Origin of the sequence: Pseudactinotalea sp. HY158, assembly GCF_009660225.1 — a bacterium.
Taxonomy (GTDB): Bacteria; Actinomycetota; Actinomycetes; order Actinomycetales; family Beutenbergiaceae; genus HY158.
Genome location: NZ_CP045920.1, coordinates 344,193 through 1,259,270, shown reverse-complemented (window position 1 = coordinate 1,259,270; position 915,078 = coordinate 344,193). Strand labels below are relative to the sequence as shown.

813 protein-coding genes, 12 tRNA genes, 3 rRNA genes, 1 other RNA gene, 11 pseudogenes and 1 riboswitch (2 of these 841 running past the window's edge) are annotated in these 915,078 nt (G+C 71.5%); of the genes and pseudogenes, 352 read left to right on the top strand and 488 right to left on the bottom strand.

The genetic code is table 11. The features are described from left to right. From GCE65_RS05600 to GCE65_RS05585, 4 genes are all read left to right on the top strand, one after another. On the top strand, positions 1-322 hold the 3' end of the coding sequence (locus tag GCE65_RS05600) for a DUF222 domain-containing protein (protein ID WP_153877687.1). It extends 530 nt beyond the left edge of the window; the window shows 322 of its 852 coding nt (coding positions 531-852); its start codon lies beyond the left edge, outside the window; the stop codon is at positions 320-322. A 91-nt stretch (positions 323-413) separates the two neighbouring features. Further along, positions 414-1,736 carry an ISL3 family transposase gene (locus GCE65_RS05595; RefSeq protein WP_153877686.1) on the top strand — a complete coding sequence of 441 codons (1,323 nt, stop codon included), beginning with the start codon at positions 414-416 and terminating at the stop codon, positions 1,734-1,736. A gap of 391 nt (positions 1,737-2,127) precedes the next feature. Continuing rightward, positions 2,128-2,775: an RDD family protein gene (locus tag GCE65_RS05590; protein WP_194928839.1), complete on the top strand. Its 648-nt coding sequence runs from the start codon at positions 2,128-2,130 to the stop codon at positions 2,773-2,775. Positions 2,776-2,926: 151 nt separating this feature from the next. After that, positions 2,927-4,381 carry a nucleobase:cation symporter-2 family protein gene (locus tag GCE65_RS05585; RefSeq protein ID WP_153877684.1) on the top strand — a complete coding sequence of 485 codons (1,455 nt, stop codon included), beginning with the start codon at positions 2,927-2,929 and terminating at the stop codon, positions 4,379-4,381. A 9-nt stretch (positions 4,382-4,390) separates the two neighbouring features. Here GCE65_RS05585 and GCE65_RS05580 read toward each other — a convergent pair whose 3' ends face one another. The 6 genes from GCE65_RS05580 to GCE65_RS05555 form a co-directional block, all read right to left on the bottom strand. Further along, positions 4,391-5,275, bottom strand: coding sequence for a VOC family protein (locus GCE65_RS05580; RefSeq protein WP_153877683.1), 885 nt, complete (start codon positions 5,273-5,275; stop codon positions 4,391-4,393). A 74-nt stretch (positions 5,276-5,349) separates the two neighbouring features. Next, positions 5,350-7,929: a phenylalanine--tRNA ligase subunit beta gene (gene pheT, locus GCE65_RS05575; protein ID WP_153877682.1), complete on the bottom strand. Its 2,580-nt coding sequence runs from the start codon at positions 7,927-7,929 to the stop codon at positions 5,350-5,352. Further along, positions 7,929-8,990, bottom strand: coding sequence for a phenylalanine--tRNA ligase subunit alpha (gene pheS / locus GCE65_RS05570; RefSeq protein ID WP_153877681.1), 1,062 nt, complete (start codon positions 8,988-8,990; stop codon positions 7,929-7,931). The genes pheT and pheS overlap by 1 nt, the downstream gene beginning before the upstream one ends. Positions 8,991-9,038: 48 nt before the next feature. Next, positions 9,039-9,695, bottom strand: coding sequence for a hypothetical protein (locus tag GCE65_RS05565; protein ID WP_153877680.1), 657 nt, complete (start codon positions 9,693-9,695; stop codon positions 9,039-9,041). Further along, complete coding sequence (locus tag GCE65_RS05560; RefSeq protein WP_153877679.1) at positions 9,692-10,072, bottom strand: hypothetical protein; 381 nt, start codon at positions 10,070-10,072, stop codon at positions 9,692-9,694. Before GCE65_RS05560 ends, GCE65_RS05565 begins: the two co-directional genes overlap by 4 nt. A 3-nt stretch (positions 10,073-10,075) precedes the next feature. After that, positions 10,076-10,708 carry a DedA family protein gene (locus GCE65_RS05555; protein ID WP_152910410.1) on the bottom strand — a complete coding sequence of 211 codons (633 nt, stop codon included), beginning with the start codon at positions 10,706-10,708 and terminating at the stop codon, positions 10,076-10,078. A gap of 181 nt (positions 10,709-10,889) precedes the next feature. On the opposite strand from GCE65_RS05555, the gene GCE65_RS05550 reads away from it, so the two are divergent. The 3 genes from GCE65_RS05550 to GCE65_RS05540 all read left to right on the top strand — a co-directional run bounded on the left by GCE65_RS05550 (position 10,890) and on the right by GCE65_RS05540 (position 13,642). Then, positions 10,890-11,981 carry a PLP-dependent aminotransferase family protein gene (locus GCE65_RS05550; RefSeq protein ID WP_152910386.1) on the top strand — a complete coding sequence of 364 codons (1,092 nt, stop codon included), beginning with the start codon at positions 10,890-10,892 and terminating at the stop codon, positions 11,979-11,981. A 45-nt stretch (positions 11,982-12,026) separates the two neighbouring features. Further along, entirely contained in the window at positions 12,027-13,028 is a 1,002-nt protein-coding gene (gene ligD, locus GCE65_RS05545) for a non-homologous end-joining DNA ligase (protein ID WP_194928838.1), read from the top strand. 77 nt (positions 13,029-13,105) lie between these two features. Next, positions 13,106-13,642 (top strand): hypothetical protein, encoded by a 537-nt coding sequence (locus tag GCE65_RS05540; protein WP_153877678.1) that lies wholly within the window; start codon positions 13,106-13,108, stop codon positions 13,640-13,642. 15 nt (positions 13,643-13,657) lie between these two features. Here GCE65_RS05540 and GCE65_RS05535 read toward each other — a convergent pair whose 3' ends face one another. Continuing rightward, positions 13,658-14,701, bottom strand: coding sequence for an ATP-dependent DNA ligase (locus tag GCE65_RS05535; protein WP_153877677.1), 1,044 nt, complete (start codon positions 14,699-14,701; stop codon positions 13,658-13,660). A gap of 243 nt (positions 14,702-14,944) precedes the next feature. On the opposite strand from GCE65_RS05535, the gene GCE65_RS05530 reads away from it, so the two are divergent. Further along, positions 14,945-17,359, top strand: a complete 2,415-nt coding sequence (locus GCE65_RS05530; protein WP_153877676.1) for an HNH endonuclease signature motif containing protein — start codon at positions 14,945-14,947, stop codon at positions 17,357-17,359. 47 nt (positions 17,360-17,406) lie between these two features. Here the strand turns inward: GCE65_RS05530 and proB are convergent, their stop codons facing one another. The 5 genes from proB to GCE65_RS05505 all read right to left on the bottom strand — a co-directional run bounded on the left by proB (position 17,407) and on the right by GCE65_RS05505 (position 24,875). Continuing rightward, positions 17,407-18,582 carry a glutamate 5-kinase gene (gene proB / locus GCE65_RS05525; RefSeq protein WP_153877675.1) on the bottom strand — a complete coding sequence of 392 codons (1,176 nt, stop codon included), beginning with the start codon at positions 18,580-18,582 and terminating at the stop codon, positions 17,407-17,409. 4 nt (positions 18,583-18,586) lie between these two features. Beyond that, a complete protein-coding gene (gene obgE / locus GCE65_RS05520) occupies positions 18,587-20,092 on the bottom strand; it encodes a GTPase ObgE (RefSeq protein WP_153877674.1) in 1,506 nt (501 codons plus the stop codon). Between the two features lie 97 nt (positions 20,093-20,189). Next, entirely contained in the window at positions 20,190-20,444 is a 255-nt protein-coding gene (gene rpmA / locus GCE65_RS05515) for a 50S ribosomal protein L27 (protein WP_152910393.1), read from the bottom strand. Positions 20,445-20,477: 33 nt separating this feature from the next. Then, complete coding sequence (rplU, locus tag GCE65_RS05510) at positions 20,478-20,786, bottom strand: 50S ribosomal protein L21 (protein WP_228760187.1); 309 nt, start codon at positions 20,784-20,786, stop codon at positions 20,478-20,480. A gap of 222 nt (positions 20,787-21,008) precedes the next feature. Next, the gene (locus GCE65_RS05505; RefSeq protein WP_228760129.1) at positions 21,009-24,875 is read right to left on the bottom strand and encodes an Rne/Rng family ribonuclease; all 3,867 of its coding nucleotides are present in this window, start codon (positions 24,873-24,875) and stop codon (positions 21,009-21,011) included. A 485-nt stretch (positions 24,876-25,360) separates the two neighbouring features. Between GCE65_RS05505 and GCE65_RS05500 the strand changes: the two genes are divergently transcribed. The 3 genes from GCE65_RS05500 (at position 25,361) to GCE65_RS05490 (ending at position 29,454) form a co-directional block, all read left to right on the top strand. Then, positions 25,361-26,956, top strand: coding sequence for a GAF domain-containing protein (locus GCE65_RS05500; RefSeq protein ID WP_153877673.1), 1,596 nt, complete (start codon positions 25,361-25,363; stop codon positions 26,954-26,956). 187 nt (positions 26,957-27,143) lie between these two features. Beyond that, on the top strand, positions 27,144-27,752 hold the full coding sequence (locus GCE65_RS05495) for a hypothetical protein (protein ID WP_153877672.1): 609 nt from the start codon (positions 27,144-27,146) through the stop codon (positions 27,750-27,752). Between the two features lie 55 nt (positions 27,753-27,807). Further along, entirely contained in the window at positions 27,808-29,454 is a 1,647-nt protein-coding gene (locus GCE65_RS05490) for a sulfatase (RefSeq protein ID WP_228760128.1), read from the top strand. On the opposite strand, the gene GCE65_RS05485 is transcribed toward GCE65_RS05490, so the two are convergent. The 3 genes from GCE65_RS05485 to GCE65_RS05475 are packed head-to-tail and all read right to left on the bottom strand — an operon-like array spanning position 29,447 to position 32,300. Continuing rightward, positions 29,447-30,271, bottom strand: a complete 825-nt coding sequence (locus GCE65_RS05485) for an alpha/beta fold hydrolase (protein ID WP_153877671.1) — start codon at positions 30,269-30,271, stop codon at positions 29,447-29,449. The genes GCE65_RS05490 and GCE65_RS05485 overlap by 8 nt on opposite strands. A gap of 44 nt (positions 30,272-30,315) precedes the next feature. Further along, entirely contained in the window at positions 30,316-31,683 is a 1,368-nt protein-coding gene (locus GCE65_RS05480; protein WP_153877670.1) for a M20/M25/M40 family metallo-hydrolase, read from the bottom strand. Next, entirely contained in the window at positions 31,680-32,300 is a 621-nt protein-coding gene (locus GCE65_RS05475) for a response regulator transcription factor (RefSeq protein ID WP_227993900.1), read from the bottom strand. Before GCE65_RS05475 ends, GCE65_RS05480 begins: the two co-directional genes overlap by 4 nt. A gap of 172 nt (positions 32,301-32,472) precedes the next feature. Here GCE65_RS05475 and GCE65_RS05470 point away from each other — a divergent pair, with 172 nt between their 5' ends. Next, positions 32,473-33,045 (top strand): histidine phosphatase family protein, encoded by a 573-nt coding sequence (locus tag GCE65_RS05470; protein WP_153877669.1) that lies wholly within the window; start codon positions 32,473-32,475, stop codon positions 33,043-33,045. 97 nt (positions 33,046-33,142) lie between these two features. Here GCE65_RS05470 and GCE65_RS05465 read toward each other — a convergent pair whose 3' ends face one another. The 10 genes from GCE65_RS05465 to GCE65_RS05420 all read right to left on the bottom strand — a co-directional run bounded on the left by GCE65_RS05465 (position 33,143) and on the right by GCE65_RS05420 (position 39,517). Continuing rightward, entirely contained in the window at positions 33,143-34,384 is a 1,242-nt protein-coding gene (locus tag GCE65_RS05465; protein WP_153877668.1) for a type II toxin-antitoxin system HipA family toxin, read from the bottom strand. Next, a complete protein-coding gene (locus tag GCE65_RS05460; RefSeq protein ID WP_152910401.1) occupies positions 34,381-34,668 on the bottom strand; it encodes a helix-turn-helix domain-containing protein in 288 nt (95 codons plus the stop codon). The genes GCE65_RS05465 and GCE65_RS05460 overlap by 4 nt, the downstream gene beginning before the upstream one ends. Before the next feature lie 336 nt (positions 34,669-35,004). After that, positions 35,005-35,202 (bottom strand): type II toxin-antitoxin system RelE/ParE family toxin, encoded by a 198-nt coding sequence (locus GCE65_RS17020; RefSeq protein WP_370460217.1) that lies wholly within the window; start codon positions 35,200-35,202, stop codon positions 35,005-35,007. A 53-nt stretch (positions 35,203-35,255) separates the two neighbouring features. Continuing rightward, on the bottom strand, positions 35,256-36,155 hold the full coding sequence (mutM, locus tag GCE65_RS05450; protein WP_153877667.1) for a bifunctional DNA-formamidopyrimidine glycosylase/DNA-(apurinic or apyrimidinic site) lyase: 900 nt from the start codon (positions 36,153-36,155) through the stop codon (positions 35,256-35,258). Next, positions 36,155-36,844, bottom strand: a complete 690-nt coding sequence (gene rnc, locus GCE65_RS05445; RefSeq protein WP_194928836.1) for a ribonuclease III — start codon at positions 36,842-36,844, stop codon at positions 36,155-36,157. Before rnc ends, mutM begins: the two co-directional genes overlap by 1 nt. Then, positions 36,841-37,404 (bottom strand): DUF177 domain-containing protein, encoded by a 564-nt coding sequence (locus GCE65_RS05440; protein ID WP_305071548.1) that lies wholly within the window; start codon positions 37,402-37,404, stop codon positions 36,841-36,843. Before GCE65_RS05440 ends, rnc begins: the two co-directional genes overlap by 4 nt. Next, a complete protein-coding gene (locus GCE65_RS05435) occupies positions 37,401-37,919 on the bottom strand; it encodes a hypothetical protein (RefSeq protein ID WP_152910403.1) in 519 nt (172 codons plus the stop codon). The genes GCE65_RS05440 and GCE65_RS05435 overlap by 4 nt, the downstream gene beginning before the upstream one ends. Next, positions 37,916-38,413: a pantetheine-phosphate adenylyltransferase gene (coaD, locus tag GCE65_RS05430; RefSeq protein WP_153877666.1), complete on the bottom strand. Its 498-nt coding sequence runs from the start codon at positions 38,411-38,413 to the stop codon at positions 37,916-37,918. The genes GCE65_RS05435 and coaD overlap by 4 nt, the downstream gene beginning before the upstream one ends. Positions 38,414-38,477: 64 nt before the next feature. Next, entirely contained in the window at positions 38,478-39,008 is a 531-nt protein-coding gene (locus GCE65_RS05425; protein ID WP_153877665.1) for a DUF6790 family protein, read from the bottom strand. 38 nt (positions 39,009-39,046) lie between these two features. Further along, the gene (locus GCE65_RS05420) at positions 39,047-39,517 is read right to left on the bottom strand and encodes a DUF4440 domain-containing protein (RefSeq protein ID WP_153877664.1); all 471 of its coding nucleotides are present in this window, start codon (positions 39,515-39,517) and stop codon (positions 39,047-39,049) included. A gap of 262 nt (positions 39,518-39,779) precedes the next feature. Here GCE65_RS05420 and GCE65_RS05415 point away from each other — a divergent pair, with 262 nt between their 5' ends. After that, complete coding sequence (locus GCE65_RS05415) at positions 39,780-40,358, top strand: protein-L-isoaspartate O-methyltransferase (RefSeq protein ID WP_228760127.1); 579 nt, start codon at positions 39,780-39,782, stop codon at positions 40,356-40,358. A gap of 3 nt (positions 40,359-40,361) precedes the next feature. Here the strand turns inward: GCE65_RS05415 and rsmD are convergent, their stop codons facing one another. The 5 genes from rsmD to GCE65_RS05390 are packed head-to-tail and all read right to left on the bottom strand — an operon-like array spanning position 40,362 to position 45,871. Then, entirely contained in the window at positions 40,362-40,910 is a 549-nt protein-coding gene (rsmD, locus tag GCE65_RS05410; protein WP_153877663.1) for a 16S rRNA (guanine(966)-N(2))-methyltransferase RsmD, read from the bottom strand. Further along, positions 40,907-41,335, bottom strand: a complete 429-nt coding sequence (locus tag GCE65_RS05405; protein WP_153877662.1) for a DUF1801 domain-containing protein — start codon at positions 41,333-41,335, stop codon at positions 40,907-40,909. The genes rsmD and GCE65_RS05405 overlap by 4 nt, the downstream gene beginning before the upstream one ends. Before the next feature lie 9 nt (positions 41,336-41,344). Continuing rightward, positions 41,345-42,841, bottom strand: a complete 1,497-nt coding sequence (locus tag GCE65_RS05400) for a DUF6297 family protein (RefSeq protein WP_153877661.1) — start codon at positions 42,839-42,841, stop codon at positions 41,345-41,347. After that, entirely contained in the window at positions 42,838-43,536 is a 699-nt protein-coding gene (locus GCE65_RS05395; RefSeq protein ID WP_153877660.1) for an ATP-binding cassette domain-containing protein, read from the bottom strand. Before GCE65_RS05395 ends, GCE65_RS05400 begins: the two co-directional genes overlap by 4 nt. Next, positions 43,529-45,871: an ATP-dependent DNA helicase RecG gene (locus GCE65_RS05390; protein WP_153877659.1), complete on the bottom strand. Its 2,343-nt coding sequence runs from the start codon at positions 45,869-45,871 to the stop codon at positions 43,529-43,531. The genes GCE65_RS05395 and GCE65_RS05390 overlap by 8 nt, the downstream gene beginning before the upstream one ends. Positions 45,872-46,092: 221 nt before the next feature. Here GCE65_RS05390 and rpmB point away from each other — a divergent pair, with 221 nt between their 5' ends. Continuing rightward, positions 46,093-46,284 carry a 50S ribosomal protein L28 gene (gene rpmB / locus GCE65_RS05385; protein ID WP_153877658.1) on the top strand — a complete coding sequence of 64 codons (192 nt, stop codon included), beginning with the start codon at positions 46,093-46,095 and terminating at the stop codon, positions 46,282-46,284. A gap of 290 nt (positions 46,285-46,574) precedes the next feature. Next, positions 46,575-46,922 (top strand): nuclear transport factor 2 family protein, encoded by a 348-nt coding sequence (locus GCE65_RS05380; RefSeq protein WP_152910409.1) that lies wholly within the window; start codon positions 46,575-46,577, stop codon positions 46,920-46,922. A gap of 88 nt (positions 46,923-47,010) precedes the next feature. Here the strand turns inward: GCE65_RS05380 and GCE65_RS05375 are convergent, their stop codons facing one another. The 4 genes from GCE65_RS05375 to GCE65_RS05360 all read right to left on the bottom strand — a co-directional run bounded on the left by GCE65_RS05375 (position 47,011) and on the right by GCE65_RS05360 (position 50,384). Then, complete coding sequence (locus GCE65_RS05375; protein ID WP_370460193.1) at positions 47,011-47,985, bottom strand: thiamine-phosphate kinase; 975 nt, start codon at positions 47,983-47,985, stop codon at positions 47,011-47,013. Between the two features lie 2 nt (positions 47,986-47,987). Next, on the bottom strand, positions 47,988-48,470 hold the full coding sequence (locus GCE65_RS05370) for a DUF3515 family protein (protein ID WP_152909617.1): 483 nt from the start codon (positions 48,468-48,470) through the stop codon (positions 47,988-47,990). Continuing rightward, complete coding sequence (locus GCE65_RS05365) at positions 48,467-49,570, bottom strand: D-alanine--D-alanine ligase family protein (RefSeq protein ID WP_152909616.1); 1,104 nt, start codon at positions 49,568-49,570, stop codon at positions 48,467-48,469. Before GCE65_RS05365 ends, GCE65_RS05370 begins: the two co-directional genes overlap by 4 nt. A gap of 76 nt (positions 49,571-49,646) precedes the next feature. Continuing rightward, entirely contained in the window at positions 49,647-50,384 is a 738-nt protein-coding gene (locus GCE65_RS05360) for a 1-acyl-sn-glycerol-3-phosphate acyltransferase (protein WP_228760126.1), read from the bottom strand. Between the two features lie 270 nt (positions 50,385-50,654). On the opposite strand from GCE65_RS05360, the gene GCE65_RS05355 reads away from it, so the two are divergent. The 3 genes from GCE65_RS05355 (at position 50,655) to GCE65_RS05345 (ending at position 55,048) form a co-directional block, all read left to right on the top strand. Continuing rightward, positions 50,655-51,122, top strand: coding sequence for a hypothetical protein (locus GCE65_RS05355; RefSeq protein ID WP_153877655.1), 468 nt, complete (start codon positions 50,655-50,657; stop codon positions 51,120-51,122). Between the two features lie 104 nt (positions 51,123-51,226). Then, positions 51,227-51,949: a TetR/AcrR family transcriptional regulator gene (locus tag GCE65_RS05350; RefSeq protein ID WP_153877654.1), complete on the top strand. Its 723-nt coding sequence runs from the start codon at positions 51,227-51,229 to the stop codon at positions 51,947-51,949. Then, on the top strand, positions 51,950-55,048 hold the full coding sequence (locus GCE65_RS05345) for an efflux RND transporter permease subunit (protein ID WP_153877653.1): 3,099 nt from the start codon (positions 51,950-51,952) through the stop codon (positions 55,046-55,048). Between the two features lie 3 nt (positions 55,049-55,051). Here GCE65_RS05345 and GCE65_RS05340 read toward each other — a convergent pair whose 3' ends face one another. The 5 genes from GCE65_RS05340 to GCE65_RS05320 form a co-directional block, all read right to left on the bottom strand. Continuing rightward, a complete protein-coding gene (locus tag GCE65_RS05340) occupies positions 55,052-56,290 on the bottom strand; it encodes a sugar ABC transporter permease (RefSeq protein WP_153877652.1) in 1,239 nt (412 codons plus the stop codon). Continuing rightward, entirely contained in the window at positions 56,287-57,060 is a 774-nt protein-coding gene (locus GCE65_RS05335) for an ATP-binding cassette domain-containing protein (protein ID WP_152909608.1), read from the bottom strand. The genes GCE65_RS05340 and GCE65_RS05335 overlap by 4 nt, the downstream gene beginning before the upstream one ends. 2 nt (positions 57,061-57,062) lie before the next feature. Next, entirely contained in the window at positions 57,063-58,280 is a 1,218-nt protein-coding gene (locus tag GCE65_RS05330; protein WP_152909607.1) for a sugar ABC transporter substrate-binding protein, read from the bottom strand. Between the two features lie 175 nt (positions 58,281-58,455). Beyond that, positions 58,456-59,664, bottom strand: a complete 1,209-nt coding sequence (locus tag GCE65_RS05325) for an MFS transporter (RefSeq protein WP_228760125.1) — start codon at positions 59,662-59,664, stop codon at positions 58,456-58,458. 4 nt (positions 59,665-59,668) lie between these two features. Then, positions 59,669-60,091 carry a MarR family winged helix-turn-helix transcriptional regulator gene (locus GCE65_RS05320; RefSeq protein WP_153877651.1) on the bottom strand — a complete coding sequence of 141 codons (423 nt, stop codon included), beginning with the start codon at positions 60,089-60,091 and terminating at the stop codon, positions 59,669-59,671. A gap of 187 nt (positions 60,092-60,278) precedes the next feature. Here GCE65_RS05320 and GCE65_RS05315 point away from each other — a divergent pair, with 187 nt between their 5' ends. Genes GCE65_RS05315 through GCE65_RS05305 form a run of 3 tightly spaced genes read left to right on the top strand, consistent with a single transcriptional unit; the run spans position 60,279 to position 63,912 of the window. Continuing rightward, positions 60,279-62,378 carry a patatin-like phospholipase family protein gene (locus tag GCE65_RS05315; RefSeq protein ID WP_194928835.1) on the top strand — a complete coding sequence of 700 codons (2,100 nt, stop codon included), beginning with the start codon at positions 60,279-60,281 and terminating at the stop codon, positions 62,376-62,378. Then, on the top strand, positions 62,270-63,172 hold the full coding sequence (locus GCE65_RS05310; RefSeq protein WP_370460216.1) for a DUF3376 domain-containing protein: 903 nt from the start codon (positions 62,270-62,272) through the stop codon (positions 63,170-63,172). Before GCE65_RS05315 ends, GCE65_RS05310 begins: the two co-directional genes overlap by 109 nt. Next, positions 63,160-63,912, top strand: coding sequence for a hypothetical protein (locus GCE65_RS05305; RefSeq protein WP_153877648.1), 753 nt, complete (start codon positions 63,160-63,162; stop codon positions 63,910-63,912). Before GCE65_RS05310 ends, GCE65_RS05305 begins: the two co-directional genes overlap by 13 nt. A gap of 35 nt (positions 63,913-63,947) precedes the next feature. Here GCE65_RS05305 and murA read toward each other — a convergent pair whose 3' ends face one another. Then, positions 63,948-65,264: a UDP-N-acetylglucosamine 1-carboxyvinyltransferase gene (gene murA / locus GCE65_RS05300; protein ID WP_152909604.1), complete on the bottom strand. Its 1,317-nt coding sequence runs from the start codon at positions 65,262-65,264 to the stop codon at positions 63,948-63,950. Positions 65,265-65,636: 372 nt separating this feature from the next. Here murA and GCE65_RS05295 point away from each other — a divergent pair, with 372 nt between their 5' ends. Then, entirely contained in the window at positions 65,637-66,146 is a 510-nt protein-coding gene (locus GCE65_RS05295) for a hypothetical protein (RefSeq protein WP_153877647.1), read from the top strand. An 87-nt stretch (positions 66,147-66,233) separates the two neighbouring features. On the opposite strand, the gene leuD is transcribed toward GCE65_RS05295, so the two are convergent. After that, complete coding sequence (gene leuD / locus GCE65_RS05290) at positions 66,234-66,899, bottom strand: 3-isopropylmalate dehydratase small subunit (RefSeq protein ID WP_153877646.1); 666 nt, start codon at positions 66,897-66,899, stop codon at positions 66,234-66,236. A gap of 13 nt (positions 66,900-66,912) precedes the next feature. Continuing rightward, the gene (gene leuC / locus GCE65_RS05285) at positions 66,913-68,322 is read right to left on the bottom strand and encodes a 3-isopropylmalate dehydratase large subunit (protein WP_152909601.1); all 1,410 of its coding nucleotides are present in this window, start codon (positions 68,320-68,322) and stop codon (positions 66,913-66,915) included. 105 nt (positions 68,323-68,427) lie between these two features. Between leuC and GCE65_RS05280 the strand changes: the two genes are divergently transcribed. Further along, positions 68,428-69,153, top strand: a complete 726-nt coding sequence (locus GCE65_RS05280; protein WP_152909600.1) for an IclR family transcriptional regulator — start codon at positions 68,428-68,430, stop codon at positions 69,151-69,153. Here the strand turns inward: GCE65_RS05280 and GCE65_RS05275 are convergent. The 6 genes from GCE65_RS05275 to GCE65_RS05250 form a co-directional block, all read right to left on the bottom strand. Further along, positions 69,150-70,859 (bottom strand): choline/carnitine O-acyltransferase, encoded by a 1,710-nt coding sequence (locus GCE65_RS05275; protein ID WP_153877645.1) that lies wholly within the window; start codon positions 70,857-70,859, stop codon positions 69,150-69,152. The two genes, GCE65_RS05280 and GCE65_RS05275, sit on opposite strands and share 4 nt — an antisense overlap. A 140-nt stretch (positions 70,860-70,999) precedes the next feature. Beyond that, positions 71,000-71,072: transfer RNA gene (locus GCE65_RS05270), tRNA-Glu, on the bottom strand. A gap of 53 nt (positions 71,073-71,125) precedes the next feature. Beyond that, positions 71,126-71,197 (bottom strand) — tRNA-Gln (locus GCE65_RS05265). Positions 71,198-71,333: 136 nt separating this feature from the next. Beyond that, on the bottom strand, positions 71,334-72,068 hold the full coding sequence (locus GCE65_RS05260) for an HAD family hydrolase (RefSeq protein WP_153877644.1): 735 nt from the start codon (positions 72,066-72,068) through the stop codon (positions 71,334-71,336). Further along, a complete protein-coding gene (gltX, locus tag GCE65_RS05255) occupies positions 72,065-73,546 on the bottom strand; it encodes a glutamate--tRNA ligase (RefSeq protein ID WP_153877643.1) in 1,482 nt (493 codons plus the stop codon). The genes GCE65_RS05260 and gltX overlap by 4 nt, the downstream gene beginning before the upstream one ends. 13 nt (positions 73,547-73,559) lie before the next feature. Continuing rightward, a complete protein-coding gene (locus tag GCE65_RS05250) occupies positions 73,560-74,147 on the bottom strand; it encodes a TetR/AcrR family transcriptional regulator (RefSeq protein ID WP_152909597.1) in 588 nt (195 codons plus the stop codon). A 102-nt stretch (positions 74,148-74,249) separates the two neighbouring features. Here GCE65_RS05250 and GCE65_RS05245 point away from each other — a divergent pair, with 102 nt between their 5' ends. Together GCE65_RS05245 and GCE65_RS05240 are read left to right on the top strand one after the other, a co-directional pair. After that, positions 74,250-74,711: a DoxX family protein gene (locus GCE65_RS05245; protein WP_153877642.1), complete on the top strand. Its 462-nt coding sequence runs from the start codon at positions 74,250-74,252 to the stop codon at positions 74,709-74,711. 75 nt (positions 74,712-74,786) lie between these two features. Further along, a complete protein-coding gene (locus tag GCE65_RS05240; protein ID WP_153877641.1) occupies positions 74,787-76,058 on the top strand; it encodes an MFS transporter in 1,272 nt (423 codons plus the stop codon). Positions 76,059-76,064: 6 nt separating this feature from the next. On the opposite strand, the gene GCE65_RS05235 is transcribed toward GCE65_RS05240, so the two are convergent. Both GCE65_RS05235 and GCE65_RS05230 read right to left on the bottom strand, forming a co-directional pair. Then, positions 76,065-76,844, bottom strand: coding sequence for a fumarylacetoacetate hydrolase family protein (locus GCE65_RS05235; protein ID WP_153877640.1), 780 nt, complete (start codon positions 76,842-76,844; stop codon positions 76,065-76,067). Positions 76,845-76,860: 16 nt separating this feature from the next. Further along, positions 76,861-77,658 carry a class I SAM-dependent methyltransferase gene (locus GCE65_RS05230; RefSeq protein WP_152909593.1) on the bottom strand — a complete coding sequence of 266 codons (798 nt, stop codon included), beginning with the start codon at positions 77,656-77,658 and terminating at the stop codon, positions 76,861-76,863. A gap of 82 nt (positions 77,659-77,740) precedes the next feature. Here GCE65_RS05230 and GCE65_RS05225 point away from each other — a divergent pair, with 82 nt between their 5' ends. The 4 genes from GCE65_RS05225 (at position 77,741) to GCE65_RS05210 (ending at position 83,674) form a co-directional block, all read left to right on the top strand. Next, positions 77,741-78,790, top strand: coding sequence for a DUF418 domain-containing protein (locus tag GCE65_RS05225; RefSeq protein WP_153877639.1), 1,050 nt, complete (start codon positions 77,741-77,743; stop codon positions 78,788-78,790). 71 nt (positions 78,791-78,861) lie between these two features. Next, a complete protein-coding gene (locus tag GCE65_RS05220; RefSeq protein ID WP_194928833.1) occupies positions 78,862-80,013 on the top strand; it encodes a hypothetical protein in 1,152 nt (383 codons plus the stop codon). Beyond that, on the top strand, positions 80,010-82,766 hold the full coding sequence (locus GCE65_RS05215) for a multicopper oxidase domain-containing protein (RefSeq protein WP_153877638.1): 2,757 nt from the start codon (positions 80,010-80,012) through the stop codon (positions 82,764-82,766). Before GCE65_RS05220 ends, GCE65_RS05215 begins: the two co-directional genes overlap by 4 nt. Before the next feature lie 20 nt (positions 82,767-82,786). Then, a complete protein-coding gene (locus GCE65_RS05210; RefSeq protein WP_153877637.1) occupies positions 82,787-83,674 on the top strand; it encodes a serine hydrolase in 888 nt (295 codons plus the stop codon). On the opposite strand, the gene GCE65_RS05205 is transcribed toward GCE65_RS05210, so the two are convergent. Next, entirely contained in the window at positions 83,643-84,041 is a 399-nt protein-coding gene (locus GCE65_RS05205) for a type II toxin-antitoxin system VapC family toxin (protein ID WP_153877636.1), read from the bottom strand. The genes GCE65_RS05210 and GCE65_RS05205 overlap by 32 nt on opposite strands. Then, positions 84,038-84,319 carry a type II toxin-antitoxin system Phd/YefM family antitoxin gene (locus GCE65_RS05200; RefSeq protein ID WP_152909590.1) on the bottom strand — a complete coding sequence of 94 codons (282 nt, stop codon included), beginning with the start codon at positions 84,317-84,319 and terminating at the stop codon, positions 84,038-84,040. The genes GCE65_RS05205 and GCE65_RS05200 overlap by 4 nt, the downstream gene beginning before the upstream one ends. A gap of 200 nt (positions 84,320-84,519) precedes the next feature. Between GCE65_RS05200 and GCE65_RS05195 the strand changes: the two genes are divergently transcribed. Beyond that, positions 84,520-87,060 carry an RNA helicase gene (locus tag GCE65_RS05195; RefSeq protein ID WP_153877635.1) on the top strand — a complete coding sequence of 847 codons (2,541 nt, stop codon included), beginning with the start codon at positions 84,520-84,522 and terminating at the stop codon, positions 87,058-87,060. A 173-nt stretch (positions 87,061-87,233) separates the two neighbouring features. Beyond that, the gene (locus tag GCE65_RS05190) at positions 87,234-89,360 is read left to right on the top strand and encodes an acyltransferase family protein (protein ID WP_153877634.1); all 2,127 of its coding nucleotides are present in this window, start codon (positions 87,234-87,236) and stop codon (positions 89,358-89,360) included. A gap of 42 nt (positions 89,361-89,402) precedes the next feature. Here the strand turns inward: GCE65_RS05190 and GCE65_RS05185 are convergent, their stop codons facing one another. Beyond that, positions 89,403-89,777 (bottom strand): YccF domain-containing protein, encoded by a 375-nt coding sequence (locus tag GCE65_RS05185; RefSeq protein WP_152909587.1) that lies wholly within the window; start codon positions 89,775-89,777, stop codon positions 89,403-89,405. Positions 89,778-89,858: 81 nt separating this feature from the next. On the opposite strand from GCE65_RS05185, the gene GCE65_RS05180 reads away from it, so the two are divergent. Together GCE65_RS05180 and trxA are read left to right on the top strand one after the other, a co-directional pair. Then, positions 89,859-90,191 (top strand): DUF2510 domain-containing protein, encoded by a 333-nt coding sequence (locus GCE65_RS05180; protein WP_153877633.1) that lies wholly within the window; start codon positions 89,859-89,861, stop codon positions 90,189-90,191. Between the two features lie 119 nt (positions 90,192-90,310). After that, positions 90,311-90,694 (top strand): thioredoxin, encoded by a 384-nt coding sequence (trxA, locus tag GCE65_RS05175; RefSeq protein ID WP_153877632.1) that lies wholly within the window; start codon positions 90,311-90,313, stop codon positions 90,692-90,694. Positions 90,695-90,707: 13 nt separating this feature from the next. On the opposite strand, the gene GCE65_RS05170 is transcribed toward trxA, so the two are convergent. Both GCE65_RS05170 and cimA read right to left on the bottom strand, forming a co-directional pair. Beyond that, positions 90,708-91,757 carry a biotin/lipoate A/B protein ligase family protein gene (locus GCE65_RS05170; protein ID WP_153877631.1) on the bottom strand — a complete coding sequence of 350 codons (1,050 nt, stop codon included), beginning with the start codon at positions 91,755-91,757 and terminating at the stop codon, positions 90,708-90,710. Positions 91,758-91,770: 13 nt separating this feature from the next. Next, a complete protein-coding gene (gene cimA, locus GCE65_RS05165; RefSeq protein WP_152909585.1) occupies positions 91,771-93,426 on the bottom strand; it encodes a citramalate synthase in 1,656 nt (551 codons plus the stop codon). 227 nt (positions 93,427-93,653) lie between these two features. On the opposite strand from cimA, the gene GCE65_RS05160 reads away from it, so the two are divergent. Further along, positions 93,654-95,447: a bifunctional 3'-5' exonuclease/DNA polymerase gene (locus tag GCE65_RS05160; RefSeq protein ID WP_194928831.1), complete on the top strand. Its 1,794-nt coding sequence runs from the start codon at positions 93,654-93,656 to the stop codon at positions 95,445-95,447. Between the two features lie 56 nt (positions 95,448-95,503). On the opposite strand, the gene GCE65_RS05155 is transcribed toward GCE65_RS05160, so the two are convergent. From GCE65_RS05155 to ilvD, 7 genes are all read right to left on the bottom strand, one after another. Then, positions 95,504-96,595 (bottom strand): branched-chain amino acid aminotransferase, encoded by a 1,092-nt coding sequence (locus GCE65_RS05155; RefSeq protein WP_153877629.1) that lies wholly within the window; start codon positions 96,593-96,595, stop codon positions 95,504-95,506. 37 nt (positions 96,596-96,632) lie between these two features. Next, positions 96,633-97,673, bottom strand: coding sequence for a 3-isopropylmalate dehydrogenase (locus GCE65_RS05150; protein WP_153877628.1), 1,041 nt, complete (start codon positions 97,671-97,673; stop codon positions 96,633-96,635). A 139-nt stretch (positions 97,674-97,812) separates the two neighbouring features. Then, on the bottom strand, positions 97,813-98,841 hold the full coding sequence (ilvC, locus tag GCE65_RS05145; protein WP_153877627.1) for a ketol-acid reductoisomerase: 1,029 nt from the start codon (positions 98,839-98,841) through the stop codon (positions 97,813-97,815). Positions 98,842-98,886: 45 nt separating this feature from the next. Then, the gene (ilvN, locus tag GCE65_RS05140; protein ID WP_152909582.1) at positions 98,887-99,411 is read right to left on the bottom strand and encodes an acetolactate synthase small subunit; all 525 of its coding nucleotides are present in this window, start codon (positions 99,409-99,411) and stop codon (positions 98,887-98,889) included. A gap of 17 nt (positions 99,412-99,428) precedes the next feature. Beyond that, complete coding sequence (locus GCE65_RS05135) at positions 99,429-101,264, bottom strand: acetolactate synthase large subunit (RefSeq protein ID WP_153877626.1); 1,836 nt, start codon at positions 101,262-101,264, stop codon at positions 99,429-99,431. Between the two features lie 258 nt (positions 101,265-101,522). Beyond that, entirely contained in the window at positions 101,523-102,188 is a 666-nt protein-coding gene (locus GCE65_RS05130; protein WP_153877625.1) for a VOC family protein, read from the bottom strand. A 282-nt stretch (positions 102,189-102,470) separates the two neighbouring features. Next, positions 102,471-104,168 carry a dihydroxy-acid dehydratase gene (gene ilvD, locus GCE65_RS05125; RefSeq protein WP_152909577.1) on the bottom strand — a complete coding sequence of 566 codons (1,698 nt, stop codon included), beginning with the start codon at positions 104,166-104,168 and terminating at the stop codon, positions 102,471-102,473. Positions 104,169-104,357: 189 nt separating this feature from the next. Between ilvD and GCE65_RS05120 the strand changes: the two genes are divergently transcribed. Then, on the top strand, positions 104,358-104,882 hold the full coding sequence (locus GCE65_RS05120) for an aromatic ring-opening dioxygenase LigA (protein WP_152909576.1): 525 nt from the start codon (positions 104,358-104,360) through the stop codon (positions 104,880-104,882). 3 nt (positions 104,883-104,885) lie between these two features. Here GCE65_RS05120 and murQ read toward each other — a convergent pair whose 3' ends face one another. Together murQ and GCE65_RS05110 are read right to left on the bottom strand one after the other, a co-directional pair. Then, positions 104,886-105,839, bottom strand: coding sequence for an N-acetylmuramic acid 6-phosphate etherase (gene murQ, locus GCE65_RS05115; protein WP_194928830.1), 954 nt, complete (start codon positions 105,837-105,839; stop codon positions 104,886-104,888). Then, positions 105,832-106,752, bottom strand: coding sequence for an N-acetylglucosamine kinase (locus tag GCE65_RS05110; RefSeq protein WP_153877624.1), 921 nt, complete (start codon positions 106,750-106,752; stop codon positions 105,832-105,834). The genes murQ and GCE65_RS05110 overlap by 8 nt, the downstream gene beginning before the upstream one ends. A 151-nt stretch (positions 106,753-106,903) precedes the next feature. Here GCE65_RS05110 and GCE65_RS05105 point away from each other — a divergent pair, with 151 nt between their 5' ends. After that, positions 106,904-107,776, top strand: a complete 873-nt coding sequence (locus GCE65_RS05105; protein ID WP_152909574.1) for a MurR/RpiR family transcriptional regulator — start codon at positions 106,904-106,906, stop codon at positions 107,774-107,776. Here GCE65_RS05105 and GCE65_RS05100 read toward each other — a convergent pair. The 8 genes from GCE65_RS05100 to GCE65_RS05065 form a co-directional block, all read right to left on the bottom strand. Further along, positions 107,755-108,270, bottom strand: coding sequence for a hypothetical protein (locus GCE65_RS05100; protein ID WP_153877623.1), 516 nt, complete (start codon positions 108,268-108,270; stop codon positions 107,755-107,757). The two genes, GCE65_RS05105 and GCE65_RS05100, sit on opposite strands and share 22 nt — an antisense overlap. Next, positions 108,271-108,654, bottom strand: a complete 384-nt coding sequence (locus GCE65_RS05095) for a hypothetical protein (protein WP_153877622.1) — start codon at positions 108,652-108,654, stop codon at positions 108,271-108,273. It lies immediately after the preceding gene. A gap of 174 nt (positions 108,655-108,828) precedes the next feature. Continuing rightward, positions 108,829-109,644, bottom strand: a complete 816-nt coding sequence (locus GCE65_RS05090; RefSeq protein WP_153877621.1) for a bifunctional allantoicase/(S)-ureidoglycine aminohydrolase — start codon at positions 109,642-109,644, stop codon at positions 108,829-108,831. Continuing rightward, on the bottom strand, positions 109,641-110,975 hold the full coding sequence (gene allB / locus GCE65_RS05085) for an allantoinase AllB (protein ID WP_152909571.1): 1,335 nt from the start codon (positions 110,973-110,975) through the stop codon (positions 109,641-109,643). Before allB ends, GCE65_RS05090 begins: the two co-directional genes overlap by 4 nt. Beyond that, on the bottom strand, positions 110,972-112,132 hold the full coding sequence (locus tag GCE65_RS05080; RefSeq protein ID WP_153877620.1) for a glycerate kinase: 1,161 nt from the start codon (positions 112,130-112,132) through the stop codon (positions 110,972-110,974). The genes allB and GCE65_RS05080 overlap by 4 nt, the downstream gene beginning before the upstream one ends. Before the next feature lie 4 nt (positions 112,133-112,136). Beyond that, positions 112,137-113,915, bottom strand: a complete 1,779-nt coding sequence (gene gcl, locus GCE65_RS05075) for a glyoxylate carboligase (RefSeq protein ID WP_153877619.1) — start codon at positions 113,913-113,915, stop codon at positions 112,137-112,139. Between the two features lie 84 nt (positions 113,916-113,999). Continuing rightward, positions 114,000-114,881 (bottom strand): 2-hydroxy-3-oxopropionate reductase, encoded by an 882-nt coding sequence (locus GCE65_RS05070; protein WP_153877618.1) that lies wholly within the window; start codon positions 114,879-114,881, stop codon positions 114,000-114,002. 24 nt (positions 114,882-114,905) lie between these two features. Then, positions 114,906-115,712: a TIM barrel protein gene (locus GCE65_RS05065; RefSeq protein WP_228760185.1), complete on the bottom strand. Its 807-nt coding sequence runs from the start codon at positions 115,710-115,712 to the stop codon at positions 114,906-114,908. A 320-nt stretch (positions 115,713-116,032) separates the two neighbouring features. Between GCE65_RS05065 and GCE65_RS05060 the strand changes: the two genes are divergently transcribed. Beyond that, positions 116,033-117,514 (top strand): glutamate-cysteine ligase family protein, encoded by a 1,482-nt coding sequence (locus GCE65_RS05060; RefSeq protein ID WP_153877616.1) that lies wholly within the window; start codon positions 116,033-116,035, stop codon positions 117,512-117,514. Between the two features lie 8 nt (positions 117,515-117,522). Here the strand turns inward: GCE65_RS05060 and GCE65_RS05055 are convergent, their stop codons facing one another. Both GCE65_RS05055 and GCE65_RS05050 read right to left on the bottom strand, forming a co-directional pair. Beyond that, the gene (locus tag GCE65_RS05055) at positions 117,523-118,731 is read right to left on the bottom strand and encodes an aldolase (RefSeq protein ID WP_228760124.1); all 1,209 of its coding nucleotides are present in this window, start codon (positions 118,729-118,731) and stop codon (positions 117,523-117,525) included. A gap of 14 nt (positions 118,732-118,745) precedes the next feature. Beyond that, positions 118,746-120,197: an NAD-dependent malic enzyme gene (locus GCE65_RS05050; protein ID WP_153877614.1), complete on the bottom strand. Its 1,452-nt coding sequence runs from the start codon at positions 120,195-120,197 to the stop codon at positions 118,746-118,748. Positions 120,198-120,551: 354 nt separating this feature from the next. Here GCE65_RS05050 and GCE65_RS05045 point away from each other — a divergent pair, with 354 nt between their 5' ends. The 3 genes from GCE65_RS05045 to GCE65_RS05035 all read left to right on the top strand — a co-directional run bounded on the left by GCE65_RS05045 (position 120,552) and on the right by GCE65_RS05035 (position 124,022). Continuing rightward, positions 120,552-122,258, top strand: a complete 1,707-nt coding sequence (locus GCE65_RS05045) for an NCS1 family nucleobase:cation symporter-1 (protein WP_153877613.1) — start codon at positions 120,552-120,554, stop codon at positions 122,256-122,258. A 9-nt stretch (positions 122,259-122,267) separates the two neighbouring features. Continuing rightward, a complete protein-coding gene (locus GCE65_RS05040) occupies positions 122,268-122,990 on the top strand; it encodes an aspartate/glutamate racemase family protein (RefSeq protein WP_153877612.1) in 723 nt (240 codons plus the stop codon). Positions 122,991-123,245: 255 nt separating this feature from the next. Next, complete coding sequence (locus GCE65_RS05035; protein ID WP_152909561.1) at positions 123,246-124,022, top strand: IclR family transcriptional regulator; 777 nt, start codon at positions 123,246-123,248, stop codon at positions 124,020-124,022. Positions 124,023-124,104: 82 nt separating this feature from the next. On the opposite strand, the gene GCE65_RS05030 is transcribed toward GCE65_RS05035, so the two are convergent. The 5 genes from GCE65_RS05030 to aceB all read right to left on the bottom strand — a co-directional run bounded on the left by GCE65_RS05030 (position 124,105) and on the right by aceB (position 129,894). Beyond that, on the bottom strand, positions 124,105-125,688 hold the full coding sequence (locus GCE65_RS05030) for a nucleobase:cation symporter-2 family protein (protein ID WP_152909560.1): 1,584 nt from the start codon (positions 125,686-125,688) through the stop codon (positions 124,105-124,107). Between the two features lie 70 nt (positions 125,689-125,758). Beyond that, positions 125,759-126,703 (bottom strand): factor-independent urate hydroxylase, encoded by a 945-nt coding sequence (gene pucL, locus GCE65_RS05025; protein ID WP_228760123.1) that lies wholly within the window; start codon positions 126,701-126,703, stop codon positions 125,759-125,761. An 11-nt stretch (positions 126,704-126,714) separates the two neighbouring features. Further along, complete coding sequence (gene uraD, locus GCE65_RS17015) at positions 126,715-127,545, bottom strand: 2-oxo-4-hydroxy-4-carboxy-5-ureidoimidazoline decarboxylase (protein WP_370460191.1); 831 nt, start codon at positions 127,543-127,545, stop codon at positions 126,715-126,717. Positions 127,546-127,834: 289 nt separating this feature from the next. After that, complete coding sequence (locus tag GCE65_RS05010) at positions 127,835-128,308, bottom strand: peroxiredoxin (RefSeq protein WP_153877611.1); 474 nt, start codon at positions 128,306-128,308, stop codon at positions 127,835-127,837. Then, positions 128,308-129,894: a malate synthase A gene (gene aceB / locus GCE65_RS05005; RefSeq protein WP_153877610.1), complete on the bottom strand. Its 1,587-nt coding sequence runs from the start codon at positions 129,892-129,894 to the stop codon at positions 128,308-128,310. The genes GCE65_RS05010 and aceB overlap by 1 nt, the downstream gene beginning before the upstream one ends. Before the next feature lie 361 nt (positions 129,895-130,255). Between aceB and GCE65_RS05000 the strand changes: the two genes are divergently transcribed. Continuing rightward, positions 130,256-131,620, top strand: a complete 1,365-nt coding sequence (locus GCE65_RS05000) for an 8-oxoguanine deaminase (RefSeq protein WP_153877609.1) — start codon at positions 130,256-130,258, stop codon at positions 131,618-131,620. Positions 131,621-131,626: 6 nt separating this feature from the next. On the opposite strand, the gene gatB is transcribed toward GCE65_RS05000, so the two are convergent. The 4 genes from gatB to GCE65_RS04980 are packed head-to-tail and all read right to left on the bottom strand — an operon-like array spanning position 131,627 to position 136,083. Beyond that, a complete protein-coding gene (gatB, locus tag GCE65_RS04995) occupies positions 131,627-133,126 on the bottom strand; it encodes an Asp-tRNA(Asn)/Glu-tRNA(Gln) amidotransferase subunit GatB (RefSeq protein WP_152909556.1) in 1,500 nt (499 codons plus the stop codon). Beyond that, positions 133,123-134,679 carry an Asp-tRNA(Asn)/Glu-tRNA(Gln) amidotransferase subunit GatA gene (gatA, locus tag GCE65_RS04990; protein ID WP_153877608.1) on the bottom strand — a complete coding sequence of 519 codons (1,557 nt, stop codon included), beginning with the start codon at positions 134,677-134,679 and terminating at the stop codon, positions 133,123-133,125. Before gatA ends, gatB begins: the two co-directional genes overlap by 4 nt. Continuing rightward, on the bottom strand, positions 134,676-134,975 hold the full coding sequence (gatC, locus tag GCE65_RS04985; RefSeq protein ID WP_152909554.1) for an Asp-tRNA(Asn)/Glu-tRNA(Gln) amidotransferase subunit GatC: 300 nt from the start codon (positions 134,973-134,975) through the stop codon (positions 134,676-134,678). Before gatC ends, gatA begins: the two co-directional genes overlap by 4 nt. Before the next feature lie 55 nt (positions 134,976-135,030). Further along, complete coding sequence (locus GCE65_RS04980) at positions 135,031-136,083, bottom strand: hypothetical protein (RefSeq protein ID WP_153877607.1); 1,053 nt, start codon at positions 136,081-136,083, stop codon at positions 135,031-135,033. A 67-nt stretch (positions 136,084-136,150) separates the two neighbouring features. Here GCE65_RS04980 and GCE65_RS04975 point away from each other — a divergent pair, with 67 nt between their 5' ends. Then, positions 136,151-136,516, top strand: a complete 366-nt coding sequence (locus GCE65_RS04975) for a hypothetical protein (protein ID WP_153877606.1) — start codon at positions 136,151-136,153, stop codon at positions 136,514-136,516. A 53-nt stretch (positions 136,517-136,569) separates the two neighbouring features. Here the strand turns inward: GCE65_RS04975 and GCE65_RS04970 are convergent, their stop codons facing one another. The 10 genes from GCE65_RS04970 to GCE65_RS04930 form a co-directional block, all read right to left on the bottom strand. Next, on the bottom strand, positions 136,570-137,448 hold the full coding sequence (locus tag GCE65_RS04970; RefSeq protein WP_153877605.1) for a biotin-dependent carboxyltransferase family protein: 879 nt from the start codon (positions 137,446-137,448) through the stop codon (positions 136,570-136,572). Continuing rightward, positions 137,445-137,927, bottom strand: a complete 483-nt coding sequence (locus GCE65_RS04965; RefSeq protein ID WP_255475299.1) for an allophanate hydrolase subunit 1 — start codon at positions 137,925-137,927, stop codon at positions 137,445-137,447. Before GCE65_RS04965 ends, GCE65_RS04970 begins: the two co-directional genes overlap by 4 nt. Then, positions 137,924-138,088 (bottom strand): hypothetical protein, encoded by a 165-nt coding sequence (locus tag GCE65_RS16515; RefSeq protein WP_228760121.1) that lies wholly within the window; start codon positions 138,086-138,088, stop codon positions 137,924-137,926. The genes GCE65_RS04965 and GCE65_RS16515 overlap by 4 nt, the downstream gene beginning before the upstream one ends. Next, positions 138,085-138,852: a 5-oxoprolinase subunit PxpA gene (locus GCE65_RS04960; protein WP_153877603.1), complete on the bottom strand. Its 768-nt coding sequence runs from the start codon at positions 138,850-138,852 to the stop codon at positions 138,085-138,087. Before GCE65_RS04960 ends, GCE65_RS16515 begins: the two co-directional genes overlap by 4 nt. Then, entirely contained in the window at positions 138,849-141,326 is a 2,478-nt protein-coding gene (ligA, locus tag GCE65_RS04955; RefSeq protein ID WP_370460189.1) for an NAD-dependent DNA ligase LigA, read from the bottom strand. Before ligA ends, GCE65_RS04960 begins: the two co-directional genes overlap by 4 nt. After that, on the bottom strand, positions 141,323-142,267 hold the full coding sequence (locus GCE65_RS04950) for a hypothetical protein (protein ID WP_153877602.1): 945 nt from the start codon (positions 142,265-142,267) through the stop codon (positions 141,323-141,325). Before GCE65_RS04950 ends, ligA begins: the two co-directional genes overlap by 4 nt. A gap of 92 nt (positions 142,268-142,359) precedes the next feature. Further along, positions 142,360-143,466: a tRNA 2-thiouridine(34) synthase MnmA gene (mnmA, locus tag GCE65_RS04945; RefSeq protein ID WP_153877601.1), complete on the bottom strand. Its 1,107-nt coding sequence runs from the start codon at positions 143,464-143,466 to the stop codon at positions 142,360-142,362. Continuing rightward, positions 143,463-144,653, bottom strand: coding sequence for a cysteine desulfurase family protein (locus GCE65_RS04940; RefSeq protein WP_153877600.1), 1,191 nt, complete (start codon positions 144,651-144,653; stop codon positions 143,463-143,465). The genes mnmA and GCE65_RS04940 overlap by 4 nt, the downstream gene beginning before the upstream one ends. Before the next feature lie 9 nt (positions 144,654-144,662). Then, complete coding sequence (locus GCE65_RS04935; RefSeq protein WP_153877599.1) at positions 144,663-145,658, bottom strand: electron transfer flavoprotein subunit alpha/FixB family protein; 996 nt, start codon at positions 145,656-145,658, stop codon at positions 144,663-144,665. Beyond that, entirely contained in the window at positions 145,655-146,455 is an 801-nt protein-coding gene (locus GCE65_RS04930) for an electron transfer flavoprotein subunit beta/FixA family protein (RefSeq protein WP_153877598.1), read from the bottom strand. The genes GCE65_RS04935 and GCE65_RS04930 overlap by 4 nt, the downstream gene beginning before the upstream one ends. An 85-nt stretch (positions 146,456-146,540) precedes the next feature. On the opposite strand from GCE65_RS04930, the gene glgX reads away from it, so the two are divergent. The 4 genes from glgX (at position 146,541) to GCE65_RS04910 (ending at position 152,412) form a co-directional block, all read left to right on the top strand. After that, on the top strand, positions 146,541-148,724 hold the full coding sequence (glgX, locus tag GCE65_RS04925) for a glycogen debranching protein GlgX (RefSeq protein ID WP_228760120.1): 2,184 nt from the start codon (positions 146,541-146,543) through the stop codon (positions 148,722-148,724). Positions 148,725-148,808: 84 nt separating this feature from the next. Further along, positions 148,809-150,458 carry an FAD-binding dehydrogenase gene (locus GCE65_RS04920; protein WP_153877595.1) on the top strand — a complete coding sequence of 550 codons (1,650 nt, stop codon included), beginning with the start codon at positions 148,809-148,811 and terminating at the stop codon, positions 150,456-150,458. A gap of 54 nt (positions 150,459-150,512) precedes the next feature. Next, the gene (gene trpS / locus GCE65_RS04915) at positions 150,513-151,604 is read left to right on the top strand and encodes a tryptophan--tRNA ligase (protein ID WP_370460215.1); all 1,092 of its coding nucleotides are present in this window, start codon (positions 150,513-150,515) and stop codon (positions 151,602-151,604) included. 121 nt (positions 151,605-151,725) lie between these two features. Next, complete coding sequence (locus GCE65_RS04910) at positions 151,726-152,412, top strand: HAD hydrolase-like protein (protein ID WP_194928829.1); 687 nt, start codon at positions 151,726-151,728, stop codon at positions 152,410-152,412. Positions 152,413-152,567: 155 nt separating this feature from the next. On the opposite strand, the gene GCE65_RS04905 is transcribed toward GCE65_RS04910, so the two are convergent. From GCE65_RS04905 to glgP, 4 genes are all read right to left on the bottom strand, one after another. Continuing rightward, the gene (locus GCE65_RS04905; RefSeq protein WP_153877591.1) at positions 152,568-152,789 is read right to left on the bottom strand and encodes a hypothetical protein; all 222 of its coding nucleotides are present in this window, start codon (positions 152,787-152,789) and stop codon (positions 152,568-152,570) included. 140 nt (positions 152,790-152,929) lie between these two features. Beyond that, positions 152,930-155,809: an HNH endonuclease signature motif containing protein gene (locus tag GCE65_RS16870; RefSeq protein WP_153877590.1), complete on the bottom strand. Its 2,880-nt coding sequence runs from the start codon at positions 155,807-155,809 to the stop codon at positions 152,930-152,932. Positions 155,810-156,169: 360 nt separating this feature from the next. Continuing rightward, positions 156,170-157,345 (bottom strand): FAD-dependent oxidoreductase, encoded by a 1,176-nt coding sequence (locus GCE65_RS04895; RefSeq protein WP_153877589.1) that lies wholly within the window; start codon positions 157,343-157,345, stop codon positions 156,170-156,172. A gap of 7 nt (positions 157,346-157,352) precedes the next feature. Beyond that, positions 157,353-159,932 (bottom strand): alpha-glucan family phosphorylase, encoded by a 2,580-nt coding sequence (glgP, locus tag GCE65_RS04890; protein WP_153877587.1) that lies wholly within the window; start codon positions 159,930-159,932, stop codon positions 157,353-157,355. Between the two features lie 96 nt (positions 159,933-160,028). Between glgP and GCE65_RS04885 the strand changes: the two genes are divergently transcribed. Next, entirely contained in the window at positions 160,029-162,173 is a 2,145-nt protein-coding gene (locus GCE65_RS04885) for an alpha-1,4-glucan--maltose-1-phosphate maltosyltransferase (protein WP_152909618.1), read from the top strand. A gap of 171 nt (positions 162,174-162,344) precedes the next feature. Further along, positions 162,345-165,764, top strand: coding sequence for a 1,4-alpha-glucan branching protein GlgB (glgB, locus tag GCE65_RS04880; RefSeq protein ID WP_228760119.1), 3,420 nt, complete (start codon positions 162,345-162,347; stop codon positions 165,762-165,764). 3 nt (positions 165,765-165,767) lie between these two features. Here glgB and GCE65_RS04875 read toward each other — a convergent pair whose 3' ends face one another. From GCE65_RS04875 to GCE65_RS04865, 3 genes are read right to left on the bottom strand one after another with little or no spacing between them, the layout of a single operon-like run. Beyond that, positions 165,768-166,682: a tetratricopeptide repeat protein gene (locus tag GCE65_RS04875; RefSeq protein WP_153877586.1), complete on the bottom strand. Its 915-nt coding sequence runs from the start codon at positions 166,680-166,682 to the stop codon at positions 165,768-165,770. A 19-nt stretch (positions 166,683-166,701) separates the two neighbouring features. Beyond that, on the bottom strand, positions 166,702-167,724 hold the full coding sequence (locus GCE65_RS04870) for a hypothetical protein (protein ID WP_152909536.1): 1,023 nt from the start codon (positions 167,722-167,724) through the stop codon (positions 166,702-166,704). Beyond that, a complete protein-coding gene (locus tag GCE65_RS04865) occupies positions 167,721-169,322 on the bottom strand; it encodes a hypothetical protein (RefSeq protein WP_153877585.1) in 1,602 nt (533 codons plus the stop codon). Before GCE65_RS04865 ends, GCE65_RS04870 begins: the two co-directional genes overlap by 4 nt. 137 nt (positions 169,323-169,459) lie before the next feature. Here GCE65_RS04865 and GCE65_RS04860 point away from each other — a divergent pair, with 137 nt between their 5' ends. The 3 genes from GCE65_RS04860 (at position 169,460) to pepN (ending at position 174,174) form a co-directional block, all read left to right on the top strand. After that, positions 169,460-171,097, top strand: a complete 1,638-nt coding sequence (locus GCE65_RS04860) for a hypothetical protein (RefSeq protein WP_153877583.1) — start codon at positions 169,460-169,462, stop codon at positions 171,095-171,097. Positions 171,098-171,100: 3 nt separating this feature from the next. Beyond that, on the top strand, positions 171,101-171,523 hold the full coding sequence (locus tag GCE65_RS04855) for a hypothetical protein (protein ID WP_153877581.1): 423 nt from the start codon (positions 171,101-171,103) through the stop codon (positions 171,521-171,523). A gap of 101 nt (positions 171,524-171,624) precedes the next feature. Beyond that, entirely contained in the window at positions 171,625-174,174 is a 2,550-nt protein-coding gene (pepN, locus tag GCE65_RS04850) for an aminopeptidase N (protein WP_153877580.1), read from the top strand. Between the two features lie 71 nt (positions 174,175-174,245). Here pepN and GCE65_RS04845 read toward each other — a convergent pair whose 3' ends face one another. Then, positions 174,246-174,656, bottom strand: coding sequence for a pilus assembly protein CpaE (locus tag GCE65_RS04845; protein WP_152909531.1), 411 nt, complete (start codon positions 174,654-174,656; stop codon positions 174,246-174,248). 205 nt (positions 174,657-174,861) lie between these two features. Here GCE65_RS04845 and GCE65_RS04840 point away from each other — a divergent pair, with 205 nt between their 5' ends. Further along, positions 174,862-175,101: a YrhK family protein gene (locus GCE65_RS04840; protein WP_370460188.1), complete on the top strand. Its 240-nt coding sequence runs from the start codon at positions 174,862-174,864 to the stop codon at positions 175,099-175,101. 126 nt (positions 175,102-175,227) lie between these two features. Here the strand turns inward: GCE65_RS04840 and GCE65_RS04835 are convergent, their stop codons facing one another. From GCE65_RS04835 to lysA, 22 genes are all read right to left on the bottom strand, one after another. Then, positions 175,228-175,515, bottom strand: coding sequence for a hypothetical protein (locus tag GCE65_RS04835; RefSeq protein WP_152817661.1), 288 nt, complete (start codon positions 175,513-175,515; stop codon positions 175,228-175,230). After that, the gene (locus tag GCE65_RS04830; RefSeq protein WP_153877577.1) at positions 175,496-176,674 is read right to left on the bottom strand and encodes an N-acetylglucosamine-6-phosphate deacetylase; all 1,179 of its coding nucleotides are present in this window, start codon (positions 176,672-176,674) and stop codon (positions 175,496-175,498) included. The genes GCE65_RS04835 and GCE65_RS04830 overlap by 20 nt, the downstream gene beginning before the upstream one ends. A 27-nt stretch (positions 176,675-176,701) precedes the next feature. Further along, a complete protein-coding gene (nucS, locus tag GCE65_RS04825) occupies positions 176,702-177,394 on the bottom strand; it encodes an endonuclease NucS (protein WP_153877575.1) in 693 nt (230 codons plus the stop codon). Positions 177,395-177,401: 7 nt separating this feature from the next. After that, the gene (locus GCE65_RS04820; protein ID WP_153877574.1) at positions 177,402-177,821 is read right to left on the bottom strand and encodes a DUF2550 family protein; all 420 of its coding nucleotides are present in this window, start codon (positions 177,819-177,821) and stop codon (positions 177,402-177,404) included. After that, the gene (locus tag GCE65_RS04815; protein WP_153877572.1) at positions 177,822-178,094 is read right to left on the bottom strand and encodes a F0F1 ATP synthase subunit epsilon; all 273 of its coding nucleotides are present in this window, start codon (positions 178,092-178,094) and stop codon (positions 177,822-177,824) included. 39 nt (positions 178,095-178,133) lie between these two features. Then, positions 178,134-179,612 (bottom strand): F0F1 ATP synthase subunit beta, encoded by a 1,479-nt coding sequence (gene atpD / locus GCE65_RS04810; RefSeq protein ID WP_152817659.1) that lies wholly within the window; start codon positions 179,610-179,612, stop codon positions 178,134-178,136. Positions 179,613-179,632: 20 nt separating this feature from the next. Beyond that, positions 179,633-180,526, bottom strand: coding sequence for a F0F1 ATP synthase subunit gamma (locus tag GCE65_RS04805; RefSeq protein WP_152817658.1), 894 nt, complete (start codon positions 180,524-180,526; stop codon positions 179,633-179,635). Positions 180,527-180,528: 2 nt separating this feature from the next. Beyond that, positions 180,529-182,166 carry a F0F1 ATP synthase subunit alpha gene (atpA, locus tag GCE65_RS04800; protein WP_152817657.1) on the bottom strand — a complete coding sequence of 546 codons (1,638 nt, stop codon included), beginning with the start codon at positions 182,164-182,166 and terminating at the stop codon, positions 180,529-180,531. A 70-nt stretch (positions 182,167-182,236) separates the two neighbouring features. Then, a complete protein-coding gene (locus tag GCE65_RS04795) occupies positions 182,237-183,052 on the bottom strand; it encodes a F0F1 ATP synthase subunit delta (RefSeq protein WP_152817656.1) in 816 nt (271 codons plus the stop codon). Further along, the gene (locus GCE65_RS04790; protein ID WP_152817655.1) at positions 183,052-183,621 is read right to left on the bottom strand and encodes a F0F1 ATP synthase subunit B; all 570 of its coding nucleotides are present in this window, start codon (positions 183,619-183,621) and stop codon (positions 183,052-183,054) included. Before GCE65_RS04790 ends, GCE65_RS04795 begins: the two co-directional genes overlap by 1 nt. Before the next feature lie 66 nt (positions 183,622-183,687). Continuing rightward, positions 183,688-183,891: an ATP synthase F0 subunit C gene (gene atpE / locus GCE65_RS04785; protein WP_152817654.1), complete on the bottom strand. Its 204-nt coding sequence runs from the start codon at positions 183,889-183,891 to the stop codon at positions 183,688-183,690. A 61-nt stretch (positions 183,892-183,952) separates the two neighbouring features. Beyond that, positions 183,953-184,747 carry a F0F1 ATP synthase subunit A gene (gene atpB, locus GCE65_RS04780; protein WP_152817653.1) on the bottom strand — a complete coding sequence of 265 codons (795 nt, stop codon included), beginning with the start codon at positions 184,745-184,747 and terminating at the stop codon, positions 183,953-183,955. A 152-nt stretch (positions 184,748-184,899) separates the two neighbouring features. Continuing rightward, complete coding sequence (locus GCE65_RS04775) at positions 184,900-185,484, bottom strand: hypothetical protein (RefSeq protein ID WP_153877571.1); 585 nt, start codon at positions 185,482-185,484, stop codon at positions 184,900-184,902. Positions 185,485-185,494: 10 nt separating this feature from the next. Continuing rightward, complete coding sequence (locus GCE65_RS04770; protein WP_153877570.1) at positions 185,495-186,640, bottom strand: MraY family glycosyltransferase; 1,146 nt, start codon at positions 186,638-186,640, stop codon at positions 185,495-185,497. Further along, positions 186,637-187,404 (bottom strand): L-threonylcarbamoyladenylate synthase, encoded by a 768-nt coding sequence (locus tag GCE65_RS04765; protein ID WP_153877569.1) that lies wholly within the window; start codon positions 187,402-187,404, stop codon positions 186,637-186,639. Before GCE65_RS04765 ends, GCE65_RS04770 begins: the two co-directional genes overlap by 4 nt. 2 nt (positions 187,405-187,406) lie before the next feature. After that, entirely contained in the window at positions 187,407-188,312 is a 906-nt protein-coding gene (prmC, locus tag GCE65_RS04760) for a peptide chain release factor N(5)-glutamine methyltransferase (protein ID WP_153877568.1), read from the bottom strand. Then, positions 188,309-189,412, bottom strand: coding sequence for a peptide chain release factor 1 (gene prfA, locus GCE65_RS04755; protein ID WP_152817650.1), 1,104 nt, complete (start codon positions 189,410-189,412; stop codon positions 188,309-188,311). Before prfA ends, prmC begins: the two co-directional genes overlap by 4 nt. Next, positions 189,412-191,538 carry a transcription termination factor Rho gene (gene rho, locus GCE65_RS04750; RefSeq protein ID WP_153877566.1) on the bottom strand — a complete coding sequence of 709 codons (2,127 nt, stop codon included), beginning with the start codon at positions 191,536-191,538 and terminating at the stop codon, positions 189,412-189,414. Before rho ends, prfA begins: the two co-directional genes overlap by 1 nt. 230 nt (positions 191,539-191,768) lie before the next feature. Then, on the bottom strand, positions 191,769-192,662 hold the full coding sequence (gene thrB, locus GCE65_RS04745; RefSeq protein WP_153877565.1) for a homoserine kinase: 894 nt from the start codon (positions 192,660-192,662) through the stop codon (positions 191,769-191,771). Further along, positions 192,662-193,720 carry a threonine synthase gene (gene thrC / locus GCE65_RS04740; protein ID WP_152817647.1) on the bottom strand — a complete coding sequence of 353 codons (1,059 nt, stop codon included), beginning with the start codon at positions 193,718-193,720 and terminating at the stop codon, positions 192,662-192,664. The genes thrB and thrC overlap by 1 nt, the downstream gene beginning before the upstream one ends. Continuing rightward, the gene (locus GCE65_RS04735) at positions 193,720-195,009 is read right to left on the bottom strand and encodes a homoserine dehydrogenase (RefSeq protein WP_152817646.1); all 1,290 of its coding nucleotides are present in this window, start codon (positions 195,007-195,009) and stop codon (positions 193,720-193,722) included. Before GCE65_RS04735 ends, thrC begins: the two co-directional genes overlap by 1 nt. Positions 195,010-195,099: 90 nt before the next feature. Then, the gene (lysA, locus tag GCE65_RS04730; RefSeq protein ID WP_228760118.1) at positions 195,100-196,389 is read right to left on the bottom strand and encodes a diaminopimelate decarboxylase; all 1,290 of its coding nucleotides are present in this window, start codon (positions 196,387-196,389) and stop codon (positions 195,100-195,102) included. 230 nt (positions 196,390-196,619) lie between these two features. Between lysA and GCE65_RS04725 the strand changes: the two genes are divergently transcribed. Continuing rightward, positions 196,620-196,692: transfer RNA gene (locus tag GCE65_RS04725), tRNA-Arg, on the top strand. 79 nt (positions 196,693-196,771) lie between these two features. Then, a complete protein-coding gene (locus tag GCE65_RS04720; protein WP_153877562.1) occupies positions 196,772-197,695 on the top strand; it encodes an aldose 1-epimerase family protein in 924 nt (307 codons plus the stop codon). 7 nt (positions 197,696-197,702) lie between these two features. On the opposite strand, the gene GCE65_RS04715 is transcribed toward GCE65_RS04720, so the two are convergent. The 4 genes from GCE65_RS04715 to GCE65_RS04700 all read right to left on the bottom strand — a co-directional run bounded on the left by GCE65_RS04715 (position 197,703) and on the right by GCE65_RS04700 (position 201,658). After that, positions 197,703-197,891: a hypothetical protein gene (locus GCE65_RS04715; RefSeq protein ID WP_153877561.1), complete on the bottom strand. Its 189-nt coding sequence runs from the start codon at positions 197,889-197,891 to the stop codon at positions 197,703-197,705. Positions 197,892-197,929: 38 nt separating this feature from the next. Continuing rightward, entirely contained in the window at positions 197,930-199,102 is a 1,173-nt protein-coding gene (locus tag GCE65_RS04710) for a M23 family metallopeptidase (RefSeq protein WP_153877559.1), read from the bottom strand. 136 nt (positions 199,103-199,238) lie between these two features. Beyond that, positions 199,239-200,348 (bottom strand): hemolysin family protein, encoded by a 1,110-nt coding sequence (locus GCE65_RS04705; protein ID WP_153877557.1) that lies wholly within the window; start codon positions 200,346-200,348, stop codon positions 199,239-199,241. Then, on the bottom strand, positions 200,345-201,658 hold the full coding sequence (locus GCE65_RS04700) for a hemolysin family protein (protein WP_153877555.1): 1,314 nt from the start codon (positions 201,656-201,658) through the stop codon (positions 200,345-200,347). The genes GCE65_RS04705 and GCE65_RS04700 overlap by 4 nt, the downstream gene beginning before the upstream one ends. 133 nt (positions 201,659-201,791) lie before the next feature. Here GCE65_RS04700 and GCE65_RS04695 point away from each other — a divergent pair, with 133 nt between their 5' ends. The 5 genes from GCE65_RS04695 to GCE65_RS17010 all read left to right on the top strand — a co-directional run bounded on the left by GCE65_RS04695 (position 201,792) and on the right by GCE65_RS17010 (position 208,546). Further along, on the top strand, positions 201,792-202,520 hold the full coding sequence (locus tag GCE65_RS04695; protein ID WP_227992896.1) for a response regulator transcription factor: 729 nt from the start codon (positions 201,792-201,794) through the stop codon (positions 202,518-202,520). Next, on the top strand, positions 202,510-203,730 hold the full coding sequence (locus tag GCE65_RS04690; protein WP_153877554.1) for a cell wall metabolism sensor histidine kinase WalK: 1,221 nt from the start codon (positions 202,510-202,512) through the stop codon (positions 203,728-203,730). The genes GCE65_RS04695 and GCE65_RS04690 overlap by 11 nt, the downstream gene beginning before the upstream one ends. 172 nt (positions 203,731-203,902) lie before the next feature. Beyond that, the gene (locus GCE65_RS04685; RefSeq protein WP_153877552.1) at positions 203,903-207,787 is read left to right on the top strand and encodes a multifunctional oxoglutarate decarboxylase/oxoglutarate dehydrogenase thiamine pyrophosphate-binding subunit/dihydrolipoyllysine-residue succinyltransferase subunit; all 3,885 of its coding nucleotides are present in this window, start codon (positions 203,903-203,905) and stop codon (positions 207,785-207,787) included. Then, complete coding sequence (locus GCE65_RS04680; RefSeq protein ID WP_153877551.1) at positions 207,784-208,362, top strand: GDSL-type esterase/lipase family protein; 579 nt, start codon at positions 207,784-207,786, stop codon at positions 208,360-208,362. Before GCE65_RS04685 ends, GCE65_RS04680 begins: the two co-directional genes overlap by 4 nt. A gap of 109 nt (positions 208,363-208,471) precedes the next feature. Continuing rightward, on the top strand, positions 208,472-208,546 hold the full coding sequence (locus tag GCE65_RS17010) for a 50S ribosomal protein bL37 (protein WP_370460214.1): 75 nt from the start codon (positions 208,472-208,474) through the stop codon (positions 208,544-208,546). A gap of 106 nt (positions 208,547-208,652) precedes the next feature. On the opposite strand, the gene rsrA is transcribed toward GCE65_RS17010, so the two are convergent. Together rsrA and GCE65_RS04670 are read right to left on the bottom strand one after the other, a co-directional pair. Further along, positions 208,653-208,949: a mycothiol system anti-sigma-R factor gene (gene rsrA, locus GCE65_RS04675; protein ID WP_152817640.1), complete on the bottom strand. Its 297-nt coding sequence runs from the start codon at positions 208,947-208,949 to the stop codon at positions 208,653-208,655. Then, the gene (locus GCE65_RS04670) at positions 208,946-209,560 is read right to left on the bottom strand and encodes a sigma-70 family RNA polymerase sigma factor (RefSeq protein ID WP_152817639.1); all 615 of its coding nucleotides are present in this window, start codon (positions 209,558-209,560) and stop codon (positions 208,946-208,948) included. The genes rsrA and GCE65_RS04670 overlap by 4 nt, the downstream gene beginning before the upstream one ends. Positions 209,561-209,879: 319 nt before the next feature. On the opposite strand from GCE65_RS04670, the gene GCE65_RS04665 reads away from it, so the two are divergent. From GCE65_RS04665 to hisN, 4 genes are read left to right on the top strand one after another with little or no spacing between them, the layout of a single operon-like run. Next, positions 209,880-210,389 carry a DoxX family membrane protein gene (locus GCE65_RS04665; RefSeq protein ID WP_153877549.1) on the top strand — a complete coding sequence of 170 codons (510 nt, stop codon included), beginning with the start codon at positions 209,880-209,882 and terminating at the stop codon, positions 210,387-210,389. Between the two features lie 58 nt (positions 210,390-210,447). Beyond that, positions 210,448-211,785 (top strand): 3-phosphoshikimate 1-carboxyvinyltransferase, encoded by a 1,338-nt coding sequence (gene aroA, locus GCE65_RS04660; protein ID WP_153877547.1) that lies wholly within the window; start codon positions 210,448-210,450, stop codon positions 211,783-211,785. Next, positions 211,785-212,786, top strand: a complete 1,002-nt coding sequence (gene rsgA / locus GCE65_RS04655) for a ribosome small subunit-dependent GTPase A (protein WP_152817637.1) — start codon at positions 211,785-211,787, stop codon at positions 212,784-212,786. Before aroA (GCE65_RS04660) ends, rsgA begins: the two co-directional genes overlap by 1 nt. A gap of 29 nt (positions 212,787-212,815) precedes the next feature. Beyond that, positions 212,816-213,628 carry a histidinol-phosphatase gene (hisN, locus tag GCE65_RS04650; RefSeq protein WP_152817636.1) on the top strand — a complete coding sequence of 271 codons (813 nt, stop codon included), beginning with the start codon at positions 212,816-212,818 and terminating at the stop codon, positions 213,626-213,628. A 131-nt stretch (positions 213,629-213,759) separates the two neighbouring features. On the opposite strand, the gene GCE65_RS04645 is transcribed toward hisN, so the two are convergent. The 3 genes from GCE65_RS04645 to GCE65_RS04635 are packed head-to-tail and all read right to left on the bottom strand — an operon-like array spanning position 213,760 to position 216,197. Beyond that, positions 213,760-214,197: a hypothetical protein gene (locus tag GCE65_RS04645; RefSeq protein WP_152817635.1), complete on the bottom strand. Its 438-nt coding sequence runs from the start codon at positions 214,195-214,197 to the stop codon at positions 213,760-213,762. A gap of 16 nt (positions 214,198-214,213) precedes the next feature. After that, the gene (locus tag GCE65_RS04640) at positions 214,214-215,584 is read right to left on the bottom strand and encodes a hypothetical protein (RefSeq protein ID WP_153877545.1); all 1,371 of its coding nucleotides are present in this window, start codon (positions 215,582-215,584) and stop codon (positions 214,214-214,216) included. Next, positions 215,577-216,197, bottom strand: a complete 621-nt coding sequence (locus tag GCE65_RS04635; protein ID WP_153877544.1) for a hypothetical protein — start codon at positions 216,195-216,197, stop codon at positions 215,577-215,579. The genes GCE65_RS04640 and GCE65_RS04635 overlap by 8 nt, the downstream gene beginning before the upstream one ends. 161 nt (positions 216,198-216,358) lie before the next feature. Between GCE65_RS04635 and GCE65_RS04630 the strand changes: the two genes are divergently transcribed. Beyond that, positions 216,359-216,571, top strand: coding sequence for a helix-turn-helix domain-containing protein (locus tag GCE65_RS04630; RefSeq protein WP_370460186.1), 213 nt, complete (start codon positions 216,359-216,361; stop codon positions 216,569-216,571). Between the two features lie 19 nt (positions 216,572-216,590). Here GCE65_RS04630 and GCE65_RS04625 read toward each other — a convergent pair whose 3' ends face one another. Further along, the gene (locus tag GCE65_RS04625; protein ID WP_153877543.1) at positions 216,591-217,100 is read right to left on the bottom strand and encodes a hypothetical protein; all 510 of its coding nucleotides are present in this window, start codon (positions 217,098-217,100) and stop codon (positions 216,591-216,593) included. A 193-nt stretch (positions 217,101-217,293) separates the two neighbouring features. On the opposite strand from GCE65_RS04625, the gene GCE65_RS04620 reads away from it, so the two are divergent. Continuing rightward, on the top strand, positions 217,294-218,187 hold the full coding sequence (locus GCE65_RS04620) for a LysM peptidoglycan-binding domain-containing protein (RefSeq protein WP_153877542.1): 894 nt from the start codon (positions 217,294-217,296) through the stop codon (positions 218,185-218,187). Continuing rightward, the gene (locus tag GCE65_RS04615) at positions 218,184-218,666 is read left to right on the top strand and encodes an Rv3235 family protein (RefSeq protein WP_153877541.1); all 483 of its coding nucleotides are present in this window, start codon (positions 218,184-218,186) and stop codon (positions 218,664-218,666) included. The genes GCE65_RS04620 and GCE65_RS04615 overlap by 4 nt, the downstream gene beginning before the upstream one ends. Positions 218,667-218,688: 22 nt before the next feature. On the opposite strand, the gene GCE65_RS04610 is transcribed toward GCE65_RS04615, so the two are convergent. The 7 genes from GCE65_RS04610 to mtrA form a co-directional block, all read right to left on the bottom strand. Then, a complete protein-coding gene (locus GCE65_RS04610) occupies positions 218,689-220,440 on the bottom strand; it encodes a glycoside hydrolase family 13 protein (protein ID WP_153877540.1) in 1,752 nt (583 codons plus the stop codon). A 108-nt stretch (positions 220,441-220,548) separates the two neighbouring features. Further along, positions 220,549-223,404: a preprotein translocase subunit SecA gene (gene secA, locus GCE65_RS04605; protein ID WP_153879164.1), complete on the bottom strand. Its 2,856-nt coding sequence runs from the start codon at positions 223,402-223,404 to the stop codon at positions 220,549-220,551. Positions 223,405-223,587: 183 nt separating this feature from the next. Continuing rightward, positions 223,588-224,238: a ribosome hibernation-promoting factor, HPF/YfiA family gene (gene hpf / locus GCE65_RS04600; protein WP_152817628.1), complete on the bottom strand. Its 651-nt coding sequence runs from the start codon at positions 224,236-224,238 to the stop codon at positions 223,588-223,590. A gap of 187 nt (positions 224,239-224,425) precedes the next feature. Beyond that, positions 224,426-225,142: a ComF family protein gene (locus tag GCE65_RS04595; RefSeq protein ID WP_153877539.1), complete on the bottom strand. Its 717-nt coding sequence runs from the start codon at positions 225,140-225,142 to the stop codon at positions 224,426-224,428. A 112-nt stretch (positions 225,143-225,254) separates the two neighbouring features. Continuing rightward, entirely contained in the window at positions 225,255-226,952 is a 1,698-nt protein-coding gene (locus GCE65_RS04590) for an LpqB family beta-propeller domain-containing protein (RefSeq protein ID WP_153877538.1), read from the bottom strand. Continuing rightward, positions 226,949-228,631, bottom strand: a complete 1,683-nt coding sequence (mtrB, locus tag GCE65_RS04585) for an MtrAB system histidine kinase MtrB (protein ID WP_228760116.1) — start codon at positions 228,629-228,631, stop codon at positions 226,949-226,951. The genes GCE65_RS04590 and mtrB overlap by 4 nt, the downstream gene beginning before the upstream one ends. Before the next feature lie 11 nt (positions 228,632-228,642). Next, a complete protein-coding gene (mtrA, locus tag GCE65_RS04580) occupies positions 228,643-229,326 on the bottom strand; it encodes an MtrAB system response regulator MtrA (RefSeq protein WP_152817624.1) in 684 nt (227 codons plus the stop codon). 162 nt (positions 229,327-229,488) lie between these two features. Here mtrA and GCE65_RS04575 point away from each other — a divergent pair, with 162 nt between their 5' ends. The 5 genes from GCE65_RS04575 to GCE65_RS04555 are packed head-to-tail and all read left to right on the top strand — an operon-like array spanning position 229,489 to position 234,875. Then, on the top strand, positions 229,489-230,667 hold the full coding sequence (locus GCE65_RS04575; RefSeq protein ID WP_153877536.1) for a hypothetical protein: 1,179 nt from the start codon (positions 229,489-229,491) through the stop codon (positions 230,665-230,667). 11 nt (positions 230,668-230,678) lie between these two features. Then, the gene (locus GCE65_RS04570) at positions 230,679-231,371 is read left to right on the top strand and encodes a DUF4129 domain-containing protein (protein WP_153877535.1); all 693 of its coding nucleotides are present in this window, start codon (positions 230,679-230,681) and stop codon (positions 231,369-231,371) included. Further along, entirely contained in the window at positions 231,368-232,513 is a 1,146-nt protein-coding gene (locus GCE65_RS04565; RefSeq protein ID WP_153877534.1) for a DUF4350 domain-containing protein, read from the top strand. The genes GCE65_RS04570 and GCE65_RS04565 overlap by 4 nt, the downstream gene beginning before the upstream one ends. Then, positions 232,510-233,577, top strand: coding sequence for a MoxR family ATPase (locus tag GCE65_RS04560; RefSeq protein WP_153877533.1), 1,068 nt, complete (start codon positions 232,510-232,512; stop codon positions 233,575-233,577). Before GCE65_RS04565 ends, GCE65_RS04560 begins: the two co-directional genes overlap by 4 nt. Before the next feature lie 5 nt (positions 233,578-233,582). Further along, positions 233,583-234,875 (top strand): DUF58 domain-containing protein, encoded by a 1,293-nt coding sequence (locus GCE65_RS04555; protein ID WP_153877532.1) that lies wholly within the window; start codon positions 233,583-233,585, stop codon positions 234,873-234,875. A gap of 19 nt (positions 234,876-234,894) precedes the next feature. Here the strand turns inward: GCE65_RS04555 and GCE65_RS04550 are convergent, their stop codons facing one another. Continuing rightward, on the bottom strand, positions 234,895-235,890 hold the full coding sequence (locus GCE65_RS04550) for a stage II sporulation protein M (RefSeq protein WP_153877531.1): 996 nt from the start codon (positions 235,888-235,890) through the stop codon (positions 234,895-234,897). Between the two features lie 52 nt (positions 235,891-235,942). On the opposite strand from GCE65_RS04550, the gene GCE65_RS04545 reads away from it, so the two are divergent. Then, a complete protein-coding gene (locus tag GCE65_RS04545) occupies positions 235,943-236,827 on the top strand; it encodes an RDD family protein (RefSeq protein ID WP_194928828.1) in 885 nt (294 codons plus the stop codon). Between the two features lie 207 nt (positions 236,828-237,034). Here the strand turns inward: GCE65_RS04545 and GCE65_RS04540 are convergent, their stop codons facing one another. After that, positions 237,035-237,172 (bottom strand): hypothetical protein, encoded by a 138-nt coding sequence (locus GCE65_RS04540; protein WP_153877529.1) that lies wholly within the window; start codon positions 237,170-237,172, stop codon positions 237,035-237,037. Positions 237,173-237,182: 10 nt separating this feature from the next. Here GCE65_RS04540 and GCE65_RS04535 point away from each other — a divergent pair, with 10 nt between their 5' ends. The 3 genes from GCE65_RS04535 (at position 237,183) to GCE65_RS04525 (ending at position 240,249) form a co-directional block, all read left to right on the top strand. Beyond that, a complete protein-coding gene (locus tag GCE65_RS04535) occupies positions 237,183-238,373 on the top strand; it encodes a glycine betaine/L-proline ABC transporter ATP-binding protein (protein ID WP_153877528.1) in 1,191 nt (396 codons plus the stop codon). Beyond that, a complete protein-coding gene (locus GCE65_RS04530) occupies positions 238,370-239,251 on the top strand; it encodes a proline/glycine betaine ABC transporter permease (protein WP_227992892.1) in 882 nt (293 codons plus the stop codon). The genes GCE65_RS04535 and GCE65_RS04530 overlap by 4 nt, the downstream gene beginning before the upstream one ends. Before the next feature lie 65 nt (positions 239,252-239,316). Beyond that, a complete protein-coding gene (locus GCE65_RS04525; protein WP_153877527.1) occupies positions 239,317-240,249 on the top strand; it encodes a glycine betaine ABC transporter substrate-binding protein in 933 nt (310 codons plus the stop codon). 98 nt (positions 240,250-240,347) lie between these two features. Here the strand turns inward: GCE65_RS04525 and GCE65_RS04520 are convergent, their stop codons facing one another. Both GCE65_RS04520 and GCE65_RS04515 read right to left on the bottom strand, forming a co-directional pair. Then, positions 240,348-241,760 carry a phosphomannomutase/phosphoglucomutase gene (locus tag GCE65_RS04520; protein ID WP_153877526.1) on the bottom strand — a complete coding sequence of 471 codons (1,413 nt, stop codon included), beginning with the start codon at positions 241,758-241,760 and terminating at the stop codon, positions 240,348-240,350. A 22-nt stretch (positions 241,761-241,782) separates the two neighbouring features. Continuing rightward, positions 241,783-242,181 carry a DUF3499 domain-containing protein gene (locus GCE65_RS04515; RefSeq protein WP_153877525.1) on the bottom strand — a complete coding sequence of 133 codons (399 nt, stop codon included), beginning with the start codon at positions 242,179-242,181 and terminating at the stop codon, positions 241,783-241,785. Between the two features lie 96 nt (positions 242,182-242,277). Here GCE65_RS04515 and GCE65_RS04510 point away from each other — a divergent pair, with 96 nt between their 5' ends. Further along, positions 242,278-242,727: a metallopeptidase family protein gene (locus tag GCE65_RS04510; protein WP_228760115.1), complete on the top strand. Its 450-nt coding sequence runs from the start codon at positions 242,278-242,280 to the stop codon at positions 242,725-242,727. A 39-nt stretch (positions 242,728-242,766) separates the two neighbouring features. Here the strand turns inward: GCE65_RS04510 and GCE65_RS04505 are convergent, their stop codons facing one another. Genes GCE65_RS04505 through GCE65_RS04490 form a run of 4 tightly spaced genes read right to left on the bottom strand, consistent with a single transcriptional unit; the run spans position 242,767 to position 247,886 of the window. Next, on the bottom strand, positions 242,767-244,359 hold the full coding sequence (locus GCE65_RS04505; RefSeq protein WP_153877524.1) for a DUF5719 family protein: 1,593 nt from the start codon (positions 244,357-244,359) through the stop codon (positions 242,767-242,769). Next, the gene (locus tag GCE65_RS04500) at positions 244,356-245,696 is read right to left on the bottom strand and encodes a hypothetical protein (protein ID WP_153877523.1); all 1,341 of its coding nucleotides are present in this window, start codon (positions 245,694-245,696) and stop codon (positions 244,356-244,358) included. The genes GCE65_RS04505 and GCE65_RS04500 overlap by 4 nt, the downstream gene beginning before the upstream one ends. Further along, the gene (locus tag GCE65_RS04495) at positions 245,693-247,576 is read right to left on the bottom strand and encodes a glycosyltransferase family 2 protein (RefSeq protein ID WP_153877522.1); all 1,884 of its coding nucleotides are present in this window, start codon (positions 247,574-247,576) and stop codon (positions 245,693-245,695) included. Before GCE65_RS04495 ends, GCE65_RS04500 begins: the two co-directional genes overlap by 4 nt. Further along, positions 247,566-247,886, bottom strand: a complete 321-nt coding sequence (locus GCE65_RS04490) for a WhiB family transcriptional regulator (protein WP_152817613.1) — start codon at positions 247,884-247,886, stop codon at positions 247,566-247,568. Before GCE65_RS04490 ends, GCE65_RS04495 begins: the two co-directional genes overlap by 11 nt. Before the next feature lie 150 nt (positions 247,887-248,036). Between GCE65_RS04490 and GCE65_RS04485 the strand changes: the two genes are divergently transcribed. Further along, positions 248,037-248,792 carry a TIGR03089 family protein gene (locus tag GCE65_RS04485; protein ID WP_153877521.1) on the top strand — a complete coding sequence of 252 codons (756 nt, stop codon included), beginning with the start codon at positions 248,037-248,039 and terminating at the stop codon, positions 248,790-248,792. Here the strand turns inward: GCE65_RS04485 and manA are convergent. From manA to GCE65_RS04465, 5 genes are read right to left on the bottom strand one after another with little or no spacing between them, the layout of a single operon-like run. Next, entirely contained in the window at positions 248,789-250,009 is a 1,221-nt protein-coding gene (gene manA / locus GCE65_RS04480; RefSeq protein WP_153877520.1) for a mannose-6-phosphate isomerase, class I, read from the bottom strand. The two genes, GCE65_RS04485 and manA, sit on opposite strands and share 4 nt — an antisense overlap. A gap of 29 nt (positions 250,010-250,038) precedes the next feature. Further along, positions 250,039-251,187 carry a UDP-galactopyranose mutase gene (gene glf, locus GCE65_RS04475; protein WP_152817610.1) on the bottom strand — a complete coding sequence of 383 codons (1,149 nt, stop codon included), beginning with the start codon at positions 251,185-251,187 and terminating at the stop codon, positions 250,039-250,041. After that, entirely contained in the window at positions 251,184-252,056 is an 873-nt protein-coding gene (locus tag GCE65_RS16505) for a glycosyltransferase (RefSeq protein WP_228760114.1), read from the bottom strand. The genes glf and GCE65_RS16505 overlap by 4 nt, the downstream gene beginning before the upstream one ends. After that, positions 252,053-252,991: a glycosyltransferase family 2 protein gene (locus GCE65_RS16500; protein ID WP_228760113.1), complete on the bottom strand. Its 939-nt coding sequence runs from the start codon at positions 252,989-252,991 to the stop codon at positions 252,053-252,055. The genes GCE65_RS16505 and GCE65_RS16500 overlap by 4 nt, the downstream gene beginning before the upstream one ends. Continuing rightward, positions 252,988-254,064 carry an NAD(P)-dependent oxidoreductase gene (locus tag GCE65_RS04465; RefSeq protein ID WP_153877519.1) on the bottom strand — a complete coding sequence of 359 codons (1,077 nt, stop codon included), beginning with the start codon at positions 254,062-254,064 and terminating at the stop codon, positions 252,988-252,990. Before GCE65_RS04465 ends, GCE65_RS16500 begins: the two co-directional genes overlap by 4 nt. Before the next feature lie 196 nt (positions 254,065-254,260). Between GCE65_RS04465 and GCE65_RS04460 the strand changes: the two genes are divergently transcribed. Further along, a complete protein-coding gene (locus GCE65_RS04460) occupies positions 254,261-255,460 on the top strand; it encodes an LCP family protein (RefSeq protein ID WP_194928827.1) in 1,200 nt (399 codons plus the stop codon). A gap of 219 nt (positions 255,461-255,679) precedes the next feature. Here the strand turns inward: GCE65_RS04460 and GCE65_RS04455 are convergent, their stop codons facing one another. Then, a complete protein-coding gene (locus GCE65_RS04455; RefSeq protein WP_153877517.1) occupies positions 255,680-255,859 on the bottom strand; it encodes a hypothetical protein in 180 nt (59 codons plus the stop codon). Between GCE65_RS04455 and GCE65_RS04450 the strand changes: the two genes are divergently transcribed. Both GCE65_RS04450 and GCE65_RS04445 read left to right on the top strand, forming a co-directional pair. Beyond that, complete coding sequence (locus GCE65_RS04450; protein ID WP_228760112.1) at positions 255,840-256,940, top strand: LCP family protein; 1,101 nt, start codon at positions 255,840-255,842, stop codon at positions 256,938-256,940. The genes GCE65_RS04455 and GCE65_RS04450 overlap by 20 nt on opposite strands. A gap of 297 nt (positions 256,941-257,237) precedes the next feature. Then, on the top strand, positions 257,238-257,486 hold the full coding sequence (locus GCE65_RS04445; protein WP_152817607.1) for a hypothetical protein: 249 nt from the start codon (positions 257,238-257,240) through the stop codon (positions 257,484-257,486). Positions 257,487-257,554: 68 nt separating this feature from the next. Here GCE65_RS04445 and GCE65_RS04440 read toward each other — a convergent pair whose 3' ends face one another. The 5 genes from GCE65_RS04440 to GCE65_RS04420 all read right to left on the bottom strand — a co-directional run bounded on the left by GCE65_RS04440 (position 257,555) and on the right by GCE65_RS04420 (position 263,255). Next, positions 257,555-258,397 carry a hypothetical protein gene (locus tag GCE65_RS04440; protein ID WP_153877515.1) on the bottom strand — a complete coding sequence of 281 codons (843 nt, stop codon included), beginning with the start codon at positions 258,395-258,397 and terminating at the stop codon, positions 257,555-257,557. Positions 258,398-258,610: 213 nt separating this feature from the next. Beyond that, positions 258,611-260,218 (bottom strand): HNH endonuclease signature motif containing protein, encoded by a 1,608-nt coding sequence (locus GCE65_RS04435; protein WP_153877514.1) that lies wholly within the window; start codon positions 260,216-260,218, stop codon positions 258,611-258,613. Continuing rightward, positions 260,181-261,146, bottom strand: a complete 966-nt coding sequence (locus tag GCE65_RS04430; protein WP_153877513.1) for a hypothetical protein — start codon at positions 261,144-261,146, stop codon at positions 260,181-260,183. Before GCE65_RS04430 ends, GCE65_RS04435 begins: the two co-directional genes overlap by 38 nt. 442 nt (positions 261,147-261,588) lie before the next feature. Beyond that, positions 261,589-262,104: a 5-(carboxyamino)imidazole ribonucleotide mutase gene (purE, locus tag GCE65_RS04425; RefSeq protein WP_153877512.1), complete on the bottom strand. Its 516-nt coding sequence runs from the start codon at positions 262,102-262,104 to the stop codon at positions 261,589-261,591. Beyond that, positions 262,101-263,255, bottom strand: a complete 1,155-nt coding sequence (locus GCE65_RS04420; protein ID WP_152817603.1) for a 5-(carboxyamino)imidazole ribonucleotide synthase — start codon at positions 263,253-263,255, stop codon at positions 262,101-262,103. The genes purE and GCE65_RS04420 overlap by 4 nt, the downstream gene beginning before the upstream one ends. A 62-nt stretch (positions 263,256-263,317) precedes the next feature. Between GCE65_RS04420 and GCE65_RS04415 the strand changes: the two genes are divergently transcribed. Both GCE65_RS04415 and GCE65_RS04410 read left to right on the top strand, forming a co-directional pair. After that, on the top strand, positions 263,318-264,058 hold the full coding sequence (locus tag GCE65_RS04415; protein ID WP_152817602.1) for a hypothetical protein: 741 nt from the start codon (positions 263,318-263,320) through the stop codon (positions 264,056-264,058). A 19-nt stretch (positions 264,059-264,077) separates the two neighbouring features. After that, positions 264,078-264,746, top strand: a complete 669-nt coding sequence (locus tag GCE65_RS04410; protein WP_153877511.1) for a GtrA family protein — start codon at positions 264,078-264,080, stop codon at positions 264,744-264,746. Here GCE65_RS04410 and GCE65_RS04405 read toward each other — a convergent pair. The 9 genes from GCE65_RS04405 to GCE65_RS04365 form a co-directional block, all read right to left on the bottom strand. Further along, positions 264,728-265,519 (bottom strand): polyphosphate polymerase domain-containing protein, encoded by a 792-nt coding sequence (locus tag GCE65_RS04405; RefSeq protein ID WP_152817601.1) that lies wholly within the window; start codon positions 265,517-265,519, stop codon positions 264,728-264,730. The two genes, GCE65_RS04410 and GCE65_RS04405, sit on opposite strands and share 19 nt — an antisense overlap. Further along, a complete protein-coding gene (locus GCE65_RS04400) occupies positions 265,516-266,160 on the bottom strand; it encodes a DUF4956 domain-containing protein (protein ID WP_194164888.1) in 645 nt (214 codons plus the stop codon). Before GCE65_RS04400 ends, GCE65_RS04405 begins: the two co-directional genes overlap by 4 nt. Before the next feature lie 91 nt (positions 266,161-266,251). Continuing rightward, positions 266,252-266,914: a response regulator transcription factor gene (locus tag GCE65_RS04395; RefSeq protein WP_152817599.1), complete on the bottom strand. Its 663-nt coding sequence runs from the start codon at positions 266,912-266,914 to the stop codon at positions 266,252-266,254. Next, a complete protein-coding gene (locus GCE65_RS04390) occupies positions 266,911-268,329 on the bottom strand; it encodes a cell wall metabolism sensor histidine kinase WalK (RefSeq protein ID WP_152817598.1) in 1,419 nt (472 codons plus the stop codon). Before GCE65_RS04390 ends, GCE65_RS04395 begins: the two co-directional genes overlap by 4 nt. Then, positions 268,319-268,708: a hypothetical protein gene (locus GCE65_RS16230; protein ID WP_194928826.1), complete on the bottom strand. Its 390-nt coding sequence runs from the start codon at positions 268,706-268,708 to the stop codon at positions 268,319-268,321. The genes GCE65_RS04390 and GCE65_RS16230 overlap by 11 nt, the downstream gene beginning before the upstream one ends. A gap of 60 nt (positions 268,709-268,768) precedes the next feature. After that, positions 268,769-270,076 (bottom strand): ATP-binding protein, encoded by a 1,308-nt coding sequence (locus tag GCE65_RS04380; RefSeq protein ID WP_370460184.1) that lies wholly within the window; start codon positions 270,074-270,076, stop codon positions 268,769-268,771. 38 nt (positions 270,077-270,114) lie between these two features. Next, positions 270,115-270,798: a response regulator transcription factor gene (locus tag GCE65_RS04375; protein WP_153877510.1), complete on the bottom strand. Its 684-nt coding sequence runs from the start codon at positions 270,796-270,798 to the stop codon at positions 270,115-270,117. A gap of 20 nt (positions 270,799-270,818) precedes the next feature. Beyond that, positions 270,819-271,856: an adenylate/guanylate cyclase domain-containing protein gene (locus GCE65_RS04370; protein ID WP_153877509.1), complete on the bottom strand. Its 1,038-nt coding sequence runs from the start codon at positions 271,854-271,856 to the stop codon at positions 270,819-270,821. A gap of 5 nt (positions 271,857-271,861) precedes the next feature. Further along, positions 271,862-272,641: a biotin--[acetyl-CoA-carboxylase] ligase gene (locus tag GCE65_RS04365; protein ID WP_194928825.1), complete on the bottom strand. Its 780-nt coding sequence runs from the start codon at positions 272,639-272,641 to the stop codon at positions 271,862-271,864. 222 nt (positions 272,642-272,863) lie between these two features. Between GCE65_RS04365 and GCE65_RS04360 the strand changes: the two genes are divergently transcribed. From GCE65_RS04360 to GCE65_RS04345, 4 genes are all read left to right on the top strand, one after another. After that, on the top strand, positions 272,864-274,444 hold the full coding sequence (locus GCE65_RS04360) for an acyl-CoA carboxylase subunit beta (protein ID WP_153877507.1): 1,581 nt from the start codon (positions 272,864-272,866) through the stop codon (positions 274,442-274,444). Positions 274,445-274,460: 16 nt separating this feature from the next. After that, positions 274,461-274,697 (top strand): acyl-CoA carboxylase epsilon subunit, encoded by a 237-nt coding sequence (locus GCE65_RS04355; RefSeq protein WP_227992878.1) that lies wholly within the window; start codon positions 274,461-274,463, stop codon positions 274,695-274,697. Positions 274,698-274,838: 141 nt separating this feature from the next. Then, positions 274,839-278,153, top strand: a complete 3,315-nt coding sequence (locus tag GCE65_RS04350; RefSeq protein WP_228760218.1) for a hypothetical protein — start codon at positions 274,839-274,841, stop codon at positions 278,151-278,153. Then, positions 278,122-278,958 carry a hypothetical protein gene (locus GCE65_RS04345; RefSeq protein ID WP_153877505.1) on the top strand — a complete coding sequence of 279 codons (837 nt, stop codon included), beginning with the start codon at positions 278,122-278,124 and terminating at the stop codon, positions 278,956-278,958. The genes GCE65_RS04350 and GCE65_RS04345 overlap by 32 nt, the downstream gene beginning before the upstream one ends. Here GCE65_RS04345 and GCE65_RS04340 read toward each other — a convergent pair. Next, entirely contained in the window at positions 278,921-279,403 is a 483-nt protein-coding gene (locus GCE65_RS04340; RefSeq protein WP_152817591.1) for a nucleoside deaminase, read from the bottom strand. The genes GCE65_RS04345 and GCE65_RS04340 overlap by 38 nt on opposite strands. 36 nt (positions 279,404-279,439) lie before the next feature. Here GCE65_RS04340 and GCE65_RS04335 point away from each other — a divergent pair, with 36 nt between their 5' ends. Further along, positions 279,440-280,090, top strand: coding sequence for a hypothetical protein (locus GCE65_RS04335; RefSeq protein ID WP_152817590.1), 651 nt, complete (start codon positions 279,440-279,442; stop codon positions 280,088-280,090). Positions 280,091-280,173: 83 nt separating this feature from the next. Then, entirely contained in the window at positions 280,174-282,687 is a 2,514-nt protein-coding gene (locus tag GCE65_RS04330; protein WP_153877504.1) for a helicase-associated domain-containing protein, read from the top strand. Between the two features lie 61 nt (positions 282,688-282,748). On the opposite strand, the gene GCE65_RS17005 is transcribed toward GCE65_RS04330, so the two are convergent. After that, entirely contained in the window at positions 282,749-283,477 is a 729-nt protein-coding gene (locus GCE65_RS17005; protein WP_153877503.1) for a DUF2249 domain-containing protein, read from the bottom strand. 581 nt (positions 283,478-284,058) lie between these two features. Between GCE65_RS17005 and GCE65_RS04320 the strand changes: the two genes are divergently transcribed. The 4 genes from GCE65_RS04320 to GCE65_RS04305 all read left to right on the top strand — a co-directional run bounded on the left by GCE65_RS04320 (position 284,059) and on the right by GCE65_RS04305 (position 287,766). Then, a complete protein-coding gene (locus tag GCE65_RS04320) occupies positions 284,059-285,405 on the top strand; it encodes an 8-oxoguanine deaminase (protein WP_153877502.1) in 1,347 nt (448 codons plus the stop codon). Positions 285,406-285,543: 138 nt separating this feature from the next. Next, on the top strand, positions 285,544-286,902 hold the full coding sequence (locus GCE65_RS04315; RefSeq protein ID WP_153877501.1) for a uracil-xanthine permease family protein: 1,359 nt from the start codon (positions 285,544-285,546) through the stop codon (positions 286,900-286,902). A 156-nt stretch (positions 286,903-287,058) separates the two neighbouring features. Further along, entirely contained in the window at positions 287,059-287,199 is a 141-nt protein-coding gene (locus GCE65_RS04310; protein WP_153877500.1) for a hypothetical protein, read from the top strand. 102 nt (positions 287,200-287,301) lie between these two features. Further along, positions 287,302-287,766, top strand: coding sequence for a hypothetical protein (locus tag GCE65_RS04305; protein ID WP_152817581.1), 465 nt, complete (start codon positions 287,302-287,304; stop codon positions 287,764-287,766). A 58-nt stretch (positions 287,767-287,824) separates the two neighbouring features. Here the strand turns inward: GCE65_RS04305 and GCE65_RS04300 are convergent, their stop codons facing one another. The 3 genes from GCE65_RS04300 to GCE65_RS04290 all read right to left on the bottom strand — a co-directional run bounded on the left by GCE65_RS04300 (position 287,825) and on the right by GCE65_RS04290 (position 290,427). Further along, a complete protein-coding gene (locus tag GCE65_RS04300; protein WP_153877499.1) occupies positions 287,825-288,484 on the bottom strand; it encodes a DsbA family protein in 660 nt (219 codons plus the stop codon). Positions 288,485-288,580: 96 nt separating this feature from the next. Beyond that, on the bottom strand, positions 288,581-289,201 hold the full coding sequence (locus GCE65_RS04295; RefSeq protein ID WP_152817579.1) for a response regulator transcription factor: 621 nt from the start codon (positions 289,199-289,201) through the stop codon (positions 288,581-288,583). Further along, positions 289,198-290,427 carry a sensor histidine kinase gene (locus GCE65_RS04290; protein WP_228760110.1) on the bottom strand — a complete coding sequence of 410 codons (1,230 nt, stop codon included), beginning with the start codon at positions 290,425-290,427 and terminating at the stop codon, positions 289,198-289,200. Before GCE65_RS04290 ends, GCE65_RS04295 begins: the two co-directional genes overlap by 4 nt. Before the next feature lie 92 nt (positions 290,428-290,519). On the opposite strand from GCE65_RS04290, the gene GCE65_RS04285 reads away from it, so the two are divergent. Both GCE65_RS04285 and GCE65_RS04280 read left to right on the top strand, forming a co-directional pair. Further along, a complete protein-coding gene (locus GCE65_RS04285) occupies positions 290,520-290,723 on the top strand; it encodes a ribbon-helix-helix protein, CopG family (protein WP_194164885.1) in 204 nt (67 codons plus the stop codon). Beyond that, a complete protein-coding gene (locus tag GCE65_RS04280; RefSeq protein WP_153877498.1) occupies positions 290,720-291,097 on the top strand; it encodes a type II toxin-antitoxin system death-on-curing family toxin in 378 nt (125 codons plus the stop codon). Before GCE65_RS04285 ends, GCE65_RS04280 begins: the two co-directional genes overlap by 4 nt. Before the next feature lie 82 nt (positions 291,098-291,179). On the opposite strand, the gene GCE65_RS04275 is transcribed toward GCE65_RS04280, so the two are convergent. Both GCE65_RS04275 and GCE65_RS04270 read right to left on the bottom strand, forming a co-directional pair. Then, positions 291,180-293,300: an MMPL family transporter gene (locus GCE65_RS04275; RefSeq protein ID WP_153877497.1), complete on the bottom strand. Its 2,121-nt coding sequence runs from the start codon at positions 293,298-293,300 to the stop codon at positions 291,180-291,182. A 208-nt stretch (positions 293,301-293,508) separates the two neighbouring features. After that, entirely contained in the window at positions 293,509-293,946 is a 438-nt protein-coding gene (locus tag GCE65_RS04270; protein ID WP_153877496.1) for a MarR family winged helix-turn-helix transcriptional regulator, read from the bottom strand. Positions 293,947-294,012: 66 nt separating this feature from the next. Between GCE65_RS04270 and GCE65_RS04265 the strand changes: the two genes are divergently transcribed. The 3 genes from GCE65_RS04265 to GCE65_RS04255 all read left to right on the top strand — a co-directional run bounded on the left by GCE65_RS04265 (position 294,013) and on the right by GCE65_RS04255 (position 297,203). Next, positions 294,013-294,381, top strand: coding sequence for a VOC family protein (locus tag GCE65_RS04265; RefSeq protein ID WP_153877495.1), 369 nt, complete (start codon positions 294,013-294,015; stop codon positions 294,379-294,381). 74 nt (positions 294,382-294,455) lie between these two features. Further along, positions 294,456-295,079: a TetR/AcrR family transcriptional regulator gene (locus GCE65_RS04260; protein WP_153877494.1), complete on the top strand. Its 624-nt coding sequence runs from the start codon at positions 294,456-294,458 to the stop codon at positions 295,077-295,079. A gap of 111 nt (positions 295,080-295,190) precedes the next feature. Further along, positions 295,191-297,203, top strand: a complete 2,013-nt coding sequence (locus GCE65_RS04255) for an MDR family MFS transporter (protein WP_153877493.1) — start codon at positions 295,191-295,193, stop codon at positions 297,201-297,203. Here the strand turns inward: GCE65_RS04255 and GCE65_RS04250 are convergent. Further along, on the bottom strand, positions 297,152-298,501 hold the full coding sequence (locus GCE65_RS04250) for an MFS transporter (RefSeq protein ID WP_228760109.1): 1,350 nt from the start codon (positions 298,499-298,501) through the stop codon (positions 297,152-297,154). The two genes, GCE65_RS04255 and GCE65_RS04250, sit on opposite strands and share 52 nt — an antisense overlap. Positions 298,502-298,540: 39 nt before the next feature. Between GCE65_RS04250 and GCE65_RS04245 the strand changes: the two genes are divergently transcribed. The 5 genes from GCE65_RS04245 (at position 298,541) to GCE65_RS04220 (ending at position 306,817) form a co-directional block, all read left to right on the top strand. Further along, positions 298,541-299,341: a sulfite exporter TauE/SafE family protein gene (locus tag GCE65_RS04245; RefSeq protein WP_153877492.1), complete on the top strand. Its 801-nt coding sequence runs from the start codon at positions 298,541-298,543 to the stop codon at positions 299,339-299,341. A gap of 93 nt (positions 299,342-299,434) precedes the next feature. Continuing rightward, positions 299,435-300,022 carry a winged helix-turn-helix domain-containing protein gene (locus tag GCE65_RS04240; RefSeq protein WP_153877491.1) on the top strand — a complete coding sequence of 196 codons (588 nt, stop codon included), beginning with the start codon at positions 299,435-299,437 and terminating at the stop codon, positions 300,020-300,022. Further along, entirely contained in the window at positions 300,015-300,506 is a 492-nt protein-coding gene (locus tag GCE65_RS04235; RefSeq protein ID WP_153877490.1) for a hypothetical protein, read from the top strand. Before GCE65_RS04240 ends, GCE65_RS04235 begins: the two co-directional genes overlap by 8 nt. Positions 300,507-300,614: 108 nt before the next feature. Continuing rightward, a complete protein-coding gene (locus GCE65_RS04230; RefSeq protein ID WP_153877489.1) occupies positions 300,615-301,637 on the top strand; it encodes a Gfo/Idh/MocA family protein in 1,023 nt (340 codons plus the stop codon). Positions 301,638-301,783: 146 nt separating this feature from the next. After that, positions 301,784-306,817, top strand: coding sequence for an endo-alpha-N-acetylgalactosaminidase family protein (locus tag GCE65_RS04220; RefSeq protein ID WP_228760108.1), 5,034 nt, complete (start codon positions 301,784-301,786; stop codon positions 306,815-306,817). A gap of 92 nt (positions 306,818-306,909) precedes the next feature. Here the strand turns inward: GCE65_RS04220 and GCE65_RS04210 are convergent, their stop codons facing one another. Beyond that, a complete protein-coding gene (locus GCE65_RS04210) occupies positions 306,910-307,395 on the bottom strand; it encodes a hypothetical protein (protein WP_153877488.1) in 486 nt (161 codons plus the stop codon). A 322-nt stretch (positions 307,396-307,717) separates the two neighbouring features. On the opposite strand from GCE65_RS04210, the gene GCE65_RS04205 reads away from it, so the two are divergent. Then, complete coding sequence (locus tag GCE65_RS04205; RefSeq protein ID WP_153877487.1) at positions 307,718-309,121, top strand: hypothetical protein; 1,404 nt, start codon at positions 307,718-307,720, stop codon at positions 309,119-309,121. Between the two features lie 72 nt (positions 309,122-309,193). Further along, positions 309,194-309,715 (top strand): NUDIX domain-containing protein, encoded by a 522-nt coding sequence (locus GCE65_RS04200; protein WP_227992876.1) that lies wholly within the window; start codon positions 309,194-309,196, stop codon positions 309,713-309,715. A 14-nt stretch (positions 309,716-309,729) separates the two neighbouring features. Here GCE65_RS04200 and GCE65_RS04195 read toward each other — a convergent pair whose 3' ends face one another. The 3 genes from GCE65_RS04195 to GCE65_RS04185 are packed head-to-tail and all read right to left on the bottom strand — an operon-like array spanning position 309,730 to position 313,317. Continuing rightward, a complete protein-coding gene (locus GCE65_RS04195) occupies positions 309,730-310,614 on the bottom strand; it encodes a carbohydrate ABC transporter permease (protein WP_153877486.1) in 885 nt (294 codons plus the stop codon). Then, complete coding sequence (locus GCE65_RS04190) at positions 310,611-311,960, bottom strand: ABC transporter permease subunit (RefSeq protein WP_153877485.1); 1,350 nt, start codon at positions 311,958-311,960, stop codon at positions 310,611-310,613. Before GCE65_RS04190 ends, GCE65_RS04195 begins: the two co-directional genes overlap by 4 nt. Positions 311,961-311,976: 16 nt before the next feature. Further along, positions 311,977-313,317 carry an ABC transporter substrate-binding protein gene (locus GCE65_RS04185; protein ID WP_153877484.1) on the bottom strand — a complete coding sequence of 447 codons (1,341 nt, stop codon included), beginning with the start codon at positions 313,315-313,317 and terminating at the stop codon, positions 311,977-311,979. 242 nt (positions 313,318-313,559) lie between these two features. Here GCE65_RS04185 and GCE65_RS04180 point away from each other — a divergent pair, with 242 nt between their 5' ends. From GCE65_RS04180 to GCE65_RS04150, 7 genes are all read left to right on the top strand, one after another. Then, positions 313,560-314,192, top strand: a complete 633-nt coding sequence (locus tag GCE65_RS04180; protein ID WP_152817565.1) for a nucleoside triphosphate pyrophosphatase — start codon at positions 313,560-313,562, stop codon at positions 314,190-314,192. Positions 314,193-314,289: 97 nt separating this feature from the next. Continuing rightward, complete coding sequence (locus tag GCE65_RS04175) at positions 314,290-314,805, top strand: nucleoside deaminase (protein ID WP_228760107.1); 516 nt, start codon at positions 314,290-314,292, stop codon at positions 314,803-314,805. 282 nt (positions 314,806-315,087) lie between these two features. Beyond that, a complete protein-coding gene (locus GCE65_RS04170) occupies positions 315,088-316,896 on the top strand; it encodes a biotin carboxylase N-terminal domain-containing protein (protein ID WP_152817563.1) in 1,809 nt (602 codons plus the stop codon). Beyond that, positions 316,893-318,389 carry a serine hydrolase gene (locus tag GCE65_RS04165; RefSeq protein ID WP_194928824.1) on the top strand — a complete coding sequence of 499 codons (1,497 nt, stop codon included), beginning with the start codon at positions 316,893-316,895 and terminating at the stop codon, positions 318,387-318,389. Before GCE65_RS04170 ends, GCE65_RS04165 begins: the two co-directional genes overlap by 4 nt. Next, the gene (locus GCE65_RS04160; protein ID WP_153877481.1) at positions 318,386-319,903 is read left to right on the top strand and encodes a DHA2 family efflux MFS transporter permease subunit; all 1,518 of its coding nucleotides are present in this window, start codon (positions 318,386-318,388) and stop codon (positions 319,901-319,903) included. The genes GCE65_RS04165 and GCE65_RS04160 overlap by 4 nt, the downstream gene beginning before the upstream one ends. 82 nt (positions 319,904-319,985) lie before the next feature. Next, positions 319,986-321,038: a DapH/DapD/GlmU-related protein gene (locus GCE65_RS04155; RefSeq protein WP_153877480.1), complete on the top strand. Its 1,053-nt coding sequence runs from the start codon at positions 319,986-319,988 to the stop codon at positions 321,036-321,038. Beyond that, the gene (locus tag GCE65_RS04150; RefSeq protein WP_153877479.1) at positions 321,035-321,916 is read left to right on the top strand and encodes a hypothetical protein; all 882 of its coding nucleotides are present in this window, start codon (positions 321,035-321,037) and stop codon (positions 321,914-321,916) included. Before GCE65_RS04155 ends, GCE65_RS04150 begins: the two co-directional genes overlap by 4 nt. A gap of 85 nt (positions 321,917-322,001) precedes the next feature. Here the strand turns inward: GCE65_RS04150 and GCE65_RS04145 are convergent, their stop codons facing one another. Further along, positions 322,002-323,147, bottom strand: a complete 1,146-nt coding sequence (locus tag GCE65_RS04145; protein WP_153877478.1) for a cytochrome P450 — start codon at positions 323,145-323,147, stop codon at positions 322,002-322,004. 128 nt (positions 323,148-323,275) lie between these two features. Between GCE65_RS04145 and GCE65_RS04140 the strand changes: the two genes are divergently transcribed. Then, a complete protein-coding gene (locus GCE65_RS04140; RefSeq protein WP_153877477.1) occupies positions 323,276-324,328 on the top strand; it encodes a mechanosensitive ion channel family protein in 1,053 nt (350 codons plus the stop codon). 36 nt (positions 324,329-324,364) lie between these two features. Here GCE65_RS04140 and cls read toward each other — a convergent pair whose 3' ends face one another. The 6 genes from cls to fdxA form a co-directional block, all read right to left on the bottom strand. After that, complete coding sequence (gene cls / locus GCE65_RS04135; RefSeq protein WP_153877476.1) at positions 324,365-325,816, bottom strand: cardiolipin synthase; 1,452 nt, start codon at positions 325,814-325,816, stop codon at positions 324,365-324,367. 141 nt (positions 325,817-325,957) lie between these two features. Further along, a complete protein-coding gene (locus tag GCE65_RS04130) occupies positions 325,958-331,552 on the bottom strand; it encodes a glycoside hydrolase domain-containing protein (protein ID WP_153877475.1) in 5,595 nt (1,864 codons plus the stop codon). 196 nt (positions 331,553-331,748) lie between these two features. Beyond that, entirely contained in the window at positions 331,749-335,129 is a 3,381-nt protein-coding gene (locus GCE65_RS04125; RefSeq protein ID WP_194928823.1) for a DUF1349 domain-containing protein, read from the bottom strand. A gap of 126 nt (positions 335,130-335,255) precedes the next feature. Further along, positions 335,256-336,554, bottom strand: coding sequence for a citrate synthase (locus tag GCE65_RS04120; RefSeq protein ID WP_152817553.1), 1,299 nt, complete (start codon positions 336,552-336,554; stop codon positions 335,256-335,258). 55 nt (positions 336,555-336,609) lie between these two features. Beyond that, on the bottom strand, positions 336,610-337,722 hold the full coding sequence (gene dapC, locus GCE65_RS04115; RefSeq protein WP_153877473.1) for a succinyldiaminopimelate transaminase: 1,113 nt from the start codon (positions 337,720-337,722) through the stop codon (positions 336,610-336,612). Then, positions 337,722-338,057, bottom strand: coding sequence for a ferredoxin (gene fdxA / locus GCE65_RS04110; RefSeq protein WP_153877472.1), 336 nt, complete (start codon positions 338,055-338,057; stop codon positions 337,722-337,724). Before fdxA ends, dapC begins: the two co-directional genes overlap by 1 nt. 55 nt (positions 338,058-338,112) lie before the next feature. On the opposite strand from fdxA, the gene GCE65_RS04105 reads away from it, so the two are divergent. Further along, positions 338,113-338,361 carry a hypothetical protein gene (locus GCE65_RS04105; protein WP_153877471.1) on the top strand — a complete coding sequence of 83 codons (249 nt, stop codon included), beginning with the start codon at positions 338,113-338,115 and terminating at the stop codon, positions 338,359-338,361. Between the two features lie 7 nt (positions 338,362-338,368). Here GCE65_RS04105 and GCE65_RS04100 read toward each other — a convergent pair whose 3' ends face one another. The 5 genes from GCE65_RS04100 to GCE65_RS04080 form a co-directional block, all read right to left on the bottom strand. Beyond that, entirely contained in the window at positions 338,369-340,441 is a 2,073-nt protein-coding gene (locus GCE65_RS04100; protein WP_153877470.1) for a VanW family protein, read from the bottom strand. Positions 340,442-340,557: 116 nt separating this feature from the next. Beyond that, positions 340,558-341,046, bottom strand: coding sequence for a flavin reductase family protein (locus GCE65_RS04095; protein WP_227993023.1), 489 nt, complete (start codon positions 341,044-341,046; stop codon positions 340,558-340,560). A gap of 2 nt (positions 341,047-341,048) precedes the next feature. Further along, the gene (locus GCE65_RS04090) at positions 341,049-342,443 is read right to left on the bottom strand and encodes a PIG-L family deacetylase (RefSeq protein ID WP_153877468.1); all 1,395 of its coding nucleotides are present in this window, start codon (positions 342,441-342,443) and stop codon (positions 341,049-341,051) included. 33 nt (positions 342,444-342,476) lie between these two features. Continuing rightward, complete coding sequence (gene typA / locus GCE65_RS04085) at positions 342,477-344,390, bottom strand: translational GTPase TypA (protein ID WP_152817548.1); 1,914 nt, start codon at positions 344,388-344,390, stop codon at positions 342,477-342,479. Positions 344,391-344,608: 218 nt separating this feature from the next. Beyond that, positions 344,609-346,393, bottom strand: a complete 1,785-nt coding sequence (locus tag GCE65_RS04080; protein ID WP_228760106.1) for an ABC transporter ATP-binding protein — start codon at positions 346,391-346,393, stop codon at positions 344,609-344,611. A 44-nt stretch (positions 346,394-346,437) separates the two neighbouring features. Between GCE65_RS04080 and GCE65_RS04075 the strand changes: the two genes are divergently transcribed. Continuing rightward, positions 346,438-347,061: a PH domain-containing protein gene (locus tag GCE65_RS04075; protein ID WP_153877467.1), complete on the top strand. Its 624-nt coding sequence runs from the start codon at positions 346,438-346,440 to the stop codon at positions 347,059-347,061. 23 nt (positions 347,062-347,084) lie between these two features. On the opposite strand, the gene GCE65_RS04070 is transcribed toward GCE65_RS04075, so the two are convergent. After that, positions 347,085-348,146: an ABC transporter permease gene (locus tag GCE65_RS04070; RefSeq protein WP_152817546.1), complete on the bottom strand. Its 1,062-nt coding sequence runs from the start codon at positions 348,144-348,146 to the stop codon at positions 347,085-347,087. Positions 348,147-348,492: 346 nt separating this feature from the next. On the opposite strand from GCE65_RS04070, the gene GCE65_RS16815 reads away from it, so the two are divergent. Further along, positions 348,493-348,672, top strand: coding sequence for an IS110 family transposase (locus tag GCE65_RS16815; RefSeq protein WP_255475298.1), 180 nt, complete (start codon positions 348,493-348,495; stop codon positions 348,670-348,672). After that, positions 348,669-349,697 (top strand): IS110 family transposase, encoded by a 1,029-nt coding sequence (locus tag GCE65_RS04065; RefSeq protein ID WP_255475297.1) that lies wholly within the window; start codon positions 348,669-348,671, stop codon positions 349,695-349,697. Before GCE65_RS16815 ends, GCE65_RS04065 begins: the two co-directional genes overlap by 4 nt. A gap of 11 nt (positions 349,698-349,708) precedes the next feature. On the opposite strand, the gene GCE65_RS04060 is transcribed toward GCE65_RS04065, so the two are convergent. Both GCE65_RS04060 and GCE65_RS04055 read right to left on the bottom strand, forming a co-directional pair. Next, a complete protein-coding gene (locus GCE65_RS04060; RefSeq protein WP_370460182.1) occupies positions 349,709-351,262 on the bottom strand; it encodes an ABC transporter permease in 1,554 nt (517 codons plus the stop codon). A 161-nt stretch (positions 351,263-351,423) separates the two neighbouring features. Continuing rightward, complete coding sequence (locus GCE65_RS04055; protein ID WP_227992875.1) at positions 351,424-353,277, bottom strand: ABC transporter family substrate-binding protein; 1,854 nt, start codon at positions 353,275-353,277, stop codon at positions 351,424-351,426. A 358-nt stretch (positions 353,278-353,635) separates the two neighbouring features. Between GCE65_RS04055 and GCE65_RS04050 the strand changes: the two genes are divergently transcribed. The 4 genes from GCE65_RS04050 to GCE65_RS04035 all read left to right on the top strand — a co-directional run bounded on the left by GCE65_RS04050 (position 353,636) and on the right by GCE65_RS04035 (position 355,569). After that, positions 353,636-354,202: a GNAT family N-acetyltransferase gene (locus GCE65_RS04050; protein WP_152817545.1), complete on the top strand. Its 567-nt coding sequence runs from the start codon at positions 353,636-353,638 to the stop codon at positions 354,200-354,202. A gap of 45 nt (positions 354,203-354,247) precedes the next feature. Then, positions 354,248-354,718, top strand: a complete 471-nt coding sequence (locus GCE65_RS04045) for an FABP family protein (RefSeq protein WP_153877466.1) — start codon at positions 354,248-354,250, stop codon at positions 354,716-354,718. 120 nt (positions 354,719-354,838) lie between these two features. Further along, positions 354,839-355,042 (top strand): RNA polymerase subunit sigma-70, encoded by a 204-nt coding sequence (locus GCE65_RS04040; protein WP_152817543.1) that lies wholly within the window; start codon positions 354,839-354,841, stop codon positions 355,040-355,042. Further along, positions 355,042-355,569, top strand: coding sequence for a Clp protease N-terminal domain-containing protein (locus GCE65_RS04035; RefSeq protein WP_194928822.1), 528 nt, complete (start codon positions 355,042-355,044; stop codon positions 355,567-355,569). The genes GCE65_RS04040 and GCE65_RS04035 overlap by 1 nt, the downstream gene beginning before the upstream one ends. A gap of 32 nt (positions 355,570-355,601) precedes the next feature. Here the strand turns inward: GCE65_RS04035 and GCE65_RS04030 are convergent, their stop codons facing one another. Continuing rightward, positions 355,602-357,389: a glycoside hydrolase family 15 protein gene (locus GCE65_RS04030; RefSeq protein WP_153877464.1), complete on the bottom strand. Its 1,788-nt coding sequence runs from the start codon at positions 357,387-357,389 to the stop codon at positions 355,602-355,604. Positions 357,390-357,400: 11 nt separating this feature from the next. After that, positions 357,401-358,891, bottom strand: a complete 1,491-nt coding sequence (locus tag GCE65_RS04025) for a molybdopterin-dependent oxidoreductase (protein WP_153877463.1) — start codon at positions 358,889-358,891, stop codon at positions 357,401-357,403. Between the two features lie 100 nt (positions 358,892-358,991). Between GCE65_RS04025 and GCE65_RS04020 the strand changes: the two genes are divergently transcribed. Together GCE65_RS04020 and GCE65_RS04015 are read left to right on the top strand one after the other, a co-directional pair. Beyond that, entirely contained in the window at positions 358,992-359,327 is a 336-nt protein-coding gene (locus GCE65_RS04020) for a hypothetical protein (protein WP_153877462.1), read from the top strand. Further along, entirely contained in the window at positions 359,324-360,118 is a 795-nt protein-coding gene (locus tag GCE65_RS04015) for an SDR family NAD(P)-dependent oxidoreductase (protein WP_153877461.1), read from the top strand. The genes GCE65_RS04020 and GCE65_RS04015 overlap by 4 nt, the downstream gene beginning before the upstream one ends. A gap of 37 nt (positions 360,119-360,155) precedes the next feature. Here GCE65_RS04015 and GCE65_RS04010 read toward each other — a convergent pair whose 3' ends face one another. Beyond that, positions 360,156-360,896 carry an SDR family oxidoreductase gene (locus tag GCE65_RS04010; protein ID WP_153877460.1) on the bottom strand — a complete coding sequence of 247 codons (741 nt, stop codon included), beginning with the start codon at positions 360,894-360,896 and terminating at the stop codon, positions 360,156-360,158. 207 nt (positions 360,897-361,103) lie between these two features. Between GCE65_RS04010 and GCE65_RS04005 the strand changes: the two genes are divergently transcribed. The 4 genes from GCE65_RS04005 to GCE65_RS03990 are packed head-to-tail and all read left to right on the top strand — an operon-like array spanning position 361,104 to position 365,198. Next, entirely contained in the window at positions 361,104-362,402 is a 1,299-nt protein-coding gene (locus GCE65_RS04005) for an ABC transporter substrate-binding protein (protein WP_152817536.1), read from the top strand. Positions 362,403-362,440: 38 nt separating this feature from the next. After that, positions 362,441-363,361, top strand: a complete 921-nt coding sequence (locus GCE65_RS04000; RefSeq protein WP_152817535.1) for a carbohydrate ABC transporter permease — start codon at positions 362,441-362,443, stop codon at positions 363,359-363,361. Next, complete coding sequence (locus GCE65_RS03995) at positions 363,361-364,245, top strand: carbohydrate ABC transporter permease (RefSeq protein WP_152817534.1); 885 nt, start codon at positions 363,361-363,363, stop codon at positions 364,243-364,245. Before GCE65_RS04000 ends, GCE65_RS03995 begins: the two co-directional genes overlap by 1 nt. A gap of 8 nt (positions 364,246-364,253) precedes the next feature. Continuing rightward, complete coding sequence (locus GCE65_RS03990) at positions 364,254-365,198, top strand: aldose 1-epimerase family protein (RefSeq protein ID WP_153877459.1); 945 nt, start codon at positions 364,254-364,256, stop codon at positions 365,196-365,198. Between the two features lie 40 nt (positions 365,199-365,238). Here GCE65_RS03990 and GCE65_RS03985 read toward each other — a convergent pair whose 3' ends face one another. From GCE65_RS03985 to GCE65_RS03880, 22 genes are all read right to left on the bottom strand, one after another. Then, positions 365,239-366,471: a beta-ketoacyl synthase gene (locus GCE65_RS03985; RefSeq protein ID WP_153877458.1), complete on the bottom strand. Its 1,233-nt coding sequence runs from the start codon at positions 366,469-366,471 to the stop codon at positions 365,239-365,241. Continuing rightward, the gene (locus GCE65_RS03980; RefSeq protein WP_153877457.1) at positions 366,464-368,596 is read right to left on the bottom strand and encodes an FAD-dependent oxidoreductase; all 2,133 of its coding nucleotides are present in this window, start codon (positions 368,594-368,596) and stop codon (positions 366,464-366,466) included. The genes GCE65_RS03985 and GCE65_RS03980 overlap by 8 nt, the downstream gene beginning before the upstream one ends. A gap of 6 nt (positions 368,597-368,602) precedes the next feature. Beyond that, positions 368,603-369,463 carry an SDR family oxidoreductase gene (locus tag GCE65_RS03975; protein ID WP_153877456.1) on the bottom strand — a complete coding sequence of 287 codons (861 nt, stop codon included), beginning with the start codon at positions 369,461-369,463 and terminating at the stop codon, positions 368,603-368,605. Then, positions 369,460-370,683 (bottom strand): acyl-CoA dehydrogenase family protein, encoded by a 1,224-nt coding sequence (locus GCE65_RS03970; RefSeq protein ID WP_228760104.1) that lies wholly within the window; start codon positions 370,681-370,683, stop codon positions 369,460-369,462. The genes GCE65_RS03975 and GCE65_RS03970 overlap by 4 nt, the downstream gene beginning before the upstream one ends. Then, positions 370,565-373,717 carry a 3-phosphoshikimate 1-carboxyvinyltransferase gene (gene aroA, locus GCE65_RS03965; protein ID WP_153877455.1) on the bottom strand — a complete coding sequence of 1,051 codons (3,153 nt, stop codon included), beginning with the start codon at positions 373,715-373,717 and terminating at the stop codon, positions 370,565-370,567. Before aroA (GCE65_RS03965) ends, GCE65_RS03970 begins: the two co-directional genes overlap by 119 nt. Before the next feature lie 99 nt (positions 373,718-373,816). Further along, positions 373,817-374,632: a putative protein N(5)-glutamine methyltransferase gene (locus tag GCE65_RS03960; protein WP_153877454.1), complete on the bottom strand. Its 816-nt coding sequence runs from the start codon at positions 374,630-374,632 to the stop codon at positions 373,817-373,819. A 47-nt stretch (positions 374,633-374,679) separates the two neighbouring features. Next, the gene (locus tag GCE65_RS03955) at positions 374,680-375,888 is read right to left on the bottom strand and encodes an Nramp family divalent metal transporter (RefSeq protein ID WP_153879157.1); all 1,209 of its coding nucleotides are present in this window, start codon (positions 375,886-375,888) and stop codon (positions 374,680-374,682) included. A gap of 206 nt (positions 375,889-376,094) precedes the next feature. Next, positions 376,095-377,318: an MFS transporter gene (locus GCE65_RS03950; RefSeq protein ID WP_153877453.1), complete on the bottom strand. Its 1,224-nt coding sequence runs from the start codon at positions 377,316-377,318 to the stop codon at positions 376,095-376,097. A gap of 572 nt (positions 377,319-377,890) precedes the next feature. Beyond that, positions 377,891-378,637, bottom strand: a complete 747-nt coding sequence (locus GCE65_RS03945; protein ID WP_153877452.1) for a cation transporter — start codon at positions 378,635-378,637, stop codon at positions 377,891-377,893. Next, complete coding sequence (locus tag GCE65_RS03940; protein ID WP_153877451.1) at positions 378,634-378,993, bottom strand: helix-turn-helix transcriptional regulator; 360 nt, start codon at positions 378,991-378,993, stop codon at positions 378,634-378,636. Before GCE65_RS03940 ends, GCE65_RS03945 begins: the two co-directional genes overlap by 4 nt. 93 nt (positions 378,994-379,086) lie before the next feature. Beyond that, positions 379,087-379,455 carry a carboxymuconolactone decarboxylase family protein gene (locus tag GCE65_RS03935; RefSeq protein WP_153877450.1) on the bottom strand — a complete coding sequence of 123 codons (369 nt, stop codon included), beginning with the start codon at positions 379,453-379,455 and terminating at the stop codon, positions 379,087-379,089. Between the two features lie 279 nt (positions 379,456-379,734). Then, on the bottom strand, positions 379,735-379,968 hold the full coding sequence (locus GCE65_RS16225) for a hypothetical protein (RefSeq protein ID WP_194928898.1): 234 nt from the start codon (positions 379,966-379,968) through the stop codon (positions 379,735-379,737). A 202-nt stretch (positions 379,969-380,170) separates the two neighbouring features. Beyond that, a complete protein-coding gene (locus GCE65_RS03925) occupies positions 380,171-380,506 on the bottom strand; it encodes a DUF86 domain-containing protein (RefSeq protein WP_153877449.1) in 336 nt (111 codons plus the stop codon). Further along, positions 380,503-380,832: a nucleotidyltransferase family protein gene (locus GCE65_RS03920; protein WP_152817526.1), complete on the bottom strand. Its 330-nt coding sequence runs from the start codon at positions 380,830-380,832 to the stop codon at positions 380,503-380,505. Before GCE65_RS03920 ends, GCE65_RS03925 begins: the two co-directional genes overlap by 4 nt. Positions 380,833-380,928: 96 nt before the next feature. After that, entirely contained in the window at positions 380,929-381,183 is a 255-nt protein-coding gene (locus GCE65_RS03915) for a Txe/YoeB family addiction module toxin (protein WP_153877448.1), read from the bottom strand. Further along, on the bottom strand, positions 381,184-381,444 hold the full coding sequence (locus GCE65_RS03910; protein WP_153877447.1) for a type II toxin-antitoxin system Phd/YefM family antitoxin: 261 nt from the start codon (positions 381,442-381,444) through the stop codon (positions 381,184-381,186). A gap of 104 nt (positions 381,445-381,548) precedes the next feature. Continuing rightward, a complete protein-coding gene (locus GCE65_RS03905; protein WP_153877446.1) occupies positions 381,549-381,845 on the bottom strand; it encodes a type II toxin-antitoxin system RelE/ParE family toxin in 297 nt (98 codons plus the stop codon). Between the two features lie 73 nt (positions 381,846-381,918). Next, complete coding sequence (locus GCE65_RS03900) at positions 381,919-382,449, bottom strand: putative immunity protein (protein ID WP_194928821.1); 531 nt, start codon at positions 382,447-382,449, stop codon at positions 381,919-381,921. Continuing rightward, positions 382,428-382,703: a hypothetical protein gene (locus GCE65_RS03895; RefSeq protein ID WP_152817524.1), complete on the bottom strand. Its 276-nt coding sequence runs from the start codon at positions 382,701-382,703 to the stop codon at positions 382,428-382,430. Before GCE65_RS03895 ends, GCE65_RS03900 begins: the two co-directional genes overlap by 22 nt. Before the next feature lie 43 nt (positions 382,704-382,746). Then, positions 382,747-383,046, bottom strand: coding sequence for a HigA family addiction module antitoxin (locus tag GCE65_RS03890; protein WP_152817523.1), 300 nt, complete (start codon positions 383,044-383,046; stop codon positions 382,747-382,749). A 14-nt stretch (positions 383,047-383,060) separates the two neighbouring features. Then, positions 383,061-383,342, bottom strand: a complete 282-nt coding sequence (locus GCE65_RS03885) for a type II toxin-antitoxin system RelE/ParE family toxin (RefSeq protein ID WP_153877445.1) — start codon at positions 383,340-383,342, stop codon at positions 383,061-383,063. Positions 383,343-383,479: 137 nt separating this feature from the next. Beyond that, complete coding sequence (locus tag GCE65_RS03880; RefSeq protein WP_152817522.1) at positions 383,480-383,968, bottom strand: MarR family winged helix-turn-helix transcriptional regulator; 489 nt, start codon at positions 383,966-383,968, stop codon at positions 383,480-383,482. Positions 383,969-384,031: 63 nt separating this feature from the next. On the opposite strand from GCE65_RS03880, the gene GCE65_RS03875 reads away from it, so the two are divergent. Further along, positions 384,032-384,538 carry an SgcJ/EcaC family oxidoreductase gene (locus tag GCE65_RS03875; protein WP_153877444.1) on the top strand — a complete coding sequence of 169 codons (507 nt, stop codon included), beginning with the start codon at positions 384,032-384,034 and terminating at the stop codon, positions 384,536-384,538. A gap of 145 nt (positions 384,539-384,683) precedes the next feature. On the opposite strand, the gene GCE65_RS03870 is transcribed toward GCE65_RS03875, so the two are convergent. The 6 genes from GCE65_RS03870 to GCE65_RS03845 all read right to left on the bottom strand — a co-directional run bounded on the left by GCE65_RS03870 (position 384,684) and on the right by GCE65_RS03845 (position 387,159). Then, complete coding sequence (locus GCE65_RS03870; protein ID WP_228760103.1) at positions 384,684-385,055, bottom strand: GNAT family N-acetyltransferase; 372 nt, start codon at positions 385,053-385,055, stop codon at positions 384,684-384,686. Then, positions 385,052-385,477: a type II toxin-antitoxin system VapC family toxin gene (locus GCE65_RS03865; protein WP_153877443.1), complete on the bottom strand. Its 426-nt coding sequence runs from the start codon at positions 385,475-385,477 to the stop codon at positions 385,052-385,054. Before GCE65_RS03865 ends, GCE65_RS03870 begins: the two co-directional genes overlap by 4 nt. After that, positions 385,474-385,707, bottom strand: a complete 234-nt coding sequence (locus tag GCE65_RS03860; RefSeq protein ID WP_152817521.1) for a toxin-antitoxin system — start codon at positions 385,705-385,707, stop codon at positions 385,474-385,476. Before GCE65_RS03860 ends, GCE65_RS03865 begins: the two co-directional genes overlap by 4 nt. A gap of 209 nt (positions 385,708-385,916) precedes the next feature. Continuing rightward, positions 385,917-386,336: a PIN domain nuclease gene (locus tag GCE65_RS03855; protein ID WP_153877442.1), complete on the bottom strand. Its 420-nt coding sequence runs from the start codon at positions 386,334-386,336 to the stop codon at positions 385,917-385,919. Further along, a complete protein-coding gene (locus GCE65_RS03850; RefSeq protein ID WP_153877441.1) occupies positions 386,327-386,548 on the bottom strand; it encodes a hypothetical protein in 222 nt (73 codons plus the stop codon). Before GCE65_RS03850 ends, GCE65_RS03855 begins: the two co-directional genes overlap by 10 nt. Before the next feature lie 221 nt (positions 386,549-386,769). After that, positions 386,770-387,159, bottom strand: a complete 390-nt coding sequence (locus GCE65_RS03845; protein WP_194928820.1) for a MerR family transcriptional regulator — start codon at positions 387,157-387,159, stop codon at positions 386,770-386,772. Between the two features lie 55 nt (positions 387,160-387,214). Between GCE65_RS03845 and GCE65_RS03840 the strand changes: the two genes are divergently transcribed. Next, positions 387,215-388,072, top strand: coding sequence for an alpha/beta fold hydrolase (locus GCE65_RS03840; RefSeq protein WP_153877439.1), 858 nt, complete (start codon positions 387,215-387,217; stop codon positions 388,070-388,072). An 84-nt stretch (positions 388,073-388,156) separates the two neighbouring features. Here GCE65_RS03840 and ychF read toward each other — a convergent pair whose 3' ends face one another. Both ychF and GCE65_RS03830 read right to left on the bottom strand, forming a co-directional pair. Further along, positions 388,157-389,233, bottom strand: coding sequence for a redox-regulated ATPase YchF (gene ychF / locus GCE65_RS03835; protein WP_153877438.1), 1,077 nt, complete (start codon positions 389,231-389,233; stop codon positions 388,157-388,159). 319 nt (positions 389,234-389,552) lie between these two features. Further along, positions 389,553-390,092: a DUF1877 domain-containing protein gene (locus GCE65_RS03830; RefSeq protein WP_153877437.1), complete on the bottom strand. Its 540-nt coding sequence runs from the start codon at positions 390,090-390,092 to the stop codon at positions 389,553-389,555. Positions 390,093-390,291: 199 nt separating this feature from the next. Here GCE65_RS03830 and rmuC point away from each other — a divergent pair, with 199 nt between their 5' ends. From rmuC to GCE65_RS03800, 6 genes are all read left to right on the top strand, one after another. Then, positions 390,292-391,671: a DNA recombination protein RmuC gene (gene rmuC / locus GCE65_RS03825; protein ID WP_228760181.1), complete on the top strand. Its 1,380-nt coding sequence runs from the start codon at positions 390,292-390,294 to the stop codon at positions 391,669-391,671. Between the two features lie 107 nt (positions 391,672-391,778). Beyond that, complete coding sequence (gene xseA, locus GCE65_RS03820) at positions 391,779-393,128, top strand: exodeoxyribonuclease VII large subunit (RefSeq protein WP_153877435.1); 1,350 nt, start codon at positions 391,779-391,781, stop codon at positions 393,126-393,128. Continuing rightward, positions 393,125-393,394, top strand: a complete 270-nt coding sequence (locus GCE65_RS03815; protein ID WP_152817517.1) for an exodeoxyribonuclease VII small subunit — start codon at positions 393,125-393,127, stop codon at positions 393,392-393,394. The genes xseA and GCE65_RS03815 overlap by 4 nt, the downstream gene beginning before the upstream one ends. Then, a complete protein-coding gene (locus GCE65_RS03810; RefSeq protein WP_152817516.1) occupies positions 393,391-394,314 on the top strand; it encodes a carbohydrate kinase in 924 nt (307 codons plus the stop codon). The genes GCE65_RS03815 and GCE65_RS03810 overlap by 4 nt, the downstream gene beginning before the upstream one ends. A gap of 52 nt (positions 394,315-394,366) precedes the next feature. After that, positions 394,367-395,053, top strand: a complete 687-nt coding sequence (locus GCE65_RS03805; RefSeq protein WP_152817515.1) for a carbonic anhydrase — start codon at positions 394,367-394,369, stop codon at positions 395,051-395,053. 111 nt (positions 395,054-395,164) lie between these two features. Continuing rightward, on the top strand, positions 395,165-396,475 hold the full coding sequence (locus GCE65_RS03800; RefSeq protein ID WP_153877434.1) for an FAD-binding oxidoreductase: 1,311 nt from the start codon (positions 395,165-395,167) through the stop codon (positions 396,473-396,475). 19 nt (positions 396,476-396,494) lie between these two features. Here GCE65_RS03800 and GCE65_RS03795 read toward each other — a convergent pair whose 3' ends face one another. Further along, the gene (locus GCE65_RS03795) at positions 396,495-397,316 is read right to left on the bottom strand and encodes a hemolysin III family protein (protein WP_228760102.1); all 822 of its coding nucleotides are present in this window, start codon (positions 397,314-397,316) and stop codon (positions 396,495-396,497) included. A 209-nt stretch (positions 397,317-397,525) separates the two neighbouring features. Here GCE65_RS03795 and GCE65_RS03790 point away from each other — a divergent pair, with 209 nt between their 5' ends. Continuing rightward, positions 397,526-398,287: an isoprenyl transferase gene (locus GCE65_RS03790; RefSeq protein WP_305071547.1), complete on the top strand. Its 762-nt coding sequence runs from the start codon at positions 397,526-397,528 to the stop codon at positions 398,285-398,287. A gap of 75 nt (positions 398,288-398,362) precedes the next feature. Then, a complete protein-coding gene (locus GCE65_RS03785; RefSeq protein WP_152817512.1) occupies positions 398,363-399,709 on the top strand; it encodes a PhoH family protein in 1,347 nt (448 codons plus the stop codon). Positions 399,710-399,722: 13 nt separating this feature from the next. On the opposite strand, the gene GCE65_RS03780 is transcribed toward GCE65_RS03785, so the two are convergent. Continuing rightward, positions 399,723-399,998 carry a hypothetical protein gene (locus GCE65_RS03780; protein WP_152817511.1) on the bottom strand — a complete coding sequence of 92 codons (276 nt, stop codon included), beginning with the start codon at positions 399,996-399,998 and terminating at the stop codon, positions 399,723-399,725. Then, complete coding sequence (gene mca, locus GCE65_RS03775; protein WP_228760101.1) at positions 399,995-400,876, bottom strand: mycothiol conjugate amidase Mca; 882 nt, start codon at positions 400,874-400,876, stop codon at positions 399,995-399,997. The genes GCE65_RS03780 and mca overlap by 4 nt, the downstream gene beginning before the upstream one ends. A gap of 100 nt (positions 400,877-400,976) precedes the next feature. Between mca and GCE65_RS03770 the strand changes: the two genes are divergently transcribed. Then, complete coding sequence (locus GCE65_RS03770; protein WP_194164880.1) at positions 400,977-401,384, top strand: DUF4307 domain-containing protein; 408 nt, start codon at positions 400,977-400,979, stop codon at positions 401,382-401,384. A gap of 258 nt (positions 401,385-401,642) precedes the next feature. Then, the gene (greA, locus tag GCE65_RS03765) at positions 401,643-402,128 is read left to right on the top strand and encodes a transcription elongation factor GreA (protein ID WP_152817508.1); all 486 of its coding nucleotides are present in this window, start codon (positions 401,643-401,645) and stop codon (positions 402,126-402,128) included. Between the two features lie 117 nt (positions 402,129-402,245). Here the strand turns inward: greA and GCE65_RS03760 are convergent, their stop codons facing one another. After that, complete coding sequence (locus GCE65_RS03760) at positions 402,246-403,526, bottom strand: AI-2E family transporter (RefSeq protein ID WP_153877433.1); 1,281 nt, start codon at positions 403,524-403,526, stop codon at positions 402,246-402,248. 127 nt (positions 403,527-403,653) lie between these two features. Here GCE65_RS03760 and msrA point away from each other — a divergent pair, with 127 nt between their 5' ends. Then, on the top strand, positions 403,654-404,358 hold the full coding sequence (gene msrA, locus GCE65_RS03755) for a peptide-methionine (S)-S-oxide reductase MsrA (RefSeq protein WP_152817506.1): 705 nt from the start codon (positions 403,654-403,656) through the stop codon (positions 404,356-404,358). A 30-nt stretch (positions 404,359-404,388) separates the two neighbouring features. Here msrA and GCE65_RS03750 read toward each other — a convergent pair whose 3' ends face one another. Next, on the bottom strand, positions 404,389-404,802 hold the full coding sequence (locus GCE65_RS03750) for an FKBP-type peptidyl-prolyl cis-trans isomerase (protein WP_153877432.1): 414 nt from the start codon (positions 404,800-404,802) through the stop codon (positions 404,389-404,391). Positions 404,803-404,958: 156 nt separating this feature from the next. After that, positions 404,959-405,831 carry a Bax inhibitor-1/YccA family protein gene (locus GCE65_RS03745; RefSeq protein WP_227992872.1) on the bottom strand — a complete coding sequence of 291 codons (873 nt, stop codon included), beginning with the start codon at positions 405,829-405,831 and terminating at the stop codon, positions 404,959-404,961. Positions 405,832-406,036: 205 nt separating this feature from the next. On the opposite strand from GCE65_RS03745, the gene GCE65_RS03740 reads away from it, so the two are divergent. The 6 genes from GCE65_RS03740 (at position 406,037) to GCE65_RS03715 (ending at position 411,543) form a co-directional block, all read left to right on the top strand. After that, positions 406,037-407,005: an ABC transporter ATP-binding protein gene (locus tag GCE65_RS03740; RefSeq protein ID WP_153877431.1), complete on the top strand. Its 969-nt coding sequence runs from the start codon at positions 406,037-406,039 to the stop codon at positions 407,003-407,005. Further along, entirely contained in the window at positions 407,002-407,871 is an 870-nt protein-coding gene (locus tag GCE65_RS03735) for an ABC transporter permease subunit (protein WP_153877430.1), read from the top strand. Before GCE65_RS03740 ends, GCE65_RS03735 begins: the two co-directional genes overlap by 4 nt. Next, positions 407,814-409,754, top strand: coding sequence for a sensor histidine kinase (locus GCE65_RS03730; protein WP_228760180.1), 1,941 nt, complete (start codon positions 407,814-407,816; stop codon positions 409,752-409,754). Before GCE65_RS03735 ends, GCE65_RS03730 begins: the two co-directional genes overlap by 58 nt. Then, the gene (locus tag GCE65_RS03725; RefSeq protein ID WP_152817501.1) at positions 409,729-410,397 is read left to right on the top strand and encodes a response regulator transcription factor; all 669 of its coding nucleotides are present in this window, start codon (positions 409,729-409,731) and stop codon (positions 410,395-410,397) included. The genes GCE65_RS03730 and GCE65_RS03725 overlap by 26 nt, the downstream gene beginning before the upstream one ends. Before the next feature lie 18 nt (positions 410,398-410,415). Continuing rightward, entirely contained in the window at positions 410,416-410,955 is a 540-nt protein-coding gene (locus GCE65_RS03720) for a GNAT family N-acetyltransferase (protein WP_152817500.1), read from the top strand. 144 nt (positions 410,956-411,099) lie between these two features. Further along, a complete protein-coding gene (locus tag GCE65_RS03715; protein WP_152817499.1) occupies positions 411,100-411,543 on the top strand; it encodes a hypothetical protein in 444 nt (147 codons plus the stop codon). A 10-nt stretch (positions 411,544-411,553) separates the two neighbouring features. On the opposite strand, the gene GCE65_RS03710 is transcribed toward GCE65_RS03715, so the two are convergent. The 3 genes from GCE65_RS03710 to GCE65_RS03700 form a co-directional block, all read right to left on the bottom strand. Continuing rightward, a complete protein-coding gene (locus GCE65_RS03710) occupies positions 411,554-412,390 on the bottom strand; it encodes a hypothetical protein (protein ID WP_153877428.1) in 837 nt (278 codons plus the stop codon). A 69-nt stretch (positions 412,391-412,459) separates the two neighbouring features. After that, positions 412,460-412,705 (bottom strand): hypothetical protein, encoded by a 246-nt coding sequence (locus GCE65_RS03705; protein WP_153877427.1) that lies wholly within the window; start codon positions 412,703-412,705, stop codon positions 412,460-412,462. Between the two features lie 331 nt (positions 412,706-413,036). Beyond that, positions 413,037-413,666, bottom strand: coding sequence for a nucleotidyltransferase domain-containing protein (locus tag GCE65_RS03700; RefSeq protein WP_153877426.1), 630 nt, complete (start codon positions 413,664-413,666; stop codon positions 413,037-413,039). Between the two features lie 169 nt (positions 413,667-413,835). Here GCE65_RS03700 and GCE65_RS03695 point away from each other — a divergent pair, with 169 nt between their 5' ends. Beyond that, positions 413,836-414,291, top strand: coding sequence for a hypothetical protein (locus tag GCE65_RS03695; protein ID WP_153877425.1), 456 nt, complete (start codon positions 413,836-413,838; stop codon positions 414,289-414,291). Positions 414,292-414,355: 64 nt separating this feature from the next. Here GCE65_RS03695 and GCE65_RS03690 read toward each other — a convergent pair whose 3' ends face one another. Next, positions 414,356-414,928 carry a hypothetical protein gene (locus GCE65_RS03690; RefSeq protein ID WP_153877424.1) on the bottom strand — a complete coding sequence of 191 codons (573 nt, stop codon included), beginning with the start codon at positions 414,926-414,928 and terminating at the stop codon, positions 414,356-414,358. Positions 414,929-415,117: 189 nt separating this feature from the next. Between GCE65_RS03690 and GCE65_RS03685 the strand changes: the two genes are divergently transcribed. After that, positions 415,118-415,372, top strand: coding sequence for a hypothetical protein (locus tag GCE65_RS03685; protein ID WP_153877423.1), 255 nt, complete (start codon positions 415,118-415,120; stop codon positions 415,370-415,372). A gap of 59 nt (positions 415,373-415,431) precedes the next feature. Beyond that, positions 415,432-416,841 (top strand): IS1380 family transposase, encoded by a 1,410-nt coding sequence (locus tag GCE65_RS03680; protein WP_153877422.1) that lies wholly within the window; start codon positions 415,432-415,434, stop codon positions 416,839-416,841. Positions 416,842-417,257: 416 nt separating this feature from the next. On the opposite strand, the gene GCE65_RS03675 is transcribed toward GCE65_RS03680, so the two are convergent. Continuing rightward, on the bottom strand, positions 417,258-417,977 hold the full coding sequence (locus tag GCE65_RS03675) for a toll/interleukin-1 receptor domain-containing protein (protein ID WP_194928819.1): 720 nt from the start codon (positions 417,975-417,977) through the stop codon (positions 417,258-417,260). Between the two features lie 241 nt (positions 417,978-418,218). Here GCE65_RS03675 and GCE65_RS03670 point away from each other — a divergent pair, with 241 nt between their 5' ends. Further along, positions 418,219-418,368 (top strand): hypothetical protein, encoded by a 150-nt coding sequence (locus GCE65_RS03670; RefSeq protein ID WP_153877420.1) that lies wholly within the window; start codon positions 418,219-418,221, stop codon positions 418,366-418,368. A gap of 178 nt (positions 418,369-418,546) precedes the next feature. After that, a complete protein-coding gene (locus tag GCE65_RS03665; protein ID WP_153877419.1) occupies positions 418,547-418,969 on the top strand; it encodes a hypothetical protein in 423 nt (140 codons plus the stop codon). 38 nt (positions 418,970-419,007) lie between these two features. On the opposite strand, the gene GCE65_RS17000 is transcribed toward GCE65_RS03665, so the two are convergent. The 4 genes from GCE65_RS17000 to GCE65_RS03645 all read right to left on the bottom strand — a co-directional run bounded on the left by GCE65_RS17000 (position 419,008) and on the right by GCE65_RS03645 (position 424,337). Then, positions 419,008-419,730, bottom strand: coding sequence for a glycosyltransferase family 2 protein (locus GCE65_RS17000; protein ID WP_153877418.1), 723 nt, complete (start codon positions 419,728-419,730; stop codon positions 419,008-419,010). A gap of 31 nt (positions 419,731-419,761) precedes the next feature. Further along, the gene (locus GCE65_RS03655; RefSeq protein ID WP_153877417.1) at positions 419,762-420,385 is read right to left on the bottom strand and encodes a hypothetical protein; all 624 of its coding nucleotides are present in this window, start codon (positions 420,383-420,385) and stop codon (positions 419,762-419,764) included. A 1,690-nt stretch (positions 420,386-422,075) separates the two neighbouring features. Beyond that, positions 422,076-422,795, bottom strand: a complete 720-nt coding sequence (locus GCE65_RS03650; protein WP_153877416.1) for a hypothetical protein — start codon at positions 422,793-422,795, stop codon at positions 422,076-422,078. A gap of 696 nt (positions 422,796-423,491) precedes the next feature. Beyond that, positions 423,492-424,337 carry a hypothetical protein gene (locus GCE65_RS03645; protein WP_153877415.1) on the bottom strand — a complete coding sequence of 282 codons (846 nt, stop codon included), beginning with the start codon at positions 424,335-424,337 and terminating at the stop codon, positions 423,492-423,494. Between the two features lie 133 nt (positions 424,338-424,470). Between GCE65_RS03645 and GCE65_RS03640 the strand changes: the two genes are divergently transcribed. From GCE65_RS03640 to GCE65_RS03625, 4 genes are read left to right on the top strand one after another with little or no spacing between them, the layout of a single operon-like run. Beyond that, entirely contained in the window at positions 424,471-424,776 is a 306-nt protein-coding gene (locus GCE65_RS03640; protein WP_153877414.1) for a hypothetical protein, read from the top strand. Then, positions 424,773-424,982 carry a hypothetical protein gene (locus GCE65_RS03635; protein ID WP_153877413.1) on the top strand — a complete coding sequence of 70 codons (210 nt, stop codon included), beginning with the start codon at positions 424,773-424,775 and terminating at the stop codon, positions 424,980-424,982. Before GCE65_RS03640 ends, GCE65_RS03635 begins: the two co-directional genes overlap by 4 nt. 49 nt (positions 424,983-425,031) lie before the next feature. After that, complete coding sequence (locus tag GCE65_RS03630; protein ID WP_153877412.1) at positions 425,032-425,604, top strand: hypothetical protein; 573 nt, start codon at positions 425,032-425,034, stop codon at positions 425,602-425,604. Next, complete coding sequence (locus GCE65_RS03625) at positions 425,601-425,783, top strand: hypothetical protein (RefSeq protein ID WP_153877411.1); 183 nt, start codon at positions 425,601-425,603, stop codon at positions 425,781-425,783. The genes GCE65_RS03630 and GCE65_RS03625 overlap by 4 nt, the downstream gene beginning before the upstream one ends. A gap of 921 nt (positions 425,784-426,704) precedes the next feature. Here GCE65_RS03625 and istB read toward each other — a convergent pair. Then, positions 426,705-427,502, bottom strand: a complete 798-nt coding sequence (gene istB, locus GCE65_RS03620) for an IS21-like element helper ATPase IstB (protein ID WP_153877410.1) — start codon at positions 427,500-427,502, stop codon at positions 426,705-426,707. Continuing rightward, positions 427,499-429,070, bottom strand: coding sequence for an IS21 family transposase (gene istA, locus GCE65_RS03615; RefSeq protein ID WP_194928711.1), 1,572 nt, complete (start codon positions 429,068-429,070; stop codon positions 427,499-427,501). Before istA ends, istB begins: the two co-directional genes overlap by 4 nt. Before the next feature lie 242 nt (positions 429,071-429,312). Between istA and GCE65_RS03610 the strand changes: the two genes are divergently transcribed. The 4 genes from GCE65_RS03610 to GCE65_RS03595 all read left to right on the top strand — a co-directional run bounded on the left by GCE65_RS03610 (position 429,313) and on the right by GCE65_RS03595 (position 433,737). After that, entirely contained in the window at positions 429,313-431,019 is a 1,707-nt protein-coding gene (locus tag GCE65_RS03610) for a type IV secretory system conjugative DNA transfer family protein (protein WP_194928818.1), read from the top strand. Between the two features lie 203 nt (positions 431,020-431,222). After that, positions 431,223-432,062: a replication-relaxation family protein gene (locus tag GCE65_RS03605; protein WP_153877408.1), complete on the top strand. Its 840-nt coding sequence runs from the start codon at positions 431,223-431,225 to the stop codon at positions 432,060-432,062. Next, positions 432,059-433,132: a site-specific DNA-methyltransferase gene (locus tag GCE65_RS03600; RefSeq protein WP_153877407.1), complete on the top strand. Its 1,074-nt coding sequence runs from the start codon at positions 432,059-432,061 to the stop codon at positions 433,130-433,132. The genes GCE65_RS03605 and GCE65_RS03600 overlap by 4 nt, the downstream gene beginning before the upstream one ends. Next, complete coding sequence (locus GCE65_RS03595; protein ID WP_153877406.1) at positions 433,129-433,737, top strand: antirestriction protein ArdA; 609 nt, start codon at positions 433,129-433,131, stop codon at positions 433,735-433,737. Before GCE65_RS03600 ends, GCE65_RS03595 begins: the two co-directional genes overlap by 4 nt. Position 433,738: 1 nt before the next feature. On the opposite strand, the gene GCE65_RS03590 is transcribed toward GCE65_RS03595, so the two are convergent. The 3 genes from GCE65_RS03590 to GCE65_RS16215 form a co-directional block, all read right to left on the bottom strand. Beyond that, entirely contained in the window at positions 433,739-434,005 is a 267-nt protein-coding gene (locus GCE65_RS03590; protein ID WP_153877405.1) for a DUF3892 domain-containing protein, read from the bottom strand. A gap of 103 nt (positions 434,006-434,108) precedes the next feature. Next, positions 434,109-435,458 (bottom strand): ISKra4 family transposase, encoded by a 1,350-nt coding sequence (locus GCE65_RS16220; protein WP_228760100.1) that lies wholly within the window; start codon positions 435,456-435,458, stop codon positions 434,109-434,111. A 26-nt stretch (positions 435,459-435,484) separates the two neighbouring features. Further along, positions 435,485-435,922, bottom strand: a complete 438-nt coding sequence (locus GCE65_RS16215) for a DUF6788 family protein (RefSeq protein WP_194928852.1) — start codon at positions 435,920-435,922, stop codon at positions 435,485-435,487. 184 nt (positions 435,923-436,106) lie between these two features. Here GCE65_RS16215 and GCE65_RS03580 point away from each other — a divergent pair, with 184 nt between their 5' ends. From GCE65_RS03580 to GCE65_RS16995, 8 genes and pseudogenes are all read left to right on the top strand, one after another. Continuing rightward, positions 436,107-436,379 (top strand): DNA-binding protein, encoded by a 273-nt coding sequence (locus GCE65_RS03580; RefSeq protein ID WP_153877403.1) that lies wholly within the window; start codon positions 436,107-436,109, stop codon positions 436,377-436,379. A 178-nt stretch (positions 436,380-436,557) separates the two neighbouring features. Then, positions 436,558-436,941, top strand: a complete 384-nt coding sequence (locus GCE65_RS03575; RefSeq protein WP_153877402.1) for a helix-turn-helix domain-containing protein — start codon at positions 436,558-436,560, stop codon at positions 436,939-436,941. A gap of 32 nt (positions 436,942-436,973) precedes the next feature. After that, positions 436,974-437,633 carry an ImmA/IrrE family metallo-endopeptidase gene (locus GCE65_RS03570; RefSeq protein ID WP_194928815.1) on the top strand — a complete coding sequence of 220 codons (660 nt, stop codon included), beginning with the start codon at positions 436,974-436,976 and terminating at the stop codon, positions 437,631-437,633. Further along, positions 437,630-438,136, top strand: a complete 507-nt coding sequence (locus GCE65_RS03565; RefSeq protein WP_153877401.1) for a recombinase family protein — start codon at positions 437,630-437,632, stop codon at positions 438,134-438,136. Before GCE65_RS03570 ends, GCE65_RS03565 begins: the two co-directional genes overlap by 4 nt. Next, complete coding sequence (locus tag GCE65_RS16490; protein WP_228760099.1) at positions 438,105-438,425, top strand: transposase; 321 nt, start codon at positions 438,105-438,107, stop codon at positions 438,423-438,425. The genes GCE65_RS03565 and GCE65_RS16490 overlap by 32 nt, the downstream gene beginning before the upstream one ends. Beyond that, on the top strand, positions 438,422-439,306 hold the full coding sequence (locus tag GCE65_RS03560) for an IS3 family transposase (RefSeq protein ID WP_255475278.1): 885 nt from the start codon (positions 438,422-438,424) through the stop codon (positions 439,304-439,306). The genes GCE65_RS16490 and GCE65_RS03560 overlap by 4 nt, the downstream gene beginning before the upstream one ends. Positions 439,307-439,681: 375 nt before the next feature. Beyond that, on the top strand, positions 439,682-441,061 hold the full coding sequence (locus GCE65_RS03555; RefSeq protein ID WP_153877400.1) for an IS1380 family transposase: 1,380 nt from the start codon (positions 439,682-439,684) through the stop codon (positions 441,059-441,061). Between the two features lie 65 nt (positions 441,062-441,126). Next, positions 441,127-441,360 (top strand): annotated as a pseudogene (locus tag GCE65_RS16995) (recombinase family protein); the annotation flags it as partial. On the opposite strand, the gene GCE65_RS16485 reads toward GCE65_RS16995, so the two are convergent. The 5 genes from GCE65_RS16485 to GCE65_RS03530 all read right to left on the bottom strand — a co-directional run bounded on the left by GCE65_RS16485 (position 441,280) and on the right by GCE65_RS03530 (position 444,714). Then, on the bottom strand, positions 441,280-441,501 hold the full coding sequence (locus GCE65_RS16485; RefSeq protein ID WP_228760098.1) for a hypothetical protein: 222 nt from the start codon (positions 441,499-441,501) through the stop codon (positions 441,280-441,282). The pseudogene GCE65_RS16995 and the gene GCE65_RS16485 sit on opposite strands and share 81 nt — an antisense overlap. A gap of 108 nt (positions 441,502-441,609) precedes the next feature. Beyond that, the gene (locus tag GCE65_RS03545; RefSeq protein WP_153877399.1) at positions 441,610-442,203 is read right to left on the bottom strand and encodes a hypothetical protein; all 594 of its coding nucleotides are present in this window, start codon (positions 442,201-442,203) and stop codon (positions 441,610-441,612) included. A gap of 22 nt (positions 442,204-442,225) precedes the next feature. Next, positions 442,226-442,302: transfer RNA gene (locus GCE65_RS03540), tRNA-Leu, on the bottom strand. Between the two features lie 26 nt (positions 442,303-442,328). Beyond that, entirely contained in the window at positions 442,329-443,681 is a 1,353-nt protein-coding gene (locus tag GCE65_RS03535) for an NAD(P)/FAD-dependent oxidoreductase (RefSeq protein WP_152817495.1), read from the bottom strand. 67 nt (positions 443,682-443,748) lie between these two features. Next, positions 443,749-444,714 carry a uracil-DNA glycosylase gene (locus GCE65_RS03530; protein WP_152817494.1) on the bottom strand — a complete coding sequence of 322 codons (966 nt, stop codon included), beginning with the start codon at positions 444,712-444,714 and terminating at the stop codon, positions 443,749-443,751. A gap of 162 nt (positions 444,715-444,876) precedes the next feature. On the opposite strand from GCE65_RS03530, the gene GCE65_RS03525 reads away from it, so the two are divergent. Genes GCE65_RS03525 through GCE65_RS03505 form a run of 5 tightly spaced genes read left to right on the top strand, consistent with a single transcriptional unit; the run spans position 444,877 to position 452,498 of the window. After that, positions 444,877-446,544 carry a xanthine dehydrogenase small subunit gene (locus GCE65_RS03525; protein ID WP_153877398.1) on the top strand — a complete coding sequence of 556 codons (1,668 nt, stop codon included), beginning with the start codon at positions 444,877-444,879 and terminating at the stop codon, positions 446,542-446,544. Continuing rightward, entirely contained in the window at positions 446,541-448,910 is a 2,370-nt protein-coding gene (gene xdhB, locus GCE65_RS03520; protein ID WP_153877397.1) for a xanthine dehydrogenase molybdopterin binding subunit, read from the top strand. The genes GCE65_RS03525 and xdhB overlap by 4 nt, the downstream gene beginning before the upstream one ends. 22 nt (positions 448,911-448,932) lie before the next feature. Next, positions 448,933-449,736 (top strand): xanthine dehydrogenase accessory protein XdhC, encoded by an 804-nt coding sequence (gene xdhC / locus GCE65_RS03515; protein WP_152817491.1) that lies wholly within the window; start codon positions 448,933-448,935, stop codon positions 449,734-449,736. Then, the gene (locus GCE65_RS03510) at positions 449,733-451,025 is read left to right on the top strand and encodes a guanine deaminase (protein WP_153877396.1); all 1,293 of its coding nucleotides are present in this window, start codon (positions 449,733-449,735) and stop codon (positions 451,023-451,025) included. Before xdhC ends, GCE65_RS03510 begins: the two co-directional genes overlap by 4 nt. A gap of 60 nt (positions 451,026-451,085) precedes the next feature. Continuing rightward, positions 451,086-452,498, top strand: a complete 1,413-nt coding sequence (locus GCE65_RS03505) for an NCS2 family permease (RefSeq protein ID WP_152817489.1) — start codon at positions 451,086-451,088, stop codon at positions 452,496-452,498. A 68-nt stretch (positions 452,499-452,566) separates the two neighbouring features. On the opposite strand, the gene GCE65_RS03500 is transcribed toward GCE65_RS03505, so the two are convergent. The 12 genes from GCE65_RS03500 to GCE65_RS03445 all read right to left on the bottom strand — a co-directional run bounded on the left by GCE65_RS03500 (position 452,567) and on the right by GCE65_RS03445 (position 465,876). After that, a complete protein-coding gene (locus GCE65_RS03500) occupies positions 452,567-453,508 on the bottom strand; it encodes an exopolyphosphatase (protein ID WP_153877395.1) in 942 nt (313 codons plus the stop codon). A 49-nt stretch (positions 453,509-453,557) separates the two neighbouring features. Then, a complete protein-coding gene (locus tag GCE65_RS03495; protein ID WP_153877394.1) occupies positions 453,558-454,043 on the bottom strand; it encodes a DUF501 domain-containing protein in 486 nt (161 codons plus the stop codon). Position 454,044: 1 nt separating this feature from the next. Continuing rightward, positions 454,045-454,626 (bottom strand): septum formation initiator family protein, encoded by a 582-nt coding sequence (locus GCE65_RS03490; protein ID WP_194928813.1) that lies wholly within the window; start codon positions 454,624-454,626, stop codon positions 454,045-454,047. A 149-nt stretch (positions 454,627-454,775) separates the two neighbouring features. Further along, entirely contained in the window at positions 454,776-456,056 is a 1,281-nt protein-coding gene (gene eno, locus GCE65_RS03485; RefSeq protein ID WP_152817485.1) for a phosphopyruvate hydratase, read from the bottom strand. 33 nt (positions 456,057-456,089) lie between these two features. Then, positions 456,090-456,827 (bottom strand): MazG family protein, encoded by a 738-nt coding sequence (locus tag GCE65_RS03480; RefSeq protein ID WP_228760097.1) that lies wholly within the window; start codon positions 456,825-456,827, stop codon positions 456,090-456,092. 123 nt (positions 456,828-456,950) lie between these two features. Beyond that, complete coding sequence (locus tag GCE65_RS03475; protein WP_153877392.1) at positions 456,951-457,499, bottom strand: hypothetical protein; 549 nt, start codon at positions 457,497-457,499, stop codon at positions 456,951-456,953. Positions 457,500-457,628: 129 nt separating this feature from the next. Further along, complete coding sequence (gene mfd / locus GCE65_RS03470) at positions 457,629-461,315, bottom strand: transcription-repair coupling factor (protein WP_153877391.1); 3,687 nt, start codon at positions 461,313-461,315, stop codon at positions 457,629-457,631. A 219-nt stretch (positions 461,316-461,534) separates the two neighbouring features. Further along, entirely contained in the window at positions 461,535-462,125 is a 591-nt protein-coding gene (pth, locus tag GCE65_RS03465) for an aminoacyl-tRNA hydrolase (RefSeq protein ID WP_152817483.1), read from the bottom strand. Between the two features lie 11 nt (positions 462,126-462,136). Beyond that, positions 462,137-462,760, bottom strand: a complete 624-nt coding sequence (locus GCE65_RS03460) for a 50S ribosomal protein L25/general stress protein Ctc (protein ID WP_228760096.1) — start codon at positions 462,758-462,760, stop codon at positions 462,137-462,139. A 320-nt stretch (positions 462,761-463,080) separates the two neighbouring features. Continuing rightward, positions 463,081-464,061, bottom strand: coding sequence for a ribose-phosphate diphosphokinase (locus GCE65_RS03455; RefSeq protein ID WP_152817482.1), 981 nt, complete (start codon positions 464,059-464,061; stop codon positions 463,081-463,083). 102 nt (positions 464,062-464,163) lie between these two features. Further along, complete coding sequence (gene glmU / locus GCE65_RS03450) at positions 464,164-465,654, bottom strand: bifunctional UDP-N-acetylglucosamine diphosphorylase/glucosamine-1-phosphate N-acetyltransferase GlmU (protein WP_228760095.1); 1,491 nt, start codon at positions 465,652-465,654, stop codon at positions 464,164-464,166. Positions 465,655-465,804: 150 nt separating this feature from the next. Continuing rightward, a tRNA-Gln gene (locus tag GCE65_RS03445) sits at positions 465,805-465,876 on the bottom strand. 163 nt (positions 465,877-466,039) lie between these two features. Here GCE65_RS03445 and GCE65_RS03440 point away from each other — a divergent pair. The 9 genes from GCE65_RS03440 (at position 466,040) to GCE65_RS03400 (ending at position 474,633) form a co-directional block, all read left to right on the top strand. Continuing rightward, the gene (locus GCE65_RS03440) at positions 466,040-466,693 is read left to right on the top strand and encodes a TetR/AcrR family transcriptional regulator (RefSeq protein ID WP_152817702.1); all 654 of its coding nucleotides are present in this window, start codon (positions 466,040-466,042) and stop codon (positions 466,691-466,693) included. Between the two features lie 208 nt (positions 466,694-466,901). Beyond that, positions 466,902-467,852: an ABC transporter ATP-binding protein gene (locus GCE65_RS03435; RefSeq protein WP_153877389.1), complete on the top strand. Its 951-nt coding sequence runs from the start codon at positions 466,902-466,904 to the stop codon at positions 467,850-467,852. After that, entirely contained in the window at positions 467,849-469,045 is a 1,197-nt protein-coding gene (locus GCE65_RS03430) for an ABC transporter permease (RefSeq protein WP_153877388.1), read from the top strand. The genes GCE65_RS03435 and GCE65_RS03430 overlap by 4 nt, the downstream gene beginning before the upstream one ends. A 42-nt stretch (positions 469,046-469,087) precedes the next feature. Beyond that, a complete protein-coding gene (locus tag GCE65_RS03425) occupies positions 469,088-469,591 on the top strand; it encodes a MarR family winged helix-turn-helix transcriptional regulator (RefSeq protein ID WP_152817478.1) in 504 nt (167 codons plus the stop codon). 31 nt (positions 469,592-469,622) lie between these two features. Beyond that, a complete protein-coding gene (locus tag GCE65_RS03420; RefSeq protein WP_152817477.1) occupies positions 469,623-470,039 on the top strand; it encodes a hypothetical protein in 417 nt (138 codons plus the stop codon). Positions 470,040-470,114: 75 nt separating this feature from the next. Further along, on the top strand, positions 470,115-471,167 hold the full coding sequence (locus GCE65_RS03415; protein ID WP_153877387.1) for a nitronate monooxygenase family protein: 1,053 nt from the start codon (positions 470,115-470,117) through the stop codon (positions 471,165-471,167). Positions 471,168-471,293: 126 nt separating this feature from the next. Next, on the top strand, positions 471,294-472,052 hold the full coding sequence (locus GCE65_RS03410; RefSeq protein WP_228760094.1) for a TetR/AcrR family transcriptional regulator: 759 nt from the start codon (positions 471,294-471,296) through the stop codon (positions 472,050-472,052). Then, positions 472,049-472,969 carry an ABC transporter ATP-binding protein gene (locus GCE65_RS03405; protein ID WP_152817475.1) on the top strand — a complete coding sequence of 307 codons (921 nt, stop codon included), beginning with the start codon at positions 472,049-472,051 and terminating at the stop codon, positions 472,967-472,969. Before GCE65_RS03410 ends, GCE65_RS03405 begins: the two co-directional genes overlap by 4 nt. Further along, complete coding sequence (locus GCE65_RS03400; protein WP_153877386.1) at positions 472,966-474,633, top strand: ABC transporter permease; 1,668 nt, start codon at positions 472,966-472,968, stop codon at positions 474,631-474,633. Before GCE65_RS03405 ends, GCE65_RS03400 begins: the two co-directional genes overlap by 4 nt. 25 nt (positions 474,634-474,658) lie before the next feature. On the opposite strand, the gene GCE65_RS03395 is transcribed toward GCE65_RS03400, so the two are convergent. From GCE65_RS03395 to rsmI, 20 genes and pseudogenes are all read right to left on the bottom strand, one after another. Then, positions 474,659-476,443: an ABC-F family ATP-binding cassette domain-containing protein gene (locus GCE65_RS03395; protein WP_153877385.1), complete on the bottom strand. Its 1,785-nt coding sequence runs from the start codon at positions 476,441-476,443 to the stop codon at positions 474,659-474,661. Between the two features lie 28 nt (positions 476,444-476,471). Beyond that, a complete protein-coding gene (rsmA, locus tag GCE65_RS03390; protein ID WP_153877384.1) occupies positions 476,472-477,365 on the bottom strand; it encodes a 16S rRNA (adenine(1518)-N(6)/adenine(1519)-N(6))-dimethyltransferase RsmA in 894 nt (297 codons plus the stop codon). A 98-nt stretch (positions 477,366-477,463) separates the two neighbouring features. Then, complete coding sequence (locus tag GCE65_RS03385; RefSeq protein WP_228760093.1) at positions 477,464-478,699, bottom strand: resuscitation-promoting factor; 1,236 nt, start codon at positions 478,697-478,699, stop codon at positions 477,464-477,466. Between the two features lie 291 nt (positions 478,700-478,990). Further along, positions 478,991-480,013: a G5 domain-containing protein gene (locus tag GCE65_RS03380; protein ID WP_152817472.1), complete on the bottom strand. Its 1,023-nt coding sequence runs from the start codon at positions 480,011-480,013 to the stop codon at positions 478,991-478,993. A 184-nt stretch (positions 480,014-480,197) separates the two neighbouring features. Next, complete coding sequence (locus tag GCE65_RS03375; protein WP_153877383.1) at positions 480,198-481,175, bottom strand: TatD family hydrolase; 978 nt, start codon at positions 481,173-481,175, stop codon at positions 480,198-480,200. After that, a complete protein-coding gene (gene metG / locus GCE65_RS03370) occupies positions 481,175-482,980 on the bottom strand; it encodes a methionine--tRNA ligase (RefSeq protein WP_153877382.1) in 1,806 nt (601 codons plus the stop codon). Before metG ends, GCE65_RS03375 begins: the two co-directional genes overlap by 1 nt. 24 nt (positions 482,981-483,004) lie before the next feature. Continuing rightward, positions 483,005-483,739, bottom strand: coding sequence for a pyrimidine reductase family protein (locus GCE65_RS03365; RefSeq protein ID WP_153877381.1), 735 nt, complete (start codon positions 483,737-483,739; stop codon positions 483,005-483,007). Positions 483,740-483,741: 2 nt separating this feature from the next. Next, positions 483,742-484,557 carry a dihydropteroate synthase gene (gene folP / locus GCE65_RS03360; protein ID WP_153879148.1) on the bottom strand — a complete coding sequence of 272 codons (816 nt, stop codon included), beginning with the start codon at positions 484,555-484,557 and terminating at the stop codon, positions 483,742-483,744. Positions 484,558-484,706: 149 nt separating this feature from the next. Beyond that, the gene (locus tag GCE65_RS03355) at positions 484,707-485,276 is read right to left on the bottom strand and encodes an isochorismatase family protein (RefSeq protein WP_152817467.1); all 570 of its coding nucleotides are present in this window, start codon (positions 485,274-485,276) and stop codon (positions 484,707-484,709) included. 131 nt (positions 485,277-485,407) lie between these two features. Beyond that, positions 485,408-488,746 carry a LamG-like jellyroll fold domain-containing protein gene (locus GCE65_RS03350; protein ID WP_228760179.1) on the bottom strand — a complete coding sequence of 1,113 codons (3,339 nt, stop codon included), beginning with the start codon at positions 488,744-488,746 and terminating at the stop codon, positions 485,408-485,410. 17 nt (positions 488,747-488,763) lie between these two features. After that, a complete protein-coding gene (locus GCE65_RS16810) occupies positions 488,764-489,174 on the bottom strand; it encodes a transposase (RefSeq protein WP_255475295.1) in 411 nt (136 codons plus the stop codon). Between the two features lie 59 nt (positions 489,175-489,233). Further along, positions 489,234-490,088 (bottom strand): annotated as a pseudogene (locus GCE65_RS16805) (ISL3 family transposase); the annotation flags it as partial. 63 nt (positions 490,089-490,151) lie between these two features. Further along, positions 490,152-490,784, bottom strand: a complete 633-nt coding sequence (locus tag GCE65_RS03340) for a formylglycine-generating enzyme family protein (protein ID WP_228760092.1) — start codon at positions 490,782-490,784, stop codon at positions 490,152-490,154. A 219-nt stretch (positions 490,785-491,003) separates the two neighbouring features. Further along, positions 491,004-491,858: a dihydrodipicolinate synthase family protein gene (locus GCE65_RS03335; protein WP_194928812.1), complete on the bottom strand. Its 855-nt coding sequence runs from the start codon at positions 491,856-491,858 to the stop codon at positions 491,004-491,006. After that, the gene (locus GCE65_RS03330) at positions 491,855-492,973 is read right to left on the bottom strand and encodes a sialidase family protein (RefSeq protein WP_153877378.1); all 1,119 of its coding nucleotides are present in this window, start codon (positions 492,971-492,973) and stop codon (positions 491,855-491,857) included. The genes GCE65_RS03335 and GCE65_RS03330 overlap by 4 nt, the downstream gene beginning before the upstream one ends. Next, positions 492,970-494,478, bottom strand: a complete 1,509-nt coding sequence (locus GCE65_RS03325) for a tripartite tricarboxylate transporter permease (RefSeq protein WP_153877377.1) — start codon at positions 494,476-494,478, stop codon at positions 492,970-492,972. Before GCE65_RS03325 ends, GCE65_RS03330 begins: the two co-directional genes overlap by 4 nt. Beyond that, a complete protein-coding gene (locus GCE65_RS03320; RefSeq protein WP_153877376.1) occupies positions 494,475-494,981 on the bottom strand; it encodes a tripartite tricarboxylate transporter TctB family protein in 507 nt (168 codons plus the stop codon). Before GCE65_RS03320 ends, GCE65_RS03325 begins: the two co-directional genes overlap by 4 nt. Then, entirely contained in the window at positions 494,978-495,907 is a 930-nt protein-coding gene (locus GCE65_RS03315; RefSeq protein ID WP_153877375.1) for a tripartite tricarboxylate transporter substrate binding protein, read from the bottom strand. Before GCE65_RS03315 ends, GCE65_RS03320 begins: the two co-directional genes overlap by 4 nt. 56 nt (positions 495,908-495,963) lie before the next feature. Continuing rightward, a complete protein-coding gene (locus GCE65_RS03310) occupies positions 495,964-496,659 on the bottom strand; it encodes a GntR family transcriptional regulator (RefSeq protein ID WP_228760178.1) in 696 nt (231 codons plus the stop codon). 148 nt (positions 496,660-496,807) lie between these two features. After that, positions 496,808-497,632 carry a 16S rRNA (cytidine(1402)-2'-O)-methyltransferase gene (gene rsmI / locus GCE65_RS03305; protein WP_228760177.1) on the bottom strand — a complete coding sequence of 275 codons (825 nt, stop codon included), beginning with the start codon at positions 497,630-497,632 and terminating at the stop codon, positions 496,808-496,810. A gap of 132 nt (positions 497,633-497,764) precedes the next feature. On the opposite strand from rsmI, the gene GCE65_RS03300 reads away from it, so the two are divergent. After that, positions 497,765-499,567 carry a dolichyl-phosphate-mannose--protein mannosyltransferase gene (locus GCE65_RS03300; protein ID WP_228760091.1) on the top strand — a complete coding sequence of 601 codons (1,803 nt, stop codon included), beginning with the start codon at positions 497,765-497,767 and terminating at the stop codon, positions 499,565-499,567. A gap of 130 nt (positions 499,568-499,697) precedes the next feature. Here the strand turns inward: GCE65_RS03300 and GCE65_RS03295 are convergent, their stop codons facing one another. Both GCE65_RS03295 and GCE65_RS03290 read right to left on the bottom strand, forming a co-directional pair. Next, positions 499,698-500,561: an aldo/keto reductase gene (locus GCE65_RS03295; protein WP_228760090.1), complete on the bottom strand. Its 864-nt coding sequence runs from the start codon at positions 500,559-500,561 to the stop codon at positions 499,698-499,700. A gap of 49 nt (positions 500,562-500,610) precedes the next feature. Next, positions 500,611-501,494 (bottom strand): annotated as a pseudogene (locus tag GCE65_RS03290) (LysR family transcriptional regulator). A 71-nt stretch (positions 501,495-501,565) separates the two neighbouring features. Between GCE65_RS03290 and GCE65_RS03285 the strand changes: the two are divergent. Both GCE65_RS03285 and GCE65_RS03280 read left to right on the top strand, forming a co-directional pair. Then, positions 501,566-502,756 carry a YeiH family protein gene (locus GCE65_RS03285; protein ID WP_153877372.1) on the top strand — a complete coding sequence of 397 codons (1,191 nt, stop codon included), beginning with the start codon at positions 501,566-501,568 and terminating at the stop codon, positions 502,754-502,756. Between the two features lie 37 nt (positions 502,757-502,793). Next, entirely contained in the window at positions 502,794-503,471 is a 678-nt protein-coding gene (locus tag GCE65_RS03280; protein ID WP_153877371.1) for a metal-dependent transcriptional regulator, read from the top strand. Between the two features lie 8 nt (positions 503,472-503,479). Here the strand turns inward: GCE65_RS03280 and GCE65_RS03275 are convergent, their stop codons facing one another. The 8 genes from GCE65_RS03275 to GCE65_RS03240 all read right to left on the bottom strand — a co-directional run bounded on the left by GCE65_RS03275 (position 503,480) and on the right by GCE65_RS03240 (position 515,726). Further along, positions 503,480-504,304 carry a metal ABC transporter permease gene (locus tag GCE65_RS03275; RefSeq protein WP_152817696.1) on the bottom strand — a complete coding sequence of 275 codons (825 nt, stop codon included), beginning with the start codon at positions 504,302-504,304 and terminating at the stop codon, positions 503,480-503,482. A gap of 40 nt (positions 504,305-504,344) precedes the next feature. Then, positions 504,345-505,085: a metal ABC transporter ATP-binding protein gene (locus GCE65_RS03270; RefSeq protein ID WP_153877370.1), complete on the bottom strand. Its 741-nt coding sequence runs from the start codon at positions 505,083-505,085 to the stop codon at positions 504,345-504,347. Beyond that, positions 505,082-506,116 carry a metal ABC transporter substrate-binding protein gene (locus tag GCE65_RS03265; protein ID WP_153877369.1) on the bottom strand — a complete coding sequence of 345 codons (1,035 nt, stop codon included), beginning with the start codon at positions 506,114-506,116 and terminating at the stop codon, positions 505,082-505,084. The genes GCE65_RS03270 and GCE65_RS03265 overlap by 4 nt, the downstream gene beginning before the upstream one ends. Positions 506,117-506,251: 135 nt before the next feature. Beyond that, on the bottom strand, positions 506,252-510,097 hold the full coding sequence (locus GCE65_RS03260) for a family 20 glycosylhydrolase (RefSeq protein WP_153877368.1): 3,846 nt from the start codon (positions 510,095-510,097) through the stop codon (positions 506,252-506,254). A 106-nt stretch (positions 510,098-510,203) separates the two neighbouring features. Then, complete coding sequence (locus GCE65_RS03255; protein WP_194928811.1) at positions 510,204-511,040, bottom strand: heme ABC transporter ATP-binding protein; 837 nt, start codon at positions 511,038-511,040, stop codon at positions 510,204-510,206. Continuing rightward, positions 511,040-512,164 (bottom strand): iron ABC transporter permease, encoded by a 1,125-nt coding sequence (locus GCE65_RS03250; RefSeq protein WP_228760089.1) that lies wholly within the window; start codon positions 512,162-512,164, stop codon positions 511,040-511,042. The genes GCE65_RS03255 and GCE65_RS03250 overlap by 1 nt, the downstream gene beginning before the upstream one ends. Further along, positions 512,161-513,285, bottom strand: coding sequence for a hemin ABC transporter substrate-binding protein (locus GCE65_RS03245; RefSeq protein WP_153877367.1), 1,125 nt, complete (start codon positions 513,283-513,285; stop codon positions 512,161-512,163). The genes GCE65_RS03250 and GCE65_RS03245 overlap by 4 nt, the downstream gene beginning before the upstream one ends. 95 nt (positions 513,286-513,380) lie before the next feature. Further along, on the bottom strand, positions 513,381-515,726 hold the full coding sequence (locus tag GCE65_RS03240) for an HtaA domain-containing protein (protein ID WP_153877366.1): 2,346 nt from the start codon (positions 515,724-515,726) through the stop codon (positions 513,381-513,383). Between the two features lie 388 nt (positions 515,727-516,114). On the opposite strand from GCE65_RS03240, the gene GCE65_RS03235 reads away from it, so the two are divergent. From GCE65_RS03235 to GCE65_RS03215, 5 genes are all read left to right on the top strand, one after another. After that, complete coding sequence (locus GCE65_RS03235; RefSeq protein WP_152817458.1) at positions 516,115-516,765, top strand: heme oxygenase (biliverdin-producing); 651 nt, start codon at positions 516,115-516,117, stop codon at positions 516,763-516,765. Between the two features lie 253 nt (positions 516,766-517,018). Beyond that, positions 517,019-517,564, top strand: coding sequence for a SipW-dependent-type signal peptide-containing protein (locus tag GCE65_RS03230; RefSeq protein ID WP_153877365.1), 546 nt, complete (start codon positions 517,019-517,021; stop codon positions 517,562-517,564). A 60-nt stretch (positions 517,565-517,624) separates the two neighbouring features. Next, a complete protein-coding gene (locus tag GCE65_RS16480; protein ID WP_153877364.1) occupies positions 517,625-518,944 on the top strand; it encodes a signal peptidase I in 1,320 nt (439 codons plus the stop codon). A 65-nt stretch (positions 518,945-519,009) separates the two neighbouring features. Next, entirely contained in the window at positions 519,010-519,468 is a 459-nt protein-coding gene (locus GCE65_RS03220; RefSeq protein ID WP_153877363.1) for a hypothetical protein, read from the top strand. 106 nt (positions 519,469-519,574) lie between these two features. Further along, positions 519,575-520,807 (top strand): alpha-hydroxy acid oxidase, encoded by a 1,233-nt coding sequence (locus GCE65_RS03215; RefSeq protein ID WP_153877362.1) that lies wholly within the window; start codon positions 519,575-519,577, stop codon positions 520,805-520,807. A 3-nt stretch (positions 520,808-520,810) separates the two neighbouring features. Here the strand turns inward: GCE65_RS03215 and GCE65_RS03210 are convergent, their stop codons facing one another. Both GCE65_RS03210 and GCE65_RS03205 read right to left on the bottom strand, forming a co-directional pair. Continuing rightward, positions 520,811-521,125 carry a PAAR domain-containing protein gene (locus GCE65_RS03210; RefSeq protein WP_194928810.1) on the bottom strand — a complete coding sequence of 105 codons (315 nt, stop codon included), beginning with the start codon at positions 521,123-521,125 and terminating at the stop codon, positions 520,811-520,813. Positions 521,126-521,146: 21 nt separating this feature from the next. Next, complete coding sequence (locus GCE65_RS03205; protein WP_152817453.1) at positions 521,147-522,475, bottom strand: hypothetical protein; 1,329 nt, start codon at positions 522,473-522,475, stop codon at positions 521,147-521,149. Between the two features lie 187 nt (positions 522,476-522,662). Here GCE65_RS03205 and GCE65_RS03200 point away from each other — a divergent pair, with 187 nt between their 5' ends. From GCE65_RS03200 to GCE65_RS16470, 4 genes and pseudogenes are all read left to right on the top strand, one after another. Next, positions 522,663-523,286: a response regulator transcription factor gene (locus tag GCE65_RS03200; protein WP_152817452.1), complete on the top strand. Its 624-nt coding sequence runs from the start codon at positions 522,663-522,665 to the stop codon at positions 523,284-523,286. A 231-nt stretch (positions 523,287-523,517) separates the two neighbouring features. Next, positions 523,518-529,004, top strand: coding sequence for a DUF11 domain-containing protein (locus GCE65_RS03195; RefSeq protein WP_194928809.1), 5,487 nt, complete (start codon positions 523,518-523,520; stop codon positions 529,002-529,004). A 1-nt stretch (position 529,005) separates the two neighbouring features. Further along, positions 529,006-529,455, top strand: a pseudogene (locus tag GCE65_RS16475) (DUF4255 domain-containing protein); the annotation flags it as partial. 226 nt (positions 529,456-529,681) lie between these two features. Then, complete coding sequence (locus tag GCE65_RS16470; protein WP_153877360.1) at positions 529,682-531,679, top strand: ATP-binding protein; 1,998 nt, start codon at positions 529,682-529,684, stop codon at positions 531,677-531,679. Here the strand turns inward: GCE65_RS16470 and rhuM are convergent. Further along, on the bottom strand, positions 531,658-532,620 hold the full coding sequence (gene rhuM, locus GCE65_RS03180; protein WP_153877359.1) for a RhuM family protein: 963 nt from the start codon (positions 532,618-532,620) through the stop codon (positions 531,658-531,660). The two genes, GCE65_RS16470 and rhuM, sit on opposite strands and share 22 nt — an antisense overlap. Beyond that, the gene (locus tag GCE65_RS03175; RefSeq protein ID WP_153877358.1) at positions 532,617-533,546 is read right to left on the bottom strand and encodes a GIY-YIG nuclease family protein; all 930 of its coding nucleotides are present in this window, start codon (positions 533,544-533,546) and stop codon (positions 532,617-532,619) included. Before GCE65_RS03175 ends, rhuM begins: the two co-directional genes overlap by 4 nt. Positions 533,547-534,041: 495 nt before the next feature. Between GCE65_RS03175 and GCE65_RS03170 the strand changes: the two genes are divergently transcribed. The 17 genes and pseudogenes from GCE65_RS03170 (at position 534,042) to GCE65_RS03100 (ending at position 553,029) form a co-directional block, all read left to right on the top strand. Beyond that, positions 534,042-536,567, top strand: a complete 2,526-nt coding sequence (locus GCE65_RS03170; RefSeq protein WP_153877357.1) for an HNH endonuclease signature motif containing protein — start codon at positions 534,042-534,044, stop codon at positions 536,565-536,567. A 266-nt stretch (positions 536,568-536,833) separates the two neighbouring features. Further along, positions 536,834-537,436, top strand: coding sequence for a helix-turn-helix transcriptional regulator (locus tag GCE65_RS03165; protein ID WP_153877356.1), 603 nt, complete (start codon positions 536,834-536,836; stop codon positions 537,434-537,436). After that, positions 537,433-538,308: a M23 family metallopeptidase gene (locus GCE65_RS03160; protein ID WP_153877355.1), complete on the top strand. Its 876-nt coding sequence runs from the start codon at positions 537,433-537,435 to the stop codon at positions 538,306-538,308. The genes GCE65_RS03165 and GCE65_RS03160 overlap by 4 nt, the downstream gene beginning before the upstream one ends. A 130-nt stretch (positions 538,309-538,438) precedes the next feature. Then, entirely contained in the window at positions 538,439-539,164 is a 726-nt protein-coding gene (locus GCE65_RS03155; protein WP_228760088.1) for a DUF4157 domain-containing protein, read from the top strand. A 126-nt stretch (positions 539,165-539,290) separates the two neighbouring features. Beyond that, positions 539,291-540,838, top strand: a complete 1,548-nt coding sequence (locus GCE65_RS03150) for a phage tail sheath subtilisin-like domain-containing protein (protein ID WP_153877354.1) — start codon at positions 539,291-539,293, stop codon at positions 540,836-540,838. 32 nt (positions 540,839-540,870) lie between these two features. Beyond that, positions 540,871-541,320, top strand: a complete 450-nt coding sequence (locus GCE65_RS03145; protein WP_152817441.1) for a phage tail protein — start codon at positions 540,871-540,873, stop codon at positions 541,318-541,320. Beyond that, positions 541,317-541,775 carry a hypothetical protein gene (locus GCE65_RS03140; protein ID WP_153877353.1) on the top strand — a complete coding sequence of 153 codons (459 nt, stop codon included), beginning with the start codon at positions 541,317-541,319 and terminating at the stop codon, positions 541,773-541,775. The genes GCE65_RS03145 and GCE65_RS03140 overlap by 4 nt, the downstream gene beginning before the upstream one ends. After that, positions 541,772-541,930 (top strand): DUF6760 family protein, encoded by a 159-nt coding sequence (locus tag GCE65_RS16200; protein ID WP_194928808.1) that lies wholly within the window; start codon positions 541,772-541,774, stop codon positions 541,928-541,930. The genes GCE65_RS03140 and GCE65_RS16200 overlap by 4 nt, the downstream gene beginning before the upstream one ends. A gap of 2,471 nt (positions 541,931-544,401) precedes the next feature. Beyond that, the gene (locus GCE65_RS03135; RefSeq protein WP_153877352.1) at positions 544,402-545,334 is read left to right on the top strand and encodes a hypothetical protein; all 933 of its coding nucleotides are present in this window, start codon (positions 544,402-544,404) and stop codon (positions 545,332-545,334) included. A gap of 3 nt (positions 545,335-545,337) precedes the next feature. Then, entirely contained in the window at positions 545,338-545,763 is a 426-nt protein-coding gene (locus GCE65_RS03130; RefSeq protein ID WP_153877351.1) for a phage tail protein, read from the top strand. A gap of 19 nt (positions 545,764-545,782) precedes the next feature. Next, positions 545,783-546,568 (top strand): peptidase M23, encoded by a 786-nt coding sequence (locus GCE65_RS03125; protein ID WP_152817438.1) that lies wholly within the window; start codon positions 545,783-545,785, stop codon positions 546,566-546,568. Then, a complete protein-coding gene (locus GCE65_RS03120; protein WP_194928807.1) occupies positions 546,561-548,354 on the top strand; it encodes a VgrG-related protein in 1,794 nt (597 codons plus the stop codon). The genes GCE65_RS03125 and GCE65_RS03120 overlap by 8 nt, the downstream gene beginning before the upstream one ends. Before the next feature lie 10 nt (positions 548,355-548,364). Then, positions 548,365-548,769 (top strand): GPW/gp25 family protein, encoded by a 405-nt coding sequence (locus GCE65_RS03115; RefSeq protein WP_152817436.1) that lies wholly within the window; start codon positions 548,365-548,367, stop codon positions 548,767-548,769. A 2-nt stretch (positions 548,770-548,771) separates the two neighbouring features. Beyond that, positions 548,772-550,724 (top strand): putative baseplate assembly protein, encoded by a 1,953-nt coding sequence (locus GCE65_RS03110; RefSeq protein WP_228760087.1) that lies wholly within the window; start codon positions 548,772-548,774, stop codon positions 550,722-550,724. After that, the gene (locus tag GCE65_RS03105; protein WP_153877348.1) at positions 550,724-551,263 is read left to right on the top strand and encodes a phage tail protein; all 540 of its coding nucleotides are present in this window, start codon (positions 550,724-550,726) and stop codon (positions 551,261-551,263) included. Before GCE65_RS03110 ends, GCE65_RS03105 begins: the two co-directional genes overlap by 1 nt. Next, positions 551,260-551,325: pseudogene (locus GCE65_RS16990) on the top strand (zinc ribbon domain-containing protein); the annotation flags it as partial. The gene GCE65_RS03105 and the pseudogene GCE65_RS16990, both read left to right, overlap by 4 nt. A 321-nt stretch (positions 551,326-551,646) precedes the next feature. Further along, entirely contained in the window at positions 551,647-553,029 is a 1,383-nt protein-coding gene (locus GCE65_RS03100; RefSeq protein WP_194928806.1) for a zinc ribbon domain-containing protein, read from the top strand. On the opposite strand, the gene GCE65_RS03095 is transcribed toward GCE65_RS03100, so the two are convergent. The 3 genes from GCE65_RS03095 to GCE65_RS03085 all read right to left on the bottom strand — a co-directional run bounded on the left by GCE65_RS03095 (position 553,016) and on the right by GCE65_RS03085 (position 559,352). Then, on the bottom strand, positions 553,016-556,093 hold the full coding sequence (locus GCE65_RS03095; protein WP_194928805.1) for a BTAD domain-containing putative transcriptional regulator: 3,078 nt from the start codon (positions 556,091-556,093) through the stop codon (positions 553,016-553,018). The two genes, GCE65_RS03100 and GCE65_RS03095, sit on opposite strands and share 14 nt — an antisense overlap. 143 nt (positions 556,094-556,236) lie before the next feature. Then, the gene (locus tag GCE65_RS03090; RefSeq protein ID WP_153877345.1) at positions 556,237-558,462 is read right to left on the bottom strand and encodes an LLM class flavin-dependent oxidoreductase; all 2,226 of its coding nucleotides are present in this window, start codon (positions 558,460-558,462) and stop codon (positions 556,237-556,239) included. Further along, complete coding sequence (locus GCE65_RS03085) at positions 558,459-559,352, bottom strand: LLM class flavin-dependent oxidoreductase (protein ID WP_228760086.1); 894 nt, start codon at positions 559,350-559,352, stop codon at positions 558,459-558,461. Before GCE65_RS03085 ends, GCE65_RS03090 begins: the two co-directional genes overlap by 4 nt. A 238-nt stretch (positions 559,353-559,590) precedes the next feature. Here GCE65_RS03085 and GCE65_RS03080 point away from each other — a divergent pair, with 238 nt between their 5' ends. From GCE65_RS03080 to GCE65_RS03030, 11 genes are all read left to right on the top strand, one after another. Then, positions 559,591-560,502 carry a transporter substrate-binding domain-containing protein gene (locus tag GCE65_RS03080; protein ID WP_152817429.1) on the top strand — a complete coding sequence of 304 codons (912 nt, stop codon included), beginning with the start codon at positions 559,591-559,593 and terminating at the stop codon, positions 560,500-560,502. Positions 560,503-560,523: 21 nt separating this feature from the next. Then, entirely contained in the window at positions 560,524-561,171 is a 648-nt protein-coding gene (locus tag GCE65_RS03075; RefSeq protein ID WP_152817428.1) for an amino acid ABC transporter permease, read from the top strand. Further along, on the top strand, positions 561,168-562,016 hold the full coding sequence (locus GCE65_RS03070) for an amino acid ABC transporter permease (RefSeq protein WP_153877343.1): 849 nt from the start codon (positions 561,168-561,170) through the stop codon (positions 562,014-562,016). Before GCE65_RS03075 ends, GCE65_RS03070 begins: the two co-directional genes overlap by 4 nt. A 336-nt stretch (positions 562,017-562,352) precedes the next feature. After that, entirely contained in the window at positions 562,353-562,778 is a 426-nt protein-coding gene (gene ectA, locus GCE65_RS03065) for a diaminobutyrate acetyltransferase (protein ID WP_255475294.1), read from the top strand. Positions 562,779-562,867: 89 nt separating this feature from the next. Beyond that, the gene (ectB, locus tag GCE65_RS03060) at positions 562,868-564,136 is read left to right on the top strand and encodes a diaminobutyrate--2-oxoglutarate transaminase (RefSeq protein WP_153877341.1); all 1,269 of its coding nucleotides are present in this window, start codon (positions 562,868-562,870) and stop codon (positions 564,134-564,136) included. 16 nt (positions 564,137-564,152) lie between these two features. Next, positions 564,153-564,545, top strand: coding sequence for an ectoine synthase (locus GCE65_RS03055; RefSeq protein WP_153877340.1), 393 nt, complete (start codon positions 564,153-564,155; stop codon positions 564,543-564,545). A gap of 57 nt (positions 564,546-564,602) precedes the next feature. Next, positions 564,603-565,415, top strand: a complete 813-nt coding sequence (locus GCE65_RS03050) for a hypothetical protein (protein WP_153877339.1) — start codon at positions 564,603-564,605, stop codon at positions 565,413-565,415. Beyond that, complete coding sequence (locus GCE65_RS03045) at positions 565,412-565,930, top strand: hypothetical protein (protein ID WP_153877338.1); 519 nt, start codon at positions 565,412-565,414, stop codon at positions 565,928-565,930. The genes GCE65_RS03050 and GCE65_RS03045 overlap by 4 nt, the downstream gene beginning before the upstream one ends. Next, on the top strand, positions 565,927-568,263 hold the full coding sequence (locus tag GCE65_RS03040; protein WP_153877337.1) for a KGGVGR-motif variant AAA ATPase: 2,337 nt from the start codon (positions 565,927-565,929) through the stop codon (positions 568,261-568,263). The genes GCE65_RS03045 and GCE65_RS03040 overlap by 4 nt, the downstream gene beginning before the upstream one ends. 80 nt (positions 568,264-568,343) lie before the next feature. Beyond that, on the top strand, positions 568,344-569,360 hold the full coding sequence (locus GCE65_RS03035) for a zinc-dependent alcohol dehydrogenase family protein (RefSeq protein ID WP_153877336.1): 1,017 nt from the start codon (positions 568,344-568,346) through the stop codon (positions 569,358-569,360). Positions 569,361-569,414: 54 nt separating this feature from the next. Beyond that, positions 569,415-569,975, top strand: a complete 561-nt coding sequence (locus GCE65_RS03030) for a type II toxin-antitoxin system PemK/MazF family toxin (protein WP_152817421.1) — start codon at positions 569,415-569,417, stop codon at positions 569,973-569,975. A gap of 32 nt (positions 569,976-570,007) precedes the next feature. Here GCE65_RS03030 and GCE65_RS03025 read toward each other — a convergent pair whose 3' ends face one another. The 4 genes from GCE65_RS03025 to GCE65_RS03010 form a co-directional block, all read right to left on the bottom strand. Continuing rightward, the gene (locus GCE65_RS03025; RefSeq protein WP_153877335.1) at positions 570,008-570,628 is read right to left on the bottom strand and encodes a response regulator; all 621 of its coding nucleotides are present in this window, start codon (positions 570,626-570,628) and stop codon (positions 570,008-570,010) included. Then, on the bottom strand, positions 570,625-571,743 hold the full coding sequence (locus GCE65_RS03020; protein ID WP_194928804.1) for a sensor histidine kinase: 1,119 nt from the start codon (positions 571,741-571,743) through the stop codon (positions 570,625-570,627). The genes GCE65_RS03025 and GCE65_RS03020 overlap by 4 nt, the downstream gene beginning before the upstream one ends. A 72-nt stretch (positions 571,744-571,815) precedes the next feature. Further along, positions 571,816-572,559 (bottom strand): ABC transporter permease, encoded by a 744-nt coding sequence (locus GCE65_RS03015; protein WP_152817419.1) that lies wholly within the window; start codon positions 572,557-572,559, stop codon positions 571,816-571,818. Beyond that, positions 572,556-573,539 (bottom strand): ABC transporter ATP-binding protein, encoded by a 984-nt coding sequence (locus GCE65_RS03010; protein ID WP_153877333.1) that lies wholly within the window; start codon positions 573,537-573,539, stop codon positions 572,556-572,558. The genes GCE65_RS03015 and GCE65_RS03010 overlap by 4 nt, the downstream gene beginning before the upstream one ends. Before the next feature lie 133 nt (positions 573,540-573,672). Here GCE65_RS03010 and GCE65_RS03005 point away from each other — a divergent pair, with 133 nt between their 5' ends. Then, positions 573,673-574,746, top strand: a complete 1,074-nt coding sequence (locus GCE65_RS03005; protein ID WP_153877332.1) for a winged helix DNA-binding domain-containing protein — start codon at positions 573,673-573,675, stop codon at positions 574,744-574,746. 26 nt (positions 574,747-574,772) lie between these two features. Here the strand turns inward: GCE65_RS03005 and GCE65_RS03000 are convergent. From GCE65_RS03000 to GCE65_RS02990, 3 genes and pseudogenes are all read right to left on the bottom strand, one after another. Beyond that, positions 574,773-577,159, bottom strand: a pseudogene (locus GCE65_RS03000) (heavy metal translocating P-type ATPase). A 164-nt stretch (positions 577,160-577,323) separates the two neighbouring features. Then, a complete protein-coding gene (locus tag GCE65_RS02995) occupies positions 577,324-577,539 on the bottom strand; it encodes a heavy-metal-associated domain-containing protein (protein ID WP_153877331.1) in 216 nt (71 codons plus the stop codon). A gap of 56 nt (positions 577,540-577,595) precedes the next feature. After that, positions 577,596-577,898 (bottom strand): metal-sensitive transcriptional regulator, encoded by a 303-nt coding sequence (locus tag GCE65_RS02990; protein ID WP_152817414.1) that lies wholly within the window; start codon positions 577,896-577,898, stop codon positions 577,596-577,598. Positions 577,899-578,296: 398 nt separating this feature from the next. Between GCE65_RS02990 and GCE65_RS02985 the strand changes: the two genes are divergently transcribed. Next, positions 578,297-579,544 carry an IS256 family transposase gene (locus tag GCE65_RS02985; protein WP_153877330.1) on the top strand — a complete coding sequence of 416 codons (1,248 nt, stop codon included), beginning with the start codon at positions 578,297-578,299 and terminating at the stop codon, positions 579,542-579,544. Between the two features lie 139 nt (positions 579,545-579,683). Here the strand turns inward: GCE65_RS02985 and GCE65_RS02980 are convergent, their stop codons facing one another. After that, positions 579,684-579,947 carry a type II toxin-antitoxin system Phd/YefM family antitoxin gene (locus GCE65_RS02980; protein ID WP_152817412.1) on the bottom strand — a complete coding sequence of 88 codons (264 nt, stop codon included), beginning with the start codon at positions 579,945-579,947 and terminating at the stop codon, positions 579,684-579,686. Positions 579,948-580,190: 243 nt separating this feature from the next. Here GCE65_RS02980 and GCE65_RS02975 point away from each other — a divergent pair. Further along, positions 580,191-581,102: pseudogene (locus tag GCE65_RS02975) on the top strand (ATP-binding protein); the annotation flags it as partial. A 118-nt stretch (positions 581,103-581,220) separates the two neighbouring features. Here GCE65_RS02975 and GCE65_RS02970 read toward each other — a convergent pair. Then, positions 581,221-581,613 (bottom strand): YafY family protein, encoded by a 393-nt coding sequence (locus GCE65_RS02970; protein ID WP_228760085.1) that lies wholly within the window; start codon positions 581,611-581,613, stop codon positions 581,221-581,223. Positions 581,614-581,670: 57 nt separating this feature from the next. Here GCE65_RS02970 and GCE65_RS02965 point away from each other — a divergent pair, with 57 nt between their 5' ends. Next, positions 581,671-582,033: a hypothetical protein gene (locus GCE65_RS02965; protein ID WP_194928803.1), complete on the top strand. Its 363-nt coding sequence runs from the start codon at positions 581,671-581,673 to the stop codon at positions 582,031-582,033. Beyond that, positions 582,030-582,434, top strand: a complete 405-nt coding sequence (locus GCE65_RS02960) for a DUF5655 domain-containing protein (protein WP_228760084.1) — start codon at positions 582,030-582,032, stop codon at positions 582,432-582,434. The genes GCE65_RS02965 and GCE65_RS02960 overlap by 4 nt, the downstream gene beginning before the upstream one ends. A gap of 447 nt (positions 582,435-582,881) precedes the next feature. Here the strand turns inward: GCE65_RS02960 and GCE65_RS02955 are convergent. From GCE65_RS02955 to GCE65_RS02935, 5 genes are all read right to left on the bottom strand, one after another. Beyond that, positions 582,882-582,954, bottom strand: a tRNA-Ala gene (locus tag GCE65_RS02955). A gap of 73 nt (positions 582,955-583,027) precedes the next feature. After that, a complete protein-coding gene (locus GCE65_RS02950; protein WP_153877328.1) occupies positions 583,028-583,990 on the bottom strand; it encodes a hypothetical protein in 963 nt (320 codons plus the stop codon). Between the two features lie 87 nt (positions 583,991-584,077). After that, on the bottom strand, positions 584,078-584,659 hold the full coding sequence (locus GCE65_RS02945; protein ID WP_153877327.1) for a GNAT family N-acetyltransferase: 582 nt from the start codon (positions 584,657-584,659) through the stop codon (positions 584,078-584,080). A gap of 7 nt (positions 584,660-584,666) precedes the next feature. Further along, positions 584,667-585,881, bottom strand: a complete 1,215-nt coding sequence (glp, locus tag GCE65_RS02940; protein WP_153877326.1) for a gephyrin-like molybdotransferase Glp — start codon at positions 585,879-585,881, stop codon at positions 584,667-584,669. 38 nt (positions 585,882-585,919) lie between these two features. Beyond that, complete coding sequence (locus tag GCE65_RS02935) at positions 585,920-586,822, bottom strand: UTP--glucose-1-phosphate uridylyltransferase (RefSeq protein ID WP_153877325.1); 903 nt, start codon at positions 586,820-586,822, stop codon at positions 585,920-585,922. Positions 586,823-586,935: 113 nt separating this feature from the next. Between GCE65_RS02935 and GCE65_RS02930 the strand changes: the two genes are divergently transcribed. After that, the gene (locus GCE65_RS02930) at positions 586,936-587,568 is read left to right on the top strand and encodes a 5-formyltetrahydrofolate cyclo-ligase (RefSeq protein ID WP_228760083.1); all 633 of its coding nucleotides are present in this window, start codon (positions 586,936-586,938) and stop codon (positions 587,566-587,568) included. Positions 587,569-587,591: 23 nt separating this feature from the next. Here the strand turns inward: GCE65_RS02930 and GCE65_RS02925 are convergent, their stop codons facing one another. Next, complete coding sequence (locus GCE65_RS02925; protein WP_370460177.1) at positions 587,592-590,270, bottom strand: penicillin acylase family protein; 2,679 nt, start codon at positions 590,268-590,270, stop codon at positions 587,592-587,594. Between the two features lie 47 nt (positions 590,271-590,317). Here GCE65_RS02925 and GCE65_RS16985 point away from each other — a divergent pair. Continuing rightward, positions 590,318-590,410 (top strand): annotated as a pseudogene (locus tag GCE65_RS16985) (FmdB family zinc ribbon protein); the annotation flags it as partial. 62 nt (positions 590,411-590,472) lie between these two features. On the opposite strand, the gene GCE65_RS16980 reads toward GCE65_RS16985, so the two are convergent. After that, positions 590,473-590,697, bottom strand: coding sequence for a hypothetical protein (locus GCE65_RS16980; RefSeq protein WP_370460233.1), 225 nt, complete (start codon positions 590,695-590,697; stop codon positions 590,473-590,475). 126 nt (positions 590,698-590,823) lie between these two features. On the opposite strand from GCE65_RS16980, the gene GCE65_RS02915 reads away from it, so the two are divergent. After that, positions 590,824-591,459 (top strand): RcpC/CpaB family pilus assembly protein, encoded by a 636-nt coding sequence (locus GCE65_RS02915; protein ID WP_153877323.1) that lies wholly within the window; start codon positions 590,824-590,826, stop codon positions 591,457-591,459. 55 nt (positions 591,460-591,514) lie between these two features. After that, on the top strand, positions 591,515-591,907 hold the full coding sequence (gene mscL, locus GCE65_RS02910) for a large conductance mechanosensitive channel protein MscL (protein WP_153877322.1): 393 nt from the start codon (positions 591,515-591,517) through the stop codon (positions 591,905-591,907). 117 nt (positions 591,908-592,024) lie between these two features. Here the strand turns inward: mscL and GCE65_RS02905 are convergent, their stop codons facing one another. The 8 genes from GCE65_RS02905 to GCE65_RS02870 form a co-directional block, all read right to left on the bottom strand. Continuing rightward, positions 592,025-597,094 (bottom strand): hypothetical protein, encoded by a 5,070-nt coding sequence (locus tag GCE65_RS02905; protein ID WP_153877321.1) that lies wholly within the window; start codon positions 597,092-597,094, stop codon positions 592,025-592,027. 166 nt (positions 597,095-597,260) lie between these two features. Continuing rightward, positions 597,261-598,433 (bottom strand): ornithine--oxo-acid transaminase, encoded by a 1,173-nt coding sequence (rocD, locus tag GCE65_RS02900; RefSeq protein WP_153877320.1) that lies wholly within the window; start codon positions 598,431-598,433, stop codon positions 597,261-597,263. Beyond that, on the bottom strand, positions 598,430-599,203 hold the full coding sequence (ddaH, locus tag GCE65_RS02895) for a dimethylargininase (RefSeq protein WP_153879135.1): 774 nt from the start codon (positions 599,201-599,203) through the stop codon (positions 598,430-598,432). The genes rocD and ddaH overlap by 4 nt, the downstream gene beginning before the upstream one ends. A 124-nt stretch (positions 599,204-599,327) precedes the next feature. Beyond that, the gene (locus GCE65_RS02890) at positions 599,328-599,807 is read right to left on the bottom strand and encodes an SRPBCC family protein (protein WP_152817404.1); all 480 of its coding nucleotides are present in this window, start codon (positions 599,805-599,807) and stop codon (positions 599,328-599,330) included. Between the two features lie 24 nt (positions 599,808-599,831). Next, on the bottom strand, positions 599,832-600,650 hold the full coding sequence (locus GCE65_RS02885) for an ABC transporter permease (protein ID WP_152817403.1): 819 nt from the start codon (positions 600,648-600,650) through the stop codon (positions 599,832-599,834). Continuing rightward, the gene (locus GCE65_RS02880; protein WP_153877319.1) at positions 600,647-601,540 is read right to left on the bottom strand and encodes an ABC transporter ATP-binding protein; all 894 of its coding nucleotides are present in this window, start codon (positions 601,538-601,540) and stop codon (positions 600,647-600,649) included. The genes GCE65_RS02885 and GCE65_RS02880 overlap by 4 nt, the downstream gene beginning before the upstream one ends. Next, complete coding sequence (locus GCE65_RS02875) at positions 601,537-601,833, bottom strand: transcriptional regulator (protein WP_153877318.1); 297 nt, start codon at positions 601,831-601,833, stop codon at positions 601,537-601,539. Before GCE65_RS02875 ends, GCE65_RS02880 begins: the two co-directional genes overlap by 4 nt. Then, on the bottom strand, positions 601,830-602,558 hold the full coding sequence (locus tag GCE65_RS02870; protein WP_153877317.1) for a hypothetical protein: 729 nt from the start codon (positions 602,556-602,558) through the stop codon (positions 601,830-601,832). The genes GCE65_RS02875 and GCE65_RS02870 overlap by 4 nt, the downstream gene beginning before the upstream one ends. 149 nt (positions 602,559-602,707) lie before the next feature. Between GCE65_RS02870 and GCE65_RS02865 the strand changes: the two genes are divergently transcribed. Beyond that, positions 602,708-602,780: transfer RNA gene (locus GCE65_RS02865), tRNA-Arg, on the top strand. A 67-nt stretch (positions 602,781-602,847) separates the two neighbouring features. Here GCE65_RS02865 and GCE65_RS02860 read toward each other — a convergent pair. Then, complete coding sequence (locus GCE65_RS02860; protein WP_228760082.1) at positions 602,848-603,234, bottom strand: ImmA/IrrE family metallo-endopeptidase; 387 nt, start codon at positions 603,232-603,234, stop codon at positions 602,848-602,850. A gap of 4 nt (positions 603,235-603,238) precedes the next feature. After that, positions 603,239-603,559, bottom strand: a complete 321-nt coding sequence (locus GCE65_RS16195) for a hypothetical protein (RefSeq protein ID WP_194928802.1) — start codon at positions 603,557-603,559, stop codon at positions 603,239-603,241. A gap of 87 nt (positions 603,560-603,646) precedes the next feature. On the opposite strand from GCE65_RS16195, the gene GCE65_RS16190 reads away from it, so the two are divergent. The 3 genes from GCE65_RS16190 (at position 603,647) to GCE65_RS02845 (ending at position 604,647) form a co-directional block, all read left to right on the top strand. Continuing rightward, complete coding sequence (locus GCE65_RS16190; protein WP_228760081.1) at positions 603,647-603,901, top strand: helix-turn-helix transcriptional regulator; 255 nt, start codon at positions 603,647-603,649, stop codon at positions 603,899-603,901. Continuing rightward, the gene (locus tag GCE65_RS16975) at positions 603,864-604,088 is read left to right on the top strand and encodes a helix-turn-helix domain-containing protein (protein WP_153879134.1); all 225 of its coding nucleotides are present in this window, start codon (positions 603,864-603,866) and stop codon (positions 604,086-604,088) included. The genes GCE65_RS16190 and GCE65_RS16975 overlap by 38 nt, the downstream gene beginning before the upstream one ends. 391 nt (positions 604,089-604,479) lie before the next feature. Then, on the top strand, positions 604,480-604,647 hold the full coding sequence (locus GCE65_RS02845) for a hypothetical protein (RefSeq protein ID WP_153877314.1): 168 nt from the start codon (positions 604,480-604,482) through the stop codon (positions 604,645-604,647). A gap of 119 nt (positions 604,648-604,766) precedes the next feature. On the opposite strand, the gene GCE65_RS02840 is transcribed toward GCE65_RS02845, so the two are convergent. The 3 genes from GCE65_RS02840 to GCE65_RS02830 form a co-directional block, all read right to left on the bottom strand. Further along, on the bottom strand, positions 604,767-605,846 hold the full coding sequence (locus GCE65_RS02840) for an ImmA/IrrE family metallo-endopeptidase (RefSeq protein ID WP_194928800.1): 1,080 nt from the start codon (positions 605,844-605,846) through the stop codon (positions 604,767-604,769). Between the two features lie 37 nt (positions 605,847-605,883). Continuing rightward, positions 605,884-606,495, bottom strand: coding sequence for a hypothetical protein (locus GCE65_RS02835; RefSeq protein WP_153877312.1), 612 nt, complete (start codon positions 606,493-606,495; stop codon positions 605,884-605,886). Positions 606,496-606,964: 469 nt separating this feature from the next. Next, positions 606,965-608,188: a tyrosine-type recombinase/integrase gene (locus GCE65_RS02830; RefSeq protein ID WP_194928799.1), complete on the bottom strand. Its 1,224-nt coding sequence runs from the start codon at positions 608,186-608,188 to the stop codon at positions 606,965-606,967. A gap of 109 nt (positions 608,189-608,297) precedes the next feature. Between GCE65_RS02830 and GCE65_RS02825 the strand changes: the two genes are divergently transcribed. After that, a tRNA-Ser gene (locus tag GCE65_RS02825) sits at positions 608,298-608,376 on the top strand. Between the two features lie 176 nt (positions 608,377-608,552). On the opposite strand, the gene GCE65_RS02820 is transcribed toward GCE65_RS02825, so the two are convergent. Beyond that, positions 608,553-609,338 (bottom strand): DUF2283 domain-containing protein, encoded by a 786-nt coding sequence (locus GCE65_RS02820; protein ID WP_153877310.1) that lies wholly within the window; start codon positions 609,336-609,338, stop codon positions 608,553-608,555. A 313-nt stretch (positions 609,339-609,651) separates the two neighbouring features. On the opposite strand from GCE65_RS02820, the gene GCE65_RS02815 reads away from it, so the two are divergent. After that, positions 609,652-611,031, top strand: coding sequence for a nitrate/nitrite transporter (locus tag GCE65_RS02815; RefSeq protein WP_153877309.1), 1,380 nt, complete (start codon positions 609,652-609,654; stop codon positions 611,029-611,031). Between the two features lie 35 nt (positions 611,032-611,066). Here GCE65_RS02815 and GCE65_RS02810 read toward each other — a convergent pair whose 3' ends face one another. Both GCE65_RS02810 and GCE65_RS02805 read right to left on the bottom strand, forming a co-directional pair. Then, positions 611,067-611,864 carry a Ku protein gene (locus tag GCE65_RS02810; protein ID WP_152817397.1) on the bottom strand — a complete coding sequence of 266 codons (798 nt, stop codon included), beginning with the start codon at positions 611,862-611,864 and terminating at the stop codon, positions 611,067-611,069. 97 nt (positions 611,865-611,961) lie between these two features. Beyond that, positions 611,962-612,825, bottom strand: coding sequence for an aminoglycoside phosphotransferase family protein (locus tag GCE65_RS02805; RefSeq protein WP_152817396.1), 864 nt, complete (start codon positions 612,823-612,825; stop codon positions 611,962-611,964). Positions 612,826-612,967: 142 nt separating this feature from the next. Here GCE65_RS02805 and GCE65_RS02800 point away from each other — a divergent pair, with 142 nt between their 5' ends. The 6 genes from GCE65_RS02800 to GCE65_RS02775 all read left to right on the top strand — a co-directional run bounded on the left by GCE65_RS02800 (position 612,968) and on the right by GCE65_RS02775 (position 618,467). Beyond that, a complete protein-coding gene (locus GCE65_RS02800) occupies positions 612,968-614,617 on the top strand; it encodes an alpha/beta-hydrolase family protein (RefSeq protein WP_194928798.1) in 1,650 nt (549 codons plus the stop codon). A 90-nt stretch (positions 614,618-614,707) separates the two neighbouring features. After that, positions 614,708-615,529, top strand: coding sequence for an ABC transporter ATP-binding protein (locus GCE65_RS02795; RefSeq protein ID WP_153877307.1), 822 nt, complete (start codon positions 614,708-614,710; stop codon positions 615,527-615,529). Beyond that, entirely contained in the window at positions 615,526-616,197 is a 672-nt protein-coding gene (locus GCE65_RS02790) for an ABC transporter permease (RefSeq protein WP_153877306.1), read from the top strand. Before GCE65_RS02795 ends, GCE65_RS02790 begins: the two co-directional genes overlap by 4 nt. Further along, positions 616,194-617,018, top strand: coding sequence for an ABC transporter permease (locus tag GCE65_RS02785; RefSeq protein WP_153877305.1), 825 nt, complete (start codon positions 616,194-616,196; stop codon positions 617,016-617,018). Before GCE65_RS02790 ends, GCE65_RS02785 begins: the two co-directional genes overlap by 4 nt. A gap of 10 nt (positions 617,019-617,028) precedes the next feature. Further along, positions 617,029-617,955: an ABC transporter substrate-binding protein gene (locus tag GCE65_RS02780; RefSeq protein WP_153877304.1), complete on the top strand. Its 927-nt coding sequence runs from the start codon at positions 617,029-617,031 to the stop codon at positions 617,953-617,955. 116 nt (positions 617,956-618,071) lie between these two features. Further along, positions 618,072-618,467 (top strand): DUF488 domain-containing protein, encoded by a 396-nt coding sequence (locus GCE65_RS02775; protein WP_153877303.1) that lies wholly within the window; start codon positions 618,072-618,074, stop codon positions 618,465-618,467. Positions 618,468-618,548: 81 nt separating this feature from the next. Here GCE65_RS02775 and GCE65_RS02770 read toward each other — a convergent pair whose 3' ends face one another. From GCE65_RS02770 to GCE65_RS02760, 3 genes are all read right to left on the bottom strand, one after another. Further along, positions 618,549-619,487: a universal stress protein gene (locus tag GCE65_RS02770; protein WP_153877302.1), complete on the bottom strand. Its 939-nt coding sequence runs from the start codon at positions 619,485-619,487 to the stop codon at positions 618,549-618,551. Between the two features lie 298 nt (positions 619,488-619,785). Then, the gene (locus GCE65_RS02765) at positions 619,786-620,577 is read right to left on the bottom strand and encodes a C40 family peptidase (protein WP_228760080.1); all 792 of its coding nucleotides are present in this window, start codon (positions 620,575-620,577) and stop codon (positions 619,786-619,788) included. A 3-nt stretch (positions 620,578-620,580) separates the two neighbouring features. Beyond that, a riboswitch (cyclic di-AMP (ydaO/yuaA leader) is annotated at positions 620,581-620,755 on the bottom strand. Positions 620,756-621,064: 309 nt separating this feature from the next. Beyond that, positions 621,065-621,766, bottom strand: coding sequence for a metal-dependent transcriptional regulator (locus tag GCE65_RS02760; RefSeq protein ID WP_153877300.1), 702 nt, complete (start codon positions 621,764-621,766; stop codon positions 621,065-621,067). A 66-nt stretch (positions 621,767-621,832) separates the two neighbouring features. Here GCE65_RS02760 and serC point away from each other — a divergent pair, with 66 nt between their 5' ends. From serC to GCE65_RS02740, 3 genes are all read left to right on the top strand, one after another. Further along, the gene (gene serC / locus GCE65_RS02755; protein WP_153879133.1) at positions 621,833-622,936 is read left to right on the top strand and encodes a phosphoserine transaminase; all 1,104 of its coding nucleotides are present in this window, start codon (positions 621,833-621,835) and stop codon (positions 622,934-622,936) included. Between the two features lie 500 nt (positions 622,937-623,436). Further along, on the top strand, positions 623,437-623,676 hold the full coding sequence (locus tag GCE65_RS02745) for a hypothetical protein (RefSeq protein WP_152817388.1): 240 nt from the start codon (positions 623,437-623,439) through the stop codon (positions 623,674-623,676). After that, on the top strand, positions 623,676-623,981 hold the full coding sequence (locus GCE65_RS02740; RefSeq protein ID WP_152817387.1) for a type II toxin-antitoxin system PemK/MazF family toxin: 306 nt from the start codon (positions 623,676-623,678) through the stop codon (positions 623,979-623,981). The genes GCE65_RS02745 and GCE65_RS02740 overlap by 1 nt, the downstream gene beginning before the upstream one ends. Positions 623,982-624,048: 67 nt before the next feature. Here the strand turns inward: GCE65_RS02740 and GCE65_RS02735 are convergent, their stop codons facing one another. Both GCE65_RS02735 and GCE65_RS02730 read right to left on the bottom strand, forming a co-directional pair. Then, positions 624,049-625,374 (bottom strand): MFS transporter, encoded by a 1,326-nt coding sequence (locus tag GCE65_RS02735; RefSeq protein ID WP_153877299.1) that lies wholly within the window; start codon positions 625,372-625,374, stop codon positions 624,049-624,051. Continuing rightward, a complete protein-coding gene (locus tag GCE65_RS02730; protein ID WP_152817385.1) occupies positions 625,374-625,814 on the bottom strand; it encodes a MarR family winged helix-turn-helix transcriptional regulator in 441 nt (146 codons plus the stop codon). The genes GCE65_RS02735 and GCE65_RS02730 overlap by 1 nt, the downstream gene beginning before the upstream one ends. Before the next feature lie 152 nt (positions 625,815-625,966). On the opposite strand from GCE65_RS02730, the gene GCE65_RS02725 reads away from it, so the two are divergent. Then, positions 625,967-626,242: a DUF2530 domain-containing protein gene (locus GCE65_RS02725; RefSeq protein WP_152817384.1), complete on the top strand. Its 276-nt coding sequence runs from the start codon at positions 625,967-625,969 to the stop codon at positions 626,240-626,242. Between the two features lie 19 nt (positions 626,243-626,261). On the opposite strand, the gene GCE65_RS02720 is transcribed toward GCE65_RS02725, so the two are convergent. Further along, positions 626,262-626,858 carry a hypothetical protein gene (locus GCE65_RS02720; RefSeq protein WP_153877298.1) on the bottom strand — a complete coding sequence of 199 codons (597 nt, stop codon included), beginning with the start codon at positions 626,856-626,858 and terminating at the stop codon, positions 626,262-626,264. A gap of 124 nt (positions 626,859-626,982) precedes the next feature. On the opposite strand from GCE65_RS02720, the gene GCE65_RS02715 reads away from it, so the two are divergent. After that, positions 626,983-627,921, top strand: coding sequence for an NAD(P)-dependent oxidoreductase (locus GCE65_RS02715; protein WP_153877297.1), 939 nt, complete (start codon positions 626,983-626,985; stop codon positions 627,919-627,921). Between the two features lie 28 nt (positions 627,922-627,949). Here GCE65_RS02715 and GCE65_RS02710 read toward each other — a convergent pair whose 3' ends face one another. The 5 genes from GCE65_RS02710 to GCE65_RS02690 are packed head-to-tail and all read right to left on the bottom strand — an operon-like array spanning position 627,950 to position 632,323. Next, a complete protein-coding gene (locus tag GCE65_RS02710; protein ID WP_153877296.1) occupies positions 627,950-628,954 on the bottom strand; it encodes an adenosine deaminase in 1,005 nt (334 codons plus the stop codon). Between the two features lie 40 nt (positions 628,955-628,994). Beyond that, positions 628,995-629,693, bottom strand: coding sequence for an acVLRF1 family peptidyl-tRNA hydrolase (locus tag GCE65_RS02705; protein WP_153877295.1), 699 nt, complete (start codon positions 629,691-629,693; stop codon positions 628,995-628,997). Next, a complete protein-coding gene (locus GCE65_RS02700) occupies positions 629,690-630,964 on the bottom strand; it encodes an MFS transporter (RefSeq protein WP_153877294.1) in 1,275 nt (424 codons plus the stop codon). Before GCE65_RS02700 ends, GCE65_RS02705 begins: the two co-directional genes overlap by 4 nt. Then, the gene (locus GCE65_RS02695) at positions 630,961-631,929 is read right to left on the bottom strand and encodes a DUF3027 domain-containing protein (RefSeq protein WP_153877293.1); all 969 of its coding nucleotides are present in this window, start codon (positions 631,927-631,929) and stop codon (positions 630,961-630,963) included. Before GCE65_RS02695 ends, GCE65_RS02700 begins: the two co-directional genes overlap by 4 nt. Before the next feature lie 10 nt (positions 631,930-631,939). Continuing rightward, positions 631,940-632,323, bottom strand: a complete 384-nt coding sequence (locus GCE65_RS02690) for a cold-shock protein (RefSeq protein WP_153877292.1) — start codon at positions 632,321-632,323, stop codon at positions 631,940-631,942. 180 nt (positions 632,324-632,503) lie between these two features. Between GCE65_RS02690 and GCE65_RS02685 the strand changes: the two genes are divergently transcribed. Continuing rightward, positions 632,504-634,477, top strand: coding sequence for a helicase-associated domain-containing protein (locus GCE65_RS02685; protein WP_153877291.1), 1,974 nt, complete (start codon positions 632,504-632,506; stop codon positions 634,475-634,477). Next, positions 634,456-634,758, top strand: coding sequence for a hypothetical protein (locus tag GCE65_RS16185; RefSeq protein ID WP_194928797.1), 303 nt, complete (start codon positions 634,456-634,458; stop codon positions 634,756-634,758). Before GCE65_RS02685 ends, GCE65_RS16185 begins: the two co-directional genes overlap by 22 nt. Before the next feature lie 84 nt (positions 634,759-634,842). Here the strand turns inward: GCE65_RS16185 and GCE65_RS02680 are convergent, their stop codons facing one another. From GCE65_RS02680 to GCE65_RS02670, 3 genes are all read right to left on the bottom strand, one after another. After that, a complete protein-coding gene (locus GCE65_RS02680) occupies positions 634,843-635,127 on the bottom strand; it encodes a type II toxin-antitoxin system RelE/ParE family toxin (RefSeq protein ID WP_194928796.1) in 285 nt (94 codons plus the stop codon). After that, positions 635,124-635,390: a type II toxin-antitoxin system Phd/YefM family antitoxin gene (locus GCE65_RS02675; RefSeq protein ID WP_152817378.1), complete on the bottom strand. Its 267-nt coding sequence runs from the start codon at positions 635,388-635,390 to the stop codon at positions 635,124-635,126. The genes GCE65_RS02680 and GCE65_RS02675 overlap by 4 nt, the downstream gene beginning before the upstream one ends. 91 nt (positions 635,391-635,481) lie before the next feature. Then, the gene (locus GCE65_RS02670) at positions 635,482-637,164 is read right to left on the bottom strand and encodes a DUF885 domain-containing protein (protein WP_153877290.1); all 1,683 of its coding nucleotides are present in this window, start codon (positions 637,162-637,164) and stop codon (positions 635,482-635,484) included. Between the two features lie 123 nt (positions 637,165-637,287). Here GCE65_RS02670 and GCE65_RS02665 point away from each other — a divergent pair, with 123 nt between their 5' ends. After that, positions 637,288-638,631, top strand: a complete 1,344-nt coding sequence (locus GCE65_RS02665; protein ID WP_228760079.1) for a GNAT family N-acetyltransferase — start codon at positions 637,288-637,290, stop codon at positions 638,629-638,631. Positions 638,632-638,643: 12 nt separating this feature from the next. Continuing rightward, entirely contained in the window at positions 638,644-640,293 is a 1,650-nt protein-coding gene (locus GCE65_RS02660) for a DNA repair helicase XPB (RefSeq protein ID WP_153877289.1), read from the top strand. A gap of 6 nt (positions 640,294-640,299) precedes the next feature. On the opposite strand, the gene GCE65_RS02655 is transcribed toward GCE65_RS02660, so the two are convergent. Further along, complete coding sequence (locus GCE65_RS02655) at positions 640,300-641,001, bottom strand: type 1 glutamine amidotransferase (protein WP_228760078.1); 702 nt, start codon at positions 640,999-641,001, stop codon at positions 640,300-640,302. A gap of 125 nt (positions 641,002-641,126) precedes the next feature. Here GCE65_RS02655 and GCE65_RS02650 point away from each other — a divergent pair, with 125 nt between their 5' ends. The 3 genes from GCE65_RS02650 (at position 641,127) to GCE65_RS02640 (ending at position 644,091) form a co-directional block, all read left to right on the top strand. Beyond that, entirely contained in the window at positions 641,127-641,687 is a 561-nt protein-coding gene (locus GCE65_RS02650; protein WP_152817374.1) for an NYN domain-containing protein, read from the top strand. A 166-nt stretch (positions 641,688-641,853) separates the two neighbouring features. Then, positions 641,854-642,555, top strand: a complete 702-nt coding sequence (locus tag GCE65_RS02645) for a response regulator transcription factor (RefSeq protein WP_152817369.1) — start codon at positions 641,854-641,856, stop codon at positions 642,553-642,555. Positions 642,556-642,621: 66 nt separating this feature from the next. Beyond that, a complete protein-coding gene (locus tag GCE65_RS02640) occupies positions 642,622-644,091 on the top strand; it encodes a HAMP domain-containing sensor histidine kinase (protein WP_153877287.1) in 1,470 nt (489 codons plus the stop codon). 14 nt (positions 644,092-644,105) lie between these two features. On the opposite strand, the gene GCE65_RS16465 is transcribed toward GCE65_RS02640, so the two are convergent. From GCE65_RS16465 to GCE65_RS02625, 4 genes and pseudogenes are all read right to left on the bottom strand, one after another. Beyond that, positions 644,106-645,011 (bottom strand): ABC transporter ATP-binding protein, encoded by a 906-nt coding sequence (locus GCE65_RS16465; RefSeq protein ID WP_228760176.1) that lies wholly within the window; start codon positions 645,009-645,011, stop codon positions 644,106-644,108. 198 nt (positions 645,012-645,209) lie between these two features. Further along, positions 645,210-645,953 (bottom strand): annotated as a pseudogene (locus GCE65_RS16460) (ABC transporter permease); the annotation flags it as partial. A 101-nt stretch (positions 645,954-646,054) separates the two neighbouring features. Further along, positions 646,055-646,822 carry a molybdate ABC transporter substrate-binding protein gene (gene modA, locus GCE65_RS02630; RefSeq protein ID WP_228760077.1) on the bottom strand — a complete coding sequence of 256 codons (768 nt, stop codon included), beginning with the start codon at positions 646,820-646,822 and terminating at the stop codon, positions 646,055-646,057. An 8-nt stretch (positions 646,823-646,830) separates the two neighbouring features. Continuing rightward, positions 646,831-647,223, bottom strand: coding sequence for a molybdopterin-binding protein (locus GCE65_RS02625; RefSeq protein ID WP_153877284.1), 393 nt, complete (start codon positions 647,221-647,223; stop codon positions 646,831-646,833). Between the two features lie 148 nt (positions 647,224-647,371). Between GCE65_RS02625 and GCE65_RS16800 the strand changes: the two genes are divergently transcribed. Beyond that, complete coding sequence (locus GCE65_RS16800; protein ID WP_255471573.1) at positions 647,372-647,500, top strand: hypothetical protein; 129 nt, start codon at positions 647,372-647,374, stop codon at positions 647,498-647,500. 42 nt (positions 647,501-647,542) lie between these two features. On the opposite strand, the gene GCE65_RS02620 is transcribed toward GCE65_RS16800, so the two are convergent. Next, entirely contained in the window at positions 647,543-648,337 is a 795-nt protein-coding gene (locus GCE65_RS02620; RefSeq protein ID WP_153877283.1) for an IclR family transcriptional regulator, read from the bottom strand. A gap of 245 nt (positions 648,338-648,582) precedes the next feature. On the opposite strand from GCE65_RS02620, the gene GCE65_RS02615 reads away from it, so the two are divergent. The 14 genes from GCE65_RS02615 to moaC all read left to right on the top strand — a co-directional run bounded on the left by GCE65_RS02615 (position 648,583) and on the right by moaC (position 663,424). After that, positions 648,583-649,347 (top strand): glucose 1-dehydrogenase, encoded by a 765-nt coding sequence (locus tag GCE65_RS02615; protein ID WP_153877282.1) that lies wholly within the window; start codon positions 648,583-648,585, stop codon positions 649,345-649,347. A gap of 24 nt (positions 649,348-649,371) precedes the next feature. Then, the gene (locus GCE65_RS02610; RefSeq protein WP_153877281.1) at positions 649,372-650,382 is read left to right on the top strand and encodes a zinc-binding dehydrogenase; all 1,011 of its coding nucleotides are present in this window, start codon (positions 649,372-649,374) and stop codon (positions 650,380-650,382) included. Between the two features lie 86 nt (positions 650,383-650,468). Beyond that, the gene (locus GCE65_RS02605; protein ID WP_153877280.1) at positions 650,469-651,587 is read left to right on the top strand and encodes a sugar ABC transporter substrate-binding protein; all 1,119 of its coding nucleotides are present in this window, start codon (positions 650,469-650,471) and stop codon (positions 651,585-651,587) included. A 132-nt stretch (positions 651,588-651,719) separates the two neighbouring features. Further along, the gene (locus GCE65_RS02600; RefSeq protein WP_153877279.1) at positions 651,720-652,751 is read left to right on the top strand and encodes an ABC transporter permease; all 1,032 of its coding nucleotides are present in this window, start codon (positions 651,720-651,722) and stop codon (positions 652,749-652,751) included. Beyond that, positions 652,748-654,271, top strand: a complete 1,524-nt coding sequence (locus GCE65_RS02595) for a sugar ABC transporter ATP-binding protein (protein ID WP_228760076.1) — start codon at positions 652,748-652,750, stop codon at positions 654,269-654,271. The genes GCE65_RS02600 and GCE65_RS02595 overlap by 4 nt, the downstream gene beginning before the upstream one ends. A gap of 101 nt (positions 654,272-654,372) precedes the next feature. Then, the gene (locus tag GCE65_RS02590) at positions 654,373-655,284 is read left to right on the top strand and encodes an ABC transporter permease (RefSeq protein WP_228760075.1); all 912 of its coding nucleotides are present in this window, start codon (positions 654,373-654,375) and stop codon (positions 655,282-655,284) included. Next, a complete protein-coding gene (locus GCE65_RS02585; RefSeq protein WP_153877277.1) occupies positions 655,281-656,429 on the top strand; it encodes a dienelactone hydrolase family protein in 1,149 nt (382 codons plus the stop codon). The genes GCE65_RS02590 and GCE65_RS02585 overlap by 4 nt, the downstream gene beginning before the upstream one ends. A gap of 40 nt (positions 656,430-656,469) precedes the next feature. Then, positions 656,470-657,492: a Gfo/Idh/MocA family protein gene (locus tag GCE65_RS02580; protein WP_194928794.1), complete on the top strand. Its 1,023-nt coding sequence runs from the start codon at positions 656,470-656,472 to the stop codon at positions 657,490-657,492. Between the two features lie 102 nt (positions 657,493-657,594). Further along, the gene (locus GCE65_RS02575; RefSeq protein WP_153877275.1) at positions 657,595-658,650 is read left to right on the top strand and encodes a D-2-hydroxyacid dehydrogenase; all 1,056 of its coding nucleotides are present in this window, start codon (positions 657,595-657,597) and stop codon (positions 658,648-658,650) included. A 140-nt stretch (positions 658,651-658,790) separates the two neighbouring features. Beyond that, positions 658,791-659,663 carry an NAD(P)-dependent oxidoreductase gene (locus GCE65_RS02570; protein ID WP_153879130.1) on the top strand — a complete coding sequence of 291 codons (873 nt, stop codon included), beginning with the start codon at positions 658,791-658,793 and terminating at the stop codon, positions 659,661-659,663. A 113-nt stretch (positions 659,664-659,776) separates the two neighbouring features. Continuing rightward, complete coding sequence (locus tag GCE65_RS02565) at positions 659,777-660,547, top strand: SDR family NAD(P)-dependent oxidoreductase (protein WP_153877274.1); 771 nt, start codon at positions 659,777-659,779, stop codon at positions 660,545-660,547. Continuing rightward, a complete protein-coding gene (gene moeB, locus GCE65_RS02560; protein WP_153877273.1) occupies positions 660,544-661,734 on the top strand; it encodes a molybdopterin-synthase adenylyltransferase MoeB in 1,191 nt (396 codons plus the stop codon). Before GCE65_RS02565 ends, moeB begins: the two co-directional genes overlap by 4 nt. Further along, the gene (glp, locus tag GCE65_RS02555) at positions 661,731-662,957 is read left to right on the top strand and encodes a gephyrin-like molybdotransferase Glp (RefSeq protein WP_153877272.1); all 1,227 of its coding nucleotides are present in this window, start codon (positions 661,731-661,733) and stop codon (positions 662,955-662,957) included. Before moeB ends, glp (GCE65_RS02555) begins: the two co-directional genes overlap by 4 nt. Continuing rightward, complete coding sequence (gene moaC / locus GCE65_RS02550) at positions 662,954-663,424, top strand: cyclic pyranopterin monophosphate synthase MoaC (protein ID WP_153877271.1); 471 nt, start codon at positions 662,954-662,956, stop codon at positions 663,422-663,424. The genes glp (GCE65_RS02555) and moaC overlap by 4 nt, the downstream gene beginning before the upstream one ends. 30 nt (positions 663,425-663,454) lie before the next feature. Here moaC and GCE65_RS02545 read toward each other — a convergent pair whose 3' ends face one another. The 4 genes from GCE65_RS02545 to GCE65_RS02530 form a co-directional block, all read right to left on the bottom strand. Further along, a complete protein-coding gene (locus tag GCE65_RS02545) occupies positions 663,455-664,981 on the bottom strand; it encodes a bifunctional dTDP-4-dehydrorhamnose 3,5-epimerase family protein/NAD(P)-dependent oxidoreductase (protein ID WP_153877270.1) in 1,527 nt (508 codons plus the stop codon). Continuing rightward, the gene (rfbB, locus tag GCE65_RS02540) at positions 664,978-665,985 is read right to left on the bottom strand and encodes a dTDP-glucose 4,6-dehydratase (RefSeq protein ID WP_152817353.1); all 1,008 of its coding nucleotides are present in this window, start codon (positions 665,983-665,985) and stop codon (positions 664,978-664,980) included. Before rfbB ends, GCE65_RS02545 begins: the two co-directional genes overlap by 4 nt. Then, the gene (gene rfbA, locus GCE65_RS02535) at positions 665,982-666,854 is read right to left on the bottom strand and encodes a glucose-1-phosphate thymidylyltransferase RfbA (protein ID WP_153877269.1); all 873 of its coding nucleotides are present in this window, start codon (positions 666,852-666,854) and stop codon (positions 665,982-665,984) included. Before rfbA ends, rfbB begins: the two co-directional genes overlap by 4 nt. Before the next feature lie 91 nt (positions 666,855-666,945). Next, positions 666,946-668,262 (bottom strand): UDP-glucose/GDP-mannose dehydrogenase family protein, encoded by a 1,317-nt coding sequence (locus GCE65_RS02530; protein WP_153877268.1) that lies wholly within the window; start codon positions 668,260-668,262, stop codon positions 666,946-666,948. 77 nt (positions 668,263-668,339) lie between these two features. Between GCE65_RS02530 and GCE65_RS02525 the strand changes: the two genes are divergently transcribed. From GCE65_RS02525 to GCE65_RS02515, 3 genes are all read left to right on the top strand, one after another. Further along, positions 668,340-669,503 (top strand): nucleotidyltransferase family protein, encoded by a 1,164-nt coding sequence (locus tag GCE65_RS02525; protein WP_194928793.1) that lies wholly within the window; start codon positions 668,340-668,342, stop codon positions 669,501-669,503. A 212-nt stretch (positions 669,504-669,715) separates the two neighbouring features. Continuing rightward, complete coding sequence (locus GCE65_RS02520; RefSeq protein ID WP_152817347.1) at positions 669,716-669,856, top strand: lasso RiPP family leader peptide-containing protein; 141 nt, start codon at positions 669,716-669,718, stop codon at positions 669,854-669,856. Then, complete coding sequence (locus GCE65_RS02515; RefSeq protein ID WP_194928792.1) at positions 669,817-671,127, top strand: asparagine synthase-related protein; 1,311 nt, start codon at positions 669,817-669,819, stop codon at positions 671,125-671,127. Before GCE65_RS02520 ends, GCE65_RS02515 begins: the two co-directional genes overlap by 40 nt. Here the strand turns inward: GCE65_RS02515 and GCE65_RS02510 are convergent. Genes GCE65_RS02510 through GCE65_RS02500 form a run of 3 tightly spaced genes read right to left on the bottom strand, consistent with a single transcriptional unit; the run spans position 671,024 to position 672,844 of the window. After that, a complete protein-coding gene (locus GCE65_RS02510) occupies positions 671,024-672,127 on the bottom strand; it encodes a hypothetical protein (protein WP_153877265.1) in 1,104 nt (367 codons plus the stop codon). The two genes, GCE65_RS02515 and GCE65_RS02510, sit on opposite strands and share 104 nt — an antisense overlap. Next, entirely contained in the window at positions 672,127-672,558 is a 432-nt protein-coding gene (locus GCE65_RS02505) for a lasso peptide biosynthesis B2 protein (RefSeq protein ID WP_153877264.1), read from the bottom strand. The genes GCE65_RS02510 and GCE65_RS02505 overlap by 1 nt, the downstream gene beginning before the upstream one ends. Then, positions 672,542-672,844 carry a PqqD family protein gene (locus GCE65_RS02500; protein ID WP_153877263.1) on the bottom strand — a complete coding sequence of 101 codons (303 nt, stop codon included), beginning with the start codon at positions 672,842-672,844 and terminating at the stop codon, positions 672,542-672,544. The genes GCE65_RS02505 and GCE65_RS02500 overlap by 17 nt, the downstream gene beginning before the upstream one ends. A 331-nt stretch (positions 672,845-673,175) precedes the next feature. On the opposite strand from GCE65_RS02500, the gene GCE65_RS02495 reads away from it, so the two are divergent. The 4 genes from GCE65_RS02495 to GCE65_RS16865 are packed head-to-tail and all read left to right on the top strand — an operon-like array spanning position 673,176 to position 676,989. Then, positions 673,176-673,394 carry a hypothetical protein gene (locus GCE65_RS02495; RefSeq protein ID WP_153877262.1) on the top strand — a complete coding sequence of 73 codons (219 nt, stop codon included), beginning with the start codon at positions 673,176-673,178 and terminating at the stop codon, positions 673,392-673,394. Further along, positions 673,379-675,358 carry an asparagine synthase (glutamine-hydrolyzing) gene (gene asnB / locus GCE65_RS02490; RefSeq protein WP_153877261.1) on the top strand — a complete coding sequence of 660 codons (1,980 nt, stop codon included), beginning with the start codon at positions 673,379-673,381 and terminating at the stop codon, positions 675,356-675,358. Before GCE65_RS02495 ends, asnB begins: the two co-directional genes overlap by 16 nt. Positions 675,359-675,367: 9 nt before the next feature. Continuing rightward, a complete protein-coding gene (nadE, locus tag GCE65_RS02485; RefSeq protein ID WP_153877260.1) occupies positions 675,368-676,348 on the top strand; it encodes an NAD(+) synthase in 981 nt (326 codons plus the stop codon). 2 nt (positions 676,349-676,350) lie between these two features. Further along, positions 676,351-676,989 (top strand): CatB-related O-acetyltransferase, encoded by a 639-nt coding sequence (locus tag GCE65_RS16865; protein ID WP_153877259.1) that lies wholly within the window; start codon positions 676,351-676,353, stop codon positions 676,987-676,989. Here the strand turns inward: GCE65_RS16865 and acpS are convergent. Next, positions 676,971-677,390 carry a holo-ACP synthase gene (gene acpS, locus GCE65_RS02475; RefSeq protein ID WP_228760074.1) on the bottom strand — a complete coding sequence of 140 codons (420 nt, stop codon included), beginning with the start codon at positions 677,388-677,390 and terminating at the stop codon, positions 676,971-676,973. The genes GCE65_RS16865 and acpS overlap by 19 nt on opposite strands. A 4-nt stretch (positions 677,391-677,394) precedes the next feature. Next, positions 677,395-678,915 carry a class I adenylate-forming enzyme family protein gene (locus GCE65_RS02470; RefSeq protein WP_153877258.1) on the bottom strand — a complete coding sequence of 507 codons (1,521 nt, stop codon included), beginning with the start codon at positions 678,913-678,915 and terminating at the stop codon, positions 677,395-677,397. An 83-nt stretch (positions 678,916-678,998) separates the two neighbouring features. Between GCE65_RS02470 and GCE65_RS02465 the strand changes: the two genes are divergently transcribed. Both GCE65_RS02465 and GCE65_RS16180 read left to right on the top strand, forming a co-directional pair. Continuing rightward, positions 678,999-679,286 carry an acyl carrier protein gene (locus GCE65_RS02465; RefSeq protein ID WP_228760073.1) on the top strand — a complete coding sequence of 96 codons (288 nt, stop codon included), beginning with the start codon at positions 678,999-679,001 and terminating at the stop codon, positions 679,284-679,286. Positions 679,287-679,620: 334 nt separating this feature from the next. Then, positions 679,621-681,057, top strand: coding sequence for a hypothetical protein (locus GCE65_RS16180; protein WP_194928791.1), 1,437 nt, complete (start codon positions 679,621-679,623; stop codon positions 681,055-681,057). A 132-nt stretch (positions 681,058-681,189) separates the two neighbouring features. On the opposite strand, the gene GCE65_RS02455 is transcribed toward GCE65_RS16180, so the two are convergent. Further along, complete coding sequence (locus GCE65_RS02455) at positions 681,190-682,011, bottom strand: glycosyltransferase family 2 protein (RefSeq protein WP_153877257.1); 822 nt, start codon at positions 682,009-682,011, stop codon at positions 681,190-681,192. A gap of 248 nt (positions 682,012-682,259) precedes the next feature. On the opposite strand from GCE65_RS02455, the gene GCE65_RS02450 reads away from it, so the two are divergent. From GCE65_RS02450 to GCE65_RS02435, 4 genes are all read left to right on the top strand, one after another. Continuing rightward, positions 682,260-683,519 carry a glycosyltransferase family 4 protein gene (locus tag GCE65_RS02450; protein ID WP_228760072.1) on the top strand — a complete coding sequence of 420 codons (1,260 nt, stop codon included), beginning with the start codon at positions 682,260-682,262 and terminating at the stop codon, positions 683,517-683,519. Then, positions 683,516-685,093, top strand: coding sequence for a lipopolysaccharide biosynthesis protein (locus GCE65_RS02445; RefSeq protein WP_153877256.1), 1,578 nt, complete (start codon positions 683,516-683,518; stop codon positions 685,091-685,093). Before GCE65_RS02450 ends, GCE65_RS02445 begins: the two co-directional genes overlap by 4 nt. A gap of 199 nt (positions 685,094-685,292) precedes the next feature. Continuing rightward, positions 685,293-686,066 carry a right-handed parallel beta-helix repeat-containing protein gene (locus GCE65_RS02440; RefSeq protein WP_194928790.1) on the top strand — a complete coding sequence of 258 codons (774 nt, stop codon included), beginning with the start codon at positions 685,293-685,295 and terminating at the stop codon, positions 686,064-686,066. Next, positions 686,063-687,943 carry an asparagine synthase-related protein gene (locus GCE65_RS02435; protein ID WP_153877254.1) on the top strand — a complete coding sequence of 627 codons (1,881 nt, stop codon included), beginning with the start codon at positions 686,063-686,065 and terminating at the stop codon, positions 687,941-687,943. The genes GCE65_RS02440 and GCE65_RS02435 overlap by 4 nt, the downstream gene beginning before the upstream one ends. On the opposite strand, the gene GCE65_RS02430 is transcribed toward GCE65_RS02435, so the two are convergent. Genes GCE65_RS02430 through GCE65_RS02415 form a run of 4 tightly spaced genes read right to left on the bottom strand, consistent with a single transcriptional unit; the run spans position 687,885 to position 692,303 of the window. Further along, positions 687,885-688,910 carry a glycosyltransferase family 2 protein gene (locus tag GCE65_RS02430; RefSeq protein WP_194164864.1) on the bottom strand — a complete coding sequence of 342 codons (1,026 nt, stop codon included), beginning with the start codon at positions 688,908-688,910 and terminating at the stop codon, positions 687,885-687,887. The two genes, GCE65_RS02435 and GCE65_RS02430, sit on opposite strands and share 59 nt — an antisense overlap. Further along, positions 688,907-689,752, bottom strand: coding sequence for a glycosyltransferase (locus GCE65_RS02425; protein WP_153877252.1), 846 nt, complete (start codon positions 689,750-689,752; stop codon positions 688,907-688,909). Before GCE65_RS02425 ends, GCE65_RS02430 begins: the two co-directional genes overlap by 4 nt. Beyond that, the gene (locus GCE65_RS02420) at positions 689,749-690,999 is read right to left on the bottom strand and encodes a Coenzyme F420 hydrogenase/dehydrogenase, beta subunit C-terminal domain (RefSeq protein ID WP_153877251.1); all 1,251 of its coding nucleotides are present in this window, start codon (positions 690,997-690,999) and stop codon (positions 689,749-689,751) included. Before GCE65_RS02420 ends, GCE65_RS02425 begins: the two co-directional genes overlap by 4 nt. Further along, positions 690,996-692,303 carry a polysaccharide pyruvyl transferase family protein gene (locus tag GCE65_RS02415; RefSeq protein ID WP_194928789.1) on the bottom strand — a complete coding sequence of 436 codons (1,308 nt, stop codon included), beginning with the start codon at positions 692,301-692,303 and terminating at the stop codon, positions 690,996-690,998. The genes GCE65_RS02420 and GCE65_RS02415 overlap by 4 nt, the downstream gene beginning before the upstream one ends. Positions 692,304-692,443: 140 nt before the next feature. Between GCE65_RS02415 and GCE65_RS02410 the strand changes: the two genes are divergently transcribed. The 3 genes from GCE65_RS02410 to GCE65_RS02400 all read left to right on the top strand — a co-directional run bounded on the left by GCE65_RS02410 (position 692,444) and on the right by GCE65_RS02400 (position 696,212). Next, a complete protein-coding gene (locus tag GCE65_RS02410) occupies positions 692,444-693,280 on the top strand; it encodes a hypothetical protein (RefSeq protein ID WP_153877249.1) in 837 nt (278 codons plus the stop codon). 108 nt (positions 693,281-693,388) lie between these two features. After that, the gene (locus GCE65_RS02405; RefSeq protein ID WP_153877248.1) at positions 693,389-694,996 is read left to right on the top strand and encodes an O-antigen ligase; all 1,608 of its coding nucleotides are present in this window, start codon (positions 693,389-693,391) and stop codon (positions 694,994-694,996) included. A 67-nt stretch (positions 694,997-695,063) separates the two neighbouring features. Next, a complete protein-coding gene (locus GCE65_RS02400; RefSeq protein ID WP_153877247.1) occupies positions 695,064-696,212 on the top strand; it encodes a sorbosone dehydrogenase family protein in 1,149 nt (382 codons plus the stop codon). Between the two features lie 61 nt (positions 696,213-696,273). Here the strand turns inward: GCE65_RS02400 and GCE65_RS02395 are convergent, their stop codons facing one another. Next, a complete protein-coding gene (locus GCE65_RS02395; RefSeq protein ID WP_153877246.1) occupies positions 696,274-698,151 on the bottom strand; it encodes an ABC transporter ATP-binding protein in 1,878 nt (625 codons plus the stop codon). A 99-nt stretch (positions 698,152-698,250) separates the two neighbouring features. After that, complete coding sequence (locus GCE65_RS02390; protein WP_194928788.1) at positions 698,251-699,675, bottom strand: sugar transferase; 1,425 nt, start codon at positions 699,673-699,675, stop codon at positions 698,251-698,253. 602 nt (positions 699,676-700,277) lie between these two features. Here GCE65_RS02390 and GCE65_RS02385 point away from each other — a divergent pair. Together GCE65_RS02385 and GCE65_RS02380 are read left to right on the top strand one after the other, a co-directional pair. Further along, a complete protein-coding gene (locus GCE65_RS02385) occupies positions 700,278-702,728 on the top strand; it encodes a LuxR C-terminal-related transcriptional regulator (protein WP_194928787.1) in 2,451 nt (816 codons plus the stop codon). A 42-nt stretch (positions 702,729-702,770) separates the two neighbouring features. After that, a complete protein-coding gene (locus GCE65_RS02380) occupies positions 702,771-705,260 on the top strand; it encodes a LuxR C-terminal-related transcriptional regulator (protein ID WP_153877243.1) in 2,490 nt (829 codons plus the stop codon). 28 nt (positions 705,261-705,288) lie between these two features. Here GCE65_RS02380 and GCE65_RS02375 read toward each other — a convergent pair whose 3' ends face one another. Continuing rightward, positions 705,289-706,074 (bottom strand): SDR family NAD(P)-dependent oxidoreductase, encoded by a 786-nt coding sequence (locus GCE65_RS02375; RefSeq protein ID WP_153877242.1) that lies wholly within the window; start codon positions 706,072-706,074, stop codon positions 705,289-705,291. 5 nt (positions 706,075-706,079) lie between these two features. Further along, positions 706,080-706,952 (bottom strand): fumarylacetoacetate hydrolase family protein, encoded by an 873-nt coding sequence (locus GCE65_RS02370; RefSeq protein WP_153877241.1) that lies wholly within the window; start codon positions 706,950-706,952, stop codon positions 706,080-706,082. Positions 706,953-707,130: 178 nt separating this feature from the next. On the opposite strand from GCE65_RS02370, the gene GCE65_RS02365 reads away from it, so the two are divergent. The 6 genes from GCE65_RS02365 (at position 707,131) to GCE65_RS02340 (ending at position 711,641) form a co-directional block, all read left to right on the top strand. Beyond that, a complete protein-coding gene (locus GCE65_RS02365) occupies positions 707,131-708,450 on the top strand; it encodes an enolase C-terminal domain-like protein (RefSeq protein ID WP_153877240.1) in 1,320 nt (439 codons plus the stop codon). Positions 708,451-708,570: 120 nt separating this feature from the next. Beyond that, entirely contained in the window at positions 708,571-709,539 is a 969-nt protein-coding gene (locus GCE65_RS02360) for an aldo/keto reductase (protein ID WP_153877239.1), read from the top strand. Further along, positions 709,536-710,396 carry an amidohydrolase gene (locus GCE65_RS02355; protein ID WP_153877238.1) on the top strand — a complete coding sequence of 287 codons (861 nt, stop codon included), beginning with the start codon at positions 709,536-709,538 and terminating at the stop codon, positions 710,394-710,396. The genes GCE65_RS02360 and GCE65_RS02355 overlap by 4 nt, the downstream gene beginning before the upstream one ends. A gap of 1 nt (position 710,397) precedes the next feature. Beyond that, positions 710,398-710,847 carry an RbsD/FucU family protein gene (locus GCE65_RS02350; protein ID WP_153877237.1) on the top strand — a complete coding sequence of 150 codons (450 nt, stop codon included), beginning with the start codon at positions 710,398-710,400 and terminating at the stop codon, positions 710,845-710,847. Between the two features lie 48 nt (positions 710,848-710,895). Further along, complete coding sequence (locus GCE65_RS02345; RefSeq protein ID WP_153877236.1) at positions 710,896-711,318, top strand: multidrug efflux SMR transporter; 423 nt, start codon at positions 710,896-710,898, stop codon at positions 711,316-711,318. Beyond that, positions 711,315-711,641, top strand: coding sequence for a multidrug efflux SMR transporter (locus tag GCE65_RS02340; RefSeq protein ID WP_153877235.1), 327 nt, complete (start codon positions 711,315-711,317; stop codon positions 711,639-711,641). Before GCE65_RS02345 ends, GCE65_RS02340 begins: the two co-directional genes overlap by 4 nt. Here GCE65_RS02340 and GCE65_RS02335 read toward each other — a convergent pair. Beyond that, positions 711,619-712,416 carry a FadR/GntR family transcriptional regulator gene (locus tag GCE65_RS02335; RefSeq protein WP_153877234.1) on the bottom strand — a complete coding sequence of 266 codons (798 nt, stop codon included), beginning with the start codon at positions 712,414-712,416 and terminating at the stop codon, positions 711,619-711,621. The two genes, GCE65_RS02340 and GCE65_RS02335, sit on opposite strands and share 23 nt — an antisense overlap. Before the next feature lie 96 nt (positions 712,417-712,512). On the opposite strand from GCE65_RS02335, the gene GCE65_RS02330 reads away from it, so the two are divergent. Further along, positions 712,513-712,755 carry a MoaD/ThiS family protein gene (locus tag GCE65_RS02330; protein ID WP_152817281.1) on the top strand — a complete coding sequence of 81 codons (243 nt, stop codon included), beginning with the start codon at positions 712,513-712,515 and terminating at the stop codon, positions 712,753-712,755. Here GCE65_RS02330 and GCE65_RS02325 read toward each other — a convergent pair. Together GCE65_RS02325 and GCE65_RS02320 are read right to left on the bottom strand one after the other, a co-directional pair. Beyond that, positions 712,752-713,543, bottom strand: a complete 792-nt coding sequence (locus GCE65_RS02325) for an inositol monophosphatase (protein WP_228760071.1) — start codon at positions 713,541-713,543, stop codon at positions 712,752-712,754. The genes GCE65_RS02330 and GCE65_RS02325 overlap by 4 nt on opposite strands. An 84-nt stretch (positions 713,544-713,627) precedes the next feature. Next, the gene (locus tag GCE65_RS02320) at positions 713,628-717,560 is read right to left on the bottom strand and encodes a right-handed parallel beta-helix repeat-containing protein (protein WP_194928786.1); all 3,933 of its coding nucleotides are present in this window, start codon (positions 717,558-717,560) and stop codon (positions 713,628-713,630) included. Positions 717,561-717,851: 291 nt separating this feature from the next. Between GCE65_RS02320 and GCE65_RS02315 the strand changes: the two genes are divergently transcribed. Beyond that, positions 717,852-721,988, top strand: a complete 4,137-nt coding sequence (locus GCE65_RS02315) for a glycoside hydrolase N-terminal domain-containing protein (protein ID WP_153877232.1) — start codon at positions 717,852-717,854, stop codon at positions 721,986-721,988. A 233-nt stretch (positions 721,989-722,221) separates the two neighbouring features. Here the strand turns inward: GCE65_RS02315 and GCE65_RS02310 are convergent, their stop codons facing one another. The 5 genes from GCE65_RS02310 to GCE65_RS02290 form a co-directional block, all read right to left on the bottom strand. Then, positions 722,222-725,269 carry a polysaccharide lyase family 8 super-sandwich domain-containing protein gene (locus GCE65_RS02310; protein WP_194928785.1) on the bottom strand — a complete coding sequence of 1,016 codons (3,048 nt, stop codon included), beginning with the start codon at positions 725,267-725,269 and terminating at the stop codon, positions 722,222-722,224. 137 nt (positions 725,270-725,406) lie between these two features. Then, a complete protein-coding gene (locus tag GCE65_RS02305) occupies positions 725,407-726,450 on the bottom strand; it encodes a substrate-binding domain-containing protein (RefSeq protein ID WP_194928784.1) in 1,044 nt (347 codons plus the stop codon). A 131-nt stretch (positions 726,451-726,581) separates the two neighbouring features. Beyond that, positions 726,582-727,604 (bottom strand): GTP 3',8-cyclase MoaA, encoded by a 1,023-nt coding sequence (moaA, locus tag GCE65_RS02300; protein ID WP_227992837.1) that lies wholly within the window; start codon positions 727,602-727,604, stop codon positions 726,582-726,584. Further along, on the bottom strand, positions 727,601-728,026 hold the full coding sequence (locus tag GCE65_RS02295) for a molybdenum cofactor biosynthesis protein MoaE (RefSeq protein WP_153877229.1): 426 nt from the start codon (positions 728,024-728,026) through the stop codon (positions 727,601-727,603). The genes moaA and GCE65_RS02295 overlap by 4 nt, the downstream gene beginning before the upstream one ends. Next, positions 728,019-728,510: a MogA/MoaB family molybdenum cofactor biosynthesis protein gene (locus tag GCE65_RS02290; protein WP_152817269.1), complete on the bottom strand. Its 492-nt coding sequence runs from the start codon at positions 728,508-728,510 to the stop codon at positions 728,019-728,021. The genes GCE65_RS02295 and GCE65_RS02290 overlap by 8 nt, the downstream gene beginning before the upstream one ends. A gap of 123 nt (positions 728,511-728,633) precedes the next feature. Between GCE65_RS02290 and GCE65_RS02285 the strand changes: the two genes are divergently transcribed. The 3 genes from GCE65_RS02285 to GCE65_RS02275 all read left to right on the top strand — a co-directional run bounded on the left by GCE65_RS02285 (position 728,634) and on the right by GCE65_RS02275 (position 731,855). Beyond that, complete coding sequence (locus GCE65_RS02285) at positions 728,634-729,968, top strand: hypothetical protein (protein ID WP_153877228.1); 1,335 nt, start codon at positions 728,634-728,636, stop codon at positions 729,966-729,968. Positions 729,969-730,483: 515 nt separating this feature from the next. Beyond that, positions 730,484-730,777, top strand: a complete 294-nt coding sequence (locus GCE65_RS02280) for a WXG100 family type VII secretion target (RefSeq protein ID WP_228760070.1) — start codon at positions 730,484-730,486, stop codon at positions 730,775-730,777. Between the two features lie 142 nt (positions 730,778-730,919). Further along, entirely contained in the window at positions 730,920-731,855 is a 936-nt protein-coding gene (locus GCE65_RS02275) for a DUF4031 domain-containing protein (RefSeq protein WP_153877227.1), read from the top strand. A gap of 38 nt (positions 731,856-731,893) precedes the next feature. On the opposite strand, the gene GCE65_RS02270 is transcribed toward GCE65_RS02275, so the two are convergent. The 9 genes from GCE65_RS02270 to groL all read right to left on the bottom strand — a co-directional run bounded on the left by GCE65_RS02270 (position 731,894) and on the right by groL (position 742,172). Then, on the bottom strand, positions 731,894-733,132 hold the full coding sequence (locus GCE65_RS02270) for an MFS transporter (protein WP_153877226.1): 1,239 nt from the start codon (positions 733,130-733,132) through the stop codon (positions 731,894-731,896). A gap of 34 nt (positions 733,133-733,166) precedes the next feature. Further along, on the bottom strand, positions 733,167-734,078 hold the full coding sequence (locus GCE65_RS02265) for an ABC transporter substrate-binding protein (RefSeq protein WP_153877225.1): 912 nt from the start codon (positions 734,076-734,078) through the stop codon (positions 733,167-733,169). A 26-nt stretch (positions 734,079-734,104) separates the two neighbouring features. Then, positions 734,105-735,280: an ABC transporter ATP-binding protein gene (locus tag GCE65_RS02260; protein WP_153877224.1), complete on the bottom strand. Its 1,176-nt coding sequence runs from the start codon at positions 735,278-735,280 to the stop codon at positions 734,105-734,107. Positions 735,281-735,284: 4 nt separating this feature from the next. Continuing rightward, the gene (locus GCE65_RS02255; protein WP_153877223.1) at positions 735,285-736,121 is read right to left on the bottom strand and encodes a carbohydrate ABC transporter permease; all 837 of its coding nucleotides are present in this window, start codon (positions 736,119-736,121) and stop codon (positions 735,285-735,287) included. Further along, positions 736,114-737,022, bottom strand: coding sequence for a carbohydrate ABC transporter permease (locus tag GCE65_RS02250; protein WP_153877222.1), 909 nt, complete (start codon positions 737,020-737,022; stop codon positions 736,114-736,116). Before GCE65_RS02250 ends, GCE65_RS02255 begins: the two co-directional genes overlap by 8 nt. A 52-nt stretch (positions 737,023-737,074) precedes the next feature. Then, the gene (locus GCE65_RS02245) at positions 737,075-738,346 is read right to left on the bottom strand and encodes an ABC transporter substrate-binding protein (RefSeq protein ID WP_153877221.1); all 1,272 of its coding nucleotides are present in this window, start codon (positions 738,344-738,346) and stop codon (positions 737,075-737,077) included. Positions 738,347-738,374: 28 nt separating this feature from the next. Then, positions 738,375-739,373, bottom strand: a complete 999-nt coding sequence (locus GCE65_RS02240) for a polysaccharide deacetylase family protein (RefSeq protein WP_153877220.1) — start codon at positions 739,371-739,373, stop codon at positions 738,375-738,377. Positions 739,374-739,635: 262 nt separating this feature from the next. Continuing rightward, a complete protein-coding gene (locus tag GCE65_RS02235; RefSeq protein WP_194928783.1) occupies positions 739,636-740,322 on the bottom strand; it encodes a GntR family transcriptional regulator in 687 nt (228 codons plus the stop codon). A gap of 224 nt (positions 740,323-740,546) precedes the next feature. Then, positions 740,547-742,172 carry a chaperonin GroEL gene (groL, locus tag GCE65_RS02230; protein ID WP_153879125.1) on the bottom strand — a complete coding sequence of 542 codons (1,626 nt, stop codon included), beginning with the start codon at positions 742,170-742,172 and terminating at the stop codon, positions 740,547-740,549. Between the two features lie 325 nt (positions 742,173-742,497). On the opposite strand from groL, the gene GCE65_RS02225 reads away from it, so the two are divergent. Together GCE65_RS02225 and GCE65_RS02220 are read left to right on the top strand one after the other, a co-directional pair. Continuing rightward, positions 742,498-743,007, top strand: a complete 510-nt coding sequence (locus GCE65_RS02225; RefSeq protein WP_153877218.1) for a hypothetical protein — start codon at positions 742,498-742,500, stop codon at positions 743,005-743,007. Next, positions 742,992-743,876, top strand: a complete 885-nt coding sequence (locus GCE65_RS02220; protein ID WP_153877217.1) for a hypothetical protein — start codon at positions 742,992-742,994, stop codon at positions 743,874-743,876. Before GCE65_RS02225 ends, GCE65_RS02220 begins: the two co-directional genes overlap by 16 nt. Before the next feature lie 77 nt (positions 743,877-743,953). Here GCE65_RS02220 and GCE65_RS02215 read toward each other — a convergent pair whose 3' ends face one another. From GCE65_RS02215 to GCE65_RS02185, 7 genes are all read right to left on the bottom strand, one after another. After that, on the bottom strand, positions 743,954-744,925 hold the full coding sequence (locus GCE65_RS02215) for a hypothetical protein (RefSeq protein ID WP_153877216.1): 972 nt from the start codon (positions 744,923-744,925) through the stop codon (positions 743,954-743,956). Positions 744,926-745,038: 113 nt separating this feature from the next. Next, on the bottom strand, positions 745,039-745,653 hold the full coding sequence (locus tag GCE65_RS02210; protein ID WP_194164858.1) for an ATP-binding cassette domain-containing protein: 615 nt from the start codon (positions 745,651-745,653) through the stop codon (positions 745,039-745,041). Further along, positions 745,650-746,735, bottom strand: a complete 1,086-nt coding sequence (locus tag GCE65_RS02205; protein WP_153877215.1) for a hypothetical protein — start codon at positions 746,733-746,735, stop codon at positions 745,650-745,652. Before GCE65_RS02205 ends, GCE65_RS02210 begins: the two co-directional genes overlap by 4 nt. Positions 746,736-746,887: 152 nt before the next feature. Then, positions 746,888-747,496, bottom strand: coding sequence for a hypothetical protein (locus GCE65_RS02200; protein WP_153877214.1), 609 nt, complete (start codon positions 747,494-747,496; stop codon positions 746,888-746,890). Between the two features lie 576 nt (positions 747,497-748,072). Further along, positions 748,073-749,563, bottom strand: coding sequence for an NAD(P)/FAD-dependent oxidoreductase (locus GCE65_RS02195; RefSeq protein WP_153877213.1), 1,491 nt, complete (start codon positions 749,561-749,563; stop codon positions 748,073-748,075). A gap of 29 nt (positions 749,564-749,592) precedes the next feature. Next, positions 749,593-750,213, bottom strand: a complete 621-nt coding sequence (locus GCE65_RS02190; RefSeq protein ID WP_153877212.1) for a LytR C-terminal domain-containing protein — start codon at positions 750,211-750,213, stop codon at positions 749,593-749,595. 16 nt (positions 750,214-750,229) lie between these two features. Then, a complete protein-coding gene (locus tag GCE65_RS02185) occupies positions 750,230-750,505 on the bottom strand; it encodes a DUF3263 domain-containing protein (protein ID WP_152817243.1) in 276 nt (91 codons plus the stop codon). A 133-nt stretch (positions 750,506-750,638) separates the two neighbouring features. On the opposite strand from GCE65_RS02185, the gene GCE65_RS02180 reads away from it, so the two are divergent. Beyond that, positions 750,639-751,313 (top strand): uracil-DNA glycosylase, encoded by a 675-nt coding sequence (locus GCE65_RS02180; RefSeq protein WP_153877211.1) that lies wholly within the window; start codon positions 750,639-750,641, stop codon positions 751,311-751,313. A gap of 60 nt (positions 751,314-751,373) precedes the next feature. On the opposite strand, the gene GCE65_RS02175 is transcribed toward GCE65_RS02180, so the two are convergent. Continuing rightward, positions 751,374-753,395, bottom strand: coding sequence for a trypsin-like serine protease (locus GCE65_RS02175; protein ID WP_153877210.1), 2,022 nt, complete (start codon positions 753,393-753,395; stop codon positions 751,374-751,376). Positions 753,396-753,667: 272 nt separating this feature from the next. On the opposite strand from GCE65_RS02175, the gene GCE65_RS02170 reads away from it, so the two are divergent. From GCE65_RS02170 to GCE65_RS02160, 3 genes are all read left to right on the top strand, one after another. Further along, positions 753,668-754,090, top strand: a complete 423-nt coding sequence (locus tag GCE65_RS02170) for an META domain-containing protein (RefSeq protein WP_153877209.1) — start codon at positions 753,668-753,670, stop codon at positions 754,088-754,090. Positions 754,091-754,162: 72 nt separating this feature from the next. Then, positions 754,163-756,115 carry an acyl-CoA dehydrogenase family protein gene (locus GCE65_RS02165; RefSeq protein ID WP_153877208.1) on the top strand — a complete coding sequence of 651 codons (1,953 nt, stop codon included), beginning with the start codon at positions 754,163-754,165 and terminating at the stop codon, positions 756,113-756,115. Beyond that, on the top strand, positions 756,112-756,948 hold the full coding sequence (locus GCE65_RS02160; protein WP_228760069.1) for an SGNH/GDSL hydrolase family protein: 837 nt from the start codon (positions 756,112-756,114) through the stop codon (positions 756,946-756,948). Before GCE65_RS02165 ends, GCE65_RS02160 begins: the two co-directional genes overlap by 4 nt. Before the next feature lie 7 nt (positions 756,949-756,955). On the opposite strand, the gene GCE65_RS02155 is transcribed toward GCE65_RS02160, so the two are convergent. From GCE65_RS02155 to GCE65_RS02145, 3 genes are all read right to left on the bottom strand, one after another. After that, a complete protein-coding gene (locus tag GCE65_RS02155) occupies positions 756,956-757,432 on the bottom strand; it encodes a carboxymuconolactone decarboxylase family protein (protein ID WP_152817236.1) in 477 nt (158 codons plus the stop codon). Continuing rightward, positions 757,429-759,432: a S9 family peptidase gene (locus GCE65_RS02150; RefSeq protein ID WP_152817235.1), complete on the bottom strand. Its 2,004-nt coding sequence runs from the start codon at positions 759,430-759,432 to the stop codon at positions 757,429-757,431. The genes GCE65_RS02155 and GCE65_RS02150 overlap by 4 nt, the downstream gene beginning before the upstream one ends. A gap of 109 nt (positions 759,433-759,541) precedes the next feature. Next, the gene (locus GCE65_RS02145) at positions 759,542-761,887 is read right to left on the bottom strand and encodes a bifunctional UDP-sugar hydrolase/5'-nucleotidase (RefSeq protein ID WP_152817234.1); all 2,346 of its coding nucleotides are present in this window, start codon (positions 761,885-761,887) and stop codon (positions 759,542-759,544) included. A gap of 128 nt (positions 761,888-762,015) precedes the next feature. Between GCE65_RS02145 and GCE65_RS02140 the strand changes: the two genes are divergently transcribed. From GCE65_RS02140 to GCE65_RS02130, 3 genes are all read left to right on the top strand, one after another. Beyond that, positions 762,016-762,705: a hypothetical protein gene (locus GCE65_RS02140; protein ID WP_153877207.1), complete on the top strand. Its 690-nt coding sequence runs from the start codon at positions 762,016-762,018 to the stop codon at positions 762,703-762,705. A 94-nt stretch (positions 762,706-762,799) separates the two neighbouring features. Continuing rightward, positions 762,800-763,249, top strand: a complete 450-nt coding sequence (locus GCE65_RS02135) for a nitroreductase family deazaflavin-dependent oxidoreductase (RefSeq protein WP_152817232.1) — start codon at positions 762,800-762,802, stop codon at positions 763,247-763,249. A 130-nt stretch (positions 763,250-763,379) separates the two neighbouring features. Beyond that, positions 763,380-767,435 carry a GDSL-type esterase/lipase family protein gene (locus GCE65_RS02130; RefSeq protein WP_153877206.1) on the top strand — a complete coding sequence of 1,352 codons (4,056 nt, stop codon included), beginning with the start codon at positions 763,380-763,382 and terminating at the stop codon, positions 767,433-767,435. A 443-nt stretch (positions 767,436-767,878) separates the two neighbouring features. Here GCE65_RS02130 and GCE65_RS02120 read toward each other — a convergent pair whose 3' ends face one another. The 5 genes from GCE65_RS02120 to GCE65_RS02100 form a co-directional block, all read right to left on the bottom strand. Continuing rightward, complete coding sequence (locus tag GCE65_RS02120; protein ID WP_153877205.1) at positions 767,879-769,258, bottom strand: IS1380 family transposase; 1,380 nt, start codon at positions 769,256-769,258, stop codon at positions 767,879-767,881. Continuing rightward, positions 769,140-772,658 (bottom strand): exo-alpha-sialidase, encoded by a 3,519-nt coding sequence (locus GCE65_RS02115; RefSeq protein WP_153877204.1) that lies wholly within the window; start codon positions 772,656-772,658, stop codon positions 769,140-769,142. Before GCE65_RS02115 ends, GCE65_RS02120 begins: the two co-directional genes overlap by 119 nt. A gap of 185 nt (positions 772,659-772,843) precedes the next feature. Continuing rightward, positions 772,844-772,919, bottom strand: a tRNA-Thr gene (locus GCE65_RS02110). A gap of 114 nt (positions 772,920-773,033) precedes the next feature. Next, entirely contained in the window at positions 773,034-773,813 is a 780-nt protein-coding gene (locus GCE65_RS02105) for a thioredoxin domain-containing protein (RefSeq protein ID WP_153877203.1), read from the bottom strand. A 50-nt stretch (positions 773,814-773,863) separates the two neighbouring features. Continuing rightward, positions 773,864-775,522, bottom strand: a complete 1,659-nt coding sequence (locus GCE65_RS02100; RefSeq protein ID WP_153877202.1) for a serine/threonine-protein kinase — start codon at positions 775,520-775,522, stop codon at positions 773,864-773,866. Between the two features lie 93 nt (positions 775,523-775,615). On the opposite strand from GCE65_RS02100, the gene GCE65_RS02095 reads away from it, so the two are divergent. From GCE65_RS02095 to GCE65_RS02075, 5 genes are all read left to right on the top strand, one after another. Further along, complete coding sequence (locus GCE65_RS02095) at positions 775,616-777,097, top strand: trehalose-6-phosphate synthase (RefSeq protein ID WP_153877201.1); 1,482 nt, start codon at positions 775,616-775,618, stop codon at positions 777,095-777,097. Beyond that, complete coding sequence (otsB, locus tag GCE65_RS02090; RefSeq protein WP_153877200.1) at positions 777,090-777,899, top strand: trehalose-phosphatase; 810 nt, start codon at positions 777,090-777,092, stop codon at positions 777,897-777,899. Before GCE65_RS02095 ends, otsB begins: the two co-directional genes overlap by 8 nt. 54 nt (positions 777,900-777,953) lie before the next feature. Next, positions 777,954-779,630 (top strand): DHA2 family efflux MFS transporter permease subunit, encoded by a 1,677-nt coding sequence (locus tag GCE65_RS02085; protein WP_153877199.1) that lies wholly within the window; start codon positions 777,954-777,956, stop codon positions 779,628-779,630. Between the two features lie 133 nt (positions 779,631-779,763). After that, a complete protein-coding gene (locus GCE65_RS02080; RefSeq protein ID WP_152817223.1) occupies positions 779,764-780,888 on the top strand; it encodes an ABC transporter ATP-binding protein in 1,125 nt (374 codons plus the stop codon). A gap of 90 nt (positions 780,889-780,978) precedes the next feature. After that, positions 780,979-782,232, top strand: coding sequence for a DUF4032 domain-containing protein (locus tag GCE65_RS02075; RefSeq protein ID WP_152817222.1), 1,254 nt, complete (start codon positions 780,979-780,981; stop codon positions 782,230-782,232). 30 nt (positions 782,233-782,262) lie between these two features. On the opposite strand, the gene GCE65_RS02070 is transcribed toward GCE65_RS02075, so the two are convergent. From GCE65_RS02070 to GCE65_RS02050, 6 genes are all read right to left on the bottom strand, one after another. After that, positions 782,263-783,495 (bottom strand): hypothetical protein, encoded by a 1,233-nt coding sequence (locus GCE65_RS02070; RefSeq protein ID WP_153877198.1) that lies wholly within the window; start codon positions 783,493-783,495, stop codon positions 782,263-782,265. Between the two features lie 9 nt (positions 783,496-783,504). Continuing rightward, positions 783,505-784,485, bottom strand: a complete 981-nt coding sequence (rlmB, locus tag GCE65_RS02065) for a 23S rRNA (guanosine(2251)-2'-O)-methyltransferase RlmB (RefSeq protein WP_153877197.1) — start codon at positions 784,483-784,485, stop codon at positions 783,505-783,507. Next, the gene (cysS, locus tag GCE65_RS02060; protein ID WP_153877196.1) at positions 784,475-785,899 is read right to left on the bottom strand and encodes a cysteine--tRNA ligase; all 1,425 of its coding nucleotides are present in this window, start codon (positions 785,897-785,899) and stop codon (positions 784,475-784,477) included. The genes rlmB and cysS overlap by 11 nt, the downstream gene beginning before the upstream one ends. A 73-nt stretch (positions 785,900-785,972) precedes the next feature. Continuing rightward, positions 785,973-786,458: a 2-C-methyl-D-erythritol 2,4-cyclodiphosphate synthase gene (gene ispF / locus GCE65_RS02055; protein ID WP_153879123.1), complete on the bottom strand. Its 486-nt coding sequence runs from the start codon at positions 786,456-786,458 to the stop codon at positions 785,973-785,975. Continuing rightward, positions 786,458-786,580: a hypothetical protein gene (locus tag GCE65_RS16795; RefSeq protein WP_255475293.1), complete on the bottom strand. Its 123-nt coding sequence runs from the start codon at positions 786,578-786,580 to the stop codon at positions 786,458-786,460. The genes ispF and GCE65_RS16795 overlap by 1 nt, the downstream gene beginning before the upstream one ends. A gap of 32 nt (positions 786,581-786,612) precedes the next feature. Next, entirely contained in the window at positions 786,613-787,095 is a 483-nt protein-coding gene (locus GCE65_RS02050) for a CarD family transcriptional regulator (RefSeq protein WP_152817218.1), read from the bottom strand. A gap of 193 nt (positions 787,096-787,288) precedes the next feature. On the opposite strand from GCE65_RS02050, the gene GCE65_RS02045 reads away from it, so the two are divergent. Beyond that, positions 787,289-787,771, top strand: a complete 483-nt coding sequence (locus GCE65_RS02045; RefSeq protein WP_152817217.1) for a hypothetical protein — start codon at positions 787,289-787,291, stop codon at positions 787,769-787,771. A gap of 52 nt (positions 787,772-787,823) precedes the next feature. On the opposite strand, the gene GCE65_RS02040 is transcribed toward GCE65_RS02045, so the two are convergent. Together GCE65_RS02040 and GCE65_RS02035 are read right to left on the bottom strand one after the other, a co-directional pair. Continuing rightward, positions 787,824-788,534 carry a response regulator transcription factor gene (locus GCE65_RS02040; RefSeq protein WP_152817216.1) on the bottom strand — a complete coding sequence of 237 codons (711 nt, stop codon included), beginning with the start codon at positions 788,532-788,534 and terminating at the stop codon, positions 787,824-787,826. After that, on the bottom strand, positions 788,531-789,700 hold the full coding sequence (locus tag GCE65_RS02035) for a cell wall metabolism sensor histidine kinase WalK (RefSeq protein ID WP_228760067.1): 1,170 nt from the start codon (positions 789,698-789,700) through the stop codon (positions 788,531-788,533). Before GCE65_RS02035 ends, GCE65_RS02040 begins: the two co-directional genes overlap by 4 nt. Positions 789,701-789,905: 205 nt before the next feature. Between GCE65_RS02035 and phoU the strand changes: the two genes are divergently transcribed. Further along, positions 789,906-790,562 carry a phosphate signaling complex protein PhoU gene (gene phoU / locus GCE65_RS02030; protein WP_153877194.1) on the top strand — a complete coding sequence of 219 codons (657 nt, stop codon included), beginning with the start codon at positions 789,906-789,908 and terminating at the stop codon, positions 790,560-790,562. Positions 790,563-790,645: 83 nt separating this feature from the next. Here phoU and GCE65_RS02025 read toward each other — a convergent pair whose 3' ends face one another. The 18 genes from GCE65_RS02025 to dacB form a co-directional block, all read right to left on the bottom strand. Continuing rightward, entirely contained in the window at positions 790,646-791,383 is a 738-nt protein-coding gene (locus GCE65_RS02025; protein WP_153877193.1) for a phosphoglyceromutase, read from the bottom strand. 88 nt (positions 791,384-791,471) lie between these two features. Next, the gene (locus GCE65_RS02020) at positions 791,472-792,416 is read right to left on the bottom strand and encodes a beta-propeller fold lactonase family protein (RefSeq protein ID WP_153877192.1); all 945 of its coding nucleotides are present in this window, start codon (positions 792,414-792,416) and stop codon (positions 791,472-791,474) included. A gap of 28 nt (positions 792,417-792,444) precedes the next feature. Beyond that, on the bottom strand, positions 792,445-792,777 hold the full coding sequence (locus GCE65_RS02015; RefSeq protein WP_152817213.1) for an Lsr2 family protein: 333 nt from the start codon (positions 792,775-792,777) through the stop codon (positions 792,445-792,447). A gap of 188 nt (positions 792,778-792,965) precedes the next feature. After that, positions 792,966-793,148, bottom strand: a complete 183-nt coding sequence (locus tag GCE65_RS02010) for a hypothetical protein (protein WP_152817212.1) — start codon at positions 793,146-793,148, stop codon at positions 792,966-792,968. Between the two features lie 2 nt (positions 793,149-793,150). Continuing rightward, a complete protein-coding gene (gene lysS, locus GCE65_RS02005) occupies positions 793,151-794,665 on the bottom strand; it encodes a lysine--tRNA ligase (protein ID WP_153877191.1) in 1,515 nt (504 codons plus the stop codon). A gap of 14 nt (positions 794,666-794,679) precedes the next feature. Continuing rightward, the gene (panD, locus tag GCE65_RS02000; RefSeq protein ID WP_152817211.1) at positions 794,680-795,159 is read right to left on the bottom strand and encodes an aspartate 1-decarboxylase; all 480 of its coding nucleotides are present in this window, start codon (positions 795,157-795,159) and stop codon (positions 794,680-794,682) included. Next, on the bottom strand, positions 795,156-797,021 hold the full coding sequence (panC, locus tag GCE65_RS16970; RefSeq protein ID WP_153877190.1) for a pantoate--beta-alanine ligase: 1,866 nt from the start codon (positions 797,019-797,021) through the stop codon (positions 795,156-795,158). Before panC ends, panD begins: the two co-directional genes overlap by 4 nt. 54 nt (positions 797,022-797,075) lie before the next feature. Further along, entirely contained in the window at positions 797,076-798,863 is a 1,788-nt protein-coding gene (locus GCE65_RS01990) for a PH domain-containing protein (protein ID WP_153877189.1), read from the bottom strand. After that, complete coding sequence (locus GCE65_RS01985; protein ID WP_152817208.1) at positions 798,860-799,345, bottom strand: PH domain-containing protein; 486 nt, start codon at positions 799,343-799,345, stop codon at positions 798,860-798,862. The genes GCE65_RS01990 and GCE65_RS01985 overlap by 4 nt, the downstream gene beginning before the upstream one ends. A gap of 30 nt (positions 799,346-799,375) precedes the next feature. Next, on the bottom strand, positions 799,376-799,864 hold the full coding sequence (locus GCE65_RS01980; protein WP_153877188.1) for a DUF3180 domain-containing protein: 489 nt from the start codon (positions 799,862-799,864) through the stop codon (positions 799,376-799,378). A 6-nt stretch (positions 799,865-799,870) separates the two neighbouring features. Then, positions 799,871-802,243, bottom strand: a complete 2,373-nt coding sequence (gene folK, locus GCE65_RS16440) for a 2-amino-4-hydroxy-6-hydroxymethyldihydropteridine diphosphokinase (protein ID WP_228760066.1) — start codon at positions 802,241-802,243, stop codon at positions 799,871-799,873. 9 nt (positions 802,244-802,252) lie between these two features. Then, entirely contained in the window at positions 802,253-803,083 is an 831-nt protein-coding gene (gene folP, locus GCE65_RS01970; protein WP_370460169.1) for a dihydropteroate synthase, read from the bottom strand. Positions 803,084-803,104: 21 nt separating this feature from the next. Continuing rightward, on the bottom strand, positions 803,105-803,680 hold the full coding sequence (gene folE, locus GCE65_RS01965; RefSeq protein WP_152817206.1) for a GTP cyclohydrolase I FolE: 576 nt from the start codon (positions 803,678-803,680) through the stop codon (positions 803,105-803,107). Continuing rightward, positions 803,677-805,749, bottom strand: a complete 2,073-nt coding sequence (gene ftsH, locus GCE65_RS01960; protein WP_152817205.1) for an ATP-dependent zinc metalloprotease FtsH — start codon at positions 805,747-805,749, stop codon at positions 803,677-803,679. The genes folE and ftsH overlap by 4 nt, the downstream gene beginning before the upstream one ends. Before the next feature lie 124 nt (positions 805,750-805,873). After that, positions 805,874-806,422, bottom strand: coding sequence for a hypoxanthine phosphoribosyltransferase (gene hpt, locus GCE65_RS01955; protein WP_228760065.1), 549 nt, complete (start codon positions 806,420-806,422; stop codon positions 805,874-805,876). A 4-nt stretch (positions 806,423-806,426) separates the two neighbouring features. Next, the gene (gene tilS / locus GCE65_RS01950; protein WP_153877186.1) at positions 806,427-807,608 is read right to left on the bottom strand and encodes a tRNA lysidine(34) synthetase TilS; all 1,182 of its coding nucleotides are present in this window, start codon (positions 807,606-807,608) and stop codon (positions 806,427-806,429) included. A gap of 3 nt (positions 807,609-807,611) precedes the next feature. Further along, positions 807,612-808,652 carry a zinc-dependent metalloprotease gene (locus GCE65_RS01945; RefSeq protein ID WP_153877185.1) on the bottom strand — a complete coding sequence of 347 codons (1,041 nt, stop codon included), beginning with the start codon at positions 808,650-808,652 and terminating at the stop codon, positions 807,612-807,614. Continuing rightward, complete coding sequence (dacB, locus tag GCE65_RS01940) at positions 808,649-810,007, bottom strand: D-alanyl-D-alanine carboxypeptidase/D-alanyl-D-alanine-endopeptidase (protein WP_194928782.1); 1,359 nt, start codon at positions 810,005-810,007, stop codon at positions 808,649-808,651. The genes GCE65_RS01945 and dacB overlap by 4 nt, the downstream gene beginning before the upstream one ends. 140 nt (positions 810,008-810,147) lie before the next feature. On the opposite strand from dacB, the gene GCE65_RS01935 reads away from it, so the two are divergent. After that, positions 810,148-810,636: an inorganic diphosphatase gene (locus GCE65_RS01935; RefSeq protein ID WP_153879122.1), complete on the top strand. Its 489-nt coding sequence runs from the start codon at positions 810,148-810,150 to the stop codon at positions 810,634-810,636. 227 nt (positions 810,637-810,863) lie between these two features. Here GCE65_RS01935 and GCE65_RS01930 read toward each other — a convergent pair whose 3' ends face one another. After that, positions 810,864-812,267 carry an NlpC/P60 family protein gene (locus GCE65_RS01930; RefSeq protein ID WP_153877183.1) on the bottom strand — a complete coding sequence of 468 codons (1,404 nt, stop codon included), beginning with the start codon at positions 812,265-812,267 and terminating at the stop codon, positions 810,864-810,866. Positions 812,268-812,805: 538 nt separating this feature from the next. On the opposite strand from GCE65_RS01930, the gene GCE65_RS01925 reads away from it, so the two are divergent. Continuing rightward, positions 812,806-814,146, top strand: a complete 1,341-nt coding sequence (locus tag GCE65_RS01925; RefSeq protein WP_153877182.1) for a bifunctional o-acetylhomoserine/o-acetylserine sulfhydrylase — start codon at positions 812,806-812,808, stop codon at positions 814,144-814,146. Positions 814,147-814,300: 154 nt separating this feature from the next. After that, a complete protein-coding gene (locus tag GCE65_RS01920; RefSeq protein WP_152817663.1) occupies positions 814,301-815,392 on the top strand; it encodes a homoserine O-acetyltransferase in 1,092 nt (363 codons plus the stop codon). On the opposite strand, the gene GCE65_RS01915 is transcribed toward GCE65_RS01920, so the two are convergent. Continuing rightward, a complete protein-coding gene (locus GCE65_RS01915) occupies positions 815,377-816,390 on the bottom strand; it encodes a Gfo/Idh/MocA family protein (protein WP_153877181.1) in 1,014 nt (337 codons plus the stop codon). The genes GCE65_RS01920 and GCE65_RS01915 overlap by 16 nt on opposite strands. Before the next feature lie 72 nt (positions 816,391-816,462). On the opposite strand from GCE65_RS01915, the gene GCE65_RS01910 reads away from it, so the two are divergent. Together GCE65_RS01910 and GCE65_RS01905 are read left to right on the top strand one after the other, a co-directional pair. Beyond that, positions 816,463-817,590 carry an alpha/beta hydrolase gene (locus GCE65_RS01910; protein WP_153877180.1) on the top strand — a complete coding sequence of 376 codons (1,128 nt, stop codon included), beginning with the start codon at positions 816,463-816,465 and terminating at the stop codon, positions 817,588-817,590. 136 nt (positions 817,591-817,726) lie between these two features. Then, on the top strand, positions 817,727-820,828 hold the full coding sequence (locus GCE65_RS01905; RefSeq protein ID WP_153877179.1) for a beta-N-acetylglucosaminidase domain-containing protein: 3,102 nt from the start codon (positions 817,727-817,729) through the stop codon (positions 820,826-820,828). Between the two features lie 42 nt (positions 820,829-820,870). Here GCE65_RS01905 and GCE65_RS01900 read toward each other — a convergent pair whose 3' ends face one another. The 7 genes from GCE65_RS01900 to GCE65_RS01870 all read right to left on the bottom strand — a co-directional run bounded on the left by GCE65_RS01900 (position 820,871) and on the right by GCE65_RS01870 (position 828,151). After that, the gene (locus GCE65_RS01900) at positions 820,871-823,705 is read right to left on the bottom strand and encodes an FAD-binding and (Fe-S)-binding domain-containing protein (RefSeq protein WP_153877178.1); all 2,835 of its coding nucleotides are present in this window, start codon (positions 823,703-823,705) and stop codon (positions 820,871-820,873) included. 28 nt (positions 823,706-823,733) lie between these two features. After that, the gene (locus GCE65_RS01895; RefSeq protein WP_153877177.1) at positions 823,734-825,146 is read right to left on the bottom strand and encodes a hypothetical protein; all 1,413 of its coding nucleotides are present in this window, start codon (positions 825,144-825,146) and stop codon (positions 823,734-823,736) included. A gap of 88 nt (positions 825,147-825,234) precedes the next feature. Continuing rightward, entirely contained in the window at positions 825,235-825,498 is a 264-nt protein-coding gene (locus GCE65_RS01890; protein WP_228760064.1) for a sigma factor-like helix-turn-helix DNA-binding protein, read from the bottom strand. Positions 825,499-825,563: 65 nt separating this feature from the next. Further along, on the bottom strand, positions 825,564-825,815 hold the full coding sequence (locus GCE65_RS16965) for a putative transposase (protein ID WP_370460211.1): 252 nt from the start codon (positions 825,813-825,815) through the stop codon (positions 825,564-825,566). A gap of 189 nt (positions 825,816-826,004) precedes the next feature. Beyond that, entirely contained in the window at positions 826,005-827,327 is a 1,323-nt protein-coding gene (locus GCE65_RS01880) for a putative transposase (protein ID WP_153877174.1), read from the bottom strand. A 41-nt stretch (positions 827,328-827,368) separates the two neighbouring features. Further along, entirely contained in the window at positions 827,369-827,776 is a 408-nt protein-coding gene (locus tag GCE65_RS01875; protein WP_194928781.1) for a helix-turn-helix domain-containing protein, read from the bottom strand. Between the two features lie 117 nt (positions 827,777-827,893). After that, positions 827,894-828,151, bottom strand: coding sequence for an RNA polymerase sigma factor (locus GCE65_RS01870; protein ID WP_153877172.1), 258 nt, complete (start codon positions 828,149-828,151; stop codon positions 827,894-827,896). Positions 828,152-828,289: 138 nt separating this feature from the next. Between GCE65_RS01870 and ilvA the strand changes: the two genes are divergently transcribed. After that, positions 828,290-829,516: a threonine ammonia-lyase gene (gene ilvA / locus GCE65_RS01865; protein ID WP_228760063.1), complete on the top strand. Its 1,227-nt coding sequence runs from the start codon at positions 828,290-828,292 to the stop codon at positions 829,514-829,516. Positions 829,517-829,696: 180 nt separating this feature from the next. Here the strand turns inward: ilvA and rrf are convergent. From rrf to tmk, 8 genes are all read right to left on the bottom strand, one after another. Continuing rightward, positions 829,697-829,813: ribosomal RNA gene (rrf, locus tag GCE65_RS01860) — 5S ribosomal RNA — on the bottom strand. Positions 829,814-829,914: 101 nt separating this feature from the next. Beyond that, positions 829,915-833,036 (bottom strand): 23S ribosomal RNA (locus tag GCE65_RS01855). 326 nt (positions 833,037-833,362) lie between these two features. Further along, a 16S ribosomal RNA gene (locus GCE65_RS01850) occupies positions 833,363-834,886 on the bottom strand. Together the 16S, 23S and 5S rRNA genes form the textbook arrangement of a ribosomal RNA operon. 854 nt (positions 834,887-835,740) lie before the next feature. Beyond that, positions 835,741-835,875 carry a hypothetical protein gene (locus tag GCE65_RS16790; protein WP_255475292.1) on the bottom strand — a complete coding sequence of 45 codons (135 nt, stop codon included), beginning with the start codon at positions 835,873-835,875 and terminating at the stop codon, positions 835,741-835,743. Between the two features lie 577 nt (positions 835,876-836,452). Further along, positions 836,453-836,528: transfer RNA gene (locus tag GCE65_RS01845), tRNA-Thr, on the bottom strand. 82 nt (positions 836,529-836,610) lie between these two features. Beyond that, the gene (locus tag GCE65_RS01840; RefSeq protein WP_194928780.1) at positions 836,611-838,125 is read right to left on the bottom strand and encodes an alpha/beta hydrolase; all 1,515 of its coding nucleotides are present in this window, start codon (positions 838,123-838,125) and stop codon (positions 836,611-836,613) included. Positions 838,126-838,191: 66 nt separating this feature from the next. Then, entirely contained in the window at positions 838,192-839,325 is a 1,134-nt protein-coding gene (locus tag GCE65_RS01835; protein ID WP_153877169.1) for a DNA polymerase III subunit delta', read from the bottom strand. Continuing rightward, positions 839,322-839,939 carry a dTMP kinase gene (tmk, locus tag GCE65_RS01830; RefSeq protein ID WP_153877168.1) on the bottom strand — a complete coding sequence of 206 codons (618 nt, stop codon included), beginning with the start codon at positions 839,937-839,939 and terminating at the stop codon, positions 839,322-839,324. Before tmk ends, GCE65_RS01835 begins: the two co-directional genes overlap by 4 nt. A 104-nt stretch (positions 839,940-840,043) precedes the next feature. Between tmk and GCE65_RS01825 the strand changes: the two genes are divergently transcribed. Continuing rightward, complete coding sequence (locus GCE65_RS01825) at positions 840,044-841,054, top strand: Gfo/Idh/MocA family protein (RefSeq protein WP_152817746.1); 1,011 nt, start codon at positions 840,044-840,046, stop codon at positions 841,052-841,054. Positions 841,055-841,093: 39 nt separating this feature from the next. Here GCE65_RS01825 and topA read toward each other — a convergent pair whose 3' ends face one another. The 4 genes from topA to GCE65_RS01805 all read right to left on the bottom strand — a co-directional run bounded on the left by topA (position 841,094) and on the right by GCE65_RS01805 (position 847,133). Beyond that, positions 841,094-843,766 carry a type I DNA topoisomerase gene (gene topA, locus GCE65_RS01820; protein ID WP_228760062.1) on the bottom strand — a complete coding sequence of 891 codons (2,673 nt, stop codon included), beginning with the start codon at positions 843,764-843,766 and terminating at the stop codon, positions 841,094-841,096. Positions 843,767-843,867: 101 nt separating this feature from the next. Further along, entirely contained in the window at positions 843,868-844,758 is an 891-nt protein-coding gene (locus GCE65_RS01815) for a phosphatase PAP2 family protein (protein ID WP_194928779.1), read from the bottom strand. A gap of 5 nt (positions 844,759-844,763) precedes the next feature. Continuing rightward, the gene (locus GCE65_RS01810) at positions 844,764-846,365 is read right to left on the bottom strand and encodes an SAM-dependent methyltransferase (RefSeq protein WP_153877167.1); all 1,602 of its coding nucleotides are present in this window, start codon (positions 846,363-846,365) and stop codon (positions 844,764-844,766) included. Positions 846,366-846,380: 15 nt separating this feature from the next. Next, positions 846,381-847,133, bottom strand: coding sequence for a FadR/GntR family transcriptional regulator (locus tag GCE65_RS01805; RefSeq protein WP_152817992.1), 753 nt, complete (start codon positions 847,131-847,133; stop codon positions 846,381-846,383). Between the two features lie 125 nt (positions 847,134-847,258). Here GCE65_RS01805 and GCE65_RS01800 point away from each other — a divergent pair, with 125 nt between their 5' ends. After that, positions 847,259-847,927 carry a TMEM175 family protein gene (locus tag GCE65_RS01800; RefSeq protein WP_153877166.1) on the top strand — a complete coding sequence of 223 codons (669 nt, stop codon included), beginning with the start codon at positions 847,259-847,261 and terminating at the stop codon, positions 847,925-847,927. Between the two features lie 31 nt (positions 847,928-847,958). On the opposite strand, the gene GCE65_RS01795 is transcribed toward GCE65_RS01800, so the two are convergent. Continuing rightward, positions 847,959-849,599 carry an exo-alpha-sialidase gene (locus tag GCE65_RS01795; RefSeq protein ID WP_153877165.1) on the bottom strand — a complete coding sequence of 547 codons (1,641 nt, stop codon included), beginning with the start codon at positions 849,597-849,599 and terminating at the stop codon, positions 847,959-847,961. Between the two features lie 3 nt (positions 849,600-849,602). Next, a complete protein-coding gene (locus tag GCE65_RS01790) occupies positions 849,603-850,346 on the bottom strand; it encodes a FadR/GntR family transcriptional regulator (protein ID WP_153877164.1) in 744 nt (247 codons plus the stop codon). 99 nt (positions 850,347-850,445) lie between these two features. Here GCE65_RS01790 and GCE65_RS01785 point away from each other — a divergent pair, with 99 nt between their 5' ends. The 9 genes from GCE65_RS01785 to GCE65_RS01745 all read left to right on the top strand — a co-directional run bounded on the left by GCE65_RS01785 (position 850,446) and on the right by GCE65_RS01745 (position 860,977). After that, positions 850,446-852,086, top strand: a complete 1,641-nt coding sequence (locus GCE65_RS01785) for an ABC transporter substrate-binding protein (protein ID WP_153877163.1) — start codon at positions 850,446-850,448, stop codon at positions 852,084-852,086. 64 nt (positions 852,087-852,150) lie between these two features. After that, a complete protein-coding gene (locus GCE65_RS01780) occupies positions 852,151-853,119 on the top strand; it encodes an ABC transporter permease (protein ID WP_194928778.1) in 969 nt (322 codons plus the stop codon). Next, the gene (locus GCE65_RS01775) at positions 853,119-855,167 is read left to right on the top strand and encodes a dipeptide/oligopeptide/nickel ABC transporter permease/ATP-binding protein (RefSeq protein WP_153877162.1); all 2,049 of its coding nucleotides are present in this window, start codon (positions 853,119-853,121) and stop codon (positions 855,165-855,167) included. The genes GCE65_RS01780 and GCE65_RS01775 overlap by 1 nt, the downstream gene beginning before the upstream one ends. Next, positions 855,164-855,970 (top strand): ABC transporter ATP-binding protein, encoded by an 807-nt coding sequence (locus GCE65_RS01770; RefSeq protein ID WP_152817754.1) that lies wholly within the window; start codon positions 855,164-855,166, stop codon positions 855,968-855,970. Before GCE65_RS01775 ends, GCE65_RS01770 begins: the two co-directional genes overlap by 4 nt. 78 nt (positions 855,971-856,048) lie before the next feature. Beyond that, positions 856,049-856,999 carry a dihydrodipicolinate synthase family protein gene (locus GCE65_RS01765; RefSeq protein WP_152817755.1) on the top strand — a complete coding sequence of 317 codons (951 nt, stop codon included), beginning with the start codon at positions 856,049-856,051 and terminating at the stop codon, positions 856,997-856,999. Beyond that, positions 856,996-857,943 (top strand): ROK family protein, encoded by a 948-nt coding sequence (locus tag GCE65_RS01760; protein WP_153877161.1) that lies wholly within the window; start codon positions 856,996-856,998, stop codon positions 857,941-857,943. Before GCE65_RS01765 ends, GCE65_RS01760 begins: the two co-directional genes overlap by 4 nt. Then, a complete protein-coding gene (locus tag GCE65_RS01755; RefSeq protein WP_153877160.1) occupies positions 857,940-858,653 on the top strand; it encodes an N-acetylmannosamine-6-phosphate 2-epimerase in 714 nt (237 codons plus the stop codon). The genes GCE65_RS01760 and GCE65_RS01755 overlap by 4 nt, the downstream gene beginning before the upstream one ends. Then, positions 858,650-859,582 carry an alpha/beta hydrolase gene (locus GCE65_RS01750; RefSeq protein ID WP_153877159.1) on the top strand — a complete coding sequence of 311 codons (933 nt, stop codon included), beginning with the start codon at positions 858,650-858,652 and terminating at the stop codon, positions 859,580-859,582. Before GCE65_RS01755 ends, GCE65_RS01750 begins: the two co-directional genes overlap by 4 nt. A 63-nt stretch (positions 859,583-859,645) precedes the next feature. After that, positions 859,646-860,977 (top strand): MFS transporter, encoded by a 1,332-nt coding sequence (locus GCE65_RS01745; protein ID WP_153877158.1) that lies wholly within the window; start codon positions 859,646-859,648, stop codon positions 860,975-860,977. Positions 860,978-861,127: 150 nt separating this feature from the next. On the opposite strand, the gene GCE65_RS01740 is transcribed toward GCE65_RS01745, so the two are convergent. Then, complete coding sequence (locus GCE65_RS01740) at positions 861,128-863,431, bottom strand: sodium-translocating pyrophosphatase (protein WP_153879119.1); 2,304 nt, start codon at positions 863,429-863,431, stop codon at positions 861,128-861,130. A gap of 205 nt (positions 863,432-863,636) precedes the next feature. Here GCE65_RS01740 and GCE65_RS01735 point away from each other — a divergent pair, with 205 nt between their 5' ends. After that, positions 863,637-866,099: a DEAD/DEAH box helicase gene (locus GCE65_RS01735; protein ID WP_153877157.1), complete on the top strand. Its 2,463-nt coding sequence runs from the start codon at positions 863,637-863,639 to the stop codon at positions 866,097-866,099. 12 nt (positions 866,100-866,111) lie between these two features. On the opposite strand, the gene GCE65_RS01730 is transcribed toward GCE65_RS01735, so the two are convergent. The 8 genes from GCE65_RS01730 to GCE65_RS01705 all read right to left on the bottom strand — a co-directional run bounded on the left by GCE65_RS01730 (position 866,112) and on the right by GCE65_RS01705 (position 870,782). Next, the gene (locus GCE65_RS01730; RefSeq protein WP_152817759.1) at positions 866,112-866,480 is read right to left on the bottom strand and encodes an Rv3654c family TadE-like protein; all 369 of its coding nucleotides are present in this window, start codon (positions 866,478-866,480) and stop codon (positions 866,112-866,114) included. Next, entirely contained in the window at positions 866,477-866,854 is a 378-nt protein-coding gene (locus GCE65_RS01725; protein ID WP_153877156.1) for a TadE family type IV pilus minor pilin, read from the bottom strand. Before GCE65_RS01725 ends, GCE65_RS01730 begins: the two co-directional genes overlap by 4 nt. 1 nt (position 866,855) lies before the next feature. Beyond that, entirely contained in the window at positions 866,856-867,089 is a 234-nt protein-coding gene (locus GCE65_RS16435; RefSeq protein WP_153877155.1) for a DUF4244 domain-containing protein, read from the bottom strand. 264 nt (positions 867,090-867,353) lie between these two features. After that, positions 867,354-867,746 (bottom strand): type II secretion system F family protein, encoded by a 393-nt coding sequence (locus tag GCE65_RS16175; RefSeq protein WP_194928776.1) that lies wholly within the window; start codon positions 867,744-867,746, stop codon positions 867,354-867,356. Between the two features lie 130 nt (positions 867,747-867,876). Beyond that, complete coding sequence (locus GCE65_RS16170) at positions 867,877-868,593, bottom strand: type II secretion protein F (protein WP_194928775.1); 717 nt, start codon at positions 868,591-868,593, stop codon at positions 867,877-867,879. A 1-nt stretch (position 868,594) separates the two neighbouring features. Next, positions 868,595-869,800, bottom strand: a complete 1,206-nt coding sequence (locus tag GCE65_RS01710) for a TadA family conjugal transfer-associated ATPase (RefSeq protein ID WP_228760061.1) — start codon at positions 869,798-869,800, stop codon at positions 868,595-868,597. Between the two features lie 5 nt (positions 869,801-869,805). Beyond that, positions 869,806-870,417, bottom strand: coding sequence for a hypothetical protein (locus GCE65_RS16430; protein WP_228760060.1), 612 nt, complete (start codon positions 870,415-870,417; stop codon positions 869,806-869,808). Further along, on the bottom strand, positions 870,414-870,782 hold the full coding sequence (locus GCE65_RS01705; RefSeq protein ID WP_153877152.1) for a hypothetical protein: 369 nt from the start codon (positions 870,780-870,782) through the stop codon (positions 870,414-870,416). The genes GCE65_RS16430 and GCE65_RS01705 overlap by 4 nt, the downstream gene beginning before the upstream one ends. Before the next feature lie 214 nt (positions 870,783-870,996). Between GCE65_RS01705 and GCE65_RS01700 the strand changes: the two genes are divergently transcribed. From GCE65_RS01700 to GCE65_RS01685, 4 genes are all read left to right on the top strand, one after another. Next, positions 870,997-872,031: a hypothetical protein gene (locus GCE65_RS01700; RefSeq protein ID WP_153877151.1), complete on the top strand. Its 1,035-nt coding sequence runs from the start codon at positions 870,997-870,999 to the stop codon at positions 872,029-872,031. A gap of 121 nt (positions 872,032-872,152) precedes the next feature. After that, complete coding sequence (gene acs / locus GCE65_RS01695) at positions 872,153-874,135, top strand: acetate--CoA ligase (protein ID WP_152817767.1); 1,983 nt, start codon at positions 872,153-872,155, stop codon at positions 874,133-874,135. A gap of 93 nt (positions 874,136-874,228) precedes the next feature. Next, positions 874,229-875,134: an alpha/beta fold hydrolase gene (locus tag GCE65_RS01690; protein WP_228760059.1), complete on the top strand. Its 906-nt coding sequence runs from the start codon at positions 874,229-874,231 to the stop codon at positions 875,132-875,134. Between the two features lie 182 nt (positions 875,135-875,316). Continuing rightward, a complete protein-coding gene (locus GCE65_RS01685) occupies positions 875,317-875,994 on the top strand; it encodes a Crp/Fnr family transcriptional regulator (protein ID WP_152817768.1) in 678 nt (225 codons plus the stop codon). Between the two features lie 86 nt (positions 875,995-876,080). Here the strand turns inward: GCE65_RS01685 and GCE65_RS01680 are convergent, their stop codons facing one another. The 3 genes from GCE65_RS01680 to GCE65_RS01670 form a co-directional block, all read right to left on the bottom strand. Further along, on the bottom strand, positions 876,081-876,575 hold the full coding sequence (locus GCE65_RS01680; RefSeq protein WP_153877150.1) for a RidA family protein: 495 nt from the start codon (positions 876,573-876,575) through the stop codon (positions 876,081-876,083). Then, on the bottom strand, positions 876,572-876,727 hold the full coding sequence (locus tag GCE65_RS01675) for a DUF4177 domain-containing protein (RefSeq protein WP_152817770.1): 156 nt from the start codon (positions 876,725-876,727) through the stop codon (positions 876,572-876,574). The genes GCE65_RS01680 and GCE65_RS01675 overlap by 4 nt, the downstream gene beginning before the upstream one ends. A gap of 81 nt (positions 876,728-876,808) precedes the next feature. Further along, the gene (locus tag GCE65_RS01670) at positions 876,809-877,153 is read right to left on the bottom strand and encodes a WhiB family transcriptional regulator (protein ID WP_152817771.1); all 345 of its coding nucleotides are present in this window, start codon (positions 877,151-877,153) and stop codon (positions 876,809-876,811) included. Between the two features lie 241 nt (positions 877,154-877,394). On the opposite strand from GCE65_RS01670, the gene GCE65_RS01665 reads away from it, so the two are divergent. The 3 genes from GCE65_RS01665 (at position 877,395) to GCE65_RS01655 (ending at position 880,934) form a co-directional block, all read left to right on the top strand. Then, positions 877,395-879,806 (top strand): penicillin-binding protein, encoded by a 2,412-nt coding sequence (locus GCE65_RS01665; protein ID WP_194928774.1) that lies wholly within the window; start codon positions 877,395-877,397, stop codon positions 879,804-879,806. Then, positions 879,806-880,750 carry a metallophosphoesterase gene (locus GCE65_RS01660; protein ID WP_153877148.1) on the top strand — a complete coding sequence of 315 codons (945 nt, stop codon included), beginning with the start codon at positions 879,806-879,808 and terminating at the stop codon, positions 880,748-880,750. The genes GCE65_RS01665 and GCE65_RS01660 overlap by 1 nt, the downstream gene beginning before the upstream one ends. Before the next feature lie 107 nt (positions 880,751-880,857). After that, a tRNA-Pro gene (locus GCE65_RS01655) sits at positions 880,858-880,934 on the top strand. 46 nt (positions 880,935-880,980) lie between these two features. On the opposite strand, the gene GCE65_RS16960 is transcribed toward GCE65_RS01655, so the two are convergent. Beyond that, complete coding sequence (locus tag GCE65_RS16960; RefSeq protein WP_370460167.1) at positions 880,981-882,876, bottom strand: DUF1524 domain-containing protein; 1,896 nt, start codon at positions 882,874-882,876, stop codon at positions 880,981-880,983. Between the two features lie 117 nt (positions 882,877-882,993). On the opposite strand from GCE65_RS16960, the gene GCE65_RS01645 reads away from it, so the two are divergent. Continuing rightward, positions 882,994-883,323, top strand: coding sequence for a hypothetical protein (locus GCE65_RS01645; protein WP_152817777.1), 330 nt, complete (start codon positions 882,994-882,996; stop codon positions 883,321-883,323). A gap of 33 nt (positions 883,324-883,356) precedes the next feature. On the opposite strand, the gene GCE65_RS01640 is transcribed toward GCE65_RS01645, so the two are convergent. Genes GCE65_RS01640 through GCE65_RS01630 form a run of 3 tightly spaced genes read right to left on the bottom strand, consistent with a single transcriptional unit; the run spans position 883,357 to position 886,905 of the window. Continuing rightward, a complete protein-coding gene (locus GCE65_RS01640; protein ID WP_153877147.1) occupies positions 883,357-884,472 on the bottom strand; it encodes a bifunctional 2-methylcitrate synthase/citrate synthase in 1,116 nt (371 codons plus the stop codon). Beyond that, a complete protein-coding gene (gene prpB / locus GCE65_RS01635; protein WP_153877146.1) occupies positions 884,465-885,394 on the bottom strand; it encodes a methylisocitrate lyase in 930 nt (309 codons plus the stop codon). The genes GCE65_RS01640 and prpB overlap by 8 nt, the downstream gene beginning before the upstream one ends. Further along, positions 885,394-886,905, bottom strand: coding sequence for an MmgE/PrpD family protein (locus tag GCE65_RS01630; RefSeq protein ID WP_153877145.1), 1,512 nt, complete (start codon positions 886,903-886,905; stop codon positions 885,394-885,396). The genes prpB and GCE65_RS01630 overlap by 1 nt, the downstream gene beginning before the upstream one ends. Before the next feature lie 91 nt (positions 886,906-886,996). On the opposite strand from GCE65_RS01630, the gene GCE65_RS01625 reads away from it, so the two are divergent. The 3 genes from GCE65_RS01625 (at position 886,997) to GCE65_RS01615 (ending at position 890,092) form a co-directional block, all read left to right on the top strand. Continuing rightward, positions 886,997-887,590, top strand: a complete 594-nt coding sequence (locus GCE65_RS01625; protein WP_194164902.1) for a copper resistance CopC family protein — start codon at positions 886,997-886,999, stop codon at positions 887,588-887,590. A gap of 174 nt (positions 887,591-887,764) precedes the next feature. Further along, positions 887,765-889,357, top strand: a complete 1,593-nt coding sequence (locus GCE65_RS01620) for a hypothetical protein (RefSeq protein WP_153877143.1) — start codon at positions 887,765-887,767, stop codon at positions 889,355-889,357. Between the two features lie 30 nt (positions 889,358-889,387). Further along, positions 889,388-890,092: an HNH endonuclease signature motif containing protein gene (locus GCE65_RS01615; protein WP_153877142.1), complete on the top strand. Its 705-nt coding sequence runs from the start codon at positions 889,388-889,390 to the stop codon at positions 890,090-890,092. 48 nt (positions 890,093-890,140) lie between these two features. Here the strand turns inward: GCE65_RS01615 and GCE65_RS01610 are convergent, their stop codons facing one another. The 3 genes from GCE65_RS01610 to GCE65_RS01600 form a co-directional block, all read right to left on the bottom strand. Next, the gene (locus GCE65_RS01610) at positions 890,141-891,175 is read right to left on the bottom strand and encodes an aspartate-semialdehyde dehydrogenase (protein ID WP_152817783.1); all 1,035 of its coding nucleotides are present in this window, start codon (positions 891,173-891,175) and stop codon (positions 890,141-890,143) included. Next, positions 891,172-892,443, bottom strand: coding sequence for an aspartate kinase (locus tag GCE65_RS01605; RefSeq protein ID WP_153877141.1), 1,272 nt, complete (start codon positions 892,441-892,443; stop codon positions 891,172-891,174). The genes GCE65_RS01610 and GCE65_RS01605 overlap by 4 nt, the downstream gene beginning before the upstream one ends. 96 nt (positions 892,444-892,539) lie before the next feature. Continuing rightward, the gene (locus tag GCE65_RS01600; protein ID WP_153877140.1) at positions 892,540-893,565 is read right to left on the bottom strand and encodes a nucleoside hydrolase; all 1,026 of its coding nucleotides are present in this window, start codon (positions 893,563-893,565) and stop codon (positions 892,540-892,542) included. A gap of 139 nt (positions 893,566-893,704) precedes the next feature. Here GCE65_RS01600 and GCE65_RS01595 point away from each other — a divergent pair, with 139 nt between their 5' ends. Further along, positions 893,705-894,616 carry an IS982 family transposase gene (locus GCE65_RS01595; protein WP_153877139.1) on the top strand — a complete coding sequence of 304 codons (912 nt, stop codon included), beginning with the start codon at positions 893,705-893,707 and terminating at the stop codon, positions 894,614-894,616. A gap of 103 nt (positions 894,617-894,719) precedes the next feature. Here GCE65_RS01595 and GCE65_RS01590 read toward each other — a convergent pair whose 3' ends face one another. The 6 genes from GCE65_RS01590 to ffs all read right to left on the bottom strand — a co-directional run bounded on the left by GCE65_RS01590 (position 894,720) and on the right by ffs (position 899,798). Continuing rightward, positions 894,720-895,499 carry a TSUP family transporter gene (locus GCE65_RS01590; protein ID WP_153877138.1) on the bottom strand — a complete coding sequence of 260 codons (780 nt, stop codon included), beginning with the start codon at positions 895,497-895,499 and terminating at the stop codon, positions 894,720-894,722. Positions 895,500-895,547: 48 nt separating this feature from the next. Next, positions 895,548-896,126 carry a DUF5063 domain-containing protein gene (locus tag GCE65_RS01585; protein WP_152817785.1) on the bottom strand — a complete coding sequence of 193 codons (579 nt, stop codon included), beginning with the start codon at positions 896,124-896,126 and terminating at the stop codon, positions 895,548-895,550. After that, entirely contained in the window at positions 896,119-896,718 is a 600-nt protein-coding gene (recR, locus tag GCE65_RS01580; protein ID WP_152817786.1) for a recombination mediator RecR, read from the bottom strand. Before recR ends, GCE65_RS01585 begins: the two co-directional genes overlap by 8 nt. Before the next feature lie 4 nt (positions 896,719-896,722). After that, complete coding sequence (locus GCE65_RS16165; protein ID WP_194928773.1) at positions 896,723-897,937, bottom strand: hypothetical protein; 1,215 nt, start codon at positions 897,935-897,937, stop codon at positions 896,723-896,725. Continuing rightward, entirely contained in the window at positions 897,841-899,568 is a 1,728-nt protein-coding gene (locus GCE65_RS16160) for a DNA polymerase III subunit gamma and tau (protein ID WP_194928772.1), read from the bottom strand. Before GCE65_RS16160 ends, GCE65_RS16165 begins: the two co-directional genes overlap by 97 nt. A 133-nt stretch (positions 899,569-899,701) precedes the next feature. Next, positions 899,702-899,798: signal recognition particle sRNA small type (gene ffs / locus GCE65_RS01570), an RNA gene on the bottom strand. A 109-nt stretch (positions 899,799-899,907) separates the two neighbouring features. Here ffs and GCE65_RS01565 point away from each other — a divergent pair. The 4 genes and pseudogenes from GCE65_RS01565 (at position 899,908) to GCE65_RS01555 (ending at position 901,499) form a co-directional block, all read left to right on the top strand. Beyond that, a tRNA-Ser gene (locus GCE65_RS01565) sits at positions 899,908-899,995 on the top strand. A 219-nt stretch (positions 899,996-900,214) separates the two neighbouring features. Continuing rightward, a pseudogene (locus GCE65_RS16955) lies at positions 900,215-900,343 on the top strand (helix-turn-helix domain-containing protein); the annotation flags it as partial. A gap of 288 nt (positions 900,344-900,631) precedes the next feature. After that, positions 900,632-900,889 (top strand): hypothetical protein, encoded by a 258-nt coding sequence (locus tag GCE65_RS16425; RefSeq protein ID WP_228760058.1) that lies wholly within the window; start codon positions 900,632-900,634, stop codon positions 900,887-900,889. A gap of 376 nt (positions 900,890-901,265) precedes the next feature. Continuing rightward, the gene (locus tag GCE65_RS01555; RefSeq protein ID WP_153877136.1) at positions 901,266-901,499 is read left to right on the top strand and encodes a hypothetical protein; all 234 of its coding nucleotides are present in this window, start codon (positions 901,266-901,268) and stop codon (positions 901,497-901,499) included. Positions 901,500-902,270: 771 nt separating this feature from the next. Here the strand turns inward: GCE65_RS01555 and GCE65_RS01550 are convergent. The 3 genes from GCE65_RS01550 to GCE65_RS01540 are packed head-to-tail and all read right to left on the bottom strand — an operon-like array spanning position 902,271 to position 905,517. After that, entirely contained in the window at positions 902,271-904,190 is a 1,920-nt protein-coding gene (locus GCE65_RS01550; protein ID WP_153877135.1) for an ABC transporter permease, read from the bottom strand. After that, positions 904,190-904,915: an ABC transporter ATP-binding protein gene (locus GCE65_RS01545; protein WP_153877134.1), complete on the bottom strand. Its 726-nt coding sequence runs from the start codon at positions 904,913-904,915 to the stop codon at positions 904,190-904,192. Before GCE65_RS01545 ends, GCE65_RS01550 begins: the two co-directional genes overlap by 1 nt. Beyond that, positions 904,912-905,517, bottom strand: a complete 606-nt coding sequence (locus GCE65_RS01540) for a PadR family transcriptional regulator (protein WP_152817792.1) — start codon at positions 905,515-905,517, stop codon at positions 904,912-904,914. The genes GCE65_RS01545 and GCE65_RS01540 overlap by 4 nt, the downstream gene beginning before the upstream one ends. A gap of 126 nt (positions 905,518-905,643) precedes the next feature. Here GCE65_RS01540 and GCE65_RS01535 point away from each other — a divergent pair, with 126 nt between their 5' ends. Further along, positions 905,644-906,150 carry a hypothetical protein gene (locus GCE65_RS01535; protein WP_370460166.1) on the top strand — a complete coding sequence of 169 codons (507 nt, stop codon included), beginning with the start codon at positions 905,644-905,646 and terminating at the stop codon, positions 906,148-906,150. On the opposite strand, the gene GCE65_RS01530 is transcribed toward GCE65_RS01535, so the two are convergent. The 4 genes and pseudogenes from GCE65_RS01530 to GCE65_RS01515 all read right to left on the bottom strand — a co-directional run bounded on the left by GCE65_RS01530 (position 906,075) and on the right by GCE65_RS01515 (position 910,457). Next, positions 906,075-906,953: a hypothetical protein gene (locus tag GCE65_RS01530; RefSeq protein WP_152817793.1), complete on the bottom strand. Its 879-nt coding sequence runs from the start codon at positions 906,951-906,953 to the stop codon at positions 906,075-906,077. The two genes, GCE65_RS01535 and GCE65_RS01530, sit on opposite strands and share 76 nt — an antisense overlap. A 123-nt stretch (positions 906,954-907,076) precedes the next feature. Continuing rightward, positions 907,077-908,170: pseudogene (locus GCE65_RS16950) on the bottom strand (SLC13 family permease). A gap of 112 nt (positions 908,171-908,282) precedes the next feature. Continuing rightward, positions 908,283-908,462 carry a hypothetical protein gene (locus tag GCE65_RS01520; RefSeq protein ID WP_153877133.1) on the bottom strand — a complete coding sequence of 60 codons (180 nt, stop codon included), beginning with the start codon at positions 908,460-908,462 and terminating at the stop codon, positions 908,283-908,285. A 144-nt stretch (positions 908,463-908,606) separates the two neighbouring features. Continuing rightward, positions 908,607-910,457: an exo-beta-N-acetylmuramidase NamZ domain-containing protein gene (locus tag GCE65_RS01515; protein WP_194928771.1), complete on the bottom strand. Its 1,851-nt coding sequence runs from the start codon at positions 910,455-910,457 to the stop codon at positions 908,607-908,609. A gap of 232 nt (positions 910,458-910,689) precedes the next feature. Here GCE65_RS01515 and GCE65_RS01510 point away from each other — a divergent pair, with 232 nt between their 5' ends. Genes GCE65_RS01510 through GCE65_RS01495 form a run of 4 tightly spaced genes read left to right on the top strand, consistent with a single transcriptional unit; the run spans position 910,690 to position 912,782 of the window. After that, a complete protein-coding gene (locus GCE65_RS01510) occupies positions 910,690-910,995 on the top strand; it encodes a type II toxin-antitoxin system VapB family antitoxin (RefSeq protein ID WP_153877131.1) in 306 nt (101 codons plus the stop codon). A gap of 32 nt (positions 910,996-911,027) precedes the next feature. Then, a complete protein-coding gene (locus tag GCE65_RS01505) occupies positions 911,028-911,669 on the top strand; it encodes a LytR C-terminal domain-containing protein (RefSeq protein WP_152817796.1) in 642 nt (213 codons plus the stop codon). Beyond that, the gene (locus GCE65_RS01500; RefSeq protein WP_153877130.1) at positions 911,666-912,046 is read left to right on the top strand and encodes a DUF4190 domain-containing protein; all 381 of its coding nucleotides are present in this window, start codon (positions 911,666-911,668) and stop codon (positions 912,044-912,046) included. Before GCE65_RS01505 ends, GCE65_RS01500 begins: the two co-directional genes overlap by 4 nt. Before the next feature lie 7 nt (positions 912,047-912,053). Next, complete coding sequence (locus GCE65_RS01495) at positions 912,054-912,782, top strand: glutamine amidotransferase (RefSeq protein ID WP_153877129.1); 729 nt, start codon at positions 912,054-912,056, stop codon at positions 912,780-912,782. A 51-nt stretch (positions 912,783-912,833) separates the two neighbouring features. Here GCE65_RS01495 and GCE65_RS01490 read toward each other — a convergent pair whose 3' ends face one another. Next, the gene (locus tag GCE65_RS01490) at positions 912,834-914,435 is read right to left on the bottom strand and encodes a transporter (protein WP_153877128.1); all 1,602 of its coding nucleotides are present in this window, start codon (positions 914,433-914,435) and stop codon (positions 912,834-912,836) included. Further along, positions 914,411-915,078, bottom strand: the 3' portion of a protein-coding gene (locus GCE65_RS01485; protein WP_153877127.1) for an ABC transporter ATP-binding protein. Its footprint extends 169 nt past the window's final position; 668 of the gene's 837 nt are visible here — the last part of the coding sequence; its start codon lies off the right edge, out of view; the stop codon is at positions 914,411-914,413. Before GCE65_RS01485 ends, GCE65_RS01490 begins: the two co-directional genes overlap by 25 nt.

Here is a 915,078-nt window from a genome sequence, read left to right as displayed (position 1 = left end):
CCTCACCACGACACACCACCCCGACCAACCCGCCGAACACCACGCCGACCCCGCCGAACCCCACGGCGACGCCGCTGACCCCGCTGACGACGGCGACCACGGCGAGTATTCCCTGGCCACCGGTCTCGACTACGAGGCCCTCCGCGGCCTGGAACCGGCGACGTTCCCCGACGGCACCCCACTGGCGCCCGGGCTCCTGGCCCGCCTGGCATGCGGCTCCCAACTCTCCCGCGTCGTCTTCGGACCCGACTCCACGATCCTGGACGTCGGCCGCGAGAAACGCATCTTCCCCGCCAACCAGGCTCTTCGTGGTTCGTGGTGAAAGTGGCCCGCGCGTCGTAGGCGTGTGAGGGCTCGTGGTCCTGCTGTGATGGGTGTTGCGAGACATCCACAAGAGCAGAGGACCACGAGCTATGGACGAGTTTACTGGCTCGCAGCGTGATGCTGCGAGCACGATCTTCAATCTGTCTGACTACCGTGTCATCGACGCGATCGATCTTCCCGGCGGAGGCCGTCGGGTCGTGATCGAGTCACTCGCCCCGCCTGGCTGCCCGGCGTGTGGTGTGATCGCGGTGAAGATCCATTCCCGGCGCCGGCAGCGTCTGCGTGATCTGCCGATCGCGGGTGCGGTCGAGGTGTGGTGGGCCAAGCGGCGCTGGTTCTGCCGGGAAGAGCTGTGCGGGCGTGGCACGTTCGCCGAGTCCACCATCCAGGTCCCCAGGTTCGCCCGGTCCACTACGCGGCTGAAGAATCAGGTCGTGGCCGCGGTGGTCGACTCCGGTCGAGCCGCCAGCGAGGTTGCCCGCGCTCACGGGGTCTCATGGTGGCTGGTCCAATCGGCGCTGGCTGCCGCGGCGCTCGTCCTACCCGCCGCCGACGACTGGGTCGTGACGCGCTTGGGCATCGATGAGCACCGGTACCGGTCCGTGCGGTTCTTCCGTGATGAGCACGGGGCCTGGCGCCGGTTCGAGCCGTGGATGACGACCCTGGTCGACCTGGCCACAGGACAGGTCCTGGGCATCGTCGATGGCCGCGACAGCACGGGCGTGGGCGCGTGGCTCAGCGCCCGCCCACAGTCATGGCGGGACCGTATCGAGGTCGTCGCGATCGACCCCTCGGCCGCGTTCCGTAAGGCCCTGCGCGAGCACCTGCCCCACGCCGCGGTCTCGGTCGACAAGTTCCACCTCGTCAAACTCGCAGGCGACATGCTCACCAAGGTCCGCCAGCGCCTCGCCCGAGACCAGCACGGCCGCCGCGGGCGCAAGAGCGACGCGTCCTGGGCACACCGGATGCTGCTGCGGGGCGCCGATACGCTGTCCCCGCGTGGCTGGGCCAGGCTGGAGAAGGTCTTCACCGACGATGACCCCACGGATGAGCTCTCCGCCGCGTGGGGCGTCAAGGAGCAGCTCCGCCGCCTCCTCGGCGCTGATACCCTCGCCCAGGCGTGGCAAGAGCGGATGAGACTGGGTCACTACGTCCAGACCGCGAACATGGCCGAGACCGACCGCCTCTACGAGACCATCGTGACCTGGTGGGAGGCCATCGAAGTCCTCATCGTCACCGGCGCCACGACCGCGAAGGTCGAAGCCGCGAACACCACGATCAAGAACATCAAACGCACCGGCCGCGGATTCAGGAACTCCGCCAACTACAAGGCCCGTATACTCCTGGCCAGCGCCGCTCGAGCAGCAGCGCGAACACCAATCACAGCAGGCCTTTCACCACGAACCGCGTAGAGCCGCCAACCAGGTCCGCGGAATCATCGCCCGAGACCGTCACTGCCAATACCCGGCGTGCGACGAACCACCCGGCTACGGCGAGATCCACCACTCCCGATGGTGGTGGCAACACAACGGCACCACCTCGACCGCCCAGGGCATCCTGCTCTGTTGGCACCACCACGACCTCGTCCACCAACGCGAGATCACCATCACCCGCCGCAACGGCACCTGGACCTTCACCGACCGCCACGGCCACCCCCTCACCGCGACCCCCCACAGCCACCGCGGCACCACCACCAGCCCGCCCGGAGAACCCCGCACCACCTGAGCAACCAAGGACTCGGCCGCACCGATACCACCCGCGACATCAAACGCCGCACGAGCGATCGGAGAGACGATGGGCATCATGCAGATTCACCCGCTGGCAGGACGCCGGATGCGCGCCTACCTGCTCGACGCGACCGGCTATCTCGGCGTCGCCGCGGCGATGGTGCCTGCCGGCCTGGTGCTCAGCCGCAACGCGCCGCCCTCCCCGGGCGCCGTGCTCCGCACGCGCACCACGTTTCCCATGAGCGCCGTGCTCCCCATGCGCACTGTGCTCCCCATGCGCGCCGTGCTCCCCATGCGCACCGCGCTCCGCACGCGCGCCGTGCTCCCCATGCGCGCGGTGTTCCCCGTGCGCGCCGTGCTCCTCATGAGCGCCGTGCCGCCGATCGTGGCGACCATCTGGGCGGCGCGAGCCGAGGCGGGGGCTGATCACGCGACGTGGGGCAAGCGCCGGATGGGTCTCATGGTCGCCACCGAGCGCGGTCCGGCGCTTGAGTTTCCTCGCGCGCTCGCCCGCAACGCCATCAAGATCGCGATCCCGTGGCAGGTCGGCCACCTCGTCGCCATCGGGGCGGTGGCCGGAGGATTCGACCGCTCCGATCCGTTGACGCTCACCGCCGGCATCCTCATCTACCCGATCATCGGAGCATTCGCCGTAATGAGCGCGTTCGGCTCGGGTCGCGGTCCCCACGACCGCCTCACGGCCACGCACGTGATCGCCCGCTGAGCGGGCGGATCACCACGGGGCCGCCCGCTTTCCACCGCTGAGCCACGGCCGGGTCTACGCTCGCAACCACGACGCCGACGATCGCCGGCGCCTGACGAGGGCGCCCCACGGGCCTCCGGGACGCCACGAGCGGAGTTCGAAGGAGAGCACCATGTCGGTCAACACGCCCACGCCGCGCAAACAGAAGTTCATCCCGCCGTCGAGCAGCCATCCCGTGGACCAGCTGCTCCCGGCCGGCCGCATGGCCACGCTCGGCATCCAGCATCTGCTCATCATGTACGCCTCGGCGGTGGCCGTCCCGCTCATCGTCGGCGCCGCCGTGGGGCTGCCGACCGAATCGATCGCGGTGCTCGTGAGTGCCGACCTGCTCGTCTCGGGCATCTTCACGATCATCCAGGCGGTGGGGATCGGCAAGATCCTCGGTGTCCGGCTTCCGGTGGTCACCGCCGCGACGTTCACGGTGCTCTCCCCGATGATCATCATCGCCACCTCGTTCACCGACCGGACCCTCGGCATGCAGGTGGTCTACGGGGCGATGATCTGCTCGGGAGTCTTCGGCGTGCTCATCGCCAAACCGTTCTCCCGGCTCATCCGCTTCTTCCCCCCGCTCGTGGCCGGCACCACGATCACGATCATCGGGCTCTCGCTCATCGGGGCCGACGTCGGCCTCATCGCCGGCGAGGACCCGACCGCCGCGAGCTACGGGCAGGTGTCCCACATCGTGCTCGCCGTCGTGGTCGTGCTCATCATCGTGCTCATCTCCCGCTTCTTCACGGGATTCCTCAACCAGATCGCCGTGCTCATCTCCCTGGTCATCGGCACGATCATCTCCGGGGTCATGGGCCTGAACGACTTCTCCGCGGTCGCGGACGAGAAGTGGATCGGCTTCGGCGGGATCTTCCACTTCGGCCCGCCCAAGTTCCAGGTCGCCGCGATCGTCTCCCTCTGCCTGGTCATGCTCGTGACCTTCACCGAGTCGACCGCCGACATGCTCGCGGTGGCGGAGATGGTCGACAAGGAACTCAAGCCGAACGACCTGGCCCGCGGACTGGCGAACGACGGCCTCTCGGCCGTGGTCGGCGGTGTCATGAACGCCTTTCCCGACACCTCGTTCGCGCAGAACGTCGGACTCGTGGGCATCACGCGGGTCCACAGCCGCTGGGTGGTGGCCACGACCGGTGTGTTCCTCGTGATCATGGGCTTCATCCCGAAGGTCGGTGCGGTCGTGGCGAGCATTCCCGGGCCGGTCATCGGCGGCGCGGCGACGGTGATGTTCGCGATGGTCGCGGCCGTCGGCATCCAGACTCTGCACAAGGCGAACTTCAAGAACAACCAGAACCTGCTCATCGTCGCCGTCTCCCTCTCGTTCGGCATGATCCCGACCGTGGCGCCCCACTTCTACGACAAGTTCCCGGAGGGATTCCGGATGGTCTTCGGCTCGGGCATCACCTCGACCGTCATCGTCGTGTTCATCCTCAACCTGCTGTTCAACCACTGGGTGCGCGGGCCGCGGGGCGAGCACGCCGTCCAACACGCCGTCGATTCGGGTGCGGGCGCGCCGGATACGCGTGGGGACGACGGTCCCACACGTTTCGTAGGCGAGTGACCGATCGACTCAGAAGTCGGCGATCACGAGCTTCTTCATCGCCAGCATCGTCTCGAAGGCGCCCGGCCGCTCCATGAGTTCGCCCATGTTCGCGGGCACGATCTGCCAGCTCACCCCGAAGCGGTCCATGCACCAGCCGCACTGCTCGGCCTCCGGCACCGAGGACAGCGCCTCCCAGAGCCGGTCGATCTCCGCCTGCCCGTCGCAGGCGATCTCGAGGGAGAATCCGGGCGTGAACGTGAACTCGTGCTCGGCGCGGCCGTCCATCGCGGCGAACATCTGGCCCGCGAGTGTGAAGTCGGCGAACATGACCCCGGCCGGCTCCTCCGGCTTCCCGATGACCTGCCCGATCCGGGAGCCCTGAATCAGGCCCGTGTAGAACTCGATCGCCTCCCGTGCCCGCGGCTCGGCCGTCGTGAACAGGAAGTCGGGCACGAGGTGGTTCCCCTCGCCGGCGTCCGTCTCGGTGTACATGAGCTGCCAGTTGACGCCGTAGCGATCCTCGACCCAGCCGTAGCGCCTGCTGTAGGGCTGCTCCCCGATCTCGATGCGCACGACCCCGCCCTCACCGAGCCCGTGCCAGAGCCGGTCGATCTCGGCGAGGGCCGCCTGCTCGTCGCCGCCGTGGTCGGCCGGGTCGACGTTGACGAGGAAGGAGAGGGCGGGGTTCGGCAGGAACTCCTCCCCCGCGTTGATGAGCCGGATCACGTGGCCGCGGATCGTCACGTCGACCACGAGCGGCTCACCCGCGAAGTCGCGCTGGAAGTCGAGCAGGCCCTCCTGCGGGTAGCGGGCGGTCACCTCGGAGGCCGCATTCGGGAACACCCCCGCGTAGAAGTCACCCACCTCGACGGCGTTCCGCCGGCACCAGATATTGGGCACGATGCGTTGCATGACTCCTCCTCGAAGGGAAGAGTCAAGGATGCGCCTTCGCCCGGGCGCTGACAACCCCCGGGCGAACGCCCACCTCAGGCGCGCAGGGTGGCCCCGAACCGCTCGGCCGCGGCCGCCACGATCGCCTCCCGCACGGCCGCGGACTCCGCCGCCGTCAGGGTGCGGTCGTGCGCCCGCAGGCGCAGCCCGAAGGCGAGCGACTTGCGGCCGCCGGCCACCGAGTCACCCGAGTAGACGTCGAAAAGGCGCACCTGCTCGAGCAGCTCGCCCCCCGCCGTCCGCACGCAGGAGAGCACCTCGGAGGCGGGCACGCCCGCATCGACGACGAGGGCGATGTCCTCCTTGACCGGTGGGTACGTGGCCAGGCCCGCGAGCTGCCTGGGCTCGGCGGGCGCGGCGTCGAGCAGGGCGGTCAGGTCGAGCTCGAGGGCACAGGCGCGATCGGGAAGCCCGAGCGCCTGGGTCACCTTCGGGGTGAGCTCGCCGGCGTGCCCGATCACGCGGCCACCGGAGAGCGTGAACGCGGCGCAGCGGCCCGGGTGCCACGGCGCCCGGTCGGTGGCCGCGGACAGGCTCACCTCCACGTGGAGGAACTCGGCGATCCGGCCGGCGAGCGCGATCGCGTCGGCGTGGTCGTAGCCGGCCGCAGCGCGCGAGCCGGCCGGGTCGACGCCCGCGGCCCGCCGGTTCCCGGCGAGCAGGGCCGCCACGTGCAGCGGCTGGGCCGGCACGGCGGCACGGATCGCCGCGAGGGTCTCGTGGGGCGGATGGACGGCGTGCGGCGGCAACGGCGAGGCGCTCGGCTCTCCCCCGATCACCGGCACGGACGCGATCTCGTAGATGGCCAGGTCGGTGGTGCCGCGCCCGAGGTTGCGCACGGCCGCGTCGACGAGGGTCGCGAGCAGGTGCGAGCGCAGCAGCGGACGGTCCGCGGCGAGCGGGTTGACCAGCCGCAGCGTGCTGCGGCGCGGGTCGCCGGCGGGCAGGCCGAGCTCGTCGTGACGCTCGGCACTCGTGAACGGGTAGGTGAGCACCTCGACGAGGCCGAGGTCGGCGAGGAGGGTCGCCACGGCGCGGCGACGCTTCTGGGCCGGGGTGTAGCCGCGCCCGGCGGGGGCGGTGGGCAGGATCGAGGGGATCTTGTCGTAGCCGTGGAGCCGCACGACCTCCTCGACCAGGTGCTCGGCGGCGACGAGGTCGCTGCGCCAGGTCGGCGGGGTCACGTGCAGCGTGGCCCCGGAGCTGCGGTGACGCCCGGCGCCGTCCCCGGTGACCTCGACGGTCGCGCCGAGGTCGCGCAGCAGGCCGATCACCTCCTCGTCGGTGTAGGCGACGCCGGCGATCCGGCTCGGCAGCTGGGCGTCCATCGTGATCGTGGCCGGCGGCGCCGTGCGGTCGAGGTCGAACACGTCCCCCTCCGCGGTGCCGCCCGCGAGCTCCACGAGCAGCTCGACCACGCGGTCGGCGGCGACGGCCTGCAGGGCCGTGTCGACCCCGCGCTCGAACCGCTTGGCCGCCTCCGAGGGCAGCTTGTGACGGCGAGCGGAGCGGGCGATCGTGATCGGGTCGAAGTGGGCGGCCTCGATGAGCACGTCGCGCGTGCGCTCGCCCACCTCGGTCTCGGCCCCGCCCATGACCCCGGCGATGCCGAGGATCCGGCCGGCATGGCCGCCACTCGCGCCGCCCGCGTCCGTGATGAGCAGGTCGCCGGTGTCGAGGGCGCGGTCGGCGTCGTCGAGGGTGACCAGCCGCTCCCCGGCGCGGGCACGGCGCACGGTGATCGGGGCGGCGAGCGTGGCCAGGTCGTAGGCGTGCAAGGGCTGGCCCAGGTCGAGCATGACGTAGTTGGTCACATCGACGGCCAGGGAGATCGGGCGCATGCCCGCCTGGTTCAGTCGCCGCACCATCCAGTCCGGGGTGGGAGCGGCCGGGTCGATCCCGCGCACGATCCGGGTGACGAAGCGATCACAACCGGGCAGGCCATGGATGGGGGCGTCGTCCTCGATCGTGACGGGGAAGCCCGACGCGGTCGCGGACGGCACCTCGCGCAGGCCCGGATCGGTGAACGCGGCGCCGGTGGAGTGGGAGTACTCGCGGGCGACCCCGCGCATGGAGAAGCAGTAGCCGCGGTCGGGGGTCACGTTGATCTCGAGCACCGCCTCGCCCAGTCCGAGCAGCGCGAGCGCGTCGGTGCCGGGGGCGGGGGCGGGCTCGGGGAGCACGACGATGCCGTCGTGGTCCTCCCCCAGGCCGAGCTCGCGCTGGGAGCAGATCATGCCGTCGGAGACGTGACCGTAGGTCTTGCGGGCGGCGATGGCGAAGTCGCCGGGCAGCACGGCGCCGGGCAGGGCCACGACGACCGCATCCCCCACGGCGAAGTTGTGCGCCCCGCAGACGATCCCGCGCGATCCGGTCTCGTCGCCCAGGTCGCCGACGTCGACCCGGCACCAGTTGATCGTCTTGCCGTTCTTCTGCGGCTCGGGCGTGAGTTCGAGTACGCGCCCGACCACGAGCGGTCCGGTGACCACGGCGGAGGTGTCGATGCCCTCCTCCTCGAGCCCGACGCGCACGAGGTCGGCGGCGAGGGTCTCGGGGGTGGCGTCCGCGGGCACGGCGACGTGGTCGCGCAGCCAGCTCAGGGGTACGTACGGCATCAGCGCTGTCCTCCCAGCGAGAAGCGGATATCGCCCTCGACCATGTCGTGCATGTCCTCGATTCCGTGGCGGAGCATGAGCGTGCGCTCGATGCCCATGCCGAACGCGAATCCGGTGTACTCGGCCGGGTCGACGCCGCAGGCGATGAGCACGTTCGGGTTGACCATGCCGCAGCCGCCCCATTCGATCCAGCCGGGGCCGCCCTTCTTGTGCGGGAACCACAGGTCCATCTCGGCCGAGGGCTCGGTGAAGGGGAAGTAGCTGGGGCGCAGCCGGGTGCGCGCCTCGGGGCCGAACATCGCGCGGGCGAAGTGGTCGAGCACGCCGGTCAGGTGGGCCATCGTCAGGCCCTTGTCCACGGCCAGGCCCTCGACCTGGTGGAACACGGGGGTGTGGGTGGCGTCGAGCTCGTCGGTGCGAGCGACCGTGCCGGGGCAGGCGATGTACAGGGGCACGTCCCGCTCGAGCAGGGCGCGGGCCTGCACCGGGGAGGTGTGGGTGCGCATGACCAGATGCGCGTCCGCGGGCTCGACGAAGAACGTGTCCTGCATCTGCCGGGCGGGGTGATCGGCCGCGAAGTTCAGGGCATCGAAGTTGAACCACTCGTGCTCGATCTCCGGCCCCTCGGCGATCTCCCAGCCGAGGCCCACGAAGAAGTCCGAGATCTCCTCGGAGATGGTGCTCAGCGGGTGCCGGGCGCCGAGGGGGAACCGGTCGGTCGGGATCGTCACGTCGACGGCCTCGGTCACGAGCATCCGGGCGTCGCGCTCCTCCTCGAGCTCGACCTGCCGGGCCGCGATCGCCTTGTTCACCCGGCCGCGGGCCTGCCCCACGAGCTTGCCCGCGACGCCCTTCTGCGCCGGCTCGAGGCCACCGATCGCCCGGTTCGCGAGCGCGAGCGGGCTCCGGTCACCCGTGTGCGCGAGCCGGACCTCCTTGAGATGCTCGAGGGAGTCGGCGGCGGCGACGGCGACGAGCGCCGAGGTGATCGCGGCCTCGACCCCGTCGGCGTCCAACGGCGACAGCGAGCCGTCGGGTGAGGGCGTGGAGGGTGTTGACATGAACTGCGCTTTCTCTCGTCCGGGGACCACAGCGAAGTCTACGGGCGGCTAGAACCTGCCCTGCACCCGGCCGCTGAACTCGGCCAGGAACCGCAGGTGGGCGGCCAGCCCGGTGCGCACGAGGCCGGTGAGGTCACTGAGTTCGGGGTTCGCTGGGTTCGTTGGGTCTGCAGGATTGTCTGGGTTCGCAGGGGCTTCGGGATTGCCCAACGGCCGGGCCGCGAGCGGGGGCACGTAGGCGAAGCACTCGTACGGGCCGGGGATCCCGAGTTCCGTGGCAGCCTGCGCCCACGGCGCCGGGCCGGTGAGGAATTCGCGGTCCGGTCCGGTGAGATCGGCGATGGCCGCCCCGAGGTGGTCGGCCCGGCCGAGCCCGCAGTAGCGCCCGAACCGGGAGTTGATGAGATACAGCCGGGAGTGCCAGCACGTGAGCACGTCGCCGAAGGCGCTCGTGAGCACCGGGAAGGAGTAGGAGGCGTGGATCGGGTCGGCGAGCTGCGAGACGGCCGCGGCGATGTGGACCGGGTCGACCGTGCGCCAGTAGCCGTCACCGAGGTAGCCGACTCCTCGGTCCCACAGGTCCCGCACGCTCGCGGGCAGGTGGGGGCCGAGGGTGAGCCGGGTGTGCTCGCTCACGGGTTCGACGAAGGCGAAGGCCCGCAGCGCCTCGTCGAGATCGCCCGCGGAATCGAGCCCGCCCGTCACGGACCGTCCGGCACGGGCACGAGGGTCGAGGCCCATTGCCGGGCCGGCAACGCTGCGGCCGCGGCGGCGATCTCGGCGTCGAGCCGGTCGGCCCAGGCGCGCGGGGCGCGGCGGGAGGAGGGAGCCGGATCCGGAAGCTCGCCGCGGGCGGCGAGGGTGGCCGCGGCGAGCGTCGGGTGGGCGCCGGGTTCATACGTGCGCAGCCAGCGGGCCTTGTCGGCGATGTAGTCGGCCCGGAGCGCCTGCTCGCCCAGGTCCCGGGCGGTGGGCCGGAACCGGCGCGCCGCCGCCGAGCGGCCGTCGAACCACTGCGTGAACGTGAGCGCGCGCAGCGCCGCGACCTGCTCGGCCAGGTGCTCACCGTAGGGGGCCGCCATCGCCTACTCCACGGGGGCGTCGTCGTGGCTCGCGGCGAGCCGGCGGGCCTGGCGGCGATGCCGCAGGTACTCGATGATCATCGGCACGACCGAGACGGCCACGATGAGCAGGATCGCCACCTCGAGGTTCTCGTGCACGAGCGGGATCTGTCCGAGGAAGTAGCCGATGAGGGTCACCCCGACCGCCCAGAGCACGGCGCCCACGGCCGACCAGGTGAAGAACCGGCGCCGCGGCATCCGGCCCACGCCGGCCACGACCGTGACGAAGGTGCGCACGATCGGCACGAACCGCCCGATCACGAGGGCCTTGTTCCCGTGCTTGTCGAAGAACGCGATGGTCTCGTCGAAGTACTTGCGCTTGAGGATCCGCCCGTCGCGCGCGTACAGCGACGGCCCGATCGCCCGGCCGATCTCGTAGCCGGCGACGTTGCCCGCGAAGGCCGCCACGGACAGGATCACGCACGCGAGCCACAGCGGGATCGGGATGAGGCCCTGATGGATGAACAGCCCGATCGCGAAGAGCAGCGAGTCGCCCGGCAGGATCGGGAACAGGAGGCCGCATTCGATGAAGACGATGGCGACACTGACCCAGAAGAACGCCGAGCCGAACGTGGTCAGCAGGTATTCGGGGTTCATCCACGGGAAAATGTCGTTCACGGCGCCCAGCCTACGGGCAGCGGCCCACACTCGGGCCTGCCTGGGCCCGCCTGGGCCGGCCTGGGCGAGCCGGGGCCGGGCCACGCGGGCCGAACTGGGACGCGGTTCACATGCCGATCGGGTTCGCGGCCTGTCGGCGGTGCTCAGTAGTGTGGGGGGCATGGCCACTGAACCAGCACCGATCTCATTCGCCCGTGGCGCCCCGTCGCTGGACATCATCGATGTCGAGGGGCTCAAGGCCGCCGCCGACCGGGCGTTCACCAACGACCCGGCCCGCACGTTCGGCTACGGCACGTCCGTGGGCTACGTGCCGCTGCGGGAGTGGATCGCCGAGCAGCACGGGGTCGCCCCCGAGCAGGTGATCGTGACGAACGGCTCGATGCAGGCCGATGCGTTCCTGTTCTCCACGCTCGTGGAGGCCGGGGATTCGGTCGTCGTGGAGAGCCCCTCCTACGACCGCACACTCTCCTCGCTGCAGGGCCGCCACGCGGATCTGCACGCCCTCACCCTCGAGGCCGACGGCGTGGCCGTGAACGAGCTGCGCGACCTGCTCGCCGGCGGCAGCCCGGTCAAGCTCGCCCACCTCATCCCGAACTTCCAGAACCCGGCCGGCTACACGCTCGCCGGTGAGAAGCGCACGGAGCTCGTCGACCTCGCGCGTTCCTCGGGCATGACGATCTTCGAGGACGACCCCTACGTCGAGTTGCGCTTCACCGGCGAGCGGCTGCCGACCATGCTCTCGCTCGCGACCGGCGGCGAGGTCGTCTACGCCTCCTCCTTCTCCAAGACGGTCTGCCCCGGGATCCGGGTCGGCTACCTCGTGGGCGAGGCCGGCGTCATCTCACGGATCGCCAAGCTCGCCACCTCGACCTATATCTCCCCGAACATGGTCGCCCAGTCGATCGTGCACGAGTTCATCCAGGGCGGGTCGTACGAGCGCTCGATCGAGACGGTGAAGAAGGCCCTCTCCGAGCGGGTCGACGTGCTCGCCGAGGAGCTGACCGCCCGGCTGCCCCAGGCCCGGTTCGTCAAGCCGGAGGGCGGCTACTTCCTGTGGCTCACCTTCGACGAGGACGTGGACGGCGACGCCCTGTTCGCGAAGGCGGCCGACCGCGGCCTCGCCGTGGTCAAGGGTTCGGACTTCCTGATCAACGGCGCCAAGAACTCCCTGCGCCTGGCCTACTCCGGGGTCGGGGTCGACGATATCCGCGAGGGCGTCACCCGCCTGGCCGCGGCGTACGGCGACCTGTAGTACGCGACCCTGGCCGCGTCGTCCATGAGCCCTTAGGGTGAGCGCATGGACGGCGCGGCGCGGGTTCTCGAGGTGGGTGAGCGCCGGGTGCGGCTCTCCTCGCCCGACCGGCAGATGTGGCCGGGGGTCACGAAGGCGGACCTGGCCGAGTACGTGATCGCGGTGGGGCCGCGGCTGCTCACGGCGATCGGCGATCGACCGGTGACGCTGCAGCGCTTCCCCCAGGGCACGAGCGGGCAGGAGTTCTACTCGAAGAACCCGCCTCGGGGCATGCCCGAGTGGGCCAGGGCCGTGCCGGTGACGTATCCGAGTGGGCGTTCGCATCCGCAGCTCGTGATCGACGAGGTCGCGACCGCCGTCTGGGCGGTGCAGATGAACACGGTGACGTTCCATCCGTGGCCGGTGCGCACGGGCGATACCGACCGGCCCGACGAGGTCCGCATCGATCTCGACCCGCAGCCGGGGCGCTCGTTCACCGACATCGTGCGCGTGGCGCGGGAGCTGCGGGCCGTGCTCGGCGAGGTCGGGCTCACGGGCTTCGTCAAGACGTCCGGGTCGCGCGGGCTGCACGTGTTCGCCCCGATCACGCCCGAGCACGAGTTCACGGACGTGCGGCACGGGGTGATCGGGGTCGCGCGGGAGGTCGAGCGGCGGCTGCCGGAGCTCGTGACCACGGCCTGGTGGAAGGAGGAGCGCGGGGAGCGGATCTTCGTGGACTTCAACCAGGCGAACCGGGACCGCACGATCGCCTCGGCCTATTCGCCCCGGGCGCTGCCGGGGGCGACCGTGTCGATGCCGGTGGCCTGGGAGGACCTGGACGAGGTGTCGACCGGCGACTTCACGGTCGGCACCGTGCCCGGGATCGTGTCGGGCACGGCGGATCCCTGGGAGGGGATGGCCGAAGCCGCCGCATCGTTCGAGCCGGCGCTCGCGCTGTGGGAGGCGGACCTGGAGCGCGGGCTCGGCGAGTTGCCGTTCCCGCCGGACTATCCCAAGATGCCGGGCGAGCCGCCGCGGGTGCAGCCGAGCAGGCGGCGGATGGAGTAGGGGCGGCGCAGCTTCCGCGTGTCCACAGTGCGGCCGTGTCCGTGACCGTACCGGTGACGCTCGCGTAGCCTGGGCTCATGACCGGGGAGATCGTCGCGATCGTGATCAGTGGGGGCACGCTGCTGATCGCGTTGGCGGGCGGCTTCGGCTGGGTCATCCACCGAATGGATGCGGTCCGAGACGAACTGACGAACCAGTTCGAAGGGCGAGTCACCGAGTCCGAACACAGGGTGACCGGCCGGATCGACTCCGTCGAGAATGGTCTCGGCACGCGGATCGACGGAGTCGAGAACGGCCTCGGCACGCGGATCGACTCCGTCGAGAAGGGTCTCGGCACGCGGATCGACTCCGTCGAGAAGGGTCTCGGCACGCGGATCGACGGAGTCGGCGGACGCATCGACGCACTCGACGAGCGGCTCGGCGGGCGCATCGACGCACTCGACGAGCGGCTCGGCGGGCGCATCGACGCACTCGACGAGCGACTCAGCGGGCGCATCGACGCACTCGACGAGAAACTGAGCGGGCAGATCGACGACGTCGAGAAGAACCTCACAGAGGTGAAGATCTCGATCGCACGGCTCGAAGGCCCGACCAGGCCGATGGTCGCTCGTTAATTCGTCCAGCCCTATTCACCTCAGCACCCGCGCCAGGTCGTAGGCGGGCGCCCGTTCGATCTGCTCGAGCCGGCAGCTCTCCGGCTCGCGGTCGGGCCGCCAGCGCAGGAACGTGACGGTGTGCCGGAACCTGTTCCCCTCGAGCTGGTCGAAGGCGACCTCGACCACGCGTTCGGGGCGCAGTGGTACGAACGAGGTGTCCCTCGCCGAGGAGAAGCGGGTCCGTTCCCGCTCGGCGTGGCGGACCTCGCCGCCGGCATCGCGCTCGACGAGCGGTTCGAGCTCCTCCTGCAGTTCCAGCCGCCGGGCCGCGGTGAACGCCGAGATGCCACCGACCCCGATGAGGTCGCCCGCGTCGTCGTACAGCCCGAGCAGCAGCGAACCCACGCCCGCGCCCGACTTGTGCACGCGATACCCCACGAGCACCGCCTCGGCCGTGCGCGCGTGCTTGATCTTGATCATCGTTCGCTTGCCGGGCAGATACGCGCCGCACGCGGGCTTCGCGATCACGCCGTCGAGCCCGGCGCCCTCGAAACGGGCGAACCAGTCCGCCGCCTGCGCGGCGTCGTCCGTCGTCCTGGTCAGGTGGATCGAGGACGACGCTCCCACGCCTTCGAGAGTCGCCTCGAGTCGGGCCCGGCGCGCCGAGAACGGCTCGGGGAGAAGGCTCACGCCCGGATCCGTCAGTTGGTCGAAGGCGATGAACTCCGCGGGGGTCTCGGCCGCGAGCCGCTCGATCCGGGAGGCGGACGGGTGGATCCGTGCCGTGAGGGAGTCCCAGTCGAGACGCTCGGCCCCGGGCTCCCCGGCGCGCACCACGAGCTCGCCGTCGAGGACGACTCCGGCCGGGAGCCGCTCGGCCATGATCGCCACGAGTTCGGGGAAGTAGACGGCCAAATCCTTACCGCTGCGGCTCGCCAGCCGCACCACTCCCCCGTCGTTCACCGCGAGGCAGCGAAATCCGTCCCACTTGGGTTCGTAGGAGTACTCCCCCACCGGGATGGACCGTGCGGCCTTGGCGAGCATCGGCTGCAGCGGGAATTCGATCGGCAGGCTCATCGGGCCATCCTGCCAGCGCTGCAGCATGAGCATCAGGGCCCCACCGTGGTTCGGCTCGCCGAAATGTTCGCCACCGCACGACAGACGCGAGCACGCAGGCGGACGGGCGAGCCAGCCCTGCGGGAGCGGAGATGAGCGGGAATACGGCTGCCACCTTCCGAGCCGGCACCGTGATCTTCCTCCTCGGCTCGGGTGGCTCGGGTGGGTCGATTGAATGTCGGTGCTCGGTTCTAGAGTTGTTTCATGAGCACGAAGGCAGTCCGGCAGATGCGAGCGAGGCGAGCGGAGATCGCCTCGATCGCGTCCGAGGACGCGGTACTGGACCGGGTCCGCCAGGTGCGCAAGGTCCAGGCGGGCGCGGAGGCCGATCTGTTCTTCCTGGCGATCGAGATCGCCCAGCGCAGCCCGGTCACCGAAGAGTGCGGGGCGTGGTCGTGTCACACCGATCTGGCCCTGGGGGTCTCGTATTGTGATTCGGCGGCGAACTGGTTCGCGGCCGTGACCGGCTTCTCCACCGACGCCGCCCAGGCGATGCTCCTCGAAGCCCTCGAGGTCGCCGAACGCCTGCCACTGCTGTACGGGCGGGTCCTGGATGGGCGCACCCGGGCGCACACGGCAAGGCTCGTGGCCGAACAGACCCTCGGCCTGAATGATGAGGCCGCCCGGTTCGTCGATGTCCAGGTCGCAGCCGCCGGGGCGATCCGGGGCCGATACGCGATCAAGGGTCTGGTGCGGGAGGCGATGATCACCCACATGCCCGACCAGTACGCCGACCTGCAGCGGGCGCAGGCCGATCCGCGCCGGGCCGATGTCCACATCGGCACCGACGGCACCGGCCGCATCGACGCGATCGTGTCCACCTTCGCGGCCCTCGATCTGGAACAGAGCCTGGCCTTCGGGGCCGCGCAACTCAAGGCCGCCGGATCCGGTGAGGTCCTCGACGCCCGTCGCTCGCTCACGTTCGAGGGCATCATCGCCGCCACCCACCACCCCGCACCCACCCGGCAGGACGGCTTCGACCTCACCAACGGGCAACCAGGCCAGCAGGCCCAGCAGGCCCAGCAGGCCCAGCAGGCCCAGGAGACTCAGCAGGCGCGGCAGGCCCAGGGACCGGCGGCGGGGGCGCCGGACTGCACGAACAGCACGGATGGCACAGTCAGTACCAGCGGTGCTGTGGGTATGGCTGCGGCCGCCGCAGTCGATCTGACTCCCGATGAAGCCGCAGGCCAGTTCGACGCCCCGTCCGTGAGCACAGCCGCGGCCCCGGCCACGACTACAGCCGTGGGCAGCGCCGCCGGAGCTGCGGCGGGCCCGACCGGCGAGGCGCCTGCCACGGCTGCGGGCGGTGGTGTGTCCTGCGGGCCTGCGTGGTCGGGTCGGGGCGTGCCGCGGGCGAAGGTCGTCATGTACCTGCACATGAACGCCTCCGCTTTCTGGCCCGACGGCCGGCCACCCGACCAACCCGCCAGCCCACCCCGTGATCATCCCGATCACCGGCCCGATCGCCAGCTCGGCGACCCGCCTCCTGATCATCCCGACGGCCGATCCCCTGATCATCCCGACCGTCATCACGGCGGCCCGCCCGCTGGTGGATCGTGCGCGGACCCTCCGGGCACGGCCACCCCGGCGGACACGGCTCGTCCCGAACACGCCGCCGGTACGGCCTGTCCCGAGCACGCCGCCGGTCCGGCCTACGTCGCCGGGCGGGTGGCCCGTGAACCCGTGCGCATCGAGGGGCCGGGGATCCCGACCGGGCTCCTAGTCAGCGCCGCCGAGGTCGCGGCCATGTTCACCACGCCCCACGGCGCGGCCATGCCCGCGCGCGCTGGCGGGTCCGGCGCGGCGCACGGGCCTGGCGGGTCTGGTGGGCCGTGGGGGCCGCAGATATTCGTGCGTCCGGTCATCGACCTCGAAACCGAACATGAAGTCGCCGGCTATGCCGCGGGGGACGTGATCAAGGACCACCTCCACCTACGGGATCGAACCTGCGTGTTCCCCAATTGCGCCCGCCCGGCGCGGGCCTGCGATGCCGACCACATCGACCCCTGGAAGACCGACCGCCAGGGCGACCCGACCGGCGGGCCGACCTGCACGTGCAACCTCGCCAGCCTGTGCCGCCGGCACCATCGCTGGAAGACCCACAACCATCCCGGGCAGCCGCAGGGACGCGGCTCCTGGTCCTACGTCACGCTCGGACCCGGAACCTACTACTGGACCGGCCCCATGGGCCTACGGTTCCTGCGCACCCCGACCGGCACCACCGAGGTCACCGACCAGGCCTGGCACCGCCACGACCTCGCCGCACTCCAGGGCCCCGGCGCCCTCCAGGACCTCGGCGCCCTCCAGGACCTCGAGGCGCTCCCGGACTCCGGCGCGATTCCAGGCCGGGAGCCGCGCCTTGATCATCATGCCCTCCCGGGCAACGAGACTCTCCCGGAACTCGAGGAGGCCCCGGGGCGTGAAGCACGCCCGGATTCGCGGGCCCGCCGTGACGACCTCGACGAGGCCTTCATGGACGCCCTCGAGTACGAATACGGCAACAACACCGACCGGGACATCGAGCCCATCGAGGCCCTTCTCGCCGATGGGCGACTGCAGCCGCCCGTCACATGGGAGGACGGCGCCCAGGACGCCGCCAACCACCCCAACGGCGGCTAGAGCCGCGGATCTGGACCTCGGAGTCGACCTCCGTCGACCTCCGCAAATCATCCGACGGAGGTGACCCCGCCCGCCCGCCGCATGCGCCCGCGCAGCACCACGAGATCGTCCCGGTGCACGACCTCGCGGTCGTGGCCGTCGCCGAACGCGGCCCGCAGTTGCTCGCTCGTGCGTCCGAGCCGGTCGGGCAACTCCTCGGAGGAATAGGCCACGAGTCCCCGGGCCACGACGTGCCCGGTGAGGTCGGCCAGCTCCACCGGGTCCCCGGCCTCGAACTCCCCGGCCACCGCCACGACCCCGGCGGCGAGCAGCGACTTCTTTCCGGCCGTGATGGCGCGCACCGCGCCGTCGTCGAGGGTGAGTCGGCCGCGCACGTCGGCGGCATGGGCGATCCACAGCCGGCGGGTCTGCACCCGCCGCGGGGCGGGCGCGAACCACGTGCCCACGTCGGCGCCGTCGAGCGCCGCGGCGGCATTCTCGGCGCTGGTGAGCACGACGGGAACCCCGGCCGCCGAGGCGATCGCGGCGGCCTCGACCTTGGTCACCATGCCGCCCGTTCCCACGGCGCTGCCCCGGGCGGTGATCTCCACCCCGGCGATCTCGGCCGGGTCCCCCACGAAGGGGATCCGCTTCGCGCCGGCCCGGCTCGGCGGCCCGTCGTAGAGGGCGTCGACGTCGGTGAGCAGCACGAGCGCGTCGGCGTGCGTCAGGTGTGACACGAGCGCGGCGAGGCGGTCGTTGTCGCCGAAGCGCAGCTCCCGCGTGGCCACGGTGTCGTTCTCGTTGACGATCGGCACCACGCCGAGGGCGAGCAGCCTCGTCAGCGCCCGCTGGGCGTTCTTGTAGTGCCCGCGCCGGGTCACGTCCTCCGCGGTGAGCAGCACCTGCCCCACCCGCAGTCCGTGGGCGCGGAACGCCCGGGTGTAGCGGGCGATGAGCGCCCCCTGCCCCACGCTCGCCGCGGCCTGGGCCGTGGCCAGGTCCCGCGGCCGGCCCGGGAGTCCGAGGATCGGCAGGGCGGCGGCGATCGCCCCCGAGGAGACGAGCACGACCTCACCGCCGGCCGCCCGCCGGGCGGCGAGCACGTCGACCAGCGCAGTGAGCTTGTCCACGTCGAGGCGGCCGGCGTCGTCCGTGAGCGAGGAGGAGCCGACCTTGACCACGACGCGGTGGGCGCGGGTCGGATCGGACAGATGGGACCGGTCGAGCACGCTCGGACTCATGCGCTCACTCGCCCCGCTCCGTCCACACTTCCTCCGCCAGCTCCTCCCGGGCCCGGGCCTTCGCGTCCATGCGCTCCTTGAACTCGGCGCGCTTCTCGGAGCGCGTCGGCCGCGGGGAGTCCTCGAGGCGCAGGTCGGTGCCGCGCGGGGAGGCGAGCAGCTCCGGGCCGGTGGAGATGGTCGGCTCCCAGTCGAAGACGACGCCACTCGGCCCGTCGCCGATGACCACCTCGTCGCCCGCCTGGGCGCCGGCGCGGATGAGCTCCTTCTCCACCCCGAGGGCGGCGAGCCGGTCGGCCAGGTAGCCCACGGCCTCGTCGTTGGCGAAGTCCGTCTGGCGCACCCACCGCTCGGGCTTGGTGCCCTGCACGAGGAAGTAGTCGTGGTCGGTGCGGCGCCGGGCCACGGTGAAGCCCGCGCGCTCGGACCGGTCCACGGCCCGGGGCCGCAGCACGGCCGGAGCGGGCTCGGCCTCGGGTTCGATCGAGCGGGTCTCCGCCACGATCCCGGCGAGGGCGAACGAGAGCGGGCGCAGCCCCTCGTGCGAGGCGGTGGAGACGAGGTGGGTGCGCAGCCCGCGCGCCTCGAGATCGGCGCGCACGAACTCGGCGAGTTCCCGGGCCTCGGGCACGTCGATCTTGTTGAGGACGACGAGCCGGGGCCGCTCCGCCAGCGGGAGCCGGCCGGTGAGCTCGTCGGTCGGGTAGGCGGCGAGCTCCGCCTCGATCACGTCGAGGTCGCTCAACGGATCCCGGTCCGACTCGAGCGTCGCGCAGTCGAGCACGTGCACGAGCACCGAACAGCGTTCGATGTGTCGCAGGAACTCGAGCCCGAGGCCGCGCCCCTCGGACGCACCGGGAATGAGCCCGGGCACGTCGGCCACGGTGTAGCGCACGTCGCCCGCCTCCACCACGCCCAGGTTCGGCACGAGCGTGGTGAACGGGTATTCGGCGATCTTCGGGCGCGCTGCCGACATGGCGGCGATGAGGGAGGACTTCCCGGCCGAGGGGAACCCGATGAGGGCCACGTCGGCGACGGTCTTGAGCTCCACCACGAGCTCACCCTCGTCGCCCGGCTCCCCGAGCAGCGCGAATCCGGGCGCCTTGCGCTTGGGCGAGGCGAGCGCGGCGTTGCCGAGCCCCCCGTGGCCGCCGTCGGCGGCGACGTAGCGGGCGCCCGCCCCCACGAGGTCGGCCAGCACCGTCCCGGAGCGCGTCTTGACCACGGTGCCGTTGGGAACGGGCAGCACGAGATCGGCGCCGTTGCGGCCGTGCCGCATGCTCCCGGCCCCCGGGCGGCCGTTCTCGGCGCGCCGGTGCGGCGAGTGGTGGTAGTCGAGCAGGGTGGTCACATCGGGATCCACCTCGAGAACGACGCTGCCCCCGCGGCCGCCGTTGGCGCCGTCGGGCCCGCCGAGCGGCTTGAACTTCTCCCGGTGCACGGAGGCGCAGCCGTGGCCGCCGTCCCCGCCGCGGACGAACAGCACGACCCGATCCACGAACGTTGCCATGAGCGTCCTTCCAACGCGCGAAGGGCGGAACGGCCCATTAGCCGCTCCGCCCTTCGTCAAGATTACTGACCGCCCGGCCGGGCGATGTGATGCGACCTCAGGAGGCCGTGACGATCTCCACGACCTTGCGGCCGCGGCGGTTGGCGAACTGCACCGTGCCCGCCTCGACGGCGAAGAGGGTGTCGTCGCGACCCTTGCGAACGTTGTCGCCCGGGTGGAACTTCGTGCCCCGCTGGCGAACGAGGATCTCGCCGGCCTTGACATCCTGGCCGCCGAAACGCTTGACGCCGAGACGCTGGGCGTTCGAGTCGCGACCGTTCCGGGTAGAGCTGGCGCCCTTCTTGCTTGCCATGAGCTGAACCTGCTTCCTTCAGTGAGGTCGGACTTAGTTGATGCCGGTGATCTTGACGCGGGTGAGGTCCTGACGGTGCCCCTGCCGACGCCGGTAACCGGTCTTGTTCTTGTACTTGAGGATCGTGATCTTCTTGCCGCGCTCGTCCCGGACGATCTCGGCGGTCACCTTCACCCCGGCCAGGTCCTCGGCACCCGAGGTGACCTTCTCGCCGTCGACGAGCAGCACCGGAACCATCTCGATGGTCTCCCCGGCCGCACCCTTGATGCGGTCCATGACGACGACGTCACCGACGGACACCTTCTCCTGTCGGCCGCCGGCCTTGACGATCGCGTACACCACGTTCCTGCTCATCTCTGTCGAACTACATGTCTCGTCAGCACCTCGGGGCGAACCCGCCACGACGCTGCTGCCCGCCCCGCGCGAGGGATCGCGCACTGGGCTCCTGGCTCATCTGACCACGTCCGCGCACGCGAGTGCGCCGACGCCCAACTTTACGCGAGAGCGGCTACGCAGGGCAAATGCGCCCACTGTGACGTAGACCGCTCTCGCGCGGTGACCGGCTCAGCCGGCCGGAACCTCGGCCGCCGGGGGCTCGGAGCCCTCGCCCGCCGGGGCGGCCTCGCCCACGCCTGCGGACGACGCAGCCTCCGTCTCGGAGGCCGCCTCACCCCCGGACGTGCCGCCCGCGACCGCAGCCGACCCGGGATCGGTTGCTGCGCCGTCCTCACCCGTGTGGGCGTGGGCGGCCGCCGCCGCGATCGCGGCGAGCGTGGCCTTGACCTGCTCGCGCTGCTCCTCGTTCACCGGCTCGGCCTCCGGCTCCGGCTGGGCGGCCGGCTGGGAGGAGGAGCTGCGGCGCCCCTTGCGCGAGCGCGTCGAGTCCCCGGAGCGGCCGGAGGACTTCGAGCCGCCCTTCTCCCTGCCGTCCTTGCCATCCCTGGCCGAGGTACCCGGCTCGGTCTGGGACTCGCCCTCGACCGGGTCGGAGGTCACGTGGTAGCCCCGCCCGTTGCAGCACTCGCACGTGGTCGAGAAGGCCTCGACGAGGCCCTGGCCGACCCGCTTGCGGGTCATCTGCACGAGCCCGAGCGAGGTGACCTCGGCGACCTGGTGGCGGGTGCGGTCCCGGCCCAGGCACTCGACGAGCCGGCGCAGCACGAGATCCCGGTTGGACTCGAGCACCATGTCGATGAAGTCGATCACGATGATCCCGCCGATGTCGCGCAGCCGCAGCTGACGCACGACCTCCTCGGCCGCCTCGAGGTTGTTCTTCGTGACGGTCTCCTCGAGCGTGCCGCCCGAGCCCGTGAACTTGCCCGTGTTGACGTCCACGACGGTCATCGCCTCGGTGCGGTCGATCACGAGCGAGCCACCCGAGGGCAGCCAGACCTTGCGGTCCATCCCCTTGGCGAGCTGCTCGTCCACCCGATGGGCGCTGAACACGTCGGCCGGCCCGGTCCACTGGCTCATCCGGTCGGCCAGGTCCGAGGCGACGGAGTTGACGTACTCCGAGATCGTCTTCCAGGCGTTCGGCCCGGAGATGACGAGCGCGGAGAAGTCGTCGTTGAAGATGTCGCGCACCACGCGGGTGGCGAGCTCGGGTTCACCCTTGAGCAGGGCGGGCACCGAGGACGGCTTGGCCGACTTCTTCTCGATCTCCGCCCACTGGGCCGAGAGCCGCTCGACGTCGCCGCGCAGCTCCTCCTCCGAGGCGCCCTCGGCGGCGGTGCGCACGATGACGCCCTGGCCGTCGGGGACGATCGTGTTGAGCAGCTTCTTGAGGCGGCTCCGCTCCGTCTCCGGGAGCTTGCGGGAGATGCCGGTCATCCCGCCCCCGGGCACGAGCACGAGGTAGCGGCCGGCGAGGGTGACCTGGGAGGTGAGCCGGGCGCCCTTGTGCCCGATCGGGTCCTTCGTCACCTGCACGAGCACGCTGTCGCCCGAGGAGAGCGCGTTCTCGATCTTGCGCGGCTTGCCGTTCAGGCCGGCCAGGTCCCAATTCACCTCGCCGGCGTAGAGCACGGCGTTGCGACCGCGACCGAGGTCGACGAATGCGGCCTCCATCGAGGGCAGGACGTTCTGCACGCGGCCGATGTAGACGTTGCCGACCATCGAGCTGTGCGACTTCTGCGCCACATAGTGCTCCACGAGCACGTCGTCCTCGAGCACGGCGACCTGGGTGCGGCCGGCCTGCTCGCGCACGATCATCTTGCGCTCGACGGACTCGCGGCGGGCGAGGAACTCGGCCTCGGTGATGATGGACCGGCGACGGTGGGGGTCGCGGCCCTCCTTGCGGCGCTGACGCTTGGCCTCGAGGCGCGTCGAGCCCTTGAGCGGCGTGACGGAGTCGCGGGCGGCCTGGGCGCCGCCGTCGTCGTTGCCGCGGCCGGAGCGGGAACGACGCCGGCGCCGGCGCGAACTCGAGGAGGCGTTGTCCCCGGAGTCGTCGTCGCTACCCGACGCCTCCGAGCCTCCAGGGCCTCCAGAGCCGTTCGAGCCGTTCGAGCCGTTCGACTCGGCACGCGACCCGTTCGAGTCACCCTTCCCGGAGCCCTTGCCGGAACGCTTCGGTGAATCCGCGTCCGAGCCCGACGAGCCGGAGGAGTCCGACGAGTCCGTGGACCCCTCGCCCGACTCGCCGCCCGCGGAGCCGGAGTCGTCGTTCGAACCACCCGAGCGGCGGCGGCCGCGGCCCCCGCGGCGCCGGCGACGGCGCGGCTTCGAGTCGTCGTGATCGCCGTCCGCGCCCGTCTCGCCGGGCATGCCCCGACCCGACCTGCCCGACTCGCCGGACTCGTCGGACTGCTCGGACCGGTCCGGCTGCCCGGGCCGGTCGGCCCGTTCGGACTCGTCGGCCTGCACGGACTTCTCGGCCCGCTCGACCTGGGTGTCCTCGGCACGTTCCTCGGCCGCCCGGCGCTTGCTCGATCCCTTGCGGCGCGGGGTGAGGTCCGGCGCCTGGAACAGCAGCGCGGTGGCCGGAAGGCGCGGGGCGTCGTCACCGGCGGGTTCGCGCTCCGGGATGACCAGGTCGTCGAGGCTCGTGGCGGTCGCCGCGTCCGTTCCGTCCTCATCCTCGTCCTCGCCGCCCTGGCCGAATTCGGCCAGCACGTTGAGCGCGGAGCGTGCGGACGACGTCGCTCCCGTTCCGCTCCCGGCGTTCGAGGCGCTCGCCTCGGCCCGCCCGGCCGCCCCCTGCTCGGCGGTGCCTGCGGATTCGTCGGATTCGTTGGATCCGTTGGATTCGTTGGATTCTGTCGGGGCCGACGTGCGCGCACCGCTCGACCGACTCGACTTGGTCGCCTTGGTCGAGTTGGCGGCCTTGGTCGTCTTCGCCGACGCGCGGGAACGGCCCGATCGTGCCGGTGCGGCCTGGTCGCCGCCGGATGCCTCGGCGGTCTCGACCGGCGCCGTGGCGTCGATGGAACCAGCAGAACCAGCCGAACCAGCAGTCTCAGCGGACCCGGCGGTCTCGGCGGGCTTGTCGGCCACCGGGGCCGCGGACCCGGCCGAGCGGGTCGAGCGACGGGACCGGGTCGCCCTGGCGGGCGCAGTCGCAGCGGGCCGCTCGGCGGCGACCGGCTGCTCGGCCACTGCCGGAACATCCGTGGTGAGGGGCTGCTCGGCGGCCGGCTGCTCGGCCGCGGCCGGAACATCCGTGGTGAGGGGCTGGTCGGCGGCGGCGGCCTTCGCCTGACGCGCCGGGGCGGACTTCTTGGTCGTCGTGGCCGGCTCGGCCTGGGCGGCCGCCGACTTCGTGGACTTCGCCGTCTTCGTGGCCTTCGTGGACTTCGTGGACACTGCCGACTTCGTGGCCTTCGTGGACACTGCCGCCTTCTCGGCCTTGGGCGCTTCCGTGGCCTTCGCTGCGGACTCGGAGGCCTCGGAGGCGTCACTGGCCCCAGTTTCCGGGGCTGTGTCCGCCGCGGTGGCCGGGGCTGTGTCCGGCGCGGTGACGTCGCCTGCGACGGCCTTCGCGGCCTTCGTGGCCGCAGTCTTGGTGGTCGCAGCCTTCGTGGCCTTGGTGGTTGCGGCCTTGGCGCCCTTGGCAGCCGGAGCCTCGGCCGCCTCAGTGGCTGCAGCAGCAGTGGCCTTCGTGGTTGCGGCCTTGGCGGCCGGAGCCTTGGCGGCTGCGGCCTTGGCGGTCGTGGCGCGCCGCTGTGTCTTCGGGGTCTTCGGGGTCTCCGGGGTCTCTGAGTTCTCTGAGCTCTCTGGGGCCCCTGAAGTCACCGAGCTCTCCGGGGTCGCGTCGGCCGCCGGGGCGGGCGCATCGGTGGCTGCGGACTTCTTGGAGCGGGTCGAACGCGTCGGCTTCGCCAGGGCGGCGGGCTCCGCGGCCGGCTGCTGCGCCTCGGCGGCGGCCGACTCCGGCGGAAGCGTGGGCCTCGTGGCCCGGCGCGGACGGCGGCGGGCGGGGGGCGCCTGCACCGATTCAGCAGATTCAGCAGATTCAGGGGTGTTCATTGGTGTCGTCATGTTGGGAGTGCTCCCACCCGGTGCCCCAGCCATACCCACCTACGGCACTCGGGATGTCGTTGGCGCCGTCGCGCCTGAGAAAGTCGTGTTGTGCGGCTCCCGTTCGCGCACTCGCGCGTCTGGGCACCGCCGGTGCCTTCGCGGACCATGTGGGCCCACTGCCGGTCGATCCATCGTCGTGCGCAGGCAATCGAACCGCGCAGGCAACGCGAACCCCAACCAAGCTGAAGTCACCGGGTTCACCAGCGGGTATGGCCATCTGGATCACCGGAACCCAGTATCGCACACCGGGGCCGATACGCACGGGAGCTGACCGCGTGAGGCGAGCGGCCGTCGTCCATAGGCTTGTTCCACAACACCACGCCGCGCCCGGCGTGGTGTCATAGGAGCGGGCCGCCGACCGGCGACCCGCCCCTGCAGACCGTGAGGCCGCCGCCGTGAAACGCATCATCGACGCCCTGCTCACCGTCACGTCCCACCTCGACCTGAACGAGGTCCTGGGAGAGATCGTGACCGCGGCGTGTCACCTGACGGGCGCGCGGTACGCGGCGATCGGCGTGCTCGACTCGATCGGCCAGATCGATCCGTTCGTGAGCCACGGCCTCGACCCGGATCTCGTCGCGACCCTGCGGCATCCGGAGGGCCGGGGCGTGCTCGCGGCGATCCCGCCGGACGGCCACCTCGTGCTCGAGGACCTGACGACCCACCCGGACTTCGGCGGATTCCCGGAGCACCATCCGATCATGCACACCTTCCTCGGGGTGCCGATCCACGTGGCCGGGGAGGCCTACGGGCGCCTGTACGTCGCGGAGAAGGACGGCGGCTTCACCGAGGCCGACACCGACTCGATGCACCTGCTCGCCTCCGCGGCCGCGGTCGCCGTGCAGAACAGCGACCTGTACACGGCGGTGCGCACGCGGGAGCGGTGGCTGCAGGCAGGCCACGACATCACCTCGGCCCTGCTGCAGGATCCCGATCCCGAGGACGCCCTCGCGCTCATCGCCTCCCGGATTCGGCAGGTGGCCGATGCGGACGCGGCCTGCATCGTGCTGCCGGGGGTCGGCGGGGACTGGGTGATCGAGATCGTCGACGGCCCGGAGACGGCGGACCTGCTCGGCATCGTCATGCCGGCGGAGGGCCGGGCCCGCAGCGTGCTCTCCTCCGGTGCCGGGCTCGTGGTCGATTCGTTCTCACGCACCCCCTCGCTGCGGGTTCCCGAGTTCGGGCGCTACGGACCGGCGCTCTATGCCCCGCTCCTGGCCGACGGGAACGCGCTCGGCGTCATCGCCCTGCTGCGCCGGCTCGGGGCACCCGAGTTCATGCAGGACGAGTTGACGATCGCCGAGTCGATCGCGGGCCAAGCGGCCCTCGCGCTCAAGCTCGCCGAGGCCCGCGCGGCCAAGGACCGGGCCACGCTGCTCGACGAGCGCGCCCGGATCGGGCGCGACCTGCACGACCTGGCCATCCAGCAGCTGTTCGCCACGGGGCTGCAGCTGAGCAAGGCCCGCGAATCGGTCACCGACTCGATCGTGCACCAGGCGCTCACCGAGGCGCTCGACGGCGTGGACGACTCCGTGCGCCAGATCCGGGCGATCGTGCGCTCGATCCGCAGCGACGACGAGGCCGCCCCGATCCTCGAACGGCTGCAGCGGGAGACCTCGCTCGCCCGCACGGGGCTGGGCTTCGCGCCCTCGCTCGTGGTCACGCCCTCCGACCCCCGCGACGACGTGAACGAGCTGGCCGCCCTCGTGGGCGGCGACCTGGCCGACGACATCGTCGCGGTCGTGCGTGAGGGGCTCGCCAACGCGGCCCGGCACGCGCGCGCCTCCTCGGTGCACGTGCAGGTGGACCTCAGCCCCCGAAGTGTGCAGATCGAGGTGGCCGACGACGGGGTGGGCATCGACCCCGCCCGCACCCGCGCCTCCGGCCTGGCGAACCTCGGCTCGCGGGCCCGCCGGCACGGGGGCACGTTCATGTTCGGCCCCGGCGAGACCGGCGGCAGCCTTCTGCACTGGGACGCCCGGCTGGGATGAGGACCGCCCCGGGCCGCGACCGTTCCCCTCATGTGAGCACCGTTAATATGAGCACCGTGCCCTTCAGGACGCTGCGACCGGCGGGACCGCACGAGCGGCGAGGTGAGGATGGTTGACGACAATGCCCTCATCTCCGACAAGGCGATCTGGGAGGACGTGTCGTTCCGTTTCCGAGACACGGTGCGCTATGGGTAGCCGACGTTCGTTCCTGCGCGCGAGCCTGGCCGGGATCATGGTGCTGGGCCTGGCGGGCTGTGGCGGGCCGGACGGCACGTGGAGCAACGCCGACCTGCCGCATGACGCCCCCTCGGGCGGGTGGGCCCGCGCCGATATGGAGTCGGCGATCCGGGCGCTGCCGGGCATCGAGGACGTGTCGATCAGCGGCTGGGAGCCCAATACCAAGGGAAACGTGGGGGTCGCCCTCCGCTTCTCGCTCGCGGCCGGATACACGGTCAGCCGCGGCCCCGCGCTCATCACCTACCTCGTGGAGTCGGCCTGGTCCGTGCGGCAGGGCTATATGCCGAATGCGGCGATCACGATCGCGGTGCGCAGTTCGCCCGAGGATCCGTTCGATGGTCCCGCCGCCGCGCGGGCGGCCGGCTGGCTTCCGGCAGGCGGCGATCTCGGTCGCTTCAATCCCGAGACGGGCTACTCCGTGACCGAGGTGTGGCTGCCGGGACACGACGGCGTGCGCGCCGACTCCGGGCTCGGGGCCCGGGAGAACCTGGACCGGCTCGGCACCTGGCCCGGTCCGGTGCCCGCCACCCCCGACGGGCTCATCACCCGCCGCCCCTGAACCCATGCCCTGAGCGGGGCCACCCCGCCCAGCAGTCGAACCGGAAGGACATCCGATGACGAGCGATCCCTTGGATGCACTCGATGAGGTGCGCCGCCGGATCGGCGCGTTGCGGGAACAGGCCCGGCTCAACGCCGAGCGGACCTCCGCACTGCCGGCCGAGACCCACTCGGACGACATGACGGCGACTCCGCGGCGCCGACCCAACCTGGTCTTCGTCATGTCGGACGATCACGCCGCGCACGCGATCTCGGCGTACGGCGGCCGGGTGAACCGGACCCCGAACCTCGACCGGATCGCCACCGAGGGCGTGCTCATGGGGTCGGTGTACTGCACGAACTCCCTGTGCACACCGTCGCGGGCGAGCATCCTCACGGGCACCTACAGCCACGTCAACGGCTCCCCGTCGATCTACTCCGAGTTCGACTACCGCGTTCCCACCTTCGTCGAGGCCCTGCAGGCGACCGGGTACGCGACGGCGATCTTCGGCAAGTGGCACCTCGGGGAGTCGGCGGCGTCCCGGCCCCGCGGCTTCGACTCCTGGCAGGTGTTCCCCGACCAGGGGGACTACGTCGATCCGGAGATGGTCACCGCCGCCGGCCCCGTGGACGTGCCCGGATACGCGACGGACATCGTGACCGACCTGAGCCTGGAGTGGCTGCGCTCACTCGACGGCGATCGGCCGTTCTGCCTCATGGTCCACCACAAGGCCCCGCACCGCCCGTGGATCCCCCACCCCCGGCACGGCCACCTGTACGCCGACGGAGACCTGCCCGAGCCGGCCACCCTCTTCGACGACCACTCCACCATGAGTCGGGCCGTGCGGGACGTGCGGATGTCGATCGCGGACGACCTCACCCGCGACGACATCAAGGAGGACGTGCCCCCCGAGCTCCTCGGGCCCGAGAACACCCGGGCGCGCACCAGCTGGACGTACCAGCGCTACCTGCGCGACTACCTGCAGACCGTGCAGGCGGTCGACGACGGCGTGGGGGCGCTGCTCGACCACCTCGACGAGGCGGGCCTGGCCGAGGACACGATCGTGGTCTACACCTCCGACCAGGGCTTCTTCCTCGGCGACCACGGCTGGTTCGACAAGCGGCTCATGTTCGACCAGTCGCTGCAGATGCCGATGCTGCTGCGCTGGCCCGCCGAGATCCCCGCCGGCACCCGCCGCGAGGAGATCATCACGAACGTCGACTTCGCCGCCACGTTCCTCGACGCGTGCGGGCTCGACCCGTCGCAGGTGCTGCCGACCTCCCAGGGCCGCAGCTTCCGCCCGATCCTGCGCGGGGAGCAGGTCGAGGACTGGCCCACGTCGATGTACTACCGGTACTGGGAGCACGACGACCCGGTCCATCACGCCCCCGCCCACTACGGCGTGCGCACCGACCGGTACAAGTACATCCACTACTACGGCGACGGGCTCGGCTCCCCCGGCTCCTCGGACCGGCGCTTCGAGCAGGAGTACGAGCTGTACGACCTCGGAGCCGATCCCGAGGAACTGACGAACGTCGCAGGCGATCCGGCCTACGCGGACATCCTCGCCGACCTGCGCGCCGAGCTGACGCGCCTCCAGGCCCGCTACGGCGACCGGCCCTATGCGGGGCCGGACACCCCGCGGCCCGACTGGAGCACCGGCGTCCATACGTTCGGCGGCGGGCCGCACGAGCGTACGGACGGCGCAGCGCACCTCACGTAGTCGGCAACCCGTCGCAGCGATCGAGCCAGTCGAGCAGGAGCGCCGCGGCGAGGCCGGGCTGCTCGTGCAGCAGGGCGTGGCCCGCGCGGTCGAGCACGCCGACGGTCGCGCGGGCGTAGTGGTCGGCGAGGGACTGCGCGTGGGCGCTGCCGGCGATCGAGTCCTGCCGGCCGGCGAGGATGAGGACCGGTCGGTCGTCGGATGCCGGCGCCCTCCGCCGGTCGCGCAGCGTCCAGTTCGCGAACACCCTCGTCAGGCCGGCCCAGTCGACCAGCGCCGCCGACGGAGCGATGTACCGGCGGTGACGCTCGAGGGTCTGCGGGGTCTGCAGCACGAAATAGGTGCGGTAGGTCTCGGCGAGGTCCGCTGCCAGCTCCCGCTCGGCGTCGACCGTCGAGACCAGCGCACGATGCTGCGGGCGCGGAGCCGCCTGTTCGGTGCCCGCACCGACCGGGGCGATGAGCGCCAGGCCGGCCACTCGGTCCGGCTCGGCGTCGGCGAGCGCCCGGGCGAGGTACGCACCGTACGAATGGCCCACGACGAGGTACGGGTGGTCACCGATGACCTCGCCGGCGAATCCGATGAGGAGGTCGAGGACGTCGTCGTTGCTCATGACCGCCGCGGGCATCGGCGTCTTCCCCATCCCCGGCAGGTCGGGGTACAGGCGCCGATGATCGCGCGGGGCCGCGGCGAACGCGGGCTCGAGCGCCACCGCGATCTCGCGATGATCGACCCCCGCGCCGTGCAGCACGAGGATCGGCATGCCGTCTCCGTGCTCGATGTAGTGCACGGCCGACCCGGCGATCCTCGCCTCCATCCGATCCACGGTAGGCGGGCCCGGGCCGCCCGCAATCGGCCCGGTCAGCCGGCGTGAGCGGCGAGACGGTGCAGGAAGAGCGCCTCCGCGAGCGCGAGGTGGGAGATCTCGTCGGGGTGGACCGACTCGTCCTCGGCGTGCATGCGGCTCGCCGGCTCGGCCACCCCGACGAGGACGATCGAGGCCTCCGGGTGGGCGTCGGCGAGGGCCGCGGTGAGCGGGATCGATCCGCCCTGGCCGGAGGTCTGCGTGGGCGCGTCGAAGGCGTCGGCCATCGCGCCGGCGAGCAGCTCGAACGCGCGGGTGTCCTGTCGGGCGGAGAAGGGGCGACCGAGGCCGACCCGCTCGAACTCGACGTGCACGCCCCCGGGCGCGGCCCCTCGCAGGTGTTCGACGAGCGCCTCCTGTGCCCGCCCCGGGTCCATCCCGGGTGGCACGCGCAGGCTGACGCGGGCCGCGGCGGCGGGCTGCACCGACGGCACCGAGCCGATCACGGCGGGGGCGTCGATTCCGAGCACGGTGACCGCGGGACGGGCCCACAGGTGGTCGGAGATCGTCCCGCTGCCGATCCGGCGCACCCCGGGCAGGATGCCCGCATCGGCGCGGAAGGTCTCCTCGTCGTATTGCGTGCCCTCCCAGACGCCGTCGGCGGCGAGCCCGTCGATGGTCGTGTTCCCGTCGGCGTCGCGCAGGCTCGCGAGCATGGCGATGAGGGCCGCGAGCGCGTCGGGGGCGGCGCCGCCGAACGCTCCCGAATGGAGTTGTCCGCTGCCGGTGCGCACGCGCACGATCGTGTCGGCCATCCCGCGCAGGGCGACCGTGAGCGTCGGCACTCCGACGGCGATGTTGCCGACGTCCCCGATGATGACGATCTCGGCCGCGAACTCCTCCGGGTGGTCGCGCACGTAGTCCTCGAGGCCGCCGGTGCCCTGTTCCTCGGAGCCCTCGACCACGACGGTGAGGGAGCACGGGTAGCCGTCGCCGCTCAGCGCCCGGCACGCGCGCAGGGCCGTGAGGTGGGCGAGGATGTTGCCCTTGCAGTCGGCGGCGCCGCGGCCGTAGTGGCGCCCGTCCCGTTCGGTCAGGTCCCACGGGTCGCTCGTCCACTCCTCGGCGTGGGCGGGCTGGACGTCGTAGTGGGCGTAGAGCAGCACCCGCGGGGAGTCGGGCGGGCCGTCGTAGGTCGCGATGACGGCGTCCGTGCCGTCGGGAGTGCGGGCGAGCCGAGCCTCGAGCCCCTCGGCGGCCAGCGAGTCTCGGACCCAGCGGGCCGCGAGCTCGAGCTCACGTGGATCCTCGACCTGCGCGTCCGCCACGGACCGCAGCGCCACGAGGGCGCGCAGTTCGTCCAGGGCACGGGGCATGAGGCCGGCGACCTCCGCGCGCAGCCGGTCCTGAAGCGGGTCGGTCATGAGTCCCTCCGTCGCCAGGCACCGCCGCGGCGCCCGGCCACCCAGGCGACGACCTGGGTGCGCCGCTCGAGTCCCATCTTGGACAGGAGCGAGGTGATGTGGTTCTTCACGGTCTTCTCGGCGACGCCGAGCCGGTCGGCGATCTCGCGGTTCGTCAGCCCCTCGGCGATGAGCTCGAGCACCCGCCGCTCGGACTTGGTCAGGTCGGCGGTCGGGTCGTCCTCGCTCTGGTGGCGGGTGATCGTGCGGTGGTCGAGCAGCACCCGGCCCGCGGCCACGGCCCGGACCACCTCGGCGATCTCGGCCCCGCGCACGCTCTTGAGCAGGAAGGCCTTGGCGCCGGCGGTCAGGGCCTCGCTCACCGCCTCGTCGTCGTCGAAGGAGGTGAGCACGATGCTGCGGGCCTCGGGCAGGTCGCGCGTGGCGGCGTTGATGATGTCGATGCCGGTGCCGTCGGGCAGTTGCAGGTCGACGAGTAGCACCGCCGGGCGCACGAGCATCATCCGCCGGACGGCCTCGGCCACGGAGCCGGCCTCGCCGACGACCTGCAGGCCGTCGGAGCGGTCGATCACCTCGGCGATCCCGCGGCGGACGACCTCGTGGTCGTCGACGATCATCACCGGGATGTCGGTGCTCCCGGGCATCTGGTTGGTCACGGCGCTCAGCCTATCCGCCCGCGCCCCGCCGGGCGGGCGTCGGCCGATTCCGGCCCGGCGACACCCTTGTCGCCGAGGCCGCGACCGTGGTGCTCTGGAACAGGCCGATGAGAGCGCGCACGAGGAGTCCCCGATGACAGAGATCTACCTGATTCGTCATGGCGAGACCGCGTGGAGCCGCAGCGGGCGGCACACCTCGGTCACCGACCTGGACCTGACCGAGATCGGGGTGCGGCAGGCCGAGTCGCTCAAGGGCCGGCTCGATCCCGCCGCGTTCGACCTGGTGCTCTCGAGTCCGCGGCTGCGTGCCCGGCGCACGGCCGAGCTCGCCGGATTCTCCGCCGACCGGGTCGAGCTCTGCGAGGACCTCGTCGAATGGGACTACGGCGACTACGAGGGGGTGACAAGCGCCGACATCCGCGCCGAGAGGCCGGGCTGGACCATCTGGACCGGCGACGTTCCCGGGGGCGAGACGGCGGAGCAGGTGCGCGCCCGCCTCACCCGGGTGATCGACCGCGCCGCCGGGTCGGGTCTGGACCGCGTGCTCTGCTTCGGCCACGGTCACGGCCTGCGGGCGATGACCCTGTGCTGGCTCGGGCTCGACTTCGGCTTGGGCGACTCGTTCCCGTTGGCGACCGGGACGGTGAGCGTGCTCGCCCCCTACAAGGGCGGGCGGGCCCTGTCGCGATGGAATTCGCAGCTGTGACCGGGACCGCGGCCCCTCGTCCCGATTCGCGCGGCGACGGCCTGTCGAACCCTCCACCCCGTTCGGCTCGCGTGGACGACGAGCGGTCGCACCACTGTCAGGCCGCTCCCGCCGCGCCGGCCACGGCCGCCGATCGAGTGTCGATCGACTCCGCCATCATCTCGATCTCCCGCTCGGGAATGCCGTTCCTCCGCGCTGCGCCGCGCCAGTCGGCCGTCACCGCCAGGATGCGGAGCATCCTGGCGCGCGCCTCGTCGGCGCTCAGGGCGCATTCCTCGGCCAGCGGCAGCAATGCCTCAGCTTCGTCGGGGAGCGCGTAGGCCCCCAAGATCGCCGTCGAGCGCGCCTTCCACGGATCCGGGTTGGGATTCACGTCGAAGGCCGGGCTGAGCGTCCATGAGCCGCGATCTGCGAGGAAGCCGTGGTTGCGGAGGTGGTCATCGGTATTCCCCAGAACGATGGATGCGACCGCACGATCGAAGAGCGCTCGGTGGTCCGCCTTCGGGGAGAGCGAGAGGTCTCGGATCGCCTCGGCGATCTCGGCATAGTCGCGCTGGTCGCCGTCGGAGGCGCCGAGCGCGGTCATCGCGCTGATGTAGCCGACTCTGTGCCCGTCGTCGGTGCGGTCGAATCGTCGCAGGATGAGCACGCTGCGCTCGCCCACTCGTGTCAGCCGCCGGGTGGGTGTTCGGATGGCCGCCGACTCCAGTAGATCCAGCGCTGTCGCCTCCCACGCCATGACGTCCCACCGGTCGCCGGAGTGGGGGAACTTGGCGATGGCCAACGCACCGTCTTCGAGGCGAACAGACGCCTTCGGACGCGCACCGCCCAGCCCGGTCGTGCCTGTGTCGAGCAGTTGCTTGACGGCTTCACGGGGATCGTCGTCCGCGGCGACGTCGTCGGAGGCATGCAGCAGCGCCGGGAGTGAGACCAACTGTGGGACGTGCGACGCGTTGCCGACGAACGTCGAGGTGCCGGCGATCCGGTATCGCAGGGCTCCCTGACGCGCGTCGTCGCTGACACCCAGGAGGAAGTCGAGGTCGTCCAGTCGGCGCGAGGCTCGGCCCTCTTCGCGGGCACGGGCGCGCTCTGCCTTCTCGATGAGATTCCTGCCCCAGCGGTCGGGAGCGCTGTCGGCGAAGGCCCGCACGAGACCGGGCTGATGCTGCGCCCCCGAGACGAGCGGCAGCGCAGGGTCGATACTCATCCCGTCGCCGGCCAGGTAGCTCGGGTCGTAGAGGAACGTGGTGGAGATCCGGCTACGCTCCCTGGTGAAATGCGCCTGCCCCACCAGGATCGACTCTCCGGCCCGGTCGATCACGACGTCGACCGTGGTCATCGTGCGCGTCTCTTCGCGAGTTTTCCGGCCCGCAGACGCCCGATGTCGCTGCCGAGCGGGTCGACCGCCTGGACCGTCCGATCGAGCACACCGAGGGCGCGCAGCACCTGCGCGACGTTCCCGAAACCCACACCGGGGTCTCCCGACTCGACCTTGCGCAGCGTGTCTCGCGTGATGCCGGCGCGCTCGGCCACCTGCTGCGCGGTGAGTCCGAGGACCATGCGCCAGCCACGCACATGCTCGCCGAACTCGGCTAGCTCACGGCCGATCCGGTACCCACCCATGACACACTCCCTCCGTCGCTTATGGCTAAGATAGCAGCCATATATGGTCGTTATGACGACCTTTGTCGCCACGCTTCTACGAGTGTCCGAGTCGATGGGCCACGACGCCGAACCGGCAGGCTCGAACTCGACCATCACGGCCGGGCACGGATGCGGGCACCCTCTCGCTCGCGGACATCCGGGAACGGGCGCCGCCCAGGGCGAACTCTGCATCCTCCCGCACAGCGCCGCGCACCGCGCGTTCTCACGCTTCTTCGTCGCGGAGGTCGTGCGGTCGCGCCGCCGCGGCACGGTTCGCCGACCACGGGAATCGTGTCCCGAGGGAGACCGGGCTCGTCATCGACGCCGGCCTACATGTGTCGCGTCGGGCCCATGCGCCGGTGCAGGATGCCGCACGATGTCGACGTTGTCGGCCATCTCGACGTAGAACACGAGATGGCTGCCGATGCCGTAGCGCCGGTACCCTTCGCGGATCTCGTCGCAGGCGCGCCCGCGGCCCGAGTCCGCCCCTATCCGTTCCACCGCCGCCCGAATCTCGTATGGACGGGTCGAGCTGTCGTCAGCACCAACGATCAGTCAGGCGTCGACTAACGTTTCCGCTGGCAGGCGGGGCACCGGAAGGAGGAGCGGTTGGCCCACGGCTCGCGCACGATGGCACGCCCGCACCGTCCGCACGGCAGGCCCTCGCGCCCGTAGACGGCCAGTTCCCGTTCGAAGTAGCCGGAATCGCCGGCGACGTCGACGTAGAGCGCATCGAAACTCGTGCCGCCCGCCGCGAGCGCCTCGGTCAGCACGTCCCGGGCGGACTCGAGCAGTTCACCCGCCCGGATCGGTCGCAGCCGCTCCGCCGGGGTGGCGTAGTGCAGCCGGGCCCGCCACAGCGCCTCGTCGGCGTAGATGTTGCCGATGCCGGAGAGGACCCGCTGATCGAGCAGCACGGTCTTGATCCCGCGGCCGGTGCCACGGATCGCGCGCACGAGCTCCGAATAGTCAGCCGTGCCGGCGGCGAGTGCCGGGTCGAGCAGGTCGCGGCCGATGTGGGCGACGGGCTCGGGCAGGCCCTCGGGCGTCAGCGGCCCGGCCCACATGTAGCCGAACGTGCGCTGGTCGACGAACAGCAGCTCCACTGTCCTACCGGGGACACCTGTGTTACCGGGGCCACCGGCGAGCGTGAGACGCACCCGCGCATGCGCGGGAAGGTGAGCTGCGTCGTCCGTACGCTCTCGCACGAGCACCTGCCCGCTCATGCCGAGGTGGATGAGGAGGGCCTCCTCCCCCTCGTGGTCGAGGGTGAGCCACAGGAACTTCCCGCGGCGGCGGGCGCCGGTGAGCGTGCGGCCGGCCAGCAGCGCGGCGAACTCGTCGCGGCCACCCTGCTGGCGGCGCATCGCGCGATCGGAGAACACCTCGACCGACTCGATCCGCCCGCCGACGGCGTGATCGGCGATCCCGGCGCGGATCGTCTCGACCTCGGGCAGCTCGGGCATCAGTCCCGCTCGGGCGTGGTCAGGCTCACGTAGGCGGCCTCGGCGGCGCGCTGTTCGGCCGCCTTCTTGCTCGTGCCCTCGCCGGCGCCGTGGCTCTGGCCTGCGATGAGGAGGCGGGCGGTGTAGCGGCGGTCGTGGTCGGGGCCGCTGCCCTCGACCTCGTAGGTGGGGGCGCCGAGGTTCCGGCGGGCGGCGAGCTCCTGCACGCTGGTCTTCCAGTCGAGGCCGGCGCCGAGGCGGCCGGCGCGGGCGAGCGTCTCGGCGATCAGCCCCTCGATCACGCGGCGGGTCTCCTCGAGGCCGTGGCACAGGTAGACGGCTCCGAAGACCGCCTCGAGCGTGTCGCACAGGATGGAGTCCTTGTCGCGGCCGCCGGTGGTCAACTCCCCCTTGCCGAGGAGCACGTAGCCGCCGAGGCCGAGGCCGCGGGCGATCGCGGCGAGCGAGTGCTGGGAGACGGACGCCGCGCGCATCTTGGCGAGCTCGCCCTCGTCGAGGTCGGGGTTGTCGCGGTAGAGGCGTTCGGTCGCGATGAGGCCCAGCACGGAGTCGCCGAGGAACTCGAGGCGCTCGTTCGTGGGGATGCCGCCGGCCTCGTGGGCGAAACTGCGGTGGGTCAGGGCGAGCACGAGCAGGTCGGGGTCGAGCTCGATTCCCAGGGCCGCGGCGAGCTCGGGCGCCGCGGTCACTTCTCCCGGTCCTCGTCGGGTTCGCTCAGCGCCGTGAGCGCGGCCCAGCGCGGGTCGATCGGCTCGGCGTGGGCGTGGCCGGGTTCGGCCTCGTCGAGCCGCACGCCGCACTCGGGGCACAGTCCCGCGCAGTCGGGCCGGCACAGCGGCTGGAACGGAAGCGCGGGCACGAGCGCATCCACGAGCGGGCCCTCGAGATCGAGGCTCTCCCCGACGAGCACCGGGAGCGGATCCTCGTCCTCGTCGGCGACCTCGCCGTGGTGCGTGGCGCGGTCGGGGTAGGCGTAGAGCTCGCTCACGTCGACCGTGATCTCCTCGGTCAACGGCCGCAGACAGCGCCCGCACACCCCGGTCGCGGTGACGGTGGCCGTGCCGGTCACGAGCACGCCCTCCATCACGGCCTCGAGGCGCACGTCGATCTCGATCGGGGTGCCCTCGGGCATGCCGATGACCTCGGTGCCGAGGGGTGCGTGGCTGGGCACGACCCGGCGCTCCGTGCGCATCGAGCCCGCACGCCGGCCCAGGTCATGGGTGTCGATCACGAACGGTGAGGTGGTCACGGGGTTCCTTCGTCGGTGGCGGGCAGGGAGCGGTCGGCCAGGCGGGCGCGCCCGGCCGCGACCTGGGCGCCGATCGAGCCGAGGTCGATCTCGAACTGGGCGAGTTGGCGGTCGCAGTAGTCGTCGGCGTCGCGGGCGAGCTTCTCCGCCGTGGCCTCGGCCTGGGCGACGAGCTCGCCCGAGCGCCGTTCGGCCTCCCGCAGGACGGCCTCGGAGGAGACGAGTACCCCGGCCCGGGCCTGCGCCTCGGCCAGGATGCGGTCGGCCTCGGCGCGGGCCCCGGCCAGGACAGCGTCGGCGTCGGCCACGAGCCGGTCGGCCCGGGTGATCTGGTCGGGCACGACGCCCCGGGCGGAGGCGAGCAGGTCGAGCACCTCGGCCCGGTTGACGAGCGCGGAGGCCGACATCGGCATCGCCCGGGCGGTGGAGACGAGCTCGTTCAGCTGGTCGAGCACGGCCAGGAGGGAGTCGCCGTCGCGTTCGGCCGGCGTGGGCCGGTCGGGCTGGTCTGTCATCGCTGCTCCTTGCGGTCGGCGAGGGCGGCGCGCACGGCGTCCTCGACGCCGGCGGGCACGAGGTCGGCGATCGGGCCGCCGTAGCGGGCGACGTCGCGCACCATGGTCGAGGAGATGTGGGCGACCGTCGGGTCGGCGGGCAGGAACACGGTCTCGATCCCGGCCAGGTGACGGTTCATGAGCGCCATCGGCTGCTCGTGGTCGTAGTCGGCTCCCCCGCGGATCCCCTTGATCACGGCGCGCGCGCCGACCTCGCGGCACAGGTCCACGAGCAGGCCGGGCATGAGCTCCACCCGGACGCCGGGCAGGTCGGCCACGGCGGCGGCGAACAGGTCGCGGCGCTGCTCCGGGGCGAGCAGGGCGTTCTTTCCGTAGCCGGTGCCGACGGCCACGACCACCTCGTCGGCGAGCGCGGTGGCACGGCGCACGAGATCGACGTGCCCCAGGGTGACCGGGTCGAAGGAGCCCGGACAGACGGCGATGCGGTTGATCACGGGTCCACGGTACCCTGCCGGCGGCCTCCGCCCGGGGCACCGCGGGGCAGCGCCCGGGCCCCGCTCAGGAGCCCGAGGCGGACGGTGCCGGTTCGTCCGCGTGGGGACGACGTCGCTCGCCTCGCGCTCGGGACCGTGAGCGGATGCCGCGGCGCAGCAGGTAGCCGGTGAGCACCGCGAAGATGAACAGGTCGGAGGCCAGGGCGACGATCCGGGTGCCGGTCGCGTCCTCGGCCACGAGCGCGTGACGCAGCCCGGCCAGGCCGAAGAACATCGCACCGGCGAGCGCCGCCGGCGCCACCCACTCACGCTTGAGCACGCTCACGATGGCCACGAGGCCGAGGGCGAGGTTGGCGAAGCCCAGTTCCTGGATGAACGGGAGCACGACGGGGCTGGTCACGTCGAAGATGACCTCGGCGGTGTATTCCGGTCGCATCGCCTGGCTCAGGCCCGCGGTGAACAGTCGAATGCCGACCGCCCAGAACACGATCCACCGGCCGATGAGGAGGAGCAGGTCGCGGCGCTGCGGACGCACGGCCCACTCGATCAGGATGCTCACCGTGGGAAGCACGACGAAGAATGACAGGATCGTCACGATATACATGTTTTCTCGGCTCTCGCTGAACGGTCGGGTCAGGCGACGTGAGTCGTCTCGGTGCGTGCATCGGCGAATATCTGGGTCGCGATCTTCCAGTCACCCGACTCCTGCCGCAGGAGAATATGCAGTGAATTCGTGGTGCGGGTACCGAGTTGTGAACCGTCGTGGACCTGCTGGCCCTCGATCACGGTCACGATGTGCGCGACCGCGACCCCGTCGGCGAGTGCCTGGATGCTCACCTCCGGCGGGCCGGCCAGTTCACCGGCCGCGAACCGCTCGTTCGCGAACAGGCCGACCAGGTAGTCCTCCACCGCGGCGCCGCCGCTGAGCCGGGTGCCGAACGCGTTCGTCCAGTCCGCATCCGCGGTGTAGTGGGCCGAGATGCCCGCCGCGGTGCCGGTGCTGAACGCGGTCAACACGGTCATGAGCGTCGAGCCGATCGCCTCGGCCTCGAGGGCAGGGACCTCGAGGGCAGGGGGAATCGATTCGTGCCGTGATGCTGTCATGTATCAACTTTCCGAGTACTCGAAGGCGATGGCGTCGATCTCCGGGCCTGGTCGGCGTCATAGCCGCAGGCGGCAGTGCTCCGTTGCCTCCGCGAATTCCATGAATCAATTCCGGCCAAGCTAGCACGTCGCCCGGGTGTGCGCACATGTTCCCGCATTCGACGCGGGGACCGCGGACCTCTCCCGCTGCGTCCGGGGCCCGCGTAGGATCGGGACCGACGCATTTCGAGCGTGATTCCGATCCGAATCGGGGTGAGTGGCGGTGTCCACGCCGGCCGCGCGGGTCGAGGCGGCGATGGCCGCCGCGCCGCGCGCGGACTTCCTCCCCTCCCCGGCCCGCCCGTTCGCCGGACTCGACGAGCCGCTCGTGCTCACGGGCGGGCAGACCTGCTCCCAGCCCTCGACCGTGCGGGCCATGCTCCTCCTGCTCGAGGTGTCGGTCGGGGACCGGGTGCTCGACGTGGGCAGTGGCTCGGGGTGGACCACGGCGCTGCTCGCGGCGCTCGTCGGCCCGACCGGCCGGGTCGACGGGGTGGAGGTGCGTGCGGACCTGGCGCGCTGGGGCGGGGCGAACGTCGCCGCCGCGGGCTGGCGGCGGGCGCGTGTGCACCGGGCGATCGACGTGCTCGGCTGGCCGGAGCAGGCGCCGTACGACCGGATCCTCGTCTCGGCCGACGCCCCGCGGGTTCCGGGCGGGCTCGTTGCTCAGCTGCGCGAGGGCGGCCGGCTCGTGCTTCCCGTGCGGGGGACGATGACCGTGGTCGAGCGCCGCGGCGGCCGGGCGGTGGTCGTGGCGAGGACCGGCCGGTACGTGTTCGTGCCGCTCGTCACCGGCGAGTGAACCTCAGCCGGGCACCTCGGCCAGGTGCACGGTCGTCTCCCCGTAGCGGCGCGCGCCGAGGTCGACGAACCCGTCGGGCCAGGCGGGCGGGCGGGCACGCCCGGACTGCTCCCACAGCACGACCGACTCGGGTCCGAGCCACGGCTCGAGGGCGGTGAGCACGGCCGGCGCCTCGTCCAGGTCGTAGGGCGGGTCGGCGAGCACCGTGTGGAACGGCTCCCCGGCCGTGCCGGCGAGGAAGCTCGCCACGCTCGTATGGACGACGCGTGCGCGGCTGCCGTAGCCCAGGCGCGCCACGTTCCGGCGGATCACCTCCGCTGCGGCCCGGTTCGCCTCGACGAACACCACGCTCTCGGACCCGCGCGAGAGCGCCTCGAGCCCGAGGGCCCCCGAGCCCGCGTACAGGTCGAGCACCCGCGCCCGCGAGATCGCGTCGACGTGCTCGAGCCGGGAGAAGATCGCCTCCCGCACCCGGTCGCTCGTGGGTCGGGTGCCGTGGGCGGGTACCTCGAGCCGCTGGCCGCCGGCGTCCCCGGCGATGATGCGGGTCATGGCGCCGACCACTGGGCACGGGTCTCGTCCAGCGAGCGCTCGAGCAGTTCCCGGAGCACGTCGCGATCGACGCCCGCCAGGCGCGTGAAGTAGAGGCACGCCTTGCTCGCCCGGTGTGCGCCGAGCCGCTCGAGCAATTCGGGCCACCGCTGTGCGAAGTCCTCGACCAAGTAGACCGTGTGCTGCCTCGGCCCCGACGCGAAGGCGAGCAGCGGCATCCGCCCGTCGTGCCCGCTGTCATAGCGGTAGGAGACCTCACCGAAGCCGAGGATCCGCCCGGCCCACACGACGGGCCCCTCGCCCGTGATCTCGGCGTGGATCGCGAGTAGTTCATCGGCCTCGGCGCGCCGCGGGCCCGTCGCGCGGTCGAGCACCTGTTCGACCGGCAGGTCGGACGGCGACATCGCCGGTTCTCTCGTGGCCACGGCCCCTCCTCAGTCCTTCTTCTTCACGTGCGTGCCGATCGCGTACGCGATGAGGGTGGCGGCCAGCTGGAACATGATCACGACGGGGCTCGGCCCGAACGCCCCGATCGCGAGCCAGAGCGGCAGGCCGCAGAGCACGACCACGTCGGGCCCGGCCGAGACCGCCCCGAACACCCCGGGCGGGATCGCCATGCCGCCGGGAGTGTGCACGAGCGGCTTCGACCAGTCGACGGGCTTGCGGTAGGCCGAGCGCAGCGCTCCCGCCCCGTACAGCGGCCCGGCCACGAGAGCGAGCACGAGCCAGCCGGCGAGCGGCGGCTCCGCCCAGGCCCAGCCGAGCCCGATCACGAGCAGCAGCCACGCCGTCGACACGATCACCGGGACGACGAACCGCGCGCGCCTCATCGTGGCCGCGGACAGGGGGAAGACCGCATCGAGCACGGGGGCCATCTCCGCCCGGCGGGCCCCCTCCCCGGTCGCGGAGGCGGCGAGCAGTCCGCCGAGGAGAACGGCGACGATGACGGCCCACACGGGCCACCCGGACCAGGCCACGGTGAGCGGGATGAGCGCGGCCACGAGGATCTGGATGATGGCCCGGCCGGACCGCAGCAGCAGGAGCGCATCCGCGGTGACGACGGCGGCGACGGGGCCGTGCACCCAGTCGAAGCCGAGGGAGCGGCGGCGCCGGTCGGGCGCGGTGGCGGCGTTGAGCGCCCGGCCGAGCTCGCGGGTGTCGAGGGAGGTGACGGCCCCGCCGGCATAGCTGCTTACCGCGCCGCGTTCACGCAGGTCGTTGCCGCTGATCCGCCCGAGTCGGCGCGTGACCGCCACGATGCTCGCGAGTGTCAGGGCGGCGAGCACGGCGAGCGCCGGCCACCCGCCGGCGATGCCGGGGATCCGGGGCTCCGCGGTCAGCACCACCGCGAGGAGCACCGGCACCGGCGAGATCGCCATGAGCACGTCGCCGATCACGATCGCGCCGGGGCGGCGGTGCGTCCGCGGGCGGGTCTGCGCGCCCGCGGTGGCGGTGACGGCGAGCAGCAGCACGAGCGCGGCGGCCGCGACGAGGCCCCACACGACCGTGCCGGAGGCGAGCGCCGACAACAGAACGCCGCCGAGGGCGCCGAGCGCGGCGCCGAGGGCGAGTACGAGGAAGAACCGGGGCCGCACGAGGCCGCCGCGGTCGACCGGCATCGGCAACCACCAGGCGGCCTGTCCGCCGCTCAGGTTGACGGGCCCGAGCCGGGCCGCCAGCCCGATCGCGGCCCCGAGGAACGCGACGGCCAGGCTGAGCGTGAACCACAGCGGGTTCATCCCGGCCGCGGCGTCGTGGCTGCGGATGGTCGCGTTGAGATAGTTGAGGAGCCCGACGGCCATGCCGAGGGCGATGGCGATGTTGATGGCGATGACGTACACGTCGCCGAACAGGTCGGAGGACTTGCCGCCGCCGTGGGCCTTCGTGGCCGCCCGGGTGAGCCCGCGGATGTGCGCGCCGGTGACGCTCACCGCAGCTCCTCGATGGCTGCCGCCCCCGTCTCCGGGTCGACCACGCGCACCTCGTCCTCGGCGAGGATGAGGGCGGCGGAGGCGGCGCCGCGCACGAGCACCGGGTCGTGGGTGGCGAACACGGCGGTCTCCCCGGCGAGCCGCTCGGTCAGCCGGTCGCGCATGCCGGCGTCGAGGCGCTGCTCCGGCTCGTCGAGCACGAGCAGGTGGCGCGGGCGCACGAATCCGGCCGCGAGCAGCAGCCGGCGCCGCTGCCCCGAGGAGAGCGCGGTCGGCAGGGCGTGCTGGCGCGGGGTGAGGCCGAAGTCCTCGAGCAGTTCGGTCACGAGCGCGCTCGCCGATTCGACCCCGTGGCCCCGAGCGGTGAGCAGGAGGTGCTCGCGCACGGTGAGGGCCGGCAGGTAGGAGTCGTCGTCGAGCACGATGGCCACGTCCCGGCGGAACTCGGCGCTGCGTTCGTCGATGGCCCGGTCGAACACCTCGATGCGCCCGGCGAGCACGGCCAGCTGCCCGGCGAGGGCCCGCAGGAACGTGGACTTGCCGGTGCCGTTCGCGCCGACGATCGCGAGCGAGCGTCGCTCGCGCACCGTCACGCTGATCGGCGGGCAGACGGCGGACTCGGTGGTCGATCCGTAGCCCACGAGCACGTCGTGGGCGGCGATGAGCGGCGCGGTCCGCTTCTTCTTCTCAGGCACGATCGAGGAACTCCTCCTTGTCGGGGTCGATCAGGGTGAGGGTGGCCCGGGCGAGCGCCGGGTGGGCCGCCAGGTCGGGATCGGACTCGATGATCGCCCAGGCGGCCACGCGGGCCGCCTCGATGAGGTCGGCATCCTCGATCACGCGCAGGAGCTTGAGCGAGCTGTCCCGGCCGGACTGGGAGCGGCCGAGCACATCCCCCTCGCCACGATAGGCGAGGTCGGCCTCCGCGAGCGCGAACCCGTCGTTCGTGCCCGCGAACGTGTCGAGGCGCTGCTTCGAGACCTGCCCCCCGGAGCGGGCGACCACGAAGCACGTGCCGCCGCGATCTCCCCGGCCGATCCGGCCCCGCAGCTGGTGCAGCTGTGACAGGCCGAAGAAGTTCGCGTCCATGACGACCATGACGGTCGCCTCCGGCACGTCCACCCCGACCTCGATCACGGTGGTCGACACGAGGATGGGCACCGTCCCGGAGGAGAAGTCGGCCATCGCCCGGTTCTTCTCCTCGGGTGCGAGGCGGCCGTGCAGGATGCCGATCCCGATCCCGGCGAGCGCCGGCTCGGCGGCCAGCTGCGGGGCGAGCTCGAGCACGGCGATGAGGTCGCTCGCCGCCTTCTCCGCGCCCTCCTCGGTCACGAGGTCGACGCCGTCGGTGTCGCCGGCCGACCCAGCCGATCGAGTGGAGCCGGCGGCCCTAGTCGACCCGGCGGCCCCAGTTGACCCAGCGGCCCCGGCCGACCCAGCGGCCCCGGCGGACCCGGCAGGCCCGCCGCCGTCCTCGCCGATGCGCGGGGCCACGACGTACGCCCGGCCGCCGGCCGCGACCGCCTCGGCCACCCGGGCCCACACGCGCTCCATCCAGCCGGGCCGGTTCTGCGAGACGACGTGGGTGGCCACCGGCGCCCGGCCGGCCGGAAGCTCGCGCATGGTCGAGGTGTCGACGTCGCCGAAGACGGTCATCGCGACCGAGCGCGGGATGGGGGTGGCGGTCATGACGAGCGTGTGCGGCACCTTCGCGGCCTTGGTGCGCAGCACGTCGCGCTGCTCCACGCCGAACCGGTGCTGCTCGTCCACGACCACGAGGCCGAGGTCGGCGAACTGCACGTGCTCTCCGAGCAGGGCATGCGTACCGACGACGATCCCCGCCTCTCCCGAGGCCGCCGCCAGGAGCGCGGCTCGGCGGGGTGCCGCGCCCATCGAGCCGGTGAGCAGCGCCACCCGGGTGCGGGGTGCATCGGGTCGCAGGAGGCCGGCCGCCATCGGGTCGGCGAGCGGCCCGAGCAGGGCCTCGATCGAGCGGGCGTGCTGCTGGGCGAGCACCTCGGTCGGGGCGAGCAGCGCGGCCTGTCCCCCGGCGTCGACCACCTGCAGCATCGCCCGCAGCGCGACGACGGTCTTGCCGGAGCCGACCTCCCCCTGGAGGAGCCGCTGCATCGGATGGGCCCCGGCGAGATCGTCGCCCAGTTCGGCGGCGACCTCGCGCTGCGCGGCGGTGAGCGTGAACGGCAGCTGGGCGTCGAGGGCGTCGAGCAGGCCACCGGCCACGGGCGGGCGGGGGTCGGCGTCGAATCGGCGCGCGTCGAGGCGGCGGCGGGCGAGCGCCGTCTGCAGCACGAAGGCCTCGTGGAAGCGCAGGGTGTGGCGGGCCTGGTGGGCGTGGTTGATCGTGGCGGGTTGGTGCACGTGGCGCAGCGCGTCGTGCAGGCTCATGAGGCCGTGCTCGGCGCGCAGCTCGCCCGGGATGGGGTCGGCGACGTCGCCGGGTTGGAGCGGGTCGATGATCGTGCGCAGGGCGTGCTCGGTCTTCCAGCTCGGGCACTTCTTCGTGGCCGGGTAGATCGGCACGGGCTTGGCGGCCTCGGTGGAGCCCGCGGCGGGCGTGGGAAGCGGCCGCACGTCGGGGTGGACGAGTTCGCGGGCGGGCCCGCCGGCGAACTTGCTGCGGCTCAGCTTGCCCGCGACCATCGCGTACTGGCCGACCTTGAGCTCCTTGACGTACTTGTTCACCTTGTGTTCGGTCTTGGAGAAGAACGTGGCGCCGACGTCGGTCGTGCCGTCGGTGAACACGATGGTCGTCAGATACATCGTGCCGCCGCGGACCACCCGGCCCTCCTTGGAGCTCACGCGGGCGACGTAGGTGACGTCCTCATCGATCCGGCCCCGGCTGAGCGGGGTCACCTGCTCGTGCTCGACGTAGCGGCGCGGGTAGTGATGGAGGAGGCCGTCGACCGTGTGCAGGTCGAGGGTGGCGAGGTCGGCGGCGAGGCGCTTGCCGAAGAGGCGCTCGAGCTCGGAGCGCTCGGAGTTGAGCGCTGGATCCTTGGCCGCGGGCATATCCTCGATGGTAGTGGCTGGTGGGGACACGCCGGTGAGGTGCTTCACACGCCGCGGGCCCCCGGGAAGTTGGGGATGGAGCGGGCGTCCGCTACGATGGACCGGTTGCCTGTTCGCAGGCTATGACCTCATTCTGGCCGGGTATGCGCCGCTGACGCGACCGCCCGACCATACGATCCGCCGCTAGATACCGTGTGGCGAGCAACGACTAAGGAGACACCGTGGCTGCTACGTGTGACGTCTGCGCCAAGGCCCCGAGCTTCGGCCACAGCATCTCGCACTCCCACCGGCGCACCAAGCGTCGCTGGAACCCGAACATCCAGAAGGTTCGCACCGTCACGAACGGCACGCCGAAGCGCATGAACGTGTGCACCTCCTGCCTCAAGGCCGGCAAGGTCACCCGCGCCAACTGAGGGCCTCGGCATCGAATCGGCCGTCCACCTGCGGGTGGGCGGCCGATTTTGCGTGTGCACACACCCCGCCCGGGCATGTGGGTGCCCCGGACCACCCATGACGTGGTCGAACCAACCCAGTCACACCCCGCCCGGGCATGTGGGTGCCCCGGACTACCCAGGACGTGGTCGAATCGCCCCAGTCCCACCTCGCCCGGGTATGTGGGTGCCCCGGACTACCCATGACGTGGTCGAACCGACCCAGTCACGGCCTGGCACACTCAAGACCCGGTGACCTCTAGGATCGACCGGTGACCTCCACCGCCGACCTCGTCCGCCGCCACCTCGATGCCTTCAATGCCGGGGACGCCGCCGCCCTCCTCGCCGACTTCGCCCCGGGGGCGACGTGGGTCACCGGCGACTACACGGTGCCCGGCGGCGAACTGCGCGAATTCTTCGAGACCGCGATGGCCTCGATCACGCCGCGACTCGAGCTCGTGCGGGTGATCGACGGCGGCGCCGTCGTCGCGGTCGAGATGATCGAGCGTTGGAACCACGACGGTGCGGACAGGAGCGCCGCACTCCTCGCCGTCTTCGACCTCGCCGGCGGGCTCATCTCCCGGGCGAAGATCTACCGCGAGGGGTCGGCCGACGCCTGAGCGAGGCGGGCGCAGGCGAAGAGCCGGCGGGTGTGGGGGTTCGCGAGGGCCGCGACGATCGGTCGCCGGTCCGCGGGGTCGGCGGCCGTCATGCGCGGAAGTGGTCCCAGCCGGTGCGCAGCCGGCGCCGACCCGGCGCGTGACCGTCGAGCAGCACCGGCCCGTCCTCCCGCGCCTCGACCACCGCCCCGACGACGCGGAATCCCGCCACCTCGGCCCTGCCGGCATCGGGGAAGACGGCGAGCAGCGCATGGTCTTCCCCGCCGCCGAGCAGCCAGGTCCACGGGTCGACCCCGAGGAGGGCCCCGGCGGGAGCCAGGTCCGCCAGGTCCGCCGCGAGCGCGGCCGAGTCCAGCGCGAGGGTCACCCCCGAGGCGAGAGCCAGCCGGGCGCCGTCCTTGAGCAGTCCGTCGGAGACGTCCATCATCGCGCTCGCCCCGGCCTCGGCGGCGCGCACGCCCGCGGGCAGGGGCGGCACGGGCCGCCGGAACACGCCGTGCCCGACGAGGGCGGGATCCCGACCCGCGTCCGGGCCGAATCGTTCCAGCGCGGCCCACCCGGCGGCCGAGCGGCCGAGCGTGCCGCACAGCCCGATCACGTGACCGGGGCGCGCGCCGGCCCGGGTCACCGGCGCGCGGCCCCGGCAGTCCCCGTGCACGGTCACCGACACCACGAGCTCGCGCCCGCCCACGAGGTCTCCCCCGACGACGCCGACCCCGAGGGGTGAGCAGGCCAGCGCGAGCCCGTCGGCGAGGTCCTCGACCCAGGCCACCGGCGTGGCGGCGGGCAGCACGAGCCCCACGACGATCGCGGTCGGGCGCGCCCCCATGGCGGCGATGTCGGCGAGGTTCTGCGACGCGGCCCGGTAGCCGACGTCGGCACCCGTGGACCAGTCGAGGCGGAAGTGTCGCCCGGCCACGAGCACGTCGGTCGAGACGACGACCCGCCCGTCCGGGGCGGCCACGATCGCGGCGTCGTCCCCCGGGCCGAGCAGCGTCGACGCGCCGGTCGGCAGCCGCGGAAAGATCCGTCCGAGCAGCTCTCCCTCGTCGACCTCGCTCACGTTCACAGGCACGCCCGGCTGACCGGGAGCTGCCCGATGGCACCACCGAAGACGCCGAGCACGCCGGAGACGTCCTCGCCGGCGTAGTTCACGGGCACGACGACCTGGATCGCGGGCTCACGGCCGAACGTGGTGAACTGCCAGCTGTTCTCGGCCACGGACTCGTCGCCGATCTCGGTCATGATCCAGTCGACCGTCACGTCGCCGCTCGTGATCGGCAGGCATCGGTCGGTCGTGGGGCCCGGCGGGGTGACCCCGCAGCGCATCGTGATGGGCGGGTCGCCCCAGGCGCGGGAGGACTGGGAGGTGGTGGAGCGGCTCTGCGCGCCGGCGACCTCGTCCGGCAGCGCCATGAGCACCTCGGCGCACGCCGGGTCGCTCGCGGTCGGCGCGGGGTCGAGCGGGACCGGGGAGGCGCACGCCGAGAGCGCGAGCACCCCGGCGACGACGATCGCGGGTCCCGCGGTCGCCGGCCCGGCCCTCACCGCAGCCCCGGGCTGCGCGCGAGGGCGAGGTCGATCAGCTCGGTGATGAGCGCCGCGTAGGGCATGCCGGAGCGCTGCCACATCATCGGGTACATCGAGATCGGGGTGAAGCCGGGCATCGTGTTGATCTCGTTGACGATCAGCTCGCCCGCGGTCGTGTAGAACAGGTCGACTCGCGCCAGCCCCTCGCCGCCGACCGCGTCGAAGGCCCGGGCCGCCAGGCCCTTGGCGCGCTCGGTGATGAGCCCCGGCAGCTCCGCGGGGAAGCTCAGGGCGGCCGAACCCGAGTCGAAGTACTTGGCCTGATAGTCGTAGAAATCGTAGTCGCCGACGACGGCGATCTCACCCGGGGCGGTCACCCGCGGGGGCCCGTAGTCGCGCCCCTCGAGCACCGCCACCTCGATCTCGCGGCCGTCGATGGCGGCCTCGACCATGACCTTGGGGTCGTGCTCGCGGGCGGCCTCGATGGCGGCCTCGAGCTCCTCGACCCGGGTGACCTTCGTGATGCCGATCGAGGAGCCGGCCCGGCACGGCTTGACGAAGAGCGGCAGCCCGAGCTCCGCGACCCGGGCCACGGACCGCTCCCGGTTCGTCTGCCACTGCCGGTTCGTGATCACCTCGTGCGGGCCGATCGGCAGGTCGGCGGCCGCGAGCACGGCCTTCATGTACTGCTTGTCCATCCCGACCGCGGAGGCGAGCACGCCGGAGCCGACGTACGGCATCCAGGCGAGTTCGAGGAGCCCCTGGATGGTGCCGTCCTCCCCGTAGGGTCCGTGCAGCAGCGGGAGCACGACGTCGATGCCCTGATCGTCGATGTCCGCGCCGCCGGTGGCGATGAGCCGACGGTCGCCCGTGAGCGTGACCCGGGGCCCGTCGCCCTCCTCGACCGCGGGCACGTGCCCGGGACCGAGCTGCAGCCGTTCCGGATCGTCGGGCAGGAGCAGCCAGTGGCCGGCGCGGGTGATGCCCACGGGGATCACGTCGAAGCGGTCGCGGTCGATGGCGGTGAGCACGCCGGCGGCGGTGGCGCAACTGATCGCGTGCTCGCTCGACTGGCCGCCGAAAAGCACCGCGACGCGGGCGCGGGGAAGGTGTGTCATCCGGGCCAGGATATCGCGCGGGAGCCCCGGGTACCGGGACCGGACCCGGCGCGCGGGCCCGGCTCGCGCCGGTTCCTCACGGCCCGGCCGGACCCCGCGATCGGTCGTACGGCTGCGCCGGCGGCTCCATCCCGCGCAGGATCGCCAGCTCCGCGGTGAGCGCCGCCATGATTCGCCCGGTCGCGGCCGCGACCGCCCCGGCGGAGGGCGAGGGGGCGTCGTCGTACAGATCACTCAGATCGACCGGCCCGCCCGCCCGCACCCGCGCGGGGAACGGGAGCGCGCGCACGTTGATCCGCCGGGAGTGCGGCGGGCGGAACTCCTGCGGGCCCCACTGCGCGACGGGCACGACGGGCGCCCGGGTGGTGAGGGCGAGCCGGGCGGCCCCGGTCTTGGCGGTCATCGGCCACAGGTCGGGATCGAAGGTGTGCGTGCCCTCGGGGTAGATCGCCACGCACTCCCCCGCCGCCAGCGCCGCGCGCGCCTCCTCGAGCGAGGCGGCCGCGCTCGCCCGGCCCCGCTCCACCGGGATGATGCCCGCCGAGCGCAGGACCCGGCCCACGACCGGCACCCGGAACAGGCTGTCCTTGGCCAGGATCCGCGGGTAGATGCCGTGATCCACGAGGAAGAGGCCGAACGTGAACGGGTCGGCGTCGCTCAGGTGATTGGCGACGGCGATGAATCCCCCGTGCGGCAGGCGCTCGCCACCGGACCACTCGCGCCGGGTCATCACCCGCACGACGGGGCCGAGCACCCACTTGAGCACGAGGTACGCGCGAGGCGGGCGGGGCCGGGTCGCCGGGTCGTGGGTCACGGCTTCAGTCTCCCGCACCGCCGCGGGCCACACGAGGTTCGACCGGCACGCAGGTTCGACCGGCCGCGCGGTTCAGCCGACTCACGAGATCGGGCACACGGCGGGCAGACCGCGCGCGAACACGGGCCGGCCGGAGCCGCGGAGCATCCCGCGACCCCACACCGGTGAGGCACCCCACACCGGGGAGCGCGGCGCGGCGTAGAGCGTAGATTGGCGGCATCGAGACGGCGCCGACGACCACGGCGCCGCACGCACGAGCGCGGGAGAGACATGGACCGAGCGACCCCCACGATCCGAACCATCGCCCCGGCTCTCGTGCTCGGGCTGCTCGCCACGATCGCCGGCGGCGTGGTCTCCGCGGCGAGCGCACATGCGGCGAGCCGGCCGGCGAGCTGGGCGGCGGCCTACCTCGTGCTCGTGTGCGGCATGGGCACGATCGGCCTGGCCCTCGGCCGCGCCCTGCTGTCCCGGGGAGCACCCTCCGGAACCCGGCTCGGCGTGGAACTGGCCACGTGGGTGGTCGGCAACGCGCTCGTGCTGTGGTCGACCCTGGCGGAGATCGGCCCGCTGCTCGTGGTCGGCAGCGGGCTGCTCGTGCTCGCGCTCGCGGGCGTCGCGTGGGGCACGCGGCCGCGCCTCGGCCACGGCGCACCCAGCTGGGTGCGCTGGGCGTTCACCGGCATCGTCGTCGTGCTCGCCGTGAGCATCCCGATCGGGAACGTGCTCGCGGGCCGCTGAGCGGCCACTCATCGCCCGGAGCGACCACTCATCGCCCAGAGCGACCACTCATTGCCCATTGCGCAAAGTTGCCCACTGGGCAATCAAGCCTCTACCGTGACCGGGTGCCCTCCCTCCGCGAGCAGAAGAAGCGCGCCACCGCCCGCGATCTGGCGACGGCGGCCTACGACCTGGCGCGCCAGGTCGGCTGCGCCGAGGTCACGACCGATGAGGTGACGACCCGGGCGGGCTATTCCCGGCGCACGTTCGCCAACTACTACACCTGCAAGCAGGAGGCAATCGTCGACGGCTTCCTCCTGCGGATCGGCCTGCGGGGGCGGCGCACGAGCGAGGAGGCCGCCGAGGCCGCCCCGCCCGCGACCTTCGAGGCGGTCATCGACCAGACCCAGGGCGTCGTCACGGGCCTGCTCACCGGGCCGAACGTGGCGGAGATCCGCACGTTCGCGCGCATGGTGCACGAGCACGACGCGCTCGAGCCCTACGTGCACGCCGCGGTGCTCTCCTTCAAGCACGGCCGCCACCAGCGCGCCCTCGAGGAGGCGTTCGGACCGGCCCGCGTGTCGATGTTCTTCGGGGCCGTCGCCGGCAGCCTGTCCGTGGTGGTCGAGTTCGTCCTCGGCCCCCTGGCGATTCCGCGCCGGCTGCCCGCGCGCACGCCCGCCGACCCGGATTCCCCCCGGCCCGCTCCCCCGGCCCCCCTCGATCCAATTCCCACCGCCCAGCTCGACGAGGCCCTGGCCATGATCGGGCGCGCGTTCGACTACGTGCGTCACGGTTTCGCCGCGCGCCCGGATCGCCCCTCAGTCACGACAGAACAGGACCACTAGGTGCACCAGCTCTCCGCGCTCAGCCTGAAGAACCGGGCCCTCATCGTGCTCGTCACGGTGGTCGTCGCCGTCTTCGGCGCACTCTCCTTCACCTCGCTCAAGCAGGAGCTCATCCCCTCGATCGAGGTGCCGCAGCTGGCGGTCGTCACCGCACACCCGGGGGCCTCGGCGGAGGTGGTCGCCCACGACGTGTCCACCCCGATCGAGCAGGCGCTGCAGACCGTGCCCGGCCTCCAGGGCACGACCTCGACCTCGTCCACGGGCGTCTCGATCGTCATGGCCGAATTCGACTTCGGCACGGACACCGCCCGGATCGAGCAGAAGATGACCCAGGCGATCGGCCGGATCCGCAGCGTGCTGCCCGAGGGCACCGATCCGAACGTGCTGGCCATCAGCCTCGACGACTTCCCCGTCATCCAGGTCGCCGTCTCGAACGGCGGGAGCGAGGGCACCGCGCAGCTCGCCGATCGTCTCACCGAGACCGTCGTGCCGGATCTCGAGCGTCTGGACGGCGTCGCCTCGGCCTCCGTCATCGGCGCACCCGGGCAGCGGGTCGCGATCACGCCGGATCCCGCCGAGCTCGCCCGCGCGGGCGTGAGCACGCAGGACGTCGCCGCCCTGCTCACGACCAACGGCACCCTCATGCCCGCGGGCACGATCGACGAGGACGGCGCCACCATGGCCGTGCAGGTCGGTGAGCGGCTCACCTCCGTCGACGAGATCGCGGCCCTGCCCCTGCCCGGTGCCGGCGTGACCCTCGGCGACGTGGCCGCCGTGGAGCTGACGACCGATCCGACCAGCTCCTACTCCCTCGTCGACGGGGAGCGGGCCCTCACACTGTCGATCACCAAGCTCCCCGACGCCAACACGGTCGACGTGTCCCAGGCGGTGCGCGACGAGCTGCCGAACCTGGAGACCCTCGTGGCCGGCGCCACGTTCACCGTGCTCATCGACCAGGCGCCGTTCATCGAGGACTCGATCTCCGCGCTCACCTCGGAGGGGCTCCTCGGCCTTCTCATGGCCGTCATCGTAATCCTGGTGTTCCTGCGCTCGGGCCGCGCGACCCTCGTGACGGCCGTGTCGATCCCGATCTCCCTGCTCATCGCCTTCGTGGGGATGCAGGCCGCGGGCTACACGCTCAACATCCTCAGCCTCGGCGGCCTGACGATCGCGATCGGGCGCATCGTCGACGACTCGATCGTCGTGATCGAGAACGTCGAGCGACATATGCACCTGGGCAAGTCGAGATACCGAACGATCATCGACGCCGTCCGCGAGGTCGGCGGGGCGATCACCGCCTCGACGATCACGACGGTCGCGGTGTTCCTGCCGATCGCCCTCGTCGGCGGGATGAGCGGGGTACTCTTCCAGCCGTTCGCCTTCACGGTGGCCGTGGCGATGGGCGCCTCACTCCTCGTGGCGCTGACGATCGTGCCCGTGCTCGCCTACTGGTTCCTGCGCTGGCGCGGGCACCACCGGGCCGGCGCCCCCGCGCCGACCCCCGCGACGGGCGAGGCGACAGCGGCGGCGAGCGACGTCGTCCACACGCTCGAACCGCAGGGCCGGCTGCAGCGCGGCTACGCGCGCGTGCTCGACTCGGTGCTGCAGCGGCGCTGGACCACGCTGGCGGTGGCGGCGCTCGTGCTCGTGGGCACGGTGGGGCTCTCGGGGCAGCTCAAGACCAACTTCCTGGGTGACATGGGGCAGAACTCGCTCGGGATCACCCAGCGGGTCGCCCCGGGCACGAGCCTGCAGGCCCAGCTCGACCAGGCCGAGGAGGCGGGCGCCGCGCTGCGCGAGGTGCCGGGCGTGGAGACCGTCGCGATCACGATCGGCTCCTCCGACCAGGCCCAGTTCGCGGGCTCGGCCAACACGGTCGGCTACTCCCTCACGACCGCCGAGGACGGCGATCAGCAGCAGATCCAGGCCGACGTGCGCGCGGCGATCACGGCGCTCGTTCCCGCCGAGGACGTGACGATCTCCCCGTTCGCGGGCATGGGCATGAGCAACGACGTGGAGATCTCGATCACCGGCCCGGACGCGGGCGAGGTGGCCTCGGCCGGCACCCTGATCGCGGACGCGATGCGCGACCTGCCCGAATCCCGGCAGGTCGCCACGAGCCTGACCGAGGCCGAGCCGACGGTCGCGATCACGATCGAACGGGAGGCCGCGGCCCGGGCCGGGCTGAGCGAGGGCGCGCTGTCGCAGATGATCGCGGGGATGCTCACCCCGCAGCAGGTCGGGTCGGTCACCCTCGACGGCGCGGCCGTGAGCGTGTACCTCACCCCGACCGATCCCCCGGAGACCGTCGAGGCGATCAGCGAGCTGCCCGTGCCGACGGCGGCGGGCGTCGTGACGGTCGGCGACCTCGCCGACGCCCGGGTCGTCGACGGGCCCGTGTCGGTCACCAGCTCCAACGGCGTGCGCAACCAGGTCGTGACCGTGACCCCGGACGCCGACGACCTCGGCCAGGCGGCCACGGCGGTGACGGCCACACTCGACGGGCTCGACCTGCCGGACGGCGTGAGCGCCGAGGTCGGCGGCGTCACGGCCGAGCAGACCGAGGCATTCTCCCAGCTCGGCCTCGCGATGCTCGTGGCGATCCTCATCGTCTACGTGGTCATGGTGGCCACGTTCCGCTCGCTGCTGCACCCGCTGCTGCTGCTCGTCTCGATCCCGTTCGCGGCCACGGGCGCGATCCTGCTGCAGGTCGCCACCGGGATCCCGCTCGGGGTGCCCTCGCTCATCGGGGTGCTCATGCTCATCGGCATCGTGGTCACGAACGCGATCGTGCTCATCGACCTGGTCAAGCAGTATCGCGACCAGGGGGAGCCGATGACCGAGGCGCTGCGGCGCGGGGCCGTCCACCGCGTGCGGCCGATCATCATGACCGCGGTGGCCACGATGCTCGCGCTCGCGCCGATGGGGATCGGGATCACCGGCCACGGCGGATTCATCTCCCAGCCGCTGGCGATCGTGGTGATCGGCGGACTGTTCTCCTCGACCTTCATGACGCTGCTCGTGCTCCCGGCGCTCTACCACCTGGTGGAGTCGATCGGGACGCGGGGCCGCACCCGGGTGGCCGACGCGGAGGGCTGAGTCTCAGCCGCCCTGGCGGCGCCGGGCGAGGGCGTCGATCGTCACGGCCACGATGAGCACGACGGCGGTGACGATGTATTTGGCGGCGGCGCTGAACCCGAGCAGGCCCATGCCGTTGTTGATCGCGGCGATGACGATGCCCCCGAGCACCCCGTGGAGGGCCTTACCGCGACCGCCGAACAGGCTCGTTCCCCCGATGACCGCGGCGGCGACCGCGTACAGCACGAGCGTGCCGCCGTCCATGGACGTGGAGATCGAACGCAGCCGCGAGGCGTAGACGATCCCGGCGATGCCGGCGGTCATGGAACACAGCACGAAGCCGGTCGTGCGGATCCGGGCGAGGTTGATCCCGGCGCGCCGGGCCGCCTCGGCGTTGCCGCCGACGGCGTACACGTAGAGGCCGAAGCGGCGGCGCCCGAGCAGGAACGACCACACGAGCAGCACCGCGATGACGACGAGCACGACCCACGGGAGCCCGAACACGGGAGCGAGGATGCCGCGGTCGGCATTGGCGAGCAGGATGAGGCCCGAGCCCCCGGCGAACGCGGCCACGATCTTCGCGACCGTGAGCGTGATGGGGGGCGCCGCCAGGCCGGAGCCGCGCCGGCGGGCGTCCCGGCGCCACATGATCATCGACCAGACCGCGACCGTCACCGCCATGACGATCCAGCCGAGCGGCCGGTTGAGGGTGCCCGAGGAGATCTGGACGAGCACGTCGTCGTGGATGAGGATGGCGCCGCCGTTGCCCAGCACGAACAGCATGACGCCGTTCCAGAACAGCAGCCCGCCGAGCGTGACGACGAACGAGGGCAGCCCGATCCGGGTGACGAGCGAGCCCTGCAGCAGCCCGATGATCGCCGTGGCCACGAGCGCCGCCAGGATCGCCGCCCACCACGGCCAGCCCACCTGCGGCTGCGCCAACCAGGCGACCACGACGGCCGAGACCCCGGCGACGAACCCGACCGAGAGGTCGATCTCACCGAGCAGCAGCACGAGCACCTCGGCCATCCCCAGGAGCGTGAACACCGCGGCCTGGACCATGAGGTTGACCAGGTTGCCCGCCGTGAAGTAATGCTGATCGAGGATCTGGAAGATGACGGAGACGAGGATGAACCCGCCGAGAACCGGCAGGATCCCGGTCTCGCCGCCCTTGATCCGCTGCCAGGCGAGGCTCGTGTACTCCCGCGTGCCGAGCTGATCGGTCCGATCGGTCTGATCGCTCGACTCGATGTGCGCGCTCATGCCGTCTCCTCCACGGTCCGGGTGGTCTCCCCCGTGGTCATGAGATCGACCACGATGGCCTGGCTCATCCGGCTCGCCGGGCGCACGTCGACCAGGTGGCCGTGACGCATGACCGCGATCCGGTCGGCCACCTCGAACACGTCGATCATGTTGTGGGAGACGAGCAGCACGGCCTGGCCGCGGTCGACGAGGGTGCGCACGAGATCGAGCACCATCCGGGTCTGCGCCACGCCGAGCGCGGCGGTCGGCTCGTCCATGATCACCAGCTCGGACTTCCAGAGCACCGCCTTGGCGATCGCGACGGACTGGCGCTGCCCGCCGGAGAGGGAGGCGACGAGCTGGCGCACCGATCGCACGGTCGTGACGGCCAGATCACTCAGGGTCTGGGCGGCGGCCCGCTCCATCGACACCTCGTTGAGCTGGCCGCGGCGCAGGCGCTCCCGGCCGAGGAACATGTTCTGCACGATGTCGAGGTTGTCGCACAGCGCGAGGTCCTGGTAGACGGTCTGGATCCCCAGCTCGTTCGCCGCGATCGGGCTCTCGACGCGGGCGGGTTCCCCCTTCCACGAGATCGTCCCCGCATCGGGGGGACTGATACCCGAGATGCATTTGATCAGGGTCGACTTGCCCGCCCCGTTGTCCCCGACCAGCGCGGTGACCGCGCCGGCCGGGACATCGAGGGTGACGTCGGTGAGCGCCTGGACCGGTCCGAACGCCTTGGACACGCCGGACAGTCCGAGCAGTGCCGACGCGTCCCCGGAGGCGGGCATGGTCAGCCGATCCCCGCCTCGTCACACGCCGAGGCCGCGTCCCCGGAGCACAGGTCGTCGACCGTGACCGTCTTGTCGGCCACGACCGTCTTGGCCATGTTCTCCGTCGTCACCCAGATCGGCGTGGTGTACACGGACGGGATGTCCGCACCGATCTCCGTGTCCTTCGTCGTGGCGTTGACCAGCGTGTCGGGAGGCGTGACGCCCGCGCGGAGGTAGATGGCCAGCGCCGCCGCCGCCTGCGCCTCGAGATAGATCGGCTTGTACACGGTTCCGCACTGGTACCCGGTGAGGATGTTCTTCAGGCCCGGCAGCGAGGCGTCCTGGCCCGTGGTGGGGAACGTCTTCGAGTCGACGCCGTTGCTCTTGAGGATCGAGATGACGGCGTTGGCGTTGTCGTCGTTCGGGGTGATCGCCGCGTTCATCTCGGGGTGGGCGGTCAGCTGCTGCTGGAAGGTGGTCGCCGCCTGCTGCGGGTCCCACGTTCCGGCCGGCTCCCCGACCTTCGTGTAGGTGCCGTCGTCGAAGAGCGGCTTGAGCACGCTCTTATAGCCCTCGGCGAACATCGACGCGTTGTGGTCGGTCGGATCGCCGTCCATGATGAGCACGTTGGGGTCGGAGACGTTCCAGTCCTTGATGCACTGCACGAGGCCCTCCCCCATGAGCTTGCCGACCTTGACGTTGTCGAAGCTCACGTAATAGCGGTTCTCGGGGCCACCGGTGACGAGCCGGTCGTAGTCGATGACGGCGAGGCCGGCGGCCTCGGCCTTGGCCTCGATCGCCGCCCCGCTGCCCGCATCGAGTGGATCCACGAGCAGCACGGAGGCGCCGGCGTTGATGTCCGCCTCGGCCTGGGTCTGCATCGTGGCGGCACTGCCGTCGGCGTTGTCGATCTTGAAGTCGTCGGACGTGAGTCCGGCGGCCTCGAACGCCTGCGTGAGATAGGGCTTGTCGTATTGCACGTACCGGGTCGAGGTCGTCGTGTCGGGAAGCAGCACCCCGATCATGCCCTTGCCCTGGGCTGCGAGGTCGGTCAGCTGCTTCATGACCGAGAAGTCCGCGGTGAAGGAACCGGCGTCCACCTGCGGGACCTCGGACGTGGTCGAGTTCTGCGAGCTCGGGGTCTCGGTTCCCGAGCCGGATGACGATCCGCAGGCGGTGAGCAGGAGGCCCACGGCTGCGACCGTCGTCAGTGATTCCAGAATTCTACGTCGGGTCATCTTGTCGCTCCTTGAGTTGTCCCGAACCGTTGATGTGCGAGGTTCGCGCCCGTAGGTGGGTCGGTCTGGAGATCGACGCTTACTGACTAGTCGCCAGTTTAAAACCGGGGGTGAAGGGAGCGGAAGACGTTCGAGCCGAGTGAGGACGACGTTCGGCTCGGTAGGCGGGCGGGCGTCAGTTCGCGACGGCGTCCGCCGGCTGAGCCGGCAGAGCCGGCTGAGCCGGCTTGGGTAGCTCCGGCTCGCGTCGGTGGAGGTGGCGGCGCAGGACGACGAGCAGGCCGGCCGCGACGGCCAGCGCACCGGCGGCGAACCAGTACGGGGTGGACATAGCGACGCTCGCGGCGAGCCCGGTGGCCAGCGGCGGGGCGATCGCGCCGCCGAGGAACCGCACGCCGGAATAGGCGCTCGAGGCGACCTGGCGGGGGACGTCGGTGGCGCCCATGACCACCTCGGTCATGACGGTGTTCATGATGCCCAGTTCGAGGCCGGCGAGCACCATCCCCACGACGAGCAGGGCCAGGTGGTCGATCACGAGGGCGAAGCCGGCCATCGTCGCGGTGAGGAGCACGAGGGTCACGGTGAGCACGCGCACGGGCGGCCAGCGGCGGGTGAGGGCCGGGGCCACGAACACCGACGTGATGGCCAGCGAGAGCCCCCAGCCGGCGAAGACGAGGCCGATCCCCATGGCGGGCAGCCCGAGCGGATAGGGGGTGAAGGACATGAGCACGAAGAAGCCCATGTTGTAGAAGAGGGCGACGATCGCCATGACGCGCAGGGCCCGGTGGCGCAGCGCCCCGAAGGCGGCGAGCACCGGCGAGGGCCGGGGCGGGCGGCCCGGGGAGCGGAGCAGGACCGCAAGCAGGACCGCGCCGATCGTCATGAGCGCGGCGGTGCCGAAGAACGGGCCGCGCCAGCTGATCCCGCCGAGGACGCCGCCGAGCAGCGGGCCGACCGCCAGGCCGAGCCCGAGGGCCGCCTCGTACATGATGATCGCCCCGGCGGAACTGCCGCGGGCCTCGTTGATGATCGTGGCCAGCGCCGTCGAGATGAACAGGGCGTTGCCCAGTCCCCAGACGGCACGGAAGGCGATGATCTCCCCGATCGACCCGCTCGCGCCGGCCCCGGCGGCGCCGAGCACGATGACGCCGAGGCCGAGCAGCAGGGTCGTGCGCGAACCGAGCCGGCTGGAGATGGCGGAGGTGAAGAACATCCCCACCGCGGTGACGACGAGGTAGGAGGTGAACAGCAGCGAGGTCTGGGTCGTCGTCGCGCCGAGCTCGGCGCTGATCGAGGGCAGGATGGGGTCGACGAGCCCGAGGCCCATGAAGGCGATCATGGCGGTGAGGGCGACGGCCCAGACGGATGTGGGTTGAGTGCGCACGAGGCTAGCGGTCCAGACGTGAGAGAAGGATGTCGGTCGCGTTCGCCAGCGCGGTGAGCTCGTCCGGGCTCAGGTCGGCGAACTCCTCGGTCAGGGCGGCGCCGAGCTCCCGGGCGTAGTCGCCGAGGAACTCGATTCCGGTCGCGGTGATCGAGACGGTGCGTGCCCGCAGGTCCTCGGGGTCGGCGATCCGGGTGAGCAGGCCGTCGGCGCTGAGCGCGGCGACGATCTTGGTCATCCCGGGCTGGGAGACCCGCACGAGCTCGGCCAACTCGCCCAGGCGCACGGGGCCCCGGTCGCGGGCGAGGGCCAGGGTGCGGTAGGCCGACGGCGAGAGCGCCTCGGGGAGCCGCAGCGTCGCCGTCCGGGAACAGCGGTGGACGACCGAGATCAGCTTGGCGAGGACTACTCCGGTGGATTCGGGCACGGCACTAGTTTACTACGTTATATAACTAGGTGAAGCACCGCGATCCGGTCGAGCTGTTCGAGCCCGCGGTTCCCGCCGCTCGCCTCGATGGGCGGTGACCTCGGCCGGGTATGGACAGTTCCCCCCGCGCTCCACGATGATTGGCTCCTCGGTACGGGCACCGGCGCTCCGGCCGATCGGAGGCGTCATGGCGGAGCAGCCCCGGGCGGGCGCGATGGGATCCGGGCCGGACGACGGCCGGGAACTGCGCGTCGCCCTCGCGATGCGCGGCGGAGTCTCGCTCGCGGTGTGGATCGGGGGCGCCGTCGCCGAGCTCGACCTGGCCCGGCGGGCGTTGGCGGACCCGGACTCGCTCGAGCGCAACACCGGCCCGGAGCGGGAGCGCGGGCGGGCCTACGCCGACCTGCTCACCGCGCTCGGCTACACCTCGATCCGGTTCGACGTGCTCGCCGGCGCGAGCGCGGGTGGCCTCAACGCCGTGATCTACGGGTTCGCGCAGTCGATCGGCACGGACCTGGAGTGGCTGCTGGCGGTGTGGCAGCGCCAGGGCGACCTGTGGCGGCTGTTCCACCCGCAGTGGGCGCCGGGTCGGCACTACCGCACGGAGGCGGTCTTCGACGCGGACTCGAATTTCTATCGGCCGCTGCTCGAGGCGCTGCGGGCGGCCTCGGCCGGCACGAGCGAGCGGCTTCGGTCCGATTTCCTCACGATCGACCTGTCGGCGACCCTGCAGGCGGGCCCGCCGCTGCCCGCGACGACGACGGGCACCGACATCCGCCCCCGGGCGGCCCATTTCCGGTTCCAGCACACGCCGGGGCGGCCCGGCGGGCCGTTCGACGACCTGCCCGGCAACGGCTCGGACCCTGGCGCCGACGAGGAGGCACGCCGGCGCCTCGCCTACGCCGCCCGCAGCACGAGTTCCTTCCCGGGAGCGTTCGAGCCGGCGACGATCCACGCGTGGGAGGGCGGGCCGGTCCGCCGCCCCCGGGGCGAGGGCGACGATCGGCCCGAGAACATGGCCGGGGTGTTCTCCGACGTCCTCGGGGATCCGGGCACCGCGTTCGACGTCATGGACGGCGGGGTGTTCGACAACATCCCGATCGCGCGGGCACTCCACGCGATCACCGACTCCCCCGCGACCGGCCGCACCCGGCGCGTACTGCTCTACCTCGACCCGCGGCCACCCGAGCCGGCGGCGCCGCCGCACGCCCCCGCGGCGGGTGCGGGCGAGGTGCGGCCCCGGCGGGTGCGGTTCCTGCGCTCGGTGGTCACGGCGCTGCGCTACAAGGTGACGACCGAGAGCTCGTGGGACGACCTGGCCGACCTGGCGGACCTGGCCGCGCGCGGCACGGATCAGGAGTTCCGGCGCAAGCAGTTCCTCGGCTCGCTGCCGCCGGACCTGCTCGGCGGTCTGCGCGACCTCGATCCGAGCGTTCTCCGGACCCTCCTCGACTCCTATCGCGACTTCCGGGTGCGCACCGACGCGGACCGGTTCACGCGCCTGCTCACCCATCCCGGCGAGGGGTTCCTGCAGACGCTCACCACCCCACCCGCCGTCGCGGCCGGGCTCGGGATGGACGAGGCCGGGGCGGTGCGCACCGACCTCGAGGCGGCGCTGGCGGGCCGGGCGGGGTTCGCGTGCCACGAGGATGCGGCGGCGCTGGCCGAGGCCGCTGACTTCTTCATCGCGTGGCTGCGCATCCAGCAGGACGATCCAGAGACCGCCCGCAACGGCGAACTGACGGCGGCGCTCGCCGGCGCGAAGGGGTCGCTGTATCGCGTGCGCACGCTCGCCCAGTACGCCGGGCAGCGCGGTGACGCCGCGGCCGTGCGTATCGCCCTGGGTGCATGGAATGGGCCGGGTGAGGCTGGTGGGTCGCCGCGCCGCGGCGGTGGCTCGATCCTCGCGGCGCTGCCGGCGGTCGCACTCGCGCTGTGGCCGGCGGCACCGCCCGCGGTCCCGCCGATCGACCTGGACGACGAGGCCGCGCTGTGGCGGGGCCTCGAGGCCTGGGCGGAGGGTGCCGACCGAGGCGGGCCCCACGCACCACCCGAGTCGGCACTCACCGACCCGATCGCGGCCGGGTGGCGGGTGCTGTGCGCGGCGGTCGGCGACGTTCAGCGCAGCCGGCTGCCGGCCGAGGTCGCCGGCGCCCGACCGTGGCCGAGCTCCAACGCCTGGTTGCCCGGGCGACGTGCGTCATCGGCCGGCTCGGCACCACCGCGATCCCCGACTTCGACACGCTCAGCGGCGACGAGGAGCCGCTCGTGCCCCTCGCCGGCGTGACCCTGCAGTCCGAGGCGCGCCGGCTCGACCGGCAGGCGGCCCACCCGGAGCGCGTGTCCCCCTGGCCGAGCGGGGCCGTCCACGCCGGCGCCAAGCTCTCCGGCAGCCAACTCGGCAATTTCGGTGGCTTCCTCGCCCAGGACTGGCGCGGCCACGACTGGCGGTGGGGCCGGGTGGACGCCGGGGCCGGCCTCGTGCGCACGCTCACGGCCATGGACGCGGCGCCCTCGCTTCGGGAGCGGGAGCGCGACCCGCTCGACGCGGCCGAGGTCGCCCGGGCCGCGGCCGCCGCGCGGGAGCACCTGGCCGCTGCGTACGAGGGCCTCGAGGGCCGGCCCGGGCGCCTGGGCGATCTGACGGCGGAGCGCAGGTACGCCCTCGGCGCGCGCCTCGGGCTCGGGCTGCAGCGAGCGCTGTGGCCGGTACTCGGCAGCAGCGTGCGAGGCTTCATGGTGGCGGCGATCCTCACGGTGCTGCGGCCGTTGCTCGTGCTCGCGCCGCTCGTGCTGCGGCCCGCGGTGCTCACGGCCGTGGCGGTCGCGGCGGCGGTGTCCACCCACGCGTCACCGGTACCTGAGGCGATCGGCACGCTCGAGCCGGGGACCCTCGCGCTCGCGGGCGGGCCGGCCGCCGTCGTGCTCGCCCTCGGCGTGGCCTCCGCCACCGGCCGGATGCGCACGTGGCGCTCGCTGGCCGCCCGGGCCGAGAACTCCGGAGAGGCCGCACAGCGCTGTGCCGGCGGGTCGTCCGCGCGACGCGCCGGGCCCGGTCGGCCCGGGTCGTGCTCCTCGTGATCGTCCTGCTCGTCGTGGTGGCCGACCTGTGGCGGGGTGGCGGCCGGCCGCTGCCCCGGCTCACCCGGGTGCAGGAGGTCCTCGCCGCGGCCACGTGGTTCGACGTCGTCGTCGTGCTCGCCGCAATCCTCGTGTGGGCGCTCGGGTCGCACCGGGCGGTGGGCCGGGTCGATCCCGCCGGGGCCCGCGACCGCTCGGGCCTGACGGTCGCGCTTGTCGCGAGTGCCGCCGTCCTCGCCGCGACGATCGCCGAGGCCACCTGGTGGCACCGCGCCGGCGGCGTGGCCACCGGGCTCGCGGTCGGGGTGCTCGTGTGGGCGGTCCTGCACGGCTGGGCGCGCCGGCCGCTGGCCCACGTGCTCGCGGTCGCCGCGGGGATCGCGGCCACGCTGCCCGACCTGCCCTCCCCGGTCGCCCGCGTGGCCGAGGCGGGTGCGACCTGGGGGCTGCCGATCCTCTCGACAATCGTCGTCGTGGTGGTGGTCCCGGCGGTGGCCGTGGGCGTCGTCCTCGCGCTGGTCTTCGCCGGCCGCTGGCTGCAGGCGCGGCTCGGCCGCACGGGCGAGGTGGTGGCGTCCCTGCTCGTGCTCGTCGCAACGGTCAGGGTCGCCGCCGAGCTGACGATCGCGTGGCCGTGGCTGGGCACGATCCCGGCCGCGCTCGTGCTCGGTGCATTCGCGTGCGCGGCCGCGACGCTCATCGTGCCGTTCCGGGACGCGGAGGACCTGCCCGCACTGTGACTCGGATGGGGCGGAGACTCGGATCCGGCGGCGGCTCAGACCTGCTCGACCTTGGCACCGAGGGCGGTGAGCTTGGCCATGAAATTCTCGTAGCCGCGGTAGATGAGCTCGATCCCGCGCACGTTCGAGGTGCCCTCCGCGGCGAGCGCGGCGATGAGGTGGGAGAAGCCGCCGCGCAGGTCGGGCACCTCGATGTCGGCGGCCTGCAACGGGGTGGGCCCGGAGATGACGGCGGAGTGGAAGAAGTTCCGCTGCCCGAACCGGCAGTCCTTGCCGCCGAGGCATTCGCGGTAGACCTGGATCTTCGCTCCCATGCGCCGCAGCGCGTCCGTGAACCCGAACCTGTTCTCGTAGACGGTCTCGTGCACGATCGACAGGCCGGTCGCCTGGGTGAGGGCGACGACGAGGGGCTGCTGCCAGTCGGTCATGAAGCCGGGGTGGACGTCGGTCTCGAGCACGATGGACCGCAGGTCCCTGCCGGGGTGGCGGAACCGGATGCCCTCGTCGTCGATGTCGAAGTCGCCGCCGACCTTGCGATAGGTGTTGAGGAATGTGCCCATCGCCGACTGCTCGGCGCCGCGCACGTAGATGTCGCCGTGGGTGGCGAGCGCGGCCGAGGCCCACGAGGCCGTCTCGATCCGGTCCGGCAGGGCCGTGTAGGTGTAGCCGCGCAGGGCGTCCACCCCCTCGATCCGGATGACCCGGTCGGTGTCCACGGAGATGATCGCGCCCATCCGCTGCAGCACGTCGATGAGCGCGAGGATCTCCGGCTCGATCGCGGCATTGCGCAGTTCGGTCACGCCGTTCGCGCGCACGGCGGTGAGCAGGAGCTGCTCGGTCGCGCCGACGCTCGGATATGGCAGCTCGACCTGGGTTCCCTGGAGCCCGCGGGCGGGGGCCTTGATCCAGATGCCGGATTCGAGCTTGTCGATCTCGGCGCCGAACTGGCGCAGGATGCTCAGGTGGTAATCGATCGGGCGGTCGCCGATGTGGCAGCCGCCGAGGTCGGGGATGAATGCCTCGCCGAGGCGGTGCAGCAGCGGACCGCACATGAGGATCGGGATCCGGCTCGAACCGGCGTGGGTGTCGATGTCGGCGCGGCCCGCGACCTCGACCCGGGACGGGTCCATGGCGACCGTGCCGGCGGCGGAGTCCCAGTCGACCTGCACGCCGTGGAGCGAGAGCAGCCCGCCCACGACCTGGACGTCCTTGATGTCGGGGACGTTGCGCAGCACCGAGGGGGTCTCCCCCAGCACCGCCGCGACCATCGCCTTGGAGACGAAGTTCTTCGCGCCCCGGACCGTGATGTCACCGGTGAGCGGAACTCCCCCGTGCACTCGCAGAATCGTCATGTGACCGTCCCTTCTCGCCCCAGGATAGGCCACGCCCGCGCGCGTCCCCGTCGCGGCGGGATGTGACCGGGCCGAACCCCTCGCGCCACCGGCCGACCAGGGCCGAACCCCGGATCCACCGGCCGACCAGGGCCGAACCCCGGAAATCCCAGCAGAATCCCCGGGCTACGCCCTGCTCGACCGCGGGGTGAGCGACCCCGCCACCAGGCCATGAGGTGGATCGGCCGGATACGCTGGTCGCTGCAGCACGATGCCACTCCACTGGAGTTGATGGTCACGATGCCCAGGTTCCTACACCGACACGGCCTTCCCGAAGGACCACGGTGGCCCGCCGGCTTCACGCTCGGGGTCACGCCACGCGCCCGGAGCCTATTGGAACTCCTGTACATCCGGGACCGCTGGGATCTGCACCCCCAGATCGACCTCCCGCCGCTCGACCCGCCGCCACCGCGGGACCGCTCGCGCCCGCCGGATCCTGGGGTGCCGGAGTGGGAGGACCGCTGGCTCGGCTGCTGGCAGGAGACCCTGCAGTGGTTCCGCGACCAGACGCCCGCGCCGCACCCGCCCACGCGAACCAACCCGCCCGAGTTCCCACCACTGCTCTGGCAGCACCGATACGGAGACGTGGGCATCGACCGCGAGGCCCTGGACGCGTGGTACTACGCCCTGCCGATCGAGGCGCTGCCGCCGCCCGGCGGCTCTCCCGAGGACCGCTGCGCCGGCGCCGTGGCCCGGGCGTGGTCGCGGGGCCTACGAGGCGTCATCTCCCTCCCCGTCGCCGGGGATCACGCGGAGCGGCTCGGGCGGCACCGCCTGCTCGTCTCGGCCGGCGCCCGCGCCGAGCCGGGGCGCTACCGGGCCGCGCTCGAGGCGACGTTCTGATCGGAGCCGGCCGGGCGCCGTCCATACGAGACGACGAACGCCGCCCCGGGTGGAGCGGCGTTCGCGCGTGCTACCGGCTTCGCGGGGTCAGCTGAGCGACTCGTTCTGGGTCGGCACCGTGACCGGGCGGGCGGCTACGATCTCGACGGGCGGGAGGGTCTTGGCCGGCAGAGTCGTGGGACGCCAGGCGGCGCGCGACTGTTCGTAGGCCGTGATGTCGGCCTCGTGGTTGAGCGTGAGGCCGATGTCGTCGAGGCCCTCCATGAGGCGCCAGCGGGTGTAGTCGTCGATCTCGAAGGTGGCGACGATGTCACCGCAGGTCACCTGCCGGTTCACGAGGTCGACCGTGATCTCCTGGCCGGGGTTGGACTCGAGCGCCTTCCAGATGAGCTCGACGTCCTCCTGCGCGAGGATCCCGGCGACGAGACCCTGCTTGCCGGAGTTGCCGCGGAAGATGTCGGCGAAGCGGCTCGCGAGCACGACCTTGAAGCCGTAGTCCTTGAGCGCCCAGACGGCGTGCTCACGGGAGGAGCCGGTGCCGAAGTCCGGGCCGGCGACGAGCACCGAGGCCGTCTTGTACGGCTCCTGGTTGAGGATGAACTCCGGGTCGGACCGCCAGGCGGCGAAGAGCGCGTCCTCGAAGCCGGTGCGGGAGACCCGCTTGAGGTAGACGGCCGGGATGATCTGGTCGGTGTCGACGTTGCTGCGGCGCAGCGGGATGCCGACGCCGGTGTGCGTGGTGAATTTCTCCATGGTGGCGGCCTCCTCAGGCGTTCACGAGGTCGGCGGGGGACGAGAGGGTGCCGCGGATGGCCGTGGCGGCCGCGACGAGCGGGGAGACGAGGTGGGTGCGTCCACCCTTGCCCTGCCGGCCCTCGAAGTTGCGGTTCGAGGTGGAGGCGGCCCGTTCCCCGGGCTTGAGCTGATCGGGGTTCATGCCCAGGCACATCGAGCAGCCGGCGTTGCGCCACTCGGCGCCGAAGGCGAGGAAGACCTGGTCGAGCCCCTCGGCCTCGGCCTGGAGTCGCACCCGCGCCGATCCCGGCACGACGAGCACGCGCACGTCGTCGGCCTTCTTCCGGCCGGCGATGACGTCGACCACGGCGCGCAGGTCCTCGATCCGGCCGTTCGTGCACGACCCGATGAAGACCGTGTCGACGTGGATGTCGCGCAGCGGCAGTCCCGGCGCGAGGTCCATGTACTCGAGCGCCCGCTCGGCGGCCACGCGCTCGTTCTCCTCGTTGATCTCCTCCGGGTTCGGGACCCGGCCCGACAGCGGCAGGCCCTGGCCCGGGTTCGTGCCCCAGGTGACGAAGGGTTCGAGGTCGTTCGCGTCGAGGGTGACCTCGGCGTCGAAGGTCGCATCCGAGTCGGTGCGCAGCGTGCGCCAGTACTCGACGGCGGCGTCCCAGTCCTCCCCCTCGGGGGCGTGCGGGCGGCCCTTGAGATAGGCGAAGGTGGTCTCGTCCGGGGCGATCATGCCGGCGCGCGCCCCGGCCTCGATCGACATGTTGCAGATCGTCATGCGCGCTTCCATCGACAGCGCCTCGATGGCCTCGCCGCGGTACTCGAGCACGTAGCCCTGGCCGCCGCCGGTGCCGATCTTGGCGATGACGGCGAGGATGATGTCCTTGGCGGTCGTGCCCTCGCGCAGCGTGCCGTTCACCGTGATCGCCATGGTCTTGAACGGGGCGAGCGGCAGGGTCTGGGTGGCGAGCACGTGCTCCACCTCGGAGGTGCCGATGCCGAATGCGAGCGCGCCGAAGGCCCCGTGGGTCGAGGTGTGGGAGTCGCCGCACACGACGGTCAGGCCGGGCATGGTCAGGCCGAGCTGGGGCCCCACGACGTGGACGATCCCCTGATCGGCGTCGCCGAGGGAGTGGATCCGCACGCCGAAGTCCTCGACGTTGGCCCGCAGCGTGTCGATCTGCTTGCGCGAGGTCTTGTCGGCGATCGGCAGGTCGATGTCGAGGGTCGGGGTGTTGTGGTCCTCGGTGGCGATCGTCAGGTCTGGACGACGCACGGGACGCCCGGCGAGGCGCAGCCCCTCGAAGGCCTGCGGGCTCGTGACCTCGTGCACGAGGTGGAGATCGATGTAGAGGAGGTCGGGCGCGCCGTCCTCACCTCTGCGGACAATATGGTCCGCCCATACCTTCTCCGCCAACGTCCTACCCATGACGCGTCCAACTTCCTTGATCCGTGTGCTGACGGAGGGCCTTGCGACACTCCGGGTTTCACCGTCGAACTTGCGTCTCATCTTCCGAGACGGCAATATCGACTTATGGACAACTCTAGCGGAGTCGGCGTTCTTGACAAGGCCGCGATCGTTCTGGGCGCCCTGGAAGCGGGTCCGGCGACCCTGGCACAGCTGGTGGCCAGCACCCACCTGGCACGCCCGACCGCGCATCGGCTCGCCGTCGCCCTCGAGCACCACCGGCTCGTCTCCCGCGACATGCAGGGGCGGTTCGTGCTCGGGCCGCGCCTGGCCGAACTCGCCTCCGCCGCGGGCGAGGACCGACTGCTCGCCGCCGCGGGCTCGGTGCTCGTGGCGCTACGCGACCACACCGGCGAGAGCGCCCAGCTCTACCGCCGCCAGGGCGATCAGCGCATCTGCGTGGCCGCGGCCGAGAAGCAGATGGGCCTGCGCGACTCCATCCCCGTGGGCGCCACGCTCACGATGCTCGCCGGCTCCGCCGCGCAGATCCTGCTCGCCTGGGAGGAGCCGGACCGGCTGCACCGCGGGCTGCACGGCGCGAAGTTCACAGCCACGATCCTCTCGGGGGTGCGCCGGCGCGGCTGGTCCCAGTCGATCAGCGAGCGCGAGGTCGGCGTGGCCTCGGTCTCGGCCCCCGTGCGCGGGCCGTCGGGTCGGGTCATCGCCGCCGTCTCCGTCTCCGGCCCCGTCGAGCGCATGAGCCGACAGCCCGGCCGGCTGCATGCCGCCTCCGTCGTGGCCGCCGCGAACCGGCTGACCGAGGTGCTGCGCAAGGCCGACGAGGGACTCTAGGGCGCCGTCGGCCCCGCCCGGCGCGCCCCCTCCTCGAGCGCCCGCGCACCCGCCCGCAGGTGGGAGACGAAGGCGTCGATCTCGCCGATCTCATCGGCGCGCCACGTGAGGCAGAACTCGTATGCACCCGGGTCGGCCGTGTAGTTCACGCCCACTCCCCCGTCCGCGGTCGGGGCGAAGGCGAGCCGGACGATCTCGCCCCGGCCGCCGATCGAGGTGGTCGAGAGCACATCGGTGGTCAGCAGCCGGTAGCCGTCGTCGGCGAAGATCCGCGGGGTGAGCCCGAGCCGGGAGGCCATGGCCCGCAACCCGAACAGGTGCCGGTCGATCCCGTTGCCGCTCTTGCACGCCTTGACGAGGGCCGAATGCGCCCCGCGGGCGGCCTCGAGCTGTTCCGGCGTGGCATCGCCGTCGAGGAGCGCGCCCGCGAGGGCCACCGCCTCGGGCGTGTTCGGTCGCAGGCACTCGGTCCGTCCGGCGAGGTACTCGCGCATGTCCACGGCCTCGTAGGTGCTGCGGACCCGCCCCCACGTGGCGCGCTGGGCGACGAGCATGATCCACTGCATCGCGCCGTCGTGGCTGAACCGCAGGCCCGCCGGTGCGGTGAACGGCACGGTGACCACGCGGACCCGATACCGGCCGGCCTCGGCGCGATACGCCTGCAGGGCTGCGTCGATCTCGCCCCGGAGCCGGGCATCGACCGGCCAGACCAGCTCCGTCGGCCGCCCCGCCGCCGGCGCCTCGACCACCCGGTCGTCGGGCTGCACGAGGTGCGCCTGCGCGACGTGCGCGGCGAGCGTCGCCCCGTCGAGGATCGAATGCTCGACGTGGACGGCGACGAAGCCGTCGACCAATCCGACCTCGACGCTCAGCGGCTTGTACACCCACGCAGCTCCCGGATCGAACGCCACCCGCCGCAGCGCCTCGGCGGTGCCGCCGGTCTCGCCCTCGTCGCCGAGGTCGAGCACGAACAGGGCCTCGCGCAGCCGGCGGTAGGTCTCGGCGCCGGCCGGTTCGGCGCGCAGTCGATCGAGGACGGCCGCGGCGTGCTCGCTGCCGAGGAGGGAGGGGTCGGTGAACGTGCCCGGCGTCGCGACCGAGCGCAGGATCTGCGTCATCGCCGCGGCGAGGGCGGGGCGCGGCAGGGGCCGCCCGGCGGCATCGGACACCGCCAGGGCATGGGCGCGGTTGTGTCGGAGCACGACGATCTCGCGGTGCGCCGGTGACGGGTGGCCCTCGAGGAAGCCGTCCGTGCCGGGACGCGGATCACGGATCCCGCCGGCGAGGTAGCGCCACTGCGTGGGCGTGAGCGGCTCCCCGCGCGGGCTCACCTCGGGCCGGGCCTCGCCCCGCAGGTGACGCAGGTGGACGGCGGCCAGTCGATGGGCGACGTCGGCCGCGAGGTCGACCCCGCGCCTGGTCCGGTCCCACGCGAGCTGGAACGCGACGTTGCCGGCCAGCGGCAGGGGGGATCGCTGCTCGAGGTAGGTGTCCTGCCATGCACGAGTCAGCCAGCTGCGCCCCCGCCGGTGCTCGGCGCGGGCGAATCGCTCGAGCTCCTCCTGGCAGGCCGGACCGTCGGCGTTCGCGAACTCGGTCACGGCCGCGCCCGTGACCGCTCGTTCGTGCGCGGTCTGGAGCGGCCCCAGCGCGGTGAGATAGCGCTCCAGGGTCTGCGCCAGCGGCGGAACGGGGAGGGACTTCATCGGGCACCCTCCGATCTCGGACGGTCACGTCAACGGCTTCACGATACCGCCGCGGCGGGGCCGATTCTCGTGACCCGAGTCTCCCGTCAACGAAGAAAGGCACAGGATCCCTGCTCAGCAGAGATCCTGTGCCTTGTTTGCAGCCCCGACCGGATTCGAACCGGCGCCGCCGCCGTGAGAGGGCGGTGTCCTAGGCCGCTAGACGACGGGGCCATGCAATTTCTTCTTGCCTTCGGAATGCTACCTGACGGAGCACTCTTCACGCGCTGGGGTACCAGGACTCGAACCTAGACTAACTGTACCAGAAACAGTCGTGCTGCCGATTACACCATACCCCATCGGAGTATTCGGTCCGGATCGGACGCCGCGAGGCGCCGTGATCCAAACGTCCTACCGCCGGATGACTCTACCGGAGCGGGGGCCGCGAACCAAAACGAGAGCCGTGAGCAAGCCCACACCTGTGCACAATCCGCATCAGAGAGCCCCGAGCAGGTCCGGAAGCTCCGTCAGCGAGGTGAGGACCGCCACACCGGAGGCCCGGGCACCCTCCGGGTCCTCGTCGTGGTGACCACCCCGGCGGCGCCCCGGACGCGCCAGCCACATGCCCCGCAGGCCGGCGTTCATCGCCCCGCGGGCGTCCGTGTCGAGCTCGTCGCCGACGTAGGCCGTCTCCGCCGGCTCGACGCCGAGCAGCCGGCACGCCTCGAGGAAGACCTCGGGGGCCGGCTTGCCGACCCCGAACGTGTCCATCGTGACGAGCAGCGGCAGATCGTCCAGCCCGGTCGCGGCGAGCTTGAGCTCCTGCACGCGCGTCTGGGCGTTCGTGACGACGCCGATCTCGTAGCCGTCCTCCCGGAGCCGGTCGACCGTCGGGCGGGCGTCGGGGAACGGGGCCCAGGCGCCCGCGAAGGCGAGGTCGAACGCCTCGTTCCACGCCTCGACGTCGTCCGCGCCGAGTCCGGGCAGGCCGAGGGCGCGTCCGATCTCGCGCAGCCGGGCCTCCCGCTGTTCCCAATAGCCGACCGTGCCGCGGGTGTAGGCGCGGTAGTGTCCGCCCAGATCCTGTCGCCAGCTCGCCAGGGCCACGGCGGACCGCTCCGGGGTGAGGTCCGGGTCGAGCAGCCGGGTGGCCGCATCGATCGCCGCCGCGAACGCCGTGCGGGTGTCCACGAGGGTGTCGTCGAGGTCGAAGACGACGGCCCGGCTCACAGGCTCGCCCGCAGCGCGCGCAGCCGCGCGAGGCTCGAGTCCCGCCCGAGGATCTCCATCGACTCGAACAGCGGCGGCGAGACCCGCCGGCCCGTCACCGCCGTGCGCAGCGGCGCGAACGCGAACCGAGGCTTGATGCCGAGCTCGTCGACGAGCACCACCTTGAGCGCCTCCTGCTGCGATTCGGCGCCGAAGTCCGCGAGCCCGGCCAGCACCTCGATCGATCGGTCGAGCACCTCGGCGGCCTCGGGCCGCAGCTTGCCGCGGGCGTCGTCCTCGACGATCAGGTCCGCGTCGGCCGTGAACAGGAAGCCGAGCATGCCCGGCGCCTCCCCGAGGAGGGTCATGCGCTCCTGCACGAGGGGGGCCGCTTCGCGCAGGATCTCCCGCTCCCGCTCGCCCAGGCCCGCGTACTCCGGCGCCGAGACGGCGCCCGCAGCGTGCAGGTACGGCACGAGCCGGCCGCGGAAGTCCTCCGGGGCGAGCATCCGCAGGTGGGTCGCGTTGATCGCCTCGGCCTTCTTCACGTCGAAGCGCGCCGGATTCGGGTTGACGCTGGCCACGTCGAACGCGGCGACCATCTCCTCGCGGGAGAAGATGTCGTTGTCCGGGGAGATCGACCAGCCGAGCAGGGCGAGGTAGTTGAGCAGGCCCTCGGGGATGAAGCCGCGGTCGCGGTGCAGGAAGAGGTTCGACTCGGGATCGCGCTTGGACAGCTTCCTGTTCCCCTCCCCCATGACGTAGGGCAGGTGGCCGAACTCCGGCATGACGGTGGCCACGCCGATGTCGAGCAGGGCCCGGTAGAGCGCGATCTGGCGCGGCGTGGAGGAGAGGATGTCCTCCCCGCGGAGCACGTGGGTGATCTGCATGAGCGCGTCGTCGACCGGGTTGACGAGCGTGTACAGCGGCTGACCGTTGCCCCGCACGATGACGAAGTCGGGTACCGAGCCGGCCTTGAAGGTCACCTGCCCGCGCACGAGGTCGGTGAAGGACAGGTCCTCGGCCGGCATCCGCAGCCGCAGCACGGGGGCGCGGCCCTCGGCCCGGTAGGCGACCTTCTGCTCCTCGCTCAGGTCGCGGTCGTGGCCGTCGTAGCCGAGCTTCGGATCGCGGCCCGCGGCCCGGTGACGGGCCTCGATCTCCTCGGGCGTCGAGAACGACTCGTAGGCGTGCCCGGCGGCGAGGAGCCGGGCGGCGACGTCGGCGTAGATCTCCATCCGCTCGCTCTGCCGGTACGGCCCGTGCGGGCCGCCGACCTCGACGCCCTCGTCCCAGTCGAGGCCGAGCCAGTCCAGCGCGTCGAGCAGCTGCCGATAGGACTCCTCGGAGTCGCGGGCGGCGTCGGTGTCCTCGATCCGAAAGACCAGGGTGCCGCCGGTGTGGCGGGCATAGGCCCAATTGAACAGGGCCGTGCGGATGAGGCCGACGTGGGGAGTACCGGTGGGCGAGGGGCAGAAACGCAGGCGAATTGTGCTCATGATGCCCACCAGACTACTGGGCGCGGCCGGCCTCGGTTCCGGCCGTCGCATCACCGAACAGCTGATGGGCGGCGGCGAGCGTCAGGCGTTCCGGATCGGTGCCCGGCAACGCGCCGCCGAGCCAGAGCGTGGCCAGCCCGTGCACGAGGGCCCAGGCGCACTGGCGCGCCTGGGTGGGGCCCACGAGCAGTCGGTCGCCCGGCACGGATGCGAGCCCCGAGTCCAGGAGAGCGGTCGTCCGGCGGCGGGCGTCCGCCAGCGCGTCGTCCGTCGTCGCGAGCAGGTCGGAGCGGAACATGACGCCGTAGTGGCCGGGATGGGAGAGCGCGAAGCGGACATATGCCACCGCGGTGCGATCGAACTCGCCCGCGGCGACCGAGGGTTCCAGGGTGGCGGCGAGGAGGTGGAAGCCCTCGGTCGCCAACGCCGTGACCAGCCCGCGCCGGTTGCCGAAATGATGGGCCGGTGCGGCGTGGGAGACGCCGGCGCGGCGCGCGAGCTCGCGCAACGACAGCGCGTCGACCCCCGACTCGGCCACGACCTCGGCGGCGATGGCCAGGACGCGCGCACGCAGATCTCCGTGGTGGTAGGGCCGTTCCATACGCGCCACCCTAAACCAATCTAGTCACCGCCTAGACAGGCCCGAGGCCCGCGCCGTAATCTAGCCACCGACAAGATACCTCGATCTCCCGGAAGGCCCGCCATGGCTCCACTTCTCGCTCTCGTGGGCGTCACCCTCGTCGGCCGGCTCCTCGGCCGGCTGGGTGTCGACTACCTCGACACCTGGCCGCAGGCGCTCGCCGCGGGGCTGGCGGCGCTGTTCCTGCTGACCGCGAGCGCCCACCTGTTCCAGCCGCGCCGGGCCGGACTGATCGCGATCGTTCCGCCGGCCGTCCCCTTCCCGGCGCTGGCGGTCACGGTCACCGGAGTCCTGGAGCTGGCGGGGGCCGTCGGGCTGCTCGTCCCCCCGGCGTCGGCCGCGTGGATCCGACCGGTCGCCGCCGTCTGCCTCGGCATGCTCATGCTCGCGATGTTCCCCGCCAACGTCTACGCCGCGGGCCGGCGCCGCCACCCGAGCGCGCCGACCACGCCCCTGGGTCGCCGGGCCCTCGTGCAACTGCTGTACCTGGCGGCCGCCGTGGCCGTGACGGTCACGGCCGTGTAGCCCGCCTACCATGGGGGCGGATCACCGAACGACTTCGCCGAAAGGGACCCGGATGCGCGGACCGGAGCGCCACTCATGACCGATGGCCACCTGATCGACGCGAGCGCCGACTCGCCCGCGCCCCGCCCGCGTCCCACGTTCGGCCGGAATCAGGCGACGCTCTCGGTCGCCCAGCTGCTCTCCGGGGTCGGGATCGCGGTCGGCTTCGCCGTCGGCGGGCTGCTCGCCGAGCACCTGACCGGGAGCGCGGCGTACGCCGGATTCGCCCAGACGGCCTCGATCCTCGGCGCGGCCACGCTCGCCATCCCGCTGGCCCGGCTGGCCCAGCGCACCTCCCGCCGCCGGGCGCTGACGACCGGATTCGGCATCGCGCTGGCCGGGTCGATCCTCGTGCTCGTCGGGGCCGGCACCGGGTCGGCGCCGGTCTTCTTCGTCGGGATGCTCGCGTTCGGCTCCTCGACCGCCGCCGGGTTCCAGGCGCGCTACGCGGCCACGGACGACGCGCCCGTGCACCGGCGGGCCGTCGCCCTCTCGATCGTCGTCTGGGCGACGACCCTCGGATCGGTCGCGGGCCCGAACCTGGCCGGCCCGGCCGGGCGGCTCGGCCGGGCGCTCGGGGTGGGCGAGCTCGGCGGGCCGTTCGTGGTCTCCGCGGTCGTCTTCCTCCTCGCCTCGCTCACGACGCTCCGGCTGCGCTCACCGGGGCACGCACCCGCGTCGACACCGACCGGCACGCGGACCATCGGCGTGGCCGAGGGCCTGCGGGAGGTGGTCGCCGCCCCGCGGGCGCTGCTCGGCTTCGCGGCCGTCGTGCTCGGCCACACGGTCATGGTCTCGGTCATGGTCATGACCCCGGTGCACATGGATCACCACGGCGACTCGATCACGATCATCGGCCTGGTCATCTCGCTGCACATCCTCGGCATGTACGCGCTCTCGCCGGTGTACGGCTGGCTGAGCGACCGCTACGGCGCGACGCGGGTCATCTGGGCCGGGTTCGCGATCCTCGTCCTCGCCGCGACCCTCGGGCTCGTGGACGACGTCGCCGGCTCCTCGACCCCGCGGATCACGGCCGCGCTCGTGCTGCTCGGGCTCGGCTGGTCGGCCTGCTTCATCGCGGGCTCGAGCCTGCTCACCGCCTCGATCCCCGAGGAGCACCGGGTGCCGATCCAGGGCACGGCGGACGCGGCGATGAACGTGGGCGCGGCCGTGTTCGCCGCGGCCGCCGGGCCGCTGCTCGAACTGGGCGGATTCACCCTCATCAACGCCGTGGCCCTGACGCTCGTCGCCGCCGGGGTCACGATCGCGATCCGGTCGACCCGCCCGGGGCGGCTGCGGGGAGCCTGAGGGAGGCTACCGGCGCACGATCGGGTTCCCGAAGCGGCCGATGCCGTCGATCTCGATGTCGACCCGCCGGCCCGCCTCGGCCGGCCCCACGCCCGCCGGCGTGCCCGTGAGGACGACGTCGCCCGGCAGGAGCGTGAACACGCTCGAGGCGTAGGCCACCAGTTCCGTCACCGAGCGCACCATGTCGGCGGTGGTGCCGTCCTGGCGCAGCTGACCGTCGACGTAGGAGCGCACGCCCACCCGCCCCGGGTCGAAGGAGCCGTCGTCCAGGACCAGGTACGGGCCGAGCGGGCAGGAGGTGTCCCACGCCTTGCCGCGGGTCCACGTCGCATCGGCGCGCTGCGCCTCGCGCGCCGTGTAGTCGCAGGCGGCGGTGTATCCGAGGATCGCCGCGGGGGCCTGCTCGGGCGTGAGGTTCTTGCAGACCCGCGAGATGACGACGGCCAGCTCGGCCTCGTAGTCGACCCGGTCCGCGTAGGCGGGCAGCACGATCGGATCGTCGGGGCCGGCGACCGCGGTGTTCGGCTTGAGGAAGAGCACCGGCTCGGCCGGCACCTCGTTGCCGAGTTCGGCCGCATGCGCGGCGTAGTTGCGCCCCACGCCGACCACCTTCGAACGCGGGATGACCGGCGCGAGGAGGCGGACGTCGTCCACACGCACCCGCGCGCCCGTCGGCTCGGGCGCGGTGTGGAGCGGGTCGCCCCGCAGCACGACGAGTTCTCCGGCGGCCTCGTCGAGGAGGCCGTAGGCGGGGTCGGAACCATGGGCGAAACGGGCGATGCGCATGCCCCTACGGTAGCGCTCAGGCGCGGGCCAGGACCTCCCCGTGCACGACCACGAACCAGCCGTCGTCGTCGGCCGCCCAGTCCTGCCAGGCCGCGGAGATCCGGTCGAGTTCGGCCTGGTCGACCAGGCCGGTGCGGATCGCCTTCTCGGCCACCCCGGAGTGCTGCATCCGCTCGGACCACGTGCGGGCCCAGTAGGCCCGCTCCTCCGGATCGGAGAAGCACCAGGTGGAGGCCCCGGCCTCGACCTGGCCGAAGCCGGCCGCGCGCACCCAGGCGAGCAGCCGCCGGCCCGCCTGCGCCTGGGCGCCGTGGGCGGCCGAGACCTGCTGGTACAGGTCGCGCCAGCCGGTGAGCCCCGCCTCGGGATACCAGGTCATCGCGCCGTAGTCCGCATCGCGCACGGCCAGGAGCGCGCCCCGGCGCAGCACCCGGCGCATCTCGGTGATCGCGGCGACGGGATCCTTGAGGTGCTGGAGCACCTGGTGGGCGTGGACCACGTCGAAGGAGCCGTCCGCGTACGGCAGCGAGTACACGTCGGCCTGCTCGAACTGCACGTTCTCCACGCCGCGGGCCACCGCGAGGTCGGCGGCGCGGTCGAGCACCTCGGCGGCCCGATCGATCCCGAGCACCCGCCCGCCCGGCACGTGGGTGGCCAGGTCGGTCGTGATCGTGCCCACCCCGCAGCCGACGTCGAGCACGTCCATACCCGGCTCCAGATACTCCAGCAGGTAGGCTGCGGAGTTCTCGGCGGTGCGCCATGCGTGCGAGGCCAGCACGCTGGCGTGATATCCGTGCAGATATTGCTCGCTCATCTGCTCACGGTAGTACCGTTGCGCAGGTTTATCTAAGAAACCGCCCGCGGTTTCCCGATCTGGATCCAGGGGGTCCGAGCCCGTGAGGAACATCCGTGTGGTCGGCATCGACGTGGCACGCGGCCTCGCGATCCTCGGGATGTTCGTCGCGCATCTGGCCATGCCCATGCCCGGCGGGTGGCTCGCGGACGGGCGCCCCTCGGCGCTGTTCGCGATGCTCGCGGGCACGGGCCTGGGGTTCATGACCGCCCGGGCCTACCGGGGCGGGGACGTCGAGGTGGTCGCCCTGCGCGCCGAGCGGGGGCGGATCCTCCGGCGGTCCGCGGCACTGTACGGCGCCGGGGCGGTGCTCATGCTGCTCGGCACCCCGGTCGTGGTGATCCTCGGCTCCTACGCGGTGATGTTCGCGCTCATGATCGGATTCCTGCGGTACCGGCCGGGGGTGCTCCTGGGCTGTGCGGGGGCCGTCATGGTGCTCGCTCCCCCGGTCGTGGCCGGGCTGCGGCTGTGGGTCAACGGCGAGCCGGCCTCCGCCTACGGGCCGCCCGTGCTCTTCGAACTCGCCACCGGCTACTACCCGGCGCTCGCCTGGATCGCCTACCTGCTCGTCGGGCTGGCCGTCGTGCGCCTCGACCTGACGCGCCTGGCCGTGCAGCTGCGGCTGCTCGCCGCGGGGGCGGCCGCGGCGGTCGCGGGCTACGGGGGCGGCCTGCTCGCGATGCGGGTGTTCGCGCCCGATCAAGGCGGCTTCGCCGCGGCGCTCCTCAGTCCCGCCCCGCACACCGACTCGGCGCCGGAGCTGCTCGGCAACGCCGGCGCCGGCGTGGCGGTGATCGCGCTGGCGCTGCTCGCGGCGCGGGCGGCCCCCGGGCGGGTGCTGCTCGGCCCGATCGCCGCCACGGGCCGGCTCTCCCTCTCGGTCTACAGCGCCCACATCGTCTATATCGCCGTGCTCGGTTCCGACGCCGTGTGGTTCCCGCAGTCCCAGGCGCCGCTGCTGTGGCTCGTCGTCGTGACCCTCGTGGCCGCGACCGCCTGGACGGCCTGGCTCGGGCAGGGCCCGCTCGAACGGCTCGTAGCTGCGCTGGCGGGACCGCGCCCGCAGCGACGTAGCGTTCCGCTCACCCCGTGATCCGCCGAAGGTCCCAATTACGAAACTCGACCCTCCCGTAAAGTGGGGGCGTGTCTCGCCCAGGTACCCCCATGCTCCGCCTGGCCTTCCTCGTCCCCGCCGGGCTCGCCATGCTCGCGGGTCTGAACGCGGCGCTCCTGCTGCTCGGCGTCCCGGCCCCGGTGCAGGCGCCGGCGTGGGCCGACCTGCACGGCATCCTCATGGTCGGCGGCTTCCTCGGCACGCTCATCTGCCTCGAGCGGGCCGTGGCGCTGCGGCAGGCCTGGGCGTTCTGCGCCCCGGCGCTCCTCGGCGTCGGGGCACTCCTGCTGCTCACCCCACTCCCGGCGCTGCTCGGGCAGCTCTTCCTCGTCGAGGGGGTGATCGGATTCATCGCGATCTACCTGGCGCTGTGGCGACGCAATCACGACGACGTCGTGCTCGTGCAGCTCCTCGGCGCCGTGCACCTGCTCATCCCGCTCACGCTGTGGATCTGGCTGCCGCTGCCGTGGATCATGCCCTGGCTCGTGGGCTTCCTCGTGCTCACGATCGGGGCCGAGCGCGTGGAGCTCGCGCGGCTGGCGATGCCCGCCACGGGCGGGCGCACCCTCGTGCTCGCGGCCACCGCCCTGACCCTGACGATCACCGCCACGCTCCCCTGGCCCGCGTGGGGCGCGCGCGCCACCGGGCTCGTGCTCGGGCTCTTCGTGATCTGGCTCGTGCGCCACGATCTCGCCCGGACCCTCGTGCGGTCCTCGGGGCTGCCCCGCTTCAGCGCCGCCGCGCTCCTGGCCGGCTACGCGTGGCTGCTCGTGGCCGCTGCGGCCTGGCTCGTCGCCGGCGATCAGCGCTCCGGCGCGCTCTACGACCTCGTGGTGCACTCGGTCATGCTCGGCTTCGCGATCTCGATGGTCATGGCGCACGCCCCGATCATCCTGCCCGCCGTGCTCCGCCGGCCGCTGCCCTACCGGGCGGTCATGTGGGCCCCGCTCGCGCTCCTGCACGCGGGGCTGGTCGTGCGGGTCGCCGCCGGTGACCTCGCCGGGATCACCGCGGCCTGGCGCGCCGGCTCGGTCGTCAACGTCATCGCGCTGCTGCTGTTCGTGGGCGTGGCCGCCACCTCGAGCCTGCTCGGCCCGCGCGCCCGCCCCGAACCGGCACCCCGAGCCCGGGCGACCCGAGCACAGGTGAGCCGGCCCGCCCCACCCGACCCGACGTCGTCCATCCCCCGGAGTGATTCGTGAGTACTCGTGGCACGTGGTTCATGCGTGACCGGCCCGTCGTCATCTGGCTGTTCGTGGCGGTGCTCGTCAGCCTCGTCCACCCGTTCTTCGCCGACTCCCGGTGGCTCATGGTGCACCTCGTGGCCCTGGGCGCGCTCACCCATTCGGTCATGGTCTGGAGCGTGCACTTCGCCGACGCGCTGCTCAAGACCAAGTCGATCGAGCCGCGCCGGAGACAGTCGCTGCGCCTGGGGCTGTTCCACGTCGGAGCCGTCGCCGTGTTCGCCGGGGTGCCGCTGACGCTGTGGCCGCTGACGATCGCCGGGGCCGCGGCCATCAGCGTCGCCGTGGCCTGGCACGGGGTCATGCTCGTGCGGCGCCTGCGGGTCGCCCTGCCCGGGCGGTTCCGCATCACGGTGCGCTACTACGTCGCGGCCGCGGCGATGCTGCCGGTCGGGGCCACGTTCGGGGTGTTGCTCGCCCGGGGGCTGGGGGACCCGTGGCACGGCCGGCTCCTCGTGGCGCACACGATGACGAACCTGCTCGGCTGGATCGGGCTGAGCATCCTCGGCACGCTCGTCACGCTGTGGCCCACGATGCTGCGCACCCGCATGGCCGAGGGCTCGGAGCGGACCTCCCGCCGCGCGCTGCCGGTGCTGCTCGTCGGGCTCGCCGCCGTGATCGCCGGCCCGCTCGTGGGTCTCGAGCCGCTCGCCGCGGCCGGGATCGCGTGCTACCTGGCCGGCGCGCTCGTCGTCTACTGGCCGATCCTGGTCGCCGCCCGCAACCGGCCCCCGTACGCGTTCCCCACGCTCTCGGTCGGCGCGGGCCTGCTCTGGCTGCCGATCGGCCTCGTGACCATGGGCGTGGCCCTGCTCGGCCGCGGATGGACGGCGCTCGCCGGCTCCTACGGCAATCTCACCGTGATCTTCCTCGTGGGTTTCGCCCTCCAGGTGCTCTTCGGGGCGCTCAGCTACCTGCTGCCCGTCGTGCTCGGCGGCGGCCCGTCGGTGCTGCGGGCGACGATGAAGGGCATGGAGCGGTGGGGCACGTGGCGGGTGGTCGTGGTCAACCTCGGCCTCGCCGCGTGCCTGCTGCCCGTGCCGAGCCTCGTGCGGGTCGTGCTCTCGGCCGTGACCCTCGTGGCGCTCGCGAGCACGCTCGTGTTCATCCTCACCGGGCTCGCGGCCGGGATCCGGGCGAAGCGGGCGGCCCAGGCGAGCCCGCCCGCCCGGGGCGGGGCGCCCACCCACGACCGGGCCGAGCGCGCCCTCACGCTGTCGTGGTCGCGGCCGCAGCTCATCGCCGGGGTGACGGTCATCGCCGTCGGTGCCGCGCTCGGCGTGGGCCTCGACCCGGCCGCCGCGGGCTTCCCGACGGCGGGGGCCGACCGGCCGGCCGCCGACGACACGAGTGCGGTGACCGCCACCGGCGAGGTGACCACGGTCGACGTCACCATGAGCGACATGCGCTTCCACCCGGCGTCCGTCGAGGTGCCCGTGGGCAACGAGCTCGTGATCAACCTGACGAACGCCGACGAGGCGGAGGTGCACGACCTCGTGCTCGCCGACGGCGCGAACTCCGGGCGGCTGGCCCCGGGCGAGTCGACCACGCTCGAGGTGGGCGTCGTCGGCGCGGACATCGACGGCTGGTGCTCGATCGTGGGGCACCGGCAGATGGGGATGGTCTTCGAGGTCGTCGCCACCGGCGGGCAGGCCGGCGGCTCGGACCGGACCGGCGGCACCGATGGCATGAACGGCATGGGTGACATGGGTGGCCCGGGTGACATGGGTGGCATGCACGGCGGCACGGGCTCCTCGAGTGATGCGGGTGATTCGTCCTCACCGATCGATTTCATGGCCCCCTGGCCCGAGGACTTCACCGGCTTCGACCCGGAGCTGCCGCCGCTGACCGAGGAGACCGAGCACGAGGTCACGATGCGGGTGACCGACGTGCCCACCGAGGTCGCCCCCGGGGTGCGGCAGGTGCGCTGGACCTATAACGGCTCCTCGACCGGGCCGACGCTGCACGGGCGGGTGGGCGACACGTTCAAGGTGACGCTGATCAACGACGGCACGATGGGGCACTCGATCGACTTCCACGCGAGCGAACTGGCGCCCGACGAGCCGATGCGCGACATCGCTCCGGGCGAATCCCTCGAGTACACGTTCACGGCGAAGCGGGCCGGGATGTGGATGTACCACTGCGGCACGATGCCGATGACCGCCCACATCGCGGCCGGCATGGCGGGCGCGATCGTTATCGAGCCGCCGGGGCTGCCGGAGGTGGACCGGTCCTATGTCATCACCCAGTCCGAGCTGTACCTGGACACCGCGGGTGCGGCGGGCACCTCCGGTGAGCTCAGTGAGCCCATGGAGGTGGATGCGACGAAGGCGGCGACCGAGCAGGTCGACGCCGTCATGTTCAACGGCTTCGTCAACCAGTACCTCGACAATCCGCTGCAGGCGAAGGTCGGCGAGCGGGTGCGGTTCTGGCTCCTCGACATCGGACCGAACCGGCCGCTGAGCTTCCACATCGTCGGCGCCCAGTTCGACACCGTGTACAAGGAGGGCACGTATCTGCTCAAGGACGGCCGCGGGCCGCTCGACCCGCCCGGCTACGATGCGGGCGGATCGCAGGCACTCGACCTGCTCGCCGCCCAGGGCGGATTCGTGGAGACGGTCTTCGTCGAGGCCGGCCACTACCCGATGATCAACCACGTCATGGCCGATGCCGAGCGCGGCGCCCGCGGGATCGTCGAGGTGAGCGAGTGAGGGACGGGTAGCCTGGCGCCGTGGCCACCAACTCCGATCAGCCGACGTATCCGAGCCTCGCCCGGTTCGACTTCCCGACCGCGCTCGTCGTGGCCGATGCGAGCCACGTGCTCAGCGTCGACGGCGACGTCGAGGGCGTGTACCCGTGGAAGTCGGTGACGAAGCCGCTCGCCGCGCTCGCCACGCTCGTGGCGATCGAGCAGGGGCACGTGCGCCTCGACGAGCCCGCCGGTCCCGAGGGGGCGACGGTGCGGCATCTGCTCGCGCACGCCTCCGGACTGCCGTTCGAGGCCGGCGCCCCCGCGCAGGCGCCCGGGCGGCGGAGGGTGTATTCCAATCTCGGCTTCGAGGCCCTCGCCGAGCACGTCGCCGCCCGGGTCGGCATGGACTTCCCCACGTGGGTCCATGTGGCCGTGCTCGAGCCGCTCGAGCTCGACTCGGTCGAGTTCACCGGCAGCGCCGCCCACGCCGCGAGCGGGAACGTCTTGGACGTGCTGGGCCTGGGGATCGAGCTCCTCACGCCCACGCTCATCTCGGCCGAGCTCGGTGCGCAGGCGCGCACCGTGCAGTTCCCGGGCCTGGACGGCGTGCTGCCGGGCTTCGGGCGCCAGAGCCCGAACGACTGGGGCCTCGGGTACGAGATCCGCGCCGCGAAGTCGCCGCACTGGACCGCCCCCGGCGCCGACCCGGCCACGTTCGGCCACTTCGGCCAGTCCGGCTCGTTCCTCTGGGTCGACCCGAACGCCGGCCTCGTGGCCGCCTTCCTCGGGGAGCTCTCGTTCCGGGAGTCCGTGCACGGGGCGATCTGGCCCGACCTCAACGCCGAGATCCTCGAGGCCCACCGGCCCGGAGCGGGTAGCGGGCATCACTGGGCTCTCAGCCCGGGTGCGCCCGTCCCGGGGCGATGACATCCAGACCCGCGGCGCGCGCCGCGTCGCCGAGCCTGTGGTCATACGTCAGGACGGCGGAGGCATCGAGCCGTAGTGCGGCCTCCAAGTGCAGCGCATCCAGGGTGCGCAGGTACGGCATCGGCAGGTAGCCGGCGCTGCGGTACACGGCCCGGTCGAGGGCCGCCAGCGCCACTCCATCCAGAAGCCGGGTCACATCGACCTGCTCCAGCCCCTCCCGCCTCGCGAGGCGGCGCAACTCGGTCTCGAGAAGGTCGCTGGAGACCAATGCGGCGGACGTCCGGTCGAGCCAGTCCAGCAGCGCAGCACTCTCGGGCTGGTCGACGAGCAACGCCCCCAAGGCCGAGGTATCGACGTAGACGGTCACAGGCGGTCCGCGCGCAACTCGTCCAGAACGGCGGCAAGGCTCCGGGCCGCGGGCCTGCGGACGATCCCGAGCGCGGCCCAACCACCCACTCTCCGCACAGGCCGAGCAATTCTGAGGGAGGGGGTCGGCGTGTCGAGCGGCACGATCCGCCCGACCGGCACCCCGCTATTGGTCAGCACGAAGGAGCGCCCCTCGCTCACCGACCGGAGCACGCGTCCGGACTCGTTACGCAGCTCGCGCTGCGACAGGCTCTCCGGCTCGTGATGGTCGATACTCATGCCCCCGAGCGTAGCGCTCGTGCGACAGCTGTGACAGGTACCTGGCCTCCCCGGGACCGCGGACCGCGTCGACGCCCCGGGAGAACACCCGAACCGGGCACGCCCGCAGAGCCGGGCGGGCGTCGTCCACAGGCCGACCGGGCGGGCCGGAACCGAAGCCGATGCGGCGATGTCGGCCACGTGCGGCAGACTGGCGGGTGATGACCTCCTCAGCCTCCCCCCAGCTCCCGCCGGCGAACTCCCACCCGGACGACGACGAGCTCGTGCTCGCATTCTCCGAGTGGGCGGCCGCGCGCGGGCTCGAGCTGTACCCGCACCAGGAGGAGGCGCTGCTGGAGATCGTCACGGGCTCCCACGTCATCGCCTCCACGCCGACCGGGTCGGGCAAGTCGCTCATCGCGGTGGCCGCCCACGCGGTGGCGCTCGCGCGCGGGCAGCGGTCGGTGTACACGGCTCCGCTCAAGGCGCTCGTGTCGGAGAAGTTCTTCGACCTGGTCGAGGTGTTCGGCCCGGAGAACGTCGGCATGGCCACGGGCGACTCCTCGATCAACCCGGACGCGCCGATCATCTGCTGCACCGCCGAGGTGCTCGCGAACCAGGCGCTGCGCCAGGGGGCGGAGACCCCGTTCGGGATCGTCGTCATGGACGAGTTCCACTTCTACGCCGACCCGCAGCGCGGCTGGGCGTGGCAGATCCCCCTGCTCGAGCTGACCGAGGCCCGGTTCGTGCTGCTCTCGGCCACCCTCGGCGACGTCTCGTTCTTCGCAGGCGACCTCACCCGCCGCACGGGCGCACCCGTGGCCGTGATCGACTCGGCCGAGCGGCCGGTGCCGCTCACGTTCAGCTATGTGGTCGAGCCGCTCCAGGATCTGCTCGCGGAACTCGTGAGCACGCACCGGGCCCCCGTGTACGTCGTGCACTTCACCCAGGCGGCCGCCGTCGAGCGGGCCCAGTCGCTCAGCTCGCTCAAGCTCGTGAGCCGCGCCGAGCGCGACGAGATCGCCGACGCGATCGGGGACTTCCGGTTCGCGAAGGGCTTCGGAAGCACGCTCTCGCGGCTGCTGCGGCACGGCATCGGCGTGCATCACGCCGGCATGCTCCCCCGCTATCGCCGGCTGGTGGAGCGCCTCACCCAGGCGGGCTTGCTCAAGGTCATCTGCGGCACCGACACCCTCGGCGTGGGCATCAACGTGCCGATCCGCACGGTCGTGCTCACCGGGCTGACGAAGTTCGACGGCCGGCGCCAGCGCCACCTCAACGCCCGGGAGTTCCATCAGATCTCCGGCCGGGCGGGGCGGGCGGGCTACGACACCCTCGGTGAGGTGCTCGTGCTCGCCCCCGAGCACGTGATCGAGAACGCGAAGGCGCTCGCGAAGGCCGGCGACGACGAGCGCAAGAAGCGCAAGGTCGTGCGCAAGCAGGCCCCCGCGGGCGCCGTGAACTGGACCGACAAGACCTTCGAGCGGCTCCGCGACTCCCAGCCCGAATCGCTCACGTCCCAGTTCCGCATCTCCCACGCGCTCGTGCTCAACACCCTCGCGCGCTGGGAGGACCCGGTCGAGGTGATGCGCCGGCTCATCACCGAGAACCATGAGCCCGCCACGGCCTGGAACCCGCACGTGCGCGCGGCGGTTCGGATCTTCCGCTCCCTCAAGGCGGCCGGCGTGGTCGAGCACCTGAGCGAGCCGGACTCGTTCGGGCGGCGGGTGCGCCTCACCCAGGATCTTCCGGAGGACTTCGCGCTCAACGCCCCGCTGTCGCCGTTCGCGCTCGCGGCGCTCGAACTGCTCGACCCCGACGACGAGGACTACGCGCTCGACGTGGTCTCGGTGCTCGAGGCCACGCTCGAGGATCCCCGCCCCGTGCTCATCGCGCAGGAGAAGGCCGCCCGGGGTGAGGCCGTGGCCCAGATGAAGGCCGACGGGATGGACTACACCGACCGGATGAACGCGCTCGAGGAGGTCACCTATCCCAAGCCGCTGGCCGAGCTCCTCGGCGCGGCCCTCGCCGAGTACGCGAGCGTGCACCCGTGGGTGCGCGACCACGAGCTGCGACCCAAATCCGTGGTCCGGGAGATGGCGGAGTCGGCGATGACCTTCGCGGAGTTCATCTCCCACTACTCCCTCGCCCGGTCCGAGGGGGTCGTGCTGCGCTACCTCAATGACATGGCCAAGGCCCTGCGGCAGCTCGTGCCCGAGGAGAAGCGCACCGAGGAGCTGACGGACCTGACGGCGTGGCTCACGGAGACCGTCCGCTCCGTCGACTCCTCCCTGCTCGCCGAGTGGGAGGCGATCGCCTCGGGCGATCCCGCGGCCGCCGCCCGCGCCCTCACGCCTACGGACGACGAACCGGCCTTCCGTAGTGATCGGCCGGTGACCGAGAACGAACGCGCGTTCACGGTCATGGTGCGCAACGCCGTCCACAGGCGGATCGACCTGCTCGACCGCGAGGACTACCGGAGCCTCGCCGACCTCGACGGGGAGTGGACGGCGGCCGAGTGGGCCGAACGCATGGAGCCGTACTGGCAGGAGTACACCGACCTGGGCACCGGCAACGCCGCCCGGGCCGCGTCGATGACCTCGATCGTCAAGCACCCGGCCACCTGGGAGGTGACCCAGGTGCTCGCCGACCCCGCCGGCGACCACGACTGGCGGATGACCCTTGAGGTCGACCTGGCTGCGAGCGCCGAGGCGGGCGAGGCCGTCGTGCACGTGACCGGGCTCGGGCCGCTCACGGGCTGAGGAGCGCCCGCCGGCACGCTGCTGCCTGCCGGTGGACACGTCGAGCCGTTCTGCACTGGATAGGTGTCGCTCCGTTGTCTCGATCCGCCGCGCGGACGACGCTCGCTCTCCACGGAGGCGGGCCGGACAGTATGTATCTTTGAGTGCGATAGGCGTCAGGTCGAGGAGGGGTGATGTCGACTGAGATGACTTCCTCCGTGTCCAGCGACAGGTCCACAGGTCCACAGGTCCACAGGTCCACAGGTCCACAGGCGAAGCTACCCGGCCGCTTCCGTCCTGACGTTCATGCCCTGCGTGCTCTCGCCGTCGCGCTGGTTGTCGCGTTCCACGTGGCACCAACGTTCTTCCCCGGTGGCTACGTCGGCGTCGACGTATTCTTCGTCATCTCCGGCTTCCTCATCACCGGCATCATGTTGCGCGAGGCCCGAGACGCCGACCGAATCTCGCTGATCCGATTCTATTCACGTCGCGCCCGCCGAATCCTCCCCGCCGCCACGACGACCATCGTCGTGACCGTGGCGGCCGGACTCCTGCTCCTCCCGCCCATGCGCTGGGAGGGCCTGGCCAGACACGCACTCGGCTCATCGCTCTTCTTCGAGAATTGGCTCCTCGCATCGGAGTCGGTGGACTATCTCGCCGAGGGGCAGGCGCCGAGCCTCTTCCAGCACTATTGGAGCCTCTCCGTCGAGGAGCAGTACTACCTGGTCTGGCCGCTGGTCTTCCTCCTTCTCATCGGTCTCGCGGGGCGGCGCGGTTGGCGGCATCGGCACGCCATCGGGGCGATCCTCGCGACGGTGACCCTCGCCGGGCTGGTGCTCTCCATCGTGATCACCAGTTCGGGCGAACCATCCGCCTACTTCGTGACACCGACGCGAATCTGGGAATTGAGTGCGGGTGGCCTGCTCGCATGCATCCTGACGCAGGAGCGCAACCGCTCACGCCCTGCAGCGACCGCCGGCGGCTTCGCGCTCATCCTCCTGGCGATGCTCACGTTCAGCGGCACCACTGCCTTCCCGGGCATCGCGGCGGTCGTGCCAGTGCTCGGTTCGCTCCTTGTGATCGCCGGCGGGATCGGCCCGCGCCGGCAGTCGCTCTTCACATCTCGGCCGGTGACGTGGCTCGGCGATGTCTCGTTCTCGCTCTACCTCTGGCATTGGCCCGTCGTCGTCCTATTGGCGGCACTATGGCCGGCCTCCCCGGCCTGGCTTCGGGCCCTGGCCGTACTGGTCCTCGCAGGGATACTTGCTCACCTCTGCCGCCAGTGGATCGAGTTGCCGTTCATCAGCGGTCGGTTGCGCACGCTCAGCCCGAGACGGGTCCTCATCACGGGCACGACCGCCATCACAGTGGGTGTGTGCGCTGCTTCCGTCGGATTCATCACCCTGGACGCGCGCACCGCCGCCATGGCGGCGTCTGCCGAGCAGTTGGCGACCTCGCCACCGCCCGGAATGGGCGCGGCGTCCATCTTCAGCCAGGACTATCGAGAATTCGCGGCGGGTGCACCGATCGGCGTGATCGTGCCCAGCCCGATCGATGCCCGGTCGGAACTCCCTGAAGGCGCCGAGGGCAGGTGCAAGAGCACCATGTCCGCGGACACCACGCCCGTCTGTGAGTTCGGAGACGTGGACTCCGCCTTCACGGTCGCCCTGGTCGGCGATTCGCACATCGAGCAGTACCTTCCAGCCTTCCAGCAACTCGCGGGTGAGTACGACTGGCACGTCGTCACGTACTTCCATTCCAGCTGCCCATGGTCCACGGCACAGCGGGTGAGTGACGCCGATCGTGGTGGTCCGTGCCTCGAGGCGAACGAGCAGACTCTCGCCGCCCTGGCGGAACTGCGCCCCGACCTCATGGTCACCTCGTCACGAACGGCCCTGCCGTTCGTGCAGAACGAGAGCGTGCCCGATCCGGTCACCGGATTCCGCGAGGCATGGACGAGTGTCACGGCCCTCGGCATTCCCGTCGCCGTCATCGCGGACAATCCCCTCATGCTCCCGAGCGATGCCACGAACGAGTGCGTGTCCGAGCACCTCGACGATCCTGAGCAGTGCGAGCGCTCGCGCGACGAATCCATGCCGCAGGATTGGCAGCGTCCAGCCCTGAGCACTCCACAATCCGGCGTCTCGTTCATCGACCTGACCGACCGATACTGCACTCGGGCGGTGTGTCCCGCCGTGGCCGGCAGCACGCTCATCTATCGCGATGAGCAGCACGTCACGCCCGCATTCATGCGAACGCTCACCCCGTACATCCACTCCGCCCTCGACGGGCACGGACTCATCGGCCGGGCCGCGAGGTAGGCGCGGGCGAGTCGCCCGCGAGTTCGCGGCTCGGGCACGCCCTCAGGCGCGGGGCACGATGCGCTTGCCGAGCGGGGCGAGGGCGAGCGGGATCATCTTGAGGTTGGCGTAGGCGAGCGGGATGCCGATGATCGTCAGCAGCAGGAACACGGCGGTGATCAGGTGGGCGAGCACGAGCCACAGGCCCGCGACCACGAACCAGATCACGTTCCCGATCGCCGTCACCGCGCCGGCGCGCGGCCGCTCGAGGATCTCGCGTCCGAACGGCCACAGCACGTAGCCGGCGAGGCGGAAGCTCGCGATCCCGAACGGGATGGTCACGATGAGCAGGCAGCACACGATGCCCGCGATCGTGTAGCCGACGGCGAGCCCGAACCCCGCGAAGACGAGCCAGATGACGTTCAGGATCGTGCGCATGCCTCAAGTCAAGCACGTCCGGGCCGCCCGGGAGAAGCCTTCGCCGCCCCCGCGCACCCGCGGCGGGCCTACGATGAGGTCGTGCAGGAGCCCGCCGGATGGTATCCCGATCCCGCCGAGCCGGAACGCGACCGGCTCTGGGACGGTGAGGCGTGGACCGCCTACACCCGCACCCGCATCCCGGGAGCCGAGCCCGGCCCGCCGGACCTCACCGGCACCTCGGCATACGGCTACCTCGCGACCTCCGCGCAGGCCGACTCCCCGATGGCCACGCCGATGCCACCGGACGATCCCCGCCGGGTCCGCGACGTGCGGATGCAACGGATGCGCACCGCGGGCTGGTACGCGATCATCGTACTCATCGTGCTCGCCCTGTTCATCGTCTACGGCGGCGTCGCCCTCATCATGAGCTGAGCCCCGCCGCGGCCGGCATGACCAGGCTGGAATACCTCGCCGGGCACACCTGTTCTCCCTCGTGGAAGCACTCATCCCGCCACTCCGAGGAGCCGAGCGGGCCGACCGTCAGGAGAACCGTGACGACCCTCAACGTGACCACCGAGACCTTCGAGCAGACCGTGACCGGCACCGACATCGTCTTCATGGACTTCTGGGCGGAATGGTGCGGCCCGTGCCGCCAGTTCGGCCCCATCTACGAGAAGGTGTCGCAGTCCTACCCCGACATGGTGTTCGGCAAGGTGGACACCGAGGCGGAGCAGGCGATCGCCCAGCAGGCGCAGATCACCTCGATCCCGACCCTCATGGCCTTCCGCGAGGGCATCCTCGTGTTCCGCCAGGCGGGCGCGCTCAACGCCCAGAGCTTCACCGAACTCGTCGAGGCCGTCAAGAACCTCGACATGGACGACGTTCGGCGGCAGCTGGCCGAGGCCGAGGCGGCCGGGGCGACACAGCAGGGCTGATTCGGCGCCGCCCTCAGGGCACGCGATTGCGCCAGGCGGGCGCGGTGAACTTGGTCTCGACCAGGTCCCGCGCCCGAGCCATCTCCGCGGCCGTGATCTCGCCGGGAACGGTCGCGTACCGCGCGGCGAAGTAGTCCGTGAAGGCCGCGATCACCTCCGCCCGCGTCATGCCGGTCTGCCGCCGCATCGGGTCGACCCGCTTGTTCGCGGACTTCGTGCCCTTGTCGGAGAGTTTCTCGCGGCCGATCCGCAGCACCCGGCTCATCGCATCGGCGTCGATGTCGTAGGCCATCGTCGCGTGATGAAGGACGGCGCCCCCCGCCAGCCGCTTCTGCGCCGCCCCGCCGATCTTCCCGGCGGGCGAGGAGATGTCGTTCAGGGGCACGTAGGTCGCCTCGATTCCCACCGTTGCGAGCGCGCCGAGCACCCAGTCGTCGAGGAAGGCGTAGGAGCGCTCGAAGCTCAGCCCGTCCACGAGGCTGCCCGGCACGTAGAGGGAGTAGGTGATCGTGTTGCCGGGCTCCATGAACATGGCCCCGCCGCCGGAGATCCGCCGGATCACCTCGACGTCGCGCTCGGCCGCGGCCTCCTCGTCGACCTCGTTGCGCACCGACTGGAACGAGCCGATGATCACCGCCGAACTCGTCCACTCCCACAGCCGCAGCGTGGGGCCGCGGCGGCCCGCGCCGACCTCCTCGAGCAGCACCTGATCGAGGGCGACGTTGAGCACCGGCGGGATCGGATCGCCGTGGACGACCTCGAACGTGTGCTCCGACCAGTTCGACGCGTGGCCGAGCGCCCGCCGGACGGCGATGGCGACCGCCTCGGGCGTGAAGCCGACCATCGATGCCCCGGCGGTGGCCCCCTCGACCGCCTCGGTCATCGTGGCGACCGTGGAGTCGGCGGGCAGTCCGGTGAGCGCGGCGTCGATCGCGGCGAGGGCGTCGTCCGGTTCGAGGAAGAAGTCCCCGCTGATGCTTGCCCGGGAGATGACCCCGCCCGAGACGTCCACCTCCGCGGCGACGAGCTTGCCTCCGGTGACCTTGTACTCGCCTCTGCTCACGCCCCCACTCTAGCTAGGCCGCCTCGCACCCGTGGACGAGCAGGCCGTAGGTGATCGCGTCGACGAGCGCCTCCCACGAGGCCTCGAGGATGTTCGCGCCGACGCCGACCGTGTTCCACGTGCGCTCCCCGTCGCTCATCTCGATGAGCACCCGGGTGATGGCGTCGGTGCCACTCGAGGAGTCGAGCAGGCGCACCTTGTAGTCGATCAGGGTGAACTCCTCGATCACCGGATAGGCGGCCATGAGCGCCTGCCGCAGGGCGTGATCGAGGGCGTTGACCGGGCCGTTCCCCTCCCCGGTGCTCACGACCCGGCTGGACAGCCCCGGGCCGGTGTGGAGCTTGACGGTCGCCTCGGCGTCGACCCCGGGTGCGTCGACCGTGCCGCCCGCGCCGGTGTGGGTGACGATCGAACGCCACGACTCGACCCGGAAGAACGTGGGACGGCGGCCCTGCTTCTCCTCTCGAAGCATGAGCTCGAAGGATGCGTCCGCCGCGTCGTAGGTGTATCCACTCGCCTCCGCATCCTTGACGCGGGTGGTCAGTCGCGTGAGCAGGTCGGACTGACCGGTCAGGTCGAAGCCGAGCTCGCGCCCCTTGAGCTCGATCGAGGCCCGGCCCGCCATGTCGGAGACGAGCATGCGCATGTCGTTGCCGACCTCGCGCGGGTCGATGTGTTGGTAGAGATCCGGGTCGATCCGGATCGCCGAGGCGTGCAGTCCCGCCTTGTGGGCGAACGCGCTCGTGCCGATATAGGGCTGGCGCGCGAAGGGGGCGATGTTGGTGATCTCGCTGATCGCGTGCGCGATCCTCGTCGACTCGGCGAGCCGCCCGGCTGGCAGGAGGCGCCGGCCCGTCTTGAGTTCGAGGTTGGCCACGACCGTGAGCAGGTCGGCGTTGCCCGTGCGCTCCCCGTAGCCGTTGATGCAGCCCTGCACGTGGGCGGCGCCGGCGGCCACGGCCGCCATCGTGTTCGCCACCGCGCAGCCGGAGTCGTTGTGGGCGTGGATGCCCAGGCGACCGCCTGTGCGCGCGCGCACGAGGGTGACGATCTCGCTCACCCACTCCGGCAGCATCCCCCCGTTCGTGTCGCACAGCGCCACGACCGACGCCCCCGCGCCGAACGCGGTCTCGACGGCGCGCAGGCCGTAGTGCTGATCGAAGCGGTAGCCGTCGAAGAAGTGCTCGACGTCGACGATCACGGTGCGCCCCTCGCCCGTGAGGTAGGCGACCGTGTCGGCGATCATCGCCAGGTTCTCCTCCGGGGTCGTGCGCAGTGCGCGCTCGACGTGGCGGATGTCGCTCTTGGCCACGAGCGTGATCACGGGCGCCTCGGAGTCGAGCAGGCCGCGCACCTGCCGGTCCTCGTGCACCGCCACCCCGGGCTTGCGGGTCGACCCGAAGGCCGCGAGCTGCGCGTGGGTGAGCTCGACCTCCTTGTGCACCCGGGCGAAGAACTCCGTGTCGCGGGGAATCGCGCCGGGCCAGCCGCCCTCGATGTAGCCGACCCCGAGTTCGTCGAGCAGCGGGATGATCGCCAGTTTGTCGGCGACCGACAGGTTCATCCCCTCCTGCTGGGCGCCGTCGCGCAGCGTCGTGTCGTAGACCTGCACGTCGCCGGCGTCTGCCAGGGCGGGTTCGTGCGTGGTCGATCCGGTGGGGGTGGTCATCATGTCCTCCGCGTTCGAGGCGGGGCCTGAGGGGCCCGGCGTATCGCCGCCGGTCGGTCGGTGCCGCATGGGTGTCGTGGCAATAAAAAACCCCCCGGGTAGGGAGGTGCGCGCGTTCGAGTGGTGTGTCGAACGCGCTACGGAATGATTGTGAACCGGCGAGTCATGTTTCCCAGTATGTCACATCGCCTCTGCGGCCTCGCCCGGCTCCCGATTACCCTTCTCACGTGGAGATCTATCTGACCGGCGACGCGAACGAGGACGTCGTGGAGCTGGCCGTCGGCGACGGGCCCGTCCACACCGCGCCGCCCGAGGAGCTCCACACGCTCCTGCCGGATCCGGCCGATCCAGCCGATCCAGCCGGTCGGGCCGGTCGGGCCGGTCGGGCCGGAACGGGGGGCGCCGGTGACATCGTGTGGGTCTGGGCGGACACGGCACGCGCCTACGGCCCGGCGCTGCACCGGCTCGGATGCGTGCGGCGCTGCCACGACCTGCGGGCCGTCGAGCGGCTGTTGCGCTCGGTCGACAGTTCCGGCGGGGCCGACAGTGCCGACAGTTCCGGCAGGGCCGACGCGCTTCCCACGACGCCGCCGTGGCTCGACGTGTCCCACCATCCCCCGCACACTCCGGATCCGGCACCGCGCGGGCTGTTCAGCACGCAGTCCGCGACGCCCACCGTGGCCGAGTTGCGCGCGCGGTATGCGCTGCACGCCCGCGTCCTCGAATCGGCGAGCCCCGGGCTCCGGCTCCTGGCGGCCGCCGAGTCCGCGGGCGCGCTCGTGGCCGCGGAGATCTATGCGGCCGGGTTGCCGTGGGACGTCGGCCGGCACCGGGAGATCCTCGAGCAGACGCTCGGCCCGCGCCCGGCCGCGGGACGGCGCCCGGCCGTCATGGCGGGCCTCACCGAGGAGATCCGGGCCGCGCTGCACGCCCCGCGCCTCAACCCCGACTCCCCCGCCGCGCTGCTGCGGGCGCTCCAGGCCGCCGGCGTGCCCGTCCAGAGCACGAGCAAGTGGGAGCTGCGGGCCCTCGATCCGGCCCTCCACCCCGTGGTCACGCCCCTGCTCGCGTATAAGCGTCTCGCCCGCCTGCTCGCCGCGAACGGCTGGGCCTGGCTCGACGAATGGATCGTGCCGCCCGAGCACACGCGCCTGCGCGGCCGGTTCCGGCCCGACTACCTCCCCTCCGCGGTGGTGACCGGCCGGTGGGCCGCCCACGGGGGTGGGGCGATGCAGATCCCCAAGTCCATCCGGGGCGCGGTGGCCGCGGAGCCCGGCTGGTCACTCGTGGTCGCCGACGCCGCACAGATCGAGCCGCGGGTGCTCGCGGCGATGTCCCACGACCGCGCCCTCGCCGCCGCCGGAGACGGCCGGGACCTGTACACCGGCCTCGTGGCCTCCGGGCTCACGGATTCCCGGGAGCGTGCCAAGGTCGGGATGCTCGGCGCCCTGTACGGCTCGACCACCGGCACCTCCGCCGAGCTCATGCCACTGCTGCGCCGCGCCTACCCGCGGGCGATGGCGCTCGTCGACGACGCGGCACGCATCGGGGAGCGCGGCGGGAGGGTGTCCACTCACCTGGGCCGGCGCAGCCCCGCCCATGTCGGGGGCCCACCGGCCGATCCCCGGGCGGCGCGGGCGTGGGGCCGGTTCACCCGGAACTTCGTGGTGCAGGGCTCGGCGGCCGAGTGGGCGGTGGCCTGGATGGCGCGGTTGCGGCTCGCGCTGCGCGACCTCGACGGGCCGGCCCCCGCCTCCCCCAGCTCACTCAGCTCACCCAGGTCACCCAGCTCACCCAGCGACTCTGCACGCCCCGAGCTCGTCTACTTCCTGCACGACGAGATCATCGTGCACTGCCCCACCGACCGGGTCGGGCAGGTGCGGGAGGCGATCGAGGCCGCCGCCGCGGAGGCGGGCCGGCTGTTGTTCGGGAGCTTCCCGATCACGTTCCCTCTGACCGTCGCCGCCGGGAGCCGCTACGACGAGACGCTCGAACGCCCCGGCCCGAGCGGGCACATCTGACCACCCGGCGCGGGGGAAGGCGTCCCGGTCGCGCCGGGGTCGGCGCCCGGCGAGACCTACGCGAGCCGGTGCATCCAGCCGAAGGCGTCCGGGCGGCGTCCGTACTGGATATCGGTGATCGTCTCGTACAGCTCGGAGGTGATCGGCCCCGCCTCGCCGCTGTTGATGGCGACGTCGAAGTCGGTCGACTTGAGGCGCCCGATGGGCGTGACGACCGCGGCGGTGCCGCAGGCGAACACCTCGGTCACCTCACCCGAGCCGAGGCCGTCGAGGACCTCGGTCAGGGTGATGTCGCGCTCGCGGACCTGCCGGCCGGTCTGTTCGGCGACCTGCAGGATCGAGGAGCGGGTGATGCCCTCGAGGATGGTGCCCGACAGCCGCGGGGTGTGGATGGCGCCGTCGGCCGTGACGAAGAACGTGTTCATCCCGCCGAGTTCCTCGATCCGGCTGTTGGTCCCGGCATCGAGGAAGCACACCTGCTCGCACCCGTTCTCGGCCGCGATCCGCTGCGGCAGCAGGCTCGCCGCGTAGTTCCCCCCACACTTGGCCGCGCCCGTGCCTCCGGGGCCGACCCGATGGAAGTCGCGATCGACCCAGATGCTCACGGGGGTGAACCCGGCGCTGAAATAGGGCCCGACCGGGGAGGCGATGACGAGGTACTCGACCTCGCCGCTCGGGCGCACCCCGATGAAGGATTCGGAGGCGAACATGAACGGGCGCAGGTAGAGCGAGGACCCCGGGGACGAGGGCACCCACTCGGCGTCGGTCTGCACGAGCGCCTCGATCGAGCCGAGGAAGTCCGCCTCGCTCAGCTCCGGCAGCGCCAGCCGGCGCGCCGAGGCCGCGAGCCGGGCGGCATTCGCCTCGGGCCGGAAGGTCCACACGCTGCCGTCGGAGTGCCGGTAGGCCTTGAGCCCCTCGAAGACCTCCTGCGCATAGTGGAACACGGCGGTCGCCGGATCCAGCTGCAGCGGCGCGTAGGCCTCGACTCGCCGCTCGCCCCAGCCGGCCGCGGTGGTCCAGCGGGCGCGGGCCATGTGGTCGGTGAAGACGCTGCCGAAGTGGAGGTCCTCGAGTGCGGCCGCGCGGTCGGCGAGGCTGCGAGGATGGGGAGAGGGCTTCACCGCGAAGGTGGACACCTCGGTCATGCTTCTCACCTGTTCTTTCGGGCGCGTACCGGTCGGGTCAGCCGAGGCGGGCGATGATGGCATCGCCGATCTCGGTGGTGCTGCGCGGGGTGGCGTCCCGCTGCTCGATGTCGGCCGCGACCGCCGCGGTCACGCGGGCCGCCTCGGCGGGCATGCCGAGGTGCTCGAGCAGGAGGGCGATCGAGAGGATCGCCGCACTCGGGTCGGCCTTGCCCTGACCGGCGATGTCGGGGGCGGACCCGTGCACGGGCTCGAACATGGACGGGAAGGTGCGGTCCGGGTTGATGTTGCCCGAGGCCGCCAGGCCGATGCCGCCGGTGATGGCGGCGGCGAGGTCGGTGATGATGTCGCCGAAGAGGTTGTCGGTGACGATCACGTCGTACTGGGCCGGGTTCGTGACCATGTAGATCGTGGCGGCGTCGATGTGCTGGTAGTCGACCGCGACCTCGGGGTACTCGGCCCCGACGGCCTCGACGGTGCGGCGCCACAGGTGCCCGGCGTTGACGAGCACGTTGTGCTTGTGCACGAGCGTGAGCTTCTTGCGGGGGCGCGCCTGGGCGCGGGCGAACGCGTCGCGCACGGCCCTCTCGACCCCGTAGGCCGTGTTGACGCTCACCTCGGTGGCGATCTCCTGCGGGGTCTGCGGCCGCAGTACGCCGCCGTTGCCGGCGTACGGTCCCTCGGTGCCCTCGCGGACGACGACGAAGTCCACCTCTCCCGGATCGGCCAGCGGGCTGGCCACGCCGGCGTAGAGCTTCGAGGGGCGCAGGTTGACGTAGTGGTCGAGTGCGAACCGCAGCCGCAGCAGCAGTCCGCGCTCGAGCACGCCGGAGGGCACCGACGGGTCGCCGACGGCGCCGAGCACGATGGCGTCGTAGGTCGTCAGCTGTTCGAGCTCGCCATCGGTGAGCGCCTCACCGGTGCGGTGCCACCGGTCGGCCCCGAGGTCGAATTCGGTCGTGGCCACGGTGGTGCCGGAACCGGCGAGCACGGCCTCGAGTGCGCGCAGCCCCTCGGCGGTCACCTCCGGCCCGATCCCGTCCCCGGCGATGACAGCAAGATTGATCGTTCGCGACATATCCATCACATTGATTCGGCGTCCAGTGGACGGTGCATCTCACGCCGGGCCACCGCGCGGGCCGGGCGTCTGGTCGACCGGACGGGGCCCGCGGGCCCCGTCCGGTGTACTACGGGTGAATCGAGCGGCTCCCGACCGGTCAGCGGCCGACGTGCCCCTCGACGTAGTCGTTGTCAGTCGGCTTGACCCACGCGAACATCTTGCGCAGTTCCTTGCCGGTCGTCTCGATCGGGTGCGCCTCGCCCTTGGCGCGCAGCGCCTTGAACTCCGGCGCGCCGGCGTCCTGGTCGTCGATGAAGCGCTTCGCGAACGCGCCGCTCTGGATGTCGGCGAGGACGGCCTTCATGTTGTCCTTGACGCGCGGGTCGATGACGCGGGGCCCGGAGACGTAGTCGCCGTACTCGGCGGTGTCGGAGATCGACCAGCGCTGCTTGGCGATGCCGCCCTCGATCATGAGGTCGACGATGAGCTTGAGCTCGTGCAGCACCTCGAAGTAGGCGACCTCGGGCTGGTAGCCGGCCTCGGTGAGGACCTCGAAGCCGTACTGGACGAGCTGGGAGGTGCCACCGCACAGGACGGCCTGCTCACCGAACAGGTCGGTCTCGGTCTCCTCGGTGAACGTGGTCTTGATGCCGGCGGCGCGCAGGCCGCCGATCGCCTTGGCGTAGGACAGGGCGAGCGGCCACGCTGTGCCCGAGGGGTCCTGCTCGACCGCGACGATCACGGGCACGCCGCGGCCGTCGACGAACTCGCGGCGCACGAGGTGGCCCGGGCCCTTGGGGGCGACCATGATGACGTCGACGGTGTCCTTCGGCTCGATGAAGCCGAAGCGGATGTTGAATCCGTGCCCGAAGACGAGGGTGGCGCCGTCGGCGAGGTTCGGGGCGATCTCGTCGCGGTAGACGAGGCGCTGGACCTGGTCGGGTGCGAGGATCACGACGACGTCGGCCTCGCGGGTCGCCTCGGCGACCGACGTCACCGCCAGGCCCTCGTCCTCGGCCTTCTTGCGAGAGGCGCTCCCCTCGCGCAGACCGACGCGGACGTCGATGCCCGAGTCCCGCAGGTTGAGCGCGTGGGCGTGCCCCTGGCTGCCGTAGCCGATGACGGCGACCTTCTTGGCGGCGAGAACGGACAGGTCGGCGTCGTCGTCGTAGAACAGCTCAGCCACAGGTTTTCTCCTTTGTATTGATCAGTGTTGCGAAGACGGATCGGCTCAGGCGCTGCGCGCGAGCCGGTCGAGTGCCCGGTCGGTCATGGACTTCGAGCCGCGGCCGATGGCGACGGCTCCCGACTGTACGATCTCACGAATCCCGTAGGGCTCGAGCGCCGTGAGCAGGGCGGACAGCTTGCCCTCGGAGCCGGTGGCCTCGATGGTCACGGCGTCGGGGACGACGTCGACCACGTGGGCCCGGAAGAGCTCGACCACCTGGAGCACCGCGGTGCGGGACGCCTGGTCGGCGCGGACCTTGACGAGCAGGAGCTCGCGCTGGACCGAGGACTCGGGTGCGAGGTCGACGATCTTGAGCACGTTGACGAGCTTGTTCAGCTGCTTGGTCACCTGCTCGAGCGGGTTCGCGTCGGCATCGACCACCACGGTGATGCGGGAGACGTCCGGATGCTCGGTCGGGCCGACGGCGAGCGAATGGATGTTGAAGGCACGGCGGGCGAAGAGGGCCGAGACGCGGGTGAGCACGCCCGGCTTGTTCTCCACCAGCACGGAAAGTGTGTGTCGTGACATGTCGGGTGACTCGCCTCTCACTCGTCTCGGTCGAATTCGGGCGTGATGCCCCGGGCGTACTGGATGTCGTCGTTGCTCACGCCGGAGGCCACCATCGGCCAGACCATCGCGTCGCGGCTGACCACGAAGTCGATGACGACGGGAACGTCGTCGATCTCCTGGGCCTTCTTGATCGTGGCGTCCACGTCCTTGGCCGACTCGCACCGCAGCCCCACGCACCCGTAGGACTCCGCGAGCTTGACGAAGTCGGGGATGCGCCGGGTCTCGTGCCCGGTCTGCAGGTCCGTGTTCGAGTACCGCTCCCCGTAGAAGAGGGTCTGCCACTGGCGCACCATTCCGAGGGAGGAGTTGTTGATGAGCGCGGTCTTGATCGGGATGCCCTCGAGGGCGCACGTGGCCAGTTCCTGGTTGGTCATCTGGAAGCAGCCGTCGCCGTCGACCGCCCAGACCTCGCGGTCCGGCTCGCCCACCTTGGCTCCCATCGCGGCCGGGATGGCGTAGCCCATCGTGCCCAGGCCGCCGGAGTTGAGCCACGTGCGCGGCCGCTCGTAGCGGATGAACTGGGCCGCCCACATCTGGTGCTGGCCCACCCCGGCGGCGTAGACGGCCTCCGGGCCCGCGAGCTCACCGAGGCGGGAGATCACGTGCTGCGGCGCGAGCAGGCCGTCCGCCGTGGGGCTCCACCCGAGCGGGTAACGGGTGCGCAGGTCGTCGAGCAGTGCCCACCAGGCCTCGAGGTCGGGCAGTCCGTGCTGCTTGTGCTCACGGGCCAGTTCGGCGGCGAGGTCGACCATGACCTCCTTGAGGTCGCCGACGATCGGCACGTCCGCGTGGCGGTTCTTGGAGATCTCCGCGGGGTCGATGTCGGCGTGGACGATCGTGGCACCGGGGGCGAAGGAGTCGAGCCGGCCGGTGACCCGGTCGTCGAAGCGGGCGCCGAGGGCGACCACGAGGTCGGCCTTCTGCAACGCGGCGACGGCCGAGACGTTCCCGTGCATGCCGGGCATGCCCACGTGCTGGGGGTGGGAGTCGGGCAGCGCCCCACGGGCCATGAGCGTGGTGACCACCGCGGCGCCGGAGAGGTTCGTCAGCGCGAGCAGTTCGGCCGAGGCCTTCGAGCGGATCGCCCCACCGCCGACGTAGAGCACCGGCCGGCGGGCCGTGGCGAGCAGCCGGGCGGCCTCCCGCACCTGCTTGATGTGTGGCCGGGTCGCCACGCGGTAGCCGGGCAGGTCGAGTTCACCCGGCCACGCGAAGGTCGTGTCGGCGACCATCGCGGACTTGGCGATGTCGACGAGCACCGGGCCCGGGCGGCCGGTCGAGGCGATGTGGAAGGCCTCCGCGATCCGGCCGGGGATCTCGGCGGGATCGGTCACGAGGAAGGAGTGCTTGGTGATCGGCATGCTGATGCCGACGATGTCGGCCTCCTGGAACGCGTCGGTGCCGATCATGCTCGCGCCCACCTGACCGGTGATGGCCACCATCGGCACCGAGTCCATGTGCGCGTCGGCGAGCGGGGTCACGAGGTTCGTGGCGCCCGGCCCCGAGGTGGCGATGCAGACGCCCACGCGGCCGGTCGCGGCGGCGTAGCCGGTCGCGGCGTGACCGGCACCCTGCTCGTGGCGCACGAGGATGTGGCGCACCTTCGAGTCGAAGAGGGGGTCGTAGAGGGGGAGGACCGCGCCGCCGGGAATGCCGAAGACGACGTCGACGTCGGCCTCCTCGAGCGACCGGACGATGGCCTGGGCTCCAGTCATCGCTTCGCCCGCCGCAGGGCGGGTCTGGGTGCCGGGCACGGGCGCTGGGCGTGGGGGCGCCGGGCGGGGTGCCGGATGCGGGGCCTTGGTAGCCATCGCTCCTCCTCCATGGACCGAACGTTCGGGCGAACGTTCACAGACAATGAAAAACCCCTCGTCCCAGTGGGAGGTCGAGGGGTGCGCGCGTGGTTGGTCGTCGATCAGACGGCCGCGCTCGCGCGCCCGCTAATAACGACGAGAACCTGGTGCATGCCGCCCATACTAGCCCCTGTCCCCCACCACGTCAGCCCGTCTCACATCGTGGATCACGATATCGCCCAATGGACAACTCGGACCGTCTCGAGTAGCCGCGGGTCACGCTCCGCCGGGGTCGGGCTCGCTCCGCCACGTGCACACGCACGCCTCGTTCCCCTCGGCGTCGGCGAGGACCCAGAACGAGGGCGCCGCCCCGCCGTCCACCAGCCTCCCCCCGGCCGCGAGCGCGGCGGCGACCCGGGCGCCGGCCTCGTCCTCGGGCACGTGCACGTCGAGGTGGACGCTGTTGCGCTCGGGGCGCGGGACGTCCATCTGTTGGAACCAGACGAGCGGGCGCAGGCCCAGCGGATCGACGAGATCCTCGGGGCGGCTCCCGGGCACGTACCCGAGCACCGCCTCCCAGAACGGGCGGACGGCGTCGAGGTCCATCGCGTCGATCGCGATCTCGAGCACCTTGAAGTCGGCCAGGTCCATCGCGAGCTCCATCTCCTCGGCGATGGTCGTGATCGCCCGGGCCATCGCGACGTCCCGCTCGGTCACCGCGCCGACATCGTGACTCGTGAGCGTGACGACCACCCGCGGATACGACAGCGCGACGTCGGGATGGTGGTTGTGCTCCTCGGCGACCTGCATGATCCGGCTGACGAACTCGACCCCGGTGATCATCGTGCCCGTGTGCACGACCGTGGCGAGCGTCGCCGGGAAGATCCGCCAGTCGGGAAGATCGGCGCCGTGGACGTCGGACGGCGAGAGATGTGGTGCCATCCCCCCACGATGCGCCGCACCCGCCGCTGCCGACAAGGGGCCCGCGCGATCATCCGCTGCCCGGACTCGAAGGGCGCCGCCGGTCAGCCCACCGCCGCCCCGAGCGATCCGCGCCGCTCGAGGGTCGGGGAGTCGAACTCCTCGTCGTCGCCCTCGCCGTCCGGCGCCGCCGGCTGCAGGGCTGAGACCCGGACGCCCGGACACGCGATCGCGGTCGTGAATCTGCCGATTCACGACCGCGATCGCGTGTTCACTCCCATCCGGAGCGCGGGGTGGTCACCCTCAGGTGAGCACGGCCCCGTCGGAGGCGGAGCCGACGAGCTTGACGTACTTGCCGAGCACGCCGGAGGTGAACTTCGGCGGCAGCGGCTCCCAGCCCTCGCGGCGGGAGGCGAGCTCGGCGTCGTCCACGAGCAGGTCGAGGGTCTTGTTCGCCACGTCGAGGCGGATCTGATCGCCGTCGCGGACGAAGGCGATCGGGCCGCCGTCGACCGCCTCCGGGGCGACGTGCCCGACGCACAGGCCGGTCGTGCCGCCGGAGAACCGGCCGTCGGTGAGCAGGAGCACGCTCTTGCCGAGGCCGGCGCCCTTGATGGCGCCGGTGATCGCGAGCATCTCCCGCATGCCGGGGCCGCCCTTGGGGCCCTCGTAGCGGATGACCACGACGTCGCCGTCGGTGATCGTGCCGTCCTCGAGCGCGTCCATCGCCGCCCGCTCCCGGTCGAAGACCCGGGCCGTGCCGGTGAACACGTCGGTGTCGAAGCCCGCGGACTTGACCACGGCGCCGTCGAGGGCGAGCGAGCCGCGCAGGATCGTGATCCCGCCGCTGTGGTGGATCGGGTTGTCGAGGGCACGCAGGATCTGCCCGTCGGGGTCGGGCGGGTCGATGTGGGCGAGGTTCTCGGCGACGGTCTTGCCGGTCACCGTGAGGCAGTCCCCGTGCAGCAGTCCGGCGTCGAGGAGCGCCTTCATGACCACCGGGACGCCGCCGATGCGGTCGACGTCGTTCATGACGTACCGCCCGAACGGCTTGAGGTCGCCCAGGTGGGGCACCCGGCTCGCGACCCGGTCGAAGTCGGCCAACGTCAGGTCGACCTCGGCCTCGCGCGCGATGGCCAGCAGGTGCAGGACCGCGTTCGTCGAGCCGCCGAACGCCATGACGACGGCGATCGCGTTCTCGAACGCCTCTTTGGTCATGATCTGGCGGGCGGTGATGCCCAGCCGCAGCAGGTTGACGACCGCCTCACCCGAGTCGCGCGCGTAGGAGTCGCGGCGGCGGTCGGCCGACGGCGGCGCGGCGCTGCCCGGCAGCGACATGCCCATCGCCTCGGCGACCGAGGCCATCGTGTTCGCGGTGTACATGCCGCCGCAGGCGCCCTCACCGGGGCAGATGGCCCGCTCGATCCTGTCGACGTCGGCCTCGCTCATGAGGCCGCGGGAGCAGGCGCCGACCGCCTCGAACGCGTCGATGATCGTCACCTCCTTCTCGGTGCCGTCCTCGAGCTTGACCCAGCCGGGCATGATCGATCCGGCGTAGAGGAAGACGCTCGCGAGGTCGAGCCGGGCGGCGGCCATGAGCATCCCGGGCAGGGACTTGTCGCAGCCCGCGAGCAGCACGGAGCCGTCGAGGCGCTCGGCCATCATGACGGTCTCGACCGAGTCGGCGATGACCTCCCGGGAGACGAGCGAGTAGTGCATGCCCTCGTGTCCCATGGAGATGCCGTCGGAGACGGAGATCGTGCCGAACTCGAGCGGGTACCCCCCGCCGGTGAACACGCCCTCCTTCGAGCCCTGGGCGAGCCGGTCGAGGGAGAGGTTGCAGGGGGTGATCTCGTTCCAGGAACTGGCGATGCCGATCTGGGGCTTGGCGAAGTCGTCATCGCCGAGTCCGACCGCGCGCAACATGCCGCGGGATGCAGTCGCCTCGATCCCGTCGGTCACCACGCGTGAACGAGGTTTGATATCGGGAGTTGAGGTCATGTCGGCAGTCTAGAACTCCCGCGCGAGTGACGAGCACCACCAGCCTCGACCGGGACCATGGGCCCGATCCTGGGACCTGTGGCCCGAGCTGTGCCGGATGCCGGCGGGGAGGCTGGTGCCACCACCCGCCGGGTGGGCATCGGTACCGCACAGACCTCGGTTCAGGTCCCCTCACCCAGGAGGCGTCAGATGAGCTCCACCGCAGCCCCCAGCCCCCGCACATTCGTGCCCGTCGTCGGCATCACCTCGTTCGTCGCCGGGATCCTGTTCATCCTCGCCGGCGTCGGCACCTACGTCATGGTCTCCGGCCAGCTCGCGGACCAGCACATCACCGTGTCCGAGGATGCGTCCCTCCTCGCGGGGCGCACGGTCGCCGGCCCGTTCACGGCCTACGCCCAGGCCGACGTCATCAACGTCCACGCCCTCGCCTCGACCGACGGGCGCACGTACTCCGAGCTCGGCGAGTTGATCGGTCAGGCCGAGGAGGGCTCCGCCGAGGAGGCGGAGCTGCAGGCCCAGCGCGCCACGGTCATGAACGCCTCGTTCCTGCGGGCGTCGCTGTACACCTCGGTCGTGGCGTTCGGGGTGGCCGTGCTCGTCATCGGCATCGGCGTCGTGCTCGCGCTCTCCGGGCTCGCGATCCGCAGGCTCGCCCTCATGAACGACGCCCGCGCGGCCCAGGCGCAGGATCTGGCCGCGCGCCAGCTCGCCTGAGCCTCATTCGGCGCCGGCCCGGCCCGGCGTCAGCGCCCGCTCCAGGTGCCCGCCGGCCTCGTCCAGGAGGCGGCGGGCGGCCGCGTCGTCCACCCCCGCGAGCAGACACAGGATCGCCCGCTTGACCGAGCCGTCCGAGCCCGCGAGGGCCCGGGCGGCCCGGTCGTTGTCGACGCCCGTCACGGCGGCCACGGTGCGCACGGACCGGGCGCGCAGCTTCTCGTTCGTGGCCTGCAGGTCGACCATGACCCCCTCGTAGGTCTTGCCGAGGCGCACCATGACCAGGGTCGAGAGCATGTTGAGCACGAGCTTCTGGGCCGTGCCCGCCTTGAGACGGGTCGAGCCTCCGATGAACTCCGGCCCCGTGACCACCTCGATCGCGATGTCGGCGGCCGCGCCGGTCGCGGAGCCGGCGTTCGAGGCCACTGCGACCGTCAGCGCGCCGGCCGCGCGGGCAGCGGTCAGGCCCGCCACGACGTACGGCGTCCGCCCCGAGGCCGACAGCCCCACCACCGCGTCGTCGGCCCCGACCCCGAGGTCGGTCAGGGTGCGCGGGGCCGCGGTGACGTCGTCCTCGGCGTCCTCGACGGCCGAGCGGATCGCCGTATCGCCGCCGGCGATGAGCCCGACGACGACGCCCGGGTCCGTACCGAAGGTCGGCGGGATCTCGCTCGCGTCGAGCACCCCCATCCGCCCGGCCGTGCCCGCACCGAGGTAGACGAGTCGCCCGCCGCGGGCCATCCGCTCACTGATCGCGTCGACGGCGGCGGCGATCGGGCCGCTCGCCGCCGCGAGCGCGTCCGGGATGCCCCGGCCGTCGTCGATCATCTCCGCCACGAGCTCGCCCGTCGCCCGCGTGGCGAGCTCCCCCCGGTCCGCGCGGGACTCCGTGGTCAGGGCGGCGAGGTCGCCGATGAGGTGTTCGAACCGGTCGGGTGCGGCTGGGTGGTCAGGCACGGTGGATCCGCCTCTCGTGGGGAAGGGTCGTGTGGGATGCGGCGAGCAGGGCGCCGTCGAGCGCGGTTCCGGCCGGGGGCCGGGGCGTCAGGCCGGAATCGCGCAGGCCGGCTTCGAGGCGGGCAGCGAACCAGGGGGCGTCGGCCACTCCCCCGACGACGGCGACCGGGCAGCCGGGCTCGTCCGGTGCCGCCGCCCGGGCCGAGGCGCTCAGGTGGCCGACGGCGAGGTCGACGAGCCCGATCGCCGTCCGGTCGCCGTCCTCGGCGGCGGCGAGCACGAGCGGGGCGAACGTGGCGAGCCGCCGGGCGGGACTGTCGCCCTCGCCTCCCATCGACCAGCGGGGCAGGGCGGGCAATCCGCCGGGGATGGCCGCCGCCACGAGCTCGGTCACCGCGGTCGGCGGGGCGGCTCCCTGGGCCGCGCGCACCGCGGCCATGGCCCCCTGCCGGCCGAGCCAGCCGCCGGATCCCAGGTCGCCGATCTCCGGTCCGGCGCCGTCGACCACCCGCACCCGCCCCGTCGCCGCGACGCCGACCGCGGTCGCGCCGGTGCCGGCGATGAGCACGACCCCCGGTCCGCCGCCGAAGGCGCCGAGGTGGGCCGTGATCGCGTCCGAGGCGACGGCCACGGGGCACCGGAAGCGGCCCGCGAGCGCACGGGCGAGGTCGCTGCCCGACTCGGGTGCGGCGAGCACCCCGGCGGCCCCGACCGAGACGGCCGTCGGCGCCGCGACCTCGCGCAGACCCTCGTAGGCGCTCACGATGAGGTCGGCGATCCGCGCCGACGCCCCGGGGGCGGCGATCCCGAGGTCGCCGTCCACCGTCGTCCCCACCGGTCTCGCTCCGGTCGGGGTGAGCAGCAGCCGGCACCGGGTCTTGCCCAGGTCGACGGCGAGCACCGTTGGGGTCATGGTCTGTCACCGTCTCCGATCAGGACGAGGGCCACCCCCGGCGGGCCCGAGGGTCAGTAAAGACCCTACAATAATCCGCCTCACTCGAAACTCATTTACATCGCCCCGAGATTCCCCGACCACGGCGAACCCGCGGGCCTAGGATGGCCGGATGAGCATCCAGGCCGAGATCGAAGCGAAGGCTCCGCGGCTCTCGCCGTCGCTGGCGCGGGTCGCCGCGGCGCTGCAGGAGGATCCGAGCCTCGCGCTCACCTCCACGATCACCGAGCTGGCCGAGGCCTGCAGCACGTCGGTGGCCTCGGTCGTGCGCTTCTGCCGCGCCATCGGCTTCTCCGGCTATGCCGAGCTGCGCGTCGGCCTCGCCCAGGAGCTGGGCAAGGAGTCCGCCCAGTACGCCGGGCGCGCCGGCTACGGCGGGGAGATCTCCGAGCGCGACACGCTGCCCGAACTGGCCGCCAAGATCAGCCTGCTCGAGATCCTCGCGATCCAGGAGACGATCGACACGCTCGACTACGAGGTGCTCGATCGCGTCGTCGACGCCCTCGACGCCGCGGATCGCATCCTCCTCTACGGCGTCGGCGCGAGCCAGCTCGTGGCCCAGGACCTCGGCCACAAGCTCCTGCGGATCGGCCGCAACGCGTTCGTGCCGAGCGACTCCCACGAGGCCCTCGCGATCGCCGTCCTCGCCCCGGACCGCACCGTCGCGGTCGGGTTCTCCAACCTCGGGGAGACGGCCGAGACCCTGCGCTTCCTCACGGCCGCGCACGAGGCCGGGGCCACGACCGCGGGGGTGACCTCGAGCCGCGGCGCCGCGATCACCGAACTCGCCGACCACTGCCTCTACACCGCCGTGCGCGAGACCCCGTTCCGGGCCGCGGCGATGGTCAGCCGGATGGCCCAGCTCGCGGTCGTCGACTGCCTCTTCGCGGGCGTGGCGCAGCGCCGCTACGGCCAGACCGTGGCGGCGCTGCGCAGCACCCGGGAGGCGACCCGCGGGCAGACTCAGGGGCCGGGCGGCTCCTGAACCGGGCGGATCCACGCGACCGCATCGACGACCCCGGGCGGGCACGACTCCTGCCAGGCGATCGCCCGCGCCGAGGCGAGCACGAACTCGGCGATGACCACGGGCCGGCCCCTGGGATCGGACCGCCGCCCGATCCCGATCAGGTGCTCCTCGGGCACGGCCGCACTGGCGCGCTCGCAGTCCTCGTCGCTCCAGGTGCCGGGAGTCTCTCCCCCTCGGCCCGGCTGCACCTGTTCAGTGCCGAGCCAACCGGCGCCCGGGACCGGCGCCGTCGACGCCGCCGAGATCGTCACCCCGTCCCAGACTCCCCGCACGAGGAACGGTCCGCCCACCGCGCTCACGCCGGGCAGGTGCAGGCGCGTGCGCATTGCGAACGGCACAGGCGACCCCGCCGGGGTCGGGCCGAGCGGGGCCAGGCCCCCGTCACCGTCGAGAATCCCGATCACCTGCACCGGCCGGCCAATCTCGATCGAGTGGTCGCGGAGGGTACTCATTCAGCAATCCAGGGGTGCGGCGGGCGCCACGATTCGCCCGGTCGTCAACGACCCTTCGACGGGCGCTACGACGAAGCACCCGATATTCGGATTATTCATCAGCAAGCTCCACCTACCATCTGGATTCTGAACGCAAATGAACCAGTCATAGTGGACCAGCGGCGGAGGATTCCGCTGAAGGTAGCGTCCTCTGGCTTCGCACGACGCCTTGGACTTGAACCAATCTCCCATATTCACCAGGCCATATGGCGCGACCTCGTGACCTTCAGCCGACGCATCCGACCCGAGCACGAGTTCGGGGCTCGGCACCGCCTGCGCGGCCGTCGACATTCCAAGAAATGCCAGAGCGACCACACACGCCCTGATCAATGAAAATTTCCACATGTGCCACCAGCTCCTTCACTTCTCGATTGACACGATCGACGCTATCTCGATCAATCGGAGCCTGACGCCCGGGGCTCTGTCGCAGATCGGTGGGTGGGATGGTGATCGACCAGTGAGACGTCGCTGCGCGCGTCTTAGCGACAGCTCGCCGGACTGGTAGGACCGGTCACGAACCTAGATCGTCAGCCCCACGTGCCGGTTCACGTCCTTGTAGAGCAGGTAGCTGAAGGGGCCGGGCCCGCCGGCATAGGCGGCCTGCGGGCAGTAGGCGCGCAGCCACATGAAGTCGCCGGCCTCCACCTCGACCCAGTCCTTGTTGAGCAGGTAGACCGCCTTGCCCTCGAGCACGAACAGGCCGTGCTCCATCACGTGGGTCTCGGGGAACGTGATCGACGCCCCCGGCGAGAGCGTGACGATGTTCACGTGCATGTCGTGGCGCAGGTCGCTCGGGTTCACGAACCGCCGGGTGCGCCAAGCGCCGTCGGTACCCGCCATCTCGACCGGCTCGACGTCGGCCGCGTTCGTGACGAACGAGGCCGGCACCTCGATCCCGTCGACCTGCTCGTACGCCTTGCGGATCCAGTGGAAGCTCGCGACGGCGTCCGTGTGGTTGCGCAGGCTCCACTCCGCGCCGGGCGCGAGGAACGCGTATCCTCCCGAGCCGAGCGTGTGGGCCGTGCCGTCGAGCGTCAGCTCCACCTCGCCGCCGACGACGAAGAGCACGCCCTCGGCACCGGCGTCCGGCTCGGGCCGGTCGCTGCCGCCGCCGGGGGCGACCTCGACGAGGTACTGCGCGAAGGTCTCCGCGAAGCCGCTCAGGGGCCGGGCGAGCACCCACAGCCGGGTGTCGTCCCAGTGCGGCAGGAGGCTGGCGGTGATGTCGCTCATCGTACGCGCGGGCAGCACGGCGTACGCCTCGGTGAAGACGGCGCGGTCCGTGGTCAGCGCCGTCTGGGGCGGCAGTCCGCCCTGGGGAACGTGGTAGGTCATGCCTGTCCTCTCCAGATCAGTTCGCCGGCCGGTGCGTCGAAGTCGATGTCTGCCCCGGCCAGCAGCGTGCGGCGCACGACGCCCGAGAGCGTCTTGCCGTCGTAGGGGGTGATGGGGTTCTTGTGCTCGAGCTGATCCGCATGGACGACGAAGGTCGCCTCGGGCGCGAAGATCGCCAGGTCGGCGTCGAGGCCGATGTCGATCGCGCCCTTGGTCGGCAGCTGCGCGAACGCGGCGGTGCGGGTGGACATCCAGCCGATCACCTGCTCGAGCGAGATGCCGCGGGCCTTCGCCGCGGTCCAGATCGCGGGCAGGCTCACCTGGATGGAGGCGATGCCGCCCCAGGCCGTGCCGAAGTCGCCGGTGTCCAGGTTCTTCAGCTCGAGGGTCGAGGGGGAGTGATCCGTGACGATGATGTCGATCGTGCCGTCGAGCAGGCCCTGCCAGAGCGCGTCCTGGTTGGCGGACTCGCGGATCGGCGGCGCGCACTTGAACGCCGTGTTCCCGTCGGGAACCTGCGCCGAGGACAGCGTGAGGTAGTGGGGGCAGGTCTCGGCCGTGATGCGGACCCCGTCGCGCTTCGCGGAGGCGATCATCGGCAGCGCGTCCGAGGAGGAGACGTGCACGATGTGCGCCTTCGCCCCCGCCCACTTGGCCCGCGCGATCACCTCGGCGATCGCCAGGTTCTCCGCGCTGCGGGGGCGGGAGGCGAGGTAGCCGTCGTAGGCGTCGCCGCTGGCCGCAGGCGCCGCGTCGAGCGTGCGCTCGTCCTCGGCGTGCACGATCATCTGCCCGTCGAACGTGGCCAGCTCCCGCAGATCGGCCTCGAGTTCGTCGAGGCTCAGGGGCGGGAACTCGTCCACGCCGGAGGGCTGCATGAAGCACTTGACGCCCACGACGCCCGCCTCGTGCAGCGGACGCAGGTCGGCGGTGTTCCCCGGCACGGCCCCGCCCCAGAAGCCGACGTGCACGTGCCGCTTGCCCTCGGTCGCGGCGACCTTCGCCTCGAGGCCGGCCACGCTGGTCGTCGGCGGGATGGAGTTGAGGGGCATGTCGATGATCGTCGTGATCCCGCCCCTGGCCGCGGCCCGGGTGGCGGAGTCGAAGCCCTCCCAGTCGGTGCGACCCGGTTCGTTCACGTGGACGTGGGTGTCCACGAGCCCCGGGATGAGTACCTCGTCGGCGGCGAGTTCGATGATGTCGTCCGCCTCGAGGCCCGTGCCGAGCGGCGCCGTCGCCACGATCTTGCCGGCGGTGACGGCCACCTCCCGTGGCCTGAATCCCGCGGCGCTCAGGACCCGCTCACCGCGGATGACCCGGTCATACGTCATGATTCCTCCTCGAGATGATCGGCCGCCACCCGGCGACCCAAGAGTTCCAACAGCCGGCCGGCCTCACGCATGCAGACCTCCGGATCGGGTTCGATGTCGAGCAGTGCGTACCTGCCGGCGATGCCCGCCGCCCGCAGCTGCTCCTCCGTCAGGGTCGAGCGTCCGGCCACCGCCACGGTGATCGCGCCCGCCGCGGTCGCCGCCCGGGCCACCCCCACGGGCGTCTTGCCCGAGAGGGACTGCTCGTCCAGGCTGCCCTCGCCTGTGATCACGAGGGCCGCTCCGGCCACCTTCGCGGCGAAGCCGGTCAGCTCGAGCACGACGTCGATGCCGGACTCGCGGTGGGCGCCGAGGACGGCGAGGGCGGCGTAGCCGACCCCGCCGGCGGCCCCGGCACCGGGCAGGTCGATCCCGCGCTCCGCGCCCTCGAGGCCGGCCCCGGCGAGAACCCGGGCCCACCGGGCGAGGGCCTCGTCGAGCTCGGCCACGGTGGCCGGGCCCGCCCCCTTCTGCGGTCCGTAGACCGCCGCGGCGCCGGCCGGCCCCAGCAGCGGGTTGTCGACGTCCGCGGCGAGCACGAACTCCACCTCGCCGATACGGGGGTGCAGCCCGGCCAGGTCGACGCTCGCGAGCGAGGCGAGCGCCGCACCGCCGTCCTCGATCTCCTCGCCCGTGGCGCCGAGCAGGCGCGCGCCCAGGGCGGCGATCATCCCCGCGCCCCCGTCGGTGGAGGCGCTGCCGCCGACGCCGAGGACGATCCGGCGGGCGCCGGCGTCGAGGGCGTGGGCAACGAGCTCCCCGGTGCCGCGGGAGGTGGCGGCGCGGGCGTGGGCGTCGGTGGCGCCGGTCATGGCGAGCCCGGAGGCGAGCGCCATCTCGACCACGGCCGTCCCGGATCCCTCGTCGAGGGCGTAGTCGGCCCGCACGCGGGTTCCGAGCGGGCCGGTCACCTCGAGGGTCACGGGGGTGAACCCGGCGGCGAGGGCGGCGTCGACCGTTCCCTCGCCGCCGTCGGCCATCGGCACCGATCGGATCTCGACGGCGGCGCCACCGTCCGCTGCGAGCGCCGCCTCGATTCCCCGGGCGAGGTGATCGGCCACCTGCGCCGCGGTGAGTGAACCCTTGAACTTGTCGGGGGCGATGACCACGGTTGTCATGGCACTAGTCAAGCAGAGCGAGCGCGGTGGGGGCGTCGTCGGGGGAGATCGCCAGCGCCTCGAACTCGTTCACGCCGTCGAGCTCGGCCGCGCCCATCGCGATGTTGGTCACCCGCTCGAGGATGACCTCGACCACCACCGGCACCCGGAACTCCGCGGCCATGGCCTCGGCCTTCGAGAACGACTCGAGCAGGTCCTCCGGGTCGGTCACGCGGATCGCCTTGCAGCCGAGGCCCTCGGCGACCTTGACGTGGTCGACGCCGTAGCCCTCGGTCTGCGGGGAGTTGAGGTTCTCGAAGCCGAGCTGCACGTGATAGTCCATGTCGAACGCGCGCTGCGACTGGCGGATGAGGCCGAGGTAGGAGTTGTTCACCACGACGTGCACGTAGGGGATGTTGTGCTGGGCCCCCACCGCGAGCTCCTCGATCATGAACTGGAAGTCGTAGTCGCCGCTGAGCGCCACGACCTGCTCCTCGGGGGCCGCGGTGGCGACCCCGAGCGCGGCCGGGCCGGTCCAGCCGAGCGGGCCGGCCTGGCCCGCGTTGATCCAGCGCCGCGGCTCGTACACGTGCAGGAACTGCCCGCCGGCGATCTGCGAGAGCCCGATCGTGGTCACGTAGCGGGTGCTGCGGCCGAACGCCTTGTTCATCTCCTCGTACACCCGCTGCGGCTTGATCGGAACCTCGGTGAAGTGCGTCTTGCGCAGCATCGTGCGCTTGCGCTCGACGCAGTCGGCCACCCACCCGGAGTAGTCCGGAAGCGTGCCCGCCGCCTTGCGCTCGGTGGCGACGGCGATGAACTGATTGAGGGCCGCCCCGGCATCGGAGCTGATGCCGAAGTCGGGGGCGAACACGCGCCCGATCTGGGTGGGCTCGACGTCGACGTGGATGAAGGTGCGGCCCCGCCGGTAGGACTCGACGTTGCCGGTGTGGCGGTTCGCCCACCGGTTGCCGATCCCGAACACGAAGTCCGATTCGAGCAGGGTCGCGTTGCCGTAGCGGTGCGCGGTCTGCAGGCCGACCATCCCGACCATGAGCTCATGGTCGTCGGGGATGACGCCCCAGCCCATGAGGGTGGGGATGACCGGCACGCCCACGAGCTCGGCGAAGGCGACGAGCTTCTCCTCGGCCGCCGAGTTGAGGATCCCGCCGCCGGCGATGATCACCGGCCGCTCGGAGGCGAGCAGCATGTCGATCGCCTTGTCGGCCTGGGCCCGGGTCGCGGCCGGCTTGTACACCGGCAACGGCTCGTAGGTGTCGATGTCGAACTCGATCTCGGTCAGCTGCACGTCGATCGGCAGATCGATGAGCACCGGCCCCGGTCGGCCGGAACGCATGAGGTGGAAGGCCTGGGCGAAGACCTGCGGCACCTGGCCCGCCTCGAGCACGGTCTTGGCCATCTTCGTCACCGGAGCGGCGATCGAGGCGATGTCGACCGCCTGGAAGTCCTCCTTGTCGAGCTTGGCCACAGGCGCCTGGCCCGTGATGCACAGCATCGGGATCGAGTCCGCCGCCGCCGCGTACAGGCCGGTGATCATGTCGGTGCCCGCCGGGCCCGACGTGCCGATGCACACGCCGATGTTGCCCGGCGTCGTCCGCGAATAGCCGTCGGCCATGTGCGAGGCCGCCTCGACGTGCCGGGCGAGCACGTGCCGGATTCCGCCATGGTCCTTCATCGCGGAATACAACGGGTTGATCGCCGCGCCGGGCAGACCGAACGCCTGCGTCGCGCCTTCCTTCGCCAAAATGGCCACTGCGGCATCCACCGCACGCATCCGTGCCATATCGGGCCTCCTTCTCAGATTCTCGCGGCCGTGGGCCGCTGGTCGTGGGGACGGCGCAGCGCGCCCTCCGGGGTGATCGTCGGCTCAGTCCTCGCGGCCCGAGAGCCGCTGGGTCGTGCGGAACAGGCCCGAGTGGTCGAGCCCGCCGTCGCCCATGGCCCGGGCGGCGCCCATGAGCTGGGCGATGAGCGCTCCGACCGGCACGCTCACGCCCGCCTCGCGGGCGGCCGAGGTGACGATGCCCATGTCCTTGTGGTGCAGGTCGATGCGGAAGCCCGGGGCGAAGTCGCGGTCGAGGATCTTCTGCGCCTTCTGGTTGAGCACGGCCGAGCCGGCCAGGCCGCCGCCGAGCACCTGGACGGCCGCGGGCATGTCCACGCCGTAGGCCTCGAGGAACACGACGGCCTCGCTCAGCGCCTGGATGTTCGTGGCCACGATGAGCTGGTTCGCCGCCTTGACCGTCTGGCCGGAGCCGGCGGGACCGACGTGCACGATCGTCTTGCCCACGGCGTCGAAGACCGGCTGGGCCTCGGCGAAGTCCGCCGCGTCCCCGCCGACCATGATCGAGAGCAGGGCGTTGATCGCCCCGGGCTCGCCGCCGGACACGGGCGCGTCGATCATCCGGAAGCCGCGCTCGGTCGCCTCGGCGGCGAGTTCCTGGGCCACGTCCGGGCGGATCGAGGAGAAGTCGATGATGAGCGCGCCGGGCTTCGCGTGGTCGAAGACGCCGTCCGTCTCGTCGCGGAGCACGCCGGCCACGTCGGCCGAGTCGGGCACCATGATGGCGATGACGTCGGCGTCGGCGACGGCCGCCGCGGCCGTATCGGCGCCCGCGCCCCCGGCGGCGACGAGGTCGTCGTAGCGCGGGGTGCGGTTGTGGCCGGTGACGGAGAAGCCGGCGTTCTGCAGGTTGAGGGCCATCGGGGCACCCATGATGCCGAGGCCGATGAAGGCGATGTTGGTCATGGCGGAGTCCTTTCGGTCAGTCGGTCAGTTGGAGGCGGAGCGTCGGGCTCGGGGAAGCCAGGCGAAGGGGTCGGCGGCGGACTGCTCGGTGGCGGGCTTGTACTCGAGCCCGATCCAGCCGTCGTAACCGCCCGCGGCGAGGTCCTCGACCCAGCGCGCGATGGGCAGGTCGCCGGTTCCCGGCTGGTCGCGGCCGGGGGCGTCGGCGATCTGCACGTGGGCGATGCGGTCGGCGTAGGCGGCCCGCGCGGCGTCGACGTCGTCGCCGTTGACGCTCAGGTGGAACACGTCGAACAGGAGGCCGATGTTCTCCTCGCCCGCGCGGTCGATCGCGGCGATCGCGTCCGCGGCGGTCTTGAGCGGGTACGCCGGGGTGCCCGAGACGGGTTCGACGAGCACGGTGCCCCCGATCCGGGCGACGGCGCGGGCGGCCAGGGCGAGGTTCTCGGCGGCGAGGTCGTCCTGGGCCGCGGGCGTGGAGTCCTCGACGCGGTTGCCGTAGAGGGCGTTGAAGCCCGTGCAGCCGGTGGCCTCGCCGATCCGGGTGACCACGTCGAGGTTGTCGCGGAACTCGCCGGAGCGGGCGGGCCAGGAGACGAGGCCGCGATCGCCGCCGGGCATGTTCCCCGCGTTGAAGTTCAGGCCCGTCAGCTGCACGCCGGCGTCGGTGATCGTGCGCACGAACGCATCCACCTCGTCCTGTGCCGGCGTCGAGGTGGCGAACGGCCACCAGAACTCCACCCCGTCGAAGCCCGCGGCCTTGGCCGCGGCCGGCCGTTCGGCCAGGGGAAGGTCGGTCAACAAGATGGAACAGTTCACGCTGTAGCGGATCGCAGTCACACGTTCTCCTCGGGTCGGCTGTGCATCCGACGGGCGGCAGCGCCACCTCGGCGTGGCCGGCCCGTCGACTCCTCCGCATCGGCGTCTCACAGTTTTCATAGTGCGGAAGTTCAGTTCTGTTATGTGAAAGACTAGCCCAGTCCGGATCCGGGAGTCAAGGCGCTTCGAGGGAGTCACGGTGCGTCGAGGGTGACTCGCCCCCGATGTGCATCCCCGTGTGCATCCCCGGCGCCCCGGCCGGAATGTCATAGTGAGAGACCAGCGGGAGACACGAGGAGCACCACGGCGGCCGCAGCACCGAGGAGAAGGCCATGGGCGACGAGATCAGCAGCAGGACGTTCACGCGGGAACAGCGGCTGCAGTACCGGGCCAAGGTGCGGCGCTGCCTCGACGTCTTCGGGCAGATGCTCGCCCACCACAGCTTCGAGACGGGCCCCGCCCGGACCGGGCTGGAGATCGAGCTCAACCTCGTCGACGACCGGCTCGAGCCCGCGATGAAGAACGCCCAGGTGCTCGAGGCGATCGCCGACCCGGCCTTCCAGACCGAACTGGCCCGCTACAACATCGAGCTCAACGTTCCGCCGCAGCCGCTGCCGGGGGATTCGGTGCTCCGGCTCGAGCAGGAGCTGCGGGCCGCCCTCGACCACGCCGACCTGCGCGCCCACTCCAGCGGCGCCGCGATCGCCATGATCGGGATCCTGCCGACGCTCGCGCCGGAGCACCTGACCGAGGACTGGATGAGCGCCAACCCCCGGTACGCGGCACTCGAGGAGGCGGTCTTCGCGGCGCGCCGGGAGGACATCGAGCTCGACATCGCCGGTCCGGAGCCGCTGCGGATGTACACCTCGACCCTCGCACCGGAATCGGCGTGCACGTCGGTGCAGCTGCACCTGCAGGTCTCCCCCGCCGAGTTCGCGCCCGCCTGGAACGCCGCCCAGCTGCTCGCGGGCCCACAGCTCGCGCTCGGGGCGAACTCCCCGTTCCTGTTCGGACGACGCCTCTGGGCCGAGACCCGCACCGAACTGTTCCTCCAGGCCACCGACACCCGCTCCCCCGAGCTGCGCAACCAGGGCGTGCGCCCGCCCGTCTTCTTCGGTGAATCGTGGATCACCTCGATCTTCGACCTGTTCGAGGAGAACGTGCGCTACTTCCCCGCACTCCTGCCGGAGACGACCGCGGAGGATCCCGAGGCGGAGCTCGCGGCCGGGCGGGCCCCGCGGCTGCAGGAGCTGCGGCTGCACAACGGCACGATCTACCGCTGGAACAGGCCGATCTACGACGTCGTCGATGGCCGGCCGCACCTGCGGGTCGAGAACCGGGTGCTGCCGGCGGGCCCGACGGTCGTCGACATCCTCGCCAACGCCGCCTTCTACTACGGCTGCATGGAGATGCTCGCGACCGAGGAGCGGCCGACCTGGACCCGGATGTCGTTCTCCGCGGCCGCCGCGAACTTCGCCGCCGGGGCCGAACGCGGCGTCGAGGCCACGCTGTACTGGCCCGGATTCGGCGAGGCCCCGTGGGACGAGCTCATCCTGCGCCACCTCCTGCCGCTGGCCGCCGAGGGGCTGGGGCGCCTCCGGGTCTCCGGCTCGGTCGTCGACCGCTACCTCGGCGTCGTCGAGGCGCGCTGCAAGCTGCGCCGCAACGGCGCCTCGTGGCAGGTCGCCACGGTCACGGCCCTGGAGGAGCGCGGCATCTCCCGCCCGGAGGCCCTGCGGGAGATGCTCGCGCTCTACATGGCGGGCATGCACTCGAACGAGCCGGTGCACACGTGGGAGGTCCCCGCCCGCTGACCCGGCCGCTACGGCGCCATGAGCTCCGCCAGTGCGGTGACCGGCACCGCGAGCTCGCCCTCGTCGATCGAGCCGCAGTCGAGCCCGCGGCGCAGGAACCAGGCGAGCGCCCGGGCCGTGGCCGGCTCGTCCATGACGCTGCCGGTCCCCTCCCCCAGGTAGACCGCCAGGCGCCGGTTGGCATCGCTCAGGGAGCGCCGGAAGAAGGCGTAGGTGGCGGCGTAGCGGCTCGGAAGCTGCGCCGGGTGCAGGTCCCACCCCTGGTAGAAGCCGCGCTCGAGCGAGCGGGTCACGAGTCGCCCGTGGAGCGCCCAGGCCGCGCGCGCGCCCGCCCCGACGGGGAGGATGTTGGTCGATCCGTCGCTCAGCCGCACCCCCGTGCCGGCCGCCGCCGCCTGCATGACCTCCTTGGCGTAGTCCGCCGCGGGATGCTCCATCGACTGGTACGCCGCAGCGATGCCCACGGAGGCGGAGTAGTCGTAGGTGCCGTAGGGCATGCCGGTGATGCGCCCCCCGCCGGCGGCGATCATCCGCGGCAGCGGCGAGGTGCCGTCGACCCCGAGGATGGCCTGCGGGGTCTCGACCTGGATCTCGAAGGTCAGCCGCCCCTCGCGCAGGTCGTGGCGACGTTCGAGTTCGGAGAGCATGAGCACCATCGCCTCGATCTGGGCGACATCGGTGACCATCGGGAGGGTGAGCACGAGGTTCTCCGGCAGCCCGCGGGGCGCGAGCTCGTCGACGAACAGCTCCAGGCTCCGCAGGCCGCGGGCGCGCGTGCGCGGCTCGAAGCACTTGAAGCGGATGCCGATGAACGGGGGCGCCGTGCCCTCGCTCGCCGCCTGCGCCACGAATCGGGCACCGGCGCGCACCGCCTCGTCCTCGGCCTCGTCCCCGCGATCGCCGAAGCCGTCCTCGAAGTCGAGGCGCAGGTCCTCGATCGGCTCCGTGCGCAGCTTCGCCTCGACCTTGGCGGCGATCCTCGCCGCCTCATCGGCGTCGTCCACGAGGCCGTGGATGCGCATGAGCTCGGTCATGCCACCGATCTCGGCGACGGCCTCGAGCGCCGCCTCCCCCCATTCCCGCGGGGTCGAGGGCCGGTACCGGTCACCGGGGAGGTAGACCGAATGGATCGGCTGGCGGGAGCCGTCGTCCCCCGGATAGTCCCGGGCGGCCGCGGCGTCGACGGGTGCGAGCAGGGCCTCGATGCGTTCGTTCACCGTCGTCACCGCACTCATTCCTGTCCCGCGCCGAGCGGCAGCGCCCCGGTCAGGGGAAGCTCCTCGCCGCTCGCGGCCCGCTCGGCACGGACGACCTCGACCACGGCGGCCGCCACCTTCTTGGCGACGGCGGCGTCGAACACCGACGGCACGATATACGACGGATTGCGCTCGCCGTCCGCCACGACACCGGCGATCGCCACGGCGCTCGCCCGCAGCACCTCGTCGGAGATCGCGCTCGCGCGGGCATCGAGCAGCCCCCGGAACAGGCCGGGGAAGGCGAGCACGTTGTTGATCTGGTTCGGGTAGTCCGACCGTCCCGTGGCCACGACGGCCGCGTGCTCGGCCGCGGCGATCGGGTCGACCTCGGGGGTCGGGTTGGCCAGTGCGAACACGATCGCCCCCTCGGCCATACGGGACACGTCCTCACCGGTGAGGATATTCCCGGCGGAGACGCCGATGAACACGTCCGCCCCGACGAGGCCGTCGGTGAGCGATCCCGTGAATCCCTCGGGGTTGGTGTTCTTGACGAGCCACTCGCGGTGGTCGTCGCTGTAGTCGCTGCCGGAGTGGATCGAGCCGTTGCGGTCGAAGCCGATGATGTTCCGTGCGCCCTGGCCCGCGAGCAGGCGGATGATCGCCGACCCCGCGGCACCCACGCCCGAGACGACGATGCGCACGTCCTCGATCGCCTTGCCCACGACCTTGAGGGCGTTGATGAGCGCGGCGAGCACGACGATCGCGGTGCCGTGCTGGTCGTCGTGGAACACCGGGATGTCGAGCTCCTCGCGCAGGCGTCGCTCGATCTCGAAGCACCGGGGCGCCGAGATGTCCTCGAGGTTCACCCCGCCGTAGGCCGGCGCGATCGCCTTGACGATCCGGATGATCTCCTCGGTGTCCTTCGTGTCGAGCGGCACCGGCCAGGCATCGACCCCGGCGAACTGCTTGAACAGGGCCGCCTTGCCCTCCATCACGGGCATCGCCGCGGCGGGGCCGATGTCACCGAGGCCCAGCACCGCGGTGCCGTCGGTCACGACGGCGACCGTGTTCCGGGCGATCGTCAGCCGCCGGGCGTCCTCGGGGCGTTCCGCGATCGCCAGGCTCACCCGGGCCACCCCTGGAGTGTACGCACGGGAGAGGTCCTCGCGGTGGCGCAGATTCACCTTGGGGCGCACCTCGAGCTTGCCGCCCAGGTGCATGAGGAAGGTCGCATCCGATACGTGCCGGACCGTCACGCCGTCGATCGCCTCGAGCGCGACGCGCATCTCGCCGACGTGGGCGTCGTCGCGGGCGTTCGCCGAGATGTCCACGACCATCTGCGTGTCCGTCGACTCGACGACGTCCACGGCGGTCACCGCCGCTCCGGTGGCACCCACGGCCGCGACGAGGTTCGTCGTCGTCCGGGGCCCCGTCGGCGCCTCCAGACGGAGGGTGATCGCGTAGCTCGGGCTAGGAATCGCCGCCATTGGCCTGTCCAATCTGTCGCAAGGTGGAGTTTTACTTTCGCTATCTGAAATAGCATAGCCGATCCCGAGGGCCGTGGGAAGACGTCGGGACGACTTCCGAGAGGTCACCCACCTCACTCCCGGAAGGGTTGACCACCCCCGCCCGGCTCGTTACAGTTTCATTATGCAGAACTGACCTTCCGCAACATGGAACCTGCATGGGACCAGATGGAGCCGACGCGGTACGGAACCACCGCTCCCGGGCACCGACCACCGAGCGGTGACCCGCCGTGGACCATCCGGAAGGCTCCCCGGCCCGGAGCGCGACCGCGCAGGAGACCGGGGTCGACATTCAGCTCGATGAGGAGACCAGACATGCGCGACGACAACGACCGCGGGCAGGGCTCAGCACGCGCAGCCGGCCCAGCCGGCGCCGACGGCCCAGGTGGCCCAGGCGAGAGCGCGCCGAGTGATCGCACCCATCCCGGCATCGACGTGAGCACCGGCCCGCCGCGCCACCATGCCGGTCCGGAGCCCTGGGGCACGGGCGCACCGGAGCAGCAGCGCGCCCCCCACGACCCGCAGCCCTCCCATCCGGCCCCCGCGGGCACGAGCCCGGCCCTCTACAACCGCGATCTCGCCCCGACCACCCGCTCGGGCCGCACCTGGCACGCGTACTCGATCTTCACCCTGTGGGCCAACGACGCCCACTCCCTCGGCAACTACACCTTCGCGATCGGCCTGTTCGCCCTCGGCCTCGGCGGCTGGCAGATCCTGCTCGCCTTCCTCATCGCCTCGGCGCTGCTCTTCGTGCTCCTGTCGATCTCCGGCATCATGGGCGAGCGCACGGGCGTTCCGTTCCCCGTCATGAGCCGCATCTCCTTCGGAGTCGTCGGCGCCAAGGTGCCCGCGGCCGTCCGCGGCGTCGTCGCCATCGCCTGGTTCGGCATCCAGACCTACCTCGCCGCGGTCGTGCTCAAGGTGCTCATCATCGCGCTGTACGAGCCGGCCGCGAAGCTCGACGAGAGCACCTTCCTCGGGCTGTCCCCCCTCGGCTGGATCGCATTCGTCGCACTGTGGATCCTCCAGGTCCTCATCGTCATCCGCGGGATGGAGATGATCCGCAAGTACGAGGCCTTCGCCGGGCCGATCATCCTCGTCACGTTCCTCGCCCTGGCGATCTGGGTGTTCACCAAGGCACTGAGCGCGGGCATCACGATCGACTGGAGCCCGGCGCTCACGGCCGCCGGCGATCCCGCGCCCACCGGCGGGGCGATGTGGCTCGACATCGGCAAGGCCGCGGCCCTGTGGGTCGTCATCTACGGCACGTTCGTGCTCAACTTCTGCGACTTCACCCGCGGCGCCCCCCACCAGAAGGCCGTGCTCAAGGGGAACTTCTTCGGCATCCCGATCAACATGATGTTCTTCGCCGTCATCGTCGTGGCGCTCTCCGCCAGCGAGTTCAGCCTCAGTGTCGACGGCACCTTCATCGAGTCGCCGAGCGACGTGGTCGAGCAGATCCCGAACACGCTCCTGCTCGCCCTCGCCTCGCTCGCGCTCATCATCCTGACGATCGCGGTCAACCTCATGGCGAACTTCGTGGCCCCCATCTACATGTTCGCCAACTTCTTCCCGAAGCACCTGAACTTCAAACGGGCCGCCATCATCACCGCGATCATCGGGCTGATCATCCTGCCGTGGAACCTGTACAACAGCCCGGCGGTCATCGAGTACTTCCTCGGCGGGCTCGGCGCCCTGCTCGGGCCGATCTTCGGCGTGATCATCGTCGACTACTGGGTCGTGCGCCGGGGCAGGATCAACGTGCCCGACCTGTACTCGCAGGACCCGAAGGGCGAGTACGCCTACACCCGCGGCACGAACCTCAAGGCCGTCGCCGCCGGCGCCCCCGCCGCCGCCGTCGCCCTGATCGTCGCCCTCGTGCCGTTCTTCGAGGGCATCGCGGGCTTCTCCTGGTTCATCGGGGCGATCCTCGCCGCGGCCATCTTCTGGATCATCGCCGACCACCACAAGGACTACCACGACGTCGACGGCGAGGCGATCGCCGTCCCACCCCTGCACTGAGGAGATCCCATGCGCATCCTTGTCGCGAACGTCAACACCACCCGCTCCATGACCGACACGATCGCGGCCTCGGCCCGGTCCGTCGCCGCACCCGGAACCGAGATCGTCGGGATCACCCCGGAATTCGGCGCCGAATCCGTCGAGGGCAACCACGAATCCTTCCTCGCGGCCGTCGCCGTGCAGGAGGCGGTCCGCGCCTACGAGGGCCACTACGACGCCGTCATCCAGGCCGGCTACGGCGAACACGGACGCGAGGGCCTGCAGGAGCTGTGCGACGTGCCGGTCGTGGACATCACGGAGGCCGCCGCCACCACCGCCCAGTACCTCGGGCACAAGTACTCGGTGGTGACGACCCTCGATCGCACCGTTCCCCTGATCGAGGACCGCCTGCTCACCGCCGGGCTGCTCCAGCGCTGCGCCTCGGTCCGCGCCTCGGGGCTGTCGGTGCTCGAGCTCGAGGGCGATCACGACCGAGCGGTCGAGGCCATCGTGGCGCAATCGGTGCGCGCGGTCACGGAGGATCGCGCCGAGGTCATCTGCCTCGGGTGCGGCGGGATGGCCGGCCTCGACGCGGCCGTCCAGGAGGCGACCGGGGTTCCCGTGGTCGACGGGGTCGCGGCCGCGGTGACCGTCGCCGAATCCCTCGTCCGGCTCGGGCTGAGCACGTCGAAGGTCCGCACGTTCGCCACCCCGCGCCCCAAGCGCATCGTCCATCCGGTCGCACCCGCCTGAGGCGGCGCGCCCGTGAGCGACCTGACGGACGCGACCGACCCGAACGTGCACTATGTCACAGCGTGGAGTATACTTTCCACTATCTGAAACGATGGCACCCCTCCCCGACACCCCCTCCCCGACACCCTGCCGAGTCGCCGTAGAGCCATGCGCAATCGCGCATCACCGTGCACGACCGGCGCCGAGCGGTCGAGGTCGTCGCGAGAGCACTCGAACCGGTCGCCGTCATCGCACCCGATGTAGACGAGGCACAGCATGAGCGCAGCCGCCCCCACCCGCAGCAGCACCCGATCCGGGACCGTGCAGTCGGTCGACCGGGCGGTCGAACTGCTCGAGCTCCTCACGGACGCCGGCGGACAGGCGACGCTGAGCGAGCTGGCCGAACACACCGACCTCCCGCTGCCGACGATACACCGGCTCATGCGCACGCTCCTCGCACACGGCTACGTGCGCCAGCTTCCCTCGCGGCGCTACACCCTCGGGCCCCGCCTCATCCGGCTCGGGGAGAGCGCGGGCCGCCAGCTCGGCTCGGATGCCCGTCCCTACCTCGCGGCCCTCGCACAGGAGCTCGGGGAGAGCGCCAACCTGGCGATGATCGACCGCGACATGGTCGTCTACGTGGCGCAGGCCTCCTCGGCCCACTCGATGCGGATGTTCACGGAGGTGGGCCGGCGGGTCTTCCCGCACTCCGCCGGGGTCGGCAAGGCCGTGCTCTCCCAGCTGCCGGACCAGACCGTCATGGAGATCCTCGGCCGGGTCGGCATGCCCGCCGCGACCGACCGCACGATCGTCACTCCCGCGGCGCTGCTCTCCGAGCTCGCGCTCATCCGGGAGCGGGGCTTCGCGGTCGACGACGGCGAGCAGGAGATCGGGGTGCGGTGCTTCGCCGTCCCGGTCCCCCGTGCGCCGACCCCCACCGCGCTGTCGATCTCGGGCCCGGACTCGCGCGTGACCCCCGACTTCGGCAAGCGCGCCGTGCCCGTGCTCCAGCACGCCGCGCACGAGATCGCCGAGACCCTCCTGACCGACTGAGACCCACGAGAGCGCCGGCCGGCCGAGTACGATCTCGGCCGGCCGGCGCTGTCTCGCGTGCTCGCGCGTGTTCCGGAGCGGGTCAGTCCTCGACGGCGCGCTCGAGCACCTTGGCCACGTCCTCCTGGGAGGCGACCTCGCCGGCGACGACCGCGTCGTGGACGATGACGGCCTCGCGCTTGGAGACGACCGGAATCTCCTCCCCGGCGGCCGTGTGCAGCTTGCCGTCCTGGACGTAGTCGCCGTCCTGGAGCCGGCGGAACTGCTTCTCGGTGATGACCCGGCCGGTGCCCGCGGCGAAGACCGAGGGGTTGTCCGGGGTGCCGCTGCTGAAGTGGTTGAACACCAGGTTCATGACGACGGCGAAGATCGCCGCGGAGGAGATCCCCGAACCGAAGATGATCTGGACGGCCGTGGGGAACTGCTCGTAGAACTCGGGCCGCACCTCGGGCAGGATCCCCACCGCGATGCCGACGGCGACGATGATGAGGTTCATGTTGCCGTCGTACTTGACGGTTCCGAGGGTCCGGATGCCCGCGGCGGCGACGCTGCCGAACAGCACGATGCCCGCCCCGCCGAGAACCGGCGGCGGGATGACGGCCACGATGCCGCCGACGACCGGCAGCAGGCCGAGCACGACGAGGATGACGCCGCCGGCCACGACGACGAACCTCGACTTGACCTTGGTGATCGCCACGAGGCCCACGTTCTGGGCGAAGGCGGACTGCGTGAAGGAGTTGAAGATCGGCGCGATGGCCGAGGAGATCATGTCCGCCCGCAGGCCCGACGCGATCCGCTTCGAGTCGACCTTGGTCTTGACGATCTCGCCGACGGCGAGGATGTCGGCGGTCGTCTCCACCATCGTCACGATGATGACCACGAACATCGACACGATCGCCCCGATCGCGAACGTCGGCAACCCGAAGTGGAACGGTTCGGGGACGGCGACGACGCCGGCCTCGGTGATCCCGGAGAAGTCGACCTTCCCGAACGGGATGGCGATGATCGTTCCCACCACGATGCCCAGCAGGATCGACATCCGCGACACCATGGAGATGCCGACCTTCGACAGGCCGAGCACGACGACGAGCGTGAGGAGCGCGAGCACGATGTTGCTCGGCTCGCCGAAGGTCGCCGATCCGACGCCGCCCATGGCCCAGTCCGCGGCGACGCGCATGAGCGAGAGGCCGATGACGGTGATGACGGTGCCGGTGACGACCGGCGGGAAGAACCGCACGATCTTCGCGAAGAACGGCGCGATGATCAGGCCGATGACGGAGGCTCCGATGACCGCGCCGAAGACCGCCTGGAGCTTCTCGTTCGGGCTCGCCGCGACCAGCTCCCCGCTGTTCATGATCGCGAGCATGGTGGAGACGCCCGCGAAGGAGACGCCCTGGACGAGGGGCAGCTGCGATCCGAAGAACGGCAGCCCCCAGGCCTGGAGCATGGTGGCGAGGCCGCCGACGAACAGGCAGGACGCCACGAGCAACGCGACCTGCGTGGCGTCGAGACCGGCGGCCTGGCCGATGATGAGGGGCACGGCGATGATGCCGCCGTACATGGTCAGGACGTGCTGGAGGCCGAAGGCGAAGTTCGCTCCGAGCCCGAGGCGTTCGTCCTCGGGCCTCGCGCCCTTCCGGGTGGCGGCAGCCGACTGTGCCGTCATAGTTTCTCTCCTTTGAGATGAGGCGCCGGCGGCCGGGGCGACCTGAGCGCTCCGGCCGCCGGAACGGGGGTCAGGTGAAGGACGGGATGGTGGTCCAGGCGGCCGGGGTCGGGGTCGTGCCCGTGCGCACCACCTCCGAGGTGATGTCGCCGAAGGGGCGGTCGGCCGCGTAGAAGACGACGTTCGGGTTGTCCTGGCCGAACGGGCTCAGGTCGACCACGAAGTGGTGGTTGTTCGGGCACTGCAGCCGCACCGTGTCGATCTCGGGGTGGGTGTCGATGATCCGCGAGCTGATCGCCCACATCGTGTTCTGCAGCGCCATGGAGAAGCGCTCCGCGAACTCGGTCAGGATGATGTGGCGAACCGAGTCGAAGATCGCGTCGAAGTCCGCCTCGAGGGTGTTGTACTCCCACCAGGCGGAGACGTCGGTCGACATGATCCGGTCGGTCGTCTCGGCCAGGGTCGTGTACGTGCCCTTGGGGTAGCCCACGAAGGACGACCCGGAGGACTTGAGCACGGTGAGCTCCTTGAGGCCGGAGACGATGTGGAAGTCCTTCCCCTCTGCCTGGACGACCGCGTAACGCTCCTCCTTGCCGGAGCGCACGAAGGAGTGGTTGTGCGGGCCGTGGTCGCCGACGATCCGGTCCCAGTCGACCTTCTTGACCTCCCAGCGGCCACCGGTGACGATCTCGGGCCATTCCGAGAACATGAACCGGCCGAACTTCAGGGCGAACTCCTCGGGCGTGCCCACGCCGTCGCGGGCGAGGGAGAACGTGATGTTCTTCTGCGTGTCCGTGGCCACGCAGGTGGAGTTGTCGCCGTGGGTGTAGATGCGGTCGAGGTCGCCGCGGATGGCGGAGGAGACGGTGTAGTCGGTGATGTGGTGGACCGGGCCGTCCCGGTCGATGCGGACGAGGTGGACCCCGCCCTTGCCGTGGGAGGCGGCATGCATCCGGGCGTTCTCGCTCGGCAGTTCGCGCGGAGTCGTGTCCGGGGTGGTGTCAACGGTGGTCATCTTGCTTCCTTTCAGCTGCCACGGTAGGTGGAGTAGGCGAATGGGCTCAGGAGGATCGGTACGTGGTAGTGCTTCTCGTCGGCATCGACGGTGAAGGTGACCGAGACCTCGGGATAGAAGGTGGGGGTGTCGTGCCCGGCGAAATAGGCGCCGGTGTCGAACGTGACGCGGTAGGTGCCACCGGCGAGGGCCTCGGGGCCGAGGTCGCCGATGCGGCCGTCGTCGTCGGTCCGGCCGGTGGCGACCGTGACCCAGCCGGTGGCGTCCCGGTGGGCGAGCTCGACGTCGATCCCGGCGGCGGGCCGGCCCGACTGCGCGTCGAGCACGTGGGTGGTGATGAACGAGGCCATGGGGGACAGCAGTCCTTCCAGTCGTAGTACGGCGATCTCACGAAGCTGCTCGGCCGCGACCCGGCGTTCCGTCTCCGGGGTGTGGGTCATGCGGCGTTCGAGCTCGGCGAGGATCTCCTCGGCGGTGCGCCCGGCGGCGCGGATGAGGAACACGAAGCCGAACGCGTCCTCGTAGGCGGCGTTCCCCTCGTCCAGGCGGCGCTGGACGTCGTCGGTGATGCCCAGGCCGGACTGCTCCGCCCGGCTCATCCGGGCATCCTCGGCCGCGCCCCGGGCGCGTTCGCCGATGCGGGGGTGGCGGGCGAGGGCCTCGTCGATCTCGGCCTCCGTCCACGGATCGGCGCAGGCACGCGCCGCCGCCGAGACCTCGGCCACGGAGGCGTACGGCCGGCCGGCCGCGATCTCCCGTGCCCAGCGATCGACGTGGGCGCAGGCACGGAGCAGGTCCGCGGCCTCGCCCGCCTCGATCTCGTTGAACGCTGACAGCTGCATCGCCGTCCCTTCCGAAGCGACGCACACGGACGCTTCATCGACGCCCTGAACGTGCTACAACGGAGGTCGAACATCCGAAGAGTTTCCGACAGGTGGAAAGTAACTTCTACAATGCAAACGTTATGGGCACCCGTCGCGGATGTCAAGCCTCAGTTCCCCTGAGCTTCGCGATCGGCCCCATCGCCCGTCGGTCTTGTATCGGGGCTCCCCATGCCGACGGGGGACGCGGCGTGTGCCGCGTCCCCCGTCGGGAGGCCGATGTCTCGGCCCGGTCGCCTGTGCCGGCCCCTCAGCCGAGCAGCTGCTCGCGGAGTCGGGCGACGTGGCCCGTGGCCTCGACGTTGTACTCGGCCGAGCGGACATCGCCGTCGGGGCCGATGACGAAGGTCGAGCGCAGGACGCCCTCGAACGTCGAGCCGCCCACGGTCTTCTCGCCCCAGGCGCCGTACTCCTGCGCGACCCGGGCACCGTCGTCGGACAGCAGCGGGAAGGTCAGGTGCTCCGCCGCAGCGAAGGCCCGTAGGTCCGCGATCGGATCGGCGGAGATCCCGAGCACCTCGTAGCCGCCGGCGGCGAGGGAGGCGAGGTTGTCCCGGAAGTCGCACGCCTCCGTGGTGCAGCCCGGCGTGCCCGCCTTCGGATAGAAGTAGACGACGACCCCGGCCGTGGCCCGCGCACACACGCCGGCGAGGGACACCTCGGCACCGTCGGCGCCGGTGAGGGTGAAGTCGGGGGCGCGGACGCCCGTCTCGAGCCGGGTCATCACACCATCCGATCGTAGGCGGGCAGGGTGAGGAAGTCGACGTACTCCTCCGCGATCGCGACGTCGAGGAACGTGTCGCGCGCCTGCTCGTAGTCGCCCGGCTCGCCGGGCAGCTTCGCGATCTCCTCGGCCACGATCCGCTCGACCAGCTCCCGGGTCACGAGCTCGCCGGTGTCGGCCAGCGTGATCCCGTTGTGGAGCCACTGCCAGGTCTGGGAGCGGGAGATCTCGGCGGTGGCGGCGTCCTCCATGAGGTCGAAGATCGCGACGGCCCCGAGGCCGCCGAGCCAGGCACGCAGGTACTGCAGCGCCACGGAGACGTTCGTGCGCAGCCCCTCCTCGGTCACGTCACCGGGGGTGGCGGCGACGTCGAGCAGGTCGGCGGCGGTGACGGAGACGTCCTCGCGCTTGTTGTCGATCTGGTTCGGCCGGTCGCCGAGCACGGAGGTGAAGACCTCCTTGCAGGTCTCGACCATGCCCGGGTGTGCGACCCACGAGCCGTCGAAGCCGTCGGTGGCCTCCCGCAGCTTGTCGGCGCGGACCTTGTCGAAGGCGACCTTGTTCACCTCCTCGTCACGGCTCGGGATGAAGGCCGCCATGCCGCCGATCGCGTGCGCTCCGCGCTTGTGGCACGTGCGCACGAGCAGCTCGGTGTAGGCGCGCATGAACGGCACGGTCATCGTGATCGCGTTGCGGTCGGGGAGCAGGAACTCCTGACCGCGGGTGCGGAAGGTCTTGATGACCGAGAACAGGTAGTCCCAGCGGCCGGCGTTGAGCCCGGCCGAGTGGTCGCGCAGCTCGTAGAGGATCTCCTCCATCTGGAACGCGGCGGGGATGGTCTCGATGAGGCAGGTCGCCCGGATCGTGCCGCGGAGGAAGCCGAGGTGGTCCGAGGCGATGTTGAACGCGTCGTTCCACATCCGCGCCTCGAGGTGGTGCTCCATCTTCGGGAGGTAGAAGTACGGCCCCTGCCCCTTGGCGATCTGGCGCAGGCCCGCGGTGGCCACGAAGAGGGCGAAGTCCACGAGCGAACCGGAGGTCACCTCGCCGTCGACGAGCACGTGCTTCTCCGGCAGGTGCCAGCCGCGCGGACGCATGACGATGGTCGCGAGGTCCTCGTCGGGCGCGAGCGCGTAGGTCTTGCCGTTCGAGTGCGTGAAGTCGATCGTGCGGTCGATGGCGTGGAGCAGGTTGAGCTGGCCCCCGACCACGGAGTCCCACTCGGGCGTGTTGGCGTCCTCCTGGTCGGCCAGCCAGACCTTCGCGCCGGCGTTGAGCGCGTTGATGGTCATCCGCCGATCAGTCGGGCCCGTGATCTCGACGCGCCGGTCCTCCAGGCCCGGGGCCGGCGGGGCCACCTGCCACGTGGGATCGGCCCGGATGTGCTCCGTCTCGGGCAGGAAGTCGAGGGTGCCGCCGGCGCTCACGCGCTCGACGACCTCGGCGCGGGCGGCGAGCGCCTCCTCGCGGCGCGCCGCCAGCGCGCGGTGGAGCGTGACGATGAGCTCCAGGGCCGAATCGGTCACCACCTCCTCCGCTCCGGCGGGAAGATCTCCAATGATCTCGATTCCGCTGACTGTGCTCATGCGGATCTCCGTTCCTTCGTGATCGGTCGGTTCGTGACGAGCTGATGAGCCGGTGAGAAGTCCATCGTGGCGGACTTCCGAGCCACTCACAACGCTTTTCACATCTTGAAAGTTCACTTCCATCGTAGCAGTTCTCTCGACGTCAAGAGAACTGAGTGTTAGCAGGAGCACGGCACCCCGTCCCCGGCGGCGGCGCCCGCCGCGAACTCCTCGAGGGTGCGGGACTGCTTGACAGCGCGGCCTTCGGAGGTGCTATCGTCCCCGGCACCGGAACGACCCGGAACGGCGGAGCAGCAGACGCCGAAACACCTGAGCTGGCGGTTCGCGCGCCGGCGGTGCCGCCGAAGGAGGTAGCACCGAGATGCCCACGCTGTGGTTGAAGAATCCCCTGGCCGTCCACCTGGGAGCCGAGGCACCCGAGGAGCCGGCCCGCGGCGGCATCGTCGTGGACACCGACACGGGGGTGATCGTCGAGCTCGTCGGCGCCGGCGGGCAGCCGTCGGTCCCGGCCGACGAGGTGTTCGACGCGAGCGCCCACGCGATCACGCCCGGACTGATCAACACCCACCATCACTTCTACCAGACCCTCACCCGCGCCTGGCCGCCCGTGGCCAGCAGCAAACTCTTCACGTGGCTCACCACCCTCTACCCGGTGTGGGCGCGGATCGACGCCGAGGCGATGCGGCTCGCCACGACCGTCGCGATGGCCGAGCTGCTCACGACCGGCACCACGACGACCTCGGACCACCACTACCTCTTCCCCGCCGGCGGGGACGTCGCGATCGACACCCAGGTCGACGTGGCCCGAGAGCTCGGCATGCGCGCCGTGCTCACGCGCGGCTCGATGAGCGTCGGCGAGGACGACGGCGGCCTGCCGCCGCAGCACACGGTGCAGGACCCGGACACGATCCTCGCCGACTCCCGGCGGCTCGTCGAGACCTATCACGAGCGCGGCGAGGGCGCGATGATTCAGATCGCCCTCGCGCCCTGCTCCCCGTTCTCGGTCTCGACCACGCTCATGGCCGACAGCGCCACGCTCGCCGCGGACCTCGACGTGCGGCTGCACACGCACCTGGCCGAGACCCTCGACGAGGAGGAGTACTGCCTCACCCGCTTCGGCCTGCGCACGGTCGACTACCTCGAGTCGGTCGGCTGGCTCACGGACCGGGCCTGGCTCGCGCACGGCATCCACTTCGACGACGCGGAGATCGCCCGGCTGGGAGCCGCGGGCACGGCCGTCTCCCACTGTCCGAGCTCGAACATGCGGCTCGCCTCCGGGATCGCCCGCGCCGTCGAACTGGAGGAGGCCGGCTCCCCCGTCGGCCTCGGCGTCGACGGCTCGGCCTCGAACGACTCCTCGAACATGGTCCGCGAGGTCCGCCAGGCCCTCTACGTGCAGCGGCTGCGCTACGGCGCCGAGTCCGTCACCACCGGGCGGGCCTGGGACTGGGCCACCCGCGGGTCCGCCGCGGCGCTCGGCCGGGCCGACCTCGGGGTGATCGAGGTGGGCAGGCAGGCCGACCTGGCGCTGTTCCGCCCGGAGGGCCTCTCGTTCTCGGGCTCGCACGACGTGCTCACCGCGCTGCTCCTGTGCGGGGTCGAGCGGGCCGACCGGGTCATGGTCGCCGGCCGCTGGCGCGTGACCGACGGCCAGGTCGTCGGGCTCGACACCGACGCCCTCATCGCCCGTCATCATGAGCTGGCCCGATCGCTGGTCGAGGGCTGAGGCGGCTCAGGACCCGGCGACCCGCTCCAGCACGAGCTCCCGCACCCGCCCGGCATCCGCCTGACCGCGCGTGGCCTTCATGACCGCCCCGATGACCGCGCCGATCGGGCCGAGGTTGCCCGCGGCGATCTTCTCGGCGATGTCGGGCTGGGCGGCCAGCGTCGCGTCGATCACCTCGAGCAGCGGGCCGTCGTCGGAGACGATCTCGAGCCCGCGGGCGACGAGCACCTCCTCGGGGGTGCCCTCGCCGGCGAGCACGCCGGTGAGCACCTGTCGGGCGAGCTTGTCGTTGATGCGGCCGGAGTCCACGAGCTGCTGGAGCTCGCCGACCGCGGCCGGGGTGATCGCCAGCTCCTCGAGGGCGCGGCCCTCGTCCTTGGCGGTGCGGGCGAGCTCGCCCATCCACCACTTGCGGGCCGCGGCCGGACTCGCGCCGGCGGCGACGGTCGCCTCGATCAGGTCGATCGCGCTCGCGTTGACGACGTCGCGCATCTCCAGCTCGGTGTAGCCCCACTCGCCCTGCAGCCGCCGGCGCCGCGCGGCCGGCATCTCGGGCAGGTTCGCCTCGATCTCGCGCACCCAGGCCGGGTCGGGCACGACCGGCACGAGGTCGGGCTCGGGGAAGTAGCGGTAGTCGTCCGCGTCGGACTTCGGCCGCCCCGACGAGGTGGAGCCGTCGTCCTCGTGGAAGTGACGCGTCTCCTGCAGCACGGCCTCGCCGGCGTCGAGCACGGCGGCCTGCCGGGAGACCTCATAGCGCACGGCCCGCTCGATCGACCGGAAGGAGTTGACGTTCTTCGTCTCCGTGCGGGTGCCCAGCGGGGCCTCGGGGGCGGCCCGCAGCGACACGTTGATGTCGGCCCGGACGTTCCCGCGCTCCATCCGCGCCTCGGAGACCCCGAGCGCCCGGAAGATGTCGCGGAGCGCGTGCACGTAGGCGCGGGCGATCTCCGGGGCCCGGTCCCCGACCCCGGTCAGGGGCTTCGTCACGATCTCCACGAGCGGGATGCCGGCGCGGTTGTAGTCGACGAGCGAGTGGGTGGCCCCGTGGATCCGGCCGGCGGCGCCGCCGACGTGGGTGTTCTTGCCCGCGTCCTCCTCCATGTGCGCCCGCTCGATCTCGACGCGGTAGACCGTGCCGTCGTCGAGTTCGACGTCGAGGTGGCCGTCGTAGGCGATCGGCTCGTCGGACTGGGAGGTCTGGAAGTTCTTCGGGATGTCCGGGTAGAAGTAGTTCTTCCGTGCGAACCGACAGCTCGGCGCGATCGTGCAGCCGAGCGCGAGGCCGATGCGGATCGCGTACTCCACCGCGGTCCGGTTGACCACCGGCAGGGAGCCGGGGAGCCCGAGCGACGTGGGGGTCAGGGCCGTGTTCGGCGCCGTGTCCACGTGCGCGGGGGCGTCGTCGAACATCTTCGTCGCGGTTCCGAGTTCGACGTGCACCTCGATGCCGAGCACCGGGTCGAACCGGCGGATCGCATCGGCGTAGTCCACCAGCGCGGTCATCGGTTCGCCTCCGTGTTCATCGGGTCCATCGGGTTCGTCGGGTTCATCGAGTTCATCGGCACGTGCGTGAGCAACGGAGTGCCTCCCCAGGCGCCCGCGAGCCGGGCCTCGAGGGCGGCCGCGTAGGTGTACAGGTTCGTCTCGCCGCGGGCGGGGCCGATGAGCTGGAACCCCGTGGGCAGGCCGTCCGAGTCGCGCCCGTTCGGCAGCGACAGCGCCGGCACCCCGGCGAGGTTGGCCGGGATCGTGGCGATGTCGTTCAGGTACATCGCCATCGGGTCGTCGACCTTCTCCCCGAACCTGAACGCCGTGGTCGGGTTCGTCGGGGAGACGATGACGTCGACCCGGCCGAACGCCGCGTCGAGGTCGCGCTGCACCAGGGTCCGGACCCGCTGGGCCGACCCGTAGTAGGCGTCGTAGTACCCGGCCGAGAGCGCGTAGGTGCCGAGGACGATCCGGCGCTTGACCTCCGGGCCGAATCCGGCCCCGCGGGTGGCGGCCATGACCCGTTCGGCGGTCACCGGCCCCTCGGCCGGCTCGACCCGCAGGCCGAACCGCATGCCGTCGAACTTGGCGAGGTTCGAGGACGCCTCCGAGGGCATGATGAGGTAGTACGCGGCGAGCGCCGCCTCGAACGAGGGGCAGGCGACCTCGACGACGTGAGCTCCGGCGTCCTCCATCAGCGCGACGGACTCCTCGAAGCGGGCCTGCACGTCGGGGGCGTACCCGGCGCCGGCGAGTTCGCGGACGATGCCCACGCACACCCCGGACAGGTCGCCGTTCGCGCCGGCGCGGGCGGCCGTGGCGTAGGCGTGCGGGGCGTCCGGCAGCGAGGTGGAGTCGCGCGGGTCGTGGCCGGCGATGAGGTCGTGCAGGAGCGCCGCGTCGGTGACCGTGCGGCTGCAGGGGCCGACCTGGTCGAGGCTCGAGGCCATGGCGATGAGGCCGTAGCGCGAGACCGAACCGTACGTGGGCTTGACCCCGATCGTGCCCGTGACGGAGGCGGGCTGGCGGATCGATCCGCCCGTGTCCGAGCCGAGGGCGAGCGGGGCGGCGTAGGCGGCCACGGCGGCGGCCGATCCGCCCCCGGAGCCGCCGGGGATCCGGTCTCGGTCCCAGGGGTTGCGGGTCGGGCCGAAGGCGGAGAACTCCGTGGAGGAGCCCATCGCGAACTCGTCCATGTTGGTCTTGCCGAGGATCGGCAGGCCGGCCGCGCGCAGCTTCGCCACGACCGTCGCGTCGTACGGCGGCACCCAGCCCTCGAGCATGCGCGAGCCGCACGTGGTCACCTGGTTCTCGGTGACGATCGAGTCCTTGACGGCGATCGGCACCCCGGCGAGTTCGGGCAGCTCCCGGCCCGCCGCCCGGCGCGCATCGACGTCGGCGGCCGCGGCGAGCGCCTCGTCGGCGTTCACGTGGAGATAGGCGTGCAGGTCGCCGTCGACCGCGGCGATGCGGTCGAGGTGGGCGCGGGTGATCTCGGCGGAGGTGGTCTCGCCCGCGGCCATGGCCGCGCTCAGCTCGACGGCGGTCGCGGTGATGAGGTCGCTCATGCGTCTTCTCCCAGGATCTGCGGAACGGCGAAGCGGCCCTCGGCGGCGGCCGGCGCCTGGGCCAGCACGACCTCGGGGTCGAGCGTGGGCCCGACGACGTCGTCGCGGAAGACGTTCGAGAGCGGGAGCGGATGGCTCGTGGCCGGGACGTCGCCGGAGACGGCCTCGCTCACGGTGGCGACGGCGGCGACGATCACGTCCAGCTCGGCGGCGAGGCGGGCGGTCTCGTCCTGCGTCAGGTCGATCCGCGCGAGGTCGGCGAGGCGCGCAACCTCATCTGGATTGATGGTGGGCATGCCCGGAAGTCTATCGGCCATGACCCACCTGCTCCGCCGCCGCCTCACCGCTGCGTCACCACGCCGCGGCCAGGCGGGCGTGCAGGTCGAGCAGCGGCGCGGTCCGCTCGGCCGGTCCGCGCCCGAAGCCGCACTCGGTCGCGAGCCCGAAGTCGCCCACGCCGCTCGCGCCGGCCGAGGCGATCCGGGCGCGGGCGCCGTCCGTGCCGTCCTCGTGGTGCACGAGCCCGAGGTAGAGCTCGGCGAAGCGGTGGCGGTGCAGGTCGCGCAGCGGTGCGAAGAAGGCGGCGTCGTCGCGCTCGATCGGCACGGGCAGGTGGAGCCAGGTGATCTCCCGGTCGATCCGCTCGGCGAGGCCGTTGGCCACGAGCACGAGGTTGGTCGCATCGAGCGGCTCGACGAAGTGCCGCTCCCCGACGTCGCCGTAGCAGAGGTGGAAGCCGAGCTCGACCCCGGCCGGCACGGCCCGCCCCACGTGGGCGGCGCGGTCGAGCAGGCCCGCCGCGACGTCGTCCCACCACGGCCCCCGGCCGTAGGCGACCGCGCGCCCCTGGGATTTCTCGAGGTAGGCGAACTCGACCGCGAGGTCGAACTGGATCGCCAGGTCGGCGGCCGGAATCGCCGCCGTGATCCGGTCGAGCTCGGCCAGGAGCGCGGCGGTGTACGGTCCCTCGACGGCGGACCGGGCCTCGGGGTGCACGAAGGTGGTGAGCGCGGCCAGCGGTGTGGGCAGACTCACCTGGAACCGCGTCCCCGCCCGCACGACGCCGGCCTCGCGCAGCCTCGCGAACGTGGCGTAGGACTCGAGGGCGGCGTCGGCGTAGCCGAGGTCGGAGAAGGCGAGCCGGTCGGGTTCGACGCTGCCGTCGAGCGCGAAGGGGCGCACGTCGAAGCCGGCGAGCAGCGCGGGCTCGTCCCCGACCCGGCTCAGGCCCGCGGTGGCGGCGAAGGCGGCGCCCTGGAAGAGGATCCAGTGGAAGCGCGGGCCCACCTCCCCGTCGGGGATGCGGCGCAGGTGGCCGCCGAGGTGCTGGGATGCCACTCGGAACGTGCTCTCGGCGTCGGTGCAGGTGAGCGAACCGACGAGATGGGCGCCTTGGATGGCCATGTGCTGTACTCCTTGACGTAGCTGCTGCCGACCCACTGTAGGGCCGGTGGCCCCGTAGGCTGACGGCATGCACGGCACCGACGAGAACCCGATCCCCGATCCCGAGGACGGCCCGGAGGCCCCGGCGCCCACTCCGATCGGGGCGTTCCTGGAGCGTCACCGGTTCGTGCTCGGAATCACCCTGGCCGTGGTCTTCGCGGCCGGCACCGCCGTTGCCCTGGTCTCGCTACGACCCGACGCGGCGCTGCCGGGCTTCTTCGGGGTGGTGCAGCGCTTCGCCTTCCCGCTCATGACCGCGCTCATCGCGGCCGTCGGGCTCACGTGGGCGCTGCGGCTGCCGCGCCGGTGGCCGAACCTCGCGGCCTACCTGGCGATCGGCACCTACCTGCTCTACCTCGCGACCGGCTGGATCCACGAGCAGTTCCTCTCCTGAGCCGCACGCCGCCGCTTCGACGCAGGACCGGCACAGGCCCGATGACGGGGCGGTCACCAGGCGCCGGTGCGGCGGAAGCGCACGGCCTGGCCGGGGCGGGCCTGGGCGAGGGCGTCGGCGGCGGCGCCGGTGAGCACGGCGATCACCGGGTAGCCGCCCGTGACGGGATGGTCCGCACCGAAGATCACGGGCAGCCCGCTGGGCGGCAGCTGCACCGATCCGCGCACGAGCCCCTCCGACGGCAGTTCCCCCGCGTCCCCCGCGCGCGCCCGGGCGAGTGGCGCCCCGGCCAGGCGCGTGCCCACCCGGTCGCTCTCCTCGCCCACGCGGTACTCGCCCGCGAAGAGCACCCCGAGGTCCTCGGCCCAGTCGGCCCGCGGGCCCGGGTGCACGGAGAGCATGAGCAGCGGGCCGGGCAGCGGGGTGCCGCCCGCAGTGTCGTCGCCCGCACCGTCAGTCGCACCGGCACCGTCACCGGCACCGTCGCCGACCGTGCGCAGGTCGCCGAGGTCGCGGCCGACGGCGAGGACGTCCCCGGCCCGCAGCGGCGCGGGCCCGAGGCCGGAGAGGGTGTCGGTCGCGGCGGAGCCGAGGGTTCGCGCCGTCGCCAGCCCGCCCCGCACCGCCAGGTACGTGCGCAGCCCCCGCTGCGGGAACGGGACGCTCATCCGCTCCCCCGCCGCGAGCACTGTCGCCGCCCGCGTCTGCGCCCCCGCGAGCGCGATCATGACGCCGGCCTCCGCCCACACCTCGAGCGTGCCGACGATCTCGATCCCGGCGGCGCCGGGGCGGTTGCCCACGAGCGCGTTCGCCCGCCGCAGGCTCGCCCGGTCCGCGGCGCCCGATCCGGTGATCCCCAGGTGCGCGTGCCCCGGCCTACCCAGGTCCTCGCACAGCGCCCGTCCCCCGAGGCGTGCGATCCGCAGGCTCATCCGATCGCCTCGAATCGCACGCGGGCGCCGGCCCGCAGCGGCGTCGGCGGATCCTCCGCGAGGTCGAACAGCGTCATCGTCGTGGTTCCCAGCAGCAGCCATCCGCCCGGCGACGGCCGCGGGTAGACGGCCGTGTAGTCGCCCGCGATCCCGACGGCCCCCGCGGGCACCCGGGTCCGCGGGCTCTCCAGCCGCGGCAGCCGCAGCGCCGGATCGAGGCCGCCGAGGTAGGCGAATCCGGGCGCGAAGCCGATGAACTCGGCGACGTAGGTGGGCGCGCAGTGGCGGGAGACGACCTCGGCCGCGGTCAGCCCGGACCGCCGCGCCACCTCGGCCAGGTCGGGGCCGTCGTAGCGCACCGGGATCGTCACGAGGGCGCCCGCGGCCCGCGCCGCCCCCGCCCCATCGCCGTCGAGGCCGGCGAGCGTCTCGCCGATGAGCCTGCGGACGACGCCGCCCGCCCCGGGTGCGAACGTCACCAGCACGGTCCTCGCCGCGGGCACGACGTGAGCAGGCCGGCGCCGTCGCGCTCGTGCAGCGCGACGGCGAGGTCGGCCGGGGTGGCACGCTGCCCGCCGCCCCGGTCCACCTCGACCAGGAGGGCCGTGGGTCCGCACGGCAGGATCCGTGCCGGGCTCATCGCGTGAACGGCCGCGGCGGCAGCCCGGCCGCGGTGAGGGCCTCGGCCAGGCGCCGGGCGATGGCGACGGCCTCCGGGGTGTCGGAGTGCACGCAGATGCTGCGCACGGGCAGCGGCAGGCGGGTGCCGTCGACCGCGGTCACGTCCCCAGTGCGCACGAGGTCGAGGATGCGCTCGGTGATCCGGACGGGGTCGTGGAGGAGGTCGCCGGGCTCGCCGCGCGGCACGAGGCCGCCGGTGGCGAGGTAGCCGCGGTCGGCGAAGCCCTCGGCCACGAGGTGCACGCCGCGCTCGGTCGCGGCGCGGGCGAGCGCGGCGCCGGGTGCGAGCGCGGGCGGGGCGAGGAGCAGCGGCAGGGCGAACTCCGCGGCGACGCCCACGATCGCCGCGGCGTGCCCGGGATCCACGGCCACCCGGTGGTAGAGCGCCCCGTGCGGCTTGAGGTAGCGCACCGGCACGCCCTCGAGCGCGGCGCACTCGACGAGGGCGGCCACCTGTGCGGCCAGCCGGCGCCGGAGCTCGGGGCCGGAGATCCGGGTGGCGGCGCGTCCGAAGTTCTCCCGGTCCGGATAGGAGGGGTGGGCGCCCACGTGCACCCCGTGCTCCCCCGCGAGCGCGCAGGCCGCCCGCATCGTGGACTCGTCGCCGGTGTGGCCGCCGCACGCGACGTTCGCGCTCGTGAGGACCTCCATGAGGGCCTCGTCGCGGCCGGTGCCCTCGCCGAGGTCGGCGTTGAGGTCGAGGGCCGGCAGGGCGGGACTCACGTCGTCCCCCCGCGCCCCTCGGCGGCCTCGCCGCGGCCGGCGAGCAGGTGCTCGACCGCGGCCGGGCCCCCGGCGAGAAGCGCCTCGAACCCGGCCTCGTCGAGGATCGGGCGGCCGAGCTCGCGCGCCCTGGCCTCCTTGGAGCCGGCGCCGGGACCGACGACCACATAGTCGGTCTTCTTCGAGACGGAACCGGCGGCCTTCCCGCCGCGGGAGACGATCGCCTCCTTCGCGTCGTCGCGACTGAAGCGCTCCATCGCCCCGGTGACCACGACCGTGAGCCCGGTGAGGATCCCGGCGGCGGCGTGGCCCGCTCCCGGTCCCGGGTGGCCGGGAGTGGCGAACGAGACGCCGGCGGCGCGCCAGGCGGTGAGGATGTCGCGGTGCCAGTCGACCGCGAGCCACTCGATCACCGCGCCCGCGATGATCGGTCCGACCCCCTCGACCTGGGCCAGATCCTCCTCGCCCGCGGCCTCGATCGCGTCGAGCGAGCCGAAGTGGTCGGCCAGCGCGCGGGCGGCGACCGGACCGACGTGGCGGATGTTCAGCGCCACGAGCTGGCGCCAGAGGTCCTTGGTCGTGGCGGCCTCGAGCTCGGCGATCAGGGTCTCGGCCTGCGCCGAGGGCTCGACCAGGTCGTGGTCCTTGCGGATCTTGGCCGCTCGCCGCTCCGCAGGGCTCATGCCCTCCGTCCCGGGCGGGTACACCTTGGTCACCTTCTGGAACGGTCGCCGCACCCGCGGCCGTCCGGTGGACTCGTCGGTCCTCGGCTCCCCGGTCTCGGCGTCGCGCACGACGACGGAGATCGGCACGAGCTCCTCGATCGTCAGGGCGAAGAGTCCCGCCTCGGTCTCGAGCGGGGGCGTGGCCGGCGACTCCGGCTGGGTGAGCGCCGCCGCCGTCACCTCGCCGAGGGCCTCGATGTCGAGGGCCCCGCGGGAGCCGGCATGCTCGACCCGGCCGCGCACCTGCGCCGGGCACGAGCGGGCGTTCGGGCAGCGCAGGTCGATGTCTCCCTCCCGCATCGGCCGCAGCGGCGTGCCGCAGGCGGGGCACTCGGCGGGCATGACGAACTCGCGTTCAGTGCCGTCGCGGAGCTCGAGCACGGGGCCGACGACCTCGGGGATGACGTCCCCGGCCTTGCGCAGCACCACGGTGTCGCCGATGAGCACGCCCTTGGCGCGCACGACGTCCTGGTTGTGCAGGGTCGCCTGCCGCACGACCGATCCGGCCACGTGCACGGGCTCCATGACCGCGTACGGGGTGGCGCGGCCGGTGCGCCCGACGGCCACGGCGATGTCGAGCAGCCTCGTGTGCACCTCCTCGGGCGGGTACTTGAACGCGATCGCCCAGCGGGGGGCGCGGCTCGTGGCGCCGAGCTCGGCGTGCAGGGCGAGCTCGTCGACCTTGACCACGACCCCGTCGATCTCGTGCTCGACCGAGTGCCGGTTCTCGCCGTAGTAGTCGACGAACTCGAGCGCGTCCGTGACCGAGTCGACGACCCGGGCGTACGGGCTCGTGGGCAGGCCCCACCCGGCGAGCAGCTCGTACACCTCGCTCTGGGCGGCGACCGGGGGGTGGTCCCAGGCGCCGATCCCGTGCACGTACAGCGACAGGGAGTGGATCCGGGCCTCGCCGGCCTCGAGCTCGAGACCCTCCTTCTTGCTCAGGATCTGCCGGAGCCCGCCGCTGGCCGCGTTCCGGGGGTTCGCGAACGCCGGGAATCGGCGGGCGGCCGCGGCGGCCTGGCGCTCCTCGTCGAAGTCGCCCCGGGTGGCGGCCGGCCGCTCCCGCCACTTGTCCCGCGCCGCCGAGATCGCCCGACCCTGGAGCCGGGCCTGCAGCTCGTTCAGCCGCGCGAACTCGGCGGTGGGGATGAAGACCTCCCCGCGCACCTCCACGAGGTCCGGATGTCCCGTGCCCGAGAGGCGGCGCGGGATGCCGGCGACGCGGACGGCGTTGACGGTCACGTCCTCACCGATGCGCCCGTCGCCGCGGGTGGCCGCGCTCACGAGCACGCCGCGCTCGTACCGCAGCGCGATCGCGAGCCCGTCGATCTTCAGTTCGCACAGCCAGCGCACCGCCCGGCCGGCGGCGTTCTGGGTGCGCACCTCCCAGTCGCGAAGCTCCTCGATCGAGAACACGTTGTCGAGGCTGAGCATCGGCTCGGCATGGGTGACCGGCGTGAACAGCTCCGAGACGGTGCCGCCGACCTGCCGGGTCGGCGAGTCCGGCCGGCGCAGGAACGGGTGGCGGGCCTCGAGCGCCTGCAGGTCGCGCAGGAGTTCGTCGAAGGCGGCGTCGGACAGGAGCTGGGCATCGCTGCCGTAATACGATTCGCGGGCGGATCGCACGCGGCCGGCCAGGTCGTCCCAGCGGGCGCGCAGGGCGGCCCCGTCGGTGCCGTCGACCTCGTCGGTGCCGTCGGCGCCCGGAGGGTCGGTGGGCTCTGGTGCTGCGGCGGATTCACTCACGCCGCCATTGTCTCCCCTTCGCCGGGCGCCGGTCGTGTCTCGTCGGCACTCGGACCGGGAATCGGTCCCGGCTCGGCACACGCGAGGGCGACGATCGAGACGTCCGGATCGCACGTGGTGTGGGTCCACTCGCCCCGCCGCGAATCGCGCGTCGCGTCCACGAAGACCTCGGACCCCGCCGGACCGACCCGGACGAACCACACGAGGGCGGCGCCGGTGTCGCTCGGGACGGCGACCGCGGCCTCGGCGCCCTCGCCGTCGGCGCCGGCGTCGAGACAGGCGACGACATCGGGGGGCAGGAGTTCCTGGCCGTGGGCGCGCACGAGGTCGCCGCACGAGACGTAGCGCTCCCGGGCGCGGAACGCCGCGGGTGCCTCGCCCGTGCGCGACTGCGAGATGAGCGCCGCCCAGCCCTCGATGGGCGGGGCCGGAGCCGGTTCCGGCGCCGGTGACGTCGGCTCGGGCTCCTGCGGCGCGGGCCGGGTGGGGTCGGCGGTCGGCCGTTCCGATGGGGTCGATGGGGTCGATGGGGTCGAGGGTCCCGGCGGGCGCGGACCGGAATCGTCCCCGTCCGGATCGGCCGGCGGCGGCGCGGTCTCGCCTGGACCGGTCTCGACTGGACCGGTCTCGACGGGCGCGGTCTCGACGGGCGCGGGCGGATCGATTCGCGGCGGATTCGGCGTGGCCGAGGCGTCCGGACCCGTCGAACCCGTCGGACCCGTCGAACCCGTCGGGCCGGTCGGGGTCGATGGCGTCGGTGGAGCCCCGCCGGTTCCTCCCGCACCCGGCTCGCCGGCCGGGTCGCTCGGGCCGGCACTCGCGGGTGGCGCGCTGCTCGCGGCGTCGACGGGCACGGTCACCTCGCCGGCGCAGCCCGCCACGGCGAGGACGCCGGCGAGCAGGGCGCTCAGGCACGCGATCCGTCGATCGGTACGCCTCATCACGCCTCCCTCCGAACCAGTACCCCTACCGTTCCCTGCTGTTCCCACGTTCTCCGGTGAGGATAGCAAAGCCGCCGGGGCCTGCCCAGGGCTCAGCGCGCGAGCCGATCCCCGAGCCGCGCGCTCGCGCTGATCGAGCCCTGTCCGAGCACCCGCGTGTCGGCGTAGACCACGAGCGACTGGCCGTTGGCGATCCCGCGGATCGGCTCCTCGAGCCGGGCGACGAGCTCGCCCTCGACCCGGCGCACGCGTGCCCCGACGGGGGTGCCGTGCGCACGCACCTGCACGGTGAGGCCGTCGAGCCCGTCGCCCGGGTCGATGTCGCCGGCGAGCCAGACGACGTCGTTCGCGCGCAGTTCGTCGACGCTCAGCAGGGCGGCGGGGCCGACGATCACCCGGTTGCTCGCCGGCTCGGTGGCCACGACGTATCGCGGGGCGCCGTCGTCGGCGGGGCGCCCGATGCCGAGCCCCTTGCGCTGGCCGACCGTGTACCCGAAGAAGCCGTCGTGCTCACCGAGCACGACGCCGCCGGTGTCGACGATCTCCCCGGCGCGGCTACCGAGCCGGTCGCGCAGGAAGCCACGCGTGTCGCCGTCGGCCACGAAGCAGATGTCGTAGGAGTCGGGCTTGGCCGAGACACTCAGCCCGCGGGCGGCCGCCTCGGCGCGCACCTCCTCCTTCGAGGTGACGTTGCCGAGCGGGAACAGGGACCGCGCGAGCCGCTCGGGCCCCATGACCGCGAGCACGTAGCTCTGGTCCTTCGCGGAATCGTTGCTGCGGTGCAGCTGCGGGCCGTCCGGTCCCGGCACGATCCGGGCGTAGTGGCCGGTGGCCACGGCGTCGAAGCCGAGGGCGAGGCCGCGGTCGAGCAGGGCGGCGAACTTGATGTGCTCGTTGCAACGCACGCAGGGGTTCGGGGTGCGGCCCGCCTCGTACTCGGAGACGAAGTCGGCGACGACGGTCTCCTCGAACTCCTCCGAGAGGTCCCACACGTAGTACGGGATGCCGAGCACGTCGGCGGCGCGGCGGGCGTCCGAGGCGTCCTCGATCGAGCAGCAGCCACGCGAGCCGGTGCGGTGCTGGGCGCGGCTGCGGCTCAGGGCCATGTGCACCCCGACCACCTCGTGGCCGGCGTCGACGGCGCGGGCGGCGGCGACGGCGGAGTCGACCCCGCCGGAGAGTGCGGCCAGGACTTTCATCGGATTCCCTCCAGGACGGCGCGCGCTCGCCCGAGCGCGTCCGGCAGCACCGCGAGCGCGGCATCGATATCGGCGGCCGTGCTCGTGCGGCCGAGGGTGAAACGCAGGGCGGAGCGGGCCTCCTCCTCCGTGCCGCCGGCGGCGAGCACGACCGGGGAGGCTCCCACGACCCCCGCATGGCAGGCCGAGCCGGCCGAGGCGGCGACGCCGGCCATGTCGAGCGCGAAGATCACGGGTTCGGAGCGGGTGCCGGGGACACTGACGAGCAGGTGCCCGGGCAGGCGTTCGGCCTCCCCCGCCCAGACCCGCACGTCGGGGGCGATCGCGCGGATCCCGGCCTCGAGCCGGTCCCGCAGCCCGGCGAGCCGGTCGGCCTCGGTGGATAGGTCGTGGACGGCCGCGGCGAGCGCGACCGCGAGGGCGCGGGCGCCCGCGGCGTTGACGGTTCCCGAGCGGACCCCGCGCTCCTGCCCGCCGCCGTGCTGGTGGGAGCGCATGTCGAAGTCACGCCGGGCCAGCAGCGCGCCGACCCCGACCGGGGCGCCGAATTTGTGGCCGGAGATGCTCAGCGCCGCGAGCCCGGAGGCGGCGAAGTCGATCGGCACCCGGCCCGCGGCCTGCACGGCGTCGCTGTGCACTGCAATGCCGTGCGCGCCGGCGAGCTCGACCACCGCGGGAAGCGGCTGGATCGCGCCGGTTTCGTTGTTCGCCCACATGATCGAACACACGGCGATGCGACCCCGCTCGGACTCGGGCCGCGCGAGCAGGCCTGCGAGCGCGTCGAGGTCGACGGTGCCCGCGGTCGTGACGGGGGCGATGTGCAGCCGGGCGCCGCGGTCGCTCGCGAGCCATTCGGCGCTCTCGAGCACGGCGGGGTGCTCGATCGCGCTGACGATCAGCCCCGGCGGCACGGCCGTGTCGGCTGTGCCCGCGGCGCACGCCTGCCAGGCCCCGATGACCGCGAGGTTGTCGGCCTCTGTGCCGCCGGAGGTGAGGATGACCTCGGCGGCTTCGGCGCCGAGCAGCGCGGCGATCTCCTCCCGCGACTCCTCCACGATCCGGCGGGTCGTGCGCCCGTAGCCGTGGACGGCCGACGGGTTGCCGAGTTCGCGGGCGACGCGGGCAAAGGCGTCCGCCGCCTCGGGGAGCACCGGGGCGGTGGCCGCATGATCGAGATAGGCACCCATCACCCCAGTCTAAATACCCGTCGGTGGCTCGGCGTAGCGGTGTGCCCGGATCACCTCAGCCGCCTCGCTCAGCACGCTGCCCGCGTCCCCGATGACCGCGAAGTCGCAGATCTGCACGAGCGGGGCCTCCTCGTCGATGTTCACCGCGATGACGACCGAGGAGGCCTGCATGCCGCCGTGGTGGTGTGGGGCGCCGGAGATCCCGGCGCCGATGTAGACCCGCGGGGCGATGGTCACCCCGGTCTGGCCGATCTGCAGGTCGTGGGAGATCCAGCCCTCCTCGACGCAGTCGCGGGTCGTGCCCACGGCGCCGCCGAGGGCGTCGGCGAGCTCCTCCACGGGCGCGAAGTCGCCGTAGGTGCCCCGGCCGCCGGCGACGACGTGGGTCGCCTCGGCCAGGTCCGGGCGGCCGGAGCCGGAATGGACGGTGCGCTCGATCACCTCGAGTCCCGCGGGCAGGTCGACCTCGACGGCGAGCGACTCGAGCACGGGCGTGCCCGGGCGCTCGGCCGCACGGGCGGCCACCGCATTGGGGCGGATCGTGACCACGGCGAGCGGCGTCGTCGTCTCGCAGTCGCAGACCCAGCTGCCGGCGAAGGCGCGCTTGCCGCCGGCGAGCCCGGTGGGGGTGCGGCGCACGTCGGCGACGTCGATGAGCAGCCCCGCCCCGAGCAGGTGGGCGGTGTGGGCGGCGACCTCCTTGCCGAAGAACGAGGCCGGAATGAGCACGCTCGCCCCGGCCCCACCGCCGACGTGTTCGACCGCGCGCGCGAGCACCTGGCCGACGGCGGGCGCGAGGAGGGCCCGATCGGGGTCGAGGCCGGCGACGATCACCCGGTCGATGCCCGCGGTCGCGAGCTGGTCGAGCGCGCGCGGGGACGGCGGGCTCGTCGCCACGGCGATCGGCTCGCCCAGGCCGCGGGCGAGCGTGAGCGCCTCGAGGGTCGAGTCGGCGAGGTGGTCGCCGGCGTGGGCGACGTGGACGAGCACGGCCGGGGCGGTCATCGGGCGTCTCCGAGCAGGTCGTTGCGGATGAGGTAGTCGGCCAGGGCGCGCCCGCCGCCGCCGGTGTCGTGGACGATCACCGGTTCGGGGCGCTCGGGCGCGGGCTCGGCCCGGGTGACCCGCGTGCGGGAGGAGGCTGCGCCGTCGGCGAGCCCGAGATCGGCGAGCGCGACCGCGGCGACCGGGGCGCTGCGGGCGGCGAGGATGTCCTTGGTCTTGGGCAGGCGCGGGGAGTTGATCGCGTCCGAGACGGAGACGACGGCGGGCAGGGCGGCGCGCACGCGCTCGGCGGCGCCGTCGAGGTCGCGGGAGATCGTGGCGAGGCGCCCGTCCGGCCCGTCGGTCACCGTGAGGTCCTGGGCGCCGGCGAGCACGCCCCAGCCGAGCTCGGCGCCCACGAGGGTGGGCACGACCGATCCGAGACCGTCGAGGGCCGTCATGCCGGCGAGCACGAGGTCGATCGGCGCTCCCGGGCGGGCGAGGTGGGCGATCGCGGCGGCGAGCACCCGGGCGGTGGCGGGGGCGTCCAGGCCGGCGAGCGCGTCGTCCTGCACGTGCACGGCGGAATCGACCCCCATCTGCAGGGCCCGGCGCACGGCGTCGACGGCGATCGCGGGGCCGGTGGTCAGGGCGATCACCTCGTTCTCGCCGGGGACCTGCAGGGCCGCCTCGATCGCGTTCTCGTCCACCTCGTTCAGGGTGGAGTCGGCGGCCGTGCGCCGGGTGCGCCGATCGTCGTCGAACCCCCGCGCCGAGGCCAGATCGGGCACATGCTTGACGCAGACCACTATCCTCATGCTGCTAGCGTGCCATGCTCACCTCGATGGCCGATATCGTGGTGACGGTTCGTCATCATGGTCAGGCTGCGGGAAAGGTGCGTGTGTGAGTTCGCGATCCGAGGTGGCCTCCGACCAGGTGGCCGCGGCCACGGCACGATTCCCGCACCGATTCGGCGTCCACTGCCGCGACGGCGGGGTCGACGTGGCGGTGTACGCCCCGCAGGCCGAGGGCGTGTACGTGTGCTTCCTCGACCGGGATGATTCCGATCACACCGCCGCCGAGCGGCCCTGGCGCGAGCACCGGGTGCGGCTCCTGCGCTCCCACCACGGGGTCTGGACGGCGCACGTGCCGGGCATCGAGCCCGGCCGCCGATACGGCTTCCGCGCCCACGGCGCCACCGACCGCGCCGGCGGCCGGGGCTTCAACCCGGAGAAGCTGCTGGTCGACCCGTACGCCCGCGGGATCACCGGCTCGCTCACGCTCGACCCGCGGGTCTACGGCTGGGACGAGGACGGGCGCCCGATCCCGGGCGACTCCGCCCCGTTCGTGCCCCACGGGATCGTCATGCCCGCTCCCGAGCCCGCCCGCGGTCCCCGCCCGTACGTGCCCTGGGCGCAGACGGTGATCTACGAGGCGCACGTGCGCGGCCTCACCCGCAAGCTCCCGGGTGTTCCCGCGGACCTGCGCGGAACCTACGCGGGGCTCGCGCATCCCGCCACGATCGCCCACCTGCAGCGGCTCGGGATCACGGCCGTCGAGCTGCTGCCCATCCAGGCGAGGCTCGACGAGGTGGCGCTGGCGGAGCGGGGCGCCACGAACTACTGGGGCTACAACACCCTCGGGTTCTTCGCGCCCGAGCCCGGCTACGCGACCGCCGCGGCCCAGGCCGCCGGCCCGCAGGCGGTACTCGCCGAGGTGACCGAGATGGTCGAACTCCTGCACGAGGCCGGCATCGAGGTGCTCCTCGACGTCGTGTACAACCACACGTGCGAGGGCGGCATCGACGGGCCGATGATCAGCTGGCGCGGCCTGGACGAGGGGGGCTACTACCTCCACGCCGAGGGCGATGCGACCAACTACCTCGACATGACGGGCACCGGGAACACCCTCGACTTCGCGAATCCGCGGGTGGTCGAGCTGACCCTCGAGTCGCTGCGGTACTGGGCCGAGGTCGTCGGGGTGGACGGGTACCGGTTCGACCTGGCGGTGACCCTCGGCCGGTTCGGCACCCGGTTCGACTCGCTGCACCCGCTGCTCGTGGGACTCGTGACCGATCCCGTGCTCCGCCACCTCAAGCTCATCGCCGAGCCGTGGGACGTGGGCCAGCACGGCTGGCAGACCGGCAACTTCCTCGCCCCGATGTCCGAGTGGAACGATCGCTATCGCGACAGCGTGCGCACGTTCTGGCTCGCGGACCAGGCCGCCCTGACCGGCGGCCACAGCGGGCACGACCTGCGCGACCTGGCCACCCGGCTCGCGGGCTCGGCCGACCTCTTCGGCCACAACGGGGTCCCGGGCGGGCGGGGGCCGACGGCGTCGATCAACTTCGTCACCGCCCACGACGGGTTCACCCTCGCCGACCTCGTCGCCTACGACCACAAGCACAACGAGGCCAACGGCGAGGACAACCGCGACGGCACCGACAACAACCGGTCGTGGAACCACGGCGTCGAGGGCGCGAGCACCGATCCCGGCGTGCTCGCGGCCCGCCGGCGCAGCATGCGCAACCTGTTCGGCACGCTCGTGCTCTCGGCGGGGGTGCCGATGATCGCCGCCGGCGACGAGATCGCCCGCACCCAGCAGGGCAACAACAACGGCTACTGCATCGACGGCGACCTCACCTGGGTCGACTGGGACGCCGCCCACACGGGCGAGATCCCGGACTTCACGGCCACGGTCACGTACCTGCTCGACCTGCGCCGCTCCCACGAGGTGCTGCGCCCGGCGCACTACCGCTCGCACACCCGCTCCGGGCGGCCGACCCTGTCCTGGTACGACCGCACCGGCCAGGCGATGGAGCCGGAGACCTGGTACGACCCGAGCCAGCGCGTGCTGCAGATGGCGCGCGTGCAGCCCGAGGGCGAGGGCCGCAACCTGCTCGCGATCTTCAACGGCGAGATCGAGGCGGCCGGGATCGCGCTGCCCACCGCCGAGGACGGCCGCTACGAACTCGTGTGGGACTCCGAATGGGCCGCGCCGGACCACCCGTCCCGCGGCGCGGTCGCCGGCGCCGGGTCGCAGGTGACGCTCGCGCCGATGTCGCTGCGGGTGTACCTGAGCTCCTGAGCGCTCGGTCGCTCGCGTCGGCCCGATCGGCCCGATCGGCTCGGCCCCCTGCGCACCCGCCGGCTCGGCGGTAGCCTCGATTCCATGGTGGACGCAGACGTCATCGTCATCGGCGCGGGACTCTCGGGGCTGGTCACGGCCACCCGCGCCGCCGCCCGGGGCCGCAGGGTGATCGTGCTCGATGCGGAACCCACGGCCGCCCTCGGCGGGCAGGCGTGGTGGTCCTTCGGCGGCCTGCTCATGGTGGACTCCCCCGAGCAGCGCCGCCTCGGCGTGCACGACTCCCCCGAGCTCGCCTTCTCCGACTGGCTCGGCTCGGCGCGCTTCGCGGACGGCGCCGACCGCGGCCGGGGGCCCGACCGGTTCGGCTACGAATGGGCTCAGCGGTACGTCGAGTTCGCGGCCGGTCCGATGCGCGCATGGCTGCACGGGCTCGGGGTGCGCTGGTTCCCGCTCGTGCAGTGGGCCGAACGCGGCGGCTACCCCGCCGGCGGCCACGGCAACACCGTGCCGCGCTTCCACGTCACCTGGGGCACCGGGCCGGCGATCCTCGCCCCGTTCGTCTCCGCCGCGAACTCCGCGCGCGCCGACGGCCTGCTCGAGTTCAGGTTCCGGCACCGGGTGGTCGAGCTCGTCCGCACGGGCACGGCCGTCACGGGCGTGCGCGCCCAGGTCCTCACCCCGAGCCCGGCCGGGCGGGGCGAGCAGAGCTCGGCGGAGGTGACCGGCGAGGTCGAGCTGAGCGCGGGGGCCGTCGTCATCGCGGCCGGCGGGATCGGCGCGAACCACGACCTCGTGCGCGAGCTGTGGCCGAGCGGCACGCTGCCGACCACCCTGCTCTCGGGCGTGCCCGATTCCACCGACGGCTCGATGCAGACGGTCGCTGCGGGCGCCGGTGCCGCGCTCGTGCACACCGACCGCATGTGGCACTACCCCGAGGGCCTGCCGATGCCCGCGCCGGTGTGGAACCGGCACGGGATCCGGATCCTGCCCGGGCCCAGTTCGCTGTGGCTCGACGCCGACGGGAACCGGCTGCCCGCGCCGCTGTTCCCCGGCTTCGACGCCCTCGGCGCGCTCGAGCACATCACCGGCCGGGGCGACGAGCACTCGTGGTTCGTGCTCAACCGCACGATCATGGAGACCGAGTTCGCCCTCTCGGGCTCGGACATGAACCCCGACCTCACCGGCAAGGACGTCCCGCTCCTGCTCAAGCGGGTCACCCCGGGCGCGGTCGGGCCGGTGGCCGAGTTCGCCCGCCACTCCCCGGAGTTCGTGTGGGCCGACTCCCCGGCCGAACTCGCGGCCGGGATGAACGCCCTGGTGGGCGATGAGCGTATCGACGGCGCCCGCCTGGCCGGCCTCGTCTCGTTGCGCGATGCGCAGGTCGCCTCGGGCCTCGGGAAGGATCCGCAGGTGGTCGCGACCGCCGCCGCCCGCCGGTTCTGGGTGGACCGGCGGATGCGGGTCGCTCCCCCGCGTCCCCTCACGACCCCGCGTGACGGGCCGCTGCTGGCGGTGCGGCTGCACGTGCTCACCCGCAAGACGCTCGGCGGCATCCACACGGACGGGCGCGCCCGCGTGCTCGACCCGGCCGGCGCCGTCCTCGATGGGCTCTTCGCGGTCGGCGAGGCCGCCGGCTTCGGCGGCGGCGGGATCCACGGCCATCGCGCCCTCGAGGGCACGTTCCTCGGCGGCTGCCTGTTCAGCGGCCGGGTGGCGGCCGAGGCCGTGTGAGGCCGATACCCTGGGTCGGTGAGTTCTGAGAGTCCTGCAAACCCCGTGAATGTCGTGCCCGACGCCCAGCCCGAGGATGTCCTGAGCGACGACATCGAGAAGAGCCTCCAGCGCTCGGTCGCCCGCTCGGAGGAGATCGAGCGCGAGATCGCGGCGGACCCGAGCACCTTCCGGGTGCTCACCGGCGACCGGCCCACCGGCAGGCTGCACCTCGGCCACTACCTCGGCACGCTCGCGAACCGGGTGCGGCTGCAGGACGCCGGGGTCGAGACCGTGCTCGTCGTGGCGGACTATCAGGTGATCATGGATCGCGACGACGCCGGGCCGCTCGCCGAGCGGGTGCGCGGTCTCGTGACCGACTACCTGGCCGCCGGCATCGACCCGGAGCGCACGACGATCTTCACGCACTCCTCCGTGCCGGCGCTCAACCAGCTCGTGCTGCCGTTCCTGTCGATGGTCACCGACTCCGAGCTCAAGCGGAATCCGACGGTCAAGGCCGAGCACGAGGCCACCGGTGGTCGGCCGATGAGCGGGCTGCTGTTCACCTATCCGGTGCACCAGGCGGCCGACATCCTCTTCTGCAAGGCGAACCTCGTGCCCGTGGGCAAGGACCAGTTGCCGCACCTCGAGGCCACGCGGGTCGTGGCGCGACGCTTCAACGAGAAGTACGCGCGCACCTTCCCCCTGCCCGAGGCGCTGCTGAGCCGGACGGCGAACGTGCTCGGCCTCGACGGCGAGAAGATGTCGAAGTCGCGCGGGAACACGATCGAGCTCGGCATGACCGCCGACCAGACCGCCAAGCAGTTCAAGCGGGCCGTGACCGACTCCGACCGGCACATCACCTACGATCCGATCGGCCGCCCGACCGTGGCGAACCTGCTTCAGATCGCCGCCGCCTGCAGCGGGGACGACCCGGCCCGGATCGCGGCCGAGATCGGCGACGGCGGCGGCGGCGGCCTCAAGGCCGTCGTGACCGAGGCCGTGAACGAGCACCTCGCCCCCCTGCGCGCCCGGCGGCTCGAGCTCGAGGCCGATCCCGGCTACATCGCCTCCGTACTCGCGGCGGGCAACAAGCGCGCGAACGAGATCGCCGACGCCACCCTCGACGAGGTGCGTGCCGCGATGGGGATGGTCTACGGCGCCTGAGTCTCTGCCCGTCCGGGCCGGTGGTGGTCAGGTCGCGGCCGGTGATGTCGACGACGTCTCGTCGCTTCCTGCCCCGGGCTCTGGGATCATGGGCGTTGGTCTGCCTTCAGGAGTGTCCCACGTGCCCATCGCGTCTCTGCCCCAGTCCGCCCTCACGAGCCTCGAGCCCACGGCTGTGCTCTTCGATCTCGACGGCACCATCAGCGACTCCGGCGCCGCCATCACCTCGGCGGTCGCCGAGGCGCTCGCCGCAGGTGACTACCCGGCGATCAGCCAGGCCGACCTGTTGCATTTCGTCGGCCCGCCCATTCGCGACGGTTTTCGTGAGTTCGGGGGCGTGGCCGAGGAGGACCTCGACCGGGTCGTCGCCGCGTTCCGGCCCCTGTACGAGGGCCGGATGCTCGCCCCCGCATTCGAGGGGATGCCGGAGCTCGTCAGGGCGTTGCACTCCCGCGGCGTGCCGCTTGCGCTCGCGACGTCGAAGCGTCGCGCGTTGGCGATGCAGATCGTCGAGCATTCGGGGCTGACCGAATATTTCACCGCCCAGTGCGGTGCATCCGACGACGGCACCCGCGCCTGGAAGGCCGATATCGTCGAGGATACCCTCGCTGCCCTGCGCGCCGAAGGTGTCGACGTCTCCCGGGCGGTCATGGTCGGTGATCGCGATCACGACGTCAACGGCGCCATCACCCACGACATCCTCTCGGTGTTCGTCGCCTGGGGCTACGGCACCGACGAGGAGCGCGACGGCGCGAGCGCCGTCGCGACCGACGTCGGCGAGTTGGCTCAGTTGCTCGGCGTGAGCTGAGGTTCGGGTTCGGGTTCGGGGTCGCCGACATGGCGTCGTAGGGCCCCGGCGATGTCGTCCCCGCCGGCCGGTCGCATCAGCCTCATGGCGATGGCCGTGGAGCCTGAGCGCGGGCGCTGGGGAGACCATCCACCCGTGATGCTCGGGACGTGACCTCAACGCCTGCGCAACAGCACCCAGAAGCCGATCAAGGTGAGCACGGCCCCTGCGACCCAGGCGGCGATCGGGTTGAGCGGGAAGTTCAGCCGGTCGGGCAAGGTGGGGAGCACGACGACGAACACCGCGGCCACGAAGAACCATACGGCGGGGGATCTCCCGGCCTGTTTCTTCGGTTCCTGCGGCATTGCCGACCCCTGGTCATTGGTCACGCTGGTCATGCCCACCAGCCTGCCTCACGCTCACCGAATCCGCGGGTGGACGACGGTACAGTTCTCCGCCGCGGGTCCTCCTCAGCCTGCCACACCACGGCTGGTCACCCGGTCGCCCAGTCACCCGGTCGGGCCGACGGCCGGCGTGGTCAGAAGGGTGGTTCGGCGGGTCGGCAGGCGTCGGCGGCGGCGGCTTCTGCCCGGCGTCTGGCGGCGCGGGCCTGGTCGGCTCTCTTGATGATGTCGTGGTTGCAGGCCTCGAGGATGTCCCGGTTCTCGAGGGTGGCCTCGGACCAGTGGGCCCGGTTCGCCCGTTCCCGCTGCGGGGACATCGACCCGCTCGCCGACCGTTCACTCGCGCCGGTCGTGCCGGTCGTACCGCCCACGCCACCCACGCTTGTCGCGCCGGTCGCGCCGGTCGTGCCGGTTGCGTCGGTCGGACCGTTCGAGCCGGTCGGACCGTTCGAGCCGGTCGTGCCGATTGAGTCGGTCGGGCCGGTCGAGCCGCCCACGCCGTTCGGGTCGTTCGAGCCGGTCGGGCCGCCCACGCCGTTCGGGTCGTTCGAGTCCCGGTGGTCGCTCGTCTTGCTCGTCTGACCCGGCTCGTCTGGTTCGTGGATGCCGGTGTTCTGGGTGTCGTAGGTGCCCCACGGGGTGCGTAGGAGCCGTAGGCCGTGGGGCCCGGTCCACAGGTAGGTGCCGGTATCGAGTTTGACGTAGGTCCAGGCCGCGTGCCGGCCGCGGGACGCGGCGTCGGCGCGGGCGTGGGTCTTGAGCCGGTGGTGCGCGCGGCACAGCGGGGCGAGGTTGCACGGGCAGGTCGCCCCGCCGGTGGCGACCTCGGCGCCGGCGTTCGGGCCGGTTCGGGGCCGGGTGGTGTGCCAGGCCTGGATATGGTCCAGGTCGCAGGCGCGGGCGGTGCGGGTACACCAGGGGAAGGCGCATCGATCCTCGGCCAGGACGAGTTGTTCACGCAGCCGCTCAGACGGGGTGTAGCAGTCCGTGGCGAGTGGCTCGTCCAGGTCCAGGACCGGCCGCACGATGATCTCCGGCGCGAAAAACGCCAACCCGCTACCGCCCGCACCCGTAGCGCCGGCAGCGCCCGTAGCACCGGCAGCACCCGTAGCACCGGCAGCACCGGAGCCGGGGCTACCGGCCAACGCCCCGAGCAGGACGGTCTCGCCGGTCCCGGCGGCGACCTCGGCGGATCCGGGAGCGGTGGACACACCTGTGCTGACGGTCCCGCCCATTCCGGGCAGGACGGTCTCGCCGGCCCCGGCGGCGACCTCGACGGATCCGGGAGCGGTGGACACACCTGTGCTGTCGGTCCCGCCGGTTCCGGGCATGGCTGTCCCCTCAATGCCGCCAGATCGGTGCCTGCGCCGGTCGAGGATCGGGCCGGTGGGCCGGGTGAGGCAGTCACCGGTGCAGGGGCGTCCGTGCGGGGTGAGCGCGGATGGCCGGTAGAACATCGGGGCGAGTTCGGCGGCGCTGATGAACGTGCCGGCCGGGATGCCGCGGGCCTCGATACGCACCGGCGTCCGCCGCAACCGGCCACGATCGATCCCCAACGACGACCCAGGCGACCCAGTCGACCCAGTCGGCCCAGTCGGCGGCCCGGATGCGTGCGTGGCGGGCCTGCCGGCGGCGTCATCGCCGTGATCGGCTCCCGCAGCTCCGGCGCCGCCGGGTGTCGGCGGTGGTGGTGGGCCGGTGTTCGGGATGCCGAAGGGGAACAGGTCACGGGCCTGGACGTGCAGGTACATCAAGATCTTGCCACGCGGCACACCCGCCCCACCCGTGGTCACCGGGACGCCCGTGGTCACCGGGTCGTCGTCGTGGCGGTTGCCGGTGCAGTTCGGATCCCCACACCAACTCGACCCTGCCGGCCCACCGTTCGGCCCACCGGGCGGTCTGCCGGGCAGCTGGGCACCGGTCGACCCACCATTCGGCCCACTGTTCGACCCGCTGTTCGGCTCGCTGGTCGGGGTCTCGGGTGGGGTGAGGGGGTGTTGGCCGTCGTAGCGGAGCCGGGCGAGGTCGCCCATCGCGTAGGAGCGCAACTCGCCCGCGGTCAGCTTCCAGCCCTGGGCGGTGAGGGTGGCGGCGAGGTGGTCGATGACGTCTTCGAGGATGCGGCCCTCCACGACGGGCAGGACGGCCTGCACGCTGGTGTCCCCGGTCCCGTTGCGTGCGTGCTTGAACACGACGTCTCGTGCCGGTGGCGCGGCGAAGCGTTCCTCGAGGTCTTCGTACTCCTCGGGCATGTGCTCGATCAGGGCCCGCTTGATCAGGCCATCGAGCTGGGCCTGCCCGAAGTTCAAGGGCACGAGGTCGAGCTGGGCATCGACGTAGCCACATGCCTCTTCCGAGAGGAACAGGGTCGCCCGGGCGAGGGTACGGGCCCGCCACACCCGCGTCCGCCCGGCCATGGTCCGGGCGAACAGGCGCGGTAGCCGCACCCGCAACTGTTCGGCCTCCAGCAGCAGCCGCTCGGCCGCGCCCAGACCCATCCCGGCCGCGGTCGCGAATGTCGAGATCGAGAACTCCTCCACCGTCCACAACCCCCGCACCCCCGTGCCCGGATCGACCCCCAGATCGGCCCCGTGCTCACCACCCGAGGCCACAAACCCCGAGACCCCGGCCCCGGAGGTCGCCGGCCCGCCGGCCGCGGGAGAGGAGGAAGCACCTGCAAGCGTGCCACTGGCCGAGGGCGCGGGATCGGCACACGCGGCGGTGGCGTCACCGCCGGTGCCGGAGCCGGTCGTGGCCGGGGTGACCACGTGGCCCTCCTGCTCCCAGATCGCGTTGCGGGCACGGGCGCGTTCGGCCACGAGCCGCGGCGCACCGGCCAGGTCCTCATCGCCGTCATAGTCATCGGCGATGACGAACGGATGCCACTGCACCCACGTCGCCGCCAACGCGAGCTGCTCCACCTTCACCCGATCCACGGTATCGCGGCCCTGACGCAGCCGAGCGACCAGGCCGGCGTCATCGCCTACCTCGCCCACCAGCTGCTGAAGTTCCATACCAATCATGGTCTCAGCGACCACCGACATTCCCCCGGCCCCAACCGCCCAAGGACACCCAGAAACACGACCGGGAGACATATCGAAGAATCTTCGGGCAGGCCGACGGTCGTGGCGGGCGGATGCGGATCGCGACCATGGGAACAGCCGAGCGCGCAAGCGGCCGGACGTGCGGGCACATCCCGTCCGTGAAGGAACACCGGCGCCGACGACCACCGGAACGCACGAGAGGCGCCGACGACCCCCGGGACGCACGAGAGGCACCGATGGTCGGGAGGACCAGGCGACATGGCTGGAACGCTCGAGCCCCGGACCGCCCGAGCCTCCGACACCCGGCCCGACATTTGGCCTGATCCCCGCTCAGAACCGCGGAGCGGCCGGCGGCGGGGGTTGCCACCCCATCGCGGCATCGGCGCCGCGGTTGACGAGCCCGGCGGGAGTCACGCGCATGAGGGCGTTCCGAACGCTCTGGCGCCGCCCACCGCCCAGGTGAGCGCCGATGCGGGCGGTGGCCATCGCCGCCCGCCCGAGCGCTCGCGAACGCGGCCGGCGCACGGCGTCGAACTCCGCCAGGGCCGGGGCAAGCCTGCCCCCGGCCGCGACCGGGTGCCCGATGAAAAGGCCGATGCACGCGCCGTCCTCCAGCGCGGTGGCGACGCCCTGCCCCATGGTGGGCAGGAAGCCGTGGGCGGCATCGCCGATCATGACCACGCGGCCATGGGTATAGCTCGGCAGTCCGCCCGGTAGGTGGTACACGTCGTGCCTCATGACGGCGCCCGGCTCCGTCGCGTCCATGACGTCGAGTACGGGCCGGGCCCAGCCGGCGAAGCGCTCCCGGGCGGCGACGAGCTCGTCGTCGAGCCGGGTGCGGGAGGGCATCGCGACATAGCCGTACCAGTAGGTGAGCTCCTCCGAGACCGGCATGAGGCCGAACTCGGCGTGCGGCCCCCAGAACTGGCGCAGCGTCGTCACCTCGGGCGTTCGGGCGGTGAGCGCCCGCCAGCTCGAGTAGCCGCTGTAGGTGAGCCGGTGCGAGCTGAACAGTGCGTCCCGGACGGCGCTGAACATGCCGTCGGCGCCGACCACGAGATCGGCCTCACGGCCCGCGACGACGGCGGGTGCTCCCCCGGGCGCGCCGACCGAGAGCGTCGCGACCTCGAGCCCGGTCTCGATGTCGACCCCCACCGCACGGGCCCGTTCGAGCAGGACGTGATGGATGCGCCGGCGGTTCACCCCGATCAGCGCGACGGCCGCGCGGGTGCGGGCATCGTCGGCGAGCGTGAGGATGGGCCGCCCGTCGAATGCCCAGGTACCCGCGGCCCGGGTGCGGTAGCCGAGCAGGCCGACCGTGTCGTCGTCGAAGCCGAGGGCACGGAACGCCGCGACGGCGTTCCGTGCCATGGCGAACCCCGCGCCCAGCTCGGTGGGCGTCGCGGCCCGCTCGGCGACGGTCACCTCCCAGCCGGCGCGGGCGAGCGAGATCGCAGCCGCCAATCCTGCGATCCCGCCGCCCACCACGACCGCCGCGTGACTCATCGCACGGTCAGGCTCCCGTCACGAGGCCCAGCTCGGCGTCGGACGCCATCTCGGGGTGCGTCGGAACGATCCGCACGGTGTAGCCGAACGGGCCGGCCTCCTCGAGTGCGTAGTCGAGTGCGAACTGGTGCCGCCCACCCTCGTAGGTCTCGGTGTGGTCGAGCAGGACGGTGCGGAAGTCGACGAGCTCGTCGTTCTCCCGCACGCGCCCGTAGTTCATCTGCACCTGCACGTCGACCGGGTCGAGGTCGCCGAGCGTGACGAACGCCCGCACGTTGAGCCGGTCACCGACGTTGACGGTCTCGTGCAGGCCCTCGGATTCGACGTGGTCGACCCGAACGCTGTGCCAGGCGGCCCGCACGCGGTTCTTCCACGCGGCCAGCGCGCCGGCCGCCTCCACGGAACTCAGCGCCCGAGCGGACTCGGCGGTCGGGCCGTACATGACCGCCAGGTAGTCCTTGACCATCCGGGTCGCCTGCACCTTGGGCCCGAGCGTGGCCAGCGTGTGGCGCACGTTCTCCAGCCAGCGCAGCGGGAGGCCGTCGGTGCGGTCGTAGAAGCGCGGCACCACGGTGTTCTCGAGCAGGTCGTAGAGCGCGGTGGCCTCGAGGTCGTCGCGACGCTCGGGATCCTCCACGCCGTCGGCGGTCGGGATGGCCCAGCCGTTGTGGCCGTCGTACATCTCGTCCCACCAGCCGTCGAGGATCGAGAGGTTGAGGCCGCCGTTCAGGGCGGACTTCATGCCCGACGTGCCCGAGGCCTCGAGCGGGCGCAGCGGGTTGTTCAGCCACACGTCGCAGCCCGGCAGGAGGGTCTGGGCCATCTCGATGTCGTAGTTCGGCAGGAACACGATCCGCTTGCGCACGTCCTCGGAGTCCGCGAACTGCACGAGCTGCTGGATGAGCCGGATCCCCTGCTCGTCGGCCGGGTGCGACTTGCCGGCCACGATGATCTGGATGGGACGGTCCGGGTCGGTCAGCAGGGCCCGCAGCCGCTCGGGGTCACGCAGCATGAGCGTGAGGCGCTTGTACGTGGGCACGCGGCGGGCGAAGCCGATCGTGAGCACGTCCTCGTCGAGCACCTCGCCGACCCAGCCGAGCTCGGCCGGGGAGGCCCCGCGCTGCGACCAGGACTTGCGCACCCGCTCGCGCGCGTCGCGCACGAGCGCCGAGCGCAGCCGGCCGCGCAGCTCCCACAGGGTGGCGTTGTCGATCCGGTCGCTCAGCCACCCGGACCCGTCGCTCACCTGGGCGTCGGTGAAGCATTCGGCCTGCGCCTCGGCGAAGACCGGGTCGACCCAGGTGCCCGAGTGCACGCCGTTCGTGATCGAGGTGATCGGCACCTCGGTCACGTCGAAGCCGGACCACAGGTGGTGGAACATGCCGCGGGAGACCTTCCCGTGCAGCTTCGCCACCCCGTTCGCGCGCTTGGCCAGCCGCAGGCCCATGACGGCCATGTTGAACACGCCCGGATCGCCGCCGGGGTAGTCCTCGGCGCCGAGCGCCAGGATCCGCTCGACGGGCACGCCGGGGACCTCCGCACCGGAGGAGAAGTAGTCCCGCACGAGGGAACTCTCGAATCGGTCGATCCCGGCGGGAACGGGAGTGTGCGTGGTGAACACGGTGCCGCCGCGCACGGCCTCGACCGCGGTGTCCACGTCGGCCCCGGTCGCCTCGATGTACTCCCGCATCCGCTCCACGCCGAGGAAGCCCGCGTGGCCCTCGTTGCAGTGGTACACCTCGGGCTCGGGGGCGCCGGTGAGCCGCGAGAACTCCCGCAGCGCCTTGACGCCGCCCATCCCGAGGAGCAGCTCCTGCTGAAGCCGGTGCTCGGAGGTGCCTCCGTAGAGGCGGTCGGTGACGTGCCGGGCGGCGTCGTCGTTCTCGACCACGTTCGAGTCGAGCAGCAGCAGCGGCACGCGGCCCACGTCCGCGCGCCAGACCTGGGCGTTGAGCACGCGCCCGCCGGGCAGCGGAACGCTCACCCGCACGGGCCGGTCCTCGCCGTCGCGCAGGAGCGTGAGCGGCAGGTTGTCGGGGTCGAGCACGGGATAGGTCTCCGCCTGCCACCCGTCGCGGGTGAGCGACTGGCGGAAGTAGCCGGCGCCGTAGAGCAGACCGACGCCGACGATCGGCATCCCCAGATCGCTCGCGCTCTTGAGGTGGTCGCCGGCGAGGATGCCCAGGCCGCCGGAGTACTGCGGCAGCGCCCCGGTGATGCCGAACTCGGCGGAGAAGTAGGCGATCGCCGCCGGCGGGGCGGCCTCACCCGCATCCGCGCGGCGCTGCGCCTCGCCCTGGTACCACCGCCGCTCGCGCAGGTAGTCGGCCAGGTCTTCGGCGAGGTGGCGCACCCGGGCGACGAACGCGTCGTCGGCGGCCAGGGCGTCGAGCCGGTCGGAACTGAGGGAGCCGAGCAGCGTGACCGGGTCGCCGTGCAGGGACCGCCACAGGTCCGCATCGATCGACTCGAACAGCTCCCTGGTCGGGGTGTGCCACGACCAGCGTAGGTTGACAGCGAGGTCGTCCAGGGCCGCCAGTGGCTCGGGCAGCATGGGACGAACAGTGAATCGTCGGATAGCTCTCACGCTCGCGAGTCTAGCCACCGGGCCCTCGGGCCGCCTGGGAACCGTCTCGCTGGTGACGCATCACTCAGCCGGAGGGTGACCCGGCCCTCCCGGGCCATGCCCGCGGGCGAATCGCGCCGGACTCTCCTGACGAACCGGCACTTCGTGGGTAGGTTCTCTAGTGTGACCACGACACCGGAGCCCCGTCCGACCGCCCTGCCCGGCTTCCCGCCCGCCGGGCCGAGTCCCGAACCCGCCCCGGCGGCGGGTATCGGCCGCATCCCCGTGCTCGACGTCGGCCCGGTCGTCGAGGGCGGCCGCTGGCCCACGAAGGCGGTCGTCGGCGAGGTCGTGCCCGTGCGGGCGACCGTCTTCCGCGATGGCCACGAGTACGTGAGCGCCACGGCCGTGCTCATCGATCCCGAGGGCCGGGACCACTCCGCGCTCACCATGCGCCCGGGGACCCCCGGCCTGGACGACTGGCACGCCGAGTTCGTGCCCGACCGGGTGGGCCGCTGGTACTTCCGGGTCGAGGGCTGGTCCGACCCGCTGGCGACGTGGGCGCACGACGCCGTGATCAAGGTCGACGCGGACGTCGACACCGAGCTCATGCTCACCGAGGGCGCCCTGCTGCTCGAGGCCGCGGCCGCTCGCCCCGGCCTGCCGGCGGGCGTCGTCGCTGTTCTCATGGACGCCGTCGCGGGCCTTCGCGATTCGGCCCGCCCGGCCGCGGCCCGCCTCGCCGCCGGCACCGACGCGCGGGTACGGTCCGCCCTCGCCGCTCACCCCGTGCGCCGGTTCGTGACCGCGAGCGCGACCTATCCGCTCCAGGTGCACCGCCGGGAGGCGCTGTTCAGCTCGTGGTACGAGTTCTTCCCGCGCTCCGAGGGGGCCACGTTCGACGAGGCGAGCGGCACGTGGACCTCGGGCACGCTCCGCACGGCGGCCGAGCGCCTGCCCGGGATCGCGGCGATGGGCTTCGACGTCGTCTACCTCACGCCCATCCACCCGATCGGGTCCACGAACCGCAAGGGCCGCAACAACACGCTCACGTGCGAGCCGGGCGACCCGGGCTCCCCGTACGGGATCGGCGCGGCCGACGGCGGCCACGACGCCGTCCACGCCGACCTGGGCACGTTCGACGATTTCGACGACTTCGTCGCCCGCGCCCGCGGTCTCGGGATGGAGGTGGCCCTCGACCTGGCCCTGCAGGCCTCACCCGACCACCCGTGGGCGATCGACCACCCCGACTGGTTCACCGTGCGGGCCGACGGCACCATCGCCTACGCGGAGAACCCGCCGAAGAAGTACCAGGACATCTACCCGCTCAATTTCGACCGCGACCCCGAGGGGATCTACGAGGCCGTCCGCGACGTCGTCTACACGTGGATCGATCACGGGGTCACGGCCTTCCGGGTGGACAACCCGCACACGAAGCCGCTGACGTTCTGGGAGCGGCTCCTGGCGGAGGTCGCCTCGACCCATCCCCACGTGATCTTCCTGTCCGAGGCGTTCACGAAGCCGGCGATGATGCGCGCCCTCGCGCTCATCGGCTTCCACCAGTCCTACACCTACTTCACGTGGCGGAACACGAAGGAGGAGCTCTCGGAGTACCTCGCCGAGGTCGCCGGGGACTCGGGTGCGGTGCTGCGCCCCTCGTTCTGGCCCACGACGCACGACATCCTCACCCCGTACATGCAGCAGGGCGGGCAGGCGGCGTTCGCGATCCGGGCGGTGCTCGCCGCCACCGGCTCGCCCACGTGGGGGATCTACTCCGGCTACGAGTTCGCCGAATCCGTCGCCCGGCCGGGCGCCGAGGAGCAGATCGACAACGAGAAGTACGAGTTCAAGCCGCGGGACTGGACCCGGGCCGAGCACATCGGGCTGGCCACGCTGCTCACCCGACTCAATCAGCTCCGCGCCGCCCACCCGGCGCTGCAGCAGCTGCGCAACCTCACCGTGCACGGCACGACCGACGACGCCATCGTCTGCTTCTCCAAGCGGATCGCGGCGGAGCACTCCCCCACGGGCACGGACGACGTGATCATCGTGGCCGTCACGACCGACCCGTTCGCGACCCGCGAGGGCCGGCTCTTCCTCGACATGCACGCGCTCGGGCTCCACCACGAGGCGACCTTCGTGGCCGAGGACCTGCTCTCGGGGGACCAGTACCTGTGGGACCGGACCCCGTTCGTGCGCCTCGACCCGCACGGGAACTGCGCGCACATCATCTCGGTGCGCAGCTCCGGCGGGCGGGTCTGACATGCCCGCGCCCCACGCCGCACCGGCCGCCGCCCCCGGGGGCCGCGACGTGCTCGCCGCGCTCGAGGCCTGGCTCGGGGCCGGCGGTGGTTCCCGGGCCGGCTCGACGCGGACGCCGAGCTCACCCACCTCGAGACGATCCCGCTCGCCGGCGGGCGCCGCACGGGGATCGTGCGCCTGGAGATCGCGGCCGTGCGCTCGGCGGCCGGGGTGGTCGCCGTGCAGGTGCCGGTGGTGCTCGCCCAGGCGGGGGCACCCGGGCCGGCGACGCCCGAGCCGATCGCCTCGCTCGCCGGGTGGGACGTCTTCGACGGGCCGACCCACCCGGCGTTCCTGCCGGCATGGCTCGGGGCCGCCACGACCCCGACCCGGCCCGGCCTGCACACCCTGCCCGGCCCGGCGGCCGGGCTCGACCTCGCCGCGGCCCGGGCGGTGCGCGGGGAGCAGTCGAACAGCTCGATCATCGTGCCCCGCGCCGACGGCGCCCCCGGCGGCGCGATCCTCAAGGTGTTCCGGGTGATCGCGGCCGGCGCGAACCCCGACGTCGAGGTTCCCCTCGCCCTCGCCCGCGCCGGCGGGTCCCGGCACGTGCCCGCGGTGCTCGGCTGGCTCGAGGGCCGGTTCCGCGACCCGGCCACCCTCGCGACCGTCACCGGCCACCTGGGCGTCCTCGCCGAGTTCGTGCCCGGGGCCGAGGACGGCTTCGCGTGGGCCTGCGAGCGCGCCGGGGCCGGGGCCGACATCACCGCCGAGATGCGCAGCCTCGGCGGAGACCTGGCCGACCTGCACGGGCAGTTGCGCGCGGCCCTGCCCGTCCCCGACGACGCCCCCCGCGAGACCGCCGCCGACCTGCGGGGGCGAGCCGACTGGGCCCTCGCCCGAGTACCGCGGCTGACCGGCGACACGGCCCGGACCGAGGCGATCCACGCCGTCCTCACGCGCGCCATGGCGGGCCGGGAGCCACCGCCGCCGCAACGCATCCACGGTGACCTCCACCTGGGGCAGGTGCTGCACGCCGGCCGGGCCTGGCACATCCTCGACTTCGAGGGCGAGCCGCTGCGGCCACTCGCCGAGCGGCGCCGCCCGGGGCAGCCGATGCGCGACGTCGCGGGCCTGCTGCGTTCGCTCGACTACGCGGCCGCCGTCGGCGGCGCGAGTGACCCGGCCTGGCTGCGGCACGCGCGCGCCGGCCTGCTCGCCGGCTACCTCGACCACCCGAGCCACGTGGACGCCGCGTCCGATCCGGCCGGCCTGCCCGGCCTGCGCCGCCTGCTGCAGGCCTACGAACTCGACAAGGCGCTGTACGAGGCCGCCTACGAATCCCAACACCGCCCCGACTGGATCTCGATCCCCCTCGCCGCCATCGACCGCATCCTCCAGGAGAACGACATGACCGCCACCTCCCAGCCCGGACCCGCCCAGGCACGTCCCGCCGCGGCGTTGCTCGAGGCGGTGGCCCAGGGCGGCCACTTCGCCCCGCACGACGTCCTCGGCGCGCACCCGGCCGGCGGCACCGTCACGCTTCGGGCGTTGCGGCACCTGGCCGAGTCGGTCGCGTTCGTCACCGCCGACGGACGCGTCCCCGCCCGCCACCTGCACGGCGGCATCTGGGAGGCCGAGCTCGAAGCCCCGGGGATTCCCGACTACCGGGTCGAGGTCACGTACGAGGACGGCGTCGGCCACATCCAGGACGACCCGTACCGGCACCTGCCCACGATCGGCGACATGGACCTGCACCTCATCGCCGAGGGCCGGCACGAGGAATTGTGGACGGCGCTCGGCTCCCATGCGCGCGAGTTCGCCTCGGCCCTCGGCCCGGTCACGGGGGTCTCCTTCGCCGTGTGGGCGCCGAATGCGCGCGCGGTGCGGGTGATCGGCGACTTCAACGGCTGGGACGGGCGTGAGGCCGCGATGCGCTCGCTCGGCAGCTCGGGGATCTGGGAGGTGTTCCTGCCCGGCGTCGAGGCCGGCGCGAAGTACAAGTACGAGGTCTGCCATGCCGACGGCAGCTGGCACGCCAAGGCCGACCCGCTCGCCCGCGCCACCGAGGTGCCGCCGAGCACCGCCTCGGTCGTGACCGACGACGACTACGTGTGGTCGGCCGGCGACGAGGCGTGGATGGCCCACCGCCGCACCACCAACCCGCACACCGGGCCGATGAGCGTCTACGAGGTGCACCTGGGCTCGTGGCGGGCGGGCCTGAGCTACCTCGAGCTCGCCGAGCAGCTCGTGGAGTACGTGCAGTGGATGGGCTTCACGCACGTCGAGTTCCTGCCGGTCTCGGAGCACCCGTACGGGCCCTCCTGGGGCTATCAGGTGACGTCGTACTACGCCCCGACCGCCCGGTTCGGCACCCCCGACGAACTTCGCCACCTCATCGACGCCCTCCACAGCGCCGGCATCGGCGTGCTGCTCGACTGGGTGCCCGCCCACTTCCCCAAGGACTCGTGGGCGCTGGCCCGCTTCGACGGCACGGCGCTGTACGAGCATGCGGATCCGCTGCGCGGGGAGCACCAGGACTGGGGCACGCTCATCTTCGACTTCGGCCGCAACGAGGTGCGCAACTTCCTCGTCGCGAGCGCGCTGTACTGGCTGAGCGAGTTCCACATCGACGGCCTGCGGGTCGACGCCGTGGCCTCGATGCTCTACCTCGACTACTCCCGCAATCCCGGCGAGTGGCGCCCAAACGCGCGCGGCGGACGGGAGAACCTCGAGGCGATCCAGTTCCTGCAGGAGGTCACGGCCACGGCCTACCGCGTGTGCCCGGGCATCATCATGATCGCCGAGGAATCGACCGCATGGCCCGGGGTGACCTCCCCGACGTCGGTGAGCGGGCTGGGCTTCGGGCTCAAGTGGAACATGGGCTGGATGAACGACACCCTGCGCTACCTCGCCGAGGACCCGGTGAACCGGCGCTACCACCACGGCGAACTGACGTTCTCGCTCGTGTACGCCTTCTCCGAGCAGTTCCTGCTCCCCCTCTCCCACGACGAGGTGGTGCACGGGAAGGGCTCGCTGCTGGCGAAGCTGCCCGGGGACCGCTGGCAGCAGCTCGCCGGACTGCGTGCGCTCTTCGCCTACCAGTGGTCGCACCCGGGAAAGAAGCTGCTGTTCATGGGGGGCGAGTTCGGCCAGGAGGCGGAGTGGGCCGAGTCCCGCTCACTCGACTGGGGCCTCGGCGACACCCCGGACCACTCGGCGCTGCGGGAGTGCCTGCGCGACCTCAACCTGCTCTACGCCCAGGAGCCGGCCCTGTGGGCCGACGACTTCTCCCACGAGGGCTTCCAGTGGCTCGAGGCCGGCGCGGGCGACGACAACCTGATCGCCTACCTGCGCGTGGGCGCGGGAAGGCAGGTGGCGGTCGTGGTGAACTTCGCGGGCGTGCCGCACGAGGACTACCGGATCCCGGTGCCGCAGGGCGGTCGCTGGCGGGAGGTGCTCAACACCGACGCGCTGCGCTACGGCGGCTCGGGCGTCGAGAACACCGCCCCGATCACGGCCGAGGCGCGGCCGTGGGGCGGGCGCTCACACTCGATCCCCCTGCGGGTCCCGCCGCTCGGGGCGACGTTCCTCGTGCCCGAGGATCAGTGACCCTCAGAACAGGGCGAGGGCGAGCTGCCGGCGGGCGGCGGCGACCTCCGGGGAGCCCTCCGGCGCGAGCGTGAACAGGTCGAGCAGCCGGAGCCGGGCCAGCTCGCGGTCGTCGCCCGCGGTCGCCCGGATCACGGCGAGCACCCGGTCGTAGGCCGCGGCCGACCGCCCGGTCGAGAGCTCGACGTCGGCGGCGAGGAGCTGAGTGGCCGCGTCGCCGGGCGAGGCGTCGCGGGCGGCGTTGAGCGCGGCCGCCGGGTCGACCCCGGCCAGCCGGGTCAGCAGCGTCACCTGGGCGAGACCCGCGCGCGCCTCGGCGTCGCCGGGGTCGGCGGCGAGGGCCTGCGTGAAGGCCGCGGTGGCGGCGTCGAGGTCGTCGTTCTCGATCGCGTCGTAGGCGGCCTGGATGTGCGGCGGCAGCTCGGGCTCGGGCGGCGCCGGCGGCACGTCGTCCTCCTCGGCGGCGACCGTGCCGGTCACGCCGTTCTCGGCGGCGACCCGGAGCAGTTCGGTCAGGATCGAGCGCACCTGATCGATGGGGTGGGCGCCCTGGAACAGCGGCACGGGCTGGCCCTTGAGCACGGCGACCGTGGTCGGCAGCGACTGCACCTGGAGGGCCTGGGCGATCTCCGGGTTCGCGTCGACCGCGACGCGGGCGAGCACGAACCTCCCGGCGAACTCCTTGACGAGGTCGACCAGCACGCCGCTCAGTTCGACCGAGGCCGGCGACCGGGTGGAGTACAGGTCGAGCACGACGGGCACGTCCATCGACTGCTGCACGGCGTCGGCGAAGGACTGGGCGGTCACCTCGATCACGAGGCCTCCCGGCGCATCCACCGGGTCGGCCTTCGGAGCGGTCAGGGCCGCGAGGTCCACGGCGCCGCGCAGGTTGAGTCCGGCGGGATCGTGCTGAGTCATCGACGTTCTTCCTTAGTTGTCATTTCGCGGTCACCTTGGTCAGGACCCGCTCGGCCCCGAGCACGCTCACCTGGGCGTCCTCCCCGGCATCGGCGGGCGGGATGTAGAACGCGATCATATGAAGGTAGCTTCCGGTGATCGACTCGTCCACTTCGTCCTCGCCGTCGTTCAGGGCGGCGTATTGGCTGCCGACCTTCATGGTCGAGCGGGCCACGGTCCGCTCATAGGTCATGGTCGAGGTGAGTCCGGCGTAGACGATCGCGCCGCCGTCCGCGGTGGCCAGGGCGGCGACCCCGTCCTGGGCCGTCACCTTGTTCTTCACCGTGCCCGCCACCTCGAGGCTCTTCTGCTGCGCCTTGACCTCGTCGCGCAGGGCCGTGCGGTAGATGTCGTCGGCGAACAGGTCCGCGGAGTCGGCCTTGTCCCCCTTCTCGACCGTCTCGGCATAGGCGGCGGCGACCTCGTCCGGGGCGATGAGGAGCCCCGGGTCGTCGGGGGCGACCGGGTCGACCCCGATCTCCGAGGCCGCGACGGTCGGCGTGCTCACCCCGGGCAGGAGCCGCACCCAGCCGACCATCGAGTAGTCGTCGCGGGGCTCCTGCTGGGTGAGCACGAGCAGCCGCGGCGCGTTGCTGCCGGCGGGCGGGGTCGTCGCCACCATGACGGTCCGGGGCCAGTCCTCGGTCGCCGCGACGACGGCCGCGACGTCGTCGGTTCCCAGCGGCTGGGGCGTGTAGGGCTCCTCGTCGTCCTTCGTGGCCTTCGCGAGCCGGTACTCGGCGGCCCGGACGGCCTCGGCCCGTTCGGTGATCCGGGGCGGCAGCAGGTCGGGGTCGAGGGCCGCATCCGCATCGGCGAGGCTCGTCTGCACGGACGCGAGCACCCGGTCGAGGCGGCCCTCGTCGAGCACGGGGTAGACGGTCGTGCTCTCGGGTTCCGGGGTGGACTGCGGCACGGGCACGGCGCAGCCGGTCAGTCCGGCCGACCCCAGCAGGATGACCATGCCCGTGGCGGTCGCGGCAACGATCCTCCGCGCGTTCATCGCTTCTCCTCGCTGTCGCCGGCATCGTCGGGCTCGCCGTCATCGGGCTCGCCCGGCTCGTGACCGGGGCGTTCGGCCGCGCCCATCCCCCAGGTGGCCCGCCACGAGGCGCCCGAGGCGCGCGGGTTCGGTTCGGAGTCGTTCGGTTCGGGCTCGTCCGGCTCCGCCGGGGGCAGGGACGACGCAGCCACGGTTCGCGTCGGCCCCTCACCGGGCCCGGGCTCACCGTCGGTGCGGCGGCGCCGCCACCAGCGGCGCCGCGTCTGCGCGGGTGCGGCCGGTTCTACTGGTTCTGCTGCTGGTTCTGATGGTGCTGCTGATTCTCGAGGTTCGAGTGGTTCTACCAGCGAGACTGCGGGAATCGTCTCGGTCCGCTCCAGGGCGGGCCACCGCGGAGCTGTCGTACCTGCCGTACCCGCGGGCTCTGCCGGCTCTGCCGTATCCGTTGCCGGCGCGGTCGTGGGCACGAGGAAGGCCGGCACGGCGAGATCGGCCGGATCGACACGCGCGGCCGGGTCCCCGGCTGCCCGTGCCGGAGCGCCGGAGCCGGCAGCCGCGCCGCCGGCCCAGGCGGCCAGCTCGGCCGCGGCCGATTCCTCCGCCGACCGTCCCCCGACGGCGGGGATCACCTCGGTCGCGTCGGAGCGCTGCTGTGACGGGGCCCCGGCGGCGCCGCGGCGACCCCGGGCCCGCTCGGCCTCACGCAGCTCTCGGCGGGTGAGCGGCCGGTCCGGATCGATCGCCTGGAGCTGAGCCGTGAGCTCGGGCTCGTAACTGTCCGCCGCGGGCGCGCGCCTCGCCTCCCGGCGGGCGAGGAGGTCGGCCGACAACAGGGCCAGGCCGATGAGCAGGAGCAGGGCCCCGCCGATGATGCCGGGCACGAGCAGCGGCGTGGGAACGTCGCGCTCCCAGGTGAGCTCGACCTGCGGTGCCGGACCGCTGCCGTCCCCGGCCACGAGCATCGACCAACTGCCCGGGACCTTCGACCACGTGTACTGGATCTCGCCGACCCCCTCGACCTGGTCGATCCACAGGTCCGACCCGGCGGGGTTCGCCGGGTCCGCGGGCGCGGACTCGTCCGCGGCATCCGGGTCCCCGGTCGGCTCCTCCGTGGGACCAGCGGTCGCGTCGTCCGTGGGCTCACCGGCCGGCGCTCCCACGGAATAGCTCAGGTGATCCCAGTCCTGCAGGCCGGTGATCACCCAGTGCGGGCTGTCCCCGACCCAGGCGGTCACGTCGCCCGCCCGGCCGAGTGCCAGCACGACGGGCTCCGTGGAGTCGGCGGCCACGACCGTCACCCCGACCGAATCGTTCACGGCGGTGAGCGCCCCGGGCCGGGTGATCACATAGGGCACGTCGGGCGTCGCCGGCAGGTCGAGCGTGACCACGGTCGCCGGCTTCCACACGGTCGCGGATCCGATGGCGCCGGCGATGCCGGCCAGCCCGACCACGATGAGCGCGATCGCGATGATGCGTCGTAACACGGTCCGCAGCACTCCTTGTCTCAAGCGTTCGCCGGCGGCGAGGTCGGCCACGTAATTGCCGGTCAAGACTACGGGAACGAGCACCGCGACCACGACCCGGCCCGGCATCTCCATCACCTTCTCCCAACTGCGGTGATCTGCGCCACAGGGCGGCCGGGGTGAGAGCGGTTAGGCTGAGCCCCAGTGTCAGCCCGGGACGGACCCCCGGGGAGGAGAGGGTGCCGGAGCACCCGGATGCGGAGGATCGGCCCATGGCCGACGAACAGCCGATGTTTCCCGTGGTCATGCGCGGATACGACCGAGCTCAGGTGGATGAACAACTGCACGGCCTCACCCGGCAGTTGCACGAGGCGCGAGCCCAGGTGGAGGCCCTCGACGCCGCCGCGGTGACCATGTCCGGGCAGCTCGCCGAGACCCAGGCCCTCCTCCAGGAGAACGAGAAACCGTCCTATACCGGGCTCGGGGCGAGGATCGAGCAGCTGCTGCGGTCCGCCGAGGAACAGTCCGCCGTCCTCATCGGACAGGCGCAGACCCAGGCACGCGACATCGTCGAGCGTGCCCAGCATCAGGCCGACTCCCTCGCCGGCCAGGCCGAGAGCGAGGCCGCCGACGTCATCTCCGCCGCCCGTCGCGACGCCGAGGCTCGCGTGGCCGCCACGGCGAGTCAGGTCGACGGCGTGCTCGAGGCCGCCCAGCGCCGGGCCGAGGAGCTGGTCGGCTCCGCCGAACGCGAGGCCGCCCGGATCACGTCCGCCGCCGCCACCGAGGTGAGCGAGCGCACCGCAAGCCTCGAACGGGAACTCGGCACGAGCCGCGCCTCCGCCGAGCGCGAGCTGACCGAGGCGCGGGTCACCGCCGAGCAGGAGGCCCGGGAGCTGACCGCGACCGCCGAGGAGGCCGCCACGGCGCTGCGTGAGCAGGCCAAGGCCGAGGCCCAGCAGCTGCGCTCCGACGCGGCCCGCGAGGCCGAACTCACCCGGGCGACGGCCGAGACGGCCGCGCAGGAACTCATCGCCGCGGCCACCACCGAGGCGGGTTCCGTTCGTGCGGTCGTCGCCGCCGAGCGGGACGAGGCCGATGTGCTGCTCGCGCGCCGCCACGAGGAGGCCGAGCAGCAGGATTCGGCTCGCCACGAGCAGGCCAAGGCCGAGACCACGGCCATGGTCGCCGACGCGCAGGAGCACGCCCGCGCGGCGGAGACCCGGGTCGCCACCGCCCTCGACAAGGCCGAGGAGATCCGCTCGACCGCCGAGGCGCGCGCCGAGCAGATCCTCACCGCGGCCCGCGCGGCCTCGGACCGGATCACCCGGGAGGCCAAGGAGGACGCCGACCAGCTCCGCACCGAGACCGTGGCCCGGGTGGACCGCGAGCGTCGCACCGCCCAGAGCGAGCTCGACGTGCTGAATCAGCAGCGCGAGTCGATCACCACCTACCTCGACGAGCTCCGGGGCCTGCTCGGCACCGGCGACGACTCCGGCGCCACCGCGCTGGCGAACGCAGTGCCCTACGAGGAGTACGCGAGCCCGACCGACTCGGCGGGGCCGGCGGAGCCGACAGGGTCTGTGGGGTCTGTGGGGTCTGTGGGGTCTGTGGGGTCTGTGGGGTCGGTGGGGTCGGCGGGGTCGGCACAGTCCGCCGCGTCGGCCGCCACGGTCGAATCGGCCCCGGCGGGTTCCTCGGCGGCCTCCGTCCCGTCGGTCGAGTCGGTCGAGTCGGTCGAGTCCGTGGATTCGGTGGATTCCGTCGGGTCCCCGGCGACCGATGACTCGAACGACACGGCCAACACAGGCGACACAGCCGACTCGAACGACACGGGCGACACGGGCGACACGGCCGACGATTCCGAGGCGGAGTCGACGGCTGCAGCCGATCGCACCCGGTCCTCCTAGCCGATGACCCGGGCCGAGGACTGGCGGGCCGAGCGGACCCGGGCGGCGGCCGAGCACGCCGCCCGGCTGGAGGCACGTCAGGCGGCCGAGCACGCCGAGGCAGCGGAGTTCATCGAGCGGTTCCTCGAACGTGCCCGTGCGGCCCGGCTGCCGGCCGAGCCGCTGCGGGTGCAGGGATACGGGGGCCGCGGCAGCGCCCGGACCCCGTTCACCGGCTGGTACCTGCGGCGAGACCGCAGGGCCGCACTCGGCGAGGAGGGCGACTTCTACGTGCTCACCGCCCCGTTGAGCGTGCTCGACCGGATCCGCGGGGTGCGGCCCGAGCCGGTGCCCGCCCCGCTCGTGCTCGGGCAGGGCGGCAAGGACGGCGAGTCGATCGACCTCGTCGACGCCCTCGAGCGGCTCCTGCCCGGCTGGCGCGGCTAGCGATCCTGGCATCACTGGCATCACGGGCACCGCGGGCACCACGGGCACGACCCACCAGCCGGGCGTGCGGCGGCCCGCGCGCGGGGTGACATGATGAATCCATGCCTGGAACGAATCTCACGCGGGCCGAAGCGCATGCCCGCGCGTCACTGCTGACCGCCGACTCCTACGACATCTCGCTCGACCTGACGGTGGGCGAGACGCATTTCCTCAGCACCACGGTGCTGCGGTTCCGCTCCCGGGAGGAGGAGGCGAGCACGTTCGTCGACCTGGTCGACGCGAGCGACCTCGAGATCACGTTCAACTCGGAGCGGCTGGACCCGGCGCGCGTGTACCGCGACTCGCGCATCGAACTGACCGGCCTGCGCGGCGAGAACGAGCTGACCGTGCGCGCCCGGCTGCCCTATTCGCGCACGGGCGAGGGCCTGCACCGGTTCGTCGACCCGGCCGACGACCGGGTCTACCTCTACTCCCAGTTCGAGGTGCCGGACGCCCGCCGCGTCTACGCGAACTTCGAGCAGCCCGACCTCAAGTCGGTCTTCACGTTCACCGTCACCGCCCCGGCCCACTGGGTCGTCGTCTCCAACGCCCCCTCACCCACCCCGGAGCCGGCCGGCGGGGCCGGGGAGGGAACGGCGATCTGGCGATTCGAGCCGACGAAGCGGATGTCGACCTACATCACCGCGATCATCGCCGGCGAGTACCACTGCGTTCATCACTCGTACGAGGGCGCGGGCGGTGAGATCGCGCTCGGGCACTACTGCCGCCGGTCGATCAAGGAGCACCTCGATCTCGACGAGCTGCTCGAGGTGACCAAGCAGGGCTTCGAGTTCTTCGAGCACACGTTCGGGGTGCCCTACGCCTTCGGCAAGTACGACCAGCTCTACGTGCCGGAGTACAACATGGGCGCGATGGAGAACGCGGGCGCGGTCACGTTCCGCGACGAGTACCTGCCCCGTTCCCGGCAGGTGCACGCGTTCTACGAGCAGCGCGCGAACACGATCCTGCACGAGATGGCGCACATGTGGTTCGGCGACCTCGTCACGATGAAGTGGTGGGACGACCTGTGGCTGAACGAGTCCTTCGCGGAGTGGGCCTCCCACCACGCGATGGCCCACGCCACGAAGTACACCGACGTGTGGACGGGCTTCACCAACGCCCGCAAGAACTGGGCCTACCGGCAGGACCAGCTGCCCTCGACGCACCCGATCGCGGCCGACAACGTCGACCTCGAGGCGGTCGAGGTGAACTTCGACGGCATCACCTACGCCAAGGGCGCCTCCACGCTCAAGCAGCTCGTGCACTGGGTCGGTGAGGAGGAGTTCGTCACCGGCCTGCGCCGGTACTTCGCCGAGCACGCGTGGGGCAACACCGAGTTCGCGGACCTGCTCGAGGCGCTCGAGGCCGCGAGCGGCCGGGAGCTCGGCACGTGGGCCGAGGAATGGCTCAAGACCTCCGGCGTGAACACGCTCAGCCCCGAGTTCTCCCTCGCCGGCGACGACTACGCCTCGTTCGCTGTGCGGCAGCGGGCGAGCGAGGACTTCCCGACGCTGCGCCGTCACCGCATCGGCATCGGCCTGTACGACCTGACCGGCGGGCGGCTCGAGCTGCGCGAGCGGCTCGAGGTCGACATCGACGGCGAGCTGACGACGATCGCCGCGTTGGCGGGCGTCCGCCGGCCCGATCTGTTGCTGCTGAACGACGGCGACCTCACCTATGCGAAGATCCGCCTGGACGAGCGGTCGCTCGCCACCGCGATCGCCCACATCGACGTCGTCTCCGACTCCCTCGCCCGGGCCCTGCTGTGGGGAGCGGCGTGGGACATGACCCGCGACGGCCAGTTGCGTGCGCGCGACTTCGTCACCCTCGTGCTCGCGGGCGCCGGCTCGGAGACCGACTCGACGGCCGTGGCGCGGCTGCCGATGTACGTGCGCACCGCCGTCGAGTACTACTCCGATCCGGACCACCGCGACGAGCTGCGGGCCCGCTGGGAGGCCGGCCTGGTCGCCCTCCTCGAGGGCGCCGAGCCCGGCAGCGACCACCAGCTCTCGTTCGCCCGCGCGCTGGCCGGGATCGCGCACTCGCCGTCCGCCCTGGACCTGCTCGCGGGCCTGCTCGACGGCTCGCGGGGTCTCGCCGGGCTGACCGTCGACACGGATCTGCGCTGGACGCTCGTCGTCGCGCTCGCCCGCGCCGGAGTCCACGGCGAGGCCGAGATCGACGCCGAACTCGCCCGCGACAACACGATCTCGGGCCGGGAACGGGCGGCGCTCGCCCGCGCCGTCCGCCCGGACGCCGCCTCGAAGGCCCGGGCGTTCCACGACGCCATGGTCCGTGACGACCTGCCGAACGAGACGCAGCGCCAGATCGCGGCCGGCTTCGCGACCCCCGGGCAGGGCGAGTACCTGGCCCCGCTGCTCGAGGAGTACCTGACCGCGGCGGACACCCTGTGGGAGGAGAAGGGCGTGCAGCGGGCCTCGACCGCGCTCGAGCTCATGTTCCCGATGCCGCTCGCCTCCCCCGAGGTGCTCGCGCGGGTGACCGAGTGGCTCCAGACGTCCCCGGCGAACCCCGCCGCGAAGCGGTACGTGCGCGAGGGCGCGGCGGACATGGCGCGGGCACTGGCGGCCCAGGCCTTCGACGCGGGCTGAGCGCTGCCGCCGAGCGGGGAGCAGAGTCCGCGCCCGGCGGCGGCGGTCTTCCCCGGTCGGGGCCCGGGCTCTCAGTCGATGGCGCGATGCAGCAGGTCGAGCAGGGCCGCGGCGTAGGCGTCCTCGGGGTCGGCCGCGGTGAATGCCGCGGCCGGCTCGTCGCCGAGGCGGGTGCGCACGCGGAATCCGTCTCCCGTGCGGTGCAGGCCGCGGAACGCCTCCCCCAGGAAGGCGCGGAGCTGATCCTCCCGGGGCAGCCACAGCGCCTGCTCCATGGCCACCGAGTCGAGCGCCCACTCCGTCGTGCCGTTGAAGGCGAGCACCGTCCCCGTGGGATGGGCGCGGGCCTCGATCACCATGTCGGAGAGGATGAACACCTCCTCACCCAGCGCCGCCGCCTCGACCCGGAACCGGTCCCCCGGCGCGGGATGCCAGGCCAGGCCGGAGTCGCGGAGGTCCCGGGCGTGGTCGTCGCTGATCATCGACCCACCCTACTCAGGGTCCGTCGAACGCCCGCGAATCGACCGCCGCCATCGCGCCTCGGCTAGAGTCTCATTGCGAATCCAGCAGCCACCCGAGCATCGTTGCGGGCCGGCTGTGGCCACAACGGAGGGTGAGCCGATGCCTCAGCCGAACTCGAACAGGGCACCGCATGCATACGTGATTCACCTCGGCGCCCAGGAGCTGGTGATCCGACAGCGGTACGAGTTCCTGAGCATCGCCAACGACATCCTGATCGCGCTCTGGTTCCTCGTCGGCAGCTTCCTGTTCTTCTCCGACTCCACCGTCTACGCAGGAACCTGGCTGTTCGTGCTCGGCAGTGTGGAGATGCTCATCCGGCCGCTCATCCGATTGACCAGGCATGTGCACTTGCAGCGCTACCACCCACACGCAGGCTCCGCAGCGGCCGCCGGTAACGACTTCTGACCGGGCACCGACCGCAGGGGGCCGTCGTCGACGACGGGAACCCGGTCTCCCACCGGGCACCCGCCTGGTACCGACCAGTACGCGCCACGCCGCCGAGCGACCGCTGCCCCCCGCGTCCGCGCCTGCTCAGCGCGTGCGCCAGCAGCCCGGGTGCCAGTGCCGCCGGTCGGCCAGCCCGGCCTCCTCGCCGAGCAGGTGGTCCTGCCGGAAGGCGACCACGTGCCGCACGCCCGGTGGGATCGGCCGGTGACAGCCCGGGCACGTGTACACCTTCTCGGTGGACGTCACCGTGCGCACGGTCCACGTGCCGTCCCGGGCCGACTCGGTCCGGGCCCCGCCCCGCAGCACGGCGTCCACGTCGAGCTCCGGATGCGGCTCGTCGTAGGGGCGCTTCCTACGCCGGCGCGACGACATCGAGCAGCTCGAGGTCGGCACTCGTGCGCACGATCTCGGCGGAGTTGCCCACGCGCAGCGCACCGAATCGCGGATCGGGATCGATCACGCCGGCCGGAACGACCGAAGCCGCCCCGACCGCGTCCACGAGCCCCACTCCCCCGCGCACGCTCGTGCGCACGACGTCGAGCAGGTGCGCCGTGCCGCCGGCGATCGAGCCGCCCTCCGCGAGCCTGGCGATGCCGCCGGAGACCACGACGTCGAGGCTCCCGAGCCGATAGGCCCCGTCGGCCATCCCCGCGGCCGCCATCGCATCGGTCACGAGCGCGATATTCGCCGAGCCTGCCAGCGTGAACACGTCGGTCACGAGCTCCGGGTGCAGGTGCGCGCCGTCGGCGACGAGCTCGACGACGACCTCCCCCTCCCGCGCCGCGGCGAGCGCCGCCGGCACCGGCCCGGGGTCGCGGTGGTGGATCGTACGCATCCCGTTGAACAGGTGGGTCACAGTCGCGCGCCGCCCACTGCCCGCGAGCATCGCGGCCGTCTCGGTCAACGCCGTGCGCATGACCTGCGCATCCGCGTCCGTGTGGCCGAAGGAGGGCAGCGCCCCGCCGACGATGAGCGTGTCGACGACGCCTCCCGCCCCGAGCAGGTTCTCCGTCTCCGGGGCGAGGGTCATCGTGCGCACGTGCCCGCGCCCCGCGCGCAGCACCCGCGCCGTCAGCTCCGGGTCGCCGCCGGTGATGTGCGCCGGGTTCTGCGCCCCGCACCGGGCGACCGAGATGAACGGTCCCTCGAGGTGGATGCCGGCGATCACGCCGGCCTCCGCCACGTCGGCGAGCATCGCGACCTTCTCCACGAGTGCGTCGCCGCCGGCGGTGACGAGCGAGGCGATCATCCGCGTCGTGCCGTGCCGGCGGTGCTCGGCCACGGCGACCGCGATCTCCTCCGGGGTGGAACTGTCGGGGATCGACGCCCCGCCGCCGCCGTGATTGTGCACGTCGACGAGCCCGGGCAGCAGCAGCTCCCCGGCCCGGGGCGCGGCGGGGGCGGCCGCGCGCACCGGCTCGGGGGCACCCGCCCAGGTTCCCACGTGGGTGATCACGCCACCCGAGAAGCCGAGGACGCCGTCCTCGATCACGTTCTCCGGGGTGACCACCCGGCCGCGTAGCGCCTCCACCTGGGCTCCTCTCGAATACTCGGACTGCTAGAACAGGCGGGACTCGACGTCGTCGATTCCCCTCATGGCATCGTAATCCAGCACGAGGCACCGGATCCCCCGGTCCTCGGCGAGCACCCGGGCCTGCGGCTTGATCTCCTGCGCCGCGAACACCCCGGTGACCGGCGCGAGCAGCGGGTCCCGGTTGAGGAGCTCGAGGTAGCGGGTGAGCTGCTCGACCCCGTCGATCTCGCCGCGCCGCTTGATCTCCACCGCGACGTGGCCGCCGTCGGTGCGGGTGAGCAGGTCGACCGGGCCGATCGCGGTCGGGTACTCCCGGCGCACGAGCGCGTGGCCCGCCCCGAGCAGGTCGACCTGCTCCGCGAGCAGCTTCTGCAGGTGCGCCTCGACGCCGTCCTTGATGAGCCCGGGGTCGATCCCGAGCTCGTGCCGGTCGTCGGCGAGCACCTCGTAGATCCACACCTGGAGCCGGTCGTCGGTCTTCGTCTGGACGACGTTCCACACCTGCCGCACGCCCGTCGCCGCCTGCTCGGGGTCCGGTTCGGCCACGGCCAGCGAGCAGGGCGGGCTCATCCAGTTGAGGGGCTTATAGGAGCCGCCGTCGGAGTGCACGAGCACCGAACCGTCGGACTTGAGCATGAGCACCCGCGTCGCGCGCGGGAGGTGGGCGGTGAGGCGGCCGGTGTAGTCGACCGCGCATTCGGCAACGACGATGCGCACGGTTCTCTCAGATCACGCGGGAGGTTCGGGAATCGGGCGGGCTGGCCTCGAGCCAGGAGACGAGGCCGTCGATCGCCCCATCGGGTGCGGCGAGGTAGAACTCCTCGCCCCGGTAGCGGCAGTGGGCCTCGCTCACCTGGCTCGTGCGCTCCTCGATGCGACGCGCCCGCCGGGCCAGGATGAGCAGCTCGCGGCGGTCGAAGGTGCGCTGGGGCTGGATGGACAACGAGACCACCTCGTGCCAGGCGAGGTGGTCTCGTGTGTAGGTCGCGATGCCGGCGAACCAGCGGTCACCCAGGAGGAGGGCGCATTCGAACGATCCCACCCGCGAGCCGATGGCGCGCAGGCGCCAGAAATACAATCCGGTCAGGGCGAAGCCGACCACAGCGATCCCCGCCAGGGTGATCAAGCCGGCTCGCAGGATCATCTAATCGGCGTCGGTTCCGGACTCGACCGTCGCGTCGATGACGATGGTCACGATGTCGTGGTCGACCGAGACGAATCCGCCGCCGACCTCGAGCTCGACCTTCTCCCCGCCCGTGGGCGTGACCAGCACCGTGCCCGGGCGCAGCACCGCGAGCACGGGCTGGTGTCCGGGCAGGATGCCGATCGAGCCCTCGGAGGCGGGGGCCGTGATGGCACTCGCCTCACCGGCCCACACCGTGCGGTCGGTGGCGACCACCTCAACGCTCAAAGCCACGGTTCACCCTCTCGTTCGTCTGCTGTCTCGGCCGGGCGATCAGCGCAGCTCGGACTGGATACGGGCCCAGTTGCGCTCGAGGTCCTCGAGGCCACCGATGTTGAAGAAGGCCTGCTCCGCCACGTGGTCGTACTCGCCGAGGGCGATCTTGTCGAAGGCCTCGATCGTCTCGGTCAGCGGCACGGTCGAGCCGGTCACGCCCGTGAACTTCTCGGCCATGTACGTGTTCTGCGAGAGGAACTGCTCGATCCGGCGGGCCCGGTTGACCGTGACCTTGTCCTCCTCGGAGAGCTCGTCGATGCCGAGGATGGCGATGATGTCCTGCAGTTCCTTGTTCTTCTGCAGGATCGACTTGACCGCGGTCGCGACCCGGTAGTGGTCCTCCCCGACGTAGCGGGGGTCGAGGATGCGACTGGTCGAGGCCAGCGGGTCCACGGCCGGGTAGAGGCCGCGCGAGGCGATCTCACGGGAGAGGTTCGTGGTCGCGTCCAGGTGCGCGAACGTCGTCGCCGGCGCCGGGTCGGTGTAGTCGTCGGCGGGCACGTAGATCGCCTGCAGCGAGGTGATGGAGTGGCCGCGGGTCGAGGTGATCCGCTCCTGCAGCACACCCATCTCGTCGGCCAGGTTCGGCTGGTAGCCCACCGCCGAGGGCATGCGGCCCAGCAGCGTGGACACCTCGGAGCCGGCCTGGGTGAACCGGAAGATGTTGTCGATGAACAGCAGCACGTCCTGGTTCTGCACATCGCGGAAGTACTCGGCCATGGTCAGGGCCGAGAGGGCCACGCGCAGTCGCGTGCCCGGCGGCTCGTCCATCTGGCCGAACACCAGGGCGGTCTTGTCGAAGACCCCCGCCTCCTCCATCTCGACGATGAGGTCGTTGCCCTCACGGGTGCGCTCGCCGACCCCGGCGAACACCGACACACCGCCGTGGTTCTGGGCGACGCGCTGGATCATCTCCTGGATGAGCACGGTCTTGCCCACGCCGGCGCCGCCGAAGAGGCCGATCTTGCCACCCTGGACGTACGGGGTGAGCAGGTCGATGACCTTGATGCCGGTCTCGAACATCTGGGTCTTCGACTCGAGCTGATCGAATGCCGGGGGCTTGCGGTGGATCGGCCAGCGCTCGGACACCTCGAGGGTCTCGCCCTCGGCGAGGTTGAGCACCTCGCCGATGACGTTGAAGACCTTGCCCTTGGTCACGTCGCCCACGGGCACCGAGATCGCCTCGCCGGAGTCGCGCACCTCGGCGCCGCGGACGAGCCCGTCGGTCGGCTTGAGGGCGATGGCGCGCACGACGTTGTCGCCCAGGTGCTGGGCGACCTCGAGGGTCATCTCGAACGCCTCTTCGCCCTCGCTCTGAGCGCTCAGGTCGATCGTGGTCTTGAGGGCGTTGTAGATGTCGGGGATCGCGTCCGGCGGGAACTCGATGTCGACGACGGGGCCGATCACGCGGGCGACGCGGCCGATGCCCGCGCCGGGCGAGGAGGGCGCCGGGGTGTCAGAGGCGGTGGCAGTCATGGGGTTTCGTCCTTCTGTCTTCAGCTCGCGGCCAGGGCATCGGCCCCGGAGACGATCTCGCTGATCTCCTGGGTGATCTCTGCCTGCCTGGCCGTGTTAGCCAGACGCGTGTACTTACGGATGAGGTCCTCGGCGTTCTCAGTCGCCGTGTGCATTGCCCGCTGCCGCGCCGCCAGTTCGGAGGCGGAGGCTTGGAGCATCGCGTTGAAGATGCGGCTTTCGATGTAGCGCGGCAGCAGCGCGTCCAGCACGCCCTCCGAGCTCGGCTCGAAGTCGTAGAGCGGGAGCGCCTTCTCCGCGGCGGGGGTGACGCCCTCGACCACCTCGAGCGGGAGCATCCGCACGACGCGGGGCTCCTGGGCGACCATCGACTGGAACCGGGTGTAGACCACGTGCAGTTCGGCCACGCCGCCCATGTCCGCCGGTGCCGTGAAGGCCTTGAGGAGCGTCTTGGCCACCTCCCGCGCCACGTCGGCGCTCGGGTTGTCCGAGTCGCCGGTCCAGGACTGGTGCACCTCGGCCCCGCGGAACGTGAAGTAGTTGACGCCGCGCCGGCCGGTGACGTACAGCACCGGCTCCTTGCCCTCGTCGCGGAGCTGATCGCGCAGGCGCTCGGCCTCCCGCAGGATCGTGGCCGAGTAGGCCCCGGCCATCCCGCGGTCGGCCGTCACGACGAGCACGGCGACCCGGTTCGTGTCGGGCCGCTCCGTGGTGAGCACGTGCTCGGCGTCCGAGTGCGTGGCCACCGCCGAGACGGCGCGGGTGATCGCCCGTGCGTACGGGTAGGCCTGCTCGGCGCGGGCGCGCGCCTTCCCGATCCGGGAGGCCGCGATGAGTTCCATGGCGCGGAACATCTTCTTGAGCGTCTCGGTCGATCGGATCCGCTGCTTGTAGATCCGCTGGGAGCCAGCCATTCTCAGCCCCGCTTCTGCTTGACGATCTGCTCCTGATCGATGTCGACGTCCTCACCGTCACCCGCGGGCGCGTCGCCGCCTGAGACGCCGGAGCCGTCACTCGTCAGGAAGGTGCTCTTGAACTTCTCGACGCCGCTCTCCAGCTTCGCGCGGGTGTCGTCGTCGAGCTTGCCGGTCGAGGCGAGCACGTCGATGACGTCGGTGTTGCGACGGAAGTAGTCGATGAGCTCGGCCTCGAATCGGCTCACGTCCGGCAGCGGAACGTGGTCGAAGTGCCCGTTCGTGCCCGCCCAGATCGAGATGACCTGGTCCTCGGCGTCGTACGGCGACAGCTGCGGCTGCTTGAGCAGCTCCATGAGCCGGGCGCCGCGCGTGAGCTGGGCGCGGGAGGCGGGGTCGAGGTCCGAGGCGAACATCGCGAACGCCTCGAGCGAGCGGTACTGGGCGAGCTCGAGCTTGAGCGTTCCCGAGACCGACTTCATCGCCTTGACCTGGGCGTCGCCGCCCACCCGCGACACCGAGATGCCGACGTCGACCGCCGGTCGCTGGTTCGCGTTGAAGAGGTCGGACTGGAGGAAGATCTGTCCGTCGGTGATCGAGATGACGTTCGTCGGGATGTACGCCGAGACGTCGTTCGCCTTCGTCTCGATGATCGGCAGCCCGGTCATCGACCCGGCGCCGAGGTCGTCCGAGAGCTTCGCGCAGCGCTCGAGGAGCCGCGAGTGCAGGTAGAACACGTCGCCCGGGTAGGCCTCGCGGCCCGGCGGCCGGCGCAGCAGCAGGGAGACGGCGCGGTAGGCCTCCGCCTGCTTCGACAGGTCGTCGAACACGATGAGCACGTGCTTGCCCTGGTACATCCAGTGCTGGCCGATGGCCGAGCCGGTGTAGGGGGCGATGTACTTGAAGCCGGCCGGGTCGGAGGCGGGGGCGGCGACGATCGTCGTGTACTCGAGCGCGCCGGCCTCCTCGAGGGCGCCGCGCACGGAGGCGATGGTCGAGCCCTTCTGGCCGACGGCGACGTAGATGCAGCGGACCTGCTTCGTCGGGTCGCCCGAGGCCCAGTTCGCCTTCTGGTTGATGATCGTGTCGAGGGCGATCTGCGTCTTGCCCGTCTGGCGGTCACCGATGATGAGCTGACGCTGACCCCGACCGACCGGGATCATCGCGTCGATCGCCTTGAGGCCGGTCTGCAGCGGCTCGTGCACCGACTTGCGGTCCATGACCCCGGGGGCCTGGAGTTCCAGGGCCCGCCGGCCGTCGGTGGCGATCTCGCCGAGACCGTCGATCGGGTTCCCGAGCGGGTCGACGACCCGGCCCAGATATCCTTCGCCGACCTCGACGGAGAGCACGTCGCCGGTCCGGCGCACCTGCTGTCCCTCCTCGATCCCGGCGAACTCGCCGAGCACGACGACGCCGACCTCGCGGACGTCGAGGTTCAGGGCCAGGCCCAGGGTGCCGTCCTCGAAACGGAGCAGCTCGTTCGCCATGACGCCGGGCAGACCCTCGACCTGCGCGATTCCGTCGGCGGCCATCGTGACCGTGCCGACCTCCTCGCGCGCGCTGGTGGCCGGCTCATAGGAGCTCACGAAGCTGTCGAGCGCAGCCCGGATCTCCTCGGGCTTGATCGTCAGTTCAGCCATGAGTGGGGATTCCTCTTCCTTTTCACCGCTCGAGTGGTATCCAGCGGGGCGAAGTCCAAAAAGCTTGTGGTCAGCCGGCCAAGCGCCGGCGTGCCTCGTCGAGGCGGGTGAGCACGGTGGCGTCCACGAGCTCGTCGCCCACCTGGATCCGCAGACCGCCCACGAGGGCGGGGTCCACGGCGACATTGACCTGCATGGTGCGACCATAGGCGCTCGAGAGCATCGCGCCCAACCGGTCCTGCTGTGCTCGGGAGAGCGGGACCGCGGCCGTGACCACGGCCAGGAGCCGGTTGCGCCGGGTGGCGGCGTGTTCGGCGACGCGCATGAGTCCCGCCGTGAGGGTGCGCCCCCGCGGTGCTGCGACGACCCGGCTCACCAGGTCGAACGCCTCCGAACCGATCCGCTCGCCGAAGACCGACCGCACCAGGTCGACTCGGCGCTCGGCGGGAAGGTCGCGGTTCGACAGGCTCAGCCGCAGCTCCCGTTCCTCGGCCAGGAGCCGCACGATCCGGAAGACGTCCTCCTCGAGGTCGGCGATCCCGTCACGGGAGTCGGCGGCCACGAGCAGGGAAGTGATCGCGAGTTCCTCGACGGCGTCGGTCAGGTCCCGTTCGTCCGACCACCGGTCGCGGGCGAGGCCCGCGATCAGGTCGGCGACCGGTTCGGCGACCGTCGCCCCGAACACGTCCGTGACGAGTCGGGCCTTCGCCTCCCCCTCCCGCGTGGGCTCGGTCAGCGCACGCCGCAGGCCCGCCGAGGAGTCGAGCACGTCGACGACCGCGAACAGCTGCCGGCCGTAGTCGGCGGCCTGCGGGCCCGCACCCGTGACGACCGGCTCCCACCGGCCCGCGGCGGCGGCCAGGCTGGCCGAGGAGGTCGCGCGCATCAGGACTCCTTGGCGGTCGACTCGGTGGCCGTGAGGGTTCCGTCCAACTCGTCCAGGAAGCGATCGATCACGCGGGACTGGCGTGCGTCCTCGGCGAGCGCCTCGCCCACGATCCGGGAGGCCAGTTCGCTCGCGAGCGACCCCACCTCCTCGCGCAGCGAGACGACCGCGGATGCCCGCTCCGCCTCGATCTGGCGCTGAGCCGACTCGAGGATGCGCGCGGCCTCCGCCTGGGCCTGGTCGCGGGCCTCGCCCCGGATCACCTTGCCCTCGGCGTTGGCCTCGTCCCGAATGCCCGCGGCCTCCCGACGGGCGGCCACGAGTTCGGCCTCCTTCTCGGACTGCGCCGCGGCGGCCTCGGCCTGGGCCTTCTGCGCGAGTTCCAGTCCGCCCTCGATCTTGGCGGTCCGCTCGTCGAGCAGGGCCGTCATCTTCGGCATGAGGTACTTGAAGAAGAAGAACCCGATCACGACGGTGACGACGGCCGACCAGAACAGGTCGAAGCCGGCGGGGATGAGGACGTCGAGTCCACTGATCTCGGCCACGGGCAGTGGCTCCGCGAGATTCATCGGTTACTCCTGATGTCGATGGGGCTGAACTGGCATGCGTCGCAGTCGGGGACTAGCCGCACCCGATCAGAAGATGAGGCCGGCGACGAGACCGAGCAGACCCAGCACCTCGATCAGCGCGGCACCGATCATCATGTTGGTGAAGAGCCGACCGGCGACCTCGGGCTGACGCGCCGTGGCGATCTGGGTCTGGCCGAACACGATGCCCAGGCCGATGCCCGGACCGATCGTCGCGAGGCCGTAACCAATGGTTGCGATATTGCCTTCCATGAACTTCCTTCCGTAGGACGCCCCGGCGGAGCGTCGAGTGGGGTGAGGCGGGTGAAGCGGATCAGTGCGATTCTTCGAGGGCGAAGTTGAGGTAGATCGCCGCGAGCAGGGTGAAGATGTACGCCTGCAGCAGCGCGACGAAGATCTCGAAGAGCGTGATGAACAGCGCGCCCGCGAACGCGAGCGGGCTGGCGATCTTCATGAGACCGGCCGATTCGAGGAGCAGGAACTGGGTCGCGGCGTAGGTGAGCACGAGCATCAGGTGCCCGGCCATCATATTCGCGAGCAACCGGATCGCGAGCGTCGCGGGCCGGATCACGAAGACCTGGAGGGCCTCGATCGGGGTGATGAGGACGTAGGCGACCGCCGGGATCCCCGGCGGGAACAGCTGCGACTTGAGGTAGCGCCCGAGGCCCTGCTTGCGCACGCCCGCGACGAGGTAGACGACGAGCACGACGACGGCGAGCAGCAGCGGCAGCCCCATCCGCGCGGTCCCGGCCGTGTTGAGCCCGGGCACGATACCCGCGATGTTCATCGCGAGGATGAGGAAGAACATCGCCGTGAGCATGGGCACGTACGGGCGCCCGCGGCGCTTCCCGAGGACCTGCTCGGCGATCTGCACGCGCACGAAGTCGAGGCCGAACTCGACGGCGGCCTGGCCCCGGCTCGGAACGAGCGTGGCCTTGCGGGTCCCGAGCCACAGCAGCAGGATGAGGAGACCGGCCACGACCAGGCGGACGAGCATGATCCGGTCGAAGGTGAGGATTCCGCTCTCCCACAGCGGGGTGGGAAAGAACTCGTCGATGCCCGGGGTGTGCAGGCCGCCACCCTCAGCGAGGACCGGCAGGGCGTTCATACCAGTAGACAGAATGCTCTCCAGCGATCTCAGGCAGTGGTTCATCTCCGGGGGAGGCGGCGTCGCGCGAACCGCTTGCGATACGTGCAAAAGTACGTGGCCAGGTTACCCGATCGGGGCCCTCCCCCGGCCAGGGTCGACTATGGCCGCAGTCACTCCGGTTCGTCACCCGTCCGCGCCGCCGGGCTCGACGGCCCGGAATCGGCGCGATCGCGGGGCTGCACCCGCGCCGGACCGTCCCCGGCCACCGGCGGCCGCGGGTTCGCTGTGACAGAGGTCACCGCGGGAGCCGGTTGCGCTCCACCCACGTACGGGATCCGGGCGCGGGCGACGAGCACGATCTCGACGATGAGCGCGCCGATGACGATCGCGAGGATCGTGGCCGCGAAGGTCCCCCGATGGTAGAACTCCTGGCCGCGAAGCCAGAACACGACGACGCCGAGGATGACCATCTTGACCATCCAGCCGCCGAGCAGCACCGCCATGAGCAGGTGCATGCCGCGCCCGGCCACGAGGTAGAGGCCGCCGACGGTCGTGCCGGTGAAGAACAGCCCGAGCGCGGCGGCGATGAGCGCGGCCCACACGCCGGGCCACCCGGCGATCAGCGCGCCGGCCACGAGCCCGGCCGCCCCGAGGGCGCAGGTGAGGATGATCAGGCCGACGAAGACCCGTCTGATCAACGCGAGGATCTCGGGGGTGTTGACGTAGGAGTCCGCATTCGGTGCGCTGGGGCTCATGGCTGTCCGATCATGATCGTGGTGAGGCCGGGTCGCTCGAGGGCGACGCGGTCGCGGGGGACTGGGCCCGCGCGCGTGCGGCCCTCGGCAGCCGGACGGTAACCCCGATCGCGAGGAGGAGTCCAATCCCCGTGACCACCGCCACCCAGACGCCGGGGAAGATCGCGAGGGCGGCGGCGCTGAACGCGATGAGGGTCGCCCACGTGTACATGATGAGCACGGCATTGCGGTGGGAGTGACCGAAGTCGAGCAGTCGGTGATGCAGGTGGGTCCGGTCCGCGTGGAACGGCGAATGCCCCTTCGCGAGCCGCCGCATCGTGGTGATGACCATGTCGAGCAGCGGCAGCAGCAGCACGGCGAAGGGCAGCAGCAGCGGGAGGAAGGCGGGCAGCGCCGTCGTGGTCGTGAGCACGGCCGGGTCGATCTGTCCGGTCACGACGATGGCCGCGGCCGAGACCGTGAAGCCGAGGAACATCGCCCCGGAGTCCCCCATGAACAGCGAGGCGGGGTGGAAGTTGTGGGGCAGGAAGCCGAGGCACACGCCCACGAGGCAGGCGATGACGACCGTGGCCAGGTTGGAGTAGTCGGTCGGGTTGTCCGTGCGGGTGAGCATGTAGCTGTAGATGAAGAACGCCGCTCCCCCGATGGCCATGAGCCCGGCGGCCAGGCCGTCGAGTCCGTCGACCCAGTTGACGGCGTTGATCACGACGACGACCACGACGACCGTGGCGATGAGCGAGAGCCGGGAGGAGCCGATCGTCAGCCCGAAGATCGGAAAGGTGATGAGCTGGACCCCCTGCCAGGCGAGCAGCCCGGCGGCGAGCATCTGGCCGATGAGCTTCGTGATCCAATCGAGGTCCCAGATGTCGTCGGCGACGCCGAGCAGGCAGACGAGGCCGGCGCATCCGAGGATCGCCCAGGGCAGCCCGTCGGCGAAGACCGTCTCCAGGAACGGCATGGTCGAGGCGACGACCATCGCGACCACGAGGCCCGCGAACATGGCGACCCCGCCGAGCCGCGGGGTGGGCACGCTGTGGACGTCCCGGGAGCGCACCGGGGTCACGGCATGCACCTTCTGCGCGAGGCTGCGCGCGAGCGGGGTGGCCAGGTAGGTCACCGCGGCCGCGATCGCCATGAGCAGGAGGTAGATCCTCACGCAGGCTCGTCCTGCTCGGCAGGCGCCCCGATCAGATCCGGCGGCGGGTCGCTCCCGGCCAGGACGGCGGGCGCCTCGGGCTCCGGCGGCGCCGGCTCGCCCGCCGTGGCCGAGTCCTGGTCGCCGGCGGCGAGCTCCGGGGCGACGGCGGCCAGCTCGGCGACGCTCAGGGCCCCCTCGCGCACGATCCGCAGCACGCCGGTGCTCGCGTCGACGATCGTCGAGGGCACCCCGCCGCTCACGGGTCCGCCGTCGAGGTAGACCCGCACGGACCCGCCCAGCTGGGCCCGCGCGGCGGCGGCCGTCCGCGCCGCGGCGCGACCGGACTTGTTCGCGCTCGAGACGGCCAGCGGGCCGGTGCGCCGCAGCAGGGCGAGCGCGAACTCGTGATCGGGTACCCGCAGGGCGACGGTGCCCTCCGTCTCCCCGAGGTCCCAGACGAGGGAGGGCTGGGCGCTGAGGATGAGGGTGAGCGGGCCGGGCCAGAACTTCTCGGCCAGCGCACGGGCCGCGGCGGGAACGTCGGTCGCCAGGCCGTCCATCGTGCGCACGTCGCCGATGAGCACCGGCGGCGGCATGTTCCGGCCCCGCCCCTTCGCCGCGAGCAGCCGGCTCACCGCCGCGGGGGTGAAGGCGTCGGCCGCGATCCCGTAGACCGTGTCCGTGGGTATGACGGCCAGGCCGCCGCCGGCCAGGGCGCGGGTGGCCTCGTCCAGATGCGGCCACCAGGTCGCGGGATCCGTGCAGTCACGCAGTTCGCTCACGGTCAGTAGTCTCCCACGCCGTCGGCGGCTCCCGTCTCACCCCGGCAGCCGGTTCCGGCCCGCGTCGCCACGAGCATCCGGTCGCGCCCGGTGAGGTCGGGCCGGGTGTGCACGCCGGTGAAGGCGCCGCCGGCGGCGGCGAGTCGCCGGGTCCGGGGGCCCTGCACGTCGGCGTGTTCCATGACGAGCAGTCCCCCCGGCCGCAGCAGCCGCGCGGCGGCCGCGATGACGGCGCCGGGCACCGCGAGGCCGTCCGGGCCTCCCCCGTAGAGCGCGAGTTCGGGGTCGTGGTCGCGCACCTCCGGATCCACCGGCACCGCGTCCGGGGGGATGTACGGCGGATTGGAGACGACGACGTCCACCCGGCCGGTCAACTCGCCCAGGAGCGTGGGGTCGCGCACGTCGCCGACCACGACGGACGGCGAGGCGCCGACGCGGGCCGCGTTCGTCGTCGTCAATCGGACCGCCTCCCGGCTCCGGTCGATCGCCCAGACGCGCGATGCGGGAACCTCCGTCGCGACGGCGAGCGCGAGCCCGCCGGCGCCCGTGCACAGGTCGACCACGAGCGGGCGGGCGACCCCGCGGGCGGCGTCGATGGCGACCTGGGCCACGACCTCGGTCTCGGGCCGGGGCACGAACACCCCGGGGCGCACGAGCAGGTCGAGGTAGCGGAAGGTCACCCGGCCGGTCAGGTGCTGGAGCGGCTCGCGGCGGCGCCGACGATCGACGAGCTCGGCGTAGGCACCAGCAAACCCCGGCGGCACCGGTGGGGGGAGGATGAGGTTGAGCCGGTCGACGCCCAGGACGTGGGCGGCGAGGGTCTCGGCATCGGGGCGCGGGGAGGCGACCCCGGCGTCCGCGAGCACGGCGGCCGCGGCCCGCACGAGCGCGGGCAGGTCGGACGTCACGTCCCGAGCGCGTCGCTCGCGTGGGCGAGTCGCTCCGCCTCGTCCATCTCGATGGCCGAGGTCACGACGGGGTCGAGGTCCCCGTCGAGGGCGTGGTCGAGGTTGTACGCCTTGTAGCCGGTGCGGTGATCGGAGATGCGGTTCTCCGGGAAGTTGTACGTGCGGATCCGCTCGGAGCGGTCGACGGTGCGCACCTGGGAGCGTCGCGCCGCGGAGGCCTCGGCGTCCAGTTCCTCCTGGCGCGCGGCGTGCAGCCGGGCCCGCAGCACCCGCATCGCGGCCTCGCGGTTCTGGATCTGCGACTTCTCGTTCTGCATCGAGACGACGATCCCGGTGGGCACGTGGGTGATCCGCACGGCCGAGTCGGTCGTGTTGACGCTCTGACCGCCGGGGCCGGAGGAGCGGTAGACGTCGATGCGCAGGTCGTTCGCCTCGATGTCGATCTCGCCGGCCTCCTCGACCTCGGGCAGCACGAGCACGCCCGCCGCGGAGGTGTGGATCCGCCCCTGGGACTCGGTCACGGGCACCCGTTGGACCCGGTGCACGCCGCCCTCGTACTTCAGGTGGGCCCACACCCCCTCGCTCGGATCGGTGATCGAGCCGGCCTTGATCGCGATCGACACGTCCTTGTAGCCGCCGAGGTCGGACTCGGCGGCGTCGAGGATCTGCGAGGACCAGCCCCTGCGTTCGGCGTACCGCAGGTACATCCGCACGAGGTCGCCGGCGAACAGGGCGGACTCCTCCCCGCCCTCACCCGCCTTGACCTGGAGGATCACGTCGCGGGAGTCGTCCGGGTCGCGCGGGATGAGCACGGTGCGCAGGTCCTCGGCGGCGGCGGCCTCCGCCGCCTGCAGCGCAGGCAGCTCGGCCGCGAAGTCCGGATCGTCCTGGGCGAGGTCCGCGGCGTCCGCCGCATCGGCGTGCGCCGACTCCCACGTGCGGTAGGCCCGCACGATCCGGCCGAGTTCGGCATACCGACGCCCGAGCGTGCGGGCCCGCGCCTGATCGGAATGCACCGCCGGGTCGGCCAGGGCCGCCTCGATGTCGGCGTGTTCGGCGAGGATCGGCTCGACGACGACGAACTCGTTACCCGCGGCCATCAGCGGGACAACGACCGGCGCAGCGCGGCCTTCTCCGCCGGGGTGACCCGGATCGAGCCGAGGAAGCCCTCGTTCGTGGCCTGGCCGAGCGACTCGGCCAGCCAGTCGAGACCCGACTCGGGCGTACGGTCCGCGAGCATCCGCCGCAACACCTGCCGGTGGGCGAGGTCGTCGAGGTCGAAAAGCTCGTCCTCGCGTCGGGTGGCCGAGGCGCGCACGTCGATCGCCGGGAGGTGCCCCGCCGCCACGAGGTCCGCGTCGAGCGTGATCTCGGCGGTCGCGGTGCCCGTGAACGCCTCGGCGATCTGGTCGTCGAGTTCGGTGCCGCCCGTGGTCAAGGTGGCGATCATCGTGAGCGAGCCGGCGTTCTCCACCGTGCGGGCCGCCCCGAAGAACTTCTTGGCCAGGTGCGCCGCATTCGTGTCGAGGCCGGCGCCGGACCGGCTCGAATGGGCCGCGGCGTGGTAGGCGCGGGTCAGGGCGGTGAGCGAGTCGAGCAGGAGCACGACGTCCTGCCCCATCTCCACGAGCCGCTTGGCCCGCTCGACGGCGAGCTCGGCGACGGTCGTGTGGTCGGTCGCGGGCCGGTCGAACGTCGAGGCGACGACCTCGCCGCGGACCGCCCGCTCCATGATCGTCACGTCCTCGGGTCGCTCGTCGAGCAGCACCATCATGAGATGGGCCTGCGGGGAGGCGTCGGCGATCGTGGCGGCGAGCTGCCCGAGCAGCGTCGAGCGTCCGGAGGCCGTCGGTGCGTGGATGAGCGCGCGCTGGCCCAGTCCGAGCGGGGCCACGAGATCGATGATGCGCGGCCCGAGCGCACCGCTGCCGAGCGGCAGCCGTCGCTGCGGGTACACGGGGGTGAGGTCGGCGAACTCCGGGCGCGCGGTGGTCTCCTCGACGGCGATGCCGTTGATCGAGTCGAGCCGCACGAGCGCATTGAACTTCTGCCGGTGGTTGCTCTCGCCCTCCCGCGGCTGGCGCACGGCACCGGTGATCGCGTCGCCGCGACGCAGGCCGGACTTGCGCACCTGGCCGAGGTTGACGTACACGTCGGAGGTTCCGGGCTGGTAGCCCGTCGTGCGCACGAAGGCGTAGTTGTCGAGCACGTCGAGGATGCCGGCCACGGGCACGAGCACGTCGTCCTCGTGGATGTCGTCCTCCTCGTAGGCCGAGGTCTCGCGCGCGGGCGTGCGGCGCTTGCGATCGCGGCCGCGGTCCCGACCCCGCCGCCGGCGCCCGGCGCGATCGCCGTCGGCGTCCGCGTCGGATCCGGCCGATCGCGGCGAATCCGCCTCGCGGTCCTGCGGGTCGGGGAAGTGGATGATGTCGTCGAGGGAGGCGAGCGCCTCCTCCGGTCCGCGGCCGGAGCGGGACGGCTGCTGAGTCGCCTGCCGGGCCTGCTGCTGACGGGCGCGCCCGCCGTTGCCGGTGCCGTCCCCGGCACCGGGCCCGGCACCGGCCCGTCTCGACGGGGCCTCGCCCCCGGTGGCGGCGGACCGCTGGGCCTGCGGACGCGACTGTGTTTGCTCGGTCCGCTCGGCCCGCTCGGCCCGCTCGGTCCGCTCGGCCGGCTTGGTTCGAGCGGCCGGCTCGGCCGGCTGGGTTCGCGAGGCCGGCTCGGCCCGCTCGGCGGCCTGTGCTCGATCCGGCTGCTCGGCCGGCCGGGGAGCGGACTCGGCCGCGCGGTCGCCGCCGATCTCTGCCAGCACGTCGAGCGTCGGCGCCTCGTGGCCGGCCCCGCCGACCGGCTTGGTGCGCCCGCGCCCGCGGCTCGTCGCCGCCCGACGCGAGCTCCCCGCGGCACGCTGGCCGGACGTCCGGGCCGCCGACGCGGGCCGGGCCTCGCCGGTCGGCCGGCTCGGCTCGTCCCCGGCCGAGGGAGCCGACTGAGCTGACGGAGCCGACTGGGCCGCTTGGGCCGGCTGGGCCGCTTGGGCCGGCTGAGCCGGCTGAGTCGCTCGAGCCGGCTGGGTCGCGGCGCCGGCCCGGATCGCCTCGATCAATTCGCCCTTACGCAGCCGGGAGATGCCCTTGAGGCCGAGCTGCCCGGCGATCGCCTGCAGCTGCGCCAGCTTCATTGCCGACAACGCAGCGGTGGATGCCTGGTCCTTGGATTCAGTCACGAGAGTCCTTCTCGATCCGAGCCGGCTCCGAAAGGAAGAATGGCTCGATTGTCATGGGAGGCCCGAGGGTAAGAAACCATTCCGGGCTGGATCGTCGCCCGGGTGGGTGCGCACGCGCACTCGCTCCGACGGTGACCGGAGGGCGACGGGCACAACACTAGCGCAGCCGAGCGGGATCCGGCGCCCTCCCCCGAGGTCCGTATCCGCGGCCCGACGGACGGGGCGCGGGCTCACTCGGAGCCCGCCACCGCCCCACTCGAGGCGACGGCGATCGGGTGCACCTGCCAGTCCGGGTCCACCATCGAGCGCGCCTCGGCGGTGAACCCGTCGAGCACGACGATGCTCGGTCCGGCCCCGGAGACCACTGCGGCCGACCCCGCGGCCCGGAGCCGCTCGAGCAGCGCGAGGGTGGCGGGCATGACGTCCCGGCGATAGTGCTGGTGGAGCCGGTCCTGCGTCGCCGTGAACAGCAGGTCGTGCCGGCCGCCGAGGGCGAGCGCGAGCAGGCCCGCCCGGGCCGCCGTGAACGCGGCATCGGCGTGCGGCACCTGATCCGGGAGCGCTCCGCGGGCACGCCGGGTGGCCAGTCGGCGCGACGGCACGAGCACGACCGGGCGCAACGAGGCCGCGCCCTCGATCCGTGCGGCCCGGGCGACGCCGTCCTCGACGAACGCGATGGTGGCGCCCCCGTGCAGGGCCGGTGCCGCGTTGTCGGCATGACCCTCGAACTCCGTCGCGAGCGTGAGCAGGGCCGCGTCGTCCAACGCCTCCGGGTCGCTGATGAGGCCGCGTGCGAGCACGAGACCGGCGATCGTGGCAGCCGCGCTCGAACCGAGGCCGCGGCCGTGCGGGATGCGATTGTGACACTCGAGCACGAGACCGGCCTGGGGCGCGTCGACGTAGTCGAGCGCCGCGCGCAGCGCGCGCAGCACCAGGTGGTCGCCGTCGGTGGGGACGACGCCCGCCCCCTCCCCCGTGACCGACGCGCTGCTCGCGCCGGTCACCGCCCGCACCCGCACGTCGTCCCACAGGTCGAGCGCGAGGCCGAAGGAGTCGAAGCCCGGCCCGAGGTTCGCGCTCGTGGCGGGCACCCGCACCCGGGCGCGATCGCCGGTGAGCCGCATCAGAGTTCGAGCGCGCGGACGGCGTCCGCCGTGGTGGCGCCGATGACCTGCGGCTCCAGGTCGCGGCCGCCGAGCGCCGTCGCCGTGTCCTTGAGACCGTTGCCGGTGACCGTGCACACGATCGTGGCACCCGCGGGGACCTCCCCGCGTTCCGCCCGCTGCAGCAGCCCGGCCACGCTCGCCGCCGAGGCGGGCTCGACGAACACGCCGACCTCGGCGGCGATGAACGCCTGCGCGGAGAGGATCTCGGCATCCGTGACGGCGTCGATACGTCCCCCGGACTCGTCCCGCGCGGCCACGGCGAGCGACCAGGAGGCCGGGTTGCCGATGCGGATCGCGGTCGCGACCGTCTCCGGGAACTCGACCGGGGCCCCCTTGACGAGCGGAGCCGCCCCCTCGGCCTGCACGCCCCACATCGCCGGCAGCTTCGAGGAGACGCCGTCGGCGTGGTATTCGCGGTAGCCCATCCAGTAGGCGGAGATGTTGCCGGCGTTGCCCACGGGCAGCACGTGCAGATCCGGGGCGTCACCGAGCGCGTCGACGATCTCGAACGCCGCGGTCTTCTGGCCCTGCAGCCGGTAGGGGTTGACCGAGTTGACCAGTGCCACGGGGTAGGCGTCGGCGAGCTCGCGCACGATCCGCAGGCAGTCGTCGAAGTTCCCGTCGACGGCGATGAGCCGGGCCCCGTGCACGATCGCCTGGGCGAGCTTGCCGGCGGCGATCTTGCCCGCAGGCAGGATCACGGCGCAGCCGAGGCCCGCGCGGGTGGCGTAGGCGGCGGCCGACGCCGAGGTGTTCCCCGTCGAGGCGCACACGACGAGCTCGGTGTCCGTGCCGGCCACCTTGCTCATCGCCATGGTCATGCCCCGGTCCTTGAAGGACCCGGTGGGATTGGCGCCGTCGACCTTGAGGTACACGGTCGCCCCCGTGCGCTCCGACAGGTGCGGGGCCGAGACCAGCGGTGTGCCGCCCTCCCCCAGCGACACGACGGTGTCGGCGTCCGTGATCGGGAGCCGATCGGAGTATTCGGCGATGAGTCCGCGCCAGAGAGTGGCCATCAGTGTCCTTCCACGCGCAGGATCGAGATGATCCGCGTCACTGGTTCCAACGTAGCGAAGGTCGCCATCGTCGCGTCCAGGAGAGCCTGCTCCGCCTGGTGGGTGACGATGGCCAGTTCGGAGCGGTCCTGGGCGATCGAGGTCTGCCGCACCGTCTCGATCGAGACATCGTGCTCCGAGACGACGGTGGCGATCTCGGCGAGAACGCCCGGACGGTCGACCACCTCGAGCCGGATGAGGTAGCGGGTCGGCACGAGGCCCGGCTCGACGATCCGCGCCCCCAGGTAGTTCGACTCGGCCGGTGCGCGCCCGCCCCCGACGGCCGACCGGGCGGCGTCGACGATGTCTCCGAGCACCGCGGCCGACGTCGGCGCCCCGCCCGCCCCCTGCCCGTAGAACATGAGGGTGCCGGAGGATTCGGCCTCGATGAAGACGGCGTTGTACGCCCCGCGCACGCCGGCGAGGGGGTGGTCGAGTGGCACGAGGGCGGGATGGACCCGCACGGCGATGCCGTCGTCGACCATCTCCGCGATCGCGAGGAGCTTGATCACATCGCCGGTGGCGGCGGCGGCGTTGATGTCGGCGGCCGTGACCGAGCGGATGCCCTCGGTGGGCACGTCCTCGGCGCTCACGCGGGTGTGGAACGCGAGCGAGGCGAGGATCGCGGCCTTCGCGCCGGCGTCGAGGCCGTCGACGTCGGCGCTCGGATCGGCCTCGGCGTATCCCAGTTCCTGGGCGCGGGTGAGGGCGGTCTGGAAGTCGAGGCCGGTCGTGGTCATCTGGTCGAGGATGTAGTTCGTGGTGCCGTTGACGATGCCGATGACGCGTTGGATCCGGTCGCCGACGAGGGATTCGCGGATCCCGCGCACGACGGGCACGGCGCCGGCGACGGCCGCCTCGTAGAGCAGGCTCGCGTGGGCGGCGTCGGCGGCCTCGTGCAGCGCGGGACCGTGGCTGGCCAGCAGCGCCTTATTCGCCGTGACGACGCTCGCCCCGGCCTCGAACGCGCGCTGGATGAGGGCACGGGCCGGGTCGATGCCGCCCATGAGCTCGACCACGAGGTCGGCGGAGTCCACGAGCGCCTCGAGGTCGGAGCTGAGGAGTTCGACCGGAACGACGGGATCACGCATCGCATCGGGATTGCGCACGCCGATACCCGTGAGCTCGATCGCGGTGCCGGCGCGGGCGGCCAGGTCGTCACGGTCGGTCAGCAGGCGCCGCACGACCTCCGTGCCGACGACTCCGCAACCGAGCACGACGCAGCGCAATGGGGAGGGCTGTGCGGTCATGATCTCCTCAGCGACGATGGGGCGATGGCTCGCCCAAGGATACGGGCATCCCCGGAGGCGCCGCACCGGCGTCTCAGCGGGCCGGCCGGCTCAGCCCAGATCGAGGGCGAGCAGGTCGGCGACGGTCTCCCGGCGCACGATCTCGCGCGGCTCGCCGTCACCGAGCGCGACCACGCCGGGCCGGGGCACGAGGTTGTAGTTCGAGGCGAGGCTCCGGCCGTATGCGCCGGTCGCGGGAACGGCGAGGAGGTCCCCAGCTCGGATGTCGGCGGGGAGCTGCACCTCCTCGACCACGATGTCGCCGCTCTCGCAGTGCTTTCCGACGACGCGGGCGCGCACCGTCTCGGCGCCGCCCACGCGATTCGCGAGCATCGCGGTGTAGGAGGCGTCGTAGAGGATGGTGCGGATGTTGTCGCTCATGCCGCCGTCGACGGAGACGTAGAGCCGCTGCGAGCCGTCCTCGGTCGTGACGGGCTTGACCGTGCCCACCGTGTACACGGTGACCATCGCGGGACCCACGATCGACCGGCCGGGCTCGATCGAGATCTCGGGCACACTCGCCCCGAGCGCCGCGCACTCCGCGCGGACGGCACCGGCCAGGTCGGCCGCGACGACGGCCGGGTCGAGGTCCGCCTCCCCGGGAAGGTAGGCGATGCCGTAGCCGCCGCCGAGGTCGATCTCCGGCACCTCGATGCCGGCGGCCTCCGCCTCGGCGCGAAGGCCGAGCACGGCGCGGGCGGCCTCGGCGAACCCGCCGGAGCCCATGATCTGCGAACCGATGTGGGAATGGAGCCCGACGAGCCGCAGCCCGGGCGAGGCGGCGATCGCGTCGAGGGCGGCCCGGGCGGCGCCGGTCGCGAGCGAGAGCCCGAACTTCTGGTCCTCGTGGGCGGTGGCGATGAACTCGTGTCCGCCGGCATGGATACCGGTGGTCACCCGCACCATGACCGGCACGTCGCTCGCGCCCAGGTCCGCGGCCACGCGGGCCACGAGCTCGATCTCGGGGAGCGAGTCGATGACGATCCGCCCGACGCCGGCGCCGATCGCCGTGGCGATCTCGCCCGCGGACTTGTTGTTGCCGTGCAGCCCGATGTCCTCCCCGGGGATCCCGGCCGCGAGCGCCGTGGCCAGTTCCCCGCCGGTGGCGCAGTCGACCCGCAGCCCCTCGGCGTGGACCCAGCGCAGCACGGCCGTGGAGCTGAACGCCTTGCTCGCGTAGTAGACCGCGACCGGCCGGCCGAACGCGGCCGCGAACGCGTCCCGGAACCGGGCCGCGCGGGCCCGCAGATCGGCCACATCGAGAAGGAAGGAGGGCGTCGCGAACGTCTCCGTGAGATCGGTCACTGGATACCCGGCCAGTTCGAGCACGCCGGCGCGCACCGCGGCTCCCGCGGGCCACGGAGCACCGAGCGGCGCGGGCGGGATCTGGCTAGATTCGGCGGTGGCGATGGCGTCGTCCCTTCGGGGGAATGGAGAACTAGCGGCTCATGCTAGGCCACGTCGCCGCCCGCCCGCCGATTCGAGATCGGCGTCGCCGTGCTGCTAAGCTTCCCGACGGTGCACACCACCGGCGGCCCCCAGGGGAAGCGCCGCGCGGGTGCATCGAGATCGCCCCTGTAGCTCAGTGGATAGAGCGTCTGCCTCCGGAGCAGAAGGTCGTGGGTTCGAGTCCCGCCGGGGGCACCGCCGATGCGGTGCCCGACACTGGCCGACGGCGGCCGGTGATCGCACGCAGTCGTGCGGGCTCGCTAAGGTGGAGCCCGTGACCGATACCTCGACTCCGGGCCGGCTCGGCCAGAACTTCACCCTGACCCACGGCGAGATGGTCGCCGACATCGTCTCGTTCGGCGCCCACCTGCGCACCTTCCGGGTGGGGGCGCGCGACGTCGTCACGCCGTTCGGGATCGACGAGTTCCCGCCGGCGAGCTCGGGCGCCGTGCTCGTGCCCTGGCCCAATCGGCTCGAGGACGGCCGCTACACCTGGCGTGGCGGCGACCACCGGGCGCCGATCAACGAGGTCGACCGGATGACCGCACTGCACGGGCTGATGCAGTGGCAGCACTGGTCCGGGGTGCTCATCCACGACGCCTGCGTCCGGCTCTCGGCCACCCTGACGGCCACGCCCGCCTACCCGTTCACGCTCGAGCTGAACATCGAGTACCTGCTCACCGCCGAGGGCCTCGAGGTGACCCTGCGGGCCACGAACACCGGGGCCGAGGACGCCCCCTACGGCAACGGCTTCCACCCCTGGCTCTCCCCCGGGCCGGGCGGGCTCGACACGGCGGTGCTGAGCGCCGACGCGACCACCTGGTACCCGACCGACGAACGGCTGCTGCCCACCGGGATCGAACCGCTGCCCGACCACTTCGACTTCCGCAGCCCCCGTCCGGTGGGCTCGACGACCTTCGACGACGCGTTCGGCTCCCCCACGTTCGACGCGGACGGGCGCTCCTGGGTGCGCCTGCGCGGGGACGACGGCGCCACCGCCGAGGTGTGGATGGAGTCGCCGTTCGCGCTGTGGCAGCTGTGCTCGGCCGGCCCCGGCGCGGACGGTCGGCGGCCCGGGCTCGCGGTCGAACCGATGACCTGCCCCGCGAACGCCTTCCGCAGCGGCGACCATCTCCTCACCCTGGCCCCCGGCGAGACCCACACGGTGCGCTGGGGAGCGAGGCTCACCCGGGACTGATCGCGGCTCACCGCGCCAGGAGGGCGTCGACGTCGGGCAGGCCGTCGAACCGGCCGAACGGACCGGTCGCGGCGCTCTCCTCGGCCGCCCGGAGGCCTCCGGCCCAGGCAGAGGCCTCGATCGCGTGGCCGCCCTCGAAGTCGGCGTTCACGGGCACATCGACCGCCCCCGCGACGGCGCGCAGGTGCGCCGGCACCGGCTCGACCGGAACGTGAGCGTCGGCCCGCCCGGGCGCTACCGGCCGAAGCACTCCAGGTTGGCGCCCGTCAGCGGGGCCGCATCGTGCGAGGCGAGCCAGGGCACCGGATCGACGGTCGTGAGCTCACGGTCGGTGTGGATCTCGAGGTGCAGGTGCGGGCCGGTCGAGTTCCCGTAGGAGCCGACGCCACCGATGACGTCGCCGACGCGGAGCTCCTGGCCCTGGCTCACGTACACGTCGTTCGGGTACATGTGGATGTACCAGGACCACACGGACTCGCCGTCGATCTCGTGGCGCACGATGACGAGCGTGCCCGAGCGGCCCTGCTTGCCAGGGCCGACGTACTCGACGACGCCATCGGCGACGACGTGAATGGGGGTGCCGGCCGGGGCGGCGAAGTCGACGCCGGTGTGCATCGAGTTCCGGCCCCACATGGAGCGGTAGCCGTAGGTCGAGGTGGTGCGGTAGGAGCCCTGCGGGAGCGGCATGATGACGCCGATCGGGGCACTCGCGACCTCGGCGGCCGCGGAACCGTTCGCCTCGGCGGCGAGGTTGCCGCACGTGGGAGTGCGTTCCTGGCTGCGGCTCGCGGAGACGACGGCGCGCACCGAGGCGAGCGGGTCGGCCGAGAGGTTGTTCGTGTCCACCGCGTCGGTGCCGTAGGAGCTGCCGGCCGCGAGCACGTCGAGTCCGCTGACCCCCGCGAGCGCGGTCGCGCTGGCGCTCGAGTCGCCCGGCACTCCCCCGACGAGCGGCACGACGGTCGTCGCTGCGGCCAGGCCGCCCAGGAGCACCACCCGGGGCGCCCACGTGTGCTTGACCCGAACACCTCGGGCGCCGTGGCCGGCTCGGGCATCGTGACCGGATCGGCCGCCGCGGCGGAGTGCACGAGCGGATCGCGTCGGCGCGGGCTCCACGGCGTCCGAGGAGTCCGGGGCCACGGCCGTGATCGCCGCGGCGATCTGGCGGGTGCCCATCGGATCCGTCTGCTCGGGGACACTCTCCGGGACGACGCCGCGCACGCTGCTCATCGACAGCGCCGCCGAGGCTCGCCGCTCGGCCGCACCCCCCGAGTCTTCAGAGCTCTGAGAACCATCAGAGCCGTGAGAACCGGTCGGGTCCACCGCCTCGGCGCGGGTGGCTTCGCGCTCGGCGCGCCGCTCCGCCTCGCGGATGGAACGACGGGTCGGGACAGCCTCAGCGGGCACATCACGCTGAGGATTCACACGGCCTCCGGTAGGTCACGATCGATCACGGGCTGGACAACGTTCAGCACTGTAGCGCGTCGGACCGGCCCATGCGAGCCCGAGCGTTCACATGTGGACAGACATTCACAGTTCCGCCTCAGCCCCGGTTACCTCGGTCACCCGGGCGCCGCCCGAGATGGTGGATGCGCTGCATGGAATCGCGCACCTCGCCCACGAGCTCCTCGAGGATGTCCTCGAGGAAGACGATCCCGATCGGAGCCCGCCCGAGCGATCCACCCGCCGCGAGCTCCCCTGCGTCCCCGGTCACGAGCGCCAGGTGGGCCCCGGTGCGCTGCATCCGCCCGAGCACGTCCTCGACCTCGTCGCCGCGTCCGGCCACGGTGAGGCCGCGGATCCGCCAGGGCGGAACCGGATCGTGACGATCCCGTTCGGTCGTGGCGTAGAGCACGTCCTTGAGGTGGAGGTAGCCGACCAGTTCCCCCTGCCGCTCGATCGGGAACCGGGAGAAGCCGGTGCGGGTGACCGCGGCCTCGAACTCGGCGGGGGTGAGCGAGGCGGGCAGCGCGTCCACCTCGGCGAGCGGAACCATCACCTCGCCGGCGGTGGCGGCGGAGAACTCGATGGCGCCGCTGATGAGGCCGAGATCGTCGTCCAGCACCCCCTCGGCCTGGGAGCGCTCGACGATCGAGGCGACCTCCTCGGCCGTGAAGGTCGCACTCACCTCGTCCTTCGGCTGCACGCCCACCCAGGTGAGCATGTGGTTGGCCAGCCAGTTGAGAGCGCCGATGACCGGTGAGACCGCCCGCCCGATCCACACCAGCGGGGGCGCGAACAGCAGGGCGGCGCGTTCGGGGCCGGCGACCGCGAGGTTCTTGGGCACCATCTCGCCGAGGACGACGTGCAGGTACACGACGATGAGGAGCGCGAGCGTGAAGCCCACGACGTGCGAGGCCTCGGCCGGCAGCCCGGCGGCCAGGAGCGGCGCCTCGACCAGGCCCGCGAGCGCCGGTTCGGCGACGGCCCCGAGCCCGGTCGAGCAGATCGTGATCCCGAGTTGGGCACAGGCGAGCATGAGCGAGACGTTCTGGACCGCCCACAGGGCCGTCGCCGCCCCGCGCGTGCCCTGCTCCGCAAGTGGTTCGAGTTGGGCCCGCCGCACGGACATGATGGCGAATTCGGCGCCGACGAAGAACGCGTTGCCGGCCAGGAGCGCCAGGCCCACGAGCAGCGCGGTGGTCGTGTTCACTCGTCGCCCCGGGAGCCCTCGGCGCGCACCTGCACGAGGTCGACCCGCCGGCCGTCCATCTCCATCACGCGCAGGCACACCCCCGGCAGCTCCACTTCGTCACCCCGCTCGGGCAGCCGCCCGAGCGCCGTGATGATGAGCCCGCCGATGGTCTCGTACGGGGCCTCGTCGGGCACCCGCACGTTCGTGTGGGACCGCAGTTCGTCGGGACGGAGCGTGCCCGGCACGACCCACGTGTCCGGCCCCGTCGGCCGCACCGGCCGATGGCGCCGGTCGTGTTCGTCCGCGACCTCGCCCACGATCTCCTCGACGACGTCCTCGAGCGTGACGACCCCGGACGTGCCGCCGTACTCGTCGACGACGACCGCCATCTGCATCCCCTGGGCGCGCAGCTCGAGCAGCAGGTGCCCGATCGGCATGGTCTCCGGCACGCTCGGGGCGGGATCCATGAGCGCGGCCACGGGCACCTCCGTCCGCCGGTCGTACGGGACCGCGATGGCTCGCCGCAGGTGCACGAGGCCGACGATCTCGTCGGGGTTCTCGCCGATCACCGGGAAGCGGGAGTGTCCGCTGCTGCGCGCGAGGCCGATGAGGCCCTGTGCCGATTCGTCCCGACGCAGCGAGATCATCCGCATCCGATCGGTCATGACGTCGACCGCGCTCAGGTCACCGAGGGCGATCGAGCGGGTGAGGAGGGAGGCCGTGCCCGCGTCGAGCGTGCCGGCCGCGGCGGAGTGGCGCACGAGCGAGGCGAGCTCCGGCGCGGAGCGGGCGCCGGAGAGCTCCTCCTTCGGCTCGACCCCGAAGCGCCGCAACAGCACGTTCGCCGAGGAGTTGAGCACCGTGATGATCGAGGCGAAGACCCGGGTGAAGCCGCGCTGGAGCGGGCTGACGAGGATCGCCACCCGCATCGGCTCGGCGATCGCCCAGTTCTTGGGGATGAGTTCGCCGAAGAGCATCGAGAGGGCGTTGACGAGCACGAGCGAGAGGACGACCGCGACCGCGGCGGCCACGCCCTGGGCGAGGCCGCTGAGCGTCAACCCCGCGCCGAGCACGTTGGCCAGGGCCTTCTGCATCGTGTATCCGAGCAGGATCGTCGTGAGCGTGATGCCCACCTGGGCGCCGGAGAGCTGCGTGGAGAGCTGCTTGAGTGCCCGGGAGACGCCGACCGCGCGCTTGTCGCCGGCGGCGATGCGGCCCTCGACGGCCGCCGGGTCGAGCGCCACGAGCGAGAACTCGGCCGCGACGAAGACGAAGGTTCCCGCCGTGAGCGCCAGGCCGAGGAGGATCAGGAGCCAATCAACGACCATGATCCCTGCCGAGTCGACCCGTCACGGAACCGGTATGCGGGCCCGTGATGGGGCCGGTATGACCAGACATACGGGCCAGACTACAACGAGGAGTCGCGCTCCCGAGGCGAGGCGGATGTGCCACAGTGAACCCATGCCAGCATCGCAGACGCCGCCGGTCGTGCTCGTGATCGAGGACGAGCCCGACATCGCCTCCCAGATCGCACGCCGGCTGCAGGCCGAGGGATGGAGCGCGCACACGGCGGCGGACGGTCACGCCGGGGTGGAGGCCGCGACCCGGCTCCGCCCGGATCTCATCGTGCTCGACGTCATGCTTCCCGGGATCGACGGCCTCGAGGTGTGCCGGCGGATCCAGGCCGAGGACGCCGCCCAGGGCCGGCACGGGGCCCCTGTGCTCATGCTCACGGCCCGCGACGACGAGACCGACATGCTCATCGGGCTCGGCGTGGGCGCCGACGACTACATGACCAAGCCGTTCTCGATGCGCGAGCTCGTGGCCCGGCTCAAGGTGCTGCTGCGCCGCATCGAACGGGTCTCCGCCTCCATCGCCGCGCACCGCAGCGAGCCGGCGATCGCGCTCGGCGACCTGACGATCGACCGAGCGTCGCGGCGGGTGACCCGGGGCGGGGAGGAGGCCCATCTCACGCCGACGGAGTTCGACCTGCTCGTGTGCCTCGCGGAGAGTCCCCGCACGGTGCTCTCGCGCGAGCGGCTGCTCGCGGAGGTGTGGGACTGGGCGGACGCCTCGGGCACCCGGACGGTCGACTCCCACATCAAGGCGCTCCGTCGCAAGCTCGGCTCGGAGATCATCCGCACCGTGCACGGGGTCGGATACGCGCTGGAACCCGTGGATGCCCCCTGACGGCACCGGTGACCGTGCCGCCCGGGCCGCCCAGGCCGACCGGGCGGTGCGGCACGCGCGGGTCACGGCCTGGCGCTCGCGGCTGCGCGCGGCGCTGACCGACCTGCGCCCGCTCGACCCGGTGCGGTCGATCAAGGCGAAGCTCAGCGTCATCATCGGCGCGACGGTGACGATGTACATGATCGTCACGTGGGTCGGGATCCGGTTCGAGTTCGGGGTGCTGCGGACCTTTCCGGTCGCCCTCATCCTCTCCCTCGCCGTGACGCAGCTGCTGGCACGCGGGATGACCCGCCCGCTGCGGGAGATGACCGCCGCGGCCGATGCGATGGCCCGCGGGGACTACTCGACGCGGGTGCAGACCGAGTCCCAGGACGAGGTGGGCGAGCTCGCCCGCGCGTTCAACTCGATGGCCTCGGATCTGGCGACCCTGGACACCCAGCGCAAGGAGATGGTGGCCAACGTCTCCCACGAACTGCGCACCCCGGTGGCCGCGCTGCGCGCGCAGGTGGAGAACATGGCCGATGGGGTCGTCGAGGCCGACGCCGAGGCGCTCGAGGCCACGCTCGCCCAGATCGAGCGGCTCTCCCGCCTCATGACGTACCTGCTCGACCTGTCCCGACTCGAGGCCGGGGCGGCCGAGCTCAACCTGAGCGAGATCCCGATCGCGGAGTTCCTGCGCCAGGTGACCCGGGAGGCCGAGCACGCCAGTGCCAAGAACCTGCGCTGGCAGGTGCGGGTCACCCCGGCCGGCGCCGTGCTGGTCGGTGACGACGAGCGGCTGCGTCAGGTGCTCGCGAACCTGCTCTCGAACGCCTCCCGGCACTCCCCGGCGGGTGGCACCGTCACGGTGACCGGCCGGCTCGAGAGCGCGACCGGCGAGGTGATCATCGACGTGCTCGATCAGGGAGGCGGGATCCCGCTCGCCGACCGCGCCCGGGTCTTCGACCGGTTCGAGCGCGGCAACGCCCCCGGACAGACCGGGCTGCCCTCGACCGGTGGGACCGGGCTCGGGTTGGCGATCGCCCGATGGGCCGTCGGACTCCACGGCGGCACGATCGCGGTGGCGGATCCTCCCGGCGGGGCCGGCACGCTCATCCGGGTCCGGCTGCCCGCCCGCGGCTCGCAGCGCCGCGAGCACACCCAGCCGATCCCCCAGCGGCCCGCAGCGCCGGACGGACGATTCCACGACCCCCGCCCAGGGCATTCCTGACCCGGCTTTTGCCCCCTGTTGACACCGTGCGGCGGCCACGCGCGGCGAGAGTGAATAATCCGCACAATTCGTCGCCGCCGGCCCGGATCGCGCGGGTCCACTCCCTGGGATCGCCTAGGCTGGATGCGACTGAAATTCATCTCATCCTTCATGGGAAGTGGGCGATCTTCGCGTGTCAGCACAGGCACCCAACGAACCGGCGGACCTGGCCGAGGGCTTCGGCGGGAACGAATGGCTCATCGATGAGCAGTACGAACGATTCCTCGCCGATCCGAACTCGGTCGACGACGCCTGGCGCGAGTTCTTCGCCGAGCACCGGGTGGCCGACGGAGCTGCGGCCCACCCGACGGGAGCGGTGAACACCGCCGGCACGGCCGCCCCCCACCCGACCGGCACGGCCAACGCCTCCACCACGGCCAACACCTCCGGCTCGGCCGGCTCAGCCGGCTCTGCGAACGCCGCCGGCCGAGCCTCGAACGGCGCTCCCGCACAGTCCACCCAGCCGGCCCAGCCCGCACAGTCCACCCGGCCGGCCCAGCCCGCACAGCCCACACAGCCGGCCCCGCCCGCACCGGTCGACTCCACATCCCCGGCCGAGCCCGCACCCCCCGCCGAGCCGGTGGCGATCGCGCCGACGGCCCCCTACGCCTCGACCGTCGGCGTGGGCGGGCCGCGCAGCGCCGGCGGCGACGACGAGGTGAGCCGCCTGCGGGGCCCGGCCGCGCGCGTCGTCAGCAATATGGAGACCTCGCTCACGGTGCCCACGGCGACCTCCGTGCGCGACATCCCCGCCAAGCTGCTCGTGGACAACCGGATCGTGCTCAACAACCACCTCACCCGCAGCCGGGGTGGGAAGGTGTCCTTCACCCACCTCATCGGCTTCGCGGTCGTCGAGGCCCTCGCCGACATGCCCGCGATGAACGCCGGTTACCGCGAGGTCGACGGCAAGCCGGGCGTCTTCCGGCCCGCGGCGGTCAACCTCGGCCTGGCGATCGACCTGGCCAAGCCCGACGGCACCCGGCAGCTGCTCGTCCCGGCGATCAAGGACGCCCAGCTCATGGACTTCGCCCAGTTCTGGGAGGCCTACGAGGACGTCGTGCGCCGGGCGCGCAATTCCAAGCTCACGGTCGACGACTTCGCCGGTACGACGATCTCGCTCACGAACCCGGGCACGATCGGCACGGTCCACTCCGTTCCCCGGCTCATGTCCGGGCAGGGCACGATCATCGGCGTCGGCGCGATGAACTACCCGGCCGAATACCAGGGTGCGGCCGTCGAGACGATCGCGCGGCTGGGGGTCTCGAAGACCCTGACGCTCACCTCCACCTACGATCACCGCGTCATCCAGGGCGCCCAGTCGGGTGAGTTCCTGCGGATCGTGCACACCAAGCTGCTCGGCCAGGACGGCTTCTACGACCGTGTCTTCGCCGCCCTGCGGGTGCCCTACGAGCCGGTCCGCTGGACCCAGGACCACAGCTACGACCCGGCCAAGGAGATGGGCAAGCCCGCGCGGATCGCCGAGCTCATCCACGCCCACCGTTCCCGCGGTCACCTCATCGCCGACATCGATCCGCTCGGCTACCGCCAGCGCCGCCATCCCGACCTCGACGTCCAGAGCCACGGCCTCACGCTGTGGGACCTGGACCGCACGTTCCCCACGGGTGGATTCGGCGGCACCGAGCAGCTGCCGCTGCGGGACATCCTCGGCCTGCTGCGCGATTCGTACTGCCGCACGATCGGCGCCGAGTACATGCACCTGCACGAGGGCACCGAGCGCCGCTGGCTGCAGCGGCGCCTCGAGGCCGGCTGGTCCAAGCCCGACCCGCGCGAGCAGCTGCAGATCCTGCGCAAGCTCAACGCCGCCGAGGCGTTCGAGACCTTCCTGCAGACCAAGTTCGTGGGTCAGAAGCGCTTCAGCCTCGAGGGCGGGGAGTCCCTCATCCCGCTGCTCGACCGGGTGCTCGACCGGGCCGCGACCGAGGAACTCGACGAGGTCGCGATCGGCATGGCCCACCGGGGCCGGCTCAACGTGCTCGCCAACATCGCCGGCAAGTCCTACGGGCAGATCTTCAACGAGTTCGAGGGGAACGAGGATCCCCGCACCGTCCAGGGCTCGGGCGACGTCAAGTACCACCTCGGCACCGAGGGCCTGTACACCTCCCCCAGCGGCGGGACCACCCGTGTGTACCTGGCCGCGAACCCCTCCCACCTCGAGGCGGTCAACGGGGTGCTCGAGGGGGTCGTGCGCGCCAAGCAGGATCTGCTCGACCTCGGCGGGTCGGGCTACTCGGTGCTGCCGATCCTCATCCACGGCGATGCGGCCTTCGCCGGCCAGGGCGTCGTGGCCGAGACCCTCAACATGAGCCAGCTGCGCGGCTACCGCACCGGCGGAACCGTGCACGTCATCGTGAACAACCAGATCGGGTTCACCACCGGGGCCAATTCCTCGCGCTCCACGGTGTACAACACCGACATCGCCAAGGGCCTGCAGATCCCGGTCTTCCACGTGAACGGCGACGACCCCGAGGCGGTCGCGCACGTGGCCGAGCTCGCCTTCGACTACCGGCAGGAATTCAACAAGGACGTCATCATCGACCTGGTGTGCTATCGCCGACGCGGGCACAACGAGGGGGACGACCCGTCGATGACCCAGCCGGTCATGTACTCCCTCATCGAGGACAAGCCCTCGGTGCGCACCCTCTACTCCCAGGGGCTCGTCGGCCGCGGCGACATCACCGCCGAGGAGGCGGCCGAGGCGCTCAAGCACTTCCAGTCCGAGCTCGAGCGGATCTTCACCGGCTCGCGTGAGCAGTCGCAGGCGGACTCGGACTCGGTCCTCGGCCTCGAGGTCCCCGACTCCCAGCGGGAGGACGCCGGGGTCATGGTCGGCTGGCAGAGCGCCGTCCCGGCCGCCGTGCTCGCCCGCATCGGCGATGCGCACCTGGCCGCCCCGGAGGGCTTCTCGGTGCACAACAAGCTCGGTCAGCTCCTCGAACGACGTCACAAGATGTCGACCGAGGGCGGCATCGACTGGGGCTTCGGCGAGGTCGCGGCCTTCGGCTCGTTGCTCATGGACGGCGTCCCCGTCCGGCTCGCCGGGCAGGACTCGCGCCGGGGCACGTTCGTGCAGCGGCACCTGACCCTGCACGATCACGAGAACGGCGCCGAGTGGACCCCGCTCATGTACCTGAGCAAGGACCAGGCGAAGCTGTGGGTGTACGACTCCCCGCTGAGTGAGTACGCGGCCCTCGCGTTCGAGTACGGCTACTCGGTCGAGCGGCCCGACGCGCTCGTGTTGTGGGAGGCGCAGTTCGGCGACTTCGTCAACGGCGCCCAGACCGTCATCGACGAGTTCATCTCCTCCGCCGAGCAGAAATGGGGCCAGAAGGCCTCGCTCGTCATGCTCCTGCCGCACGGCTACGAGGGCCAGGGCCCGGACCACTCCTCCGCCCGGCTCGAACGGTTCCTGCAGCTGTGCGCGGAGCAGAACATGATCGTGGCCCAGCCCTCGACCCCGGCGAACCACTTCCACCTCCTGCGGCGGCAGGCGTTCCAGCGTCCCCGCCACCCGCTCGTGGTCATGACGCCCAAGCAGCTGCTCCGGCTCAAGGCGGCCTCCTCCGCCGTGGCGGACTTCACGACGGGCTCGTTCCAGCCCGTCCTCGGCGACCGCACGGTCGCCGACCGCTCGAAGGTCACGCGGGTGCTGCTGTGCACCGGGCGCTTCTACTACGACCTGCTCTCGCGGCGGGGCAAGCAGGAGCGCGACGACATCGCACTCGTGCGGGTCGAGCAGCTCTACCCGCTCCCGGCCGAGGAACTGCAGGCCGAACTGGCCTCCTATCCCAATGCCGAGTTCGTGTGGGCCCAGGACGAGCCCCTGAATCAGGGGGCATGGCCGTTCCTCGCCCTCAACCTGCCCGGCCAGGTGCCGGTCGTGGGCGAGCGGGGCCTGCGGGTCGCGGCCCGGCCCGAGGGCGCCGCCCCCTCGGCGGGCACGATGAAGCTGCACAAGCTCCAGGCCGAGGAGCTCCTGGCGGCGGCGTTCGCCCGGTGAACGCCCGCATCTGCGTCGTCGGGGACGAGCTCGCCGCGGGCGTGGGCGACGCCCGCGGCCTCGGCTGGCTCGGCCGGGTGATCGCGCGCACCGAGGAGCCGCTGGCGGTGTTCACCCTCGCGGTCCCCGACGAGACGACGACCGCCCTGTCGGCCCGATGGGAGACGGAGTCGAATCGGCGCTTCCGCGGCGAGGACGACCGCCTCGTCGTCGCCCTGAGCAGCCACGACCTGGCCGCCGGGGTCTCCCTCGCCCGCAGTCGGCTCAACCTGGCGAACGTGCTCGACGAGGCGACGAACCGGCGCATCCCGAGCTTCGTCGTCGGCCCGCCGCCGCGCACGGACCTGCCCGAGGAGGCCCAGGCCGAGCTCTCGGGCGCCTTCGCGGACGTGTGTGGCCGGCGGCGCATCCCCTATGCCGAGACGTACGCGCCGCTGCGCTATCACGAGCAGTGGCTCGCCGACCTCGGCGCGCGCGACGGCATCCTGCCCGGCCAGGCCGGGTACGGGCTGCTCGCATGGCTCGTGCTCCACAACGGCTGGCACTCCTGGCTCGGCCTGCCCGGAGACGCCTGAGACGCCCGAGCCGCTCGCACGGGGCCCGAGACACCGGCCGGCGCAATTTTCCGCCTCGGTCGCCGTATGACACTATGGACCGGCAGCACTACTGGACGAGGAGCACGACATGAGCAAGCGTGGACGTAAGCGCAAGGCACGCTCGAAGAACAAGGCGAACAGCGGCAAGCGCCCCAACGCCTGATTCTGGTCGAGAGATCGCCCGTCGGATCCCGGATCCGGCGGGCGATCGCGTTGTTGTCAGGGACCCTCAGGGGCCCTCAGGGGCTCTCAGCGGCGCTCAGGAGTTCTCAGTGGGGGCCGCTCCCGCGCACGACGGCGGCGCGGACGGCCGTGATCTGGGTGAGCACCCGCTCGCGCAGGTCCGCGGGTGCCTCCTCCACGCAGGAGCGTCGCAGCATCCGCCGCAGCCACTGCTCGACCCCGACCTCGTCCTGGCAGGTCAGGCACGTCGTGATGTGGACGCGCAGGCGTACCGTGTCGACCTCGCTCATCTCACAGTCGATGTACTCCTGCAGGTGGGCGAGGGCCTCCTCGCACTGGCAGTCGTCCTCGCGCGGCTCCCTCGCCTGCGGGTCGGCGGTCATCGAGCGCTCACCTTCATTCCCAATCCTCGCGCGTAGTCGGCCAGCAGGCCACGCAGCTGGCGTCGTCCCCGGTGCAGCCGCGACATGACCGTGCCGATCGGGGTGTCCATGATCTCGGCGATCTCCTTATAGGCGAATCCCTCGACGTCGGCGAGGTAGACGGCCAGGCGGAAGTCCTCGGGCAGCTGCGCCAGCGCATCCTTGATCACGTCGTCGCCGAGGGCGTCGAGCGCCTCGGTCTCGGCCGAGCGCAGTCCCGTCGACGTGTGGGAGGCGGCCCGGTGGATCTGCCAGTCCTCGACCTCCTGCGAATCGGACTGCAGCGGCTCCCGCTGCCGCTTGCGGTAGTTGTTGATGAAGGAGTTCGTGAGGATCCGGTAGAGCCACGCCTTGAGGTTCGTGCCCGGCTTGTACTGGTGGAACGCCGCGTACGCCTTCGTGTAGGCCTCCTGCACCAGGTCCTCGGCATCCGCCGGATTGCGGGTCATCCGCAACGCCGCTCCGTAGAGTTGGTCGAGGTAGGGCATCGCGTCGGCGGTGAACCGCGCGTCACGCTCGGCCGTCGTCTCCTCGTCCGGATCGGGCGTCGGGACGGCTGGATCGGTAGTCATCACTCGCGAGCCTAGCCTCCTTTCCCCGCCGGCACAGGGGGGACGACGCGCCCGAACCGGCCCGCGTTCCGGTTCCCGAACCGGCCCGTGAACCGGCCGGTGAACCGGTGCCGCCGGACCGGGGCGCGGACGGGTGAGGGTGCTCGGGTGGCTCATATCGGAGTCAACGCCGGGGCGTGCGCCGCCATTCCCGGGAGCCCTGCCGGTCCCGAGAGTCGAGAGCGCCCCGAGAGCCCCGAGAGGACCGAGAGCCCCGAGAGTGCACTCCCGCGGCGATTGTCGCTTCCCTCGAAGGCCGCGCTGCGGTAGCAATGGACGTATGAGTCCCCTGCGCATGCTCGCCCGCCCGCTGCTCGCCGCCGTCTTCATCCGCGACGCCGCCCACGCCCTCCGCCATCCCGACGAGCACGTCGCCCGGCTGCGACGGTTCGAGGAGGCCGCCGAGCCCACGCTCGAGAAGGTCTCGGCGCGGGTACCCGACAAGGTCACCGACAAGCTGCCCTCGCTCCCGTCGAACCTGCGGATGCTCGCCCGGGTCCACGGCGGGATCATGCTCGCCGCCGGTGTGTGCCTGGCGATCGGGAAGGCGCCGCGCACGAGCGCCGCCGTGCTGGCCGCCACTGCGCTCCCGCCTGCGCTCGTCAACCACCCGGTGCGCACCCGGGCCGACCGGAAGGAGAACCTGGGCGAGCTCATGACGCGCCTGGGCCTCATCGCCGGGCTGTTCTACGCGACCCAGGACCGGGCCGGTCAACCCTCGCTCGCCTGGCGTTTCGGCAGCTGGCGGGACGACCGGCGAGCCGCCCACGCGGCCGAGTCCGCGGAGTAGCCGCGGCGGGGCGGGCCGGGCTCGCAGGCGACTCCGCACTCGCCGCTAGGCTGGCCGGGTGACTACCTCTGCTTCTGCTGCCTCGTTCCCGGCCGATCCCTGGCCCGCGCCCACGCCGAGCGCGCCCCTCGACGCGACCGTCGTCGTCCCCGGCTCGAAGTCCCAGATGAACCGGGCGCTGCCGCTGGCCGCGCTGGCCTCCGAGCCCACGACGATCACCGGCGCGCTCGACTCCCGCGATTCGGACCTGATGATCGCGGCGCTGCGCGCCCTCGGAACCTCCGTGAGCGTGAGCGACGACCGCCGCACCGTCCACGTGGAGCCTCGACCGCTGCGCGGCCCGGCCGCGATCGACTGCGGGCTCGCGGGCACGGTCATGCGTTTCCTTCCGCCGATCGCCGCCCTGGCGGACGGGCCGATCACCCTCGACGGCGATCCGGCGGCGCGGGTGCGCCCGATGGGCCCGGTGCTGCAAGCGCTGGCCGACCTCGGTGTCGAGGTGACCGGCACCGGCGCGAGCACGGCGGGCGGGGACGGTCCCGGATACCTGCCGTGCGTCGTCCATGGGCGCGGCGGGGTGGACGGCGGCGACGTGGCGGTCGACGCCTCCGGCTCCTCCCAGTTCGTGTCGTCGCTGCTGCTGGCCGCGCCCCGTTTCGGCCGCGGGATCACGGTGACCCACGTCGGCGAGCGGCTGCCGAGCGTGCCGCACATCACGATGACGGTCGAGGCGATGCGCGCGCGGGGGGTGCGGATCGACGACTCCCGGCGCGGGCGCTGGCGGGTCGAGCCCGGTCCGATCGCCGGCGGGGAGGTCGCGATCGAACCGGACCTGTCGAACGCGGGGCCCTTCCTCGCGGCCGCGCTGGCGGCCGGCGGCACGGTTCGCGTGCCGGGATGGCCGTCCGCGACCGCCCAGCCGGGCGACCTCCTGCGGGATCTGCTCACCCGGATGGGCGCCGAGGTGGAGCTCGCGGGCGGCACGCTCACGGTGCGCGGAACCGGTGAGCCCGCGCCGCTCGTCGCCGATCTGTCGCTGGCCGGGGAGCTGACCCCGACCCTCGCGGCGTTGTGCACGCTCGCCGAGGGCACCTCCCGTCTCACCGGCGTGGCCCATCTGCGCGGGCACGAGACGGACCGGCTCGCGGCCCTCGTCACCGAGATCACGCGCCTGGGCGCCGAGGCGGAGGAACTGCCCGACGGGCTCGTCATCCACGGCGGCCGCTCGAGGCTGCGCGGCGCGGTCATGGAGACCTACGCCGACCACCGGATGGCCACGTTCGCGGCGATCATCGGCCTGGCCGTGCCGGACGTGCGCATCCGCGACGTGGCCACGACCCGCAAGACGATCGCGGACTTCCCCGCCCTGTGGACCGGGATGCTCCGGGGGGCCTGATGACCCGGCGGCAGTGGACCGAGGAGGACGTCCGTATCCGGCCCAACCGGCGCGGCTCGCGGCCACGCACGAAGCAGCGCCCGCGCCACGCCGACGCCGTGACGGGCATGGTCCTCGTCGTCGACCGTGGGCGCTATGTCGTCCGCCTCGCGGGCGGCACGCGGGTGCGGGCGATGAAGGCCCGCGAGCTGGGCCGGTCCTCGATCGTGGTCGGCGACGACGTCGACCTCGTCGGTGACCTCTCGGGTCGCCCGGACACCCTCGCCCGGGTCGTCCGCGTGCTCGAGCGGCGGACCGCGCTGCGGCGCAGCGCCGACGACACGGACGCCGCGGAGCGGGTGATGATCGCCAACGCCGACCAGCTCGTCGTCGTCACGGCCCTGGCCGACCCCGAGCCCCGCCCGCGGATGGTCGACCGGTGCCTCGTGGCCGCGTTCGACGCCGGCATGGACGCGCTGCTGTGCCTGACGAAGGCCGACCTCGCCGATCCGGCGCCGTTCGCGGGGTTGTACGCGACCCTGCGCGTGAACGCGGTTCCGACCGTGGTCCGGCCCGGCCGGATCGACGGGCTCGACGCGCTGCGCGCGGAGCTCGCGGGCCGGATGTCTGTGCTCGTCGGCCACTCGGGGGTGGGCAAGTCGACGCTGGTCAACGCGCTCGTCCCCGATGCCGGTCGGGCGACGGGCGGGGTGAACGAGACCACCGGGCGCGGGCGGCACACGTCCTCGGCCGCCGTGGCGCTCGAGCTGCCGGGCGGCGGCTGGGTGATCGACACCCCGGGGGTGCGCTCGTTCGGGCTGGCGCACGTCGACTCCGATCGGCTGCTCGCCGGTTTCGACGACCTGGCCGCCGCGGCACGGGACTGCCCGCGGGGCTGCACGCACCTGGGCGAGGAGTGCGCCCTGGTCGACTGGGCCGACGCGCACGGTGAGGCGGGCCGGGCACGACTCGCCTCGCTGCGTCGGCTGCTCGTCTCCCGCGAGGGTGGCGATGAGGGCTGACGGTGCCCGGAACCGATAGGTTCGTGGACATGATCACTCCCTCCCCGGCACCCGCAGGCTACGACGACGACCTGCGCCTCGCCCACGTCATCGCCGACCAGGTCGACGCCCTGACCATGAGCCGATTCCGGGCGGCGGACCTCGAGGTCGAGACCAAGCCGGACCTGACCCCCGTGAGCGACGCCGACAAGGCCGCCGAGGAGCTCATCCGGGCCCAGCTCTCCCGCACCCGGTCCCGGGACGCCGTTCTCGGTGAGGAGTACGGACAGACCGGTGGCGGCTCCCGCCGATGGATCATCGACCCGATCGACGGCACGAAGAACTTCGTGCGGGGAGTGCCGGTGTGGGCCACGCTCATCGGCCTCCAGGACGGCGACGAGATGGTCATGGGACTGGTGAGCGCGCCCGCCCTGCAGCGGCGCTGGTGGGCCGCCCAGGGTGCCGGCGCCTGGGCCGGGCGGTCGCTGGCGCAGGCGAGCCGGCTGACGGTCTCGCGGGTCCGCGCCCTCGAGGACTCGTCGCTGTCCTATTCCTCACTCGCGGGCTGGGAGGAGCTCGACCTCATCGAGGAGTTCCTCGACCTCGAGGCCGCGTGCTGGCGCTCGCGTGCCTACGGCGACTTCTGGTCGTACATGCTCGTGGCCGAGGGGGCGGTGGACATCGCCTGCGAGCCCGAGCTCGAGCTCTACGACATGGCTGCGCTCGCCCCGATCGTCACCGAGGCGGGCGGACGCTTCACCTCGGTCCTCGGGGAGGCGGGCCCGTTCGGGGGGAATGCCGTGGCGACCAACGGCCTGCTGCACGAGCAGGCGCTCGGTGCGCTCGCGGCCCGAGCCCGCTGAGCCGTCGGCCCCGTGGCCGCCGATCCGCAGGCACACGAGGCCGAGGCCGCTCCCGCCACACGGAGCACCCGAGCGGATGACAGCGGATGACAGCGGATGACGGGGCATGGGGCAGCTCGACTCCGGCCGGCTCAGCTGTGCCGCAGCAGGGCGATGATCTCCTCGCGCTCGCTCACGTCGTACCAGAGCAGGTCGGCCTCGCCGAGCTGCTCGCGGGCGTCCATGTCACCGGCGCGGGCCGCGATGAGCTGATCGCGGCAGTCGTGGTCGCTCAGGTCGTCGATGTGGATGCTCACGACCCGCTCCCACGGAACCGCGGGCGCCGACACCTCGGCGACCCGCTCGCCGTCGGTCGCGCCGGCGATGTCCGCGGAGACGACGACCCGACTGCGTTCGCACACGTCGATCGAGGCGTCGGCCGCGGCGAGGAACGCGGCGAACTCGAGCCCCTCGTCGTCCTCGTCCGGGAGGAGTCGGCGCAGCGCCGGGGTCGCGGCATAGGCCGTGCGGGCGCTCAGTCCACGAGGAGCCTGCAGGTCGGCCACGCTTGCGGGGAGGTAGACACGCATGGATGTCAGTCTCCCATCATTCCGCGGTCCTTCTGGCCGCCCACGCGGGCACGAAGCGTCGGCGTGGGCGGGCGCGGCGGCGGCCGCCGGTCCGCTCGGGCGGGTCGGGTGGCGGGCCGACCCTGTGGGCCAGCTCGCGCAGCCCGCGCCTGGCCGGCGACCGGGGCGCGGTCTCGGCGAGCACGCCGCCGCTGAGGAGCGCGCGGTCGCAGGCGGTGCGGTCGTCGGCGACGAGGACCGGATCGTGCACGCCGGCGAACCGGGCGAGTGCCTCCCGCACGGACTCGTCCGGCCGGCTCCCGGCCGCGCTCGCCCGCAGCCTGGTGACCACGACGATCGGATCGATCTGCGGGTGGCTCTCGCGCAGGTCGAGCAGGTAGGTCACGAGCCGTTCGATCCCGATCGGCTCCGCGGCGCCGACGACGACCACCGCGTCCGCGGCGGCGAACACGGAGGCGGCCACCGCGTTTCGCCCCGCCCCGAGCTGGTCGAACGCGTCGGTGTCGTCCTCGGGTACGAGCACCGGGGCCTCGATCACCGTCATGGGTGCGGCGCGGCGCGCCACCTCCCACACGCCGCCGAGGGCCGGGCCGGCGACCTCCCGCCACCGACCGGCCCTGCCGATACCGGCCAGGACCCGCAGCCCGGGGGTCACGGGCAGGCACAACCGCTCGAAGCCCGACTCGTCGAGGGTGCCTCGGGACGCCGCCCGCACGGCCGCGGCGAGCCCCGCCGTCGTGTCGGTCAGGGCGAACGCCGGGGCGATCGAGGCTCCCCAGACGTCGGCGTCGACGAGGACCGTCCGGCCACCGTCGACCACGAGTTCGGCGGCGAGGTTGATCGCGACGGTCGTCCGGCCCGGCGCCCCGGTCGGGCCGGTCACGGCGACGATCCGGCCCGACGCTTCCGCCTCGGCCGCCGGCCCTCGCGACCCTCGCGAATCTGGCGGATCCGGCGCCCCCGCGGCATCGAAGGCGCGGAATCCAGGGGCATCCGAGGCGTCCGGGGCGCCGGGGACGTCCGCGCCTGCGGACCGGTCGCCTGCACGGACCGACTCGGCGAGGGCCTCGATGCCGCGGAGCAGGTCGGCGCCGGCACCCACGAGCGGGACCGCGCCGATGGCCTCCACCTCGGGGACGCGGCCGGGCTCGGTCACGACGGCCGTGCGCACCCCCACCTGCCCGAGCCGGGCCACGAGCGCCCGGTCGACCCCGAGATCGTGGGCGACGATCGCGAGGCGCCCCAGGCCCGCCAGCCCGGCCGCGAGCACCTCGGCGGCATCGATGCACCGGCGCGTGACCACGAGATCGCTGCGGGGGGCGATCTCCCCGATGAGGAACTCCTCGGCCGGGCCGCGCAGCGCGATGAGCAGGGCCACCTCAGCCATGGGCGGAGCCCAGGAGCGGGACGACCGAGACGGCCGCGCCGGAGTTGATCGCGTCGAGGAGCGCGGCCACGAGTTCCTCGGGCACGAGCACCTCGATCGCCTGCCCGCCGCCGACCGCGAAGACGGACGTGTCCTCCGTGACCGATCGCACCGTCAGCTCCCGGGCCAGGAGCTCGGGGTCGGCGAACGCACGGGTCTCGGGATCGGGGGCCGCGACCCACACGTCGACCACGGACCCGGCGGACAGCGGCGAGGCGGCCGTCGTGGTCACGGTCATCGGGCGCAGGTCGAGACTTCCCGGATCGCCGGCGGCACCGGCCGGCACGAGTTCGCGGGCACCGATCGTCCGGGTGGCGACCGATCCGGGCTCGAGAGTGTCGGGCGTGAGGTAGTGCTCGGAGAGCCCGGTGAGGCGCGCCCGCGTCAGGGTGAGGGTCGAGGAGTCGAGCGGCTCGCCGGGCGTGAGGACCCGGCTCGCCTGGTAGACCGGTTCCGTGCGGTCGGCCTGGGCGAAGGTCCACGCTCCGAGGGCGACGGCGACCGCGACGAGGACGACCCCCACCCCCAGGCGCGGATCGCGCCAGTGCGGACGCCGGATCTTCAGCGACGACATGCTTCCCTCCCGCAGAGCCCTTCCTTCGTGCGACACTGACACGGAGCTCTTCGCCGTCCATCCTGCCAAAGCGGGCCGGTCCGCGTGGAGGTTTGCGTTGTTTTCCACAGGCGCGTTCGCGCGGTCTCCACAGGCGTCGGCATCGGTGCGAGACTAGGACGATGGAGTCCATGGAGCCGCGCTTCCTCACCCTCGCGGACGTCACCGAGATCCTGCAGGTCTCGATGGCGACCGTGCGTGCGCTCGTGCGGAGCGGGGAGTTGCGCGGGATCCAGGTCGGCGGCAAGGGCACGTGGCGGATCGAGCGGGTCGAGCTCGAGGCCTATATCGAGCGCTGCTACGCCGAATCCGACGAGCGCACCCGCCCCGCCTGACGCCCGCCACACACAGCGGTCACGGCCGCGAGTCGAGGGTGAGCAGCGCCGTCCAGCCGATCGAGAGCACGGCCGCCGGGGTGGCCAGGTCGAGGTGATCGCGCCCGACCCGCACGATGCGGCCGTGGTGCTCACCGGCGGTGGAGACCGCCAGGACCGACGGCGCCGCCGCCGCGAGCGCCCGGAGCGCGTGCCCGAACGGAAGCCGGCGTGAGAGGCCCGCCGCCGGCGGGGCGGTGCCGGCGAGCGGCCAGGCGAGGGCGATCGCCGTGGCGGGTACGAGGCTGCGGCGGTGCCCGCTCGCGAGCACGAACCAGTCCGCGTGCGCCTGCACGAGGCGCCCCTGCCGGCTGTGAGCACCGTGGAGCCGGAGGTGCACCTGGGCGCCCAGCCGTGCGCGCAGCCGGTCGGCGAGCGCCGTCGTGGCCGCCTCCGCCCGCGCCATGTCGGCGATCTCCTCCTCGCTCACGCTCACCTGGGCCGCATCGAACTGTGCCGCCAGGTCGGCGAAGAGGTCGTCCCATCGCATCCGACCAGGGTAGGCAGTCCGCCCCCGGCCGGGGGCTGTTTCCACCCATCCGACTCGTCCACAGATTCCACCGGTTCGCTCCCGGGCCTGGACAACGCGCTCGAACAGCGAGTAGAACTGACCGCATCAGATAGATACGAACCGATACGAACCGATATCGAATGACGTGTTCAACACCGTGAGGAGGGTGAGGATGCCCGGGATCCTGCGTCTGGCCGTCGCCGCCGCCCTCACGCTCCTCAGCGCGACGACCGGCACGATGCTCGCACTCCTCGCCGTCGAGTGGTGGTCCGACCTCGAGCGGGTGGACGACGCCGTCGCACTCTGCGTCGTCGCGCTCGGCCTCGCAGGCCTCGCCTGGTACACCGTGACCGGGGCCATCGCGTGCCTGTCGATCACCGCCCGGATGATCGGGCGGGCGGGGACCGGATGGCGGGCCGGCGAGGCCTGGCTGCGGCGCTCCGGGGCACCGCTGCTCCGCCGCCTCGCCGTGGTCGGCGTCGCCACCTCGGTCTCGTTCGGGATCGCCGCCCCGTCCTGGTCCGCGCCCGGACCCGTCGATACCGGACCCGTCGGTACCGGACCCGCGGAGTCGGGGAGCGAGTCGCCCACCGCCGAACCGACCGCGGCCGGCCCACCCGTCGAGCTGCCGTTCGACCTGGGCTGGCCCGTGAGCGAGGCGGCCCCCACCGAGCCGACCGAGCCCATCGAGTCCAGCAAGTCCAGCAAGTCCAGCAAGTCCAGTGAGCCCAGTGGGTCCACTGAGTCCACCGAGTCGATTCAGCCCACCGAGCCCACTGAGCCCACTGTGCCGACTGAGTCCGTTGAGCCGACGGGGGCCACGGGCCTCACCCACGCGCCGCCGCGGGCTTCGTCCACGCGCTACGAGGTACGCCGGGGCGACTCGCTGTGGTCGATCACCGCCGCGCACCTGGGCGGGTCGAACGCACCGGCCGACCGCGAGGTCGCCGCCGCCTGGCCGCAGCTGTACGACACCAATTCCGACGTGATCGGGACCGATCCCGATCTCATCCTGCCCGGACAGGTCCTGCACCTTCCCACGTCGTGGTTCGAGGAGGAACGATGACCATCACCCCCACCCGGGACTCCCGTCGCGCCCGGCCGATTCGGCCCGGTCCCCGCGCAGCCTGGGATCCGCTCGTGATCCAGGCGGAGGTGCCGGTGCCCGAGACGGAGCCGCCCGCACTCGTGGCGATCGGCGGCGAAACCGAGCCCCCACCCGATCCGGCCCGCTGGTCCGGCGTGCTCGCCCGGGCCGTGGTCGAGGTGCTCATCGGCACCCGGCCGGCGGCGCAGGTGCGCCGATGGCTCGCGGAGGAGGTGTGGACCGTCGTCAATCGTCGGGCGGAACTGAGCCGGGCGATCCGCGGACGCGCGGGCACTCCCCCGGCCGTGACCGTGCTGCGGGTCCACCACTGCGCGATCTCCGACGGCGAGCACGAGGCCGCGGTCGTCGTGCACGACGGCACCCGGGTGCGCGCCGTCGCGGTCCGCCTCCACCTTCATCGGGGCCGGTGGCAGGCCGTGGCGTTGCGGATCGCGTGACCGGAGCCGAGCGGGGCGCGGCTCAGTCGCGGATCCAGGCGGTGCACTCCCCCGGCAGCGTGAGGGAACCCGTGCGCCGATCCACCGCACCGCTCGCGATGAGGACCTCGGCACCCGGAGACACATCGAGCCGCACGGGGCGATCCCCGAAATTCGTGACCACGTGCACGTCGCCGACCGCGAAAGCGAGCACATCGGGGCCGGGGGTGGCGCGCCAGCTGAGCTCCCGGCGCCCGAGGCCGAGGTCGCGGCGCAGCGCGAGCGCCGCGCGGTAGAACTCGAGCGTCGAATCCGCCCGCCCCTCCTGCCGGTCGACCGCGAGGTCGGCGTAGACCGCCGGCTGCGGCAGCCACCCGGTGACGTCGGCGCCGAAGCTGAACCCGGCGCCCGGCTCCCCGCCTGCCCACGTCATGGGAACCCGGCAGCCGTCCCGGCCGACCTCGGCGCCGTCGGTGCGCAGGAATGCCGGATCCGCCCGGAACTCATCACGCATCGTCGTGTGGTCGGGAAGGCCGAGCTCCTCCCCCTGATAGAGGTAGGCGGATCCGGGCAGGGCGAGCATCTGCAGGGTCGCCGCCTTCGCCCGGCGCAGACCGAGCGCGGCATCCGGTTGCGGGTCGCTCGCGCGCAGCCCGTTGGGTCCGCTCCCGCTCGCACCCAGGGCGAGCCGAGTGGCGTGGCGGATCACGTCGTGGTTCGAGAGCACCCAGGTCGGGCTCGCGCCGACCGCTCCGAGCACCTCGATCGACTCCTCGATCACGGAGCGCACGACACGTGCGTCCCAACCCGCCGTGAGGTAGGCGAAGTTGAACGCCTGCTGCATCTCGTCGGGTCGCACGTACAGGGCGAGCCGGCTCATCGGCTGCACCCAGGCCTCGGCGATGAGCGCGGCCTCGGGGTCGAGCTCGGCCAGGAGCGCATGCCATTCCCGGTAGATCTCGTGCACGCCGTCCTGGTCGAACATCGGCCCGGAGTCCGTGGCGGCCGCAGTGTCCGCAGGGTCCACTGGGTCATCCGTGTCCGCAGTGTCCGCAGTGTCCGCAGTGTCGACCGTGCCCTCGGCCATGACCACCGTGCCGGCCCAGTCGGGCAGGCCCTCGGCCTTGACGAGCCCGTGGGCGACGTCGATCCGGAACCCGTCGACGCCGCGTTCGTGCCAGAACCGCAGCACGTCGAGGAACTCGGCGTGCACCTGCGGATCGGTCCAGTCGAGGTCCGGCTGGCTCGAGTCGAACAGGTGGAGATACCACTGGTCGTCGTCGGCACCGGCGCGGATGTCGACGGGCAGGTCGCTCACCCGAGTCCAGGCGCGGCCGCCGAAGATGGACTCCCAGTTGTTCGGCGGCTCGTCCCCACCCGGCCCGCGGCCGTCGCGGAAGAGGTAGCGCGCCCGTTCGCGGCTGCCCGGACCGGCGGCGAGGGCCGCCCGGAACCAGGCGTGCGCGGAGGAGGTGTGGTTCGGCACGAGGTCGACGATGAGTCGCAGGCCCAGTTCGCGGGCCCGGGCAGCGAGCGCGTCGAAGTCCGCCAGGGTCCCGAACAGCGGGTCCACGTCCCGGTAGTCGGCGACGTCGTAGCCGCCGTCCGCCTGGGGTGACCGGTAGAACGGGGAGAGCCAGACCGCGTCGACGCCGAGGTCGCGCAGGTACTCGAGGCGGCGCGTGATCCCCGGCAGGTCGCCCATGCCGTCGCCGTCGGCATCGGCGAACGAGCGCGGATACACCTGGTAGACGACGGCGTCACGCCACCAGGGCGCGGTCGTGGATGCACTCATCTGTCGGATTCCTCCCGGAACGTCTCGTGGCGGTGACAGCGGGGCGCGCCGCGACCGGTGCCCCGCGGGGACACCGGTCGCGGCGGGCTCAGTCCGCGCGAGGCGCGCTCACCGCTGCTTCTTGGCCGCCTTCGCCGCGCGGCGGCGCTCCTCCCGGTTCCCACTCCCGGCCTGCGCGGGCGCTCCGGCGCCGACGCCCGCCTTCTCGCTGGGCTCCGCGGCCGCGGCGGGGCCGTCGAGGCTCGGGGCCGAGTAGTTGAGCTTCGCCGGGGCGTCCTCGACCTCGAGGCCGAGCGCGTCCCGAACCGGGGCGGTCTTCGCGCCCGCCCGCCGGCCGGAGTTCTTCTGGGCGGCCCGGTCCTTCGTCCGGCCCGCGGTGCTCGGGTCCTCGGCCCCCGCCGAGCCCTCGGTCTGCGCCGCGGCTGCGCCGCCGGTCACGGCGGCCGCCGGCTCGCCCGCCGCCGGCTCGCCCTCCGCCGGCGCGGCCTGCTCCTGCGGCTTGCGCACCTCGAGGTTGAACAGGAACCCGACCGACTCCTCCTTGATGGCCTCGGCCATCGCCTGGAAGAGCATGTGCCCCTCGTCGCGGTACTCCACGAGCGGATCGCGCTGGGCCATGGCCCGCAGCCCGATCCCCTCCTTGAGGTAGTCCATCTCGTACAGGTGCTCGCGCCACTTCCGGTCGAGCACCGAGAGCACGACGCGGCGCTCCAGCTGGCGCATGATGTCACCGCCGAGCTCGGCCTCGCGGGCCTCGTAGGCGACGTGGGCGTCGGCGGTCAGCTCGGTCGTGAGCTGCTCGGAGGTGACCCGGATCGCCGCCCCGGCGTCCTCGACCACCTCGTCGGCGGTGATCGAGACCGGGAAGATCTGTCGGATGTCGGTCCACAGCTGCCCCAGGTCCCACTCCTCCGGGCTCGAGCCGGCGGTGGCGGAGCCGACGACCCCCGCGATGACCTGGTCGATCCACTGCTTGACCAGCGGCTCGACGTCCATGCCCTCGAGGATGTCGCGGCGCTCGTGATAGACCCACTTGCGCTGCTCGGTGAGCACGTCGTCGTACTTGAGCACGTTCTTGCGGATCTCGACGTTGCGGCCCTCGATCTTGCGCTGGGAGCCCTCGATCGTGCGGGTCACGAGCTTCGATTCGAGCGGCAGGTCGTCCGGATACGCGGCGCCGATGAAGCGCTCGGCGAATCCGGTGGCGAAGAGGCGCATGAGCTCGTCCTCGAGCGAGAGGTAGAACCGGGACTCGCCCGGGTCTCCCTGACGGCCGGAGCGGCCCTGGAGCTGATTGTCGATCCGCCGCGACTCGTGTCGTTCGGTGCCCACGACGTACAGCCCACCGAGCTCGGCGACCTCGTCGTGCTCGGCCACGACGGAGGCCTTCGCGTCGGCGAGGGCCTCGTCCCAGGCGGCCTCGTACTCCTCCGGGGTCTCCACCGGGGAGAGGCCGCGGTCGGTCAGCTCCGCGATCGCGAGGTGCTCGGCGTTGCCGCCGAGCATGATGTCCGTCCCGCGACCGGCCATGTTGGTCGCGACGGTGACGGCGCCCTTGCGCCCGGCCATCGCGACGATCGAGGCCTCCCGCGCGTGCTGCTTGGCGTTGAGCACCTCGTGCGGGACGCCCTGCTTCTTGAGCAGGCCCGAGAGCAACTCGGACTTCTCGACGCTCGTGGTGCCGACGAGCACGGGCTGGCCCTTGGCGTGCCGGGCGACGATGTCCTCGACCACGGCGTTGAACTTCGCGGACTCGGAGCGGTAGACGAGGTCGGCCTGGTCGGAGCGCACAACCGGCTTGTTCGTCGGCACCGGCACGACCTCGACCTCGTAGGTGCTGTTGAACTCGGCCGCCTCGGTCTTGGCGGTCCCCGTCATCCCCGCGAGCTTGCTGTACAGCCGGAAGTAGTTCTGCAGGGTGATCGTGGCGAAGGTCTGGTTCTCCGCCTTGATCGCCACGCCCTCCTTCGCCTCGATCGCCTGGTGCATGCCCTCGTTGTAGCGACGTCCGGGCAGGATGCGCCCGGTGTGCTGGTCGACGATGAGCACCTCGCCCTTCATCACCACGTAGTCCTTGTCGCGGAAGAAGAGCTCCTTGGCCTTGATCGCGTTGTTGAGGAAGCCGACGAGCGGGGTGTTGAGCGACTCGTACAGGTTGTCGATGCCGAGGTAGTCCTCGACCTTCTCGATCCCCGGCTCGAGCACGCCGACGTTGCGCTTGGTCTCGTCCACCTCGTAGTCCGCGTCCCGCGTGAGCCGGCGCGCGACCCGCGCGAACTCCCCGTACCACTTGTTCACGTCCCCCGACGCGGGGCCGGAGATGATGAGCGGGGTGCGGGCCTCGTCGATGAGGATCGAATCCACCTCGTCGACGATCGCCATGTTGTGGCCGCGCTGGACGGTGTCGGCCAGGCTCAGCGCCATGTTGTCGCGCAGGTAGTCGAAGCCGTACTCGTTGTTCGTGCCGTAGGTGATGTCGGCGGCGTACTGCTCCCGGCGCACGGCCGGCTGCTGGCCCGAGAGGATCGTGCCCACGCTCAGGCCGAGGAAGCGGTGCACCCGGCCCATGAGCTCGGCCTGGTAGGTCACCAGGTAGTCGTTCACGGTGATGATGTGCACGCCCTTGCCGCCGAGCGCGTTGAGATAGGCGGGCATCGTGGCCACGAGGGTCTTGCCCTCACCGGTCTTCATCTCGGCGATCGCGCCCATGTGGAGGGCGGCGCCGCCGAGGACCTGCACGTCGTAGGGCCGCTGACCGATCGTGCGCACGGCGGCCTCCCGGACCGCGGCGAAGGCCTCGGGCAGGAGCGAGTCGAGCGAGGCGCTGCCGTCCGCGAGCCGCTCGCGGAACCGGTCGGTCTCCTCCCGCAGCTCGGCGTCCGAGAGCGCCTGCATGTCCTCCTCGAGGGTGTTGACATGGTTGACCAGGCCCTGGAGGCGCTTGAGGGTCTTGCCTTCACCCATACGGATGATGCGATCGAGGATCGACACGTGCGGGACTCCTAGTTAGTCAGATGGCTGCGACCGTGGGATCGCTCACCCCACCATCGTAAAGGAAGCCGCAAGAGGCCCGGTCCCCGCACGGACGAACTCCCTGCCGGCCCACCCCGGTTACGGGGCGGGCCGGCAGGGAGAGGGGGCGCCGACTCAGACGGTCGCCGGCTCCGGTGCCGTGACCTCGACGGCCAGGCGGATGACGCCGTAGGTCCAGCCGTGCCGGTGATAGACGACGCACGGCTGGTGGGTCTCGGCGTCGATGAACAGGTAGAACGGGTGGCCCACGTACTCCATCTCGGCGAGCGCCTGGTCGACGCTCATCGGGGTGGTCTCGTGCACCTTCTGGCGCACGAGCACCGGCGAATCGCCCAACTGGCTCTCGACGGCGATCCCCGGCTCGGTCGGCGCGACGAGTCCGTCGGGCTCGACCGGTTCGGGCTCGGGGGTCGGGAGCAGTTCGTTCGGTACGACGTGGTCCGGGAACTGCCCGCGGGTGTGGTGCGACTTCCGCCGATCACGAGCGCGGCGGAGCCGCTCGTACAGCTTGGCGGTGGCGAGGTCGAGCGCGGCGTAGCGATCCGTGGCACTCGCCTCGGCGCGCACGACCGGGCCCTTGGCCCGGACCGTGAGCTCGATGCGCTCGGAGCGCTCGACCAGCCGCGGGTTGCGCTCGTGGCTGACCTCGACGTCGACCCGCTGCGCGTAGGGGGAGTACTGGCCCACCTTGCCGAGCTTGTCCTCGACGTGGCGACGGAACCGATCTGCTACCTCGGTGTGGCGACCAACAACCACAATCTCCATGACGACCTCCATGCTTCTTCACACTGATTTGGGCCCGTTCCGGCCCGACAATTCGCCGCGTTCGATGCCGCGACGCCGCGCGCTCCACCACCTCCCGCCTGAGTGGACGACTGTCCTTGAACGCTATAAGAACGGCCGCGCCGATGCACTCGTTTCGCCCTGGGAGTTGCCTGGCAAAGGCCATGTCTCAGACCTCGAGACGACGCCGCGGGGCCGGCGTCGCGGCCAGCGTCACCGCGGCCAGGGCTGCTCCACCGAGCGCGGTCGCGGCCGCCGCGAGCGTCGCGCCCGTCGTGACGACGTCGTCGACCAGCACGTAGCCCGCCGCCGGTTCCGCGGTCGCGCCCCGGCGACGCCCGATGGCCCGTTCCCGCTCGTCCCGGCGCGCGGCCGCACCGAGGTGGTGGCTCCGGCCGCCGGTGCGGGCCAGGAGCACCGTCACCGGCACGTCCGTTCCGAGTTCGGCCGCGAGTCCCGCGGCGACGGCGCGCGCCCAGGGCTCGACCACCTCCCGGCCGCGCCAGCGCCGGCGCCACCCCGACGGCGCGGGCACGACCGCGAGCGGGCCCGGCGCGACCGGGACGGCGAGTGTCCGTCCGAGCCGGGTGCCGAGCCCGCGGCCGATCCGGGCCATCGGCTCGGCGAGATCCGGGCGGCTGCCGGACTTCCAGGACATGACGATCCGCCGGACCGGGCCGTGGTATCCGGCCGCGGACCAGGTGGGAAGTCCGAGCGTGGCCAGGTTCGCGGCATCGACGTCGGCCCGGAACCAGTGCCGGAACTCCCGCTCGCAGTCGCAGCAGAGCACGCGCCCGGGACGGCCACAGCCGGGGCACCAGTTCGGCAGCACGAGATCGCTCGCCGCCCGCGCGAGCAGGCGCACCGGGCGCGGGGCGATGACCATGGACCGAGCCTGCCCGCCCACCGCCCGCGGCGCATCGCGCCGGCCCCGGCCTGTGGACGGCCGGGCGGCCTGTGGACGCCGGGACGGGCGGGCGGGCGGGCGGGCAGGCCGGTCAGCCCGGCAGGGTCGGGTCGGTCAGGGTCAGGTCCTCCCCCACCTTGCGCCACCCGTTCCCGGAGCGGGCGTAGAGGTCGCCGTTCGCGGTGCCGAGCCACAGTTCGTGTTCGCCGCGCCCGGCGGCGATGGAGACCACGTCCGGCACCGAGGGCAGCGCGGCGGTGGGGCCCCCGATCGGCACGACGTGCACGGTCTGCGGGGAGTTGTTCGCGATGCCGAGCACGCCGAGTTCCTGCTCGTCGATCCACACGAGCGCCGTGGCGTCCGTGAGTGCCTGGCCCACCCGCTGGGCCCCGCCGAGGTCGAGTGCCGTGCCCTGCTCGTCGCGGACGATCGCGCCCACGAGCACCGCGACGTCGCCGTCCGCCTCGGTGATGACGGCGAGCCGTGCGCCGTCCCGGCTCACCCGCAGGGCCCGCAGGTGTCGGCCCGTGAGCGCCGGGGCCGCCACCTCGGTCTGCTCCCCGGTCACGGGGTCGGCCGTGAGCAGGCGGCCCTCGTTCTCCTGCGCCCCCGTCCACACGAGGCCGAACCGGTCGTAGCTGGGCGCCACGAGCGGGCCGGGCGCCTCGAGCAGGGTCCGGGACTCGGTCTCGGCGGTCGGCAGGGTCGCGAGGGTGTCGCCGCCGACGAGGCCGACGACGGGGCCGTCGCCGTAGGGCACCGCGAGCGCCCCATAGCGGCCCGCGGCGAGCGGAACCGAGTCCGGCAGCGGGCTCACCTCTCCCCCGGCGACGGTCGCGAGGGTCCCGTCCGAGATGCCGATGGGATTCACCCCGACCGCGGGGTCGAGGGTCGGGTTGATCGGGGTGACCCCCTCCTCGAGGTCGACCTGACCGGCCGTCGCGTGGACCCGGCGCACCTGCGGGAGCCGGGTGAGCGTCTGCTGCAGTTGCGCGAGGAGGATCTGCCGGTCCGGTCCGGCGGCGGCGAGCACCTCCTGGGACAGCCCGACCTCCGCCACGCCCTCGGTGATCGTCACCGGCTCGGCCCTCGTGCCGGAGGGGAAGGCGGTGATGACGCCGGGCGCGAGCCAGCCGACCGGTCCGCGCAGCAGGGCCTGCACCGCCGACGTCGCGGCGTTCCCCTGCGGGAACCAGCGGGTGTCCGGCACGAAGAAGCGCAGGTCGGGAGAGAGGAAGTAGAGGGGGACCTGGCGGTACTGCGAGCCGAAGTTCACCGCGGACATGATCACCCCGTCATCGAGCCCGGAGATCCGCCACTCGTCGCCGACTCGCGCGAGCGAGAACTCGATCGTCTTCTCGGCGCCCGGGGCCTCCTCGGTGTACACCCCCGTCTCGTCGACGTAGGCCGCGACCGTCAGCTCGACCGCGACGTGGCCGGGTTCGACCTCGTGCACGGACGGCGGGGTGGTGCCGGAGTAGATCGTCACGCCACCGCCGGGTCGCCACGTCGAGCGAGCGGCCTCCGTCAGATACTTCTGGGCCGTCTCGAACCGGTCGGCGACCCCCGCGGGGTTCGCGTCGAGGAAGCCCCGCACGATCTGCTCGGGGTCGTCGCCGGGGCGCGGGTCGGCGGCGAGGAAGACGATCGCGTCGGGCTCCACGGCGGAGTCCACCCCGGCATGGACGGGGCCGGAGGTGGGCAGGCCGACGCAGGAGCTCAGGGCGAGGGCACAGGCACCGATGAGGACCGCTGCGAGGGCGCGTGGGCCGGGGCGTCGCGTGGTCATTGCTCCTCCTGGTCGAGCTCGGGCACGGCCGCCGGTCCGCTCGGATCGGTGGCGGGCCGTTCGGTCTCGGCCGCGGTCCGGTCCGGGCGCAGCGGCAGCGGGGATTCGGAGGCGGGGTCGATCGTCATGCCCGCCCGCCGGGGCAGGGTGAGGCGGAAGCACGCGCCTTCCCCGGGGCTCCCCCACGCCTCCAGGGCGCCGCCGTGCAGCCGCACGTCCTCGAGCGCGATCGCCAGTCCCAGCCCGGTGCCGCCGAGGGTGCGCTGGCGGGCGGGATCGGCCCGCCAGAACCGGTCGAAGACGTGCTCGGCCTGGCGCGCGGTCATGCCGACGCCGTGGTCGCGCACGCTCACGGCCACGGCGCGGGGCCCGGCGCCGACGCGGATCTCGATCGGGTGCCCCTCCCCGTGCTCGATCGCGTTGACCACGAGGTTGCGGACCACCCGCTCGATCCGGCGCGAGTCGAGTTCGGCGGCGACCCCGACGGCCGGCAGGTCGACGTCGAGCCAGGAGCCCCGATCGGCCGCGATCGCCTCGGTCAGGCCCACGACCCGGTCGACGACGCCGCGCAGGTCCGACTGCTCCGCCTCGAGCTCGACGGCGCCGGCGTCGAATCGGGAGATCTCCAGCAGGTCGGCCAGGAGCGCCTCGAACCGGTCGAGCTGGGTCGCGAGCAGTTCGACGGAGCGGCGCTGCGCGGCGGGCAGCTGCTCGCGGCTCTCGTACAGCAGCTCCGAGGCCATCCGGATCGTCGTGAGCGGGGTGCGCAGCTCGTGGGACACGTCGGAGACGAACCGCTGCTGCATCCGGGAGAGCTCCGCGAGCCGTTCGATCTGGTCCTGGAGGTTCTGGGCCATGTCGTTGAAGGAGCGGGCGAGCAGGGCGAGCTCGTCGCGGCCGACGACCCGCATCCGCACGTCGAGGCCGCCGGCCGAGAGGGTCGCGGCCACCTTCGCGGCCTGCTGCACCGGGTCGAGCACCTGGCGGGTGATGTACCAGGTCATGAGGACGAGCATCGCCACGAGCGCGAGGCCGCCCACGGCCAGGGCCCGCTGGAGCAGCCACAGCGTGTCCTGCTCCGCGGCCAGGGAGTAGATGAAGTAGAGCTCGTGCTCGCCCGCCCCGGGGATGAGGACCCGGGAGCCGACCGCGATCCCCGGGGCGGTCACGCCGGCCTCGCCCGGGACCGGCATCGCGACCGACTGCCATTGCTGCCGGTCCTGCTCCCGCACCGCCTGGCTCAGCAGCGGGGTGATGAGTGCCCGCAGCCGCGGATCGGTCGCGAAGGGCAGGATCTCGATCGGACCGGTCGCATCCTGCGACCGCAGCAGCACGACACCGGCCGTGCCCACGGCGGTCTCCTGCAGCGAACGAACCGTGTCGTTGGCGAGCTGCTGCACGGCCTGCGTGCTGTTCGCGGTGGCGGAGTCGAAGCGGTCCTGGGCCGACTGGGTGCGGGAGGCCGCGTCGGCCAGGACCTGCTCGGCGCGGTCGTCGAAGATCCCGTCGCGTACCTGGGTCGACAGGAGCGTGCCGAGCAGCAGCAGCGATCCGATGCCGATGACGACGGTCGTCGAGACGACCCGCAGCCGCAGGCTGCGCCGCCAGGCGTAGCCCCACAGTCGGGCCCGCCTACGCAGGTACCGCCCCCGGGCCCGCACCCGGCGTCCGAACGCCACCTGGGCCGGCCTCATTCGCCGCCGGCGCCCGCCCGGTATCCGACACCGCGGACGGTCACGACGATCTCGGGGTTCTCGGGATCCCGCTCGACCTTGGCCCGCAGCCGCTGCACGTGCACGTTGACGAGCCGGGTGTCGGCCTGGTGCCGGTAGCCCCACACCTGCTCGAGGAGGACCTCGCGGGAGAACACCTGCCAGGGCTTGCGGGCGAGGGCGACGAGGAGGTCGAATTCCAGCGGCGTGAGCGAGATGACCTCGTTACCGCGGGTCACGCGGTGTCCGACGACGTCGATCGCCAGGTCGCCCACGGCGAGCTTCTCCACCTCGTCCTCGTCGTGGCGGCGCAGGCGGGCACGGACTCGGGCCACGAGCTCCCGGGGCTTGAAGGGCTTGGGGATGTAGTCGTCGGCCCCGGCCTCGAGCCCGACGACGACGTCGGCCGTGTCGCTCTTCGCGGTGAGCATGATGACCGGCACCCCGGACTCCGCCCGGATGCGCCGGCACACCTCGATGCCGTCGATGCCGGGCAGCATGAGGTCGAGCAGCACGAGATCGGGGCCGCTCGCGCGGAAGGCCTCCATCGCGGAGGTGCCGTCGGCGCTGAAGACCGCCTCGAACCCCTCGGATTCGAGCACGATACCGATCATCTCCGACAGGGCCGCATCATCGTCGACCACCAAGACTCGAGCACTCATGGCACCCATGGTCTCATCGTCGCTCCCCGTGCGCCGGGAGGGTGCCCGGGACACGCGGGCTCCCCGCCCCCGCGGGAGCGGGGACGGGGCGGATGCGGCGCTTCGAAAGGGCCGCGGAAGATGGCAGGATGAGTACGATTCGCGTCGAACCCCAGGGGAGTCATGTCCTACCCACCCACCGGCCCGCAGCAACCCGACCGGCCCGAGCCGGCCGGCGGCTGGGGCGTTCCCCCGGCGTCCGGCTACGGCTCCGGAGCGCCGGCCCCGCAGCAGCACGGCGACGGGAGCCAGCAGGGCCAATACGGTCAGCAGGGTCAGTACGGCCAATACGGTCAGCAGGGCGAGCACGACCAGTACGGCCAGCAGGGTCAGTACGGCCAGTACGGCCAGTACGGCGCCCCGTCCGGCCCCGAACCCGGCCTGCCGCAGGCACAGGTCGGCATCATCCCGCTGCGCCCGCTGCGCCTGGGCGACCTCTACGAGGGGGCGTTCAGGGCGATCCGGACGAACCCGGTGGTCATGTTCGTGCTCTCGGGAATCGTCGTGACCGTGCTCGCGGTTCTCACCTACCTCGTCAGCGCCGGCCCGCTCGCCGAGCTCGCGGCGTGGACGCCGAGCGACCCCGAGACCCTCACGCAGGAGGATCTCGATCAGATGACCTCGACCCTCGGGTCGCTCGCCGTGACCACCGGCATCACCTCGCTCCTCTCGCTCGTGGTGACGACGCTGCTCACCGGCCTGCTCATGCAGACCGTCAGCCAGGCGGTCCTCGGGCGCAAGCTCTCCCTCGGTGAGGCCTGGCGCGAGTCGGCCCCGTTGTTCGCCCGGCTGCTCGGTCTCACGCTGCTCGTCACCCTCCTGGTCGTCGCTCCGGTCGGGATCGCGGCGGTCCTCGCCGTCCTCACCTTCGCCGCGGTCGGGCTGACCGCGGGCGCGCTCGTGACGTTCCTGCTGGTCGTGGTGGCGCTCGCGGCGATGCTGTTCCTCGCGACCGTCACGTTGCTCGCCACCCCCGCGCTCATGCTCGAGCGGGCCGGCGTCGGCACCGCGCTGCGGCGCGGCTGGCGGCTCGGGATCCGCTCCTTCTGGCGGATCCTGGGCATCTACCTGCTCACCAGCGTGATCATCGGCGTCGTCTCCGGGATGATCTCCGGGCCGGGCTCGAGCCTGGCCTCGCTCGCCTCCCCCACCGTGGCGATGGTCGTCTCGGTCGCGCTCAGCGCGCTCGTGCAGGCCTTCACCACCCCGTTCCTCGCCTCGGTGGTCGCCCTGCTCTACATCGACCAGCGCATCCGCTACGAGGCCCTGGACGTCGAGCTCGCCGCGGCCGCCCGGCGCTGATCGAGCCGCCCGTGCGCCGACTGCAGCCCCCGCTCCTGCCCGATGCCGACGAGGCCCGGGAGTGGGCCGAACGCGAGCTGAGCAAGGCCGTCTATCACGACGACGGCCGGTCCTGGCTCGAGGTCGCGCTCGAGGCGATCTCCGGCTGGATCCAGAGCCTGGCCGACGCGGCCGGTGGCCTCGGCATCGCGTTCGTGCCGATCCTGTTGCTCGTGGTCATCGCCGCGATCACGCTCGGGGCATTCGTCCTCGGCCGGCCGGGCGGGCACCGGCGACGGCCTGGAGACGCCGCTGCGGCCGTGCTCGAGCACGACGACGAGCGCACCGCCGCGCAGCTGCGCGCCGCCGCCCGCGCCGCCGGCGACCGCGGTGATTCGGCGCTCGCCGTCGTCGAGATGTTCCGCGCCCTCGTGCGCGGCCTGGACGAACGGGCGATCGGCTCCGACGGCCCGGGGCGCACGGCCCGGGAGGCCGCGGCCGGGGCCGCGGTGCAGCTGCCCGGGCACGCCGAGGAACTCGACCGGGCGGCCCGGTTCTTCGACGCGGTCCGTTACGGCGACGAGGCCGCCGCCCCCGCCGACCTCACCCGTCTCGTCGACCTCGACGACCGCATCCGTCGTACCCGGCCGGCACCGGCACCGGCAGCACCGAGAGAGCTGACTGAGCAGACTGAGCAGACAGAGCGCACCGGGGTCCTTCGATGACCTCGCGCCCGGCACCGATCACCCGGCTGCCCGATTCCGCCGGCGGCTCCGGGAGGGCCCGGTGGTGGGCGGTGGCGATCGTCGCGGTCGTGCTCCTCGGCGTGGGGATCGCCGCCCAACTCATGTCCCGGCAGCCCTCGACCATCCCCGGCCACCCGGACAACTCGCGTGGGAACGGCGCCATGGCGGTCACCCGGATCCTCGCCGCCCACGGCGTCGACGTGCGGGTCTCGGTGCGCACCGACGCGACGCTCGAGCAGGCGTCCGAGACCATCGCCATCGTCGACCCGGGCCGCCTCACCCCCGAGCAGTTCGAGCGGATCACCGGCCTGGGCACCGACCTCGTGCTCCTCGACGCCGGCGGCCTGGCCGAGGACCCGTCCGCGGCCACGTCGGGGCTCGTGCGCGCGGGGCACGCGGCCGCGGGCACCGTCGCCGCCGACTGCTCCGACCCGGACGCCGTCGCCGCCGGGTCGATCGCGGCCGGCGGACCCGTCTTCACCGGCCCGGACGGGGCGATGGAATGCTTCCCCGTGGCGAATGCGGGCGGCGCCCTCATGGTGCGCTGGCAGCAGGACGGGCGCTCGATCACCGTGATTCCGCGGGAGGTCGCACTCAACCGCTCGCTCGCCGAGGCGGGCAACGCCGCGCTCGCCCTGCGCGTCCTCGGCACCGGCTCGGAGCTCACCTGGATGGTCGCCTCGACCGACGACCCCACGGGCGAGTCCGCGGCGCCCGCCGATCCGCTCACGCTGCTGTGGACGGCCGCGGGGATCCTCGCCCTCGCCCTCGCCTGGTGGCAGATCCCGCGCTTCGGACGGCTCGCCGTCGAACCCCTGCCGGTGACCGTGCCGGCCTCGGAGACGGTCTCCGGTCGCGGCGCCCTGTACCGGCGACACCGGGACGTCCCGCACGCCGCCCGGGCGCTGCGCGCCGGTGCCACGGGCCGGATGGCCGACCGGATCGGGCTCGCCCCGGGCGCGGGGCGGGCGGAGGTGGCCGGCCGGATCGGCGCCCTGACGGGCCGCCCGCCGGCGGCGATCGCGGCGGTCCTCTACGGCCCGCCGCCGACGGATGCGGCAGGATTGAGCACGCTGGCACACGCACTGGACATACTCGAGAGCGAGGTTCATCACCGATGACCAATCCGTACGGAGCCCCGGGGACGGGCGACCTGCCCCGGGAGCCGGGCTTCGCCGTCCCCGAGCAGGGCGGCGCCCCCGCCGCGGCGACCGTCCGCCCGGCGCCCGCCCCCGCCTCACCCGTGCACGCGACGCTGGGACGCATCCGGGGCGAGGTGGCGAAGGCGGTCGTGAGCCAGGACGCCGCCGTGAGCGGCCTCGTCATCGGGCTGCTCTGCCGGGGGCACGTGCTGCTCGAGGGGGTGCCGGGGGTGGCCAAGACCCTCCTCGTGCGCGCCCTCGGCGCCGCGCTCGACCTGGGGATGACGCGGGTGCAGTTCACCCCCGACCTCATGCCCGGCGACGTGACCGGATCGCTCGTCTACGACGCGCACACGGCCGAATTCTCCTTCCGGGAGGGGCCGGTCTTCACCCATCTCATGCTCGCGGACGAGATCAACCGCACCCCGCCGAAGACCCAGGCCTCCCTGCTCGAGGCGATGGAGGAGCGGCAGGTGAGCGTCGACGGCACCCCCCGGCCGCTGCCGGATCCGTTCATGGTCATCGCCACCCAGAACCCGGTGGAGTACGAGGGCACCTATCCGTTGCCCGAGGCCCAGCTCGACCGGTTCCTGCTCAAGCTCACGATGCCGCTGCCGCAGCGGGCCGCGGAGGTCGAGGTGCTCGCCCGACACGCCCACGACTTCGACCCGCGCGACCTCGCCGCGGCGGGGCTGCGGGCGGTCGCCGGCGCCGAGAACCTGGCCGCCGCCCGCGCCGAGGTGTCCCGGGTCGAGGTGGCCCCCGATGTACTCGGCTACGTCGTCGACCTGTGCCGGGCCACCCGCACCTCCCCCTCCCTCTCCCTCGGGGCCTCCCCGCGGGGCGCGACCGCCCTCATGCGCACGGCGCGGGCGTGGGCGTGGCTCTCGGGCCGCGACTTCGTCACCCCGGACGACGTCAAGGCGCTCGCGCAGCCCACCCTGCAGCATCGGCTGCAGGTGCGGGCCGAGGCCCTCCTCGAGGGGGTGACCGGCGCCTCCGTGATCGACGGCGTCATCGCCACCGTGCCGGTCCCCCGCTGACGGCGATGATTCTCACCGGCCGCGCGGTGCTGCTCGTGGCGCTGGGGATCGCGGCCCTCGCGCTCACCGGCCTGCCGGAGTACCTGCTCGCCTGGGGCGTCGCGTGCCTGGCGGTCTTCCTCGTCGACTGGCTGCTCACGCCCGCGCCCTCGAGGCTGGTCGTGCAGCGCGCACCGCTCGGGTCGGTGCGGCTCTCGCAACAGGCACGCACCCGGCTCACCGTGACGAATCCGGGCCGGCGGACCGTGCGCGGCATGCTGCGGGACGCGTGGCAGCCGAGCGCCGGGGCGCGGCCGAACCGGCACGCCCTGCTGCTGCCGCCCGGGGAGTCCGTCCGGCTCACGACCCGGCTGCACCCGACGCGCCGCGGCCATCGCAGCACCGACTGGGTCACGGTGCGGCTCACCGGTCCGCTGCGGCTCACGTCGCGCCAGTTCAGCGCGCCCGTGGCCGGCGTGCTGCGGGTGCTCCCGGAGTTCCGGTCGCGGCGTCACCTGCCCTCCCGGCTCGCGCGGCTGCGGGAGATGGACGGCCGGGCCGCGGTGAATGTGCGCGGCCCCGGCACGGAATTCGACTCGCTGCGCGAATACGTCCAGGGCGACGACGTGCGGGCGATCGACTGGCGCGCCACCGCCCGGCGGCAGGAGCTCGTCGTGCGCACCTGGCGACCCGAACGCGATCGGCGCATCCTCGTGGTGGTCGACACCTCCCGGCTCGCCGCGGCCCGACTCGGCGGCGAGCCGCGCCTCGACGCCCAGATCGAGGCGGCACTACTGCTCACCGCCCTGGCCACGAGCGCCGGGGACCGGGTCGACCTGGTCGCGGTGGACGCACAGGTCCGGGCCCGGGCGAGCGAGCACAAGGGGCCCGCGGCCCTGTCGGCGGTGGCCGAGGCGCTCGGCCCGCTCGACGCCCGGCTCGTCGAACCCGACTGGCCGCTCGTGGCGCGGCTCGTCCGCGGCACCCTCTCCCAGCGCGGGCTCGTGGTGGTCCTCACCGCGATCGAGCCCGCCGCGCTGGAGTCCGGCCTGCTCGACGTCGTCGCCGCCCTCGCCGGCACCCATCAGGTGCTCGTCGCCGGGGCCCTCGATCCGGGTGCCGCGGCCCTCACCCGCGCCCGCGCCGAGGTCGCCGACCTGTTCACGGCCGCGGCCGCAGAGCAGGCGGGCGCCGAGCGCGCCGAGGTGGCCCGGCTCCTGCGCACGGGTGGCACCCGGGTGCTCGAGTGCGCGCCCGAGGAGCTGGCGCCGGGCGTGGCCGATGCCTACCTCGCCCTCAAGGCGGCCGGCCGGCTCTGAGCGGGCCGCGGCCGGCCTGCTAGTCCGCGTACAGGGTCGTGGCCTCGCGCTCCTCGGCGAGCACGTCCCCGGTCTCCCCCGCCCGGACCGCGGCGCGGCCGAGCACGATGGTGTAGGCCCAGTAGCCGGCGAGGGCGAGGGAGCCGATCGCGATCTTGACCCCGCTCGGCAGGCCGCTGCGCGGCACGAATCCCTCGATCACCCCGCTCACCCCGAGCACCGCCACGAGCCCGATCGCGACCGTGATCAGGGCCCGCCCCTCCTCCGCGAGGGCCTGGGAGCGCGGCCTCGGCCCGGGCCGCACCCACGCCCAGCACAGCTTGAGGCCCGCCGCGCACGCGATGAAGATCGCCGTGAGCTCGAGCTGCCCGTGCGGGAGGATGAGCGCGAAGAAGACGTCGAGCCGATCCGCCTCGGCCATGATCGCCCCGGCCTGGCCCACGGCCGCGGCATTGGCCACGAGGACGTAGGCGGTCATCACCCCGGTGATCCCGTAGGCGATCATCTGCAGGGCGACGAACGCGTTGTTGCTCCAGACCTGCCCGGTGAAGTCGGGGGCCGAGCTGTTCGAGTAGTAGGCGGCGAAGGCCTGCTCGGCGTAGTCCGCCCGGGCCGCGGGCGAGGCGATCGCGTCCAGCGCGCCCGGGGTCAGATGGAGCCACGTGCCGTATCCGAGGCCGACGAGGACGAAGACGACCATCGCGGCGACGGTCCACCACCGCAGCCGGTAGAACGCCGCCGGCAGCGACACGGCGATGAACCGGGCGATCGGCGTCCAGCCGGGCTCATGGGTGCCCGTGGCCAGGCCCCGGCAGCGCCCCAGGAGCGCCGAGAGCCGGCCGATCAGCGCGGGGCTGGGCGCGCGGGAGCGCACGGCCGACAGGTCGGCGGCGGTCGCCTGGTACAGGGCCGTGAACTCGTCGATCTCGGCGCCGCGCAGTCGGCGCCGACCGGCGAGTTCGGCGAGGCGGCGCCAACGGGGCGATCGCAGCGCGACGAACGCATCGAGATCCACGAGCGCTACCCTGCCACATATGACCGTCCCCCCGGTTCCCACAGCGCCCTCAGTGCCCCCAGCGCCCCCAGCGCCGGCAGCGGCCCCGACCCTCGCGGCCCGCGCGAGCACGCGTGATCCGAACCGGATCGAGTCGGCCGCCGCGGAGGTCGTCACGGGCGAGGCCGTCGTGCTCGACCTGCGCCCGGCGGGCCTGCTGCGGCTGTTCGCGGCGGGTGCGGTCGACTTCCTCGTCTACGGCACGGTCGCCGCGGCGGCGGTGGCCGCGGGCCTGCGCTACCTCGTGAACAACGACGCGCAGGCGACCACCTGGCTCATCGGGATGCTCCTCGTCTGTCTCGTCGGGGTTCCGACGGCCGTGGAGACCCTCACCCGCGGGCGATCGGTCGGCCGGTTCGCGCTCGGCTACGTCATCGTGCGTGAGGACGGCGCGGCCATCCGTTTTCGACAGGCGCTCGTGCGGTCCGTCGTCGCCCTCGTGGAGATCTGGCTCACGCTCGGCACGTTCGCGCTCGTCTCGGCGATCGTCACCTCCCGCCACAAGCGCCTGGGCGACCTGCTCTCCGGCACCTATCCGCTCGAGTCCGACCAGGACCAGGCGTTGCCGGCGCCCGTGCTCATGCCCGCCGAGCTGGTCGAGTGGGCCCGCCGGGCCGACATCTCCCGGCTCCCCGGCTCCCTCGCCTGGCGGGTGCGGGAGTTCCTCGACCGGGCGCGCACCGTGGAGGAGGGCACCCGCACGTCGATCGCGCGGGCGCTCGCGGCCCACGTCGAGCCGCACGTGAGCCCGCCGCCGCCGTGGGGAACCCACCCGGAGCGGTTCCTGGCGGCCGTGCTCGTGGTGCGCCGCGATGCCGAATACCTCGCGGGGCTGCGCGCGCAGCAGCGCCGGCTCGACCTGTTGCCACCGGATCGGCGGGCGCCCTACGGACTCTGAATCCACCCCGTCGTCTCACGGGGCGATCGGTCAACCTCTCAGAGTGTGAGCTACGATGCGACCACACTGTGAGATCATCGGGAATCGCCGATCTCGAGAATCACGGTCGAGTAACGATTCCGGCGGCCATGTCCTCGCAGGTCAGGACTACTTTCGTTGAGAGGCTGCCGCCCGATCCGGTCGATATTCCCGATTCTCGGGTGGAGTTCACGCGGAAAGTTCGCCAGGGTTGGAAAGTTCGTTTTCAGGCGCACCCCAGTTCGAGTCGTGCTCGGGCCGTAGGTCGAGTGCGCATGGCCGGCTGCGGTCGAGCCCGTCCGCGGCCGTCGAGTTGCCCAGGGTCATCAGGAGGATTATGACGGCCATTACCGTCAAGAACGCGTACAAGTTCTTCGGCAGAAGAAGCACGGAGGCGATCGAACAGCTCCGTGGCGGTGCCGATGCGGCCGATGTCAAGAGTCTCGGGACCGCGGCGGTGATCGACGCGAGCTTCACCGTGGAGCCGGGCGAGATCTTCGTCGTCATGGGCCTGTCCGGCTCGGGCAAGTCCACGCTCATCCGGATGCTCAACGGACTCCTGCCCCCGACCGCCGGAGAGATCTACGTCGGCGACGAGGAGATCGGATCCGTGGACCCGGCCGAACTGCGCCGCATCCGTCAGAGCCGCATCTCGATGGTCTTCCAGCACTTCGCGCTGCTGCCCCACCGCACCGTGCTCGACAACGCCGCATACGCGCTGCGCATTCAGGGCGTCGGCAAGGCCGAGCGCGAGGAACGCGCCCGCTCGGCACTCGAGATGGTCGACATGGTCGGGTGGGACAACCACGTGCCGGCCCAGCTCTCCGGCGGCATGCGCCAACGGGTCGGCCTGGCCCGGGCACTCGCCGCCGACACCGACATCCTCCTCATGGACGAGGCGTTCTCCGCCCTCGACCCACTCATCCGGCGGGAGATGCAGGATCAGCTGATCGAGCTCCAGCAGAGCCTCGGCAAGACGATCGTGTTCATCACCCACGACCTGAACGAGGCCATGCGCCTGGGCGACCGGATCGCCGTCATGCGCTCCGGCCGGATCGTGCAGATCGACACCGGTGAGCAGATCCTGGCACATCCGGCCAACGACTACGTCGCGAAGTTCATCGCCGATGTCGACCCGCGCACGGTCTTCCAGGCGCGCTCGCTCATGGCCAAGCCGTCCGTGACCGTCACCGTCGGGCAGGGCCCGCGCCAGACCCTCCGCGAGATCCGCGACGAGCAGGTGCCGGCAGCGTTCGTCGTCGACCGCGACCGCCGCTACGTCGGCACCGTCACGGACACCGCCGCCTTCAACGCCCAGCAGGCCGGGGCCACGACCCTGCACGATGCGGTCGAGGCCGCACCGAGCGTCCACGAGGACACCCTGCTCGCGGAACTGCTCAATGTCGCCGCCTCCGACTCCCACGTTCCCGTGCCCGTCGTCAACGATTCCGGCCGGCTCGTCGGGGTGATCCCCCGGGTGAGCATCTGGGAAGCGATGACCCCCTACGACGAGGAGGCGAACGTATGAGCTTCGGCGACTTCATGCAGGGCAACTGGTGGCGGATGCCGCTGAACGTCTGGACCGAGGCGGTGGTCGAGTGGCTGACACTCAACCTGCGCGGCTTCTTCGGCCTCGTCAAGACCGTCGCACAGGGGCTGTACGACGGACTGCACTGGGTCCTCGACGCCCCGCCGTTCGTCATCGTGGCGCTCGTGCTCACCGCGATCGCGTTCGCCGCCAGCGGGTGGAAGCTCGCGCTCGGCACGGCCATCAGCCTGACGGTCATCGATCTCGTGGGCCAATGGGACAACGCGATGGAATCCCTCGCGCTCACCCTGCTCGCGAGCATCATCGCCCTGTTGATCGGCTTCCCACTCGGCATCCTCGCCGCGAAGAGTCAGCGCTTCTCGGCCTTCATCCGTCCGGTGCTCGACTTCCTGCAGACGATGCCCGCGTTCGTCTACCTCATCCCGGTCGTCGTCATCTTCTACGCCGGCGCCGTCTCCGGCCTCGTCGCCACCGTCATCTTCGCGCTCGCACCCGCGGTCCGGTTCACCGAACTCGGCATCCGCCAGGTCGACTCCGAAGTGACCGAGGCGGGGCACGCCTTCGGCGCGCCACCACGGCAGATCCTGCGCCAGATCGAGATCCCGCTGGCCATGCCCACGATCATGGCCGGCGTCAACCAGGTGATCATGCTCGCCCTGTCCATGGTCGTCATCGCCGGCATGGTCGGCGCGGGCGGTCTGGGGAGCGACGTCTACCAGGCGCTCACCCGCGTGCAGGTCGGACTCGGCTTCGAGGCCGGCCTCGGCGTCGTCCTCCTGGCCATCTTCCTCGACCGCGTGACGGCGTCATTGTCCAAACGCACCCCCGTGGCGCGCGCCCTGCGCGCCACCGAATGACCGGCCCCGCGCTCGGTCCACGACAGCTGTACCGATCCCGGATCGGGACTATTGGAAAGGAAATCATGCGTAGAAAGCTTGGCTTCGGCCTCATCGCAGCCACCTCCGCCTTCGCCCTCGCGGCGTGCGGGAGCGCCAGCGGCGGCGCCACGGAGACCGACGACCCCACCGACGGCACCGCCGCGACCGGAGGCTCCGGCGACATCAACACCGACCCGATCCAGATCGGCGTTCCCGCCGGCTGGGACGAGGGCGTGGCCGTCTCGGCCCTGTGGGCCGCCATCCTCGAGGACAAGGGCTACACCGTCGAGTTGGCGGACGCGGAGATCGGCCTGATCTTCGCCGACCTCGCCAGCGACGAGAGCTACGACCTCCTCTTCGACGGCTGGCTGCCGCAGACCCACAAGGAGTACATCGACAAGTACGGAGCCGACCTCGACGATCTCGGTGTCTGGTACGACAACGCCGCGCTCAGCGTCGCGGTGAACAACGACGCCCCGATCACCTCGCTCGCCGAGCTCGCCGACAACGCGGACGCCTTCAACAACCGCATCGTCGGGATCGACCCGGGCGCGGGCCTGACCCAGGCGATGGAGAACGAGGTCATCCCGACCTACGGCCTGGAGGACATGGACTTCGTCACCTCCTCCACCGCCTCGATGCTCGCCGAGCTCAAGGGCGCCATGCAGGCCGGTGACAACATCGTCGTGACCCTGTGGCACCCGCACTGGGCCTACAGCGCGTACGACATCCGCGACCTGGAGGACCCCGAGGGCACCCTCGGCACCGCCGAGGAGATCCACACCTTCGCTCGCAAGACGTTCGCGGACGACTACCCGCAGGTCGCCGAGTGGATCAGCAACTTCACCTTCGCCGACGAGGATCTCGCGAGCCTCGAGAACGACATCGTCGAGGCCGGTGACCCCCAGGCCGGGGTTCAGCAGTGGCTCGAAGACAACCCGGACTTCCCGGCAAGCGTCACCCCCGCAAGCGAGTGACCGACTAGTCCGAATCGATCAGGTCGATCAGGTCGATCAGGTCGATCAGACGACAGCGGCGCCCGGCTCAGGCCGGGCGCCGCTGTCGTCTGCGGCCGTCAGCCCTCGATGAGTCGGGTGATCCCGTCGCGCACCTTGACCATGATGTCCTCGTCCTCCGCCTCGACGTTGAGGCGCAGGAGCGGCTCGGTGTTCGAGCGGCGCACGTTGAACCACCAGCGCGGCGAGGACTCCCAGTGGGAGTAGGTCACGCCGTCGAACTCCTCGACGCGCACGCGCCCGGAATCGATGTCGTCGGCATAGGCCGCACGGATCCGGCCGAGCGCGGCGTCCGGGTCGTCGATGCGGTGGTTGAGCTCCCCGCTCGCGTGATAGGGCGTGTACATCGCCCCCAGGTCCGACAGGGCGAGGTCCTCGCGGCCGAGCACGCTGAGCACATGCATCGCCGCGAGCATTCCCGAATCGGCGTAGAAGAAGTCGCGGAAGTAGAAGTGGGCGCTGTGCTCGCCGCCGAAGACGGCGTTGTGACGAGCCATCTCCGCCTTGATGAACGAGTGGCCCACCCGGGTGCGCACGGTCTGGGCGCCCGCCGCCCCGAGCAGGTCGGGGACCGCGCGGGAGGTGATGAGGTTGTGGATGACCGTGGCCGGCCGGCCGGCGTCGAGCTCCTTCTGCGCCTCCCGCAGCCCCACCATCGCGGTGAGCGCCGAGGGGTCGACCGCGACGCCGCGTTCGTCGATGACGAAGCAGCGGTCCGCGTCGCCGTCGAAGGCGAGGCCGATGTCCGCCCCCTCGGCGATGACCGCGGCCTGGAGGTCGACGAGGTTCGCCGGGTCGAGCGGATTGGCCTCGTGGTTGGGGAAGGTGCCGTCCAGGTCGAAGAACATCCGCACGAGCTCGAGGCCGAGGTCGGCCAGGCCCGCATCGACGTCGAGCACCGCGCCCGCCGTGAGCCCGGCCATGCCGTTGCCGGCGTCGATGACCACCTTGAGCGGCCGGATGCCCTCGAGCGGAACGAGGTCGCGCAGATAGCGGGCATAGGAGGCGAGCAGGTCCCGCTCGCTCACCCGCCCGGGCGTCTGCGCGACCGGCAGCGAGTCCGGATCGGCGAGGTAGGCGGCCGCGGCCGCCTGGACGTCGGCCAGGCCGGTGTCCTGCCCCACCGGCCGGGCCCCGGCATGGCAGAGCTTGATCCCGTTGTAGCGTGCCGGATTATGGCTCGCGGTGAACATGGCCCCGGGCAGGTCGAGCACCCCGGAGGCGTGGTAGAGGCCGTCGGTCGAGCACAGCCCGATCATCACGGCGTCCCAGCCGGCCTCGGTCACCCCGCGGGCGAACGCGGCGGCGAGGGCGGGGGAACTGGGGCGCATGTCGTGGCCGATGACGACCGCACCGCCCCGGGTGGCCCGGGTGAAGGCGGCGCCGAGCGCGCGCGCGACGTCCTCGTCCCATTGATCGGGCACGAGCCCGCGGATGTCGTAGGCCTTGACGATGGCATCGAGATCGGACACGGTGCCCGATCCTACCGGTCCCTCAGTCGCCCTCGCCGCGGATGACGCTCAGGTGACCGCGGCGGCCGACCTCGGGGGCGGGCGGGGCGTGGGTCACGGGTGCCGGGGCACCGACGCGACGGGTCGCGGGCCGGGGCGTGGGTGCGGGGGCCCGGGAGGCCTCGCGGACGGCGTCGGCGAGGGCGAGCAGGTCGTCCGAGCTCGGCGGCGCCGGTTCGAACTCTCCGGCGAGGCGCACGACGTCCCAGCCGCGCGGCACGGTGAGCCGCTCGGCGTGGTCGGTGCACAGGTCGTACGTGTGCGGTTCGGCGTGCGTGGCCAGCGGCCCGAGCACCGCGGTCGAATCCGAGTACACGTACGTGAGCGTGGCAACGGCGGCCGACGAGCAGGTGGCTCGTGTGCACTGGCGCATGGATCTCACGCCTCCACGGTACCCGGTGCGCGGCGCCGGCCGTGCTGCCACGCCGGAGGCCGGGCCGACGGGGTGCGGGCCGACGGGAGTGCGTAGGGTGGTGGCGTGAACGACGAGCGCTCCCTCTCCCCGGTCGTGCTGCCCTCGCGGCGGGCCGGCCGACGCCGCGACCGGCACGGCCGCGGCCTGCGCGGCCCGCTCGTGCCGCCGACGGTGCCGGGATATCGCACCCGCACGGATCGGTTCGACGACGCGGTGGCGGCCGCGGTCGCGCGCATGGACGCGCTCGTGGGGAACCGGCTCTCGGGGGTGGAGTTCGCGGTCGAGGACGTGCCGCCGTCGAATCCGGCCCCGTGGGAGCACGATGCGGTCGCCCTGGGCCGGTACTTCCCGGCCGATATCGGCCTCGCGCACAGGATCGTCCTCTACCGGCGCCCACTGCTCGGCCGGGTCGTCGGCGAGCCCGAGATGCACGAGCTCATCCAACGGGTGCTCACGGAGCAGGTGGCCCACCTCCTGGGCCGCGCCCCGGAGGACATCGACCCGGACTACTGAGGTCGCCCCGGCCGGCGCGGTGCCGCCCGGCCGGCGCGGTCAGCCGATCCGCAGGTCGACGGCGACCTCGGCCGCGCCCGCGATCCCCGCGGTCGCGGGGAGCACGGTGAGCAGGCGGCCGTCGGTCACGTCGGCCGTCACGACCGTCGTGGCGAGCACGGGCTCCGTGGCCTCGATCTGCCACGCGAGCACCGCCTTCGCCGGCGTGGGCACGGCGGCCGTCGAGGCCGGCGGCACCGTGAGCTCGAACGGGTCACCCGCCCGGCCACCGGCGAGGATCGGGGTGAGGGTGACCCGCGCGGCCCGCTCGCCGGGATTGAGCACGTGGGTCTCGTTCGTCTCCGCGCCGACGGCCAGCAGGGCCGAGGTCGACGGAACGCCCGCCGCGAGCCAGGCGATGTCCACGGGCGCGACGTCCGGATCGGCGGTCTCGTCGACCCCCGCCCGGCCCGGCCTGGAGAGTTCGAGGGCGCCGGTGATCGGCACGTCGCTGCGCAGGCGCACCCCGTTGCTGCCGGCGTACCGGGCCGCCAGCGGGATCTGGGTCACGCTTCCCGCCTCGACCACGAGGTTCTGGGCGCCGGCCACCTCGGCCTCCCCGTCCTCGCCGAGGGCCGTGATGTCCACGGTCGCCGGAGTCGGATTCGGGTTGACGATCCGCACGCTCGCCGCCGCGTCCGCGGACTCCCCCGGGTCATCGGGGTCATCACGGTCATCGGAGTCGTCAAGGTCATCGGGGTCGGCGTAGCCGGGCAGCGGTGCGGGACCGAGGAGGATCTCGGTCGCCGGCGCCGCGGCCGACGTCACGAAGTCGAGGCCCGCGGGGGTGAGTCCGTCGAGGCGGGAGTCCTGGATCGCCGCGGTGATCCGGCCGCCCTCCGACTCCAGGTGGAGGGCGATCCGGTCGGCGAGCCAGACCGCCTCGAGCAGCACCGTGCGGCTCGAGGCGGGGGCGAGCAGGACGGGTGCGATGTCGGGGGCGGGCCCGGTGCCCGACCAGCCGGTCAGGTGGACGCGGGCCGGGGTGTCCCCGGAGTTCGTGATCGTCAGCTGGGCGCTGCTCGAGACGGCCGTGCCTGCGCCGACGAGCCAGATCGAGCTCGAGGGCACGGCGCAGGACGCGCTCGCGAGGCCGCGCAGGTCGCCGGAGTCGGCGCGGGCGAGCGTGCGTGCGGTCACGAGCGGTGCGCGCCCCCGGATCGCACCGGCGCGGAGCAGCGCCGGACCGGTGACCTCATCGAGGCCGGCGCTCGCACCGGTGAGCGGCGCCGGGTCCTCGGCGCCGAGGAGGTCGAGGGTCGCCGCGGGGTCACCGAGGACGACGGCGCTCACGTCGGTGCTCACCCCGGCGGGCCCGGGGCCGAGTTCGGCGTCGTAGTCGATGTCGTCGCCGGTGGCGGTCGTGGGCAGCCGCGGAGGTCCGGGGCAGACGAGGTCGGTGGTGCCGGCGCCGACGGCCACGGGCGCCGGCACCACGCCTTCGGCCCCGTCCGCGGGCAGCACGATCCCCAGAGCGAACGCGCCGGCAGCGAGGGCGAGGGCGCCCACCGCCCCCGCGGCGGTCGAGGCGATGCGCCGGCCGACCTCGGGCGCGGTGTCGCGACCGGGCCGGTCCGGAGTCTCGTCGGTCATCGGTCGCTCTCCCGTCGGCGTCGGCGCGTGGGCAGGGCGAGCAGCGTCGTCAGTCCGAACACGATGAGCAGGCTCAGGTGCCAGACCCGGGTGCCCGCGGGCTCGTAGCGGACGATGAGGCGGCCCGCCTCGCCGTCCGGGATCTCGAAGGCCTGCTGCCAGTCGCGCTGGACGGCGCGCAGCCGCTGCCCGTCGAACCAGGCCCGCCAGCCGGGGTCGGCGCGTTCGGCCAGGACCACCGTGCGGTCGCTCCCGGCGCCGATGTCGCCCGCCGCGATGACGGCTCCCGCGGGCACGACCGTGGCCGTTCCGGCGGCGTCGGTCACGACGACCGGGCCGCCGGGTCCGGCCCGCCGACGCGCCAGAACGCGCCCGTCTCGTTCTCGGTGATCCGCTCGAGCCCCGCGACCGAGTCGAGCGCGGCGAGCAGCTCCGTACGCGCGGACGCCCGCCGGGCCGGCCGTGGCCGCTGTGTCGGCTGGGCGGGCTGTGTCGGCCGGGTCGGCTGGGCGGGCTGTGTCGGCTGTGCCGGCTGGGTCGGCTGGGCCCGGGGGCACGAGCACGATGGCGATGGCGTGGGTGGCGAGACGGGCGGCGGCGTCCTCCGCGGCCCCGACCGACAGCTCCCCCACGAGCTCGCGCAGGCCGGTCGGCGAGTCCGCGGTCGATCCGCCGGACGCACCGGATGCACCGGATGCACGCTCGCGGACCCGCAGGACGGTGGCCCGGTCGCTCACCTGCGGCCCGTCCCCGCGCCAGAGCTCGGCGACGATCCCGCCCGTGCCGGCGGTCAGGGCGAGCACCCGGGCCCGGTCCGGGCCGCCGGCCAGATCGCGCGCGAGGGCCGGAATCTGCTCCCCCTGCGCGGTTCCCGGCACCCGGTCGAGGCCGGCCGCCGCGTGCCAGCCGGTGGCCGTCGCACCGGCGCCGCCGAGGCCGATCGCGAGCGCCGTCGTGGCCGCGAGCACGTGCCGTGGGCCGAAGGAGCGACCCCGCAGCCCGCCGGTGAGTCCGTGCAACCCCGTGGTCGCGGCGAGGAGCAGCCCGGCGGTCATGATCGACACGCCCGATACGGCCGGCAGGTCCGGCAGACCCGATGCGGCGGCCCCGCCCCGGTCGAGGCCGGCGGCACCCGCGACGGCGGTCGCGGCGAGCCCGGCCGCGGCCAGCAGCCATCCGAGCCGGGCCGGGACCGCCGCGGCGGGGCGCATGAGGCCGAGGACCGCGGCGAGCAGGATCGCCGCCCCCGCCGCCGAGCCGGCCACGAGGATCCAGGTCGCCTCCGGCACCGCGCCCGGCCAGCCGAGCAACACGGCCCAGGGGGGCCCGGCCGTCATCTCGAGCACGTCGGCGCCGGTCCCCGTTCCCGGGGCCGCGACGAGGCTGGACCACTGGGCCGGCAACGACGCGAGCACGGGCGCGAACAGCACGAGGCGGGCAGCGCGACGAGCACGAGGCGCGCGCGCCGGCGCACGACGAGCGCGAGGGCCACGAGCACGAGCAGCGCGATCGGAAGCACGACCGGCGCAGCGGCGGCCGTGATCGCCAGCAGCAGGCCCGCGCCGGCGGCGGCCCCGAGCGAGCCGCGGCCGCTCATGCGCGAGGTCGCCCCGGAGCGCGCGTCGACGAGCCCGGAGCGGATGACGTCCTGCCGGTCGTAGCCGAAGGCCCGGGCGACGGCGAGGGCGAGGAGCGGGAGGGTGATGTGGCAGACGAGCGCGGCCAGGTCGGCCCCGGCGAACGCGACGATCGCCGCCGGCCCGAGGGCCCACACGATCGCCGCCCATGCGCGCACGGCCAGGCTGCGGGTGGCGGCCCCGGCGGCGAACCACGCGGAGATCGCGGCGAGCGGCAGGCTCGCCGCCACGACGACCCCCAGGCCGGTGGCACTCGGCACCCCGAGCGGACCGCCGGTGACCACGACGAGCAGGGCGAGGACCGCCCAGAAGGGGTCGGGGGGGCCGGGATGCCCGTCGCCGGCGGCGATCCACGGGGAGAACGCCGACCGGAGGAGCTCGCCGGCGGAGCCGTCGACGCCCGCGACCGGTTCCACCCCGGCGAGGACCCCGGCCGCGGCCGCGCCGAGGACGACGACCGCCAGGACCAGGCGGCGGCGCCGGCTCAGGGCGGCCCGCTCGCGCATCTCGAGCTCGCTCGGGGCGTGGGCTCGGCGGCGCTCGGTCATGCGGGTGAGGATCCGGTCTCGGTGTTCCCGCACCACCTCCCGGCGGGCGGCGTACAGGCCGCGCAGGGTGCGGCGGGGCACGGTTCGGCTCGAGCGGGCCCGGCGGCGGGCACGCCAGATCGCCCGGGGCCGCAGCGCGACCGCCAGCGCGGCGGTCAGTTCGCCCGTGGCCAGGCCCACCTCGTTCGTGGCCACGCGCCACAGCACCCGCACCGGGGCCATGACGACCATGATCGCGAACCAGAGGAGCATGCCGGGTGCCGACGCCCCGGTGAGTCGGGCATGGAGGATCGCCTCCCGACGGCGACGGACGCTGCGTCTGCCGTCGGGGTGCTCGGAGCGCAGGTCGCGCAGGTCGGCGCGGTGATGGCGCACGATCGCGCTCGGGACGACGACGACGCGGGCACCGGCGAGCCGGGCCCGCCGGGACAGGTCGATCCCGTCGCCATAGGGTCCGAGCACGGGATCGGGTCCGCCGAGCAGGTCCCACATCTCCCGGGTGAGGAGCATCCCGGCCGTCTCGACGGCGTAGACGTCGTCGATGCCGTCGTATTGCCCCTGATCGATCTCGCCGGCGTCGATCCCGCCGAGGCGACGCCCGCCGGCGGTCGTGCGCACCCCGACGCTCAGGAGCCGGTCGGGGTGATCGGCCTGCACGTGCTTGCAGCCGGCGACGGCCACGGTACGGGTGTTCGCCGTGGCCCGCAGCAGCTGGGCCAGCGCCGCCGGCTCGGGCGGGCTGTCGTCGTGCAGGAGCCACAGCCAGTCGGTCCGCGCGCCCGGGTCGAGTCCCGCCCGGACCGCGTCGCCGAGGTTGCGGGCCTGTGGGGCGCGCACGGAGCGCACGGTCGGCCCGGCCGCCGCCGCGGCCTCGACGAGTGGGCCGAGATCGAGTCCGGCCGCCGAGACGTCGACGACGATCAGCTCGTCCGGATGCCGGTCCTGGCGCCCGAGCGCCTCGAGGGTCTGCGGCAGGTACGTCAGGTCGGTCGCCGCGACGATCGCGGTGACGTGGCGAGGATCAGACTGCACGCCGCTTGAGCTTGCGTCGCTCGCGCTCCGACATTCCCCCCCAGATACCGAACCGTTCGTCGTTGGCCAACGCGTACTCGAGGCATTCGGCCCGCACCTCGCACGAGGCGCACACGCGCTTGGCCTCCCGGGTCGAGCCGCCCTTCTCGGGGAAGAACGCCTCCGGATCGGTCTGCGCGCACAGCGCGCGTTCCTGCCACCCCAGCACCCCCTCGTCGTCTCCCCCGAGGTGCGCCAGCAGCGGCGGTGCCGCCGGCACGGGCTCGGGCAGGCTCAGGTCGAGGGGACCGTCTCCCAGGATGTTCCACATATCAGTTCCCCCGTCGTAGGTGTGGGCGGGACTGGCTCACGCTCCGAATTACCTGTCTGGTCCTAAATTACACGCGTGTCATCCTCATCCGTCAAGCCCATGACGTGATACAGGCGTTCGGGGCCGCGCGGACCGCCCTAGGCTGGGGCCATGATCACGTCGCTCGCCGGCCTCGCACCGCTTCTCGCCCCCGTGACCGAGCCCCGGCTCACATGGTACGGCCCGGGCGGCGAACGGGTCGACCTGAGCGGGCGGGTGCTGGCGAACTGGTTCGTCAAGGCCGCCAATCTGTGCGCGCAGGAACTCGACCTCGGCCCCGGCGATCGACTCGGCCTCGACCTGCCCGCCCACTGGCGGTCCCTCGTCTGGGCGGCCGGGGCGTGGAACTGCGGCGCCGAGGTCGTCCCGCTCGGCAGCGACGAGTCGGGCGCGGCCGATGCGTCCCTGGCGGCCGTCGTCACGGCGACCCCGTCCGCGACGGCCGGCGACGGCCCGACGTGCGTCGTCATCGCCCTTCCCGCGTTCGCCCTGCGCCTGGACGACGCCCCCGGCCCGGGCGCGATCGACGGCGTCGCGGAGCTCACCTCGCAGCCCGATCAGCTGCTCCTGCCCGCGGGCGGCTCGGCGCGGGAGTCGGCGCTGCCGGGGCGGACCCAGGCCGACGTGCTCGCCGGCGACGATCCACGCCTCGAGGGCGTCCGTCCGGGTGAGCGGGCGCTGCTCGTCGGCGCAGACGGCGACGCCGCTCGACTGCCGACCCAACCGACCCTGCCGCCTCTGCTCGCGCTGCTCACGGTGGCGCCGCCGCTGTGGGCACGCGGCGCCTCGATCGTGCTCGCGGGCGATCCCGGCGCCGACCTCGACCGGATCGCCGCCGCCGAGGGTGTCACGACGACGCTTCGTTAGGGGACGTCGGCCTGCACCACGCTCGCCCGTCCGCCGGCGCCCGTCACGGTGACGGGCCCGTCGTCGGCGGCGAGGAACACGGCCTCGCCCCGCTCGAGCCGGCGACACCGGCCGCCGGCGTGCACCTGTGCGGCGCCCTCGATCGCCAGCAGGATCCGCGGGCCCTTGCCGGGCACGGACACCGGCTCACCGGTGACGTCGATCACCGAGAGTTCGAAGTCGTCGACCGGGGCGTAGTAGGTGCGCACGTGCGGCCCGAACTCCTCGGCGGCGAGCCGGATCGGGGGCGCGGCGGTGTAGTCGACGATCGCGAGCATCTCCTCGAGGTCGACGTTCTTGCCCGTGAGCCCGGCCCGCAGCACGTTGTCGGAATTGGCCATGATCTCCAGGCCGAGGCCGCCGAGGTAGGCGTGCACGCTGCCCGCGGGCACGAACATCACCTCGCCGGGCTTGAGCGTGACCGGGTTGAGCAGCAGGGCCGCCACGACGCCCGGGTCGCCGGGGAAGTGCTCCCCGAGCCGGACCACGGTCGCATCCGAGCGTTGCGAGGGCGAACTGCCGCGGGCGAGCCGGTCGGCGCAGTCGGCCACGACCTGCCCCACGTCCCCGGCCGAGAACTCGGTGAGCACCATGCGGAAGGCGAGCCGGGCGCCGTCCCTGGGCGGGAGATGGCGGAGCATCCGCACGATCTCTCGGGCGAGCGGGCTGCTCAGCCCCGCGAACATCTCCGCCGCGCGGCGCGGTGCCCGGAATCCGCTCACCGCCTCGAAGGTGCTGAGCGCGTACACGAGCTCGGGCTTGTGGTTCGCGTCCACGTAGTCCTGCGGCCCGCCCGGCAGCCCGGCGCGCCGATGGCCGTCGCGGGCCTGCGCGAGGTTCGGGTGCACCTGGAGGGAGAGGGGCGACTCGGGGGCGATGAGCTTGAGCAGGTAGGGCAGCTCGGTGCCGAAGCGGGCGGTCACGTCGCTGCCGAGGATCCGGTGCGGATCGGCGGCGATGTGGCTGCGCAGATCGCCCCGGGCCGGCTTGCCCCGTGAATCGTCCGAGTCGTCGGGATCGTCGGAGTCGTCGGAGCGCAACGGCGAGGGGGCCGAGGGGTGGGCCCCGAACCACAGTTCGGCGGTCGTGGCCGCCGTCGCCGCCCGGCCGACGAACTCCGGGATCCGGTCCGGCGAACCCCAGGCGTACGCACGGACGACGCCCGCGAGCCCGTGCATTCGTGTCGCCTCCGCCGAGCTCGCGCCCGTCACAGGATCGTGCCGAGCTTGTTGTCGGACATGCTCAGCGCCGAACCGATCGCCATGTGCATGTCGAGGTACTGGTAGGTGCCCAGCCGCCCCCCGAAGAGCACGCCCGACTCCCCCTTCGTCAGCTCGCGGTAGGCGAGCAGCTGCTGCCGGTCGCGGGCCGTGTTGACCGGGTAGTACGGCTCGTCGCCGGGGCCGGCGAAGCGGGAGAACTCGCGCATGATGACCGTGCGGTCGTCCGGGTAGTCGCGTTCGGGGTGGAAGTGTCGGAACTCGTGGATGCGGGTGTAGGGGACGTCCTCGTCGCCGTAGTTCATGACCGAGGTGCCCTGGAAGTCGCCGACGTCGAGCACCTCCTCCTCGAAGTCGAGGGTGCGCCAGCTGAGCGCGCCCTCGCTGTGGCCGAAGTACTCGTCCAGCGGGCCGGTGTAGACGACCGGCACCTGGCCCACGAGCGCCCGCTTGTGCAGCGGCTGGCCCTCGTCGAAGAAGTCGACGTCGAGGCGCACCTCGATGTTCGGGTGGTCGGCCATCCGTTCGAGCCAGGCCGTGTACCCGTCGACCGGAAGTCCCTCGTGGGTATCGGAGAAGTAGCGGTTGTTGTACGTGTAGCGCACGGGCAGGCGGGCGATGACGCTCGCGGGCAGCTCGGTCGGGTCGGTCTGCCACTGCTTGAGGGTGTAGCCGCGGATGAACGCCTCGTACAGGGGTCGCCCGATGAGGGAGATCCCCTTCTCCTCGAGGTTGCTCACCTCGTGGCCCGCCACCTCGGCCGCCTGGGCGGCGACGAGCGCGCGGGCCGCATCCGGCCCGTGGGCGGAGCGGAAGTACTGGTTGATCGTGCCGAGGTTGATCGGCATGGGGAACACCTCGCCCCCGACCGTCGTGTACACCCGGTGCTGGTAGGAGGTGAAGGCGGTGAAGCGGGTGACGTAGTCCCACACCCGTTCGTTCGAGGTGTGGAACAGGTGCGCGCCGTAGCGGTGCACCTCGATGCCGGTGCTCTCCTCGAACTCGGTGTAGGCGTTGCCGCCGATGTGGCTCCGCCGGTCGAGCACGAGCACCCGCAGGCCCAGCTCGGTGGCGGCACGTTCGGCGATCGTCAGGCCGAAGAATCCCGATCCGACGACGACGAGGTCGACGTTCATTGCGTGGCCCTCCTGGTGGCGACGAATCGTTGATACCCCCACGCGCGGAGCCGGCCGGGGACGAGCCGGTAGGCGGCCCGGGTGCCCAGGTTACGCACGAACTGGGTCCGGGTGGTCAACCCGAGGGAGTGGGCGCGGCGCTGGAAGCGCCAATCGGACCGCATCGCGACCCACCCGCCGCGGCGGTCGAACAACTCGGCTCCGGCCCGGTAGCCCACGAGCGCCTCGGGCAGGTTTCCGACGGCGGACCCGGCCATGATCATCCGCACGAACAGCCAGTAGTCCTCCATGAACGGCAGGTCCTCGTATCCGCCCGCGGCGAGGACAGCCGAGCGCCGGAACACGACGCTCGGGTGGTTGAACGGGTTGTGGAAGGCCGCGTAGTCCCGGATCCGGGCGGTCGTGGCCGGTCGGGTGCGGACCGTGACCCGGCCCGCCCCCGGGCCGTCGGGGGCTCCGTCGAGCCACGCGCGCAGGTGCTCCTCGTCGTCGAACTGGGCCACGGCGCTGCCGAGCAGGTCGAGGCCGGCCATCGCCGGGATCTGCCGGGCGAACCGCTCGGGCAGGCAGATGTCGTCGGCGTCGGCGCGGGCGACGAGCTCGTGGGAGCAGCGGGCCAGACCCTCCTGCAGGGCCCCGGCGAGCCGGAGGTTCTGCGGCAGCGGCACGTAGGTCACGGGCACGCTCGAGCCGGCCCGCAGTTCGTCGATCGCCGTCTCGAGGGCGGCGCCGACGGGGCCGTCGCGCACGAGCACGACCTCGTCCGGGGCGAGGGTCTGCTCGGCCGTGATCGAGGCGAAGGCGCGCCGCAGCCAGTCCGGCCGGTCCCCGGCGTACACGGGCAGCAGCACGGAGAACTTCTCGGTCATCGCCCGGCCTCGACGCGGGCGACGGCGCTGGACACCTCGCCCTGGCCCGCGAGTACCCGGGTGGTCGGGGCCGGTCGGCGGAGCAGGCCGTGGCGCAGGCCCCGCCAGGCGTGTCCGAGGAGGGTCCGCCGATCGCCCGAGCGGCGGATCGTGCCGGCCCAGCCCGCGGCCGCCGATCCGAGGTAGACGAGCCGCTCCCACCAGCGGAACGAGCCGGAGGCGAGGTAGACCCACAGCTTGTTGCGCACGTCGTAGTAGAACCGGGGCCCCGGATCGGTCTGCCAGGAGGCGAAGGCGACCGTGCGGTGTTCCACGATCGAGTCGTGCACCTGGATGCCGCGGCCCTGGCGGAGCAGCCGCCCGGAGTACTCGGTGTCGTCGCCCCAGATGAAGTAGTCGGCGTACGGCAGCCCGGCTCGGCGGCAATGGTCGGCGCTCAGCAGGATGGCGACGAAGGAGGCGGTCCGGATCGGGTGCGAGTCGACGGCGGCCGCGTCCCCCCGCTCGACGGCGTTCGAGCCCATCCGCACCCGGGAGCGGTTCATCGGATGGACGCGCCCGTCGGTCCAGACCGCGGTCGAGCTGAGCACGGCCAGGTCGCGCGGGTGGGCGTCGGCCGCGTCGATGAGCGCGCCGTGCGCGCCGGGGCGCGGGATCGTGTCGTCGTCCATGAGCCAGATCCAGTCCGGGTCGTGGTGCTCGAGCGCCCAGGCGAGCCCGGCGCTGAACCCGCCCGCTCCCCCGAGGTTCGTCTGCAGTGTGTGCACGTCGGCGCCGATCGGGTGGGCGCGGGCGACGTCGCCGGAGCCGTCGGTCGAGGCGTTGTCGATGACGACGATCGCTTCGAGGGGGCGGGTCTGGGCGGCGAGGCCGTCGAGGCAGGCCGCGAGCAGCTCCGCCCGGTTGTAGGTCACCACGACCGCGACCGTACTCATGCACCCACCCCCTCTCGGGCGAGCACGGGCCGTTCGGGCGGCAGGTGCTCGCGGATACGCACGTTCTTGCCGGTCTCGACGTACCAGGCGACCATCTCGTCGATGCCCGCCGCGATCGGGCGCGGCTGGGAGTATCCGTGCTCGCGCATCCGGTCCCCGGAGAACCTCGTCTCGGTGCCGGCGACCTTCGCGATCCGGTCGGAGGTGATGGGCAGATTCCGGCCCGTCCGCGCCGCGATCCAGTCCAGGGGCCGGGCGCAGGCGATCGCCGGGGCGAGCGGGAGACGCAGCCGGGGCACGCGTCGTCCCAACGCCCGGTAGACACGGGTGATGATCGCCCGGGAGGTGAGGTCGGGGGCGTCGACGCAGTTGTAGACCTCGGGGTCCACCCGCGGCTCGGCGCTCCAGAAGTGGAGGATCGCGGCCACGATGTTCTCCACGTACACCATCGACTTGCGGTTGGCCCCGGGGCCGACCGAGACGAACCGGCGGCGGGCGATCTGGTCGATCATCCGGTACATGTTCGCCGTGTTACCGGGGCCGAACACGACCGCCGGGCGCACGATGAGCACGCGCCGCTCGCCCGAGCGCTGCCAGTCGCGGTAGACCGCCTCGGCGGCGAGCTTCGTGCGGCCGTAGGCGTTCGTCGGCGCGGGCGCGGTCTCCTCGGTGGGCGTGCTCGGCTGCTCGCCGTAGACCGCGACCGAGGAGTAGAAGCACAGGTTGTCCACCCCCGCGGCGGTCATCGCCCGGGTGACCGCTCCCGCCCCGTCGACGTTGACCGAGGTGAAGGTCGCCTCGGTCAACCCGAAGTCGTGGTGGGCGGCGGCCAGGTTGAGCACGGCACGGGCACCGGTGAGCGCGGAGGTGAGGGTGGCCTCGTCGCGGATGTCGCCCCGCAGGTCGACCACCGCGTCCGGCAGCGGCCGCTGCGGCGGGTACAGGTCGTAGTTGACGACGTCGAATCCGGCGCCGATGAGGGCCGGGATGATGTGCGAGCCGATGAACCCGGATCCACCGAGGACCACGATCCGCTCACCGCCGGTAAGGACGGGGCCGGAAAGTACGGGCATGCCTGTGCCTCCTGTGCTGGGCGTGATCGGGTCAGTCTAACGACGGGCCGCCGTGCCCCCTCCCGGCCGGGCTGTGACCGGCGCCACCCGGATGGCGGGCGCGCACAACTCCTTCACCGATTGCCCGCCGGATCAGCCCCACGCCCTCCCCCTCACCGCGCCGGGACGCGCCGGATTGCCCGTATTCTTGGGCCTGATGAGCACAACGAGGACCGATTCGGATCGCCGCGACGAGCGCGGGGCCCGGCGCCATGCCGCCCCCCGGCCGCGACGGCGAGCGCTCAACGTGCTCGCGCTGAGCCTCCTGGGGGTCGCGCTCTTCGTGACCACCGCGGTCGGCTCGGTGTACGTCGAGATCCAGTCGCGGATCGACAGCAAGGACATCAACGCCCTCCTGGGCGAGAACCGGCCCGGCGGCGCGGACCAGCACGGGGACCCGACCCCGGATCCGCGCGATTCCTGGGCGGGCAAACCGCTCAACGTGCTCGTGCTCGGTTCGGACTACCGCGGCGGGGACAACGCGCAGTACGGCGAGTTCGAGGGGATGCGTTCCGATACCGCGTTGATCGTGCACTTCTCGGCCGACCGGGAGCGGGTCGACGTGGTCTCGATCCCCCGCGACCTCATCGTGGCGATCCCGGCCTGCCCTCTTCCCGGGGGCGGCGAGAGCTACCCGCAGGCGCTCGGGACGAACGAGCACAACGGCGTCCGCTTCAACGCGGCCTTCGCCACGGGCGGGCAGGGCGAGGACCTGAGCCACGCGGCCGCCTGCGCGATCCTCACGGTCGAGGCGATGACCGACATCTACATCGACGACTGGGCGGTGATCGACATGGACGGCTTCGCCACCATGGTCGATGCGATCGGCGGGGTGCAGATGTGCTTCGACGAGCCGATGAACGTGCCCAAGGCCGACCTGGACCTCGAGGCCGGCTGCCAGACGCTCGACGGCGACGACGCGCTCGGGCTCGCGCGGGCACGCAAGGGGATCGGGGACGGGTCGGACATCTCGCGGATCGACCGGCAGCAGGAGCTCATGACCGCGATGGTCGGACAGGTGCTCTCGGCCGACACCCTCGCGAATCCCTCGAAGCTGCTCTCGCTGCTCTCCTCGGCCGCCTCCTCCCTCACCACGAGCGAACGGCTGGGGAACCTGAACAGCCTCACCGGCCTGGGCTATTCGCTGCGCGGGATCGACGGCGGCTCCGTGAACTTCTCCACGGCCCCGCATGCCTACAGCGGCAACGTCGTGCTGCAGACCCCCGAGACCGACCTGGTGTGGGACGCGCTGCGGGCCGACGAGCCGCTCCCCGGGGATCCCGCCGGGGAGTCGACGGAGGAGTCGACGGAGGAGTCGACGGTCGAGCCGACCGCATCGAGCAGCCCGAGCAGCTGACCGACACCCCCGCCGGCTGCGGGGCTTCGCGCCCGCGGACTCGTAAGCTCGAGAACCTCCGGCGTGACCGAACGACAGGGAAGCCCTCATGCCCACCGAATCCGGTGACACTCCGCCCCAGCGGCCCCAGCATCCCCAGCGGCCTCCCCAGCGGCCTCCTCAGCGCCGTTCCTCGAAGGCGCGCGAGGGCGGTTCGGCCCGGTCGATGGGAGCGGCGGATCAGGCGCCGAGCGCGCGCCGCCCCACGCCGCCGCCCGTGATCAGGCCCGCGAGTCGGCCCGGGGCGCGGCCGGACAGCGGGTCCGGGGACTCGGCGCCGGCCCGCCCCGCACCGGGCTCCCGGGAGCCCGCGCAGGCTCCCCTCCCGCAGCAGCCGGCCGTGCCGCGCACGCGGGTCATGCCCGTCGACCAGCAGCCGGCCCGGCGTATCCAGCCCACACAGTCCTACCTGCAGCAGCAGCCCGGGTACCCGGGGCAGCCTGGACACCCGGGGCAGCCCGGGCACTCGGGGCAGCATCCGGAGCCGCCGGCGACCCCGCGGACGCCGCGCCGGCGGCGGCGCGGCCGGCGCGCCGTGGTGATCGTCGCCGTCGTGCTCGTGCTCCTGCTCGCCTGGCCGATCGGCCTGCTCATCTGGGCCAACGGGAAGATCACTCACATCGATGCACTCTCGGGTGCGCCGAGCCAGGCGGCCGAGACCTACCTGCTCGCCGGCTCTGATTCCCGCGCGGACGGGACCCTTGCGGGTGATCCGACCGAGGGACAGCGCACCGACACGATCATGCTGCTGACGAAGCCGCCGTCGGGCTCGGCCTCGCTCATCTCGATCCCGCGCGACACGTATGTGGCGATTCCCGGGCACGGCAACAACAAGATCAACGCCTCCTACGCGCTCGGCGGCCCGGAGCTGCTCGTGCGCACGGTCGAGGACTTCACGGGGATGACCGTCGACCACTACGTCGAGATCGGGATGGGCGGCGTCTCGGCCCTGGTCGACGCCGTCGGCGGTGTCGAGCTGTGTTCGGACCTGGACGTGGACGACGAGAAGTCCGGCCTCGTGTGGACCCCGGGCTGCCATGAGGCGGACGGGACGACGGCGCTGGCGTTCGCGCGGATGCGCTACTCCGACCCGAAGGGCGACATCGGTCGCACCGAGCGGCAGCAGCAGGTGATCAAGGCGATCACGGCGAAGGTCGCCCGACCGGGCACCCTGGTGAACCCGGGGGCACAGGTCGACCTCCTGAGTGCCGGCCTGGCCGCCCTCGCGGTCGATCAGGACACGGGCATCCTCGATCTCGGCCGGCTCGCCCTCGCCTTCCGGGCCGCCACGGGGCCCGACGGGGTGCGGGGCACGCCGCCGATCGCCGACCTCAACTACCGACCGGGCGGAGTCGGCTCCGCTGTGCTCATCGAGCCCGACGCGGCGGCACGGTTCTTCGCCTCCGTCGCGGACGGCACGGTGACGATCGAGGAGGAGTAGGCGGGCCGGCTCTGCCGGGACCGTGAACGCTCGACGGGCGACCATGCCGGCCTCCAGCACAGTCCGAGCAGGGACCGAACCCATCCCGATGAATGCCTGCGCGAGCTCATCGGCCGAGCTAGCCTGGGATCGACGACATGACGGTTGACGCCGAGTGGCGTCGGCGCGGTCAGGGTCTCCTGTCTGGACTCACCGAACTGTTCCGTGGGTGCAGTTGCGTCGGCCTTCACATGACGAGGCGCCGAGTGTCCGGTCCCGTGTCGACCTTCGGTAGCTTTCTTGGATAGGGGCAAGGTGATGGAGTCTTCGGACGATGAGGCACGTTCCCTCCTCGGAGAGTTTCTGCACGACGGCCGGCGACCCTTGGCCGCGGGCCTCGTCCTGGCGCTTCTGTGCTTCGCGGCCGACGTAGCCATCGCGCGATTCTGGCCGATGGATTTCTCTCCATGGCCGCAGGCCGCACTCCTCCTGAACGGGCTGTGCACGTACATCGGTCTACCGCTCGCGATCGGCCTGATCACCGTGGGATTGTTCAGGATCAAATAGCCGTCGGGGCTCGGCCGCACTGTGCTCGGGCGGCACCGTGCCGATCAGGTGAGGTCATTCGCGTCGTCTCACGCCTCGGTGGCGGCGCGGCACTCCTCGCGGCGTTCTATCGGATCGAGCGAGGCCTCGGAGGATGTCAGCTCCTCGTTCACGGAGCCGAAGGAGCCCGGCTTGTAGGCGGACAGGTCGTCGGCCGTGGTGAGGAGGCGGCCCGGCACGAGCACGCCGTCGAGGAGCAACCGGCACATGTCGAAGCCGCGCCAGCGCACCTGCCAGGAACTCGAGACGGAGAACTGCCCGCCGGCCCGCTTCTGCTCGACGTCGACGCCGAACCGCAGGGTGCGGACGACGATCGCCAGTCCTCGGGGATACTCCATCGCAGTCTCGACGGTCGCGGATACCCTGAGCCACCCATCGTCGAGTTCGGACTCCCAGGTCGTGGCGACGACGTGGGGCGCCCGGGTCGGCAGTTGCTCGGGAGGGAACCGCGACGTGACGGCCAACGAATAGCCCGGCCCGCCGAACGTCTCCTTCGCCTCCTCCACCCAGGGGTTGGGGTCCCCCGCGCTCGCCAGTTCGTCGAATACGCGCTGGGTCGCCTCGGCCTCGCCGAGCTCGGCCACCTGCTCGTATTCGCTGCTTCGGATGAGCGCACGCTCCAGGGCTTCGGCGAGATGGCGCACCTCCAGTTCCTTCGCTCCCTCGGGTACGTCGATCCCGTAGGGTGCGCGGAGCGACAGCGACGGCTTGCCCGTCAGGTGGTCGATCGTCGCCGGTGCGGGTGTATCGCGGACTTCCTTCGGCACCGGGGCGGTGCATCCCATGGCCGTCATCCCGACGACGAGCGTGGTCAGGAGCGCACCCGTGACGCGCCGGACGTGTCCGGTCCTCGTTCCGATGCTTCGGCGCATGGCATCCCCTTCGTCGTTGCCACGACGCTAACCGCCGGCACCGGCCCGGTGCGGTTATCCACAGGTATCGACCGGAGCCGTCGACCGGAGCCATCGGCCGACGGGGCGTCGGCACCGAGTTCGATCCGACTGTCGGCACCGCGGCCGCGCGGAATGTCCGGGTCGAGTGCGGCCCGAGGGTCTCGTCGACGCGCTGTGGCGGGCGCCGACGTTCTAAGTGACGGGCGGCTGCGGTGGCCGATCCGACTGGACGGCCGCGACGCGCCCATCAACCGGTTCCCCGTCGTCGGTATCGCCCGCGTTGTCGATGTCGCTGTCGTTGTCGGCGTCGCCCCCGTCGTCGGTCTCGATGTCGTTGCCGTATTCGTAGTCGAGGGCGTCCATGAAGGCCTCGTCGAGGTCGTCGCGGCGGGCTCGCGAGTCCGGGCGCGCTTTGCTGCTCGGGACCTTCTCGAGTCCCGGGAGGGTCTCGTTGCCCGGAAGAGTCCGATGGTCCGGGCGATCCAGGCGATCCAGGCGATCCGGGCGTGACTCGCGGCCGGGAAGGGCGTCGGAGCCCGTGAGCGCCTCGAGGTCCTGGAGTGCACCGGCCCCCTGGAGCGCCTCGAGGCTCTGGGATGCGCCGCGCCCCTGGAGGCCCTGGAGTGCGGCGAGGTCACGGCGGTGCCAGGCCTGGTCGGTGACCTCGCTCGTGCCGGTCGGGGTGCGCAGGAACCGTAGGCCCATCGGGCCGCTCCAGTAGTAGGTTCCGGGCGCGAGCGTGACGTAGGACCACGAGCCCCGCCCCTGCGGCTGTCCGGGATGATTGTGCGTCTTCCAGCGGTGGTGCCGGCGGCACAGGCTGGCGAGGTTGCAGGTGCAGGTCGGCCCGCCGGTCAGGTCGCCCTGGCGGTCGGTCTTCCAGGGGTCGATGTGGTCGGCATCGCAGGCCCGGGCCGGGCGGGCGCAATTGGGGAACACGCAGGTTCGATCGCGCAGGTGGAGGTGGTCCTTGATCACGTCCCCGGCGGCATAGCCGGCGACTTCGTGTTCGGTCTCGAGGTCGATGACCGGACGCACGAATATCTGCGGCCCCCACGGCCCACCAGTCCCGCGCGGCCTATCAGAGCCCCGTGGCCCGTCAACGGGCGCGCTGTCGGGTGTGGCCGCGCCGTGGGGCGTGGTGAACATGGCCGCGACCTCGGCGGCGCTGACTACGAGCCCGGGCGGGGTCCCCGGCCCCTCGATGCGCACGGGTTCGCGGGCCAACCGGCCCGCGACGTAGGCCGGACCGGTGGCGTGTTCGGGACAGGCCGGACCGGCGGCGTGTTCGGGACAAGTCGTGTCCGCCGAGGTGGCCGAGCCCGGCGGGTCCGCGCACGACCCACCGGCGAGCAGGCAGCCAGGATCACGGGCGGGATGATCAGGTGGCCGATCACCGGGATGACGATCGGGTGGTCGGTTTCCAGAATGCCAGTCGGGACGGTCGGGTGGCCGGCCGTCGGGCCAGAACGCGGAGGCGTTCATGTGCAGGTACATGACGACCTTCGCCCGCGGCACGCCCCGACCCGACCACGCAGGCCCACAGGACACACCACCGCCCGCAGCCGTCGCAGGCGCACCGCCGGTCGCGTCCGCCGCAGCTCCGGCCGCCGCAGCTCCGGCCACCGCCGCTCCGGCGGCGCTGCCCACGGCTGTACTCCCGGCGCTGCCCACGGCCGTACTCCCGGCGGGGCCCGCGGCTGTACTCGTGGCCGGGGCCGCGGCTGTACTCGTGATCGGGCCTGCGAACTGGCCCGCGGCTTCATCGGGAGTCAGATCGACTGCAGCGGCCGCAGCCATGCCCACAGCGCCGCCGATGCCGACTGTGCCGCCCGTGCTGTTCGTGCTGTTCGTGCAGTCCGGCGCCCCCGCCCCCGGTCCCTGGGCGTGCCGTGCCTGCTGGGTCTCCTGGGTCTGCCGGGCCTGCTGGCCTGGTTGCCCGTTGGTCAGGTCGAAGCCGTCCTGCCGGGCCGGGTGCGGGGTGGTGGGTGGCGGCGATGATGCCCTCGAAGGTGAGGGAGCGTCGGGCGTCGAGGACCTCACCGGATCCGGCGGCCTTGAGTTGCGCGGCTCCGAAGGCCAGGCTCTGTTCCAGATCGAGGGCCGCGAACGTGGACACGATCGCGTCGATGCGGCCGGTGCCGTCGGTGCCGATATGGACATCGGCCCGGCGCGGATCGGCCTGCGCCCGCTGCAGGTCGGCGTACTGGTCGGGCATGTGGGTGATCATCGCCTCCCGCACCAGCCCCTTGATCGCGTATCGGCCCCGGATCGCCCCGGCGGCAGCGACCTGGACATCGACGAACCGGGCCGCCTCCACAGTCAAACCGAGGGTCTGTTCGGCCACGAGCCGGGCCGTGTGCGCCCGGGTACGCCCATCCAGGACCCGCCCGTACAGCAGTGGCAGGCGTTCGGCGACCTCGAGGGCTTCGAGGAGCATCGCCTGGGCGGCGTCGGTGGAGAAGCCGGTCACGGCCGCGAACCAGTTCGCCGCCGAATCACAATACGAGACCCCCAGGGCCAGATCGGTGTGACACGACCACGCCCCGCACTCTTCGGTGACCGGGCTGCGCTGGGCGATCTCGATCGCCAGGAAGAACAGATCGGCCTCCGCGCCCGCCTGGACCTTGCGCACCTGGCGGACCCGGTCCAGTACCGCGTCCTCGGACGCGATCGAGGCGATCTCCGCTCGCCGCGCTCGCATCTGCCGGGCCGCCTTCGTGCTCATGAAACAACCCTAGAACCGAGCACCGACATTCACCCCGGGCCACGGGACTTGACCGGGCCGGCGATCAAGATCCAGCGGAATCCAGCGGATCTCATCCCACATCCAGCGGACCGCGAGGACCCGAAGGAACCCGGGGAACCCGGGGAACCCGGTCGAGTCTCGCGGACGAGTGCGAGACCATACCGCCCGCGGCGAGGCCACGCGCTGAGCGACGCGCACCCCAGGCACGGCCCGCCCGCGGCGAGGCCGCGCGGTGAGCGACGCGCACCCCAGGCACGGCCCGCCCGTGGCGAGCCGCTCGTCATGGAGAGCTCGTTGCGAACGGTCGGGACGGGCGAACGGTCAGGACGGGCGAACGGTCGGGACGGGCGCGTCGTCGGCTCGTCCGAATACTCGACTCGGAAACTGCTCGGCTCGGAAACTGCTCGGCTCGGGGAACTACTCAGCCGGTGGAATCGGTGCGCTGCGCGAGCCGGGCGCCCTTGTCGATCGCGGTCTGGCGCAGATCCGCCTGGAAATCGGCCATGCGGGCCCGTAGGTCGCCGGCCGCCGCCCCCTCGCCGGTGGCGAGCATCCGCACGGCGAGCAGGCCGGCGTTCCGCGCGCCGCTGATGCTCACGGTCGCCACGGGCACCCCGGCGGGCATCTGCACGATCGAGAGCAGGGAGTCCATGCCGTCGAGGTGCGCGAGCGGCACGGGCACACCGATGACCGGCAGCACGGTGACCGAGGCGAGCATGCCAGGCAGGTGAGCGGCTCCGCCGGCCCCGGCGATGATCACCCGCAGGCCCCGCCCCGCGGCCTCCTGGCCGTAGGCGATCATGTCGGCGGGCATCCGGTGCGCCGAGACGACGCGCGCCTCGTAGTCGATCCCGAACTCCTCGAGCGCGGTGGCCGCGGCCTCCATGACCGGCCAGTCGGAGTCCGAGCCCATGACCAGGCCCACGAGCGCGCTCATCGGGCCCCCTCCCCGCGCAGCAGAGCGACCGCGGCGCGGGCCCGGGCGAGGCAGCGCTCCGGGTCCTCGCCCGTGATCGTCACGTGCCCGAGCTTGCGGCCCGGCCGCACGGACTTCCCGTAGAGATGGACCTTGGCCTCCGGATACCGGCGCAGCACCTCGCCGTAGGCCTCCCGCGGGTCGTCCAGGGCCGATCCCAGCAGGTTGACCATGACCGCATGGTCGCACGTGGGCTGGGTGGCTCCCAGCGGCAGGTCGAGCACCGCGCGCAGGTGCTGCTCGAACTGGCTCGTCCGGGAGGCCTCGATCGTCACGTGCCCGGAGTTGTGGGGGCGCATGGCGAGCTCGTTGACGAGCAGGCGACCATCCGTCGTCTCGAAGAGTTCCACCGCGAGCACGCCGGTGACGCCGAGCGTCTCGGCGACGGTGTGGGCGATGTTGCGGGCTGCGCAGTCGAGTTCCTCGCTCAGCTCCGGCGCGGGGGAGAGCACTTCGGCGCAGACGCCGCCGATCTGGATGGTCTCGACCACGGGCCAGGCGAGGAACTGTCCGCTCGGGCGGCGGGCGCTCAGGGCCGCGAGCTCGCGGCGGAACGGCACGCATTCCTCCAGCAGCACCTCACCGCGCTCGGCTGCGAGCCACTGCTCGAGCACAGCCCAGCCGTCGTCGGCCGGATCCTCACCGAGCACGAGCACGCCCTTGCCGTCGTAACCGCCGGTGGGCGTCTTGACGACGACCGGCCAGCCGGCCTCGGCTGCGAAGTCGCGGACCTGGTCGGGGCTCGCGGCCACAGCCCAGCGCGGCACCGGCACGCCGGCCGCGGCGAGCACGGTGCGCATCGTGATCTTGTCCTGGGCCGCGGCGAGCGCGTCGGGACCGGGCTGCACCGAGACGCCGCGGGCGAGGAGGTCGCGCAGGATCCCGGCCGGGATGTGCTCGTGCTCGAAGGTGAGCACGTCGGCGCCGTCCACGAGGTCCTCGACGGCCGCACGATCGCGGGGCAGACCGACCCGGGAGTCGGGGACCACCTGGGCGGCGGAGGAATCGGGGGCCTCCACGAGCGCCCGCAACTCGAGGTTGAGCGCGGCGGCCGGCCCGGCCATCATGCGTGCCAACTGTCCGCCGCCGATGACGGCCACCCGATGTCCCATGACCGCTCAGCCTACTGTGTTCGGGCACGAGTACGCGCCGCTGTTACGGTGGATGAACGCCCGTGAAAAGCAACGAGGAGGATGCGATGATGCCGATCCCGAGCCGCTCCGTCGACGGCGGAGCGCACACCGGTTCATGGGTCCGAGCCGCGGTTGCCGCCGGGCTCACGATCGGTCTGCTCGTAGCGGGCTGTTCCGCCGCCGGCCCGGACGTCTCCGCCGATGGACGCCTCGATTATGCGTGTGCGCTGGCGGCACGCGCCCAGGACTCGGGGCCGGCGCAGGAGTGGACGCTGACTCCGGGCGCCGCGGACCCGGCGCTGAACGCGGTCGCCGGGGCCGCCGCGCTCCTGGGCGGGATGACCGCGACCACCCTTGAGGGTCACGAGGACCTCTCCGAAGCTGCCAAGGTGCAGTACGCCCAGATCACCCGGGTCGACTCCGACGGGATCCAGGCCGGCATCGACAATATGACCGCCGCGTGCGACAGGTCCGGTCTGCCCGAGGGCGAACCGGACATCTCCCTCCCCGGGCAGGTCGCCTACGCCTGTGCCCTGGTCGCCGACGCCCGGCAGGCCGGCCCCCCGGCCGAATGGGATCCGCTCGTCGGCGACGACGCCGAGCCCGCCATCATCGAAACCCTCGGGGCAGCCGCCCTCACCGGTGCACTGACGGCGACTCCGCTACCGGATCACGCGGATCTCACCGAGGCGGGGCAGGACCTGTACCGTGCCGCGACCACCCTCGACACCAACGGGCTCACCGACGGGCTCAACACGTTCGGCGACGCCTGCGACGGATAGGGCCCGGTAGGCTGCGGCAGTGAGATCGGAGCAGGGCACCCCGACGGGTGGGAACGCGGGCGGCGGTACCCTCGCCCGACTGCGCCGGCTGATCCTGGTGCGGCACCGCCATAATTGGCGGCTGCTGCTGCGGTTCGGCGTGGTCGGCGCCAGCGGGGTACTCGTCAACATGGGCATCATGGTCCTGCTCACCCTCGGTGGCCCGGACGCCGAGCAGGCCGCGATTCCGCTCGTGGGAACCCAGTTCAACGTGCGCTGGTACCACGTGTTCTCGGTGCTCGCCTTCCTCGTGGCGAATCTGTGGAACTTCCAGCTCAACCGGTCATGGGCCTTCGGCACGGCGGGCCGAACGCCGTGGTGGCGCGAGTACTGGCCGTTCCTCGCGGTCGGGGCGCTCGGGCAGGCGATCGGGCTCGCGCTGCTCACCCTGCTCATGCACACCGACTCTCCCATTCACCTGTCGACGACGCTCCTGGACGACTCCACGCTGCTGCGCACCCGGGTGTACTGGGCGCAGTTCATCATGATCGCCGTCGTGACGCCGGTGACCTTCACGCTCAACAAGGTGTGGACCTTCCATGCGATGCGGGCCGTGCACCGGGCCGAGAACGAGGCCCGGGCCGAGGCCCGGACCGCCCCCGAACGGGTCCGCACCCCCCGCGAGGATGCTCAGCGGGACCCGAAGTAGCGCCGGATCGTGCGGCGCCAGGGATTGGCGGGCAGGCCCGGGTAGAGGAGGGCGGCCGAGACGCAGTACTTGCTCACCCGGTGCTCACGGATCCCGCTCGCCATGAGCAGGTCGTCCCAGATCCCGCGCTCGCCGCCGGACTTGGTCTCGACGAGCACCTCGTTCGGGCCGTCCCGGCGATCGCTGCCGGCGAGGAAGTGCAGGTCGAGGTCGCACGTGAGGCGTTGATCGCCCCGCACGAGGGTGAGTCGGTCGTAGACGGTCTCGAGCACGGGCTCGAGCCGGTAGGCGTCGGAGCCGACGATCCGACCCACGAACTCCCGGGACGGCCGGTCGAGTAGATGAGCGGGCCCCGCGTGCTCGATCCGCTCCTTGACGGTTCGACCGCGGTACCCCTTCGACTTCACCTCGATGAGGCAGTCTCCCGACTCGCTGTAGGTCCGGGTGCGCACCTTGTACCGCTGCCGCCGGCCCTGGACGTGCGCCCGGAAGAACCCGAACTCGGGGGTGTCGAAGTACACGGTGCGGTACCGGAAGGAGTGGTGACCGTCGATCTCGAGCGCCCGGAAGTCCGCCCTGGTCCGCTCGAGCAGGTCGACGAAGAGATCACGCGGAACGAAGTACTTGCGATCGATGCGGGTCATGAGCCGCGCCTGGGCGTTCAGGTCGGCGAGGCTGATCGGTTCGAACCGGTCGAGCACCTCCACGAGGTCGCCGGTGCTCGGGGCGGGAGCGGTGCCGGCCCGGGGTCGGGTGATCTCGACGGCGGTCATCGGGGCATCGCCGCCCACGACTCGTCGGACGCCGCCGGGAGGCTCTGGTACGCGGGGGTGGGGGCGGAGGGCGCGGACGGGACGGCGTGCGTCCACGGTGCCACCGCCCGGTACCGGACGTCGACGAGAGTGGTGTCGCGCACGAGGTCGATATCGACGATCTCCACGCTGAGGATCCGCGCCGAGAGCAACTCGCTCAGGTGCGTCTCGAGGCCGGCGCGACGCGGGAAGGCCCGGTCGAGGGTGAGGGTGTGGCGGTAGGTGTCACGGCCGACGCGGGGGCTGTCGAGCACGAACATGACCACGAGGATGAGGGCGCTGAGCGCGGGAGTGAGCCACATGGGCGAGGGGTGCAACCCGGCGAGCAGCCCGAGCGCGAGCGACGTGAAGTAGTAGGCAATCTCCTGCTGGGTGATCTGGTCCGAGCGCAGCCGGATGATCGAGAGGATCCCGAACAGCCCGATTCCCAGGCCGATGCCGACCTCCACGGAGCCGAGCGCGAGCGTCACCGCGACGACCCCGACGTTGAGGGCGACGTAGGACAGCAGCAGGTCCCGGCGCCGATGACGACGGAAGTACAGCACGTACGCGAGCAGGGTGACGGCGACGAGGTCGGTTGCAATCGCGATGACGAGGGGCATGATCTCTCCTTGATCGACTATGACATCAAGGATGGACGCCCCGGTTAAGGCGACCATGAGGGGAACATGAGAGCTTTCACATCCGCCGGGATCAGTCCGCACGGAGGCGGTAGCCCGCCCCACGCACCGTCTCGATGGCCTCGGGCCCGAGCTTGCCGCGCAGGTAGCGCACATAGACGTCCACGACGTTCGACCCCGGGTCGAAATCGAAGCCCCAGACCCGGCTGAGCAGCTGCGCCCGGCTGAGCACCTGGTCCGGATGCCGCATGAACACCTCGAGCAACGTGTACTCCCGTGAGCTCAACTCGACTGTCCGCTCCCCCACGAGCGCCCGGCGCGTGCGCAGGTCGAGGCTGACCGAGCCGGCGCGCAGGATCGTCGCCTCGCCGGCGGAGGCGGAGTTGAGGCGGAGCCGGACGCGGGCGAGCAGCTCGTCGAAGGCGAACGGCTTGCGCATGTAGTCGTCCGCTCCCCCGGAGAGCCCGGCCACCGTGTCCTCGACCGCGTCCCGGGCCGTGAGGATGATGACGGGCAGGTCGATCCTGTCCGCGCGGATCCGTCGCAGCACGCTGAAGCCGTCGAGGCCGGGCAGGCCGATGTCGAGCACGAGCAGGTCGAACTCGCCGGTCCGGGCGAATTCCACGGCCGCGTGCCCATCGGTCACCGTCTGGGTGCTGAAGCCCTCGGAGCGCAGCCCCTTCTCGATGAACGACGAGATCCGCTCCTCGTCCTCGGCGATCAGAATGCTGGTCATGGGGCCTCCTCGGGTCGGTGCCACGGCAGGTCGAGCACGAAGGTGGAGCCCCGGCCGGGCTCGGAGTCGAGGGCGATATGGCCGCCGTGGGCGGCCGCGATACGGTCGACGATCGCCAGCCCGAGACCCGTGCCCCGACCCGCACGCATGTCCGCCGCCCCGCGCGCGAACCGCGCGAAGATCCGGGCCTGATCCTCGGGCGGGATCCCGGTGCCGCTGTCGCGCACCCACAGCCGCAGCCGGCCCGCGACGACCGCGCCGCCGACCGCGACCGAGTCGTCCGCGCCCGTGTGCTCGACCGCGTTGGCCGCGAGTTGGAGCAGGGCCTGGGTGAGCCGCTGCGCATCGACGACGGCGAACACCTCGGGCGTCTCGTCGATCGTCCAGTGGCGCGCGGCGAGGGCGGTGGCCTTGGCGAAGGTCTCGACCACGAGGTCGGTGAGATCGGCCGGTGCCAGCAGGAGGAAGTCGGGGCGCTCACTGCGCGCGAGCACGATGAGATCATCGACGAGACGCGACATCCGCCCGAGCTCGTCACCCACGAGCGCCAGCGTCTGGGCCCGCTCGAGGGGGTCGGTTCCCATGAGCTCGAGGTGGCCGCGGATCACGGTGATCGGCGTACGCAGCTCGTGCCCGGCGTCGTCCAGGAACCGGCGCTGCCCGTCGAAGGCGGTCTCGAGCCGGTCGAGCATCCGGTTGAAGGTCTCGGCGAGCTGGGCCACGTCGTCGCTGCCGTCCACCTCGATCCGCCGGCCCAGGTCGGTCTCGCTGATCCGGGCCGCGGTCTCGCTCAGCTCCCGGATCGGGGCGAGCACCCGCCCGGCCACGAACCAGCCGGTCGCCCCGGCGAGGGCGAGGGCGATGACGGCGATGACCGACATCACCCAGATGGTCGACCAGGCCTCGTCGAGCTCCGGGGCGAGGAACTCCACGATGACGAGCCGCCCCGTCTGCGGATCGCCGACGAACTCGACGGGCAGGACGGCGAAGGTCACCGGCCCGGCCGAGGTCGACAGGTTCGCCGAAAAGGGCTCCTCGGCCGCGGTCGCCTGGGCCACGAAGGCCGCGTCCAGGTCGAGTCGGACGGGCGGGTCGCCGCCGCTGCGCCGGTCCGGCACGCCGTCGATGACGGAGAAGAACGTCTCGGAGTGCTCGGGCAGGTTGTGCTGGAGGTGACTCGTGAGCAGCTCCCGCACGGACGTGAACTCCCGGCCCGTCGCCGGATCGGGGCGGCTCGCGAAGCCCCGGAACTTCTCCGCCTCGTGGGTCAGCTCGGTGTTGGCACCCGACTGGACGCCCGCGAGCACCGAGCGGGCCGTCGCCACGACGATGACGCTCACGGCGATCGTGACGATGAGCAGGATCCAGGCGAGGATCCGGGTGCGGGCGGTGACGCCGCGGCGGCTAGTCGTCATCGTCACCATCATCATCGTCGTCGTCGTCAGTGTCGTCGTCGTCGTCATCGTCGTCACCCGCGTCGCGCGGCGGGGCCGGCGCGACGGTCGCGGCTCCCCCCGAGCCCACCGTCGGGGTCGGCGTCGGGGTCGGCGTCGGCGTCGGCGTCGGCGTCGGAGTCGGAGTCGGCGTCGGAGTCGGCGTCACAGTCGGGGACTCGGTCGGCGTCGGCGTCACGGCCGGCGTCGGGGACTCGGTGGGCAGCGGGGCGCCGGGATCCACCACGATCGTCTCGCCGAGCTCGGGGGATGCGGGCCGGGTGAGCACGTCCGCGCCGACCCAGGCCGCCGCCGCGATGAGCAGGGCAGCCGGCAGGGCGGCCCAGGCGTAGCGAGTCATGCGCCCATTCTGTCGGAGCCGGCGGCGACCCCGATGAGACATGGATGAGAGGCCTCTCATCTACTGCCGGCGGCGCCGCCGCCCCATGACCACGACGGACCCGGGCGGAAGCACCGCGTCGGGATTGAGACGCTCGGGCACGGCGCTGAGGAAGATCGCGAAGATCGGCGGGCGCCGCTGAGCCAGATCGATCCGACCCCCGTCGGCCACCACGAGATCCCGCGCGAGCCCGAGCCCGAGGCCCGTTCCGCCCCCGCTCGTGACGTGGCGCTCGAAGATCCGGGGCGCGAGGTCGTCGCTGATGCCCTCCCCCTCGTCCGCCACCTCGATCACGGTGCCGGAGTCCGCCGCGGTCTCACTGCGCGAGTCCCGCACCGAGACCGTCGTGCGCCCGTCGCCGTACTTGAGGGAGTTCTCGAGCAGCGTGGCCAGCGCCTGCGACAGGGCGCCCGGCGTCGCGAGCGCCGTGGCCCCGGTGGGCGGGGAGAACACGAGCTCCCGCCCGGCCCGCTCGTAGGAGGGAGCCCATTCCGCGCGCTGCTGGGAGAAGATCTCGTCGAGGTCGACCGCCTCGGTCGTGCCGCCGTCGGCGTTGCGGGAGTACTTGAGCAGGTCGTCGACCACCCCGACGAGCCGCTCGATCTGGTCGAGGCTGATCCGCGCCTCCTCGGCGATGTGCGGGTCCTCCGTGACGAGCTGGATCTCCTCGAGCCGCATCGACAGCGCCGTGAGCGGGGTGCGCAGCTGATGGGAGGCGTTCGCCGCGAACTCGCGCTCGGCCGCGAGCCGGGCGGCCATCCGCTCGCCGGAGCGCACGAGCTCGGCCGTGACCAGGTCGATCTCCTCCACCCCGGACTCACGCAGCTGCGGACGCACCTGGCCGGCGCCGAGCTGCTCGGCGCTGGCAGCGAGGTAGATCAGGGGCGCGGCGAGCCGGCGCGCCTGACGGCTCGCGACCGCCGCGGCGACCCCGAAGGCGACGATCGAGAGCAGGATGACCACGCCGACCACCTCGGCGCCCCGCCAGAACAGGATGCTGCTCGGGATCGACACCCGCACCTCGGACCCGGCGACCGAGAGCGTCTGCCGCACGAGGAAGACCTGCCGCGGATCGTCGGGCACCGCGACGCCGGCCTCGACCACGCCGTGCGGGGTGGTGACCACGATGTTGATCGCCGGGTCCGACTCATCGGCGACCCACCGCTGGAGGAAGTCGGAGTCGATCTCGAGGTTCATGCCCAGCCGGGTGTCGACCGCCCGGGCGATCGACTGGGTGCGCAGGGAGAGGTTGGAGACGACGCCCTGGCGCACGAGCACGGCGCCGGCGACGGCCATGGGGACCCCGAGGAGCAGCACCGCCACCGTCACGGCGGCGATGGTCGCCGTCAGGACACGTCGCCCCAAGGTCAGCGCTCGCCGGTCTCGAACCTGAAGCCCATACCCCGGACGGTCGAGACGTAGCGCGGCGAGTTCGCGTCGTCGCCGAGCTTGCGGCGCAGCCAGGACACGTGCATGTCGAGGGTCTTGGTCGAGCCGGCCGGGTCGGAGGCCCAGACCTCGTGCATGAGCAGTTCGCGGCTGACCACGGAGCCGGCCTCGCGCACGAGCACCCGCAGCAGGTCGAACTCCTTGGCCGTCAGGTGCACCTCGGTCTCGCCCTGGAAGGCGCGGTGGGCGTCGACGTCCACGCGCACGTCCTGGGCCACGAGCGCACCGGCCTCCTCGCTCTCGCCGCCGGCGCGGCGCAGCAGCGCCCGCACCCGCGCGAGGAGCTCGGCGAGCCGGAACGGCTTGGTCACGTAGTCGTCGGCACCCGCGTCCAGGCCCACCACGAGGTCGACCTCGTCGGCCCGGGCGGTGAGCACGAGGATCGGCGTGGCCAGCCCCTGATTGCGGATCCAGCGCGCGACGTCGAGGCCGTCCATGTCGGGCAGTCCGAGATCCAGCACGACGAGATCGGCGTGCGGAGCCTCGTCGATGGCGCCGCGGCCGGTGCCGTGCACGGAGACGTCGTAGCCCTCACGGGTGAGCGCCCGCGCCAAAGGTTCGGCAATGGCTGGGTCATCTTCTGCTAATAGAACTCGGGTCACTCTGCCATGCTAATGCCAGTTCACGGATTCGCACGCCTCGTTCGCGGGCTCCCCTGCCGGCGACGCAGCCGGACCGGGTTGACCGGCCCCATCCCCTGCACGCTCACGGTCTCCATCGGGGTCAGATCGAACTCCGGACCCTCGACTTCGAGCAGCGCGGCCGAGACGTCGTCCATGACCACCACCCCGGGCGTGGCCACGTCGTTGAGCCGGGAGGCGAGGTTGACGGTCGGCCCGAAGATGTCGCCCGAGCGGGAGAGCACCCGCCCCCACACGACCGAGGAGCGCACGGGCAGATCGACCGCGGCGAGCAGGTCCACGAGATCGGTCGCGACCTTCGCACCGGTGGGCAGGTCGTCGGCCACGTAGAGCACCGCGTCCCCGACCGTCTTGACCACGCGGGCCCCGTTCCGGGCGACGACGTCGCGGGCCGTGGTCTCGAACTCCGCCACGATCTCGGCGAGTTCGTCGCGCGCGAGCCGCACCGTGCGGGAGGTGTAGCCGACCATGTCCATGAACCCGACCGCCCGTTCGAGCGGCAGCTGATCGGCCGAGATCGCCAGCCCGGTGCTCTGGGCGAACTGCCGGTCGAACCGCCCGAGCAGCGCGGCGAGCTGCCGCCGCCAGGTGTAGAGCAGCTGCTCCTCGAGCATCGGCTGGAGGGTGAGGAAGCGGTCGAGCACGACGAGTCGGGCCGAGATGTCGTCGAGCGAGTAGCGCTGTGCGACCTCCTCCACGAACGACTCGACCTGCCACAGCACGAGCCGGTCCATGAGGTGACCGTTCGCGCGCACGAGCGTGCGGGCCGTGCGCAGGCCGATCCGGTCCGTGCGCACGTAGTCCATGAGGTCGCGCATCGCCGCGACGTCGGCGTCCGTGAACTCCGGCGCCTCGTCGGGGACGTCCGCGAAGCCGAGCAGCCGCCAGAAGGCGCGCACGTCGTCCTCACTCACGTTCGCCGACTCGGCCACCTCGCCGAGGTGACGGCGTGGACCGGGCCCGAGCAGCGCGGCTGCGACGGCTCCGTAGGTGGAGGAGTGCGGGGACGGTTCGGCCATGGGGGTCAGGCTAGCGGCGCTTCGGAGCGGATGTGAAATACGTCACCAGCGAGGAAGCGCTGCTCCCCGGAGCGCGTACGGACGACGAGCGCGCCGTCGGGGTCGATCCGTTCGGCCGTTCCCGTGGTCGCCTCCGCGTCGCGGGCGGTGACCACGCGGACCGGCTCGCCGAGCGTGCGGCACAGCGGGGCCACGGCCTCGCCGACCCCGCGGACCGGCTCGCCTTCGGGCACGAGCTCGCCGAGGTGACCGAGGATCGCGGTGAGGAGATCGGCGGCCTCCAGCACGCCGTCCCCGCCGGCGGAGCGCACGGTCGCGGCCCACGGGATCGGCACGGTGCCGTCGAGGTTGACGCCGATCCCCACGACCGCCGCCCGGGCGCCGGTCGAGTCCGTGGCGACCGAGCCGAGGATGCCGCCGATCTTGGCGATGCCGGCCCATCCGGGCGCCGACCCCTCGGTCCGATCGGAGGGGGCCGCGTCGGGCACGATCACGTCGTTGGGCCATTTGAGGCCCGCGTCCACGCCGGGGGCGAGGTCGGCGAGCGCCCGCACCACGGCCACCCCCGTGAGCAGGCCGAGTCCGCCCCACGTGGCCTCGTCGCCCGGCCGGAGCACGACCGAGGCGGTGAGCGCGCGCACGAGATCGGTGTCCCAGGCGCGGTCCAGCCGACCGCGCCCGGCGCGCTGGTGGACGGCGTGGATGCCGCTCAGGTGACCCCAGTCCGCCCCGTCCGCGGCGAGGGCCGCGAGCAGGTCGGTCTGGGTCGAATCGGTGCTGGGCACGAGGCGGATCATCACTCCAGCGTGCCACGGGTCACGTCCGTGGTGAACCACACGCTCGATCCGTCGCCGAATCGCGGTGCCCGAGCGGAGGTGGAGGCGGATGCCCGGGCCGATGTGTGGGCCGATGTGCGGGCCGATTTGTGGACCCTCCACAACGAACGGTGCCGAGGGTGGGCGGTTCGGTGCCCGCATCTGCCCATCAGGACAACTACGCTGGCCGATGTGACCAAGAAGACGAGCACGGCCGAGAAGGTCGAGGATCTGCGCCTGCGCCGGGCCGAGGGCCCGGAGGCGATCGCGAAGACCGCGCGGGCGAAGCAGTCGGCCCGCGGCAAGCAGTCCGCCCGGGACCGGATCGACATGCTGCTCGACGAGGGCAGCTTCGTGGAGCTGGATGCCCTGGCGACCCACCGATCGAGCAATTTCGGGCTCGACAAGCGCCGGGTGCCGGGCGACGGCGTCGTCGTCGGCTACGGCACGGTGGACGGGCGCCAGGTGTGCGTCTACTCCCAGGACTTCTCGGTGTTCGGCGGCTCCCTCGGGGAGGTGCACGGCCAGAAGATCACCAAGGTGATGGACCTCGCGCTGCGCACCGGGGTGCCGCTCATCGGCATCTCGGACGGCGGCGGCGCACGCATCCAGGAGGGCGTGGCCGCGCTGACCCAGTTCGCCGAGATCTTCCGGCGCAACGTCGCCGCCTCGGGGGTGATCCCGCAGATCTCGCTCATCCTCGGCCCGAGCGCCGGGGGCGCGGTCTACTCCCCCGCACTCACCGACTTCATCGTCATGGCCGACCAGACCTCGAACATGTTCATCACCGGCCCGGACGTCATCCGGGCCGTCACCGGCGAGGACGTCGGCTTCGAGGAGCTCGGCGGGGCGCAGACCCACAACGAGCGCTCCGGGGTGGCGCACTACCTCGCCACGGACGAGGAGGACGCCTTCGACTACGTCAAGGCGCTGCTCACCTACCTGCCGGCGAACAACCTGACCGACCCGATGACGTTCCCGATCGAGGCCGACCTCGACGAGACGCCGGAGGACGCCGAACTCACGACCCTCGTGCCGGATTCGGACTCCCACCCCTACGACATGCGCACCGTGATCTCCGGGGTCCTCGACGACGGGGAGCTGCTCGAGGTGCAGGCCCTCTACGCCCGGAACGTGATCGTCGGCTTCGGCCACGTCGAGGGGGCGCCCGTCGGGGTCGTGGCGAACCAGCCCCAGCAGATGGCCGGCACCCTCGACATCAACGCGGCCGAGAAGGCCGCCCGGTTCGTGCGCACGTGCGACGCGTTCAACATCCCGGTGCTCACGTTCGTGGACGTGCCCGGATTCCTCCCCGGCACCGACCAGGAGTGGAACGGCATCATCCGCCGGGGCGCGAAGCTCATCTTCGCCTACGCCGAGGCGACCGTGCCGCTCATCACCGTGATCACGCGCAAGGCCTACGGCGGGGCGTACATCGTCATGGGCTCCAAGCAGCTCGGAGCCGACCTCAACCTCGCCTGGCCGACCGCGCAGATCGCCGTCATGGGCGCCTCCGGGGCCGTGAACATCCTGCAGCGGCGCGCCCTGGCGGAGGTCGCCGAGAACGGCGGCGACGTCGAGGCCGAGCGGAACCGGCTCGTCGACGAGTACGAGGAGGCGATCGTCAACCCGTGGGACGCCGCCGCCCTCGGCTACGTCGACGCCGTGATCGAGCCGGCCGAGACCCGCGTTCAGATCGTCCGGGGGCTGCGGGCGCTGCGAACGAAGCGGGCGTCGCTGCCCGCGAAGAAGCACGGGAACATTCCGCTGTGACCGCTCGGAGGCACGCATGGTGAGCATCGAATCGATGGGCCCGGGCGACGTCGTCCGGGTCGTGCGGGGCACCCCGGACGACGTGGAGCTCGCCGCGCTCGTGGCCGGGCTCGTCGCCGCGAACGCGGCCGCGATCGACGACCCCGACGACGGCTCACGCTCCTCCGTCTGGGCCGATCCACGCCGCCGCTGGGGCGTCCCCGCCAAGCCGTCGCGGGCCTCGTGGCGCTGGAGCACGCACCAGGCCTGGTGACGCGGCGCCGGTCGTGCCGGTCGTGCTGGTCGCGCGGGTCGTGCCCGTTGGGGCACGGCGCGCTGCCCCATGGCCGCCCCGGTGGTCCTGCGCCTCGTCGACCTCGCGGCCCTAGCGTGGGGCCACACCGAGAGGAGGGCGATGGCGCACCACCCTCGTACAGCCCTGGTGACCGAGCTGCCCGCCCCGCAGGCGCGTCGAGCCCGTCCGCTCGGGAGCGTCCTGCTCTCCCCGAGCGCGACGCTGCCGCCCCACGATCTGCTCGACCTGCAACGGCTCGTGGGCAATCGGGCCACCGCGGAGACCGCTCTGCCCGGCGGCCCGGTCGAGCACTCGTCGGCCGCGGGCACCACGCTGCCGGCGGCACTCACGGGGGCGGCCACAGAGCCGGCCACAGAGCCGGGTACAGCGGCACCGGAGGTGGACACCGATCCTGCTCAGGCTCAGCTACCTGAATCCGCCGGTTCCGTTGAATCCCCCGGTTCCGCCGGCTCCCTTGAATCCCCCGAATCCGCCGAATCCGCCGGTTCGCTCGAAGCCCTTGAACCCGCCGGTTCCACAGGTTCCGCAGGTACGACGGCGCCCGCCGCCGCGGACCAGGCGCCCGCGGCCGCCGGGGACACACTCGGCACCCGGGGCGGGCCGATCGGTTCCCGCGCCTCCGCCAGGGCTCCCGTTCCGGCCTCGGACCTGCGGGAGGGCCCGCCGCCGCACCCGGTGGGCACGGTCTCCTCCCAGGCGCTGACCGAGGAGACCATGGTCACGGCCGCCGACCTGGACGACGTGCTCGCCCAGGAATGGGGCACGCCCGGGAGCCCGGAACGGCAGGCGAAGGTCGCCGAGGCCTGGCAGCAGGCCGACGTGCTCGGCAGCGCCTGGACCGGCGCGAAGTCGAGCGCCGCGATGGGCGCCGCGACCCTCGTGGCCCAGAAGGCCGCCGCATTCGCCCTCCTCGAAGTCGGCCTGTCGCAGGGTGCCAAGATCGCCGGTCCGGTCGGGGCGATCGTCGGCGGCTACGGCGCGGTGCAGTCGCTCTGGGGAAAGACCATCGGGGGCGAGGGGATCAGTACCCACGAATGGGCCGGCTGGGACGGCGAGTACGGCGCCTGGGCCGACAACCTCGCCCTGATCAGCGACGTGCTCGCCCTCCTCGGGGACCTCGTGGGCACGATCGGCCTCGTCGCCGGCATCCTCGCGGGCGTGGGCCTGCTCGCCGTCGTGCCCGGCCTGCAATTCCTCGCTGCGCTCATCCCGCCGTCGCTCACCGTGCTCAAGGCGACCACGGTCGCCGGCCTATTCATCGGAGTCCTCCAGATCGCCGCGCAGGCCGCGGCCAGCGCCTGCCGCCGCCAGCACCTGCTCACGATGGAGCTGTCCGACGAGGCCGTCCTCATCGAACAGCAGCGACTCCTGAGCCAGGGGGTCACCGAGCTCGCGGGGGCCGCCGGCGGTGCCGTGGGCGGCGCAGTCGTCGACGCGTCGGGGCGGGCCTCCGACCGGGTCGGCAGGCACGTTCATGAGCGCATCGCGAACGTGCCGGTCCTGGCCGGCGGGGGCAATCCCGATCGGCTCATCGTCCGCAGGCAGGGTCTCTCCCCCGAACGCCTCGAGGGCATCCACCGTGTGGATGATGCATTCGGGCGTCCTGTGCGGCCGCTCACCGATATCGGCCGCGCCGCCGATGCGGCCCGGACGTCCCCCGACCGCTCGGTCCGCGGCTATCTGGAGGCATTCGATGAGGCGTTCGGTCGTGGGGAGCGCACGCGCACCTACGCGGCCGAGCAGGCCGCCCTCGGCCGGAGGGCGTCGACACGGGCGGCATCACGGGCGAAGGACGCGGCGGTGCAGGTCTACGAGAACCGCCGGGATCGGTCCGCGGCATCGGGACAACGCCTCGAGGCCTTCGAACACTCCCAGGAACTCGTCTCGCAGAGCCTGGCCGATCGTCGGGAGAGCAGGGTGGCCGCACGCGAACTCACCGGAGCTCGGGAACGCGAGCACGCCGCACGCGTCCGTGTCGAGGCCGGCGAAGCCGAGGTGGTCCGGATCGATCGCGAGATCGATGCCGTCTCGCAGTCGATGCCCGCCGACGCGGAGCGGATCGCAACCCTGGACGACCGGGCCGCCGTTCACCGGCTGATCGAGCTCCAGCGCACGCGCGACGATGCCGCAGGCAGGGTCACCCAGGCCCATGCCGATCTCGATGTCGCCTCACAGACGGTGAAGTCGACCCTCGACCGTCACCGGTCGTTGTCCGAGCGGGCAGACAGGCGTGCGGCCGAGGCACTGGCCACGCGCGACGAAATACTCCCCGGCCGGCACACGTCGACCTCGATCATCGACGGCTCCGCCGAACGTTCGCTCCGGGAGGCGCATGAGCAGAATCGTCAGGCCGAGGCGTCCGCCTTCCAGCCGGTCTCCCGCGCATTCCTCCACTATGAACAGGAGCGGAACCTGTTGCGCCGGCTCGATGAGACCACGGGCACGGCCGCGCGGGAGGAGGCCTCACGGTGGCAGACGTTCATCGATCTCGCCGGCCCACCCGTCTCGGGCGCGACCGGCGGCGCGACCGCCGCGACCAAGGCGCGCCAGGACGAGACACGCACCGAGGCGGCCCCTCTGCCCGACCTCCCGCCCACCGTGACCTCGGCCCACATCGACCAGCTTGCCGTGGCCACCACCGGCGCCGACGCACTCGCCCGCGAGAGTTCCGCCGACGCCGCCGACGCCGCCGACGCCCGCGCACGCTCGTCGGCGTCGCAGGCCCAACTCGAGGGCGTGGCCGCGGGACTCGATGCGGCGGCGGCGGACTCCGAACGGCTCGACGGCGCCCTGACCCATCGCGGTGAGGTCCGCACGCAGCTCGAGGCCCAGCACGAGGAGACCGCGGCGAAGGTCACGGAACCCACCGGCCGCTTCTCTGTGCTCGACTCGCTCGTCTCCCTCGTGCAGGACCTCCTCGGCTTCGGTGCCCAGCTGAACAATCCCGACCTACCGGAGCGGGTGCAGTCGGCGGGCCGCTCCCTCGGCGAGACCGGCACGGGCATCGAGGAGAGCTGGGGCACCACCCGGACTGCCTTCACCGACTACGACGCGGTCGGAGGCGCGCAGGAACGCACCAACGCGGCCGGGCGCGGCCGGCTCGAGGAGTCGCGGGACACCGTGCCGCGGACCCGCGCCGGCCTCACCGAATCGCAGGGCCGCGTCGCCGGGATGATCGCCGACGCCGCGGCCGCGACCGAGAGCGCCGACGCCGCCCACGGCCGATCCAGCACAACCGCCGCCGCGGCCGCCGCCCTCGGCGACGCCACCCACGCCCGGCACGAGTCCGCCGTCGCCGAGTACGATGCCTGGGGCCTCGCCCACGAGGCGGCGCGACAGGAGGCGACCGAGGCGCGCGTGCGCGACCTCGAGGAGGCCGGCTATGAGGTCACCGCGACCCCGGCGGGACGCTGACGTGGCCGACGACCCGTTCGCCCCCGTGATCGCCGCAATCGGCCGCGGGGACCTCACCGGCGCCGCGGGACTGGTGGAGCGGCTCCTCGCCGATCTGCCCGCCGACGCGCCACCCGAGTTGCGGGCACGCGCGCACCGCCTCGCGGCCACGTCGTGGCGCATGGCCGGGAACGGTCCGAGGGCACGGACGCACCTGGACGCCGCCCGCGCCGCGGATCCCGGCCCCGACCTGACCGCCGAACTCGACGAGGAGGCCCGAGCCGTGGCCGCCCTGCTCGCGAGTCACTCGAGTGACCCGGCCGCCGCCGCGGAGCTGCTCGATCGGCTCGCGGGCCGCCTCACCGACCATTTCGTCCATGCCGGTCCTGCCGGTCCTGCCGGTCCTGGCGGTCCAGGCGGTCACGGCGGCCCTGCCGATCAGCCGCCCCAGGTGCGCTCGCTCCTCGCGGCGGTCGAGGCACTCGGCCACGGCGACGTCGAGGCGGCCCTGGACCGGCTCGCCGACGCCTCCGACCACTCCCGCGCGGCGCAGGACGAGGTGACCTACGTCGTCGCCACGCTCACCTGGAGCGAACTCCTCGAGCAGGGCGGGAACCGGCTCGGCAGCTACGGCGTGCTGGCTCGGGCGATGGCGACGCTGCGCCGCGGAGTCGGTGCCGAGGCGGCCCGCGCCTCCCTCGACACCCTCGAGGGGGCGATGCGCGACCGGGGCGAGCGTTGGGGCCGCGAGGAGTTCGCCGAGGTCGCGCTCGAGTTCCGCCGCCGCCTCACTCCCCCAGGAACACCCGCCGATGGAGCGCCTTGATCTCCGCCTCCAGCTCGGGCACCGGCCCGCGCACCTCGATCCCGGGCGCGACCGCGCGAATCGGCAGCGGGGCCACCGGCGCCGCCTCCAGCCCCCACTCCGCGAGCCAGCCGGTGAACTGCTCGGCCGAGGCGACGTAGACGATCGGGCCGAGGCCGACCCACGCGTGCGCGGCCGAGCACATCGGGCAGTGCTCGCCGGAGGTGTAGACGCATGCCCCGGCGCGCTCGGCCGGGCTCAGGTTCTCGGCGGCCCAGCGGGCGAGGGCGAACTCCGGGTGGCGGGTGCGATCGCCACCCGCGATGCGGTTGCGGTCCTCGGCGCGCACCCGGCCCGCGGCGTCGACGAGCACGGAGCCGAAGGCCTCGTCGCCGGCCTCGGCGGCCTCGCGAGCCAGCTCGACGCAGCGGCGCAGATGGGTCAGGTCACGGCTGGAGAGGCTCATGGGGGCAGTCCACCACATGCCACTATGATCGGGCCCATGGTCTCTTCGGCGCGTCGGAGGAGGGTCCGCGCCGCAGCGGTCCTCCTGTGCCTGACGGTCGCGGGTTGCTCGGCGACATCCGCGCCCGAGCCGCCGCCCGCCGTCACGACTCTCGACCCGCCCACGGCCACGCGCACGCCCGAAGCAGCCGCGTCGTCCTCGATCGAACCGGACCTCGAGGCGATGGCGATCCCGCCGTGCGAGACCCTGCTGCCGATCGAGAAGGTGCGCTCGACGTTCGCGGACGACGCCGAGTACTTCGAGTCGGACTCGGGCGTGCCCCTGTCCGAGCGGATGCCGAGCCCCGAGGCGAACGCGGCGATGGCCCAGGCCACGCACGAGCTCGACTGCCTGTGGGGCCTGCCCGGAAGCGACGTCGGCTTCACGATCGACGTCGCGATCGTGCCGACCGGCGCCCTGGAGGAACTCGTGCCGACCCTGCACGCAGGCGGCTTCACGGAGGCGCCGCTCGGGGGCGGGCGCTCCTTCACCCACGCCCTCGACGACGACAGCGGCCTGTGGGTCACGGTCTACGCATTCGACGGCAACGCCTGGGTGACCTATATCGGCATGGGCCTGGCCGCCACCGCGGCCGGCCTCACCGCCGAGGTGCTCGCGAACCTCCAGGCGGCCAACCCGGGCCTGTGACCCGTGTATCCGTTGAACCTGTGGAATCTGTGGAATCTGTGGAATCGTCGGGATTGTCGGAGGGGTGGGTCACACTGGAACCCATGGAGTCCTTGACCACGCTACGCGGCTGGCTCGACACGCTCGAGGCGGACCAGCTGGCGCTCGTCCTCGAACGCCACGGGATCGAACGCACCGGCGCGCGCCTGCGCACCCTCGACGAACTCGCGATGCGCCTCGAGCATCCCGGCACGATGTGGCAGGCGCTCAGTCTGGCTCCGCTGCCGATCCTCGAAGTGGTCGAGGCGGTGAGCGCGCTCGGCGAGGCGGCGACCCTCGCCCGGCTCACCGAGCTGTTGGATCGGGCGCCCGCACCGCCGGTGTCGCATGAGCGGAGCGTGCGGCACTGGGTCGATGCGGCGGCCACCGCGGCGATGCTGTGGCTCGACGGCGACCGTGTCCGCCTCAATCCGGGCATCGATCAGGTGCTGCTCGCTCCCCTCTCGCTCGCCCAGCCCGCGCGCGCGACGATCGGGCAGCTCACGGCCGACGAGCTCCGGGCCGTGCTACGCGGGCAGGGCCTCGACACGCCGCCGCGCAAGGCCGAGCTGATGACCGCCGCGGGCGCGGCGTTCGGCCGGTTCGCCGACCTGCGCCGGCTCGCGGCCACCGCCCCGTCGACCGTGCTGACGACGCTGCACGAGGTGGTCGGCCGGCGGCTCGCGGGTGCGCAGCCGGCCCTGGCGCACCCCGAGGCGACCGAGCTGTCCGACATCGAGGACCTCACCGCGGGCTACTATGCCCGGTTCCAGGAGCTGAGCCGGTGGGCGACCGCGACCGGCCTGGCATTCACCGCGGGCTGGGGCTACGGTCTCACCCTGCCGAGCGAGGTGATCCTCGCGCTCGCGCCGCCGAGCTTCCATGCCCCGTTCCATCCCGAACCCCCCGCGCTCACGACCGTCGCTGCAGCGGCCGAGCAGACCGAACGCAGCGCCTCGGCCGCCTTGGCGCAGTTCCTCGGCGCGGCGATGGCGGTGCTCGAGGGACTCTCCCGCACCGGCCTCAAGCCCCTCAAGGCGGGCGGGGTCGGCTCCCGCGAGCTCACCCGGTTCGCGAAGGAGATCGGCACCGACGTGGCCACGGTGCGCCTCACCCTCGAGGTCGCCGCCGACATCGGCCTCATCGGCCTGCCGGAGCCGGGCCGCCTCACGACCAGCACACGGTTCGAGGAGTGGCGGCGCCGCCCCCCGCACGTGCGGGTGCTCGACATCGTGTTGGCGTGGGAGCGGCTCCCGACCCCGCCGACGTTGGCACGCGACGCCGACGACTCCTACCGGCCCGCCCTGCTCAGACACCGCGACGGCGCGGCGGGCCTCCTGGGGATCGAGCTGTGCCGGCACATGGCGCACCGAGCAGGGCGCGGCGCCGTCTCGATCGCGGACCTGGTCGACCTGTTCGCCTGGCACAATCCGACCGTCACGGTCTCGGCGGTGGACCTCGCGTGCAGCTGGAACGAGGCGCACCTGCTCGGGCTGCTCGCGGACGGCGCCCTCTCCTCACTCGGTGCCGCCATCACCGCGCAGGACCGGCCCGCCGCCCTCGCCCGACTCGAGGAGCTGCTGCCGGAAGAGAGCGGGCAGGTGCTGTTCGGCTCGGACCTGACCGTCGTGGTGCCGGGCAGCCCGGCCCCCGCGACGGTCGACGTGCTCGACCTCCTCGGCCGCCGCGAGGGCCACGGGGTGGCGAACACCTGGCGGCTGAGCGAGGGCTCGGTGCGGGATGCACTCGATGCGGGATACGTCGTCGAGGACCTGGTCGAGGCGCTGCGCTCCCTGTCGGAGAAGGCGCCGCCGCAGGCGATGGAGTACCTGCTGCGCGATGTCGCGCGCAAGCACGGGCGGCTGTCGGTCCGGCCCGCGGCCGCGGTGCTCACGTCCGAGGACGAGGGCCTCCTCGCCGAGGTCGCCGGCGAACGCCGGCTGCGTTCCCTCGGACTGACCATCGTGACGCCGACGGTGCTGGTCGCCACCGCGGACCCGGCCCGAGTGCTCAGCGGGTTGCGCGCGGCCGGGTATCTGCCGATCGAGCGCGAGGCGGACGGGGCGCCGGTGATGGAGATCCGTCGCCTCCGCGTGGCCGGCGGCGGGCGGGCGGGCACGGAGCCCGATCCTGGGCCCGATCCTGGGCCCGCTGAGGATCCCGACGGCGGGGACCTGACAGCGGAACTGGCCGGCATCGACGCCGGCCTGGCCGAGCTGCTGGCCGAGGCGCCCTCCGGACAGGCCCCTCGGCCCGACTCGGCCCACGAGACCGCGGTCGAGCTGGCGCGGCGGCTACTCTCCGGGGAGTCGGAGCCCGCGACACCGACGGCTCACGAGCAGGTTATCGCCGGCCTCGCGCGACGGCTCAACGAGGGCGAGGTACACGAGCTGGTCGACGCCGTCGCGACCAGCCGCCCCGTACTGCTGACCTACCGCTCGCAGCACGGATCGGTCACGAGTCGGGTCGTCTCGCGGCTGCAATTCTCGGGACCGCACCTCCTGGGCTATTGCCACACGAAGGAAGCGGAGCGCTACTTCCGGCTCGACCGGATCCTCGGCGTCGCCCCCGCGGGTTGAGCGGAGGCGACGGCGAATCCGGCCGAATCCGATGCGTTCAACGCGGTCCGGCGTCGTCGATCTACCGGTCGCGGGCCATCCGCAGGCGCCAGACCTCGGGGCCCTCCTCCTGGTAGGCGACCTCGATCGCGCCGGCGTAGCGCTGGGCGATCTGCGCGAGCAGCGGCAGCGGGTTGTGGTGCGCGATGAGGATCATCGCCGTCCCGGGCCGGAGGCCGTCGAGCGCGCCGAAGACGGTGGCATGGCGGATCGCGTGCGGGATGGTGCGCACGTCGAGTTCGGGCAGGGCCTCGTCCTCCTCCCCGCAGGTGCAGCCGCCGTGGCCGTGCCCATGGTCGGCCTGGCCGGAGACGTCGGCGATGGGGATGAGGTCGGCCTCATCCGGGCCATCGGCCTGGTTCTTGCGCATGATTCCCGGCACCTCGGGTTCGTCCGCCTCGGTGCCCTGCAGCAGCGTGACGAGGATGCGGGCACGGGTGACCGAGCGCACGGCGTGGTTTACGCGGGCGTCGATGTGCAGGATCCCGCCGAGCGGCAGCCGGGTCTTGGCACCGGCCGCCTCCACCACGACTTCGCCCGTGACCGTCTGGATGAGAATCGACCCCTTGGCGATGTGGTCCTCGAGCACGACGCCGGCGTCGAAGGCGATGCACATGAGCGTGATCCCGGGCCGCTTCGCCACCTCGTACACCCGCAGCCGCGCCTCCTCGATCGGGGTGGACGCGGCGAGCTCCTCCGCGCCGGGCACGAGCAGTTTCACTCCGGTCGAGGTCAGGGTGGTGGCGGTCATGTCGGTTCTCCTCACGTAGACGTGTTTCGGACCATAGACCTTTCGAAATTCCCGCGTGGGGGACCTTGGTCTCAGGCGCGCGTCGGCCGGCCTCCGTGTGCAGCTTGTTCCCGGCGACGTCGTTACGCCTCGGCGCGCTCGTTCCGACGCGGCTTGCGGAACGTCGTCGGCGTCACCGCCCCGCGGTCGGGCTCGAACACGCGGGTGATGAGTCGATCGACGTTCTCGCAGGAGAACCGCAACTCGTAGCGCCCGTCGTGCTGTCGCCCAGAGCGGACGGACCGGTGCAAGGACCACACAGGGTGGCCTGCCGGACTCTGAAGTGAGTCAGCCTGCTACTCCGTCATTCTCGCCTTGCGGATGCCAGGAGTTGCGCCGCTCACCGGCCGCCCATGTACCGGCCGATTCGTTGGCACTTCACCTGAGTCCCGTCGCATGGTTGACATCACCGCGACGTTCTGACTACCGTCCGTGATCAGCGCCACACGGCGTCACCCGTCCGCACAGTTGCGGTGACGATCCAGGATCCATTCCTGGGACAGGGAACCCTCACGGTCACGTCCCAGGAAGCGAGTAGAGCCATGGCTCATGATCTCTTGATCAAGAACGGTTATATCGTCATCGACTCCGCCACGGAGATTGCTGGCGGCTGGATCGCCGTCACCGATTCGCGTGTCTCGGCCTACGGCACCGGCGGCGGCGAGCCCGAGGCGTCACGCGTCGTCGACGCGCACGGACGACTCGTCACGCCGGGCCTGGTGAACACTCACCACCACATCTACCAGAACCTCACCCGGTCCTACGCGCCGGCGGTCAACGGCTCACTCTTCAACTGGCTCACGACGCTCTACCCGATCTGGGCCGCCATCGACGAGGAGGCCTCCTACCTCTCGACGGCCATCGGTCTCATCGAGCTCGCCATGGGCGGCTGCACCACGACGATGGATCACATGTACGTGCATCCGCGCCCCCACCTCATCGACGCCCAGGTGCAGGCCGGCCGCGAGATCGGGCTGCGGTTCATGCCGACACGCGGCTCCATGACGCGGTCGGTCGAGGACGGCGGGCTGCCTCCCGCCGAGGTCGTCCAGGATCCCGAGACGATCCTGATCGACAGCGAGCGCCTCATCGGCGCCTACCACGACGCCACTCCCGGTGCGATGACACGCATCGCCCTCGCACCGTGCTCACCGTTCAGCGTGACCGAGGACCTGATGAAGGCGACCGCCGAGTTGGCCGAGACACACGACGTGCGCCTCCACAGCCACCTCGCGGAGGACGAGGACGAGGACACGTTCTGCGCCGAGGTCTACGGCTGCCGCCCGGTCGAATACCTCGAGCGCGTCGGCTGGGCCACCCCCCGGACCTGGGTGGCCCATTTCATCTTCCCGAACGACGATGAGCAGCAACGCCTCGCCAACGCCGGAGTCGGGGTGGCCCACTGTCCGAGCAGCAACATGCTCATCGGCGGCGGCACCGCCGCCGTCCAGCACCTTCGCTCGATCGGCATGAACGTCGGAATAGGCACGGACGGGTCGGCCTCGACCGACCACGCCTCGATGTGGATGGAGGCGCGAAACGCGCTGCTGCTCGGACGGTACCGAGGCGGTCCCGCGGCGATGGCCGCTCGGGACGCATTGGACATCGCCACCCGCGGCGGCGCCGAATGCCTCGGCTGGGCCGATGAGATCGGGCACCTGCGCCGGGGAGCGTGCGCCGACCTCGTCGTGTGGGACACCCACCCCGTGGCCCTGGCCGGCGCGCTGAGCGACCCCGTCGAGGCGTGGCTGCGCTGCGGTCCCTCCCGGGCATTCCATACCGTCGTCAACGGAGACTTCATCGTCGAGAACGGTGAGCCGACCACCTCGGCACTCGATGACCTGCTGCGGCGCCACCGAGCCAAGGCCGCCGAGATCCAGCCCCGCTGATCTGCCTCAACCTCTTCAACCCATCTCTTCACGACGCTGCGCGTACGAGCGGTCCGGGCCAGGCATCGGAGCCGGCCCGGGCCCACATCTTCAACTCCCCTGGTGATCACCGACGATCCCCCTGCCCAAGGAGAAGACATGTCATCGCAAGAAGCCCCCGACCACGTGACCGAAGCCGAGAACACGCCGATCGCCGGAGACCAGGCGATCGAGGAGAACCTGCCCGTCGTCCGCACCCTCGGCCTCGGTGCCCAGCAGGTCCTCGTGTCGAATGCATGGCTCGACGCCATCTTCATCGCGAGCATCGCCGGGCTCACCACCGCCCTCGCGACGAACCTGCTCTCAGCGACGTTCATCGCCGCCGGAGTGGCGACCTTCGTGCAGACCCTGAAGCTGGTCCGCCTGCCGATTTTCGAGGGCCCTTCATCCGCGTTCTCGCCGCTCGCAATCGGCTACGCCAAGGCGGGCACGCTCGCCTCGGCGAGCACCGGCCTGATCATCGGCGCCGCATTGACGTTCCTGCTCGCCGTCACCGGCCTCCTCACCAAGTTCCGCGCGATCATGACGCGCCAGGTCACCGGCACGATCATCACCCTCGTGGGCTTCGCCCTCGCGGGGTACACCTTCATGCAGTTCTTCGGCATGCCCGGCACCAGCACATTCGGCACCGGTCCGACCCTCCTCATCGCGTGTCTGACCACCGCCATCGTGCTCACCGGCAGTGCGCTCGGCGGCAAGGTCAGGGCGTTCTCGTTCCTCATCGCACTGGCCGTCGGCGACATCCTCGCGGGCCTCTTCGGAATGTTGGACTTCTCGGCCGTCGGCGAGGTGGCGTGGCTGGCCTTCCCCACGCTCCTTCCCTACGGTGCCCTCTCGTTCGACCTCGGCATCACCGTGACGATGACGATCGTCTTCTTCGTGGCGGTGATCGAGGCGATCGGCATGTACGAAGCGACCGCCGCATTCACGGGAACGAAGCTCACGAATCGGCGCATCAATGCCGGCATCGCCGGTGAGGCCGGCGGCTCGATGCTGTCGGCTTTCTTCGGAGGCTTCGGCACCACCGCCTACGCCCAGAACCTCGGCGTCGTCCGCCTCACCGGGGTCGCGAGCCGACACGTCATGAGGTACGCGGCGATCATCATGATCGCCCTCGCGTTCTTTCCGAAGGTCGCAGCCGTTCTCGTGGCCACGCCCTCGGCCGTGATCGGGGGGATGTTCCTGCCCGCCGCAGCCACGGTCGTGCTCACCGGGATCGGCATGATCGCCCAGGAGCGCGGGAACATCACGCACAACCTCGTGGCCCCACTCGGCATCATGGCCGGGCTCGGGATCCCGGTGATCGCCGACGATCTCATCCCCGTGCTGCCGTCCATCCTCGCCGATCTCGTGCCGCACCAGATCATCGTGGGCACGATCGTGGTGATCTTCCTCGAGATCGTACTCGTCAAGATCCCCGGGGCGTTCACACGACGCCGCACCCGGGCCTCGGCCTGAGCCCCGACGCGCCCCGGCACAACGTGTCCCGGTCGCCGCCCTCGGTCCAGAGGACGTCACCTGTTCGAGGCGGGTCATGCGCGCACCCCGTTCGGGGACGTCGCCCTCCTTGACCTCCGCGAGATCCAAGACGCCCGACTGAACGTTCACAACACGGTGATACCGGGCAGGGGCACCGGATGGGGCGACGCGGGCTACGGCTGGCTCCCCTACGGCTACATCACCGACCACCTCGCCGAGGACTTCTGGGTCCTCACCGACGCCCGCTGGGTCGACACCGGCCAGTTCGACCAGTGAGGCCGGTGCGCCCGCGAGTAGGCGCCTGTCGGAGCACTCCCACGGAATCGGGAACTGCCGAGGGGCTATCGTCTCTGCCGTGAGCATGCCTACGGTGCACTTATGGCTACACCACGACCACGCACCTTATTGATCGCGCCGCTGGCCATCGGAGTCGTGCTACTTGCAGGCTGCAGCGACAACGGCTCCCCGTCGAATGAGGGAACCAGCCCGGGCACACCGTCGCCGGTTCCCGCCCAGACCACCGGATCCGACGACGAGACGTTCGGCTCGACGAGCTCCGGCAGCGACGACGAATGCTATGTGCATCTCTTCGACGCCAACGATTTCGACGAGACCGACGACAACTTCAAGCTCACCGAGCCCGGCAGGTACAAGGACCTCGCCGACCTGCCCGGCGCGGACCAGGACTGGACCGACGAGGCCGACAGCGCCAAAGTCGGCACAAGCGCCACCGTCACGATCTGGTCGGAGCCGAACTTCGAGGGTAAGGAGTCGACGCTGGACCCGAGTAGCGAGCACGCTGCCCTCGACCCGGAGCCCTCCTCGCTCGAACTCACCTGCTGACAGGACGGCGCAGTCTCCGAACGCCGTCGCCCCCGCCCGGGGCGAGGCCGCGTCGCCCTCACCGACCCGTCGCGAGCACCTGATCGACCCAGGCGTCGTCGTAGGCATCGAGGCGGAGGAACCCCTCCCCGGGGCCGGCGCTCCAGCTCATCTCGACGCCGGGATTGGTGAGCGTGACCCCGCCCGCCTCGATCTGCGGGCTGCCCTGCACGCCGAGGTCGCGAGCCGCGCGCCAATCGTCGTGCACGGCCTGGATCCCGGCGCCGGCCGCGAGGTCGGCGGCCAGCGCCCCACCGTGCACATCGGGGCATTCGCCGGCGACATCGAGGATGACCGACGTCAGGCTGATGCAGCGCGAGTGCCGGTAGAACGCCGCCCGCAGGGCCGCATCGAGCTGGTCGGCGGCCCGGTTCCCCGCCCGGGCGGCGGTGGCCCGCACTGCCGCCATCGCGGGAATCATGGTGACCGGGTAGGAGGCTGCCGGGCCCGACCACGGCCGCCATCCCAGGTCGGTGCGCAGTCCGGCGATACCGGCGACCTCGATGTCGAGCTCGGCCTTCGGCGTGGGCCGGGAGTTGAAGAGTTCGAGCGGGAAATTGCGGTGCTCGATGTCGAGCTCCCGCCCACGCTCCCGCGCCGCCCGCCGCAGCGTCGCCAACGCCAGCGTGGCCCACGGGCACCCGAGATCCGACCAGACCGTGAGCGTGGTGGTGGCCATGTCGACATCCCTTCGCCGCCGTCCCGGGCGCCTCCCGGGATCTCATCCACTCTCACACGGACCCGGCATCCCCGGCCAGGCCTCGGGCGGTGGTCCTCACCGGACGAGCCCGCGCCGGCGCCCCTCGTGCACGGCCCGGGAGCGGGAGTCGACGTCGAGCTTGGCGAAGATGTGCACGAGGTGGGTCTTGACGGTCGCCTCGGACACGAACAGGGCCTTGGCGATATCGCGATTCGACTCCCCGGTGGCCAGGTGCCGCAGCACCTCCCGCTCCCGGGCGGTGAGCTCGGGATGGGTCGAGCGCATGCCCCTCATCACCCGGGCGGCCAGGTCGGGCGCGAGGCTCGTCTCCCCGCGGGCCGCCGCCTCGATCGCGACGACGATCCGCTCGGGCGGCTCGCCCTTGCGCACGTAGCTCAGGGCCCCGGCCCGGATCGCGCCGAAGACGTCGGCGTCGGAGTCGAACGTGCTCAGCACGACGACGGCCGCCGGGTCCGGGAGCGCGCCGAGTGCCGCCGCGGTCGCGGCGCCGTCCATCCCCTCCCCGAGCCGCAGGTCGCACAGCGCGACGTCCGGGGCCAGGTGCCCCGCGAGCACGACCCCCTCCTCGCCGCTGCTCGCCTCGGCCACGACCTCGAGCCCGGCCGCCTCGAGCACGGCCCGCAGGCCGGCGCGCACGATCGGGTGATCGTCGATGAGCAGCACTCGGACGGTCATCGCGTGCTCCGTCCGTCGGGCAGGTACGCCGAGACGGCGCTGCCCTCGCCCGGGGTGCTCTCCACGTCCAACCCGCCGCCGAGCTCGCGCAGGCGGCCGCGCATGAAGCCCAGCCCGTAGCCGGTGCTCCCGCTCCGGTCCGCCCGTGGGCGGCCGGTGGCCGCGATATCGAAGCCCTCGCCGTCGTCGATCACGTCGAGCCGGATGAGGTCGCCCGCATCCACGAGCGTGAGGACGACGCGGCTCGCCTTCGCGTGTCGGCGCACGTTTCCCAGGGCCGACTGGGCGGTTCGCAGGAGCGCGACCTCGGCGCGGGCCTCGAGCACGGGCACCGAGTCGTCGACGTGCAGGCTCACGTCGATGCCGGTCTCGGCACCGAACCGTTCGACGAGCCGGGCGAGGGCTCCCGGGAGCGCCTGATCGGTCAGTTCCGAGGGGGTGAGCGCGGCGATGATGCGGCGAAGATCTTCGAGGTTGTCGCGGGCGAGGGACTCGATCTGGGCGAGGCCGCGGCCGGTGTCGGCCGCCGGTGCGCTGGTGGCCCGCGCGAGCAGGGAGATCGAGGAGAGGCCCTGGGCCACGGTGTCGTGGATGTCGCGGGCGAGTCGGGTGCGTTCGGCGATCCGGCCGGCGTGCCGCTGGGTCAGGGCGAGCTCGTCGTGCAGCGCGGCCATGTCCGCCTGGGCCTGTTCGAGTCGGAGCACGAGCTGCTCGCGGCGGCGGACGTCGTCCACCAGGGCCAGGTAGCCGCGCGAGATCCCGAGCGCGAACAGCCCGCCCACGAACGGACCGAAGACGCTCGCATAGGCGAGCTGCCCGTGATGCAGCACCGGGGCGAGCACGACGAGCGCGAACACCACCGCCGAGAACCCGACCGCCGCACGCAGCGCGAGGATCTGGCCGGCGAGGAGCCACAGCACGAACGCGATCCACATGAACTCACTGGAGACGGCGAGCATGCCGACCCACACGAGCGCGAGCACGGCCAGCCAGGCCGGGGTGGTGATGAGGTGTGGGCGACGCGCGATCACCGGGAACCAGTAGGCCAGGGTGAACGCGAGCGCGGCCACGACGATCAGCGGGAGGCTCGCGCCCTCGGTGCCGGCCCGGATCACGCCGATGACCACGAGCAGCCCGGTGAGCACGTGCTGGCCGGCGCGCATCCAGCGGATCGCGGCAGGCTGATCCGGCTCGGGTCGCCCGCCCCGGGCGGACGCTTCAGACACGGGCGGGGTGGTCCTCATGGGCATCTCTGGCCTGTGGGTACGGCCTCGGGTGATCCGAAGGCGCGTGGTGTCATGGCTGATACCATAGACCCATGGCCATGACTCTGCGGCTCTCGGATGCCGAGGCCGACGCGTTGCGTCGGCGGGCCGAGCGCGAATCCCGTTCGATGCAGGACGTCGCCCGGCAGGCGGTCCGAGAGTACGTGGAGCGCCGCAGCCGAGCCGAATTGCTCGACCAGGTTCTCGATCAGGAACTGCCGCGTTACACCGAGGCCCTGGACCGGCTCGGTCAGTGATCTACCTGACCCGGACCGAGTTGCTCCACGTGGCCGCACGGGTCCTGGGAGACGAGGTGCAGGTCCGCGACCATGGGCTCCTGCACGCAGCATCAGCACGACCACAGGCCACCTTCGGCGGAATCGACGCCTACCCCACGCTGGCGGAGAAGGCCGCTGCACTGCTCCATTCGCTGGCTCGCAATCACGCGTTGGTGGATGGAAACAAGCGGCTGGCTCTGGGCGCTACGATCGCGTTCCTCGGTCTCAACGGCAGTCGCCTCGCCCTGAGCAACGACGAGGCCTATGAGCTGGTGATGCGTGTCGCGGCCGGCGAAACGAACGACATCACGCAGATCGCGGGTCTGATCGCGTCCGGCTCCCAACCGTGGTGAGGCGTCGCATCGTCTGACCCCGGGCGGCCCGGCGGGCCGGGCTCGCCCCGGCCGCACCGGCCGTCGGAACCATGCGGACGCTTCAGACACGGGCGGGGTGGTCCACATGGGTCGTCTCCGGCTGGGTGTCGTCGGTCGTCGGGTCGGTCTCGGCCGGATTCCGGCCGGGCCACCACATCCGGTCCCCCAGGAGGGTGAACGTGGCCGGCACGACGATCGTACGCACGAGCACGGTGTCGATCACGACGCCCAGGCCGACGATGAGGCCGAGCTGTCCGAGCGTGACGAGCGGAAGCACCCCGAGTGCGGCGAAGACCCCCGCGAGCACGAGGCCGGCGCTGGTGATCACGGCGCCCGTCCCGGTGACCGCCGCGACGATGCCCTCCTTCGTGCCCTTCGTGCGGGCCTCCAGGCGGGCTCGATGCACGAGGAAGATCGTGTAGTCGATACCGAGGGCGACGAGGAACAGGAAGCTCAGCAGCGGCACCTGCAGGTCGAGCGCGTGCTGGTCGAGCAGGACCCGGCTGAGCCAGGCACCCGCGCCGATCGCCGCCGTGGCGCTGGCGATGTTGATCGCCAGCAGCAGGAACGGGGCGACGAGGGAGCGCAGGAGCACGATGAGCACGAGGAAGCTGACGGCCAGGATGAGCGGGGCGATGAGGAGCAGGTCCGACTGATTGCCGGCCCGGGCGTCCACGTCCGTGGCGATCTGCCCACCCACGAGGGCGCCCGCGCCGTCGATCGCTCCGACGCTCGCGCGCAGGTCCCGCACGAGCTCGAGGCTCGCCGGCTCCCCGGGGCCGGCCTCGCCGGTGACCACGATCTGGGTGAGCGTGCCGTCGGTGGACTCCTCCCCGATCCGGGCGCGGAGCACGCCGCCGGTGTCCTGCGCGGCCGTCAGCACGGCATCGGCGTGATCGGTGTCGGCCACGACGAGGATCGGCTGGGCGTTGCCGGCGTCGAAGTGGTCCCCGAGCACCTCGAGCCCGGTGGCCGAATCGGAGGCGACGCGGAACTTCTCGATCTGGGTCAGGCCGACCGAGGTGCCGAACAGGCCGGTGGCCATGATCCCGAGGACGGCGAGGCCGCCGACGAGCGCGGCCGCGGGACGCTTGGACACGCGCTCCGCCACCGCGTGCCAGACCCGGCCGATGCGAGGGGTGGTGCCGGGAGTGGGCACGACGGGCCAGAAGACGCGCCGGCCGCACATGGCCAGCACGGGCGGGAGCACGAGCAGCACGGCCGCGAGCGCCACGAGCAGTCCGACCGCCGCGGCGATCCCGAGGCCGCGGGTGCCGGGGATGACGGCGAGCGCGAGGGTCGACAGGGAGAGGATGACGGTGACGTTCGAGGCGAGGATCGCCGGCGCGGTGTGGCGCCAGGCCGCAGCGAGGGCCGCCCGGTGGTCGTCGTGGGTGTGCAGCTCCTCGCGGTAGCGGGAGATGAGCAGCAGGGCGTAGTTCGTGCCGGCCCCGAACACGAGCACGGAGATGATGCCGGCGTCGAACTGCAGATCGAACGCCGCACCGGCGACGTTCGTCAGGATGCTCGCGGCCCGGTCGGCGATCGCCACGACCACGAGCGGGATGAGCCAGAGCACCGGGGAGCGGTAGGTGACGATGAGCAGCGCCGCCACGATGAGGATCGTCACGGCGAGCAGGGTGATGTCCGCGCCGTCGAACGCCCCGGCGATATCGGCCCCGAAGGCGGGCCCGCCGGTCACGTAGGCGCGCAGGCCGGTGTCGGCGAGTGCCGCCTCGACGCGGGAGCGCAGGTCGTCGACGACGTCCGAGGTCTCGGTGTTCGTCTGCCCGACCTCGAGGGCGGTCGTGATCACGGCCGCCCGGCCGTCGTCGCTGACCATCGGGTCGCGCACGGAGTCGGCGACGCGCGCGCTGGGTGCGGTGTCGGCGAGCTCGGTGCTCAGCGCCGACAGGGCGTCCTCGTCGCCGGCGGTGAGGGCGGAGCCGTCGGCCCGTTCGGCCACGACGAGCACCGTGCCGAGGTCGGCGTCGGGGAACCGCGTGAGCAGCTGATCGACCCGGGCCGATTCCGAGTCCGCCGGGGCGGACTCGTTGCCCGCCGGGGCGGCGGCGGAGGAGAAGGCCCCGAAGATCAGGACGATGAGCACGAGCGCGATCCCCAGGGATACCCGGGAGCCGCGCCGCGAGGTGAGCGCGCGGGAGAGTCGTTGAGTGAGCATGGTTCCAGCCCACCAGGATCGCGGATCGGTTCCCTGACCGAAGCGGTCGATCCTGGACTCAACCTTTCGATGGAGAGGCCGGCGGATTCCCTGCGTTCGAATCCTGGGTGAGAGTCGGGACGTGGGGTGAGGAGGATGCCGGGAGCCGCCCCACCGGCTCTCGTCGGGCCGGTGGGCGGCTCACGAATGGCGCGCCGGCGAGGCCGCGTCAGTCGCGTAGCGCGTCAATGCAGTTCGCGAGGGCGTCGCGGAGGGCTCGGCGCTGCTCGTCCGTGAGGGTGCTGACCATCTGCCGTTCGATGGCGCCGATGCTCGCGGCCGCCTGATCGAGAAGCCGTCGCCCTTCCGGCGTGAGGACCGTCGGCAGGACCCGCCCGCTCGGAGGCGCCGCCGCGCGGTCGACGAGTCCACGATCATGAAGCCCGCGCAGGAGAGTGTTCATCGTCTGACGGGCGACGAACGCGCTCCGCGCAAGTTCCGAGTTCGATGCACCGGGGGCGTGGCTCAGCAGCTCCAGGCAGGCATACTGCGGGGTCGTGAGGCCGAGCGGACGCAGCGCCGCATCCATGCGGCCCCGGAGGACCGCCTGCGCCTCCTTGAGTCGATAACCGATCATCTCACCGAGACTGTCCCGACCGCGCTTCATGTAAGCATCCTGACATACTGTGCTAATGTCAGCATCCTGACATTCAATCGATCGGAAGGAACTCTCATGACTGTGACCGGACCCGACTTCGTCGCCCTGCAGGTGCGCGACCTCGAACGATCCGCCGCCTTCTACGAGACTCGGCTCGGCCTGCGCCGGGCCGCAGCCGCCCCTCCCGGCGCGGTCGTATTCGCCACGAGCCCCATCCCGTTCGCGGTGCGCGAGCCCCTGCCCGGCGTGGATCTCGACCAGACACCACGCCCCGGCCTCGGGGTCGCACTCTGGGTGCACTGCGACCAGGTGCAGCGGCTTCACGACACCCTCGCTGCGGCAGGCACCCCGATCCTGCGGGCACCGGAGCCCGGGCCGTTCGGCCTGTCGTTCACCTTCGCCGACCCCGACGGGTACACCCTGACGGTGCACGGCGAGGCCTGAACTTCGCTCACAGGGCGCCGATCGGACCGCGGGAGCGTCTGTGCGGCGACTGCAATGATGCATAGGCTGTAAGCATGTCGGAATCGATCACGACCGCCCCGCCCGAGGGGCTGCGCGAACGCAAGAAGCAGGACACCCGCCGGTCGTTGCGCCATGCCGCGATGGAGCTCGCCCTCGAACGGGGGCTCGAGAACGTGACGGTCGACGAGATCGCCGAGGCGGCCGACGTCTCCCCGCGCACGTTCTTCAACTACTTCGCGAGCAAGGAGGACGCGCTCATCGATCACACCGACGCCGTGGCCGCCGAGTTGCATGCGGCGATCCTCGCCCGTCCCGAGGGCGAGCCTCCCCTCGAGTCCCTGCGACACGCCCTCGCCCAGAGCGAGGTGCTCCGGGGCGCCCACGTGCACCGCGACCGCACCCTCGCCCGGCAGCGGCTCATCCACGCCCACCCCTCGCTCCTGGCACGTCAGCTCGGGCAGGCCGCGGCGCTCGAGGCGGCCATCGCGGCGGCCCTCGCCGAGCGCATGCACCTCGACCCGACCTCCGATCCGACCCCGCAGCTCCTCGGCGCCCTCGCCGGCAGCGTCCTGCGCGTCTCCCTGCGTCGCTGGATCACCGGCGACGCGCGCCTCGACGATCTCGTCGAGGAGTCCTTCACGATCCTGCGCACCCGCCTCGGCGGCACGATCCCCTGACCGGTCGCCCCGCAACCGGCCCGCGGCAACCGAGCAACCGCCGTCGCAACACCGATCCTTCGAATACGAGGACCACCCCGAACACAGCTCTCTCCCCGGGAGGTCGACCCCGTGGCCACGCGCACCGCGCTCACCCCGCACTCAGCCGGCTCGACGAACACGACGAACACGACAGGCACGGTCCGGACCGGGCCGCCTGCGGCCGGAGCACCCGGCCCGCTGCCCCGCCGCAAGCTCATCGTCATCTTCGTCGGCCTCATCCTCGGCATCCTCATGGCCGCCCTGGATCAGACGATCGTCGCCACCGCGCTGCCCACGATCGCGGCCGATCTCAACGGCCTCGAGCAGATCTCCTGGATCATCACGATCTATCTGCTCGGCCAGACCATCGCGATGCCCATCTACGGCCGGGTCGGCGACCTCATCGGCCGGCGCAACGCGTTCCACGTCGCGATCGTCATCTTCCTCGCGGGCTCGGTCGTCGCGGGCCTGTCCCAGGACATGGGGATGCTCATCGCGTGCCGGGCGGTCCAGGGCATCGGGGCCGGCGGCCTCATGATCGGCGCCCAGACGATCATGGCCGAGATCGTCTCCGCCCGCGAGCGCGGCAAGTACATGTCGATCATGGGCCCGATGATCGGGGTGGCCACGGTGCTCGGCCCGCTCCTGGGCGGCTACCTGACCGAGCACGCGAGCTGGCGGTGGATCTTCTACATCAACGTTCCCATCGGTATCGCGGCCCTCGTCGTCACGTCGCTCTCCCTCCACCTGCCGCGCCCCCAGCGCCGGCGCCGGGTCGACTACAGCGGCATGGTGCTCATGGCGGGCGCCGTCGCCTGCCTCGTGCTGCTGCTCACCTGGGGCGGGCGACGGTACGAGTGGACCTCGCCGCAGATCGTCGCACTCGGCATCGGGGTGCTCGCGCTCACGCCGCTGTGGCTGTGGGTGGAGAGCCGCGCCGCCGAGCCGATCCTGCCGCTGCGACTGTTCCGTAACGGCGTGTTCCGCGTCAACGTGGTGCTCGCGTTCCTGCTCGGCGTGGCGATGTTCGGCGCCGTGAGCTACCTGCCCACGTACCTGCAACTCTCGCTCGGCGCGAGCGCCACCACCTCCGGGCTGCTCATGCTGCCGCTCATGGGCGGCCTCATGGCGGCCGCCGTGACCACCGGCCAGCTCATCACCCGCACCGGGCGCTACAAGGTCTTCCCCATCCTCGGCACGAGCGTCGCCGCCGTGGGGATGTTCCTGCTCTCGCGCATGGACGCCGGCACCTCGCGTCTTCAGTCGAGCGTCTTCATGGTCGTGCTCGGGTTGGGCATCGGGTTCATCATGCCCACCCTGGTCCTCGTGGTTCAGAACGCCGTCTCCCGTCCGGAGGTCGGCGCGGCCACGGCCGGGGTGAACTTCTTCCGCCAGATCGGCGCGTCCGTGGGCACCGCGCTCATCGGATCCCTGTTCGTCTCCCGCCTCGGCGATCGGCTCGCGCTCAACCTGCCGCCGGACGCGGCGGCCCACCTGAACCAGGCCGGGGAGCAGGGCGGAAGCCTCACCCCCGACCAGCTCGCCCAGCTGCCGGAACCGATCGCCCACGCCGTCGTGGTCTCCTACGCCGAGGCCCTCATCCCGCTCTACTTCTACCTCGTGCCGCTCCTCGTGCTCGGCCTCGTGGTCGCCTGCTTCCTCGAGGAGAAGCCGCTCACCACGAGCGTCGGCGGGCGCCCCGCACCGGGCTCCCCCCATCCAGGCGGGGCGCACGCGGATCCCGGCGCCGCGCCGGACGCCCGGCCCGCCTCCCACCGCGGCGCCGCGCGCCCGCCCACCGGAGGCCCGCGGAGCCCACGGAGCACCCCGAGCCACCCGAGCCGCCCGAGCCACCCGGCGATTCGATCGCACCCGAGCACCCCGAGCGACCCGAGCACCCCGAGCACGGGCCGGCGGGAGGCGAGCGGCGTCGTCCATAGGCTCCGGCGCAGGCCCGACTCGGACCCGGCTCAGGCAGGCTCAGGCAGGCTCAGGCAGGCTCAGGCAGGCTCAGGCAGGCTCAGGCAGGCTCAGGCAGGCTCAGCGCGAGTTCAGGCGCGGGCCGGGCGACCGCCCGAGGCGAACCCGTGGAAGCCCAGGTAGGCGATCGCGGCGAGCACCACGAGCCCGGAGGAGAGCACGAACATCGTGGCGAATCCCGTGGCCCCGCCGACGAGGCCGAGCAGCACCGGGCCCACGCCGGAGCCGGTGTCGAGCAGGAGGAAGAACGTCGAGGTGGCCACGCCCACGCGCGGCGGCGGCACCTGGTCGACGAGGATCGCCTGCATCGTGGGCAGCAGGCACCCGAAGCCGAGCCCGATGAGCACGCCGGCGGCCGCGATGAGCGCCGTCGTGGTGGCCAGGCCCACGAGCACCATGCCGGCCGCGAAGCAGCCGAACACCGGTATCGCCACGATGTTGTCGCCGAGGCGGTCCTGGATCCGCCCCGCGAACAGCCGCGCGAACAGCGAGGCCACGGCGTAGGACACGAAGAACACGCTCGAGGCGGCGGGGATGCCGAGGTCCGCGGTGTGCACGGCGATGAAGCTGAGCACGGAGGCGAACGCGAGCCCGGCGAGCAGCATGACCAGGCCGAGGCGCAGCCCGCCGCGATCGATGAACGAGGAGAGCCGCATCGACCACTTGAGACGGCGCTCCTCCGGGCTCGGCTCCCGCTCGGGCACGGTGAAGAAGCACGCGGCCACGAGGGTGGCCCCGGCGCAGGCGGTCGCGACCAGGAACACGCTGGTGAAGCCGTAGTTCTCGCCGAGCCACACGGCCAGGAAGGGACCGACGGCGGTCGACAGGGTCGTGGCGGTGGCGAAGTAGCCGTTGCCCTCGGCGCGCTTCCCGGGTGGGATGACCGCCTGCACCGAGGCGACCAGTGCCGTGTTGCCGGCGCCGAACGCGAGCCCGTGCACGAGCCGCACCGCGATGAGCACGCCCAGGTCGGTCACCGGGATGTAGGCGAGGCAGGCGAGCACATAGGCGATCATCGTGAGCACGAGCAGGCGCCGCCGGCCCACGAAGTCGAGGTATTTGCCGGAGAGCAGTCGGCCCACGACCGAGCCGATGATGAAGCCGGAGGCCGCCAGCCCGGCGAGGGATTCGGACGCCTGGAACTCCGCCACGGCGTAGCCCGCCATCGAGGTGAGCAGCAGGTAGAACACGCTCGACATGAACAGGTTGACCGCGATCGCGACGAGGAACTCCTTCGACCACAGCGTCCGCTCGGTCACGCCCTGCTCCTCCTCGCCTCGGTGTCGCCGCCGGCCGCGCCGCTCCCGGGCCGGCTCGCGCGTCCGGCCGGTACCGGTCGTCGAGTTTAGTCCCGCGGGATCCCTTCGGCCGCATCGGGGGCGGGCGATGAGCACCGCGGCGCGGTGGCGGCCCGTGTTCATGGAAGAATGCCGTAGCGACACGGCAGACGGGAGTCACAGGTGAGCAGGTCGGACGACGTCCGTGTCCGAGATCGCTCCCCCCTCCCGTTGATCGTCATCGGCCTGGTCGCCGGACTGTTCTCGGGCCTGTTCGGGGTCGGCGGCGGCACCGTGATCCTGCCGCTGCTCGTGCTGTGGCTCGGCTTCGACCAGCGGCTCGGCGCCGGGACCTCGCTCGCGGCGATCGTGCCCGCGGCGAGCATCGGGGTGATCTCCTACGCGGTCACGGACGCGGTGGCGTGGCTGCCGGCCCTCGTGCTCGCCGTCGGCGCCGCGATCGGCGCACAGGTCGGCACCGCGCTGTTGCCCCGGATCTCCCAGCAGGCACTGCGGTGGGGCTTCGTGGCCTTCCTCGTGGTGGTGATCGTCGGGCTCTTCCTCGTGGTCCCCACACGCGGGTCGGGATTCGACCTGGGCTGGGGCAGCGGCCTGGGCCTCGGCGGCCTCGGGCTCCTCACCGGCGTCGTCTCCGGGCTCATCGGGGTGGGTGGCGGGGTGATCATCGTTCCGGCGCTCATGTTCGCCTTCGGCATGAGCGACCTCGTCGCCCGCGGCACCTCCCTGCTCGTGATGATCCCGACCGCCGCCTCGGGGCTGCTGGGCAATCTTCGCCGCCGCAACGTCGACCTGCGTGCGGCCGCCTTCGTGGGTGTCTCGGCCTGCACCACGACCGCCCTGGGCGCCTGGCTGGCCACGCGCATCGACCCGTTCGTCGGAAACCTGCTCTTCGCCGGCTATCTCGCGCTCATCGCCGTCCAGATGTCCGCCCGGGCGCTCACGGAGCGCAGGCGCCGCCGGTGACGGACCGCACGGCGCATGGACGACGGAGCTCACCTCTCCCGGCGGGCTCGACGAACCTGCATATTTCATGAAAGCGATGTTAGGCTCGCTTTCATGAAATATCCGAGTCCGGTGCTGCTGCCCCTACTTCGGAGTCGAGCCCAGGGGGAGATCATCACGTGGATCATGCTCCATCCCGACGTCGAGCAGAGCCTGACCGAGATCGCCGCCGCCGTCGGAACCTCCACTCCGACCGTCATGCGTGAGGTGGACCGGCTCCTGGAGTCGGGCCTGGTCAGATCTCGCCGACGCGGGAACCAGCGGGTCGTCACGGCTGCGACCGACAACCCGGTCTACCGACCACTGGCCGAGCTGTTGATGCTCACCTTCGGCCCGATCGGAGTCCTCCGAGACCTCCTCGGCGACCTGTCCGGCATCGACCGTGCCCTCATCTATGGATCATGGGCGGCCCGATACCAGCAGCAGCCCGGACACGTGCCCAACGACCTGGACGTCTTCATCGTCGGCAGCCCGGACCGACCGGCTCTCGGCGACGCCATTGAGAAGGCCGAACGGATCCTACGACGCGAAGTCAATCATCGCCTCGTTGCCGCCGACGATTGGGACTGCGACACGGGCTCCTTCAAGACTACAATGTTGAGCCGCCCGGTCGTCCACCTACTCGGAGAGCCTGATGATTGACCGTCCACCTCCGGGGCATTGGCCCCAAGGCGAGGCCGAGATCACGGACATGATCCACCGTCGAGAGCTGGAACGTGTCGACCCCTCGCCCGAGCACGCCGACCTGCTCATCGACCAGGCGGCAGGCCACCTGAGCGCCGCCGCGCCACTCATCGATCACCACCCTCCCTCGGCATTCACGCTCACCTACGATGCCGCCCGCAAAGCGATGACGGCGGTACTGGCGAGGCAAGGACTCCGGCCGACGACCGGCGGCGGCCATCTGGCCGTACAGGAGTCGATCGAGGCGCAGCTGGGACCGAACGTGCGGCATATCGTCCGGCCGTTTCGCACGATGCGACGTCGGCGTAACGAGAGCGAGGACCCGCGAATCGGCGAGGCACCGGTCACCGTCACCGTCACCGAGTGTCGTCACGCCCACTGCGATGCGACCGCCATAGTCGAACACATGACAAAGTTCCTGGCCCAGGTCGGCCCGTGGTGAGTCGGGCCTCGAACAGGACCGGCACCACCGACCACCCTCCCACGACAGACGCCGCAGCTCGGTCCACGCTCGGCGCCCGCCGGCCCACCCTCCACGAAGGACGCCGCCATGTCAGTTGATCTCACCGTCGGGATCGTCGGCATGGGCACGATCGGAGCGACCCACGCCCGCGCCCTCCGCGAGATCGAGGGCGTCGCAGTCACCGCCTACAGCGGCGGGAGGGAAGGCAGCGGCGCCGACTGCGGCTGGCCGCGGGCACGGTGGCTCGACCACGCCCAGCTCGTCGAACGCGGCGAGGTCGACATCGTCGCGCTCTGCTCACCGTCGGCCCTGCACGGGCCCGCCGCGATCACGGTCGCCCGTTCGGGCCGGCACGTCGTGGTGGAGAAGCCGATGACGCTCGACGTGGCGGAGGCCGAGACCCTCGCGAACCTGCAGGCCGAGGGCCCGGGCATCGTCGCGATGGTCTCCCAGCGGCGCTTCGAACCCGTCTACCGGCGCGTGCACGACCTCCTCGCCCGGGGCGAACTCGGCGAGATCCGCCTCGCCACCACCCACGTGCACTGGTATCGCGACCAGGCATACTTCGACGCCGCCCCATGGCGATCGGAGCGCTCCGGCGGGGGCGGCTCCCTCGTGAACCAGGGCGTGCACAACGTCGACCTGCTGCAGTGGCTCTGCGGGCCGGTCGAATCCGTGACCGCGCAGACCGCGACGCTCGCGCTGCCGATCGCCGCCGAGGACACGATGGTCGCGACCGCCCGGTTCTCCTCGGGCGCCCTCGGCCTCCTCTCCACCTCGACCGCGACCCCGCCCGGCTTCCCCGCGACGGTCACCGTGCACACCTCGCTCGGCATGCTCACGCTCGGACAGGGCGATGTGCACGCGTGGGAGATCCCGGGCGTCCCGGCCCCGGATGCCGCCCCGGCTCCGGCGAGCGGGGCGGCCGACCCGGGCGCCATCGGGCTGGCCGGCCACGTCGCCTACTGGCACGACGTGATCGATGCGATCCGCACCGGTCGGGCCCCGCTCGTGGACGCGACCGAGGGCCTGGCGGTCACCCGACTCCTTCGGGGGCTCTACGAGGCCGCCGACACCGGGCGGCTGGTGTGGCTCGCCGACCTACGGTGAGGCCTCTCGGAACTTCCGTCCACCACCCGCCCCATGAGCGGAACTGAATATTTCTTTCAGATTTCGATCACTTGTGCCCCCATGACCTGTGAGTTATTGTGAACGAGTTGTTCACCATCAGCCTCAACGAAGCAGCCAGGTCAAAGATGCCCCTCTCACTCCGCAGCCGCCGCTCCGCCGCCATCGTGGCCGGGTTCGGCTTCCTCCTCAGCCCGCTCGCGTTCGCGCTGCCCGCGTACGCCGCGGACCCCGCCGGGGAGGCCATCCCGAACTCGGGCTACAGCCTCCTGAGCTTCGACTCCGAGGCCGACCCGTACCCGGCACCGCCCTCGCTCGACGGCACCGCCGCGGCCGCCTTCGACGGCGACTACTCCACCCAGTGGGGGAGCGAGTTCAGCCCCGAGGTCCTGCCGATGCCGCACTGGCTCGTCTTCGACATCGGCGCGAGCCACGTCCTCACCGGCCTCGGCTACTCGGTCAAGGAGCAGGGCAACGGCCCGGCCAAGGACGTCGCCGTGTACGCGACCGACGATGCGGCCGTCGCCACGGCCGCCGACGGCGACTGGGGAACGGCCGTGGGCACCGCCACGTTCGCTCAACCGACGAACGACGAGCAGATCCAGCACGTCGTCTTCGACGCGCCCGTCACCGCTCGATACGTCAAGTTCGAGGTGATCAGCTCCGTCAACGGCAGCGGCAACGCCTCGGCCTCCGAACTCGTCGTCTACACGACCGACGATCTCGGCGACGGCGGCGGCGACGGGGGTGACGGGGGTGACGGGGGTGACGGGGGTGACGGCGTCGAGCCCGGTACGCCCGCGACCCCGGTGACCATCGGCAACGGCGCGGGCCTCGACGTCGCGGTGGACGACGACTTCCCGCAGGTCGTCTCCTACGATCTCGACGGCGCCACCATCGGCGGCCAGGCCACCCAGCTCGACACGTTCAGCATCCGGGCAACGGACGCCCCGAAGAACGAGGAGGGTGGCAGGGACTACGCCGCCCAGACCACGGGCACCATCGAGGGCGACACCGCCACCTACGTCTCGCAGATACCCGGGTTCGGCGACCTGACGATCACCTCGACGATCACGGTGACCGACGAGGACACCGTCGTCTTCGAGATGACCGAGCTCACCGGCGCCGACGCAGCCAGGGTCGACGAGATCTCGATCCCGAACCACTCCCTTGTCTCGGTCGACTCCGGTGAGACCGGGGCCCATCTCGCCCGCACGGGGATCGACACCGACTCGACCACGACCGCCGACCAGTTCATCGAGATCGCCGCCCATACCCCTCTCGACTCCTCCCCGGTCGGCACCCCGTACGCGTTCGTGAGCAACGCCGGGATCTCAGCCGGCCTCCTCACGAACGGCACGGACGACTCCACCAACCGTCACTGGAATGACCGACTGCTCTCGCAGATCGTCGACGCCGGCGACGGCGCCCGCCGGGCCGAGCTCTCGGTCGGCAACTGGACCTACGCCCCCCGCGGCGCGACCGATCCCCGCGTGGACGTCTACGCGCTGCCCAAGGCGACCGTCGTGCTCGCAGGCGATGAGAACGGCAGCGGCGAGGTCGACTGGCAGGACGGCGCCATCGCCTTCCGCGAGCACATGAGCGCCCCGCTCGGCGCCGAGCGCGTGCCCGAGCGCGTGGTCCAGCACATCCCGTTCAACTTCGCCTCCCAGGCCACGAACCCGTTCCTCAAGACCCTCGACAACGTCAAGCGCGTCTCGATGAGCACCGACAACCTCGGCCAGTGGATCCTCGAGAAGGGCTACGGCGACGAGGGCCACGACTCGGCCCACCCCGACTACGGCGGCAACTACAACACCCGCGCCGGCGGCCTGGCCGACTTCAACACCCTCATCGAGGCGGGTGCGGGCTTCAACACCGACGTCGCCGTGCACGTGAACGCCACCGAGGCCTACCCGCAGGCAGAGAACTTCTCCGACCGGCTCGTCCAGGGCGGCGGGCCCAACTGGAACTGGCTCAACCAGGCCTATTTCATCGACCAGCGCTGGGACCTGGGCGAGGGCCACATCCTCGACCGCTTCGCCCAGCTCGCCGACGAGGCGCCCGGCCTGGCCGGCGTGTACATCGACGCCTACTACTCGAGTGGCTGGCTCGCCGACGGGCTCGCCGAGCAGCTGTACGGCATGGGCCTCGAGGTGGCCAGCGAGTGGGCCTACAGCTTCGAGGGCACCTCACTCTGGTCGCACTGGGCCACCGACCGCGGCTACGGCGGCGCCACGAACAAGGGCATCAACTCCAATATCATCCGCTTCATCGCCAACGGCCAGCGCGACGTGTGGAACCCCGACCCAGTGCTCGGCTTCACCCAGATCAAGGACTTCGAGGGCTGGACCGGCCACAACGACTGGAACACGTTCTACGACAACATCTGGGTCGACAACCTGCCCACGAAGTTCCTCCAGCACTTCCCCATCCAGGAGTGGGAATTCGGCACCGGAGCCACGCTGAGCGACGGCGAGGCAACCATCGAGGTGAGCGTGAGCGGCGGCGTCCGCACGATCCACATGGACGGCGCGCGCGTGGCCGAGGGCGGGGCCTACCTGCTGCCGTGGGGCGACACCGCCTCGAACGGCACGACCTCCCCGGCCGACGCCGACAAGATGTACTACTACAACGCCGACTCCTCCGGCGCGACCACGTTCGACCTGACCGACCAGTTCGACCCGAACGGCGGCTATGCCCTCTACGAGCTGACCGACCAGGGTCGGGCCAAGGTCGCGGACGTGCGTGCGGACGGCGGCCAGGTCACCCTGACCGGGGAGGCGGGCGTTCCGTACGTGCTCGCCCCGACCGGCGAGAGCGCCCCGCACGCCGGCGCCTCTTACGGCGAGCACTCCGGGCTCGTGGACCCGGGCTTCAACTCCGGCGACACCGCCGACTGGAACGCCACCGGCGACCCGCAGATCCTGCGCAACGACAAGGGCGACAACGTGCTGCGGCTCGGCACGGACGCCTCGGGCATCTCCCAGGAGGTGACCGGCCTCGAGTCCGGTGGCCAGTACACGCTCAGCGCCAACGTGGAGATCGAGGCGGGCGAGCGACGCCCCGTGACGCTCGAGGTGAGCGGCACGGATGCCGACACCGCGCCGTCCACACGCTTCGACCTGACGCCCGCACGGAACTGGGTCGCGGCCGACGCCAAGACCGGCTCCTACTCCCAGCGCGCCCGGGTCTCGTTCATCGCACCCGCCTCCGGCACCGTGACCGTCTCGATCTCGGCGGCCGCGGGAGCGCCCGACGTCACGCTCGACGACGTCCGGGTCATGGCCTCGACCGAGACGTGGACGCCGACGACCGCCGACACCGGCGTCGCGGGCGGCACGCTCGTCGCATCGAACGACTTCGAGGGCAACCAGCCCGGCTGGGGTCCCTTCGTCAAGGGCGATGCCGGCGGCTCGACCGACCCGCGCACGTCGATCAGCCACCTGCACGAGCCCTACAGCCAGAAGGCGTGGAAGAACGAGAACCGCCCGTACAACTCGGGCACGCTCGACGGTCTGGCCGTGGACGACGTGCTCGACGGCGACAACTCGCTCAAGGCGCACGAGGAGAACACCGGCCTCGTCTACCGCACGATCCCGGCGACCGTGCCGTTCGTCGAGGGCCACAAGTACAACGTCTCCTTCGACTACCAGACCAATATCGACGGCGTGTGGGCCTGGATCACCGGTGCCGACCAGGTCGCGGGCGGCGAGCTGAGCAACGTCGAGGTGACCAGCGAGACCATGGCACCGGCCCTGGAGACGACCAGGTATTCGCGTGACATCATCGCGGGCTGCGGCGACACGTGGGTCGGGCTGCGCAAGCTGACCGGTGCCACCGGCGCGGACTTCGTGCTCGACGACTTCACCGTGACCGACCTCGGCGAGGCGACCGGCGGTGCCGCGTGCGCCGGCATCACCGCCCCCGCCGCCGCGCTCAGCCCCGGCGTGCCGAGCCCGTACACGACCTCGTTCACGAACAGCGAGCAGACCGCCGCAGACAATGTGGCCCTCGGCCTGGCGCAGGTCCCGGAGGGCTGGACCGTCGAGGTGGCCGACCCCGACGGCAACCTGTTCGAGACCGTCGCGCCGGGCGAGACCGTGTCCACGACGTGGCTCATCACCGCCCCCGCGGAGGCAGCCGGCACGACCGTCCGGCTGCAGGCGACCGGCACCTACTTCAACGAGTGCGCGACCAAGACCGCGAGCGCGGAGGTCAAGGCGACGGTGTCGAGCCGGTCGATGCTCTCCCCCGCCTCGATGACGGCGACCGCGGACTCCGAACAGGCCGGAGCGGGCAGCGAGGGGCCGGCCGAGTTCGTGCTCGACGGGAACTCCTCGACCATCTGGCACACCCGCTACAACCCCTCCACGGACGACTACCCGCACTGGCTCACCCTCGACCTCGGCGGTGAGGCGACGATCGACGGCTTCGGCTACCAGAACCGTCAGGACGGCGGGAACAACGGCAAGGTCGCGGCGTACAAGATCGCGGTCTCCGACGACGGCCAGAACTGGACCGACGTCGCCTCCGGAGCGTTCACCGACATCGACGAGAAGGGCATGCAGGAGATCGACTTCGACGAGGTGACCGCGTCCTACGTGCGGTTCACCGCGACGAGCGCGCTCAACGGGCTTCCCTTCGCCGCGGCCGCCGAGATGCGGGTCTACGGCACCCCGTCGACGACGCTCGAGGGCTTCACGCCCGGCGAGCGGCCCGACGACGTCCCCGGCCCGGACTGCGGTTCGAACGGCTCCGACGGCGGGTCCGACGGGTCCGATGGCGGCTCGGACGGTTCGGACGGCGGGTCCGACACCGGCTCGGACGGTTCGGACGGCGGGTCCGACAGCGGTTCGGACGGCTCGAACACGGGCTCCGATGCCGGCTCCGACGGGGCCGACGCCGGCGCGAACGGCTCGGGCGACAGCTCCGACAGCTCCGGTGGCGCGGATGCCGGCGCATCTGCTTCCGGTAGCGACGCCGACAGTGACGCCGCCGCCTCCGGCGGCACGGGTTCCGGCGGCACGGGCGGCGATGCCGGCGGTGACTCTGGGTCGATGCCGGACACGGGCCTCCAGGTCGAGGCGACGATCGTCGCGGGTCTCCTCCTGGCCGCGGCCGGAGCGCTCCTCATCGGCCGGCGGCGCCGCATGAGCTGAGTCCCGGCACCACACAACGGGTCCAGGTCGACCCTCCTCACGGGGAGGGCGACCGGGACCCGTTGTCTCTCCCCCGGAACGACGTGGGCGGCCTACTGTTCGGAGCCGACCGAGACCTTCCACTTGACCCAGGTCGTTGTGGCGATCATGTGCACTCCTCCGCCATAGGAGTGGTAGCCGCTGCCGCTGCCGCCGCCCCCACGAGGCTCGGGCTTCGGGTGCTCTTGTCGTTGACAGTCGGTCCGCTCCGGTTCGCCGGTCCTGTTGATGGTCCAGGACTCGCGCTGGTAGAAGTCGTCGCCGAACGTCTCGTAGACGTTCTCCCGCCAGACCGTCATGCCCCCGCGGGGGCCGGCCGTGCTCGAGAGGAGGCGCGTACCCCGGTATTCACCGGCCTTGTCGAACCACGTATTGGTCGAGGGTGGCCGCGTCGCCGTCGGGCACGGAACCTCACCGCCGCCCGCACCCGCTGATGCCGGCGCCGCCACCAGGATCGCCCCACCCGCCGCGAGCGCGAGCGTCGCACAGGTCGCGGTCACCCGCCCGAGGACGCTCGTCGCTCTCGTTCGATCTCTCATCGTGTCCACCTCATCGTGTCCAGCCACCCGATGTGCCACCGGGCGGGCACGGGGCCATTCCCGCTCGGGAAACGTAACAGTTCCCGCGCGAGACGACCAGAGGATCCGCGCCGGAGCTCTCCCCGTTCCCGTCGAGCCTCGACGGTCGACCCGGCGCTCGCTCCGCATCGGACACGAGCTGTGCCGGCCCGCCGCGAGCACATGTGCACCAACGGGCACGATGCCTGCCCTCGCGACCATTCCCCGATGGGCACGGCGGGCGCACACTGTCATCCTCGATCCGCGCGACAGCGCGATCGTTCGCTCCGGACGGAGATGACACATGAGTCGATTCGCGCCCCCGCAGGCGGCCCGGGCCGACGCGGGAAGAACACCCGTCGCGGCGACCAGGCCGCGAACGCCCGTCATCTCCCCCGTCGCCACGCCCGGCCCCCAGCCCCGAGACCTCCTCAGCCTCCAGCACGCCATCGGGAACGGCGGTGTCACCCGGCTCGTACAACGGCAGGACACCGCGCAGGCACCGACCGCCGCCCCCGCGGCCGCCGCACCGCGCACCGAGCTCGACGTCCGCTACAACGGCGACTACGCGCTGGCGGCCCAGGCGGTCAAAGGCCTGTGGGACACGACCGGCGGCGTGGTCGCCCGCCAGCAGCAGGCAGTCACCGACTTCATCGGCTCGGGTGGCGCGGCGAGCACCGATCCCCCCTCCCTCGCCGAGAGCCTGATCGTCGGCGCACTGGAGACCGCACTCGGACTCGCCCTCGGTGGGATCGGTACGGCGATCATCAACCGCCTCGGTGGCACGATCCGGGCAGCCGTGCTCGCCGGAGCGATCCAGGGAGAGGCCACCGGCACGGTTCCCGCAGAGGTCGTCGGTGCCGCGGGACGGCTCGCCCAGGAGTTCGTCACCGCGACGGTCGACGCGGGCAAGTCCACAGTGACGTCGTACGTGAGCAGCAGCGTGCGCGGCCGGCTGCCGCAGGCGACGCCACTGGCCCAGTTCGGGCGCGGGCAGATGGCGACGCTCAACGAGGTCTCGATCGCGCAAGGCGAACAGATGCTCGAGCGGCTGGCGAATGCCCCGGCTCCGGAACGCTGGGTCGCGGCGCAGGGGATCTACGACGCGCTCCAGGCGAGCCTCCGATCCGCCTACGTCACCCAACGTGACGCGATGACGGACACATGGCTGACCGCCCAGGTGCGCCACGTCGGTGGCGGGGCCGAACCGGGAGTCCTCAACGTCACCCTGACCGATGTCTATGCCGATCACCGGGGCCCGCTGCGAATCGACAGCGCCAATCTCCTCGGTGCCGGCGCGAACGCCACCGTGCGCGGCTGGGTGGCGGACCGGCCGCTCGAGGACGTCGGAATACCGAAGGTCGTGACCATGAACGGCAGCCTCGGGGCGGGCATCCTCGACTGCATCTTCACGCTCCGGCTCTGGTCGGCGCCGCCGCCGGCCACCGGCCCCTCGATCAGGTCCGCGACGCCCGACCCACTGGCCGCCTACCTCGCCGGCGGGCCCGCCACGCTGCAGCGGCTCAGCAACAACCGCTGGGGCGACGACTGGCTGGCCGCCTATCACCTCGGGCTCCAGGACATCGACGGCGACGACCCGAGGGTCTCCGCCGAGAACATCGTGGCCGGCGCCCACAAGGTCTGGGACAACATCAAGGGCGCGAGCATCTCCGCACGCGGCGGTTCGGTCGGCGCATCGTCCTGGTGATCGACGTGACCTCCTCCTGGGCGATGCGGCCCGCCCACGACGCACGCGGGCGCACCTGCGACGATGGGGATCATGCCCATGAACGAGGAGGCGCGGGGCCCGCTCGGCCCACCGAATCCGGGTGATGCGTGGATCGACGGGCCGCGCGGCCGGTTCTGGGGCCGCTACGGCGCGGCCGGCCTGCTCGCCTGGGACCCGCGGCGCGGCGTGCTGCTGCAGCATCGCGCGCTGTGGAGCCACCACGGCGGAACGTGGGGGCTTCCGGGCGGGGCACTGCACGCGAACGAGGCGCCCGCCGCGGGGGCGGTGCGCGAGGCCCGTGAGGAGGCGGGGGTGCCCGAATCGGCCCTGCGCGTGCGTGCCACGCATCTCTTCGACGCCGGGTACTGGCGCTATACGACCGTGCTCGCCGAGGTCCTCGCTCCGTTCACCCCGGTCATCGCCGATCCGGAGAGCCTCGAGTTGGCGTGGGTGCCTGTGGACGACGTCGCCGCCCGGCCGCTGCACCCCGGCTTCGCGCGGGCGTGGCCGGAGCTGCGCGAGCTGCTCGCGGGATTCGCTCCCGGCGGCCCGGCTCGCCGGCCCGGCCGCTGACCCGAACCGGTCCGCTACTTCTGGGAGCCGGCGAGGAGCGCCTGCACGAAGTACCGCTGGAAGGCGAAGAACACGATGAGCGGGACGATCATCGAGAGGAACGCACCCGAGGAGAGCACGTCGATATTCGCCCCGAACTGGCGCAACTGCGTCTGGATCGCCACCGTGATCGGCATCGAACTGGAGTCGGTGAAGATGAGGGCCACGAGCATGTCGTTCCAGGTCCACAGGAATTGGAAGATCGCGAGCGAGGCGATCGCCGGCAGCCCGAGCGGGAGCACGATCCGGAAGAAGATGCGCCACTCGCCGGCCCCGTCGATCCGGGCCGCCTCGAGCAGCTCGGAGGGCACCTGGGTGAAGAAGTTCCGCAGCAGGAAGATCGCGAACGGGAGCCCGAAGCCCGTGTGGAAGAGCACGACGCCGACCACACTGCCGAAGATTCCCAGGGTGCCGAAGAGCCGGGCGAGCGGGATGAGGGCCACCTGCACGGGAACCGCGAGCAGCACGATGACGGCGATGAGCAGCCAGTCCCGCCCCCAGAACTGCATCCAGGCGAACGCATAGCCGGCGATCGAGCCGATGAGCACGACGAGCACCGTCGCCGGCACGGCGATCATGATCGTGTTGAGGAAGGATCCGGTGATCGTGGAGTTGCTCAGCAGGTTCGAATAGTTCTCGATCGTCAGCTGCGCGGGCTTGGTGAAGACGTTCCACCAGCCGGAGGAGGCGCTGTCCGCGCCGCTGCGCAGCGACGTGAGGAACAGCCCCACCGAGGGGATGAGCCAGAAGAGCGCGACGAGCAGGAGCACCACGTTGACGACGCTCGAGGAGAGGACCCGCGTGATCCGCTGGCCGGCGCTGGGCCGACCGCGGACGATGGTGAGCTCGGTGGCGCTCATCGGGTCCGCTCCTCTTTGAAGCGCCGGATGTTGATGATCATCGACGGCAGCACGAGCACGAGCAGCAGGATCGACAGGGCGGAGCCGAGGCCCATGTCGTTTCCGCCGCCGAAGGAGACGGTCCACATCTCCACGGCGATGACGTTGGCCGCGGGTTTCGAGGCCCCGGGCGGGATCACGTAGACGAGGTCGAAGATCTTGAGCACGTTGATCACGAGCGTGATGAAGACGACGATGAGCACGGGCGAGAGCAGCGGGGCCGTGATCTTCGTGAACACCTGCCACTCGTTCGCCCCGTCGATGCGGGAGGCCTCCTGGAGCGACCGATCGATCGCGGAGAGCCCCGATGAGATCATCACCATCGCGAACCCGGCCCAGATCCAGATATACGACAGGATGATCACCGCGGTGATGAACGTGGAACTCAGCCATGACACGCCGTCGAAGCCCTCGCTGAAGTTCGAGGCCGGCAGCGCGATCCGATAGGAGGATCCGGGATCGAGGCCGCTGAGCACGAAGGTGCCGTCGGGCCCGGTCTTCGCCGAGCCGGCGACCGTCCCATCCGCGTTCACGGCATCGACGTGGACCCCGGGCAGGCCGAGCTTGCCCGGCTCGATCCGGCCGTCGGTTCCGCCACCGCCACGGATGACGTCGAGGAAGACGGTTCCGGTGACCTCCGACGGCCCGGCGGGCGGCGGCTGTGCCGCCTGGACGGCGGCATCGGGCACGCTGTTCGGCCGGATGGCCACGAGCGGGAAGTTCTGCTGCTGCCCGGTCGCGATCTCGGCGTCGGAGGCGATGACGCCGCGGTCGGAGCCGATCCCGACGTCCTCGCGTGGCTGCGCCCCCGGATAGTTCGACTCGTCGGTCACGGCGTCGTGCACGCCGACGATGACCGCGTTGACCACTCCCTGGTTCGGGTTCTCCTGGAACATGCCCCGGAAGATCACCCCGGCCGCGAGCATCGAGATCGCCATCGGCATGAAGATGATGAGTCGGAACGCCGCCTTCCAGCTGAGCTTCTCCAGGAGAACGGCGAAGATGAGCCCGAGAATCGTGCAGGACGCGGGCGCGACGATCACCCAGATGATGTTGTTTCGGATCGCGGTGAACGTGCTGTCGTTCGTGAACATGGTGACGTAGTTGTCCCAGCCCACGAACCCCCCGCCCGTTCCGTAGAACGACTGGATGAGCGTGTAGACGATCGGGTACACGACCAGCGCGCCGAGCACGACGAGCGCGGGGGCGAGGAAGGAGGCGACGACGGCGAGCCGGCGCCCACGGCCCCTCCCCCGGGCGGGTGGCCCGGGGGAGGAGTCCGGCGGAGCGTCGACGAGGGCGGTCATGACGGACCCGGACCGGTCAGTACGCCGACGCGGCGGCGCTCTCGAGACGCTCCATCGTGCCCTGGATGTCGTCGGGATGCTCGTAGAAGGTGATCATCTCCTGCCAGAATCCCTGACCGGGGGTGCCGCCGAACGCGCTCGGGGTCTGGTCCGACATGTCGAACCGGAACGTCTCGGCGCTCGTGAGCTGTTCGGCGATCTGCTTGGCCACCTCGTCGGGGTAGAGCGAGGTGTCGACCTTGTTGTTCGGTGAGGTGAGGCCGCCCTGTGGAACCCAGACCTCGGCGGACTCCGGTGAGGCGAGATAGGCCATGAGGGCGCTCGTCGCGTCGTCGTCGGTGAAGTGGATCGCCACGTCGCCGCCGCCCACGACCGCCGGCGCGGAGCCCTTGATCGAGGGGAACGGGTAGAAGAGTGCGTTCTTCCCGACGGTCGAGTTGCCGTCGGCGGTGATGTTCCCGGCCACGAAGTCGCCCTCGTAGACCGTGCCGGCCTTGGGGTCGGCGCCGAAGACCGCCGTGACCGAGTCCGGGAAGCTGCGTTGGGCGCCGCCCTCGAGGAGGAGGTCACTGCTCCACAGCCCGCCGAGGACCGTGAGCGCGTCCTTGACCGACGGGTCGGTCCACGGGATCTCGTGCTTGGTCAGCTGATCGTACTTCTCCGCTCCGGCGGTGCGCAGGTAGATGTTCTCGAACCAGTCCGTCAGCGGCCAGCCGACGTCCGCCCCGACCGACAGGCCCGCGTAGCCGAAGTCCTCGATGAGCCCGAGCTGATCCATGAAGCCGTCCCAGTCCTTCGGGACCGTCGCGCCGGCATCGTCGTAGATGTCCTTGTTGTACCAGACCGTCGACTTGTTGGCCGCCTTGAACCAGACGCCGTACAGGTCCCCGTCGACCGTGCCGAGGTCGATCCACGACTGCGCGTAGTTCGCCTCGACCGCGCTCTTCACGTCGTCGCCCACCGGCTTGATGTCGCCATTGGACGCGAGCGATTCCATGAGTGCGGGCTGCCCGACGACCGCGATATTCGGGGGATTCCCACCCTCGATCTGGCCCTGGATATACGTGGGCCCGTTGTCGCCGAAGCTCGTGTAGTTCACCGTTGCACCGGTGTCGTCCTCGAATTTCGAGAGCACGGCCTCGAAGTTCTTCTGCTCCTCACCCGTCCAGGCCGCGACGACGCTGAGCGTCTGACCGGAGAGATCGACGGCCTCGGTCGACTCCCCGCCGGTCGTCTCCCCGCCGGCGGTCTCGCCTCCGGACCCGCCCCCGTCGCCCCCGCCACAACCGGCCATCACCAGGCTCGCCGCTGCGATCCCGGCGGCCGCCGACAGCCATCTCCCTCGTCCGTTCACCATCTCACGACTCCTTCGTACGAATTCGCTCAGTTTCGTGGACGGCGCCGAGTGGGCCCCAGTGCCGCGTTTTCGACGATACCGCCGCCCTCCGTCGTTCGGTGATCCCGGCCCGGTCTCATTCCCATAACGTCGCGGCCGCAGCCGTGTCGCGGGCCGGCGCGGGTCCGGGGCGGCTCCGGGGCGGCTCCGGGGCGGGCAGCAGCCTCGTCGCCGCGCTCGGCGGGCGGCTAGTCTTGCCCGCGATGACTTCGCTTCTTCTCGCCTCCGCGTCCCCGGCCCGCGCCGCCACCCTCCGAGCAGCCGGTGTCGAGCCGCTCATCCGGGTCTCCCACGTCGACGAGGACGCCGCCCTCGCCGACGCCCGGGCCGAGCGGGGCCCCCTGACGGTCGCCGAATCCGTGGCCGTCCTCGCCGAGGCGAAGGCGCGCTCGGTCGCCACCGATCCGGGGGCTCCGGCGGCCCAGGTCGTCCTCGGCTGCGACTCCCTCCTCGAATTCGACGGCGAGGGGCTCGGCAAGCCCCACCGGGCCGAGGTCGCCAGGGAACGCTGGCAGCGGATGCGCGGCCGGAGCGGCGTGCTGCACACCGGTCACGTGCTCCTCACCGCCGACGGCCGGGAGGCCGCGGGTGTCAGCCACACCGAGGTGGACTTCGCCGAGGTGACCGACGCGGAGATCGACGCCTATATCGCCACGGGAGAACCGCTGCGCGTCGCCGGCGCCTTCACCCTCGACGGGCTCGGCGGAGCATTCGTCTCGGGGGTGCGCGGCGACCATCACGGCGTCGTCGGGCTGAGCCTGCCGCTGCTGCGCACCCTCCTCGCCGGCCTCGGCATCGGCTGGACCTCGCTCTGGGCCCACCGGACGGGCGCCTGACCGGATGCGGGACGCCCCGCCACCGTGCGCATCGCGAGCACCGAGAGACCCGAGTGACCCGAGAGAACTGAGAGGACTGAGAGAACTGAGAGAACCCGTGACCGACACCCGTCCCAGTGACATCGACCTGGCGCTGCTTCGCGAAGCGATCGCGCTGTCCCAGGACGCCCGGGGCCGCGGACGCCATCCGTTCGCGGCGCTCGTCGCCGACCGCGATGGCCGCGTCGTCTCCCGTAAGGGGAACAACTCCATGCCGCCGGGCGGAGACCCCACCCAGCACGCCGAGCTCGCCGCCGCCGCGGATTCCGTGGCCCACCTGGGCCCCGCGGAGCTCGCCGGGGCGACGCTCTACACCAGCGCCGAACCGTGCGCGATGTGCACGGGCGCGATCTATTGGTGCGGCATCGGCCGGATCGTCTACGCGCTCTCCGAGACCCGACTGCTCGAGCTCACCGGGGACGATCCGCAGAATCCGACGTTCGCGCTGCCGTGCCGCGAGGTCATCGCCCACGGCCAGCGCCGGATCGAGGTGCTCGGGCCGCTGCTGGAGGACGAGGCGGCCGCGGCCCACGTCGGCTTCTGGACCCGCCGCAGCGACGCCTCCCCGGCCTGATCCGACCGACCGCTGATCCGGAACGGGCCCGGCGAGTCGCCGGCCGTCTGGGCCCCCGCGTGTTTTGTCCGGTCTACACTAGCTGTGGTCCAGGCCACGGTCGGCCCGGCCCCCTACTTTGTGAGGTCTCCACAAGTTTTGCCTGGCCGACTTGCTTTCACCTACAGACTTCGTCGGCACGGGCGGGCATAGTTGGGGCGAACCGACCGCCCGTACTAGCGTGGCCCGGGCCGGCGTTCCATTCGCCCGGCCGTGCCGGTGTGGCAACAACGAGGAGTGTGCATGACATCCACGGCGTCCGGGCCTCGCCCCCTCCGCAAGGTACTGATCGCGAACCGCGGCGAGATCGCCGTCCGGATCGCGCGGGCCTGCCGCGACGCCGGCCTCACCTCCGTGGGCGTGTACGCCGATCCCGATCGCACCGCCCTCCATGCCACCCTGACCGATGAGGCCTATGCCCTCGGCGGGGCGCGCGCCGCCGAGACGTACCTGGACATCGCCAAGCTCCTCGACGTCGCCCGGCGCTCCGGTGCCGACTCGGTGCACCCCGGCTACGGCTTCCTCGCCGAGAACGCGGACTTCGCCCGCGCCGTCATCGATGCCGGCCTCGTCTGGATCGGCCCCCCGCCGGCCGCGATCGACGCCCTCGGAGACAAGGTCTCCGCCCGTCACATCGCCCAGCGTGCCGGCGCCCCGCTCGTCGCCGGCACCCCGGACCCGGTCGAAAGCCCGCAGGAGGTGCTCGACTTCGCGGCCGAGCACGGCCTGCCCATCGCGATCAAGGCGGCCTTCGGCGGCGGCGGTCGCGGCCTCAAGGTCGCCCACACCGCCGAGGAGATCCCCGATCTCTTCGAGTCGGCGGTCCGCGAGGCCACCGCCTCGTTCGGCCGCGGCGAGTGCTTCGTCGAGCGCTTCCTCGACCGGCCCCGGCACGTGGAGACCCAGTGCCTCGCCGACGATCACGGCACCGTCGTGGTCGTCTCCACCCGCGACTGCTCCCTGCAGCGGCGCCATCAGAAGCTCGTCGAGGAGGCGCCGGCGCCGTTCCTGAGCGAGGAGCAGAACGAGCAGCTGCGCACCGCCTCGATCGCCATCCTCACCGAGGCGGGCTACCGGGGAGCGGGCACGTGCGAGTTCCTCGTGGGCACCGACGGCACGATCTCCTTCCTCGAGGTGAACACCCGCCTGCAGGTGGAACACACCGTGACCGAGGAGGTCTCCGGCATCGACCTCGTGCGCGAGCAGTTCCGGATCGCTGCCGGTGAGCCCCTCGGCTACACCGAGGTGCCGCTGCGCGGCCACTCCTTCGAGTTCCGCATCAACGGGGAGGATCCCTACGCCGGGTTCCTGCCCGCGCCCGGCACCCTGACCACCCTCGACTGGCCCTCGGGTCCGGGGGTACGGGTCGATTCGGGCGTGCGCGCCGGCGACACGATCTCCGGTGCCTTCGACTCGATGATCGCCAAGCTCGTCGTCACCGGCGCCACCCGCGCCGAGGCCCTCCAGCGCGCCCGTCGCGCGCTCGACGAGACGGCGATCGTGGGCCTGCCCACCGTCGTCCCCTTCCACCGGGCGATGGTCTCCCACCCCGCCTTCACCGCCGAGTCCGGCGACTTCGGCGTGTACACCACCTGGATCGAATCCGAGTTCATCGACGGCTTCACCCGCCCCGAGGACGCCCCCGTGGCGACCCCGGTCGAGGCACCGGAACCCGAGGAGGCCGTCGAACGCGTCGTGGTCGAGGTCGGCGGCAAGCGCCTCGAGGTCGTGCTGCCGGCGGGCCTGGGTCTGGGCTCCGCCAAACGAAACGGCCCTCGCAAGCCCACGCGCCGCTCGGGCCACCGGACCGCCACCAAGGTGAGCGGCAACGCGCTCGCCTGCCCGATGCAGGGCACGATCGTCAAGGTGGCCGTGACCGACGGCGACGTCGTGGCGGAGGGCGACCTGGTCGTCGTCCTCGAGGCGATGAAGATGGAGCAGCCGCTCTTCGCCCACCGAGCCGGCCGGATCCACGGCCTGACCGCCGGCCCCGGGCAGTCGATCTCGGCCGGCGGGATCATCTGCCAGATCGACGACGCCGGCTCGGAGTGAGCACCGCACTGCCTGCGGGCGGGGCCGCAGGGATCGACCCGGCGGCGATCCGCGCCTTCGTCGAGGCGGCCGAGCAGGTCGCCGAGCTGCACACCCTCGCGATCTCCCACCGCGGCACGACGGTGGCCCAGGCTCAGTGGGCGCCGTACTCCCTCGATCGGCCCCAGCTCGTGTACTCGGTGTCCAAGACGATCACCGCCATGACGGTCGGCGCCCTGCTGCACCAGGACGGCGGTGCCTCGATCTCGCTGGACGACCCGATCCTCGACCACCTGCCCGCCCCCGGCATCACGCCGGCTCCGGCCTGGCACGACGTCACGATCGAACACTGTCTGGCGATGGCGACGGGCCACACCGCCGACGCCTGGAACCGCGCCTGGGCCGGGCCGGGGCCGCTGCCCGCCCCGCTCCTCGACCTCATGCTCGCCACCCCGCCGCAGCGCCCGCCGGGGACCGTGTTCGCGTACAACCAGGTGGCCACGAACCTGCTGTCGCGGATGGTCACGCACGTGACCGGGGCGCCGCTGCGACGAGTCGCCCACGAGCGCGTGCTCGGCCCCCTCGGCCTGCCCGAACCCGGCTGGTTCACCGACGCGACCGGCATCGACCAGGGCTGGTCGGGCGCCCACGTGCGCACCGGCGATCTGCTCACCCTCGGCCGGTTCTGGCTGCGCGACGGGTGCACCGAGGACGGCACCCGGCTCCTGCCGGGCGGCTTCCTCGACCGCGCGACCACCCCGTTCGCGCCGCTGCCGGAGGCCTGGACCCGGGGCGCGTGGACCCGCGGCTACGGCTACTCCTTCTGGATCCTCGATGCCGGCTTCCGCGCCGACGGCGCGTTCGGCCAGTTCGCCGTCGTGCTCCCCGCCGCCGACCTCGTGGTCGCGATCACGTCGATCTCCACCGACATGCACGGCCTCGGCGAGCTCATCCTCACCCACCTGCTCCCCGGCGTGGGCCGCGAGCCGGCCCCCGAGGACGCCTCACTCGCCCCGTTCCTCGCCGATCGCTCGCTCCCGCTGCTGCCTGCGGCGGGCACCGCCCCGGCCGGGCTGCCCGCGTGGCACCCGCTCGCTCCCCCGGCCGCGGTCCCGGTCGCCGGCGCGCCGCCGGCAGCACCCTCCGCTCCCCCGCCGGACGCGACCGACGTGCCCGTCGCCGGATTCGACGCGGTGTCGCTTCCGGCCCCCGGCGAGCCGCTGCGGCTGCGGTACGCCGGTACGGAACTCGCGCTCGTCGTCCCCACGCATTCCTGGGGCGAGACCGTCCTGAGGGCGCCCGCCGGGCCGTACGCCGGCACGGCGGTGCGCGTGCTGGCCCAGGGCGGCTGGTCGGACGGCACCTACCGGGCGCGGCTGCGGATCCCGAGCTTCCCGCACCACGTGCTCGTCACCGGCGATGCCGCCTCGGCGAGCGTCGTGTGGCCGATCGCTCCCCTGAACGGCGCGGACCTGTTCGCCGCCTCCCCCGAGCGTGCCGGGCTGAGCGCATGACGGCCCCTCCCACGGAGACGAGCCGGGCGGCCTGGGCGGCCCTGTGGGCCATGGTCATCGGCTTCTTCATGATCCTGGTCGACACGACGATCGTCTCCGTCGCGCTGCCCACGCTCATGCACGATCTCGAGGCGGACGTCTCGCAGGTGATCTGGGTCAACTCCGGGTACCTGCTCGCCTACGCCGTTCCGCTGCTCATCACCGGGCGGCTCGGCGATCGGTTCGGTCCGCGGCGGCTCTACCTCACCGGGCTGACGGTGTTCACGCTCTCCTCGCTGTGGTGCGGCCTCACCGGCGACATCACGTGGCTCATCGTGGCCCGGGTGGTGCAGGGGCTCGGCGCCTCCATGCTCACCCCGCAGACGATGGCCGTGATCACCCGCACGTTCCCGCCGCACCGGCGCGGGCAGGCGATGTCGCTGTGGGGGGCGACCGCGGGCGTGGCGATGCTCGTGGGCCCCCTCGCCGGCGGGCTGCTCATCGACGCCGGCGGCTGGGAGTGGATCTTCTTCGTCAACGTGCCCGTCGGCCTGATCGGGCTCGTGCTCGCCTACGTGTTCGTGCCGCGGCTGCCGATCCACTCCCACCATTTCGACGGGGTGGGAGTGGCGCTGTCGGCCGTGGGGATGTTCTGCCTCGTATTCGGGATCCAGGAGGGCGAGACCTACGACTGGGGCACGATCGCCGGGCCGATCTCGGTGCCGGCGCTCATCGCGGTCGGCGTGGCGGTCATGGTGGCGTTCGTGCTGTGGCAGCGGCGGATTCGCACCGACCCGCTCGTGCCGCTCAACCTGTTCAAGGACCGCAACTTCTCCCTCGGCAACGGCGCGATCGCGTTCGTGGGCGTGTCCATCACCGTGGTCAACTTCCCGATCATGATGTACGCCCAGTCGGTGCGGGGCCTGAGCCCCACCGAGGCCGGGCTGCTGCTCGCGCCGATGGCGCTCCTGCAGACCGCCCTCGCCCCCCTCGCCGGCCACCTCGTCGACAGGATGGCGCCGCGCGTGCTCGCCCCGATGGGACTGTTCTCGGCCGCGGCGGTGCTCTGCTGGTTCACGTTCGCGCTCTCCCCGACGACCCCGATCTGGCACATCGTGCTCGCCATGACCCTGTTCGGGGTGGCGAACGCCTTCCTCTGGTCGCCGCTGTCGGTCACGGCCACCCGGAACCTGCCCATGACCAGCGCCGGGGCCGGATCCGGGGTGTACAACACGACCCGGCAGGTCGGGGCCGTGCTCGGGAGCGCGGCCATCGCCGTGGTGCTGCAGTCCCGGCTGGTGCACTACCTCGGCCCGAGCGCCGACGAACTGAGTCAGGGCGGCTCCGCGGCCGCGGCCGACCTGCCGCCGGAGGCGCTCGCGGGCTTCTCCTCCGCGATGGCCGACACGTTGCTTCTGCCCGCCATCGGCGTGGCGCTCGCCGGGGTGCTCGCCCTCTTCTTCGTGGGCCGCCCCTCCGACAGCGCGCCCAGTGCGCCGGTCGCCACCCCTCGACCGGCCCCTGCGGGGAAATAATCCGGTCGCCCGGGCGCATGATCTTCCCCGGTCGGCGCCGCGGGAGAGGCCCGGCCGATCGCATCCCGCGTACCCTGGTGCCATGAACCCGTCCGCCTCCCGCCCCACCGCGGAGCCCACGACAGCCTCCGCCGTGGACCCCACGTCGGACCCCGCCGTCCATCCCGCGGTGCGCCCGGCGGTGCGGCCGGCGGTGCGGCCCGCCTGGGGGGTCGGGCTGGCCACCGTCTCCGCCCGGGGCACGACGCTCGAGGTCTGGTATCCGGAGCTGGGCCTGGGCCGGATGCCGGCCCGGCTCGCCGGACCCTACGGGGTGCCCGCCGACCTCGCATCGCTACGCACGACGGATCCCGCACGCCGAACGCACCTGGGCGTCGTCCACACGCAGATCGATCTCGCCGCGCCCCCCGCGGACACGGCCGATGCCTACCTGCGCCTCCACCTGCTCTCCCACCGCGACATCGCGCCGGGCGAAGCGGAGCTGGGCGGGCTCGAGGAGGTCCTTCCCGTCAACGTGTGGACCTCCGTGGGGGCGTGCGAGCTCGCCGACTTCGAGGACACGCGCCTGCGGCTGCGGATCGCGGGCAAGGGAGTCGCGCCGGTGGTGTTCGGGGTCGCCCGGTTTCCGCGGATGACCGACTTCGTGGCGCCCTCGGACGTGCGCATCGAGGTGGCGGACCGGGTACGCCTCGGCGCGCACCTCGCACCGGGCACGGTGGTGCGGGCGGAGGGCTTCGTCGACTACAACGCCGGTTCGGTCGGCGCCGCGCACATCCAGGGCCGCGTGAACTACGGGGTGACCGTCGACCGCGACACCGAGATCGGCGGGAGCGCCTCGATCATCGGCGCCGAGGAGGGAGCGGCGCAGCTCGTCACGATCGGACGGCGGTGCCTCCTGGGCGCGAACGCCGGCGTGGGCATCTCCCTCGGCGACGACTGCGTGGTCGAGGCCGGGCTGTACGTGACCGCGGGAACAAAGGTCACCCTGCGCACCGCGGCCCACCCGCATCCGCGGATCGTCGCCGCACGCGAGCTCTCCGGCGAGGAGCGGCTGCTGTTCCGCCGCAATTCGACCACCGGCGTGGTCGAGGCCTTCGAACGCGACGAGCGTCCCTCGACGCCCGGGAACGAATGAACCGGCAGTCCGGGGAGCGCCCCCGCGGCGGCGCGCTCATCCTCACCGTCCTGCTCATCCTCCTGCTCATCGGAGCGGTCTTCACCGTGGTCATGGTGCTCGATGCGCTCGAACGTCCGGCACCGGCCGGGGCGGGGTGCCGGGTCGACGACGGCGACCACACGTTCTCCCTCTCGGCGGAACAGGCCGGCTCGGCGGCCCTCATCGTGGCCGTGGGCGCGGGCCGGGACCTCCCGGAGCGCGCCCTGACCATCGCGGTGGCCACGGCGATGCAGGAGTCCTCGCTGCGCAATCTCGACCACGGCGACCGGGACTCCCTCGGGCTGTTCCAGCAGCGCCCCTCCCAGGGCTGGGGATCGCCCGAACAGGTGCAGGATCCGCGCTACGCCGCCGGCCTCTTCTACGACCGGCTCGTCGAGGTGCCGGACTACCTCGAGGTGCCGCTGACCGAGGCCGCGCAGGCGGTCCAGCGCTCGGCCTTCCCGGATCTGTACGCCCAGCACGAGCCGCTCGCGGCCGCGCTGACGGATGCGCTGACCGGCGCGAGCCCGCGCGCGCTGTCGTGCCACCTGCCGGAGGCTCGCACCCCGGCCGCCGGGGACGAGCATCCGCGGTTCACGGCCCTCCTCGACCGGGACCAGCCCGATGCCGTGATCTCCTCGGCCCTCGGGGGCGAGATCCGGCTCGCGGCCGGCTCCGAGCGGGCGGCGTGGGCCCTGGGCCAGTGGGCCGTCGCCACCGCTGCGGAGACCGGCGTCGAGTCCGTGCAGGTGAGCTCCCTGCGGTGGGAACGTGCGGGCGGTGGCTGGGAGCAGGTCGGGCCGGCCCGGCGGGAGACGCCGAACGGGCTCGAGACCGGCGCCGTCATCGTCCGCTGAACCCGGCGGCGCTGCAACGACGGCCGGTGGGACCGTTCGATCACCGCGGCGGTCGTTCCTCCCCCGCGGGCCCGCGGGCTCAGGCCTACCGGCGCAGCACGATCGGCACCCGCGCGTATCCACCGGCCGGCGGCTGCTCCCGCTCCCGGTCGCGGTCCGGATCCGGCAGGATCTCGGCCGTGCGGTAGAGCACCGCCTCGGTCAGCAGCCGCAACTGCATCGTGGCCAGCGCCCGGCCGGGGCACACGTGCCTCCCGATGCCGTACACGAGGTTCTTCGGGGCGTTGAGATAGGGGCTGAACGCGTCCGGGTCGCCGAAGGCCTCCGGGTCCCGGTTCGCTGCGGTCCAGTTGAGCACCACCCGGTCCCCGGCGGGGATCCGTTCGTCGCCGAGGGCCACCTCGCGCGTGGTCACCCGCCGGTTCGAGGTGAACGGATTGTCGATGCGCAGGATCTCGTCGAGGATCGCGTTGAACTCCACCTCGCTCACGCCGGCCCGCATCCGCGCCTGCAGCTGTGGATGATCGGCCAGGTATGCCAGCACGACCCCGATGCACAGCGCCATGCTCGAGAGGTCGCCGCCGGTCCAGTTGCGCAGGATCGAGGTGATCTCCTCGTCGGTGAGCGCCCGGCCGAGGAAGTCGTCGCCCAGGAGTTCGGTCGTCACGTCCGCGGGAGCCCGCTCCCCCAGCGCCCGGCGCTCGTCGGTCTGGGAGCGGATGATGTTCGTGTACCAGGTGGCCACGGCGGAGGTGGCGGTCAGGTCGCCGGACCGGCTCGCCTCCCGGTTCGCCGCGACCCAGTCGAGCAGCTCGCGCTCGTGCGTGCGGGGCCAGCCGAGCCAGTCGCAGGCGGACCGCACCGCGAATCGCGCCCCGAGCTCCACGGCGTCGGCGGCCGCCTCGGGCTGCGTCGGTGCCCCGAGGGTCGCGGCCACGATGTCCTCGGCAACGTCGGCGAGCACGGGCTCGAGCGCGGCGAGCCGGCGGGGCTCGAAGTACCGGTCGGTCAGCGCCCGGAAGAGGTCGTGTTCGGCGCCGTCCATCCCGTTGGGCACCTGCAGGAAGCGCGAGGTGGCGCTCGAGAAGGCGACGTCGTCGAGGGCGGCCGAGCGCACGTCGTCATGACGATAGAGCGTCCACGACCCGGCGGAGTCGCGGGAGACCGGACACCGGGAACGTCGCTCGTCGTAACTCACGCGCGGATCCTCGGTCTGGGCATCGAGCTGCATGGCATCCTCCTTCATACGATCATGCCGTGCCGACCGGGTTTCCGCCGTGATCCAGGCGTCACCGCGGTCCGTTATGTGTGGGCGTTCACAGTTCGGCGCCCGGCGGCCTCGTGTGTTAGACCAGGGGCATGGATCTCGGACCGACCCTCAACTGGATCATCGTGCTCGCCTCCTCGGTCGTGGCGGCGCTCGTCCTGCTCCTCGTGGTCAACCTCGTGCTGCGGCGGATCGGGCGGCGCACGGTGGCCATCGACCGGGCATGGCGGCGCATTCGTCGGCCGGTCGCCGGCCTGCTGCTCACCACCGCGCTGCGGATCGGTTTCGGCGGACTGACCGATCCCTCGACCCTCCGCGACATCGGCATGCACGTGCTGCTCATCGCGATCATCGTCTGCGCCGTCTGGCTCGTGGCGGTGTTCGTGCTCGTCTGGCTCGCCCACGCCCAGTACCGGGTGGTGGCCCGCATGGCCGGCGACGCGCGCGCCGCCCGCCGCGCCCAGACCCAGATGCAGCTCATCCGCCGGATCGTCAACGCCGCGTTCGTGGTCGTCGGCGCCGCGCTCGTGCTGCTCACGTTCCCCGGCGTCGAACAGATCGGGACGACGATCCTCGCCTCGGCCGGGCTGCTGTCGGTGGTTCTGGGCATCGCCGCGCAGAGCTCGCTCGGCAACCTGTTCGCGGGCATCCAGCTCGCCTTCACCGACGCCATCCGCATCGGCGACATCGTCGAGGTCGACGGAACGTGGGCGACGGTCGAGGACATCACCCTGACGTACGTGGTCGTGAACATCTGGACCGGCCAGCACAAGGTGTTGCCGTCGACGTTCTTCACCACGACCCCGTTCATCAACTGGAGCCGCGACGACGAGTCGCTCACCGGGCTCATCTACTTCTCGCTCGACTGGCGGGTGGATCTGGCCGGCTTCCGCGCCGAGTTCGACCGGCTCGTCGACGCGAGCGGCCTGTGGGACGGGCGCTCGCGCGGGGTGCGGGTGACCGACTCCGCCACCGACCGGCTCACCGTGCGCGCCACCGTGAGCACCGCGAACACCGACGACGACTGGGTGCTGCGCTGCGACGTCCGGGAGGGTCTGGCCACGTGGCTGCGCGAGCACAATCCCGAGGCGTTGCCCACCCAGCGCGTGCTCATGAGTGGGGACGACGCAGCCCGGCCCGCGTAGGCCGCTCGCCTCCGGCCGGCCCCGGCAACCGGTCGCTCACATGAGGGCCGACGTGAGCCGCATGACGTTGTCGAGCCATTGTTCGCGGTAGGGCCGGGCGAGCCACTCCTCGAGGTGGAGCTCCCGGCTGCGAGCGCGGTAGTCGTCCTCGACCGCCCGCAGGTCGGCCACGATCGACTCCCCCGAGAACATGACCATGAGCTCCATGTGGAGGCTGAGGGAGCGTTCGTCCATGTTGCTGGTGCCGATGATCGCCACCTCGTCGTCGAGGCTGATGTGCTTCGCGTGCAGCACCGTGGGCGCGTGGTACAGGAAGATCCGCACTCCCGCGCGCAGGAGTTCCTCGTAATAGGAGCGTTGGGCGTGATAGACCATGAACTGGTCACTCGAGGCGGCCACGAAGAGCTCCACCTCCAGGCCCCGGTGGGCGGCCGTGACCATCGCGTCGAGCACGCTCTGGTCCGGCACGAAGTAGGGGCTGGTCACGCTCACCCGGCGGCGGGCGTTGTGCAGCGCGGCCGCGAAGAGCTTGAGGTTGTTGTCGGCCTCGAAGCTCGGCCCGCTCGGGAGCACCTGGGCATCGAGTGCGCCCGGGCCGGTCTCGGGTAGTTCGGTGTAGTCGAGCGGGAGCAGCTCGTCGGTCTCGCTGTACCAGTCGGTGGCGAACACGGCGTCGAGCTCGCGCACGACCGGGCCCTGCAGGCGCATCATGAGCTCGCGCCAGTGCAGGCCGCGGCGCAGCGCGGTGCGCTTGTGATAGTGGTCGGCGATGAGGTTCATCGACCCGGTGTGGCCGATGAGTCCGTCGATCACCACGAGCTTGCGGTGGTTTCGCAGATCGAGCCGGCGGCCGCTTCGGATCGGGCTGATCGGGAGCATCGCGTGGTATTCGGCGCCCATTCGCGCCAGCCGCTCGGCGGTGCGCCGCCGGAACGGGTAGGTCAGCTGGGAGAGGTGATCGGTCAGCACCCGCACCGTGACACCGCGCTCCCGGGCCCGGGCGAGGGCGTCGAAGAACGGGGCCGTGGTCTCGTCGCACACGAGGATGAAGAACTCGACGTGTACGTACTTCTCGGCCCGGTCGATGTCGTCGACCATGCGGGCGATCATGCCCTTGTAGTCCGTGAGGAGCTCGGCGTGGTTGTTCGGCAGCATCGGCAGCGCGCCGAGGGTGCGGTTCAGGGTGACGAGCGTGCCGAACCAGTCGGGCCAGGTGGTGCTGCGCGCGGCGGCACCGAGATCACCGGGCGTGCGGGCCATGATCAGCTCGGTGATGAACCGCTGCTTGTCGCGGCGATCCTGCGGAAGCTTCGCGGTGCCGATGAGCAGGTAGGCCACCACGCCGAGCAGCGGCACGAAGATGACCACGAGCAACCAGGCGAGCGCCGAGGACGGCTTGCGGTTGGCCGAGATGGAGAACGCGGTGAACAGGATGATGAGCACGTGGGCGGCAAGGAGCGACACCGCCCAGATGCTGACATCGTTCACAGGGTCATGATGGCAGGCCGGCCATCGTCGTGCGGGCAGGACACCCGCCGCGGACGCGGGATTCCGTCGAGGTCGGGGCGCTCGACCGCGACAGAATGCCGCGTCCGCTCAGTTGATCGCCGAGGCCGGCGTGGCGAGCAGTCACTCCATCCTGGTTCGGCGAGTCAGCACGACACCGGCGGCCGTGAGTAGCGCCGTGGAGACCAGGATCGTCGTGGTCCCGGAGGCCCCGGTCTCGGGCATGGTGTCGGTCCCGCCGGCACCGTCATCGACCGAGCTGCCGGAATTCGTGACGCCGCCCGTGTCGCCCGGGCCGTCGGCAGCTGCGGCGCCGGCCGCACTCTCGGCGCCGGCATCGTCGGTACCGTCGGTACCGTCAGCTGCAGACTCCGCCGAGCCGTCGACACCATGCGAGCCACCGTCGGAGTCGACGCCGGCACCATTCGCGTCGGCGCCATTCGCGTCCGAACCACCTTCGACCTCGGCACCCGCGTCGGCGTCGCCATCGACCTCGGCGCCCGCGTCCGCACCACCATCGACGTCGGCGCCCGCGTCTGCGTCGCCATCGACGTCGGCACCCGCGTCCGCACCACCATCGACGTCGGCACCACCGTCAGTGCCACCATCGACGTCGGCGCCCGCGTCGGCACCACCATCGGCGTCGGTGCCACCGTCAGTGCCACCGTCGGCGTCGGCATCCGTGCCGCCGCCGGAATCACCGCCACCGGAATCCGGCACGTCGCAGGCGAGGTGGGCGCCGGCCCAGTCCGCGTGGTCCTGGCCCACGCCGTTGCCGCCGTCGCCGACCCGCAGGGTCAGCTGCCCGACGCCGGTGAGGTCCTGGGCCACCCGCTGGCGCCCGCTCGCCGGGGTCACGAGCTCGGAGGCCCACAGTTGTGCGCCGTCGCCGAGCAGCTCGAACGTCACGCTCGCCGCCCCGGCCACCTCGTCGTCGATCCCGTAGTCCGAGACGAACGTCGTGCACGTCTCCGGCACGTCGATGACGACGGTCGAGACCGCGTGCACGCCGAGGCCCTTCGAGTAGCCACGGCCGCCGATGGTGAGCGGCCCTCCGTCCCCAGGCTCATCCTCGCCCACGGAGGAGTCCCGCTCCACCGGACCCCACCCGTTCGTCGAGGAGACCCAGTCCAGGTCGGAGACGTGCACGCCGCCGGAGACGAGGTCGAACGTGCCCGCGGCCAGGGTCACCTCGCCGTCGAGCAGCGCGACGCCCACGGTCGACCACCCGGTCTCGCCGTCGGGGTAGAGCTCGATGAGCAGGTCGTCGTCGAATCCGGCGGGCAGCGTGACCGCGGATTCACCGAGGCGCCAGAAGTCGCCGTCGGTGAGCGCGAGGGTCAGCTCGTGCGGCTCGGCCGATCGGTTCCGGGCCGGCACGCTGAGGATCACGGGCTCGGAGGCGTCGAGCGAGTTCGACTTCGTGGCAATGATCTCGCCGTCGGCGCTCACGAGTTCCCCGACGAGGGGAACCTCGGTGAAGTGGGCGACGACCTGCCCGTCGGCGTCGAGCACCCGGCCGGAGAGCACGATGAGCGTGCGGGCCGATTCCGGGATGTCGACGGTCAGGTCCCACCCGCCGGTCTCGCCGGCGGGCACGTCGATCGCCGCCCCGGCGGCACCACCGAGGGTGTCGAGTTCGACGGTCAGCCCGGTCAGGTCCTCGGCCCCGGCCGTCACCTCGACTCGCAGGTCCGCGGGGCCCCCGCGGCCGACGACGTCCTCGGAGGTCGCGCTCACGCCCACGGCACTCGAGGCCGCGTCGAGCACATCCGCCTTCGCCTGGAGCATCGCGGCCCAGACCTCGGGCGTGCCCTCCGCCCGCGGGTCGATGCTCGCGAGCGCGCCGTCGGTCACGGCCGCGACCCGGCCCCCGAGGGCGGCCGCCTGGTCGAGCACCTCGGCGTCCTCCTGGCCGGTGCGGAAGTTCTCCCACCGGATCGAGGAGATCGGCCCGTCCTCCCCCGGGTAGACGATGTACTCGTCGCCCTGGCCGTACCGGTAGGCGGGATCGGAGTAGACGTCCGCGGGCCAGGAGTTGTAGGTCCAGCGCAGGTAGCCGTCGAGGCCGCGCTGCTCGACGATCCACCCGAGCGAGCGGGTCGACACGGGCGGTGAGGCGGTCACGGTGTTGGGGCGCACCGGGTCGTAGTACGTGTAGAACAGGGTCGGCTCGCCCGCCTCGACGCGCTGGGCGATGAGGTCGTCCGGCACGTTGTCGAGGAACGAGTAGTTGAAGCTGATGAAGTCGGCGATATCGGCCTCGGCGAGCGAGTTCGCGGCGAGGGCGACCTTGTCGCGCCAGGCGGGGGCGACGTCGTCGATCACGGCGAAGGCCTGGTTCATGATCGCCACGGGCCGCTCGTCGAAGGCGAGGCGCGTCCGCTCGAACCAGCCCCGTGCCTCGAGGTGCGACTGGAAGTCGGTGAGGAACGCGCCCCAGGCACCCCGGTAGCGATCGCCCGAACGGTCGACCACCTCCTGGGTGCGCTCGCCCGTGCGGGTGTCGGTGTAGGTGAGCACCTCCCGGTCGCGGAACTGGAGCATCGCGAACACGTGGATCGCATCGGAGATGCCGACCGAGGCGTTCAGGTCGACGTAGCCGTCGAAGGCGTCGTAGTCGAAGCTCCACTCCTCCCCGTCCCATCGCCATTCGATGCTCGAGCGGTAGTGGCTCTGCGTCTGCGGCACCCATTCCCCGCCCGAGGAGATGAGCCAGGGATCATCGACGATCGCCACGTCGACGATCCGCTGGCCGTGGTCGGCCAGATCCTGCAGGTAGGGCGTAAGCGCGCTCAGGTGCTCGGCGCTCCAGGGCTCGAGCCCGAGGTGGTCCGCCACGGCGTCCGGATGCGCCCACATGTCGAGGGTGAAGGGTCGCTCGTCGACCGGGCGCAGGGCCATGTCGGCCACGTCGATCCGGACCGGCCACGTGCCGAGCTCGCCGCCGGCGCTCGTGACCGTCACCGTGCCGGTGTAGCCGCCCGGCGCGGTGCCGGCCGGAACGAGCGTCGTGAACCAGATTCCCTGGTTGCGGCCCGCGGGCACGTCGACGCTCGCCGCCTCGGTCAGCGGGTCGGCCACGACCCCGCCGGCCACCAGGTCCGGGATATAGGAGGGGAAGCGCACCCGGGTCGCGGCCGCGGGAATCGTGCCCGCCGGCGAGCTCAGGTCCGACACGTGCGCGCTCACCTGCTCGAGTCCGTCGAAGGCGCTGACGGCGAGCTGGCTCGAGACGTGTTCGCCGGCGGCGGCCTGCATCCGCAGCACAGTCGCCTCCGGCAGGTTCTCGTGATGCGTGCCCGCGCGCGGCACGCGCACCATGGCGGAGGAGGCGACGTCTCCCGACGGGATCCAGACGGCCGAGCCGGTCGTCGGTGCGCCGGGGTCCGCGATCTCGACGGGTGTCAGGCGCGCGGACGTCGTCACGGCCGTGCCCGCCCCGCGCGCGGTCGCGGTGAACGTCGGCGCCCACTGCCCGGCCGCGACGTCGGCGTCCGTGATGGTGTGGCGCACGGACTTGCACACATACGATTCGCGCGGGCCGAGCGGGTTCGCCCGGTTGCAGGTCGCGGAGTTGTCGGGGCCCTCGAGCACGATGCCGGTCAGCGCCACGTTGCCCGTGTTCGCGATGCGGATCCACGGCGCGATCAGGTCGTCACGCACGCCGTCGCGGCCGCCGGGGTAGGTCGCATCGAGCACCGGCAGCACCTCGATCGCCGGGGCGGGCGCGGCGGGCGCGCTCACCGAGACGCCGGAGATCGTGCCCGTGAACGGCCAGCGCCGGCCGTCGGCGGCGTGATACGCGCCGAGCTGGAGGGAGTCGAGGTCGCTCACGGAGGCGAAGAACCCGGCGCCGCCACGGCCGATCTCCTCACCGTCGAGGAGCAGCCGGGTCGTGGCGCCGTCCGCGACGACCGTGAGCGTGTGCTCCTCGCCGTCGGCCACGTCGACGCCGGTCGTGATGCGGCTCGGATAGGAGCCGCCGCCGGTGCGCACCTCGAGGTAGGGCTTGCCGCTGTTGAGGGAGAGGATGACGTCCTTGACCGTGCTCGAGGAGTCCGAGGCGGACAGGAGCACCCCGACGGCCGGGCGCTGTTCCGTGGCGAACGTGACCGAGAAGCTCCCGGCCGCGAGGTCGGCCACCTGCTCGAGCTCGCCGGTCAGGTCGATATACGTGGTGTCCCCGTCGGGCAGCGTCCAGGGCCCGGGGGCGCTCACCACCTCCTCGAGGTCGGCGCTCACCTCGATCCTCGTCACGCGTGTCGACGACGTCCCGCCCGTCTCGTAGCGGACCGTCACCTGCTCGGCGCCCGAGCCGATCCCGGCGGGCACGCGTACGGGAACCGTGACCGTCGCGCTCTCGCCCGCGGGGATCGCGGGGGTCGGAACGGGTTCGGACCACCCGTCGATGCGCACGGTGCCGGCGGCGAGCACGGCATCCGTCTGGTTCGTGACGTCGACGTCGATGAGCCCGGCCGAGCCGGTGGCGAGCTCGCCCGGGGCGCTCACCTCGATCGGCGCGCAGACGCCGCCGAGCCAGTCGAGGTCGAAGGCGGTGTAGGAGAGGTGGTTGTATCCCTCCCGCTCGTAGAGCAGCCCGTAGGAGCCGCCGAGGTCGCCGCCCGGGCCGGGGAGCGCCGTGAGCGTGGAGTACCCGGCCGAGCCGGGCTCGACCACGGCGCGAACCGGCCAGGTCGCGCCGGAGTCGCAGGACATCTTGACCGTGAGGTTGCGCCGGATGCCGGTGTCCTCGGTGTTGCTGAAGAGCAGGATCTGCGCCTTCGGGTCGCTCGGGGCGGCGTCGGGGAAGGCGCGGATGATCGAGCCGTTGTTCGCGGGGTCCTCGAGCTGCGTGTCGGGCGCGAACGGGGTGTAGCTCGCCCCGCCGTCGGTGGAGGTGGCGACCTGTCGGTACGGGGCCGATCGGCTGTTGAGCATGACGGTGCCGTCGGCCAGTTCGACGGTCTTGTTCTCGTCGGCGCCCGGGCCCACGAGCTCGCTGTGGTGCCAGGTCCGGCCGTGGTCGTCGCTGAAGGCGCTCATGGCGTAGTTCCCGCCGTTCGCGCGCACCGCGTACTGCTGGATGAGGCGGCCCGCGTGCGGGCCCTGCCGCAGCTGGATCCCCTCGCCGGAGGAGGCGAACATCCCACCCCAGGCGGGCTCCTTGAGCTGTGCGGTGAGGCGTTCGTGCCGCCAGGTGAGGCCGTTGTCCTCGGAGATGCTCACATCGGGGTGGAGCACGTTCGGGTCGCTCGGGTCGTTGCCGGTGGCCGAGCCCGCGAAGCCCTGGTTGATCGATGCGGCGTAGAACACGAAGATCGTGTCGGTCTCACGGTCGACGAGCACGCTCGGGTCGCCGAAGCCGTTCGGGGCCGGTTCGGAACGGACGACCTCCGGCTCCTGCCAACTCCTCCCGCCGTCGGTGGAGCGGCGCAGGAGCACGGAGATGTTCGAGGGCAGGTCGGCCATCGTCGGCCGGCCGTCGTACACGGCGAGCAGGTCGCCGTTGGGCGCCGTGGTGAGCGCCGGGATCCGGTAGCGCAGGTGCGATCCCTCGTACCGCGAGGCGAGGTCGGTCACCGTGAGCGTCTCCCCGGCCGACGCGGCCGGGTACTCGCCGGAATCCGGGGCGCCCTGGGCGGGCGCCGCGGCGGGAACCGCCAGGAGTGGGACGGCCAGTGCCACGGCGGCGGCCAGGATTCCAACGCGCTTCATCGAGCATCCTCATCATCGGGGTGGGTCAGCCGGTTCACACGAGTGCACAGCGGATGACGTGGCAACTTGAACCACGGTGATCATATGTCCACGGCGGACGTCAGTCAATGACGGATCGTGAACGCAACGAGCGCCACGCCGTCACAAGTGATCGGCGCGGCGCTCGGTACGTTCAGTCGCGTTCAGTCGCGTTCGGTCAGCCCGCGAGCCGGCGACGCAGGCCGAGCACGACGCCCCCGGCGAGCAGCACTGCCGCGCCACCCAGGACCACGTCGCGCACAAGCGGGCTCGTGCCGGTCCGGGGAAGCTCGCCCGGCGCCTCGGAGCCCGCGCCGGCGGAGGGGCGCGTCGTCGGATCCGTGGTCGGCTCGGGATCGGTCGTCGGGTCGGAATCGGCGCTCGGGTCGGGGTCGGTCGTCGGCTCGGGATCCGTGGTCGGGTCCGTCGTCGGCTCGGGATCCGTCGTCGGCTCCGGGTCCGTCGTCGGCTCGGGATCCGTCGTCGGCTCCGGGTCGGTCGTCGGGTCCGTGGTCGGCTCCGGGTCCGGATCGGGGTTCGTGCACTCGACGCCGCTGCCCGGGGCCTTCGCGGGGAGGTCGGAGAGGACGACCCAACGGTAGGTCTGCGCCCGGCCGGCGTCGTCGGAGGTGTGCACCTCCACGACGTTCGGCCCCGCGGCGAGCGGGAACCGGTAGTCACCGGCCGCCGCCGTGACGACCTCACTGTTGAGCAGCACCTGGTCGAGCGAGACCCCCACTGCCGGCGCGAAGCTCGCCGACACCTCGGTCACATCCGGGCCCGTGCGTCCGAACCACGTGAGCGGGGAGGCGCCCTCCTCGAAGGTCGCTCCGGTCCAGTGCGCCTGGTCGAGCGGCGCGGCCGTCGACGGCTCCTGCCGCTCGGGCACGGAGGCGAAGAACGGCCGCTGCACCCCGTCGATCGTCAGATCCGTGAACGTGAAGGCCGTTCCCGCCGAGCTGGATCCGACCCCGAGCACCCCCGCGCGGCCCGTGGCGGCGGCCGCGTTCGTCACCGTTCGGATCGGCGTGAACGCCGTGCCGTCGGTGGAGTAGGAACCGGTGATGTCGTTGCCGTCGCGCGTGAGCTTGAGCCACAGGTCCGTCGTTCCCGGGTCGGCGATCCGGCCGTCCTCGTTCGGACTGCCGGCCTCCTCCGTCACGACCGCCAGCTTCGGGCTCCCGCCGTCGTGCTTGCGCTGCACGGCGACGTAGTTGTCGTCGTCCGTGTAGAGGATGAGCCCGGCCTCCTCGTAGCCACTCGCCGTGGTTCCCTCGAGTTTGACGATCGCCTCCTCGATGCCGCCGGCGTCGCCGTCGGCGAGCACGATGTTGGTGGCCGCGTTCTGCGTGGCCCACAGCCCGGCCGATCCCGCGGCGAGCGAGATCGACGCCTCGTCGAGGGCGGACCAGCGGCCGTCGTCCTCACGCACGAGGCTCATCCCGGGCGCGAAGACGGCGCGGTCACCCTCGGGAGCGAGGAGGTGATCGCTGTTGACGCTCACCTCTCCCCCGGCCACCTCGGCGGCATCCATTCCGGAGGTGTCCGCGCGGAGATTGAACCCTTCGGCGTAGGTGTTTGCGGAGATGTCGATATCCGCGCTGCCACGGAAGCGGAAGAGCGCCTGCGAGGACGTCTCGGTCACCGGCTCCGTCGGTGCCCAGTGCTGCACGAGATTGCGGGTGAAGGTCAGACCGGTGACCGACTTCGCGTCCACGAGGCGCCCGTTCGGCAGCAGCGCGAACCGGTTGGCGGTGATGTCGATACCGCTGTGAACGGTTCGGCCCGGTTCGGTGGCACTGTTCGTCGGCTCGATGAAGATCGCGCCCCAGTTGCTCGCGGGCCGGTCGAAGATGTTGTTACGGATGGTCACGTCCTCGACCGCGCTGGACTCGTACCAGCTCGCGGCGTCGGCCGAGATGAAGATCGACGCCATGTTCATCTGGTCGAAGTGGTTGCGCTCGATCACGACCTCACCGGGCGTGGTCACGAGGATGCCGCGGGTGGGCACCGAGCGGAACGTATTCCCCGCGAGGTAGACGTCCGGCGTGTAGGTGAGATTCTCGGCCACGTACTGACCGGGCGTCACCTCCGCGGGGATCTCGCCGTCGAGGGTCACCGTCATCGTGGTCAGGTCTCGCTCGTGGTCCCGCCCGCTCGGGCCGTCGACGGCGGTCACCGTCGCAGTGCCGCCCGCCACCGGCAGCATGGTCGACTTCTCGACGAATCGCAGCTCGTCTCCCTCGTAGTACTGCGGGAACCCGGCGGTCTCGTTGTGCATGTATCGCAGGGTGACCTGCCGAGCGGCGCGGTCGACGTCGGTCACCTGCACATAGGTGCCGTGGATGTTGAACGGGTCGTCGTGCGGGTTGTCGAAGAGCGAGTTGGTGATCTGCACCGTGCCCGCGACGCCCGACATCTGAATGAAGTCGGCGAAGCCCGCGGTCGATCGCCAGGTGCCCGGATCCGTGATCATGCGGACTCGGTCGAACGAGACGTCGGTGGTCAGCTGCCCGACGATTCCGAACCCGTGAAGATAGTGGAAGTCGACCGAGTCCACGGCGGTACGCTCCGACTGCCAGATGAAGGCCCCCGGGTGGTCGCGTTGGGTGTGGCGCATCTCGTAGACGTGAGCGCCGTCGCCGGGAGCGGTCGTGGAGTCGTAGCTCACCCGCAGGAGACCGGGCGACACCTCGGTGACCGACCGAGAGGCCGTCCAGATCGGCAGGCCCGACCGCCGGGTGTGGCCGGTGAGCAGGTCGCGGATCTGATTGTGGCCCGCCCGTGTGTCTCCGGGGCTGAACGTCCAATACGGCTCGCCGCTCACGGGGCTCTTTTCGCCCGTGAAGGTGGCGGTGGCTCCGGTCAGCGTGTACTCGACGCCCGCGGGCACACGGATGTCGCGGTAGCCGTGACCGTCCTCGACACCGGTGTCCACGACGGTCAGGTCGAGCGTGCCGGGCGCGTACCAGTCGGTACCGAGGTCTCGGATCGTCACGTCCGTCGAGTCGATGACGGCGAACTGACTCTGCTTGCCGTGGAAGGTCAGCTGGGAGCCGTTCCCCTCGACGATCACGTCGTCCATGCCCTCGATGAGCATCGCGATGCTCTTCTCGCGCACGGACGCGTCGGTGCCGACCGTGTTCGACACGTACAGCTCGCGCTTCTCGGTGGCCTCGGGGTAGATGCGGTACTGCCCGCAGGGGAAGGAGATCGTCACCGGCCCGTCGATCCCGCGCGCATGGGCGAAGGCGTCGCGGATCGCCGCAGCGGAGTCCTCCGCCCCCGTCGGGTCGGCCCCGAAGGCGGTCACGTCGACCACCGTGCGCTGGTCGGCGTGCCGCGGGAGCGCCGCCTCGTCGCGCTCGGCGGGCTCGTCCGCGGTGTATCCGACCGTGGTCACGTTCAGCTCCGCCGGATCGAGCAGGTCGGGCGCGGCGGTGGCCGGACCGGCGACGAACGGAACGGCCAGCAGCGCCGCGATCCCGGTCATGCCGACGATTCCGCGGGCGTGTCGGCCACGACTCGAATGACGTCGCACCTCATTGTGTTCATACATGTGAGACATTGTAGCTAGTTGACTACTTCCCGTCCAGATCGAACGGAATCCATCATCCCCACGAGCAGCGGGGACGCCCACCCACACCGGAGGTGGGCGACCGTCCCCGCTCGAGGCGGCGCGCCGTCAGCGGGCGTCGATCGCCACGTACTCGCGCTCGGCGGCCCCGGTGTAGACCTGCCGCGGCCGGCCGATCCGCTTGGTCGGGTCCGTGATCATCTCGCGGTACTGGGCGATCCAACCCGGCATGCGCCCGAGGGCGAAGAGCGGAGTGAAGAGCGAGGTCGGGAAGCCCATGGCCTTGTAGATGAGGCCGGTGTAGAAGTCGACGTTCGGGTAGAGCTTGCGCTCGATGAAGTAGTCGTCGCTCAGCGCGATCTCCTCGAGCTCGCGGGCGATGTCGAGGAGCGGGTCGGAGACCCCGAGCTTGGCGAGCACCTCGTCGGCGGACTTCTTGACGATGGCCGCGCGCGGGTCGTAGTTCTTGTACACCCGGTGGCCGAAGCCCATGAGGCGCACGCCGCTCTCCTTGTTCTTCACCTTCGTCATGAAGGTGTCGACGTCGTCGTCCGAGTCGTGGATGCGGTTGAGCATCGCGAGCACGGCCTCGTTCGCGCCGCCGTGCAGCGGGCCGGAGAGCGCCCCGATCCCCGCCGAGACGGAGGAGAAGATGTTCGCGTCCGCCGAGCCGACCATGCGCACGGTCGAGGCGGAGCAGTTCTGCTCGTGGTCGGCGTGGAGGATGAGCAGCATGTCGAGCGCCCGCACGAGCACCGGGTCCGGGTCGGCGTTCTGGAAGGGCAGGCCGAAGGTCATCCGCAGGAAGTCCTCGATGTAGCCCTTGTTCACGTCCGGGTAGAGCTGCGGCAGGCCGGTGGCGCGCTTGGCGATGTTCGCGATCATCGTCGGCACCTTCGCCAGCAGCAGCACCGTGGCGAGCTCGAGCTGCTCCGGGTCGTAGGGGTCGAGGGTGTGCTCGTAGTACGTGCTCAGGCCCGCGATGCCCGCCTGCAGGATCGACATGGGGTGCGCGTCGAGCGGGAAGGCGGTGAAGAACTTCTGGAAGTTCTCGTGCAGGAGGGTGTGGCGGTTGATGCGCTCGGTGAACGCCTCGAGCTCGCTCCCGGTGGGGAGTTCGCCGTTGATGAGCAGGTAGGCGGTCTCGAGGAAGGTCGAGGACTCGGCGAGCTGGTCGATCGGGTAGCCGCGGTAGCGCAGGATGCCGGCGCCGCCGTCGATGTAGGTGATCTTCGATTCGGTGTTCGCGGTGTTGCCGAAGCCCAGGTCGAGGGTGACCAGCCCGGTCTCCTTGAGCAGATTGGAGATGACAACACCGTCGTTGCCCTCTACCGCGGCCACCCGCCGAAACTCGAGTTCCTTGTCGTCCACTCGGAACGTCGCGGGCGTGAGCGGTGTCTCGGACATAGATGAACCCTTCATTGGTCAGCCAGAATCTCCGGTCGATTCTAGCCCTTCGAATCTAGGCGCCCAGGCGCGCGGCGGCGGCTGTGATGCGTTCGTCAGTCGCGCTCAGGGCGATGCGCACATACCCCTCACCGCCAGGGCCGTAGAAGGTCCCCGGCCCCACGAGGATGCCGAGCTCGGCGAGGTCGCCCACGAGGTCCCAGGTCGTGCGGCCGCCCTTGCGCGCCCACAGGTACAGGCCCGCATCCGAGTGGTCCACGCCGTAGCCGGCCCGCTCGAGCGCCCCGAGCAGCCGCTCACGCCGGTGCAGGTAGATCCGCCGCTGGTCGAGCACGTGGGAGGTCTCGGTCAGCGCCGTGAGCATCGCGGCCTGCACGGGCGCGGGCAGCATCATCCCGAGGTGGCGCCGCAGCAGCGTGAGCCGGGCGATGAGCTCCGGGTCCCCGGCCACGAACGCGGCCCGGTATCCGGCCAGGTTCGACTGCTTCGACAGCGAGTACGCGGCGAGCAGACCGGTGTGGTCACCGCCGCTCACCGCGTCCTCGAGCAGGCACGGCACCCCGTGGGAGGTCCACGGCTCGTTCCAGGGCAGCTCGGCGTAGCACTCGTCGGCCGCCACGACCGCCCCGACCTCCCGGGCCGCGGCGACGATGCGGGCCTGGTGCTCGGCGGGGATCACGGCGCCGGTCGGGTTCGAGGGCGAGTTGATCCACACGAGCCGCACGTCCGCGCGCCCCGCCCACTCCTGGGGGTCGTCGGCGGGCACCACGCTCGCCCCCGCCAGCCGCGCCCCCACGGCGTAGGTCGGGTAGGCGACGGTCGGGATGACCACCGCGTCGCCCGGGCCGATCCCGAGCATCGAGGGCAGCAGCCCCACGAACTCCTTCGAGCCGATCGTGGGGAGCACGGCGGTCTCGTCGACCTCGGTGCGCCGGCGCCGCGCCCACCAGGCCGCCATCGCCTCCCGCAGCTCGAGCGACCCGGCCACGGTCGGGTACCCGGGCGAATCGGCCGCCTCCCGCAGGGCGGCCTGGATCGCGAGCGGGGTCGGATCGACCGGCGTGCCGATCGACAGGTCGACGATCCCGCCCGGGTGGGCCCGCGCCGTCTCGGCGTACGGGCGCAACTCGTCCCACGGATAGCCCTCGTCGAAGGCCGCGAACCCCATCAGGACGTGAGGTGGTCGTTCACGCCCGCCGGCAGCGCCGCCACGACCGGGTGATCGGTCGGGATGAGGCCGAGCTTCGCGGCACCCCCCGGCGAGCCCAGCTCGTCGAAGAAGTCGACGTTCACGTCGTAGTAGCCGCTCCACTGCTCGGGCACATCGTCCTCGTAGTAGATCGCCTCGACCGGGCACACGGGCTCACAGGCACCGCAGTCCACGCACTCGTCGGGGTGGATGTACAGCATCCGTTCGCCCTCGTAGATGCAGTCCACCGGACATTCGTCGACGCACGCCTTGTCCTTCACATCCACGCATGGCTCAGCGATTATGTAGGTCACGAGTGGTCCTCCTTCTCACGCGACGCCAGCGGAACACCGCCCCTAGTATCGCACCATGGGTAACGCGGGGTGGGCCACCTGGCCCGTGGGCAGTCGAGTCGTCGTTCGTTATCGCATCCCCGGCGGCGTGACCGACGCGCTCGGGGTCGTCCTGCGCGTCGATGCTTCCGGCGTCGAGATCGCCACGAAGCGCGGCCCGGTGGCCGTTCCGGGCGAGCTCATCACCCACGCCAAGCTCGTGCCGCCCGCGCCCGTGCGTCGACCCCGCCACCCCGATCCGACCGAGCCCGGTGGCCCGGCCTGACGGCCTCTCAGTCGTCCGACTTCTTGTCGTCCGGGTCCGGCTTCGGCCCGCACACGACCTTGTTCCACGGCTGGTAGGTGTGGGAGTAGCCGCCCGAATACTCCTCGTTGCGCGCGCCGTCGTGGGAGACGGTGCGCTCGATGTGAACGGTGAATCCGGACTGGCCGCCCGATTCGGGGGCGCAGGTCGAGGCCGTGTTGTAGACGGTCGTGGGTGGGGTGATGTTCCGGCGCGGCCCGGTCTGAATCGACACGTCCCAGTACGGGGTGGACCAGAACGCGACCTGTGTCTTGGAATCGGCGACCCAGGCCTGCACGAGCACGCCGTAGGGGGTGTTGTTGCGCCACTTCATGTCGAGGGACGGGGCGAACATCGTGGCCTCGCGCCCCTCGGGGTAGCGGCTGAAATAGCGCGAGTGCGGTTTGTGGCTCACGTCCTCCATGCCGGCCTCGTAGGCGGCGTTGAAGGTCGTGGTCGACAGCTGCGAGAGCCCGCCGCCCATCGCCTCGGTCGCGAAACCGCTCACCACGACCCCCGACGAGGTGTATCCGTGGGCCGCGTCGATCGGGCCGAGGGCGTCGATGAGCGAGAACGTCTCACCGGGCTTGACGAGGGTGTTCGTCACCTTCTTCGTGCCGGTGAGCAGGTTCTGGGTGCGCACGGGGTTGTACGGCATCGGCGTGGAGAAGTAGGACACGCGCTCCGTGACCTTGAGCTTCTCGGCGTCCTCGGTCGTGAACTCCGGTTCGGTCGTGGCCAGGTCGAGCGTGGCCTCGCGCCCGTCGCCGGTCGCCGTCGCGGCCGCCGAGATGAGGCCGGCGAGCTCGGCCGGATCCACGCCGGCCCCCGTCTTGCTGGGGACGATCGTGGGCTTGCCGCCCTCGATCACGATCCGGGCGTCCTGGGCGGTCTTGCCTATGGACGACGCCCGCTCGCCGACCAGGTCGCTCGCCTCGGTCTCCATCACCTCGAGCGTGAGCCGGTCGCCGTCGGCGACGATGTGTGCCACGGCGGTGAGGTCCGCGGGGGTGAGCTCGACCGTCGCCTCGTCGGCGAGGTGCACGGTGATCGGACCGGAGAGGATCGGATCCACGAGCTGTGCCATCGCCCGGTCGATCTCGTCGGAGTCGATGGTCGGGGAGACGCTCACCACGGGCAGCGTGAAGGGCCGCCGGCCGGTGAGCCAGTCGTCGCTGAGCAGGTCGACCGAGGCGGGGACGTCGACGTCGACGCCGTTCTCGGGAGCGGTCACGTTCGCCGCGCCGTCCGAGAGCTCGATCGAGCCCTCGACCGGGGGGATCTGCAGGTCGGGGGCCAGCGCCTCGACGGCCGCCGTGACCGCCTCGGTGTCGACCCGGGTCACCGGATCCACCGCTCCGCCGCCGAAGAGGTGGTCGAGGAGTCGTCCGGGCTCCAGGGAGAAGCCGATGAGGGAGTCGACGGTCGCGGCGGCATCGAACGTGAAGGCGTCCGGGTCGATCTGGGAGGCGCGTTCCTCCCCCGCGTCGAGGCTCGACGAGGCGTCCTCCTCCGGTGTCCCGAGGACGACCGGAATGGGGGCGGCGACGATCTCGGCGAGCGAGTCCTCGAGGGCGGTGATCGCGTCCGTGCGGGCCTGGCCGGCGATGTCCACCCCGGCGACCGTGGTGCCCGAGGGGACCCGGTCGCTGAAGTACCAGGCGGCCCCGAGGTAGGCGGCCGCGAGCACGAACACGACGATGCCGCTCACCAGGCCGATCCGGCGTCCGCGCCGCCGGACGGGTCGCGTCTGTGCCGGCTGTGAGGTTTGTGCCGTGGGGGGCGTCGGGGGCATCGTCTCGGCCTCGCCTGCGATCTCGGGTTCGGGAGCGGGCACGTGCTCGGACTGCGGGCCGGCCGCCGCCGGGCCGAGGAGTGGCAGGGCGGCCGTGGTGACAGAATCGGCAGGAGCGTCCGTGTCGGCCGTGTCGACTACATCGGCCGTGTCGGCCGTGTCGGCTGTGTCTGCCGTGTCGGCGGGGGCTGGACCCGACACCGCGGGAAGGACCTGTGTCTCATCGTCCGGCACATCATCGCCAGGACGTTCGAAGCCGTCGGTCACGCAATACCCTCCCTGGGTCCACTACTCCGTCCGGCATTCTACGGGGCGCGCGACCCGCCGAGTCGATCGTATGGGAACGATTCGGACACACTTTGCGCCCGCATCAGGCGGACGGCTCAGGAGGCGGGGAAGGTCTCGAGGCGGCCGAAGGCGTGCACGGTCGCGCCGGCGACGCCGGGGCGCACGCCGCCGGAGAGTACCTCCCCGACCACCACGAGGTGGCTGGCGGCCTCCTTGGTCCACACGGTCCGCGCCTCGAGCCAGGCGGAGGCGGACTCGAGGACGGCCGCGCCGGTCAGCTCGCCCCGGCGATGGGGGACCCGGTCGAGCTGGCCGATCGTCGGCCGCCCCGGGCTGGCGAGCCACTCGGCGTCGGAGCCGCCCGTCGGGCCCAGGATGCTCACGGCCCACTCGGCGCCCGTCTCGATCCGCTCGGCCAGACGTGCGTCCGCGTGCACGGCGAAGAGCACGGTGGGCGGTTCGAGCGCCACGGAGACGACGGAGGTGGCCGTCATCGCGAGGTCGTGGTGGCCGTCCCGCAGGGCCACGACGCTCACGCCGCTGACGAGGCGGGACATGAGCGCGCGGTACTCCTCGCCGTCCATCGTCACCGTTGCCCCCGCTCGCTCGCGCGGGGCCGCCAACCCAGCGCGAACCACGAGCTCGGCGCGAGCATCCCCGCGAGCACGGCGGCGAACACCGCGGCGAGCCAGCCGAGGCCGAGCACGTCCTGGACGATGATCACGTCCCCGGCCGGGCGCCACGCGGTCATGGCCAGCACGATCCCGAGGACACCCGCGCCGAAGCCGTTGGCGGCCCACCGATCGCCCAGGCTGCGGGCGAGCAGCATTCCGGCGTACAGCACGGCGATGCCCGCGATGAGCCCCCACGGCGCGACCGATCGGTGCATGACGGTCGTGACCGCTCCCGCGAGCGCGCCGGCGCCCACACCCAGTCCGGCGAAGGCCCAGCGGGTCGCGGGTCCGACCGGGACCGGGCCGGGCGGGCGCCCACGGGTCGGCCCCGTGAACGCGTCCGCCAGCTCCTCCCGCGAGCCGTGGCCCGCGACGACCGCGAACGCGGCGTGGGTGAGGATCGGCTGCAGGTCGTTGTTCGTCAACGCGTACCACCCGGCGGCGTCCAGCCCGCCGGGGACCCGGGTGACCTCGTGCACCTGGGTGTGGTGCGCCGTCATCGCGGCGATGACCTGATCGGACTGCGCGCTCGTGTCGATCACGAGGTCGGGTCGCTCCTGGGCGCCGGAGGATTGGGGCGCGGCCGGGTCGGGGGCGCGCAGCGGGGCGCCGAAGACATCGGCCGCGGGCCGCGCCGGGTGACCGGCGACCCACTCCTGGGCGCGCACGAGGGCTGCGTGGTCTCGCACGGTGGCCGCGACGACGGGCACCCGCCATCGCGGCTCCGCGATCTCGACCGCCCGCACGGCGACGGCGTGGGCGCGGACGTGATCCGGGTGGCCGTAGCCACCGCCCACCTCCTCGGTGAGAACGAGGCGGGGGCGCAGCCGCTCGATCTCACCCGCGAGGATCCGTGCCTCCTCCTCCAGATCGCCCGCGGAGAAGGCGGTCGGCGCGGCGCCGGGGGCCGGGACCGCCCGGCGGCGCAGGTCGTCCGCCCAGGCCATGCCGGAATCGGTGTAGACCCGCCCGTCGGGTGCGCCGTCGAGCTCGTCGAGGAAGCGGTGGCTCTCGATCCCCAGGGCGCGCGCGGCCGCGGCGAGCTCGCCCACCCGGATCCCGGCGAGCGCGATCGGGTCGGCGTGGGCCCGCTCGGCGACCGGGCCCATCCGCTCGCCGAGCTCCCCGCGGGTGGCGGTGACGAGGTGCACGCGGTTCGTGCGGGCGAGCCGGGCGATCGCGCCCCCCGCGCCGAGGGTCTCGTCGTCCGGGTGGGCGAAGAACGCGAGCACGGCCGGCTCGGGCGACTCGACCGGCTCGGATCGTTCCTGCGAGGGGACGTGCGCCTCGTGACCGGCTGCCTGCACCGGATCCTCCTTGCTGCTCCCCGCGGGGCGCGGTCAGTTCTTGCGTGCGCGAGCGGCGACCTTCCCCCGCTCGTGCTGGTCGAGGATCACCTTACGGATGCGCACGGCCTCCGGGGTCACCTCGACGCATTCGTCCTCGCGCGTGAACTCGAGGGACTCCTCGAGGGTGAGCCGGCGCGAGGGGGTGAGGTTCTCGAACGTGTCGGCGGCCGCCGCCCGCATGTTCGTCTGCTTCTTCTCCTTGGTGATGTTCACGTCCATGTCGTCGCCGCGGCTGTTCTCGCCCACGACCTGGCCGCCGTACACCTCGGAGGTCGGCTCGACGAAGAACGTGCCGCGGTCCTGCAGGTTGGTCATCGCGAACGGCGTGGCCTGCCCCGCCCGGTCCGCCACGAGCGAACCGTTCGACCGCAGTTCGATCGGGCCCACCCACGGCTGGTAGCCGTCGGCGATCGCGGCCGCGATCCCGGTGCCGCGGGTGTCGGTGAGGAAGCGGGTGCGGAAGCCGATGAGGCCGCGCGCGGGCACCACGAACTCCATCCGTACCCAGCCGGTGCCATGGTTGGTCATCGAGTCCATCCGGCCGTGGCGGCTCGCGAGCAGCTGGGTGACCGAGCCGAGGTACTCCTCGGGCACGTCGACCGTGAGCCGCTCCATCGGCTCGTGCACCTTGCCGTCGATGACGCGGGTGACGACCTGGGGCTTGCCGACGGTCAGCTCGAAGCCCTCGCGGCGCATCTGCTCCACCAGGATCGACAGCGCGAGCTCGCCGCGGCCCTGGACCTGCCAGGCGTCGGGCCGCTCCGTGGGCAGCACCCGGATGGACACGTTGCCCACGAGTTCCCGGTCGAGGCGGTCCTTCACCTGCCGGGCGGTCACCTTCGCACCCTTGACGCGACCGGCGAGCGGAGAGGTGTTGATGCCGATGGTCATCGAGATGGCGGGCTCGTCCACGACGATCGGGGGCAGCGCCTCGGCATGGTCGGGGTCGGCGAGGGTCTCGCCGATCATGATGTCCTCGATGCCCGCGACGGCCACGATGTCGCCGGCCTCGGCCGATTCGGCGGGCACCCGCTCGAGGGCCTGGGTGCGCAGCAGTTCCGCGATCCGCACGTGGCTCACCGTGCCGTCGAGGCTGATCCGGGCCACGGACTGGCCCTTGGTCAGGGTGCCGTTGAACACCCGCAGCAGGGCGAGGCGGCCGAGGAAGGGGGAGGCGTCGAGGTTCGTCACCTGCGCCTGCAGGGGCGCTCCCGGCGTGTACGCGGGGGCGGGGATCCGCTCGAGGATGGTGGCGAAGAGCGCCTCCATGTCCTCCCCGTCCGGCATCGCGCCGTCGGCCGGCTGGGTGAGGGAGGCGCGGCGGGCCTTGGCCGAGGCGTAGACGACGGGCAGGTCGAGCAGGGCGTCGAGGTCGAGGTCGGGCACCTCCTCGGCCACGTCCGAGGCGAGGGCGAGCAGCAGGTCGGTGGTCTCGGAGACGACCGCGGTGATGCGGGCGTCGGGCCGGTCGACCTTGTTCACCACGAGGATGACGGGCAGTTTCGCCGCGAGCGCCTTGCGGAGCACGAACCGGGTCTGCGGGAGCGGTCCCTCGGAGGCGTCGACGAGCAGCACGACGCCGTCGACCATCGACAGCCCGCGCTCGACCTCGCCGCCGAAGTCCGCGTGCCCCGGGGTGTCGATCACGTTGACGATCACGCCGCCGTCGATGTCGGCGGCGGCCGGCCCGTGATACTGCACGGCCGTGTTCTTGGCGAGGATCGTGATCCCCTTCTCGCGCTCCAGGTCGCCGGAGTCCATCGCCCGGGTGTCCACGTGCGCGTGGCCGCCGAACGCGCCGGAGGTCCACAGCATCGAGTCCACGAGGGTGGTCTTGCCGTGGTCGACGTGCGCGACGATTGCGACGTTGCGCAGGTTGGAACGCCGGTGGGTGGCAGCTGCCATAGGGGTTTCCTCTACTGGGTGGGGCGGGGCACTCGGGTACCGGGCCGATGCGCGGGGCCGGCCGGGCGGGGCCGCCCCCTCCTGGGGAAGCCGGCCTGGGGCATCGGTCCGACGCCACGACATGCCTGCGCACAGGCCACAGGACATGATAATGCCGCGCGCCGCCCGTCAGAACCCGTCGGGTGCCGGCGGGGAGGATCCGCCGTGTGACGTTCGGCTCAGATCGACGGCCCGCTCGTGGGCCGCGCCGGCGGGGCGGCATGCCCCGCGCCGGCCCCCTCCTCCTCTGCGAGCGCCTCGGCGAGCAGGCGGTCGCGGACGGCGCGCCGCTGCCGTTGCTTCTCCGGATCCGGCACGGGCACGGCGGCGATGAGCCGCTGCGTGTAGGGATCGCGCGGCTCGGAGACGATCTGGCGGCTCGACCCGATCTCCACGAGCCGGCCGTGATGCATGACGGCGATCCGCGAGGCGAGCATCTCGACCACCGCGAGATCGTGGCTGATGAACAGGCACGCGAAGCCGTGCTCGCGCTGCAGGTCCTGGAAGAGCTGCAGCACGGTCGCCTGCACCGAGACGTCGAGGGCCGAGGTCGGTTCGTCGGCGACGAGGAGCTTCGGCTCGAGGCTGAGCGCCCGGGCGATGCCCACCCGCTGGCGCTGCCCGCCCGAGAGCTCGTGCGGGTACCGGTTCCGCAGGGAAGAGGGCAGCTGCACCTGATCGAGCAGGGTCTCCACCCGCTTGTCGAGGGCCGCGCCCTTGATGCCGGTGTGCAGGAGCAGCGGTTCCCCGATCGACTCCCCGATCGGCAGCCGCGGGTTGAGCGAGGAGCCCGGATCCTGGAAGACGATCCCGACCTGGGAGCGCAGCGGCTTGAGGTCGCGCGCCCTCGCGCCGACCATGTCGAAGCCGGCGATCTCGAGGCGACCCGCCTTGACCGGGAGCAGCCCCACGATCGCCCGGCCGACGGTGGTCTTGCCCGATCCCGACTCCCCCACGAGGCCCACGACCTCGCCCTGGTTCAGGGTGAGGGAGACGCCGTCGACCGCCTTGAACGCGGGCGTGCGGCCACGCTTGGGGTACTCGATCACGACGTCCTCGGCCACGAGCACCGGCTCCCCCAGCGGGGTCTCGCCGCCGTGGGCGAGCTCGTACTCGCTCAGGAGGGAGGTGCCGCCGAGGTGGGGCACCGCCTCGAGCAGCTGCTTGGTGTAGTCGTGCTGGGGGTCGTGGAAGATCTGCCGTGCGTCCCCGGTCTCCATGATCCGCCCGTGGCGCATGACGATGATCCGGTCGGCCATGTCGGCCACGACGCCCATGTCGTGGGTGATGAGCACGATGCCCGAGTCGATCCGGTTGCGCAGGTCCCGCATGAGCTTGAGGATCTCGGCCTGCACGGTCACGTCGAGGGCGGTCGTGGGCTCGTCGGCGATGAGCAGCTTGGGGTCGCACGAGAGCGACTGGGCGATCATCGCCCGCTGCCGCTGCCCGCCCGAGAGCTGATGCGGATAGGAGTTGAAGCGGGTCTGCGGATCGGGCATCTCCACGAGCCGGAGCAGTTCGAGCGCCCGCTCCTTCGCCTCCTTCGGCCCCACGTCGTTGTGGATGCGGATCGTCTCCACGATCTGGAAGCCGATCGTGTAGACGGGGTTGAGGGCCGTCATCGGCTCCTGGAAGATCACGGCGATCTCGCTGCCCCGGATCCGGCGCAGCCTGGCCGGCGTCATGCCCACGAGCTCCTGGCCCGCGAGCTTCGCGCTGCCCGCGGATCGGCCGTTGGGCGGCAGCAGGCCGAGCAGGGAGAGGGACGACTGGGTCTTGCCCGAGCCGGACTCCCCCACGATCGCCAGCACCTCACCGGGGGCGACGTCGTAGGTCATGTCGACCGCCGCGGGGAACCATTCGTTCTCCACGAGGAAGTCGACATGGAGGCCGCGCACCGACAGGATCGGCTCCCGCGGCGTGCCGGTGCTCTCACCGGTGTCGGTGGTGGCGATGGTGCTCACGCGTGCTCACCTTTCTCGAAGCTGCTGGATGGGAGGATGACGCCATGCCCGAGTCCCCCGGCGCGTTCGACACGGCCGTCTTCCGCACGGGGTTCTCCCGCGTGTTCCCGTGGGTCGCCGCCGCCGCGGCCCTCGCGGGCGCGATCGCCGCGGCGACCCGCGGCGGCTGGGGCGACCTGTGGCGTTCGGGCCCCTGGATCGCCCTCGCCGTGGCGCTCGTGTGGCTGCTGTTCGCGCTGCCGCGGGTGGAGGTCTCGGGCGGCGGCGTCCTGCTTGTCAACGTGGCCCGCACTGTGTGGGTGCCGTGGCCGGCCTTCTCCTCCGCCGACGCCCGGTGGGCCCTGCGGGTGCGTACGGACGACGACCGCGAGTTCTCCTCGTGGGCCCTGCCGGCCGGCAGCGGAAGTCTGCGCCGCCTGCCGCTGCGCGACGGTGGCCGGGCGGAGTCCGGCCACGCCCGCCCGGGCGAGCGGGCGCCGTCCATGATCCGGGGTGGGAGCGCCGAGGCGGCGGTGCTCGAGATCGGTGAGCGCGTGCGCTCGCTGACCGAGGCGGGCTTCCTGCCGGCGCGGCCCGAGGCCCCGGCGCGGGTGAGCCTCAACCGCCGCCCGCTCGCGGTGCTCGCGGTCATCGCCGCGGTGGCGGCCGGATCGGCCGTCCTCGGCTGACGCCGCGGCCCTCCCCCGCGGGCTCATTCGCCCGCGCTCACGGCGGCGTCCGGCGCCGCGGCCCGGCGACGGGCACGCCGCGAGGGAACCTTCTTCTGGCGCGGGTCGAACGCGTCGCGCAGCCCGTCGCCGATGAAGTTGACGCACAGCGCGATCGCGATGATGAACAGGCCCGGCCACCAGAACAGCCACGGCCGGGTGGCGAACGAACTCTGATACGCGGAGATCATCGTGCCGAGCGAGATATTCGGCTCCCGGATGCCGAAGCCGAGGTAGCTGAGCGAGGTCTCGAGCAGGATCGCCGAGCTCATGAGCAGCGTGACGGCCACGATGATGACCCCCATCGCGTTCGGCAGCATGTGCTTGAAGATGATCCGGGAGTTGCTCGCGCCGGCCACGCGGGCGGCGTCCACGAACTCCCGCTCCCGCAGGCTGAGGAAGTCCCCGCGCACGAGGCGTGCGATCGGCGGCCACGCGATGAGCCCGAGCGCGAGGCCGAGCGAGAACGGGGCGGCCGAACCGAGGAGCTTGCCGAGCATGGCGCCGATCACGATGACCGGCAGGGTGATCACGAGATCGGTGAGGCGCATGAGCAGGTTGTCGGTCCGGCCCCGGAAGAATCCGGACAGGGATCCGAAGATCGTGCCCACGATCGTGGCGACCAGGCCGATGACCACCATGATGAAGATCGAGGTCTGCACCCCCTTCATCACCCGGGCGAAGATGTCGCGGCCGAGTTCGTCCTGGCCGAAGGGGTGCTCGCCGATGGCGAACGAGCCGCTCCACGGCATGACGAGCGTCGGGCGCCCCCCGGGCAGGACGCTCTCCGGGGTCTGGTACGGCGTCCACGTCCACCAGCCGGGCAGCGGGCCGTAGCCGATCGAGGTGAACGCGAGCAGCACGATGAGCAGGAGCACGACCAGGGAGATCATCGCGCCCTTGTGGCGGAAGAACCGCTCGCGCACGATCCGGCCCTGGGACTTGCCCTCGGTCTCCTTGAGCTCGATCGCGTTCTCGACGGCGTCGTAGGAGTCCCCCGCGCCCTCGGGCTCGGGGATCTCCGGGGGGATGTTCGAGATGCTCACTGGTCTACCTTCCTTGTGTCAGCGTTCTTCGATAGGACGCTGATGCACCCCGGGTGCTGCCGGGCCATCGCCCAGCTCGCTCGACACTGTTGATGTCCAGCATGAGATCTGCGAGGTCTGGTGGCTGCCCGGGACGTGTGGACCGTCGATAGGGCTGAGCGCCAAACCCGGTGACGGGGGCGAGCGCCGATCAGTGAGCGAACCGGCAGACACGTCCCGGCTCCCACAGCACCGTGAGACGAGGGCGCCTCCCCACTGGTACGAGCAGCAAGGAGGCTGACATGAAGTCTGCCAACACACCCACCATGAACAAACCCTGTGCCTGCCCGAGGAACCTCCCGGCGACGTGACCGCCGGTCTGGACTGGGCCCGTGACGACCACGCGGTCAGCGTGGTAGATCATCGCGGCCGTGAAATCGACCGATGCATGATCGAACACACCGCGGAGGGGCTGCGCGCCCTGCTCACCTTCCTGGCCCGCAACAACGCCACCGAAGTCGCGATCGAACGCCCGACGGACCCGTGATCGACACGCTGCTGGACGCCGGCATCACCGTGGTCGTGATCAGCCCGAACCAAGTCAAGAACATCCGACGCCGATACGGCTCCTCCGGCAACAAGGACGACCGGTTCGACGCGTTCGTCCTCGCCGACACGCTCCGCACCGACCGGGCACGACTGCGCCCGCTCGTCCCGGACCGAGACGACACGATAGCTCTGCGCCGGGCATGCCGTGCACGCAAGGACCTCATCGCCCACCGCATCGCGACCGGAAACCAGCTGCGCGCGCACCTGCGCAACGCACTGCCCGCCACAATCGGACTGTTCAAGGACATCGACTCCGACATAGCTCTGTCGTTCCTGGAACGCTTCGACACCCAAGACAAGCTGGACTGGCTCACCCCCACCAGACTCGGCACCTGGCTGCGCAAACAGGGATACTCCGGACGCACCAGCTCCACCGTGCTGCACACGAAGATCCTCGCCGCACCCCGCGGACCCGAAGGTGACTTCGCCACAGCCCTGGCCACGATCACCGCCAGCCACGTCGCCGTCCTGCGCACCCTCCAGGCCCAGACCCGCACCCTGGAGAAGCACATCGATCAGCAGCTGACCACCCACCCCGACGCGCACATCTTCACCAGCCTGCCCCGATCCGGGCGCGTCCGCGCCGCCCGACTGCTCGCCGAGATCGGCGACTGCCGCTCCCGATTCCCCACCCCCGAAGCACTCATCTGCCTCGCCGGAGCAGCACCATCGACCCGCCAATCCGGGAGGATCCGCGTCGTCGGATTCCGTTGGTCCTGCGACAAACAACTCCGCGACGCCGTCACCGACTTCGCCGCCGACAGCATCAAAGCCAACCCATGGGCCGCGCACCTCTACCAACAAGCCAGAACCAGAGGCCACGACCACCCCCACGCCGTCCGAATCCTCGCCCGAGCATGGCTCACCATCATCTGGCACTGCTGGCAAGACCACGTCCCATACAACCCCAGCAAACACCGAGCACTCCAGCCCTACCTCACCCCCGAAAACAAGGCGGCTTGACATAGGGCTTCTCATGCGTTCACCCGAATCCGTGGGTCGAGGGCGGCGTAGATGAGGTCGGCGATGATGTTCGCCACGATCGCCGCGAAGGCCACGACCACGAGGTAGGCCATGAGCGGGTCGATCTCGGCGTCCTCGAGGGACCGGATGAACAACTGCCCCATGCCGGGTCGGGAGAAGATGTGCTCGGTGATGATGGCGCCGCCGATGAGGGTGATGACATCGAGCGGCACGATCGTGGCGAGGGGGATGAGCGAGTTGCGAAAGCCGTGGCGCATGACCACGGTGCGCTCGCTCAGGCCCTTGGCGCGGGCGGTGCGGATGTAGTCCTGGCTCATCACCTCGAGCATCGATCCCCGGGCGTAGCGGGTGTAGCCGGCGAAGGAGATGAGCATGAGCGAGATCGTGGGCAGGATGAGGTGCATCGTGGAGTCGAGCACCGTGACCCAGAAGTTCCCGCCGAGCTCGGGGGTCACGTCGCCGATGGTCGGGAACGGGCGGCCGTTGATGACGTTCGAGTCGAAATACGGCCGCCACACCTGGAGCACGCGGTCGACGAACATGAGGAAGGCGACCGAGACCGCGACGATCGCGCCCGTCCGGGCCGACTGGCGCCAGTCCGGTCCGCGCCAGGCCACGCCCACGAGTGCGCCGACGACGGCCGCCAGCAGCCCGAGCAGGAAGGCGATCCCGTAGCTCATGTGCGGCGTGAGCTCGCGGAAGACGCCCTGCATCGGATAGTAGAGCGCGAGGCCGATGGCCGCGCAGCTGAGCGCGGCGCCGAGCGAGCGACGGTTGTTCAGCCCGGTCGAGAGCAGCGTCACGCCGAGGGCGATCGCGATCGAGGTGATCGCCAGCAGCGGCAGTCCGATATTCGGCCTGGACCACCAGCCGCTCGCCTGCAGGTAGACGAGCACGCCCGCCGTGGCCGCGAGGGCGATGACCCCGTGCGTGAGCCGGTGTCTGAGCGGGCCGCCGATCATGAGGGTCCACAGCACCGCGGCGACGACGCCCACGCCGGCGATCACCGCGTAGGCGAGGAACGGGTCGGCGAGGAAGTCGTTGAACCCGATCGCGACCCACTGCTTGAGCAGCACCGCCACCCAGAAGGAGGGCAGGGAGTACATGAGGAAGGAGAAGAACGTGATGAGGTAGTCGAAGCTCGTGTACTGGCGCAGCGCGGAGACGATCCCGACGGCCACACCGAGGAGGATGGCCAGCACGGTCGCGGCCGAGACGAGCTGGATCGTGGAGACGATCGCCCCGCCGAGGAGGTCGGTCACCTCCCGGCCGGAGCGCCACGCCGTGCCCATGTCGCCCTGCACGAAGTTCACGATCCAGTCCCAGTACCGCTCGACCCACGACTGATCCAGGTGGAGCTGGTCGATCCGGGCCGCGATCTGCAGTTCCTTGTTCGGGTCGGTCGAGGTGATGAGATCCTCGAGCGGATCGATCACCAGATCCGAGAGCCCGTACATGACGAAGGTCGCGACGAGGAGCACGCCCAGCCCGATGAGCAGGCGGCGGACGATGAAGGCCAGCATCGGGGGTGGTACCTCGCTCACGAACATGGGGACGGAGTCGGCGCGGTGTCGCCGAGTCTATGACGGGGCCCGAGCGCGCGCCGGGCGAACGGTGCGGCGCGCCGGGCGAACGATGCGCGCTCGGGCAGCGGATGAGGGGCGCCCGGCGGGCGCCCCTCATCCATCAGGTCAGTCGGCGCGGATCAGGAACCGACCTTCCAGTTCCAGAACCCGTAGAAGATCGTCGGGGAGATCGTGATCGGGTCGATTCCCTCGATCGTGGACCGGTAGGCCGTGACGGAGGGGAACTGGTAGAGCGTGAGCCCGAACGCGTCGTCCACGAGCTGAGCCTCGATCTTGCCGAGCAGCTCCTCCTGCTCCGCCGGCTCGGTCGCGACCAGCAGCTGGTCGAGCAGCCCGTCGACCGTCTCGCTCGAGTAGCCGCCGAAGTTGTTGATGGCGCCGGTGCGATAGTTCGCATCCCCCTCGGTGACCGCCGTGGAGGTGGACTGCCAGCCGAAGACGGAGGCGTCGTACTTGGAGTTGTCCGACAGCAGCCGGCCCCACTCGTCGCTGCTCGAGTCGATCACGTTGAACAGGTCGTCCTGGCCGGCCGACTGGGCGATGAGCGTGTACTCGTTCTGCCGGCGCGGGTTCGCCTTGTCGAACAGGAACCGCACGTCGACCGGGGTGTCCACGCCGGCCTCCTCGAGAAGCTGCTTGGCGCCGTCGACGTCGACCTCGGAGAACTTCGCACCCATCTGGTTCGCCTCGGTCACCGCGTCGTACATCGGCGCGCCGGGCAGCACGTTGTAGGAGTTGCGGATCACGGCCTGGGAGTTGAGCGGCACGATGAGCTTGTCGAGGATCTCCTGGCGCGGGATGAGCTTGAGGAACGCCTGGCGGACCTTGAGGGCCGCCGCCGCGTCGCCGCCGTAGGTGGCCGGATCGAACGGGCCGCCGTTGTCGAACATGAGGTCGACGTGCTCGTACGTGCCCTCGATGCCCTCGAGCACCGTGTAGTCGTCGCCGAGTGCCTTGAGCGCCTCGACCACGTCCGTGGTCGACTGCGGGGAGATGAGGTCCACCTCGCCGTTCTGAAGGGCGGAGACCGCGGCCATCGCGTCCGGGATCGTCCGGATGGTGATCTTCTCCGGGCCGCCGGTGCGGTCGCCCTCGTAGTCGTCGCGGGCCTCGAGCGTGAGGTACTGGTCCTGCTTGTACTCGGTCATGATGTACGGGCCGCTCGAGAGGTAGAGCGAGGGGTCGTCCGGCAGCGCGCCGGAGAACTGGAAGCCCGTGTTCCAGAACTTCGAGATCTTGACGAGCGCGTCCTTGTCCTCGTTCTTGAACGCGTCGATGAGGGCCTGCTTGGCCTCGGCCGGGTCCTCGACGCCGAGCGCGTGCTGGGCCACGACGTGCGCCGGAACGCCGGTCTCGAGGTTGACGTTCCAGTCGCCGAACGGCTTGGTGTAGGTGAAGGTGATCGACTTGCCGTCGTCGGAGATCTCCGGGAAGTCCTCGATCAGGCCGACGGTGGAGTTCGTGCCGTTGAAGTAGACCTGGTCGGCCGTCGCCTTCTCGTCGGTCTCGCCCTCGTCGGTCAGGGCGTCCTCGTCGGCGATGGTGTTGAAGTTGCCGGAGACCGCGCCCCAGAACATCACCAGGTCGGCCGCGTCGACCGGCGTGCCGTCGGACCACGTCGCGGTGTCGGCGAAGGTGTACTTGACCTGGAGCGGGTCGTCGGAGACCTTCTCGTAGCTGCCGAATCCCGGGTCCTGCACGAGGTTGAGCTGGTCGTCGTAGTACATGAACCGGTCGTTCGTCAGGTACAGGACGTTCGCGTTCTTCGTCGCGTTGCCGGTCGAGCTGTCGGGGTTCGTCTCGTCCAGCTGCTCGTTCCACGCGACCGACATGCTCGACGTGTCGCTGATCCCGGCGTTGCCGCCGTCGTCGGTCGCCCCTCCCGTGGCCTCGCCGCTGCTGCCGCATGCGCTCAGCACCATGGCACCCGCGGCCAGCGTGGCCGCGGCGGCATAAAATCGCCTGCTCTTCAATGTTCCTCCTATGGATATCGGGGGAATGCCGGACCGCGCCGCCCCGGGTGGGGTGCGGCGGGGGCAGGATCCCCCGTGGTTGGGGCGAGCATACGCGCGGCGATGCGCGCCGGTGCGGCCTCCTCGAGACTGAAACCGCATCGTTACCGGTGGGCGAGCGGAGCGTCGTCTCCCGCGGCCGAAGGCGCCTCGAACGAGACCGACGGCGCAGCTCGGCGCGACGTTCGTCGCCCCGGGGCGCGGCCGAGGTCGTCGCCTCGCCCCGTGGCCGCACGAGTGGATGCTCGCGCGCCGATGCGAGCCGCAGTAGCGTGACGGCACCGCCCGGGCCCACCGGCGACCAGCGAGGGAGACGAGCATGGACTTCACGCGGAAGGTGCCGCTGACCGGCGACCTCGTGACGCTCGAACCGGTGAGCACCGGGCACGTGTCCGCGATCGAGCCTCTCCTCGACGATCCGGAGGTGGCGATCCTCACGGGCACCTCCCACACGAGCACGCCCACTGCGGCACGGCCCTGGACCAGCGCGCAGCTGGCCGAGACCTACGCACGGTGGGCGACGGCGTCCGACCGGCTCGTCTGGGCGATCCGGGAGAACTCGACGGGCCGGATCGTCGGCGAGTCCGTGCTCAACGACCTCGACCCCGGAAACCGCTCGTGCGGGTTCCGGATCTGGATCGCCGGAGCCACCGGGCGCGGACTCGGCACCGAGGCGGTGCGGCTGACGATGGCGCACGCCTTCGAGGTGCAGCAGCTGCACCGGGTGAGCCTCGAGGTGTACGCGTTCAACCCGCGGGCCCGGCACGTGTACGCCAAGGCCGGGTTCCGGCACGAGGGGACGATGCGTGAGGCGCTTCGCTTCGACGGCGGCTGGGTGGACGCCGAGCTCATGGCGATGCTGCGCACCGACCGGCCCGCGCCTTGACGCCGGTCAAGTGCACGGCCCGGGCCGGGGCGTAGGGTGCGGGCCATGGCCCTTCACCCGAATCTCTCGCCGGCGGCGACCCTCCTCGGCACATGGACGGGGGCGGGGCGCGGGGAGTACCCGACGATCACGTCCTTCGAGTACACGGAGGAGCTGAAGTTCACGGATGTGGGCAAGCCGTTCCTCGTGTACTCCCAGCGCACGTGGTCGCCGGAGGGGGCGCCGCTGCACATGGAGTCCGGGTTCGTGCGGATCCCGGCGGAGGGCGCCGTCGAGATGACGCTCGCGCAGCCGACCGGACAGACGGAGCTGGCCGAGGGGCGCCTGCGGCTCGACGACGACGTGCTCGAGTTCGACCTCATCGCCCGGATCATGAACTCCGCGAGCGCCAAGCACGTGCAGGTGACCCGGCGGCGGTACACGGTGCGCGGCGACACGCTCGAAGTCGACTTCTCGATGGCCGCGGTCGGGCAGCCGCTCGTGCACCACCTGGCCTCGGCGCTGCGGCGGGGGTAGGGGCGGCGGGTGCACGGGCCCGGTCCATCGGCGACGATCCGTCCGCCTGCATGCGTGCCGTCGATCCACCCGCCGTCAATCTGCGTTGACAGAATCCATGACGTCAACTAATGTTGACGCATGGTTTCCGATATCGATGCTGCGGCGGGCGACGACCCGATCACCGGATTGCGCGCGGTTCGCTCGCTTCGGGAGCTGGCCGACCGGCTCGAGGTTCTGCAGGTGAACCGGGCTCGCGAGCTCGGCATGCCCTGGCAGGAGATCGCGGACGCACTCGACGTCAGTCGGCAGGCAGTGCACAAGAAGCACGGACGGAGAAGATGATGTTCGAACGGTTCACCAAGCAGGCACGCGGCGCCGTCGTCGCCGCTCAGGACTCGGCGCGGGCGTCCGGGGCCTCGCGGATCGATACCCGACACGTGCTCCTCGCCCTCCTCGAGCGGGGCGGCCTGACCGATGCGCTCGGCCGCATCGACGTCGACGCCGCGGCACTGACCGAGGAGATCGGCACGCAGGTCTCCCGGGCGGGTCTCGACGGCGCCGCCCTCGGCTCACTCGGAATCGACCTGGATGAGGTGGCCCGGCGCACCGACGAGGTCTTCGGCCCGGGATCCCTGGGCACCGCACGGCGCGGCCGTGGGAGCCTGCCGTTCGCGCGGGACGCCAAGAAGGCGCTCGAGCTGGGCCTGCGCGAGGCGGTCGCGCTGGGTGATCGCTCGATCGACGCGCGGCACCTGGCACTCGGGATCCTGCGCGCCGACTGTCCCGGACGGGAGGCGCTCACTGCTGCGGGCGTCGACCCGGACCGGCTGCGGTCCGCGCTGCAGGAACGGCCCGCGAGGAGCGCCTGACTATGCGGGCGCGGGCCGGCCGGCCCCGCCGGTCAGTCACGGCGGCGCGGGCCGGTCCACGGATCGGCGAGCGCGCGGGCCGTCTCCATCATCAGCGCGTGCACGAAGGCCTGCGGCAGGTTGCCCCGCATCTGCCGCTGCGTCGTGTCGTACTCCTCCGAATACAGTCCGGGCGGCCCGCACGCCGCCCGGTTGCGTTCGAACCACCGGCCGGCCTCGACCTCGCGGCCCTGCCGGTGCAGCGCCAGGCTCGTCATGAAGCCGCACAGGAGGAACGCGCCCTCCGCCTCGCCGAGCCGGCGCTGGTCGTGACGGAACCGGTACATGAAGTGGTCCTGGGCCAGCCCCTCGAGGATCCCGGCGAGGGTGGCCACGGTCCTCGGGTCGTCGGCCGGCAACGCGCCCCGGATGGCCGGGATGAGGAGCGCCGCGTCGACCCGGTCGTCGCCGGGGGCGCGCTGCCAGCGTCCGCTGGGATGGAGGCAGTCGGCGGAGACGTCCGCGAGGATCGAGTCGGCCAGGGAGGTCCACTCCGAACCCTGCCGGGCGGGGGCCGCACTCGCGACGGCGCGCAGTCCCGCCACGCAGCTGAGCCGGGAGTGCGCCCACCGCCGCTCGTCGAGTTCCCAGATGCCCGCGTCCGGCTCCATCCGGCACGCGCGGATGGCCGCGACGGCGGCCTCGACCGCCCGCCAGTGGACCGTGTCGAGCCGGTCGAGGCGGGCGGCGGCCGCGAAGAGCGAGAGCGCCTCGCCGAACGCGTCGAGCTGGAACTGCTCGTTCGCCCAGTTGCCGACCTTGTCGGCGCCGCCGGGGTAGCCCGCGAGATCGAGCGACCGCTCACCCGGCACGGGGCCACCGGTGATCGTGTACGCGGGCTTGAGCCGCGGGCCGTCCGCGAGGATCCGCTCCGACACGAAGCTCACGGCATCGTCGAGCAGCGGGTGGGCGCCGCACGCGGCCACGGCCTCACCCGCATAGCTCTGATCGCGGATCCACGCGTATCGGTAGTCGTAGTTGCGCCCCTGCCCCACACGTTCCGGCAGCGACATCGTGGCACCCGCGACCATCCCCCCGCCCGGCGAGGTCAGTCCCCGCAGGACCGCATAGGACTGGCGGACATCGCCGTCCGCGATCGTGCCCGAGATCGGCGGCACCGCCCGCTGCCAGGCCGTGCCGGTCGCGGCCCAGGCACGGTCCGGGTCGAGGGGGGCACCGCGAAGCGGCTCGTCGGAGAGTTCGAGCACGAGGTCGTGCGGAGCGCCGGGGGCCACCTCGAGGTGCGCGCGCAGGGCGCCGTCGTGATCGACCTCGGCCGACGGCGCGCCCAGGAAGCGCATGTACAGGGTGCCGCACCGCGCCGTCCACACGCCCTCGTCGCAGGACAGCCGCCGCATCCGGCGGCTGCCGAAATCGGCGCGCGGGTCGAGCACGACGTCCACGTCGGCCGGCTGGTCCAGCGCCACCACCCGGCGCAGGACGACGGCGGTGTGGGCGTCTCCCGGAAACGCCAACGCCTCCCTCGACTCGAGGATCCGGCTGGTCGTGACCCACCGGCTGCGCCAGATCAACGTGGCGTCCTCGTAGTACCCGCCCCAGACGAACCGATTCGTGCTCGGGGTGACCGCGAACTTGCCGCCGCCCCCGATCAGCGAGGAGAACACGGCACCGGAGTCCCAGCGCGGCATGCACATCCAGGCGATGTCGCCGCGCGGTCCGATGAGCGCGCCACGCTGCCCGTCGGCCAGGAGGGCGTATTCACGGAGCACGTGCGGCGGGAACTCCTCCGAGTCACGTCGCTGCTGCGCCTTGGTCGACATCTCGTCTCCTCTCAGATTCCGGCCGCGTTGGCGTAGAACTGCTGGTCTTCCCGCCAGCCGCCCATGCCCATCCCGATCTCGGACACGTCATCGACGAACTCGATGGCCCGGATCCACTTGACCATCTTGAAGCCGAGCTGGGTCTCCACCCGGAGTCGAATCGGGGCGCCGTGCTCCACCGGCAGCGGAGCGCCGTTCATCTCGAGCGCGAGGATGGTCTGCGGGTTCTCGGCGAGATGGATCGGGATGGTGCCGTAGAAGTAGCCGTACCGCCCCTCGCCCTCGGTCAGCCCCTTGTCGTCCATGGCGTAGAAGACGACGCGGGTGGCGCGCGGGTCGGGTTCGACCTGGGCGATGACGTCCGCGAGCGGCACCCCGGCCCATTCCGCGACGGCGGTCCACCCCTGGATGCAGTTGTGCTTGGTGATCTGACGCTGCGAGCCGAGTTCTCGCAGGTCGGCCAGCGCGTACGCGGCCGGATGCGCGACGAGTCCGCCGACCGTCAGCCGGAAGTCGCGGAAGCCGTCGGCGGCCATCCGCTCGTACTCCGCGCCGGCCGGCGGATAGCCGTTGACGCGAAAATACGGGGAGATCGCCGTGTGCGGGTAGTGCTGATTCGACGTGAACCTCCGGGAGATCGCCCGCTCGAACGGGTCGACCATGAGGCCGAGGAGCCGCTGCGTGCGCCGGCGATGCCGCAGGGAGTACCAGGTGACCACCACCTGGAGGACGATGATCGCCAGCAGCACGGCCGCACCGATACCGGTGGCGAGCCGGCGGTCGCCGCCCGGATCCCCGAGGACGATCGCCGCGAGCTCCTTGGGCAGTCCGTGGATCACCACCATGGTCACGTGCACCACGATGAAGGCGGCGAACGCGCACATGAGCAGGAAGTGGAGGCTCCGCGCCCCCTGCTTTCCGCCGAAGATCCGTCCGTAGCGGGGGAAGCGCGCGAGCACCGAGGGCGACATGGCCGCGCCGGTGGCGATCTGGAGCGGTGCCATGAGGAAGACGACGACGAAGTAGGCGAGCTTCTGGGCGGGTTCGAACGGCTCGCCGGGGATCGTGGCCGGCAACTCGAACTGCAGGTAGCTGCCGATCGCGTTGATGGAGTCGGGAACGATCGACCAGTGGACCGGCACGAGGTAGCGCCAGTAGCCGGTCGCGAACACGGCCACGATGTACACGAGCCCGGTGAGGATCCAGAACTGGATCGTCATGAAGTGCCAGTGCCGCCCGAGGCCCAGGTTCTTGCGCCCGGGCAGGGCGAGCACCGGTGACCACGACTCCTCCTCGTCCAGCGAGGTCCACGGCCGGCGCGAGTCCGCGCCGAACTGCTTCCTCGACAGCCGCAGCCATTGACGCCCCGGCGGGCAATCGTCGCGCCAGTGCAGTTTCGGGAAGGCGGACAGCACCTCGATCCCCGAGCGGAAGAGCAGCAGCATCCACATGACGTTCAGCGCATGCGTGACCACCACCCACCACGGAAAGAAGTCCGACATTCCTCCTCCACTCGGGCCCGGTGATCCACCGGCCACGAACCGGTCCTTTCAATGTGCGCCACGCCTGGCACGCCGACAAGGGCCGGAGCACACTGGATGCATGGTCGATCCCACCGCGCCCGCGATCGAGACGGAGCTGGCGCACCTGCGCGCGGCGCTCCTGTCCGGCCGCGGGCCCGGCGCCTCCCCCGCCGAGATCGCCGCCCACACCCGGGACCGGCCGTGGCTCCCGGGAGTCCCCACCGAGCGGGCTCTGGGCCGCGTAGCCTGCCGGGCCGCCCGCGCCCGCGCGGGTGCGCGCTCGGGCTCGGCCGGTACTCCCGGTCGCCTCCTCGACGGCGCCCTCACCGGGGTCGCGACGGTCGTCGCGGTGGTGTTCCTGCTGCGGTCGATGCGCCGGGGCCGCGGTGACGCTCGGCGGGGCGGGCACCGATGAGGATCGATCTGCGCGGCCGGGTGGCGGTGGTCACGGGGGCCGGGCGCGGGATCGGCCGCGACGTCGTCACGACCCTGGCGGGCGAGGGCGTACGCACGGTCGCCTGCGACGTCACGGCCGGCGACCTGCGATCCCTCGGCACGGACCTCGCCTCCTCCGGGACCGAGAACCTGCAGTTCGAATGCGACGTCCGGGACGAGGCGGCCGTGCGCGAGACGGTCCGCGCGGCGCACGGGCGGCTCGGCCGGATCGACATCCTCATCAACAACGCGGGGGTCGTGGACGACGCCACCATCGAGCACCTGAGTGAATCCACGTGGGACCTCGTTCAGGACGTGAACGTCAAGGGCACCTTCCTCATGTGCAAGGCCGTCATCCCCTACATGAAGGCGCAGCGCGCCGGCCGGATCATCAACGCCGCCTCGTTCGCGGCCATCTCTCCACGGGTCGCCGGCGTGGCGTACGCGAGCTCCAAGGCCGCCGTGGCCCATCTGACGCGCGGGCTGGCGGGCGAGCTCGGCCCGTGGGGGATCACCGTCAACGCCTACGCCCCGGGCATGATCCCCACCGAGATGAACCACTTCGCCGAGTTGCCCGAGGACCAGCAGCAGCGGCTGCTCGAGACCCTGACGCTGCGGCGGTGGGGCACGACCGGCGACATCGCGAACCTCATCTGCTTCCTGGCCTCGGATCGGGCGTCCTACATCACCGGCGCCCTGATCGACGTCAGCGGCGGGAAGCTCGCGACGCAGATCCCCGCCGAGGCATACGACCTCGCGGGCGACGCCTGAGGCCCGCGGACCGCGCGGGCGAGGGGACGACGCGAGGCTACCTGCCGTAGGAATGGCTGCGCACGGGTGTGATCACCAGTTCGTTGACGCAGACCTCGCGCGGCGAGGTGACGACGAAGGCGACCGCGCGGGCGACGTCCTCCGGCCTGAGCATCCTGGCCCGGGCGGCGGCGTCCGGAACGCTCGGGCGCTGGTCCACGAAGGCCGTGTCGATATCCCCCGGGCACACGACGCAGGCGCTGACGCCGTGGGCGGACTCCTGGTCGTTGAGCTGCTCGGTGAGCGAGGCGAGCGCGGTCTTGCTCGCGGAATACGCCACGCCGGCACCCCGCCCGAGGGTCCAGCCGGCCCAGGAGGACAGCACGACCACCCGGCCGTACCCGCGCTCGCGCATCCCGGGCAGGACGGCCGAGATCGTCGTCGCGACGGCGATGAGATCGGCCTCGACCACGTCGCGGAACCCGGCCGGGTCGAGCTCCGCCCAGGACCGCTCGGGCACGTTCCGGCCCGCACAGAAGATCACCTCGGCGATCGGTCCGAACTCGTCGGCTATCCGGGTGGCGGCCGCCCGGACGGCGTCGTCGTCCGTCGCGTCGAGAACGTGCGCCGCGGCGCTGCCGCCGGCGTCCCGAACCCCGCGGCAGGTCTCCTCGAGGCGCTCGTGTCGGCGCCCGCTGAGCACGAGCCGCCGGCCGGTGGCCGCCAGCGCCGTCGCACTCGCCCGCCCCACACCGGACCCGGCGCCGACGATCCACGTCACCGCCAACGCGTCGTCCATTCGGCTACTCCTGCTCGCACGGGCCCCGCCGTGTTCCTCGGGCCACGAGCGACGATACCGGCGCCGCCCGTTCGACAGAACCCTCGCGCCGCGATCGGATGCGGAAGACGGATGCACCGTACGTATTGATGCCGGACACGGGGCCTCCCTAGTCTGGACATCACCTGTGGTTCACATCACAACGCAGCGAAGCTCCAGGAGGTCACCATGAACCACCAAGCTATGAGAAGAGCCGCAGCGGTCTCGGTCGCGACACTCATGGGTGTCGGCGCACTGACCGCGTGCGGAGGGGGCGACGACGGAGGCGGCGGGGCCTCGGACACGGTCAAGGTCACGCTCGCGAACCATGTGTGGACCGAGGCGATCAAGAAGAAGATCCCGGACTTCGAGAAGGAGTCGGGGCTCACGGTCGAGGTCAGCCAGTTGAGCGAGGACCAGTTGGCCGACAGCTACAAGGTCAAGCTCAACGCCGGCTCGAGTGACTTCGACGTGATGATGTACCGGCCGCTCCAGGTGGGCAAGCTGTTCGGCAAGAGCAACTTCCTCGCCGATCTCGGTGACAAGGTGACCGAGGATCCCGACTGGAACTGGGACGACTTCCAGGACGGGCCGGTGAGCCTGACCACCTATAAGGACACGGTCGTGGGCGTGCCGCTCATCACCGAGAGCGAGGTGCTCTACTACCGCAAGGATCTGCTCGAGCAGGCCGGGATCGACGTTCCGACGACCATGAAGGAGCTTGAGGCCGCGGCCAAGCAGATCTCCGAGGAGAACGACGGCGTCGCCGGATTCGTCTCGCGCACCCAGGCGTCCGCGGCCGTGACCCAGTTCTCGGGGTTCCTCTACAGCTTCGGCGGCACCTGGACCGACGGCAACGACAACGCCACGATCAACACCGACGAGGCCAAGGCCGCCTACGCGTTCTACGGAAAGCTGCTGCGGGAGTACGGCCCCGACCAGTTGAGCACCGACATGAGCTGGCCCGAGGCGATGGCGATCTTCCAGCAGGGCAAGGCGGCGTTCGAGACGGACGCCTCGAGCCTGTACGACAACCTCGGCAACCCGGACAAGTCGAAGGTCGCCGACGATGTCGGCGTGGCGGCCTTCCCCGCCGGCCCCGCCGGTTCGAAGCCCTACAACGTGGCCGCCTGGGCGCTCGGGATCAACGCGAACTCCGAGAATCAGGACAACGCCTGGACGTTCATCAAGTGGGCCACGAGCCCCGACATGACCCTCGAGATGCAGAAGGAGGGCACGCCGAGCGCACGGACGTCGGTCTGGGACAACCCCGACAGCACCGCGGACCTGCCCGATGACCTGGTCGCCGCCATCGCCGCCAACGGCAAGAACGGTGTGGGCACGGACCGCCCGCTCGTGGTGAACGTGGCCGAGGCGCGGGAGATCGTGGGCACCCCGATCGTCGTCGCGATCACCGGTGGCGATTCCGACGCCGCCGCCGAGACCGCGAACTCCAAGTTCCAGGACCTCCTGGATTCGGAGAAGTAGCCCGGCCGTCCGTCGTCGATCCCGAGGAGAGGTGGACAATGGCCGTGGCCCCGCCCCCTGAGGTGTCAGGCAGGGAGAAGCTGTCGCAGTGGGCGAACAGCCACCGCAAGTGGCTGTTCGCCTCACCCGCCGTGCTGTTCATCGTCCTGCTCATCGTCATCCCGATCGGCTGGACGCTCTACCTCAGCTTCACGGACGCGGCCGGTTCCGTTCGGGCGCCGTTCGGCTTCGTCGGCTTCGACAACTACATCGACGCGCTCACCAACACCTCTCGCTTCTGGCCGGCCGTCTGGCGCACCGCCGTCTTCACCGTCGGCGCCCTGATCTTCGAGTTGGCCGCCGGGCTCGCGATCGCGCTGCTGCTGCGGCGTCCGTTCAAGGCGCAGGGGTGGGTCCGGGTCGTGGTCCTGCTCCCGTTCGTGGCCACACCCGTGGCCATCGCGATGATGTGGCGGTTGATCTTCAACCCGAACATCGGCTTCGCGAACCAGGTGCTCGGGTGGTTCGGCATCGCCCCGCAGCCCTGGTTCGCGGACCCGAGTTCGACCCTGCCCACGCTCATCTTCGTCGACGTCTGGGAATTCACGCCGATGATCGCCGTGATCCTGCTCGCCGGCCTGACCTCCCTGTCGGACGAGCCGGACGAGGCGGCCCGGATCGACGGCGCGGGCGCGTGGCAGCGGCTCTGGTACGTGACCCTGCCGCTGCTGCGGCCGATGATCCTCGTGGCGATCATGCTGCGCGCGATCGACGCGCTCAAGACCTTCGACCTGCTCTACGTGGTCAAGGGGCCGGGCGGCGGCTCCTTCCACGAGGCGGAGACGCTGAACATCTACGCGTACACGGAGAGCCTGCTGTTCAGCAACTTCGGCTATTCCTCCGCCGTGCTCATCCTGTTCTTCCTCATGATCGTCCTGGTGATGTGGCTGCTCACCCTGCGGCGCAGGGAGGTGACGTGATGACGACGGCCCGCGTGGCCGGGGCCGGACGCGGCCGGCACCCGCACTCCGTTCCCGTGCGCCGGCGGCCGCTGCGGCAGCGCTCCTACTCGGCGTTCCGCGGCCTCATGATCGCCCTGGTCATCGTGATCTTCCTCGCGCCGCTGCTGTGGATGCTCATGTCCTCCTTCAAGCGGAACGTCGACATCCAGGACACGTCGAAGTCCTTCGTGTTCTCCCCCACGCTCGCGAACTACACGGAGGTGTTCGGCCGGGACGACTACCTGGACTTCGTGGGAAACAGCCTGTGGATCGCGCTCTGGGCCACGGCGCTCTCGCTGCTCATCGGGGTTCCGGCGGCGTACGCGATGAGCCGGTTCAACATGCGCAGGTCCGCGCTCGTCGTGCTCCTGGCCCGGATCATCCCGGGCGTCAGCCTGCTCGTGCCCTGGTACTACATCTTCGCCAACCTCGGCTGGGTCGGGGGCTACAGCGTCATGATCCTGTCGCACATGTTCATCCTCATCCCCATCAGCGTCTACATCATGATGTCGTACTTCGACTCGATGCCGCCGGACCTCGAGGAGGCCTCGCTCATCGACGGCCTGACACGGATCGGCGCGTTCCTGCGGATCATGCTCCGGCTGTCGCTGCCCGGCATCGCCACGGCCGGGATCCTCTCGTTCATCTTCTCCTGGAACAACTTCATGTTCGCGCTCGTGCTGACCAGCTCGGAGACCAGGACACTGCCCGTGGCCGTGTTCGACTTCGTGTCCTACGCCAGCATCGACTGGGGGGCGATCATGGCCGCCTCGGTGATCATGACCGTGCCGATCATCGTCGTGGCCCTGTTCGCGCAGCGGTACATCGTCTCCGGCCTGACCGCCGGGGCGACGAAGGGATGAGTGCAGACATGACGACGACCGTCCACCCCTCCGGCGAACAGTTCGAGATCGGCCACGGCGACCAGCACGCGACCGTCGTCGAGGTCGGTGGCGGGATCCGGTCCTATACCCGGTCGGGCCGGGACGTGCTGCAGCCCTATCCGGTGGACGCCCTGTGCGACGGCGCCCACGGCACACCGCTCGTCCCGTGGCCGAATCGGCTGGCCGACGGCCGCTACAGCTTCGACGGCGCGGACTACCGGGTCGCGCTGACGGAACCGGCCAAGCGCAACGCGATCCACGGCTTCCTGCGGTGGCGGCCATGGCGGGCCCTCGTGCACGAGGCCGATCGGGTCGTCATGGCCGTGCGCCTGCTCCCGCTCACGGGCTATCCGTTCCTGCTCGACGTCGCCGTGGACTACCGCCTCTCCGCCGGCGGGCTCACCGTGACCACGACGGCGACCAACGCCGGCGATCGGTCCCTGCCCTACGGTTCCGGGCAGCACCCCTACCTCTCCCCCGGCCCGGAGGGCACGATCGACGAGGCCACCCTCCGCTTCGACGCCGCCACCCGGATCACGACCGACCCCGACCGGCAGCTCCCCACGGGCACCGAGGCGGTCGCCGGCACCCCCTTCGACTTCCGGGAGCCGCGGCGCCTCGGGGACACCGCGATCGACTTCGCCTTCACCGACCTGCCCCGCGACGACGACGGCCGGGCGTGGGTGCGACTGACCGGCGCGGACGGTCTCACCGCGGCCCTGTGGGTCGACCGCGCCTACCCCCTCGTCGAGCTGTACACGGCGGACACGCTCGCCCCGTCCCGTCGCCGCCGGGGCCTCGGCGTCGAACCGATGACGTGCCCGCCGAACGCGCTCGCGACCGGTCAGGGCATCATCCGGCTCGAGGCGGGCGAGACCACGACCTCGACCTGGGGGGCGCTGGTGTCCGCCCCGTCCGAGGAGGCCGAGTAGGCGCTCGGCGACTCCGGCGGGTGCCCGGTGCGCGGCGTCGTCAGATCGCCCCGAACGCGACCACGCAGTTCTGCCCGCCGAACCCGAACGCGTTCGTGAAGGCGTGCCGGACCGACTGCTCCCGCGCGCATCCGGGCACGTAGTCCAGGTCGCAGTCGGGGTCGGGGGTGGTGTAGTTGAGCGTCGGCGGGATGACTCCCTCGCTGATCGCGAGCGCGCACACGAGCCCGGCGACGGCCCCGGCGGCGCCGATGAGGTGGCCGACCATGGACTTGGGGGCGGAGACGGCCACGTCGTCGGCGGCGGCCCCGAGCGCCTGCCTGAGCGCGGCGGTCTCGGTGCGGTCGTTCGCCCTCGTCGACGTGCCGTGCGCGCAGACGAGGTCGACGTCGCCCGGGTCGAGCCGGGCGGCACGCAGGGCCCGGGTGATCGCCCGGGTGGCGTAGCGCCCGCTCGGCTCCGGCGCGACGATGTTGAAGGCGTCGCTCGTGAGCGCCCCGCCGAGGATCTCGGCGTAGCCGGTCGCGCCCCGGGCCCGCGCGCGGGAGAGGCGTTCGACGACCATGACCACCGCGCCCTCGCCGAACACGAAGCCGTCCCGGTCGGCGTCGAACGGGCGGCTCGCCTCGGCCGGCGAGTCGTTGCGGCGCGAGAGCGCCCGCATCGCACTCAGGCCCGCGAACATGACCGGGGTGATCGAGGCGTCGGCGCCGCCGGCGAGCACCACGTCGGCGTCCCCGGAGAGCACGAGCCGGCGCGCCTCCACCAGCGCGTGGGCGCCGCTCGCGCACGCGAGCGCGCTCGCGTTGACCGGCCCGTGCACGCCGAGGTCGATCGCGATCTCGCAGGCGGGCATGTTCGTGAGCGAGGAGGGCACGAACCGCGGGCTGATCCGCCGGGTGCCCCCGGAATGGAACGCCTCGGTCGCCTCCTGCACCTCGGCGAAGCCCGACACGGCGCTGTTGAGGATCACGGCCGCCTCGGTCTCGGACAGGTCGCCCGGCAGGCCGGCGTCCCGGACGGCCTCCCGGGCGGCGACGACGGCGAACTGCGAGGTCCGGGACGTCCGGTTCGCCTGCTTCGGCGCCAGGTATGCCCCGGCGTCGAATCCGTGCACCTCGGCCGCGATCCGGGTCGGCAGGTCGGACGGATCGAACAGGCTGATCCGATCGACGCCGGAGCGCCCCGCCAGCAGGCCCGCCCAGGTCTGGCGGGTCGTGGTGCCGAGCGGGGTCACGGAGCCGATGCCGGATATGACGACGCGATCATCCATGCTGCGCTGCCTCTCTCGTGCGGACGGTGCCCTGGTCGGGCGGGGCGGTCGCGGCGGCGGTGCCCGCCCGGAGCCCCTCCTCGAACGCCTCCACCGCGCGCAGGCCGGCGGTGCTCCGGGCGCCGCCGATGACCGTGACGGGGATTCCGGCGGCCGTGAGGCGGGGGGCGAGGGGCGCGTGCGGTTCCTGCCCGGCGGCGATCACGACGGTGTCGGCCGGCACGAGGCGGCGGGCGCCGTCGTGGCGGATGTGCACCCCGGTGGCGTCGATCGACTCGTAGGTCACCCCGGACAGGGTGACGACGCCGGCGGCCCGGATCGCCTGCACGGCGGCCCAGCGGGTGCTCACGCCCATCCCCGCGCCGATCGACCCGGACCTGCGCATGATCGTCACCTGCCGGGCCGGGCCGGTGGCGGGTGGCTCGGCGCCGGGAGCCAGGCCGTGGCGGGCGAGGAACAGCAGGCTCGCGGCCGCGGCCGAGGTGGGCGCGGGCTCCGCGAGGAGGTGGGCCAGGTCGACGCCGATGCCGCCGGCCCCGACGACCGCCACGCGCCGGCCGAGCGCGCCCGGATCGGCGAACGCGGCCCGGTAGTCGAGGAGGCGTGCGGATCCGTCGTGGTCGATCTCGACCCGGCGGGGACGCACGCCGGTGGCGAGGACGACGTGGTCGAACCCCGCGAGCATGTCCGCCCCGGCGGCTCCGCGGACCTCCTCCCCCAGCCGCACGCCGACCCCGAGCCGGGCGAGCTCGTTCTCGAAGTACCGCACGGTCTCGAGGAAGTCCGACTTGCCCGGCACGAGCCCGGCGAGGAGGAACTGTCCCCCGATCCGCCGGCCCGATTCGATGAGGGTGACGTCGGCACCGTTCGCGGCCGCGGCCCGGGCGGCCTCCATCCCGGCCGGGCCGCCGCCGACGACCGCCACGCGCCGCCGGCGCCCGGCCCGGGCCTGGGCCCGGTCCACCCGGTCGACCACGTCCACCGGTGACGCCGGATAGTCGAGTTCGCGACCGGCCCGGGGATTGACCAGGCACGAGACCGCGGCGGTCCCGAACGACCGGTCGATGCACGCCTCGTTGCAGCCGATGCACGTGTTCACCAGCTCTGGCCGGCCGGCGAAGGACCGGGCCACGATCGCCGGATCCGCGAGGAACGGGCGCGCCATGGACACGAGGTCGGCCGCTCCCGCGGCGAGGATCTCCTCGGCCTGCGCGAGGGTGTTGACCCGGCCCGCGGCGATGACGGGCACGGCGGCGCCGGCGCCCGCGAGCACGCCCCGGATGCCCGCGGCGACCCCGGCCCAGACCCCGTGCGGCACGAGGGACTGGACGCTCGGCACCGGCGACTCGTGCCATCCGATCCCGATGTCGAGGGCGTCGGCGCCGGCCCGGACGAGGTCGACGGCGAGCGCGCCGGTCTCCTCGGGCGTCGAGGAGCCCGGCATCAGGTCCGCACCCGACATCCGCACGAGCACCGGCCCGGTGCCCGCGGCCCCGCGGACCGCGCCGACCACCGCGACCGGGAACCGTCGACGCCGGGCCGCGTCCCCGCCCCAGGCGTCGTCGCGCCGGTTCGTCAGCGGTGAGGCGAACTGGTTGAGCAGGTACCCCTCGGAGGCCATGACCTCGACCGCGTCGAACCCGAGCTCGAACGCCCGGGCCGCGCCCGCCGCGAACGCCTCGATCGTGTCGGCGATGCCCTCCTCCGTCAGCGCCACCGGCTCGCACCGGGAGAACCGGGAGTAGACCGCCGAGGGCGCCACCGGCCGCAGGCCGAACGTCGACTCGTGGGCGTACCGGCCCGCGTGGAACAGCTGCAGCGCGATGAGCCCACCCGCCTCGTGCACCTCCCGGGTGACACGCGCCCACACGGGCGCGTGGGCGTCGTCATTGATCAGTGCGTAGCCGGGCCCGCCCGCGCCCACCCGGGAGACGGCGGCTCCGCCGGTGACGATGAGGCCGGCCCCGCCGCGGGCCCGGGTCGCGTAGAACTCGGCGAGGGCGCCCGGGTCGCCGGTCTCCCGGTTCAGGTGCATCGACCCCATGACGATCCGGTGCGGCAGGGTCAACGTGCCGATCGCGACCGGACGTCGCGCCGTGGGGTAGGCGGTCGATGGGGAGGTCATGACGGTTCACTCCCGCCCGGGCCGCTCCGGCAGCCCGAGCGGGCTGGACGTGTCGTGATAGTACGGGGCGGCCGAGATCGTCATGCCGCCGTCGACGACGAGCGTCTGGCCCGTGATGTAGGCGGCCCGTTCGGAGAGCAGGAAGTCGATCGCGTTGGCCATGTCCGCCGCGGTGCCCGCGCGCCTGAGCGGGATCGTCTCGATCACCGCCGGCATCGGTGCCATGCCCGGCAGGGAGTAGAAGTAGTCGAGGGAGTCCGATTCGATGAGCCCGCCGTTCACCCCGTTGACCGTGATCCCGTAGCCGGCGAACTCCACGGCCATGTACCGGATGAACGACTCCACCGTGGCCTTGTAGGAGCCGAGCAGCGCGTAGGTGGCGAAGGCACGCATGCTGCCGTAGCTGGAGACCGCGACGATGCGCCCGCCCCGGTCCATGAGCTTGACCGCCTCCTGGGCGCCGAGGACGAACGGTCGCACGTTCATCGCATAGGAGCGGTCGAGATGGTGGGTGCGCAGGTCGAGCACGCGCTTGAACGCGGACGCGGCCGCGTTGTTCACGAAGTAGTCGATCCGACCGTATTCGGCGGCGACGGTCTCGAACAGGCGCACGATCTCCTCGGGGTTCTCCAGGTCGGCCCGCACGGCGATGCCCTCCCCTCCGGACCGGCGCAGCTCGGCGACCACCTCGGCGGCGAGTTCCGAATTCGTGCGGTAGTTCACGACGACCGTGGCCCCCTGCCGGCCGAGCATCAGCGCGAGGGTGCGGCCGATGCCGCGGGAGGCGCCGGTGACGACCGCGATCCGGCCGGCGTGCTCACCGCCGTGGTGCGGATCGGATGGGCGGCCCTCGCCCGGGGCGCTCACGCGCCGGCCTCCTCGATCGGGCGGGCCTGGTCGGCTCGGGCGAGCACGTCGCGGGCGATGACGGTGCGCTGGATCTCGTTCGTGCCCTCCTCGAAGCGTTGCGCGCGCGCATCCCGGTACACCCGCTCGATCGGCGCGCTCTTCCAGTAGCCGGAGCCGCCGTGGATCTGCAGGGCCCGGTCGGTGACCCGGGTGAGCATGTCGACGGCCGTGAGCTTGGCCATCGAGGAGAGCGCGGACGCGCGATCCGAGCCGTCCTCCCACTGCCGGGCCGCGTGCATGGTCAGGGCCCGCGCCGCCTCGATCTCCGCCTCGTTGTCGGCGATCATGAACGCGATCGCCTGCCGCGAGGCGATCGGCTTGCCGAAGGTGACGCGACCGCGGGCGTAGTCGACCGCGAGTTGCTGGGCGCGCTCGGCCAACCCGACGCAGCTCATCGCCACGGAGATGCGGCTGGGCGTGAGGAATCCGCCCAGCGCGATCGCGAGCCCGTCTCCCTCCTCGCCGAGCCGGTGTGCCACCGGCACCGGCGTGTTGACGAACGTGAGGCTCGCGTGGTCCGTGCCGCGCACCCCCATCGTGTCCGAGGTGTCCTCGACCGTGACGCCGGGCGAGTCCCGGGCGACGAGGAGCGCCACCGTGCCGTCGCTGCCCGTGCTCCCCTCGAGCCGGGCGAACAGCAGCCAGTAGTCGCAGTGCGCCCCGAACGTGATGAGGTGCTTGCGCCCGGTCAGGTAGTAGGTGTCGCCGTCGCGCCGGACCCGGCTGGTCAGGTCGGCCCCGGTGCCGTTGCCGGGCTCGGTGAGCGTGAACGCGATGAGCAGGTCGCCGGCGACCGACGGGCGCACGAACCGCTCCCGCTGCGCCGGCGTGGCGTGCGGGTTCATCGACCGCCAGGTGCCGTTGATCACGTGCACGAGCATCCGGATCGAGGCGTGCGATCGGGAGAACTCCTCGATGAGTCTCATCCACTGGGTGAAGCCCAGTCCCCGGCCGCCGAGTTCGACCGGGGCCGCCAGGCCGAGGAAGCCGTGCCGCCTGATCTCCTCGAACAGTTCACGGGGCACGTGTCCGGACCGTTCGATCTCCTCGGACCAGGCCTCACCGGGGCCATCCACCCAGGCGGTCACCTGCCCGAGAATCTGCTCGAACTCGCGTCGGTCGATCCGCCCTTCCCGCCCGCCGGGGGCCTGGTGCTCCATCGTTGACGTCGCTGCCATCGTCCTCGTTCTCCTTCACCGGTGATGTGAGCATCTCGAACCGCTGGTGCGTGAACTGTGCCGCCTCCTCGCGCAGCCGGAACTTCTGGACCTTTCCGACGGCGTTGCGGGGGAGCTCTTCGACGACCTCGAGCCGTTCGGGCCAGTACTGTTTGGCGACCCGCGCGTCGTCGAGGAAGCGCTGCATCGTGCGGAACGTCACCCGGGCGCCGGCCGCGGGGACCACGAACGCGCAGGCCCGCTCCCCCAGCCGCGCATCCGGCATCGCGACGATGGCGACCTCCTCCACACCCTCGAGCGTGTGCAGGAGCTGCTCGATCTCGGAGACCGGGATCTTCTCGCCGCCGCGGTTGACGACGTCGCGGACCCGGCCGGTGATGCGAAGGTATCCGTCCGCGTCGATCGTGGCCAGGTCCCCCGTGCGGTACCAGCCGTCCGCGGCGATCACCTCGGCCGTCAGGTCCGGGCGGTCGAGGTACCCGTCGAAGACGGTCGGGCTGCTGAGCTCGAAGTGTCCCTCGACCCCGGCCGAGACGCGCCGGCCCCCATCGTCCACGACCCGGATCCCGATGCCCGCGAGCGCCCGGCCGTCGGTCCCCCAGGCGCGCGCGGCCGGATCGTCCGGGGAGCCGAGCGTCGCGAGGCCGGTCTCGGTCGTCCCGAACGCCCCACAGACGCCGGCACCCAGGACCCGGGTGGCCCGTTCCGCCAGCGCCCGCGGCACCGCGGCGCCCGTGGCCACGAAGATCCGCAGCGCCCGCGGGCGGAGCCCACCCGCCTCCACCTCGTGCACGAGGTCGCTCAGGAACGGGGTGGCCGCCTGCACGAACGTGCCGTCCCAGTCGTTCAGTGCGCGCAGCGCCCGTTCCGGATCCCAGGTGGCCTGGAGGATCTGCGGCACCCCGAGCGTGAACGCGAGCCACATGCCGTAGAGGAAGCCGGTCTGGTGGGCCAGCGGCGAGGGCACGAAGATCGAGTCCGAGGAGTTGAGCCGGAGGTGTTCCACCTCCATCCAGGCGGCGCGGCTCAGGGTGCCGTGCCGATGCACGACCCCCTTCGGCTCCCCGGAGGTTCCCGAGGTGAGCAGCAGCTGGGCGGGGTCGGCGGGATGGGGCGCGACGTCGTCGATCGCCGCCCGGTCGGGCCGGGCGACGGCCATCTCCCGGTGCCAGGGCTGCCAGGTCACGCCGGGGTGGCCGCAGCGCGGGAGCACGTGTCCGGTGCCGGGCGTGCCGTGGAGCACGAGCACGTGCCGCAGCGGAAGCGCCCCGCCCTGCTCTCCCTCGAGGATCTCGGCGACCTCCCGATCGTGCTGTCGGCCACGGTAGTTGTCGATCACGATGAGCACCCGCGCACCGGTGCGTGCGAGCGCGTCGGCCACCTCCCGTTGCCGGAAGATCGGCATGATCGGGCAGATGACCGCGCCGATGCGCATAGCCCCGAGCGCGGCGACCACGAACTCGCGCCGATTGGGCAGCTGCACGGCCACGCGGTCGCCGGGGCGCACCCCGAGCCCGAGCAGCACGGCGGCCGCGGCGTCCCCCTCGGCGTCCAGTTCGCGCCAACTGACGTGGTCGGTCCGGTCGCCGGCGACGTCGACCACGGCGAGGGCGTGCGGCTTCTCCCGGGCCCAGCGGCGCACCCATTCGGGTCCGGTCACCCGGGCCGCGTTCTCCTCGTTCTCCACGGCCCCGCTCACCCGCGCCGGCCGGCGGCGCCCGCCCGGATCGGCGAGGTCGGGCTCGACCTCCATGTCCACGTGCAGGGTCTGCATCGCCTCGAGGAACTGCGGGTAGGAGATCCGGTACGCGGTGGGGAACGTGAGCGTGGAGCGTCCCTCGGCGGCCGCCGCCGCCACGGACAGCGACATGAGCACCCGGTGGTCGTTGAACGAGGACAGGTGGGCGCTGCGCAGCGAGTCGACCCCGCGCACGTGCAGGTCACCGCCGTCGAGCCGGAGCAGGCCGCCCATCTCGTTGAGCTGCAGCATGGAGACGACCCGGTCGGACTCCTTCAACCGCACGTGCTCGACGTTGCGCAGCACGCTGTCCCCGTCGGCCCGGCACGTGAGGGTCGCCAGGATCGGGAGCATGTCCGGCATGGCCCGGCAGTCGATGTCGACCGGCCGCAGGCGCACGCCGTCGTGCTGGATCCGCAGTCCGCCCGCCTCCCGGTCCACGCTCATCGGCACGCCCATCTCGCCGAGCACGTCGAGGAACCCCGCCTCCGGATGATCGACGCCGTCGGAGCCCGCGCGGGTGAGCCCCCGCAGGAGCACGTCGCTCGGCCGCAGCGCCGCCACCGCCAGGCCGAAGGCCGCCGATCCGATGTCCGGCGGCAGGCGCAGATCCGTGGGCCGAGCACTCTGACCGGGCTCGATCCGGTAGCGCCGCCCGTCGGCGGCGGCCGTCACGGTGAGCCCGAAGCGCGCCATCATGCGGATCGTCAGGTCGATGTAGGTGCGTTCGTTCAGGGGTCCGTCGACGACGATCTCGGTGGGCTCCGAGGCGAAGGGGGCCACGAGCAGCAGGGCCGAGATCCACTGGGAGAGCATGCCGTCGATGTGCACGCGGCCGCCCCGTGGCCGGCCGGCACCGACTCGGATCGGCGGGCAGTCCGTCGCGGACGAGACGTCGAGGCCGAGGTCGCGGAGTGCCTGGAGCAGGGGCCCGATGGGGCGGCGCCGGAAGTACTTCTGGGCGGTCACCGTGAGCGGGGCGTCGGCGAGCGCGGCGAGCCCGACCATGAAGTACAGGGTCGAGCCGGAGCTGCCCGCCGAGATGGTCTCGTGCCGGGCGTGATAGCGGCGGCCGTGGACCACGAACGCATCGTCCTCGTGATCGATGCGGATCCCCAGGGAGCGCAGCAGCGACACCGTGTAGCGCACGTGCCGGGCGTCGCTCATCCCCGATATCCGGCTCGTTCCCGGGGCGAGGGAGGCGAGGATGAGCGCCCGATGGGCGTGGTACTTGGAGTTGGGAACATCGACCGCCCCGTGCACTCGTGCGGTGCTGCCGACCACTGATAAGCGCATGCCGACCAGATCCTTCGGGTGAGACTGTGTCCGCCGTGGCGGAACGTTCCGCCCGGCTACCAATGACGCTACCCATGCGCACCGGGGTGTTCCAAGGGGTTAGCCCGGCCGGGATTCGCGGGCGTCGGCGGGAGGGGCCGTCGCGAGGACGACGGTCGCGCCGTGCTCGGGTGAGTGCGCGATCCGGGCCTCGAGGCCGCCCCGGGAGCACGCAGCAGCCGTCCGCGCGGCCTGATCCGCGCCGGTCTCGATCAGCAGCGTGCCGCCGGGGGCGAGCCACCGGGCGGCGCTCGCGGCCACGAGCCGCTGCACCGCGAGGCCGTCCGGGCCGCCGTCGAGGGCGACGAGCGGCTCGTGCAGCCGAGCTTCGGGTGGCATGAAGTCGATTCCCGGTGTGGGCACGTACGGGGCGTTGCACAGCACCGTGTCGATCCGCCCCCGCAGCGCGGCGGGCAGCGCGTCGAAGAGGTCCCCCTGGAACACCCGCCCGCCGAGCGGGGCGAGGTTGGCCCGGGCGCAGGCGACCGCGGCGGGTTCGCTGTCCGCCGCGTAGAGCTCGACCCCGGGAACCGCCGCGGCGAGGGCCATGCCCAGCGCGCCGGAACCGCAACACAGATCGAGGACGACGTCCCCCGGCGCGGTGCGGGCGCGTGCCTGCACCACGAGGTACTCCGTGCGGCGCCGGGGCACGAACACCCCCGGCGCCACCGGGATCCGCAGGCCGGCGAACTCGGCCCAGCCGAGGAGATGCTCCAACGGCTCACCCGCGATCCTCCGCTCGACCCTCCCGGCGACCTCGGCGGGGTCGGTGCCGCTCGCATGCAGCAGCCGGGCCTCGTCCTCGGCGAAGACGCAGCCCGCAGCCCGCAGCCGTGCGGCGATCTCCGGCTCGGTGAGTCCGGGTGGATCCGACATCTTCACCAGGCTAGTACAGCTGGTCCGTCACGGCCGGGGCCGGGAGGTCATCCGTTCCCGGTCAGGACGAGCCCGAGGAGGACCAAGTTGAGGGCGACGATCGCCGCGGTCACGGCGACGGCCACGAGTCGCAGCACGCGGCCGTTGACGAATTCGCCCATGAGGTCGGCCCGGCTCGTGAAGCGCACGAGCGGGATGAGCGCGAACGGGATTCCCATCGACAGGAGCACCTGGCTCAGCACGAGCGCCCAGGTCGGGCTCACCCCCACCGCGAGGATGACGAGTGCCGGGATGAGCGTCACGGCCCGCCGCACGAGCAGCGGCACCCGGATGTGGAGCAGCCCCGCCATGATCTGCGCGCCGGCGTAACTGCCCACCGAGGTCGAGGCGAGCCCGGAGGCGAGGAGGCCGATCCCGAACGCCACGCCGACACCCGCCCCGAGATGGGTGCTGATCGCGGCGGCGGCGCCCTCGATCGTGTCGGTCCCTTCGACCCCGCGCAGCGCGGACGCCGCGACGAGGAGCATCGCGATGTTGACCCCGCCGGCGACGAACAGCGCGAGGGCGACGTCCCACCGGTTGACCCGCAGCAGCCTGCGCACGCGGTCCTCGTCGCCGCCGGCTCCGTGACGATCCAGGGCGAGGGAGGAATGCAGGTAGATCGCATGCGGCATGACGGTGGCCCCGAGCATGCTCACCGCCAGCAGCACGGTCGGGGTGCCCTCGAATCGAGGCACGAGCCCGCCCGCCACGCCGTCCCGGCCGCCCCACTCGATCGGGCTCACGGCCAGGCCTGCGAGGAACCCGGCGGTGAGGATGACGAGCAGCCCGATCACGACGAACTCGAACATGCGCTGCCCCCGGCGGGACTGCACCGTGAGCAGTGCCATCGACACCACGCCGACGATCACACCGCCGGCCACCAGGGGCACCCCGAAGAGGATCTGCAGGGCGATGGCCCCGCCGATCACCTCGGCCAGGTCGGTCGCCGCGGCCACGAGCTCGGCCTGCACCCAATACGCGCGCCGAGAGCGTCGAGGCATCCGCTCACCGAGCAGCGCCGGCAGGCTCCGCCCGGTCACGAGGCCGAGCTTGGCGGAGAGGTACTGCACGATGACCGCCATCGCGTTGGCGAGCACGAGCACCCAGACGAGCAGGTACCCATAACCGGCACCCGCCGAGAGGTTCGCGGCCACGTTCCCAGGATCGACGTAGGCGATCGCGGCGACGAACGCCGGTCCGAGCAGGTGCAGCAGGCGACGCTCCGGTCGCCGCGTTCCTCGGGGGCGCCGCGTTCTTCCGGGGAGCCGGGCGCCCTCGCCGCGCGGGCCGGGATCACGCGCCGCCGCCACCTGGTCTCCTCACCCGAGCCCGCACCCGCGGGCTCCGCGGACCCAAGCATATGGCCGCGGGTTCGGGCGGCGGCCGGGGCGACCGGCCGCCGATGGGCACCGCCGATCAGTCACGCTCGCTCCAGTTCGGGCGGGCCCTGCGGCGCATGGCGCGTCGTCGAGCCGGTCCGGCGGTCGGTGAGGACGAAGGAGAGGCCGAATCCGATCGCGACCAGCGCGGCCATGATGACGAAGACGATCCGAATGCTCCCCCCGTCTGCGACGGCCCCGAGCAGGGGGCTCACGAGGCCGCCGAGCGAGAGCGTCAATCCCAACGTGACCCCGCTCGCCACCCCGATCCGGTTCGGCAGGTACGAGTGCGACAGGGTGATCTGCGCGGCGAATGGCAGGAACAGACTCGTCCCGAGCGCAGCGGTCGCGACGATGACCGCCACGGGAGACGGCGCGAGCACGATGGCAGCGAGGGATCCCACCGCCAGGAGGTACCCCAGGCGGACGATGCGGAGCCGCCCGAAGCGGTCGGCCAGCCATCCGCCCGCGAGCGTGCCGATCGCCCCGGCCGCGGGGAACAGTGACAACGCGATCGATGCGACACCGGCGGTCACGTCGAACCGCTGAATCGAGTAGAGGGAGACGAAGGTGGACGTGCCGACGTAGGCGACCGACCACGTGGCCAGCACGGCCGTGAGCCACATGAAGGCACGCCAGTCATCGGATCCGGCGGCGGTCGCCGCAGGCGGTGGCCCGGCGGGCATGGAACGCGAGAAGAGCCGTCGCCGGGAGACCGCCACGTAGACCACCCCCAGGGCGAGCGCGGGCATGATCAGCAGGCCCGAGCCCGGCAGGCCGAACACACCAACGACGAGAATGACGGCCGACGGCGCGAGGGCCACGCCGACGTTCCCGCCGACTGAGAAGAGGCTCATCGATCCGCTCGTGCCCCCGCCCAGTTCGCGAGCCTCCATGGTCGCCGCCGGATGATAGGCCGCGACGCCGATTCCGGAGATCGCCACGGCGATCCAGACGGCGACATAGGAGTCCGCGACGATCCCGCTCAGTGCGATGCCCCCTCCGGCAGCGAGGAGTCCGACCACGCTCATCCAGCGCATTCCGTATCTGTCGCCGAGATACCCGAACACCGGTTGGGCGACGCTCGACAGCGCGGTCGCCGCGAGCGTGATTCCGGCGACCGCCGCGTAGGAGTAGTCGGCTCGGAGCACGAAGAAGGGAAGCAGGGCCGCGACCGCGCCGGTGTAGAAGTCGTTCGCGGAGTGGGTTGCGGTCAGCGCCCACAGGCCCCATCGGGCGCGGGCGTGGGGTGTGGGTGAGGTCATGTGCTTCTTTCGGTCCGATCGCGTGATCACGCCCGTAGACCGTCGACACACGGACGGGCGTGAGGCTGCGATGAGCTGGGTGCCGACACGTGGAATCACTCCGCGCACAGGATGGCCGGTCGGGTCACGTCCTGACGCGGCGACGAAGGATGAGCCACTCGGTCATGAGGACGAGTCTACACAAGTCCTCAGACAAGTAGCGGAGCCGCGGACTCTGCGACCAGAGCACGGTCGAGCAGGGTCCGCCACTCATGTGACGTAGGCACTCGCACACGCTGGGGTCGAGTCCGGTTCGCGGGCGGCCGCATCCCCACCATGGCGGGCGCCGTCCGCGACACGATCATGTCGACCGGCCGGACTTTCTCCATCCTCACCGACGGCGCGTAGCCTGGCCCCATGTACCGGCCACGCGTCCTCCAGATCGGGATGGATCCGTCGGTCATCGACTTCACGCCCTGGCCGGGTCAGGATGCGAATACGCTTCGGGCTCGCATCGCTACAGCCCGATCTTCGAGCGGGTCGTCAACACCGTCGTGGCCGTCCAGCCGGGGGCGCACCTCTGCTTCAACGATTCACCGGAGACGACCCTCGACGCGGTGCGGCGCGGCCTCGGACGCTGAAGCCCCCACGCACGGGCCCCCATCGGACAGGCCGGGCCGACCGTGCCCGGCGAGTCCGCGCTCCCCGGTGAGCTCGACGACCGGTGCGGCGCAGCAGGCATCGCCCTTCCACGCCTCGACGCCCTCACGCACAGCGAACACGGCGATCACCAGCGCGGCCGCAGAGTCCGCCCAGGCCCAGCCGAGCAGGCCGTTGAGCACCAGTCCGACGAGCAGCGCAGCCGAGAGATAGCTGCAGATGAGTGTCTGTTTCGAGTCGGCGACGGCGGATGCCGAGCCGAGCTCGCGCCCCGTACGGCGTTCGAACCAGCTGAGGAACGGCATGACGATCAGGCTCAGCCCGGCGACGGCGATGCCCACCGGCGAGTGCCCCGGTTCGCGCAGGCCGGTCAGCGACAGCACGGCGTCGACCGAGACGTAGGCGGCGAGGGCGAAGAACGACACCGCGATGACCCGGAGCGCGACCTTCTCCCGCCGCTCGTGATCGGGTATTGCGAACTGCCACGCCACCGCGGCGGCGGAGAGCACCTCGACGATGGAGTCCAGGCCGAAGCCGATGAGTGCCGCAGACGACGCGGCGGCACCGGCGAGGAGGGCGACGATCGCCTCGACGACGTTCCAGGTGATCGTCACGGCTACGACGATCCTGATCCGGCGCCGAAGCACGTTCGTGCGCGCCGGCGTGAGGAGCGCGGTCACCGGGCGACCTCGGCGTCGCAGCAGCCCGGGACGGAGCAGGCGGGGTCGATGCAGGGGGCGCTGTCGTCCACGGCGAGGGTCACGTCGACCAGGGCGTCAAGGGCCGCGGCGAGGTGCGGGTCGGCGATCTCGTAGCGGGTCTGCCTGCCCTGGGGCTCGGCGACCACGATCCCGCAGTCACGCAGGCAGCTCAGGTGGTTCGACACGTTCGAGCGGGTCAGCTCCAGCGTCCGCGACAGCACCGCGGGGAAGCTCGGGCCGTCGAGCAGGGTCATGAGGATGCGGGAGCGCGTCGGATCGGCCATGGCCCGACCGAGCCGGTTCATGACGTCGAGACGCGAAGCAATGGTCAGCACGCGGTGACTATACAGCAGACGCTGACCAGTGACGGCGAGAATGGATCGACCGCCGGCGGGTGCGGACGGCGACCGGGCGCCGTCCGTAGGCCTCTACTCGAACGCGGCCGACATGCAGCGCATGGCGGCGAGCACCTTCGGCACGCCGATATAGGGCATGAGGTGCACGAAGCATTCGGCGACCTCCTCCCTGCTCATGCCGGCGACGTCGACCGCGGTGCGGATGTGGCCGGTCAGCTGCGGCTCGGTGCCGCCCATGGCCGCGAGGGCCGCCATGTTGAGGATCTGCCGGTCGCGCAGCTCGAGGCCCTCTCGCTGATAGGTGCCGCCGAAGACCGCGCCGACCACCCAGTCCGAGGCGCCCGGCGCGAACTCGTCGAGCTGCCGTTTCCAGGCCGCGGCGCCCTGCGGGGACTGCGTGTCCGCGATGAACCGCTCGCCCTTGGCCATGCTCAATTCCACGATGTGCTCCTCGGTCGGTGGGGACCGGCCAGGCTAGCAGCGGTGGCCGCCGGGCGTCGGAGCCCCCGCGCCGGTCGAGGCACGCGGCTCAGCAGTCCATATTCGCCGACGACGCACCCGGGACTTGCAGTTTCAGAGTGCGCGTGACGCGCAGGCCGCAGGCGTGGTGGCTCGAGTCGCGGAAGGACGTCCCGGCGGCAGCGTGCTCGACCACCTCGCCTCCCACGGGCAGCAAGCATCCCGCGAGGGAACATCAGGCCGCCAGCTCCACGAGAGCCGTCATGCGGTCCAGGGGTCGACGCAGCGCGATGTCGGCCGCGGGCCGTCACCCTCGAGCTTCCGACGCAAGAACTCGTTGCGAGACAGACCCAACGCCGACGCCTCCGCATCGACCCGCGCCACGGCCGTGTCGCCGAGCCGACTCGGGTCGACGGCACTCCCCTGCTCGGCGAGTACGCGAGTCCGGATGCCACCGATCTCGATCCTCGGGCGGAAGGTGATCGTCGCAGTCATGACTCAATTGTCTTACATCCTGTAAGACGCAGCGCGTCGCCAAGCACCGACATCGTTGGTTTCACTGGCCTGTCCGACATCATCCGAAGGCACGGGGCGCAGACAGAAGCAGACCGACACGTGCGCGATACAGGAGCATCCCTCGTTTGTGAAGGGCCCTCACACCCCAGGCGCTGCACTGCCGGCCCGGGCCGGGCCGAGATCAGTTGCCGGCGACATGCTTTCGCAGCGCCTCGGCGCGCGGCGGGAGGTGGATCTCCACGACATCGCGGACGACGTCCGCGTCTACTCCGAAGTACTGGTGGACGAGGATGTTGCGGAAGCCCCGGATCTGCGGCCAGGCGATCTCCGGGTGCGCATTGGTGATGTCCTCGGGAAGATGGTTCACAGCTTCGCCGATAATCTGCAGGTTGCGCTCGATCGCGTCCTCCGCCATCTCCACAACGTCTGCATCGCCGCCGAGAGCACTGACGTACCGCCGGCATCGCTCGACTGCCTCGAGAACGTCGGTGATGCGCTGAGCATGGTCGCGGCTCACAGGGCAACTGCCTCGGCGAGCGCCGAGTCCGAGATCGGCTGCCTGAGCAGCTGGAGCGGGAACACGTCGATGTCGTCGCGACCGAACAGTGCTCGCGTCTCCTCCATCAGCCCGGAGGCCCGCATGAGCAGGTTCCCGTCCACAGGATCCATCTCGACGAGGATGTCGATGTCGGACCCCGGGTGCGCAGTGCCGCGGGCGACGGATCCGAACAGCTTCGGGCTGGTCGCGCCGTATCGGTCAAGGAGCACCTGGAACTCGTCGCGACGCGCGTCGATGAGCTCGCGAAGGGCGAGCGTCTCGGGCGTCGCGGTGCTCCCAGGCATGCCCTTAAGGATACCGGCCACAGTGCCCGTTCGACATGAGCGCCCTACACGTTGAACCGACACTCCACCACGTGCCCACACATACGGCCATGTGACTCAGCAGTGGTAGCGTGCCTGAAGAATCACGGGGTCCTCGTCGTCCACGAGGTAGACCAGTCGGTACTCATCGGTGATGCGCCGCGACCACGAGCCCTGCGCTCCGTACTTCAGCTGTTCGGCCTTGCCGATCCCGGAGGACGGTTCGCGCAGGCAGGCGTCGATCAGCGTGTTGATGCGCTTCAGGATCTTCCGGTCGGCGGTCTGCCCGTGTTTGTAGTCCTCCCAGGCCGACTCGTCCCAGACCAGACGCACTCAGGCTTCGTCGTCTGCGCGATCGAGGTCGTGGACCTCGACTCTTCCACCGCGGGCACGGTCGTAGGCATCGAGCAGGCGGCGGGTGTTGGCCGGCGAGCGGAACAGGTAGGCGGTCTCCTGCCACGCGGCGTACTCGTCAGCCGGCATCAGAACTGCATTGCCCTTACGAGAGACGATCTCGACGGCATCACGGTCCGCATTCACTCGCTCAATCAGAGGGAACAGGGTCTTGCGCGCCTCGCTTGCGCTGATAGACATAACGAGAGCCTCCCCATTCGGACGAGTGGTACCCGCTTACGGTACCAACCATCGTCGCCGAGTCACGTCGCGGGCCACGATCAGCGAGGCCTGTGCGCGCCGACCTACTGAGGGACGCTGTCTACGAGGAGACGGCCCAAGTGGACTCGTACTGCCAGGAGATCCTCTGGGCCGTTGAGCATCCTGTTCCCCGCCGCGACGACTATGGCGAGGAGTTCGTCATAGTGGATCTCGTAGATGAGTCGCCAGCTTCCCGTGCGAACGCGCCAGGCGTCACGGCCGGTGAGCTTCTTCGACGCCGGGGGTCGAGGCTCGTCCGCGAGCAGGGAGAGCACGGCAATGACCCGCTCCTGACCGTCACGCGAGAGCTCGCGGATCTGGCGACGCGCGGTGGAAGCGATGCGAACCGTGCCGAGACTACCCCGAAATGTACATTCTCGGGAGAGCCGGTGCCCGAGGCCCGGCGAGCGGTCTCTAGCCGATCGCCGCCTGGATTTGTCGGATCACTGAGCCGAGCACGCCGCGCGACAGAAGGCCTTGCCCGAGCGGTCCAGATGTGTCAGCTCCGAGGGGTGGGAGCCGATGCAGCGCTTCACGCTCACGATCTGTGAGATCCGCGATCTGCCATCGCACTTCTTCTTGCACGGCTTCCGGTCGATCCGGGTGAGCCAGCGAAACGGCCTTGGCAGCGTAGGCGGCAGCTCCCAGCGCGTGGGCCCCCATGTGCGCGACCGCGGCCGCCTGACCCACCGCCCGCGCTGCGGCAGCACCGGCCGGAGTCGTCGCCGCCTTGGCCGCCTTCACAGCGACCAAACGCTTCTTGATCTCCTCGCCGGCGCTGCTCGCCCCGGCGCTGTAGGCACGGGTACGGTCCACCGCATCGCGGATCTCAGCGTACGCAGCAGCGTCGGCATCGAACTGCGGAAGCACTCGCTCAGCACATGACAGCGCCCACCGAGCGAGCACCCGCCGGTCCGAATCGCTCAAGGCCTGAATCGACGCCACGCGGTAAGAATATTCGAGTGCTTCTGGGTGCCGCACCAGCCGACTGCGACACCACTACTCTTTGCGATCAGCAGGACCGGCAGCTGCTCGATCAGGCGTCGGGCGGGATCGAGATGACCTTCGGTCGTACCGCCGCGAGCAGCCATCACGCTTGCCAGACCACGAGCATCCGACGGCGAAGCCGTGTTGATGTCGACGGCCGCTTCAGCAGTTGTCGCACGTGCGCTCTGCCCATCGACCACGAAGTCGCTCATCGAACCCGTGCCTCGTTCTGTTCAACGACGCTCGTGCCGCCTGTCACGCGGTCCGCAGGGGCGCGATCGCGGCAACCTGATCAGCGACGCGGCTCTGCGCGACCTCAAGCTCGTACCGCGTCTGCAGGTTGAGCCAGAATTGCGGGTCCATCGCGAAGTACCGGCCCAGGCGCAGGGCGGTGTCGGCAGTGATCGCACGCTTTCCGTGCACGATCTCGTTGATGCGCCTCGGGGGCACGCCGATCGCCACCGCGAGCTTGTTCTGCGTGATGCCGAAGCCCTCGATGAAGTCCTCCATGAGGACCTCCCCGGGGTGGATCGGCGGGTAGAGCTTCTCGGACATCGCCCCTCCTCAGCTCAGTGGTAGTCGACGACCTCGACGTCTTCAGCACCAGCATCGGTCCACCGGAAGCAGATCCGCCACTGATCGTTGATGCGGATGCTGTGCTGTCCGAGCCGGTCACCCTTGAGCGCTTCAAGGCGGTTGCCGGGCGGAACGCGCAACGCGTCCAACACCGTGGCAGCGTCCCGCAGGTGCAGCTTCCTGTTCGCTGTCTTGTGAATTCGCGGATCAAGTCGCTTCGCTGGCTCACGACGCCAGATGCGCTCCGTGTCGCGGTCAGCGAAAGATCTGATCACGAGACCAGCATATAACGCGAAGCGTCAATAACGCTAGACGTTAAACCGGAACTCCACCGCATCCCGACGGATGGAGCCGCCTGCAGGACGACGAGTCACAGCGGCCGATACGCCCGATCGGTGCGTCCGCGATCGCATCAGCGGTTCGCTCGCGCCGCGTCGGCGGACACCTCGGCCAGCGCGCGAGCCGCATCGGACTGAAGACGAGCGGTCCGCTCGAGGAAGTCGAGGATCGTGGCGAGCTGATCGTCGGTGTATTTCGCATAGAGGCCGGCGAGTGCTTGGGCGAAGGGCTCGAACAGGTGCGCAAACCGCTCCTCGAGACCGGGCTCGACCTCCGCGACGACCCGTCTCCCATCTGTGGCGTCCTTGTGCCGACTCACGTACCCCTTGCGCTGCAGTCGGTCGAGTAGGCCGGTCACCGAGGCAGGCGCCAACCCGGTTCGCGCACTGATATCGCCCGCTGCCAGGGGCCCCTCGCGTTGGAGCAGGTCGAGGGTTTTCTCCTCGACCGGGCTGACTGCCATCTGACGACTCACGGCCGCATGGAAGAGCACCGCCGCGTTGCTGAGCTCCCGTCCGGCAGTCGAGAGCTCATCGAGGATCACCGGCCTTGACTTCGACATGACAACTCCATAGTGTTTCGTTCGTGCGAAAGAAAGACTATCACAACAAGGAGACTGATCGTCGTGTTTGACGAGCGGACAAGGGAAGCAGCAGTTCGTGAACTCTTCGGGAGCTTCTGCGCTGCATGGACACGAGGCGACACGGTCGAGTTCGGCGCACTGTTCACCGACGACGCCGACTACGTCTCGTACGACGGCAGCTGGGCAGCCGGCCGGGCATCGCTGCAGGACAATCACGACAGATTGTTCCGCGGAGTACTCGCCGGGTCGGCCATGGTCGGCGAGATCGAGTCGCTACGATTCGTCGGCGACAACACCGCGGTGTTAGTCGGCAACGCGTCGGTCCTGATGCCCTGGCGCAGCGAGCTGCCCAAGAGGCGACTGTCCCGGCAGATCGTGACGTGTATCCGCACCACGGATGGCTGGCGCATCGCCGCGATCCAGAACGGTCGGCAGCGCCCACTGACCGTCCCCGACCCGGAGGCGATGCCGTCGAAGATGTCCAGGTGCATGACCAGACTGGCCCGGCACTTCGGGATCGGAAGGGGGCGTGAAATCAGCCTGCCGTGACCCGTCCGGCCACCACTCCAGCGACGCGCCGATGGGTCGGATGAGGATCGGCTGGCCCGGCTCATCCACGACAGGCGCACCCTTGCGCCCGATCGACCTCTCGCGGGCAACGATCCGCGTCCACCCACACGCCTCGGAGAACGACTTACTTCCGGCAGCCCAGGTAGCCGAAGGCGACGCTGTGATGATCCTTCATCGACTGCTCTGCCCGCTCCATGAGCGAGCCCCCGAGGCGTATCCCTCGCGCTTCATCGGAGACCAGGACACCGCCGATTCCCGCGATCGCGACGGTCTCGAGACCGATATCAATCTCACGGTGGGCGCATCGCACGTGCCCGACTACGCGACCGTCGGTGCGCGCGATGACGTGAACATCGTGCGGTGCGTAGCCATAAGGCTGTTCGATCCCACTCTCCGAAATCATCGAGATACTCGCCGTCGAAGAGTCGCCGGAGCTCACACGGTTCACCCCGGTGAGATCTTCGTGAGCGATGACGTCGAGCACGGAATACGTCATCCGTCAGTTCTCGACGGGTTGATCAGGTCGATGCCGGTGTTCGCGAAGTCCTTGACATTCCGCGTCGCGCAGGTCGCGTCGTGCGCCAGGCAGATCGCAGCGATCTGCGCATCGGCCGTGCTGATCGGCACTCCTACAGCCTCGCGGGCGAGAAGCACGTCCGCGTGGCACTCCGCCGCCGCTTCATCGAACGGCAGCACCGAACGACTCCCCCGGTACGGCCCGAGCGCCGATTCGATGTGCTTCGTCAGCTCTGTCTTGCGACGACCGTCCGCCAGTCTCCGCACGCCTGCGAGCAGTTCGGCGAGCGTCACTGACGTGATCGAAACGTCCCCCGTCAGCGACGCGAGCCAACCGACGACGCGCGCCTCCGGCGAGGGCCGAAAGACCTCCGAGATGACGTTCGTGTCGAGGACGATCACCCGAAGTCCACCGACCGTGCGACGTCATCGCGCACTGGGATCGGCAGTTCTTGGACACCGCCGACCTCTTGAGCGGCAGCCAGCAACGCCATGCCGATGTGCGGCCGTCGCGCTGCCTTGGTCAGGATGTCGCGGACCTCGGCCTCCATGGATCGGCCGTGTTCCTTCGCCTGCGTGGCGAGTTGCTGCTTCACGGCGTCGTCGAGACCGCGAACGATGATGGACGACATCGGCAACCACCTCCTCTGCTATCACTCATGATAGCGCGATCGACGCAGCCTCATCAGCGGAGCACACGATCCATCAGACGACACCGCCTCGGCCGTCTCGTCAGGCAACCGGGGCGGTCAGCACTACAGCTTTGTGGAACGCAATCACACATTGAATCGGAACTCGACCACGTCGCCGCACATAGGGCAGTCTCATGCAAAGACGTTGGTCAGCGCTGCGCGAGCGTTTCGACCGACTGCCCCGTGACCTCGGCGATCAGCTCAAAGTCCTTGTCCACGGCCAGCACCGTGAGGCCCGCCTTCTCAGCCGTGGCGGCGATCAGCAAGTCCGGGATTGACGGCGCGCGATGCTGCCCCCGGTCGGCAAGAAGCATCTGCACCTCCTCAGCCCTGTCTTCGATCGCAGGAGTAATGCGCTCCACTGGCATCAACGAGACCGGGGGCTGACGGAACCCCTCTCGCCCCTCAGCCCCCGTCCGCGCCGAGTACCCGAGTTCCAGGCGAGTGATCGTCGAGATCCGCACCAGGCCCCGATCGATCCTGGTCTTCCACACCTCGGCGTCGACAACCTGGTCGAGCTCGAGCCTCACGAACGCCGACTTGTCGAGCAGCCAACCCGTCACCGCCACGCGTCAGCCATCACGTCCGGGTCCGCAAGATCGGCAAAGATCTCACCGGCACGCCGCCAGTTCTCCTCGGTCGTCGTCTCCGCCGACCGAGGACTGTCCCCCTCAAGTTTCCGGCGGAGGAACTCGTTGCGGGACAACCCCAATGCTGAAGCCTCAGCATCGATCCGCTCGACAGTCGAGACGCTGAGTCCTCGGATGAGCACGTTCGTCACCGCGACCACCTCCAGGTGAGATGATATCACGATATCAACCTCCGAAAGGTCCTCCGCCGGCCGATGATCGCACCGACGAACTCGCGAACCTGGAGTGGTCGCTCCCGGGAGACAGCGCTCGCGCGCGCCATCCGGCTCGCAGATGTCAGTTCGAAAATCTAAACTCCACCGAGTTCCGGCACGGACCAACCTCTCGCAGGGGCAGCACGCCCCGAGACCATTCAACCGTGCGAACCGGCCTCGTCACCCGGCTCCGCATACGCCGAGCACTCAGCGCATCGCGTGATGAAGTCGTGACGACATTCGAGGACGTGACTGAGGAATCTTTCGGCTGTGTCCAACTCCTCGCGCAGCCGCCGTATCTCCCGCACCCTTCGGTCGATCACGGCAACGCGCTCCGGTTCGTCGCGATGAAGAATCTGGCGGATCTCCGGCAGGCTCAGCCCCACTCGCTGACAGGACTGGACGATATGCAGACGCCGAAGGTGCTCCTCCGCGTAGTCGCGGTGTCCCGACGAGGTCCGCTGCGGAATGACGACCCGCTCATCTTCCCAATGTCGCAACACATGTGTCGCAACACCGAGCCTTGCCGCTGCCTCACCGATTCGCACGCGGCCATAGTCGCACATTGACTTCAGGTCAACCTGAAGTTCTACCGTGAGGTCCGTGACTGTGCCCGCCCTCCCAAGCCCCACCCGCATCGACGTCGACGGAGTCGAGATCGCCACCTACCGTCTCGACCCCGACGGCCAGAGTTCCGCGAGCAACGTCGTGATCTGTCACGGGACGCCCTGGTCTGCGGCGATGTGGGTGCCCGTGGCGCGGATACTCTCCGACCAGCACCGAGTCTTCCTCTGGGACATGCCCGGTTATGGCAAATCGATCTCTGACGACAACCTAGCGGTGGATCTCGTTCAGCAGCGCAAGCGGCTCGCTGCCGTGATCGATCACTGGCAACTCGACCGACCGAACGTCGTGGCTCACGACATCGGCGGTGCGGTTGCGCTCGGCGCACACCTGCTCGAGGGCTGCGCCTTCGCGTCCCTATATCTCGTCGACATCGTCACGCTTGACCCATGGGGCTCGCCCTTCTTCCGACTCGTGACCGAACACGAAGAAGCCTTCGCCGCACTGCCGCCAGAACTTCACACGGCGCTCATCCGCGAATACATCGCGGGGGCGGCCGGCCGCAGTCTCGACAGCGCGTGGGTCGACGAACTCGCCCGCCCCTGGCGCACACCAGCTGGCCAGCGCGCGTTCTACCGCCAGATTGCCCAGCTGAGCCCGAGAGAGACACGTCCGATCGTCGATCGCCTCGCGGATGTACGCTGCCCTACACAGATCGGGTGGGGCGATTCGGACCCCTGGATTCCCATCGATCAGGCATACGAACTCGCAGCCGCAATCCCCGCACCTGTTGATGTAGTCCGGTTCTCGGCCACCGGGCATCTGGTACCCGTCGAAGCTACCGATGCACTCGGCATGGACCTTCTGCGCTGGCTCGAGGGCGCTTCACGACGATGAATGATTCTCAACAGCTCAACGAGTGAGAGCTGCACCACCATCAGCAAATGCTCTCAGAGAAGAGCGGACAGGCCGAGCTGCTGCTCACACGTTAAAGCGAAACTCGACCACGTCCCCGTCCACCATCACGTACTCCTTGCCCTCCATGCGCACCTGCCCGCGCGCCTTCGCCTCGGCCATCGACCCGGCCGCCATGAGGTCGTCGAAGGAGACGATCTCGGCCTTGATGAAACCACGCTCGAAGTCGGTGTGAATCACCCCGGCGGCCTGCGGCGCCTTCCACCCCTTGCCGATCGTCCAGGCACGGGCCTCCTTCGGCCCGGCGGTGAGATAGGTCTGCAGTCCGAGGGTGTCGAATCCGACGTGCGCGAGCTGACTCAGCCCGGACTCGGTCTGTCCCGACTCGGCGAGCATCTCGACCGCCTCCTCCTCTGACAGCTCCACGAGTTCCGCCTCGAACTTCGCGTCGAGGAAGATCGCGTCGGCCGGGGCGACCATGGCCCGCAGCCGGCCCTGCATCTCCGCGTCGGCGAGCCCGTCGTCGTCGGTGTTGAACACGTAGATCATCGGCTTGGCGGTCATGAGCCCGAACGAGCGCACGGCCTCCTCGTCCAGTCCCGGCACCGAGCTGATCGGCGTGCCGGCCTCGAGCGCTCCCTGGATCTCGCGGGCCGTCTCGAGCACGCCCGGCTCGACCTTCTTGCCGCGGACCTCCTTCTCGAGCCGCGGAATCGCCTTCTCGATCGTCTGCAGATCGGCGAGCGCGAGCTCGGTCAGGATCGTGTCGATGTCCGACTTCGGATCCACCTCGCCGTCGACGTGCACGACGTCCGGATCCGAGAACGCCCGGGTCACGAGGCAGATCGCGTCGGCCTCGCGGATGTTGGCGAGGAACTGATTCCCGAGCCCCTCCCCCTCGGAGGCGCCGCGCACGATTCCCGCGATGTCCACGAAGCTCACCGTCGCCGGGAGGATCTTCTCGCTGCCGAACACCGTCGCCAGCTCCGCGAGCCGCTCGTCCGGCAGCGGAACGACGCCCACGTTCGGCTCGATCGTCGCGAACGGGTAGTTCGCGGCGAGCACCGTGGCCCGCGTGAGTGCGTTGAACAGGGTCGACTTGCCCACGTTGGGAAGTCCTGCGATACCGATAGTCAGAGCCACGGGAGGAGAGTCTATCGGCTCGCCCCGGACCGTCCGCGTATGGACGACGCAGCTCGCCTCCCGTCACGACCGCACCGGTCCTCGTGGTCGTCCACGGCACACCGCACACCGGAGGACATCCGGCGGTGATCGCACAACCGGCCGAGCAGTGCGGCCCGGGCCCGCTGTCGGTGACACGGCCGGGACATCCCAGCCGGCTGCGTCCGATCACCCGGCCGGCTGCGCCCGAGCACGCGGGGCTGATGGACGTCGGCGGTTCGCCCACGATCGCGGTCGCCTCCAGCGGTCGGAGCCGGCCGGGCGACCCCCTGAGCCTCGGTCATCCGATCATGTAGACCATGCCGCGACCCTCCTGCGCCAGTCCGCTGACGAACGTGTGCGCACGCGTCAGAAACTGCATCACGTACGCGACCTCGGCATCGCTGTCGCGCTCACTGGCACCCATGCGCCACACCCACTCCTCCGCGATGTCGGCCACGAGGACCCTTGGAGCACAGGCGAGTGCCTCCAGGTCGAGGCTGATCGCCGGCATCTCGTCTGGGGTGAGTGTCCGCATCCAGGGAGTCCAGCCGAGATCATGCTCCGTCACCTCTCCCTCGAACATTCGAAAAGCCGGCCGGGCGGTGCCCCACACGCGATCGGGTGCGCTGAGTCGCTGGAGATGCCACCAGGCCTTGTCGAGGTAGAGCATGTCCCGCTCGGCCACCGCCTGCACGAACGTGGGGTGACCGATCCTTGCTCCCGGCTCCATCCCCCAGGCGTCCGCCAGCGGGTCGGCCGAGAGGAATCGGTGGGGGTCGGCCAGGGCCTGCTCGGTGTGTTCCGCCTCGAAGGCGTAAGCGTAATAACGAATACCCATGCACCGACGGTGGCGTGAATCCGGCTCCAGTCGACGCCCACGACCGGATCTGGGGATAACCCGGCCGGCGGATCCGCTCGTCCACAGGCGCTCGTCCGCGGCGCGCCCCCGCCCGGGCGATCCGCCGTCGCACCTCTGCCCGGCTCCGGCTCCCCGTGCCTCCCCGCCGATGTCGGCACCCGATGCTTGGCTGGTGACCATGGATGCGATGCACGTGATCATGTTGCTCATCGGGGTCACCCTCGGCGCGGCGCTCGGCTGGCTGCTCGCCCGCGCCCGTGGTGGTGGCCGGGCGGCCCGGCTGACCGCGGAGAACACGGCGCTGCTCGATCGCCTCGGCGCCGCGGACCGCCACCATGAGGCCCGGCTGGCGGAATTGAGCTACCAGTACGAGCAACGCCTGGACGACGCCCGGCGGCAGGCAGCGATCCAGGTGGCCGACGAGCGGGCCCGGGCCGCGGCGCGGCTCGACGAACTCCGGGACGACCAGCACCGGCTCAGCAGTGAGTTCGCGGCGCTGTCGGCGAAGGCGCTGGCGTCGAACAGCGAGTCCTTCCTCGCTCAGGCGGAGGAGCGATTCAAGCGTGCGGGGCAGGCGAGCGAGGCCGAACTGGCGAAGCGGGAGCAGGCGGTGCAGGCGCTCGTCGAGCCCCTGTCCAAGGCGCTCGGGGAGGTGAAGTCCGAGATGACCACGGCCGAGCGCGCCCGGTCGCAGGCCCACGGGGCCCTGGCGGAGCAGGTCAAGGCGATGCAGGCGTCCTCGGAGAAGCTGCGCGCGGAGACCTCCGACCTCGTCACCGCGCTGCGTGCCCCGCAGGTCCGGGGTCGCTGGGGCGAGATGCAGCTGCGCCGAGTGGTCGAGGCCGCGGGCATGCTCAACCACGTCGACTTCTCCGAGCAGCCCACGTATGCGGCGGATGCGAGCCACGACGGCGCCGTGCGCCCCGACCTCGTGGTGCACCTGCCCGGCGAGAAGCAGGTGGTCATCGACTCGAAGGTCGCGTTCAGCGGCTTCCTCGAGGCGATGGAGGCCTCCGACGAGGGCGTGCGCACGAAGCGGCTCGCCGCCCATGCCCGGCACATGCGCACCCACATCGACTCCCTCGCGGGCAAGGCCTACTGGGAGCGGCTCGAGGTCACCCCCGAGTTCGTGGTCATGTTCGTGCCGGCGGAGACCTTCCTCAACGCCGCCCTCGACACGGACCCGGCCCTCCTCGAGTACGCGTTCGAGAACAACGTCGTCATGGCCACCCCGGCGACGCTCGTGGCTCTGCTCCGCACAATCGCGTTCACATGGCGCCAGGATCGCCTCGCTGCCGACGCCCAGCAGATCTTCACGGTCGGGCGAGAGCTGCACAAGCGCCTCGGGGTCATGGGCTCGCACCTGCGCGACCTCGGCAATCGCCTCAACTCCTCGGTCGAGGCCTTCAATCGGCTCAACTCCTCGATCGACAGCCGGCTCGTGCCGCAATTGCGCCGATTCTCCGAGCTCCAGGGACTCGAGCCGAACCTCGACGTACCCGATCAGCTCGGGGTCCTCGCCGTGACCGCCTACAAGGAGGACGTCCACACCCCGTGATCCCGCGTGCCCGGGACCGCACCCGCAGCCACCACGGCGATCGAGATCGCGGGGCCGGATCGCGGCGATGTCGCGGGGATGTCCCCGGGATGCGGCAGGCTAGTGCCATGTCCGACCCCCAGCCCCCGACGCCCCGGGAGCGGCCCGCCACGGCCGCGAGCACGAGCGCGGAGTCTCCGTGGCCCGTGCGCCTGCTCAGCCTCAAGATGTCCGAGTACATCTCCCGGATGAGTCCCGTGTGGGTCGAGGGCCAGGTCGTCCAGCTCAACGCCCGCAACGCCTCCTCGCTCGCCTTCCTCACGTTGCGCGACACCGACGTGGACATGTCACTGTCGGTCACGATCCCCAAGCGCACGCTGCTCGCCATGCCGGCGCCCCCGGGCGAGGGCGACCACGTCGTCGTCCAGGCCAAGCCCGAACTGTGGGCGAAGCGCGGCTCGCTCTCCCTCGCGGCCCGGTCGATCCGTGCCGTCGGGCTCGGCGAGCTGCTCGCTCGCATCGAACAGCTGCGATCGGTCCTCGCCGCCGAGGGCCTCTTCGCCGCCGAGCGCAAGCGGCCGCTGCCGTTCCTGCCCGCACGGGTCGGGCTCGTATGCGGCCGGGCCGCGAAGGCCCAGGACGACGTGCTGGTCAACGCGCGGGCGCGCTGGCCCGAGGTGCTCTTCGAGATCCGGGAGGTCGCGGTCCAGGGCGGCAACTGCGTGCCGCAGGTGGTGGCGGCGATCGCCGAGCTCGACGCCGACCCCCGGGTCGACGTCATCATCGTCACGCGCGGCGGAGGATCCGTGGAGGACCTCCTGCCCTTCTCCAACGAGACCCTCGTGCGGGCCGCGGCCGCCGCCCACACCCCGATCGTCTCGGCGATCGGGCACGAGACGGACGCGCCCCTGCTCGACCTGGTGGCCGACGTGCGGGCCTCCACCCCGACGGCCGCGGCGAAACGGGTCGTGCCCGACGTCGCCGGGGAACGCGCCCACATCGCCGCGGCCCGGACCCGGATGTCCGCGCTCGTGCGGGCGCGGATCGAGCGCGAACAATCGCTCCTCACCTCGCTGCGGAGCCGGCCGGTGCTCACGACGCCGACCGTCGTCGTGGACCGCCACGCCGACGCGGTCGCCGACCTGCGCCGGCGACTGCGCGGGCGGCTCGAGCACCGGCTGGAGTCCGCCTCCCACCAGCTCGACGGCACCGTGGCCACGCTCCGGGCCCTGTCGCCCCAGTCCACGCTCGCCCGCGGATACGCGGTGCTGCACACTCACGCGGGCGAGGTCATCCGCGACCCGGCGCAGGTCGCGACCGGCGCGAGCGTCCATGCCCGGCTCGCCCGCGGACGTCTCGATCTCATCGTCGACGGCGCCGCGCCGGCCCGCCCCTCGGCGGCGCCCGAGCCGACCCCGCCACGGCGACCGGCCGCCGTCCACACGCCCCGACCCACGAGCGAAACGGAAGAGGAATGACCGAGCCCGAGACGAACCTGAGCTACGAAGAGGCCCGCGACGCCCTCATCGAGGTCGTGTCCAGGCTGGAGAGCGGCTCGCCCACCCTCGAGGAATCGCTCAGCCTGTGGGAGCGGGGTGAAGCGCTCGCCGATCTCTGCCAAAGTTGGCTCGAGGACGCCCGTGGCCGCCTCGCAGCCGCCGCCGGCCCGCTCGAGGCCGCCGAGTCCGGAGCAGACACATCGGCCGCCGATCCCTCGGCCGCAGAGAAGGAAGAACAGTCATGAAATACGCGCTGATCATCGGCGAGGCGCTCGTCGACGTGGTCGAACGCCCCGGGCAGACCCCGCAGGAGCACCCCGGCGGCTCGCCCGCGAACGTGGCCTACGGGCTCGCCCGGCTCGGCCGAGAGGTGGAGTTGGCCACGTGGATCGGCCAGGATCCCCGGGGGGCGGTCATCCGCACCCACCTGACCGTCGCCGGGGTGCGCCTCGTGCACGGCCACAACGGGGCGCTGCGCACCCCCACGTCGATCGCCCGCATCGGAGCGGACGGCTCGGCCCAATACGAATTCGACATCGAGTTCCAGGTGCCCGAGGTCCACCTCGACTCCGACGTCGCCGTGGTCCACACCGGCTCGATCGCGGCCACGACCGTGCCCGGGGCCGACGCGATCGCCGAGATCGTCGTGGCCGCACGGGAGTACTCCACCATCACGTACGACCCGAACTCCCGCCCGACCCTCATGGGCACTCCCGAGCAGGCGAGGGCGCGCATCGAGCCGCTCGTCGCCGCCGCCGACGTGGTCAAGGTCTCGGACGAGGACGTGCGCTGGCTCTACCCCGACACCGTGGAGGAGGACGTCGTGCGCCGCTGGGCACGTGAGGGTCGCGCCCTCGTCGTCCTCACCCGCGGCGGTGCCGGCGCGTTCGCGGCGACCTCCGCCGGCATCGAGGTGGAGGTCCCGGCCCCCACGGTCGACGTGGTCGACACGGTCGGCGCCGGCGACTCCTTCATGAGCGCCCTGATCGATGCGCTCTGGCGGGAGGACCTCCTCGGCGCCGCCAACCGTGAGCGCCTGCACTCGATCTCGGGCGCTACCCTCGAAGCGGCGATGGCCTGGTGCGTCTCCGCCGCGGCCATCACGGTCTCGCGGGCCGGGGCGAACCCACCCACCCGCGCCGAACTCACTGGAAACCCCGCCTGAGCCGGTCGTATCCGGCCGCACTCACGCACCGATACCGGAAGAAGACCTCCACATGAGCGATTCCACCACGACCACCTCCCCGCAGACCCCCGCGCAGGCCTGGGCCGCGCTCGTCGAGGGGAACCGGCGCTTCGTCGCCGGCGAGATGCGCCATCCCGGCCAGAACATGGCCCGGCGCAACGAGGTCTCGAAGGCCCAGCACCCGTTCGCGGTGCTGCTCGGCTGCTCGGACTCGCGCGTGGCATCGGAGCTCATCTTCGATCAGGGCCTGGGCGACCTGTTCGTGGTCCGCAACGCCGGGCACGTGCTCGACACGACCGTCATCGGCTCGGTCGAGTTCGGCGTGGACCTGCTCGACACGCCGCTCGTCGTGGTGCTCGGACACGAGAACTGCGGCGCCGTCGGCGCGGCCCGGGAGGCACTCCTGTCCGGGAACACCCCGAACGGGATGGTGCGGGCCATCGTCGACCGGGTCACGCCCTCGATCGTGACCCGGGCCCCGAGCCACGCGGTCGGCGGGACGGAGGCGCCCTCCCCCGCCGACGGCTTCGAGCTCGTTCTTCCCGATCCCGCCGAGATGGTCCGCGAGCACGTCCGCGAGACCGTGCACATGCTCGGTGCCTACTCCCAGATCCTGGCCCGGGCCGTCGAGTCCGGCACGTGCGCGATCGTGGGGGCGAAGTACTCACTCTCCGAAGGCAGGGTGGAGCTGGTCGAGGCGCTCGGCGACATCGGCTGATTTCGGCCGGCGCCGGCGGGCGACGTCCACGGTCCGAGACGGAATCGCCCGACCCGTGAGCGTCACGCCGAGGCGGGCTCCCGGGCCGCGGCCCGGGAGCACAATGGCCGCATGGCGACCCCTCGATCCGTTCCTCCCCTACCGCCCGCGCGGAGCGCGATCGTCATCGGAGCCGGGATCGTCGGGCTCTGCACCGCGCTGCACCTGCGCCGACTCGGCCTCGAGGTGACCGTGCTCGAGGCCGACGGCGTCGCGGCGGGCTCGTCATGGGGAAACGCGGGCTGGCTCACGCCCGATATCGCCACCCCGCTGCCGGAGCCGTCGGTCCTCGCCGGCGGCGTCCGCGCCCTGGTCTCCCCGTCCGCGCCGCTGTACGTGCCGCTGCGGGCCGATCCGCGGCTCGTCCGCTTCCTCACCGGCTTCCTGCGCCACTGCACGCCGTCCCGATGGCGCCGCGGGATGGCGGCGCTCATGCCGGTGAACGAGCGGGCCCTCGACGCCTACGCCGAGCTCGCGACTCTCGGCGTGGCCGAGCCGACCCGGGCGGGCGATCCGTTCATCGCCGCGTTCGCGCGCGCCGGTCAGGAGCGCGACCTGCTCGCCGAGTTCGCCCAGATCCGTTCGATGGGCCTGGCCGTGGAGGTGGAGACCATCTCCGGCCGGGCGGCCCGGGAGCTGGCACCGGCCCTCTCGCCGAGGATCGCCACCGCCGTGATCCTCCACGGCACCCGGTTCCTCCACCCCCCGAACTACCTGGCGGCGCTCGGCGAGGCGTGTGTGCGCGCGGGAGTCGAGGTGCGCACGGGGGCAACGGTCTCGGCCCTCGACGGCGGCACCCCGACCAGGGGCGTCGACGTGCGCTGGCACCCGACACCGGCGGGCGGCCGGCGCCGGGCCCGCGCGGGCGAGAGCCACCGCGCGGATCTCGCCGTCGTCGCCGCCGGGGTGCATTCGGGAGCCCTGCTGCGCCCGCACGGGGTGCGCCGCCTCGTCCAGGCGGGCCGCGGCTACTCCTTCACCGTGCCGGTCGACCCGATGCCGACGATGCCGCTGTACTTCCACGCCGCACGGGTCGCCTGCACGCCCCTGGGAGACCGGTACCGGATCGCCGGGATGATGGAGTTCCGCCGCCCGGGCGATCCGCTCGATCCGCGCCGGATCGACGCGATCGTCTCCGCGACCGAGCCGTTGCTCGCCGGCGCGGACTTCACCGACCGGCGGCACGAATGGGTCGGCTCGCGGCCGTGCACGACCGACGGGCTGCCCCTCGTCGGGCCGACGCGCTCCCCCCGCGTCATCGCCGCCACGGGGCACGGCATGTGGGGCATGACCCAGGGGCCGATCACGGGTGCGCTCATCGCCGCCTACGTCCGCACCCGCCGCCTGCCCGACCTGCTGCGTCCGTTCGATCCCCTCCGTTGACCCGGTCTTGCCGGCCCACTCACCCGAGGACGACGAGGGCGATCGCGATCGCGTGGCAGCCGTAGCCGATCACCGTGCCGGAGTGGAAGATCTCGTGGAACCCGAACCAGCGCGGGCTCGGATCGGGCCGCTTGAGCCCGTACACGAGCGCCCCGGCGGTGTAGCCGAGGCCGCCGGCCATGACGAGCCACGCCACGGCGGCCCCGCCGCTGCTCCAGAACGAGGGGATGAATCCGACCGCCACCCAGCCGAGCGCCAGATAGATCGGCACGTAGAGCCACCGGGGCGCGCCGAGCCAGAACACCCGCATGGCGATGCCGAGCACCGCCCCGATCCACACGATGAGCAGGAGGGTCCTGGCGACGCCGCCCGGCAGGAGCAGCACCGCCAGCGGGGTGTAGGTGCCCGCGATGACGAGGAAGATGTTCGCGTGGTCGAGGCGGCGCAGGATCGCCTGGACGTGCGGTGACCACGTGCCACGGTGGTAGATCGCGCTCGTGCCGAACAGCAGCACGGTCGCGGACCCGAAGACCGCCGCGGTGAGCCGGGGGGCGCCCGCCGGGGCGAGGGCGACGAGGACGACGGCGAAGGCGAACGCAAGGGGAGCGATGACCGCGTGGATCCAGCCACGCAGCTTCGGCTTGCTCTCCGCGGCATCCCTGGTATCCCGGGCATCCCCGATATCACTGGTATCCCTGATATCCCCGATATCCCCACGAGCACCGGCGCTCGCACCGCCTGCAGCGCGCGCACCGGCGGCACCGGCAGCACGGACGACACCGGCGGCACCGACTGGATGCGTGCCGCCGGGGCGGTCGCGTTCGGGGTGGGCTGGGGTCATGAGGGTGCCTCTCGAGTGGCCGGGCGACGTCCTGGCCCACAGTAACCTACGGGACCGTAACTTACGAGAGCGTAGGTTCATTTTCACACGATCTCCCGGTCCTGCGCGGTACCGTGGATCGTCGGTTGCGCCCGCGGCGCGGCCCGATGCCGGTCCGCGAACGACGCAGCCCGGCGCCCTGCCGTGAGCGAGAAGGGACCCCGAGGCGCGTGCGACGATTCAGCCCTCTCTACCGCCTGTACGAGCGCCGCCTCGCGGCCAAGCTCGAGGGACGCCCACTGCCCCAGCACGTCGGCGTGATCCTCGACGGCAACCGGCGCTGGGCGCGGATGGCCGGGCTCGAGATCGTCCAGGGGCACCAGGCGGGAGCGGACCGGATCGCCGACCTGGTGCGCTGGTGCGAGGAACTGGGCATCAACGTCGTCACGTTGTGGATGCTCTCGACCGACAACCTCGACCGCGACGAGCAGGAGGTGCAGGATCTGCTCGAGATCATCGCCTCGGTCGTGAGCGCGCTCGCCCGCACCCGCCGGTGGCGCCTGCAGATGGTCGGTGAACTCGACCTGCTCCCGCCCGAGACCGCCGAGCGCCTGCGCGCTGCGGAGGACCTGACGCGCGACATCGACGGCGTGCACATCAACATCGCCGTCGGCTACGGCGGCCGTCACGAGATCGTCGGGGCCGTGCGCGAGCTCGTGGCCGAGAGCATCGCCGACGGCGCGGGCACCGAGGAGTTGATCGAGGCGATCACCGTGGAGAACGTCGCCCGCCACCTGTACACGAAGGGCCAGCCCGATCCGGACCTGCTCATCCGCACGTCCGGGGAGCAGCGGCTCGGGGGCTTCCTGCTGTGGCAGAGCGCGCACAGCGAGTTCCACTTCGCCGAGGCGTTCTGGCCGGACTTCCGGCGCGTCGACTTCCTCCGGGCACTGCGCTCCTTCTCCGAGCGGGAACGCCGCCTGGGCCAGTAGGCCGCGCCGGGGCGAAAGCGCCCGTGGCCCGACCCGGTTCCCGCGTACATTGGCCGTACCGGCTGGGAGGCGACGATGACGGCGATACCCCGCAGCACCTTCGTGCTCGACACCTCGGTCCTGCTCTCGGATCCACGGGCGCTCTTCCGCTTCGCCGAGCATCACGTGGTGGTGCCGGTCGTGGTCGTGACCGAGCTCGAGGGCAAGCGGCACCATCCCGAGCTCGGCTACTTCGCCCGGGCCGCGTTGCGGCACCTGGAGGAGCTGCGGCTGCGGCACGGGCGCCTCGACGAGCCCGTGCCGCTCGCGGGCGGCGCCACGCTCCGGGTCGAACTCAACCACTCCGGCGCCGGCGTGCTGCCCGACGGGCTGCGCCTCGACGACAACGACACCCGCATCCTCGCGGTCGCCGCGAACCTGCGCAGAGGCGGCGCTCACGTCGTGCTCGTGTCCAAGGACCTGCCGATGCGCATCAAGGCCGCCATCGCGGGGATCGACGCCGAGGAGTATCGCGCCGAGCTGGCCGTCGATTCCGGCTGGACGGGCATGATCGCCCTGACCGTGACGGCCGAGCAGCAGGCCCGGCTCTGGGAGGACGGCGGGCTCGACCTGGCGGAGACGCTCGGGGCCGCACGCGATTTCGCCCCCGACGCCGGCGCGGAACTGCCCGACCCGATGCCGTGCCACACCGGGGTCGTGCTCCAGTCCGCGCGGGGAGGCGCGCTCGCGCGGGTGGGCACGGACGGCCGGCTCCGGCTCGTGCGGGGCGACCGGGAGATCTTCGGGCTGCACGGCCGCAGCGCCGAACAGCGGGTCGCCATCGATCTGCTCCTCGACGAGACCATCGGCATCGTCTCCCTCGGCGGGCGGGCGGGCACGGGCAAGTCGGCGCTCGCGCTCACCGCGGGCCTCGAGGCGGTGCTCGAGCACAACCGGCACCGCAGGATCATGGTCTTCCGGCCCCTGTATCCCGTGGGCGGCCAGGAACTCGGCTACCTCCCGGGCGCCGAGGAGGAGAAGATGAACCCGTGGGCGCAGGCGGTCTTCGACACGCTCGGGTCGATCGTCTCCCAGAACGTCGTCGACGAGGTGATCGACCGGGGGATGCTCGAGGTCCTCCCGCTCTCCCACATCCGCGGCCGCTCGCTCCACGACGCGTTCGTGATCGTCGACGAGGCCCAGTCGCTCGAGCGCAACGTGCTGCTCACCGTGCTCTCCCGCATCGGCAAGAACTCACGGGTCGTCCTCACCCACGACGTGGGCCAGCGCGACAACCTGCGCGTGGGCCGCCACGACGGCGTCGCCGTGGTGATCGAGAAGCTCAAGGGTCACCCGCTCTTCGCGCACGTGACCCTCACCCGCTCGGAACGCTCGGAGATCGCGGCGCTCGTGACCGACCTGCTCGAGGACGGCGACCTCTGACCGGGCCTGAGCGCTAGTCCTTCGGCCCGGTCGCCGTCGGGCCCGTCGCGCGCGGCCCGTCACCGCCCGCGGGCGAGCCGTCCGGATCGACCGGTGGGACGTCGTCCCCGCCCTCACCTTCGCGCGCGAGCTCTGCCCGCGCCTCGTCCTCGGCCTTGCGCAGCTGGATCTTGCGCATGTGCCGATTCATGCTGAGCATGAGGAAGACGAAGGCGACCGCGAGCACCATGAAGGCGATGAACGCGCCGATGCCGGGCGAGACCTCGATCGCCGTCTCCGCGCCGGTCATCGGTCGGACTCCGCAGCGCGAAGGCCGGCGAACAGGTCGTCCTCGGGCAGGGTCACGGGCACGGTCGAGTGGGCCAGCTCCCACTCCTCGAACGGCCAGACCTCCCGCTCGATGTCCCGCGGCACGGCGAAGAAGAAGCCCTCGGGGTCGATCTGGGTGGCGTGGGCGCGCAGGGCATCGTCACGCTGGCCGAAGAAGTCGGCGCACGCGACCCGGGTGGTCACCTCCCGGCGAGGCAGCGAATCGCGGCGCTGCAGCCAGTCCTCGAACGGGGAGGAGAGCCCCCGATCGGACAGGGCGTCGTGGATCGCGCGGATCCGTTCCGCCGAGAACCCGTTGTCGTAGTACACCTTGCTCACCTGCCAGGCCTCCCCGGCGTCGGGGAACTCCTCGGGATCGGCGGCGGCCCGCACGGCCGCGACCGAGACCTCGTGGCAGCGGATGTGATCCGGGTGGGGGTAGCCGCCGTGCTCGTTGTAGGTGAGGAGCACCTGCGGGCGGAAGGCGCGGATCTCCGCCACGAGTCGCTCCGTCGCCTCCGCGAGCGGCACGAGCGCGAAGCTCTCCGGCGGCAGGGGCGGCAGCGGGTCGCCCTCGGGCAGCCCGGAGTCCACGAAGCCGAGCCAGCGGTGACTCACCCCGAGGGCCGCGGCGGCGGTGGCCATCTCCTCGCGGCGGATGCGGGTGAGATTCGCCAGCACGTTCCCGTCGTCGACCAGGCGCGGGTTGAGGATGTCGCCGCGCTCGCCGCCCGTGCACGTGACCACCCGGACCGCGATCCCCTCGCGGGCGTAGCGGGCCATCGTGGCCGCCCCCTTGCTCGCTTCGTCGTCAGGGTGGGCGTGTACTGCCATCATGCGCAGTGCCGCTTCAGCCACAGGGCCTCCAGAGAAAAGGTGGGACACTAGGGTACGTCGACATTCGAGCCTCGATCATCCCACTCATTGTTCCATCGACCCCTCCCCGAAGGATCCGCCGGTGCCCACCCCCGCCGACCATTCCGCCCCCGCGCTCCAGGATCGCTACGGAGCCCCCAGGCAGACGCATCGGACCACGGTTCGGATCGCCTGGGCGGCCGGTATCGTCGGCGCGCTCGTCATGGCCTGGATCATGTGGGGTGCGTTCCGGCCGACCGTGCACAATCAGCTCGTGGGCTTCGACGTGTCCGATCCCGCGCTCACGAGCGTGACCTTCAACGTGATCAAGCCCGCCGACCGCAGCGCGCGCTGCACGGTCGAGGCGCTCAACACCGGATTCGCGCAGGTCGGGGTGCTCCAGGTCGAGGTCGGCCCGGCGCAGGAGGACCTCGTGACCCTGCACCGGGAGGTCCGCACGAGCGAGCCGGCCACGACCGCGATCATCAGCTCGTGCGAGCTGATCGACTGATCCCCGCCCCGGGCGACTCCCCCGTCACCTTGCCGGTCGCCCCATCGGCGAGACGAAGCCGGGCACTCCCGCCCGCTGCACACACGCGCGCGGCGCCGGCCACTACGCATCCGCACGGCATCGTTGCTATTCTTGGAATTTACCCCCACCGCCCCGGCGCAGGGGATGCAGCGGCGGCAGCCGGGAGCGGTGAGACGCTCCCGCGTGTCCATGGCTGCACGCGCAGCCGGGAACCAAGCGATAGATGAAGGAGGCGTCATGTCCGAATCCACCACCTGGCTCACCCAGGAGGCCTTCGACCGGCTCAAGGGCGAATACGACCACCTCACGGGCGACGGTCGGACGGAGATCGCCGACAAGATCGAGGCCGCCCGCGAGGAAGGCGACCTCAAGGAGAACGGCGGATACCACGCCGCCCGCGAGGAACAGGGCCGCCAGGAGGCGCGCATCCGGCAGCTGGAGCAGATCCTGCGCCACGCCGAGGTCGGCGAGGCTCCCCCGGACGACGGCATCGTCGAGTCCGGCATGGTCGTGCACGCGACCGTCGGGGGCGAGAAGATGACTTTCCTGCTCGGTTCCCGCGAGGTCGCCGGCGACACGACCGACCTGGACGTCTACTCCGCCTCCTCCCCCCTGGGCAAGGCGATCGTGGGCCGGGCCACCGGCGACACGGTCGTGTACCAGACCCCGACCGGCCGGTCGATGACGGTCGAGATCGGGAAGGTCAAGCCGTTCCGTGAGTGACCCTGCTCCGAGCTGAGCACGCCGGCCGCCCGAGACGGCGGCACTGCGGCGCGACGGCCCCCCGGCGATCGCCGGGGGGCCGTCGTCGTTCGGCCGGGCGAACCCGGTGGACCCGGCTCAGGCGCTCCCGCGCGTGACCCGCCATCGCCGGGTCATCTCCGCGACGACCTCCCGCCGCGAGGGCGGCAGCGGATCGCGGCCGTGGAGGTAGTTGAGGGCCGTGTTGACGACGGCGACGATCGGGACCGCGAAGAGCGCGCCGACGATCCCGCCGACGAGGGTGCCCGTGGCGACCGCGAGCAGCACCCCGACCGGGTGAAGGCTCAGGGCCCGGCTCATGAGCATCGGCTGCAGCAGGTTCGACTCGGCCTGCTGCACCCCGAGCACGATCGCGAGCATGACGAGGGCGGTGCCGAATCCCTGGTCGACGAGCGCCACGAGCACGGCGATCGCGCCGGTGAGGATCGCACCGACGATCGGGATGAACGAGCCGAGGAAGACGAGCACCGCGAGCGGCAGGGCGAGCGGTACCCCGAGGATCGCCGCCCCGATCCCGATGCCGAGCGCGTCCACGAAGGCGACCATGATCTGGGTGCGGGTGTACGAGGCGAGGCTGCCCCAGGAACGCAACGCGGCGCCGTCCACACGCTCGCGCGCGTTCCGCGGGAACAGGCCGACGACCCACATCCAGATCCCGCGCCCGTCCTTGAGGAAGAAGAACAGGCAGAACAGCGCGATGAGCGCGCCCGCCGCCACGTGTCCGACCGAGCTCGTGACCGACAGCGCGCCGGAGAGGATCTTGTCGGCGTTGCTGCTCAGCTGACTGCCCAGCTGGTCGACCCAGGCGTTGATCTGGTCCTCGTCGAGGCCGAGCGGCCCCTCGCTCAGCCACCGCAGGGCCTCGTGGAAGCCGTCGAAGGCCTTCGCCCCCAGTTGCCCCATGCCGGTGGCGATCGACGCCCCGGCCAGCGTGATCAGGCCGCCGGCGACGGCGAGGGCCGCGACCATCGCCGTGAGCGAGGCGAGGGCCTGGGGGAAGCGGAGCCGGTCGGAGAGGAAGCGCACGACCGGCAGCAGCAGGGCCGCGACCAGCGCCGCGACCATGACGGGCACCACGACGGTCTTGAGCTGGACCGCGAAGTACACCAGCAGCGCCGCGGCCGCGACGATCACGATGAACCGCCACGACCAGGACGCGCTCGCCCGCACGGCCCGAGGCACCGGCCCGGCGGCCCGCGGCGGATCCGGGCGCAGCTCGACGTCGGTGACGAGCGACTCCGGCGGCACCTCCCCCACCGGGTCCTCGGGCTCGGGCTCGATCCGCGTGGTCACTGTCCTGCTCCGGGCCGTGAGATCGTCATCGGCCCGCTGGGGGTTCCCGTCGGGGGGCGAGGTCATAGCGGTGAGTCTATGTGGGTTCGACGCCGATCCGCGCTATGGAGCGGCGGGGCGCGGCGGGCGTGGCGCGGGAAGAAACCCGGGTGCCGTCCTGTTGTGACCGATGACCGACCCACGGAGGAATGCCATGTTCGCCACCCGCGCCACCCGACTCGTCAGTCCTTCGGACGCCCTCCCGGGGCGCGCGGAGGCCGCGTTCCCCGTGCCACGGGCAAATATCGTCCTGGGGACGCCGCTGCTCGGCCCGTGGCCGGAGGGCACGCGGACCGTCGTGCTCGCCATGGGCTGCTTCTGGGGAGCCGAGCGCATCTTCTGGCGCCTGGACGGCGTCGTGGGAACGGCGGTCGGCTATGCGGGCGGGCACACGCCGAACCCGACCTACGAGGAGGTCTGCACCGGCCGCACCGGGCACACCGAGGCGGTGCTCGTCGCCTACGATCCGGCGCGGGTGGGCCTCGAACGGATCCTGCGGGAGTTCTGGGAGAACCACGACCCCACGCAGGGATTCCGGCAGGGCAACGACCGGGGCACGCAGTACCGATCGGCGATCTACTGGAGTGGGGCGGGAGACGAGGAACTCGTGCGCGCGAGCCGCGAGGCGTTCAACGCCGTGGTGCGCGAGCACGGCCACCCCGACATCACCACGGAGTTGCGCCCGGCCGCGGACGCGGGCCCGTTCTATCCGGCCGAGGGGTATCACCAGCAGTACCTGGAGAAGAACCCGAACGGCTACTGCAACCACGGTCCGAACGGCATGACCTGCCCGGTCGGGATCCTGCGCCAGGACGAGCTGCCGGCCCAGCGCGACGTGCGCCCGCCCGCGGGCGCGTAGGGGGTCCGGCGCACCTCGGCGCGCCTCGGCTCAGTGGGAGCCGAGGATGTCGACGACGAACACGAGGGTGTCGTCGCCGCCGATGCCGGCCCGCGGCGCGCCGCCGGGACCGTAGCCGTCGTGCGGCGGGATGCTCAGCAGCAGCCGCGAGCCGATCGCGCGGCCCACGAGGCCGGCGTCCCACCCGTGGATGACGACGCCCATGCCGATCGGGAACTCGATCGAGGAGCCCCGGTCGTAGGAGTTGTCGAAGACCCGCCCGCCCCAGATCTGGCCGAAGTAGTTCACCTCGATGGTCTGGCCCGACTCGACCGTGAGGCCGGAGCCGGCGGTGAGCACCTCGACCACGAGCTCCTCGGGCGGCGCGGCTGCGGGGAAGGTCAGTTCGGGCTTGTCGCCGAAGTCGCCGGTGGCGCTGGGCAGGGTGGGCGTGGACTCGCTCATGGTCATCCTCCGGGTCGGGGCGCTACTCGAGCACACTCTAGAGGAGAGCGGCCCGGGACATGGGACGACCGGCGCCGTTCGGGAACGGCGCCGGCCGAAGACGCGCGGGCTTGAGCCCCACCGCGTCAGCCTGTGTCGGGAGGAGCCTCGGGCGCGTCAGTTGCGGTTGAGGATCGCGAGCAGCCGCAGGAACTCGAGGTAGAGCCAGACGAGGGTGACGGTCAGGCCGAACGCCGCGGACCAGGCGTACTTGCGGTCGACCCCGTTGCGCACGCCGCGCTCGATCTGGTCGAAGTCCATGATGAGGTTCATCGACGCGAGCACCACGGCGATCGCACCGATGAGCAGCCCCATGAGGCCGCTGCGCAGCCCCCACGGGCCGAACGCGCCGGGGGCGAAGACCATGACGCCGAGGTTGATCATGCAGAAGGCGGCGTACGCGATGGTGGCGTAGACGGCGATCTTGGCGAACTTGCCGGTGACCTTGACGATCCGGGTCTTGAAGAGCACGAAGCAGACGGCGAACGTGATGAACGTGGCGATGATCGCCTGCATCACGATGCCCTCCCAGTTCGCGGCGTAGACCCGCGAGATGAGACCGAGGAACACCCCCTCCGCCACCGCGTAGCCCATGATGAGCGCCGGTGAGGGCTCCTTCTTGAAGGCGTTGACCAGGCCGAGCACGAGCCCGAGGATGAGGCCACCCCACAGCACGGGCATCGCCATGGACGCCGGCACGAGCTGCCACGAGGCGATCGCCGCGAGCACCACGGTGCCGATCACGAGCGCGGACTTGACGATCACGTCGTCGATGGTCATCCGGCCGGTCTGGCGCGCGGTCGCGGCCGGGCCGTAGAACGACTGCTGGACCTGGCCGAACTGCTGGTCCTGGCCGATGGTGCCGACCTGCTGTTGGGCGTACGGCGACTCCCCGATCGGGTAGTTCGGGGTGGACTTGCCGAAGTTCGCGTTGGACGTGAAATAGGGGTTGGCCATCGAGGTCTCCTCCTGGTCGTGTGCCGGGGCCATCTTATGTCCGAAACCTGGGAAGTCACAGATAATCGAGCGTGTTCGCCGTGGGCACACCGCGCGCGGATCCGATCTCATCCGAACGGATGACTCCCCCTCCCCCACCCGAGGGGAGGGCCGCCGGCGGAATCATCCGCCGGACCGGCGCCGGTGTCATCGGGGGACAATAGTGTGGCGTCATGACATCCAGGAAGGGGCACCACCGATGATCGAAGCCCATGCGCTGACGAAACGCTACGGGGCCAAGCTCGCCGTCGACGACATCTCGTTCACGGTCCGATCCGGTCGGGTGACCGGGTTCCTCGGCCCGAACGGCGCCGGCAAGTCCACCACGATGCGCATGATCGTCGGACTCGACCGGCCCACGGCGGGCACCGTCACCGTGGCCGGGCAGCCGTATGCGCGGCTGCGCTCCCCGCTGACCGAGGTCGGGGCCCTCCTCGAGGCCAAGGCGATCCACCCCGGCGCCACGGCCCGCAACCACCTGCGCGGGCTCGCCGCCACACACCGGATCCCGCGGCGCCGAGTCGACGAGGTGATCGACATGACCGGCCTGGCCGGCGTCGCCGGCAAGCGCGTGGGCGGATTCTCGCTCGGCATGGGGCAGCGCCTCGGCATCGCGGCGGCGCTGCTCGGCGATCCCCACACCCTCATCCTCGACGAACCGGTCAACGGGCTCGACCCCGAGGGCGTCAAGTGGGTGCGCACGATGGTGCGCTACCTCGCCTCCGAGGGCCGCACCGTGTTCCTCTCCTCCCACCTCATGAGCGAGATGGCGATCACCGCCGACGATCTCATCGTCATCGGCCGCGGGCGCATCCTCACCTCCGGCACGGTCCAGGACGTCATCGCCAGCAGCACCGGATCGAGCGTCGCGGTCGAGACGCCGCAGGCCGGCGACCTCGCCCGACTCCTCCAGTCGGACACCTCGACCGTCACCTCGACCGGCCCCTCCCGCCTGACCGTCAGCGGCCTCGAGGCCGCCCACATCGGCGAGATCGCCGCCGCCCACGGGGTCGTGCTGCACCAGCTCACCACCCAGTCCGCCTCCCTCGAGGAGGCCTTCATGTCACTCACCGCCGACTCCGTCGAGTACCGATCCGACGCCCAGGCGGGCGCCGGGTCACCGACGGGACGGGTGAGCCACAGCGGCACGCAGGAGGCACGCTCATGACCGCCCACACGGCTCAGGCCGCATCCCCCACCCGCCACTCCTCCCCGCTCGCCGGCGTCCGGCTCTCCTTCGTGGGCACGCTGCGTTCGGAATGGATCAAGTTCTTCGCCGTGCGCTCGACCGGCTGGATGCTCGTGGTCACGCTCGTGACCATGGTCGGCTTCTCCGCGATGATGGCGGCCGGAATGCGCATGGCCGCCGGTGCCGGCGCGGGCACGGACGCCTCGGTGCAGATGACGGGCGACCCGGCCATGGCCGGACTCGACGTGGGCATCATGTCGGTCACGTTCTCCTACGGCGTCGCGCAGATCGTCATCGCCGTGCTCGGCGCGCTCGCGATGACCGGTGAGTTCTCCACCGGCCGGATCCGCTCGACGTTCGCCGCGGTCCCCCGACGCGGCCAGGTGCTCCTCGCGAAGATGATCGTCGTCGCTCTGACCGCCTTCGTCACCTCAGTCGTGGCCGTCGCCGCGTGTTTCGGCGTCGTGACGGCGATCCTGGCCCCCGTGGACCTGGCACCCAGCCTCTCCGCGGACGGGGCGCTGCGCTCGCTCGTCGGAGTCCCGCTGTACCTCACCGCGATCACGCTCTTCGCGCTGGCCATCGGCACGCTCCTGCGCAGCACGCCCGGCAGCATCGCCGCGGTCCTGGGGATCATCCTCGTGCTGCCGATCGTCAGCATGATCCCCTTCGACTGGGTTCAGACCGCGGCCCAGTTCCTGCCGGCGGCGGCGGGCGAGCGGCTCTTCACCGGTGGCCTCATGGACGCCACGCTCGGGCCGTGGCAAGGATTCGGGGTGCTGTGCGCATGGGTCGTGGTGCTGATGGCGGCCGGGGCGATGACGCTGCGGCGCCGGGACGCCTGATCCACACCGAGAGGAGCCGGCCCGCGGGCACGAACGCCTGGGGCCGGCTCCTCGCCCGGCACCCGGCGCTCGCGGACGTCCTCGTCGTTGCGACGTTCATCGCCTCGACGCTGCTGAGCACGGCGCTCGGGCCGGTCGAGTCACCGCTCTTCTGGTGCGGGGTGGCCCTGACCGGCGTCCTGCTCACGGGCCGGTACCGGTGGCCGGCGCCGACCGGCCTCGCGCGCCGATTCGGCGCCGCGGCCGCCCCGCCCGCACTGACCCTCGCCGGGATCCTCACGCTGACGTCGGTCTCCGCCGCCGTGACCGGGCGCACGGACGGCTACGAGGTCGCACTCGGCTTCGCCGTGTTCGCCCTGACCCGCACGAGCACCGCCGCGCGAGCCGATCAGGCCCTCGTTGCGGTCAACCTGCTCACCTCGGGTGCCATCCTCGCCTGGGGTGCGACGCCGGCTCTCGCCGACCACCCGTTCGAACCGGATCTGCGCGTGCTCAGCAGCGCGGCCGTGCTGCTGAGCACCCTGATCGCGGTCGCCGCCGCGACGACCCGGGATCAGGCCGAGACCGTCGCCGCCTTCGTCGAGGCCCATGCCCACCGACGCGGGCCGGTCCGCAGACTCTTCCATCACCGCCCCCGGATGCTCGATCTCCTGGTGGTGCTGTGCTTCCAGGTCGGCGCCGGCTCGGGTACCCCGCTCATGCCCGACGGGGACCGGCTGTGGTGGCTCATGGCGGCCGTGTCGATCGCGCTCTTCCTCCGTCGCGGCGCCCCGCTCGTGGCCTTCGCGCTCACGATCGTGGCGACCCTCGCCGCCACGGCCATGACCGGCACCACGGCCGGTCTCGAGCTCGCCGTGGCCATCGCGATCTACGCGGTGACGACCACGAGCGCGCCCGTCGTCGCCTGGTCCGCCGTCGCGGCGGCGAACGTGCTCGCCATCGCGGGCCTGTGGGCATGGGGGAACCCGCGCCTCGACGAGATGGTCACCACGGGCGCCGACACCGGCCTCGAGTTCGACATGCGTATCGGCACCGGCATCGGGATGGCGATCGTGACGTTCGCGGCGATCGCCATCGGAACCACGGTGCGCAATCGCCGAGATCACCTGCAGCGACTCCTCGACCGGGCCAATCAGCTCGCCCTCGAACGAGAGCAGCTGGACCAGCTGGCCGTCGTGGCCGAACGCGCCCGGATCGCCCGCGAGATGCACGACGTGGTGGCCCATTCCGTGCAGGTGATGATCGCGCTGTCCGACGGCGCCCGGGCCCTGGTCGCCTCGCAGCCGGATCGGGCCGCTCACGCCCTCGACGAACTCTCCGGGGTGGGGCGCGGCGCCCTGAACGACATGCGTCGGGTGCTCGGGGTACTCCGCCAGGACGGCACGGTGCCCGACCTGGAACCGCAGCCGCAGGAATTGGATCTCGAGCAACTCGTCGGTCGTTTCCGCGCAGCCGGACTACCGGTCGCCTACACGATGGCCGGCGCCTCCTTGCCCGCGGACGCCGCCCTGCATTTGACCCTGTACCGGATCGTGCAGGAGGCCCTGACCAATGTCCTGCGCTACGCGCCGCACACCTCCCAGATCAGCGTGACCGTGCGCACCGCGGTCGGACGCGACGGTGTCGAGGTGATCGTGATCAACGCCCCCGACGCCTCCGTGCCGCGCCTCGCCCGAGGCGAGGCCGCGCTGCCGGGGCACGCCGCGTCGTCCTCGATCGGTGCCGGGCTGGGTGCCGGACGAGGGCTCATCGGGATGCGCGAGCGCGTGGCCGCCTACGGCGGGACCGTGAGCGCGGGCCCGCACCGCGGCGGCTGGCGGGTGCACGCTACGCTCGACCTGGGTTACGAGGAGGAATATGCCGATCACGGTACTGCTGGCTGATGACCAGGCCCTGCTGCGGATGGGCTTTCGGATGGTGCTCGAGGCCGAGGAGGACCTCGTGGTCGTCGGCGAGGCCGCGGACGGCGCGTCCGCGGTCGGCATGGCCGAGGCGCTGCGACCGGATGTCGTGCTCATGGACGTGCGCATGCCCGGCACGAACGGGATCGAGGCCACCGCCCGGATCGCCGCGAGCCGGCCCGCGACCCGGGTACTCATCCTCACGACCTTCGACCTCGACGAGTACGCCTTCGCGGGGCTGCGCGCCGGCGCCAGCGGGTTCCTGCTCAAGGACACCCCTCCCGTGGACCTGGTCAACGCGATCCACACGGTGCATGCGGGCGATGCGGTCGTCTCGGGGCGGATCACCCGGCGTCTGCTCGAGCTGTTCGCGGCCCGGCTCCCGGAGCCGGAGGCCGCTGGAGCAGTCGACGCCGGGTGTGTGGGCGATCTCACCGAACGTGAGCACGAGGTGCTCCTGGCGCTCTCCCGGGGTCGGTCGAATGCCGAGATCGCCGCGGATTTGTACGTCTCCGAGGCGACTGTGAAGACCCATGTGGGTAAAGTGCTCTCGAAACTTGGTTTGCGCGATCGGGTTCAGGCTGTCATTTTTGCCTATGAGAACGGAATCGTGCACCCTGCCTGAACGGAGACCGAAGACAGCATGACCGAGGACGTCCGCCACGGACCCGTGGGCGTACGCGACACCGCGGCCGAGGATGCCGAGTTCCTGATCGACATGCTCCTCGAAGAGGTGAACTGGGGCCTGCCCGAGCCGATCAGCCGCCGGCAGCTCCTGCGCGATCGCGTGCTGTCGCAGTATGTCGCCGGCTGGCAGCGGGAGGGTGACCTGGGCGTCGTCGCCGTCGACACCGGCGGCCCGAACGGCCTGCAGATCCCGGTCGGGGCCGCGTGGCTGCGCCGCTTCACCGCGCAGTCGCCCGGGCAGGCCTTCATCGCCACGACCGTTCCCGAACTGAGCCTGGGGGTGATCCCCGCCCACCGCGGCCGGGGCATCGAGATGGGGCTCGTGCACACCCTCATCGGCCGCGCGCGCGATGCAGGGATCACCCGGATCGCGGCCTTCGTGGCCGCGGGGCACCCGTCGCGGGAGTTCTACGACGCGGCCGGATTCACCCAGGTGCGCGACGAGGACGGCGGCCACGTGCTCGTGCTCGACCTGTTGGGGGACGCGCTCGCCTGATCCGCGTCGCTCCCGGGCAGCATCGGCTCTTCCCGGGGCCGGCCGAGCGCGCGGCCCGTCCACAGGTGGGCGGGGATGCAGCGCCGTCCACAGGACGTGCCCACGCGGCTGCACGCGCGCCCGCGTTCTGGTCGACTCGGTTCCATGACCGGTTCCGTTCCCCGTCCCCCCGATCCGCATCGGCGCGGCCCGCTGCCGCTCGGGGGCGTGCCGAACCCGGGGCCGGCGCCACCGATACCCGCCGCGGAGCTGCCGCCGCCGCAGCGACCCACCGCGACCGGCGGCCGGGCCCTCGGTGGGCGGGTGCTCGGGGGCGTCGTGCTGGCCGTGAGCCTCGGCTGGCTCGTGATCGTCGGCGGGATCGGCCTGCTCGCGACGATCGGCGTGCCGTTCTGCGGAGTCCGGGACGTCTGCCTGGTCCCGCCGTACGCGTGGTGGCTGATCGCCACGCTGCTCACGGCGGCGGCGGGCGCGATCGTCTGCCTCGTCGGCCTCATCGCCCGCCGGCCCACGCTGCCGTTGTGGGCGTGCGGCGGCGCGCTGCTGACGCTCGCCAGCCGCGCCTGTTTCGCCATGCTCTTCCCGTAGCCGCGAGCGCTCACGCCGTGGGGAAGTACACGACCGTGGGTATGAGTGGTCCGGTGGTCACGGTGAAGCGCGCGATCGGGGTGCCCGCCTCGTTGATCACGTAGACGGTGTCGGCGTTGCCCTGGTGTGCCTGTGGCAGGGTGAGGATCTGGTAGTCCCCGGCCGCGCCGAGGAGGGAGCGCAGCACGTCGATCGCGGTGGGGTTCGCATTCGCGTCGTCCGAGATCCGGCGGATCGCCTCGAGATCGCGGGTGCCGGCCAGGTCGAGGAAGCGCTGCACCGCCCCCCGGGCGGTCGTGAGGTCGACCCCGTTGTCGAGGGCGAGCGTGGCGGTCCCGGTCACCGCCTCGACCTCGCTCACTCGCTCCTGCCAGGCCACGGCGTAGACGGCCTGCGACTCGGTGATCGGACCCGATTCGCGCCGGACCTCCTGGCGCACGGTGACGAGGTGGACGTCCACTCCCCCGCTCTCGAACGGCCGGTCCTCGACCGCCTCGATCGCGACCGACTCGACCCGCCCGAGCGGACTGGCCTGCGCCGCCTCCCGCTGCATCTCGAATCCCGAGGCGATGGCGAAGTCTCGAGCCTGCCGACCGAGGTCGAGTTCCTCGGCGAGCTCCTCGGCGGCGACCTGCACGGTGGCGCCCGGGGAGATCACCTGCGTGGGCGCCTCCCCACGGGTGGTGAAGTGATTGTGCAGCTCGCTCAGAACGGTCACGAGCACGTGTTCAGGGCGCTTCCCCTCCGCCCCCACGGACTGCTGCGGCTCGAGTGGCGCCGTCGCGGGCCCGGCACACCCGGCGAGCAGCGCGAGCACGGCGATTCCGGCCGCAGTCCTCACCCGCATCGCGCTCTCCCCTCGAACTCGCCGCCGTGGTCTGTGTGCTCACCGTATCGGAGCCGGCGATCGATCGCCCTATGCGGACCGCTCGCCCGCGCCTCCCGTGAAGGACCGGGGGCCGCGATCCACCGTCGGGATCGATCTCCTTGTGGCGAGGATCGCAATCGCCGGGGCAATCCAGCCCGCCAGCGGAATGAGCGACAGGAGCAGCACCAGCACCGACCAGGCCGCCCCGCGTGACCACCGCACGAGGAGAGTGCCGAGGAGCACGCCGCAGGGCCACAGGATCATGCCGGCCGCTTCCACACCGGACAGTGCCATGAGTACCGCCATTCCCCGTGAGGTCGACGGGCACCCTCACCGGTGCCCGGTTGATCAGGACCCTAGCAGCGTGCGCGCCGAGATCGACCCGCTCGATGGCGGTGAGGATCGCCCGCATGGTCGCCGCCCCGCCGGCGGCGGTGGGCACCGGTCCGCGGTCATCGGTCCGCTGCGATGCCCGCGTGCACGCACAAGGTGACGTAGGCGCCGGCCACATCACCAGCCTCGTCGGCCACGGCATGGACCGTCGCCGCGGCCTCGGCGAACTGCTCAGCCTTGGAGAGCCTGCCGCGACGAAGGTTGTCGTCCGCGGGTCTGGTGCGAGGAGTCACTATCGGCCCGCCCGCCTCAGTTGCCGGTGGAGCCATCGGCGCTCACCGACCAGGACGATGGCATCGGCGGCAACCGAAGTCAGGATCCGGTCTCCGCCGGCAGCGCCGTCTCGCACCTCGCCCTCCGTCATCTCCATGAGGCGGGCATCGTTTCCGGTCCACCTGGTCACGTCGGACGCGAAATCGGTCGACCAGTCGGCCCAATCGTCGCGGTCTACTCGACCGTCGAGAACGAGAAAGATGTCGATGTCGCTGTCGCTGGACATCTCACCGCGTGCGGCAGAGCCGAACATCGCCGCCCACAGGGGTGGGTGCGGGGCGCCCCGAAGGCCCTGACGCAGCCGTTCGATGAACTCCCGGCGCAGGTTCGCGATCGCGATGACATGCTCGGCGGCGAGGTGGTCACGATTGAGTCGGAAGGCGTAGCCAGAGCCGACCCGGGTGGACTCGACGAGGCCCTGGACGGCGAGACGGTCGAGCGACCTGCGCACCCCGGAGCGAGACCACTCGCCAGCAGCAAGACGCACCACATCGCCAGAGGTGAAGCTGGACTGCGCCCCGGCGAGCACGGTCAGGACATCGCCATCCACAGTCGGCGTGATGATGCCGAATGGATGCTGCAACTGCATGTGCGCCTCCCTCCGCCTTACACAATAGGAGGCACGGCGTGACTATTGTGAAACTCGCCGGCTCGAAACGGCAGCCGGAGGTCGCGCCGGATCTGCTGGAACACCCGCGCCTCCATCACCGCAGTGAGTCGACCGGGACGCCGATTGCCGACGACTCATCGACCTCACCGTGAGCGTTCGCGCAGGCCGGCGGACGGCGATCGTGCACGTCGTGCGACGGTATTCGAGGCAGGTGCACCTTACCGAGCATCTGGACCGGATCGACCTCGCTGATCAGGGCAAGGGTCCCGTCCGACCCGTTCCAGTACCGCGGGGCCGAATCAGCGACCGTTTGGACGACGAACGGTGTGGCGAGATCGTCAGTGCCTACCTTGGCGGCACCACGGTGGCAGCGCTTGCTCGCCAGTTCGAGATCAGTGACTACTCGGTGCGACGCATCCTGATCGGGGCAGGAGTCAAGCGGCCGGCTCGGGGGCTCTCCGACAGGTGCATTGCTCAGGCCAAGTCACTCCGAGCGGCTGGAATGTCGTTTGCTGAAGTCGGTCAGCAGCTGGGCATCGCCGAGTCCACAGTTCACCTGATGATGGCGGGCAGTACGCCATCCACCAAGCGAGAAACCTCCTGAACTCCGCTGCAACGATGATCGAGCAAGTGCGGGTCACCCTCGTGTCACACGAGGTCACTGGCGCCTACTCGCCGTTCGCGAGCTGGATGAACCACGCGTCGACACGTTCGCCTGACTTTCCATCTCGGTGCCAGTCATCTCCCGAACGAGTCAGGTCGTAGACACGACTCTCCACTTCCTCTATGGAGATGGTTGCAGGCAGCTGCTGCCCTGATTCTTGAGCGGCATTGCGCTCTACTCCGATGCCTGCCTTCGCTGCGTCAATCAAGACTCCAATGAGATGATACACCCCGTCCGTGGACTTCAGCTTCTCGCTCGGCACCAACAGTCGCCACTTCCAGAAGGCAACGAGTACTCGGTGCTCGGCGGCCGCGAACTCCTCTTCTGATGTCGGACACGGCGTGAACCTCCGGAGGTCGGTGATTAGCTCCGCCCACGCACCCCGGCGCCTATCCTCAAGGGTTTGCTCCGACTGTCTACGAAACTGCTCGTCGAACCTTGCCCGCTCATCTGTGACCTGCTCCCGGAGAAGCTCCACCTGACTCTCCGCCGCCTTTGCCTCTCTGCGACCGTTCAGAGCCGCCCATATTGCACCGCAGACAGCGACCAGGGACACGACGAAACTGGCAATAGTCATAGCCTCGAGGCTACAGGTGGCCCACGAGTCCGGGGCATCGGACGGAAGAACGGTGGGAGCGAGATCGAGGCGACGACGTCCCCCATAAATGGGCAGAATCCCGGCCGTGACAGGGCCCGCCTTCCCATTCTCGTCCCGGACCGGTACCTTCCCCCGCTCTGGAAGTACAGGAAACGAAGGAGACGGATCATGGAGAACGAAGAGAATCGGGGGTGGTGCCCGGCGTGGTGCGTCGCTCAGCACAGCGATGAGGACCAGTTGGCGGACCGGTGGCACCGCAGCCGGATAGTGACGCTGCCGATGGTTGAGCGTGGTCACCTGAGCAGCGACAACAGCCTGGCGATGGTCGAGATGATGGTCGTGCTGGAGCAGCACGTCCTAGCCTCGGGCTTTCACGGTGGTGTGTGCTTGAGTCCGTGTCGTGAACGTGAAAGGTGCTCCTGACCTGCGAGAATACGGATTGTCGAGATCACGTAGTCGTCAGTCCAAGGAGCACCTTCCAGGTGAACAACGTTACCCGGTTCTACCCGCGTACTCACGTCGACACGGCCGCCTCCGGGGCCGTCGGTCAAGCCGGTGGGGTCCTGCTGACCGAGACCGTCGCGGTGACCGGCCTCGGGGCCGAGCTCTCGGCGGCGCTGTCCCCGTGGCGTAAGCGGTTGGCGGTCCACGACCCGGCGAAGGTCCTGACCGATCTCGCGCTCACCCTCGCCGTTGGTGGGGATCACCTCTGCGATATCGCGTTGCTGCGCGCCGAGCCCGGGATATACGGATCGGTGGCCTCCGATGCGACCGTGTCACGGACCATCGACTCCCTCGCCGCTGATGCCCCGGCCGCGTTGAAGGCGATCAACACCGCCCGCGCCGCGGCCCGTAAGCGGGCGTGGGCGCTGGCCGGTAAGGCTGCTCCCGATGCCGGCACGTCCGCGAAGGCGCCGTTGATCATCGATCTGGATGCGACCCTGGTCGCCTCCCACAGCGAGAAGGAATCAGCCGCGCCGACGTATAAACGCGGGTACGGCTTCCACCCGTTATGCGCGTTCGCCGACCATGGCGCAGACGGGACCGGGGAACCGTTGGCGATCGGGCTACGACCGGGTAACGCCGGCTCGAATACCGCCGCCGACCACATCGAGGTGATCAAGGCGGCCCTGGCCCAGTTGCCCGGGCACAAGCCCGGCACCCGGCCGGGCCGACGGGTCCTGATCCGTACCGATGGGGCCGGGGCCAGCCACGCCCTGCTCGACTTCCTCACCCGCCAGCGACTGTCGTACTCGGTCGGTTTCGCGTTGCCGCACCACACCCCGGAGTTGTTGGAGAAGATCCCCGAGCACGTGTGGACCCCGGCCTATGACGCCCACGACCAGGTCCGGGACGGGGCCTGGGTCGCCGAGCTGACCGATCTGCTCGACCTGAGCGGCTGGCCCAAGGGAATGCGGGTCATCGCCCGCAAGGAACGTCCTCACCCCGGCGCGCAACTACGCATCACCGATATCGACGGCCACCGCATCACCGCGTTCGCGACCAACACCAAGCCGGGTGGGCCCGGTACTCAGCTGCCCGACCTCGAACTACGTCACCGGCGTCGTGCCCGCTGCGAGGACCGGATCCGGATCGCCAAGGACACCGGGCTGCGCGCCCTGCCACTGCACGACTTCACCCAGAACCAGATCTGGTGCGCCATCGTGATGCTGGCCGCCGAGATGACCGCGTGGATGCAGATGCTCGCCCTACACGGCCACACCGCCAGCCGCTGGGAACCCAAAAACCTACGGCTACGCCTCTTCACCATCCCGGCGACCCTGGCCAGGACCGGCCGCCGGGCCCTGCTCCACCTCGCCGAACACGCGCCCTGGACCCACCTCGCCGCACTCGCCATCACGCGGCTACGCCGCCTCGCCGCCCCCGGCTGACCAGCCACGACCCCGTCCCCACGACCACCAGCACGACCCTCGGCCCATGGAACCGGCGCCCACCGGAGCGAGACCCCGGGACCTTGTCGTACCCAGATGCCAGAATCAGCCCACAGCAACGACGCCGACCCCACCATCACGCCACACAGCCCCACCATGAAAGATCGAGGCTAGACGATGAGCCGTGGGTAACCTTCGGGCCCGGCGAAGACGTAGCCAGATGCTTCACGGTGAGTCGGGAGAGTGCGGGGCGCATGGCGCATGTGATACTCACAACGCTGACTGAGATCGTCTAAGCAATTGCTCACGGGCTCCTAGCGCCCGACGCCTGCAAGCAGCAGTTTAGCCTTCATTCCGGATCCGCTACCAAGGTCCAAAACAGTGCTGCGGGCAGCACAACACCGGAAGTTGGTGCACTACAGAATTGATTTCTTCACAACAAGCGGCCACTCGCGCCTGTGCTCAACATAGAAGGGCTCGAGATTCCTTCGGGCTCCGCCTGAGCCGCCGACCTGGCCATTGTTGAGCACGGCAGAGTCGAGACGCTGCCACTGCGCCTCGCTGAGGGAGGCCACTTGTACGAGTCCTTTTGTGATCGAAATTGACTCGATGTAGCTCCTCGATGCGTCAAGTGCTGACAGCTGGCCATCGATCAAGGCCTGGGCGAACTCTTCCTTCGCCGAAAGCCACTGAAACAGCTTGGTTGCTACCTGCTCGGCATCTTCCGGGAAGACCTGCGGATACTGCTTGCGTCCGACAAAGCCAGCTGGGTCGGCGCCGAGGCGTACCAAGTAAATTGGAGTGCTCGCTCCTTGTGCCCAACCGATCTCTTGCTGGCACCAAGCGCTCTCATTGACCTCTTTATGGAGGAGCACGACAAAGACGTCCATCGTCTTGAGGCCAACCTGGATCTGGTCTTGCCAGTCATGATCAAAGGACATGGAGTCGTGCGCAACGAACCCATCAATTCCCATCGGGGCGAGGGCTTGAGCGACCTTGGAGGCGAACTTCTTGTGCTTGGCTGAATGTGAGAGAAACATCCGAACCATGCCATTCCGCCAGATTGGCGTGGCATCCAGCGCGAACTCCGCAGTGGCTCGCGGACTGAGTTCAGCAGGAGGAGTACCCACCACCACCCTGTACATGGAAGTGAGGGCCGTGTCGTTAAGATCGGCGATAGCATCCCCAAGCTCACGGTAATCGTTGAAGTCGCCAGAGAGTTGTGGGCAGCCGTACTCCCTGAGTAGCAGGTTGATCTCGCGGGATGACCACCGCAGGCTGTCGCTATCGATCGCGTCCAGTAACCCGCGCTTGATGGTGAAGCGCTGCTAAGGTGTCAATGCCATACCTAGACCATACTACTTTCTTCTCAGCGAGATGTTGGAAGCGCCGGTGCGCCGGTACGGCTTCACCATGTCTTCCAGCGGGGTCGGGCGCAATCGAGTGGCACGTCGCGATACGGCAGGTAAACACCGCCCGACCGGGCTCGAGCCGCTGGCCGACAACATCCCGACCGAGGTCATCTAGCTGAGCGAATGTACTCGGGTCAGGGCAATCGAGGGTAGCGTCAGAACTACCATCATCGGAGGACCTCGAGCTCTACCCACCAAACGGCTCGCCTACAACCTCTACATGCTCCACTGCAAAGAGCTGCTAATATGGTCCCGCATCCGGTGCGTCAGCAGCTCGTGGAGGCTCAAATATCATGGAAGCAGCATTCGCAGTTGCCCTAGGTGCCGCATTAGCCATCATCAGCAGTTACGTACTCAATAGGCAGTCTTCACGCCTGGAGTTTCGACGCAGCGCAGCAGACCGCTTAGTCGAGAGCCTTGTGGCCACCATACGAGCACTCGCGCGGTACCGTCGCGCCGAACTGGCACGCACGCATCAGCGGGACGACGCCAGGAGCCTAGCTGCCCGCACAGCCAGGCTCGAATGTCAAGAGTGTATTGCGGTCGTCGGCATCCTACTCGGCCGCGAAGACACATCGGAACATCTCAACAACTTCGTCCATCAGATTCGTCAAGTCAGTGAGCAGGACGACCCCATCGAGTCCATCGCGATGGCCGACAGCATCATGGACGATGCCATTCGATACCTCATGACACTCCGCGCCGAGATCTCCTAGCAAATACTCAAGGTGCACTAGCTCCGCCTCTGCAGCCCCTAGCGAACGGTATGCGTCCGCCATCCCCTCCAAATATGTCGACTGCGACGCGCAATTCTCACCGACAGCGGATTTTGATATAGAAGCATTCTGCCCGCTGACCACTTATCATATCGCCTGGTTGAGGGCCACACGATCGCCTCGTTCACGATTCCGGGTGTAAGGAGCCCTATGTCCTTTGCGTATGCCTCCGCGCGAATAAAAAAGTCGGCATCCTCAGACATCATCAGCGACTCATCGTATCCACCGACAGCCTCAAACACCGACCGGCGGACAAGTTGCGCGACCCCCTGCGCCGGACCTCCCCGGCTTCGGTGCCAATCGTATATGGAGCAAAGTATCCATGAACTCAACTTGCGAGGGAGATAGATTGCACGGAGACCACAGACTCCGAGCACACAGTCGTCTATTAGCGACGATACGCTCGTAAGGCTCCATTCTGCGATGATCACGTCGGCATCAAGAAAAAGCAAATAGTCAGAGTCCCCATATCTACCACCGATATTCCTTGCGCCGGCGATGGTCCCACCCGAGTCTTCCAACACTACATCGGCACCGCTAGCAGTAGCAACTTCAGAGGTCCTGTCCGTACTGGAACTATCGACTACAATGACGGTCGTTGAGATGCCCGCCAGAGAGATACTGCGCCGTATGGCTGCGAGGGTAAGAGGAAGATGGGCTTGCTCATTGTAAGCAGGGATAATTATTGTAAGGGTACTCATGTTAAAATCGGACACCTCAGTTATAGACCGTCTAACGATCGTCGCCACCGAACCATCTCTGCAGCGTTTCCAGTTGCGATACCCCTCCTGTCCAGTGAATAGAAACGCCACCTGCGCTTTCGAAAGCGGCACAGTTCGCGGCGTTGTCGTCAATTAGTGCGGCGCTGGTAAAGTCTAAGCCGTGAGCATAAAGCCAAGGACCAAAGAATTCGGTTGGCGACTCACCCTTGAGCACGCCAACATCCGACGACGAAATTAAATCAGAAAACATTTCAGAAATATCTTTGCGAAACCATATCGAAGTCGCAGCTACGTCCATATTGTCTGTTGCGATAACAAGTTCGGCAGAGTTGCGCACTGACGACAGGTAGCTCATGAGTCCGCCGTCCAGCCTAAACTTCCGGCAGTCTTCGGCAAGTCTCCGTACGAGGTAGTCGGACTTGGCGCGGCGGTCAAGAAATTCTTCTAAGCGTTCGGGTCGGACGACTTCGGCAGAAGAGATGTCACCCCGCATCCAGCTTTCCAGCAGTCGATGATCCGCGAATATGCGAGAGCGAATCGACAGGACTGCGCTACGATATGGGTGTCGTTCATTCTCTAGTATAGAGAACCAGAACGGATCGGGGGAAAGGACGCCATGCCAATCAACGAACACGACACGATCCGATAATATTGGCTGAAATGACCGAGCGCGACTCGCACTAGTCTTGACCATCTAGCACCTCCGTTACTTCATCCGGAATGATATCACAAACGGCAGAGGACTCCAAACGGATCACGGATCTCGCGCGCACATGATCCGAGTCAAAGTACTCTGATATTGCCTCGAGGTAACCCTCGGATATGAAGGGCAAGCAGGTGATATCATCACCACGGAGCCTCCAGCGAGAAAATAGGAGATTTCGGGAGCCCTCTAAGAATATTGTATAGTTTGGAATAAGGTGAGTTGAGGCATCGACCAGCTCAGCAACCGTTCTAAAACATCCATAATTGTAAAGTCGGTCGAGTGCATAGGCGTGTGACAAAAGGGTATCGACTGATCGGTCAAGGAGAACATGCCTAGTCGCAGTCAATTTGACCGTGGCCACGCGTGAAGATTCCGCCTCGAGGAAACGGCTAGCTGCTGCGGCTTGAGCCCTGCTGCTGCCCGTATCGAATGGTGGGATATCGTGCCATTGCAGCATCTCGACATAGTCGGGAAAATATAGTATCCCGGGCCTGCTATTCAGTAGGCGTGCCGAGAGAGTCGTCTTACCTGCAAGGGGGCTTCCTTCAAGCGCGACTACGATCTGCTTCAAGTTATCCACGACCGATCGCGTCTAGAAGCCCCGACGTGCTTAAGGGCTCGTAAGGTCTCGTAAGCATTTCAAGGTTGTCCGCTCGCTGCTCAACGTTAACTAGCAGCCATTCGCTATCAGAGGAACTAAGTGTCGAAGTCCTTTCCGACCATTCTCTGAGGCTACTCGGGATCTCAGATTGACGGATGTACTCAGGAATACCACCAACGGGAGCACCAATTGCAACGCAACCTCGGGAGATCGCTTCGGGAATCACGCGCGGTGACGCATCCTCTACTACCGATGGCACGATGACTAGGCGTGCGGCGTCGTACATCATGTCAAGTGACGGCATTTGTGTCACATAAGTGACATTGTCTGGGTAGCGCCTTTCGTTATCACGAACATGCCACCACCCCTCGACGAAGGTGAAGGGAATATCTGAGAGCACGTCAGCTACTGCTAAGGCAGTGGCTAGTCCCTTTTGCGCGATCGGATTGACAAACAGGACGCCTTTCCGCTCGGCGAGCGGTGAGGGATTTGTGGCAACTCGATCGATCGGCGGTCGGAAGAGAATTGACGAGACATCATTCCGCAACCGTGATTGAACAAAGCGAGATGGGGCATAAAGCCATTTGGCATTCAAATTGCCCGATAGGAGCCCTGTTGGCGACACGGAATGAATGTAGGTCGCGACAGAGGCGCGCTTACGATGTGCAGCGTATGCGATCTCGGGACACCCCTCCTGGGATGTCCATACGATATCTCCATGAGAAATGCTACGGTCGAAGACGTCCAGTATATCCGATTGTGGAACTGCTATGCAGTTCACCCCCTTCCAATTGTATTCGAGCCGTCCGTCTCTACAATTGGTGGATACGTCTGACCACTGCAATGCGTCTGAAAACGTAAAAGAACTCTGACGCTCAGTAATCCACGGCAGCTCATAGGAGCCAATGAATTGCACTGCTAGGCCTTGCGCTGCAATGAACTGTGCTATGTTTGCTTCGGTGCGCTCTGCGCCGCCGAGTAGTCCAGGTGGTGGGTACCTGCGCCAGCAGAATGTAATCATCTAACCTTGCACCATTCGCTTGAAAGCGTAGTCTGACCGTATGCTATAGTGGGGCCCGGGCTCAAATCGAAACCTGTTTCAATCAGAATGCTGCGCCCTCTCTCGGTCACGAACAGTCGCTCTGCAAAGCTCGCCTTCAAATGCGCTTCTCGGGCACAGGTCCATGCATATCTAAGGGGACGCCATACGTCGACGCTTTGGCTCTTGTATGCATGAAGAATGGCGCGCTTATGCTCAACGGTTGCATCAATTGCGACGTGGACTATGCGTTTATTCGAGAGCCACTCTCGCCTTCGCATGGTGAAGTCGAGCCGATCGTCGGTCGACATCCCGTATATTCCCCAAAATGCGACATCTTCCCAAAAGATGTCGGCACCCATAATTTCGGCGAGCTCTGATGTGGCGAGGTGATCAATGCTGCGGCCAACTGCTGCTGGCCCAAGGATAATGCTTCGGGCAGGCGTTGGAATATCCGGCCATCGTTCAGGGCGTCCAGATCGCTCAGGAAGATCAAGGTCGTACCGACTGACACTTAGCATAGTATCTAATATGGCATCCTCCGTCCGGCGTTCTCTTGTTTGATGAGAAGCCGAGTGTGTGGTGACTAAAGTCATGTTGCCAGCAACGGCGGAAATCATTCCCGACGCGGACAGGGAAAGGTCGTCATAATGGCTTTGAAGTGCTAGCACTGAGGTTCTGAGCATTTTTGTTTGCATATGCCCCATTATCTGTTCAGTGCCCGCCCAGGCTTGGAAGGCCCGAAGATTGGTGATTGGGGAATCGTGAGGTAGAGCGTTCATTTCTGATGCTGACCATTCTTGGCTTCATCGTGTGCTAGGCGGTGCCAATTCGCTGGCAGGTGAGCCACATTGAGAGATGTCAGACATGCTTCTATTACCCTGGTCGTGCTGGACGACCTCACCGATACGCGAAGCCGGCCCGGATATCGTTGAAGTGGGTAGAGTGGCGTTGGCCGCCTCCATATCGTGCTCTCGCCGCGATTCCGTTGCCCCAACAGCACGCTGTGCTGATTCACGTCTTCGTAGGTAAGGCTGAGGTATTGGGCAGTCCACCGCCCGGACCAGCCCGGCAGGTCGGGCCAGTAGGGATGAGCCGTGGTGTAGTCGTAGTCGAGCAATGTTTCCTCGCGCAGGTCGAAGCGGCGCTGCCAGTGGCTGGGAACAGGCTCATCGTAGGCAGACGCAAGCTGGGTGCTGTGCTCGTAGTACCGAGCGGCTCTGCTCGCCATGCAGCGAGTGTAGGGCATCGGGGGTGCGCGTGAGGCCCAATTGAGTGCTGCTGTTTTCCTGCTTGTACTTTGGAGTTCGCGGCGCGGCTTGGGTGTCATTGGCCTGTCGTTCGCGTCTTGATGCCCTCGGATCGAGGCGGATGGACTTGGGCCCGAAGCCATCTCACGTGATGTGATCGGTTGGCGCTATGACCTCGATCAGCACAATCGTCCGGTAGGTGGTGAGTCGCGTCTGGTAGGGCCAGTTCATCGGAGTGCGTGCTGCGTAGCTGATGCTTCGCATCGGGGCGTCTCGCCCTTCCATTGAGAGGCCGAGCAGGCGGGGTTCGTCTTGGGAGCGTCCTGTATGTTCACTCTTTGGGATCTCGATCTCTAGGTGGTAGCGCCGCATCGTGTGCGTGTCGGTACTGACGATGAGGGTCTCGAGCACCTCGAGGTCGACCTTTGCTTCTCTCTCAGTTGGTTCGTCCCGGTCGTCGTAGTGCCACACGCGGACGAGCGGCGCCTTGGATGGTAGACCGGTCGTGGTCAATTGCTCGATGGTGAGGATGAGAGCCCTGTCTGTGCCGCCGACCTCGATGTTGATCAACTCTTGGCCGAGCCGTCCTTGTACCTCGGCCATGTAGGTCAGTTCATCGGCCATCGTTCTAAGTCCGGCGTCGCTCCAGCGCCTAGCGGTGCGCTGGTCGCGCAATTCACCGTCCTGGGGCAGTGCTGAGACGGCGTACTCCAGGCGGTCGAGCACTGTCTCGGCGGGGGCCACGATCGAGATGGCTGCGGCCGCCTCGTCGCGCCCGGCGGATGTCTGGTAGCGCCGTAGTTCACGTTCGAACATCAGGAAGGCGTCGAGCAGGTCCCCGCCGCCGCAGATTCGGCGTAGTACCGGGTACTGGTTGAACTTCTGGACTGTCAGGCGGCCGTGGGCGCCGCGAAGTGCGACAAGTTCACGGTGCACCTCGCGGCGGAGCGCGACCGGGTCACCGGTGTCATCGAGCAGCGTTCCTTCCATCGATCCATCGTGCCCTGCCCGAAGCTCTCAAGGGTGAGTTGCACTTTTCTGTCACGACGTAGTGGGCAGCCCGCGCCAACCTGGTGTCACCGCGCTGGGGCAGACCCAGGCGGAGGACGAAAGGAGATCTCAGATGTCGAACGAACTGCAGCGTTGGGCCGAGCAGCGGCCGGCGCTGGTGCCGTCACGAGCGGAGCGCGAGCACGCCCGCGCGGTCGGTCGGGTGCTGCACGCAACTCGCCTGACTGGCCTGCAAGTCGATGCCGAGGCGGCTATCGCGGGCCGGATCATGGAACGCGCGGTCGATCTGGACGCCTACCGCCGCCAGCTCGCCAATGGTGATCCGGTGCTGGATGCGGTGTTGGCCCGGATCGAAGTCGGATTCGTCGACAAGGCGATTCGGGTGCAGCGCAACTTTGGATCGGGGTTCGGGCTGTGACCGGCTTCGTGGTCGGCGTACTACTTACCGGGCTGGTCGCCCTGGTGTGGCGATACGGCCCACGGCTGCTCGAGGCACTTCACGAATTCCGGCTGGCGACCTTGCGCGGCATGGCCGATGACGAGATCGGTGAGCTGCACCGGCAGGCCCGGCTGCGGATGCAGCGGGTGGCCGGCCAGTCATGGCGCGGGCCATTCGAACCGTGAGACGACGGCGCGCTGACACAAATTGCAGACCTGGCGAAAGGAGACGGCTGTGGTGGTGGATGAATCGGTGAATGCGGAGGCGTTCACGGTGGAGGTGGGGTTGGCCCGGCTGCTGCTGGGCAACTTCATCGATGTGAGGGCTCGCGATCTTGAGCGGCAGTTGGGGTTCGGGATGGCGGCGGTTGAGGCGGCTCCGTCGACCTATCAGCAGCTGCGTGGTGCGGTTGAGCGTAGTCAGGACACGGGTGCAGCTTTGCCGGTCTCCTCGCTGTTCTGTGCGGACTCGATCTATCTGTCGCCGGTGGTCAATCAGAGGTTCCGGTTTTGGCATGACGTCTCGCATGTGCAGCGGGGGTTGTCGTTTGAGTTGCCGGATGAGATGGAGCTGGCGCTGTGGCATCTGGACGAGCTGGTCGCTGCTGGCTTCGAGCCGGACAGCATGGCCTACCGGATGTTCGAGGCCGACCTGGTTGGCCAGCTGCTGCTGATGGGGCTGATCGGGCGGTTTCCGCTGCGGCAGTGGGACTTCGTGCTCGACGCGCTGCGGTTCGGGCTACACGCCGCCCTGCTGGAGGAGGTCCGGCGTGTACCCGCCACGGCGCCAGGCCCGGTTTCGGCGTGAGCAGCGACCTGAGCAGACTCAGCCGCCAGTTCTTCATTGCCTGCCTGTTCATCCTGCTCGGGTCGCTGGCGCTGGTAGCGGCGCTGGAGGTGCTGCGCTCAATCTGGGTACCTCTGGCCATCGGGATGGTCGTGATTGGCGGAGCCTGGCTCTTTGTCCGCTGGCGGAGACGGTACTGAGCAGCACCAGAACGGCTGCACATCTTGCGGTGAATTGTCAGATGGTGACTTGTTCCGGTCGCTGTTGTGGAATACGCCTAAGCCATTGACCGTCCAGACGCTTGGACGCATAGTGGGGCACAGATTCGTCCATTCTGTTGGACGAATGCATATCAGGTAGTTAGAACTCCTCACCGGAGCCAGGAAGGAGGGTGTATTCGTCATGCCCAGAAATAGTAGACCCAGAGATAATCGGCAGTCGCAGAAGTCGTGGGAGCAACGTGAACGACGCCGCGCCAGTGGTAAGGCTCGTCTGAGTCGTCAGCGCCGCTTGAGTGTGCGCGGTGAACTGCGTGACCGGCCAGACGTCAACAAGATCGCCCGCGCCGTTATCGCGATGGCGCTGGCTCAGGCCGAAGCCGACGCCAAGGCCGAAGCCAACGGGAGCCAACGCGCTTCCGAGCCCGGTGAGGCGAATACTGGCGGTACGGGAGAGTCGTCATGAACCGGTCGATGGCCTGGCGCCGACTGTCGCTACCGGCACCGATTGAATCTGACCAAGTCCGGGCGGTGCTAATCGGCCTGGCATCACTGCCGGGTCACCCACTTATCGTGTTGGAGGCAGTCGGCGACGCCGGAAGTATCAGGTGGCGGCTCGGTGTCCCGCCGCTGCATATGGCGGCTGCGCGGCGGGTATTGGCCACGCACCTGCCCGGACTGCGCGTCGAGGCCCAGACGAGCACCGAAGACGGTGCGCATACGGATGAGCCGCTGACGGCGGCTTCGCTGCGACTGCCCGGAAGCCGCTGGCTGCCACTTGGATCATCCGATCCGGCGGCGACTGTCAAGGGACAGTGGGACATCCCTGTGGGCGGACATGTGGGTTCCCTGCTGACGGACAGTTCATCTCCCTGCCTGCGGTCAGTTGATCTCCCCGGGTTGTCAGGTCAAGGGGATCACCCCGCGTCCGTTGGTCGCTTCGGTCAGTCGTTGTGAGGTGCCCTCGGTCACGATTACGTGGGCGTGGTGCAGGAGCCGGTCGACGGTGGCGGTCGCCAGGGTCTTGGGCATGATCGTGTCGAACCCGGCGGGGTGGATGTTGCTGGTGACCGCGAGGCTGCGGCGTTCGTAGGTGGCGTCGACGAGGCGGTAGAAGGCCTCGGCGGCGGCCTGTCCGGCGGGCAGCATGCCGATGTCATCGATGACGACGAGCTCGGCGCGGGTGATCTTGGCCAGGACCTTGCTGATCGACCCGTCGACGGTGGCGCGGCTGATGGCTGTGGTCAGCGATTCCAGGGTGAACCAGGCAACGGGCATTCCTTCGTCGATGGCCTTGTGCGCCAGGGCCTCGACGAAGTGGGTCTTGCCGGTGCCCGAGGGGCCGCTGATCGCCAGGTTCTCGCGGTGGTGGATCCATTCCAGGGTGGCCAGCGCGGACTGGGTCGGGGCCGGGATGGACGAGTCGTGCTCGCGCCAGGAGTGCAGGGTCTTGCCGGCGGGCAGCCCGGCGGCCTTGCGGCGGGCGGTCTTGGTGGCCTCGTCGCGGCCGCGCACTTCTTCGGCCAGTAGCACCCGCAGGATCTCGGCGGGATCCCACCGTTGGGACTTCGCCGTCGCCAGAACATCGGGGGCGGCGGCGCGCAGGTAGGGCAGGCGCATCCGTCGCATGGCCTGCTCCAGGTCGCTGGGCAGCGGTGGCGCTGCCGGCGTTGTCGTCGTGGTCACGGCGGTCGGACTCATCGGGTGGTCTCCTTGCTGGTGGTGAAGTTCGCCCAGGCAGTGGTGCCGGGCTGGGCCGAGTGGGCTTCGTCAGCGACGACCAGGTCGGTCGCGGTCGCCCCAACGGCCTGGTGGTCGACGATGGCGGCCAGGTCGCCCTCGCCGAAGCGGCCGGCGGCCGCGGCCACGCCCAGGGCGGCGTCCACGCCCTCGCGGCCGACGAGGGTGGCCAGCTGTACGGCGTCGGCCATTTTGGCGCGGATGCGCACTGCCCCGGCCGCGGAGGCCTCGATCAGCCAGTCGTAGGCACCCCGCCCCAGCGCGAGGAACTCCTCCTCCGCGGCGTTGCGGGCTCGTGGTTTCGGCGGTCGGGGCGCACCATCGGGCTCCTGCGGGTGGTCGGGGTAGTGCGCCAGGTCGATACGCGGGTTGCCCGGCGTGGACAGGCGGTGACGGGCGACCTCAACTAGCCCACGACGATCGGTGGCCCAGTCCGGCACGAGCGGCAGCGCGTCTAGGTCGGCGACGATGATCAACTCGGCCCCCGCGGCCCGCACCCACACTTCCTCCTCGACCAGCCCCGGCGGGGTGGAGTAGCGCACCGACCCGAACCGTATGGTCTGATCGGTGCCTACGCTGCGGGTCTCTCCCAGCGCCATCGTGTGCGGCGCGGCCGGCAGCATGTGCAACCGAGCCCGCTCCTCGATCAGCGCCTCGGCCGGTAACCGCGCGGACTCGCGGTGCTTGCGGTTGTTGACCTTGGTCATGAACTCCTCGCACGCCTGTTCCAACTGCGCGAAGGAGGAATACTGCTCGCGCAGGTTCGCGCCGGTAGGCACGATGTCAGCCTTGGCCAACCGGACCGTGGACTCCGTGCCGCCCTTGGACTCCGGGTCGTAGGGCACGCACGTGTGCACCTGGCTGCCGTAGTGGCGGGCGACCTGCACGATCTGCGGATGGCGTACCGCCACGCCGGCGACGTGCTCGACGCTGACCGTCTTGGCGTTGTCGGTCAAGATGTAGCTGGGCACCCCGCCCAGGCGGCGCAGCGTGGCATCCAGGCACGCGATCAGCGTCGGCAGCGTCTGGTCCCACACCGGAATGACCACCCGGAAACGTGACCAGGCCAGCCAGGCGCAAAACAGCCACGTCCGTCGCGGCTTCCCATCGGGCCCGGGCACTCGCGAGCCCTCGCCCCAGTCGAACTGAAGCCACAGCCCCGGCTCGGTGATCCACGGCCGATAGCTGCGCCGGTGCCCGGCCCGCCACGCGGCCTTGACCTCGGCGACAGCCCGCCGGGTGGTCCGCTCGGTCCCTGTGAACCCCACAGCGACGAGCCGGCCGTGGATAACGTCAGCGCGGACCTTGCCGTTGCCGCGCTCGACCCACTCCTCGATCTTGGGCATGTGCTCATCGATCATCCGCGGCCGGCGGCCCGCGCCGGTGACCGCACGGCCCTGATCACGGGCGGCGACGTACCGCCGCACCGTCTTGGGGTCCACCCCGGCCAGTTGCGCGGCCGAGTGCGCACTCTGTGTGGCGTCGTACGCCTCCAGAATTTCCATGATCTCCCTGTCAGACTTCTTCATGCGTCCCTCCGGTGGACTACTCGTGGTGGTTGAAGACCTCGAGCACATCCCCGGAGGGCCGCTTTCGCCGGGACCGACACGGCCCGATCCCATGGCCACAGACAGGGAGATCAACTGTCCATCAGCAGGGAAGTCCGTGTCCGTCTACAAGGAGGTTGGCATGTCCGCTAGCAGCGACAACGCGATCGGTTCTGGCGGCGCTAGCGAGCACTGGCAGCGGTGAGCGAACCAGCATCCAGGTGGTGCTCGGCCCACGGCTGCGGCCCCGGCAAGTACGGGATGTCGACGTGCAGCAGCGGGCGCTGGTGACCCGCAAGCTCGGTGAACACGGATTCGGCTGTGCGGTACGACTATCTGCCAGCGCCGGTGACCTGCCGGCAGCTGAGTCGTTGGTGCGCTCGATCGGCGCCGCCCTCAGCGGGCTGACTGCTCCCGGCGTCCGGGTTGGTCTGGTCGCTACGTCGACGCACTCGGTAGCCCGGGCGGCCTCGCCGTGGTTCTGGCCACTGTGGCTCAGCGTCAGCGACCTGGTACCGCTACTGGCCTGGCCGACAGCACCGCTGCCACTGCTGGGCGTGCCTTCACCGCACCCCCGACCACTGCCCGCCGGGAGCTACCCCGCCCGCGGCACGGTGCTCGGACGATCCACCGAGGATGGTGGCCGCCCGCTGGCACTATCACCTAAGGATCGGCTGCGACATCTGCACGTGCTCGGGCCGAGCGGTGTCGGCAAAAGCACGCTGCTGGCCAATCTGGCGCTCGGTGACATCGCCGCCGGGCACGGCGTGATAGTGATCGATCCCAAGGGTGACCTGGTCGGCGACATCGCCACCCGCGTACCACCGGATCGCCAGCGCGATGTCGTCATCCTCGACCCAGGTAGCGAGGCCGTCGTCGGTCTGAACGCGCTCGATGACCCGGCTGACGCCGATCGGATGGCCGATGTGTTGCTCGGCGTCTTCCACGACCTGTATGCCGATGCGTGGGGGCCGCGTACCCACGACATTCTGCACGCCTGTCTGTTGTCGCTGGCACGGCGCGGTGACGCTTCGCTGGCGATGGTGCCGCTGCTGTTGACCAATCCTGGATTCCAGCGCTCGGTCACCGGCCGGGTAGCTGCTGCCGATCCGATGGGGCTGGGCTCGTTCTGGGCCTGGTACGAGGCAATCAGCGAGGGCGAGCGGCAGCAGGCGATCGCACCGCTCATGAACAAGCTGCGTCAGGTCCTGCTGCGGCCCGGGTTGCGCGCCATTGTCGGGCAGCGACACCCGAAGTTCCGACTGCGCCAGGTCTTCGCTGAACGCAAGATCCTGTTGGTCAACCTCGCCAAGGGCACGCTCGGCGGTGAGGCCGCGCGGCTGCTCGGCTGCCTGGCCGTCGCGCTAGTCTGGCAGGAGATCCTCGGCCGGTCCCGTGACCCGGCCACAGCCCGGCGGCCGGTCTTCGTCCACATCGACGAGGCCCAGGACTACTTGGCTCTCGGTGACCTTGGCGAGGCTCTGGCCCAAGCCCGTGGACTCGGCGTCGGCTTCACACTGGCGCATCAGCACCTCGGTCAGTTCACACCGGCCCTGCGCGCGGCGGTCGTGGCCAACGCTCAATCTCGGGTGACCTTCCGGCTCAGCCCTGAGGATGCCGCGGTGCTGGCCCGTACTCTCCCACGCGGTGAACTCGCGACCGAGGACTACCGCGCCCTACCGGCCTACCAGGCCTACCTCCACGGTCTCGTGAATGGTCAACTGGCGGCCCCGGCCTCGCTGCGGACGATGCCGCTACCGGTGGCCCGGCGAGGGCTCGACACTGCGCTTGAAGCCAGTGCCGCGCGCTGGGGCACGAGTCTCGATGCGGTCGAGCGCGACCTACTGGAACTCAGCGGTATCAGCCCGGCCGAGGCGGGCGATGCTCCGCGGGAGCGGCCGGGCCGGGTTCGTCCGGGAGGTTCATCGTGAAGCCGGCGGACGCTGTAACTGGGGTGGGAGGTCTACCGGTCGGCCTACCACTCGCGGGGCGGATCCCTGACACGTTGGCACAGGTCAGCGCCGCCCTAGGGCGTGAATGGGGGCCGACAGACCCCTCGGGGTCATTCCCCCATCCCGCAGCGGGGCCGGCCCCTGGCAAACGTCCATCGACACGCTCCACGGCGGCTCCGCGAGTGGTTCGTGCCAGCCGCCTGAAACAGCTCGGTGCGATGCTCGTGGAGCGAGACCGGTTCATCTTGGAGCGGCTACGACAGCACGGCTTTCTGAGCACCAAGCAGATCGAGCGCTTCGCCTTCACCGGGCACGCCTCAGCCGCCTCGGCAGCTCGCTCAACCCGACGCGTCCTCGAACGCATGGCCCATGACCGGCTCATCCAAGCGCTACCTCGGCGCCAAGGCGGCGTGCTGGCCGGGTCGGCTCCGGCTACCTGGCAACTGGCTCCAGCCGGCGCACGGCTGGTCCGCGACGATGGTGACCGCTACCGGCCTCGCGTGCCGTCGCTACATCACTTGCGTCACACCCTGGCACTGGCCGACACCCACCTCGACCTCCTACATCTCGCCAAGGCGCACGACCTGAGCGCCAGCGTCGCGGTCGAGCATGAGGCAACCAGGCGCTTTACCGGCATCGGCGGTGCGGCCCGGCTGCTACGACCAGATCTGGCAATCGCGCTCGGCGGCCGTGACGTTGAGGGGGACTACGTCGATCACTGGTTCATCGAAGTCGACTGCGGCACCGAGTCCATCCCGACACTGCTCAGGAAGTGCCAGATCTATGCCGACTACCAGGCCAGCGGCATCGAGCAACAACGGCTCGGTACCTTTCCGGCAGTGCTCTGGCTGATGATCGGACCGACGTCCGAGCGAGCGGCGACGCGAGCTGGCGAACTGCGGCGACGACTGGCCCGAGCTGCCCGCCTGAACAGCATCAAGTTCGTCATCGCGACAGCTGAGGACCTACCAGCCGGGCTCGGCTACCCCACAGCCGACGCGGCGAATGGAGGCCGCTCATGAGCCGGCTACCACGCAACCAGGTACTGGTCGGTGACGCTCGGGAGAGGCTGACGCAGCTGCCGGAAGGCAGTGTCGACTGCGTCATCACCAGCCCGCCGTACTTCCGGCTGCGGGACTACGGCCACGCCGGGCAACTCGGGCTCGAGGACTCCGTCGGCGCCTACGTCACCGACCTGGTGGGGCTCTGTAGCGAGGCAGCGCGACTGCTGACTCCGACGGGCACCTTGTGGCTCAACCTGGGCGACACCTACAGTCTGCACGCCCGCGAGGGAGCACCGAGAAAGAGCCTCGTCGCCGTACCTGAGCGAGTGCTGCTGGCCCTTATCGTCGACGGCTGGACGGTGCGCAACAAGATCGTCTGGGCCAAGACCAACCCGATTCCGAGCAGCGTCCGTGACCGCCTGTCCTGCACCTATGAGGTCATCTACCTGCTGGCACGCCAACCCCGTTACTACTTCGATCTCGACGCCGTCCGGCAGCCGCACAGATCTAAGAGGGGCACGCGTCCTCAGCCTCGCCGGTCGGCTCGAAGGCGCGCCTCGACGCGGCCACCAGCGCGCCGTGATCCGGGGCGGCCTTCCTGGCGCGGCCCGAACGCCGACGGCGACCAAGGCCTGACCCAGCTCCGTGACGCCGGACTGGTTGGGCACCCACTCGGTAAGAATCCCGGCGATGTCTGGCGGTTACCGGCCAGCAGCTACCGCGGTGCTCACTTCGCCACCTATCCCGAAGCACTCGCCGCGCGCATGCTGCTGGCCGGCTGCCCCGAGCAGCGCTGCACAACCTGCCGGGCCCCATGGACGCGGCCAGTGCGGCGCCTCGGCGCCACCGCCGTGCGTCTGGCACTGACAGTGGGCTGCAACTGCGACAGCAGCACCGAGCCCGGACTGGTGCTTGACCCGTTCCTCGGCGCCGGGACCACCGCCGTCGCTGCCGAACGGCACGGCCGGGACTGGCTCGGCATCGAACTCAACCCCGAGTACGCCGATCTAGCCCGCAGGCGTATCGCGACCGAGCGCAGTAAGAGGGCCGAGCAGTCATCAGTACGTAAACGAAAGGAGGGCGAATGAACGAACACCAACCACCAGCACCGCAGCGCGACCCAGAGCACGAGCCGAGCCGCGAGCAGATGCCTGAACTGCATCCACGGGTGTGGATCGGCAGCCTGGCCGACTACACGAGCGGCACCCTGCACGGCGACTGGGTCGACGCCGCAACCAGCGACGAGGAACTGCTCGCAGCTGCCCAGCGCGTCCTTGCCAGCAGCGAACTGCCTGATGCCGAAGAGTGGGCGATCTTCGACTCCGATGAGTTCGGCAGCTTCGAGGTCGGTGAACACGACGACTTGGCACTCGTCGCCCGCGTGGCCCGCGGCATCCGCGAGCACGGCCCCGCCTATGCCTGCTGGGCTCAGCTCCACGACGGCGACGAAGCCATGTGCGATGCCTTCACGGATGCTTTCCTCGGCGAATACGACACACCGGGCGACTGGGTGCGCAGCGTCATCGACGAAGCCGACATCGACCAGCACGTCGAGCAAGCCGTCGGCGCCAACCTGGCACGCTACATCCATTTCGACGCCGACGGCTTCGCCCAGGACGCCTGGCTCGCCGGCGATATCCATCTCGCCGAGCGCACCGGCGGCGGCTACTGGGTGTTCGCCACCAATGTGTGAGCTAGAACCGCGGCAGACTCAGCAAGTTGTTGTTCCACTGGCCGTCCGCGTAGGTGCGCAGGTAGGGCGGAGTGGCATCAACGACGCCGACCTGCGCATCCGGGTTGCCACGCACCCAGACCGTGTTGCCCTTCCTGATGAAGTTGACCATGTCCTGCCGGGTCAACGTGCCCGTATCACCGGGCTGCTCCCAGCGCACCTGGGCGATGTGCTCGTGATCGGTCGCGTTCGGCGGACTCATCCGAATGTGCGTGATGTAGGTGGCCATGCTGTTCTCCAATCTGGCCTTCGACAGCCCTGCGCTGTCATGAGAATCACTCCAGCACCGACCACCGACATCGCCACCTCATCGGGAGCCCGCAGGGTGTGCGTCAGGTTTGTGTTGCGGGCCAGAGTTCTTGGTCTCGGTTGGACTGGTGCAGGGTGCGTAGGGCTAGGACGGGGGCGAGGCCGGCGATGGTCCAGTGCATGCCGGCTCGTTTGGAGCGTTGTTTGACGATGGTGTTGCAGGCGGATTCGACCGGGCCGGAGCCGATGTAGTAGCCGGCTGCGCGGAAGTCGGCGTATTGCATGCGGTGGTGATTGCTGGTGAAGTAGCCGGTCTCGGTCGCTGCGGGTCTGGCCAGGTCGGGCGCCTTGGCGGGGAGGTCGAGCTGGTCGACGGCGGTGGCGATTGCGGCGGTGTTGCCCAGGTCGAGTTGATCGATGAGGTCGCGGGTGAAGGTGGTCGGGTCGGTCAAGACGGGGGTCAGGAGCTTGGTCAGGTCTGCGAGGTGTTCGCGGGCGTGGAAGTAGTCCACGATCTGGGTGGCGGTGGTGAAGTGCTGGTCGGCGATGTTCCAGATCCATTTGGCGCCATCGCCCAGGACGACGGGTTGGCGGATCTGGTCGAATCCTCGGCGCAGGTATTCGGCCTTGGCCTGGGCGCCGAACCCGGCCGCGGGTTCGAAGGTGGAGATGTAGCTCGCCGTGCCGGGGTCCTGGACGGGGTCGCCGGTGAGTGGGTCACACCCGGATTGGGTGAAGAAGCAGCCGATCTTCACTTCCCTGGTCCCGGCTCTGGTGCCGGGGGTCTTCCCGTGGCGGCCAGTGGTCTCGCGGGGCAGCATGGGGGCCCCGGTTCCGTCCATGACGATGTAGCACAGCCCCATTCCCGCCTCATCTACGGCGGCGGGGATCGGGCGGGGTGAGGTCATGGCGGCGTTCTGCTCGGCGTCGATGACTTCTCGGGCCCGGGCGCCCTGGGCGCGGGTCGTGCGCGCCAGGGTCGAGGTGGAGGCCAGGTCGAGGCCGGTGACGGCGGTGATGAGCTCGAAGCCCTTGGCGTAGGGCATCTCGGACCCGGCCAGTGCGCACGCCCGCGCCAGTCCCGGTGACAGGCCGGTTCCCTGGACTCCCAGGCGGGTATCCAGCGGCGCGAATCCGGCTCGACACGCGCCGCAGTGGTAGTAGCCGCGGGTGATCTCCACGCTCCCGAGCAGGGTGCGGATCGTCTTGGTACGCCGGGCCACCAGCCGCGCGGCGTGCTCACCGTCGGGGCAGGACATGCGGGCCGGGCTGTGTTGGCCGGCCCAGTCCATGATCCCGGCCACGGCGGCCAGCCCGATCGTCGCGGCCGATTGCTGAGCCGCGCGCTCGATCGCTTCCAAGACACTCGCCTCGCCGTGCTCGGCGAGCTCGGCCGTGGCAAGTACCAGCCGACGGGCCTCGGCCGCGGCCAACTCAGCGACCCCCTCGGCCAGCGCGCTCAGACTCTCCGCGAGGCCGTCCCGGTCCCAGGCCCCCCTTTTTCCCCGCCAGAGCCAGCGGGGACGACGTTCCCACGTCGCCCTGGTGGCCTCACCCGCGCCTTGCACAGCGCCTCGTTGATCTCCACGTAATCGGCCACCAGATCCTCGAACTGGGCGTAATTGTCCAGCTCGGCGCGGACCTGGTCGACCTGATCGACCGGGATGTACTGCCCGCGCGAGCCACCCGGCCCCTTGGCCGTCCGAGTCCACAACCCCCGCGGGCCATGACCCTGCTCGCCGGGACGAGCACACCGACACGTCGCCCGCCCGCACTTGCGATAGCCCACCTGCAACGACCCACGCCGGAACTGCGGAACCGCGGCCATACGGTCCAGCACCAGCGAACGCAGCTCCTCGAGCTCGCCCACCGCCATCGTCGAGTAGTCCTTGTCCATCACGCACCCTCCAATGCTGATTATGCCATCCACAATCATAGTAGAGGCTGACCAGCACAAACCCATCAGCGACACGTCCACGACTCACACCCGAGCCCGCAGCCACTTGACCGACCACGGTCGAGGGTTGCACCACCCCGAGGACGGTGGACCAGAACACCCTCAGGAAGGAGGAACCGGAGCCATGAAGACCTTGGCCATCCGGCTCGAAGACGAGCAGCACGCTCGTCTGACGATCCTCGCCAAGCTCGCCGGCATCTCCGTGACCAATGCCATCCGGCAGGCCATCGAGAACACCATCACGGAGTTGGCCAATGACCCGGAGATCGCTGGCCGCGCCAACGACCTCCAGGCCGCCATCACCCGTGAAGCCGACGAGCAGCGGGCCGCCATCACGGCCCTGCTCAGCACCGCGCCGAGCAAGCCCAAGGGCGGCGCCCGCAAGAGCACCTCCTAGGCAACTGGCAGGAGCCTGCTCAACCCCGGGTGGGAGCCAGATCGAGAAAAATTATCTCTCTGGCTTCCACCCGGAAGAAACACCCCCACAAGGAAAGGCTTACCTAATTGCCCCAATGAGATGTTGTGGAATTGTCTGATCGCGTCCAATTTCGTGGACAATAGAATATAGTAGGAATATGACGAAACAAGAACAGACCGCCGGCACAATCTTGAAGACCGCCCGCAACCAGCAAGGCCGCTCCATGCAACAGGTCGCCGATGAAGTCGGCATTACAAAATCGCTACTTGGCGCATGGGAGCTCGACCAAGTGGCCCAGCCCGATCCAAGTCGACTAACTCGGCTAGCCGGCGTACTCGGAATCGAGGCCAACCAACTACTGAAAGCAGCCGGCTACGAACTCGACGCAGCGCTACCGACCATGAAGCCCTACCTGCGCAGCAAGTACAAGCACTTGCCACCCGAAGCCCGGGCCGAGATCCAGTCAGCGTTCGACCGCATCAGCGCCAAGTATGGCAGCTCACCCGACGGCAGCGGTCCACTCGACGGCCAAGACGAATAGTCGATCAAATAGTAATGAAGGGAGGTGCCACCATGACAACAGCAGCCCAGCAATCCATCCTCAGCAGCCTCCGCCAGCTCATCCCGGCACGCAAGTGCACATTCGATGAAGTCTTGCGCGTCACCGAAATGCAGGCTGGCAAGCTGGTGACAGCCATCCGGGAACGCGACCCGAGAATGGAAGGCATCCAGATTCATCACCTGGCAGAGCTACCACGAATGCGTATCGCCTACGAAGCTCTGCCGGTCAGCGGCATGAGCCACTGGAACGGACGCGAATGGGTCATCACGATCTGCGCGAGCGACAGCCCCGCCCGGCAACGCTTCACCGCACTGCACGAGTACGCCCACATCGTCAGCCACGGCGCCACCGAACGACTCTTCACTGGTACCAAGCACCTCGATGCCCAGACGCAAGCCGAGCGGGTCGCCGACTACTTCGCCGCCTGCGCCCTGATGCCACGCCGCGACTTGAAGCGGGCCTGGGTCAGCGGCCTGCAAAGCATCGAAGTACTCGCTGACCACTTTGGCGTCAGCCAGGCAGCCATCACCGTCCGACTCGACCAGACCGGAATCGCTCGCGAGCGTGACCCCGAGCCCGCCGTTAACCGCTCCCGCTGCGCCAGGCCAGTCAGAACACCGAGGAACCGACCACAGGAGTTCGAAATCAGGACAAGGAGGAGGTGCGTATGAACGAGCAACGACCCATCGTCGCGGTGTCTTACCTGCGCGTGTCCACCACGCGGCAGATGGATACCGGGGCCGACATCGATGCCGAGGGCAACTCAATTGCGACGCAACGCGCAGCCAACCAGGCCAAAGCAGCTGCGATCGGGGCCGAGATCACCAAGGAGTTCGTCGAGCCGGGAGCCTCAGCTCAGTCCATCGAGCGACGCCCCGTATTCAAGCGGCTACTTGCTTACCTCGAGCAGCATCCCGAGGTCGACATCGTCATCATCTACGTCCGCTCACGCGCTTTCCGCAATCTTGGCGATGCCGTACTGACCAAGCGACGCCTGGAGAAGCTCGGCGTCAAGCTCGTCTCCGCCAAGGAAGACTTCGGCTCCGGCATCATGGCCGACGCCATGGAAGCCGTGACCGACTGGACCGTCCCCGGTTTGGTGGACAGTTGGGTTAGCTGCCGTGGACAAGGGAGGCAGTACAGTGGGATCGACTCGCCGGAGTTTCACGGATGAGTACAAGGCCAGCGCGGTCGCGTTCGTGTTGGACGAGCAGCGGTCTATCGCCGAGGTCGCACGGAATATCGACGTGCACGAGATGACGTTAGGGAAATGGGTGAAGAAGGAACGAGATGCGCGGGAGGCGGCCCTGGGTGCGGATGCGTCGTTGTCCGAGTCCGAGCGGGCTGAATTGATCCGGCTGCGGCAGGACTACAAGAACGTGAAGGCGGAGAATGCTCAGTTGCAGATGCAGGTGAGTTTCGCAAAAAAAGTGGCGACCTGGTTCGCGAGCGAACAGCAGTGAAGTTTGCTGCGATCGCGGACTGGGCTGATCAGCAGGAGTACCCGGTGGCGTTCATGTGCCGGCAGCTGGGGGTGTCGCGGGCGGGCTACTACAAGTGGCGTGATGCGCCGCTGAGCGACCGGGCCGTCTACGACGAGCGCCTCAGCGTCCTCATCGCCGGGATCTACGCCAGCGCCCGCGGGAACCCGGGAGTGCGCCGGGTCCGGGCCGGGCTGGCTGCGGCCGGTCACCGCGTCGGCCTCAAGCGAGTGCACCGGTTGATGCAGGCCGCCGGCCTGCAGGGACGCCACCCCCGGGCGTGGAAGCGCACGACGGTCCCCGGTCAGGGGCCGGTGCCGGCACCAGACCTGATCGGGCGCTCGTTCACCGCCGAGGAGGCCGATACCCGCTGGTGCGGCGACATTACGTACGTCAAGACGTGGGAAGGGTGGGCCTACCTGGCCACCGTCATCGACCTGCACTCACGTGCCCTGGTCGGCTGGGCGATCGAGGACCACATGCGCACCGACCTGGTCACCGACGCCCTCGACATGGCACTCAAGACCCGGAAGCCACCCGCCGGTGTCATATTCCACAGTGACCGCGGAACGCAATACACCTCCACCGCCTTCGCCAAATACTGCGAAGATCACAATATCCGCCGCTCCCTGGGCAGGACCGGTGTTTGCTACGACAACGCAGTCTCGGAATCATTCTTCGCGACCTACAAGAAGGAACTCATCCACACCCGCCCCTGGCCGAACCTGACACGACTCCGCAAAGCGACCATCGACTGGATCACGAACTACTACAACACCATCCGTCGGCACTCGACTCTCGGATACTTGACACCCACAGAATATGAACTAGGATATAGGAACATCAACGAATTGGCAGCCTAATTCGCCTGTCTACTAAAGCGGGAACACTCCAGACATTATCAACGAGGTGCAAGTGCGGATGTCCGGGGAGGACATCAAGGTCAAGATGCAGCACAAGGCCGAACAGGGGGGGGCACCAACGGCCGTGCCCGCATCGGCTACAAGAACGTACGCATCGAGATCGACGGCCGCCAGGTCAACACCATCGCATCCGACCCGGAACGGGCTCCGCTCATACGCACCGCGTTCGAGCTATACGCCTCCGGCGACTACTCACCCTGGATCCACCGTGCTGGTTTGAGTCTGGGTGGCGTGGGCGCATGAGAATGCCCTTCTGACCTGGGATAATGCGTGTTGTCAACGCACGCAGTCCCAAAAAAGAAGGGCATCTCGTAGATGCAACTATCTCATGTCTCCTCGGTACGGTTCGACGATCCGAATCTGGTCGGCGTGGCGGGGCTTGTCCCGGTGATGGCGCTGGCCGAGCGTGCCGGGCTGTCGGCGCTGGTCGCTGAGCATCTGAGTCTGTCGGGTGCGGGCAGCGCGAACCCCGGGGCGAAGGTGTTGGCGCTGGTCGCGGGCATGACGGCCGGGGCCGACTCCATCGATGACATGGACCTGTTGCGCCACGGCGGGATGGGCAAACTGTTCCAGGATGCGCGTGCGCCCTCGACGCTGGGCACGTTCCTACGCGCGTTCACCTTCGGGCATGTCCGCCAGCTCGATGCGATCGCCTCCCGCTTCCTGACCCGCCTGGCCGGGCAGGCCCCGGTGCTGGCCGGTGCCGGTCAGATCGCCTACGTCGATATCGACGACACGATCAAGGAGACCTACGGGTACGCCAAGCAGGGCGCCGGGTACGGCTACAACAAGGTCAAGGGCCTCAACGCGCTGATCGCGACCATCTCCACCCCGGTGGCCGCGCCGCTGATCGTGGGCACGCGGCTACGCCGGGGCCCGGCCAACTCCGCGCGCGGGGCGGGCAAGTTCGTCGCCGATTCCCTCGCCACCGCCCGGACGGCCGGCGCCGGCGGGGTGGTGATCCTGCGCGCCGATTCGGCCTACTACAGCCGTGAGGTGGCCGCCGCGGCGGGCCGGGCCGGTGCCCACTTCTCGTTGACCGCGCGGATGAACCCGGCGATCACGGCCGCCATCACCAGCATCGACGAGCAGGCCTGGACCCCGATCCGGTACCCGAACGCGATCTGGGACGAAGACGAGGCCCGCCTGATCTCCGATGCCCAGGTCGCCGAGCTCCCCTTCACCGCGTTCACCTCCCGTCCCAAGGCCGAGCACATCACGGCACGGCTGATCGTGCGCCGCGTCAAACGCCTCAACCCCGCAGCCACCAGGGCCGGGCAGGACGAACTATTCGCCACCTACCGGTACCACGCCGTCTTCACCGACTCGCCCCTGAGCATGCTCGAGGCCGAGAAGGCCCACCGCGCCCACGCCATCATCGAGGGCGTCCACGCCGATCTACGCGCCTCGGCCCTGGCCCACGCACCCTCGGGCAAGTTCACCGCGAACGCGGCCTGGCTCGTTCTGGCCGCGATCGCGTTCAACCTCACCCGCGCCGCCGGGGCCCTGGCCTCCCTCTTCCACGCCCGGGCCACCACCGCGACCATCCGAGAACACCTCATCCGCGTCCCCGCCCGGCTCGCCCGCTCGGCACGACGGCTGATCATGCACCTACCCCGGAACTGGGCCCATCAAGGCCCCTGGGAAGCGCTCTATGTCGCTGCCTGCGGGCCACCCCCAGCCCCGAGGACCTGACCACCGGCCCCCACGGGCACGACCGGAACACAAGTGGAAACGCCGGGCAGACCGGCGGCCCCGCCATGCCCACACGACCCGACCCGCCAGAACCCGGACCTCACACCGTCACCACGACCCGGACGGTGGATCCAGGCTCACTCGACCGACTGCACGACACCATGACGGACCTCGGACTGACGACCAAACCGAGTCGGCGCTACCCGGCAGGACCACTGTCAATCTCGCAGATCCATCGGATGCTTCGCGACCCGTACTACCGCGGCGTCGTTACCTACAAGGGGAAACAGTACGTCGGCAGGCACGAGGCCATCGTCGACCCTGACCTGTTCGAGCGTGTCCAGCACGTCATGGACCACCGATCGACCAACGGCCAACGCGACCGGCGACACTTCCACTACCTCAAGGGCGTGCTGTGGTGCGGACGCTGCCACGAGCACGGCCGTTCCTCGCGGCTCATCTTCACTTTGGCCAAGGGACGCAGCGGGCAGCACTATGGCTACTTCCTGTGCCGGGGACGCCAAGATGGCGCCTGCGACCTGCCCTACCTACCCAGCGACCAGGTCGAATGGGCCGTAGCTGATCACTACGCCACGCTCGGCCTGCCCGCTGACTTCCGCGACGAGGTGACAGAGGCGATCCAGCAGACCGTCACGGACGAGCAGTCGACTGTTCGCGAACTCCACGACGGTTACCGTAAGCGCCTCGCCGCGCTCGACGTGCGTGAGGAGAAATTGCTCGACCTCGCCGAGGACGGCTCGCTGCCGCGCGAGAAGATCCGTGTCCGACTGCGCAAGATCCAGATCGAGCGAGCCGACGCCGAACGCGGACTGGCTGAGACCGGAGAGAAGCTGGCGATCGGGGCGGCAGTCCTGCAGCGCTACATCGCGCTGCTGGAACGACCACACGACCTGTATGCGAAGGCAACGGACGGAGCCAGGCGGGACCTCAACCTCGCCTCCTACACCAAGCTCTGGGTCGAGGAGCACGGTGTCATCGCCGACCAGAAGACCGACCCGGTGCGCGAACTCCACGACGCCGCGATGACCTACGCCACGCGAACCGTAGAAGTGACAAACGGCGCGCCCGAGGGGCACGCCGTCAACGATCCCGAGACGTTCGTACTCGCCGACCTCTTCCATGAAGGTTCGAGTAAGAACGTCTTGGTGCCCCCAGTGGGACTCGAACCCACACTGAATCGATTTTAAGTCGACCGCCTCTGCCGATTGGGCTATGGGGGCCCAGGCGGCAGTCTAGTCAGCGGCGCTCAGGCAGCGGGTTCGCGCGGATCCGCCGGGGCGGCGACCGACTGGAACTCCGCGTGGGGGTTCTCGACCGAGCCGAGGCTGACCATCTCCCGCCGGAACAGCAGGGCCATCGTCCAGTCGAGCACGATGCGGACCTTCCGGTTGAAGGTCGGCATCGCCCACATGTGATAGGTGCGGTGCATGAACCAGGCGAGCGGGCCGCGGAGCTTGAGCCCGAAGACCGTGGCCACCCCCTTGTACAGGCCGAGGGAGGCCACCGTGCCCAGGTTCTTGTGTCGGTATTCCAGCACGGGCTTGCCGTGGAGGGTCGCCGCGATGTTGTCGCCGAGCAGCTTGGCCTGGCGCACGGCGTGCTGGGCGGTCGGGCCGCAGAAGTCGCCGGGGCTGGTCAGGTCGGGGACGGCGGCGTTGTCGCCCGCGGCCCACGCGCCGGGGACGACCCGGCCGTCCGCGGTCACGGCCTGGAGCCGGGCGTTCGTGCGCACGCGCCCCCGCTCGTCGAGGGAGAGGTCCGTGTTCGCGAGCGCCGGATTGGCCTTGACGCCGGCGGTCCACACGAGGGTCTCGGACTCGAACTCGTCGCCGTCGGAGGTGACGATGTGGCCGTCGACGGCGGAGTTGAGGAAGGTTCCGAGCTTGATGTCGATGCCACGACGGCGCAACTGCTTGAGCGCGTACTCGCCGAGCTCCTCCCCCACCTCGGGCAGGATCCGGTCCGAGGCCTCGATGAGCACGAAGCGCAGATCCTCCCGGCTCACCGCGTCGAAGTGGTCGGCGGCCGAGCGGGCCATGTCCTCCACCTCACCGAGGGCCTCGATCCCCGCGAACCCACCCCCGACGAAGGTGAAGGTGAGCATCCGGCGCCGCTCCTCGTGATCCCAGGTGCTCGAGGCGGCCTCCATCATCCCGAGCACGCGGTTCTGCAGGTCGATCGCCTCCTCGATCTGCTTGAACCCGATGCCGGTCTCGGCCAGCCCCGGAATCGGCAGCACCCGCGCCACCGCGCCGAGGGCGAGCACGACGTGGTCGTACTTCAGATCGTAGGGCTCGCCGGTGAGCGGCTCGATCGTGGCCACCCGCGCGGCGTGGCGCAGACCGGTGACCCGGCCGGAGATGATCGAGGCGCCCTTCGCGGTGGCGCGCAGGTTCGTGATGACGTGGCGGGGCTCGAGCGATCCGGCCGCCGCCTCGGGCAGGAACGGCTGATAGGTCATGTAGGGCCGCGGATCGACGATCGCGATCGTCGCCTCCTTGCGGCCGAGCCGCTTGCGCAGTTGCAACGCCGTGAACAGGCCGACATAGCCGCCCCCGAGGACGAGGATGCGCGGCGACCTGCGGATCAGAGCAGTCATGCCTTCATGCTAGGAACACGGGCCCGGCCCGCCAATGGCCTGGGACACCCCGGCCGTGTGGCCTGCGTTACGTTGCGGGATGCTCGCGGCACAACTCGAGCGCGGCGTCGAACATCTCCTCGGTGAGCCGGCCGGTGAACGTGTTCTGCTGCGAGGGGTGGTAGCAGCCCACGACCCGCAGCCGCGGCGCCCAGGCCCCGGCGCGTTCACCGGTGGGCCCGGGCCCCGCGGTTGCACGGTCCCCGGCCGGGCGCGCCGGTTCGGCCGGGTGGGCGGACATGACCTGGCCGTGGCCGAACCTCGGCCGCGGGCGAGGCAGCTGCCAGCCGAGACGCACGAGTGCGGTGGCCGCCGACTGCCAGGCGATCCCGCCGAGCGCGAGCAGCACGGTCGGCCGCAGGAGCCGCAGCTCGGCGTCGAGCCACGGGGCACACGTGTGCACCTCCTCGGTCGTGGGCTTGTTCTGGGGCGGGGCGCACCGCACCGAGGAGAGCATCCGCACGCCCGTGAGCTCGAGGCCGTCCCCGGCGTGGGTCGACGTGGGCTGATTCGCATAGCCCGCCCGGTACAGCGCCTCGACGAGCCAGTCCCCGGTGCGGTCGCCCGTGAACACCCGCCCCGTGCGGTTCGCCCCGTGGGCGGCGGGCGCGAGTCCGAGGATGACGAACGTCGCCCTCGGATCGCCGAATCCCGGTGCGGGCCGGCCCCAATAGGTCTGGTCGCGGAAGGCCCGGCGCCGAGTGCGGGCCACCTCCTCGCGCCAGTCCACGAGCCGCGGGCACGCCCGGCACACGCTGATCCGCGCGGACAGTTCGTCCAGCGAGGCGGCATCGGCGGCAGAATCACCGGCGCGCGCCGCCTCGTCGTCCACGCGCTCACGGGCCCCGCCGGCGAGGGCGGACAGCTCGGAGAGGTCGGCTACGTCCCGGGCGTTCGCCGCGACCGGAGTCCGCGGCCCGGCGAGGTCCCCCGGCCAGCCGCTCCCCGGCGGCACGAACCCGCGGTTGACCGCATCGTGAAAGTCTATTTCCATTACCCCACCCGTCATGTATGCTGCGTCACAGTAGTCACGACCTGTTCGCATGGATAACCTGGCGTGGCTAGCCCCGACTCCGTCGGCCCTAACCATGCTAGAACCAGCGCTGCTCGAGCATTGCCCGGCACCGCTGCCGTGGCGGGCCAAGGAGGATGGAACATGACCGAGATCGTCGATCGTCCGGGCGGCAACCCCGGCGCACCCGGCTCGTCGCCCGAGCCGGTGACCGTCAACGGGCGGCCCCTACCGCTCGGCGGCGTCGCCCCGCACACGACCACGTTGCAGTGGTTGCGCGCGAACGGCGTCACGGGACCGAAGGAGGGCTGCGCCGAGGGTGAATGCGGCGCCTGCTCAGTCATGGTGTCCCGGCCCGACGGCCGGGGAGGGACCCGCTGGACCGCCGTCAACTCCTGCCTCATCCCCGCCGCCGCCCTCGCCGGGCAGGAGATCTACAGCGCCGAGGGCCTCGCCACCGCCGACGCCCTCCATCCGGTCCAGGAGGAGATGGCGCTGCGCGGCGGCTCCCAGTGCGGGTACTGCACGCCCGGGTTCGTGTCGTCGATGGCCGCCGAGTACTACCGCGAGGATCGAAGCCCCTGCGGGCAGGGCTCGGGCTGCTGCTCGGCGCCGGCCACCTCCGACATCGTCTCGAGCGCCCGGATCGAGCCGAGCGGCAACGAACTGCCGTGGTCGATCGTCATGGACGACGCCGCCCGCCCGCTCGAGGACTGGCTCCCCCCGCGCACCGAGGACATCACCGAGGCCGTGGTCGAGCCGGCGACGCGATACGAGGCCGCCCCCGGGCACGACGCGGAGATCGGGCCCAACGGCTTCGACCTGCACGCGCTCTCCGGCAACCTGTGCCGGTGCACGGGCTACCGTCCCATCCGCGACGCCGCCTTCGCCCTCGGCGGGGTCGACCCGGACGATCCGATCGCACAGCGCCGCTCCCGGCCGGCGCCCGTGAGCGCGCCGACCCGGATCGACGTCGGCGGCACTGCGTTCGTGCGCCCGGCCGACCTGGCCGAGGCCGTCGAGCTCCTCGCCGCCCAGCCGGACTCCGTGCTGCTCGCGGGTTCGACGGACTGGGGCGTGGAGCTGACGATCAAGCATCGCCGCGCCCCCCTGACCATCGCCATCGACCAGTTGCCCGAGTTGCGCACGTTCGCCGCGGCCGACGGTCACATCGAGATCGGCGCGGGGCTCACCCTCTCCGAGGTGGAACGGCAGCTGCGCGGCTCCGTGCCCCTCCTCGCCCAGCTGTTCCCGCTGTTCGCCTCCCAGCTCATCCGCAACGCCGCCACCATCGGCGGGAACCTCGGCACCGGCTCGCCGATCGGCGACCTGGCCCCCGCGCTGCTCGCGCTCGACGCCGAACTCGTGCTCACCTCGACCCGCGGCGACCGCACCGTGCCCCTGGCCGGGTACTTCACCGGGTACCGGCAGAGCGTCCGGGCCGCCGACGAGCTCATCCGCGCCGTCCGCATTCCCACCCCGATCGCGCCGCTCGGCCGCTTCTACAAGGTGGCCAAGCGCAAGTTCGACGACATCTCCTCGGTGGCGGTCGCGATCGCCGCGACGCTCACGGACGGCGTCGTGAGCCACGTGCGCATCGGCGTCGGTGGCGCCGCCGCGACCCCGCTGCGCGCCGAGGCCGCCGAGGCCGCACTCGCCGGCAGGCCGTGGTCGCGTGAGAGCTTCGACGCCGCCGCCGACATCATGAACTCGGTCGGGACCCCCATGTCCGACCACCGCGCCAGCGCCGCCTACCGCAGCGCCACCCTGGCGCAGTCCATTCGTCGCTTCTACGCGGAGGTCGCATCATGAGCGTCTTCAGCTCGCGCCCACTCTCCGAGATCCCGGCGGGAGCCGCCGCCGGTGTGATCATGCCGCACGAGAGCGCCTGGGATCACGTCACCGGCAAGGCCCTCTACACCGACGACCTGCCGCCCCGCAGCGCCCACGTGCTCTACGCGTGGCCCGCCACGGTCGACGCGGCACACGCCCGCATCGACTCCCTCGACACCACTCGCGCCGAGACCATGCCCGGCGTCGTCCGCGTGCTCACCGCCGCGGACGTGCCCGGGGTCAACGACTACGGCGACATCGGCGACGAGACCCTGTTCCCGGACACGGTGCAGTACTACGGCCAGCACGTGGCCTGGGTGCTCGCCGACAGCCTCGAGGAGGCGCGCCTGGCCGCCGAGGCGATCGAGATCTCCGCGACGGAGCTGCCCTCGATCATCACGACCCAGGAGGCGATCGCCGCCGGAGCGTTCCAAGGCCCCCAGGCCACGCTCCAGCGAGGCGACGCCGACGCGGCGCTCGCGAGCGCGCCGCACCGGCTCAGCGGCGAACTCGACATCCAGGGCCAGGAGCACTTCTACCTCGAGACCCAGGCCTCCTTCGCCACGATCGACGAGGGCGGGCAGGTCTTCGTGCAGTCCTCGACCCAGGCCCCGAGCCACACGCAGGAGGTCGTGGCCCGCGTCCTCGGGGTGCCCTCGCACCGCGTCACCGTCCAGTGTCTGCGCATGGGCGGCGGCTTCGGCGGGAAGGAGACGAACGCCAACGGATTCGCCGCGGTCGCGGCCCTCGGCGCCGTGCTCACCGGCAGGCCCGTGGCGCTGCGCCTCAATCGCACCCAGGACCTGACCCTCACCGGCAAGCGCGGCGGGTTCCACGCCACCTGGGAGGCGGGCTTCGACGACGAGGGGCACATCCTCGCCTACAAGGCCGTGCTCACCGCCGACGGCGGATTCAGCATCGACCTGTCACCGGCCGTGGTCAGCCGCGCCCTGTGCCACGTGGACAACGCCTACTACCTGCCGAACGTGCACGTGCTCGGGCGCATCGCCCGCACGAACAAGACCTCGCACACGGCGTTCCGCGGCTTCGGCGCCCCCTCCGGCATGGTCGTGACCGAGGACATCCTCGGCCAGGCCGCCACGATGCTCGGCATCGACCAGGAGGAGATCCGTCGGCGCAACTTCTACGCCCCGGGCCAGACCACGCCGTACGAGCAGGTCGTGAGCCAGGCGGAGCGCATGAACGACATCTGGGCCAAGCTCAAGGAGTCGAGCCGCTACGGCGACCGGCAACGGGAGATCGCGGAGTTCAACGCGGGCCACGAGCACGTCAAGCGCGCCCTCGCGATCACGCCGGTCAAGTTCGGGGTCTCCTTCAACAAGCCGTTCTTCAACCAGGCCGGCGCCCTCGTGCTCGTCTACAAGGACGGCTCCGTGCTCATCAACCACGGCGGCACGGAGATGGGCCAGGGCCTGCACCAGAAGATGCTGGCGGTCGCCGCGACCGCGCTCGGGCTCCCCCTGGACCGGGTGCGCCTGGCGCCCACGCGCACCGACAAGGTGCCCAACTCCTCGGCCACGTCGGCCTCGACCGGCTCCGACCTCAACGGCGGCGCCGTCAAGAACGCCTGCGAACTCATCCTCGACCGCCTCGCCCCGGTCGCGGCCGGGCTCCTCGGCGTCCACCCGAACGACGTGCGGATCTCGGCCGGCGTCGTCTCCGGTCTCGGCGCGGCCACCACCCTGACGTGGGAGGAACTGGTCGACGCGGCCTATTTCCAGCGGGTCTCCCTCTCGGCGACCGGGTACTACCGCACCGAGGGGCTGTACTTCGACCAGAGCACCTACAAGGGCAACGCGTTCAAGTACTTCGCCCGGGGTGCGGCCGTGGCCGAGGTGGAGGTCGACGGGTACACCGGCGCCTACACCACCCGCCGGGTGGACCTGCTCCACGACGTCGGCAGTTCGCTCTCTCCGCTCATCGACCTCGGACAGGTCGAGGGCGCGTTCGTCCAGGGCGCCGGCTGGCTCACCCAGGAGGACCTGCGCTGGGACACGAGCGACGGGCCGACCCGCGGGAAGCTGCTCACGCAATCGGCGAGCACCTACAAGCTGCCCTCCTTCTCCGAGCTTCCGCAGCTGTTCAACGTCGACCTGTACGTGCACCCGACCGACGACGGCAGCATCTACGGATCGAAGGCCGTGGGCGAACCGCCGCTCATGCTCGCGATCGCCGTCCGAGAGGCGCTCCGGGCCGCGGCGGCGGCGTTCGGCGAGCCGGGCCGCCCGGTCGAGCTCGCCTCCCCCGCCACCGCCGAGGCGGTGTTCTGGGCGGTCGAGCAGGCCCGCCGCTCGACGCCGACCCCCGTGCTCACCGCGGGCTGATCCGATCCGAGGTCTGCGAACCATGGACTGGATCACCGCGCTCTCCCGCGCGAGGCACGACGGGACCCCCGGGGTACTCGCCACGATCGTCGAGGTCCGGGGGCACTCCCCGCGCAACGCCGGCGCCAAGATGTTCGTCGCCGCCGACAGCGCGGGCGGAAGCATCGGCGGCGGCAACATGGAGGCCACCGTGACCGAGCGGGCCCGCGCGATGATCACGGCCGGAGTCCGCGAGATCGAGCACGCCGAGTTCGGGCTGAACGAGCACGCGCACGTCACCTACGGCACCCAGTGCTGTGGCGGCATCGTGCGGGTGCTCCTCGAGCCGATCGGGGCCCGGCCCACCGTGGCCGTCTTCGGGCTGGGCCACGTGGGCGGGGAGCTCGCCCGGATCCTGGCCCGGCACGATCTCATCCTGCACCTGACCGATTCCCGGGCCGCCATGATCGACGACGAGCTCGTCCGCGCCACCGAGGACTGCCCCGCCACCGTGCACCGGCACACCCTGCCCGCACCGGAGACGCTCCTCGCCGACCTGCCCGACGGCGCCCACCTGCTCGTGCTCACCCACGACCACGCCGAGGACCTCGCGCTGTGCGATGCGGCGTTGCGACGCGGCGGCCTGGGCAGCATCGGGGTGATCGGCTCGGCGGCGAAGTGGTCGCGATTCCGGATGAAGCTCGCCGCCGAGGGGCACACCGAGTCGGCCATCGAACGGATCCACTGCCCGATCGGGGTGCCGGACATCGCCGGCAAGGCCCCCGCCGTCATCGCCGTCAGCGTCGCCGCCGACCTGATGCGCGTCTTCCAGAAGGCTGCAGCATGACCACGACCATCTTCCACGGCCTGCTCGTGGACACCCCGACCGACCCGTTCACCGGCGGCACCCTGCGCGCCGAGCAGGCCGCCCTGACGGTCACCGACGGCGTCATCCGCGCCCGCGGCACGCTCGCCGAAGCGCGCAACGCCCTCCCCGACGCCCCCGTCGTTGCCCTCGCCGGGGTCGTCCTGCCCGGGCTCGTGGACACCCACGTGCACTTCCCGCAGCTGCGGATCATCGGCGGGCTGGGGCTGCCGCTGCTCGACTGGCTCGAGCGCTGCGCCCTGCCCGAGGAGGCCCGGATGGCCGATCCGGGCTACGCCGCCCGGGTCGCCGGCGAGTTCACCTCGGGCCTGCTCGCCGCGGGAACCACGACGGCGCTCGTGTTCGGCGCGCACTACGCGAGCGCCACCGACGCCCTCTTCCGCGCCGCGGAGGCGACGGGCCTGCGCATGACCGCCGGACTCGTCGTCGGCGATCGGCACCTGCGCCCCGACCTGCACACGACCCCCGAACGTGCCGCGATCGACTCGGCCGAGCTCATCTCCCGCTGGCACGGGAGGGGATCCCTGCGCTACGCCGTCACCCCGCGGTTCGCGCTCTCGGCCACCGAGGAGCTGCTGCGCTCGTGCGCGGAGGTGCTCGCGCTCGCGCCGGACCTGTTCGTGACCTCGCACGTGAACGAGAACCCCGCCGAGGTCGCGGCCGTGGAGGAGCTGTTCGGCACGAGCTATACGGAGGCCTACCACCGCGCCGGCCTGCTCGGGGGACACACCGTGCTCGCGCACAACGTGCACGCCGGCGATGCCGAGCTCGCGCTGCTCGCGGAGACCGGCACCGCGGTCTCGCACTGCCCCTCCTCCAACTCCTCCCTCGGCAGCGGCCTGTTCCCCATGCGGCGCCACCTCGAGGCGGGCGTGCGGCTGGCGCTCGGCTCGGACGTCGGGGGCGGCACGGGGCTGAGCCTGTTCAAGGAGGGCCTCCAGGCCTACTTCCATCAGCAGCTCCGGCCCGACGGCGTGCCGCTCACCGCGGCGCACCTGCTCCACCTGGCCACCCGCGCCGGAGCCGCCGCACTCGACCTTCCGGGCGTGGGCCACCTCGGGGTCGGGGCCTCGTTCGACGCGATCGAGGTCGATCCGGCCGCCGGCACCACGCTCGCCGCGGTGCTCGCCCACGCCCCCGGCCCCGACGAGGCGCTCGCGGCGATCTTCGCCGGCGGCACGTCCGCCGACATCTCCCGCGTCTGGACGAGCGGCGTGTCGGCCCACACCCGGGCGTCCCAGGCTGCTTGAGGGTCCAGACTGGACCCGTGACCATCGATCTCACCTCAGATCACTGCCCGAAGGAGAGCAATGAGTACTGACACCGCCAAGCACGAGGATGATCCGCCGGTCGCCCCGACCAAGCCCCGAGGCGCCGTCGACCGGTTCTTCGGCATCACGAAGAACGGATCGAACTACGCCACGGAGATCCGCGCCGGGATCACCACGTTCCTCGCGATGAGCTACGTGATCTTCGTCAACCCGAGTGTGCTCTCCGACGCGATCGTGATCCCCGGGGTCGACAACGTGTTCCAGCAGCTCGTCATGGTCACGTGCATGGCGGCCATCCTCGGCTCGCTGTACATGGGGCTCATCGCGCGCTACCCGTTCATGCAGGCACCGGGGATGGGGCTCAACGCCTTCTTCACCTACACCGTCGTCCTCGGCATGGACTACACCTGGCAGGAGGCCCTCGCGGCCGTCTTCATCTCGGGTGTGCTGTTCGTGGCGCTGAGCGTCATCGGCCTGCGGGAGGCGATCGCCCGCTCGCTCTCGACGAGCATGAAGTATGCGATCACCGCCGGGATCGGGGCGTTCCTCGCCTTCCTCGGCATGAAGAACGCCGGCTTCATCATCGCGAACGAGGCGACCTTCGTGGGCGTGGGCGACGTGGCCGATGCGCACGTCTGGCTCGCGCTCATCGGCCTGCTCATCATCGTGGCGCTCATGAAGCTCAAGGTGAAGGGCGCGATCCTGTGGGGCATCATCGCCACCACGGTCATCGGGATCGCGTTCCGGCTGCCGGTCTATGAGGGCGCGGACGGCTACGCGGCGTTCGCGGGCTTCGGCGACGGGATCGTCGCCGCACCGATCTGGCCGAGCGATCTCGCCTTCCAGATGGACTTCGCCGGCGTGCTGAGCACCGGCCTGCTCACCGTGATCTTCACGTTCTTCTTCGTCGACTTCTTCGACGCGACCGGCACCCTGACCGGGCTCTCGCAGCGGTCCGGGTACATGGACGAGCACGGCAACATGCCCCGCGCCAAGACCCTGTTCTCCATGGACGGGCTCGCCGCGATGAGCGGTGCGGCACTGGGCACCTCGACGACGACCGCCTACGTCGAGTCCGCCGCGGGTGTCGAGGAGGGCGGGCGCACCGGCCTGACGGCGGTGACCGGCGCGGCGCTGTTCCTCGTGGCGATGTTCTTCAGCCCGCTCATCGCGGCCGTGCCCGGCTCGGCGACCGCGCCGGCGCTCATCCTCGTCGGCGCCCTCATGATGGAGGGGATGCGGCACGTGCAATGGGACGACATCTCCGAGTCCGTGCCGGCCTTCCTCACCGTGGTGACGATGCCGTTCACGTTCTCGATCGCCGAGGGCGTCTCGATCGGCATCATCTCCTACGCCCTGATCAAGCTGTGCACCGGCCGGGTCAAGGACGCCCACTGGATCGTCTACATCCTGGCGGCGCTGCTGCTCGTCAGATGGGTCTGGCTCGCGTAGCCACCTCGTCGAGCGAGCGGGGCGTCCGGATCCGGGCGCCCCGTTCGCGTCCGCGGGTAGGGCGCGCCCTACCCGCCGAGGGAGAGGGCGATGCCGTCGAGGATGTCGTGCTCGCTCGTGGTCGCCTCGTGCACGTGTCCGTGGGCCGCGACCGCGGCGACGACCTCGCTCCACACGAGCGCACCGGCTCCGATGACGTCGACCCGGCCCGGGTGCATGAAGCCGAGGTCGCCCCGCTGCGCGCGGGTTCGGTGGAGCAGGTCCGCGCAGGCACGCTCGATCTCGAGCACGCCGAGCCGGGCCCCGTTGATGCGCTCCGGCTGGTAGGCGGTCAGGCCGAGCGCGTGCGCGGTCACGGTCGTGACCGATCCCGCCAGCCCCACGAGGGTGCGCACCCGGTCGAGCGGCACCGCCGTCGCCGCCTGGGCGATCGCGGCCCGCACGTCGGCGCGGGCGGCGGCCACCTGGCCGGACGTCGGCGGATCGCCCGCGAGGTGACGCTCGGTGATGCGCACGCAGCCGACGTCCATCGACCAGCTCGCGAGCACACCGCCGGCGTCCCCGAGGACGAGCTCGGTCGAGCCGCCCCCCAGGTCGACCACGAGCGCCGGCCCCGGCTGCGAGCCCGTTCCTGGACCGATGACGCGGGCGGCGCCGGTGAACGAGAGCTCGGCCTCCGTCGTCCCCGAGATCACCTCGGGGGCGACGCCGAGCCGATCGGTCACCCCGCCGATGAACTCCGCCCGGTTCCGGGCGTCGCGGGTGGCCGACGTCGCGACGAAGCGGATCGCCTCGACGCCGTGCTCGCGGCACAGCCGGGCGTAGTCGGCGGTCGCCTCGAGGGTGCGGGCGAGCGCCTCGGGCGCGAACTCGCCGGTGCGGTCGACGCCCTGCCCCAGGCGCACGACCCGCATGAGCCGGACGACGTCGCGCAGCCGGCCGCCGTCGTGGTCGGCGATGAGGAGCCGGATGGAATTGGTTCCGCAGTCGATGGCGGCTACACGGGTCACGATCGTGCCTGTCGGGTCGTCGGGGCGGGAGTTCGGGGGCCGCGCGCGGTCAGCAACTGCAGCGTGCCGGGGACCAGAGCGGATCCATGAGCTCGAGGGCCCGGTCGCCGAGCGGATTGACCCCCGGGCCGACGGCGAGCGCATGTCCCACGAGTGCGTGCAGGCACTTGACCCGGGTGGGCATGCCGCCGGCCGAGATGCCGGCGATCTCGGGCACGTCCCCGAGCTCGGCCCGGCGGGCGAGGTAGTCCTCGTGGGCGCGGCCGTACGCCGCCGCGAGGTCGGCGTCCTCGGCGAGCTCCTCGGCCATCTCCCGCATGACGCCGCGGGCCTCGAGCGTGGACGCCGCCTTCGTCGCGCCGGGACAGGTCAGGTAGAACGTCGTGGGGAAGGGGGTGCCGTCGTCCAGGCGCGGCGCCGTGCGCACGACGGTCGGCCGCCCGCACACGCACCGCGCGGCGATCGACACGACGCCGCGGGGGACGCGACCGAGCTGCTGGGCGAGGATCTCGATATCGGAGGCTGCCACCGCCATGTCAGGGCTCCACTTCTCCCGTCGACTGTCCTGCTGCTTCGGTCGATTCCCACACGGTCAGGTACCAGGGCCCGGAGGGTGCCAGCGGTACGGGACCGGTCACCTCGCCGCCCGCCGATTCCTCGGGCGCCGCTTCACCGGTGATCGTCTCGGGATCGAGTACACGATACGGCGTCTCCCCCGGCATCACGAATCCGAGCCGCTGACGGGCCTGATTGCGCGCGAAGTCGTCGTTGTTCCAGCGGTCGACGGCCGCCTGCAGTGCGGCCGCCTCGTCCTGGGCCGAGGTGAGGTCGGCCTTGAGGTCGCGGTGCTGTTCCTGCTGGCGCACGTAGGCCCCGAGCGTGGGGGCCACGAGCATGAACGCGAGGAGGACGACGATCGCGAGCACGAGCGTGCGCACCGTGATCTGCCGCGGCTCCCGTTCCCGGGAGTGCTCGGCGCTCTCGTCCGGACGACGTCGCTCGCGTGGTCCGCCCGGTTTCGTTCCCGCGGGTCGGGCGGGCGGGCGCGCGCGCCCGGACCCCCCGGTGCGCGGCGGGGCGGCCGCGGGCCGACGCTTGGCGGGACGGGTCGAACTCACGCCTGTCATGATCCCCCATCCCCGGGGGCCGGCCCAGGATTGTCCGGGGCGTGGCGCCGTGGCTCCTCCACGACCGCCGCGCCCCTCCCCGAACCTGGATCGTGCAGGTGACGGGAAGGGGCGCGGCAGTGGTCGGACGCGACGAGGGGTCAGGCCTTCCAGCGGGGGAAGGCGCTCGTGCCGGCGTAGAGTGCCGCGTCGTCGAGCTCGTCCTCGATCCGCAGGAGCTGGTTGTACTTGTTCACGCGCTCACCCCGGGCGGGGGCACCGGTCTTGATCTGGCCGGCGTTGACGGCGACCGACAGGTCGGAGATCGTCGTGTCCTCGGTCTCGCCGCTGCGGTGGGAGACCATCGCCGTGAAGCCGGCCCGCTGCGCGAGCGTGATGGCGTCGAGGGTCTCGGTCAGCGTGCCGATCTGGTTCACCTTGACCAGCAGCGAGTTCGCCGAGGACTCGGCGATGCCGCGGGCGAGGCGCTCGGGGTTGGTCACGAACAGGTCGTCGCCGACGATCTGCACCTTGTCGCCGATCTTCGCCACGAGCTCGCTCCACGAGCCCCACTCGTCCTCGCTCAGCGGGTCCTCGATGGACACGAGCGGGTAGTCCGCGGTGAGCTGGGCGTAGTAGTCGATGAGGTCCGAGGGGCTGATCTTCTTGCCCTCGAAGGCGTAGGCGCCGTCCGAGAAGAACTCGGTCGAGGCCACGTCGAGGGCCAGGGCGATCTGCGCGCCCGGCGTGAAGCCGGCCTTCTCGATCGCGACGAGGATGAGGTCGAGGGCCGCCCGGTTCGAGTCGAGGTTCGGGGCGAAGCCCCCCTCGTCCCCGAGGCCGGTGGCCAGGCCGCGCTCCTTGAGCACGGACTTGAGTGCGTGGTACACCTCGGAGCCCCAGCGCAGCGACTCCTTGAAGGTCGCGGCGCCGATCGGCGCGATCATGAACTCCTGGATGTCGACGTTGGAGTCGGCGTGCGAGCCGCCGTTGAGGATGTTCATCATCGGCACGGGCAGCACGTGCGCGTTCGGGCCACCGAGGTAGCGGAACAGCGACAGGTCGGCGCTCTCGGCGGAGGCGCGGGCGGCGGCGAGGGAGACGCCGAGGATCGCGTTCGCGCCGAGCTTGGCCTTGTTCGGGGTGCCGTCCAGGCCCAGGAGCACCTGGTCCAGGTGGCGCTGGTCGGCGGCGTCGAGGCCGAGCACCTCGGGGGCGATGACCTCGGTCACGGCGTTGACCGCGTCCTGCACACCCTTGCCGAGGTAGCGGGCGGAGTCGCCGTCGCGGCGCTCGACCGCCTCGAAGGCGCCGGTGGAGGCGCCGGAGGGCACGCCGGCGCGGGCGAACGAACCGTCTTCGAGCGCGATCTCGACCTCGACGGTCGGGTTTCCGCGCGAGTCGAGGATCTCGCGGGCGCCAAGGGCCTCAATGGTGGCCATGTGTTCTCCTTCTGTGTTTCTGCTGGGATTTCGTCAGGCTGGTGGGATCGGAGGGGTCGGCCCGGTCCGGGGCTCTCCGGCGCGGAGCGCTCGCTCGGCCCTGCGCAGCACCGAGCGCAGCGCGGCCTCCGCGTCGACCCCGCGGGTGCGGGCCCGGGCGACGACGGCGAGCAGCTCGGCGCCGATCCGTTCTTCGTCGTCCGACGCCGTCTTGCCGGGGCTACCGGGGCTACCAGGGCCATCGGGGACACCGGGGTGGACGAGGTCGGGCAGGTCGTGACCGGCGCGCTCGGCCCGGCCGAGGATCTTCTGGGCCCGCGCGAGGGCCGGCAACGAGGCCGGGATTCCGTCGAGGAAATGCTCGCGGCCCGGCTCGGATGCCTTGATCGCGTCCCAGTTCGCCCGGACCGCGCGCACGTCGGGCGCTGCGGCGACCCCGGCCTCGCCGTCGGTCGCGAACACGTGCGGGTGCCGGGAGGTGAGCTTGCGGGAGAGGCGGGATGCGACGTCCCCGAGGTCGAAGGCGCCGCTCTCGGTGGCGATCCGGGCATGGAACAGGACCTGCAGCAGGAGGTCGCCGAGTTCGTCGGCGAGGTCGCCGGGCGCACCCGTCTCGGCGGCCTCGGCCACCTCGTAGGCCTCCTCGATCGCATACGGGGCGAGGCTCGCGTGGGTCTGCTCCCGATCCCAGGGGCAGCCGCCGGGGCCGCGGAGGCGATCCATGATCGCGATCGCCTCGGCCAGGGCCGCCAGGGTGCCCGGATGCGGCACGGTCGCGCCGCCGGCGGGTGCGGGCGGCTCGGCGCCGCGGGTGGCGTCGGGCGTGGGCGGGGTGGGCTGGATCGCTGGGCCTTTCAGGGTGTCACGGCCTCGATGGGGCGGGTGCCGCGCTCGTCACTGGGTGGGGGTCGGGGAGACCAGCCACGGGCGCGCCGCGGCGACCGGCTGGGCGGTGGCCTCGTCCCAGTCGCCGTAACGCGGGCTGAGCGTGATGTCGGCGGTGGCCAGTCGCTCGTTCACCTCGCCGAAGAACTGCTGGCCCTGCGGCGCGCTGTTCGCGGCCTCGGCGGCCAGGGACAGGCGGACGAGATCGAGGACGGGCTGGGTGTACTCGCCGTCGACCTGGATGCTCTGGGCGTCGAGTCCGTCGAGGAACGAGGCGGCGTCCTCGTCGGAGACCCCGAGCCCGTTGTCGGATGCGACCGGCAGCAGGATCGACGCGTGGATCAGGTTGGTCACGATCGCGGTCGGGTTCGGCGGCTGGGCGTAGAACGGTGCGAGCGCCATCCCCTCGTCGACCTCCTCGGCCGAGATGACGGTGCCGTCGACGCTGGCCGCGATGCCGGGGCCCCGACCGTCGGCACATCCGGCCATGACCGTCGCCGCCAACGCCATCGCCGCGGCCGAGGCCGCCACTCGACCCATCCGGGCCCTTGTCCGCATTCCCACAGGTTGCCTTTCGCATGCGATCACGTTCGCCCCCATCCTACGCAGGTTCACCCGCACCGGGCACCAGCGCTCTCCCGCCGCGAGCCCGCTGCGAGCGCGGTGTGAGCCCGTTGCGAGCGCGGTTCATGCCGGTCCCGCGGCCGCCGTCGCTGCCGCGGCCACGCTGGTCCGGCGGGCGAGCACGGAGTCGATGAGGACCCCCACCCAGTCGACGAGCGCCTCGTCGCGCAGCGGCCGCCCACCGACGCGGGCGGTGGTCGGGGCGGGCACGAGGATGGTGCGGATCGCCGGCTTGAGCACCGTGCCCGGATAGAGCCGCTTGAGCCGCAGCTGCGCGGACTCGGCCAGTTCCACCGGCGCGAAGCGCAGGAACTTTCCCTGCGTGGTGATCTCGACGAGCCCCGCGGCGCGCGCCTTGTTCCGCAACCGGGCCACCTCGAACAGGCGCTGAACCGGCAGTGGGGGCGTGCCGTAGCGGTCGGAGAGTTCCTCGCCGACCGCGGCGATCCGCTCCTCGGTGTCGGCCTGGGCGATCTTCGCGTACGCCTCGAGCCGCAGGCGTTCCTCACCCAGGTAGTCGTGCGGGATATGGGCGTCGACGGACAGGTCGACCCGCAGATCCGGCAGCTCCTCGGCCTCCTCCCCGCGGTAGGCCGCGACCGCCTCGGAGACCATGCGCACGTACAGGTCGAAGCCGACGCCGGCGATGTGGCCCGACTGTTCGCCGCCGAGCAGGTTGCCCGCGCCGCGGATCTCCAGGTCCTTCATGGCGACCTGCATGCCGGCACCGAGGTCGGTGTGGGCTGCGATCGTTGCGAGCCGGTCGTGGGCGGTCTCGGTGAGCGGCCGTTCGGGCGGGTAGAGGAAATAGGAGTAGGCGCGCTCCCGGCCGCGGCCCACCCGGCCGCGCAACTGGTGGAGCTGGCTCAGCCCGAACGTCTCGGCCCGCTCGACGATGAGCGTGTTCGCGTTCGAGATGTCCAGGCCGGTCTCGACGATGGTCGTGCACACGAGCACGTCGAAACGCTTCTCCCAGAAGTCCATGATGACCTGCTCGAGCTGGCCCTCGTGCATCTTCCCGTGGGCCACGGCGATCCGGGCATCGGGGGCGAGCTCGCCCAGCCGGGCGGCGGTGCGTTCGATCGACTCGACCCGGTTGTGCACGTAGAACACCTGCCCCTCCCGCAGGAGCTCCCGGCGGATCGCCGCAGCGATCTGCTTCTCCTGGTACGGACCGACATAGGTGAGCACGGGGTGCCGTTCCTCGGGCGGGGTCGCCAGGGTGGACATCTCCCGGATCCCCGTGACGGCCATCTCGAGGGTGCGCGGGATCGGGGTCGCGCTCATGGCCAGCACGTCGACGTTCGTGCGCAGCTGCTTGAGGGTCTCCTTGTGCTCGACCCCGAAGCGCTGCTCCTCGTCGACGATCACGAGGCCGAGGTCCTTGAAGCGGACCTCACCGGTGAGGAGGCGGTGCGTGCCGATGACGACGTCGACCCCGCCCGACCGGACCTCGTCGCGGATCCGGCCGGCCTCCGCCGGCGTCTGGAATCGGGAGAGCGCCTCGACCACGATCGGGAACCCGGAGTAACGCTCGGAGAAGGTGTCGAGGTGCTGCTGCACGAGCAGCGTCGTGGGCACGAGCACCGCGACCTGTTTGCCGTCCTGGACCGCCTTGAACGCGGCCCGCACGGCGATCTCGGTCTTGCCGTAGCCCACGTCCCCGCAGATGAGCCGGTCCATCGGCACCGACTTCTCCATGTCGGCCTTGACCTCCTCGATCGTGGCGAGCTGGTCGGGGGTCTCGACGAACGCGAACGCGTCCTCGAGCTCGGCCTGCCACGGAGTGTCGGGCGCGAACGCGTGTCCCTGCGTGGCCATCCGGGCGGCGTAGAGCCGGATGAGCTCGGCGGCGATCTCCTTGACCGCCTTGCGGGCCCGGGACCTGGTCTTGGCCCAGTCCGAACCGCCCATCTTGTTGAGCGAGGGGGACTCGCCACCGGTGTACTTGGTCACCTGGTCGAGGGAGTCGGTGGGCACGAAGAGCCGGTCGCCGGGCTGGCCCCGCTTGGAGGAGGCGTATTCGATCACGAGATATTCGCGCGTGGTGGCGTTGGAGCCCGTGCCGATCGTGCGCTGGACGAGTTCGATGAACCGGCCCACGCCGTGCTGCTCGTGCACCACGAAGTCCCCGGCCCGCAGCGCGAGCGGGTCGACCACGTTGCGCCGCCGGGAGGGCATCGTGCGCATGTCCCGGGTCGAGGTGCCGGCCCGGCCGGTGAGGTCGGCCTCGGTGAAGAGCGCGAGCCGCAGCGGCTCGGACACGAATCCCCTCCGGATCCGGGCCGTGGTCACGAGCACGAGGCCGGCCGGCGGGAGCTCCGGGTCCTCGTCGTCGCGGGCATCGGCGCCCGCGGGGACGAGCGCCGGCACGAGCCGGGCGGGTACCTCGGCGGCGAGCAGCTGATCGGTGAGCCTGCGGGCGGGCCCGGGCCCCTCGGTCACGAGCACGAGCCGCCAGCCCTGCCGGGTGAGGTCGCGCAGGTCCGTGATCGCGGCCTCGATATCGCCGCGGTAGCCCTCGACGTCCCGGCTCGGGAGGGTGACGGCCGCGGTGGCCTCCTCGTCGTCGGGGACCAGGTCGGCCAGTTCCTCGTCGAGTCCGAACGGCCCGACGGTCCACCAGCCCAGGCCGCGCTCGGCGGCGATCTCGCGGGTGTCGGTGAGGGTGGCGAAGGAGGCCTCGGACAGGTCGAGCGGGGTGCTCGACCCGGCGGCGGCCGAGGTCCAGGCGGCCGCGAGGAACTCCTCCGTCGTGGCCACGAGGTCGTGCGCCCGCCCGCGGACCCGTTCCGGATCGCACAGCACCAGCAGCGACTCGGCCGGGACCACCTCGAGCACCGATTCCATCCGGTCCACGAGCGCGGGGGCGAGGGACTCCATGCCCTCGACGGCGATGCCCTCGGAGAGCTTGTCGAGCATGTCGGCCGCGCCGGGGAGGCGGTCCTTGAGTGCCCGGGCCCGGTCGCGGACCTGCTCGGTCAGGAGGATCTCGCGGCAGGGCGGAGCCCACATGCCGTCTTCGGAGATCTCGAGGGAGCGCTGGTCGGCGGCGGAGAACCAGCGGATCTCGTCCACCTCGTCGCCGAAGAACTCGATCCGTTGGGGATGGGAGGCGGTCGGCGCGAACACGTCGACGATGCCGCCGCGCACGGCGAACTCGCCACGCCGGCCGACCATGTCGACCGGGGTGTAGGCGGCGTCGACGAGCCCGCGGGTCAGGTCCTCGATCGCGAGCCGGTCCCCGGCCTTGACCGTCACCGGTTCGAGGTCTCCGAGCCCGGCGGGGATCGGCTGCAGGAGCGAGCGCACCGGCAGGATGAGCACCCGGATCGGGTCCGTGCTGCCCGCGGTTCCCCGCGTGGCGGCCGACTCCTCGTCACGCTCGCCGGCGGCCTGGCCCGGGCCCTCGGCGTGGGTGAGCCTGCGCAGTACGGCGATCCGCTGGGCCACCGTGTCGGAGCGGGGCGAGAGCCGCTCGTGCGGGAGGGTCTCCCACGACGGGAAGACCGCCACGTGCTCGGGCGGCAGGTACGCACCGACGGCGGCCGCGAGGTCGTCCGCATCGCGTCCGGTCGCGGTGACCACGACGATCGGGCGGTCGGTCCGGTCCACGAGGCGGGCGATGAGTGGTGCCCGGGCGCCGGCGGCGGCGGTGATGTCGAGGGCGCCGCGCGCAGGCACCGCCTCGACCAGCGTCGCGACCGCAGGATCGTGGGCGAGGGCGGGCACAAGGGCAGACAGATTCACAGACAGACCGCTTCCTGGGCAGCACTCGTGTCCCCGCGCTCCGGGGAGGCGGGGTGGGAGGATCTCCTCCGGCGAACCAGTGTACGCGGCGCCCCCGGCCACCCGGGCGGGGGCCTCCACCCGCCCCCGAGGGGGTCGATCCCTCCCCTGTGCGGCCCGTCCCGGCCCGTCAACGGCCCGTCAACGGCGCGCCCGGGCCGCACGGCCCGCACAGGCCCCTCAGGTGCGTGAGTGCAGCCGCTCCTGCGCGGCCGTGAATCCGAGGGTGGCGACGTCCTCGACGGCCTCGACCGCCTCGGCGATCGTCACGGCGAGTTCGTCCCGTTCGGCGCGGGCGAAGTCCCGCAGCACGTAGTCGGCCGGGTCCATGCGTCCCGGCGGCCGGCCGATCCCGATCCGCAGTCGCAGGTAGTCCTTGGTGCCCAGCGCCGAGGAGATCGACTTGAGCCCGTTGTGACCGCCCTCGCCGCCGCCCCGCTTGAGCCGGAGCGTGGCGGGGGGCAGATCGAGTTCGTCGTGCACCACGAGGATGTGGTCGGGCTCGGCCCCGTAGAAGGACGCGAGCGAGGCGACCGGGCCGCCGGAGACGTTCATGAAGGTGAGCGGCTTGGCGAGCACGACCCGCGGCCCGCCCACACCCCCGGGGCCGAACCGCCCCTCGAGCACGCGGGCGCGGGCCTTGCGGTGGCTGCCGAAGGTGCCGGCGATCTCGCGGGCCACGGCGTCGAGCACCTGGTGGCCGACGTTGTGGCGGTGTCCCGCGTAGGCGGGCCCGGGGTTGCCCAGGCCCACCACGAGGAGAACGGTCACGGACGCGCGGCTCAGGCCTCGGCGGCCGGGGTCGCCTCGGTGGCGGCCTCCGCGGCCGCCTCGACATCGGCGGCCGGCTCGATGTAGGGCTCGGTGATGAGGACGATGACCTCGTCGGCCTCGACCTCGAGCTCGGCGCCGGCCGGGATCTGCAGGTCGCTCGCGCGCACGTAGTCGCCGTCGTTGAGCCCGTCGATGTTGGCCACGATGTGCTCGGGCAGGCTCAGGGCCTCCGCGCGGATGGTCACGGTCTGCAGCTCGAGCGCGTGGATCGTGCCGGGGTAGGACTCGCCCTCGATCACGACGGGCACCTCGACGACGACCTTCTCGCCGCGCTTGACCAGGAGCAGGTCGACGTGCTCGATCACGCGCTTGACGGGGTCGCGCTGGACGTCACGGGTGAGGGCGAGCTCCTCGGTGCCGTCGAACGTGAGCTGGACGAGCGCGTTCGGGTTGCCCTTGAGCGCGAGGAACGTGTCGTGGCCGGGAAGCGCGAGGTGCACCGGGTCGGTGCCGTGGCCGTAGAGCACGGCCGGCACGAGGCCGTCGCGACGGGAGCGGCGCGAGGCACCCTTGCCGAATTCGGTCCGCAGCTGGGCCGCGAGGACGGGCGTGGTGGTGGTGTTCTTCGGCACGGGAGATTCCTTCGTCGTGGGGGGCGGTGGCTCCTCGGGCGGGGGCCCGTGAGCATGCACGGCGAAGGAGCGGATCGCTCCTGCACCACGTCGATCACGGATCCGGTGAGACCGGTTCTCCCTCGCCGAGGCAACCTCGACATCGTAGCCCCCGTCGCCCGCTCGCGCACAGTCGCGGTCCGCCCACAGCTCCGGTCCCGGCGTGATGTCGGCCACGGTTCGAACGGATGGCCCCGCGCAACGGGCACGCGTATGGACGACGTCGCTCGCCCGGGTGCACATCGCACCCGGCGCTCGCGTCACTCGCCCACACCGGCCGGCTAGGCGTTGCCGTCGAAGAGGGAGGTGACCGAGCCGTCGTCGAAGACCTCGCGGATCGCGCGGGCGATGAGCGGGGCGATCGAGAGCACGGTGAGGTTGGGGAATCGCTTGTCAGCGGTGATCGGCAGGGTGTCGGTCACGATCACCTCGCGCGCGCCGCACTCCTGCAGCCGCTGGGCCGCCGGGTCGGAGAGCACGCCGTGGGTGGCGGCCACGATGACCGAGTTCGCCCCCGCGTCCATGCAGACCTTGACGGCCTCGGCGATCGTGCCGCCGGTGTCGATGAGGTCGTCGACGAGCACGCAGTCGCGCCCCTCGACCTCGCCGACGACCCGGTTCGCCACGGCGCTGTTCGGCCGGTCGATGTCGCGGGTCTTGTGCACGAAGGCGAGCGGTCCGCCGCCGAGTTTGGTGGCCCACTGCTCGGCCACGCGGATGCGGCCGGCGTCCGGGGAGACGACCGTCACGTTGGTGGTGTCGACCCGGCCGCGCACGTAGTCGGTGAGGATCGGCATCGCCCACAGGTGGTCCACGGGGCCGTCGAAGAAGCCCTGGGTCTGGGCGGCGTGCAGGTCGACGCTCATGAGCCGGTCGGCGCCGGCGCACTTGAACAGGTCGGCCATAAGGCGGGCGGAGATCGGCTCGCGGCCCCGGTGCTTCTTGTCCTGGCGCGAATACCCGTAGAACGGCATGACGGCCGTGATCGAGGCCACGGAGGCCCGCTTCAGGGCGTCGACCATGAGGAGCTGTTCCATCACCCACTGGTTGATGGGCTGCGTGTGCGACTGCAGCACGAAGGCGTCGGCGCCGCGCACGCTCTCCGCGTAGCGCACGTAGATCTCCCCGTTCGCGAAGTCGTACGCCGTGGTCGGCACGACCTCGATGCCGAGCTCCTCGGCGACGGCGACGGCGAGTTCGGGGTGGGCTCGACCCGAGACCAGCACGAGGCGCTTCTCGTCTTGGGTGGTGATACCTGTCATCAACTACTCCTGGGTGCGGGGCGGGCGAGTCGGCTTCGAGCGGGCGGGTGGTTGGTGTGGACCGGCAGCAGGTGTGGACCGGCGGCCGGTGCGGGTCGGCGGCTAGTGCGGATCGGGCGGGGTGAGGGCTGGATCGGCTGCGGCGGCCGTGTCAGCCGCGTCAGCCGCGTCAACTGCGTCGGCCGCGGCGGCTGCGTCGGCTGAGGGGGTGCCGGGGCGGCGCGAGCGCGTCCACCCCTCGATGATGTGTTCGCCGGCGGTGCTCACGGCGAGTGCGCCCGCGGGGACGTCCTCCCGCAGCGTCGTGCCGGCGCCCGTGTAGGCGCCCGCGCCGAGTTCGACCGGGGCCACGAACATCGTGTTCGACCCGGCCCGGGCCTGGGGCCCGACGACGGTCGGGTGCTTGTGGACGCCGTCGTAGTTCGCGGTGATCGACCCGGCGCCGACGTTGGCGCCCGCACCGATCGTGGCATCGCCCATATACGACAGGTGCGGGATCTTGGCGCCGTCGTCGAGCCGGGTGTTCTTCGCTTCGACGAACGTGCCGATCTTCGCCCCCGGCCCCACGACGACCCGCTGGCGCAGGTACGCGTACGGACCGACGCGAGCGCCCGCCTCGATGCGCGAATCGAGCACGTGGCTGCGCACGACCTCGGCGCCGGCGCCGACGCGGGTGTCCGTCAGGGTCGTGTCCGGGCCGATCCGTGCTCCGGTGGCCACGCTCGTGGCCCCGTGCAGCTGCACCCCGGGCAGGATCTCGCAGTCGGGCGCCAGGTCGACCCCGACGTCGACCCACACCGAGGTCGGGTCCACGATCGTCACCCCGGCGCGCATGTGCGCGGCGAGCAGGCGGCGGTTGAGTTCGGCGCCGAGCGTCGCGAGCTGGGCCTTGTCGTTCACGCCCTCGGCCACGACCGCATCGAGCGTGCGGACGGCGGCCACTCGCCCGCCGTCGGCGCGCGCCTGCCCGATCACGTCGGTCAGGTAGAGCTCGCCCTGGGCGTTGTCGGTGCCGATGCGGGCGAGCCCGGAGCGCAGGATCGCCGCGTCGAAGACGTAGACGGCCGAGTTGATCTCGGTGATCTCGAGCTGGGCGGCGCTCGCGTCGCGGTGCTCGACGATCCCGGTCACCTGCCCGTCGCCGTCGCGCACGATCCGCCCGTAGCCGGTCGGGTCCGGGGCGTCGGTGCTCAGGATGGTCACGGCGTTGCCGGCGGCGTGCTCGGCGACCAGGCCCCGCAGGGTCGCCTCGTCGAGGAGCGGCACGTCGCCCGCGAGCACGACGACGGGCCCGCTCAGGTCCGCGGGGAGCGCGGCGAGCGCACATTGGGTCGCCCGGCCGGTGCCGGGCACCTCGTCCTGGTCGGCGACGATCGCCGCGGGATCGAGCTCGCGCACATGGGCGGCGACCCGCTCCCGGTCGTGTCGGACCACGACGGCGAGGTGGTCGGGACCGAGGCTGCGCCCGGCCGCGAGGACGTGACCGAGGAGGCTCCGGCCGCCGATCGCGTGCAGGACCTTGGGCAGCGACGATCGCATCCGGGTGCCCTGCCCGGCGGCGAGGACGATGACGGCGGCTGGCGACTGGCTCACGGCCACCACTCTAATGCCGCCCGCGACGCCGCCGGTCGGACTCGGCGCCCGGGCGGGCAGGTGTGCGGGAGGCCACCCGGGCGCGGCGGGACCGCCGGTCATCGGCGCAGGGAACTCGCAGCGACAGCGGCGCCGGTGTCGATGCAGGGGCTCCGCCCCCAGGATTCGAACCTGGACTGCACGGCTCCAAAGGCCGGCGTGCTGCCTTTACACCAGGGCGGATCGTTCCGCTCGCGGACCCGGCCTGTCCGCGGGCACGAGGCCGACGGAGCCGATCGGAGCCGGTTGCGACGCAGCAGCGAGCATACCCGCGCCGGGCCCCGTGCCGCACCCCGCCGCCGCCGTGGGGCATGATGGGCACGTGCCCACCCCTCGTCGCGCCCGGATGACGGGCCAGGAACGCCGCGAACAACTCCTGACCGTGGGGCGATCGCTCTTCGCGGAGAAGGGCTTCGACGGCACGAGCGTCGAGGAGATCGCCGCCCGGGCCGAGGTGTCCAAGCCGGTCGTGTACGAACACTTCGGCGGCAAGGAGGGGATGTACGCGGTCATCGTCGACCGCGAGGTCGATGCGCTGCTCGCGGCGCTCACCGACGCCCTCTCGAGCGGCTCCCATCCCAAGAACACGGTCGAGGCGGCGGCGTGGGCGCTGCTCGACTACATCGAGGCGAACACCGACGGCTTCCGGATCCTCGTGCGGGACTCGCCCGTGGCCCAGGCGACCGGCACCTTCTCCTCGCTCATCGGCGACGTCGCCACCCAGGTGGAGCACCTCCTCGCGGCCCAGTTCGCTCGCCGCGGCATGGACGTGGAGGCGGCGCCGATGTACGCCCAGATGCTCGTGGGGATGATCGCGCTGACCGGTCAGTGGTGGCTCGAGACCCGCGCACCGAGCAAGGACGTCGTGGCCGCGCACCTGGTCAACCTCGCGTGGAACGGGCTCAGGGGCATCGAGCCCGAACCGACCCTCGGGCGCGGCTGGCGGCTCCGGCGGGGCGCGCGCGCCGCCGGGCGGGGGCAGGGTCGCCCGGAACAGTGACCGGACCAGTGACCGCAAGCAGTGACCGCGAGCGGACGCCTCGGTAGCAGGGGCCTCGGTCGCCGGCGCCTCGGTGGCAGGCGCCTCGGTAGCAGGTACAGGAGCGGCCGCGCGAGGAGGACGGTACCCACGGGGTGGGACCGTGCCGGTGTCGGTACCCGACCTCTAAGATGAACCACGCATCGACCACTGACCTGGGGAACCGATCATGCCCACCCTGACCATCTCCGGGCTCGACAAGAGCTACGGATCCCTGCGAGCCCTGACCGACATGTCGTTCACCGTCGGCGCCGGCGAGATCTTCGGCTTCGTGGGATCGAACGGCGCCGGCAAGACCACGGCCATGCGGATCGCGCTCGGCGTGCTCCACGCCGACGCCGGCCAGGTCCTCCTCGACGGCACGCCCCTCGACCTCGACGCCCGGCGGCGCGTGGGCTACATGCCCGAGGAGCGGGGCCTGTACCCGAAGATGCGGGTGGGCGAGCAGCTCGTCTACCTCGCCCAGCTCCACGGCCTCTCGAGGTCCGCGGCGCACGAGGCGATGCTCCACTGGACCGAGGTGCTCGGCGTGTCGGAGCGCCGCGGCGACGAGGTGCAGAAGCTCTCGCTCGGGAACCAGCAGCGGGTGCAGCTCGCGGCTGCGCTCGTGCACGACCCGGACGTGCTCATCCTCGACGAGCCGTTCTCCGGGCTCGACCCGGTCGCCGTGGACGTGATGAGCTCCGTGCTGCGCCAACGGGCCGACGCCGGGGTTCCCGTGGTGTTCTCCTCCCACCAGCTCGAACTGGTCGAGCGGCTCTGCGACCGCGTGGGCATCGTGCGCAAGGGACGGCTCGTGGCCGAGGGCACGATCGACGAGCTCCACCGCACCCCGACCCGGAACTGGCGGATCGTGGCGCCGGACGCACCGCCCGCGTGGGCCGACGCCTCCGGCGTGCTCACCGGGGTCCCGGGGGCGCGGCTCCTCGCGGACGGACCCGACGCGCTGGTGAGCCTCCCGGCGGAGGCGACGGACGTCGTCCAGAAGCTGCTGCGAGCGGCGCTCGACACGTCGGCGGTGACCGAATTCACGTGGGTCCGGCCCACGCTGACCGACCTGTTCCGCCACGCGGTGAGCGAGGACGGACAACCGGGCGACGAGGGGAAGGTGCGGTCATGAGCACGATGTCGGCAGTCGGGCGGGTCGCCCTGCGGGAGATGCGTACGCGCTTCACCGCGAAGGCGATGATCATCTCCACCGCGATCCTCATGGTGCTCATCATCGGGGCGATCGTGGCGGTCTCGATCGTCACCTCCAAACCGGCCGAGGAACTCCAGGTCGGCCTCGCCGACGGGACGAGCGAACTCGACGACGCCCTCGGGCAGGCCGCGCAGGCGCAGGGGGCCTCGCTCGACCTGCACACCGGTCTGAGTGACGCCGAGGGGCGCCGGCAGGTGCTCGACGGGGACATCGAGGCGTTCATCAGCGGCGATGCGGCGGCCCCGCAGGTCGCCTTCGACGGCGATCCGGACGCCGCGATCATGGACCTGGTCGGCGCCGCCGTCCACGATCACGCCCTGGCCACGGCGATCAGCGACGCCGGCGGCGATCCGGAGCAGGTGATGTCGGCGGTGGCCGCGGCGGCGCCCACGCCCATTAATCTGAGTGAGGAGCCCGGACTATCGGATCTGGATCCGGTCACGATCATTTCGACGTTCACGATCCTCGGTTTCCTGCTGTTCGCGCTCATCCAGTCGGCCTCGATGGTCGCCGTGGGGGTGGTGGAGGAGAAGTCCTCGCGCGTCGTGGAGATCCTGCTCGCGACGATCCGGCCGACCCAGTTGCTCGCCGGGAAGGTGATCGGGTCCGGCGTGGTCGCGCTGAGCCAGGTGATCGTCTTCGCCGCGGCCGCCCTCATCACGGCGAAGGCCACGGGGGTGCTCGAGGGCTTCACGTTCGACTTCGGCGGCGCGATCGCGATGCTGCTGCTGTGGTTCCTGCTCGGGTTCGCGGTCTACGTGGTGCTCGTGGGCGGGCTCGCGGCGCTCGTGTCCCGCCAGGAGGACATCGGGGCCGTGACCACGCCGATGGTGTTCGGGATGATGGTCCCGTTCTACCTGGGCATCTACCTCGTTCCGTACGCACCGGAGGCGCTCGCCACCAGGGCGCTCTCCCAGGTCCCCTTCTTCTCCCCGTTCATGATGCCGGTGCGGGTCGCGTTCGGCACCGCCGCGACCTGGGAGGTCGTGCTCGCCGTGGCACTCTGCCTGCTGTTCATCCCGTTCCTCATGTGGATCGGCGGGCGCGTGTACGGCCGGGCCGTGCTCAACACGGGCGGACGGATGAAGCTCTCGGCGGCGCTCAAGGGCTGAGCCGGGCCGGTCCGGCGACCGGGCGTCGACTACCCTGCAGGAATGGCAGATTCCGATGAGGTCGACCGGCTCGTCGCGGCCTGGCGCCGGGAGCGCCCGGACCTGGATCCGGAGCCGATGCAGGTGTTCTCGCGGCTGTCACGGCTGGCGCGACACCTTGAGCTCGCGCGTCGGGCGGCCTTCTCGAAATACGGCCTCGAGTCCGGCGCGTTCGACGTGCTCGCGGCGCTGCGCCGGTCGGGTGAGCCGTACGAGCTCACCCCGGGCCTGCTGCTCGCCGAGACCATGGTCACCTCCGGAACGATGACCAACCGGGTGGACCGGCTCGTGCGGGACGGCTATGTGCAGCGCGCCGCGGCGGTCGGCGACCGGAGGGTCGTGCGGGTTCGCCTGACGGAGTCCGGCAAGTCGGTCGTCGACGCCGCGATGGCCGACCTGTTGCGGCGCGAGACCGAACTGCTCACCGGACTGAGCGACCCGCAGCGGACCGAGCTCGCCGACCTGTTGCGGGCGCTGGCCGCACCCTTCGAGACCCCCGGGGGTTAGGCTGAGATCCGACGGGTGCCAGGAGGAAGCAGTGGATTCGGAACCGTATCTCTCCCGCCGCCGGGTGGTCCAGCTCGTGGCCGCGGGCGCCGCGGTGGTCGGGGCGGTGGCGGCCTGTCTCCTGCCGCTGTACGCGACCAGTTCCACCTCGAGCACGGGCACCGAGGTGACCGAGAGCGTGTCGGCCTGGCACGCGATGGGCCCCTCGATCCTCGTGACGGTCGCCTTCCCGGTGGCGTTCGCGCTGCTGCCGCTGTTCTCCCGGGGGCGCTGGTGGCAGCGGCTCGGGTTCATCTCCGCCGCGCTACTCATCCTCTTCACCCTCGCCGGGCTGCTGAGCATCGGGATGCTGTTCATCCCGGCGACGGCCCTCGCGGCCGCGGCGATGTTCGTGCGTGCCCCGGAGACCGAGCACACCGACGATGCGGTGACCGCCGGGCGCGGCTGACCCCTCCCGCGGGCCGGGGAACCGGCGGCTATACACTGGGGTGAGAATATTTCCCCACCGGAAGGCCGGTCACGCATGTCCGCCGCAACTCTTCGCGCCCTGCTCGGCATCGACCACCCGGTGGTGCTCGCCCCCTTCGGCGGCCTCAGCTCGATCGAGCTGACCGCCGCCGTGAGCGAGCTCGGCGGACTCGGGTCCTACGGCCTGTACGGCTACTCCCCCGCCCGGATCGCCGAGACCTGCGAGGCGCTGCGCGCGGCCACCGATCGCCCGTTCGCCCTGAACCTGTGGCTGCCGACCGGCGACGAGGTGCGCCCCGGCCAGGTCGAGCTCGACGCGGTGCACGCCGCCCTCGCCCCGTTCTTCGCCGAGGTGGACGCGCCGATTCCGCCCGACCCCGCGGCCTTCCTCCCGGGGTTCACCGAGCAGGCGGAGGCCGCGCTCGCGGCGGGTCCGGCCGTGCTCAGCCTCGTCTACGGGGTGCCGCCGGCCTGGCTGATCGAGCGTGCCCACGCCTCCGGCACGGTCGTGATCGGCACGGCCACGACCGTCGCCGAGGCGGTCGCGCTCGAGGCGGGCGGGGTGGACGCCGTCGTGGCCACCGGCTCCGAGGCCGCCGGCCACCGCACCTCGTTCCTGGGTCGCCCGGAGGACTCGCTCGTGGGCACGTTCGCCCTCGTTCCCCAGGTGGTCGACGCGGTCGCCATCCCCGTGCTCGCCGCCGGCGGAATCGCGGACCGGCGCGGGGTCGCCGCCGCGTTCGCCCTCGGCGCCTCCGGGGTGCACGTCGGCACCGCGTTCCTCGCCACCCGCCAGTCCGCGGCGAACGACGCGCACCGGGCGGCGATCCGCTCGACGCCACCGGAGGCAACGGTGCTCACCCGGGCGATGAGCGGCCGGCTCGCTCGTGGAGCCCGGAACCGGGCGGTGACCGCGATCGAGGACGCCGGGGCCATCGCGCCGTTCCCCGCGCAGAATTGGCTCACGGGCCGGTTCCGCTCCGAGGCGGGCCGGCGCGGACTCGGCGAGCTCCAGTCGCTCTGGCTCGGCCAGGGCGCACCGCTCGCCACCCGTGACGAGGCGGCCGAGGTGTTCGCCGAGTTGCGCGCGGGGGTTCCGGCCGCCTGACCGGCGCCCGAGCCGCGCTCTCCCGGAGCCCTGCCGGCACCCGCTCGCGGATCGGCCGGCGCTCGAGCCGAACAGCGGCGAATCGACCCTTGACACGATCGTGAACATGCGTTCACACTGGCTGTCATGGGCCATGAACAGGCGTTCACAGCCGCCGATCCCCCGGTCCCGACCGATCCCCCGGAGGCCGGCCCCCTCCTCATGGCGGCGCTGAACCGGTTCGCCCGCGAGGGTTTCGGGGCGCCGCTGCGTGTGATCGCGGCGGACGCGGATGTGAGCGCGGCGCTCATCATCAAGCGCTACGGCACGAAGGAGGGGTTGCGGGCGGCCTGCGACGGCGTTGCGCTCGAATGGATCCGCGCGGCCAAGACGAGGAACATCGGCGTCGTCGCGGGCGGCGGGCTGCTGCCGACCCTCGTCGGCGGCGACGAGTACGCCCCGCTCGTCGGCTACGTCATGCAGTCGGTCATCGCCGGCGGATCGCTGGGCCGATCCTTCGTCGAGCACATGATCGCCGACGCGGAGGGCTACCTGGCCGACGCCGTCGCCGCCGGCGTCATCCGACCCAGTCGCGACGAGCGGGCCCGCGCCCGCTACCTCGTGACCAGCTCCCTCGGTTCCTTCCTCCTCACGATGCTGCTCGAGCCGGACACCGGCGGCCGCTCCGCGACCGACCTGCCCGGGCTGTACCGCATGCTCGCCTCCGAGGGCACGGGTCCGATGCTCGAGCTGTACACCGAGGGGCTGTTCACGACCCGGCGCATCCTCGAGGACTTCCTGCTGCACCCGGGCGACGCACCCGGTCCGGCGGATTCGGCCGATCGAGTCGATACGGCCACAGCACCACACACCGACGAGGGCAAGGACGGCGAGCACACCCCATGAGCATCATCGACATCCGCGGACTCGAGAAGTCCTTCGGCCCGGTCACGGCACTCGACCGACTCGACCTGAGCCTCGGCGCCGGCGAGGCGCACGGCTTCCTCGGCCCGAACGGCGCCGGAAAGTCGACGACGATCCGGGTGCTGCTCGGCCTGCTCCGGGCCGACGCCGGGCACGTGCGTCTCTTCGACGCCGATCCATGGGCCGACGCGGTCGCGCTCCACCGTCGCCTCGCCTACGTGCCGGGCGACGTGACCCTGTGGCCGAACCTCACCGGCGGGGAGACCATCGACTACCTCACCCGGCTGCGCGGCGGAGCCGACCCGGCCCGCCGGGCCGAACTGCTCGAGCGGTTCGAGCTCGACCCCACGAAGAAGGCGCGCACCTACTCCAAGGGGAACCGTCAGAAGGTCGCGCTCGTCGCCGCGTTCGCCCGGGACGCCGAGCTGTACGTCCTCGACGAGCCGACCAGCGGACTCGACCCGCTCATGGAATCGGTGTTCACCGACTACGTGCGCGGCCTCGCGCGCGCGGGCCGAACGGTGCTGCTGAGCAGCCACATCCTCAGCGAGGTCGAAAAGGTGTGTGACACGGTGACGATCATCCGCGCCGGTCGGGCCGTCGAGACCGGCACCCTCGCGAGCATGCGCCACCTCACCCGCTCCCACGTCGAGGCCGTCGTCACCGCGGCCGGGGCGCGGGCCCTGGCCGCCCTGGCCGGGGTGCACGATCTCGCGTCCCGACCTCGACACGACGGCACCCACGTCTCCTTCGAGGTCGAGGACGCCACGATCCAGCGCGTCCTCGAGCCGCTCGCGAGCCACGGCGTCGCCTCCCTCCAGGTCACCCCGCCCTCGCTCGAGGATCTCTTCCTCCGCCACTACGGAGAGCAGCCCGTTCCGTCCGGTGGCGGGCGATGAGCACCGCCGCCGCCGCGCCGCTCGACGCCGTCCGGACCCCGCTCCGGCGCGAATCCCCGCTCACGGGCCTCGGGCACCTGAGTCGCCACATCGTTCGCCGCGACCGAGTCCGCATGGTCGTCTGGGCGGCCTCGGTCGTGGTCTTCGTGGCCTATTTCGTGTTCGCGCTGTCCACCGTCTTCGACCCGTCCGCCCTCGCCGCGCGCGCCGCGGTCATGCGCACCCCGAGCGGCATCGTCATGGGCGGGCCCGGGTACGGCCTCGACCACTACACCGCCCCGGTCGCGGTCGCGAACGAGGGCACGATGTGGATCGTGCTGGCGCTGGCGATCATGAGCATCATGCACGTGGTCCGCCACACCCGCGCGGCAGAGGGGGACGGCCAGGCCGAGCTCGTGCGTGCGGCCGCGGTCGGGCGCCACGCCCCCGGGGTCGCGACCATGCTCACCCTCGCGGTCCACCTGCTCGTCATCGCGGTGCTGTCCGCGGCGACGATGGTCGCGGTGGGGACCGGACTGTCGGCGGCGGACGCCTTCGCGATGATGCTCGGCTGCGCGGCGAGCGCGCTCGTCTTCGGCGCCGCCGCCCTCGTCGCCTCCCAGGTGAGCGTGCACGCCCGCACCGCGAGCGGTCTCTCGCTCGCGGTCGTGGCCGGGGCGTTCGTGGTCCGGGCCGCCGGCGACATCCGGCAGCCGGGCGGGTCGCTGCTCTCGTGGTTCTCACCGATCGCCTGGGCGCAGCAGTTGCGGGCGTTCGTCGACCTGCGCTGGTGGCCGGTCCTGCTCTCCGTGGTGGTCGCGCTCGTGCTCCTCGGCCTCGCCGCCCTCCTGGCCACCCGGCGCGACTTCGGCGCGGGGCTGCTCGAGAGCCGGCCTGGTCCGGCCACCGCCCGGGCGGGGCTTCGCTCCCCGGTCCGGCTCGCGTGGCTTCAGCAGCGCGGCACGCTGCTGTGGACGACGGTCGGGCTCGGGCTCATGTGGTTCGGTACCGGCACGCTCATGAGCACGCTGAACGACATGGTGGCCGATCTCGTGGGCACGAACCCCGTGCTGGGCCGGCTGTTCGGCACGGATCCGGCCGCGTTCACGAGCTCGTTCCTGGCGGTCGTCATGCTGTTCGTGTCGCTGTGCGCCGCGGCCTACGCCATCGTCATGGGCCTGCGCCCGCGAGCGGAGGAGTCCGCCGGCCGGCTCGAGGTCACCCTCGCCACCCCCGTGTCCCGGACTCGCTGGCTCGGGGCGCAGGTCCTCGTCGCCGGAATCGGCACGGTCGTGCTGCTCGCGGTCTCGGTGTACGGGCTGTGGCTCGGATCGATCCTCGTCGGTGTCGACGAACCGGGCCTGGCCGACTACTCGCTCGTGCTGGTCGGCCGGCTGCCCGCCGTGCTCGTGTTCCTCGCGCTCCCGGCGGCCCTGTTCGCGTGGTGGCCCCGGTTCGCGGGCCTGGCCTGGATCCTGCTCGCCTACGTGTTCGTGGGCGGAATGTTCGGGCAGCTGTTCGACCTGCCCGAGTGGGTGCTCGGCATCTCGCCGTTCCACTGGGTGCCCGAGGCCTTCGGGCCCGACCCGGACCTCTCGGGCGTCGCGGGGCTCGTGGCCGCGCTCGTCGCACTCGGGGCGCTCGCCTTCGCCGGCTTCCGGCGTCGGGACGTCCTGACGGCGTGACCGGCCGTCGCCGCGGTCGCGTGGCTCAGTCGAGCGTGACCGACAGCTCCAGCCAGCGCTCCTCGAGCACGTCGGCCTCGTCCTCGAGCGCCGTGATCTTCGCCATCTCGACGCCGATGAGCTCGAAGTCCGACTGGTCGAGGTCGGCGAGGTCGAGGCGCGCGTCGGCGGCCTGTCGGCGCAGGCGCTCGATCCGCCGCTCGAGGGAGGCGAGTTCCTTCTCGTTCGCGCGGATCTCGGCGCCGGAGCGCGCGCTCGGCGGCTCGTCCGTCGCGGCCGCCGGCCCGGCACCCGGGTCGTCGCCGGCGCCGGCGTCGCGCAGCCGCAGGTACTCGTCGACGCCGCCGGGCACGTGCCGGAGCCGTCCGCCCAGGATCGCGTACTGCTGGTCGGTCACCCGCTCGAGCAGGTAGCGGTCGTGGGAGACGACGAGCAGCGTGCCGGGCCAGGAGTCGAGCAGATCCTCCATCGCGGCGAGCATGTCGGTGTCGACGTCGTTCGTGGGCTCATCGAGGATGAGCACGTTCGGTTCGTCGAGGAGCACGAGCAGGAGCTGCAACCGGCGTTTCTGGCCGCCGGAGAGCTCGCCGACCCGGGCGGCCAGGTGCGCGCGGGAGAACCCGAGTCGCTCGAGCAGCTGGGCGGGGGTGAGGTCCCTCCCCCCGACGACGACCGTTGCGGACGTGCGGGCGAGCACCTCCCGGACCCGGTCGCCGGCGATGTCGGCGAGCTGGGAGAACTGCTGGTCGAGCACCCCCATCCGCACGGTCTTGCCGCGCTTGACCCGGCCGGCCGTCGGGGCGAGCGTTCCCGCGACGAGCGCGAGCAGGGTCGACTTGCCGGCCCCGTTCGCGCCGAGGATGCCGGTGCGCTCCGCCGGCGCGATGCGCCACGTCACCTCGCGCAGGATCTCCCGGCCGTCGTAGGCGAGGCCCACGTCCTCGAGGTCGACGACGTCCTTGCCGAGCCGGGCCGTGGCCAGGCGGGTGAGTTCGAGCGTGTCCCGGGGCGGCGGCACGTCGGCGATGAGCTGATTGGCCACCTCGATCCGGAACTTGGGCTTCGCCGTCCGTGCGGGCGCCCCGCGCCGCAGCCAGGCGAGCTCCTTGCGCATGAGGTTCGCCCGCTTGGCCTCGGTCACGGCGGCCTGCCGGTCCCGCTCGACCCGTTGCAGCACGTAGGCGGCGTAACCGCCGTCGAAGGCCTCGACGGTGGCGTCGTGCACCTCCCACGTGCGGGTGCACACCGCGTCGAGGAACCAGCGGTCGTGGGTGACGACGAGCAGGCCGCCGGCGGTGCGGGCCCAGCGCCCGTTCAGGTGCGCGGCGAGCCACGAGATCCCCTCGACGTCGAGGTGGTTCGTGGGCTCGTCGAGCGCGAGCACGTCCCAGTCCCCCACGAGCAGTGCCGCCAGGGCGACCCGGCGGCGCTGGCCGCCGCTCAGCGTGCCGATCGTGGCCGAGCGGTCGAGGTCGGCCACGAGCCCGGCGAGCACGTCGCGGATGCGCGGGTCGGAGGCCCATTCGTAGTCGGGCCGGTCCCCGACGATCGCGTGGGCGATGGTCTCGTCGTCGGCGAGGGTGTCGGCCTGGGTGAGCACCCCGACCCGCAGGCCGCCGCGGTGGGTGACCCGGCCGCTGTCGGGCTGGATCCTCCCGGTGAGGAGTCCGAGCAGGCTCGACTTGCCGTCACCGTTGCGGCCGACGACCCCGATCCGGTCGCCCTCGTCGAGGCCGAGGGTGAGATCGGCCAGCACGGTCTTCGTGGGGTAGTCGAGCCCGATCGATTCGGCTCCGAGTAGATGCGCCATATGCCCCCAGGATATCGCCGCGCGGCGATCATTCGTTCCGGGTGCCCCGGTCCGGGCCGGCCGCGCCCTCGGGCGCATGGGCCGCGATCGCCGCGAAGTCCTCCACCCGCAGCCGCTCGCCGCGCAAGGCCGGGTCGATGCCCGCGGCCCGCAGCGCCGATTCGGCGAGCGCGGCCGATCCCGCCCAGCCCGCGAGGGCCGAACGCAGGGTCTTGCGGCGCTGGGCGAATGCGGCGTCGATGACCGCGAAGGTGCCGGCCCGGGTCGCGGTCGCCCCGGGCGGCTCGCGCCGGACCATCCGCACGAGGCTCGAGTCCACGCGCGGCACCGGCCAGAACACGGCCCGACCGATCGAGCCGGCCCTGGTGGCCTCGCTGTACCACGCGGCCTTGGCCGAGGGCACCCCGTAGATGCGGGATCCGGGTGCGGCGACGAGGCGGTCGGCGACCTCCGCCTGCACCATGACGAGCGCCTCGGTGAGCGTCGGGAATGCGGCGAGGCAATGAAGGATGACGGGCACGGCGACGTTGTACGGAAGGTTGGCGACGAGCCGGGTCGGGGGGCCGCCGTCCGTGATCGGCAGCTCGGTCACCTTCATCGCGTCGGCGGTGACGACGGTGAGGCGATCGGCCGTGCCGGGGGCGAAGCGAGTCACCGTGCGTGGGAGCACGGGGGCGAGTTCGGTGTCGATCTCGACGGCGACGACGTGGGCGCCGGCCTCGAGGAGCCCGAGGGTGAGGGAGCCGAGCCCGGGGCCGACCTCCATGACCACGTCGCCCGGTTCGACCCCGGCGGTGCGCACGATCCGGCGCACCGTGCCCGGGTCGACCACGAAGTTCTGGCCGAAGACCTTCGAGGGGCGGATGCCGTACTCCTCGGCGAGGCCGCGGATATCGGAGGCGCTGAGCAGGTGCACGGTCACGGACCGAACTCTGCCACATCGGGCCCCCGGTCCGCTGGGATCGGGGGCCCGATGGGCCGGCTCACGGCCGGGTCACGGCCGGTCGAGGTGCCGCGGGGTCAGCGCAGCCCGAGCTTGCTCGAGCAGGCGGGCCACTGTCCCCAGCCCGACCGGGCCTGGAGGATCTTGGCGCGCTTGGTCTGTTCGGCCGCGCTCGCCTGGCTCGGCAGGCCGGAGCCGCCGACGGCGTTCCAGGTCGCCACGGAGAACTGATAGAGGCCGTGATAGGTGCCGCTCGCGGAGACGGCACCGGGGTTGCCGCCGGATTCGCACTGGGCGAGCTTGGCCCACACGCCGGCCGGGGCGGAGCCGCCGCCCGATCCGCTCGATGAGCGCGCGGGGGCCGGCTTGGGTGCCGGGCGGGCCTTCGTGCCGACCTCGACGATCTTCGTGACCGGCTCGGTGGTCACCTCGTCGCTGCGGACCTCCTCCTTGACGACCTCGCCGTCGACGGTGCGCTGCCAGGTGACGATCGTGCGCACGCCCTCCTTGCCGGCCTGCACCACGACGGACTCGCCCTGGTAGCGGTCGCCGGTCTTGCGGGTCTCGGTCGTGAAGTCCACCGTCTCGGTGGTCTTCTTCTCGTCCTCGCTGATCCGGGTGACGGTGACGAGCGGGGTGCCGCCCGCGCCGATGGAGACGGCGACGGCGTCGAGCTCGCCGAGGGTGATCCCGGCCTGCTCGAGCGCCCGGGCCAGGCCGACCGTTCCGGTCATCGCGACCGTGCGCTCCTCGCCGTCGACGGCGAAGTCCACGTCGTCGTCGGTCACGAGCGGCAGGTCGAGGTCGGGTCGGCCGTCCCCCGAGCGGGACGTGGCCATGGTGACCGTCCGGCCGGAGGAGGCGACGTCGGAGAGCGCCTCCGCGGCGGTGCGACCGATGGTCCACAGCTCGGTGGGCTCGCCGTCCACGACGAAGCTCACCTGCTCGGCCGTGCGCACGACGATCTCGGCGCCGTCCTCGAGACTCTCCCCCGGGCCCGGCACCACGAGGTCGTGATCGCCCGGACTGATGCCGGCGACCTCGAGGGCCCCGGCGACGGAGCCGGCGAACGTGCCGACGCTCTGGATCGTTCCGTCCAGGTCCACGGAGACCCGCTTGTGGGCGGAGGCCGCGGTGATGCCGCCGACGGCAAGGAGGAGGGTGAGTCCCCCGGCGAGCAGGGCGATCGCGCGACGACGGCGCGGCGCGGGAGTCGCCTGGGCGTCAGGGCCACCGGTGGTGTCGGGGGCGCCGTGGACGCCGGGGGCATCGGCAGCACTGTCGGCGGGGACGACGGGGAGGGGTTCGGTCAACGGGGCGTCCTAGGATTGCGCGGGGGCATGGTTCGCTTCCCGCTGGGGAGGCGCGCACTCGTGGTACACGGGGCTCGAAGGCCTCGGCGACTGTAACCCCATCGTTATCTGCGATGCCAAGGAATCCCGGGCAGATGTGTGGTAATTCACCACGGCGCTCCCGCGCGCCTCCCCCGCCCGGAGAGCCCGTGACCCCGCGCGGGGAACCTCGATCCGGGCGGGAGTCACGCCCCGATCGACGACGCGATCATGCGGCCGGCGAGAGGCGCAGCGGCCGGGCCGGAGAGTGCGTCAGTACCAGTTCTTGGCCTGGAAGTGGCCCCACGCACCGCAGGGGGTGCCGTAGCGGCCCTTGACGTAGCCGAGGCCCCACTCGATCTGGGTGGCCGGGTTCGTGCGCCAGTCGGCGCCCACGCTGGCCATCTTCGAGCCGGGGAGCGCCTGCGGGATCCCGTAGGCCCCGGACGAGCTGTTGTGCGCGCTCGGGTTCCAGCCGCTCTCGCGCTCCCAGAGCTTGTTCAGGCACTGCCACTGGTCCTCGCCCCAGCCCCGGTCGGCCAGCATCGCCTGCGCGATGCCGCGCGGGTCCTCGCCCGAGTAGCTCTGGTTCACCGGGCCGCCGCTGTCGGCCGGCACGGAGGAGTCGGGGGACTCGGCGGACGCCGCGGTCTCGGCGGGACCGGTGCCGACGAGCACGACCTCGGTCACCGGCTCGGTGGAGACCACCTCGGCGAGCACCTCGCGGGAGACCTCCGTGCCGCCCGAGTAGGTGACGCTCGCGGTCGTCTCCCGCTCGCCGTCCCTGCCCTCGGTCTCGAGCTGCTCGGCACCCTCCGGCAGGGTTGCCGTCTCGTGCCGCTCCGAGGCGTGCTCGATGGTCTCGGTGAACACCTCGGTGCGGGTCTCCACGCGCGTGATCTCGACGGTCATGCCCTCGGTCGGCGCCTCGGACATCGGCACGCTCACCACGTCGTCGAAGCCGACTGCGATCCCCTCGTCCGCGAGCGCGGTGGCGAGCGTGGGCGCGGCCGAGGTGACCTCGCGGCTCTCGCCGTCGATGATCACCGTGAACGTCACCGGATCGGCGCCCTCGAGGGGGACGCGGTCGACGCCGGAGCGGGAGGCCTGGAGCCACGGTTCGCGATCCATGCCGACGCCGGCCGACGTGAGCCGGCCGTCGGCGTCGTCCGATCCGGACGGCACCGTGGCGAACGCGACCCCGGCTCCGAGCACGACGACGGCGGCACCTCCGGCGAGGCCCTGGCGAAGCCGCCTCCCCCGACGAATCTCCCGCCGCTGGGACCGGCGACTCATCGACGCGTCCACGTGCACATGTCCATCCTCATCGTCCGGGAGATCGAGCGGTCGGCGCCGGCGAGGGCGCCCCAGCACCGTAACCCACCCGGACCGCTCCGGTCCATGCCGGGACCGGTCGGTGGACGGCGCCCGGGCACCTGACCTGATCGGGCTCCCCCCGCCGTTCGGTGGTCCCACGCGCTCACGCGAACGGTCCGTAGAGGTCCTCGCTCAGGGCGGCGAGCCGCTCGCAGAAGTCGCCCAGATCCTCGCCGCGCAGTTCGGCGAGCAGCCGCACCGTGTGCGGGAGCTGGACCGGGGAGTTCGGGCGGCCCCGATTCGGGTGCGGCGTGAGGTAGGGGGCGTCGGTCTCGACGAGGAGCCGGTCGGCCGGGACGATCCGGGCGGCCGCGCGCAGGTCGGCCGCGTTCTTGAACGTCACGGTTCCGGAGAAGGACAGGTGGCAGCCGCGCTCGAGGCAGGCACGCGCGAAGGCGGCGTCCCCGGAGAAGGAGTGGACGACCGTGCGCTCGGGCGCCCCGTCGGCGTCGAGCACCTCGAGCACCGCGGCGTGGGCCTCGCGGTCGTGGATCTGCATCGGCAGGCCGAGCTCCTTGGCGAGCGCGATGTGGTCGCGGAACGCCTCCCGCTGCACGGCCCGGCCCCGCTCCCCCGCACGGAAATGGTCGAGGCCGGTCTCGGAGATCACGCGGATGCGCTCGTCGCGGGCGAGCTCGGCGATCCGGGCGAAGGCGTCGGCGTATCCGGTCTCGTGCCGGGGCGCCCGGGCGGGCTCGAGCCCGTCGGGGCTCGCCTCGACGATCCGGTGATGGGCCACGACCTCGTTCGGGTGGATCGCGACCCCGGCGACCACGGCCGCCGATTCGCCGCTCCCGCCTCGCCCGGTGTTCGTGCGCGCGAGGTCGACGATGTCGAGCGAGGCGGCGGCCGAGTCGAGGTCGCAGCCGATCTGGACGATCCGGTCGACGCCGACGGCGAGCGCCGCGGCCAGGTGGGTGGCGATGCCCGGGCGAGCTGCGTCGTCCGTAGGCTGCTTGGGATCCGCGGGATCCGACAGAAGAGCGGCGATCGATTCGAGGTGGGTGTGGTTGTCGACGACCGGGCCGGGCAGCGGCTCGGGCGCGGGCGGCAGGCCGGTGGGGCGGGGGCGGCGCGACATCAGGACCGGTTCTGCTCGCGCAGCCGCTCCAGCTCCTCGGCGACCATCGACTCCTCGAGCTTGGTGAACACCGGGGTCGGCTTGCCCACCGGGGTTCCGGGCACGAGGGGCGTGCGGTGCCACGTGCCGCGGGAGGCGCCGTAGTCGCCGGTGATGATCGGGTACGAGCGGGTGGGGTCGTCGAGGTCGGTGACCTCCTCCAGCCGCGGCTGCGGGGCGAGACGATCGGAGCCCGCAGTGGCGCCGAACGTCTCCTGCACGGCGCTCGCCGAATGGGGCAGGAACGGGGCGAGCATCGTGTTGAGGTCGCCGATCGCCTGCGCCGCCGTGTGCAGGACGGTGCCCTGCCGCGCCGGGTCGGTCTTGAGCTTCCACGGCGCGGTGTCGGAGAGGTACCGGTTCACGTCGGCCACGAGCCGCATGGCCTCGGTGATCGCCGCGCGCTGGCGCTGGGAGCCCACGAGGTCGCCGACCTGGGCGAACCCGGCCTCGGTGGTCGCGAGCAGGTCCCGGTCGATATCGGCGAGGTCGCCGGCGGCGGGGATCTCGCCGAAGTTCTTGTGGATGAGGTTGGCGGTGCGGTTGACCAGGTTGCCCCAGCCGGCCACGAGCTCGTCGTTCGTGCGGCGGTGGAACTCGGACCAGGTGAAGTCGGAGTCGTGCGACTCGGGCCCGGCCGTGGCGATGAAATAGCGCAGGGCGTCGGGCTGGTAGCGCTCGAGCATGTCGCGCACGTAGATGACGACGCCGCGGGAGGAGGAGAACTGCCTGCCCTCCATCGTGAGGAACTCGCTCGAGACGACCTCCGTGGGCAGCTGCAGCGTGCCGAACGGGCCGGGGGCGCCGCCGAGGGCCCCGCGGCCGTCGTAGGCGAGCAGCTCGGCGGGCCAGATCTGGGCGTGGAAGGTGATGTTGTCCTTGCCCATGAAGTAGTAGGACTGGGCCTCGGGGTTGGCCCACCACTCCTGCCACTCGTCGCCCGTGCCGAAGCGGCGGGCCCACTCGACGCTCGCCGAGAGGTACCCGACGACGGCGTCGAACCAGACGTACAGGCGCTTGTTCGGGTTGGACTCCCAGCCGGAGATCGGCACCGGGATTCCCCAGTCGATGTCGCGGGTCATGGCCCGGGGGCGCACGTCGTCGAGGAGGTTGAGCGCGAACTTGTGCACGTTCGGGCGCCAGTTCGTGCGGGTGTCCATCCACTGCCCGAGCGCCTGGCTCAGGGCCGGCAGGTCGAGGAAGAAGTGTGTGGAGTCGACGAAGGTCGGCTTCTCGCCGTTGATGCGGGAGACGGGGTTGATCAGGTCGATCGGGTCGAGCTGGTTGCCGCAGTTGTCGCATTGGTCGCCGCGGGCGCCGTCGTAGCCGCAGATCGGGCACGTGCCCTCGATGTAGCGGTCGGGCAGGGCGCGCCCGGTGCTCGGGGAGACGGCGCCCTTCGTCGTCTTCTCGATGAGGTAGCCGTTCTTGTGAACGGTCTTGAACATCTCCTGCACCACGGAGTAGTGGTTGCGGGTGGTCGTGCGGGTGAACAGGTCGTAGGTGAGGCCGAGCGCGGTGAGGTCCTCGGCGATCACGCGGTTGTAGCGGTCGGCGAGCGACTGGGCGCTCACGCCCTCGGCCTCGGCCTGCACGAGGATCGGCGTGCCGTGCTCGTCGGTGCCCGAGACCATGAGCACGTCGTGACCCGCCATTCGCATGTACCGGCTGAACACGTCGGAGGGGACGCCGAAGCCGGCGACGTGGCCGATGTGCCGGGGGCCGTTGGCGTAGGGCCAGGCCACGGCGGAGAGGATGCGAGTCATGGACTCGATCTTAGGGGCGATGGGCTAGGGCTGCGTCTCGCGCTCGTATCGCAGGAACAGCATCGGCCCGCCGGGCAGGGCGTGCACGAGCCGCATGGCCCGGGTCGACTCGGCCACGGTCGCCGAGATCCGCGGGGCCGTGCCGCCGGCGAGCACGGGGGCGAGGGTGAGGCAGAGCTCGTCGACGGCGTCGGCGTCGATGAGGCTGCCGAACAGGTGGGGCCCGCCCTCGCACAGCACCTGCGGATGGCCGGCCGCGGCGAGGTGGGCGAGCATCGCGTGCACGTCGAGCACCTCCCCGGGCAGGGTGATCACCTCGGCGACGCCGGCGAGGGCCTCGAGCCGCTCGCCCGTGCCGTCGTCGCTCGCGCCCGTGGGCGGGGTCGGGGCGTACACGAGCGGGGGCACGGGGGCGCCGGCGAACAGGTCGGAGGCCGGGTCGAGGCGGGCCGAGCGGGTGGCGATCGCGAGCCGGGGATGGTCGCTCAGGCCGTGCTCGCGGCGCCAGGCGACGTCGGCGGCCCCGACCCGCAGACCGCCGTAGCCCTCGGCCCGAAGCGTGCCGGCCCCCACGAGCACGACGTCGGCGAGGCGGCGCAGCACCGTGAACACCTGCAGGTCCCACGGATCGTTCAGGCCGCCGGAGAGGCCGCCCACGGTGGCGGCGCCGTCGAGGCTGGCGATGAAGTTCGCCCGCACGCGGGCCCGGCCCCGGTCGCTCACCCGGTAGGCCTCGAGGAGTTCGTCGAGGTCGAACACCGCTACTCCGCGTCCATGTTGTGGCGGAGCCGGGCCGGTTCCCGCAGCCCGAGCACGGCCTCGGTCATCCGCACCGCGTCGCGGGTCTGCGCCACGTTGTGCACCCGCAGGATCCGCGCACCGGCCTGCACGCACAGCACCGCCGTGGCGAGCGAGCCGATGAGCCGCTCCCCGCGCGGCCGGTCGAGGGTCTCGCCGATGAAGTCCTTGTTCGACAGCGCCACGAGCGTGGGCAGCCCGAGGGCGGTGATCTCCCCGAGCCGCCGGGTCAGCTCGAGGGAGTGGAGGGTGTTCTTGTTCAGGTCGTGCCCGGGGTCGATGACGATCCGCTCCTCCGGGATGCCGGCGGCGCGCGCGAGGGCCACGCGGTCGCGCAGGTAGGCGGCCACCTCGGTGACGACGTCGCCGTAGGACGGACGGCGCAGGTGCCGGTGCGCCTCGGCGCGCGAGTGCGCGATGACGACGGTCGCGTCCGAGGCCGCCACTACCTCGGCCAGGCCCGGCACGCGCAGGCCCATGACGTCGTTGATGACGGCGGCGCCCGCCTCGATCGCGGCGCTCGCCACGGAGGGGTTGTAGGTGTCGACCGAGACGACGACGTCGCTCTGCGCCCGGATCGCCTCGATGAGCGGCACGACCCGGTCGAGCTCCTCCGCCTCCGAGACCGGCGGCGTGTCCGGGGAGAACGGCACGCCGCCGACGTCGACCCACTCGGCCCCCGCCTCGGCCGCCCGCAGGGCCGCGGCCGTGGCCGCCTCGAGGGCGTAGGTCGCGCCGCGGTCGTAGAAGGAGTCGGGCGTGCGGTTGACGACCGCCATGATGACGACGCGGCGCGCCAGGTCGAAGGTGTGCCCGCCGATGATCCGCGGGCGCAGCGCCGCCGCCGCGGCCGAGCCCGCTGCGTCGGCGGCCGGAGCGGTCGTCTCGGCATCGGCGGCCGGGGCGGCCGTCTCGGCCGGCCGCGCGGTCACGACAGCGCGAGGTCGACGCCCGCGCGGGCCATCGCCTCGCGTGCCTGCTGCCCCTGCTCCGGGGTGACGGGCACGGTCAGGTCGGTGAACACCCGCACCTCGAACCCCTCGCCGACGCCGTCGATCGCGGTCTCCTTGACGCAGTGGGACTCGGCGATGCCGATGACGTCGAGCGCGGTGACGCCGGCGGCACGCAGGAGCGTCGCCAGGTCGGTCCCCTCCTCGTCGCGGCCCTCGAAGCCGGAATAGGCGGCCTCATAGGCGCCCTTCTTCACGGAGACCTCCGGGTGCAGGTCCGCCAGGGCCGGATGCAGCTCGGCATCCGGGGTGCCGGCCACGCCGTGCGGCGGCCAGGTGTCCACGAAGTCGGGGGTCGGGGAGAAGTGGGAGCCGGGGTCGATGTGCCAGTCCTGGGTGGTGACCACGAGGTCGTAGTTGGAGCGGCGGGCGTCGGCGAAGTCGGCGATGCGCTGCGCCACGGCGTTGCCGCCCTCGACGCCCAGCGCGCCGTCCTCGCAGAACGTCGGCTGCACATCCACGATCACCAGGGCACGATTGGTACTCATGGCACTACTCTGCCATCCGGCCCGGGCCGGGAGTAATCCAGCTCACGTCCCGGGCCCGACGACGGTGTCGCCGTCCGGCGGGCCACGGAGCAGATCCGCATCCCGCCGGACGAACGAATGAGATCGGCCGATCAGCTGGTCATGGCAGCGCGAACTCGGCACACACGAATCCATACACCGGCGGCGATCAGCAACCCGGTCCCCACGATGAGGGGCAGGACGGGGGCGCCCGTGTCCGGGAGTTCACCAGGCGTCTCGACCTGCTCCGAGGAGTCCGGCGATGGGGGCGTAGCGTCGGCGTCGAAGACGTTCGTCACGATTACTCGCAGCGTTTCCGTCGGGGCGCTCGGCAACTCGATCGCCGCCTCCGCTGCGTCGTGGGACGCCACGATGTCGTCGCCGTCCATGACGTCGATCCGAGTATGGTCCGCCCCGCCGGCGTCGACCTCCGACAGGACACAGGAGGCTGCTGGGGGAAGCTGGTCGTAAGAGACCGAGAGCGAATCGGCCCCACTCACCTGCCGGCTCGAGCCGTCGGGTATCACGATCGACTCCGGCCCGTCGATGCCCGGACGTGTGCAGGCCAACTCGAAGGTGAATGGGCCATCACCACCGGCCTCGCCGTCGATGATCTTCTCGATCCCGAGTGACGTGGTCTCGAAGGTGTAGGCGATCTCCACGGCCGCAGGTTCGGGCGCGTCCGTGACCTCGACGGTTCCGTCCCGTGGATCCATCGTGACGGCCGTGGCCCCGGCCGATTCCAGGCTCGCCACCTCGCATGAGGACCCGGCGGGGATCCCTCCGATCTCGGCCTCGTAGCCATCGTCCGCTGCGAGCGTGACCCGCCCGCCGTCGTCGAGTTCGACCGCTCCCCGCCCGTCGGGCGCCTCACACGTCACGGCCGCCTGGAACGGACCCTCGCCCCAGAGCTCGGCGCCGGGGCCCTCGGTCGTGGCGCGGACGATGAGCCGCGCGCCGTCCACCTCGGTGCCGTCGAGCACGTTGAGGATCTCGTGGGCCTCCTCCTCGGCGATGAACTCCCGATCGAGTAGATCAGCAACCGTGTCACGCACGTGCTCTTCGAACTCGTCCGCATCGGCCCAGTCCCCGGGCTCACCGATCATGTGGCTCAGGCAGGCGTCGTGCCAGGTGCCGTGTCGGTTGCCGCCTTGGGTCGTCTCGCCCCGGAAGGCGCCGTTGAGTCGGCGGTCGTCGATGCCGGTACCGGTCTCGCCGACTTCGACCGTGCCGCTGCACGCCGGGGGCGGCGTGGCGGTGAGCCAGTCGAAGTCGAACTCGTAGTGGTTACCACTGGATAGGAGTTGGATACGGCCATCCTTCGACTGGGTGCCGGTCAGGTAGCCGAAACGCTCCGAACTGAAGGGGCTGAGCACGAACTCGCCTCGTCCCGCTCCTTCATCAAGCACCCTGGGTGCCTCGTCGTCCGTCACGAGTCGGCGGTGAGGCCAGGTCTCGCCGTCATCGAGCGATACGGCCGTGTAGAGTCCGGATCCCGTGAAGGCGCCGCCTTCTGAGTCCATGAACGTCATCCGCGGAGTGAATGTCGCGAACATGAGCGCCCCTTCCTCCTCCAGGTTGAGCAGGAAGCCCCGCTGACCGCCCTCCAACGGGTCGAATTCGCTGGCGCTATAGGTCCATGTCTCGCCTTCGTCGTGCGAGATGCTCATGGGCATGAAGCCGTTGAAGTTGAACGTGGTGTCGATCGTCCCGTGCGCGTCGTTGCCCGAGGCGTCCTGCACTTCGGAACCGTTCTCCTCGTCGAAGGAGTAGCGCAGGACGTTCCCGCCTCCGGTCGACCCCTCGGGTGCTTCGAGCAGATCGCCGATCTCGGCCTCGTCGAGTGCGTGGTCATAGATCTGGAACTCGTCGATCTCGGCGTTGAGCGTGGGGTCGCCGTAGATCGACCGGCCGATCCAGTTGAGGTCGGTCTCGCCGAGGTCGGCGGGGCTCGAGGTCACGCCGTCGCCCTCGCCCACGATCTCACCGTTGAGGTAGATGGTCACCGTACTTCCCGATCGTGTGACTGCGAGGTGGTTCCATCCCTGTCCGATCACGGCGTCGGAGGTGACGGTCTGCTGACCCGAGGTGTCCTTCGTCTCGATCGTGAACCGGGGCCCGGTGCCGCCGCCTTCGATGGCGAGGAACATCGTGTTGCCCTTGCCCGTGCCGAAGTCGAAGATGCGCGCCCAGTTCTGGTCTGATGTGCTCGTACGGTTGAGCCACAGGGAGATGGTGAAATCATCCACCTCGCTGAGGACCCCTTCGGGCATGTCGACGTAGGAGTTCGGTTCGGGGCTGCCGAGTCCGAGTGCATTGCCGAAGCCGGGCTTGCCCGGCGAGCGCGTGGCAGGCAGATCCGGCGCCTCCCCCATGACGTCTCCACGTCCCAAGGCGAGGAGGCGTCCATCGGACAGTTCGGCGATCGAGGCGTGGAAGCCCGCGATCGATCGTCCGGAGGCGCCTTCCTCGAAGACAGGGGCGTTGTCGTTGTGCATCTGTTCGGTGATGGGCGGCGGCCCCAACACCTGCGTGCCGGGGTCGTGCCAGGTGAGTCCGTCGTCGTCGCTGATGTGCACGGCGGTTCCACTCGACGGGGTCGCATCGGCCGGAAGCAGGATCCTCCCGCTCGAGAGCTGGACCGCCGCGGCGATCACCTGGTTGCGCAAGCCCTGTTCGGGTTGGATGAGGTCAGGTTTCGACCAGGTCGCGCCGTTGTCGGTCGAGGTGCGCTGGACGAGGGCCAGCGCACCGTAGGTGCCCACCGCCGAGAGGCCGGACCAGTGGTAGATGGTTTCATCACCGTCCCACCACAGCTCGTTTCCGTGCTCGTTTCGGCCTGGCGCATCCCAGAAGATGGATGCGTCGTCCCATTCGTCGGCGCCGTTGCGAAGTCGTGCTCCGGCCTGCGCCAAGACCCTGTCCTCCTCGCCCTCGGTTGTGTACCAGATCGCCATGAGATCACCGTTCGGCATCTCGGTCACAGCCGGTTGATGGTTGTGCTCGAAGAACGGCCCGCGTGGTTCGGCTTCCAGGTTCATGAAGCTTCTCGGTCCACGGAAGTAGGGGCTCTCGTCGTCGTCGACCTCGTCGCCGGCGTGGGCGTCCTGGTCGACGTCTTGGAAGATCGCTTCCGGCTCAGGCGCCGGCAGTGGATCCGTGCCGGGCATCTCGGCCTGAACAACCCGGAATCCGGTCACCCAGTTACGAATTTCGGGCACGGTTGCTGCCCGGGCGGCTGAGCGCAGATAGGTGGGCCACCCGTTCTCAGTTTGCATCTGTGTCGAGTGACTGCCGCCTCGCGTCACCTTGAACTCGCCGTCGACTCGTCCGACCGGGTCGGTCTGAGGCCCGGCTTGGTACGGTCCGTACCAGTCGTGGACCCATTCTTCGACCAGGCCGTGCACGTCGTGCAGGCCCCACGGGTTCGCCGGTGTCTGGCCGACCTTCAGCGAGACGTATTCGGGCTCTACGCGGTTCGTGGTGAAAGGCCTGCTGTGATTGGTGTTCGCGCTGCTGCTCGAGCGGCGCTGGCCAGGAGTATACGGGCCTTGTAGTTGGCGGAGTTCCTGAATCCGCGGCCGGTGCGTTTGATGTTCTTGATCGTGGTGTTCGCGGCTTCGACCTTCGCGGTCGTGGCGCCGGTGACGATGAGGACTTCGATGGCCTCCCACCAGGTCACGATGGTCTCGTAGAGGCGGTCGGTCTCGGCCATGTTCGCGGTCTGGACGTAGTGACCCAGTCTCATCCGCTCTTGCCACGCCTGGGCGAGGGTATCAGCGCCGAGGAGGCGGCGGAGCTGCTCCTTGACGCCCCACGCGGCGGAGAGCTCATCCGTGGGGTCATCGTCGGTGAGACCTTCTCCACCTGGCCCAGCCACGCGGGGACAGCGTTATCGGCGCCCCGCAGCAGCAGCATCCGGTGTGCCCAGGACGCGTCGCTCTTGCGCCCGCGGCGGCCGTGCTGGTCTCGGGCGAGGCGCTGGCGGACCTTGGTGAGCATGTCGCCTGCGAGTTTGACGAGGTGGAACTTGTCGACCGAGACCGCGGCGTGGGGCAGGTGCTCGCGCAGGGCCTTACGGAACGCGGCCGAGGGGTCGATCGCGACGACCTCGATACGGTCCCGCCATGACTGTGGGCGGGCGCTGAGCCACGCGCCCATGCCCGTGCTGTCGCGGCCATCGACGATGCCCAGGACCTGTCCTGTGGCCAGGTCGACCAGGGTCGTCATCCACGGCTCGAACCGGCGCCAGGCCCCGTGCTCATCACGGAAGAACCGCACGGACCGGTACCGGTGCTCATCGATGCCCAAGCGCGTCACGACCCAGTCGTCGGCGGCGGGTAGGACGAGCGCCGCGGCAGCCAGCGCCGATTGGACCAGCCACCATGAGACCCCGTGAGCGCGGGCAACCTCGCTGGCGGCTCGACCGGAGTCGACCACCGCGGCCACGACCTGATTCTTCAGCCGCGTAGTGGACCGGGCGAACCTGGGGACCTGGATGGTGGACTCGGCGAACGTGCCACGCCCGCACAGCTCTTCCCGGCAGAACCAGCGCCGCTTGGCCCACCACACCTCGACCGCACCCGCGATCGGCAGATCACGCAGACGCTGCCGGCGCCGGGAATGGATCTTCACCGCGATCACACCACACGCCGGGCAGCCAGGCGGGGCGAGTGACTCGATCACGACCCGACGGCCTCCGCCGGGAAGATCGATCGCGTCGATGACACGGTAGTCAGACAGATTGAAGATCGTGCTCGCAGCATCACGCTGCGAGCCAGTAAACTCGTCCATAGCTCGTGGTCCTCTGCTCTTGTGGATGTCTCGCAACACCCATCACAGCAGGACCACGAGCCCTCACACGCCTACGACGCGCGGGCCACTTTCACCACGAACCACGAAGAGCCCGTATTCGTGCCCTGCCATGCGTCCGGGAAACCAACTCTGATTCTGGTTTCGCCAATGTTCCTCCGGGAGTTCCTCACCGGTCCAGTAGTCGGATTCGGTACCTGCCCGCGCGGCATACTCCCACTCTGCCTCGGTGGGGAGCCTGTAGGTGACTCCCTCCTCTTCGGACAGCCACTCGGTGAAGGCGACAGCATCGTGCCAACTGACGAAGATGGCCGCCTCGTCGTCCTCCGTGGACCATCCAAGCTTGCCTCGAAGCTCTGCATGCGACGGGTCGAATTTCTCGTATTGTTCGTTCGTGATCGGCGTCGCAGACATCTTGAAATCCGAGCTGATCGTGACTTCATGTTGCGGTTCCTCGTCGAGGAATCCACGTCCATCGAGTTTGGGCTGATCCTCGCGCGCGGGGCCACTGGTGCCTTGCATGAACGTTCCGGCCGAGATGTCGACCATCTCCATGCCGATCGAGTTCTGAGTCGAGTCCAGACTCTCCGTCTGACCGTCGGCCACTGCGGCGGAGGCGCCCAGCAGACCGAAGACGAGAACGCTGGACGAGAGTGCTGCTATGCGTCTTTTCTTCATTGAATCTCCCTGTTTTTTTTGCAAGCGTCAACATTCGGCCAAGACGAATCGACCGTGTGTAGTAGCACACCCTCGCGGCGTCAGCACCTGGTCGGGCGGACGGCCTCGACGGTCACGTATGCGGTGCTGCTAGCTGATCGGCGTCAGGCCTTGCAGTGCGAATTTCGAGATGAATCCCAACCCTTCAGGCATATGTCGTGGCCACGGCGGCCACGGCTCCTACGTGAATGAAGCGACGGCGTCATGAATCTGATTCACGGTTTCCGAGTTCGGGGTCGGCAGGCTCATCCGACTTGCCCAGTCACCGCCATCACGGGCGGCGAGGCCCGCCTTGAGGAAGCGGATATTCGCTCCAGTGAGCGCGACGAGCTCGGCCGCCTGAGATTGGATCCGGTCGTGGCCCCGCCCCTCGCAGAGCGCTGCGGACAGTGCCGCGAAGACCGTCGGAAACAGGCTGGAGACACCCGAGACGACGCCGTGCCCGCCGGCGGCCATGACGTCCGGGAGGGTGGCGTCGTTGCCCGAGTAGAGCAGTTGTCCCGAGCGCAGCACGCCGGCATAGTCGGCGACCGTCTCACTGGCTGCCCCGGAGAGTTTGACGCCGACGATTCCGGGCAGCGCGAGGATCTCCGTCAGCACGGACGGGCTGACGTCGAGCCCCGTGCGCTCCGGGAAGAGATAGACGAAGAGTTCGAGGCCGGGCACTGCGTCGAGGACCTCGCGATAGAAATCCACGACGCCGGCTGGATCGGTCGGCAGGTAATAGGGCGTGATGAGGGCGGAGCGCCGCAGTCCCAAGTCGACCGTGGCCCGTGCGAGTCGGATCACCTGGCGCGTGCTTGCGTGTCCTAGGTGTGCGATCGTGCGCTCCGGTCCGATCAGGTCGCGCGTCGCAGCGAACAGCTCGAGTCGCTCATCATCGTCCAGCGCGGGGAATTCCCCCGTGGTGCCGGCAACCAACACGCCGTCGACGTGTGGATCGACCGCGGTGACGGCGCGCCGGTAGGCGGGGAGGTCCAATGCACCGGTCGTGGTGAACGGAACGGGCATCGCGGTGATGACGTGTGGGTTCATCGTCTTCTTTCTTCGACTTGAGTTGAGGTGTCCAGGCGCCGGAGGGCGATCCGGGCCTGCGCGATCCGGCGACGCTGCCAGGTGTAACAGATCACCAGATCGTCGCCGTCCCGGCATATGCTCGGATAGGAGTACTCGCCCCGACCCTGGGTTCGGACGCCGGTCTCGGTGCCGGTCGGCGCATCGGAGGTCCGTGGCCGCGCAGGGCGTGAACCGGGATCCGAGTCGATCGCGGTGAGTCCGTCGTCGACCGTTGCCCGGACACTCCACGTCGCGCCGTCGTCATCGGACGTCGACACGAGGAGCGGGCAGCGGGTGCCCCAGTTCCGGGACGAGGAGTTGTGCACGCAGACAACCCGGCCGGACGGCAGCGCCTGGATCGCGAGGGCCGAATTGCTGTTGGGCAGGCGGGTGGGGACGGCGACGTTCCAGTTTCGGCCGTCGTCATCGGAACAGGAGCGGTACGCCACCCCTTCCGTACTGCGCATGAGCGCGCTGACACGCCCGGTGGTCGCATTCCGCCAGAGGGCGGGTTGGATCAGCCCGGCACCTGTCAGGGTTGTGTGGTCGACTGGGATTTGGAACCGCCGCCAGGTGATTCCGTCGTCGTCGCTGCCGTCGATGAACGGGTCCCAGCGCGGATCGCGCCCCCACGTCTCCGTGGAGCCCGGCGCCAACCACATGTCGCCGGCGACGATCGGTGGATTCTTCACCGGTCCACGCCCGCCGTGCCCGGCTTCTCCTTCCACGAGCGGTCGCGGTTCTCCCCAGGTCCGACCACCGTCGGGCGAGGTGACGACCCAGGTGATCCACGACGAGATGGCCGAGCCACGTTTGAAGAAAAGCCACAGGAGACCGTCGGGACCGGGGCATAGGACGGGATTCCAATGAGCGTCGTCCACAGCCGCGATCATGCGAGCGTCCCACCAGCCGCCCTCTCCCCGAGCAGATAACCAAATCCGGGTGTCTGCGCTGCCCTCGTGCGCGCCGGCGAACCAGGCGGCCAGCAGGCCCGTGTGCGTGGCGACGACGGACGGCGCATGGACCTGCACACCGGTGGCCTCGCGGCTCACCCACTCCCGGTCGAAGTCCGGCGGTGCCAGTTGAGTGCTCATACGCGCTCGGCGACGCGTTGCTGTTCCGCTCGCTTCTTTCGCGCCTTGAGCTGTTTGGAGATCACCGGCATGACCAGGCTGATGAGGGCGAGCCCGAGGAATACCGCCGAGATGGGATGACTGACGAGACTGACGGGCCCATCGATCATGAGGGCGCGCCGCAGGTTCCCTTCGGCCAAGGGTCCCAGGAGCAGTCCGAGCACGATCGGTCCGGGCGGGAAGCCTGCGCGCTTGAGTACGACGCCGGCCGCGCCGGAGATGAGCATGACCCAGACGGAGTACATGGAATTGGTGGTGGTGTACGTGCCGATCACGCAGAAGATGAGGATCGCCGCCCACAGGTACTGGTTCTTCAGGTCGAGGATCTTGACCATCGACTTCATCCGCAGCAGCGAGACGACCAGCGAGATCGCGGTGGCGACGAGCATGATCGTCGCGATCGTGACGATCAGGTCAGGACGATTGACGAAGAGGGAGGGGCCCGGCTGCAGGCCCCACACGATCATCGAACCGATCATGACGGCCATGACCGAGTCTCCCGGGATCCCCAGCGCCATCGTGGTGGTGAGCGCGCCGCCGAGCGTGGCCCCGGAGGCCGCGTCGGCTCCGGCAACACCTTCGAGCGACCCCTTGCCGAACTTCTCCGGCTCCTTCGATACTCGCCGGGCCTGATCCCATCCCACGATTCCGGCGATGTCTCCGCCGGCTGCGGGCACGATGCCCACGAAAGTGCCGACCGCGGCGCCCACGCCGAACGGCTTGATGCTCTGGCGGTATTCCGCCTTGTTCGGCCACCAGCGACCGAGGCCGGAGATCGGCTTCACCTTCTTCGCGTGGTGGGTGAGGATCTGCTCGAAGAGTTCGGAGATTCCGAATAGCCCGATGATCACGGCGATGAACGGCAGGCCCGAGTTCAAGTCGTTGAGTCCATAGACGAACCGCTCGTCACCCGTGATCGGGTCTCGGCCGATCGTCGCGATCGCCAGCCCGAGCACGCCTGCAAGGAGGCCCTTGACCACGGACTTGGAGGAGACCGAGACCATGACCGTCAGACCGAACACGACGAGTGAGAAGAGTTCTGCCGGCCCGAACTTCAACGCGACTTGGGCGATCGGCCGGGCGGCGATCATGAAGACGATCATCGAGACGAGGATCCCCGCGGCCACCGTCATGCCAGAGATCACGAGAGCGAGCCCTGCTTTGCCCTGTTTGGCCATCGGATAGCCGTCGAAGGTCGTCGATATCGCCGCTGGTGTCCCGGGCGTGTTGACGAGGATCGCCGGGATCCGGTCGCCGAAGTTCGCGCCCACGTAAATCGAGAGGAGAACCGCCAGACCTTGCGCGGGCTCGAGTGTGAGAGTGAAGCCGGAGGCGAGGGCAACTGCCATCGTTCCGGTGATGCCGGGGAATACGCCGACGAGGGTGCCGATCACCAGTCCGATGACCAGTGCGATGAGGGCGGTCGGGTCGGCCAGCGCAGCGAGGCCGTCAGCGAGAGCATTCACAGGGGAACCTTCAAGAGCGTGGCGAACAGCAGATACAGGAATGCGGTGAGCCCCGCAGGGAAGAGGACGAGGGCCTTCCAGCTCCGTGCCCCGTAGGTCGCGGTCAGGACCACGAGGAGCACGACCGTGGCCGGGATGAACCCGACGAGTGGCCAGGCGAGGACGTAGGCCACGGCGACCGCGGCCGTGACGAAGACGTTCCGCAGGCCGGGCGTGGTGGCGGGTTCGACGTCGTCACGCCGGATCGTCGCCGTCAGCGCGACGATGACGAGCGCGATCGAGAGCACGAGCCCGAGCACGCCCAGGACGGTCGGCCACCAGCGCGGGTCGACTCCGCCGGTCTCGTTGCGCACCGTGATCAGACGCGACAGGCCGATCAGGGTGAGGCTCAACGCGATAGCGATCCCGCCGCAGAGGAGCTCGAGCCGGTGTGAGGGCGGGAGTCCGGGGGTGTCCCCCGGAGCCGGCTCGAGGTCGGCTCCGGGGAGTTCGTCAGTACTCATGAGCCCAGCAGTCCACCGAACCGCTCGTACTCGTCCGCCACGAAGGAGCCGAACTCAGCGGCGTCGTGGTGCACCACGAGATTGCCGGAGTTGGTGACCGTCTTTTCGTACTCCGGACTGGCGACGGCTTGACCGATCGCCTCCTCGAGGGCGGAGACGACGTCCTCAGGCAGGTCGTCGGGTCCGTAGATTCCGCCCCAGCCACCGAAGGCGAGATCGCCCAGGCCGGCCTCGGCTGCCGTGGGCACGTCGGGCATGTCTGCCAGCGGCTCGTCGTTGAAGACGACGAGGGGCTTGATCTGGCCCTCGTTCATCGCGGCGAGTGTTTCGCCCGAACCGGCGACACCGGCGTCGACCTGGCTTCCGATGACCGCGGCGATCGCGGGGCCGCCCCCGTCGAACGGCACTGGGTTCACCTGGATGCCCGTCTCCTCCGCGAGGCCGAGCGCCGCGACCTCCCAGATCGACCCCGATCCGGAGTTCGCGATCGAGAGCGGAGAGTCCTTGCCTGCGGCGATGAAGTCGTCGATCGTCTCGTACGGGCTGTCGGCCGGAACCGAGAGCACGCCCGGGGCGTTCATGATCTGGGAGAGGAACGTGAAGTCTGCGGGGTCGACGTCGTAGTTCTGGTGGCCGAGCATCGCGATCTCCACGGGGCCGAATCCGACCGTGTAGCCGTCGGGCTTCTGGTCGCGCACATACTGCATGGCGGTGGAACCGGAGGCACCGGGCCGGTTCTCGACGATGACCGAGACGCCGAGGACCGGTTCGAGCGCGGCGGCCAGCGCGCGCGACGTCAGGTCGGACCCCCCACCCGCCGCGGCCTGGACGATGAGGGTGATATCGCCCGAGGGATATGCCTGGTCGTCACCCCCGCCGCTTGAGCAGGCTGTGAGCGCGAGAGCCGAGGCTGCCAGGGTCGCCATGGTGACCAACGAACGCTGTTTCAAGGTCAACTCCTTTGTTGTCGATCTAGTGGTGGTTACTGCGGTGGATGGACGTGTCGTCCGTGCGCGGCGATGAGCCGCCGGTGAGAACCGTCGAGGTGGGCGTTGAGGATGCTCACCGCACGAATGGAGTCGTGACTGTCGATGGCCTCGAGAAGTTGTGAGTGGTCGTGATAGGACGGGCCGAGATCTCGGTCTTCCGAGTTCGTGATGGCGAGGATGTCGGCGAATGTGGGCCGATACATCAGCCAGATGTCCGTTAAGCGTCGGTGCGCTGCGGCCTGGTAGAAGGCGGTGTGAAAGTCCAGATCCGCCGCCGCATAGGCGACGGGGTCTCGAGCGTCACGAGCTCGCGCCATCACCTCCAAGGCATCATGCGCCGCCGAGAAGTCGGCCTGCGGGCGAGCGATGGCCAACTGGAGCACGTCCAGTTCGAGGAGGCGGCGCAGGTGGTACAGCTCGTCGATGTCATCCCGGGAGAGCCCGATCACGTACATGCGTCCACGTCGGGAACCGACGAGGCCCTCGTTCACGAGGCGCCGGAGGGCCTCTCTCACGGGCCCGCGGCTCACCCCGAACGCCCCGGAGATATCGGTCTCTACGAGGTGGGCACCGGCGGCGAGCTCGCCGGTGATGATGAGTCGGCGGAGGCGTTCGACGACCTGCTCGCCGAGCACGCGCGGCGCGCCGACGGAATCCTCCGTGGCAAGCGCCTGCCGGATCGACATCATCGTCACCTCAGAATTCGATTACTGGAAACTGTTAACAGTTAACGTAGCCCATCGATCGTGACTCCGCAACACGCCGGGCGCGCATGGCGACTGCATGCAGAAGGGCGCGCACGCCCAGCTCGACCGGAACTCCGCGGCGCCCGGCCCCTCAGCGGTCGGCGAGGGTGGCCTCGTAGAGTTCGCGCCGGCTCGCGCCCGCCTCGGCGGCCACCGCATCGACCGCCTCACGCATCCGCGCCCCGGCGGCGATCCGTTCCCGCACCCGGGCCACGAGCTCCTCGAGGCCGGGCACCGTGGGCGTCGCGCCGGCGACCACGACGGCGATCTCCCCCCGCAGTCCATCCGCGGCCCAGTCGGCGAGCTCGGCCAGGGTGCCGCGGCGGACCTCCTCGTGGGTCTTGGTCAGCTCCCGGCACACGGCCGCCCGCCGATCCGCCCCGAACGCGCGGGCGAGATCGGCCAGGCACGCGGCGATCCGGTGGGGCGATTCGAAGAACACGATCGTGCGCCGCTCGGTCGCGAGCTCGGCGAACGCGCCGCGCCGGGCGGCCGGCTTGCGCGGGGCGAATCCCTCGAAACAGAACCGGTCGGTCGGCAACCCCGAGACCGCCAGCGCGGTGAGCACGGCGCTCGGCCCGGGCACGACGCTCACGGGCACGCCGCCGGCCGCAGCCGCCTCGACGAGCCGGAACCCCGGATCCGAGATCCCCGGCATCCCGGCATCGCTCACCATGACGACCCGCTGCCCCCGGCGCGCGGCATCGACGAGGTCGGGGGTCCGCGCCTGCTCGTTGTGCTCGTGATAGGCGATCACCCGCGCGCCCGTTCGCAGCTCGAGCCGGCCGAGCAGCGCCCGCAGCCGCCGGGTGTCCTCGGCCGCGATGAGATCGGCGCCGGCGAGCGCGCGCCGCAGCCGGGGCGAGGCGTCCTCGGTGGAGCCGATCGGGGTGCCCGCGAGCAGGATCGGCGGCACTACCCCGTCCGGGAGTTCCTCCGGGTCGGCGGGATCGGTCGAGAAGGCGCTCACCCGCCCAGTCTGTCAGCCCCGCCGGCCCGCGCCGGCGACTGGCCATCGACACCACCCGCCGGTGCCTAGAATCGGGCCGTGAGCCAGCACGAGGACGACGCGACGGCGCCCGGCCCGGGCCCACGTCATGCCACCGATTCCGCGGTCCCGCCCGCGGGCGGCGACTCGGCGGTGCCCCTCGCCGAACCCGAGGCCGAACCCGAGGCCGAACCGGAGGGCGCGCCGCGTCGTCCCCACGCCTGGGCGCGAGCCACCGCCCGGCTCCGGGCGCCCGCGCCGCCCGAGGTGACCACCCGGGAGCACGTGCACGGCACGCTGCGCGACCGGCTGCTCTCCCCGATCCACGAGAATGCGTGGGCCTCGTGGGTGATCACCGCCGTGGTCACCGCCTTCGCGGCCGTGCTGCGCCTCGTCGAGCTCGGCCGGCCAGCGCGGCTGGTCTTCGACGAGACCTATTACGTCAAGCAGGCGTACTCGCTACTCACCCTCGGCTACGAGGGCCGCTGGGGCGAGGACCCGAACCTCGACTTCGCGGCCGGCGACTACTCCGATCTGGGCACCGACGCGGACTACGTGGTGCACCCGTCCGTGGGCAAGTGGATGATCGCGCTCGGCATGCGCTTCTTCGCCACGAACGACCCGGTGGGCTGGCGGATCAGCGCCGCGATCACGGGAATCCTGTCGGTGCTGCTGCTCGTGCGGATCGGGCGACGGCTCTTCGGGTCGACCGCGCTCGGGGCCGTCGCGGGGCTCTTCCTGGCCGTCGACGGGATCCACCTGGTCATGAGCCGGATCTCGATCCTCGACATCTTCCTCTCGTTCTGGGCGCTGTGCGGGTTCGGCGCCATCCTGCTCGACCGCGAGCAGTACCGCCGCCGGCTCGCCCTCGTGGCCTCCCGCGACCTCACCCGCGCGGGCGGCGACGGCCGCTACTCGGATCCGTGGGGTCCGCGGGTGGGGATGCGCTGGTGGCTCGTCGTGGCCGGGATCTGCCTCGGCCTGGCGAGCGGGGTGAAGTGGTCGGGGATCTACTTCGTGGCCGTCTTCGGCCTGCTCGTCGTGGCGTGGACGATCAGCGCGCGCCGCTCGATCGGCGTGCGGTTCTGGATCGGCGGCGGGGCGGTGCGCGACGGCGTGTCGGCGTTCTGCGCGCTCGTGCCGACGGCGGCGCTCACCTACGTGCTCACGTGGCTGCCGTGGTGGCTCAGCCCGAACTCGTATCTGCGCCACTGGGCCCGCGACGTCAACGCCGTGGCCGAGCTGCCGCAGCGCGCGTGGATGCCCGACTGGCTCAACTCGTGGTGGGAGTACCACCTGCGGATGTGGTCGTTCCACAACGGGCTCACGAGCGAGCACACGTACATGTCGAATCCGCTCGGCTGGCTCATCCAGTACCGGCCCACCTCGTTCGCGTGGCGCGACCTCGGGGCGGACCAGGGTGCCGAGCTCATCTGCGGCTCACACCGGTGCGCCTCGGCGATCCTCGCGGTCGGGAACCCGGTCGTGTGGTGGGGCGGGGTACTCGCGCTGCTCGTGGTGATCTGGGCGGCGCTGCGGCGCCGTGACTGGCGCGCGTGGGCGATCCTCGCGGGCTACCTCGCCGGCTACGTGCCGTGGCTGCTGTACATGAAGCGCACGATCTTCACGTTCTACACCGTGGCGTTCGTTCCGTACGTGGCGCTCGCGCTCACGTTCGCGCTCGCCACGCTCATCTCGAGCAGACGCATCCCGCTGCGCGAGCGACGACCGGGGATATGGATCGCCGCGTTCGTGGTCGTGGCGGCCCTCGCCGCCGGCGCGTTCTTCTGGCCGATCTGGACCAATGAGTGGATTCCGTACTGGTACTGGAACATGCACATGTTCCTACCCAGTTGGATCTAGGACGACGCCCGGCCGCCCCGCGTAGGAGGCCCCGCCGACCGCATGGGTCGGCGGGGCCTCCTCGGCGGGGTCTACCGAGCTCGGCGGGGTCTCCCGAAGGCCGGGCGCCGGCCTGGCCGGCGCCGGCCGGTCAGGCCAGGTGCGCGGGCTTGCCGAAGGCGGCCTCGGCCGGGTGGGCGCCGTAGCGCTCGTTCCGGTCGAGCTCGGTGATCACGTCGACGTCCTCGGGCTCGAGTTCGAGGCCGGTCGCGGCGAAGTTCTCGGCGATGCGCGAGGGCGTGACGGACTTGGGGATGACGACGTTCCCGATCGCGAGATGCCAGGCGAGCACGACCTGGGCCGGGGTGGCGTCGTGGGTCTCGGCGATCCGCACGAGCGCCGGATCCTCGAGCAGCCCGTGACCGCTGCCCAGCGGCGACCACGCCTCGGTGGCGATGCCGTGGGAGGAGTTCGTGGCACGCATCGTCTCCTGCTGGAGGTAGGGGTGGACCTCGATCTGATTGATGACCGGCGTGACGCCCGTCTCCACGATGATGCGCTGGAGGTGATCGGCCTCGAAGTTCGACACCCCGATCGAGCGCACGCGCCCCTCCTCGCGCAGCTTGGCGAGGGCCTTCCAGCTGTCGGAGTAGAGGTCGAACGAGGGCGCCGCCCAGTGGATGAGGTAGAGGTCGACGGTCTCGATGCCGAGCTTGTCGAGCGAGGCCTCGTAGGCGTCGAGGGCGCTGTGATAGCCCTGGTCGGCGTTCCACAGCTTGGTCGTGATGTAGACGTCGTCGCGGGCGAGGCCGGAGGTCGCCAACGCCCGGCCGACGCCGGATTCGTTGGCGTAGGCGGCCGCGGTGTCGATGTGGCGGTAGCCGACCCGCAGCGCCTCCTCCACGGCGACCTGGGCCTGGTCGTCGGGCACCTGCCACACCCCGAAGCCGAGCTGCGGGATCGCGGTGCCGTCGTTGAGTGAGACAAGGGGCACGTTGCTTGGTTGGATAGTCACTCCGACACCCTAACCACCGCGGCGCCCGCGCGGGCGCGTCCGGCCTCTCCTACCGGCCCGTGGCGATGGCGAGCAGCGCCGCTCCCCCGGCCCGCGGGGTCGTGCCCCGGCGCCAGACGGCCCGCAGCCGCCGGCGCGTGTCCAGCCCGGCGGTGGGCACCTCGACGAGCCGGCCGTCCTGCAGTTCCGCCGCGACGGCCAGCTCGCTGAGCATCGCCGGCACGGCGCCGGCGGCCACGACCACCTTGACCGCGGCGTTCGAGTCGACCGTCACCGCCGGGCCGGACACCGCCGACACGCCGGCCCGGCGCGCCGCGCCAGGGTCTCGCGGGTGCCCGATCCCTCCTCCCGGGAGGCGAGAGCCAGGGCGGCCACCTGCTCGGCCGACAGCGGGGAACGGACCCGCGCGAGCCGGTGCCCGGGGGCGACGACGAGCACGAGCCGGTCGGTGCGGACCGTGGTCCACGTGAGGTCGGAGGGCGCCCGCGGCCCCTCGATGAAGCCGAGGTCGGCGCTGCGGTCGCGCACGGCGGCCACGACCGCCGCCGAGTTGGCCACCCGCAGGTGCACGGGCTCCCCCGAGCGCTCCCGCGCCTGGGCCAACCAGGCGGGAACGAGGAACTCCGCGATCGTCTGGGAGGCCGCGACCCGCACGGGCCGGTCGGTGCGCAGCGCCTCCGCGCCGGTGAGGAGGGCGTCGGCCGCGGCGAGAACGGAGCGCGCCCAGCTCGTGACCGCCCGGCCGTGGTCGGTCAGTTCCGCCCCCCGGCTGCGCCGGTCGAGCAGTTCGAGGCCGAGGGAGTGCTCGAGCCGACGCATCCGCGCCGACGCGCTCGGTTGGCTGATCCGCCGCAACCGGGCCGCCGCCGAGATCGAGCCGTGATCGGCCACCGCGACGAGCAGCCGCAGCTCCTCCAGATCCACACCTGCCATAGCAATATCCTATGGGTATCCCTGTACTCTGTGGGTACCGGCGACCCCGGCCCCTGTGCCACGGTGGATCCATGCCCCATTCCGAGCACCCCTCGACCCCCGTCGCGGCCCCCGCGACGACGGCCGGCGATCCCGCCCCGCAGCCCACCCGGCCTTCGCAACCCGCCCAGACCCCCCAGACCTCCCGGGCGCGCTGGACCCGGCTGCTTCCGGGACTCGCGCTCGTCGTGCCGATCGCGGTCGTGGCGATGCTCATCGGCCGCGCATTCCCCGTGGTCGGCGGGCCGGTGAGCGGGGTGCTCCTCGGGGTCGTCACCGCCTCGCTCCTTCGGCCGGTGCGGCGGGCGCCGCGACTGGCCGCCGGGGTGAAGTTCGCGGGCGGGCGGGTGCTTCAGGCCGCCGTCGTGCTCCTCGGCGCCCAGGTGTCCATCCCGCAGGTGCTGCGCTCCGGCTGGCACTCCCTGCCGGTCATGCTCGGCACCCTGACCGTGTGCCTGAGCGTCGCCTGGGGCGTCGGGCGGCTCCTGCGCATCGACCGGGATCTGACGACGCTCGTGGGAGTCGGCACGGCGATCTGCGGCGCGTCGGCCATCGCCGCGGTCACCCCCGTGGTCAAGCCCGCCGCCGGCAAGGTCGCCTACGCCCTGAGCACGATCTTCCTGTTCAACATCCTCGCCGTCCTCCTCTTCCCGTGGGTGGGGCACGCCCTCGGGATGAGCCAGGAGGCCTTCGGGGTCTTCGCCGGGACGGCGGTGAACGACACCTCCTCGGTCGTCGCGGCGGCCGCCACCTACGGCCGGGAGGCCACCGACGTGGCGGTCGTGGTCAAGCTGACCCGCACGCTCATGATCATCCCGATCGTGCTCGGGCTCGCCTATCTGCAGGCGCGCCGGTCCGCCCGCATCTCCCCTGCCGACAGCACAGCCGACAACACCGCCGGCCCTGCCGGCCACGCCGACAACACTGCCGTGCCCGCCCCGCGCCGCCCGGGGCTGTTCACCCTCGTGCCGTGGTTCCTCATCGGCTTCCTCGTGCTGGCCACGGTCAACTCGATCCACCCCCTGCCGCCCACGGCCGCGGACGTCCTCATCACGGCCTCGGTCTTCCTCATCACGATGGCGCTCACGGCGATCGGTCTGTCCACCGACGTGGCCGGGCTGCGGCGCACCGGCCCGGCCCCGCTGCTGCTCGGATTCGTGCTGTGGCTGAGCGTCACCGCCACGAGCCTGCTCATCCAGGCGGCGACCACCGGCCTGACGTAGGATCCGCCGCGGTCGCGGCCCTGGGTAGGCTCGGCGCATGTCCGTTTCGGAGTTGACGCCGAGCACCCAGAACTACCTCAAGATCATCTGGGGGCTGCAGGAGTGGTCCCACGCCCCGGTCACCCCCACCGACATCGCCCAGAAGGCCGGGCTGCGGATGTCGAGCGTCTCGGACGCCGTGCGCAGGCTCGCCTCCCAGGGGTTCGTCACCCACACGCCCTACGGCGCCGTCGCCCTCACCGCCCTGGGACGGCGCCATGCCCTGACGATGGTGCGGCGCCACCGGCTCATCGAGACCTTCCTCGTCGAGATCCTGCACTATCGGTGGCACGAGGTCCACGACGAGGCCGACGCGCTCGAACACGCCGTCTCCGACGCCCTCGTCGAGCGGATCGATGCGCTCCTGGGCCATCCGGCCCGCGACCCCCACGGCGACCCGATTCCCACCGCCGCCGGCGTGATCCACCCGCCGGACGCCGTCCAGCTGAGCACGGTGCCGGCGCCCGCCACGGTCACCCTCGAGCGGATCTCCGACGAGGACCCGGCGCTGCTCGCATTCTGCGCCGACGCCGGCATCGGGGTCGGCTCGAGCCTCGGCCTGACCCCGGGACCGCCCTACTCCGACGCCGTGACCGTCTCCGTCGCGGGCCGGGAGCCGGTGAACCTGGGGGCGAGCGCCACCACGGCGCTGTGGGTCGCGCTCACCGGCCACTGAGCCGGCGCTCACCCGGCCAGGGCGCGACGACGACGGCGCGCGGCCAGGCGCCGCATGATCACCCCGTGCGAGGGGCTGAGCAGGTAGACCGCCCCGAAGGCGAGCCCCTGGGCGAGCACGACCATCGCCCCCGAGGAGGTGTCGAGGTAGTAGCTCGCATAGATCCCCGCGAGCCCGCACAGCATCGAGATGCCCGGCGCGATGAGCAGCATCCGGGAGAACGAGTCGGTCAGCAGGTAGGCGGTCGCCCCCGGCGTGATGAGCATCGCGACCACGAGCACCACCCCGACCGCCTGCAGCGCCACGACGGCGGTGAGCGCGAGCAGCCCGAGCAGCACGGCGTTGAGCAGCCGCGGACTCAGCCCGATCGCGTGCGCGTGGGTCGAGTCGAAGGCCACGAGGGTCAGGTCGCGCCGCAGGGCCAGCAGCACGATCACCACGATCGCCCCGAGGATGAGCACCTGGGCGAGGTCGGCGCGGGAGACCCCGAGCAGGTTCCCGAAGATGATGTGGAACAGGTCCACCTCGCTCGGGGTGACCGAGACGAGCACGAGCCCGCCCGCGAAGAGCGTGGTGAACACGATCCCGATGGCGGCGTCCTCCTTGAGCCGGGTGGTCCGGCGGACGGTGCCGATGAGGACCACGGCGAGCCCGCCGAAGACGACCGCCCCGATCGCGAACGGCACCCCGACGAGGTAGGCGAGCACGACCCCGGGCAGCACGGCGTGGGAGACCGCCTCCCCCATGAGCGACCAGCCGATGAGCACGAGCCAGCAGCTGAGCAGCGCGCACACCCCGGAGGCGGCGAGGGTGATGAGCAGCGCCCGCACCATGAACTCGTAGGCGAACGGGGCGGTCAGGAGGGCGAGCAGGTCAGTCACGGGCACCCCCGAGCACGTCGAGACCGAAGGCGCCCGCGAGGCGGGCGGGCGTGAGCACGCTCGCGGTCGGCCCGTGGGCGAGCACGGTGCGCAGGAGCAGGATCGCCTCGTCGGCCAGGTCGTGCAGGCCCGCGAGGTCGTGGGTGGAGACGAGCACCGTGACGCCGCCCGCCGCGAGTCGGCGCAGCTGCCCCACGAGCATGGCCTCCGAGCGCTTGTCCACCCCGCCGAAGGGTTCGTCGAGCAGCATGAGGTGGGCCCCCTGGGCGATCCCGCGGGCGACGAAGGCCCGCTTGCGCTGTCCCCCCGAGAGCCGGCCGATCTGGCGGTGGGCCAGGTCGGTGAGCTCGACGCGGTCGAGTGCCTCCGCCACGGCCTCGTGGTCGACGCGGCGGGGGCGGCGCAGCAGGCCCATCCGTCCGTACCGGCCCATCATCACCACCTCGCGCACGGAGACCGGGAAGTCCCAGTCGACCGCCTCGGTCTGCGGCACGTAGCCCACGAGCCCCGCGGACCGTGCGGCCGCCGGCGTGCGCCCGAAGATCGACACGTCGCCGGCGTCGAGGGGAACGTGCCCGAGGATCGCCTTGAAGAGCGTGGACTTGCCCGATCCGTTCATGCCGATGAGCCCGCACACGCGGCTCGCGGCCAGGGTGAGGCTCACCGCGTCGAGAGCGCGGACCGGCCCGTAGTGCACGGTCAGATCACGGACGACGAGTGCCGGGTCGGTCATCGCCCCTCCTTGTCGTCGTGGCCGGCCGTGAGCGCGCCGGCGATGACGTCGGCGTCGTGACGCAGCAGGTCCAGGTAGGTGGGCACGGGCCCGTCGGGTGGGGAGAGGGAGTCGACGTAGAGGGTCCCGCCGAAGGCGGCACCGGTGGATTCGACCACTCGCATCATCGTGCGGGGGGAGATCGTCGACTCGCAGAACACCGCGGGCACTCCGCGCTCACGCACGACGTCGATGACGCCGGCGACGGTGCGCGGGGTGGCCTCCTGCTCGGCGTTGACGGCCCAGAGGTAGCCCTCGGTCAGGTCGGCGTCGCGGGCGAGGTAGGAGAACGCCCCCTCGCACGTGACGAGCATCCGGGCCGATGACGGCAGGCCCGCGAGCCGGTCGAGCAGCCCGGTGCCCACGGCCTCGACCTCGCGCCGGTAGCGGGCCCCGGCGGCCCGGTAGTCGGCCGCGTGGGCCGGGTCGAGCTCGGCGAATGCGGCGGCGATGTTGTCCACGTAGACGCCCGCATTCACCGGGCTCATCCAGGCGTGGGGGTTCGGGGCACCGCTCTCGGGCCCGCCGGCGATGGGGAGCACGTCCACGCCGTCGGTGACCGTGACATGGGCGGTCGATCCGCTGCCGATGAACCGGGCGAACCACGCCTCGAGGCCGAGGCCGTTGTCGAGCACGAGGTCGGCCCCCTCGGCCCGCTGCAGGTCCGAGGGGGTGGGCTGGTATCCGTGGATCTCGGCTCCGACCTTGGTCAGGGACTCGACCTGGAGGTGGTCGCCGGCGACGTTTCGGGCGATGTCGGCGAGCACCGTGAATGTGGTGAGCACGAGGGGCCGGTCGTCGGCCCCGGACGCCCCGACCTTGTCTTCGCCTGGGCCGGCGCCTGGGCCGGCGTCCACCCCTGCAATTCCGGTGGACCCGGGGCCACCGGAGCATGCCGCGGCGAGCGTGAGCACCGCGAGGCTTGCGGCGATGGCTGCCCCCCGACGGCGACGGGCGGGGCCGGGCCGGCACACGACGATGGGAGAAGGCATGACCCGGATCGTAGACCCAAGTCGCCTAATCCTCAAACTACGCCTAGGCGAACATTCCGAGCGACGGTCTCCCGGGCATGCCGGGGCCCCGGCCACCGATGGTGACCGGGGCCCCGGCGGTGAGCCGTTCCGCGGTCAGCCGCGGGCGCCTCGGCGGACCAGGAGAGCCACCCCGCCCAGGATCACGAGACAGGCGATGAGCGCCGCCGGGAGCACGGAAGCCCCGGTGTCCGGCAGGTCGCCCGGCTCGTCGACCCCCGGGACGGTCGGGAGCGCATCCGCCCCGGCGTCCCGGCCTCCGCCATCGCCACCGTCACTGCCGTCACCCGCGCCGGCGGAATCGGCACCGGGATCCGCAGGATCGGCACCGGCGTCCGCATCAGACCCGGCACCAGAACCCGACGTGTCGGCGCTCGCGGCAGTACCGGCATCCGATGAATCGGCATCCGCATCCGTACCGGAGCCCGACGAGTCGGCGTCCGTACCCGAACCCGAACCCGACGAGTCGGCGTCGGCGTCCGTACCCGAACCCGACGAGTCGGCGTCGGCACCGGCGTCCGTACCCGAACCCGACGAATCGGCGTCGGCACCGGCGTCCGTGCCGGAACCGGAGGAGTCGGCCGTACCGTCGTCGCCGGACCCGCCGTCGTCGGCGGGGACCCCGCCCACGCGCAGTTCCGCGGCACCGGCGTAGTCGTTGCCGGCCTTGGAGGACGTGGCCGTCAGGCGCACGTACCGGCCCTCGGTCGCCGTGAAGGGCACGACCTGGGGCGTGCGGCTGCTGTCGAAGCTGCCGGTGGCCACGGGATCGCCCCACGTCTCGCCGTCCATCGAGACAGAGATCGTGTAGTCGTCGATCAGACCGTTCGTATTGGACTGGCGCGGCGTGTACTCGAGTGCCTCGACGTCGTACACGCCGCCCAGGTCGAGGGTGATGTGGTGCGGCAGCGGGTCCGCCCCGCCCTGCCACTTCGTGTGCCAGTAGGTGGCCGGGTCGCCATCGATCGCGGCGGTGGCCACGCCGCTGCCCGCGGGCTCACCGGCGGTCTCCTGGCTGGAGACGTCGGCGATCGAGTACTGCGTCTGCGGGATCGGGTTCGGCAGGGCGAGGCGCCCGTCCGTCACGACGATCGAGTCCGACGCCGTGCGCTCGCCCTGAACGGCCTCGAGCACCTTCTCGCCGTTCGTCACGGCCGGCGGCACCTGCCAGTAGACCGTCAGCGTGCCGCCGGCCCCCGGCACGAGGGAGTTCGTGGCCTGCCCGTCGAAGGTGAGGGCGACGTGCTTGCCCGGTTCGAAGCCGGAGATCGACACCTGGGTGCGAGCCCCCGCCGCGGCGTCGTCGTCGGTGAACGTCACCGTCGGGGTCGCGGCCGGATCCCAGGGCGAGACCGGCTCGCTCGGGTTCTCGGCGTCGGCCGCGATGCGGGCGGTGAAGGTCGCCACCGATCCGTCGGAACCGGTGATCGTTCCCGTGTACTCGCCGGCCGTGGCGTAGGCGTGCCCGGCCTCGAGGGTGTACAGGCTGCCGGCGTGGAGGGAGTCCCGGGCCTGCTCGGTCGAGAAGGTCACCTGCTGCGCCGCCGTGCCGTCGCCGAAGTCGACGGTCGCCGTGAGCGGGCCGTCGAGGCTCGAGCGGCTCACGCCGTCCTCGTCGTCCACCGTGTCGACGGCGACGCTCGCGCCGTCGGTCGTCGTGCCCGGCGCCGCGAGCAGCCCGACGTCGAAGGTGACGTCGGCCCCGGGCTTGGCCTCGAGGTCGGTGCCGACGAGCGCCGTGTCCCACACGGCCCTGTCGCCGTCGTAGAAGTTCCAGCCGCCGGCGAGCATCCGCACGCCCTGGGTCGCCATCCGCTGGGCGAACTCGGCGACGTTCCGGTCGCTCTGCTGCGACCAGCCGATCTCCGCGTGCGAGAAGGCCCGCGGGAAGGCGAGGAACTCGGCCTGGTAGCCGCCCCGGATCGTCTCGGACCACATGGGCGCCTCGTTGCCGAGGATGGCGGGGTCGTCGACGCCGCCGATCGTGGCCGCCGGGTTCCAGTCGTAGTACCGGTCGAAGTCGCAGATGCCCGAGCACGCCCACGTGAGCCCGATCGGGGTCTTCGGGTTGTACTTCATGTCGATATAGGAGTTCCCGCCGCGCGAGACGAGCACCTTGGCGCCCTCCTGGGTGACGGCCCGGGTGATGTCGGCCGTGCCGCCGACCCAGTACTGCACGCCGTCGCCGGGGTTGAGGGTGCCGGCGGCGATCTCGCTCCAGCCGATCGGCTTCTTGTCGAGGTCGTGCACGATCTGGATCGTGCGCGCGACGAATTCGTTGAATCCGTCGATGCCGTAGCGACTGGTCATCGCATGCGACTCGTCGCCGCCGATGTGCAGGTACTCACCGGGCGTGAGCGCGGCGATCTGGCCGAGCACGTGCTCGATGAACGTGAAGGAGAGTTCGGAGTCGGGGTCGAGGTAGGAGTAGCCGACGTCGCCGCTGCCGTTCGCGGGCGCCGTGGGCTCCGCGGCCGTGCCCTCGTGGGAGGAGCCGGCCGTGTTGAGCTCCGGGATCGCGTGCAGCGCGGCGTTCGTGTGGCCGGGCAGGTCGATCTCGGGCACGACCGTGATGTGCCGCTCGGCGGCATAGGTCACGATGTCGGTGTAGTCCTCCTGCGTGTAGTAGCCGGTGTGGCCGAGTTCGTCCTTGTAGGTGGCCCCGAGCTTGTTCATCGCGGTCTTGCCGGAGATCTCCGTCAGCCGGGTGTAGTCGATCGGGTCGTCGTCGGCCTTGCCCTCGTTGGTGATCTCGATCCGCCAGCCCTGGTCGTCGGCCAGGTGCAGGTGCAGGGCCGACATCTTGGCATTCGCCATCGCGTCGAGCACGTGCTTGACCTCGTCCACTGTGAGGAAGGAACGGGCCGGGTCGAGCATGATGGCGCGGTAGTCGTAGCGGGGCGAGTCGACGATGGTGACGGCCGGGGCGGCCCAGTCGGTCGCGACGGCCGTGGGCGAGTACACGAACTCGGGCAGCAGCTGGAGCAGGGTCTGGGTGCCGTTGAACACGCCGTGCGCGGAGGCGCCGGTGACGATCGCGCCGGCGGCGCTGACGTCGAGCTGGTAGGTCTCCGCGCCGCCGTCGAGCGGGTTCTCGGCGAGCGAGGCGTCCGCGAGCCCGGCGTCGGCGACGGCCTGGTCGAGGTCCCCCGTGGTCAGCACGATGTCGCTCGCGCTCGCTCCGGCCGTGCCGGTCTCGATCGGCACGTCGAAGCCGGTCGATCCGCGCAGCGAGGCGGCGAGCAGTGCCGCCTCACCGGCGAGGCCGTCCTCGGCGAGGATCCGCGTGGCGTCGGTCAGCCGGAACGGCTCGGCGTCCTCGCCGGCCCAGTCCACGTAGGCGGGCAGCGGCACGAGGCTCGCCTCGCGGGTCACGGGCGTGGGCTCGGGCCCGTCCCAGACCTCGAACTCGAAGAGGGACACGCCGTACTTCACTCCTCCGAACGGGGTGCGTTCGATCGTCTGCATGCGCACGAAGGAGACCGGCTCGGTGGTGGTGAGGCTCTGCCGGTCCACCGTGCCGCAGACCGGCTCGATCACGTCGGTGGCGTCGCTCCAGCTGCCCTCGGCCCCGGTGTCGGAGACCTGCAGCTTGTACTTCGCCGCGCAGGCGTCCTCCCAGTAGATCGTCACGTGGTCCACGACCGCGGGGGAGGCGAGCTCGACCTGGATCCAGGCGTCGTCGGAGGTGTTCCCCGACCACCGGGTCGACCGGTCCCCGTCCGTGGCCAGGTCGGTGCTCCAGCGCCCGTCGCTCACCTCGGTGCCCGAGGCGCTGACCTCCGCTCCGGCCGAGGCGAGGGCGAGATTCGTGCCCTCGTCCGCCGGTGCCGCTTGCGCGGGCGGCGCGGTGAGCGCGGGGGCCGAGAGACCGAGCGCGAGCGCCAGGACTCCCAGGCCGGCTCCCCACGTCTGCGGGCGCCATGACTGTCGTAACTTCATTGTTCATCCTTCGGATCGCACAGCGAATGCTCGCTCATGGTAGCCGAAGGTGCGCGAAGTTGTTAGTCCCTGTTCAACATGCGTCAGATTCCATCATTCGCGGTGATCACAGGTCGAGGGACAGGCCGGCGGCAAGCTCGGCGGTGTCGCTCAGGCCGGCGGCGCGCTGCTCGCCCCGGCTCGGCGCGATGCGCACCCGGCCCGCGTGCTCGAGCACGTCGATGGGCGTTCGATAGACCCCGGAGAGCAGCTCCGGCGTGCACACCTCCCGCACGGGTCCCGCGGCGTGCACGCGACCGCGATCCATGAGCACGAGGTGATCGCCGTAGGAGGCCGCCGCGTCCAGATCATGCACGACGATCCCCACGGCCGCCCCGCGCGCGGCGATCCCGCGGGCGAGCCGCAGGGTCGACTCGGCGTGGGCGATGTCCATGGCGGCGGTCGGCTCGTCGAGCAGGAGCACGCTGGCCTCGTGCACGGGCATCGCCTGGGCGAGCACCCGGGCGAACGCGGCCCGCTGCCGCTCCCCGCCGGAGAGGGTGGTGATCTCCCGATCGGCGAACTCGGTCAGCTCGGTCAGGTGGAGCACCCGGGAGACGATCGCGTCGTCGTCCCCGGGCGTGGTGTTCCACGGGGTCCGTCCCATCGCCACGACCTCGCGCACCGTGAACGGGAAGGCGACGGTCGAGTCCTGGGCCATGACGGCCCGCAGCTGCGCGGCGCGGCGCACCGGGATCCGCGCGAGTTCCTCCCCGCCGAGGGTGACGCTGCCGCGGTCGGGCGCGAGGTACCCGGCCGCCACCGACAGCAGGGTCGACTTGCCGGCCCCGTTCGGCCCGATGAGGGCCGTGACGAGCCCGGGCGCGAAGGCGACCGAGACGTCGTCCAGAATCCGTGCGCCCCCGATCGAGACGCTCACGCCGGCGAGGGCGAGGGCGGCCATCAGGCGCGCACCCCCTGCCCGCGCAGGGTCCGCCGCAGCAGCACCAGGAACAGCGGGCCGCCGACCACGGCCGTGAAGATCCCGATCGGCAGGTCCCCGAAGGGGATGATCGTGCGCGCCACGATGTCGGCGAGGCTGAGCAGCACCGCTCCCCCGAGCGCCGAGAGCGGCACGAGGTAGCGGTGCGAGGGCCCCACGAGCAGCCGGAGCGCATGCGGAACGATGAGCCCGACGAAGGCGATGACCCCGGAGAACGCGACCGCGACCCCCGTGAGGAGGCACACGAGCAGGATCGCGATGACGCGCAGTCGCTCGACCGGCACCCCGCTCGTGGCGGCCGAGGTGTCCCCGAGGGCGAGCACGTCGAGGTTCCCGCGCACGAGCAGGCAGCCGGCGAACGCAACCGCGAACACGCCCCCGGTGATCGCCACGCTGCTCCAGCGCGCGTCCGAGAGGGTGCCGAGCTGCCAGAAGATGACCTGCTCGCGGGAGGAGGTGTCGCCGAGGAAGATGAGGAAGCTCGTGGCCGCGGTCGCGATCGCGTTGATGGCGATGCCCGTGAGCACGAGGGTGAGCACGGCCGCCTTGCCGCCGGTGCGGGCCAGTGCCCAGACCGCGAGCGTGACCACGAGCGCGCCGAGGAACGCCGCGATCGGCAGCGCCGCGGGGGTGACGGCGGTGAGGCCGAAGACGATGACGACCGCCGCCCCGACCGAGGCGCCCGAGCTCACCCCGACGATGCTCGGCTCGGCGAGCGGGTTCGCGAACACGCCCTGCATCACGGCGCCCGCGACCGCGAGGCAGGCGCCGACGATCATCGCCAGCAGCGCGCGGGGGAAGCGGATGGCCCACAGGGCGGCGTCGAGGCGCGACTCGCTCGGGGAGGCCGCGCCGGTGAGCACGCGCACGAGGGAATCGACCACCTCGCCGGGGGTCGTGTCGAACTGCCCGATCGTGGCCGAGGCCACGAGGGTGGCGAGGAGTCCGACCGTGAGCACCGAGCCGACGATCGCGGCGCGCAGGCCGCGCCGGTTCGCCCGCAGGCTGCCGGCGCCGCGGGCTGGACCGGGCCGCGCGGGCTCCCGGGCGGCGAGGGTCTCGGGCGCGTCCGGCGCGGTGATCACGAGGCGTCGCCGCCGGTGTAGATCGCCTCGGCGAGCGCCACGAGGTTCTCCGGGGTGCGGGGGCCGTAGGCGAGGAGCTGACTGTCCGCGGCGGTGACGACGCGCTCGTTCATCCCGGCGGTGGTCGCGGCCATCCCGGGCCGGTCGAGGAAGCCGTCGATCCCGCCGCTCGATTCGACGCCGTCGTCCATGGCGAGCACGATCTCGGGATCGAGGCTCACGAGGGACTCCGCGTTCGCGGGCCGCAGGTTGTCGATGCCGTTCTCCCCGGCGACGTCCGCGAGCCCGAGCGCCCCGAGGATGTCGGCGGCGCCGTACTCGGCGCCGAGGATGAAGAACACCCCGGCGGTGCCGCGCACGTAGAGCACCAATCCGCGAGGTGGCCGCGGGGTGCCCGCGGCGAGCTCCTCGACCCGCTCGAGCGCGACCGTGAGCCGGTCCTGGGTGTCCTCCGCCAACGTGGTCGCCTCCACCGCCATCCCGACGGCCGCACCGACCGCCTCGATGGTCGTCGCGATTCCCTCGAACGTGGGGATCTGCTCGAATCGCACGACCGTGACCCCGCCGGCCTCGAGCTGGCTGTAGGCGGCGGCGGTTCCGATCGTCGTGTTGGTGAGGATGAGGTCGGGCTCGAGTCCGAGGATCGCCTCGACGTTGAGGTCGTGGCCGCCGCGGGTGACCACGGGCAGGTCCGCGAGCGAGGCCTGCAGGTCCGAGTTGGCGCGCCCCACGAGGGAGTCCCCCAGCCCGAGCCCGATGACCGTGTCGGTGAGCGTGCCGTACAGGTCGAGGCTGAGCAGGCGGTCGGCCTTCTCGATCGTGACCTGTTCCCCCGCCGCATCCGTGATGGTCACGGGCAGGCTCGGCCTCGCCCGCGTCACGACCGGCTCCATGTCCGGCACATCGGCCGCGTGGGCGGGCCCGGTGAGGTCGAGCGCATTGACGACGGCGCCCGGCTCTCCCGCGTCCTCGCCCTCGGTCGCGGCTCCGGTCGGGGTCGCCGCGGTGGCCCCCGTGGTCGCCGTCGCGGCGGGGTCGCCCCCGGTTGCGGGGGCGGAGCAGCCCGCCGCGAGCATGGCCAGGGCGGCGATCGTCGCGGCGGCGATCCTGGACCGCTTCACGGGCGACTCCTTGCTGTGGTGGTCGATCGGTCGATCTGTCGTTGTGAAGGACCGGGTGCCCCCGGGGATCGCCCCGGGAGCACCCGATCGTTCGGTCAGCGGCGCAGCGCTGAACCGCGGCGCGTGGTCCGCGCCCGGGCGAGCAGCAGGACCGCCCCGGCGAGGGTGAGTCCCGCGACGAGGGCGATGAGATCGTCCGCGCCCCCGAGGCCGGTGTGGGCGAGCCCGTCGCCGGTGTAGGTGGTGCCGTCGGCGTTCACGCGGTTGCCGTCCTGGTCGTAGCAGACCTCCTCGGTCGTGTCGGCGGTGGCCCCGCTGACGGAGAGCGTGAGGGAGTCGAGGGATTCACCGGCGGAGTAGAAGCCGGCGAACGCCTTCGCCCCGGCGGCGGTCAGGGTGGCGGATGCCGTGCCGCCCTGGCCGGAGACCGACGAGAACGACAGGTCGGCGAAGGTCACGCCGCGGGCGGACAGGTCGTTGCCCTCCATGTCCTGGGAGGCGATGTCGGCGACGAGCACGCCGGAGCGGGCGCCGGTCACCTTGACCCGCACGTTCGAGACGGTCGTGGTGAGCACGCCGTCGTGGCCGGAGAAGTGGACGGATCCGGGGAAGGTGACGGTGCCGGCGCCGGAGGCGTCGAGGCTGCCCGATCCCGCGCCCCAGGTGAAGCCGCCGCCGCCGCGGGCCGCCCCGCCGGCGGTGGAGATCGATCCCTTCGCGATGCCGCCCTCGATGTAGCTCGCGAACGAGGACTTGACGCCCCAGGTCAGGCGCGGGGTGCCCGCCGAGCCCTGGACGGTCTCGACGGTGCAGGTGACGACCGTGCCGTCGTCCTTCTGCTTCTCGAGCTTGCCGGTCACGACCGGGGCCGTGTTCTCGAGGGCCGGGCCCTCGTTCTCCTCGGCCTCCGGCTCCTGACCGTCCGGCTGCTCGGGCGTGGTGCCCGGCTGCTCCGGCGTGCCACCCTCGCCCGGACCGGCCGGGAAGAGTGCCTCGAGCTGGTCGTCGGACAGGGTGATCGGCGCGGTGTCGATGAGGGTCGCCTCGGTCAGGCTCCCGTGCGCGGACCAGGTGAGCAGCTCGAAGTCGCCGCCCTCGGGCAGCTCCCCCGCGGGCACGGACAATTCGGTCGCCCATGCCCCATCCCGCACCTGCTGCGGCATGATCCAGGTGAGCGCCAGCGCACTCGTCGAGGCGTTGATGTCCTCGTAGCTCTGCGTCGCCGCGTCGCGGATCGCGGCGTAGAAGCCCATCGCGGGCTTGGCCGACCCGTCGGCGCCCTCGGCATCCGGCAGGTCGACATAGCCGCTGCCCGAGACTGCCACGGTCAGCCCGTCCGTCGCCGAGGCCGCGGTCACCGCCACGGTCGTCTCGGGAGCGTCGGTCCCGTCCGTGCCGCCCTCGCCGGATCCATCTCCGGGCCCCTCGCCCGCATCACCGGGGAAGAGTGCCTCGAGCTGGTCGTCGGACAGGGTGATCGGCGCGGTGTCGATGAGGGTCGCCTCGGTCAGGTTCCCGTGCGCGGACCAGGTGAGCAGCTCGAAGTCGCCGGCCTCGGGCAGTTCCCCCGCGGGCACGGACAGTTCGGTCGCCCATGCCCCGCCGCGCACCTGCTGCGGCATGATCCAGGTGAGCGCCAGCGCACTCGTCGAGGCGTTGATGTCCTCGTAGCTCTGCGTCGCCGCGTCGCGGATCGCGGCGTAGAAGCCCATCGCGGGCTTGGCCGACCCGTCGGCGCCCTCGGCGTCCGGCAGGTCGACATAGCCGCTGCCCGAGACCGCCACGGTCAGCCCGTCCGTCGCCGAGGCCGCGGTCACGGCCACGGTCGTCTCGGGAGCGTCGGTTCCGTCCGTGCCGCCCTCGCCGGATCCATCGCCGGGCCCCTCGCCCGCATCACCGGGGAAGAGTGCCTCGAGCTGGTCGTCGGACAGGGTGATCGGCGCGCGGGCGAGCTCGGTGTCCTCGGTGAGGAAGCCGTGCGCGACCCAGGAGACGACCTCGTAGTCCGATTCGCGGTCGAGCTGGTCGGCACCGGCGACCAGGCTCGTGGACCAGGCGCCGTCGCTCACCGCTGTCGGCCGCACGTACTGCAGCGCGGTCGCGAGATCCTGGTCGGCGTTGAGTTCCGCATCGCTGATCGAGGTGTCGACGAGGGCGAGATAGAAGCCCGCCGCGGGCGTCCCCAAGCTCGACTCCGGCAGGTCGGCGAACCCGGTTCCAGAGGCGCTCAACTCGAGCCCGTCCTGCGCGCTCGCCCCGGTCACCTCGACCTCCATCTCACCCGCGAACTCCGCGGCGACGGCTGGGATCTCCCGACCCCCGTCATCAGCCTCATCGGCCATCGCCGGTGTCGCTGCGATGACGCCGACGGCGGCGAGGGCGAGCGTGGAGAGGGCACTCGCGGAGCGCCGCCACGGCCGAGACGGACTCGTTCTCAACATGGGTTCCTCGTTCTTGATCGATCGCGATGCGTCTGCCTCGCCCGGGTCACCGGCATCCACGCCGGAGCGCGAGTAAGGCTAGCCTTCCCTCGCTTTATATCGCAACACGCACCTTGCATATTGATCTGACAGGCTGTCGGATCCCCGTGACGCCGGCGCGATCGGCTCGGCGGCGGCGATTGCGGCCGTCGCCGACCAGCATCGGCGGCGCCGCCGCGTGACCGACCTCACGCCCCGGCCGACCGCACGTCTCAAATACGTGACTCACAACTGTCGTTATTCGACGCACCGTGCCATAGTGTGCTGACGCACTGTCGTGACAATGCGTCAGCACGGCCGGCCCCGCCTGCCACCCACACACCGCCGTCGATCGAGGAACGCCGTCGCCATGACCACCACGCCCCTGTCGGAACTGCTGCGCACCGCCACCCGGGAACAGCACGAGCACGCCGAGACCCGCACGTTCGTCACCGACCTCATGTCGGGCCGACTCGGGCGCCCCGCCTATATCGACCTCGCGGTCCAGCACGAGGCGATCTACACGGCACTCGAGCAGCTGGGCGAGCGACTCTCGAACGATCCGATCACCGCCGCCTTCCTGCTGCCCGAGCTCATCCGGCTGCCGAGCATCGAGGCGGACCTCGTGGCCATGGTGGGCGCGGACTGGCGCGAGCACACGAGCCTCGTTCCGGCCACGGAGGTGTATGTCGATCGCCTCGCCGCGATCTCGACCCCGGCCCAGTACGTGGCGCACGCCTACACGCGCTACCTCGGCGACCTCTCCGGCGGCCAGGCGATCAGCGCGATGCTGCGCCGCCACTACGGCATCCCGCCCGAGGAGCTGACCTTCTACTCCTTCACCGCCATCCCGAAGGTCAAGCCGTTCAAGGACTCCTACCGCGCGCTGCTCGACGCGGCCGCCTTCACCGACGCCCAGCGAGCCGAGGCCGTGGCCGAGGCGAAGATCGCGTTCGACCTCAATGCCGCCCTCTTCGTCGATCTCGGGGCCCGGAACGAGAGCCTGGAGGTCGCAATCTGACACGGGTCGGCGGGCCATACCCGCCACCATTTCGGCCGCGCCGGAGAATTCCTCCGGCGCGGCCGCTTCATATACAGCCGTCTCACTTCACCAGGCCGATCGACTGCTAGCATCGGGATGATTTCTGGTGCCATGGACGGCAGGGGCGAAAACGCACTCACGGGAAGAGGGCGTATCGCGGGTTCCACTGCCGCTTATTGTCGCCGGGCGATCACTGATCGAACATTCCGTCCTTCCATCAGTTGGAGTTGAGATGAAGCAGTCCACCCGTTCACGCAAGTTCAAGGCGATCCTCGCCGGCGGCGCCGTGCTGGGCGTCGGCGCGGCCGTCACCCTGGCCGCCTGGAGCGACGATCAGGCGGCGACCGGCACCTTCACGACCGGCACGTTCGCGCTCCAGAGCAGCACCGACGGCACGAACTGGGCGAACAACGGCCAGAGCGCGCCGGCCACGCTCGCGTTCGATGCGGGCACCCTGGCACCGAGCGACACCGTGGCCGCCCCGTTCGGGCTCCAGGTGACCGGCGACTATTCGGCGGACGTGACGATGTCCACGAGCGGCACGGCACTCACCGGCCTGACGTACGACCTGTACGAGGTCGGCGATGCGGCCGAATGCACGACCGGGGTCGCCGGCGACCCAGTCCTGACCGACTCCAACCTCGACACCGGCACCTACAACACCACCCTCGACGCGGGCACACCCGCGTTCCTGTGCTTCGTCGTGACGGCCTCGGCCGACCTGGCGCAGGGCGCCTCGGCGTCCACGACCTGGACCTTCGACGCGGAGTCCAAGTAGTCGTATTCGAACGGGTGGGGTCTCGACCCCGGTCGAGACCCCACCGGTGGAAGCGGATAGATGAGACCACGCCATTCCTCGCCGCCCCCGACCCTGCGTGACCGCGCCGGCGGATTGCTGCTCAACCTCGCGGCAATCGCCGGGGCGGTCATCGCCGTGCTCGCCATTGCCGGAATCTCCCTGAATATCAGTATCGTGCTCTTTCGCACGGGATCGATGGGGCCATCGATCCCCGCCGGTGCCGTGGCGCTCGTGCGCGAGGTCCCCGCCGCCGGGATCGAGATGGGCGACGTGGTGACCGTGGAACGCGAGGCCGGGCAGCTGCCCGTCACCCACCGCGTGATCGAGGTCCTCGGCACCGACGCGGCCACGGGCGAGACGCGCTTTCGGATGCAGGGCGACGCGAATGCCGAGCCCGACACCCGGGTCTACGACGCGATCGAGGTGCGCCGCGTGCTCGGCTCGGTTCCGGGCGGAGCCCGGATCGTCGCCGCCCTCGGGAACCCGCTGGTGCTCGGCCCGATCACGCTGGCGGCCGCACTCCTCGTGCTCTGGGCCTTCTGGCCGCGGGAGGACACACCTCCCGCACCCGCCGGCGATGCTGCGAGCGACCGAGACGGCGGGCACAGTGGGCACGGCGGGAGCGGTGGGCACAGCGGGCACGGTGGGAGCGGTGGGCGCGGTGGGCACGGCGGGCGCGGCGCGAGCGTGACCGCGGTCGTCGCCCTCGCCGCCCTGCTGCACCTCGGCCCGGGGGCGACCGTGGCCCGTGCCGCGCCGACCCCACCGGCCCCGACGACCCCGACGGCCCCGGCGGCTCCACCGGCTCCGGTGAGCCCGGCGACCACGCAGCTGATCGAAGGCGAGTACCTGCGTCTTCGAACGGTCGAGGCGCCCGGGATGCGCTCCCTCACCCCGGGGGAGAGTGCCGCATGGATCGTGGGCGTGTGGGCCGAGGCCCCCGACGGACACGGCGGCCGGATCGACGTGGACGTGCGCGCCTCGGGCGTCGCGGATCGGGGGCGGTTCTCGGCGCGGATCACGAGCTGCGATATTCCCTGGCGCGGCGCCGCCTGCCCCGGCGAGGAGCAGGTACTCCTCGCCGGGGCGGACGTCGTCGACCTCACGGGGCGGGACCTCCTCGGCTTCGACTCGACCGAGGAGCGCTGGCTCCGCATCGACGTGACCCTCGACCCCCGCGCGCCCCAGGACGGCTCGGTCGACCTGACCGTGCGCGCCCGCGGCTTCGGCGAGGAGATCTCGGACGACGGGGCTCACCTCCCGGCCACGGGTGCCGGTCCCGCATGGCCCGCCCTCGCGGCGGGGCTGCTCGCACTCACGGCGGGCGCCGCCCTCATTCGCAGGAGGACGACCCGATGACGCGCCGAACCGGCCGGGACCGGTCCAGTTCCCGGGGGACCGGATCACAGCGGTCCCGTTCCCACGTGGCCGCGGCCGCCTGCGCCGCCGCAGCGCTCACGCTCACGGTCGGCCTCGGCGCCTCGGGCACGGACGCGGCCTGGCGGGCGAGCGAACGAGCCGAGGCCACGTTCACGGCGGCTTCCCTCAACACGGTGAATGATCTGGAATGCAAAAGTGGAGGTCTGTTCGGGCTGGGAAATCGGCAAGTGAAACTCAGTTGGTCACCGCCGGATGACGCACCCGCCGGCGCCAAGTTGACCTATCTCGTGACGTGGACGCGGCCGGGAGGCGAATCTCGCGCGGCGGTGGTGGACTCCACGGAGTACACCCTCAGCCCGGAGAACATCACCCTCGGCCTGACACTCACAGCGAGCGTGTCGGTTCAGCTCGGTCCGTGGACCAGTGCAGCAGTCACTGAGAACCTCCTCGCCGTCAACGTACTCGTCGGTCTCGTTCTCACCTGCATGGGCCCGCCAGCCTGAGATCGACGGCCGGGGACGATCGACGCCGCCGCCGCCGTGTCAAAGCACTGTCGCCTGCTCGGTAGGCTGAGCAGCGTCCTGCGTGTCCGCAACAACGAGGTGACCGATGGTCCAGCGCCAGTTCCCGAAGCCCGCCGAGATCTTCGAGCTCATGCAGTTCAAGAAGCCCGAGCTCGACGGCAGGAGGCGCCGCCTGGACGCGGCCCTGACGATCGAGGACCTGCGGGCGATCGCCAAGCGCCGCACCCCCGCGGCCGCCTTCGACTACACCGACGGCGCGGCCGAGGGGGAACTCTCCCTCGCCCGGGCCCGGCAGGCATTCAAGGACATCGAGTTCCACCCGGCCGTCCTCAACGACGTCTCCCGCCTCGACACGACCGCCTCCGTCCTCGGCGGCACGTCGACGCTGCCGTTCGGGATCGCCCCCACGGGATTCACCCGGCTCATGCAGACCGAGGGCGAGATCGCCGGTGCCGGGGCGGCGGGCGCGGCGGGCATCCCGTTCACCCTCTCGACCCTGGGCACCACCTCGATCGAGGCCGTCAAGGCCGCCAACCCCCACGGGCGGAACTGGTTCCAGCTCTACGTCATGCGCGAGCGGGAGATCTCCTACGAACTCGTGCGCCGGGCCGCGGCGAGCGAGTTCGACACCCTCTTCTTCACCGTCGACACCCCGGTGGCCGGTGCGCGCCTGCGGGACGCGCGGAACGGGTTCTCGATCCCGCCGCAGCTGAGCCTGGGAACCGTGGTCAACGCGATTCCCCGCCCGTGGTGGTGGTTCGACTTCCTCACGACCCCGAAGCTGGAGTTCGCCTCGCTGTCGGCCACCGGGGGCACGGTCGGGGAGCTGCTCGACTCGGCGATGGACCCGAGCATCGACTTCGACGACCTCGCGGTCATCCGCGACCTGTGGCCCGGCAAGATCGCGATCAAGGGCGTGCAGACCCTCGCCGACGCGAAGAAGCTCGCCGACCTCGGGGTCGACGGGATCGTGCTGTCCAACCACGGCGGCCGCCAGCTCGACCGCGCCCCGATCCCGTTCCACCTGCTGCCCGAGGTCGCGCGGGAGGTCGGCGACGACGTCGACATCGTGCTCGACACCGGGATCATGAACGGCGCGGACATCGTGGCCTCGATCGCCCTGGGCGCGAAGTTCACCCTCATCGGACGCGCCTACCTGTACGGGCTCATGGCCGGGGGCCGCGAGGGTGTCGACCGCGCGATCGAGATCCTCGCCGACCAGGTCGTGCGCACGATGAAGCTGCTGCAGGTCACGTGCACGGACGAACTCGAGTCGAGCCACGTGACCCAGCTCCAGCGGCTCCTCCCGCGCGGCTGAGACTCAACCGCCGACGATCACGTTCGGGCTTCCGGGCCCGGGCGCGATCGGGGTGCCGTGCATGCTCTGGTCCCCGAGCCGGGCGGCGGGGAAGTTTCCGATGAGCACGGTCGTGCTGCCCATCGCGATCCCGTTCGGGGGCCCGACGCAGGCGATGCCGCTGGGCATCGCGTTCGCCACGGCGGCCGGCTGCCCGCCGATGAGCACCGTCATCACCCCGGCCGCGGGGGTGATGGGCCCGCCCACGTGCGGCTTCGGCCCGTCGAACAGCGGGCACAGCGCGGAGTCGCCCACCCGCAGCGCCGGTCCCATCGGCATGGCCCGACTCCCCTCTCGCCGCTAGTCCTCGGCGGGCTTCGGCGCCGGCTTGAGCATCTGCCCGCCCCAGAGCACGGCCGTGTCGCACGTGGTCGGCGGCGGTGTCTGCGCGGGCGGCACGCCCACCTCGTCGCACCGCACCACCATCCGCAGCCGCGAGCCCGACGACGCCACGAACGGCGCCTGGAAGTGGTAGTCGGTGTTGCGGAAGTTCTCGAGGGCGACGTCGAAGATCACGCTGTCGTCGAGGTGCACCTCGAGCCGGCCGAAGTCGCCCTGCGGGTTCGAAAGCACGAAGTCGGTGAGCTTGAGCGTCGTCTTCTCCGGCACCTCGAAGATCGCCTGGTTGGTCGAACCCGCCGCGGTGGTCGTGTGCAACCGGTCCGAGATCGGGGAGACCACCTCGTCGAGGGTCGGGCTGCCCACGAGCTCGTTCGCGGTATTCGCGGCGTCACCCGCGTCGACGGCGGAGCTCTGTGCCGACTGCGCGGCCGTGCCGGCCTGGTCGGCCTTCTCCCCCGCCTGCTGTGCCGCCTGCATCGCGTCGGCCGCCCGTTCGTTCGCCTGCTCGACGGGTTCGGCCACCGCGGCCTGTGCGGCGGAGACGATCGTCGGCTTGAGCAGCAGGAACCAGAGCAGTGCGAGCAGGATGAGCAGCGCCAGCAGGGCCAGGAGCAGTTTGGGCAGCCACGTGGGCACGAGCGGTTCCTGAACGTGCGTGCCGTCGAGTACGACCGGGGTCGAGGCGTCGGCCGCCACCGTCACCGTGAACGGATGGGTGACCTCCGGCCCCCGCCAGAACTTGTCGAGCGGGGAGACCTTGAGGTCGGTGAACATCGCGTGCCCCGGCTCGACCGTGAGCGACGGCGGGGTGACCTCGACCTCGAGCGCCCCGGCCTCGTCACCGCCCGTGAGCTGCACGGTGACCGGCGCGTTCCCGCGGTTGTCGACCGCGAGCCGATGACGGGCGCCCCGCCGGCCGTGCGACGTGCGCGGAATGAGCTCGGCCGTGGTCTGCAGGAACGGGAGGACCTCGACCATCCCCTCGGGAACGACCACGTTCTCGGGGTTCTCCGTGGGGATGACCCGGACGCCGAAATCGAACCGTCCGGCCGGCACCTGTGCGGAGACGGGGGGCGCGAAGGTGATCGCGGCCGTGGTCTGCGCCCCGGGGTAGAGCCCCGTGATCTCGGCGGGCTCGACGCTCGTCCATTCCTGGGGCACCCCCAGGACCTCGAACCGGTAGCCCTCGACGATGTCGCTGTCGTTGCGTATGAGCAGCGGCACCGTCTCCGTGGTGCCGGCCGTCAGCCGAACGGTTGTCTCCTCGAGTCGCGCCATCGTGCTCATATTGTGATCGTAGGAAGATCACACGGATGATTCATGGCCGTACAGCCGTCTTCCGGGGCACTCGAAGCTGCCCGTTAAGTCCGTGTTAAGCGGACGTAAAGTGCACCGCGTCATACTCTCGTCGAACCGCAACCCCGACGACGCGACCGAACCGTTCCGTCCCGTTCCCCCGGCCGAAGGAGTTCCGATGGAGATCATTCAGGTATGGATCAGCGCAGCAGACCCGATCTCGCGCGCCGGAATCATCAGTCAACTCCGGGTGCGCCCGGAATTGCGACTCCTCGACACCGAGGAGCGGGAATCGGCCGATGTGGCCATGATCGTGACGACCTCGCTCGACGAGCCGACGCTGCGCCGGCTCCGCAGCGCCCAGCGCCGGGGCATCACCAAGTCGGTCCTGGTGATCAATCAGATCGATGACGGCGAGCTCGTCACCGCGATCGAGGCGGGCGTCGTCGGCGTCGTCCACCGTGAGGACGCCTCCGCCGACCGGCTCGTCGAGGTCATCCGCATCGCCGCCGCCGGCCAGGGCATGGTCCCCCCGGACCTCCTCGGCCGGCTCATGAGCCAGGTGGGCCAGCTGCAGCGGCAGATCCTCGAGCCCCGCGGGCTGACCTTCAACGGCCTCGCCGCCCGCGAGATCGAGGTGCTGCGCCTCATCGCCGACGGCTACGACACCACCGAGGTGGCCAAGACCTTGAGCTACTCCGAGCGGACGGTCAAGAACGTGCTGCACGACGTCACCTCCCGGCTCCAGCTGCGCAACCGCTCACATGCGGTGGCCTATGCGCTGCGCGAGGGCCTCATCTGACACCGGCGTCCGACACCGGCGAGGTGCCCGTTCGTGCCGGACGACCTGCCCGCACCGCCGTCCCGACCGCCTCGCCGCGCTCGCCCGCGCGGGCGAGACTGGGATGGCGAGCGTCGACGGCGCAGTGGACCACGAGGCACGACGTCCGCGGGCCGGACCGGGCACGACGCCCCGGCGCGCGGGTCATGGAAGGGCTGGAAGCGTGAACCTGAGCAGCACCGAAGGATGCCGGTGAGCACCGGCGTGCCGCTGCCGCGCGCGTGGCGCCACGCGGGCCGGGGCGCGCTCGCGGTGACCCTCCCGGTGGCGCTCCTGCTCACGCTCGGGGGCGTGACCGTCGTCCATCCGCCGCTCGCGGCGCCTCCGCCCGATGCGGTGACGTATCCCGCGGCGCTCGCTCCGCGGATCGCCGTGACCACCTCGGCCACGTTCGACGGCGCCGGCCGGCCGACCGACTCCAGACTGCACGACTTCGCCTACCGCCCGGGGGTCGAGGCGATCGGGAGCCGGTCCATGCTGCCCGCCGGCGACGATTCGGGCGCCGACGATCCGGCGACCGCCGACCTGTCCTACTCGCCCGACGGGAGCGAGGTCGTCTACAGCGAGCAGACCGACCCGGACGACAACCCGGACACTCCCGACGTCTGGCGGCTCATGACGGCCGGCGTGCTCGGCGCCCAGGAGGATCAGGCCGCAGGCCCCCTCGACGCCCCCACCCCGCTCGACGCCTCCCCACGCGAGACCGACAGCGATTTCGGGGCGCAGTGGTCACCGGACGGACGCCATATCGCGTTCGTGCGGAACCGGCCCGTCGACGCCGCCGGGCAGCCCGCCGCGGACGGGCCGCGGATCTGGATCTACGACCTCGACCAGCCCGCGGACGACTCCGCCCCGAACCCGGCGCCGATCGAGCTGCCCGATCCGGCGGGCGACGACACGCTCATCCAGTGGAGCATCGACCCGTCCTGGTCGCCGGACGGCGGTTCACTCGTCTTCCGCGGTCGGATCGGTGAGTTCATGGGCATGTTCGCACCCCCGCAGCCCGGCTACCGCGACGGACCCTCCGCGCTGTGGCACTACGACCTGTCGAGCGGAACGGCGAGCGAGATCGTGCTCGGCCCCGGCGTCTGCTTCACGATGGCGGACGAGGACGACTACTGCCCGGACGACTTCTCGGGGATCGACGAGCTTGCCTGGTCCCCGACGGACCCGCAGGTCCTAGCGATCGTGGAGGATGGGTTCACCGTCTACCGGCTCACGCTCCCGGCCGATCTGACGCCTGTTGCAGGCACCATCACCGTGACCGAGAATGCGGTGGGCTGGACCGACGCCGACGCCGTCGACCCCGAGTACGAGGGGCCGACGATCAACGACATCGCCTGGCTGCCGACCGGATCGCTTCTGCTAGACGTCGACACGTGGACCGGCGAGGGCGACCAGTACTCCATCTTCGAACTGCCTCCCCCGACCGACGACGAGCCGATGCCGGCCGCGACCCTGCTGACCGACCAGTTCGCGTACGCGACCTCGATGTCCGTGCAGCCGTGGAGCGACCTGGGGCTCGAGGCCGAGCTCTCCCCCGCCACCGTTGTCGGAACCCCGGTCACGGTCACGGTGACCGTGACGAATCACGGCCCCTCCCCCTCCCGGCCCGGATGGCTCCTCCTCGGAATTCCCCGAGGGTCGACCGCCGTGCAGCCGCCCCCCGGGTGCGTGATCGCGTCCTCCTCCGCGGTGCGCTGCGAGGTGGCCCGCCTCGAGCCGCTCACAGAGACGCCGGATGCGTCGGCACAGCTGAGCGTCGAGTACTCCTTCACCCCACAGGTGCCGGGCGGCACCTACTGGGATGCGTCCGTATCGTCGCCCTCCCCGGACCCGACGGTGTCTCGATTCGCGGGCGGGTCGAACTACGAGTCCGACTACCTGACGCTGGCCGACGAGCCCTCCCTGCCCACGAACGCCCGGCAGGAACGGCTCTCGTTCACGATGGACCGGGTCGGCGAGATCGACGGGGAGAACTCCTGGAGCCTCGACCTCGTGCAGTCACTCGCCGACCCCGCGAGCACGAGCGAGAACTACCGGGTGCTCGCCTCGGGCACGGTCGACGGCCCCGAGGGGCCACAGCTCCGCAACGAGGACGGCCTCGACTACTCCCCGGACGGCTCCCGCGTGGCATACTCCCGCGAGATCCTCCCGACTGAGGAGGCGAGCTACGACACGGAGAACCACCGGATCGTCGTCGCCGATGTGAGCGGGAGCCGGCAGGCCGATCCGGGCACGTTCGGCGGCGCCACCGAGATCGTGGCGCCCGAGCCACCACCGAACCCCGTACCCGACGACCTCTTCACCGATGTGGACCCCGCGTGGTCGCCCGATGGTTCCACCCTGGCCGTCGTGCGCCGCTACTTCGATCCCGACGCCTCCTGGACGACGATCGGGTCGAGCAGGGTGCTGCTCCTCGACCCGGCCGGCACCGACGCCGCCACGGATCTCCTCGACCCGACCTGGCTGGCCGACACCGGCGGCCTCGAGATCTCCTCGCCCACCTGGAGTCCGGACGGCGGTGGGATCGTCTTCGCCGTCGAGGACGGATCCGTCGCGGGTTCGGATCAGCCGCGCGGGCTCTGGTACGTGCCCGTCACGGGCACGACCGAGACTCCCGTGCCACTCGATTTCGCACCCGGCGTGACCGACTGCGCCGGGCTGTCCGAGCCGTGCATGGGGATCGTGCCCGCCCGCGCCCCCGCCTTCTCACCCCCCGGCGGCTCCGGTCCGGCGCGGCTCGCGGTGACCGCGGGCGCGCCGGAGTTCGAGGGCGGGCGTTCTGGGGACGCCGTCTTCGTGCTCGACCTGCTCACCCGCCCCGGCGCCCCACCGACCGCGAGCGCGGTCACGCGCCTGAGCGCGGAGCAGGATCCCGACCTCGACGAGTGGGTGGGCTTCTACGAGCCCGCCTGGTCACCCGACGGAGGCCTCCTGACGACCGCCGCCCGGACCGAGGCGTTCGAGGGGACCGGGGAGGAACCATCGAGCCTCGTCACCTTCCACCTCGACGACGGCGTGTCGACCGTGGACTTCCGGCCCCTCGCGCCGGAGTACTCGCTCTCGAACCCCGCCTACGAACCCGTCGCCGACCTGGCGATCGGGCTCGAGGCCGACGCCGAGGTCACCGCCGGGCGGCCGGCGACGGTCGAGTGGACCCTGACGAACACCGGGCCCTCCCCCGCCCGGGACGGGGAGGTGACGATCGAGATCCCCGCGGGTGCGGAACTCGACTACGTGCCCTACCGCTGCACCCTCGCCTCGACGACCCTCACGTGTTCGGTCGACGGGCCGATCGCCGTCGGCGACAGTGTCTCCGGGCAGATCGACGTGTACCTGAGCACCGCCGGCGCCAACGACGTGACCGCCGCGATCCGCACGAACTCGATCGATCCGGTGGCCGACAACGACGAGGTGGCGATCACGATCGACGCGGCCGCCCCGACCTACCCGGAAACGGAGCGGATCGCCTTCAGTCTGCGAGGCGAGCAACCGAGCGAGTACTACTCCGGCCCGCCCTCGCACGATCTCGTGCAGGCGGTCCCCGAGCCGGCCGGTGCGGCCGGCCCGGACTCCTACCTCGTTCTCGCCGACAGCGTCTTCCCCGAGCTGACGTTCCCGGGCGGCGCCGGCACCGGCACCCCGTACCCGACCGACGAGGACAACATCGACTACTCGCCGGACGGCGGCCGGGTCGTCTACGACCGGATCTCCGAGCATCAACTCGACATCGGCTCGGGCTACGCCACGAGCGCCCGGCAACTGGTCGTCGCCGACGTCTACGGTCGGCAGCAGGGAGATCTGGGTGAACCGGGCACCCTCGACCTGGCGAATATCACCGCCCTCACGGACCCGGTCGTCGACGTCGGCGACGACCGCGACGCCCTCTACACCGACAGCGAACCCGTGTGGTCCCCGGATGCGACCCGGGTCGCGTTCGTGCGCGCGCCGTACGACCGCGGCTTCGACGGTGAACTCTCCGTCATCGACGTGGCCACCGGCGACCTCACCTTCCCGCTCGCGGGCTTCGACGACGTCCACAGGGTCTCCAGCCCCACGTGGTCCCCCGACGGCACCGGGCTCATCTTCTCGGCCGTCATCGGCGACACCTACCGGATGGAGTTGTTCTACGTCTCGCTCGCCGATCCCACCCTGCGCCCGATCGTGCTGGGGCCGGACGACTGCGCGGTCGGGAGCGAGCCCTGCGGCGTGGACGGGGCCGAGCCGTCCTGGTCCCCCGGCGGCGATCGAGTCGCCTTCACCGACCTGATCTCGGACTTCGACGGGCTCTTCGTGCTCGACCTGCCGCAGATCGACCCGGCCGGCGCCGGCGACATCGTCGTGACCACGCCCGTCGCCATCGACCTGGCCGACCCCGGGGCCGACCCGGACGCGTACTCCGAGCTCGACGTCAGCGCCGCGACGTGGTCCCCGGACGGGGAGCGGATCGCGCTCGCCCGCTCGCTCGGCAGGGACCGGCCCGATCAGATCGTCGAGATCGATCCGGCCGTCGAGGACGCCGTGCCCACCTCGATGTACACGGCGGAGTACACGAGGTACGCGTACCAATCGGCGGTCGACCACCCCGACTACGTCCCGCTGAGCGACCTGGGCCTCACCCTCGACCACCCGGGGCCGATTCCGGCCCGCGGGTCGACCGCCGTGACCGTCACCGTGACGAACACCGGCCCGTCCCCGGCCCGCGACGCACTCGCGACGATCCCGGTGCCGGACGGTGTCGTGCCGGGCCCGCTGCCGGCCGGATGCACGCTCGCGGCGGCGACGATCACCTGCACCCACGACGACACGATCCCGGTCGGCGACCACGTCACGTTCACCATCCCGGTGGGCCTGCCGGGCGCTGCCGGCGATCACGAGGTGAATGTGACCGTGGCGACCAACTCGATCGACCTGAACGACACGAACGACACGGCCACGATCGTCCTCACGACGACCAGCGTCCCCTCGCCCACGCCCACCCCGCGGCCGTCCGACCCGTCTGACCCCGCGGACACGGACGCCGACCTACGGGTGCGGCTGACGCTCGCGGAGGATCGCGCCTGGCTCGGAGGGGACGGGCTCGAGGCGAGCATCGTCGTCCATAATGACGGGCCCGTGACGGCGGCGGGGACCCAACTCACGTTGAACATTCCGGAGTCCGTGGAGGTCACCGATCCCGGCCCGTGCCCACGGCGGGGCGTGTGCCTGCTGGGTGACCTCGGGCCGGATGAGCAGACGACCCTGAGGCTCACGTTGCTGCCCACCGAGGTCGGCGACCTGGAGATCGAGGCGGTCGTCGCGGCGACGACACCCGACCCGGCGCCCGCGAACAACACGGCCACCGCCGCCTTCGAGGCGGTCCAGGCGACCCTGCGGCTGCTGCCGGCCGTCGCCCGCCCGGGCGATGTCACGCTCCTGTACGGGGTCGACCTGCCGCCCGATGCCGTGATCAGCACGCGCTGGTCGGAGGGGGTCACGGCCTCCGCCGGGCCGATCGAGGCCCGGGACGACGGCACGCTCCGCTTCTCCATGCTCATCATCGAGGGCGACGAGCTCGGCGAGCGGGAGGTCGAGGTGACCCACGTCTCGGGCACGAGCTTCGGGCTCGAGACGCCACCCACGCTGCTCGTGGTCCCGCGGGGCCTGGAGCCGCCCGAATTCGTCACGCGAGGTTGATGTGATCCCGGAGATCGACGAGGCGCTCAGTTCCCTGCTGCGCACCAAGGCGCTCGGCAAGGCGGAGGTGGAGGTGGTCTTCGACGCGCCCACGACCGAGTGGGCGGCGCGACGCAACGCCCCGACCGTCAACCTCTACCTGTACGACCTGCGGGAGGATTCCCGCTGGCGCCAGTGGGGCCTGGGCAACGACGTCGTCGACGGCCGGGTCTCCGCCCGCCGGCCCGCCGAGCGACTCTTCAAGCTCTCCTACCTCGTGACCGCGTGGACCCAGCGCCCCGAGGACGAGCACCGGCTCCTCGACAGCCTGCTCGCGACGCTCGTGTGGCACGAGTCGATCCCCCGCAGCGACCTGACCGGGGCGCTCGCCTCGGCCAAGAACGACGTGCGGCTCTCGGTCGGGATGCCACCGCCCGAGGATCGCGGCTTCGCGGACGTCTGGTCCGCCCTGGGCGGCCAGCTCAAGCCGTCGATCGACGTGGTCGTCACCGCCCCGTTCGTGCCCTCGGAGATCGCGATCGCCCCGCTCGCGAGCGGGGGCGCCGGCGTGGAGATGTCCGACACCGACTCGGGTGCCGCCGACCCCCGGCGCACGAGGCACGAGCCGCCCGGGCGCGCCGAGCCGGCCGAGCCCCCGAGCCGGCGAAGTCCGGCGGGTCGCGCCGCCGAGCCACGACGTGACCGAGCGCGCGGCCGCGCTTCTGGGGGCCCTGGCCGAGGTCGAGCAGCGCATCCGAAATCTCGTAGCCGCGCGGCGGGCCGTCGACCCCGCCCCGGACGACCCCTACCGGGGCCTGTACATCTCCGAGGAGCGCGTGGAACAGCTCCTCGCGAACGCGCGCGCCGTGGCCGATCCCCCCGCCGGCCGCGCCCGGATCGGCCACGGCCCGCTCGCACGCCTCGCGCAGGCGTGCGGGCTCGACGGCGCCGACCTCGACCTGCTCATGACCGCCCTCGCGCCCGAGGTGGAGCCGCGGTTCGAGCAGCTGTTCGGCTATCTCAACGACGACGTCACCCGCCGCCGCGTCTCGGCGGCGGTCGCGTTCGAGCTGTGCGGGCTGGCGCTCACGTCCGGGGCCGACCGCGCCCGGATCACCCACGGCCCGCTGCCGACCTCCGGGCTGCTCACCCTCGAGGACCCCGACCGCCCACTCGCCTCGCGCGCGCTCCGGGTGCCGGAACGGGTCGTCGCCCACCTGCTCGGCGACGACACCCCCGACCCGGACATCGCGGGCCTGCTGGCCCCGCTGCCGCCGGTGGCGTGGGGCGATCCGCTGCCGCTGGCGCGGGCGCTCGAGGGCGGAGCGAATCCGGTGTACGTGCGGGAGCACGGCACCGGCTCGGGCCGACTGCTGGCCGCCGGGGCCCTCGAGCGGGTCGGCCGCGGAGTGCTCAACGTCGAGCTGCCCCCGTGGCCGGACGCCGATCGGGCCCGGGAGGCGCTCCGGCTACTCACCCGGGAGGCCCGGCTCGCCGGGGCCGGCCTCGTGCTCGGCCCGGTCGACCGGCTGCTGCTCGCCCCCGGACTCCTCGATGAGCTCGCCGCGGACGTGCCCGTATGCCTCATCGGCTCGGAGAGCTGGGATCCGCGCTGGAGCCGGCGCCTCCCGCTGCGTATCGACGCCCCCGAGACCACCCTGGCCGAGCGCACGGCACTGTGGGCCGAGCAGCTCGGCCTCGAGGACCCCGCGGGCCTCGAGCTCACCTCGCAGTTCCGCCTGAGCCCCGAGCAGATCCATCACGCGGCCCGGACCGCCCGAGCCGCGGCCGTCGCGGACGGCGCGACCGGCATCGGCGTCGAACACATCCGGACCGGGGCGCGCGCCCAGAACGGCACCGCCCTCGAACGCCTCGCCCGGCGCGTGAGCCCCACCGTCGGCTGGGACGAGCTCGTGCTGCCGGAGGCCGCGCTCGGCGGGCTGCGCGAAGTGGCGCTGCGGGCCCGGCACCGCGAGCGGGTCCTGAGCGAATGGCGGATGCGCCCCGGCGGCGGCCGCGGGCACGGCGTCGCCGCGCTCTTCGCGGGCGACTCGGGAACGGGTAAGACGATGTCGGCCGAGGTGCTCGCGGGGGACCTCGGGCTCGACCTGTACGTCGTGGACCTGGCGACCGTGGTGGACAAGTACATCGGTGAGACCGAGAAGAACCTCGAACGGATCTTCACCGCCGCCGACGGCGTCAACGCGGTGCTCCTCTTCGACGAGGCGGACTCGATCTTCGGGAAGCGCTCCGAGGTCAAGGACGCCCACGACCGGTACGCGAACATCGAGAGCGCCTATCTGCTGCAGCGGCTCGAGACCTTCGACGGCCTCGTGCTGCTCGCCACGAACCTGCGCGCCAATATCGACGACGCGTTCACCCGTCGCCTCGACGTGGTGGTCGACTTCCCCGTGCCGGAGCCCGAGCAGCGCGAGTTGCTCTGGGACGTGTGCCTCGGTCGCCACCTGCCGCGCGCGGACGATCTCGACCTGCGTTTCTGCGCCCAGGCCTTCACCCTCTCGGGTGGGGCGATCCGCTCCGCCGCGATCACCGCCGCGTATTACGCCGCCGACGAGGGGGCCGATGCCGCTGTGCAGATGCGCCACGTGGTCACGGCCGTGCAACGCGAGTACCGCAAGCTCGGCCGGCTCACCCTCGCCGAGGAGTTCGGGGACTACTGGTCGCTGCTGGGGTGAGCGGTCCATTCCTCGGAGCGGAGCGGGACGTGCCCCCTGTGCGTGCGCCGCCTGCGCCAGTCGGGCAGACGTTCATCCATGAGCACTGCGAAGGCCGTGCCGTGGTTGCGCTCGAAGTAGTGCGTCGGCTCATGCTGTCCGACGTCGCTCATGGCTCCTCCGCGCGCGGGCTCGCGTGCCGCCAGGTACTGCTCCACGAGATTGTTCAGCGCGCGCAGCTCGTCCTCGGTGCAGTAGTTCTTCGCGACGGCGATGTCGGCAGCCCTGATCCGGTCGCCGCGCCAGGAGGTCAGCCCCATGGTGGGTTTGGCCGAGTCGGCGCGGTCTCGGACGACCTCGGCGGCGGTCTGGCCGGTGATGGCCCAGTGCAGCTTATTCTGCACGGTGGCGAAGAACGCCTTCGTGATCTCGGCGGCGGAGTCGTAGTCGATCGAGGTCGCGTACACGTCGGTGATCTTCTGGTAGAAGCGCCGCTCGGAGGTGCGGATGTCCTGGATCCGCTGGAGCAGTTCGTCGAAGTAGTCGAAGGGCAGGTCGGGGTTCTTGAGCCGCTCGTCGTCGAGCACGAAACCCTTGACGATGAACTCGCGGAGGCGCTGGGTGGCCCAGATGCGGAACGCCGTCGCGGTCTTGGACCGCACCCGGTATCCGACCGAGATGATCATGTCGAGGTTGTAGTGGGTGAGGGAGCGCCGCACCTGGCGGGAGCCCTCCTGCCGAACTGTTCGGAAATCCCGAACAGTTGCTTCAGCGGCGAGTTCGCCCTCGTCGATGATGTTCGCGATGTGCTCGCTGATATTCGCCTTGGACGAATCGAAGAGGTCGACGAGCTGGGCCTGCGTGAGCCAGACGGTGTCGCCGTCGAAGCGCACGTCGATGCGGGCGTTGCCGGCCTCGTCGCGATAGACGAGGAAGTGGCCGGAGAGTTCGACGTCACTCACGGCGCCTCCTCGGTGACACCCTGGTCCTCCCAGGCTCCGTAGGTCGTGCCGTCGGTCGTCATCCACTGCATGCGGCCGTTGCACGACCGGCCGGTCACGATGGAGCCCGCCGTCGACGGTGAGGAGAACACGATGTTCCGGGTCGTCGTACCGATCGTTCCCTCAACGGCGATGGAGCCGTCGTCGCGGAGCTTGCGATGCAGCGCCTCGTAGCCCGCATACGCCCTCGCGGTTGCAGCCGAGTACTTCATATCCGATCGCACACCGGGCGCAACCCGCGATCCTGCCAGGACGGTGAACTCACCGTCGACCACCTGGGCCGAGGCCGTGATGCCCTTCTTCGGCACGTCGAGAACGAAGGTCGGCGATTCGACGGGATGGACCGCCGGGCTCGTCTGAGTCGCTTGAGTCGTAGCGGGCTTGCCGCGGAAGAGGTTGATGCCGAGCACGGGAAGCACGATCTGCGCCTGGGTGATGAAGTACTCCATGTCGGAGACGTCGGCCTCGGGGAGTGAAGTCGCCGGTGGCTGGGTCGCGTTGTCGAGCGTCGAACGGCCGGCCGCCTGGCCGAGACCGATGAACCGGCTCTCCAGGTAGCGAGCGTGCGCCTTGGTCAGATTCGCGTCCTTGCTCGTGAGCACGATCGCGCGATCCCAGAAGTCCTTGTTCCGCTCGTGTTGGTACAGGCGGGTGCGCACCTCGTCGGCCTCACCGATATACGCGCGCACGCCCCCGATGCTGTCGGGATCGTCGCCGATAAGGATGTAGACGCCGGTTCGCTTCACCTCCTGCCGGTTGAGCAGCGCGGCGAAATCGGAGCGGGGAGCCGCGACCACGTGGCCCGTCCAGTTCATGATCTCCGCCGTGAGCAGCCCGCCCGGCGTCCCATCCGCCAGGAACAGTCGGACCGACTTACCCGCGCTCATGCCGCCTCCTCCGAAATCGGCAGCCGCACGCGGCCCGTGAGGGGCTGCTGCATCATCCCCACCTTGATCGCGCGGGCCTTGGCGAGGCGTGCGTGTACTCGACGGCGTCCATGTCGCCGCGCAGCTGGTCGCAGCTCGCCCAGAGAGACGAGTAAAGGTCCAACTTCTTTGAGCGCCACTACCGGCATTCCTCCTGGTCCGCTCGTGCGCGGCGATGCTGCCGCGAATCCATGCCTGCGCCCTCTCTCGCACGCGAGTGTGCGGCTGCCGGACGGCGTGCACCAAGCATGCCAGAGCAGGGCACGCGCTCGCCGCGATCGGCCTCCGCGACGACGATCGAGCCAGCGCTGCGAGGCGCACTCAGCGGTCGTGGTTGCAGTCTCCAGATCAGCACCCGAAGGGTCCCGTGACCGAAGTTCGTTGTGATTCCTCGGAACTCGGGCCGCCGGCCGGCGGTCAAGTTGGAATGTCGGTGCTCGGTTCTAGGGTTGTTTCATGAGCACGAAGGCAGTCCGGCAGATGCGAGCGAGGCGAGCGGAGATCGCCTCGCTCGCGTCCGAGGACGCGGTACTGGACCGGGTCCGTCAGGTGCGCAAGGTCCAGGCTGGTGCGGAGGCCGATCTGTTCTTCCTGGCGATCGAGATCGCCCAACGCAGCCCGGTCACCGAAGAGTGCGGGGCGTGGTCCTGTCACACCGATCTGGCCCTGGGGGTCTCGTACTGTGATTCGGCGGCGAACTGGTTCGCGGCCGTGACCGGCTTCTCCACCGACGCCGCCCAGGCGATGCTCCTCGAAGCCCTCGAGGTCGCCGAACGGCTACCGCTGCTGTACGGGCGGGTGCTCGATGGGCGTACCCGGGCGCACACGGCCCGGCTCGTGGCCGAACAGACCCTCGGTTTGAACGTGGAGGCGGCCCGGTTCGTCGATGTCCAGGTCGCTGCCGCCGGGGCGATCCGGGGCCGATACGCGATCAAGGGTCTGGTGCGGGAGGCGATGATCACCCACATGCCCGACCAGTACGCCGACCTGCAGCGGGCGCAGGCCGATCCGCGCCGGGCCGATGTCCATATCGGCACCGACGGCACAGGCCGCATCGACGCGATCGTGTCCACGTTCGCGGCCCTCGATCTGGAACAGAGCCTGGCCTTCGGGGCCGCGCAGCTCAAGGCCGCCGGATCCGGTGAGGTCCTCGATACCCGACGTTCGCTCACGTTCGAGGGCATCATCGCCGCCACCCACCACCCCGCACCGGCCCGGCAGGACGCCCTCGACCTGACTAACGGACAATCAGGCCGGCAGGCCCGGCAGGCCCAGCAGACCCGGCAGGCACAGGCGCCGGGGGCGGGGGCCCCGGACTGCACGAACAGCACGAACAGCACGAACAGCACGGGCGGCACAGTCGGCATCGGCGGCACTGTGGGCATGGCTGCGGCCGCCGCAGTCGATCTGACTCCCGATGAAGCCGCAGGCGAGTTCGACGGCCCGATCGTGAGCACAGCCGCAGGCCCCGCCGTGAGTACAGCCGCGGGCCCCGCCGGGAGTACAGCCGTGGGCAGCGCCGCCGGAGCGGCGGTGGCCGGAGCTGCGGTGGTCGGAGCTGCGGCGGACCCGACCGGCGAGGCGCCTGCCACGGCTGCGGGCGGTGGTCTGTCCTGCGGGCCTGCGTGGTCGGGTCGGGGCGTGCCGCGGGCGAAGGTCGTCATGTACCTGCATATGAACGCCTCCGCGTTCTGGCCCGACGGCAGGCCACCCGACCAACCCGGCGGCCCACCCCGTGATCATCCCGATCACGGGCCCGGTCACCGGTCCGGTCACCATCCCGGAGGCCCGCCTCCCGATCATCCCGATCGTGATCCCGGCGGCCGGCCTCATTGCCATCCCGGCGGCCTGTCCGACGATGGGTCGTGCGCGGATCCGCCAGGCACGGGTTGTCTCGAACGTGCGGCCGGCTCGACGGGCACAGTCGATCCCGAGCACGTCGCCGGTCCGGCCTATGTCGCGGGCAGGTTGGCCCGTGAACCCGTGCGCATCGAGGGGCCGGGGATCCCGACCGGGCTCGTGATCAGCGCCGCCGAGGTCGCGGCCATGTTCACCACGCCCCACGACGCGGCCATGCCCGGGCGCGCTGGCGGGTCCGGCGCGGCGCACGGGCCTGGCGGGTCTGGTGGGCCGTGGGGGCCGCAGGTGTTCGTGCGTCCGGTCATCGACCTCGAAACCGAACACGAAGTCGCCGGCTACGTTGCCGGGGACGTGATCAAGGACCACCTCCACCTGCGCGATCGAACCTGCGCTTTCCCCGATTGCGCCCGCCCGGCCCGGGCCTGCGATGCCGACCACATCGACCCCTGGAAGACCGACCGCCAGGGCGACCCGACCGGCGGGCCCACCTGCACCTGCAACCTCGCCAGCCTGTGCCGCCGGCACCACCGCTGGAAGACCCACAACCACCCCGGACAGCCGCAGGGCCGCGGATCCTGGTCCTACGTCATGCTCGGACCCGGAACCTACTACTGGACGGGCCCCATGGGCCTACGGTTCCTACGCACCCCGACCGGCACCACCGAGGTCACCGACCAGGCCTGGCACCGCCACGACCTCAGCGCCCTCCAGGGCCCCGCCGCCCTCCCGGGCCACGAAGCGCTCCCGGACTCCGGCGCGATTCCAGGCCCCCATGCCATTCCCGGCCACGAGCCGCGCCCGGATCGCCCGGATCGCCCGGATCGCCCGGATCGCCCGGATCATCAGACTGTCCCGGGCAACGAGACTCTCCCGGGACTCGAAGCCGACACGGCGCTCGACGCACGCCAGAACCCCGCGGCTCGCACGGATCTCGAAGCTCACCGGGGTCACCCGAACGCTGCGGCAGGACCCGACTCGCGGGCTCGCCGGGACGACCTCGACGAGGCCTTCATGGACGCCCTCGACTACGAATACGGCAATGCCGACAGTGACGTCGAGCCGAGCGAGGCCGACCTCGAAGCCATGCTCGCCGATGGGCCATCGGAGCCGCCCTCAAGGTAGGGCCCAGACAGCCAGGAACCGGTTCCCAGGCCCCACGCCCAAGGAGCCACGCCCAAGGAGCCACGCCGAAGAGATCCCGAAATGCACGACCCCGGAGCGCGCACGCCGGCCGGACGAGCACCTCAGGCCGTTTCTCGACGATGACCCCACCCAAAGCACGGCACTGATGCTGATGCCGATGCCGATGCCGATGCCGATGCCGATGCTGGTGCCGATGACGCGAAACTGCCTTGCACCCAAAGGACGCAAGTACGTACTATCGTCGCATGGCTGAAGTTGACACGATATCCCTCCAGGCGGAGCTTGCGGACCTGGCCGCCCGGGTGTCGGCCCTCGAACGCGCGGCGCTCGACACGGGCGCGGCGGAGAATCGGGGCGAGCCAGAACAACCCGCCCCGGCCGGATCCGCGTCGGAGCGACCGTCGACCATCGCGGGCGCGATCCCGGGCGACGACACGTTCTGGGCGCTCACGGGCCTCCGCGATCGGCGGCCGGATCACCCGACGACGGCCGAGGGCGCCGTCATGCTCGTCGGCTCGCTCACCCTTCCGGACGGCGCACCGGTGGCCTGGCAGCAGAGCGCGGGCACCGAGGGGCTCCTGGAGTCCGCATGGGACGACCGGGCCGAGACGTTCTCGGCGCTCGCGCACCCCGTCCGGATCGAACTCCTCCGCCACATCCTCTCGGGAATGCACGCCACGGCCGACCTCGCCGACCTCGACTCGGTCGGCACCACCGGCCAACTGCATCACCACCTGCGCCAGCTGCTCGCGGCCGGCTGGGTGCGTCAGAGCGGGCGCGGCAGCTACGAGGTGCCGGCACCCCGCGTCGTCCCCCTGCTCGTCTGCCTGCTCGGAGCCCAGCGATGACCGCCGCGCTGCTGGCCCTCTACCGAGTCCGCGGGCTCCTCTACTACGCCGCCTGCCTCGTACTCGTGGCCAACGCGGTGATACTCCGCACGCTCGATCACGACCTCGTGGACACGGCGCGGGGCGCCGCCGTGAACGCGGCCCTCATCGTCGGGGCCGTGGCCGTGATCATCACGTTCGCCGGCCCGCGGCTGCTCCCGGCGCACGCGCCCCGCACGGTGCCTGCCCCGGTGCACGGGCGGTGGCTTGCGCTCAACAGCCCGGCCACGAAGGTCCCGAGCCACGGCGTCCGCGCCTACGGACAGGCCTACGCGATCGACCTCGTGCACGAGCCCCACGACCGCCCGCGCCCGAGCTTCGGTGGTCGGGGGCCCATGCGCCGCCCCCAGGAGTATCCGGCGTTCGGCCGGCCCGTCCATGCGATGGCCGACGGCGTCGTCGTCCGCGCCGCCCGCCGCCACCGCGACCACCGGTCCCGGTCGAACCTCCTCGCCGTGGGCTATCTGATGATCGAGGGCATGATCCGCGAGATCGGCGGCCCGTCCTTCCTGCTGGGCAACCACGTGACTATCCGCACCGACGACGGCGTGTTCGCCACCGTCGCGCACCTGCAGCGCCACTCGGTCACGGTCCGGGTCGGCGAGGCGGTCACGGCGGGCACCGTGATCGGCCGGTGCGGGAACAGCGGCAACAGCAGCGAACCGCACGTGCACGCCCAGCTCATGGACCGGGCCTCGCTCCGCACCGCGCACGGCCTGCCGATGGCCTTCGCCGGGGTGACCCTCGGGGAGGGTCCCGGCCCGGTCGACGGCCTCCCCGGCAACGGGGAGCACATGGACACGGAGCCGCAGCACCTCGCCCTGCGGGAGTGACGGCGGAGCGCGGCCCGGCCCGAGCCCTCGCCCGATCGGGCACGCGCGCCCTCCCGATCGTTCGTCCGCGCGCCGTTTCGCCTCACCCCACGGCGAGGTGAGGATGGCGCGCACAGCTCTACCGGGAGGCATGATGCTCGAACACGGACCGCAGACCCCCGACCGGCCGCGCTCGGTGGGCACGGAGCGTTTGTCACGCCCGGCCCGCAGCCCCGGCGCGACGAACGTGACGGCGCCCGCGTCCCCTCCCGCCGGGCTCGCCTCCTTCGATCCGGAGGTGCTCGGCGCCCGCGGCCTGCTCGACCTGCAGCGAAGCGCGGGCAACGCCGCGACCGAAGAGCTCATCGACGACGCCCGCTCGCCGGCGCTCGACCTGCTCTCCTCCTCCAGCGGGTCCCCGCTCGAGGCCGGCACCCGCGCCGAGATGGAGACCCGGATGGGTCACGACTTCTCGGACGTGCGCGTGCACACCGGCGGCGCAGCCGACGCCTCGGCCCGGTCCGTGCAGGCCCACGCCTACACGGTCGGCTCCGACATCGTGTTCTCCGCCGGGCACTATCAGCCCGGCAGCGACTCCGGGCGGCACCTGCTCGCCCACGAACTCACCCACGTGGTCCAGCAACGCTCCGGGCCGGTCTCGGGCACTCCCACCGGCGGCGGCATCCAGCTGTCCGATCCGGGCGACCGGTTCGAGCGGGCGGCCGAGGCGAATGCGCACTCGGTCATGGCCCAGCCCCTCCAACGCGCGTCCGAGGAGACGGACCTGCTCGAGGACGAGGCGAGCTCCGCCGTCCAGACGCAGCGCTTCGTGCAGCGGGAGGAGGCCGGCGACGCGGTGGAGGACGAGGAGCTCTGAGCCGAGGGCTCGGGCGGCTGCCCGTTCGGGCGAGGTCTGCTTCCCCCGATCACGACCCCGGGAACCTTCGCCCGCACGGTGGTTCGCGTCACAGTTCTCACACGCCCAAAGCCGTGAGGAGAAGAGATGCCGACCTACCTGTCACCAGGTGTGTACGTCGAGGAGGTCGAGGCGGGATCACGCCCGATCGAAGGTGTCGGCACTGCCGTCGCCGCATTCGTCGGACTAGCGGAGCAAGGCCCGGTCAACGAGCCCACGCTGGTCTCCAATTGGACCCAGTTCGCCGAGGCATTCGGCGACTTCATCCCGGGTTCCTATCTCGCCCATGCCGTCTACGGGTACTTCCAGAACGGCGGCGGGAACTGTTATGTCGTGCGCATTGGCGCCGAGCCGGCCGGGGGGTCCGGCAAGGGCTCCCGCAAGCAGATCGCGGGCCCGCCCCAGCGTGAGCTTGCCGGCTTCCTCGTGACCGCGAAGGAGTCCACCACCAAGAAGATCTCGATCGCGGTCGAGGACTCGGCCGACGACAAGGCGGGCGAGGACAAGTTCAAGCTCGTGATCAAGGTCGACGGCAAGCCCGCCGAGACCTTCGACGGGGTGACCACCAAGAAGGGCGGCGACAACGTCGCCACGAAGGTGAGCGCCGAGTCGAAGATCATCACGATCGAGCAGGTCGCCCAGGGAAGCGCGGTGATGAAGCCGACGAAGGGCGAGGTGGAGCTCATCGCGCCGGAGCCGGCGCCCGAGCCGCCGAGCACGGAGCGCCTCGGCGCGGACGACTACGTCGGAGACGCCGCCGAGCGCACCGGATTCGCGGGCCTCGAGGCGATCGAGGACGTGACGATGCTCGCCGTGCCCGATCTCATGGCCGCCTACGAGCAGGGTGCGATCGACCTCGAGGGCGTTCAGGCCGTGCAGCTGGCGATGATCTCCCACTGCGAGCTCATGGGCGACCGGATGGCGATCCTCGATCCGCCCCCGAACCTCAACGCCCAGCAGATCAAGGAATGGCGCGTCGACGGCGCGGGCTACGACTCCAAGTACGCGACGCTGTACTGGCCCTACATCAAGGTATTCGACCCGGCCTCGGGCGCCGCGACGTTCGTGCCGCCCTCGGGCCACATGGCCGGGGTGTGGGCACGCAGCGACGACACCCGCGGCGTGCACAAGGCCCCGGCGAACGAGGTGGTGCGCGGGGCGATCTCGCTGCAGACCACGATCACGCGGGCCGAGCACGACCTGCTCAACCCGGTCGGGATCAACTGCGTGCGCAGCTTCCCCGGCCGCGGTATCCGCATCTGGGGCGCCCGTACCCTCTCGAGCGATCCCGCCTGGCGCTACCTCAACGTGCGCCGCCTGTTCAACTACCTGGAGAAGTCGATCCTCATCGGCACCCAGTGGGTCGTGTTCGAGCCGAACGACGACGCGCTGTGGGCCCGGATCCAGCGCACCATCGCCTCGTTCCTGGTGAACGAGTGGCGCAAGGGCGCCCTGTTCGGGCTCAGTCCGGACGAGGCGTTCTACGTCAAGTGCGACCGTGAGACCAACCCGGCCGAGGCGATCGACGCCGGCCAGGTCCTCTGCCAGATCGGCGTGGCCCCGGTCAAGCCCGCCGAATTCGTCATCTTCCAGCTCGCGCAGTTCTCCGGCGGCGCCAGCCTCGTCTCCGAATAGGCCGGAATCTACTCGAGAAGGAGTGAATCGACATGCCATTACCAGACGCGATGGACGTCGCCCCGGCCTATTCGTTCAGCGTGACGATCGACGGTGTGCAGGTCCCCTACGTCATGGAGGTCTCGGGCCTCAAGGCCGAGGTCGACAAGGTGACCTACCAGCATCAGGCGGCGGACGGGAAGTTCATCACCCGCCAGATGATGGGCAGGCAGAAGCCCGGCGAGTTCACAGTCAAGCGGGGGCTCACCGATTCGAAGACGATCACCGACTGGCTCAAGGCCGTCATGGGCGGGGATCTCGCCGGATCGCGGAAGACCGCCGAGGTGGCGATCTACTCCTCGGACGACACGATCGTGAAGAAGCTCAGCTACCGCAACTGCTGGGTCAAGGACGTCGAGGTGAGCGGCACCCTCAAGGCCGGCTCGACCGACCCGATCGCCGAGTCGTTCACGGTCTGCTGGGATGAGATGGAGTTCCAGTGAGACGAGGCTCCCCTCCGGAGCTCGCCGAGGCTCCGACTGCACTCCCGGTCCAATCCGTGCAGTCGGAGCCCTCGCCGCGGGAGACCCTGCGCACGGAGTTCGACTTCGTGCTGCCGCGGGGGTATCTCGATGCGGACGGGGTCCTGCACCGGGAGGGCACGATGCGCCTGGCCACGGCCCGGGACGAGCTCATGCCCGCCTACGACGCCCGTGTTCAGGAGAATCCGGCGTTCACCACCGTCGTGCTGCTCGGGCGGGTCGTGACCTCGCTCGGGACCCTCGGCAGCCTGGGCCCGTCGGTGGTGGAGAACATGTTCGCCTCCGACGTCGCGTTCCTGCAGGACCTCTACCGGCGGGTCAACACCGAGGGGCACACCCGGGCGGCCGTCACGTGCCCGGACTGCTCACACCGGTTCACCCTCGATCTCTCGGACGGTCGCCTGGGGGAATCGTGACGTACGCGCCCAAGCAGATCTACGAGGAGGTCGCGTACGTGGCTTATCACTTCCATTGGCCGCAGGATGACATCCTCGATCTCGAGCACGGCCAGCGGCTGCGCTACGTGCACGAGATCGCGGCCATCAACCGGCGGATGTCGCAGGAGGTCTGATGCGCTGGCCCTGGCAGAGGCGGACGGAGGAGCCCTCGGGCGGCGCCCAGCCCGCCGGTTCCCGCATGCCCGGCACTGGGCCCGCTGGGCCGACCGAGCCCACTATGCCCGCTGGACCGGCTGGGCCGCCCCCGATGGGGTGGGCGCACCTGCCGCCGTTGCAGCGTTCGCTCGCGCCGTCCGCGTCCATGGAACTCGGGGGCTCGTCCTGGACGACCCTCGGCCGTTCCCCGCTGGTCACCGGCACGATGAGTCACCTCGTCTCCTCGTCCGGTCCCGCGGGCGTCGTCGACGGCGACGGGGTCGGCCTCGGAACGGCCGCGGAGTCCGCCACCGCCGTCACCGCCCGTGAGGTGGACGTGCCGGTCGTGAGCCGCAGTGTCTCGCCCGCCGTGGCGCGCCGCGACCCGCTCGCGCTGCGGTCGCCGTTCCTGAGCGCAGGGACGACGGCCCTCCCCCGCACGAGCTACCCCACCGGGGAGGAACTCACCCTGGCGCCCTCCCCCGGCGTCCACGGTCCCGCCGAGCTCGCAGCGGAGGACGGCACCGGCCACCCCGGGCGGAGCACGTCCTCGACCCCGACCGCCGCCACGCCCCCGGGGCAGCCGGTTCAGCCGGGGCAGCCGGTTCAGCGTTCGGTCGAGCAGGCCGGCCCCGTGACGGCGATGTCGCTCGGCGATATCGCGGCCGTCGCGGCCCAGGCCGCGCTCACCGGGCAGACGGATGTGCCGATCGCACCGGTCGATGCCGCGCCGGTCCTCGGCGCACCCACGGAGCGGTCGGGTCCGGCCGCCCAGCGCAGCGCCGCGGACCGGCCTCCGCTCCCCCGGGTCGACCCCTCCCGGCCGCACGCTCCCGGTCTCGGCGCGCCCCTGCGCCCGAGCGCTCCGGCCCCCCGGCACGTGCCCACCCCGAAGAATCCCACCCAGCAGAAGCCCACCCTGGACGTACCCGCGCAGCGCTCCCCCGCGCCGGAGCACTCGGGTCCCGGGCCTGCCCGGGCATCCAGCACCCCGAGTGCCCACGTGGCGTCCGTGCCGGCCGCTCCGGCCACTCCGGCCCCGGTGCAGCGCCGAGCGGAGTCGGCCGGGATCGCCGGCGCTGTCGAGGTCGCCCGGGTCGCCGGGACCCCTGCGGACGCGAGCGCTGCCGTGGTGCGCGTGGAGCCACCCGGCGCGCCGGACCCCGCCGACCAGACCCTGCTGCAGCCTCCCGTACAGCGGAGCAGGGGCTCCGCCGCGACCGAATCGGCGGTGGTGCCCGCGTCGGCTGTGCCGGCACCCGCTGTGCCGCCGGCTTTCGAGCCACCTGCGCCCGAGTCGCCGGCTTCCGAGGCAGCTGCAGGGCCCGGCGAGAGCCAGGTGTTCCCGCCGCGGTCCACCGCGATATCGCTTCCGGGAACGCGAGCGATCCCCGTCACCGGCGTCCCGGCCGTCCCGGCCGGCAACTCCCCCGCCACGCCGACCATCTCCACCCGAATGCCGGTGCAGCGCTCCGCGACGACCCCGGACGTCTCCGGGGCCGCACCCTTCCCCACGTCCGGGCACGGAGCCCCGGCAGTGTCTCCGCCGGTGCCGCCCCGTTCCACCCGTCCAACGACTGGATCGCGATCGCTTGGGGAACCTCGACGGAGCCCGGGCTCAGCGTCGACCTCGACACCCGGCTCCGTATCGGGCTCGTCGCCCGGCCTCCCCGTCGCACGCTCGGTCGCGCCCGGTTCGACGGGGGCTGCGAGTTCCCGCGATGCGACCAGTTCCGCCAGTTCGACTGATTCGGCTGATTCGACCAGTTCGACCGGTTCGACCGGTTCGAGCACCGCCGTGGATGGGCCCAGCGCTCCGGCCCCGTCCGCGGACGTCACGATCTCACGATCTGTAGCGTCCTCAGCGTCCACAGCGTCCTCAGCGTCCTCAGCGTCGGCAGAGGCGGCAGAGGCGGCAGAGGCGGCAGAGGCCGCGATTCTCGCCGATCGCCCGCCGGCCCTCCCGCTCGACGAGTCCGGATCGGCCGGCCCCGGCCCCTCGGTCGGCCCCCCGGCCGGCTCGATCGACTCGATCGGCCCGATCGGCCTGGACGGCTCGATCGGCCCGGCCGGCTCGATCGGGCAGTCAGCCGCCACCGCTCCTGTCGCCCCCACCGCTCGGGTGCAACGAACGACGCAACGGTCCCGGCCGTCCGGCTCCCCGGACACGTCCGTGACAGGTCCGTCCGTCCCTCCCGGTTCGCGGCCGCCCACCGCATCTGCAAGCGCTCGTTCGGGCGTAGCCAATTCGCCGGCGACGTCGCCGGCGGCGCCGGCGAGCGGTGCTCCCGGCCGAGGCCCCGGCGGCACCACGCTCGGGGCCCCGGTCGTCGCCCGCGCCGCGCACCTCCCCACTCCTCGCGCCACGGCTGCGGTGACCCCGTCATCGACCCGCCCGCACACAGCAGGCACAGCAGGCACGGCGAGCACAGCGGGTCCCGCTCCCGTCGTGCTCAGGGCCCTGACCGACCGTGCTCCGACCGGCCACGCGCTGACCGACCGGGCCCCGGGCGATCCGGCGCCGGCCACCCGAGCCGACCCGGCCGCCCGACCCGACCCGACCACCCGCGCCGACCTGCCCACCGGTCGCCTGTCCGCCGGCGGACCGTCCACCGTTGTCCGTTCCACCGGTGGCGCGGGCTACCGGGAGAGCGCGTCGTCGAGGACGGCCCGCACCACGGCACCCGGCACCACGGCACCCGGCCCCATGCCACCCGGCACCACGGCGCTCCTCACGCGCACCGCATCGATCCAGCGCACCGCCCCCGAGTCACGGCCACTGCTCTTCGCGCCGGGCACGAGCCTGCCCCTCGCCGGGGCGATGACCACCCTGCAGCGCTCCGGCACGCCGCTGGACGAACCGGCCTCGCTCCCCCTCACCACCGACACGGCCTCCCCGCCTTCGCCGCTCTCCCCGGCCGCGCCGCTCTCACCCTCCGCGTCGTCGTCGTTCACGCCGGACAGCCCGGTATCGCTCGCCCGGTCCGTGCCCCCGGGCGCCGTGCTCGCAGGCCCCGTGCCCCCGGTCCAACACACCGCGAGGCCGTCCCCGCGGCCGGCGGAGGCGCTGGACGTCGTCCAGCGGGCACCCGCCCGTGGCCCGTCACGGCCGAGCTCGCCGCCGCCGCGGCCGTTGCCGCAGCCGCCACAGCCACCGCAACGTCCAGAGACCGCGGCGCCCGCGGATCCGCCCCCGACCGGGACCCCGAGTGGTCCCGAGTCGCAGCAGCCGACCGCCGAGGAGGGTGCCGCCCGGGCGGAGATGGCGCCGCAGGAACTCGACCTGCTCGCCGGCCAACTGCTCGATCCGCTGCTCCGGCGGCTGCGCCAGGAGCTCCTGCTCGACCGGGAACGGCGCGGGCACCGCGTCGACAGGAGGTGAGACATGCTCGCAGACACCGACACCGCGGTGACGATCCAGTTCCTCGTGAGCATCGACAATCAGCAGCTCGGCACGTTCACGGGCTGCGAGGGCCTGGGCGCCGAGGTGTCCCTGGAGACCCATCAGGAGGGCGGGAACAACCAGTTCACCTGGCAGTTCCCGAGCCGGATCAGTTACCCCACGATCAAGCTCACCCGACCACTCGGTGCGGACACGAGCCGGATCGCGACCTGGATCACGGGGATCACCCGCGGCTATCAGCGCCAGACCGCGACCATCAAGGCGATGACCACGAACGGAACCCTCGTGGCCCAATGGGGCCTCGAGGGGGTGGTGCCGGTGCGCTGGTCGGGGCCCTCCTTCAGCCCGGACTCCCCGCAGATCGCGACCGAGACCCTCGAGATCGCCCACCACGGGTTCATCTCGTGACGAGTCGAAGGAGACCACGATGCCCGTAGCGATCCAGAACGTCACCACCTCCACCGGGTCGGGCGGCGGCGCCGCGCCGCCGACCCGGTTCGAGAAGGCGTACCTGCAACTGTACGAGCCCTCCCGTGACGGCACCCTCTCCCAGCCCGGCGGGCGGCTCGAGCGGGTGGACTTCCAGTTCAACCCCACCCACCTGACCGTGGCGAAGTCGGCGCGTTGGGCCCGGGCGACCGGAACGGGCAATCAGAGCAGCGGCCCGCCGCAGTATCAGGGCCCCGAACCCTCGAAGCTCGACCTGGAGTTGTTCCTCGACGCCTCGGCCACACAGGACAACTCCGTGGTGTCGAAGGTCGAGCTGCTGCTCGGCTGCTGCGTGCCCACCCGGTCCTCCCACTCCCAGGACCGGGACTCCCCGCCGTGGGTCATGTTCCGCTGGGGCGGCATCACGAGCTTCCTCGCCTACGTCTCGAAGGTGAGCGCGAAATACACGATGTTCTCCTCCGGCGGCCTGCCGATCCGGGCGGCCGTCACCCTGACCCTCGAGGAGCTCTCCGGCAGCACCCCGGGCCAGAACCCGACCTCCGGCGGGCTCGTTCCCCGGCGCGCCCACGTCATGGTCGAGGGCGACACGCTCGCCGCCCTCGCCTACCAGGAATACGGCACGGCCGCACTGTGGCGCAAGGTCGCCCAGGTCAACGGCATCGACGACCCGTTCCGGGTCCGGGTCGGCACCACCGTGCTGCTTCCGGCCGCCGAGGAGCTCACCGGCGCCCCCGCCGATCGTGAGGGGGCCGGCCGTGCCTGAGGGCTTCTCGTACGCCGTCGTGGTCAAGGTGGACGGGTGCCCGCTGCCGGCGCAGGTCGCCGAGCGCATCACCGAGGCGTACGTCGACGACTCGGTGCATCTGCCCGCCCTCGTGCACCTGCGCTTCTCGGATCCGCACGACCGGGTGCTCTCGACCGCCTCGATCAAGATCGGGGCCGCACTCGAGGTCGCCGTGCAGTCGAGCCGCCCCGGCCCGCCCGAGCCGCTCATCACCGCGACCGTCACCGCGCTCGAACGGGAGATCGACGCGCGGGGCCAGTACACGATCGTGCGCGGGCTCGATCACCGGCACAAGCTTCAGGGCGCCACGAAGGTCACGAGTTTCACGGACCAGAAGGTCTCGGACATCGCGACGACGGTCGCGCGGGCGGCCGGGCTCACCTGCAAGGCATCCTCGATCGGTCCGATCTACCCGCACGTGCTTCAGGACGGCCGATCCGATTGGGACTTCCTGTGCCGGCTCGCCGCGGACCACGGCGCCGTCATCGCCATGGAGGGCACGACCCTCACGTTCGGCCAGCCCACGAAGGCCGCCACGGCGGCGGGCGGCCCGACCGAGATCGACGTCGCGGACCAGGTCATCCACCTGCGCAGCACCGTGACCGCGAGCGGTCAGGTCCAGGACACAGAGGTCCACGGCTGGGACCCCAAGGCGAAGCAGGCCGTGGTCGGGCGGGCGCCGGCCGCGTCCACGAGCGCGCAGCTGAGCCAGAGCCCCGCGACCCTCGGCCGCAGCGGCGGCACCCAGCTGCTCAGTGCCCCCGGCCTCGTGAGCCAGGCCCAGGCGGAGGCCCGCGCGAAGGCGGAGATGGCCGCCCGCGCCGGCGGCTTCGCGGAACTGGATGCGCGGCTGCGCGGCAACCCGGCCCTGCACGCCGGCACCGCGATCACGCTCAAGGGTGCGGGCGCCGCCTTCGACGGCATGTACGCGCTCACCGCCGCACGGCACACGTTCGATGCAGTGAACGGCTACGTCACGGACGTGACGGTGGCCGCCGCCTCGGAGCGGTCCGGCTACGGCGTCGTCTCCGCCGGGAACGGCGCCGCGGCCACGGAGCATCCGGCTCATCGAGGCCTGCTGCCGGCGATCGTGACCGACTTGAACGACCCTGAGAAGCACGGCCGCGTACGAGTCAAGTTCCCGACGCTCGACGACGCCGAACAGAGCTGGTGGGCGCGGGTGATGCAGACCGGCGCGGGCGCGAAGCGCGGCGGTGTCGTGCTTCCCGAGGTGAACGACGAGGTGCTCGTGGCCTTCGCGGACGGGGACGCCCAGTCCCCGTACGTGCTCGGGGGCCTGTACAACGGCAAGGACCAGCCGCTCACCGGATGGCCCCAGACCCTCAACTCCCGCGGGCAGGTGATCCGCCGGTCGTTCACCTCCCGCACGGGGATGTTCATCGAGATGTTCGAGGACGAGGGCGGGGCGACGCTCACGATCGCCACGAAGAACTCCGACCAGCGCCTCATCCTCACGCAGTCCCCGCAGGGCGGGATCGAGCTCGCATCCACGGGGCCGATCGACATCAAGGCGGACGGCGCCATCGCGATCGAGTCGAAGCAGAAGCTCTCGCTGGCCGGGATGGACGTGGCGATCAAGGCGAACGCCGGCCTGACCATGGAGGCGACGGGCGCCGCCAAGCTCACCGGTTCGACGGTGGCGGTCGAGGCGCAGGCGACCGCGACCGTCAAGGGAAACGCGTCGGCCGAGTTGAGCTCGAGCGGGCAGACGGTCGTGCGCGGGTCGATCGTGCGGATCAACTAGGAGGGCTGAGATGGCAGAGGACTTCATCGGCTCCGGCTGGGCGTTCCCGGTGCGCACGAGCCGCACCGGGAGCATCGCGCTCACCTCGGGCGAGAACGAGATCGAGGAGAGCATCCGCCTCATCCTGGCCACCGCTCCGGGCGAGCGGCCGATGCGCCCCGAGTTCGGCTGCGGGGTGCACGACTACGTGTTCGCCCCCGCCGACGCGGGGACCGCCGGGGACATCGCCTACGCGGTCCGGGTCGCCCTCGAACGCTGGGAGCCGCGGATCGACCTCGAGGGGGTCACGGTGAGGTTCGACGCCGCGGCCTCCGGGGTGCTCTACATCGACATCAGCTACTCCCTGCGCGGGAGCAACGACCCGCGCAACCTGGTGTTCCCGTTCTACGTCATCCCCGACCACGAGGAGGCCTGATCATGCTGCCCACGCCCCATCTCGACGATCGCCGGTTCCAGGACCTGGTCGACGACGCCAAGCGGCGCATCCAGGCGACCTGCCCGGAATGGACCGACCACAACGTGTCCGACCCCGGCGTGACCCTCGTGGAGACCTTCGCGCACATGGTCGACGAGCTCTCCTACCGGCTCAACCGCGTGCCCGACCGGCTCTTCGTCACGTTCCTCGAGCTCATCGGCGTGCAGCTGCAGCCGCCGTCGGCGGCCCGGGCCGACCTGACGTACTGGCTCTCGGCGCCCCAGCCGGAGGAGGTCCGCATTCCCGCGGGGACGGCGGCATGCACGCCCCGCGAGGAGAACGAGGATCCCGTGGTGTTCGCCACGACCCACGATCTCGTGGTTCCGCCCCGCACCCTCGCGCACGTGCTCGTCGAACAGGCGGACGGCGACCCCTCCTCCCGGGATGCGAACCTGCGCGAGGGGGATCGGTTCTCCGCGTTCACCCCCGCCCCGCCGCGCGTCGGCGACGCGCTGCTCGTCGGCCTCGACGACGCGGCCCCGGGCTGCATCGTGTCGATCCACATCGACGCCCAGGTCGAGGGACGCGGGGTGGACCCGCGGTTCCCGCCGCTGCGCTGGGAGGCGTGGGCCGAGGGCGGGTGGCGTGAGTGCGAGCTCGACTCGGACGGCACGGGCGGGCTCAACCGGTCCGGCGAGGTGGTCCTGCACCTGCCGGCCCTGCACGAGACCTCGGTCATCGCCGGCGAGCGCGCCGGCTGGCTGCGGTGCCGCGTGATCGAGCCGGATCCGGGCTATCCCACGTACAGCGCCTCCCCGACGATCGCCGCGATGAACGCCGTGACGGTCGGCGGGACCGTGCCCGCCGTGCACGCCGAGACGATCACCGAGGAGATCCTCGGGCTGTCGGAGGGCACCCCCGGCCAGGTGTTCCGGCTCGCCCACGCACCGGTCGTTCCCGGCGACGGCCCGTTCGTGCTCGAGGTGGCGGCCGGCTCCGGCTGGCGGGAGTGGACCGAGGTCGACTCCTTCGCCGGCCTCGACGCCTCCGCGACCGTGTTCCGGCTCGACCGGGCCACCGGGGAGCTCCACTTCCCGCCCGCGGTGCGGGAGGCGGACGGCTCCCTGCGAACCTACGGGGACACTCCGCCCAAGGGTGCGCCGATGCGGGTTCCCTCCTACCGCACCGGCGGCGGGCCGCGCGGAAACGTGGCCGCCCGGACCGTCGTGGTCATGAGCGACCTCATTCCGCTCGTGAGCCGGGTGGAGAACCGGCGTGCCGGCTTCGGTGGCGTGGCCACCGAGACCGTCGATCAGGCCATGATCCGCGGGCCGATCACCCTGCGCACCCGAGACCGGGCGGTGACCGCGGAGGACTACGAGGAGCTCGCGCGGCAGGCGGCGCCGTCGATCGCCCGGGTGCGCTGCGTCGTCGCCGATGGCGAGGACGACCGCGGCGGGGTGCGCCTGCTCGTCGTGCCCGCCGCCGTCGCCGACGACCAGGGCCGGCTGGCGCTCGAGGATCTCATCCCCTCCGAACGGGCGCTCGCGCGGATCTCGTCGTATCTCGACGAGCGGCGGCCGATCGGTGCGCGGCTACTCGTGGAGCCGCCGTTCTACCAGGGGGTCACGGTGGTGGCGCGGATCCTGGCGCGCCCGCGGGCCGATTCCGCCCGGCTCGAGGCCGAGGCGGTCCGCGCGCTCAACTACTATTTCGATCCGCTCACCGGCGGTCCCGACGCCACGGGGTGGCCGTTCGGGCGGCCCGTGCAGGCGGGCGAGGTCTACGCCGTGCTGCAGCGTCTGCCCGGCCTCGACCTCATCGAGGACGTCAAGGTGTTCGGTGCCGATCCCCTCACGGGCAAGCGGGGCGAGCCGACCGAGCGGATCGCCATCGATCAGCACGGTCTCGTGTTCTCCTACCAGCACCAGGTGCGGGCGATGGGGGGCCGGTGATGCGCGGCCGGCTCCCGGGCGTTCCGAGCCCGTTCCCCCTGATCGAGCGGCTGCCGGCCGTGTACCAGGACGACGACTTCCTCCGCCGGTTCCTCGCCGCCTTCGACGAGTCGCTCGCCCCCCTCTTCCTCAGTCTCGACGGGCTCGGGGCCTACGTGGACCCCGAACTCGCACCGGAGGACTTCCTCACCTGGCTCGCCACGTGGGTGGGCATCGAGGTGGACGCTGCCTGGGACGTCGAGCAGCTGCGCCAGGTCGTCGCCGGCGCCGTGCGACTGCACGCGCGCCGCGGCACGGCCGCCGGCCTGCGCGCCGCCCTCGGACTCCTCGTCGACGGGGAGGTGGTGGTGACGGAGAACGGGGCGGCCGCCTGGTCCACCTCGTTCGGAGCGGACATGCCCGGTGACCCCGTCCCGCGCCTGCACGTGCGGGTGACCCCGAGGCCGGGCGGTTCGGTGCGTGCCGACCGCCTCGAGGCCCTCGTGACCGAACTCAAGCCCGCCCATGTTCCCCACACCGTGGAGGTGGTGAGCTCATGACGACCTGCCCGGCATGCGGTGCCCGCAACGAGGACGGCGAACTCTTCTGCGGGAACTGCGGCGTCTACCTCGAATGGGACGACCCGACCAGCACGACCAGCACGACCAGCACGACCAGCACAGTTGACACAGCCGGCACGACCAGCACAGCCGACACAGCTGACACAGCTGACACGGCTGACACAACGAGTACCCGGGGCTCCCAGGGCTCGACCGGCGCGCCGGCCCCCGCGGCGTCCGTGCCCGAGTCGGGGAGTGAGTCGGCCGCGAGTGCGACGAGTGCACACTCGCCTGCACCTCCACCGCCGCCGGCCCCGGCCCCGGCCACCCCTCCCCGGGCGCCCGCTGTGCCGACCGAGCCGGCTGTGCCGACCGAGCCGGCTGTGCCGACCGAGCCCGCCGAGCCCGAGCCGGGGCCCGCGGCCACTGGGCAACCCGAGCGACCCGAGCGACCCGGGCGTCGCGCGGGTGGCACGGCGGCCTCCGCCCTGCGGCCTGGCCCGCTCGGCTCCTCGGTCCCGCACGTCCCCGGCATGTCCTCCCCGGCCGGCAGCGCCCGCAGCTCCGCCTCCCAGGCCGGGTACGAGGCGACCTCGAAGGCCGCCTCCTCGCTCGGCCTGCCGCCGGCGATGACCGGGCGGGCTACCTCGGCGTTGAGTTCCCTCGGGCGGGGTGCCCGGCGCCGCCGGGACGACCGGAAGAAGGCCGACGACCAGGTCCCCCAGTCCCCGGCCGAGACACAGGTGGCGGCACCGACGAGACACGCGGCCGAGGAGACGGCGGCCCCCGCGCCCGCGCCCGAGGAGGTGTCGTCCCCGGCGACCTCCGACGCGGTGGCGCGCGACGCCGCGTCGGAGCAGGCGGTCGTGCCCACGCCGGTCGCCCCCGTCCGGCCCGCCCCCGTCCAACCCGCCGGCGTCCAACCGGCCGTACCCGCCCCGGTCCGGCCCCAGGCGCCGAAGCCGCGTCGGCACGTCGAACCGGCCCCGGCGGAGGAGCCGCCGCCGGCCCCCGGAGACCTCATCTGTGGCGCCTGCGGGGCCGGGAACGCGCCCCACCGCAAGTTCTGCCGCCGCTGCGGAGCGAGCCTGATCGATGCTCCGGTCCAGGGCCGGCTCAGCCGGCGGGAGCGGCGCAGGCTCCGCCGGAGCCGCCGTCGCGCGGGCCCGACGGCGGGGACCCGGCCGACGACCCGGCGGCGCCGGTTCCCGGTGAAGACGGTCGTGGTGCTCGTGATCCTCGCCCTCGCGGGCACCGCCGGATGGATCTACCGCTCGAGCCTGGCCGACGGCTACAACGTGGTGCTCGACCGGGTCAACGGCAATCAGGTGTTCAATCCCTCCGCGGCGACCGCCTCGAGTTCGCAGAAGGGGCACGGGGCGGACCTCGCCCGGAACGGGGTGAACACCGACTATTGGGCTCCGGAGGCCACGGGCGGCGGGGACGGGGAATGGATCGAGTTCACCTTCGACGAACCGTTCCGGCTCGTGCACGTGCTGCTCACCTCGGGTGCCTCGACGCAGGACAAGGAGCGGCTCGCGCAGGCACGGCCGAGCAAGGTGCGCTTCAGCGCGACCACGGGCGACGGCACCCGGCAGATCAAGGACCTGCCGGTCGAGGACGTGGGAACGGCGCAGGAACTCCTGCTCCGGTTCGACGACGTGACGACGCTGCGGATGACCGTGCTCAGCTCGTATCCACCGGCGGACAAGGATCCCGCGGACGCGCGGGTGGCGGTGGCGGAGGTGGAGTTCAGAGGTCGATGACCTCGTGCACGCCGAGCTCCCCGAGCATGTCACGGTAGGCGCGCGCGGCGCGTTCGGCCGCGGCGGGTTCGCCTGCTCGGCGCAGGGCGGCGACCTGGAGCCGCCAGGCGTCGTCGCGGTAGTGGTCGATGTCGATGCTGCGCTGGGCGGTCGCGACCGCCGCCGACCAGCGGGTGGCGTCGAAGTGGAGCCGGGCGAGCTCGGAGGCGGCCTCGGCGGCGCTCGCGCGGAGACGTTCGCGGTGTTCCTGCACCCACTCGGCCGCGCCCTCCTCGGGGAACAGGTCGCCGCGGTAGAGCTCGACCGCATGGGCGAGCTGCGTCAGCTCCTCCTGGGCGTCCCGGGCGAGGCGGGCGACCTTCGCCTCGTTCAGCGCCGCCTCGAACTCGCGGACGTCGACGTGCGAGCCCGGCGCGAGGTTGAGTCGGTAGGCCTCCCCTGTGCGTTGGATGATGCGGCTCGCCCGCCCGGGCACACCGGGCTCGATCGCCGATCGGAGCGTGGACAGGCTCACCTGGAAGTTCCGCATCGCCGAATCGGAGTCGAGGTCGCCCCACAGGGCGTCGGCGATCGCGTCCCGGTGAACCTGGCGACCCGCATGGATGCCGAGGAACTTGAGCAGCGCCCGGGCGCGGGGCCGCAGCCGGCTCAGGTCGCCGGCCCGGCCGTCGACCGCGAACGCGAAGCCGCCGAGGCAGCTCATCCGCACCCGCGGTCCCGCATCGTGCTCGCCCTGTCGGGACCCTGTCGCCGTGGATGCGCCGCGTGTCTGCCCGGGTGGCTCGGGCGGCTCGGCCGGCTCGGGCGGTGTGAACGGTGTGGATGGTGTGGGCGGCGGTTCGTGCGCGGCGAACCATTCCCAGGGCCGCAGCCCGAGGTCCACGTCGATGGCGGCGCCGCGAGCGAGCGCCAGGTAGTCGTCCCGGCGTGCGGGATCGGCGTGCCGGAGCGCGGCGTAGGCGAACGGGGCGGCCCCTGGAACGGCGGCATGACGCACCGCGTCCTCGGCCCCGCGGGCGAGCCGGTCGGCGTCCGGCAGCCCCTGGGAGGCGGCCATGAGGGCCCCGATCGACTCGCACCACACGGCGAGGGTCGCGGCGTCCATGCTGCGCAGTCGCTGGCCGAGATCGAGGAGGTCGCCGGCGCGGCCGCGATCGTGCCGGCACTGCGACAGGAGGGTCACCATCGCGATGAGCGCGCCCGCACCCCGGTCGCCGCGGGCCTCGTGCTCGGCCACGAGTGCCACGAGGTCGCGGCGGGTGCGGGACTGACCGAGCGCGAGCGAGAGGCCCGTGGCGAGCCGCGCCAGCCAGGTGAGGCCGAGCCGGCCCGTGTCGGCGGCGATGTCGTCGAAGCGGGAGGCCGTGCTCTCGTCCGGTCCGCGCAGCAGCGCCCGGATCGTCACGAGCGCGAGGCTCGCCGCGTGCCCGGAGGGGGCCTCGGGATCGGCCGCGGCCACGAGTGCGCTGAGCACGGCCGTCGCGTCGATGCACCGGCCGGCGAACGCGAGGGCGAGGCCTTCGACGAGTCGGCCGTCCGGCCCATCGACCTCGCGGGCCGCCCGGGCCGCGGCGAGCGGGTCCCGCCGGACGGCCGCGCGCAGCAGGTGGCCCCACGTCGGGTTCGGGCTCGGCGTCGCGGTGGGATCGCGCCAGGCCGCCACGTCGGCGATGATCCGATCGCAGATCCGCCTGCCGACATCCTGGGTAAACGCCTCGCGGGCCCGGCGGGCCTCGAGGTCGGCGGCGGCGAGCCGGCCGTCGTTGTACAGTCGGCGGGCCTCGGCCACTCCGCACCAGGGATCGGCCTCCGTGAGCCAGCGCGGGAGCAGCGGGGCCCAGGTGCTCGGGCCGCCACCGGCCTCGGTGCCGCCGACGATCCGGTGGCCGTCGTGGCGCAGCAGTTCGCGCACTCCCTCCCAGTCCTCGCCCCGGGCGCGGGCACGGAGGGCCTCGACGTTCGCCCGCTCGGCCTCGAGCAGGTCGGCGACCATCCGGTACCAGGCGTGCGTCGCCTCGGCCCCCAGCTCCTCGCGCAGCATCGTCTCCAGGTGGCGCCGCAGCACGTCGTGGTAGTGGAAGGTCACCCCGCCGTCGAGGGTCGTGGTGAACGCCTGCCGGTCGGTCAGGTCGCGCAGGATGCGCTGGGAGTCGGTGATCCCCAGGAGCAGATCGCACCGGCGGGCCGTGAGCACGTCGAAGACCGAGGTCCGCACGAGGAACTCCTGCGTGGCGGCGGGCAGCGTGGCGAGCACCTGCTCGGAGAGGTAGCGCTGCGCGTAGCGGGGCCGGGCGGCGAGCGCCTCGACGGCTCGGCGCCGGTCGACGTGCTGATGGCCGACGGTCGCCAGGTGGAACAGCTGGAGTGCGGCCGCCCACCCCTGGGTGTAGCGCGTCAGGGCCGCCACGTCGTGCGGGGGCAGCGGCGCGCGATGGACCTGTTGGAAGAGCTTCTCCACCTCCCACGTGCGGAAGCGCAGGTCGTCGCCGGTGAGCAGCACGACCGGGGGCAGCTCGCTGCGGGCCATGTTCACGCGCGGGAACACCCGGGACCCGAGCAGGAAGCGGATGTTGGGCGGGGCGAGCAGGATGAACCGCTCGAGCTCGGCGGTCATGGCGCTCTCGGCGATCGCGTGCAGGTCGTCGATCACGAGCAGGAGCCGGCCGGGATGGTCCCGCAGGAGCCGGGCCAGTTCGGCCACGTCGGCGGGCGCGGCCCCGTTCGGGCGCAGATGCGCGCCGAGGGCCTGCCACAGCCAGTCGAGGAGCCGTCCGGTCGCCGCGGAGACGTCGAGCCGGCACCACGCCACGGGCATCGCCGCGGACTCCGCCCACTGGGCCATGAGCGTGGTCTTCCCGCTGCCGGCCGGGGCGACGAGCAGGCCGAGGTGATCGCGGGCGACCGGGTCGAGCCGGCGCAGCAGTTGTTCCCGGCGCAGCCCGACCACCGAGGCCGGGACCGGGTTCGTCGGCGGCGACATCCCGGGCTGCGCCGGTGGGACGGGGTCACCGAGTGCGAACGAATCGGGTTCCGGCCTCGCGGCGGGCACCTCGCTGGCTGTCATAGCACCGCCAGTCTCCCACGGGCGTCCGATCCCCGGGAATGGCTCCGGCCCGTGGGACGGCCTCATGTTCACCCGCCGCCTCACCCCGCGCTCACCCCCGGGCGGTGCTCGCTCGCGCCCCGGCCCCACCCCGTCCCGCCTGCCTATCGGGGCGGCTCGCCGGGGGCACGCGGTTCGATGTTGAAGTTGTCGCGGAACACGTTCTCCGGGTCGTAGCGGCGCTTGAGGTCGCGCAGCCGGGCGAGGGTCGCCGGCGGGAACGCCTCGGCCAGTCGCTCGGCGCTGCGATCGGTCTCGAAGCTCAGGTACAGGCCCACGAAGTGGGAGCGCATCGGCTCCCACAACGGGTCGAGCCGGGAGGGGGTCCCCATCGCCAGTACGGAGAACTGGGCGCCGCGATGCGCGAAGGCCGTCTCGTGCGGTGCGACGTCCGTGGTCGCGCCCCCGAGGGCGCGGATCTGGAAGAAGTACGTGCCGCCGCCGCGCAGGAGCCGCTCGGCGTCGCGAGCGAAGTCGGCGCTCACGCGGGTGAGCAGCCCGGACCGGGCGGCGGGCTCGCCGGAGCCCGCATGCCCCGTGCGGGGGCCTGCGCTCACGAGGGCGTCGTAGGGCAGGAGCGCGACCTGCCGGTCGACCATCGGGGCCACGGCGGCCAGCGGCTGCAGCCGGGAGACGATCGTGTCGGGATCGTCGGAGTCGACCACGGTCATCGTCTGCGCGAGGAAGCGGCCGTCCCGCGAGCCGCCCATGAGCAGGAAGCTCGTCACCTCCCGCGGGGACGCCTCGACCGCGGCACCCCACCGCTGCAGGAAGCCCGCGATGTCCGCGGTCACGTCGAAGACGAGCCGGCCGAAGCCGATCTCGCCGACCTCCGCCACCTCGAACTCGAACGCGACGGCGATGCCGAAGTTGAATCCGGCCCCGCGCATGCCGAAGAACAGGTCCGCCTTCTCGCTCTCGCTCGCCCGCACCCGGGAGCCGTCGGCGAGGATCACCTCGACCGCGCGCAGCCGATCGATCGTCAGCCCGTGCGCGCGGGAGAGGAACCCGATGCCGCCGGCGGTGGCGAGCCCGCCCACGCCGACCCCGCCGGAGTCGCCGGAACTGAGCGCCCAGCCGTGGGGGCGCAGGGCGGCCGCCACGTCGCCCCAGCGGGCCCCGGGCTCGATCCGCACGAGCCGGGTGCGTTCGTCGAGCACGTCGATCGAGCGCAGGTGGCCCAGGTCGATGACGATCCCGCCGTCGTTGGTCGAGCGGCCGGAGAAGCCGTGACCGCCGCTGCGCACCCCGAGGTCCACGGGTTGGGTGCGTGCCCACTCGAGCGCGAGCGCCACCTCGCCGGCCGAGCGCGGCCGCAGCACGAGACCGGGCGCGCCCCCGCGGACGTAGTTCGAGCGCACCGCCCCGTAGCCGGCGTCGCCGGGTTCGACCGCGTCGGCCCGCAGGGCGGTCGGAACGGCGTCGTAGTCGATCCCCTCGCGGCGCCGGCGCCGTACCCGCGTGGGGACGACGGAGCTCACCCGGGTGCCGGCCCGGGTCCGCCGCGTCGCCGCCGCCGCCCTCACGGCGGGCACGACGACCCGCGCGAATCGCTCGGCACCGGCGACGTCGCCGGTCGCGAGCAGGATCGTGGCGACCCCGCCGTCGACGATGAGCGCCACCAGGTCCGCCACCCGCGGGTGGGGGCCGCCTCCTCGCCCGGTCAGGTCGGGCATATCCGTCAGCGTGAGAATGCGCCGAACCTCCCGGGGGTCGCGGCCCGCGGCGATCGCGGCCGTATCGATCGCCTCATGGGCGCCGGTGAGCCGGTCGAGGCTCACGATTCCGGCCGGGACGAGCCAGCCGTCTGCGTGCCGGCCGACGAGGTCGAGCTGCTCCGGGGAGTCGCCGCTCAGGTGGATGGGGAGGTGGCGCGCCGGTGCGGGCCCGCGCTCGGCGCCGGCGACCCGGTGGCGGGAGCCGTCGGCGTGCAGCCGGCCCGGCCGGCCGGCGTCCCACATGCCGCGGATGATCGTCAGTGCCTCGACGAGCTCGGAGTCGTCGGTGTCCTCACCGGTCAGGCCGAGCTCGACCCGGCCGCCGCCGAGGAGATCGAGGCTCGCCGCCGCCCGGGCGAGCACGGCGGCGTTGTGATCGGCGGTGCGCACACCGGTGGCGGCGAGGCGGATCCGGCTCGTGCGTCCGGCGATCCAGCCGAGCACGGTCCAGGGCTCGGCGGGGCCGCCGGCATCCGCCTCGGGGTTCCCCACGGTGACGAGGTCGAGGCCCGCCTCCTCTGCGAGCCGTGCGAGGCGGACCGGCGCGTGCGGGTCCTCGATGCCGGCCTCGAGCGCGAGCCCGAACTCCAGCGGGTGGCCGTAGTCGGTCATGCGCGTGCGCCGGCGACGAGCTCACGGACCGCGGGGGCGACCTCCCGGCCGAAGACGGTCAGGTCGGTCGGGTCGTCGCTGCCGAGGATGAACGCGCTCGTTCCGTACTCGGTGGCGAGCTCCGCCAGCTGCTCGGCCCACTGCTGCGGCGTGCCGGCGAACATGCCGGGCGCGCGCCGGCCGGAGAAGCGCCCGCCGATGTTGAGGAGGCGACGAATCGCCGCGGGGGCGCGACCCACGGAGGCGGCCGCGTCGTCGATACGCTCATTCGCCTTCGCGAGCTGCCCCACGCCCGACAGGTACCCCCACGAGGGCAGCCAGCCATCGGCCTTGGTGCCGACCATGCGCAGCATCCGCGGCTTGTACGCGCCGAGCCAGATGCCGACGTCGTGCGCGGGGGCCGGCCCGCGCTTGGCCCCCGCGAGCCGGTGGTGGCGCCCCTCGACCACGAGGCGGGAGGTGTCGGAGGTGTCCCAGAGGCCGCGGATGACGTCGATCGCCTCCCCGAGCGCGGTCACGGCCTCGCCGGGGGTGAGCCGGTCGACGCCCAGGGCGACCATCGCGTCCCAGAACGCGCCCGTGCCGAGCCCCAGTTCCACGCGGCCGCCGCTGAGGAGGTCGAGGGTGGCGACGGAGCGGGCGAGCACGGCCGGGTTGCGCAGCGGCACGTTGAGCACGTTCCCGGACAGGTGGATCCGGCTCGTGCGGGCGGCGACGTGGCTCAGCAGGGTCCACGTGTCGAGGAAGGCCGGCTGGTAGGGGTGATCCTGGAACGTGACGAGGTCGAGCCCGACGGCCTCGGAGTGTTCTGCCAGCGCGACCACCTCCTCCGGCGCCCGGTTCGAGGGCGTGAGGAACGATCCGAAGAGCAGGTCGTGGCCGTAGTCCACCGCGGGGTCCGTTTCGTCGCAGGTCGTCGTGAGGGCGTGGGGTGCGATCGGTCCAACGCCGGGCCGGGCCCGTTCCTTCCCGCTCGTCGTCTCACATCGCGGACGACGTCTCGAATTCCGAAGCCGCGAGCCGCTTCGCTCCCCCGCGGCCGGGGCGGATGCGTACTCTTCGAAGACGTGCGCACCGATGAGGATGCGACCCGGATGCGGTGTCCGGTCACAGAGCGAGGAGAGACAGATGAGAAGAACCCGCACCCCCCTGGCGGTCCTGGCCGTCGCGGCCATGACGGCCGTGTCCCTGGCGGCCTGCTCCGCCGAGGATTCCGGCGGCGGTGACGCCTACACGGAGCTCATCGGCTCGGGACCGGTCGCCGACGACGCCACGGTCGAGGCCAACGAGTGGGCCAGCGGCGTGCGCGAGGCCGGTGTGCTCGAGGTCGGCGGCACCGAGACCTCCGAGCTCTTCTCGTTGCTCGACCCCACGAGCGGCGAGGCCCGCGGCTTCGACGCCGCGATCTCTCAGCTGCTCAGCCGATACATCCTCGGCGAGGTGAGCACGGACCTGCAGCAGGTCACGGTGGACACCCGCGAGTCGCTGCTCGAGCAGAACACGGTCGACACGGTCATCGCCACGTACTCGATCACCCCCGAGCGAGCCGAGCGGATCGCCTTCGCCGGCCCGTACTACAGCTCCCAGGCGGGGATTCTGGTCACGAAGGACAACGAGGAGATCACCTCGATCGCGGACCTCGCGGGCAAGAAGGTGGCCACCCAGGCGAACTCCACCGGCGTCACGCTCCTCGAGGAGGAGGCGCCCGAGGCGGAGATCGTCGCACTGCCCGACCACGCCCAGGCCCTCGCCGCCGTGCAGCAGGGCAACGCGGACGCCTACGTCATCGACGAGACCCTCCTCCTCAACGCCGTCGTGGCCGAGGACGACGTCAAGCTCGTCGGCGAGGCGTTCGGTCCGCGTGACCTGTACGGCATCGGCGTGAACTCCGACTCGGACGCGGTCGACTTCATCAACGAGTTCCTCACCCAGATCACCGACGACGGCACGTGGGCGAAGGTGTGGCAGCTGACGATCGGCGACCGCACGGGCCTGGACACCCCGCCGGCGCCGCCGACGCCCGGGGACACCGGCCTGTGACAGGCGGGGAGTGAGGATGCGATGGGCGTTCTGATCGAGCACTACGTGCCGACGCTCGCGTCGGCGCTGTGGCTCACCCTGCGCATCACCGGGATCTCGTTCGCCGGGGCGCTCGCGGCCGGCACGATCCTCGCCGTGTTCCGGATCAGCCCGATACCGCCGCTGCGGGCGGTGGGTTCGGTCTACGTGGAGATCTTCCGCAACGTCCCGCTCGTGGCGCTCGTCGTGCTGGTCGTGTACGGCCTGCCCGACATCGGCTTCAATCCCGGGTTCCTGCCCGGGGTCATCCTCGCCACGACCGCCGTGGGCACCGCGTTCGCGTGCGAGACCCTGCGCACCGGGATCAACACGGTCGGCGCCGGCCAGGTGGAGGCGGCCCGGGCGATCGGGCTGTCCTTCCTGGGGATCATGCGGCACCTGGTCGTCCCGCAGGCGGCCCGCTCGGTCGTGGGCCCGCTCGTGACCCTGTTCATCGGGATCCTGCTCTCCTCCTCGATGGCCGCCGTCGTGGGCCAGCCCGACCTGACCTACACGGCCTCGCTCATCAACTCGAAGGAGGCCCTCGGGCTCGTCACCTTCGGCGTCGTCGCCGTGATCTACGCGGTCATCTCCCTCCTCGCGGCCGGAATCGGCTCGCGGGTCGAGGCGCGGGTGCAGGTGCTCAGGTGAGCGCCCACGCCGTCTTCGACACGGCCGGGCCGCGGGCCCGCCGGTGGATCCGCCTCCTCACCTGGCTCTCGCTCCTCGCGCTCGCGGGCCTGGCGGCCTTCGTCGTCTACCGCTTCTCCGCCTCGGGGGCGCTCGCGCCCTCGAAGTGGCGCACGTTCACCGAGCCGGGCACGCTGCGCTACCTCGGTGTTGCCTTGAAGAACACGATGGTGGCCGCCGCGGTCGCCGGCCTCATCTCGGTGCCCGCGGGGCTGCTGCTCGCGCTCGGGCGCCTCTCGCACCTCCCGCCGCTGCGGTGGCCGTGCATCGCCTTCATCGAGCTCTTCCGGGCGATCCCGGTGCTGCTGGTCATCTACGTGTTCATGTTCGCGCTGCCCGCGTACGGGATCAACGCGAGCCGGTTCGCCCAGCTCGTGCTGCCGATCTCGTTGTGCGCCTCGGCCGTCATCGCCGAGGTGTTCCGGGCCGGCATCCTCGCCCTTCCCCGCGGGCAGACCGAGGCGGGCCTGACCATCGGGCTCACCCCGGGGCAGACGTTCCGTTCGATCGTGCTGCCGCAGGCCCTGCGGATCGTCATCCCCTCCCTCGTGGCGCAGGCGGTCATCGTGGTCAAGGACACGGCGTTCGGCTACGTCGTCTCCTACGCGGAGCTGCTGCAGAGCGGCCGTGTGCTCATCGCGAACACGGGCGATCTCGTGCAGACCTACCTCGTGGTCACGATCGTCTACATCGTCGTCAACGTGCTCATCTCGGCGGCCGCCCGGGCCCTCGACCGGCGGATGGGCCGCGCGGGCGCCCGGCGGCTCTCCCTCGCCACCCCTCGCCGGATCCTGTTCGGCCGCTGAGGTGCCCGTCCGCCGCTTTCGCCGTGACCGACATCACCCTGTGACACATCTCGGTCACGAATCGATAACGATGGCAGCGGCCGCCTCGAGGGCTCCCCTCGATGCGGACTTTACGTTGACGGCCCGCGGCAGATCGCAGGTCGCCCCGAGCGGGCCCACCGGGTCAAGCGGGGGCAAAATGAGTCAATTCCGGCTTTTCCGCCCTTGACGTGGCCGCTCTACTCGTTAGGTTGGAACGCGATGCCTGACATAAGCGCAGACCCCGTTACCGATCCCGATCCGACCGTTCCGAGTCCCCCCGAATTCCGCTCCCCCACCCTCGCCGACGGCAGTCCCATGTGGCGCCTGGCGCGGGACACCGGCGTGCTGGACCTCAATTCCTCCTACGCCTACCTGCTGTGGTGCCGGGACTTCGCACAGACCTCCGTCGTGGCCGCGATCGACGGTGCATTCGCGGGGTTCATCACCGGGTACCTCCGTCCCGACGCCCCGGGCACCCTGATGATCTGGCAGGTCGCCACCGACGCCCGCTTCCGTGGTCGCGGGCTGGCGAAGGGAATGCTCGATCACCTGGTCGAGGCCACCCGGCCGGACCGGCTCGAGACCACGATCACCGCGGACAACACGGCCTCGATCTCGCTGTTCACCGGGTTCGCGGACCGTCGCGGAGCCACCTGCTCGCGCACCGCGCTCTTCACCCCGGAGCACTACCCGGACTCCCACGAGACCGAGTACCTCTTCGAGATCGGACCGCTCTCCTGAGACCGGTCGATGCGGCGATCCCGCCCGTCGACTCACAGCTCCACCAGACAGTTCACTTCGGCACCCCGCCGAGAGGAAAGGACACACCCGTGACGACCGACGTCTTCGACACCCTGGAATCCGAGGTTCGAGGCTACCCGCGCAATTGGCCCGCGACCTTCGTCGCCGCCTCCGGCTGCCGGCAGCGCGCCGAGGACGGCACCGAGTACCTGGACTTCTTCTCGGGCGCCGGCGCGCTCAACTACGGCCACAACAACCCCACCCTGCTCGCACCGCTGCTCGAGTACCTGCAGTCCGGGGCCGTCGTCCACTCGCTCGACATGAAGACCCCCGCGAAGCGGACCTTCCTCGAGACGTTCGACCGGCTCATCCTGTCCCCCCGCGGGCTCGACTACAAGGTCATGTTCCCCGGGCCCACGGGCACGAACGCGGTCGAGGCCGCGCTCAAGCTCGCCCGCAAGGTGACCGGGCGCGAGCACGTGCTCTCGTTCACGAACGCATTCCACGGGATGACCCTCGGCTCGCTCGCGATCACCGGCAACGGCATGAAGCGCAAGGGCGCCGGCATCCCGCTGAGCCACAGCTCGACCATCCCCTACGACGACTACCTGGACGGCGAGACCCCCGACTTCCTGTGGCTCGACCGTGTGCTCGGCGACTCCGGCTCCGGCGTGGACAAGCCGGCCGCGATCATCGTCGAGACGGTCCAGGGTGAGGGCGGGCTGCGCGCCGCCCGGCCCGAGTGGCTGCGCGGCCTGGCCGAGCTCTGCAAGCGTCACGACGTGCTGCTCATCGTCGACGACATCCAGGCCGGCTGCGGCCGCACGGGCACCTTCTTCTCCTTCGAGGAGGCCGGCATCGTCCCGGACATCGTCACCGTGTCGAAGTCGATCTCCGGATACGGCCTGCCGATGGCGCTGACGATGTTCCGCCGCGAGCTGGACGTGTGGGAGCCGGGCGAGCACAACGGCACCTTCCGCGGAAATGCTCCGGCGTTCGTCACGGCGACGGCGGCCCTGGAGACGTATTGGGCCGACGACGACTTCCAGAACGAGGTGGCCGGCGTCATCGCCGCGTTCCACGCCCGGCTCGAGGAGATCGCCGTGCAGAGCGGCGGCTACGTGCGCGGTCGCGGGCTGCTCGCGGGCATCATGTTCAGCGACCCCACGGCCGCCAAGAAGATCGCCGCCGCGTGCTACCGCGGCGGGCTTATGGTGGAGACCTCCGGGCCGGAGGACGAGGTGGTCAAGCTCATGCCGCCGCTGACGATCGGCCTGGCCGACCTGACCGCTGGGCTCGACATCTTCGCCGAGGCGGTCACCAGCGTCGTCCGCACGCCCGAACTAGCCGCCGTCTGAGCCCGAGGAACCCATCATGATCGTCACCAACATCGAAGACTTCGACGAGACCGACCGCGACATCGTCACCGAGAACTGGCGCAGCCGTCGGATGATCCTCGCCCGGGAGAAGGTCGGCTTCTCCCTGCACGAGACGACCATCTTCGCCGGCACCACCTCGACGTTCCACTATCAGAACCACGTCGAGGCCGTGTACTGCGTCGGCGGCTCGGGCCGGATCACGAACCTCGAGACCGGTGAGGTGCACGAGCTGCGCGACGGCAGCCTCTACCTGCTCAACGGGCACGAGAAGCACACGCTCCAGGCCGACGAGGAGATGCGGATGGTCTGCGTGTTCAACCCGCCCGTGACCGGCCGGGAGGTGCACGACGAGAACGGGGTCTACCCGCTCGTCGTCGAGAACGACTGACTGCGGGACGTCGTTGTGCCATCGGGAATGTCGGTGGGGCCGGGATAGGCTCTGTTCATGGATGTCGAGGCGTGCACCGAGCGGAATGCGCCACGCTGGCGCGAGCGCGCCGACGAGGTGTGCGAGCGGAGCACCGCCCACTCCGATTTCCGCGATGTCGCACGCACGAGCCTCATCGGCACGAACGTCGATGCGCGCAAGCTGCTCCACTTCCGTGGCCTCGAGCCCCCGACCATCGTCAGCACATTCGACGTACGCGCGGCGGAGGTCGGCGAGACGCAGGCGGAGCGGCTGACCTACGGCAATTCCTGGGGAGAGCGGCGAGCGGCCTTCGAGCGCGGCATCGGCGTGTACACGCGGGCGGTCTACGGGACGCTGGACATTCCCGACTGCCCCGGCGACGACCGCTATGGACCGTTTCGGCTCTCGTATCCGGCCCTCGACGGGGACGAGCCGATCGTCGTGCCGCACAACAGCGCTGCCGAATACGGTCATGGGGGTCGTTTCCACGCGGCTCGGTTGAGCGAGGATGTGGCCGGCTGGGACTCACGCGCCGACGTGGCCGTCGCGCGCCTCGCCGCCCGGATTCCCTCATCCCCACGGCCCCGATGGCCGATGCTTCTGTCCGAGGGAGACGAGAACCACGACCTCGTCGAACTCGTCTGCCCGGCCGGCCAGCGACCGATGAGCGATGTCGCGGAGATCCGGGTCGGGCGCCGATACAAGGACGACGTGCTCCGATCAGCCCTGCGCGGACTCGGCTCGGAGGACGCCACGGACATCGAGGACTCCGCCCTGCTGCTCGCGGAGCTTCGACACGAACAGGAATCGGGTCGACTCCGCCTGACGATCCTCGAGGAGGTCACATGAGCAAGCTCCTCGTCGCCGCCGCCCGGTACGGGGAGGTGTATATCTCCCGGGATGCCGACGGCACCTACCGGCGCCACACCCCCTACCGTCCGGGCGCCCCGATCGAAATCGGCATCGCAGAGGTCGAATGGGCCATCGGTGAGCACGGTCTCGACCGGATCGATCGGGAGTTCGACACCTGGGCGGCACTCGAGGCAGCGGTCCAGGCACGTATTCCCACGACGCGCGTTCTTCCGACCGACATTCCGCTCAGCCGCGGACTCGCGCGTGATCTGCTTCCCCTCCTGCGGGAAGAGCTGGCACGTCCGACCCAGAACCTCGACGTCACCCGCGTGATCTCACGCCTACTCGACCATGACACCGTGGCGGCGGACCCGGCGCTGGTGAAGGAGCTCGCGGAACTCCTGCGCCAGGCGGCCCGCCCGCCGAGGCGGCCCGTGACACTGCGGCCGAACCGTCCCGAGCAGCCGCACCGGCTCGATCGAAGTCGCGGATTCTTCGGGATGGCGGCGTGAAGCGGATTGCGTTCTACAGCTATAAGGGCGGCACGGGGCGCACCCTGGCCCTTGCCAACGTCGCGGCGTTCTGTGCGATCGCGGGCAAGAAGGTCGTGGTCATCGACATGGACCTCGAGGCCCCGGGTGCGTTGTACAAGTTCGGCGTCGATCCAGCCGCCACCACTTGCAGCGGTCTCGTGGGCTGGCTCCTCGACACCGCCCTGGGCGACGAGGAGCCGGATTCGCTGGACGGCTACCTCCTCGAACCGGACCTCGCCCCGAACGTCGGCATCGTCGATCAGGGTGGTGCGCTCTGGCTCATGCCCGCGGGCGATCTCTCCTCTCCCAACTACTTCGGTCAGCTCCAGCGGCTCAACTTCGACGCCCGGGTGGACGACGGCTCGGCCGTCGATCTCATGGGGCGTCTTCTCGACCGCATCGAACAAGACCTCGAGCCCGATCTCGTGTTCATCGACGCTCGCACGGGGATCACCAACAGCAACTCGCTCGTGCTCTCCGAGTTGGCGGACGAGGTGTATGCGCTCTACCTCGACCTGCCCGAACAGCGCGATGGCACCCGCATGGTCTTTCGGTCCCTCGCTCCGCTCGCTCGCGAGGGCCGCCCCACTCTCAACGTCGTGCTCTCCCGGGTTCCGCTCGACGGTGAGCACCGGGGCGCCGGCTGGACCAGCACTGAACGTGACGAAGCGCGAGCCCGAGAGGCCGAACGGTTCCTGCTGGCGCCGGCCAACCCCGCCGAATTCAGCATCGATGCGGTGCGTGTGTTCCAACTCCACCATCGGCCCGCGCTCATCGAGGACGAACACCTCGTCTTGATGCGCCTGGCCGAGCCCGGCGTGGCGGAGTCCGCGCTCGCCTGGGACTATATGGGGATCGCCCGCGCGATCCTCGACGACGAGAACGCGATCATCCGGGCCACCGCGGGAATGGGCCGGGCCCGCATGCCGGCGGCGACGCGGGCTCTTCTCAGCGGAGATACGGGTCCGGTCGCCGGGCCCGGCTCGCGCAGTGCGAGCATCACCCCTGCGAATACTCGACTGAACGAGCCCCTCCATGCCCGGGTCGATCGGCAGAGACTGCTGGCCGATTCGGATCCAGCGGAGCAACCGCGTCTTTCGCGCCTACTCACGGAGTTGTCCCTCACCCAGTCCCAGGTCGGGGAGCACCGTGCCGCCGTGGACTCGGCGATCGAAGCCGTGGAGCGCTACGAACAGTTCGCAGACTCCGACCCGAAACGGTATTTGCCCGAACTTGCAGACGCATACGCAACCGCGGCGGACTCACTCGCCGCAGTGGGCGATCACCCTGCGGCGCTCAAGATGAGCGAGCGCGCGGTCGGACTCCACGCGGAGTTGGCCGATCACCTACCTGATGCCTACCTACCCATTCTCGCCAAGGCCTTCAACAACTACGCCATCGACCTCGCACACGCCGGTCGACACATGGAGGCTCTACGGCCTGCCGAGAGCGCCGTGCGGATCCGTGAACGATTGGCGCAGGACTATCCGGACCTCTACCTCGCCGGCCTTGCCACGTCGCTGAGCAATCTTTCGAACAGGCTCCGCGCCGTCGGTCGCGAGGAGGAGGCACTCCACCTCGCCGCACGCGCAGTCGACACCTTCGAGAGAGTCCTACCCACGACCCCGGATGAGCCGAATCCAAGCCTCGCACTCGCCTTGACCAACTACTCCGTCCAACTCTCCCGAGCTGGACACGACACGGAGGCGCTCGATGTCACGCGACGCTCGATCGACGTATTCGACCAGTTGACGAAGCGCTACCCAACGATCTTCCTGCCCGAGCTCAGTGCCGCGTTGAACAACCTCGCCCATATCCTGCTTCAGATCGGGGCCGTCGACGAAGCACTCGCGCCCGCTCGACGATCACTCGAGATCCGCACCCAGCTCGTGCAAGAGAACGAGATGGCCAATCTGCCCGGTCTGGCCCTCACGCTCAATACATACGCCACAGCTCTTGACCGCCTCGGGCACGTATCGGATGCGCGGGCGGCCGCACAGCGGTCGGTTGCGATCCGCGAGGAACTGGCCAGTGCCAACCCTGCAGCCAATTTGCCGGCTCTGGCCTCGTCGCTCGATACGTACGCTCGGGTACTCACGCGGTCCGGCGACCCGCAGTCCGCGCTCCCCGTCGCTCGACGCGCCGCCGATATATCCCGGCAGCTGACTCGCGCGAATCGAACCCTTCATGGACACGACTTCGCGCACAGGCTCACGACCCTCGCCGACCTCTTGGAGAGCCGCGGGAACACCGAGGATGCCGACCGCGTCCGCGCGGAGCGGCAGGAACTGCTGACACCCGAAGAGGACTGAGCGCCCGTCCACCTCGCGCCGTCGGCCACCGAGTGGTGTCATGGAAGGCATGAGTCGCCGGCGCGGGAGGAGTGGTCGAGATGCGCGCAGTCGTCATGCACGCCCCGGGGGACGTACGCGTGGTGGACCGGCCCGATCCGCGGCTCCGCGAGCCGACGGACGCGATCATCCGGGTGGTGGCCACGTGCGTGTGCGGTTCGGATCTGTGGCCCTACCGGGGCGACCGGGAGGTGCGCGACCAGCCCATGGGCCACGAGTACGTCGGGGTGGTCGAGGAGATCGGCCCACAGGTGCGCACGGTCGTACCGGGTGAGTTCGTCGTGGGCTCGTTCATCGCCTCGGACAACACGTGCGAGATCTGCACGGCCGGCTACCAGTCCCGGTGCGTCCACTTCGTGGGCATGGGCGGCATCGGCACCCAGGCGGAGCGGGCCCGCATCCCCTGGGCCGACGGCACGCTCGTGGCCACTCCCGAGTACCCGGACGACGACCTCCTCGCATCGCTGCTCGCCGCCTCGGACGTGCTCGGCACCGGCTGGTTCGCCGCCGTGGCGGCGGAGGCGGGACCGGGAAGGTCCGTCGCGGTCGTCGGCGACGGCGCGGTCGGCCTGCTCGCCGTGCTCGCGGCCCGGCGACTCGGGGCGGAGCAGGTCATCGCGATGTCCCGGCACGCCGACCGCCGGCGGCTTGCGCTCGAGTTCGGCGCCACCGAGATCGTGGCCGAACGGGGCGAGGACGGCGCCGCCCGGGTTCGTGAGCTGACCGGTGGGCTCGGTGCCCATTCGGTGATCGAGGCGGTCGGCACCGCGGAGTCGATGCGGCAGGCGATCGGATCGGCCCGCCCCGGCGGCCATGTCGGCTTCGTCGGGCTCCCACACGGCGACGTGCCCGGCCCGGAGCTGTTCCAGTCCGCCGTGCACCTGCACGGCTGCCCGGCACCCGTGCGCCGCTTCCTGCCGGAGCTCATCGACCTCATCTGGCAGCGGCGGATCGACCCCGGCCGGGTCTTCGACCTGACCCTGCCGCTGGAACAGGCGGCCGACGCCTACCGCGCGATGGACGAGCGCCGGTCGATCAAGGCCATGCTCATCCCCTGACGGCTGCTGTCGGAACGCTCGCGGCCCGGAACTCTCGGCCGATAGGGTGCCGACATGAAGCCCGGAGAGAGGATGTGGCGCAGGGTCGGCCGGGCCCTCGCCCGGACCCTTCGCGCCACGCGCCGTGAGCCGCGCGCGTCCAACCGGAGCGCCACCGGCCATGCGGGGGGCGGGGTACCTGCCCCGACCGCGAGCCCGGCCCGGGAGTACACCGTGCCGGCCTCCGGCCTGCCCCCGCTGCGGCACGACGCCCACGCCGACGGCGAGGCCGATCCGGGCGAGGTCGTCTGGGCGTGGGTGCCGTACGAGGAGGATGCGACCGTCGGCAAGGACCGGCCGGTGCTCGTCGTCTCCCGGCTGCCGGGGGGCCTCCTCGGGCTCCAGCTCACCTCCCGCGACCACTCGCGCACCCGCGCGGCCGATACGAGCAACGGGCGCTACTGGATGGACGTCGGCTCCGGCGACTGGGACGCCCGCCGACGCGATTCCGAGGTCCGCCTCGACCGACTGCTGTTCCTGCCCACCGGCTCGATCCGGCGGGAGGGGGCCGCGCTCGACCGCGGGGTCTTCCTACGCGTGGCCGCGGGCGTGCGGGCGCTGCACGCACGGGCGTGAGCGGGAGGGCTCGAATGCGCGCCCGGGAGGCGTCAGGGCGGCAGCCAGCCCTGCTCGGAGGCGATCGCGGCGGCATCGGCCCGGTTGCGCGCCCCGGTCTTGCCGATCGCGGCCGAGAGGTGATTGCGCACGGTGCCCGGGGAAAGCCCCACCTCCGCGGCGATCTCGCTGATCGTTCCCCCCTTGCGTGCGACGAGGAGCACGTCGGTCTCCCGCACCGTCAACGGTGACCGGCCCGAGGCGAGCGATTCGGCTGCGAGCACCGGGTCGACGACCCGCAGTCCCGCGGCCACCCGGCGCACGGCGTCGGCCAGCTCGCTCGCCGGGGTGTCCTTGACGATGAACCCGGAGGCGCCGGCCTCGAGCGCCCGGCGCAGGTACCCCGGCCGGCCGAAGGTCGTGACGATGAGGCTCCGGCAGCCGGGCAGGCGCCGCCGCAGCAGCGCGGCCGCCGCGATCCCGTCGAGCCCCGGCATCTCGACGTCGAGCAGCGCGACCTCGGCGCCACTGCCCGCCGCGGCCCCGAGCACCTCGTCTCCCCGGCCGACCTGCGCCACGACCTCGAGATCCGACTCGAGGCCGAGGAGGGTCGCGAGGGCGCCGCGGACCATCGCCTGGTCGTCGGCCAGGAGCAGCCGGATCGCCCCGGTCACGGCGCAACGCCCGTGACCGTCAGGAGGGTGCCGCCGTGATCGCGTTCGGCGACGCTGAGCACGGCGCCGGATCGCTGAGCGCGCGCGGCGAGTCCGGCGAGTCCGCTGCCGCGGCCGCCCGATCCGGCGTCGAGGGACGCCCCGCCGCGGCCGTCGTCCACGATCGTGATCGAGCGCGGTTCGAGCTCGACCCAGCAGTTCCTCGCCCGGGCGTGGCGGATCACGTTCGTCACGCTCTCCCGCAACGCCCAGGCGAACAGCTCCCGCAGGTCGGGATCGACGCCGCCGGTCGAGTCGGGTAGGTGCGGGGTGGCGCCGGCCGCGCTCAGTGCCGCGTGCGCGGCCGACAGCTCGGTGGCCAGGTTCACCTCGCGATAGCCGGTGACCGCGGCCCGCAGGTCGACGAGGGCGGCCCGGGTCGTCCGCTCGATGTCGTCGAGCTCGGCCACGGCCCGCGCCGGATCGGAGGGCACGAGCCGCCGGGCCAGCTCGGACTTGACCGTGACCACGGTGAGCGAATGTCCGAGCAGGTCGTGGATGTCGCGGGCGAGGCGCTCCCGTTCGTCGGCCACCGCGAGCCGGGCGATCTCGCCCTGGGCCGCGCGCAGCCCCCGCACGGCCTGGATCTGCAGGGAGAACGCGAACATCATGATGCCGATCGAGGTGGTCAACGCGACGATGAACCATTCCGAGCCGAGATCCCCGGCGATCCAGAGCACGACGGCCTGCGCGAGGGCCACGACCGCGATGACCGCGAGGAGGAATCGACGCGGCTGCCAGGTCATGGCGGCGATCACGGGCAGATAGATCCACAGCCACACGGTGTCGCTTCCCATGAGCGGGAACGCCAGGCACGTGAGCGCGAAGAAGCCGGCGAGCGCCGCCACCACGATCGGCCGACCCCGGCTCCACAGCAGCGGCGGCAGCACCACGTACGCGGCGCCGAGGGCGAGCATGAGCGCCGTGGTCAGGTACGGGTCGAGCGCGAAGTCCGGCCGGACCCACGCGGCCGTGATGGGCACGGCCAGGTACGCCAGGCCCCAGAACGAGCCCAGGAACCATTTGCGGGCGCCACCGCCGGCGAGCCGCTCACGGGGCCGGCGCCACGTGCTCATGCCCTCCAGCCTACGTCGATCGCTCGGTCGGGTCATCGTGGGCACGGCGCGGCCCCGCCGCGGTCGTCATCCTCAGCTCCGCGCCGCGTCGCGCTGGTAGCGCCACACGATGACGGTGCCGATCACGAGGGTCCAGGCGGTGAGCACGAGGGCCGGTGTGAGCACGTCGCCGCTCAGGTGCGCGCCCATCTGGCCGAGCCGGTTGAGCCAATAGGAAGGCACGACCTGGGCCGCCTCGGACATCCAGGCGGGGAAGATCTGCAACGGCACCCACAGCCCGCCCAGCAGCGACAGCCCCATGAACACGGCCATGAACAGCGGCTGGGCGAACTCCGGCTTGGCGAACTGGCCGATGAGCAGGCCGATGAGCGCGAACGGCAGCACCCCGAACCAGATGCCGAGACCGGTGGCGAGCCACGCCGCCGTTCCCAGGTCCGGCCGGAACACCACCGCCGCCACCGCGATGACCACGACGATCGCCACGAGTGCCAGCAGCATCGCGGTGACCACCTTGGACACCAGGTAGCCCGTGCCGCTGAGCGGGGTGATGCGCAGCTGCCGGTTCCAGCCCAGGGAACGCTCGTTGACGATGTTGAACGACTGCGACAGCGCGGCGATCATCGCGCCGTAGGCGGCCATCTGGATCGTGGTGACGACGATCCACGGGAGGTGGGTGACGTCGTCCATACTCCCGCCGGCGCCGAAGGTGCCGCCGAACGCGAAGAGCATGACGAGCGGCACGGCGAGGGTGAACAGCAGGGTGCGGGTGTTCTTGAGTTGACGCAGCGACTCGAGACGCACATACGTGAGGCTCATGAGCGGGCTCCGATCGGTTCGGTGGTCGCGTCGGCCCGAGCGGGGTCGGCAGGGTTCTCGGGGGTGGCAGGATCGTCGGGGGATGCGGCGGTGAGGGCGAGGAAGGCGTCGTCCATGCTGTGGGAGGCGACCTCGATGTCGTGGGCGTCCGGGTGCTCGGCGAGGAGCCGGCGCAGCGCGGCGTCCGGGGCACCGCTGACGAGGGTGACGTACTCGCCGCGGTTCTCGACGCTGCGGACCCCCGGCAGGGCCGCGAGCTCGGCGCCGAGCGCCGGCGTCCACGGCCGCCCGAGGGCGAGGCGGATCCGCCGGCCGGACACGATCGACTTGACCTCGCCCGGGCTGCCGTCGGCGACGACGCGTCCGGCGGCGAGCATGATGATCCGATCGGCGTAGGCGTCGGCCTCGTCGAGGTAATGGGTGGCGAAGACGACCGTGCGCCCGGCGGCGGTGAACTCGGCCATCGACTGCCAGAACACGCGCCGCGCCTCGACGTCCATCGCGGCGGTCGGTTCGTCGAGCAGGAGCAGGTCGGGGTTGGAGACGACGGCGACCGCGAACCGGGCCCGCTGCATCTGCCCGCCGGAGAGCTTGCTCACCCGCTGGTTCGCGATCTCGGTGCAGCGAGCGCGCTCCAGCGCCTCGGCGATGCTCAGCGGGTGCCGGTGCACGCTCGCCACGAGGGCCACGGACTGGGCCACGGTCGTCGTGGGCAGCAGCGCCCCGCCCTGGAGCATCGCGCCCACCCGGCCGGCGGCGATCGCCTGGCGCGGGGCCGCGCCGTAGATCTCGGCGGTGCCCGCCGTCGGCCGGGCGAGGCCGAGCGCGAGATCGATCGTGGTCGACTTGCCGGCGCCGTTCGGGCCGAGGAGGGCGACGACCTCACCGGGTGCGATGGTCAGGTCGACGGCGTCCACGGCGGTGATCCGCCCGTAGGTCTTGGTCAGTTCCGTGAGCCGGATGGCTGGTGGTGTGGTCATGCATCCAGGGTTCTCCGCGGGGCGGGCGGCCGGGTAGCGCGGCTGTCACAGCGGGGCCGTGACGTTTGTCAGGGGCGTATGGACGACGCGGCTCGCCTCGCGCGCGGAAGCCGCGCCCGATTAGGGTGAGTCGATGGTGCTCGACCTGACCCCCGCGCAGGCCCGGCGGCTGCGCGCGCAGACCCAGCTTCTCGGCGGCAGCGACCTGGGCCCGGCCGAGGTGGTGGCGCGCGGGGTCGCGCTCCAGGGGCAGGACCTGCCGGCCGTGCTGCGCGCCGTCGCGCTGCGCTCCCGGCCCGGCACGAGCCTCGACGACGTGCGCGATGCGGTCGATGCGGGGCTGCTCGTGCGCTCGTGGCCGATGCGCAGCACGCTCTTCCTGACGACGCCGGCACACCTGCGCGTGCTCCTCGCCGCCACCGGCGAGCGGATCGTGCGGGCGACGGCCCTGCGGCGCCGGCACCTCGGGCTCGACGATCGGACGCTCGCGAGGGCCGGCGAGGTGGCGCGGGCGGCGCTGGACCAGGCGCCACGGACCCGGGCGGAGCTGCTCGCCGAGTGGGAGGCGGCCGGGATCGCGACCGCCGCGGGCCGCGGCTACCACCTGCTCATGCACCTGGCGGTGACCGGCCTGCTGCACTGGGGCCGCTTCGACGCGGGGCGCACGCAGCAGTTGGTCGAGGCGTCGGCGGGTACCGGGGGCACGGCGGACGCGGAGGACTCCGACCACACCGCGGCGATGGTCGCGATCGTGCGCTCGTTCATCGCCTCCCGGGCGCCGGTGAGCCTGGAGGATCTGGCGTGGTGGACCAAGCTGCCCAAGGCGCTGCTGCGCGGGTATGCGGCGCGGCTCGAGGATCTGGTCGAGGTGACGGTGGCGGGCCGGCCCGCCTACCTGCTCGAGGAGCTGCTGCCGAGTGCGCCCCCACCCCGCACGGGTGTGCGGCTCGTACCGGGCTTCGACGAGTGGCTGCTCGGCTACTCGGACCGCTCGCTCGTGGCCACGCCCGCCGCGCTCGAGGCGGTCGTCCCGGGCGGCAACGGCGTGTTCCGGCCGGCGATCCTCCTCGACGGCGTCGTGGTGGGCACGTGGCTGCCGGCGCGCCCGCCGGCCCGCCCCGGCCCGGAGATCCACCTGGTGGGGGACGTGACGGCGGCGACCGCCCGCGCGATCGACCGGGCGATCGCGCGGTGGCCGCACGACTGACTCACGCCCGCTGACTCACGCCCGCGTCAGGAGCGGACCGCCCGAGGCGAGCGGGCGTCGTCCATGATCGGGCCATCGGACGGGCCGGACTGAGCGGGCGGAGCGGAGTTCGCGGCCTTGAACGTGCGCAGCCGCAGGCTGTTCGACACGACGAACACGGAGGAGAACGCCATCGCCGCACCGGCGAGCATGGGGTTGAGCAGCCCGGTGGCCGCGACCGGGATGAGCGCGACGTTGTAGGCGAACGCCCAGAACAGGTTGCCGCGGATCGTACCGAGGGTGCGGCGGGAGAGTCGGATCGCGTCGGGCGCGGCGCGCAAGTCGCCGCGCACGAGGGTGAGGTCGGAGGCCTCGATCGCCACGTCGGTGCCGGTGCCCATCGACAGCCCGAGGTCGGCCTGGGCGAGGGCGGCGGCGTCGTTCACGCCGTCGCCGACCATCGCGACCCGCCTGCCGCCGGCCTGGAGGCGCTGGATGTGGGCGACCTTGTCGGCGGGCAGGACGCCGGCGATGACGTGCTCGGGGTCGATGCCGACCTCGGCCGCGACGGATCGGGCCACGGCGGCGTGGTCGCCGGTGAGCAGGATCGGGGTGAGGCCGAGCTCCCGGAGCTGCATGATGGCCTCGGCGGAGGTGGGCTTGATCGCGTCGGCGACGACGAGCACGCCGCGGGCCCGCCCGTCCCAGCCGACCGCGACCGCGGTGCGGCCCCGCTCGGCGGCGCCCCCATCGCGGCCTCGAGCACGGGCGGCAGCGGCTGGGACCACTCGGCCAGCAGGCTCGGGCGGCCGACGACGACCGCGTGGCTCGCCGCATCGTCCCGGCCGCCCGTCACGATGCCCTGCACGCCGAGGCCCTCGATGCTCGCGAAGTCCTCGACCTCCGGGAGGTCGCCGACCTCCGCTGCGGCGCCCGTGGCGATCGCCTGGGCGATCGGGTGTTCGCTGGCGTGCTCGAGGGCCCCGGCGAGGCGCAACACCTGCGCGCGGTCCTCGCCGTCGGCGGTGACCACGTCGAGCAGGCTCATCCGGCCGCTCGTCACGGTGCCGGTCTTGTCGAGCACGATGGTGTCGATCCGGCGGGTGGTCTCGAGCACCTCGGGGCCCTTGATGAGGATGCCGAGCTGGGCGCCGCGGCCGGTGCCGACCATGAGCGCGGTCGGCGTCGCGAGGCCGAGCGCGCACGGGCAGGCGACGATGAGCACCGCGACCGCGGCGGTGAACGCGGCGGCGAGGGAGTCGCCGGCGCCGGCCCAGAAGCCGAAGGTCGCCACGGCGAGGGCGATGACGATCGGCACGAAGACGCCCGAGATGCTGTCGGCCAGGCGCTGGGCCCGGGCCTTGCCCGTCTGCGCCTGCTCGACCATCCGGGCCATCTGCGCGAGCTGGGTGTCGGCGCCGACCCGCCTCGCCTCGATCACGAGCCGGCCCCCGGCGTTGACGGTCGCGCCGACCACGTCGTCGCCGGGGGCGACCTCGACGGGCACGGATTCGCCGGTGACCATCGAGGCGTCGACCGCCGAGGATCCCTCGACGATCCGGCCGTCGGTGGCGATCTTCTCGCCCGGGCGCACGACGAACCGGTCCCCCACGGCGAGGTCGCCGATGGGGATCCGCTGCTCCCGGCCGCCCCGGAGCACCGCGACGTCCTTGGCACCGAGCTCGAGCAGCGCGCGCAGCGCCGCCCCGGAGGTGCGCTTGGCCCTGGCCTCGAAGTAGCGGCCGAGCAGGATGAAGGTGACGACGCCGGCGCCGACCTCGAGGTAGATGTTGCCTGCGCCGTCGGTGCGGGAGATCGTCAGCTCGAAGGCGTGGGTCATGCCGGGCATGCCGGCCGTGCCGAGGAAGAGCGCATAGAGCGACCACAGCAGGGCGGCGAGCGTGCCCATGGAGACGAGCGTGTCCATCGTGGCGGTCCCCTGCCGGAGGTTCTTCCACGCCGCCCGGTGGAACGGGTAGCCCGCCCACACGATGACCGGGGCCGCGAGGGTGAGGGAGAGCCACTGCCAGTAGGTGAACTGCAGCGCGGGCACCATCGCCATCGCGATCACGGGCACCGAGAGCACCGCCGAGACGATCACCCGGTCGCGCAGGGCGCGCACCGGGCCGTCCTCCGCGGCCGGGTCGTCGTCGGCCGCACCGCTGTCGCCGCCGCGCCGGCCGATCGACGCCGGTCGGGGCAGGGCCGCGCTGTAGCCGGCCTGCTCGACGGTGTCGAGCAGGAGCGCGGTGCCGATGCCCTCGCCATAGGTGACCGTCGCCTTCTCGGTCGCGTAGTTGACCGTGGCGGTGACCCCGTCGATCTTGTTGAGCTTGCGTTCGATCCGGTTCGCGCACGAGGCACACGTCATGCCCGCGATCGCGAGTTCGACCTCGCCGCCGGGCTCCTCGGCCGCCGGGGGCATGCTGCTCATGGTTCTTCCTTTCGTGCGGACGTCCGTAGTCGGGCCGTGTGGGGACTACCCGATGGGTCCCACCGCGCTGCCGATGCCGTAGGCCCCGGCCAACACCACGGCGAGGATCGCGAGGTAGCCGGTGAGCCGGGCCCGGGCGCTCAGCCCTCGCGCGCTTCGTGCCATCAGGTGGCGTCGGCCAGCTGGTAGCCGGCCTCCTCGACCGCCGCCCGGACGGCCGCGGCCTCGAGCGGCGCGTCGCTGGTGACGGTCATCCGGCCGGACTCCAGCTCGACCCGGACCTCGCTCACGCCGGCGATCTCGCCGACCTCCTCGGTCACCGACGACACGCAGTGGCCGCAGGTCATTCCGGTGACTGCGTAGGTGGTGCTCGTGCTCATGGTGGTGCTCCTTGCGTGGGGATTGTCTACTTGATCGAGGTCGGATCCGGGGGCGATCAGGACCGAACGAGGCGGGCGATCGCGTCCGAGGCCTCCTTGACCTTCGCCTCGGCCTCGGGCCCGCCCTTCGCGGCCGCCTCGACCACGCAGTGGCTCAGGTGCTCCTCGAGCAGGCCGAGGGAGACGGCGCGCAGGGCCTTGGTCATCGCCGAGACCTGGGTGAGGATGTCGATGCAGTACTGCTCCTCCTCGACCATGCGCTGGAGGCCGCGGGCCTGGCCCTCGATCCGGCGCAGGCGCGTGAGGTAGGCCTCCTTGTGGCCGATATAGCCGTGATGTGCGTGCTGCTCGACAGTCATGTGTGATTCACCTTCGCTCAGGCGTGCCCGGAACTTCGATCCCTACTATACCCCCGTAGGGTATCAAGTCGGCAAGCCCCGCGGATCGGACGAGTGTCCGCCGGCGTCAGCCTGAAACGACGGTGAGGCAGCAGGCCGTCTCGTAGGCGTCCGCCGCTGCATCGTCGAAGGGGATGGCCGCGCCGAGAATGGCCCGCAGGCGAGCCATGCGAGTCTCACGGCGTGCCCGTTCGATCGGGTTCGCGACCGCGCGGACCCCAAATCCGAGCTCGGCCAGTAGTGCCCCTTAGAGTGGTGTAGCGCGGTTGCCCAGCTCGTCCCGGTCGTGGACGTGGGTGCGGCCACCGCGTGATCCTTCGAGTCAACCTTCTACCGAATCCTCGAACGGAGTCATCACGATGACCGCACCACATATTGTCGACCCTGGCGGCCTGCTCAGTGAAGCCCTGAGCGAAGCAAGCCCGGATCTGATGCGTTCGCTGTTGCAGACGATGATCAACGCGCTGCTGTCCGCGGACGCCGACGCCGTCGTCGGCGCCGAGTACGGCCGGCCCAGCGCCTCGCGTACGGCGCAGCGTAACGGCTACCGCCACCGCGACCTGGACACCCGCGTGGGGACCGTGGACGTGGCCATCCCCAAGCTGCGCAAGGGCAACTACTTCCCCGAGTGGCTACTCGAGCGGCGCAAGCGGGCCGAGTCGGCGATGATCACCGTCGTGGCCGACTGCTACCTGGCCGGGGTGTCCACCCGCCGGATGGACAAGTTGGTCAAGACCTTGGGGATCGACTCACTGAGCAAGTCTCAGGTCTCGCGGATGGCGGCCGACCTGGATCAGATCGTCGAGGACTTCCGCCACCGCCCCCTGGATGAGGCGGGACCGTTCACGTTCGTCGCGGCCGACGCGCTCACGATGAAGGTCCGCGAGGGCGGGCGCGTGGTCGCCACCTCGGTACTGCTGGCGACCGGGGTCAACGCCGACGGGCACCGCGAGGTCCTCGGCCTACGCGTGGCCACCAGTGAGACCGGGTCGGCGTGGAACGAGTTCTTCGCCGACCTCGTCGCGCGCGGCCTGACGGGCGTGCGCTTGGTCACCTCCGACGCCCACCAGGGCTTGAAGGAAGCGATCGCGGCGAACTTGACCGGTGCCGCGTGGCAACGGTGCCGTACCCACTACAGCGCGAACCTGATGGACGTGACGCCCAAGAGCATGTGGCCGGCCGTCAAGGCCATGCTCCACAGCGTCTATGACCAGCCCGACGCACCCAGCGTGCAGGCCCAGTTCGACCGGCTCATCGAGTACGTCGACGAGAAGCTGCCCGACGCGGCCGAGCACCTCACCGGCGCACGGGAGGACATCTTGGCGTTCACCGCGTTCCCCAAGGACGTGTGGACACAGATCTGGTCGAACAACCCCCAGGAGCGTCTCAACCGCGAGATCCGCCGCCGGACCGACTCCGTGGGCATCTTCCCCAACCGCAACGCCATCGTGCGCCTCGTCGGCGCCGTCCTAGCCGAGCAGACCGACGAATGGGCCGAAGGCCGGCGCTACCTCGGCCTCGACGTCCTCGCCCGCTGCCGCATCACCCTCATCACCACCACCGACCCCGAGATCGGAGCCGAAACCATGCCCGCCCTGACCGCCTGAACCCCTACGAAGGATCACCCACCGCTACACCACTCCAAGGGACTTGACCACTCGGCCCACGACAACGACGAGACGGCCACCTGGTGGTCGCGATGCGAGAGCGCTTAGGCGACGAGCAGATTCGTGTCGAGAACCGCCTTCACCGGGCGCCCTGCCAGGGGTCGGACACGTCGACGACACTGCGTTCGGTCGCGATCTCCCGGGCCCACGAGTCGTCCGCACCGAGCTCGCGCAGGACGGAGTCGATCTCCTCACCACACACCCAGCGCGGCTGCCGCCGAGGCGCGATCTCGGCGATCGGCTCGCCATGATCGGTCACCATGTAGGTGGCACCGGCCTTGACCTCACGAAGCATGCGTGTTGGATTCTGCCGCAACTCGCCGATACTGATCGTCTTGGGCATGGCGACCTCCTGAGTAGACAATATGCTACCCGGTCGGGCCGCATATCTCCGTTCGGGTCGTCTCCGGTGGCTCCTCCGGCGCACCGATGTGTCGTGTCGCACCGCCGTTCATCGTCTCCCATGGAGCGCAGGACGCGGTTGCGCGACGCGAGGATGCCCGCGGCTTCGCGCGCTCTCGCAGCAACCCGTCGCCTATGCAGAGCTGCCGGTAGCCAACCACCATGTCGATGTGTTCCCTTCGCCCTGAATCCGCTCGACGAGGGCTACCGGCCCAGTGGTTTGTCGGATGCGGAGTGGGCGTCGATGGTCGCCTCACGCCGCCGCGACCTCATCGGTATCCGCACCGAAACAGTGTTGACGCGCGCAATGAGCCCGTTGGAGCACACCGCGATCGACACCGCGCTGTTGGCGACGGTGCGGGAGAACGATGTGCCGATCCTGCCGATGATCGTCGACCACCTCCTGCACCCGCCGGACGATCCCGACGGGCGGCTGACTAAGGATGGGCGGATGGTCGGACACGCGCTGCGCCACCTGGTCGGCGGCGACCTGTCCGGACTGTTCGACGGCCCCTCCACCGAACATTTCGACCCCACCCTCCCAATGGTGTCCCTCGACCTGTCGCGGGTGACGGAGAACTCCGCGTTGATTTCGGTGCTGATGACCTGGTCATCGGCATGGATGGAAGCCGCACTGCTCGATCCGGCGGGTGGGCAGCGGTGGTGTATCTACGACGAAGCCTGGCGGCTCATGTCTCAACCAGCGCTGCTGCGGCGGATGGATGCGCACTGGAGGCTCGCCCACGCCTACGGCATCAGCAACGCCCTCACCTTTCGCAAACTCTCCGACATGGAGAACGTCGGCGACGAAGGCTCCGCCAAGCGCGCACTCGCCAACTCCCTGCTCGCGAACGCGGAGACGAGGATCATCCTGCGGCAGGAATCCGACCAGCTCGGCACCACCGCCAAATCCCTGGGACTGACCGGTACCGAGCGGTCGTTGTTGCCGACGTTGGGGACGGGGCAGGCGTTATGGCGGATCAAGGAACGCGCATTCGTCGTCCAGCACCAGATGCACCCCGCCGAACTCGTCCTCTTTTATGCCACGGGGCGGATGAACAGCGAACCCCGCAAGTTCAGGAATCCTGAAGCCTGATTCGCGTGAACATGCCGCTGAGGGCCACTGTGTGGGGCGTGAGGTTGCATGTTCGTGGAAGATGCGGCCTTACGATGGTTGTGTCCAGTCGCCTTGTGAGCATGTGTGGTCAGAAGTCTCAGGCTGATGGTGCTACCGCGGTGGCGAGCTTGTTCATCGCCGATGTCGCGGACTCACTGACGGTCGGGCCAACTGCGGCGAGACTGGCCATGAGAACGGCGATCTCGGGAACGTCAAGGTTGATGGGACCGGCAGGTGCGACGTTCTCAATGATGGCACCGCCTCCGCGGCCCGGGACCACGGTGATCGGGACTCCGGAGTGCCTGAGGCGTTCGATGTCGCGAGCGATGGTGCGTTCGGTGACGCCGAGCTCGTCGGCGAGTCGCTGGTGGGTGAGCCGGTTCCGGCTCGCGTGCAGCCGTTCGATGATGTATTGCTGGCGTTCGACTCGGCGTATCGTCAGGTGAGGATCGCGGGAAGCGGCCGCCTGCAGTCCACGGGATCGGGTCATGCACATGATGGTAACCATGACAAAGGCGTGTCAGTGTATAGCCGTAGCCTTGAGCGCATGAGCGAGTACAGCATTGCCCGGAAGTTCTTCGATGCCTACACCCGTGCCCTGATCGATCGTGACGCGAAGGCGATCGCAGGGCACTACGCGGTGCCCGCGCTGATCGAGTTCCCCGAGCAGGCCATCGTCGTGTCCGACCCGCGCCAGACCGAGGAGTTCTTCGCCGGCGCGTTCGGCCAGTACGCGGGCGTCTCCGCCACCGACGCTGCCGTCGCGGTCGTCGCGGCGAGCCGTCACAGTATCTGGGCTGATGTCACGTGGAATCATCACGGCGGGGCACCGGACGAGCGGAACATGTACCAACTGGTCCGCAGCGGGGAAGACTGGAAGATCGCCGTCTTGACCCCGCTGAATGCGTGAACGGCGCCATCGGCAGCGAAGACTCAGGAGGATCGATGACCAGTGCTTCGAACAAGATGATCAGCGACTTCACCGGCAAGCCGACAACGCAGTCGTTCTTCACCGCGATCGCGGAGTACACGGCATCTCTCGGGCAGGTGGCCAAGGACGCGAAAGCGCAAGTGAGCTTCTCGGTGAACCGCAAGTTCCTCTGGCTTTGGGCCTACGAGAAGACCGCCGATGGCACCTTGTACCTCAACGTGACACTGGACCAGAAGATCGACGACCCGCACTTCCACAACGTCTCCCAGGTCAGCACGAACAGGTGGAACCACCACGTCGAGGTGAAGTCCGAAGTGACCGCGAACAGCGATTGGCTGCACGATCTCATTCGCCAGGGATTCGAGTTCGCCCGTAGATGACGTCGGCTGCACGCCGCTGAGCTACCGCGTCGTTGGACGTTGGCCGAGCCTGCGCGATCGCTCGCTGACGCCATGCCCGAAGGAGCCGGGCCACTGGTGGGCGACTCACGGGCGCTGCCCACGTAGTGCATCGCGGCTTCGATGCCGATGCCGAACAGGTCGCAGATGCGGCGGACGTCGCCGCCGGTCTGCTTGACCTCGTAGAGAATCCGGTCGATGCGCGGTGCTTGGGCGGTGACGCCGGCCTGCTTCCAGGGGAAGTTCCGGCTGGGGCGTGCGAGCCGGGGCGCGCTCGGTCGGGTGACGAGGAGGTAGGGGTTCTTCGTCTCGGGCCAGCGTTTCGCACGGCGGTCGAGCCAGGCGGCGAGGCGAACGCGAACATGTCCCGCCCCGGACGCGAAACCTGCCCCGCCATCAGGCGGGGCAGGTTTCGAGTCTCAACTTACGTGGAGCTAGGGGGATTCGAACCCCCGACCTTCTCATTGCGAACGAGACGCGCTACCAACTGCGCCATAGCCCCAAGGCGTGCACCAGCTTAGCACCCGCGACGGGTCACTCCGTGCCAGGCGGCCGGTGCGCGGCTATGAGCCGCCTCACCCCACGGCCCGGCGGCGGGCGAGGATCTCCTGCACGTTGAGACTCGAGCCGGTCGCCGCCTCCGGCTCCGCCGCGGATTCCGCCTCGGCGAGCGCGGCCTCCCGCTCGGCGCGGGCGCCGGCGAGCTGCGCGGCGGTGAGGGCCTCGACCCGCACGGCGGGCATGAACTCGGTCTCCGCATCGCTCGGGGCGGCCTGCGCCGCGCCGGCGTCGTCCACGAGCACGGCGGCGACGGATCGGCGCGGGGCCGCCTTCTTGAGCGTGTACGCCGGCGGCGGCACGGGCACCGGCGTCCAGGACGCGGACTCCCCGCTCGCTGCGGCGTCGGTTCCGGCCACGACGGTGCGTTCGGCGGGCTCGGGCGCGACCCGGGCCGGGTCCACGTCGACGCGCAGGTTCGGCGCGGCGGCGCGAACCGCCGCGGACACGGACTGCCGCTCGGCGATACGGACGGCGTCCGCGAGCCGGGCGTCGGCCGACCGCCCGGCCGCGGCAGCGCGTCGTCCCAACTCGACGACGCCCACGGTCACGGCGGTGGGCACGATCGCGGCCCAGACCGACACGGGGGTCGCCCCGGCGAGCACCCACAGGCCCACGGTGAGCAGCCCGAGCGCCGCGGTCAGCAGCAGTCGGCGGCGCGCGGCGGCGGCGCGGCGACTCGCGGCGGCGGCCCGAGCGGCACGCGCGGCCGCCACCCGACGGGCGTCGGCGGCGATGAGCTTGTAGGCCACGGGGGGTTCCATGGGTGCCTCCGTCTTCCGGTGCAACTGGGTGCGGGTCTGGTGAACGATGGGTGGGGCGGCCGCCTCCCCCGCCCGGGCCACGATTCGCAGGTCGGCCGAGAATCGGTCGTCGCCACGGGCGTCGCGGGCGACCTGCGCCGTGCGGATGAGCGTCGGCAGGAGATACGCGAAGAACAGCATGAGGATCGCGAGGAGGATGAAGCCGTCGAAACCCACGCCTTGACCGTAGAGTGCGCCGTGGTCGGTTGGCGCGATCCCGCGCGGCGTGTCGCCGCCCGCCTCGTCGTTCCCGGTCGAACGGCGTCAGGACGGCGGCTCGTGCGTCAGCCGTGCCAGCACCCCGTGCGGGGCCTCCTCCGCCGTGAGCGCGAAGGTGCGGTGGTCGCGCCAGTCGCCCTGGATGTGCAGGTATCGGCGCCGGATGCCCTCGTCGCGGAAGCCGAGCTTGGCCACGACCCGCAGGCTCGCGGCGTTCTCGGGGCGGATGTTGATCTCGACCCGGTGCAGGGCGAGGGTGAAGAAGGCGTAGTCGCACACGAGCGCGACCGCCCGCGGCGCCACGCCGTGGCCGGCGTGGGCGTGGCCGACCCAGTAGCCGATCGTGGCGGACTGGAGCGAGGCGCGGGCCACCTGGCTCAGCGTCACGTGCCCGATCATCGCCCGGCCGGCGGTGATCGCCCACCCGAAGCTCTCCCCGCGCCGGGTGGCGGCAGCCTGCGCGCGCACGTACTCGGCGAACGTGGGCAGCGTGGCGCCGGGGTCGGGGTTGCTCGCCTCCCACGGGCGCAGCCAGTCGGCGTTGCTCCGGCGCAGCTCGTCCCATTCGGCCCGGTCCCGCCGGCCGAGCGGGCGCAGCCTCAGTCCGGCGCCGGCGATCTCGATCATGCGGGCCTCAGGAGTCCAGCAGGAGGCAGTTGAGCTCGGTGCCGGCGGCGACGTTCTGCATGTCCTGGGGAACCACGACGAGCGCGTTCCCGCGGGCCAGCGCGGACAGGGCGGGGCTCGTGGGGGCGGCTGCCGGGGTGGCCCGATACCCGTCCGCGGGCGATCCCACGATCGTCGCCGGCACGAATTCGCGCCGGTCCCACGGCGACTGCCACCCGGTGGTCACGCGCGCGCGCACGGTCGGCCGGTAGAGCTCCCGCTTGCCGGCCATCGCCAGCAGCGCGGGGCGCACGAACACCTCGAAGCCGATCTGGGCCGCCACCGGATCCCCGGGCAGGCACAGGATCGGGGTGCCCTCCCCGACGGTGCCCACGCCGTACTGGCGGCCGGGGGTGATCCCGACGTTGTCGAACCGCACGGTGCCCAGCGGGCTGAGCACCTCCTTGACCGTGTCGTTCGCGCCGAAGCTCAGGCCGCCGGTGGTGAGGATGAGATCGGCGCGCACGAGCTGATCCTCGAGCACCTCCCGCAGCTCGGCCCGCTCGTCCGGCACGGCGGCGACCCGGAAGGTGGAACCGCCGGCGTCCTGGACTCCGGTCGCGAGCGCGTGCCCGTTCGCGTCGAACACCTGCCCCTCACCCGCGAGCCGTCCGGGCTCCACGAGCTCGTCGCCCACGGAGATGATGACCACGCGTGGGCGGGGATGCACCCCGACCCGCTGCCGCCCGAGGGCCCCGAGCAGGGCGATGTGGCGAGATCCGATCCGCACGCCGGCGGCGAGGGCGATCTCGCCGGAGCGCAGGTCCTCCCCCTGGCGGCGCACGTTCGCGCCGGGACGGACGGCCGCGAACACCCGCACCGACGCGTCACCCCGGTCGGTGTCGGTCAGGGCGACCACGGCGTCCGCCTCGCGGGGCATCGGCGCACCCGAGGCGATCCGCACGCCCGTCATGGGCACGAGCGCCCCGGCCGAGACGGAACCGGCGCGCAGGTCGTCGAGCACCCGCAGGGTCACCTCCCGGTCGGGACCGGCGCCCTCGACGTCGTGGCTGCGCACGGCGTATCCGTCGAGCGCAGCGAGATCGCGGGCGGGCAGATCCGCCGGCGCGGCGACGTCCTCCGCGAGCACGCAGCCGGAGGCGTCGTGGAGCACCACGTCGAGCGGCGGGAGCGGACCCACGAGATCGAGCACTGCGGCCAGGTGTTCGGAGACCTCTTTCACGTCGCCAACCTACCCGGTCCGCGGGGCCGGGCCACGCCTCATTCGGCGAGGTGTTCGGCGAGCCACTCCCGCAGCGGCGGGCCGAGGTCGGGCCGCTCGAGGGCGAGCTGGACGACGGCCTTGAGGTAGTCGAGCCGGTCGCCCGTGTCGTACCGCTTTCCGGAGAACACGACGCCGTGGACGCCGCCGCCCTCCGAGGCCGGCATGCCCGCGAGGGTGGCGAGGGCGTCGGTCAGCTGGATCTCCCCGCCGTGGCCCGGGGCGGTGCGGTCGAGCACGTCGAAGACGGCCGGGTGGAGCACGTAGCGCCCGATCGCGGCGAGGGTCGAGGGCGCCTCCTCGGGCGCCGGCTTCTCCACCAGGCCCGTCACCCGGTGCACCGGGAACGTCGTTCCGGGAACCGGGTCGGCCGGTTCCACCACCGCGCTGCCGTAGAGGGAGATCTGTTCGCGCGGCACCTCCATGAGGGCGATGACCGAGCCGCCGAGGTGCTCCTGGGTGGCGATCATGTCGGGCAGCAGCGGATTCGCCGAGTCGATCAGGTCGTCGCCGAGCTGCACGGCGAAGGCCTCCCCCCCGACGTGCTCGCGGGCCCGCCCGACCGCGTGGCCGAGCCCGAGCGGGGCCCCCTGGCGCACGAAGTGCACGTCGGCGAGCTCGGTGGAGCGGCGCACGCGGGCGATCCGATCCGCGTCGCCCTTCGCCTCGAGCGCGGCGGTGAGTTCGGCGACGTCGTCGAAGTGATCCTCGATCGCACCCTTGTTGCGGCCGGTGATCATGAGCACGTCCGTCAGACCGGCGGCCACCGCCTCCTCCACCACGTACTGGATGGCGGGGGTGTCGACCACCGGGAGCATCTCCTTGGGAACCGCCTTGGTGGCCGGCAGGAATCGGGTGCCCAGGCCCGCCACGGGGATGACGACCTTACGTATCTGGCTCATACCGCCGAGCCTACCGGCCGGATGTCGTTCGAGTTCGGCGGTGAGCGAAATGTTCGTGCACAGCCCCGGCGCGGGAGTGGCCTACGAGCCCGCCGTGGGGCAGAGTTGGAGGCATGTGGACGCCCCAAGGCTCGGTTGTCATCGGTGACGACATCGAGATCGAAGACGCCAAGTCGCTCATCCGTTCCGAGATCCGTCAGCACCGCGGGGAGCGCAGCCCCCGCGAGCGCTCCGGCGCCGGGGAGGCGATCGCCGCCCACGTCGCCGAGCTGCTCACGCGAATCGGCCCGATCGGGACCGTCGCCGCATTCGCGGCCCGGCCCTCCGAACCGGACACCGGCCCGGTGTTCGACCTCCTCCACGAGGCCGGAGTGCAGGTGATGCTTCCGATGCTCGGACCGGGCCTGAGCCGCGACTGGGCGTTCTACCGGCGGGGTGACACCCTGGGCGAGCAGGCCCCCGGGCGCCCGCCGGCGCCGTCCGGACCCGGACTGGGCGAGACCGCGATCAGCCGCGCCGACCTCGTGCTCGCCCCCGCCCTCTCGGTCGACGCCCGCGGCGCGCGCCTCGGCCAGGGCGGCGGCTGGTACGACCGGGCGCTGCGCTACGTGCGTCCGGGGGTGCGCGTGTATGCCGTGCTCTTCGACGACGAGCTGAGCGAGCCCGAACTGCCCACGGCCGAGCACGACCGGCCCGTCGACGGCGTCATCACCCCCGCGGGAGTGCACGAACTCGGCGACGACTGACCCGGCCCGCCCCGGCGGCTGGGCTACTCGGCTCCCGGCGGGAGCAGGGTCATCGTGCGGTCCCCGCTCGCCTCGACGGCCGCGCGGCTCCACGCCCAGTCGAACGTGGAGCCCTGGGCCCACGCGGAGAACTGGTCGTCGTAGTTGTCGGAGAACGGATGGCCGGAGTTGCCGGTGAGGTTGACCCACGTGGCCGCATCCAGGTCCGACATGTCCACGACCATCCGCATCGACGGCACGGTCGTCACCCCGAAGGTCGGGAAGTCGTCGTCCCAGTCGGCCGCGTCCCAGCCGTTCGCGTCCACGATCGCCGAGCCGCCCCCGACCGGGATCGGGCTGGGGTTGACCAGGGCCCGCACGACGCCCGGGACGCCCTCGCCGCCGAGCACGGCGTGTTCGGGCGCGGCCTGGTGCAGCTGGCCCCACTCCCATCCGTTCGGGTTCTTGCCGAGGAGCACGGTGAGCTGGTTGCGGGCGTCGACGAGCGCCCGCGTGAGGATCTCGTCCCGGGTCTCGACCACGTTGAGGGTGGCCCGGTCGTCCCACCACGGGCTCGTCTCGTTCTCCAGCAGCCCGCGCACGGCCTCGAGCCAGCGTCCGCCGCCGGAGGGCCGCTCGGATTCGGGCACCTGATCCCAGAAGGTGAGCTTGAGCAGGTTCGACCACACGGCGGAGAAGTAGGCGGCCGCGGCGGAGTCGGGGGTGTTGCGCCGGTCCCAGTCCGTGAACAGGTCCTGGGCCTCGCGGATGAACGGGTCGCTCAGGTACACGCTCGTCAGGGAGGGCAGGAGCATGTCCGCGAACGGGTTCGCGACGTCGAGCTGGATGTCGTTCATGTCCCCGACCGTGAACTTCTCGCCGGAGTCGATCTGGGCGGTGATCCGGTCGCGGATCTGCTGGGAGCGGTACCCGTAGGCGGCGTCGAGGGTCATGAACGGCGCGACCCCGGGGGCCTGGACCATCTGGTTGGCCGTGACGACGAATCCCTCGGCGGGGTTGAGCAGGCTCGGCATCTCCTCGGGCGGCACGAAGCCGGTCCAGTCGTAGCGCGAGTCCCAGCCCGGCCGGGGCCAGCGTCCGTCCGAGGGCACGGGCGCGCCTGGGACGGCGGCCCGCACGGGCACCTTTCCGGGCGCCTGGTAGCCGATGTCCCCGCTGGTCGTGGCGAAGACGATGTTCTGCGAGGGCACCTCGAACAGGGTGGCGGCGTGGGCGATGTCCTCGGCGTCGGTGGCCGTGGCGAACGCGAACAGCGCGTCCCCGGTGCGGCCGGGGGTGAGCGCGGTCCATTCCAGGGCCACCGCGTAGCCGCCGAGGCCCGACGCCGGCGGATCCTCGAGCGGGGTGTCGCCCGCCTGCCGCGCGTCGGTCATGACGTCGGAGATGATCGGGCCGTGCACCGTCGAGCGCACGGTGAGGGAGACGTCGTCCCCGCCGTTGACCTTGACGGTCTCGTGCCGCTCGACGAGGGGCTCGCGCTCGCCGTCCCGAAGGTAGGTGCCGTCGGGGAAGGTGCGCTCGAGGAACAGGTCGGCCGAATCGGGCCCGAGGTTCGTGAATCCCCAGGCGAGGTCGGCGTTGTGGCCGATGACGACGGCGGGCAGCCCCGCGAACGTGAAGCCCGAGACCTCGTAGGGGCAGTCCGGGCCGACGACGCGGCAGTGCAGCCCCAGCTGATACCAGATCCCGGGCTGGGAGATCCCCAGGTGCGGGTCGTTCGCGAGGATGGGCGCGCCGGAGGCCGTGTATTCGCCGGCGACCACCCACGAGTTCGAGCCGATCCCGTCACCCTCTCCGAGGGGATGAGGGACGGCGCCCAGCGCGTCGGCCACGGCCGCGAGCGCTTCGGTGGGGGTCACCTCGGGCGACGACGCGGCGTCGCCGCGATCGATGCCGGCATCGGGTGCCGGGGTCTGCGGCCGCTCCGAGGCCTCCGCGGCGAGGAACGCCTCGTGCGCGGCGAGGAGGTCGGGGGTCGTGACGATCGGCAGGTTCCGGGCGGTCGGGTAGGCGGGGAAGACCGCCTCGACCATGTCCATTCCCGTCTCCTCGCCGTAGGCCTGCGCGAGATCGCCGTAGATCGCGGCCCGGCCGAGCTCGTCGTCGAAGTTGGCGAGCAGGTCCCAGGCCATCGCCTTGAGCCAGGCGAGGGAGTCGATCGGATCCCAGGGGGCGACGTCGCCGACCTCGACCTCGAAGCCGAGCACGGTGTACTCCAGGCCCAGTTCGCTCGGGCTGCGATCGGAGATATAGGAGTTGACGCCGTCGGCGTAGGCCTGCAGGTGCTGGCGGGAGGACTGGTCCAGCAGCGGCCACTCGGCCTCGGCCACGCGGCGCCAGCCCATCGTGCGGATCACCTGGTCGGCGGCGAGCGCCGACTCGTTCTCGCCCACGAGTTCGCTCAGCCTCCCGGCGGTGAGGTGGCGGCGATAGTCCATCTCGAAGAAGCGGTCCTGGGCGTGCACGTAGCCCTGGGCGAAGAAGAGGTCGTGCGAGGAGTCGGCGTAGATCTGCGGGATGCCCAGCTCGTCGCGGATCACCTCGACCGAGGAGTCGAGCCCGGAGAGGCGGAACTCGCCCGATTGGGCCGGCAGCGGCTTGCGAAGCGCCGAGACCACGGTGATCGCGCCGACCACGAGAACGACGGCGAGAACCGCCGCGGTCGCCACCAGCACACGCCGCACCATATTGCTCTGCTTCACACCCGTCAGGGTATCGGTTCGGGGAAAACGCCGTAGAATCAACACTCGTGCCCACCTATTCTTATGCGTGCTCCGACTGCGGCCACGCTTTCGACATCTACCAGTCGTTCACCGACGATGCGCTGACCACCTGCCCCACCTGCCAGGGCACGCTGCGCAAGAAGTTCAACAGCGTCGGCGTCGTGTTCAAGGGATCCGGCTTCTACCGCAACGACTCCCGTGCCGATTCGAAGACCGGCTCGCGCGGCGCGGCCGGCTCCACCTCCGCGAGCGGGTCGAACGGGACCAGCGCGACCAGCGGATCGAACGGGACGAGCGGGTCGAACGGGTCCGCCGCGGCGAGCACGAGCGCCCCGAGCAGCACGTCGGCGAGCGGGTCCTCCTCGGCGGCCTCGGGGTCGGCCGGCGCGTAGCCGCCCTCCCCCACCGGCCCCGTCGTCCCCAAGCAGCCCCGCGGTCCCCAAGCAGCCCCGCCGTCCCCAAGGAGCCCCGTCGTCCACAGGGCGGCCGTGGACCAAGGCCCCCGCGGCGTGGCGGGGCTAGCGTCGCGGGCATGAGATCGATCCGGTGGCGCGCACTCCTGTGGCGGTGGCGGGTCGTGCTCGCGGCGGGTCTCCTCGCCCTCGCCGGTCTCCTCGTGCTGCAGGACCTGCGGCCCGCGCCCCCGCCGGGCGAGGCGGTGCTCGTGGCCGCGGTCGACCTGCCCGCGGGACACGAGATCGCCGCGCGCGAGCTGCGCACCGTCCACTGGCCCGAGGCACCGAGCCGGACCCTCGCCGTCGAGGATGCGACGGGCTCCCGGACCACGGTCGCGGTGCCCGCCGGGATGCCGCTCGTGCCCTCGCTCGTCACGGGTCCGGGGCTGGCGGCCGCGGCTCCACCCGGCACGGTGGTCGTGCCGATCCACGTGGCCGATCCGGCCGTGCTCACCCTGATCCGCCCCGGCGACCGGGTCGACCTCTACCAGGCGCCGACCGATTCGGGTGCGCTCGAGGGCGAGTCCCGCCTCATCGCCCGCGGGGCCCTCGTACTCGCCCTTCCCTCGGCCGCGGAGAGCACGGGCCTCCTCGGGGTTCCCGCGGCTACGGTCGACTCGTCCGTCATCGTCGCCGCGATCGACGCGGAACGCGCTAGCGTGCTCACAGGCGCCGCGGGGCTGGCGCCGTTCCGGGTGGTCCTGGCTCCGTAGCGGTGGCAGCCGCGGACGGTCGACCGCTCGTCCCCCACACACACAAGGAGACGTCATGCTGCAGGGCTTCAAGGACTTCATCAGCCGCGGAAACGCCATCGAGATGGCCGTCGGGATCATCATCGGCGCGGCATTCGGCTCCGTCGTCACGGCCCTCGTGGAGCAGGTGATCAACCCGTTCATCGGCTGGATCTTCGGGCAGCCGAACCTCGACCGGATCTGGGTCATCACCACGACCGACTCCGAGATCCTTGTCGGATCCGTGCTCACGGCGCTGGTCAACTTCCTGCTCATCGCGCTCGCGGTCTACCTGGCGATCATCGTGCCGATGAACAAGCTCGCCGAGCGCCGCGCCCGGGGCACGGAGCCGGAGCCCGAGCCGCTGTCCGAGGACCTGCAGCTCCTCACCGAGATCCGCGACCTCCTCGCCGAGCGACGCGTGGGCTGAGCGCACCCGCAATCGAGCACGCGCACCCGGAACGAAGCCCAGCCGGGCTCGCTCAGCCGGGCTCGAGGCTCAGCCGGGCTCGCCCAGCCGGGCTTGCAGGGCCGCGCTCGGGGCAGCTCAGCCCCAGTGGGGCGGCTTCTCCCGCAGGATCCGCTCGTCGTCGGCGCTCGTGGGGATGGCCGCCTCTCCCTGCCAGTCCGCCTCGGCGAACTCCGGATCCTCCGTGCCGGGGCGCACGGCCCGCCGCGATCGCTTCGTCACCGGCTCACCCTCGAGTCCCTCGAGGGTGGGCTGGTGGGCCACGGGCCTCCGCCCGCCCCCGGACTCGCGGGACGCATCGGCCCCACTGGACTCCTCTGACTCCTCGGACACGTCGGACACGTCGGACTCCTCCACCCCGTCGGACTCCTGGGACTGACCGGACTCACCCGGTTCATCGGGTTCATGAGGTTCATGGAGTTCACCCGGTTCATCGGACTCACCGGGTTCATGGGGTTCATGGGGTTCACCCGGTTCACCGGTCTGCTGCGACGCACCGGATCTGTCAGATCCATCAGGTCCATCAGATCCATCAGGTCCGTCGGAAGCGTCGGATTCGGCGGCCACGGCGACCCCGACTCGGGCCACGGCCGCGGTGAGCACCGAGGTCACGTGGGCGCTCCGGCGGGTCAGCCCGAGCTCGGCCCGGAGCTCGGCCACGTACTGCTCGGCCACCCGGTCTCGGCCGTCGGAGGCGAGCCAGGCGACCATCGCGTCGAGCTGGTCGTCGCTGTAGCCGCTCACCGGCAGGCCCGGCGTGACCGGCGGCCGCTCGGAGCGGATCCCGGGCGTGACGATCCGCGGGATGGACGCGGTGGTCGTGCCGGCGATCCGCTCCCCGCGGGCGCTCACGCGCACCGGGGACGGCGCCCGGGAACGCGCGGCGGCCGGGTCCGGCGCCGTCACGGGCACCTCCGCGTCGTCGTCGGCGAACTCCGCCGGCACCTCGATCCCGGAGATCGGCTGCCCGAGCGAGCCTTCCGGTCCGGTGGTCACGCCCCGCTCGGTCAGGATCGCCGTGACCTCCTCGGCGATCCGCACCGCCTCGCCCTGGGGATCCATGAACAGCGCCGAGGAGAACACGGCGTGCACGCGCCACCCGCGGGCGGTGAGCCGGTCCACCCAGTGCCGATCACGGCGCCGCAGGCTCGGTTCGGCCACGTAGTCGTGGTCGTCCGTCACGATCGCCACGAGCAGTTCGCCCGGCAGGCTCGGGTGTCCGATCGCGAGCGGGATCCGCACGCCGCCCGGCACCCCGTACCGGGGTACGACCGTGAGGCCGAGCCGCCACAGCCGCTCGGCGAGGTCGACGAGCAGCCGGTCCGGGGACCGTTCCTCCGCCGCCGCGGCATCCGCCGGCTCCCCTGGGTCCGCGGGGTTAGCGGGGTTCGCGGGGTCCGCGGGCTCCGCGGGCACGGCCGCCGCCCCCACCCGGCCCGCCTCGGCGAAGACCAACAGGTCGCGCAACATGATCGCCCCGGGGGAACGCAGCCGCTGCGGATCGAGTTCGTCCCCGCTCATGCAGGCCACGACGGTCAGCCGGCGCCGGCACGCGTCGATCGCGTCGACGAGCAGCCCCGCGCCGTCGGCGCCGCTGACCGCGCCGAAGCGGTGCAGGATGCGCCCGTGCGGGGTCTTCCCGAAGCCGACCGAGAGGATCACGGAATCGCGCCGGAGCCCGGCCGCCGACTCGACGCTCACGACCGAGAACGCCTCGGGAGCGGCCGGATCGAAGAATGCGGCCACGGCGGGGGAATCGGCCGCGGTGAGCGCGATCGCCTCCCGCACCCGGTCCGCGTGGCGGGTATTGAGCGCGACCACGGCGAGCGACTCCTCCGGCCGCGTGAGCGCGTGGTCGATCACGAGGTCGACCACCCGGTCCACCTCCGCCTGCACGCTCTCGACCACGTCGCTGCCCGGGGCGGGCATGCCGCTCCCGGCCACCACGTGCAGGCCGATGCGCGCGGGCCGCGGCGGGCTCGGCACGGGCTGCACGACGTCCGCGTACCCGTGCGCTGCGAGGAACTCGGCGATCTCGCTGTCCCGGTCCACCCGGTCGGCCGGCAGGTCCACCCGCGGCAGCGTCGCGAGCGCGGCGAGGGCGGGGGCGCCCCGCCTGCGGGCGTCGCCGGCCACCACGATCTGACGGCCGCGGGCGAGCGCGGGGATGAGCTGTTCGACGCCGAGGTGAGCGACGGCGTCCAGAATCACCAGATCCACGCACCGGCCCCCCGGAAGCACCTGCGGCACGACCATCGGCGGCACGATCCAGATCGGGCGCGGCGCCCAGGCGATCCGGTCGAAGCGGTCGGTGAGCGTGCGCAGGTCCGCCTCGCCGCGCTTGACCGACCGGTAGAACTCCTGCGCCGCGCCCCGATCGGCGTCGATCGCCGCGCGCACGTGCTCGGCGTGCGCCCGCAGGATCGGGTCCCGCAGGCTCTCCGCCTGGGACCGGTCGAGGCTGCGGAGCTCGGTGAGGGAGCGTTGGAGCGCCGCCGACTCGAGGCCGACCATCGCCGGGTCGTCCGAGAGCATCTCCTCGAGCACGCTCGACCACCACGCGAGGTCGAACTCGGCGCCGACGAGCGAGGTCGCGACCCGGCGAGCCGTGAGATCGTCCACGAGGTCCCCGAGGCCGGCCGCGGCGAGGGTCGCGAGTGCGGACGCCTGCTGCGGCAGCCGTTCGAGGGTCGCCTCGTCGGCGGCGAGCCGAGTGAACTTCGAGATCAGGTCGCCGAGCGGCACGTCGACGAGGGCCCGCTCGCCCACGGTCGGGCGCAGCACCGGGTCGAGCGCCTCGAGGTCGGTCCGGAGCGTCGCGCTCGTGGCCGTGATGGCGGCCATCGCCTCGGGCAGCCGCGGCCAGCCACCGCCGGAACACTGCTCGCGCCACTGTTCGTGCCGTCGCGCCGCGTCGGCGAGCTCGGCGTGCAGGTCCTCGACCGCCACGCCCGGGCGCACGAGGTCCCGCGCCTGCTTGCGCAGCCGCCGCCGGACCCCCGAACTCAGGGTCGAGCCGTGCTCCTCGCGCCATTGCCTGGTCGCCGTGGCGGCGACCATGTCCGCCGCGGACCGCTCGAACACCTCGGGCAGGAACACGTCGAGAGACTGCCGGATGCCGTCGAGCAGGTCGAGCTGGCGGGCCCAGTCGGCGAGGGTGCGGGCCTCGTCGAGGCCGGTCTGGGCCGCCGCGGTGGCGGCCTGGTCGCGGAGCACCGGCAGCGTGCGGACGACGTCGCGCACCGCGGCCATCGTCTCCTCCGCCTCGCGGGTGGATCGCAGGCGCGCCCCGTACCACGGGGTGTCCGAGGCCCGGAGGCGGAACGCGCCGAGCTCGGCCGCCTCGATGACCGCGGCTCGCATCCGCGCCCGCGCGGCGTCGTCGAGGGAGCGCACGGCGCTCGAGCTCAGTCGCACCTGGGTGCGCGGGCCGGGCCGCTTCGACGTGAGCTCGGCGAGCGCCTGCAGCGCGTGATAGGCGGAGGACTGCCACGGGTCCCGGGGCGTGTGCAGGGCCGCGATGAAGCCGCCGAGGGTGGCGCGGACGCCGCGGAGCCGCTCACGGGTGCCCGCGAGTTCGGGGTCGTTGTCCGGCACCGGCGGATTGAGGCCGTCGATCAGCCGGGTCGCGGCCTGCTTGCGCCAGCTCGCATCGTTGCTCAGGTCGAGGGCCAGGTCGCTCAGGCCGACCCCGCGCAGGGCGTCCATCGTGGCGGCCCCGGCGCGGTGGGTGCCCGGCACGTAGAGCACCCGCTGGCCGGCCGCCGTGGCCTGGGCCATGAGGGCCGCGATCGTTCCCGGAACGTCCGCCCCCGGCGGGGTGTCGATGAACAGGTGCCCACCCCCGGCGACGGCGTCGAGCACGCGGTGCTGGCCGGGGGCGAGGTCGCCGACGCCGCGCTCCTGGTCCGGGTCCGGATCGCTCAGCCGCACCGCCGGCAGCGGCCGGGTGCGCGCGTGCAGCGGTTCGGGGTCCCCGGCGAGGGCCCGCACCACCTCGTGACCGGCCAGGTCGTCGGCCTGGGCGTCGAGGTCGTCGGCGAGCGCCTGTCCCGGGTGGATGAAGGTGCCGAGCACGATCCGCGACTCGAGGTCGAATTGCGGCAGGGCCCGGCCGAGGGCGGCGATCGTGTCGAGTGCGGGGCGCGGGCTGAAGCCGTGATCGCGGTTCGTGGACTCCACGAGCCCGGCCGGGTCGATGTCGACCCCGTGGGCGCGCAGCGCCCGCACGAGCACCGCGTTGACCTCGACCTGCGGGTCCAGTTCGAGTTCGATGTCGGCGCTGCCGGGCACCGTGAGGGTCCGCACGGGCCGCAGCAGCACGGGCAGGTGCACCATCCGTCCGGGCATCGGGCTCGGGTCGAAGTCCGGGGGCACGGGCGCACCCGGTTCGGGCATGAACCAGCTCGCCACCCCCATCGCGACATAGGTGGGGGCCACGCCGAAACGCTGGGCCAGATCCTCGGCGCGGGCGGCCACGATCCGGGTGTGCCGGCGCACCTGGGTCAGGGCCGACCCCTCGCGGGCGAGGTTGCTCAGCCGCGTGCGGCGTCCCGCGAAGAGCTGTGCGATCCCCGACGGGTGCGCCGCCGTGAGTTCCACGAGCGCGTCTCCGAGGGTGTCGATATCCCACAACGCCGACCCGCCCGCGAGCTCGAGCAGTTCCGAACGCCATGTGTCGATCGTGGCTGCGACCCGCTCGGCGGGTGTGGACGGCGCCGCCGGGCGCACGCTCTCGGACTCGGCCGGCCCCGGCTCGCCACCGGTCGCGGCCCCGTCCTCGCCGCCGGTCGCGGCGACGCGGACCTCGGTTCCGGACGGGTCGCCTGCGGGTATCGGTCCGGTGGCCGGTCCGGTGTCCCCCTCGGTGCCCGCGGGAGTGTCGGGACCGGCGTCCGGGTGGGGGGTGCTCGATTCCTCGGGCCGGCCGAGGGAACCGAGGGGGTCGGTCTGCGCCGCGGGCCGAGCGGGCCCGTCGCCGGCGTCCCCCAAGGCCGGTGCGGCCGCTGTGCCCGCCGTGTCGGCACGGTCGGCCGTCTCGGAAGCGGGTTGCCCCTCGGTGCCCACGTCGGTTCCGGAGCGGCGGCCCAGGCGCCAGCGCGAACGGGGCTGGCGCGGGCCCTTGGTCGGGCGAACGGGAGGGGTCACCCACCCACGCTAACCAATCCCGTCGCGCCCGGGCCGATGACCCGCCGACCGGGCACCGAACCCGGCCCTGAAACCGGCCCGAACCCGGCCGCGAACCGGCCCCGAGTGCACCGCCTCCGGGTGCCACGTCACCGGGCCGGGACGAACGCCCCCGCACGACCGGGAGTCAGTGGGGCTCGGCCAGCACGTCGGCGAGGGTGTCCATGACCCGGTGCAGTTCGGGCTCGGTGATGACGAGCGGCGGGGCGAGCCGGAGCGTGTGATCGTGGGTCTCCTTGACGAGCACCCCGCGCCCGGCCATCCGCTCGGCCACCGCCCGCCCGGACAGGTGCGGCACGTCGACCCCGAGCCAGAGGCCGCGGCTGCGCACTCCGGCGAGGAGGCCGGCCTCGAGCAGTTCGGCCGCCCGGGCGGCGAGCACCCGGCCGAGCACCCGGGCACGTTCCTGGAACTCGCCGGTCGCGAGGAGCTCCGCCACGGCGATGCCGACCGCCGCGGCCATCGGGTTGCCGCCGAAGGTCGACCCGTGCACGCCCGGGGTCATGACCGCCATGATGTCCTCCCGGCCGAGGGCCGCCGAGGAGGGGATGATCCCGCCGGAGAGCGCCTTGCCGATCGCGGTGAGGTCGGCCCGCACGCCCACGTTGTCCTGGTCGAGCGTCGCCCCGGTGCGCCCGAGGCCCGACTGCACCTCGTCGCACATGAGCAGCGCGCCGGCCGCCTCGCACGCGCGGCGCACCCGGACGAGGTAGTCGGTGGGCGGGATGATCACGCCGGCCTCGCCCTGGATCGGCTCGAGGAGCACGCCGGCGGTGGCGGGGGTGATCGCGGCGGCGACCGCGTCGGCGTCCCCGTACGGCACGATCACGAAGCCCGGCGTGTACGGACCGAACCCGCCGCGCGCCTCCGGATCGGTCGAGGCGGAGACGACCGTGGTGGTGCGGCCGTGGAACGCGCCGGCGGCGACGATGATCTCGGCCCGGCCGGGCGGCACGCCCTTGACCTCGTAGGCCCATTTCCGGGCGGTCTTGATGAGCGTCTCCACGGCCTCGGCGCCGGTGTTCATCGGCAGCATGACGTCGAATCCGGTCAGGTCGGTGATCCGGTCGGCGAATGCCTCGAGCCGGTCGTGGCCCACCGCGCGGGAGGTGAGGGTGAGCCGGCCCAGCTGGGCGGCCACCGCCTCGACGAGTACCGGGTGGCGGTGGCCGAAGTTGAGGGCGGAATAGGCGGCTATGCAGTCGATATAACGGACGCCGGAGGTGTCCGTCACGTAGATCCCCTCGCCGTGGGCGAGGGTCACCGGCAGCGGCTCGTAGTTGTGTGCGAGCGAGGTCATCGGCGCAGCTCCAGGGTGCAGCACTTGGCCCCGCCGCCGCCCTTGAGCAGTTCGGAGGTGTCCACGGGGATCGGCTCGAGGCCGCGTTCGGCGAACTGGGCGGCGAGGCGGGTGGCCCGCGGGGCGACGACCACGTGCTCCCCGTCGCTCACCGCGTTGAGCCCGAGCACGGCGGCGTCCGCCTCGCCCGCGATGATCGCGTCCGGGAACAGGTGCTCGAGCACGGCCCGGCTGCCCGGGGTGAAGGCCGGCGGGTAGTAGGCGATGAGGTCGCCGGTCAGCACCGCCAGGGCGGTGTCGAGGTGGTAGTAGCGCGGGTTCACGAGCTCGAGCGTGATCACCGGCCGGCCGATCGCCTCCTGCAGTTCCCGGTGGGCGGCGGGCTCGCTCCGGAAGCCGGTGCCGGCGAGCACGTAGGTGCCGGTGAAGAGCATGTCGCCCTCGCCCTCGTTGACGAACTCCGCCGCGGCCGGGGCGAATCCCAGGTCCGCGAGGCGCGTGAGGTAGGCGGGGGCCTCGGGCCGGCGCTGCTCGTAGCGGAAGTTCGCGGCGTAGGCGACGCCGTCGACGACCGTCGCCCCGTTGGCCGCGTAGACCATGTCCGGGCAGCCCGGCAGGGGGTCGATGAGTTCGACCGTGTGGCCGAGGTCGAGGTAGGTCGAGCGCAGCCGCTCCCACTGCTCGATCGCCAGGGCGGTCGCGGTGGGCCGGGCCGAATCCATCCACGGATTGATCTCGTAGCAGACCGTGTAGTGGGTGGGACGGCACATGAGGTAGTCGCGCACGCTGCCTTCTTTCCGGCCGGTGGGCCATACGGATCGCACTCTGCGGCGGTAGCGCCATTGTCACACCGGCCGCCTCGCCCACGCAGGAGATCGGCGGGGCGGCCGGGCGTCACGGGCAGCCGGGCCCTCGGGGCCGCCGGCCTCGGGCGAGGATCCGGCGGGCACGCCGCAGCGCGAGGGCGACCATGAGCCCGCCGCCCCGGGTAAGCAGCGCGCCGCCGGTGCGCCGCCCCCAGACGGAGGCGTGGATCGACTCGGTCCAGCGCACCTCGCAGGCGGTTTCGCCCGCCGGGACCACCTCGATACTCGCCCACCCGAGGAGCATCGGCCCGGTCTTGGAGAACGTCGCCCGGCCCACGGGGCCGCCCGGGCCGGCGGGCTCAGCGGGCCGCTCCACCCGCGTGACCACCATGACGTCGCGCAGGAGCCCGAGCGTCACGGCGGTCACGACGTCCCCCACCGCGGCGGGCCTGGTCGGTGCCGCCACCCGGGTCAGCGGGATGAGTCGGCCGTGGTGGGTCAGGGTCGTGAGCCAGTCGAAGACCTCGCCGGCGGGAGCCTCGATGCGGATCCGTGCACCGCGTTCCATCGACCGTCCTCCCGATCCTCGCCGCTACCGGAACCGGCGGCCCTGATCGCGGCGGAACAGCCACAGCGCGAGCGCGATGGTGCCGGCGATCCAGGCGGCCAGCCCGAGCCACGACCACGCGGGCAGCGCCTCCCCGGTGGCGGCCCAGATGACCAGCTCACGGGCCTGCCGGGAGGGGAAGAACGTCGAGAGCGTCTCGAGCCAGTGCGGGAACATGAGCGGCGGCAGGAACAGCCCGCCGGCGAACGCGAAGCCGAACATGATCACCTGCACCACCGCGATCGCGGCCTTCGAGGGCATCGAGTACCCGATCGCGATCCCGATGAGCATGAACGGCAGCGACGAGACCGAGATCGCCACGAGCCCGCCGACGATCCCGAGCAGCGAGGCATCGGCCGCGGTGAAGACCGCCCCGACCACCACGACCGGCACGATCGAGGCGAGCCCGAGCATCCCGGTGGAGAGGATGTGCGCGAGCACCCGCGCCCCGCCGGGTGCGGGCAGCGTGCGAAGATACGGGTCCCACGGCTTCTCGCGGTCCTCGGCGATCGAGATGCCGAAGCTGAACAGGCTGTTGGCCATGACGGCGAAGACGGCCAGGGAGATGACGGCCTGGGTGGCGAAGAGCGGGTTGTCCGCCACCTCGCGCTGCGGCACCACGAAGAACAGCAGCGCGAGCGCCGGGAAGACCATCGTGCCGATGATCGCGATCGGGATCCGGAACGTCTCGATGAGCCCGTACCGGGCGTGCAGCAGCGCGAGCCGCACCGGCGAGGGGCCGGCGGACGGGCGCGGCCCCGCGCTCGGGGCGGTGGTGGAGGTGGTGGAGGTGGTCGAGGTCATGAGTGAGCCTTTGCGGTGAGGGTGAGGAACGCCTCTTCCAAGGTGGCCCCGCGGATGGTCAGGTCGTGGAAGTCTGCGCCGGAGCCGACGATCGCGCGGGTCGCGGCATCGGCGTCGTCGGTGTAGAAGGTCGTGGCGCCGTCGGCGCCCGCGCGGGAGTCGACGATCTGCGGCAGCGCCGCGATCGTCGCGGTGTCCGCGGCGTCCGCGGTACGGAGCGTGAGCATGCGCAGCCCGACGCGATCGCGAACGGAGGCGACGTCGTCGTCGATCAGCACCCGACCCGAATCGATCACGACGACCCGGCGGGCGAGCGCCTCGATCTCCTCGAGGTAGTGGCTCGTGACCACCACGGTCGCGCCGCGCTCGTGCTGGCGCCGGACGGCCTCCCACAGGGCGTGGCGGGCCTCGACGTCGAGCCCGGTGGTGGGCTCGTCGAGGAGCACGAGCCGGGGCCGGGACACGAATGCGAGCGCCACCGACACGCGCCGCTTCTGGCCGCCGGAGAGTGCGCCCGTCTGCCGCCGCAACAGGTCGGTCAGCCCGAATTCCGCGGCGAGCTCGTCGCGCGGCACGGGGTCGGGGAAGTGCCCGGCGACGAAGTCGATCACCTCCCCCACCCGCAGCGTCGGCGGCAGGGCGGTCTCCTGCGGGGTGGATCCGAGCCGGCGTCGGGCGCGCCAGTCGCGCGGATCGGCTCCGAAGAGTTCGACCGTGCCCGAACTCGGGGCGCGCAGCCCCTGGACGAGGCCGAGCAGGGTCGTCTTGCCGGCGCCGTTCGGGCCGAGCATGCCCACGAGCGTGCCGGGCTCGATCGTCAGGTCCACGGAATCGAGGGCGGTCACGTCGCCGAAGGTCTTGGTCACGCCGGTGAGGCGGGCGAGGGTCATGATGGGTCTCCCAGCAGTTCGCGGAGGGTGTGGGTGTAGTCCTCGAACGCGCGGCGTCCGCGGGTGGTGAGCTCGATGTAGGTCGCGGGTGTGCGCCCCTCGAAGGTCTTGGTCGGGGACACGTAGCCGGCGTCCTCGAGCTTGCGCAGGTGCGTGGAGAGGTTGCCGGCGGTCATGTCGAGCAGGCCCTGCAGCCGCGGGAACGACATCTGATCGCCGGCCGGCAGGGCCGCGAGCGTGGCGGTGATGCGCAGCCGGGCGGTCGCGTGGATCACCGGGTCGAGCTCGCTCATCGCTCCTCGCTCTCGCGGGGACGACGCAGCTCCCCCCGGGCGGGATCGCGACCGTTCCGGCGCAGCCTGGCGATGGTCACGAGCGCGGCCACGCCGAAAGCGATGCCGGCGATCGCCATGACCCCGTAGGTGCCGGGGACTCCCGCGAACGGAGCGATCGCCGCGGCCGCGAGGAGCACGGTGCCGAGCACGAGCTGGCTGCGGTAGTGCCACAGCGCCGCCCCGAACAGGTACATCGCCCCGGCCACGACCGCGTAGGCGGAGGGGAAGTAGAGGGCCGAGACCTCCCAGCCTCCCTTCTCGGCCAGAACGGACCCGAGCACGCCGACCGCGGTCGACAGTCCCGCCCAGGACCAGCCGTAGATGCCGCCCTGGAACGAGGAGAGGCCTCGCACGCCGCGTCCCATCCTGGTGCCGATGAGGATGCTGGCCAGGATCGAGGAGCCGATGAGGACGCCGAAGGTCCATCCCGCCGCGACCGTGGACACGCGGAACCAGGGGTTTCCGCCGTCGTAGGCGGACCAGAGCAGCAGGTAGCCGACGAACCAGGCCACGGCCCAGATCGAGTACAGCCAGGCCACCGGGCGCAGATGAAGACCGTCGACGGCGTGTTGTTGCGCGTCGATGAGCGCGAGCATCCGCTGCGGGTCGAGCGCGTGATCGCCGTCCGGGTCGGGGCGCGCAGGCCCGCCGGATCCGGGTGGGCGTGGGGGCGTGTTCGACATGACAACTTTGTATCACAAAGTGCTTTGTGTGCGCTACGGCTCGAGCGTGGCGACGCGCCCTCAGCCCCGGCCGGCGCGAGGGACCCGGTCGGCGTCACCGGTGCGGTGCCGACTCGTGACACAATGTCCCCGGCCATATCCGGCCGCCCGCCCCCGTAGCTCAGGGGATAGAGCAACCGCCTCCTAAGCGGTAGGTCGCGCGTTCGAATCGCGCCGGGGGCGCCCACCGGAGCAACGATCCGGATCGTTGCTACAGCGGCAGGTGCAGCAACCGGTGTAGCAACCGAGGTCACACAATCCGGCGCTGGATGGTGGGTGCCGGCAGCCGCTGCCAGACCTCGACGAGGTGGCGCGTGACCTCGAGTTCCTTGGCGATGGCGCCGGGGTGTGGGTTGAGTCTCTCCGCGAGCGCGTACTCGGCGGGTGAGATGAGCAGGCGTGCGGCGTAGGCGTCGGCCTGGCGCTCGTCGCGCAGTTGGTCGTGGTCGCGGGTCCAGTCGTGCCCGTGCCACCAGTGCCCCATCTCGTGGGCGAGGGTGCACCGTTGCACGATCGCCGGCTTGCGTGGATTGAGCCTGACGAGGCCGCCGGAGGTGAGTTCGCCGTTCCGGCGGCCGAGGTCGCGCCACATGACGCGCAGCCCAAGCGAGGCGGCTTGGCTGATGAGGTCGTCCAACTTCTCAGGGCTCCCGCTGTCGATCTTCGATCTCTTGGTCGTAGTCCGTGTCGGACGCGGCGAGCATATAGCCCTCGGCCGACATCCGGGCGTCGGCCCGGTCGACGAGGATCGCGGCCGCGATGCCGATCGCTTCGGCTGCCTCGTAGAGCACCGGCACGGGCATGGGGCGGGTACCGGTGAGGTACCGGTGCAGTGTCGCTCGGTCGATTTCCATCAGGCGCGCGAGGCCCGAGACGGAGATGTTCCGCATCGATGCTTCGCCTCTGATCTGCTCGCCTACGTAGCGGGAGAACTCCTCGCCGAGGCGTCGGTTTGTAGCCATACGGCTCAGTGTATACTCATCCTCGCCACAGTTTCATGCCAACTGGACACGGGATCCGGCTTGTATAGGGTCGCTCGGCCCGTTACTGTGGCCGTATGGCTACATACCCCGATAGCGGAACGCACCGCTCAGATCGTCTCCCAGGCGATGGTGAACGCCGGCATCTCCCGCCAGCAGCTCGCCGAGATCACTCCCGTGCCATACAGCACCCTCGTCCGCCGACTCCGCGGCGAACAGCCCTTCGACCTCGACGAGATCTTCTACATCGCCCGCGCCCTCGGCGTCCGCCCGAGCAGCCTCCTCGCTGACGAGCTCACCGACGCGAAGATCCCGGCGGCCTGATAGGCAACCGCGCCTCCTCACCCCCGATGAAGCGGCCGCCTACCTCGCCATCTCGCCCCGCACCCTCCGCACGCTCGCCGCCCGCGGGGACATCGGCCGCCGCTACCTCGGCTCCTCCCCCAGGTACGAGCGCACGGACCTCGACGCCTACGTCGACTCCCTCCCCGAAACCCGCGACGACAACTAAAGCGGGAACACTCCAACGCCCCGCTGAGAGGTGCCGTCCTCGGCTTGGAGGACGTCTAGGACCATCCGGACCGCACGCTCGCGGACCTCGCTGGAGTACTTGTGTGGTGCAGGCATGATGTGAAGTCCCTTTCCGTGGCTTCAATGCCTCCATCATCCCCGGGGCGAGACACACTGCCTTCTGCAGGCCGTCCGGGCGGACGGTGCGGATGCGGACGGCCTGAGGCGTTCTATTGGACGGAGATTGTGACCGTGTTCGACCGGCTCCCGGTGGGGTACGTGGATGGTGACCAGTCTGGTGCTCGCTGGCTCGGTGTCCCGCATGCTAGCCCCAGCATCGGCTACCCGCGCCCCTAGCCCCACACGACTCGGTGACCGGCTATACCTAGTCCATGGACAACATGAAGCGGTTCCTTGAACTCACAGTCGAATACGCTGCTGCGAAGCAGGCGTCACAGGTCTCGCGTTCGACTCCGTTGGAGCGGACGCCGGATCTGGTCGCCGCTGAAGCTGCCGACCTGTTTGAAGTCATGGTGGCGGGGACATCAGCTCCGAAGTAGATGCCTCGTCCCGGTCCGGCTCGTCGGCGAGTGGGACGGCACCACGGTGCAACCACTCACCTGACCGCGCGGACGCGACGGCGCCGCGTCCACCTAGAGGTGGGCGGGGCGCCGATTTGTCATGCCCACCGCAACTTAGAGCGCGCCCGCAAAGGCACCACAGGCGCAATGTCGTCCCCGGCGCCCGACTCAGTATCTCCCATCCACCGCCGGAGTCGCTTGGGTGCGACACCCAGGCTGGTTGACGCGCGCGGAATCGGGCTCGTCGGATAAGCCCGTTGCAATGCCTGCCTGAACAAGGCCGGGCGTTCTGCGACAACCTCGACGGGCTCGGCGGTGCGCCACCCGCGGGAATTGAGCTGAATCTGCAGGATTCGGGCACGTTGGGGAGTGATCGCGCCAAGCTCGCGTGCGCCCATAATGGTCGATCCCACGGAGACCCCGTACTCGGCTTTGAGTTCCAGGTAGTCCCGGAACGTTGACCGCTCATCAATTCGATCGAGAAGCACGGCTGAGGGCAGAAGAAGTGCCCTCGCGAAACGGAAGGCCCTCCGCTCCTGCGGGCTCCTGGTCGCGCAGCTGATCGACGCAGCCTCCCGATCCAGGACTAGGTGTGCGAACTCATGAGCGAGTGTCATGCGCTGCGCGTCCCCTCGTGCAATCGGCGCTGTGGCGATCAAGGGACGTCGATTCTGCGCGGTTGGCATAGTAATTCCTGAAAGGTCCATCGGGTCGCAGGCGTGCTCGGGATCATCCAGATCTGTCACGACACCGATGCCGAGACGCTCGACAAGTCGGACTACATTCCTCACCGGCGCGGCCGGGCTCAAGCCCGCAAGCACCCGCACAGCCTCAGCCGCCCGCTCCGGGGTGGTGCGGTCGATCGCCTCAACTAGCGTGAATTCGTGGTAACCAGAAGCCTCGCTGACTGCTGCAAATATCCGAGCGGCCTCTCTGTAGAACGAGGCAACTCGGTCACGCTCTGCAGCTTTCATCGACGCCTTACGGCGGTATGCAGTCGGCCCCAATGGCACGGGGTTCGAAGGGATCTTGAAGAAGGACAGGGGTTCCCCGAAGGCTTCGCTTGCAGCGAGTGCTGACGCCATCGACAGAGGCGCGGTGCCTCGCTCCAACTTCGACAGGTGACCTTGCGCGACTCCAATCCGCGCGCCGAGCTCAGCCTGAGTGAGTCCGTACATTCGGCGGAGCGTAAGAAGGCGTTCACCGTTGAAAAGCTCAGGCATCGTGACTGCCCTCGATGTAAACATCGAACAGATCTTCGCCTTCGTCGGAGCCGTCGAACCGCTCGAAGTTGTACTCGACAGACTCTCGCAAGAGTGGCAGTTCAAAATCACACGCCACCCGTCCGCTGTACTGGCCGGTCGTTAGGGTGCGCACAACCCGCAGGCTCGGCTCCGCCTGGCTCATGCTGAGAAGCAGCAACAGGTCTCGATCAGGAATCAGAGCGCCCTGCCAGAATTGTTCGCGCTTAGCCCACGCTGCCTGGCGAGCCTGGTTGCTTCCGGCGTGTGGTATGCCGTTGGCGTTAGCTCGGTTCTCCGAGAGCAGACGTAGCGAAGCCCGCTCCTTCACGTGGGTGAAGATGACCTGTCCGCTCAGGCGAGGGTTGCCGCCCAGCGTCCAGCCAGGCGGTAGAACCCCGTCAGGTTCTGTCGTGCGGCGGAACTCCGCGCGGCGATAGTGGCTGAACAGGTGCGGATACTCGCTACCGTCAAACGGGAGCACCGCCTCTGCTGCCGCCACGGCGTCGTCTAGCAAGGGGTAGAGCACGGGGGCGAGCGTCGCCGCCTCCCGCACGAAGAACTGGCGCGTTTCATTGTCGAGCATATTATGCATCCTGGACGATCCATGCATATTTTGTCAACCGATGAAACATCGTGGCGCGTCGCGGTCACCGAGCAAGCCCACGGCCCTCGTGCGCGACCCGCACTCGGTTCGCTCCACGAGACGGAGCAGATCCCCCGCGGCCGGCGGTGCCGCGGGTTCGAACCAGCCTCGGCATCTGGTGAAGTAGTCCGGGTCCCGGACAAGGAAGCGCTCCCGCTCACCTGATGGCGGGCGGAAGCGCTTCGTGCACTCGTTGAGGACGTCGGTGGGAGCGTCTGGTGTGCGACGAGGCCGCTATCCTCGGGCGCCGGCGGGTGCATGCGAGCACGGTACCTCGGTCATCAGAGCGGCCCCGGACCGAAGCCCGGGACCGCCGCGGCGAACCGTGATCTTTGAGGGAATCCATGCCCGCCGTGGGGGCGATAGTAGCCGGGATCTGCTCGCCTGTCTGGCGAATGGGGGCAGGATGTCACGCCGAGTCGAGCAGCCGCCCGAGCGCACCCATCGCTGCGACTGCCTCAGCCGCCGCCACGTGGGTGTATCCCTGGGTGACGGTCGCTGAGGCGTGCCCGAGGATCTGCATCCGCACCTGTTCCGGCACGCCGAGCTCGTGCAGCAGGGTCGCCGTCGTGTGCCGCGCCGAGTGCAGCGGCAGATCAGGAAGGTCGGCGGCGGCGAGCGCGTCCTTCCATGCCTGCCAGTCCTGCCGCGGCGGGATCGCTGCGCCGTCGGCCCGGACGAGGACGAGGTCGTGCTCGTGGGGCCGGTAGTGGTCGCGCCGGTACAGCTTGAGCGCCTCGGCGAGCACCGGGGCCATGGGCACTTCCCGCCAGCCCTTCCGGGACTTCGGCCGGAGCAGGTGGAGCCCTCCGCGCACTTGGATGATCTCGTGGCCGGCCGGGTAGTCGAACCTGCGGGCGGGGCAGTCCGCGCCGCGCTTACGGCCACAGGCTGGTTCGCACCCGTGGGTGTAGGTGAGGGCCTGGAGTTGCCAGGAGACGGTGATGATGCCGCGGTCCTGGTCGATCGCGCCCCAGGTGAGTCCGAGCCTCTCCCCCTGCCTCATGCCGGTCAGGAGCGCGAGCGACAGGCTCAACGCCAGGTGCGGGTCCGTGCGGTGCTGGTAGAGCAGCGAGGCGGCCTGCTGGGCGCCCAGGTGGGGCCGGGTGACGACGGCAAGCGGCGGCGGCGAGACGAGCGTGGCGACGTTGCGGGTGACGATGCCTTGCCGTTGGGCGTCGGTGAGTGCCTTGCGCAGGGTGCGGTGCGCCTGGTTCGCGGTTGAGGTCGAGAGCCGACGGGTGTCGGTGATGTAGTCGTGCATTCGGTGCACGTCGGCCGGGGTGAGCCGGTCGAGCCGGATCTTACCGATCGATGGGTCGATGTAGTTGCGGATCGCGGTCCGGTAGGCGCTGGCGGCCTTCGGCTTCAAGGTGGCGAGGTGGCGGCCGTCCCACTGCTCAAGCCACTCCGAGAGCCGCGGCGACGAGGTGGGCATGTCGCCGGCTCGGTCGAGCTCGGCGCGGAGCTCGCGGAGCTTGCCGATGACGACGTTGCGGGACTTGGAGGTGACGGTGCGGCGTCGGGCCTTGCCGGTGAGCGGGTCTGGCGGGAGGGACACGGAGGCGGCCCAGAGCCCATCGGCGCGTTGGTAGATGGAGCCTTCTCCGTTGCCGCGTTTGGTCCTGGCCATGGCCGTCCTCCGGGTCCGCGCTGTCTGGTGTAGCAACCACTGTAGCAACACATATATCGGCGCAGACCGGCGAGTGCCGCCCCAGAGTGGCTCGTTCCGGCGATTTAGAGCCGTTCTCGTTGGTCCCATCCTATTGGGCCTACCGCCTCCCAAGCGGTAGGTCGCGCGTTCGAATCGCGCCGGGGGCGCCCACCGGAGCAACGGTCTAGATCGTCGCGACGGCGCCACGTGCGACAACCCGGACAGCAACGCCTCGTATCACGCACCAACAGCAGCCGGGCATACCGATCGCTGCGAGACGGCCACGGCGCCAACCCACCTCACGGCAGGGCTAGGCGCACAGTTCTCGGCCGGGCGCCGGTTCTCAGGCCCGCGTCAACGAGGGAGTGTTCATGCTCGTTCCACCGGAGGCGGAACGCAGCGAGACGAAGCCGCTCACACTCGGGCGGATCTGGCGCAGCAGGTCGACCACGTCGGAGTGCACGTGGAACTCGGTGCACAAGGTGGTGTACGGAATATCCGCGTCGAGGCCAAGCACCTCCACTCCGACGGCGATCCCGTTCATATCGAGGTCCACCATCACGTCTTCGGTGACCTCTCGGGTCTCGACGACGGTCTCGGTCGACAACCGGATGTAGGCGGCGTCGGCATCCTGGTCAACTGCGATGGCGATACTCACGGGTCCTCTCCAGGCAACAGACTCTACGACCAGGATCTCACGCTCGGATGGCCACACTACCCAGACCTTGAGTTCACGTTCGCCGAACCGTCGTTGGAACAGTCGGCTCTTCTTGGGCGTGTCAGCCTGCTGGTCCGGCGACTCCAACGTCTGCGCAACGGCGTGCTCACTAACCGAACGCATCATCATACGTTCGAGCGCATGTCGCGTCAGCCGGTATCGCACGTTCTCACCCGTGACGACTTCAAACTTGAGCGCTCTCACATGCTCACCATCCACCGCAACGTCGACCGTATACAGGCCAGTAGCCGTCAGCGAGACGGAGAGCTGCGCCGCGAAGAGCACGCCGCGACGGCCGTCGTACACACGTCCGCCGTGGGCGTCGATCGGCCCCGAGACCTGGATCCTCCATGCGCCGTTCGGCGCGCGTGCAGTGATGCCGAGGTCGAAGTGATCCACTTCTTCAGCCACCCGGACTCGGCCCGCGACGCAGAGGAGGCGCTCGACCGGGAGATGGGGAACCTGAACGTGAGTTCAGCTGGCTCCGACAGCCGTCAAGCGCCCACCCTCGATCGCGGCATAGTCCGCGAGGTACGCATAGTCGAGATCCGCCATGTATGCCCTCCTGCCCTTCTCTGTGAACGAGATGCTATCCGTGACCGGCACCGCATGGAGATGGTTCCACCACCGCCCGGGCACGGCACCGGCCGACGTCGCGGTCGCCGCCGTGGACATCGTGACCACCGACGTGCCCCGGCGGCACGGGTCTCGGTAGGTTGGCGGGGTGACCACCGCCTTCACCCGACTCGACGACCGCAGCCGGCGGTCCTCCTGGCTGGTCTGGCTCGTGGGGATCGGCGTGTACTTCCTCGCGGTGCTGCACCGATCCTCCCTCGGGGTCGCCGGCCCCGACGCGGTCGAGCGCTGGAACATCTCGGCCACCGAGTTGGGCACGTTCGTCATGGTCCAGCTCGGAATGTACGCCCTCATGCAGGTGCCCTCGGGCCTGGCGATCGACCGCTGGGGAGCCCGGAAGGTGCTGCTCACCGCGACCCTCATCCTCGGCACCGCCCAGCTCCTGTTCGCGATCGCCCCGAACTATCCGCTCGCCCTCGGCGCGCGCGCACTGCTCGGCCTCGGCGACTCCGCCGTGTTCATCGCGGTCCTGCGGCTGGCGGCGATGTGGTTCCCGAAGCGCCGGTACGCGATCCTCACGATGGCCACCGGGCTGGCCGGGATGGCGGGCAACCTCGCCGCGACCGTGCCGCTCGTGCTCGCGCTGGACGAGTTCGGCTGGACCCGCACGTTCCTGTTCACGGGCGGGATCTCGATCGTGTACTCGCTGCTGCTGCTGCGGCCGGCCGTGTCCGCGCCGTATCGCGAGCTGCCACCGGCCCCCGAGCCCGGAGCCACCACGGCGACCCCGTCGGCACTGCGGGAGGCCGCGGGGAACGTGCGCTCCTCCTGGGCGCGCCGGGAGACCCGGCTCGGATTCTGGACCCATCAGGGCACGATGACCGCGGGCGTGGTCGTCTCCCTCGTCTGGGGCTATCCGTACCTGACCGAGGGGCTCGGCTACTCCGCCGAGGCCGCAGCCTCGCAGCTGTCGATCTACGTGGTGGCGAACCTCGTGGCCAGCTTCGTCATCGGCCCGCTCGCCGGACGCCGCCCCAGCTGGCGCACCCCGATGGGACTGGGGATCTCGGCCGCCTGCGTGCTCGCCGTCGCCGTGCTCGCGGCCTGGCCCGGCGGGCGCCCGCCGGCCTCGGTCGTGACCCTCGTGTTCGTCGTGCTCGCCCTCGGCGGACCCGCCTCGCAGATCGGCTTCCACCTCGCCCGCGACTACAACCCGGCCGTGCGGATCTCGACCGCGACCGGGCTGGTCAACGCCGGCGGGTTCACCGGCGCGATGATCGCCTCCCTGACCGTCGGCGTCGTGCTCGACGTCAGTTCCGCGGGCTCGGCCACCACGATCCACGACTACCGCTGGGCCATGGCCTCGATCGCGGCGATCGGAGCGATCTCCACGCTCGCGATGCTCGGCTCCCTCATGGGCGTGCGCGCCGGCGTGCTCGCGCGCATGTCCGAGGGCGTGGACGTCGTGGTCCCACTGACCGAACGCTCGTGGGACCGCGGCTACCGGCGGATCCTCCGGTCCCGCTGATCCCGCCGCCGAGCGGGAGGACGACGCAACTCGCCTCAGGCGCCCTGTGCCGGCTTCCTGCGGGCGTCGATGCTGCGCCGGAGTGCCTCCATGAGGTCGATCACGGTGCCCCCGTCCTCGGTCTCGGCCGCGACCTCACCGAACGTGGCCGCCGTGTCCACGGACTCCCCCGCCGTGAGCTTCGCGTCGATGAGCGTGCGCAGCTCCACCTGGTAGGTGTCCTCGTAGGAATCGGCGTCGAAGTCGCCGCGCAACTGATCCACCAGGTCGGCGGCCAGCCCGAGTTCCCGCTCGGAGACCCTCGCCTCCTCCGGCGGGTCGACCTCCCGCAACTCGTCCGGCCAGATCATCGCCTGGAGCACGAGCACCCCCTCGTGCACCCGCAGCACCCCGAGGTTCGTGCGCTGTCGCAGCGCGAACGTGACGACCGCCGTCACGTCGGAGCTCTCGAGCGTGCGCCGCAGCAGCGTGTACGCCTTGGCCGCCTTCGGATCCGGGGAGAGGTAGTAGCTGCTCGACAGGGTGATCGGCTCGATCTGGGCGCTCGGGACGAACTGCACGACCTCGATCTCCCGGCGCTGGGCCGCGGGCAGTGAGCCCAGGTCCTCGGCCGCGAGCACGACGGTCTTCTCGCCGTCGTCGTACGCACGGTCGATGTGGGCGTACTCGACCTTGTCGCCGCACACCTCGCAGCGCCGCTCGTAGCGGATCCGCCCGCCGTCGCGATCGTGCACCTGGTGCAGGTGCACGTCGTGGTCGGACGTCGCCGCGTAGGCCTTGACCGGCACGTTGACGAGGCCGAAGGCGATGGCACCACTCCAGATGGCCCTCATGCATCCCCATTGAAACACCGCCCGGGCCCGGCCAGAAGGGGGTGGGCGCCGCCGGCGCCCACATTCCGCGAGGGCCCGGCTCACGCCCTCGGTCCCGCTACCGCTCCGCCGCGAGCCCGCTCAGTCCGTGCTGCCCCACTCGCCGATTGCCCGGATCCCTCGTGCCGGCGAGCAGGTGGGCGAACCAGGCGGCCCACGCCCGCGCTCGGAGCCAGACCGCGTCGTCATAGATCTCCGGCAGCGCAGCCCGGAACCGGCGCCGCCCGTGCTCGGTGAACGTCAGCCACATGCACGCCAGATCGTAGGCGGGATCCCCTGCCGTCAGGTCCCCGAAGTCCACGACTGCGGCGATCCCGGACTCACGCCCATGCCCGAGCACGAGGTTGCCCGGGTGAACGTCGCCGTGTACCCAGACCGCAGGTCGCCGCCACGGGGGCGCGGTCACGCCGGCAGTCCAGAGGGAGCGCAGGTGCGGTTCCCCGGCCAGGGCGGCGTACACGTGCTCGTCGCGCTCCGCCAGCGGCACGCCCCGGGCCCAGTTCGGCGGAGCATCCACCGGCGCAGGCACGTGCAGGGCGGTGAACACCTGAGCGAGTTGCTCGGCGATCACGTCCCGTTCCTGCGGTGACGCCTCGGAGGCCGGGCGGCCTTCGAACCACGGCACGACGCTCCAGGACCACGGATAACGCCCCTCGGGCCGCCCGATCGCCACGGGCACGGGCACCCGCACCGGCAGCATCGGCGCGATTTGCGGCAGCCACCGTTGCTCCTTCACCACGAGCTCGGCAGCCGCCAGGCGCCGCGGCAGCCGCACGGCCAGATCCTCGCCGAGGCGGAACACGTCGTTGTCCCAGCCGTGGGCGACCCGCTCGAGTGGGCCCCGCAGGTCCGGGTGCTGGGAGGCGAGCAACCGGTCGACCTCTCCGACCGTCAACTCCATCTCCGCGGGAGGTTCGGGCATGGAGGCCACCCTATCGGCCGAGATCCCGGCGCTCGAGACGCGGCACGCGCAACGCGGCCCGTGACCGAGGCCGCCCTATAGTTGGGCCGTGCAGCACCGGCGATCCGGACCGATGCGAGGCGCCCGAAGCAGGGAGCTTTCCGTGGACGAACCCCGCACCCCGCAGGCGCGCCGCTGGTGGCACCTCGACCCGGGCGGCGCCGCGCTCGGCCTCGTGTTCGCGATCCTGTCGGTCACGCCCTCGCTGCTGCCCCGCCCGGCCGCGGCGCAGGGCGCGATCACGGCGCTCTCCTTCGGCGCGGGCTACCTCATCGGCGTGCTGTTGTGGCGGTGGCTGCGCCGTCTCATCCGCCCGGAGCAGCAGCGCCTCGGCGGGCGCGCCGCGTGGATCGCCTACGGCGCGGCGATGGTCGCCTCGATCGCGCTCCTGTCCGGTCTCTCGCTGCACTGGCAGAACGACGTGCGCCGGATGGTCGAGATGCCCGAGGCCGACTCGACCCACGTGGGCGCGTTCCTGGCCGTGTTCGTGCCGCTCACCGTGGTGCTGCTCGCGATCGGCAAGGGCGTGCGCCGCCTCTCCCGCCGCCTGCGCGGCCGCTTCTCCCCGCTCATCGCGGGCGTGGTGACGACGTCCATCGTCGCCGGGGTGGCACTCGCCGGCGGCGCGGGTGCCCTGGCCGTGGTGGACTCGATCTTCTCCGGCCTCAACTCCGGCGTGAGCGCGGAGGTGACCGAGCCCGGCTCGGCCCACCGATCCGCCGGCCCGGACTCGGCGATCGCCTGGGAGTCGCTCGGCCACCATGGATCGGACTTCGTGGGCGGGGGTCCGTCCGCGGCCCGGATCGAGGCGGTGACCGGGCTCGCCGCGAGGGAGCCGATCCGCGTGTACGCGGGCCTGGAATCGGCCCCCACCGACGCCGCCCGGGCCGACCTCGTGCTCGCCGAGCTCGAGCGCACCGGAGCCTTCGACCGATCGATCCTCGTGGTCGCCACGACGACCGGCTCGGGGTGGCTCGAGCCGCAGACGGTCGACGCCCTCGAGTACCTGCACGCCGGCGACACGGCGATCGCCTCGATGCAGTACTCCTACATGCCCAGCTGGTACTCCTTCCTCTTCGATCCCGACGCCCCGGTGCACGCCGCACGAACCCTCTTCGACGCCGTGTACGAGCGCTGGTCCCAGCTCCCCGCCGACGACCGACCCATGCTCGTCTCCTACGGCCTGAGCCTCGGCGCGCACGGCAGCCAGGCCGTCTTCGCCGACCTGGCCGACGTGCGCACGCGCACCGACGGCGCCCTGTTCGTGGGCAGCCCGAACGGGTCCGAGCTGTGGCGCGGCCTGCAGGCGGCCCGGGACGCGGGCAGCCCGGCCTGGCAGCCCGTGCTCGACGGCGGCCGCGAGGTGCGCTGGATCTCCCGGCCCGGCGACGACTCGGACCTGCCGCAGCCGTGGCAGAAGCCCCGCGTGCTCTACCTCCAGCACGCCACCGACGCGGTCACCTGGCTCGGGCCCCGGCTGTTCTGGCAGTCCCCCGACTGGCTCGAGCCCGATCAGCGCGGCGCCGACGTCAGCCCCTCGATGCGCTGGATCCCCGTGGTCACGGGTCTGCAGGTGCTCGTGGACATGATGCTCGGCGACCAGGTGCCCGCCCATCACGGTCACAATTTCGGCAACGTCGTCCCGAGCGCGTGGCGCCAGGTCACCGGCGATGCGGGCCTGGACGCGGCGGCATTCGCCCGGGTCCAGGCGATCATCGAGGACTACGCGCCGATCAAGTCGACCCTGGAGTGAACGTGCCGGTCTCGACAGGCGGGCACACGTGCTGACACGGGCCCCGTGAATGTGGTTGGCTCTAGGGAACCGGCGGCAGGGTGGAGCACCATGATCGAATTCGACGGCGTCTCCAAGGTGTTCGCCGACGGGACGGTCGCGGTCGAGGACTTCTCCCTGCAGATCCCGGCCCATTCGACCACGGTGCTCGTCGGCTCCTCGGGCTCAGGCAAGACGACGCTCATGCGGATGGTCAACCGAATGGTCGACCCGACCTCCGGGGTGGTCTCGATCGACGGCGAGGACGTCGCCGGTCACGATCCGGTGGCGCTGCGGCGACGGATCGGCTACGTCATGCAGAACTCCGGGCTGCTGCCGCATGTGAGCGTCCTCGACAACATCGCGACCGTGCCCCGGCTCGTCGGGCAGAGCCGGCGCAGCGCCCAGGCCCGGGCCCGCGACCTCATGGTCACGGTCGGGCTCGATCCCGCGCTCGCCCGCCGCTACCCGAGCCAGCTCTCCGGCGGGCAGCAGCAGCGCGTCGGCGTCGCCCGCGGCCTGGCGGCCGACCCGAACATCCTCCTCATGGACGAACCGTTCGGGGCGGTCGACCCGATCGTGCGGGCCGAGCTGCAGGAGGAGCTCCTGCGCCTGCAGCGGGAGATCGGCAAGACCATCGTGTTCGTCACCCACGACGTCGACGAGGCGTTCCTGCTCGGCGACCAGGTGGCCATCGTCGAGATCGGGGCGCGGATCGCCCAGGTGGGCACGCCCACCGAGATCATGTCCCGGCCGGCGAACGAGTTCGTGTCCCACTTCATCGGCGCCCATCACGGCGACCGGGCGCTGCACATCGAGCAGACCGACCGCGGCCCGATCGTGGTGGACGCGAACGGCCGCCCGTACGGGACCCTGGTCGACGAGGCGCCGTGACCTGGGTCGGCGAGAACCTCGGGCTCATCGGCACGCTGAGCCTCGAGCACCTGCGCCAGAGCCTCGTGCCGGTCCTGCTCTCGGTGCTCGTCTCCCTGCCGCTCGGCTGGGTCGCGTGGCGGTGGCGCGTCCTGCGGGGGCCGATCGTGGCCACGACCGGCCTCATGTACACCATCCCCTCCCTCGCCCTGCTCATGATCGTGCCGGGCATCGTCGGCATCGCCCCGTTCGACGAATCGAACCTCGTCATCTCCCTGACCGTCTACGCCACGGCCCTGCTCGTGCGCAGCGTGGTCGACGGGCTCGACTCCGTCTCCCCCGACACGCGGCTCGCGGCCACCGCCCTCGGCTACTCGACCGCCCGGCGGCTGCGGGCGGTCGAGCTCCCGCTCGCGGGCCCCGTCATCCTCGCGGGCCTGCGGGTCGTTGCCGCCTCGACGATCGCCCTGGCCACGGTCGGCATCCTCGTGGGCGTGACGAACCTCGGCTACCTGTTCACCAACGGCCTCGAGCGCCGGATCGTGCCCGAGGTGCTCACCGGGGTGCTCACCGTGGTGCTCATCGCGGCGCTCATCGACCTGCTCCTCGTGCTGGCCGGACGCCGGCTCATGCCCTGGGCCCATCTCGATCGCCGCACCACGGCGACCGAGGCGAGGAACGGCGCATGAACCTCCTCGCCGACGCCTGGGCCTGGCTCTTCTCCGCCGAACCGCTCGCGGGCGGCGACGGCATCTGGACGGCGATCGGGGTGCACCTGGCCTACACGTTCGCCGCCGTCGGGCTCGCGGCCCTGGTCGCGGTGCCGCTCGGCTGGTGGATCGGGCACACCGGGCGCGGCCGGGAGGTGGCGGTGACCGTCTCGGGCGCGGCCCGAGCCGTGCCCTCGTTCGGCCTGCTCGTGCTGCTCGTGCTCCTGTTCGGGGTGCTGCACAAGCCGCTCGCGGCGCTCATCAGCTACGTGCTGCTGGCGATCCCCTCCCTGCTCGCCGGCGCGTACGCCGGCTGCGAGTCCATCGACCGGCGCGTCATCGGCGCGGCCCGGGCCGTGGGCATGACCGAGTGGCAGATCCTGCGCCGGGTCGAGATCCCGCTCGGGCGCTCACTGCTCGTCGGCGGGATCCGCGCCGCCGTGCTCCAGGTGATCGCCACCGTGACGATCGGTGCCTACGTCGGGCTCGGCGGCCTCGGCCAGTACATCATCGCCGGGATCCCGCTGCGCCGCTACGACATGGTGCTCGGCGGCGCGCTCGTGCTCGCGCTCACCGCCCTGATCCTGGACGGCGCGGGTGCGCTCGCGCAGCGCGCCGCCGTCCCGCGGGGCCTGCGCACCGCCCGGGCCGCCGGTGCCTCCCGTGCCTCCGGGTCCGCGACCGGCGCCGTGTCGGACGGGGCCGTGTCGGACGGGGCGGGTACCATCGGCGATCCCTCCCCCAGCGATACCCTCGACCATCGGGCGGAGGCGAGCTCCGTCGTCCACAGGTCAGATTAAGGAAGGCACGATGACGAAACGAACGAAGACCGGCTGGGCCGTCACGGCCGCGGCGCTCGCGCTCACCCTGGCGGCGTGCAGTTCCTCCGACCCGCTCGCGCCCGACCCCTCGGCGGGCGACGACGACGCGACGGGGTCGGCGGGCACGGAGACGATCGTGGTGGGCTCGCAGGCGTACTACTCGAACGAGATCATCGCCGAGATCTACGCCCAGGCGCTCGAGGACGCCGGCCACACCGTGCAGCGGCAGTTCAACATCGGCCAGCGGGACGCCTACATGCCCTCGCTCGAGAACGGCGACATCGACCTGTTCCCGGAGTACACGGGCAACCTGCTGCAGTTCTTCGATCCCGATACGGAGGCGCGCAAGCCCGACGACGTGTACGCCGCGCTCGTCGAGGCGCTGCCCGCGGGTCTCACCGTGCTCGACGCGGCCGAGGCCAGCGATCAGGACTCCTACACGGTCACCTCCGAATTCGCCGACACCTACGAGCTCGCCTCGATCGCGGACCTGGCGAACGTGGACACCGACCTCGTGCTCGGTGGACCGCCGGAGCTCGCGGAGCGCCCCTACGGCCCGGACGGGCTCAAGGAGGTCTACGGCATCACGGTCGACTTCAAGGCCACCGGCGACACGACGGTCGAGGACCTGCTCGCCGGCACCGTGAACGTGGCCAACGTGTTCACGGCGGATCCGCGCATCCAGACCCAGAACCTCGTGGTGCTCGCGGATCCGGACGGGCTGTTCCTCGCCTCGAACGTCGTGCCGCTCGTGAGCAGCAACCTGGCCGACGAGATCGCGGACGTGATCGACCCGGTCAGCGCCGCCCTGAGCGCCGATGCCCTCATCGCCCTGAACGTGGCCAGCCAGGTCGATGCGAAATCCACCCCCGACATCGCGAGCACGTTCCTCGCCGATCACGGCCTCACCGGCTGAGCTTCCCGGGCGCCTTCCCGGGCGCTTTCCCGGCCCTGTCCCGGCCCCTTCCCGGCCCCTTCCCGGCTACTTCCCGGCTACTTCCCGAGACTGCCCGACGGCGGGAGACTGGAGGCATGACAGCGATCGAACTGGTGCGGGTCTACGATGCCCGCCGCGGCAATCCTGCTCACGCCTCGGTCGAGGCCGCGCTCACGGGTCCAGAGCACCCGAGCGTGTTCCTCGTGGACCGGCTCTGGCCGCGAGGTGTGGCCAAGGCCGACCTGCCGCACGACGTCTGGCTCAAGGAGGCCGGTCCGAGCACGGAGTTGCGCCGATGGTTCGGGCACGACCCGGAGCGGTTCGCGGAGTTCGCGGAGCGGTACCGCGGCGAGCTCGAGGAGAACCGGGAGCAGGCCGCTCCGCTCCTCGAGGCCGCCGCACGGGGCGAGGTGATGCTGCTCTTCTCCGCCAAGGACGAGGAACACAATCAGGCCGTCGTGCTCCGTGGCTGGATCGAGGACCGCCGCTGAGGCGACCGGCCCCGGGCCGTTCGGCTCCGGGGCCGTTCGGCTCCGGGGCCGTTCGGCTACGGGGCCGTCGGGTCGTCGTGCCTACGGCTGGACGTTGCGGTTCCAGGGCGCGAGCGGCGGCAGATCCTCGTCCTTGGTGCGCGAGGGCACGACGAGCACCGGGCACTCGGAATGGTGCAGCACGGCCTGTGAGGTCGACCCGAGCAGAAGGCCGGCGAAGCCGCCGCGTCCGCGCGTGCCCACGACCACGAGGTCGACCGCCGTGGAGAACTCCGACAGCAGCGCGGCCCCGGACCCGTCGAGGGCGTGTCGGCGCACCGTCACGCCCTCGTGGCCCTCGAGCGCCGCGTTGACCGTGACGTCGAGGCCCTCCTTGCAGTCGGCCAGGAGCTGTTCGCTGTCGACCGCGGCGGGGAGCCAGCCGAGCAGGCCCGACCCCGTGCCGATCGGCAGCCCGATGACGGCGGTGAGCTCCGCGTCCCACAGCTGGGCGTGGTCGATCGCGTTCTTCAGCGCCACCTTGGCCGAGTCCGAGCCGTCGACGCCGACGACGATCCGCCGGACCGGCAGCTTGCTCGCCGCGTCGTCGCGGTGGGGCACGACCACGGTCGGGCAGTGTGCATGGGCCGGCAGCGCGGAGGAGACGGTTCCCAGGATCCGCTCGGCGAAGCCGGAGTGACCCCGCGTGCCGACGACGGTCAGGCACACCTTCTTCGACAGCTCGACCAGCACCCCCGCGGGGTCGCCGGTCTCGAGGGCGGAGGTGACCTCGAGATCACTCCCGGCCAGTCGTGCCGCGGCCTCGTCGAGCACGGCCTGGGCGCCGTCGCGGATCGACGCGTCGTCGAGGGTGGCGTAGCCGCCGTCCATGCTCGCGGCCGCGAACGTCGGCAGCGCATAGGCGCACACGATGTGCACCCGCCAGCCGATCCGTTCCGCGAAGGCGGCGGCCCAGTCGAGCGCCTGCAGGCTCGCGGCGGATCCGTCGACCCCCACCATCACTACTTGTTCGCGTGTCATGACCTTCCGACCCCCATCTCCTGGGCTGTTCTTCGGCCATTGTCCACCATGGGCGACCCGTCCCGCACCTCGATGCGCCGCCGCCGGGCGAGGGCAAGGCCGTCCGTTCACCCAGTCCACCCAGGCGCACGGGCCGCACGGGGGTCCCTGTGCCCACGGGGGCTCACGGGGGACTCACCGGGACTCACCGGGGCTCACTGAGCATCACTGGGGCTCACTGGGGCCTACACGGTCCCCTCGGAGACGGCGAACGGCCCGGCCCCCGAGGGGACCGGGCCGTTCGCTCCGCGGCGGGCAGTCAGCCGGTGACGCGGATGAAGGTCGGGTTCGACATGTAGATCACGCTCTCGTACAGCGGCGTGCCGGGCTGCCGCGCGGCGATGTGGTTGCCGCCGCCGGTGTAGATGCCGACGTGGCCGGGCGCCCAGACCAGGTCGCCGGGGCGGGCCTCGCTCGCGGAGACGACGCGCCCGGCGCCGCGCTGGGCACCGGAGCTGCGCGGCAGCGAGATGCCGAGCTGGGCGAAGACGTACTGGGTGAAGCCGGAGCAGTCGAAGCCGGACGGCGTGGAGCCGCCGTGCACGTACGGCGTGCCGACGTAGCGGCGGGCGATGTCGACGATGGCGTTGCCGCTGGCCGACGGCGTCGCCTCGGAGCCGACGGGGGCCTTCTCGGCCGGGGCCGCGGCGGCGGGAGCCGGCGCTGCGCTGCGGTTGTTGGAGCGGGAGACCGGGGCGACCCGCGGCTCCGGCTCGGGCAGCGGCTCAGGCGCCTCGGCGGAGACCTCGTCGGTCACGAAGGACCACTCGGTGTCCGAGTCGACGCTCACCGTGGGCTCGGTCTTGATCTGGTTCGCGCCGGGGACGGCGAGCGCGGCGGTCGGGGCCGTGCCCGGCTGCGCTGCGCGAACGTTCGGCTGCACTGCGGCGAGGCTCGCGCCGGCGGTGAGGGTGAGCACCAGCCCCGAGGAGGCCGCCGCGACGGCGGTCCGGCGACCGGCGGGGCCGGTGACGACGTGGCCGAGGGTGTGCAGCGGCGTGATGGGTCGGCGCGCCGCACGGTGCCGGGCGCCAGTGTTGCTCTGAGACAAGGATCTACCTCTCCTTACGCCTGCGAAGTAAGCTGTCGGGTTCAAGTGGGAGAACACTTGGCCCGTTCCGTGGGGCCGATCGACGATCGAACTCCCGGTTCGGACTGCACCCCAAGGTGCTGGGCACCGCTGATGGTTCCTCCGCCCCCGTCCTATTGAGATGTGGTGGGAATCAGGACTCGGTGACGGGGCTGAGCGGCCGGGTCCAGGCTCATCGATGGGCAAGAATTCCGTGATGAACGTTCGCCAACGTACCCGACGGATCGCCCGCATGTCACGTTAAGGTTACGGAGCTCTCATACCTGGGGATGACCCCGGCCACCCTGCTCCCCCTGTGGATGGAGCCGAACCCGCAGGATCCCGGGGGTGTCCCGCCCCCACCCCGAGGGCCCGGCCGTCCGCCACCCCGGACACCTGTGGCGGACATCACACGGCGACGGCCGGTCACCCGAAGGTCGAGCCCGCTCGATACGAAGGTCGAGAGCGACTACGGGCGGGCGACGAACAGATGCTTGGCGAGGTCGAGCGGCACCTCGAGCACGCCGGCCGGACCCTCGCCCGCGTCGTCCGTGCGGGCGAGCGTGAGCAGATGGCCGTCGTGACCCACCCGCAGCCCCACCCCCGGGCCGATCCCCAGCTCGGCGAAGCGCGCGAGCACCTCGGTGTCGACCTGGAGCGGTTCGCCGATCCGGGCGAGCACGATGACCGCCTCCCGCCCCTGGGCGAGCAGGTCCGACAGCGGGGTCACCGGCTCGTCCGGCGAGGCGTCGAGGCCGAGCTCGTCGAGGCCGGGGATCGGGTTGCCGTACGGGTCCCAGTGCGGATTGCCGAGCAGCCGGATGAGCCGGCGCTCGACCTGCTCGCTCATGACGTGCTCCCATCGGCACGCCTCCTCGTGCACGTGCGGCCAGTCGAGTCCGATGACGTCGATCAGGAGGCGTTCGGCGAGGCGGTGCTTGCGCATGACCCGGGTGGCGCGGGCGCGCCCCTCGTCGGTGAGCTCGAGATGGCGGTCGGCGGTGACGACCATGAGACCGTCGCGCTCCATCCGCGCGACGGTCTGCGACACCGTGGGCCCGGAATGGCCGAGCCGCTCGACGATGCGCGCGCGCATCGGCGGTATGCCCTCCTCGCCCAGTTCCAGGACGGTCTTGAGATACATCTCCGTGGTGTCGATCAGGTCACTCACATACCCTCCCAGGTCCGGGCCCAGCCTACTGGGTGGCCCGAGGAGTCGGGATAAACTCGGCCCGTGATCACGATTCCCGCGCACCTGCTTCCCGACGACGGCCGGTTCGGAGCCGGCCCCAGCCTCGTGCGGGACTCCCAGCTCGAGGCGGTGCTGCGCCTCAACCCGAGCGTCGTGGGCACCTCCCACCGGCAGCCGCCCGTGCGGGATCTGGTCGCGCGGGTGCGCCGGATGACCGCCGAGCTCTTCGACGCACCCGCCGGCTACGAGGTGGTGCTCGGCAACGGCGGGTCGACCCTCTTCTGGGATGCCGCGACCTTCCAGCTCATCGACGACCGGGCCCAGTTCGCCCACGCGGGCGAGTTCGGCGCCAAGTTCGCCGCCGCCGGCGCCGCCGCCCCGTGGCTCTCCGAACCCGACATGGTCACGTCCGAGCCCGGGACGGGCGTGGGCCCCCGGGCGGGCGCCGGCATCGACACCTACGCGTGGGTCCAGAACGAGACCTCGACCGGAGTGGTCAACCCGGTCCGGCGGGTCGCGGGCGCCGATGCGGGCGCGCTCATGCTCGTGGACGCCACGAGCGCCGCGGGCGGGGTCGCGATCGACCTCGCCCAGACCGACGCCTACTACTTCGCGCCACAGAAGTCCTTCGCCTCCGACGGCGGCCTGTGGCTGGCGCTCCTCTCCCCGGCGGCGCTCGAGCGGATCGAGCGCCTGAGCTCGCGGTGGGTGCCGCAGAGCCTCTCGCTCGCCGCCGCCGTCAAGAACTCCCGGCTCGAACAGACCCTCAACACCCCGGCGATCGTCACGCTGGCGCTGCTGGCCGAGCAGCTCGACTGGATGTTCGCCGGCGGCGGGCTCCCCTTCGCCGTGGAGCGCAGCGCGGCGAGCGCGGCGACCCTGTACGGCTGGGCGGAGAGCTCGACGTTCGCCCGGCCCTGGGTGACCTCGACCGCGAACCGCTCACCCGTCGTCGGTACGATCGACTTCGACGAGGGGATCGACGCGAAGTCGCTCGCGGCGACCCTGCGCGCGAACGGGATCGTCGACACGGAGCCCTATCGCAAGCTGGGCCGCAACCAGCTGCGGATCGGGATGTACCCGGCCGTGGCCCCGGCGGACGTCGAGGCGCTCACCGCCTGCATCGACTACGTGGTCGAGCGGCTCTGACTCGGGCTCACCCGAGGGATCCCGCAGCGGGCGGCTATCAGGGTCGTGGAGAGCCGGCTCCTTGGACGCCCAGGTCGTGGGCAAACGCGAGCTCGACCGCTGCGAGCTGGTCCCGGGTCGGATAGTCGACCGGATCACCCACGACATAGTCCTTGTCGATCGAGCGTATCCGGTCGACCAGGATCCGCCTCGACCGTCCGGCGAGTCCGCCGGGGACACGACCAGACCCAGACGCCTGCCGCCCTGCTCATGGTTCCGGGGCCGGCCGATATCGATCCGGTATACGGCTCCGCGAATCACCAAGCTTCCGGCTCCGCGGTGACGTCCTCGCCCGTGAGCGGCTCCGCGTCCGCTCGAAACCTGGTGAGCCACAGCACCGCGTTCGACGTTTGTTCTACACCTGGGCTCCACGCTGGGCTGAGCGGCCGGCCCGATTTGTCGGGGCCGCACATGCCTGAACGTGCATACCACACGGTTGACGTCGAGGCTATTCTTGAAGCATGACCACTCAGATCGCGATCAGGCTCGACGCTCGTGAGTTGGCTGCACTCGACAACGAGGTCACCGAGGGTCGCGCCGCGAGCCGCTCCGACGCCGTCCGGCGCAGTATCGCCCGACTTCAACGCTCGCAGCGCTACCGTCGTGACGAGGCCGCCCTACGCGCCGCGACGCAGCGGGGCGAGAGCGTCTACCCGGACCTCGACGGCCTGCTCGACCCACCGCACCCACCACTGGATTGATGCGCACGATCTCCGCGGTGCTTTTGGACAAGCGGCGCCCAGCCCTGATCCTGACCCGACAATCCGCACTGCATCTGCTCACCTGGGTCTCCGTCGCGCCGATCACCAGCACGATCCGCGGCCTCTCGACCGAAGTCCCGGTCGGACCCCGCAACGGCCTCGACCACGACAGCGTCATCAGTTGCGACAACATCATGAGGGTTCCCCGCTCCGCTGTCGGCCGGGTGATCGGCCTGCTCTTCGACGATCAGGAGCCGGCACTGGCCCGCGCCATCAGCGACGCATTCGATCTCGACCCGGCCTGACCGCCACCGCCGTCCTCCGCGCCGCCGTGAGGGGCGGTGACCGGACGCGGGGCGGGACGCCGCCCACTCACGCCGCGCGGTCCCGGGCCTGCTGGGCGGCGAGATCGACTCCCACCTGGTCCTGCAGTTCCCGCTCCTCCGGGTGGGTGAGGAGCACGTGGGGGCGGGTGCGCAGGCTGTAGGTGACCTCGACGCCCCAATTGCGCTTGGTCCAGATCGCGGCTGCGATCGCCACGAGGATGGCGGCGATCGCCCCGACGCCGATCGCCCAGCGCCCGCCCACCGCCTCGGCGATCCCGCCGATCAGGGGAGCGCCGACGGGCTTGGCGCCGAAGAGCACCACGAGGTACAGGCTCATGACCCGGCCCCGCATCGCGGGATCCGAGCCGATCTGGATCGCGGCGTTCGCGGCGGTCATCATCGTCAGCGTGAAGAATCCGACCGGGATCGTCATGATCAGGAAGAGCTCGTAGGTCGGCATGATCGCCATGAGCCCGGCCGAGATCCCGTAGCCGAACGCCGAGATCACCACGAGTCGCACGCGCGGCCGGCTCCGGCGCGCCGCCATGAGCGCTCCGGCGAGGGAGCCGATCGCCATCGCCGAGCCGAGGATCCCGTACTCCCCGGCCCCGCGGTGGAAGACCTGGGTCGCGATCACCGCCGACGTGAGTTGGAAGTGCAGCGCGAGGCTCGAGACGACGAAGATCGTCACCATGATGACGAGGATGTCGGTGCGGCGGCGCACGTAGTCGAATCCCGCCCGGAGCTGCCCACTCTCCCGTTTCGTCTTGCGCACCGGCTGCAGTTCGGAGGCTCGCATGACGACGACGGCGAGGATGGTTCCCGCGAAGCTCACCGCGTTGATGATGAAGATCCAGCCCGGGCCCACGACCGCGATCCCCAGGCCCGCGACCCCGGGCCCGATCAGGCGGGCGGCGTTGAAGGAGGCGGAGTTGAGGCTCACGGCATTGCCGAGCTGGGAGGTCGGCACGAGTTCGGAGACGAACACCTGCCGGGCGGGGGCGTCGAAGGCGGAGACGACGCCGAGGAGCGAGGCGAAGACGTACACGTGCCACAGTTCCGCGATCCCCGTGAGGATGAAGATCCCCAGCCCGAGCGCGAGCAGGCCGAGCATCGCCTGGGTGAGCACGAGGATCTTGCGGCGGTTGAACCGGTCGGCGATCACCCCGGCGTAGGGGGTGAGGACGACCGTGGGGATGAACTGCAGCGCAGTCACGACCCCGACGGCGAACCCCGAGTTGTCGGTCAGGACCGTGAGCACGACCCAGTCCTGGGCCACGCGCTGCATCCAGGTGCCGATGTTGGCCACGAGCGCCCCGGCGAACCACAGCCGGTAGTTGTAGAAGACGAGGGAGGCGAAGATCCGCCGCATCAGTCGATCACCTCCCGCAGGATGGACTCGGCCTGAGCCAGGATCGCGCGCTGGTCGCGGGTGAGGGAGGCGAGACGTCGCTGCAGCCACTGATCGCGGCGGCGCCGGGTCTCGCGGATGTACTCCTCGCCGGCGGGCGAGAGGGAGATGACGACCTGACGCCCGTCGGTGGGGTGGGTGGCCCGCTCGAGGTAGCCCTCCCCCTCGAGATGCTGGAGGGTGCGGGTCATCGACGGCGGGCGCACGTGCTCGCGCTCGGCCAGCTCTCCCGGTGAGAGCGCGCCGTGGGTGAACAGGGCGGAGAGCACCGACAGGTGCCCCTCCGGCAGGGTGCCCGCGCTCTCGTTCCGGAGCCGGCGCGAGGTGCGCAGCAGGGTGATGCGCAGCCTGGTGGCGAGCGGCGGCTCGGTGCGGCGGATGGGCTGGGTGGGGGTCGTCATCACGGACGAGCCTAGGTCATTAGTTAAGCTAAGTAAATGCCCTACGTCACATCCGGCCGAATCGTTTCGACACTGGGATCGCCCTCCCACGACCGGTCGACACGGGGCCGCCCCGCGGGCACCGCGGCGTGAATCCCGCTAGCATCGCCCAGGTGAGCGAGACCCCTCCCAGCGAGCTGTCCCCGGCCCGCGTCAACGCCAAGGCGATCTTCCTGGCCGGGATCGTCGGCTGGATCCTGACCATCGCCGCGCTCGCGATCATGCGCCTGGCGGGGGCCGCGCCCTCGAACCGCTACTTCCTCATCTGCATCGCCGGGATCGTCCTGGGAAGCATCGGCTACGCCTGGGCGCACCGGATGCACCTGATCGACGACGCGGGCATGTCCGAGAACCAGGAACCCGCGCGGGACGAGGACTCGGCCGCCTGATCGCCGAGTCGGCGGCGCGCTACTCGGCCTCGGCCTCGAGCCCGGCCACCTGCTCCGCGTCCGCGGCGAGGCCCTCGGCCAGGTCCTGGGCGAGGGTGCGCACCTGTTCGGCCGCGCCCGCCTCGAGCACGTCGTTGCTGCGCTCGATCGCGGAATCGTAGAGCTCGGTCACCGCGGGCAGGTAGACGGCGAGCGCGTCGGCGGGAGACCCGGCGGAGGCGATGGCCTCGACGGCCGCGGTCGTATCGGTCCGGACGGGCTCGAGGCCGTCGACCGAATCCATGAGGTCGGTCAGTTCCGCGACCTCCATCGTGAGCACCGCATCGAGGCCGCTCGCCAGCTCCTGCGCACGCTTGGGCAGCTCCTCCACGCCGAGCAGCTCCTCGTGCAGCACGACCAGCCCCTCGAGATCGGCCAGCACGGCGGGCACGTACTCGCGATCGGCCGCGTTCCAGTCGTCTCCCGGACGCGGCCGCGCCGCCTGCTGCTCCGCCGCGCCGCTCGCCGCCGGGCTCGCATCGCCGGCCTCCGCGGACACCTCCGGAGAGGGGTCCGTGCAGCCTGCAAGCGTCAGGGCGAGAGCCGTGAGCGGGACGATCAGGAGACGGCGTCGCATCGATGTCCTCACGTGTGGGAGCGAAGGGGCGCCCTCACCCTAACCCCGAGTCCGAAACCTCCCCGGCGCCACTCCGCGCGCCGGCTCGCCACCGACTCCGCGCCCGGCCATTACGGTGGGGCTCGTGAAGATCCTCGTGCCCACCGTCATCCCGATCGAGTTCACGCCGCCGGAAGGAGTCGAAGACGTCCGCTACGACGTCCGCGAGCCGATTCCGCCGGAGCACCGCGACGCCGCGGTGCTCGTGAGCTGGCTCAACCCGCCCGCCCGGCTCGCCACGCTGGCGGCCGAGCTGCCGAACCTGGCGTATATCCAGGGGCTCATGGCGGGCACGGACTCCCTCCACGCCGCGGGCTTCGCCCCGGGGGTGCCGATCCTCGGCGGTGTCGGTCTCCACGACGTGCCGGTCGCCGAGCACACCCTGGCGCTCCTGCTCGCGGCCGCCCGCCGACTCGACCAGACCACGCTCGCCCAGCAGCGCAGCGAGTGGTTCCGGCCGCTCAGTGGCAACCAGACCGTCAAGCGCACGGGATTCACGCAGATCTCCGGGGCGCGCGTGACCATCTGGGGCTTCGGCGGCATCGCCGCCGTGCTCGCCGGCTACCTGAGCGCGATGGGGGCGCAGGTCACGGGGGTGGCCCGCAGCGCCGGGGACCGGCACGGCCACCCGGTCGTGACCCCGGATGATCTGCCGCGGATCCTGCCCGCGACCGATGCGCTCGTCTCGATCCTGCCGGGCACGGCGGCGACCGACTCGATCATCTCGCGCGAGGTCTTCGGTGCGCTGCCCGCCCACGCCTGGTTCGTCAACGTCGGCCGCGGCTCCGTGGTCGACGACGACGCCCTGCTCGAGGCCCTGCGCGCGGGCACGATCGCCGGCGCCGCCCTCGACGTGTTCCGCACCGAACCGCTCCCGGCGGACTCCCCGCTCTGGGCCGCGCCGAACCTCATCCTCACCCCGCATTCCGCCGGTGGGCGACCCCAGCACCCGGGCCGGCTCATCGAGGAGAACCTGCGCCGCCACCTCGCCGGGGAGGAGTTGCTCGGCCGCACCCACCCCTGAGACCGGCGCCTCCGGGCGGGGCGCCCGTTCAGTCGGCCGGCGCGGCCGCCCACGCGTCGATCTCGGCCAGCAACTCGCCCCCGCGCCCCGCGGGCAGCACGGAGGAGGCGATCGAGTTCCGGGCCAGCGTGGCCAGCTGATCGCGTCCGAGGCCGAGACCGTCGCGGGCGGCCCGGAAGTTGTCGTCCACGTAGCCGCCGAAATAGGCCGGATCGTCCGAGTTCACGCTCACGTTCAGGCCCGCCTCGAGCATGACCCCCAGCGGATGGGCCGCGATCGAGTCCACGGCCCGCAACCGCACGTTCGACAGCGGGCACACCGTCAGCGGCGTGCGGTCGGCTACGAGCCGGGCCACGAGCCGGGAGTCCTCCACGGAGCGGATGCCGTGATCCACCCGGAACACCCCGAGCAGGTCGATCGCCTGCCACACGTACTCGGGCGGGCCCTCCTCCCCCGCGTGCGCCACGAGGTCGAGGCCGCGCGCCCGGGCCAGCTCGAACAGCCGCGTGAACTTCGCCGGCGGGTTTCCCACCTCGGCCGAGTCGAGACCGATCGCGGCGATGGGCGCGTCCTGATCGAGCAGCTGCTCGAGCACGGAGATCGCCTCCTGTTCGGGCCGGTCCCGCAGGAACGCCGCGATGAGGCGCGTGCTCATGCCCAGCTCGGCGGCCGTCGTCCGCAATCCGTGGGCGACGCCCGCGACGCTCACCTCGAGCGGGACCCCGCGGCTGGTGTGGGCCTGCGGGTCGAACATGATCTCGGCGTGACGCACCCCGCCCGCCGCGGCTCGGCGCACGTACGCGCTCGTGAGGTCGGCGAAGTCGTCCTCGGTGCGCAGCACGTCCATGTTGGCGTAGTACAGGTCGAGGAAGGACTGCAGGTTCCTGAACGCGTACCGGGCGGCGAGTTCGTCCGGCCCGGCGGAATCGAGGCGGATGCGGTTGCGGTCGGCGAGCGCGAACACCATCTCGGGCTCGAGCGTGCCTTCGATGTGCAGGTGCAGTTCCGCGCACGGGGGCGTGTCGAGGGTCATCGGCCCAGGGTGCCAGATCCGCCCCGGCCGTGTCGGCGCTTCACCGCGCGTCGGGGTGCTCGATCCGCACGGCCACGCTTCGGGCGCGGGTCAGGGTCTGCTCGAGGACGACGTAGCGCGGGTTGGTCACGTCCGGGAACTCCCGGGTGGGGAGCTTTCGTAACCGCGCGAGGGCGCGGCCCGCGAACAGCTGCTCGAGCAGGATCCGGTCGCCGCCGAGCACCAGGCCCGCCCCCGGCGCGCCGCCGAGGTCGAGGCCCCGCGGCTCGAGCAGCGGGGCGAGGATCCGCTCGGCGTGGCCGGCGGCGGCCTCGACGAGGGCGTCCGCCTGGTTGCCGCGGCGGCGGGCGAAACGCTGCTGGGACTGCCCGCCGGCGGCGGTGCGGCCCTGCACGTAGCGGGTGCCGCATTTGTGGGCGACGAGTCTCCCGCCGCGGGCCAGTCCGATCGCGTAGCCGCCGCGGCGCAGCAGCACGAGGCCGACGTGGTCGGGGCCGCGGGTGAGCTCGGCGAGGAGGGGGCCGGGGATGTCGGGAACCGGACCGATCGCCCCGGTCGGCCCGGCGGCGAGCGGGAACCATCCGCGCAGGCGCGCGACGACCGCGTCGCTGCCGGTCAGCACGAGCGCCCCCGCATCCGCGGTGGCCTCGATCCTGCCACCGGTGCCGTGGTCGGCCGCGAACCGTTCGATCCAGCCGGGCAGGCGGCCGGGCGCGAGGTCGAGGTCGCGGATCGTCACGGGGCGCCCGGCTCGATGCCGGCCTCGCGCCGGGTGCGGCGGTTCGCGTGCACCGACCACCGGGGTACCCAGCGGGCGAGCGCGGCCACGGTGCCCGCGCTGAGCACGCCGACGGCCATGATGCCGGCGGCGAGGGATCCGGCCGCGGCGCCGGCGGAGACGATCAGGGGTCCCGTGGCGCTGCCGGAGTCGGCGAAGACGCGCCAGATGCCGAGGTACTGGGAGCGCTGCTCCGCCGGGGCGGTGTCGGCGCCGAGGGTCATGAGGATGCCCGATCCGATGCCGTTGCCGAAGCCGAGCACGACCGCGATCACGCAGATCGAGGCGAATGTGGTGGCGAGCGGCAGCGCGAGCAGGGTGAGGCCCATGACGATCATCGAGGGGATGGCGACCCAGAGCCGTCCGAGCCGGTCCATGACCTTGCCCGCGGGATAGAACAGCAGCATGTCCACGGCGCCGGCGATCCCGAAGACGAGCGAGGTCGCCGCCGGGGAGTAGCCGAGGGATTCGGTCCACAGCGGCAGCACGACCTGCCGCGCCCCGCGGACGGCGCCGATGAGCAGGATGGCCACGCCGAGGGTGGCGAAGACCTCGCGGTTGTCGCGGAGCACCTGCGCCATGCTCGCCCGTCCGGCTCCCCCGGTCGGTGCGCGCTCGCCCGCGATCTCGGCGGTGGAGAAGACGACCGCGGCGGCGGCCAGCGAGGTCGCCCCGGCGAGCCAGAACGCCGCCGAGGAGCCTGCGACCAGGGCGAGTCCGGCGCCGGCGAAGGGGCCGATGAACAGTCCGATCCGGTGGACCCCGCCGAGGGTCGACATGGCGCGGGCCCGGCGCAGCGGGTGCACGGCCTCGGTGAGGTAGGACTGCCGGGCGAGCCCGTAGACGGCCTCGGTCGCCCCGAGCAGGAGCACGCCGATCGCCAGCATCGCCAGGCTGCCGGTCACCCCGGACAGACCGGCGAGGACGGCGCCGATCACCGCGGCGCCGGAGGAGCCGATCATGGCCGCCCGGTCGCCGAATCTGGCGGCGAGCGCCCCGGCGGGCACGTCGGCGAGGATGTGCCCGATCGGCAGCAGCGCGGCGATGAACGCGGCGGTGCCCAGGTCGGCGCCGAGGGAGGAGGCGATGACCGGAATCATCGGCAGCACGGCGCCGACGCCGATCTCGAAGAGCAGCGAGGGCAGGTACACGCCCGGGACGAGCGGGCGCAGCGACGTGATCCCGGCGGTCACCGGGTCCTCCGTCGTGCGCGGGTCCCGGGAGGGGCTCATGACGCGGGCGTGTCGCCCTCGGGGGCCGGCGCGGGCGCGTCCGTCTCGGCACCGGGTGCCTCCGGGGCGGCCGATTCCGGGGCGGCCGATTCCGGGTCGACCTCATCGGCCGCGGCCGGTTCCGGGTCGGCCGCGGCTGGTTCCGCGGCCGCCTCCGGGGCCGGTTCCGGGGTCGCCTCAGGGGCCGCCTCGGCTGGTTCCGCGGCGGAGAGTTCGAGGTTGCTCTCGTCGATCACGGGCGCGCTCTGCTGCCAGTCGGGGCCCTGGTCGGCGACGTCGGTCTCCGAGTGGGCGCCGCAGCCGTGGTCGAGGCTGACGACCTTGCCGTCGTCGGGGGACCACTCGTTCGCGCACACGCCGAACAACGTTCCCAGGTGGCCCGCGAGCGGGATCAGGAAGCCGCAGGTGCTGCAGTCCGCCTCGGCCGCCTTGGATCCGGCGGAGGAGGGTCCGTGGACCGAGTTGTACCACCGGGTCGCGGTCGCATCGAGCGCGGGTCGGGTCATCACCCGGGTGCGGTCGAGGCCGAGCTCGACGATGGCGACCCGGTCCGTCTCGGGGTCGCCGGTGGCGACGTAGCCGGACTCGAGCCGCGCATCGTCCCCGTCGTAGGGAAGCCGGTCGGTGGGGCGCAGGTCGCCGGGGGCGAGCCGGTCGGCCCACGGCACCCAGGCCTGGGCGAGCAGCGCGCTCGGCCCGGGCAGCAGCCCGCTCTCGCACACCGTGGCCTTGCGGGCGCGGGCGATGCGGGTCACCGTGACGGCCCACATCCAGCCGTGATACCCGGGGTGGGTGCACGCGAAGTAGTGGGTGCCGCGGCGCACGTCCTCGAGCACGAAGCCGAGGTGGTCGCCGACGAAGTCCTCGCCGTCGGCCAGTGCCGCCTCGCGGGCGCGGTCGACCGCATCCGCCAGCACGGCGTCCTTTCCGGATTTGGTGGCGGCGGGAATGGGGGAAGCAGTCATATGGTTTCGCTCACGCGTCGAATTCGTCGGCCACGGCCCGCAGGACCGAGGCGATCTTGGTGGCCTCCGCCCGTTCGGGGTAGCGGCCCGAGCGGAGCCGGCCCCCGGAACGGTCGAGGAGGGTGATGAGGTCCTCGACGATGGGAACCATCTGATCGGCCGGCTTGCGTCGAGCGCGGCTGACCGAGGGCCCCTCGTCGAGAACGGTGACCGCCAGGGCCTGGGGGCCACGGCGACCGTCGGCCACCCCGAATTCCACCCGGGCACCGGGGCGGGGGGCGGGGGTGTCGGCGGGCAGCGCGGAGGCGTGCAGGAACACTTCGCTTCCGTCGTCGGAGGCGATGAAGCCGAAGCCGCGATCGGCATCGTAGAACTTGACCTTGCCGCTGGGCACGCGAATCCCTCTGCTCTCGAAACGATCGGCACGCACGCGCGCGACCGGCCCCGCGGGCCGACACCCATAGGCTACCCGTCCAGGCTCCGCCCGGGCGACCCCGTCCGGGCGGCACCGTCCGGCCGGCACTGCCCACCCTCGCCCGGCCGGCCGGTTCGCCGCCGCCGCTAGCATGGATCCGTGCGCACCGATCTGATGCGGCGGCTGCGGGCGGCCTCCGATGGGGAACTCACGGCCCTGGTGCACGCCCGGCAGGACCTGGCCACGCCCCAGCCCTCCTCGACCGCGGCCTTGGCGGTGCGGGCACTGAGCCCGGCCTCCGTCCAGCGCGCGCTCGGCCGGCTTCCGGCACCGCCGCTGCGCGCCGCCGAGGCGCTCGCCATCGGGCGGGTCCCGGCCGCCCCCGTGGAGCTCGCGGGCGCGCTCGGCACCTCCACGGCCGAGGCGGCCGACCGGCTCGCCGAACTCACCCGGCTCGCACTCGTGCTCGACGAGGAGCTCGTGCCCGCCGCGGCCGAGGCGCTCCGGGGCACGCCGTGGCACCGGCTCACCCTCGGTCTCGGGCCGGCCGTCCCGGATGTGGCGCCCGACCCGGGGCTCGTTCCCGCGACGCCGGCGGCCCTCACCGCGATCCTCGCCGGCGCGCCCCCCGCGGCGGCGGCGATGGTGCGCTCCCTCGCCCGCGGCCCGGCCACGGGCTCACATCCCGAGGGGGAGGTCCCGGATGCGGTCACCTGGCTCCTCGCCCATCACGTGCTCGCCCGGATCAGCCCGACCCAGGTGGTGCTGCCGCGGGAGGTGGGCCTGGCCGTCCGCGCGCCGCATGTGGCCACCGCCGCTCCCCCGGCCCCGCCGACCCCGGCCGGCGCGGAGCGCATGGCGGCGATGGTGACCGCCGAGGCACTCGAGGCGGCCGGCGCGTTCCTGCGGCGGATCGGCGGTCTGCTCGACCTGTGGGGCGAGGAACCGGCCACGGTGCTTCGCTCCGGCGGACTCGGGGTGCGGGAGCTGCGCGCCGCCGCGGCCCGGCTCGAGAGCTCGTCGGCGCGGCCGCAGGACCTGGGCCGATTCGCGCTGGCCGTTCAGGTGGCCGACGCCGCCGGCCTGATCGGGATCCACGCGGGCCTCGACGCCGACGGCTGGGCGCCGACGCTCCGGGCCGGTGGCTGGGCGGGGTCGTCCCCGGGGGAGCAGTGGGCCGCGTGCGTGCGGGCATGGCTCGAGCAGACGCAGGTGTCGTGGCTCGTGGGGAGCGCGGGCAACACGGCCCGGCGCACCGGCATCCGGGCCGCGCTCACCCCCGAGGTCGACCGCGCCTGGGCGCCCGCGCTGCGCCGGCAGGTGCTCGAGGCGCTCGCCGCCTGGCCGGACTCCCACGCCCCCGCGCTCACGGACCTCACCGCCCACCTCGCCTGGCATTCGCCCCGGTCGGCGCCGCCCGCGGAGACGGTCGCCGCCGTGTGCGCCGAGGCCGCCGAGCTGGGCCTCGTGGCCGCCGGTGCGCTCACGGTGCTCGGGCGGGCCGTGCTGGAGCCCCCGGGCCGGGGCGGGTCCGGGCCGGACGCGCTCGCCGCCGCCTGGGCGCGGGTGGCGCCCGCTCCCGTGGACGAGCTGATCATCCAGGGAGACCTCACCGGCATCGTGCCCGGACCGCCGAGCCGGGAGCTGGGCGAGCTGGTCGAGCTCGCCGCGCTGACGGAGAGCCACGGCCAGGGCCTCACCGTGCGGTTCACCCCCGGATCGGTGGCCGCGGCGCTCGAGCGCGGCCTGTCGGCGGAGGAGCTCCTCGAGCGGCTGCGCGCCCGGAGTCGTACGCCGCTGCCGCAGGCGCTCGAGTATCTGATCGAGGACGCCGGCCGTCGCCACGGCTCGATCCGTGTCGGGGCCGTGGGCTGCTACGTGCGCGCGAGTGCGCCGGCCCTCGCCGAGCTCGTCGCCGACCCGCGGCTCGGCCTGCGGCTGCTCGCGCCGACCGTCGCCGTGAGCACGCTCGGGAGGCGGCCGTGCTGGGCCTGCTGCGCGAGGCGGGGGCGGCGGCCCGGCCCGAGTCCGCCAGTGGCGAGCTCCTCCCCGACGCCCGCACCGCGGTGCGGGCCACGCGGACCCGGCGACGGGCCGAGGCCGCGGCGCCGGTGCCGGCCGAACAGGTCGTGACCCGGCTGCGCGAGGGCGATGCCCGGGAGGAGGCGGTGCTCGCCGGGGAGTTCGACGCCGCGGGCGACTCCGTCACGGCGGACCAACTGGAACTGCTCCGGGTCGCCGCCGCGCACGGGCGCCACGTCCGCATCGCCGTGGCCGCCGATCGGGGCCGCATCGACGAACGCACGGTGCGGGTACTGAGCGTCGACGGCGGCAGGATCCGGCTCCTCGACGTGACCCGCGACGCCGAGATCGTGCTCGCGGTGCACCGGCTCATCCGGGTCGACCCGGCCTGAACCGGCCTTGCCCAGGTGCACCCGATGTCGACCGGCGGTTCCCGCCCGCGCCGACACTCTCGGCCCTCGGACGGGAGCGCCTGCTCAGCGTGCCCGATACGCGTCTCGCCTGTGCTCGATCCGTAGGACAACGACGTCGTGGTCGGCGTCGTTGATGCGATAGAGCACGCGATACGTTCCTCGTCGCGCCGAGTAGATGCCGGCGAGTTCGCCGCGAAGGGGCGTGCCGACCCTCCGAGGGTTCCGCACGAGCGCTCCGGTGGCGAACTCGAGGACGGCGGTCGCGACCGCCTCGGGCAAGGCCTGCTGGATCGCCCGAACCGCTGGTGGCGCCAGCACCAATTCGAACGGTGCCTCCTCCTCGTTCACCGCCGCAGGGCACGAGCCGCGTCGGCGCCGCGAACGACCTCTCCGGCCGCGTAGGCCGCATCGGCCTCGCGAATATCGGCCAGTGCCTGCGGGTCACTCAGTACGGCCAAGGTCTCCTCGAGTGCGGCCAGGTCGTCGGGACTGATGATGACCGCGGCGGGTCGCCCGTTGCGCGTGACCGTCACGCGTTCGTGCTCGTGCTGGACGCGGTCGACAACGTCGCTGAAGCGGTTGCGGATATCACGAAGGGGCCCGGTAGACATGTACACAATTGTGGCTACAGCACGCGACCAGCGCAAGGGCCCCTCGCGAATGACCGCCGCCTGCTGTCCGCATCCGCGGCGCCGGCCCCTGCTAATGCCGGTGGCCCGCGACCTGCCGACCGACCGCCGCCCGCAGCGTGTCGAGCCCGACGCCGCCCATGTCGAGGATCCTCCGGTGATAGTCCTTGAAGTCGAAGCCGGCCCCCTCGACCTCCTGCACGTCGGCACGCAGCTCGTCGAAGATGCGCTGACCCAGCTTGTAGGAGGGCGCCTGGCCGGGCCAGCCGAAGTACCGGTTCACCTCGAACTGCACGAACTTGTCGTCCATGTTCACGTTCTCGCGCATGAACTCGAGCGCGTAGTCGTAGGTCCAGCGACCCTCGCCGTCCGGGCGGACCTTGCCCAGGTGCACCCCGATGTCGAGCACCACCCGGGCCGCGCGCATCCGCTGCCCGTCGAGCATGCCGAGCCGATCGCCCGGGTCGCTCAGGTAGCCGAGCTCGTCCATGAGTCGCTCGGCGTACAGCGCCCACCCCTCCGCGTGCCCGGACGTGCCCGCCGCCCGGCGCCACGAGTTGAGCTGCTCGCGGTTGTAGACCGCCTGCCCGAGCTGCAGATGGTGTCCGGGCACGCCCTCGTGGTACACGGTGGTCTTCTCGCGCCACGTGTTGAACTCCGTCACCCCCTCGGGCACGGCCCACCACATCTGCCCCGGGCGGGAGAAGTCGTCCGAGGGCGGGGTGTAGTAGATCTCCCCGGACGTCGTCGGCGCGATCATGCACTCGAGGGTCCGCACCGGTGCGGGGATGTCGAAGTGCTCCCGGCCGAGGGCGTCGATCGCCTCGTCCGCCGTGGCCTGCATCCACTCCCGCAGCGCGCGGGTGCCGTGCAGCCGGCGGGCGGGATCGGAGTCCAGGTGGGCGATCGCCTCGGCCACGGTCCCCCCGGGCACGATCCGACCGGCGATCTCCTCCTGTTCGGCGCGCATCCGCGCGAGCTCGGCCAGCCCCCATTCGTACGTCTCGTCGAGCTCCACGGTCGCGCCGAGGAAGCGGCGCAACTGCAGGTCGTACAGGTCGCGGCCCACGCCGTCGTTCGGCGTCGCCCCGGGGAGCAGTTCCTCGCGCAGGAACTGGGCGAACTCGGCGTAGGCGCCCGTGGCCGCCGCCGCTCCGCGCTCGAGGTCGGCCCGCAGCCCCGCGCCGACGAGCCCGGCGGACGGCGCGATGAGCCGCCCGAAGTAGCCCTCGCCGTCGAGGTAGTCGGTGAGCGTGGCGGCGACGATCTCGGCCTGCCGGCGCGCGGGCGTGTTGTGCTCGGCGATCCCCTCCCGCAGCGTGGTCAGGTAGCCGGCCATCGCGCCTGGAACCCCCGCGAGCCGGCCGGCGACGACGGCCCAGTCCTCCTCGGTCGCCCTGGGCAGCAGGTCGAAGCTCTGCCGGATCTCCTGGGAGGGGCTCGCGAGGTTGTTCAGGTCGCGCTGATCCCACTTGGCCTCGAGCACCTCGAGCCGCAGGCCCAGGTCGCGGGCGAGCTCGATCTTCGTGACCCAGTCGACCTCGTCCTTCACCTCGATCCCGACGAGCTCGGCCCGGGTGCGGGTGAACAGCGCCCGCTCGGCCTCGCGCCCGGCCGGGGACAGGTCGGTGAACGCGGTGCGGTCGCCCGCGAGCCCGAGGTAGATCCGCAGCTCCGGCTGCAGCTCGGCCAGGGAGAGGAGGAAGCGTTCGCACAGGGCATCGATGGGCGTGGAGGTCCGCGACTCAACAGGCATGACGCCAGGCTATCCGCCACACTTCGGCGCCGATAGGACCCAGGTCCACCTCCGGGTGGGCGATCGCGCACCGTGCACCGGAATTCCATTGCCCCGCCCGCCGGGCCTCGCCAGACTGGGCCCATGACCGTGCCCGCACCGTACAGATTCGTCCGGCTCGGACCCGAGCGCCGGCGGGAGGTCGTGGGCCTGGACACGATGGTCTTCCCCACCGGCACGAGCCTCGAGGACCAGCTCACCGCGCCCGATCCGCTCACGTGGGAGCGCACGTGGGGAATCGAATCGGGCCCCGAACCCGGCGGCCCGCTCGCCGCGATCCATTCGACCCACCCGCTCGCGGCCTACCCCGTGCCCGGCGGACACGCCCGCTGCGGCTGGCTCACGTGGGTCGGCGTGCATCCGGGGCATCGGCGCCGGGGACTGCTCCGGGCGATGATCACCCGGCACCTGGCCGGCTGCGTCGAGGCGGGCGAGGTGGTCTCCGGGCTCACGGCCGCCGAGCCGGCGATCTACGGCCGCTTCGGCTACGGCCTGGCCACCCGCCACCTCGAGTTGACCATCCCGCGCGCCGCCGAGCTGCGCCCGCTGCCCGGCCCGGCCGCGCGCGAGGCCGCGGAGCTGACCGTCGAGATCGCCGACTGGGACCCCGCGGTGCACGCCGACCTCGTGTCCGGGGTGCATCGCGAGCACGGCCGCCGGGGCCTGGGGCGTCCGGGCTGGGCCACGTGGGAGACCCCGGCGCTGGCGGCCTCCCGCGCCGCCGACACCCCCGCCCTGCGGGGCGGTCTCGAGGCCCGCAAGGTCGTGCTCGTGCGCGGTGCGGAGGTGCGCGCCTATGCCACGTTCCGCCGCTCGCTCGCCTGGGAGGCGGCCGGCCCGACCGGGGTCGTGCGCGTGGGCGGGGCCGTGGGCCTCGACCCCGCCGCGACCCACCGGCTGTGGCGGGTGCTCCTCGACCTCGACCTCATGACGACGATCCGCACGCCGATGCTCGCGCTCGACGATCCGCTGCTCGACTGGCTGCTCGACCTGCGCCGTTGCAGCCCGACCTACCAGGACAACTCCTGGCTGCGCCTCGTCGACGTGCCCGGGGCGCTCACGGCGCGCACGCTCGCGGGCGACGTGGACGTCGTCCTCGAGCTGACCGACGACCTCCTGCCCGCGAGCGCCGGGCGCTGGCGGCTGCGCGGGCGCGCGTGGGACCACCCCGAGGTCACGCGTACGGACGACGCAGCTCACCTCTCGCTCGACGTGCGCGAGCTGAGCGCGGCGTACCTGGGCGGGACGTCGCTCGCGGCGCTCGCGCCGCCGGGCTCGTCGCGGCGGCGGACCCGGGGGCGCTCGCGGCGGCGTCGACGGCGCTGTCGTGGCCCGTCGCGCCCGTGGTCGACTGGATCTTCTGAGGGCCGGGGCCGAGGCTCGTCCGGGGGTGTGCGATCACTCACCCGGCGCGTGGGCGGAGGCTGAGACAATGGGTGGATGACCACCGGCCCGCTCATCGTCCAGTCCGACAAGACCCTCCTGCTCGAGGTCGACCACCCGGATGCGGGCGCCTGCCGGCGGGCGATCGCGCCGTTCGCGGAGTTGGAACGGGCGCCCGAGCACATCCACACCTACCGGCTCACGCCGCTGGGGCTGTGGAACGCACGGGCCGCGGGCTTCGACGCCGAGCACGTGGTCGACGCCCTCATCACGTATTCGCGCTATCCGGTGCCGCATTCGCTGCTCGTCGACGTCGCGGAGACCATGTCCCGCTACGGCCGGCTCCAGCTCGTGGCCCACCCCACCCACGGCCTCGTGCTGCACGCGGTGGAGGTGGCGGTGCTCACCGAGGTGCTGCGGTCCAAGCGGATGGCGGGCCTCGTGGGCGAGCGGATCGACGAGGTGAGCGTCGCGGTGCACCCGAGCCAGCGGGGCCACCTCAAGCAGGTGCTCGTCAAGCTCGGCTGGCCCGCGGAGGATCTCGCGGGCTACGTCGACGGCGAGGCGCACGCGATCGGCCTCGTGACCGACACGTGGGCGCTGCGGCCCTACCAGGAGGAGGCGGTCGAGGGGTTCTGGCACGGCGGCTCCGGCGTCGTCGTGCTTCCCTGCGGGGCGGGCAAGACCATCGTGGGCGCGGCGGCGATGGCCCGGGCGGAGGCGACCACCCTCATCCTCGTGACGAACACGGTCTCGGCGCGGCAGTGGCGCGACGAGCTGCTCCGGCGCACCACCCTGACCGAGGACGAGATCGGCGAGTACTCCGGTGCCCGCAAGGAGATCCGGCCCGTGACGATCGCGACCTATCAGGTGCTCACGACCCGCCGCAAGGGCGTCTACACCCACCTCGACCTGCTCGACGCCCGCGACTGGGGCCTCATCCTCTACGACGAGGTGCACCTGCTTCCCGCCCCGATCTTCCGGATGACTGCGGACCTGCAGGCCCGGCGCCGGCTCGGGCTCACGGCCACGCTCGTGCGCGAGGACGGCCGGGAGGACGAGGTGTTCTCGCTCATCGGCCCGAAGCGCTACGACGCCCCGTGGAAGGACATCGAGGCGCAGGGCTATATCGCGCCGGCGGACTGCGTCGAGGTGCGCCTCGACCTGCCCCAGGGCGAACGGATGGTCTACGCGAGCGCGGAGCCCGAGGAGAAGTACCGCCTCGCCGCCTCCGCGCCGGGCAAGGTGCGGGTGGTCGAGCAACTCGTGGCGGCCCATCCACACGATCAGGTACTCGTGATCGGCCAGTACATCGACCAGCTCGAGGAGCTCTCGGGTCATCTCGAGGCCCCGCTCATCACGGGGGCCACGACCGTCAAGCAACGCCAGGAGCTGTTCGAGGAGTTCCGCACCGGCCGGATCCGGGTGCTCGTCGTGAGCAAGGTGGCGAACTTCTCGATCGACCTGCCCGAGGCGGCGGTCGCGATCCAGGTCTCGGGCACGTTCGGCTCCCGACAGGAGGAGGCCCAGCGACTCGGCCGCATCATGCGCCCGAAGAAGGACGGGCGCACCGCCCACTTCTACACGGTCGTCGCCCGCGACACGGTGGACGCGGACTTCGCCGCCCACCGGCAGCGGTTCCTCGCCGAGCAGGGCTACGCCTACCGGATCATGGACGCCGGCACCTCGCCCGGGCAGCCGGGCTGAGGTCGGTCAGTTCGCCAGGTGGAGCGGCTCGGTGGCCAGGAGGCCGGCCGTGAGGCTCTCGAGGAGCGCGGTGAGGGAGTCGGCGTGGGCGGCCCACTCGGCGCGGGCGGCGCTCGGGTCGGCGCCCGTCTTGCGCTCGAGCCAGCCGGCGTACGTGCCGGCGTCGGCCTCGGGGTGGAACTGCACGCCGAGCGCCGAGCCGATGCGGAACGCCTGGAACGGGTACTGGGTCGAGCTCGCGAGCCACGTCGCCTTGGGGGGCAGGTCGGTGATCGCGTCCGCGTGCATGGTCACGACCGGGAGGTCGCGGCCGAGGCGCTCGGCCACGCGCCCGAGCACCGAGTCCTGGGCGGCGTCCGGGCGGAGGCGGATCTCGACGATCCCGTTCTCGGGGCCGCTCGGGGCGTCCACCTCGACCGCGCCGCCGGTGGCGACGGCGAGCAGCTGCGCCCCGAGGCAGATCCCGAGGGTGGGCACGCCGGCGTCGACGGCCTGCGTGAGCAGCTGGGCCACGGGCGCGAGGGCCTTGTCGTAGGCGGAGGACTCCCCGCCCAGGACCACCAGGTGGGAGATCGAGGTGAGCGGAGGCAGGAACTCGCCCTCACCGAAGCGGATGATCCGCGCATCCGGGAGGGTCTGAGTGAGCAGCGCCGCCGGCGCGCTCGCGTCCAACTGAACGATCGTGGGAATTGCAGTCGATTCAAACACGGGTGCACGGTACTCCACGTACCTGATAGTTCCTAATCCCGGGGACGGCCGGCGCCACCGGTGCGTCCGGGGCGGCGAACGGCGCCGTGACGCCGGTGAGCGGCCGGGTGGCTACGCTGGAGCCCATGAGCCGGCCAACCTACGTCCTCGTCGACGGTGAGAACATCGATGCAACGCTCGGGATGAGCGTGCTGGGCCATCGCCCGGCGCCGGAGGAACGGCCCCGGTGGGACCGGATCCTCGAGTTCGCCCACCGGATCTGGGCGCAGGACGTGCGGGGGCTCTTCTTCCTCAACGCCTCGAACGGCCAGATGCCGATGTCGTTCGTGCAGGCCCTGCTCGCCCTCGACTTCCACCCCATCCCACTCTCGGGCAGCAAGGACGAGTCGGTCGTCGACATCGGCATCCAGCGCACCCTCGAGGCCCTGCACGATCGCCCGGGCGACGTCCTGCTCGTGAGCCACGACGGCGACTTCGTTCCCCAGGTGGAATCGCTGCTCGGCACGGACCGGCGCATGGGCGTGGTCTGCTTCCGCGAGTTCGTCTCGGCCAAGCTCTCGGAGCTGACCGAGCGCGGGCTGCGCATCTACGACCTCGAGGACGACGTCGCCGCGTTCAACGCGCCCCTTCCCCGTGTCCGCATCATCCCGCTCGCCTCCTTCGACCCGGCACGCTTCCTCGACTGATCTCGGCCTCGCCCGGCGCGTCAGCGCCTCGCGTCCGACGTCGACGACCTCGACCGTCGCGCCGGGGCCGGCAGGTAGCCGAACCGCCGCGGGTTCGCGACCATCTGCCAGAGACACTCCAGCGGACTCTCAGGGAACGTCCAGGCTGTCGGCGCACACTGGTGCCATGTCTGAGGCCAAGCTGCTCGTAGTGGACGACGAACCGAACATCCGCGAACTGCTCGCGGCATCGCTGCGGTTCAACGGATTCGAGGTCGACACCGCCGGCGACGGCCAGACGGCGCTGCGCCGCGCCCTCGAGTCGAGCCCCGACCTCGTGGTGCTCGACGTGATGCTCCCGGATATGGACGGCTTCACGATCACGCGCAAGCTGCGCGAGCAGGGCAAGCACATGCCGGTCGTGTTCCTCACCGCCCGGGACGGCACGTCCGACAAGGTCGCGGGCCTGACGGTCGGCGGCGACGACTACGTGACCAAGCCGTTCAGCCTCGACGAGGTGATCGCCCGCATCCGCGCCGTGCTGCGCCGGGCCCGGGCCACCGCCGGCGAGGACGATTCGGTCGTGCGCGTGGGCGACCTGGAGCTCGATGACGACGCCCACGAGGTGCGCCGCGGCGGGCAGCTCGTGGAGCTCTCCCCCACCGAGTTCACGCTGCTGCGCTACCTCATGCTCAACGCCGGCCGGGTGCTGAGCAAGTCCCAGATCCTCGACCACGTGTGGGCCTACAACTGGGGCGGCGACGGCGCGATCGTCGAGTCCTACATCTCCTACCTGCGTCGCAAGATCGATGCGCCCTTCGCCCCGGACTCCCCACCGCTCATCCACACCAAGCGCGGGGTGGGCTACGTCCTGCGCGAGCAGGCCTGACCCGGACCGCCGGACCCGACGGAGGCGCGTCCGCGTGAGCCGAGTCGCTGACGTAGGGTCTGGGGCATGACGGTCTGGCGACGCCTCTCGCTGCGGGCCCGGCTCTCGGCGATCACCGCGGTGCTCGTGCTCATCGCCCTCGGAATCTCCTCGGGTGCCGCGATCATGCTGCTGCGCAGCTCGCTCGTCCAGCAGTCCGACCTGCAACTGCGTGCCGCCACCGATCCGCTCACCGCGGCCGCCCTTTCCCAGTGGGCCCCGGACCCGAGCCTGAGCGCGATCCGTCCGACCGACTACTTCTTCGAGTTCTGGGACCTTCAGGGTTCGGAGATCGGCCGTTCCTACGCGACGACCACGGGAATGGCGCAGCCGGAGCTGCCGACCCTCGACCGCCTCCTCGACCTCGCCTCCGAGAACCAGTACGCCACGGTCGGCTCCGTCTCCCCATCGACCACTCAGTGGCGCATCCGCGCCTTCCCGATCTACAAGAAGTCGGATCAGGAACTGGTCGCGTGGGGCGTCGTCGCGCTGCCGCTCACGTCGGTCAACCGCACGATCGAGGCGATGACGCGCACGGTCCTCATCGTGGGCGCGGGGGTCATGGTGCTCACCGCACTGGTGGGCTCGCTCGTGATGGAGCGCTCGCTGCGCGCGCTGCGGCGGATGGACCGGACCGCCCAGGCGGTGGCCGCCGGGGACCTGAGCCAACGGGTCGAGGTGCACGATCCGCACACGGAGGTGGGCCGGCTCGCCAGCACCTTCAACACGATGGTGACCAACCTCGAGCACTCCTTCGCCGAGCAGGAGGCGAGCGAGGCGCGGATGCGCCAGTTCGTCTCCGACGCCTCGCACGAGCTGCGCACGCCGCTCGCCTCGATCCGGGGCTACGGGGAGCTGTACCGGATGGGCGCGGTGCCGCCGGAGGAGGTCGCGGCCACGATGGGCCGGATGGAGAACGAGGCCGCCCGGATGGGCGCGCTCGTGGCCGACCTCCTCGCCCTCACCCGGCTCGACGAGCGGCAGGGGCTCGCGCTGGCGCCGGTCGACCTCGTGACCATCGCCCACGACGGCGTGGCCGACCTCGGGGCCCTCGATCCCACCCGGCCGGCGGAGCTCAAGGCCTCCGAGCCCGTGATCGTGCCCGCCGACGAGAACAAGATCCGCCAGGTGGTGATGAACCTCATCGGCAACACCGTGCAGCACACTCCCCCGGGCACGGCCGTCGACGTCGAGGTGCGCTGGGCCGACGACCGCACCGCCATGATCCGGATCGTCGACCACGGCCCCGGCATCTCCGAGGACGACTCCCGGCGGGTGTTCGAACGGTTCTACCGGCCCGACTCCGCCCGCGCGCGCACCCACGGCGGTTCCGGGCTGGGCCTCGCGATCGTGGCCACGATCATCGCCGCCCACGGTGGCCGGGTCTTCCACGAACCCACCCCCGGCGGTGGGGCGACGATGGTCGTGCTCCTGCCGACCCGGCCGCCCGGAAGCGGTCCGGCGGCCCCGCCGCCGGCGGCGGCCCACCCGGAGTAGCCGGCCCGCCCGGCTCAGGCGTCCATGCCCCGAACCGACAGGTGCACCCGGCCGCCCGGACGGTAGCCGGCCCCCGCGGCCGCCGGAACGTCCGCGGCGAGGTGAGCCCCGTCGTCCATGATCAGCCGCACCCGCACCCCGCTCGCGGCCGCCTCGGTGGCCAGCACGCGCGCGGCCCATCGGCCGGGGCCGGGTTCGGCGTGCAGCGCGAGGTCCGCCGGCCGGATCCGCAGGAGGTCGCCGGTGGCCGGATCGGTGAGCAGGTTGACGCCGGCGAGCGCGGCCGCGAACGGCGTGCGGGGGCGTTCGACGACGTGCAGGGTCGGGCCGGATTCGACGATCCGCCCGGCCGCGAGCACCGCGACCTCGTCGGCGAGCACGATCGCATCGAGGAGGTCGTGGGTGACGACGACCGCGGTGACGCCGGTGCGGCGGATCTCGTCGGCGAGCAGGAGTCGGATCTGCGGGGCCGTGGCCACATCGAGGGCGGCGAGCGGCTCGTCGAGGAGGAGGAGCCCGGGGCGGGTGGCCAGCGCCCGGGCGAGCGCCACCCGCTGCTGCTGACCTCCGGAGAGCTCCCGGGGGCGGCGCTGATCGGTGCCGGGCAGGCCGACGCGCTCGAGCCAGTCGGCCGCCTCCGCCCGGGCCGCCCGGGCCGGGATGCCCCGCGCGCGCGGCCCGAACGCGATGTTCTCGACCGCGCTCAGATGCGGGAAGAGCAGGGCGTCCTGCGTGAGCGTGCCGATCCGGCGCTCCTCCGCCGGGACGACGCGGGGCCGCCCTCCCCCGCGGCTCAGTTCGCGCGCACCCACGCGGATCGTTCCCCGGTCCGGGGTGAGGGTGCCGCCGATGAGGTCGAGCAGGGTGGACTTGCCGGCGCCGTTCGCGCCGACGACCGCCAGGGTGCGCCCCGCGGGCACGTCGAGTGTCGCCTCGAGCGTGAAGGTGCCGCGGGTGTGGGCGAGGTCGAGCGTGAGGACGGCGCCCGAGTCGCCGTGCGCGGGCGTCGCCGCGGGCTCGGGGGTCGTGGGCGGGAGGTGCGCTGCGTCGTCCCTGATCGGGCGGGCGCGACGCGACGGGCGGGCGCCGCCGAACAGGCGCGGGCCCGTGGGGAAGGCGAGGATGACCACGAGGGAGGTGGCGATGAGCAGGACGGACAGCGCCAGGGCGGCCTGCCGGCTCACGCCCGCGCCGTTGAACGCGGTGTAGATCGCCATCGGGATGGTCTGGGTGACGCCGGGCTTGTTGCCGGCGAACAGCGCGGTGGCGCCGAACTCGCCGACGGCACGAGCGAAGCACAGCACGATTCCCGCGAGCAGGCCGGGGGCCACGAGCGGCAGCGTGATGCGGGTGAGCACGCGCCAGCGGCCCGCGCCGAGGCCCGCGGCGACCCGCTCGTAGTCCGTGCCGACGCTGCGCAGCGCCCCCTCGACGGAGATGACGAGGAAGGGCATGGCCACGAAGGTCTGGGCGAACACGACGGCGGCGGGGGTGAACGGGATGCTCACCCCGACCGATTCGAGCGCCGGACCGAACAGGCCGGTGCGCCCGAGCACGGCGAGCAGGGCGACCCCGCCCACGAGCGGCGGCAGCACGAGCGGGAGGGTGACGATCGTGCGGAGCACGGTGGCCCGGCGCGGCGCGGCGCGGGCGATGAGCAGCGCGAGCGGCACGCCGAGCACCAGGCAGCAGATCGTCGCGACGGCCCCGGTGCGCACGGACAGTCCCAGGGCCGCGAGGGTGACCGGATCGGTCACGTCGGCGATGAAGCGGCCCCATTCGACCTTCGGCAGCAGGGCGAGCAGCGGAACGAGCACGAACGCGAGCCCGGCGAGGGCCGGCACGAGCACGAAGGCCGGCAGCCCGCGCCGTGGCCGCGCCCCGGAGCCCGCACGCCCGGAAGCCGCGCGAGCGGAGACCGCGCGCCGGCCGGCGGCGTCCCCGGCGAGGATCGGCCCCCGGGTCACGGCGCGCCGAAGCCGTGCTCTGCCAGGATCTCCCGGCCGGCGTCGGAGAGCACGTAGTCGGCGAATGCGCGTGCTGCGGGATCGGACGTCAGGGTGAGGATCGGGTAGGTGTTGACGATCGGATCGCCGGCGGGGACCACGGCCTCGAGCTCGCCCGCGCGGTCGGCGACGTCCGTCGCGTACACGAGCCCCGCGTCCACCTCGCCGGAGGCGACCCGCCGGGCCACCGCGGTGACGTTCTGCTCGAGGCTCACCGCGTCCGCTTCGAACCCGCGCTGGGCGAACAGGCGCCCGGCGGCGGCGCCGCACGGCACCTCGGGGGCGCAGATCGCGTAAGTGCGGCCCGCGAGGTCGGGCAGGTCCTCGACGCCGTGGGGGTTGCCCGCAGGCACGGCGATCACGAGGGTGTTCGTGGCGAAGTCGACCGGGTCGCCGGTCGGCAGGTCGGAGTCGAGCAGCGTGGCCATCGTGGCCTGGTCGGCCGTGGCGAGGACGTCGGCCCGGGCCCCCTCGATGAGCTGGGTCACGAGCGTGGAGGAGCCGTCGTAGGTGGCGGGCTCGATCGTCACGTCCGGGTGGTCGGCCCCGAACGCCTCGAGGAGGTCGTCGAAGGCGGCCCCGAGGGAGGCGGCGGCGAACACGGTCAGGGTGTCGGCCGGCGCGGGCCCCTCGGCGGCAGCGCCTGGGCCGCTGGATCCGCCGGGGCCGCCGCATGCGGCGAGGGTCAGGGCGGCGGCCAGCAGCACCGGGGGCACCAGCCGCATCGGGGTCCTCATCGCTCGGGGGTCTCGACGATCACGGTGGTGGCCTTGACGACGGCGGTGGCCAGGGAGCCGATCTCGAGCCCGAGATCGCGCACCGCCTCGGCCGACATGAGCGAGACCACGCGGAAGGGGCCGCACTGGAGGTCGACCTGGGCCATCACCTCGTCGGACCGGATCGAGGTGACGAGGCCGACGAACCGGTTCCGAGCGCTCGAGCGTCCGCTCGCCTCCGGGGCGCGCGCGAGCTCCTGGGCCCATGCGGCGAGCGCGGCGCCCTCGATCGCCGCCCGCCCGGACTCGTCGGGCACGGAGGCGAGCCGGCCGCCGTCGATCCACCGGCGCACGGTGTCGTCGGAGACCCCGAGCAGCCGCGCCGCCTCGCTGATCCGATAATGCGTCATGATTCGAGAGCATAGTCCGTAGATGCGGGATTGTTCACCACGTGGCTCCGCATTCGCCGGGCCGGTGAGGCGCCGCGCCGAATGGCACCCCTGAACCACTGACGCGCGGGCCGACGCCGCGCTACGGTCGACGCGTGAGGAGGTAGCGATGTCGACACCAGCCGACCCCCCGGACCACCACGACGACCTGCCGATGCTCGAGCCGGACGAGACGATCCCCCCGAGGCCCGAGGAGGAGATCGCCGACCTGCTGCGCGCCGAGCCGGACGAGCACTGACCCGGCCCGCTCCGACGGCGCCGCCCTGGGCGGGCCGACGCGTCACTCCAGATACGCCGGCTGCATGGGATTCTCGAGGAGTCGCTTGAGGTCGAGCAGCTCACTGACCAGTTCCGCGCGCTGCTCGTCCGTGGTCACCGCAGTGATGAACGTGCAGCCGATCGCGAGCGGCGGCGCCGCACTCGAGCGCGGCGGGACTCGGACGGCGATGCCGGAGATGCCGGGGTGCACCTCGTTCTCGTCCACGGCGTAGCCGCGCTCACGGACGGCGGCGAGCTTCGCCTTGAGATCGTCGAGAGTTCGCACACTCTGCCCCGTACGACGAGGGAACGCGGCCGGATCCTGGAACAGTCCTTCGATCTCGACATCCGGGAGGGCCGCCAAGAGGACGTTCCCGACCGCGGTCGGCGCCGAGGGAAACCGCTCCCCGATGGTCGCCGTCAGGCGCAGTGGCGCATGCCCCTCGCGGCGCGCCAGATAGACGACGTCTGAACCGTCGAGCATCGCAATCTGCACGACCTCCCTGGAGAGCGCGGGCGAGGCACTACAGAAGTCGTAGAACTCGCGCACCTCGTTGAACGTTCGCAGGTAGGCGCCGCCGAACTCGACCGTCCGATGCCCCAGGGCGTACCCACCTTCGACGCGTCGAATGAGTCCCGCCGCGTCGAGCACGCCACACAGGTTCGACGTGGACGACTTCGCGGCACCGAGGGTGCGTGCGATGTCGCTCAGAGTGACCGGCCGCCCGGACGCGTCCGCGAGCACCTCCAGTATCCGGATCCCACGAGTCAGCGCGGGCGCGAGGTCGCGCTCCACCAGCACATCGCCTCTGACCATCGTCACTCCTCACTTACAGGTCTTGTCGGCATCGCAGCGAGCCTTGCCACGCACCGGGGTCGGCCACACTCGCTCGCGCCAGTGCGTCGCTCACTTGCGAGGCTACTGGCCGAGACCCGCCCGCACCCCAACTGCGGCACCCAGGCGGTAACGATTCGGCTACAGTCCATTGAACTCTGTTCCATCTACTGTACAGTAGGCAGCGTCACACACCGTGTACCCCTACTCACCGCGGAGGTTTGGGAGTGTCTCAATTCGATATCTCTGGCCGGGTCGCCCTCGTGACCGGGTCATCTCGAGGCCTCGGCCTGGCCTTGGCCGTCGGGCTCGCCGAAGCGGGTGCGTCCGTCGTGCTCCACGGCCGGGACTCCGACACGCTCGCCGTGGCGAGCAGCCTCGTCACGCAGACGACCGGCTGCTCCGCGCCGACCGTGTCCTTCGACGTCACAGATGCTCAGGCTGCGCGCGAGGCGATCGCCAACGTCATCGAGCAGCACGGCACCCCGGACATCCTCGTGAACAACGCCGGCATCCAACGCCGCGCTCCATTCACGGACTTCGATCCGTCCGACTGGGATGACATCATCGCCACCAACCTGTCCAGTGCCTTCTACGTCTCGCAGCCGATCACCCGCGCGATGGCGCAGCGCGGCAGTGGCAAGGTCATCAACATCGGGTCGGTGCAGAGTCTGCTCGGGCGTCAGACAATCGCGCCGTACACGGCATCCAAGGGCGGCCTCGCGATGCTGACCAAGGGCATGGCCGCAGACCTTGCACGCTTCAACATCCAGGTCAATGCGATCTCGCCGGGATATTTCAAGACGGAGATGAACGCCGCCCTCGTGGCCGACGACGACTTCAACGCATGGGTCCTCGCCCGCACCCCGGCACAGCGATGGGGCCTTCCCGAGGAGTTGGTCGGCACGCTCGTCTACCTCGCCTCCGACGCGTCGCGCTTCGTCTCCGGGCAGAACATCTTCGTCGACGGCGGCATGACCGCCGTCGTCTAGCAGCTTCGATTCGATAGGAGCGTCATGCGCGCCGCCATCATTCACGGCAAGGGGTCCCTCGAGATCCGCGAACTGCCGACTCCGGTACCCGCCGTCGGTCAGGTCCGACTGCGCGTCACCCATGTCGGGATCTGCGGATCCGACCTGCACTACTACGTCGACGGAGCAAACGGGGCGTTCCAGATACGAGAGCCGCTGGTTCCCGGCCACGAACTGTCGGGGACCGTGGACCTCGATCCGTCGGGGCGGCTCGGCGCGGGCACTCCCGTGACCGTCCACCCAGCGACCTTCGGCACAACCCGCCCGGGGATCGACGACAAGCCACACCTGTGGCCCGGCGGCTCCTATCTGGGTAGCGCCTCGACCTGGCCCCATACCCAGGGAGCGATGGCCGACTACCTCGTCGTCGATGCGCCGATGGTGCGGCGGCTCCCAGATGGTCTGCCGGCGGAGCGAGCCGCCCTGGCCGAGCCACTCGCGGTCGCCCTCCACGGCATCAACCAAGCCGGTGGTGTGCGGGGAGCACGAGTGCTCGTCGCCGGAGCTGGACCGATCGGGCTGCTGGCGATGGGAGCAGCCCTGGCCGAGGGGGCTGCCGAGGTGACGGTCACCGACGTGCTCCCGGGCCCGCTCCGGCGGGCCGAGGCTCTGGGCGCCACTGCCACTCTCGACGTCACGACGCACGAGGTTCCGCTCGAAGCCTTCGATGTCGTGCTGGAGTGCTCCGGCGCCCCGGCATCAATCAACGCGGGCCTCCTCGCCGCTCGCCGCGCTGCCCACTACGTCCAGCTCGGCATGGTCGCCGATCGGCCGTCCGCGATCAACCTCGCCCCCGCCATCTCCAAGGAAGTGACGATGCGGGGCTCGTTCCGATTCAACGACGAGATCGACGATGCCATCGGCCTGCTCGCCGAAGACGAACGACTCGGCCAGGTCGTCACGCACACGTTCAACCTTTCACGAGTCGTCGAGGCCTTCGACACCGCCCAAGATTCCGAAGGTTCGGGGAAGGTCCTCGTCGACCTCCGTGCCTGAATCCTCCACACCCCGTTCCCGATCCGAGCATCCGTGACGGAACCTTCCCATTCCACCCATCCCCACGAAATACAGGTGATTCAACGATGCACGCCACCGATTTCAAGTCCCGCACCGTCAGCCGAGCGGCATTCCTTGCACTGACAGCGAGCGCAGCCCTCGCCCTTGCTTCGTGCAGCAGCGCCGCAGGAGGCGACCCGACTGGTTCTGGAAGCGACGATGCCGGCGGCACGGACGACGTCACACTCGTCCTGTCGCTGCGAGACACCTCGAATCCGTACCACGCAGACATGGTCAGCGGAGCCGAGATGTTCGCCGAAACCGTCGGCAAGGAACTGCAAGTGCTGGCGAACGACGGCGATTCCCAAAAGCAGATGTCCCAGATTCAGACTCTCGTCGCGGGTGGCGGCACGATCGCCCTGGCGGTTGAGCCGCAGACGTCCTCGGACGCCCGCCCCATCGTCGAAGCGGTCGCCAATTCCGGCGGCTATGTCGTCACCCTCATGAACAAGACCGACCAGGACTGGCCGACGGACGTCGGCGACAACTGGGTCAGTCACATCTCCTTCGACAACGTCGTGTCCGGCTATGACATCGCGACTGCAGTCTTCGATGAGATGGGCGGCAGCGGCAACATCATCGCGCTGCGAGGCATCCTCGACACCCCCACCGATCAACAACGGTTCGAGGGGCTCGAGAAGGCCCTGAAAGAATATCCCGACATCACACTCCTCGACGTTCAGACTGCAGACTTCGACCGCACACGCGGCTTCGACGTGACGACCACCCTGCTCAACAAGTTCTCCGGACAGGTCGACGGAATCTGGTCCTCCAACGACGACATGGCACTCGGAGCCGTCGAGGCACTCACCGCGGCCGGCCTCGTCGGGGACGTTCCCATCGCCGGAGTCGACGGGACACCCGAGGCGATCCAACTCATCTCGGACGGCGACAGCGGCTTCGTCGCCACAGTGTCGCCGGATGCCGCATGGCAGGGCGCCGCGAGCCTTGCGATCGCCTACAAGGCGGCGATCGGCGAGCTCGATGTCGCCGGCATGACGGATGAAGAGCGTGCCTTCAACGCCGAGCAGTTCCTCGTCACCGCCGAGAACGCCTCCGACTTCCAGAAGTCGCCCACGTTCGCCGACCTGAAGGACGACATCGACGATCCGTTCGCCCGGATGGTGAGCCCGATCCAGCGCTGATCGTCAGTCTGACGGCTACTCACGGGCGCCGGCGATCAGACGCCGGCTCGCCGGTCCAGGAAGTCCGCCACGCCGGTGGCGGGCTTCCTGGCACCACCGCGATTCACATGCAGACCCTACGGAAGTGTGTACATGTCAACCATTCAAGAGCAACCGTCCGTGCCCGCCAGTGAGCTGGCACGTGGTGACGCCCACGTACCGCGGGCGCGATTCGGAGGGCACGCTCTCCTCCTGGCTCAGGTCGCCGCGATCCTCGTGCTCATCGCTGCGTTCTCCGCGCTCAACAGTTCGTTCTTCACTCTCGGGAACTTCCAGGCGGTGGCCAACCAGTCGGCCATCCTGCTGGTGATCTCGATAGGGATGACGCTCGTCATCCTGGTCGGCGGGATCGATCTTTCCGTGCCGGGTGTCATGGGGCTGGCATCACTGGCATTCACGCTGCTCGTATTGAACGATCGAAATTCGCAAAACCTCGGTGTGCTGGCGATCATCATCGTACTCGGGCTCGGTGCCGCGATCGGCGCGCTCACCGGTGTTGTCAATGTGAAGTTCAAGGTGCCATCCTTCATGTCGTCGCTCGGGGTCGGCACCATCGCCATCGGCATTGCCACACTCCTCTACGGTTCGAGCACCCCGAGAATCCTCGATCCGGAGATGCGCACGCTGGGCCTCGGCAGGATCGGCGGCGTCTCGTATCTCATCGTGATCGCGCTCGTGATCACCCTCGCCTTCTGGTGGCTGCAGAACAACAGCCGGTTCGGCCGGATGCTCTACGTGATCGGTGGGGACGAGCGGATCGCCACCCTGGCGGGCGTCGCGGTCAACCGATACAAGGTCCTCACCTTCATGATCGCCGGGGCACTGTTCGCACTGGCAGGAATCATGGCATCGGTGCAGGTAGGCGTCGGCGCAGTCGACATCGGATTGGGTCAGGAGTTCGCGGCGATCACCGCCGTCGTGCTCGGCGGGACGCTACTCCAGGGGGGCAGTGGAGGCGTCGTCAATACCCTCCTGGGAACCATCATCATCGGAATCCTGACGAATGGACTGATCCTCAGCGAAGTCGATCAGCACGTCCAACTGGGCGTCCGTGGCGCGGTGATCGTGGTGGCCATCGTGGTGACGTCCTGGAAGCTTCGCAAACGAGGAAGGGTCGTCAAGTGAACGCTGAGATTGCGCTCGAAGCCCAGGGCATCGACAAGAGTTTCCCCGGCGTCCGGGCACTGGACAACGTCTCGTTCCAGCTGCCGAAAGGTGAGGTCGTCGGGCTCGTCGGCGAGAACGGGGCCGGAAAGTCCACCCTCCTGAAGATTCTCTCCGGGGCGTACTCGGCCGACGCGGGCTCCCTGGCAGTGCACGGCGCCCAGGCTACGATTCGCTCGCCGAAGGATGCCGCTCGGTACGGAATCGGGATCGTGCATCAAGAGCAGTCGCTCGTCGGGGCCATCACCGTGGCCGAGAACATCATGCTCGGGATCGAAGGCGACGCGCTCAAGTCCGGTGTCTTCCGGTGGAAGAGCCTCCATGCGCGTGCCCGGGCCGCCCTGGATGTTCTCGGCGTGTCACTGCCGACCGACGTGCCCACGCGTAACCTCTCCTTCGTCCAGCGACAGCTGGTGGAGATTGCCAAGGCCACGGCTGTGGCGATGAGCGGCAGCGATACACCCATCCTCATCCTCGACGAGCCCACCTCCGTCCTCGAAGGACAGGATCTGGAAACCCTCTTCGCCCTGATCGACCACATTCGCAGTTTCGGCTCGGTCATCTTCGTGGCCCATCGCCTCGACGAGGTGCTCCGCGTATCGAACCGCCTCGTCGTCATGAAGGACGGCAAAGTCGTGGCACAGGAGGATCCCGCCCACACCACGGAGGCCGACCTCCATCGCCTCATGGTGGGGCGGAGCAGTTCGTCGGAGTTCTACCTCACGACGCGGCAACGGGACGTCACTGACGTCCCCCCTACTCTCGAGGTGTCGCACCTGACGCGGCGTGGAGAGTACGGGGACATCTCCTTCTCCGTGCGCCCGGGAGAGATCCTCGGCCTCGTGGGCGTCGTCGGCTCCGGGCGAGAATCATTGAGCCGCGCACTCGTCGGTGCCGAGCCGTTCGACTCGGGCACGATCAACATCGACGGCAAACCGGCGAAGCTCTCGTCGACCGTCGCTGCGGTGAAGGCGGGCATCGGATACGTACCCGCCGAACGCAAGGTAGAAGGAATCATCAATGGCGCCGGCGTCGATGAGAACATGCTCCTGGGCGCCCCGGCTCAAGCCGCCAATGGGCTCGTCATGAACAAGTCCAAGGCTCGTCAGCTCGTCGCACAGTGGATCGACCAGCTGACCATCCGCACCCCGAAGCAGTCGACGGACATCATGAACCTCAGCGGCGGCAATCAACAGAAGGTCGTTCTCGGCAGATGGCTCCTCTCCGACAAGCTCAAGGTGCTCGTCCTGGACCACCCGACCCGCGGCTTGGACGTGGGAGCCAAAGAGGACGTGTACCAGGCGATCCGTGACGCCTGTGACCGGGGCGTCACCATTCTGTTGGTCGCGGACAGCCTGGAGGAGGCGATCGGCCTGTGCAACAGGCTGCTCGTCTTCCGCGACGGCGAGATCACTGCGGCCATCGACGCGCCCCCCACGGCCAAGCCACGCCCGATCGATCTCGTAGGAGGAATGGTATGAGCCGGCCCAACGTGCCAACCACCACCCGTCCGGCCCGATCCGCGGGCAAGCCAGTACTCGCGCCGGGCCGACTCGAGGTCAAGGAGATCGTTCGGCTGCTCATGCCGCTCATCGTCCTCGTGGTGGCCGTCGCCAGCGTGACTGTCGCACATCCAGCGTTCTTGGGCGTCAACTCGCTCACCACCGTCCTCAACGTGGCGGCTCCGATCATCATCCTCGCCGTCGGGCAGACGTTTCCGATTCTCACCGGAGGGATTGACCTGTCGCAGGCCGCGGTCACCTCACTCGGCACCGTCATCATCGCCCTGACGCTCCCGAGTCTGGGCGGACTCGGTATCGTGTTCGTCCTGCTGTGCACCACTCTTATCGGCGTCCTCAACGGCGTCATCGCCGTCTGGGCGCAGATTCCCACCTTCATCGTCACCCTCGGCGGGCTGACGGTGTGGGGAGCCGTCGCCATGGTCATCTCCGGGGCCACGACTCTCCCCCTGGGCGATTCTCATGGCGCGATCGCCTGGATCACCGCGCGCATCACAAGCGGCCTGACCGTCGCCCCACTCCTGGCGATCACCCTCACTGTCCTTGTCGCACTGGTCATTCAGTACGGACGGGGCGGGCGAGCGATCCACTATGTCGGCCTGGGCGAAGCGGCCGCGCAACTGGCAGGGGTCGCAACGAGGAGGGCGCGGATCTTGGCCTTCGGAGCCGCGGGACTCTCCGCCGGGATTGCCGCGTTGGTCATCTCGTCGACCCAATACAGCGGTGCCCCGACCCTCGCCGACTCCCTCCTGCTGCCGGTCATCGCCGCAGTCGTGCTCGGCGGCACAGCCCTGACGGGTGGTATCGGCGGCCCGTTGCGATCGCTCGTCGGCGCGCTCACGATCGCGGTGCTCCGTGTCGGGCTCGGCATTGCCGGCGTCGATCCCGCCATCGAACAGATCATCTACGGTTGCGCGATCATCATCGCCGTGGCCATCACGATCGACAAGAAGAAGTGGGGTGTCGTGAAGTGAATCGCGAGGCCGCTGCAACAGAGCAGGATCCACCACATTATCGGGGCCTCGGCTCCTACTCGGACTGGCCCGCCGCAGTCACGTCGGCGAGGCGCCGGGCCGGCGACCCACATGAGTCGACCTCCGGAGCGCTCCTGGATGTCCTCGCCTTCGACGGCATCGTCGATGCCCTGTCTGTGACCGAACACGGCACCTGGAACGGCGACGGAATCGACGGCGTCGAGCTCTCGTGGTCGGTCGGTTACGGCCCCCGGACCCGGGCGTGGCTCCTCAAACCCTCGGGCTCCACGGAGCAGCTCCCAGGAGTCGTGGCCCTCCACTGCCATTCGCACATCAAGTATTACGGTAAGGAGAAGATCGCCACCGGCCCGCTCACCCCGGGCGCGAACGAGCCTCGGATCTGGCAGGAGTTCTACGGTGGTAGACCGTGGGCGGACGCCTTGGCGAGGCAGGGCTTCATGGTCCTCGTCCACGATGTCTTCATGTGGGGAAGCCGCCGATTCGACAGTTCGACCTTTCCGTCGGAGCTGGTGCGACGGGTGACCGGTCACCCCGACGTCTCACGTGGAGACGGCGCGCTGACCGCCGACATGTATGACCGCTGCGCCGTGGACCATGAACTGGTACTCGGCAAGTATGCGAATCTTCTCAGCACCTCGCTCGCGGGCATGGTCGCCAGCGAGGACCGTCTGGCAGCGGCCTATCTCTCGTCCCGACCGGACGTCCTACCCGGGGGCGTAGGGTGCCTGGGCTTCTCCGGCGGTGGTGCGCGTGCCGCCTACCTGGCATCCCAGCCGTTCATCAAGGCGACCGGGATCGTCTCGATGATGAGCACCTACGACGACCTTCTGGACGACCTCGTTGCGCCGCACACCCAGATCATGTTCCCACCTGGACTGAGCAGGACATACGACTGGCCGCAGGTCGCCGCCTCCGCCGCCCCGAAGCCACTTCTGGTCCAGGCCGGGGAGGCCGACGAGATGTTCACGGCCGCAGGCGTTCGCACGAGCGTCTCGATCATCAGGGCCACCTATGAACGAGCCCGCTCCCCCTCACGGTTCAGCGCGTCGCTGCACGACGCCGGCCACTGCTTCAACCGGGACATGCAAGACGAGGCATTCAATTGGATGCAGGCACAGTGGTAGCCCCGCCCCGCCACATCGCCCAGACGACAGGAGAACAACGATGACCGATCCCCACGTTGACACGCACCTGAGATGGGGAATCCTTGCCCCAGGCGGAATCGCAGAAGATTTCGCCGGCGATCTGGTGAGCAACGGCAGGCAGCTCACGGCCGTCGCGAGCCGGTCGCTGGACCGTGCCGCTTCGTTCGCCCAGCGATACGACATTCCGACGGCGCTGGGTACCTACGCCGAACTCGCCCGGCGCGAGGACGTCGACGTCGTGTACATCGCCTCCCCGCACGCATTCCACGCCGAGCATGCGATCATGATGCTCGAAGGCGGCAAGCACGTGCTCATCGAGAAGCCCCTTGCCCTCAACGCGGCCCAGGTGCGTCGAGTGCACGCCACCGCCCAGCAGCATGGCCGATTCGTCATGGAGGCAATGCGCACTCGCTTCATGCCCCACACGCGACGAATGCATGAATTGATCGCAGCCGGCGCGCTCGGGGATGTCCGATTCCTGCTCTCCGATCATTTTCAATCACTGGATTCCACCCCTGAGGGCCGGCTCTGGAATCCGGAGTTGGGTGGTGGCGCGCTGCTCGATCTGGGAATCTACAACCTCTCATTCACGGTGGATTTCCTCGGCCTACCCAGCGAAATCAACGCGTTGGCACGCATGACGCCGACGGGCGTCGACGTCGAGACCGCCGTCCAGATGACGCACCCGGATGGCGCCCACTCCACCTTCGGCACCGGGATGGCGGCGCGCGGCTCGAACCGCGCCATCCTCATCGGAACCGCCGGGCGATTCGAGGTCGCCGGGCGCTTCTACGACTCCGGACGGATGCGGCTGATCGACACGTCCGACCGCGTCGTCGAGGACTTCGATGCGCAGTTCGACCACCACGGAAAGCTCTTCGAGATCGAAGAGGTCGAACGATGCCTTGTCGCGGGCCTCACGGAAAGTCCGCGAATGACCATGGCCGAATCTGCGGACATCCATGCGGCAATGGACGAGATCCGATCGCAGATCGGCCTGCGGTATCCAGGAGATGCGCCTCCGACGCAACTCACCCGCTAGCGATCCCCACCCTCACCTCACCCACCATAGGACCATCCTGCACGAACGCGGATCGCTTCCCTGAGTCGTTCCTGCCTACCTATCACTCTTTTGGAGCATTACATGTCTCAGACCACGAATCTGCGCGTCGTCGTCGCAACCGACCTACCGAGAGAGCTCTGCACGTTGATCTCGGAATTGGAGCCCCGCTGTGAGGTGGTCTGCGACCACGAGCTCTACCGCCCGATGCAGGTTGCAGCGGACTGGAGCGGGGACCCCAACCACATTCGCTCCACGAACGAACAAGAGCGATTCGAGCGCATGGTCGATTCCGCCGATGCCCTGTTCAGCCTTCCCGACGTCGACCCCACGGCCCTGGCACGCACCGTCGCCGCCAACCCGAGGCTCCGCTGGGTGCACACTACGGCCGCCGGCGGGGGCAGCCAGGTCCGAGCGGCCAACCTGGATTCGGAGGCACTCGAGCGCATCACCTTCACCACGAGCGCGGGCGTTCACGGCGACTACCTTGCGGAGTTCGCGCTCTTCGGATTGCTGGCCGGGGTCAAGGATCTCCGGAGGCTCCTGGACCAACAGGCCGATAGCCACTGGAGCAGCAGGTGGGAGATGCGTCAGCTGGCCGACCTCACGGTTCTGGTGCTCGGCCTGGGCGGCATAGGGACAGCCGTTGCCCGCCGGCTCGCGGGCCTCGGTGTAACGGTCTGGGGCACGACGCGCACCGATGCAGCCGTCGACGGTGTCAGCCGGCTCGTCCGCCCCGAGGACGTGGAGGCCGTCATGAGCGACGTCGATGCGATCGTCGCCACCCTTCCCGGAACAGACCAGACCGAGAAGTTCGTCGACGCCGCAATCCTGGGCGCGGCGCGACCGGGCCTGATCGTGACGAACGTCGGCCGGGGGTCGGTCATCGACGAGGACGCCCTCATCGACGCTCTCAACAGTGGTCAGGTCGGCTTCGCCGCACTCGACGTCTTCGCAGTCGAACCGCTTCCAGTTGAGAGCCCACTCTGGAGTCACCCGAACGTCCTTGTGAGTCCGCATACGGCCGCCCTGAACAACAGCGAGGAGGAACGGATCGCTCGGTTGTTCGCAGACAACGCGACTCGCCTCATCGAGGGCCGCGACCTGCGCAATGTGGTCGACACGGTCGAGTTCTACTGACCCTTGTCCCCATTCGGCTCGACACGACGGCCGGCCGTGACAACCGACGCATTATCCGCCGGCAGCCATTGACGGGCAGGATCGAGCGAGTCACCGAGGTGCAGTTCACGCACCGACACGAGAGAGGCGGACATCGCGCCATGTCCCAAGAATGTGATGTAGGAATCATCGGTCTCGGGGCCATGGGCACACCGATGACGCACCGGATGCTCGCTGCCGGACTGCGGGTCGCGGTGACGTCGCGGCGACCGAAGAACGATCTGCTCACCGCGGGTGCGCAGTGGTTCGACAGCCCCCGTGAGTTGGGAGACCAGTGCTCGACCGTATTGCTGATGGTGCCGGACTTCCCGGAGATCGAACAGGTATGCGGAGGGCCGGACGGCGTGTTGGCGTCCGAGGGGCGCTTCCTGCTCATGATCGGGGCGACCGTCGATGCGAGTGAGACAGGCGCGTTCGCAACACGAGTCGAACAACTGAGCAACGGCCGCATCGGAGTAGTCGACTGCCCGGTATCCGGAGGCACGGAGGGGGCGTCGACGGGCCAATTGTCCATCATGCTGGGTGGAACGGTGGAGCACACGACGACGGCATCGCGAGTCCTGCGACCGTGTGGGGAGCCCGTCAGGGTCGGGCCGATCGGTGCAGGGCAAGTCGCGAAGGCCTGCAATCAACTGGTCGTGGCGTCAACGATGATGGCCATCGGCGAGGCCAGCGTCCTCGCAGCACGCTCGGGGATCGACCTGGGCGCCCTGTGGGATCTCCTGGGTCACGGATACGCCGGCAGCGCACTTCTCGAGGTCAAGCGAGACAGGATCGTGAACGATGACTACGCCCCCGGTGGCGCAGCCAAGTACATGTCGAAGGATCTCGAATCGGCCGCAGGTGTGGCAGCTGCGACCAACACGACGACGGTCCTGCTCGGGCCGTTGGCGGACGCCTACGCGAAACTCGTCGCACGGGGATATGGCGATGACGACCTCGCAGTCACCAAGCGATTCATCGAATCCGGCTGATCCAGCCGGTTCGGCCCTACACCCCTGTCCACGTCCTTCGATGCGCTCCGCACGGCGATCACGACCACGTGCGAGACAGCCGAACCGCGTCACCCAGGGCTAGATTCGATCCCATGGATCTCACCGGAACCCGTGCCCTCGTCACCGGCGGCGCCTCCGGCCTGGGCGCGGCGACCGCCCGGGCGCTGGCCGCCGCCGGCGCGCACGTGATCATCGCCGACCTTCCCGCCTCCGAGGGCGCCGCCGTGGCCGCCGGGCTCGGTGGCACGTTCGCCCCGGCCGACGTGCGCTCCGAGTCCGACCTCGCGGCGGCGATGCGGACGGGCGAGCCGTCGCTCCCGCTGCGGGCCGTCGTGTGCTGCGCCGGGGTCGCCCCACCCGGGCGCATCCGGTCCTCCCGCGGCACGCTGCCGCTCGCGGACTTCGAGCGGGTCGTCGCCATCAACCTCGTGGGCACGTTCAACACCCTGCGCCTCGCCGCGGAGGTCATGGCCGCCCAGCAGGAGGCGGGAGGCGAGCGGGGGGTCGTGGTCATGACCTCCTCCGTCGCCGCCTACGAGGGGCAGATCGGGCAGGTGGCCTACGCCGCGTCGAAGGGCGGGGTCGCCTCCCTCACGATCACCGCGGCCCGGGACCTGGCCCGCGACGCGATCCGGGTCATGGCGATCGCCCCCGGCACGTTCGACACCCCGCTCATGGCCTCCCTGCCCGAGGAGGCCCGCGCCGCCCTCGCCGAGCTCACGCCGCACCCGCACCGCCTCGGCGACCCGGCCGAGTTCGCGGCCCTCGTGTGCCACATCGTGGCCAACCCGATGCTCAACGGCGAGGTCATCCGGCTCGACGGCGCCTTGCGCATGCCGCCCGGCGGTACGGTGAGGCCATGATCGCCCTGCCCCCGCTGGTGGAGCCCGCCGCGCCGCTCACCGAGGCCGAGTTCGCCCGCTACTCGCGCCACGTGCTGCTGCCGCAGCTGGGCGAGCCGGGCCAGCGCCGGCTCAAGGCGGCCCGGGTGCTCGTGCTCGGCGCGGGCGGCCTCGGCGCGCCGGCGCTGCAGTACCTCGCCGCCGCCGGGGTGGGAACCCTCGGGATCATCGACGACGACGTGGTCGAGGAGTCCAACCTCCAACGCCAGGTCATCCACGCGACCGCCGACATCGGCCGGGCGAAGGTCGACAGCGCCGCCGCGGCCGTGACCGCGCTCAACCCGCACGTGCGGGTGCGCACCCACGGCCTGCGCCTCACGGCCGAGAACGCCCCCGGGATCCTCGCGGACTACGACCTCGTGCTCGACGGCGCCGACAACTTCCCCACCCGCTACCTCGTGAGCGACGCCGCCGCCGAGCTCGGCCTGCCCGTGCTGTGGGCCTCCGTGCTCGGCTTCGACGCGCAGGTCTCCCTGTTCTGGTCGCGCCCGCCGGCCGGCGACGGGGTCACGCTGCGCGACCTGTTCCCCCATCCGCCCGCGCCCGGCGCCGTGCCCTCGTGCTCGCAGGCCGGGGTGGTCGGCGCGATGGTCGGGCAGGTCGGCTCCCTCCTGGCCACCGAGGCGGTCAAGCTCATCGCCGGTATCGGTCACCCGCTCCTGGGGCGGGTGCTCGTGTTCGACGCGCTCGCCGCCGCCTGGCGCGAGCTGCCGCTGCGCCGCCGCACCGGCCTACGGACGACGTCGCTCACCCCCGCGCCCACCGCGCCGGCCGCAGGGTCCGGCCCGTCCACGCCGACCGCAGTACCCACTCTGCCGACTGGGCCGCCTGAGCCGACGGGCGTCCCGGTCGTGGCCGAGGTGCCCGCCGGGGTGACGCTCCTCGACGTGCGTGAGCCGGACGAGGTCGCCGGCGGCGCGATCCCCGGCTCGGTGCACATCCCGCTCGCGCGGGTGCTCACCACGGTCGGCCGCGCGGAGCTGTCGCGGCGGGAGCCGGTGGTCGTCTACTGCCGCACGGGCCCCCGCGCGCAGCGCGCCGCCGCGGAACTGGCCGCCGACGGCTACGACGTGAGCGTGCTCGCGGGGGGCTGGTCTGCGTGGTCGAGTGCCCACCCCGGGGAGCCGGCGCGGGCGGGCGCCCGATGAGATCCGACCTCGAGTACCGCGACCACCTCATTCGCTCGCAACCCGTGCTGGCGGCCCGGACCGTGCCCGTCGCCGCGGCCCACGGACTCGTGCTCGCCGGCGACGTGCGATCGGTCCACCCCATCCCCCTCTTCGACAACTCGGCGATGGACGGCTACGCGGTGCACGCGGCCGACGTCGCCGGGGCGAGCGAGGCCGCGCCGGTGACGCTGCCGGTCGTCGGCGACATCCCGGCCGGAGCCACCGCGCCGACGACGGTGCCCCGCGGCTCGGCGGCCCGGATCATGACCGGGGGCCCGATGCCGGCCGGCGCCGACGCCGTGGTGCAGGTCGAGCTGACCGACGCCGGCACGGACCGGGTCCAGGTGCACGGGGCGAGCGAGCCGGGCCGATTCGTGCGCCGCGCCGGCGGTGACCTGGCGGCCGGCGACGTGGTCGCCCGGGCCGGAACGCGGCTCACCGCGCGGGCGCTCGCGTCGATCGTCTCCGCGGGACACGGGCAGGTGCTCGCCCACCCGCTCCCCCGGGTGGCCGTCATCGCCACGGGCTCGGAGCTGCGCGGGCCGGGCGAGGCATGCGGATTCGGTCAGATCCCGAACTCGAACTCGACGCTCGTGGCGGCCTGCCTCGCGCCGGTGGCCACCACGGTCGACCTGGGGTTCGTGCCGGACGAGGCGAGTGCACTACGGGAGCTGCTGGACGCCGTCTCCACGCGGGACGAGACCGGGGCGCCGCGCTTCGACGCGGTCGTGCTCAGCGGCGGGGTGAGCGTGGGGGCCTACGACGTGGTCAAGGAGGTGCTCGCCCCGGAGCCGGACATGTGGTTCGGTCCGGTCGCGATGCAGCCGGGCAAGCCGCAGGGGTCGGGCACGTACCGGGGCGTGAGCGTGTTCGCGCTGCCGGGGAACCCGGTGAGCGTGTACGTGTCCACGCAGATGCTCGTGCGGCCCGCCCTGCGCGCGCTCGCCGGTGCCGGCGCTGAACTTCCCCGCTTCGCCGACGTGCCCGCAGGCGCCGACTGGGCCACGCCGCCGGGACGGGCGCAGTACCTTCCCGCCCGGATCGAGCACGGCACGGCGGTGCCCGCGACGGCGGGCGGATCCGGCTCGCATCTCGTGGGCACGCTCGCGCGGGCGACCGGTCTCGTGCGGGTGCCGGCGGAGGTCGAGGCGGTGCGCGCCGGCGACGTCGTTCAGTACTGGCAGGACGGAGATCAGCTGTGACCCTGACCCATCTCGACGCTGCCGGGCACGCCCGGATGGTCGACGTGACCGAGAAGACCCCGACCGTGCGGTCCGCGACGGCCGAGGCCTTCGTGGCCTGCGCCGACCGCGTCGTGGCGGCGCTGCGGGACGAGTCCGTGCCCAAGGGGGACGTGCTCGCCGTGGCGCGGATCGCCGGGATCTCCGGCGCCAAGCGCACGGCGGAACTGCTGCCGCTGGCGCACGTCATCGGGGTGCACGGGGCCACGGTCGACCTCGAGGTGACCGACGCGGGCGTGCGGATCGAGGCGACCGTGCGCACCGCCGACCGCACCGGGGTCGAGATGGAGGCGCTCACCGCCGCGAGCATCGCCGCACTCACCGTGGTCGACATGGTCAAGGGCATGGACAAGGGAACCGAGATCGCCGGCGTGCGGCTGCTGCGGAAGACCGGCGGAAAGTCCGGCGACTGGGAGCGCGGCGCCTGATACGTCAGCGGTCGAGGCGGAAGGACCGCGTCACCACTCGCCCTTCATCTCATCGAGCATCGCGTCGATGGACTCGGCCGTGCCGACCTCGCGCCGCGGCAGTCGGCGAGTACGCGAGCGGCCCGACTTCTTCGGGGGGATCAGAACGTCGGCCGCGAAGAATTGTGCGAGCGCGAGATCGCCGTCACGCGGGGTGAAGCCCGTCGCGGTGATCTTCGCGAGGTCGAGCACGCTGTTCGCGGGGCGGGGGGCGGTCGGGCCGGGCCGGGCGGCGTTGTACTCGGCCGTCGTCACCGCGCGCACCCTCCCCGGGTCGTGCCCGGTGAGCCGGAACACCTCCCGGGCGATGCCGGCCCAGGAGCGGGGCGTGCCCGCATTCGTCACGTTGTAGGTTCCGAACGGCGCCTCACTCTCGAGCAGGTGCGCGATCGCGGCGGCGAGATCCTCGGCGAAGGTGAGTCGGCCCACCTGGTCGCCGACGACCGCGGGATCGTCCCCGCGGCGCGCCAGGCCGGCCATCGTGGCCACGAAGTTGTGGCCGTCGCCGATGATCCACGAGGCGCGCACGAGGTAGTGCCGGGGAGTGGCGGCGACGGCAAGGTCGCCCGCGGCCTTCGACTGGCCGTACCCGCCGAGCGGTGCGGGCGACGCGTCCTCCCGGTACGGGGCCGGCGCCGCGCCGTCGAACACGTAGTCGGTGGAGACGTGCACGAGCGTGAGTCCGTTCGCCGCGGCCACCTGGGCGAGCCGCCCCACGCCGGTGGCGTTGACGGCCCAGGCGGCGGCCCGGCCCGCGGGGGTCTCGGCGGCATCGACGTCGGTGTAGCCGGCCGCGTCGACGATCACGGCGTAGTCGCGCCAGCTGCGGGCGTCCGCCAGGTCGGGATCGGTCAGGTCGAGCGAGGCGTGGTCCGCGTAGTCGAACCGGGGGGCGTCGCCGAGGCGCCGGCGAAGGGCCCGGCCGAGCTGCCCGTCCGCACCGAGCACGAGGATCCTGCGGGGCGAGACCGGGGTGACGTCCGCCAGCCGCGGGTGGGTCCGGTCCTTCGCGGAGATCGCGGCGCCGGCGAGCGGGATCGGCCACGGGATCGCCACCGTCTCGTCGGCCGGGTCGAGGGCGGCGTACTCGGCCGCGGGCGACCAGTGGTCGTTCACGAGGTAGGTGTAGGCGGTGCCGGGCTCGAGGGTCTGGAACGAGTTCCCCACGCCGCGCGGCACGAAGACGGCTCGCGCCGGGTCGATCTCGGCGGTGACCAGCCGGCCGAACCCCGGTCCCTCGCGCAGGTCGACCCACGCCCCGAAGACCCTCCCGGCGGCGACCGAGACGAGTTTGTCCCACGGCTCGGCGTGGATGCCGCGAGTGGTGCCGACCAGATCGTTATAGGAGATGTTGTTCTGCACGGGGCCGAAGTCCGGCAGGCCGGCGGCGCGCATCTTCTCGCGGTGCCAGTTCTCCTTGAACCAGCCGCGGGCATCGGCGTGCACGGGCAGGTCGACGATCACGAGCCCGGGGATCGCGGTGTCGGTGCGGGTGAGCGGGCGGTCGACGGCGGTCATCGGCCCTGCTCCGCATAGGCGGACTCGGTGGCCTCCTTGGCGGGTGCCCACCAGTCCTCGTTCCTGCGGTACCAGTCGATGGTCGCGGCCAGGCCGGCGTCGAAATCGTACCGGGGCGCCCACCCGAGCTCGGTCCGCAGCTTCGCGGCGTCGATCGCGTACCGCAGGTCGTGGCCCGCCCGGTCGGGCACGAGGTCATAGGCGCCGGGCGGGCTGCCCATGAGAGCGAGGATCGTCTCGACGACGCTCCGGTTGTCGCGTTCGCCGTCGGCGCCGACGAGGTAGGTCTCCCCGATCCGGCCCCGCTCGAGGATCGCGAGCACCGCCGCGGAGTGGTCCTCGGTGTGGATCCAGTCGCGCACGTTGAGCCCCGCGCCGTAGAGCTTGGGTCGGATCCCGCGGAGCACGTTCGTGATCTGGCGCGGAATGAACTTCTCCACGTGCTGGTAGGGCCCGTAGTTGTTCGAGCAGTTCGAGATGGTCGCGCGGATCCCGAACGAGCGCGTCCACGCCCGCACGAGCAGGTCGCTGCCCGCCTTCGTGGCCGAATAGGGCGAGGAGGGATTGTAGGCGGTGGCCTCGGTGAACCGGTCGGGGGCGTCGAGGTCGAGGTCGCCGTAGACCTCGTCGGTGGAGATGTGGTGGAACCGGACGCCGTGGCGGCGCACGGCCTCGAGCAGCGTGAACGTGCCCACGAGGTTCGTCCCCACGAACGCGCCCGGGTCGCGCAGCGAGTTGTCGTTGTGGGACTCCGCGGCGAAGTGCACGACGGCGTCCCCCTCGCCCGTGAGCGCGCCGACGACCTCGCCCACGAGGGCGGCGTCACGGACGTCCCCCCGCACGAACCGCAGCCGGTCCGCGGGCAGCCCCGCGAGCGAGGCGCGGTTGCCGGCGTAGGTGAGCGCGTCGAGCACGACCACCCGATGATCCGTGTGGGCGAGGAGGTACCGCACGAAATTCGAACCGATGAAACCGGCTCCGCCGGTGACGAGCACCTCGGTCATTCCATCCTCCGCTCGAGCAGTCCCATGAGATAGGCACCGTAACCGGATTTCGGGAGCGACTCGCCGCGGCGGCGGAGGTCGTCGTCGGTGAGGAGACCGCGCCGCCAGGCGACCTCCTCGGGCACGCCGATCTTCAGGCCCGTGCGGCGCTCCATCGTGCGCACGTAGTCGGCCGCGTCGGTCAGCTGATCGAACGTGCCGGTGTCGAGCCAGGCGGTTCCGCGCGGCAGCACCTCGACCCGGAGCCGGTCACGCTCGAGGTAGGCGCGGTTGACGTCGGTGATCTCGTACTCGCCGCGGGCGCTGGGCCGCAGGCCGCGGGCGATCTCGATCACGTCGTTGTCGTAGAAGTACAGGCCGGGGACCGCGTAGCTGCTGCGGGGATCGGCCGGCTTCTCCTCGAGGGAGACCGCCCGCCCGGCGTCGTCGAACTCGATCACGCCGTACGCCCGCGGCTCGGCGACCCAGTACGCGAAGATCGCCCCGCCGTCGATCCTCGTGAAGCGTGTGAGCCGGCGCCCCAGGCCGGGACCGTAGAGGAGGTTGTCGCCGAGCACGAGGGCGACGCGGCCGGTTCCGATGAAGTCCGCGCCGATCGTGAACGCCTGGGCGAGGCCGTCGGGCGAGCGTTGCCGGGCGTAGGAGACCGAGATGCCGAACTGGGACCCGTCGCCGAGCAGGCGCTCGAAGCTCGCCGCGTCGTGCGGGGTGGTGATCACGAGGATGTCGCGGATGCCGGCGAGCATGAGGGTCGACAGCGGGTAGTAGATCATCGGCTTGTCGTAGACCGGCATGAGCTGCTTGGAGACGCCGATCGTGATGGGGTGCAGCCGGGTGCCGGACCCGCCGGCGAGGATGATTCCCTTCATTCCGTCCTCCTGTCCACCGGGCGATCCGACCGACTACTCCGCCGACCGGTTTCGGCCGGTTCCGACCGGTTTCGACTATTCCGGCCGGGACTCAGGGCCGGCCGAGTCCCCGGTATCGCCATCCCGCCGCCCGCCACCGGGCGGGATCGTAACTGTTGCGCCCATCCGCCACGTTGCGCCCGGCCACGAGCTCGCCCACGGCCTCCGGATCGAGGTACCGGTACTCGTCCCACTCGGTCACGAGCACGAGGACGTCCGCCCCGGTGACGGCGTCCTCGAAGGACTCGCGGTAGTCGAGCTGCGGGTGGAGTGCCCGGGAGTTCTCGATCGCCTTCGGATCGGTGGCCCGGACCACCGCGCCGAGGCCGTGGAGCCGCACCGCGATGTCGAGCGCGGGAGAGTCGCGCACGTCGTCCGACTGCGGCTTGAACGCGAGCCCGAGGACCGCCACGACCTTGCCGTGCGGCGTCCCGTCGAGCAGGTCGATGGCATGGGCGACGAGGCGCTTGCGGCGGCGGAGGTTGATCGCGTCGACCTGCGCGAGGAAGGCGACCGACTCCCCGCGCCCCAGTTCCTCGGCGCGCGCCCGGAAGGCCCGGATGTCCTTCGGGAGGCAGCCGCCGCCGAATCCCACCCCGGCGCCGAGGTACCGCCGGCCGATCCGGTCGTCGTAGCCGATCGCGTCGGCGAGCTGGGTGACGTCGGCGCCGGTCACCTCGGCGATCTCCGCCATGGCGTTGATGAAGGAGATCTTCGTGGCGAGGAACGCGTTGGCGGAGACCTTGACCAGTTCCGCGGTCGCGTAGTCCGTGACGATGAGCGGCGTGTCGTTCGCCAGCGGCCGGGCGAACACCTCGCGCAGCGCCGCCTCGGCGCGGCGGGCCCGATCCGCCGCCGGCGGGAGGCCGAACACGAGCCGATTCGGGGCGAGCGAGTCCTGGACCGCCCACCCCTCCCGCAGGAACTCGGGATTCCAGGCGAGCACGGCGCCGGGGGCGAGGTCGTCGAGGCGGGCGGCGAGGCGGGCGGCCGTGCCGATCGGCACGGTCGACTTCCCGACGACGACGTCGCCCGGGCGCAGCTGTCCGGCGAGCGCGGTGATGGCCGCGTCGACGTAGCTGAGATCCGCCGCTCGGCCGTCCTTGAGCTGCGGCGTGCCCACGGTGAGGAAGATGAGCGAGGCGCCGGCGATGTCCGCGACGTCGCTCGAGAAGTTCAGCCGGCCCGAGGAGATCCCCGCGCTGAGGAGCTCGGGCAGGCCGGGCTCGAAGATCGGCGGCTCACCGGCCCGCAGCGCCGCGATCTTGCGCGCGTCGACGTCGAAGCCGATGACGTCGTGCCCGAACTCGGCCATGGCAGCGGCGTGCACGGCACCGAGATATCCGCAACCAACGACGGCGACGCGCATAGGTAGCATCGTCTCATACCACAGACGATCGCGAACAGCGCCGACCCGCTCGCACTGTGGACGAACCGGGAGGAATGGTGTCAGCTCGCAGCACGGTCACGGACCGCCCCCCGCGGCGCCGAGCCCGCTCCGCCCTCTCGCACGCGCTCGTGCAGATCGCACGGGGCGAGACCCCGGTGATCGCGCCGTCGGTGCGGGCCCGCCCCGAGGCGTTCGCGGGCGCCGTCCGCTACCACCGCCTGGCCCCGCTGGCGCACACGCTGCTGCGCGAGACGGCCGGGGACCTGGCGCGGCTCGTCGAGGACGACCGGGACCGGGCGCGGGCGACCCACCTGCACATGACGACCCTCGTCGGGGCGCTCGGCGACCTGTTCGAGGACCTCCCGTGGGTCGTGTTCAAGGGGCCGGTGCTCTCCGAGGTCGCCCACCCCGTGGCCGGCCTGCGCAGCTACGGGGACCTCGACCTCCTCGTGGCCCCGGGCGACCTGCGGACGGCGAGCGCGCGGCTGCTCGAGGCGGGGTGGACGATCGCCGACTTCGACGACATGCTCGGCAATCCCGACGTCCCCGGCGAGATGCACTGGCGGAGCCCGTCCGGGGCACTCATGGACCTGCACTGGTCGATGATCAACACGGCCGGCCGGCGGCGGCGGCTCGACGTGCCGACCGCCCGGATCCTCGAGCGGCGGGTACCGATCCGGCTCGGGTTCGTGCCCGGGTGGACCCTCGACCCCGCGGACACGCTCATCCACGTCTGCCTGCACGCCGCGCTCACGGGCGCCAACAGGCTGCTCTACCTCGTGGACGCCCAACGCAGTGCCGCACGGGTCACGGACTGGGCCGAGGTGGCCCGGCGGGCGGCCGCGTGGAAGGCCGCCCCGCACGTCTCGCTCGTGCTGCGACGCGCCCGGTCCGGCCTGGGGGGCGATCTGCCCATCGGCCTCGACCGCCTCCTCGGGTCCTCCCCGGCGTTCCGGGCTCTGACAGGTGCGGTCGACCGCATCGCCCCCGTGCCGGGCGCCCGGTCCGAGCCCGGCATCGCCCGGCTCGTGGCCCGGGCCGCGCAGCCGGGGGCGGCCCGCACGGCGCTGGCCGCCTCCCGGGGCGTGGCCCGCCACGTGCTGCAGCGGGACCGGGCCGCCCAGGCCGCCCGGTCCGGCCGGGCCGATCGCGTCGTGGCCGGCCAGCGCGCCCTCGGCGTCTATCTCGACCGGGTCGAGGGCGCGATCCGGTCGTCGTAGCCGGCTGCGGACCCGGAGGACACAGCGGGCCCAACGACCTCACCCTGCTCACCCCCCGCCACTCGCCCGCGCACCCACGATTCACCCGCGGAGAATCCGGCTTCGCCCGAACACGGGAGCAGGCCGCCTCCTAGGCTGAGTCGATCGCCTGGGAATCCATCCGATGAGGCGCGGCAGCGCGTCCCTCGCACGAGAAGAAGGAAGGGAACGACGTGAATGACTACGAAGCACCGAAGCTGACCGAAGTCGGCAGCGTGCGCGAGATGACCCTCGGTGGTCACAACCTGCAGGACTGGTCGGACGAGATCCGGCTGTGGAAGTGGACGGTGCCTGCACCGGGCACGTTCAGCTGACCGTGGCCACGACGCCGCGTGCCGATCGTGATCGGGACGCGGCGTCGCGTCGCGACCGTGCCGCGACGTATGAGCGGCTCGCGGGCCGCGAGCTCGACGTCGGCGCGCCGTTGGGGGCGATGCCCGTGCCGTGGGAGGCGGTGGTCCCCGGTCGAACGGTCCGAGACGGCAGAACGGTCCGAGACGGCGGAACGGTCCGCGACGCCCTGGACCACGCCGCCCGCGAAGCGGTGGCCGACGGCCCGTGCTACGTGCTGTTCTCCGGGGGGAGGGACTCCTCCCTCGTGCTCGCTCTGGCGACCCGGGCTGCCCGCGCGCTCGGGGTCCCGGATCCGGTGCCGGTCACGGCCGTGTATCCGGGGGACGCGCGGGCCGACGAGTCCGCATGGCAGGACCTGGTGCTCGGCCACCTCGGTCTCACCGAGCGGATCGTCGTGCCGGTCACCCATGAGCGGTCCACGCTGGGCGACCTGGCGACCCGACACCTGCGCCGGCGCGGGCTCGTCTGGCCGGAGGCCGTTCATACCCAACCACTCTTCTTCGACCAGCTCGACCCCGGGACCGTGCTCACCGGCGAGGGCGGTGACGCGTTCATCGAGGGACGCCGGATCACGCCCCTGTACCTGCTCCTCGGCCGGCGTCGCCGCCCCAGCGGGGCGCTCGTGCGGGCGGCGGCCGCGGCGCTGAGCCCGGCCGTCGTCGCGCGGCGGCAGTCGCGGCGCAGGTTCGCCGACCCCGCCGCGCTCGGGTGGCTGCGACCGGCGGCACGGGACATCCTCGCCCGGGACGAGGCGGCGGAACGAGGCCCGCTGCGCTGGGACGAGGCCACCTGGGCGATCTACTCCCGGCGCGCGACGAGGCTCGGCCTGGACAACGCCACCGCGAGCGCCGCCGAGTACGGGCTCACCCTGCGGCATCCGATCGCCGAGGCCCCCGTGGTCGCCGCGCTCGCACGCGCCGGGGGCGGCTGGGGCTTCCGGGGCCGGACGAACCTCTTCCGCCTCCTCGGCGCCGACCTGCTCCCGGATGCGATCCTCGCTCGCCGGTCGAAGGCGGCCTTCAACGCCTCCCGGTGGGGCGAGCGGGAGCGCCGGTTCGCCGAGGGCTTCCGGGGCGGGGCCTTCTCCCCGGACTTCATCGACGAGGAACGCCTCCGTGCCGTCTGGCTCAGCGACCGGCCGCATCCGGTGAGCTATTTCCTCGCGCAGATGGCCTGGCTGCACGAGGAGGGCCTGCCGATGATCCCGCCCGCGGCTCCGCCTCGCCCCTGACCCCCTCGAGCACGTCGGCGGCCAGCGAGTCCGGGAACGGCGGCCCCCACGGGAGGCCGGCGACGTGAACCGGCACGGCCTCGACGATCGCCCCGAGCTCCTGCAACTGGCGATCGAGCGTGTCCGGATCCTCCCAACCGACGATGCGCGGGAACCGGAGCAGCGCGAGCAGCGCCCGCGCCGGGTCCAGCCGCACGAGTTCGGGCCGGCTCCCGGGGGCGTCGTGGCGCGGCACGGGAATGACGATCGCGGCCAGCGGCAGCAGCTCCCGAACGGCGGGCGCCATCGTCAGCGCATCCCGCCCGTCCCCCGTGACCCGGCGGGCCGGACGCGTGTCGAAGAGCGCGGAGAGTTCGGCGGCCGACTTGCGCAGCCGCAGTGCGGTCCCGCCCAGGTAGCACCGCGGCCGGGCCCCACGCAGGTCCACGCGCAACACGTCGTCCGTGACGAGTCGGCCGCCCGCGGCGCACAGGAGGGTCGCCATCGTGGACTTGCCCATCCCGGACCCGCCCACGAACGCCACCGCGCCGGCCTCGACCTCGACCGCGCTCGCGTGCAGCACCGCCTCGCGGCGCATCGCGAGCACGAACGAGAGCACGGTTCCCGAGACGAGCACGGCCACCGTGTCCGGATCCGCCCCGGTCACCGCGTGCGTCACCACCGTGGTCAGCGCGCGATCGATCTCGACGTCGCACGTTCCGTAGAAGCGCAGGTGATAGCCCGACCCGGTCGTGGTCGCCGTGGCGAGGACCGATTCCGCGGTCTCCAGGTGCAGCAGCCTGCGCCCGATCGGTGGCGCGGTGGTCGCCGTCATGGCGGCGCCGATCCGGACCGTGAGGTCGGCCCGCCCCGTCGCGGGCCGATCCTGGTGCAGGTCGATCTCGCTGTCGATCACGAGCCCGTAGAGCCGGTACAGCCGGGTCGTTCGGGTCGGCTGGGTCGGCCGGGTCGGCCGGGTCGGCTGGGTCGGCCGGGAGCGGCCCGGCGCCCCGGTGCGCATCACGTGCCCTCCTCGCCCGGAAGCGGCTCGAGCGGCAGGTAGGCCCGCGCGACACCGAGCGGATCGTAGAGCCCGGTCTCGAACTCGAGCCAGGCGTGCGCCCGCACCACGCCACCGGTCTTCCTCACCCCGACGACGAGCTCCGGGTGGAGTCGGCGGAGCCGCTGGCCGGCGACGAGCGCGTGCCGCAGGCACGTGTCCCCGAACGGCCAGTGCCGCATGACGCGCCGCACCGCTCGCACCCGGCGGCGGCCGCGCGGGCCGAGCCGCGCGTTTCCCCGGGCGGCCGGGGCGGCGCCTCCCCCCTGGCGCAGCGGGGCGCCCACCGCGCGGGCCGTGCGCGGCAACGACAGCAGGTGCAGGGCGACCTCGACGGCGCAGGCGACCAGGAGCGCCGCGGCGACCGCGGGCACCTCACGGATCGGAGTCATGCCCCGGCGTCCCGGCGGCGATCCCGGGCTCGGCGCGCTCGAGCAGGCCGCGATGGTGCAGATCCCCCAGGAACGCGCGGGTGTCCGCGAGCGCGGCCGCTCGCTCGATCCCGAACGCGGCGACCAGCGCGTCGGCCAGGTCCGCCGTGGAGCACTCCTCGGCCAGCAGGCGCAGGAGCGTCGTGCCGACCCGGTTCGCCGTGAGGTAGGTCGACGTCCTCAGGTCGAGCAGCACCATCTCGTCGTCGATCTCACGACAACTGACATCATCGACCCGCAGCCTCATCTCGGCCTCCCATCGCCGACCGGGCGGCCCCGCCCCGCGGCGTCGCCGGCTACTCGAGAAGCTAGCCCAGACTCCGCCGCCCGGGCGCATGATCGAGGGGTGAACCTCACGGCGGCTCGAGGTGAGGCGGGGGTGAGGTGGGGGTGGGCCGAGGCGGGCGATCCGCGCCCGGATCCCGGCACAGGCCCGGCACAGGCCTGCACGGACCTAGCACGGAGCCGGGGCGCTCCGGAATCCGTGGCCCTCACCCCCTGCCGGATCGGGCGCCCCGCGTGTCATCCTTGGGGTGAGCACGTGCTGCCCTCACACCGCAGGAACGGGAGCTGAGCGGATGACCGTCGACCGACGCCGGATTCTGGCCGAACTCCCGCTCCCGCTCGGGCCGGATGCGGGCGAGCTCGACGCGATCCGCATGGCGATCGCACTCGAGGACGCCTGCGGCGTGACGCTCCCCGAGGACGCGATCGACGTCGTCCACCTCGGGCGGTCGGAGGCGATCGAGTCCCTCCTGTGCACCCTCGCCGGAGGGGAGCGATGTGCGGCATCGTAGGGGTGCGCTCGTTCGACGGCGCCCCCGACCTCGACCTGGCGATCCGCATGCTCTCGCGGGTGCCGCACCGCGGCCCGGACGGTAGCGGCCTCTTCCGGGACGAGCACGTGGCCCTCGGCCATGCGCGGCTGGCCGTCATCGACGCGGACGGCGGCGCCCAGCCGATGGGCAACGCGGACGGCTCGGTGTGGGTCACGTTCAACGGCGAGATCTTCAACTACGTCGAGCTGCGCCGGGAACTGATCGGCCTCGGCCATCGATTCGTCTCGGCGAGTGACACCGAGGTGATCGTGCACGCCTGGGAGCAGTGGCGGGAGGACTGCTTCGAACGGTTCAACGGCCAGTGGGCGCTGGCGATCTGGGAACGCGGCAGCCGCCGCCTCATCCTGTGCCGGGACCGGCTCGGGGTCCGGCCCCTGTACTTCACCCGCGACCGGCACCGGCTGCTGTTCGCCTCCGAGGTGAAGTCGCTCCTCGCCGATCCGCGGCTGCCGAGGGCCTTCGACCGCGTCGGACTCGCCGAGACGATGACCTTCTGGAGCACCGTCGCCCCCCGGACGGTCTTCGCCGGGATCCGCCAGCTGCCGCCGGGACACGTGGCGATCATCGACGAGCGGGGCGAACGGCTCTTCCCGTTCTGGCAGCCCGACTTCCCCGAGCGCGGCACCGAGCCCCTGCAGGACCTGACGCAGAATACGGCGGCCGTTCGCGACCGGGTGGTCGAGGCGGTGCGGCTGCGGTTCCTGCGCAGCGACGTGCCCGTCGGCGCCTATCTCTCCGGCGGGCTCGACTCCGCGATCACGGCCGCCGTCATCGCCCGGTACACCGACGTGCCGCTGCAGACGTTCTCGCTGCGGTTCGCCGACGCCGACTTCGACGAGGGTGCGTTCCAGTCGGTCATGGCCGCCCGGCTCGGCACCGAGCATCACGAGGTGACGGTGCGCGCCGGCGACATCGGCGCGGCCTTCCCCGAGGTGGTCCGCCACGCAGAGGCGCCCATGCTGCGGGCCGCGCCGGTGCCGATGTTCCTCCTGTCCGGTCTCGCCCGCGAGCACGGCTACAAGGTCGTGGTCACCGGGGAGGGCGCCGACGAGGTGTTCGCCGGCTACGACCTCTTCCGCGAGGCCCGGCTGCGCGAGTTCCTGGCACGGGATCCGGATTCGCGGATCCGCGCGCGCGGCCTCGAGCTGCTCTACCCGTGGCTGGCGCGTTCCCCCGGGGCGGCGCCCGCCTTCGCCCGGGAGTTCTTCGGCCGCCACCTGGACGTCGCCGACCCGGCGCTCTCGCACCGGCCCCGGTGGGATACGACCTCGGCCCTGCTGCGGATGACCGTGCCCCACCCGGACTGGGAGTCGGACGTGACGGCCGGGCTGCTCGAGCGCATGCCGCCCTCGCATCGCCGCTGGGACCCGCTCAGCCGCGCGCAGTGGCTGGAGATGTCGACGCTCCTGCCCGGCTACATCCTCGCCTCCCAGGGGGACCGGATGCTCATGGCGCACTCGGTCGAGGGGCGCTTCCCGTTCCTCGACCGCGACGTCGTCGACCTCGCCGGCCGGCTGCCGGGACGCCACAAGCTGCAGGGGCTCGACGAGAAGCACATCCTCAAGCGGGCGTTCGCCGACCTCCTCCCCGACGAGATCCTCACCCGCCCGAAGCAGCCGTACCGGGCGCCGGACGCGGCCGCCTTCTTCGGCGCCGACCCGCCGCCCTGGATCGAGGAGGCGACCCGGCCCGAGGCCGTCGCCGCCGCCGGGATCTTCCAGCCACGGGCCGTCGCCGCGCTCGTCGCCAAGTGCCGGCGCACCGGCGGGGTGCGGATGAGCAACACGGACAACATGCGCATCCTGGCCGTGCTCTCGACCCAGCTCCTGCATCGCCAGTTCATCGACGGCGACGGATCCTCGCCGGCGGACCACGCCCCGGCCGAGCCGATGACAGTGACCGATCTGGTGACAACCTGGTAGGAGACAGACATGGCGGCACCCTTCGGGCGGGAGACGCTCGACATCGACCCGGCGGCGGAGACCGAGCGAATCGGCGAGCAGCTCGAGCGCTACCTGCAACGCACGAGGCGACGCGGCGTCGTCGTCGCGCTCTCGGGCGGAATCGACTCGAGCGTGGTCGCCGCGCTCGCCGCCACGACGCTCGGGCCGGACCGGGTCGTCGGGCTCCACCTGCCCGAGCGGGAGTCCTCCCCCGAGACCCTGCGCATCAGCACGAGCCTCTCGGACGCGTTCGGGATCGGCTCGGAGGTGGAGGACATCACCGCGATCCTCGAGGCGGTCGGCGCCTACGCCCGCCGGGACGACGCCATCCGGCTCGTGTGCCCGGACTACGGGCCCGGCTACCGATCGAAGATCGTGCTGCCCTCGGTCATCGACTCCGACCGCTACCGGCTCTATTCGGTCGTGGTGGTCGACCCCGACGGCGGGCAGGAGCAGTACCGGCTCTCGCCCGAGGCCTACCTGGGGATCGTCGCCGCCACGAACTTCAAGCAGCGCGTGCGCACGATGCTCGCCTACCACTGGGCCGACCGCCTCAACTACGCGGTCGCCGGCACCCCGAACCGGCTCGAGTACGACCAGGGCTTCTTCGTCAAGCTGGGCGACGGCGCGGCCGACGTCAAGCCGATCGCGCACCTGTACAAGTGCCAGGTCTACGCGCTCGCCGCACACCTCGGCGTGCCCGCGGAGATCCGCACCCGCCCCTCGACGACCGACACCTACTCCCTGCCGCAGTCCCAGGAGGAGTTCTACTTCTCCCTCCCCCACGACCGGATGGACCTGTGCCTGTACGGCAAGAACAACGCCGTGCCGCGCGAGCAGGTCGCCCGCGCGGCCGGGCTCACCCTCGACCAGGTCGACCGGGTGTTCCGCGACATCGATCAGAAGCGGAGCACGACCGAATATCTGCACCTGGCGCCCGTGCTCGCCGGCGCCGTGCCGGAGATCTGACGATGCTCACCGGCGCGCGGGCCCGCCTCGGCCGGCTTCGGCGACGTCTCGAGCGCCGCGGAACCGGGATGCTGCCGCCCGGGGAGCGACTCGATCTGCGCCCGGACCTGCGCCGGTACGAGATCGGGCGATACTCGTGGGGCCACCTGAGCGTCACCTCCCGCACTCCCGGCTGCACGCTCCGGATCGGCCGGTTCTGCTCGTTCGCCCACGGCTGCCACGTGCTGCTCGGCGGCGAGCACCGCACGGACTTCGTCTCGACCTATCGATTCGGGGCGTACGCGCCGTTCCGCGACCCGGCCGGGCTCCTCGCCGCCGAGACCTCGACGAGCCGCGGGGACGTGACGATCGGCAACGACGTCTGGATCGGCCACGGGAGCATCGTCCTCTCGGGCGTGACCCTGGGCGACGGGGTCGTCGTGGGGGCCGGAAGCGTCGTGCGACAGAGCGTTCCGCCGTATGCGATCGTGGCGGGCAATCCCGCCCGGGTCGCGGGATTCAGGTTCGAGCCCGAGCAGATCGCGGCCCTCCTGCGCATCCGCTGGTGGGACTGGAGCGAGGAGCGGCTCACCGGGGCGATGGGCCGGATCATGTCCACCGACGTCCAGGGCTTCATCGACGCCTACGACCCCGGCGGCTGAGCCGGCTCGGGCCCGCCGGATCGGCCGACGGCCGTGGCCGTGGCGCTCGCGTAGGTCCCGCTGTGCGAGAGCGAGACGTGCACCGTGACGACGCCCGCCGCCGCGGCCGCCTCCCGCATCGATCCGTGGAGCGCCACGCCCGGCAGCCCGTCGACGTCGCGGGTGACCTCGATCTCCCGCCAGCGGGCAGGGCCGGGCCGGGGCAGGCGCAGCGACTTGAGCACCGCCTCCTTCGCCGCGAACCGGGCCGCGACGTGCCGGTGCGGATCGCTCTGGGCGATGCAGTACGCGATCTCGGCCGCCCGGAACCATCGGTCGAGGAAGCGCAGTCCGCCCCGCCGGAGGAGCCGTTCGAACCTGGCCACCTCCACGAGATCCGTGCCGACGCCGACGATGTCCACGGCCTCACTCCCCGCCGGGGCCGTCCGCGCGCGCGGCCCACTCCTTGAGGGTCGCCTTGACGACCTTGCCGTTCTGGTTCAGGGGAAGCCCCGGCACCCGGCGTGCCTCCCGGGGAACGAGGTGGCGGGCGAGCGCCGTCCGGCAGTGGGCGAGGACCTGCGCGGGCGTCACCTCGCCCGCCGGCGCCGTGACGTAGAACAGGACGACGGCCTCGCCCGCCTCGTCGTCGGGGCGCCCGACGACCGCGGCGCCGGTGACGCCCGGGAGCGTGAGCACGGAGTCCTCGATCTCGTGGGTCGAGACCCGAAAGCCCCAGGACTTGATGAAGTCGGCCTGGCGGTCGTCGATATAGACGAAGCCGTCCTCGTCGACGTGCGCGAGATCCCCGGTGCGCAGCCCGCCGTCGACGAACCTGGCGGCGGTCCCCTCGGGGTCGTTCCAGTAGCCGTTCGTGATGTTCTCGCCGTGGGCGACGATCTCCCCCACGACGCCGGGCGCGACCTCGCGGCCGTCCGGGTCGACGACGGTGAGCGAGACCCCGGGGATTCCGCGCCCGATCGAGCCGCGCCGTTCCTCCCGCAGCTCGGGCGGCAGGTAGGACAAGCGCGCGGTCGCCTCGGTCTGGCCGTACATGACGAAGAGCCTCGCCTGCGGCTGGGCGGCGGCGACCCGATCGACCTGCGGCTGAGCCAGCCTCCCACCGGCCTGCTGGAGGGTGCGCAGCGTCGGCAACCGGGTGCTCTCGAACGAGCTGGCCCGCAACAGCAGTTGATAGGTCGACGGGACTCCGGCGAGCCCGGTGCACCCGTCGCGTTCGATCGCCTCGATCACGGTCTCGGGATAGGCGAAGGTGTCACAGATGGAGAGCCCGCCACCGGCGCGCAGGTGGGTGTGCAGCAGCGAGGCCCCGTAGCAGTAGGAGAACGGCAGCACCACGAGGACCCGGTCCGCCCGCGTCAGCTCCAGGTACCGGATGATCGAGTCCGTGTTCGCGCGGATGTTGCGATGGCTCACCCGCACGGCCCGCGGGCTGGCGGTCGTTCCCGACGTGAAGACGAGGACGGCGTCACTGTCCGGGGCCGTGGTGCCCGCCTGGCGAACGGGGCCGCCGGCACCCGGAACCGGGCCGGTCATCGCGCGCTCGTCGGCGACGTGATCGGCGACCCGGAGCAGCGGCGCGAATCGGCCGGCGAGGGCCGAGTCGACGACGACGGCCGCGCAGTCGACGAATCGGGCGTTGCGCACGGCGTCCCGCGCCGTCAGCGCCGTGGCGAGCGGCACCGCCACGTGACCCGAACGCAGGATGGCGAGGTAGGCCGCGGCCCAGAAGAGCGAGTTCCGGCTCAGCAGGGCGATCCGCGATCCCGCGGGGAGTCCCCAGCCCGCGAAATGCCCCGCGAGCGCCGCGGTCGCGCGGCGAAGATCCGCGTAGGTGTGCGCTCCCGTTCGGTCGATGAGCGCGACGTCGTCCCCGCGCCCGGTGCCCAGGAGGTAGTCACCGACATTGGCGGGATCCTCGACCATCTGCCCTCCTCCGTCCGGAAGCTGCACGGACGCACGCTCATCACGGCCGTACCTTCATAGAGTAACCTGGGTCACATCGCAGCATGGGTCGGATCGCCAGTGGGGGCAACATGGACACCGCAGTAATCGACGAGGTGAGGGCATTCGTCGTCGCCAATTTCCTGTTCGGGGACACCGCCCGGATGCCGGGGGACGCGGAGTCGCTGCTCGCCGCCGGCGTGGTCGATTCCACGGGCGTGCTCGAGCTCGTGGAGTTCCTGGAGGACGACCTCGGAGTGCCGGTCGCCGACCACGAGACCGTCCCGGCGAACCTGGACAGCATCGAGAATCTCGCCCGCTTCGTCGAGCGGAAGCGCGCCGACTCCCGGTGAACCGAGGCTCGCCGCCGGCCGGCTCCGAGCCGTCAAGGACTTGAGCCGTGCGATTCTGTTAGGCACCTCACACGCGTTCGCGCCGGTTCATTCCTCTTGGTCACCATGACGATTGGTCGCGGTCACCCCTCCGGTCGGCACCGTTTTCTCGGCTGTTACGGTCTCGTTACAAATATGGCGCTTCCGGTTCTGTGACCGGAGCCGACCGCCGGCTTGTCCGCCCGAACGAGGTGCACCGGCGGGCCGTCCATCGCGACGGACACCCGAGCAACCGAGAGAGACTCACGTGACCAACCACGTCCGAATTCATCGGCGCCTGCGCGCCGGCATCACGATGGCAGCATCGCTGCTGCTCGCCGGGGCCGGCGTCGTCACCGCCTCCGCCCACCCGTTCGATTCCCAGCCGGAGGCCGATGGCGCAGCCGCCGCCGAGCTGACCCCGTCGGACAGCATCGCGGTCCGCGAGGCCGGAACGGTGATCGATTCGAAGCACGTGAACGGCTCGATCGCCGTCCGCGCCGACAACGTGACCATCCGCAACACCACCGTCACCTACGGCGGATACCACAGCATTCGCATCTACCCGGGGGTCACCGGCACCCGGATCGTCGACACCACCGTCGAGTGCACCGGACCGCGGACCAACGGCGTGGTCTTCGGCGGCTACACCGCGGAGCGGGTCAGCCTCGAGGGCTGTCGCAACGACTTCATGTTCTCCGAGAAGAACCCCGCCACGGTGATCGACAGCTCGGTCGACGGCGTGCCGTTCTCGACCGAGGCGTCCACGCCGGATCCCGAGCCGACGCCCACCCCGGACCCGGAGCCGACGCCCACCCCGGACCCGGAGCCCACCCCGGACCCCGAGCCCACGCCGGATCCGACCCCGACGCCGGACCCGGAGCCCACCCCGGACCCCGAGCCCACCCCGGACCCCGAGCCCACGCCGGACCCCGAGCCGACCCCCGACCCGACGCCGGACCCGGAGCCCTCGGGCGACTTCCCGACCAAGGCCACGACCGGCCCGCGCTCGGCGGCCACGCAGACGACCGGCTCCCTCAAGACCTCGCGTGACGGCCAGGTGATCGAGCGCACCGAGGTGAACGGCCGGCTGACCATTCGCCATGACAACGTCACCGTTCGGGACGTCACCGTCAACGGCACGGGCACCTACATGATCTACGTGGTCAAGACGGCCGACGGCACGTGCCCGACCAACGTCCGGGTCGAGCACACGGAGATCAACGGGAAGAACGCGCCCGCCACGGCGATCCCGATGTACGCACCGGAATGCGGATTCACCTTCGACCACGGCCTGGTCCACAACATCGGCCGCGGCATCCGGATCGCGAACGACGTGACGATCAGCAACTCCTACCTCCACCTGACCAAGACCTGGGACGGCGCGCACCGCGCGGGGATCAGCACCCACGGCGGCAAGAACATCAAGGTGACGAACAACGTCATCATGTGCGAGAAGACCGGCTGCTCCGCGGCCGTCACCATGTACGGTGACCACGCCCCGGTCGACGGCTACCTGCTCAAGGGGAACCTCATCGCCACCACGGGCTCCTACTGCGTCTACGGCGGCAGCGTGGGGTCGAAGAACTACCCGAACGGGTCGAACGTCAAGATCGTCGACAACCACTTCTCGACCAAGTACTTCGACACGTGCGGCCGCTACGGTCCGATCACCAGCCACGACACGGGTGAGCGCGGGAACACGTTCACCGGCAACGTCTGGCACGAGTCGGGAGAGCCCGTCCGCCGCTGATCACCGGCCCGGACACCCACACACGGACACCACACACGGACTCCGCACCCACGGACTCCCACCCACGCGGCCCCGCTCCCTGCACGGAGCGGGGCCGCGTTCGTGTGTGCGGTGGCGTTCCTGCGGCCCCGGTCAGGACCGGCTGTCGTCCCGCAGCCACGTCTGCCCGGGCCGCCGGGCGGCGACCACACCGCGGGCCTTGGCGATCGCCGCGGTGGCGAGGAACAGGGCGATCCGCGGGATCAGCCGGGGCTCGGCCGCGGCGAGCCGGCGCAGGGCGGGGCCCGGCGGGGCCGGCCGGCGCAGGTGGGCACCACCGTCATGGGCGAGCTGCCGATTCCCCGTCATCGCCCGGACCCGGCGCCGCAGGAGGTTCCGGTACGTGCGCGGCGGCATGATGACCACGGTCGCACCGGGAACCACGCGGCGTTCCGCCGGGGCGAAGCTCATGGCGATCATCAGGTCGTCGGACATCGCCTCCCGCCACGGGCTCACCCGTTCGTGCCCGGCCCGGTCCACGGCGAGCACCCCCCGACCGTAGAGCTCCGCCCGGGTGCCGTCGAGGCGCTGCCAGACGTCGTAGTACCAGCGCACGGGGAGGGAGGCGCCCGTCATGGGCACGAACCGGGTCGGCCCGGCGGCATGGACCTCCCCGCCGAGCGCCCCGCAGAGCGCCCGCACGTCCGCGATCCCCAGCACGACGTCGCCGTCGACGTACAGCCGCGGGAAGGAGGAGGCGCGCGCGTCTCCGAGGGCCAGCGCCCGGATCTTCGACGGCACGGGCGTCTCCACGAGGACGACCGGGTACCGGCGGGCCACATCCGCCGTCCGGTCCGTGCAGCCGTTCGCCACGACGACGATCTCCACGCCGGGCACCTCGCCGCCCCCCAGCGCGTCGAGCAGCCGGGCGAGCACGCGTTCCTCGTCGTGCGCAGGAATGACGATCGAGACCACCTCCGAAGTATCACAGGGCGCGGCCCGCGCCGCCTCACCCCGGGGGTGAGGGGTCGCCACCGGCTCGGGCGGTCCAGGTTCACCCGTGCTCCACCCACACGGGCCGGCCGGGATCGGCGGGCCTCGCCTAGCCTGGGGAGGACCAGCTGGGTCCGGGCGTGCCGAGCCCGCGGGCGCGGGACGTCCGACGACGCCGGCCGCCTTGACAAGTGTCGATCGTGGACGGCCCCGGACGGGAGCAGCACCAGATGTGGCGAAACGGAGAGAGCACCGGTTCGGCCGCCACCGTGGCCGAGCGTTCGCCCCGCGTCCTCGTGGTCATCCAGAACCTGCCGCTGCGCATCGACCGGCGGGTCCGGTCGGAGTGCCGCGCCCTCATCGACGCCGGCTACGGGGTGAGCGTCATCTGCCCGAAGGAGCATGCCGGCGAGCCCGACCGGCACGAGCTCGACGGGGTCGTCGTCCACAGCTATCCGGCCCCCTCCGGATCCCGGGGCCTGTGGAGCTATCTGTGGGAGTTCCTCGTGTGCTGGGTGCGCACCGCCCGGCTCTCCCGCCGGGTGGCCGCCGCCGAGGGGTTCGACGTGCTGCAGGCGTGCAATCCACCCGACACCTATTGGCTCCTCGGCGCGCTGTGGCGGCTGCGCGGCCGGCCGTACGTCTTCGATCAGCACGACCTGTGCCCGGAGGTGTACGAGGCTCGATTCGGCCGGCGCGGGGTGCCGTTCCGAGTCCTCCTCGGGCTCGAGGCCCTGACCTACCGGGTGGCGGACCGGGTGGTGTGCCCCAACCCCGCCTATCAGGCCGTGGCGCTGGAGCGCGGCCGGGTCCCGCTCGGGCGTACCGCCGTCGTGATGAGCACCCCGGACGCCGCCCGGATGAGGCGGGGCGCACCGTGCCGCGAGCTGCGCCGGGGGCGCCGCCACCTCGTGACCTACGTCGGGATCATGGGCCCGCAGGACGGCGTGGACCGGCTGCTCGCCGCGATCGATCACTTCGTGCACGAGCGGGGCCGCACGGACACGACGTTCGCCCTCCTCGGGTTCGGCGACTCCCTCGCCGACCTGCGCGCCGACTGCACCCGCCGGGGGCTCGATCCGTGGGTCACGTTCACCGGGCGGGTCGACCACGACGAGCTCGGGCGCTGGCTCTCCAGCGCCGACCTCGGGGTGACCCCGGATCCCCCGAACGAGTTCAACCACCGCTCCACGATGAACAAGACGCTCGAGTACATGGCCCACGAGCTGGCCACGGTCGCGACCCGGCTGCGCGAGACCGCCCGGTGCGCCGCCGATGCCGCGGTCTACGTTCCGGGGGGCGAACCGATCGCCATGGCGGCAGCGATCTCCGACCTCCTCGACGACCCGGCCGCACGGGAGCGCATGGGCCGGATCGGCAGGGCCCGGATCGAGGGCGAACTCGCGTGGTCCCACCAGGCCCGGGCCTATGTCGGGGTCTTCGACGCGCTGCTCGGCGACGCGCCCCGCCGTCGGGCGGTCCGGCGATGAGGGCACCCGCCACCCAGGCCCGGCCCGCGAGCGGTGGCCTGCGGGCCGCGGCCACGTGGTCCTATGCGCTCTCCCTGGGCAAGATGGTCATCACCCTGGGCCTCTCGCTCGTGCTGGCCGCCATGCTCGGGCCGCGCGCCTTCGGTGTGATCGCGATGGCCCTGGTGTTCACCAACTTCATCGAGATGCTCCAGAAGCAGGGGCTCATGCCCGCGATCATCTCCCGCAAGGTCCTCCGCGACGAGCACGCGGACACGGCGTTCTGGCTCGTCACCGGATTCGGCCTCGTGTGCACGGCCGCGGGCATCGCGCTGGCGCCCCTCTGGGCCGAGATCAACGGCCTGCCCGAGCTCGGGCCGGTGATCCAGGTGCTCGCGCTCACCGTCCCCCTCACCTCGACGGTCGTCGTGCACGAGGCCCTCCTGCGTCGCAGTCTCGAGTTCAGGAAGCTGACGATCCGAACGTGGGCGTCGGTCATCGCGGGCGGGGTCGCGGGCATCGCTGCGGCGATCCTCGGCTGGGGCGTGTGGTCGCTCGTGACGCAGCAGATGGTCATGGCGGCGGTCGCGGCCCTCACCCTGTGGGGGGTCTCCCCCTGGCGGCCACGGCTGCGTTTCAGCCGGGTGGCGGCCCGCGAGCTCCGCTCGTACTCGATGCGGTCCGCCGGCTCGAGCATCGGCCTGTTCGTCAGCGGCCGGCTGGACATCGTGCTCGCCGGGGCGTTCTTCGGCCCCATCGTGATCGGCACGTACCGGATGGGTCAGCGGCTCACCGCCATGGTGGTCGACGTGACGGCCCGGGGAATGCAGTCGGTCTCCCTCCCGGGCCTCGCCGAGGTTCAGGACGACCGCGACGCCTTCTCCACGCGACTGTCCGGAATGCAGCGGATCACGGCGGCGCTCGCGTTTCCGCTGCTCGGCCTCGTCGCGGGGGTCGCCCCCGCCGTCGAACAGGTCCTCGGGCCCGAGTGGGACGGCACCGCGCGGGCGATCCAGCTGCTCGCACTCGTCCAGCTCTGCATCGCCGCGACCCTCCTGCTCGGCCCGGCGCTCCAGGCCCGGGGCCATCCGGGCACGCTCGCGATCCTGCTCTGGTCCGCGGGCGGGATCAAGGCCGCCGCCCTCGTCGGGGCGTGGCTCCTCGCGGGTGGCGGCCCCGACGAGCTCACGGCGCTGTGCCTGGCCATGATCGGCGCGACCGCGCTGAGCTCGACGGTGATCACGATCGTCAGCGCCCGGACCCTCGGGATCCGCGTGCGCACCGTCGCGCGCTCGTGGGTCCCGGCCGGTGTGAGCGCGGTGTGCACCGCCGTGGCCGCCGGCGCGGTCGTCCACGCCGTGGGCCCGGCCGCCCCGGTCGCCGCGGCGGGTGCAGGCGGGGTGGCCGGGCTGCTGTGCGCCGCGGCGACGCTCGTCGCCCTCGACCGGGAGGTGCGGGGGGTGCTGCAGCGCGCGTGGCGCCGGCGGCCGGGGGCCGACCGCAGTCCGCGACGACGCGCGGATGAGGAGGTGCGCGCGGACCGTCCCGCCGCGCCGCCGACACCCGCCACGCGAGCGGGCGGGGGCGAGGCGTGAACGCGCGGGTGGCCCGGCGCCACGGGCCGTCCCGCGGGCGGGGGCGAGGGGCGTCGTCGCTCTGGTCGCCCTCGCGGCCACCCTCGCCGCGTGCACCTCGAGTACGGACGACGGAGCGAGCCCGAGCCCCGCGGGCGCGAGCTCGAGCGCTCCCGAGCCGGGCGCCGAGGCCTCGACGAGCGGCACCGCCGTCCCCTCCGTGAGCACGACGGGTCCGCGCAGCGACCCGGCCCGGAGCACGGGCCCGGTGGCGACGGACCGCGCCGGGCAGACGATCGAGGGGACCACGATCACCGGGCGGTTGACGATCAGCCACGACGACGCGACGGTTCGCGACGTCACGGTGCGCGGAACGGGCACCTACATGATCTACGTGCAGGAGAAGTCCGGGGGCGGGTGCCCGGAGAATGTACGGCTCGAGTACGTCGAGGTGGACGGTTCCGGCGCCCCGGCGGATTCGATCCCCATCTACTCCCCGGAATGCGGATTCACCCTGGATCACGGCCTCGTCCATCATGTCGGCCGCGGAATCCGGATCGCGAACGACGTCGTGGTCGAGAACTCCTATATCTTCCTCACCCGCACCTGGGAGGGTGCCCATCGCAGCGGGGTGAGCACGCACGGGGGCGAGCACATCGTGCTGCGGAACAACGTCATCATCTGCGAGAACGTCGGCTGCTCGGCGGCCATCACGATGTACGGGGACCACGCCCCCGTCGACGGCGTGCTGGTCGAACACAACGTGATCGCCTCGACGGGCTCCTACTGCGCCTACGGCGGCAGCGTGGAGTCGAAGAGCTTCCCGGACGGCGCGGACGTCCGGTTCATCGACAACAGGTTCTCGACCAGGTACTTCCCGACGTGCGGACGGTACGGCCCGGTGGCGGGGTTCGCGGCGGGCTCCCGCGGGAACGAGTGGCGGGGCAACGTCTGGCAGGAGACGGGCGAGCCGATCCGGGAGCCGGCCTCATGAGCCACGAACTTCTCCTCGTCGCGGGTGCGCCGGGGCTGCACGCCGACCGGCTCGATCGGGTCGCCCACGCGGCGCGCCGGGTACCGGGCGCCGTCCGCCACGAGCTCGTCGAGACGCCGCTCGCGGCCGTGGCCCTGGTCCACACCGAACCGGCCGGCGGCTCGAGCGCGGTCCTCGAACGCGACGGCGAGCGCGTGCTGGCGGCGCTCGCCGTGACCGAGGACGGGCTGCGCGCGGCCGTCGACACCGACCGGCCGCACGAGCTCGGGGCCGAGGCGGGCCACGTGCTCGCCCGGATCGGGCCCGACGGGCTCACGGTGGCGACCGACGGGCTCGCGTTCGTGCCCGCGTATTGGGGGCGGACCGACGACGGACTCGTGCTCTCCACGCACCTGGCCTCGCTCGTCAGCCTCGGCCTGCCCGCCGACATCGACGAGCAGGCCGTGGCGGAATACCTCGTGCACATGCACCCGTGGGGCCATCGCACGCTCCTCGAACGGGCCCGGCTGCTCGCCCCCGGCGGTCTCGTGCGCTGGCGGGCCGGCGAGCCGGTCCGGGTGGAGGCGCGCCCGCTCTACACCCCGAGCGCGGAGGCGATGACGGATGCGGAGGCCGTCGCCGAGTTCGCCGCCCTGTGGCCGGAGCTACTGGACCGCGTGCGCGAGCGGGGCGGTGCGAGCCGGACGGTGCTGGCTCTGAGCGGGGGGCTGGACAGCCGGGCGATCGCGGTCGGCGCCGCCGGCATCGGCTGGCGCCCGACGGCGTACACGTACGGCTCCTCCCGCAACGAGGAGACCCGCACCGCGACGCGGGTCGCCGAGCGCCTGCGCCTGCCGCACACGGTCGTGCCCGTCACCGACGACCGGCTGCTGCGCGGGGCGCCCCGCATCCTCGACGCCCTGGACGGCGCGCACAGCCCGGGCGAGATGTACGAGTCCTGGTTCGACGACACGCTGCGCTCCTTCGCCGACGTCGTCGTCAACGGGATGATCGCGGGCCCGATGTGGGGCGACGACAAGACGATGGGGATGAGCGACCCGGACACGGTCGCGCGGCAGCTGCGGGACCGGTTCGCGGGGGCCCTGCGCGCCGCGACCCCCTACGTCCGCACCGGAGGCGGACCGGGTCTCGCCGGCATCGTCTCGACCGGCATCGACGCCGCGTTGCGGGGCTGGGACTTCGGCGAGCGCGCCGACATGGTCATGTTCTGGAAGCAGGCGAACAAGATGCTGCGCTGGGGGAGCATGCTGACCAACAGCCTGCGCCGCGCCGGGATCCGGCTCGAGGCCCCGTTCCTGGACCGGCGCTTCGCCGCCTACTCGGCCCGGCTGACCCCGGCTCAGCGGCTCAACGGGACCCTGTACCTGCGGGTGCATCGGGAGGTGCTCTCGGCCGCCGCCGACATCGAACGCAGCGACGACGGCAACCCGCCGCGCGCCCTCGATCACGTCTACTGGTCCGGGGACCGGTCGATCGCGGCGCAGATGGTCGCGCTCACCGCCCGCCACCCGGTCGCCGGGGTGCGGCGCGGCGGCCGCAGGGTGCTCGACGTGGGCGCGGCGCGGCTGCGCGGGTATCCCCCGCTCGACCGGGCCGCGGATCGGCTGGACGGCCGGCGCGCGGTGTTCCCCGCCGACGTGTTCCTCCGCAGCCGGCCGGCGTACGCGGGCCGGCTGGCCGACCTGCTCGAGTCGGGGCTGGGATCCGGCTCGCTCCTCGACGACGACGCGATCGCGGCCGCCGCCGCGGCCGTGCGGGCGGGCTCGTCCCCGACCCCCGCGCTCGCCCTCGCCCGTATCGGGGCCGCGGGGGCCTGGCTCAACGACTATCGGCGCCGGGCCGGGGAGTGGCGGGCACACGCGCGCGCCGCCGGCTGAGCCCGGTCAGGCCCCGTTCGCGCAGCGCGGGATGGCCGCGCACGAGCGCGATGGCCGCCGCCCGGTGGGTCGGGCGGCCGAGCAGGGAGCGCACCGACTCGTTCCCGAGCACGACGAGCCAGTACGCGCCCGCGGCGAGGCGGCCGTGACGCTTCGAGTACAGCCGCGTCCGGTTCACGGCCACGAGGCTCCACAGCCAGGGCGAGCTCGACATCTCGCCCCCGGGGTGGGCGACCGACGCGGCGTGCACGAGGTGGACCCGCAGCCCGGCGTCCCGCAGCCGGAGGGCGTAGTCCGTCTCCTCCGAGTAGAGGAAGAACCGCTCGTCCCACGTCCCCACGGTGCGTGCGGCGTGGGCCGGCACGAACATCGCGGCGCCCGTGGCCCAATCCGCGCTCGCGCCGTCGACGTAGTACGCCGGATCCCGGATCAGGTCGCCGAGCGGCGCGAAGGCGGCGGCGCGGCGCCCGCCCAGCAGCGCCTCCCCCAGGGCGCGCAGCAGCGTCGGCTCGCGCCGGAGCGAGTACTTCAGGTCGCCGGCATCGGTGAGGATCCGGGGAACGGCCATCCCGATTCGGGGGTCCGCCTCGACGGCCCGCAGCAGCGTCAGCACGCTCCCCGGCGAGGGCACGGCGTCGGGATTGAGGATGTAGGCCCCGCGCCGGGGGCGCGCGTGCCGCAGGCCGAGGTTGATCGCCGCCCCGTATCCGAGGTTGGCGCCCGCCTCCACCACCTCCGCCCACGGTGCGATCGTGCGCACGAGCCCGGCCGTGCCGTCCGTGGAGGCGTTGTCGACCACGACGACCCGGGCGCTGTCGATCCCGGCGAGCGCCGCCGGGAGCGCCCGCAGGAACTCCGGCACGATCGCCGCCGAATCGTAGGTGACGGCGAGGAGGACGACGTCGGGGGCCCCGCCGGGGGCGGCGCCGGCGGGGGCACCGGCCGGCGGCGGAACGGGCCCGCTCACCAACGCGCCGTCCGCCCGAGCGCGAGGTTGATCCGGCGCCGCGCCGAGGCCACCGCGTGTCGCCAGCCCTCGTATGCGCGCAGGTCCAGGGATGCGGCCTGGAGCAGCAGCGCGCTCCGCACGAGCTGCGCGGTCCAGTCGGCCACCGTGCGCACCCCGTTCGCCTGGGCGGACAGCGGCATTCTCGCGACGAGGTCGGCCTCGGTATGGATGAGGGTGTGCGCGCAGCGGGGGTCGTCCATGTGCTCCTCGGCCACGAACGGGTAGTAGAAGCCGTTCACCGCGCCGGCACGGGCGAGCCGCAGGCAGTAGCCCGTGAACGACTCCTCGGGTCGGAGCCCGCCGTGCCGGTCGACGAGCGCGTGCCGCAGCAGGTAGCCGCTGCCCTGCACCCAGTGGTTACGCATGAGCCGGTGCCCGCCGGCGAAGGCCTCGATCTTCTTCTCCGCGAGCGCCGGACGGAAGTCCTCGGCCGGATGGCGCCAGCTTCCGATCACCCCGAACTCCGGATTCGCCGCGTGCGCCGACTCGAACGTGTCGAGCCATCCGGGCGATACGAGGCAGTCGTCGTCCACCTTGGACACGAAGTCCGCGGTGGATTCCTGCCACAGCCAGTTCGTCGGTTCCCGCAGGCGCACGTTCTCGCGGCTGTGGTGGTAGCGCTCTACCCGCGGATCCGTGCGGAACGGGCGCAGCGCCTCGATGGTGGCCTCGTCGTCGCCGTTGTGCCAGAGCCAGACCCGGTCGCCGGAGCCGAGGGTCTCGAGCAGGCGGGGCAGGCTCAGGTGGAGGTACCCGGCGCTGCGGTAGGTGATCATGACGACGTCCGCGCGCCGGGTCACGGGGTCGCCTCGTCGCGGTCGAACTCGGGTCGGCGCAGGCCGCGGACCCGGATCCGGCGGAGCGTGCCGCCGACCGAGGCCAGCTTGCGGCGGAACGGGAGCCGGCGCCACGGCCGGAACCCGGGCATTCCCCGGTAGGTGGGGGCGGCCACGCCCGCCAGGCGCAGGGTGAGCACCCGCGCCCAGACGGCGCCGCGGGTGCTCACCAGGCTCGGTTGCGACTCCGGCAGGCGAGGCATCGGCAGGGGGCTGCCGGCGACGGCGCCCGCGGCCAGGGCGGCCAGCAGGGCGGCGCGGCCGCGCTCGGTCCGCACGACGACGAGGGACCGGCCGGGCTCCCCCTCGCGCACCGTCCGGTACCAGGGATCGCCGACCGACAGGTCCGCGAACTCTCCGGTGTGATCCGGGCAGATCATGCACCGCCACTGCCGGTGCTTGTTCAGCACCTCGCCCCAGGACTCCTCATAGCTCGCCGAGCGCGCGGTGCCGGCCCGGGTGCGGATCCGGAACCGTCCGGGCCATCCCTCGCCCCGGTAGTCCAGCCTCGTCACCTCGGCGGGATCGGCCTGCAGGCGCCGGACCATCTCCTCGGTGGCGCGGGTCGAGGGCGTGCCGGCGCAGAAGATCCCGATGGACAGGGCGATCTTCGCGGCGAGCTCGGGCCGCAGGTCGGCCGCGGTGCGGATGCCCGCGATGTCGCAGGGCTTGCCGACGACCACGCACGGACCGTCCGCCGATTCGACCAGGTCGAGGCGCTCCCCGGGGCTCGCGGGCGAATACCGTGAGCCGGCCGCCCCGACGATCTCGTCGTAGGTGCGGTTGAGCACGGTCTCGTTGAGCAGCGGCCGGTCGGCGCGCGCCTGGACCTGCAGCGCGCCGACGGCGCGGCCCGAGGTCACGCAGTGGGCGGCGAGCGCGCTGACCACGCCCCCGGAGGATCCCCGGTGCCGGACGGCGGGATCGGTGGACCAGCATTCGTACAGGGCGAGGATCGGCCCCCACTCCCCGCCGAAGGGGGCCCCGTCGAGCGTCCCGGCCGCGTGTTCGAGGCGGGCCCCCGGGCACGCCGCCACGGCCTCGCCGCGGACTGCGCCGGTGATCCCCGCGATCGGCAGCGGGCGCCGACCGACGTCGGGGACGTCCACCATCCGCAGCGCGTCCGGGCGCAGGTGGGCGCACACGCCGCAGCCGGTGCACAGGTGCGCGTCGACGATGCCGTCGATCGAGCTCAGGTCGCGGTTGCTCATGCGATCGCTCGGGCGGTCGCGGGCCCCTGCTGCCACTGCCGGACGTCGTCGAGCACCTCGCGCAGCTGCTCGTGGGAGCGGCGGATCACGGCGGGGGCGGCCTCCGACAGCGCCGCCCCGGTGCTCGCCCGGGCGTCGAAGGCGGCCGTCATCGCCGCCACCGCCGCGGACCCGGTGAGGGCCCGGGCGTCGCCCACCTGGTCGCCCATGCCGCAGGTCTCGAACACCCCCCGGGCCTTGTCACTGTAGGCGTAGGCGTAGGCGGGCACGAGTGAGGACAGGGCCCCGATCGTGGCGTGCATGCGGCTGCCGGCGAACCAGTCGAGCCGTCCGATGCACCACTTGAGTTGGGCCGCGTCCAGTTCCGCGGGCAGCACGGTGGTGCGGCGCCGCTCGGCGTCGCTCAATGCCGAGCGCACGGCGGCGATCGCCGTCACGTCGCTCTCCCCCCGCCCGCCGGGCAGGTGCACGTGGGGCACGAGCACGACGTGCGCTCCGCGCGCGATGAGCGCCCGGATCAGGTCGGTCATCGTGGCGAGGTAGTCCCCCGCCAGGCCGAACCGTCCCGCCGCGGCCGGGCCGTGGAGCAGCCCGCTCACGTTGACCCCCGCCACCGCGTTCCCGGCGAGCCGCTCCAGGAGAATGGCGACCTCGGCGGGCGGCCGGCGCGGCTCGAGCGCGAAGGCGACGTCGACACCGCGCCGGAGCCGGTCGGCGTCCGCGTCCGGCCCGGCGAGCTCGAGCAACCGGTCGTAGCTCCAGCCGTCGCGCGCATAGGCGAGCGTGGCGGCCCGGACCAGCCGTTCGGCGAGGCGGCGCCCCGCGATCGTGGTGAACGGCCCGTAGGTCTGCGGCAGCAGCACGAGTGGCCGCCTCGCCCGGAGCGCGGCGCGCTTGGGGGCGGAGACGGATTCGAGGCGGCCCGGACCGTACAGGTCGGTGAAGCTGTCCCCGGCGCTCAGGTCCAGCACGGCGTCGGCGCGCGCGATCCGGCGCGCGACCGGATTGGCCCAGGGGCCCACGGCCTGCGCACAACGCACCTGCGCCCAACTCTCCGGGCGATACCAGCGGCGCGAACGTCGGACGCCGACGTATTCCACCGTGCTGCGCCCGCCGTGCCAGCCCGGCCCGCCCGGCCCGACCACCACATCCGGCCGGGTGCCCCAGCCGTCGTCCAGCACGCTCACGATGCTGTCCGGGGCATTCCGCTCGACCGCGTCCGCCACCGATCGGCCGAGGGCCTCGACCCCCCGATTGCCGTTGCCGATCGCCGCACCGGCGAGCACGACCCGAAGTCCGGACATACGCCCAGTATGAGCCGCGGGTGTGGCTCGTGGGAATGTACTGTGCCGGTTTCGCATCGACCTTGCGCCCGGTGCACCGACCGCCCCTAGGATGGCAGGAGTCGAGGGAGCACGGCTCATCGTGAGAGAAGGTGGCGTCGGTGGACGTCTGGCGAATCACGCTTGCGGCACTACGGCGGTGGTACATCCTCATTCCGCTGCTGGCCCTGACCGGCTGGGCGGCCGTGTCGGCCGGTCACAGTGTCCATCCCGAGTACGAGGTCGATGCCACGGCGATGCTCACCCCCGGGCAGGCCGAGGCGACGATCCCGAATCCCTACGGTTCGCTCAACGACGCGAACCAGGCCGTCGGGATCGTGCTCAACAGCGCCGAGTCCCACGCGGCGATCGCCGCCCAGGGGCTGAGTACGGACTATGTGGTCACGCCCGAGACGCGCAGCTCCATCATGCGGCTCACCGTGCGGGCCGACGACGCGGACACCGCGATCGCCACCGGGGCGGCGGTGCTCGATCTGGCGACGTCGGAGTTGGCCGCCCGCCAGCAGGCGGCGGGAGTGGCGAAGGCGAGCCGGTTCGGCATCGCCGTGCTCGCGCCCCCCTCCGTGCTCGACGTCGTCTACGACGGCAGGACCCGCATCCAGGCCATCGTCGGCCTGCTCGGCGCCAGTGTGGCGCTCGTCGTCGCCGTGCTCTTCGACGACATCGTCGGGCTCGTCCGGCGCCGCCGCGGCCTGCGGGAGGATGGGCGCGACCGGCGGGAGGCGCCTGCGGGTGCGCCGGCCGGGAGCGCGCTGGTCGATCCCGTCGATCCGGCCGATCCGGACGATTCCGGGGCCACCTCCCCCGCCGGTCCGGCCCCAGGCGTCGCGACCGGCCCGATCGAGCATTCACCGGCGCGCCCGTCCGGGGAGTCCGCCCCCGACCCGGGACGCGAACTCGACCTGTCCGGCTCCTCCTGGACGGATGAGCGGCGATGAAGGGGAGCCGCCGCGCACCCGCTGTGCCATCGATGCCGTCGATACCAACGATCCCGGCGATCCCGCTGATCCCGGCAATGCCGGCCCTGCCTGCGGGGTGAGTCGCGGATGAGCCGGTCCGGCCGGGCGCCCACGTCCACGCTCCCGCGCGCCGCATCCCGCGACGAGTGGGACCCCGCGCTGCTGCGCACGCCGACCGTACTCCGGCGGCTCCGGACGCACTGGATCCCGCTGCTGCTCCGGCGCCGGCAGGTCACCGTGCTCGGCCTGCTCGTCGCCTTCCTCGCCCTGCAGTTCCTCATCCCGTCCCGGCTCGTCATCGGCGGGATGGGGGCCGTGGGGCGCCCCTCGGTGGCGGTCGGGGTGATGATCGCCTTCCTGTGGTGCCTGTGCGCCGTCCGCCCGCACCGGCTGCCCGGGGGCGTCACGCCGATTCGACTGGTGCTCGGCCTCTTCGTGGCCCTGCAGCTGTTCGGCTACGCGGTCGGGGTCGATCGCGGCCCCACGGCGGGTGAACTGAGTGCGGCGAATATGTGGCTCATCTTCATCGTCGCCATGGCCGGGGTCGCGCTCGCCGCCGCGGACGGGCTCCACGACCGCCGCGACGTGGACCGGCTCCTCCAGACCCTCGTGGCCGTCGCGGCGGCGATGGCCGTGGTCGGGGTGCTCCAGTTCACCGGGATCGTGGACCTCACCCGGTATATCCGCATTCCGGGACTGCATCTCAATGCCGACCTCATCGCCGTCGGAGCGCGCGGCGACGGCCACTTCCCGAGGGTGGCCGGCACCGCGAACCACTACATCGAATTCGGCGTCGTGCTCGCGATCGTGCTGCCGATCGCGCTGCACTACGCGCTCTTCTCCCCCCGCGGGCGCACCCGGGCATGGCGCTGGGTCGCGGTCGGCCTCATCGCGTCCGGCATCCCGTTGTCGATCTCCCGATCCGCGATCCTCACCGTGGTCATGACGATGGGCCTGCTGGCCGTGGTGTGGCCGTGGCGGCATCGGTACAACGCCGCGGTCGTCGCCGTGCTCGCCACGGCCGCATTCCACGTCGTCAATCGCGGGGTGCTGGGAACGATCAAGGGGCTGTTCCTCAACGTGGACGACGATCCGAGCGTGCTCGACCGGATCGCCCGCACCGGCTATGTGATCGACCTGTGGAGCCGGCGCCCGTGGCTCGGCCGCGGAGCCGGGATGATCACCCCCGAGCGGTACATCCTGCTGGACAACCAGCTCTACATGACCCTCCTCGCCGGCGGGGTGATCGGACTGACCGGATTCGTCCTGCTGTTCCTCGTGCCGTACCTGCAGGCCCGCAGCATCCGGCTCCGGGCGCGGGACCAGGAGACCCGCCATCTCGGACAGGCGCTCGCGGTCACGCTGCCCGCCGCGTTCATGGCGAGCGGAACGTTCGACTCGTTCTCCTTCTCCACCTTCGTGGGCACGATGTTCGTCGTGTTCGGCACGATCGCCGCGCTGCATCGGGTCGAGGGGATCAGCGTGCACACCCCGCTACAGCCGGCCGCGCCCGGGGACCGGTACGTCGCCACCCCGGTGATGGCCGACATCCGCGCACGGCTCCGGGCGGGCTGGAGCGGCGGGGCCCTCCTGCGAAGGCCGCCGGCCCCGTCCGACGCCGCGCCGGCCGGCCCGCCCCTCGGGTCGCCGACGGGTCGGGACGCTATGCCGCAGGCCCCTCCCGCGAGAGAATGAGACGACGCAAGGACGCCACGCGCGCGACCCGCACCCGCCACCCACCGGAATCCGTTCGGAGGTCCTCATGCGCCGATCCCCACGCACCCGAGCTGTCGCGGCCGGGCTGCTCCTCAGTGCGACGATGACGATGGCGGCCGGCTGCAGCGGGTCCGACCCACAGCCGGACCGGGCGGGAGGCCCGGCGCCCGCCCCGTCGCCGGCGGACGATCGGACGACGCCCCCCGAGGACCCGTCCGAATCCCCGTTCACGGAGGTCGACGTCGTGGACACGATCGCGACCGACCTCCGATCTCCCTGGGCGGTGGCGTTCCTGCCGGACGGCTCCGCGCTCGTCACCCAGCGCGACTCCGGCACGGTGCTGCACGTCACCGGCCACGAGGTCTCCCAGGTCGACGCCGGTGGGCCGGACGGCGCCCTGCCGCAGGTGCATCACGAGACCGAGGACGGGCTGCTCGGCATCGCCGTCGGACCGGACGGGGGAATCTACCTGTACCTGACCACGGCGGCGGACAACCGGGTGATCCGGATGGACCTGGAGGGTGAGCGGCTCGTCGATCCCCGGGTCGTGCTGGACGGCATCCCCTCGGGGTCCCATCACGACGGCGGGCGGCTCGCGTTCGGCCCCGACGGGTACCTGTACATCACCACGGGAGACACCCGGGAACCGAGCCTCTCGCAGGACATCGACAGCCTCGCCGGGAAGATCCTGCGGGTGAGCACGACCGGCGAGCCCGCACCCGGGAACCCGTTCGGCAACGAGGTCTGGAGCTACGGCCATCGCAACGTGCAGGGGATCGGCTGGACGGACGACGGGCGGATGTACGCCTCGGAGTTCGGGGAGAACAGCTTCGACGAGCTCAACCTCATCGAACCGGGCGGCAACTACGGCTGGCCGGCGGTCGAGGGATGGGCGGGCGACCCGCAGTACGTCGATCCCCTCGTCACCTGGCCGACGTCCGAGGCGTCGCCGTCGGGGATCGCGGTGACCGACGACGGCGTCTGGGTGGCGGCGCTCCGGGGCGAGCGGCTCTGGTTCGTGCCCCTCGAGCCGGGCGGCGCGGTGGGCGAGCCGCGCGACTACCTCGACCTGGGCCGGCTGCGGGACGTGCTCGCGACCCCGGACGGCGGGCTGTGGGTCGTCACCTCGAACACCGACGGGCGCGGCGACCCGCGAGGATCCGACGACCGGATCGTCCGGGTGGAGACCTCGTGAGGGTGCGGCCCCGTGGGCATCGCGGGAAACACGGGGCGCACGGGCCTGTGCCGCCGCGCCGTCAGCGCGCCGCGTCGTTCCGCTCGGGTGGCAGGTAGGCGGCCGCCTGCACCCGGAACAGCTCGGCGTACTGGCCGCCGGCGGCCATGAGCTCCTCGTGCGTGCCGTGCTCCGCCACGGCTCCCGCGTCCATGACGTAGATCCGGTCGGCGCTGCGCACGGTGGAGAAGCGGTGCGAGATGACGAGCGCGGTCCGTCCTTCGAGGGTCTGTCGCAGGCTCGTGAACAGCTCGTGCTCGGCGCGCGGATCCAGGGCGGCCGACGGCTCGTCGAGGATGACCAGCGGCGCGTCCCGATAGTACGCGCGGGCGATCGCCACGCGCTGCCACTGGCCACCGGAGAGGTCGGCGCCGCCCGCGAACAGCCGGGACAGCGGCGTCAAGTAGCCGCCGGGCAACGCCTCGATCGCGTCCGCGGCCCCGGCGGCCCGGGCCGCCCGGGCCACCCGGGCGCGGTCGGCCGGCTGCGAGACGTCGCCCGCCGCGATGTTCTCCTCCGCGCTGAGCGCGTAGCGCACGAAATCCTGGAAGATGACGGCGGTCCGCGCCCGCACGCTCGCCGGCGACCACTCGCGGATGTCGGTGCCGTCCCATCGGATCGCGCCCGCCTCCGGCTCGTACAGCCCGGCGAGGAGCTTCGCCAGGGTGGTCTTTCCCGAGCCGTTCTCCCCCACGAGTGCCACGATCTCGCCGGCCCGGAGCTCCACCGTGGCGCCGTCGACGGCCGGCTGCTCCGATCCCGGGTAGGTGAACGCGACCCGTTCCCCGCTCACCCGGCCGAATCCGGCCGGGGCCTCGGGCCCGCGTGTGTCCTCCTGCGCGGGCCCGGCGAGCCGGAGGAACCCCTCGAGGTCGTCGAGGAACAGGCCGGACTCGAAGATCCGCTGCACCCCCGCGAAGAGCGCCTGCACCTGGGTGGCCAGCATTCTGATCGCGACGATCGCGGCGCCGGCTCCGGCGACGGTGACCCGCCCCGCGAGGATCATCCACACGAGCGCGGCGAAGGTGAGCACGAGCATGATCGCGCTGCCCAGGTTTCCGAGCACCGAGAGCCGCGCGCGGCGCCGCAGGTGCGCGGCGAGGTCGCCCAGATAGGTGGCGTAGACCGCTGCGAAGCGTCCGTGGAGCCAGGTCGAGAGCTGGAAGGCCCGCACCTCCTTGGCCTCGTCCCGACCGGTCTGGGTGAGGGTGAGGTACTGGCGCATGCGCAGGGCGGGCGTCTGCGCGACCGAGAAGTCGAACTCGAGCCGGCTCTCGCGGCGGCTCGAGAGCAGCACCGGCAGGCCGCCGAGGACCAGCAGCGGCAGCAGCAGCGGGCTGATGCTCACGAGTGCGGCGCCGACGCCGACGCCCGCGGCCAGCGCGCCCCCCATCGCGATGAGGCCCTGCGTCACCTGATAGGGCCGCGAGAGCGCGTTCGACTGGACCCGTTGGAGCCGGTTGAAGAAGTCGGGTGACTCGAAGCTCGCGAGCCCGACCCCCGTCGAGACGGCGAGGACCCGGTCCCACATCGAGCGCGCGACCAGTTCGCCGAGCATCCGCTGCATGTGCCCCTGGACCGCGCCGACGATCGAGGAGACGGCGGTCAGGGCGGCCAGCAGCACCACCGGCACCCACAGTGACGCCGTAGCGACCGGGGCGTCCTCGAGCGCGAGCACGGCCGCCAGCACCGACTGCACCGCGAGCACCTGGCCCGCGAGCGCGAGCGCCGCGACGACCTGGAGCGCCAGGAGCCCGACGAACAGCCCGCGGCCCGAGGCCCACACGAGGCGCAGGCTCGCCCGGATGAGCAACGAGAGCCGGCCGATCGACCGGCGCTGTGCCCGCGCCTGCGCCCGCAGGGTGACGGGGTCGACGTCCTCGTCGCCGTCAGCCGCCATCCCGGGCCTCCTCCAACGCGTCGACCTTCATTCAACCAAACGACCCGTCGTTTTCGTACCCGAATCCGGCGGCGGGATCGGGCCTTCCCGAACAGGCGGTCAATACGCGCCCCGACCCTCGAACACCGCCCGGAACGTGCGCAACAGGATCACGAGGTCTCCCCGGATCGACCAGTTGTCGGCGTAGTCGAGATCGAGTCGGACGGTCCGCGCCCAGTCGAGATCCGAACGGCCGCTCACCTGCCACAGCCCGGTCATGCCCGGGCGCACCCGCAGCCGCTGGCGTATGTCGTCGTCGTAGCGGGCGGCCTCGCCGGGCAGCGGCGGGCGGGGCCCGACGAGGGACATCTCGCCGCGTACGACGTTCCACAGTTGCGGGAGTTCGTCGACCGAGTACCGTCGCAGGAGCCGCCCGACCCGGGTCACGCGGGGGTCGTTGCGGAGCTTGAACAACACGACGTTGCCGTCGTTGCGCGCCTCGAACTCCGAGCGCCGGCGGTCGGCGTCCGCGGTCATCGTGCGCAGCTTCATCATGTCGAACGGCTGACCGTGGCGCCCGATCCGCCGCTGCCGGTAGAAGGTCCGCCCGGGGGAGTCGAGATGGATGAGCGCGGCGCTGATGGCGATCACGGGCGCGAACAGGAGGAGGAGCACTCCGGCCAGGACCCGGTCGATCGCCGACTTCGCGAGGGCCTCCACCGGGCCGCGGGCCGTCGCGACCGCGAGCATCGGTGTCCCGTTCACGACACACAGCTCGAGGCGCTCCGATGCCACGTCGACGATATCCGGGGCCACGAACACGTCGATATCGCGGCGCTCCAGGCGCCAGCACAGGCGGCGGAACTCCACAGCCCCCATCGACCCCGCCCCGACGACGATCGAGCGGATGCCGCCGTCGACGGCGACGTCCGCGGCGTCCTCGACGGCCCCGAGCACGGGCGGGCCGGCCGTGGGCAGGGCCGTCGTCCCCGCCGGCGTGCAGACTCCGACGACGTCGAGACCGGACCCACCCGCGGCCCGGCACAGCCCGACGAGCCGGTCGAGTTCGGCGACCTCTCCCACGACGAGCGTCGGCGAGCCGGTCCGGCCGCGCCGGCGGGCGCGGCGGATCGCGAGCGATCCGAGGACGTGCAGTCCCGCGACCATTCCACTCGCGAGCACCACCGTGGCCAGCAGGGCCGGCACCGGCACGGGAGCCCGGAACCGGAGTTGATAGCCCAGGACCAGCAGGAGGGCCCAGAGGCCGCCCGCTCGAAGCACACGGGCCCGGTCCCGCGCGCCGGGGGACGACGTGCGACGCGATGTCCGGCCCAGGACGGCCGAGACGATCCCGTAGCCCGCTCCGGCCGCGAGTCCGAGGAGCGCCCGCCCCTCGGGGGTGAGGGCGGCGTCCGGGACCAGCACGACCGCGACGGCCGTTCCCGCGATGAGCGCCTCGGTGAGGCTCCGGCCCGACCGGTGCAGCCATCGAGGGCGGCGGCCGGTCGCGACGCCGCGCCACGCAGCCCGGGCCGTGGCGCGCACTGAACCGGCAGGGTGGGCGGAGCCGGCAGAGTCGACAGGGTAGGCAGAGCCGGCAGGGTAGGCCGAGCCGGCAGGGTAGGCAGGGTAGGCGGGCTCGGGCGGCGGGGCTCCCACGGGCCTCGGCCCCGGGTAGGCTCCCTCGTACACCGCCATCGTCCGACTGCCTTCCACTCCACTACGCCGACGAAGATCCACCACGCGCAGCGACGTTCGTCCCGATATGCGGACCTTCGTCTAGCGCGTAGCCTCAACTCAACTCCCGGGGACGACGTTTGAGCAGGGCCCGCGGAGGTGAACCGCGGGTGAGCCCGCCCGGGGCGCGGCACGATCGTCGGACCGGTCGAGGGTGAGACGTCGCGCACCCGCCGCTCACCCCCACCATCCAGGGCGGCCCGATCACGCAGCCGGACGCGGGTCGCCCCGGTCGAAGTCGACGCCTCCCGAGGCACTTACAATCCGGCACTTCCGTCGACATCGACACCCCTGCTGGATAGACTTACGGCTCACGCGGGTGACCCGGGATGGGCCCGTCGTCCGCGCGAGTCATCCCTTTGTATCTCCGCCCACCGCAGTAGCAGGTTCGCACCATGGGTGTCTCAGGAATGTCCGACCCGGAACAGTCCCGGCAGTTCACGTTGCCCCGGATCGCCGACCACGACGCCTCGGCCACGGCCCTCCTCGACCGGTTGGGCGACGCCACCGCGTTCCCGCTGCGGATCCTCCAGGCACCCCGGGGGTACGGCAAGACCGCGCTGGCGGTCACGTGGCTGCGGGCGCAGCGCGGCCGAGTGGACATACGTTTCGCCCGCCTGACCACGGCCGCCAACGACCGTGCGGGGTTCTGGCAGGAGTTCCTCGATTGCCTCGAGGGCCGGGCCCCCGAGGTGGGCGGCCGAACCGCGCCGACGTCCGCGGCGACCCAGGAACGGGCGATCCGGATGGTGGCGGGTCTGGCGGATCCGACCCTCATCGTCCTGGACGACTACCACGAGGCGGGATCGCAGGCCGGGGCGAACGAGATCGATGCCGTGCTCGTCGACCTCCTGCGCCAGAACCCTCAGGTGTTCATCATGGTGGCCGGGCGCCGGCCGCGGGCCCTCGACTCGCTCGGGCCGCTGTCCGTCGACGCGTTCATCGTCGGCGCGGACGATCTTCGAATGACGGCGACCATGACCGCGGAGCTCGCGCGCTCGATCGGGTTGACGCTCGACCGGCGGGGGGCGGAGCGGCTGACCGGTGAGCTCGGCGGCTGGCCCGCGCTCGTCCGGGCGGCGATCCACCAGGCGATCCTCACCGACGATCCATCGACTCCGCCGGAGTCGTTCGCCGGCCAGTACATCGCGGCGGCCTTCCACGAGCTGGCCTCCCCCGCCCTCCGGGATTTCGCCCTCTCGACCGCCGTTCCGTCCGAATTCGACCTGCAGACGGCCCGCGCCCTCGGTTCCGAGGAGGACGCCTGGGCCATGATCAGCGAGCTCACCGCGAGCGGACTGCTGGGCGCGACGCCCGCACCGTCCGGTTCCGTCTACGCCTACGCACCCGCCGTCAGGCGAACCCTCCTCGGGGTCATGCGGCAAACCTCCGCCGAGCTGGAGCCGCGGGCCTACCGCACGCTCATGCAGCAGGCGGTCCGCGGCGACGACCCCGCCACCGCCCTCTTCTACGCGACCCAGTCGCGCGATTGGCCGGCGGCGCTCGAGGTGATCGAGGCCTGCTGGGACCGTCTGCTCCTCGAGGCTCCCGACGTGCTGGGCGCGGCGAGCCGGGTGCTGCCCGCGGCGAAGGTGTCCATCGACGCCCGATTGCGCATGGCGCGGGACCACCTCGAGCCGACGGGCGAGCGCAGACGCCGTCTGCATCCCTACGAACCGGGCGGGCTCTCGGCCCGGCTCAACGCCTCCGTGATCGCCGGCCGAGGCTCGAACGTCCGCGACGACGAGCTGCTCGCGCTCCTGCAGTGGGGGGTCGCCCTGCTCGCCACGGGGGACCTGGTCACCTCCGCTTATGCGTTCGCCCAGGCCCATACGTGGGCGACCGCACGCAAGGACGGCGGATCCGCGCTCGCGGCCGTCGGCGCCGCCCTGGCACATGCACTGCGCGGTGAGCCGGCGTTGGCCGCGCCGTGGCTCGCCGACCCGGGGCTGCCCGCCTGGCGGCAGACGCTCGACGGCGAGGACCACCAGGACGCGCTCCTACTCGCCCTCGAGGCGGCGCGCGCCCTCGTGCTGGTCGACACCGACGACGCGGGCGCGGTCCCGGCCGCACTCGCCCTGGCCGACGACCCCCGTCGCAACGACCTGTCGTCACTGTGCGTCTTCATCCGCGCCCAGGCGATCCTGCAACACGGGGATGAGCCCGCGATGCTCACGCACGCCACGAATGCGCGCGCGGCGCTCGACGTCACCCGGCGCGGATCGATGGCCGAGACGTACCTGGCCATCGTCCTGGTCGACCTGCTCCTCGCCTGCGAGATGCCGTCCTCCGCCCGGGAGGTCCTGGAGTTCGTCGAGCCCCGACGCGATCTGCGGATCGCGCTCGGGCGCATCCATCTCGCCGAGCGGCGGTTCGGCAAGGCGCTCGAGGACGCCGAGCACGTCCTGCGCGACCAGAGCCCGCTCGGTCGCTACGTGCTCGAGGCCCACCTGCTCGCGGCCCGCGCCCACGACGGCGCCGGCCGGCTGCCGGCCGCCCACGCGGAGCTGCGGGCCGCCGCGGACCTCGCGCTGATCCACGGACGCACCGCTCCGTTCGGTTCGATGCCGCCGGGCCGGTTCATGTCGCTCGCCGGCAACGATCCGTCGCTGCAGGGGCTGCGCCCGGACCTCTACCGGCCCGACGACGGATCCGGGCCGCGGATCGTCACGCTCACGCCGCGCGAGGCACAGGTCTTCCATGCGCTGCTCGAGCATCTCGGTCCGGTCGGCATCGCTCAGTCCCTCGGGCTCTCACCCAACACGGTCAAGACCCATGTGCGGACCATCTATCGAAAACTCGGCGTCAGCAGCCGCGCGGACGCGATCGAGCAATCCAACCGGGTTCGGATCTCCACCTGATCCGCCCCGTCCGAGCACCGTCAGAAGTCGGAGGTACGTCCCATGTCCACAGCGATCGCGGGCGGCCGGGCCCTACCCCGGATCTCGCGCCTCTTCACGACGCCGGCACCGGGAGCGCTCCCGGTGTTCGGACGGACGGCGCCCATGGTCGTGTTCCGAGCGCCCCGCGGATGGGGCAAGACGACGACCGCCGCGGCCTGGCTGCGCTCCCTCGGCGACGAGCACACGTTCGACTGGCTCACCCTGACCCGTGAGACCGCCGAGCCCGAGTTCACGGCGCTGCTCTCGGCCTCGACGAAGCGGCTGTGCGGCGCCACCGGGACCCACCGCCCCCTCACCCCCGACGGGCGCACCGAGCATCGCTGGCTGGTCGTCGACAACCTCCACCTGGTCACCTCCCCCTCGGTCGACGACGCCCTCGTCGACCTGGCCACGAGCGACGAATACCTGCACGTGCTGGTGACGAGCGAGTCCGAACGCCCGATCGAGACGCTCGCCGAGGTCGAGGCCGACGGCCTGGTCTGCCGGGCCCCCGAGCTGCGGCTCACCGGTGCGGAGGTGCAGACCATGGCACGCGCGTTGGGGATCACGATGGGCCCCGAGACGGCGTGGCACTTCGCCAACGAGGTGCTCGGCTGGCCGGCGCTCGTACGCTGCCTCCTGCTCGCACACGACGACTCGTGGCCGCTGTCCGCGGATGCGCGCGAACGCGTCTGCGAGTACGTGGAGATCCTCGCACGAGGCAGCGCCGCGGACTCGACGATCCACGACGCGATGCGGATCGCCTTGGCGAGCCGGCCGGACGGCGAGATCATGCGGCTGCTCATCGGTCACGACGCCGGTCCCACGAACGAGTTGCGCAGGCTCCGCTCGGACGGTTTCCTCGGCCCCGACGGTCACCTCACCCGCACCGTGCGCGACGCGCTCTCCGACGCCCTGGCCGAAACCGACCCCCACGCCTTCCGGCAGCTCCACAGCGCCCTCGCCCATTGGTACGAACGGCACGGGAGCATCGGGCGCTCGCTCGAGCACGCGGCCCGCGCCGGGGACGAAGCGCATTGCCGGGCCCTCCTGCGCGGCTCGTGGCTCGAGGTCACGGCGCACGACGGCCCGGCGCGGCGGGCCCTCGCGGTCGCCGACCGGTCGGATCCGGACGGCGACACCCGCCTCGAGCTCCTGCGCGCCCGCCTCCAGCCCGAGGGCGGGCCCCGGCCGGCCTCTCGACCCTCGGTGGAGTCGACGCGCATCGAACTCGAGTGGATCGTGGCTCGCCTCGGCGCGATGGACAGTCCCTCGAGCGTGGCCGGGATGACCCGGCAGGCGACCGCCCACGCCGACCTGCTCGGCGACGCGGCGCTGTCGGATCGGGCCGCGGCGACGGCGGCCCTGACCTACGCCGCGTACGGCGCCACGGCGGACGCCCGCCGGTGGCTCGCCGGATCGAGTGCACCCGAGGCGGATGCGCTCCGCCGGGCCGCCTCTCTCCTCATCGCCCGGGACACCCTCGCGGTCGACCCGCACCCACCGGCCGACTCGACCGACTCGACCGACCCGACCGACCCAGCCGACCCGACCGACCCAGCCGACTCGACCGGCGTCATGTCCGTCGCCGCTCTGTCCGACGGGCCCGGCGGGTCCGACAGGTCCGACATGTCCGGCGGGTACGACATGTCCGCGGACTGGCTCGCCCTGCTCGACGCCCCGGTGTCCGCAGGCCTTCCGCGCGCGCAGTCGACGGGCGCGCCGAGCCGCGGCGCACGGGTCGTGGCGCTGCAGCGCCACCTCGCCTCGATCCCCCGGCGCGAGTCGTTCTCCCTCGTGACCGTCGAGACGCTCGCGACGCTGGCTGCGGCGCTCATCGCGGACCAGCAGTTCGCCCGCTGCCACGAGGTGCTGACCGAGGTGATGCCGACCCATCCGGCCCTGCGTACCGCCCGGGCCCGCCTCTCGCTCTGCCTGGGTGATGCCCGCGACGCCCTCGTGCTGACCGAACACCGACCGGGTGGAGAGCCGGAGCCGACGCCACGCGACAACGTCACCCGCGCCCTCGTCCGGGCCTGCGCCCTCGTCCGGCTCGATCGGTCCGGGGAGGCGGCCGCGGAGCTGGAGCATGCGCTCCTCATCGCGCGCGCGCACGAGCTCCTGCATCCGTTCCGGCTCGTGCCGACGGCGGACCTGGCCAGGATCGTCCGGTCCGCCCCCCGGCTCCGCGAGCTCATGTGGTGGGGCGAGCTCGACCGGCTCGACACGGCGCTCACGCCCACTCCCCCGGTCCCGGAGCTCTCGCAGAGCGAGCAGCGGGCGCTGACCCTCCTCGCGGAGGGAATGCCGCTCGCGGCGGCGGCCAGCCGGATGTTCATCTCGACGAACACGGTCAAGTCCCAGCTGCGGTCGGCCTACCGAAAGCTCGGGGTGCACAACCGCGCCGAGGCCGTCGCGCGGGCCCGGGAGCTCCTCCTCATTCCGCCCCGCCCCCGCCCGGGGGCCGATTCCGTCGAGCTGCTCGACGGAATCGACCGGCGGGCCGGGTAGCGGCCGCGGGTGCTGAGCTCGGGTGCGCTCAGGAGCGCGGACGCAGTCGCAGTTCCTGCATGCCACCGTCGACGGCGAGGTTGACCCCGGTCGTCGAGGTCGCCAGCGGCGAGGCGAGGGAGAGCACGGCGTGGGCCACCTCCGCGGGGGAGACGAGCCGGCCGTGCGGCTGGCGCGCCTCGAGCGCGGCGCGTTCGGCGTCCGGATCGTCCGCCTTGGCCAGCAACCGGCCGATCCAGGGGGTGTCGGCCGTGCCCGGGGAGACCGCGTTGACGCGGATGCCCTCACCGAGGTGGTCGGCCGCCATGGCGCGGGTGAGCGCGGCGATCGCACCCTTCGAGGCGCTGTAGAGCGCCCGCTGCGGCAGGCCGGCGGTCGCGGCGATCGAGGCGGTGTTGACGATCGCCGCCGCGGCCGACCGGCGCAGGTGCGGCAGGGCCGCGCGGGCCACGCGCACCATGCCGAGCACGTTGATGTCCCACACCCGATGCCACTCGTCGTCGTCGTTCGTCTCGATCGTGCCCTGCGCGCCGATGCCGGCGTTGTTGATCACGATGTCGATTCCGCCGAACTCCTCGGCGACGGCCGCGATCGCGGCCCGCACCGAGGCGTCGTCGCCGACGTCGGCGGTGTACCCACGGTGGGTATGGGGGGCATGGGGGGCATGGTCGGCGCTGTGGCTGCTCGCGTCCGGGTTCAGGTCGAGCACCGCGACCCGGGCGCCGCGATCGGCGAGCGCGTCGGCGATGGCCGCTCCGATGCCGCTGGCTCCGCCGGTCACGACGGCCACCAGGCCTGCGAATTCTGCGCTCATGCCGCTCATGCCGCCCCTCCTGCCATCGGGGCCGAGCCGACCTCGACGAAGGCGTGCCGCTGGCGGCCGATGCCCTCGATCTCGACCTCGACCACGTCGCCGGCGCTCAGGTACGGGAACCGGCCCGAGAGGGCCACGCCCTGCGGCGTGCCGGTGATGACCAGGTCGCCCGGCTCGAGCGCCATGAACTGGCTCAGGTGCCACACGATGTAGCGGGTGTCGAAGATCATGTCGGCGGTGACCGAGTCCTGGCGCGGCTCCCCGTTGACCCAGGAACGCAGCCGCAGGTTGCCCGCGTCCACCTCGTCGGCGGTCACGAGCACCGGGCCCGTCGGGCTGAATCCCGGCGAGCACTTGCCCTTCGACCACTGCCCGCCGGAGACCTCGAGCTGGAACGTCCGCTCGGACAGGTCGTCCACCACGGTGTAGCCGGCGATGTGATCGGCCGCCTCCGCCACGGAGTCCAGGTAACTGGCCCGTTTGCCGATGACGAGCGCGAGTTCGACCTCCCAGTCGGTCTTCTCGCTTCCCCGGGGGATCTCCACGGCATCGTCGGGTCCCCCGAGCGTGTTCGGGTGCTTGAAGAAGATGACCGGGAGCTCCGGCGGCGCACTCCCCGATTCCGCGGCGTGCGCGGCGTAGTTCATCCCCACGCACACGATCGCCGTCGGGCGGGCGATCGGCGCGCCGATCCGCAGTCCGGCCGGGTCGATGGTCTCGAGCGTGCCGGCGGCCAGGGCGGCGGCCACCTCGCCCTGCCGGTGCTCGAGGAACTCGCCGTCGATATCGGCGGTGATCGGCCGCAGATCGTAATGGGCCTCCTCCGTCACCAGAACGGGAATCTCCGACCCCTGTGGGCCGAGTCGGGCAAATCGCATCCGTACCTCCTCGTGTGAGCGACGGCCCCGCCGCCGAACATCGGAACTCTCAGCCATGATACTCACGGATCCCTCGGCAGTCGTGACGCTTGACCCTTAAACATCAGATGTCTAAGCTGGTCGTGTCCCGGGCTGCGTGCATCCGCTGGAAGGCCCTGAATCAGTGTAGAGAAGAGCCATGTCGACCATCATCGCCGTTGATCTCGCGGATGTCCGCTTCCCCACCTCCCTCAGCCTCGACGGTTCGGATGCGATGAATCCCGACCCGGACTATTCGGCGGCCTACCTGACGATCCGGACCGATACCCCCGACCCCGCCGACGCCGGGCACGGGTTCGTGTTCACGATCGGCCGCGGCAACGACGTCCAGCTCGCCGCGATCGAGGCACTCGCCGATCACATCGTCGGCCGCAACGTCGAGGAGCTCCTCGCCGATCTGGGGGCCGCCTCCGACCTGCTCACCCGCGACTCCCAGCTGCGCTGGCTCGGCCCCGAGAAGGGGGTCATCCACATGGCCATCGGCGCCGTGGTCAACGCCCTGTGGGACCTCAAGGCCAAGCGCGCCGGCCTGCCGCTGTGGAAGCTGCTCGCGACCATGAGCCCGGCCGAGCTCGTCGACCTCGTCGACTTCCGCTACCTGAGCGACGCCCTGACCCGCGACGAGGCCCTCGAGATCCTCGAGGCCGCCGAACCCGGCCGCGCCGAGCGCGTCGCCCACCTCGAGCAGGCCGGCTACCCCGCCTACACCACCTCGCCCGGCTGGCTCGGCTACTCCGACGAGAAGCTCGCCCGCCTCTGCGCGGAGGCGATCGCCGAGGGGTTCACCCAGATCAAGCTCAAGGTCGGCGCGGACCTCGACGACGACGTCCGCCGCATGCGCATCGCCCGCGACGTGTGCGGCCCCGACTTCCCCATCGCCGTCGACGCCAATCAGCGGTGGGACGTGGCGGAGGCGATCCGCTGGATCACGGCCCTGGCCCCGTTCGACCCGCACTGGGTGGAGGAGCCCACGAGCCCCGACGACGTGCTCGGCCACGCCGCCATCGCGCGCGCCATCGCCCCCATCCCCGTCGCGACCGGCGAGCACGTGGCCAACCGGGTGGTGTTCAAGCAGATGCTCCAGGCGAAGTCCCTGTCCTACCTGCAGATCGACTCCGCGCGCGTGGGCGGGGTGAACGAGAACATCGCCAACCTGCTGCTCGCCGCCAAATTCGGCGTGCCCGTCTGCCCCCACGCGGGCGGCGTCGGGCTGTGCGAGGCCGTCCAACACCTGTCGATGTTCGACTACGTCGCGGTCACGGGCACCATGGAGGGCCGGGTGATCGAGTACGTCGACCACCTCCACGAGCACTTCGTCGTTCCGACAGTGATCGAGCGCGGCCGCTACCGCGCCCCGTCGGCGCCGGGCACGGGTATGGAGATGCGCGCCGAATCGATCCTGGCGAACACGTTCCTGCCGCCGGCGAAGCTCGGGGACGACGCCCTCCGCCCCGCGTAGGAGCGCTCGCCCGGCCGCGTCGCGCCCCGGCGTGCCCGCTCCCTCGACCGTCCACGGACCATCTGCGAACATCTGCACTCACCCGCGAATACACCGCCGCCGCCCCCGAAAGGCTGTCACATGAACGCGCTCACCTCGATCGACGGGCGCCTCGGCTTCGGCGCCGCCGGCTTCGGGAACCTCTTCGCCGAACGGTCCAAGGAGCAGGTCCACCAGATCGCCGAGGCGGCGTGGGACGCCGGCATGCGCTACTTCGACACGGCCCCGCACTACGGTCTCGGTCTCTCGGAGCGGCGCCTCGGCGCGTTCCTGGCCACGAAGCCGCGGGAGGAGTTCGTGCTCTCGACGAAGGTGGGCCGGCTGCTCACGCCGGTGAGCAACCCGACCGGCGCGCTCGACCTGGCCAACGACTTCCACGTGCCGGCCGATCACGAGCGCGTGCAGGACTACACCGCCGGCGGCATCCGCCGCAGCATCGAGGACTCGCTCGAACGACTCGGCCTCGACCGCATCGACATCGCCTACCTGCACGACCCCGACAAGGCCGAGATCGGGCTGGACGCCGCGCTGGACCAGGCGCTTCCCGCGCTCGAGCAGCTCCGCGCCGAGGGGATCGTCGAGGCGGTCGGCGTCGGCTCGATGTCCACAGCGGCGATGGTCGCGGCGGTGCGCCGGGCCGACCTCGACGTGCTCATGTGCGCCGGCCGCTACACGCTCCTCGAACAGGGCGCCGCGGCCGAGTTGCTGCCGCTGTGCCTGGAACGGGATGTCCGCGTGGTGACCGCCTCGATCTTCAACTCCGGCCTGCTCGCGCGCGCCACGCCCTCGCGGAGCGGCCGCTACGAGTACGGTGCCGTGCCGCCCGAGCTGTACGAGCGGGCCGTCGCGATCGCCGCGGTGTGCGCCCGGCACGGCGTCGAGCTGCCCACCGCCGCGCTGCAGTACACGCTGCGGCACCCGGCGGTCGCCGCCGTGGTCGTGGGCATCAGCCGGCTCGAGCAGGTGGCCCAGAACAACGAGCGGATGGCCGTGCCCGTGCCCGACCGACTGTGGTCCGACCTCGCGGCCGAGGGGCTCATCCCGGCATGAGGACGATCGATGCGCACCTGCACCTGTGGGACCTCGCCGGCGGCGGCTACACGTGGATCACCCCGGAGCTCGGCCCGCTCCACCGCACGATCGGCCCGGCCGAGGCCCGCGCATTCCACGAGGCGGCCGGCTACGACGGCGCGATCCTCGTGCAGGCCGACGACACCCGCGCCGACACCGACGCGATGCTCGCCGTCGCGGCGGCCCACGACTGGGTGCTCGGCGTCGTGGGCTGGGTTCCGCTGACCGATCCGGAGGAGGCCGCGGCGCAGCTGGCCCGCTATGCCGGGCGGCCCGCCGGCGGCAGGCTCGTGGGCATCCGCCAGCTCATCCACGCCGATCCCGATCCGGGCGTGCTCGACCGCGCGGCGGCGCGCGAGACCCTCGCCCTGCTCGCCGGCGCCGGGCTGCCCCTCGAGGTCCCCGACGCCTTCCCCCGCCACCTCGACCAGGCGGCGCGCGTCGCCGCCGACCTGCCCGGGCTGACGGTCGTGATCGACCACCTCGGCAAGCCGCCCGCCGAGGCCGGCGCCTTCGCCGAGTGGGCGGCCCAGCTGCGGGCCGCGGCCGAGCAGGACAACGTCGTGGCGAAGGTCTCCGGCCTGCACCACGGCGGGCGGCTGCTGCCCGCCCGCGTGCTCGACGCGGCCTGGAACGTGGCCCTCGAGGCCTTCGGGCCGGGCCGGCTCATGCTCGGATCCGACTGGCCGATGCCGATGCTCGGCGGCGACGCGGCGCTCGCGGACGACGTCGCGCGCCGCGACCGACTCCTCGCTACCCTCGACGCGAGGGACCGGGGATCGATCTGCTCCGGCACCGCCACCCGCGTCTACGGACTGCCCACGGATTGGACCTGACATGCTCACCGGAATCCACCCGATCCTCACCGGTCGGGTGCTGCGGATGCTCGACGAGCTCGGCCACGGCGATTCGCTCGTCGTGGCCGACGCCAACTTCCCGGCCCACACGCTCGCGGCGGACGCCCTCGACCTGCCGGGCCTGGCCTCGCCGCAGGTGCTCACCGCGGTCCGCACGGTCGTGCCCGCGGACGACTACGAGGGGCCCTCGGTCCAGCTCATGGAGGCCGAGCCGGGGATCGACGTGGGCGTCCAGCGTGAGCTGCGCGCGGCCGCGGGCGTGCCCGCCGACCGGGTCGAGCTCGTGGAACGGTTCGAGTTCTACGAACGGGCGCGGGCGGCGTCCGCAATCATCCGCACGGGAGAGCTGCGCCCGTACGGGAACGTGATCCTGCGCAAGGGGGTCGTGTCCGTCGCGGCGCAGTCGCACGCCCCGGGCAACGGCTCGTGACAGCAGCGCGGCGGCTCGCGACGGGCGGCGGCTCGTGACGGGGCGGCGATGAGCGGCCGGTCCCCGGCGCCGCGGGCGTGGTACCTCCTCGCCGGGGCGATCGGCTCGGAGGTCGCCGGCTCGCTGTCCCTGCGCGGCGCGCTCGACCGTCCGGGCCTCTACGTCGTGGTCGTCGCGGGTTTCCTCACGGCCTTCGCGCTCCTCAGCCTGTCGCTGCGGGCGGGCATGAGACTGGGCGTCGGCTACGGCATCTGGGGTGCCTGCGGCGTCGCGCTCACGGCGGCCCTGTCCACCCTCCTGTTCGAGGAGCCCCTCACCCCGCTCATGATCGCCGGCATCCTCGTCGTCATCGCCGGGGTGCTGTGCATCGAACTGGGCTCGCAGGCCGCCGCGCGCTCGTCCGGCCCGTCCGGCCCGGCCGAGCCCGGGGGGACCGGGACCGGGGCCACCGGATCGGGGGAGGTTCGATGACCGCGCTCGCCTGGGCCTTCCTCGTGGCCGGCATCGTCTTCGAGGTCGCGGGCACGGTCGCGCTGCGCCTGGCGATCGACCGCGGCCGGGGCTGGTACGCGATGGTGGCGGTCGGCTACCTGCTCGCCTTCACCCTCGTGAGCCTGGCGCTCGGCGAGGGGATGCCGCTCGGGGTGGCCTACGGGATCTGGACGGCCACCGGCGTCGCCCTCACGGCCGTGCTCTCGATGGTCCTGTTCCGGGAGCCGCTCACGCGCCTCATGGCCGTCGGGATCGGACTCGTCGCCGCCGGCGTCCTGCTCATCGAGCTCGGTGCCCGCTGACGCCTGCTCCCTCGAGCCCCGTCCCGTCGGCCCCCTCGGGCTCGTCGGGTTCGGCGGACTCGGGCTCGACGGACTCAGGCTCGGCTACCTGCCCGGTCGAGTCGTCGACGTTGGCGTGCAGCCAGTCCTCGACGCCGGCGACGTGCACGAGCATGAGCGCGCGGGCGAGCTCGGAATTGCCGGTCTCGATCGCGGCGATGATGGCCTCGTGCTCGGCCAGGGTCTTGTCCACGGCCCGGTCCTGGGTCAGCCCCCGCCAGATCCGCGCGCGCACGGTCTTGTCCGAGACGGTCCCGAGGAGACCGGCGAGGTAGCCGTTGCCGGTGGAGTCGGCGATGCGGGCGTGGAAGTCCCGGTCGTGCTCGACCAGATCCTCGATGTCGGAGGCCGCACGGGAGGCGGCGAGGGACTCGCGCAGGCCCGCCACCTGCTCGGGCGTCGCGTGATCCGCGGCGAGGGCGGCGCTGGAGGTCTCGAGGATGCGCCGCACCTCGAACACCTCGAGCACGGCGTGCGACTGATGGAAGTCGAGCACGAAACTCATCGCCTCGAGCAGGAGGCGCGGCTCGAGGCTCGTGACGTACGTGCCGTCGCCGCGGCGCACATCGAGCACGCGCATCGCCTCGAGCGCCTTGACCGCCTCGCGCAGGGAACTGCGGGAGAGGCCGAGTCGCTCGCTCAGTTCGCCCTCGGGCGGGAGCCGGTCGCCGGGCTGGAGGTCCCCGGCCTGGATCATCGCCTTGATCTCGCCGATCGCGCGGTCAGTCAGTGCCATGGGGAATAGTGTACGGAAGACGTCTGACCTCTCGCGACCGAATCGCGCAACGGCGCGAGACGGGCCCACCCGGCGCCGGACTGGCATGATGGGGCCATGGCTACGATCCAGGTTCGCTACTTCGCCGCGGCGGCCGATGCGGCCGGTGTGACGGCCGAGACGTTGACCGTCGCCGAGGCCGCCACGGTGGCCGACCTGCGCGATGCGATGATCGCCGAGCACCCGGGACTGGCCGGGGTGATCCAGCTGTGTTCCTTCCTCGTCGACGGCCAGGCCGCCGAGCCGGCCGATCCGATCGGCGCGACGGTCGACGTGCTGCCGCCGTTCGCGGGCGGCTAGTTCTCCTCGGTGAGGTCCGCCTCGAGGTAGGAGAGCGCCGTGGGGGCGCTCGCGTCCGCCCCCGCGAGGAGCCACCGCCCGATCGGGGCGGCCGGGGAATAGCTCGAGCCGTCCTTGCGGATGCTGCGCCCGCCGATCTCGCGCACGAGCAGGGAGCCGGGGGCGTGATCCCAGGGCCAGACCTTCGAGTAGACGAGGTAGTCGAGGTCGCCGGTGGCCACGTGGGGATAGTCCACCCCGCAGCACCAGGCGGCCTCCCGCAGCTGCGCCAGCGGCACGTGGTCGCGCGCGAGCAGTCCGCGCCGGGCGGTCGCCCCGCGCCACGTCGCGGTGTCGGGGTCGAGCTCGCGCCGCGGGAGCACCGCGCCGTTCCTCGTCGCGCCGGCTCCGGCCGCGGCCTCGTAGGCGGCCCCGTGGGCCGGCTGCCAGATCCACGAACGCACGACGTCGCCGGCCCGCAGTTCGGCCACCATGACCGCGAAGTCCCGCGAGCCGTGCACGAAGTTCGAGGTGCCGTCGATCGGATCGACCGTGAAGGCGTGCTCCGCCCGCTGGAAGTCCTCGAGGATGCCCGGATCGGCCGCGTACGCCTCCTCGCCGAGGATCATCGCCTTCGGGTGGGCCGAGCGGAGCTCCGCCGTGATCACCTGCTCGGATTCCCGATCGGCGACGGTCACGAGGTCCCCGGGGTTCTTCTCCTCCACCTGATCGTCGGAGAGGGAACGCCAGCGCGGCATGATCACGGTGTCCGCGGCATGCTTCATCACCGCGAGGATGTCGATGGGCACGTCCCGAACCTACCAGGAGTGAGCAGGAGGGGAGCGGGTGGCCTCGACGCCACGTGGCGACGTCGGGGCCACCCGCTCCGCCGATCAGGCGGTGCGGGCGCGGCGCAGGAGAACGCCGGCGCCGAGGAGCAGGAGGATCGCTGCGAGCGTCATCCCGACACTCACTCCGGTCTCGGGCATCGCGGGAGTACCTGCGCCGGGTGCGTCCGGGCCGTGATCCGTGTCCGGGGCGTGATCCGTGTCCGTGCCGGATGCCGATGCGGATGCCACGGCGTTGACGGCGCCGTCCGTTCCCGACCCGGCACCGCCCTCCACACCGGCCCCACTCTCGGATCCACCATCGACATCGGCTCCGCCGCCGAGCGCTCCGTCCGCACCGGCCCCGGTGTCGGCACCGCCGTCCGTTCCCGCATCGACGGCTCCGTCCGAACCCGCTCCGGTGTCGGAGCCACCGTCCGTTCCGGCCCCGGTGTCGGAGCCACCATCCGATCCGGCCCCGGTATCGGAGCCACCATCGACATCGGCCCCACCGTCAAGGGCACCGTCCGAACCGGCCCCGGTGTCGGAGCCACCATCCGTTCCCGCATCGACGGCTCCGTCCGAAGCGGCCCCGGTGTCGGAGCCACCATCCGAACCGGCCCCGGTATCGGAGCCACCATCCGAACCGGCCCCACTGTCGGACCCACCGTCGACGTCGGCTCCGCTGTCGGAGCCGCCGTCCGGATCGTACGGTTCGCCGCCGAAGACGATGTCGTCGATCTCGAAGGTCGCCGCGGTCACCGCCGAGGACGGAATCTGCAGCCGCAGCTGGGCACCGGGTGCGCCGCTCTGCACCGATCCGCCCCCGACCGCGGCCCCATCGACCCGCAGCTCGTAGGAGCCGTCGGCGATGATCAGGTCCACGACGTGCCACTCGCCGGCCGTATACGGGGTCGCGGTGTCGGTGAAGGCGTCTCCGTTCGTGTAGCTCCATGTGCCGAGTTCGTTCATGCTCGTCCGGAGCACGGGAGTGCCCGCGGCGTCGAGCCAGTGGATCCCGAGCGCCGAGGCGTTCGTGCTCGCGCGCACCGCGAGTTGCACGGTGACCGGCTCCGCCTGCTCGCCGATGTCGCACAGCGCGAACACGAGGCCGGTGGTCGCGGGATCACGGGTGAGTGCGAGCACACGGTGCCCGTCCTCGCCGGTGACGACGGGCTCGGGGTCGCCGGCGGTCGTCCATCCCGTCGGGGCCTCGCCCGCGGTCATGCCCTCGAAGTCCTCGCCCGTGGCGGAGCACGTGTCGGGCTCGCTCGGGGGCTCCGCCGCGACGACGGTCGCGTTCGTGGTGAGAGTGAGCGCCTCGCCGAACTGGTCCTGGGTCACGGTCACGTCGATCGCGCCGCCGGCGGCGGTGACCGGGATCGGCAGTGCGATCCGGACCGTGCCGTCGGGCTCGGTGACGCCCACGGCAGACGATTCCGGTCCGGTGACTGCCACCCGCTCACCCGGGCGGAACCCGGAGAGCAGGAGCCCGAGGCTGTGTCCGGCCTCGACGGCCTGGGGCCGCTGCAGTTCCACCGCCGGGTCGGTCGCGCCGGCCGGCTCGACCGGTGCCGGCGGGCGCAGGTCGCTCTCGGTCACCGCGCTCGCGAAGGAGGCGTCGTCCAGGAGGAAGTGACCCGCACGGGTCGCGCTGCTGGGGATCTGCACTCGCAGGGCGGCCGGGATCCCGGTGCCCGTCGTGGCTCCCCGCCCGACGGACCGGCCGTCGACGAACGCCTCGTATTCCGCACCGTGCACGATGATCGACAGGTCGTACCATTCGTCGGCCGCGTAGCTCGTCGGGGCGTCGACGAAGGAATTGCCGTCGGTGTAGGCCCAGAGCCCGGTGTCGGCCATCGACAGGCGCGCCACCGGGGAACCGTCGGAATCGAGCACGTGGATGCCGAGCGCGTTGTCGACCTGCGCCGCCTTGACGCGCATCGTCACCCGGACCGGCGCCTCACCCGGGGCGACGTTCCAGCGCACCGCGTTGGTCGCGCCCGCGACCCGGTCGAGACGCGCCGCGCGGCCACCGTCCGACGCGACGATCTGGGTGTCGCCCGGATGGGTGGCGGTCCATCCGGTCGGCAGGTCGGCCGAACCGTCGAAGTCCTCCCGCGCGTAGACGTGCCAGGAGTTCGAGACCGTGAGCGTCGAGGTGACGGCGACCGTCCGGGCGCTCATCGTCACCGGGTAGGTCCCGGGCTCGATGGTCGAGGGCACGGCGATCGTCACCGGCACGACGTCCGTGGCCCCGGCGGCCAGCGCGGGCAGCACCGGCGATCCGGACAGGGTGAAGTCCGGCGACATCGTGGCCTCGATCGCCGCGCCGCCGGCGATGGCGGCGTCGCAGGGATTGCTCACCCGCAACTCGATCGTGGCCGTTCCGTCCACCACGGGGGCGGCGGGCGCCTCGAGGCCGATCGTGCAGCCGTTCGCCTCCGTGCGTTCCAGACCCGGCCCCTGGTAGGCACCGAGGTTGAGGCTCTCGGCGGGAACCGGATTCTCGAAGTAGTCGAGCGGGGCGAGGTCGACCGCGACGCCGGCGCCGAGGGCGTCACTGTCCGGGCCCAGCCGGTAGTCTGCCGCGTCGATGCCGCCCGGATCGAAGAAGTCGGCGCGGCCGGTGATCGTGTCGGTGGCGGCGTCCGGGGCGCTGAAGCCGGTCATGAGGTTGTGGTCGATCGTCAGGCCGTCCGCGGGCTTGACGAAGTCGAACGTTCCGGAGTCCGTGGCGACGAAGATGTTGTTGAAGATCTCGACGTCCGGCCGGATGCCGTTGTCCGACCAGATCGTCGCGGCGACGTCGTCGACATAGAACGTGTTGTTGAAGATCTTTCCGCCGTAGATCGGCCCGTTGCCGCAACCGTGCTGGAAGGTTCGGGCGCCGTCGTTGATCGAGATGTTGCCGTACACGCGGAAGTCGTACGTGCCCCAGGCGTCCGGGCACGTGAGGAGGAATCCGCCGTCGTTGTCGTGACTCAGGTTGTATCGCACCACCACGTCGCGGGTGGCGTGGTCGATGTCGAATGCCTGGGAGTCGAGGAGCCCCTCGCCGTGGCTCGCCTCGTTGTACTGCATGAGGACCCGCTCGGAGTTGGCGGTCCAGATGCCCGCGTTGTAGGAACGAGAGCGCCGATTGAACCCGTCGAGGAGATTGTGCTCGACGGTCGCCCCGATCGTGCCGGTGATGACGATCCCGTCACCGCCGACGTTCGTCAGCGTGTTCCCCGCGACGAGCACGTCGGTGTGGGGGAACCATGGGGCGGAGCACAGCTCGCTCCAGCGGTTGAGCTCCGGTCGACGGCACCAGTTCGACCAGAAGTAGATGCCCTGGCGATCGACGTCGTCGATGCGGTTGTTGACGATGGTCAGATCGTCGAATGCGGTCGGGGTCACGGTTCCCATGGCGTCGACGATGATCGCGCCGGACGCGTTCGGGCCCTTGCCCTTGAAGCTTGCCGCGTTCCCCGGCTCGACCAGGTACGGGAGCTGGCCGCGCACGTCGTGGATGTAGAGGCCCTCGAGCCGGACGCCCGCGAGGGTGCCGCCGTCCTCGCCGTACACGTAGACGCCGCGCCGCACCTCCGTGTTGTCGCCGGGGGCGATGAGTTCGAGGTCGGTCAGGTGCAGGAACGCGTTGTTCTTCAGCAGGACCGCATTGGTCGCGCCATCCGCGTCGATCACCGCACGCCCGCTCGCCTGCCCATAGTCGCCGACCACGATCGGGGCGGCGGCCGTGCCCTGCCCGACGGGCGCGAACTGCCCGAGGCAGGTGACCCCGCGCTTGAAGAGCACCTGCTGCCCCGGGTCCAGGTCGAGAGCGTTGACCGCCGCGATCGAACCGAGCGGGTCGTCGGCGGTGCCCACCCCGTCGGTGGCGCCGGCGCAATCGACGTGGATCGCCCCCGCATCGGTGTCGGCGGAGTCGCCTGGTGCGGCGACGGCTCCGGAGGTCAGTGCGGCGACGGTGCCTGCGGCGAGGAGTGCAGCCATTGCAGTCCTCACGGTATGTCTTGTGAGCATGGGACTGCACGCTAGCGGGCCCATCCATCCGACGTCAACAGATCTACTCAGTTACGCACAGCCACAGACGGGCGCACGACCCGCCATGACGTCGATCGATCTCATGATGCACAAATCAATCGTCGCGATGCTCGATCCTCATTCAAGCATGCAGAACTCGTCACGACTGAGGCCTCCGGGGCGGCCGATCGGTCGTCGCACGCCGCGCCGTGGCGGCGATTCCTCGGTCGGACTAGCCAAACGAGCAGGTTTAAACATACGATGACTTCGTCCAATGACGCACTGCTCGGAGACATGATGTCCCTTCCCACCCTCGCCCACTCGCCGGCCCGGGGCCTCGTCGCGGCCTCGGTCGCCACGGCGGCCCTCGTGCTCGGCGGCACGCTCGCCGCGCAGGCGGCCCCGCCCGCCGATCCCGGTGACCTCAGCGAACTCAGTGAACCCAGTGAACTCAGTGAACCCGCCGCCGCGGCCGCCGGCCCGACAGCGGAGGTTCCGCTCCGGCTGACCTACGGCCAGCCGGCCACCGACTGGGAGACCGAGACCCTGCCCATCGGCAACGGCGCCCTCGGCGCATCGATCTACGGCGGCGTGGCCCAGGGACGGCTGCAGCTCAACGAGAAGAGCCTGTGGAGCGGCGGACCCGGCGTGGCCGGGTACGACTACGGCAACTACGACCGGTCGACCCGCCCGAACGCCCTCGACGACGTCCGCGCGAAGATCGAGGCCGAGGGGCAGGCGGATCCGAGCTGGGTGGCGGGGAAGCTCGGCAAGCCGAGGACCGGATACGGCAGCTACCAGCCGTTCGGCGAACTCCTGCTCGACGTTCCGGGCACCGAGGGGTACGAGGACTACGAGCGCGCGCTCGACCTGAACGATGCGGTCTCGACCGTGGAGTACACCGTCGACGGGGTCACCTTCACCCGTGAGTACATCGCCTCCTACCCCGACGACGTCATCGTCGCCCACCTCACCGCCGACGCCGCGGGCGCGATCGACTTCACCGCCACCTACCGCTCGCAGATGAACGGCGGCACCGTGACCGCCGAGGAGGGCCGCCTCACCCTCTCCGGGGAGGTGCCGGGCAATGGCCTCGCCTACAACGGTCAGATCCAGGTGCTCGCCGAGGGCGGGTCCGTGACCGACTCCGGCTCCGACGTGATCGTCGCGGGCGCCGATTCCGCGACCCTGATCTTCTCGGGGGGCACCGAGTACGCCCCCGTCTACCCCGACTACCGCGCGGCGGACCCCGCCGCACACGTCGCCCGGGTGACCGCCGCCGTCGATGCCGCCGCAGCGAAGGGCTGGGACGCGCTCCGCGCCGCCCACGAGGCGGATTATCACGAGCTCTTCGACCGCGTCGCCCTCGACCTGCAGGGCGCCCCGATCGACGTCCACACCGACACCGCCCTGAGCCGGTACACGGGCGCCACGGACCGCGACCGCACGCTCGAGACGCTGTTCTTCCAGTACGGGCGCTACCTGCTCATCTCCTCCTCGCGCGACAATTCGCCGCTGCCGGCGAACCTGCAGGGCGTGTGGAACAACTCGACCGGGGCGCCCTGGGGCGCCGACTATCACACGAACATCAACCTGCAGATGAACTACTGGCCTGCACTGTCGACGAATCTGGCCGAGACGTACACCCCCTACGTCGAGTACATCGAGTCGCTCGTTCCCGCGGGTGCGGCGTCGGCGGAGGCGATCCTCGGCATGGACGGCTGGATGGTCAACAACGAGACGACGCCGTGGGGCTTCACGGGCGTGCACGACTGGGCTACCGCGTTCTGGTTCCCGGAGGCGAACGCGTGGCTCGCGATCGACGTGTTCCGTCAGTACCTGTACTCCGGCGACGAGGCCTTCCTCGCCGACACGGCCTATCCGCTGCTCAGGAAGACCGCGGACTTCTGGCTCGACTACCTCACGGTCGACGGCCGCGACGGCTCGCTCGTGGCGAGCCCGTCCTACTCCCCCGAGCACGGCCCGTTCACCGCGGGCGCGGCCATGACCCAGCAGCTCGCGACCGAGCTGCTCACCGCCGTGGTCGAGGCCGGCCAGATCCTGGACGTCGACGCCTCCTTCCGTGACGAGGTCGCCGGCACGCTCGCGCAGCTCGACAGCGGCCTGCACGTGAGCGAGACCTCCGGGCGCATCCTCGAGTGGAAGGACGTCGCGATCGACGACTCCGTGAACGCGACCGACCCGAACCACCGGCACGTCTCCCAGCTGTATGCGCTCTTCCCCGGCAACGCGATCTCCTGGGCGCACACCCCCGAGCTCGCCGAGGCCGCGGAGGTCACGCTCACGGACCGCGGCGACGGCGGCACCGGCTGGTCGAAGGCGTGGAAGATCAACTTCTGGGCGAACCTCGGCGACGGCAGCCACGCCCACAAGATGCTGAGCGAGCAGCTCAAGAACTCGACGTACGACAACCTGTGGGACGCCCACCCGCCGTTCCAGATCGACGGGAACTTCGGGGCCGCCTCCGGTGTGGCCGAGATGCTCGTGCAGTCGAATGCCGACGGCGTCGAGATCCTCCCGGCGCTGCCCGGCGCGTGGCGCGACGGCTCGGTCGACGGCCTCCGGGGCGCAGGCGGGCTGACGATCGGGGCGACCTGGGCGAACGGCACGGGCACGCAGCTGCGGGTGACCCCGGACGCGAGCGGCGAGGTGAGCGTGCGCTCGCCGCTGATCACCGGGCCCATCCGGGTCCTCGGGGCCGGCTCCCCGGTCGAGGTGGAGGTCGCTGACGGCAAGGCCACGTGGACCGGCGCGGCCGGCACGACCTACACGATCGAGCCGCTCACGACGATGGGCCTCACGGGTCCCACGAGCGTCGAGCAGGGCGCGCAGCCGGAGGTGACCGTCACTCTCGACGGCGAGGTCGCGGGCGGCACGCTCGGCCTCGCGGCGGGTGACGGCTGGGTGGTCGGCCCCGCGTGCACTCGGGTCGAGGGGCCGGGCGAGTACACGTTCACGATCGCCGTCCCCGAGGACGCCGCCCCCGGTTCGGCGACCGTGACCGTCACCTATGCGACCCCGGACGGGACCGTGACGCGTGACCTCGACCTCACCGTCGTGCCGTCGACGCGGACTCGCATCGATCAGGCCGAGTTGACCGTGGCGGCCTCCAGTTGGCAGGAGGCGAGCGAGTACTCGCACGTCGACCAGGCCGTCGACGGCGACCCGGACACGATCTGGCACAGCCAGTGGTCCCAGCCGGAGCCGGACAAGCAGCCGTGGCTGAGCGTCGACCTCGGGTCGGAGTACTCCGAGATCACGTTGAACCTGCTGCCGCGGCAGTCCGGCAACACCAACGGTCAGCTCGAGGACTATCGGGTCTACGTCTCCGAGGACGGCGCCACGTGGGGAGCCGAGGCGGTGGCGTCCGGCACGATGCCCAACAACCGGGACCTGCAGTCGATCGAGCTGCCGCGGGAGGTGACGACCGAGCACGTCAAGATCGTGTGGGTGTCGTCCTATTCCGACACGAGCGCGAACTTCGGCTCCCTCGCGGAGTTGAACGTCAACGGCGTGAACGGCGAGACCCCGGATCCGCTTCCGCCGCTCGAGGTGGACCCCGACACCTGTGACGTGGTCGAGACGCCGACGATCACCGACGTCACCGGCGTCGAGCCCGTGATCCTGCCGTCCGGCACGAGCGAGTCCGACGCGGGCGCGGCACTGCCCGCCGCCACGACGATCACCGACAGCGACGGCACCGACCACGACGTCGCCCTCACGTGGGACATCTCGGACTACGACGGCACCGTCGCTGCGGACTACACCGCGACCGGCTCGTTCGAGTTGCCGGACGGCGTGGCCCAGTCCGATCCGGCGACCGTGCTCGAGGTCGTCACCGTGGTGACGGTCTCGCCGCAGGGTGCCGACGGCAGTGACAACACCGACGGCAGCGACGGCAGTGACGGCAGTGACGACACCGACGGCACTGACGGCACCGATCAGGGAGCCGACACCGGCGCCGACGGCACTGACGGCACCGACGGCACCGATCAGGGAGCCGACACCGGCGCCGACGACACCGACGACACCGACGGCAGTAACGACACCGACGACAGTAACGGCACCGATCAGGGAGCCGACGCGGGCGGCAGCGATAGTGGCGGCACCACGGACCAGGGTTCTGGAACCGACCAGGGTTCCGACGCCGGCACGGACCAGGGTTCTGGAACCGACCAGGGTTCCGACGCCGGCGCCGACCAGGACGGCGGAGCGGCGTCCGGGAGCGACTCTGCCGGCGGTTCGGGCGGCGACCCGATCGACGACATGCCCGACACGGGTGTCTCGAGCGGCGCACCGCTGGCGTTCCTCTCCGTCGCCATCCTGGCGGCCGGCGCGGTCGTGCTCGTGCTGCGCCGGAGGTCGTCGGTGAACTGACGGGCCCGAGACGACAACGTCGACACGGCAACGCCGACACGCCAACGCCGGCCCCCTCGATCGTGAGGGGGCCGGCGTTGTCCGTTCGGCCGGCGGCATCGGGCTCGGGCTGCGGCATCGGGCTCGGCCGGCGGCATCGGGCGGCGACGCCGACGCCGACGCGGGTGGCCTCGACCCGCTCAGGTCACGTCCGGGCCGCCCACCCTGCGGACGCGACCGAGGTGGCGGCCCGTCTACTCGGCCGCGGTGGTGTCGGCGGAACCATCGGACGCCTCGGAGCCCGGCTCGGGAGCGTCCGGCTCGGAGCCCGACATCACCTGGCGGCGGCGCAACAGTGCTCCGGCGCCCGCGGTGGCCGCTGCGAGCGCGCCGATGCCGAGCACCCCGGCGCCGGTGCTCGGCAGGCGCCCGGGCCCGGAGTCACCCGTGCCACCGGGCCGGTCGTCACCGGGTCGGCCGCCGCCGGAACCGGATGCGGTCGGGCTCCCCCCAGCGCTCCCGGTCGGGGTGGGCGTGGATCCGCCCGTGCCGGTCGGAGTGGGGCTCGCGGTGCCCGTCGGAGTCGGGCTCGCCGTGTCCGTGGGGGTCGGGCTCGCCGTGTCCGTCGGAGTGGGACTCGCGGTATCGGTCGGGGACGGCTCGGCGACCCGGGCGTACACGAACACGACGGAGACCGGTTCGTCACCGAACGTCCCACTCGCGTTCGCGGGAGTGCCGGTGAGCTCGTAGCCCTCGACCTCGACCGGGACCGCGTCGAAGGCCTCGCCGAGCTCCCCGGTGAGAACGACGTCCGGGGCGACCGCCTCGCCGTCCTCGTCCCGGTGGTGGACCGTCACGGGTTCGGGGGTGGCCAGGCTCGCGAAGAAGAGTCGATGCTCACGGCCCCGCCGCGCGTCCACGTCGACCTCGAGCTGGAGGGGCGAGGTGGCGACCACGGTGATCGCCTCGTCCACGCCGGCCACGGTTCCGGGGGCGTCGAACGGGAACGTCACGCTCACCGTTCCCCCGGCCTTGGTCGGCTGCGCCACGACGATCTCGGTGAGGTGGGCGCCGGCGACCGCCGTGCCCCCGGTCGCGGCGGGTGCCCGCCGCAGGCCGATCGCGCAGGCGCCGGTCACGGTGTAGCCGCCCCACGTGCCCGCGGCGAAGAAGTGCCCCAACCTGGAGCCGTCGCCGGTCTCGATGAGGTGAGCGTCGTCGTCCGCAAGCACGACGACGACCTGCGGGGCGTCGGCCGCGGCGGCCGTCCGGGCCGCATCGGCGAGCGGAAGGATCTGATAGGCGTACCAGCCGCCGGCGGACTCGTGCGCCTGCTCGATGCGGACGTAGTCACGCGCGACCGCCTCGCTGCTGCCGCCGGTGTCGCCGCCGCTGTTGATCGCCTCCCACGTGCCCGTCCGCTGCTGGGAGCGCACCCCGAACCGCTGCTCGGCGCGGCCCGGCGCGGCGAGCGCGAGGATGCCGGCGTGCCCGTCGACGTGGACGACGCGCGCGGGGGCGAGGTCGTCGGTCAGCGTGAGCGGGGCACCGTCCGCCGACACGGCGGGAAGGGCACCGGTGGCGAAGCCGCGGTTCTCCACGATCGTGCGCACGCCGGTCCCCGACGTGTCGGAGATCTTGGAGCCGATGCACACGATCGAGTCGGTCAGGTGGAACCAGGACTTGTTGGCCCGGAGCGTGCCGGTGGCGTTCGTCAGGTCCATCGCCGTGGTGCCGATGGCATCGCCGACGGTCAGGCCGCCCGCGTACTCGTTCTGCGCCCGCGGGATCCCGGTGCCGTCGCCCTCCCCCGAGGCGCGCTGCTCGCCGTTGACCGTGATGCCGGGGAGTGCGTACGGGTCGACGGTCGGCCAGAAGTCCGCGGAGTACTGCGCCGGGTCGCCCGTGTGATAGAGGAACAGCATGCCGTCGCCCTGGTACCAGCCGTGGTTGTTCTCCCGGTTGCCCCATTCGTAGCGGCCGATCCGTCTCGAGGACGTATTGACGACGGCGGCCCACTCGCCCCGGTGCTGGACGATCCGTTCCTGGTTGTAGGTGTTCGTGATGCCGATTCGGGGCGGGCGCGCGGCGAGCGACTCGTCGCCGACGACCTCGAGGCTGCGGGCCGAGGCGGCCAGGCTCTGGCCGTTGTCCGCGACCGACTGGTCGGTCGTGCGCTCGAGCCAGCCCTTGACGAGGGCCCGGAAGGACTCCCGCTGGTCCGCGGGCGCGGACTCGGCGAGCACGATGACGGCCGAGGCGATCGCGAAGCCGGAGTCGTAGTCGCGGGAGGCCTCGCGCGAGACGGCGCGGCCGCGGGTGGTGTCCATCGTGCGCACGTCCCATTGGAAGGGCGCGAAGGTGAGTTCCACGGCTGCGAGCAGGTTCGACAGGTCGGGGTCGGTCACCTGCCAGGGGCTGCCCGCGAGCATCGCCATGACGGCGGCGACGCCGCTGATCGCCACGCCGCCGTAGGTGCCGGAATAGGGCAGGGCCGAGTGCTGGATGAACGAGCCGTCCGAGTAGAACCCGTCGCCGGAGGTGACGCGGCCGAAGAGGCTGTTGCGCCCCTCCCCCTCGGTGTCGGAGAGGGCGTCGCGGCCGAGCGCGATCTGATCCTCGTCCTCGCGCAGGAGCCCCCGGACGATGCAGGCGAGGGCCTTGTCGACCCGGTTCGCGCCGGTCTCCTTGAGGGAGGAGCCGGTGCGCCGGTTCGGGTTCGGGGCGAAGAAGTCGGCGGCGGCGAGCAGGCTCGGGGCCTTCTCGGGCTGCTGGTCGCCGAGGAGCGTGAGGGTGTCGGCGAGTTGCCGGGGGAGGCCGATCTCCCAGAACCACCAGTTTCCGGGCCGGCCGCGGTCCGCCCGGTACTGGCCGGAGAGGAACGCACACGCGCCGTGGATGTCCTGGAGGAGGGAGGCGTCGCGGTAGTAGGTGCTGCCGGGTGAGGCCCAGGCGATCGCGAGCTCGGTGATCTGGTTCGCGGTCACCCCCATGTTCGCGACCTCGGTCGTGTTCGAGGCGGCACCGACCCTCAGGCCCGGCCACAGGTGCGTGCGGCCCGGCGTGCGGTTGAAGGTGTCGACCAGGTCCTTCGTGCGCGCGTCGATGCGGGCGCGCTTGGCGGCGAGGCCCGGGTGGTCGGCCGCGACGGTGCCGCCGGTGAGGAAGGTGCGGCGGCGGGTGAGGGCGTCCTCGTACGTGGTGGCGGCCAGCGCGGGCAGTTGGACGCCGCCGGTGGCGAAGACCGCCAGGGCGGCGGAGGCGCCGAGCAGGAACGATCGGCGGCTGGGACTCAGGCTCATGACACGGTCTCCGATGACATCGAGTGGTTGCTGAGATCGGCACGGCGCTGCGCGCACGGCGACCATCCCGATTGTGCGTCAGCGTCCGGCGGGGGTCCACCGATCGGGCACAACCGCACACAACCGTTCATGCCGGGTCAGCTCGACTCCCGCACGACGAGCCGCGGGAGCAGGGTGACCCGCTGGCGCGCGACGCCGGGGCGCGTGAGGCGCCGCACGAGCACGTCGACGGCGATGGAGCCGACGTCGCGCTTCGGCGGCTGAACGGCCGTGAGCGGGATCGAGGCGAACTCCGCAAGCTCGTCGTCATAGGTCACGAGGGCCAGGTCTGCGGGAACGGCGACCGCCCGGTCCTCGGCGGCCTCGAGCAGCGGGAGGGCGAACCCCTCGGGGTGCAGGATGAGGGCGCTCGCCCGCTGCTGCGCGCACGCGCGCAGCAGGTCGTGCAGGCGGGCCCGGCGGCCGGTCGGGGAGGCGTCCTCGCCGGGCAGGTCGAAGGGCTCGAGGAGGTCCCGCCCGGCGGCGGCGAGTTCGGCCCGGTATCCGGCCAGGAGCCGGGCCGCGGTCGGCGTGGTGGAGCACGCGGCGAGCATGATGCGTTCATGCCCGCGCGCGACCAGGTGCGCGACCGCGATCCGGGCGCCGTCCTCGTGATCCGAGCGGGCATGGTCGAAGTCGGGCCCCGCCCGCTCGACCAGGACGACGGGCACGGGCGAGGAGTCGAGCCAGCCCGTCTCGGGCTCGGCCGCCGCGGTCGCGAGCAGCACACCGGCGACCTTCGCGCGGAGCATCCGCTCGAACAGGCGCCGCTCCTCGCCGTCGTCGTATTCGCTGATCGCGAGGACGACCGCGATCCCGGCGCGGGCGGCCCCCTCCCGGATTCCCTCGAGCAGTTCCCGGAAGTAGTACCGGGACGCGGGCAGGATCACCCCGATGCGCACCTGATCGTCGCCGGCCGCCGCGCGGACCATCCCCGCCGTCGACCGGGCCCCGCCGTGGATCCGTGTGAGTGCGCCGCGGTCGACGAGCGCGGAGATGTCCCGGCGGATCGTCACGTGCGAGACCCCGTAGCGGTCGGCGAGCTCGCTCACCCGGACGACGCCGTGCATGCGGGCGAGCGCGGCGATCGCCTCCCGGCGTTCACCCGCCAGGCGCGGGGCGGTGCCGCGGTCGTCGCTCACACGCAGGATGCTAGACCAGTGTCGACCGTCCGGGACCATCGTTCCCGGCGCGCTCGGAGCGGTTCGCCGGACGCCTTGGTCGGCGTCGTTCGTGCGCCGGCTCCGCTCGCGGCGGGCCCGTCGCCGCGGGGTCAGCCGCCGATGGCCGACATGGGCCGGTCCGGCTGCAGGAAGCCCGGATCGTCGATCCCGTGGCCGGGCAGCTTGCCCGCGATGCACGTGTGCATGAGCCGGGCGATGTCGTCGTCGTCGCCGCCGCCGCGGATCACGCCGAGCAGATCGGATTCGGTGCGGGCGAACAGGCAGTTGCGCAGCTGGCCGTCGGCGGTCAGCCGCACCCGGTCGCACGTGCCGCAGAACGGCCGCGTGACGGAACGGATGACGCCCACGGTGCCCGGTCCGCCGTCCACAAGGAACTTCTCGGCGGGCGCGGCCCCGCGCCCGGGCGCCTCGGTGAGGGTGAAGGCGGTCTCGAGCTGGGCGAGGATCTCCTCGCCGGTGACCATGGTCTCCCGCGACCAGATGTGGCCGGCGTCGAGCGGCATCTGTTCGATGAAGCGCATCTGCCCGCCCTTCGAGAGCGCGAACCGCACGAGATCGACCAACTCGTCCTCGTTCACCCCGCGCATCGCCACGGCGTTGAACTTGAGCGGGGCGAATCCGGCCGCGACGGCCGCCTCGATGCCGGCAAGCGTGTCGTCGAACCGGTCGCGGCGGGTGAGCTGCTGGAACCGTTCGGGATGGAGCGTGTCGAGACTGATGTTCACGCGCGCGAGGCCGGCCTCACGCAGCGCCGGCGCGAGCTTGGTCAGCCGCAGCGCGTTCGTGGTCATCGAGACCTCGAGCGGACCGTCCTCGCCCTCGATCGCCGCCATGCGCCCCACGACGTCGACCACGTCCGGGCGCAGCAGCGGCTCGCCGCCGGTCAGGCGCACCTCGACGATCCCGAGCGCCGCGGCGATCTCGGCCGTGCGCACCAGTTCGTCGGTCGTGAGGATGTTCGCCCGCGCCAGCCAGGGCACGCCCTCGGCCGGCATGCAGTAGGTGCAGCGCAGGTTGCACACGTCGGTCAGGGAGATGCGCAGGTCCCGATGGACCCGTCCGAACCGATCGGCCAGCGGCCCGCGCAGTTCCGGTGACACGTTCACGCTCATGCTGATCCCACCCATACGTAGCTTCCATCGGTGAGCACTTGCCGCTTCCAGACCGGCAACTTCTTCTTGACAGTCTCCACCGCTTCCCGGCAGGCCGCAAACGCCTCGGCCCGGTGGCTGCTTCCCGCGGCCACGACGATCGCGAGATCCCCGATGTACAGGGTGCCGATCCGGTGGCTCACCGCGAGCCGCACCCCCGGGTGGGCGTCCGTCACCTCGGCCACGATCTCCGCGAGCACCCGCTCGGCGCTCGGGTGCGCCGAGTAGTCGAGCTGGACCACCTCCCCGTCGACGTCGGGGCTGTGGTTGCGCACGGTGCCGATGAACGAGGCCACGCCCCCCACCCAGTCCGCACCCGCGTGATCGAGGTGAGCTGCGACGTCCAAAGGCTCGTTGCTCAGCCGGACGAGGGAGTCAGTCATGGGTGCCCCCGCGGAGCTGATCGAGGATATGGGGCAGCAGCGGGCCGACCGTGGCCATCGCGTCGGTGACCGCGGCGGGCGAGCCGGGCAGGTTGAGCACGAACGCGTCGCCGTGGGTTCCGGCGAGTCCGCGCGTGAGGACGGCGTGCGGGGCCCTGGCAGCGGCGTCGCGCCGGATCGCCTCGGGTATCCCGGGCAGGTGGGCGTGCAGGAGGGGCTCGGTGGCCTCCGGGGTGAGGTCGCTCGCGGTGATGCCCGTGCCGCCGGTGGTGATCACGAGCCGGGAGCCGCCGCCCAGGGCCGCGCCGAGCGCCGCCCGGACGGGTTCGACGCCGTCGGGGACGACCACGAGGTCGGCATCGGGATAGCCCGCGCCGGCGAGGCATTCGACCAGCCGGGGCCCGGAACGATCGGTCGCCCGGCCGTGCGCGCAGCGGGTCGAGACCGTGATCACAACGGGCCGGATGCGGTCCTGGGGAGCCATGCGCCCAGGGTACGCTGAACCCTCGAATCGGCGGTGCCGGCGCCATAGACTGTGGCTGGAACCACCTCAGCCGGCTCGACCGCCGACTTCCACCAATGTCTGCCAGCAGGGAATGTGAACGGTATGGGCGCGATGAACGCGTCGGCGTGGTTGTTACCAGCGTGGAGGCGCAGTCTCGCGGTCATCGGGGCGAGCGCCGAGGACGAACGGATCGAGGCCGCCGGCCGCCGGCTCATCGAGCGCTGGAGCGATCCGGATCGCAAGCATCACAATCTGCGCCGGCTCGTGTCCGTGCTCGCGCGCGTGGACGAACTCGCCGCCGAGACCCACGGCCCCGACCTCGTGCGGGTCGCGGCCTGGTACCACGGCGCGGTCTTCCGGATGGACGACAGCCACGTCTACAGCAGGCGCGGGGGAATCGACGAGATCGCCTCCTCGCAGCTGGCGCGCTCGGAGCTGACCGGGCTCGGCGTGCCCGAGGAGAGCATCGCGCGGGTGGTCGAGCTCATCCATGCCCTCGCGCGGCACCACGTTCCCGACGGCGACCTCGACGCGATGGCGCTGTGCGATGCGAATCTCGGCGGCCTCGCGGTCGAGCCGCAGAAGTACGCGACCTACCGCAGGGAGGTGCGCGAGGAGTACTCCGAGGTGCCGGATCTGGACTATTTCCGCGCCCGGATCGCGATCATCGAGAAGCTGCTCGGCCGGGCGAAGCTGTTCACGTCGCCGCTGGGTCAGGCGTGGGAGGAGCGGGCACGGGAGAACCTCACGGCCGAGCGTGCCCGCGTGTCGGCCCAACTCGCGAAGCTCTCCGGCGCACCGGCGCCCACGGCGGAGCCACCGGCCCGGGAGATGGGTGCCCACGCGGAGCGCTCCTTCTTCGCCGGGGCCGGCCCCGGGGCCGGCCGGAGCGACCCGGACCGGCCCGCGGGCACGTTCGCCCCGCTGCCCAGCGGCTCGATCCCGCGGATTCCCGGATCACAGGGCTCGCAGGGAGCACAGGGCTCAACCGATTCAACCGGCTCGCGGGTCCCCTCGGGATCGCAGGGATCGCACGGTTCACAGGGCCCCTCGGGATCGCAGGGCTCACCGGTCCCCTCGGGATCGCAGGGATCGCACGGTTCACAGGGCCCCTCGGGCTCACCGGGTTCACCGGGTTCACCGGGCTCGCCGGGCTCACCGGCGACGCCCCGCGATCGCGCGGACACCCGCTCGGTCGGGTCCGTCTCCTCGCCCGCGAGCCCCACCGAGGAGCTCCGGCCCCTGGTCAAGGACTATCCCAAGGGCCGCCCGCTCGGCCCGAAGCTGCGCCGGATCGACGCCCTGCCGCGGTCCGCCGAGGCGCGCGGGCCGTCCGGATCCGCGGACGCGGCCGCCCCTCCCGAGCGGGGCGGGGCGCCCTCGACCGCGGACTCCCCCGACGAGGGCAGCACGATGACCCGGCCTCCGCGGGACTGACCCCCACCCGCGCCCCGGCCCCATGGTTCTCCGGCGACCAGGGCCCAACCGTCACTCACGCCGGCGACCAGGGCCTGCCCGCCACTCACCCTGGCGACCAGGGCCTGCCCATCACTCTCCCCGGCGACCAGGGCCTGCCCGCCACTCTTCCCGGCGACCAGGGCCTGCCCGCCACTCTTCCCGGCGACCAGGGCCTGCCCGCCACTCTTCCCGGCGACCAGGGCCAAACCGCCACTCTCCCCAGCGACCAGGGCCTGCCCGCCACTCTCCCCGGCGACCAGGGCCAAACCGCCGGAATATCAGGAGATTTCAACGCTCCGGCCCTGCTCGACTTCGGCGATGCGCGCCGGAGGCTCGCTCGGTCGTCCCGGATGCGTCGCAGGGGCCCGTCCGGTCGCCGCGATGAGGGCCCGTCCACACGTGGCCTCCGGGCTGCGGGTCCGTCCACAGCCGAGAGGCCCTGGTCACCACGCGGGTGCTCGTCCCTCCTATCGTTCCCGGCAACCGAAGGAGGAATGATGGCCCGTTTCGAAGTAGACAGCGCCGAGGTCGCCCGGGGTGCCCTGGCTGCCCGGCATCACGGCGGCACGATCCGAGCGGAGGTCGCCACGATGATGCAATTGCTGCTCAGCCTCGAGGCGAGTTGGCAGGGATCCGCGTCACTCGCCTTCCGGGAGGCGATCCAGCAGTGGCGCCTGACGCAACAGCAGGTCGAATCGTCCCTCGACGCGCTCTCGGCGTCGCTCGACGTCTCGGCGCGGCAGTACGACGACGCCGAATCGGCGAACACGCGGATGTTCCTGCACTAACGCCTGCGCCCGCCTGTGCCCGCCTGTGCCCGGCCGCCTCGCCCGTGCCCGCCCTTGCCGACCCGTGCCCACCCGTGCCGACCCGTGCGGATCGTCCATCGCGGCGCAGTGGCCGGGCAGAACGCGCCGTACTGTGAGGCCCATGGCGATCCTCATCGACCCACCCATGTGGCCGGCGCACGGCACATCGTTCTCGCACCTGGTCTCGGATTCCTCGCTGACCGAGCTGCACGAGTTCGCGCGGCGGGCCGGGGTGCCGGGACGGGCGTTCGACGAGGATCACTACGACGTTCCCTCGGCCCGCTACCGTGAGCTCATCGAGCTCGGCGCACGGGCGGTCGACGGGCGCGAGCTGATCCGCGCGCTGCGTGCCAGCGGGCTGCGCGTACCGGCTCATGCCCGGGCCGGCGGCGCGCTCCCGGCGCTCGAACGACGCTGGCTCGACCTGTGGACGGACCGGCCCGACCTCGGCGAGCACCTGCTCGGCCGCTGGAACGAGGAACACCGGCACTACCACGGCCCGGCGCACCTGCTCGCGGTGCTGCGCCGGCTCGACGATCTCACCCGGCGCGGCACCCCGGGACTGCAGGCGGCCGGAGAGCGCGCCCCTGCGCCGAGCCGGCGGGTGCGCCTGGCCGCCTGGTTCCACGATGCCGTGTACGACGGCGTCCCCGGCCAGGACGAGGCCCGCTCGGCAGAGCTGGCCCGGCAAATGCTCGCCGAGAATGTGCCGGCCGGACGGCTCGCCCGGCAGGTCGCCGACCTCGTGCTGTGCACGACGGACCACAGGATCCCCGCCGGCCTCGAGGCGGAGCTGCGGGGCGACGCCGCCCTACTGATCGACGCGGACCTCGGGGTGCTCGCCGAGCCCGCCGCCGGCTATGCGCGCTATGTCGCCGCCGTCCGGGCCGACTACGCCCACGTCGGGGAACAGGCGTGGCGCGCCGGCCGCGCGGCCGTGCTCGATCACCTCCTCGGGGCCGATCCGCTGTTTCGGACCGATTGGGCGCGAGAGCACTGGACGCAGCGCGCCACGGAGAACCTGCGCCGCGAACGCGCCACCCTCGGCGCCGACTGACCACTACCGGGTGACCACACGGCCACCGACCGCACGCCCTAATGCCGATCGAAGCTCGGTCGCTCGGGGACGAACGACACACAGACAAGAAGGATCAGATAGGCGCAACCTATGCCACCGAACAGCAGGGCCGGTCCGCCACGGTCGAGCAGCACTCCTCCCGCCCACGTCAATCCAACGGCGCCCAGCGATCCCGAGCCGATGATGATGCCCATTCCCCGCGGGCGCTCACTACTCGAGAACAGCATCGGGAACCAGCGCCAGTAGAGCGTTACCGCAAACACACCGGCAAGCTGGAACAGCAGGGCGCTAGTCATCAGCACGGCGATGTGGTGGCCTTGGAGCACGATGGCCAGACACACACCTACACACAGCGTACCGGCGCCGATGACGTAGCGCTTGACGCCGCCGTTGGCCGCGAAGAGCAGGCTGAAACAGGCACCCACCAGGCCGCCAACCTGGACGATCGCTGCGAGCAGCAACGACTCACTGGAGGACACTCCCCCCGATGATGCCAGCAGTGTCGGCAGGAAGGTGAGCACTGTGAGCGTGCAACCGGCCGTAACGAAGTACGAGGCAGCGGCGCGCACGAGCGGCGGGCGGAGCGCACCGGAGTCCGCCGAAGCCTGCGCTGGCGCGCCTGCCGGAGCGGCCCCCTTCGTCACATCGGGAATGGCCCGATAGGTCAGCCAGACGATGACGCCGAGTACGGCGATCGCGATCAGGATGACGCGCCAACCGTGGCCGCCTGCCTGCTCGGGAGCGGCGAAGACGCCGACGATCCCGAGGCCGAACAGGAACGCCGCGACGTTCCCGAGACCACCGGCGGCGACGTTGAGCAGCGACACCGCGGAGCCCCGCGCCGTGGCCGACACGAGGGCAGTGAGGGTGGCCACGCTGTTGGTGCTCAGGCCACCCAGGCCGATACCGGTCACGATACGACTCAGGGCGAACGCTGTCATCCCGTCGCCGGCCGCGCCGATGAGGCTCCCCACCACGATGAAGCCGACGCCCCACCGCAGAGACTGCCGCAGCCCGGCCCTGCCTGCAACCCACCCCAGAATGATGCTTCCGAGGGCCATCGAGGCGAATGTGAATGCGTTGAGGGTGCCGAGGATCGTCGCGTCGATGCTGAACTCGGCGGACAGGAACGGGCCGATCATGCCCACGGTGTTCTGGCCGATCACGCCAAAGAACGCGCCTAGAAGCACCGCTCCGAACAGCGGGCGCTCCGCACGGTCGATCGCCACGGTGGCGCGTCTCGTCAGGCTGACCACCTACTCGCCGCGCCGTCCGCGATGCCGCCGTAGATCAAGGTCGCACAGCTCCCTCCTCGGTGAGTGAGCGGTCCACGAGGGTGCCGTAGTCGACCGCCTTTGGAAGCAGCCCGCCCGTGACGAGCCCAGCCTGCCAACGATCGAAACCCGGCCGGTCGATCGTGATCGAATCCCACATGTTCCACTGGCGAAAGTCGTCGACGAGTCCCACGAGGATCTCCGGATCACGCCCGGCGAACTCGAGGCCGACGATGCGCCGAATCTCCTCGATCGGCGCCTGATTCAGCCAGACACGGCTCCGTTCCAGTCCGCTCGCGAACGCCCGGTGGAGCGGCTGCAGCTCCTCACGTCGGGACTCGGCTCCGTAGTAGATGCTCCACGGAATCCGCCCACCGTCACGGCCGAAGGACTCGACCACCCATAGGTCGGCGTGAGTGGCCTGGAGATGGCGTGCGCTCAACTCGTCGACGATCAGGTAGTCACCCATGCCACCGACGAACAGGTCGATGAGCATGGAGCCGGACAGGTTCTGGGTCATCCGGATGTCCCACCGATCGAGGCCCTTCTCCTCCAGCACCATCTCCAGGTAGAGGGCGACGCTGGCACCGTTGCCCCCGGGGGCCAGGAAGTGTCGTCCGGCGACCCGCTCCCACGAGAAGTCGGTCGCCTGCTCACGCCCGATCAACGCCAGCGGCGCGCGCGCGGACGCCTGGGCGAAGGGTGCCAGCTCCCGGCCGTGGCCCCGGTACATCGAGGGCACCCAGATCCCTCCCAGGGCGGCGTGGGCCGTGCCGGACTCGAGGTCGTCCAGGACCCGGTCCCAGGGCGAAGGAACCGTGCTCTCGATGAGGATTCCCTCATCGGCAAAGTATCCAAGCGCTGAGCCGATGTACTCGGGCAGGTAGTTGAGGCTGTGCCCCGTGGCGCTCACTCGATATGTCTGCATGCTCTCTCTCCGATCGTTCTTGCTCTTTACCGGCCGGCCACGCAGGCCTGACGAATACGCGGCACGCGCTCGCCCGTCGCGCGGTCGAACCAATGGGCTGCCCCGGCGTCGAAATCCAGGCAACGGCGTTCCCCGATCTCGAAGTGCTGACTGCCAGGCAGACGGACATACCACTGGTCGATGTTCTGGACGTCATCCGTGATTCCCTCGCCGCTGCTCGTCTCAAGTACGCAGCCGACGAGGGTCTCGTTGCCGAGGCGCTCGACTGTCGAGATCTGGGCGCCGATTCCCGGGCGGTCCGCAGGTACGAGGCGCACGTTCTCGGGACGGACACCCAGGTAATACGACCCCGCTGGAAGGCCCGGGCCACCGGGGAACACGTCCTCGAAGCCCGTACCGCGGTCCCCGGCGACGTCGACGGGAGTGAGGTTCATCGGCGGCGAGCCCACAAAGCGCGCCGTGAAGACGTTTGCAGGGTCGCTGTAGACGTCCTCGGGGCTGCCGATCTGCTGGATGGCCCCATCATTCATCACGATGAGGCGGGTGCCCATCGTCATCGCCTCGACCTGATCATGAGTGACGTACACGAAGGTCTTACGGACGCGTCGGTGAAGCGCGGCGATCTCGGTCCGCATCTGGCCGCGGAGCTTCGCGTCGAGGTTCGACAGTGGCTCATCGAGCAGATAGATCGCGGGCTCACGCACCAGCGCACGTGCAAGCGCAACTCGCTGGCGTTGCCCGCCGGAGAGTTGGGCGGGCTTGCGCTTCATGAGCGGAGTGAGCTCGAGCGTGCGGCCGATCTCATCGACCTTGGCTGCTATATCCGGTCGGCGCATCATTCGCCGGCGTATGATGCCATTGAGAATGGGCACGTGATACACCTTGCGGAAGTTGGCCATAAGAAGCGGGAACGCGATGTTCTCCATCACGCTCATGTGCGGGTATAGAGCATAGCTCTGGAACACGAATGCGACGCCGCGCTCACCCGGCTCGAGGTCGTTGACCCGGTTCTCGCCGAACAACACCTCTCCGCTCGAGATTTCCGTCAGACCGGCGATCATACGAAGCAGGGTGGACTTGCCGCAGCCGGAGGGACCGAGCAGGATGAGGAACTCACCGTCCTCGACCGTTGCGCTGAACTCGTCGATGATCTGCGTGCTGCCATACGACTTGGCGACATCACGAAATGCTATGGAAGCCATGAAATTATCCCTTCACGGCGCCGGTGGTCAACCCGGCGACAATTCGTCGTTGAACAATTAGGAAGAAGACGATCGCTGGAATACAGAACAGCAGTGCCGCGCCCATCACACCGGCGAGCGGCGTCTCGTACTGCCCGATGAACGACGCCAGTCCAACACTCGCCGGCCAGCGCTCCTGGTCGAGCAGGAAGGTCGCCGCGAGCAGGTACTCGTTCCACGCAGAGAAGAATGTGATGACGGCCGCTGCTGCGATGCTCGGGCTGATGACCGGAACGATGATCGAGGTGAGGATACTCAATCGCGGACAGTTGTCGATCCGGGCGGCCTCCTCCAGCTCGACAGGGACACCGTCGACCGCGCTCATGATGATGAACGCCGCCACAGGCAGAGCAAAGCCCGCGTTGGCGATGACCAGACCCCAGAGACTGTTGAGCAACCCAAGCGTGACGAAGATTCCATAGAGGGGAATGAGGATGAGCGCTTCCGGCAATACCTGCGTGACGAGCATCGCCCCGCTCACGAGACCGCGGCCCACGAAACGGAACCGGCTGAGTGCGTACCCGGCGAGCGTACCCAGGCACAGACTCACGATCGTTGTGCCGCCGGCGATCAGGAACGAGTTCGACATCCAGCGCGCCAATGGCAGGTCCGCCAGGCTCTCAAGTAGCAATCCGATGTTTCCGAGCTGCGGGTACGGCGTCTGGTTTCCAGAATATAGGTCCGACTGCGCCCCGAATGCCGTGGTGAGCATCCAATAGACCGGAAAGCCGGCGATGATCACGAACGCCGCGACGACAACGTAGAAGATGATGCGGCGCAGCGATTTCGACCTCTCACGCATGTCTGTTCCCTCCAAGAATGCGACGTAGCACGACGCCCACACCGGCGAGCAAAAGAGCAAGCACGAGACCTATCACGCCGAATACGGCCGCCTTGCCGAGCGACTGGTTTTCGAACGCCATCTGCTGCAAGCTGACGACGATCGTGCTGGTGCGGTTATTCGGACCGCCGCCAGTCAACAGGTACACGAGTTCAAATCGTCGAATCGTCCACACCATAACTAGGAGGGCAACGAGTTCCACCGACGGTCTGATATGCGGGAAGGTGACGTTGCGGAACACGTTGAGTGGGTCCGCACCGTCGATCCGACTCGCCTCCCGCACCTCCTCCGGCACCGATTGCAAGGCCGCGAGCACGACCAGCATCACGAGCGGCGTCACCTGCCAAACGGTGACGACGGTGATCGAGATCAGGGCCCACTCCGACGAGGTGAGCCACGCTTGAGGACCGAACCCGAGCGCCTCGGAAACCCTGTTCAGGATTCCCGAGCGTTCGTTGTAGATCCAGTACCAGCCCAGTACCGCCGCCACGCTCGGAACCGCGTACCCGAAGAGCAGGACCGACCGGGAAAGTGTCTGCCCCACGAAGGGCCGATTGAGGAGCAGGGCGGCACAGACACCCAGCGCGGTCGAGCAGACGACCGTGGCGGCCGTGTAGGCCAACGTCACCCAGATCGAATAGGGCAACTCCCCCGACGTCAGCAGGGCGCGGTAGTTCTCCAGCCCGATGAAGTTGCCGTCGTTCGGCGACATGAGCCTCGTGTCCGTGAAGCTCATCCAGACCTCCTTACCAAGAGGCCAGAACAGGACGACGCTCAGGTAGAGCACCGGCACGAGCAGGAGAAGGTAGGGCATCGCCTGCGTGCGGAACCTACTGCTGAACCTGCGCTTGTGCGTGATCATGAGGGCTTCAACCTCCTTTCGACATCTGCGTCGTAGTGCATCTCGAGGTCGCTCAGTCGTCCGCGAACGCAGCCTCGGTCTGCTGCTGCGCATCCGCGAGCACCGTGGCCGCATCCGCATCGCCGGTCAGTACCTGTTCAACAGCCTCCATAACGATTCGCGCGACCTGGGCCGTGTCACCCTCATGCCCGGAGACCAGCGTGCTGTTCGAGGCGACAGCCGCCTGCTCGAACGCAGCCATCCAGGGGCTCTCCGTCAGAACGTCGTCGGGAATGGGCACGTCGGTCGCCAATCGGTCCGGTCCGCTGACCGATCGCATCAGGTCCTGGGCCTCGGGGCCAATGAACCAGCGGATGAAGTCTTTCGCCGCCTCCTGCTTCTCGGGGGAGATGTTCTTATTGATCGCGACGAACAACTGCTGGTGCGCGCCCGGATGGTCGAACGGGAGCGGGGCCGCGCCGATCCGCAGCAAGTCCTCAGATGCGCCCGAAGCAATGTTGAGCGTGCCACCGCTGTTGTCGATCGACATCGCTATACCACCCTCCTTCATCCGCGTGCGCTGCGTCGGGAAGTCGTCGCCCTTGGGGATGATGTCCGCGTCGTAGACCTGCTTGAAGGCCTCGACGGCCGCGACGTTCTCGGGCGAGTCGATAGCGAATGTCCCGTCTGGGGCGATCCCGCCGCCATAGCCTTGCAGCCAGTTCTGGAAGTCGAAGTACCAGTTGGTGATCTCGTTGACGCTGTGGCGGCTGGCGAATCCGATCGTGCCGGTCGCCTCCTGAACCGCCTGGCCAGCCTCGATCAGTTCGTCGACGTTCGTCGGCGGCTCGACCCCAGCCTCCTCGAGCAGGAGTTCGTTGTAGATCAAGGCATAAGCAGCGCGTTGCCAGGCCACACCGCGATACTCGCCGTCGACGATTGCTGCGTCGTTCGTCTCGTTGAGGTTCTCTGCCTCGGCGACGACGTCGTCGATAGGCAGGAGAGCATCCCTCACCGTCATGAACAGCTTGTCCTGAATGATCATGATATCCGGCCCTTGGCCCGCACCGAGTTCTGTCGCAATCTTCGTATCGATACTCTCGGACGGGATCGCCTGCTGAACCAGGACGACCTCGGACTGTGCGTCGTCGTACGCCTTGACTGCGCCCCAGAGGTTCTCTCCGCGGAGCGCATCGAGCCACTGCGAGTTCGCAACGACGAGCTCGAGCTTCCCGTCGGCGTTCGTACTGTCGCCGCCGCTACTACCGCAGGCCGCAAGAGCCGTTGCCGACAGTATGATCGTGCCGACGAGCACGTTTTGCTTGAATTTTGACTTCCTTGTCATGGTTTCTCCTTGTGATGAGGCATTCACGTCAATGTGAAGGCCAGTTCCAGGCGTTCTCGGGTGCGAACTTCTCAGCGAAGGAAGTCGCGATGTCGTTTCGCTTCATGATGGCAACTTCGGGGAATTGCCGAACGTATTCCAGGAAGCGTCGCAGGGACGCGACACGACCCGGGCGCATAATTCGCGCGTGCAAGCCGACGGACATCATTCGCGCACTCGTATCCGCTTCGTCATACAAGATGTCGAACGCGGAACGAAGATAGTCGAAGAAGTCGGAGCTACCCGTGAAGCCCGGGCCGGTCTGCCCACCCCAGAAGCGCGCATCATTCGTATCGATGGCGTAGGGAACCACGAGCATCGGGCGGCCGGCCACGTCGGCATAGTAGGGCACATCGTCGTTGGTGGTGGCCGAGTCGTAGAGGAGGCCTTCCTCAGCCATGATGCGCCGCGCCTCCTCACGGATCGGGGGCCGCGGGAAGGCCCCGAGGATCCTCTTGCCCGTGAGCCGGTAGACCTCGTCAACGGAGTCTCGGATGCTCCTACGCTGCTCCGCTTCCGAGGCGCGCGGTGCGGAGATCGAGCGCACGCCGTGGGAGACGAAGTCGCAATCTGCCTGTGCGAGGTAGTCGGTCAGCTCCGGGCTCACCGGGAGCGCCTGAGATGAGACGAAGACACTGAAGGGCACCTCGTACTTCTCGAACATGCGCACGAGCCGCCAGATTCCCGTACGCGTACCGTACTCGTACTCGGACTCCTGCATTAGGTCTCTTTCACCCGGCGGCAACGAACTCTTGAGCCAGCCTCGCGAGTCACGGTGAGCATCCCCGACGAGGGGATTTCGCTCGGTTCCCTCCTCGAAATTCACCGCGAAGTTGATCGCCAGGCGAGCCCCGTCGGGCCACCGGAACTCGGGCGGGTTCGGACCATAGCCGCGGAAGTCGCGCATTCGCTCGCCCGCGTTCGATGTCCAGTCCAGATCCAAGGGACCTACCTCCTGTGCTACTAGATCGCCCTTGAGGTCACTCAAAACCCCTCATTGGGTGAAGTTTGTATAACACAGCGTGCACTGGCGACGAAGGCCTGTCAAGCCCCAAAATCGACGCGAGACGTCGGACGCCCGTCCGTAGGAGTGCGGAGCAGGGTGGCTGCGCGCCCCCGCGTTGGTGCAATGATGCGCCTGGCGCACGCCACGCTGGGACAGTCCGGCTACCGGAAATCCGCGAACCGTGCTGCTCGCCCAACCGCAACCGCAGGCCGCCTGGAACGCAGGCGCGTCGACGGCCGGCGTCTCAGTGCTCGGCCGCCTTCAGGCTCATCTCTCGTCCGCGCCTGATGTGAACATAGGTGGTGGCCTCCGCCAACGCCGGGTCTCCCGCGGTAATGGCCTCTGCGATAGTTGCGTGCTCTCGGTGCGAAACGCCCGGTTGGTGGTTGCGGGTGAGATAGGAGTGCCAGACCATCTGCGGGAACAGTGGTTCGACGATCGATATGAGGAGCGGGTTCTCCGTCAACTCCACCATCGTTCGGTGGAACCGAGTACTCAGCTCGGCCGCCGTGAGCGGATCGAGCGGAGCCTGCCCGTCACGAATCGAGTCGAGCGTCTCCCACAGTGGCCGCGGGTCTCCCCCGCCGGCCACCCGTTGGGCCGCCAACCCTGCCGCCTTGACCTCGAAGACCAATCTTACGTCGTAGAGCTCCGACACCTGGTCCGGGGTCCATTCCCTCACCACCGCGCTGCGGTGTGGGCGCTGATGGATAAACCCGTCTCGTGACAACATTCGAAAGCCCTCGCGCAGAGGCACCCGGGAGACTCCAAGTTCTTTCGCCAGATTCTCCTCGCTCAGCCGAAGATGCGGAGGGTACTCTCCCCGAATAATCGATTCCCGCACGGCACGGTAGACCTTGTGTGGAATCGGCTGCTCGACGGCGTCGGCCTCCCCGGTCGTCCGCGACCGCACGTCCTTGTCGACTGTCACTGTCGGACGACTCCCTCCGGCGCTGTCACAGACCCGTGTTGGCACGTTCGCCTCATGCTACCTTGCCACCTTCAGTCGGTCGTCAAGACCGGGGATGCGTTCGCGCTCCCTGACTACCCCCAACAAGCGTCAGTCCCAGAGACGCGAACTACCCCCGAAGACACCTCGGCCCCGGAACCGACCAGGTCGGTTCCGGGGCCGAGGACGGCGCTGCTGCGGCTGGACTAGAAGCCCATGCCACCCATGTCGGGCTCGCCACCGCCGGCGGCCGGGGCCGGCTCCGGCTTGTCGGCCACAATGGCCTCGGTGGTGAGGAACATGGCCGCGATCGAGGCGGCGTTCTGCAGAGCGGAACGGGTCACCTTGACCGGGTCGTTCACGCCGGCGGCGAGGAGGTCCTCGTACACACCGGTCGCGGCGTTGAGGCCGTGGTTGGGCTCGAGGTGACGCACCTTCTCCACGACGACGCCGCCCTCGAGGCCGGCGTTCACCGCGATCTGCTTGAGCGGCGCGTCGACGGCGACGCGAACGATGTTCGCGCCGGTCGCCTCGTCACCGTCGAGCTCGAGCACCTCGAAGGCCTCCTTGGACGCCTGGATGAGCGCCACGCCACCACCGGCGACGATGCCCTCCTCCACGGCGGCCTTCGCGTTGCGCACGGCATCCTCGATGCGGTGCTTGCGCTCCTTGAGCTCGACCTCGGTCGCGGCACCGGCCTTGATGACGGCCACGCCGCCGGCCAGCTTCGCGAGGCGCTCCTGGAGCTTCTCGCGGTCGTAGTCCGAGTCCGAGTTGTCGATCTCGGCGCGGATCTGCGAGACCCGGCCGGCGATCTGCTCGGCGTCGCCCGCACCCTCGACGATCGTGGTCTCGTCCTTGGTCACGACGACCTTGCGGGCCGTGCCCAGCAGCGACAGGTCGGCGTTCTCCAGCTTGAGACCGACGGTCTCGGAGATGACCTGGCCGCCGGTGAGGATCGCGATGTCCTGCAGCATGGCCTTGCGGCGGTCGCCGAAGCCCGGGGCCTTGACGGCCACGGACTTGAACAGGCCGCGGATCTTGTTCACGACGAGGGTGGCCAGGGCTTCGCCCTCGACGTCCTCGGCGATGATGAACAGCGACTTGCCCGACTGCATGACCTTCTCGAGCAGCGGGAGCATGTCCTTGACGTTCGAGATCTTGCCCTCGACGAGGAGCACGTAGGCGTCCTCGAGCACGGCTTCCTGACGCTCGGCGTCGGTGACGAAGTAGGCGGACAGGTAGCCCTTGTCGAAGCGCATACCCTCCGTCAGTTCGAGCTCGAGGCCCAGGGCGTTCGACTCCTCGACGGTGACGACGCCCTCCTTGCCGACCTTGTCGAGGGCTTCGGCGATGAGCTGACCGATCTGGTCGTCGCCGGCGGAGATCGCGGCGGTGGCGGCGATCTGCTCCTTGGTCTCGACCTCCTTGGCCTGCGCGAAGAGCCTCTCGGTCACGGCCTCGACGGCCTTCTCGATACCGCGCTTGAGCGCGACCGGGTTCGCACCGGCGGCCACGTTGCGCAGTCCTTCACGCACGAGCGCCTGGGCGAGCACGGTGGCGGTGGTGGTGCCGTCGCCCGCGACGTCGTCCGTCTTCTTGGCGACCTCCTTGACGAGCTCGGCACCGATCTTCTCGAACGGCTCTTCGAGTTCGATCTCCTTGGCGATGGACACACCATCGTTGGTGATCGTGGGGGCGCCCCACTTCTTCTCGAGAACCACGTTGCGGCCCTTGGGGCCGAGGGTGACCTTCACGGTGTCGGCGAGGACGTTCAGTCCACGCTCCATACCGCGGCGGGCCTCCTCATCGAAGGCAATGATCTTGGCCATGTCGGGTTTTGATCCTCCGGTACTGGCATTGAACGGCCGGCAGAACGCCCGCGACGGACGACGGTCCCTCACCGCGGTCACGTCCCGCGCCTCGGATCCGCCTCGCCCTACTGGCCAGATGTGCGACTGTCACTCTCATGGCGAGAGTGCTAAGCCCATTATTGGCACTCAAGGCCCGAGAGTGCAAGGCGACACCGGCCGGGTTGTGATCCGGCTCATGCGCGGCCCCGCGTCCTGGGCCCCGGGCCCATCCGCCCGCCGCCGACTCGCCGATGCCGCGCCCCCACGGCTGTAACCTCGGGGGCCCGTGAGAGCATTACGAGATATGAGTACGCCGCCGACGACCGAGTCGCAGGACTCCGGCAACGACGCCCCTCCGCCCGACCGTGCCTCCCGACCGCTGCGACCCTTCTCGAAGGCGTGGCGGCTCACGGCTACGTTCGCCGCCCTCGCGGTGCTCACCGCCGGGCAGATCGTGGACACGAACGACTGGTTCCCACTCGGCTCGCTGTCGCAGTACGCCACGCCGCGCGATCTCGACGGCACCGTCCGCTCGGTCACCCTGCGCGCCGACTTCCCCGACGCCGAGGATCGCCACGTCGCTCTGAGTGAGCACGTGGTCGGGACCGGGCGGGCCGAGGTCGAGGGCCAGTTGCAGCGCTTCATCGACGATCCGGAGCTGCTCGGCGTCTTCGCCCGCTCCTACGCGCAGCTCAACCCGGGCAGGCCACTGCCCGAGGTGCTCTACCTCAAGCGTTCGACCCAGCAGTTGCGGGACGGCGAGGCCGACGGCGAACCCACCGTGGAGATCCTCGTGGAATGGCACGCCGGATGAGCGCCCTCGCCCGAGCCGGCTCGGCCGTGAGCGGCTGGTGGTTCAAGCCGATGCCGCTCGCACGGGTGGCTGTGCTGCGCACCCTCGTCTACCTCTTCCTCATCTTCGACATGCTCTACGTCGCGACGGACGTCGTGCCGCACGGCTACGTTCCGGAGCTGTACCAGCCCACGCTCGTGGCCCGGATCCTGCAGCTGCCGACGCTCGGCGTCACGGGCGGTCAGGTGCTCTTCTGGGTCGTGACACTCGCCTCGGTCTGCGCGGCGATCGGCGCCTTCCAGCGCGCCGCCGGCTGGGTCGCCGGCCTGGGGTTCTGGCTCTGGATGCTCAACTCGCAGGGCTTCTCCTACGTGAGCCACGATCACATGGCGCTCATGGTCGCGGTGCTCGTGCTGCCCACGGTCGGGGTGGCCCGCTTCGGCGACACCGGCTCGAGCGAGCGCGTCGGCTGGGTGCTGCGCGTCGTGCAGGTGTTCACGATCCTCACCTACTTCGGATCGGCGATCAGCAAGTGGACCCGCTCGGGCACACCGTGGGTGTGGGCGAACGGGGCCGTGTTCGTCTGGGCGATCATGCGCCGCGGATCGGACCTCATCCGCTGGACCCTCGACTTCCCGTGGCTGCTCATCGTGGGGCAGTGGGCGCTGCTCCTCCTCGAGTTCTGTTCCCCGGTCGTGCTGTTCCTGCGGGGCAAGTGGCTCTACGCGCTCGTGGCCACGTTCGTGCTGTTCCACCTGGCCACGTACCTCGCGCTGGGGATCCACTTCCTGCCCACGGTCGTGTGCTGGGCGGCGTTCCTTCCGCTCGAGCGGATCCCGGCCTGGCTGCGTCGGCGCATCGGGCGCCGCAGCGAGGTCGCCCCGGCTTAGAGGACGTCTCGCCCGGCCCTAGAATTCTTCCGGCACACCGCGCCCCGGAGAGGGTGGGCCGATCGCCGATCGTATCCTCAGGCGCCGCGGATCGCGGCCAGGGTGCGAGCGGTGAGCAGCCAGGCCAATGGCGGGCCGAGGGCCAACATGATGAGCGACTGCGCCAGCACAGGTATCAATACGGGGGTGAGCAGAGTGCCCCCGTCCGCCAGGATGAAGGCCGCAAGCCCCACCGCGGTGCCTGCCTGCCACGGCAGCAACACTACGAACAGGACCGTGACGGCGTGCATGAGGAGAGCCTGGGCGCGGGTGAGCCGGTGCAACCGATAGAGGGCGATCTCAGAACGCCTCGACCACGCGAGCACCAGGAAGATCGCGAGCACGGGCACTGTGGCAAGCCAACCGAGGTGTGCCCAGGAGGAGCCGAGCTCTTGCTGCGGGGTTCGGCCAGAGCCGGTGTCCTCGACTGGGAACGTGATGGCCCGTGCCGGTGCGGGCCACCAATCCGTGAGCAATGCCTGCACTTGTGCCGTAGCCCCGTGTTCGGGGGACACCAGGCAGCCGGCGGCCACCCCGGTAGCAGGCATCACCTCGAACAGACGGCGTGCCTGCCCGTCGGCACGCGCCGACGGATGAGCCACGGCGCTGACCGGGAGCACCCGAGGAAGGCCAGTGGCCTCGCGTACGGCGATATCACCGCCACGGACGAGCCCGAAGCGCTCGGCCACGAGGGGCCCGGCGACTAGGCCTGGTTCCCCGTGAAACTCCAGGTCCGGGAACACGACGTGCAGGTATCCAGGCGTCACTCGTTCGATCGAATACCGACTCGCCGGTTCGGTGCCGATCATGATGTTTCGACCATCCAGCACCGCCCCGGCCGAGGCGACTCCGGTCACCGCGTTCAACTGCTCGCACCGAGCCACATCCCAACGCCCCTCATTGAACACCACCTCCAGCACGTCCCGGCCGTTCCAGTAGGCGACATCCTCACGTGCGGCGATGCCGGCCAGAGTGAGAGCGGCGACGAAGACCATGACCGCTGCGGTCACCAAGGCGGTCGTAGCCACGATGCCGCTCTGGACTCGTGCCGCGCACAGGTCCCACACGGCCTCGCGGACGACCTGGCGAGTACGCCACCGTGCGCCGCGGGCGCCGTCACGGCTCACGTCACTCGTCCATCCCTGAGCCGGATCTGTTCATCGCAGGAGCGGGCCACCTCGTCATCGTGTGTAGCCACTACAGCGGCACACGAGGCCGCCACGGCCCCATGGATAGCCCGCAGCACCAGTTCTCTGGAGTCGGCGTCGAGCGAGGCCGTCGGTTCATCCACCAGCAAGAGATTCGCCCCGGCGAGCAGGCCACGCGCGACCGCCACCCGCTGCCGTTCACCGCCGGAGAGTCGGTGCCCACGCGTGCGAGCCAGGTCGGACAGGCCGAGCCGCTGCATTGCCTCCCTCGCCTTGGACCGCGCCACCCCCTCCGCCGCGCCCAAGGACAAGGCGCCGACCATGATGTTCTCCAACGCCGAGCGCCGGTTCAACATCGGTGCATTCTGAACGATCCAGACCGTCTCCACCCCGGGCGCTCTCTCGATCGAGCCACCATCAGGAGCCAAGAGACCGGCGATGATCGATAGCAGCGTCGACTTGCCTGCCCCGGAAGGCCCCAGCAAGGCGACCGAGTGGGCCGGCCGGATCTCCAGATCGAGGCCGGTCAGCACCTGACGGCTACCGAAGGACTTGGTCACCTGCCTCAGCCGCACCAGCGCACTGCTCAACAGGACCCCCTCGCTGCGGCAGGCGGCGCCAGCACCACCCGATCTCCAACGCTCAGATCTCCCGTCACCAGTGCCTGCCCATTGGCTCCCGAAGCGACAGTAACCGAGACCGTCACCCGCTCGTCACCTTCGACCCGCAACACGCATGTGTCGGCCCCTGCGCCGACCCAGACCGCCGCCGAGGGCAGCATGAGTGCCTCGTCATCTCTGTATACCAAAACAGCGGGCACCGACGCCGCGCCCGAGGGGACCCGCTCCAGCACATCCGGATTCTCGAGTCGCCGACCGTCCTCGCCGACCACGACCGGCTCGTCCCGCACGCGCAGTTCGGCCCCCACAGGCACCGTGACCACCGCATCGGCCGGGATCTGTTCAAAGGCGGTCTGCGCCACATTCTCCTCGCCCGCCTGACGCTCAGGCACGCTGCCCGGCTCCACGATCAGGGTGTCCTTGATTGCAGCGGCACCGAGCACGACCGCCTCACCAGCAGCGGGCGCCGGCGCAGCGACCAGCGCCTCCACCGACCCGACAGTGAACTCCTCCGGCAGATAGACCAACCACGTCCAGTCGAAGGCCGCCGGCCGCTTCGCACCGATGTCGGCGGCCAGCGCCCGGACACGCTCCATCGTCCCGGCAGTGAACACCTCTCCCTCAGCACCCGGGTACCCGGACTCGGCCAGCCATTCATGCAGCATCCGGACATCCGCGCCACGATCGCCGATCGACAGCGGACGGGTGAACGGACGCGGAGTCAATGCCGCCCGCCGCTCGATTCCATCGATCGTGATCACAGGCGACCCATCCTCGATCCGGTCGCCGGGCTCGACGTGTACCTGCTCCACCGTCCCGGACCAGCCGGGAGCGATCAGGCGCACCTGCCTGCCCCAGTCGATCGCGATCTCGACCGCGCCGGCGGACTCAACGCTCGCCGTCACCGGCGCCAACACCTCCGGTGTCTGTACAAGCACCACCCGTTGTTGATGTGCCTGCACCACCGCGATCAACACGACCGGGGCCAGCAGCCACACCACCAAGGCAGCCAGAAAGACGGTCCGACCGACTCGAGAATCCGACTTCTCCATCGACTGGTCAACCTCCCGCCGTCAGGCCGTCAATATCCCCTGACCATACCGGCCGATGGCACCACATGGATGGGCCGTCAACTGTCCGGCTGGGCCCGCGCGACCGGGTGCCGGTAGCTTCGAACTGTTGTCGCACACGGACTTGCCCCGACTCACGGAACGGAGAGCGACTCCCCTGGATAGAACTTGAGCCAGACGGGAACCAGGCAGTCCGTAACCCCGTCCTGGGAGCCTTCGCCTCCAACTGCGACCAGATCATCGAAATTCCGCTCATCGCCCGTGAACTCCCACCCGGACTTTTGCAGGCACTCTCGCGCACCATCGAGCAGCGCCTCATCCATCGATGCCGGCTCGCTGTACCGATACCCCAACTCCAGGTACACGAGTTCCCGAACTCTGCAATCCAACGTCAGTTCAGCTAATTCTTCATCCCCGTAGACCCATGACGTCTCAGTGAACGTGTAAATGAGATTATTGACCGGATTGAGAACAGGATCGCTGTGCTCAATTCCATGAAGAGCCGTGCACTGAAAGTAGCGGTCGAGAGCATCCTCGTACTCGGCTGTCGTGACGGCACCATCGCTCATCGCCGCCAACTGCGCCTCACCCGCACCGCTCGCTTCGGCCTCAGCGAGGAGCGCGTCGAAGCGCTCCTCGGCCACTTGTCCCCCTTGAACGGAGGAGCAGCCGAGGAGCAGCCCGATCGCGGCAATGGCCAGGCCGACACACGCGCATCGCTTCACGTCGTCGTGGTATTGCACGTGGGGCAGCCCTTGTGGTACCCGGACGTCGTTGTGTCGGTCATGATACGAGAGACGTAGCTCGAGTCGCCCGTGCTCCACTGGATACTTGTCGGCAACCCAAGACCAGAGCGGTGACGCAGACCGGCCATGAGTGGCCCCGCACACGATCCACTCACGCGGCGCGTCGTCGCCTGAGACACTCCGCCGACCCGTCCACTGTGGACCTCGTTGACGCCACAACTTCGCGTAGCATTCCAGGTACCGAAGGCCGCTGCGCTCGGAGCATTCAGAGTAACGCCCAGCGTCAGCATCAGGACGACGGCTGCCAGGACCGCACGCAGCCGCTGAGGAGGGTGGCTCCGGCCCTGTCACCGAGGGTGTCGTACATGGCGATACTTCCTCTCATCGTTGATAGGTAGCAGATCTACTGCCCATGCCGCTTCAGGCTAGCCTCGATGTCGCCGACTCGTGGGGGTATTGGTCGAGCCATGACGCCACGGTCGGTGACCACGGCTCGGCGGCAGGCGTGGGCACCGAGGCTACAGTGCGAAAGTCCCCTGACGGAACAGCGAGGTCGTCCCCGCCTGAGGCCGCTCAGCTGCCCGGCGCCAGGCTCGGCATCCGCCGGATCCCGAACCGCTGCGACAGCGCCCGTCGGGCCGCGTGCCAGCCGTTCATGCCGTGCACGCCCGGCGCCGGCGGGGTCGAGGAGGAGCACAGGTAGACACCGGGGATCGCCCCGGAATAGGGGTTGAGCCACGGTGTGGGCCGGGCGACCATCGCGGCGATGTCGATCGCCCCGGCGGCGATGTCCCCGCCGATGTAGTTCGCGTTGTGCTCGTGCATCCGGGCGGCGGGGATGCACCGGGAGGCCACCACGACGTCGCGGAACCCCGGCGCGAACTGCTCGAGTCGGCGGGTGATGTCCTCGGTCATGTCGCGGGTCGATCCCGCGGGCACGTGGGCGTAGGTCCACAGCGGCGCGAGGCCGCCGACCCGCCGGGAGGCGACCACCTGGGCGGGCTCGGAGGCGAGCACCATCGGCGCGGAGGCGTGCCGGCCGGCGTTGATCTCGGCCTCGGCCAGGGCCATCTGCGCGCGCGTGCCCCCGACGTGCACCGTGCCGGTCCGGCCGATCTCCGCCACCGCCCACGGCACCGGCTCCGAGAGCACGAAGTCGACCTTCGCGGCCGCCGCTCCGTACTTGAACCGGCCCAGCGCCCGGGCCGCGCGGGCCGGCATCCGATCGCCCCAGATGTCCACGAGGGCCCGCGGGGTCGTGTCGAACAGGTAGGCCCGTGCGCGCGGCAGCTGCGACCAGTGCGTGATCGGCGTGTCGGCCTGCACGGTTCCGCCGTGGGCGCGCAGATCGCGCACGAGCGCGTCGATGATCGCCTGCGACCCGCCCACGGGCAGTCCCCAGCCGACGGTGTGGGCGAGGGTGGCGAGCATGATGGCCGTGCCGGCGGAGGCGAGCGAGGGCATCCGGGCGATGGCGTGCGCCCCGACCCCGGTCAGGAGCGCCGCGCTCGTCTCGCCCGGGAGCGCCCGGTCCCAGGCGCGGGTCCCCTGGCCGAGCACGGCGCGGCCGAAGGCGACCGATCCGGCGATCCCGCGCGGGGTGAGCAGCGAGGCGGGCACCGAGCGCTTGTCGGAGAGGGACAGCTCGATCACCGCCTCCGCGTGCCGCACGAGTGGTTCGAGCAGGCGGCGCCAGTCGGCCCCCTCGCCCCGGGGCAGCTCGGCGACCGTGCGCTCGAGGTCGTGCCACGCCAGACCCGCCCGGGCGCCGTCCAGAGGCTGGGCGTAGGAGAGCTCGGGCACGACGATCTCGACGCCGCGGGCGGGCACGTCGAACTCGGCGAGGAACGGGCTCGCGAGGGCGAGCGGGTGCACGGCCGAGCAGACGTCGTGCTCGAGGCCGACGTCGGTCAGGCCGAGGTCGAGGGTGCGCGCGCCGCCGCCGATGCTCGGCTGCGCCTCGACCACCTGCACGCCCAGGCCGGCGCGCGCCATCGTCACGGCCGCCGCCAGCCCGTTCGGTCCGGAGCCGACCACGACCACGTCCACGCTCGCCCTCGCCATGGCATCAACCATAGGGGGCGGCGACGCGCTCAGGCCGCCGGCGCGGAGAAGCCGGCGCGGAGCACGATGACGATGCCCTCGGAGGCCGCCGTGGCGCTCTCGGAGAGGTTGTCGATGCCGAGCTGCTCGCCGATCGCGCGCGCCTCGGGCTCGAGTTCGGCCGAGTGGTAATACAGCGTCGTCTCGGCCGGGGCGGAGTTCGTGTAGTTGCCGGCGGTCGCGGCGGTCCAGCCGAGGCCGGTCAGGGCGTCGGTCGTGCGCCCGGCCAGTCCCTGCACCCCCGCCCCGTTGAGCACGAGCACGGCCACGCCGTGGTCGAGCTCCGGGGTCGTCGGCTCCTCGGTCGGCTCCTCGGACGGCTCCTCGCCGCCCTCGGTCGCGGTGGGCTGCTCGCTCGGCGCGGGGCTCTCGCCGCTCGGGTCGGCGGACGGCGCGGCGGTCGTCGTGGGCGAGGCCGAGGGGGCGTCGTCCGCACTCATGAAGTACTTGACGGCGCCGAAGGTGAGCAGCGGCACGAGCACGATCACGAGGAGATAGGGCAGCCAGACCCGCCAGCGGGGGGTGGGCTCACGGTGCACGCCGTGGGGCACGCGCTCCTGCCCGAGGACGTCGAATTCGTCCTTCGGATACGGGTAATCCTGCTTGCTCACCTGTGCAGGGTACCGGTTACCGGGTGGAAGCGAGACGCCGCGCCGAGCGTTCCTCCCGGCGGCCGGCGCGCATGCGGCGCAGGCGCTTGACGAGCATGGGCTCGGCCGCGAGGGCGTCGGGTGAGTCGATCAGGGCGTTGAGCACCTGGTAGTAGCGCGTGGCCGACATGTCGAAGCGCTCGCGGATGGCGGTCTCCTTGGCACCGGCGTATTTCCACCACTGCCGCTCGAAGTCGAGGATCTGCGCGTCGCGCTCCGAGAGCCCCGCGGCGGCATCCGCCTGCTCGCTCATCCGTTTCCTCCCTGTGGTCCGGTCGCGCCCATCCTACGGGCGAACCACACGCGTGTCATTCGGGCGCCGGGCCGCCCCGGTCCGCAGGTCCTCGAGAGTTCGGGGCCGGGCGGGAATCGGTGAGAATGAGGGGATGCGCACACCTCTGGAGCAGGCGATCGATCCCGGGTGGGCCCGCGCGCTCGCGCCGGTGGAGCCCGTTCTCCGCGAGCTCGGCGACTTCCTGCGGGCCGAGGACGCCGCCGGCCCGGGCTTCCTGCCGGCCGCGGAGCACGTGCTGGCCGCGTTCACCCGCCCGCCCGCGCAGGTGCGGGTGCTGCTCGTGGGGCAGGACCCCTACCCCACGCCGGGGCACGCGATGGGGCTGAGCTTCTCGGTCCAGCCGCACGTGCGCCCGCTCCCGCGCTCGCTGGCGAACGTCTTCACCGAGCTGGTCGACGATCTCGGGGTGCCGCGGCCGACCACGGGCGACCTGCGGCCGTGGGCCGATCGCGGGGTGCTGCTGCTCAACCGCTCGCTCACGGTCTCCCCCGGCCGGCCCGCCTCGCACCGGGGCCGGGGCTGGGAACAGGTCACCGGCGCCGCGATCGACGCGCTCGTGGCCCGCGGCGGCCCGCTCGTGGCCGTGCTCTGGGGCCGGGACGCCCGTGCCCTGCGCCCACGGCTCGGATCGGTGCCGGTGGTCGAGTCGGCCCACCCCTCCCCGCTGTCGGCCACGCGCGGGTTCTTCGGCTCGCGCCCGTTCTCGCGGGTCAACAGCCTATTGACGACGCTCGGTGCCGATCCGATCGACTGGCGCCTGCCGTAGGGCGGACGGGCGAGGGGCGGGCCCCGGTCGCCCGGAGCCCGCCCCTCACTGCTGATCGGATCAGGCGCGCTGCCTGCGGATCACGCCGGCGACGCCGAGCATGACCAGGGCCGCCGCCGCGCCCAGGAACGGCAGGGTCGCCGCCGAGGCGCCCGTGTCGGGGAGGCGGTCCGGGCCGTCCGTCGGGCCGTCCGTCGGGCCTGCGGTCGGGTCGTCCGTCGGGTCGACCGTCGGGTCCTCGTCGATGACGGACATCACGGAGAACATGATCGACGTCTCGTCGGAGTCCGTGCCGTCGATCGTCTGCGCCGCGGCGAGCGTGTAGTCGCCGGGGGCGAAGTCACGGTCCACCGCGATGCTCCATGCGCCGCCGGTGACCACGGCCGTCCCGGCCTGCTCGCCGTCGACGAGGAGGGTGACCGTGGCGCCGTCGATGCCCGTGCCCTCGACGTCGAGCACGTCGGTCAGCTCGGTCTCGGCGAAGAAGCCGCCGTCGGCCGGAACCGTGATCTCCGGAGCCGCGGGCGCGACCGTGACCGCGGCGGTCACCGTGGCGGACTGCTGCTCCTCGAACACCTGGTAGGCGCCCACCTCGTGGGGGCCGTAGCCGAGGTCGGTCTCGACGCTCCAGGCTCCGCCCGCGACCTCGGCCGTGAGCTCCTCACCGTCGATGGTCACGTGCACGGTCGCGCCGTCGTAGCCGGTGCCGCTCACGGAGGAGATCGCCTCGGTCACGCGGTCGCCGTCGGCGGGCGCGGTGATCGCCGGTGCCGGGAGGGTGACGTTGACGTCGTGCTCCACGGTCTCGGAGGCGTTGTAGCCGTTCTCGGCCTGGAGGGTGAAGGCGTAGTCGCCGAGCTCCTGCGGGGCGTCGAACGACCAGGTGCCGTCGCTGTCGACGTCGACCGTGAACTCGTCGCCGCCGACGGGCTGGACCACGAGGGTCGTGCCAGCGGGCGCGGTGCCGGTGATCGCGTCACCGGCGTCGATGTCGCCGCCCGCATCGGGGGCGGTGACCGCGGGCGCGTCGATGTGGAGCTGGATCGTGTAGCCGTCCGTGTGGGCGAGGGCGTCCTGCAGGTCGGCCGCCCAGAGCTGATTGCCCGTCGGGTTGCCGCCGGAGACGATGCCGATGGCGGTCTCGCCCTGGTAGACCGGGCCGCCCGAGTCGCCTTGGTCGACGGCGATGTCGTCGACCAAGAAGCCGAGGACGTATCGCCCGTCGACTTCGGCGACACCGGCGATCATGCTGACGTTGGCGGCGGAGGTGCTCGAGTGGCCGGTCGTGCGGCCGCTGCGCTCGATGGCGGCGCCGTTCGGGTCAACCGCACCGACGCCGGTGATCACCGTGGTCGAGGCCGCGAGGTCATCCGTGTCGGTCCAATCGGTGATCTCGGGGGAGAGAGTCAGGTCGGTGTTGATCTCGTCGATCACCGCGATGTCCGTGCCCGGGTCGATCTCCGAGCCGGCAGTGTTGCCGGGGCCGCCGAACTGCGAGAAGCCGTAGACGCCGAGGTCCGGGCCGGGAAGGATCCCGCCGCCGGCCGCGTCATTCTCAGGCACGGACAGTCCGACGTCGACGAGCGCGCCGTCATCGGTGCAGTGCCCGGCGGTGACCACGGCGGGCTCGCCCGTGGAGTTCCAGCTCGAGAAGCCGACGGAGCAGACCGACGCCTGATTATCAGCCGTATCCGTGTAGATCCCGGCGCCGCCGACGACGCTGCCGGGGGCCGCGAGGGCGGAGAAGCCGCCCTCGACCTGGACGATGGTCGCCCGGTCCTCGTATGCGGCGATACGCGCCTCGTCGATGCCGGCGTCGATTCCCTCGCCGTCGACGGCGATGACGAGGCCGCCGTCGGCGTCGACGCCGACCGCTGCGACGTTGCTCGAGTCAGCGGACTGGGCGGAGGGTCGCGGGTCGACGCCCGTGTCGAGCAACTCGGCCGCGACGGCCTGCCAATCGCTCGGCAGCTGCACGTCGCTGTCGGCGGCGGCGGGCAGGGCGACCATGCCGGCGCCGAACGCCAGGGCCAGGCTGCCGCCGATCGCGGCGCCCGTGAGGGTCGGTCGGGTTCGTCTCATGTAGTTCTTTCCCCTTGATGTTCTTGCATGTGCATGACTCTTCTTGCGTGTGCGTGCCAGACCTCGGCAAACGTCTAGAAAGCTACCAGCGATGGCCCGCGGGGGATCGTCGGGAGGCCGACGAACGGGTCACACCCCATGGGTAGTTCGCCCCATGGCCGCTCCGGCCGCCGCGCGCGGTGTCCGGCCGTGCACGATCGGGTGGGTGGGATCGGGCGGGCGGGGTCGCTCGGGTGGGACCGCGCGAGCGGCCGGATGTTAGCCTCCGACGCATGCTGTTCCTGCGACGCGCCGCCATCGTGACCACCGCCGCGCTCACCCTCGGGGGCGTCGTGTTCGCCCTCTGGCTCGGGCCCCTCTCCGGCGGCGGCTCCGGCGCCGAGGGCGACGGCGCCACCCCGGCTCCGGGGGTCCACGTGGCCGGCCGCTGGGGTGGCGACGGCGATCGGGCGCCGCACCTGATCTTCGGCGCGCACGGGGAGGTGTCCGGCAACGACGGGTGCAACGGACTGTCGGGGAGCTACACGGCGACCGGCGACGGCGAGGTCGACTTCCACGACGTCCTCGGCACGCTCAAGGCCTGCCCCGGGGTCGACACCTGGTTGCACCGACTCGCCTCGGCCGTGGTCGACGGCGACGAACTCGCCGTGTTCGACGCCGCGGGAGAGGAGATCGGGCGCCTGCCGCGAGCGTGACGCCGTCGAGCCCTGGCAGGACCGTGCGAGCCGGGGCACACTGGAATGGTCGGTTCGATGGTGGAGGCGATCATGAGCAATGCGTCGAGGGTCACGGAGCGTGATGCCCGCCGGGTGGCGGAACAGTCCCGGCAGACGGAGTGGGAGCACGATTCGTTCGCGCGACAGCTGTACCTGGGCGACTTCCGCCCGGAGCTGGTGTGGGAGAGTGAACGGCTCGACCCGGAGGTCCGCGTCCGGGGTGATGCGTATCTCGCGCGGCTGGAGCGCCACCTGCGTGAGAACGTCGACGGGTCCGTCATCGAGGCGGAGGACCGCATCGGCGACGACGTGCTCGCCGGCCTGATCGACCTCGGCGTCTTCGGCCTGAAGATCCCGCCCGAGTACGGGGGGATCGGCCTGGGCCAGGTCCACTACAACCGGGCCCTCATGCTGCTCGGCTCCGCCCACCCGAGCATCGGCGCGCTCGCCTCGGCCCACCAGTCCATCGGCGTGCCCGAACCCGTCGAACAGTTCGGCTCCGAGGAGCTCAAGCACCGGTTCCTGCCGCGCTGCGCCGCCGGGGCCATCTCCGCCTTCCTCCTCACCGAGCCGGATGTCGGCTCCGACCCGGCGCGCCTGCAGGCCGCGGCCGTGCCGACCCCCGAGGGGGACTACCTGCTCGACGGGGTCAAGCTGTGGACCACGAACGGCGTGCTCGCCGAACTGCTCGTGGTGCTGGCCCGGGTACCCGAGCACGAGGGCGGCCGGGGCGGCATCACGGCGTTCGTGGTCGAGGCGGACAGCGAGGGGATCACGGTCGAGCACCGCAACTCGTTCATGGGGCTCAGGGGGCTCGAGAACGGCGTCACCCGCTTCGACGGGGTGCGGGTGCCGGCGGAGAACGTGGTCGGTCGGGAGGGGCAGGGCCTCAAGATCGCGCTCACCACCCTGAACACGGGCCGGCTCTCGATTCCCGCGATGTGCGTGGCGGGCAGCAAGTGGGCCCTGGGGATCGCCCGCGAGTGGTCGAACGCCCGCGTCCAGTGGGGCCGCCCGATCGGGCGGCACCCCGCGATCGGGCACAAGCTCGCGTTCATGGCCGCGACCACGTACGCGCAGGAGGCGGTCGTCGAGGTCGCCGGCGCCATGGCGGACTCCGGCGGCGTGGACATCCGCATCGAGGCGGCGCTCGCGAAGCTGTGGTGCAGCGAGATGGCCTGGCGGGTGGCCGACGACCTCGTGCAGATCCGGGGTGGGCGCGGCTACGAGACCGCGGCCTCGCTCCGGGCACGCGGGGAGCGCGCCGTGGCCACCGAGCAGTTGCTGCGGGATCTGCGGATCAACCGGATCTTCGAGGGGTCGAGCGAGATCATGCATCTGCTCATCGCCCGCGAGGCGGTGGACACGCACCTCTCGGTCGCCGGCCCGCTCATCGACCCCGAGGCCGGTGGGGCCGAGAAGTCCGCGGCGCTGGCCGCGGCGGCGACCTTCTACGCGGGCTGGCTGCCGCGGCTCGCCGCCGGCCCGGGCACGCTGCCCGGCTCCTTCCGGGAGTACGGCCCGGCCGCGTCGCACCTGCGCTACGTCGAGCGGGCGAGCCGGCGCCTGGCCCGCTCGACGTTCTACGGCATGGCCCGCTGGCAGGGTCGCCTCGAGCACAAGCAGGGATTCCTCGCCCGGATCGTCGACATCGGCGCCGAGCTGTTCGCGATGACCGCGGTCTGGGCCCACGCCGACCGCGAGGGGACCGGCGCGGACGGAACGCCCGCGCTCACCGCCGACTCCCCCGCCGTGCTCGCCGACGCCTTCTGCCGGCAGTCGCGCCGGCGCATCGACTCGCTGTTCCGTGCCCTGTGGATCAACACGGACGCCCACGACGAAGACGTGGCCCGCCGGGTCCTCGACGGGGAGTTCACGTGGATCGAGGCCGGGGTGATCGACCCGTCCGCGGGCACCGGGCCGTGGATCGCGGAGGACCATCGCGGCCCCTCGTCCGAGCCGAACGTCCGCCGCCGCTACCGCACGAGCACGGTGGTGCGGTGACCGGCACGCCCGCCCTCCCGCTTCCCCGGCGCTACGTCGCGATCGGGGACTCCTTCACCGAGGGGCTGTGGGACACGGCGCCCGAGGACCCGGAGGTGCAGTACGGCTGGGCCGACCGACTCGCCTTCACCCTGAGCGGGTACCGGCACGAGGCCGGTCAGGAGCCGCTGGAATACGCGAACCTGGCCATCCGTGGGCGGCTCCTCGAGTCGATCCTCACCGATCAGCTCCCGCGCGCCCTCGAGCAGCGACCCGATCTCATCTCGATCGCCGGCGGCGGCAACGACGTGCTGCATCTGGGATGCAGCCCGGACCGGCTGGCCGCCCTGCTCGACGGGGCCGTCGCGCGAGTCCGGGCCACGGGCACCCGGGTGCTCCTGGCCACCGGCATGGACACCCGCGGGCTGGCCCTGCTCGGGGCGCTGCGACACAAGATCGCGATCTACAACGCCGACCTGTGGTCGATCGCCCACCGGCACGGCGCCGCGGTCATCGACCTGTGGGGGATGCGCTCGCTGCGGGACCGGCGCATGTGGGCCGAGGACCGGATCCACCTGAGCCCCGAGGGGCACCGCCGGGTCGCGCAGGCGGGCCTCGTGGCGCTCGGCCTCCCGCCGGGCGATCCGGGCTGGGAGCTCCCGCGCGGGCCCGGCGAAACCGTCGCCTCGCTCGCGCAGCTGCGGGACGACGCAGCCTGGCTTCGGCGCGACGTCTACCCGTGGGCGACGCGCAGGCTCCGTCGGGCCTCCACCGGTGACGCCCGGAGGGCGAAGTACCCCGACCTGCGCCTCGTCGAGGCCGCGGTCGATGCTCCCGGGCGCGCCGGGCGGTAGCCCCCGGTCACGACCCGGAGGGCTGCTCCCGCGGCGGGTGCACCGGCCGGTCGGCGTGGATCCAGATCCGGTTGGAGTCGTTGATCGCGATCGCGACCCAGGTGGCCGCGCTGATCTGCTCGGGGGCGAGCACCGCCGCGAGGGCCGTGTAGCCGTCGTCGTCCAGATGCCGCTGCGCGACCAGGGTGACCGCCTCGGCCAGCTCGAGGCACGCCCGCTCGACGTCGGAGAAGTAGCGGGTCTCGCGCCACGCCGTGAGCACGCCGATGCGTTCGACGGTCTCGCCGGCCGCGAGCGCCGCGGCGGTGTGCGCCTTGAGGCACATGGCGCAGCCGTTGAGCTGGGAGCAGCGCAGCCGGATGAGTTCGATCGCGCGCAGGTCGAGGCCGGCGGCGAGCGCGGCGGTCTTCGCCTCCTCCCCCAGCCGCTCGCTCGCGGCGAACGCCTCGGCGGCGTGGGCGGGATTCACTCGGCGGATGCTCATGATCGTGCGGCTCCTTCGGTCACCGGCAGGTGGCGCTGCCACCACGCGAGGATGTGGTCGAACCGGGCGCGGCGGTGCGCCGGCCGCCCGGACCGGGAGAGTTCGTGGCCCTCGCCCGGGAAGAGAAGGAACTCGGCGGGCACGCCCCGCCGTTTGAGCCCGACGAACCAGCGCTGCCCCTGTTCGAGGGGGCAGCGCCAGTCGTGCTCGGAGTGGATGACGAGCGTGGGCGTGCGCACCCGGCCGATCGCGGCCATCGGCGACTGCGCGGCCACGAGCTCCGGGTCGCTGCCCAGGTACTGCAGCCCGAAGAACCAGCCGATATCGCTCGATCCCTCGAAGGAGACCGGGTCGAGGAATCCGCGCTCGACGATCGCGCCGTGCCAGCGGTGGTCGATCGTCGTGAGCCAGGCCGTGAGGTAGCCGCCGTAGGAGCCGCCCATGACGCCGACCCGGCCCGGGTCGAGCCGGGGGTGGGCGGCGAGGGCGCCGTCGAGGAAGGCGAGCACATCCTGCGCGTCGAGCCGCCCCCAGCCGCCGATCGTGGCGCGCCCGTGTGCCTGCCCGTAGGAGGCGGAGCCGCGGGGGTTGCAGAACACGACGGCATAGCCCGCCGCCGTGTAGGCCTGGACCTCGTCGAAGTAGGTGGGCGAGTAGGCGGCGTGGGGCCCGCCGTGGATGAGCAGGAGCACGGGGTGGGGGCCCTCGCCCGCCGGCTGGGTCACCCAACCGTGGACCGGGTAGCCGTCCGCGGCGCTCACCTCGAGTTCGGCCGGTGTGAACACGCCCGCCTCCCGGCGCAGCCGTGCCGACAGGTCGGTCACCTGGCGGGCCTCGCCGTCGGCCCCGATGTGCCACAGGTCGCCGGCCGAGCCGATCCCGGCGGCGACCGCAAGCGCGCCCGCCGAGGTCCCGATCCCCGCGGCCGACGTGACCGTGACGGGGCCGGAGAGCATGCTCGTGAGCTCGCCGTCGTAGCGGAGCAGCTCGACGCTTCCCCGGCGCTCCCGGGCGATCACGACTCCTCCCTGGACGGCGCAGAATCCGTCCGCGACGAGCCCGCCGGCCTGCGGGTCCGTGTGGACCCGAAGGTCGATCAGTTCCGTGCCCACGAGGTCCGCGGAGGCGAGCGCGGCCCGCTTGCCGATGAAGTCGGTGCGGTCCGGCCCGTAGTCGGCGAGCAGCAGCCAGACGCGCCGCTCGTGCGTGAGGTCGCGCACGAGGCCGCCGACGATCCACGCACCGGTGTCGACCACGCTCGCCGTGCCGTCCGGGCGGATGCGCACGAGCTCGCAATGGTGCGCGCCGCGCACCTCGCGCAGCGCGAGCAGATCCTCGCCGAACCAGATCGGCGCCCGGAACGCACCGGCCCCGCTCGTGACGGCGACCGGTCGGGTGGGTGCGCCGGCGCGCGCGGGGCGGGCGACGTCGTCCAGAGGCGCTGGATCGGCCTGCGGATCGGCCTGGGGATCGAGCGGGCCGGGCAGGGTGAGGGTGAACACGCGCTCGGGCCGGTCGAGGTGGAAGCCGGTGCCCTCGGCGCGGTAGTCGAGGTGGGTGATGTGCCGGGGCGGCTCGGCGTGGGCATCGACCGCCGCGTCGGTTCCGTAGCGGCCCGGTTCGGGAACGCGCGCCGCGTAGGCGAGCCGGGTCGAATCCGCGGAGAACCGCAGCGGACCACTCACCCCGCACTCGTGATCGGTGAGCACGAGCGGCTCGCCGCCGCCGGTCGGCATGACCGCGACCTGCGGCAGGCCGTCCGCACCGGCGCGCAAGAAGGCGAGCCGGCGACCGTCCGGCGAGCAGACCGGGGCCGTGTCGAGCTCGCCGTGGGTGAGCGGGGTGAGATCGCCGGTCGCGAGGTCGACCCGCCAGAGCCGGCTGCGGTAGGCGTCCGCCGCCAGGTCCGCGCCGGTGACGGCCACCGCGGCCCAGCCGCCGTCCGGGTGCGGGGCGGGCGTGCCGAGGGTGCGGATGAGCGCGAGCTGGTCGGGCGTCATGGGCACGAGCCTAGATCCTCCCGCGGACACGGGCCGGACGGGGTGGGGCCGGGTCGGACGGTGGGGCCGGGCACCCTGATCACCCGCGCCCGGCCCCACCCTCGCACGCTCAGTCGCGGGCGCTGCTGCGGCGGCGGCGCGCCACCGCGACCGCGGCCGCGCCGTTGAGCAGGAGCAGCACTCCCACGATCGCGGCGAGGTCGACATCCGCGCCCGTGTCGGGCATCGAACCGCCCGGCACGGTGACCGAGGGTGTCGGCGCCGGCGTCGCCGAGGTCGTCGGCGTCGGCGTCGGCGAGGCGGTGTCCGTCGGGGTCGGGCTCGCCGCGGCGGCGGTGAGGGCGACGCCGAACCAGACCGAGTACCCGTTGACCGCGTCGGTCACCTGCAGGCGCCAGGCCTGCGGATCCTCGCCGAGCCCGTCGATCTCGGGCACCGTGAGGCGCACCTGGGCCCGGCCGACCTCGTCGGTGGTGTCGACGATGCTCGGGTCGAGCGGGGTGGTGCCGAGGTCGACCGTCTCCTCCGTGTCGGGGTTGACGAGCGCCAGGCCGAGCACCTCGGGCTTCGGCTCGTTCGTGCTGAACAGCATCGAGGACAGGTCGAGGGAGATCTCCTCCCCCACCCGGTAGGTGTCCTCCTGGCTCGTGTTCCAGTGCACCCCGATCGCGCGCTGGTCGTAGTCCGGCGTGACCACCTCGCCCGCCGCCTCGGCGGCCTTGAAATAGTCGACGAACGCCGCGAGATCCACGATGCCGGAGTCGGCGTAGTCCGCCCCCTCGCCGAGGGTGGTGAAGTTGTCGCCGCCCGAGGCGAGGAAGTTGTTGGCCACGACCCGGTAGGTGGCGTCGGGGTCGAGCTGTTCGCCGCCGATCTCGACGTAGGTGATGTGCTCGCCCGTCGGGGCGGCCGGATCGTAGAAGTACCACATGCCGGACAGGCCGAGCTTGAGGAACGGGCGGCTGGCGCCCTCAGGCTGCCACTGCTCCTCGAGCACCTGCTTGATCTGGGCGCCGGTGAGATCGAATGTGTTGAGCGTGTTCGCGAACGGCTGCACGGTGGCGGCCTGCTTGTAGGTGACCGTGCCGTCGGTGCCGTACTTGATGTCGGTGCGAATGCCGCCGGGGTTCATGAACGCGACGACCGGCAGGTCGTCCGTGGCCGCCTGCTCGTCGATCGCCCAGATCTGGGCATCGGCGATGAGGTTGCCGATCGTCGACTCCCCACCCCGGTTCTCGATCGGTTCGCCGGTCTCGGCATCCACCTCGCTCTGCACGGCGCGGTTGAGGTCGTCGCTCACGTGGCCGATGACCTGACCGCCCAATTCCTCGGCCGCCTCGACCGCGGTCCGCACGACGTCCTTGACCGCGTCGACCACGTCGTTGCCCTCGGGCACCGGGTAGTAGACGGTCGCGCCCTCGTCGTCCTTCCAGGAGAGCGGGATCATGTCGCTCGCGGCCCCGGAGAGGCTGAGCTCCCGGGTGTCGCCGCTGCCGGTGACGGCGAACGACAGCGTGATCCGGCCGAGGTTCGCACCGAAGGAGCCGGTCTGGATCACCGGCATGCCGTCGACGGCGACCTCGTACATGACGTGGGTGTGGCCGGAGAAGATTCCCGCGATGTCGCCGCGGTCGGCCATGTCCTGCACGAATCGCCCGAAGTGGGTGGCCGTGTCCGTCACCGCGGCGGCGTTCGCGCCGCCGTCGTGGATGAGGACGACGATCGCGTCCGCGTCCGCCACCTCGGTGTTCTCCTCGATCACCCGGTCGACGGCGTCGGCCGGGTCGCCGAAGTCCAGGCCGGCGATCCCCGCCGGGGTCACGAGCGAGGGCGTCTCCTGGGTGACGACCCCGATGAACGCGATGCTCGCGCCGTTGGCGGTCTCGATCACGTCGTATTCCTGCAGCGCCGGGTCCCCTGTGCTCTCGTCGTAGACGTTGGCGCCGAGGTAGGGCCAGTCGAGCGCGTGGCCGGCGAAGTCCCCCGTGCCGTCGATCCGCTCCTTCAGCGTGGCTATCCCCTGGTCGAACTCGTGGTTGCCGACCGAGGAGACGTCGAGCCCCATGGCGTTGAAGACGTCGGTCGTGGGGATGTCGTCGCCGATCATCGAGGTGAACGTCGAGGCTCCGAAGAGGTCGCCGGCGCCGACGAAGACCGTGTCGGCGTTGTCGGCCCGGACGTCCTCGACGGCCGCGGCGAGCCTGGCGGCCGCCCCCGTGTTCTCGTCCGCGATCGTCACGGTGCCGTCGGCATCGGTGGAGACCTTGAGGCCCTCGTCGATCCGCCCGTGGAAGTCGTTGACGCCGACGAGGTCGACCGTGAGGGTGTCCCCGTCGATGTCCGCCGCCGCGGGAACCGCGGTGGCCACGCCCGCGAGGGCCAGTGCTGCGACCCCGAGGGCCGCCGCCGGTCCGCGCCACGATGCGCGACCGGCCGTCATGGTGCCGAGTCTCATGTGCTTGTCCTAGCTATCGACAGTGATCCGCCCAGTGCGAGCACCCTAGCCCCCCGAGCCCCGCCGTGGCGACGGTTCGGTGAAGAATTGTCAGCAGCGCGCGGGTGCCGATGCACTACGGTGTGCTCATGATCTCGACGAGGCGGTCCCCTTCCCGGCGCGTGGTGCGTGGCTCCGTGGCGGCCGGCATGGGAATGCTGCTGCTCGCCCTCGGCGCATGCACCGCGCCGAGCGGGCCGAGTGGGCCGAGCGGGCCGAGCGGGCCCGACGCCGGGGCCGCGACGACGGGCGGTGTCGACGAGCCGTCCGCCACGACGGAGCCGGTGACCGAACCGGTCGAGCCGACCACCGACCCGACCACGCTCGCCCCGGCCGGGGCCGAGTGCCTCATCGGCGAGTGGCAGGTCTCGCAGGACACCCTCCAGGGGTATTACGACTCGCTCGAGGTTCCGGCCGGCTTCGCGATCGAGGGCGGCACCGGGTTGACGTTCACGGCCGACCGGTACACCTACACCCCCGACTTCACCCTGACGATGGACATCGCGGGCCAGCGCGCGAGCGGCATCACGACCGGCTCGGTGAGCGGCAGCTACACGGCCGAGGACGGCGTGATCAGCACGAGCGGCGATGAGAACAACCTCGAGCTGACGATCGAGGTCGGCGGTCAGTCGATCGACGGCGGCGCCGCGGCGGGCGACCTGCTCGACTCCGTGCCCATTGCGTCCGCACCGTTCGAGTGCACGCCCGAGGGCCCGATCCTCATGTTCGGGGCCGGGTCCGCGGGCCGCGTGCCCGTGCAGCTGGAACCGGCGGGGTAGCTCGGGCCGGCGCAGACCCCACCGGGCCGACAGGGCCCACGGGGCCCACGGGGCCCACAGGGCCCGCGCCGGGCGCCGGGGCTAGGTTGGACTCATGCCACTCGAGGGAACCTACGAACCGAGTTCGGATCCGGCCGCGGCCTGGGCGCGTGAGCAGGCGGAGCTCTACGAGGGCTCCGGCGGGACGAAGGGCACGACCCTGCACGGGCGCCCGGTCGTGCTCGTCACGTCGATCGGCGCCCGATCGGGCCGGTTGCGCAAGACGCCGGTCATGCGCGTCGAACACGAGGGCGAGTATGCGGTGATCGCCTCCAAGGGCGGCGCGCCGAACCACCCGGCCTGGTACCACAACCTCGTCGCGCATCCGCAGGTCGAACTGCAGGACGGCGCCGACCGGCACGACTACATCGCCCGGGAGGTCTCCGACCCCGAGCGCGCCCGCTGGTGGGCCCGCGCCGTCGACGCCTTCCCGCCCTACGCGTCCTACCAGGAGAAGACCGACCGGCTCATCCCGGTCTTCGTGCTCACCCGGATGAGCGACTGACCCCGGGGCCGCCGGCCCAGGTCGACCGGCCCGGCACACCCGAACGCTCATAAGGCGTCGGCTCCGGTGAGCACGAGTGTGCGATAGAGTCAGGACGTCCCACATACGATGTCGTATAGAGGAGTGGCGCATGACAGCCCCCCGATCCCTTATCGCCCTGGCCTCGGCCGTCGGACTCCTGATGGGAGTCACCGCCGTCACCGCCGGCGCGACCGGCCCCACCGCGCCACCCGCCGCGCCCCCGCAGGCGCAGGCCGCCGCGCCGGCCCCCACGCCGTCCATGACGTTCGGCTGGGGCCTGAACGCCGAGGACCGGGTCTTCGACGGCACCGCCGTCCTCGACCGCAGCGTGAACGTCGGGCTGGTCGACTCCCTCGAGTCCGGTTCGTTCCAGGTCGCCTTCGCCACGACCGCCACGGACGCGAGCACGCTCCTGGCCCTGAGCGACACCACCCGCGACGACTCCCACCTCACACTCGGGCTCGACGACGCCGGCCGGCTCACCTACCGGGTGGTGCGGGCCGGAGCCGTGCTCACCGACGTGGTCTCCCCCGGGGCGTTCAACGACGGTTCACCACATCTCGTGCAGGTGGCCGTCGCGGGGAGCAGGGTGACGATCGACGTCGACGCCTCCCCCGTCCTCTCCGCCGCCGGCACCGCCTTCGCCGCCGCCGTGCCGGGCGCGAACTCCTTCACCTTCGGCGGGCGGCTCAGCGCCTCCGACCCGGTCGGCACCGACCTGTTCACGGGCACGATCTGGCGGGTCACCGCCTACGACCAGCCGCTCGGCTCGGCCGACCTGGCCGCCCAGGCGGGGGCCAAGGGCATTCCCGCCGAGGCCGTCCTGCCCGACGTCGGGGCCGTCCGCAACCTGCTCGCGGATCCCGATGCGGACGACACGCTCGTGTTCACCGGCGACTCGATCACCCACGGCGCGCTGTGGACCTTCGGCTGGAGGTCCTGGTCCGAACACGTCGACTCCTACCTCCGCGCGGAGTTCCCGGGCGCCGAGCACCGCGTGGTCAACACCGCCGTCTCCGGCAACACCGCCCGCGACATCCTCGAGGACTGGACGAACCGGGTGAGCCGATGGGACCCGGCCGCCGTCACGATCATGATCGGCATGAACGACGTCGTCCACCTCGGCGGCGCGAGCGGTATCCCGACGTTCCGGGAGCAGCTGACCGAGGTCGCGACCACGATCCGCACCGGCGGCGCGATCCCGATCTTCGCCACCTCCGAACCGATCCGCGGCGGCGACGGCGGCAACCGCGCGGCCTACTCGCAGTACGTCGCCGCCGTCCGCCAGGTGGCCGCCGAGCAGCGCGTCTTCGTCGTGGACATGTACACCGACTGGCTCCGCCGCAACGACGGCACTGTGCCGGCCGGCTGGTGGGGCGACTCGATCCACCCGGGCGGGCAGGGACACTACGAGTTCGCCCGGCACTTCCTCCGCTCCGTCGGGCTGCTCGACCCGGCGAGCGCCTTCGCCTCGCTGTCGGTGCCCCCGACCTCCGCCCCGCCCGTGCCCGCGACCTCGCTCGCGACCGAACTGACCAGCTCCCAGGTCGGGATCGCACCGGGCGGCACGGTCACGATGACGGCCACCGTGCGGCCCGGCGACTACCCCGCCCGCGGTGTCGAGTTGGAACTGACACCCGATCCGGCGCTCACGGTCACCGGGGCGCTCGAGACGAGCCCCGGCGCCGAGGTGACGCAGCGGGGAGACGGGACCTACGTCGTCCGTTCGAACAGCGCGATCGCGGCGGGATCCGCGCTCACGGTCGAGCTCACGGCGACGGCGCCCGCAGCCGAGCACGAGCTGGTCTCGACCGCGCTCGCCACGGCGACGAACACGGTGGCGGCCGCGCAGCCGGTCACGCTGCGGCAGGCGGTCACGACCGAGCCGGCCGAACGCACTCGGCGCCCGGCACAGGGCCGCACGCAGACCTACGGCTGGACGTTCGCCGATCCGGTCCTCGACGGCACCACCCCGGTGGATCAGAGCTTGCACATCTCCTGGATCGAGGGCCGGCGCGAGGGCTCCATCCAGCTGTACGCCTCGACCACGTCGACCGGCACGGGCACGCTGCTCAGCCTCGGCAGCTCCGCGCACCCGGGCGACTCCCTCGCCGTGGGTATGGACGACGGCCGCGTCACCTACCGGGTCGTGAGCGGCGGCGAGGTGCTCGCCGACGTGCGCACGGAATCGCGGTACAACGACGGGAACCGGCACCTCATCTCGGTCGGCAGCCAGGACGGCCACCTGACGATCTTCGTGGACGCGATCCCCGTGCTCGTGGAGCCGGGACGCGCGTTCGTGGCGGATATCGCCGACCTCGATCGGTTCGTCATCGGCGGCCTCGTGGCCGGCGACGAGGTGACGGACCCGTTCACGGGCGAGATCCGGCGGGTGTCCGCCTGGAACGTCGTGCTCGGCACGGGGGCGCTCAGCTCCATGGGCATCGACGGCGCCACGTTCGCCCCGGCGGACGCCGCCGCGCTGCGCACCCTGGTCGACCGGGACTCGACCTGGCTGTTCACCGGCGATCTCGGCCCGGGCGTGCCGCGCACGGGCGGTGCGCGGGACTGGGTCGGCCACCTCGAGGAGCGGCAGCGGTGGGAGCGGACTCACCGCTCGAGCTTCGTCGTGGACACGACGGAGACGTCGAGCACCGTGGCCGAGTTGCTCGCCGACTACGACCGCCGCATCGGGGATGCCGGAGCGGGGATCGTCTCGATCGTCACGGGCGCCGAGGCCTCGGACGTGGCGGACTACCGCGCCGACCTCATCACGCTCATCGAGCGGGTGCGCACGGACGGCGCCGTGCCGATCCTCGTGCTCGCCCAGGCGGGGACGGACGACGGCCACCTCGCCGCCGCGCGCGCGGTCGCCGTCACGGAGTCGGTGCTGCTCGTCGACCTCGGCACGGACTGGCTGCTCCGCAATCAGGGCCACGTCCCCGCCTCCTGGCTCGGCTCGCCCGGTGACGATCCGGCGCTCACCGGCATCGGCGCCGCGAACGCGGCCGGGCAGTACGAGTTCGCCCGCACGTTCGGCCAGGCGCTGCAGACGTGGGACGCGAACGCGAACACCGGGAAGATCAGGTTCGCGCCGGTGTCCACGCTCACCGCGGATCTGACGACGACGGCCGCGACCGCCCGCAGCGACTCCCCGGTCGACCTGACCGCGACCGTGACGGCCGGGACGGCCCCCGTCCGCGACGGCGTGATCACCGTCGTGACCGGTCCCGGACTGGAGTTGACCGCCGCCCCCGAGTCGAGCCTGGGTACGGTCGTTCTCGGCGCGGACGGCAGCTATCAGGTGGTGCTCCCGTCAGCGGTGGCGCCGAGCACGCCGGTGACGATCAGCGCCTCGGCACGGGTGGACGCGCCGGCGGGTTCGGTCGTGTGGGCGGGGCTCGAGGTGAGCCTGGCCAATTCCGCGGGCCTCACGGCCGATCCGCGCGTGCAGGTGGCCGTGGTCGAGGGCGGCGGGGACGAGGGCGGCGGGGACGACGGCTCGGAGGGCACGGCCGACGCCGACGGCACGTCCGATACCGGCGGAACCGACGGCACCGACGGCACCGACGGCAGTGACGGCACCGACTCGGGCACTGACGGGGCCGACTCGGGCACCGAAGGAACCTCCGAAATCGGCGGCGCCTCCGACAGCGACGGGGCCGACGCGGGCACCGACGGGACCAGTGGGGCCGACGACAGCGAGGGCACCGGCGGCACCGGCCCGGCCGGGTCGGCCGACACCGGCGGTGCTGGCGGGTCGGACGCCTCGTCCGACCCGGATGACGGCTCGGCGTCCGGCGGTACCGCCGACACCGGCGGAACCGGCGGAACCGGCGCCCACGGGACGACCGACACCGAAGGTCTGAGCGCCGCGACCGCGGGTGGCTCCGGTGACACCGGGGCGCCGGCGGAGTCGAGTGCCGGTGGAGCCTCGGCCACGGAATCGGACGCGGATTCCGGCGGTGCGTCCGCAGCCGCTGACGACGCGCGCGAGGATCGCGACCGGGAGGCCGGTGCCGCCGCACCGGACGCCCCGAGCCAGGTTCCTCCCACTCAGTTGTCCGCGACGGGCGTCCAGGTGGGCACAGTCCTCCTCCTGGCCGCACTGACGGCCCTGGCGGGGATCGCACTCGCGCATGCGAGGCGCCGCGCCGACGGCTGAGGCTGCCACGGTCGGGCACCGCTTCCCACGAGGGAGCGGTGCCCGACTCGTTCCCGGCACTTCCACACTCCGACGCTCCGACACTCCGGCGCACACCCGCGCATGCGCGTACGCGGGCTCGGCGGTCGGCGGTCGGTGGTCGGCGGTCGGTGATCTGTACCTGGACCTGAACCTGGACCTGGACCTGGACCTGAACCTGAACCTGGACCTGGACCTGGACCTGGACCTGAGACGACACGACTGTGGCACCCATCGATCGATGGGTGCCACAGTCGAATCAGGAGGGGCCGGCGGATCAGGCGTTCAGCCTGGATCCACCGTCCGGGTCGTGGTGAGGGTGTGAGGGCCGGGTTCTGGCGGGTCGGGTCGTGTGGGCGTGGCGGGGCTGCCGGTCTGCCCGGCTTTTCCACTTGTGTTCCGGTCGTGCCCGTGGGGGCTGGTGGTCAGGTCGCCGGGGCTGGGGGTGGCCCGCAGGCAGCGACATAGAGCGCTTCCCAGGGGCCTTGGTGGGCCCAGTTCCGGGGTAGGTGCATGATCAGCCGTCGTGCCGAGGACGCGATCCGGGCGGGGACGCGGATGAGGTGGTCTCGGATGGTCGCGGTGGTGGCCCGGGCGTGGAAGAGGGAGGCCAGGGTCCCGGCGGCGCGGGTGAGGTTGAACGCGATCGCGGCCAGCACGAGCCAGGCCGCATTCGCGGTGAACTTGCCCGAGGGCGCGTGGGCCAGGGCCGAGGCGCGTAGATCGGCGTGGACGCCCTCGATGATGGCGTGGGCGCGGTGGGCCTTCTCGGCCTCGAGCATGCTCAGGGGCGAGTCGGTGAAGACGGCGTGGTACCGGTAGGTGGCGAACAGTTCGTCCTGCCCGGCCCTGGTGGCTGCGGGGTTGAGCCGTTTGACGCGGCGCACGATCAGCCGTGCGCTGATGTGCTCGGCCTTGGGACGGGAGGTGAACGCGGTGAAGGGGATCTCGGCGACCTGGGCATCAGAGATCAACCGGCCCTCGTCTTCGTCCCAGATCGCGTTCGGGTACCGGATCGGGGTCCAGGCCTGCGCGTCGATGCTGGTGATCGCGGCCGTGATCGCCGGGTTCATCCGCGCGGTCAACGAGAAGTGGGCACCGGCCCGGCCCGCCGCGGCGGCCACCTCACGGCTGTAGTAGGCCGAATCGGCGCGCAGGATCACCACCCCGCCGGCGCCGGCCGTCCGGGCGGCGGCGAGGGAATCGGCGACGAACTTGCCCGCCCCGCGTGCACTGTTGGCCGGGCCCCGGCGTAGCCGCGTGCCCACGATCACCGGCGCGGCCACCGGGGTGGCCACGGTCGCGATCAGCGCGTTGAGGCCCTTGACCTTGTTGTAGCCGTACCCGGCGCCCTGCTTGGCGTACCCGTAGGTCTCCTTGATCGTGTCGTCGATATCGACGTAGGCGATCTGACCGGCACCGGCCAGCACCGGGGCCTGCCCGGCCAGACGGGTCAGGAAGCGGGAGGCGATCGCGTCGAGCTGGCGGACATGCCCGAAGGTGAACGCGCGTAGGAACGTGCCCAGCGTCGAGGGCGCACGCGCATCCTGGAACAATTTGCCCATCCCGCCGTGGCGCAACAGGTCCATGTCATCGATGGAGTCGGCCCCCGCGGTCATACCCGCGACCAGCGCCAACACCTTCGCCCCTGGGTTCGCGCTGCCCGCACCCGACAGACTCAGATGCTCACCGACCAGCGCCGACAGCCCGGCCCGCTCGGCCAGCGCCATCACCGGGACAAGACCCGCCACGCCGACCAGGTTCGGATCGTCGAACCGTACCGAGGAGACATGAGATAGTTGCATCTACGAGATGCCCTTCTTTTTTGGGACTGCGTGCGTTGACAACACGCATTATCCCAGGCCAGGAGGGCATTCTCATGCTCCCACGCCACCCAGACTCAAACCAGCACGGTGGATCCAGGTTCAGTCGGCGACCCCTGAGTGCCATGCCCAGGCCGATCAGGGTCAACGCGAGCAGGCCCGCCGCGGTTGCTGCGATCCCGGTCGACGGCAGCCGGTCGGCTCCCTCGTCACCCGAACCGGCGTCGGAGCCGTCGGGGCTGTCCGCACCGGCGCCCGAACCATCTGCACCGGCGTCCGAGCCATCCGCGCCGACATCAGCACCGTCGGAGCCGTCCGACCCGCCGTCGGAACCAGCGCCCGAACCGTCAGCACCGGCATCAGAGCCGTCCGACCCGCCGTCGGAACCAGCGCCCGAACCATCAGCATCGACATCGGCACCGTCGGATCCACCGTCGGAGCCGTCCGACCCACTGTCGGAACCAGCGTCCGATCCGTCAGTACCGGCGTCCGAGCCATCCGCGCCGACATCAGCACCGTCGGAGCCGTCCGAACCGCTGTCGGAACCAGCGCCCGAACCGTCAGTGCCGGCGTCGGAGCCGTCCGACCCGCCGTCGGAACCAGCGCCCGAACCATCAGCACCGGCATCGGAGCCGTCCGAGCCGTCGGACCCACCGACGGAACCGTCACTCCCGGCATCCGACCCGTCGCTGCCGGCGTCGGTACCATCCGACCCGTCGGCGTCGGCATCCGACCCGTCCGAGTCGCCCGTGCTGCCACTGGTGAGGATCACCACGGGGGAGTCGAGCGCGATGCTGCCGATGCTCGGCCCGCTCTCGCCCCCCTCCCGGGCATCCCAGGACGTGACCGGCGCGAACTCACCGGCGTCGAGGTCGGCCTGGGTCACCACGTGGAAGGCCGTCGTGCACTCGTACCCGCCGTCGGTCGGTAGTGCGCGGTAGCGGCAGTTCGGCGCCCCATCGTCGGGGTCGAAGCCCTCGAGCGTTCCGTCCGGGACGACAGCGATCGGGCCACCGGAGATGTTCTCCACGGCGAAGGTGAACTCGAGCCGGTCACCGACCTCGTAGGTGTCCAGTTCCTTCGGGTTCGTGTGGGTCCCGACCACGGTGATCGGTTGCCCGGCGGGCGCGTTGGCCCGCACGGAGAGCGACCCCGACGACGAGCCCCGCGGCGTCGTCAACGTCAGCGGGATGCGCACCGTCTGCGGCACCTCGCCCCCCGGCACGGCGATGGTCACCGGCACCCGCACAGAGCCACCGGGGGCGATCTCCGGCACGACGGCCTCGGACGCGGTCCACCCGGCCGGCAGGTCGAGCGCGATGGCCGCCCCGGTGAGCGCGGCCGAGGTCTGGTTCGTGACCGTGAGCTGCACGTCGACGCTCGATCCCGGGTCGACACTCGCCTCATCGGCCGTGACGCCGGCGCAGATCCCGCCGAGCCAGGCGAGGTTGAAGTTGGCGTAGGCGATGCCGCCGCCACCGCCACCGGGCTCGTACAGGAGACCGATGCTGCCGTCGGGCTGGGTCGCGAGCGTGGAGTAGGCCATCCCGCCCGGCTCGAACGTCTTCGAGATCGGCCAGGTCTGCCCGTCGTCGCAGGACATCCGAATCGTTCCGTTGGTCCGGCTCGTGGTGCTGGCGGAGTTGGAGAACAGCAGGATCCTCGCCTCGTCGCTCCCCTCGGCCGCGTTCGGGAAGGCCCGGATGATCGACGCGTTGTTCGTCGGGTCCGGGAGCTCCCGGTCGAGGGTGACCTCGCCGTAGGTCACGCCGCCGTCGGTGGAGTAGGCGACCTTGCGGTAGCCGCTCCGGGCGCTGTCACGGGAGTTGAGCATGACGCGGCCGTCGGAGAGTTCGACGGTCTTGTTCTCGTCCATCGACACCCCGACCGGCGTCCCCGCCTGCCACGTGTCGCCGTGGTCGTCGGAGTAGACGCTCACGGCCTTGATCACCCCCGCGACCATGACCGGGAACTGCTGGATGAGCCGGCCGGCGTGCTCGCCGTACTTGAGCTGGATTCCCTGCCCGGAGGTCGCGAACCGGCTGGTCCACGACGGGTCCGGGGTGATCTGGTCGGTGATGATCTCGTGGGTCCAGGTGCGGCCGCCGTCGGTCGAGCGCGACACCTCGACGTGGGCGACGTTCCGGTCGCTCGGATCGGTTCCGGCGTGCGAACCGAAGAAGCCTTGGTCCTGCGAGTACACGTGGAAGTTGAAGACCTCGCCGGTGATCCGGTCCACGATATAGCTCGGGTCGGAGAAGCCGTGGATGGGCCGGCTCACCTTCCCGGCGTGGATGACGGTCTGCTCCTCCCAGGTCTGGCCGCCGTCGGTGCTGCGCCGCTGCAGGATCGAGTTCGGCCCGGGCGAATCGGCACCGGTCGGGCGCCCGTCGTAGGAGGCGAGCAGGTCGCCGCTGTTGGTCACCGCGAGCGCCACGATCCGGTAGTTCGGGAAGCCGCCGACGCCGTTCGTGGCGAGCTGCGTGCTGGTGTAGAGGGGCTCGCCCTCCCACGAGGCGTCGAAGTCGAGGCCCCCGTTGCCGGCCTCGGTGTGGTCGACGAGGCCGACCGGATCCCCGACGATCTCGATGCTCTCCTGCGCCCCCGGGTAGCCGGTGCCCGTGTGGATCGCCCACGTGGCGGTGGGCACGAAGGAGCCGGCCTCGAGGTCGGCGGCCGTCACGGTGTGCCGCGGGGTGCCGCACTCGTAGGTCGTGCCGGCGGGGTGGCTCGACCACTTGCAGCCGGCGTCGCCGTCGAGGTTGCTCTCGAGGAGTTGGGTGGAGCGCGCCTCGTCGAGAAGATTGGTGACGACGTAGGCGAACTCGAGCACGTCGCCCACCTCGTAGTCGTGGTCGGCCTGGGCGTTGGTCGCGACGACCTCGGCCCTGATGCCCGGTCCGATGAGGTCGACCGGCTCGCCGACGACCTCGACCTCGGAGGCGATCCCGACGTAGTCGATGCCCGAGTGGATGCCCCAGGTGGCGGTCGGGGTGAACGCGCCCGCCGCGAGGTCGGCCGCCGTCACCGTGTGCGTGGCCCGGCCGACGCAGCGCTGCTCGGCACCCGGGGCCGCCTTGAACCACTTGCAGCCCTCGTCCCCGTCGAGGTTGCTCTCGACGAGGCTCAGGCTGCGGTCCTCGTCGAGGAGGTTGACGACGACGTAGGTGAAGGCGAGCACGTCGCCGACGGCGTATTCCCCGTCCTCCGCGGGATCGACGAACTCGATCTCCGCCGAGATGCTGCCGTCGTCGGACGTGGCCGCCTCCGCGGCCACGGGCGCGAGGCCCAGCAGCCCGAGCGAGGCCGCTGCTGCGACGAGCAGCCCGAGCAGTCCTATGGCCCTGCCTCGTCGACGAGGGCCCATGGCGATTGCTGTCATCCCATACCTTTCAGAGCGTCCCTGCTGCTGATGTGCGTTCATGCACGACGATGTGAGCACCTGCGTTCACGATTGTCGCGTGCAATCAGTCATCGTACGTCCTCCGGTGGACGTCGACAAGCCCGGCCGGGCAGTCGAACGCGGCAACCACTGTGCGCACGGCAACGAACTGCTGAGCCCCTCCATGGAGCCACCTGTCGGGCTCGAACCGACGACCTGCTGTTTACAAGACAGCTGCTCTACCAACTGAGCTAAGGTGGCGCGCCCCGCGGGCAGGTCGATTCTGCCAGAGCGGGTCGTGATGGCGAAAACGGCATGTGGCCGGCGGCCGGGGTGTCCTCCCCGGTGCCGCCGGCCACCGGCCGTCGGGATCGATCAGCCCGCGAGTTCCTCGATGTGGTCGCGCAGCACGCCCGGCTGGGTCCAGTTGTACTTCTTGGTGTCGAGCGGGGTGCCGTTGATGACGACGCTCGGCGTCCCGGTCACCCCGTCGCGCGTGGCCTGCTGGGAGGCGGCGTCGACCCAGTCGCCGTAGGTGAGGTCGCCGAACGTGTCCGCGACCTCCTGGGGAACGCCGGCGTCGACCGCGATGCCGGCGATCTCCTCGTCGGTCAGCCCCGTGGTGTTCTCCGCCGGCTGCTGCTCGAACAGGGCGGTCATGAAGTCGAGCGCCTGGTCGGGGGCGTCCTCGGCGACCGTGACGAACGCGTTCGCCGCGCGCGTGGAGTAGGCCGTGCCCTGGGAGTAGCGGTCGAGGAAGTTGACGGGGTGGTAGACGACCGTGGCGGTCCCCGCCTCGACCAGCTCGACGAGGTCGGCGCCGTTCACCTCCTCGAAGTCGCCGCAGATCGGGCACAAGAAGTCGACGTACACCTGCACCACCGGGCCCGAGCCGACGACCCCGACGCCCTGGTCGCTGAAGGCGATCCCGCCGTGCGTGTCCGCGGCCGCCGGCGCGGTCCCCTCGAAGTCGCTCAGCGGGGTCCTCTGCGACTGCTTGTAGAGCACGATGCCCGCGACCACGAGCAGCGCGATCACGGCGGCGATGATGAGGATGAGGATGTTGCGGGTGCGGTTGTCGGAGGAGGCCTGCTTGGCGGCGATCTTCTCGGCTTGCTTGCGAGCGTCTTCACGGCGCTTGGTGTTCGCTGACATGGAACTCTTTCGGAAGGTCGAGGGCGGTCGGCAGTGCCTAGGATACGCACTCACGGTGTGGGCATCGGGAACGGGTCCCACGAGGCGGAATCCACCTGCCCCAGCGCCCAGAGCCCGACCACCCCGAGCAGGACGACGGCCACCACCGTGGCCCCCGCCGCCGCGCCGCGATTCGGCATCATCACGGCCCACACCCGCCGCACCCCCGCCCGGGCGGCCCCCGAGCTGGGAACGAACCAGGCCATGAACGCCAGCAGTGCCACGGCGAGCCCGGCCGCGAGGCCGGCGGCGATGAACCGCCCGAGCACGAGCCACGCCCCGAGCGCCACCACCGCCCCCGCGATGAGGCCGGGCAGCGCCGTCACCACGCCGCTGACCAGATGCACCGGGGCGGCGAGCCACACGAGCGCGCCGTCCCGGCGGCGCCGACCGAACCGCATCCGCCGGTCCCGCAGCCGCCGCTCCCCCCAGCCCCACGCGCCCGCGCCCGCGAGCACGGCCACGAACGCGATCGTCGCGCTGCCGGCCGCGCGGACGGCGAACGCCACGAGCACGAGCCAGGCGAGCGTCGTCATCACGGGCCGGGAGGGTGCCGGGCGCAGTCCCCGCTCCGCGAGGTCCGGCGCGTAGTACGGCTCCGGTCCCGGATAGGCCCGCACGGGTTCGGCCACGGTGGAGTGGAACCGGGGCCAGGACTCCACGAGGGAATCGCGGGCGACCCGCTGCGCCGGCGGCGGACCGCCCGGCGGGTAGCTCGGCGGCGGCGCACCGGCGGGCCCGGCGGTTCCGGCAGGGCCGGCGGTTCCCACGGGGCCGGCGGTTCCCATCGAGCCGTACGGGGGCTGCGAGCCATGCCCGTCGCGGGCACCGGCGACGGCGGCCGGGGGCACGCTCACGTGCCGGCCGCGGGCGATCTCGCCGAGCAGCTCGACCACGTCCGCCGGCGGCAGCCGGTACCGCGGATCGGGGTTGAGCGCCACGGTGAGCACCTCGGCGACGGGTCGCGGCAGTCCCTCGGCGTCGACGCGGCCCTCGGTCGCGCGGGCGAGGGTCGCGGGGCCGGTGCCGAACGGTTCCCGCCCGGTCGCCGCGAACACGAGGAGGGCGGCCCACCCCCACCAGTCGCCCAGCTGGTCGGGCGCGGCCCCGCCGAGCACGACGGGATCGACGTAACCGGGGGTGCCGGTGACCAGACCGGTGCGGGTGATCCGGGCGTCGTCCACGAGCTGGGAGATGCCGAAGTCGATGAGCACGGGCCCGGCCTCGGTGAGCATGACGTTGCTCGGCTTGAGATCGCGATGGACCACGTGCACGCCGTGGATCTGCTGGAGCGCCGTGGCCAGCCCGGCGGCCAGATCGGCGAGCTCGCGGATCTCGAGCGGGCCGTGGGTGTGCACGGACTGGTCGAGCGGCTGGCCGTGGATGAGTTCGGTGACGATGAACGCCTCCGTGGAGTCGACCTCGGCGTCGATCACCTGGGCCACCTGCGCCCCGCGCACCTGGTGGAGCGTGGCCACCTCCCGGCGCAGTCGCTCCCGGCTCTCCGGGTCGGCGGCGAAGGCGGGGTGGAGAGCCTTGAGGGCGACGGTCAGCCCGGCACCGTCCGCGGCCTCGTAGACGGTTCCCATGCCGCCCGTTCCCAGGACCCGTCGGAGTTCGTAGCCGCCGATCTGCCCCAACGGCTCGCCCGGGTCCTCGTCACTGCTCATGCATGGAAACTACGACACCGCCTGCTCCGAGACCATTCGGCTCGCGGACCGCGGCCCCCTGGCGCCGTCGGGGGGCTGGCCTAGTGTGGAGGGATGCATGATTCACAGGAGGGTCCGGCTCAGGAGTTCGTGGTGGTCGCCAACCGCCTCCCGGTGGACGTCTCGGTCGACGAGGACGGCACGATCTCGTGGATCCGGGCCCCCGGGGGGCTGGTCACGGCGCTCGCCCCGATGATGCGGTCGGGCGGCGGCGCGTGGGTGGGCTGGTCCGGGTCGGCGGATCTGGAGCTCGATCCGTTCACCGACGACGGCATCGCGATGACCCCCGTGCCGCTCAGCGCCGCCGAGATCGAGGAGTTCTACGAGGGCTTCTCGAACGCGACGCTGTGGCCGCTCTATCACGACGTCATCGTCGATCCGGAGTACCACCGCGAGTGGTGGTCGGTGTACCGGACCGTGAACGAGCGGTTCGCGGCGGCGGCCGCGGCGGTCGCGGCCCCGGGGGCCACGGTGTGGGTGCAGGACTACCAGCTGCAGCTCGTGCCGGCGCTGCTGCGCTCGGCCCGACCCGACCTGCACATCGGGTTCTTCCTGCACATCCCGTTCCCGCCGATGGAGTTGTTCGGGCAGCTGCCCTGGCGCCACCAGGTGCTCGAGGGGTTGCTCGGCTCGGACCTCATCGGCTTCCAGCGCTCGGGGGACGCCGCGAACTTCCTGCGATCGGTGCGCCGCTTCACCGCTCATCCCGTGCGCGGGCAGAACGTCTCGATCACCACCCCGTTCGCGAACCCGGGCCGCACGATCCGCGCCGGCGCGTTCCCGATCTCGCTCGATTCGAAGGCCTTCAATCAGCTGGCGAACCGGCCCGAGACCATCGAGCGGGCGCGGCAGATCCGCCGCGACCTGGGTGATCCGCAGGTGCTCCTGCTCGGCGTGGACCGGCTCGACTACACCAAGGGCATCCGGCACCGGATCAAGGCGTTCGGGGAGATGCTCGCCGAGGGCGCCATCGGCAACGGCGAGGCCGTGCTCGTCCAGGTCGCGAGCCCGAGCCGGGAACAGGTGGCCGAATACGTGCAGCTGCGCAGCGAGGTCGAGGAGATGGTCGGCCGCATCAACGGCGATCACGCGGAGATCGGCCGACCCGTCATCCACTACCTCCACCACTCCTATCCCGCCGAGGAGATGGCGGCGATGTTCCGGGCGGCCGACGTCGTGCTCGTGACCGCCCTGCGCGACGGCATGAACCTCGTGGCGAAGGAGTACGTGGCGGCGCGCAGCGACCTCGACGGCGTGCTCGTGCTCTCGGAGTTCGCCGGCGCCGCGGACGAACTCACCTCCGCGCTGCAGGTGAATCCGCACGACATCGAGGGGATGAAGACCACGATCCTGTCGGCCATGCGCATGCCACGCGAGCAGCGCCGCCGCCGCATGCGCGCCCTGCGGCGGCGGGTGCTGACCAACGACGTCGCCCACTGGGCCCGTTCCTTCCTCACCGCCCTCGCCCATCAGGGCGGCCTCAACCAGGCCCCGCTGCCGGGGAGCCGCACGGACGTGGAGGCGCGCGATGACTGACGGGCCCCTCGCCCCGGGCCTGCTCCGGGCCCTCGCGGACTTCGCCCGGCGCCCGCGGGTGCTCGTCGCCCTCGACTTCGACGGCTGCCTCGCACCGCTCGTCGAGGACCCCGCCCGCGCGCGGCCCACGGAGCGCGCGGCGGCCGCGCTCGCCGAGTTCGGGCGTATGGACGACGTCCACCTCGCCCTGGTCTCGGGGCGTCCCGCCGCAGACCTGGTCACGCTCGCGGATCCCCCGGCGGGCACGCGGCTCATCGGCAGCCATGGCGCCGAACGCGCCCGGCTCGAGGGCGGCGGCGTCGCGCACGAGCCCTTCACCCTGACCGACGCCCAGCGGGAGCTGCTCGAGCGGGTGAGTGCGGCGGCCGAGGAGATCGCCGCCGGCCATCCCGGCGCGTGGGTCGAGCACAAGCCCGCCGCCGCGGTGCTGCACACCCGCCCGCTCGCCCCCGGACCGGCGGCCGCGGCGACCGCTGCGGCCCTCGCCGGCCCGGCCGGGCTGCCCGGGGTTCATCCGATCCGCGGGAACCAGGTGGTCGAGCTCGCCGTCGTGCCCTCGACCAAGGGCGGGGCGCTGGTCGCGCTCCGCGCCGAACTCGCCGGCGACGGGGACCCGCTCCCGGTGCTCTACGCCGGTGACGACGTGACCGACGAGACCGCCCTGGCGACCCTCGGCGACGGCGACGTGGGGATCAAGGTCGGTGCGGCGGAGTCGGTGGCCCCGTATCGGGTGGCGGGCCCCGAGGAGTTGGCGCGTGCGCTGGCCGTCCTCGCCCGCGAGCGCGGGGGGCGACCCGCCTGACGCCGACGCCCCCGGTTGCTGACGCCGTGTCAGCTCCGGCGTAGGGTATCTGACATGACGTCACTTCGATTGCGCGGTCGCGATCACCCGGTCCCCGCCCTCGCGGGGCGGCGGCGCTGGCTCGCCCTGACGATCCTCGCCGCAGGGGTGGCGATGATCGTCATCGACGGCACGATCGTCAACGTCTCCCTCCCGGTGCTCATCCGCGACCTCGATCTCGACCTGACCGACGCCGAGTGGGTCAACTCGATCTACACGCTCATCTTCGCCTCGCTCCTGCTCACCACGGGCACGATCGGCGACCGCTACGGGCGCCGGCGGGTCTTCGCCGCCGGCGTCGTCGTGTTCGTGGCCGGATCGCTGTGGGCCGGCTTCGCGACCGGCGGCTCGAGCCTCATCGGCGCCCGCGCGCTCCAGGGCCTGGGCGGGGCGGCCATCCTGCCGAGCACGCTGTCGGTGGTCAACGCCCTCTTCCGCGGCCGCGACCGCGCGATCGCCTTCGCCGTGTGGGGCTCGGTCATCGCCGGCACGGCGGCCGTGGGCCCGCTCCTGGGCGGATGGCTCACCACGGACGTGAGCTGGCGCTGGATCTTCTGGGTCAACCTGCCCGTCGGTGCGGCCATCCTCGCCGGGATCCTCCTCGTCATCCCCGAGACGCGCGACCCCAATCCCGGGCGAGGGTTCGATGTCACGGGCGTGGTGCTGTCGGCGATCACCTTCGGGGGCCTCGTGCTCGGCCTCATCGAGGGGAACAGTTACGGGTGGTGGGTCCCGCGCGGCGACTTCCACCTGGCCGGCCTGTCCTGGTCCCTGCCGCTCTCGATGCCCGCGACCGCCCTCCTCGTGGCCGCCGCCTCCCTCGTGGCGTTCATCGCATGGCAGCGCCACCGACGGGCCGCGGGACGGGCGGCCGTGGTCGACCTCGCGCTCTTCCGCCACCGGTCGTTCGGCCTCGGCAACGCGGCGGCCCTCCTCGTGGCCCTCGGCGAGTTCGGGATGCTGTTCGTGCTGCCGCTCTACCTCCAGAACGCCCTGGGCTTGAGCGCGATGGGCGCCGGCTGGGTGCTCGCCGGCCTCGGCGCCGGTGCCTTCGTCGCCGGCGGGATCGCCGGCCCGCTCGCGCGTCGGATCACGCCCGCCGGCGTGGCGAGCGTGGGCCTGGCCATCGAGACCGTCGGCCTGGTCCTCGTGGCGCTCGTCGTCGGCCCCGCCACGTCCCCCGCGCTCATCGCGGTGCTGCTCGCCGGCTACGGCATCGGCCTCGGGTTCGCCTCGGCCCAGCTCACCGGAACGATCCTGAGCGAGATCCCGCCGGCCCGTTCCGGGCAGGGGTCGGCCGTCCAGTCCACGACCCGGCAGCTGGGCTCGGCCCTCGGGGTGGCCGTCCTCGCCTCGATCCTCTCGGCGTTCGCCACCTCCCGCGCGGCCGGCTCGCTCGCCGGCATCGACGGCGTGGGTGCCGCGCAGGCCGCCCGGCTGGAGTCCTCGCTCGGCCCCTCGGCCGGGGGCGTGCTCGGATCCCTCGACCGGCTCGGTCTGCCCGCCGCCGCGCAGGACCAGGTGCACGGCGCGTTGACGGCGGCGTTCTCCGCCGGCGTGCAGTCGACCATGCTCGTGGCGGCGATCGCGCTGGCCGTCGGGTTCGCGGCCACGCTGTTCCTGCCGCGGATCCACGGCGGCGAGGCCGGGGACGGGACCGGCGGGGAGCACACATCCGATCCCAGAAGGTGAGCGCGGTCACCGCCGATCCCGGCGCGTGTGGCACACTGGTCGACAGCCCGGGGAATCGGGCCGTGTCAGAGAGTTCTGGCACCTTCACAACGGATCGTCCGGCACGTACCTGCCGGTGAAGGGACATACCCCCATGGCTTCAGTCACTTTCGACGCCGCCTCTCGCATCTACCCGGGCACCGAGCGCCCCGCGGTGGACGCCCTCGACCTCGAGGTCTCCGACGGCGAGTTCCTCGTCCTCGTCGGCCCCTCCGGCTGCGGGAAGTCGACCTCCCTGCGCATGCTCGCCGGCCTCGAGGACGTGAACGCCGGCCGCATCCTCATCGGCGACCGCGACGTCACCGACGTCCAGCCGAAGGATCGCGACATCGCGATGGTCTTCCAGAACTACGCGCTCTACCCGCACATGAGCGTCGCCGACAACATGGGCTTCGCGCTCAAGATCGCCGGCATCAACAAGGCGGAGATCCGCCAGCGGGTCGAGGAGGCAGCGAAGATCCTCGACCTGAGCGAGTACCTCGACCGCAAGCCCAAGGCCCTCTCGGGCGGTCAGCGCCAGCGTGTGGCGATGGGTCGCGCGATCGTTCGCCAGCCGCAGGTGTTCCTCATGGACGAGCCCCTGTCGAACCTGGACGCAAAGCTCCGGGTGCAGACCCGCACGCAGATCGCCTCCCTCCAGCGCCGGCTCGGCGTCACGACCGTGTACGTGACCCACGACCAGACCGAGGCCCTGACGATGGGCGACCGGATCGCCGTCCTCAATTTCGGCGTGCTCCAGCAGGTCGGCACCCCGCGCGACATGTACGACCGCCCCGCGAACACCTTCGTGGCCGGCTTCATCGGCTCCCCCGCGATGAACCTCGGCAAGTTCAAGGTGGCCGAGGGCAAGGCGCACCTGGGCGACGCCCACGTCCCGCTGCCGCGGGCGACGGTCGATGCCCTGACCCCCGAGGACGAGGGCAAGATCATCCTCGGCTTCCGGCCGGAGTCGCTCGACGTGACCTCCGAGGGCACCGAGGGCGCCTTCCCCGTGCGGGTGAACCTCGTCGAGGAGCTCGGCTCGGACGCGTTCCTCTACGGCGAGCTGGACTCGAAGGACGCCGCCGAGCACATCACCTCCGGCGCCGGCGACGCCCAGATGATCGTGCGCGTCAACCCGCGCACGCCCCCGATGAAGGGCGACCGCGTCTGGGTGAAGATCCGCGAGGGCGAGTCGCACATGTTCTCCGCGGGGACGGGTGAGCGTCTCCCCAACTGATCGAGCGCGTTCGACGGCGGGGCGGGCCATGGCCCGCCCCGCCGTCGCGTTCACCCGACCGGGCGGGCGCGCCGTGGGAGACTTGGCCCCATGCCCGCTCGCCTCCAGATCACCGTGGCCCAGCCCGACCCGGCGCTGTTCGAGTTGCCCTGGGAGATCCCGCTGGCGGAATGGCCGGAGGACATCCTCGCGGCACTCCCCCGCGGCATCTCCCGCCACGTCGTGCGATTCGTGCGGATCCCCGGCGGGGTCATCGCGATCAAGGAGATCGGCGAGACCGTCGCCTACCGGGAGTACGAGCTCCTGCGCGACCTCAACCGGCTCGAGGTGCCCTCGGTCACGCCCGTCGGCGTCATCGGCGGCCGGACCGCTCCCGACGGCTCCCCGCTCGACTCGGTGCTCATCACCCGGCACCTGCGGTTCTCGCTGCCGTACCGGGCGTTGTTCTCCCGGCATCTCACCCCGAACATGGCGACCCGGCTCATCGACGCCCTCGCCGTCTTGCTCGTGCGCCTGCACGTGACGGGCTTCTACTGGGGTGACGTCTCCCTGTCGAACACGCTCTTCCGCCGCGACGCCGGCGAGTTCGCCGCCTACCTGGTCGACGCCGAGACGGGCGATCTGCACGACACGCTCACCGTGGGTCAACGCGAATACGACCTCGAGATCGCCCGGGTGAACATCATCGGCGAGCTCATGGATCTCGACGCGGGCGGCGTGCTTCCCGAGGGCACCGACACCGTCGCGATCGGCGACCGGCTCGCGGAGCGATACCAGGAGCTGTGGCGGGAGCTCACCGCGCCCGAGTCCTTCTCCGGCAGCGAGCGGTGGCGCGTGACCGCGCGAATCCGACGCCTCAACATGCTCGGCTACGACGTCGGCGAGCTGACCATGACGGCCGACCTCGACGGCACGACCGTGAGCATCCAGCCGAAGGTCGTCGACGCCGGCCACCACCACCGGCGGCTCATGCGCCTGACCGGCCTCGACGTGCAGGAGAACCAGGCACGCCGGCTCCTCAACGACATGGACACCTTCCGGGCCGCGAAGGACCGGCTCGGCGACGACGAGGAGTACGTGGCCCACGACTGGCTCACCGACGTCTTCGAGCCGGTGCAGCGGATGATCCCGCGGGACCTGCGCGGCAAGCTGGAGCCCGCCGAGATCTTCCACGAGATCCTCGAGCACCGGTGGTTCATGGCCGAGAACGCCGGCCACGAGGTGTCCCTGTCCGACGCGACGCGCTCCTACGTCGACTCGGTGCTGCGGCATCGGCCGGACGAGGAGGCGATGCTCGAGCTGGACACGGCGACGCTCCGGGCGATCACCGACACCGAGCACTGACCCCCGCGGGCACGGGTCGGTCGGTGCCGGTCAGTCGCGGCCTCGGCGCAGCAGCGGGGAGGCCGCGATCGCGAGGTTGACGGTCGCATCGGTCAGCAGGACCGCCCCGAGGACCCCGGAGATCACCCCGAGCGCGCCGCCGCGACGGGCCCGGCGGATCGCCAGCGCGCCGAGGACGGCCTCGGCCACGGCGAGCGACGGCGTGAGCCAGGACTGCCGGGCCGGCAGCACGACCTCCTCGGTGAACGTCTCGGCCGCATCGAACACGGTCTCGGCCCGCAGCCGCATCGCCTCGGCGCGCTGGCGCATGGCCTCGGCGGTCTCGGTCATCGTGACCGACGCCCCGCTCATCGCCCGCCGCAGGCTCTCGACCAGGGTGTCCGGGTCGACCGGCGTCACCTGCTCGAGTTCGCCGGCGGCGCGATCGTGCACGAGGAAGGCCGCCGCGTCCGCCGGGAGCCCGAGCGCGGCGAGCAGCCGGGCCGGACCGGCGTCCACGCCGTCGAGGGCCGTGCGCACCCCGAGCGGCTCGGCCGCCGGGAAGAGCCGCATGAGCCGCCCCACGAGCGCGCCGGTGCCGATCACCGTGTCGAGGAAGGCCCGCACGCCACCGAGCGCGTCGCCCGAGACGTCGGGCACCTCGGTGACCTGGACGTCCCACGTGTGCACGTGCGCCGACCCGTCGACCGTGACGGCCGTGAGCGCCGGGAACGCGGCGCCCTGCTCGATCACGAGCGCGGGCCGGAGAGCGCCGGGCCACTCGACCGCGGTGAGCGCCGGGCCGTCGGCCACGAACACGAGCTGCCCGTCGAGGTGTTCGCGGGTGAACACCCGCTGGTCGACGGCTGTGGCCAGGTCGATGACCCCGGCCGCCCCGGTGCGCGCGAAGATCACGGCGCGGTCCGGGGCGTAGGCCGCATCGACGTCGAGATGCTGGTCGAACGGGTCCGGCCCGGCGGCCCCCTGCTCGGAGTCCTCCGCCCGGCCCGCCGCCTCGGCGAAGCCGACCTCGCCGTGGACGTCGTCCGCGATCGCCTGCGCGAGGTCCGCCACGGCGGGCCCCGGCACGATCCGTCGCCCGTCCTCGCTCAGGATGGCGACCCGGTCCGCCTCGTCGACCGCGACGGTCACGAGCACGGAATCGGGGGCCTCCGGATCGGATTCGATCCGTGCCAGCACCTGGGCGCCATCGAGGAAGCCGGCGGCTCGGACGGCCTGGCCGGTCTTGGAGATGACGATGCCCGTACTCCGTCGCCAGTTCATCCCGCCACCTTACCCAGCCTGCCCTCCGGCGGCCCGTTCCCGGCGGCGGGCCACGTCGTACAGCGTGATCCCCATCGCGACGGAGGCGTTGAGCGACTCCATCCGGGCGGCGATCGGGATGCTCACCACGACATCGCAGGTCTCGCGCACGAGCCGGCCCAGCCCCGCCCCCTCGGAGCCGAGCACGAGCACCAGCGGCTCCTCCGCCAGGTGGAACTCGGGCAGGGTCGTGTCACCGCCCGCGTCGAGTCCGACCACGAAGCAGCCGGCTCGCTTGAAGTCCTGCAGGGTGCGCACGAGGTTCGTCGCCCGCGCCACCGGCAGCCGCGCGGCGGCCCCGGCGGAGACCTTCCACACGGTCGGGTTGACCCCGGCCGACCGCCGGGCCGGCACGATCACCCCGTCGGCGCCGAATGCCGCGCCCGAACGCATCGCCGCCCCGAGGTTGTGGGGGTCGGTCACCGAGTCGAGCGCGATGAACAGCGGGGTCCGGCCGGCCCGGAGGGACTCGTCGAGCAGGTCGCCGGGGTCGGCGTACTCGTACGGGGGCACCTCGAGGGCGATGCCCTGATGCACGCCGCCGGCGATCCGGTCGAGGTCGGGGCGCCCCACCTGCCGGATCGGCACGCCGCCGGCGCCGGCGAGCTCGAGGCACTCCGCCACGCGCTCGTCGGAGTCGAGCCCGGAGGCCACGAACAGCGTGGTCGCGGGGAGCTCCGCCCGGAGCGCCTCGAGCACGGAGTTGCGCCCGGTGACGACGCCCTCGACCCGGTCGCGTCGCTCCGGTGCCCGCCGCTGCTGCTGCTGCTTGGCGACGAGCCGGTCGGCGGCCTGCTTGCGCCGATGGGCCGCGTGGTAGACCCGGTCCTCGGCCTTGGGCGTGGGCCCCTTGCCCTCGAGCCGCTTGCGGCCGTGCCCGCCCGTTCCCTGGCTCGGCCCCTTCTTCTTCGGTCGACCGCCGCCGCCGGGGCGCTGCTGATTACCGGCCATGATTCCTCTTCACCGTCCATCGGGCCCCCTCGGGCCCGTCCTCGACCACGACCCCGGCCCGAGTGAGCAGGTCGCGTAGTTCGTCGGCTCTCGCCCAGTCCCGCTCGTCCCGGGCACGGGCCCGGTCCGCCAGCACCGCCGAGACGAGCACCCCGAGGGCCTCGTCGCCGCCGCCACCGCTGCGCCACCGCGGTGCGAGCGGGTCCAGCCCGAGCACGTCGAGCATGGCCCGCACGCCGAGCGCGCGTCGACCGGCCTCGGGGCCGCCGGGGCCCGCGAGGGCGGCGTTGCCGAGACGCACGTGCTCGTGCACGATCGCGAGCGCCGCGGACACGTTCAGGTCCTCGTCCATCGCGGCCACGAACTCCGCCGGCAGGTCGACCTGCGCCGGTTCGGCCGCGGCGACGGCCGGATCGAGCTCGGCGGCGCGCGCGGTGAAGCCGGCGATGCGCTCCCACGCGGCGGCGGCACCGGCCATCGAGGCACCCGGCGTGAACTCCAGGGTGGAGCGGTAGTGCACGGCGCTGAGCGCGTACCGCAGCACGACGGGCGGCCCGTCCTTGAGCACCTCGCTCACCGCGAGCGCGTTCCCGAGGGACTTGCCCATCTTCTCGCCGCCGACCGTGACCCAGGCGTTGTGCATCCAGGTGCCCGCGAAGTCCCAGCCGGCGGCGCGCGACTGCGCCTGCTCGTTCTCGTGGTGCGGGAACCGCAGGTCGAAGCCGCCGGCGTGGATGTCGAAGGCCTCGCCGAGATAGCGGTGGGCCATGGCCGAGCACTCGAGGTGCCAGCCCGGCCGGCCGCGGCCGTACGGGGTGGGCCACGCCGCGGTAGCCGGCTCGCCGGGCTTGGCGGCCTTCCAGAGCGCGAAGTCCCGCGAGTCGCGCTTGTCGCCGGGCACGTCGGCCTCGTCCTCGCCGGCGAGGCTCTCGAGGAGCTGATGGGTCAGGCTGCCGTACTCGCCCCACGAGCGGACGTCGAAGTACACGTTGCCCGGGTCGCCGACGTACGCGTGCCCGCGTTCGATGAGCCGGCCCATGAGTTCGATCATCTCCGGCACGTGCCCGGTGGCCCGCGGCTCGTACGTGGGCCGCAGGAGGCCGAGTGCGTCGTAGGCGGCGGTGAACTCCTGCTCGTGCCGGTACGCCCACGCCCACCAGTGGGCGCCGGCCTCGGCCGACTTCGTCAGGATCTTGTCGTCGATGTCGGTCACGTTGCGGATGAAGGTGACCTCGTACCCGCTGCGTTCGAGCCAGCGGCGCGCGATGTCGAACGCGACCGCCGAGCGCAGGTGCCCGATGTGGGGGGAGGACTGCACGGTCGCCCCGCACAGGTACATGCCCACCCGCCCGGGCTGGCGCGGCACGAAGGCACGCGTGGTCCGAGATGCGGAGTCGTAGAGATACAGGGTCACCCGCGTGAGCCTATCTTCCCGGAGGCCGCTCGCGCGTCGGCGTGCGCCTCCTCCCAGCGTCCGGACGGCGCGACTAGCCCGCGGGGGCGAGCAGCAGGGCCGTGGCGATCGCCGCCAGCCCCTCGCCCCGGCCCGTGAAACCGAGCCCGTCGCTCGTGGTGCCGGAGACGGAGATCGGGGCGCCGACGGCCGCGCTCAGCACGTCCTCGGCCTCGCTCCGCCGGGCGGCGATCTTCGGGCGGTTGCCGACGATCTGCACGGCGGCGTTGAGGATCTCGAAGCCCGCGGCGCGCACGCGGCGGGCGCTCTCACCGAGGAGGGCGGTGCCCGCGGCGCCCGCCCACTCCGGTTCGGCCGCGCCGAAGTTGCTGCCGAGGTCGCCCAGGCGGGCCGCGGAGAGGATCGCGTCGGCGAGGGCGTGGGCGGCGACGTCGCCGTCGGAATGCCCGTCGAGCGCCGGGGCGTCCGGGAACGCGAGGCCGGCGAGCGCCATGCCGAGGCGGCCCTCCGCCTCGAAGGTGTGGGCGTCGGTTCCGACGCCGGTGCGCAGCCGCTCCATCATGACCGATACCCCGCCGCCGACATGGCCTCGGCGACCATCGGGTCCTTCGCGGTGACGATCTTCATGGCCTGGTCCTCCCCGGGCGCGACGACGATGACTTCGTGCGAGAACTCTTCCACACGCGCGGCGTCGTCGCTCGTGGCCGTGAGGATCAGGAGGCGAGGACCTCGTCGAGGCGCGCCTCGGCCTGCTCCTCCTCGGTCTTCTCGGCGAGCGCGAGCTCGGAGACGAGGATCTGGCGTGCGCGGGAGAGCATCCGCTTCTCGCCGGCGGACAGGCCGCGGTCGGCGTCGCGCCGGGAGAGGTCGCGGACCACCTCGGCGACCTTGATCACATCACCCGAGGCGATCTTCTCGACGTTCGCCTTATAGCGGCGCGACCAGTTGGTCGGCTCCTCGGCGTAGGGGGCGCGGAGCACCTCGAACACCTTCTCGAGCCCCTCCCCGTCGACGACGTCACGGACGCCCACGAGGTCGCAGTTCTCGGCGGGCACCTCGATGGTCAGGTCCCCCTGCGCCACCTTCAGCCGGAGGTAGAGCTTCTCCTCACCGCGAATCTTCCGCTTGGAGATCGATTCGATGAGCGCCGCACCGTGATGCGGGTAGACGACTGTCTCGCCAACACTGAAGGTCATGAGGTTGCACTTCCCTTTCGCCGACGCTCAGTTTACCACGCACCTGAAAAGGGTTTCCATGCAGATCGGGGGCGGGCCGGGCACACATCGGGCACACATCGGGCGCAGATCGGCGGCGCAGGGATGCCGGCCGGGCGGGCCCGAGGCGCTAGGCTGGGCCGTCAGTAGGCCCCTGTCATCCAAGGAGAGTTCTGTGCCCAGCCGCCTTCGCCGTCTCGCCACCGCCGGCGCCGTCCTCGCCGTCGCGGCCGGGTTGAGCGCCTGCTCGCCGTACGAGACCCTCCTGCCCGTCGACCCGAGCGACGGCGTGACGGAGCTGCTGGACAATCAGATCCGCGCCACGAACATGCTCGTGCTCACCACGGCCGAGGGCAGCCCGGGCACGCTCATCGGCTCGCTCACGAACCTGACGGAGGAGGCGACGCAGGTGCAGGTGCAGGTCGGCGCCGCGGCGCCGGTGCTCGTCGACGTCGACGCGAGCCAGACCATCTACCTCACCCCGAAGTCGGTCGGCTACGGCACGTCGACCTCGTTCGACTTCAAGGTCGGGGCCGTCGACGCGCCCCCCGGGAGCACGATCGGCATCTCGATCGCGACGCCGCAGCGAGGCTCGATCCTCGTCACGGCACCGGTCCTCGACGGCACCCTCGAGCCCTACGACCAGTTCCTCCCCTGATCGGTCTCGCCCGCCCCAGCCGGGGTAGCCGGCCCCGACTGCCTCGACGGGCCTAGTCGAGCGAGCTGCGCAGCTTGTAGCCGACGCCGCGTACGGTCACGAGCGCGCGGGGCTGCTTCGGGTCGAGTTCGACCTTGGCCCGCAACCGCTTGACGTGGACGTCGAGGGTCTTCGTGTCGCCGACGTAGTCCGAGCCCCAGACCCGGTCGATGAGCTGACCGCGCGTGAGCACCCGGTCGGGATTGCGCAGCAGCAGCTCGAGCAGCTCGAACTCGCGCAGCGGCATGCTCACGCCCTGCCCGTCGACGGCGACCAGGTGCGCGTCGGTGTCCATCGAGATCCGGCCGGCGACGAGCACGCCGTCCTCGGGCTCCTCGCCCGCCGGCTGGGAGCGCTCGCCCGCCTCCCCCTGTCGCCGCAGCAGCGCCCGGATGCGGGCGAGCAACTCCCTGAAGGAGTAGGGCTTGGTCACGTAGTCGTCGGCGCCGAGCTCGAGCCCGACCACCTTGTCGATCTCCTCGTCCTTGGCCGTGAGCATGATGATCGGCACGGTCGAGCGGGCGCGCAGTTCCCGGCACACCTCGATCCCCGAGAGTCCGGGCAGCATGAGGTCGAGGAGCACGAGGCCGACGTCGGCGTCGAAGGCCTCGAGCGCCTGCGGGCCGTCGGCGACCGCCACGACCTCGTAGCCCTCGCGCCCGAGCTGATAGGCGAGCGGGTCGCGGTAGGAGGCCTCGTCCTCCACCAGCAGGATCCGGGTCATCGTTCTCCTCGGGTATTCGGCGCCGGGTCCACCGCGGACTCGGGCAGACGCAGGGTGAAGGTGGAGCCGCGACCGACCTTGGACCAGACCCGCACGTCGCCGCCGTGGTTCGCGGCCACGTGCTTGACGATGCTCAGGCCGAGGCCGGTGCCGCCGGTGTCGCGGCTGCGCGCGGGGTCGCCGCGGAAGAACCGCTCGAAGATCCGGGCCACGTCCGCGGAGTGGATTCCCGCCCCCTGATCGATGACGGCGATGCTCACCGTTCCCACCGGGTTTCCGCCGGTGGCGCGTGAGCCGTGCGCCGCCTTGGTCACGACGCTGATCGGGGCCGCGGGCGGCGAGTAGCGCAGGGCGTTGTCGAGCAGGTTGCGCACCGCCATGGTCAGGAGGCTGCGGTCGCCGCGCACGTGCAGCCCCGACACCCCGCCGATCGTGATCTCGGTGCCCTGCTCGCGGGCGTCGACGGCCACGCGATCGACCGCCTCGGCGATCACCTGGTCGAGCTCCACGTCCTCGACCGCCAACGAGACGTCGGGCGCCTGCACCCGCGAGAGCACGATGATCTCCTGCACGAGATCGGCCAGTCGGCGCGCCTCGATCGTCATCCGGGCGGTGAAGCGGCGAACCGCCTCCGGGTCCCCGGCCGCGTCGTGCACGGTCTCGGCCAGCAGCGACAACGCCCCCACCGGGGTCTTGAGCTCGTGCGAGACGTTGGCCACGAAGTCGCGGCGGACCTCCTCGAGGCGCTTCGCCGCGGTCCGGTCCTGGGCGAGCAGGAGGACCCGGGAGCGCGAGAGCGGGGTCGCCCGCGCGTCGAAGACGAGCTCGGGGCCCTGGGCGCGGGCGAGGGCGATCTCGGTGGCGACCGTGCCGCCGTCGCCGCGCGCCCGTTCGATGAGCTCGAGCGCCACCGGGCTCAGGCGGTCTCCGCGCACGAGTCCGAGTGGGTACGCGTCGGGACTCGCACGCAGGACTCGGCTGTCCGCGTCGAGCAGCACCGAGGTCGCGGGCTGGGCGGCGAGCACGGCCGCGACGTCGTCCTCGGAACCGGTGCCCCCGAGCGCGGGTCCGTGCAGGGAGCGGTCGCTCCACTGAAAGGCGAGCGTGCCCACGACACCCACGAAGAGTGCGAGCAACGCCACCCCGATGAGCTCCAGTTCTTCCACAGCTGCCACAGTAGAGCCCGCGGGGCGGTTCCGGCGCCTCCCCGGTCCCCGGTCGCCCAGTGTTCACGTTCCCGGCGCGCCGTGTTCATCCCGGGCTCATCGACGGTTCACGGTCGATTCATTGCCGGTTCACGGCCGGATGGGATCATGGGGGCTCACCAGTGCTCCGGCTCGGGCCGGGCCCCCCAGGAATGCGAGGCGAGCAGTGCGCGCGATCTTCACCCAGGAACTGAGCCAGGTCGGCGACGACCTGGTCTCGATGAGCCGTCAGGTGGCCACGGCCATCACCGACGCGACGACAGCGCTGCTCGAGGGGGACCTGGAGCTGGCCGAACGGGTGATCGACGCCGACGCGGCGGTGGACGAACTGGAGCGGGAGCTGGACGAGCGCTGCGTCATGCTGCTCGCCCGGCAGCAGCCCGTGGCCTCGGACCTGCGCCTGGTCGTGTCCGCGCTGCGGATGAGCTCCTCGATCGAGCGGATGGGCGACCTGGCGCGGCACGTGGCCCAGGTCGCGCGGCTGCGCTACCCGAACGTCGCGATCCCCGAGACCGCCGTCCCGGTCTTCCACCGCCTCGGCGAGGCCGCGAAGCGGGTCGCGGGCGACGTGGTCGAGCTGCTCGAGTCCCACGACCTCTCGCTCGCGCTGCGCGTGGAGCGCGACGACGACGTGCTCGACCAGCTGCACCTCGACACGTTCCGCCTGACCCTCGCGCAGAACTGGCCGGGGACCACCGCAGAGACCGTCGACGTGACCCTCACCGCCCGCTTCTACGAGCGGTTCGGCGACCACGCGGTCAACGTCGCCCGACGGATCCAGTACCTCGTGACCGGCGACTTCAACTCCGGCGTCGACGACTGACGCCCGAGGAATGAGAACGGGGCCCCGCCGATCGGCGGGGCCCCGTTCGCGTCCGGGCGCCCGTGGGCGTCCGGGGAGGGTGGCTACTTGCCCTGGTTGGCCACGGCGGCGATGGCGTCCTTGGCGGCCTCCGGGTCGAGGTAGGTCCCGCCGGGGATCACGGGCTGAAGCTGCTCGTCGAGCTCGTAGACGAGCGGGATCCCGGTGGGGACGTTGAGACCGGCGATGGTCGCGTCGTCGATCCCGTCGAGGTGCTTGATGATCGCGCGCAGCGAGTTGCCGTGGGCGGCCACGAGCACGGTCTTCCCGGACTTCAGATCGGGCACCACCTCGCCCTCCCAGTAGGGCAGGGCCCGCTCGAGCACGTCCTTGAGGCACTCGGTGGCGGGGATCGGCTCACCGGCGTAACGGGGGTCGGAGTCCTGGGAGAAATCCGTGCCCGCCTCGATCGCCGGCGGCGGCACGTCGTACGAGCGGCGCCAGGTCATGAACTGGTCGTCGCCGAACTCGTCGCGGACCTGCTTCTTGTCCTTGCCCTGGAGGGCGCCGTAGTGGCGTTCGTTCAAGCGCCAGCTGCGCTTGACCGGGATCCAGTGCCGGTCGGCGGCGTCGAGCGCGAGGTTCGCCGTGGTGATCGCGCGCCGCAGCAGGGAGGTGTGCAGGACGTCCGGGGTGAGGCCGGCCTCCGTGAGCAGCTCGCCCCCACGTGCGGCCTCCGCGCGACCCTTCTCCGAGAGCGGCACGTCGACCCAACCGGTGAAGAGGTTCTTGGCATTCCATTCGCTTTCGCCGTGGCGAAGCAGTACGAGCGTGTAGGTCATGCCCCTAGTGTGCACCACGGGCGCCACCGGGTTCGGAGCCGGTCACGGATCGGAACGGTGCGGCGGTGCGACCTCCGGGCGGGATCGCTCAGCCCTCTGCGAGCACGCACATCGGCGAGGCGATCTTCACGGTCCGCTCGACGGGCCCCAGCTCGAGCCCCTCGCGGGCTCGGATGAGCGGGTGCCAGGCCACGGCGTCCGCGCGTTCGCCGGCGACCACGAGGTGGTCCCCGACCACGGCGTGGTGGCGGGGCCAGGCGACGGTGGGAACCTCCTGCAGCAGCCGCAGGTCGTCCGCGGCCAGGACCGAGAGGGTGTTCGAGCCGCGCACCCCGACGACGAGCCGGTCCCCGACGGCCTCGACGTGAGCCGCGTAGTGAGCCCCCCGGGCCGCGGCGACCGGTCCCCGGGCGCGGACCTGCCCGCGGCCGGCGTCGACGTCCCACTGCAGCGCCAGGATCTCCCCGCTCAGCTCGCCGGTGACGACGAGATCCCCGCCCACGCGGGCGAGGTGGCGCGGGCCCGTCCCCGGGGGCAGCCGGGTGAGGACGGGATCGTCGTCGGGCCTGCCCGCGGCCAGCGGATAGGCCCGCAGTTCGTCGGTGCCGAGATCGGCGACGACGAGATGGTCGCCCACGACCATGCTGAAGTGCGCGTGCGAGCACTCCTGCCGGTCGGTCACGGGACCGGTTCCGTCGTGGGGTAGATCCACGATCGCACCGGTGAAGTCGCCGGTGTCGGTCACCTCGATGGCCCGCACGGTGCCGTTGCCGTAGTTGCTCGCGTAGATCCACCCGCCCGGGTGTCCACTCAGGTGGCACGGTGAGGCGCCCCCGCTGCCGATCGAGACCGGCTCCCCTGGAATCCCGAAGCGAACCACCTCGCCTGCGGCGATCTCACTCACGGCGTAGTGGTGCCCGCGGTGGATGAGCAGGAAGGTGGGCCTCGGCCAGGTCAGCTCGGTGCGTGCCGGATCACCGAGGCGGTAGACCTGCCATTCCCCGGTCCCGATCAGCAGCGACGTATCAGTCATCGGCTCGTGGCGACCCGATTCGACCTCGTCAGCGGTTGCGCTGTTCGTAGGCCTCGCGAATCTCGGCCGACACGCGGCCGCGGTCGCTCACCTCGTAGCCGTTCTCGCGCGCCCAGGCACGGACCGCCGCGGCGTCCGAGGCGGAACGCGGAGCGGCCGCACGGCGGCCGCCACGACGAGCACCGCCGGTGGCCCGACGCGCGTGGCTGACCCACGTGCTGAACGAGTTGCGCAGTTCCTGCGCGTGCTTGTCGTTCACGTCGATTTCGTACGACACGCCGTCGACCGAGAACGAGACCGTCTCGGAGGCATCGGAGCCGTCAATGTCGTCGATGAGGTAAACACGTACCTTCTGGGCCATGGTGATACTCGCTTTCGTTAGGCACACGGCACTTCTCTGGCAAATGCCATTCTGCCAAACTTATCCTTAACATGCCACACCACACCCGGATCGCTTGTATGGGTACTTCTCCCCATGTCCACGCTGCGCGAACCGGCCGGCATCACGGCGGCGGCCCGCCCGCCGTCATTGATACCGCTCGCGTCGTGCTACTCGGGTCGGCCCGGCGGGGGCGTGGCCGGCGGATTCGCATTGATACGCCGTTCCACCTCGGCGTCGATCTTCGCCTGCGCGGCACGTTCACGGCGATCGGCCGTGAGGAAGATGCGCATGAGCAGATAGAACAGCAGGCCGACCCCGATGGGTGGCGCAAGGGCGATGACGATATCCATGACTACCGCGGTTTCACGAGGGGGAAGGTGATCGTTTCGCGGATGCCGAGGCCGGTGAGAGCCATGAGGAGCCGGTCGATCCCCATGCCCATACCGCCCGACGGGGGCATCCCGTGTTCCATTGCTTCGAGGAAGTCCTCATCGACGTTCATCGCCTCGACATCGCCGCGCGATCCCAGGCGCGCCTGGGCCTGCAGCCGCTCTCGCTGGATCACCGGATCCACGAGTTCGGAATAGGCGGTGGCGAGTTCGAAGCCCCGCACGTACAGATCCCATTTCTCCGCCTTGCCCGGTTCGCTCCGGTGACCGCGGGTGAGCGGAGAGGTGTCCTCGGGGTAGTCCATGACGAAGGTCGGCGCGTGCAGGTGGTCGCCCACGAGATGCTCCCACAGCTCCTCCACCACCTTGCCCGGGATCGCGATGTCGTGGTCGATCTCGAGTCCGAGCCGCTCGGCGTGCCCGAACAGCTCCGGCAGGCCGGTCCCCGGGGTGATCGTCTCGCCGAGGGCCTCCGACAGCGAGTCGTACAGGCTCAGTCGTGTCCACTGCCCGCCGAGGTCGTAGGCGGAGCCGTCGGCCAGCGTGACGGTGGTGCCGCCGAACAGGTCCCGGGCGGCCCGCTGCACGAGATCCTGGGTGAGATCGGCCATCGTGTGATAATCGCCGTAGGCCTCGTACGCCTCGAGCATCGCGAATTCGGGCGAGTGGGAGGAGTCGGCGCCCTCATTGCGGAAGTTGCGGTTGATCTCGAACACGCGCTCGACACCGCCGACGACCGCCCGTTTGAGGAAGAGTTCCGGGGCGATCCGCAGATACAGGTCGATGTCATAGGCGTTCATGTGCGTCTCGAACGGACGCGCCGCCGCCCCACCGTGCAGCGTCTGCAACATCGGCGTTTCGATCTCGAGGTAGTCGCGCTCGTGGAAGTTGGCCCGCAACGATCGCATGACGCCGGAGCGGACACGCACCATATCCCGAGCGGCGGGGCGCACGATGAGGTCGAGGTATCGGCGTCGCACCCTGGATTCCTCGGAGGATTCGTTGTGCAGTGTCGGCAGCGGGCGCAATGCCTTGGCCGCGAGCTGCCACCGATCGGCGAATACGCTCAGCTCGCCGCGGCGGGAGGAGATGACCCGGCCGTGGGCGAAGAGGTGATCTCCCAGGTCGATATCGCTCTTGAAGGAGGCGAGCGCCTCGGGGCCGACCCCGGCCTGGGAGAGCATGACCTGCAGGTGCTGGCCCGCACCGTCCTGAAGCGTGGCGAAACACAGCTTCCCGGTATTGCGCACGAAGACGACCCGGCCCGCGACGCCGACCTCGTCGGCCGTCTCCTCACCGGGCTCGAGGTGACCATATCCCTCGCGTACCGCCGCGATCGTCGTGGTCACCGGAACGGCGACCGGATATGCCTCACCGCCCGCATCGAGAATGCGCCGGCGCTTCTCGAGGCGCACCTGGAGCTGTTCGGGCAGGGAGGCCTCGGACGAGGCGGTCTGGGAGGAGGGCGAGGCAGTCACGGTGTCGATTCTACCTAGCCGATCGGATCCGGCCGCCGGCGCGGGTCGCGTGCGACCGCGGCCCGGCCCTCGGCGATCGGCAACCCGCTCCGCTCGAGCCCGTAGCCGCCGGGCACCCGGCTCGGGTCGTCCGAGCGCTCGACGATCCGGTTGTCCCGGTCCACGAACACCACGTGCGGCTCGTAGTCGCGGGCCTCGGCATCGGCGATCATCCCGTAGGCGATGATGATGACCACGTCGCCCGGGTGCACGAGGTGCGCGGCGGCGCCGTTGATGCAGATCTGGCCGCTGCCCCGTTCCCCGGCGATGACGTAGGTGGTGAGCCGGGACCCGTTGGTCACGTCGACGATGTCGACCTGCTGGCCGACGGGCAGATCCGCGGCCTCGAGCAGTTCGGCGTCGATCGTGACCGAGCCGACGTAGTGCAGGTCGGCCTGGGTGACGGTGGCGCGATGAATCTTCCCGACCATCATCGGGCGCATGAGCGAGGTCATGAGAGGTCCTGTTCCTGCCGGGGCTCCTCGCCCCGGCCGATGAGCGCGTTGTCGATGAGCCTGACCCCACCGACCCGCGCGGCAATGATAATCAACCCCGCCGGGTGCCCCGACGAGGCGCCGGACGGGAGGGGCTCCATCGTGTCCGGGTCCACGAGCGCGAGATAGTCCGGCTCGACGAGGGCCGAGCGTGCCGCGAGCGCCTGCTCGGCGGCGGCGAGCACCGCCTCCGAGGAGGCGCCGGCGTCGGCCGCCGCGACGGCCGCCGCCACGGATCGGGAGAGCACGAGGGCGGCCCGGCGTTCCTCGTCCGAGAGGTGGGTGTTCCGGCTCGAGCGGGCGAGCCCGTCGGCCTCGCGCACGATCGGCACGGCGACGATCTCCACGTCCAGGTCGAGATCGGCCACCATGGCCCGGATGAGCGCGAGCTGCTGGGCGTCCTTCTGCCCGAACAGCGCCAGGTCGGCCCGGGTGAGCGAGAGCAGCTTGTGCACGACGGTGAGCATGCCGTCGAAGTGCCCGGGTCGGGCCGCCCCCTCCCAGCGCCGGCCCGCCTCCCCCGCGCTCACGCGTACCCGCGGCTCCCCGCCGGGGTACATCTCGCCGACGCTCGGCGCGAACACGAGGTCGACCCCGCCGGCCCCGGTCAGCGCGGCGAGGTCCGCATCGAACGTGCGCGGATAGGTCTCCAGGTCCTCGCCCGCGCCGAATTGGAGCGGGTTGACGAAGATGGTCACCACGACCTCGTCGGCCAGTTCCCCGGCGCGCCGCACGAGCTCCAGGTGGCCGGCGTGCAGGGCGCCCATCGTCATGACCACGGCGCGTCGCCGCCCGTCCTCCGGGAGCGCCGCGCGCAGGTCGTCGATCGTGTGGACGACGCGCATCGCCCCGCGTACCCGGGTGTCCGCGGGCGCGGGGTCGGCCGCCGGGCCGGCCGCGGGGCCGCCGTCCGCGCCGGCCGGGGGCGTGAGCACGTCGAGCAGGGCCGCCGCCCGGCGCTCGTCGATCCGACCGGTCGCCAGCGCCCGCGTGGTCGTCGCGCGGGCGAGCGCGGTGTAGCTGGGCAGGACGTCGGCGACCTCGGGCCCGGTGAGCCGCGCCAGCCGGTCGAGGTGGTCGGCGACGGTCCCGGCGTCGCCCCTCGAGACCGGACCGGTGAGCGCCTGGTCACCGCCGCGCAGCGCCCCGTCGAGGGCGGCGGTCATGAGCGGGGTGAGCAACGCGCCGCCGTCCGCCACGCCGGCGGCCGCGAGGGTGCGGACGGCCTGGCCCGTGAGGGTCACGAGGTGGTTGGCGCCGTGGCTCAGGGCGGCGTGATAGAGCACCCGGGCGTCGTCGTCGAGCACGACCGGCTCACCGCCGAGCTCGACCACGAGCGCCTGGGCGATGGGCAGCACCGGGGTGGGCGCGCTCACCGCGAACGGGGTGCCGACGAGCCGGGCGAGGTCGACGGAGGTGCCGGTGAAGGTCATGGCCGGGTGGATCGCCAGCGGGATCGCGCCGGCGGCGAGCGCGGGTGCGAGCACCTCGGTGCCGTACCGGCCCGCGCAGTGCACCACGAGCTGGCCGGCGTGGAACCGGCCGAGGTCGGCCAACCCCCGCACGAGCGGGGCGAGGTCGTCGTCCGGAACGGTGAGGAACACGAGTTCGCTGCGCGCGACCACGACGTCGGCCGGTTCGACCGGCACGCCCGGCAGGAGCGCGTCGATCCGGTCGAGCGTGTCGGGGCTGGCTCCGCTCACCGCCACGATGCCGTGGCCGCAGGCCCGCAGGGCGTTGGCGAGCACGGCGCCGACACGGCCCGCGCCCACGACGCCGATCCCGAGGCGCCCGGGCCGGGTCCGGGGTGGATCGGTGCTCATGAGGTCATCGGGGTTTCGTCGGGCTCATCGGGGCTCATTGGGGCTCATCACGACTCATCGGGGTTCATCGGGGGAGGCCACGGGTGCGGTCGCAACGGTGGTTGCCGGCGGGTCAGCTGTATCTGCCATATCTGCTGTATCTGCCGTATCTGCCATATCGGCCATATCGGCCATATCGGCTGTGCCCGCGGTATCCGTGGAACGCCCGCCCGCGTCGTCCTCTTCCCCGATCGTGACCGGGGTCTCGGCACGCTCCGCGTGGGGCCGCTCCATCCAGCGTTCCGGGCCGGCCGAGACCCGCGCGGCCCGGGCACGGGCCGACTGCTCGACGAGGAACCGGGAGGCGTCGGCCGAGTCGAGGTGGGCGAGCGCCGGGGAGATGGTGCCGGGCGTGGAGTGCACGGCCACGTTCACGAGGTCGAGCCGGCGTTCGATGGGGCCCTGATCGAGTCCGAGGGATTGGATCCGGGCGTTCGGCACGATGGTCAGCGACCGCCAGACCCGGCCGGTGCGCAGTAGCACGGCCGTATCGGTGGCCCGGTAGCCGTTGCGGCGCCAGACGAGCGGGTCGATGAACCGGGCCCGGCGCGGGGTGGTCACGAACCCCTCGGCCGGTCCGCTGCCGCGGAGGGCGGCGTCGATCACGGCCAGCGGATCCTCGACGCCCAGATCGGGCAGCACGAGCGAGAGCAGGAGGGCCGCGTCGTCCTGGGTGGCGACCGGGTAGAGCACGGGCTGGTTGACCGACCCCTCGGTCACGGAGTCCCCGGCGACCGTCACCGCCACCCGCCACCAGTTCTTGCGCCGCCACAGGATCGGCTGGGTGAGCTGCAGCGCCTGCACGCGCCCGGGGGGAACCGTGCGCGAGGTCGTCGCGAGCATGCCGTAGCGCAGGCGGATCCCGTCCGGCGAGGTGGCCACCCGGAACCCGAACTGGCCGTTGAGCCGCGCCCACGCCATGCTGCCCACGGCGAAGATCGGCACGATGAACGAGAACACGACCGAGGGGTTCCGCGTGACCACGGCCACGCCGAGGAGCACGATCACGGCGACGACGCCGAGCACGAGCCCGAGCGAGCGGAGGAGCGATCCGGCCAGCCGTCCCGCCTCGAGCTCGAGCAGCACGCTCTCGGGTGCCTCCTGCGCTACGGCGGGCGGGGCGCCGTCGTCCTCACTCAGGTCCAGGCCGGCGGCGCGGGCGAGGATCTCGTTGCGGAGCCGGTGCCCTTCGGCCTCGGTGACGAACGCGAGGGTGAGGCTGCTCGCCGACGTGCCCGCGGAGGTCACCTTGACGGCGGCGAAACCGAAGGCCCGGGCCAGCAGCGGCTGATTGATGTCGACCGACTGGATGCGGTCGAGGCGCACGTGCCGCTGGCTGCGGAAGAGCACGCCCTGGTGCAGGAAGAGCGACTCGTCGTCGAAACCGTAGGCGAGTCGGCGCCAGGCGATGTAGTTGTACACGAGCCCGATGAGCGCGGCGAGCACGATCACCCCGAGCACCAGGAGCAGCACCTGCACCCCCGGCAGGTCGGCCCCCTCGAGGTTCTGCGCGCCCTGCCAGGCGGCGAAGGCGATGAACGCCGCGGCGACCTTCCAGGCGTTGAGCAGGGGCGTGACCCGGTGCACGCGGCGCCAGTCGACCTCGGGGCGGACCGCCTGGGGCTGCTGCGAACGCTGCGCGGGCGGCCGGGCAGGCTCGGACAGGTGGACGGGCCGGGCCGGCTCGATGGGCCGGGCCGGCTCGATGGGCCGGGTCGGCTCGATGGGCCGGGTCGGCTCGATGGGCTGAGACGGCTCGGGCGAGCCGGCTCCCGGGCGGTCGGGAGGAGGCGTCGAGGTCACAGACCCGCCAGCATGCTCTCGCTGCGGCGGGTGAGCCGGTCCCGCAGCCGGGAGGCCTCCGCCTCGGGCACGCCGGGGATCTCGGCGTCGGAACTGGCCGAGGCGGTGTGCAGGGTGATCGTGGCGATGCCGTTCTTGTGTGCGACCGGCCCGGCATCCACCTCGATGTACTGCATGCGCCCGTAGGGCACGAGCGTGAGGGTGCGGAACATGATGCCCTTGCGAATCGCGAGTTCATCGTCGAGTTCGGCGTACCCGATCGCCGGTACCTGCCGTGGCACGAGCCACAGCAGCCAGGCGAGCAGCAGCGCGATGACCCCCGGCACGATCCAGAGCCACCCACCGAAGACGACGCCGAGCACGATTCCGGCAAGGAGCGGGATGCCGAGGCTGATGAGGCAGATCCAGACGCGGACCGTGATGAGTCGCCGGGAGACGCTCACCCACGTGGCACCGTCGAGGTCGAAGGGGGAGGAAGTCATAGTGATCGCCATTGTTCCATCCCGGGGCGGTCAGGCGGCCCGGGGCGGTCCGGGCGGGCGGTTCTCGGGGTCGTCGTCGTCCGGCGGGATCCGGCAGCACCACTGGGCGAGCAGGCCGGCGCCCGCGAGCGCCAGCGCGGCCACGAGGGCGGCCGCGGCGGTCACGAGCACGAGCTGTGGTTCGGGGGCGGGGAGGCGGGGGATGCTCACGAGCACCTGGCCCGCGCAGTAGCCGGCCTGGAGCGCCCCGGCGATGCCCGCGGCCTGCCCGAGCACGAGGGTGCGGGTGGCCCCGATGGGGTCGATGTGCTCGCCGCGCCGGATCCAGCGGCGGATCCGCAGCCCGAGCGCCGCCACGGCCACCGCTGCGAGCAGGAGGACGACCACGACGGCCCCGGACAGCCGGACCGGGTCGGTGCCGTGCCTCTCCAGGAGTCGCAGCCCGATCGTGAAGCCCGCGGCACTGAGCAGGAAGATGAGCGCGACGACGCGGATGCGCAACGGCCGGATCGGGTTCATGCGCCTCTACTCGGCCTCGTCCCGCCGCACCCGGGCCCACTTGGGGGCCGCCGAGGGCCGCTCCCCCTCGTCCCCGGGGAGCCATGGGAGCGCCCCGGACGCCGCGGGCGCATCGCCGGGGTGGCCGGGCCCGGCCGAGCCGACTGGATCGGCAGGGCCGGCCGGATCGGCGGGATCGGCGGACACAGCTGGATCGGCGGACGCAACTGGATCGGCGGACGCAGCTGGGTCGGCCGGGTCGGCTGGGTTGGCTGGGTCGGCCGGGTCGGCTGGGTTGGCTGGGTCGGCTGGGTGAGGCCCTGGAATCGACGCGGCACGCGGTGCCGAGAACCCGGGCTCCGGCTCGACCGGGGCGACGGGCGGGACCGGGACGACCGGCTCGACGGGGGCAACGGGCGGGACGGGGGCGACGGGCGGGACGGCGCGGCCGACACTCGTGGGCCGGGACGCGAGCCACTCGGCCACTGCGGGCGCCGATCCGGGGGCAGGCGATGCGGAGGCAGGCGATGTGGAGGCAGGCGCGGCGGGAGCCGGCGCGCCCGGGTCCACTGTCGCGCCCGGGTCCACCGGGGGCGCGAAGGCGGCCGGTCCGGCCTCGGCCGCCTCCCCGGCCGCCCGGAGCGCACGCCGGCTCGGCGGGGTCGCCTCGTCGTCGAAGACCGAGGCCTGTGCCTGCTCGGCCTGTCCGGCAGACTCGGCCTGTTCGTACTGTTCGTACTGTTCGTACTGTTCGGCCCGGTCGGGCTCCGGTTCCGTCGCGGGCGGGTGCTGGGCAGCAGGCTGGTCGGCAGCCTGGTCGCCTGGCTGGTCGAGTGAGTCTGCGGAACCCGGCTGCTCCGCGTTCGCGTCGGGCTGCTCGAGGCTCGCGGCCGCCTCCCCCTCGCCCGGAGTGGCCGCCGGGGGCTCCGCGGGCATCGGCGGAATCGGCGGCACCGGCGGCACGGACTCCGCCGCGGCAGCAGGGTCCTCCGCGGCAGCAGGGTCCTCCGCGGCAGCAGAGCCCGTCGGCGCCGGCTGCCCGACATCGGGCTCGACATCCGGCTGCTCGGCCGGTTGGTCGGGCTGTTCGCCGGTCGGCTCCCCGTCCACCACCTCCGGCACCTCCGGCACCTCCGGCACCTCCGGCACCTCCGGCACCTGCGGCACCTGCGGCACTGACTCCTCGGGCTCGATGCCGCCGGCCGCAGGGCCCGCCGGCGGCGCGACCGCCATGGAGCGCGGCGGGGCCTCGTTCAGGGCGCCGCTGGTGGAGGAGTCGAGCCAGTCGAGCGCGAGCCAGCGAACGCCGTCCCGGTCCGGGGCCAGCTCGGCCAGCTCGGCGACGGCGCCGCCGCCGTACCCCGGCAGGAACGCCTCGGGATCCGCGTGCGACCAGGGCACGAGCACGAAGGCCCGCTCCCGGGCGAGCGGGTGGGGAAGCGAGAGCTCGGGGTCGTCGGAGGTCACGCCGTCGTAGAGGATCAGGTCGACGTCGAGGGTGCGCTCGGTCCACTTACCGGTGCGCTCGCGCCCGAACTGCCGCTCGATCGCATGCGCCACGGCGAGCAGGTCGAGCGGCGACAGGGTCGTGGTGGCGATGAGGACCGCGTTGAGATAGTCGGGCTGGGCGACGCCGTCGGGCATCGTCACCGCCGCGGTCCGCGCGAGCGGGGAGACGTCGAGGATCGTCAGTCCCTCGACCTCGTCGAGCGCCTGGACGGCGCCCCGCAGCGTCTCCCGCACGTCGCCGATGTTCCCGCCGAGAGCCAGGACCACCTCGGCGGGGGAGGACGGTGCGCTCCGCAGGACGTCCGCGGTCGTGGCCCCGGCGGTCGAGGGCACGCCCTCGCTCAACTCGTACTCGGATGCCGCGGCCACCGGGGCCGGCTGCGACGCGGGTGCCGGGGCCGGGACCGCGGTCACGGGGGCCACGGCAGGCACTACGGCGGGCTCGGCCGCCTGCGGGGGCCGGGCTGCGCCGTCCCTGAGCTCCGCGAGCGAGAGCCCCGGGCCCGCGCTTCCGGCGAACGCGCCGGTCGGGGCGGTGCGGGTGATCCGCACCTCGACGTCGGCGCACGGCACGCCGACGGGGGCCTCGGGCTTGTGCACGACGACGTCGGCGCGGCTCGCCCCGTACGAGAGCGCGACGTCGGCGATGCGGGCCGCGAGGGTCTCGATGAGGTTGACCGGGCTGCCGGTGAGGACCCCCGTCACCTCGCGGGCGAGGGCGCTGTAGTCGATCGTGTGCACGAGGTCGTCGGTGCGTGCAGCCGCGGCGGTGTCGACGTACAGCGTGAGATCGGCCGAGAACGGCTGCGCCTGCGCCCGCTCGTCGGCGAGCACGCCGTGGTTGCCCGACCCGGTCAGCCCGACCAGCCGGATGACGTCTTCAGCACTCATGTCCGCTCCTCACGCGATCGACCCGTCCTTCGCCCTGCGCAACGCCCCGGCGACCCGGATCGCGTCGACGGAGGCGCTCACTTCATGCACCCGCACCCCCCATACTCCCCGCTCCGCCATGAGGGCGGTGACCGCGGCGGTGGCCCGATCGCGGAACAGCGGGAGGGACTCGGCCCCGTCGTGCGCGAGCAGCTCCCCCAGGAAGCGCTTGCGGGAGGCCCCGATGAGCACCTCGTGACCGAGAGCGGTGAGCTCCTCGATGTGGGCGAGCAGCTGCCAGTTCGCGGCGGCGTCCTTGGCGAACCCGAGGCCCGGGTCCAGCACGATCCGGTCCGGGTCCACGCCCGCGGCGCGGAAGACGGCGACCTGGGCGAGCAGCTCGGCGCTCACCTCCGCCACGACGTCGCGGTACCGGCCGAGGGAGTTCATCACGTCGGAGTGCCCGCGCCAGTGGCTCAGCACGTATCGGCAGCCGCGCTCGGCGATGAGGGCCGGCATCTGCGGATCCGCCCGGCCGCCCGAGACGTCGTTGATGAGCTCGGCTCCGGCGTCGAGCGCCGCGGCGGCGACCTCGGTGCGCATCGTGTCGACGCTCACGCGCGCCCCCTCGGCGGCCAGCTCCGCCACGACCGGGATGATCCGATGCAGTTCCTCGGCGACCGGCACCCGGGCCGCGCCGGGCCGGGTCGACTCCCCGCCGACGTCGACGAGGTCGGCGCCCTGGGCGAGGAGGTGACGGGCGTGGGCCACCGCGACCTCGTGGTCAAGCCATTGCCCGCCGTCGCTGAAGGAATCGGGGGTGACGTTGACCACGCCCATCACCTGCGTGCGTGCATTCACGGGGGCCAGCCTAGGCGAGCCTCAGCCCTGGTGAATCAGGCTGAGGACCTCGGCGCGCGTGGTCGTGTCGCGCATCTGGCCGCGGACCGCGGAGGTGACGGTGCGGGCGCCGCCCTTACGCACGCCGCGCATCGACATGCACAGGTGCACGCAGTCCATCACCACGATGACCCCGGAGGCGTCCACGAGTTCCACGAGGGCATCGGCGATCTCGCCGGTGAGTCGCTCCTGCACCTGCGGCCGGCGGGCGAACACGTCGACGAGGCGGGCGACCTTGCTCAGGCCCGTCACCCGGCCGCTCGCCGAGGGGATGTACCCCACGTGCGCGACGCCGTGGAAGGGCAGGAGATGGTGCTCACAGGTGGAGAACACCTCGATGTCGCGCACGAGCACGATCTCCTCGTGGCCGAGGTCGAAGAACGTGCGGACCACGTCCGCGGGATCTTGGCCGATCCCCGAGAACAGCTCCCGGTAGGCGCGGGCCACGCGCGCGGGGGTGTCGAGCAGGCCGGGCCGGTCGGGATCCTCGCCGACCGCGATGAGGAACTCCCGGACCGCCGCCGCCGCCCGCTCCTCGTCGTAGTGCGGGCTCGTCATTCCTGCCCCTGGTCCTCGTCCGGGTGGGGCGGGGTGAGCCCGCCGCCGCCCGGGTGGGGCGCCTGGGGTGAGGGCGGCCGCTGGGTCGGTTCGTCGATCTCGCCGGCCGCGGCGGCCTCGTCCTGCGGCAGCATCGGCGCGTCCCCGGCGGCGATCTCCTTTGAGGAGCGCACCGGCGGAATGTCCGAGACCCCGCGGCTCTGGCTGGAGAGCCACACCGGTCGGGCATCGCGCTTGACGATCGGTGCGAACACCTCGGCCAGTTCCTGCTCGTTGAGGGTCTCCCGCTCGAGCAGCTCGAGCGCGAGGTCGTCGAGCACGGCCCGGTAGGTCGTGAGGATCTCCCACGCCTCGTCGTGCGCGGACTCGATGAGCCGCCGGCTCTCCTCGTCGACCAGCCCGGCGATCTCCTCGGAGTACTCGCGCTGATGCCCCATGTCGCGGCCGAGGAAGACCTCGCCGTCGGCCTGGCCGAGCCGGATCGCGCCGACCCGTTCGCTCATGCCGTATTCCTTGATCATCTTGCGGGCGGTGGCCGTGGCCTTCTCGATGTCGTTCGACGCACCCGTGGTGGGGTCGTGGAAGACGAGCTCCTCGGCGACCCGCCCGCCCATCGCGTAGGCGAGCTGGTCGAGCAGCTCGTTGCGGGTGACCGAGTACTTGTCCTCCGCGGGCATGACCATCGTGTAGCCGAGGGCGCGCCCGCGGGGCAGGATCGTCACCTTGGTCACCGGGTCGGTGTAGCGCAGCGCCGCGGCCACGAGGGCGTGCCCGCCCTCGTGATAGGCCGTGATCTTGCGTTCCTTCTCGTTCATCACGCGGGTCTTCTTCTGCGGCCCGGCGATCACCCGGTCGATGGCCTCGTCCAGGTCGCCGTTGCTCACGACCGGCCGGCCCGAGCGCGCGGTGAGGATCGCGGCCTCGTTGAGCACGTTCGCGAGATCCGCCCCGGTGAATCCCGGGGTCCGCTTGGCCACGGTGTGCATGTCCACGTCCGGGGCCATCGGCTTGCCCTTGGCGTGCACGGCCAGGATCGCCTCGCGGCCCTTGAGGTCGGGGGCCTCGACCGCGACCTGTCGGTCGAATCGGCCCGGCCGCAGCAGCGCCGGGTCGAGGATGTCCGGGCGGTTCGTGGCGGCGATCATGATGACGTTCGTCGTCGCGTCGAAGCCGTCCATCTCGACGAGCATCTGGTTGAGGGTCTGCTCGCGCTCGTCGTGGCCGCCGCCGAGCCCGGCGCCGCGGTGGCGCCCGACCGCGTCGATCTCGTCGATGAAGATGATCGCCGGGGCGTTCGCCTTCGCCTGCTCGAACAGGTCGCGCACGCGCGAGGCCCCGACGCCGACGAACATCTCCACGAAGTCCGAACCGGAGATGGAGTAGAACGGGGCCCCGGCCTCGCCCGCGACCGCCCGGGCGAGCAGGGTCTTCCCGGTGCCCGGCGGGCCGTAGAGCAGCACCCCCTTGGGCACCTTGGCGCCGACGGCCTGGAACCGCGCGGGCTCGGTGAGGAACTCCTTGATCTCGCCGAGTTCCTCGACCGCCTCCTCGACGCCCGCCACGTCGGCGAACGTGGCCGTCGGCGTCTCCTTCGACACCTGCTTGGCCTTCGACTTGCCGAAGTTCATCATCTTCGAGTTGCCGCCCTGCATGCGGCTCATGAGGAACCAGAACACCCCGACCAGCAGCAGCACGGAGAGCATGGTCATGAGCAGCGAGGACCACCACGGCGACTGCGGCACCACGGAGTTGTAGCCCTTGGGCGGATCGGCCTTGGTCACGGCCTCGACCACGGCCGGGCCCTGCGGCGCCGTGTAGTAGAACCGGACGAGCTTGCCCTTGTCCTCGCCGCCGACCTTGAAGTCCTTGGTCAGGGTGAGGTCGACCCGCTGATAACCATCGGTCATCTCGACCTGCTCGACCGTGTCCCCGGCGAGCAGCTCGAGCCCAGCGGACGTGTCGATCTCCTGGGGGCTGCCGCCGCCGAGGAGTCGCATGCCGAAGTAGACGACCACGAGCACGACGACGATCCAGATGATCGATCCGCGGAGCAATTTCTTGGAGTTCATATCCTGGTGGGGTCGCCCCCATCCCTCCTGGTGATGGTTCTCTCGAGGGTGACGGTATCCGAACGGGCGCCCGGGCGCCGCATGCGTTCGCCCAGGGCACGTGCCCCGGCCCGGCCGGAACCGCTCATGCGCTGTACACGTGCGGGGCGAGCGAGGCCAGGAACGGGAGGTTGCGGTACTTCTCGTCCCAGTCCAGCCCGTATCCGACCACGAACTCGCCGGGGATGTCGAAGCCGACGTACTTCACGTCCACGTTCGCCTGGAGCGCCTCCGGCTTGCGCAGGAGCGCCGCGATCTCGAGGCTGGCCGGGTTGCGCGAGCGCAGGTTCGAGGCGAGCCACGACAGCGTGAGCCCGGAGTCGATGATGTCCTCGACGATGAGCACATGGCGTCCGTGCAGGTCGGTGTCGAGGTCCTTGAGGATCCGCACGACTCCCGAGGAGCGGGTGCCGGAACCGTAGGAGGAGACCGCCATCCAGTCCATCCGGACCCGGGTGTGCAGCTTGCGCGAGAGGTCCGCCATGACCATGACCGCGCCCTTGAGCACGCCGATGAGCAGCAGGTCCTCCCCCTCGTAGTCCGCGTCGATCCGGGCGGCCAGCTCGGTCAGCCGCTCCGCGATCTGTTCCTCGGTGAGGAGAATCCGGTCGAAGTCCTCGTTGCTCGCGTGCACGCGGTCATTCTCCTGCGGTTCGATGAGTGGGTCGATGGGCGGCTCGGGCGCTGCGGCGCCGTTCGGTCGGCCGCACCAGGCTAAGCCTGCCATATCCGCGCGAGACCTCGACTCCGCCCGGCACCACGATGGGTCCCTGCCCATGCCAGTCGGCGATCAGCCCCGTCACCGCGAGCACGTGCACGTGGCCGAGCGCCCCCGCCGGCGCCCCGGCGTGCAGCAGCAGTCCCCGCAGGACCCGCCCGAGGACCGCCGCCGGCAGGTGCTCCAATGCCTCGATCGCCACGGCGAGCGCATGGACGACGTCCCCCGCCTCTCCCCGGGCGGAACCGCGGGCCGTTCCCGGCTCAACCGGCTCAACCTGCTCACCCGGCTCACTCTGCTCATCCGGCTCGCCCTCGAGCAGTCCGGCAAGCACGTCGGCCGCGAGCCGGTCGAGGTGGTCGGCGTCCTGCCCGGCGATGGTGGCGGTGCGGGCCAGCGCCGACACCGGGTCCTGGCCGAGCGCCGCCGCGAGCGCGGGCAGGACCCGAGCCCGCACGGCCGCCCGCGGCAGCGCCGTCCCGGCCGCCGTGCGCCAGGGGCCGTCGGGATCGTTCGTCGGGTCGTGCCACACGTCCAGGCCGAGGTCGCGGCAGGCGCGCTCGGTCTGCGCGCGCCGCACCCCGAGCAGGGGCCGCCACAGCCGGCCCCGGACCGCGGCCATGCCGGCGAGCGCCCGGGTCCCGGATCCGCGGGCGAGGGCGAGCAGCACCGTCTCGGCCTGATCCTCCATCGTGTGGCCGAGCAGGACGGCGCGCGCGCCCGACTCGGCGCGGGCGTCGGCGAGGGCGCGCAGCCGGCGGTTGCGGGCCTCCCCCTCCGGCCCGGCAGAGCCGGCTGAGTCGGCGGCCCGGTACACGAGCACCGGGTCGAGGCCGAGGGCGCGCCCCTGCTCGGCCACCCGGGCGGCCTGGGCGGCGCTGCCGGGTTGCAGGGCGTGGTCCACGGTGACGAGCCCGGCGCGCAGGCCGAGCCGCGGCGCACAGAACGCGAGCTGGGCCGCGAGCGCGAGGGAGTCCGCTCCGCCCGAGCAGGCCGCGAGCACGAGATCTCCGCGCTCGAGCGCGCCGGCGGTGAGCCGTTCGACGAGCAGGGAGCGCACGCCGGTGCGGACGGCGGCCGTCGCGGGGTCGAGGGCCGGCATCGCTCAGCCGTGCACCCGCCGCACCCACGTCCGGGGTGCGGCCACTTCCGCGGCGGTGGGCAGGTACTCGGCCCCGGTGAACACGGCGTTGAATCCGTCGTGGCCGACCCGGCGGGTCACGGCCCGCACGAACGCGGCCCCGGCGCGGTACTGCTCGAGCTTGGCGTCCATCCCGAGGAGGCGACGCACCACCCGATCGACCCGGCCCGGCCGGTCGCGGCGACGGTTGAAGACTCGCCGGATCCGCGCCACCGTGGGCACCACCCCGGGGCCGACCGCGTCCATCACGACGTCGGCATGCCCCTCGAGCAGGCTCATGACCGCCATGACCTCCGCCATGCGTTCCTCCTCCTCGGCCGTCAGGACCGCGCCGAGCAGCGCCCCTCCCGAGGAGGGGGTCGCAGGCCGCTCCCGCAGGAGATCGGGCAGGGAGCGCAGCAGGTCGCCGAGCCGGTCGGAGGGGTCGTGGGCCATCGACGACACGAGCTCGTTCATCGCGGTGCCGAGGTGGTCGGCGAGCCAGGGCGCGGCGGCGAACTGCACGGCGTGGGTCTGTTCGTGCAGGCACACCCACAGGCCGAAGTCGCTCTCGTCGACCCCGAGGGCGCGATGGACCTGCACGATGTTCGGGGCCACGACGAACAGGCGCCGGGTGAACGGGTCGAACTGGCCGAGGACCCGGGTGCTGAGCAGCGCGAGCGCCGCCCCGATCTCGGCACCGGCGGCGCCGCGCCCGAGCGCGGAGACCGGCGGCAGCTCGGCGGTGAGCGCGGTGGAGAACGACTCGATGTTGGCGCCCGCCCAGCGGGGCCGGTCCACGATGAGCCGGTCGAAGCCGGTGGCGGCGGCCGCGGCACCGGTCAGCCCGGTCACGTCGGCCACGTGCTCCGGTGCGGCGGCCGCGTGGGCGCGCAGCCGGGCCACGATCCCGACGAGCTCGGTCCGGTCCACGGCGGGCCCGGCCGGGGCGAGGGCGGTGGCGACGGCGCGGGCGCGGTGCCAGTCCACCGGACCGGTCTTCGGGCCGGTGTTCGGGCCCGTCACAGCCGTGTCATCTCGGTGAAGAAGTCGTCGATCGCGGCGCGGGTCGGATCGAGGCCACCGCTCACCTCATCGGCCATGGCCACCACGACGAGCACCCGGTCCGCGGCGGTGTGCACGAGTCCGGCCATGGTCACGGTGGCGCGCAGGCTACCGGTCTTCGCGGCGACGAGGCCGGCTGCGGGCCCGCCCGTGAACCGCGCGGAGAGCGTTCCCTCGAGGCCTGCGACCGGCAGGCCCCGGATGGCGGCCAGCAGCTGGGGATGCTGCGGGGAGGCAGCGAGCCGCAGGGTCTGGGCGAGCGCGGTCGGGGTGATCTGGTTGGCGGAGGAGAGCCCGGAGGAGTCCGAGAGCTCGACCCCGGCGGTGTCCACCCCGAGGCCGGTGAGCTGGGCGAGGACGGCGGTGCCCGCGCCCGCGAAGCTCGGTTCCGCACCGGTCTCGGTCGCGACGAGGCGCCCGAGGCCCTCGGCGAGGATGTTCTCCGACACGATGAGGGTGTGGGCCACGATGTCGGCGAGCGGGGCCGATCGGACCGAGCCGAGTTCGTCGCCGCCCGCGGCCCGGCCCGTCACGGGTTCGGACTCCTGGGTGATCCCGGCGTCGGCCAGCGCCGAGGCGAACGCGGTCAGGGCGTCGGCACCGGGATCCCCCGAACGCCTCGCGCCGTCCGTCCGCTGTCCCATGTCGACGGCGATCGGGGCCATGGGCATCGCCCATCCCCCGGCGAGATCGGTCTCGTCCCAGCGCGGCGCGAGCCGGGGGCCGGTCCAGCGGCTCTCGTCGAGCACGACTCGGGAGACGGAGCTGCGCCCGTTCTCCCGGAGCGCGGCCGCGACCTCGTCGGCCAGGTCGGCGAGCCCGGCGTGCCCGATGACCTCGTCGGGATCGCCCGCACCGGCGGCGAGCGTCAGGTCGCCCCCGGCCACGAGCGTGATCGCATCCGGGTCCTCGGCCGATCCGCTCACGACCGATGTGGTGAATCGATAGCCGGGCCCGGCCGCCTGCAGGGCCGCGACGGCGGTGAGGACCTTCGTGGTCGAGGCCGGCACGCGGGCCTCGGCCGCCTCGTGGGCGCCGATCACGTCGCCGCTGAGCAGATCCATGACGAGGACCCCGGCGGCCCCGACCCGGGCGTCCCCCACGAAGGACCCGATGGCCGCATCGACGTCGGCGGGCGCGGGTCCGGCCGCGGTGGGGTCCAGTTCGAGCAGCTTGACCTGCTGGGGGGCTCCCGGGCTCACCGACGGAAACGGGGCGGGGTCGGGCCACGGCTCGGTTAGAGTGAGCGGTCCGGGCACGATGTCGTAGACGTCGGCAGTGACGTATCCCCCGCCGAGGAGGACCGCGATCAGCACGATCGGGATCCAGGTTCGGGGGCGACGGCGTCGCGTACGGGGACTTCCTGCCATAGCAGTTCAGTATCCCTTACGGCCTGGAGTGGGATTGACCTGTACCTCATGTGGATGAGGCACACAGCTACTCGGGAGAGGTAACCGTGGACTTCGACGTCACCATCGAGATCCCCAAGGGACAGCGCAACAAGTACGAGGTGGATCACGAGACCGGCCGCATCCGGCTCGATCGGATGCTCTTCACCTCCACCCGGTACCCGGACGACTACGGGTTCATCGACGGCACTCTCGGGGAGGACGGCGACCCGCTCGACGCCCTCGTGCTGCTCGAGGAGCCCACGTTCCCCGGCTGCCTCATCCGCTGCCGCGCCCTCGGGATGTTCCGGATGCGCGACGAGGCCGGCGGCGACGACAAGGTGCTCTGCGTGCCCAAGGGCGACCAGCGCGCCTCCTGGCGCAACGACATCGACGACGTGTCGGAGTTCCACCGGCTGGAGATCCAGCACTTCTTCGAGGTCTACAAGGAGCTCGAGCCCGGCAAGTCCGTCGAGGGCGCGCACTGGGTCGGCCGCGAGGACGCCGAGGCGGAGATCATGCGCTCGTTCGAGCGGGCCAAGACGGCCGGCTACTGAACCGGCTGCTCGTCTCCCCAGCTGCTCCCGCACAACCGATCCAACCGGCTCGTCAACCGGCCGCAATCGGCCGCAATCGGCCGCAATCGGCACTGCGCGAATAAGGGGCCGGTCACCTTCCCCGGGTGACCGGCCCCTTATTCGTTCGACGAGCCCTTGTTCGTTCGCCGACCACCGCCGGCCCGTGGGACCGACCGGGCTCACCGGGCGCACTCAGCCGCCCCCTGTTAGAAACGCACCGCCTGCGGCAGCACGTTCGTCCAGTACATCGGCACGAGCTCGACGGTCTTCCCGGCGGACGGGGCGTGCAGCCGCATCCCGTTCCCGGCGTAGATCGCCACGTGATAGATCCCGGAGGGGCCGCTGCTGCTGTAGAAGAACAGGTCCCCCGGCTTCATCTGGTCGACCGGCACGTGCGTGCCCGCGTAGTACTGCGACCGGGAGGTGCGCGGCAGGTTGATCCCGGCCCGCTTGAAGGCCTGCATCGTCAGGCCCGAGCAGTCGTAGGAGTTCGGGCCCGCGGCGCCGTAGACGTAGGGCTTGCCGATCTGGGTCTTGGCCCATTCGAGCGCGACCTGGCCGGCGCCCGAGGGTGCGGGCGGCTTCGGATCCGGCTTCGGCTCCGGATCCGGCTTCGGGGTGGGCTTCGGGCTGGGTTTCGGACTGGGCTTGGCCGACGGCGTCGGGTCCGGCTTCGGTGCGACGCTCGGGCGCGGATCGGGCGCGGTCGTGGGCGGGGCGGTGGTGGGCGGCGCGGTCGTGGGCCGTTCCGACGCGGAGGTGTCGCCCGGGTCGCTCGGGCCGGCCGATCCGTTGGTCGACGTCTCGGACGGCCCCGGGTTCCGCGCGGCATCCTCGATCGCGGCCCGGGCCGCGGCGTTCTCACGCTCCCGACGCTCGGCGTCGAGGGCATCCTGACGCTCCCGCTCCATCGCCACGGAGGTGTTCCGCAGGTCCGCCAGCTGGTGGATCAGCTCGTCGCGGCGCTGCTGCGACGCGGCGACGGCCGACTCGGCGGCCTGCGCACTCGCCGCCGCCTCGGCGTCGGCCTCGGCCAGCGCCGCGGTGGCGACCTGCTGCTCCGCCACGGCCTCGTCCGCGTTCTCGCGGGCGTGGCTCGCAACGACCTCGGCGGCCTCCATCCGCTGCAGGGCGCCCTCGGCGCTCGTGCCGAGCACGCTGAACGTGTTCGCGGAATTGATGGCGTCGGTGATGCCGTCGGCCTCGAGGAACATGCTCAGCTGGGAGAAGCTGCCGCCGTTGCGGTAGGCCGACATCGCGATCGCGGCGACCGCGGCGCGCGCCTCGTCCCGTTCCGCGTTGGCGGCGGTGAGCGCCTCCTGCGCCTCGGCGGCCGCGGACTCGGCCTGGTCGAGTTCGACGGTGGCGTCGTTGAAGTCCTCGGCGGCGATCTGGGACTGGAGCGTCGCCCGGTCCAACTCGGCCGAGTTGGTGGCCAGTTCCACCTCGAGTTCGGCGACCTGGCGGCTCGTGTCCTCCGCCTGTTCGTTCACGGCGGCGATGTCGTCATCGCTGGGAGCCGCCGTCGCCGGGGGAAGGATGATCATGGCCGCCACCAGCCCGCCACCGGCGATGACCGCCGAGCGGCCGAGCCACCGTCGCTTCTTCACACGCGCACCTTCCATCGACTTCGCCGGGCCGCGGGGAATCGCCCGGCTTCTCGTCACCCTCCGGCGCGGCGCGTTGACTTCGTCGACGACTCTCCCGCCAGGGTCACCCGCGCCACCCTACTGAACTTTCGCAACGAAGTGAACACCCGCCTCTACACCCACATACGTTTCTTCCTTCGCTTTCATCACACGAGTCACATCTGCCACTCCGATCACGCTGGTCACGGCCGTCGAGCGAGCCGCACCGGTCGGACCGCGCGGACCGCAGGAGCCGCACGGCCGCAGGGGCCGGGTGTCCGCATCGTGGACCCCCCTGTGCTCACGGGCACGAGCGGCCTATCGTGGTCGTCATGTTCCTTCGAATGTGCCGCTGACGCGCACGTTCGCCCTGCCCCGAGAACTTCAGTTCTGGCCAGACGGCCTGAAGTCACCGGGGTCGCGCCGCACGGCGTGCGCACCGCCATCACCCCCACAGGGATGACTGGTTCCGCGCTGCGTCGGGCCGTACCATCCCGCCGATCACTGGAGAGCTAGCCCGATGAGTACCACCTGGAACTTCGAGACCCGACAGGTCCACGCCGGCCAGACCGCCGATGAGACCACCGGCTCCCGCGCCCTGCCGATCTACCAGACCACCTCGTTCGTGTTCAAGGACACCGACGAGGCCGCGGCCCGCTTCGCGTTGAGCGACCTCGGCCCGATCTACACCCGGATCACCAACCCGACCACGGCCGTCGTCGAGGAGCGCGTCGCCTCCCTCGAGGGCGGGGTCGGCGCACTCCTCGTCGCGTCCGGACAGTCCGCCGAGTTCGTCGCGATCCTCAACATCGCCGAGGCGGGCGACCACGTCGTCGCCTCCCCCTCCCTCTACGGCGGCGCCTACAACCTGCTCCACCACACCCTGCCCAAGCTCGGCATCGAGGTCACCTTCGTCGAGGACCCCGACGACCCGCAGTCCTGGCAGGCCGCGATCCGGCCCAACACGAAGCTGTTCTACGGCGAGTCGATCCCCAACCCCAAGGGTGACATCCTCGACATCGAGGCCGTCGCCGCGGTCGCCCACTCCTTCGGCGTCCCCCTCGTCGTGGACAACACGGTGGCGACCCCCTACCTGCTGCGCCCGCTCGAGTGGGGGGCCGACGTCGTCATCCATTCGGCGACCAAGTTCCTCGGCGGGCACGGCAACTCGATCGCCGGGGTGATCGTCGACGGCGGGTCCTTCGACTACGCCCAGCACCCCGAGCGCTTCCCCGGATTCAACACCCCCGACGCCAGCTACCACGGCCTCACCTACGCCAAGGATCTGGGCGTCGGCGGCCCGTTCGGGGCGAACCTCTCCTACATCCTCAAGGCCCGCGTGCAGCTGCTCCGCGACCTCGGCCCGGCCGCGAGCCCGTTCAACGCGTTCCTCATCGCCCAGGGCATCGAGACCCTCTCGCTGCGCCTCGAGCGCCACATCGAGAACACCCACAAGGTGGCCGAGTTCCTCGACGGGCACGCGCAGGTGCTCTCGATCAACTGGGCCTCGCTGCCGTCGAGCCCGTACTACGAGCTCGCGCGCAAGTACACCCCCCAGGGCGCGGGCGCGGTCATCTCCTTCGAGATCGCCGGCGGGCTCGCGGCGGGCAAGGCCTTCGTCGACGCACTCCAGCTGCACTCCCTCGTCGCGAACATCGGCGACGTGCGCTCGCTCGTCATCCACCCGGCCTCGACCACGCACAGCCAGCTCACCCCCGAGGAGCAGGCGGCGAGCAGCGTCACACCGGGCTTGGTCCGGTTGTCTGTCGGAATCGAGCACATCGGGGATATCCTCGACGACTTGACCCTCGGATTCGCCGCGGCCGCCGCCGTGACCACCGAATCCGCGGCCACCGTCTGAGGACCGATGCGAGGTGAGCTCCGTGACCATCCGTTCCGAAGGCGACCCTGCGCGGCGGCCCGCCGCGACGGGCCGGCCGCATCCCGTGCGGCTGCCGTCGCGCCCACGCACACTGCCGCCGGTCATCCCGGCCACGGGCGGGTGGCGTGAGGACATGCCTGCCGGGATGAGGAGATTCATGGACCTGGGGCCCCTCCACCTCGAGGCGGGTGGCCGGCTTCCGGCCGTCCGCATGGCCTACCAGACGTGGGGCGAGCTGAACGCCGAGGGAAGCAACGCCGTCCTCATCCTGCATGCTCTCACCGGCGACTCCCACGTCGCCGGTGAGAGCATGGCCGGTCACCCCTCGGACGGTTGGTGGGGTGGCATCGTGGGCCCGGGCCTGGCGATCGACACGGACGAGTACTTCGTCGTCGCCCCCAACGTCCTCGGCGGCTGTCAGGGTTCGACCGGCCCCTCCTCGCCCGCCCCGAACGGCACCCCGTGGGGCTCGCGCTTCCCGTACCTGACCACCCGGGACCAGGTCGCTGCGGAGGCCGACCTGGCCGACCGGCTCGGGATCGGCACGTGGGCGCTCGTGGTCGGCGGATCGATGGGCGGGCACCGGGCCCTGGAGTGGGCCGCCGGCCATCCGAGTCGGGTCGCCGCCGTGGCCGCGATCGCCACGTGTGCCCAGACGAGCGGCGACCAGATCGCGTGGGCCCACCCGCAGCTCGCGGCCATCCAGGCCGATCCGAACTTCCGCGGCGGCGACTACTACGACGCGGCCGACAACGAGGGCCCGCACGTGGGCCTGACGATCGCCCGCCAGATCGCGCACACGACCTACCGCAGCGCGCTCGAGCTCGACGAACGGTTCGGCCGCCTCCCCCAGGGCGGCGAGGAGCCGCTCGGCGGCGGCGGCCGCTTCGCGGTGCAGTCCTACCTCGACCATCACGGCGGCAAGCTGGCCCGCCGCTTCGACGCGAACTCCTACCTCGTGCTCACGCACACGATGCTCACCCACGACCTCGGGCGCGACCGCGGCGGGGTCGAGGCGGCGCTCGCCGGCATCACCGCGCGCGTGCTCGCGATCGGCGTGGACTCCGACCGACTGTTCCCGGTGTCGCAGTCACGCCGCATCGCCGAGGGCGCCGGCGGCTCGTATCGCGAGATCAGCTCGGCGTACGGGCACGACGGCTTCCTCATCGAATCCGATCAACTCGGTGCGATCCTCACCGAGTTCCTCGCTCACTCCCGCTCGTAGAGTTCGACCCCGAGGTCGTCGGCCGCCTGCTGCAGGATCGTCTGGACGGCGAGGCTCGCCTCGAGCGGCATGGTCGCCGACTCGCTCGCTCCCCGGGCGAGGCAGTCGTGCACCTCGTCGAACTCGTGCGCGTAGCCGGCCCCGCGTGGTGGCAGATGGAAGACCTCCGGCTCGCCGCTCGTGCGGCCGGCGGCGTCGGGGCGGTGCAGGATCACCCGGTCGGGGTGGTGGAACCGGGGCGGTAGTTCGAGCCAGCCCTCGGTGCCGAACACCCGGGCCATTCCCGGGGAGGGGGCGAGGAAGGACGTGCTCAGCGTCGCCGCCCGGCCGTCCTCATAGGCGAGCAGGTAGGCGCTCTCGGCGTCGGTCCCGGTCGGGAGCAGCGACCCGGAGACCGACACCCGGTCCGGTGCCCCGAGCACGAGGTGGGCGAAGGAGACGACGTACACGCCCAGGTCGAGGATCGTTCCCCCGCCGAGGTCGAGGGCGAAGGTGCGGTCGCGGGGATCGAGCGGCCGGCTCACCCCCAGTTCGGCCTGGACGTTGCGCACCTCGCCGATCGCGCCGTCGGCGATGAGCTGACGCAGCCGCACGACCGCCGGCTGGAAGCGGGTCCACATCGCCTCCATGACGAACGTTCCCGCGGCGCGGGCGGCGGCGACGAGATCCTCGGCGCCGGCGAGCGTGGCGGTGAACGACTTCTCCATGAGCAGCGCCTTGCCGGCCGCGATCACGGCCAGCCCGTGCGCCCGGTGGAAGGAGTGCGGGGTGGCGACGTACACGGCGTCGATCTGCGGGTCGGCGAGCAGCTCCTCGTAGGAGCCGTAGGCGCGGGGGATCGCGAACTCCTCGGCGAAGGCCCGGGCACGCTCCGGGGAGCGGGAGGCGACCGCGGCCAGCTCCCCGCCGGTCACGCTGGCCCAGTCCCGGGCGACGTTGCTCGCGATGCGTCCGGGGCCGAGAATCCCCCACCGCACTGTTCCTGCTCCAGCCGTCATGGCCGCTCCTTCCATCGGTCCGCCCACCGTACCCGCCCGTGCGCCCGATGCCCGCGGCGGTATCCTGGCGCCATGGGGGACGTCTTCCATCCGCCGCTCGCGGCCGATGCGTGGCAGGACGACCATCTCGGGCCCGGCTTCCACGCCCGCGCCCTCCCGGCCGTGGGCGGACGCACGCTCGGCACGCTCGTGCGTCACCTGCCCGAACTCGATCCCGACCGCGGCGCGGGTCGGTCCACGGGCACGGCGGCGCACACAGGCACGGATCCCCGGCGGCCGGACCGCCCGCGTGCACCCGGCTACGCCGTGCTGTACGTGCACGGGTGGAGCGACTACTTCTTCAACCGGGAGCTGGCGCGGTTCGTCGCCCGGGCGGGCGGGGCCTTCTACGCGGTCGACCTGCGCCACAACGGGCGGAGCCTGCGCGCGGGCCTGCTGCCCGCCTATATCGAGGACCTGCGGGACTACTTCGACGAACTCGATGCCGCGCTCGCCCACGTCCGCGCCGAGCATCCGGACCTGCCGGTCGTCGTGATCGCGCATTCCCAGGGCGGCCTCACGGCGTCCCTGTGGGCGGCGGAGCGGCTGGGGCCGAGGAGCCGGGTGGGGTCGCGGCCCCACCGGGCGATCGCCGCGCTCGTGCTCAACGCCCCGTGGCTCGACCAGGCCGGGGCGCCGGGGGCGCGCCGGCTCGCGACCCCGGCGGTCACCGCACTCGCCGCGGCGCTGGGCGAGCGGGCACTGCCGATCCCCTCGCCGGGCTTCTACGGCCGCACGATCTGGGCCGAGCACGGCGGGGAGTGGGCGGTCGATCACGACTGGCAGCCCGATCCGGGGGCGCCGATCCGGCCCGCGTGGTTGCGGGCGGTGCTCGCCGGTCAGGCACGCGTGGCGTCCGGCCTGGATCTGCCGATCCCGGTCCTCGTGCTCACCTCGAACCGCACGCTGCTGCGCCCACGCTGGCACGAGGACATGCGCCGTGCGGACATCGTGATCGACGTGACCCGCGCGTGGCGCCGGGTGCGGGACCTCGGCACCGACACGACGCTGATCAAGGTGCGCGACGCCGTCCACGACGTGTTCCTCTCTCCCCCGGCGGTCCGCGCCCGTGCCTACGACGAGCTCGGGGCCTGGCTCGCCGAGCACGGCTTCCGCGCCGGCACGCCATCGGCACCCACGGGCACCCATGAGCACCCATGAGCACCCATAAGCACTGATCGATTCGCAAATATAAGCCCACAACTAGCTCACAATCGCTCATTCGAGGTAGAGTGATCCGAGGTCGGACCGCGACGGGTCCGATCGGGAGCAATGACGCACGCGAAACGGGGTCCTCGTGATCAGTACACACGTCCAGCGCACCGGTGCGGCCACGCGGGCCGCCACGCAGCGCCGGCTCTCTGCCGTCGGAGCGGCCCTGGCCGTGACCGGACTCGCGGTCGCGGGCCTGCTCGCCCCGGTCGATGCCGCGCCGGCGGCCGCAGCCACCGGCGCGAGTGTCGCCGACCTCACCCCGCCCCCACAGGAGGCGCGCGGCGAGGGCGTCCCGATCGACCTGACGGGTGCGGTGACGATCGTGGCCGCGGCCGACGTCGACGCGGTCGCCCTCGCCGCGCTCGAGGTGCTCATCGAGACCGCGGGCGGCACGCCCGTGGTCGCGACGGCCCCCGCCGAGGGCGTGACGATCCACCTGGGCACCGACGAGCCGGTCCTCACGGCCGCACTCACCGCGATCGAGGGCCCCTCCCTCACCGACCTGCCCGCCGAGGGCTACGTGCTGGCGAGCGGCACCGCCGACGGGAGGCCGACCCTCGTGCTCGCGGGCGCGGACGGCACCGGCACCTACTACGCGGTCCAGAGCCTGCGACAGCTCATCACCGACGGGATCGCCGCACCGATGAGGGTGCGGGACTTCCCGCTCATGTCGATCCGCGGCACGATCGAGGGCTTCTACGGCACCCCGTGGTCACACGAGGCCCGGATGGACCTGCTCGCCTACTCCGGCGAGCACAAGCTCAACACCTATATCTACACCCCGAAGGACGACCTGCTGCTGCGCTCGAAGTGGCGGGAGCTGTACGCCGGGGACGACCTGGCCGGTATCGCCGAACTCGTGCAGCAGGCCAACGAGCACCACGTGCAGTTCACCTTCGCCCTCTCCCCCGGCAACTCCATCTGCTATTCCTCCCAGGAGGACTTCGACGCGACCGTCGCCAAGTTCGACCAGCTGCGCGATCTGGGCGTGCAGTCCTTCTACATCGCCCTCGACGACATCGGCACGAACTCGAACAACCGCTGCCAGGCGGACAAGGACCTCTACCCGAACACCGGGAACTGGCACTGGCTCGCCGACTCCCAGGCCGACTACCTCAACCGGATCCAGACCGAGTACATCGAGCCGAACGGCCTGCGCGACCTGCAGACCGTGCCGACGAACTACAGCGGCTCGGGCGAGGACCCGTACAAGGCGGAGTTCGGAACCCGGTTGAACGACGACATCCGCATCCAGTGGACGGGTGAGGGCGTCTTCTCCGACACGATCACGGTCGACTCGGTCCAGCAGGCCGCAACCAGCTACCGCACGGACCACCTCTACATCTGGGACAACTTCCCGGTGAACGACGGCCGCCGCGACCGCCTCTTCCTCAACCCGCTCACCGGCCGCGACGCCGAGCTGTACAGGTACATCGACGGCTTCACCTCGAACCCGATGATCGAGCCGTACGCCTCGTGGCCGGCGTTGGCGAACTACGCCGACTACACCTGGAGCGGCCCGGCCTACGACCCGGACGCCTCGATGGCCGCGGCGCTGCGCGAGCTCGCCGGTGCGGACCCGACCGTCCAGGAGGCACTCACCGCCTTCGCCGACCTGAACCAGTCCTGGCCCTACCGCGGCGCGGTCGTCTACGCCCCGGCGCTCGGCGCCGACATCGACGCCTACGATGCGGGCGACGAGCAGCCCCTGCGGGACCGGCTCGCGCTCATCGCCGCCGCACCACAGATCCTCGCGGGCATGGCCGAGCCGGGCTTCTACGCCGACTCCGAGCCGTGGATCGACGCCGCCGCCCACTGGGCCACGGCCCTCGACCACGAGCTCGACCTGCTCACGGCCCTCGAGTCGGACTACGGGGTCACCGCCGCCGACGCCTTCCTCGCGGCGCGTGCGCAGGTGGCCCAGGCCCATGCCAAGACCGTCGACGACACCGGCGGCGACGGCGTCCTCCACGAGGACGTCATCGTGCCCACGGTGGGTGATGGCCGGTTCGACACCTTCGACGCCGACGCGATGGCGACGTTCACCGACTGGCTCGGCGCCGTGCCGAACGCCGCGGTGAGCGGATACCCGGCGTCCGCCACCTCGTCAATGGGCGCCTACGGCAGCAACGTCACCGGCAACATGACCGACGGGGACCCGGCGACCATGTACTGGTCGAACGCGGCACCGGCGGCCGGTGACCACGTCCAGCTCGACCTCGGCCGGGAGCGCGAGATCGGCTCGATCCACATCCAGCAGGGGGGCGACGACGGCGATACGACCGGCGACCTCATCTACGATGCGACGGTCCAGTACTCCCTCGACGGCACCACCTGGACCGACGCGGGCACCTTCTCCGACAGCCCGGTCATCGACGTGGAATTCGACGAGCCCGTCACGGCCAGGTACGTGCGCCTCGTCGCCGCCGGCGGAAGTGGCAAATGGGTGAAGATCCGCGAGTTCGCCGTGCTCCGGGCCTCGGACCGGTTCACCTCGACCCTCCCGAGCGAGGAGAACGCGGGCGTGCGCCAGGCGTTCGACGGGGACATCACGACCGCGTTCCGCGCCACCGGGGCGCCCGGGCCGGACGCGGCGATCACCTACCGGTTCAACGCCCCGACGACCGTGGGCTCCGTGAGCGTGCTCGGCACCGGGGTGGGCCAGATCCAGGTCCGGGTCGATGGTCGATGGGTCACGATCGGCGAGCTGGCCGACGGCATCGCGTTCCACGAGGGCGCAGCGGACCCGGCGGCGCAGGCAACCGCGGTGCGCCTGACCTTCGAGGCCGGAGGCCCCGCGCCGGTGATCTACGAGATCGTCACCCGCGAGGGCGGACCGATCGGCGTTGCGGAACCCACCGAGCCTCCCACGGAGGAACCGACCGACGAGCCCACCGACGAGCCCACGGATGAGCCCACGGACCAACCCACCGATGAGCCCACAAACGTGCCGACCGACGAACCCACGGACGGGCCGACCGACGAGCCGACCGGCGGGGCCACCGACGAGCCCACGGACGGGTCGAGCGACGAGCCGACCGAGGGGCCGACCGAGGGGCCGACGAGCCCCGCGATGCCCGACACGGGCACGACGAGCGGACCACTCGCCATGACGGCGCTGGCGCTCCTCGCGGCCGGTGCGGCGGCGCTCGGACTCACGCTGCGTCGTCGACACGCCGCCTGAGGCGCCACCGCCTGTGACCTAGCCCGGCCGGAACCGCTCTCGTCAGTTCGCGGGCGGTTCCGGCGGCCGCGCGCCGCTGAGCAGCTGCGCGAGCGTCATCCCCCGCACGCCGGCGAGGTCCTCGGCCTGGGTGCGGCACGAGAACCCGTCGGCGAGGTAGATCGCGCCCTCGGGTGCCTCCCGCAATGCGGGCAGGAGCGCATTCTCCGCGACCGCGACGGAGACCTCGTAGTGCCCGGCCTCCATCCCGAAGTTTCCGGCCATGCCGCAGCAGCCGGCGAGTTCGGTCACCTGTGCGCCGGCGGCGGCGAGCAGGGCCCGATCCGCCTCGAACCCGGAGACCGAGTACTGATGGCAGTGGGGCTGCACGACGATCGTGTGCCCGCTCAGGTCCGGCAGCGGGAAGTCCGCCTCGCGGAGCACCTCGGCGAGGGTACGGGTGCGACCCGCGAGGGTGTGGGCACGCGCGTCGTCGGGAAAGAGGTCGAGCAGGTCGCTGCGGAGCACCGCGGTGCAGCTCGGCTCCACCCCGACGATCGGGATTCCCGCCTCGGCATAGGGGGCGAGCACCTCCATCGTCTGGCTGAGCCGGGCCTTGGCGCCGTCGAGCTGCCCGGTGGAGATCCACGTGAGACCGCAGCAGACCTGCGAGGGCGGCAGCAGCACCTCGAAGCCCGCGGCCTCGAGCACGGCGAGGGTGGCGCGGGCGCCGTCGTCGGCGAGGTACTCGCTGAAGGAGTCGGCCCACAGCATGACCTGTGGGCGACCGGGTGCGGCCGCCGGCACGGCCCGCGGCGCGTGGCTGCGCACCCACCGGGAGAACCGGGTCGTGTTGAACTCGACCATGCCGCGGCGCGGATCCATGCCACCGGCCCGGAGCACGAGCCTGGCGAGTGGGCGGAACTTCAGGGCGGCATTCGCGAGGGCGCTGACGCCGGGGACGGCTGTGAGCAGCCTGCCCCAGCGTGGGAGCCAGCCGAGCGCGTAGTGGGCGATGGGCCGCCGCTTGCCGCGGTAGGTGCGATGGAGCACCTCCGACTTGTACTGGGCCATGTCCACGCCGGCGGGGCAGTCCGTGCTGCATGCCTTGCAGGACAGGCACAGGTCGAGGGACTCGTGCACGGCCGGGTTGTCCCAGCCGCCGACGAGGGTGCCGTTCGTCAGTTCCTGCAGCACGCGGGCGCGGCCGCGGGTGGAGTCCTTCTCGTCGCGCGTGGCCTGATACGACGGACACATGAAGCCGCCGGCCGCGGAGTTGTCGGCCCGGCACTTGCCCACCCCGACGCAGCGGTGGACCGCGTTCGTGAAACTGCCTTGGTCGTGGGCGAAGCCGAAGCCTCCCGCGGCGGTGATCGTGACGGCCTGGGGACGGCGCAGCTGGTGATCGAGCGGGTCCGGATCGACCAGCACGCCCGGATTGAGCAGGTTGTCCGGATCGAAGAGGTTCTTGACCTCCCCGAACGCGGCGATCGCGTCGGCCGAGTACTGCAGCGGCAACAGCTCGGAGCGGGCGCGGCCATCGCCGTGCTCGCCCGAGGCGGACCCGCCGTGCTTGGCCACGAGCCGGCCGGCGTCGAGGAGGAAGTCCCGGAACACCTGCCGGCCGCCGGGCGCGTCGAGGGGGAAGTCGATGCGGATGTGGATGCAGCCGTCCCCGAAGTGCCCGTACGGCAGTCCGGTCACGCCGTAGGAGGCCATGAGTTCGTCGTGCTCGCGCAGGTATGCCCCGAGCCGCTCCGGCGGGACCGCGGCGTCCTCCCACCCGGGCCAGGCCTGCCCACCGGTCGCCGTCCGCCCGGCCAGCCCGGCGCCGTCCGCGCGGATGCGCCACAGGGCGGCGGCCTCCGGCCCGGCGGGGATGATCCGCACGGCGTCGGTCCCGGCGTCGGCGGCGAGGGCGCGCGCGTTCGCCTCGGCCTCGGCCGGGGTGGCGCCGCCGACCTCGACGAGGAGCCAGCCGGCCCCCCGCGGCAGGTCGGGGATCGCGCTGTCGCCGCGATGCTGCCGAACGACGTCGACGAGCGCCGCGTCGAGGCCTTCGACCGCGAGCGGAGAGTGGCCGAGCATGGCGGGCACGGCGTCGGCGGCCTCGGCCATGCTCGGGTATCCGAGGGCCACGACGATCGGCGAGGACGGAATCTCGACGAGCGTCATCGTGGCCTCGGTGACCGTGACGAGGGTGCCCTCCGTGCCCACGAGGAAGCGGGCGAGGCTCGGCCGGTTCTCCGGCAGCAGGTGCTCGAGGGAGTAGCCGGAGACCTGCCGGGAGAAGCGGCCGAACTCGGTGCGGATGGTGGCGAGGTTCGCGCGGCCGATCCGCTCGAGCCCCGGCACCTCGGCCAGGCCGTCGGCCGCCGTGTAGGCGCGGCCGCGGCCGTCGATCACCTCGAGGGAGGCGACGTTGTCGGAGGTGCGGCCGTAGGCGACCGCGTGCGGGCCGCAGGCGTTGTTGCCGATCATTCCGGCGAGGGTCGCCCGGTTCTGGGTGGAGGGGTCGGGCCCGAAACGCAGGCCGTGCGGGGCGAGTGCGGCCTGAAGGTCGCTCATGACGACGCCTGGTTCCACGCGCGCGAGCCGCTGCTGCGGATCGATCTCGAGCACCCGGTTCAGATGCCGCGAGAAGTCGAGCACGACGCCCGGTCCGACCGCGTTGCCGGCGATCGACGTGCCGCCCCCGCGGGCCGTGATCGGCGCGGAATGAGAGCGGGCGATATCGAGGATCGAACGCACATCGGCGGTCGTCTCGGGGAACACGACGACCTCGGGCACGATCCGGTAGTTCGACGCGTCGGTGGAGTACTCCGCCCTGCGCCGCTTCGATACATCGACGGCGCCCGCCACGTGCTCACGAAGGTCAGAGATCAGGTCGTTGGCCACGCCCCCAACCTACCGCCGCCACCGACGATCACGGCCCGCCGACGAGTTCGAGCCGCTCCTCCGCGACGGCCACGACCGACCAGGTCGCCCCATCGGAATCGGTGAGGCGGTAGGCCGGCAGCAGGAGCCGGCCGCCGTCTCCCGCGCGCGTCTGCTGCCAACTCGCCTCGGAATGCGTGAGGACGACGGAGCGCACCTCCCAAGGGAGCAGGTCGCCGGGGGCGGGGCTCACCGCTCGGTCCGCCCGGCCTGCCCGGTCCGCCCGGTCCACTCCGCCGGCGCCCTCGGTTGCCGCTGCCGGCCCGGATTCCGCCGGGCCGGCGAGTGGGAGCTCGACCAGCGGCATGGCCTGGACGTACCCGAGCGCGCCGCCTGCGAACCGGCGCTCGTTCAGTCGCGTCGCGGCCACGGCCGGGGAGACGGTCTCGTAGCTGCCGAGGTCGACGAGCTCTCCGGGTTGTGCCCAGAGGCCGGCGATGCCCTGGTCGCCGACGGTGAAGGACCAGGCGACCGGGAGGTCGGCGGCGTTCTCGGCGCCGGGAAGCTCGAGCCGGGCCTCGACCGTTCCGTCGAAGGGCTCGGCCGGTGCGGTCCAGGCGTACTGGTCGGCGTCGAATCCGGCGGCGTCGACGATTCCGCGGGCGCGCTCGATCGCATCGTCGCCCGACAGGCGCGGCCCGCAATCCCGGGGATCGGCGGGCTCGGACCGCCCCGGGTCCGGTGGGGTGCTCCCGCCCCGGGGCGTGTCCTCCCCGGCGGCCGGCGCGACTACTTCCGGCATGGTTTCCACGATGCGGAGGTCGGCGCAGGTCCACGGGCTGCGGTCGGAATGGTTGAACGAGACGGCGCCGTCGGCCCCGATCGAGAGCCACGCGTTCTCCGTCGCGAGCTCGTAGCCGCCGGCGTCGGTGCGGGTGGGTTCCCCGATCCCGAGCGCATCCGCGAGTGCCCCGGCGAGTTCCGGGGTGACCTCGGGGGCTGCGAGCGCGTAGGCGTGCGCCGATCCGCGGGCCTCGCTCAGGCCGTCGCCGGTGAACACGAGGTTGCCACGGCCGAAGGCGGGCGCGATTCCGGGCAGCGCCCGCGCCATGCTCGCGCTGTCCGGCGCGATCTCCGCCGGCGCGACGCCCGCGGGTCCCGGGTCCGCCGGGATGTGCCCGACCACACGCTCGTCGGCCCCGGGTCCGGCACTGGGTGCCGCGCCGGGCGCGGGGCCGGCGCCGCCGAGTGCGCCGGCGGCATACCCGGCTCCGGCGAGGAGGAGCCCGGCGGCCGCCGCCGCGGCGAGCTGCCACCGTGGCCGGCGGGGCCGCAGGGGTGTGACCGTCCCGCCGGCGGGCGCGCCGAGGTCGGCGTCCACGCGGGCGCGGATGGCGTCGAGGTCCGCTTCATATCCGCGGCCCGGGTCGCCGGCCCGGAGCCGCTCCTCGGGATCGGTCATTGCTCACTCCTGGCTCGGCTGTCGTCTCACCCTGTTCATGTCGCGACTGCGCTCGTTGTTGCACGGTGCGGCCGATCAGATCCCGGGCTCACGGCCGTGCCCCGCCGCGTTCCCCGTCCGCCCGGTCGGCGCGCCCGAGGGCCTCGCGGAATCGGCTCCGGGCACGGCTGAGTGCCGCCGCGGCGCCCCCGCGGCTCAGGTCGAGGGCGCGCCCGAGCGCCACGCCGTCGAGGCCCTCCCAGGCGGCGAGCAGGAGCACCTGCCGATCCCGGGGGCTCAGCGTCGCCACGGCCGCGGCGAGGGCCTCGTCCTCGATGAGCCGGATCCCGGGGTCCGCCGCGGGGTCGGGCACCTCGGGCAGGTCGGCCGTCGCCTCGGCCCCAGGACTCCTGACATGTCATGAAAGTTTGTGGGGGGTCAGGTCCGGTTCTTGATTTCGTAGCGCAGGGTCAGGTCGGTGCCTGGGTAGGTGGTGCGCGTGGCGGTGAGGTGCTCGCAGAGTTCGGCGATGGCAGCGGTCTCACGGCTGGTGGGGAGCGGGTCGAGCCGGATCGTCAACGTGCCGGCGGCCTCGTCGGGGATGATGTCGCCGGGCTGGGTCAGGGCCTGCCGGGCGAGGGTGTAGGCCTCCTGGTCGGCGCGGGCGTAGCGTGGTGTTGATCCGGATATCGCGGGCGATCGCGGTGGTGGTGTTGAACGCGGCGATCCTGATGGCGTGGTGGATCAGCTTGGTCTCGGTGTCCAGGACTGCTGGCCGGGCGCGAGGTCACCGAGGCGGACCCTGGCCGGGACGTGTTGTGGTCGGCGCGGGCGGCGGCGAGGTCGTCCTCAGCGGCGTGCAGGTCCGCGGTCAGGGCGTTATGGAGGGTGTTCGTTACGACCAACGCCGGCCTGGCCGGGGTGGTCGTGCGGGCTGCCAGGAGGGCGGCGTCGGTGCGGGCGCGTTCGCGCTCGACCCTGGCCGTGGCGTTCTGCACGGCCAGGTGGAATGGCGTTTGGCCGGGTTCGGTACTGACCGGTCCGGGTCGTCCTGGCTCGCGGCATAGGAGTCGTGAGAGTCCAGGCCCAGGTGGCCGCGGGCGTAGCGGAAGTAGTCTCCTGGCGCCAGCGCGATCCATCCGGTACATGATCTCGGACCGCGGGCAGGTCGGTGCGGGTGGTCAGCACGTGCACCTGCTTGGTGAGGCCCTTCTTGGTGTCGAGGCGGGTGACCTGCCGCATCGGGTACGTCCCGCCGCCGTTCTTGATCGGCAGTTCGACGATCGTGTCGGCAAGGATCCAGTGGTGTTCCCGACCGGTCTCGTCGATCGATACGGTCTCGGCGAAGAGGTCGCCGGCGACGTTCTCGGTGTGGCCCTTGCGCCAGGTCAGCACGTCGAACCCGCGGGCGGCCATGTGGGCGAACAGGGCGGGGACCAGCCGCCGCGGTCGAAGCCGACCAGGACCCGCCGGTCGTCCCCGACCGCCTTCCTCAGCTGCGGCAGCAGGGACCGCAGCTCCATCGCGAGCGAGGCGCCGGGCGCGGACATCACCACCAGCACCGGGTCGCCGGCGGCATCGCTGATCCAGGTCTCCACCGTCGCGGGGGCGGGGAACGCAGCCGGGACAGGTGCGTCTTGGCGATCTTCTTCGTGCCCTGATACGCCCGGACGTGCCCGTCGACATACAGCACCAGACCGAGGTCTTCGTCCCTGCTGGCAGCGCCGGGCCGGCCGAGGTGGTGGGCGGCCATGCCCGCGAGCAGGTCACCGGCCCGGCCCGGGCGGTGAGCTGGCCGATCTTGCGGCGGATGGTCTTGACCTCCGGGGCCCGGTCCATACCCAGCACCCGGCCCAGGTCGACCGGCGCGAACCGGCCCGCGCCCTCCGCCCGCGGCTGACCGGCCAGGGCCCGCAAGACCCCCTCGAGGAGCATCGTCTCGAGCCCGTAGAACCCGGCCGGGAGCTTGCCGTAGACCTCCCTCGCGCAGGACAGCAGACCCGTGGCCGCCAGGGCCGGCAGGGCGAGTAGGAGCCCGGCCAGCGGGACCCGCGCGGCCGGGGCGAACACCGGGTCGGCGGCCTCGATCACATGCGCCCGAGCCGCGGCACGCTCACCAACACGCGGCTCCGGCTCGGCCAGCACCACCGGCACGGCCTCGACCCGCGCCCCGCCTCGCCCGGCCCCACCCCGGCCTCCCACCGCCCCCCCTCGGCCAGAGCCCGGGCGCACCGAATCGGTCGTCAGACCCCGACCGCCGAGGCCACCGCCCGCAACGAGGCCCCACCCGCGCGGCGGGTCCCGATCTCGGCGACCACCGCCGGCGTCAGTTTCGACGGGCCCCTCGGCCCGCGCCGCTCCGGGACCAGCCCGGCCGTCCCCGCGCTCTGCGCGGCCCGCACCCACCGGCGCAACGTCTCTCGGCCGATGTCGAACCCGGTCGCCACCGCCGCCCCCGTCGCGGCCCCGATCCGCACCAGCGCCACCGCCGCGAGCCTGCGTCCGGCCTCGTCCTGGCCGTCCCACAGGTACGCCAGCTCCCCGCGCACGTACACCCGACCAGCCCCGTCGGCGTCCTCGACGAGCGCGGCCACCTCACCGATCTGAACCGCGCCGAACGGTGCCAACGGTAGCGGTGCCTGGACAGTCATGACCGCCATCTCACCACCCCGACCAACCGATACAAACTCACCCAATAATTATCTCACACGCTGCCCGCGACGACCAGCACCTTTGCCAGTAAACACGCCGGTCAAGCAATAGCTATGTCAGGAGTCCTGGGCCCGAAGCCGGCGTCGATGGTTGGCGAGAAGGAACCCGGCGGTGCGGTACAGCCACGGCAGCTCGTGTCCGTTCGGAACGTCGGCGCGTCGATGCCATGCGGTGGTGAAGACCTCCGCGGTCAGGTCCTCGATGTCCGAGGCCTCGACCCGACGTCGGAAGTAGGCGGCCACCGGTCGGGCGTGCGCGCGGAAGAGCACGTCGAACCACTCGTGGTCCCGGCCGCCGGGATCGTATTCGGGCATCGCGGTCCTCGTCGTCGGTGGCGATCGGGCCCAACCTAGCCCACGTCGCCCGGTCGCCGCTGGTCCCGGCGAACCGATGCGGGAGCGGCGGTGGTGGACAGGCCGCCGCTTTCACCCTTGACTGGTCCCATGCAACCGATGCCGCCGCTGACATCCGAGGAGATCCACGAGGCGGAGGCGGCGCTTCGGGGCATCATTCATCGCACGCCCGTGGAGTTCTCCCGGTCGCTGTCCGAGCTGGCCGGGGTCGAGGTGTGGCTCAAGTGCGAAAACCTTCAGGTCGGTGGATCGTTCAAGATCCGGGGTGCCTATACACGCATGGTGCGTCTCCCGGCGACGGCCCGGGCCGCGGGCGTCATCGCCGCCAGCGCGGGCAACCACGCCCAGGGCGTCGCCCTGGCGGCGCGCGAGCTCGGGATCCCGGCCATCGTCTACATGCCGGAGGGGGCCGCGCTGCCGAAGGTCGCGGCGACCCGCGATTACGGCGCGACCGTGCGCCTCGTGGGTTCGACGGTCGATGAGGCGTTGGAAGCGGCGACGGCCGAGGCTGCGGCCACGGGCCGCACGATCGTGCATCCATTCGACCATCGCGATGTCGTGCTCGGTCAGGCGACCCTCGGCACGGAGATCCTGGACCAGGTACCCGGGGCCCGGCACGTGCTCGTGCCCGCGGGTGGTGGAGGTCTGCTCGCGGGGATCGGTGCCGCCGTGGCCACCGGGTCCGGTCCGCGCCCGCAGGTCGTGGGGGTCCAGGCCGTGGGTGCGGCGGCGCTGCCGGAATCCCTCGCCCAGGGCCGGCCGGTGCCGTTGTCCGCGATGGAGACGATGGCCGACGGCATCGCCGTGGGCTGCCCGGGGGCGGTTCCCCTCGACTTCATCTCCCGCACCGTGGACGGCATCATGACGGTGACCGAGGAGGAGCTGTCACGGGCCCTGCTGTTGCTGACGGAGCGGGCAAAATTGGTGGTCGAGCCGGCGGGCACGGCCGGTGTGGCCGCCGCGCTGCGGGGCGCCGGGAACTGGTCCGGACCGATCGTGGCGGTGCTGTCGGGCGGCAACATCGACCCGCTCGTGTTGACGCGGATCCTGCGCCACGGACTCGTGGACGCCAGACGCTATCTGCACCTGCGCATCCGCGCCCGGGACACGCCGGGCCATCTCGCGCGGCTCTTGGCACAGGTCGCGAGCAGCGGCGCCAACGTGCTGTCGGTCGACCATAATCGAACGGCGCCTTCGCTTGCGATGGGTGAGGTGGAGATCGCCATCGAGGCCGAGACCCGCGGCCCCGACCACGCCCGAGCGGTCATCGACGGCGTGCGTGCCGAGGCCGGGATCGCGGGCGAGGTCCGCACCGACCAGTTCTGAGCAACCCGCCCTCCGCCGGCCGACGTCGACCCGATTGGCCCCTGCTCGAGTGTCGCCGGCACGCTTGCCGCGTGGAGCGGCAGCGAGGGCGCCGACCCCGCCCGGTTGTGCCGTGTGGCTCGTCGTGGCCGGAGAAAGAAGAAGAGGCCACCCGTGTGGGTGGCCTCTTCTTGAAGTTGTGTCCGGCGGTGTCCTACTCTCCCACGTGGTCTCCCACGCAGTACCATCGGCGCAGAGGGGCTTAGCTTCCGGGTTCGGAATGGGACCGGGCGTTTCCCCCTCGCTATGACCGCCGTAACTCTATTGAGATATTGCTTCGGTTTCCCGGTCGTATCTCGGGAACCATACAGTGGACGCACGCAATCTTGCGATTCTTCCGAACCCCACAGGGTTCGAGTGTGGTGAAGTTATCGGCATATTAGTACCGGTCAGCTGAACGAGTCGTTAGTCCTCGCTTACACATCCGGCCTATCAACCCAGTGGTCTACTGGGAGCCTCTCACCCTAACGGGTATGGAAATCTCATCTTGAAGCAGGCTTCCCGCTTAGATGCTTTCAGCGGTTATCCCTTCCCAACGTAGCCAACCAGCCGTGCTCTTGGCAGAACAACTGGCACACCAGAGGTTGGTCCGTCCCGGTCCTCTCGTACTAAGGACAGCCCTTCTCAAATTTCCTACGCGCGCAGCGGATAGGGACCGAACTGTCTCACGACGTTCTAAACCCAGCTCGCGTACCGCTTTAATGGGCGAACAGCCCAACCCTTGGGACCGACTCCAGCCCCAGGATGCGACGAGCCGACATCGAGGTGCCAAACCATGCCGTCGATATGGACTCTTGGGCAAGATCAGCCTGTTATCCCCGGGGTACCTTTTATCCGTTGAGCGACGGCGCTTCCACAAGCCACCGTCGGGTCACTAGTTCCGACTTTCGTCCCTGCTTGACATGTCCGTCTCGCAGTCAAGCTCCCTTGTGCACTTACACTCAATGCCTGATTACCAACCAGACTGAGGGAACCTTTGAGCGCCTCCGTTACATTTTAGGAGGCAACCGCCCCAGTTAAACTACCCACCAGGCACTGTCCCTGATCCGGATCACGGACCGAGGTTAGATATTCAGAACGACCAGAGTGGTATTTCAACAATGACTCCACGAACACTGGCGTGCCCGCTTCAAAGTCTCCCACCTATCCTACACAAGCCGTCCCGAATACCAATACCAAGCTATAGTAAAGGTCCCGGGGTCTTTCCGTCCTGCTGCGCGTAACGAGCATCTTTACTCGTAATGCAATTTCGCCGAGTTCACGGTTGAGACAGCAGAGAAGTCGTTACGCCATTCGTGCAGGTCGGAACTTACCCGACAAGGAATTTCGCTACCTTAGGATGGTTATAGTTACCACCGCCGTTTACTGGGGCTTAAATTCTGAGCTTCGCCTTACGGCTAACCCGTCCTCTTAACCTTCCAGCACTGGGCAGGCGTCAGTCCGTATACATCGTCTTACGACTTCGCACGGACCTGTGTTTTTAGTAAACAGTCGCTTCTCTCTGGTCTCTGCGGCCCTCAAACGCTCCCACCGCAAGGGTGTTCACGCCTCAGGCCCCCCTTCTCCCGAAGTTACGGGGGCATTTTGCCGAGTTCCTTAACCGTGATTATCTCGATCTCGATCGCCTTAGTATTCTCTACCTGACCACCTGAGTTGGTTTAGGGTACGGGCAGCTAGGACCTCGCGCCGGAGCTTTTCTCGGCAGCATAGCATAGGCACCCTTTATCCAGCACGCTGTCACCATCGGTTCTCAGGCACACGAGGAGCGGATTTACCTACTCCTCACCCTACAACCTTGAGCGTGCACAACCATCGGCACGGTGGGCTACCTTCCTGCGTCCCTCCTGTTAATACGCTTACCTACTACCAGATCGGTTCTCGTGCTCAACCACCCGGTGTCCCCGAAGGGACGATGAGCGGCTCGGACGATTAGCATCACCGGGCTCGGTATGGACGGTCCTTCGCATCGGTACGGGAATATCAACCCGTCATCCATCGACTACGCCTGTCGGCCTCGCCTTAGGTCCCGACTAACCCAGGGCGGATTAACCTGGCCCTGGAACCCTTGGTCATTCGGCGGACGGGTTTCTCACCCGTCTTTCGCTACTCATGCCTGCATTCTCACTCGTGTGGCATCCACGGCTGGATCACTCCGCCGCTTCACCCGCCACACGACGCTCCCCTACCCATCCACACACCTGGACACCCCCAAAGGGATGAGCCTGGTTAACGCATGAATGCCACAGCTTCGGCGGTGTACTTGAGCCCCGCTACATTGTCGGCGCGGAATCACTTGACCAGTGAGCTATTACGCACTCTTTCAAGGGTGGCTGCTTCTAAGCCAACCTCCTGGTTGTCTGTGCAACTCCACATCCTTTCCCACTTAGCACACGCTTAGGGGCCTTAGCTGGTGGTCTGGGCTGTTTCCCTCTCGACTATGAAGCTTATCCCCCACAGTCTCACTGCCACGCTCTCACTTACCGGCATTCGGAGTTTGGTTGACGTCAGTAACCTAGTGGGGCCCATCGGCCATCCAGTGCTCTACCTCCGGTAAGAAACGCGTGACGCTGCACCTAAATGCATTTCGGGGAGAACCAGCTATCACGGAGTTTGATTGGCCTTTCACCCCTATCCACAGCTCATCCCCCCAGTTTTCAACCTAGGTGGGTTCGGTCCTCCACGCGGTCTTACCCGCGCTTCAACCTGGCCATGGATAGATCACTCCGCTTCGGGTCTAGAGCACGCGACTCAAACGCCCATTTCGGACTCGCTTTCGCTACGGCTTCCCCACACGGGTTAACCTCGCCACGTACCACTAACTCGCAGGCTCATTCTTCAAAAGGCACGCTGTCACCCCAACCATGGAGGCTCCAACGGATTGTAAGCAATCGGTTTCAGGTACTATTTCACTCCCCTCCCGGGGTACTTTTCACCTTTCCCTCACGGTACTTGTCCGCTATCGGTCATCAGGTAGTATTTAGGCTTACCAAGTGGTCTTGGCAGATTCACACGGGATTTCTCGGGCCCCGTGCTACTTGGGATACTCATCAAGAGGCCACGCGATTTCGACTACGGGAGTAACACCCTCTATGCTCGACCATTCAATGCCGTTCGTCTATCACGAGACTTGATCACTCTTCGCCAGTTCGGCAGAACCAGCCAACGAGTCCCACAACCCCGCACGTGCAACACCTGCCGGCTATCACACACGCACGGTTTAGCCTGATCCGCGTTCGCTCGCCACTACTAACGGAATATCTCTTCCTGTGGGTACTGAGATGTTTCACTTCCCCACGTTCCCTCCACTCACCCTATGAGTTCAGGTGAGGGTAACTGCACATGACTGCAGCTGGGTTTCCCCATTCGGAGATCCTCGGATCAACGTCCGTTTGCCGACTTCCCGAGGCTTATCGCAGGCTACTACGTCCTTCTTCGGCTCCTGATGCCAAGGCATCCACCGATTGCTCTTAAAAACTTGACCACAAAAAAATCAAAGATGCTCGCGTCCACTGTACAGTTCTCAAGCTACGAACGGGCCCAACCCAACCAACCCAATTAAGAGCCGGCCAGACTGGTCCGCACGAGACAACAACCCTTAACGGCCGTTCCCTCAGGACCCAACAGTGTGCCAAACACGCCCACCCCCACCAGCAACCATCCCAACCCCGAAGAGCGGTACCAGCCACCAGCACGAACAAACGCGCCAACTAATCGATGTTCCACCCATGAGCAACCACCCCCGAGACACTCGCCCGAGGCATGGCACTGACACCCACCCCAACGGGGCAGGCGTAAGAAGCTCCTTAGAAAGGAGGTGATCCAGCCGCACCTTCCGGTACGGCTACCTTGTTACGACTTCGTCCCAATCGCCAATCCCACCTTCGACAGCTCCCCCCACAAGGGTTGGGCCACTGGCTTCGGGTGTTACCGACTTTCGTGACGTGACGGGCGGTGTGTACAAGGCCCGAGAACGTATTCACCGCAGCGTTGCTGATCTGCGATTACTAGCGACTCCGACTTCATGGGGTCGAGTTGCAGACCCCAATCCGAACTGAGACCGGCTTTTTGGGATTCGCTCCACCTTACGGTATCGCAGCCCACTGTACCGGCCATTGTAGCATGCGTGAAGCCCAAGACATAAGGGGCATGATGATTTGACCTCATCCCCACCTTCCTCCGAGTTGACCCCGGCAGTCTCCTATGAGTCCCCACCATTACGTGCTGGCAACATAGGACGAGGGTTGCGCTCGTTGCGGGACTTAACCCAACATCTCACGACACGAGCTGACGACAACCATGCACCACCTGTATACCGCCCTTACGGACCCCGTATCTCTACGAGTTTTCGGTATATGTCAAGCCTTGGTAAGGTTCTTCGCGTTGCATCGAATTAATCCGCATGCTCCGCCGCTTGTGCGGGCCCCCGTCAATTCCTTTGAGTTTTAGCCTTGCGGCCGTACTCCCCAGGCGGGGCACTTAATGCGTTAGCTGCGGCGCAGAACTCGTGGAACGAGCCCCACACCTAGTGCCCAACGTTTACGGCATGGACTACCAGGGTATCTAATCCTGTTCGCTACCCATGCTTTCGCTCCTCAGCGTCAGTAGTGGCCCAGAGACCTGCCTTCGCCATCGGTGTTCCTCCTGATATCTGCGCATTCCACCGCTACACCAGGAATTCCAGTCTCCCCTACCACACTCTAGTCTGCCCGTACCCACTGCAGGCGCGAGGTTGAGCCTCGCGTTTTCACAGCAGACGTGACAAACCGCCTACGAGCTCTTTACGCCCAATAATTCCGGACAACGCTTGCGCCCTACGTATTACCGCGGCTGCTGGCACGTAGTTAGCCGGCGCTTCTTCTGCAGGTACCGTCACTCTCGCTTCTTCCCTACTGAAAGGAGTTTACAACCCGAAGGCCGTCATCCTCCACGCGGCGTCGCTGCATCAGGCTTCCGCCCATTGTGCAATATTCCCCACTGCTGCCTCCCGTAGGAGTCTGGGCCGTATCTCAGTCCCAGTGTGGCCGGTCACCCTCTCAGGCCGGCTACCCGTCGTCGCCTTGGTAGGCCATTACCCCACCAACAAGCTGATAGGCCGTGAGTCCATCCCTCGCCGATAAATCTTTCCAGACACGCACATGCGCACGCATCTAATATCCGGTATTAGCCGCAATTTCTCACGGTTATCCCGAAGCCAGGGGCAGGTTACTCACGTGTTACTCACCCGTTCGCCACTCATCCACCCAGTGCAAGCACCAAGCTTCAGCGTTCGACTTGCATGTGTTAAGCACGCCGCCAGCGTTCGTCCTGAGCCAGGATCAAACTCTCCGTTAATGTATACAGACACCCCGAACACCAACCCCGAAGAGCCAGCACCCGACGCATCAACAATACGAAGAAACCCACAACCCACCCCAAAAACAGGGCAAGCCACGAGCCTTCAAATGATCTGGCAGACAAATACTAGCAAGTATTCATCCATCCAAAAAGGAACCCAAGAGAAACAACAACCAACCAACCACCCCAAAGAGCAGCCGACCAGCCATCACCCCTCACAGGGAACCATATAAAATATGGCATCGATTTTTGACACACTGTTGAGTTCTCAAGAAACGGACGCGCACCACCCGGACCACACGCAACATGCAGACCAGCGCAGGGCAACCTCTCCAAACTACCCGACCAAACCAACCCCGTCAACCCGAAGGCCTCCAGAACCGAACCCGGCCGAGAAGGAAGCTTACCTCATCCAGCCCCGAAGAGCCAGTCGCCTCCACCTGGCTATACGCCGCGGAAACCGCGATGACCAACCAAGCCGCCACCCCACCGGGAACCAACCACACTCAGCGGCCGTTCCTCCCGCTCGGGGCGACGAGATAGAACATTACGCACCCCCACCCCCCACGTCAAATCCCACCCCCACCCCCACACACCCACCCCCACCCACACCCGCAACGCCCTGACCAGCACAAACACCCCGAACCCCGCCCAATCCAGGTCGAAATCCGAGGAGCCCGGACCGATTCGTGACCGTACTCACAACCACCCACCAGGCCCGGCCACACAGACGAATCCATGCGAATCCATGCGAATCCAAGTGTCAACAGCCGAACCACTCAGGCACTGACGGACCCAGGGGCTCCCAGGCGCAAGGGCTCCCAGGCGCAGGGGCTCCCCGGCCCAGGGCCTCACGGACGCAGAGTGGAGGGACTCAACAGCCCCCGGTCGTCACCACAACACGACTCCGCCGGCCCCCCGCGCACGAGCACGACCCCGCCCGCGCGCAGGTCGGCACCGGCGTGCACCCGATCGGGATCGGTCACCTTGACGTTGTTCAGGTAGGCGTCCCCATCGGTCCCCGCCCGCCGCGCCTCGTTCCGACGACGACACCGGCCGGACGAGTTGTCGGGGTGCATCGGTTCGCGGCGGCCGGGGCTGTGAGGCGCGTCGGCCCGGGCCCACGGCTCCGGAACGCCGGGGCCGCGCGGCGGGTCTGCGGGATTGCTCGAGGCGCTGCGAGCAGAGCCGGCTCGCGGCGCGACTTCTGCTCGACTCCGGACCGACTTCCGCCGCGTCGCCGGCCCCACCACCCCTGTACCGGCCGAGCTCGAGCCCGCCCTGGATGGCCACCCGGGGTGGCCGCAGTGTCGGGTTGGCCGCGGCGGGGGGTGGCCGCGGTGACCGCACGGGTGCATGGTCGCGTCGACGGGCGTCGGAGGGTTCGGCGGGTGCGCGCGCGGGTCGCCGGCGCGCCGATCGCCGGGCGGCGTCGCCTTCTTCGAGACCGTGTGCATTCCGGCGAGCCTGCGCATCGTGGCGCGAGCGCACCGGATGCCTGCCCGGATCCAGGCCCGGATGCATCACGACCCCCGGTCCAGGTGGACCGGGGGTCGTGTGCTGTGGAGCCGCCTCGGGGAATCGAACCCCGGACCTATTCATTACGAGTGAATCGCTCTGCCGACTGAGCTAAGGCGGCGTGGCCGGTTGGGCCGCGCCCACTGTACCCGGATCGGAGCCCGGGCGGCAAAATCGGCCGGCGCCACCGCCTGGTTCGTGACTCAGCACACGGTGCCGTCGGCCGGCACGGTGCCATGGAGCAGGAAGTCCTCGACCAGGGGGTCGATGCACGAGCCGTTGCCGTAGGCGGTGTGCCCGTCGCCGTCGTAGCCGAGGAAGATCCCGGATTCGAGTTCCTCGGCGAGTGCCTCGGCCCAGGCGTACGGCGTCGCCGGATCGCGGGTCGTGCCGATGACGACGATGGGCGGGGTTCCCGCGGCGGCGATGGGGGCGCGTGTTCCGGTCGCCTCGATCGGCCAGGTGGTGCAGCTCAGTTCTCCGTAGCCGAGGTAGGGCCCGAAGAGGGCCGAGGCGTCCACCGCCGCCTCCGCCGCCGTCTCGATCTCCTCCCGATCGCTCGTGACGGGGAAGTCGAGGCAGTTGATCGCGGTGAACGCGCCCTGGTCCTCGGGGTAGTGCCCGTCCTCGTCGCGCTCGAGCGAGAAGTCGGAGAGCCATTTGATCGTGGCGCCGTCGCCGGAGTCGAGCAGCCCGCCGATGGCCTGGCTGAGCAGCGGCCAGGACTGGGTGGAGTAGAGGGCGACGACGATCGCGCTGATGAGGTCGGCGTCGGTCGCCGGGCGTTTCGGATCCCCGGTGTCCGCCGGGCTGTCGGCCAGTTCCTCGAGCAGGTCGATCGTGCGCTGGTAGGCACGGTCGACGTCACCGTTGAACGGGCATTGACCGCCCTCGAGGCAGTCGGCCAGGTAGGCACGATAGGCCGTCTCGAACCCGGCCGCCTGACCGATCGTCATCTCGGCGTATGTCAGGGCGGGGTCGATGGCCCCGTCGAGCACGAATCTGCCGACCCGGTCGGGGAAGAGCTCGGCGTAGGTCGCCCCGAGGAAGGTGCCGTAGGAGAAGCCGAGGTAGTCGAGGCTCTCGTGCCCGAGGACCGCCCGGATGATGTCCAGGTCGCGGGCGGCGCTCACGGTGTCGACGTGCCCGAGCAGCTCGGGGTTGTTCTCCAGACAGGCCTGCCCGTAGTCCTCCTGCGCCGCGACCATGGCGTCCCAGCCGTCGTCGGTCTCGAGGTCGTACTCCGTCGTGTACCACTCGTCCAGGCGGGCGTCGGAGTAGCAGTGGATCCCGCTCGACTCGCCGACGCCCCGGGGGTCGAACCCGACGATCGCGGCCCCGCCCAGGAGGTCCGTGCCGAAATAGCCGCGGGCCGATTCGACCAGCTCGAGGCCGGAGCCGCCCGGCCCGCCGGGGTTGACGAGAACCGACCGGTCCGCGCCCCCGGCGGGAACCAGCCGGTTGAGTGCGAGGTCCAGCGTGTCCCCGTCCGGGGTGGCGTAGTCGATCGGCACGGTGACCGAGGCACATTCGAGGGACCCGCAGTCGCGCCAGTCCACCGCCTGTTCGTAGTACTCGCTCAACTCCCCCGCGCCCTGCCCGCCCGCGGCGGGCGCATCGCCCCCCTGAACCATCGGCGCGGTGGTCGAGCACGCGGCCAGCGTGAGCGCGGAGACGGCCGCGAGGACGGCGGTACCCACCGTGGTCTGTGATCGCACGGTGCCCATCCTAGGTCGGCCCACCGGGCGGGCTCTCCGCGGCCGCACGACGATCCCGGGCCCCGCTCAGCCCTGCGGCCGCAGCGCGATGAACAGCGACTCGAGCGCCAGTTGCGGCGCGATCGACGTGAATTCGGCGAATCGGTCCCGGGTGCGGGTGATCGCGCGCATCCGGCGCAGGGTCTGCTCGGCGGTGGAGTCGCCGGCGAGCTCGCGCACCTGTGACTCCTCTCGCACATTGATGAGCCCCACCTCGGCGCCGAGTTGCACCGTGATCACATCCCGGTACAGGGAGAGGAGGTCGACCAGTGCCCGGTCGAGGGTGTCGAGCAGCGACCGGCGGGCCCGGCGCTTCTGTTCCTCCTCCAGGTGGTTGAGCTGCGATCGCAGCCCCGGCGGGATCCGACCGTCGGCGTCGATTCCGCTCGATTGCAGGAATGCCGCCCGCTCTGCCGCGTCCCGATCGTCCGTGGCCGCCTTGGACTGTTCCTTCGCCGCGTCGATGAGCCCGCCGGCCTCGAGCACGGCGTCCCCGACGCCCCGGATCCGCCCGGGGATGCGCAGCACCTGTTCCCGATAGGCGCGGGCGTCCTCGTGCAGGGCCAGCCGGCGGGCCACCCCGATGTGGCTCTGGGCCGCGAGGGCACAGGTGAGCGCGAGCTCGGGCTCGACCCCGTCGCGCCGCACGAGCAGGTCGGCGACCGCCTGCGCGGGCGGAATCCGCAGGTTCACCTGCCGGCAGCGCGAGCGGATCGTCGGCAGCAGGTCGATCGGGCTCGGCGCGCACAGGATCCACACAGTGCGCTCGGGCGGCTCCTCGATCGCCTTGAGCAGCACGTTCGAGGTGCGCTCGGAGATACGGTCGGCATCCTCCACGATGAGGATCCGCCACGCACCCGTGCTCGGCGCCTGCTGGGCGAGGTCGACGAGGGCCGTGGCCTCCTCCTTGGCGATGATGAGCTTCTCGCTCCGATGCACCCGGACGTCCGCGTGCGTGCCGGCGAACGCCGTTCGGGCGGCGTGCGAATCGGGGTCGCCCTGGGACTGCAGCGCCGCGGCGAAGGCCCGGGCCGCGACCGACCGGCCCGAGCCCGGCGGTCCGGTGATCAGCCAGGCGTGGGTCATCGCCTCACGGTGCGCCGCCGCCTGGGCCAGGACCGCGACCGCCTCCTCCTGACCGACCACCGCCTCCCAGCTCATGCCCGCGCTCCCGGCCGGGCCAGCCGAGCGGAGACGACCGCGCGGATGCGGTCGGCGAGCTGCTCGGGGCGAGCTCCGGCGTCCATGATCACGAAGCGCTCCGGCGCCGCGGCCGCCCGCGCGAGGAACGCCTCACGCGTGGCCCGGTGGAATTCCTGCCCGGCGCGTTCGAGCCGGTCGAAGGCGCGCTGGAGGCGATCGGGCAGGCGGGCGGGATCGAGATCGAGCAGGAGCGTGAGATCGGGCAGGAGCCCGCCGACCGCCCAGCGGTTGAGATCCTCGACGCGTTCCGCCCCCAGTCCCCGGCCCACGCCCTGGTAGGCGACCGAGGAGTCGAGGTAGCGGTCGGTGAGCACGACCCGCCCGGCTGCAAGCGCGGGGCGGACGAGCGAGTCGACGTGATGGGCCCGGTCGGCCGCGTACAGCAGCGCCTCGGTGCGCGGATCCATGTCGCCGCCGTGCAGGATGAGATCGCGCAGGGAGCGGCCCAGCTCGGTGCCGCCCGGTTCGCGCGTGATGAGCGGATCGTGGCCGCGCTCGGTCAGCCACTCGGCGAGCAGGCCCACCTGGGTGGTCTTGCCCGCGCCGTCGCCGCCCTCGAAGGAGATGAACACAGCGCTCACTGTATCCGGGCACGCCGACAGTCCTCGGCAGCGGCCGGTTCCGTGCAGTACCGTTCCACCAACCTCTCCCGCCCCGATGTCGATCTGGAGTGACCATGTCCGCCGCACCCGCGCTCGGCCCCGACCCCGCCCTCGCCCCGCCGCTGCGGTGGGGCATCCTCGCCCCGGGTGGGATCGCCCGCAAGTTCGCCCGGGAGCTGCACCGGTACACGAGCTCACGGGTCGTCGCCGTCGGCTCGCGGTCACTGGAACGCGCCGAGGCGTTCGCCTCGGAGTTCAACGCCGGGACGGCGTACGGCAGCTATGCGGAGCTCGTCGCCGATCCGCGGGTCGAGGCGGTGTACGTGTGCTCGCCGCACTCCCATCACCGCGAGCACGCCCTCCTCGCGATCGAGGCGGGCAGGCACGTGCTCGTGGAGAAGGCGTTCGCCCGGAACCGGGCCGAGGCCGAGGAGGTGTTCACGGCCGCCCGACTCGCGGGGGTCTTCGCGATGGAGGCGATGTGGACGCGGTTCCTGCCGCACGTGCGGGCGCTGCGCGACCTCGTGGCCGCGGGCGCCATCGGCGAGATCACCCACGTCTACGCCGCGCACGGCCAGCCGATCGCCCAGGTGCCGCGGATGGCCCGCCCCGATCTCGCCGGCGGCGCGCTGCTCGACCTGGGCGTGTACCCGATCTCGTTCACCCACGATCTGCTCGGCCCGCCGGAGGAGATCACGTCGGCCGGGATTCTCACCGACGCGGGGGTCGATGCCAACGTCGGCGTCGTGCTCACCTACCCGAACGCCGTGGCCACGCTCTCGACCACGATGCTCGCGCGCACCCGCAACGTGGCCGAGATCGCCGGCACCGCGGGCACGATCCGGGTGACCGACACCTTCTACCATCCGTCGGCACGCCTCGAGGTCACCGGCGCCGACGGCGAGGAGCGGGTGATCGACCCGGGCGCCGAGGGCGGGTTCCAGTTCGAGGCGGCCGCGGTGGCCCGGGCGGTGGCCGCGGGCGAGACCGCATCGGAACTCATGTCCTGGCAGGGCACGCTCGACGTCATGAGCACGATGGACACGATCCGCGGCCAGCTCGGGGTGACCTTCCCCGGGGAATGAGCCCGGTCGCTGAGCCCGGGGATGAGCCCGGGGCCCCGGCTACTTCTTCTTGGCCGCCGGTTTCTTGGCCGCGGGCTTCTTGGCCGCGGGCTTCTTCGCGGCCGGCTTCTTGGCCGGCTTCTTCGCGGGCCCGGCCGCCCGCTTCTCCGCGATGAGCTCGAAGGCCCGCTCGGCCGTGAGGGTCTCGAACGGGTCGGCCTTGCGCAGGGTGGCGTTCGTGGTGCCGTCGGTCACGTACGGGCCGAATCGGCCGTCCTTGACCAGCACCGGCTTGCCCGAGACGGGGTCGGGCCCGAACTCGGCGAGCGCCTTGGCCGCGGCCGCGCCCCGCCGCTGCTTCGGCTGGGCGAAGATCGCGAGCGCCTGCTCGAGGGTGATGTCGAAGAGCTGCTGCTCGGACTCGAGGGACCGGGAGTCGGTGCCCTTCTTCAGGTAGGGACCGTAGCGGCCGTTCTGGGCGGTGATGGCGACCTCGGCCGCCTCCTCCCCCTCGCCCTCGGTGACCGTGCCGACGGTCCGCGGGAGGGAGAGGAGCCGCAGCGCCGTCTCGAGGTCGATCGCGGCGACCTCCATGTCCTTGAAGAGGGAGGCGGTGCGCGGCTTCGGCTTCTTCTTCGCGTCGGTCTCGGGCAGGACCTCGGTCACGTACGGGCCGAATCGCCCGGTGCGGGCGACGATCTGGTGCCCGGTCTCCGGATCGGCGCCGAGCTCGCGGTCGCCGTCCGCCTGGGTCTCGATCAATTCGAGCGCCTTGGCGGCGGTGAGCTCGTCGGGGGCGATGTCGGTCGGGACGGAGGCTCGCTTGGGATCCTCCCCCTCGGCGCCGGCGACCTCGACGTAGGGCCCGTAGCGGCCAACACGCAGCGCGACCCCCTGGCCCAGGTCGATCGTGTTCACGGCCCGGGCATCGATGTCGCCGGTGCTCTCCACGAGCGGCTTGAGGCCGGGGTGCCCGGGGCCGCCGTAGTAGAAGCCGGTGAGCCATTCCACCCGGTCGGCCTCACCGCGCGCGATCGAGTCGAGGTCGTTCTCCATCTGCGCCGTGAAGTCGTAGTCGACGAGGTCGCCGTAGTTCTCCTCGAGCAGGCGCACCACGGCGAACGCGAGCCAGCTGGGGATGAGTGCCTGACCGCGACGGTCCACGTAGCCGCGGGAGGTGATGACCGAGATCGTCGCGGCATACGTCGACGGGCGGCCGATCCCCCGCTCCTCGAGCGCCTTGACCAGCGAGGCCTCGGTGTAGCGGGGAGGCGGCGTGGTCTCGTGGCCGTCGGCCGCGATCTCGCCCGCCTCGAGCGCGTCGCCCGTGGCGACCTGCGGCAGCCGGGACTCGTTCGCGCCCGCGTCGTAGCGGTCGGCGTCGCGGCCCTCCTCGTAGGCGGCGAGGAACCCGCGGAACGTGATCACGGTCCCGGCGGCGGAGAACTCGGCGTCCCGGCCGTCGGCGGCGGCCGCGCCGAGCCGGATCGTGGCGGTCGAGCCCTTCGCGTCGGCCATCTGCGAGGCGACGGTGCGCTTCCAGATGAGCTCGTACAGCCGGAACGCCTCGCCGCTCAGCTCCCGGGCCACCTGGCCGGGGGTGCGGAACGTGTCCCCGGCGGGGCGGATGGCCTCGTGCGCCTCCTGGGCGCCCTTGGCCGCCTTGCCGTAGGTGCGCGGCTTCGCGGGGATGAAATCGGCGCCGTACAACTCGGTCGCCTGGGCGCGGGCGGCGGCGACCGCCTGCCCCGACAGCGACGCGGAGTCGGTACGCATGTAGGTGATGAAGCCGTTCTCGTACAGGGTCTGCGCGGTGCGCATCGTCTGGTTCGCGCTCATGCGCAGCTTCCGGGAGGCCTCCTGTTGCAGGGTGGAGGTCGTGAACGGGGCGGCCGGACGGCGCGTGTACGGCTTGGTCTCGACGCTGCGGACGGCGAAGCTCGCCTCGGCGAGGCCGGCGGCTAGGCTCTCGGCGCCGGCGCGGTCGAGGGCGATCACGCCCGCGGACTTGAGCTCGCCCGCGTCGGAGAAGTCGCGACCGGTGGCGATCCGGGTGCCGTCGACGGCGGCGAGCTTGGCCTTGAAGGCCTGATCGGCTGCGGCGAACGTGCCGGTCAGGTCCCAGTAGCCGGCGGCCACGAAGGCCATCCGCTCGCGTTCCCGGGCGACCACGAGCCGGGTCGCCACGGATTGCACCCGGCCGGCGGACAGGCCCTGACGGACCTTGCGCCACAGCACGGGGGAGACCTCGTAGCCGTAGAGGCGGTCGAGGATGCGGCGGGTCTCCTGGGCGTCGACGAGGCGGTCGTCCAGCTCACGGGTGTTCTCGAGCGCCCGCTCGATCGCCTCCCGGGTGATCTCGTGGAAGACCATCCGCTTGACCGGGATCGTCGGTTCGAGCACCTGCAGCAGGTGCCAGGCGATCGCCTCCCCCTCGCGGTCCTCATCCGTGGCGAGGTAGAGCTCGTCGGCGCCCTTGAGGAGCTTCCTGAGTTCGGAGACCTTCTTCTTCTTGTCCGGGTCCACCACGTAGTACGGGGTGAAGCCGTCCTCGACGTCGATCGCGAACTTCTTGTACGGGCCCTTCTTCATCTCCGCGGGGAGCTCGGATGGCTGCGGCAGGTCACGGATGTGCCCGACGGAGGCCTCCACGTCGAACTGCTCACCGAGGTATCCGGCGATGGTCCGGGCTTTCGCGGGGGACTCCACGATGACGAGCTTGCGTGAGCTCACGGGCGATGACCTTCCTTCCACCGCGTCGGACGACCTCGTCGCCGGCGCGCGTATCGAATCCGGTGACGAGACTACGACACCGGCCTGGGGCCCGAGTCCGCTCAGCGGTGTGGGCCGACTGCCAACAGCAGTCGCTGGACCCCTGCCGCCACGGCGACGATCCCGCAGCAGGAGCCGATATAGGCCCATTGGGCCAGTCCGGATCCGGGGCTGACGTCGCCCGTCCCAGGCAGACTGAGCGCCGTCGCGGCCAGGATACCCACACCGAGCGCCGCCGCAATGCCCGCAATCACATCGAGGGAGCGGGCCGAGCCGCGGGCGGCGGTGCGGACCGGGTCGGTCACGACGTACTGGGAGGGCACGCAGCGCCGGATCGACTCGACGATCCCGTACCAGGCCCCGGCGACCATGAACGCCCCGATGACGTCGGCCGGGCGGTGCCAGCCCGCCACGACCGTGCCCCATCCGGTGAGCACCATGTACAGGGTGCCCACGAGGGCCACGGGCCCGCGGCCGCGGGCGGGCACCACGAGGAGCACGCACACCGCGATGGCGGCGGCGACCGTCGTGTGACCGGACGGCCAGGAGTTCCCGTAGGCCAACACCGCCCCGTAGTCGGGCCGGTCGAGCAGGCCCTTGATGAGCTGGGTCGTCACGTTCGAGCCGATATAGAGCGCGGCGGCCGCGACCGCGAGCGCGTAGCGGCGCTGCAGCAGCGCGATCCCCACGATCACCACGCCGGCCGCGATGATGTACGGGGCGGAGACGACGCCCAGGACCGGGCGCGTCAGAGCATCCGGCAGTCCGGGCTCTCCCCTGCCGGTGAGGGTCAGATCGTCGACGACCTGCCCGAGCTCCGAGCGCAGGAAGAGGAACCAGGTGGCCCAGAGCCCGAGGAGGAGCACGCCCGTCGCCAGCAGCGGCCGCACCAGGAAGTCGAGGCGCGTGGGAAACCCGCGCGTGGGGCTCGTCACATCGGTCACATCGGTCACATCGGTCACGGTAGCGCCCCGGCGGCGTCGGAGGGGGCCAGGAGCAGCCCGTCGGTGAGGAGCCCGCGCACCGGCCGGGCCACCTGTGCCCAGAGCGCGCCCGGATCGACGTCGAGCAGCGCCGCCACGGCCGCGGCGATCCGGCCGAGGCTCAGCTCGCCGTCGCAGGCGCCCACGACGGCGGCGAGCACGGTGTCGGCGCGGACCGTGCGCGCGAATCCACCACCCTGGCGGAGCACGATGACCTGCGGGTCCGCCTCCCCGGGCCGGTAGTGCCGCTCCTCGGTCACGTCGGGGGCGACGCGGACATGCCAGTCGGCCAGCGCGGCGTCGTCCGTTCGCTCGAGCGTGTCGACGACGTCGAGCACCGTCGCGATCGTCTCGCCCAGGACGGGTGCAATCGTTCCGGTGATCTCCTCGAGGCGGACCCAGGGCGGGCGCGCGCCCTGGTTGCGGAAGACGAGGTAGCCGAATCCGACGCCGGCGACCTGCCGCGAGTCGAGGTCGGCGAGCCACTGCTCGTACGCCTCGTCCCACGCCGCGCCGTCGCGGTCCGGGGTGAGCCCGCCGTCGCGCAGCCAGGTCTCGACGTACTGCGCCGGGTCGAGCAGTTCGCGCTGGATCACCCACGCGTCGAGCCCCGTGCCGCGCGCCCACCCCTCGACGCGCGTCTGCCAGGGCTCACCGGCACGCACCTCCCAGTTCCCGAGGAGTTGGGCGATCCCGCCGGGGGCGAGCATCCGCGGCAGGTCCGCGACGAGGCCCGCGAGCAGGTCGTCCCCGCTGCGGCCGCCGTCGCGATAGGTGTAGGTGGCGAGCGCGCCTCCCCGGGGGCTGATGACGAACGGCGGGTTCGAGGCGATGAGGTCGAAGACCTCCCCCGCGACCGGCTCCCACAGGGATCCGTACCGCAGCTCGATCTGCGCGGGCCCGGCGACCCGAGCCACCTGGGCCGATGGCTCGACCCTCCGCTCGGAACGCACCCGGCGGACCTCCCGGTCGAGGTCCCGGTTGAAGGCCGCCAGGTCGAGGGCCCGCCGGCTCACGTCGGTGGCCACGACCCGGTCGGCGTGGGCGCTGAGGCCGAGGGCCTGGATGCCCGAGCCGGTGCCGAGGTCGAGGGCGCGGGAGACCGGCCGGCGGATCGTCAACCGGGCGAGCGTGGCGGAGGCGCCGCCGAGGCCGAGGACGTGGTCGGGGCGCACCCCCCGGCCCGTCGCGGCCTCGCTCGGGTCGGAGGCCAGCAGCAGGTCCTCCTCGCCGAGGCGGGTGGGGCGCAGGTCCACGGCGGCCCGCACGGAGCCGTGCTCGACCACGAGCAGCCCCGCGGCCGCGGCCGCCTCGTAGGAGGAGGGCAGGGCGGTGCGCACGTGCTCCTCCGCGACGGTCTCACCGAGGAGCAGCAGCCGCACGAGCACCGCGAGGGGCTCGTCGCGCTCGCGCAGCCGAAGGCGGGCGGGCAGCACGTTCTCGCGGTCGAGGGCCGCGATCGATCGTTCGTCGAGCAGGTCCGTGACGGCGTCGACCGTGAATCCGGCCAGGTCGGCGGCGAGGCCCGCCAGCCCGGCGGGGTCGATCCGGTCGGGCCGGGCGTCGTGATCGCTCATCGGGTGTGCCCGCGGCTAGGCCCGCGCCCGGTCCGGCGTCGCCTCGTCCGCCTCGACCGGGGTGAACTGGCCGTCCCGGGCGAGTTGGTGAAGGACGTTGCGCACGGGCTCGTAGTGGACCGCGAGGGCCGCCCGCAGTGCAACGGCGTCCTTGGCCTCGAGCGCGTCGACGATCCGGCCGTGCGCCTCGGCGGTCGCCGTCCAGTCCTGCGGGGTCACCGGCAGGGAGGGGGCGATGCGGGCCTGCACGAGCCAGAAGGCCTCGGTCAGCTGCACCATGAGCTCGTTTCCGATCGCCTTCATGAGGCGCATGTGAAACGCCCGGTCCTCCTCCACGTACGGCTTGCCCTCCATCGCGAGCCGGCGCATCCGCACCGCGAGTTCGCGCAGGTAGGCGAGGTCGATCGTGCCGAGGGAGTCGATCATCGGCCGGCTCAGCCCCTGCTCGAGCAGCATCCGGATGTCCACCAGATCCTCGAGCATCCGGCCGTCCGTGCCGCGGGAGAGCTGCCCGCGGAAGGCAAGGGCCTCGACGAGCGCGCGCATCGAGATCCGGCCGACGTACGTGCCGTACCCGTGGCGGATGTCCACGATGTCGAGCGCGGAGAGGCGCTTCATCGCCTCCCGCACGCTCGTTCGGGAGGCGCCGATCGCCTCGATCAGCTGGTTCTCGGTGGGCAGCGGGTCACCCGGCTGCAGCCGTTCGTCGATGATGTACTGCTTGATCGCCTCGACGACGTCCTCGTTGCGAGATCGGGCCGGCTTCATCGTCACGCCTCGACTCCTCCCTGGTATCCGGCCACCAGGATATCGGCACCGGCCTGACATCGTGTACCGCGGCGGCCGGTCGGGCGCTCGCGCCCGTGACGGACGCTCCTGTGCTCCAATGAGCCATGGCCGAAAGCTACGACAAGGGATCCTCGAGCTACGACCGCGCGCTCGGGTTCTTCGACGCCGTCTACGGATTCGCCCTCACCCTGCTCGTCACGACGATCGACGTCTCCGGGGGGGCGACCTGGCAGAGCGTCGGCTCCCTGCTGGGGACCAACGCGAGCCAACTGGCCTCGTTCGCGGTCAGCTTCGTGGTGATCGCGGTGTTCTGGCGTCAGAACCATCATCTCCTCGAGCGCTTCGACCGAATCGACGGGGTGACGATCTGGTCGAATATCGCCGTCATGCTCTTCGTCGTCTTCATCCCGTTCACGACCGAGGCGATCGGCGATCCGGCCCTGCGGCACCTGCCGCTGCCCACCGCTCTCTACGCCCTGAACGTCGCGGGGGCGATCCTGGCGAGCATCGCGATGTACCAGATCGCGCTGCGCCGCGGGATGGTCCGGTCCACGCTCTCGCGCCGGGGACGCCGGGCCCAGCTGCTGAGCGCCCTCACCCGTCCAGCGGTCTTCGTGCTCTCGGTGCCGGTGACCTACCTCGCGGTCGAGGCGTGGGACACCTCGACGCCGGGACAGCTGTTCTGGCTGCTGCTCCTGGTCACCGGCCCGATCGCGGGGCGCTGGGCCGCGCGCGCGGCGGTCCCGGCAGGACCGGCGGCGATCGGCGGGTGATCGGCGTGATCGGCGGGTGATCGGTGCCGCCTCACCGGCCGCGCGGCGCGCGCGGCACCTCGAGGACCGGCCTCGCGCGGGCCGCGGCCGTGGCGATCTCGGTCGCGAACCGGACCCGACCCGCGCTCAGGTCCCCGGTCCCGACCCGGTGGGACAGGTCGCGGCGCACCCAGCACTCGCCGGGCTCGAGGTCGCGGCTGCGCCCGTCCCAGGTCACCCGCAGCGGGTGCCCGGTCCCGTTCCACGCGCGCCCGTGCACGAGCACGAGATCACCGGCGCCGATCCCGGGCCGCGCGGGTCCCAGATTGCGGTCGAGGGCCGCGCGGGTGCGCAGCACCTGGAGGTCGCCCGCGCCCGGCGCGCGGCCGACCTCCTTGAACACCGCCGCCCCGATCCCCGCGAACTCCGACAGGTCGATCACGTGCACCGGCTCCGTGCCGGACCACTCGTGCGGGCTCGCCGGACGGGCCGGCAGGATGCTGCGCAGCACGAGGTCGACCACGACGCCGCCCGCGCTCGCGCGCGCCCAGCCGGTCGCCCCGGCCGGGACGGGAGCCCCGCGCGGGGGGCGCCGCGGATCGACGAGCTCCTCCCGCGCGTAGGCCTCGAACCGGATCTCCTGGTACCCGTCCGCCTCGTACACGACGCCGATGCGGCCGTCGGGGAGCTCGGCCAGGCGGGTGTAGCCCGCCGAGCCGGGTTCGAGCACCCGGACGGCGCTCCAGGTGTGGCCCCGGTCGTCGGAGCGGCTGATCTGCGCGCCGCGACGCAGATCGGGGCCGGCCGTGTGGCTCGCGTACAGTTCCGGACCGGCCGCCGGGGCGAGCACGGAGCCGTTCGTGCCGGAATCGGGCAGGTCGCGGGCCGCGGTGACCGGGCCGAACGTCTCACCGCCATCCCTCGAACGGGTCTCGAGCCGGTGGCCGGGGCCCCGCGAGTGGAGCAGGAGCGACCCGTCGGCGAGCATGCACACGCTCGACTCGTTCAGCTCGACGGGAGCCGCCTCCCGCCCGTGGCCGATGGGCCGGCCGAGGCGCCAGCTGCGGCCGTGGTCGTCGCTGACGGCGCAGGCGACGTCGATGCGGCCCCCGATCCGCAGGACGTAGACCTGCACGAGCCGGCCCGCATGGGGGCCGGCGGTGATCGCGCAGCCGGCCCCCGCCGCGGCGAACATGCCGGCGATCCGTTCGCAATCGAGGACGGCATTGCCGCTGTGGCGCAGCGGCGCCGTCAATCGTTCGTGGCGCCACGTGCGCCCCTCGTCCTCGGAGACCGACACGTCGGCGTGCTGGAGCATCGGATCGGCGGGATCCTCACCGTCGCCGGATTCGAAGAACCCCGCCCGCTCGGTGGCCGAGTGGAACAGGAACACCCGCCCGGTGGCGGGATCGGCGAGGAGCGAGGGGTCCCCGAAGCCCTCGTGGCCCGTGCCCCGGCGCACGACCTTGGGCTCCTCCCAGGTGGCTCCGGAGTCCGACGAGCGCCGCAGCAGCAGGTCGATCGGGGCGGGCAGGTCGTCGAAGTCGTGCCGGCCGTCGAACGCGCACAGGGTCGTCGTCGCGGTGGCCGCCAGGGCCGGGATGCGGTACTGGCGATAGCCGCCCACGCCGCGCTCGGCCAGGACGACCCGGCCCGGCGCCGGCTCCCAGCAGGTCGCCTCGCGCTCGCCCACCGCTCAGACGCCTGTCTGCTCGACGGCCCGCTCGACGGCCCGCTCGAGTGGGGCGTAGTGCGCGCGGACCGCACGGCGGTAGGCGGCCGTGTCCCCGGCCTCGACCGCCTCGAGCATCCGGCCGTGGGCACGCGCCGTCTCGACGATGTCCGCTCCGGGGGCGACGCCGAGGTACGGCTGGACCACGGTGTGCACGGTCCAGAACGCGGTGACCATCTCCGTGATCAGGGTGTTGTCGACCTTCTCCAGCAGGCGGTGATGGAAGGCGCGATCCTCGTCCACGAACAGCTCGCCCCGGTCCGCCTTCGCGCTCATGCACTCGACCAGCTCGGTCAACACCGCATCGCTCGTGCCCGCGTGTTCGGCTGCGAGCGCGTCGGCCATCGCCAGGTCGAGCGCGATCCGCACCTCGAGCACCTCCCGCAGCGTGCGCAGGTCGTCCGCGGCATCGGAGCGGGCGCGGAAGATCAGGCCACGCACGAGCGGGGAGAGCGACAACCCGCCCACGAACGTGCCGTGCCCGTGCCTGACCTCGACGATGTCCAGGCTCGCGAGCGTGCGGATCGCCTCGCGCAGCGAGGAGCGGGAGATCCCCAGCCGCTCGCACAGCACGGCCTCGGTCGGGATCGGGTCGCCCGGGCGCAGGCTCTCGGCGAGGATCAACTCGGCGATGGCATCCGTCGCAGACCAGGTCTCCCGCTTCGCGGCGGCGCGGCCCAGGGGCGGGGATGCGGCGGGCTCCGTCATTCGGCTTGCTCATTTCTCCGGGGATGTCCTACAGTCATCCTAGCAAGATCGGACATCAGACGTGTTATGTACACCATCACTCTCCGAAGGGTCTCAACGATGAAGATTCAGCCCACGTTCGACCGCCGCAACTTCCTGCGCGCCACCGGCCTGTTCGCCGCCGCGGGGATCGTCACCGCCGTCGCGGCCTGCGCGCCGCAGGACGGCACCGCCGGCGGTTCCACCGGCGACTCCACCGACACCGGCGCCGATCAGGCCTCCGGCGCCGCGAACACCGACGGCACGATCAACGCGGGCATCAGCTACGAGCTCGGCTCGAACGGCTACGACCCGATGACCACCTCGGCCGCGCTCACGATCGCCGCGAACTGGCACACGCTCGAGGGGCTGACCGAACTCGACCCCGCCACCCTCGAGACCTACAACGCCCTCGCGGCCGCGGACCCGACGAAGGTCGACGACACCACCTGGACGGTCACCCTGCGCGACGGCGCGACCTTCCACGACGGCACACCGGTCACCCCCGAGGACGTCGTCTACTCCTTCGAGCGCGTGCTCGACCCCGAGAACGCCTCGCTCTACTCCCAGTTCATACCCTTCATCGACTCGGTCGAGGCGACCGACGACACGACGGTCACGTTCACGCTCGCGTACCCGGCCGGCGTCTTCACCGAGCGCCTCTCGGTGGTCAAGATCGTGCCGAAGGCCGCCGTCGAGGCCGACCGGGACGCCTTCGACGCCCAGCCGATCGGGTCCGGCCCGTACAAGCTCGTCGACAACGGCGCCGGTGGAACCGTGAAGTTCGAGCGGTTCGAGGAGTACAACGGCCCCCGCCCGGCGCTGGCCGCGACGATGAACTGGCAGGTACTCGCCGACGCGACCGCGCGGGTCAACGCCCTCACCTCCCAGACCGTCCAGGCGATCGACTCGGTGCCCTACCTCGACACCGAGACCCTGGCCGGCCAGGGCGCCACCGTCGACTCGGTGCAGGGCTTCGGCCTGCTGTTCATCATGTTCAACATGGGCTCGGAGATCTGGTCCGACCTGCGCAACCGCCAGGCCGTCATGTACGGGATCGACCTGGCCAAGCTCGTCGACAACGGCCTGCTCGGCAACGGCGAGGCCGCCACGAGCTTCCTCCAGTCGACCCACCCGAACTACAACGAGGCCAAGGTCGTCTACGACCACGACCCCGAGAAGGCCAAGGCGCTCCTCGCCGAGTCCGGCCTCGCGGGCAAGTCGATCACGATCACGTGCACCGACCACGACTGGGTGAAGAAGTGCACGCCACTCATCAAGGAGGACCTCGACGCCCTCGGCCTCGACGTCACCCTCGACGAGGGCCAGTCGGCCGGCGTCTACACGAAGATCGACAGCGGCCCCGACGCCTACGAGATCCTCGTGGCCCCCGGCGACCCGAGCGTGTTCGGCAACGACCCCGACCTGCTCATGCGCTGGTGGCTCGCCGGCGACGTGTGGACCGACCAGCGGATGCACTGGAAGGGCCAGGACTCCTACGAGCAGATGCAGACGCTCCTCGACGAGGGCCTGCGGGCCCAGGACCCCGCCGCGCAGCAGCAGGCGTGGGACCAGGCCTTCGACCTCCTCTCGGAGGAGGTCCCGCTCTACCCGCTGTTCCACCGGAGCGTGCCCACCGCCTGGGACGGCGAGACCCTCGTCGACTTCAAGCCGATCTCGCTCACCGGCCTCTCCTTCGAGAACGTCGCCAGCACCCAGTAGCCCACTCCCTGGGCCCCGGCGATCGACGAGCCGCCGGGGCCGTCAGGGGAAGGAGTAGCGGCTCGTGTCCAACCTCATCCGGCTGATCGGGCGACGCCTGGTCGCGCTGCCGATCATGATCGTCGGCGTGACGTTCCTCGTCTTCGTCGTCATGTCGTTCTCGCCGATCGACCCGGCCCGACTGGCCCTCGGTGAGTCCGCGAGCCCCGAGGCGATCGACGCCTACCGGGACAAGAACGGCCTGAACGACCCGCTGGCCATCAGGTACTTCACGTTCCTGTGGCGGCTCGTCGCCCACGGCGACATGGGGGTGACCTCGGGAAACCAGAAGGTGACCGACGTCGTCCTCCAGGCCTTCCCGATCACGATGCAGCTGACGTTCCTCGGGCTGTTCCTCGCGATCATCCTGGCCGCCGTGCTCGGCGTCGTCGCCGCCCTCTACCGCGACCGGTGGCCCGACCAGGCCATCCGAGTCGTCTCGATCCTCTCGCTCGCCACGCCCTCGTTCTGGCTCGCGATCCTGCTCATCCAGTGGCTCGCCAACGTGCCCGGCGGGTGGGGGATGTTCCCCGCCCTCCTGACCGACTGGGTGCCGCTCTCGGAGGATCCACGGATGTGGCTCAACCAGATCGCGCTGCCGGCGATCGCGCTCGCGGTGCCGGTCTCCGGATCGCTCACCCGCGTCGTGCGCACGGCGATGGTCGAGGAACTCGACAAGGACTACGTCCGCACCGCGATCGGCGCCGGCATCCCCTACCGCGTCGTGGTCTCACGCAACGTCTTCCGCAACGCGCTCATCACACCCGTGACCGTGCTCGGGCTGCGCGCCGGCTACCTCATGGGCGGGGCGGTGATCATCGAGATCATCTTCAACATCCAGGCGATGGGCCAGCTCATCCTCGACGGCGTCAAACGCAATGACGTGTTCCTCGTCCAGGGCGTCACGCTCACGGTCGCGATCGCCTTCATCGTCGTGAACATCGTCGTCGACCTGCTCTACGTGCTCGTCAATCCACGAATCAGGAGTGTGTGATGCGCCGCCGCCTGACAGAACGCCTCAGCACCCCGGGGCTGCGCTTCGCCTCCGGCCTGCCGCTCGGGGCGCGGATCGGCCTGACCGTCATCGCCATCGTCGCGCTCGCGGCGCTGCTCGCCCCGGTCCTGGCCCCCTACGACCCGCTCGCCTCGGGCACACCCGTCGTGCCCCCGGGCTCCGAACACTGGTTCGGCTCGGACGCCAACGGCCGCGACATCTTCTCGCGCGTGCTCTTCGGCGCCCGCTACTCCCTCGTGATCGGGGTCGGCGCCACGGTGGCCGCGCTCGCCGCCGCCGCCGTGCTCGGGTCGATCGCGGCGACGGCGGGCAAGGCCGTGGCCGAGGTCCTCATGCGGATCATGGACATCATCATGTCCTTCCCCGGCATCGCGCTGGCCGCCGTGTTCATCGCGGTCTTCGGCAATGCCGTACCGGTCCTCGTGTTCACGATCGCCTTCCTGTACACCCCGCAGCTCACCCGCGTGGTCCGCGCGAACGTGCTCGGTGAGCTCGGCGAGGACTACGTCGCCGCCACGAAGGTCATGGGCGCGCGCACCACGTGGATCCTCGTCAAGCACGTCGCCCGCAACTGCATGGCCCCGGTGCTCACGTTCGCGACCGTGCTCGTGGCGGATGCGATCGTGCTCGAGGCGTCGCTCTCGTTCATCAACGCCGGCGTCCGCCCGCCGGACCCCTCGTGGGGGAACATCATGAGCGAGGGCAAGCAGCTCCTGCTCTCCGGCCGCTGGTGGCCGACCTTCTTCCCCGGCCTGATGATCCTCCTGACGACCCTCGCGCTCAACGTGCTCTCCGAGGGCATGACCGACTCGATGGCCACCCCGAGGACCCGCGTGAAGGTCGACGTCGAGGGCGACGAGCGGGCGCTCGAGGCGCGCGGCGCCGACCTGTCCGAGGTGCCCGAGGAGGTCGCCGGTGCCGCACCGTCCCGGCCCGCCGGCGGGATCCGGCCCGAGCCCGAGGAGGAGACGATCGCCCGCACGCTCGAGGAGCGGCTCGCCGCCCTGCGCGCGACCGAGCTGGCCCGCACCGGCGACCGGGCCCGCCTGCGCTACACGAGCGACGAGTCCCGGCTCCTGGAGGTGCGCAACCTCTCGATCGCGTTCCCCGGCGCCCACGGCGACGTGAACATCGTCGACGACGTCTCCTTCAGCGTGCGCCCCGGCGAGACCATGGGCCTCGTCGGGGAGTCCGGCTGCGGGAAGTCGATCACGTCGATGGCGGTCATGGGGCTCCTGCCGCCGACCGCGCGCATCACCGGGGAGATCCTCTTCGACGGCAGGGACGTGCTCGCGATGACCCCGCGCCGGCGCAACGCGCTGCGCGGACACGAGCTGGCGATGATCTACCAGGACGCCCTCAGCTCCCTCAACCCCTCGATGCTCATCCGCTCGCAGCTGGCCCAGCTCACCCGCCGCGGCGGGAAGCGCACCGCCACCGAGCTGCTCGAACTGGTCGGACTCGACCCGGTGCGCACGCTCAAGTCGTATCCGCACGAGCTCTCCGGCGGGCAGCGTCAACGCGTGCTCATCGCCATGGCCCTCACGCGCAACCCGCGCCTGATCATGGCGGACGAGCCGACGACCGCGCTCGACGTCACGGTGCAGAAGCAGGTCGTCGACCTGCTGAACGACCTGCGCACCAAGCTCGGCTTCGCCATGGTCTTCGTCTCCCACGACCTGGCCCTCGTGGCCCAGCTCGCCCACCGGATCACGGTCATGTACGCCGGCCAGGTGGTCGAGCAGGCGCAGACCTCCGAACTCCTGACCGATCCCCGGCACGAGTACACCCGCGGCCTGCTCGGCGCGGTCCTCTCGATCGAGGCGGGCGCCGGCCGGCTCCACCAGGTGCCCGGCACCGTGCCCTCCCCGAGCGAGTTCGTCACGGGTGATCGGTTCGCCCCCCGCTCGAGCATGCCGGGCGTGGGCCTCGATCAGAAGCCCGTGCTCCAGCCGGTCGGCGACGCCGACCACGTCGTGGCCACGACCCCCGCCCGGGAAGCCCTCGTCAAGGAAGGTGCGCGATGAGCCCGACCGATGCGACCGAACCGGTGCTGGAGCTCCAGCACGTCGACGTCATCCACAAGACCCGCACCGGGAGGCTCTTCCGCCCCGACACGGTGCACGCGGTCAACGACGTCGACTTCACCGTCGCCCGCGGCGAGACCGTCGGCATCGTCGGGGAGTCCGGCTGCGGGAAGTCCACCCTCGCCCGCGTCATGGTCGGCCTGCAGCCGGTCACGAGCGGCACCGTCCGCTTCCGCGGGCGGGAGCTGGCGAACACCGCGAGGGGACGACGCCTGCTCGGCCGGGCCGTGTCCGTCGTCTTCCAGGATCCCGCCACGGCGCTCAACCCGCGGATGACCGTGCACGACGCGCTCGTCGACCCGCTCGACGTGCACGGCATCGGCTCCCCGCGCGATCGGGAGGCGAAGGTCCGCGAACTGCTGCATCTCGTGGGCCTGCCCCAGTCGGCCCTGGCCGTGCTGCCGCGGCAGATCTCGGGCGGGCAGCGTCAGCGGGTGGCGATCGCCCGGGCGCTGGCCCTCGAGCCGGATGTCATGGTCGCCGACGAGCCCACGAGCGCTCTCGACGTGTCGGTCCGGGCGCAGGTGCTCAACCTGCTGACGGACCTCAAGCGCGAACTCGATCTCGGCATGGTGTTCATCTCCCACGACATCAACACCGTGCGCTACGTCTCCGACCGGATCTGCGTCATGTACTTCGGCCGGATCATCGAGTCCGCACCGACCGAGCAGATCTTCCACTCCCCCGCCGAGGAGTACACCCGCACCCTCCTCGGCGCCGCGCCCGCCCTGCTCGACCAGTAAGTCCGCCATACCCGTCCGGGCACGTTCTGCGCCCGGACCGTCACGCCCCACCGGGGCCATCATCCGAGGAGTTCATCCATGACCGCCGCCCTCCACACCGCCGGGTCCACCACGCTGCGCGGGGTGATCCCCCCGCTGGTCACGCCGCTGACCCCGGAGGGGCACCTCGACGTCCCGAGCCTCGAGCGGGTGATCGACCACCACCTCGCCGGCGGGGTCGACGGCCTGTTCGTGCTCGGCTCGAGCGGCGAGGTCGCCTACTTCGAGGACGAGATGCGCGAGGCGGTGCTCACGGCCGCGATCCGGATCGTCGACGGCCGCGTGCCCGTACTCGCCGGCTGCATCGACATGCAGACCCGCCGCGTGCTCGCGCACGCGCGCCGCGCCGAGGAGCTCGGGGCGGCCGGCGTCGTGGTGACCGCGCCGTTCTACGCGATCACGGGGCCGGAGGAGATCGAGGCCCACTTCCGGGCGATCGGGGCCGCGACCGACCTTCCCCTCTTCGCCTACGACCTGCCCGTGTGCGTGCACGTCAAGCTCGACGGGGCGATGCTCGTGCGGCTCGGCTCCGAGGGCGTGCTCGCCGGGGTCAAGGACTCCTCCGGGGACGACGTCGCCTACCGCCGGCTCATCGCAGCGAACCGGGCGGCCGGCTCCCCGCTCGTCCTCCTCACCGGGCACGAGGTCGTGGTCGACGGCACCTACCTCGCCGGCGGCGACGGATCCGTGCCGGGCCTGGGCAACGTCGACCCGGCGGGCTACGTCCGGCTCGACCGTGCCGCCCGCGCCGGCGACTGGGACGCCGTGCGCCTCGAGCAGGATCGCCTCGCCGCGCTCTTCGAGATCGTGTTCGCGGTCGAGGGGAAGACCGGCCCGGCCGCCGGGGTCGGCGCCTTCAAGACGGCGCTGTGGCTCATGGGCATCTTCGACACGAACACGATGAGCGCCCCGATGACCGCGCTCGAAGGGGCGAACATCGAGCGGGTGCGGGCCGTGCTCGCCTCCCTCGAGATCCCCATGGTGCGGTGAGCAGCCCCGACGAGAGGACCACCTCCCTGGCGGTCGACCTCGGCGGCACGAAGACGACGGTCGCGCGGGTGACCGGCGACGGCACCGTCCGCGGCCGGCGCACCGTCCCCACCGGGGCGGCCGGGGGCCCGGGGGACGTCGTCGCCGGCCTCGTCGCGGCCCTCGGCGCCACCCTGGCCGAGGCGACCGCGGCCGGGGAACGCCCGACGGTCATCGGGATCGGCTCCGCCGGGGTGATCGACTCCTCGACCGGGCGGGTCACCTCGGCGACCGACGCGATTCCCGGCTGGGCCGGCACGCACCTGGGTCGGCTGGGCCGGGAGGCCGTCGGACTCGAGACGCACGTGCTCAACGACGTCCACGCCCACGGCCTCGGCGAGGCCGTGTACGGCAGCGGCTCCGGCCGCTCCTCGATGCTCCTGGTCGCGGTCGGCACCGGGATCGGCGGCGCGTTCGTGCTCGAGGGCCGGGTCGTCCTCGGCGCACACTCGGCCGCGGCCCACGTCGGGCACGTGCCCGTGCCCGAGGCGGACGACGTCCCGTGCCCGTGCGGGCGGGTCGGCCACCTCGAGGGCCTGGCCTCCGGCCCCGGGATCCTCGCCGCCTACCGGCGGGCCGGCGGCGTCGCCGCCGACACCCGCGAGGTCGCGGCCCGGGCCGGCACCGACCCACTCGCGCGCGAGATCCTCACCCGCTGCGCCCGCGCGACCGGGCGGGTCGTGGGCGGGCTGCTCAACGTGCTCGACCCCGAGCTCGTCGTGCTCTCCGGCGGCGTCTCGGAGGCCGGGGAGGCCTGGTGGGACGCCGTGCGCGCGGGCATCGCACTCGATGCGATGACCCTGGTCTCCGACACCCCGGTCGTGGCCGCGAGCGCCGGCCCGGATGCCGCGCTCCTCGGCGCCGCCCACTTCGCCCGCACCCACGACCGTCAGGACACCCCATGACCCCCGATCCCTCCCTGCTCGACCCTCTCCGGGGGCGCCTCGTCGTCTCGTGTCAGGCCTACCCGGGGGAACCGATGCGCACCCCCGAGACGATGCGGCGGGTCGCCCAGGCGGCCGTGCTCGGCGGCGCGGCGGCGATCCGCGCCCAGGGCCTCGACGACATCCGGGAGATCGCCGCGCACGTGACCGTGCCGGTCATCGGGCTCGTCAAGGAGGGTGACGAGGGGGTCTTCATCACCCCCACGCTCGCACTCGCGCTCGACTGCGTCGACGCCGGGGCGGCGATCGTCGCGATCGACGGCACCGACCGGCCGCGGCCGGACGGGCGCGACCTCGACACGGTCGTCGCCGCCGTGCACGAGGCCGGGGCCCTCGTCATGGCCGACTGCGCCACCGTGGCGGACGCGGTCGCCGCGGCGCGGGCCGGCGCCGACCTCGCCGGCACGACCCTCGGTGGCTACGCCCCCGGACGGCCGCGCACGTCCGGGCCGGACCTGGACTTCGTCCGCGAGGCCGTCGCCGCCCTGTCCGGAACCGGGGTGCCGGTCATGGCCGAGGGCCGCATCCACTCCCCCGCCGACGTGGCCGCGGCCTACGGGGCCGGGGCGGACAGCGTGACCGTCGGCACCGCGATCACGCACCCGAGCACGATCACCGGCTGGTTCGTCGCGGCGACCCCCACAGCGGGTTCGGCGGCCGGGGCGAGGTGAGGCATCCGCTCGACCCGGAGCTCGCCCGGGCCCTCGCCGATCTGCCCGTCCAGGACTTCGCCGACCTGGCCGCGTGCCGGGAACGCTCCGCCGGGCTCGCGGGCGACTACGACTGGTCGGGCCGGAGCGACCTGACCGTCCGCGACGTCGCGCTCGACCGTGGCGACGGGTCCATCCTGACCGTCCGGGTCATCGCCCCGGTCGGGGCGGACGCGGATGCCCCGGTGCTGCTGAGCATCCACGGCGGCGGGTTCTGCCTGGGTCACCCACGCCTCGACGACTCCCGCAACGCCGAGCTGGCGGCCCGGGCCGGGGTCGTCGTCGTCTCGCCGGACTACCGGCTCGCGCCGGAACACCCCTACCCGGCGGGACTGGACGACTGCCACGCGGCCCTGCGGTGGATCGTCTCGGGCGGCCTGGGCCGCTCGCGGGGGCGCCGCATCGGCGTCCTCGGCGACAGCGCCGGCGGCGGACTCGCCGCCGCACTCGCGCTCCTGGTCCGCGACGAGGGCGAGGTCGAACTCGCCGCCCAGTTCCTGCTCGAGCCCGAGCTCGACGCCCGGCTCGAGACGGAGTCGATGATCGGCGGCACCGACACTCCGGTGTGGTTCCTGAGCAACGCCCGGCGCTCCTGGGACTTCTACCTGGGCGGCCGGGAGCCGGACGGGTACGCCTCTCCGGCGCTGGCCCGCATCGTCGCCGGCCTGCCCCGCACCTACCTCGCCGTCAACCAGGTCGATCCGCTCCGCGACGAGGGCCTCGACTACGCCGCCCGCCTCCTGCGCGCGGGCGTGCCGACCGAGCTGCACTGCTGGCCCGGCGCCTTCCACGGCTTCACGACGATCGAGCACGCCCGCCTGAGCCGGGACGCGCTCGCCGAACTGGTGCGCGTCGTCTCCGGCTATCTCCGCGCGCCCGGCCCCGCCTGATCTGCGCCCGGCCCCGCGCCTGATCTGCCCTGCCCGCCGCCGCGGAGGGCCTAGGTTGAGCACATGACGAGCCCCCACCTGGACGCCCGTGCCCGGCCGCCGCAGCCCGTCCCCCCGAAGGTCGTCCGCGCGTGGGGGCTGTGGGACTTCGGGCAGCAGGCGTTCAACACGGTCATCCTCACGTTCGTCTTCTCGGTCTATCTGACCGACGCGGTGGCCTCGGACCCCACCCGCGGCGCGGCGGTCTTCAGCAACGCCCAGGCCTGGGCGGGACTGGTCATGGCCCTGCTCGCCCCGGCGCTCGGCTCATGGGGCGACCGGGTGCGCAATTCCAGGCTGCTGCTGGCGATCACCACGGCGGCGACGATCGCCTGCATGGCGCTGCTGTGGTTCACGCGGCCGGAGGACTCCTTCCTCGTCTACGGGGCGGTCCTCGTCGCGGCCGCCGGCCTCTTCTCGGAGCTGGCCGGGGTCTTCTACAACGCGATCCTGCTGCGCATCTCCACCCCGGCGACCTATGGGCGCATCTCCGGTTTCGCCTGGGGGCTCGGTTACCTCGGGGGCGTGCTGGCGCTCGTCATCACGCTGTTCGGGTTCGTGCTCGACGACGGGCTGCTCGGCCTCCCGACCGAGAACATGGCGAACATGCGCGCCATCGCGCTCCTGTGTGCGGGCTGGTTCCTCGTGTTCGGGCTGCCCCTGCTCGTGCTGGCGCCGAAAGACCTCCCCCGTGAGGACGAGGGCCGCTTCAACCTGGCGATGGCCTACCGGGAGCTGGCCCGCCGCGTCGCGCACCTGTGGCGCAACGAGCGCCGGCTGCTGCACTTCTTCGTGGCGGCGGCGGTCTACCGGGACGGTTTGAGCGCCGTCTTCGCGTTCGCCGGGGTCCTCGCCGCGAGCGCCTACGGCTTCTCCACCGAGGAGGTCATCTACTTCGGCCTCGCGGCGAACCTCATCGCGGGGGTGAGCACGTGGCTCGCGGGCCGCGCGGACGACCGGTTCGGGCCGCGGGCCGTGATCATCACGTGCCTCGTCGCCATGGTCGCCCTCGGCTCGGTCATCGCGGCCTCCGGCGCCCCGCTCGTGTTCTGGATCTGCGGGATGGCGATCGCGGCGCTCGTCGGCCCGGTGCAGTCGGCCTCCCGGTCGGCGCTCGCGCGGAGGTCCACCGCGGAGCAGGCCGGGGAGAACTTCGGCCTGTACGCCACCAGCGGGCGGGCCATCAGCTTCCTCGCGCCGGCGCTGTACACGACCCTCGTGCGGGCCACCGACAATCCGCGGATGGGGATCCTCGGCATCCTCGCCGTGCTCCTCGCCGGCCTGCTCGTCTTCCTGCCGCTGCGCCTGCCGCGCACCACCCCCGCCTCCCCGACCACCCCTCATGTGACGGACTGACCGCCCGCCCTCCTGGTGAGCCGGCGCCGGCCCTCCCGCCTGGGGACGACGCAGCCCGCCGCCGTGGATCGGCGGCGGGCTGCGTGTGGTTGAGCGTCGCGGGGCGGCGGGTCGGTTGCGGAGCGGTGGCTCGGCTGCGCACGGACTGGCTCAGCGGCGCACGGACTCCGGCTCCTCGATCGGGTCGGCGAAGGAGTCCTCCCGCGACGAGCGCATCCGGGAGACGAAGATCGCGGCCACCGCGATGACCGCGGCCACGATCGCGATCGCGATCCGCAGGCCGTGGTTGGCGTCGGCGGGCACGCTCATGGCCACGACCGCGGGGGCGATGAGGAGCGAGACGAGGTTCATCACCTTGATGAGCGGGTTGATCGCCGGGCCCGCGGTGTCCTTGAACGGGTCGCCGACGGTGTCGCCGATGATGACGGCCTCGTGCGCCGGGGAGTTCTTGCCGCCGTAGGCGCCGTCCTCCACGAGCTTCTTGGCGTTGTCCCACGCGCCACCGGAGTTGGCGAGGAACACCGCCATGAGCACCCCGGCCGCGATCGCCCCGCCGAGGAATCCCGCGAGCGGGCCGACCCCGAGCCCGAAGCCGACGGCGATCGGGGCGAACGCGGCGAGCAGCCCGGGTGTGGCCAGTTCGCGCAGCGAGTCCTTCGTGCAGATGTCGACGACCCGGCCGTACTCGGGTCGGGTCTCACCGGTCATGATGCCGGGGAACTTGCGGAACTGCCGCCGCACCTCGAACACGATGGCGCCCGCGGCGCGGGTGACGGCGTCGATCGCCAGGCCGGAGAACAGGAAGACGACGGCGGCACCGAGGATGGTGCCCACGAGCGTGATCGGGGAGATGATCTCGTAGTCGAGCATCGCCCCGACGAGGGAGTCCCCTCCGGCCGCGGCGGCGTCGCCGATCTTCGCCAGCGCGGTCGAGACCGCGTCGCCGTAGGAGCCGAACAGCGCGGTCGCGGCGAGCACGGCGGTGGCGATCGCGATGCCCTTGGTGATCGCCTTGGTGGTGTTGCCGGCGGCGTCCAGGTCGGTGAGGATCTGGGCGGCCTCGGGCGAGGCGTCCCCGCTCATCTCGGCGATCCCCTGGGCGTTGTCGCTCACGGGCCCGAAGGTGTCCATCGCCACGATGACACCCACGGTCGTGAGGAGTCCGCAGCCGGCGAGGGCGACGAGGAAGAGCGCGAGCCAGATCGATCCGCCCGCGAGCAGGAACGCCCCGCACAGCGCGGCGGCGATGATGCCCGTGGTGTACACGGCCGATTCGAACCCGACGCCGATGCCGGAGAGCACGACGGTCGCCGCACCCGTGCGGGACGTGGCCGCGACGGTCTTCGTGGGGGTGTTCGTGGTGCCGGTGAAGTATCCGGTGAGCCACAGGATGATCCCCGCGAGCACGACGCCGATGACGACGGCCCCGGCGGCCGCGAGGCGGGGGTCGCCCGGGTGGGAGGCGAGGTCGGTGGCCGATCCCGGCACGAGCTCGGCGAAGGATGAGGGCAGGTACACGAAGGCCGCGATCGCGGCGAGTGCGGCGCCGATGACGGCCGAGATGTAGAAGCCCCGATAGATGGCCTTGAGGCCGTCCTCGTTCCCGCGTACCCGGGTGATCGCGACGCCGAGCACGGCCACGAGTGCCCCCACGGCGGTGACGATGAGCGGGAAGATGAGGCCCTCCTCGCCCATGGTCGCCTTGCCGAGGATGAGTGCCGCGACGAGCATGACGGCGTAGGACTCGAAGAGGTCGGCGGCCATGCCCGCGCAGTCGCCGACGTTGTCGCCGACGTTGTCGGCGATGGTGGCGGCGTTGCGGGGGTCGTCCTCGGGAATGTTGTTCTCCACCTTGCCCACGAGGTCGGCGCCGACGTCGGCGGCCTTGGTGAAGATCCCGCCCCCGACCCGCATGAACATCGCCAGCAGCGCTGCTCCGAAGCCGAAGCCCTCGAGCACGGCCGGGGCACTCTCGCGGTAGATGAGCACGACCGCTGCGGCGCCGAGCAGCCCGAGCCCGACGACGCTCATGCCCACCGATCCGCCGGTGCGGAACGCGATCCGGGCGCCCTCGGCGTGCCCGCCGGGCCGGGTCGAGGCGGCGGCCACGCGCACGTTCGCGCGGGTGGCGAGCCACATGCCCAGGTAGCCGATGGTGGCCGAGAATCCGGCCCCGACGAGGAACGCGATGGATCGGCCGACCCGGATCCCGGCGTCCCCGGGCAGGAGGAACAGGAGCCCGAACACGACGACGGCGAAGATCGCGAGGGTGCGGAATTGTCGGCTCAGGTACGCCGCGGCCCCCTCCTGGATCGCCTTGGCGATCTCCTGCATCGACGTGGTGCCCTCGCCGGCCGCCAGCACCTGGCGTCTGAGCACGACGGCGATGATGAGCGCGATCACGGCGATGACGGCGATCGCCCCCACGATGACCAGACTCGAGGTCTCGAGCATGAATGCGTCCTCCTTGACGTAGCCCCCTGCACGCACGGCCCGTTGACCGTGAGGGACAGACAGCGCGAGTCTAACCGCCGCCGCCGACCTTCGCGCGAGGTCTTCGGATCGGGGCGCGGCGGGCCCGGTCCGAACCGTCGCCGCCGCGGCCGGCAGCGGCGACAATGGTGGGGTGTTGGGCGGGCGACGGTGGGATGAGTGCGCGGTGCACGTCGAGGTGCTGCCCGCGCGCCCCGGGGCCGTCGAGCCGTGGCCGGACTGGGTCGACCCCGCGCTCGTCGCCGGCTACGGGGCGCGCGGGATCACGCGGCCGTGGGCGCACCAGGTCCGCGGGCTCGCCGCGCTCGCGCAGGGGCGGCACCTGGCGCTCGCGACACCGACCGGATCGGGCAAGTCGCTCGTCGCGTGGGCGGCGGCGGTCTCCGCGATCCGCGCCCACACCGTGAGCGGGCGGATCTCGCGGCTGACGCATCGCCCGACGACCATCTACCTGAGTCCCACCAAGGCCCTGGCCGCCGATCAGCTCGCGGGCCTGACCGGGCTGCTCGAGGCCGCCGGGATCCGGGACGTGCGTGCCGTGACCGTCGACGGGGACACGCCCGTGGCGGAGCGGGACTGGGCCCGCGACTGGGCCGATCTCGTGCTGACCAACCCGGATCTGCTCCACTTCTCGCTCCTGCCGCGGGCCTCCCGCTGGGCGCGGCTGCTGCGGGGCCTGCGCTACGTCGTCGTGGACGAGATGCATTCCTATCGGGGCATGACCGGCGCGCACGTCTCCCTCGTGCTGCGCCGGCTGCTGCGGCTCGCCGCGCACTACGGGGCCTCGCCCCAGGTGATCGTCGCCTCGGCCACGGCCGCGAATCCGGGGCCGACCGCCGCCCGGCTCATCGGTGTGCCCGCCGATCGGGTGACCGCGGTGACGACGGGCACCTCTCCGGTCGGGCAGCGCACGGTGGTGCTCTGGCAGCCGCCGCCGGTCGATGCCCCGGCGGACACGGGCAACACCGGCGGCACGGGCGGCACAGATGGCCCAGATGGCCCAGGTGGCCCAGCCGGCCCCGATGGCCCAGCCGGCCCCGATGGCACGGATGGCACCGATGGCACGGGCAACCCGGCCGCCGAGGAGGCCGGGCCGCGCCGATCGACCCTTGTGGAGGCGGCCGACCTGCTCGCCGAGCTCGTGGGCCGGGGCCGGCGCGCGCTCGTGTTCACCCGCTCGCGGATCGGGGCCGAGACGATCGCGACCCTGACGCGGGAATACGTGGAGCGCCGGGGCGGGAACCCCGCGAGTGTGGCGGCCTACCGCGGCGGGTATCTGCCGGAGGAGCGTCGGGCCCTGGAACGCGGGCTGCGTGGGGGCGGCCTGCTCGGCGTCGCGACCACGAACGCGCTCGAGCTGGGCGTGGACATCACAGGCCTGGACGCCGTGGTGATCGCGGGCTGGCCCGGCACCCACGCCTCGTTCTGGCAGCAGGCCGGGCGGGCCGGCCGGGCGGGGGCGGAGGGGCTGACGGTGCTCATCGCCTCCGAGAACCCGCTCGACGCCTACCTCGTGCACCACCCCGAGGCGGTCTTCTCCTCCGGCGTCGAACTGTCGACCTTCGATCCGCAGAACCCGCACGTCCTCGCCCCGCACCTGTGCGCTGCAGCGGCGGAGCTGCCGCTGACGGAGGCCGACCTGACCTGGTTCGCGCCGGCGGAGCCCGCCCCGCCGACGCGGGCGGCGGGCACGCCGGATCCCGCGGGGGCGCAGGCCACGCTGCGCGCCCTCCTCGCCGAGCTCGTGGCCCGGGGCCTGCTGCGGGCGCGCCCCAAGGGCTGGTACTGGAACTACGACCGGCCCGAGTCCCCGACCTCGCTCACCGACCTGCGCGGCGGCGGGGGCGCGGCCGTCTCGGTGGTCGAGGCCGCCACCGGGCGAATGATCGGCACCGTGGATGCGGCCCGCGCCGACGCCGCGGTGCACGCCGGCGCGGTCTACGTGCACCAGGGCGCGACGTTCGAGGTGCTCTCCTACACCGGTGACGTCGCCGTGGTGGAGCCGTCGAACGCCCCGCACCGGACCCGGCCGCATACCCACACCCGGGTCCGGGTGGGCGGCGTGAGCGCCGAACGCTCGTGCGGCCCGGTCACGTGGCAGCACGGCCCGGTCGAGGTGACGACCCAGGTCACCGGCTTCGACCGGCGCCGCGTGCCGCAGCTGGACCTCATCGGCTCCTACACCCTCGACCTGCCCGAACGTACCCTCCACACGATGAGCACCTGGTGGACCGTGCCCGCCGAGACGCTCGCCGAGGCGGGCGTGGGCGCCGCGTCGCTCCCGGGCGCACTCCACGCGGCCGAGCACGCCCAGATCGCCCTGCTCGGGCTCGTGGCCACGTGCGACCGCTGGGACCTGGGCGGGTTGTCGACCTCGCTGCACGAGCACACGTTCGCCCCCACGGTCTTCGTGCACGACGCCTTCCCCGGCGGGTCCGGCTTCGCCCGGCGTGGCTTCGACGCCGCCCGGGACTGGATCGCGGCGACGCTCGCGGCGGTCCGCGACTGCCCGTGCTCAGGCGGCTGCCCGCTGTGCATCCAGTCGCCCAAGTGCGGCAACGGGAATTCCCCGCTCGACAAGAGCGGCGCCGTGCGGGTGTTGACGTTCCTCGCCGGCTCCTTCGGCTGAGCTCCGCCGCCCTCATCGGACCGGTCCCGCGCGCGCGGCGGCCCACGCGTTCCCGGATCCGAGGAGCGGCAGGTTGCTGGGCACCCGGACTCGCACCAGCACGACACCGCCCGGGTCCTGAACACACGACGCGATCCGGGCATCGTTGCGCCGCGCGACCTGCCCGGCGGCGCCACAGCCGTCCCCGGCACGAACGGCCTGCGCGGCGCCGGCGAGGGCGGCGAGGTCCGCCGCGCCCTGGGCCCGTGCCCGGGCCGAGTATGCCTGCACGAGTCCGGCGAGCACGATCGCGGCGAGCAGCGCGGCGCAGGCGACGGCGAGGGTGAGGACGGTGGCGGATCCGCGGTCCCGGCCCGCCCCACCGGCAGGCGTGTCGTTCATGGGGCCCTCCCGTCCGGCTCGGACGGCGTGGTGAAGGTCGAGTACACGCTCCACGGGCCGGCGAACAGGGCGAAGTCGACCGGGCAGGTGACGGTCACGCTCACCCAGGCGGCGTCGTCCTCGATCGCCACGCTCGCGGCGGATGCACTCGCCTCGGCGATCTGCACGATCTCCTCCCGCCCCTGCCCCAGGGCCGCCGCCCGGGTGGCGGCCCGCGCGGCGTCGGTGCACTGGAGCCGGGTGACCCCGGCGGCGAGCACCGTGAGCACGAGCACCAGCGCCACCACCACCGCGGGCAGCACGATCGCGAACTCCGCGGTGACGGCGCCGGCCTCGCGCGCCTTCCCACGACGCGTGCCCGCGGTGGTGGTCATCTCATCCTCCGACCGACAGCGCCCGCTGGATGATCTCCACCAGGAACCCGCGCACCTGATCGCTGCGCAGGATCACGAGCAGCAGGCCCGCGAACCCGGCCGCGGCCAGGGTCGCGATCGCGTACTCGGCGGTTGCCATCCCGGCCTGGGGAATCGCTCGCACGCGCCGCCACCGTGACCGGTACCCGGCCCGGCCGCGGCGCACGAGGCGCCGGAACTGATTGATCACCTTCATGGATGCTCCCTTCTCCTTCGATCACCGAAGCCGGGTTCCCGGCCCCGGGTGAGCCATCGGGCTCGATCCCACCGTGGCCGATCCGGGCGGGACCGTGCCGGAGCCCGACCCCGCGCTGTGGAGGGGCGGGGAGGCTGTGGACGGCCCGGCGTCTGCCGCACGCGGTGAGCGCGGCAGAGCAGGCACAGCAAACACAGCAGGCAGACCAGCAGGCACAGCAGGCAGACCAGCCGGAACGGCGAGTGGGGCACAGTGACCGCGGGTTCAGCCCAGGAGGCTCAGGCCGGAGCTCGCCAGCACGGGCACGAGCCCGAGCAGGACGAAGGCGGGCAGGAGGCACAGACCGACGGGCAGCACGAGCCGCACCCCGAGCCGGGCGGCGGCGGAGCGGGCCGCGGACCGGCGTTCGGACCGGACGGCCCGTGCCGACTGCACGAGCAGCCCGGTCGGGTCCACGCCGTCGCCCCACGCGGGCTCGAGGGTGGCCCCGAGCGGATGGTCTCCCCACGCCTGCGGCCAGGAGGAGCCGAGCTCGAGCGCCCGCGCCGCCGTTTCCAGGCGTGCCCCCTCGTTCCCGCCGAGCGCGGCTCCGACCACTCCGACGGCCTGCGGGATCGAGGCGCCCGCACGGAGTGCGACCGCGAGCAGGTCGATCACGACCGCCGGGTCGACCGAGCGCGGACGCGCGGCAGGGGGCGGGCGGCTCGACGGCGTGGGGACCGCGGCCCCCACGGTGCCGCGAGGAGCGCGGCCGCCGCGGCGACGAGGAGAGTGCTCAGCACGATGCTCATCGGCCGGCCCGTTCGGCACCGGCGACGAGGGAGTGGATCCACAGGTGGCCGGCGACGGTGAGTCCGATCGCGAGCAGCCCCACGGCCGCTCCCCACCATGATCCGAGCAGCCAGCCGAGCGGGTCGGCACCGAGACCCGTGCCGAGGACGAGCCCTCCGAGCGGCAGCCAGCCGAGGAGCCGGGCCGTGGCCCGCGGACCGCCGAGCGCTCCGGCCCGATCGGAGGCCGCCCGGCCCGCCTCCTCGATCCCGTCGGCGCAGGCGTCGAGGACCACGGCGAGCTCGGCCCCGAGACCGGCGGCCACCTCTCGGGCGGCCATCGCCGAGTCCACCGCGGTCCGGACGGCGGCCCCGCGGGACCGGCCGCCCCGGCGCCGCGTGTTCCGGGTGTCCACGCCCGTCAGCTCGGCGCGCAGCGCCTCGGCCACCGGCGGCGAGGCACCCCGCAACGACCGCTGCCAGGCGACCTCCGGCGCCATCCCGGCCCGCAGCCGAGCCGCCACCGCGACGAGCACGGTGCCCACCTCGTTCTCGGGCCGTCCGGTGGATCGGGCCCGCCGGACCGCCCGGAGGTGGCTCTCGAGCATCCGGGCGAGGCTCCACCGGCTCCGCGCGCGCCGCATCGAGCGGGCGGCCCGTGGCACCCCCGGTACGGCCCACAGGCTCATGGCGGCAACGATCGCGGCCCAGGCCGGCCATGCGGACCCGCCCATGTCACCCTCCCCCCGGGGCCGGCGCAACGCCCGCGTCATCGGCCCCGCCATCGACCCCGCCATCGGCCCTGTGACCGGCGCCGACATCGACCCCGTCGAGTCGTGCGGCGAGCGCCTGCCACCCCGGCCCGTAGCGCAGCCCGGCGGCGGTCACGGTCACGGCCCGCTCGGCCCGGAAGTCGGCGGTGAAGGTGGCCACGTGGTCGAGGTACCGCCGGCCGGACGAATCGCGGCGCAGGTGCACGAGCGCATCGATCGCGGCCGTCGCCTGGGCCGCGACGGCCGCGGCCTCCATGCCCGCGAGCGCGCCGAGGGCGAGGAGCCGGGCCGGCACGTCGGTCGCGGCGTTGGCGTGCACGGTGGCCAGCCCGCCGTCGTGACCCGTGTTGAGCGCCGAGAGCACCTCCCGCACCTCCGCGCCGCGGCACTCCCCGAGCACGAGCCGGTCGGGACGCATCCGCATGGCCGCGCGCACGAGATCGGCCAGCGCCACGGCACCCGCACCCTGCACGTTCGGCGGCCTCCCCTGCAGGTGCACGACATGGGGATGGTCCGGGGCGAGCTCGGCCGCCTCCTCGATGATGACGATCCGCTCGCTGCTCGGCACCCGGGAGAGGACCGCGGCCACGAGGGTCGTCTTGCCCACGCCCGCGGCTCCCGAGACGAGCATGTTCGCGCGGCGGCTGCGGAGCCGGTCGACGATCTCCGCGAGACGAGGATGGAGGAATCCGGCCGCGATGAGGTCCTGCCAGCGCCGCGCCCGGCGGTTGCCGGTGCGCAGGCTGATGTGCACGCCGCCGTCGACCAGCGGCGGCAGGACCGCGTGCAGGCGAGTGCCGTCCGGGAGGCGTCCGTCGACGATCGGGGCCGCCTCGTCGAGCCGCTGACCCGCGAGCGTGGCGAGCCGCACGGCGAAGCCGCGGGCGTCCTCGATCCGGGTGCCGGTCCGTTCCAGGCCGCGGCCGCGGTCCACCCAGATCGCGGCCTCGCCGTTGACGAGCACGTCGGTCACTGCGGGATCGTCGAGCAGCGGCTGCACGATCCGGCCGGCCCCGTGGATCTCCGCGGCCGCGTCGCGAAGCAGCCCCCACGTCGCGGCATCGCTGCGGGCAGGCGCGGCCCGGACGGCGCCGGTGAGGCTCCCGCCCGCGCTCACGAGGCGTTCCCGGATGCCCTCGAGCTCCCGGGGGCCCTGCGGCGGCGACACGGCACTCAGTCCGAGAGGTGCAGGTCGCGCACGAGCCCGCGAGCGAGCCGCACGAGCGGGCCACGACTCGCCTCCCCCGGCGCCAGTCCCCGCTCCATCGCCGCGGGAAGCGATCGTTCGGTGCGCATGGCGCCGGCGAGCGTGAGCCCGCAGAACTCGGCCATCTCCGCGGGGGTGAAGCCGTCGCGGATCGGCCCGCGCACCACGAGTCGCGCGTCCTGCCCGCGCACGAGTTCGGCCAGGCGCCGAGCTGCGGCCGCGGCGGGGCCGTCGGGAGTGGTGAGGACGAGCACGACGTCGCACCATTGCCCGGCGACTCCGGCCGCCACGGCATGCCGCGGCAGATCCAGGACGACCGCATCGTGGGACTGCGCCAGCGCCATGATCACCCCGTCCGCATTCGCCGTGAGCGCGGCCGGCCGGGTGTCGGTGCTCAGCACCCGCACTCCCATCCACACCGGGAGGGCGTTCGCGAGTTCGCCCGGGTCGATCGATCCCGCCCCCACGAGGTCGGGCCACCGCAGGCCCGGATGGCCCTCGATCCCGAGGAGCACCTCGAGCGGGGCGCCGTCCGCGCCGTCGACGAGCGCGACCGTCAACGCCTGGGCCGCGCTCACCCGAGCGAGGACCGCGGCGAGGGCGGAGGCCCCGAGGCCCCCGCGGCACCGACGACCCCGACGACTCGCGCCCGCACCCGCCGGTTGGCCGCGCGGGCGAGGGCGAGGAGCCGATCGGCCCCGGCCGGGAGGACGAGGGTGCCGGCCTCGATCTCACGAGTCCCCACCCGGGCGGATCGGTTGCCGGCGTGGCGCCAGCGCTCGTCCGCCCGATCGGCGCCGTCGAGGGCGAGGCCGACCTCCGCCGGAGGATCGGCATGGTCCGGATAGACCGCGACCGGCAGCCCGGCCACCGCCAGCACGGCCCGGACCGCCTCGATCGTCTCCGCCGACTCGCTCCGCAGCGCCACCGGTGTCTCGGCCATCTCGTCCTCCCCGTCGTCTCGGACCACCCTGACGCCTTCCCGTCCGCGCGTCACGGTCGCCCGCCCCGCCTGTGGACGGCCGCGCACCTTGTGGACACGGGGGCGGACACGTGGGCGGACAGGTGGGCGGACACAGGCACCGGACGGCGTGGCTCCTCACCCCGCGCGGGCTCCTCGCTACCGTGGTGCCTACGCTCAGTCCACTGGAGGCAGAATGTCCGAGCCGAACGATCCGCTCAGTTCCTACAGCGGCGCACGCGTCACACCCGCACCCCCCGAATCCGTGGCCGGCACCGGCCCCGAGATGTCGCAGCGCCCCGAGGGCGGGGACGCCGAGGACCGGGAGCAGCACGCCCCGGCCCCGTGGACACCGCAGACCACCGCCGCACCGAGTGCCGAGGACGACGAGGCCCTCCGGCAGGAACGCGCGCGCCGGTTCGGGCCGAGCCGCGACGAGGGCGGCGATCCCGCGGGCGGGAGCGATCCGGCCGGCGTCCCCGGCGAGGAGGAGCCCGCCTCGACCTTCGAGGACTCCGGGCCCGCGACGACCGCCTTCGGCCCGGGCTCCACCGAGCTCCTGGCCGAGGAGGAGTCCGCGCACACCCCGACCGGTCCGGTCACCCCGCTCCCGGCCTCCCCGGCCGGCGGCATCGGCTCGATCGGTGCCGTGCCCGCGACCCGGTCCATGCCCTCGACGCCCGTGGCCCACGTGAGCCCCCCGGAGCCCGCAGAGCCGGCCGACCCGTTCGAGGGCTTCAACGAGGGGCCGGAGTCCCGCGCGGCCGCCCACTGGTGGGTCGTGCTCGTCTCGCTCGTGTTCGTGCCCGTGGCCTGGTACCTCCTCGCCGACGGCGGCGAGCGCCTCTCGTGGAGCATCGAGCACAGCGAGACGGTGAACGTCTGGGCCTACGTCGAGCTCGGCGCCGGGCTGCTCGCGGCGATCATCGTGCTGCTCGCGGCGCGCTGGTCCTCGGTGGGCCCGATCATCCTGGGCTCGATCACGGCCCTCCTCGGCGCGGCCTACCTCGCGTTCCCCGACCGGGCACAGGACTTCCTCGCCGACTATGCCGAGATCTTCACCCGCCTCGGACAGTTCGGCCAGAACGTGCTCGACCACCTGCAGCGGGACGCCGTGACCGGACGCCTGCTCACCTTCGGGGTCGTCCTCATCATGGCGGGGGTCATCTCCCACGGCGCGCGCCGGCAGGGTCGCCGCGAGGAACGGATCCGTTCCGAGCTCGAGGGCTGAGCACCCGACCCGAGAAGAATTCTCGGTTTCGACATAAATCGTGGCGCCCGTCACGCACGCGCTGAAAATGGTTCTAGGCTGGTAGGCGTCAACGTCGCCATCGCTCCCGTCTGGAGGTCCCATGACCGAGCCAACCACTCCCGCCCTAGAGAACCTGCTCGAGGAACGCCGGGAGTTCCCCCCGCCCGCCGAATTCGCGGCCGCCGCGGTCGCCCAGCCCGAGATCTACGAACGGGCGGCGGCCGACCGCGAGGGGTTCTGGGCCGACCAGGCCCGCCGGCTGCTCACGTGGGACACACCGTTCACGCAGGTGCTCGACTTCTCCCAGGCCCCCCGGGCCTCCTGGTTCGCCGACGGCACCCTGAACGCCGCCTACAACGCCCTCGACCGGCACGTCGAGGCGGGGCGCGGCGACCGCGTGGCGCTGCTGTTCGAGGGGGAGCCGGGAGACACCGCCGCCCTGACGTATGCCGACCTGCTCGAGCAGGTCAAGCGCGCCGCGAACACGCTCGAGAGCCTCGGGGTCGCGACCGGTGACCGCGTGGCCATCTACCTGCCGATGATCCCCGAGGCGATCGTGGCGATGCTCGCCTGCGCCCGCATCGGCGCCCCCCACTCGGTCGTCTTCGGCGGGTTCTCGGCCGAGGCGCTCCACTCGCGCATCGTCGACGCGGACGCCCGCGTCGTCATCACCGCCGACGGCGGCTACCGCCGCGGCAAGCCCTCGGCCCTCAAGCCGGCGGTCGACGAGGCCCTCGAGCACGAGGACAGCCCGGTCGAGCACGTGCTCGTCGTGCGCCGCACCGGCCAGGAGGTCGCCTGGTCGAAGGGGCGGGACCTGTGGTGGCACGAGCAGCTCGAGGCCGCGAGCACCGACCACCGCGCCGTGCCCGTGCCCGCCGAGCACCCGCTGTACATCCTCTACACCTCCGGAACGACCGGGAAGCCGAAGGGGATCCTGCACACGACCGGCGGCTACCTCACCCAGTGCGCCTTCACCCACGAGGTCGTCTTCGACCTCAAGCCGGAGACCGACGTCTACTGGTGCACCGCCGACGTCGGCTGGGTGACCGGGCACTCCTACGTCACCTACGGCCCGCTCATCAACGGCGCCACCCAGGTGCTCTACGAGGGCACCCCCGACACGCCGCACCAGGGCCGCTGGTGGGAGCTCGTGGAGAAGTACGGCGTCACGATCCTCTACACCGCGCCGACCGCGATCCGCACGTGCATGAAGTGGGGCGAGGACATCCCGGCGAAGTTCGATCTCAGCTCGCTGCGCGTGCTCGGCAGCGTCGGGGAGCCGATCAACCCGGAGGCGTGGATGTGGTACCGCCGGGTCATCGGCGCCGACCGCACCCCCGTGGTGGACACGTGGTGGCAGACCGAGACGGGCGCCATCATGATCTCCCCGCTGCCCGGCATCACGGCCGCCAAGCCCGGCGCCGCCCAGACGCCGCTGCCCGGGATCAGCGCCCAGGTGTGGGACGAGGCCGGCGCGGACGTCGGCCCCGGCGGCGGCGGATACCTCGTGCTCACCGAGCCGTGGCCGTCGATGCTCCGTGGGATCTGGGGCGACGAGCAGCGCTACAAGGACACGTACTGGTCCCACTTCGAGGGCACCTATTTCGCGGGCGACGGCGCCAAGTACGACGACGACGGCGACATCTGGCTGCTCGGCCGGGTCGACGACGTCATGAACGTCTCGGGCCACCGGCTCTCGACCACCGAGATCGAATCGGCCCTCGTCTCCCACGACTGGGTCGCCGAGGCCGCCGTCGTGGGCGCGAGCGACGACACGACCGGCCAGGCGGTCGTCGCGTTCGTCATCCTGCGCCACGAGGCGGTCGCGGAGGCCGGAGGCGGCGGCGAGGAGGTCGTGGCCACGCTGCGCGCCCACGTGGCCAAGGAGATCGGCCCGATCGCCAAGCCGCGCTCGATCCTCGTGGTGGGCGAGCTTCCCAAGACGCGTTCGGGCAAGATCATGCGCCGGCTGCTGCGCGACGTGGCCGAGAACCGGCCGGTCGGCGACGTGACGACGCTGGCGGACAACTCGGTCATGAACCTGATCCAGGAGGGCCTCGCCGGCGGCTCCGGCAGCTGAGCGCTCGACCTACGGACGGCGTCACTCACCCGCGCGGGCGAGTGACGCCGTCCGTTCGCTCCCTCTCGCACGGCGCCCGGTAACCTGGCGCATGTGACTGCTGATCCTGCCGTGATCGCCCCGCCCGGGGACTGGGTGCACCGAATGGTCGCCGCGAACGGCTCCCGCTTCCACGTGGCGTGCGCGGGACCGGCCGACGGGCCGCTTGTGCTGCTGCTGCACGGCTTCGGCCAGTTCTGGTGGAGCTGGCGGGCCCAGATTCCCCGGCTGGCACGCGCGGGCTACCGCGTGGCCGCGATGGACCTGCGCGGCTACGGATCCTCCGACAAGACCCGCGGCCGCTACGACCTGCCCACCCTGACCGCGGACGCCGCCGGCGTGATCCGGGGCCTCGGGGCGGCGAACGCCGTGGTCGTCGGCCATGGCTTCGGCAGCCAGATCGCCTGGTCGCTGCCGTCCCTGCATCCGGGCGTCGCCCGCGCGATCGTGCCGATGTCCTACCCGCATCCCGCGTCGCTGTGGTCGGCGCTGATCCGCGGCCGGGGCGGGGTCGCGCTCAACTTCTTCAGCTTCGCCCAGACCCCGTGGCTGCCGGAGAACCGGCTCATCGCCGGGGACCTCATGGAGTTCATCCTGACCGAGTGGTCCGCGCCGGGCTGGGAGCCCGTGGGTGTGGCCACGTATCAGCAGGCCGCCCGGATCCCGTTCGTGGCGCATTCGGCCTTCCAGCAGGTGCGCTGGCTCACCCGCGCCCGGCTCGGCGGGCCCGGTCGGGCGTTCCTGCGTTCGCTGGCCGGCCCGGTCGGGGTGCCGACGCTGCTCCTGCACGGCCGGGCGGACCGGTTCGTGCCCTCGCAGGCGACCGCGAACGAGCGGGAGCGGGTGGGCGCGGGGTACAAGCGCCTGCTCATCGACGACGCGGGGCACTTCCTGCCCGAGGAGGCCGCCGACCAGGTGACCGGGGCGCTGCTGCGCTGGCTGCCGGGCGTCACGGGCTGAGACGGGCCGCAGGTGTCGGCGTCTCCCGGGCGCGCGGAGGCGGCCCACCCGGAACTCCTCGCGCACACGCGGCCGATGTCCGCCACCGGCCGCCGACTCGCCCGTATGCTGGCTGCTGGTGCGGGCTGACCGATAAACCTGGCAGACTGTGCGCTATCTCACACGGAAGGGTGCTGCACACAATGGACGAGTCTATCGTTCGAGCCGCTCCGCTCTTCGCGGAGCTAGGTGATCAGAGTTACCTGGCGGTTCGCGAGCGGATGCAGGAGTCGACCTATCGGCGTGGAGAGGAGATCTTCCGCGAAGGCTCCCCCGGCGATCGCCTCTACATCATCGGCGCGGGCAAGGTGAAGCTCGGCCACACCGCCCCCGACGGCCGCGAGCATCTGCTGGCGATCCTGGGGCCCGGGGAGATCCTCGGCGAGGTCTCCCTCTACGATCCGGGCCCACGCACAGCCACCGCGACCGCGCTCGCCAAGACCACGGTGGTGGAGCTGCAGCACACCGATCTGCTGCGGGTGCTCGACGCCCGCCCGGAGATCTCCCAGCACCTGCTGCGTTCGCTGGCGATCCGGCTGCGACGGACGAACAACAAGGTCTCCGACCTCATCTTCTCCGACGTGCCCGGCCGCGTCTCGCGGGCGCTGCTCGACCTGGGCGCGCGCTTCGGCCAGCAGACCGAGCGGGGGCTGCGGGTCACGCACGACCTCACGCAGGAGGAGCTGGCCCAGCTGGTCGGGGCCACCCGCGAGACCGTGAACAAGGCGCTGGCGGAATTCTCCTCCCGCGGCTGGCTGCAGCTCGACGGCCGCTCCGTCGTACTGCTCGACATCCCCAAGCTCCGCCGCCGCGCGCGCTGACGAACGTCGGTCGCGTCCGACCGCGACGCACCCGAGCCCGCCGATCGTGACGATCGGCGGGCTCGGGCCTACGCAGGGGCGTGCGGCTACCGGTTGTCGGCCGGCGCGGCGCGGCCGACCTCGAAGACGACCTCGACCTCGACCGCGGCTCCGAGCGGGAGTTCGGCGACACCGACCGCCGAGCGGGCGTGCGGGGCGCCGAAGACCTCGCCGAGGAGATCCGAGGCGCCGTTGATCACCGTGGCCTGGTCCGAGAACCCCGCCGCCGAGGCGACGAACCCGGTCACCTTGACCGGCCGGACGAGTGCGTCCACGCCCCCGGCGACGGCCGCAGCGGCGGCGATGGCATTGAGGGCGCACACGCGCGCGGCCGCGGCGGCCTCCTCCACGTGGACCTCGGCGCCGAGGTGGCCGCGGCTGAGCAGCTCCCCCGCCTCGATGGGCAGCTGCCCACTCGTGTACACGTAGCCGCCCGTGAGCACGGCCGGCACGTAGTTGGCGACCGGCAGCGTCACCGGCGGCAGCTCGATGCCCAGTTCCTCCAGCCGCGCCGATCGCGACCCGTCCGCGACCCCGCTCACTGCGTCGGCCGCTTCAGGTAGGCGACGAGGCCGTTCCCGTCCGGGCCGGTCACGACCTGGACGAGTTCCCAGCCGTCGCTACCCCAGTTGTCGAGGATCGCCTTGGTGTTGTGGATGATCAATGGCACGGTGGCATATTCCCAAGTGGTCATGGCCCGATCTTACGGATCGACGCCCCGTCCTGTCCCGGGACCTTCGACCGGCCCGCCGATCACCCGGCGATCGCCCGCCGATCACCCCGTGTGCGCGTGCACTCGGCGCCGCTGCGGCAGCGGCCACCGCTGCAGGATCATCTCGGTCAGGTGGTCGCGATCCCATTCCGCGAGCGCCTCGCGCCACGATTCCACGGACGGCGCCCGGCGCAGCAGGGCGCGCCGTTCCCGCTCGGTCATTCCGCCCCACACGCCGTACTGGATCCGGTTGTCCAGTGCGTCCACGAGGCATTCGAGTCGGACCGGACAGGCGAAACACACCTCACGCGCCTGGCGCTGCGCGGATCCTTGCACGAAGAGCTCGTCGGGCTCCTGTGACGCGCACGCCGCACGGGCCGTCCAACTCTGGTCGTCTTCGTAATCCATAATTCACACCCCCGGTCGGTTCCGCATCCTTACGGAACGACTGATCTTCTTAATCCAAAAGCTAGATCACCGCCCATGAAGACACAACCTCCGGCGCGTTTCGGCCACGATGTGGGCAGAACCCACTCACCTAGTGGACTTTCTCGGCGCGACGCCTCCGACCCCTCGACGGCCGCCCCGTCACGGCTTCTTCACAAGCTCTTCGTCGGTCGATCGGGGCCGGGTGCTTAGACTGAGCCCCATGTCTTCTCCGACCCGGCCCGGAGGTCCCTCCGGCGCGAGCGGCCCGCGGACGCTGTCCGCGTTCGTCGCCTTCCTGTTGTTCGCAGGCCTCGGCGGCCTCCTCACGGCCGGTGTCGTCATGCCTGCCGTCGCCGCCGTCGGCCAGGTGACCGAGGCGTCGTCCCGGCTCTTCGACGAACTGCCCGCGGACCTCGGCAACGAGACCATGTCGGACCAGAGCGTGCTGCTCGACCGCAACGGCGACGTGCTCGCCCGGTTCTACATGTGGAACCGCATCGTCGTTCCGATGGCGGAGATCGCGCCGATCATGGGCAAGGCCGTCGTCGCGGTCGAGGACCGCCGCTTCTTCGAGCACGGCGGGGTCGACCCGGAGGGCCTGGCGCGGGCCGCCGTCAACAATCTCTCCGGCGGTGACACCCAGGGCGCCTCGACCCTGACCCAGCAGTACGTGAAGAACGTGCTCGTGGAGCACAGCCGGATCCAGCAGGACGAGGAGTCCTACGAGGAGGCGACCGAGGCCACGATGGGGCGCAAGCTGCGCGAGGCGAAGCTGGCGATCGCGGTGGAGAAGTCCCGATCGAAGAAGGACATCCTCGAGGGCTACCTGAACATCGCCCAGTTCGGCGTCGGCGTCTGGGGCGTCGAGGCCGCCTCCCAGTACTTCTTCGGGCACTCCGCCAAGGATCTGAGCATCAGCGAGGCCGCGCTGCTCGCGGGGGTGACGAACTCCCCCTCGACCTACGACCCCGAGCGCAACCCGGAGGCGTCCCAGGAACGCCGGGACCGGGTGCTGCGCCTCATGCAGGAGCAGGGCATCATCACGGAGGACGAGCGGGCCGAGGCCACCGCGCTCGACGTCGAGGACATGCTCGAGGTGCACGAGACCTCGAGCGGCTGCGAGGCGGCCGGGAACTCGGCCTACTTCTGCCAGTACGTGCGCGACGTCATCCTCGACGACCCGGTCTTCGGCGAGACCCGGGCCGACCGGTCCCGGCTGCTGCTGCAGGGCGGGCTGACGATCAAGACGACGATCGATCCGGCGATGCAGAAGAACGCGTACAAGGCGCTCACCGACGCGATCCCCGTCGACGACAGCTCCGGCATCTCGAACGCGATCTCCACGGTCGAGCCCGGCACGGGCGAGATCCTCGCGATGGCGCAGAACACGAAGTTCGGCAAGCCCACGAAGAAGCACCCGCGCAACACCGAGGTGAACTACAACACCGACCAGAACTACGGCGGCTCGAGCGGCTTCCAGGTCGGTTCGACGTTCAAGGCCTTCGTACTCACCGCCTGGCTCCAGGCCGGCAAGTCGCTCATGGACCCGATCAACGGCTCCCGCGGCCAGCACTTCCCGCCGAGCGTGTGGACCTACGACGGCTGCACCAACTGGCGCCCCGGGAGCGTCTACTCCCCGAACAACGTCGAGGGGACGGGCGGGCGGATGACCGTGCTGCAGGCGACGAAGATGTCGGTCAACACCGCGTTCGTCAACATGGCCAGCCAGCTGAACATGTGCGACATCGCCGATACGGCCGCCTCCATGGGGGTGCACCTGGCGACCGGGCCGAACGAGTACGGCGACCCCTTCAACTTCAACCCGTCGATGGTGCTCGGATCGAACACGATCGCACCGCTGACCATGGCGGCCGCGTTCGCCACGTACGCGGCCAACGGCACCCACTGCACGCCGGTCGCGATCCTCTCGGTGACCGACCGCAACGGCGAGGAGCTGCCCGTGCCGGAGGCCGACTGCAAGGAGGTGCTCGACCCGAAGGTCGCCGCCACGGTCAACTACGCGCTCAACAAGGTGACCGACGCCGGCGCCACCGGGGATGCGGCCAGGCTGCCGAACCGGCCCGTGGCCGGAAAGACCGGAACCGCGAACGAGGACATGGCCGCCTGGTTCGTCGGCTACGTGCCGCAGGCCTCGACCGCCGTGTGGGTCGGCCACTCCGAGGGGTCGATCCCGATGATGCGGGTGACGATCAACGGCCAGTACTACCACCTCGTCTACGGCGGGAAGATGGCCGCGCCGATCTGGCAGAACTACATGGAGCCCTCGGTCAAGGACTGGAAGGTCGAGAAGTTCGCCAGCCCGCAGGACAAGCTCATCTACGGCGAGCGCGTCCAGGTGCCCTGGGTGCTCGGGCTGAGCGAGCAGGACGCCCGGGCCCGGCTCGAGTCCGCCGGCTTCCGCGTGCAGGTCGGCGACCCCGGGCTGAGCGACCAGTACCCCCGCAAGGGTGAGGTGGCGTGGCAGTCGACGACCGGCAAGGAGCGACCGGGCGCCCAGGTGACGATCCGGGTGAGCGCCGGTCCCGTGACCCAGCAGGGCGGCGACGACAAGGGCGACGACGACAAGGGCCGGAACCGGGGCGACAACGGGAACAACGGAGACCAGGACTGATGCGCGGCCTCGCCCGGGCGGCCCTCGCCGTGGGAGCCGCCGGGGCGGGCGTGCTCGCCTGGTCCCTCGTCGAGGCCGAGGCCTACACGCTGCGCCGCTACACGGTGCCAGTGCTGCCGCCCGGCGCCCGGGCCCGCACGATCCTGCACCTGTCCGATCTGCACCTGCTGCCCCGGCAGCAGCGCCGCGTCGACTGGGTGGCCTCCCTCGCGGCCGAGCGGCCCGATGCGGTCATCACCACCGGTGACAACCTCGCGAGTCCCCGCGCGCTGCCCACGGTGCTCTCCGCGCTGCTGCCCTTCCTCCACCTGCCCGGCGCGTTCGTGACCGGCTCGAACGACTTCGTGGCCCCCGAGTGGAAGAACCCGCTGCGCTATCTCAGCGGGCCCTCCCAGAAGCACCGCGCCCCCTCCGAGCCGAACCTGCCGGGGGATGAACTCGTCGGCGCGCTCACGGCCGCCGGATGGCAGCACCTGGACAACGCCCGCGGCCGGCTCGACCTCGACGGGGTGCACCTCGACCTCGTGGGCACCGGCGACGCCCACATCGACGCCGACCACTACCCCGCCCCCGCCGATCCGCCCGCCGGCGGGGCGCCGTCCGTGCGCATCGGCGTGACCCACGCGCCGTACGCGCGCGTGCTGCGGGCGATGGCGGACGACGGAGCTCGCCTCGTGCTCGCCGGTCACACCCACGGCGGCCAGGTCTGCGTGCCGGGCCTCGGCGCGCTCGTGACCAACTGTGATCTTGATCGCCGCCGCGCGAGCGGGCTGCACCCCTGGCCGGGTCGGCCCGGACGGCCGGGCGCGGGTGCGGCGGGACCGGACGACCTGTGGTTGCACGTGAGCGCGGGCCTGGGAACCTCACCGTTCACGCCCGTTCGGCTCGCCTGCCGGCCCGAGGCCACCCTGCTCACGCTCGTGCCGGAGACCGCGGCGGGCTGACCGCCCGGGCGGGGTGCGGCCACCCGGCGTCACGCGGGCGGCCCGGTTCGCACCGGTGGCTGATTTCGCCGATCACCCCCTCCTCCGCTACAGTGTTCCTTGGTCATCGGGGTGTGGCGCAGCTTGGTAGCGCGCTTCGTTCGGGACGAAGAGGTCGTGGGTTCAAATCCCGCCACCCCGACCAAGAGAAGTCCCGGAGGCCCCTCGGCCCCCGGGACTTCTTCGATGCGCTACTCGCAGCCCACGCCGTCGCCGTCGCGGTCCAGCTTGCGGGTGTATCCCGGCTGGCCCGCGAAGATCGGCGCGGCACCTGCCGCCCGGACCGCAGTGCAGTTCTTGTAGTAGACCGGCTCGGGGTCGGGCTTGGGCGCCACCGGCTTCGGCGCCGCGGGCTTCGGCTCCACCGGCTTCGGCTCGGCGGGCTTGGGCGCCACCGGCGTGGGCGCGGCCTCGTCCTCGATCTGCCGGCTCGCCTCGACGATCACCAGCTCGTCGCCGGACTCGGGCAGCGGCTCGTCCGGGCAGGCCTGGAGCACACGGCCGATCGCGTCGTATTCGGCCTGCGTCACCCAGAGGTCGTAGGACGTCTTGACCGCGACCTGGCGGGCGACGTACGTGCACCGGAAGCCCTTGTTCGGGGGGAGCCACGTGGCCGCATCCCCGTCGCCCTTGGCCTGATTCGCCGGTCCGTCGACCGCGAGCAGGTTGAGCGGGTCGTTCGCGAAGCGGCGGCGGGTGGCGTCGTCGAGTTGTTGCGCGCCCTTCTGCCAGGCGTCGGAGAGCGCGACGACGTGATCGATCTGGACCGCCCGCGAGGTTCCCTGGCCGCGCCGGAAGTCGATCGTGGTCGCCGTATAGGGGTCATCGAGCACGCCGGTGAGAACGACGCATCCAGCTGTTCCCGGCTTGACGGTCGTGACGGTCAGATCGCGGGCGAGGATGTCGTTCCTCGTGTCGCAGCCGTTCCGGTCGATATCGACCCATCCCGATCCGAAGAGGTCGCGGTCGTATCCGGTCTTCGGTGCGCGTCCCTTGATCGGCAGGGTCGCGAGGGCCGCGAGCGCCGTGCCGCCGTCCGCCTCGGCCACGGCGGCCTCGAGCACCTCGGACTCGGCGCCCGACGATACGCCCGGTGATGCGCCCGGCGATGCACTCGTCGTTGCGCTCGGGGTCGAGGACCCAGTCTCCCGATCCGCACCGGGTTCGACCGTCACGGTCTGACCGGCACCGCTCAGGCCTGCAGGCGCCTGGGTGGCCCGGGTGGCGTCGAGGCTCCCCGGCGCGTCACCGGCCCCCCGCACCCCGGCTGCGACGCCCCCGGTCGCGATCAATGCCACTACTGCCACACCGGCGGCCACCTGTGCGATGGTCCGCCGGCCCAGCGGCGCCGGGCCGTCCGGTCGGGACTCCCGTCGACTGCGCGCCGCGGCGAGTTCCGCCCGGAGGGCGAGCACGATCGCATCCGTTCCCTCCGGTCGAGCCCCCTGGGCGCGTCGAACGAGGACGTCGAGGACCGCTCGCCCGGCCGGCTCGACCTCCGCCGGGAATCGGAGGCCGCAATCGAGGGCGCGGGTGCTCACGGGCAGCAGGACCCACCTGGGCTCGACCTCCATGCGTTCGACCGTCGCCCACCTCCATACCCGCGCACGCCCGCCCTCCCCGAGAAAGCGGGCGGCCTTGTCGGTGATGAGCAGGTCGCCATCGCCCACGACTATCGGAGTCCTCACCCCCGACCGTCCGCGAAGTTCGATCAATTGCACGCCGGGGAAGGTGAATGACACTCGCTCGCCCGCGGGAATCCGCGAATCCGACCACGAGTCGGCGTGCCCGTCCAACAACTGCACGACCCTCGTGGCGACGTCCTCGTCGAAAGGCGGAGGGTCCGCGGGGGTGTGGTGACGCACCCACAGCCACCTCACCCCGACCGCGAGCAGGACGGCCAGATACAGCCCCTCGAAGACCCATCCCAGGGTCGTGCGCGCCGTCGACGGATCCGCCGCCCCGAGCAGCCCGGCGAGCCACGTTCCCAGAAGATACGGCCACACCGCCGCGAACACGAGAACGGCCACCGCGAGTACGACGACAATGAGCCCACCGAGCGCGCGTCCGCTCGAATTCTTTGCCAAATCCGCTGTCCTTCACCTGTCGACGCGGACCGTCGACGGCGCGCGATATTGTTATGTCCTCGCATCGTAGGACAATTCACAGGTACGTCATGACACGACCCGCTACAGTGCGATCACATGCGCCATATGCCGTCGAGCGAGCTCGTCAGCCTCATCTCGTTTCTTGCCGTGCTGCTCATCTTCTTCAGCATCGACATTCGCAGCCGCACGCCCGGCGATCAATGGCACGCGCGGCTGTTCGAATACTCCTCCCGCATCGGCGGCATCTCCACCGCGGCCGCGCTCACCCTCGGCTGGGTCGACATGTTCCTCCCCGACGACAGCGAGCGGATCCACGTCGCGCTCGTGGCGATTCCGGGCTCGCTCGGCGTGCTGTGCGCGATCATCCTCGGGGTCGAGATGCTCTTCCTGCGGGACGGGCGACCGGGCTCGGCGAACGATTCCTGACCCCCGCACGGGGCACGCGGGGGATCCGCGTGGCTACCGGGGACCGGGCACGGAGCGTTGCGCGGGCCCGGAGTACTCGCTCAGCGGCCGGATGAGGGCGTTGTCGGCCCGCTGCTCCATGATGTGGGCGGTCCACCCGACCACCCGGGCCGCCACGAACAGCGGCGTGAACGTCGAGGAGTCGAAGCCGAGCAGGTGATAGGCGGGACCGGCCGGGTAGTCGAGGTTCGGCTTGATGTCCTTCCGCTCGGCCATCTCCGTCTCGAGCGCGGCGTACATCCGACCCAGGTCGGCCCGGTCGTGTCGGGTGACGAGCTCGTCGAGTACGGCCTTCATCGTGGGCACGCGGGAATCACCGTTCGTGTACACCCGGTGGCCGAAGCCCATGATCTTGCGGTGGTTCGCCAGCGCCTCGGTGAGCCACTCCTCGACCCGGTCGGCCGAGCCGATCTCACCGAACGCCGCCATGACCGCCTCGTTCGCGCCCCCGTGCAGCGGCCCCTTGAGCGCCCCGACCGCGCCGGTCACGGCCGAGTGCAGGTCCGCCTCCGTCGAGGTGATGACCCGGGCCGTGAAGGTGGAGGCGTTGAAGGAGTGCTCGGCGTAGAGGATCATCGACGTCGCGAAGGCCCGCTCGTCCACCGCCTCCGGCGCCCGACCGAACGTCATCGCGAGGAAGTTCGCGGCATATCCCAGGTCCGGATCGGGCGCGACCGGCTCCTGGCCGCGGCGGCGCCGCTGATCGAGTGCGACCACGGTCGGGAGCTGGGCGAACAGCCGGATCGCCTTGGCCTGCTCGGCCTCCGGGGAGGAGTCGGCTGCGGCCGGGTCGTGCGCGCCGAGCAGGGAGACGGCGGAGCGCACCACGTCCATCGGGTGCGCCCCCGTCGGGGTCTCGAGGAGGGCGCGCACGACCGGCTCGGGCAGGTCCCGCTGGGAGCGTTCCCGCTCACACAGGTCGGCCAGCTCCGCGGGGCTCGGCAGGTCGCCGCGCCAGAGCACGTGGGCCACCTCCTCCACGGTGCACGTCGCGGCGAGCTCCTGCACGGGGTAGCCCCGGTACAGCAGCGAGTTCGTGTCGGGGTCGACCTTGGAGATCGCGGTCTCATCGGCCACGACCCCGACCAGCCCCTTGTGGATGTCACTCATCGGATCCTCCTTGCGTTGGCGGCCGGTACGTGTAGATCGCGTCGTCGAAGACGTTGTAGCCGGCGTAGTCGAGCAGGTCGTACAGCTCGGCACGGGTCTGCATCCGATCGACCACCCCGGCCTGGCTCCCGTCGGCCGCGATCCGGGCGAGGCCGGCGTCCGCGGCGCCCATCGCCAGCCGCAGCAGCGTGACCGGATAGATGACCATCCGCACCCCGGCCCCGCGCAGCTGCTCGAGGGTGAACAGGTCGGACTTGCCGAACTCGGTCATGTTCGCGAGTACGGGCACGTCGAGTGCTCCGGCCACGGCGGCGAACTCGTCGAGGTCCCGCAGCGCCTCGGGGAAGATCGCCTCGGCCCCGGCGGCCACGAGCGCCCGCGCCCGGTCGATCGTCGCGTCCAGGCCCTCGATCGCCCGGACATCGGTGCGCGCGATGAGCAGGAAGTTCTCGTCCCGGCGCGCGGCCGCGGCCGCGCGTATCCGCTGCGCGGCCGTATGGACGTCGACCACCGCCTTCCCGTCGAGGTGGCCGCAGCGTTTGGGGTTGACCTGGTCCTCGATGTGGGCGCCCGCGATGCCGGCGTCCTCGAGCAGCTGGATCGTGCGGGCCACGTTCATCGGCTCCCCGAAGCCGGTGTCGGCGTCGACGATCGCCGGCAAGTTCGTGACGCGGGCGATCTGCCCGGCCCTCCCCGCGACCTCGGTCGCCGTCGTCAGCCCGATGTCCGGCAATCCGAGGTCGGCCGAAAGCACCGCACCGGACACGTACACGCCGGCGAATCCGTGTTTTTCGACGAGGCGAGCCGACAGCGGGTTGAACGCACCCGGGAACTGGAGGACGTCGTCCATACGCCGTGCCTCGTTCAGGGCCTCGCGCAGCAGACGCCGCCGCTCGGCGGCGGAGGTGCGGGCGTGGAGCATCAGAACAACCCCCTCGGCGAGGTGGCCGCGGCGATGAGGCCCGGCGGGGCCACGACGTTGAGGCGGCGGACCGCCTCCGGGTCGAGGACGGGCAGGGCCGTGGCCAGATCGAGGAACCGGTCGATTTCGGCGGGCTCGAGCACGGGGCCGGCGAGGTCGTGGAACTTGTCGAGGTACTGGGCGCGCGCGAACGGCCGGGCGCCGCGGGGGTGGGCGTCGGCGACGTCGATCTCGGCGGTGAGGGTGCGGCCGTTCGTCAGGGTGATCTCGAGGCGTCCGCCGAACGCCCGCTCGGCGGGATCGGCCGCGTGGTAGCGGCGGGTCCAGTCGGGATCCTCGGCCGTGCTGATCTTCCGCCAGAGCTCGACCGTGTCGGGGCGGGCCGCGCGCTCCGGCCGGTAGGAGTCGACGTGGTGCCAGGCGCCGTCCTGGAGGGCGACCGCGAGGATATAGGGAAGGGAGTGGTCGAGGGTCTCGCGGGAGGCCGTGGGGTCGTATTTCTGCGGGTCCCTCGCACCCGAGCCGATGACGTGGTGGGTGTGGTGGCTCGTGTGGAACACGATCGCGGCGACGTTGTCCGGGTCGGTCACCTCGGGATGCTCCGCGCGGACGCGGCGGGCGAGGTCGATGGGCGCCTGCGACTGGTACTCGGCCGAATGCTCCTTCGTGTACGTCTCGAGGATCGCGCGCTTGGGCTCGCCGGGGGCGGGCAGCGGCACCGTGTAGTGGGCGTCGGGGCCGTCGAGGAGTCGGGCCACGACGCCGTCCTCCCCCTCGTAGATCGGTTCCGGCGAGCTCTGGCCGCGCATCGCCCGGTCGACCGACTCGATCGCGATCTTCCCGGCGAGGGCGGGGGCGTAGGCCTTCCAGGTGGAGATGTGGCCCTTGCGGGACTGCCGCGTGGCGGTGCTCGTGTGGAGGGCCTGGCCGATGGCCTGGAAGATCGTGGTCTCCTCCAGCCCGAGCATGGTGCCGATCCCGGCCGCCGCCGCCGGCGCGAGGTGCGCGACGTGGTCGATCTTGTGGGCGTGGAGGCTGATCGCCTTGACGAGGGAGACCTGGATCTCATAGGCCGTGGCGATGCCGCGCACGAGGTCGGCCCCCGTGGCCCCGACGTGCTGGGCGGTCGCGACGAGCGGGGGGATGTTGTCGGCCGGGTGCGAGTAGTCGGCGGCGAGGAACGTGTCGTGGAAGTCGAGTTCGCGCACGGCCACGCCGTTGGCCCAGGCCGCCCACTCCGGTCCGTAGCTGCCCTCGACCCCGAACACGGCGGCGCCCGGGCGGTACGGATGGGCGCGGGCCTGGGCGCGGGCGGCCACGACCGGGGCGCGGGCGAGGGAGGCGGTGGCCACGGCGGCGTTGTCGATGACCCGGTTGACGATCATCTCCGCGACGTCCTCGTCGACGGCGACCTGGTCGGTGGCCAGTTCGGCGAGCCGCCACGCCAGCTGGCCGGTGCGGGGCAGGTCGTCGGCGCTGGGGTGGACGTGGAGGTCGTGGACGAGGGCCATGCCTCCTTCCTATGCGCCCGGGCCGGATGTGGCAAGGGTCACGTCCGGGCGGGGCCCGGGGAGGCGTTCGGGCGCCGCCTACACTGGCGGCATGCGTCTCATTCGGGTCCCCGCTCGCACGATCGTCCTCCTCGCGTCGGCATTCGCGGCCGCGCTGCTGCTGCTTCCCCTCCTCGGCGCCCCCGCTCTCGCACACAGCGCGCTCACCGGCGCCGTCCCCGGCGAGGGGGATCAGCTGGCGAGCACCCCGGGGGAGGTGACGCTCACGTTCAACGAGGACATCACCGACCTGGGCACCGAGGTCATCGTGACCGGCCCGAACGGCGACATCCTCTCGGCCGGGAAGGTCGAGGTGGAGGGCCCCACGATCACCCAGCGGCTCGTGAGCTCCCGGCCGGCGGGCGCCTACACCGTGACCTGGCGGGCGGTCTCCGCCGACGGGCACCCGATCTCGGGCGAGTACACGTTCACCTCGTCCGAGGACGTCGGCGGCGCCACGCCGACGGGCGACGCGGCCGAGACCGAGACCGAAGCGCCCGAGGAGACGACGCCCGCGGTGGAGGTCGGCCACGAGACGACCGACTCCCCGGTGCTCAAGTGGGCGATCGTGCTCGGCGGTGCCGCGGCCTTCGCCGCTATCGTCGCCGTCGTCATTCAGAAGCGGCGCCGCGACCTGGGGCAGTAGCCCGAATCGTTCGCAGCGCCGCCGCGCCCGGGCTCGCTGCGCGTCCGTCGGGGCATGGCTGCCGGCCCTTCCGCCGCGGAGCCTCGCGCTCGGGCCGCTCGGGCCGCTCGGGCCTCCGGCCGCTCGGACCGCTCCCCCGCGGGAATGTCGGTGGCCGCTGAGACGATGTCTGCTATGGAGATGGAGCAGCTCGCGGGTGAGGTGGTCGACGATTCGGCCATGGTCGCCCGGCTGCGCGAGGGCCGTGAAGCCGTGGATCGGTGGACGATCGAGCGGTTCGCGCTGGCGGCGATGTGGGTCGAGCGGCACCCGTTCGTCCTCGCCGCCGACGAGGACACCGAGGAGGCCCTCGACCACGAGCCGCTGCTCGTGGTCGACGCCACGCTCGGGTTGAAGGCCGCATGGGAACAGGTCGAGCACGACGCCCGCCGCCGTGAGGCCGACGCGATCCACGCGGCCACCGATCCGGCCGTCGAGGCCGCCGTCGATTCGGCCGTGGCTCCAGCCGTGGATCCAGCCGTGGATCCAGGGGCGGGTTCCGGCCGGCGGGGGTTGTGGACCGTGGAGGAGTTCTCGATCTCGGCGTTCGCCGCCGCGGTCGGGATGGGCCTGGAGGCCGCCGAACGGCTCCTGCTCGAAGCCGAACAGCTCCGCTCCCGGCTCCCGCGCCTGTTCGCGCGGGTGCTGGCGGGGCGGGTGCGGGTGTGGCGGGCCCGCCGGATCGCCGCCTCGACCCTGTACCTCTCGGTCGAGGCCTGCTCGTTCGTCGATTCCGAGCTCGAGCTCGTTCCGGTCGTCTTCGGCGGCACGCAACTCGATGGCTTGATCAAGGAGGCCCTCATCCGGCATATGCCGAGCGAGTACGAGTCGCTCCAGCAGGCCGCGGCCGCCGGCGAGCCACGTGATGTCGTCTTCCGTCACGCCGACACCGCCGCCGGAGACACGCGTATGAGCGCGGTCCTGCCTGCGGTCGATGCGCGGATCCTGCAGGACGTGATCGACCACCTCGCCCAGAACATCACGGACCAGGGCCGCCTCCTTCCGGCCGGGGAACGCCGCGCGTATGCCCTGGGTGACCTCGCCCGCGCGCGCTCCGGCCAACCGCCCCTCGTCCCCGGGCCCGGCTCTGCCCCGCCGGACGTGCAGTTGCACGGGAAGGCGGACGTCCCGGACGGCAAGCAGCTGGGCGGGCAGCCGGGCGGGCAGCCGGGGGCGTTCGTCCCCACCAGCTCGCCGCCCGGTGCCGCAGCCGGACCCGGCGCAGCAGTCGGGCCCGGCGCAGCAGCCGGGCCCGGCGAGCGAGCCGGATCGGCGAGCACCGACGGCACGAGCGTGCCACGCGGGCGGATCCTTATGTACCTCCACCTCCAAGCCACCGACCTCTGGCTCGCGGGGCATGGCTCGGGCAACGACCTCGGCCAGAGCCGGCTGCGCCGGGTACCGGTGCGGGTCGAGGGGAGCGGCCCGGCCCGAGGGGCGGTCGTGTCCGCCGAGGAGCTCGCATCGATGTTCCACCGGCCCAGCACGCTCCTTCCGGTCACCGCGCCCGCGACCGCCCTCGCAGGCACCGGCTCGGCCGGCGGCGACGGTGCGACTGCGCCCGGGGCACCCGGTCACGAGGGCGCAGGTCTGCCCGCGACAGCCGATGGCCACAGCACGGGTCTGCCCGCACAACCCGGTGGCCGTGGCGAGGGGACAGCTGTGCCCGGAGCAGCCCGTGGCGAGGGCACAGGCCTGCCCGCGACCACCGGCGCAGCCGGTCGGTAGGCCGGCCCGCGGACTCGCGGGGCGTGCTTCGTGCCGGAGATCGTCATCCGCCCGGTCCTGGACCTGGAGGAGCCGCTCGCCACCGACTCCTATACCCCGACCGAGCGGATGCGGGCGCAAGCCATCCTCGCCTCCGACGCGTGCGCGTTCCCGTGGTGCACCCGCACGGCCCGCTCCTGCGACCTGGACCACATCGATCCCTGGCACAGTCACGCCGGCGGATGCGCGCAGGGCGGTACCGGCGAGGTGGTGACCGGGGGCGCGACCTGCCCCTGCAACATCGCTCCGCTGTGCAGAGCCCACCACCGGCTCAAGACCCACGCCCGCACCGGTACGCCCACCCGCGGCCGGCACGCCGCCTGGACCTATATCAAGCTCGACGCGGGCACCTACCTGTGGATCGGCCCCCACGGCATCCGGCTCCTCCGCACTCCGTGGGGAAGCTACGACACCCAGGCGCCCGGGGCCCGCGCCGACGGGCACGCCACGGGCGACGCGAATCCCGGGCATGACGGACACGACGACGGTGGCACGGGCGACGTCGCCGCGTCCGGGCTCTCCCCGCAGCGGGAGCGGGAGAACCGGGCACACTGGTCCCGGCTCACCTTCGAGACCTTCGGCGTCGCCGTCGCCACCGACACCCGGATCAGCGACCGAGCCGGCGCCACCCGCGCCGCCCGACACGCCGAGGCGGCGGAGGACGCCCGCCGCTTCCCCGACGAGCCACCCTTCTGAGGGCGGCCTCGGGGCACGAGCGTCACCCGTCTACCAGATGCGCCGGGCTCAGCGCCGGGCGAGCAGCTCCGCGATCTGGACGGTGTTGAGGGCGGCGCCCTTACGCAAGTTGTCGTTGCTCACGAACAGCGCGAGGCCGCGACCGCCCGGAACCGAGAAGTCCTCACGGATCCGGCCCACGTAGGCCGCATCGGCACCGGCCGCCTGGAGCGGCGTCGGCAGGTCGACGAGGGCGACGCCGGGCGCCGCCGCGAGCAGTTCGCGGGCCCGGTCGGGGCTGATCGCCCGGGAGAACTCGGCGTTGATGCTCAGGGAGTGACCCGAGAACACCGGCACCCGCACGCAGGTTCCCGAGACGGCGAGTTCCGGCAGGTCGAGGATCTTGCGGGACTCGTTGCGCAGCTTACGGTCCTCGTCGGTCTCCCCGGAGCCGTCGTCGAGGAGGGAGCCGGCCAGGGCGATGACGTTGAACGCGATCGGAGCGGCGTAGATCTGCGGCTCCGGCAGGGTGACGGCGGAACCGTCGACGGCGAGCGCGGTCAGGTCCTGATCCACGGCCGCCCGGACCTGCCCGGCGAGTTCCGCGACGCCGGCCACGCCGGATCCGGACACCGCCTGGTAGGTGGACACGATGAGGCGTTCGAGCCCGGCCTCGTCGTGAAGCACCTTGAGCACGGGCATGGCGGCCATGGTGGTGCAGTTCGGGTTGGCGACGATGCCCTTGCCGATCGCATCGAGCGCGCCCGGGTTCACCTCCGCGACCACGAGCGGCACCTCGGGGTCCATCCGCCAGGCGGAGGAGTTGTCCACGACGGTCACGCCGGCCTCGGCGTACCGGGGCGCCTGCGCCTTGGAGGTGGCGCCGCCGGCGGAGAACAGCGCGATGTCCAGGTCGGAGACGTCCGCCGTGGCGGCGTCCTCGACCACGATCTCGCCGCCCTTCCACGGCAGCGTCTTTCCCGCCGACCGCGCCGAGGCGAAGAATCGCACCTGCTCGGCCGGGAAGTCCCGCTCGGCCAGCAGGGTGCGCAGCACTCCGCCGACCTGGCCGGTGGCTCCGACAATTCCAATACGTACGCTCATCGTCCGGTCCCTCCGTACACGACGGCCTCGACCTCGTCCGCGTCGAGCCCGAAGGCCGCATGCACGGCCCGGACCGCGTTCTCCAGGTCGTCGCTTCGCACGATGACCGAGAGGCGGATCTCCGAGGTGGAGATCATCTCGATATTGATTCCCGCGTCGCGCAGCGAGCCGAACAGCCGGGCGGAGACGCCCGGGTGCGAGCGCATGCCGGCGCCGACGAGGGAGAGCTTTCCAACGTTCTCGTTGTAGACCAGGTCCGCGAATCCGAGCTCGTCCCGGATGCCGCGGAGCGCCTCGCGGGCGTCGGCCGCCTCGGCCTCGGGCAGCGTGAAGGAGACGTCGGTCAGGCCCGTCTCGGCGGCGGAGACATTCTGCACGATCATGTCGATGTTGCAGCCGCGCGCGGCCACGACCTCGAAGATCCGTGCGGCCGTGCCGGGAACGTCGGGGGCGCCGATGACCGTGACCTTTCCCTGCGAACGGTCGTGGGCGACGCCGGAGATGATCGGGGCTTCCATGGTCTCTGCTTCCTGCTCCTCGTCGGTGACGATGGTTCCTTGCTCGGTGCTGAACGAGGACCGCACGTGCAGCGTGACCCCGTACCGGCGCGCGTACTCGACCGCGCGCAGGTGCAGGATCTTCGCGCCGTGGGCCGCGAGTTCCAGCGTCTCCTCGGTCGTGATGCGGGTGACCTTCCGGGCGGAGGGCACGATCCGCGGGTCCGCCGTGAACAGTCCGTCCACATCGGAGTAGATCTCGCAGACCTCGGCGCCCAGGGCCGCGGCCAGGGCGACGGCCGTCGTGTCCGAGCCACCTCGTCCCAGGGTGGTCACGTCGTTCGTCGTGGCCGTCACCCCCTGGAACCCGGCCACGATCGCGACGTGCCCATGGCTCAGCGTGTTCTCGAGCCGCTGCGGGGTCACCTCGACGATCCGGGCGTTTCCGTAGGTGTCGTCCGTGACGACGCCGGCCTGCTGGCCCGTGAAGGCCTTCGCCTCGATCCCGTGCTCCGAGATGGCGATCGCCAGCAGCGCCATCGAGATCCGCTCCCCGGCGGTCAGCAGGATGTCCATCTCCCGCGTCGGGGGATGGCTCGACAGCCGGCCCGCCAGGTCGACCAGGTCATCGGTCGTGTCACCCATCGCCGAGACGACGGCGACGACGTCATGACCTGCCTTCTTCGTGGCGACGATCCGTGCCGCCACACGCGCGATGCTCTCCGCATCGGCGACCGAGGATCCACCGAACTTCTGGACAATGAGGGTCACGCACTTGCTCCGCACCACGGGTGTATCAAGGACCGCACCAGTCTAAACCCCAGCCCGATTCTCCCTCTGGCGGGTCCACGACCTGGACCCGGGGCGTCAGCCGACGCGCCGGGCGAGCGCGCCGACGCGTTCGATGAAGGCGTCGAGGAAGGCCGCCGGGTCGGCATCGACCACGACCTCGGCGTTCGGTTGCCGGCCCCACAGCCCATCCCAGTCCGCCACGGTCTGGCCGCGGGTGAGCGTACCCGCGAGTTCGACATCGACCGTCGCGGGCCGCAGCACGGCGATCGTCGGGTCGAGCGCGACGGCCGCGGCGAACGGGTCGTGCATGTGCGCGATGAAGCCCCGCCCACTGTCGCGGTGGAACTGCAGGTAGAAGCGCACGGCGTCCGAGACCTGCTTGATGACGACGTTGCTCGCCCTGGAGCGGTCGTCGTCGCCGTCGTCGGGGCGCAGGAGCTCGACGGGGGTCGAGCCGGCCGCCTCGGCGAGGCGGCGCAGGTGCTCGGGGGTCAACGCGATGCGTTCGGTCACGTCGAGGCCGCAGACGATGGGCCGGTTCACCGCGACGGCGAAGCGGTCGAAGACGATCTTGGCGGCCTCGGGATCGACCGCGATGTTCCACTCGGTGGTCGGGGCGGTGTTGCCCGGGTGGTTGAACGCCCCGCCCATGAGGACGACCCGGCGCAGGAGGTGGGGCAGGTCCGGTTCGAGCGTGACCGCGAGCGCGAGGTTCGTCAGCGGTCCCGTGACCAGGCCGGTCAACTCGCCCGGCCGGCGCCGGGCCTCCTCGATCCAGACCTGGGCGGCGTGGCGTTCGGAGATCGAGCGCGTGGGCGCGGGCAGCTCCGCGTAGCCGATCCCCTGGGGGCCGTGGGTCTCCTCGGTGGTCATGAGCGCCTGGACGATCGGCACCTCGGCTCCGAGCGCGACCTCGACGGGTGGGTGGCTGCACAGTTCGAGCCAGGCGAGATTGTTCGTGGCGACCTGTCGGGCGGGCACGTTCCCGGCGGTGCAGGTGATCGCCACGAGCTCCGCCTCGGGACCGGCCAGGAGGTAGAGGAGCGCGAGCGAGTCGTCGATGCCGGTGTCGACGTCGACGAGCAGTGGCACGGCCGCCATGGGGGTCTCCTGTCTGCCGGTCGGTCCGAGGCTAGATGAGTAATTCCAAGGGGTGTGGGCGGCGCGGCGGCTGCGCGGTGAGCGAGAAAGTGTCCAGGATCGGCGTTGTTACCCCAATCGCCGAACGTGGAGGTTCGCCGTGGACGCCGACCTGGACACCCTCGCAACTGAACTGTACGTCACGACCGATGACCTACTGAAGGCCCATCCCGAAGAATGCCCGTTGCGGCCGTTGGTGGGCCTGGCACCGCAGATCAGCGACGCCGAGCTGATCACGTTGGCGGTGATGCAGGCACTGCTGGGCCATACCAACGAGACCCGCTGGCTCCGGTACGCCCACACGCACCTGCACGCCATGTTCCCCTACATTCCGCGTCAATCGGGCTACAACAAGCGCCTGCGTGCCCTGGTCGGGACCGTGGCATGGCTGATCCGGGCGCTGGCATCCCAGACCTCCGTGTACGACGACGACGTCCTCCTGGTCGACTCCACCCCCATCGAATGCGCCCGCTCCAGGGAGACCGTGCACCGCTCGGACCTGGCCGGCTGGGCCCAGTACGGCTACTGCGCCAGCCACTCCCGCTACTTCTGGGGACTACGCCTGCACATGATCGCCACCGTCCATGGACTGCCCATTGCGTTCGCGATCACCGGCGCCAAGGCCGATGAACGCACCGTGGTCCTGGAACTCCTGCAGACCGACCAGTCCCTGGCCGGACGCGCCCGATCGATCCTGATCGGTGACAAGAACTACTTCGGCCACCAGTTCGAGACCGACCTCGCCGACCACGACATCGAACTGCTGCGCCCAGCACGCAAGGGCGAGAAACCGCGCCCGGGTGCACGGTTCTTCAAACCACTGCGCCAGACCATCGAATCGATCTTCGATACCTTCAAGGGCCAACTCGACCTCGAACGCCACCAAGGCCGCACCCCCGCCGGTGTCCTGATCCGCATCCTGCAACGCATCCTGGCCCTGACCGCCGCCATCTGGCACAACGACCGTACCGGCCAGCCCATCCGCCGCTCACTGACCGCCTACGACCACTGACCCCTTGGAATTACTCATCTAGTGCTCCCGAGCGACGGCCGTCCAGGCGCGGATCGTGCGCCGTGGACCTCTCGGACCCCCGTCCTTCCGGGTGGATGGGCGCTCAGCCGCCGGCGACGACGTCCCAGCCGAGGCGGAGGATGAGCGCGGCGACGACGACGAGGAACACCACCCGGATGAAGCGCGCCCCCTGGGCGATCGCCATCCGGGCGCCGGTGTAGCCGCCGACCATGTTCGCGGCCGCGATCGTCAGCCCGGCCGCCCACACGACCGAGCCGTTCGGCACGAAGAAGAGCAACGCGCCGAGATTCGTGGCGAGATTGACGATCTTCGCTATCGCGGTGGCCGGCAGGAAGGCGTAGCCCACGAGGCTCACGAGCCCGATGACCAGGAAGGTGCCGGTCCCAGGCCCGAGCATGCCGTCGTAGAGGCCGATGGCCACACCGAGGATCATCGCGGCACCGACGTGGCGGTTCCCCTCCCAACGCAGCCTCGTGTCCTGCCCGAGCCGCGGCCGAGCGGCGGTGTAGATGCCGACCGCGAGCAGTGCGGCGAGGATGACGATCCGCAGCGCCGGCCCCGGGATGAGCGAGGCGAGGCGGGCACCGGCGAGCGCGGCCGCGAACGCGGCCGCGGCCATCGGCAGGGCCGTGCGCAGGTCCGGTCGGATCCTCCGGTAGTAGGTCAGGGCACTGACCGAGGTGCCCATGATCGAGCCGATCTTGTTCGTGGCGATCGCCTGCAGCGGGGTCATCCCCGGCACGAGCAGGAGGGCCGGCAGCTGGATGAGTCCGCCGCCGCCGACGACTGCGTCCACCCAGCCGGCGGCGAAGGCCGCGACGGCGAGCAGCAGCAGGGTGGCGACGCTCAGTTCGATGCCCACGCCCTGCCCCGTCCCCTCGGTTCAGCCGGTTCAGCCGGTTCGGTCGGTTCAGTCGGCGTTGAGGGCGTCGATCTGCGCGGCGAGGGCCGTGTCGTCGTCGACGTCGAGACGCAGGTGGGAGATGAGCGCGAGCAGGGCGCGGGAGACGGCCAGGGCACGGTCGCCCCAGGTCGACAGATACGTCAGCTGCCACCACCACAGCGCCTCGGAGAGGTGACCGGCCCGGTAGTGGCGCAGCCCGAGCGCGAGGGCCGCCGCGGTCTCGGCCAGGTCGTTCACGAGGGAGGCGTCGGTGAGTTCGGGGGCGATGAGCGGATCGGTCACGTCGGTGTAGCCGTCGAGGTCGCCGAGGACGTTCACGAGGGAGGTGCGCAGCGGCTCGACGTCGAGGTCGGGGCCGTCGTCCGGTTCGAATCGGTGCGCGGGCACGACGTCCTCGATGGCTCCGAGCCGCGCGCCCGCCGCGCTCAGGTCGGTGGCGGCCAGGAGGAGCACGGGGATGGCGGCATCGGGGTTGGCGCCGGAGGCCACCTCGGTCAGGCTGTCGAGGTAGTGGGAACTGAGGGCCGCCGTGGTGTGGGCCATCTCGACGAGGTCCTCACCGAGCGGGGCGGGGGTGTCAGGCATCGACGGATCGTCTCCCTTCGAAGGCGCGTCCGAGGGTGACCTCGTCCGCGTATTCCAAGTCTCCCCCGACGGGTAGTCCCGAGGCGAGCCGGGAGACGGTGATCCCGAGCGGGCGGAGCATCCGTACGAGGTAGGTGGCGGTCGCCTCGCCCTCGACGTTCGGGTCGGTGGCGATGATGACCTCGGTCACCTCCTCACCGCCGAGGCGGGTGAGCAGTTCCCGGATCCGCAGGTCGTCCGGGCCGACGCCGTCGATCGGGTTGATGGCCCCGCCGAGCACGTGGTACTTGCCGCGGTACTCGCGGGTGCGCTCGATCGCGACGACGTCCTTGGCCTCCTCCACCACGCAGATGACCGCGGGGTTGCGGCGCGGGTCGAGGCAGATCCGGCAGGTCTCGGCCTCGGCGATGTTGCCGCAGACCGAGCAGAATCGGACCTTCTCCTTGACCACGGTGAGCGCGGCCACGAGGGAGCGGATGTCCTGCGGATCCGCGGCCAGCACATGGAACGCGATCCGCTGGGCACTCTTCGGGCCGATCCCGGGCAGGCGCCCGAGGTTGTCGATGAGATCCTGAACGGCACCTTCGTACATCTGCTCAGCCCTCCGAATCCAGCGTGACCTCGTCGATCACCGTGCCGCCGAGGAGCTTGGCCACGAGCGGCGCACCGACGAGCTGGTCGCCGCCGTGACCGTTCGAACCGGGGCGGGTGTCATAGGCGTCGTCGTCCCACGGCGGGGCCGCATCCCACATGTCATCGGCCGGAGCAGACTGGACCGGCTGCCGGCGCTCCGCGGGCGGGCGCGCACGCGCCGCAGCCCGCTCCGGCGGTTCCGCGGCACTCGCCGGTCCGGGAACGCTCGCCGGACTCGGCGGACTCGGCGGGCTCATCGGGCTCACGGGACTCGGCGGGCTCACTACGCTGCCCGCGCCGCCCGGCGCCCACGGGGGGCTCGCCGAAGTCGACGGGCCGGCAGAGCTCGACTCGCCCGCGGTGGTCGACTGGCCTGCGGGGTCCGCAGGCCCCGCAGGTCCCGCAGAGTTAGTCGGGTTAGTCGGGTAAGTCGGGGTCGCAGAATCCGTCGGGCTCGCCTGAGCCTGCGCACCGGGCGCCGGCGACGCGTACGTGTCCGCCGGTGGAGTCACGGTCACGTGGTTCGGCCCGGTCTCGGCACCGCCGGGCACCGGCGCTGCCACGGGTCCGACAGCGGCAGCCGGCGCGCCGGTGTCCGGCGTTCCGGTGTCCGGGGCGGCGGTTCCCGGCGTTCCGGTGTCCGGGGCGGGAGCGCGCTCGGTGGCGAACTCCGCGGTCTCGACCGGGGCGTCGTCCAGCCCCCAGTCGGCACTGGCCCGGCTCACTGCATCGGATCCGCCACGCTGTGACGCCGAGACTCCCCCGGGGCCGCGAGCTCCGGAGTGGGCGCCGCCCTGACCGCCTGCGCCACCGGTTCCGCCCTGGCCCCCCTGACTGCCTTGGCCGCCCTGGCCACCTTGGCCACCCTGTCGACCCGGGCCGCCACCGCGCCCGGGGCCGCCCTGGCCGCCGCGCGGGCCGCCGCCGGAGCCACCGTCCTCGCCGAGGATCGAGACCTCGATGCGCACCCGGAGGCCGAGGGTCTCGGCCAGGGCCTGGGCCACCGGCTCACTGTGCGTGCCCGAGCGGAAGGCCGTGGCCAGGCCGCCGGTTGCGAAGCCGAGCGTGAGCGAGTCGTCGCTCAGGTCGACCACCTGGGCGTTCTGGGACACGAGCGCCCAGGTGACCCGCTTGATCTGGGCAAGGGTCTGGAGCACCTCGTCCCAGCGCTGACGCACGGCCGCGACGTTGATCCCGCTCGTCCCCGACTGCGCGGGGGCTGCGGGGCGCGCCTCCGGGGCGGGTGCGGCCGGGCGGGCCTCGGGCGCGGGGGTGGTGGCCGGGGCGGCGGCGCGGGCCGCGCGACCTGCGCTTCGTGAGCCGATTCGCCCCCACCCGGTGGCATCCCGCCCGGTGGCACGGGGCCGGTGGCCGCCGGAGGCTCGGTGCCGGCGCCCGCCGCAGCGGGCGCCGCCTGCGGGTGATCCGCTCCGCGCGGACTCCACCCGTCGGGGCCGGCCCCGGCCGCGGTGGGTGCGGGCGACGGTGTAGGCGCAGCCGACGTGGGTGCGGGCGCAGCGGGCGCCGCCGCGCCGGACGCGGGCACGGGCGCGGGCGCAGGCACTGGCGCGGGAGCAGGCATGGGCGTGGGAGCCTGCGGACGTGACGTGACGGGCGCCGGCTGCGGGGCGCTCGATCGCAACCCGCCGTCGCCGGCGACCCGCTCGAGGTACTCCACCCGCGCGCCCAGGGCGGCGGCGCCGTCCTCGGCCGTGGGCAGGAGCAGCCGCGCACACAGCAACTCGAGCTGGAGGCGTGGCGACGTCGCCCCGGCCATCTCCGCGAGCGCGGCGTGCACGAGATCGGCGGCACGCGAGCAGGTGGCGGCCCCCAGGTTGCGGGCCTGGGTGTGCATGCGCGTCAGCTGATCGGCCGGCACGGTCGGCAGCACCGATGCGGCCGAATCGCCCGCGGCGAGCACGACGATGAGGTCACGGAGCCGCTCGAGCAGGTCCTCGGCGAATCGGCGCGGATCGTGGCCCGAGTCGACCACCCGCTCCACGACGGCGAACAGCCCCGCACCGTCACGGGCCGCGAGGGCCTCGGCTGCGTCGTCCAGCAGCGTGCCCGGCGTGAACCCGAGCAGGGCGACGGCCCGGTCGTAGGAGACGACGGCGTTCTCGGCGCCCGCGACGAGCTGATCGAGCACCGAGAGGGAATCACGTACGGAGCCGGTGCCGGCGCGCACGACGAGCGGGAGCACGCCGTCCTCGATCCGGACCTGCTCGACCTCGGCGAGGTGGGCCAGGTACGCGAGCAGCTGATCGGGCGGCACGAGCCGGAACGGATAGTGGTGCGTGCGTGAGCGGATCGTGCCGATGACCTTCTCGGGCTCGGTCGTGGCGAACACGAACTTCACGTGCGCGGGCGGCTCCTCCACGAGCTTGAGCAGCGCGTTGAAGCCCTGGGTCGTGACCATGTGGGCCTCATCGATGATGAACACCTTGTAGCGGTCGCGCACCGGGGCGAACAGTGCGCGTTCACGCAGGTCACGGGCGTCATCGACACCACCGTGGGAGGCTGCGTCCATCTCGATCACGTCGATCGAGCCGCTGCCGCCGCGGGCCAGCTCCACGCACGAGGGGCACTGCCCGCACGGAGTGGAGGTGGGGCCCTGCTCGCAGTTGAGGCAGCGGGCGAGGATCCGCGCCGAGGTGGTCTTCCCGCACCCGCGCGGGCCCGAGAAGAGGTAGGCGTGATTGATGCGCCCGGAGTCGATCGCCGCCATGAGCGGACCGGTCACGTGTTCCTGGCCGATGACGTCGGCGAACGTGTCCGGGCGGTAGCGGCGGTACAGGGCTGTGCTCACCCACGCCACTCTAGGCGGAAGCGCCGACATCGGCAGTCCGCCCGCGGGGGTGTGGACCACTCGCCGAACGCTCGATCGCCGAGCCATGGTCAGGTCGCACGGGCCACGCGGGCCGGACGAACGCACCTGGGAATCGAAGGACCCCTCGCACACCCGCCAGAGCCCACCTGCCCTTGCTGCCTTCCGGCCCTGGGGGGATTCAGTGAGATGACGCCGCACGAGGGGTCGGGCTCCACTGTACCCGGCGGGCGGGCGGGAGACGAACCCGGGCGGGTGAACGACGTCACGGCGGCCCGGTTCGCTAGTTCACCTCCCGAACCGCTATCCTCGTTGGCGCCGGGAGGATTCGCATAGTGGCCTAGTGCGCACGCTTGGAAAGCGTGTTGAGTGAAAGCTCTCGGGGGTTCGAATCCCCCATCCTCCGCCATGTGCCCCGGAACCTCGACAGGAACAGCAGTTCTCGGCTCGGGTTCCGGGGTCTTTTTGGTGCTCGGCCCGCATATCGACGCCTGCGGCGGCACGAACAGTGTGGGCCTCTTCGACCCCGTGCGCGGCGCGCGTGCAGCGCGCGACAGCGGCGCGATCGGAGACCGAACCCCGGCCCACTTATTGACAGTATTGTTTCGTCAACGCAACAATACTGTCTATGACGCAGGCCGGCGTGAACGATGTCGCCCGACATCTTGGGGTGACCCCTCAGCGGGTGCGAAACATGCTCGCTCGCGGCCAGCTTCGTGGACAGAAGATCGGCGGTCGCTGGTTGATCGACCTTGCCTCCTTGGCCGCAGTGCCCGTGCGACGCGGTCAACCCCTCAGCCCCCGGTCAGCGCGAGCCCTCGTGGCAATCGCCGACGGTCGCCCATCGGACGAGCTGAGCCCCTCGGAGGTGTCACGCCTGCGCCGCAGATGGCGAGCGTTACTGCTCGAGCCGGACCCGCTGCCCTCCTTGCGCTCACTCCTCTCCCGCCGAGCACAGCGATCACAGTTCGTCGGACCGGATGCACCCGCACTGCTGGCCGACCCACGCGTTGCCCCCTCGGGCAGATCCGATCCGCGCTCGGGCATGGCCGACGCACGATTGGCCGAGGGCTATGTAGCCGTCGCCGACCTGCAGGGCGTGGTGTGGGACCACTTGCTGACGGAACCGGCTCTCGGCGACATGCCGAACGTGGTCCTCTACGCCGCCCCCGAACCATCGGGCAACCCCGTGCCGTGGCTGTTGATAGCGGCGGACCTGGCCGACCTCGGACCGCGCGAGGCGCAACAGGCGCGCATTCTCATCCGTGAACACTCAGCCAACCAGCCGGAGCCTCAAGCATGACCGACTCCCTCGTCGACGTGCCGATGCTGAACGACAAGCAGACCGCCAGCTGGCATGCACTGCTCGACCTCTACCAAGCCCACCCCACCGGGTGGACGCTCGTAGGCGGGCAGATGGTCCACCTCTGGTGCGCCACCCGGCAGTCCTGGCCCACACGGCCCACCGACGACGCGGACGCCGTCCTGGACGTCCGAGGATCGGTGAGGCTGCCGCGAACCGAGTCGGCATCGGCGGGGGCACCACGCTCGAGACACCAGGAGCACGGAAAGCACTCAATCGCACCTCGCCGCAGCCGGTCACAGTAGCCGGGCGACACGGCACCGTCCCGCGCCCCTCGCTGCTCGGCGCACTCGGGGCGAAGGCAGCCGCCCGCACCGTGATGCTTGACCGGGCCCGGGACCGGCACCTCATCGACTTCGCCGTCCTCGCCGCACTGCTGGAGCCCGCCGACGTGCGCAACGACTCGCCTCTGGACCGCCTGGAACGCTCCAGGCTGGTCTCGATGGTCGGTGGCATGAAGGCCCATCGGCTCGTCTGGGCCGTCGTCGAGAGCTCGGCAGCCGGGCTGCAACGAGTTGAGCTCGCGCTACGGACACGCGCGATCACCTGAGAAGCTGACACACCGCTGACACACGGCAACATCAGGTTCTCAATGAGCAGGTCACAGCGCTTCTGGTTTTACTACCCCATCCTCCGCTGTGTGATGTCTCAGGACATCGTTCGCGGGTGTCTCAGGACATCATTCGCGAGAAGAGTGCCCCGGTGAGTGCCGACGGGCGACGCGATCCCGAGAACGAGGTGGCGCGAACGCCCAATACGTGCCCGCGGCGTGGCGACGAGATTCCGAAGAAGAACACGAGCGCACCCGGCCGACCCCGCGGGTGGTGCTCCCAACGATGCAGGCGCGAAGTACACGAGGAGTGTCGGGCAGCAGGCAACGGGGCGATCACACGCAAGGTCGTCGTCCGGCAAACCAGCCGAGTCCCAGTGGCAACCCGTGGTTGCGGAGATACTCACCCTCAACGACACCGCGACTCGTCCATAGACAAGGTGCGACAGCGTCCCCGGGCGCCCGTCTGGGACCCGGGAAGATGTAGCGCGGCCGCAGTAACGCCCGCCTTCGGCATCTCGCGACGGCGGTGGCGCGACACTCCCAAGCACCCTCCGCCGTGACCACCAAGCTGTGTAGTCCGGGCAGCAGGTCCAAGTACCTCTTCCTCGCCGGCATGGCATGGCATGGCATGGCATGGCATGGCATGGATCACCATCTCCTCGCCACTCTGAAATATCAGCACCACGGTTTCGAGCACCCTCACGCGGCTTCGAGCACCCTCACGCGGCAAACTCAGCCAACCCGCGCCGGATCGCCTCCCCGCGCACTTCACTCCGCTGGTCGGCGCACCAACGGTGATCGGCGGGGCTGGAGTAGGGCCACGCCGACTCCCGCGACGAGCGGAACCACGACGAGCATGGCGAGCACCGGAAGCCACGGGATCACGAGTGGCGTGTGCTCGTGGGCCAGGCTGGCGTCGCGGAGCGTCATGAGCAGCCTGGTGGCGAGCAGTCCCACCGGCACACCCCCGATCACCGCGATGATCGCCACGCCGCCGGCCTGCCACGCCGCGACCGAGCGCATGAATCTCGGACGCGCCCCGACGGCCGCGAGCGTGACGATGTCTGCGCGTGCCTCCTCCCGAGCGAGCGCGCCCATGATCCACAGGATGAGTGCGACCGCCACCGCGGCGGCCGCGAGGAGCGTGTACTGCGTTCGCGCCCGCTCCAGCTCGGGCGGGCCCTGCTCGATCGCGAGCATCCAGCCGTCCTTGAGTGCCCTTTGCCCGAGTTCCTCGAGCTCGCCGCCATCGAGACCCATCGCCATCGCCGCGAAGACATGGGTGTCGTGGCCCAGTTCGGTGGCGACGGTCGGGGGCAGGAGGACCGCCATCGGGCTGCGAGGGAGGATCTCCTCGACCTCGACCTCGTGCTGGCCGCCCGGTCCAGCCAGCACCGCAGGGCCATCGCCATCGTCGAGTGTCCCCAGCGCCACGGCGACGTTGCCTGCGGCGATCACATCCCGGATGGCGGTGTCGTAGTTCCACGCATCAACCAGGCCGTCGGTTGCCACGAGTGCGGTCGGCGCACCCGAGCCGCCCAGCAGGCTGTCGACGTCGGCGGGAACGAGTGCCACGAGCTGCTGCTCCCGTGACAGTTGGAGCGGACCGTCCGGAGTGACGAGCGGTACCGCGCGGCCGTCAGTGCCGGCCGCCGCGATCAGCGATGAGATGCGTTCGAGGTCTGCAGCAGTCGGAGGCACCGATGTCGCGTCGCCGCCTGAGAGCATCAGCAGCCCCGAGCCCGGCGGGCCGGTCGGGATGTACCTGTCGAGGGCGGCCTGACGCGTGCTGCCCAGAAACGCCATCGCCACGACCAGAAGAGCGACGAGGGTGGCGCTGGCGATGGTCGTCGGCACCACCCGCATCGGATGCCGCGCCCCCTCTCGCAGCGCGAACCGGAGCGAATAGGGACCCCTTCGGGCACTGCCGAGGATCGAGCCGACGCCGAGCGCCAACAGCGCTCCGAGACCCGCCCACGTGACGATGGCGCCGATGCCGACGAGCAGCAGGTCGACGCGATGCAGCCCGAGCATCGCCGTCGTGGCACCCAGCGCCGCGCCGGAGACGGCTAGCCCGACGCGACGCGGCCCGTGCGTGAGCGCCCCCTGCGGCGGGCGTGCCCGGAGCATTTCGACGACGGGCGCGTCCCGAACCCGCCACGCTGTCAGCAGTGAGGCGGCCACATTGACGGCCACCACGACGACGATGATCACGACGGCGCCGACCACTGCGGCTGCGGTCGACAGCACCCACGCCGTATCATCACCGACCTGCCCCGCCAGCTGGGCGAGCACGAGCCCGACGGGCGCGCCTACACCCGCGCCGAGAGCCGCCGTGAGTCCGGCCGGGGCGGTCAGGGCGAGGGTGGTGTCGGTGGCACGGCCACCCGCTGCCTCGAGGAGCCCGAACCGGCGCATGTTGCGGTGGGCAGCTGCCAGATGGACCGGCGCCGTGACGAGGCAGATCATCCCGAGCACCAGCACACAGACGAGCACCGTGGTGGCCGCGGCCCATGGGTCCATCGCCACCCCGGACGCCTCGTCCCGGTTGGCGATCGCGATGCCCACGGTCGCCGACGCGACAGCCGTCACCAGCGCAATCAGCACTGCTACCAGCACGGTGCGCAGCGGTCTCCGTCGCAGGTCGCGGACGGTCATGAGCAGCACTGGGCGGGCGCGGCGCCACATCACACGCCCTCCAGCAGCGACTCGGGCTCACCGGGCGCGCTGGTCGTGACGACGCCGCCATCCTCGAGGTAGAGCGTCCGGTCGGCCCAGGCCGCGAGCCGGGCGTCGTGGGTGACGATCACTCCCGCGGCCCCCGCGTCGACGCGGTCGCGGACGAGGTTCATAACCTCCTCGCCGGTCACCGAGTCGAGGGCCCCGGTCGGCTCGTCGGCCAGCAGCAGCCGACGTGGGCCCACGAGCGCTCGGGCGATCGCCACGCGCTGCTGCTGTCCGCCCGACAGCGCGTCCGGGAACCGCTCGGCCAGGTCACCGACGTTCACCGCTCGCAGCGCATCCAAGGCTGCCTTGCGCGTTTCGCGAGGGTCGACGCCATCGAGATCCAGAGGCAGGGAGACGTTCTCGATCGCTCGCAACGACGGGATGAGGTTGAGATCCTGAAAGACGTACCCGATTCGCCGTCGCCGCGCTCGGGAGCGTTGGGCGCGGCTCGCGCCGCTCAACTCGGTTCCCGTCACAGTGACCGTGCCCGACGTCGGCGTGTCCAGCCCCCCGAGCATATGCAGCAGAGTCGATTTGCCGGACCCCGACGGTCCCATCACGGCAACCAGTTCGCCCAGGCGAACGGTGAGCGAGACACCGTCCAGCGCCGTCACCTCCTCGTCCCCGGGGCCCGGGTAGTGTCGCACCAGGTCCCGTGCCTCGACGACGGCGCCTTCCGCCGTCATCGGAGGCTCTCCTCGGTCTCGGGGTGGGCATCGACGGCGAGGGCGGGGCCAGGTTCGCCGGCTGTCGTCGCACCCGTCGCGCCAGCGCGAATCCCTGTGCGCGCAACCTGTTCGCGCACGTGGTCGAGCCACCGGACTTCGGCGTCCGCCGCGAAGATCATCCGGTCGAGAGTGATCCGCCAGCCCAGGTCCTCGGGTTCGGTCGCAGCGCGCTTGAGCCTCGTGAGATCGTGCATCGCGCCCAAAGTGGCAGCGCGCTGGTTCGCGACCACCTCCGCAACGTCGACGCTCGGATCACCGACGGCGAGCGCGAGCTTGATGCCCACCTCCTCCCGGGCGGGCGTGGCGCGGTCGGCGGCCTCGAGCCACCACGACCGCACGTGCGCACTGCCGGCCTCGGTGATGCGGTAGCGCACCGGGGCATCGCTCTCGGGCTCCGGCTCGGCGAGACCCGTCTTCACCAGGCTGCCCAGGGTGACGGTGACCTGACCCATGTTGAGCGGCCAGGCCGAGGTGGTGCGTCGCTCGAACTCGCCCCGTAGTTCATAGGCATGCATCGGTCGTGCACTCAGAGTCGCCAGCAGGCCATCACGAACGGACATCACTCCTCCATTGGTTACACCGGAACCATTGGTTGCAATGTAACCAATCTTGAGGGGCGAGCGCCGGCGACACGCGGATTCGTTGCTGAGCGCGCGCTGCCAAGCCCCTCGACGATGAATGGAACCATGACGCCACTTGCGGAGCTTCTCGTGGCGCTCGATGGCGGCGGGACCTTCCCCGGCGGCTCGCCGCTGCACGAGACGATGCACCGTGTCAGCCAGGAGGCCCTGCGCCTCACCGTCGAGCTCAACGGCGGCTATCACGAACCCTCGCGAGTCTGCGAGCTTCTCACCGAGTTGACCGGCCGCCCGATCGCCGAGGCCGTCACCGCGTTCCCGCCGCCAACCACCGGCTTCGGCAAGAACCTCACCATCGGCGAGCGGGTCTTCGTCAACTCCGGCTGCCGGTTCCAGGATCCGGGCGGCATCACGATCGGCGACAACGCCGTCGTCGCGGCGGCGTCCGTCGTCCCCAGGGACGTGCCCGCCGACGCCCTCGTCGTCGGCTCCCCGGCCCGCGCTCGGTCACCGACTGACGCGCCGCCGGGCGCCTCTGGTTACCCGGTCGCCTCCGGCGCGATCTCCCGGAGCATCCACACGGCGTCGTCCTCGGTGACGAGCCGGCGCTCGTAGAGGCGCCGGATGCCGTCGAGGGCCTGAGCCCGGTAGGAGTCCAGGTGCACGTGTTCGCTGCCGTGGATCGCCGCGCGCACGTCCTCGCGGAACCTCCGGTCGAAGGCGCGTGAGGTGTCGGTTCCCGGCGCGAACACGTGCGCGACCGACGGGGAGCGCATCGAGTACCAGAGCAGCCCGATGAACCCCACCGTCGCCGCGACGCACATGACGACACCGAGCACGACCGATGCGCCGGGCGCCCCCCACCTGAGGAGCCGGGCGATGGACAGCCCGGACACGATCACGCCGAAGAGCGTGTAGGGGATGTAGATGCGGGCCGGGTAGGGCAGCGCCCTCGGCCGGTGCCGCTCGAGCGCATAGTGCAGGACCGCCCCGGCCAGCATCAGGGCGCCGGCGATGAAGGCGACCTCATCCAGATCGAATTCGTAGTACGCGGGACTCGTCAGGTCTGCTCCACGGTTCACGAACAGGGCCGGCAGGTCCGGGAGGATCAAGACGATACCGACGACGATGAGGAAGAGCCCGACGACCGCCCGGGCGAGCGCGCGCCGCGGAATGTGATCCTTGGCCGCCCGCACCCGCCTCTGCTGATCCGCGGTGCGTGCGCGTTCGATCGCGCGCTTCGCGGGGCCGGCGGCGACCGTTTCGAGCTCGCTGAGCACCTGCTCGCGACTCCAGCCCTGGGGCTGCATCGTTGCGACGAGTTCCCCGACGGCGGGGCTCTCCGCCCGCGGGATCTCCCCGATGCCCGGCACCCGCCGCACCAGCGCGTTCCAGGAGGCTCGTTCGCCTGCTCTCATGTACTACGTCACCCCACCGCCGGTTCGACACGATTGCGTTCCTCAGGATAGGGGGTGTCCTCCCGGGAAAGACGTGTCGACTCCAGCACGGCGGCCCGACCGGCGACACACCGCGGCCACCCTCTATCCGGCCAGGAGCGTGAGCGCCGCCGTCGCCGCGACCACGGTGAGCGGAGCGGCGACCGCGCCCAGCAGGATGTAGCGCCGCCACGGAATCGGCGCCCCGAGCACCCCGAGCCGGGCGGGCCACAGCATCGTCGCCAGCGACACCCACGGCGTGATGAGCGCCCCGGCGTTCACGCCGATGAGCAGCGCCACGAGCCGCACCGGGCTGCCGGCGACCGGCTCGAACGCGAGATAGGCCGGCAGGTTGTTCACGAGGTCCGCGCCGAGGGCACCCGCGCCGGCCACCCGGAGCAGGTCGCCGAAGCCCTCCCCCTGCCCCACGACGCCGGCCAGGCGCTCCCACAGCCCGAGCTCGTGGCCGACCCGCGCAGCGACGAGCAGGCCGGCGGCGAAGAGGAGCACCGACCACGGCACGAGCCTCGGCCCGAGCACCGACAGATGACGCAAGCCGGTCAGCCCGAGCAGCGCCACCGCCGCGATGGACGAGCTGAGCCACACCGGCACTCCGCTGGCGAGCACCGGGAGCAGGGCCGCGACCACCACGGAGGCCCCGACGAGCAGCACGCGGTCGTGCTCGCGCCGGGGCCGCCGACCGCCCCGAACCCGCCTCGCAGCTCCCGGCGGAACACCACGGCGATGATCGCCGTCAGCAGGACGATCGCGACCATGGCGGGCACCGACGTGAGCGCCACGAACTCGCCCACGGCGAGCTCCTCGGGCGGGCCGCTCGCGAGCAGATTCGTCAGGTTCGAGACGGGCAACAGCATCGAGCCGGTGTTCGCCAGCCACACGGTCACCAGGGCGAACGGCACGGGCGGCGCGCCGGCGCCACGGGCCGCAAGCACGACGACGGGCGTGAGCAGCACCGCGGTCGTGTCGAGCGAGGGGAAGATCGTGCTGGCGGCCGCCGGCACCACGACCGTCAGGCAGAGCAGCCAGGTGCGCCCACCCGAGAGCGGCACGGCCCACCGGGCGGCTGCGTCGAAGACCCCGGCCACGCTCGCCAGTTCCGCCACGATCGTGATCGCGAGCACGAACAGCAGCACCGGCCAGATCCGGTCGACCTGAACGCGGGCGGCATCGAGAGGCACGAGGCCGACGGCCACGGCCACTCCGGCCAGGAGCAGGAGTACCCCGCCGACGATCGCTGTGCGCACCGGCTCACTCTGCTCCGAAACGGCCGGTCAGGTGCGGATCAGGGGGTCAGCCGCGACCGTCCTTCTGCGCATCGGAGGGCTGGCCGGTCTTGCCGGCCTTCGCCTCCGACTGGGCGACGCGCCCCTCGTTCTCCATTCCCGCGTGCCCGATCGCGGCCCCCTCCTCCTCCGCCGCCTTGCCCAACTCGTGCTGGGCCGAACGCTCGGACTCCTTCGATTCGCTCATCACTCCTCCTTCGCGGTCCCTCCCTGTCACGGTAACGACCGCCGGGCGTGGGGGCAATGGCGGCTCTCGCTCGATCACAAGCGTACGGACGGCGCCCGGGAACCCGATCGTTCCCGGGCGCCGCCCGTAGCCGGTCACCGCATGTCAGGAGTGCTGACGGCGCCGGACCAGCAGCACGCCACCGGCGCTCAGCAGCAGCGCGAGCACGACCCCGACGGTCACCGTGGCGCCGGTGACCGGGAGCCGGTCGCCGGCGGCGGCGGCCCCGGCACCCGCGTCGTCCGCTCCATCGGTCCCCGCCCCGGCCGCGGCCTGTGCACCATCGGCTGCGTCGGCCCCGTCTGCTCCATCTGCTCCATCTGCTCCATCGGCCCCGTCGGCCCCGTCGGCACCGTCCGAGGCGCCCGCGTCGGCGCCGGCCTGCGCCCCGTCGGCATCTCCGTCCGCGCCTGCGTCGGTCCCGTCGGTCCCGTCGGCACCATCGGCACCGGCAGCACCCTGGGCGTCCGAACCGTCCGCGCCCGCGCCCGCGCCCGCGCCATCGGAGGATCCGTCTGCTTCGGCCCCGTCGGCTGCCCCGTCGGCTGCCCCGTCGTCGCCGGCGCCCGCTGCGTCGTCCGTGGGCTCCTCGGTCGGCTCCGGCTCGTCGGCTGCATAGAGGCGGTAGGGCTCGGCGCTCGCGTCGAATGCGGCCAGGTCGTCCTGCCAGCCGGCGATGATCACGTCCGGGTCGATCCCGGCCTCGATCTGCATCCGCACGCTCTTGTCGCCGGTGAGGCGGTCGATCCAGCAGGTGTCGGCCTCCGTCTCACACGACTGGCTCGGGTAGATCGTGCCCTCGCGCCAGTCGATGCCGTCGAGGTGGTACATCGCCGAGACCACGTGCAGTCCCGTGCGCACGGGACTGTAGGCCTCGGGGTCGGTGATGTGCAGGTTGACGCCGCCGCTCAGCTTGCCGGCCTGCTTGGAGGTGGTCGGGTTGGCGAACATCGGCCGGAAGGTCACGCCCTCGAGCCCGCGGGAGTTGAGGTCCGCGGCCAGGTCGTACGCGCCCACCTCGTCGATCGAGGGGTGTCCCGTCCACAGGAACGGGGTCGTGGTCCCGCGCCCCTCGGAGGCGTTGAGGGACTCGATCAGGCCCATGCCCGCGTACGCCCACGCCGTCTCGATCGTGGGGATGTTCGGGGAGGGGAGCACCCAGGGCAGGCCGTAGCCGCTCGTGAAGTCGTCGGGGTCGTACCCGTCCATGGTCACGACGTGGAAGTCCTCGACCGGATCGTCGAGGAATTCGCCGTTGAAGTAGGAGGCGAGCTCGCCGACGGTGAGGCCGTGCTGCATCGGGATCGCCTTGAGCCCGACGAACGAGGAGAGCGCCTCGTCGAGGATCGGGCCGTCCATCCGGTCGCCGAGCGGGTTGGGCCGGTCGAGCACGATGAAGCCCTTGTCGAACTCGGCGGCGGCGTCCATCGCGTAGTACATCGTCCAGATATAGGTGTAGAAGCGGGCGCCGATGTCCTGGATGTCGAAGAGCAGCACGTCGACGTCGGCGAGCATCTCCGCGGTCGGCCGCTGCGTGGCGCCGTAGAGCGACCACACGGTCAGCCCGGTGCGTTCGTCGACGTAGCTCTCCACGCCGGCGCCCGCCGGGGCACCCCCGAGGATGCCGTGCTCGGGCGCGTAGAGCGCCGTGAGTTCGTAGCCTCCCTCGTCCTCGCCCGCAATGAGCAGGTCCATCGAGTGCGTGAGGTCGTGATCGACCCCGGTCGGGTTGGTGATGAGCCCGACCTTCTTGCCCTCGAGCAGCGCGAGCTCGGCCGGGTCGTCGAAGAGCGCCTCGATACCGAGCTCGAGGGTCGGGGCCTGGGCCGCCATCGGGGCGAGCGCCTGGGGCGTGGGGCCGGCCGGCATGGCTCCGGCCGCCGTGCTGAGAACCAGCGCGGCGGCGGCACCGATGCCGACGATTCCCCCCGCGCGTGTCAAGACCCGTCTGGGCATGGTCATCCTTTCGTCGACGCTACCGTGCGTGAAACATCGCTTCATTACGATCGCGGATACTGTACTTGATTTCCACGGTGTCAGGTCAACCCCGCCCGGTCAACCCCGCCCGGCCGATCCCGCCCGGCCGATCCCGCACCCGATGGACCTGCACCCAATGGATGAGTGCCCGCGCTCCGCACCCACCCCGGGGTGGACGCCCGGTGTCGGCGGGTTTCATTAGGATCGGGGCGTGATCTTCAAGGCAGTCGGCACCGACCGGCCGTACCCCGACCATGGCTACGACACCCCGCGCGCCTGGTCACAGATCCCGCCGCGCATGGTCCGACTCGACGAGCTCATCACCACCCGGTCCACCCTCGACCTGCGCACCCTGCTCGCCGAGGACTCGACCTTCTACGGGGACCTGTTCGCCCACGTCGTCTCCTACCGGGGTGACCTCTACCTCGAGGACGGGCTCCACCGTGCCCTGCGCGCGGCGCTCGCCCAGCGGGGCGTGATCCACGCCCGGGTCGTGGAAGCAGGAGTGGACACGTGAGCAATCGCCCCGATATCGGCTAGGTTTGCCCCGTGACGCCACCGCCCGCCAAGCCCGCCGCACGCGCTCGCGCGCTTCGCCGCAAGCACCTGCAGCAGCGCCAGACCGTCATCTTCGGCACGATCATCGCCGCGCTGCTGGCCATCGGGCTCCTCGCGGGGGCCATGTGGGCCGAGATCATCCCCAACCCCGTCTCCGTGCCGATCCACGATCCGTCGCCGACCGCCCCGACCGCGTTGCCGATGCCGTGCCCACCGCCCGAGACTCCCCCGCCGGCCTACGCCGACATCACGGTCGACGTGTACAACTCGACCACGACCGCGGGCCTCGGCGCCCAGACCGGCAAGTCCCTCACCGGCGTGGGGCTCACCGTCGAGGAGATCGGCAACGCGCCCGACCTCTACTACGGGTCCGCGCTCATCACGGTCGGACCGTCCGGGATTCCCGCGGCGTATGCGCTCGCCGCGCTCATCCCCGAGGCCCAGGTCAAGGTGGTCGACCGGGAGAGTGCCGTCGCGGACATCACGATCGGCGCCGCCTATCAGGGCCTGGCCAAGCCGGAGGACATCACGCTCGACCCCGACCTGCCGATCCCGGCGCCCGACGGGTGCAGCGCCGTGGCGGTCGGGCAGCTCCCGCCCGACGCCCCGGCCGAGGGCTCGGAGGAGTCGTGACCGCCCCGGCCGCGGCGGGTCGCGATCCGAACGCGTACGGACGGCGCGGCGTGTGGCAGCCGGTCGACCCCCGCACGTATCAATCGCCGTGGACGGCGCCCGCGGCCGATCCGCGGCAGGTGTTCGCCGGCCCGGGCTATACCGGTCCGAAGGTCCGGGTCGGCCCCGTGGCCATGACGGCCTTCGTGTTCGGCCTGCTCTCCTTCCCGATCGCGCCGCTTGCGATCGTGGCGATCGTGTGCGGGATCGTGGCCCTCGGCGCCACCCGGCACGGGGCCCCCGGCCGCGGATACGCGCGCGGCGGCCTGGTCCTGGGGGTGGCGGCCGCCGGGGTCTGGCTCACCTTCTTCGCGATGATCGCAGCCCTCGCCCTGTGAGGCACGCATGAAGCCCTTCCTGCTCATCACCACCCGCCCGGAGCGGGAGTTGGCCGCGGCCGAGCTCGCCTCCTTCCACCGGCACGGCCGGCTGGCGCCGGGGCAGATCGTGCAGGTGCTGCCCCACTACGACCCGCTCCCCGACTGGGACCTGTCCGACTATTCCGGGGTCATGCTCGGCGGCAGCCCCTACGACTTCAGCGAGCCGCACAAGGATGCGACCCAGCGCGCCATCGAGGCCCGGCTCAGCAGCCTGATCGACCTGGTCCTGGCCACCGGCGTGCCCTTCTTCGGCGCGTGCTACGGCATCGGCACGCTCGGGGTGCACCAGGGCGGGGTCATCGGTCGCGAGTACGGGGAGGCGGCCCAGGCCGTGGAGATCACCCTGACGGAGGCGGGCAGGGCCGATCCGCTGCTGGCCGAGCTGCCCGAGCGCTTTCCCGCGTTCGTCGGCCACAAGGAGGCGCTCACCGTGGCGCCGCCCACGGCCACGATCCTCGCCTCCTCCGCGGGCTGCCCGGTGCAGATGTTCCGGATCGGCGAGCACGCCTACGCCACCCAGTTCCACCCCGAGCTCGACCTGGCGGCCTTCGCCCAGCGCATCCGCCGCTACGACGGGCACGGCTACTTCCCACCCGGCGGTGCGGAGGACCTCATCGCCGAGGTCTCCCGGGTCGACGTCTCCCCGGTGCATCGGATCCTCGCGGCGTTCACGCGCCGCTACGCCCGCACCTGATCGTCCCCGGCCGTCCCGGGCCGCCGTCCCCGGCCGGCACGGCCGATCCGATCAGTGGCCCGCCCAGCCCCGGATCACCTGCAGATGGCGCGCGCCGCGGGCATCGAGGAACCGGCCACCGAGGCGCACCCCGGCGGCGAGGGTCCCGATCCCGCCGCCGATTCCGAGCGCAAGCGTGACCCACCCCCAGCCGGGCGCGACGAAGAAGCCGAGGAGCGTGGTCACGATGACCGGCAGGGAGAGGGCCAGCGTCGCGATTCCCGTGACCGTCTGGGCGAGCAGCGTGAGCCCGACCGAACCCATCCCGTTCGTGGAGAACGGGCTCGCCCCCGGGGGCTGGGCGGGGTAGACGAGCAATCCGGAGGCGCACATCGACACCGCCAGCCCCGCGAGGAGGATGCCGAGCGTCGCACCGAGCACGGCGGGGAGGGACTCCCACCGGCCCGTGAGCGCGCAGGCGGTGACGGTCAGCGCGATTCCGGCCGGCACGAGCCAGGCCAGCGCCGCGATCGCCCGCCCCATCCGGTCGTGCACGCCGGAGATCCCGGCCGAGACGTGCATCCACAGGGCCGTGGAGTCGTGGGCGGTGTCGTCGTGCACACTCCAGGCGGCGAACAGCGCGAAGAGGATCGGGGCCATGACCGCCACGTCACCCGCCTGGCCGACTTCGGCGAGGAACACGATCATGACGGGGATGAACATGCTCCCCACCGCGATGCTCACGTAGCGCGGGTCCGAGCGCCAGTAGCGCAGGCACCGGGCCGCCACCGCCGCGGCGGGCGGCGGCAGGCGGAACGCGTCACTCAACCGTTCCGGGAGGGTGTAGCCGCCGGTCATGGAGCGCCGCCGGTGGGCCGCGGCCTCGGCCCGGGCGACCATGGCCGGACCGAGCAGCCGCCGCCACGCCCACAGCAGCAGCCCGGCCCAGGCGAGGGCCACGACCAGGTGGGCGAGCGCCGTCCCCACGCTGCCGGTGGCGATCGCGCCGGCCACGGCCCAGGCGGCACCGAACGGGCTCCACGCGAGGATCCCCGCGGCCGGTTCGAGCGCCCGGACGGCACCGCCCCAGTCGAGGCGGTCACCGAGCGTCGGCACGAGCACCACGGTGAAGAACACGACGAGCGAGATCACCGCCAAGGCGTCGCGGCCACGCCGGCTGCGCAGCCAGGTCGCGGCCGCGGTCGTGGTCACCCGCGCGAGCAGCAGGCAGGTGGCCAGGCCGATCGCGCCGGACACGAGCCAGGCGACCGCGGTGAGGATGCTCGTGCTCCACAGAATGGTCACGACGAGCGAGCCGAGGCCGATGAAGATCGCCGGCAGCGAGATCGCGCCGGCGAGCGCGAGCCCGACCGCGAGGCGGGTGCTCGCCGTGGTGAACAGGGCGAAGCGGGCCGGGTCGAGGGAGTCGTCGACGCCGAACGCGAGGAGCGGCACGATCGCCGAACCGGCGGTGAGCACGATCCCGCCGGCCAGCACGCCGAGGGCCTTCGCCTCCGGGGCGGCATCGCGCAGGAGGAACGCCGCGACGGCCAGCAGGGCCACGACCCCGAGACCGTACGCGACCCCGAGGAGGGTGAGCACGAGTCGCCACGTCTCCCGCTTGAGGGAGTTGACGAGCATCCGGGCCCTCAGCTGGAGGAGGGTCGCAACCATTCGAGCCCTCCCTGCTGCGCGGGCCCGCCCACGAGTTGCACGAACCGGGTCTCCAGGTCGCCGCCGGCGCGGACCTCATCGAGCGTTCCGGCCGCGACGAGCTGCCCCTGGGCGATCACGGCGACGTGGCTGCACATGCGCTGCACGAGGTCCATCACGTGGCTGGAGAGCACGACCGTGCCGCCGCCGGCCACGAAGTCCTCGAGCAGGGCGCGGATCGCCGCGGCTGAGACCGGGTCGACCGACTCGAAGGGCTCGTCCAGCACGACGACCCGTGGGGCGTGCACGAGCGCGCACCCGAGTGCGGCCTTCTTGCGCATCCCGGCCGAGTAGTCGGCCACGAGGACGCTCGCGGACTCGGTCAGGTCGAGCACCTCCAGGAGCTGCTCGGTGCGCTCACGGGCGACGTCGCCCGCCATCCCGCGCAGCAGGCCCGCATAGGTGATGAGTTCACGTCCGGTGAGCCGGTCGAACAGTCGCATGCCGTCGGGGAGCACCCCGAGCATGGCCTTGGCGCGCTCCGGCTCGGCCCACAGGTCGACGCCGTGGACGTACGCGGCGCCGTAGTCGGGCTGGAGGAGCCCGGTGGCCATCGACAGCGAGGTGGTCTTGCCGGCGCCGTTCGGGCCGACGATCCCGTAGC

What these genes read in the sequence shown, in the direction of transcription:
- GCE65_RS03980 (WP_153877457.1), bottom strand. Translation starts at nt 368,596, where the DNA reads ATGACCTCCCCATCGACCGCCTACCCCACGGCGCGACGTCCGGTCGCG.
- GCE65_RS02175 (WP_153877210.1), bottom strand. Translation starts at nt 753,395, where the DNA reads ATGAGACGAACCCGACCGACCCTCACGGGCGCCGCGATCGGCGGCAGC.
- GCE65_RS04530 (WP_227992892.1), top strand. Translation starts at nt 238,370, where the DNA reads ATGAGCTTCGGCGACTTCATGCAGGGCAACTGGTGGCGGATGCCGCTG.
- GCE65_RS02660 (WP_153877289.1), top strand. Translation starts at nt 638,644, where the DNA reads ATGACCACCGGCCCGCTCATCGTCCAGTCCGACAAGACCCTCCTGCTC.
- GCE65_RS04820 (WP_153877574.1), bottom strand. Translation starts at nt 177,821, where the DNA reads ATGATCCTGCGAGCCGGCTTGATCACCCTGGCGGGGATCGCTGTGGTC.
- GCE65_RS02640 (WP_153877287.1), top strand. Translation starts at nt 642,622, where the DNA reads ATGACGGTCTGGCGACGCCTCTCGCTGCGGGCCCGGCTCTCGGCGATC.
- manA (WP_153877520.1), bottom strand. Translation starts at nt 250,009, where the DNA reads ATGCACGGGCTCGCGGGCGTCGTCCGTGCGTACGCCTGGGGTTCGCCG.
- GCE65_RS05060 (WP_153877616.1), top strand. Translation starts at nt 116,033, where the DNA reads ATGGGCGACGAGATCAGCAGCAGGACGTTCACGCGGGAACAGCGGCTG.
- GCE65_RS01530 (WP_152817793.1), bottom strand. Translation starts at nt 906,953, where the DNA reads ATGAGAGCAGGCGAACGAGCCTCCTGGAACGCGCTGGTGCGGCGGGTG.
- GCE65_RS03105 (WP_153877348.1), top strand. Translation starts at nt 550,724, where the DNA reads ATGCGCGGCCGGCTCCCGGGCGTTCCGAGCCCGTTCCCCCTGATCGAG.
- GCE65_RS03125 (WP_152817438.1), top strand. Translation starts at nt 545,783, where the DNA reads ATGCCCGTAGCGATCCAGAACGTCACCACCTCCACCGGGTCGGGCGGC.
- GCE65_RS02105 (WP_153877203.1), bottom strand. Translation starts at nt 773,813, where the DNA reads ATGTCAGCGAACACCAAGCGCCGTGAAGACGCTCGCAAGCAAGCCGAG.
- GCE65_RS03310 (WP_228760178.1), bottom strand. Translation starts at nt 496,659, where the DNA reads ATGATGTCGATCCGGCAGGCGCTTGCCACGGAGGATTCCGTCGGCGCG.
- greA (WP_152817508.1), top strand. Translation starts at nt 401,643, where the DNA reads ATGTCCGAATCCACCACCTGGCTCACCCAGGAGGCCTTCGACCGGCTC.
- GCE65_RS01705 (WP_153877152.1), bottom strand. Translation starts at nt 870,782, where the DNA reads ATGGCCGAGACACCGGTGGCGCTGCGGAGCGAGTCGGCGGAGACGATC.
- GCE65_RS05035 (WP_152909561.1), top strand. Translation starts at nt 123,246, where the DNA reads ATGAGCGCAGCCGCCCCCACCCGCAGCAGCACCCGATCCGGGACCGTG.
- GCE65_RS02170 (WP_153877209.1), top strand. Translation starts at nt 753,668, where the DNA reads ATGCTGTTCCTGCGACGCGCCGCCATCGTGACCACCGCCGCGCTCACC.
- GCE65_RS05390 (WP_153877659.1), bottom strand. Translation starts at nt 45,871, where the DNA reads ATGCCCGCGGCCAAGGATCCAGCGCTCAACTCCGAGCGCTCCGAGCTC.
- GCE65_RS01630 (WP_153877145.1), bottom strand. Translation starts at nt 886,905, where the DNA reads ATGGCCCTCGTCCACGACCTCCACGTCCACCCCAGCGCCGACGACCTG.
- GCE65_RS04695 (WP_227992896.1), top strand. Translation starts at nt 201,792, where the DNA reads ATGCCAGCATCGCAGACGCCGCCGGTCGTGCTCGTGATCGAGGACGAG.
- GCE65_RS03375 (WP_153877383.1), bottom strand. Translation starts at nt 481,175, where the DNA reads ATGTCGCGCCGCCCCCGCCCCACCGGCCTGCCGCCCGCGCCCGAGCCG.
- GCE65_RS02365 (WP_153877240.1), top strand. Translation starts at nt 707,131, where the DNA reads ATGTCGACCATCATCGCCGTTGATCTCGCGGATGTCCGCTTCCCCACC.
- GCE65_RS03805 (WP_152817515.1), top strand. Translation starts at nt 394,367, where the DNA reads ATGAGCGATTCCACCACGACCACCTCCCCGCAGACCCCCGCGCAGGCC.
- GCE65_RS02195 (WP_153877213.1), bottom strand. Translation starts at nt 749,563, where the DNA reads ATGGCGAGGGCGAGCGTGGACGTGGTCGTGGTCGGCTCCGGACCGAAC.
- GCE65_RS16500 (WP_228760113.1), bottom strand. Translation starts at nt 252,991, where the DNA reads ATGAGTACGGTCGCGGTCGTGGTGACCTACAACCGGGCGGAGCTGCTC.
- GCE65_RS01770 (WP_152817754.1), top strand. Translation starts at nt 855,164, where the DNA reads ATGAGCCCGACCGATGCGACCGAACCGGTGCTGGAGCTCCAGCACGTC.
- GCE65_RS02610 (WP_153877281.1), top strand. Translation starts at nt 649,372, where the DNA reads ATGCGCGCCGCCATCATTCACGGCAAGGGGTCCCTCGAGATCCGCGAA.
- GCE65_RS02280 (WP_228760070.1), top strand. Translation starts at nt 730,484, where the DNA reads ATGATGGCCCGTTTCGAAGTAGACAGCGCCGAGGTCGCCCGGGGTGCC.
- GCE65_RS03145 (WP_152817441.1), top strand. Translation starts at nt 540,871, where the DNA reads ATGCCATTACCAGACGCGATGGACGTCGCCCCGGCCTATTCGTTCAGC.
- GCE65_RS02075 (WP_152817222.1), top strand. Translation starts at nt 780,979, where the DNA reads ATGCCCGCTCGCCTCCAGATCACCGTGGCCCAGCCCGACCCGGCGCTG.
- GCE65_RS03335 (WP_194928812.1), bottom strand. Translation starts at nt 491,858, where the DNA reads ATGAACCCACACGTCATCACCGCGATGCCCGTTCCGTTCACCACGACC.
- GCE65_RS02220 (WP_153877217.1), top strand. Translation starts at nt 742,992, where the DNA reads ATGGCACGCCGGATGAGCGCCCTCGCCCGAGCCGGCTCGGCCGTGAGC.
- GCE65_RS04120 (WP_152817553.1), bottom strand. Translation starts at nt 336,554, where the DNA reads ATGTCCGAGACACCGCTCACGCCCGCGACGTTCCGAGTGGACGACAAG.
- GCE65_RS05475 (WP_227993900.1), bottom strand. Translation starts at nt 32,300, where the DNA reads ATGATCGTCGACGACCACGAGGTCGTCCGCCGCGGGATCGCCGAGGTG.
- GCE65_RS03705 (WP_153877427.1), bottom strand. Translation starts at nt 412,705, where the DNA reads ATGGCACTGTCCGGTGTGGAAGCGGCCGGCATGATCCTGTGGCCCTGC.
- GCE65_RS02775 (WP_153877303.1), top strand. Translation starts at nt 618,072, where the DNA reads ATGACAGCGATCGAACTGGTGCGGGTCTACGATGCCCGCCGCGGCAAT.
- GCE65_RS03035 (WP_153877336.1), top strand. Translation starts at nt 568,344, where the DNA reads ATGCGCGCAGTCGTCATGCACGCCCCGGGGGACGTACGCGTGGTGGAC.
- GCE65_RS05200 (WP_152909590.1), bottom strand. Translation starts at nt 84,319, where the DNA reads ATGAGTATCGACCATCACGAGCCGGAGAGCCTGTCGCAGCGCGAGCTG.
- GCE65_RS01620 (WP_153877143.1), top strand. Translation starts at nt 887,765, where the DNA reads ATGGAGATGGAGCAGCTCGCGGGTGAGGTGGTCGACGATTCGGCCATG.
- GCE65_RS02590 (WP_228760075.1), top strand. Translation starts at nt 654,373, where the DNA reads ATGCCGCTCATCGTCCTCGTGGTGGCCGTCGCCAGCGTGACTGTCGCA.
- atpE (WP_152817654.1), bottom strand. Translation starts at nt 183,891, where the DNA reads ATGGAAGGCAATATCGCAACCATTGGTTACGGCCTCGCGACGATCGGT.
- gcl (WP_153877619.1), bottom strand. Translation starts at nt 113,915, where the DNA reads ATGGCACGGATGCGTGCGGTGGATGCCGCAGTGGCCATTTTGGCGAAG.
- GCE65_RS05070 (WP_153877618.1), bottom strand. Translation starts at nt 114,881, where the DNA reads ATGACCAACATCGCCTTCATCGGCCTCGGCATCATGGGTGCCCCGATG.
- GCE65_RS03715 (WP_152817499.1), top strand. Translation starts at nt 411,100, where the DNA reads ATGACCGGTTCCGTTCCCCGTCCCCCCGATCCGCATCGGCGCGGCCCG.
- GCE65_RS03260 (WP_153877368.1), bottom strand. Translation starts at nt 510,097, where the DNA reads ATGAAGTTACGACAGTCATGGCGCCCGCAGACGTGGGGAGCCGGCCTG.
- GCE65_RS03315 (WP_153877375.1), bottom strand. Translation starts at nt 495,907, where the DNA reads ATGGCGACCCTGGCAGCCTCGGCTCTCGCGCTCACAGCCTGCTCAAGC.
- GCE65_RS02930 (WP_228760083.1), top strand. Translation starts at nt 586,936, where the DNA reads ATGTGGACGCCCCAAGGCTCGGTTGTCATCGGTGACGACATCGAGATC.
- GCE65_RS02085 (WP_153877199.1), top strand. Translation starts at nt 777,954, where the DNA reads ATGACGTCACTTCGATTGCGCGGTCGCGATCACCCGGTCCCCGCCCTC.
- rsgA (WP_152817637.1), top strand. Translation starts at nt 211,785, where the DNA reads ATGACCCGGCGGCAGTGGACCGAGGAGGACGTCCGTATCCGGCCCAAC.
- pucL (WP_228760123.1), bottom strand. Translation starts at nt 126,703, where the DNA reads ATGACCACCGTTGACACCACCCCGGACACGACTCCGCGCGAACTGCCG.
- GCE65_RS02165 (WP_153877208.1), top strand. Translation starts at nt 754,163, where the DNA reads ATGAGCAATGCGTCGAGGGTCACGGAGCGTGATGCCCGCCGGGTGGCG.
- GCE65_RS03130 (WP_153877351.1), top strand. Translation starts at nt 545,338, where the DNA reads ATGCTCGCAGACACCGACACCGCGGTGACGATCCAGTTCCTCGTGAGC.
- GCE65_RS03355 (WP_152817467.1), bottom strand. Translation starts at nt 485,276, where the DNA reads ATGAGTACCAATCGTGCCCTGGTGATCGTGGATGTGCAGCCGACGTTC.
- GCE65_RS05535 (WP_153877677.1), bottom strand. Translation starts at nt 14,701, where the DNA reads ATGAGCCTGCCGATCGAATTCCCGCTGCAGCCGATGCTCGCCAAGGCC.
- GCE65_RS16435 (WP_153877155.1), bottom strand. Translation starts at nt 867,089, where the DNA reads ATGAAGGTGATCAATCAGTTCCGGCGCCTCGTGCGCCGCGGCCGGGCC.
- gltX (WP_153877643.1), bottom strand. Translation starts at nt 73,546, where the DNA reads ATGAGCACAATTCGCCTGCGTTTCTGCCCCTCGCCCACCGGTACTCCC.
- GCE65_RS05355 (WP_153877655.1), top strand. Translation starts at nt 50,655, where the DNA reads ATGGACCGAGCGACCCCCACGATCCGAACCATCGCCCCGGCTCTCGTG.
- GCE65_RS16195 (WP_194928802.1), bottom strand. Translation starts at nt 603,559, where the DNA reads ATGGCTACAAACCGACGCCTCGGCGAGGAGTTCTCCCGCTACGTAGGC.
- GCE65_RS03720 (WP_152817500.1), top strand. Translation starts at nt 410,416, where the DNA reads ATGACCGAGGACGTCCGCCACGGACCCGTGGGCGTACGCGACACCGCG.
- GCE65_RS01765 (WP_152817755.1), top strand. Translation starts at nt 856,049, where the DNA reads ATGACCGCCGCCCTCCACACCGCCGGGTCCACCACGCTGCGCGGGGTG.
- GCE65_RS01600 (WP_153877140.1), bottom strand. Translation starts at nt 893,565, where the DNA reads ATGGCGGCCGTGCCACTGCTCGTCGACGTCGACACCGGCATCGACGAC.
- GCE65_RS04305 (WP_152817581.1), top strand. Translation starts at nt 287,302, where the DNA reads ATGGCTACACCACGACCACGCACCTTATTGATCGCGCCGCTGGCCATC.
- gatA (WP_153877608.1), bottom strand. Translation starts at nt 134,679, where the DNA reads ATGAGCGACCTCATCACCGCGACCGCCGTCGAGCTGAGCGCGGCCATG.
- GCE65_RS04095 (WP_227993023.1), bottom strand. Translation starts at nt 341,046, where the DNA reads ATGGACGGCGAGGAGTACCGCGCGCTCATGTCCCGCCTCGTCAGCGGC.
- GCE65_RS02735 (WP_153877299.1), bottom strand. Translation starts at nt 625,374, where the DNA reads ATGCGGCGGATCTTCGCCTCCCTCGTCTTCTACAACTACCGGCTGTGG.
- GCE65_RS02435 (WP_153877254.1), top strand. Translation starts at nt 686,063, where the DNA reads ATGAGCCACGAACTTCTCCTCGTCGCGGGTGCGCCGGGGCTGCACGCC.
- istA (WP_194928711.1), bottom strand. Translation starts at nt 429,070, where the DNA reads ATGAAGAAGTCTGACAGGGAGATCATGGAAATTCTGGAGGCGTACGAC.
- GCE65_RS03650 (WP_153877416.1), bottom strand. Translation starts at nt 422,795, where the DNA reads ATGCAAACAAAAATGCTCAGAACCTCAGTGCTAGCACTTCAAAGCCAT.
- GCE65_RS02360 (WP_153877239.1), top strand. Translation starts at nt 708,571, where the DNA reads ATGAACGCGCTCACCTCGATCGACGGGCGCCTCGGCTTCGGCGCCGCC.
- GCE65_RS01825 (WP_152817746.1), top strand. Translation starts at nt 840,044, where the DNA reads ATGTCCGCCGCACCCGCGCTCGGCCCCGACCCCGCCCTCGCCCCGCCG.
- pepN (WP_153877580.1), top strand. Translation starts at nt 171,625, where the DNA reads ATGCCTGGAACGAATCTCACGCGGGCCGAAGCGCATGCCCGCGCGTCA.
- folK (WP_228760066.1), bottom strand. Translation starts at nt 802,243, where the DNA reads ATGAGTGCTGAAGACGTCATCCGGCTGGTCGGGCTGACCGGGTCGGGC.
- GCE65_RS01610 (WP_152817783.1), bottom strand. Translation starts at nt 891,175, where the DNA reads ATGAGCGTACGTATTGGAATTGTCGGAGCCACCGGCCAGGTCGGCGGA.
- GCE65_RS04420 (WP_152817603.1), bottom strand. Translation starts at nt 263,255, where the DNA reads ATGGGACATCGGGTGGCCGTCATCGGCGGCGGACAGTTGGCACGCATG.
- GCE65_RS03645 (WP_153877415.1), bottom strand. Translation starts at nt 424,337, where the DNA reads ATGGAAGGAACGCTGCTCGATGACACCGGTGACCCGGTCGCGCTCCGC.
- GCE65_RS02285 (WP_153877228.1), top strand. Translation starts at nt 728,634, where the DNA reads ATGGGCGCGATGAACGCGTCGGCGTGGTTGTTACCAGCGTGGAGGCGC.
- GCE65_RS05585 (WP_153877684.1), top strand. Translation starts at nt 2,927, where the DNA reads ATGTCGGTCAACACGCCCACGCCGCGCAAACAGAAGTTCATCCCGCCG.
- GCE65_RS03170 (WP_153877357.1), top strand. Translation starts at nt 534,042, where the DNA reads ATGAGCACGAAGGCAGTCCGGCAGATGCGAGCGAGGCGAGCGGAGATC.
- GCE65_RS03580 (WP_153877403.1), top strand. Translation starts at nt 436,107, where the DNA reads ATGAAGACCTTGGCCATCCGGCTCGAAGACGAGCAGCACGCTCGTCTG.
- GCE65_RS04610 (WP_153877540.1), bottom strand. Translation starts at nt 220,440, where the DNA reads ATGAGTGCATCCACGACCGCGCCCTGGTGGCGTGACGCCGTCGTCTAC.
- GCE65_RS02495 (WP_153877262.1), top strand. Translation starts at nt 673,176, where the DNA reads ATGACCGTCGACCGACGCCGGATTCTGGCCGAACTCCCGCTCCCGCTC.
- GCE65_RS05250 (WP_152909597.1), bottom strand. Translation starts at nt 74,147, where the DNA reads ATGGAACGGCCCTACCACCACGGAGATCTGCGTGCGCGCGTCCTGGCC.
- ilvD (WP_152909577.1), bottom strand. Translation starts at nt 104,168, where the DNA reads ATGACCTCAACTCCCGATATCAAACCTCGTTCACGCGTGGTGACCGAC.
- GCE65_RS03265 (WP_153877369.1), bottom strand. Translation starts at nt 506,116, where the DNA reads ATGCCTTCTCCCATCGTCGTGTGCCGGCCCGGCCCCGCCCGTCGCCGT.
- GCE65_RS01725 (WP_153877156.1), bottom strand. Translation starts at nt 866,854, where the DNA reads ATGACCACCACCGCGGGCACGCGTCGTGGGAAGGCGCGCGAGGCCGGC.
- GCE65_RS04630 (WP_370460186.1), top strand. Translation starts at nt 216,359, where the DNA reads ATGGAGTCCATGGAGCCGCGCTTCCTCACCCTCGCGGACGTCACCGAG.
- GCE65_RS04045 (WP_153877466.1), top strand. Translation starts at nt 354,248, where the DNA reads ATGGCCCTTCACCCGAATCTCTCGCCGGCGGCGACCCTCCTCGGCACA.
- GCE65_RS03020 (WP_194928804.1), bottom strand. Translation starts at nt 571,743, where the DNA reads ATGAGCACGTGGCGCCGGCCCCGTGAGCGGCTCGCCGGCGGTGGCGCC.
- GCE65_RS01775 (WP_153877162.1), top strand. Translation starts at nt 853,119, where the DNA reads ATGCGCCGCCGCCTGACAGAACGCCTCAGCACCCCGGGGCTGCGCTTC.
- GCE65_RS03510 (WP_153877396.1), top strand. Translation starts at nt 449,733, where the DNA reads ATGACCACGACCATCTTCCACGGCCTGCTCGTGGACACCCCGACCGAC.
- GCE65_RS02320 (WP_194928786.1), bottom strand. Translation starts at nt 717,560, where the DNA reads ATGGCTGCACTCCTCGCCGCAGGCACCGTCGCCGCACTGACCTCCGGA.
- GCE65_RS02890 (WP_152817404.1), bottom strand. Translation starts at nt 599,807, where the DNA reads ATGGAACGCGGTGCACGGATCCGCATCGAGGCTCCCGCCGGCGAGGTC.
- GCE65_RS03285 (WP_153877372.1), top strand. Translation starts at nt 501,566, where the DNA reads ATGCCCCATTCCGAGCACCCCTCGACCCCCGTCGCGGCCCCCGCGACG.
- GCE65_RS04370 (WP_153877509.1), bottom strand. Translation starts at nt 271,856, where the DNA reads ATGGCCGAACCGTCCCCGCACTCCTCCACCTACGGAGCCGTCGCAGCC.
- GCE65_RS03555 (WP_153877400.1), top strand. Translation starts at nt 439,682, where the DNA reads ATGCAACTATCTCATGTCTCCTCGGTACGGTTCGACGATCCGAATCTG.
- GCE65_RS03735 (WP_153877430.1), top strand. Translation starts at nt 407,002, where the DNA reads ATGACCGCCCACACGGCTCAGGCCGCATCCCCCACCCGCCACTCCTCC.
- GCE65_RS02095 (WP_153877201.1), top strand. Translation starts at nt 775,616, where the DNA reads ATGCATGATTCACAGGAGGGTCCGGCTCAGGAGTTCGTGGTGGTCGCC.
- GCE65_RS02255 (WP_153877223.1), bottom strand. Translation starts at nt 736,121, where the DNA reads ATGCGTGAGAGGTCGAAATCGCTGCGCCGCATCATCTTCTACGTTGTC.
- GCE65_RS04230 (WP_153877489.1), top strand. Translation starts at nt 300,615, where the DNA reads ATGTCAGTTGATCTCACCGTCGGGATCGTCGGCATGGGCACGATCGGA.
- GCE65_RS02135 (WP_152817232.1), top strand. Translation starts at nt 762,800, where the DNA reads ATGCCACTCGAGGGAACCTACGAACCGAGTTCGGATCCGGCCGCGGCC.
- GCE65_RS03670 (WP_153877420.1), top strand. Translation starts at nt 418,219, where the DNA reads ATGTTGGAAGCGCCGGTGCGCCGGTACGGCTTCACCATGTCTTCCAGC.
- mtrA (WP_152817624.1), bottom strand. Translation starts at nt 229,326, where the DNA reads ATGAGTGCTCGAGTCTTGGTGGTCGACGATGATGCGGCCCTGTCGGAG.
- GCE65_RS05340 (WP_153877652.1), bottom strand. Translation starts at nt 56,290, where the DNA reads ATGAGCGCGCACATCGAGTCGAGCGATCAGACCGATCGGACCGATCAG.
- pheT (WP_153877682.1), bottom strand. Translation starts at nt 7,929, where the DNA reads ATGCCGTACGTACCCCTGAGCTGGCTGCGCGACCACGTCGCCGTGCCC.
- GCE65_RS05365 (WP_152909616.1), bottom strand. Translation starts at nt 49,570, where the DNA reads ATGACACACCTTCCCCGCGCCCGCGTCGCGGTGCTTTTCGGCGGCCAG.
- mscL (WP_153877322.1), top strand. Translation starts at nt 591,515, where the DNA reads ATGCTGCAGGGCTTCAAGGACTTCATCAGCCGCGGAAACGCCATCGAG.
- rpmA (WP_152910393.1), bottom strand. Translation starts at nt 20,444, where the DNA reads ATGGCAAGCAAGAAGGGCGCCAGCTCTACCCGGAACGGTCGCGACTCG.
- ilvA (WP_228760063.1), top strand. Translation starts at nt 828,290, where the DNA reads ATGCCGCCGCTGACATCCGAGGAGATCCACGAGGCGGAGGCGGCGCTT.
- GCE65_RS05330 (WP_152909607.1), bottom strand. Translation starts at nt 58,280, where the DNA reads ATGACCCGACGTAGAATTCTGGAATCACTGACGACGGTCGCAGCCGTG.
- purE (WP_153877512.1), bottom strand. Translation starts at nt 262,104, where the DNA reads ATGAGCGCGCTCGTGGGCCTGGTCATGGGCTCGGACTCCGACTGGCCG.
- GCE65_RS05490 (WP_228760128.1), top strand. Translation starts at nt 27,808, where the DNA reads ATGACGAGCGATCCCTTGGATGCACTCGATGAGGTGCGCCGCCGGATC.
- GCE65_RS03340 (WP_228760092.1), bottom strand. Translation starts at nt 490,784, where the DNA reads ATGAAGAAAAGACGCATAGCAGCACTCTCGTCCAGCGTTCTCGTCTTC.
- GCE65_RS05420 (WP_153877664.1), bottom strand. Translation starts at nt 39,517, where the DNA reads ATGACAGCATCACGGCACGAATCGATTCCCCCTGCCCTCGAGGTCCCT.
- GCE65_RS02140 (WP_153877207.1), top strand. Translation starts at nt 762,016, where the DNA reads ATGATCTCGACGAGGCGGTCCCCTTCCCGGCGCGTGGTGCGTGGCTCC.
- GCE65_RS02345 (WP_153877236.1), top strand. Translation starts at nt 710,896, where the DNA reads ATGAGCGGCCGGTCCCCGGCGCCGCGGGCGTGGTACCTCCTCGCCGGG.
- moeB (WP_153877273.1), top strand. Translation starts at nt 660,544, where the DNA reads ATGATCGCCCTGCCCCCGCTGGTGGAGCCCGCCGCGCCGCTCACCGAG.
- GCE65_RS04285 (WP_194164885.1), top strand. Translation starts at nt 290,520, where the DNA reads ATGGCCATGACTCTGCGGCTCTCGGATGCCGAGGCCGACGCGTTGCGT.
- GCE65_RS03725 (WP_152817501.1), top strand. Translation starts at nt 409,729, where the DNA reads ATGCCGATCACGGTACTGCTGGCTGATGACCAGGCCCTGCTGCGGATG.
- GCE65_RS04145 (WP_153877478.1), bottom strand. Translation starts at nt 323,147, where the DNA reads ATGCAGCTCGATGCCCAGACCGAGGATCCGCGCGTGAGTTACGACGAG.
- GCE65_RS03010 (WP_153877333.1), bottom strand. Translation starts at nt 573,539, where the DNA reads ATGACCACACCACCAGCCATCCGGCTCACGGAACTGACCAAGACCTAC.
- GCE65_RS04340 (WP_152817591.1), bottom strand. Translation starts at nt 279,403, where the DNA reads ATGAGCCTCTCCAGCCGTGACCTGACCCATCTGCGCCGCTGCGTCGAG.
- modA (WP_228760077.1), bottom strand. Translation starts at nt 646,822, where the DNA reads ATGCGGCTGGTGCCCCCGGTGCTGCTGGCCGCCGCCCTGACCCTCGCC.
- GCE65_RS03215 (WP_153877362.1), top strand. Translation starts at nt 519,575, where the DNA reads ATGGTCCAGCGCCAGTTCCCGAAGCCCGCCGAGATCTTCGAGCTCATG.
- GCE65_RS01675 (WP_152817770.1), bottom strand. Translation starts at nt 876,727, where the DNA reads ATGACCACTTGGGAATATGCCACCGTGCCATTGATCATCCACAACACC.
- GCE65_RS04205 (WP_153877487.1), top strand. Translation starts at nt 307,718, where the DNA reads ATGAGTCGATTCGCGCCCCCGCAGGCGGCCCGGGCCGACGCGGGAAGA.
- mnmA (WP_153877601.1), bottom strand. Translation starts at nt 143,466, where the DNA reads ATGAAAGTCCTGGCCGCACTCTCCGGCGGGGTCGACTCCGCCGTCGCC.
- GCE65_RS02020 (WP_153877192.1), bottom strand. Translation starts at nt 792,416, where the DNA reads ATGACTGATACGTCGCTGCTGATCGGGACCGGGGAATGGCAGGTCTAC.
- GCE65_RS03545 (WP_153877399.1), bottom strand. Translation starts at nt 442,203, where the DNA reads ATGGAAGAGGTCGGCGAGTACGAACGTCTCGGGATCGTTGACGGCGTG.
- GCE65_RS04975 (WP_153877606.1), top strand. Translation starts at nt 136,151, where the DNA reads ATGCACGGCACCGACGAGAACCCGATCCCCGATCCCGAGGACGGCCCG.
- GCE65_RS04130 (WP_153877475.1), bottom strand. Translation starts at nt 331,552, where the DNA reads ATGAAGCGCGTTGGAATCCTGGCCGCCGCCGTGGCACTGGCCGTCCCA.
- GCE65_RS05080 (WP_153877620.1), bottom strand. Translation starts at nt 112,132, where the DNA reads ATGACAACCGTGGTCATCGCCCCCGACAAGTTCAAGGGTTCACTCACC.
- GCE65_RS01545 (WP_153877134.1), bottom strand. Translation starts at nt 904,915, where the DNA reads ATGACGGCGGAAGGCGCCGTCGTCGAGGCACGGGACCTGGTGCGACAC.
- GCE65_RS01730 (WP_152817759.1), bottom strand. Translation starts at nt 866,480, where the DNA reads ATGAACGACACGCCTGCCGGTGGGGCGGGCCGGGACCGCGGATCCGCC.
- GCE65_RS03575 (WP_153877402.1), top strand. Translation starts at nt 436,558, where the DNA reads ATGACGAAACAAGAACAGACCGCCGGCACAATCTTGAAGACCGCCCGC.
- rsrA (WP_152817640.1), bottom strand. Translation starts at nt 208,949, where the DNA reads ATGACCGCCGACCCGCAGGCGAGGGAGCCGCGCGAGGACGACTGCCAG.
- GCE65_RS05580 (WP_153877683.1), bottom strand. Translation starts at nt 5,275, where the DNA reads ATGCAACGCATCGTGCCCAATATCTGGTGCCGGCGGAACGCCGTCGAG.
- glf (WP_152817610.1), bottom strand. Translation starts at nt 251,187, where the DNA reads ATGAACGTCGACCTCGTCGTCGTCGGATCGGGATTCTTCGGCCTGACG.
- GCE65_RS01755 (WP_153877160.1), top strand. Translation starts at nt 857,940, where the DNA reads ATGACCCCCGATCCCTCCCTGCTCGACCCTCTCCGGGGGCGCCTCGTC.
- GCE65_RS03895 (WP_152817524.1), bottom strand. Translation starts at nt 382,703, where the DNA reads ATGAGCGACTTCGTGGTCGATGGGCAGAGCGCACGTGCGACAACTGCT.
- GCE65_RS02375 (WP_153877242.1), bottom strand. Translation starts at nt 706,074, where the DNA reads ATGAGCGCAGAATTCGCAGGCCTGGTGGCCGTCGTGACCGGCGGAGCC.
- GCE65_RS04845 (WP_152909531.1), bottom strand. Translation starts at nt 174,656, where the DNA reads ATGATCAGCGACGACCACGCCCGGGACCTCCGCGACTCCGGCCTGGCC.
- GCE65_RS04460 (WP_194928827.1), top strand. Translation starts at nt 254,261, where the DNA reads ATGAGCACAACGAGGACCGATTCGGATCGCCGCGACGAGCGCGGGGCC.
- ispF (WP_153879123.1), bottom strand. Translation starts at nt 786,458, where the DNA reads ATGGAGCGGCTGCGCACCGGCGTCGGAACCGACGCCCACACCTTCGAG.
- GCE65_RS04035 (WP_194928822.1), top strand. Translation starts at nt 355,042, where the DNA reads ATGTTCGAACGGTTCACCAAGCAGGCACGCGGCGCCGTCGTCGCCGCT.
- GCE65_RS04525 (WP_153877527.1), top strand. Translation starts at nt 239,317, where the DNA reads ATGCGTAGAAAGCTTGGCTTCGGCCTCATCGCAGCCACCTCCGCCTTC.
- GCE65_RS16230 (WP_194928826.1), bottom strand. Translation starts at nt 268,708, where the DNA reads ATGACTCGCTACGCCTGGGCCGCCCTGCCGGCTGCCCTGCTCATCGCG.
- GCE65_RS16170 (WP_194928775.1), bottom strand. Translation starts at nt 868,593, where the DNA reads ATGGGCGGGTCCGCATGGCCGGCCTGGGCCGCGATCGTTGCCGCCATG.
- GCE65_RS03750 (WP_153877432.1), bottom strand. Translation starts at nt 404,802, where the DNA reads ATGAGCGAGTCCACGCCCACCCTGCCCAGCGCCACCGGCGACTTCGGC.
- GCE65_RS02835 (WP_153877312.1), bottom strand. Translation starts at nt 606,495, where the DNA reads ATGCTCGACAATGAAACGCGCCAGTTCTTCGTGCGGGAGGCGGCGACG.
- GCE65_RS03640 (WP_153877414.1), top strand. Translation starts at nt 424,471, where the DNA reads ATGTCGAACGAACTGCAGCGTTGGGCCGAGCAGCGGCCGGCGCTGGTG.
- ectA (WP_255475294.1), top strand. Translation starts at nt 562,353, where the DNA reads ATGTGGCGCCTGGCGCGGGACACCGGCGTGCTGGACCTCAATTCCTCC.
- GCE65_RS02370 (WP_153877241.1), bottom strand. Translation starts at nt 706,952, where the DNA reads ATGCGATTTGCCCGACTCGGCCCACAGGGGTCGGAGATTCCCGTTCTG.
- GCE65_RS04665 (WP_153877549.1), top strand. Translation starts at nt 209,880, where the DNA reads ATGAGTCCCCTGCGCATGCTCGCCCGCCCGCTGCTCGCCGCCGTCTTC.
- GCE65_RS05150 (WP_153877628.1), bottom strand. Translation starts at nt 97,673, where the DNA reads ATGTCGCGAACGATCAATCTTGCTGTCATCGCCGGGGACGGGATCGGG.
- GCE65_RS03175 (WP_153877358.1), bottom strand. Translation starts at nt 533,546, where the DNA reads ATGAGCGCGGGTAAGTCGGTCCGACTGTTCCTGGCGGATGGGACGCCG.
- GCE65_RS03525 (WP_153877398.1), top strand. Translation starts at nt 444,877, where the DNA reads ATGACCGAGATCGTCGATCGTCCGGGCGGCAACCCCGGCGCACCCGGC.
- GCE65_RS02965 (WP_194928803.1), top strand. Translation starts at nt 581,671, where the DNA reads ATGAGCGAGTACAGCATTGCCCGGAAGTTCTTCGATGCCTACACCCGT.
- GCE65_RS02260 (WP_153877224.1), bottom strand. Translation starts at nt 735,280, where the DNA reads ATGGCTTCCATAGCATTTCGTGATGTCGCCAAGTCGTATGGCAGCACG.
- GCE65_RS02510 (WP_153877265.1), bottom strand. Translation starts at nt 672,127, where the DNA reads ATGCGCACCGGGGCGCCGGGCCGCTCCCGGCCGACCCAGCCGACCCGG.
- GCE65_RS01515 (WP_194928771.1), bottom strand. Translation starts at nt 910,457, where the DNA reads ATGCCCAGACGGGTCTTGACACGCGCGGGGGGAATCGTCGGCATCGGT.
- GCE65_RS02915 (WP_153877323.1), top strand. Translation starts at nt 590,824, where the DNA reads ATGAGATCGATCCGGTGGCGCGCACTCCTGTGGCGGTGGCGGGTCGTG.
- GCE65_RS02530 (WP_153877268.1), bottom strand. Translation starts at nt 668,262, where the DNA reads ATGCGCGTCGCCGTCGTTGGTTGCGGATATCTCGGTGCCGTGCACGCC.
- GCE65_RS02710 (WP_153877296.1), bottom strand. Translation starts at nt 628,954, where the DNA reads ATGACCCTCGACACGCCCCCGTGCGCGGAACTGCACCTGCACATCGAA.
- GCE65_RS03685 (WP_153877423.1), top strand. Translation starts at nt 415,118, where the DNA reads ATGGAGAACGAAGAGAATCGGGGGTGGTGCCCGGCGTGGTGCGTCGCT.
- GCE65_RS02100 (WP_153877202.1), bottom strand. Translation starts at nt 775,522, where the DNA reads ATGAGCAGTGACGAGGACCCGGGCGAGCCGTTGGGGCAGATCGGCGGC.
- GCE65_RS02980 (WP_152817412.1), bottom strand. Translation starts at nt 579,947, where the DNA reads ATGCCCAAGACGATCAGTATCGGCGAGTTGCGGCAGAATCCAACACGC.
- GCE65_RS03015 (WP_152817419.1), bottom strand. Translation starts at nt 572,559, where the DNA reads ATGAGCCTCACGTATGTGCGTCTCGAGTCGCTGCGTCAACTCAAGAAC.
- GCE65_RS04905 (WP_153877591.1), bottom strand. Translation starts at nt 152,789, where the DNA reads ATGACCAGCGTGACCAATGACCAGGGGTCGGCAATGCCGCAGGAACCG.
- GCE65_RS02145 (WP_152817234.1), bottom strand. Translation starts at nt 761,887, where the DNA reads ATGAGACTCGGCACCATGACGGCCGGTCGCGCATCGTGGCGCGGACCG.
- GCE65_RS02805 (WP_152817396.1), bottom strand. Translation starts at nt 612,825, where the DNA reads ATGCCCGAACCTCCCGCGGAGATGGAGTTGACGGTCGGAGAGGTCGAC.
- dapC (WP_153877473.1), bottom strand. Translation starts at nt 337,722, where the DNA reads ATGGGGTTCGCGGCCTTCGACGAGGGCTATCCGTGGGACGAGTTGCGC.
- GCE65_RS01745 (WP_153877158.1), top strand. Translation starts at nt 859,646, where the DNA reads ATGACGAGCCCCCACCTGGACGCCCGTGCCCGGCCGCCGCAGCCCGTC.
- GCE65_RS05530 (WP_153877676.1), top strand. Translation starts at nt 14,945, where the DNA reads ATGAGCACGAAGGCAGTCCGGCAGATGCGAGCGAGGCGAGCGGAGATC.
- GCE65_RS03160 (WP_153877355.1), top strand. Translation starts at nt 537,433, where the DNA reads ATGACCGCCGCGCTGCTGGCCCTCTACCGAGTCCGCGGGCTCCTCTAC.
- GCE65_RS03205 (WP_152817453.1), bottom strand. Translation starts at nt 522,475, where the DNA reads ATGAGCACGATGGCGCGACTCGAGGAGACAACCGTTCGGCTGACGGCC.
- GCE65_RS05315 (WP_194928835.1), top strand. Translation starts at nt 60,279, where the DNA reads ATGGCGGAGCAGCCCCGGGCGGGCGCGATGGGATCCGGGCCGGACGAC.
- GCE65_RS04870 (WP_152909536.1), bottom strand. Translation starts at nt 167,724, where the DNA reads ATGAACGCGCGGAGGATCGTTGCCGCGACCGCCACGGGCATGGTCATC.
- GCE65_RS04565 (WP_153877534.1), top strand. Translation starts at nt 231,368, where the DNA reads ATGACCTCGCGCCCGGCACCGATCACCCGGCTGCCCGATTCCGCCGGC.
- GCE65_RS16870 (WP_153877590.1), bottom strand. Translation starts at nt 155,809, where the DNA reads ATGGAACTTCAGCAGCTGGTGGGCGAGGTAGGCGATGACGCCGGCCTG.
- GCE65_RS02275 (WP_153877227.1), top strand. Translation starts at nt 730,920, where the DNA reads ATGGCGATCCTCATCGACCCACCCATGTGGCCGGCGCACGGCACATCG.
- uraD (WP_370460191.1), bottom strand. Translation starts at nt 127,545, where the DNA reads ATGCAGCTGTCAGCGTTCAACGAGATCGAGGCGGGCGAGGCCGCGGAC.
- GCE65_RS03400 (WP_153877386.1), top strand. Translation starts at nt 472,966, where the DNA reads ATGAGCACCGCCGCCGCCGCGCCGCTCGACGCCGTCCGGACCCCGCTC.
- GCE65_RS02665 (WP_228760079.1), top strand. Translation starts at nt 637,288, where the DNA reads ATGACCGTGCCCGCACCGTACAGATTCGTCCGGCTCGGACCCGAGCGC.
- GCE65_RS03860 (WP_152817521.1), bottom strand. Translation starts at nt 385,707, where the DNA reads ATGTCGTCCATCATCGTTCGCGGTCTCGACGACGCCGTGAAGCAGCAA.
- GCE65_RS16225 (WP_194928898.1), bottom strand. Translation starts at nt 379,968, where the DNA reads ATGACTGCGACGATCACCTTCCGCCCGAGGATCGAGATCGGTGGCATC.
- GCE65_RS01665 (WP_194928774.1), top strand. Translation starts at nt 877,395, where the DNA reads ATGTCTTCTCCGACCCGGCCCGGAGGTCCCTCCGGCGCGAGCGGCCCG.
- GCE65_RS04920 (WP_153877595.1), top strand. Translation starts at nt 148,809, where the DNA reads ATGGTGGACGCAGACGTCATCGTCATCGGCGCGGGACTCTCGGGGCTG.
- GCE65_RS04930 (WP_153877598.1), bottom strand. Translation starts at nt 146,455, where the DNA reads ATGAGGATAGTGGTCTGCGTCAAGCATGTGCCCGATCTGGCCTCGGCG.
- GCE65_RS04795 (WP_152817656.1), bottom strand. Translation starts at nt 183,052, where the DNA reads ATGCGCGCGACCTCCTCGGCCAGCCTGGCCGCCGCCGCGGGCCGGTGG.
- GCE65_RS05105 (WP_152909574.1), top strand. Translation starts at nt 106,904, where the DNA reads ATGAGCATCCAGGCCGAGATCGAAGCGAAGGCTCCGCGGCTCTCGCCG.
- acs (WP_152817767.1), top strand. Translation starts at nt 872,153, where the DNA reads ATGACCGAGCCAACCACTCCCGCCCTAGAGAACCTGCTCGAGGAACGC.
- ftsH (WP_152817205.1), bottom strand. Translation starts at nt 805,749, where the DNA reads ATGAACTCCAAGAAATTGCTCCGCGGATCGATCATCTGGATCGTCGTC.
- GCE65_RS02265 (WP_153877225.1), bottom strand. Translation starts at nt 734,078, where the DNA reads ATGCAGACATATCGAGTGAGCGCCACGGGGCACAGCCTCAACTACCTG.
- GCE65_RS04180 (WP_152817565.1), top strand. Translation starts at nt 313,560, where the DNA reads ATGACTTCGCTTCTTCTCGCCTCCGCGTCCCCGGCCCGCGCCGCCACC.
- GCE65_RS03115 (WP_152817436.1), top strand. Translation starts at nt 548,365, where the DNA reads ATGGCAGAGGACTTCATCGGCTCCGGCTGGGCGTTCCCGGTGCGCACG.
- GCE65_RS01870 (WP_153877172.1), bottom strand. Translation starts at nt 828,151, where the DNA reads ATGCCCGAATACGATCCCGGCGGCCGGGACCACGAGTGGTTCGACGTG.
- GCE65_RS05335 (WP_152909608.1), bottom strand. Translation starts at nt 57,060, where the DNA reads ATGCCCGCCTCCGGGGACGCGTCGGCACTGCTCGGACTGTCCGGCGTG.
- GCE65_RS01790 (WP_153877164.1), bottom strand. Translation starts at nt 850,346, where the DNA reads ATGACGGAGCCCGCCGCATCCCCGCCCCTGGGCCGCGCCGCCGCGAAG.
- GCE65_RS04615 (WP_153877541.1), top strand. Translation starts at nt 218,184, where the DNA reads ATGACCATCACCCCCACCCGGGACTCCCGTCGCGCCCGGCCGATTCGG.
- GCE65_RS03495 (WP_153877394.1), bottom strand. Translation starts at nt 454,043, where the DNA reads ATGGCGGTGGCAGCCTCCGATATCGAGATCCTCGCCCAGCAGCTCGGT.
- GCE65_RS02970 (WP_228760085.1), bottom strand. Translation starts at nt 581,613, where the DNA reads ATGACCCGATCCCGTGGACTGCAGGCGGCCGCTTCCCGCGATCCTCAC.
- GCE65_RS01915 (WP_153877181.1), bottom strand. Translation starts at nt 816,390, where the DNA reads ATGACGGCTGGAGCAGGAACAGTGCGGTGGGGGATTCTCGGCCCCGGA.
- GCE65_RS04395 (WP_152817599.1), bottom strand. Translation starts at nt 266,914, where the DNA reads ATGACCAGCATTCTGATCGCCGAGGACGAGGAGCGGATCTCGTCGTTC.
- GCE65_RS02395 (WP_153877246.1), bottom strand. Translation starts at nt 698,151, where the DNA reads ATGGCGGCTGACGGCGACGAGGACGTCGACCCCGTCACCCTGCGGGCG.
- GCE65_RS04020 (WP_153877462.1), top strand. Translation starts at nt 358,992, where the DNA reads ATGGTCGATCCCACCGCGCCCGCGATCGAGACGGAGCTGGCGCACCTG.
- GCE65_RS03780 (WP_152817511.1), bottom strand. Translation starts at nt 399,998, where the DNA reads ATGACCGGCGCGGAGACGGCGATCGAGGTCTCGCCCGGCATCGGCGCG.
- GCE65_RS04330 (WP_153877504.1), top strand. Translation starts at nt 280,174, where the DNA reads ATGGAGTCCTTGACCACGCTACGCGGCTGGCTCGACACGCTCGAGGCG.
- GCE65_RS04150 (WP_153877479.1), top strand. Translation starts at nt 321,035, where the DNA reads ATGAACCGGCAGTCCGGGGAGCGCCCCCGCGGCGGCGCGCTCATCCTC.
- groL (WP_153879125.1), bottom strand. Translation starts at nt 742,172, where the DNA reads ATGGCCAAGATCATTGCCTTCGATGAGGAGGCCCGCCGCGGTATGGAG.
- GCE65_RS02080 (WP_152817223.1), top strand. Translation starts at nt 779,764, where the DNA reads ATGGCTTCAGTCACTTTCGACGCCGCCTCTCGCATCTACCCGGGCACC.
- GCE65_RS04645 (WP_152817635.1), bottom strand. Translation starts at nt 214,197, where the DNA reads ATGCGTGTCTACCTCCCCGCAAGCGTGGCCGACCTGCAGGCTCCTCGT.
- GCE65_RS02990 (WP_152817414.1), bottom strand. Translation starts at nt 577,898, where the DNA reads ATGACTGTCGAGCAGCACGCACATCACGGCTATATCGGCCACAAGGAG.
- GCE65_RS02670 (WP_153877290.1), bottom strand. Translation starts at nt 637,164, where the DNA reads ATGCCTGTTGAGTCGCGGACCTCCACGCCCATCGATGCCCTGTGCGAA.
- GCE65_RS04355 (WP_227992878.1), top strand. Translation starts at nt 274,461, where the DNA reads ATGGTGAGCATCGAATCGATGGGCCCGGGCGACGTCGTCCGGGTCGTG.
- GCE65_RS04980 (WP_153877607.1), bottom strand. Translation starts at nt 136,083, where the DNA reads ATGGCCATCCAAGGCGCCCATCTCGTCGGTTCGCTCACCTGCACCGAC.
- GCE65_RS02025 (WP_153877193.1), bottom strand. Translation starts at nt 791,383, where the DNA reads ATGACCTACACGCTCGTACTGCTTCGCCACGGCGAAAGCGAATGGAAT.
- GCE65_RS03055 (WP_153877340.1), top strand. Translation starts at nt 564,153, where the DNA reads ATGATCGTCACCAACATCGAAGACTTCGACGAGACCGACCGCGACATC.
- GCE65_RS01810 (WP_153877167.1), bottom strand. Translation starts at nt 846,365, where the DNA reads ATGAGCGATCACGACGCCCGGCCCGACCGGATCGACCCCGCCGGGCTG.
- GCE65_RS02945 (WP_153877327.1), bottom strand. Translation starts at nt 584,659, where the DNA reads ATGATCGAGATCGCCGGCGCCGGACTGAGGCTGCGCCCGCTCGGCCGG.
- GCE65_RS05485 (WP_153877671.1), bottom strand. Translation starts at nt 30,271, where the DNA reads ATGGAGGCGAGGATCGCCGGGTCGGCCGTGCACTACATCGAGCACGGA.
- GCE65_RS05595 (WP_153877686.1), top strand. Translation starts at nt 414, where the DNA reads ATGGACGAGTTTACTGGCTCGCAGCGTGATGCTGCGAGCACGATCTTC.
- GCE65_RS01685 (WP_152817768.1), top strand. Translation starts at nt 875,317, where the DNA reads ATGGACGAGTCTATCGTTCGAGCCGCTCCGCTCTTCGCGGAGCTAGGT.
- GCE65_RS03760 (WP_153877433.1), bottom strand. Translation starts at nt 403,526, where the DNA reads ATGACCTCGCCCCCCGACGGGAACCCCCAGCGGGCCGATGACGATCTC.
- istB (WP_153877410.1), bottom strand. Translation starts at nt 427,502, where the DNA reads ATGAGTCCGACCGCCGTGACCACGACGACAACGCCGGCAGCGCCACCG.
- GCE65_RS05590 (WP_194928839.1), top strand. Translation starts at nt 2,128, where the DNA reads ATGCAGATTCACCCGCTGGCAGGACGCCGGATGCGCGCCTACCTGCTC.
- GCE65_RS03435 (WP_153877389.1), top strand. Translation starts at nt 466,902, where the DNA reads ATGCCCACCCTGACCATCTCCGGGCTCGACAAGAGCTACGGATCCCTG.
- GCE65_RS03005 (WP_153877332.1), top strand. Translation starts at nt 573,673, where the DNA reads ATGGTGCTCGACCTGACCCCCGCGCAGGCCCGGCGGCTGCGCGCGCAG.
- GCE65_RS05190 (WP_153877634.1), top strand. Translation starts at nt 87,234, where the DNA reads ATGTCGACTGAGATGACTTCCTCCGTGTCCAGCGACAGGTCCACAGGT.
- GCE65_RS03690 (WP_153877424.1), bottom strand. Translation starts at nt 414,928, where the DNA reads ATGACTATTGCCAGTTTCGTCGTGTCCCTGGTCGCTGTCTGCGGTGCA.
- GCE65_RS02245 (WP_153877221.1), bottom strand. Translation starts at nt 738,346, where the DNA reads ATGACAAGGAAGTCAAAATTCAAGCAAAACGTGCTCGTCGGCACGATC.
- GCE65_RS05135 (WP_153877626.1), bottom strand. Translation starts at nt 101,264, where the DNA reads ATGGCTACCAAGGCCCCGCATCCGGCACCCCGCCCGGCGCCCCCACGC.
- GCE65_RS02310 (WP_194928785.1), bottom strand. Translation starts at nt 725,269, where the DNA reads ATGAGCCTGAGTCCCAGCCGCCGATCGTTCCTGCTCGGCGCCTCCGCC.
- GCE65_RS05185 (WP_152909587.1), bottom strand. Translation starts at nt 89,777, where the DNA reads ATGCGCACGATCCTGAACGTCATCTGGCTCGTCTTCGCGGGGTTCGGG.
- pheS (WP_153877681.1), bottom strand. Translation starts at nt 8,990, where the DNA reads ATGTCAACACCCTCCACGCCCTCACCCGACGGCTCGCTGTCGCCGTTG.
- GCE65_RS01520 (WP_153877133.1), bottom strand. Translation starts at nt 908,462, where the DNA reads ATGAGCGAATCGAAGGAGTCCGAGCGTTCGGCCCAGCACGAGTTGGGC.
- GCE65_RS04465 (WP_153877519.1), bottom strand. Translation starts at nt 254,064, where the DNA reads ATGCCCGTACTTTCCGGCCCCGTCCTTACCGGCGGTGAGCGGATCGTG.
- GCE65_RS04670 (WP_152817639.1), bottom strand. Translation starts at nt 209,560, where the DNA reads ATGACTACCGATCCAGCCGTCCCGACGCCCGATCCGGACGAGGAGACG.
- GCE65_RS03275 (WP_152817696.1), bottom strand. Translation starts at nt 504,304, where the DNA reads ATGGTGCGGGCGCTGCTCATCACCCTCGCCGCCTCCGGGGTGTGCGCG.
- ligD (WP_194928838.1), top strand. Translation starts at nt 12,027, where the DNA reads ATGGACGGCGCGGCGCGGGTTCTCGAGGTGGGTGAGCGCCGGGTGCGG.
- atpD (WP_152817659.1), bottom strand. Translation starts at nt 179,612, where the DNA reads ATGACTGCCACCGCCTCTGACACCCCGGCGCCCTCCTCGCCCGGCGCG.
- GCE65_RS04950 (WP_153877602.1), bottom strand. Translation starts at nt 142,267, where the DNA reads ATGAGGCGTACCGATCGACGGATCGCGTGCCTGAGCGCCCTGCTCGCC.
- GCE65_RS02720 (WP_153877298.1), bottom strand. Translation starts at nt 626,858, where the DNA reads ATGCGACGCCGTCTCCTGATCGTCCCGCTCACGGCTCTCGCCCTGACG.
- GCE65_RS02795 (WP_153877307.1), top strand. Translation starts at nt 614,708, where the DNA reads ATGATCGAATTCGACGGCGTCTCCAAGGTGTTCGCCGACGGGACGGTC.
- GCE65_RS02015 (WP_152817213.1), bottom strand. Translation starts at nt 792,777, where the DNA reads ATGGCCCAGAAGGTACGTGTTTACCTCATCGACGACATTGACGGCTCC.
- GCE65_RS01660 (WP_153877148.1), top strand. Translation starts at nt 879,806, where the DNA reads ATGCGCGGCCTCGCCCGGGCGGCCCTCGCCGTGGGAGCCGCCGGGGCG.
- GCE65_RS03700 (WP_153877426.1), bottom strand. Translation starts at nt 413,666, where the DNA reads ATGCAGTTGCAGCATCCATTCGGCATCATCACGCCGACTGTGGATGGC.
- GCE65_RS03800 (WP_153877434.1), top strand. Translation starts at nt 395,165, where the DNA reads ATGGCGACCCCTCGATCCGTTCCTCCCCTACCGCCCGCGCGGAGCGCG.
- GCE65_RS04445 (WP_152817607.1), top strand. Translation starts at nt 257,238, where the DNA reads ATGGAGTCTTCGGACGATGAGGCACGTTCCCTCCTCGGAGAGTTTCTG.
- prfA (WP_152817650.1), bottom strand. Translation starts at nt 189,412, where the DNA reads ATGGCCGCGGGTAACGAGTTCGTCGTCGTCGAGCCGATCCTCGCCGAA.
- GCE65_RS16480 (WP_153877364.1), top strand. Translation starts at nt 517,625, where the DNA reads ATGAGACCACGCCATTCCTCGCCGCCCCCGACCCTGCGTGACCGCGCC.
- GCE65_RS04860 (WP_153877583.1), top strand. Translation starts at nt 169,460, where the DNA reads ATGGCCGACGAACAGCCGATGTTTCCCGTGGTCATGCGCGGATACGAC.
- GCE65_RS04435 (WP_153877514.1), bottom strand. Translation starts at nt 260,218, where the DNA reads ATGGCTGCGGCCGCTGCAGTCGATCTGACTCCCGATGAAGCCGCGGGC.
- GCE65_RS02225 (WP_153877218.1), top strand. Translation starts at nt 742,498, where the DNA reads ATGAGTACGCCGCCGACGACCGAGTCGCAGGACTCCGGCAACGACGCC.
- GCE65_RS03475 (WP_153877392.1), bottom strand. Translation starts at nt 457,499, where the DNA reads ATGCGGACAAGGGCCCGGATGGGTCGAGTGGCGGCCTCGGCCGCGGCG.
- GCE65_RS02180 (WP_153877211.1), top strand. Translation starts at nt 750,639, where the DNA reads ATGCGCACACCTCTGGAGCAGGCGATCGATCCCGGGTGGGCCCGCGCG.
- GCE65_RS02545 (WP_153877270.1), bottom strand. Translation starts at nt 664,981, where the DNA reads ATGACCGCCGTCGACCGCCCGCTCACCCGCACCGACACCGCGATCCCC.
- GCE65_RS04010 (WP_153877460.1), bottom strand. Translation starts at nt 360,896, where the DNA reads ATGGACGACGCGTTGGCGGTGACGTGGATCGTCGGCGCCGGGTCCGGT.
- GCE65_RS02185 (WP_152817243.1), bottom strand. Translation starts at nt 750,505, where the DNA reads ATGAGCGAGCAGGCGGATGCCGCCGCGGGGCTCTCGGAGCGCGACGCG.
- GCE65_RS02625 (WP_153877284.1), bottom strand. Translation starts at nt 647,223, where the DNA reads ATGACGCATTATCGGATCAGCGAGGCGGCGCGGCTGCTCGGGGTCTCC.
- GCE65_RS02880 (WP_153877319.1), bottom strand. Translation starts at nt 601,540, where the DNA reads ATGACCCTCGCCCGCCTCACCGGCGTGACCAAGACCTTCGGCGACGTG.
- GCE65_RS03230 (WP_153877365.1), top strand. Translation starts at nt 517,019, where the DNA reads ATGAAGCAGTCCACCCGTTCACGCAAGTTCAAGGCGATCCTCGCCGGC.
- GCE65_RS05220 (WP_194928833.1), top strand. Translation starts at nt 78,862, where the DNA reads ATGCTCCGCCTGGCCTTCCTCGTCCCCGCCGGGCTCGCCATGCTCGCG.
- GCE65_RS02745 (WP_152817388.1), top strand. Translation starts at nt 623,437, where the DNA reads ATGACCACTCAGATCGCGATCAGGCTCGACGCTCGTGAGTTGGCTGCA.
- GCE65_RS02205 (WP_153877215.1), bottom strand. Translation starts at nt 746,735, where the DNA reads ATGGAGAAGTCGGATTCTCGAGTCGGTCGGACCGTCTTTCTGGCTGCC.
- GCE65_RS02570 (WP_153879130.1), top strand. Translation starts at nt 658,791, where the DNA reads ATGTCCCAAGAATGTGATGTAGGAATCATCGGTCTCGGGGCCATGGGC.
- GCE65_RS04140 (WP_153877477.1), top strand. Translation starts at nt 323,276, where the DNA reads ATGGATCTCGGACCGACCCTCAACTGGATCATCGTGCTCGCCTCCTCG.
- typA (WP_152817548.1), bottom strand. Translation starts at nt 344,390, where the DNA reads ATGGCAGCTGCCACCCACCGGCGTTCCAACCTGCGCAACGTCGCAATC.
- cimA (WP_152909585.1), bottom strand. Translation starts at nt 93,426, where the DNA reads ATGACCACCCCCACCGGATCGACCACGCACGAACCCGCCCTGGCAGAC.
- GCE65_RS04345 (WP_153877505.1), top strand. Translation starts at nt 278,122, where the DNA reads ATGAGGTCACCGCGACCCCGGCGGGACGCTGACGTGGCCGACGACCCG.
- GCE65_RS04440 (WP_153877515.1), bottom strand. Translation starts at nt 258,397, where the DNA reads ATGCGCCGAAGCATCGGAACGAGGACCGGACACGTCCGGCGCGTCACG.
- GCE65_RS02845 (WP_153877314.1), top strand. Translation starts at nt 604,480, where the DNA reads ATGGACAACATGAAGCGGTTCCTTGAACTCACAGTCGAATACGCTGCT.
- GCE65_RS02330 (WP_152817281.1), top strand. Translation starts at nt 712,513, where the DNA reads ATGGCTACGATCCAGGTTCGCTACTTCGCCGCGGCGGCCGATGCGGCC.
- GCE65_RS02155 (WP_152817236.1), bottom strand. Translation starts at nt 757,432, where the DNA reads ATGAGCATCCGCCGAGTGAATCCCGCCCACGCCGCCGAGGCGTTCGCC.
- aceB (WP_153877610.1), bottom strand. Translation starts at nt 129,894, where the DNA reads ATGAGCACAGTCAGCGGAATCGAGATCATTGGAGATCTTCCCGCCGGA.
- xdhC (WP_152817491.1), top strand. Translation starts at nt 448,933, where the DNA reads ATGGACTGGATCACCGCGCTCTCCCGCGCGAGGCACGACGGGACCCCC.
- GCE65_RS04335 (WP_152817590.1), top strand. Translation starts at nt 279,440, where the DNA reads ATGGTCTCTTCGGCGCGTCGGAGGAGGGTCCGCGCCGCAGCGGTCCTC.
- GCE65_RS04320 (WP_153877502.1), top strand. Translation starts at nt 284,059, where the DNA reads ATGGCTCATGATCTCTTGATCAAGAACGGTTATATCGTCATCGACTCC.
- rocD (WP_153877320.1), bottom strand. Translation starts at nt 598,433, where the DNA reads ATGACCTCGCTCGCACACAACTACGAGCCGCTGCCGGTGACCCTCGCC.
- GCE65_RS03080 (WP_152817429.1), top strand. Translation starts at nt 559,591, where the DNA reads ATGAGAAGAACCCGCACCCCCCTGGCGGTCCTGGCCGTCGCGGCCATG.
- folP (WP_153879148.1), bottom strand. Translation starts at nt 484,557, where the DNA reads ATGGCGGTCGTCAACCGCACGCCCGACTCCTTCTACGACCGCGGCGCG.
- GCE65_RS04030 (WP_153877464.1), bottom strand. Translation starts at nt 357,389, where the DNA reads ATGTCGACCAAGGCGCAGCAGCGACGTGACTCGGAGGAGTTCCCGCCG.
- GCE65_RS03090 (WP_153877345.1), bottom strand. Translation starts at nt 558,462, where the DNA reads ATGACCGACTACGGCCACCCGCTGGAGTTCGGGCTCGCGCTCGAGGCC.
- GCE65_RS03155 (WP_228760088.1), top strand. Translation starts at nt 538,439, where the DNA reads ATGATGCTCGAACACGGACCGCAGACCCCCGACCGGCCGCGCTCGGTG.
- folE (WP_152817206.1), bottom strand. Translation starts at nt 803,680, where the DNA reads ATGACGAGCCCGCACTACGACGAGGAGCGGGCGGCGGCGGCGGTCCGG.
- GCE65_RS05235 (WP_153877640.1), bottom strand. Translation starts at nt 76,844, where the DNA reads ATGCGCATCGCCCGTTTCGCCCATGGTTCCGACCCCGCCTACGGCCTC.
- prpB (WP_153877146.1), bottom strand. Translation starts at nt 885,394, where the DNA reads ATGCTCCACGCCCGCACCTCCGCCGCCGAGCGGCGGCGTCTGCTGCGC.
- GCE65_RS01670 (WP_152817771.1), bottom strand. Translation starts at nt 877,153, where the DNA reads ATGGATTACGAAGACGACCAGAGTTGGACGGCCCGTGCGGCGTGCGCG.
- GCE65_RS04170 (WP_152817563.1), top strand. Translation starts at nt 315,088, where the DNA reads ATGACATCCACGGCGTCCGGGCCTCGCCCCCTCCGCAAGGTACTGATC.
- GCE65_RS04885 (WP_152909618.1), top strand. Translation starts at nt 160,029, where the DNA reads ATGCCCGCGGGCGAATCGCGCCGGACTCTCCTGACGAACCGGCACTTC.
- GCE65_RS02405 (WP_153877248.1), top strand. Translation starts at nt 693,389, where the DNA reads ATGAGCCGGTCCGGCCGGGCGCCCACGTCCACGCTCCCGCGCGCCGCA.
- metG (WP_153877382.1), bottom strand. Translation starts at nt 482,980, where the DNA reads ATGACTCGCATCCTCTCCGCCGTGGCCTGGCCCTACGCCAACGGCCCC.
- GCE65_RS04315 (WP_153877501.1), top strand. Translation starts at nt 285,544, where the DNA reads ATGTCATCGCAAGAAGCCCCCGACCACGTGACCGAAGCCGAGAACACG.
- obgE (WP_153877674.1), bottom strand. Translation starts at nt 20,092, where the DNA reads ATGGCAACGTTCGTGGATCGGGTCGTGCTGTTCGTCCGCGGCGGGGAC.
- leuC (WP_152909601.1), bottom strand. Translation starts at nt 68,322, where the DNA reads ATGGGTAGGACGTTGGCGGAGAAGGTATGGGCGGACCATATTGTCCGC.
- GCE65_RS02730 (WP_152817385.1), bottom strand. Translation starts at nt 625,814, where the DNA reads ATGACGACCCCCACCCAGCCCATCCGCCGCACCGAGCCGCCGCTCGCC.
- GCE65_RS05435 (WP_152910403.1), bottom strand. Translation starts at nt 37,919, where the DNA reads ATGACAGACCAGCCCGACCGGCCCACGCCGGCCGAACGCGACGGCGAC.
- GCE65_RS04125 (WP_194928823.1), bottom strand. Translation starts at nt 335,129, where the DNA reads ATGTATGAACACAATGAGGTGCGACGTCATTCGAGTCGTGGCCGACAC.
- GCE65_RS03565 (WP_153877401.1), top strand. Translation starts at nt 437,630, where the DNA reads ATGAACGAGCAACGACCCATCGTCGCGGTGTCTTACCTGCGCGTGTCC.
- GCE65_RS03210 (WP_194928810.1), bottom strand. Translation starts at nt 521,125, where the DNA reads ATGCCGATGGGACCGGCGCTGCGGGTGGGCGACTCCGCGCTGTGCCCG.
- thrB (WP_153877565.1), bottom strand. Translation starts at nt 192,662, where the DNA reads ATGCGGCTCACCGGCGATCGCGCCCGGGTGCGGGTGCCCGCCACGAGC.
- GCE65_RS02770 (WP_153877302.1), bottom strand. Translation starts at nt 619,487, where the DNA reads ATGACACGCGAACAAGTAGTGATGGTGGGGGTCGACGGATCCGCCGCG.
- GCE65_RS05465 (WP_153877668.1), bottom strand. Translation starts at nt 34,384, where the DNA reads ATGACCACGGTCGACGTCGTGATCGACCGGGCCGGAGAGTCGATCCTG.
- GCE65_RS03380 (WP_152817472.1), bottom strand. Translation starts at nt 480,013, where the DNA reads ATGAGTCGCCGGTCCCAGCGGCGGGAGATTCGTCGGGGGAGGCGGCTT.
- GCE65_RS05120 (WP_152909576.1), top strand. Translation starts at nt 104,358, where the DNA reads ATGAGCTCCACCGCAGCCCCCAGCCCCCGCACATTCGTGCCCGTCGTC.
- GCE65_RS05100 (WP_153877623.1), bottom strand. Translation starts at nt 108,270, where the DNA reads ATGAGTACCCTCCGCGACCACTCGATCGAGATTGGCCGGCCGGTGCAG.
- GCE65_RS03320 (WP_153877376.1), bottom strand. Translation starts at nt 494,981, where the DNA reads ATGAGTACTGACGAACTCCCCGGAGCCGACCTCGAGCCGGCTCCGGGG.
- GCE65_RS04015 (WP_153877461.1), top strand. Translation starts at nt 359,324, where the DNA reads ATGAGGATCGATCTGCGCGGCCGGGTGGCGGTGGTCACGGGGGCCGGG.
- GCE65_RS03395 (WP_153877385.1), bottom strand. Translation starts at nt 476,443, where the DNA reads ATGGCGCATCTACTCGGAGCCGAATCGATCGGGCTCGACTACCCCACG.
- GCE65_RS03280 (WP_153877371.1), top strand. Translation starts at nt 502,794, where the DNA reads ATGTCCGTTTCGGAGTTGACGCCGAGCACCCAGAACTACCTCAAGATC.
- GCE65_RS03255 (WP_194928811.1), bottom strand. Translation starts at nt 511,040, where the DNA reads ATGGCCGCCCTCGCCCTCGCCGGCGTGAGCGTCTCGATCGGGGGCGCA.
- GCE65_RS03795 (WP_228760102.1), bottom strand. Translation starts at nt 397,316, where the DNA reads ATGACCCCAGCCCACCCCGAACGCGACCGCCCCGGCGGCACGCATCCA.
- GCE65_RS03530 (WP_152817494.1), bottom strand. Translation starts at nt 444,714, where the DNA reads ATGGAAATAGACTTTCACGATGCGGTCAACCGCGGGTTCGTGCCGCCG.
- GCE65_RS02115 (WP_153877204.1), bottom strand. Translation starts at nt 772,658, where the DNA reads ATGACAGCAATCGCCATGGGCCCTCGTCGACGAGGCAGGGCCATAGGA.
- allB (WP_152909571.1), bottom strand. Translation starts at nt 110,975, where the DNA reads ATGACGTATGACCGGGTCATCCGCGGTGAGCGGGTCCTGAGCGCCGCG.
- GCE65_RS03235 (WP_152817458.1), top strand. Translation starts at nt 516,115, where the DNA reads ATGACCACCACGCCCCTGTCGGAACTGCTGCGCACCGCCACCCGGGAA.
- GCE65_RS02335 (WP_153877234.1), bottom strand. Translation starts at nt 712,416, where the DNA reads ATGGCACTGACTGACCGCGCGATCGGCGAGATCAAGGCGATGATCCAG.
- GCE65_RS01920 (WP_152817663.1), top strand. Translation starts at nt 814,301, where the DNA reads ATGCCTGCCGGGATGAGGAGATTCATGGACCTGGGGCCCCTCCACCTC.
- GCE65_RS02505 (WP_153877264.1), bottom strand. Translation starts at nt 672,558, where the DNA reads ATGACTCCGATCCGTGAGGTGCCCGCGGTCGCCGCGGCGCTCCTGGTC.
- GCE65_RS01985 (WP_152817208.1), bottom strand. Translation starts at nt 799,345, where the DNA reads ATGACTTCCTCCCCCTTCGACCTCGACGGTGCCACGTGGGTGAGCGTC.
- GCE65_RS04295 (WP_152817579.1), bottom strand. Translation starts at nt 289,201, where the DNA reads ATGACCGTCCGAGTGCTGCTCATCGACGATCACCCGATCGTGCGCGCC.
- GCE65_RS03030 (WP_152817421.1), top strand. Translation starts at nt 569,415, where the DNA reads ATGAAGCCCGGAGAGAGGATGTGGCGCAGGGTCGGCCGGGCCCTCGCC.
- GCE65_RS03830 (WP_153877437.1), bottom strand. Translation starts at nt 390,092, where the DNA reads ATGGGTATTCGTTATTACGCTTACGCCTTCGAGGCGGAACACACCGAG.
- GCE65_RS05130 (WP_153877625.1), bottom strand. Translation starts at nt 102,188, where the DNA reads ATGGCACCACATCTCTCGCCGTCCGACGTCCACGGCGCCGATCTTCCC.
- GCE65_RS02565 (WP_153877274.1), top strand. Translation starts at nt 659,777, where the DNA reads ATGGATCTCACCGGAACCCGTGCCCTCGTCACCGGCGGCGCCTCCGGC.
- GCE65_RS02290 (WP_152817269.1), bottom strand. Translation starts at nt 728,510, where the DNA reads ATGGCTCCCCAGGACCGCATCCGGCCCGTTGTGATCACGGTCTCGACC.
- GCE65_RS05280 (WP_152909600.1), top strand. Translation starts at nt 68,428, where the DNA reads ATGGACAACTCTAGCGGAGTCGGCGTTCTTGACAAGGCCGCGATCGTT.
- GCE65_RS02040 (WP_152817216.1), bottom strand. Translation starts at nt 788,534, where the DNA reads ATGACCCGGATCCTGCTGGTGGAGGACGAGGCCTCCTACCGCGACCCG.
- GCE65_RS04005 (WP_152817536.1), top strand. Translation starts at nt 361,104, where the DNA reads ATGAACCACCAAGCTATGAGAAGAGCCGCAGCGGTCTCGGTCGCGACA.
- GCE65_RS01875 (WP_194928781.1), bottom strand. Translation starts at nt 827,776, where the DNA reads ATGACTGTCCAGGCACCGCTACCGTTGGCACCGTTCGGCGCGGTTCAG.
- GCE65_RS03505 (WP_152817489.1), top strand. Translation starts at nt 451,086, where the DNA reads ATGAGTACTGACACCGCCAAGCACGAGGATGATCCGCCGGTCGCCCCG.
- tilS (WP_153877186.1), bottom strand. Translation starts at nt 807,608, where the DNA reads ATGCCGGCCCTCGACCCCGCGACGGCCGCCGTCCGCACCGGCGTGCGC.
- panD (WP_152817211.1), bottom strand. Translation starts at nt 795,159, where the DNA reads ATGACCTCGCTCATGCGCCCGATGATGGTCGGGAAGATTCATCGCGCC.
- GCE65_RS03095 (WP_194928805.1), bottom strand. Translation starts at nt 556,093, where the DNA reads ATGACAGCCAGCGAGGTGCCCGCCGCGAGGCCGGAACCCGATTCGTTC.
- GCE65_RS03810 (WP_152817516.1), top strand. Translation starts at nt 393,391, where the DNA reads ATGAAATACGCGCTGATCATCGGCGAGGCGCTCGTCGACGTGGTCGAA.
- GCE65_RS04075 (WP_153877467.1), top strand. Translation starts at nt 346,438, where the DNA reads ATGCCCGAGTCCCCCGGCGCGTTCGACACGGCCGTCTTCCGCACGGGG.
- GCE65_RS17000 (WP_153877418.1), bottom strand. Translation starts at nt 419,730, where the DNA reads ATGAGTACCCTTACAATAATTATCCCTGCTTACAATGAGCAAGCCCAT.
- panC (WP_153877190.1), bottom strand. Translation starts at nt 797,021, where the DNA reads ATGAGCACCGATCCACCCCGGACCCGGCCCGGGCGCCTCGGGATCGGC.
- GCE65_RS02840 (WP_194928800.1), bottom strand. Translation starts at nt 605,846, where the DNA reads ATGTACGGACTCACTCAGGCTGAGCTCGGCGCGCGGATTGGAGTCGCG.
- GCE65_RS04050 (WP_152817545.1), top strand. Translation starts at nt 353,636, where the DNA reads ATGGACTTCACGCGGAAGGTGCCGCTGACCGGCGACCTCGTGACGCTC.
- GCE65_RS02695 (WP_153877293.1), bottom strand. Translation starts at nt 631,929, where the DNA reads ATGACTGCTTCCCCCATTCCCGCCGCCACCAAATCCGGAAAGGACGCC.
- GCE65_RS03880 (WP_152817522.1), bottom strand. Translation starts at nt 383,968, where the DNA reads ATGTCGAAGTCAAGGCCGGTGATCCTCGATGAGCTCTCGACTGCCGGA.
- GCE65_RS05045 (WP_153877613.1), top strand. Translation starts at nt 120,552, where the DNA reads ATGCGCGACGACAACGACCGCGGGCAGGGCTCAGCACGCGCAGCCGGC.
- GCE65_RS02465 (WP_228760073.1), top strand. Translation starts at nt 678,999, where the DNA reads ATGGGTCGGATCGCCAGTGGGGGCAACATGGACACCGCAGTAATCGAC.
- GCE65_RS02010 (WP_152817212.1), bottom strand. Translation starts at nt 793,148, where the DNA reads ATGGATATCGTCATCGCCCTTGCGCCACCCATCGGGGTCGGCCTGCTG.
- proB (WP_153877675.1), bottom strand. Translation starts at nt 18,582, where the DNA reads ATGAGTCCGAGCGTGCTCGACCGGTCCCATCTGTCCGATCCGACCCGC.
- GCE65_RS04250 (WP_228760109.1), bottom strand. Translation starts at nt 298,501, where the DNA reads ATGAACACGGGCCGCCACCGCGCCGCGGTGCTCATCGCCCGCCCCCGA.
- GCE65_RS02600 (WP_153877279.1), top strand. Translation starts at nt 651,720, where the DNA reads ATGTCAACCATTCAAGAGCAACCGTCCGTGCCCGCCAGTGAGCTGGCA.
- GCE65_RS02935 (WP_153877325.1), bottom strand. Translation starts at nt 586,822, where the DNA reads ATGAGCCAGATACGTAAGGTCGTCATCCCCGTGGCGGGCCTGGGCACC.
- GCE65_RS01740 (WP_153879119.1), bottom strand. Translation starts at nt 863,431, where the DNA reads ATGCTCGAGACCTCGAGTCTGGTCATCGTGGGGGCGATCGCCGTCATC.
- GCE65_RS04160 (WP_153877481.1), top strand. Translation starts at nt 318,386, where the DNA reads ATGACGGCCCCTCCCACGGAGACGAGCCGGGCGGCCTGGGCGGCCCTG.
- GCE65_RS04500 (WP_153877523.1), bottom strand. Translation starts at nt 245,696, where the DNA reads ATGACGGCCGGGCCCCCCTGGGCCGTGTTGCTCGGCTGGCCGGGCGCG.
- GCE65_RS04490 (WP_152817613.1), bottom strand. Translation starts at nt 247,886, where the DNA reads ATGTGGAACATCCTGGGAGACGGTCCCCTCGACCTGAGCCTGCCCGAG.
- GCE65_RS05050 (WP_153877614.1), bottom strand. Translation starts at nt 120,197, where the DNA reads ATGGCGGCGATTCCTAGCCCGAGCTACGCGATCACCCTCCGTCTGGAG.
- GCE65_RS04235 (WP_153877490.1), top strand. Translation starts at nt 300,015, where the DNA reads ATGATTGACCGTCCACCTCCGGGGCATTGGCCCCAAGGCGAGGCCGAG.
- GCE65_RS04275 (WP_153877497.1), bottom strand. Translation starts at nt 293,300, where the DNA reads ATGCTCACTCAACGACTCTCCCGCGCGCTCACCTCGCGGCGCGGCTCC.
- nadE (WP_153877260.1), top strand. Translation starts at nt 675,368, where the DNA reads ATGGCGGCACCCTTCGGGCGGGAGACGCTCGACATCGACCCGGCGGCG.
- GCE65_RS05495 (WP_153877672.1), top strand. Translation starts at nt 27,144, where the DNA reads ATGGGTAGCCGACGTTCGTTCCTGCGCGCGAGCCTGGCCGGGATCATG.
- recR (WP_152817786.1), bottom strand. Translation starts at nt 896,718, where the DNA reads ATGTACGAAGGTGCCGTTCAGGATCTCATCGACAACCTCGGGCGCCTG.
- GCE65_RS02650 (WP_152817374.1), top strand. Translation starts at nt 641,127, where the DNA reads ATGAGCCGGCCAACCTACGTCCTCGTCGACGGTGAGAACATCGATGCA.
- GCE65_RS04260 (WP_153877494.1), top strand. Translation starts at nt 294,456, where the DNA reads ATGTCGGAATCGATCACGACCGCCCCGCCCGAGGGGCTGCGCGAACGC.
- GCE65_RS03165 (WP_153877356.1), top strand. Translation starts at nt 536,834, where the DNA reads ATGGCTGAAGTTGACACGATATCCCTCCAGGCGGAGCTTGCGGACCTG.
- GCE65_RS04270 (WP_153877496.1), bottom strand. Translation starts at nt 293,946, where the DNA reads ATGAAGCGCGGTCGGGACAGTCTCGGTGAGATGATCGGTTATCGACTC.
- GCE65_RS03200 (WP_152817452.1), top strand. Translation starts at nt 522,663, where the DNA reads ATGGAGATCATTCAGGTATGGATCAGCGCAGCAGACCCGATCTCGCGC.
- GCE65_RS02885 (WP_152817403.1), bottom strand. Translation starts at nt 600,650, where the DNA reads ATGACCTCGACCACCTCCACCACCTCCACCACCGCCCCGAGCGCGGGG.
- GCE65_RS02575 (WP_153877275.1), top strand. Translation starts at nt 657,595, where the DNA reads ATGTCTCAGACCACGAATCTGCGCGTCGTCGTCGCAACCGACCTACCG.
- GCE65_RS04430 (WP_153877513.1), bottom strand. Translation starts at nt 261,146, where the DNA reads ATGAGCACGAAGGCGGCCCGGCAGATGCGAGCGCGGCGAGCGGAGATC.
- GCE65_RS02580 (WP_194928794.1), top strand. Translation starts at nt 656,470, where the DNA reads ATGACCGATCCCCACGTTGACACGCACCTGAGATGGGGAATCCTTGCC.
- GCE65_RS02620 (WP_153877283.1), bottom strand. Translation starts at nt 648,337, where the DNA reads ATGGTCAGAGGCGATGTGCTGGTGGAGCGCGACCTCGCGCCCGCGCTG.
- GCE65_RS02415 (WP_194928789.1), bottom strand. Translation starts at nt 692,303, where the DNA reads ATGTCCGGACTTCGGGTCGTGCTCGCCGGTGCGGCGATCGGCAACGGC.
- glp (WP_153877272.1), top strand. Translation starts at nt 661,731, where the DNA reads ATGAGATCCGACCTCGAGTACCGCGACCACCTCATTCGCTCGCAACCC.
- GCE65_RS04105 (WP_153877471.1), top strand. Translation starts at nt 338,113, where the DNA reads ATGGGTAACGCGGGGTGGGCCACCTGGCCCGTGGGCAGTCGAGTCGTC.
- GCE65_RS05095 (WP_153877622.1), bottom strand. Translation starts at nt 108,654, where the DNA reads ATGTGGAAATTTTCATTGATCAGGGCGTGTGTGGTCGCTCTGGCATTT.
- rfbA (WP_153877269.1), bottom strand. Translation starts at nt 666,854, where the DNA reads ATGAAGGGAATCATCCTCGCCGGCGGGTCCGGCACCCGGCTGCACCCC.
- ddaH (WP_153879135.1), bottom strand. Translation starts at nt 599,203, where the DNA reads ATGTGCCGTCCCACCCACTACACGGTCTGCTACGAGATCAATCCGTGG.
- GCE65_RS04155 (WP_153877480.1), top strand. Translation starts at nt 319,986, where the DNA reads ATGAACCCGTCCGCCTCCCGCCCCACCGCGGAGCCCACGACAGCCTCC.
- GCE65_RS02355 (WP_153877238.1), top strand. Translation starts at nt 709,536, where the DNA reads ATGAGGACGATCGATGCGCACCTGCACCTGTGGGACCTCGCCGGCGGC.
- GCE65_RS04485 (WP_153877521.1), top strand. Translation starts at nt 248,037, where the DNA reads ATGATCACGTCGCTCGCCGGCCTCGCACCGCTTCTCGCCCCCGTGACC.
- GCE65_RS03410 (WP_228760094.1), top strand. Translation starts at nt 471,294, where the DNA reads ATGGGCCATGAACAGGCGTTCACAGCCGCCGATCCCCCGGTCCCGACC.
- GCE65_RS03595 (WP_153877406.1), top strand. Translation starts at nt 433,129, where the DNA reads ATGAACGAACACCAACCACCAGCACCGCAGCGCGACCCAGAGCACGAG.
- GCE65_RS01535 (WP_370460166.1), top strand. Translation starts at nt 905,644, where the DNA reads ATGACGCCACTTGCGGAGCTTCTCGTGGCGCTCGATGGCGGCGGGACC.
- GCE65_RS04390 (WP_152817598.1), bottom strand. Translation starts at nt 268,329, where the DNA reads ATGACGACTAGCCGCCGCGGCGTCACCGCCCGCACCCGGATCCTCGCC.
- GCE65_RS02830 (WP_194928799.1), bottom strand. Translation starts at nt 608,188, where the DNA reads ATGGCCAGGACCAAACGCGGCAACGGAGAAGGCTCCATCTACCAACGC.
- GCE65_RS03995 (WP_152817534.1), top strand. Translation starts at nt 363,361, where the DNA reads ATGACGACGGCCCGCGTGGCCGGGGCCGGACGCGGCCGGCACCCGCAC.
- GCE65_RS01625 (WP_194164902.1), top strand. Translation starts at nt 886,997, where the DNA reads ATGCGTCTCATTCGGGTCCCCGCTCGCACGATCGTCCTCCTCGCGTCG.
- GCE65_RS05155 (WP_153877629.1), bottom strand. Translation starts at nt 96,595, where the DNA reads ATGACCGAGGTGTCCACCTTCGCGGTGAAGCCCTCTCCCCATCCTCGC.
- GCE65_RS02445 (WP_153877256.1), top strand. Translation starts at nt 683,516, where the DNA reads ATGAGGGCACCCGCCACCCAGGCCCGGCCCGCGAGCGGTGGCCTGCGG.
- murA (WP_152909604.1), bottom strand. Translation starts at nt 65,264, where the DNA reads ATGACGATTCTGCGAGTGCACGGGGGAGTTCCGCTCACCGGTGACATC.
- GCE65_RS03950 (WP_153877453.1), bottom strand. Translation starts at nt 377,318, where the DNA reads ATGACCTCACCCACACCCCACGCCCGCGCCCGATGGGGCCTGTGGGCG.
- GCE65_RS05195 (WP_153877635.1), top strand. Translation starts at nt 84,520, where the DNA reads ATGACCTCCTCAGCCTCCCCCCAGCTCCCGCCGGCGAACTCCCACCCG.
- GCE65_RS03730 (WP_228760180.1), top strand. Translation starts at nt 407,814, where the DNA reads ATGGGTCGTGGTGCTGATGGCGGCCGGGGCGATGACGCTGCGGCGCCG.
- atpA (WP_152817657.1), bottom strand. Translation starts at nt 182,166, where the DNA reads ATGGCTGAACTGACGATCAAGCCCGAGGAGATCCGGGCTGCGCTCGAC.
- GCE65_RS04875 (WP_153877586.1), bottom strand. Translation starts at nt 166,682, where the DNA reads ATGACTCAGCACGATCCCGCCGGACTCAACCTGCGCGGCGCCGTGGAC.
- rmuC (WP_228760181.1), top strand. Translation starts at nt 390,292, where the DNA reads ATGGATGCGATGCACGTGATCATGTTGCTCATCGGGGTCACCCTCGGC.
- GCE65_RS17005 (WP_153877503.1), bottom strand. Translation starts at nt 283,477, where the DNA reads ATGACCGCCACCACCCTGACCTCGACCGGAGTGAAACTGCTCGTGCCC.
- GCE65_RS16800 (WP_255471573.1), top strand. Translation starts at nt 647,372, where the DNA reads ATGTCGACACCAGCCGACCCCCCGGACCACCACGACGACCTGCCGATG.
- GCE65_RS04535 (WP_153877528.1), top strand. Translation starts at nt 237,183, where the DNA reads ATGACGGCCATTACCGTCAAGAACGCGTACAAGTTCTTCGGCAGAAGA.
- GCE65_RS02785 (WP_153877305.1), top strand. Translation starts at nt 616,194, where the DNA reads ATGAACCTCCTCGCCGACGCCTGGGCCTGGCTCTTCTCCGCCGAACCG.
- GCE65_RS02810 (WP_152817397.1), bottom strand. Translation starts at nt 611,864, where the DNA reads ATGAGGGCCATCTGGAGTGGTGCCATCGCCTTCGGCCTCGTCAACGTG.
- GCE65_RS04265 (WP_153877495.1), top strand. Translation starts at nt 294,013, where the DNA reads ATGACTGTGACCGGACCCGACTTCGTCGCCCTGCAGGTGCGCGACCTC.
- GCE65_RS02740 (WP_152817387.1), top strand. Translation starts at nt 623,676, where the DNA reads ATGCGCACGATCTCCGCGGTGCTTTTGGACAAGCGGCGCCCAGCCCTG.
- GCE65_RS01700 (WP_153877151.1), top strand. Translation starts at nt 870,997, where the DNA reads ATGTCCGAGCCGAACGATCCGCTCAGTTCCTACAGCGGCGCACGCGTC.
- GCE65_RS16180 (WP_194928791.1), top strand. Translation starts at nt 679,621, where the DNA reads ATGGCAGCATCGCTGCTGCTCGCCGGGGCCGGCGTCGTCACCGCCTCC.
- GCE65_RS04300 (WP_153877499.1), bottom strand. Translation starts at nt 288,484, where the DNA reads ATGGCCACCACCACGCTCACGGTCTGGTCGGATCTCGGGTGCCCGTGG.
- GCE65_RS01540 (WP_152817792.1), bottom strand. Translation starts at nt 905,517, where the DNA reads ATGTCCGTTCGTGATGGCCTGCTGGCGACTCTGAGTGCACGACCGATG.
- GCE65_RS01645 (WP_152817777.1), top strand. Translation starts at nt 882,994, where the DNA reads ATGCGCCATATGCCGTCGAGCGAGCTCGTCAGCCTCATCTCGTTTCTT.
- GCE65_RS01495 (WP_153877129.1), top strand. Translation starts at nt 912,054, where the DNA reads ATGAAGCCCTTCCTGCTCATCACCACCCGCCCGGAGCGGGAGTTGGCC.
- GCE65_RS01895 (WP_153877177.1), bottom strand. Translation starts at nt 825,146, where the DNA reads ATGACCGATCCCGAGGAGCGGCTCCGGGCCGGCGACCCGGGCCGCGGA.
- GCE65_RS04555 (WP_153877532.1), top strand. Translation starts at nt 233,583, where the DNA reads ATGATTCTCACCGGCCGCGCGGTGCTGCTCGTGGCGCTGGGGATCGCG.
- GCE65_RS04835 (WP_152817661.1), bottom strand. Translation starts at nt 175,515, where the DNA reads ATGTCGTCGCGCCGGCGTAGGAAGCGCCCCTACGACGAGCCGCATCCG.
- GCE65_RS04210 (WP_153877488.1), bottom strand. Translation starts at nt 307,395, where the DNA reads ATGAGAGATCGAACGAGAGCGACGAGCGTCCTCGGGCGGGTGACCGCG.
- GCE65_RS03270 (WP_153877370.1), bottom strand. Translation starts at nt 505,085, where the DNA reads ATGACCGACCCGGCACTCGTCGTCCGTGATCTGACCGTGCACTACGGG.
- GCE65_RS16215 (WP_194928852.1), bottom strand. Translation starts at nt 435,922, where the DNA reads ATGGACAAGGACTACTCGACGATGGCGGTGGGCGAGCTCGAGGAGCTG.
- GCE65_RS03075 (WP_152817428.1), top strand. Translation starts at nt 560,524, where the DNA reads ATGGGCGTTCTGATCGAGCACTACGTGCCGACGCTCGCGTCGGCGCTG.
- GCE65_RS03455 (WP_152817482.1), bottom strand. Translation starts at nt 464,061, where the DNA reads ATGACAGGTATCACCACCCAAGACGAGAAGCGCCTCGTGCTGGTCTCG.
- GCE65_RS03920 (WP_152817526.1), bottom strand. Translation starts at nt 380,832, where the DNA reads ATGCCTGGGAGCACCGCGACGCCCGAGACGCTCGCCCTTCGCGAGCTC.
- GCE65_RS05555 (WP_152910410.1), bottom strand. Translation starts at nt 10,708, where the DNA reads ATGAACCCCGAATACCTGCTGACCACGTTCGGCTCGGCGTTCTTCTGG.
- GCE65_RS05480 (WP_153877670.1), bottom strand. Translation starts at nt 31,683, where the DNA reads ATGACCGACCCGCTTCAGGACCGGCTGCGCGCGGAGGTCGCCGGCCTC.
- GCE65_RS02315 (WP_153877232.1), top strand. Translation starts at nt 717,852, where the DNA reads ATGACTTCGTCCAATGACGCACTGCTCGGAGACATGATGTCCCTTCCC.
- GCE65_RS04400 (WP_194164888.1), bottom strand. Translation starts at nt 266,160, where the DNA reads ATGCCCCTCGTCATCGCGATTGCAACCGACCTCGTCGCCGTCACCCTG.
- GCE65_RS05550 (WP_152910386.1), top strand. Translation starts at nt 10,890, where the DNA reads ATGGCCACTGAACCAGCACCGATCTCATTCGCCCGTGGCGCCCCGTCG.
- GCE65_RS02380 (WP_153877243.1), top strand. Translation starts at nt 702,771, where the DNA reads ATGTCCACAGCGATCGCGGGCGGCCGGGCCCTACCCCGGATCTCGCGC.
- otsB (WP_153877200.1), top strand. Translation starts at nt 777,090, where the DNA reads ATGACTGACGGGCCCCTCGCCCCGGGCCTGCTCCGGGCCCTCGCGGAC.
- GCE65_RS02780 (WP_153877304.1), top strand. Translation starts at nt 617,029, where the DNA reads ATGACGAAACGAACGAAGACCGGCTGGGCCGTCACGGCCGCGGCGCTC.
- GCE65_RS02130 (WP_153877206.1), top strand. Translation starts at nt 763,380, where the DNA reads ATGACAGCCCCCCGATCCCTTATCGCCCTGGCCTCGGCCGTCGGACTC.
- GCE65_RS03785 (WP_152817512.1), top strand. Translation starts at nt 398,363, where the DNA reads ATGACGGCGATACCCCGCAGCACCTTCGTGCTCGACACCTCGGTCCTG.
- mutM (WP_153877667.1), bottom strand. Translation starts at nt 36,155, where the DNA reads ATGCCCGAGCTGCCCGAGGTCGAGACGATCCGCGCCGGGATCGCCGAT.
- GCE65_RS05245 (WP_153877642.1), top strand. Translation starts at nt 74,250, where the DNA reads ATGGCTCCACTTCTCGCTCTCGTGGGCGTCACCCTCGTCGGCCGGCTC.
- GCE65_RS03110 (WP_228760087.1), top strand. Translation starts at nt 548,772, where the DNA reads ATGCTGCCCACGCCCCATCTCGACGATCGCCGGTTCCAGGACCTGGTC.
- GCE65_RS03970 (WP_228760104.1), bottom strand. Translation starts at nt 370,683, where the DNA reads ATGGCAGCGACGTCAACGATGGAGCACCAGGCCCCCGGCGGGCGGGAA.
- GCE65_RS02295 (WP_153877229.1), bottom strand. Translation starts at nt 728,026, where the DNA reads ATGACTGACTCCCTCGTCCGGCTGAGCAACGAGCCTTTGGACGTCGCA.
- GCE65_RS04865 (WP_153877585.1), bottom strand. Translation starts at nt 169,322, where the DNA reads ATGGAGATGCCGGGCCGGGTCGTGGTCGCGGTGCTCGTTCCCGTAGTC.
- GCE65_RS01980 (WP_153877188.1), bottom strand. Translation starts at nt 799,864, where the DNA reads ATGAACCCGATCCGGCCGTTGCGCATCCGCGTCGTCGCGCTCATCTTC.
- GCE65_RS02050 (WP_152817218.1), bottom strand. Translation starts at nt 787,095, where the DNA reads ATGACCTTCAGTGTTGGCGAGACAGTCGTCTACCCGCATCACGGTGCG.
- GCE65_RS16865 (WP_153877259.1), top strand. Translation starts at nt 676,351, where the DNA reads ATGCTCACCGGCGCGCGGGCCCGCCTCGGCCGGCTTCGGCGACGTCTC.
- GCE65_RS01585 (WP_152817785.1), bottom strand. Translation starts at nt 896,126, where the DNA reads ATGCCTGACACCCCCGCCCCGCTCGGTGAGGACCTCGTCGAGATGGCC.
- GCE65_RS04560 (WP_153877533.1), top strand. Translation starts at nt 232,510, where the DNA reads ATGACCAATCCGTACGGAGCCCCGGGGACGGGCGACCTGCCCCGGGAG.
- rsmD (WP_153877663.1), bottom strand. Translation starts at nt 40,910, where the DNA reads ATGACCCGCATCATCGCCGGGGACGCCGGCGGCCAGCGGCTCGAGGTA.
- GCE65_RS04200 (WP_227992876.1), top strand. Translation starts at nt 309,194, where the DNA reads ATGCCCATGAACGAGGAGGCGCGGGGCCCGCTCGGCCCACCGAATCCG.
- GCE65_RS04350 (WP_228760218.1), top strand. Translation starts at nt 274,839, where the DNA reads ATGGCGCACCACCCTCGTACAGCCCTGGTGACCGAGCTGCCCGCCCCG.
- GCE65_RS04775 (WP_153877571.1), bottom strand. Translation starts at nt 185,484, where the DNA reads ATGAGCCCCAGCGCACCGAATGCGGACTCCTACGTCAACACCCCCGAG.
- GCE65_RS16505 (WP_228760114.1), bottom strand. Translation starts at nt 252,056, where the DNA reads ATGACCGAGAAGTTCTCCGTGCTGCTGCCCGTGTACGCCGGGGACCGG.
- GCE65_RS03425 (WP_152817478.1), top strand. Translation starts at nt 469,088, where the DNA reads ATGGCAGATTCCGATGAGGTCGACCGGCTCGTCGCGGCCTGGCGCCGG.
- GCE65_RS01925 (WP_153877182.1), top strand. Translation starts at nt 812,806, where the DNA reads ATGAGTACCACCTGGAACTTCGAGACCCGACAGGTCCACGCCGGCCAG.
- GCE65_RS04505 (WP_153877524.1), bottom strand. Translation starts at nt 244,359, where the DNA reads ATGACCGACGAGACTCCGGACCGGCCCGGTCGCGACACCGCGCCCGAG.
- GCE65_RS03870 (WP_228760103.1), bottom strand. Translation starts at nt 385,055, where the DNA reads ATGACGTATTCCGTGCTCGACGTCATCGCTCACGAAGATCTCACCGGG.
- thrC (WP_152817647.1), bottom strand. Translation starts at nt 193,720, where the DNA reads ATGGCCACTCTCTGGCGCGGACTCATCGCCGAATACTCCGATCGGCTC.
- GCE65_RS05090 (WP_153877621.1), bottom strand. Translation starts at nt 109,644, where the DNA reads ATGACCTACCACGTTCCCCAGGGCGGACTGCCGCCCCAGACGGCGCTG.
- GCE65_RS02985 (WP_153877330.1), top strand. Translation starts at nt 578,297, where the DNA reads ATGACCGCACCACATATTGTCGACCCTGGCGGCCTGCTCAGTGAAGCC.
- GCE65_RS04040 (WP_152817543.1), top strand. Translation starts at nt 354,839, where the DNA reads ATGGTTTCCGATATCGATGCTGCGGCGGGCGACGACCCGATCACCGGA.
- leuD (WP_153877646.1), bottom strand. Translation starts at nt 66,899, where the DNA reads ATGGAGAAATTCACCACGCACACCGGCGTCGGCATCCCGCTGCGCCGC.
- asnB (WP_153877261.1), top strand. Translation starts at nt 673,379, where the DNA reads ATGTGCGGCATCGTAGGGGTGCGCTCGTTCGACGGCGCCCCCGACCTC.
- gatC (WP_152909554.1), bottom strand. Translation starts at nt 134,975, where the DNA reads ATGCCCACCATCAATCCAGATGAGGTTGCGCGCCTCGCCGACCTCGCG.
- GCE65_RS01835 (WP_153877169.1), bottom strand. Translation starts at nt 839,325, where the DNA reads ATGAGCTGGGAGGCGGTGGTCGGTCAGGAGGAGGCGGTCGCGGTCCTG.
- GCE65_RS02450 (WP_228760072.1), top strand. Translation starts at nt 682,260, where the DNA reads ATGTGGCGAAACGGAGAGAGCACCGGTTCGGCCGCCACCGTGGCCGAG.
- GCE65_RS05275 (WP_153877645.1), bottom strand. Translation starts at nt 70,859, where the DNA reads ATGAAGTCCCTCCCCGTTCCGCCGCTGGCGCAGACCCTGGAGCGCTAT.
- GCE65_RS01490 (WP_153877128.1), bottom strand. Translation starts at nt 914,435, where the DNA reads ATGGTTGCGACCCTCCTCCAGCTGAGGGCCCGGATGCTCGTCAACTCC.
- GCE65_RS02340 (WP_153877235.1), top strand. Translation starts at nt 711,315, where the DNA reads ATGACCGCGCTCGCCTGGGCCTTCCTCGTGGCCGGCATCGTCTTCGAG.
- xdhB (WP_153877397.1), top strand. Translation starts at nt 446,541, where the DNA reads ATGAGCGTCTTCAGCTCGCGCCCACTCTCCGAGATCCCGGCGGGAGCC.
- GCE65_RS02870 (WP_153877317.1), bottom strand. Translation starts at nt 602,558, where the DNA reads ATGTCGAACACGCCCCCACGCCCACCCGGATCCGGCGGGCCTGCGCGC.
- GCE65_RS04195 (WP_153877486.1), bottom strand. Translation starts at nt 310,614, where the DNA reads ATGAGCGCCACCGAGCTCACCATCGTCCGCGGTCGGCCCAGCGCCGGC.
- GCE65_RS04590 (WP_153877538.1), bottom strand. Translation starts at nt 226,952, where the DNA reads ATGACCACGCGACGCCCCGGCCCACGCGCCCTCGCAGCGGTCCTCATC.
- GCE65_RS02605 (WP_153877280.1), top strand. Translation starts at nt 650,469, where the DNA reads ATGCACGCCACCGATTTCAAGTCCCGCACCGTCAGCCGAGCGGCATTC.
- GCE65_RS02250 (WP_153877222.1), bottom strand. Translation starts at nt 737,022, where the DNA reads ATGATCACGCACAAGCGCAGGTTCAGCAGTAGGTTCCGCACGCAGGCG.
- GCE65_RS04855 (WP_153877581.1), top strand. Translation starts at nt 171,101, where the DNA reads ATGACCCGGGCCGAGGACTGGCGGGCCGAGCGGACCCGGGCGGCGGCC.
- GCE65_RS03665 (WP_153877419.1), top strand. Translation starts at nt 418,547, where the DNA reads ATGGAAGCAGCATTCGCAGTTGCCCTAGGTGCCGCATTAGCCATCATC.
- GCE65_RS04540 (WP_153877529.1), bottom strand. Translation starts at nt 237,172, where the DNA reads ATGACCCTGGGCAACTCGACGGCCGCGGACGGGCTCGACCGCAGCCGG.
- GCE65_RS03570 (WP_194928815.1), top strand. Translation starts at nt 436,974, where the DNA reads ATGACAACAGCAGCCCAGCAATCCATCCTCAGCAGCCTCCGCCAGCTC.
- GCE65_RS03960 (WP_153877454.1), bottom strand. Translation starts at nt 374,632, where the DNA reads ATGTCGGATCCACCCGGACTCACCGAGCCGGAGATCGCCGCACGGCTG.
- GCE65_RS04190 (WP_153877485.1), bottom strand. Translation starts at nt 311,960, where the DNA reads ATGACCGCCCTCGTCGACGCTCCGCCGGACTCCTCCCCCGGGCCACCC.
- GCE65_RS03430 (WP_153877388.1), top strand. Translation starts at nt 467,849, where the DNA reads ATGAGCACGATGTCGGCAGTCGGGCGGGTCGCCCTGCGGGAGATGCGT.
- GCE65_RS04000 (WP_152817535.1), top strand. Translation starts at nt 362,441, where the DNA reads ATGGCCGTGGCCCCGCCCCCTGAGGTGTCAGGCAGGGAGAAGCTGTCG.
- GCE65_RS03050 (WP_153877339.1), top strand. Translation starts at nt 564,603, where the DNA reads ATGGATGTCGAGGCGTGCACCGAGCGGAATGCGCCACGCTGGCGCGAG.
- GCE65_RS04185 (WP_153877484.1), bottom strand. Translation starts at nt 313,317, where the DNA reads ATGGTGAACGGACGAGGGAGATGGCTGTCGGCGGCCGCCGGGATCGCA.
- GCE65_RS05470 (WP_153877669.1), top strand. Translation starts at nt 32,473, where the DNA reads ATGACAGAGATCTACCTGATTCGTCATGGCGAGACCGCGTGGAGCCGC.
- GCE65_RS04625 (WP_153877543.1), bottom strand. Translation starts at nt 217,100, where the DNA reads ATGCGATGGGACGACCTCTTCGCCGACCTGGCGGCACAGTTCGATGCG.
- gatB (WP_152909556.1), bottom strand. Translation starts at nt 133,126, where the DNA reads ATGACCGCGCTGGTGGACTACGCCGATGCGATCCGCCGGTTCGACCCG.
- secA (WP_153879164.1), bottom strand. Translation starts at nt 223,404, where the DNA reads ATGGGTGAAGGCAAGACCCTCAAGCGCCTCCAGGGCCTGGTCAACCAT.
- GCE65_RS01550 (WP_153877135.1), bottom strand. Translation starts at nt 904,190, where the DNA reads ATGTGGCGCCGCGCCCGCCCAGTGCTGCTCATGACCGTCCGCGACCTG.
- GCE65_RS03710 (WP_153877428.1), bottom strand. Translation starts at nt 412,390, where the DNA reads ATGCGGGTGAGGACTGCGGCCGGAATCGCCGTGCTCGCGCTGCTCGCC.
- atpB (WP_152817653.1), bottom strand. Translation starts at nt 184,747, where the DNA reads ATGAACGCCCTGCCGGTCCTCGCTGAGGGTGGCGGCCTGCACACCCCG.
- GCE65_RS04405 (WP_152817601.1), bottom strand. Translation starts at nt 265,519, where the DNA reads ATGACCGCCGTCGAGATCACCCGACCCCGGGCCGGCACCGCTCCCGCC.
- GCE65_RS01805 (WP_152817992.1), bottom strand. Translation starts at nt 847,133, where the DNA reads ATGAAGCCGGCCCGATCTCGCAACGAGGACGTCGTCGAGGCGATCAAG.
- GCE65_RS05110 (WP_153877624.1), bottom strand. Translation starts at nt 106,752, where the DNA reads ATGACCCCAACGGTGCTCGCCGTCGACCTGGGCAAGACCCGGTGCCGG.
- GCE65_RS02645 (WP_152817369.1), top strand. Translation starts at nt 641,854, where the DNA reads ATGTCTGAGGCCAAGCTGCTCGTAGTGGACGACGAACCGAACATCCGC.
- GCE65_RS04790 (WP_152817655.1), bottom strand. Translation starts at nt 183,621, where the DNA reads ATGAATCTCGCGGAGCCACTGCCCGTGGCCGAGATCAGTGGACTCGAC.
- moaA (WP_227992837.1), bottom strand. Translation starts at nt 727,604, where the DNA reads ATGAGCGTGAACGTGTCACCGGAACTGCGCGGGCCGCTGGCCGATCGG.
- eno (WP_152817485.1), bottom strand. Translation starts at nt 456,056, where the DNA reads ATGGCCACCATTGAGGCCCTTGGCGCCCGCGAGATCCTCGACTCGCGC.
- GCE65_RS04575 (WP_153877536.1), top strand. Translation starts at nt 229,489, where the DNA reads ATGTCCTACCCACCCACCGGCCCGCAGCAACCCGACCGGCCCGAGCCG.
- GCE65_RS02070 (WP_153877198.1), bottom strand. Translation starts at nt 783,495, where the DNA reads ATGAACTGGCGACGGAGTACGGGCATCGTCATCTCCAAGACCGGCCAG.
- GCE65_RS02700 (WP_153877294.1), bottom strand. Translation starts at nt 630,964, where the DNA reads ATGAGCCCCTCCCGGGACCCGCGCACGACGGAGGACCCGGTGACCGCC.
- GCE65_RS04025 (WP_153877463.1), bottom strand. Translation starts at nt 358,891, where the DNA reads ATGTCGGACTTCTTTCCGTGGTGGGTGGTGGTCACGCATGCGCTGAAC.
- GCE65_RS04455 (WP_153877517.1), bottom strand. Translation starts at nt 255,859, where the DNA reads ATGACCCGCGTGCGCGGCACGGCCGGCTGCTGCGGGAGGGGAGCCTGC.
- GCE65_RS02350 (WP_153877237.1), top strand. Translation starts at nt 710,398, where the DNA reads ATGCTCACCGGAATCCACCCGATCCTCACCGGTCGGGTGCTGCGGATG.
- GCE65_RS04970 (WP_153877605.1), bottom strand. Translation starts at nt 137,448, where the DNA reads ATGAGCCTGCGGATCGCACGCCTCGGGGGACGGGCGCTGTGCGAGGAC.
- GCE65_RS03990 (WP_153877459.1), top strand. Translation starts at nt 364,254, where the DNA reads ATGACGACGACCGTCCACCCCTCCGGCGAACAGTTCGAGATCGGCCAC.
- hpf (WP_152817628.1), bottom strand. Translation starts at nt 224,238, where the DNA reads ATGGAGATTGTGGTTGTTGGTCGCCACACCGAGGTAGCAGATCGGTTC.
- GCE65_RS02150 (WP_152817235.1), bottom strand. Translation starts at nt 759,432, where the DNA reads ATGACGCCCGACCAGCTCGCGCTCATCCGCACCCTCGGCACGCCCGCC.
- GCE65_RS02500 (WP_153877263.1), bottom strand. Translation starts at nt 672,844, where the DNA reads ATGAGGCTGCGGGTCGATGATGTCAGTTGTCGTGAGATCGACGACGAG.
- GCE65_RS04700 (WP_153877555.1), bottom strand. Translation starts at nt 201,658, where the DNA reads ATGGTCGTTGATTGGCTCCTGATCCTCCTCGGCCTGGCGCTCACGGCG.
- GCE65_RS04935 (WP_153877599.1), bottom strand. Translation starts at nt 145,658, where the DNA reads ATGACCGCCCCGGCCGTGCTCGTCCACGTCGCCCACGCCGGCGACCAC.
- GCE65_RS04640 (WP_153877545.1), bottom strand. Translation starts at nt 215,584, where the DNA reads ATGGCTGAGGTGGCCCTGCTCATCGCGCTGCGCGGCCCGGCCGAGGAG.
- GCE65_RS03910 (WP_153877447.1), bottom strand. Translation starts at nt 381,444, where the DNA reads ATGTCTATCAGCGCAAGCGAGGCGCGCAAGACCCTGTTCCCTCTGATT.
- GCE65_RS05560 (WP_153877679.1), bottom strand. Translation starts at nt 10,072, where the DNA reads ATGGCGGCCCCCTACGGTGAGCACCTGGCCGAGCAGGTCGCGGCGCTG.
- GCE65_RS05240 (WP_153877641.1), top strand. Translation starts at nt 74,787, where the DNA reads ATGACCGATGGCCACCTGATCGACGCGAGCGCCGACTCGCCCGCGCCC.
- GCE65_RS05040 (WP_153877612.1), top strand. Translation starts at nt 122,268, where the DNA reads ATGCGCATCCTTGTCGCGAACGTCAACACCACCCGCTCCATGACCGAC.
- GCE65_RS03405 (WP_152817475.1), top strand. Translation starts at nt 472,049, where the DNA reads ATGAGCATCATCGACATCCGCGGACTCGAGAAGTCCTTCGGCCCGGTC.
- GCE65_RS03745 (WP_227992872.1), bottom strand. Translation starts at nt 405,831, where the DNA reads ATGGCCCCGGCACACGACCAGGAGGAGACCTCGATGGCCAACCCCTAT.
- GCE65_RS02875 (WP_153877318.1), bottom strand. Translation starts at nt 601,833, where the DNA reads ATGAGCGAGCTCGACCCGGTGATCCACGCGACCGCCCGGCTGCGCATC.
- GCE65_RS01910 (WP_153877180.1), top strand. Translation starts at nt 816,463, where the DNA reads ATGGGGGACGTCTTCCATCCGCCGCTCGCGGCCGATGCGTGGCAGGAC.
- GCE65_RS03890 (WP_152817523.1), bottom strand. Translation starts at nt 383,046, where the DNA reads ATGTCCGAGAAGCTCTACCCGCCGATCCACCCCGGGGAGGTCCTCATG.
- GCE65_RS01800 (WP_153877166.1), top strand. Translation starts at nt 847,259, where the DNA reads ATGGCCGAAAGCTACGACAAGGGATCCTCGAGCTACGACCGCGCGCTC.
- GCE65_RS03600 (WP_153877407.1), top strand. Translation starts at nt 432,059, where the DNA reads ATGAGCCGGCTACCACGCAACCAGGTACTGGTCGGTGACGCTCGGGAG.
- GCE65_RS04635 (WP_153877544.1), bottom strand. Translation starts at nt 216,197, where the DNA reads ATGTCGTCGCTGAAGATCCGGCGTCCGCACTGGCGCGATCCGCGCCTG.
- GCE65_RS03415 (WP_153877387.1), top strand. Translation starts at nt 470,115, where the DNA reads ATGTCCGCCGCAACTCTTCGCGCCCTGCTCGGCATCGACCACCCGGTG.
- GCE65_RS04220 (WP_228760108.1), top strand. Translation starts at nt 301,784, where the DNA reads ATGCCCCTCTCACTCCGCAGCCGCCGCTCCGCCGCCATCGTGGCCGGG.
- GCE65_RS03045 (WP_153877338.1), top strand. Translation starts at nt 565,412, where the DNA reads ATGAGCAAGCTCCTCGTCGCCGCCGCCCGGTACGGGGAGGTGTATATC.
- aroA (WP_153877455.1), bottom strand. Translation starts at nt 373,717, where the DNA reads ATGCGCTTATCAGTGGTCGGCAGCACCGCACGAGTGCACGGGGCGGTC.
- GCE65_RS03440 (WP_152817702.1), top strand. Translation starts at nt 466,040, where the DNA reads ATGACGGGCCAGGAACGCCGCGAACAACTCCTGACCGTGGGGCGATCG.
- GCE65_RS03590 (WP_153877405.1), bottom strand. Translation starts at nt 434,005, where the DNA reads ATGGCCACCTACATCACGCACATTCGGATGAGTCCGCCGAACGCGACC.
- rlmB (WP_153877197.1), bottom strand. Translation starts at nt 784,485, where the DNA reads ATGGCCGGTAATCAGCAGCGCCCCGGCGGCGGCGGTCGACCGAAGAAG.
- msrA (WP_152817506.1), top strand. Translation starts at nt 403,654, where the DNA reads ATGTTCGCCACCCGCGCCACCCGACTCGTCAGTCCTTCGGACGCCCTC.
- GCE65_RS03240 (WP_153877366.1), bottom strand. Translation starts at nt 515,726, where the DNA reads ATGTTGAGAACGAGTCCGTCTCGGCCGTGGCGGCGCTCCGCGAGTGCC.
- GCE65_RS16515 (WP_228760121.1), bottom strand. Translation starts at nt 138,088, where the DNA reads ATGAGCCCGGCACGGATCCTGCCGTGCGGACCCACGGCCCTCCTGGTC.
- GCE65_RS04895 (WP_153877589.1), bottom strand. Translation starts at nt 157,345, where the DNA reads ATGAGTCACGCGGCGGTCGTGGTGGGCGGCGGGATCGCAGGATTGGCG.
- GCE65_RS03740 (WP_153877431.1), top strand. Translation starts at nt 406,037, where the DNA reads ATGATCGAAGCCCATGCGCTGACGAAACGCTACGGGGCCAAGCTCGCC.
- GCE65_RS04240 (WP_153877491.1), top strand. Translation starts at nt 299,435, where the DNA reads ATGAAATATCCGAGTCCGGTGCTGCTGCCCCTACTTCGGAGTCGAGCC.
- xseA (WP_153877435.1), top strand. Translation starts at nt 391,779, where the DNA reads ATGTCCGACCCCCAGCCCCCGACGCCCCGGGAGCGGCCCGCCACGGCC.
- GCE65_RS01640 (WP_153877147.1), bottom strand. Translation starts at nt 884,472, where the DNA reads ATGAGTGACATCCACAAGGGGCTGGTCGGGGTCGTGGCCGATGAGACC.
- GCE65_RS04620 (WP_153877542.1), top strand. Translation starts at nt 217,294, where the DNA reads ATGCCCGGGATCCTGCGTCTGGCCGTCGCCGCCGCCCTCACGCTCCTC.
- rfbB (WP_152817353.1), bottom strand. Translation starts at nt 665,985, where the DNA reads ATGACCGAGGTGCTCGTCACCGGCGGAGCCGGTTTCATCGGTTCGAAT.
- GCE65_RS02385 (WP_194928787.1), top strand. Translation starts at nt 700,278, where the DNA reads ATGTCCGACCCGGAACAGTCCCGGCAGTTCACGTTGCCCCGGATCGCC.
- GCE65_RS04940 (WP_153877600.1), bottom strand. Translation starts at nt 144,653, where the DNA reads ATGGGTGCCTATCTCGATCATGCGGCCACCGCCCCGGTGCTCCCCGAG.
- GCE65_RS02400 (WP_153877247.1), top strand. Translation starts at nt 695,064, where the DNA reads ATGCGCCGATCCCCACGCACCCGAGCTGTCGCGGCCGGGCTGCTCCTC.
- GCE65_RS16425 (WP_228760058.1), top strand. Translation starts at nt 900,632, where the DNA reads ATGGCCGACGCACGATTGGCCGAGGGCTATGTAGCCGTCGCCGACCTG.
- GCE65_RS05010 (WP_153877611.1), bottom strand. Translation starts at nt 128,308, where the DNA reads ATGACCCGGCTCGAGACGGGCGTCCGCGCCCCCGACTTCACCCTCACC.
- ilvN (WP_152909582.1), bottom strand. Translation starts at nt 99,411, where the DNA reads ATGTCACGACACACACTTTCCGTGCTGGTGGAGAACAAGCCGGGCGTG.
- GCE65_RS04735 (WP_152817646.1), bottom strand. Translation starts at nt 195,009, where the DNA reads ATGACCGCACAGCCCTCCCCATTGCGCTGCGTCGTGCTCGGTTGCGGA.
- GCE65_RS02470 (WP_153877258.1), bottom strand. Translation starts at nt 678,915, where the DNA reads ATGGTCGAGGATCCCGCCAATGTCGGTGACTACCTCCTGGGCACCGGG.
- GCE65_RS02120 (WP_153877205.1), bottom strand. Translation starts at nt 769,258, where the DNA reads ATGCAACTATCTCATGTCTCCTCGGTACGGTTCGACGATCCGAACCTG.
- hisN (WP_152817636.1), top strand. Translation starts at nt 212,816, where the DNA reads ATGATCACTCCCTCCCCGGCACCCGCAGGCTACGACGACGACCTGCGC.
- GCE65_RS04690 (WP_153877554.1), top strand. Translation starts at nt 202,510, where the DNA reads ATGCCCCCTGACGGCACCGGTGACCGTGCCGCCCGGGCCGCCCAGGCC.
- GCE65_RS05000 (WP_153877609.1), top strand. Translation starts at nt 130,256, where the DNA reads ATGCCCACGCTGTGGTTGAAGAATCCCCTGGCCGTCCACCTGGGAGCC.
- GCE65_RS05230 (WP_152909593.1), bottom strand. Translation starts at nt 77,658, where the DNA reads ATGAGCGAGCAATATCTGCACGGATATCACGCCAGCGTGCTGGCCTCG.
- GCE65_RS03330 (WP_153877378.1), bottom strand. Translation starts at nt 492,973, where the DNA reads ATGAGCACTCAACTGGCACCGCCGGACTTCGACCGGGAGTGGGTGAGC.
- GCE65_RS02420 (WP_153877251.1), bottom strand. Translation starts at nt 690,999, where the DNA reads ATGAGCAACCGCGACCTGAGCTCGATCGACGGCATCGTCGACGCGCAC.
- GCE65_RS03985 (WP_153877458.1), bottom strand. Translation starts at nt 366,471, where the DNA reads ATGGATGATCGCGTCGTCATATCCGGCATCGGCTCCGTGACCCCGCTC.
- GCE65_RS02995 (WP_153877331.1), bottom strand. Translation starts at nt 577,539, where the DNA reads ATGAGCACGAGCACCACCTACGCAGTCACCGGAATGACCTGCGGCCAC.
- GCE65_RS05460 (WP_152910401.1), bottom strand. Translation starts at nt 34,668, where the DNA reads ATGGGTGGGTACCGGATCGGCCGTGAGCTAGCCGAGTTCGGCGAGCAT.
- GCE65_RS03815 (WP_152817517.1), top strand. Translation starts at nt 393,125, where the DNA reads ATGACCGAGCCCGAGACGAACCTGAGCTACGAAGAGGCCCGCGACGCC.
- GCE65_RS03535 (WP_152817495.1), bottom strand. Translation starts at nt 443,681, where the DNA reads ATGACTGCTCTGATCCGCAGGTCGCCGCGCATCCTCGTCCTCGGGGGC.
- GCE65_RS05030 (WP_152909560.1), bottom strand. Translation starts at nt 125,688, where the DNA reads ATGACGGCACAGTCGGCTGCCGCCACCCGGAAGGGCGCGAGGCCCGAG.
- GCE65_RS05540 (WP_153877678.1), top strand. Translation starts at nt 13,106, where the DNA reads ATGACCGGGGAGATCGTCGCGATCGTGATCAGTGGGGGCACGCTGCTG.
- GCE65_RS03150 (WP_153877354.1), top strand. Translation starts at nt 539,291, where the DNA reads ATGCCGACCTACCTGTCACCAGGTGTGTACGTCGAGGAGGTCGAGGCG.
- GCE65_RS04805 (WP_152817658.1), bottom strand. Translation starts at nt 180,526, where the DNA reads ATGGCTGGCTCCCAGCGGATCTACAAGCAGCGGATCCGATCGACCGAG.
- GCE65_RS04595 (WP_153877539.1), bottom strand. Translation starts at nt 225,142, where the DNA reads ATGGTCATCGCCCCGCGCCCGGTGCGCCTGCTCGCGCGGGCGGCGAGC.
- GCE65_RS01785 (WP_153877163.1), top strand. Translation starts at nt 850,446, where the DNA reads ATGAAGATTCAGCCCACGTTCGACCGCCGCAACTTCCTGCGCGCCACC.
- GCE65_RS02675 (WP_152817378.1), bottom strand. Translation starts at nt 635,390, where the DNA reads ATGTCTACCGGGCCCCTTCGTGATATCCGCAACCGCTTCAGCGACGTT.